This is a genomic window from Ruania alba (assembly GCF_900105765.1).
Taxonomy (GTDB): Bacteria; Actinomycetota; Actinomycetes; order Actinomycetales; family Beutenbergiaceae; genus Ruania; species Ruania alba.
This window is the reverse complement of the sequence record NZ_FNTX01000002.1, coordinates 1,426,907-2,349,652: the sequence shown is the minus strand read 5'-3', so window position 1 is coordinate 2,349,652 and position 922,746 is coordinate 1,426,907. Positions and strand designations below refer to the sequence as shown.

Below are 922,746 nucleotides of genomic sequence, written 5' to 3'. Positions count from 1 at the left end.
GGGAATGCACGTCGCAGCCCTGCTGCGGCAGGATCGTCACCTCGAGCTCATCCGCGCTCAGGCGCAGCCCGGTCCATCCGTTGCCGAGATCCACTTCGCTCACGTATGCCTCGGTCACTGGCCGTCCTTCCGATCGTCGGTCCGGGCGGTCACCTGACCGCCCGCGATGTCGTAGCGCCTGCCGGCCACCTGGAGGCCGCGCAGCGCTGCGTCCGGGTCGAGCCTAGCGACCCACCCGTCGGCGGTCACCGCACCGTCGACATCCACCTCGACACCGAAGATCCCGCCGATCACCAGTTCCACGAACGACCCGGCCGAAGAGCAGGACCAGTCGATCAGGTACGGGAACTGAGGCGGTGTCTTACGCGCACCCCCGTGCACCGGCTCGGCCGCCTCCTCCACGAAGTGCGCCTGCCCGGGCGGTCCCTGATTGGCCGTGCGCGCCAGGCCAGGCAGCCAGTCCGCGACCGCCTCGGGGTGCCCGAGCGCGATCGCCGCGCGCGCCGAGTCCGGCGGCCATGCTGGATAGGCACCGTTCCACTGGTGGTCCGCGCGCAGCGAGTACCCGGCGTCGGGGTCGTGTGCGGACAGGGCCCGCATCCACGACGGCGTCCGCAGCTCGGTGTCGAAGAAGCGCACCATCTCGCCACGCACCTGCTCCGGCAGGTCCTGGGCGATGGTGGTCCCGACCGTGGCGAAGTCGTAGCAGTGTTTCGTGGGCACCAGCGTGCCGTCCGGCTGCCGGGCGTGGAAGTGCCCCGCACCCGGGATGTACAGGTCCCGCACGAGCGCCACCAGCTCATCGGCCTCGGCGCGCAGCCCGGCCGCCTCGCCGGTGTCCCCGTCCAACTCAGCGAACCGGGCGGCCGTGCGCAGGCACCACACGTTCGCCGCGTTCAGGCTGGCCACCTCGTGCACGTAGGAGGAGACGCACTCCAGCAGGTTGTCGATCTCGCCGTAGTCGGCCAGCCCGCTGCCCGAGCGGAGGGTGTGCCAGTGCCGGGCCCAGGAGCGCAGGTGCTCCCGCAGGGGACGGGTGCCGCCGTCGGGCGTGGTGAGCTCCTCGGCGAGGAACGCCCAGTCCCCGGTGAAGGCGATGTAGTCCCGCACTAGGCGGGTCATCGCATAGTGGTTCACCGAGTACCAGTAGCCGACCGGGCCACCGGTGAGCCACTCCGTGCCGAAGTGCTGCTCGATGTCCAGGCCCACCCAGTGCGCGATCTGACGGCGCATCACGGCCGGGTCGAGCTGGGCGTGCACGTGGGAGGAGAGGGAGTAGTCCCAGATGAAGGTGGTGGTCTGCCAGTAGCGGGGCATCAACGTGTCGTAGGTGCGCCCGAGCACTGAGGCTGGGTTGTCCCGGCGGAACCAGAGCACCCCGACGGCGCCCCACCAGTAGAGCCGGCGCAGGTCCGCATCGCTGGTGTCCAGCACCGGCAGGCTGCCGGAGAACTCCGGGCTGTCCGGATCGAACAGTGCGGCCAGCGAACGGTTCCACGCCTCCTCGCTGGTGGCCACGGCGGTCTCCGCTGCCGCTGCCAGCCGGTCCGCGGCGGCCGATGCCTCCTCGGACGTCGCGGCGATGGCGTGCAGGTACGTCCAGGTGCACGACTCCCCCGCGCCGACCCAGACTTCCGCCTCGACCACCCGGGCTGTCCCGTCGAGGACCGTGGCATCCTCCGGTGGCCGAAGCTCCTGTACGGACCAGGCAGTCTCGTCGGTCCCGGTCACCCGAGCCGCGTCGCGCGTCAGGGTGTTCTCCGCCTGCGGCGGCTCGGCAGCCCGCCACGCCTGGGGCGACCGGGTCACGGTGGAGGTAAGCCAGGCGCCGAGACGAAGCCGACGCTCACCCCGGGTGTTGGTGATGGTGAGCCGCACGAGCACACCAGGCTCACCGGTCGGGCACACCGTCTCGGTGCGCAGTTCCCATCCGTCGATCGTGGTGCGGCGTTCCACCCGGTCCGGGCGCCAGCGGGTGTGCACCGGCTGCCCGTAGGACCGCGCCAGCCGTCCACCGAGATAGAGCTGGCCGGAGATCGAGTCCCCCTGGGAGACCGGCGGGACGTTCAGGCTGCGCACCGCCAGCACGTCGTGGTCCACCTGTGCAGTGGCCCAGTGGTTGGTCAGCCCGGGCGGGTTGACCATGTCGTCGAACGCGTCGGTCACCTCGTCCGAGGCGAGGTCGGTGCAGGTGGGGATCAGCGGGTTCATTCACTTCTCGCAATCAGGTGAGGGTCTCGGTGAGCCATCGGGCCAGGTGCGCATCGTCGTCGGCTCCCCCGGCCTCGTGGCCGTTCCACGGCCACACCCGCACCAGCGGAGTGGCCGAGTCCATCGCGTTGACAGCACCGAAGATTCCCGACGGCGGACAGGTCACGTCGGTCAGGCCCACCGAGATCCAGGTGGGACAGGTGATCCGGGAGCTCAGGTGCGTCACGTCGATGTGATCGAGCACGCCCAGCACGTCCTCAGCAGTGGTCCGGTGCACGGCCAGATACCCGCCCAGCTCACCGTAGGGCGGAGCATCGGTGAGCTCGACCGCCCGGGCAATCCCGCACAGGAACGGGGCGCGGGCCGCCGTCGCAGCCACACCCGGGTGCAGTGCGGCGGCCGCCAGGGCGAGTGCTCCGCCCTGGCTGTGCCCCACCGTCGCTACGCGGTCCCGGTCCCCGCCCGGCAGGTGAGCGACGGCGTCGACCGCACGGACGGCGTCGGTGATCAGACGGCGGTAGTACAGGTGGTCGGGGTGATCCACCCCGCGGGTGAGCATCCCCGGGGAGGCCGGCCCTGAGCCGTGCGGGTCATCGGTGGCGCCGGTGTTCCAGATGCTGCCCTGGCCGCGGCTGTCCACCACGAGCTGAGCGAAGCCGTGACTGGCCCAGTGCAGGCGTTCGTGCGGCAGACCGCGTCCGCCGCCATAGCCGAGGAACTCGACGACGACCGGTAGACGATCGGCGCCACCCGAGCGGGTAGGCAGCAGCCACCATGCCTTGATCTCCTCACCCGCGAACCCGGGGAAGGTCACGTCGTAGGCGTCCACCGTGACCAGCGCAGACTCAGCGGGGACGCACCGCACCCCGGCCGTATCGGCACCACGGGCCTCGGCAAGGGTGCGCTCCCAGTACTCGACCAGCCCCGGCGGCGCCGGACGGGGGCTGCGGTACCGCTGCAGGTCCTCGAGCGGAAGGTCGAACCGGGGCATCAGCGAGCACTCCTCATCGCGACATCGTCAGGCTGGCTGCGAAGAACCGCTGGGCGCTCAGGAAGAGAACCAGCGTGGGGATCGAGACGACCAGTGCCGTCGCGAGCGCCACCGGCGGGCCGACGCTGTAGATGCCGCCGGTCAACTGCGCCAGGGCCGCCTGAACGGGGCGAATCTCCGGGCTGGTGGACAGGGTGATCCCGAACAGCAGGTCGTTCCAGATCCAGGTGAACTGGAAGACGAAGGCCGCCAGGAGGATGGACTTCAGCAGTGGCAGGTGAATCTGGAGGAACAACCGCAGCCATCCGGCGCCGTCCAGCTGGGCGGCCTCGGAGATCTCCTCCGGGATGGTCGTGAGGTAGTTACGGATCAGAAAGTGGGCGAACGGGATACAGATCGCCGCGTAGATCGCGATCATCCCCGCCTGGGTGTCGTACACGGAGAGACTGTTGTACGCCCGGAACAGTGGCGGCAGGAAGATCTGCAGCGGCAGGAGCGTGCCCGAATAGATCAGCCAGAACCACACAGCGGGCCGCTGCACGGGCATCACCACCACGGCGAACGACGCCAGCGCAGCCACCAGGACGGCACCCACACCTCCCGCAACGGCGTAGAGCGTGGAGTTCAGCAGACCTGTTCCGATGTCGGCCTGAGCCACGGCGATCTCGAGGTTCTCCAGCAGACCGAATCCGCTCGGCCACCACGTCTGGGTGCCGGCGTACTCGCTCACCGGCGTGATGGCATTGACCACGAGGAGGTAGAGCGGGACGAGCCAGACCACCGAGATCGCGGTCAGGAGCACGTAGCGAATGGTGCGTCTGATCATGCCTGTCGCCTCCGGGGCATCTGCGCGCGCAGGTAGATCCATGACGTGATGACCACGATCACGGTGAGAATCACCGCGACCGCCGAGCCGACGCCGTAGTCACCGAGCACGAAAGTTCGTCGATACATGGTGACGGCGAGCGCCTCGCTCACCTGGCCCGGACCGCCGCCGGTGAGTACCCAGATCAGGTCGAAGACCCGCAGGCCGTTCGTCAGCGAGATGCCGACGACCACCACAGTGATCGCCCGCAACTGGGGGAAGATGATGTGCCAGAACAGTGACGCCCCGCGAGCGCCGTCGAGCTGACCGGCCTCCACGGTCTCCCGCGGCACCGAGTCCAGGCCGACGAGGTACAGGATCACCGCCACGCCGGACACCTGCCACACGTAGACGCCGATCATCACGAGCGTGTTGGTGGGCCAGGTCAGCAACCACCCGCGGGCGAGCTCACCGAGCCCCATCTCTCCGAGGATCGCATTGATCGAACCCTCCGTGCTGAGCAGGAACGACCAGATCGTCCCGGTCGCCACACCGGAGAGTGCGTACGGCACGATGAACACGAGCTGGAAGATCCGCCCGAACCGCAATGGCCGCGTGAAGGTCGCGATCGCCAGACCCACCGACGCCGGCAGCAGGACGGCACCTGCGGTCCACAGGACGGTGTTCAGCAGCGAGTGAAGGAATCCGGCATCTCGCATCAGCGCCGCGTAGTTGTCGAACCCGATGAACGTCGCCGGTTCGAGGCCATTGTCGGCCGTCAGGCTCTGATAGGTGGTCAGGACGAACGGGACAAGGAGGAGCACACCGACGATGAGGACCGCCGGTCCCAGGAAGGTGGCATTCTGCACCCTGAGCGGCACGGTCGACCGGCTGCGGGTGGACGTCGCACGACTCACGCTTACTCGTTCCACTCCGCCCAGCCGGACTCGGAGCGCTCATCCATCGACGCCAGGGTGCTGTCGATCGACCCGTCCGACGGGTTGGCCATGAATGCCGCGAGATCCTGCACGTTGCCCTCGACGATGGCCGGCGGGCTCGCCTCCCAGTACCGGGTGAGGATCAGATAGTCATCCGCGGCGACGTCCTCGGCGACCGACTGCAGCACCGGGTTGGGCGGGCTCACCTGCGGGTTCGGGCTCATCCCTTGGGACTCACCGAGTGCCGCCTCCTGGGCATCGGTACCGACGAGGTTCAGCAGCCAGGTGGCGGCGTCCTCAGGCTGACTTCCGCCCGAGGCGGCAGCAATGATGCCGCTCTCCGAGATCACGCTCGGTGTCGTTCCTTCATCAACCGTCGGCATGACGAAGGCGCCATAGTCGTCCTCCGTCAGGCCTGCCTCGATGAAGGCGCCGTTCCGCCACGCCCCGGCCACCGTCATGGCCACGTTCCCGGAGGCGAGCATCGCCGGCTCGTCCGCCCACGGAGTGTCCGCCGGGGTGAAGAAGCCGCGGTCGTACATGTCGAGCCAGAGCTCCATCACCTCGCGCGAGCCCGGGTCGGTGTAGCTCGCCGCACCACTGGTCAGATCCATGTACAGCTGCGGGTCGGACTTGCTGAGAAGCTCCTCGTACCAGATGAACGAGGTCCATCCGCCGTCGATCGTGGCGAAGAACGGCGTGATGTCGGCATCGGCGATCGTCTGCGCGTTGGACATGAACTCGTCCCAGGTCGTCGGCACCTCGAGGCCGAGCTCGTCGTAGACGCCTCTGTTGTAGTAGACCACCCAGTAGCTCGCGTCGAACGGCATCGCATAGACGCTGCCGTCGTAAGAGAACGCGTCTCTGGTGGAATCATCCAGCCAGCCGTTCTCGACCGCTTCGTCCCACTGCGCCGTGATGTCGAGCAGCCCATCGCTCCTGGCCAGCTCCTGCAAGCGATAGCCGTTCCACCACTTGAGCAGGTCGGGAGCGCTGTCGGAGGTCAACGACGAGCGGATCACCTGCTGGTAGTTCTCGGTGGACTGCACGGTCCGGGACTCGAACTGCAGCTCGGTCACCTCCTCAACGGCATCCGCCGCCGCGGTGATCTGCGGAAGCACCGCTGCTTCATCGCCGATGTAGTCGAGGGTGTTCTCCCCGGAGTCCGCCGTCTGCGACCCCTGGGTACAGGCGGCCAGCATCACCGCGGCCACGGCTGTCGTTGCTGCGGCCAAGGTTCTACGTCTCATGATCGTTCCTTCGCGGTCAGTGATACAGGTCAGTGACGCCGGCATCGGCCGACGCGTCGGTCAGCGCCGCCGGCGGGCGTACTCGGCCGCGAGCGGTTCGGGCAGCGTGTCGTCGGTGTGGTCGGCGAACGAGGTGTTCGGCAGCAGCGGGTACCAGTCCGGTCGGCCGGGGTCCCGGTCATAGGGGTATCCGCCGAGCTCGCGATAGAGCTCGGCGTACTCAGCTACCTTGTCCCGGTCCAGCCGCACGCCGAGCCCGGGTTCGGTGGGCACGGTCATCTTCCCGTCGACGTACGGGCGCAGGCCGCCCTCCACGATGTCGTCGGTGAGGTGGTGGTAGTGCGCATCGGCTGCGAACGTCAGGTTCGGCAGCGCGGCGCCCAGGTGCAGCATGGTGGCGAGCTGGATGCCCAGCTCCCCGGAGGAGTGCACCGCCACACCGAGGGAGAACGCCTCGCAGATGGCACCGGCCTTCATGCACGACCGGATCCCACCCCAGAACGTGGTGTCCAGCAGGATCACGTCCGCCGCCGGGTGCAGCACGTTCGCTGCGAGCTGTTCGGCATTGACCACCACGGTGTTCGTGGCCAGCGGGATCGGGGTGTTCTCCCGCACCCGGCGCATCCCGGTCATCGAGTAGACCGGGTCCTCCAGGTAGTCGTTCGGGAGGTCCTCGATCGCGCGGGCGAACCGGATCGATTCCTCCACGCTGAGCGCACCGTTCGGGTCGTAGCGCAGCCGGTCCGTGGGGCCCATCGCGTCCGCGAGCGCCTCGTAGCACTCCAGCTCGTGGTCGGTAGCGAAAACCCCGGCCTTGAGCTTGTGTACCCGGAAGCCGTAGGTCTCCTTGAGGCGGCGGGCCTCGGCCACGAGCTGGTCGGCGGTGCGCACCTCGCCCGTGCCGTCCGGTCCGGCATAGCGGTAGAACAGGTAGGAGGCGAACTCCACCTCGTCGCGGACCTTGCCGCCGAGCAGGGCGTGCACCGGCAGGCCTACATGCTGGCCGACCAGGTCCAGGCAGGCGAACTCGACGGCGGCGAGCAGCTGGGTGCGGTTGTTGTACAGGCTCGCGGTGGGGTTGGCGATCATGAACCGCAGCGCTTCGGTGTTCGCCGGGTCGTGCCCCACCAGGTACGGGGTGAGCGCTTCGATGGCGGCCTCCGCGCTCTGCCCTCCCCCGCCGAGCTCGCCCAGCCCGATCAGCCCGTTGCTGGCCTCCACCTCCACGATGGTGCGCACGAACCGCCCCCAGTGGGCGCCGTTGGAGTGCCGCAACGGCGCCTCCAGAGGCACGGTCACCGTGGTGGCCCGGATCGCGGCGATGCTCAGCCCGCTGGTGTTCACTTCTCGCTCCCGTCCTCGGGCAGCACGACGGCGTTGCCCGCCGTGAGTCCGCCGTCCACCTTCAGATCCGCACCGGTCACGAAGGAGGCGCGATCACTGAGCAGATAGCCGATCACGTCCGCGACCTCGTCGGTGCGGGCCACCCGGCCCAGTGGGTGCGATCGGCCCCAATCGGCCACGATGGCATCGACCGCGGCGGGGTCGGCGCTGCCCTCACCGCCCGCATCGCCGGCGTGCAGACCGGCCGCCCAGCGCAGCATCGGGGTGTCGACCGACCCCGGGCAGACGGCGTTCACCCGAATTCCCTCGGCTGCGTGGTCCACGGCCATCGCCCGGGTGAGGGAGAGTAGCGCCCCCTTGGTGGCGGCATAGGCGGCCACCCCCTGCTGTGCCACATAGGCCTGTACCGAGGAGACCAGCACGACGCTCCCGCCGCGTCCGGTCGTGCGGATGAGCGGGATCGCGAAATGTGCCGCAAGGAACGCGCCCCGCACGTTGACGCCCATCACCGCGTCGTAGGTGGCCATGTCGGTGCTGTCGACCGTTCCGTAGGTCTGGATGCCGGCCGCACAGACCAGTCCACCGACACCCTGCCCAGGGCGCGCTGCGTCGTCGGCGATCGTGGCGAAGGCGGCGCGCATGGCCGACTCGTCGGCCACGTCAGCGGGCACCGGCAGGATCTGCTCGGGCGCCTCGGCGGCCAGGGCGGCCACGCCCGCTGCATCCCGGTCGATGGCATACACGCGCCGTCCCTGCGCCACCAGGTGGCGCACGGCACCTGCTCCGATACCGGCAGCGGCACCGGTGACCACCACGGCCTGGTGCGGGCCGCCGTCGGGCGTTGACTGTGACATGAAACCTCCTAGAACTGGCCAAGCGAGAGGCCGCGGGTGAACACGCGTTGGGTGGCCAGAAACAGCACCACCGTGGGAAGCGAGACGAGCAGGCCACCGGCGAGAACGGTCGACATGGCCGATCCGCCATAGGTGCTCTGCAGCGCCGAGAGCGCCGTGACGATCGGGCGCACCTCAGCGGACTGGGTGAGGGTGAGCCCCAGCAGCAGGTCGTTCCAGATGAACGTGGCCTGCAGGATGAAGACCGCGATGAGCGCGGGCCGGGCCATCGGCAGGTAGATCTGGGCAAAGATCCGCCGGGTGGACGCTCCGTCCACCACCGCGGCCTCGAACACCTGGTGGGCGATCCCGGTGAAGAAGTTGCGCAGCACGAACGCGGAGAACGGCACCGCGATCACGGTGTACACCACGATCATCCCGACCCGGGTGTTGAACAGGCCCGTCTCTGCATAGCCGACGAAGAGCGGCATCAGGATCATCTGCAGCGGGAAGATCGAGCTAGCGAAGATCACCACGAACCAGGTGAACCCGTGCCGCAACCGCAGCGCCACGATGGAGAATCCGGCCGCCGCACCGACGATCACCGCGATCAACGGACTGACGATGGCGTAGACCGTCGTGGAGAGCAGGCCACCGGAGAGCTTGCCGCGGTCCCACGCCTCGGCGAAGTTCGCCCAGAGCCCGCCGAGGGTGCCCGGTTCCCAGAGACCGTAGTCCCCGAACTCGGCCGGGAGCTTGGAAGCGTTCGCGAGCAGCAGGTAGACCGGCACCAGCCAGAGCACACCGAGGGTGCCGAGCACGATCCGTCGGATGAGCATTCCCGCCTCCTCAGATCGACCGCGAGTCAGCAAGCTGACGGCGCAGGTAGAGGACCGAGGCAAGCACCGTGACCACGGTGAGGAAGAGGGCAACAGCTGCCCCGAGACCGTAGGCGTTGTTCACGAACGTCTCCTTGAACATCGTCAGCGCGAGCGTCTCCGAGACCCGGCCCGGGCCTCCCTTGGTCATCCCCCAGATCACATCGAAGGTCTTCAGGCTGCCCACGATCGCCAGGCCGACCACCACCGTGGTCAGCGGTGCGAGCATCGGCCAGGTCATCGTGCGGAACAGGGTGAACCCGCTCGCACCGTCCACCCGGGCGGCCTCGATCGGCTCCTTCGGGATGGACTGCAGGCCGATCCCGAACAGTAGAGCGTTCACCCCGGCGCCCTGCCAGGTGGCGGCGCCGATCATCACAAAGGTGTTCAGCGGGTCGTCCAGCAACCAGCGCAGCTCCGAGCCCGGTAGTCCCAGCACCTCGAGCGCCTGGCTGAGGGCCCCGTTCGTCTGCAGCACGAACGACCAGATCACCCCGACGGCCACACCCGAGACCGCATACGGGATGAGGAACGGCAGCCGGAAGAGCGTCGCGTTCGGCATGCCATGACTCAGCGTGGCGATGAGCAGCCCGAGGCCCACCGGGAGGGCGATCGTGCCGACTACCCAGAACAGGGTGTTCCGGATCGAGGTGAGGAACTCGGGGTCGGCGAACATCTCCCGATAGTTCGCCAGCCCCACCCATGCCGGGTCACCGAGCCCGTTGTACTCGGTGAAACTGATCCAGGTGGTCCAGATGAAGGGCAGGTAGAGGACGACCGCCACCAGCAGCACGGCCGGGGCCACGAAGCCGGCGCTGGAGAGCCAGTACTGGTTCCGGGTCCGCCGCGCCGCCGGCAGCAGATCGGCCTGCCGTGGGGTGGGCTGGGTCACTGCTCGGCCCAATAGGCATCTGCCTCCGCCTGGATCGCCTCCAGGTGCCCCATCGGATCGTCGTTGTTGGTGACGAAGGCGCCGAACTCTTCCGCGGCCACCGTGTAGATCGTGTTCGGGGTGGCCTCGAGGTAGCGGCCGTACTGGACGTGCCCCTCCCCGGTGACCTGCGCGGTGATCTCGGCGAGCGCTTCGTCGGTGACGGTGGCGTTCGGGTTGAAGGAGACGTCGCCGCGGGACTCGCTCCACGCGGACTGTGCCTCGGTGCCCATCCACCAGGCGCTGTAGTCCAGGGCCGCCTGCTGGTTCTCACTGTCGGTCCCCACGCACAGGGGGCCGGTCTCCACCGCGACCGGGGTCTCGGACATCTCTGGGTTCACGCTGGGAAGGACGAACATGCCGTAGTCCTCACCGGAGGCCATGCCCAGGTCGGTGAGCTGACCGGTGAAGAACGTGCCGAAGTAGGCCATCGCCGTCTCCCCGGTCTGCAGCAGGGTCTGCGGGTCGGTCGTCACGCCCGGGTCGATGAAGTAGCCGTCGGACTGCATCTGGTGCCAGGTGTCCATCGCCTCGACCACCGGCGGATCGGTGTAGCTCACGCTGCCGTCGGAGAGCCCGTGGTAGGCCTCCAGGTCTGAGCCGGCGAGGATCGCCTGGAACCAGACGAACTCGAAGATGATGTTCATCTGGTGCAGCGGCACCACGCCGGCCTCGACCAGCGCGTCGGCGACGGCGGTGAACTCCTCCCAAGTGGTGGGCACCTCGAGGTCGTGCTCGGCGAAGATCTCGGTGTTGTAATACATCACCCAGTACACGACGTGCAGCGGCACGCAGTACTGCTTGCCGTCGTAGGTGTAGCTCTGCGCGAGCTCCTCGGTGACGAAGCCGTCCGCGATCGCCTGGTCCCAGATCTCGGTGGTCTCGGCCACCAGACCCTGCTCGACCAACTCACCGAGCCGGTCGCCGGTGTGCCAGGTGAACAGGTCGGGCCGTTCGTTCGTACGGAAGGACTGCTTGATGAAGGCGTCGTAGGCGGTGGGGTCGGAGTACCCCGTGAACGACAGCTGCGGCGCCACCCCGTCAGAAGCAGCGTTCATGTCGTCGAAGGAGGGTTCCCAGGCGGCCTTGTCGGTGAAGAAGTCGAGGGTGACCTCGCTGGTGTCACCGCCGTCTGCGGATCCGTTGCCATTGTCGTTGCCATTGCCATCGGAGCCTCCGGAACAGGCTGCCAACGCCAGCGCAGCGCTCGTCAAGACAGCGAGCGCAGCTATCGGGGTACTTCTCATCACGGACACCTCTTCGTGTGTGGACGGGCCGGCTGTCACGGTCGCCGGTCTGGGGTGGAGTGGACTCAGCCGCGCCGAGCCCGGATCACCTCGACCACGTGGTCGAGGTGGGTGTAGGCCGCGTCCCGCGCGGCCTGAGGGTCGCCGCGGCGCACGCACTCGGCGATACGGGCGTGCTCGGCATAGTCGGCGCTGGCATCGCCGTGTAGCCGGAGGATCTCGCGCTGGTCCTCGGCGTGCACGAGCACGATCGAGTCGAGCACCTCCACCAGCACACTGTTTCCACCGGCAGCGGCCACCGCGCGGTGGAAGTCGAGGTTGGTCAGCCACAGGGCGTCGTCACCTGAGGCGATCTGCTCCTGCGCACTGGCCAGGGACTCCTCCATCAGGGCGATCCCGGCCTCGTCACGCACCTGAGCAGCGAGCATGGCAAGAGACGGCTCGATCTGCCGGCGCGCCTCGAGCAGCTCGACCAGCTGATCCGCATCCGGACGGGACTGCACCGGGTTGGCCAAGACCCGACGCCCGGCATTGATCCCGACGTAGATCCCGGACCCGTGCCGGAAATCGACGAGCCCCAGCCCCTCTAGGCGGCGCAACGCCTCCCGCATCGTCGGCACCGCGACATCGAAGCGTGCAGCGAGCGCCTTCAGCGACTCCAACGGATCGCCGGGCCGCAACCCCTCCTGCTCCACCAGCGCCACCACGGCCTGGGCGAGATCACCGGAGAGGTTGCGACGCAACGATGGAACGGAAGACATAGAGTGATCTAATCACTTGATCTCATCGCGTGCAACCCTCACTCGAAGGTGAGCGCCAGCTCGACGAATCGCGGCCGGTAGATCGTGACGTCCTCATACAGCTCGCTCGAGTCGAAGCTGTTCACGTTGTACGTAAGCACCGTGGTGAGGCCGTCCTCGGTCACCTCGCGCAGCTCGGGATGCTCATGGGCGTTGTAGGCAAAGACGTTCGGGTTCGCATAGCTCCCACCGGCGCCCACCTCCGGGATCTCGTACACGGTGCCGATCGAGCGGAACGGGCCGGTCGGTGAGCACGCGACATAGGCCTCGACGTTGCGGCTGAACAGCTCGTGGGTGTCCTGGGTGATCAGCAGGTAGCCATCGGCGAGCGCGGAGACGCTGTACTCGTTCGCAACACCGTCCATCAGGGGCACCGTGTGCGTCTCGTCCCAGCTCCACCGGTTCCCGGCCCAGAACTGCCAGCGACCGGTGAGATCAGTACCCCGGACCCGGGCGACGTGGAGGAACTTCTCCGCTCCGCCGTCATCGACCCCGTAGATGTAGGTGTAGCGCCCGGCCGGCTCGATCCAGCTCGCCCACTGCACCCCGGAGGCCGAGGGGAGATCGGTGAGCGAGAGCAGCTCGAGGGTGTCGGGGTCGAAGCGGGCGAGGTGGTTGCTCTCCCAGCCGAAGTCGAATGATCCCCCGCCGCCGTACCAGAACTGCAGAGCGGTCAGCTGGACGGTGCCGTCCGAGGCCTGGACACCGTCGCCGACCCAGTACCAGCCGCCGTCCTCAGGCGGCTCGATCAGCGACGTCGGTTCAGCAGCCGTCCCGCCGGTGACCGTGCTCGTGTCGTCGCCGTCGGTCACCACGAAGCTGTTGTTGAGGAACGGGGTCTCCAGTGGGCGCGTGCCGTCGTCGTTCACCGGGCCGAGGAAGGTGTCCGAGAAGACCCACACCGTGCGGCCGTCCGACATCGGGATGGAGTACGTGGAGTCGCCACCGGTCCATCCCTGCCCGGAGTCGCCATAGTCGACAAACCGGTCGGTGAGTTCATCGTGCACCTGCGCGGAGGTGGAGAGCTCCGCATCGAGCAGATCACAGCGCTCGGACGGTCGGTCGTTGCCGGCCACGGACGGGGCGGCGCCGAGCATGACCAGGGCGGTGGCGCCGGCGGTCGCGCCGGCGAGAAGGCGAGCGGGTCTCATGGTGGCTCCTTTGCCAGGACAGGCAGATCAGTCAATGATCAAGTCATCACATCACTTGATCAGTCGGGACACAACCCCCTCAGGCCCTGCCTGCACCGCTCGACCGGCTCGGCGCGATACGTTGCGGCCATGGCCACCACTTCTGACGCGCCGCGATACGACGACGACCTCCGGCTGGCGCACGTGATCGCCGACCAGGTGGACGCCCAGACGATGTCCCGCTTCAAGGCCCTGGACCTCGCCGTGGAGACCAAGCCGGACACCACGCCGGTCACCGACGCCGACCGCTCCGCCGAAGAGATCGTGCGCTCCCAGCTCTCCCGGGCCCGCCCGCGCGACGCGGTTCTCGGCGAAGAGTTCGGCACCACCGGGCACGGGCCACGGCAGTGGGTCATCGACCCGATCGACGGCACCAAGAACTTCGTCCGCGGCGTGCCGGTGTGGGCCACGCTCATCTCGCTCATCGCCGACGGGCAGCCGGTACTCGGCGTGGTGAGCGCCCCCGCGCTGAACCGCCGCTGGTGGGCGGCATCCGGCTCGGGTGCCTGGACAGGCCGGTCCCTCTCCACAGCCACACGAATCCAGGCCTCCGGCGTGCGTGACATCAACGATGCGTCCCTGTCCTACTCCAGCCTGGCGGGCTGGGAGGAGCAGGACCTCCTGGACGAGTTCCTCGTGCTCGAGGCGAGCGTGTGGCGCTCACGCGCCTACGGCGACTTCTGGTCCTACATGCTGGTGGCCGAGGGCGCGGTGGACATCGCCTGTGAGCCCGAGCTCGAGCTCTACGACATGGCCGCCCTGGTGCCGATCGTCACCGAGGCGGGTGGCCGCTTCACCTCGCTCGACGGCGCGGACGGCCCGTTCGGCGGGAACGCTGTGGCCACGAACGGGCACCTGCACGAGACGGTCCTCACCCAACTGCAGCGGCACTGAGGCCGCCTCACCCCTCGGCGACCAACGCCTCGCGCTCGCTGATGTCATACCAGAGCAGGTCTTCGTCACCGAGGTCGGCCGTTGCCTGCTGGTCACCGCCGACGGCCCGGGCGACGAGGGCGCGCACACTCTCGTCGGCCGCGTCGACGTGAAAGCTCACCATGTCCGTGACGGGCACCTCGGCGACATGCACCCGTGCCAGCTCGGCGTCGTCGACCCGCACCACCGAGTCGGCGACGTCAGCCGCGACCACCACCCTGCGCGGGGCGTCCGAGCCGGCAAGAAGGGCCAGCGAGTCCTCGGCCGCGAGCACGAGTGCGGCGTACTCGGCCATCTCCTCGTCGGCTTCGGCTCCGAGGGCGGTCCGCAATCCTGGCGTCACCGCACGGCCGGCACGGGCAGAGAGGCCGCGAGAGTCGGCCAGTGCGGGCACAGTGGCGGGCAGGTAGACGCGCATGGCCTCAGTCTGCCCTACGTTCTCCACCACGGCGGCGACCCCGCCGCCCGGTACGCCATCGCTCCCGACGGCGTCCGGTCACCTCCGCCTGACCCGCCTCGGCCAGCAGCATGCGCGCCAGATCCCGGACGGCGGTACGCGCCGGAGAGAGCGGCCCCGCCTTGCGCCAGGTGGTCCCGGTGAGCACGGCACGGTCGGCGAGCGCACGGTCGTCGGGTACCAGGATCGGGTCCGGTACCCCCGCGAACCGCCCGAGCGCCTCGCGGACGGAGAGGTCGGGCTGCGGCCCTGCCGCCGAGAGCCGTAGCCGGTTCACGATGGTCCTGCGGGACTCGATCCCCGGGACGTCCTGCAGGTCGAGCAGGGTCTGCACGAGCCGCTGGATGCCGATCGGCTCGGCGGCTCCGACGACGAGCACGTCCTGCGCAGCAGCCAGCACGCTGTGCGCCACCGCGTTGCGTCCGGGACCGAGCTCGAGCCCTTCATCATCGGGCACCAGGACCGGTACCTCGACTACCACCCAGGCGGCTCGTTTCCGGGCGCGCTCGAGCAGCACCTCCATGCTGTCCGGACCGACCTCCCGCCAGCGTGCCGCTCGCGCCAACCCGGTCAGCACCCGCAGACCATCCGGGAGGGTCAGCAGGAGCCGGTCCAGGGCCGCATCGTCGAGGCTGCCACGGTCGGCAGCACGGATCGCCGCGGAGAGCCCGGCCGAGTCCGCCATCAGCCCGAGCGTCTGCGCGATCGACCCGCCCCACAGATCGGCATCGATGAGAACCGTTGAGGCACCGGTGGCGGCCAGCTCGTCCGCGAGGGCAATGGCCATGCTGGTGCGCCCGGGGGCGCCCGGCGCCCCCGTCACCGCGACCACGCGGGGGTCGGCCGACAACGCCGGAGGGCTCACCTCACCAGGGTCCGTGACGGGCTCGGGAATCTCGTCCGGGACCGGCGCGTTCGTCGCACCTCCGGCCAGCGCTTCGATCGCGGGCAGCGGGTCCACCCCGTGCGGGACGGCCATCGCCCCGAGCTCGGAGTATCGATCGCAGTCCGCGCTCTCGCACAGCACCAGGGCCGCCACGCCGGCCGACCTCAGCCGCGCCAGCATGCGACGGTCGATGGCGTCCTCGTCGTCGAGCACGGCGACGCGGCCGAGTCCAGCCACTGCGGCGGCGACCAGCTCGGCCGTATCAGCACAGCGGCGCACCACCTGGAGATCCGGGCGGCGTGCGATGCGCGCGACGAGCTCCTCTTCCACGGCGCCGGAGAGGGCCAGGAGCACACCCGACGTCATGCGGGCCCGCTCCCCGGGATGGGCACCACCGTGATCGCGGACTCCGCGCCGATCGCTGCCAGCACCACCGGTAACGCATCGATCGGCACCAGCAGGTGCGCCTGCATGGTGCCCGGGCCGGAGAACAACGACGTGTCCTCGTGCACGGCCGCGATCTCTGCGCCGCTGACCAGCAGCTCGGGTTCGCCCGCGTCGTCTCCGGGACCGACCCACAGATCGACCCGTGACCCTGCCCCGATCCCTTCGGCGAGCGCTGACCCGATCGGCACCGTGACGGTCCGCACGTCGACGTCAGCCGCGGATCCCACGGAGGCGAGCGGAACCAGCTCACCAGGCTGGATCGTCCGTACGACGACGGCGCCGGCCTCCAGTGGGCTCTGCGGCGTCAGGTAGGTGCTGTCCACCTCGGGCACGGTCACCGAGACGATCTCCAGTTCCTCGACCGGAACCGCGTCCCCGGGGGTGAGCACCTCCGGCGCCGCGTAGGCCTCGACGGTCCGATTTGCCTCGGAGACCACCCACGAACCGAGAGCGACGGAGCCTGCGACCAGGAGCACGCCGACCCCGAGACGTGGATCGCGCCAGCTCGGCCGGCGGATACGTGACGCTGCGCTTGCGGTCATCTCAGACTCCCCCTGTGTCGACGAACGACCCCATGCTGCCAAAGTGCGCCGATCCGTGCTGACGAGGAGCCGGTTGTCCACAGGCAGGGACGCGTCCGCCGACGTCTCGTCGATTCAGTGTCAGACTAGGAGCATGGAGCAGCGGTTCCTCTCACTCGCGGACGTCACCGAGATCCTGCAGATCACCATGTCGCAGGCACGCGCCCTGGTGCGCACCGGCGAGCTCCGCGGCATCCAGATCGGCGGCAAGGGCGTCTGGCGCGTGGAGAATTCCGAGCTCGAGGCCTATATCGAGCGGATGTACGCGCGCACAGCGGAGCGGCTGCACACCGGGGAGCCCGACCAGTAACTGCGGTGCACTCGGTCAGTGCGACTCCACGCTGAGCAGCCCGGCCCAGGCCACACTGATCACCGCCTGTGACGTGATCACGTCACAGTGATCGGCACCGACCCTGGCAAGTCGGCCGCGATGGTCACCTGCGACGGTCCGCACCAGGACCTCGGTCCCGTTCTGCGCGAGGGCCCGTAGAGCGCGCCCCAGCCCCGCCCTGGCCTCCACCACGCCAGGCTCGGGAGCCGCCGACGCGAGCGGCCAGGCGAGCACGACCGCATCGATCGGCACCAGCACGCGGCGCTCGCCGGCACCGAGCAACAGCCACGCGCGATTCGCCTCGAGGACGAGGCCGCTGCGGTCGCTGCCGTCACACAGGCGCACCGTGAGCTCCTGACCGCGGCGCGCACGGCAGCGGTCAGCCAGGGAAATGCCTGCCACCTCGGCACGAACCAGCTCGGCGATCTCCGCCTCGTCCTCGCTGCGCAGTGCCTCGTCGAACTCCGCCTGCAGGTCGGAGAAGACATCGTCCCAGCGCATCTGACCAGCGTACGGCTGTCCACAACAGAGACCACCACTCGACATCCCACCCGCACACCATGTACACCTATATGCATTCATAGTCACGTATCGACACGAACTGACATGATCTGACACGATGCACGAAGGATCGATCAAAGGGGTACCCGCGATGAGTACAGGGAGTCGGCTGGCGATCGGAGCCTGCACAGCGGCCGGTTCGGGAGCGATCACGCTGGCGCTCGGGGTCGTCGCCATCACTGAGTTCGCGACTCCGCCGGAGGCGGTCCGCATCGACGATCTGCTCACCGCGGCCGCGGCGGCGGTGGGCGCCCTCGTGGCCTGCTGGTATGCGATCAGCGCGCTCGTCGGTGTGGTCTGCGTGCTCGTGCGCCACGCTGGGGGCCTCTGGGCTGCGGGAGAACGCGCGATCAGCCGCCGCGGCGCGCCCGGAATGGCCCGGCTGGTCAGTGCCGGCACCTCGGCGGTGCTCGCCGCGGGGTTCTTCGCCGCTCCCGCCCAGGCCGCCGCCCCAGCACCCGACCCGGTCACGGCCGCTGCCGCACCCGCCCGCGCCGTCCCGCCGGACGACCTTGGCTGGGGCGCCGCTCCGGCGAGCGACGCGGAGGGGGCGAACCGGGAAGGCGGGTCAGACGGGACCAGTTCACCGTCCGGGCGGGAGGCACCGCACCGCCAGTCCCCCGCCGACGACGAGCCGGACCCACCCCGGGACCAGGACAGCCCCTATGAGGTTCTGCCTGGGGACTCGCTCTGGTCGATCGCTGCCGCGCACCTTCCCGACGACGCTTCCGACATCCAGATCGCCGAGACCTGGCCGCGGTGGTACGCGGCCAACGCCGACGCGATCGGCACTGATCCGCACCTGATCCAGCCGGGCACGCAGCTGCACGCCCCCACCCCCGAGGAGGTCGACCAATGAGTACCGCCCCCGCCCTCGACTACCCGGCCGCCGCACCACGGCCGGTCCCGGCCGCACCGCAGGATCGCTGGGACCGGCTGCGCTTCGATGCCTGCGCCGCCGAGACACCACCAGGGGTCGCCGAGGAGGACCACGCACCACGCCTGGTCTGGTCGAACGGTCGCACGGCCGAGCGACCCGATCCTGCCGAGTGGGCAGGAGTCATCGTCCGCGCGAGTGCCGAAACCCTGCTCGGGATGCGACCGGCCGCTCAGCTCAGCCGTTGGCTCGACCCGGCCGTGTGGACTGCACTGAACCGCCGAGCCACGCTCGGTGTGCAGATCGCCGGGCGTCCCCGCCGGCCCCGTGCGGTCGCTGTCCGGCGGGTACACCCGTGCGAGGTGACGGACGGCGTCTGGGAGTGCTCGGTGGTGCTCGACGACGGGACACGCGTGCGGGCCGCCGCCGTGCGCCTGGAGGACCACCGCGGCCGGTGGCGGGCCACGGCGGTTCGGATCGGCTAGCCTCGGCGCTTCTTGGCCGCCTTTGCTGCGCGACGGCGCGCCTCACGGTTCGCGCCCCCTCCAGAGCCACCCGAGGCCGACCCCCTGTCGGAGGCCGGAGCGTTCGCACCACGAACCGTGGTGCCCCCGTCCCCGTCCGTGCTGGGTGCCGAGTACTGCAGGGCGGTGGCGCGTTGCGGAGCACCGAGCCCGAGCGGATCCTCCGCCTGAGCGGCCGGAGCCTGCGGCACGGACTTGGGTGCGGCGCGGCGCCCACCGGAACCCTGCTGCCGGCCGGCGGCCCCTCCCTGGGAGGCTCCGCCGTCGGGGGCTACCGCCGGGACCTGCGCGGAGGCACCCTCGGCCTGCTCGGCGTCGTCCTTCTTCTTCACCTCAAGGTTGAACAGGTAGCCGACCACTTCTTCCTTGATCGACTCGTTCATCGCCTGGAACAGCTGGTACCCCTCGCGCTGGTACTCCACCAGCGGGTCGCGCTGAGCCATGGCTCGCAGGCCGATGCCCTCCTTGAGGTAGTCCATCTCGTAGAGGTGCTCGCGCCACTTCCGGTCCAGCACGGAGAGCACCACGCGACGCTCCACCTGCCGCAGGATTTCGCTGGTGAGCTCCTCCTCGCGGGCGGCGTACGCCACCTTCGCGTCCGAGACCAGCTCGGTGACGAGCTGCTCGGTGGTCAGCCGGGTCGCGTGACCGGCCTCCTCGATCACTTCCTCGGGAGTGATCGAGACCGGGTAGATGGTGCGCAGGTCCGTCCAGAGCTGGTCCAGGTCCCACTGTTCCGGGTGCGGACCGGAGGTCGCCTCGGTGACCACACCGGTGATCACGTCCTCCACGAATCCCGCGACCTGCTCGTGCAGGTCGCCACCGGAGAGCAGCTCGTGCCGGGTGCTGTAGACCACTTCACGCTGACGGGACAGGACGTCGTCGTACTTGAGGACGTTCTTCCGGATCTCCTGGTTGCGTCGCTCCACCTGTCCCTGAGCGCTCTCGATGCCCCGGCTGACCATCTTCGACTCCAGCGGCACGTCGTCCGGGAACGACGAGCCCATGAACCGCTCGGCCATCGCGGAGTTGAACATCCGCATCAGGTCGTCCTCGAGGGAGAGGTAGAAGCGGGACTCCCCCGGGTCGCCCTGACGTCCGGACCGGCCCCGCAGCTGGTTGTCGATCCGGCGGGACTCGTGCCGCTCGGTGCCCAGCACGTACAGGCCACCGAGCTCGGTGACCTCGTCGTGCTCGGCCGCGACGGAGGCCTGCGCCTCCTCAAGAGCCTTGGGCCACGCCTCCTCGTACTCTTCCGGCGCCTCGTGCGGATCGAGCCCCTGCTTCGCGAGCGCCTCGATCGCGATGTGCTCGGCGTTACCGCCGAGCATGATGTCGGTCCCGCGGCCGGCCATGTTGGTGGCCACCGTGACCGCGCCCTTGCGGCCCGCCATCGCGACGATGGACGCCTCACGGTCGTGCTGCTTGGCGTTCAGCACCTCGTGCGGGACGCGCTTCTTCTTCAGCATCTTCGACAGCAGCTCGGACTTCTCCACGCTCGTGGTTCCCACGAGCACGGGCTGTCCGGCGGCGTGCCGCTCCACGACGTCCTCGACGACGGCCTCGAACTTGGCCAGCTCCGTCTTGTACACGAAGTCGGACTGGTCGATCCGGGCCATCGGTTTGTTCGGCGGGATCGGCACCACACCCACCTCGTAGGTGCCCTGGAACTCCGCGGCCTCGGTCATCGCGGTACCGGTCATCCCGGAGAGTTTGTCGTAGCGGCGGAAGTAGTTCTGCAGGGTGATCGTGGCCAGCGTCTGGTTCTCGGCTCTGATCGTCACCCCTTCCTTTGCCTCGAGGGCCTGGTGCATGCCCTCGTTGAAGCGCCGTCCGGGCAGGATGCGGCCGGTGTGCTGGTCCACGATGAGCAGCTCACCGTTGGTCACCACGTAGTCCTTGTCGCGGGTGAACAGCTCCTTGGCCTTGACCGCATTGTTCAGGAACCCGATCAGCGGGGTGTTCAGCGACTCGTACAGGTTGTCGATACCGAGGTGGTCCTCGACCTTCTCGATCCCCGGTTCGAGCACGCCGATGGTGCGCTTCTTCTCGTCCACCTCGTAGTCGGTCTCGGCGTTCATCGTGCGCACCAGGCGGGCGAACTCCACGTACCACTTGTTCACGTCGCCGGAGGCGGGGCCGGAAATGATCAGCGGGGTCCGGGCCTCATCGATGAGGATCGAGTCCACCTCGTCCACGATGGTCATGTTGTGCCCGCGCTGGACCAGCTCGTCCGTGGCCCAGGCCATGTTGTCGCGCAGGAAGTCGAAGCCGAACTCATTGTTCGTGCCGTAGGTGATGTCGGCGGCGTACATCTCGCGCCGTTCGGCAGGCTTCTGCCCGGAGAGGATCACCCCGGTGGTCAGGCCGAGGAAGCGGAACACTCGGCCCATCAGCTCACTCTGGTACTTGGCGAGGTAGTCGTTCACCGTGACGATGTGCACGCCCTTGCCGGAGAGTGCGTTCAGATACGCCGGCAGGGTCGCCACCAGGGTCTTGCCCTCACCGGTCTTCATCTCAGCGATGTTGCCCAGGTGCAGCGCCGCGCCACCCATGATCTGGACGTCGAAGTGGCGCTGCCCGAGGGTGCGCGTCGCGGCCTCGCGCACCACCGCGAAGGCTTCGGGCAGGAGCGCGTCCAAGGACTCCCCCTCGGCCACACGTGCCTTGAACGCCTCGGTCTCGGCGCGCAGTTCGTCGTCGGTGAGGTCGGCCACCGAGTCTTCGAGCGCGTTGACCTGAGCGGTGAGACCGTGCAGCTTCTTGAGGATCTTGCCCTCGCCCATCCGCAGGATCTTGTCGAGGATCGCAGGCACGCACACTCCCGGTCGGGTCGGTCCGATCGGTGCCAGGCGGCACCGATGCACCCTCCATCGTATGCGAGCCCGCCGGGCACGCCGCACGGCCGATCGCTGCCAGCAGAACTGCTCCCAGCCCCCGACGGCGTCCGGTCCAGTCCCACTGAAGATTCACCTCGCGCGAGGTGACCCGCCAAGAGCCGGGCGGAAGGGGGTGTGGAAGACTGCCGATCATGTCTCGAGCACCGATCGCGCTCCTCGGGTTAGCCACGAGTCATCCGTACTCCGATGCGGCCACGCTGCTGGATCTGCACCCCGGAACGGTCTTCGATGTCTGGGAGCCCGACGGCGAACGTCTGGCCATGTTCGAGGACCGGTTTCCCGGCCACCGGGCCCACACCCGGGTCGAGGATGCGCTCGCGCAGGCAGCGGGCGCCATCGTCACAGTCCGCCCGCACCAGGTGGCGCAGGTGCTCGCCCAGGTGACCCGGCGGGAGGTGCCGGCATTCGTGAACAAGCCGGTCGCCGTCACCGGGGCCCAGCGCGACGCGCTGGAGCCCATATGGACGAGTTCCGCCCAACGCCTGTTCACCAGCTCGGTGCTGAGGTTCGCGGCCGAGGTCGAGGCACTTCGGGGCGAGCTCGACCTCCAGCGTGTGCTCTCGGCCCACGTGACTGTGCGGCACGACGTCGGGCGCTGGACGCGCGGCTCGACACCCTGGCAGGACGATCCGACCGTCGGCGGAGGCCTGATCGGGACGATGGGGCTGCACGGGGTCGAGCTGCTCGTCTCGCTGCTCGGCCCGCACGCGCACGTGGTCTCGAGCACGATGTCCACCCGGTGGCACCAGGGCCTGGTCAGCGGCGACACAGGCACCCTGACGATCCGCTGGGAGGGCGGCATCCTCGGGACGATCTCCATCGTCGGGGTCACCGAGCACGAGGGATACGAGATCGACGTCGAGACGGTCGACGGTCCGCGCCGCGTGCACCTGCCCGCCGGCACGACCGACCCGTTGGGTTACCGGGCCACGACGCAGCGATTCGTGGCCATGGTCGACGAGGCTGCGCCGTCGCCAGTGCCGTGGGAGCAGACCCGGGCGGTGGTGGATCTGCTGGCCGAGGCGATCACACTGAGCGCTGTCCCGACGCGCTGACCACCCCGGCTCGCTGCGGCGTCTACCGCACGCAGTCGACGGAACCGCGCCCGGTCTGTGCCGACCACCCGAGGAGCCGCAGCGCCGTGTCGTCGTCGATGGTCCGCGGGTCGGCGGCCAGCGCGATGGCCGCGTACTCGCCCCGCCGGGTCAGGGTTCGCTCGACCGCATCGGTGAGGTCGTCGGGGTGGAGCGCCGGATACGGCGTGCGGTCGGCCAGGCGCAGCGTCCGGGGCCCGGACACCTCGGGTGCCGACGGCGAACGCCACCGCGGCCAGTCGCCGGCCTGAGCGGGGAACGCCAACCGCAGCGAGGTCACGGTGGTCGGCTCGGCGGCCAGCGCTGCGCACGCCTGCTCGGCGAGCCGTTTGCTGAGCCCGTACGGGGCGATCGCATCCGGCACCGCACCGGCGCGGATCGGGTGCCGGCCGAACTCCTGGAAGACCGACAGTGAGCTGATGTGCACGAACGACGGCACCCTTTCCCGCACGCTCAGGGTCAGGGCCTGGATCACGCTGCCCACGTTCAGACGTACTGCCGCATCGATCTGGCGCGCCGCCTCAGCCCCGCGCGGGACGATCGCGGCGAGGTGGACTACGGCATCTGCCGCCGGCACGAGGTCCTCGAGAGACTCGTGCTCGTTCGCGTCCCCGACCACGCTACTCACCCCGGGCAGGGTGACGTGGCGGACGTCGAGGATCGTCACCTCGTGGCGGTCCCGCATGCGCATGGCCAGGGCGGTGCCGACGACACCGCCTCCTCCGATGAGCAGGATCCGCATCTGGCGCCCTCCGTTACGTGATCGTCATCCGTGATGGATTGACAATAACGGTCCGGACCGTAAATATGAAACAACTGCCGATGACGCCCCAGCGGAGGATCTCCAGCGATGACGACCGAATCCGGCGCCCCCGGTGGCGATGAGGCCGTGGAGCGCCGACTCTCCTCCCCCTCCCCCGGACTCGTCCAGGACGCCGCGCAGATCGACGGTGACCTGGTCATCCTCGGCGCGGGCGGAAAGATGGGTCCGACCCTGGCGATGATGGCCCGACGCGCCCTGGACGAGGCGGGACGCCGCGAGGTGGTCGTGCACGCCGTCTCCCGCTGGAGCGATGCCGAGGTCCGCGAGCGGCTCGAGTCCGCAGGGGTGTCCACCGTGGTGGCCGATCTTGCCTCTCCCGGAGTCGAGTCACAGCTTCCCGACGGCGGACATGTGGTTTTCATGGTCGGCGCCAAGTTCGGGGTCACCGGGCAGGAGTACCGGGCGTGGCTGACGAACGCCGCCCTCCCGCACACGGTGACCCAGCGCTATCCCGACGCGGATCTCCGCCCTGTCCACCGGCAACGTCTACCCGTTGACCGATCTGCGCTCACCCGCACCGAGTGAGGAGTCCCCGACCGGGCCGGTCGGCGAGTATGCGATGAGCTGCCTGGGCCGCGAGCGCGTCTTCGAGGCCGCCACTGCCACCCGCGGCACACGTCTCGCGCTGGTGCGTCTGAACTACGCCGTGGAACCGCGCTACGGCGTCTTCGCGGACCTGGCGCGCACGATCCTCGATGGTCGGCCGGTGGACCTGACGACCGGGTTCGTGAACGTCGTCTGGCAGCGGTACGCCAATGAGGTGGTGCTGCGCTCGCTCCTGCACGCCAGTGCACCGGAGCCGTTCCGGATCAACCTCACTGGCCCGGAGACGCTCTCGGTGCGTACCGCCGCGCACGCTCTCGCTGCGGCGCTCGGCAGGGACGTGGTCTTCGAGGGCGAGGAGTCCGACAGCGCCCTGCTCGCCGATGCCGCTCGCTGCCACGACCTGTTCGGCTACCCCGACGTGCCCGCCCGCACCCTGATCGAGTGGCAGGCCAACTGGATCGCGAAGGGAGGCGTGCTGTGGGACAAGCCGACGAAGTTCCAGCGGCAGGACGGTCAGTTCTGATCGGGCCGGCAGCACAGCGCCGCACGCGGGAGCAGATCACGGCGCGGTTGCGCGACGGGCTGGTCATTCCTGCCCTCCCCTTGGCCCTACGGGAGGACGGCACCTTCGACGAGAGGTACCAGGCCGCCGTCGTGCGCTACTACGCAGCGGCCGGCGCCGGTGGTGTGGCAGCGGCCGTGCACACGACGCAGTTCGAGATCCGCGACCGGGGCACCCGGCTGCTGGAACCGGTCCTCGAGCTGACCGCCGAGGTGCTGGCCGAGAGCCCGGGGCTGGTGCGGATCGCTGGCGTGGCAGGTGACGAGGACGCAGCCGTTGCGGAGGCCGAGCTCGCCGCCCGGCTCGGCTATGACGCCGTGCTGCTGAGCCCTCCGCGCGACTGTGCGGTGGAGGAGTCGCAGATGCTCGACCGGGCCCGGTCCGTGGCCGAGGTACTCCCGGTGATCGGCTTCTACCTGCAGGAGGCGATCGGCGGACCGCGCATGTCGGGGGCTTTCTGGCGAGAGTTCGCCGAGATCGAGAACGTCGTGGCCGTGAAGGTCGCTCCGTTCCCCGGCGGGCGCTGGATCGACGGCGGCCTGCTGGGTCAGTGGGCGGTCGGTACCCACGCGGCGGCACAACTGATGACCACGGTGCACCGGGCACGTGCGGGCGATGACGGGGCAGTCCGGGCACTGACCGCCCGCGCCCCGCAGCTCACCGAGCTGAACGCGGCAGTGTTCGACGCCGAGAACGGCCTCCGCGGGTGCATCGCGGGAGTCAACGCCGTGCTCTGGTGGCAGGGCCTGCTTCCGAGCATGCGCTGTCTAAACCCGCGCGAGACGCTCTCGGCCGGTCAGGCCGACCGGATCCGCACTGCCCTGGCTCGGTACCCGTGGACCTCGGACGAGCACTTCATCGCGGATCGTCGCAGCGAGTGGCTGCGATGACCGGCCCGACCCTGATGCGAGGACGCATCACCCTACCCCTGGAGGATTCATGAGAACCCGAACCACAGCCACGATCGCCGTCGGAGCGGCTGCAGCGCTCGCGCTGACCGCTTGCTCCTCGGGCGATGGCTCAGCCGACGGTGGATCCAGCGAGATCACCCTCTGGATGTACCCCGTGATCGAGGACGCGGACGCCAGCCGCGAGTACTGGGAGACGTTCGAGTCCGACTTCGAGGCCGAGCACTCCGACATCGATCTCTCGATCGAGCTGCAGCCCTGGTCGGACCGGGAGGAGAAGATCGGGACCGCGATCGCCGCCGACACCGGTCCGGACCTGGTGCTGCTCGTGCCGGACCTGGCGAGAAACTTCTACGACACCGGCGGTCTCAAGCCGATCGACGGCGCCATCGACGACGAAAGCGTCTACTTCGAGGGTGCCCTCGCCGGCGGCACCTTCGACGGTGAGGTGTACGGACTGCCGATCTACCAGACCGCGAACGCGACGGCCTACAACACGGCACTGTTCGAGGAGGCGGGCATCACCGAGCTCCCGCAGACGTGGGACGAGATCCTGGACGCCGCACCAGCCCTGGCCGAGAACGGCGTCTCCGTCATGGACTACTCCGGTTCGGCCGAGACCACGCTCAACATCTCCTTCTACCCACTGCTGTGGCAGGCAGGCGGCACGGTGTTTACCGAGGACGGCAGTGACATCGCCTTCGACGGCCCGGAGGGGGTCGCCGCCCTGCAGTTCCTGCTCGACCTGCAGGAAGCCGGTGGGCTGCCCGCCGATGCGGCGACCAAGACGAACGCCGTGGAGGGTGGGCCGCTCGCGCTGGAGACGGCGGCGATGTCGTACTCGATGTCGGGCACCTCGGTCGACCAGCTGGAGGCGGCCGTCGGGGAGGAGAACGTGACGGTGGGCGCTCCGCTCACCGGTGCGGTCCAGGCGTCCTTCGGCACACCGGGCATCATCGGCCTGACCACGATCAATGAGGACGAGGAAGCTGCTCTTGAGGTGGCGCGCGCCCTGGCGGCGCCGGAGGCGCAGTCCGCGATGTTCGAAGCGGCGGGCTGGTTCCCGTCCCGTGAGGACGCCGAGATCACGATCGACGACGACGCCACCCAGGCATTGTTCGACTCCCTCGCGGTGTCCAACCCGGGCGAGGCGGCGCCGGGAGCGCGGCAGGTGATGTCGATTCTCGCCACGCACATCCAGTCAGCCCTGCAGGGGCAGAAGACCGCCGAGGAAGCCATGGCGGACGCTGCCGCAGAGGCACGGGACGCCATCTCTCGCATGTAGCGACCCCAGCGGTGGGGCGTCCCGGCGCCCCACCGCACTCGATCGAGAGTGAGACCATGACTTCCACCTCCGCATCGGCGGGCCAGCGGCAGCGACGCGGCTCGACCGCCACGCGCAACGGGATGTGGGCGGGCATCCTCTTCGTGCTGCCCATGCTCGTGCTGTTCGTCATCTTCCGGTTCGTGCCCACCCTGGGCGCGCTCGGGATGAGCCTGACGGACTATCAGCTCAGCGGGGACTACTCCGTCGTCTGGTTCGACAACTACACGCGGATGCTCGGCGACGAGGTCGTCCTCGGTGCCCTGACCACCACGTTGGTCTACGCGGTCATCTATGTCCCGCTCGTCGTCGTGGTGTCCATGGTGACGGCGCTGGTGCTGAACCGGCTGGTCTGGGGCACCGGCTTCTTCCGCGGCGCGCTCTTCCTGCCCTACGTGACCTCACTCGTCCTCGCCGGGGTGATCTGGCTGTGGATCTTCGCCACGGACGGACTCGTCAACGGCACGCTCTCCGCCGTCGGGATCGACCCCTACCCCTTCCTGACCGGCAATCAGGGGCAGGTTCTGAGCTCCCTCGCGATCGTCTCGGCGTGGCGCGGATTCGGGTACACGATGTTGATCCTGCTGGCGGGTCTGAAGAACATCCCCGAGGATCTCCTGGAGTCGGCCACCCTGGACGGGGCAAACGCGACCCAGCGGTTCTTCCGGATCACGCTGCCACTGCTGCGGCCTGTGGTGTTCTTCGTGCTGGTGATCGAGACGATCGCTGCCTTCCAGGTCTTCGACACGATCTACGTGATGACCGGCGGCGGCCCCTCTCGCGCGTCCTACTCGCTCGTCTACGCACTGTATGACCAGGGCTTCAAGTTCTTCGACTTCGGGTACGCGGCGGCGATCGGCGTCGTGATCTTCCTGCTCGTGTTCGTCATCTCCCTGATCCAGCGCCGCTTCCTCGATCGGAGCAACACATGACCGCCACGCTTATCCGGAACGAGGAGAGGACCGGCACACCCTCCGGGCTTCGCCAGCGTCGGCGGTCGATCCGGCCAGGAACGATCCTGGTGGCAGCACTACTGGCCATCGGCACGCTGGTGCCATTCGTGGCCGTCTTCATCCTGGCACTCAGCCCCGAGGGCGCCCGGACCATCCCTTACCAGCTGCCGGAGGCGTGGACCCTCGACAACCTCATCGGCATCCTGAGCGCACGCAACTTCCTACGCTGGACGGTGAACTCGGCCATCTACTCGATCGTCTCCGTGGTACTGGTGCTGATCACGGCGGCGATGGCCGGGTACGCCTTCGCGAAGAAGCGCTTCCCTGGCCGGGAGATCGTGTTCTGGTCGTTCCTGGCCACCCTGATGGTGCCGACCCAGGCCACCATCATCCCGCTCTTCGTGCTGGTCGCCAGGCTCGAGGGCATCGACACCTTCTGGGGGCTGATCGTGCCGACACTGGCGAACTCCCAGGCGGTGTTCCTGATGCGGCAGTTCATCATGGGCTTGCCCGACGAACTCTTCGAGGCAGCCAAGATCGACGGCGCGCGGGAGTGGACGATCTTCTGGCGCATCGTCCTCCCCCTGACGAAACCGATCCTCGCCACGCTCGGGATCTTCGTGTTCCTGTGGCACTGGAACGACTTCCTCTGGCCACTGATCCTGGCCCAGACCGACGAGATGCGGACGCTGACCGTGGGGCTGGCGAGCCTGAACCAGGAGGCCGTGTCCCAGTCCACGCTGATGGCCGCAGCCGCGGTCACGGTGATTCCGTGCCTGGTCGTGTTCGCCGTCCTGCAACGCTACATCGTCAACAGCGTGGCAGCGAGCGGGATCAAGGGATAACACCCGAAGGAGGCGAGCCATGACGGAGACGATGTACCGAAACCCGCTGGCGACCGAGGCAGATGTGGCCGGCTTTCACGCCGAGGGTCCGGTGACGCTCAGCTTCCCGCAAGGTCGGATGCGGGTGGAAAGCACGGTGATCAGCGACGACTCCACGCAGGGCAACTTCGTGCTGTGGTGCCCGGAGGAGTTCGGGCCCGATGTGGAGTATTCGTGGGACTTCTGGCCGATCCGCGAACCCGGCCTGTGCATCGTGTTCTTCGCCGCACGCGGGCGAGGGGGTGTCGATCTGTTCGACGCCTCGCTCTCCCCGCGTGATGGCGACTACCCGCAGTACCACTCCGGAGACATCGATACCTATCACCTCTCCTATTTCCGACGGCGGATCGACCCACGTCTGCACACATGCAACCTGCGGAAGAGCCATGGTTTCCACCTGGTCGCCACGGCGCCCGATCCGATCCCGCCGGTCGCCACGGCAGTGCCCCCGTACCGGATCCGGGTCCGGCATGCCGGGAAGGACGTCGCGATGTTCGTCGACGACCTGCCGGTGCTGGCGTGGCACGACGACGGATCGACTGGTGGGCCTGCACTGGGGCGAGGGCGGTTCGGGTTCCGGCAGATGTCCCCGATGATCGCCGAGTACGCGAACTTCGAGGTGCGGAGCCTGGCCGCGTAGTCGGCGAATAGCTCCTTCAGCGTAGGACGGCTTCGATGGTGTCCGCGCTCGGGATCGGCGATCCATGCCTCGAGCAGCCCACGAGCGATGTACCAGATTTTGGTATCGTCGGGCGTATGGCCACCAACACCTCGATCAGCCTCGATGTTCACTTCCGCGACTTCGTCGCCCGCGAGGTTGCTACAGGGCGCTACCAGTCGGCGAGTGAGGTGATCCGTGCTGGACTCCGACTCTTGGAGGACAGGGAGACCCAGTTGGGGGCACTCCGCTCGGCCCTCATTGCCGGAGAACAAAGCGGCGAGCCGGAGCAGTTTGACTTCGATGAGTTCATGGCCGACAAGGCTCGGGGATGACCAAGGGCTTCTATCGGCTCACTCCGGCAGCACAGCGTGACCTGTCCTCGATCTGGGACTACACCGTGGAGCACTGGGATGTCGCACAAGCAGAGTCCTACCTTGGCGATCTGCGTCAGGCGATCGAACGGGTTGCCACGGATCCCCAGCGGGGACGATCCTGCGACGAGATCCGTCAGGGCTACCGTCGGTACGCCTCTGGCTCACATCTCATCTTCTACCGAACCCAACCTCAGGGGGTCGACGTCATCCGCGTCCTGCATCAGCGTATGGACGTCGACCGACACCTCTGAGCTGCGACTCGCCGAGTCAGACCCCGTGCCGGGCGAGCCGCTGCGCGTAGTGCGGTGAGACCAACGGCCGGCCGTCACCTCGCGGGACCATCCGTCCGTTCTCGGTCCAGCCACAGTCGCGTGCGTCGACGATCTCGACGAGCCGGTTGCGCCAGTGCTCGAGCGTCTCGGCGTATGCAGGGTCCGCGGCCAGATCCCTCTCCTCGTGCGGGTCAGCAACCAGATCGAACAGCCGCTCGGCACCGTCCTGAGCGAACCAGATGTACTTCTGCCTGCCGTCGGTGAGGTACTGCATCTCCTGGCTGGCGTCGTAGCAGGTGGAGTGCTCACCGTGGATCGCATCCCGCCACGGGGCATCCGGATCGGCGAGCACCGGCAGCACGCTGCGGCCATCGACGCTCTCCGGGATCTCGATCCCACAGGCGTCGAGGATGGTGGGCATCACGTCCTGGAGGCAGACGGGGGCCTCGCTCCGGGTCCCGGGCTCGATGCCGTACCGCTCCCGGATCGCCTGCGGCAGCACGACAAACAGCGGGATGTGGGCCGAGCCCTCATAAGCGTAGGTCTTGCGCCACAGGTGGTGATCGCCCTGCATGTCACCGTGGTCGGAGGTGAACACGATGATCGTGTTGTCCAGGAGTCCCTCCCGCTCGAGGTTGAACCGGATGCGGCCGATCTGCTGATCGATGTGGGTGATCGTGCCGTAGTAGCCGGCGCGGGTACGACGCACCTGCTCCCGGCTGCGCACCCCCCGCCAGGCATCCGGCGCCCAGCTGGCGACGGCATGGCGTGCGGCCCAATCCCCGATCCACGGCTCCGGAAGATCGGCATCCAAGTACTGGTTCAGCAGCGGCTCCGGCGGATCGTACGGTGAGTGCGGCCGGGCGAAGGAGGTCATCAGGAAGAACGGTTTCGACGGGTCCCGCCGCCGCAGGAAGTCGATCGACTCGGTCGCCGTCCAATACGTCGGATGCTGACGCTCGGCCAGGTGCCACGCCCGGCTGTGCAACGAGTTCCACCCGATCCCATGCGAATCCGTGCCCGCATCGGGCACCTCGCGATGGAGCCACCGATCGTAATCGGTCGGGACCTGCGGATGTTCGCGCCGACCGGACTCGTCCAGCACGGTGTGATGGAAGCCGATCAGGTCACGCTGCGGGTGCACGTGCAGCTTCCCCACTGCTTGTGTGTGATAGCCGGCCCGCGCGAGCGACTCCGGCAGCGTGTTCTCGAGGCACTGCGCGGGCCCTTGGCCCTCCCCCATGCCGAGGATCCCCGTGTGCCAGGGGTCCTGCCCGGTCATCAGGCTCGCTCGTGCCGGGATGCACGAGGGTGTCGCGCTGTAGGCGTGCTCGAACCAGCTCCCCTCGGAGGCGAGCTGGTCGAGATTGGGGGTCTCGATGACGTCGTTGCCGGCGTACCCCATCGAGTCCCATCGCTGCTGGTCGGTCATGACGAACCAGACATTAGGTCGTTCGGCCACATCGTTCCTTCCCGGTGTGTCGGTCACGGCTGAGTGGCCATCGCGGCCAGATCGTCGGCGATCGCGGTCAGTGCGGCCGCAGGGAGCGCACCTGAGGCCGCGAGGTCGATCAAGGTGGTCCCCGGCGAGACCGTCAGCAACTCGGTCTGTGCCAGGTCGGGTGCATGTGCGGCAAGCGTGTCGCGAGTCCGTGGCTCACCCAGGAGTTCCCCCACCGGGCGATCCAAGTCGGCCCGAGCGGGATGCCCGGCAAGGTCGGGCATCGGTTGCGCGGTGGCAGCGGCGCGTTCGGCGTCGCGGCCGGCCATGAGGTGCTCGACTCCCACGGGTCCTTCGACGGGCAACCCCAACCGGGCGAACTGGCTGGCCGGTGCATCGTTCTCGCGCATCAGCCGCACCAGTAGATCCAGCATGCGCAACTCCACCTCGTCATCGAGGAGCGGCTCACGCTGCTGCGGATCGCGCTCCACGTCGAAGAGCAACGTCCCGTGCGGCCACGGGTTCATCCACCGGGTCGGCGTCTCCATGCGCATCGTCCGCAGCCCCTGAGTGAACGAGAACGGCTCCGCGGGCTCCCAGGCGGCCAGCTCGCTCACGGGGAATCGTTCACGCATGTGGGTGGGCATCAGGGTGAACTGCTCCAGCGGGGCGTTCGACGGCGTCGCAGCCGAGCGCATATACACGTACCTGCCGTCGGTGACGTTCACGTGCCCGCCGTGGATGCCAAAGAGACCACCCTCGCGTTCGGCGAGCGTCCCGGCGACTGCGCCGGTATCTCCAGCTGCACTGGTCAGTCCCAGATCTTTGCCCTGCATGCTCTCCGGCGGCGTCATCCCGAAGTAGCGCAGCAACGTGGGGGCGATGTCGATGGTCTGAGCCACCGCCGTCGTGTCCTGCGCACCCTCGGGAGATCGCGGGTCCCACAGGAAGAACGGCAGGTGCACGAGCTCCTCGAACCAGGGCATCACGGTCTTGGCCCACCATCCGTGCTCACCGAGCAGGAAGCCGTGGTCGGTGTTGACGATGAGCATCGTGTCCTCCCAGAGGTGATACTCATCCATCGCATCGAGAACCCGGCCCAGCGAGCGGTCGCACATCGAGACCAGCGCGGCATACTCGCGGCGGACGTGCTCGAGCTGGTCGGGGGATTCGGTGACCTTCCGGTAGTCCGGCCAGTCGGTCCCTGCCTCCGGCGACGCCGAGCCGTCATGGTCCGCCGGGTACAGGTCCTTGTACTGCTGGTGAGTGAAGAAGGGCTCGTGCGGATCGAAAAGCTCCAGCTGGAGCAGCCACTCGTCCGCCGCGTGATTGGTCTCGAGGAACTCCAGGCCCGCGTCGACCGTCCTGGTCTGCACGTGCTCGACCTCGGTGGGCATGGAGGTGCGGTTGATCCGGTCCTGCACCCTGGCCCGCTCATGCCCGCCGGCGCCGCGCGGTCCGGACTGCACGACTGCCTTCCACGGGTCCCCCTCCTGCCCGCGATGGAAGTCCCAGGTGGTGTAGCGGGTGTGATAGGTCGCTCCGCCGTCCTCCCAGTAGTGCGGGTGGTCGGAGACGAGGTGGCTGTGCACGCCCGCGTCTCGGAGGATCTGCGGCATCGACTCGTCGAACGGCTCCAGCGGTCCCCAGCTGCGATGCAGGAAGTTGTACCGCCCGGTGTGCAGCTCACGCCGAGCAGGGATACAGGGCAGTGACCCTGCGTAGAACTTCTCGAACCGGGTAGCGCGCCGGGCCAGCCGCGCGAAGTTCGGTGCCTGCACCCACGTCTGCGGATCGTAGGGCGGCAGCATGTGCCGGTTCAGGCTGTCGAACATCAGCATGATGGCGCGCTTCATCGCATCTCCTCGTCGTCGAATCATGGGGACACTTCCACGCACCCCGGATCCATGTTCTCCGGATCTCGTGGTCTACAGATGCAGCAGGTACTGCGTGAGCGGCCTGCCGCTGGACTCTCGTGCTTCGTTTCCCACCCGTTCGGCATATCCTCCGCGCTCCAGCCGCTGCAACATCCGCCGCGCGGTCCGCAACTGGACATCCAGTGCCTCGGCCACCACCCGGGAGGTCAGCGGCTCGTCCGGATGGTGGTGTGCCAGATCGCGCAGACGCGTCAGGGTCTGCAGGGCCACGCCCACCCGGGTCGCAATGGTGCCCAGTGCCGGAGCCTCCTGCTCCCCGGGTGCCTCACTGTTCTCGGCACCGAGACCGAGCGCGAGGTCCACATCATTACGGAACGAGACCACCGCCGTCGGTCCCGGATGCGCTCGGGCGCGGTTGAGTGCCCGGCGCGCCAGCTGTTCGGCCTCCAGGGCCGTGCGTCCCACTCCGAACCCGGCGTTGGCACTGATGCCGGCCTCCGACAATCGCCGCAGCAGCGGCGGCTGGGAGAACTGGTACGAGGCGATCGCCAGGGCGCCCCGTGTGGTGACCAGCAGCATCTCCCCCGTCTCAGCCAGGGCTACCGTGCCTGCGAGCGCCGTCGCCTGCGCTTTGAGGAAGGGGGCCGCCCGGGTCATGTCGTCAGCGGCCAGCAGACCCACCGCCACCTGCGAGTCCTCGCTGACCTGGCTGTTGATCGTCAGCGTCAACCGGCTGATCGCCGTCCTGATTGCGTTCTCCGACGGCACCAGCCGCACGATCGCGATCTCCTCACGGAGTGCCTCGTACACGCTGGAGACACACGTGATGGCCGTCCAGGAGTCGTCGGGGTTGTTGCGGTGGAAATCGATCAGCTGCGACACGCGCTGGTCCACCCGGTGTGGAAGTGAACGCGGCCGGTCCGCAGGTAGGCCCACCGCATCCGCGATCTCCCGCAGCTCCGGAATGCCCACCGTATCGATGGAGGTACGGGCGACGTCACGCCCTTCCCGCGCCAGGCGCACCCACGACCGCAGCACCGTCTCCCGGGTGTAGTCGACGAACGCCGCCGGCCGGCTCGTGGTTCCCTTGGCGAGGGTGTAGGGGACGATTCCGGTGAACAGCCAGGCATCGACCGACGCGGCGTTCTCGCGCACGAGGTCGGGAGTCTCGGACTCGTGGGAGTACGGGAGCGTGATGGCCTCAAGTCCGGACACCTCACTGACCGACTCGGCCACGCCCGGGACGAGATCGGCCGGGCCGACGACGCCCACGACCGGTGTCATATGTCTCCCGTTCCGCGACGGCTGCAGGTGCCGTTCATCGTGCCACAGGCGCTGCCGTCGCCTGCGGCACCTCGCCGGATGTGGAGCCGGACAGCAGCAGCGCCCGGCAGGGCGACGAGATCCGTCGCCCTGCCGGGCACCGCGAGCACTGTGCTCATCCGAACGTGTGGCGGGCCACCTCGGAGGAGTTCCACGCGGCGTCGATGGCGCGGTACTCCAGCTCCGCACCGGGGTACACCACGATCGGATCCTCACCGTCGTAGCTCTGCCAGTCCCCGCCGTCGACCCGGTAGTCGATACTGGGTGCGTCGTCCTGGTCGTCGGTAGCGGACAACCACACGGCCGCTCCGCGCGCGTCGACCGTGACCTCGGGTGCCGTCACGTCCTCCGGCAGGTCGTAGCGCGCCAACCGGGTGCCCTCGCTGATGACGTACAGGTCGCCGTAGCGGTCCTGTGCCAGCTCATGCACCTGGGTGACGCCGTCGCTGCGGCCACTGTCCGTCCCGTACAGGCTGGTGACCTCGCTGGTCACCTGGTCGAGGACGAACAACCGGTCAGCCACGGAGCCGAACAGCCGACCATGGTCGACGAGCAGCCGGTCGTTGTCCCCGAATCGGTCGATCGGAGCATCGCCGTCGATCGTGACCGTACGCAGCAACGTCTGGCTCTCCAGATCGAACTCGAAGACCGTGCGACTGTCCGCGACGCCCCACAGGTGACCGTCATCGTCGATGGCGAAGCCGGCGAGGGTCTCGGCCCCCGGGATCGGAGCGGCGGTCCACATTGTCTCAGTGCTGACCGGGTCCCAGGCGAACAGCACGGCCTCATCGGTGATCGGGTCGATGCCGTACCCGCCCTCGATGGAGGTGCCACCGAACAGCAGACCCTCGTGCTGGACGAAACCGACCGGGGTCTGGTCCTGGACCACGTTCCGGTACACGGTGTGGGTCCCCTCATAGGGCTGCCACAAGGTGATCGCCCCGCCGTGCTCGCCGGGCTTCGGCACCGAGGCCACAGCCACGGTGTCAGGCACGGCGGTCAGCTCGATGAGCGACTGCGGGCGGCTCACCCCGTTGCCGAGCTCCAGCGGCGGAGTGTCGGGGTTGCTGCCGTAGCTCCAGGGCTGCTCCGGGTCGTACAGGTAGACCGAGCCCTGCGGGTAGCGGCCGAAGACGACGTTGCCGTCGAACGTGCCCCAGCCCTCGACCTGGCTGGTGCCGTTCAGCAGCGTGATGCCCTCGCCGTCCGGGTCGTACATCCCCGATCCGGGCGGGCTGAGGAAGGCCCCGGCGTAGATGTTGCCCAGCGGACCGGTGCCGAGACTGATCAGCGGCGCACCGGCGCCTTCGACGTCGGGGACGAGGTAGAAGCCCGCGCCAGTGGCCAGGTTCCAGCCGTAGGTGCGGCCGTCCCGCCAGTAGGTGAGCGTCAGGTAGGGGCCGGTTCCGTCGACATCCATCCACCCCCAGGACTCGGGTGTGGCGTTGGGGAAGTTCCCCGTTCCGGTGATCTCCCCGGTGCTCAGGTCATAGCGCTTCACCTCCCGCCCCTGTCGCAGGTAGACGGCGTCCGGATCGGTGGGCGAGACCGGTGACACCCGGGCACTGACGCCCGTGATCCGGTCGACCCACTCACCGGTAGCCAGGTTCCGCACGTACATGTTGGTGGTACTGACGAACATCAGATCACCGCGCACGTCGAGCGCGGTCACGTTCGTGCCGCTGTGGCCGGCCGGCATGGCGATCTCGGTGAACGTGCCCGTCGCCCGGTCAAACTCGGCCAGCTTGGCGTTCGCGTTGGTCCCCACGTAGATGGTCTCGCCCACAGGTGCGATCGCGTTGATGTACTGCTCACCCTCGATCGCCTGCCCATGGTTGGTGAGCTCGCCCGAGTCCGCGTCGAGGGAGTACAACGCACCGGTCGGGTACCCGCCGATCCACGGGACACCGTCCTCATCGACCGCCAGGCCCCAGGCGCGGACACCGGTGGGCAGCTCGGCCAGGTGTTCGACGTCATCGGCGCCAGGCACGTAGCGGTAGACGTGGCCGACGTCGGAGGTGCCGAAGTAGACCGTGCCGTCGACCGGAGAGACGTCCAGCGCACGCTGGCTGCTCGCACCGTAGGGCAACCGCGTGCGCAGCACGGTCTCCTCGGTGCGCAGATCCACGACGGCGAACTCCGCCGTGGTGTTCTGATTGCCGGAGACGACGTAGTAGCCGTACGGGACGCCGTCAGGCGCTGTTCCCGTGGCCGAGGCGAGCACCTGGGTCTTCCGGACGGCCTCCCCCAGGTCGGTGACCGGATCACCGGTAGACCCGGTCGCCTCGATACCGACGGCCGAGGGCGGGTGGATAGTGGCCGAGGCGGGCACGCCGATGGCGGCCCCCAGCAGCATGGCGGCCGAGGCCGCCAGCGCGATCGTGGCAGATGGTCGGGATCTCATCCTGCACTCCTTGGTCGTCATCGACAGCGGTGCGACCGCTCGGATCATCTCTGATTAACGGTCCGGACCGAAATTAGCGGACAGTGTGGTGCTGTGTCAATGACGATGAATAGTCAGTGCAATGGCAACCCGCGCATCGCACGGGCGGCGGCACGGACGACCCCGTCGCGTTCGTCGTCGCTGAGCTGGGCCGGACGCGCAGGGTCATGCGCGAACTCGGCCGGGATACGCCCTTCAGCGGCAGCGATCCAGGCCATCCGCTGGACGTATCCGTCGAACGGCGGCCTGAAAGTCGCCTCAGCGAGGGAGTCGAGCGCCCGGGAGGCAGCCACGATCCCGTCCCCCGCGCGGAAGGCCGAGAGTGCGCGGACGGTCACCGCGGTGGCCGCGGCCCCGATCCCCACCAGAGCACCAGTGGCGCCCCACATCAGGGACGGGACGAACATCCGATCCTCACCGGTGAGCACTGGCACACCGTGCCGCTGTGCCGCGCGGATCCCGCTCTGACTGGCAATCGCGTCATGCATCCGAGCGGACTTGAAGGCTCGCACGGCCGGGTGAGCCAGCACGGCCTCGCGCGTCACGTCGTCGTACGGGCGCAGGTAGAGGTCGAAGGCGATCAGCGGCAATGCGCTCGCTTCGGCGATCCGATCGAGGCGTTGCGCCTCGACACCGGGATCATCCGGATAGCCGGGAGCGATGAGCAGTGCCGTCGCGCCGGCGCCCTCAGCTTCCGCAGGCCACACCGGGTCGTCACCCGACCACACCGCCGTGACCACCTGCCCGGACACCTCCCGGGCCCGGGATATCAAGGTAGAGCGTGCCTCGATATCCAGACGGTCTCCGCGGCCGGTGTGCACCGCCACCGCGAGCCCGTCCACGCCGTCGTCCATCACGCTGGCGAAGTACCGCCGTGCGACATCGAGATCGGTCGACCCATCGGCAGCTGTCGGCGTCAGCACCGCGGCCAGACAGGTCGTTGGCGTCAGCGGAGCCGGATCGATCACCGGCCCGAGTATTCCAGGTCGCCTCACCCTGGCAAGGCGCGCGAACCTCTCAGGCTGCCGCGAGCACACGCCCCACCGGCACTGCGAGATCCCCGCGAATACCCTCGTCCAGCAGCACCTGGTCCACCCCCAGCCACGCGGCCATCTCCCTGAGCTCGGCCACCAGCTCGTCGGCCGTCTCCGCCAGGGCCCCGGGTTCAGCGAACACCGTCCGCACCAGCAGCGCACCACGCTCACGATCGGTCTTCAGATCCACCCGGGCCACGAGCCGGTCTCCCAGCAGGAATGGCAGCACGTAGTAGCCGTGGGTGCGTTGCGCCGCTGGGGTGTAGATGCCGATGCGGTAGTGCATGCCGAACAGTTCAAGGAGCCGCCGCCGCTCGAAGACGAGTGGGTCGAACGGGGCCAGTAGCGCCCGGCCGCGGGTGCGACGCGGGATCCTCGCGGCGCTGTGCAGCACCACCGGACGCTCCCACCCACGCACGCTCACCTCCTCGAGCACGCCGTCGGCCACGAGCTCGGCGATCGCCCGCTGCGCATCGGCCACCGGCACGCGGAAGTAGTCCGCCAGGCACCGCGCCGTCCCGACCCCGTGCGCACGTGCAGCGGTCTCGACCAGGGTGCGTACCGCCGTCGGGCGATCGGGGACGGGGGCGGTGAGCACGGCCGGCGGCAGCACCCGCTCCGGTAGGTCGTAGGCCCGTTCGAACTGTGTGGTCCGGTGGGCCGCCATCACCCGGCCACGTGCGAAGTGCGCCTCGAGGGCTTCCTTCGCGACGGTCCAGTTCCAACCCCAGTGCACCTTGGGCCCGCTGCCGTGCCCGAGCCGCTGATGCACCTGTGCCGCGGTGAGCGGACCGTCGGCGGCGATGATCTCCAGCACTGCCGCCATGGTCTCGGGATGCTCTCGCCGGAGGCGATCGTCCAGGCGCCGCATCCGAGGCGAGTCCATCCGCCACCGCAACGCCTGGTACGTCGTGGGCGAGACATAGGAGGCCTCGTGCGCCCAGTACTCCACCAGCCGCCGGGGTCGGGCGGGTGTCCCCCGCGTGGCGCGGTCCAGCAGGGCAGGATCGTAGTCGCCAAGTCGCGCCTGCAGCGGCAGCAGATGGGCACGGGCCAGCACGTTCACCGAGTCGATCTGCAGCACCCCGAGCCGATCGACGGTGCGCTGCAGGTGCGCCATGGTCGGCCGGTGCGGCCGGGGCGTGGATCGGTCGAGCAACTGCGCGGCCACGGCGATACGGCGTGCCTGGCTCAGGGTGAGAGTGCGGGCCATGGGCGTCACAGTAGGAGATCGCACCGACATGCGACGGCGCCGACCGACCCGGCGGGTCGACCGGCGCCGTCGCTGTCAGGTGAGGATCAGGCTGTCGCCTCCGCGCGCACCGCCTCGGTGGCCTCGTAGTTCAACCGGATCACGCCGTAGGTCCAGCCGCGCCGGTTGTAGACCACGCACGGCTGCATCGTCTCGGAGTCGACGAACAGGAAGAACGGGTGCCCCACCAGCTCCATCTCCGCGAGCGCCTGGTCCACGGTCATCGGGGCCGTCTCGTGCACCTTCTGGCGGATCACCACCGGTGAATCGCCGAGCTGGGCCTCCACCGCGACGCCCGGTTCGCTGGGTGCGTGCGGGGTGAAGTCGAGATCCTGGGGCTCGACCTCCTCCTTGGCAGGCTCGAGATCGGGCACCACCGGTGGCGGTGCCGGCTTGCGGGTGTGGTGGGTCTTACGCCGGTCACGCGCGCGGCGCAACCTCTCCAGAAGCTTGGCAGTGGCCAGGTCGAGTGCTCCGTACCGGTCGGAGGCAGCGGCCTCCGCTCGCACCACCGGGCCTTTGGCCCGCACCGTGAGCTCTACCCGTTCGGACTTCTCAGCCAGACGCGGGTTGTTCTCGTGGGACACCTCGACGTCGACGCGCTGGGCGTACGGAGAGAACTGCGGCACCTTGGCCAGCTTCTCCTCGACGTGGCGCCGGAAACGCTCCGGCACCTCGGTGTGACGGCTGACCACGACAATCTCCATGACGAACCTCCACAGGTCTTTCCAGGTGAGCCCCGGGGGCGGCCCTGCCGTCCCGGGACGAATGCTGCCGCGCCGGCCTTCGGCACGGCGTTCTATCTGGCGGGATCACCTCCCCTGCACCCGGACCGGCGCCAAGCGAATCGCTGCAGCCGGTCCGGGAGAAGTTCCATGACATGACGCTAGTCCACCGGGAGGGTTTGCGACAGGTGAACCGCCGAACCGGTCGTCCCAGGCGGTGGCGTGGCCGCGAGCACGACGGCTCCCACCACCCGGGCACCGGCGTGCTCGAGCGCGGCGCGCGCGGCGTCCAGGGTGGCACCTGAGGTCACCACGTCGTCCACGAGCAGGCATGCGGTCCCCGGAGGGATCGGGCCGAGGCACCGGGTCGCCGTCCGGCCGGCGCGACGGCGGGCCCGCGCGCCGAGTGCGTGCCCAGACCTGCCGCGGCGCCGGAGCAGGTCGGCCACCCAGACCGTTCGCCCGGACGCCTCGGTCAACCCTTCGGCCGTGCCGAACGCAAGGGTGCGCGCGACGAGGCGTCGACGGAGGCGTCTGCGCCACCCCGACGGGGCCGGAACCACCACGAGGGCAGGTTCGGCACCGTCGTCGGCGTCGCGTGCCGGGACCACGGTGTCCGCCACCGCGACGATCCCGCCCCGCGCCACGCGCATCAGTTCCTCGTCGAGATCCGGGCGTTGTCCGGACTTCCAGGCCAGGACCACCCGGCGCACCGGGCCGGCGTAGACGGCCAGCGACCAGGTGGGCAGGCCGAGTGCGGGGAGATACTCCTCGGCGGCCAGGAAAACCGTGTCTTCCTCGCAACGTTGCGGAGGTCCGGAGAGCAGCCGTCGGCATCGCGCGCAAAGCGACCGGTCCGGGGCGTCGCACCCGGCACAATGACGCGGGAGCACCAGACCGATCAGGTCGCGCCAGGCCGCGAGCACGCCCGCACGCCAGGTCCCGCCACTTTCGGTCTGCCCATTCATCGCACCAGGATGACGCGTCAGGCTCACGCGGGACAGGCCACGACCACGAGCTGTGGACGGCGGTGGTCAGCCGGCGAACGCGGGGGCGTGCACCCCGGTGGCCAACTGTGCCCACCCGTTACCGGAACGCCCGTACAGCGTGCCGTCCTCGGTGCTCAGGTACAGCTCACGCTCGCCATTCCCGGCAGCGATGTCGTCGGTGTCCGGCACGCTCGGCAACCGTGTGATCGGGCCTCCGATCGGCACCAGGTGGACAGTCTCGGTCTGTTGGGTGGTCCCCAGCACGGCCAGGCTGGAGCTGTCCAGCCAGACCACGTCGGTGACGTCATCGACCCCCCGGGCCACGGTAAGCGATCCCCCAAGAGCGGCCGGCACCCCACCGGTGCCGGTCACCACGGAGAACACCAGCACCTGAGTGGACCCGTCGTCCTCGACCACCACGGCCAGTCGAGCGCCGTCCCGACTCACCCGGATCGCCCGGACCTGCTGACCTGCGAGTGCCTCCGCCTCCACGGTGGCGCGGGTCTGCTGCGCCGTCGGACGGACGACGACCAGTTCGCCCTCGTTCTGCTCGGATCCCGTCCACACCCAGCCGTTCGGGCCATAGGAGGGTGCCAGCAGGTGTGGCCCGGTGTACAAGGTCTCCGGGTCGGCCCCGGTGCGCGGTACAGCAACCAACCGATTCGCCCCGGCAAGCACCACGGCCGGAGCGTCGTTGTCGTAGGGCAGTGCCAAGTCCGCGGCGCCGATCCCCGAGAGCGGTGCCACGTCCGGCACCGGGGTCAGCTCAGCCCCGTTGAACGCGACCAACTCGTGGGTGTCGCTGAGCATCAGCGGGGAGCGTCCCACGGAGCGGTCCACCACCAGTTCGGGTGGTTCCTGGTCCGGCACCAGTTCCAACGGCACACCGTCCACGGTCACCGAGACGCTCGTCACCCGGGGCAGTCCCGACAGGGTCTGGTTGATCTGCGCCAGCAGCAGGGCTCGGTCCGTCGCCGAGGCCGACTGCACCTCCTCGGTCAACGGGACCGACGCGACACCCGCCGAGACCGTGACCGAGTCGATCGACAACCCGGTCCCGGACGGGATAGCCGAAACCACCGCGGGGCTCATCCACTCCGACGCCCCGGCGAGCAACCCGCGGATGGCATATGTCGCGGCGTTGCGCTGGGGGAACCAGCGCGGGTCCGGCACGAGCGCGGACCCGTCGGCGGACAGGTAGTACAGCGGTGTCTGCCGGTACACGGTGCTGAAGTTCACCTCGGAGATCAGCACGCCGTCGGGCAGCGACTCGATCCGCCACTCACCGGAATCCTGCACCAGTTCATAGGTGAACGTGGTGGTTGATCCCGGCGAGGCTTGCGTATAGATCCCGACGGCGTTCACGGTGGCCACGATGGTGGCCGTCACCTCGACCGTTCCTTCATCGGGTTCGGAGTACCGCAGGGGCACAGAAGCGTCGTAGACGGCCACCTGGTCCGTGGGAGCCCAGGCGGCCGCCGCGTCGCTGGTGACGAACGCGCGGGCCTGGACGAAGTCGTCGTTGGTACCCACCACCGACGCGGACTGGAACCCGCGCACGATCGCACCGGGCGCGTCACCTGGGGCGGGGCCGTCACCCGCGACGTACCCGACGCCCTGGTCCGGGTCGGCCTCGACTCCGGCTTCTACCGGACCGGAGGTCGGCAGGCTCGCACACCCGGCCAGCAGGGCGCCGAGCGCCGCCGCAGCCACAGCGCGTGCGATCGGTCGTCTCATCGGGGGTCCTCCTCACCGGTGACCGTCGGTATCCCGCCCGCCGGGGTGCCCAGCTCGGGAAGCTCCGCCGGGCCCGCCGGGTCGTGCTCGTGGGTCGGCTCACGCTCGATGCGCACCGGGTGCAGCTCCAGCGGCGGGCGCCCGATCTCCATCCCGGCACGTCGGGGCAGCGTGAGTCGGAACGCGGCGCCCTCGCCCGGGCTCCCCCATGCGTCCAGGCCGCCTCCGTGCAGGCGGGCATCCTCCAGAGCGATCGCCAACCCCAGGCCGGTGCCCCCGAGCGTACGAGCGCGTGCGGGATCGGCGCGCCAGAAGCGGTCGAAAACGCGTGCTGCCTCGGGGGCGGTCATCCCGATGCCATGGTCACGCACCAGCACCGAGACCGCCGTCTCGTGCATCGCGACCCGGACCTCGATCGGGCGCCCTTCTCCGTGCTCGATGGCATTGACGAGGAGATTGCGCAGCACGCGCTCGACCCTGCGGGCGTCCATGTCGGCCGTACAGGGCTGGTCCGGCACGTCCACACTGAGGCTTGAGCCCCGTTCGGCGGCGATCGGCTCGGTGATCTCGACCACGCGCTCCACCACACCACGCAGGTCGAGCTGTTCGACGTCCAGCACGGCCGCGCCGGCGTCGAACCGGGAGATCTCCAGCAGGTCCACCAGCAGGCTCTCGAAGCGATCGAGCTGGTTCTGCAGCAGTTCCGCCGAACGCGCCTGGGTGGGCGGGAAGTCGGCACGTGCCAGGTAGAGAACCTCCGCGGCCATCCGGACTGTGCTCAACGGGGTGCGAAGCTCGTGCGAGACGTCGGAGACGAATCGCTGCTGCATCCGGGAGAGGTGGGCAAGCCGCTCAATCTGGTCCTGCAAGCTGGCCGCCATCTCGTTGAAGGACATGCCCAGTCGGGCCAGCTCGTCGTGTCCGCGGATCTCCATCCGCTCGGTGAGCCGTCCGTCGGCGAGGCGTTCAGCTGTGCGGGCGGCCTGGCGCACCGGGTCCAGTACCTGACGGGTCAGGTACCAGGTCATCACCAGCAGCAGCACGACCAGGCTGATCGCCCCGACAGCGAGCACTCCTTGCAGCAGCTCCAGGTTCGCTTGCTCGGGCGCCAGCGAGTACACGATGTACAGCTCGTAGGCGCCGGCCACCGGGATCGTGACCGGCGAGCCGACAACCATCCCCGGCTCGGGATCGTCACCGGTCGCCAGGTCCACCGACTGCCACTGTTGGAACTGCTCCTCGCGCACCTGCTCGCGCAACTCCTCGCTGATCGCCGGGCGCAGCGAATCGTCCGTGACCGGCGCGAAGATGAGCACCGGAGAATCCGGGTCCGGCGAGCGCAACAGCAGGACGCCCTCGATCCCCACGGCGCTCTGCTGCAGGGTGCCGACGGCGGTGTTCGCCAGCTGCTGGGCGTCCTGGGCGGTGCTCACGGTGGCGGAGTCGAACTGTTCCTGGGCCACCTCGGCACGGCTGGCCGCGTCCGCCAGCACCTGGTCCCGCCGTTCCTCGAACAGCCCGTCCCGCACCTGGTCCGAGAGCAGCGCCGCCAGCAGGGCGAGCGCCAGGGTCCCGACCACGACCGTCGACAACGCCACTCGCAGCCGGAGTGAGCGGCGCCAGGCACGCATCCCGAAACGGGCGTACACGCGAGCCCGCCTGCGCACCAAGCGCCACCACCTGTTCGTGCGGCGGGCTGATCCAGCAGCGGTGGCGTGCCCGGCGCGGTCCGGCGCGTCGGCTGCTGCGGTCGGATCCGACCCGGTCACTGGACCGGAGTGCCCGCCCGGTACCCGACCCCACGCACCGTGACAACGACCTCCGGGTTCTCCGGGTCACGCTCGACCTTGGCGCGCAGACGTTGCACGTGCACGTTCACCAGCCGGGTGTCCGCCTGGTGCCGGTAACCCCACACCTGTTCCAGCAGCACCTCGCGGGAGAACACCTGCCAGGGCTTGCGGGCGAGAGCGACCATCAGGTCGAACTCGAGCGGGGTGAGGTTGATCATCTCCTCCCCGCGCATCACCCGATGCCCCGGCACATCGATCACGAGATCGCCGATCAGCAGCCGTTCAGTGCCTTCGTTGTCCCGGTTGCGCAGCCGCGCCCGCACGCGAGCCACCAGCTCGGTCGGCTTGGCGGGCTTGGCCATGTAGTCGTCAGCCCCCGCTTCGAGGCCGTGGACGACGTCGGTCGTCTCCCCCTTGGCCGTGAGCATGATGATCGGAACACCTGACTCTGCCCGGATCCGCCGACAGATCTCGATCCCATCCATCCCCGGGAGCATGAGATCGAGCAGCACCAGGTCGGGCTGGACGGAGTGAAACGTCTCCATCGCCTTCGACCCGTGTGCGCAGAATTCCGTCTCGAACCCCTCCGACTGCAGGACAATACCGATCATCTCCGAGAGAGCGGCATCGTCGTCGACCACCAAGACGCGTGCGTTCATGTCCCTATCGTCGCACTTCAACACGTGAGACCGCGGGAGGTGCACGTGCGAAGATGGCGAAGGTACTCCCCAGACGTGAGAGGAACGCGATGTCGAACCCCGGGCAACCACCCCCGAGTCGGGAGGTTCCGGCGGCTGGGGTGTACCCGATCCCGGACCGGGATGGGGTGCACCAGACCCTGGCGGCTATCAGCAACCAGGTGGGCATCAGCAGCCGGGCGGCTATCAGCAGCCGGGCGGGTATCAACCGGCTCCCCCACCGGGGTCCGCGCCAGGTGGCCCTCCCGCACCGCCGAACAGCTACGGCCAGTACGGCACCGGAGCACCCGGTCCCTATCCCCCGACGGGCCAGTTCGCGCCGCAACCGGGCATCGTTCCACTGCGACCGCTCACCCTGGGCGAGATCTACGACGGTGCGATCCGCTCGATCCGGGCCAACCCGGTGGTCATGTTCGCCCTGTCCGCCGTCCTGGTCGCCGTCGTCGTCACGGTGCAGGGCATCGCCACTTGGGGCATGCTCGAGGACCTGAACCGCCTGCTGTCGGACCCGGCGGCGCTGGAAGACCTGGACAGCCCCGGAGGCTTGGACACCCTGACCTCCACAGTGCAGTCCGGGCTGCTCGGGTACGGGATCTCAACGGCGGCGTCGTTCCTCATCACCACGGTCCTGACCGGTCTGCTGATCCACTCGGTGAGCCAGTCCGTGATCGGCCGGAAGATGAGCCTCGGGCAGGTCTGGGCAGCGGTGCGTGGCCAGATCCTGCGACTGCTCGGCCTGAGCCTCGTCATCGGTCTGATCCTGATGGTGATCAGCGCTGTGGCCATCGGGCTGGTCACGCTCGCCGCAACGACCGGCGAACCGGGGGTGATCGCTCTGGTGGGGATCGTCGTGGTACTCACGGCGTTCGTCTCCATGATCGCCGTGGTGGTCTTCACCGTGCTCGCCACCCCGGTCCTGGTGCTCGAACGCTCCGGCATCATCACCGCGCTGCGCCGGTCCTTCCAACTGACCCGCCGCTCCTTCTGGCGGATCCTCGGCATCTACCTGCTCACCGTGCTCCTCGTCGGGATCCTGGCGTCGGTGGTCAGCTATCCGTTCGGCATCGTCGGTGGTTTGATCGGTAGTCTCATGGCGATCCAGGTCGCCAGCATGGTCGGCCAGGTGATCTCTCTCGCCGTGACCACACCGTTCATGGCCGCCGTCACCGCACTGTTGTACATCGACGTGCGCATCCGCACCGAGGCGCTGGACGTCGAACTCGCCCGGGCAGCCGAGGCTGCCTGAGTCGATGGCCGGTTTCGTCACAAGGGATGTCCCGCTCACCCCGTCTGCGGACGAGGCGCAGGCGTGGGCGGAAGCCGAGCTGGCCAAGGGGATCTACAACGACGAACCCACCATCCTGGAGCGACTGGCCGACTGGCTCTGGCAGCTCTGGGAGCAGATCGTCGGGATGAACTCCTCGCTCGGGCCGGTGCTGGTACCCCTGGTCGTGCTGGCCGTGGTGGGGGTGCTCGCGGTGGTCGCGCTGCTCCTCGGCGGTCCGGTCCGCCGCCGGCGGCTCGCCCGCGCCGGCAGTAGTGAGGTGCTCAGTGCCGACGACGACCGGTCCGCCGCCGATCTGCGGGCGGCCGCCGAGGCAGCCGCCCGGGCAGGCGACTTCTCACGCGCTGTGCTGGAGCGTTTCCGTGCCATCGTGCGGGGCATGGACGAACGGGTCATCCTGGAGGACCGGCCCGGCCGCACCGCTCACGAGGCAGCCGTCGACGGCGGCACTCGCCTTCCCGCGTGTGCCGAGCAGTTGCTCAGTGCCTCGCGCCTCTTCGACGAGGTCTGTTATGGCCACACCGCACCGACGGCGGCTGACTACGAGCACCTGTGCGAGGTGGATCGGGCTGTGGGGAGCGCACGTCCGCAGCGCGAGCGTCCGGCGGCGGTGGGAGCCCCGTGAGCACCTTCGTCGCCCAGGGTGAGCGCGCCGACGGCCCCGCTGCTTCGCGCACCAGCAACCGCAAGGGAGTGCTCATCGCCGTCGGCGCCGTGGTGGTGCTCCTGCTCGGCACGCTCATGCTCCGCCTCCTCGCTCCACCGACCAGCTCGGCACCGTTGAGCGCGACCAACCCTGAGCCGCCCGGCGCCCGCGCCGCCGCGCAGATCCTCGGCGAGCACGGGGTGGACGTCCAGGAGGTACAGACCACCCAGGCAGTCCTCGATGCCGCCGGCGCCGGCTCCACCCTGCTGATCACCGACCCCGGAATGCTCCGTCCGGAACAACTCACCGCGCTCGGTGGCGTCGACGCCGACATTGTGGTGGTGGACCTGCCCTTCGGCTCGATCGCCGAGATGACCGACCGGGTGACACTGACCGGTGGCGGACCCGAGACCTCCTACGACGCGCAGTGCGCGGACGAGCACGCCACGGCAGCGGCCGAGATCGTCACCGCCGGACCGGGCGTGCAGATCTCCGACGGCGTCGACGGCTGCTTCCCGATCGAGGGCGAGGGAGCGCAGACCTCCTACGCGCTGGCCACCTGGACCGAGGACGGGCAGCGCTGGTCTGTACTACCGAATGCCGCCCCGCTCTCCAACGCCGGCCTCGCCAACGCTGGGAACGCCGCCCTCGTGCTGCGCCTGCTCGGCCAGCACGAGCACGTCGTCTGGTACGTCCCCGATCCCACCGACTCCTTCGGCACCCCGTCGGCCGATCGCGCACCCACGCTGATCCCGCCCTCGCTGGTGGCATTCGGGGGCCTGCTGGCGCTCGCCCTGGTGCTGTGGCGCGGACGCCGCCTAGGGCCGGTGGTGGTCGAGCACCTACCAGTGGTGGTGCGCGCGACCGAGACAACCCGTGGTCGTGGCCGGTTGTACCGACGCAGCCGGGCCTTCGCGCACGCCGGGTCCGCGCTACGCGCCGGCGCTGTCCGACGCCTGGCACGCCGCACCGGCATCAGCCGCACCGCCGAACCCGCCGAGGTCGTGGACACCCTCGCGCGCGCCAGCGGGCGGACCCCGAGGCGATCGACTCCCTCCTGTACGGCCCACCACCCACCGACGACGCGTCCCTGCTGGCGCTCACGCACGCTCTGGACATCTTGGAAGGCGAGGTTCATCGCACATGACGACCACCCCACCGGGACACGGCCCACAGCCCGACCAGGGCCCCCGCACCCCGTATTCGCACGGCGAGGCGTCGCCGGCACCGGCGGCCCCGCCCGAGTACCCGCCGACGGCTGCTGCACCCGCTGGACCTCCGCCGTCGGGACCTGCCTACGCGGGCCCGACGGGCCCGCCGCCCGGGGTTCCCCCGAAGCCCGCCGAGGCTGCACCGGTGGAGTCGGACCAGCAGCAGGAGATCCGCACCTCGCTGGGGCGGGTGCGCGCCGAGGTCGCCAAGGCCGTCGTGGGTCAGGATGCGGCCGTCACCGGGCTGGTGATCGCGCTGCTCTGCCGCGGGCACGTGCTCCTCGAGGGGGTTCCCGGGGTGGCCAAGACGCTGCTCACGCGCACGCTCGGTGCCTCGTTGGACCTGGAGATGAAGCGGGTGCAGTTCACCCCGGACCTGATGCCCGGTGACGTGACCGGTTCACTGGTCTACGACGCGCGTACCGCGGAGTTCTCGTTCCGTGAAGGTCCGGTCTTCACGAACCTGATGCTCGCCGACGAGATCAACCGCACCCCTCCGAAGACGCAGGCGTCCCTGCTGGAAGCGATGGAGGAGCGGCAGGTGAGCGTGGACGGTGAACCACGTTTGTTGCCGGACCCCTTCGTGGTGATCGCCACCCAGAACCCGGTCGAGTACGAGGGCACCTACCCGCTGCCGGAGGCGCAGCTGGACCGGTTCCTGCTCAAGCTCATCCTACCGCTGCCCGAGCGGGCCGCCGAGATCGAGGTGCTGAACCGGCACGCGCACGCCTTCGATCCGCGCAACCTGGCCGCCGCCGGGGTGCGCCAGGTGGCAGGACCGGACGAGCTGGCCGCCGCGCGGGAGGACGTCGCCAGAGTCGAGGTGGGGGCGGACGTGCTCGCCTACATCGTGGACATCTGCCGCGCCACCCGCACCTCGCCCTCGCTCTCCCTCGGAGTTTCCCCCCGAGGTGCGACGGCGTTGCTCGCCACCTCACGTGCGTGGGCCTGGATGTCGGGTCGCCGGTACGTGACTCCGGACGACGTCAAGGCACTCGCGCACCCGACCCTGCGCCACCGGGTGCAGCTGCGCGCCGAGGCCGAGCTCGAGGGCATCAGCACCGAGTCCGTGCTGGACGGGATCCTCGGGTCGGTCCCGGTCCCGCGCTGATGGCGATCACGGGTCGGGCGGTCCTGCTCGTGGCGCTGGGCGTGGTTCCGGTGCTGCTCGTACCGGAGGTGACCACCGTGGTCGCCTGGGCCGTGGCGGTTGCGCTCGTGCTGACCGCGGACACGCTGCTGGCGGCGTCCCCGACCGCCATCGAGGTGGAGCGTGCAACCGCCGGTGCCGTACGCCGGGGCGAGCGCGCCGAGTCCACTCTCACGCTGACCAACACCGGACGCCGCGGGCTGCGTGGTGTGGTCCGCGATGCCTGGCAGCCCACCGCGGGGGCCGACAACAATCGGCACCGGCTGCGGATCACTGTCGATGAGGCGCAGCGGGTGCGCACCACCCTGCGACCCCGGCGGCGCGGGGACCTGTATGCCGACCAGGTCACGATCCGCGCCTATGGTCCCCTCGGGCTCGCCGCACGGCAGGCCTCCCGCGAGGTTCCCGGGGTGATCCGGGTGCTTCCCGAGTTCTCCTCTCGGCGGCACCTGCCCTCCCGGTTGGCCCGGTTGCGGGAGATGGACGGCCGCACCGCAGTCAACGTGCGTGGACAGGGCACGGAGTTCGACTCGCTGCGTGAGTACGTGGTGGGCGACGACGTGCGAGCCATCGACTGGCGAGCCACCGCACGCCGTCAGGAGGTCGTGGTGCGCACCTGGCGCCCCGAGCGGGACCGCCGGGTGCTGCTGGTGCTGGACCTCTCCCGACTCTCGGCCGCCCGGTTGGGCGAGGCCCCACGCCTGGACGCCGGGATCGAGACGTGCCTGCTGATGGCTGCGCTCGCGACGAAGGCGGGCGACCGGGTCGACCTGATCGCCGTCGACGACGGGGTACGAGCCCGGGTGCGTGGCACCCATGGAGCGGCAGTGATGCCCGCGATGGCCGACGGGCTCTCCCAGGTCACCCCCGCACTGGTGGAACCGGACTGGCCGCAGATCACCCAGGCAGTGCGCGACACCCTCTCCCAGCGGGCCCTGGTGGTCGTGATCACCGGTCTGGAGGCGGGCGCTGCCGAGTCCGGGTTGCTGCCCACCGTGGCGACGATCGCCCGGGATCATCAGGTGATCGTGGCCTCCGCCACGGACCCCGATGCAGCCGCGCTGCTTCTTTCGCGGGAGACCTCGGCCGACGTCTTCGACGCGGCTGCGGCCGAACGGGGCGACCTCGAGCGGGACGCGCTGGCCGGTCGGTTGCGCCGGACCGGCGCTGAGGTGGTGGAGCGGGACCCGGAGTCGCTCCCGCCCGGAGTGGCCGACACCTATCTGGCGCTGAAGGCTGCCGGGCGGCTCTGACCGGGCGGCCGACTCACGGCGCCCCCACCTCCAGGCGCTCCACCTCTCTCCCGCGCCCGACCCCACCCGCGCCCCAGCCAACCGCGCCCAGCCCACCCCACGTTGGAACGGGGTTACGGCGTTGGAACACCCTTGCGGGCGCACCTAAGTCCGTTCGAACGACGCAACCCCGTTCGAGCGAACCTACAGCAACCGTCGCCCGCGACGGGTCCTGGGGACGCCGGCGCGGAGCAGCTTTCGCTCGAGGCGATCCGGGCTCGGGACCAGCCGTTCGGCGCCACCCGTCGTCCGCACCCGCCGCCAGCAGTCTCGCCATCCCCACCGGGCCAGGCCGCGCACCTGCTCGCGCAGCTCATCCTCTCGCCGTTTTCATCGATCACTCTCCTCGCCGCGCCGGCGCCCGTCCCTGCACTGCGGTACTTGATGTCGCCGTCGGCCTCACCGACGATGTCCGCCTCCTCCCAGTAGAAGTCGACGTACACCACCCCCGACGGCACCTCGATCGCCACCTGGCGCCGTGGCGCAGCGAAGCCGAGTTGCTCGATGAGCAGTCCGCTGAGCGTCTCGAGCGGAGACTCCGCTCCGATCGTGACTCGATCAAGGACCGGTCGCATGCGCTGCGAGCCGTGGTAGGGAAGCATCCGTTCGTGCTCCGCGTGCAACGCCTCCGGAGTCGTCAGCGGTGGCGTGTCCGCGAACCGGTGGATCCGGCATGCTGCGTCGGCCGCGACGAGAGTGGCGAGCAGCGGCATCCGCCGAGCAGTTTGGATCAGGGAGAAGTTCACATCCGTGATCTCCTCCCCCTGGGCCGTCGAGGTGGGGACTATGGTGCGCCGTGCGACCTCCACCACGCCTGTGCTACGCCGTCCGTGCGCGGTACCAGACATGACGAAGACGTCCTTCGGCCAGGGACCGATGATCGGCAGACCCAGTAGTACGAGAGCGGACGGACCGGTGAAGACGGGATCGCGGCGGTTGCATGCCACCGCAAGCACCTGATCGCGATACCTCGCCGCAGCGCGCTCAGCCTTCGTCCCAGCCTCTTGGGCTGCCGCCGGCCGGTACACCCCACGCCGCACGCGCACCAGACGACCGTCGCGATGAGCGCGGCGAAGACTCCCGTCCAGCCCGGACGCCGAGGCGTCGGCGAAGGTGATCAGCTCGCGTGCCGGTTTGCGCTCCGGAGTACCCATGGCCGGCATGCCATCACACGCGCCGGGCCCTCGCCGGCGGCCACCGCGCACTTGTGGATAATCGTGCATCGGCGCGCAGCCGGTGGATGCGTACTCCTCACCCGTTGGAACGCCATTCCGGCGTTCCAATGCGCGGTAGGTGGGCGGTGGCTACGCAGCAGGGTGACGCAGGCCGGGGCAGCGCGGGGCGTGGCGCGATGGGAACGGGTCAAGCCGCCATGGCTACCGTGTCCTCGGCATGCTCGGCACGTACGTCGCCGGTCTCACCATCCCGGACTGCATGCCGGCCCAGCACGATCGTGTAGATCCAGTAGGCGGCCAGCACCATGGCTCCGATGGTGATCTTCACTCCGGTGGGCAGGTCCGACGGTGTTACGAACCCCTCGACGAGGCCGCTCACCCCGAGGACGACCACCAGCCCGATCGCCACGGTGAACACTGCCCTGCCCTCCTCCGCGAGCGCCCTGGACCGGGTACGCGGCCCGGCGAACGCCCACGCGAAGAACAACCGCAGCCCCGCTCCGGCGGCGATGAAGATCGCACTCAGCTCCATCAGTCCGTGTGGGAGGATGAGGGCGAAGAACAGGTCGAGCTGACCGTGCTCGGCCATCACCGCACCGGCCATCCCCACGCCCACCGCATTCTGCACGAGCACGTAGACCGGGAAGATCCCCGTGATCCCACCGGCGATGCACTGCGCCGCGATCCAGGCATTGTTCGTCCACACCTGGGCGGCGAAGTCCGGCGCCGGGCTGTTGGAGTAGTACGCCTCGAACAACTCGTTCGCATACTGCTCACGCTCGCTCGGGGTGCCCATCTGGGCAAGCAGCTCCGGGTCTCCCACCGCGCGCATCCCTGTGGCGACCCCGACGATGCAGAAGAAGGCCAGGGCGGCCAAGGTGAGCCATCTGGCCCGGTAGAACGCCGCAGGCAACGAGATCACCACGAACCTCGTCACGTCGCTCCACGCCGGCTCGTGTGCTCCGGCGATCACACCACGGGCTCGGGCGAGCAGACCGGAGAGGCGGGTCACCACCGTCGGGTCCGGTGCCGAGGTACGCACCTTCGACAGGTGGGTCGCGGTGAGCTGGTAGAGCTGGACGAGTTCGTCCGCCTCGGCACCGGTCCGGCGCCGCGCGCGCACGAGCGTGTCGAGGCGGTCCCACCGCGCGGCATTCACCGCAACGAACGCATCAATGTCCACACCAGCTAATCTGCCATAGATGAGTGCCCCGCTGCCGCCGTCCGGCCCACCCACCGCTGAGCCGGCCACGCCCGTGGCCGGCAATCCGTATGCCACGGCGAGCGCGGATCGGGCGACGGTTCCTCAGCGGCTGACACACCCGTCCGCACCACGGCGCGGATCGACGACGACCCGACCGGTCGGCCTGCCGACCGACCTCATCGTGACCGGAGAGGCGGTCGCGCTCGAGGCCCGCCCGGCGATGCTGCTCAGTCGGGTCGGTTCGGGTCTGATCGACATTGCCGTGAGCGTCGTCGGCGGTCTGCTGGTGCTGGTTCCCGGGTTGTATTTCGCGTCGAACCAGGCTCAGTTCGGTGCGGTCTACATCACGGCCCTCGCGATGGCCATGGTGGTGATCCCTACGACCGTCGAGACCCTCACCCGCGGGCTCTCCGCCGGAAAGGTGGCCACGGGGATCCGTGTGGTCCGTACCGACGGCGGACCGGTCCGGTTCCGGCAAGCCTTCGTCCGGGCTCTGACCGGTGTGATCGAGGTATGGGTGTCCTTCGGGGTGATCGCGGTGATCACCTCCCTGATCAATGCCCAGGGCAAGCGACTGGGTGACCTGCTCGCCGGAACCTACGCCGTCCGTGCCCGCGGGAGTGAAGCAGCCCTCGCCCCACTGCTGATGCCCCCGGACCTTGCCGGGTGGGCCGACCATGCCGACATCCGCCGTCTCCCGTCCGGCCCCGCACTGCACGCACGCATCTTCCTGGGAAGAACTGGCAGCCTGCGGCCGGACATCCGGGAGCAGGCTGCCCGGTCGTTGGCCGCGCTCATCGAGCCCTACGTCTCTCCACCCCCACCCTGGGGGACGCATCCGGAGAGGTTCCTGGCCGCCGTCCTGGTGGCCAGGCGGGACCGTGAGTACGAGGCGGCCGCGCGCCGTCAGCAGACCGAGCATGCCGAGGCCGAGCGGATGCGCCGTCTCCCGTACGGGATGGCCGACTTCTCGTAGCCGGGCCGACGCTGATACGTACCGCCCCGCAGCATCCTGCCCGGTTCTACGCATCCACGTCGTCTCAGCCGGCTGTCAGTGCCACCCATCGCCCCTCAACGCGGCACACGCTCACCGGGATGTCGTAGATCGACTCGAGGATCTCCGAATTCATCACCTCACCGGCCGGCCCGTCGCAGACCACGATCCCGTCCCGCATCGCCACGATCCGGTCGGCGTAGGTCGCGGCCACGTTGATGTCGTGCAGGACCACCACGATGCGCTTGCCGAGGTCGTCGGCCATCCGGCGCAGCAACCGCATGATCTCCACTGCATGCTTGAGGTCGAGGTTGTTGAGCGGTTCGTCCAGCAGCACGTACCGGGTGTCCTGGGCCAGCACCATCGCCACGAACGCCCGCTGGCGTTGTCCGCCGGAGAGCTGATCGAGGTAGCGGTCTCGGAACGGCTGCAGCTCCAGGTAGTCCAGTGCCCGCTCCACGTGGTCACGGTCGTCGGTGGTCAGCCTGCCCCGCGAGTGGGGGAACCGGCCGAACTCCACCAGGTCCGCCACGGTCAGGCGGGCGGCGATGTGGTTGTCCTGGCGCAGCACCGCCAGCCGCGTGGCCAGGATGCGCGAGGGGGCAGTGGCCACATCGAGGTCATCGATGCGCACCCGACCCTCATCGGGCTGGATCAGCCGCCCGATCACCGAGAACAGGGTCGACTTGCCGGCACCGTTGGGCCCGATGAGAGCGGTCACGCCTTCACCGCCGAAGGTGAGCGAGACCTGGTCGAGCACGGTCGCGGAGCCGTAGCGCTTGGTAGCGCCGTCGAGCACGATCATCGCGCCCCCTTTCGTAGCACGAGGTAGAGGAAGAACAGGCCACCGGCGAACTCGATGATCATCGCCAGGGCGCCGCCGAAGCCGAATACCCGCTCCAGCACCAGCTGCCCACCCACCAGGCAGACCATTCCGAGCCCGACGGCGGCCGGCAGGGTGAACCGGTGCCGGAAGCTGCCCACGTAGGAGTATGCGAGGTTGGCCACGATCAGCCCGAAGAACAGGATCGGGCCCACCATCGAGGTGGAGGCGGCCACCATCACCGAGACGATGGCGAACAGCCCCATCACCACCCGCCGGTGGTCGATCCCGAGACCGACGGCCATCGACTCCCCGAGCGTGAGCACGTCCAGGATCCGCAGCAGCGGGATCACGGCGATCACCCCGGCCACGACGAGTCCGCCGGTGAGCAGCAGCAGCGTCTCGTCGGGGCGGCTGAGCGAGGCGAACATGGCATCGGTGACCACCTGGAAGTCCAGCGGGTCGAGCATCCGTTGCATCCACTCCGACAGCGCGCGCAGCAGGGTGCCAAGCACGATGCCCACGAGCAGCATCAGATGCAGTGAACGTCGCTTACCACCGAAGAGCCAGGTGAACAGCAGCACGCTGAAGGCCACCATCACGATCACTTGGCCGAACCAGATCGTGAGCGAGTCCGCGTTCAGGAACGCGGCCGATCCGAGGAAGAAGACCATCGCGGTGGCCGTCAGCCCGTAGAAGGCGTCGAAACCCATGATGGACGGCGTCAGGATACGGTTGGCGGTGATCGTGTGGAACACCACGGTGGACACACCCACCGCGATGGAGACCACCAGCATCGCCAGCACCGTCATGCCGCGGATCGTGACGGCGAACGCGAGCGATCCAGGCACGTCGGTCAGCAGGTAGCACGCCACCAGCGCGACGACGGCGACGCCCAGCACCGCGAGCCGGGCGCCAGGGCTCTGCCACAGTCTGCGCAGGCCGCGTGGTTGCGTGGCGTTGTGGACCTCCCCCTGCGCTGGTGACTCAGTGGGCGCCGGAGCGCCCGCGTGCCTCACCGGGGTGCGGGCCGTCGTCGGATCAGTGCGCACGGGACCTCTCCCGCAGCAGCAACCAGAGGAAGGTGCCGGCACCGACGATGCCCACGATCACCGAGAGCGGGATCTCGTAGGGGAAGCGCACCACTCGGGCCAGGATGTCGCAGGCGAGGATGAACAGCGCTCCCAGTCCGGCCACCCAGGGGATGGCCCGGCGGACGTTGTCACCGATGATCAGGCTGACGACGTTCGGCACGACCAGGCCCAGGAACGGCACGATCCCGGCGGTGGCCAGCACCGTGGCGGTGATGACCGCGATGATGATCATTCCGACGGCCATCACGCGCCGGTAGTTCAGCCCGAGGTTCGTGGCGAAGTCCTCACCGAGGCCGATCACCGAGAAGCGGTCGGCGGCAACCCAGGCGAGGACCACCATGGCACCGGCGAGCCACAGCAGCTCGTACCTCCCGGCCATCACGGACGCGAAACTGCCCTGGGCCCACTGCCCCAGGGACTGCAGCAGGTCCATCCGGTAGGCGATGAATGTGGTGAAAGCGCCCGCTACGCCCCCGAGCATGATGCCCACGAGCGGCACCAGCACGAGCTGGCGCACCGGGACCGCCTTGATCACCTGCAGGAACACCCAGGTGCCCGCCAGCCCGAACACGGCCGCCACCCCCGCCTTGCCGACCACCGGCAGTGCCGGGGCGACGATGATGCAGCCGAGCATGCCGAGGGTGGCGAACTCGGTGACGCCGGTGGTGCTCGGCTCGACGAACCGGTTGCGCACCATCATCTGCATGACCAGGCCGGCGATTCCGAGGGAGGCTCCCACCAGCAGCACGGCGACGGTGCGCGGGATGCGGCTGACCAGCAGCAGGAACGCCGCGTGGGAGTCGGCGTCCGCGCGCAGCAGCGAGGCAGGCGTGACGTCGGAGACGCCGATGAACACGCTCGCCACCGAGAGCGCTACCAGTGCCACGCCGACGGCGACACCCACCCCGGTCCGCGAGGAGCGAACCGGGGTGGGCGCGTGGGTGGTGAGGGTCGACACAGGAGTGAGCTCGCTGATCCTCTACAGTGCGGCGGAGATGTCGTCGATCATCAGCTGCGTGGTGTCCAGCCCGCCGTAGACGATGTACCAGGCCACCGGGTTGAGGTAGTGGATGGCGTCGTTGGTGGCAGCGGTCGTCTCGTTGATGATGTCGTTGTCGAGCACCTCGGCGGCGGCCTCGGCATCGTCGGCGCCGATGGCCTGGTCGCGGTCGATCACGAACAGGTGGTCGGGGTTCTGCTCGAGCACGAACTCGAAGGAGACCGGCTCACCGTGGGTGGCGCCTTGGATGTCGTCGATCACCGGCTGCACACCGAAGACGTCGTACATGATGCCGCTGCGATAGGTAAACCCGCCTTCGGTTCCCCCGCTGGCCGCGAGCGCACTGAGGCTGCCGCCCGAGACCATCAGACCGAGTCCGGTCCCCAGGTCAGCGGTCCTGGCGCGCACCTCCTCGATCTGGGCGTTGAGACTGTCGACAGCCTCGACAGCCTCTTCTTCGGCTCCGAGCACCTCACCGAGGAAGGTGGTGTTGCGCTCGAGCGTCTCGAGGTAGGTGCCCGCCGGGCTCAGGTCCACGGTGGGGGCGATCTCGTTGAGGTCTTCCCACAGGCCCGAGGAGCGGCCGGAGACGAGGATCAGGTCGGGCTGCTGAGCCTCGATCGCCACGAGGTCGGCTTCGAAGAGCGTGCCAGCGTTAAAGGCGTCGTCGGCCAGGTAGTCGCTGAGGTAGTCCGGCACGAAATCGAGTGGTGCACCGGAGACCTGTCCGCCCAGGGCACCGATGGTGTCCAGGCTGGCGATATCGAAGGCGACGATGGTCTCGGGGGCGACCGGCGCCTCGACGGTCGTGGACTCGTACTCGGGCTCCTCGTCCTCGCCGGCGAGGTTGCGGTCCCAGGTGAAGGACACGGTCTCGGCCGACTCCTCTGGCTCGACGGCGTCACCGGCTCCGCCGCAGGCGGCCAGGATCATCGAGGATGCAGCCACGAGTGCAATCGCGGCCGCAGGGCGCTTCAAGGACATGGGTCGTTCTCCTCGGTATGGGCGGACCGTCTCGGTCCAGCGAGACGAGCGATCAGCGGCGACACACACCAACCAACTCGTTGTTAGTAGAGCCTAACCTACACAAGGTTAGGCTTACCTAAACCACTTTTCGACGTGACGCACGTCACCACCGAGCCCCGCGCGAGCAGGACTACTCGGCGTTCTCGTCGTCGTCGACGACGCCGCTGCTCCCCCGGGCCCGATGAACGCGACCGCGCCACCACAGGATCGCGCTCCCGATCAAGGCAGCCAGCACGGATGCGCTCAGCACCGCGATCTTGGCGTGCTCGTCCCGCTCATGGCCCACCCCGAAGGCCAGCTCGGCCACCAGCAGCGAGACCGTGAAGCCGATTCCGGCCAGGGCCCCGACGCCGAGCACGTCGCTCCAGCCGATCCCGGGTGAGAGGTTCGCATGCCGGGTTCTGGAGATGAGCCAGGTGGCCCCGACGATCCCGATCGGTTTGCCGATCAGGAGCCCCAGCGCCACTCCCCGTAGCACCGGATCAGCCCAGGCGTCACCGAGAACGCTCGGATCCACCGATACACCGGCGGTGAAAAGCGCGAAGATCGGCACCACCACGCCGGAGGAGATCGGGCGCCAGAGATGCTCGAAGTACTCGGCGACCGAGGCGTCGCGGGACAGTTGCCGCGGCAGCCGATCGGCAGCCTTCCCCCGCAACGGAAGGGCCGGCGCCACCATGCCCAGTGCCACGCCTGCGATGGTGGCGTGGATCCCGGAAGCGTGCATCGCCAACCAGGTCAGCACGGCGAGCGGGATGAGCAGGTACCAGGAGGTGATCCCCCGCCGCACCAGCACGGCGAACAGTGCCACACATGCGGCTGCCGCGAGCAGCCACGCCAGCGTCAGCCCGTCACTGTAGGCCACCGCGATCACGATGATCGCCAGCAGATCGTCCACGACGGCGAGGGTGAGCAGGAAGGCACGTAGCGAGGCCGGCAACCATTTGCCCACCAGGGCGAGCACGGCGACCGCGAAGGCGATGTCGGTGGCGGTCGGGATCGCCCACCCGTGCGGTGCACCATTGGCGGCGGTGAGGTTGAACGCCAGGTAGATGACTGCCGGCACCACCATGCCGCCCACCGCTGCTGCCACCGGCACGATGGCCGTGGACAGACGGCGCAGCTCGCCGGTCACGATCTCGCGCTTCAGCTCCACACCCACCACGAAGAAGAAGACAGCCAGCAGCCCGTCTGCTGCCCACTCCCCCACCGTGAGGTCGAGGTGCAGCGACTCGCTGCCGATCACGGTGTCCCGGATCGTCGCGTAGGACTCCTGCCACGGCGAGTTCGCCCAGACCAGCGCGAGCACGGCGCCGATGATCAGCAGCAGCCCACCCATGGACTCGCCACGGAGCGTATCGGCCATGTTCCGCAGGCCACCCGCGGAGAGCTTGCCGAAGAGCGGCTCGACCAGGGGCGACTCGTGATCGCGGTTGCTCATCTGCTGGGAGCGTCAGTAGCGGTAGTGCTCAGACTTGTACGGTCCAGCCACGTCGACGTCGATGTACTCCGCCTGTTCCTTGGTGAGCTCGGTCAGTTCCACCCCGAGGGCGTCCAGGTGCAGGCGTGCGACCTTCTCGTCGAGGATCTTCGGCAAGCGATGCACGTCGAGCTCATAGTCCGACGTCGGGTCCCACAGCTCGATCTGTGCGATCACCTGGTTCGCGAACGAGTTGCTCATCACGAAGGAGGGGTGTCCGGTGGCGTTGCCGAGGTTCAGCAGGCGTCCTTCGGACAGGACGATGACTGATCGCTCGGGCTGCCCGGTCTCCTCGTCCGCCGGGAGGACCCATTCGTGCACCTGCGCCTTGATCTCCTGGCGGCGAACGCCGGGGAGCTGAGCCAGGCCCGCGATGTCGATCTCGTTGTCGAAATGGCCGATGTTGCCCACGACGGCCTTGTCCTTCATCGCGGCGATGTGCTTGGCCGTGATGACGTTCATGTTGCCCGTGGTGGTGATGAAGAAGTCCGCCGATGCCAGCACCGACTCCAGTCGCACCACCTGGTACCCGTCCATCGCCGCCTGAAGGGCGCAGATCGGGTCCACCTCGGTGACCACCACGCGGGCACCCTGCCCACGGAAGGCCTCGGCAGCCCCCTTGCCCACGTCGCCGTAGCCACAGACGACGGCGACCTTGCCGCCGATGAGGATGTCGGTGGCGCGGTTGATGCCGTCGGGCAGCGAGTGCCGGATGCCGTAGCGGTTGTCGAACTTCGACTTCGTCACGGAGTCGTTCACGTTGATCGCAGGGAAGAGAAGGTCCCCAGTCGCGGCGAGCTGATAGAGGCGGTGCACACCGGTGGTGGTCTCCTCGCTCACGCCACGGATCCCACCGGCGATCGCGCTCCACCGCCCTGGGTCGGCATCGAGGGAACGGCGGATCACGTCGAGGAAGACAGTCTTCTCCTCCGAGTACCCCACGTCGCCGGGCTTCGGCGCGGGTGGCACCACCCCTGCCTCCTCGTACAGGCGCCCCTCGTGCACAAGCATGGTGGCGTCACCACCGTCGTCGAGGATCAGGTTCGGGCCCTCGTGCGGCCACAGCAGGATCTGCTCGGTGCAGTCCCAGTACTCCTCGAGCGTCTCCCCCTTCCAGGCGAACACGGGAACGCCCTGCGGGTCCTCCGGCGTCCCGTGCGGTCCGACGACCACCGCGGCTGCCGCTTCGTCCTGGGTGGAGAAGATGTTGCAGCTGGCCCACCGCACCTGGGCACCGAGCGCAGTGAGCGTCTCGATCAGCACCGCCGTCTGCACGGTCATGTGCAACGAACCGGCGATCCGAGCCCCACGTAGCGGCTGCTCGTCGCCGTACTCCTTGCGCAGGGCCATCAGGCCCGGCATCTCGTGCTCGGCCAGCCGGATCTGATGGCGGCCGGCGGTGGCGAGGGACAGGTCCCGGACCTTGTACTGCCCAGGAATCTCGGAGAACGTCATGCCAGCCAGCGTAGCCCGGAGTGACGTTCACTATCGCGCGCTGGGACGGGGTGGTCCGAGATCCGTCAGCACAGGCAACGATCAGTACCATCGTCGGTGTCCACAGCCAGGGAGCAACGCGTGCCTTCTCATTCCGCCGATACCGAGCGGCCTCGCACGCGACCCTCACGCCGTGCCGAGATCGAAGGGCTGCGCGCGGTCGCGGCCGTGCTGGTGGCCCTTTATCACATCTTCGTGGGGCGGGTCTCTGGCGCCGTGGACGTGTTCTTCGTGGTGGCCGGGTTCCTCATCACGACGTCGCTGCTGCACCAGGTGCACGCCTCGGGGCGGGTGCAGATCGGCACCTATCTCTCCCGGCTCGCGCGCCGTCTGCTTCCGACGGCGTTGGTGGTGCTCGTGGTGGTGCTCGCCAGCATGCCGTGGTGGTTGCCCAGTACCCGCCTGCGAGCCACGTTCTCGGAGGTGGCAGCATCCGCGCTCTACCTGGAGAACTGGGCGCTCGCCGCCAAGGCCGTGGACTATCTGGCCCGCGACCAGGCCCCGAGCCCCGTGCAGCACTTCTGGGCGATGTCGGTGCAGGGGCAGTTCTACCTGCTGTGGCTCGGTCTGTTCCTCCTCGTGCTCTGCTGGGGTGCAGCGTCATTGCGCCGTCACCTGACGATCGCGATCGTGGGGCTGTTCGCGGGCTCCTTCACGTTCTCGGTCCTGCTCACCCAGGCGAACCAGCCGTTGGCGTACTTTCACACGGCCACCCGCATGTGGGAGTTCGCCGCAGGCGCTCTGGTGGCCCTGGCACCGGCGGCGTTGACCCATCTGCGCGCCCCGGTGCGTGCCGCGGGCGCGTGGCTGGGACTGCTGATGATCGTCAGCACCGGGCTCGTATGGCCCGTTTCCACGTCGTTCCCCGGCTGGGTGGCAGCGTGGCCGGTGGCCGGGGCGGTGCTGATCCTGTGGTGTGCGTACCCGAGCGGTCAGGCGCCTCGGTGGTCGGCCGAGCATCTGCTCGGTTCCCGCCCACTGACCTGGTTGGGCGGCTACTCCTACGGGCTCTACCTCTGGCACTGGCCGTTGCTGACCATCGTGCTGGCCCGTTCGGGCTCGACCGAGGTCGGCCTGCTGCCCGGCCTCGGGATCATTGCCGCGGCACTGGCCCTGAGCGTGCTCACCACCCGCCTGGTGGAGGCACCCATCCGCTCCCGGACGATCCGGATGCCGTGGCGTGCGATCGCCGTCGGCCTGGCCGCCGTGCTGACGGTGGCCACCACGGCGGGCATGCTGTCCTGGCGGGCTCAGGACGAGCCGCTACCGGTGAGTGCGGGTCCGCAGGCCCACCCCGGTGCCGCCGTGCTCCTGCCCGACGGTCCGCTCGCGCCGGAGGACGACGGTGCCTCCGTCTACCCCTCCCCGGCGGCTGCCACCCAGGACAAGGCCGCGGTGTACGAGGACGAATGCCACCAGAACCAGGAGTCCGCCGAACCGCTGGCCTGCGAGTACGCAGATCCCGACGGCGCCATCACCGTGTATCTGATCGGGAGCAGCCATGCGGCGCACTGGTTCCCGGCGATGGAGCAGGTCGCCATCAGCAGCGGGTGGCGGTTGGTCTCGATCACGAAGAGCAGCTGTGTGTTCAGCACCCAGCCGGACGGTCCCACCGAGATCTCAGGGACCGCGTTGAGCTCCTGCGAGCGCTGGAACCGCAACGTGATGGACCTGATCGAGGCGGACCCGCCGGACCTGGTGGTGACCACCGGCACGCACGGCAACGCCGACCGGGGCCGGACGGTCCCGCCGGGATATCTGGCGCACTGGGAGACGCTGTCCAGCTGGGGTGTGCCGGTGGTGGCCATCCGGGACACCCCGTGGTGGCCCTCCGCACGGCCGGACTGCCTGGCGCTGCACGGCACCGGCAGCAGCGCGTGCGACGCGCTGCGCGAGGACCTCATTGCGCCGGTGGACCCGACGGCGCAGGTCACCCTCCCGCCGACCGTCTCCTTCGTGGACCTGAACGACTACGTCTGCCCGGACCGATGGTGCCCGGCGGTGATCGGGAATGTGCTGGTGTACTACGACTCGCACCACCTCACCGCCACGTATTCGCGCAGCCTTGCCCCGATGCTCGCGGCCTCACTCACCGAGGCCGGGTTCGCTGCCTCGGCGGACTGAGCGCTACCGGGCGGGCGGCGCGGCAGGAGCCGCTGGTGCGATGCGCACCGCGGGCAGGAGCAGCACGACCGCCGGCACCAGGAGCACCGCACCGGCAAGGTTCACGGCGGTGAACCCGCCCCAGGCGAGGATCGTGCCGGCCAGTGCGGCCGCGACGGCGCCGGCTACGTTCATCCCGGCGTCGGTGGCTCCCTGCAGAGGCACCCGTACGTGTTCCTCGGTGCTCGCCAGCAGCGCCGAGGCAGCGATCACGCAGCCCGACCAGCCGAGGCCGAGCACGGTCAGCGCCACCGCCGTGAGCACCCCGCCGCCACCCGTGCCCGCAGCGACCAGGCCGAGCACGATGGCCACCACCAGCAGGACCATCCCACCGCCGGCCGTGCGGACCGCTCCAAACCTGTCGGCGCACCAGCCGAAGACGGGGCTCAGGCCGAACATGCCCAGGATGTGCAGGCTGATCACCACGCCCACCACGGTCAGCGACATCCCGTGGTGCTGCAGGTGCAGGGGCGTCATCACCATGATCATCACCATCACCGCGTGCGCTGAGGCGGTCAGGACGACGGCGAAACGTGGCACGGCGGACCGGCTCGCCCACCGCAGGGCGGCCAGGGCGCCCACTGGTGCCAGCGCTGAGGTGACCTCCCCGGGGAAGGTGGGCTCCGCCGTCGGGCGGGTCAGGCGCGGATAGCCGATGGCCAGGGCCAGGCCGGCCAGGGCGAACGCGACGAGGGAGAACAGGTACGGGCCGGCCAGCTCGGGCAGTCCGGCGGCGATGCCCACCCGGTCCCCCGGTTCGGAGAGGTTCGGCCCAGCGACCGAGCCGATCGTGGTGGCCCAGATGACGATGGCCATCGTGCGCCCCCGGGTGGCCGCGGGGGCGTTCTCGCCCGCGGCATAGCGCGACTGCAGGTTGACCGCTTGGGCCACGCCGAACAGGCCCAGGCCGAGCAGCAGCAGAATCAGCTGATCCACGACGGCGGCCGTCAGGATGGTCAGTGCCCCCACCGTGGCGAGGGCGTAGCCCAGGGCGAGGGACCGCCGTCGGCCATGTCGGGCCGCGATGCGGGCGAGCGGCACGGCAGCCACCGCTGCGCCGAGCACGCTGGCGGCCTGGCCAAAGCCTGCCACGGAGGCACCGCCAAGGCGTTCGGTCAGGAGTGCCCCAACCGCCACGCCGGAGGCCACACCCACCCCGCCGAGCAGGTTGCTGATGAGCAGCATCGCAATCGCGCGGCGGTTCCGGCTCGCGGTGTCGACGGCGGTGGTCACCGGACGATTGTTGCACTGCGCACGGGCCCGGCAAGGCTGCGAGAGGATGGGCGCATGGATGACAAGGCGATGCCGTCCCTGGACGATCTGACGGTCGAGCACCTGCGGGCCGTCGGTAGCGTCAAGTGGACGGCCTTTCCGGACAAGATCGGCGCGTTCGTGGCCGAGATGGACTTCCCGATCGCCGCGCCGATCACGCAGGCGCTGCACGCAGCCGTGGACGTCGGTGCGTTCGGGTATCTCCCCGCCGCTACCGCGGATGCCATGTCGCAGGCGTATGCCACGTGGGCGAATGAGCACTACGCCTGGCAGGTGGACCCGGCCGACGTGCACCCGGTGGCGGACGTGCTGGCGGCGCTGGAGCTGACGATCGACTTCTTCACCGAGCCGGGAACGGCAGTGGTGCTCCCGACTCCTGCCTACATGCCGTTCCTCACCGTGCCGCTGACGCACGGGCGACGCATCATCCAGGTGCCAATGGCGCGCGAGGGCGACCGGTACGTCTACGACCTCGACGCCCTGGACGCGGCGTTCGCCGACGGTGGCGGGCTGCTCGTGCTGTGCAACCCGCACAACCCCATCGGGCGGGTGCTCGAAGCGGACGAGATGCGGGCCGTGGCCGAGGTGGTCGAGCGGCACGGCGGGCGGGTGTTCTCCGACGAGATCCACGCCCCGCTGGTCTACGCACCCGCCCGGCACGTGCCGTACGCATCGGTCAGCGAAACCGCTGCAGGGCACACGATCACGGCCACGTCGGCGTCGAAGGCATGGAACCTGCCTGGCATGAAGTGCGCCCAGGTGGTCCTCTCCAGCGACGCCGACCGTGCACTGTGGCGCCGGCACGGGAAATCGTTCGAGCACGGCGCCGCCAATCTGGGCGTGATCGCGAACACGGCGGCCTACGCCGCGGGAGAGCCGTGGTTGGACGAGGTGCTCGGCTACCTCGACGGCAACCGTCGACGACTGGCCGAGCTGGTGGCCGAGCACCTGCCGGGTGTGAGCTACACACCGCCGGAGGGCACCTACCTGGCCTGGCTCGACTGCGCCGACCTGGACCTGCCCGGTCCACCCGCGGGGTTCTTCGCCACCCACGCCGGAGTCGCGACGACCGACGGCGGCCAGTGCGGGGAGGTCGGGCGCACGGCCCTGCGGTACAACTTCGCCACCCCGCGGCCGATCATGGAGCGGAGCCTGGCGGCCATGGGGCGGGCGCTTCGGCAGCGATGACGCCTGACGCGGCGCACGCGTCGAGATGCGCTCCGTCCGCCGTGCGGGCACGTATCGTGAGCCTGTTCGCCACCCCAGACGAGGAGCCTCAGCAGTGAAGATCGCCATCGCGGGAACCGGGTACGTGGGCCTGTCCATGGCTGCCCTGCTAGCCCAGCATCATCAGGTCTGCGCTCTAGATATCGACCCCGAGCGTGTCGCACAGGTCAACGCAGGGCGTAGCCCGATCGTCGATACCGAACTCGAGGAGTACCTCGGCTCGGGCAGGCTCTCCATCGAGGCCACATTGGACACCACAGTCGCCTACTCCGGTGCCGACTTCGTGATCGTTGCCACTCCGACGAACTACGACGAGCAGGCGAACTTCTTCGACACCTCTACGGTCGAACAAGTGATAGCCGACGTCACGCGCATCAATCCCGGTGCCGTCGTCGTCATCAAATCAACGATCCCGGTGGGCTTTATCGCCCGGATCCGGGAGGAGAACCCCGACTTGCGCGTGTTCTTCTCCCCGGAGTTCCTGCGCGAGGGGCGCGCCCTGGCAGACAACCTGCACCCGTCCCGGATCGTCGTGGGCGACCGTGGTGAGGACGGCCAGCGGTTCGCCGAACTGCTCCTTGAGGGCGCGCATGAGACGGTTGTTCCCGTCCTGCTCACCGACCCCACTGAGGCCGAGGCGATCAAGTTGTTCGCCAACACGTATCTCGCGCTGCGCGTGGCCTACTTCAACGAGTTGGACTCATTCGCCGCCAGCCACGGACTCAACTCCGAGCAGATCATCCAGGGTGTCGGCCTCGACCCGCGGATCGGCACCCATTACAACAACCCGTCCTTCGGGTACGGCGGGTACTGCCTGCCGAAGGACACCAAGCAACTGCTGGCCAACTACCAGGACGTCCCGCAGAACCTGATCCACGCCGTCGTGGAGGCGAACACCACCCGCAAGGACTTCATCGCCGCCGATGTATTGCGACGCGATCCCGAGGTGGTGGGGGTGTACCGGCTGGCGATGAAGTTCGGCTCGGACAACTTCCGCACCTCGGCGATCCAAGGCATCATGAAGCGGATCAAGGCCAAGGGTGTGGAGGTCATCCTCTATGAGCCCGAGCTAGCCGACAGCCACTTCTTTCATTCGCCGGTGGTGCGGAACTTGGACGAGTTCAAAGCCCGAGCGGACGTGATCCTGACGAACCGCCATCATTCAGATCTCGACGACGTCCCGCACAAGGTCTACACCCGGGACGTATATCACCGGGACTGATTCTCTCCGCGCCGACGGCATGCCGCAGTGCGCCTTCGACGCCCTCTGCCGTACGGTGACAGGCGTCGCCGCGTCACAGGGAGGAACGCCATGTCGAAGGAGATCGGCTCGCCGTGGGAGATCACGCGCCGTGGGGCCTTGATCACCGTGGCCGGTACCGGAGCCGCGCTGGTGCCGGCCGTAGCCGCGCAGGCGGACCCGTCGGCACCGCCGGACGACAGCGCCGAACCGGCTCAGCCCACACCAGCGGCCCAGCCGGACGACCAGGGCGTCAGCCGCACCGAGGTCCGTGCGAACGCGCTATCCGCTCAAGGATCGTTGGCATGGACGGCGGAGCCCTTCGAGCTCGTGGCACTGACCTGGACCGGCAATGCCGACGTGAGCTTGGCCGTGCGGGTACGCACCGCGGGCACCTGGTCGGAGTGGAACGTGCTCTCCGCCGACGACCACAGCGACGGAGCAGAGAACTCCTCGGGGACGCAGCCGTTCTGGGTCGGTGACGCTGACGCCGTGGAGATCGCCGACCCGGGCACCTCTCTGCCGGACGACCTGACATTGGTGCTCATCCACCCTCAGGACGAGCCCGCCACCCTGTCGCGCCAGTCGGACGAGGGCACCAGTGCACCCGCGGCGACCACGATGAGCACCACCAGCAACTCCGACTCCTACCCGCCGATGGTCACGTCACAGCCGACGATCGGTTCGCGCGCCTGGTGGGGGGCGGACGAGTCGATCCGGCAGAACCAGGACGGTGTGGCCTACGGTGAGGTCCGCGGCGGGTTCGTGCACCACACCGCCACATCGAACGACTACAGCTACTCGGACGTTCCCGCGATCATCCGATCCATCTACCGGTACCACGTGCTGACCCGGGACTTCTACGACATCGGCTACAACTTCCTCATCGACCGGTTCGGCCGCATCTGGCAGGGCGCCTACGGCGGAGGAAACCGCGCGGTGATCGCTGCGCACACCAAGTACTACAACTCTCACGCCTTCGGCGTCGGCGCCATCGGCAACTTCCAGACGATGACGCCGAGCAGCCGGGTGATCGCCTCCTATCGGGACCTGTTCGCGTGGAAGTTCGACATCCATCGCATCCAGGCGGCCACCATCACCGCTAATTACACCAACTCCGGGGCCGAGCCATTGCCTGCCATCTCCGCGCACCGGGACACCAAGGCCACCACCTGTCCTGGAGATCGCCTCTACTCCCGGCTCGACACCATCCGCTCCGGGGTTCAGGAGGTGCTGGACGATCGGGTCAAGCTCCAACTCACGGGGCATGGCGGCTCGATCGCTGGGACGGGCTCTCGGATACGGGTCTATTGGGAGATCGCCGGCGTCGGAGTCGACGGCGTCGTCCGCCTGCAGCGACGCCTCTCCAATGGGTCGTGGCGGGATGTGCGAGACATCAGGGTGAGCAACGGCTACGGCACCGATGTGGTCGGTCCGCACAACGACATCTGGCTCAGAGTCCGGGCGATCAGCACCAGCACCGACGGTGTGGACACCTCGTGGCCGAACGGGATCAGCACCTGGCACAAGATCCGTACCGTGGGGTCCGACGACTCCACCATCCTCGACCTCAGTGGTCCGAAGGAGACCGAGTCGCGCCGCGAGACCGACCTGTACATCAGTTGGATGAGCCCGCACGGTCGAGTGGACGGGGTGGTCTCATTCCAGCGGGAGGACACCACCGGGTGGACGCATGTCCGTGACGTCGAGGTGGTCAACGGGCGGGCACGGACGCAGATCCGACCGTCCCGTCGGTTTCGGTACCGCGTGCGGTCCGGCGATGTCTACTCCGACTTCTCCGTGCCGTTCCGCAACTCCTACCTATACACGATCAACGTCTGGTGACGTTCACTCGACCGCTCTGTCGACGGCCGGCACCAGCAAGGAGGCGAGATCGTCGGTGAGGGAACGCACGTACGTATCAGTGAGGTGCGTCCCCTGCCGGTAGATCAGCACGTTGCCGATCACCGGTGGGCAGGTGCCGTCCGGGCACAGGTACGGGCTCATATCGATGGTCTGGGCACCGTCCACCCGTTCTGCGGCGTCCAGCATCGACGGCGCGCCGCTGCCGTCGAAACCCTCGTCTAGATCGAAGGCGCATGCGGAGAGGTCGTCCGGGTTCTCGGCGACGCACTCGTAGACGTTCCCACCCGGGGATGGGTTGTCCAGAAGGGCGATCACCGGAATCCCGGCATCACCGAGAACGGTCCAGTGCTCCTCCAACGCCTCCACCATCGCATCGGTGGAGAGTGTCGAGCCGTCCGTGGGGTCCTCCAGGGCTGACTTCTTGCGTTGGGAGGTGAGCACGGCGTCCGGGTCGATCTCGAGGATCTCCGCCCGGACGTTCTCGTTCCAGCCCACGCACGACTCGTACGGCTCCGCGCCCTGGTTCTGCATCCCGGCGTGGAAGCCGCAGGCCGACTTGGTCATCGAGATGATCCGCCACCCCTGATCTTGGGCGATCTGGTCGATGGCGGACCACCACTGCAAGATCTTCGAGTCACCGACGACGACCAGCGTCACCGCACCGTCTGGGTCACCAAGCTCACATACCCGCACCTCGGTGGACTCCTGATCCTGCTGACAACCACGGGCGTACGACGGCGGCACATCAGTCACTGCCTCAGTAGCCCCCGGCGTGTACCACTCGACCTCGGCCAGCGAGGCCACCGATCCCGGAGTCGGCCCACCGCCCGTCGCAGCACTACCAAGCACCGCCGCACCCGCAGCCTGCCCCTGGCCACCTCCCTGCTCTGGGTTCGTCGTCGAGGTCGGCACCGCAAGCACCAACACCAGACCAGCCACCACCCCCACCAACGTGAAGTTCCCACCCAACGACAACGACAACCTGTTCGAGCCCGACAACCCCTTCGAGAACCGCAACGGATTCTCCACCAACCGATAACTCAGATACGCCGGCACGAACGAAGCCGCCGCCACCAGCAACCCCTTCTTCCCCCCAAGCTCACCCCACAGATTCGTCGCCGTCACCAACAACGGCCAATGCCACAAATACAACGAGTACGACAACCCACCGACCCACACCGCCGGCTTCCACGCCAACAACGACGCAGCACCCCACCGACCACTCGTGAACCCGGCCACGATCACCAACGCCGTGGCCACCGTCGGCCACAACGCCGCATACCCCGGCCACGCCACCTGCTCAGTCAGCACCACCGCACTGACCACCACCGCAACCAGACCAAACCACCCCAACACCCAGGCCACCCGCGCCGGCACCCGAGGCCACAACGGCGCACCAATCGCCACGAACGCCCCAATCCCCAACTCCCACAACCGCGTCGGAGTCACAAAGAACGCCACCGCCGGATTCGACGCCGTCCACACCAACGAGATCACAAACGAGGGCACGATCACCACACCGATCGCCACCGCCATCACCGGCCGCAACCGCGCATGCGTGCGCCGACGCACCCACCACCCCACCAGCACCAACAACAACGGCCACACGATGTAGAACTGCTCCTCCACCGCCAACGACCAGAAATGCTGAACCGGCGAAACCCCCACATCCTCAGCCAGATAATCCACCGACCGACCAGCCAACACCCAATTCACCACATACAACGCCGCACCCACGATGTCCCCACCGAAAACACGCCACTGCACCACCGACACACTCAGCCACGTCAACACCGCCGTGACCACCAGCACCACACCCGTCGCCGGCAACAACCGCTTCGCCCGCCGCGCATAAAACCGGCCCAACGACACCCGACCCGACCGCTCCAGCTCCCGGATCAACAACCCCGTGATCAAAAACCCCGAGATCACAAAGAAAACATCAACCCCCACAAACCCACCCGGAACCAACTCCACCACCTCAGCGTGATACAGCAGCACCAGACCAATCGCAACAGCCCTCAACCCCTCAATATCAGGCCGAAACCCCCCACCCGAACCACGACTCGTCCGAGACTCCACAGCATTCTGTGCGGTCAATGTGCACAACCTCCCAGGTTCGTGCGACGCGCTTCGTGCGCCGGTAGTCGCCGGTGTTCTTCAAGCCCGATCGGCATCGACACACCAGTGTGAGCAGTCGAGGATCGTCCGGCGTGCCGCCGCCGCGCGCGAGGGTGCCGCCTCAGGATAGAGGTGCAGGTCGGCATGGGAACCGAAGATCGCACCGTACGGTCGGCCGACGGTGAGGTCGTGCTGCAAACGCGCTTCACTCTGGATCCAGCGCCGTCCGAGGAGTTCGTCATGGGCTTCGACGAAGCGCTCATTGCCGCCGCTCGGGGCACGCGTGATCTCACCGAGGACGATCCCACGGGTCGTCTCATACAGATCCACCCGGCAGAACGGCAGACCCACCGCACGCGAGAGATGCCGCGCAGCCTGGACCACCTGCGGTAGTTGCGCCGGGCGCGGTATCGAGTGGTTGTGCCGACGCCCGAGAGCTACCGGGCCGAAATCCTGACCACGCTCATCGACGAACTTCAACCGGATCGTGGACGGGTCCCCGTGCTCTGCGACGCGACGCACCAGGACGTGTCCGACCTCGCCGTAGAACATGTAGCACTTGATGTCGAGCGGAATCGGACCACCGTCGGCTGCGTGCAGCAACTCCTCGGCGAAGTACGGCGCACGTGCTCGCGAGCCCAGTTCGTCGAACCTGTCCTTCAGGTCCGCCTCGGACAGAACCTCGTCCTTGCCGAGCAGCCGGTACTTCCCGCCCGTCCGTTTCAGCGGAAAGACTCCAACCGAACCAGCTCCGCCGTCGGACTTCAGGACGAACGAGTCAGGCAGATCATGCAGATCCATCGACGCGAGGTCCGGCCAGGCGCGATACACCTCGGGTACGCCGATACCGTGACTGGCAGCGAACTCGAGGTTGCGCAGTTTGAAGGGCAGGAGCAGCGCTGCTGATTTCTCGTCTTCGCGCAGCCGGTGCTCGGCCCGCACCACCCGGATGTACTGCCGGATCGACTGACGATAGGACGCGCGCGCCAGGTCGTCGAGGCGTGAGGTCTCACCGCGAGCACTGGCCAGCTCGCCCTCCAGAGTCCGGATCTGTGCGGCTGCGTCATTGTCGTGGGCAACAGCCACCTCGGCCGGCTGGTGGCGTTGCCGATCCAGCCGCCGCCACGCCCGTTGGATCCAGCGCACCCGGGTGCGGGTCTCCACCTGGCGGGGACGAGCTTCCAGTTGCATCCCGAGAATCAGTGTCACCATGACCACCAGGCCGACCAGCGCAGCGGACGACTGGCCGAATGCCGCGAGCACAGCTGAGGCTGCACCGACAAGCAGGATGAACGCACCGAGCGCCCGCTGGCGCAGAGAACTTCCGAACATGAGGTCACTGACTCACCCACTGGTTGGGCAAGCGCTCCTTTCCACGACGCAGGTCAGGGTAGTAGATGATCCCGGACGCGCCGCACAGAATCCTCCTGCGCCCCTCCATCCATCCCGCTACAGGGACGCGACGTGCCGCGCAACTCCGGTGACGTAGCCCAGGCAGTTCGGTCGGCTATCCTGTGTCGGCTGCTGGCGATCACAGGGGAGTGCCATTCCATGACTGTTGACGAGAGTTCCATCACTCTCGATACCGACGTCGCCACACACTATCTCGCCCTCACGCAGCGCAATGGTGGACGACGAGCGGCGGAACGCACTGCGCTCCGGACTCGTTCCCGGACGGCCCGCGACCTCTTCGCCGCAGGCGCGACCGACGGGCAGTACACGTGCGATGCCCTCGTGAGGAGATTGCGGGACGGCACGCCCCTCGACCTCACTCTCGATCGCACCTGGACCTTGGCGCTGTCGCACGTCGTCGGAATGCAGAATCTCGACGAGGGCGATCTCGACACTGCAGTGCTGTTGTTGAAGGAGCTACGCCGGCAGCACGGGTCCGCAGCGTTCTCCGGAGCGGACCATCAAGCGATCGTGGACAGGCTGTGGCAGGTAGGAGCCGAGGACCTCCTGCGGTCCTGGCAAGGGGAGCTGCGTCGGATCAAGCCGGCGGCCAAACGCTTCCTCAAGGCAGATCTCATCAATCCGTACCGGGCGGACCGGCACACACCCGTGGACACCTCCCAGCACCGCCAGTGGCAGCGCCTGGTCGATGCGATGTTCACTGCGCACGGCCTTGAGCCGATCCGGGTGGCATCAGGAGCCAGCACACCGTTCGACGGGCTGTCCTGCCAGGTGACCGACCAGATCGACGACGGTCCGCTGGTGACAGTGATCATGTCGGTATACAAGCCCGGGCCTCAGCTTCTGACGTCGGTGCGCTCGATCTGCAACCAGACCTGGCGCAACCTCGAGATCCTCCTCATGGACGATGCGTCCCGGGCGACCACTCCGACATCATTGAGCAGTGTCTCGCACTGGATTCCCGGATCCGGCTGCGCACGATGGAACGCAATGGTGGCACCTACATCGCGCGCAACACGGCGTTCGACATGGCGAACGGTGAGTTCGTCACCTGTCAGGATGCCGACGACTGGTCGCATCCACGTCGGATCGAGCGGCAGGTCACGGCGCTCCTGGACAACCCCAAGGCAGCCGCCTCCCGAAGCTATTGCTTCCGTGTTCGGGAGGATCTGGGCTTCCAGCGGCCGGGTTATCCGACCAGCCAGGAGAACGCCGTCTCACTCATGGTCCGCCGAGACCTCGCGCTGGCGACGATCGGGTACTTCGACACGGCCCGCAAGGGCGCCGACACCGAGTACCGCAAGCGACTCGAGCTCGCTACGGGGCAGCGAACGATCGATCTCACCGCGCCGCTCTCGATGTACCGGATGGGAAGCGGCTCCCTCTCCCGCGCGGACTTCACGCCTGGTTGGCACCATGTCTCGCGCTTCATCTACCGTGGCGCCTATGACCGGTGGCACCGGTGGCGGGCCGCTACGGGCGACTTCTACTTGCCCCGGTTCCAGGAGGAACGCGAGTTCGCGCTGCCGCAACGTTTCCAGATCGACCAGGCTGCGATTGCGGATAGCCCCCCGGAGTATGACGTCGTCGTGCTCAGCGACTGGCGTCAGATCGAGGCGAGCCAGCAGGCACTCCTCACCGAGATCGAGGCCCTGATCGCCCACGGTTACCGCGTCGGTGTCACCCACCGCGAATCCTTCGACCGCATGCGAGTACGGCGGGAGCCGCTCGACGGTCAACTACTCGATCTGATCAATGCGGGAACGGTCGACTTCGTAGCACTCGATCAGTCCGCGAGCGCCTCCCTCCTGATCGTCGGTTCACCGGAGCTGATGCAGTTCGCCCCGGCGGACCCGAGCACAGTGGACATCGATCGCGTGCTCGTCGTCGCTGACCGCGCGCCGGGAGCGGGCGATGAGTCGATCTATCGCCCCGAGCAGGTGGACGGCGAGATCCACCGCGTCTTCGGAAGAGCCCCCACCTGGTGCGCCCGGAGCGCCACCGTCGCAGCGGTGCTGAGCGCGCAGCTCCCATCGGAGCGGGTACACACCGAGCCCCTAGCCGGCATCGTCGATCTGGGCAGCGGGTCCGGGGCCCGCACGTCGTGCCGCTCGGCGCGCCCGGTGCTCGGGGCACGGCTGGCGGCGACGCCATCGGCTGCAGCCACGGACCGGCTCCTGGCCTGCCTTCCCGACGACGACTCCGTCGAAGTACGCATCTATTCCGAGCAGCCTCCTGATCTCGCGCACGCACCCATCCAGTGGATCTGGATGTCCACCGCCGAGACAGTTGCCGAGCAGTTCCTGGACGAGATCGACTTCTACGTCGATGTCGGGGTCGGAGCTGAGGCGGATCAGTTCGACCCGGAAATCGCCCATGCGATCGCCCGTGGCTGCATCGCACTCCTCCCGCCCGAACGCGAGGCCACCTTCGGTGATGCGGCCCGGTACGGACGACCGGAGGAACTGCGCGAACTCAGCGCCCAGCTGTGCGCCGATCCGCAGGCGTTCGCCCTCCAGTCCGAGCAGGGCGTGCGCAGGATCGAGGAACGGCACGGCCGATCCACCTATCTGACCCAGGTGTCGGAGCTGATCGGTCCGGCGCGGGGCGTCCATCCGCCCACCGGCATGCCACCAGCTCTCAAGCCACTGCTGGACGAACACAAGGATCGGCCGGTCCGCTCTCAGCTCGGCCGGTCCACGACCGATCGCGACGCGACCGTGGTGCTGTTGGCGACCGAAGCCACCATGGCGAAGATCTCGAGCATCGTGGAACGCGTGGAAGAGGATGAGTCCCTGATGGGGCTTCCGGTGGTGCTGGTACACCCGGCGAGTCTGCAGGTGCGCGCGGACCGCCTCGGACACGAGCACCCGGAGGTACGGCGGGTCACAGCACGCTCGGGCAGTGCGGCGGACCTTGCCGCTGCCGCAATCGCGGCCGCGGAGGACATGTCCACACCGTTCATCGCCGTGGCCGACCTGTCCTCCGAACGAGCGGTCCGCCGATGGGGACGGAGCGTACGTCGGCAGATTCTTCGGTACAGCAGTCTCGACATCCCGAGGGCCCTGCCGCTGCTGCTGTGGACCCGGCACTGCACACGGGAGGTCCTGGCCGCATACCTGCATCGGTCGCTCACCGGTGCAGGTATCGAGCGCGGTCCTCTCGCAGACTATCTCGGCGGCCTCACTCTGGCAGCCGGCGCGATGCGCCTGGACGGACTTGATCCGGCGGACGGGGCTGTCGACCTGGTCGCTTCGTTGAATGCCCGCACCGCCCCCGACATGCCACAGCCGCCGTGGCGATACCGGTTCCTGCTCACCCGCTCCCGGGCCGCGGTGGTGCATTCGGAGCCGACCGCCCTGGCCTCACGCCTGGACAAACGCGGACGCAGAGTCTGGGAGTCGCTCCGCACTCAGCTTCCGCTGAGCAAGGCTCCCGCCGGCAATTTCACACTCGAGGTCGAAGTCGTCACCGATGTGGAGCAATTGCGCCTGCGGCGACCTGTCCTCGCTGCTCGGGGCGTCCTGCAGAATGCTCGGACCGTGGACATTCCGGGGCCGTCCGCGCAGTCATCAGTGCGTTACCTCGTGCACTCCGCCGGGCCGCGGAGCGGATTGCGGATCACCCTGCAGCGCGGTCGCAGCACGAGGGCGCAGGTGCGCTGGGCGACCACTCTGGTGCGCAAAGACGTGGGCTTCCTGATGAAGCGCCGTGGAAGCTACCGGGTCGCTGCCCTCCGAATGCTCCGCTTGCTCACGAAACCGTGGTTCGCCGGCCGGGACATCTGGCTGATCGGCGAGCGAACAGACACGGCGCAGGACAACGGTGCTCACTTGTTCAGTTATCTGCGTCGTGAGCACCCGGACCGCCGCGTCTACTACATCATCGACGAGGACAGTCCGCAGCGGGACCGCGTCTCAGGTCTGGGCAATGTGATCATGCATTCGTCCTGGCGGCACCAGCTCCTCATGCTCCATGCCCGGGTGCTGGTGAACGCGTACTCCATTCGCTACCTCGTGCCGCGGAAATGGGGCATGGCCAACTACACGCAACATCTCGCCTGGCGCATCGGCGCCCTGCGCGTCTACCTGAAGCACGGTGTCCACCTGAATCCCCTGGCCTTCACCAGGGGGCAGTCAGGCTACGACCTCGTGCTCACGGCTATGCCGCGGGAGACGCAGGCACTCCGCGAGTTCTCCGGATACGACGCCGAAGTGCGCGAGATCGGTATGCCCCGCTACGACGGTCTGGTGCCGACACCTGCGAGCCGGACAGTGCTGTTCATGCCCACCTGGCGCCAGTACCTCGTCCCGCGACTGAGCGGACGGGCCAATCCCGGCCAGATCGAGTTCGTCGGATCGCGCTATCAGCAGTTCATTTCCAGACTCCTCGGCAGCCCTCGACTGCACGCCATGCTGGAGAAACACGACTACACGCTGACCTTCCTTCCGCATTACAACCTCGCCTCCTACTTCGACTCCACGATCGGTGCGTCTGACCGACTCACAGTGGCGGACACGAACACCACCGGTGTTCAAGACCTCCTCCGCACCTGCGACGCCTTCATCACGGACTACTCGTCCGTCCATTTCGATGTGGCCTACCTGGGGACTCCTGTCGTGTACGCACGCTTCGATGAAGCTGATTACGAGTCACACCACGCCGCGACGGCCTGGTTCGACTACCGGCGAGACGGATACGGCCCCGTAACGACCACTGTGGACGAGACGCTCGACGAACTTGAGGCGATCCTTGAGCGTGGTGGCACGGTTGCGGATGTGTACGCTGAGCGCGCCCGCACGGACTTCACCTATCGGGACCGCCGGAACAGTGAACGCACCGTCCAGGCGATCGATGAGCTCGCCGCACGCACCTTCACGAACCAGCGGGGCCCTACCCAGTAGCCGACGTGACCGCTGGCACCAGCTCGTCCGCGAGGGGATTGGCGAGCGAGCGAACGTAGGTGTCGGTCAGGTGTGAGCTCTGCCGATAGAGCAGGACGTTGCCGATCACCGGAACGCAGGTCTCGCCCGGGCAGATCAGCTCCGTCATATCGATGGTCTGGACGCCGGGCACGCGCTCCGCAGCGGCTACCAACGCCGGTGCGCCACTCTCGGCGACACCCTCGGCTCGGTCGAACTCACACAACTCCAGGTCGCCCAGGTTGTCGGCGACGCACTCGTAGACGTTCCCACCCGGGGATGGGTTGTCCAGAAGGGCGATCACCGGGATACCGGCATCCCGCAGGCGCTGCCAGTGCTGAGTCAAGGCATCGACCATCACCGGCATCGACTCCGTCGAGACATCGGTGGGATCGGCAAGTGCCATGCTCCGCCGTTGGGAGGTGAGCACGGCGTCCGGGTCGATCTCGAGGATCTCCGCCAGGACGTTCTCGTTCCACTCGGCACAACTGGCGTACGGGTCCCCACGGGCGATCTGCATCCCGGCGTGGAAGCCGCAGGCCGACTTGGTCATCGAGATGATCCGCCACCCCTGATCTTGGGCGATCTGGTCGATGGCGGACCACCACTGCAAGATCTTCGAGTCACCGACGACGACCAGCGTCACCGCACCGTCTGGGTCACCAAGCTCACATACCCGCACCTCGGTGGACTCCTGATCCTGCTGACAACCACGGGCGTACGACGGCGGCACATCAGTCACTGCCTCAGTAGCCCCCGGCGTGTACCACTCGACCTCGGCCAGCGAGGCCACCGATCCCGGAGTCGGCCCACCGCCCGTCGCAGCACTACCAAGCACCGCCGCACCCGCAGCCTGCCCCTGGCCACCTCCCTGCTCTGGGTTCGTCGTCGAGGTCGGCACCGCAAGCACCAACACCAGACCAGCCACCACCCCCACCAACGTGAAGTTCCCACCCAACGACAACGACAACCTGTTCGAGCCCGACAACCCCTTCGAGAACCGCAACGGATTCTCCACCAACCGATAACTCAGATACGCCGGCACGAACGAAGCCGCCGCCACCAGCAACCCCTTCTTCCCCCCAAGCTCACCCCACAGATTCGTCGCCGTCACCAACAACGGCCAATGCCACAAATACAACGAGTACGACAACCCACCGACCCACACCGCCGGCTTCCACGCCAACAACGACGCAGCACCCCACCGACCACTCGTGAACCCGGCCACGATCACCAACGCCGTGGCCACCGTCGGCCACAACGCCGCATACCCCGGCCACGCCACCTGCTCAGTCAGCACCACCGCACTGACCACCACCGCAACCAGACCAAACCACCCCAACACCCAGGCCACCCGCGCCGGCACCCGAGGCCACAACGGCGCACCAATCGCCACGAACGCCCCAATCCCCAACTCCCACAACCGCGTCGGAGTCACAAAGAACGCCACCGCCGGATTCGACGCCGTCCACACCAACGAGATCACAAACGAGGGCACGATCACCACACCGATCGCCACCGCCATCACCGGCCGCAACCGCGCATGCGTGCGCCGACGCACCCACCACCCCACCAGCACCAACAACAACGGCCACACGATGTAGAACTGCTCCTCCACCGCCAACGACCAGAAATGCTGAACCGGCGAAACCCCCACATCCTCAGCCAGATAATCCACCGACCGACCAGCCAACACCCAATTCACCACATACAACGCCGCACCCACGATGTCCCCACCGAAAACACGCCACTGCACCACCGACACACTCAGCCACGTCAACACCGCCGTGACCACCAGCACCACACCCGTCGCCGGCAACAACCGCTTCGCCCGCCGCGCATAAAACCGGCCCAACGACACCCGACCCGACCGCTCCAGCTCCCGGATCAACAACCCCGTGATCAAAAACCCCGAGATCACAAAGAAAACATCAACCCCCACAAACCCACCCGGAACCAACTCCACCACCTCAGCGTGATACAGCAGCACCAGACCAATCGCAACAGCCCTCAACCCCTCAATATCAGGCCGAAACCCCCCACCCGAACCACGACTCGTCCGAGACTCCACAGCAGGCACGCTCATTGCGACGTGTGCTCTCCGCACCATGTTGCGCAGTCGACCATCGCCCGTGTCGCCGAGCCTGCCGGATGCGCCCCTTCAAGCTCCGGATACAAGTGCAGGTCGGCATGGGGACCGAAGAGCGCGCCCGCCGGGCGCCCCGAGGCCAGATCGATCTCGAGCCGTGCCTGCGCACCAACCCACCTGCGCCCGAGCATCTCGTCATGATGCTCGACGAAGCGCTCGTTCCCGCCGCTCGGGGCACGCGTGATCTCACCGAGGACGATCCCACGGGTCGTCTCATACAGATCCACCCGGCAGAACGGCAGACCCACCGCACGCGAGAGATGCCGCGCAGCCTCGATCGTGTCCGACCAGGCGTGCGGGAGCTCGAGGATGCGACTGTGCCGCCGCCCCTCAGCGACCCGTCCGAACTCCTGACCGTGCTCGTCCACGAACTTCAACCGGTTCGTCGACGGGACCCCATGTCTTCCTACCCGGCGAACGAGTACATGCCCGACGTGCCCGTAGAACATATAGCACTTGAGATCGTTGGGAATGGCTCGCCCGTCAGTCCCGACGAGCAATTCCTCGGCGAAGAACGGAGGCTGGGCGCGCGCGCTGCGCTGGGCGAGGCGCAGCCGAAGTTCAGCAGTGGTGAACACGCGCTCCTGACCGACCAGCTGATACGAGTCGGCACCGATCCTCTGCAACGGGAGCACAGCCGTCGCACTGTCGCCGCCGTCTGCCTTCAGGACGAATCGATCCGGGAGGTCGTTCAGCTCCATGGAGGTGAGGTCAGGCCACACTCGGTACACATCGGGTACGCCAATGCCGTGACTGGCAGCGAACTCGAGGTTGCGCAACTTAAAGCGCAGCAGTCGAGCGGACGTCCGGACCGCGGGTTGCATGTCGTTCTCTGCCCGGACAACTCGGAGGTACTGCCGAATCGACTGACGATACGACACTCGGTTCACATCGTCCCAGCGGCTCAGTTCAGCACGCGCAGCGTCGCGTTCCTGCTCAGCGAGCACGCGTTCACGGACCGCTTCCTCCAGTCGCCGGTCCTGGGCGATCTCCACCCGCCGTACAGATGCTTGCAGACGACCGGCGCGAGAGCGCAACTGGCGTTGACGAATCCTGCTTTCAAAGCCGATGACTGCTATCACGGTTGCCAAAACGACGAGCACCGCCAGCGTAGTTCTCGGCCAGTCGAATATGCTCGCAGTCACGCCCAACAATCCGCTCGTGACCATGACTGCAAGAATGGCGCGCTGCCGCCACGTTCTCATGATCATTTCGTCGCCAATCTCTCGGGTTGGTCCGCGATTTATCAGCACCCTATCTCATGAAATCCCTGGCCGGACAGCAGACCAAGCTCAAGAATTCGCCGACGCAACAGCGGGCACGAGCTGTTCGGCCAGCTGACGCTGCAGCGTCCGTACGTACGCATCCGTCAGGTGTGATGTCTGGCGATAGACCAGGATGTTGCCGATCACCGGAACACAGGTCTCGCCCGGGCAGATGTGCTCGGTCATGTCCACGATGTGCACACCGCTGACTCGCTCGGCCGCGGCCTGCTGCAACGGTGCGGATGACGACTCATAGCCCTCCTGGCGGGAGAAGGTGCACTCCTCGAGAGAGTCCATGTTCTCGGCCACGCACTCGTACACGGCGTCGTATTCCTGCATTCCTGGACTGGGGTTGTCCAGCAGCGCGATCAGTGGAATGTCGGCGTCGGCCACGGCGGACCACTGTTCAGTGATGGCATCCTCCATCGCCTGCGTCGATCGTGTCTCATCATTGGTCGCGTCCTCCAACGCCGTCGTCACACGCTGGGAGGTGAGGACGGCGTCCGGGTCGATCTCGAGGATCTGTGCCAGGACATTCTCGTTCCACTCGGCACAACTGGTATACGGCCCTCCGTTCGCGACCTGCATTCCGGCGTGGAAGCCGCATGCGGACTTGGTCATCGAGATGACGTGCCACCCTTCGTCCTCGGCGATCGCCTCGATCGCGGACTGCCATTGCAGGATCTTCGAATCGCCCACCACGACGACGACGGTCTCGCTCTCCAGGTCCCCGTACTCGCAGACGACGACCTCAGCCGACTCTTGATTCTGCTGGCAGTCGTCGTCGTAGGCCGACGGGACCGAGGCGGTGGCCTCCGCCGGCTGCGGGGTGAACCACTCCACGTCGGCCAGCGATCCGACTGAACCTGGCGGTGGCGCCTCAGTCGCGTCTCCATCAGCCCCACCATCGGCTCCGCCCTCACCGGCGTCCCGCTGAGCCTCCTGACCGTCAAGGGCCTGCGCTCCGGCTGCCTGGTCCTGCTCTGGGTTCGTCGTCGAGGTCGGCACCGCAAGCACCAACACCAGACCAGCCACCACCCCCACCAACGTGAAGTTCCCACCCAACGACAACGACAACCTGTTCGAGCCCGACAACCCCTTCGAGAACCGCAACGGATTCTCCACCAACCGATAACTCAGATACGCCGGCACGAACGAAGCCGCCGCCACCAGCAACCCCTTCTTCCCCCCAAGCTCACCCCACAGATTCGTCGCCGTCACCAACAACGGCCAATGCCACAAATACAACGAGTACGACAACCCACCGACCCACACCGCCGGCTTCCACGCCAACAACGACGCAGCACCCCACCGACCACTCGTGAACCCGGCCACGATCACCAACGCCGTGGCCACCGTCGGCCACAACGCCGCATACCCCGGCCACGCCACCTGCTCAGTCAGCACCACCGCACTGACCACCACCGCAACCAGACCAAACCACCCCAACACCCAGGCCACCCGCGCCGGCACCCGAGGCCACAACGGCGCACCAATCGCCACGAACGCCCCAATCCCCAACTCCCACAACCGCGTCGGAGTCACAAAGAACGCCACCGCCGGATTCGACGCCGTCCACACCAACGAGATCACAAACGAGGGCACGATCACCACACCGATCGCCACCGCCATCACCGGCCGCAACCGCGCATGCGTGCGCCGACGCACCCACCACCCCACCAGCACCAACAACAACGGCCACACGATGTAGAACTGCTCCTCCACCGCCAACGACCAGAAATGCTGAACCGGCGAAACCCCCACATCCTCAGCCAGATAATCCACCGACCGACCAGCCAACACCCAATTCACCACATACAACGCCGCACCCACGATGTCCCCACCGAAAACACGCCACTGCACCACCGACACACTCAGCCACGTCAACACCGCCGTGACCACCAGCACCACACCCGTCGCCGGCAACAACCGCTTCGCCCGCCGCGCATAAAACCGGCCCAACGACACCCGACCCGACCGCTCCAGCTCCCGGATCAACAACCCCGTGATCAAAAACCCCGAGATCACAAAGAAAACATCAACCCCCACAAACCCACCCGGAACCAACTCCACCACCTCAGCGTGATACAGCAGCACCAGACCAATCGCAACAGCCCTCAACCCCTCAATATCAGGCCGAAACCCCCCACCCCCACGCACACCACTCGAAGCCCCCTCACCCACAGAACCAGCAACCGCAGACTTCGACACCACACACAATCCTTCACTCGACAGACACCGACGCGGTTCAAGGCCAGCAGCCTCGAACGTCCGCAAAGGTCACAGAATAGTCACGCTCGCTGAACCTGGCGCGACCGGGCGTCGTACCACCCAGGTGCGAGCGCACACCACGTGCTTTCAGGCGCGTGGCACCACCGCGGTTACAGTTCCTGCCCCTCGTAGATCTGATCGGCGATCCTGTCCCGCAACTCGACGAACTCGGGGGTGGATCGCAGTTCCTTCCCGGGCAGGAGTCGGCCGTACGTCTGCGAGATCCGCACCTCTTCGTCGAGAACAACCCGACCAGGTCGGGGACTCATCACCAGCACCCGGTCACCAAGGAAGACCGCCTCCTCCACGCTATGCGTGATGAAGAACACGGTCTTGCGCCGCTCCCGTGAGATCCGCAGCAAGTCCATCTGAAGCCGCTCCCGGGTGAGCGCGTCAAGCGCCCCGAAGGGCTCGTCCATCAGGATGATCTCCGGGTCATTGGCCAGCACCCGGGCGATCTGAGTGCGCTGCTGCATCCCGCCGGACAACTCATAGGTCTTCTTGTCCTCGAACCCGACCAGCCCGACAAGCGCCAAGCACTCCTCGGCGACCTCACGGCGCTTCGCCGGGGCGATCCCTCGGAACCGGAGCCCGAGCTCCACGTTCTTGCGGACGGTCAGCCACGGGTAGAGGTTCGCATGTTGGAAGACCACGCCACGCTTCCAGGACGGGGCAGTAATCGGCTCGTCGTCGACGGATGCCTGGCCCCCGGTGGGCTTGAGGAAGCCGGCAAGGATCTTCAGAAGCGTGGTCTTGCCGCATCCGGACGGGCCGACGACACACACGAAGGAGCCGGTGTCCACGGTCAAGGTGGTGTCCGCGAGGGCGTGCACCACTTCCCCGCCGTCGGTGATGTATCGCTGGGAGACCTGGTCGAGGATGAGGCTCACTGACCGGCCACCGCGTCGATCGCATCGGTGTAGATGGCGTTCTCGTATTCCTCGGGCGGGTTCACCTCGTCGATCTCCTGCTGGGTGACGAGGAAGTCGGCGGTGTCGATGAGGTTCTGGCCGAGAGTGCCACCGAAGTACTGTTCTCCAGACTGCTCGCTGGCACTGAGGTAGAGGTAGCCGTCGAACTGGGAGAGCACCTCCTCGGGGGTGATGCCGAGCTGCACGGCGATCGACGCGGCGGCGGTGTCCGGATCGTCGTTGATCATCGTGACCGCTTCGTTCTGCACGGCGGTCCAGACCTCCATGAAGTCCGGGTTCTCCTCCACGAACGCCGTGGTCGCGGCAGCGAGGTCGAAGGTCGGCGCCTCCTCAGCGGTATCCGCGGCAGACAGCACGATCTCGCCGGTCTCGAGCAGCTGCTGCAGCGTCGGCGCCCACACCCAGGCGGCGTCGATCTCCTCCCGTTCCCAGGCTGCCAGCATCGCGTCCGGGGAGAGGTTGATCAGCTCGACGTCCGACGGCGTCATCCCCTCCCGGTCGAGCGCCGCGAGCAAGGAGTAATGCGCCGTGGAGGCGAACGGAACGGCCACTCGCATCCCTTCCAGTTCGGGCAAGCTGCCCGCGTCCACGTTCTGCTGCACCACGAGCGACTCGGCCTCACCGATGACGTCGTGGATCCAGATGACTTGAAGGTCGTTGCTGATCGGCGGAGAGAGGGACTTCGTGGTGGGGCTGGAGCCAGCGAGCCCGACGTCGACTGAGTCGGTGCCGAACGCCCGCACCACCTCACCGCCGGAGCTGAACTGGTCCCAGGTGATCTCGGCGTTCGGCATACAGGCCTCCAGCCACCCGAGGTCCCGGACCACCAGGTCACCGTTCGGGATCGGCTGGTAGGCAAGCCGCGCCGAGGTGGTGACCTCCTCGTTCACCTCCACCGGGCACTCGCCGGAGGCGCCACCCTGCTCGCTGTCCGGGTTGTCGGTGCGGCCGGAGTCCACACACCCGGAGAGTGCGAGAGCGGCGGCGCCAACCAGGGCAGCAAGACTCAGGATACGGACGCGGGACTGGGTCATGAGAACTCCTTCGGTCAGGCTTTCCCGTGCCATGGCACGGCCAGGTTGCCGAGATACTTGATCAACGCATCGAGCGCAACGGCCGCGAGACCGATGACGATGATGCAGGCGATGGTCAGTGCCGTCTGCAGCTGCTGACCGGAGGTGTAGGCGAGACCGCCGATACCGGGGATCCCTGCGTTCAGTTCCGCCGCGACCACACACGTCCAGGCAAAGCCAGTGGCGATCCTGATACCCGCGATCACCTCGGGCAGCGCGGACGGCAGGATCACTGAGGTGCCCACCTGCCAGCGGTTGGCGCCCATGGACAGTGCGGCGTGCACGCTGTCCTGGCGCACCCCGCGCACCCCATTGATCGTGGCGATCACGATCGGCGGGAAGGCGGCCAGGAAGAGCAGCCAGTTCTTCGAGGTGTCCCCGATACCGAACCAGACGATCAACAGGCCGATGTATCCGAGCGGCGGCAGCGAGCGCAAAAAGTTCAGGTACGGTTCCAGCGCGGTGTTCAGCCACCTCACCGTCGCCATCAGGAACCCAGCCAACGGCCCGAGCAGGACGGCGATTCCCACCCCGACCGCAATACGCTGCAGGGAGGCGAGGAGGTGCTCCCACATGTAGTAGTTCTGCTCACCGCAGATGGTGCGGGTCTCGCTCACGGCGCGGCAGGAGTTGGATTGCACGAACGCGTCCCACACCGCACCCGGGGACGGCAGGTAGAGCGGGTTGACCACTTGCATGGCCGCGACGGCCCACCAGGCGGCCAGGAACACCACGAGCACGCTCACCTGCAACCCGCCCCTGCGGGCCCGGCCGATCCGGAGGGAACGGCGGTGCTCCGAGGCTACCTTGAGCGTCTGCCCCAGGTGCTCGTCCTCCGGCTCGATCGTGGTGGATTCACCGGGGCTGTTGTTAGTCGTCACACTCTGTCCTGGTTCGTCGACTCAGTGCCTCGCGCTCCGTTGCTCGGCGTGACCCGTACGGCCAACATCGTTCACACCTCGCAGGCAGAGCCCGACAATACACTGCCCGCCCTCTCACCATCTGCAGTTCCGCCACGCCAGGCGGACCTTCAGTAACCTGCGAGTTCCCGCAGCGCTAGCAGTAGGAGGATCAGTCGATCGCGTCGATCGCCGCGGCGATCCGTGCACAATTCTCCCGGTCCTGGTAGGCGAAGATTCGGGCCACCCTTTCCGCGTACTTCTCCTCACGCTCGAAATCGGCGACGGCGTAGCGTTCGATCGCCTCGATCGCCCCCAACACTGTGGTCACCTGGGGTCCGAACCCGTCCCGAACCGTGTCGAACCATCCAGTGCCGCCGTGCCCCGCCGCGTACTCCTCGCGGTCGAACTGTGCGTAGACGACCGGAGCGCCCACGTAGGCAACGTCGAACTGCACCGACGAGTAGTCGGTGAGCAACATCGCGGAACTGCGCAGCAGACCAGGAATGTCCGCGCTCGCACCGTCCAGTATCTCGATCCGCTGGCTGGCGAGTTGCTCGGGGCGCAGCAGGGACGCCAGGTTGTAGTGCGGCACGACGGCGAGGCGGAGGTCGTACGCCTGCAGTACGTGGGCAAGTCGGGGATCCCCCAGAAACCCGTCGACGAACTCCTGGTACGTGGACCCCGGGTATGCCACCTGTGCGTCGGAGGCACTGCCGAAGAGCGTAGGTACCAGATAGCGCCGCCAAGTGGGCATGAACAGCACGGTTCGGCTCGGACGCTCCGGTCGGAGATTGTCATAGCGCGCCAGTCCCGTCTCACGCAGGTGACGGCCTCGATACCCCGAGGTCGCGGACATCGCCGCAGTTTCCGCCGGCCCCACGCTCAGCAGAAGGTCATAGCCACCATTCGCGCGCTTGAGCGCGTCCGGACTCAGGTGCACGCCGTGCTTGAGGTAGACCCGCTTTGCGCCGACACGCCACGCGCACTGGTTCATGTAGGCGCCGGGCCGCCATCGGCTCGGCAACATGTGCTTGATCGAGTAGGCATTTGCCAGCACGGAGGCATGCAACATCAAGATCCGGTGCCGCAGCGAGGAGCGCCAGACCACGTGGCCCAGTGAGGCGACTGCCCCGACCATCGGCGAGTCCTTGTCGATCGTGTAGTAGATCGGAGCCGCAGGTCTGTTCTGGCGCAGGTATGCGAAGAGTGCGCGGCCATTGTCCCGCGCAGTCTCGGCGCGCTCACCGATCAGCCAGATCTCCCCACGTGGCACGAACGGACGAGTGAGCGCACGCACCGGGCGCACCCACCAGAAACGGCGCAGATACAGGATGAACGCGAGGTCCCGCAGCACGTTGCGGAACGCCCAGACCACCCGGGCCCAGCGTGTCCAGGAGGAGAACCTCACCCAGGTAGCAGAACGCCCGGCGGCCGGGAATACCTGCATTCGTCTGGCTCCCACAGTCATCAGGCGCGAACTCGCCAGCAGCCCCGGGCTGGTGCCCACCGGTACCCATGTCGTGCTCCCGGTGCGGGCCACCTCGAGCCTGAAGCCGCCGTCGGGGACCCGCTCGATTGGAACAGCGAACGCGAGCGCAGCGAACGACCGCCGTCCCACCGTGTTCACTCGCTCGGCAACTGGGGCCTCCACTGTCGCCGCCACGTACCCCGTGCGCGACCGCAGGCGTAGCCGAAAGCTGCTCTCTGGCGACTCGTCGCTCCCACGCAGGTGGACGTGCACGAGCAGTCGACCCGCGGAATGGTCGATGAACTCGCACACTGGACGGAGCCGCATAGCGGTCCACCTTATGGTGATCGGGAGGTACAGCGACGCATTACCGATCGGCACACGGCTACCCTCGGGCCTATGGCGAGCGGACGTCCCGTAGTGATCCTGATGACCAGCAACGGTGTCGGGATGGGGCACCTCTCCCGCCAGGTGACCACCGCGCTGAGCGGTCCGCACCATTTCGACACCGTCATGTTCTCCCTCTCGCGAGCTCTCCCCAGGGTGATGCGGGCCTCCGAGCACGGCGGGCTCCCCGGGGCTGCAGAGCGGGATCTGCGGTTCGAGTACGGGCCCAGCTGGGAGTCCGGCTGGCTCCCGGCGGGCTGGCGGGCGCCGGTCCGCCGACGGTGGCGGTCCTACCGCTGGGACCCGTACCTGCGCGATCGGCTGGTGGCGCTGGCGACCGAGACCGGTGCTCAGGCTCTGGTGTTCGACGGTGTGGCCCCGTACCCAGGGCTGGTCCAGGCGCGCGCCGAGCTCCCGGGGACGAAGTTCGCATGGGTCCGGCGCGGCTTGTGGCGTCCGAGCGCGCCCGCCGAGCGCCTGGACGCCTCCCGGCATTTCGACCTCACCCTGGAACCGGGCGACGTCGCCGCCCACGCCGACCGCGGCCCCACCCGAGGTCGTTCCGACGCCGTCCGGATCCCGGGCGCGGTCAGCCTCACCGACGTGCTCCCCGCGTTGTCCCGGCACGAGGCCCGGGAGGTGCTCGGGCTGCCTCAGGACCGGCCGGTGCTCCTGCTCGCACCCGGGTCAGGGGCGCTCGGGTCCGTCGATGCCACCGCCGCGGCCGTGCTGGAGACGGTGGCGGCCGCCGGAGACGACTGGGTGATCGCCGTGACCCGGCAGTCGATCGCCCGGCACACCGTGGCCGGAGACGGTGACCGTGTGGTCGCCCTGGAGGACATCTACCCGTTGGCTCGCTACCTCGCCGCCTTCGACGGCGCGGTCAGCGCTGCCGGCTACAACGGCGTGCACGAACTACTGACTGCCGAGGTGCCGACGCTGCTGGTGCCGAGCACCTCTCACGCCACTGACGACCAGGAGGCTCGGGCCGCGGGCGCTGCTGCCCGTGGGATGGCGCTAGAGGTGCGCACCACGCTGTCCGAGGCGGTGCGTGACCTCCTCGATGAACGGACGCGCGACCGCCTGCGGCGGCAGATGAGCGCGTTGGAACCCGCCACCGGTGGTCGCGCGATCGCCGAGCGGGTGACCGCCTTGGCAGCTGATGGGGCGGCCCCGACCGGGCCGCCCCATCACGCTAAACCCGGCCCGGCGTTTCCAGACCTGCGCACCCGTGCCCAGCCCGGTTCGGCCAGCGAACTGCTCTTCACCGACGAGCTCGATCCTGGCACCTTGCGCGGCCACCGCCCGGTCGAGCATCTGCTGCGCGGCGCCTCACCGCAGTACCGAGCCGTCCGCGAGTCCATCGCCCCGTGGCTGTACCGCGTGCGCTGATCGCGAGCAGCCCGATCAGGGGGCGCGCACCCCGGTCCCCGCGGCTGTCCGGCGCCGGTGCGCCCGACGCTGGCGCAGCAGTCGTAGCTCGCGCCGCACGGTCCCCAATCTGGCGCGGACACCGGACCAACGAGACTGTCGGCGCACACGATTCCGTTCCGCCCGAGCCCACGCCTCAAGATCAGGGCCGACTTCCGACGTCGGGACCACCCCTACCTCATCCGCCGGAATCCAAGCACGAGCCTGTGGGTGGTCGTGCGGAAGGTGTGCGTTGTCGAAGGTGAGGCCAAGCTCCGGGAGACGATCGCCGTCGATTCCATGCTCGGTCAACCACTCGGCCGACCACAGGGCGATCATGCTCGACCCACCGCTGTCCGGGAGAAACACCCTGGTCACGATCCGCCCGGGCACGGCTGCGCGCTGCACGAGGCTCGCGACTGCTCCCGGACCGAAAGCCACAGGGGCGGTCACCATCAGCACGTGGCCGTCCATCGGCACGTCCCACGCCACGCCGACGGCCTCGGGGAACTTCTCGGCAAGGGGGCCTCGCACGGTTGCATCACAGCGTGCGGCGACGCGGTCGGCCTGGCCACACAAGGTTTCCAGCACCAAGGCAGCGTCCCCGAGGCTCAGACCACGGACGTCCGCGAGAACTACGGTCACTGAACTCACCCGGGCATCCTAGGCGAAGGGCGTGATGACGATGCCTATACTCAGCCAGATGGATATCCGGAGCGACAACCCGGTCGGCCGGGTTCCCGACTCCGGAATGATGCGTCGAGGAACCGTCGAACTCGGTGCGCGATGTCGGATCGGACGGCGTTCCTTGGCCTGGGCCGGAGCGTCGGACCGCGCCTTGAGCGGACTCGATTCGCTGCACGCTCTCGAGGTGACCGGATCGCCCCCCGCCGAGAGCAGCGCCGCCGCCGCCCAACTGCTGCACCGGGCCGCTGCTCGAGGGACGTACGTGCATGGACTCAGCGACGACGCCGTACGCGCAGCACTCGACCCGGCCCTGGCGGCGCACATCCCGGCTGGGCGGGACGAAGGGACCGTCGGTGAGTTGGCCTGGGACATCCGCGCTGTCGAGCAGCGACGCGCGGCCATTCGTCCACTACTCGGGCGCCTACCGTCGATGAGCGCCGTCCTGCCGAGCCGCCGCCCAGAGTTGGTGGCACAGATGGTCGCTCAGGTTGCGGCGATGCACTACGACGAATTGGAGATCGTGGTGGCGCTGCACGGCTGCCCACCACCGCCCGGGCTCACCGAGGCCGCCGCCGGCCGCCCACTCGTCGTGCTGGAGTTCGATGCGGACACCATCTTCGGCGAGGTGCTCAACCACGCCTGCGCCGCCGCCTCCGGCGAACTGATCTGCAAGGTCGACGACGACGACTACTTTGCTCCCGAGCACCTGTGGGACCTCGCGGCCGCCCACTGCTACTCCGGCGCGACCTTGGTGGGCAAGATGACCACGGTCGTCCACCTCGAGGCACTGGACACGACGGTGCGCCGTGTCTACGGTGCCCGCGAATCCTTCACACACCGGGTGGCTGGCAGCACCATGACCATAGCCGCCGCGGATCTGCGCGCAGTTGGCGGCTGGTCGCCGGTACCCCGAGCGGTCGACACCGCTCTCCTGCGGTCGGTCGCCGAGCACCAGGGCACGGTGTATCAACCGCACGACATCGGCTATATCTACGTTCGTCGAAGCGATCCGAACGCGCACACCTGGCCCGCGCAGACGGTGCATTTTCTGCGCAACGTGCGCGAGCAGTGGATCGGGCTTCTCCACCATCCAGCGTTCGGCACTGCTTCTGTCCTCGACTCACCGGATCCGTGAACGAACGCCGCGACAGGGTGGGACGTGGTTGTCCTTCTGCATTGACCTGTGCCCCGTATGCTGTCCGCGTGCGGTCATCGACGCACTCATCGTCTGAGGGAGCAGTTCAGTGTCAGTAGATGTCGTCGTTCTGGGTCTCGGCTATGTCGGCCTTCCCCTCGCTCAAGAGGCAGCACGCCAAGGCCTGGCAGTCGTCGGGTTCGACATCAGCGCTCCGGTGGTGGAGGGCCTGAACCTCGGCCGTTCCCACATCGATGATCTGAGCGACGAGGACATCACGGAGATGCTGTCTGCCGGCTTCCGGGCGACCACCGACGAAGCCGTGATCGACGAGGCAGACGTCGTCGTCGTCTGTGTTCCCACCCCGCTTGCCCAGGACGGCGCTCCGGACCTGGGCGCCGTCACCGGGGCCGTCGGGACGATTGCGCGGCACGTGCACCCGGGCCTGCTGGTCGTGCTGGAGTCCACCACCTGGCCCGGCACCACCGAAGAGATCGTGCAGCCAGTGCTGGAAGACGGCGGTCTCCAGGTCGGCACGGACGTTCACCTGGCCTTCTCCCCCGAGCGGATCGACCCCGGCAACGCCATCTATGGCATCAAGAACACGCCGAAGGTGGTCGGCGGCGTCTCCCCTGCGTGCACGGAGAAGGCCACCGCCTTCTACTCACGCTTCATCGACACAGTCGTTCCCGCCAAGGGAACTCGTGAGGCCGAGACGTCCAAGCTCCTGGAGAACACGTACCGGCACATCAACATCGCGCTGGTGAACGAGATGGCCAGGTTCTGCCACGAGCTCGGGATCGATCTGTGGAACGTGATCGACATGGCGAAGACCAAACCATTCGGCTTCCAAGCCTTCTACCCGGGGCCGGGTGTGGGTGGGCATTGCATTCCGATCGACCCGAACTACCTCAGCTACACGGTGCGCACCCGCCTCGGCTATCCGTTCCGGTTCGTCGAGCTCGCACAGGAAGTGAACTCCGGGATGCCGGCCTACGTGACCCGCCGCGCGCAGGACCTGCTCAACGAGGATGCCAAGGCCCTCCGAGGTGCGAACGTGCTGCTGCTGGGTGTCACGTACAAGGCGAACATCGCCGACCAGCGTGAGTCCCCTGCTGTGCCACTTGCCGAGCACCTGATCTCCGGCGGGGCCGAGGTCTCGTTCCACGACCCGAACGTGCACACCTGGCATCTCGGGCACGGCCCCGCCACTTCCCAGTCCCTGGAGCGAGTGCCGGACCTGGACGACGCAGTCCAGGCAGCGGACCTGGTGATCCTGGTGCAGAATCACGCCAGCTACGACTTGGACACGCTCACCTCCGCCGCCCAACGGTTCTTCGACACCCGGGGAGTCACCACGCAGCCGGAGGTGCACCGGCTGTGAGCCGGCGCAGGCCAGCACGGCAGGCACCGCTCTCGGAGCTGGCCGCCCTGGCCGCCGAGCACGGTCTGCGACCGATCGGTGGCCGGCCGCGGCTGGGCGAGTACATGCGCCAGTTGTGGGAACGCCGGGCGTTCCTGTGGACGATGGCGAGTTCACGCACCTACGGGAAGAACCAGAACAACTACCTCGGTCAGGTGTGGGCGGTGCTCAGCCCGCTCACACTCGCGGTCGTCTACTTCGTCGTGTTCAACTACTTGATCCCGCGCGCCACCGACGGTGTGGAGAACTATCCTGGATTCCTGACGGTGGGAGTCTTCATCTTCTCGGCCATGGCGGCCACCATCACGTCCGGATCCACGGCAATCACCAGCAACATGCAACTTGTTCGGGCGCTGCACTTCCCCCGCGCGATCCTGCCGGTCTCTGTCGCACTGGCCGAAGCCATAGCGTTGATGCCCGCCTTGGGCGTCATGCTGGTGATCGTGCTGATTACCGAACAAGCGATCAGTTGGTCCTGGCTCCTTCTCCCGGTCGCGGTACTGATGTTCTTCCTGTTCTCAGCCGGGGTCGCGATGATCGCCGCGCGCCTCGTGGTCGCAGCCCGGGATCTCCGCAACCTAATCCCCGTGGCCATCAGGCTGCTACGTTACGTCTCCGGTGTGTTCTTCCTCATTGGTGCCACGCCGGTTCCGGGCACGCTCCAAGCCGTCATGGAATACCAGCCGGTCGCTCTCTATCTCACACTGGTCCGGTCGAGTGTGCTCACGGAGTTCACACCACAGCTCGACCAGTGGCTGATGGGCGCCGGATGGGCGGTCGGCGCAGCAGTCATCGGCTTCATCGTCTTCTGGCAGGCGGAGGATCGCTATGGCCGCGACTGATGACCGCGAGTTCGACGAGATCGACCACGAGGCCGACGACCTCGATGTCGAGGACTCGGGTGCGCCGGCCCCGCCACAGGCGCCTCCCCCGGCGCCTGGCACCCCCGCGGTGATCGCCGACGACGTGCACGTGAAGTACCGCGTGTTCGGTGGGCGACAGAGCACCGCGGGCGAGATGGGCCGCCTGCGGCGCCTGGTGAACAGATCTCGTGCGCACGTGGGGGCCGTCACCGAGGTGCACGCCGTGCGTGGCGTCTCGTTCGTGGCCAGGCACGGCGAGTCGGTGGGCCTGATCGGGATGAACGGAGCAGGAAAAAGTACCCTGCTGCGGGCTGTCGCCGGGCTGATGCCCATCAGCGAAGGACGCGTCTTCGTCGACGGCACCACGGCACTGTTGGGCGTGAACGCGGCCTTGGTTCCCGCGCTGACCGGAGCGCGGAACGTGATGATCGGTGGCCTAGCGCTCGGGCTCACGCCGGACCAGGTGCGTGAGCGCTTCGATGACATCGTCGAGTTCGCCGGTATCGGGGACTTCATCAACCTGCCGATGAAGGCCTACAGCTCGGGAATGGCTGCACGGCTCCGGTTCGCGATCTCCACGGCCGCCATCCCGGACATCCTGATGATCGACGAGGCGCTCGCGACCGGTGACGCCGCGTTCCGGAACCGAAGCCGAGCCAAAATCGAGGAGATCCGGGAGCATGCCGGCACGGTCTTCCTGGTGAGTCACTCCACGCAGTCGATCGAGCGCATGTGTGACCGCGCGATCTGGCTGGACCAGGGCCGCATGCTTGCGGACGGCCCTGCCCGTGAGGTCGTCGCCGAGTACCGGAAAGCACTGCAGAAGAAGTCGTGAGATGACCGCACCGAGCCCAGCTGCCTCCTCCAGACCGCTGCGGGTGTTGGTGGTCACCGTGGTGCACGACCCCGAGGACGCCAGGATCCGGCACCGGCAGATCCCTGCACTGCTTGCCGCGGGGATGCAGGTGACCTACGCGGCCCCGTTCGAGGCCTTCGGGCGCACGCCGCCATCAGGGGTGCGTGGCATCGACGTTCCGCGCGCGAGCGGACGGCGCCGGCTCGGGGCGGTAGTCCGTGCCCGCCAGGTGATCCGCCGCGCCGGCGCGGGCGCGGACGTGGTGCTGGTGCACGACCCCGACCTGCTGCTCTCGGTGACCGGGCTGGGCCCCCGGGTCGGTCGGGTGGTGTGGGACGTGCACGAGGACACTGGCGCGGCGATCGGGATGCGCGAGTGGATCCCGGACCTGCTGCGCCGACCGTTGCGGGCGCTGGTGCGACTCACCGAACAGCTCGCCGAGCGGCGGTACACGCTACTCCTGGCCGAGCACAGCTACGCCGAGCGGTTCCGGACCACGCACCCGGTCGTCCCCAACTCGAACTGGGTGCCCGCTACGCCTCCACAACCGTCAGGTACCGAACGTGTGGTGTACCTCGGCAACATCACAATAGCTCGTGGTGGGCGCGAGATGATCACCCTTGCCCGACTCGTCCCCGAGCTGGAGCTGGTCCTGATCGGGACGGCGGACGCGACCATACAGCCCGAGTTGGAGGCCGCACAGCATCGTGGAGAGCTGACCTGGCTCGGCTTCGTCCCCAATGACGACGCCGTTCAGCTGCTCGATGGAGCGCTCGCAGGGCTGGCACTGCTGCACGACCAGCCGAACTACTCGCGCTCGCTGCCCACGAAGATCGCCGAGTACCTCGCGCACGGGGTACCCGCGGTCACGACACCGAATGAGAGTTCGGCCGCCCTCGTCCGCACGTCTGGCGGCGGCGTGGTGGTCCCGTTCGGCGATGTGCTCGCGACGGCGGCCGCCCTCCGAGAACTCGCCCGTGATCCGGAGCGACGGCGGGCCATGGCAATCTCCGGGTACCGGTACGTGGCGGCCGAGGTGAACTGGCACCGGGACGGTGCAGAGTTCGCCAAGACGATCGCGGACGTGGCACGGAGGTGAATGCGAGGCGAACGTTCATCGCCTCGGGTCGCACGATCCTCTGCCGTCACGAGCAGTATGCAACGATCCAGCCATGCGAGGGCTGAAGGCATGGGCGCGGACGTCGATCCCAGTGTTGACCTGGCGCGACGACAAGCTCCGAGCACAACAGAACATGATCCGGGCGCTGCGGGCCGAGACGGCTCAGTTGCGCTCGAGGCTCGCTGAACATGCCCAGCCCCATAGCCGCGAGGGCAGCGCGCAGCAGCAGGCTCAGCAGCGCCCCCGAGCTGCCGGCCCTTCCGCGGAGGACGCGCCCTCGTTCCGTCGCCACCTGCTCCTGCTCCGGCAGGAGTGCGACATGGCCGTCCGGCGCGACCCGAAGGCGTGGACACCACTGATGAAGATCCCGCGAAAACTCCGCAATTACCAGCTCGCCGCGTCCCACGGCATCGACACTCCGACGGTCTATCAGGTGTGGGAGACACTAGCGGAAGTCCGCCTGGACGATCTCCCGGACGAGTTCGTGTTCAAGTCCGACGGTGGCGCCGGGGGGCACGGGGTGTTCATCATGACCCGGGTCGGCTCCGACCAATACCTGATCGACGGCGCCACCGAGCCGATGTCGAGGGCCGAGTTCGTCGCCATGGCGTCCGAGAAACCGACCCGCTCATTCCGGCCCCCGTTCTTCGCCGAAGGTGTGATCGAGGTCCACGGCCAGACCGGCCGGATCCCCGAGGATGTGAAGATCTATGCCAGTTACGGTCGCATCCTGCTCGTCATGCTGCGCCACATCGACCACCCCACGGCACTCGACACTTGCCGCTACCGGTTCCTCGACGCCGGTGGTGACGAGATCCTCGAACCGGGCGGTGCGTTCACGGTCGACCAGAGCATCGCCGTCCCCACCCAGCTCGAGGAGATGCTCGACGCCGCTCGGCACCTTTCCCGCGCAGTCGGGTTGGGCTTCTCCCGCGTCGACCTCTACGACGCCCTTGGCGGACCTGTGCTGGGAGAAATCACCCGGGCACCGGGTGGCCCGCAACGGTTCCATCCCGCGCTGGACCGCGCGATGGGGACGACCTGGCTGCAGGGCGACCACGACCTCGCCAAGGACCTGGCCCGGGGCCGGCCCTACGGAGTGCTGCACGGACCGCACCACGCGCCGAACAGGTACCCGTCCGGTCACGTCTCACGTGCGGCGGACCCTCGGTCGTGGTTAGTGCGCACCGCACCCTGTGAGCAGTGGTGTCGCCCTGGGAGTGGCAGGACCTGACGGCGTCCAGTTCAGCCGGTCGATCGCTCCTGCCACGGCGGCGGCGTCGGTGCCGCCCTCATGCAAGGCGAAACAGCCGCCGAGGGCGAACGGGATGATGGAACGATGAACGCAGTCACGTACCGGGCACGGCCGTAGCCGAACTGGTGGCCCCGATGTCAGTTCAGGGCGACACTCTCATGCGCCAGCAGGATCGGCACGCCCGATCGCACCGGATAGGCGAGCGGACGCTCCGGGTGCTCGCTGATCAGGGCAGGCCCGCCGTCGGGCATGGCGCCAGGGCGTAGCCGGGCACCGGTGACCGGGCACCTCAGGATGGCCAGCAGGCTCTCGTCGACGGGCTGTATCGCGGCCGGGTTAGTCATCGGTCTCCTCCTCGTCCTGACCCTCGCGGACGACGGCGAGCACCCCGTCGGTGATCTTGGCGAGGATGTCCTCGTCGTGCGCCTCCACGTTGAGGCGCAGCAGCGGCTCGGTGTTGGAGGAGCGCAGGTTGAACCACCACCGCGGTGCCGCGTCCCAGTGGCTGAACGTGACGCCGTCGAACTCCTCGACCTGCACGACGCCGGAGGCAATGTCCTCGGCGAAGGCGTCCCGCACCCTGGCGATCGCCTGCTCGGGCTCGCTCACCCGGGAGTTGATCTCCCCGGAGCCGTAGTAGGGGGTGTAGATCTCCGACAGGTCGGACAGCGCGGCCGTCCCCGAGCCCAGCGCATGCAGCACGTGCAGCGCGGCGAGCATCCCGGTATCAGCGAACCAGAAGTCGCGGAAATAGTAGTGGGCGGAATGCTCACCCCCGAAGACCGCGTTCTCCTCGGCCATCTGCGCCTTGATGAAGGAATGGCCCACACGAGTCTGTACCGCCCGGCCGCCTGCCGCTTCGACCAGCTCCGGCACCGCCCGGGAGGTGATGAGGTTGTGGATCACCGTGCCAGTGCGACCTGCGGCGCTCTCCTTCTCCAACTCGCGCAGTCCGACCAGCGCGGTGACAGCCGAGGGACTCACAGCCACGCCGCGCTCGTCGATCACGAAGCACCGGTCGGCGTCTCCGTCGAAAGCCAGACCGATGTCGGCCTGCTCCGCGATCACCGCAGTCTGCAGATCAATGAGGTTCGCTGGGTCGAGCGGGTTTGCCTCATGGTTGGGAAAGGTGCCGTCCAGCTCGAAATACATCGGCACCAGGTCGAGACCGAGGTCAGGTAGCCCTGCCTCGGTGCCCAACACGGCGCCCGCCGTGAGCCCAGCCATGCCGTTGCCTGCATCGACCACCACCTTCAACGGGCGGATGCCGTCCAGTCCGACTAATTCGCGTAGGTGGTGGGCATACGCACCGAGCAGGTCAGCCTCGGTCATGCTCCCCTGCCGCTCCGCTGCGGGGATACCCTCATCGAGGTACTGCTGCGCGAGGTGCTGCACGTCGTCCAGACCCGTGCCACGGCCGACCGGGCGTGCCCCGGCGTGGCACATCTTGATCCCGTTGTACTGAGCCGGGTTGTGGCTGGCGGTGAACATCGCACCGGGCACACCGCGCGACCCCGAGGCGTAGTAGAGCCCGTCGGTGGAGCACAGCCCGATGTGCAGCACGTCCACCCCCCGCCAGGCAGCGCCATCGGCGAACGCCGCGGTCAGTGACGGTGAGGAAGGGCGCATGTCGTGCCCCACAACGATACTGGCGTTCCCGGCGGGCACAGCCGCGACGTCGGCGAACGCGGCGCCGAGAGCGCGCGCCGCGTCCTCGTCGAGCTGGTCGCCGGCGACGCCTCGGACGTCGTAGGCCTTGACGATGGCTTGGAGGTCAGACACAGCCACTGAGCCTACCCTGCCGCCTCACGCTCCACCGCAGGTGGAGTCGTTGATTCATGTCCCGGATTCACTTCGCCAACAGAGCATTCATGGGATGATCGTCAGGTCAAGTCCAGAGGAGGACAGGGAAGTGGTAACGACCCTCAAGGCATCGCTGCGCGCGATGATTCCTGCCATTCGATGGCGCGACGAGAAATTACGTGAGTTGCGGGTGGACATTTCCCGGCGACACCGGCAGGTTATGCGGCTGCGGCGAACTGTGCAGGATCTGGAAGTCAGAGTCGCCTCACTTGAGCGAGAAATCGAGCAAGGCGAGGAACGACAACTCCGGCGCGACAAGGCGAATCGGCGGCAAGAGCGCGAGAATGACCGCAATCCGTCCTTCCGCCGTGAGATCTTGTCCCTGAGAACTCGGGTGCAGAGCGCTGCCCATGAGGACACTGATTTCGTCACCGCCTTGCGCCAGATTCCGAGAAAGCTCAGGAACTACACCCTCGCCCAGTCGCACGGCGTAGCCACACCCCTGATCTTGCACCGATGGCCGGACATCGACTCGATCGACTTCAGCGAACTGCCGGACGACCTGGTCCTCAAGTCCGATGGTGGCGCCGGCGGTCAGGGAGTGTTCCCGCTTCACCGCATCGACGACGAAAGCTATGCGATCGCGGGTGGATCGACAACGATGTCCGTCGCTGATCTCCGGGCACGGCTGCACGAGCTGGACCGGAGGGCAAGGCCGCCATACTTCGCCGAAGAATTCATCACGGCGCGAGGGCAGGAGGGAGACATCCCGCAAGACGTCAAGATCTTCGCGTTCTACGGTGAAGTCGGTCAGATCCTGTTGCGTTCGGTCACCAGCCATGGTCAGGCTGACACCGTCCGATATCGATTTCTCTGGTCTGACGGCAAAGACCTCGGCAATGTGTCATTGCAGTCGACCGCTCCGATCGACAAGGGCGTCCCGATCCCCCAGAACCTCGAGGCAATGGTGGAGGTGGCCCGCCACCTGTCCCTGTGTATAGGAACGGCGTTCATACGCGTCGACCTCTACGACACGAGCGACGGCCCCACCCTCGGCGAGATGACACGCGCACCGGGTGGGGCGCACAAGTACCGCAGTGAGCACGACCGTCTCATGGGCGACATGTGGCTTCGAGCCCAGACCCGGCTCGAACGCGATCTGATCCTGGGGCGACCAGCCGGTGCCCTCTACGGAGACCATCCCACGAGCAACTACTACGTCGGGCTCGGCGGACAGCCAGCCTTTGCCCCTGCCACGTGGCCGAGTACGGTACGTCCCTGCAGTGAGTGGTGCCGCGTGGACGCTGAGCACTGACAATCGTTCAGGTGGCAGGCGAACAAGCCCACCTGGCATGCGTTCGGAATCACCTGTTCCTCAGGCGAGCTCATTCAGCGGACTCAACGCCACACTGTCCGACGAGTGGGTCGAAGCCGCATGGATCACGAACTGTCTGAACAGTTCCTCGTCGTTGTCCACCTCAGGGTGCCACTGCACACCCACAACGAACGCTCTGGCGGGGTCCTCGACGGCCTCGATGGTGCCGTCGTCGGCACGGGCGGTGACGAGCAGGGAACCCGTCGTGGCCGCCGCTTGGTGATGCATCGTTCGCACGATGCTAGGGCCGCTACCGTAGATGCTCGATAGTCGTGAGCCGGCGGTGATGGAGACTGGGTGGTAGCCAAAATCCCCGTCCGCCTCGAGATGCTGCGCAGCATCGAGCTGGTCCGGGAGGTGCTGAATGAGGGTGCCCCCACTCGCGATCGTGAGGATCTGCATTCCACGGCAGATTCCCAGCACAGGAAGTCCCCGCGCCAGCGCTTCCGCCAGGAGGGTGAACTCAAGGTCATCCTGGATGCTCGGCGCCGGATCAGCCTCTGGGTGCGGGGGCTCACCGTAGCGACGGGAGCCGACGTCAGCGCCACCGGCAATGATGAGCCCGTCGAAGCGGGTCAGTTGCCCGCTATGGCCGCCTGGAGGAAGGATCGCGACGTCCGCTCCTGCGTGCTGCACGGCATGGACATAGTCCCACGAGAGCAAGGCCGTGTCCCGCCGGTCCCACAGCCCCCAGGATGCGTTCTCGCGCCTGCCACTGATCGCGACGACCGGCCTGCGTCCTGACATCGTTCACTCCCACCACTGGTACCAGCAACTCTGCCGACAGGGATCGCGGAAGAACGCATCGCTGTTCGCGACACACTACCGTCCCGGGGCACATCGCGGGATACGTTCCAGAAGTAAAGCGGCGTCGCTGACTACTCGTCCTCGCCGCGGATCACCCGCAGATGACCGCGTCGCCCGGTCTCGGGCGACAGTCGAGATTGGGTGACCGGGGCGGGCACAACAGGGCCACGTGCGGCAGGGACCGATGGCGCCGGTGTCGCACGGGACGCCTCCCGGACGGCGTCCGCCAGAGCCAACAGGTCGTCTGAGCTCGGGGGCGCCGGTTCGAACTCGGTGGCCAGACGCACCACGTCCCATCCGCGAGGGACCGTGAGACGCTCGGCGTGCTCGGAGCAGAGGTCGTAGGTGTGCGGTTCGGCGTGCGTGGCGAGCGGGCCAAGTACGGCGGTGGAGTCCGAGTACACGTAGGTGAGCGTGGCCACGGCAGGCGCCGTGCACGCGGAACGGGTGCACCCTCGAGTCGGTCTCACGGGGCCCACGCTACCTCGCAGCATCCGTCGCGCGGCGCGGGCCACGCCGAGTCGCCCGCTCTCCTCTGGCAGGCTGGTGCCATGTCCGAGGCCTTTCGTCCGCTGGTCCCCCACGGCTCCGCCTATGCCAGTCCTCCGCGCCGCAGGGACCGACACGGCCGCGGGGTGCGCGGTCCGCTGATGCCCCCGGCCCTGCCGGGGTGGCGCACCCGGGCCGAGAAGTTCGACGATGCGGTGATCGGCACGCTCGAGCACCTGGAACGGCACCTCGGGCCGGAGCTGGACGGCGTGGAGGTCGCCGTGGAGGAGGTGCCACCCAGTGCGCCCGCGCCGTGGGAGACCGGTGCGGTGCCGCTCGGCCGTTACTTCTCCGCGGACCCTGCTGCTGGCCTGGGGCACCGGATCGTGGTGTACCGCCAACCCGTGATTGCCCGCAGCGAGGACGAATTGGACATCGTTGTCTTGATCCGAGACGTCCTGGTGGAGCAGATCGCGCACATGCTCGGACGTGATCCGGATGAGGTGGACCCGGGCTACGGAAGCTAAGGCCCGCGGCTGATCCCGGTGGCGACACTGACGGGCAGCCCGTTCAGGACGTGCCCACCCGGACCTCGATGCTTTGATCCGAGTGCGCATCAGGAGTCATCGGGAGCAGACCGACCAGCGCCCCGCTGTCTGAGGTGGAGACGAGGATCGCGCTCGCGAGCACGTCGTCTCCAACGATCTCGACGGCGACCGCATCCGTGAGGTCCAGGTCGTCTCCGATGCGCACGGTAGCCCCGGTCGGCACCGGCACGTCAACGGCTTCGGCCGACGTTCCGTCGGCGCGGATGGCACGCACCGAGACGGTCTGATCACTCCCAGCAGCGCTGGTCACGCTCACGCTGGCGCGGTCCACCAGTGTCCCCAGTCCGGCAAGGGAGACAAGACCGTGCTCCACCGCGCCGGTGGCAGGCATCCAAGCCCGCTCGGCGACCGGCTGGTCGGGATCCAGGTCAGTCGATTCGCCGCCCCGGGTCACCAAGGCTGCACCGGTGACCGGTTGGTCGCTGGTCACCCGCAGCGAGGCGGCCGTGCCGTCGATCCCGTCCAGCGCGATGTCCGCCACAGTGCCCGGCTCGACGACGAGCTCCTGTGCCCCGGGCAGATCCTCTGGGCCTTCGGCGCCGAGCACCTCCACCGACACCTGAGCAGGATCCTGCCCAGCGTTGACGAGCCGGAGTGCTGCAGTGCCGGGATCCGCCGAGATCGGGATCGGGCCAACGAGCAGGTCTGTCGAGGGGTCGCTCGCCGCCGTGATCACATCGGAGCCCTGGGGGACGAGACCAGCAAGCACCGTCTCCTGCAGTGAGGCCGTGACGCGCCCGCCGTCCGCCTGGACCTGCACGGCGACCCGTGGCTCCAGGGTGACCGATTCCAACAGCGCGGTGCGGGTCTCGCCCGGCGGGATCGCCACGACTGCCTCGCCCTCGACAGGGCCGGTGGCTCCCCACAGCTGCACCGTCGCCGTCACCGGGGTACTGCCCGGGTTGGTGAGCGTCAGACGTGCGCTCGCGCCCAGTTCGGTCTGCCCGCCAACCAGCCACGCCGACGACGTGGGCTGCTGACAGGGAGCGGCCGTCAGCCCGCGCAGGTCACCGGCATCGGTCCTGGCCACGGAGGCGCCGGCGGCGAGTGCGGTCCGCTCCTGGGAGGGCTGCGCCTCGACCACGGTGGGCTGCGGCTCCGTCACCTCGAGCAGGCGGATCGCGCCCGTGGTAGCGATCTCGGTGGCGTCCCCTCCCACAGGTGCGGCAGTCGCGGGGTCCGGTTCGGCCCCGTCCCGGCCGGGAACGACCACGGAGGTGAGCAGGTCGGTCTCGGCCGTACTGTCGAACTCGTCGTCGTAGTCGAGGTCGCCGCCGTCTCCGGTGGGCAGTACCGGGGCTGGGGGACACACCAGCGTCAGTGGAGCGGCACCGACGTCAACCTGGACGGGCGCGACAGGATCGGTGTCCGCGCGTTCCAGCACGGTGGCAGCAGTCGTCGCGGCGGCGGCGAGCGCAAGCACGACGACGCCACTGACGGCGCGTCCGACACCGGACAGTACGCGGCGGTGCCACGGACGGTCGGTACTCATGGAGCGTCCTCCCCTCGTCGTCTGCGTGTGGGCAGGGCGAGCAGCACGGTCAGGCCGAGCACCACGACAAGGACCACCCGCCACGGGGTGACCCATACAGGGTGGTAGCGGATCTCGAGCTCACCGCGGGCGCCGTCGGGAATAGCGAAACTCTGTTGCCACCCCGTATCGATGGCGCGCAGCGGTGTCCCACCGAGCCAGGCGTGCCAGGCCGGGTCCGCGCGTTCAGCGAGCACCAGAGTGCGCTCGGTGCCGTCAGCGGTGACGGCACCACCCAGGCGCGCGGCGCTCGAGGGAATGTTCTGCACCAGAGCACCATCGCCGTCGTACACCTGGGCACGGGCGATCGCCGCGTCGGTGGCCCCCTCGGCCACGCTGACGCGCCAGATCACCCCGGAGTCGTTCTCGGTCACCTGGTCCAGGCCGAGCACCGCGTCCAGCACCGGGATCAATCGCGCACGGGCGGCTGCGTCCACTGGGGCACGCGTGGCGTCCGACGTTGCGGGGACCACCACGACGGCGATGGCATGTTCGGCGAGAGTGCTCGCTGCATCGCTGGCGGTTCCGTTCGCGAGTTCCGCAACGACGGTGGCCAGGTCGGTCGACGCGGCGTCGCTCTCGGGATCGGCTGTCCACGCGGACAGATCGGCCACGGTCGAGCTCTCGGTGAGCTGAGGGCCGTTCCCGCGCCAGATCTGCGCATCCAGCCCCGTGGAGGTGGGGGTGAGTGCCAACACGCGTGCCTGCTGTGCCGACCCTTGGAGCTCGCGACCCAACGCAGGCACAGGTTCCGCACCCCGACCGCTGATCAGTGCCACCTCGACCTCAGCCTCGCCCGAGCGCTCGGCGAGCACGCGGGCCGCGTGTGCAGTGCCGGTGGCGAGCAGTGCCACGGTGACCGCAACGGTCCCCACCGCTGCACTCAGCTGGCGCCAACCGAAACTGGTCCCGCTGAGCGTGCCGCGCAACCCGTCCGCGCCGCAGAGGACGGCGACCAGCAGCCCAGCCAGCACGAGCGACGTTCCCGGTCCCGCCCAGCCGTGCACGGCTTCCATACCTCCATCAGTGCCTCGCCCCGCACCCACCACGGTGCGCAGCGACGCCTCGGCAGCGAGGATGCCGATGGTGACCAGAAGCCACCCGATCCGAATCGCACGCGCGCGTGCAGTGCCACGCACCAGGGCGAGCACCGCGGCTGCCAGGAGCACCGCCGTCGCGGCCAATGGCAACTCGCTGCTGATCGATGGCAAGAACGGCGCCGGCGCCGGTGTCTGGGGCCATCCGAGCGCCCGCAGCCAGGCGGCACCGGCATCCACCTCCAGGCCTGCCCCCGGGTTGGCGACGAGGAGTCGCCAACCTTCGGGCTGCGCCATCGCGTACTGGAGCAGTGGCGCCAGCAGGACAAGAGCCGGCAGCAAGACGATCACCAGTCGACCGCGCCCGGTCGGAAGCCGACGGCGACGCCCCAGGGTCAGGGCGAGCACCACAACTGCGACAACGCCTGCAGGCAGCAGAACCGGCGCACCCGCCGCTGCCAGGGCGAACGCGAGACCGGCCGCGGCCGCGGCACCGAGTGACCCAGCCCTGGAGATCCTCGAGATCACAGTGGCCTGTGGGGCCTCCGGCGCTGACCCCCCGGCGGGACGCTTCGGTTGCTTCGGCGCGGGAATCTCATCGGCCGCGGTATCGGTCGAACCCACCTCGGCGAGCGCAGCCAACCGAGCCCGCTTGGCTTCCTGTGCCGACACCTGCGCCGGCGCACTACGCCTGGTCACGTGCTGGGCGCCTACCATCCCGGAGACCACCACGTCGCGCCGGTCGAGCCCGAGCGAACGGACTACACCGAGTACGACCAGTGGCATTGCGACATGGGCGAGCACCGCACCCACGCGCCCGGCGCCGAGACCGAGCAGCAGAGGCGGGCCGAGCGCCCACGCCAGGGCTGCCCACGCGCGCAGCAGCGTCGAGCGGGTCGCCGCTCCGGCCGCAAACCAAGCCCCCAGCGCAGCGCCGGGTACGGCAAGAGCCAGCAGGACCGCGAGCGTCACCTGCAGTGGGACGCCCCACGCTCCCCCGGTGAGCAACGAGAAGGGCACGAGCGCGAGCAGGAGGGGGTCGGGCGGTCCGCTGAGACCATCTCCCGTGGCGAGCCACGGGGAGGTCGCGGCGTGCCAAAGACCGGCGAACCCCGGGTCCGCGGGCAGCAACGCCCCGCCGATGAGCGATCCGGCGAGCAATGACGGAACAACGGCGACCGCTGCCACTGCACCCGCCAACACGAGTACGGCTGCAGCGGTGATACGGCGCTTGCGCGCCATCGCGGCGCGTTCGGCGATCTCCAACTCACTGGGGGCGCGGGCGGCACGGCGAGCGGCTGCCGCTTGCATCCGGCGGTCCCGGCGCAGCCGCCACACATCCCGCCAACTGGCCTGCAGCGGTCGCAACCGCCGGGCAGGCAGCCGTCGAGTCCGACGCGCCCGCCGTCGGGACCGCCACACAGCGTTCGGACGGGCAAGCACCAACAGCGGCGCAAGGATCTCGTGGCCAACGAGGCTGAGCTCCTTGGTGCTGACCCGCCACAACGCCCGGACCACGCCCGTGACCACGGCAGCGACTGCCAGGATGGGCACCAGCAGGGCCGGGGCGTCGGTCAGCCGCAGGTGCAGGGCTGCGGTGCGGCGCGAAAGGAACGAGCGGCGCGGGTCCGGGCGAGCGCTCGCCGAGTCCCGCACACCTCGGTAGGACGCGCGCGCGTGCCGCACCACAGCGTGTGGGGCGACGACCACGCGGTGCCCGGCGAGCCGTGCGCGTTGGCACAGATCACGTCCGTCCTCGAACGGTCCCAGAGCCGGGTCGGGGCCGTTCAGCGCGCGCCACAGGTCCGCCCTGATCAGCATCCCGGCCGTGCCGACCGCGAGAACGTCGTCCCGGCCGTCGTGCTGCCCCTGGTCGATCTCCTTGTCCTCGATGCCGGTGAATCGCAGGCCACCACGGGTAGCCCGCACCCCGACCGAGATCAACCGGTCCGGTTGATTCCAGTCGACCTGCTTGCTCCCGACGATGGCGATTGCCTTGGATGCTTCGACGGTACCGAGCAACTCGGCCAGCGCTTCTTCCCGCGGGGCTGAATCATCGTGCAGCAGCCACAGCCACGCGGGATCCGTATGCACCTGCGCAGGCGTGTCCTCACCTGGCCGATTTCGCTCCGCCACCGCGAGCGCACGCCGGACGGCAGCACCGAAGGTGGCGGCTTCGGGGACGGGAACGACCCGGACCCGGCGACGGTCCAGACCTGCCTCGACCACGAGCGCTTCCCACGTCTCGGCCTGACCCGAGCGGTCCTGCCCGAGGCCGGCCAGGATGATCTCGTCCGGTGGCGATGTCTGCGAGGCCAGCGCGGCCAAGGTGTGCGGCAAGAAGCGGGAGGCTGCGGCGCCGACGACGACGGCGCGCACGCCAGTCTCGCTCGCGGTCATGAAGTCATAGTCGGGCTCAGGCGTGCTCAGAGGGCACGGCGCTTGAGCTTGCGCCGCTCACGCTCCGAGAGTCCACCCCAGATGCCGAACCGTTCGTCGTGTGCGAGCGCGTACTCGAGACACTCGGCACGCACATCACACGAGACGCAGACCCGCTTCGCCTCACGCGTGGAGCCGCCCTTCTCGGGGAAGAAAGCTTCCGGATCGGTCTGGGCGCACAACGCACGCTCCTGCCAGGAGAGCGCAGCGTCGTCCTCGACGACCCCGCCAAAGCTCCAGGGGCGCTCCGGACGCGGCTCAGGTTGCGGCACACCGGAGGTCAGTGGCCCCTCGCCTAGGATGTTCCACACAGCTTCCCCAATCGTCCGTACTCGTGCGAGCGACGGTGCTCGCTCCCTCTGCTTGACTTAAATTACACGCGTGTTGTCCCGCTAAAGTCAAGCCCGACAGTGATATGCAGCGGGATTGCCTTCAGGCGCGTATCCTGCCGCCGTGCCACCTCTTGCGACCCTCCTCGACCGCTGGGCAAACGAGCCCGGACAGCCTCGTCTCACCTGGTACGGCCGCGCCGGCGAGCGCGTCGAGCTCACCGGTCGCGTCCTGCACACCTGGGTAGCGAAGGCAGCGAACCTGCTTGCCGACGAGGCTGATGCCCAGCTCGGCACCGACGTACAACTGGACCTGCCGGCGCACTGGCGGGCCGCCGTCTGGGCATTGGCCACGTGGGCATGCGGCGCCACGGTCGTCCTCGGCGAGGATGCACCGGACGTCCTGGTCACGCACCGGTCCGTCGCTCCCGTAGGCAGCACGGTGGTGATCGTCATCGCCCTACCGGCTCTGGCGATGTCTGCCGACGACGTCCCGTCCGGCGCCGTAGACGGTGCCGCTGAGGCGATGAGTCAGCCGGATGCACTGATCCAGCCTGTCTCCTCAGTTGGAGCCACCCTCCGGTGGGACGACCAGGAGGACGACCTTCTCGCCACCGACATCGCCGGGGACCGGGTGCTCGTGCAGGTCGATGCCACCGACGAGGCGAACGACGCATTGGCAGCCCTGCTCCGTCGCATGGTGGGCACGTGGGCGAACGGCGGCTCCGTGGTCCTCGTGGCAGACCCGGACGCCGACGTGGACCGCATCGCCACGCAGGAGTCGGCGCGACTGATCGGCTGAACGTCAGGGCACCCCTGCTTGCACCAGCCGGCCGGCGCCGGACAGCAGCACCGGGGTCTCGTCCGCTCCCAGGAAGAGACTCTCGCCACGAGCGAGCACACGCTCGATCCCGCCGGCTGCCACCGTGATCGCTCCGTCCAGTCCGAGCAAGATGCGCGGGCCGCGGCCGCGCAGCCGTGCCGGTTCGCCACCGGCACGTGTCGCAACGGAAAGCTCGAAGTCGTCCACGGGGGCATAGAACACCTCGGTGCAACCGACCGTCTCGGGCGCGATCCGAATCGGTGGTGCGGCCACACAGTCCACCGTAGCGAGCAGCTCGGCCACGTCCACGTGCTTGACCGTCAGCCCGGCCCGCAGCACATTGTCCGAGTTGGCCATCAGTTCGACAGCGAATCCGCTCAGGTAGCTGTGCACGCACCCTGGTGGGACGAAGAGCGCTTCCCCGGGCTGCAGCGTGACCGGGTTGAGCAACAACGCGGTGACCGCGCCAGGGTCCCCCGGGTACTCGTCGGCGAGCATCACCACCAGGGCGTCCGCCCGGGGCGAGGGGGAATCGCCGGCCGCGAGCCGCTCCCGGCAGCCACGAGCCACCTGGGTCACCTCGTCACCGTCCGCGTGGCCGAGCAGTCGCGCGAACGCCGACCGCACTCCCTCCGCGCTGGGGTCCCGCCTCAGGATCGCCGCCAGTTGACGAGCGAGCTGAGCATCGAGCCCGTCGAGTAGCTCGGCGACCCGGCGTGGGGCACGGAATCCGCAGACAGCCTCGAACGTGCTGAGCGCGTAGACCATTTCGGGCTTGTGGTTCGCATCAGGATAGTTGCGCTGTGCCACCTGGATGCCGAGCGCCTCCTCGCGACGGTGTCCGGCCGCAGCCTGTTCCAGGTTCGGGTGCACCTGTAGCGAGAGTGGGCGCACCGGAGCGATCAGTTTCAGCAGATACGGCAGCCGCTCGCCGAACCGGGTGACGACGTCCCGTCCCAGCCGCTGCTCCGGCTGGCGTGCCAGCAGGCTGCCCAGGTCAGTTCCGTCGTCGGTGCCCGACGGCGCACTGGGGTGGGCACCGAACCATGCCTCGGCCACCGGGTTGCCGGAGGGGCGGGTACCGAGGAACTCGGGGATCAGCGTCGTCGAGCCCCACCGGGCGCCTTGGAATGCAGGCGTGAGGATGTTCACGTCAGCGGCTGACCTCGGCCGGTGGGATGTGCACCACAGGCGTCGCTGAGGAGCCTTCGCTGAGGTACCAGCGCACCATCCGCGCGATACCCTCCGGCAACGTGACCGACGGGACGAAACCGACCTCGCGAATCCGGGCGGCCTCGAACGCCGTCTCCGACTCGGACAGTTTGCGCACTCGCGCGGAGGTCACGGGCAGGTCCCGGCCGGTGACTCGGCCGACCATGTCGAAGGGCTTCGCAGCCAACAGCGCCGGCGCGAGCGGAATCCGCACGGCGGGCTCGCGCCGGCCGAGCGCGCGGTAGACCTCCGTCACGGTTTCGCGGGAGGTCTGGTCCGGCTTGTCGGCGTAGTTGTACACCTCGACCTCTCCGCTGGGGAGTCTGCTCGGGGCGCTCCACAGGTACGCGATCGCCTCCACCAGATTGGTGACATAGCACATGCTCTTGCGATTACTTCCTGGGCCGACCGGCAGGAACCGGCGCGTGTGGATCTGCCGGATCAGCTTGTACAGGTTGGCGAAGTTGCGCGGTCCGAAGACCACTGCCGGGCGCACGATGAGCGCTCGCCGGGGTGCGCCGTCGGTCGCTGTGGACTCCCACTCCCGGTAGACAGCCTCGGCAGCCAGCTTGGTGCGGCCGTAGTCGTTCACCGGAGTCGGCACGGTGGTCTCGTCGGGCGGTTCCGAGTGCTCACCGTAGACGGCTACGGAAGAGTAGAAGCAGAGATTGGTGATGCCGTGGTGCTCCATCGCCGCGCAGACGGCGCGAGCGCCACCGACGTTGACCGATTCGAACGTCTCGGTGGAGATCCCGAAGTCGTGGTGTGCAGCCGCCAGGTTCAGCACTGCGGTGCACCCGGCCATCGCCTCGGTCAGCGCCTCGACGTCGCGGACATCTCCGACGATGGTCTCGTGCTGTCCGTGCGGATCTGGATGCAGATCGAACCGCACCAGTTCCACCCCGAGGTCGCCGAAGGCGGCGTCCAGATGCGACCCGACGAAGCCGGAACTGCCGATCACCAAGACCCGCGTTCCAGGCTCGATCGTGTTGGGCACTGCGTCTCCTCTGCTCACCGCCGGCGGAAGCTTCACGCTACCGTGGCAACAGTCTGCTCAGAGTGCGCAACACCGAAACGAGGATGCATGGCCCTGGTGTCCGTGATCATGCCGGTCCACGATGCTGCCACCACCGTCAGCGCGGCCATCCGGTCGGTGCAGCACCAGAGGCATCAGGACTGGGAACTACTGATCACCGACGATGCCTCCACCGACGAATCGTGGGAGGTGGTGCGCGGGTTGGCCGCCGAGGACGAGCGGATCCTCCCACAGCGCACGACGTCCTCCGGCGGTGCGGCCCGCGCCCGGAACGCGGCCATCACGCGCGCCCGGGGCTCCCAGGTGGCATTCCTGGACGCCGACGACCAGTGGTTGCCGGACAAGCTCGAGCGACAGCTCGACTTCGCTCGCACCACGGGCGCGCCGCTGACCTTCACCTCCTACTACAAGGTCGCCGCCGACTTCGGCGGTCAGGCTCTCGACTTCGTCCCGACGCAACGTATCGTCCGAGCACGCGACCGACTCGACTACCGGCTGATGCTGCAGCAGAACCACATCGGCTGCCTCACCGCGATGTACGACGTCGATCAGCTCGGCCTGCGCACCATGCCCGATCTGCGCAAACGCCAGGACTACGGCCTCTGGCTGTCGATCCTGCGAGACGGTTCGATCGCCCGGGGGCTGGACGAACCGCTCGCCCTGTACCGGGAGCAGCACGCGGGCTCACTCTCGGGTACCAGCCGGCTCGGCCTGGTGGCGTACAACTGGCGCCTCTATCGCGAAATCGAGAAGCTCTCCGTCCCGCGTTCGATCTGGGCGCTCGGACAGGTCACGGTGCGCTCGACGCTTAAACGCCGGGTCTGATCCGGCCACCGGTCGCGGGCCGCCTCAGCGACCGAACCGCGCACTCCGCTCAACGATGTGTGAGCCGTCCTCACCCGGCGCGAGCACCGGCCGACCACCGATCACCACCTGCTCCGCGCGGGACCCGATCTCCAACGGGTCACCTGACCAGACCACCAGGTCCCCGTCACGGCCCACCTCCAGTGCGCCGATGCGTTCGTCCAGGCCGAGGATGGCGGCCGGGTTCACCGTGAGGGCCTCCAGGGCGGTCTGCCGCGGCAGACCCTCCTTCACCGCCAGCGTGGCCTGGTGCACGAGGAAGTTGATCGGCACCACCGGGTGGTCTGTGGTGATCGCCACCCGCACCCCCGCCGCCGCGATCTGGGCGAGGTTGCCGATCGCGCGATCGCGCAGCTCCACCTTCACCCGGGAGGTGAACATCGGGCCGAAGATCACCGGAACATCCTTCTCAGCGAGCACGTCGGCAATCTTGTGGCCCTCCGTGCCATGGTTCACCACGAGCCGGTAGCCGAACTCCTCAGCGAGCCGGATGGCCGTGGCGATGTCGTCGTGCCGGTGGCAGTGCTGGTCCCAGGCCAATTGGCCGTCGAGCACGTCGGCGAGGGTCTCCAGGGTGAGGTCGCGGGCGAAGGGTTCCCCCTTGCTCACCGCGTGCGCGCGTGCCTCGGCGTAGTTGCGTGCGCCGACGAAGGCGTCGCGCAGTACCGCCGCCACGCCGAGCCGCGTGGACGGCGTCTCCTTCTTCTCCCCGTACACGCGCTTCGGGTTCTCCCCGAGCGCAGACTTGACCGAGACGTCGGCCGAGATCACCTGCTCGTCCACCGTCCGTCCGCCCCAGGTCTTGATCGCGACGGTGCGCCCACCGATCGGATTTCCCGAGCCCGGCTTGATCACCGCTGCGGTCACCCCACCGGCGAGCGCGTCTCGGAAACCGACCTCGTCGATGTCGATCCCGTCCAGGGCCCGGAACCGGGCACCGTTCGGGGTGGTCATCTCGTTGGTGTCGTTACCGGACCAGCCCTCGCCGTCCTCGTGCACACCGAGGTGCGCATGGGCCTCGACGAACCCAGGCAGCACCCACCGGCCGGTCGCATCGATCACCTGTGCGCCGTCCGGCACCGGGACGTCAGCGCCTCCGACGGCGGAGATCACCCCGTCGGTGACCACGACCGTGCCGTTGTCGATCGGCGGGGCGTTGACAGGGACGACGTGGCCGCCAGTGACAGCAAGGACTCCAGGTGCGAGGTTCGTCATTCGTCCAGTGTGCCAACACCGACCGTCAGATGCCGCACGTGCGGCCACTGCTCGGCTGTGGTGACCCGGCGTCCGTCCACGAGCACCTCGATCCCGGGAATGTCGGACGGGCTCAGCTCGGCGTACTCAGGATGGTCGGCCTGCACGATGGCCGCCGCCGCCGGTTCCCCCAGGTGGTACGGGGTGAAGCCATAGGCGATGAGCTCGTCGTCGGAGAACATCGGGTCGTGCACGAGCACATAGGCACCGGCATCGCGCAGCGCAGCCACAGTAGCGAACACCCCGGAGAACGCGGTCTCCTTCACTCCCCCGCGGTATGCGGCACCGAGCACGACCACTCGCCGGCCGGCGAGTCCGCCCAGCGCCCCGTCGGCAAGACCCACGGTGTAGGCCGGCATCTGCATGTTCGCCTGCCGGGCAGTCCGCACCACGGTGGCCTCGGGATCGGTCCACAGGTACAGGCGAGGATAGACGGGGATGCAGTGGCCGCCGACGGCGATACCGGGCCGGTGGATGTGCGAGTAGGGCTGCGAGTTCGACGCATCGATCACCTGGTGCACGTCGATCCCGTTCGCGGCCGCGAAGGTGCCGAACTGGTTCGCCAAGGCGATGTTCACGTCACGGTAAGTGGTCTCGGCCAGTTTGGCCATCTCGGCTGCCTCGGCGCTCCCCAGGTCCCACACCCCGTTCGGACGGTCCAGATCGGGCCGTTCGTCGAAGGAGAGGACGGCCTCGTAGAACTCCCGGGCTCGCTCACCGCCGGCAGCCGAGAGGCCCCCGACGAGCTTCGGGTAGCGCCGCAGGTCGGCGAACACCCGGCCGGTGAGTACCCGCTCCGGGGAGAAGACGAGGTGGTAGTCCTCCCCTCGCGCAAGCCCGAGATCTCCTCGATCATTGGCTTCCACCGGGTTCGCGTAGTGCCCACGGGGAGCGTCGTCTCGTAGGAGACGAGAGTGCCGGGACTCAGGTGCTCGGCCAGAGAGCGGGTAGCCGAGTCCATCCAGCCGAAGTCCGGCTCCCAGGTCTCGTCGTCGACGAACAGCGGCACCACGATCACCACAGCATCGCTGCCCGGGACGGCGTCGCCATAGTCGGTGGTGGCACGCAGCCGACCGGTGGGCACCAGTGCGGTCAGCCGCTCCGCCAGGTACGCCTCACCGGGGAACGGCTCGGTGCCGGCGTTCACCAGATCGACCACCTGCGGGTTGACGTCGACACCGACCACATCGTGCCCCGCGTGGGCGAACTGGGCGGCCAGCGGCAGGCCGATCTTGCCTAGCCCGATGACGGTGATCTGCATGACTCTCCTTGTGCGTGCGCGGTCGCGAGCCGGATGGCGGCCGAGGCCCGCTGGGAGTCAGTCGGAGCCCCCGGGCTCGTTGGCCCCGACGATAGTAGCCATCTCGTCCGAGAGGAGGACGAGTCGTTCAAAGCCGTCCTCCAGGAGGGCCTGGTAGTCCTCGATGCTGGCCGCGGCCCATCGGGGCCGGGTGCAGAACAGGGCGCGCGCTTCCTCCGCCAGAGCCACGTGGTCAATCACACCGTCCGGATCGCGAGGCACCTGCGGCACCAAGAGCACCTCGAATGTGCGGACGTCGGGCACCGGTCGGTGCTGGGTGAGCAGGACGTTCACCTGCGGGACGAGGACAAGATCTGCCTCAAGGGGATCAGTGGACGAGACCAGAAGGCACTGGCCCGAGGCGGCGAGGTCGAGCGCCTCGGCGTGAATCTCGGGTCGCCGGGAATGACCCGCGAGCGCATCCTCCCGGTGCAGCACACCGACCGTCGCCGCCGTGCCGGCGTCCTCGACCGCCGCCTGCAGCGCGGCCACGCCGTCCGCCGTGCTCAGGTCAGCCAGCACGAGCAGGTCCAGGTGGAGGCGGGCGCGCGCTCCGTGTGCGCCGAGGAAGGACGCCGGGGCGGGGAAGGGCCGCTCGGAGTCGTCGCGCTGCACGAGATGATCGGTCGTGGCGTGCCAGTGTCGGAACTGGTCCCGGTAGATGAGCCGGTCCGGCGCGGTCCATTGGTAGCGAAAGTCCGACCGGGACAGCGTGCCGGCCCGCAGCCGGGTGATGGCCAGGGGCACCGGAACGTCTAGCACCGGTCCCCAGGCATGCTGGATCCGTTCGTAGAACTCGGAATCAGCACTCTTGCGTACCGGGTCGAACCCGCCGACGGCCTCCACCACGGCTCGGCGTACCATCAGCGACGAGGCGTTGCGCCGGCGAGCCGGATACCCGAGCCACTGATGGGTCAGATCATCTTTGGCGCGAATCGCGTCGCTGACGGATCCGGCCGCCTCCTCGTCTTTGCTCACGGCAGCGACCTGAGCCGCGATCCGTGCCGGATGCGACCAGTCGTCGGCGTCCTGGAACGTGATCAACTCGCCACGGGCAGCGTGCAGAGCGAGGTTCCGTGCCGCGTAAGTGCCGCCATTGCGTTCGGCCTGGATCACCCGGATCCGCGGGTCCAGCTCGCGGCATGCGTCGAACCAGTGTGCGCTCCCGGGGCCGGAGGCGTCGTCGACCATGAGGATCTCGAGGTTCTCGTGGGACTGCGCGAGGATCGAGCGCACCGAGGTGAGTAGCCCGGCATCCGGCCGGTAGCACGGCATGACCACCGTCACCAACGGCCCGTCGACGGCGGGTGGTCGCTCACAGGTCAGGCCGTCGTAGAGGGTCGGGGCATCGGGTGTGACGCTCGGTCCGGTAAGACCCGCCTTCGCGAACTCGGCACCGAGCAGTCGCTCCCACGCAGTCCGAACTCGGGCGCTGGGGAGTTCGGCGCCTGCGTGCACCTGGGCGTCCGCATCGAGACAGCCGAGCCACGGGTTGGTGCGGTCGACGGTCAGGTAGTGCCGGACGATGGGCGCGATCCGGGTCAGGGCCAGGTCCCGAACAGCGGCGTCCTGACCGGTGAGGAGCGCAAGCTGGGCGAGGAGCTGCTGACTCGGCGGGTCCAGCTGATCGGCACCGACTGTTTCCGCCAAGGTCAGGTAAGTCGCCAACGCGGCCTCCTGTGTCGCGCTACCGGTCGCCCAGACGGCAGCGAGAGCTGCCGTGACCTTGAGCCGCCGTCCGCTCGTGGCCTCGTCGGGCAGCTCCCGCTCGAGTGCACCCCGTAGCAGGGTGCGCGCGTCCCATCGACCTGCGGTCGCCACGCGGGCGAGCAGGTCCGGGACCGCTCGTGAGCCGGTGCGGATCGCCGCGTAGGCATAACCGAACGGTCGGCGCAGCACCTCCGAGTCCGGGACTCGAAGGACTGTTACCGACTGTTCACCCAGTCGTTGTACTAGCGACACTGTGACGCCCTCTGGTCGTGGTTATCTCCTTCGAGAACGCGCAAAGTTCCCGTCGTCAGAAGGGCCACGAATGAGTTCCGCGACGAGACTAACAGGCGAGGTGGGCCGATGAGATCGAAGAAGTACCAGATTGCCCTGGCAGCCCTGACGGCGCCGGCGCTCCTCACCGCGGTGTTCGCTCTGCTGGGGCACCCGTGGATCCCTGAGGTCGGTCTGGCGGCTCTGCTGCTGATGATCGCCGTCATCTCGCTCGACACGAACCGCCGCACCCGCTCCCGGTTCGCCGCGCGCACCAAGCCGGAGCCACGCGCCACTCCCGGTGTCTCCCCCGACGACCTGATGGGGACGGTCCGCCTGTTGCAGGCACAGTACGTCGGCCGGTTGGATCGCTCGCAGGCCGCCCTGGAGGAGGCGGCTGCCGCACTGCTGGCGGCCGCGGAACGACCCGCCGATTCCCCGGGTTCGCCCCACCCGGAAGCCGCGACGGCCCCCCGTCGCGACCCGCTGCACACCGCATGAGACAGGTCGCGGAACGCCGCCGTCGCGAGCTGACCACAGCCCGGGTACACGCCGATCACGCGGTGTTCGCGCAACGGGACCCGCGGGACCTGCCCACGACGTTGCTGCGCACCAAGTCGCTCGCCGGTCGGGAGATCCTCGCGCACCTGGCCAGCTTCGGTCACCTCAACGGCGTCGAGTTGGAGGCGTTCGCAGGGGGCACACCCGCTCGTCATGCCGTCTCGAACCGGCTCGACCCGACGTGGACGACCGAATATGCCCGAGTGCGGGCGCTGCAGCAGGGCTCGCCCGCCGACCACGAGGTGGCAGTGGCGCTCATGGCCACCGTGGAGCGGACATGGGGGCGCGCCGCACTCGGCGCCCACCTCGACCTCTACCTGCAGCTTCTGGTGCGGCTGCACCGACGCGAGGCCGCCGCTGAACTGCTCGGAGCCGCGGACCTCGATATCGACTCACAGCACCGTGCCGCCGCACTGACCGACCTACTGAACCCGTTCCTGCGGGGCGGTCCGGACGACATCGCGGCCTGGACCGCCTCTCTCTCCGAGGCAGTGTTGCGGCCAGGCGTGCCCAGCCTGAGTCTGCAGGACGCCCCCGGTTCGCCCTTCGACCGGTTGCAGGCCGTCACGGACACCGTGACACATGATCCGCACCGCATCACGGTGATCACGAGTTGTTTCAACCCCGGTCCCGAGCTGCTCACCACAGTTCGGTCCGTCATCGCCCAGACGTGGCAGAACTGGGAGATGCTGATCGTCGATGATGCCTCCGGCGCGGCGTCGACGCAGGTGCTGGCCGAGGTCGCCGCCCTGGATCCGAGGATCCGGGTGATCCGCAAGTCGATCAACGGCGGCACCTACCGTGCACGCAACACGGCACTGCGGCAGGCGACGGGCGACTTCGTCGTCACTGTCGATTCCGACGACTGGGTTCACCCCACCTATCTCGAGACAGGCGTTCGTCCGCTGTTGAAGGATCGAAGCCTGCTCGCGACCCGCGGGTGGGGTGTCCGGATCAGCGAGATGCTGGAGTTGACGCGACCCGGATACCGTCCGCTGATGACGGCGGCCCCGTCCCTGATGTTCCGCCTCGCCGAGGTCGTGGGCCGGATCGGGTTCTTCGACCCGGTGCGCAAGGCGGCGGACACGGAGTTCGCCCGCAGGTTGGAGGCGGCGTGCGGCAAGCGGATCAAGAGCCTGCCCCGTGCCGCCCTCACCTTCCTTCGCGGTGGTGAGACCACGCTCTCGGCCAGCGACTTCTCCGCCGGGTGGCGGCACACTTCGCGGCGCGCCTACCGCGGCGCGTACGAGGACTGGCACCGCAGGATCGCCGCCGGAAAGGCCGACCCCTTCCTCGAGCCGGACGGGCCTCGTCGCTTCCCCACACCACGACGCTGGTCCACTGGTCGCGCCCATCAGGTGGGGCCCCGACCAGTGCTGGACGTCGTCTTCGCTGGTGATTGGCGGCGGCATGGCGGACCGCAGAACTCGATGCTGGAGGAGATCGCCGCATGCCGCGCCGCCGGGATGCGGGTAGGTGTCATGCACTTGGAGGCCATGCGGTTCATGACCCGGCGGGATGACCCCCTGTGTGCTCCCTTGCGCGAACTCATCCGGGACGGCGCCGTGGAGTGGGTGCATGTGGACGACGACGTGGCCGTGCGGACTCTCGTGCTGCGCTACCCCCCGATCCTGCAGTATCCACCGGCAGTCAGTGGCGCGGTGCGGCCGGACAACCTGCTCATCGTGGCGAACCAGGCACCGTGCGAACCGGACGGGTCCGACCAGCGGTACGTCCCCCAGGACGTGACGGCGCATGCGACGGCCCTGTTCGAAACGGCGCCGAGGTGGGTGCCGCAGGGGCCGACGGTGCGGGAGTTGCTGACCGAAATGGATCCGGGCATCTCCCTCACTCCCTGGGACAGCCCTGGCCTCGTCGATGCCGAAACCTGGCATGTGCGCACGCCGCGACCAATCGGCGACCCCCCGGTGGTCGGCCGGTACTCGCGGGACACCGGTATCAAGTTCCCGGAAAGCGCCGAGCACTTGCTCACCGCCTATGGGTTCGGACCCGAGGTGGAGGTGCGGATGATGGGGGCGGCCAACACTGTGCGGCGGCTGCTGCGCGACGGAGGGCGCAGCGAGCGCCCGCCGAGCAACTGGACGCTGTTGCAGCACAAGGCCCGCGATGTGCGCGAGTTCCTCGCCGATCTGGACGTCTTCCTGTATCTGGACAATGCCCATGCCAACGAGGCCTTCGGGCGCGTGATCCTGGAGGCGGCCGCGAGTGGGGTGCTGACGATCGCGTCGCCCAAGCATCAGCCCACTTTCGGCGACGCCGTGCTCTACGCCGAACCGGAGGAGGCGGTAGCACTGACACGACGGTATCTGGCCGACCCGGAACTGTACGCCGAGCAGGTGCAGCGCTCACGGGCGCTCGTGGACGAACGCTTCTCGCACGCCTCGTTCGTTGCTCGCCTGCGCGAGCTCGCTACCGAACGGGCCGGCAGTGCGCGGCACGAAGGAAGTGCCGGGGCCGTCGAACGGGAAGCCACGGCCGAGGTAGCGCTGGAGCTGCATTTCGACGCTCGACGCCCCTGGCGGGACCCTGTGCTCATCGGAGCGCCAGAACTGGTGCTCCAGCAGGAGCGGGTGCGTTCCGACGCCGATGCCGGCCGGTGTGACACGGTCTACCTGATTAGCCGAGATCCCTGCGAACACCCTGGGGTGGCACTGGCGCCCGTCCTGCATCGCATCGACGACGACCAGGACGTGCGGCCGGAGGACCTGCCGGATGGCGCTGTCGCCGCCGTGATCGTGCGCGGCGCGCAGATCGAAGTGACGTCCCGGCCCCCGCTGTACTGGTCCGATCGACGCACCGAGGACGGCGCCCTCGTCGTGTGCGCGAGCTCCGGGGACGGAACCGGTCGCCACCTCCTCGATCGGCGCCCGGTTCGCCACACCGCCCCAATTCATGTCGTAGATGAGCTCGTCACGACCTGATCCTCGATACGCTGGCGAACCCGCGATCAGAAACTGAGGTGCGAAGTGCGACGACGTCGACTGCTCGAAGGTGGGGTCCTCGCCGCCGCTGTGGTGGGAGCCGTCGTCGTCATGGCCGTGGAGGGTGACCTGGGTGCGGCGCTGACCCTGCTGGCGGTGTCCGCAGTGCTGGCGGCGCTCCTGGAGCTGGACGGGCGGCATCGGCACGCGCTGCGCAGCCAGCTGGAGAGCATGCAGCAGCAGGTCGCGCGAGTGCGCGCCGACCAGCGCGCGGCCCGGGACGAGATTCGCCGCCTGCGTCGGCGGTTGGAAAAGCAGTTGCGCACGGAGCCGGGCCGCACGTTGACCCGCACGATCGAATCCTCGGTGGGGCAGATCTCCACCGAACTAGCGCAGACCCATCAGTTGGTGGAGGAGCATGCCGACCGCGCCCGCGCACGGCAGATCGAGTTGCGCCGGTCGTTGCGGGACCTCAAGCATGAGCCGCTCACGCAGCAGCAGTCGATGGCGCTGCTGCAGTCCTGGTTCACCCCGGACGCTCCGCTGCCGGCCGTCGGAGGGTGGGCGATGGAGCCGACGACGTTGGTGGAGATCGTTGACCTGATCACCCGGCTGCGTCCGACCACGGTAGTCGAGTGCGGCAGCGGCACCTCGACCATGTGGGTCACCCAGGCCCTGCGTCGCAACGGACATGGTCGCGTCGTCTCCTTGGATCACGATGGCGACTACGCCGCAGCGACTCGTGCGCATCTCGCCCGGCACGGCCTGGGCGCCTGGGCCGAGGTGAGGCATGCACCGTTAGTACCCACCGAGACCGATCATGGACCGCTCGACTGGTACAACGTAGACGCCGCCTCGCTCCCGCTGATCGACATGCTCGTCGTGGACGGCCCGCCCAAGGCGACCGGCGACCTCGCCCGCTACCCGGCGCTTCCGGTACTGGTGGAGCGTCTCGCCCCGGACGCCGTCATCGTGCTCGACGATGCCGACCGGGCGGGGGAACGTCGGATCGTCGAACTCTGGCAGGAGCAGCACGGGGTGCGATGGACGCAGAAGTTGGTCGGCCGCGCCCTGCTGCTTGGGCTCGGCGACACACCGCCTGCAGCTCGGTGACCCTCCGCCTCGGACGCAGGTCAGCGGGTGAGCGCCGAGGCCACCATCATCCGCAGCGGGGCCTCCCGCGCGAACAGTTGCGCGAGATCGCGGGTGATGATCGTCCGCGGGCGGCCGTGCCTCCGGCGTGCCACTGCCCGCGCGAGCAGCGCTGATGTGCTGACTCGTGGATCGAGGGTGGCGTCCAGGAGCCTGCGGTCGGCGAGCGAGAGCACCGCCTCGGCTCCGGGTGCAGCGCGGAGCAGGCGGCGCGCGATCCCGGCGAGCTCGCTGCGTTCGGTCTCGGTCCAGAACTCGGGGTCCTGCCGGTTCCAGACAGCGCCGAACAGGTGGATCCGTAGGTATTTCACCACCGCCGCACGGCGCTGCTCGAGGCTGAGCCGTTCGAACCAGGATGCCGCGAGGATGGTGCGCAGGAACTTCAGCTCCACGGCGATCGGACGCGGGGCGTAGGTGACCCGGTCGGTCGCGTCCTCACCGATCACGTACGGCGGGCCGGAGCGGTCGTAGGCGATCGTCCCCTGGAACCACAGTCGGGTGACGAAGCCGACGTCGCCGCCGACCTGGGCTCCCTCCTCCAGCCGCAGCCCGAGCCGCACGATCGCCTCGCGGGAGACGAGGCCGAGCGGAGCGCTGCGGTAGCAGAGCCGGTCCGCGACGCCGTCCAGGTCCCGCCGGCGCAGCGGCCGGGTGGGCGGGGTCGGCACGATCACCCGGTCCTCGCCACGTTCCAGGCGGGCGATCACGGCTTCGGCGCCGGTACGGCGGGCGAGCCAGAACCAGGAGGAGATGGCTCCGGGGGCGAGGGTGTCATCCGAGCCCATGATCGCCACATAGTCCCCGACGGCGGCCGCCATCCCGGCGTTGAACGGCCCGGAGGCGCTGCGATGGGAGTCCCGATGCTCCAGCCAGACCACCTGGTCCCGGTGGGCGGAATCCAGTAGTGGCCGGATCTGTGTGGCGGCGATGTTGTGGCACACCACCGTGAGCCGGACACCTTCGCCGTTGTGGTCGAGCACGGAGCGCACGGCCCGGGCGATCGGGCGCTCGGTGGAGTGCACCGCGATGACCACGTCCACGCCCGGGCGTACCTCGCCCTGCGCCTCGTCCCCGTCCGACGGCGATGCTGCGCTCCGGTCAGCGGCGTGCACGTGCGTAGGCCTCCAGATAGCCGTTCGTGACGTGCTCCGGTGAGAACCGGTCAGCCACGGTGGCTGCCACGTCACTCGCGTTCAGGTGCAGGGTGCGACGCTCGACGTCGATGACGGCATCTGCGTAGGCCTCAGCGGTTTGGTCGTGCACCAGGGCGCCCATCCGAGGGTCGATGTACTCGCCTTGCCCGCCCGTGGCTCCGACCACGACCGGACGTCCCTCGACGAGGGCCTCAGCGGCGGACACGCAGAAGTTGTCTGCCCGGGTGGGCAGGAAGAACACGTCGGCGTCGGCGAGCGCGGTACGTACGCCGGCGGCGTCGGCGGCCCCGGGCAGCCGCACCAGATGCTCCACCTTGCGGCGCCGGGCATGGCGCTGCACCTTGGTGCGTAGCGGGCCGTCCCCGATCCAGGTGAGCCGGGCTGGGTGACCACGCCCTACCAGCTCGGCGACAGTATCCACCGCGAGCAGCGGATCCTTGCGGTCCACCAGTCCCCCGACGGCGACCAGTCGGGTGGGGGTGCGCGGGCGCATGGGGCGGGACTGCAGGTGCTCGGGTGAGGGAACGATGCACGGCACGACCGTCGTCGGGTCATCGCCCCGGCGGGCACGGATCGGGGTGGCGAGGTACTCACACACCGCAGTGACGACGTCGGGGCGTCGCACCAGCGGCCACAACAACGGCAGCAGCAGGCGCCAGGTCAGCGGCAACGTGCTGGGGGTGGTGAGGCCGGACCAGTGCTCGGTGTGCACCCAGGGCACCTGGGGACGCCACCATGCCATCGGCAGCAGAGCGGGGAAAGCCATCGTGTGCACCGTATCGGCCCCAGCCACGGCAGTACGGAGGTCCTGGCCGGCACGCAGCACGGACAGCGGCGAGCGTGGGTTCATGCTGATCCGCTGCACGGCGATCCCATCACGGGTGGTCTCGGGCTCACCATCGTCCTGAGCGGGTGGGATCAGGTGCACCACCCGAACCGAGCTGACCTCCGGCCGGGCAGCGAGCGCCGCGACGTCGGAGGCGACGAACGTGCCCATCGTGGGGGCGTCGTCAGTGGGAAACCACGGGGTGACGGCGACGACGTTCATGCGGGTGCCCCTCCGCGTGCAGCACGGGTGAGCGGCAGGTGAAGAGTTCGCACGGTACCGAGTATGTCGTACCGCCGGGCCCGGCACGGCGTGCCGACGGTGCGATGTCACCCACACGTTCAGGCAGCCAGGATGACGCCGCCCGGCCAGAACGTCTCGCGGCCCATAGACTCCGTCAGGTGAAGATCCTCAGCGTGGTCGGGGCGCGTCCGCAGTTCGTCAAGCTGGCACCGGTGGCTGCTGCGTGCGCGACGGCAGGGGTCGAGCACGTGATCGTGCACACCGGGCAGCACTACGACGAGCTGCTCTCGGACGTGTTCTTCTCGACCTTGCAGATCCCCACCCCGGACGTGCAGCTCGGGATCGGGTCCGGCTCGCATGCCGAGCAGACCGGGGCGATGCTGACGGCGCTGGAGCCCGTGCTGCTGACCCACTCCCCCGACTGGGTGCTCGTGTACGGGGACACGAACTCGACGTTGGCGGCTGCCCTGGCTGCCGTGAAGGTGCACCTACCCGTGGCACACCTGGAGGCGGGGCTGCGCTCGTTCAACCGGCGGATGCCGGAGGAGCACAACCGGGTGCTCACCGACCACACCGCCGATCTCCTGCTGGCCCCCACGGACGTGGCAGCCTCGCACCTGGCTCGCGAGGGGCTCGCCGAGCGGACCGTGGTGGTCGGCGACGTGATGACCGATGTGCTGCACCAGGTCGCGGCAGCGGTGACCGGTGCGGGGCCGGAGCTGCTGGAGCGGTTCAGGATGACGGCGCGCGGGTTCAGTGTGGCCACCCTGCACCGGGCCGAGAACACCGACGACCCGGCACGACTGGCAGCGATCATCGACGGACTGGCCGCTGTGGACCATCCGGTGCTGCTGCTCGCCCACCCACGTCTTCGGGCGAAGGCTGCCGAGCACGGGCTGCGGCTGGACCTCGGGAGCGTGCGCGTGCACGAGCCGCTCGGCTACCCGGACCTGGTGGCGCTGGTTTCGCAGGCCCGCGGAGTGATCACCGACTCCGGCGGCCTGCAGAAGGAGGCCTTCGAGCTGCGGGTGCCGTGCACCACCGTGCGTACGGAGACCGAGTGGGTGGAGACCGTGGAGCTGGGGTGGAACGTGCTGGCACGGCCTGAGGAGATCGCGGTGGCCGCCACCCGGGCACAGCCGGCGGCCACCGAGGCGGCGCCCTATGGGGATGGGCATGCGGCGGAGCGAGTGGTGGAGGCGCTGGCTCAGACGTGATCGCGCGGAATCGTCCGACTCCACGTCTGAGTGTGGACGCGTTCGGCGCCGTGCCACGCATCTTGCTCGGCGTAGAGGTGGAAGTGGGTCGGGCTGGAGGTCAGCACCGTGCGCGTGGTCGCGCGCGTCTGCCAGTCGCCGCGGCCGAAACCCAGCTCCCAGACCGTCTCTCCACGCACCGAGTTGAAGTCCTCAGCAACGAAGCTGTACCGCTCATAGGCGTTCCGGTGCACGGTGAGATCGATGTTCTCGAAATGCACCGCACCGAGATTCTTGACCACCTCGAGCGCGCCGGACAGGTCCACCATGTTCCGGCTCACCCGCCAGTCATGCTCGGCAGGCTCGAGCTGGGTCACCTTCAGCGGCGGCGCTCCCTCGGGTTCGGCGAACGAGGGAGCGATCGCACCCTCATCCACATCGTTCGGTCGCACCGGGAGCACGAGAGCGCTGCTGTCGGGATAGACGGTCAGCTGCACGGGCTCCGGCGAGGGCCACACGACCGGCCAGTACGAGGTCGAGACAGACATCCGCAATCGGTGGCCGGGCGGGAAGGACTGGGCCATACCGTTCATCGGGACCCGCACCCGGTAGTGCTCTCCCGGTTGTAGCGGCATCGGGTCGTCGGCGCCCTCGCGATGGGTGAGGTTGGCGACGCCGTAGCTCACGCGCGTCGCCGCACCGTCGGTGCCGACGTCCGAGAGCCGGACGATCAACTGCGCCACCGGCTGGTCCACCGAGATCTCCAGGTCGGCGACCGGAGCGCCGAGAGCCTCCAGCCGCTCGGTCAGCTCCGGGCCGTTGAAGACCAGCGAGCCGCCGTCCTCCTCGCGCTGGTCGTAGGGCATGTCCGGCGGAGCGTTGTAGGAGCACCACTTTCCGGCGAACTGCCCCACCGAAAGCGGGGACTGCACCGTCCCGGACTGGCCGGAGGCCACCTCCCCGGGTTCGAGGATCCGGTACAGATCCAGCGGATAGGAGCGCTCCACGATCCGATCGCTGGGCCAGGACGGTTCACCCACCCACCGACCGGGCCGCGCGTCATAGGTGGTGGCCGGGGGCGCGGCGTCCTGCATCCAGATGGTCAGGGCCGGGCCGTCCATCGCCCCGTTGCCGGTGCGATCCTTGAGCCAATGGTCCCACCAGGTGACCATCTCCTGCAGGAATCCGATCGCCGGGCCCGGCTGACCCAGGTGCGGGTACTTGTGGCTCCACGGCCCAATCAGCGCGCGCGTGGGGGCGTTCAACCCCGCCAACAGCCGGAAGACGGCGTTGGAGTAGCCGTCGGCCCAGCCGCTGACGGCGAACACCGGCACCTGGACGGCGGAGTAGTCCTCGATGATCGATCCGTGCCGCCAGTAATCATCACGGCGCTGGTGACGCAGCCAGGTGTCCAGCCACAGCCCGCTCCCGTCCAGGCGTTGGTGCCACATGTCCAGCCAGCGCTCGCCGACGATCGCTGGGTCCGGCGGGCAGGAGTTGTAGGCGAACATCGTCGAGGCCCAGGACAGGTTGTCGGTAAGCAGGCAGCCACCCATGTAGTGCACGTCGTCGGTGTAGCGATCGTCGGTGGAGCAGACGGTGACGATGGCACCGAGGCTCGGTGGGCGCCGTGCGGCGACCTGCAGCGCGTTGAACCCGCCCCAGGAGATGCCCATCATCGCTGTGCGTCCGTTGCACCAGGGCTGGTCGGCCAGCCAGGCCAGCACCTCCTCGGCATCGCTGAGTTCCTGCTCCAGGTACTCGTCCTCCAGCACGCCCTCGGAGTTGCCACTACCCCGCAGGTCCACGCGCAGGCACGCGTAGCCATAGCCGGCCATGTACGGGTGATGGATCGAGTCCCGCTGCGCGGTGAGATCGCGTTGCCGATACGGGATCATCTCCACGATGCCCGGCACCGGTTCGCTCCGGGCCGAGACCGGCCGCCACGCACGGGCGGCGAGGCGGGTACCGTCGCGCAGCTCGATCCACAGGTGCTCGATCTCCTCCACCTCGTGGGGCAGGGAGGTGACGATACGCACTCAGGCCTCCTCGACGTCGTCGATCTCGAACTCCACGCCGTCCCGGAACTCGTCGTACTTGCGCCTCAGCTCCTCCTCGTCCTCCCCTCCGACGAAGACCTCGGCGAGGACGTAGCTGTAGCTGTCCTCGCCGTAACCGGCGGACAGCCGGGTGCCCTCGGTGGCACGGACGTGGACGGAGCCATCAAGGCGCTCCTCCAGCCTGGCGAGCGTCGACTCGTCCGGAACGCGCCGCACGATGCCATCGCTGAAGTGCCGCAGGAACCACTTCGCCGCCATCGGGTACCGCCGCCGCTCGCCCCGGGGCGGATCGGGGACCTGCCCCAGGCCCAGGCGCACCATCGCGGCATGGTTCGGGACGCCGTCGACCATCTCGAAGAGGCGGGCGTGCTCCTGGGAGTGCCGTGCATTGATCTCCAGCAGCCGGATCCGGCCCGTCTCCGGGTCCCAGAAGTACTCGATGTTGAAGGTGGAGGTGTCCAGACCCGTCGCGGCGATGACTTGGGTGGAGATCTCCACGATCCGGTCGCGGACGGCCAAGGGCACCGGAGCCGGGTACTGGTAGCGCAGGAAGCTGGAACTGTCCGGGTAGTTGATGGAGGCCACCAGTCCGTACGCGGTGACGGTGCCGTCGGCGACGAATCCCTCCAGCGTCATCTGATGGCCGTCGGCCACCTCCTCAGCCATGTAGGCGGTGCCACCCACCTGTTCGATCTCCGGGGGCAGGTGGAGCATCGCCAGCACGTCCTCGAACGGTCGCCCCATCCGGGTGACGTCCTCCCGGGCCCGCGGAAGGACGTCGGCGAGCTGGGGCTGGTCGGCGACCCGATAAGCGCCTTCGGAGGACGCCGACTCCACCGGTTTGATCCATGCCGGGTAGCTCACCCCGTCAGGCAGATGCGGCTCGTCGGCGTCCAGATCGAGCAGACCGAACGCCGGCAGGGAGTTAGTGACGCGGCTCTGCACCAGCCGGCTCCAGTACTTGTGCTCGCAGCGCACCACCGCGCCCAGGTCGGCCGAGGGCAGACCGCGGCGCGCGCACAGGATCGGAGCCATCATCGTGGCCGGGAAGTCCCAGAAATTGACGATCGCATCCACCGTGCCGTCGAAGGCCGTCAACTGGACCTCAGCGCGGTCGAGCAGATCCGGGACGTTCACCTCCCCCTGCTGCAACTCGTCCCGGGTCAGGAGCTGGTGGAACGCGAGCGAGTCGGCGCCGTCCAGCGAGCGCAGCACCTCCGCGTTCGCCTCGTCCAACCCGAGAACGAAGACGTTCTGGTTCATGGTCCCGATCGTCTCAACCGGCGACTGGCTCTGCATCTGGGCGGGGGCGCCGATCACACCCTGAATGACCTGAGCGTGACGGGTGAACGCGGAACCGACCTACTCATTCGCCGCCGACGGACGCCCGATCTCACAACGTCTTGTCTGTAGTATTCTGCGCTCATCCACAGTATTCTGTTGATATCAGTAGAATTCTGCTACTGGTGATCTGTGATGTGAGGCGAGGCGCTGATGGATGTGAGTCGACCACTGACGGCCGTCATTCCCTCTCTGGAGGGCCCCGTACTGGAGGTTCTGGCGGGCACGTCCCGTGCACTCACGGGCCGCGAGATACACCGCCTCACGGGTACCGGCAGCGAGTCTGGGGTGCGACTCGTATTGAACCGCTTGGTGGAGCATGGACTGGTCCATGCGACCAGGGCCGGACGGGCCACGCTGTACGTGGCGAACCGTGACCACATTGCGTGGCCTGCCGTGCGTGCACTGACGGAACTGCGACACGACCTCTTCGGCCGCCTCCGTCGCCTCACCATGTCGTGGGAGATCGAACCAACAACAGTGGCCGTGTTCGGTTCCGCAGCACGCGGCGACGGGAACGTTGACAGTGACATCGACATCCTGATCGTGCATCGAACCCCGGACGAGCCCCGGTGGACCAACCAGGTGGACACCCTTCGCGAATCCGTGCTCGCCTGGACCGGCAACCACTGCCAGGTCTACGACATCACCGACACCGATTTCGCCCGTCACGTCACAACAGGTGAGGCGATCGTAGACGAATGGCGCCAGGACGCCGTCGTGGTCTTCGGTACACCGCTGGACCGGCTGATTCGGAAGGAGCCCCACTGATGGCGACACGTGGTCCACGGACTCAGGACTGCAGCATCGCCGAGGCCAAGGTGAGAGCGGCCCAATCACGCAAGTTCCTCGACACCGCGGAACTCATCCTCGATGCCGACGACGATCTAGCAACGCCAGGCGCTGCGGCAGCGCTCGCCGTACTCGCAGGAATCGCCGCCTCCGATTCGCTGTGCTGTCGGAACCTCGGGCGACGTCCGCGCGGCCAGGACCACCGCGAGGCCACGCCGCTCCTCGAACAGGTCGAGCCGAACGGGAAGGATATGTCCCGCTCACTCGCGCGACTCCTTGAGTTGAAGGACGGCTCACACTACGGGCTCGTCTACCTCACGATGTCTCGCGCGAAGACGGCCGTGAGGAATGCTGCGGCCCTGGCCGAAGCGGCCGAAACAGCGCTGCGTCGCTGAGCGCCGATCCAACTCGTCTTCTTGCGCTACCGGCCAACCAACACCCGCACCGCGTCGACCCACCCGCCGGACCGACGCTCCGCTGCGACCTCCGGCGCCCGGGCGTGCGAGGCAGCCTTCCACTGCTGCACCATCTCCGGGGTGAGCCGGTCCAGCACCTGGGTGAGGGACGCCGTCGTGAATTCCTCGGTGACCTCCCCCAGGCCGTGCTCGCGCACCAGGCCGGCCATCTCGGGCGAGGGTCCGACGATGATGCCGAGTCGCGCCTGTACGAAGTCGAAGAACTTGTTCGGCAGGGTCCACCGGTAGTTGAACGTCAGCGGCGGGAGCACGAAGACGCCGACATCGTAGTCGCACAGGGTCGGCACCAGATCGGCGTACGGCACGGGATCGTGCACACGTACCCGGTCGCCACCGAGAGCGACGTTGGCCGCCCTCGCCCGCTCCTTCAGCTCGGCGAGGTAGGCCGGATCGTTCGGCATCAGGAACAGGTCGAGGGTGACGTCGGTGCTGGTGTCCGTCACGGCGTCGATCATCAGCTCCAGGGTGCGGTTGCGGCGCGCGTTGCCCGAGTGCACCAGCCGGATTGGCTGCTGGACCAACGTGGGTTCAGTGTCGTGGAAGGCGGTGGCGTTCTCCACCACCGCGGCCTCGATCCCGAACTCGCGCCGGTACTCGGCCGCGAGCCCCTTCCCCACGGTGGTGACGGAGTCGGCGCGGGTGACGAACCGGCGGATGATCCACCGGTAGTAGGGCGCCACGAACAGCCGCCACCGCCACGACTCCTCGTTCTCCCGCGGCGCATACTCGTGCAGGTCCACGTGCACGCCGGCACGTGGTCGAAGCGCGAGCGCGACCGGCACGGTGTCGGCGTCGTTGGCCACCACCACATCCGCCTGGCCCACCGGCAGCGTGGCGCGCAGGTGGGCGATCACCGCGTTCATGTCCTGCACGCGCCGGTAGCGGCGCAGCATCAAGCTGAGCCGGTCCTTGTGCCAGGCCACCAGATCGGCGGGGATCTCGTAATGGGCGACCGCTTCAGCCGGAGCAGGTCCGTAGCCGACGGTCGTCACCTCATGCTCGGCAGCGAGCACCCGCACCTGTTTGAGCACCCGGGCGTCCTCAGCGATCGGTGAGAACGAGATCACCCAGACCTGGGCACGGCTCACGAGAGGATCCGGCGGTACTCGGCGAGCAGCACGGCGGCTTCCCCCTCCCAGGTGAGCGCGGTGGCTGCCTCGCGGGCTGCCCGGCGGTACGCCGCGGGGTCGGCCAGCACCCGCTGCATCGCGGCAGCCATCTGGTCCGGGCCACCGTCGACGGCGAAGATCTCCCCCACCCCGTGCTCGAGCACCACGGCCTTGGTGTCCGGCAGGTCGGCGGCCACGATCGGCAGGCCGGCGTGGATCGCCTCGAACAGCTTGTTCGGCAGCGAGTACGCATAGCTCAGGCAGGTGGGTCGCACGTAGACCACCGACAGGTCGGCGTCCGCGAGCGCCGTGGCCACCTCGTTTGAGGGCACCGCACCGATCAGGTGCACCCGATCGGCCACGCCGGCCGTCAGCGCCCGACGGCGGACCACCGCTAGGTAGTCCTCCTCGCCATAGCCGAGCAGCACCAGATGCGCCCCGGGCAGGTGGGTGAGGGCGTCGATGGTCTCCTCGATGCCGCGGCTGCTGGTGATCCGCCCGCCATAGGCGATCACCGGGGACTCCGGCCCGAGACCGGCGCGTTCGCGGAGCAGACCGTGCGCCCGGTCGGGGACCGGAGCGGCAGCCGGGATGTTGCGCACCAGTGCGGGTTCGCGACGGAGCCGGTAGGTGCGACGGAGCCATTCGGCGATGCTCGGGGAGACGGTGATCACGGCGGCGGCGCGACGGATCCCGACCCGCTCGACGAGGTGGTCGACATGCCGGGCGAGCGGGCGGTGCCGGACATTGCGGTGGCGCCACAACTCGTGGGCGTCGTAGAGGATCCGGGCGCCGGTGTGCCGGGCGATCCGCATCGCCGGGTAGAGAGTATTGCCGTCGTTGGCGTGGATCACGTCCGGGCTGAACGCCACGCCGTCGGCGATCGCGGCCCGCCAGTAGGAGGCGAGGCTGACGGTGAGATAGGCGCGCATCCCCAGGTCGGCGACCCGGGCGGCCATCCGGCCGAGCAACCCGCGCGTGGGGTGCGTTGCTGTCGAAGCGCGGCCGGTTCGCGACGGCACTGCACCCTTCGCAGGATCCGGCCCTGGTGACGTCGCCGAGGATGTCGGCGTGCCGACGCCTGGGGTCGCGGCGCCACGCACCCGGGCGAGCACCCGCTGGTAGGCACCGGCCAGGGCCGGGAGGGCGCTCGCCAGGGCGAACTCGGGAACGCGGACCCGTGTGACGCCGTCGGGAAGGGTGTGCTGGCCCGCACTGCGGCCGGTGCGCTCACGGGCCACGGCGATGATGCGCACCTCGCACCCAGCGGCGCGCAACGTGGCCGCGGTCTTGAGCACCCGGGCGTCCGCCTCGGCGTCGTTGTAGACCAGCAGCGCCACGCGTGTGGTGTGCCCGCCACGAGTACGCAGCCGGTCGCCGGCACCGGCGTGCCCGACGTCCTCGCTCATCGGTCCTCACCCACGAGCCCGGCCAGGGCGGCCTGCTGAGCAAAGTCCGGTTCGGCGGCCACCACCTCCCTGAACGTGCCGTGCGCCACCAGCTCCCCCTCTCGCATAAAACAGACCGTGTCGCTGTGCCGGATCGTGGCCAGTCGATGTGCCACCACCACGATCGTGACCTCGCCGCTGAGCTCGGCGATCGCCGACGTCACGGCCGCCTCGGTGGAGGTGTCCAGTGCGGAGGTGGCCTCGTCCATGATCAGCACCAGCGGGTCCGTGTACAGCGCGCGGGCGATCCCGAGCCGCTGACGTTGCCCACCGGAGAGTGCCAGACCCCGCTCCCCCACGCGGGTGTGGATGCCGCCCGGTCGCTCGTCGATCACGTCCAGGATCTGCGCACGGGCCAGGGCGCGGCGCACTCGCTCCTCATCCACCTGCTCCGGATCCCAACTGAGCGCCACGTTCTGGGCCACCGTGGAGTCGAACAGGGACACCTCCTGCGGCACGTAGCCCACCCGGGAGCGCCAGTCGGTGAGCACCCGCTCCATCGGGACATCGCCGATCAGGATGTGCCCCGCCGTCGGCTGCAGCAGCCCGAGCAGCAAGTCCACCAGCGTGGACTTGCCGGATCCCGAGGCGCCCACCAGCGCCAACGACGAGCCGAACGGGAGGTCGAAGGAGACCTGGTGCACGGCGTCGCGCTCGCCCGTGGGATAGCGGAAACTGACGCCCTCGGCACGCAACGCGCGGGCGCCCTCAGGTACCGGATCGTCCCCACCGGGGGCTTCGGGATCGCGGCGATCGGCGGCGGCGCGGATCTCATCCAGCACTTGGCGCGCGAACGGCATCGACGCGCCGGTCTGGGCCATGATCGACTGGAACCGGGTCAGCGAGGGCACGATCCGGAAGCCGGCGACGGCGAACAGCGCCACCGCGCTCAAGGCACCTTGCATGGCTTGTTGCTCCCCATCACCCAGATGCTGCAGATAACCGACGAGGGCGCCGAGGGCCAGCCCGCCGATCAGCCCGGCCTCGAGCACGTACCGCGGGATCACCCCGAGGAAGCTCATCTCGGCCCGGGCGCGCGAGGAGACATACCGTTCGCGGCGCACCACCTCGGCCACCTCGGGTCCCTTGCCGCGCAGGGTGATCTCCTTCAGCGAGTGCATCATCTCGGCGACGAGCCGCACCGAGCGGGTGGAGTGCTCCCGGTTCCGTTTCCCGGCGGCCACGGCCTTGCGCAGTACCCACAGGTAGAGCACCGCACCGATCACGCCGAAGTAGCCGATCGCCGCGAGTGCCACCAGTGGTTGGGCAACGACGAGCACGCCGAGGACGGCGGCGAACGTGACGATCTCCCCGGAGAGCATCGCGGCGGGGATGAGCACACCGGTCACCGTGGTGCCCACGCCGACGTCGGTGGAGCGCACCAGGTCCGTGGAGTTGCGGCCGAGCCGGTCGGTCCAGGGCGAGGAGAAGAAGGCCGCGAGCAGCCGCGCGCCGAGCTCCTGCTCGAACCGGGCGAACCTGCGGGTGGCGAACCACTGCAGTCCGATCGCGAACACACTCTTGGCCACGATCAGCACGCCTACCGCCACCAGCAGCACGGGCAGTCGCTCGTTCGGCACCGTACCCAGCAACGGAACGGTGACATCCGTTCCGGAGAGCAGCGGCGTCAGGGTGACCGCTAGCAGGCCCAGGGCGGCGACGTCCAGGATCGCCAGGGCACCAAGCGCCACGGCGAAGCCGACGATGAACCGGGAGCTTCCCGCGGGCAGCACGGTCAGGAGCTCGCGCATGATGCGCCACAGCGCGCCCATCCGAACCCTCACATTCTCGTCGTCGACCGAGCGGACTCGTCGAGCCCACCCTTGAGCCTAATCCGACCCGCGCTCCACTGGTACAGACCGATGCCAGCCATGTGAGAACAGTCACAGACGAACCCTGCCCGCGCCATCGGTCAGCATAGCTACGCTTAATTATTGCCCGAGCGCCGCTGGCCTGCAAATCCTTGTCTCCCCCCGGACTGAGGTAACCCATGGACCTTTCACACCTCGTCGTGTGCTCTTTCTACACTGCGGATGACTACTACCGCGAACACGCACGTACCCTCCAGAAAAACTTGGACCGACTTGGAATCAGCTACGAGATTCAAGAAATTCAGAAGAACAGTGGAGAAGATTGGGCGGACATCTGTCGGAAGAAGATTCCGTTCCTGGCGAACGTCTGCGAGCAGAACCCGGACAAGAAGGTCTTCTGGATCGATGTTGACTGTCAGCTTCTGGAACTCCCCACCTACGTAGCGGAATCAACGGCCGACCTCATCGGATTCCAACGCGGCTTCGGCTCGCCGATGCGAATCGGCTACGCCCACCGCACCCGATTTTGGGAACCGTGCTTCTTCGGAATAAATACGACCATCGGCGGTAGGAAGTTCATCAAGGACGCCCAGCTCCTCGAATCCAGCGCCACTATCAAGGCGACCGACGACTATTTCTTCGAGGAGTCGTGGCGTTCCAATGCTGCGCGCTTGACCTTTCAGGTCATCCCCTCTGCTTCGGTCCTCTCCAAGGCGAGCGCGGTTACCGGCGTGTCGACCTTCTTCTCGTTCGGCTCCAGTGGCAACGTCAGCGAGTTCAAAGGCAAGGTGACACAACACGATCGTGTCGGCGATCCGCTGGGCACCCCGCTCACACATCTGGTACGTCGGAAGGCCCTTCTTGGTGCCAAAGCCGTCGAACGTCGACTCCCCAGCGCCGCCGCGCGGCCGTTGCGGCGCTTCGCGGACACGATCGGGATCACCCACGCACTCACCGGCGGCGGTGCGGAGGCGGACCGGCTCTCCGGCACCGGCGCGGGCTCACCGCACCGGGCGCGCATCACCAAGGAGATGGTGATGGCGGGTCAGCGTGGTGACCTGGACCGCGTCGAGACGGCATTCGCACGCCTCTCGTCCTCGGGGATCCCGTCCGAGGCCGAGATCGCGGCCAAGCGGGCCGCCGACACGTATGCACACTTCGTCGCGAGGAAACCGGACGACACCACCGTTCCACTGGTCTGGTGGCCGCGCCCGTTCCCAGGCAATTTCGGCGACTGGCTCAGCCCGTTGATCGTCGCGAGCCAGACAGACCGCTCCATCTCATACGTGAGTCCCACGGCCCGATCCGCCGGCGACCACCTGATCTCCATCGGCTCCATCGGCCGGTTCATCCGGCCACGGTCCTTCGTGATCGGCACCGGTGTCTCCTCGACGGACATCGAACTCGATGCCACGGCCCGCTACTTCTCCGTCCGTGGTCCGATTACCGCACAGGTTGTTGCTGACAGTGGCGGACCCCAGGTGGAGAGCTGGGGCGATCCTGGAGCCCTGCTCTCCCGCGTGCTGCCGCTGGAGCGTGGCGAGACGAACGGCAGAATCGCCCTAGTCCGGCACTTCACCCACGCCAATCTCCCGCTGAAGACGCTGGAGAACATGGACGAGTTGAGCGTCCTCCTCTCGCACCCGGACGCCGTACAACGATTCCTAGGCGAGCTCATTGGCTACGACGCGGTAGTCACCAGTGCCATGCATGTGATGATCGCCTGCCACTCGTACGGAATCCCGTGTGCCTTGATCACGTTCGAAGGATTCGAGTCCTCCGTGCACGGGACTGGAATCAAGTATCAGGACTATTGCGAAGGCATGGGCCTGTCCCGACGCTACGAACCGATCCCGGTTGGTACAGACTTGCGAACGGCAGGTCTGAACAACATGATCACGCAGGAAGCGATCAGTACCGAGAAACTCGACGAGATCGAAGCAGCAGTACGCGAAGGGGTCTCGGCACTCCTGGACGCCCAGGACTGACATGATCAGTCACCTTGGCGCAGCATTCAGGCGACTGTTCACCACACGGCGTAGCAAGTTTGCAGTGGCTGTACTAATCGTTCTGATGGCGGCCATCCCCGTCACGGAGATGCTCGTACTTCGACTCTTCTCCACCCTAGTGGTCGACGGGGTCAACAAGTACGAGAACCTCGCTGATGCCGCCGGACCCGTAGCAGTTTTCCTGGTAGCACTGGGCCTCGCCCGCGGCGCGCACCACGTCGTGCGCTTCGCGCGCGTTCGCGTGTTCCGGAACGCGTTCGAAGCAGGCCAGCGCCAGAAGACTCCCAGCCAGGAGAGCTGGGAATGGGCGATGGCTTTTGAACTCTCTGGCGTCCTGATATCTCTAGTACAGGCGTTGGCGTTCGGTGTCCTCTTCCTCATGCTGGACTGGGTCACCGGAGCGACCAACGCCGTCGCGACAGTCGCCGTTCTCATATTCGTCTCTTACCTTTTTCGCCATCAGCTGGATGCACAACGAGGGTACGTCGCGACAGGGACGCGGCCGGGAAGCGTGCCAATCGCAACGCGACTCGGGGATCGGATCAGGGCTGCTGAACTCGGATCGGTCGTAGCCAGCATGGCGATGGTCCTCGTGCTCACGGTGATGCTGCTTCGCACCATTGTCGGAGCAGTGAGCACTGCCGACGCCATTGTCATGTTTCTCGCGCTCCGCCTAGTCGCAGGCCAGCTCGGCTCGCTGTCCGCGGCGGTGATGCGTTTCGCTCGTGCGTCCGCGCGGCGAGGAGAGCCATGAGCACGCCCATCCTGAGTATCGGGTACTCGACCCTTGCACCACGCGCAGGCCGGATATCGATTCCGCCGCCTGAACCCGATCTGGAAGTCCTGGCATGCGTACAAGGCGGACAAGCGCCCAAGCTTCCTGGGCACGTACGGGCACTCCCCCTGCCCGGGATCGGAGTGGCCCGAAGCCGAAACGCGGTGATCGCCGCTGCGCGCGGACGCTACCTGTTGTTCTGCGACGACGACGTTCAGGTGGACCTGACGGGTGTTCGTACCGGGATCGCCCACCTGACCCGCACCGGCCACGCCATCGCACTCGGCCGCGGGGTCGACCCCTCGGGTGCGCTACGAAAGCAGTACCCGCTCCACACCGTCCCGCTGACCCGCTTCAACTCTGCCAAGGCGGCAACATACGAGATGCTGATCGATCTGGATCAGGTCAGAGCGGCAGGAGTTCGCTTCGATGAGCGGTTCGGTGCCGGCGCCAGCTACCACCTCGGCGACGAGTACATCTTCATCGCGGACCTTCTCTCGGCCGGGTTGCGCGGTGAAGCCGTCCCAGAGACCTTCGGCATGCACCCGCACCTGAGCTCGGGTAGTCAGTGGAGCACCAGCCGGGACCGCGACGCGAGAGCAATCGCCATCAACCGGGTGTTCGGGCCTTATGCGTTGGGCCCGCGGATGGCGTTCGCCTGGAAGAACCGCCACCGGCTCGGCTCTCTGGCCAACATCGCTCGGTTCGCCGCGACCACGACCCGGGTGTCGCCCAACCCTGAGCAAGTCGTCTGAGCGCCAGACGTCGAGGACCGGTGCGGACGGCGTCCTTCGCCCGCTCGGCCTACCATGGCTCGACGTCGATCGGAGGTAGAAGTGGGAGCCGACCCCGCACACAAGCACATGCAGATTGGTGCCGTGGCCGAGGCCACCGGGCTCTCCCTGCGCACGATCCGGTACTACGAGGAAGTGGGCCTGATCACCCCGTCGGCTCGGTCGGCCGGTGGATTCCGCCTATACACCGAGGCCGATGTGGAGCGACTACGCGTGGTGATGGGGATGAAACCGCTGGACTTCAGCCTCGAGGAGATGCGTGACCTGCTGGACGCCTTCGACACCGTGGCCGTGGATCCCGGTGGCGAGCACGTGCACGATCAGACGCACGCGCAGGCGCGGGAACGGCTCGCACAGTACGAAGCCATGGCCGACGAGCGGTGCGCACGCCTGCGCCGTCGGTTGGCGAACGCGGAGGAGTTCACGCGCACCTTGCGCGCCGGGCTGACTCAGCGGCCGACGGCGTAGCGTCCGGTCCGCGAGACGGCCGGACAACCCTCCCCTTACGTGAGGGTATGATCGCTGACGGCGCGAGCGGACCCGATCCGCCGGCCAGCCCCGAGCCCATCCACCAGTTTCGTACGCAGCGTCGCGTGCACCGTACCTGTCCGAGGTACTGGCGCATGCCGGTGCCACGGGGCGCTGAGCCCCAGAACCTGCGAAGGAATGCTGCGTGTCGAACGACACTCCCGCCCGTGTGCCCGATCCCGCTCCCAACCCGCAGCCCGTGACCGGTGCGCCGGAGGCCGACCAGTCCTACGGTGTCCTCGCGGCGCTGAAGTCCCCACGCCGGCTGCGCACCGAGGTGCTCGGTGGCCTCGTGGTGGCCATTGCCTTGATCCCCGAGGCGATCGCCTTCTCTCTGCTCGCCAAGGTCGACCCGCGGGTGGGATTGTTCGCCGCGTTCACGATGGCGGTCACGATCGCCTTCGTCGGCGGTCGTCCGGCGATGATCTCCGCTGCGACCGCCGCCACCGCCGTGATCGTCGGGCCGCTGGGGCGTGAGTACAACCTCGACTACCTGATCGCGGCGGTCATCCTGGCCGGGATCCTGCAGGTGGTGCTCGGGGTGCTCGGAGTGGCGAAGCTGATGCGGTTCATCCCGCGCATGGTGATGGTCGGGTTCGTCAACGCCTTGGCCATCATCATCTTCATGGCTCAGCTGGAGCACGTGTTCAACGTCCCGTGGCCGGTGTACCCGCTGGTGGCGGCCGGAATCGCGATCATCGTGCTCTTCCCGAAGGCCACGAAGGTGATCCCGGCACCGCTCGTGGCGATCGTCGCACTGACCGGCGCGGTGGTCCTGGGCGGAATCAACGTGCCCAACGTGGGCGACCAGACCGAGCACGGCCTGCCGGACTCGTTGCCCGAACTGTTCTTCCCCAACGTGCCGCTCACCCTGGAAACTCTGCAGATCATCGCCCCGTTCGCGCTGGCGATGGCGATGGTGGGTCTGCTGGAGTCGTTGATGACCGCCAAGCTCGTGGACGACATCACCGACACGCACTCGAACAAGACCCGCGAGTCCTGGGGGCAGGGCGTGGCGAACGTCGTCTCCGGGTTCTTCGGCGGTATGGGCGGCTGCGCGATGATCGGCCAGACGATGATCAATGTGAAGGCCTCCGGCGCACGCACCCGGATCTCCACCTTTCTCGCCGGTGTCTTCCTCCTCATCCTCCTCGTGGCACTCGGGGACGTCGTCGAGCTGATCCCGATGGCCGCACTGGTGGCGGTGATGGTCATGGTGTCGGTCGCCACCTTCGATTGGCACTCCATCAAGCCGAACACCCTCAAGCGCCTGCCGAAGACCGAAATCACCGTGATGGTCGCGACAGTGGTCGTGACGGTCTGGACGCACAACCTCGCCTACGGGGTGCTCGCCGGTGTGGTGATCGCCGTGGTCCTGGTGGCCCACCGAGTGGCGCACTTCACCACGGTGACCCGGCTGGACGCCAGCGACGAGGATGACACGCGCGTCTACGCCGTCACCGGGGAGTTGTTCTTCGCCTCCTCGAACGACCTGTACTACCAGTTCGACTACACCGGCGATCCGACCAACATCGTGATCGACATGTCGCAGGCGCACATCTGGGACGCCTCATCGGTGGCCGCGCTGGACTCGATCAGCACGAAGTACGCATCCCGCGGGAAGAACGTGCGGATCGTCGGGATGAATGAGGACAGTGCTCGCCGGCACGAGCGCCTGGCCGGGCACCTCGGCAGCGGAGAGCACTGAGCAGTACCTTCTGCTCCGGCTTCACGGCGGCCGGAGCGACGGGTATGCGTCGCGCTGGGCGCCCTTGCGCCCCGAGCTGACGTATACCCGTCGACTCGGTCAGCGGTGCAGGGGCTGGGGTCGGCGCACGTCGAGCACTGCCCGCGCCGCCCGCTCCCCCGCCGCCGCGAGGGAGCGATGCTCGCGCACCCATGCCACCCGGCGCTCCCGCTCCGCCGGATCGTCGGGGGCACGCAGCGCCGCAATCATCAGTCGGGCCGCATCGTCGATGGTATGGCCACCGACCCAGCCGAGCCGGGCTTCGTCGAGCAGGTGTGCGGCCGGCCCCTCCGTCGGGCCGGCGAACACGACCGGCGTCCCGCACGCAAGCGCGGCGAACATCTTCGTCGGCATCGCGAAGTCGTACCCGATCCCCGGGCGCAGGCTCACCAGCGCCGCCGTGGCCCGGCGCTGCCACCGGGCTGACTCGGCCGCACTGACCGGATCGTGCAGGGTGACCGCGCCGTCCGGCACCCCGGCAGCGAGCTCACTGAGCCGGTCCCGCGAACTGCCCTGCCCGAGGAACACCAGGCGAGCACCGGGCACCTCCTCGAGCACCCGCGGCATCGCCTCGGCGAACACCTCCGCGCCCTGCCACTCCGAGGCCGTGCCCGCATAGAGCAGGAACGGCACCTCACGCTCGAACGGGGTTCCGTCATTCGAACGGGGTTCCGGGCGCTCGGAACCGTGTTCGGATGACGGAACCCCGTTCGAATGCGGCGGCGGGTCGCCGGGAGTGAAGATGTCCGTGTCCACCCCGTTGCCCACGGTGACCACGTGCCGCGCCCCGAGCGCCTGCACCCGCTCGGTGACGCCGTCGGAGACCGAGAGCACGGCCGCGGCGCCACGCAGGGCGAACCCCTCCAGGGCCCGCACCACCCGCACGACCGCCCCGGGTGCTCCGGTCGAGGCCGACGCATCCGACCACACGTCCGCCGCGTAGTACACGTACGGCCGCCCCCGCAGCGCCGCGAGCACCCGGATCACCGCACCGGTCGTCGGCGGTGGCTCCACCACGTACACGTCCGGACGGCGCGCCCGCAGCACCCGCCAGACCAGCGGCACGTCGAAGCTCAGATACGGCAGGTACCCGCGCACATATCCCGCCTCGTCGCGCAGCACGCGCGCCCGGTGCACCCGAGCCGGCAGCACACTCGAGGGCCCGTGACCAGCGGAAGGGCCGCCGTCGGGGGGCTCGACGGTGAGCACCTCCACCCGGGCCCCCGCCCCCGCCAACCCGCGCACCAGGGCGGCGAGCCGGAACGACGCGGCCGAGGGTTCGGGCGCGAAGATCCGGGAGACCAGGGTGACCCGCGGCCTCACAGCTGGACCGTGGTCCCCGTCTCGGCGGAGCGCAGCACGGCCTCGGCCACCGCCACGGTGGCCAGCCCCTGCGCCATGGTCACCACATCGGCCGGCTTGCCCAGCACCGCATCCCGGAACGCCTCGTGCTCGGTGCGCAACGGTTCCGGCTTGTCGATCGCGTAGCGCACCACATCCCCCTCGGAGACGCCGCGGAACTGCGCCACATCGGCCCAGGTGGTCGCCACCAGCCCGTTCGCGTGGAAGGTGAGGTCGGCGAGCAGGGTGTCGGCCACGAAGGCGCCCTTCTCCCCCGTCACCACGGTGACGCGCTCCTTCATCGGGGAGAGCCAGTTCACCAAATGGTTGGTCACCAGGCCACCGCTGAGCACGCCGGTCACCGAGACCAGATCCTCATACTCGCGCCCGGACTTGTTCGCGGTGCGGGCGGAGACGGCGGTGTACTCCCGCTGGGCCACCCAGGCGGTCAAGTCGATGTCGTGCGTGCCGAGGTCCTTGACCACCCCGACGTCGGCGATCCGGGCCGGGAACGGGCCCTGCCGGCGGGTGGCGATCTGGTAGACGTCCCCCAGGTCGCCGTTCTCCAGGCGGGCACGCAGGGACTGCAGGGCCGGGTTGTAGCGCTCGATGTGCCCGACAGCACCCACCAGGCCGGCGGCTTCGAACGCCTCCGCCAACTGGCGCGCCCCGGCGGTGTCGGTGGCGAGCGGTTTCTCCACGAGGGCGTGCACACCCGCCTCGGCCAGCGCCAGCCCGGTCTCGGTGTGGAACCGCGTGGGCACCGCCACCATCGCGTAGTCGATCCCGGCCTCGATCAGGGCGTGCACGTCCGGTAGGACGGGGAGGCCACCGGCCACCCCGTGCGGGTCGCCGCCTGGATCGGCCACGGCCACCAGATCCACACCCTCCAGTTGGCGCAGCACCCGCGCGTGGTGCCGCCCCATCATGCCCAGGCCGATCAGGCCCGCTCGCAGGTTCGTCATGTCCCACTCCCGACGGCGCCGGTGACGCCCGTGATGATCCGCTCCAGATCTGCTTCGGTCAGGCTGGGATGCACCGGCAGGGAGAGCACTTCGCGCGCCGCCTGCTCGGTGACCGGGAGCTGCAGATCCGGTGCATAGGAGGCGAGCGAGGGCAACCGATGGTTCGGGATCGGGTAGTACACCCCGCACCCCACCCCCTGCTCGCGCAGGCGATCGACGACGGCGTCCCGTTCGTCGCCCGAGGCACCGTCCAGCCGGATCGTGTACTGGTGGTAGACGTGCGTGGCGCCTGGGGTGACAGTGGGCGTCACCACCCCGGGGATGCCGGCCAGGCCCTCGGTGAGGGCGGCGGCGTTCGCCTGCCGGGTGGCGGTCCAACCGGCAAGCTTGGCCAGCTGGACCCTCCCGATGGCGGCGTGGACGTCGGTCATCCGGGCGTTGAAGCCGACCAGCTCGTTCTCGTACGGGCGGTCCATCCCCTGGGTGCGCAACAGGCGCAGCGTGCGGGCGATCTGCTCGGTGGCGACGGCGACCATGCCGCCCTCACCGGAGGTCATGTTCTTCGTCGGGTACAGCGAGAACATGGCGAAGTCACCGAAGGTGCCCACCGGATCCCCGTGCAACGTCGCCCCGTGCGCCTGAGCCGCATCCTCGAACACGCGTAGCCCGTGGGAGTCGGCCACCGCCTGCAGGCCGGCCATGTCGGCCGGGTGACCGTACAGGTGGACCGGCATGATCGCCGTCGTGCGATCGGTCACGGCAGCGGCCACCGAGACCGGGTCGAGGCCGAAGGTGTCCAGCTCGATGTCGGCGAAGACGGGGGTGGCACCGGTCAGGGCGACCGAATTGCCGGTGGCGGCGAAGGTGAACGAGGGGACGATCACCTCGTCCCCGGGGCCGATGCCGGCGGCGAGCAGGCCCAGGTGTAGGCCGGAGGTACCGGAGTTGACGGCCACGCAGGTGCGCCCGCCCAGCACGGCCTCGGAGAACTCCTGCTCGAAGGCGGCCACCTCGGGGCCCTGGGCGAGCATTCCGGATTGCAGCACCCGGTCGACGGCGGCGCGTTCCTCGTCGCCGATGATCGGTTTCGCGGCGGGGATCTGGGGCTGGGTCACTCAGGTCTCCTCGGGGTCGGCCACCTGGAGTACGCCGTCGATCGCAACGTACTGCTCCCCGGTGCGGGGACAGGTCCAGGTGCTCGGGTTCGTCTCGTGCGGTTGGAGCGGGACGCCTGCGCGGCCGACCCAGCCGATCCGGCGGGCCGGTACCCCGGCCACCAGGGCGTGGTCGGGCACGTCCTTGGTGACCACGGCGCCGGCGGCCACGGTGGCCCACCGGCCCACGGTCACCGGGGCCACGCACACGGCGCGGGCGCCAATCGCGCAGCCCTCCCGGAGCGTGACACCCACGGGATCCCAGTCGGCGCCGGACTTGCGGCTGCCGTCGGGGTTGATGGCACGGGGAAACTGGTCGTTGGTGAGGACCACGGCCGGTCCCACGAACACACCGTCCTCGAGATGGGCGGGTTCGTAGACAAGGGCGTGGTTCTGCACCTTGCAGTGCGCACCGAGGTGCACCCCGGTGCCGATGTAGGCGCCGCGGCCGATAATGCAGCCCGGCCCGATCTCGGCGTTCTCGCGCACCTGGGCGAGCTGCCAGATGCTCGAGCCCTCGCCGATCACGGCGCTGGGATCCACCTCGGCGGAGTCGACGATCATGCCTCGCACACTACTTGGTGGAGGTCCCTTCGCCCATGTCTTGGACGCGCTCAAGGCTAGTAGCGGCATGCGCGGGGTCACGGCGGTGGTGAAAAACGGCGACGACCTCAACCACCTGCGATTCGTCGTCCACTCGATACCAGAGCTGGTACGGAAAGACACGCAGGCTCACCCTCCGCGCAGACCGACGCAACTCCGGCGCTGAGTATGGGAAGACTTCGAGTCGTCGCGCGCACACGAGGAGTTCATCGACGAATCGCGGGACCTGCATCGGAGCTTCGACGGCGTAGCCAGCGATGACACGATCAACGTCGCTCCTCGCTCCACCTGAGAAGCGAACCTCGAAGGTCACGAAGCGTATTGAGAACGGATCTGGCGTTCGACCTCATCCAATGACTCGAAATCGTCCGGGTTCTCGTCCGCCTCGTTCAAGCGCTCGTCGATCAGCGCACGCTCCTCCTCCGTCACTCGACCGTCGTCGAAGGAGGCCTGGAGCGCAGCCACCACCTCGTGGCGGGCAACTTCGTCCAGCGCCAGTACCCGCTCGAGCAACACCTGATCCACCATGCAGCAATCGTACGCGCGGGCACCCACACCTGCCAGAATGTCGCCCATGCCCACCCATGCCGACACCTGGCTCGTGGTGCCGTTGTACAACGAGGCGCCCGTGATCGGCGAGGTGGTCACCGGCGCGCTGGGGACCTTCGCCAACATCGTGTGCGTGGACGACGGCTCCGTGGATGCCTCCGCGGACGCCGCCGAGGATGCCGGCGCCGTGGTGATCCGGCACGCCACGAACCTCGGTCAGGGTGCGGCCCTGCAAACCGGCATCGACTTCGTCCTCCACCAGACCGACGCCCGCTACCTGGTGACCTTCGACGCCGACGGTCAGCACCAGGTCTCCGACGCCGCGGACATGGTGCGCCGCGCTCGCGAGGAGGATCTCGCCGTCGTGTTCGGCTCCCGCTTCCTGGACAACCGGACCAAGGCCGGGTTCCTCAAGCGGCTCGTACTGAAGACAGCCGTGTGGGTGACGAACCAGAGCACCGGACTACGGCTGACCGACGCCCACAACGGCCTCCGGGTGATCCGCCGCGACGCTGCCGCCGGTGTGCACCTGCGCCAGGACCGGATGGCGCACGCCTCCGAAATCGTGCTGCAGCTGGGCCGCACCCGGCTACCGTGGGCCGAGCACCCGGTGCACGTGCTCTACACCGACTACTCCAAGGGCAAGGGGCAGTCGCTGTGGAACGCGGTGAACATCCTGGTGGAGCTGATGTTCCGGTGACCAGCACATCCGTACCACCGGCCGAGAGGAGGCAGTGATGCCGGAACAGATCGTGATCCAGGTTGTCCTCCTTGTGGGGATCACCGTGGTGACGGCACTGCTCACCCGATCCACCGCCGACGCCCGGCACCAGGCCATCCGCCGGGTGCTGCTGGTGGCGTTCGTGCTGGTGACCGCGACCACCATTGTCTTCCCCACCGTGCTCTCGCGGCTGGCCGCACTGGTCGGGGTCGGCCGTGGCACGGACCTGCTTCTCTACGGGCTGCTCATCGCGTTCCTGTCCTTCATCGCCACCAACTACCGGCGGATGAAGCAGCTCGACCGGCGCATCACCGAGCTCACCCGCACGATCGCCTTGACCCAGGTCCGTCAGGAACGCGCCGGGCTGCCCACTGCGGACACCCCCGGTACGGCACCCGAGGGCACCCCCGACGCGCCACCGGACGAGGATCCCGACGACCGGTGATCGTCCTCGAGGCCCTGCTCGCCCTCCTCGCGGGAGCGGCGATCCTTGTGATCCCGGGCGCACTCGCGCTACGGCTCGTGGGTGTACGCGGTCTCCCGCTGCTCGCCGTTGCTCCGGCGCTCACCATGGCCATCGTGGGCGTCACTGCGATCGTCGCCGACGTGATGGGGCTGCCGTGGGGCCTGCTCGCTGCGGCCATCGGCACGCTCGGAGCCATCGGCGTCGCGCTCGGGATGCGTGCACTCGGCGCGATCCTGCCGCCGGACGATCCGCCGCGCACCACCACCGTCGAGCGCGCCGCGATCCTCGCCGGGGTGCTGCTGAGCTGGATCCCGGTATGGGTCGGTACCGGTGGACCGGACCAGCTGCTGCAACGCTGGGACGCCCTGTTCCATCTGAGCGCGCTGCGGATGATCACCGAGACGGGGGCGGCCTCCTCCCTCACCCTCGGCTCCCTTTCCTACGGCACCGGCCAGGCCGGCCCGTACCCAGCCGCGTGGCACGCCTTCACCGCCCTGCTACCCACGTCTTCCCCGACGGCGGCCGTACTGGTCTCCGCTTCTCTCACCGCGGGTGCAGCGTGGGTGGTCGGCAGTGCTGCACTGGCCCGTGCGCTCTGGCCGGGCAGCCGGTACACGTCCGCCACCGTGGCAGTGGCCGCCGGTCTCGGCACAGCGACCCCGATGGCCCTGTGGGTCGGCTGGGGCCACCTGCCGAACGCCGCCGCCCTGGCACTGGTTCCCGGGGTGCTGGCATGCGCTGTGCGCTGGCTGCTGCGTGCTCGGCCCCCCACCTCCGGAGCAGCCGGCGGAGCCCTCATCGTGATCTTGGCCGCCACGGGTGGTCTCGGACTCACCCATCCGAACGCGGCCCTCGCCCTAGGCGCCCTACTGCTCGCACCGGGAGGTTGGCTGCTCGGGCGAGCGGCGCGCCGCTGGTGGCGGGACGGCCGGCGAGCGGTCGCCGTCGGGATCCCGGCCGGGGCAACCATCGCGGTGGTGGCTGTTGCGGCGATCCTGCTGCGTTCACCGCTGGCCGCGGCGGTGACCGGCTATTCCGGTGCGCCCACGGATTCACTGCCGGTGGCGCTCGGCGAGGTGGTCGTGGGCTGGTATGACCTGTGGGCACACGTAGCGACCGCCGTGGTGGTGATCGGTGCACCCGTCGGCGCTTGGTTCGCGTGGCGCCGTGGGGACCCATGGATCGCCGGGATGGTGGTCGTGGTGTGGGCGCTGTACGTGGATGCGGCAACCGGCGCACCGCTGGGGATCTCCGGGCTGTGGTACTCCAGCACGGCGCGGTTGAGCGTGGTGGCGGCGGCCGTGACAGTACCCCTGGGGGCCGGAGCACTGCATGCCGGCGGCCGGTGGCTGCATCAACGGGTCGAGGCGCGCGAACGGACGCAATGGGCGACCGGGGCACTCGCCGCGATCGTGGCACTGGCGCTGATTGTGACCTCGTCGGTCTACTCGGCGCGGCGGACGGCGGACGTGTTCGGGGTGGACGCCGGGGGCGCACCCCGCTTCGTCACGGCCCCCGAGCGGGACATGTGGGACCAGGCGACCGGCTCGGGCGGGGCCCTCGGCGCCGACGACTCCGGCGCCGTGCTCGGCAACCCGTTCTCTGGCACGCCGCTGCTGTACAGCCTGTACGGGGTTGACGTGGTGTTCCCGGTGGCCGGCCAGGTGACCTCGGCGGACCAGCAGACTGTCCTCGACGGGTTCGCCGCAATGGCCGACGGCGAGCCGTGGGGCGAACCGCAATTGTGTGCAGCCCTGGACGCACTCGACGTGCGCTACCTCTACCAGGACACCGAGCCGTACCAGGACGCGCACGCCTACGAGCCGCTGGACGCGGTGGAGGTACCCGGCGGTGCCGTGATCGCCAAGGGTGGCACCGCACGCCTGGTGGAGCTGCCTGCCTGCACATAGACGTTGCGAGCCCTCCACACGATCTGCGCCGACTGCTTGCTCCGTGTCCGCCTCCGGTGGCCATGGGGTACCTACCGTGACGGATATGACTCTCGATGGCGCACCACCACGACATCACCGACGGACGCCACGACAGCACCGGGGGATCCGCGTCACTCTCGTCGCGGCGGTCTTCCTCGTAGCGGTCGCCGGAACCGGTGCTGCGTTGGCCTATCGGTCGCTGCAGAGCGGGGTGGAGCGACACGACCTTCCCGCCATTCTCGGGACTGATCGGCCCACCGCCGGGGACGTCGGCCCGGACGACTCGCTCGACGGGCGACCGGTGAACATCCTCGTGATGGGGTCGGACTCGCGCGACGGGGACGACAACGCCGAGCTCGGCGGCGGTGACAGGACCGGCATGCGCTCGGACACCACGCTGCTCCTGCACATCTCCGCGGACCGGACCCGGGTGGATGCCGTCTCCATCCCTCGTGACCTGCTGGTGGATATCCCCGGCTGCCCTCGGCCGGACGGTTCGACGAGCCCGCCCCGCTACGCCGGGGACCCCGACGGAGAGTTCACGATGTTCAACGAGGCGTTCGCGATCGGCGCCGGGACCGGCGATCTCGGATACGCCGCCGCCTGCACGGTCCTCACCTTCCAGACAATGACGGACATTCCCGTGGACGACTTCGTCGTCGTGGAGATGTCGGGATTTCGGGACATGGTCGATGCGATCGGCGGCGTGCACATCTGCGTCGAGCAGGACATGTCCTCCCGGCAGGCGGGCCTGGACATCACCGCCGGCTGCCACACCCTCGACGGCGAGAACGCCCTGGCGCTAGCACGCGCCAGAAAGGGGCCCGGGCTAGGCGACGGCTCCGACGTCGGCCGGATCGACCGCCAGCAGGAGCTGCTGACGGCGATGGTCCAGCAGGTGCTGGACCGCAACGTCCTGACCGACTCGGGCGAACTCTTCCAGTTCCTCCGCGCAGCCACCTCCTCCCTGACCACGGGTGATCGGATCGGGAACCTCACCACCATGGCCGGACTCACGTACTCGCTCCGCGATGTGGGCGTGGACCAGGTGAACTTCGCGACCATGCCCTACGACTGGGCCGGTGCACGGGTGCTCGCGAATGACGACTCCGAGGCCCTCTGGTCCTCGATCCGGGCGGACCAGCCGATGCAGCTGCCCGCCACGGAGGAGGGCACGTAAGGAGGCGCGCAGCGGGTGTTCACGTGAGGGAGGTCTCCCTTCTGCACATAACCTCCGCACATCGCTCGCGACCTATCCGCCCAGATCAGCGCACCAGTGCTTACGATCTAAGGGATGTCCATCACCGATACCCGTGCAGGCCGGGGGCCGCGGCACAGCCGACGCGCACCGGGCCACCACGCGCTCCGGGCCGTCATGGCCGCCGTCCTGTTCGTGGTGACCTTCGCCGGAACCGGGGCCGCGTTCGCGTACCAGTCGCTGCAGGGCGGGGTGGAGCGCCACGACCTGGACGACATCCTCGGCTCCGACCGGCCCACGACGACCGAGCCCGACAATCCCGACGACGCACTCGAGGGCGAGGCCTACAACATCCTCGTGATGGGTACCGACTCCCGGGAAGGCGAGGAGAACGCCAGCCTCGGTGGCGGGCAGGACTCTGTCGAGGGCATGCGATCGGACACCACCCTGCTGGTGCATGTGGCCGCCGACCGGTCGCGGGTGGACGTGGTCTCCATCCCGCGCGATCTGCTCGTGACGATCCCCAGCTGCCAGTTGCCGGACGGGACCTCCACCTACGAGCAATACGACACGATGTTCAACTCCGCATTCGCCCTGGGTGGCGGCACCGGCGACGTCGGCTACGCCGCCGGCTGCACGGTGCGCACCGTCGAAGCGATGACCGGGATCTTCATCCACGACTTCGTGGTGGTCGACATGGCCGGTTTCAAGGACATGGTGGACGCCATCGGTGGGGTGGACATGTGCTTCGACGAGGACCTCTACTCCGAGGACGCCAAGCTCGACATCTCCGCCGGCTGCCACACCCTGGACGGCGAGACCGCCCTCGCCGTGGCCCGTGCCCGCAAGGGTGTCGGCCTGGGCGACGGGTCCGATATCGGACGGATCGACCGTCAGCAGGAGCTGCTCACGAACATGGTCGAGCAGGTGCTGGACCGCAACATCCTCACCAACTCGACCGAGCTGTACCAGTTCCTCCAAGCGGCCACCTCCTCCCTCACCACCAGCGAGCGGATCGGCAACCTGACGACGATGGCAGGCCTGGCCTACTCGCTGCGGGGAACCGAGATGGACGGAGTGAACTTCGCAACGGTGCCCTTCGACTGGGCAGGCAACCGCGTGCGACCGAACTACCTCTCCGAAGAGCTGTGGACCTCGATCCGCGACGATGAACCGATGGCCCTGCCGCCCGACCCCGACGCGACCGACGAGGCTCCGGACGGAACCGGCGATACCGGCGATACCGCCGGTGGCGATGGAACCGATGACACCGCAGGTGCAGGCGAGGGCTGAGCCCTCTCCGCGTGCCACTCACGTCCCGGCCACCCGGTCGGGCTACCCTCAATCTGCCGGTCGCGCAGGCCTTCCGGCACGACACTGCCGAGGAGCTGACACCCACCCATGAGCGACGAGGACCGCTTCGACTCCGGTGACCCGTTCGCGGACGCCCCACGCCGCGGGCCCGGCCGGCGCCCACGACCGGGCGCTCAAGGGTCACGCGCCCGCGAGGGTGGATCCGCACAACCGGTCAGCGGCGGCTCCTCCGCAGCAGGCGCGCCGCGCTCGGCGCGGCCAGAGCGGACTCCGCAGCGACCCCCCGGACGCCGTCCCGCCTCACCGGGTCGATCGGCTTCTCGTCCGCCCAGCTTCGCACCGGGGGGAGCACCCCTCGACGCCACCCGCACCATGCCGGCCGGCGCTTCCAGCGAGCCGCCCCGTACCGCGCCGCCGACACGGCCAACTGGAACGGGTGGCACCGGAGGCAGTGCCCGACCCCCTGGTGGCGATGGTCCCGGCCCGGGCGGTCCGAGTGCCGGAGGCGGCGCACGCCGTCGCCGCACCCGACGGCGTCGGATCGCGACCGTGCTCGTCGTCCTGCTCGTTCTCGTGCTCGCCTGGCCAATCGGGCTGCTCGTCTGGGCCAACGGGCAGATCAACCACGTCGCAGCCACCAATGACGACCTCAGCACCGAGGGCACCACATACCTGCTCGCCGGGTCGGACTCCCGGGACGGGGCCGGGCTCGATTACGACACCACGGAGGGACAGCGCACAGACACCATCATGCTGCTCACTGCCCCACCAAGCGGGACGCCGTCGTTGATCTCGATCCCGCGGGACACCTTCGTGGAGATCCCCGGGTACGGACCGAACAAGTTGAACGCCTCCTACTCCTACGGCGGCCCGGAGCTACTGGTGGAGACCGTCCAGTCACTCACCGGGATCGAGGTGGACCACTACGTCGAGATCGGCATGGGCGGCGTGGCTGACATCGTCGACGCCGTCGGCGGGGTGGAGCTGTGCCTGGACTACGACGTCGACGACGCCGACTCCCACCTGGAGTGGGAAGCCGGGTGCCACGTGGCCGACGGAGCGACTGCCCTGGCGTTCGCCCGGATGCGGCACGCCGACCCGCTCGGCGACATCGGCCGCACCCAGCGCCAGCAGCAGGTGATCCAGGCCGTCAGCTCGAACGTCGCCGACCCGACCCTGGTGTTCCGCCCGGGCGAGCAGGTCCGGCTCGTCAGTGCCGGGCTCGGCGCGCTGGACGTCTCCGAGGGCACCGGGATCATCGACCTCGGCCAGATGGCGCTCACCTTCCGGGATGCCACCGGCGATGGCGGGGTGCGCGGCACTCCCCCGGTTGCCGAGTTGGACTACCGCCCCGGCGGCGTGGGCTCCACAGTGCTCTTGCACCCGGACCTGGCCCCCGGCTTCTTCGAGGCGGTCGCCGACGGCACGGTGACCGAGGACGACCTGCAGGAATACTGAGAGCCATCGACGAGGCCGGAATGCTCCGGGTGGTTCGTGGTGTTCCCTTGCCATGAACACCCACAGCAATGACCCGGCCACCATCGCCCGGCTCCTGTCCACACCCGGCCGGTGGGCCGTCGTCGGGCTCTCTGCGAACCAGGCGCGCACCGCCTACGGGGTGTCCGCCTACGTGCAGGGGCTCGGGCACGAGATCGTGCCCGTGCACCCCAAGGCCGAGGAAGTGCACGGGGCCGCCGGCTATCCGACGCTCGCCGAGGTACCCGGGGAGATCGACGTCGTCGACGTATTCGTCAACTCCGACCTCGCCGGTACCGTCGTGGACGAGGCGATCACGCGCGGAGCCAAGGCCGTGTGGCTCCAGCTCGGGGTCATCGACGAGGCGGCCGCGCAGCGCGCCCGCGAGGCCGGGCTCGACGTGGTGATGGACACCTGCCCCGCGATCGAAGGGCCGCGCCTGGGCCTGGGCTGACCCTCAGAAATCCGACGTCGATCTGGCGGTTGAGTCTCCCCGCCTCGACCGACAACGTGTGTCAGAAGCGGTTGTCGCCGCCCAGGATGTTCCCCAGACCGCCGAGCATCGAGCCCTCGCCCCGGTCGCGGCCGCCGGTCTGCGGCGCCGCGGCGAGCATCCGGCCCGCCATCCGCGAGAAGGGCAGCGACTGCAACCACACCTTGCCCGGGCCGGTGAGCGTGGCGAGAAAGACCCCCTCACCGCCGAAGACCATGCTCTTCACCCCACCCACAGCCTGGACGTCCATGCCGACGCTCGAGTGGTAGGCCATCACACACCCGGTGTCCACATCGATCCGCTCCCCCGCTGCCAGCTCGCGCTCCACGACGGTGCCGCCGGCATGCACGAAGACCCAGCCGTCGCCCTCCAGCTTCTGCATGATGAACCCCTCCCCACCGAACAGGCCGGTGAGGATCTTGCGCTGGAAGTGGATCCCTATCGAGACGCCGCGGGCGCCGGCGAGGAAGCTGTCCTTCTGGCAGATGAGTCGGCCACCGTGGTCCGAAAGCTTGATCGGCAGCACGGTGCCGGGGAAGGGCGCAGCGAAGGAGACGTGCGCCTTCCCGGTGCCCTCGTGGGTGAACATCGTGGTGAACAGCGACTCCCCGGTGAGCACCCGCTTGCCGGCGGACATCAGCGTGTTCATGAACCCACCCCCGCCGGCGCCCTCGGCCGGAGAGCCGTCACCGAAGACCGTGTCCATCCGTACCGAGGAGTCCTTCACCATCAACGCGCCGGCCTCGGCGATCGCCGTCTCTCCCGGGTCCAGCTCGATCTCCACGAACTGCATGTCCTCACCGATGATCCGGAAGTCGATCTCGTCGGAGCCTCGCTCGGGCATGCCAGGGGGCGGGGGTGGCGGTGTACCGGCCGGAGCGCCGAGTTCAGCCACAGCGTGGATCGGCAGCCACTCGGCGAAGCCGTCACGCCAGCAGTATCCGTTGGTGTTGCTGGCTGCCTGGGCGCGGGCCTGCTCGTCGTCGAACGGTCCGCTGCGCTCGCCGTTGTAGGTGAAGAACCACTGCCTCATCCTGCGCGCTCCTCGTCTCGGTGTCCTCGGCGGCAGCCTAGCTCGCCGACCGGATCGACGGTGTTGCGTCAGCGTCGGGCCGACAGCGCCCTACCTCGACGCATTCCCGTCGACTCGGTCAGTCCCCACCCAGCAGGCGCAGCACACCCCTCTTCATCCGGGGGCCGAACGGTCGTTCCACATACCGATGCACCAGCCAGGCCAGCAGCAGGGACAGCGCCGTCGCCGCCACCACCGATGCCACCGGTCCCACGAGGTCACGCAGCCCGGCGATCGCCCACCACCCCCAGTACTGGTGCAGCAGGTACACCGGGTAGGTGAGCACCCCTACCGTGGTGAGCCACCGCCAGTCCACCTGGTGCAACCGAGTGAGCGCAATCAGCCCGACCGACCCGAAGCACCCCACCACCAGGGGTCCCAGCACCCACGGATCCAGCGCGTAGGGAGTGTTCTGCTCCACCTGGTCGCTGAGTCCGGGCACGGTGTGCCACACCGCGAGCGCCACGTTCCCCGCGAGCACCAGCCAGCGCCCGACGGTGTGGCCGCGCGAGTACAGCAGGTAGAGCACCATTCCCCCGGCGAAGAACGGAGCGTGCCGGTAGATCAGCCAGTCCCACAGCCAGGGCACACCGGACTCGGCGAGCACGAAGCCGAGCGCCGGCCACAGTGCGGCGAACCACAGCACGCGGCGAGCGGTCAGCCCGGCGAGCACGAACACGCCCATCAGTAGGTAGAACTTCAGCTCCGTCCACAACGTCCAGTACACGCCGTCCACGTGGGAGACCTCGAAGGCGGCCTGGAACATCGTCAGGTTCACGGCCACCTGACCCAGCTCCGGCGCCCGCCCCGGGTTCCACATCAGGATCAGCAAAGCACTCGTGGCGAGCACCGCCGTCCAGTACGCCGGGTAGAGGCGCGCCACGCGGGAGGCGACGAAGTAGCGCCACCCCCGGCCCTCCGCCGTCATCAGGATCACGAACCCAGAGATCACGAAGAACAGGTACGGGGCGAGCGCGCCGTACCCGAACCACACCCCGGCGCGGGCGGTGGCGTCCTCCACCGGCTGCCCCCAGACCGGCCCCTCCACCTTGTCGAAGGCGGCGTAGTGGTAGCCGAGCACAGCGATCGCGGCAGCGAAGCGCAGGCCGTCCAGCAGACGCAGGCGCCCCCGGGCCGGGGCCGCACGGTCGGCGGGCATCGAACGAGTCATCTCAGCCATATGTCACAGAACGATAACGCCCGCGACAGGGCCGGTGCACCACCGGACGCTTCGGCACCGCACGCGACGTACTCTGGACGAATGCGAACGACCGTGCGACTCCTGTTGACGTTGTTTGTCGTCGGCCTGCTCGGCCTGGGCGGTTGCTCCCTCGTGCAGGACCGTGCCGAGGACGTGGTCGAGCACGCGATCGAGGAGGCCGTGGAGGGTCTCGACCTCACCGACGGCCTGCCCGAGGGGTACCCCGCCGAGGCGGTGCCCGTGGTCGACGGTGACGTCCGCGGGGCCTCACGCACCACCGACGAGGGCACCGAGCACGTGGCCGTGGTGAGCGCCGACGACGCCGGATCGGCCGCGACGGACCTGCTCGAGGGGGCAGGGCTGGAGGAGCGTCACGCGGTCTCCTCGCAGAGCGGTCGCCTGGTCGAGTACACCGGCGACGGCGTGCACGTCACCCTGATTGCCTCGGGCACCCGGGTGGTCTACGTGGTGCGGCCCGGCTAGCTACCGAAGCCGGTGCGCTGCGTGCGCTTGGCCCGCAGCCGGGCACCCTTCTCCTGCGCGGCCGCCCGCAGCGACTCCTGGAACTGCCCCATCTGCTCTCGCATCCGGGCGGCCTCGGCGTCGGTACCGGCGCCGAGGATCCGTGCAGCGAGCAACCCGGCGTTCCGGGCACCGCCCACCGAGACCGTCGCCACCGGCACCCCGGCCGGCATCTGCACGATCGAGAGCAGCGAGTCCATCCCGTCCAGATGCTGCAGCGGCACCGGCACCCCGATCACCGGCAACGGCGTCACGGAGGCGAGCATCCCGGGTAGGTGCGCCGCTCCCCCGGCCCCGGCGATCAGCACACCTAGCCCACGGCCGGCGGCTTGCTCGCCGTAACTGATCATCTCCTGCGGCATCCGGTGCGCGGAGACGACGTCCACCTCGCACTCGATCCCGAACTCCTCGAGGGCCTCCACAGCAGCCTGCATCACCGGCCAGTCCGAGTCGGACCCCATCACCACGCCTACTCGAGCACTCATCTCTGGCGTCCTCCCAGCAGCGCCGCTGCTTCCTGTGCCCGACGGCGCACCGTGGGCAGATCGGTCCCGGTCACCGTGATATGACCGAGCTTGCGCCCAGGGCGCACCGATTTCCCGTACAGGTGCACCTTGGCCTCGGGGTAGGACTCCATCAGGGTCGCGTAGGCGCTCGAGGGGTCCTCGAGCTCGGACCCGAGCACGTTCACCATGACGGCGACCGGTGCCGTGAGGTCTGTGGCGCCCAGCGGGAGGTCCAGCACGGCCCGCAGGTGCTGTTCGAACTGGCTGGTCACCGATCCCTCGATGGTGAAGTGGCCGCTGTTGTGGGGGCGCATCGCGAGCTCGTTGACCAGGATCACCCCGTCGGCGGCCTCGAACATCTCGACCGCGAGCACCCCGGTGACGCCGAGCCCCTCGGCAATCGCCTCGGCTACATCCACCGCATCCTCGGCCAGGTGGGCGGGGAGGTCCGGGGCCGGTGCCATCACCTCGGCACACACGCCCTCGCTCTGCACGGTCTCGACCACCGGCCAGGACCGGATCTCACCGGAGGGGCGCCGCCCCACCAGGACGGCCAGTTCGCGCCGGAAGCCGACCCGCTCCTCGAGCAGCACCTCACCTCGTGGGTGCTCGAACCAGGGCAGCACGTCGGCGACGGACGCCTCGTCAGCGCCGGTGAGGACCTTCACGCCCTTACCGTCGTATCCGCCGACCGGCGTCTTCGCCACGATCGGCCAGCCCACCTCATCACCGAAGGCCTCGATGTCGGCAACCGACGCCGCGGCCACCCAACGGGGGCACGGCACGCCGAGCTCAGTCATCCGGTGGCGCATCACGATCTTGTCCTGCGCGTGCCGGAGCACGTCCGGTCCTGGCTGCAGATTCACCCCGTCGGCCACCAGGGCTGCCAGTACCTCGGCGGGGACGTGTTCGTGCTCGAAGGTGAGCACATCCGCCCCACGTGCAATGTCCGCCACGGCGGCCGCGTCGGCAGCAGCGCCTACGCGGGCGTCCGGCACCACCTGTGCGGTGGCGCCGTCAGCGGCCTCGACGAGCGCTTGGAGCCGGATCTGCAGTGCCCCGGCGGGTTCGGCCATCATGCGGGCAAGCTGCCCGCCACCAACCACGGCTACGACTGGTCCCATGAGGGCTCACCCTACCGACGGTTATCCTGACTCGGTGACCGAGTCCACCGCACGCACCTCCCGGAGCCAGTCGCGCCCGCTCGCGCGCCTGATCACCTGGCTCGGTGAACTGCTCCGGTTCGGCACCGTCGGGCTCATCGCCTTCATCGTGGACACGGGACTGATGAACCTGCTGCGGTTCGGCCCGGGCGAGATCCTCGGCCACAAACCCCTGACGGCGAAGGTCATCTCGGTCTCGGTGGCCGTGCTGGTGGCGTGGCTCGGCAACCGGTACTGGGCGTTCGCCGCCAAGCGCAGCGCGGAGACACCGGCAGCGCGGAGCAAGGAGCTCGTGCAGTTCGCGGTGGTGAATGTGATCGGGATGGCGATCGCCGTCGGCTGCCTGGCCGTCTCGCACTATCTGCTCGGCTTCACCTCGCCGCTGGCGGACAACATCTCGGCCAACGGGGTGGGCCTCGTGCTCGGGACCGCCTTCCGGTACCTGGCCTACCGGTACTGGGTGTTCACGGGCCCCTCGGGCAACGTTGTGGTCGCTTCCGGCGCTGATTCCGACCACAACCTTGCCGAAGCCGAAGCCTCGGCGGCCGACCGCTCCTAGCGGCGGCGGCGCCGCCGGCCGACCACCACCAGGGACCCCGGTGGCAGCACCACGTCCGGATCCAGCCGTTTCGGTACCGCGTTCAGGAAGATCGCGAAGATGGGCGGACGCCGTTGCGCCAGCTCCAGCCGGCCGCCGTCGGCAGTGACCAGATCACGTGCCAGGCCCAGACCAAGCCCCGTCCCGCGGCCCGCAGTCACGTGTCGCTCGAAGATCCGTGGCGCCAGCTCATCGCTGACCCCGGGGCCTTCATCGGCCACCTCGATCACCACACCGGTGTCGGCGCCGGACTTGGACGGGCGCACCCGCACCGAGGTGGTCCCCTCCCCGTACTTGAGAGAGTTCTCCAACAACGTCGCCAGCGCCTGCGCGAGCGCTCCCGGGGTAGCGAAGACGGAGATGTCCGAAGCACCGGAGAACTCCACCACGCGCCCGGCTCGCTCATAGGTGTGCGCCCACTCCTCCTCCTGCTGGGCGAAGACCTCGTCCAGGTGCAGTGCCTCGGTCGTTCCGCCGTCGGCCTTCCGGGAGGCCTTGAGCAGGTCATCCACCACGTGCACCAGGCGCTCCACCTGCTCCAAGGAGATCCGTGCCTCGTTGCGGACCTCCTCGTCCTCACTGAGCAGCTGGATCTCTTCCAGCCGCATCGAGAGCGCAGTGAGCGGCGTGCGCAGCTGATGCGAGACGTTCGCCGCGAACTGGCGCTCGGCCGCGATCCGGCCCGCCATCCGGTCACTGGTGCGGACCAGCTCGGCCGCCACCAGGTCGATCTCCTCCACCCCGGAGATCTCCATCCGCGGGCGCACCTGACCGGAACCGATCTGTTCGGCGCTAGCGGCCAGATAGATCAGCGGGGCCGCGAGTCGGCGGGCTTGCCAGTGTGCCACCACCGCGGCGAGCGCGAACGCCACCACCGAGGCGAGCACCACCAGGATGACTACCTGCGCACCGCGCCAGAACAGCAAGGAGGCACTGATCTCGAGCCGCACCTCAACGCCGGAGGCGGACGTGCTCACGGCGGCGAAGACGTCGTCCGGGCCACCCACGTCTGGCCCGGCAACGATCTCGGTCCCATCGGTGAGCACCACGGTGATCCGGGCCGGGGTCCCTGAGTCCGCATCGACCCACCGGTCCAGGAACTCCTGGTCGATCGGCGTGTTCAGCCCGATCCGGGTCTCCACGTTGCGCGTCACCGACTCGGTGCGCACGCGGAGGTTCTGCTTCATGCTGTCCTGCACCATCAGCGCACCGAAGATTCCCATGGGCACGCCGAGGAGAAGAACCGCGACCGTCACGGCCGCGATGGTGGCCGTCAGGACGCGTCTGCGCAGGTCAGCTCACCCCGTCCTCGAACCGGAAGCCCATCCCCCGCACGGTTGAGACGTACCGCGGCGCATTCGCATCGTCGCCGAGCTTGCGGCGCAACCAGGAGACGTGCATATCGAGAGTCTTGGTGGACCCGGTCGGGTCGGAGGCCCACACTTCACGCATCAGCGCGTCGCGGGAGACCACCGAGCCGGCCTCGCGGACCAGCACCCGCAGCAGCTCGAACTCCTTCGCGGTGAGTTGAAGCTCCCGCTCCCCCTGGAACGCCCGGTGCGCGGAGACGTCCACCCGCACGTCCTGCGCGGAGATCTCCTCCTCATCCACCCCGTCCGAGCCGGCACGCCGCAGCAGCGCCCGCACCCGTGCGAGCAGCTCGGCAAGCCGGAAGGGCTTGGTCACGTAGTCGTCGGCGCCGGCGTCCAGGCCCACCACCAGGTCCACCTCGTCCGCACGAGCGGTGAGCACGAGGATGGGTGTGGTCAGCCCCTGGTTCCGGATCCACCGGGCGACGTCGAGGCCGTCCATGTCCGGAAGTCCGAGATCGAGCACGAACAGGTCCGCCTGGGAAGCCTCATCGATCGCCCCGCGGCCGGTCCCGTGCACCGACACCTCGTACCCCTCACGCGTCAACGCCCGCGCCAGCGGCTCGGCAATGGCCGGGTCATCTTCTGCTAATAGAACTCGGGTCACACGGCCATGCTAATGCCACGTAGGGCCACCAGCGCCAGATTCATCTGTGGATCGGGTGCGAGTCCCGCGGCGGACTCTCCGGAATGGACGGCCCGTCGGCCCTCAGACCGTACGAGCCACCCGCACCGGGTGCACCTCGCCCAGGCCAGGGACCGACTGCCAGTCCACCGGTTCGAGAGTGAAGTCGCGTGCACCGGGCCCGCCCTCGAGCAGCGCGGCTGAGACGTCGTCCATCAGCACGGTGCCGGGCCCGGCAATATCGGTGAGCCGGGACGCCAGGTTCACCACCGGCCCGAAGATGTCCCCTGATCGGGACAGCACGCGCCCCCACACCACCGACCCGCGCACCGGCAAGTCTCGTGCCTCCATCGTGGTGACCAGGTCGGTGGCCACCTGCACGCCGGTGAACAGATCATCGGCGACGAACAGCACGGCGTCACCGATGGTCTTCACCACCCGGCCGCCGGTCTGGGCCACGACGTCACGTGCAGCGGTCTCGAAGTCCTGCACCAGAGTGGCCAGGGCCGCCGGGTCCAGATCCGCTGCGCGCGTGGTGTAGGAGACGATGTCGATGAACCCGACGGCGCGTTCCAGCGGCAGCTGTCCGGGGTCCGGGGTCTCGTTGCCCAACTGGGAGACGTCCTTGTCGATCCGGCCCAGGAGTGCAGCCAGCTGGCGTCGCCACGCGTAGTCGAGCTGCTCACGCAGCAGCGGGCTGAGCTCCACGAGCCGGTCCAGCACCACCAGCCGGGCGCTGACGTCGTCCAGCTCGAATCGCGTGGAGGCATCCTGCACGAGCGCCTCCACCTGCCACAGCACCAGGCGGTCCATCGAGTGCCCGAGCGCACGCACCAGGTCCTGAGCCGTGGTCAGGCTCATGCCGCCCTCGGTCACGACGTCCACCAGGGAGCGCAGCGCCGTCACGTCGGCGTCGGTGAACCAGTGCTCGGCGGCGGGCACGTCGGCGAAGCCGAGTGCACGCCAGTAGGTGCGCACGACGTGTTCGGGCACTTCGGCGGCAGCGGCGAACTCGGCCACGGTCATCACCCCGGGTCCTCCGAGGAGACGCTCCTCGTGCCGCCGAAGCGTCGAGAGGTCCGGATCGTTGCGCTCGCTCACACCGCCGAGGGTAGTCGCTCGATCCGGACGCGCGCCGGTATCCGGGCCGGTCGCTGGTGTTCGGTCGCCACGATCTGCGATCTGCGCGCGGAGGGGTTCGGCACCCCGGATCGCGTCTCAGGCGAGCTTGTCCTCGAGGCGCTGTACCGCATCGGTGAGGTGGGCATCGATGACGGCGTCCATCTCCTCGGGCGAGCCGGTGCGGACCGTCTCACGCCACAGTTCATGCTCGCGCACCTGCTCGCGCAGGTCCGGATAGGTCGTCTGCAGCTCGCCGAGGCAGATGCGGGTCTCGACCAGGAGCGTGCGCAGCGCTCGGATCAGGCGTGGACTCCCGGTGGCGTCCACGAACACTTCGTGGAAGGCCTGATCGGCGTTCGAGACACCTGTCGGGTCGCTGCGCTCGGCGGCGCGGGCCATCGTCTCGACTGGCTCGGCCAGCATGCGCCACGCGGCGTCGCGGTCGCCGTCGAGAATGATCCTGCCCGCACCTCGTTCGATCACCGCGCGGGACCGGTAGACGTCGATCATGTCGGCGAGGTCGAGCTCGGGCACGAAGATGCCGCGGTGGCGCACGCTGCGGGCGATCCCCTCCGAGACGAGGCGTTGCAGGGCCTCCCGGACGGGGCCGCGGGAGACCTCGAACCGGGTGGCGATCTCGGCCTCGCCGAGCTGCTCACCCGGGGCGAGCGTGCCGTTCATGATGGCCGCGCGGAGCTGTTCGGCGATCAGCTCCGCGGTGGAGAGCCGGTGGGCTGGGGACGGGTCGGGAAGCATCGGCTCACGCTCCGAACAGGGTGCCCAGCGCCGGGTGCGCGGCGCGGTGGCCCACCAGTCGCAGGCCCTCCCAGATGGTCACCTGGTTCGCGGTCAGCACGGGTTTTCCGAGGCGTTCCTCCAGGTCGGGGATCCATCGCAGCGTGTGCATCGCGGTGTCTGGGATGAGCAGTGCCTCGGCCTCGGGGCGATCGTTCGCGGCCGCGAGGTCGAGCACCGCCTCACGCTCCAGCGTGCCCACCTCAGCGGCGGTGTCGATCCCGGCACCGGCCATCTCGAGCACCTCGATACCGGCAGCACCGAGGAACTCGGCGAACAGGCCGGCCACGTCCTGTGGGTAGCTCGCTGCCACGGCCACCCGCTCCAGGCCGAGGGACTGCGCGGCGCGAGTGAACGCGAAACTAGTGCTGGAGGCGGGGACCCCAGCAGCCACGGCGAGCCGGCGCACCTGCTCGCGTGCGCCGTCGGGCCCGTAGACGAAGCTGCCGGACGTGCAGGCCCAGACCACGGCCTGCGGACGCAGCCCGGCGAGCTGTGCGGCGCCGGCGGCCAGCCGTTCCGGGCTGCCGAGGTCAAGCAGCTCAGGGACGGCGTGCAGGTCGGTGCCGTAGATGTGGGTGACCTCGAGGCGCACCTCACCGGAGGCAAACAGCAGCTCAGCGGCGTAGGGGTAGTCATCCTCGGCGGCGTGGTCGGGGTAGATGAATCCGACGGCGGTCTGGCTCATGTCGGGTGTTCCCCTCCTGGTGCGGGTGTGTCTGCGGGGTGCTTGCCCGGCTCGCCGGTGCTGTCAGTGCTGTCGGTGCCGAAGACAGAGCGTAGCCACTGCCCCGGCCCCATCAGCGGCAGGCCCATCCGCTCCAGGCACGCCCACATGGTGAGCTGGTTGGCGGTGAGGACCGGCTTGCCAAGCGCGCGCTCGAGCGGGTCGATCACGTCGTAGGTGGGCAGGTTCGTGCAGGAGACGAACACGGCCTCGGCGTCGGGGGCGTCCGCCTCCATGATGCGCTCGGCCACGGTGCGGTAGTTCACCTTCCAGATGCCGCCACCGAGCCCGAGGTGGTTGGAGCGGACCACCTCCACACCCAGTTCGGCCAGGAAGGCATGCAGGCGGAGCGTGAGCGGCTCGTCGTAAGGGGTGATCACGCTGATCTTGCTCAGGTTCAGGGCGCGGATCGCCTCCACGAGGGCACCGGAGGTGGTCAGCGCCGAGGGCGCACCGGCCTCTTCGATGGCCTCGCACAGACTGCGCTCGTACGCCAGTCCGTTGATGAAACTGCCCGAGTTACACAGGTAGGCCACCACCTCGGGCTCCACCCCGAGCACGTCACGCGTGGCGCGCTTGAGGTGCGCGGCGTCCGAGACGAGCGCGGCCATCTCCAGGCTCACCGGCACCGGTTCGAAAGGGGTGCGAGCGAGGTGCAGGCTCACTTCGAGCGGGCACCAGCGCCACAACTCTCGTTCCAGGGCCAGGTCGAACGGCGCGATGATTCCGATCCCACGCTGGGCGAGCGGCCCGTCGAACTCGATGCCGTTCAGTTCCAATACCGGCCTCTTTCGCACCGTCGGACCCGGATTCTGATTGTTGACAATAGTACGACCCGCTCATACGTTGTCAATGTGTCGGAACCCACTGCTGTCGTCGTCCTTCACGAGGGCGAGCCGCCCTCCTCCCCCGCACTCGAGGAGCTGGCCACTCAGGTGCCCGTGCGGTTCACCGACGAGGAGCACCTGGCAGATGCGCTGCCCGGGGCGGAGGTGCTCTATCTGCACCACTTCCTCAGTCACGCGCTCAGCGGGGCATGGCCGACGGCGGACGCGTTGCGTTGGGTGCACGTGGCCGCCGCAGGAGTGGACCCGGTGCTCTTCGACGATCTGATCGCGAGCGAGGTGACGGTGACGAACTCGCGCGGGGTGTTCGACGACGCGATCGCCGAGTATGTGCTGGGTCAGATCCTCGCCGAGGCGAAGAATCTTCGGGCCTGCTGGGCGGACCAGGATCGGCGCACCTGGCGGCACCGCGAGTCCACCCGGGTAGCCGGCAAGCGCGTGGTGGTGGTGGGCACCGGCGCGATCGGCCGTTCGATCGCCCGCTTGTTGCGCGCCGCCGGGATGGAAGTCAGCGGCGCCGGCCGGCGGGTGATCACCGACGACCCGGACTTCGGCACCGTGACCGACGACTTGCACGGCGGCCTGGCCGAAGCCGACTGGGCCGTGGCGGTGGCACCGCTGACCCCCACCACCCGGCACATGTTCGACGCCGCCGCCTTCGCCGCGATGGCGCCGCACGCCCGGCTGATCAACGTCGGGCGTGGCGAGCTGGTCCACACCCCGGATCTGGTCACCGCCCTGGAGCAGGGCAGCATCGCCGGTGCCGTGCTCGACGTCACCGATCCGGAACCGCTGCCCTCCGATCATCCGCTGTGGACGATGCCCGGGGTCTCGATCACTGCCCATCAGTCCGGAGACGTGCAAGGCTGGCGAGACGAGCTCGATCGGCTCTTCGCCGAGAACCTCACCCGGTGGCGGTCCGATCGGGAGTTGTTGAACGTCGTCGACACCCAGCTGGGCTACGTCCCCACCTCAAGGAGCCAACGGTGAACCCCAACGAGATGACCGCCGTCGAGACCGTGACCGCCTACGGCGCGGGTGAGTTGAGCCCGGTGGAGGCCACCACGGCGGCGCTCGAGGCGATCGAGGCTCGCAACTCCGAGCTGAACGCCTACTGCCTGGTGGACGGCGAGCGGGCACTCAGCATGGCTCGCGAGTCCGAGGATCGGTGGCGCTCCGGGCATGTCAAGGGCCTGCTCGACGGTGTGCCGATCTCCATCAAGGACATCTTCCTCACCGACGGGTGGCCCACCCTGCGTGGCTCGGCGGCGGTCAAGGCGGACCAACCGTGGGAGGTGGACTCTCCGGTGGCCGCGCGGCTGCGGGAGGACGGCATGGTCTTCCTCGGCAAGACCACTACCCCCGAGCTCGCCTGGAAGGCGACGACGGACAGCCCCCGGTTCGGCATCACGCGCAACCCGGTGGATCCTCGGCTCACCGCCGGCGGGTCCTCCGGGGGTGGCGCCGCGGCCGTGGCGGCTGGGATGGGGCCGGTCTCGGTGGGGACTGACGGTGGAGGGTCGGTCCGTATTCCGGGCTCGTTCTGCGGGGTCGTGGGATTCAAGCCGACTCACGGGCGTATCCCGCTGTACCCGGCGAGTCCGTTCGGCCCATTGGCGCACGCCGGTCCGATGACGCGCACCGTGGACGACGCCGCCCTGCTGATGGACATCCTCGCCCTGCCCGACCACCGGGACCCGTCGGCGCTGGAGCCGCCGCGCTCGACCTATCGCGGGGAAGTCACCCGCGACGTCGTCGGGCTGGAGGTGGCGTACTCACCCACTCTCGGCTTTGCGCAGGTGGACCCCGAGGTGGCGTCGGTGGTCGATCGCGCGGTGCGGCTGCTGGACGATGCCGGGCTGGCCGTCACCCAGGCGGATCCCGGGTTCGACGATCCGCTCGAGGCGTTCGAGCTGCTCTGGGCCGCCGGTGCCGCCACCCTGCTGAACACCATGCCAGGGGCACGGGAGGGGGTCGATCCCGGGCTCGGCACGGTGTGGGACACCGGGTTGGCCGCGAGCGCGGTGGAGTTCCTCGAGGCGCGGGCCGTAGCGGCGGATGTCGGCATCCGGATGGGCGCCTTCCATCGCACCCACAACGTGCTGATCACCCCGACGATGCCGATCACGGCGTTCGAGGCGGGGCAGGACGTCCCGCCAGGAAGTGGGCTGGAGCGGTGGCCGCAGTGGACGCCGTTCACCTACCCGTTCAACCTCACCCAGCAGCCGGCGATCTCCATCCCGGCCGGGACGACGGCAGCCGGTCTGCCGGTGGGGCTACAGATCGTCGGGCCCCGGCACTCCGACGACCTGGTGCTCGCGGTAGCGCGCTTCGCGGAGAAGGTGCTGGCCGCCTGAGCCGAGCGGGTAGCCCATCCCACCCAGCGCGAGCCCACCCAGGGCGAACCCACCCGGCGCGACTCCACCCCGTCCCGGCGCCCACCCCACCGTGCGCCCACTCCACCCCACCGCCGAGCGCAACGTTGTGCGGCGTCTGCGCGGTCAGATGCCGCACCACGTTGCGCTCGGCGCTGGGGGGCTGCTAGGGAAGGTAGCGGTCGCTCGCGTCGAAGTCGCGCCAGCCGACGTGGCGCAGCTCGAGGATCCGACGCCACTCGGCCTCGTCGACGCCGTCCAGCTCACTCCAGTACCCCAGCGGCATCTCGCGGAGCCGGGTCTGGTCGTCCTGGTCGACATCCACCAACTCGCGCCGCACCAGGATCTCCAGCACACCCTCGCGCGCCCGCCGTGCCCGATCCCGTCGAGCGGAGCTCCTCGGGCCACGCCGCGGCGGCTTGCGCTTCTTCGGGCGCCCTTCCGGCGTCGAGATCAGCCCCAGCACGAAGACCACCCCGCTGACCACGGCAGCCGCGAGCATCAGCAGCGGGAGCCACACGCCCGCCCGCGGGTCGCCCTGTACTGCGGCGAAGGCGGCACCTGAGGCCACCGCGGTGAGCGCGCTCGCCCCCAGCTGCAGCACCGCACGCCGGCGGGACTGCCACCAATCGACGAAGAGAGAGACGCCCAGGCCGGCGGCGATGAAGAAGAAGAATCGGGCACCGACGTACCAGGGTTCTGCTGCGACCCCGTCCGACATGGTGCCCATGACGGCCAGCACCAGGCCGATCACCGCCGCGCCGAAAGTCGGCAGGGCCATGAGCACGACGACGATCCACCCCACGGCACCGATCGCCGTCACCCACCACACCTCCTCCGGGAGACGCGGGAGCTTCCGGGCAAGGATCGCTGCCTCGACCTCACCCCACCGCACCGGTCGGGGGAAGTCCTCCGTCCTGGCCCACTCGGCGACGTCGGGTGCCCACTCGTCCAGTTCCGTTCGCGCCATAGAGGGATCCTCCCCGGTGCGTCAACACCCTCGGTGTCCACACCCAGTCCGCCACCCCAGCCCGCCGAGCGCAACCTTGTGCGGCAGTACCTGCCCAGAACGCCGCATACAGTTGCGTTCGGCGGGGTGAGCTAGCGGGGTGAGCTACTCGGCGCGAGCGAAGCTGAGCGTCTCCCCCTCGACACCGCGCAGCCACAGGTCGTTGCACGCGGCGGCGATCTCGTCGAGGCCGTCGGTGATGGTGGCGAAGACATTGCCCGGCACCCATCCCATGTCACCGTTGATGAGCAGGTTGTTCCGGCCGTAGAAGATCGCCAGGTCGGTGGCACCCTGCTCGGCGTGCGCAGCCGAACCGGTCTCGTACCCATAGGCGGGATTGCCGATCTCCCACGGTTCGAAGTCGAACAGGCACACGTCACCGGGGATCGGGGTGACTGTCGGGTTCTCCCGGTGCGGGGCCGCAGTCAGCCGTGGCACGAGCGTATACACCTCGTTGCGCGCGTACTTCGCGTGCAGCGCCGCCCCGGACTGCGGCAGGGCGTCCCAGACGGCGGCACAACTGCCGGGAGCCTCGTCCTCGAGCAGGCGTGCGCGACAACTGACGCCACGGGAGTCCAGCGTGATGGTCATGAAGCGGGCCATGGGCCCTCCTTAGTGGTACGAACGGCGCCCCGACGGCGGATGGTGCGTTCCGCCGTCGGGGCACTGGTGGGTGATCCAGTGCAGTCAATCTCGCTCATATCTCAGCAGGTGAGCGAGATCGGCCGCACTCGCGTGGGTGGGGGTCAGACCTCGGCGAGGACCGCCGTCCAGATCTCGACGGCGTCGGCGACCTGCTCGGCGGTGACCACCAGCGGCGGGATCATCCGCACCACGTTCATGTACGCGCCGCAGGTGAGCAGCAGCAGCCCCTTCTGGGCGGCGAGCTTCTGGGCGGCCGAGGCGCGGGCGGTGTCCGGTTTGCCGTCGGCGGTGACAAATTCAGAGCCGACCAGCAGGCCCAGCCCGCGCACGTCGCCGATCGCGTCCGTGGCCACGCCGCGCACCGCGTCCAGCAGCTGGGTACCGCGCTCGGCCGCATTGGCCACCAGACCCTCGTTCTCGATCACCTCGAGGGTGGCGACCGCCGCGGCACAGGCCACCGCGTTCCCGCCATAGGTGCCGCCCTGGGAGCCCGGCCACGCCTTGCTCATCAGCTCCTCCGAGGCGGCGATCCCGGAGATCGGGAAGCCGCTGGCCAGGCCCTTGGCCATGGTGATCACGTCCGGGCGCACATCGAAGTGCTGGTGGCCGAAGTACTTCCCGGTGCGACCGAAGCCGGTCTGGATCTCATCCATCACGAGCACGATGCCGTGCTCGTCGGCCCGCTCGCGCAGCCCCTGGAAGAACCGTGTGTTGCCCGGGACGTAGCCGCCCTCGCCGAGCACGGGCTCCACGATGAACGCGGCGGTCTCGGCCGGCGAGGTCAGCGTGGCGAAGATGAAGTCGAGCTCGGCCAGGGCGAAGTCCGTGGCCTCCTCCTCACTCCAGCCGTACCGGTACGCCGTCGGGAAGGGCGCCACGTGCACACCACCCATGAGCGGGGAGAATCCCGCGGAGAAGCGCGTGCCGGAGGTGGTCATGGTGGCGGTGGCCACGGTGCGGCCGTGGAAGCCGCCGTGGAACACGATCACGTTCGGCCGGCCGGTGGCCTGGCGCGCCAGCCGGAGCGAGGCCTCGACCGCTTCGCTGCCGGAGTTGGCGAAGAAGACCGAGTTCAGCCCCTCGGGCAGCACGGTGCCGAGCTTGGTGGTGAGCTCGCGCATCGGCTTGTGCATCACGGTCGTGTACTGGCCGTGGATCAGCGAGGCCACCTGTGCCTGCGCGGCCGCGACCACGTGCGGGTGGCAGTGCCCGGTGCTGGTCACGCCGATCCCCGCGGTGAAGTCGAGGAAGCGCCGACCGTCGGTGTCGAACAGGTACGACCCCTCACCGTGATCGACCAGCACGGGGGTGGCCTGCTTGAGATGGGGCGAGAGCTGCGTGGGGTGGGTCACCGGGGTCCTCCAGAGATGCGTGCAGGTATTGTCGGATTGTCTACAATCATTGATAGCATCGATCTGTCCGGATTCCCAGCCCCGAGCGAAAGACGTGGCGATGTCACCCACCGAAGCGATCGCATCCGTACCCACCGGCCTGTTCATCGGCGGCTCCTGGCGAGACGCGGCCCGCACCATGCCGGTGGAGAATCCGGCCACCGGAGAGGTCCTCACCGAGGTGGCCGACGCCAGCCCGGACGAAGCGATGGCCGCCCTGGACGCAGCCGCTGACGCGCAGGCCGAGTGGGCCCGCACCCCGGCACGTGCCCGCAGCGAGATCCTGTACCGCGCCTTCGACCTGCTGCACGCGGAGGTCGACCGGCTCGCGCTGATCATGACGCTGGAGATGGGCAAACCCCTCGCGGAGTCCAAGGGCGAGATCGCCTACGCCGCCGAGTTCTTCCGCTGGTTCGCCGAGGAGGCGGTGCGGCTGAACGGCGGGCACATGCCGGCCCCCGCGGGCGGAGCCCGGTTCCTGATCAGCAAGCAGCCGGTGGGGCCGTGCGTGCTGATCACGCCATGGAACTTCCCGATGGCGATGGGCACCCGCAAGATCGGCCCAGCCATCGCTGCTGGCTGCACGAGCGTGATCAAGCCGGCCGCACAGACCCCGCTGAGCACTCTCGCACTCGCCGAGATCCTGCACCGCGCCGGCCTGCCCGGTGGTGTGGTCAATGTGGTGACGACCTCCCAGGCCGACGAGGCGATGAGTCCGCTGATCCTGGACGAGCGTTCCCGCAAGCTGTCCTTCACCGGATCCACCGGCGTGGGCAAGCACCTGCTGGAGCTGGCTGCGAAGACGGTGATGCGGACCTCGATGGAGCTCGGCGGGAACGCCCCGCTGATCGTCTTCGACGATGCCGACATGGACGCCGCGGTCGCGGGGGCGATGGCGGCGAAGCTGCGCAACATCGGCCAGGCCTGCACGGCGGCGAATCGCATCTTCGTGCAGTCCTCGGTGGCGGAGGAGTTCACCCGGCGCCTCACCGAGGAGATGGCCGCCCGCCGGATGGGCCCGGGCACCGAGGAGGGCGTGACGATCGGGCCGCTGATCGACGATCGTGCGGTGGAGAAGGTCACCAGCCTGGTGCGCGAGGCTGCTGACGGCGGAGCCAAGGTGCTGCTCGGCGGGGTGCCTGAGATCTCCGGCACCGGGCACTTCTTCCCCGCCACCGTGCTCACCGACGTCCCCGACGATGCCGAGATCGCCCACGCGGAGATCTTCGGCCCGGTGGCTGCGGTCAGTACCTTCGAGACCGAAGAAGAGGCGATCACCCGCGCCAACGACACCCCGTACGGGCTGGTGTCCTACGTGTTCACCGAGTCGCTGCGCCGCGGCCTGCGGGTCTGCGACGCGCTCGAGGCCGGCATGGTGGGCCTGAACCAGGGCGTGGTGTCCAACCCGGCGGCGCCGTTCGGTGGGGTGAAGGAGTCGGGGCTGGGCCGCGAAGGCGGGCTGACTGGGATCGACGAGTTCGTGGAGACCAAGTACATCGGCATCGCCGACTGAGGCGGCCGGGTCGGGTGCTCAGCCGGCGCGCACGTGGGTGACGTCGCCGGCGAGCACCACCTGTTCGTTGCCGTCGTGGGTGCGCACCCGCAGTGATCCGTCGGGCTCCAGGTCCAGCGCCTCTCCCTCGAGCACGGCTCCCTCCGGGAGGTCGATCCGGACCTGGGTGCCGAGGGTGAGGCACGCCGGCGCCACCACCCCGTGCGGATCGGCACCGGCTTCCCAGTGCGTGAGCAGCTCGGCCAGCTGGTCCCGGATCGCCTCCGCGAGCCGCTCGGCCGGTGCCGTCACGCCGAGTTGGGCAGCCGTACCGGCCCACGGCACCGGGAGGTCGGCGCCGTCCAGATTGATCCCGATTCCGAGCACCACGCCCGAGGCGTCCGGGAGGACCTCGGCGAGCAGTCCGCCCACCTTGCGCAGGCAGCCCCACTCGGGCAGCACCTGCGTGCCACCCAGATGCACGACGTCGTTCGGCCACTTCAGTCCGCACGGCACCTCGTGCGTACCCTCCGCACGCAACACCTGCACGACGGCGTCCCCCGCCAATAGGGGCAGCCACCCCCAGTCCTGGGTCGGCCGCCCGGGCCGGACGAGGATGGAGAAGGTCAACGCACTGTGCTCGTCGGTGGACCAGGTGCGCCCGGACCGCCCCTTGCCGGCATGCTGGCGGCGGGCCAGCAGGGCGGACAGGTGCGGCCAGTCATCGGGGTTCGCACCTGCGCGGGCGAGCAGCTCGGCATTGGTGGAACCGACGTCGTCGACGATCTCCAGCGGGCGGATGGCCATGGCACCAGGGTGCCACCACACCTGCGGCACTGCACCATTCGATCGGGGAGGTGTCACGAGGCGGACGCCGGGCCGGTGACTTCGTCAGGCGGCCACGGACACCACGGTGCGGACCGCCGTCGGGTCCGCCAGCAGATCGCAGAGCGCGACCGCGAGATCGCTGCGCCGGATCGAGTAGCGCCACCGCACGTTGCCGTCACGCCGCTGGCGGTAGGAACCACGGGGCGCACCGTCGCGGAGCATGGGTGGCCGCACGATCGTCCAGTCCAGCGCGGTAGCGTGCACGAGTCGCTCGGTCTCGGCGAATGCCGCGTTCTCCTCACGCAACACTCGAGCAAGGATGGGTTTGGCCAGGTAGCGGCCGAGCGGATCGTCGCCGTCCACCACCCACCCGCTCGCGGTGACGACCAGGCATCGATGGACACCGGCGTCAGCGGCCGCGCCGAGCACGGCCTCGGTGATGGCCGACTGGACCCGCTCATCTTCTCCCTTGACCGGTCCGACGCACGAGACCACGGCCTCGACGTCGGCGAACGCTGCGGTAAGCGCGTCCACGTCGCGCCCGTCCGCGACCGCCACGGCGTCCGGCCGCAGTGCTGCGAGGCGGGCCGGCTGCCGGACGACCGCCGTCACGTGGTGACCACGATCCTGCGCGGCGCGCACCACCTCGGCACCCGTGCGCCCGCTGGCTCCGACGACTGCAATCTTCATCTGCACTCCTTGGGGGTTAGTAAGTATTCACTCACCACTAGACTGGTGCGACCGATGTCGGAAGTCAAGAGTGAGGAGCACCCGTGAGCACGCGAGACCGGATTCTCGACGCTGCTGCCACCGTGCTGCGGGAGCAGGGCATCGCACGCGCCACCACCAAGGAGATCGCCCGCGCGGCCGACTGTTCAGAGGCTCTGCTGTACAAGCACTTCGCCGGCAAGCACGAGTTGTTCCTCGGCGTCCTCTCCGAGCGCGCCCCACGGCTCCCCCAGCCGGACGAACTCGTGGGCACGCGCATGGTGCGGCAGAACCTGGAAACTCTGGTGAGCCGGCTCGTGGACTTCTACGTCGAGTCGTTCCCGATGTCGGCGTCGATCCTCGGCTCGCCCGACCTGCTCACCGCGCACCGCGCCGGCCTGCGTCGTCTCGGCGCCGGACCGACCGCACCGGCACGCCAGGTCCAGGCGTACCTCGACGCCGAGATCGCCCTGGGCCGGGTCGATTCGGGCGTCGATACCCACGCTTTGGCGCGCACGGTGACCGGTGCGGCGCTCTTCGAGGCGTTCCTCGCCGTCTATGAGGGACACAGCAGCGTGCCTGACGCCGAGGGGCGGGCCCGCGGCATCGTCGCCTCCGTCCGACTATGACCCGGAGCGACGCCGTCGTTGTGGCGACCCTACAAATCCGACACGCTCATGCGAGACCCTGGCGTGACGCGCTTGGCGACCAGGCACAACTACAGTGCTCTAGGTGAGCACCTCCGAATCCGCAATCGACACGTCCACCACGGCCGGCAAGGTCGCCGATCTGGAGCACCGCACCACGGAAGGCCCCGAGCGGTTGGCTGAGATCGCCGTCGAGAAGCAGGGCGCGCGGGGCAAGAAGTCCGCCCGTGACCGGATCGAGGCTCTCCTCGACGAGGGCAGTTTCACCGAGCTGGACGCCTTCGCCACACACCGGTCCACCAACTTCGGCATGGGCGCCAAGCGCATCTCCGGGGACGGCGTGATCACCGGGTACGGCACGATCGACGGCCGCCAGGTGTGCATCTACTCGCAGGACTTCACGGTCTTCGGTGGCTCCCTGGGTGAGGTGCATGGGCAGAAGATCACCAAGGTGATGGACCTGGCGATGCGCACCGGGGTGCCTCTGATCGGCATCAGCGACGGCGGCGGCGCCCGCATCCAAGAGGGCGTGGCGGCGCTGACGCAGTTCGCCGAGATCTTCCGACGCAATGTCGCCGCCTCCGGGGTGATCCCGCAGATCTCCCTCATCCTCGGCCCCAGTGCCGGGGGTGCGGTCTACTCCCCCGCGCTCACCGACTTCATCGTGATGGCCGACCAGACCTCGAACATGTTCATCACCGGACCGGACGTGATCCGCGCCGTCACCGGTGAGGACGTCGGGTTCGAGGAACTCGGCGGGGGGCGCACCCACAACGAGCGCTCCGGGGTGGCCCACTACCTGGCCGCCGACGAGGACGACGCCTTCGACTACGTCAAGGCGCTGCTGCACTACCTCCCCACGAACAACCTCACGGACCCGGAGACCTTCAACGCCCCCGCCGACCTCGAGGTGACCGAGGAGGACGAGGCGCTGGACGCGCTGGTGCCTGATTCGGACAATCAGCCCTACGACATGCACACCGTGATCGAAACGGTGCTCGACGACGACGAGTTCCTCGAGGTGCAACCGCTGTATGCGAAGAACGTGGTGGTCGGGTTCGGGCACGTGGAGGGCCACCCCGTGGGCATCGTGGCGAACCAGCCTCAGTCCATGGCCGGCACGCTCGACATCGCCGCCGCGGAGAAAGCGGCCCGGTTCGTGCGCACCTGCGACGCGTTCCACATCCCGGTGCTCACCTTCGTGGACGTGCCCGGCTTCCTGCCCGGCACCGACCAGGAATGGAACGGCATCATCCGCCGGGGCGCCAAACTGATCTATGCCTATGCCGAGGCCACCGTGCCGTTGATCACCGTGATCACCCGCAAGGCCTACGGAGGCGCCTATATCGTGATGGGCTCCAAGCAGCTCGGCGCAGACCTGAACATCGCCTGGCCCACGGCGCAGATCGCCGTCATGGGTGCCAGTGGGGCCGTGAACATCCTGCAGCGCGGGGCATTGAAGAAGGTGGCCGAGGACGGCGGGAACGTGGAGGCCGAGCGGGAGCGGCTGGTCGGTGAGTACGAGGAGGCGATCGTGAACCCGTGGGACGCGGCACAGCGCGGCTACGTCGATGCGGTGATCAAGCCGTCCGAGACCCGGCTGCAGATCGTCAAGGGTCTGCGGGCGCTGCGCACCAAGCGGGCCTCGCTGCCGGTCAAGAAGCACGGGAACATCCCGCTGTGACCGGGCAGAACGGTTCGAGCCACAGCAACGGCCACTACTCCGGGCTCGGCGAGATCGGTGCGGACCTGGTACGCGTGGTCAAGGGGGAACCGGACGAGGCCGAACTGGCTGCGTTGGTCGCCGGGATCGTCGCCGCTCGCGCCGCTGCCGCGCACGAGGAGATCGACGACGGGACGCACACAGCGCTATGGACCGACCGTGCCCATCAGCTCGGGAGAGCCTCCGGCCCGGGCCGCGCCGCCTGGCGCTGGAGCGCGATGCCGCGCTGACCCACCCCCGGTAGGTGCCACCCGCCGTCGCAACGGAGGGTAGGTGCCACGGTCTGTCGCAACGGACCCACTATCCCGACGACGACCGGCACCCAGCCACGCCGTCACCCCAGGTAGGTGCCACGGTCCGTCGCTACGAACGCGTCATCCCGACGACGACCGGCCCCCAGCCGCACGCCCGCCCCGGTAGGTGCCACGGTCTGTCGCAACGACCGCGCCAACCCGACGACGACCGGCACCCAGCCGCACCCCTCGCCCCCGGTAGGTGCCACCCATCGTCGCAACCGGCCCACCACAACGACGACGACCGGCACCTACACCGGGTGCCCGGCACAGCCTCAGAACATCTCGCCGAAGCCCAGATCAACCAGGTGGTCGTGGGAGGAGGCCAGCGACTCGAACGGGTCCCGGCCGTAGGTGTCGTCCTGCTCGATCAGCAGGTGCGCGGCGCCGGCCTCGACCCCGGCGGTGACGATCGCCGCCCAGTCGAGGGTGCCCGACCCCACTTCGGCGAACTGCACCGGCTGGGCCATGTGATGGCCGAACCCGGACCGGTCCCCGCCAGCGAGCGCGTCGAACGCTTCCGCCGGTGGAAGGGAGACGCGGAAGTCCTTCAGGTGCACCAGGTCGACCGATCCGGCGAAGCGCTGCAGCGTCCGCACCGGATCGTGGCCGCCGCGCTGCACCCAGTGCACGTCCAGCTCCAGCCACAGGCTGGGCGCCTCGCTGCGGATCGTCTCGAGCACCTCGCGCCCGTCCAACCGGGCGAACTCGAGGTGGTGGTTGTGATACGAGAGCCGGATTCCGTCGTCGGCGAGGCGGCGGGCCATCACCTCAGTTTCCCGACAGAACGCCAGCAATGAGGGCGCGTCCCGGAGCGCGAGCGCCGGCAGCATACCGATCCTGATCCGGTCGGCTCCGAGCCGCCGGGCGTGAGCCACTACCTCGTCATAGGAATCCACCAGGGAAGGGTTCGCCCCGCGGGACGGCTCCATCGTGCCCGACAGCGCCGCGTACTCCACACCGCGCTCACCACGAGCCCGCTCGAAGCTGGTCATGTTCTCGTCGCTGAGCGGAACCTGCGAGATCTCGATGTTCGACAGACCGATCTCGGCCAGACGTTGCAGGACACCGTCCAGACCGATCCGGTCCACCTCCCCGCGAACGGTCATGAGCTGGACACCGAGCCGCGGATTCTCCTGATTCGTCATGGTCGCCAGTTTGGCATCGGGGTCCCCGGCCGTGGGAAGCGGTTGCCCTCTGTTGCCCACCCGGAGTCACCCGTCACCCGCCCGCGCCGAATCCCCTTTCTGCCGCCGAGTCCAGCTGCGGACGGGTGGAGGGGGATTCGGTGGCGGAAGAGGGATTCCTCTCGGGTGGGCATCGGCGAAGGACCGCCGGGGCCGGGTGGACCCGGCGACCAGGGCAGTATCAGATTTCGGTGGGAAGGTGGTTGGCCGGAGCGGTACCGTTCCCGCATGACCGGCACCCCAGGTTCACGCCCGCGCACCGCCACCGACGCTGTCGCCGACGATTACGTCCGCACGCTCACCGAGCTCAGCCCGATGTTCGCCACCGAGGTCGGGCTGCCCGGCCGCGAGGATGCCCTCGACGACCATTCTCCCGACGGTCTGGCCGCCCTCACGCAGGCCGCGTACGACACCCTGCGGGCGCTGGACGCCGTCACCCCGGCCGACGAGGTGGACCGGGTGACCCAGCACGCCATGCGGGAGCGTCTCGGCCTGGAGATCGAGCTGGCCGAGGCCGACGAGCACCTCGCCGACCTGAACGTGATCGCCTCCCCGGTGCAGAGCATCCGGGAGATCTTCGACCTGATGCCCACCGATACCCCCGAGGCGTGGCGCACGATCGCCGCCCGGATGCAGGCGGTGCCCGGGGCGGTCGCCGGCTACATCGACTCCCTCCGCCTGGGTGCCGCGCGTGGCCGGATGGCCGCGGTCCGCCAGGTGGAGGCCGGGATCGAGGAGGCCGAGGGGCTCGCCGGTGCCGAGGGGTTCTGGCAGTCCTTCGCCGACGGCGCACGCATCGATGGTCACGAGCCGCCCCCGGAGGTGGTGGCCGCCCTGGCCACGGGCGCCGAGGCCGCTCGCGCCGGGTACGCGGCACTCGCCGAGGCGCTCCGGGAGCTGGCGCCCCTGGCCCCGGCGCGGGACGCCGTCGGGCCGGAGCGGTACGCCCGGTTCTCCCGTACCTTCCTCGGCGCCGAGGTGGACCTGGACGAGACCTACGAGTGGGGCTTGGCCGAGCTGGAGTCGATCATCGCCGAGCAGCAGGTGCTGGCGGAGCGGCTCAGCGGTCCGGGCGCCAGCATCGAGCAGGCGATGGCCGAGCTGGATGCGGACCCCGCCCGGACCCTGCACGGCACCGAGGCGCTGCGGGAGTGGATGCAGAGCACTGCCGACGAGGCCGTCGCAGCCCTGGCCGGCACCCAGTTCGACGTCCCGGACCCGGTGCGCACCATCGAGTGCTGCATCGCCCCCACGGAGAGCGGCGGGATCTACTACACCCCGCCCAGCAGCGACTTCTCCCGCCCCGGGCGGATGTGGTGGTCGGTGCCGCCGGGGGTGACCGAGTTCGCCACCTGGCGGGAGAAGACCACCGTCTACCACGAGGGGGTGCCGGGCCATCACCTGCAGATCGGGCAGACCGTGTACCGGGCGGACGCCCTGAACGACTGGCGCCGGATGGCCTGCTGGGTGAGCGGGCACGGCGAGGGCTGGGCGCTGTACGCGGAGCGGTTGATGCAAGACCTGGGATTCCTGGACGACCCGGCCGATGCGATCGGGATGCTCGACGGGCAGCGGCTGCGCGCCGCCCGCGTGGTGATCGACATCGGCGTGCACCTCGGCAAACCGTGCCCGCCTCAGTGGGGCGGCGGTACCTGGGACGCGGAGAAGGCCTGGCCCTTCCTGGACGCGAACGTGAACATGCCGGAGGGGTTCAAGCGGTTCGAGCTGAACCGCTACCTCGGCTGGCCTGGGCAGGCGCCCTCGTACAAGGTGGGGCAGCGGCTCTGGGAGCAGCTGCGCGACGAGACTCGCGCTCGAGAGGGCGCAGAGTTCGACCTGGCGCGCTTCCACCGCCGTGCCCTGGACGTGGGGTCGGTGGGCCTGGACACGTTGCGGACCGCGCTGCTCGGCTAACTCAACCGTCCGTGCCGGGTACTGCCAGTGCCTCGGTGAACCAGCTGGTGATCGTGGTCGGATGCGTGATCGCGGTGCCCACGCACACGGCGAACGCCCCAGCCGCGAGCGTCTCGGCAGCCTGCGCGGGCGAGTGGATCCGTCCTTCGGCGATCACCGGCACGTCGAGTCGGGCGGCCAGATCCTCGAGGAGCGCCAGGTCGGGACCGTCAGTGCGCGGTCGTTCACCGGTGTAGCCGGCGAGCGTGGTGCCGATGAGGTCGGCACCGGCCTCGACCGCCCCGAGCGCGTCGCCGACCGATCCGCAATCGGCCATCAGCAGGGCATCGGAGCCGTCCCGGAACTCCGCGATGGTCTCGGCGAGGGTACGTCCGTCCGGTCGGGGCCGTCGCGTGCCATCCAGCGCCACCACCTGCGCACCGGCCCGGGCCACCGTCAGGGCGTGTTCGAGCGTGGGCGTGATGAATACGCCGTCGTTGCCGTCCTTGATCAGCCCGATCACCGGAACGTCGACGGCGGAGCTCACCTGCCGTACGTCCTCCTCGCCCTGCGCACGAATGGCCGCCGCTCCCCCGGCCACGGCGGCCTGGGCCACCTGGGCCATGGTGCGCGGGTCGCGCATGGGTTCGCCGGGGTAGGCCTGACAGGACACGATCAGCCGGGCGCGGAGCTGGTCGAGCAGTGCAGTTCGGTCCATCGGTCTAGGTCTCCTTCACCTGGTCCCAGGCGCCCCGGGCGGCGCCGAGGATCGCCCCGTCGGCGAGCTGCGCGCGCCGCACCGGGAGTTGCGCGAGTGGTTCGGCCAGCTCGCCGCGGAACGTCGATTCCATCGTCTGCCACCACAGCGCGCCGGCTCCGGCCATCCCGCCGGTGATGATCACCGCGTCCGGGTCCAGCACTGCCGCGGCTCCGGCCATCGCACGCCCGAGGGCCGTGGCGGCGGTCCGGACGGCCCGGATCGCGGTCTCCTCCCCCGCCTGTGCGCGGGCGACGACGTCGCGGGTGTCCGGGCTGTGCGGGTCGCCCCCGGAGGCGAGGTAGTAGCGGTGCAGTGAGGGCCCGGAGGCGAGCGCCTCCAGGTGCCCGAGGCGTCCGCATGCGCAGCGCAGGCCTTCGGCCCCGGGGGTCGGCATGTGGGCGACGTCGCCGCTCATCCGGTGCGCGCCGCGGAGCACCTGGCCGTGCCGCACGACCGCACCGCCAACCCCGGTTCCCACGGCGATCAGCAGCACCGTGTCCAGGCCCGCGGCGGCGCCGAGCCAGACCTCGCCGGCGGCGTGTGCGTCCACGTCGTTCTGCACGTGTACCGGCATGGCTCCGAGCGCCGGCACCCGGGCACGGAGGCCCGCGGGGACGGCGGTGCCGGCCCAGCCGGGGAGGATGTCGGTGGCCGCGACGATCCGGCCGGAGGGCACGTCCACGACGCCGGCGGTACCGATCCCGACCCCCCGGACCAGTGCGTTCACCGACCCGGCGAGATCGGTGACGAGGGCTGCGACGGCATCCAGCAGGGCCGCCGCGCCCCCGGCTGCCGGGGTGGGCACGGCTGTGCGGGTGAGCACCTGCCCGTCCAGGTCCACCACGGCACCGGCGGTCTTGGTGCCGCCGAGGTCGACACCGATCACGACGTCGCTTCTTTGGGCGTCTGTCATAGGCGGGCCCCTGGCCGGCGCCCCGCCGCATCTCGCCAGTCCGGCGGCGCCTGGGGGTGAGCGCCGGCCGCCGTACTCGTCGTGTCGTGCGTATAGCCGACGGTGGCGAGCATGCCCAGACCGTTGTGTGCGATCGGAAGGGTGCCTTCGGTGAGGATGCACATGTTCTCCTCCACGTCGCCATCACCGTCGACGTCGTCACGGTCCACCCCGGGCAGTGCCATCGGCGCCAGCGTTCGGTGCTGAATGGCCACGATGGCGTAGTCCTCGGCGGAGATTAGCCGCTCGTAGGCGTTGGCGAACTTCGTCGAGACGAGGCGGGCGCGCACCTCGGCCAGGATGCCGAAGCCGACGATGTCGTAGTACTTGACCTCCGCCGTCGTCAGCTCGGTGCCGGAGGAGCGGACGTACCCACCGAAGGACAGGTGTGAGTCGTAGTCGGAGAAGGTGCCGGAGACGTCGGAGCCCTGGTTGTCGTCCGAGTAGTACGGGTCCACGAGGTGTGTCTCACCGCCGCCCTCGCACTCGAGCGGGTCGGTCCGGGATGCCGTGTGTTCGCCGGGGATGCTCGTGTAACGCACGTAGTGATCGCCGACGGCGGCTGCGCCCGCGCCCTCGTCGTCATGCAGGTCTCGCTCATAGCGGTACAGGGAGGCCATCGCGTACTCGATCATGTCCGTTCCGAGGGAGCCTTCGGAGGGCAGGCCGTCGACGTAGTCGCAGGATCCCTTCCGGTGCCAGCGGTTGTCCTGGCAGTCCGCGCTGTTCGCCGACATCGCCACGATCCGGTTCTGCGCCGTGGCCGGCGAGTCGAAGTCCGCGGTGTACCAGTCGGTGCCCAGGTCCAGACCTGTCTCGAGGAACGCCCGACCGTCCGCGGCGGCCGCCGCATAGCGGCCGTCGGTGCTGCCCACCGTGCTCTCCAGCTCGGCGAGGAACTCCACGGCGGTCATGTTCCACAGCGACATCGTGGCGAACAGGTTGTTCCAGCTGGACACCTGGTCGAAGAAGCCACCGGGAGGTGTGGTCGGCTGCCCGGCGTCGTCCAGGAACGGGTGCGCTCCGTAGGGCTCGTAGTAGTCCCGGGGATCCTGCATCCGTCGCAGGAACTCACCGATCTCGACGGCGGCACTCGCGTACGCCGGCTCGTCGGTCAGCTCGTGAGCGGCGAGCAGGGCACGTCCGCAGGAGGCGTTGCCGAAAGTGGTGTAGTACAACTGGCTGCCGCCGAGCGAGCTCGCCACGGCGCCGTCGAACAGATCGTCGCGGTCCGGGTTCGGATCGACCTGGTAGGCCAGCACGGCGTCTGCGAACTCGGCGATCGCGTTGCGCTCGTCCAAGTACAGCGAGGTCCGGCCCTGCCATGCGGCACGTGCCGGGAAGTACCGGGAGAGGAACTCCAGCGAGGCGCACGCCGCCGTGCTCTGCTGCACGTCCACCTCCAGGCACGGGTCGCTCTCGGTGCAGGAGCCGATCGACTCGCCGTACACATACCGCAGCTTGCGCATCAGACCATTGCGGTTCTCCCCGTCGTCCCGGCGCAGGATCCAGCTGGCATAGGCGTCCAACGCCGGACCACTCGAGGAGGTGGCCTCGAGGTCTGTGGTCTCGAACGTGGAGCTCCCGGAGGACGCTGGTGCGGCCGCGGCATTCGCCGGCCCGTCCGTGGGCGTGCCGCTCGCGACACCCAGCAGTGCCGCGAGCAGTCCGGTGGCCGCCGCTGCGTGCCACCGCCGCCGGCTCATCGTCCGGTCTCCGTGATCAGCTCCGGCTCCGCGGCGAGCTCACCGGTGCGCAGCCAGGGCAGGAAGATGTTCCATTCGCCCACCTCGCGGGCGCTGAGGGTCAGGGGCTGACCGTCGACCGTGCCGACCGGACGCGGGACGTCGGCGAAATGGTCGTCGAAGATCATCTGCGCGTACGGCGTGGTGTGCTCACGCGCGTAGGCGTCGATCTTGTCGTAGTAGGTGGCGATGATCTGCGGGTTCGGCTCCCCGAGCGCGGAAGCGTAGGCCGTGGTGTCGGCCCGCACATAGTTCCGGTAGGCGTTCGTCTGCACCCACTCGGAGAGGGTCAGCTCCACGGTGTGCTCGGCCGCCTCACGGAGCAGCGCCGTGCGCCACGCGGCGATCGGGCCTGCTGAGGACTGCGCACCGCCCGGCCCGAGGTCACCGGCCTCGGCGCGCTGCAGCAGGGCATGGCGGCTCAGCGACTGGGAGATCGGGATGCCGATGTTCCACCCGGAGTAGGAGTCGAGACTCCCCCGCTGGATCTGTTCGTCGAGCAGGTTCATCAGGCGCAGATCGGTGTGGCCGGCGATGGCGTCGTCCCCGAGTGCGACCGTGTGCCCGTCCTCGAGATAGTCCGCCACTCGGTCGGCGAACGGTGCGACCGAATCCTGATTGCCTCCTGTGTTGGCCATCAGCACGAGGTCGGCGTCGTCGACATCCCCGGTGATCCGGCCCCCGATGGTGTGCACGTATCCGTGGATCAGGTCCTGGTAGCGGATGTTCTGGTATGGGGCCGTCCAGTCTGCACCGTGCACGCGGGAGTACTCCACGTAGACGGCGGGTTCCGTCCCGGCCTCCTCGACGGCGATCTTCGCCAGCAGCAGGGAGGAGACGACGTCAGCACCCGGGTAGAGCACCACCCGATCCTGCACGCCCAGCTCGGCGATGCGCGCCGCGAGTGCCTCGGCCTCCGGCCGGTGCAGCCCGGTCCCTGAGGCGTCGTCCTGGCCGATGATCAGGTAGTCGTATATTCCTTCGGCCGCCCACTCGATCATCCGCAGGTTGATCCGGTGGTTGCGCGCCCGGGTCTCCAGGTAGTCGGTGCGCACCTCCTCGGGAATCTGTGCCTCGAGCTCCTCGAGTCGGGGGCGCTTCTCCTCCTGTCCGAGGTTCTCCACCTCGGACAGCACGGTCGCCCAGTGCCGGATCTCGGTGCGCCAGGGCCCTTCCGGGGTGAGTCGCATGATGGTGTCGAAGGCGTACAGGCGCTCGTCCGGGTTCTCCTCGCGGACCTGCCGTACCGCCTCCAGGTTCGCCATCGCCTGGTCTTCACTGACCGCGCTGTCCCGGGAGTGCAGCAGTCCCCCGTAGGCGAGCATCGGCAGTGCGACGATCGTGTCGTCGGCCTGCTCGGCCGCGCGGGTCAGCCATTGGCCGGCCTGCGCTCCGTCGCCCGGGGTGAAGTGGCGCCCGAGCACGTCCGACTCGGGCGTGGTGACCTCGTACCCGGCGCCACCGCCCAGCTTCAGCGGGGCGTACCAGGTGTAGGGGCGGTCGTCGAGCGGGAGCAGGGCGACCTCGCCGAGGCTGTTGTTCCCGGCTGGGCGCCCGTCTCCCTCCCAGACCGTTCGCGAGTCCGGAACCGGCGTTGCCGCGGCCGGCGCCGCGGCAACCACCAGCGATGCGGCCAGCGCTATCCCCAGGGCGCGGCCGGCGAACGTACGGACGGGTCGTCTCGATCGAAGCTTCATCAGAACTCCTCGCGTTGGACAGCGGTGTCGGTACGGGTACTGTCGCTGCGAGGGACCACCGGCGGTGATGGCCGCCCGCCGCGACCGTTCGCATCAAACAGAGTCATTCGTAAAACTGCAAGAGATTGCTCGGCCGTCTCGTCGGCGCCGCAGGGCGAGATCGTGGCTCAGCACGGGAGTTATCAGCACACTCCTTGACGCAGTACGCGAGCCGAAGATCGCAGAGTCATCGAGAATCAACGGCTCGACCTCTTGCAGTTTTACGCAAAACGCTATTCAGTGGGCGACCATGACGACGACACGCCACGAGAGCGGCCGCCGCTCAGGCTCGTCTCGTCGGCCCACCCAGGCCGATGTGGCCCGCCTGGCCGGTGTCAGCCAGACCACCGTCTCCCTGGTGCTCAGCGGCTCCGGTGCCGCGCAGCGCCGGGTCGGCGAGGAGGTGAGCGAGCGCGTCCTGCGCGCCATCGAGCTCACCGGCTACGTCGCGAACCCCGTGGCGCAGTCGCTCGCGGGTGGACGCACATCGATCATCGGCGTCTACACCTATGAGCCCGTGTTCCCGCACGATGCGGGCAACTTCTACTACCCCTTCCTCGAGGGGATGGAGGACGAGGCGCAGCGCCTCGGCGTGGACCTGCTGCTCTTCACCTCGATGGCACCGTCACACCGCGGGCTCACCGGCGGGTCCGGGATCCGGCGCCTGCGGGTGGCCGACGGCTGTGTGCTGCTCGGACGCCACAGCTCGCCCGACGATCTCGCCGAGCTCGTCCGGCAGGAGTTCCCGTTCGCGTTCGTCGGGCGTCGGGAGACCCCGGCCGGGGAGGTCCCGTTCGCGGGTGCGGCGTACCAGGATGCCACCGCGAGTGTCGTCGAGCACCTGCTCGAGCTGGGGCATCGGCGCATCGCGCTCGTGAACGAGTACACCGGCCACGAGTCGGTCGAGGACCGTGCCCGCGGGTACCGCCGCGCGATGGCCGCGGCGGGGCTCCAGCCCGTCACCTTCGACCAGGGCGATCGCGACGCGGGCGACCTGCTCGATGCCCTCCGCGCCAGCGGCATGACCGCCGCGGCTGTCTCCTCCGACGTCGTCGGGAGGCTCCGACGTGCAGCGCTGGACCGCGGCCTCACGGTCCCCGGTGACCTCTCCCTCGCCCGGCTCGGCGACCCCGAGATCCGCGAAGACGCGGACGTGGACTGGACCGGTTTCCTCATCCCGCGGATGCAGATGGGCGCTGAGGCACTGCGCATCGTCGCCCGCCGACTGGCCGGCGACGAGGACACCGACGCCCAGGTCTTCATCCCGTGCACCCTCGTCGACGGTTCCACCGCAGGTCCCCTCGCACCTTCGGCCTGAGGGCCATCACCACAACGAAAGGCGTCATCACGTGCCCGAAGCACAGACACAGATCCTCGTCGTCGGCGGCGGACTCGGAGGGGTCGCCGCAGCGCTGGCCGCAGCGGACCACGGAGCCGATGTGATCCTGACCGATGAGTTCGACTGGCTCGGCGGCCAGTCCACCTCCCAAGCGGTGCCCCCCGACGAGCACTCCTGGATCGAGGACTTCGGGTGCACAGCGCGCTACCGGCGCTTCCGCGACGGGATCCGCGACCACTACCGCCGGCACTACCCGCTCACCGACGCCGCGCGGGGACGCACAGACCTGAACCCCGGGGCGGGCTGGGTCTCGAAGCTCTGCCACGAACCGCGTGTCGCAGTCGCTGTGATCGAGGAGATGCTCGCCGCGCATCGCGGGACCGGCAAGATTCAGGTGATCCAACCGGTGCGGCCGATCGCCGCCACCATGGACGGTCACCGCGTGCGCACCGTCGAGCTGGAGGACGTGGGCACCGGTACGCGCACCACGGTGGTCGCCGATTACGTCGTGGACGCGACGGAGACCGGCGAACTGCTGCCGCTGACCGGTACCGAGTACGTGCTCGGCTTCGAGTCGCGCGCCGAGACCGGCGAACCGAGTGCACCGGAGGTGGCCCAGCCGGAGAACGTGCAGGCGATGAGCGTGTGTTTCGCGGTCGACCACGTGGACGGCGATCACACCATCGACCGCCCCGAGCAGTACGACTACTGGCGCACCTACACCACGCACTACTGGGGCGCGAACTTGCTCAGCTGGAGCGCCCCGAACCCGCGCACCCTCGAGATCACGCACCGGCACTTCTCCCCGAACCCTGGCGATGACCCGCTCACCGTGGTGGCCGACCAAGCGGTCAATGCCGGGGACGGGAACCTGTGGACGTTCCGCCGGATCCTCGCCCGGGACATGTTCACCCCCGGCTCCTACGACAGCGACATCACGCTCGTGAACTGGCCGAGCATCGACTACTTCGACGGGCCGCTCATCGACGTCCCCGCCGACGTCGCGGCCCAGCGGCTGCACGCCGCCAAGCAGCTGAGCCTGTCGATGCTGTACTGGATGCAGACCGAGGCGCCCCGGCCCGACGGCGGTACCGGATGGCCCGGCCTGCGGCTGCGCGGCGATGTCGTCGGAACCGACGACGGGCTGGCGATGGCGCCATACCACCGGGAGAGCCGGCGCATCCGCGCCCTGGAAACGGTCTGCGAGCAGGACGTCTCGCTCGCCGTCCGCGGCGACCGTGGCGCGCGCCGCTACCCGGACAGTGTGGGCATCGGCATGTACCGCATCGATCTGCACCCCTCCACCGGCGGCGACAACTACATCGACGTCGGCGCCGAGCCGTTCGAGATCCCGCTCGGTGCGCTGATCCCCCAGTCCACCACGAACCTGCTCGCGGGCTGCAAGAACATCGGCACCACCCACATCACCAACGGCTGCTACCGCCTGCACCCGGTGGAGTGGAACATCGGTGAAGTTGCCGGACTACTCGCCGCCGAGTGCCTCAAGCAGGGCACCACGCCGCACCAGGTGCATGGCAGCCGCACCCTCACCGACGACCTGCAGGCCGCACTCGTGACCGATGGCGTCGAGCTGCACTGGCCCGACGGCGTCCAGGGCTACTGACAGTTCCCATCCCGACCCGGCCGTCGCACGCGCAACGGTCACCCAGAAGAGGAGTCACCATGGTTCACCGTAGATCCGTCCCCGCTCTCGCCTCACTCGCGCTCGCGGGCCTTGCGCTCGCCGCCTGCACGTCGGGCGGAACCGACGGCGCAACCCCTGACCCGGCCGACGGTAGCGTCGACCTGCGGATGACCGTCTGGACCTCCGACGAGGGACACCTCGCCCTGTTCGACGAGATCGCCGACGGCTACATCGAGGAGAACCCGGAGCTCGTCTCCTCGGTCACGTTCGAGACCGTGCCCTTCGACGACTACACGAGCACGCTCACCACCCAACTCGCCGGCGGGAACACCCCAGACCTGGGCTGGGTCTTCGAGTCCAATGCGCCCGAGTTCGTCTCCTCCGGTGCTCTCACGGACGTGCGGCCGGCCCTCGCTGGCAGCGAGGGGTACGAGTTCGACGACATCGTGCCCAGCGCGCTCGACCTGTGGTCCGAGGGTGAGGGGCTGTACGCCTACCCGTTCTCGAACTCGCCCTTCGTCATGTTCGTGAACACCGACCGGATCGCCGAGTCCGGGCAGGACGACCCCGCGGACCTGGTCTCCTCCGACGAGTGGACCTGGGACAGCGCGCGCGACATCTCCGCTGCGAGCGCCGAGCAGCTCGGCGGTGCCGGCCTCGTCGTTCGTGACTTCGACTACAGCGACTGGGGCAACCTCGCCACCGTGTGGGGCGGCTGGGACGCCGCACCGTGGTCGGAGGACGGGACCACCTGCACCTTCACCGACCCGGCCATGGTCGACGCGATGACCTGGATCCACGATGCTGCATTCGCCGACGGGGCCATGCCCGGCCCGGGGACGAGCGCCGACTTCTTCGCCGGCGATGTGACCATGACTGTCACCCAGATCTCCCGCGCGGCAGCCCTCGACGGCAGTTTCGAGTGGGACGTCCTGCCGCTGCCCGCCGGACCGGCAGGTCAGCAGAACATCATCGGGCAGGCAGGTGTCGGCGTCTTCGAGAATGGCGAGAACCCCGAGATCGCGGCCGACTTCCTGGCCCACTTCACCTCGCCGGAGAGCGCGGAGCAGCTCGCCACGTACTTTCCGCCGCCACGGGAGTCGCTGCTGAACGCACAGACCCTCGCCGACGCGAACCCACTGCTGAGCGAGGACCAGCTGGAATCCGTCGTCGTCGGCGGTATCACCGACGCCATCACGAAGCCGGCGCACCCGAACTTCGCGCAACTGCAGACCACCATCCGCGGCGAGCTGGACGCCCTGTGGACCGCAGACGCCGACGTCGAGGCTGTCCTCGCGAACGTGTGCTCGGCCGCCGACCCGCTCCTGCAGGACTGAGCCATGACCGATCTGACCACGGCCGGGCCCGGGCGTGTGACCACAGCCGCGCCCGGGCGGCGCACGCGCCCGTCTACCTGGCGCCGCCGCGATGCCATCGCCGGCTACCTTTTCGCTGCCCCGGCCGTGGTCGGGTCGCTCGCCTTCGTCATCGCACCGCTGATCGCAGTGGTCTGGTACAGCCTGCACGAGTGGAACGTGCTCGCCAGCACGTTCACGTTCGAAGGCGCCGGCAACTACGAACGGATGCTCGCTGATACTGCGCTGCACGACTCGCTCACGGCGAGCGCGTGGTTCTCCCTCGGCGTGCTCGTCCTGAACATCTCGCTCGCGCTCGGCCTCGCCGTGCTGCTCAACCAGCGCCTGCCCGGGACGACATTCTTCCGCGTGGCCTTCTTCTCCCCCGTGGTGGTCTCACTGGTCGCCTGGACGATCGTGTGGGGATTCCTGCTCCAGGTCGACGGTGGGATCAACTCATTCCTCGCCACCTTCGGCATCACGGGACCGAACTGGCTGCGCACCTCCATCACCGCGATGATCGCGGTGGTCGTGGTGCAGGTCTTCAAGAACGTCGGGCTGAACATGATCCTGTTCCTCTCCGCGCTCCAAGGTGTGCCGGAGGAGATCCAGGAGGCCGCCACTCTCGACGGAGCGGGCGCTTGGCGGCGGTTCTGGTCGGTCACCGTCCCGATGATCAGCCCCACCATCCTGCTGGTCTCGATCCTCACCGTGGTGGGCTCTCTGGAGACGTTCGCACTCATCGACGTGCTCACCCAGGGCGGACCGGGCAATTCCACGACCGTGCTCGTGTACTACCTGTACCGCCAAGCGTTCCAGTTCAACGAGTTCGGCTACGCCAGCGCCATCGCGGTGCTGCTGTTCCTGATCGTCCTCGCCCTCACCCTCGTGCAGTGGCAGACCCGAAAGCGGTGGGTGCACCATGAAGCCTAAGTTCCTGCGTGGGATCCTGGTGGTCGTGCTGGCGCTGCTGGCGCTGCCGTTCCTGTTCCCCACCTGGTGGATGGCCACCTCGTCGCTGAAGACCACCAGCGAGATCCTGCAGCGACCTCCGACGATCTGGCCCGAGGCCCCCTCGGGGGCACCCTACGGTGAGGTCTTCGCACTGCAGCCGTTCGCGCAGCAGTACTGGAACTCGCTCTACATCGCGGCCCTGGTCACCGTGGGCACCATCTTCGTGGCAGCACTGGCCGGGTACGCCTTCGCGCGCATCCCGTTCAAGGGAGCGAACCTGTTGTTCCTCGTGGTGCTCGCCGGGATGCTGGTGCCCTCCGAGGTCACGATCGTGCCCCTTTTTCGGATGGTCAACACCCTCGGCCTGATCGACACACACTGGCCGTTGATCGTCATCCCGATCCTCGGCGCACCCAGCGTGCTGGCCACGTTCATCATGCGGCAGTTCTTCATCACGCTCCCGCACGAGCTCGAGGAGGCCGGTCGGATGGACGGGCTAGGGCGCTGGGGCATGTTCGCCAAGATCGCATTCCCGCTGGCCGGACCCGCGATCGCCGCCGTCTCGATCTTCACCTTCCTGAAGTCATGGAACATGTACCTGGAACCGATCGTGTACCTGTCCAGCCGCGAGAACTTCACCCTCCCGCAGGCACTCACCCAGTACGTCGACGCCTACGGCGGCCCGATCTGGAACGTCCAGCTCGCCGCCACCACACTGACCGTCATCCCGGTGCTGATCGTCTTCATCTTCGCCCAACGTCAGTTCATCCAAGGGCTCGCCCAGACCGGGCTCAAGGGTTGACGTCCGACCCACTCCCATCTCCGAGCATCGTCGCCGACCAATGGACCGGGCCGCACCGTCGCCGCCCAGGAAAGGACACCATGCGTCACCTCACCGCACTCCTGACCACCGCGAGCCTCCTCGCTGCCTCACTGACCGCAGCGGCTCCCGCGCATGCCGACAGACCGGCTACTCCACCCGCCGATGCTGGACCACCGACGTCGCTCGGTGACATCGCCGTCGTGCCCCTCGACGACCGCCCCTTCCCTGCCATGACACCTGTGGAGATGGCCGCCATCGGCGGCCACTCCGCCCTCACCCCGGAGACCGACCTCCTGGGTGAGTTCTTCGACCACGGGGATGCGGACGCCGTCGGGGACTGGTGGGCGGCCACGGCACCGGAGGCGGACGCCTCCGTGCTGGCCCTGCCGATGCTGGCCTACGGCGGACTCGTGGCCTCCCGGACGTGCGCCACGGACCTGGCCACCGCCCGCGAACGCCTGCAGGTGGTCGAGGAGGTCGCGGCCGCGAATCCGGACCAGCCGATCTACGCCTTCGACGTGATCCAGCGGCTCACCATCGCCCCCACCTCCGGCTACCCCGGCATGTACTCCGGGCCCGTCCGCCAGTGGGCGGAGCTGATGGACCAGGTGGAGAACCTGGGCCGGGAGGACCTCCGCGCCGAGTACGAGGAGGTCGCGGCCGAGATCCCGGAGGAGATCAAGAGCGACTACCTGTGTGCCCGGGAGCGCAACCACCAGATCAACCAGGACATGATCCATCTCGCCGCCGCGGGCACCATCGACGTCCTCGTGCTCGGGCAGGACGATGCGAGCGAGTTCGGCCCGCACCGCGCCGAGAAGGAGGCGCTGGCGGCGCTGATCGCGGAGCTGGGCGTCGAGGACCGGGTGAAGATCTACCCGGGCGCGGACGTGCTGGGAGCACTGCTCACCGCCAAGCTGGTGGTGGAGCGCCTGGACGTTCAGCCCAGCGTCGCGGTCGAGTGGTCCCGCACCCCGGGCGAGGACTGGGTGGCGCCCTACCAGGACATCCCCTACGCCGATCTCGTGGACGAATACATCGCCACCCTCGGTGCCGAGCACGCCCCGGCCGCCGAGTCCGACGTGCTGCTGATGGCGAACACGGCCGGCGCCGGATCGCTCGACCCGTTCGTGGACCGGATCCACGAAGCGGTGGCCCGCGGTCGGCTCGTGGCCGTCGGTGACGACGCGGTAGCCGGTGTGGTCGATCCGGAGCTGCGGAACCTGCTCGCCCCTCGCATCGACCTGGCCCGACTCGGCGGCTGGTCCGGCTGGAACGTCGGCATCTCCCTCTCCCAGGCAGTCGTCCGGGCAGCATTCCTGGAGGCGAGTCGCCAGGCTCCCCTGCTCGCCGGGGACGCCGATACCCAGGGAGCCCCGGTCCTGGACGCCCGGCAGGCGCTGCTGCTGGAGTCGGCCACGGCGCACCAGCGGCTTCTCGTGCAGGAGCTGGTGCACACCGACCTGTACCGCAACCACGTACGGACCGCCGTCCGCAACTATGCGGTGGCCGAGGGCGACGACCCGCAGCACTTCACCACCGCGTTCGAGGGCGCGAACGCCCTCGCCACCGACCGCACCGCAGCACTGGCCACACCGTGGTTCGCCGAGGAGTTCACGGGTACCCCCGTACGTCTGGGCAGCGACGGCACCACCGAACGCACCGCCGTCGTGGCTTCGTTGGACTCCCTCGACCTGCACCTGGGCTGGCCGCGGTACCAGGAGCTGGACGTCTTCCCCGAGATCACCCTCACCGAGGGTGAGGCCGCCGCGCCGGTCGCGGTCGCGGTCCTCCCCGCATCCAGCGAGATCCGGCCCGAGACGGAGGTCTCCCTCGACCTGGCGGCCGTGCTGCGCAACGACACGGCTGCCACCCGTGAGGTCGAGGTCACCGTGGCGGCACCGCAGGGATGGACGACGGCGGAGCCCAGCACGGTCTCGCTCGATCCGTTCGAGGTCCGCGAGCTGGCCGCAGAAGTCACGACGGCGGCCCTCGCCCCGGAGCAGCCGGCCACCGTGGAGGTGGTGGTCACCCCGGCCTCGGGGGAACCGACCAGCGCCACCTCCACGGTGATGGCGGTGTGGCGCAACGTGGCCCTCGCCTCCAACGGCGCCACCGTGGCGGCCTCCGGCTCGTGGAGCCGCTACACCCCGGATCTCGCGATCGACGGCAACACCACGAGCACGGGGAGCCGGTGGCTCACCGAGGCCACACCGCCCCACTGGCTCGAGGTGACCTTCGCCGCACCGGAGACGATCGACGCGGTGCAGCTGCACCAGTACGCCGGCTACCTGCTCCACGACTACACGATCTCCGCCGAGGTGGACGGTCAGTGGCAGGTGGTCAACGAGGTGACCGCAAACTCCGAGGTCACCCCGCTGCACCGGTTCGACCCGGTCGAGGCCACTGCGATCCGCCTGGACGTGACAGCCACCGCCGACGGACGGGTCCGCCTGTACGAGGTGGAGGTCACCTGCCGCAGCTGCTGAGCGTAGGGTCGGCCCCGTGTCTGCACCGACCCTGATCCTCGCGTCCGCCTCCCCGGCCCGAGCGGCCCTGCTCCGCTCGGCCGGGGTGGAGCCCGACATCCGGCCCGCCGACGTCGACGAGGAGGCGATCCTCGCCGACGCGGCGGCTACCGCGGGTGTGGCAGCGCTGCCCGTCCCCGACGGGGTGGCGCTGCTCGCTGCCGCCAAGGCCGAGGCGGTCGCGTCCACCGACCTCGGGCGCGCCGGTCGCGGCGCCCTCGTGCTGGGGAGCGACTCGTTGCTCGAGCTGGACGGCGAGGGCCTCGGCAAGCCGCACACCGCCGAGCGGGCTCGGGACCGGTGGCGGCGGATGCGGGGCCGCACCGGGGAGCTGCACACTGGGCACCACCTGATCTGCGTGGAGACCGGTGCCACGGCGTCGGCGGTGTCCAGCACTACGGTGCATTTCGCGAACCTCACCGACGCCGAGATCCACGCCTACGTGGCCACCGGTGAGCCGCTGTCGGTGGCCGGTGCGTTCACGATCGACGGGCTCGGTGGCGCTTTCGTGACCGGGGTCGAGGGCGACCCGCACGGGGTGGTGGGCCTGAGCCTGCCGCTGCTGCGCACGATGCTCGCCGATCTCGGTGTGGCCTGGGTGGATCTCTGGGACCGGCAGGCCGTGAAAAAGGCCTGACCGGACGTCGGCACCCGGGGCTACGGTGAGTCGATGACGTCTGGATACCTGCGCGATCCGCATCTGCACGCCGATCTGGTCACCTTCGTCGCCGCTGACGACGTGTGGCTGGCCCCGACCGATGGCGGCCGCGCCTGGCGGCTCACCCACGACTCCGCCCCGGTGCGGCGGCCCCGGTTCTCCCCGGACGGGCTGCACGTGGCCTTCGTCTCCACGCGCGACGGCCATCCCGAGCTGATGGTGGCCGACGTCGAGACCGGCCAGTCCCGGCGGCTGACCTGGTGGGCCGGCACTGTCACGATCGTGCTCGGCTGGCGGGACGCCGAGACGATCCTGGTGGCCTCGAACGCCGGTGAGGCGAGCATCCGGCACACGGTGGTCAAGGCGGTCCGGATCGACGGCGACACCGAACGACTCACCATCGGCGCCGCCTCCGGGCTTGCCCTGCACCCGGGTGGCGCGATCGCGCTGAGCACGTTCAACGCCCGCGGTCCGGCGATGTGGAAGCGGTATCGCGGCGGGACTGCATCTCGGCTCTGGCTCTTCGACGACGGCTCCTGGCAGCGGCTGCTGCCCGAGGAGCATGCCGGGATGGTGGACCCCCTGTGGGTCGGCGACCGGCTGCTGTTCACCTCTGACCGGGCCGCGGCGTTCCCCGACCGCACCGAGGCGCAGGCGAACCTGTGGGTGTGGGACGCACTCACAGCCGACGCGGCCGACACCGCTGGCGCGCCGCGCCAGCTCACCCATCAGGGCCCCGAGGCGGGGTACGTGCGCGATGCGAGCACCGACGGCGCCCGGCTCGCTTGGCACTCCCGCGGTCGCCTGTGGCTGTTGGAGAGCCTCGACGGCGAGGCTCGGCGGGTGCAGGTGACGCTCCCTGGCACCGCACCGGCCGCCGTCAGCACGCCCGTGACGCGGCTGGATGCGCTGGCTGTGGACCACACCGGTGATCACAGTGTGGTGACCTGGCGCGGCAAGGCCGCCTGGTTGGCACACCGGGACGGCCCGGCCCGCACCCTCGTGGGCGATGCCGCCGTGCGCACCCGTGAACCGGTGGTGCTGGGCCGCACCGGCAGGGTCGCCGTGGTCACCGATGCGGCCGGGCCCGACGCCCTCGAGGTGCACAGCACGGACGGTTCCGCACCCCCGCAGCGGATGCTCGCCGGTCGGCTCGGCCGGGTACTCCACCTGGCCGCCGACCCGGCCGGTGCTCGCCTGGCGGCGATCTCCCACGATGGGTGGGTCCGGTTGATCACGCTGGCCGACGGCGGCGGGCAGCCCCTGGTCCGGGACGTCACCCGATCCGCGTTCGGTGAGTCGCTCACGCCGTCGTTCTCTCCCGACGGGCGCTACCTGGTCTGGTCCGAGCCGACCGACGGCGAGTCCGGCTGCCACCGGGTGATGCTGCTGGACACGGCTGGCGAGGCCGCACCCGTGGCGCTCACCTCCGGCCAGTTCCACGACCGGTGCCCCGCGATCACCTCCGACGGCAAGCACGTGGTGTTCCTCTCGGACCGCACCTTCGACCCGCAGTACGACGCGCACGCCTTCGCGCTCGCGTTCTCCGGGGCCACCCGGCCCTGGCTCATCCCCCTCGCGGCGCGCGAGGCCGCACCGTTCGGCCCGAGCCTGACCGGCCGGCCGATCGCCCCGGACTCGAGCTCCGGTTCGGCGAACGCCGGGGCCGACGGCGAGCAGCCAGCACCTGCCAGTCCGGACGTGGACGCCGAGGGTGCGGAGGAACGGATCACCCCCTTCCCGGTGCCGTCCGCGCGGTACCGGGACCTGCGGGTGGTCGACGGTGGCGTGGTGTGGATCGCCGAGACGGACGACGCCGGCGTGCTCGGCACCCGGCGCGCCGGCGTGGAGGGTGAGCCCGCCGCCGACGCGATCCACCGGTGGTCCTTCGCCGAACGCACCCTGACCACCATCGTGGACAAGGCCACCTCCTACACAGTCAGCGGGGACGGCATCCAGCTGGTCGTCCTGCACAGCAACGGCAACGAAACGCCCACCGTCACGGTCACGCCCGCCACGCGCAAGCCCGAGGACGAGGACCCGGGCGTGGTCACCGTGGACCTGAGCCGGCTGCGGGTGCCGATGAACCCGACCGCCGAGTGGCGGCAGATGTTCAACGAGACCACCCGCCTGATGGCCGACCACTACTGGCGCGAGGACATGAACGGCGTGGACTGGGACGCCGTCGTGGATCGGTGGCGACCGGTGGTGGACCAGGTACGCAGCCACGACGAGCTCGTGGACCTGCTCTGGGAGACGGTCGGCGAGCTGAACACCTCGCACGCCTATGTGATCCCCGCCGAGAACGGCGACCGGGACCGAGCCGCCCGTCGGCTGGGGCTGCTCGGAGCCGACCTGGCCCGCACCGACTCCGGCTGGCAGATCACCCGGATCCTGCCCGGGGAGTCGAGCGACCCGCAGGCTCGTTCGCCGCTGCGTGCGGCCGGGGTGGACGCGGCGGTCGGGGACCTGGTGGTGGCCGTGGACGGCCAGTCGGTGGACGTGGCAGCCGGACCGGGCCCGCTGCTGGTAGGCGCGGCGGACAAACCGGTGGAGCTGACCTTGCGGCGCGGCACCGAGGACCGCCGCGTGGTGGTGGTGCCGCTCGCGAGCGAGGAAGTGCTGCGGTACCAGGACTGGGTGCGCTCCCGCCGGGAGTACGTCCGTGCCCGCAGTGGCGGACGGCTCGGCTACCTGCACGTGCCGGACATGATGAGCAACGGGTGGGCGCAGCTGCACCGCGACTTGCGGGTGGCCAGCCGTGCTGAGGGCATCGTCGCCGATGTTCGCTACAACCGTGGCGGGCACACCAGCCAGCTCGTGGTAGCCAAATTGGCCGCGCGGGTGGTCGGCTGGGGCACCGCGAGGCACGAGGACGAGCCGATGAGCTATCCGGACGCGGCACCGCGCGGGCCGGTGGTACTGGTGGCGAACGAGTTCTCCGGCTCCGACGGTGACATCGTCAATGCTGCCGCTCAGGCACTCGAGCTGGGCCCGGTCGTGGGCGTGCGCACCTGGGGCGGAGTGATCGGTATCGACGGACGCTACGACCTGGTGGACGGAACCAGCGTGACCCAGCCTCGATACGCGACCTGGCTGGCCGGCAAGGGGTGGGGCGTGGAGAACTACGGGGTCGATCCGGACATCGAGGTGCAGCACACACCGGCCGACCTGTTCGCCGAGGACGACCCGCAGCTGGATCGGGCGATCGCCGAGGCGCTGGGCCGGCTCGAGTCGAACCCGGCGGCGAGCGGGCCACCGCTGCCCGAGCCACGGGTGCGCTGAGCGGGTCACGCGCGAGGGGCGCGGCGCGCAGGTAAAGACCTGATGACCAACAGCAGACGTCGCCTTTGTGCGGCTCGGACTATGGTCGAGGCACAGAACCTGCGGTTCATGGCGTCGATTTGTGGGATATCTACAAACAAGTGCCGAGCCGGTTGCTGGGGCGAACAGACTTCCGGGCGAACCGGTGCGGTGGTTGGGTAGGACGAACCCGGCGTACTAGCGTGAACCGTCGCGGCCGCTCCAGGGCCGCGGCAGTGCGAGGACCTAGAGGAGAGTGCATGTCGACGAGCGCAGCGCCGGACGTATCACCCCACCCGCCCGGCAAAGTGCTCATCGCCAACCGTGGCGAGATCGCCGTCCGGGTGGCCCGTGCCTGCCGTGACGCCGGTCTGACCTCGGTCGGTGTCTATGCGGACTCGGACCGGGACGCCCAGCACGTGCTCCTCACCGATGAGGCGTTCGCCCTGCACGGATCCCGCGCCGCCGAGACCTATCTCGACATGGGCAAGATCCTCGATGTTGCCCGCCGTTCCGGGGCGGACGCGGTGCACCCCGGATACGGGTTCCTCTCCGAGAACGCGGAGTTCGCTCGCGCGGTGATCGCCGCGGGCCTCACCTGGATCGGCCCCCCGCCGGACGCCATCGACGCCCTCGGGGACAAGGTCAGCGCCCGGCACATCGCCCAGCGCGCCGGCGCACCGTTGGTGGCCGGCACCCCGGACCCGGTCTCGGACGCGAGCGAGGTGCACGCCTTCGCCGCCGAGCACGGCCTGCCCATCGCGATCAAGGCGGCCTTCGGTGGCGGTGGCCGCGGGCTCAAGGTGGCCCGCACTGCCGACGAGATCGACGGCATGTTCGAGTCGGCCGTGCGCGAGGCCACCGCGGCGTTCGGCCGCGGCGAGTGCTTCGTGGAGCGGTTCCTGGACCGCCCCCGGCACGTGGAGACCCAGTGCCTGGCCGACAATCACGGCACCGTGGTGGTCGTCTCCACCCGCGACTGCACACTCCAGCGCCGTCACCAGAAGCTCGTGGAGGAGGCGCCCGCGCCGTTCCTCACGCCCGAGCAGGATGCCCAGCTGCGAGAGTCCTCGATCGCGATCCTGGAAGAGGCCGGCTACCGCGGCGCCGGCACCTGCGAGTTCCTCATCGGTACCGACGGCACCATCTCCTTCCTCGAGGTGAACACACGCCTGCAGGTGGAGCACTGCGTCACCGAGGAGGTCGCCGGGATCGACCTGGTACGTGAGCAGTTCCGGATCGCTGCGGGCGAGGAGCTCGGGTACACCGAGGTGACCACCCGTGGCCACTCCTTCGAGTTCCGCATCAACGGCGAGGACCCGCACCACAACTTCCTTCCGGCTCCAGGCACCATCTCCACGCTGCGCTGGCCCGCCGGTCCCGGGGTGCGGGTGGACTCCGGGGTGGTGGCCGGGGACACCATCTCCGGTGCCTTCGACTCGATGCTCGCCAAGGTGATCGTCACCGGCGCCACGCGCACCGAAGCACTACAGCGGGCCCGGCGTGCGATCGGCGAGACCGAGGTGGTCGGCATCCCGACCGTGCTCCCCTTCTTCCGTGCCGTGCTCGCCGACGAGGAGTTCGCCGCCGACCAGCTCGAGAACTTCCGGGTCTACACCACCTGGATCGAGAACGAGTTCGCGGCACGGCTCGCGGCCGGTCGCGCACCGGAGGCGCCGGCAGCTCCGGCGGCCCCGCCGGCCGAGCCCGAGGGTGGGGTCGAGCGTGTCGTGGTGGAGGTCGGTGGTAAGCGCCTGGAGGTCGTGCTGCCCGCAGGGTTGAGCATCGGCGGTGCCGGCGGAGGCCGCGGACGTCGCACCAGCCGGCCGAGTCGCCGCAACGGGCGTTCCGCCGGGGCTCCCGCCGGAGGCAACTCGCTCGCCTCACCGATGCAGGGCACCATCGTGAAGGTCGCCGTGGCCGACGGAGAACTGGTCGCCGAGGGGGACCTGGTGGTGGTCCTCGAGGCGATGAAGATGGAGCAGCCGCTGGTGGCCCACCGGGCCGGGCGCGTGCACGGGCTGAGCGCGGCCGTGGGGCAGACGGTCAGCTCCGGCACGGTGATCTGCCAGATCGACGAGATGCCCGAGAGCGGCGACTGACCTGCGGATCCACCGCCGCACTCCCCCACATCCCGCCCCTCGCTGCAGGCCACGTCACCGCCCGCCACGTCACCGGGGGTGAAGTTGACGTCGGTGATGCGCCGATAATCGACGTCAACTTCACCGAATCGCGGCCTACCGACGCCCAGCTCACCCCCGGTGGGAACGGTGGGCGGGACGGCGGTGGGATAGGTCCGGCCACGGACTCCGCCGTAGGCTGACCACGTGCCCGACCAGCCCGATCCCAGCCGCCGCCCGGCCGACTGGCGACCCGAGGGGCCCTGGGAAAGCTGGGTGGAGTGCGGATGCGGCGCTCGCCATTGGGGGCGCAGCGGCGCGGCCGGCCTGCTGATCCTGGACGACGGTGACGGGAGCGGGAACAGGAGCGACGCCGTCGGGCGGGTGCTCCTGCAGCACCGGGCCACCTGGACCCACCACGGCGACACCTGGGGCGTTCCCGGCGGGGCCCTGCGGCCCGGCGAGAGCGCCTGGGAGGGGGCGGTCCGGGAGGCGATCGAGGAGGCCGGCGTGGACGGCGATGCCCTCGCCCCACTGGCCACCTCGGTGCTCACCCATCCCGACTGGAGCTACACCACGGTGCTCGCCCGCGCCACCGGCCCACTCACCGCCCGACCCACCGACGCCGAGAGCGCCGCGATCGAGTGGGTGAACGCCGCCGACGTGGAGCGACTGCCCCTGTTGCCTGCCTTCGCTGACGCCTGGCCCAGACTTCAGCACATGCTCACGCAGCGCCCCACCCTCGTGGTGGATGCGGCGAACGTGGTCGGCTCCCGTCCGGACGGGTGGTGGAAGGACCGCGCAGGAGCCACCCGCCGGCTGCTGGCACGCCTGGAGAAAGCGGTTCTCGACGGCGTCCCCTCGGCCGTCCTCGGCCTGCCCGGCGACCTCTGGTGGCCGGACATCGTGCTGGTCACCGAGGGAGCGGCGCGGGCTGCGGGAGCCGGGGAGCGGGTACGCGTGGTGGCAGCGCCCGGGGAGGGGGATGACGAGATCGTCGCCCAGGTACGGGCGCTGCGGGAGACCGGTGCGGAGCCCGTGGTCGTGGCCACCGCGGACCGCGAGCTGATCGCCCGGGTGAGCGCACTCGGGGCCGGGCACACCGGACCACGCACTGTGTGAGTCGCGCCGGCGGTATCGGCGCCACCGGGTCCGCCGGGCCGACAGCGGTCGGTACGCTGGAGCCATGACACGCACTGCCTGGGGAATCGGACTCGCCACACTCACCGCCGAGGATCAGATGCTCGACATCTGGTACCCGAGCCCGGCCCTGGGTGACCAGCCGGCGCAGAGCACCGGACCGTACGGCGTGCCCGCCGATCTCGCGTCCCTGGCCGTGACCGATACGGCGCGCAAGACCCGCCAGGTGGTCGAGCACCGCACCATCGACCTGGACGCCGCCCCCACCGACACCGCGGACGCCTACCTGCGGCTGCACCTGCTCTCCCACCGGCTCGTGCAGCCGAACAGCATCAACCTGGACGGCCTGTTCGCCGTGCTGCCGAACGTGGTGTGGACCTCGGCCGGCCCGTGCGCCGTCGCCAACTTCGAGAAGACGCGGCTCTCGCTCCGGGCCGCGCACAAGGGCGCCACCGTGACCGTCTACGGGGTGGACAAGTTCCCCCGGATGACCGACTACGTCGTCCCCTCCGGGGTGCGCGTCGCCGATGCCGACCGGGTGCGCCTGGGTGCTCACCTCGCCGAGGGCACCACGGTGATGCACGAGGGGTTCGTGAACTTCAACGCCGGCACCCTCGGTGCCTCCATGGTGGAGGGCCGGATCTCCCAAGGTGTGGTGGTCGCGGATGGGTCCGACATCGGCGGCGGTGCCTCCATCATGGGCACCCTCTCCGGGGGCGGTAGCCACAAGATCTCCATCGGTGCCCGCTGCCTGCTCGGCGCGAACGCCGGGATCGGCATCTCCCTCGGCGACGACTGCGTGGTGGAAGCCGGCCTGTACGTGACCGCGGGCACGAAGATCACCCTTGGCGAGGGTCAGGTAGTCAGCGCTCGCGACCTCTCCGGCACGCCGAACCTGCTGTTCCGGCGGAACTCCACCACCGGTGTGGTCGAGGCCATCGAACGCAGCGGCGCGGGGATCCAGCTGAACTCCGCGCTGCATGCCCAGTAGCCGGCGGCGTCGGAAAAGCCCGCTGCGGCGGGCTGTCGCGTTGCTCGGAGCATTGGCCCTGGTGATCACCGCCGGGGTGCTGGTGTGGAACCATGTCGGCCGGTCAGGGCCGCCGATCGTGCAGCGGTGTATCGCCTCGGCCGACGCCGAGACCGCGGCCGCGCTGGACCCGGAACAGGCCGGGAATGCGGCACTGATCGCAGCGATCACCACGGAGCGAGGGCTCCCCGCCCGGGCACTCACCATCGCCCTGGCCACGGCGATGCAGGAGTCGAAGATCCGCAACATCGACTACGGCGACCGCGACTCGCTCGGCATCTTCCAGCAGCGCCCGTCGCAGGGCTGGGGCACCGAGGAGCAGGTGCAGGACCCCCACTACGCCACGAACGCCTTCTACGACGCGCTCGTCCAGGTGGACGGCTACCAGGACATGGAGATCACGGTGGCTGCGCAGGAGGTGCAGCGCTCCGGCTTCCCGGACGCCTACGCCCAGCACGAGACGCTGGCGCGCCTGTTCGCCTCTGGTCTCACCGGCTACAGCGAAGCATCCGTGGTGTGCCGGCTCGGTGCAGCCACCGAGGTGGAGCGGGCCGAGATGCCCGAGGCTGTGCAGGAACGCCTGGCCCTGGACCTGCCCAGCCTCGCTGCCGAGCAGGAGGAGCACGACGGCGCAACGCACCTGCGTATCGACGTCACCCCGCTCGGGGGTGCCGAGCCGGGACGGTCGGCCTGGGCCGTGGCCTCCTGGGCCGTCATGACGGCGGAGCTCACCGGGGTCTCCGAGGTGAGCGTGGCAGGTCAGCAGTGGGATCGCGCCGACGGTGCCAATGCCGCCTGGCAGCCGGTGCCCGAGGACCACCCGGCAGCCGGCGACCCGGTCGGCACGGTGCGCATCGGCTAGACAGGGCTGGCCAGCCACTACTCTGCACGCTCATGGGCCCAGCAGAGCCAGCGGCACCACCGCGACACCGTCGGCTCGGCGGTAAGCGTTCTTCCCGGTCGTGATCACCATGAGGTCCACGACCCGGTCAGGAATCTGCTCACGCAACCACGTCAGGTGCCGTACGTCAGACCCGGTCACCTCCGGTGCCAGCTTGACCTCGATCCCGAGCACCTGACCATCGATCCCCTCCACGACCAGGTCGACCTCGCGATCTCCTCCGAGCAGCCGGAGATGACTCACCCTCGCCTCGGCTGCCTGTGCGATCACCCGAACACCCAAGGTCACGAGAGCCTCGAAGAGCGGACCCGCCATGTGCGATCCTGTCGCCCCGAGCAGCGCCGTGGCCGAGAGGTTGAGCAGTCGCGCTGCCAGCGCCGGATCGGCCAACTGGTGCTTGGACGCCTGCTGAAGCCGTCGGATCGGGTTGTTGGCGGGAATCCACCCGGGGACCGGATCGAGCAGCCAGAGCTGACTGAGGTGGTCGCGGTACGCAATCGTCGTCTTGGCAGGCTGGGAGCCGTCACCCGCGGTGGTCGCGTCAAGGATCTTCGAGTAAGCGGTCGTGGTCGATGTGGCTGCCGCATACGCCGACAACCACCGTTGAAGGGTCTGCGGCCGTCGTACCTGGAAGCCCTGATCGGGCAGGTCACGATCGATGACACGGTGGAGATAGGCATCGAGGAGGCCGCGACGCAAACGCGGTGACGCTGCCATGATCCCGGGAAGGCCGCTATCGACCACAGCGTCCGCATAATCGGGCAACGCGAACGTCGTGGTGCCTTCGACCGGCTCGGCCCGGCCAGCAAGGAGGGCCGACAGTGACACCGTGGGTGTCACCAGGCCACGTTCGTGCAGACCCATCGGCCGCATCCGCAACGACAGGATCCGGCCTGCTCCGCTATGCGTCCCCGCCGGCGTCTCTGGGGTCGCCGAGCCGGTCAGCAGGAACCGACCCGGAGCGGCCCCGGCGTCGACGCGGCGCCGCACCGAGTCCCAGACCTGCGGGAGCCTCTGCCACTCGTCGAGCAGGAGAGTTCCGTCCGGCGACGACGCAAGCTCGAAGTCTGCACGCGCGACCTCTCGTTGGGCGGGGTCGTCCAAGTACCAGACGGCATCCGACCGGCGCCTCGCCGTGTCGGTCTTCCCGACACCTTTGGGACCGTCGAGCGCGATGGCTGGCGCGACCGGCAACAGCTCGTCGAGCTCACGATCGAACGTGCGAGGCAGACACTCCCTGCATCTACGCTACTGTTCACGGCATTGATGCGCTACCTCTCACGGATCCTCAACGCTACCTCTTACGCGCCAATACTGGCCGGTGGAACCTTGAGTGGGACTCCTTCCCTACTCACGCGCGAAAGGTTGAGGACTGCACGAGTGCCGCAGGTGCCTGCCGGATCGTGGTGTGCATGACCTGCCGCCTGCGACGGCGGGGCGCAGGCCGTCCGCTCCGACGACCCCCTCGTCGACGACTTCCTGTGGCACTCCAGCGAGCGGCAGCTGCACGTGTTCTCGGGCGTGTGGGACGGTGCCGGTATATGTGGCGTCAGGCCCGGGGTACCCGGCGGCTGGAGCGGAGGTCGTCGCTGACGTGCCCGGCCGGGACCATCCCTGCTCGCTCCTGCGCGGCCAGCAACGCATCCCGTGGGCGCACCCCGCAGCGGTCGGCCCATTCCTGCCACGTGCGGGCCATCTGCTCCACCCGATCGGGGTGCGCACCGGCCAGGTCGTTCACCTCGGTCCGGTCGCGGATGAGGTCATACAGCTCCCAGTCGCCGCCGTACTTGCGCACCAGTTTCCACCGGCCGTGGCGGAGGGCAGCGTTCCCCTCGTGCTCGAAGCACAGCGGCCGCTCCGGCGCAGGTTCCCCACGCCATGATTCCAGCATCGAGACCCCCTCCAACGGGAGCAGGTCGCGCCCCGGATAGGTCCGCGGATACTCGGCCCCCGTGGCCTCGAGGACCGTGGCGAGCACATCCGGCAGAAAATGCGGGTCGTGGTCGATACCCACGCGCAGTTCCCCGGCCGGCCAATGCGCGATGAACGGGGTCGCGATCCCTCCCTCGTGCACCCAGTGCTTGTACTCCCGGAACGGGGCGTTCGAGACGTTCGCCCAGGGCCGGCCGTAGGAGGCGAAGGTCTCCGGCCCGCCGGGCCGCACGGCCGGGTCGTTCCCGCGGCGGACCCGCGCACCACCCAATGTCCGCTCCGGAGCGTGCAGCGGCTTCCTGCTCAGCTCGTCCACCCAGGCGAGCGGGATCTCCTCGGCGCAACCACCGTTGTCGCTGAGGAAGAGCACGAGGGTATCGTCCAGCTCGCCGGCCGCGCGGATCTCCTCGATCACGGTCCCGATGGCGGCATCCATCAGCTCGACCTGGGCGGCGTAGACCTCCATCCGCCGCGCCTGCCACTCCCGGTCGGCCACCTCGTCCCAGGCCACCACGCCGTCGTCGCGTTCACTGAGGGGCCAGGAACCGTCGATCAGACCGAGCTCGATGAGTCGGTCGTAGCGGCGTTGCCGCGCCTCGTCCCACCCGTCGTCGTACACGCTCCGGTACGTGGCAACCACATCCTCGGGCGCGTGCAATGGCCAGTGCGGGGCAGTGAAAGGGAGGTAGAGGAAGAAGGGCCGGTCGGCGTGGTTCGCAGAGTGCTCGTGCACGAACTCCGCGGCCTGCCGGCCCAGCTCCGTCGTGTAATAGAAGCCGGCTTCCGGTGGCGGTTCAGGGATCTCGTCGCGGGTCAGCGTGGCGGGCTGGTAGTAGTCCGCGGCGCCGGCGAGCGTACCGACGAAGGAGTCGAAACCCCGGCGGGTGGGCCAGGCGTCGTCCGGTATGTGCATCTGCGCGGAGAGATGCCACTTCCCGCGCATCGCAGTGACGTAGCCGTGCTCGCGCAGCACCTCGGCCATGGTGACGCATCGGTCGTTCAGCGTGCCTGGGTAACCGGCCGGCCCGCTGTCACCGGTGAGAATCCCGATCCCGGTCTGGTGCGGGTGCAGTCCGGTGAGCAACGAGGCGCGGGCCGGTGAGCACCGAGCCGTGTTGCAGAACTGCGACATCCGCACACCGTTCTCCGCCAGGGCGTCCAGGTGCGGGGTACGGATCTCGGCGCCGTAGCATCCGAGGTCGGAGAAGCCGAGGTCGTCGGCAAGGATGAGCAGGACATTGGGTCGGCGCTCTTCGGTACTGGTCGTCACCGGTTCGACACCCCCGGCTGTTCTCCCGTGCGGCCGACCGTGCTCTGCCGGACGACCAGTTCGGGGTGGAACGCCACGCGGTGGTGCCGCCCGCCTGGCCCCTGAGCGATCTCCTGGTGCAGCAGGTCCAGTGCAGTGCGTCCGAACATGTCGGACTGGCGTCGGATGGAGGTGAGCGGGATGACCGCGTCCGCGGCGAACTCGATGTCGCCATATCCGACCAGCGCTACATCCTCCGGCACGCGCACGCTCCCCTCCTCGGTCAGAGCGTGCAGGATCCCGACGGCAAGCAGGTCATTGACGGCGAAGACCCCGTCCGGCCGATCCTCGGCCGGACGGCTCCGGAGCATCTCCCCGGCCGCACGGCCGGCGGTGATCGACCGAGCGCCGACCTCGACGATTTCGATCTCGGCGCCGGAGACGGCCGAGACGGCCTGTTGTGCACCCTCGAGACGATCAGCGATGGTCTCGATATCGAACGGACCACCGATCACCATGATCCGACGACAGCCGATCTGGAGGAGGTGCTCGACGGCGAGCCGGCCCCCTTCCTCGTCATCGATGGAGACCGACGAGCAGGTCGCGGTGTCCGCGCGCCGCCCCACCGCTACGGTCGGGATACCTCGCTCGGCGAGCCGAACCACCCGATCGGTGTGCGCACCGACGGCGGAGAGGAGAATCCCCCGAACCCGCTGGGACTCGAACAGGTCGAGGTACGAGGCCTCGCGGGCGGTGGAACCACCACTGTTCGCGATCAGCACGGAGTAGCCGATCTCGCTGGCTCGCTCCTCGACCCCTTGGGCGAAGTCCGCGAAACCGGGCGTCCCGACCTCCAGAGCGAGATGAGCGATGGTGGTGCTGGCACCGATCCGGAGCTGCCGAGCCGCACTGTTGCCCACATACCCGAGAGCGGCAATCGCCGCTCGGATCCTGGCCGCAGTCTCGGGCGCCACCTTGTCCGGATGGTTCAGGAAGTTGGACACCGTCCCAGGTGAGACCTGGGACTGCGCCGCTACCTCGCGGATGCCGACTGCCGACAACGTTCGGGTCCTTCCGGTACTGAGAACGAGGGTGCTATTAAAACGTCACGATAGCAGCAGACGGCGATATTTGCAGGTATTTGCAGCACTTCTGCCGCCGGACCTTGACAGCCTTGATCGCATCGACCACGATGCATTAAAACGTTATTACCGCATCCGACTCCCCCACCGTCAACGACGCACGGTGGGCAGCGGATGCCCCGATCGACCACCAACCAATGGCGCAAGGTCTTCGAAAGGCGAGGTGAGAACCGTGTGGGCGGCGACCATGCATCGACCCGCGATGGCAGGGACCCGGCAACTGACCCCGGACGTACCGGGCCAGCGGCACAGCCACGACATCACCACGGCATTGTTCAGCCGGGACGAGCTCGCGATGCTCAGCCTCTTCGCTGAGGGGTGGTGCGTGACGACCATCGCGCGCCGGCTCAGCATGTCCGACCGGACCGTCCGACGCCGCTCCCGGATGCTGTGCGACCGGCTGAACGCCAGCAGCATCATCCAGGTGGTCGCGTGGGCAGCCCGGCGAGGGTTGATCTGATGACCGCCCCACCCTCCCACCCCCGCGCCGCGGGCCACTCAGCCTCCGAGCAGAAGGACCCTTCCATGACGACCACGACCGGGGTGCGTACCGATCACACCCCAGCCAGCACGTCCGCCCCGACGGGCAGGACCAGGCGCAGGCGCCGGATCCCCTGGCTGGTCTACATCGCACTCTTCCCGCTGCTGGCCGTGCTGCTGGTGTTCCAGTACTACCCCGCAGCCAGCGGGATCTTCCGCTCGTTCTTCGACTGGAACCCGGGTGGCGTCTCCCCCTTCGTCGGGCTGGACAACTTCACCCGCATGATGGCCGATGAGGTCTGGTGGCTGTCCTTCCGGAATCTCGGCTTCATCTTCGTCTTCGGTGTGGTCGCCTGGGTGATCCCGTTGACCGCTGCCGAGCTGTTGATCACCCTGCGCAACCAGCGCTCCCAGATGATCTTCCGCACCCTGCTGATCGTTCCGATGGCGTTCCCCGGCGTGGTGACGGCGCTGGTGTGGTCGTTCATGTACCACCCCAACAACGGGGTCATCAACAACGCGCTGAGCGCCGTCGGGCTCGAGTCCCTGGCGCAGAACTGGGCCGGCGATCCGACCTTCGCGCTCTGGTCCCTGCTGTTCATCGGCTTCCCGTTCATCGCCGGACTGCCGTTCCTGATCTTCTACTCCACCCTGCAGAACATTCCTCCCGAGCTCTTCGAGGCGGCCTCTCTCGATGGGGTGGGCCGCGTCCGCCGGTTCTGGGCCATCGATCTGCCCCTGATGGCCCGGCAGGTGAAACTGCTGTTCTTCCTGGCGGTGATCCACACGCTGCAGTACGGCTTCATGGCCTACATCGTCACCGCCGGCGGACCTGCCGGCTCCACCATGGTTCCGGTACTGAGGATGCTCAACGTCGCGTTCCAGGGTCAGGACTGGGGTTACGCCGCCACCCTGTCCACCACGTTGTTCCTGTTCACTCTCGTGCTGAGCCTGGTCGTGGTCTTCGTGAAGCGGTCCGATTCGTCGACCAACGTCAAGAGTCTGTGAGGGCCGCTGCCATGACGACTACCGCACCCACCGCACCTGCACCCCTCCGGATGCGAGGCAACCGCTCCCACCGCCAGTGGGGCGTCAAGTCCGCGCTGAGCGTGCTCGTCTTCGTGAGCATGTTCCCGTTCCTGTTCGTGCTCGGCACATCCGTCAAGGACAACCTGCAGTTCTCCGAGAGCTACTGGGTCCCGACGCTGCCGTTCCACTTCGAGAACTACGCGACGGCCTGGCAACAGATCCAGCCCTACATGATCGCCTCGATCGTGGTGGCTGCCCTCTCGATCGCCGGCATCATCCTGCTCTCCCTGGTCGCCGGGTTCATCATCGCCCGGTACTCGTTCCCCGGTCGACGCTTCTTCTTCGCACTGATCGCGTCCCTGATGATGGTGCCGAACATCACGAGCTTGATTCCCCTGTTCGTGATGATGCGTGACCTGGAGCTGCTCAACACCTACGCCGTCTTGATCATCCCGCAGATCGCCAACGGCGTGGTGATCGGCACCATCCTGATGAAGACCTTCATCGAAGGCATCCCGCAGGAGCTCTTCGACGCGGCGCGGGTCGATGGCGCGGGCTCGTCCCGCCTGTTCGCCTCGATCATGCTGCCGCTGTCACTGCCCGTGATCGGGACGGTCTCCCTCATCACGATCAACGGTGTGTGGAACGACTTCTTCTGGCCGTTGCTGACGATCACCGAGGACAACCTGCGAACCGTGTCGGTCGGACTGCTCTTCTTCAACGGACAGTCAGGCACCGAGTACGGACCCATGTTCGCCGGCTACCTGCTGGCCAGCCTGCCGTTGTTGCTGCTGTTCGTCTTCTTGTCCAAGTACTTCCTCGCCGGCGTCCAAGGAGGTCTCCCCGGTTCGCACTGACAACCCGTCGGCCCCGAGTCCCATCCCGATCCCTTCCATCACCCCGCATGGTCAGCCCGCTCGACGTCGAACGGCTGACCCGAGAGGAGAAACAGATGTATCCGACCTCCCGCACCAGGCGCTACAGCCTTGCCGTCGCCGGAGTCGCTGCCACCACACTGCTCGCCACAGCGTGCGGCGGTGGCGGAGAAGGCGGCGACGGTGACGGTGACGACCAGGTCACCATCACCATCTCCGGCCCGAACCAGTGGAACAACGACCCGCAGAGCTTCGGTCCCGCCTGGGAAGACCTCGTGGAACGCTTCGAGGCCGAGGAACCGTCGATCAACGTAGAGACCACGGTGCTACCCGTGGCACAGTTCGGGCAGACCCTGGCGACGCAGCTGGGCGCAGGGACCGCCCCGGAGCTCATCTTCGAGCAAACACCGCACACGCCGGACCAGGCGGTCGCCCTCGATGAGTACCTCGATGAGCCGAACCCCTACGCCGAGGGCAACGAGCGCTGGCTCGACCTGTTCGACGACGACTACTTCGGCCCGGAGTCCGCACGTGCCATCAACGCCGAGGGCAACTACGAGTTCGTCCCGTTCAACCTGGTGATCGTGGGAATCTACTTCAACGCCGACATCCTCGCCGAGGCCGGCGTGGAGGCTCCCATCGAGTCCTACGGCGACTTCCTCCAGGCGTGCGCGGACATCAGCGACGCCGGCTACATCCCGTTGGCCATGGACCAGAGCGGACTGGCCCAGAACTGGCTGTACCGCATGATCAGCCCGCAGCTGCTGGACAAGTACACCGAGGAGTGGAACCGCTACACCCCGGACAACGAGCCGGGGACGGCGCGCCAGCTCACCCCGAAGAGCCTCGCACAGGCCATTCTCACGGGCGAGCTCGACCCGATTGACACGCCAGAGATCGCGGAATCGCTGCAGATGATGAAGCGCATCTACGACGAGTGCGCCACCCCCAACTGGTCCGGAATCTCCGGTGGAGCCGCCTTCATCGGCCACGACGACTTCGTCGGCGGGCGCGCTGCCATGACCCTCGGGACGAACTTCGCCACCACCAACCTGGACGACGTCGACTGGGAGTGGTCCACGATGCCGTTCCCGACCATCTCCGAAGAGGACAGCGAATACTCCACCGGTCGGCCGGCCCAGTTCGGCGCCGGCATCGGTGGGACGAACTACATGATCCCGTCGACGACTGAAGGCGCCCAGCTCGAGGCCGCCATCAAGTTCCTGCAGTTCGTCACCAGCCCTGAGGGCGGCCAGCCGTGGCTGGATGCCTCAGGCGGGCTGCCCGCCACGAACGATGCCGAGCCCGCTCCGGGCCTGGAGTCATTGATGAGCGGCTCGTGGGCGGAGACCCCGGTCATCAACAGGACGAACTACGTGCCGAGCGATCAGCGTGGTCAGCCCCCGTTCGACGGCTACCTCCTCGAGTCATCCACCCTTGAGGAGCACCTGGCTGACCTCGACGCCGACTGGGACGCCTGGGCACTCGAGCAGGCCGAGCAAGGCGGCTGGGACGAGGACTGGGCCCAGGGCTGACCCCGCTGCATCGCACGACCAGCGCCACGGCGACGGTCGAGGTGCCGGCAGAGCACCCACCGGCACCTCGACCGCCGCCGCCAGCCGAAAGGACAAGGCACGTGACCTCCCCACCACTGACGAACGAGCGACCGAACATCCTGTTCGTGATGACCGATCAGCAGCGCTTCGACACGATCCGCTCACTCGGCAACGACCTGATCGACACCCCGAACCTGGATCGCCTCGTCGAGCGCGGTGTCACGTTCACCAATGCCTACTCCACCTGCCCGGTCTGCGTACCGGCGCGCTACACGTTCCAGTCCGGCTCCGAACCCACCCGGACCGACATCTACGACAACGCCGTCCCCCCAGGCGGGCACGAGGCGGTCGAGGCCCGGTGCGGTCCGTACCTGGGTGCGGCGATGACCCAACGCGGGTACCGCACGTTCGGGGTCGGTAAGTTCCACACGATTCCCTGGAACGGGGAGCTGGGCTACGAGACCGTCCTGTACAGCGAGGAGCTCTACGACTCGGCGGCGCAGCGGACCGGAGACGCCTACGCATCCTGGATCGCCCGCGAGCACCCCCAGTTCGACTGGATCGAGGCGCTGATGGGTGAGCGCACCGAGATGTACTACATGCCACAGATGAGCCCGTTGCCACCCGAGCTCACGGTGGAGTCGTGGGCCACCGACCGCGCGATCGAGCTCATCGACGCCGACGACGACCGCCCCTGGTTCGGCCTCGTCTCCTATATCGGCCCGCACCCGCCATTCGCTCCCCCGCTGCCGTTCAATCGCCAGTACGACCCCGACCGGATGCCCTCACCCGTGACGGGCAAGGAGGAGGTGGACCACCTCGACCAGCACATCCCCTGGATGAACTACGCGGTGTTCGCCGACGAGGTGGACGACGTCCGTGCCCGCACCCTGAAAGCGCGCTACTACGCCGAGATCACCTACATCGACGGCTGCATCGGGCGCCTGCTCGACGCCGTGGACGCGCGTGCCGACTCAGGCAACACGATCATCTGCTTCTACTCCGATCACGGCGAGCTCCTCGGAGACCACCAGGGCTGGCAGAAGGAGAGCTTCTTCGAGGCCTCCACCCGGGTGCCGTTCCTGGTGAGCTGGCCGGATCGGATCCCGGCGGGCGAACGCAGCGACGCGCTGGTTGCGCTCACCGATCTGTTCGGCATCGCCACCACCGCGGCAGGTGGTCAGGACCTGCGCCAGGGTTCCGACGTGCTCGGCCTGCTGGCCGGGTCCAAGGCTCCGAGGGAGCGCCTGTTCGGCTACCACGGGCGCCCCGGCACCGTCCGCTTCAAAGCGATGGTCCGCGAGGGCCGGCACAAGCTCATCTGGATGGCGAACGGTGGCCGGCGGCTACTCTTCGACGTTGTCACGGACCCGCACGAGCAGCATCCGATCCAGGACGAGCACCCCGAGGTGTGCGACCGGCTCGAGCAGGCCCTCACCCAGGAGCTGATCGACGAGGGCGTCACCGCCGCGCTCAGCGACGGGTCCCTGCTGACCTTCCCCTATGCCATCTGGCCCCGGGAGCGGATCTACCAGTTCGACCGCTCCCGTGGGGTCGAGGGATTCCCGCCCCTGTCCGTGCCGGATGACACACTGCGAGCCCCCGAGACGAAGGAGCCCGTGCATGGGTGAGGGACCGACCGAGGGCGACCGGCCGCCGTCGTTGGCCGAGGACGTGTCCACGCTGCGCACGTACACAGCGTCGTTGCGCAAGGACCTGCTCCGCCCTGCCGCAGGAATGCTGCGCCTGCCCTATCTCTCCGCCGGGGCCGGGGCGACCTATCCAGACCTGACGGACTGGGACGCCGTCTGGGCCGGGGCGGCCTACTTGATCGACGGTGACGCCGAACCGCTGCGCTCCAGTCTGCTGAACCTGCTGGACCACATCGGCCCGGACGGGAAAGGTCAGCGCCGGATCGGCGCCGAGGGGTACAACGCACCCGCGTTCCAGCTCCGGCCCTTCCTCGCGGCCGGCTGCTTCGTGCTCGCCCGGGAGACCGACGACGTCACCTGGTTGGGCACCCGCGGCCTCGCCCGCCTGGACGCCTACCTGCGCTACCGGCACGAACGAGGCACGGGTGCTCAAGGGCTGCTCACCTGGCGGCACGTGGACGAAGGCTTTGCGGACAATGGCCTGGCGAACTGGGCCTGGGAGGAGCACGCCGTCCAAGCGGCCGACCTGAACGCTCAGCTGGTCCTCGAGCACGCTGCGACGAGCTGGCTCGCTGACCGCCTGGGCGATGCCGAGATGAGCGCTCGGCACGCCGACTATGCCCGCACCCTGGCCGAACGCATCGAGCAGTTCCTGTGGGACGAGACCGACGGTTGCTACTACAGCCGGTACGTCCCGCCTGCGCGCCACGAACGCTCCAGGCCAATCCGCTGCCAGCAGTATGTGAACCTGTGGCCGCTGTTCTACGGACTGGCCGCGCCCGAACGTGCCCGGCGGGTGATCGATCGCTATGTGCTGGCGCCGGAGCACTACTGGGGCCCGTGGGGCATCCGGTCCCTCTCCGCGGCCGAGGATCACTTCAACAACGCCCGCCGCAGCATCACCCAGCCGATGAACGCGGCGAACCTGCGCGGACCGGCGCTCGGCTCGGCGATCTCCTCGAACTGGCAGGGCCCGGTGTGGTCGGTGGCGAACTATCTGGTGGCCGGTGCGCTCGCCCGGTACGGCTACCGCGACGAAGCGGCCCAGCTCGCCCGCACCAGCGTGCGCCTGCACGCGGCAGGGGTACGCCGGGACGGATGCTTCCACGAGAACTACCACTCCGAGACCGGTGAGCCGCTCGCCGCCCCGGGGATCGGCAGCTGGTGCGTCATGGTCCAGCACCTGCCCGAGCACGTGCGCTCACCGCAGTCGTGGTGGACCCGGGGGCTGTCGCTCCCCGGGAACTGATTCCCGACGGCGGCCCTCACCCGGCAGGGTCAGACCCGCTGCACGTAGGCGTAGTAGGCGCCGCTGAGCTCGTTCCCGGCACTGTCCTTCAGCCAGGTCTGCATCGTGGTGGACCCGGCCGGGAGGTCGACCTCGACGACGCTCGCCTGGTCCTGGTCCCCCACGGCGTGGGTCTGTGTGTGGTCACCGATGCGGATCGTGGTCTCGGCGATCGGGAGCGCCACCCCCGCCTCGAACACGCAGTCGCCGCCGATCACCTCGGGGGCAGCCGCACGCATGGGCAGACCGGACTCGGCCGGCCAGCGGCGCAGGGTGAACCGGTACCGCCCTGGCGTGGCCACGTGCACACCCCAGACGCCGTTACGGCGCACGCCGGCGCGGATGTGCAGCTGCCGGTCCAGGGCCACACCGCGCCATTCCGCGGGTGAGAGGAGCAGGTGGGGTTCGTGGTCGGTACCGACGACGACGTCGAGGAAGTCCAGGGCATCCTCCCCGAGGCCGTCCCACCACTGCCGGTAGTGCTGCCGCAGCCTGGTGACCACCTCAGGGTGGGCGCTGGCCACGTCCTCGGTCTGCCCGGGATCGCGGCCGACGTGGTACAGCTCTCGATCGTCGAGGAGGCGCCACGGACCCTGGAGCACGGCGGCGTCACCGTACTCGGGACGCTCGGTGTTCATCCGGCTGTACTGGATCACCGAGACCCGTTCGTCCAGCTCCGCGATGAGCCTCGTGGCATCGCCCTCGGACGGGTTGCGCAGCAGCGGCGAGATGTCAGTGCCGTCGCCCTCGATCGCATCGACGGGCAGGTCGCAGAGGTTCAGCAGAGTGGGCAGAACGTCGGTGGCGACGCTCAGCGTGCCCACCTCCCGGCCCTGGCCGGGGCCACCGATACCGCCACCGGTCCACTGGATCAGGAACGGGACCCGGTGGCCTCCCTCCCACAGCTGTGTCTTGGTGCCCCGCATCCCCGCGTCGTAGGCGCGGACCGTCTCCGCGGCACCGCCGTTGTCGGAAGCGAAGATGACGATCGTGTCCTCGGCGATGCCCCAGTCGGTGAGCGCCGCGCGAAGCTTGCCGATGTTCTCATCGATGCTCGCGACCATCGCGAAGTGCGAGACCTGCTCGGGGCTGCCGTGCTGCCGATAGGGCTCGCGGTAGGAGTCCGGGACCAGCCGGGGAATGTGCGGCGCGTTCAGGGCGAGGTAGGCGAAGAAGCTCTCCCCCTCCTCGACCCGCTCGCCCATCCAGTCGATCGCCCGGTCCGTGAAGACGTCGGTGCAGTAGCCACGGGTGCGGATCTCCCCGTCGGTGGTCTTCAGCCACGGGTCGAAGTAGTCGGCCTCCCAGTGGTCCGGCGCCGAGCCGATGTGCGAGGACGGGAACCACTCGACATGTTCGAAACCGCGGTCCTGCGGCCGGTAGGGGTAAGTGTCCCCGAGGTGCCACTTGCCGAACAGGGCGGTGCGGTAGCCGGACTCGGTGAGCACCTCGGGCAGCAGCGGCAGGTCGGTGCGCAGCATCGCCCGGCCGGAGGAGACGTTGACGGCGCCGTGGCGCAGCGCGTCCAGTCCGGTGAGCAGACTGCCCCGGGTCGGCGTGCACATCGGGGAGACATGGAAGTCGGTCAGGCAGACGCTGTCGCCGTGCAACCTGTCCAGCTCTGGGGTGCGCAGCACCGGATGGCCGTGACAGCTCAGGTCTCCGTATCCTTGGTCGTCCACGAGGACGACCACCACGTTCGGCCGGTGCTTCATCTGCCCGTTCATCTCCCGTCCCAGCGGCCCACGCCACCCACGCTCGAGGCTGCCACAGCCGGGCCGCGACGACGACACCCCGGCGCGGAGATGACCGCATGCGGCCACAGTGGCCACATGCGGTCATCCACGGCCTACCGCTGCACCACCACGGTGGAGACCTCCTGGTGACGCAACGCCACCAGGACCGTGCCGTCCGCGAGCTGCTTCCAGCCCTCATCCACCTCGTCCAGGGACGCCACCTCGGCGAGTGCGGTCCCGTCCACACTGACCCCGCTGGCAGCATCGAGCCCGGTGACCAACAGCTGCGAGGTGAGGCCGGCGAAGAAGCCGAGCTCCGCCGTCAGGCTCTGCTCGGTGAGCGTGGCGGACCGGACGTCCGCTGCGGTACTGACGCGGACGCCGTCATCGAGCAGTGCGGTCTGGGCGTCGATCGGACGCCCGCCTCCCCCGGTGGCGCCGACCATGAACAGCGGGTTGGCGATCCGCACCGACCCCAGGTTCAGGTTGCGTGAGGGCTTGTTCCCGATCAGGTACCAGTTGTCCGGGTAGCCACCTCGAGCCGCACCCTCGAGGTGCTGCTGGTGCATCGCACTGACCACGAGTCCCTCGGCCACGCGGCCGGCACCCTCCCCCACCAGGTCCCAGTCGAGCCGGAACGGCTCCACCCCGCGCGGGTCGGTGAGCGCGTCGGCGAACTCGGCCAGGTGGTGGGCGTGGATCAGGCCGTTCCACTGCACCGGGCGCATGAACCACGAGTTCCGGTACCGGCTCCCTCCCATCACCGCCTGGGAGGCGTACGTGAGCAGCGGCAGGTCCGGGTGCTGCCAGTGGTACAGGAACGGCAGCGCCGCCCGCACCCAGTGGCGCCCTCGATCGGCGTACGCCTCGTCGCCGGTGAGCCGGTATGCCTCGCTGCAGGCGAGCACTCCGTAGGCCGCGGCAAGCACGTCAGGGGCGTGCAGCGGAACCTCCCACCCTTGCGCCGCGCGCGGCACCTGCGCGCGGTTCACGAACTCCACACCACGCAGACCGGCGTCCTCGGCCTCAGCATCACCGACGAGCCGGGCGTAGCGCAGCAGGTGCGCGGCATTGCGCGCCGACCGCCCCAGGATGGGCGAGTCGAGCGGGCCGAGCATCGGATCGTGCCAGTTGCGCTGGGTGAAGCCCCAGCTGCCACCGTCCTGCTGGGTGTCGATGAGGTTGGCAGCGAGCTGAGCCCACTCGGGCAGCGCCTCCTCGAGGTGGCCGAAATAGAACGCTCCGGTGTGCATCCACCCCGCCACGTTGACGTTGTCGGCATTGGACAGACCCTGCGGCCCTTTCTCGGCCACGACCCGGCGCCGGTAGCGGTCGAGGCACTCCAGGGCGAGGGCACGCGCCTCCTCATCGTCGGAGAGGTGGCTGGCCACGAGCAGCGCGATCGCCGGCAGCACGTTGTAGTTCGTGCCTCGCCCGTGCACACCGTGGAAGTCCTCGGACGCCTCCACCCAGTAGGAGGTGAGGTAGGAGTCACGGATCAGGGCCAGCTCGTCGGTGAACGAGAACGGCTTCTCCGCCGGCTCAGGAACCCCGTACAGGCGGTGCCAGGTGTCGACGGCGGAGAGCACGTCGTCGGAGACCGTGGCGGTGTAGTGGGCGGTCGCCGTGAGCGTGCGTCCTGCCGTGGCCGCATACGGTGCGCCCGGGTGTGCCGCCAGTGGCGGCAGGTCGTCGTTGGTCGGCAGGGACAGGGCCATGACGTGGTTGTCTTGCCCTGCCACCCAGTTCGGGGAGGCGAACATGGCGCTCGGATAGCGGTGCTCCCCGTCCCACTCCTGGGTGGTGTCCCACTGCACGCCCACCACCACACCGTCGGCGGCCACGGCCATCAGCGGGATGGTCACGTTCAGCGGATGCGGCACGACTCGTAGGTCGCTCCCCCACCCGATGGGCGGCCGGGGGAAGATGTCCAGCGTGTTCGAGGAGTGCTCGTCGTCGATGAGCCACTCCACACCAGGAACGAGAGCGGCCGACTTCGACCCGCCGAAGGACCCCTCCCCGGCCGTCAGCGACGGGCCCTGGAAGGAGACCAGCTCGGCGTCGGAGTCCGGGGTCACCTGATAGGTCACCTCGAGAGCATCGGTGGCCCGGCCGACCCGCAGCGAGAACGCCAGGTTCACGTCCCAGGTGGTTCCACCGGAGTCGGTGACCGATCCGGTGAAGCTCGCCACCCGTTCACTTCCGACGTCGAACTGCACCGAGTCGGGAACCACCGGAAGGACTTCGGCACCGCCGGGACCGGCGACCACCAGTGTGGAGAGCGGCTGGGACGTCGCCACCTGCTGCCAGGTGTCCCCGACGCGTGCCCGGAACAGCAACTGGGTGAATCCGCGCGCTGACCGCACGAAGATCGCCTGAACGGCGGCGTTGCTGAGCACCACGACGTTCCCGTCCTCGTGGGCGAACACCCGGCTCCCTCGCCAGGCATCGATCGCGGCGGAGTCCGGTAGGGCCGCCATCGGCACCACTGCACCGCTCCGGAAGCCGATGTCGGGCACGTCGAGCGTGGCCACGTCAGGGGTCTCGCCGCCGGCCTCGGCCTCCCAGGTGAGCGGGTGCGCCTCGGCGAACGGCTGCAGGGGCGGCACGGTGCGGGTGGTCTCCCCCGACGGCGTCACATCCGCCGGGAGGGTCAGGTTCGCACCGAGCTCGGTGGAGGCCTGCGCACCCACGTTGACCACGGCGGAATTGAGCGTCAAGGTGTCGCCCTGGTGCAGGGCGCCGGCGTCCAGGGTGAGCGCTCGGACAGCGAGGCGGCTGCCCATCCGTTCGATCCGGACCGTCTCGAAGTCCCAGGCACTGCTTCCTACCGGTGGCGTGGTGGCCCGCAGCTGCACGCGGGTGACGGTGCCGTTGCGCCACAGCCCGTGCTCGGCACCGAGGTCGACGACGATGTCGTGGTACTCGCCGTCGAAGGGCGGGACGTGCAGCCAGATGATCTTCGATCCGTTGAACCCGGGGGACTCCGCGGTCTCGAAGGCCAGCCCGAGCCGGGGGTCCGGCCATGGTTCGGCCGGGGGTGCGGGTTGGGTGAGGCGTACCCGCACCCGCAGGATCCGATCGTGCATCCCGTCCAGCTCGGTCCGCACCGGTGGCCCGGCGCGCCACTCCAGCGCGGTCTCGCCCTCGGTCAGTGGCTCGACGAACCAGTGCGCGTCGGAATAGATCTGCAGCTCGAACCGCAGCTCCTCGATCTCGACCTGGGCGCCTTCGCCCACCCCATCCAGCCGCAGGCGCAGCTGGTTCACGTTGCCGGCGCGCCACAGCGGGTTGAGGGTGAGGTCGCTCTGGTACTCGTGCAGCTCACCGTCCGCCGTCACGGGCAATGCCACGGTCTTCAGCTCGTCCAGACCCTCCGACTCGCGGGTGGCGAAGACCACCACGAGCTTGGGGTCGGAGACCTCGGCATCCTCGGGGCGCACACGCATCCGCACCCGGATGTACCTCGCGTGCGGTCCGTGCAGCTCGATCTCGTCGAGCGCGAGGGTCGGATCGCTGCCGGTCACCGTGGTGCGCAGCACACCGTCGCCAGTCTGCACCGGTGCGAACCCGTTCTCGACCAGCCAACCGCCGGCATCGTCGTCGAAGGTCCAGGAACGAGCGGTACCACTGGTGATGATGCGTTCCGAGGTCCAGCTGCCCAGGGCGCCGTCGTGAGTGTCGGCGGCCGCCGGCAGCGTCTGCACGTAGCCGCTGCCTGCCACTGCGACGGCGGACGCACCCGCCAGAGTGAGGAAGGACCGTCGTCTCATCGTGGCGTCGAGGACCTGGTGATCGGTTCCGGGGACCATCTGTCTCTCCATTCACTGGGGGTCGGTCGCGGTGCGGTGCGGAACACGTACGGCACGGACGTCGTGTCCGGTGCCGACGGTGGTGTCGTCATCGACCCGTGCTCTCCCGCCACCACGAATCGTTTCGACGCTGCCAGGTGGGTCGTGGTCTCAGCCAGCGGTCGGAGGTGATCTGTCCGGAACCGGTCAGGTATCCACGCATCGCGTGGCCGGTACCGGACAGGTCCGGCTGCGCACCGCGCGCGGCGGCGCGGCGGGACGGGTGGGCTGGCAGAATCCGGGGCACGGCCGGCCGGAACGATTCCTAGGAGGAGCGATGGATCTCGCTGTCGATGTTCGCGAGGGCGAGGCCCCACACCGAGATGACGCGCCGTCGCTCTATCTGGAGAGCGACTTCTACATGGACGTCGACGACGTCGCCGCCCTGGCCATCGCGCTCACCCTGCACACGGCCGGAAAGATCGACCTGATCGGCTTCGGCGTGAACGCGGACAACGAGTGGGGGGCGCGATGTGCCGAGGTGGTCACCTACCCGTATGACGTCGACCTGCCCGTGGGGGTGCGTGGCGGGATCATGGAGGAGCCGGACCGGCGCCCCTACGACCACTCGCGCACCCTGTGCGAGAGTTATTCCGAGGTGCCCCGACGGCACCCGTCGGACGGCACCGCGGCACTACGGCGTGCGCTGGCAGCGGCCGCGCCCGGGAGCGTGACGGTCGCGTCGGTGGGGTTCATGGACAACCTGGTGGGTCTGCTCGACTCCGGACCGGACGAGCACAGCGACCTGGCCGGGGTCGATCTGATCCGCCGCTCCGTCGGTCGCACGGTGATGATGGGCGGCGTGTTCCCCAGCGGGCGCGAGCACAACCTGGCCTGGCGGCCGGCCCTGACGCGCAGCGTGCTGGAGCGGTGGCCGGGCCCGATCGAGCTCGTGGGTTTCGAGGCGGCCGATCAGGTGGTGATCGGGCGCGACCTCGCCGACGATCTCGGCCAGGAGAGCCCGGTGGCGCTCGCGTTCCGGCTGTTCGAGGAGTTCGCCGGGCGCACGGGGCGCCCGAGCTGGGATCCGCTGACGGTGTACCTGGCTGCCTTCGGTGAGTGCGAGCTGGTCGAATGGAGCGAGCCCGGCCGGCTCACCCTGGACGACGACGGCACGAACCACTTCCACCCCGAACCCGGCGGGCCGCACAAGTACGCGATCCCCCGCGTAGGGCCGGAGCAGCTCGCCCGTGAGCTGGACGGATGGCTCCGACGCCTCCCGGTGGTCTCTTCTGAGCGTGCGGACGCACTCCGGTCGATGGATGGGCCGACGGCCCGCTGGGGCGCCCTGCCGGCCTCGACCCGGGTGCCGCACGCTCCGCGGCGCTAGGGCGTGTTGATCAACACAAAGGAATCAGCACTCAGGCTGGGACTCTATGCCAGGAGTCCCTGGCCCTGCGCCGCCACGCGTGCAGACAACCGTGTCTGACGTGCAGATCGGTACCTGAATGCCCTCCTGGGACCTTCAGACATGGAGGAGCACTGCAGATGGTCGGGCAGCGGGGCGCGCCCAGCGCGAGGACTACCGGGCTGCCCGAGGTGCACCGGTCGATCCGCGGACGATCAGCCGGGGCGCTGGGACGTCGACCACGACCTCGCCCGGGCTCGGGGCGTCGATCTGTTTGATCAACAGATCCACGGCCAGCCGGCCGACGTCGGGCAGTGGCAACGCCACCGCTGTCAGTGGCGGGTTCAAGTGCCCTGCGAACCAGGTGTCGTGCACGGAGACCAACGAGATGTCATCGGGGATCGTGTACCCGGCGGCGACGATGCCGGAGTGCACACCGAGCGCCGTGGTGGTGGTGACCGCCACGATCCCCGTGATGCCGTGCTGGGCGCGCAACAGCCTCACTGTCGCATCGTGTGCGGTGTCCGGCATCCAGCCAGCCTCGGTCGGGGCCTGCGCCGGCAGGCCGGCATCGGCAAGCGCCGCACAGTAGCCGTCATACCGGCGGCGCGACGATGACCCCCCGCCACCGAGGTAGGCAATGGCCGTGTGACCGGCGTCGATCAGGTGCTGGGTCGCCATCCGTGCTGCAGCCACATCATCGAGGCGAATCGTGCGGAGATCATCGGCCCTGTCCGCACCGAACACGATAGAGGGCACGGCACGCGCGACCTCTCGCAACGGACTCTCGTCAGCATCGACACCGAGCTGGATCAGGAGCCCGTCCACGCGTCGGCCGAGCACTATTGCCCGGAAGGCATCCCCCCGGTCTGCTAGTTCAGCGGTGTTGAGGAGGAACAACGAATAGTTCCGTTCCGACGCCCGCGTCTGGGCCTCGTCCACGAGTTGCATGTAGATCGGGTCGTTCGCGTGGTGGAGCGCGAAGCCCAGCATCCCGGTGTGGGCGTTGCGCAACGCTCTCGCCGACATGTCCGGCGTGTAGTTCAGCATCTTGACCGCGTCGAGGACCCGCTGACGGGTCTCTGCGCGCACCCGGAGGGTCGGGTCGTCGTTGACGACGCGCGACACGAGGCCGGTGGAGACCTGGGCGAGCTTCGCGACCTCCGCGAGCCGAGGCGCCCGCCTCGCAGTGCTACCCATTAGGTCTCCCTCTCTCGCTTCTAGCCATCGGCCACATCGGTCGATGATGCTGAACGCCGCGTTCTTGACAGTATCGACCGATGGTGCGGCACGTTCGAAACGAGAGAAGATCTTCCGAACTCCGGACCGCGGTTGGGAGGCATGCCTTACCCCTTGAGGGAGATGTGGACGAGCACCCGTGCCGGTCTGCTCTCGCTCGCACCGGTGAGCACGAGCCGTACCCAACTTCCGAAGCGGGTCAGTGCGGTGGCGGCGATCGCGTCCGGCTCCGCTAACGTGACCGGCTCGCCCCAGGGCACCCAGGTGATCCCGTCCGGCGAGATCTCGGTACTGATGGTGAGCTCAGGGTGGTCGCCCTCAACCTGGGTGAAGAACAGCGCCTCGGTTGCCCAGCCCGCCTCGTACGGCAGCGTGGCATGGGGGCCGCGGATCCACACTCGGCGGGCCAGGACGGATGTGTGTGTCGTCTGCACGATGTCGCGCCTTCGATTTGGGACCGGTGTCACTGGGTCGAGTACAGGACGGAGTCGAGAAACAGGTGCACGGAGCGGTTCGTGTCCGCCTCGACGTAGAAAATCGGGTTGATGAGATTGTCGATCGCCCGGTACGGGGCGGACAGAGTCGGAGCGATCCCCCGCAGGTCGAAGACCCGGTCCATGCTCTGCAGCTCGATGTACTCGCGTTTGCGCACGTCGACTGTGAGCCGGAAGTAGAGCCAGTTCAGCTTGTCCGGGCTCTCGTTGTACAGCAGGTCCTGCTCGCCGTCGGGCACCCATTGGTAGCCGTCGGACGAGCCGTCCTCGTAGCGCTGGCCGTACCAGAGATTGTCGATACCCGGCTTGCACCACCCGCGGGAGACTCCGTAGTTCCAGCTCTCATGCGTGACGCCGTCGGTTGCCTTCCAGTACTGCCAGCGCTTGACAAGTTTGCCGCCGAGCGAATTGACGTAGCGCACCCCTGGCATGTAGCGGTGCTGCGGGTCCTGAACGTCGAAGTAGAAGCCGAATGCCCGGATGTCGTCTTCACCGATCCCGACCCGATCCTGTGCCGGGGTGTAGGAGTACCACGCCTCGATCTGGATCTGACTCGGATCGCCGTACCGGGACAGCCGTTTGACAACGACCCCCATGCTGCCGTCGGCCGGCGGTTCGGTGTGCGGGGCAGCCGCTGGCGCCGTCGTCAGCTTCAGAGAGTAGGTGCCGTCCATCGAACCGTTCGAGGCGGCGAAGCGCATCGGCGCCGAGCTGAGCATGGCCGGCGCCCAACTGGTCAGGTCGACCGCACTGTCGAACGACTCGTAGTCGGCGTTCACGAAGTTCGGAGTCAGATCCATCCATCCGTTGAAGCCGGTGTCGAAGTCGTCGAGCGTCACGACCCGTGCCAACGGGTCGAAGCGCTCGAGCTCATGGCCATAGGCGACGACTCGCCTCATCAGAATCCCTTCTGGTAAATCGCTAAAGTGACGCGCTACGGGCGATACTGGCGCCACACCTCGGGTAGTTCTAGGGGAGATTATGCCTCCACTGACTGCTATGTCAACAAGTCAGACTCGGAGCAGGCGAACGGACTCGAGGGGTTGACTTCCGATTCTGGTTCAGCGTTATACTCGTCTCGCACTGATGCACGCCGCTGACTCGGCCCGCACGTTTCACCAGCTCTCGGCAACGCTGCACCCAGCTACCCAATCAAGGAGGATCACCATGCGTAAGCACTCCCGCGCACTGCTCATGGCCGCGTCGCTCGCGACCATGAGCCTGGTAGCGGCGTGCACGGGCACGTCGGACGGTGGCACCACCGAGGAGTCGACTGGCGATGATGTCGAACTCCGGATGACCATCTGGTCGGCCAGTCCCGACCATGTCGGGATGTTCCAATCTCTCGGCGACGAGTTCGCCGAGGCCAGCCCTCGAGTCTCCAGCGTCACAATCGAAAGCTTCAACCTCGCGGACCTCGACACGCTGTTTACGACTCAGATCGCAGCAGGTGACCCGCCGGACGTGAGCTGGCTTCCGGTCGAGAGCAGCCGCGAGTATGTCAGCGCGGGTGCACTCGTCGACCTCAGCGAGGCGATCGACGCCACACCCGACTTCGACTTTCCCGACCTCGTCCCGTCTCTGCTGGAGAACTGGGTGGACGGCGAGGCGGTCTACGGGGTCCCGTTCTCCACCGGTCCACTGATCATGTACTTCAACAAGGACCTCTACGCCGAGGCCGGCGTGAAGGATCCGGAGGAACTCATCGCCGAAGGCAATTGGACCTGGGAGGCGTTTCGAGAAACGTCCCAGCAGCTGAGAGATGCGCTCGAGGTGCCCGGCTACGCGCTCAACGACTTTGACTTCCAGAACTGGACACGACTGCTGCCGTACATGGAGGCCTATGGCGCCTCCCCCTGGAACGAGGATGCGACCACTTGCACTATGGATTCGCCGGAGATGGTGGAAGCGATGTCGATGTTCCACGGCATGACGTTCGAGGATGGCTCGATGCCCGTCCCCGGCAGGCAGGTCGACTTCTGGGGCGGTCAGGTCGGGGCAACCTCGGCGTTCCTCGGCTCGAGTGGGAACCTCAGCGAGGTGGATTTCGAGTGGGGCATCGCCCCGACCCCTGCCGGCCCTGCCGGCGACGTGGTGGCCACCGGACAGGCGGCGATCGTCGCGCTCGCTGCTGGGAACCACACCGCGGAGTCCGCCGAGTTCGTTACCTTCCTTGCGACCAAGGACGCGATGGCAGAGTACTCCGGTGCCTTTCCGCCGATCCGAGAAAGTCTGTTGGTGCCGGGGACCTTCGTCGAGAACTCGGACGTGCTCACCGCCGAATTGGTGCAGCCGATCATCGACGGCATCACGACCAACGGTCAGGTGTTCCCGGTTGCCGAGGACAACTCAGCGGTCGCCGACGCACTGAACTCGTCGTTGGACCTCAACCTCTACCAGCCGGGGGCAGACGTGCAGGAAGCGCTGACCAGTGTCTGTGGAGACATCGACCCGCTCCTGGGCTGACAGGCAGGGGATCAGAACGTGGCCTTATCGCTCCAGCAGGGTTCCGCCCGGCGTCGTCGCAGCAGTCGCGACGCCGGGCGGAACACCTTCGGGTACCTACTGCTCGCACCGCAGACGCTGGGCCTGCTCATCATCGGACTCGTTGCCGTGGGCGGCGTCATCCAGCTCAGCGCAACCCGAGTCAACGTTCTCGCCGGGACGCGAGAGTTCATCGGGTGGGAGAACTATCTCCGGATCGTGAGCGATCCAGAGATGTCGATCATCCTCTCGAATACCTTCTTCTTGGTCATTGTGCTCAGCGTCGTCGGGACCGTCCTGGCGTTGGCCCTGGCGATGCTGCTCAACCAACCGCTCCCGGGTATCAACATCTTCCGCTCGGCGATCTTCATCCCGGCCCTGATCACCACGGTGGCCTGGACTCTTGTCTGGCGATTCATCCTGCAGCCGCAGGGAATCTTCGACGGGATCGTGGGGGTATTCGGCCTCGGGCCGATACCGTGGCTGCGCGGCGGTTGGCTTACGTTGGCGGTCTTCGCCGTCATCCAGGTCACGAAGAACGTCGGCATCAACGTGATGATCTTCCTGGGGGCTCTGCAAGGGGTGCCGCAGGACCTGATTGACGCGGCGCGCGTCGACGGCACGGGCCGCTGGGCGCGGTTCCGCCACGTGGTTCTGCCGCAGATCTCGGCAGCAGTCTTGATGGTGTTCATGCTGATGATCAGCGGCTCTTTCAAGGTGTTCGAACTTGTCCTGCTGCTCACCAACGGCGGACCGGGCGTGCAGACCTCGGTGCTGGCCTTCGAGATCTACCGTCAGGCGTTCCGGCTCAACGACATCGGATACGCCGCCGCACTCGCCGTCTTCCTGTTCGCGCTCGTCCTCGTGCTCATCGGAATCGTCTGGTTGATCCGAAGGAGGCTGGTCTTCCATGAAGAAGACTGATCGACGCCGTTCGGCCGCGTTGCGCCGAATGCCGAGCTACCTGCTGCTCAGCGTGATTTCGTTCCTGTTCATCGGCCCCATCCTGTGGATGCTCAGCGGGTCGTTGAAGTCGATCAGCGAAATCTTGCGCTATCCGCCGACGATCCTGCCTGAATTCTTCCAGTGGAGCAACTACGTCGAGGTCTTCACGCTGCAACCCTTCGGCCGACAGCTCCTCAACTCGGTCGTCGTGATGGTTCTGGTGTGCACGCTGACGCTTGTGGTCGCGATCCCTGCCGGCTACGCCCTCGGACGGGTACGTCCTGCGGGTGCGGCGATCATCTTCGTCGTGCTGCTGAGTGGCATCTTCATTCCTCCGGAGGCGGTCATTGTGCCGCTCTTCGAACAGGCGGCACAGCTCGGGTGGATCGACACCTACCTCCCGCTGGTGCTGTTCACATCGCTGCTGTCTACTGCGCCGGTCGCGATGTTCATCCTGCGTCAAGCCTTCGTGACGCTCCCGGCTGAGTTCGAGGAAGCAGCGACCCTTGACGGCGCAAGCCGAGGACGCACGATGGTACAGATCTTCCTCCCGCTCGTGCGGCCCGCGATCGCCTCAGCCGTGGTCTTCACCGCGTGGTTCAGCTGGAACCAGTTCCTCGAGCCGCTGGTCTACCTGCGTTCGCAGACGAACCTGACCGTGCCGGTCGCACTCACGCTCTTCGAGGATCCGCTGGCAGGGCCGCGCTGGAACGTGCAGATGGCGGCCACGACACTGTCGGTGCTGCCGGTCCTGATCCTGTTTCTGATCGCCCAACGGCACGTCGTCTCCGGGCTCACCGCCGGTGGCCTCAAGTCCTAGCGAAGTTCGAGACCTTGAGAGGAAGCCAGTGCCTGCGAACTACTCCGGCCCCCTGCGGCTGAACTACCTGCAGTACACCGTCAAGTCGGATCGGCAGATGTTCGAGACGATCATCAGGGTACTCGAACCCGACGCGGCGGACGCCGCGGCGCCGCGCCGTGTCACGTTCGTGCTGCCGTCCAGCCCGGAACTCAGCCACCGCTCGGGTGACGGCCTCGATGAGATTCTCAGGAACGATCTGCACAACAGGTACGGCATGGTGGCCGTGGCCCCGAGCTACTCGGACTGGCCGTGGATGACGGACCTACCGGACCAGCAGATGTTCCAGCAGGTTCTGTACTTCATCGAGGACGTGGTGCCGTTCATCAACGGGTTGTACCCAGGTGCCACCAGGCTCCTGATCGGCCACAGCAAGGCAGGCTCGGCTGCGCTACAACTGCTGCTCCGGTACCCGGACCTGTTCACCGCTGCTGCCGCCCACGACGCGCCGATCATGAAGGAACAGCCCGACCAGTGGGAGATGCCCTACTTCTGGCCGAACGCGGAGCACTTCCAGGACTTCGCGATCCCGCACCTGCTCCGGACTCGAGGCCAGAGCCTCGGGCCCGCCCCGCGGATCGGCCTGTACGGGTACGCCAACTTCGGCAAGAACGCGCCCGCGTGGACGTACGACCACCTGACCGCAGCCCATGACCTCATGGACGACCTCGATATTCCGCACGTCTACGCCAACGACTCCAAGCACGAGCACCGGTGGGACGCCGGTTGGGTTCCTGACGCGATGGCCGCGCTCGATCGCATGTCGACCTGACCGTACGCCACTGCCCGCCATTTCCGATAGAACCCCGGCCAGCGGTAGCCGGGTACAGCCACCCTGCGAGGTTGAAATGTAGACACCATCGCCGACCATCTTCAGGTTGCGACCATTCGCCAGAATGGTGCTCCTGTCGCTACTCCCTGCCCTCTTATATCAACCGGCAGAACTCATCATATTCAAAGGCAGACAGCGGCGGCCCATCATCTGCACGCACCACCCAGTGATAGAACGCCTGCTCGATCACTCGCTGACATCACCGCCTACCTTCAGACTGCCAGCGAGGGCACTGTTACCTGCCCAGACGCCGGCCTGCGGTCCTGCCTGGCCCGGCTCGGCCACCGCACGGAGAAGGAGATCCAAAGCGCCACGCACGGGACCGACAAAGCCAATTGCACCTCCAGAGATTCAACGAAACCTGACATCACGTGTTGGCCACTTCCCAGTAAATCGTGGTGCCGACAATTAAATCTGTGTTAACGCGCCATGAACACGAGCCGATAGATCCGTTTCCTCTTGACAAGTGCGATACAAATGTCGATATGCAGACACTTAATAGGAGCACGCCAATGACGACGTGGAAAGTGAGCAGAGCCAGCCGTCGAAAGGTGGTCGCGGGGGTGACTGCGTTCACGGTCCTTGCGATCGGGGGGTGAGCACTCCGGCTCTTGCGAGCCCGGATACACAGCCGACGGTCGCTGAGACCGCGAGCGCCACAGTGCCTGAGCCCGACATCTTCAGCATCGACTTCACCTCCGAGGGCCCGGTCGAGCACACGCGGGACCGCACCGTGACCACTCAGGGCGTCGCGCCGTCGATCGAGTACGACGAGTCCGTGCAGCGTCATGTCGCGGACTTCGCGCCCGACGACGACAGGACCAGCACTGGCACGGGTGCCCTCGTCGTCGACATTCCCGACGCCTGGTCGACCAGCGACCCAGGACACGTCGACGGAGCAGACGTGCTCGACGGCGGCACCTTCGAGTGCTTCTTCCGCTATGACGGCGACATCCCGGTTCCCTCGGGTCAGACCAACCGGATCTGCTCGGGCGGCCCGGAGGGCTACGGGTTCTACCTGCCGGCAACGGGTGAGTTCCTCCGGTTCCAGGCCACATCGACGTCGGCCCACCGGAACACGGCAACTGCACCGATCCCGGTGCAGCCCGGCGAATGGGTGCACGCGGTAGCGACCGTGGGCGACGGTGAGATCAAGCTCTACCTCGACGGTCAGCCCGCCTGGGAGCTTCCGGTCGAACCCGGCAATGGTTCCGGAACCGGTCGTAATCATCTCGGCCCGTACACGCAACTGCGAGTCGATTCGGTCCCGAAGTGGGGTATCGGAGGGCAGCCGACCGCCGACGGTTTCTCAACTCCCGGGAACGTCGACATCGCGGCTTCACGCGCATGGAGCAGCGTGCTCACCGAAGAGCAGGTACTGGATCTGTGGCGGGCTGAGCGACCGGCGATCCCTGACGTCGACCTGCCGCACGCCGACGTCCTTGACGTCGACTTCTCCGACCCGGATGCCCCGTTCCACGACCACTCGCCCGCTGCTCGCGAACCGCAGGTGACGGGCTCGGCAGACATCGCACGCAGCACCGCGTTCGCGAGCCAGCCCAGTTACGCATACACCACAGACGGCGCGAACGACCATGCCTTCTACCCTCTCCAGAGTGCGTGGGCTGACACCGGCATGCCGCGCACTGATGACATCTCGACCTGGTCGGATGACACCTGGGCGGGCGAGGGCATCACCCTGCAGTGCGACGTGATGGTGCACGAGGATCTCCCTATGGACAGCGCCGCGCACTTCTGTGCCGGCAAGAGTGCGGGCGGCTTCGGACTGCACCTGAGCGATTCGTCGATCGTGGCCTCGTTCCACATCAACGGCGGCTACCGGAGCGTGACCTCGGCACCGATCGATAGCGGAGTCTGGCACAGCGTCGTTGCAACGTTCGACGGCACCCAAGTCGCGCTCTATGTCGATGGCACGCTCCAGGCCGTCAACTCCTCGAACACGGTCGGAAACGTCAAAGCGCCGACAGCCGGCTCGAGCATCGAGCCCTACGTGCGCTACTTCGCCATCGGATCCGACGTGAAGGGCCGTGGCGACATCGAGAGCCCGGCGGCGGTCACGGTCGGTCACGCTCGAATCTGGAGCTCGGCGCTCAGCGCTGACCAAGCCGCACAGCTGGACCGGGATTCGTTCGGCGATCGGATCGGCTCTCCTGAGCTCATCGCCTCCAACCCGGCTGCTGGGTCGCACCTGACCACACCCGAGGAATTCGACGTCCGGGTCAGCGATCGAACGCTTGCGACGGGATGGCAGTACCTGCTCGACGGTGAGCCGATCGAGCTCGGTGACGTCATCGGTGCAGGCATGGCCGCCGGCGACCACGAGATCGCCATCACCACTGTTGATGTGTTCGGACGCCCGCTGGACTGGACGATCCCGTTCACTTCGCCGAACATCCCGGCCGGTGGGGGCACTGACACCGGTCAGGGCAGCGGTGCCGTGACCCTCTCGGCGATCGCGACCGGCTCAAGCGAGCAGGTCACGACCACCTTCCAGGAGGCCGAGATCACCGAAGCGTCCGGCGGCGTGCAGGGAACTGTCGGCGACTCGCCGGAGCATCTGGGACTCGACTTCACCAGCGACATCGACGATCTCACCGAGATCACCGGCTCGCTGACGCCCGATGACGGCGAAGTCGTCGAGACGCCCGCCACCGGCAGCGGTTACCCGTTCCAGCGCTACGACGTCGAGCTGCCCAGCAGCGAGCGTGGTCAGCAGTTGCTGTGGAACGGCCAGGTGGACCCGGCCCGCATGGCGCGGCTGTGGACCTGGGACGTCAACAGCGAGCAGTGGGACATGATCGATGTGGCATCGGGCGTGGCTGATGATGACACGCACCTGCAGGGAGAGCTACAGCCACGCATGATCGACACCAGCAATGCTGAGCGCCCCGTGGCGCACGTGCTGGTCACCGCAGAGGATCCGTTCCTCGACAACCTGTCACCGCGGGACGCCTCCGCGGGCTTGCCAGAAGCGAGGGACAGGTTCGAGGACCCGGAGGACTACGACTTCTCCTTCGTGCACTACACCGACCAGCAGTACACGACCGAGGTCGCCTCCGGCAGCGACCACGGCTGGCCGAGCAGCCTGCCCTGGCAGCACATCGACGGCGCTACAAACACCCCGGAGGAATCCGCGGTCTTCCGCGAGGCCCTCCTGGCCCAGAACGAGTGGATCGCGGCGAACCAGGAGGAACGCAGCATCAGCTACGTGGCCAACACCGGAGACGTCATCAACAGCGAAGTGTCGATCAACGACCTGCAGTTCGATCCGGAGGCCGAGGACCCGATGGACGGGTCGTCCGTCTATGACTACACCACCGCAGACGGCGAGGTCCCGGGCATCCAGGAACAGGTGCGGAGCGAATACGAGATCGCACGCGAGGTCCACGAGTCGCTATGGAGCACCGGCATTCCGAACCAGACCGTGGCAGGGAACCACGACAACCACAACGGCAACCACAACGGTCCCCTGTCTCCATTCGCCCAGTTCTTCCCGGCATCGGCCTACTACGAGCAAGCGGAGACACTGTGGCCGGAGGACGCCTCATACCACGCCATCGACGAGGTCACCGATCCCGATACCGGTGAAGTGACCGCCCGCGGCGAGGACAGTTCGAACAGCTACGTACTCTTCTCTGCCGGTGGCCTCGACTTCGTCGCAGTCGGCCTGTCCTACGGCGCGACGGACGAGGAAGTCGATTGGGCCGATTCTGTTTTCGAACGGTTCAGTGACCGCAACGGAATCCTTACCACTCACGGCTACCTCGGCGCCTCGAGCCAGCCTGACGGACGGAACGCAGCGCGGGGCGCCGACGGAGGCAGACTGTACGACCAGGTGATCAGGAACAACGAGAACGTCTTCCTGGTGCTCGGCGGTCACTTCCACGGCGTGGGCACGAACGTCGAGACGGTCCGTAGTTCTGACGGGACCACCCGCGTGGTACAGATGCTCGCCGATTACCAGGGGTACCTGGTTCCGGCAGAGCGCGTGTTCACACCCGAGCGCTGCGCCGCAGCCGGGCTCGACCCCGCGACGCAGTGCATCGTCGGAACCGGAGCTGACGCGGGAAAGATCGACGTCGACGGCGACGGCTTGTGGGATCACCTCGCGACAGACAAGCTCGCCCTCGGCGCAAGCTTCCTGCGCATGCTGCAGTTCGACACCGAGGAGAACACGATGTCGGTCGACACCTACTCACCGTTCCTCGATGACTTCGGAGCCACCGAATACGATCACGGCAGCTCGCCCAAGACGACACCGGAGCCCATCGACCGTTACAACGGCGCCGAGGACAACCTCACCGTGCCGGTCAACTTGACCACCCGCCAGACGTCGTTCGCCACGGACGGTCTTGCGGTGGCCGCGCCGACCGAGAACGTCATCGGTACGCAGACGGTGGCGTCCGGCTTCCCGGCGACCGTGACGTGGAGCGGTCTGACGGAAGGGCAGCGATATGCCTGGATCGCGGTGAGCAGGGAGGCGGCCGAACCCACGGGCGTGATCAGCCAGTTCGGCGGCACCTTCGTGGCGACGCCCGCCGGCACGGACACCCAGCCGCCGGTGTTGACGATCCCGGAGGCTACGACTGTCACCGTGGGCACGGCGTTCGATGTGCTCGAGGGCGTCAGCGCCGTGGACAGCACCGACGGTGATGTGAGTGACCGCATCGAAGTCATCGGCGGTGTCGACACCACCTCTCCTGGCGTGTACGCACTCACCTATGTCGTCGAAGACACCAATGGCAACCAAGCGATCGGATCGCGGGTAGTGACAGTCGTCGAGGAGCCGACCACGACGGCCAGTTACACGGGTGGCAATCGGGTCACGGTCACGCTGACTGCCGAGGATGCTGGAGCCGGTATCGGTCACATCGAGTACCGGTTCGGCGACGAGAGCGACTGGGAGGTGTACTCCGGCCCGTTCGACCTGAAGCGGTCCGATCGTCAACTGCTGCAGTACCGCGCTACCAGTCCGGACGGCGCCGCCGAGGAGACCCGTTGCATCGCCTTCAGCCCGGGTGGTGGTCACGTCGATGTGACGGTCGCTCCTGAGGACGCCGTCTGCAGCGGCTGATCGTGGACACCCGTCCGAGGGTGCGGGTGTCCGTCGGACAGTGGCGGTGCGCTTTCAACCGGCAGACGTGGCAGTAGCACTGGATCCGTGGGTGGACCGGCTGTGGGCGGCGAACCGCTCCACCTTCAGGCGGGGGTATCCACTGCCCGAGCGTCCACGCGTCCAGTTGCTCGCCCGCCACCCACACCCCGGCGACATCCGCCGGGGTTCCGAGAGTGAAGATCTTCACCGGCGCCTCGGTGGAGCTGGCCGCATGCCGGAGCACCACCACGACCGGTCCGATACCGTCGGCATCAACGGCTCCATCACAGCCCACACGTCGTCGGAGATCTCCTACTGCGTCACCGTTCAAGACGCACCTAGCCGAATCCACTTGTTCAACACGCCCTAGTCGCGTGGAAGGTATGTCGGTCAGGGACCGAACGATTACCAGCCGGACAGCATCGGCAGCCCCGACCACGCCAGGATCGAGGACGCGACACAGCCGATGAGGAAGGCCCATCCGCCGGTGAGCCGCGCGTCTCGCTGCTGGAGCAGCTGCACCGGCTCCCGCCCGGCCCGGGCCAGGCGGGCGCTCAGCCACAATGGGCGCGGCTCCGCGAGCAGAAAGACCAACCACAGCGCCGGAATCGCCGCAGTCAACCAGAACCATGCCCATTTCGTGGCGAACCAGGGCTGCGGTCCCTTGGCGAGGAATACCAGGGCACCGATCCACCCCAGCAGGACGACCGGGGCCAGTTGCCGGGCGAAGAGTCCGTCGATCGCGACGACGTCGTTGTCCAGATCAACGAGTGCGACATCCACCCCGGCGGCCCGAGCCTGAGCGACGAGCTCGGCGCCCTCGTCGATGTCACGTTCGGAGGAGTACTCGTACCGTGTGATGGAGTCGAAAAGACCCGCGTCCCAACGCACGGCGAACTGCCCTTCAGCACCCATCCCCGGCTCGGGTCGCTCGATCTCCATCGAGGTGACCCGTCCCGTTTCCAGGTCCGCACGCAACTGGTGCAGCGGCTCGTCGTAAGCCTGGGTGGCTGCCGGCACCGCGGCCAGCAGCAGTGCGACGAGGAGCACCACCCGCACCGATACGAGTCTCATTGCCGACTGACCGACACGCTCCTCCGCCGTCGGAACGTCACCCGGCACACCACCGGGCGCGACCCTCAACCCGGCGTTCCCCATGCACACACGCTAGCGCCGAGCGCAATCTTGCGCGGCTTTTCGGCGAGGAAATCCCGCACAGGGTTGCGCTCGGCGGGAGGCGGGGTGGTGCGCTCGGCGGGGTGGGGTGGGGCGGGGTGGGGTGCCGGACGCCGCGGTGGCCCGGTCAGCGTGCGTCGACGCCCACGTACTCCCGCTCCGCGTGCCCGGTGTAGACCTGACGCGGACGGCCGATCTTCGTGGTCGGGTCGTTCATCATCTCGCGCCACTGGGCGATCCAGCCCGGGGCGCGGCCCACCGCGAACAGCGGGGTGAACATGTTCGTCGGGAAGCCCATGGCCTTGTAGATCAGGCCGGTGTAGAAGTCCACGTTCGGGTAGAGCTTGCGCTGGATGAAGTACTCGTCGGAGAGCGCGATCTCCTCCAGGCGCATGGCGATCTCGAGCTGCTCGTCGCTCTTGCCGAGCTTCTCCAGCACTGTGTGCGCCACCCCCTTGACGATGGCCGCACGGGGGTCGTAGTTCTTGTACACCCGGTGGCCGAAGCCCATCAGGCGCACGCCCTGCTCCTTGTTCTTCACCCGCGTCATGAACGTGTCGACGTCGTCATCGCTGGACTGGATGTCGTTCAGCATCGCGAGCACCGCCTCGTTCGCCCCACCGTGCAGCGGGCCGGAGAGTGCGCCGATACCCGCGGAGACGCTCGCGTACAGGTTCGCGTGCGCGGACCCGACGATCCGCACCGTGGAGGTGGAGCAGTTCTGCTCGTGATCGGCGTGCAGGATGAGCAGCAGGTTGAGCGCCTTGACCAGCTCCGGGTCCGTCTCATACCCGCCGCCGTTGGCGAAGCTCATCCGCAGGAAGTCCGGCACGTAGCCCAAGGACTGGTCCGGGCCGATCATCTCCTCGCCGCGGGACCGGCGGAAAGCGTAGGCGGCGATCGTCGGGAGCTTCGCGAGCAGCAGCACGGTGGCGAGCTCCACGGCGTTCTCGTCGAACGGGTCCACACTCTCCGGGTAGTAGCCCGGCAGTGCGGAGACCGCGGAGGAGAGCACCGCCATCGGGTGCGCGTCCTGCGGGAAGGCGCCTATCAGGGCCTTGAAGTTGTCGTGCAGGTGGGTGTGCCGTTCCACCCGCTCGGTGAACGCGGAGAGCTCGGTCGCCGTCGGCAGCTCGCCCTTGATGAGCAGGTAGGCCACCTCGAGGAAGGAGGACTGCTCGGCGAGCTGCTCGATCGGGTACCCGCGGTAGCGCAGGATGCCGGCGTCGCCGTCGATGTAGGTGATCTTCGACTCGCAGCTCGCGGTGTTCATGAAGCCGGAGTCGAGCGTGACCAGCCCCGTCTCCTTGAGCAGGTTGGAGATATGGACGCCGTCATTGCCCTCCACTGCCGGGACACGCGCGAACTCGAGCTCGTGGTCGTCCACACGGAACGTGGCGGGGGTGAGGGTGGCGTCGGACATGAGTGTCCCTTCCTAGCGTCAAGAAGAACGTTTCTCGGGCTCCCCAACGAGTCCGAAGGCAAAGAATCTCTACACAACGTACCCGCGGATCGCGCGGTTGGGGAAATTCTGGCGGGTATGACTTGTCACACCCGGAGCCGTTCCACCGCGCGCGCGATCCGATCGTCGGAGGCGGTCAGTGCCACCCGCACATGATCGCCGCTGTCGTTGCCGTAGAACTCCCCTGGGCCTACCAAGATCCCCCGGTCGGCGAAGTCGCTCAGCATCGACCAGCAGTCGGCAGGTTCTGCCCCGTCCGCCGGCCGGATCCACAGGTACAGGCCGGCTTCGGAGTGGTCCACGGCGTACCCGGCCTCGCCGAGCGCCCCGAGCAGAGATTCCCGACGGCGGCCGTATCGTTCGCGCTGCTGCCGCACGTGTGCGTGGTCGGCCAGCGCCGCGATGGTCGCCGCCTGCACCGGTGCGGGGACCATCATCCCCATGTGCCGGCGCAACTGCAGGATCCGATGCACCAGCGCGGCATCGCCTGCGGCGAACGCTGCCCGATAGCCGGCCAGGTTCGACTGCTTGGACAACGAGTACACCACCAGCAGCCCCGTGTGATCCCCACCGCTGACACTCTCCTGCAGCAGGCACGGGACGCCGTCACCGGCCGGGTCGGTCAACGCGGGTGACCAGGCGAGCTCGGCATAGCACTCGTCCGAGGCGACCAGCGCCCCGATCTCACGGGCCGCCGTCACCACCTGGCGCAGCTGCTCGGAGCCGAGCACCGCACCGGTGGGGTTGGACGGGGAATTGACCCAGACCAGGCGCACGGCCGGGTTTCCTGCCCACAGTTGCACGTCGTCGGCCACCAGCACCTGTGCCCCGGCCAGGCGGGCCCCGACGGCGTAGGTCGGGTAGGCCACCGACGGCACCACCACGATGTCGTCCGGGCCCAGCCCCAGCAGCGACGGCAGCTGGGCCACCAGCTCCTTCGACCCCACGGTCGGCAGCACCCCGTCGGGGTCGAGCGCTGCCACCCCGCGGCGCTCGGCGAACCAGGCGGCCACCGCCTCGCGCAAGGCCAGGGTGCCGTGCGCCGTCGGGTATCCGGGGGCGTCGGCGGCACCGCTCAGCGCCTCCTGCACGACGGCCGGGGTGGGGTCGACGGGGGTGCCGATGGACAGGTCCACGATGCCGTCGGCGTGCGCGCGGGCACGCTCGGCGTACGGTGCGACCTTGTCCCAGGGGTAGGCGTCAGCCAGTTGGACAAAGCCCACTGCTTAGTCCGCCTGGGGCGGCAGGGCGGAGATGACCGGGTGGTCCTTGGGGATCAGGCCGACCTTCGCGGCCCCGCCCGGAGAACCGATGTCGTCGAAGAAGTCGACGTTCGCCCGGTAGTACTCCGACCACTGCTCGGGCACGTCGTCCTCGTAGTAGATCGCCTCCACCGGGCAGACCGGTTCGCACGCCCCGCAGTCCACGCACTCGTCGGGGTGGATGTACAGCGAGCGTTCGCCTTCGTAGATACAGTCGACGGGGCATTCGTCGATGCAGGCCTTGTCCTTGACATCCACGCACGGCTGTGCGATCACGTACGTCACGAGCGATTCCTTCCATCACGGGGTGGTACTGACCGTGGCCAGACCGGGTGGGCACCGAGTGCACCACCATGCTCTGTGTCTAGTATCCAGCATGTACCCGGTGTCGAGCGATCTCGACCCCGGTCCGCTCCGAGGAATGAGACACATCGATGCCTGTGCCCCCGCCTGATCCGCACCTGTGGCGGTCCTGGCAGCCCGGCGAACGCGTCGTGGTGCGGTTCCGGCTCCCCGAGGGCGGCTTCAGCGACGCGCTCGGGGAACTGCTCACCATCGACGCCGCCGGGGTGCGAGTGGATACCCGGCGTGGCCCGATCGACGTGGCTGCCGCCGACATCGTGCACGCGAAGCGGGTGCCGCCGCCGCCACGGAGTCGCCGCTAGTCGTCCCCGGAACTTTCGCTGGCGTCCTCGCTCGGTTCGTCACTGGGTTCCTCACCGCAGATCACGCGGTTCCACGGGGAGTAGGTGTGGCTGTAGGCGTCGTGTTCGACCACCTCACCGCCCCTGGACACCGTGCGGGTGACGTCCACGGTGAAACCCTGTTGCCCGCCAGCCTCGGCGTGACACTCCGGGTCCGGGTTGTACACCGTCTGCGGCGAGGTGAAGTTGTACTTGTCGCTGGTGCTGATGTTGACGTCGAAGACGTCGGTGCCCCACATGGTCACCACCACGTGCGAATCGGTGACGTAGGACTGGATGAGGACGCCGTACCCGGTGTTGTTCTCGAACACCATGTCGATGCTCGGGTCGAAGATGGTGGCCTCGCGGCCCATCGGGTACCGGTCGAACCAGCGCGAGTGCGGCTGGTGGGTGATATCGGTGAACCCGGATTCGTACGCGGCGTTGAAGCTGGTGGTCGCCACCTGGGAGAGCCCGCCGCCGATCGCCTCGCTGTGGAATCCGTTCACCACCACGCCCGAGACGGTGTAGCCGTTCGCAGTACTGATCGGGCGCAGCGCGTCGAGCAAAGAGAACTGCTCCCCTGGCATCACCAGGGTCCCGTTGATGTGCCCGGTCCCGGCGCGCAGGTTCGCCGTGCGTACCGGATCGTACGGGTACGGGGTGCGGAAGGTACCGATCACCTCGGTCACCCCGAGCGCCTCGGCGTCCTCGGTAGAGAACTCCGGGTCGGTCTGCGTCAGCTCGACGGCAGCCGTGCGCCCCTCCTCGTCCGTGGCGACCGCACTGGTGGCCACCGCCTCCGCCAGCGCGTCCGGGTCGAGGCCGGTGCCGGTGACAGCCGGGACGATCCGCGGTTCGCCGTCCCTGAGCTCGATCCGCGCGTCCCGCGGGCTCTCCCCCACCGAGGACGCCCGTTCGGTCACCAGACCGGCGAGCTGCGCACCGTCCAGGGTGAGGGTGAGGTTCGCGCCGTCGGCCTCGATCGTGGCAGCGGCGGCGAGCTCGGCCGGGGTGATCTCCGTGGACTCGTCGTTCACGGCCACGGTCACCGGGCCGGAGAGCATCGGGTCCACGATGGTCGACATCGTCTCCTCGATCACCTCCGCATCGACGGTGGGGGGCGCCACCATGGCGGGCAGCTCGAGCGTGCCGGTGGCGGTCAGCCACCCCTCGGCCATCACGTCGGCAGCACCCGGCACGTCCAGGCTGGTGCCGTCCACCGGTTCGGTGACCACGGCCTGCCCGTCTTCGAACGCGATCGCACCCTCCACGGGTGGGACATCCAGGTCCTCGGCGATCGAACTGAGGGTCGCCTCCAGCGCTTCCGAGTCCACGGTGGTGACCGGGTCCTGCTCACCGAGACCGAAGACGTGCCCGAAGACCACCTGGGGGTCGAGGGTGAATCCAGTGAACGAGGCCACGGTGGCCTCCGCGTCCAGTGCGAGACCGGCGGCCTGCGGGTCCACCTCGGCGGAGAGGTCGCCGAAATGCACGTCGATCGGCTCCGTGGTGGCCTCGGCGAGCCCGTCGGTGAGCACCCGCTCGGCCTCGTCGGCGGGCAGACCGGAGAGGTTCACGCCGGCCACGGTCGTCTCCCCCGGCACGCGGTCGCCGAGATACCAGGCGCCCGCCACGTACGCACCACCGAGCAGCACCAGCGCACCGGCGGCGATCAGTACCGCACGACGTCCGCGCCGACGCTTCTTCTTGCTGGGTGTCACGGCATCCTCATCCGCAGGTGGCTCCGGCGTGGCAGGGAGCACGATGGTCTCGGGTTCGGCGGGCTCGCCCTCATCGGGGCCTACGGTCGGCTCAATCGCCTCGGGCTCATCGAACGGATCCGGCTGCGCCGCGGCCGCCAGTTCGTCGGCTGACTCTGCCGCGTCGGCTGACTCTGTGCCATGAGCAGGCTCTGCCGGCTCGGTCTCGTCCACCGATTCACCCGACTGATCGGTCGCCTCAGCGGCGCCGGAACTCGACTCCTCGGAATCGGCGGGCACGCCCTCGGCGTCCGTCACCTCATCCGGTGTCGGAGTCTCTTCCTCACGCACGCAACTGCCCTTTCGGTTGCCCCTGTCCACCGATATGACCCCCGCGCAGTCTATCCACGGCCACCCTGGCATTCGGCGCTGAAGGGCCCCTGTACCCGGTCACGATCCCATCACGTTCACTGCAACGGCAGCATGCGGCTGAGCCGATGCACGATCGCCCCGGAGTTCTGCGGGTTCGTCCCCGACGCGAGCACCCGGCCGACCACCACCGCATGAGACCCGGCATCGCGGATCCACTCGGTCTCGCACTCGACCCAGGCGCTCGCCGCGTCGAGAATGGCGGCTCCACTGTGCTCACCCCGCCAGTGCGGTACCCGGTCCAGCTGGCCGCGCGTGGGCCGGCCCGGGCTGGCGAGCCACTCGACGGCCGCGCTCCCAGCAGCGCTCATGATGCTCACTGCCCAGCGATCCGTGGTCTCCAGGCCCTCTCTGATGCGGGAGTCCTCGTGCACGCAGAACAGCACCGTGGGCGGCTCCAGCGAGACCGACACCACGGAGTTGGCGGTGATCGCAAGATCGTGCCGGTCCCGCAGGGCCACCACACTCACCCCGGCCGCCAGGTGCGCCATCGCGGTCCGGAACCCCTCGACGTCAACGTCCGTCACGGAACCAACTCCCCGGCAGCACAGTGGGCGTCACTGCGGCGACCAGCGCGCCCAGCAACCACACCGTCCCGATCGCCTCATCGGTGACGACCACGTCGCCGCCGGGCCGCAGGTAGGCGATCGCGAGCACCGTCGCGGCCACGGCGAGCCCGTGCACGAGCACCCCGATCCGGTCCGCGAAGCTGCGGGCCAGCACGCCCGAACTGAGGACCACCAGCAACGCGATCATCACCCCGAACGGGGGCTCCCACCGGTGGAAGGCGGTGGCGGCAGCAGTGACCACCACCCCCATCAAGCCGGTGAAAGCGCGCATCAGCACCAGGTACCAGCCCGGCGGATCACCGAGCTCGTCGGCTCCCTCGTCGCCGGCAATAGACCCGGCACTGACCGCACCGGTCGCACCGGCTCGGTGCGCCTCGGCAGCGGCCAGCGCACCTCGCAGTGCCGCGGGGCTCCCCCACCCGGGCGCCACCCGAAGGCCGATCCGCGCGTGCAGCGGCTGCAGGATCTCGTTGCTCAAGGCGAACCACCCCACGGCGCCGCCCCTCTCGTCCGCCGGCGCTGCGCCGTCGGGCCCTGCCACCTCAGCGAGCAACGTGGCGTCCTGCACCTGACTGCGGTGCGCGCGCAAGGCGGCCACCACCTGGTCGGCGACAGCGGTCGTATCCACCACCAGGTCCACCGCAGCGTCGGGTTTGACGATGCTCGCCAGCATCCCGTCCGGCTCTGGCAGGGCCAGCGGCCGGCCCAGCGTGGTCAGAAAGGGCCGGTGCGGTGTGCGCGCCAACCACTGCTCGGCCGCCCGGACCGCCGATTCGGGGCGCACCACCCACGCGACCACCGGGACCCGCCAGGGCTCGGTCTCCTGCTTGAAACTCTCCTGCTCGGCGGCGACTCCCACCGCGCGCATCATCACCTCGTGCATGCGCACGTGGTCGGGGTGGCCGTACCCGCCGTCGGGCTCGTCGATGAGCACCAGGTGCGGGCGCACCTGGCGCAGGTGCGCCGCGAGTACGCCGGCGGCCACCTCGGCGTCGGTTCGGGAGAACGCGTCGCGGCCGGAGCTCGGGTCGGGCACGGCTCGCACCCGCGAGTCGCCGTCCCACTGCATGCCCGAGTCCACATACCTCGCCGGACGGCGGTCGGTGAGTCCGGGCAGGGCGTCCAGGAAGTGGTGCGAGCCCACCCCCAGCGCTGCGAGCGCCTCAGCCAACTCGGCCTCCCGCACGGCCGCCAGCGCGGGACCATCGCCCTCCAGGTGGGCGATGTCACCAGGGATCACCTCACCACGCTCGCCACGGGTCGCGGTGACGAGGTGCACCTCGGCACTCCGGGCGAGCCAGGCGAGCAGGCCGCCGGCCACGAGGGTCTCGTCGTCCGGGTGCGCGAACGCGCCGAGCACACGCAACTCCTCTGACGGCGCAGACTCGCTCACACCGGTCTCTGCAGGCTCCATGGTGCTCACCCCATCCATCCTCTCCCACCCCGACCCACCGCCGAACGCAACCCCGTGCGGCGTTTTCGGCGGCAGAAGCCGCACCAGGTTGCGTTCGGCAGGGGGGGGAGGAGGTCTCAGACCTTGCGGCGGGCCGCCTTGGTGCGCTCGTGCTGGTCCAGGATCACCTTGCGGATCCGCACCGACTCGGGCGTGACCTCCACGCACTCGTCCTCGCGGGCGAACTCCAGGGACTCCTCCAGCGTCAGCGTGCGCGGCGGGGTCAGGTTCTCGAACGATTCCGACGTGGCCGAGCGGATGTTGTTGAGCTTCTTCTCCTTGGTGATGTTGACGTCCATGTCATCACCTCGGGAGTTCTCCCCGACGATCTGGCCCTCGTACACCTCGGAGGTGGGCTGGACGAAGAACGAGCCACGCTCCTGCAGGTTGAGCATCGCGAACGGGGTCGCCGCCCCGGCCCGGTCGGCGACCAACGACCCGGAGGTGCGGAACTCGATGTCCCCGGCCCACGGCTCGAAGCCCTCCGAGATCGAGTGGGCGATCCCGGTGCCACGAGTGTCGGTGAGGAACCGGGTGCGGAAACCGATCAGCCCGCGGGCCGGCACCACGAACTCCATCCGGACCCAGCCGGTGCCATGGTTCGTCATCGTCTCCATCCGGCCCCGGCGGGAGGCGAGCAGCTGGGTGACCGCACCCAGGTACTCCTCCGGCACGTCGATGGTCATCCGCTCCATCGGCTCGTGCAGCTTGCCGTCGACCTCCTTGGTGACCACCTGGGGCTTGCCCACGGTGAGCTCGAAGCCCTCGCGGCGCATCTGCTCCACCAGGATGGCCAGGGCCAGCTCGCCACGCCCCTGCACCTCCCAGGCGTCGGGACGCTCGGTGGGCAGCACCTTCAGGGAGACGTTACCGATCAGCTCCCGGTCCAGCCGGTCCTTGACCTGGCGAGCGGTGACCTTCGCCCCCTTGACGCGACCGGCCAGCGGAGAGGTGTTGATCCCGATGGTCATCGAGATGGCCGGGTCGTCCACGGTGATCAGTGGCAGCGGTTGCGGGTTGTCCGGGTCGGTGAGGGTCTCCCCGATCGTGATCTCCTCGATCCCGGCGACGGCCACGATGTCACCCGCGCTCGCGGACTCGGCCGGTACCCGGTCCAGCGCCTGGGTGCGCAGCAGCTCGCTGATCCGCACGTTCTTCAGGGTGCCGTCCTTGCGCGCCCATGCCACGGTCTGGCCCTTGCGGATCGTGCCGCCACGGATGCGCAGCAGCGCGAGCCGGCCCAGGAACGGCGAGGCGTCCAGGTTCGTCACATGTGCCTGCAGCGGGGCGTTCTCGTCGTAGCTGGGAGCGGGGATCTTCTCCAGGATGGTGGCGAAGAGCGGCTCGAGGTCCTCGGAGTCCGGGAGCTCGCCGTCAGCCGGCTGAGTGGTCGAGGCTCGGCCGGCCTTCGCGGAGGCGTACACCACCGGCACGTCCAGCACGGCGTCCAGATCAAGGTCCGGGACGTCGTCGGACATGTCCGAGGCGAGGGAGAGGAGCAGGTCCTGCGACTCCGAGACCACCTCGGAGATGCGCGAGTCGGGCCGGTCGACCTTGTTGACCACGAGGATCACCGGAAGGTGCGCCGCGAGCGCCTTGCGGAGCACGAACCGGGTCTGCGGCAGCGGCCCCTCGGAGGAGTCCACCAGCAGCACTACACCGTCCACCATGGACAGACCGCGCTCCACCTCGCCGCCGAAGTCGGCGTGCCCGGGGGTGTCGATCACGTTGATGATGACGCGCTCGTGCCCGGCGGCCGCGGCAGAGGGGCCGGAGTAGGCCACTGCCGTGTTCTTGGCGAGGATGGTGATGCCCTTCTCGCGTTCGAGGTCGCCGGAGTCCATCGCCCGTTCGTCCACGTGGTCGTGGGCGCCGAAGGCACCGGACTGCCACAGCATGGCGTCCACCAGGGTGGTCTTGCCGTGGTCGACGTGGGCGACGATCGCCACGTTGCGCAGGTCGCTGCGCAACGCCAGGGTGGGCACACTCATTCGAAGGTCATCTCTGTCGGTGGGAACGCGCCAGAACTCGCAGATGGGCGCGCGGGTGACGCGCGCTCGGCCGGGGCGCTGACCATCAGTCTACTGGCCCGGAGCCGATCGCCCCAGGGGCAGGGCCAGTAACGACCGTCACCACCACGCCGGTACCGCGTCTGACAGATCGTCGGCAGTCCGACTCACCACCGGAGATCGGTCAGTCTGTCGACGGTATGTCAGACATTCGGGGCACGCCCATCCGATGCTCGGGGCCGCCGGCGCTACAGTTCCGAGCGCGGATCCTTGCGGTGCTCCACCTCGTACTGTTCCTCCGCGGCGAGCTCGGCAGCCGCCTCGGCGAGTAGCACGTCCCGGCGCTCCCGCCGCATCTTCTGCTCGGCAGGGTCCGGCACCGGCACAGCGGCGATGAGCCGCTGGGTGTACGGGTCCTGCGGATTCTGCACGATCTGGTCGGTGGGCCCGATCTCGGCGAGCTTGCCGTGGTGCATCACCGCGATCCGGGTGGCGAGCATCTCCACCACCGCCAGGTCGTGGCTGATGAACAAGGTGGCGAAGCCGTGCTCACGTTGCAGCTCCTGGAACAGTTCCAGCACGTGCGCCTGCACCGAGACGTCCAGGGCGGAGGTCGGTTCATCGGCCACCAGGATGCTCGGCTCCAGGCTAAGCGCCCGGGCGATACCCACGCGCTGGCGCTGCCCGCCGGAGAGCTCGTGTGGGTAGCGGTTGCGCATCGACCGCGGCAGCTCCACCTGGTCCAGCAGCACATCGATCTTCTTGGTGAGCTCGGGCCCCTTGATACCGGTGTTCAGGTACAGCGGCTCCCCGATCGACTCCCCGATCGGGAGCCGCGGGTTCAGCGAGGATCCCGGGTCCTGGAACACGATGCCGACCCGCTTGCGCAGGGCACGCAGCTCCTTGGGCCCGATGCCCACCATGTCCTGCCCGTCGATCTTCAAATGCCCACCGGAGACCGGGAGCAGCCCCACCACGGCGCGGCCGATGGTGGTCTTGCCCGACCCGGACTCACCGACCAGGCCCACCACCTCGCCGGGTGCGATGGTCAGGCTCACCTGGTCCACCGCCTTGAACGCCGGGGTACGCCCCCGCTTGGGGTACTCGATCTCCAGGTCCACGGCCTCCAGCACTGGCTCGCCGCCGATCGACGCGGCTTCGGCTCCAGTCGGGCGTGCCTGCGGCGGCCGGCGCGCAGCGTCGTCGACCACGCCAGCGGCACGGCTGAGCGTGCCACCCAGGTGCGGCACCGAGGTGAGCAGCTCCCGGGTGTACTCGTGCTGCGGCCGGTTGAAGATCTCATCGGCGGATCCGCGCTCGACCACCTCACCGCGGCGCATCACCACGAGCTTGTCGGCCATGTCCGCCACCACGCCCATGTCGTGGGTGATCAGGATGATCCCGGCGTCGATCCGGTTGCGCAGGTCCCGCATCAGTTTCAGGATCTCTGCCTGTACCGTCACGTCCAAGGCTGTGGTGGGCTCATCGGCGATGAGCAGCTTCGGCTCGCACGCCAGTGACTGGGCGATCATCGCGCGCTGACGCTGCCCGCCGGAGAGCTGGTGCGGGTAGGAGTTGTACCGGGTGACCGGATCCGGCATCTCCACCATGGTGAGCAGCTCGATCGCGCGCTTCTTCGCCGCCGTCGGCCCCATGTCGAAGTGGGTGCGCAGGGTCTCCACGATCTGGAAACCCACCGGGTACACCGGGTTCAGCGCCGTCATCGGCTCCTGGAAGATCACCGCGACGTCGTTGCCGCGGATCTTCCGCATCGGCGCACCGGTGAGACCGATCAGCTCGGTGTCCCCGAGCTTGGCGCTCCCGGTGGCGCGCCCATTCGCGGGCAGCAGGCCGAGCAGGGACATCGAGGACTGCGACTTCCCTGAGCCGGACTCGCCCACGATGGCGAGCACCTCCCCCGGGTGCACGTCATAGGACACGTTCGAGGCAGCCGGGAACCATTCCCCCTCGACGAAGAAGTCGATGCTGAGGTCGCGCACGCTGATGATCGGATCGTCGGTGCGTACCGACTCCGGTGCCTGGGTGCTCACGCGCGATCACCGTTCCTTCCTGGTGCTGGTGAGAGCATGGGGTCATGGGTGAGACGTTGGTGTTCCGGTCCCCGATGGCACGTCCGCTGGTTGTGATCGTGGCTGCGGTGTGTCTCGTGGCCCTGGGCTACTTCATCTGGATCGGTGGCCCGGCCGAACTCTGGCGTTCCGGCCCGACGGCGGCGCTCGTGATCGTGGTGATGTGGGCCTTGTTCTGGGTTCCGGGGGCTGAGGTCTCCGACGGCGGGATCACCGTGGTGAACGTGTTGCGCACCGTGCACGTGCCCTGGCCGGAGTTCACCGAGGCCGAGGCACGGTGGTCGCTGCAGGTCCGGGCCGGGGACGTGACCGTCAGCTCCTGGGGCGTGCCGGCCAGCAGCGGCACCGGCACACGCCTCGCGTCCCGTGGGCGTGCGCGCCGTGCCAGCGCTGAGGAGCGCGCTGCCACGGAGACACCGCGCCGACTGACCGGTCGCGGCAATGCCGAAGCCGCTGCCCTGGCGATCGGCGAGCGCCGCTCCGCGCTGGCGGACGCCGGGCACCTCACGGGTGCCCGCCGTGGCACTCTGCCGGTCACGACCACGTGGCACCGCCCGGTGATCGTGGCGCTGATCGCGGCGTCCGTCCTCACTGCGGCATCCTGGCTCGGCTGAGCGCCTGACGGTCATGTCCGGGCGACCGAAGTCGCGGCGGTTGCATGGCACCGACGATCCCGATTCCCGGACCCGCGGGCTACTCAGCACCCTCGTACCCACCATCACTGCGCCGTCGCCGAGGAACTCTGATGCTCGCGGCGGCTCGCTCTGGCCATCTTCCGCGCCGACGGCAGCTGCTTCTGCCGCGGGTCAAAGGCATCGCGCAACCCGTCACCCACGAAGTTGATGCACAGGACGATGGTGATGATGAACAGGCCAGGCCACCAGAACAGCCAGGGACGCGTGCCGAAGGAACTCTGGTAGTCGCTGATCATCTTGCCCAGGGAGATGTTGGGATCCCGGATCCCGAACCCGAGATAGCTCAACGCCGTCTCCAGCAGGATCGCCGCGCTCATCAACAAGGTGACGGTCACGATGATCACGCCCATCGCATTCGGCAGAATGTGCTTGAAGATGATCCGGCTGTTGCTGGCACCGGCCACCCGAGCGGCGTCCACGAACTCCCGTTCACGCAGGGAGAGGAAGTCTCCGCGGACTAGCCGGGCGAGGGTGGTCCAGGAGATGACACCGAGCATCAGGGCAAGAAGAACTGCGCTCGGCGAACTGACCAGCTTGCCGAGCACGGCGCCGATCACGAGCAACGGCATCGTGATGAACAGGTCGGTGATTCGCATCAGCAGCGTGTCGGTGAACCCCCGGAAAAAGCCGGAGAGAGCCCCCACGAGCACCCCGATGAGCGTGGCGACAGCCCCGACCACCACCATGATCACCAGGGAAGTCTGCACACCCTTCATGGTGCGGGCGAAGATGTCACGCCCGATACCGTCCTGCCCGAACGGGTGGTCCCCGATGGCGAAGCCGGCCTCGCTCCACGGCATGGTCAGTGTGGGGGTGCCGCCCGGGTTGGCCAGGGCCATCGTCTCCGCCGCGTTCCACTTCCACCAACCACCGACATACCACCCGAACACCGGAAAACCGATGGAGGTGATCGCCAGCAGGGCGATCATGATTAGTACGACGAGCCCGATGATCGCGCCACGGTGGCGGAAGAAGCGCTCCAGGACGATCTTGCCCTGGGACTTGCCTTCGACCGCCTTCAGCTCGATAGCGTTCTCGGCCTGCTCGTGTGACTCTGGTTGCGCGTTCATGCGTTCACCCGGATCCGTGGGTCGAGGACGGCATAGATGAGGTCCGCCACGATGTTGGCGACGATCGACAGAGCGGCGACGATCAACAGGTACGCCATCACTGGTTCAATGTCGTTCTCCCCGAGATGTCTGAGGAACATCTGTCCCATCCCCGGTCTGCCAAAGATATTCTCCGTGATGATGGCCCCGCCGATCAGGGTGATCACATCGATCGGCACGATCGTGGCCATCGGAATGAGTGAGTTACGGAACCCGTGCCGCATCACGACGGTCCGTTCGGTGAGTCCCTTGGCCCGGGCCGTGCGGATGTAGTCCTGGTTCATCACCTCGAGCATGCTGCCGCGTGCATAACGCGTGTACCCGGCGAACGAGATCAGCATGAGCGAGATCGTCGGCAGCAACAGGTGCGTGTACTGATCGAGGGTGACCACCCAGAAGTCCCCGCCGAGGTTCGGGGTGCGGTCGCCCACTGTTGCGATAGGTCGCCCACCGAGTGCATCCGCGTAGTCCGGCCATACCTGCATCACACGGTCCACGAACAGCAGTGCCGCGATCGGCACAGCGGTCAGAGCCCCGGTACGGACCGACTGGCGCCAGTCCGGGCCACGGTAGAGAGCACCGATCACACCGCCCACCACCGCAGCGACCGCGCCGAGCAGCAGCGCCGTGCCCCAGCTCATCCAGCCGTAGACGGTCAGATAATAGAAGCCCCACTGCATCGGGAAGTAGAGCGCGATACCCAGAACCGCCACGGTGAGAGCGGTGTAGAGCGCGCGGCGATTCTTCAGACCGGTCGACAAGGTGGTGACGGCAAGCGCGATCGCCACTGCCGTGATGGTCAGCAGTACCGGACCGATGTTCGGCCGGCTCCACCAGTCGGTGAGCTGCATGTAGAGAAGCACCGCGAGCGTCACCCCAGCCGCTGTACCGGCCACAGTCAACCGGCGCCGAAGATTGCCGCCGAAGGCCAGAGACCAGAGGAATCCCGTGACGACAACGATCGCCAAGATCACCGGGATGGCGATGACCGGGTCACGAAGGAAGTCGTTGTAGCCGATGGCACCCCACTGCTTGAGCAGGACAGCCACCCAGAAAGATGGCAGGGAGTACAGGAGGAAAGAGAAGAAGGTGATCAGATAGTCGAAGCTGGTGTACTGCCGCAGAGCCGAGACGATCCCGACCGCAATACCAAGGAAGATCGCGAGAAGGGTCGACGCCGTCACAAGCTGAATAGTCGATACGATCGCCCCGGCGAGGATATCGGCGACATCGCGACCGGTTGTCCATGCGGTGCCAAGATCGCCGGTGACGAAGGCACCGATCCAGGAGAGGTAGCGCTGCAGCACCGGGTCGTCAAGGCGCAGCAGGTCGATCCGCTGTTGGATCTGGATATCCCGATCTGGGGCAGTGCTCGTGCGCAGGTCCATCAGGGGGTCGATGGTGAAATCCACCAGCACGTACATGATCAGCGAGGAGACCAGCAGGATGCCGAGGCCGATCAACGTACGGCGCACGATAAAGGTCAACATGAGTCGGATTCCCTCAGGTGGATAGCTCGAGCAGCCGTGCCGCGGAGTCTATGTCGACTCCGATCCGGCCGCAGGACTAGGGCGGACGATAGGTGGGCGAACGTGTGTGGGGGTACCGGCCGATACCGGCACCCCCACACCGTGCGCACGTTCAGCGGATCCTGATGATCAGGAGTCGCCCTCGCCCTCCTCGCCTTCACCCTCGACGATGTCATCCTGGGTCAGCGTGGTCTCCCACTCCCAGTAGTTCCAGAACATTGTCGGGCTCACCTGGATGGAGCTCACGTTCTGGAGATCGGTGTTGTACCCAGTGATCGACGGGTGCTGGTAGAGGCTGGCTCCGAACGCGTTCTCCACCAGAATGGACTCGATCTCCGCGAGGTACTCGCTCTGCTGGTCGAAGTCCGGAGTAACGGCGATCTCAGCCCACAACTCATCGACCCGTGCGTCAGAGAATCCGCCGAAGTTGTTGCCGCCGCCGGTCTCGAAGGTGGAACGAGAGTTGAGGATCGACGTAGAGGTAGATTGCCACCCGAACATCGAGGCGTCGTACTGACTCGGGTCGGCGAGCATCGATCCCCATTCGGCGCTGGACACATCATTGATCGCGAATAGCCCATCCGCTTCCACCGATTCGGTGATCAGTGCCAGCTGGTCCATCCGGCGCGGGTTGTCCGAGGCAGTGAGGAAACGCACCTCGACCGGCGTCTCCACACCGGCATCCTCGAGAAGTTGGGCCGCGCCTTCTCGATCAATCTCGAGCGGGAAGGCAGTGTCCATCTGGTTCGCTTCCACCAGCATGTCGTAGTTCGGCGCACCCGGGATGGCGTTGAAGGAGCTACGCACGGTTGCCTCAGGGTTCAGCGGAGCAACGACCCGATCCACGATGTCCTGCCGTGGAATCAACTTGAGGAACGCCTGGCGGACCGCCAGCGCTGTCTCCTCGTCGCCACCGTAGGTAGCCGGATCGAACGGACCGCCATTGGCGAACATCAGATCGACGTGCTCGTAGGTGGCGCCGTCACCGGTGATCACATCGAATCCGTCACCAAGGCCCTCCAACGCCTGCAGCGTGTCGGAACTCGCCTGCGGCTGAATGAGGTGCACTTCACCGTTCTCGAGCGCCTGCACAGCCGCCATCGGATCGGCGAAGTAGCGGACGATGATCGTCTCGACCTTGGGCTGCAGATCCCCGGTGTAGTCCGGGTTGGCTTCGAGGGTCACGTACTGGTCGCGGACAAAGTCCGTCATCAGGTACGGGCCACTGGAGAGGTACAGCGACTCATCATCCGGCAACACGTCGCCGAACTGGAAGCCCGTGTTCCAGAAATCCGCGATCGGGGCGAGAACCGAAGCGTCTTCACCTTCGACCGCATCGATGAGGGCCTGCTTGGCTTCCATCGGGTCCTCGATGTCCAAAGCATGCATCGCCACGACGTGCGCCGGAACACCCATTCCGACATTCAGCTCCCAGTCGGCGAACGGCGACGCGTAGACCGCGGTGACCGACTTGCCGTCCTCGGAGACCGTCATCGACTCGATCTCGGTCATGTTCGGATTGGTCGCGTTGAAGAACACCTGGTTCGCCAGGACGTCCTCGGGAACCGGCTCGCCAGCGTCCTCGTGGTCTTCCGGGTAGACCGTCACACCATCGTCGTCGGAGTCGAAGGTCGCAGTGTTGAAGTGTCCGCTCATGGCGGCCCAGAACAGCAGCATGTCGGCAGCGTCCACGGGTGTGCCATCGGACCACGCCGAATCATCGTCGACCGTGTACTCCACGGTCAACGGGTCGTCGCTCGTCTTCTCGTATGTCCCGAACGATGTGTCCTGTGCCAGGTTGAGATCGCCGTCGTAGTAGGTGAACCCCGAGTTCATCATGTACAAGATGATGGCGTTCGCCGTCGCGTTCCCCGTGGCGCTGTCATCGTTGTACTCGTAGAACGACTGGTTCCATGCGACCGAGAGAGCTGTGTCCTCGGTGATCCCGGATCCGCCTTCTGTCTCCGGTGTTTCGCACGCGCTCAGTACGAGCGCGCTCGCTGCCAACGTGGCAGCGACGGCGGTGATTCGCCTGATCTTCACTGTTCCTCCTTTGGATGGCGTGGAGCCGCTCGCCCCAGACCGGAGTCCGGATCGACCTCGTGGGTCGGACGAACATAGCGTCCGCCATGGACACGGGAACTGTACACACGCCCCGAACTGCTGAGTGCCCCTACGAACAATCTTGTATCCGCATCGTTACCTAACCGACATGCCCCTGTCTATAGCGGCCAATCGGCACGGCCATTCATGACCTCAGATCGCACGTTCTCCGGGCCCTGAAGAGCGAATCCGCGAGATTGCGCGGCTGGCCCTCAGCCGCCGTCGGTGCAGGTCAGACGCCGACCCCACAACGAGTCTCATCATGCGGACCGTCGTTCTAGTGGGCGAGACAAACCAGCCTTCTCACGGGTTCGTTCCCTTTACTGGCCATGACGAAATTCGCCAATAGCACGCGGCGACCGAGCATTTCTCGCCAGCCGCGGGATTCACTCGAAGACCCCACGGCGGACCTCATGCACCAGCGACCGGTAGCACCACCGCCCCTCGCTCCCGCGGTCACCTCGCCACGCAGCAGCCGCGAGGCGATATCTTGATGTCGAGCAATCTGGTACATACACCCGAGACGACGGGACTCATCTGCGCATGTCGACCATCATCTACACCCACACCGACGAGGCCCCGCTGCTGGCGACCTACTCGTTCAAGCCGGTCATCGAGGCCTATGCCTCCACCGCCGGCGTGGACGTGGAGACCCGGGACATCTCCCTCTCCGGCCGGATCATCGCCGCCTTCGGTGACCTTCTCCCTGCCGAGCAGCGCATGGGTGACGCGCTCGCCGAGCTCGGTGAGCTCGCGAAGACGCCTGAGGCGAACATCATCAAGCTGCCGAACATCAGCGCCTCGGTCCCCCAGCTCAAGGCCGCGATCGCCGAGCTTCAGGAGCAGGGCTTCGACCTGCCGAACTACCCGGACGAGCCGAGCACCGATGAGGAGAAGGACGCTCGCGCGCGATACGACAAGGTCAAGGGCAGCGCCGTGAACCCGGTGCTGCGGGAGGGCAACTCCGACCGCCGCGCCCCGATCGCCGTCAAGGAATACGCGCGCAAGAACCCGCACCGGATGGGGGCCTGGTCGGCCGACTCCAAGACCAACGTGGCTACCATGGGTGCCGACGACTTCCGCAGCAACGAGCAGTCCGTCGTCATCGGCGCTGACGACACCCTGCGCATCGAGCACGTGAGTGCTGAGGGTGCCACCACCGTGCTGAAGGAGTCCGTGCCGGTGCTCGCCGGTGAGGTGGTCGACGGCACCGTGATGCGGGCTGCGGCGCTGGATGAGTTCCTCGCCGCCCAGGTGCAGCGCGCCAAGGACGAGGGCGTGCTGTTCTCGGTGCACCTGAAGGCCACCATGATGAAGGTGTCCGACCCGATCATCTTCGGCCGGGTGGTGCGTGCCTTCCTGCCCGAGGTCTTCGCCAGCTACGGCGAGCAGCTCGAGGCCGCCGGCCTGAGCCCCAACGACGGCCTTGGTGCCATCCTGGCCGGCCTCGACGCGCTCGAGCCGAGCATTGCGGACGAGGTGCGGGCCGCCGTCGAGAAGGGCCTGGCCGAGGGCCCCGCCCTGGCGATGGTGAACTCGCACAAGGGGATCACCAACCTGCACGTACCCAGCGACGTGATCGTGGACGCCTCGATGCCGGCGATGATCCGCACCTCCGGGCACATGTGGAACGCCGACGACGCCGAGGCCGACACCCTCGCGGTGATCCCGGACTCCTCCTACGCCGGCGTCTACCAGGCCGTGATCGAGGACTGCCGCGCGAACGGCGCCTTCGACCCCACCACGATGGGCTCGGTGCCGAACGTGGGGTTGATGGCGCAGAAGGCCGAGGAGTACGGCAGCCACGACAAGACCTTCCAGCTCGACACCGCCGGTACGGTCCAGGTGGTCAGCAGCTCCGGTGAGGTGCTCCTCTCCCACGAGGTCTCCCCCGGCGACATCTGGCGCGCCTGCCAGACCAAGGATGTCCCGATCCGGGACTGGGTCAAGCTCGCCGTGACCCGTGCTCGTGCCACCGGCTCCCCGGCCGTGTTCTGGCTCGACGAGACCCGCGCGCACGACCGCAACCTGATCGCGAAGGTGAACGAGTACCTGACCGAACATGACACAGAGGGTCTGCAGATCGAGATCATGTCCCCGGTCGAGGCCACCCGCTTCTCCCTGGAGCGGATCCGCCGCGGCGAGGACACCATCTCGGTGACCGGGAACGTGCTGCGTGACTACCTCACCGACCTGTTCCCGATCCTGGAGCTGGGCACCAGCGCCAAGATGCTCTCGGTGGTGCCTCTGATCAACGGCGGCGGGCTGTTCGAGACCGGCGCCGGCGGCTCTGCTCCCAAGCACGTGCAGCAGCTGGTCGCGGAGAACCACCTGCGCTGGGACAGCCTCGGTGAGTTCCTCGCCCTGGCGGAGAGCTTCCAGCACTTGGGCACCACCACCGGCAACGCCCGTGCGCAGATCCTCGCCGACACGCTCAGCAAAGCCACCGCGTCGTTCCTGCTCGAGAACAAGTCCCCGAGCCGCAAGTGCGGCGAGATCGACAACCGCGGCAGCCACTTCTATCTGGCGCTGTACTGGGCCCGCGAGCTCAGCGTGCAGACCGAGGACGCCGAGCTTGCCCGTGCGTTCGACCAGATCGCCGGGGCGCTGGCCGAGAACGAGGAGGCCATCACCTCCGAGCTGCTCGCCGTGCAGGGTGAGCCCGCGGACATCGGGGGCTACTACCGCCCGGACGACGCCAAGGCGGCGGACGTGATGCGCCCGTCGGCCACCTTCAACGAGGTGCTCGCCGCACTGACGGCCTGACCTGAGACCAAGGAATCCCTCGTCGATCTGGCTGCAGATCGACGAGGGATTCCTTGTCTGTCGGATCGCCTACCGGCTGGCGAAGTGCACGCGGTGCTCGCCACCGCGCCGCTGCCCGGTGTCGACCGCAAGCACCAACGGTGCCGTCGAGACCACGGTGACCGTCTCATCCGCCTCGATCACCGCATCAGGCACGTCGATCGGGAAGGTCACCGTCACGGTGCCGCCGGCCTTCGTCGGCTGCGCCACGACGACCTCCACCTGCCGCTTCGCGCGAGGGTTGCCCTCGCTCTGCGGTGGCGGCGTCTGCCGGTGCCCGACGGCGCAAGGTCCGCTCACCGTGTATCCCTCGTAGGTTCCTCCGGCGAAGAAGTGCGCCATCCGGGTCCCGTCCGAGGCTTCGATCAGGTGCGCCGAGGGGTCAGCGAGCACGACGGCGACGCCCGGGCTGTCCGCCTCGTCCGCCGTGGTCACCGCATCGGCGAGCGGGAGGACCTGATAGGCGTACCAGTCGTCGGTGCCGGTGTGCTCGCGCTCGATCCGCAGGTAGTCGCGGCTGACCTCCTCGTCCGAGCCACCGGTGTCGGAACCGTCGTTGATGGTCTTCCAGGTGCCGGTCCGGGTGTCAGCGCGGACCGACAACGCCGCCTCGTCGGCGCCGGCCGGGGTGAGCGACACGACGCCGGCGTGCCCGGCCACGTGCACCGAGCGTGCCGGGACCGGCGTATCGGAGAGGGCGGTCGGGGCGCCGTCGACCTGGACCGCCGGGATCTCGCCCACCGGGAACGACCGGTTCTCCGCGATCGTGCGCGCCCCGGTGCCCGAGCTGTCGGTGATGCCCGAACCGACACAGACGATCCGGTCAGTGAGGTAGAACCAGGACTTGTTCGCCCGCAGGTTCCCGGAGAAGTTCTCCAGGTCCATCGCCGTCGTACCGATCTCACCGTCGAGGGTCAGACCACCGGCGTAGGCGTTCTGCGCCCGCGGAATCCCGGTGCCGTCCCCAAGCCCGGAAGTGCGCTCCTCACCGGTCACGGTGATCCCGGGAAGGGCGTACGGGTCGACGGTGGGCCAGAAGTCGGCTGAGTACTGCGCCGGGTCGTTGCGGTGGTACAGGAACATCATCCCGTCCCCCTGGTACCAGCCCAGGTTGTTCTCCCGGTTGCCCCACTCGTAGCGTCCGATCCGCGCCGAGGAGGTGTTCACGACGGCGGCCCAGTCACCCCGGTGGTGCACGATCCGTTCCTGGTGGTACGTGTTCGTCGTCCCGGTCCGCGGCGGCGCGACGTCGACCGCCGGGTCCTCCAGCACGGCTACGCTGCGCGCCGTGGCCGCCAGAGTCTGGCTGTTCGTGGCAACCTGCTGGTCCTCGGTCCGCTCGAGCCACCCCTTCACCATGGCGCGGTACCGGGCGGCGTCCTCGGCAGGCGCGGAATCGGCGAGCACGATGATCGCCGAGACGATGGCGAACCCGGAGTGGAAGTCCTGACCGTGCTGACGGGAGACGGCGCGGCCGCGGGTGGTGTCCATCGTGCGCACGTCCCACTGGAAGGGCGCGAAGGTGATGTCGATCGCCTCGAGCAGGTTGCCCATCTGTGGGTCGGTGACCGCCCACTGGCTCCCGGCCAGGAGCGCGAGCACCTCGGCCACACCGGTGATCGCCACACCGCCGTAGGTGCCGGAGTACGGCAGCCGGCCGTGCTGGACGAACGAGCCGTCGTCGTAGAAGCCGTCGCCGGAGGTGACCCGGCCGAACACGCTGTTGCGGCCGCCGTCGGCCACGTCGGAGAGCGCATCACGGCCCAGCACGACCTCGCTCTCGGTGCCGCTGAGCAGTCCTCGCATGATGCAGGAGAGCGCCTTGTCCACGCGGTTCGCTCCGGTCTCCTTCAGCCACGAGTAGTCCCGGCGGACGTTCGGGTCCGGGGCGTGGAAGCGCACCGCCTCGATCAGCAGCTCCGACGCCTCGGCCGGCGCGGCGTCACCGAGCAGGATCAGGGTGTCGGCGATGCGGCGCGGCAGGCCGATCTCCCAGAACCACCAGTTGCCGGGCCGCCCCGATCTGCGCGGTACTGGCCGGAGAGGAACCACAGGGCTCCCTGCAGGTCGCTGAGCAGGTCGGGGTCCTGGTGGTAGGCGCTGCCGCCGGAGGCCCACGCGGTGGCGAGGGTGGTGATGCGGTTCGCCGTCACCCCCATGTTCCCGACCTCGGCGGTGTTGGACACGGCGTTGATCGGTAGGTCAGGCCACAGGTAGGTCCGGCCGGACTCGCGGTAGAACGTCGCGACCAGCTCATCGACCTCGGCGTCGATCGTCTCGCGCTTCTCCTGCAGCGCGGGGTGGGTGGCCGCGACATCACCGCCGGTGAGGAAGGCCCGGCGCCGATCGATGAGGTCGGTGTACGGGTCTGCCGCGACGGCAGAGGTGGCGATCCCAGTGCTCGCGGCTGCGATCGCTGCGGTTGCGCCGAGGACGAAGGTCCGACGGGAGGGTGTGAAATCCATTTTCAAAGGCTCCGTTACCTTGGTGAAAGCAATTCTTAACGGACGGTAGCGAAGACTCACTGCGAGCACAAGCCACAACGACGCACGTGGCTACAGACCGGACGGGCGACGATCACACGCCAGGCCACCAGCCCTTGCGCGCGCCCTCGACACATGCCTGCCACGCGAGGACATGCGCGCGGCGCCCACGAATCGGCCGACCTCAGTTCGCGCGTACCCATCTGGCCAGGCGATCTGCGGCGGTACGGGGCTCCAGCACCCCGGTCGAGACAGCGATGACCAGGTCATAGGCGTCGTCCTCGGGTGCGGCCAGATCCCACCCGTTGATTCCGTAGAAGACGTACACCGCCATCCACCCCTGGGGCTTGTTGCCGTCCTCCGCAGACGCCGCGTCACCGAGCAGGATCAGGGTGTCGGCGATCCGGCGCGGCAGGCCGATCTCCCAGAACCACCAATTGCCGGGCCGCCCCGGTCTGCGCGGTACTGCCCGGAGCGGAACCACAGGGCTCCCTGCAGGTCGCTGAGCAGATCGGGGTCTGGTAGCAGGCACTGCCGCCGGAGGCCCACGCGGTGGCAAGCGTGGTGATGCGGTTCGCGGCCCCCATGTTCCCGGCCCCTCGGAAGTCACACCCAACGGGCCGAACCTGCTCAGGTCCGCAGCCTGGCGACCGTAGGCGACCACATGAGGATGCCGAACAGGAACAACGCGACGGCCAGGAACAGGATCCCCCAGCCGAGGTCTTCCTCGGCGCCGACGACGAGCAACAGCGGGGACGCGAGGATCAGCACGGTGAAGCTCCCCGCACCGGTCAGGCGCAGCCACCGCGGCGGACGTCGGTAAAAGGATGCCACCAGGATTGCGCACACGAGAGCCCCGAGCACGATCCAGGCGATCGCTCCGAGCAACGTCCCGTCGCCGTCCCCGAGTGCGAAGTAGGTCGGCAGCCACACCAGGCTCGCCCCGTCCGGAACATCGGGCGACGCCGGGTTGTAGGTCCACATCGGAACCAGGCCGGCGCACGCCAAGCCCGCCACGGTGGCCCAGGACAACGCCGTGTGCGCCACGGAGCTCACCAGGTCCAACCGCTCGGCCAGTTCGTTCACCCGATCATCATCGGCTCCGGTCGGACTCATCGCCTTGCCCCCATTCTCGTGCGACTCACGGTACAACTAGCCGCAAGGTGCCGAGCAGCGATCGCACCAGGCCCACGTGACCATGGGGGTTGCCCTCCACCAGGGGCGAAAGAACACCCGGCAGCGTATGACCTACAGACCCCGAACCCATCCCCCACCGGACCCTCGTCAACCGGCGCGCTGGGCGATGACGACGTGCTCTTTGCCGAGGCGGTCCGGAGCATCGCGAACGTCCCGGACGGTGAATCCACACTCGGTCAGGGACGCCGTCACCTGCTCGCGGCTACGGAACCGCAGCGTGGACTCAGCGGGGATCGTGACGCCGTCGGGGAATCGTGTGTGGCTACGGAACGTGACGGTCTCACCGCGCACGTCCAGGAGTTCGTGCCAGGACTCGACCCGGCCGATGCCGGGCACGTCCGCCGCGTGGAAGGAGTCCTCGGCGTTCCAGGACTGCCACGCACGCCGCTCCGGCACCCGGGTCTCGAAGACGAGGTGTCCGCCCGGGTTCAACAGCGCTGCGATCGCGTGCAGGTTCTCCTCCCATGCCTCGTCGGTGACGAAGACCTGCGCCACGTTCGCGGTCATCGTCACCAGGTCGACCCGCAGGTCGGGAAGCTCGCGCCGGGCGGCGGGTGCGTCGCCGTGCAGCCAGCGAACCCGATCGGCGTGCGGCTTCGTGCGCGCCACGTCCAATGACGCACCCGCGGGGTCCACACCCACCACCTCGTGCCCGCGCGCAGCGAGCATGGTGGCGAACGTGCCGGTGCCGCACCCGACGTCGAGCACCGAGCGTGCGCCCAACTCGTCGGCGATCGCGACGTAGTGATCCAGGTCGGAGCGGTCCGGGTCGAGCGGGTCGTACACGGCCGCCAGCCGCGGGTCGTCGAAGATGCCGTCGGCGGCGGGCCGCTCGGGCAGCACAGCCACCGCTTCCACCTCGACCAGTTGGTCGTCGTAGCCGAGCACGGTCACCCCCATCAGCGTGGACGGCACGTCGTGCTCACCGAACGCCGTCCGGACGACGTCCCACACCTGGACCAGGTCGGCCTGCGTGGCTGAGGCCACCAGCACGCGGTGGGAGACGACGTCCGTGAGGTCCGCGCCGAGGTCGGCCAGAGTCTGGCGCAGGTTCGCCACGACGGCGTGGGCCTGGGCCACGTAGTCCCCCGGCGCCACCGTGGTCCCGTCCGGTCCCAGCGGGCAGGCGCCAGCCAGGTGGACCAGCCGCGCAGAGGTCGGGATAGAGGCGGCGTAGGCGTAGTCGGTCGCGGCGAGGGACGGCGAGCGGTGCAAGCGGACGGTCATATAGCGACGCTACGGCCTGCCCGGGCGAGGAGCCGAGCGAATATCGGGGGCGTTGTCGTCGCGGACCGGCGCATCTACGACGGTGACGCACCCCACACCTGCACGAGGCTCCCGCCGTACACTGGCCGCGCGGGATCGTTCGACGCTGAGGGGGCTGAGCCATGACAGTTCTCGCGAACACGCCGAGGGCACCCTGATGTCGGCCTCCGCGCCGATGAGGCATCGCGGGCGGTGGGTGGTCGCCGGGCTGGTGGCCGTGGCTGTGGTGCTGGGCGGTTATGCCGTGGTGCAGGTCGGCTTTTCCGATCCGGATGCGGATCCGGACGCGCTTGCGGCACCGGAGAGTGTTCAGGACTACCAGGCTCCGGACGCCGTCGCGGTGAGCTGGGCCGTCACCCCCGGAGCCGACTCCTATCTCGTCACGATCGCCGATCAGCCGGCGATGACCGTTCCCTCCGAGGCATGCTCGGACGAGTTCTGCTACCTGGGGCTCGGCGTCCGCATGTTCGCCCCCGACTGGTACGGGCAGACGATCTCGGCGACCGTCCAGGCCCAGCAGGGCGACCTGCGATCCGGGCCGAGCCAACCCGTCGACCTGACCATTCCGGAGCCGGGCACGGACGACGGACCGATCAGCTCACTCACCGGCGGCGCGCTCGACCCGCTGTATGTCGACGACGGGTCGGACGTCCCGAGACTGGCACCGGAGTGGGTGGCCACCGTACTGGAGCTGAATGCCCTCCGTGACCGGTACCCGCAGATCACCGGTGAGGGCGTCTCGGTAGCAGTGATCGAGTTCGACGCCATCGAGCCGGATCATCCGCACCTGCCCCGCGGTCTCGCCCCGAGCATCCCGATCGGACCCGATGGCCCGATCACCGACATGGACCCGGCGACGCTCGCCGATCATCATGCCAACCAGGTGGCGGGCATCATCGTGGGAACCGGGCGAATCCCCGGCCTCGCTCCCGGGGTGACCCTGACCACCTACGCCACCAAGTCCACGACCTCGCCCGACAATGTGGCCGCCGCTATCGAGCACGCGGTGGCAGCGGGAGCCGACGTGGTGAACGTCTCGCTCTCGGTGCAACCGGACTGGATCGAGGCGGAGACCCGGAATCGACTCCAGGCAGCGGTCTCCCATGCCCGGGACGTCGGGGTACTCGTGGTGGCAGGATCGGGTAACTGGGGCGGAACACCCAATCAGAACTCACCCCAGTGGTGCGGCTTCGGGCACTACGAACGCCACCAGTCCCCGCTCCCGGCGTTCTTCCAGCACTCCTATTCCGTGGGCGCCAGCACTCCCGCCGGCACCCGGTGGCACTGCTCGGTGGACCCCTACCTGGCCGATCCGTCGGTCCACCCCGGGTTCCCCAACCCGGTCAGCGCGCTCGCCCCGGCCGCGCCGTTCCCGACGCTGCCGTCGACACAGCTGCTTGCCGCCTACGAGGCCATGCTGGCCGGTGCACAGCTGCCGCCCAGCACGATCCAGGCCCACCTGCAGGACAGCTACTTCTTCGACTCCGGCACCTCGGGTGCCGCACCCATCGTGACCAGCGTGGCGGCCCTGGTGATGCAGGCGGACCCCACCCTGAGCATCGACGGTGTCGAGGAGATCCTCGACCAGGCGCAAGACGCCGAGGGTGTCATCCAACCGGTGCGTGCCGTCGAGCTCGCGCTCGGCACCGAACCCGACGGCTCCCCACGGAACACGCCGGTGCCCCTGCCCACCCCGAACCTCGCCGAACCCTGCGGCGGCGCGGTGCCCGAGGGCGCCTACCCGACCCCGGAAGAGGCCATCGGTGCCTGCCTGTCGATCGCCTACCCGGACGAGGACCTCGAGGACGTCTACAGCGGTGCGTGCGAACCCAACGCTCCGACCACGGGAATGTTCTGCTCCACGGCGGTCGCCGTGGACGGGGAGCGACGCAACTACTCGGTGCTCGATGGTGACTTCGGCGGGAACTACCTCATGGAGCATCGACCTGAGGGGTGGGTGATCATCGACGGTGCAGTCTGTGACCTCTCCGGCTGTGACATCCCGGAGTACTGGCCATAACGGCCCTGCCAGGTGCGCCCGACCGTGAGACGCGGAGCGAACGAGTAGTCGGGATTGAGCCGATGCTGTGCCAGAGTCCTCGATATGAGCGCGTCCCCTGCTGAGCCGCTGCCGCGGAAGTTCCGGTGGTTCTGGGCTGGCGAGGCGGTCTCCGGCTTCGGTGCGTGGATCACGCTGCTGGCGTTGCAGGCGCTGGTGGTCACCCATCTCGAGGCCGGAACGACCGGCACCGGCCTGCTCAGCGCGGCGCGCTGGCTCCCGTACCTCCTGTTCGGGCTCATCCTGGGTGCCTTGATCGACCGGCGGGCACGCCGTCCGGTGATGATCGCCACCGACCTGGTTCGCGCCATTCTGCTGGTGCTCATCCCCCTGGCCTGGTGGGCCGGTGTGCTCTCCCTGCCGGTGCTGCTCGTGATCGTGTTCGCCTTCGGCGCCGCGACGCTGATGAACGACAGTGCCTCACAGGCCTTCGTTCCGCGCCTCGTGCCACGGGTACACCTGCAGCGCGCGCACGCACGCATCGATGGAACGAACGCGGTCGCCGAGACTGCTGGTCCTGCCACCGGCGGCGTGCTCCTCAGCCTGGTCGGGGCGCCGCTGGCCGTGCTCGTCAACGCAGGCACGTTCATCTTCTCCGCGGTGATGGTGGCCCTGACCCGGGTGAACGAAGCCGTACCAGCCAGCCCGCGCCCCCACCTGCGGCGCGAGATCGTGGACGGCCTGCGGTGGGTGTACCGCACCCGCGAGCTGCGGCACCTGGCCATCTGGACCCACGTGTGGTTCGCCGGTCAGGCGGCGCTCGGTGCCGTGCTGGCTGTCTACCTGCTCACCACCATGGCACTGAGTTATCTGTGGTTCGGATTGGTGACAGCGGCCGCAGGAGTCGGTGCGCTGGGTGGAGCAATGGCGTCCCTCCCTCTCGGGCGGAGGCTCGGGTCGGGCGGCACCGTGATCCTGACGCACGCCCTCAGCACGGCAGGAGTGGCGACGGTGCTCAGCGCGCAGTACGCCGGGCCGGACTGGTTCGGAATCGCGCTGCTGTGCACGGGGCAAGCACTGCACGGCTTTGCGATGGGCGCGAGCAATTCGCACGAGATGGCCTACCGGCAGGCAATCACCCCCGACGGGCTCCAGGCACGCACCAACACCACGATGCGCTCGATGAACCGGGCCGTGGTCGTGCTGATCGCACCACTGGCAGGCCTCGTCGCCGAATGGGCGAATCTGAGCCTGGTGCTCGCGGCCGCGGCCGTCCTGTTCGCCGCGGCAGCCCTCGGCCTGTGGTTCAGCCCGTTCCGGGAGGCCCGGATCCGGATCGTCGACGACCCCGACTGACACCACGGGAGACTGCGTTCAGCCGGTCGATCGGACGCCCCTCTCCTGGGGCGCGCGCCGCTTCCAGCTCGCTCCGGTCGGGGAACGGGTCGTCGAAGGAGTCGAGCCACTGGAGCGTCAGGGCATGCAACTCACGTTGAATCTCCTCGATCCCGTGCAGTCCGGGCATATCCTGATGACCGTAGAGGTTGTACAGCTGGTCCGGGTCTTCCTCGCGGTCATACAACGTGTTGAAGCTGCGCAGCAGAGCAGTTCGTCCGACGTCGGAGGCGATCGGGGCCGCGGCTTCGGCCCGGTCGAGGTTCTCGCATGAGTAGGTCCAACGACGTGTGTAAACCCCACGCCACGGCGTACTGAAGTAGAACAACGGCACGCTCTGCACGGCGTCGTCGTCCCCAGCGCGGACCGCGCGCGAAAGGTCCTGGCCCTGACACTCCTCCGGCACCGGCAGCCCCATCAGGCCGAGCACCGTGGGCATGATGTCCAACGTTCCGAGCAGGAGCTGGCTGCGTCGGCCCGCACCGGTCCGACCCGGGAGGCGAAGGATGAACGGCACCCGCACAGAGACGTCCTCGGGACTGCTCTTGTGCCAATGATTGCTGTACGCACCGAACGTCTCTCCGTGATCGCTGGTGTAGATCACGATCGTGTTCTCGAGCAGGTCGCGTTCGGCCAGCCGGGCCATGATGCGCCCGACGTGGTAATCGATCTCGCTGCACATCGCCAGGTATCCCGACACCATGCGACGGGTCCGTGCATTGTCGGGCACCGTCGGCCGCAGCTGTACCTCGTCCGGGTCGTACAGGGACAGGAACTCCTCGGGTGCGGCGAACCCCGAATAGGTCTCAGCGTCTCCCCCGAGGTGGTTATGCGGGGGGTGATAGGAGACGAATAGCGAGAAGGGTGCGTCCTCGTCCTGCTCATCGAGGAATGCCAGGGCCTGGTCTGTCTGCCCGGCCACCTCCCACGCGCCGAACGGCACCCGTTCGCCGTCCTGCCAGGAGAACGCGTGCTCGGGGTCGTAGTTGAGGTGGCAGTTGTTGCTGTGGAACGCCCCGTCGAACCCGTGCCGGTCCGGGCCAGGGGGCACGGGTCGGTCCCGGTCACCTCCCAACAGGTGCCATTTACCGACGTACCCGTTGCGGTAGCCGGCGGTGCGCATCACCTCGGCGAACGAGTCCCCGATGTCGGTCGCAAGGTGACGATCGTTCTCGAAGCAGTTGTTCCGCAACGGATGCTGCCCGGTGAGCAGCATCCCTCGGTACGGAGTGCACACCGGTGCACTGGAGACGCAATGGTCGAAGGTGACCCCGTCCGCAGCCAGCCGGTCGATGTTCGGAGTGCGCACGTCACCCACGCCGTAGGTTCCGACCATGTCTCGCGACTGCTGGTCGGAGAAGATGTACACCAGATTGGGGAACCGCCGGCGCGCGGGTGCCTCAGTCACTCAGTCCTCCGTTCCAGGGATCCCTCAGCCGGCCGGCTGGAAGTGGCTGAGCAGCGGGAAGGACTCCCCGTACTCTGTGCTCACCTGCACGGTCTCATCGGCACCGTAGAGCGTCTCCCGGTGATAGAACGGCGCGAACCATGCTTCTTCGACCATGAAGCGTTCGACATCCTGAAAGGCTGCTGTGCGTTCCTCCTCGCTCTGCGCGGCACCTGCCGCGCTCATCATCTCGCTCAGCTCTGGGGTGGTCGACCCGAACGGGTTCCAGACGCCATCCACGGGGAACTCGTTGGTCCACAGGTTCCCGAACTGTCCTTGCAGGACCCACATCGGGAACTGGCCCTCACGCACCTCCACGCCACGATCGGGCGGGATGTTCTCGAGGGTGGCGTCGATTCCGATGGCACCGAGGAGCTCCACCAGGGCCGGGTCGGCGGCGGATACCGGCCCCTGTGAGGGCAGTTCCAGCTCGAACCCGTCCGGGTACCCGGCGTCGGCAAGCAGTTCACGGGCCCGGTCCGGGTCGTAGGGGTAGCGGTCGTCGAGCTCCTCGACGTACAGCGGGATCGGGGAGGACGGTCCCGCCATCTGTGAGCTGGGTCGTCCGTAGCCACCGATGATGGAGTCGACCAGCCCTTGCCTGTCGATGGCGTGGTTGATCGCCTGCCGCACCCGGACGTCGGCGAGCGGCGGGAGCAGCTCACCGTCTCGGTCGCCGAGGATCAGTCCGAAGTACATCGACGGCGTCCGGTACAGGTCGAGCCCGGCGGACTCGATGGCCGGCGCCGAGGCCGCGTCGACTCCTCCGGCGTTGATCTGCCCCGAGCGCAGCGCGTTCAACCGTGCAGCGATGTCCGGCATCGGATTCATCACGATCTCGTCGAACAAATAGGGCGAGTTCTCGGCATTCCAGTAGTCCGGGTTCCGCACGAACGTGTAGGACACCTCGGGTGTCGACGCGTCTCGGTCGAGGAGATACGGACCGCTGCCGACCGGGTTCACCGCCAGCTCGGTGAGGTCCTCCAGCGCCGCCGGGCTGACGATGCTGGGCTTGGTGGTGAGGATGTCGAGGATGGTCGGGCTCGGCTCGGTGAGCCGGAACTCGATCGTGTGCTCGTCGATCACGGTCGCGCTCTCAATGGCGGAGAGGTTGCTGTTCTTCTCAGCCGTACGGTCGAAGCTCAGTTTCACCGCCTCCGCGTCGAGCGACTCACCGTCGCTGAAGGTGACACCATCCTGGAGCTCCATGGTCAGCAGCGTGTTGCCCTCGCTGTACTCCCAGGTCTTCGCGAGGTTCCCGATGACTTCACGCCCGTCTGCGCTCCGTTCGAGCAAGGTGTCGTAGACGGCATGCCGGTAGATGTTCGTGATCTCTGCGTTCGGCAGCTCGGCAGGGTCCCAGCTGCTCACGTCCCCGTTCATCCCGAGAGTCAGGGTCCGAGACTCACCACCGTTCGACCCGCCCGCAGTGGGATCCTCGACGCCCTGCTCGGTGCTGCAGGCAGCGAGCAGCGGGATGCCGGCGGCCGCCTGGAGCACCCGGCGCCGCGGGAGTCCGCGGTTGGTACCGGTGCGCCCGAAGGGTCGCGCGATGTCTGTGTCTTTCATGGTCCTGGGTCCTCTCCACAATTTCACTGTCCACCGCCCGGCGTCGTCGCGCGGGCGGCAATCGGCCACAGGCGGCTACGCCACGGCCTCGCTCCCTTCCGAGCCTGTTGCTGCTTTAAGTGCGAGCCGTGCCTTGCGTCGTTCGGCCTGTTCGTCGGGATCGGCGACGAGGTTCGCGGCGAGCAACCTGCGGGTGTATGGATGCTCAGGGTCTGAGGTGACCGTCCCGGCGGCGCCCTCTTCGACGACGTCGCCCCGATAGAGCACGGCGACACGATGGCTCATCCGACGGACGACGGCGAGATCGTGGGAGATGAAGAGGTAGGAGACACCGGTGGTGTCCTGGATCTCCGTCAGTAGCTCCAGCACAGTCCCCTGCGTCGACAGGTCCAACGCCGATACCGGTTCGTCGCAGATCACCAGCTTCGGGGACAGTGCCAGGGCCCGAGCGATGGCGATGCGCTGCCGCTGCCCGCCGCTGAACTCCCGTGGGTAGCGTTGCGAGGCCGATTTCGGCAGTCGCACCCGGTCCAGCAGGGTGGTCACCCGGGAGTGCGCCTCCTTCGCCGGCACCCCTTGTGCGATCAACGGTTCCGAGAGGATGTCGGCGATGGTGAAGGCGGAGTTGAGCGAGGAGTAGGGATCCTGGAAGACGACCTGGAGGTGCCGGGCCAGCGCGCGCCGACGTCGGCGGGACACGTGGGTGATCTCTTCGCCGTCGAAGGTGATCCGGCCACCCGTCACCGGTGCGAGGCCGAGCACGGCACGCCCCACGGTGGTCTTGCCGGACCCCGACTCGCCGACGAGACCGAGGGTCTCCCCCTGACCGACGTGGAGGTCGATGCCGTGCAGCACCTCCACGGGGTGCCTCCTCGACCCATACGCCACGCGCAAGCCCTCGATACGCAGGTCGCTCATGAACTCATTCCGTTCGCCGTCGCGGCCCTGGGTTCGGTGTCGTCGAGGATGGCGTCGAGGAGCATCTGGGTGTACTCGTGCTGCGGGTGCGCGAATACCTCGCGTACCTCTCCGGTCTCGACGACGCGTCCCTCCCGCATGACCGCGACGCGGTCGCAGATGTCGGCGACCACACCGAAGTTGTGGGTGACGATGATCATCGACATGCCCCGCTCGGTCTGCAGATCCCGGAGCAGATCGAGGATCTCTGACTGCACGGTGACGTCGAGCGCCGTTGTCGGTTCGTCGGCGATTAAGATCTCCGGTCCGCACGCCACCGCACCGGCGATCAGCACTCGCTGCGCCATGCCACCGGAAATCTGGTGCGGGTAGGAATGGAACGTCTTCGCCGGATCGGGGATCTCCACCCGCTCCAGCATGGTCAGGGCCAGCTCCTTCGCCGCACGCCTGGTGCAGTGTGACTGGGCGCGAATCCCGTAGACGAGCTGCTGACCGACCTTGAACGAGGGGTCCAGGTTGCTCATCGGCTCCTGCGGGACATAGGCGAGCTTGCGCCCCCGGTACACCGCCATCTGCTGCTCCGTCGCGGTGAGGCACTCCCTACCATCGACGCGCACCTGCCCGCGGCTGATGATCGCTTCCCGCGGGAGCAGGCCGAGAATCCCGAACGCCGTCTGGGTCTTGCCGGACCCCGACTCCCCGACGAGACCCAGCACCTCACCTCGCTGGACGGCGAGGGAGACACTATCGACGACGACGGAGAAGCCGGAGTCCGTGGGATACGCGATCTGCAGGTCGGTGACGCTCAACGGCGGGGCTGCACCGTCGGGCATTTCGTCCCGACTGTCCGGTTCACCGTCCGCGCGGCCAGGTGGATGGTCGACACCGAGGACCCGCTTGGCCTCCCGGACCTGCTGGCTGCGAACACGCGTGCTGGGGACAGTGTCGGTGGCTTCCAGGGCGTCTCGCATGGCGTTCGCCAGGAGCACCAGGGCGCCGACGGTGAGCCCGATGGCGAGCCCCGGCCAGACAACCTGCACCGGGGCCACATAGATGTTGTTGAACGCTTCGACCAGCATCCCGCCCCAGGACGGCACGGTGGGATCGCCGAGGCCGAGGAACTCGAGCCCGGCCTGGATCCCGATGGCCGCGCCGGCGAGAAAGGCAGCCATGATGATCACCGGCGCCCGGACGGCCGCCAGCACGTGCCGGCCGATGATCCGGTGCGTCGGAAGACCAGCCACACGGGCGGCGTCGACGTACAACTCGTTCCGGATACTGACCACGAGTCCTCGTACGAGCCGGAAGAAGCTGGGTGAGGACATCACCCCGAACGCGGCCATCGCGACCACGGGTGAGGTCCCGACGACGGTGTAGAGAACGATCAGCAGGATGATCCCGGGCAGCGCCATCAGGATGTAGAAGAGCCACGACGCGAGGGCGTCCCACAGTTTGCCGTAGTAGCCGGCCACGAGTCCGGCCGGTACCCCGATCGCAGCCGAGACGCTCGTCATGACGAGAGCCGCGACGGCCGCTCCCCGTGCTCCGACGATCAGCCGACTCAGGATGTCTCGGCCCGCTTGGTCGCCGCCGAGCACATACTCCGGCCCGAACGGCGGGGCGTTCGTCAGGTCGAGCCGCACCGTCTGCGGCGGCCATGGCGCCAGCCACGGTGCAACGATCGCGACCAGCCCGATGAGTACCAGCACCGCCAACGAGATCAGACCGAGCGGGTTCCGCAGGGTGCGCGTCAGCAGCCGGGCGCGGGGGCTCGGAACGGCGCTGGCCAGGTTCTCGGCCGTCATGACACCCTCGCCTTCGGGTCGAGCAGCCCGTTGAGGAGGTCGACGAGGGTGTTCACCACGACGACAACCAGCACCATGAACGCCACGACCCCCATGACGATCGGGACGTCGCCGGCACTGCCGGCGTCCACCAGCAGGGTGCCGAGGCCGGGCAGGGCGAACACCCGCTCGATGATCACCACCCCGCCGAGCAAGCCGATCACCTGCAACGAGAGAACGGTGAGCCCGGCGGAGGCTGCGTTGCGCAACGCATGCCGGTACACGATGGCGCGTTCCGAGATCCCCCGGCTGCGCAGGGTGCGGATGTAGTCCTGGCGGAGCTCCCCGAGCATGGCTCCGCGCACCTGTTGCGCGACGTTGGCGATTCCTCCGACGGCGATCGCGACGACGGGCAAGGTGATGCTCGCCAGCCATCGCCCCACTCCCTGGTCCGGCGGGACGAAGCCGGTAGCCGGGAACAGGCTCAGGTTCAACGCAAACACCACGACCAGCACGAGTGCTACCCAGTAGTTCGGCAGCGCCGCCGCGGCGATGGAGAACACCTGGAGGGCGCGGTCGATCGCGCCACCGCGAGTCGCCGCGATGACACCGACGGCGACACTGGCTGTTCCCACGACCAGCAGTCCACCCGTGACCAGGCTGAGTGTGATGGGCAGACGCGTCGACATGATGCCGATGACCGGCTGGCTGGAACCGTAGGAGGCGCCGAGGTCCCCCGTGATCGCATGGACGACCCAGTCACGGAACTGCACCAGGAACGGCCGGTCGAGTCCGAGCTCACGAACCTTGGCCGCGACCTCGCTCTCGTTCGCGTCCGGACCGAGCAGGTTCTGCGCGATCGACGTCGGGGGCCGCAGGTACAGCAGGGCGTAGGTGATCAGGCAGACGGCGCAGAGGATCACCACACCGACCGCCACCCGCCGGGCCATGAACTTCAGCGTCATCGACGTCTCGTTCCGGCCGGTCTCTGGCTGAGAGAGTTCTGCAGCGCCATGCGCGTCGCCTCCTCACGCACACACTCGTCCACCTACGACGCCCACACCTCAGGCACAGGCCGGAAGGCCCTCGGTAACGAACGACGGATGTTGTCCGCGGCAGCGCGGATCTCCTCCGGAGTCCCGATCAAGAGGTAAACCTCTCGCTGCGCCCGCTCCACCGCATCCGCATGGCCGTGGATGCCCGGGGCGAACATCCCGGTGAGGTACTGGGTAGTGCGGAACATCGTGTAGTAGCTCTCGAATGTCGCCCCCTGCACCGTCTTGGTCCCGCCACCGCCGAGCCCGCCGTGGAAGTGACCCTGGGTGCGCATCCTCCGGTCGTCGGTGTAGAGCACCTTGCCGGTCTTGCGGTCGATCCCCACGATCGGGTTCGCGTTGTAGGCACTCTCCTGCGGGAAGAAGATGCCGACGCCCAGTGAGTCATACGGGTCCTCGCCGGTGGCTGCGATGATCAGGTCTTCCGAAGCCGGCGTCTGGAAGGCTCCCCCGTCACCTTGGATCCTGCCGCCCGGTACCAGGTCGTAGTATCGGTCCTCCCGGAACCGCTGTTGCCTTGGACCAGTACCGGGCTCCAGCCATTCCGACTGCCAGTTTCCGGCCGGATCGATCCAGAGCCCATAGTGATATCCGGCACTGTGCACGATGCGTAGCGAATAGCGGTTGAAGAAGCCGCTCATGTCCGTGTTGGTGGCCTCCTCACCCGGGAAGAGCTCGGGAGCGATGTCGGTGATGCGGTTCGACTCGTCGATGGCGGGCCTGCCGTTGCGATGGACGGCGCCGGGTCCGGACTGATGGATCGCGCTGTACTTCTCCGGCTGCTGCCCGGCCACGGTGAGCGGCGGACCCGGGTCGCGCTGGTACTCCACGCATGTGTAGTGCTTGAAGACCGGGATTCCCGCCGATCCGGCCATGCTCGAGGCGTCCTCGACGAACCCGAAGAAGTCGTACTCGCTACGGCACTCGTCGTCCTGGGAGAGGCCGGTCTCGTCGATCCCGTCGGTATCGCCCGGACCATACACCGGCTGCTTCGGATAAAGATCCTCGTGCTCGTTGTAATTGAACTGCCCGTCGCCGACGAACAGGCACAAGTTGAAGCGTGGGATCTCGAGCCGTTCTCCTGGGCCGGACCGTGACGCGGTCACCGACATGTCGACCGGTGTTCCGCCCCCGTCGCGGTAGCCACCCTGGGTCGGGTTGAACCGGCGGGAGTGCAGGCCGTCACGAACCGCGGTCTGGCCTCCCCGACCGAATCCCGGGGCCACGAGGTTCACCCCGTCCCCAAGGTCGAGAGAATTGATGTAGCCACCGCCGTGGCGGCTGAAGCCGAGCGTCGCTCCCCTACTGGTGATCGCGCGCGTCACCTCTGTCGGATCGTGCGGCGCGATGATCGGATATCCCTCGTTCGTCGCCGGTGGGACGGGGCCCACGGCGCGGGCCGAGCTCGCGGTTGCGACTCCGGCCGACCCCATGGCCGCTGCTCCTGCGATCCCGGACGCTACCTTCAGTGCGTCGCGTCGAGTCAGATCCATGCCGTTCACCTTCCATCGATACGGACAACCCTGGCCGTTCGTTCACCATGGCCCACCGGTCCGGGGGTGTCGATAGATGTGTCCGCATCTGGCCACAGCGCGTACGGGCAGGCTCGTACGGTCCGCTCGAGGAGGCAGGTGCTGCTAGTGAGCGAAGTGCTGCCCACGCTCGGTGAGTGCCTCACCGAGGAGCCGCACAGCGCGAGGGCCGACTCCGTGCATCGCCAGGAGTTCGGCCTCGGTGCGCGTGGCTACCTGGTCCAGGCTGGTGATCCCGGCGGCGGTCAGCGCCCGGGTGGCGGGCCGACCGATCGCCGGGAGATCCGTGGCGTCACCGCGCATGGCGGCGTCGAACGCGTCGCCCAGTTGCTTCGGTGCGCAGTGCCGCCACGCCTGCGCTACGAGGTCGTTCAGGACCATGCCGTTCACATCGGCGAGTGGGATCCGCACCCCGATCACGGTCTGGTCGCGGGTGATCGCCTCGGCCGTGGGGTGCTCGGCGAGCAGCTTCTCGACGGCGTCCGGTCCAAGTCGCAGGTCAACGGCGGTCTTGTCCGTGGTCAGCGAGGCGAACGTCGCGCCCCGCACTGCGAAAGCAGCAGGACCCGCGGTGCCGCTCAGCTCGCTCTCAGGAAGGTCAAGCGCGCCCTTGCGTAGCTGTGCAGCAGTCGTCATGGCCCGATCGTAGGCCTGCTCGTCACGGGACCGACGTGAACGTTCCAGGACAGGAACAGGCACGCGATGAGTCCGATCACGAAGAACGGCCCACCCGGGCCAACGGTGACACCTCCGGATGAGGCCAAGGCATCCGCGATCATCAGCGCAGGGACGCAGCCACCGAGTGCGGTCAGGACACTCACCGTTCGAACGACGCTCACCTTCCGCTTCCCCATCCATCCCTGCCACATCGCTGATGCGGCGATAGCCAACACCACGAGGCACACCTGAAGCCCGATGAACCCGACGACGGCCATCACCTTGAGCGCCTCATTGTCGGACATGACGTCGTTCTCGACCATGAGCCGGGCCATCTCGAACAGCCCCACACGGCCCGCCTCGTCCCCTGTCAAGGTCGCCCACGGCAGGAGAAGGCTCGGCACGAGCCCCAGGATCGTCACCACGATCAGCGCCCGCACCAGGTGGATCTGCCGCAGCACAAGGACGTCATCGGGCTTCTTCATCGGTGTCCCTCCCTCGGATGAGGCGTCAATCCGCCGCCACGCCACGCTGGGCCAGCCAGGTGAGGAACGCCTCCGCATCGATCACGGCTTTCCCGTACTCGCGTGCCTTGCGTGCCTTCCCGGACTGGGTACCGGCCTCTGCCGTGACGAGCACGTCGGTGCGGGTCTTGGTGACCGAGGGGACGGGCCGGAGCCCGCCGGCACGTGCCAGCGCCTCCATCTCGTCCCGGCCCAGCGGGCGTCCCGACGGCGTGAGCGCCTCGCCGGTGAAGCACACCCTGGCATCGGGGTACAGGATGTCGCCGGCCTCGACGGGCGCGGGTGCGTGCGCCGCCACGGCCTCGGCCAGCCCCGCGCCCAGGAGGTCCTCGACCTGCCGCACCCTCGTCAGCACCGCCTCAGTCGCCTCCACCCGACCGGCTGCGGTGAGCACCTGCGCCCTCGCGAGCGACGTCGCCGGTCCGGCGGTGTCTGCGAGGCGTGCGTCGCTTCGGGTCGTCGCCGGCCGGGGTTCACGCGGCAACCCAAGCAGGGCGGCAGAGACCGGCCCGCTCAGGGCGAGGAGCTCAGCCAGCCCGGGCAGATGAGCAGGGCGGGGAGCGGGTACGTCCTGATCCCGCGTGAGCAGGTAACCCAACCCGCTCGAGTCCTGAGTGCCGGCCGGGTCGGTGAACGCGTCGACCGCTTGTGTGGGAGCCTCCGCGGCAGCGAACGCCGTCAGAGCCGAGTGAGCCAGGTCGAGGGCAGCGGCGCCATCCCGCGCTGCGTCCGGGACCGATACGCCCAACGGCAGGGGCTGCACCGTACCGAGGCGTTTCAGCTCGAAATCGATCAGCGCCACGGTCTCATCGATTCGGGCCCCCACCGGTGTGTATCCGTCGAGCACCGGCGCAAGGATCGCCCAGGCCTCGGCGAGGGTCGGCGCCAGGGCGACGTCCGCCGTCGTGATCCCGTACCGGCTGCGTGCATCGGCGAGGTCTCGCTGGGGGTTCACCAGCGTGCTCAGCGCGGTGCCGTCGGCGAAAGCGACGGCGAGCTCCACGGGCCGGGGCCGGCTCATCCGCCCCTCCTCCCCCACCGTGAGGATGCCAAGACCGCAGAACTGGGTCTGCGTCGTCGTGGGCCGGCCCGAGCGCAGGAACCGGGTGATCCGGCGGTCGGTCTTGAGGTCCTTCGCGAAGACAGGGCGGCGCAGCACCAGCCCCTGCATCGAGGTCGCTCGGCTGAGCGCCACATAGGCCTGCCCGTCGGAGAAGGTGCCGCCGGTCAGGTCCACCACGAGCCGGTCCAGGGTCTGACCCTGGCTCTTGTGGATGGTAACTGCCCAGGCGAGCCGGAACGGCAGTTGGGTGAAGGTGCCGACCACCTCGTGCCGCAGCGCGCCGCCCTCGACCACGGGCCGGGTCGCCTCCCAGGTGTAGGCACGGACCTCCGCGGCCGAACCGTCGGTGAACGTCACCACCACCGATGCGTCGGTACCCACGCCCTCGACGTGCTCGATCCGCCCGATCGTGCCGTTCACCCACCGGTCGGCGGGGTCGTTGCTGAGCATCATCACCTGCGCCCCCACCTTGAAACGCAGCGTCTGGTCGGCGGGCGGGTCGAGGGTGGCCAGGTCGCCACTCTGTTCGGCGATGCTGACGTGTTCGTGCCCTTCCAGGCGCTCGAGCCGTTGCCGGTTGCGCGCGCTGACCAGCCGGTTCGTGGGCGCGAGGGTGAGCCAGAACTCGTGCTCGGGCGGTTCGAACTCGCGGTCCGTGCGGGCGTTCAGCTCGTCCATCGCGTGACCGAGCAGCACCCCCTCGCGGATCGCGTTCAGGATGCCGGTGAGCCGGTCGTCGCCGAGCTGGCGGAACACCGTGGTGAGCTCGATCGTGGGGAACTGCTCGCGCTCGTAGGAGTCGGCGGAGAAGAAGTACGGGGTCTCATAGCGGGTGCTGAAATAGTCCGCCTCGCGCTCGGTCACCACCGGTGGGAGCTGGTACAGGTCGCCCACGAGCACCAGCTGTACGCCGCCGAAGGGGGTGCCTGGGCGTGGGCCGAAGCGTTCGAGGGCAGCCGTGAGCAGGTCGAACAGGTCGGCTCGCACCATCGAGGCCTCGTCGATGATGAGCGTGTCCAGGTGCGCGAGGGTCTTCGTGAATCGACCGGGCCGGTAGGAGCCGTCGCGCACGTCGGCCAGGGACGTGGTGGGGCTCAGGCCGAGCAGCCGGTGGATCGTGTAGCCCTCCACGTTGAGCGCGGCGATCCCGGTGGGCGCGGCCACCACGGTGCGGCGCGCCGTGGTGGCCAGGAAGTGCCGGATCAGCGTGGACTTACCGGTGCCGGCCTTCCCGGTGAGGAAGAGGTTCTCGCCGCGTTCGAGCAGGTCGAGGGCGTGGGTGAATTCCTCGGTGAGGACGAGATCGGCGGGCACGGTGCTCACCGTACCCACCGCTCCCGGTCAGTCAGCGCTGTCGGTGGCGCGGCGGGCGAGGAGGACCGAGTCGTCGATCTCGACAGTGCGACCCTCGCGCACCACGGTGCGAGGTCGCTGCTCGGCCACAAGCACGTCGAACCCGGCCGGGACGCCGGGCAGCAAGTCGGCCGCGAGGAACATCGCCTGCTGGTGGGCGTTCGTCGCGGCCTGGTGACCCTCCGACGGGGCGTGCCCCACGATCAGCAGATGCCCACCTGGTGCCACGGCCCCGGCCAGGCGTCCCATGACGGCGACCATTCCGCCGTCGGGCGGGTGCAGGTAGTGGGTGGTCACCAGGTCGAACTGGCGCCCCTCGGGGTCAAAGGTGCGCGCGTCCACCTGCCAGAAGTCGACCCGCTGCCCGACGCCCGCGTCCTGCGCGTGCTGCGCGGCGCGGGCGAGGCCGTTCGCGGAGAAGTCGGCGCCGGTCGCCTGCCAGCCCTGCTGCGCCAACCAGATCACGTCACCACCCTCGCCACAGCCGACATCCAGTGCCGTTCCTGGCGGGAATGCTGACGCCTCCGCCACGAGCTGGGTGTTCGGGTTCCCGCTCCAGTGGGCGCCGTCACCGGCATAACGCTGTTCCCAGGCAGGTGATTCGAAGTAGGTGGCTGCATCCTCCTCGCTGGGCGAAGCGTGCTGGCCGTCGTGGTCATGCGAGGTCGTCGTCATGGGGCCATCCTGCAACCCACCTCACCGATGAGCAACATCGCTTGCCGTTTCGGCAAACAGCGACTCAGCGAATCGGACCGAGCCAGCGCGGCACCCGCGCACAGTACGCCTCGTACTGGGCACCGAACACGGCCTGCAGAGCGCGCTCCTCCCCTGGATCTGCAGGCGGTCGATCGCCAGGACGAAGAGCGCGAGGGGGACGACGGCGGCCCGGGAGCGCCGTTGCACAGCGCGAGCTGCCAGGAGGCCCGCCATCCCCACGTACATCGGGTTGCGAGTCAGCGCGTTCGGGCCGGAGGTGATCAGGGAGGTGGCCCGCTCCGGGGCGAGCGGACTCACCGTGGTGCGTCGCGAGGTGAAGGTGAGGGCCGCCGTCGTGAGCAGTGCGGCCGACCCCGCGACCAGGGTGACGGAGACCGCACGGCGCCACGGACCGGGAGGTGGCGCATTCCTGCTGAGCGCCCGCTGCGCCAGGCCGGCCGCCACCAAGAACACCGGTGGTGGGACGTGCACGTCGCGCCAGCTGCGGATGGTCATCGTGACCGCCGTAACGCGAGCGCCACGTCCACCACGTCACCCTCAACGACCTCTTCGGCGCGCTGGACGGCCACTTTCACGGGAAGCAGATACCGACCGTCCTTGGGGAAGAGCGCGGTGGTGAACCGGGTGCGCCCGATCGTCGCCTCCACGGGCACCTGCCCCCAGTAGATGAGGCCGCGCGCCTCGTCCTTGATCGCCTCACTGAGCTCGGCGGCGATGTCGACGAAGACGAACGGCGCGGGACCGCGCCACTCGATCACCTCGCCGGCGAACTCCCAGTCCATGGTGGGAGTCTAGGGCTGTGCTGGAGTGTGGAACAGATCGGTGCGCGGTTCCGACCAGCGATGCGCTCAGATCTGGCGGGCAATTCCGTTCGCTGTCCGCAGTCAGCCGAGGTCGAACCGCATGTGTGGCAACATCCGCCCCGGGATCGATCCGCTCGCGGCGGAGCCGATGCGCTCGGCGCCGTGCGCGGCATAGAAGGGCTCGGCGCCGGGGTCCGCATCGAGAACCAGACTGCGGAACCCGCGGTCGGCCGCTGAGGAGAGGGCATGGCGCAGCAGCGCGCCACCTACCCCGAGCCGATGACATCGAGGTCGACAAACAGGGCCCCGAGCTCACCCTCGGGAGGCGATCCGTCCACTGCGTAGAACCCGACGATGCGGCCCTCGCGGACTGCCACGGCGACCGCCCCGGAGCCGCATCTCTCCGGCGAGACCGTGAGTTCCTCACGGCAGGCCTCCAGAAACTCCGGCGAGTAGCCCCAGTGGCTCTTGGATCGCATGGCGACGGCGGAGATCGCGCTCGCATCGTCGGCGCGACCTGGTCGGATCTGGAGGTCGTGCCCGCTGTTTCCCGTCCCCATCCTGGCGATGCTCGCACACCGAGCCCACGCCCGGTAGGTCTCGGCGGAGGTCACCTCGCGGGACGCGGATAGGCTCCTGACGCATGGCCATGCGACCCCTGCACGCGGTCCTCGACGCGATCGGTGCGACATCGACACATCGGGATGTCGAGCAGCTGCTGCGTGGTTCCGGTTGGATTGCGTGCGGCGCTGGTGACTGGGCGTTCGCGCTCGCCGCACCCGACGCCGACATCGTGGCGCGGATCAGCCCGTTCGATCCGGTGGGTCCGTACACCGCGCGGCTCTACCACGACGCCGCCGCCACCGGGCAGACACCACGGCTGTACGCACACCGGCGCCTGGCGGGAGGTGGCGATCTCCAGGTGATGGAGCGGCTCACGAGCGTGCCGGCATGTGAAGCGGAGGATTTCCTGGCACGACTCGCGGCAGCCGAACCGGAACTCGAGGAACTGGCCGACATTGTGACCCGGGTGCACCACGACGCGCAGCGGGACCTCCCGTGGTGCGGGCCGCTCGACGACAATCCGTCCAATGTCATGCGAACGACGGACGGCCGGCTGGTCCTCACCGACCCGTACTACGCCGACGGCCCGGACCTGTACGCCACCGCTGAACGCGAGCCGGACCGTGTGGTCGCGGCCATCGCCGAGCCGGAGCGCCGGTTCATGACCGAGATCCCGCTCGCCTGCTCGGGCCCGTGGGGACAGGGCGACCGCGACGCGCTGCGCGAGAAGCTTCGCCAGGCCGATGCCATCGTGACGTCATGACGGCTGCGCGGATCGAGACGACCAGCGACGGCCTTCGCATCCTGCACACGACTGGCACCAGCAGCATGGACGGGTGGGAGTCGATCCTGCCGGGCCTGTCCCGGTCCGCAGGTTCCCGATGTGGACGACGCGGCTGCCACCGTCGATGCCCTCGAATCCGACGCCCGGTTCTCGTGATCGCCCGCGGCACCGGGTCGCTGTGGCGATCAGACTCTTTCAGCTGCGCTCGATCGGCAGCCACAGTTCGCACGTCGCGGTGCTGAAGTCTGGTGAACGGTCGAGGATCGCGACGATCGACGGACCGGGTCGCAGCCGCCACGGGTTCGAGGGGAACCACTCGGTCGCAGTTGCCGCATACGCGGACTGCAGTGCCGCAGGGTGCTCCCCGGAGGTGCGGAAGACAGCCCACGTTCCGGCCGGCACCTCGAAGGTGTCGAGGTCGTCTGGCACTTCGGTACCTGCCTCGACGGCCACTCCATGCAGATACGTCAGTTCCGTGCCCTCCTGGTAGTCCGGATCGACGTCGTCACTGACCTGCAGCAGGCCGCCTGGACGTGTGCTGCTCAGGTGCTTGAGTCGTTCGTGCTCAGCGACGGGTAGGGACTGGATGTGCTCCTGGATGTGCGGGTTGATGCCCTCATAGATCAACGGCACACGGGCTGCGTGGCCGATCAGGCGGAAGGCGGGGCGTTCGATGATTCGGGCGTCCATAGGAAGGCTCCCTTCGACGGTCAGGCGGAACCTGAGCTGTGGTTGGCTGCGAAGGGGGCCACCATCCCGACGAACATCACCATGACTGACTCCGTGCACGGCACGGAAGGCGCGACCGAACGCCTCGGTCGATCCGTATCCGTACCGCACGGCGATCGTCAGCAGGCCCTCGTCTCCGATCACGTCCGACGCGGCAACACTCATTCGGCGTCGGCGCACGTACTCCGATACCGGCATTCCCGCCAGCGACGAGAACATCCGGCGTAGGTGATAGCCGGTCGTGCCCATCCGGCCGGCGAGCACGTCGACGTCGATCTCGTCGCCGAGGTGCTCGTCGATCTCATGGACGAAGCGGTTGAGGATCTCGATCATGGTCACTCCCTTCGCGGTCTACTCTCGCCAGCCGACGGGCCCCGACGCCCGACATCTGCGGTCCGATCGGATCGGAGTGGACGATCGCCCTCTAGCAGATCCCGCCGAGGACGAACGCGGTCCGACGGTCGTAGTCGGCTCGAGACGGCCGAGCGCCGTACTTGAGAGCAAGAGCGTTGTCGAGGGTCAGCGCCTGAAAGTCACCCGGTGTGAATCCGGGAGCCAGGACGCCAGCGGCGTGCCCATCGGCAACCAGGTCGTCATGGAAGGACCCTCCGACCTGACACAGCGCCATGAGGTGATCGGAGTCAGGGAATTCCTGCAGCAGGACGTCATTGACCGCCGGCCACCGGTACTGGAGATCCCGGATCGCCCCGACGTAGGAGCAGATCCGCTCCCGGACCCCAGCAACGGACCGTGCCTCATCGATGACGCCCGTCAGTTCTGCTGCGACGACGTCGTCAATCACCGCGTCGATCAGCCCTACCCTGCCCCCGAATCGGTTGAAGATCGTCGCCTTGCTCACGTAGGCGGCCGACGCGACCTCTTCAAGAGGCGCAGCGAGCCCCTGCTCTCGGAACACCTGCACCGCAGCCGCGCGAATCCGGTCCACATTGCGGCGGGCATCGGTGCGAAGCGTCAGTGAGGGCCGGGCCTCCGCCATCGTCCTTCTCCTCGTTCGACCAGAAACTTGACTCTCCGAGTCAACTTCTTGCACGATGACCCGGGAAATAAGTTGACTCGGCTAGTCAATTTTATCGCACCAGCCCTCCGCGTGCCCACCAACTCGCGCCCCGAGCACACCGAAAGGAATCATCATGATCGTCATGACCGGCGCGACAGGCACTCTCAACGGGGCCACGGTCGATCATCTCCTCAAGCACGTCCCGCCTACCCGCATCGGCGTCAGCGTCCGCGACCCCGAGCGCGCGAAGCACCTGGCCGACCGAGGAGTCCGCGTGCGGCAAGGAAGTTACGACGAACCCGAGGCCCTGCGTCACTCGTTCGCTGACGCCGAGCAGGTGCTCCTCGTCTCCTCCAGCGACGTCACCGCGGACGTCGTCAGGCAGCACCGGACGGCGATCGACGCCGCGGTCGACGCAGGGGCCCACCGGATCGTGTACACCAGCGCCCATGGGACCGGTGTCGACACCCCCTATCCGCCTCTCGCGATCCACGCGGCCACGGAGCAGCATCTCGAGGCGTCCGGCGTCGCGTGGACCGCGCTGCGCAACGGCTTCTACGGTGACCCCGATCAACTGCTCGGCCCATGGCGGGCGACCGGGGTGATCGCCAAGCCTGCTGACGGTCCGTTCTCGTGGGTCGATCGGCGCGACGCCGCTGAGGCCGCCGCTGCAATCCTGACTAGCACTGCCCCGCTCGACGGCGCCATCGATCTGACGTTGTCCGCACCGGTCACTCTTGCCGATTTTGCGCGGGCTGCCTCCGAGCTCACCGGCCGCCACGTCGAACGCGTCGTGATCGAGGATGAGACCTGGGTTGCCGATGAGATGGCCCACGGCACCCCGGAGGCAGTCGCGCGCTTCACGCTCTCGATGTTCCAGGCGACACGGAGCGGGCATTTCGCCGGATCGGATCCCACGCTCGCCCGACTGCTCGGGCGGGAACCGCGCAGTATCGGCGATCAACTGGCAGATCGGCTCGCCAGCTGACGTCACCGCCTCGGCAACGAGGCCACACGATAAACGCGTCGCGGGCACACCAGCACCGGTACGGACTCGTCGAACGTCCGATTGCCCGCGGAGGCGTACAGCGCGTGCGTCCACGGCAGGTCGCCTGCGGTCTGCAGCACCTCACCGAGCAACATCCTCATGGTTGCCAGTCTCCTCCGTCAGAGAGACAACGTGCGACATACCTCGGGGGGCGAGTGCGCCAGGAAATCACCTGCGCCATCACGTAGAGTGCTCCTCATCTGCAATCACTTGGGAGGTCAGGTGGCCAGAGAACATCCGCGATCGGGATGTGCGATCAACGCCGCGGTGGAAGTCCTCGGGGATGCATGGAGCCTCATCGTTCTGCGGGACATCATCTTCGGCGCTCGCCGACACTTCCGCGAACTTCTCACCAGCAACGACGAGGGCATTGCCTCCAACATCCTTGCCAGCCGCCTCCGGAGCCTGGTCGAGGAAGGACTGCTCGTCCGTGACAGTGCCACACGGGGGCAGCGCGCAACCTACTCGCTCACCGAGGCGGGCATACAGACCCTTCCCGTGATGGTGGCGCTCGGCGCCTGGGGCATGCAGCATCGCTCCACCTCGCCCGAGCTGACCGTTCGGGCCCGCATCCTGGCCGAATCGCCGGACCTCGTTGACGACCTCATCGACGAGCTTCGAGAACTTCACCTCGGGATTCCGCGCAGCGCCCCCGAGCAGCCCTCGGCGTCCAGCCGTCTGCAGCGGGCGTACGACGCTGCCGGGGAGAGCGCGAACCATGATGCGCTGCTGCCACCTTCGGAAAGAGTCAGCTCAACGTGAGGGGGCAGATGAGGACGAACGATGTCGCCTTCCGCCTCGGTACTGCAAACCAGCTATCCGGCGATGACGACCTCTGAACACCTCTGAACTCGTACTGACCCGAGTTGGCTGGAATGCGTCGAGCTTGGCCGCGATCGCCCGACGTTCGATGCGCGGCTCATCGTGGGACACGATCCCTTGGGGCCATCTGGGTTCAGCCACTATCAGGATCACGAATGCTCGTCGTGCGATCAGGGACGTACCGCCGGCCAATGGAGGTCTACCGCTCGCCTACGGGGCCTCACGGCCAGGCCCGGGTGAGATCGCCGATGTCGTCATCGCCGCCAGCCGTGCTCGCCGGCGATCGACTCGACGTCGCGCTCGAAGGCGTCGACATCGAAGTTCGGAATCCGTTTGCTCCGCATGATGTCGAAGGATCGGCGCGCGACGTCGTACAGAAGCCGGTGCTGCTCGGCGGTGTCACGGTTCTTGCGGGCTATGCGCCATGCTTCATGGTCGGCGAACAGGCGCAGGTCGAGCTCGTTAGTACCGCGTCTGTAGAGCATGCGCTCTTTGCCCCGCAGGTACGCCGGCGTGCTCCCCGCTGAACTTCCACAGCTCGGATCGAGAGACAAGCAGCCGTGGGAACGATCGTAGGCGGCTCTCTTCACCACGTGCCGGCACGTACGGCCATCCGGCGACCTACGCCCTGCGCGGTGCACGCGCACCCATCGACTGTCCCGTGGCCTCGGCGATCGAGTCGAAGGTCCACTGGTGGATGCCATGCTCGCCCTGCAAGAATAGGAGTATGGGCATCGTCCGGACCGCCAGGGTACTCACCGACCGCACAGCAGCCTCTGCCGAAGATCGGCTGATCAGGGGATTCGACGAAATCATGACCGCCGATATGTTCGGCGCCAGGACACGGAGGCACCCGTGAAGCGCCCCAAGCACATCCCGTACCTGGACAACTCCCAGGCCGGTCTCTCGCCCGACACGAGCCACCCTGCCTATGTCGCAGCTGCCCCAGAGTGGTTCTGGAACGAGGACGATCCGCGTGCACCGTTCGGCACCGATGACGGGCACGACACGCTCAGCACCTTGCAGGAGCACTTCATCCAAGGCGGGACCGACGAACACGTGCCCGGCTGCATCGCGAGCCTCATCACCGACTGGGCGCTCGTTCCCGAGACTGTCTGGACCAGCTCGCAGGAGGAGATCGTCGTCTGGCTCGACGCTGACGAGAACCATGTCCGGTTCCTCCACGGCGAGATCGACGTCTACGTTGCGGCAGCGTGCGGGCAGTTCAAGACCTCTGGATGGATCCACCCAGCGCTACGGTTCTGGGCCGAGCGCGCCCTGATGCTCCTGGAGCATGTCCTGGGTCCGTGGGAACAGAAGACCTTCGGCGCAGCGCCGGGCACCTATGACGAGAAGCTCGCCGCAACGCGCGCAGTGATCGCCGCAGCTCCTGACCCGCCGAAGAAGCTGCAGTTGCCCATGTACCGCGGGCTGTAGGGCACAGTCCTCACAGCCGGCATCTCTACCTCATCGTGACGACACGAACTGACAGATTGACGTGCGACACAGTTCCGGCCAGCCTGTCCCGGCTCCCGATCGAATGAACGGAGCCCGCGTGCTCGGCGTGCAGTCGGGCGACGCTGCGGCACGCACCGCCATCTTCCACCGTCGACGGGCGACGGTATGGAGAACAGAGACGTCAGAGTGCTCTCTGACCAAGCGTCGAACCCGGGGGATCAAATCATGGTCGCGAGCGATCCGATACCCGCATTGGTCGATGCGATCGCCGAGGCCACGGACGAGGCGATCCGACGGCTCCGCTCCGAACATCGAGCGGACTTCTGCGTCTACGCGCTCGTCACCTCGGGCGAGGCGTATCGCCCCTACCTCACCGCGACTGTGCACGGTAAATCCCGATGGGATCTGGCCGACAGCCCCTACGCATTGGTCGCGGACGAGATCCTCGCCCGAACGGACGTGGAGTTCACCGCGCGCGGACAACTCCACGACATGGACGTCCCAGATGCGGAGGAGGAGTACTGGCGTCGGCTGACGTCGATGGAGGCGGCCCTACGCAGACTCGATGAGACCGGACTCTTCGGCACAGGTGTCGAGCGCGCCCGCATACTGCTTGTGGTGGCGACGATGCCGCCAGACGAGAGCGATGCAGGATTCGCCCGACGCCTCAACCCGGCTGGGCCGCTGCTCGACGCTTGGCTGGCCGAAGCGGCCGAGGGTGCGTGACGCGGCAACGGTCACACGTTGAAGCGGAACGCCACCGCGTGCCGGTAGAGACCAGCCTCTACCGGCACCGTTGAGTGGAGGCCACGAGGGCAACCTCGATCGAGAACCAACCCGGCAGACGGGCGGCCGGTTCGCCGACCTTCCTGAGGCGATCCGTGTAGGCACCTCACCTGAGTTCTACCGACCTGGCTGCTGCGCGTGACTCGCACTTCAGCAGTCGGGTAGCCCGTCGCGGCCGACCAACCATTCGTGGATCGCCGTAGTCGGAACTCCGAGGTCCTCTATCTGAAATGCCATATCTTCCCAGAATGGCGACGAACCATCGACCGCAGCTACCGAGTCCAAGAAGCGCGCAGCGACCTGTTCGCTCGAACGCTGCGGATCCGGACCCTTGGTGAGGTGGATCTCCCAGCTCTCCGCCAATGCCCTCAGCCACGCGAGATGGCACCGGGCGAACGCCGCCAGCGACGAGTTGACCGTCCGCAAGATCGCACCACCTCGGATGCTCTCGCCAGAGTCCGCAGCCGGCCCAAAACTCAATTCGACCACGCTTCGTACCAGGCACGATTCGGACGCACTCTCCAGCTCGACGAGGACGTCCTCATCGTTCACGGCAAAGACCTTACCGACAAGCTCCTGGCCCTCAATACGCAAACAGTCGTCAGGGTGCAGGCAATGCCTCGGCCATGCGAGCCGCACCTGCGGAACCCACGCGAGCGGCCAGGTCTCCAGCACCTGCTGCGCCGACAGGCGACGAGCATGTGGGGTCAAGCGAAGACCCGCACCTTCGAATTGCGCCAAGTCAATGTCGGAGAATGGGTAGTGGAAACTCACGGCACCATTGTCACCCACGAGGCTTGGGAACATCCAACACGCCGAGCATCACACGTTGAAGTGAATTCAACCGACCGCCGTTGCTCCCCGATAGACGCAGGCCGAACCTATGAGAACGTGGACCTGGCAATCATCGACTGGCCGACCATGTAGTGCGTGCATCACGATGCCGAATTCAGGTCGACTCGAATCCGACGGCAGACATTCTTGCCCGTCACCGTTCAGATGACGATACTTGTGTCATGGTCAGCGAGTCTCGCGTCCCCGAATCGCCACGACTCCGCGTCACCCTGCACACCACGGAGACCAGTGCGGCCGTGTTGAGCGCCGCGAGATCGCTTGGCGGTGCAGGGCTGATGACGCTTCGGCAGAGGGTCATCTCTAGCGCACCCATCCTCGAGGAGGAGATGTTCACGAACGCCTGGTACGACGGCCTCGCAGATCAACTGCTGCAACAACTCACGGCGTGGCACGACCAGGGCGTACGGTTCGAGCTCTCAGAGATGCCGCCGGGTGACCATCCTGAAGCCACGGTGAAGATCAGTCTGAAGCACCTTCAGAACATCATCGAAGCAGGGAGAGTTGAGTCACATTGCGGGACCGGTGCTGATGCGCGACGACTCCCTCTGTCCCGCGGCTGATCGCTCGCCGACATCAACTGGCTGGCGTAGTGGGAAACCTGCTCGTGAAACGAGAGGAAGATCGTCAGTCCAGACCCGGCTCCGCGTTCGGGCCGAGAACCGGACGTGGAGGCCAGCGCCCGAGAAGATCGTGGATCTTCGGGTCGTCATGGACTCCGATGTCCCGGGAGTGATCAACCGATTCCCACGCACTCCAGGGACCGATCCCGCGAACTGGCTCGGCCGACCACGAAGGCGATACCCAGACGTTAGATCGAGAACGGAGCTCCACCGAGTTCACAGACCAACCTTTCGGTCACCTCGCCGCGACATCATGTCTCGCGGCTTTGAATCTCGCCTTCTTCTGGCGGTTCCCGCAGGTGTTCATGTCACACCATCGACGAGTGCGGCTCCGGCTGGTGTCGAAGAACACCGCTCGACAGGTCGACGAGGCGCAAAGCGCCAGCCTGCCGTCTCTCTCTCCGGCAATGATGCTGATGGCGTCGACGGCGATGACGCCGAGAGCGTCACGCACAGCCGACGCCGGATCCAGCTGCCATTGGCGCTCCCCGCTGGGCGTCAGAACGGTCGCAGCCCGCCCCGTGCTGCTGCAGTCGTTGATGACACAGACCGCCGAAGCCGGCAACGGCTCTCGGCGGGCGACGGCGGTCGCTGCTGTGTGGATGGCCTCCCGCAGTTCCACAGCGCGCGACCAGTCGGCAGCGGTGCAGGTCTCGACCGCAAAGCCACTGATCACCAGCCAATCCACGAGTCGGTCGGGCGTCGGGATGCGTTCGAGCGCGTCACCGCAGCGCTCCGTGAGAGTTGCCGTGAAGCTCGTCGCGAGTTCTGTGCCCAGGCGGAAGTCAGGAAGTCCGGCGCTCATCGCACCAGCATAGCCGGTTCACATCGGAGCCAATCGATGGTAGAACTGTCTTAGCTGGTTCCACGTGAACGTCTCACCTATCTTCGGGAGCGACCATGAACGATCAGGGCGTCGAAGCGCATGCGTTCACCGCACATGCGACTGACGCGGACCTCGACGACCTGTATGCGCGGCTGTCCGCCGTGCGGTTGCCGGAGTCAGAAACAGTCGCCCGCGGCGCAACCGGCCCCCGCCGGTGGAGCCAGGGCGTCCCGCTCATCGATCTCACAGATCTCGTGGACCACTGGCGCACCACCTACGACTGGCGCGCTTTCGAGTCCCGACTCGAGGAGATCGGCCAGTTCCGTACAGTCATCGACGATCTGGGCATCCATTTCCTACATCGACGCTCTCCACGCACAGACGCGACCCCGCTGATCCTGACGCACGGCTGGCCTGGGAGCATCGCGGAATTCACGCATCTGGTCCACGAGTTGGCGAACCCCGAAGACCCGAACACACCCGCATTCCATGTCGTGGCCCCGTCGTTGCCGGGGTTCGGTTACAGCGACAAACCGTCGGCATCGGGGTGGGGCGTCGTCAGGATTGCGACCGCATGGGTCGAGCTGATGGGAAGGCTCGGGTACCGGAGATTCCTCGCCCACGGCGGCGACTGGGGCGGCGTGATCACGACGGTGCTCGGCAGCAGATTCCCCGAACGGGTACTCGGCATCCACACGACGCTGGCGCAGGCACCTCCCGGACTGCCGACCGAGGACCTCACGGACACCGAGCGCAGGTGGGTCGACGAGACCCGTGATTTCTGGGGTGGCAACCGAGCGGCCTACGCGAAACAGCAGGCAGACGCTCCACAGACCATCGGCTATTCGCTCGTGGATTCTCCGGTCGGCCTGCTCGCGTGGATACTCGACAAGTTCGCGACATGGAGCGATACCGATCACAGTCCACTCGAGCGGATCGCCAGGGACCGCATCCTCGACGATGTGACGCTGTACTGGCTGACTCGCACGGGCGCGTCGGCAGCGCGCATCTATGCCGAGAGCCACGGCGGGGTGAACAGGGTCGATCCCCACCTCACGGTCGACGTCCCGTCGGCGATCACTGTGTATCCCCGGGACATCGAGAAGTGTCCTCGCCCGTGGGCTCAGGAGCGCTATCGCAGGATCGTTCGGTGGCGCGAGCCCGACGACGGAGGGCATTTCCCTTCCCTCGAGGTACCCGAACTGTTCGTCGACGATCTACGGTCGGGCCTCGCAGAGGTGCTCGTTGCGGGACGCTGAGCGACTCTGGAGTAATCACACAAAACCCCTGGTCAGGTGGCACCTCTAGATGTTGCGGGGCGGGACGTTGATGACAGGCCGGTGGGGCTGAGGTAGCCGGAAGGGCAGGCCCTCTGCGGCAAAGATGAGAAGCGACCAAGCATCTCGTCTGTGTCGAGCCAGCAAAGGACCTGCCCGTGTCTCACCGTAATGCGCCGCTCTCTCCTGAAGGCCGTCGCCGACTCATCGAGCGGTGCCGCGCCCGTCCGATCGCCCACGTCGCCGCGGAGATGGGGATCTCGCGTGCGTGCGCGTCCAAGTGGGTCAACCGCTACCGCCGCTTCGGTGAACTCGGGCTAGTTGTATGAGGGCTGGACGTTGAAGCGGAACTCCGCCACGTTTCGTAGCCGAACAACCTCTGGCGACGTTAGGTTCAACACCGCACATGAGCCGCGCAGGCGGCGACGATCGCGCCCGAAGCGCCGATCGCCTCGGTGACATCCGAGCGGTCGCCGTCGGACGATCGAGATCTGGATATTTAGTCGCATTGCGCACTTGCCGCATCCAATCGAACTCCTCCAGCGACGGGTCATCGACGAACGCGGCCGCGGCGATTCCTGTGTTCCGGTGGGCCCCGCCCACCCTGCGCAAACCCTCGATCGCAAGAACGGCCGTGAGCGCCTTCCGTGCGCCGTCATACGCACCCGGTGAACGCCATCCCCTGGTCTTCCGTCTCGGCGAGCAGCTTCGCTGTGGCGATGTGACGCTCCGCCGTCTGCACGACGGCAAGCGCTCAACTCGACGCGCTCAGGCGACAAGTCACCAGCATCTGCTCGGTCACCTCAGGCTTGCACGTCACCGGTCAGCACATCGACGATCGGGCGCGGCGCGGCGCGGCCCCGATGAGGAGCAGATCAATATCGTTCGGCCGAGGAGACTGGTTCGCGTCACTGCCAAGTACCCACTGAATGACGATCGTTTTACATCGCGCACGCGCCTCGCATCGACTCCGATGAATGCGCGTCATCGACGCCATCATGAGGTCGGCCGTCGCTCCGGTGGCATCAGGGACTGAGTCGACCGAACCTTCAGAAGGCTCGACGGATCCACTCCCGACGAGGGCGACTCTTGGGTACTCGATGACAGTCTGGTCGCCAGCCCAGCAAGTTGCGCCAGGGGAGCATGCGGACCGCGCTACGACCGGAATGCGGTCGCCGGACCATTGGTTCCCCGATGGGCGTGCCCTGACACATTCGAGGAAGGAACTGCCACCCATGAACGTGTTCATCATCGGCATCACCGGCGGGGTCGGAACTCTGCTCGCGCGGACGCTCCGTACGCGGGGCGACGAGGTACGCGGGCTCGTGCGCCGTGAGCCACAGCGTGCGGTGCTAGCTGCCGAGGGGATCGATGCCGTCGTCGGCGACATCGCGCAGATGAGCGCTGAACAGCTCGCGTCTGCGATCGGAGACGCCGACGTCGTCGTCTTCGCCGCCGGATCCAACGGCGGTGTCGCCTCGGCCACCCGCGCAGTTGACCTCGACGGCGTCACCAAGACCATCGAAGCGATGAGTGGTGCCGGCAGCAAGCGCGCGGTGCTGCTCTCAGTGCTGCCCGAGGCGTGGCGCGAGCGGGATCTCACCGACGACGAGGAGTACTACTTCGCCGTGAAGAAGCAGGCGGACGTCGCGATGACGCGCAGTGAGCTGGACTGGGTGATCCTGCGGCCCTCGCTGCTTACCGATGACGCAGCGAACCGGCGCGTGGCGCTCGGACCTGCGCAGGTACACGGCCAGATCGCCAGATTCGACGTCGCCGAGACACTCGGCGCGCTGATCCACGAACCACGGATCCGGCGGCAGATCCTCGAGCTCGACACGGGCGATGTCGAGATCGTCGAGGCCGTGCGTCGCAACGTTCCCTGACACGACGGAACCCTCGCGAAGAACAAAAGCCACGAGTTCTCGCTCACACGTTGAAGCGGAACTCCACCGCATTCGAGTACGGAGGTCCATCACGTCCGTTCCGCACCACGGCATCGTGGGTACACGCTCCGCTGCGAGGAGCGGCACCGACCGACAGGCTCCACATGGCGTCGACCCTGCGACGACTGACGGCCAGCACTTCAACCCGCACGACCTCCAGGACGGCATGGCCACCGTTCGAGTCTCAGTCGCGACACACCCGGCCGACGACGGCTGGGCAGCGTTCGATTTCGCAGGCATGCGCTGTTCCACACAGGCCGCGTCGCCGAGTTGGTGTGGAACAGCGCACATCTGGAACTCGGCCGCGGGTCACTGCACCTGACATGCCTGCCCGTCACTGTCTCCCCCGTGGCCAGCGGCTGTTGTCACCACAGAGTCGAGCGACCCACCGACCTCTCAGTGGACTCGACCCCATACACGTGAGGTCTCCTCATCACGTGTGTGCCGGGCACAGGTGTCACGACTCCCGGTGACCGTGTCCTCGTCACGAGGGGCACTCCGATGAGCACCGAGAATCTCGTCATCATCGGCCCGACGTCGACACATACGACGACCACGCCGTTCCCTGATCGCCCGGAGGCGATCGACTCGACGACAACGTTCGCCCCCAGAGGACACAGAGCGTGGATTGCCCCTATGCGATCGGCTCAACCTGCCAACTTTACTGGAGAAACCTCCGGGTGTACCGTCATTCATCGCACGCAGCGGGCAACGCCGCTCTGATGGACGCCGAGCAGTGGAACATTCGCATAAAGGGGGATGTCGTGAACAGAATCGTCAAGGGCTCGATCGCCGGTGGCGCCGGTGTCGCGCTGCTACTGGGCGGCGCGGGTACGTTCGCGTTGTGGAGCGAGAGCGTGACGGCCGAGGGAGGCACGGTTTCGACCGGTAATCTCGATCTCGCCCTGGTAGCGGATTCGGAGCAGTGGACCGACGCATCGCCGGACGTCGACGAGAACGACACTGCGTTCGATCCCACCACCGACTCGATCGTTCCAGGGGATGTCATCACCTTCGAACAGGAGTTCACGGTCACGGCCTGGGGCAAGAACCTCCGGGCCCAGCTCCAGATCGATCCCGATTCGTACACGATCGCGCAGGGAGTCTCCGATCATGTGACGGTCGAGCTCGAGCTGAACTCGGTCGGCACGACCTCTGCGACGATCACCGAGGTCAATGCGACCACGTACGAGATCGACCCGAACTCCGATTACGACCCGGGAACCACGATCACCTTCTCCGGCATGGTCACCATCACCTTCGATGGGGACGAGGAGACCGGCGCCAATGATTCCTACGGCGAGGAAGTCGACGACGCGGTCGACCTGGACGAACTCGCTTTCGACCTCACCCAGGTGCGCCCCTAAACCGCTAGATGGCAACGGTCTCCGGAGCGTCGACCCGAGGACCGAAACCAACCGGGAGAACAGGTCGGCCGGTGGCCGACGATTCGAGGGGAGCAGGTGATGCGGTCCACGCCCCGGAGTGACCCACGCCGACGCGGACGACCGGTCCGTGCCATTCTCACCACGACCGCCATGGTTGCGGCAGGTCTTGTCGTGGGCGCCGCCGCCACCGGTGGGACCTACGCGTTCTGGAACGACTCGGTCACCGCCGACGCGACGAACGTGAACACGGGATCCATCGAGATGACGCTCGACGAGAAGACGGCCCTCACAGTCGACGACCTGGATTTCGCAGGGTTGTATCCGGGCGGGTCGGTCGTCCGCAGTACTCCTGTGACCATCGCGAACGAGGGTTCCGTCCCGCTCTCAGTGAACTGGGAAGGGACCACCGTCGAGAGTTCGAACGGAGATTTCGCGTCGAGTGCGATCGTCTCACTGCGTCCGGCAACGGGGACGACGTGCACGACGACGCCTCGAGGCACGGCGCTTCCGACTACGTTGAGCCCACTGTCCCTCGACCCTGGTGAAACCGACGAACTCTGTCTCGAGGTGAGACTGGACGAGTCCGCCCCGGCATCCGTGCGAGAAGCGACAGCGGTCATCACCCTCACTCTCACTGGAGAGCAGGTGCGACCATGAGCAGAAGAACCATGCAGTTCGCCGTCACTGCCCTCACCACCTTCACTGTGCTCGGGTTGCTGACCCCAACAGCGGCTCTGTGGAACGTCGACGCCACGATCGCGGGCGACGTGCGCGTTGGCGACGTGAGCGGTTGCGGCAGACAAGGGCTGGCCAACGGCGGCTTCGAGTCGCCGGAAGTCGGCGACGGCAGCTGGTCGCACACAACGCCGACCTCGTGGACTTGGACGGATGCATCCGGAAATACGATTCCGGGTGAGATCTGGAACACGCCATATCCGAGCAACTACACTCGGTACGCGCCGCACGGCGAGCAGCTGATCGAACTCAACTCGACCACGAGGGGAACGATCTCGCAGACGATCGAGACGACACCTGGCGAGACCCTCGGCTGGTCGTTCTACCACAGGGGACATTCGTGGACAGAGACGGTTCGCGTCTCGATTGGAGTCCCGGGCTCCATGGTGTCCCAGGGCGACTATTATTCGAACAACACGTCGCGGAAGTGGCTAGTGCATTCCGGCGCGTACGTCGTGCCGCCGGGCCAGACGTCCACGACGATCAGTATTCGGTCCATATCGGGGAACAACCATGACGCCGGGAACCTCATGGATGCGGTCGCCTTCGGTGTGGGTCCGTGCCTGGACTCGTCGTCGACGGTGACGGAGGTCGGCGGCACGAGCGGAAGCTATGTCCCCGGTGATCGCGTTCGATACGCGACGACCATCACGAACACCGGCGACGCGCCGGGGGTCGGTACGTCGTACGCGTACACACTGCCGCCCTCGCTCGAGCTCGTTCCGGGGACGTTGGAGATCACCGACCCCGAGAAGGATGATCAGACCGGCGCGTCGACGGCGACCTACGACTCCGCGACCCGGGAGATCACCGCGCCGATCGGCGACCGGCCACTGAATCAGATCCCGGCCGGCCGGATCTTCCCGGACTCAACGATCACTGTCACGTTCGACGCCACGATCCAGTCCAGTGCAGCAGGATCGACGATCGACTATCAGCCACAGGTCAGTACCGCGAGCCAGCTTGCGCCGGACTGGTCGATTGACGCGGACCCGACGAACGCCCCGATCGAGGTGGAGGCGTCGAGCCCACCGATGGAGGAGTCGAGTGGACAGGTGGACTCGGAGGCTTCGAATGCCGACCTCTCCGTATCCGCCCTGACCACGCCGCTGAATGCCACAGCTGGGCGGACTGCGACCTGGACCTTCCGCGGAACCAACAATGGACCGGATCCGGCGACGGATTCGTCGGCGACGTTGTCGATTCCCTCGGAACTCACCGACGTCCACGTGCAGTACTCGACATCGAACGACGCCGGCACCAGCCCGGTGGAGTGCACCCTCGACGGTTCGTCCGCGACCTGCCCCCTGGGGGACATTCCTTCGGGAGAGACCAGACGCTTCTGGGTCTCGGGAACGATTCCCTCCAGTTTCACCGCGGAGGAGGACCCCCGCACCATGACAGTGGATGCCGCTCTGAGCGGAACGACTGCCGACACCGGGAGCAACAACAACAGCCTCGCATACGACGCCACCGTTTCCATGGCACCGACGACTCCGTCAGACCTCCGGACCAACGGTCAGGTGACGTCCACGGACGTGCCGCTCACCTGGGACCCGTCCACCGCAGCATCCGGCATCGACGGATACCAGATCCGGCGCAACGGCACGACAGAGGTGGGGACCGTGAACGGCACCGCCACGTCGTACACCGTGACCGGCACCCCGGAGGGTGACCACTCCTTTCAGGTGCGGGCCGTCGACGACGGAGGTCGGTTCTCCGAATGGTCACACCAGGTGAATGTGACGGTGCCATGAACTTCAGGCACTTCTTCGGTACGGCAATGATGCTCGCAACGGCGGCGAGTCTCGTAGCATCGCCCGCCACAGCCGTCACCGACGACGAGCTCCTCATCAGCTTGGACGGCACCACCTACGCCGCCGAGACAGACCGCCCGGTGTTCGTGCACCCCCCGGCATTGGTGCCGCAGGGGAGCGAAACCCGCAGCGTGTGGCTGCGGAACGATTCCGAGGTCGACGGCGAACTGCGTGTCGTCGTCGACGACATCGAACTGTCCTCACCCGAGCTTGCACAGAACTTCGAGATCACATCACGTGAAGCTCGCACGGGAGACGAGACGACGGCGACCGCAGACGAACTGACACCCTGTTCCGTCGTGGTTCCGACACTCGAGTTGGCCAGTGGCGAGTCCGTGCGCATCGATCTGAGCGTCGGGCTTCGTGACGTCCCTGCCGAAGTTGCGCAGCAGGAGACGGTTCGGTTCTCGCTCACAGCGTCGATCCGCGACACGGCGGCGGGTGCGCCATGGCCGGAGAGGTGCGAGCGGGGCAGGGATTTCCCTGTGCTCGGCTCAGATCCGCCCGACCAGGACGAGGATCACCTCGCCTACACCGGCACAGACGTGCCATTCACAGCCCTGGTGATCGGAGCGGCACTGGTGCTGACCGGAGCGTCGACGATGGTTCTCGTGCGCAAGCGCCGTCGGCGAGACAGTTCGTGCACCTGACCCGACGGGCCCGACGAGAGCACGCCGCGGCGAAGCAAAGACGGGACGGACTCCGCGGCGCGCTGCGTTGGGTGGCACTCGTCCTCAGCATCGCCCTCGCGCTCGGCGTCGTCGCGCTCGCGACATTCGCACTGGTGATCCCGAGGCTCGGCGGCGGAGTTCCCTTGACCGTGCTCACCAATTCCATGAGTCCGGCGGCGCCTCCAGGGACACTGATCGTCGTGTTCCCCGTGGACGTGGACGAGATCGCCGTCGGCGACGTGATCACATATCAGATCCGGTCCGGTGAACCGGAGGTCATCACCCATCGCGTGGTCGGAGTGGCGAGCCCCGACGAGGACGGTCCGCGCTTCATCACGCAGGGGGACAACAACGCCGACCCCGACCCTGATCCGGTCCGTTCGGTCCAGGTCCAGGGACGGGTGGCGTACTCGATCCCGTACCTGGGCTGGGTCAACAATGTGGTGAATGGGGAACACCGCGGGTGGATCGTGGGAATCGGGGCCGGAGGCCTGTTCGCATACGCTCTGTGGAACATCATCGCCGGGATTGCTGAAGCGCGTCGTTCTCGGCGACGGCGCGCCCTCGAATCGGCGGATGAGGACGGCGACGTCGACTTCCCGAAATGACCACCGACGATCTTGAGGGGAGCATCGTCATGAGTGAACACCAACAGCCGTCCGTCGCTGACCACATTGCCGACGACCTTTCGAACGAGTCGACGTTCTGGACCAACGCTCACGCGACCTTCAGCGGACTGGTCGCAGCGACCGTGTCGTGCAGCGTGCGACGTTCCAGCCGCAGCTCGTAGTTCGACTACCGGTTCGTCCAGAGCTCCTCGGACGTCCCGAAGTATCGCGCCAGGCGGATCGCCGTGTCAGCGGTAATTCCCCGCTCGCCGTGCACGATCTCGCTGATCCGCCGCAGCGGCACGCGGATCGAGACGGCCAGCTTGTTCTGCGTGATCCGTAGCCCTCGATGACGTCCTCCATCAGGCTCTCTCCCGGATGGATCGGATCAAGCTTCCGCAAGGTCGCGCGCTGCACCAGCCGATCAACGCCTCTGACGTACTGCTCGCGCCAGATCCGCTCGGTGTCCCTGCTCCCGAACGATCTGATCACGCAACCGGTGCACGAGGCCACGCGTCAATAACGCTAGACGTTAAACCGGAACTCCACCACGTCGCCACACGTAGAAACGTCTCGCCCACGGGGACGCGGAGGCGGTGCATGCCGCGGGATCATGCGACTGAACTGGGCTTGCACCGTCTGGTCGGCCCCAACCGCCTCGGCTGGGCATGATCTGTCGTACCCCCTCACGAGTTTCCTCTGGCACGAAGAATCCATAATGTGTTGACCATCTCGGACAAGAAGATCAACGCACTAGCCCCAGCTGACCTGCGGCAGCTAACCCACCGGAGCTCATCATGAACTCACCTGAACCACGGTCCTCAGGCGATCCGACGCCCGAGTCCCTGCCGGACGGCGCCGTCTCCGGCGTCGGACCAGATTCGCCACTGACGCAGAGCCAGCAGGAGATCGCGCAACACGTCGTAGATTGCCTAGGGCAGGTCCGCCAGCTCATCGAGGACGGCGAGCGCGATGCCCGCGGGCGGTTGAGCGCGATCGTCATGTACCGGTCGCTCGAGGGAGTCAATGACGCGCCCGCTGAGATGCACGGGTTCCTGCAGGCCTACGACGGTGACGTGGTCGAGGAGGCCGCCGTCGCTCGCGAGTTCTTGGTGAACCATAGCGTCGACTTCAGCGTGGGGGCGCTCATCACTGAAGTGACCATGCCCCTCAATGGCAAGCCCGAGCACGTGCTGCAGTTTGAGGGCTATAGCTATGCCCTTGAGGACTCGCTGCGTTTCGCGCAGCCCTTTACCCCGCCCCGCCGTGGCGGCTTCCTGCGTAGCGCCCGCCCCCTTGAATTCATCAGCGACTTGGTTGCCCTCGGGCCAGTACCGGAGGACCTGCCCGGACTACCCGGCGGGCCGAAGGCCCCAAACCTGAAGCCCCTAAATCTCTGAGAGGCGATTCATGGCTTGGCACACCCTCTCCTGGACCCGCACTCACCCGGCCGAGGCCGTCGCGCTTCCCTTGTTGCCCATCGAGCAGGCACAGGCGCAGGCACGCCAGATTCTCGGGAACGACGACATCCACCTCACCGAGGCAACGGGGTACACCCCGCGGGTCTGCTTCGGGGCGTGGAACGACGGCGTCGTCATCACCTCCGGCGAGGACATCAGCGAGCGGCACCCCACGCCACCGGAAGGGTTCGACAGCGTCACCGCCACGCTGGTTACCGGCAACGACTACGTGAGCTTCGAGTATCGGGATTCGAGCAGGGAGGGTGTGGGCCGCAAGGTCGAGTTCTCCGATCAGGATGAGCCGAACGCCGAGGACATCGAAAGCTTCGGCTGGGGCGATCGCCTGCCGTTCGAGGAAGACCTGTGGGGCTGGGAGGGCGAGCCAGCTTCTCCGGGGTCCGAGTCTTTCGCCACGGCAGCTGAGGACTGGCTCTTCGGCGGCCACCCACGTCAACTGCCCAGCTACGCCCTGTGGTTCGGGACGCCACCGAAGCCTGACCGGGAAGCGGCGCGGGAGCGCGCCGGACGCACCTTCTTGCGGCACCTCCAGCGATGGCTACCGGTCGGATTCTTCGTCCTCTTCTTTGTCACAATGCTGATCGGCGGTATCGCCGCGGGCGACGTACTGGTGTTCGCCATGATCGGCGTCATCGGCGGGGCCATCTTCGCCGGGATCATTGCTCTCATCTTCAGAGTGGCAATGGCCAAGGAAATGAAACAACGATGAGCTCCGAGCATCTCAGCCTAGAGGATCTGACTCCGGAGAACGTGCTGCCCATGTCCCTGACTGCCCAACAATTCGCTCTCACTGACGAGAACCTCATCATTGACACCGCCGAAGGGTGGAAGCTGCGGATCTACGGCGATTGGACGTATCAGGCTCCCGATGGCCCCATCAGCAGTTCCGGGGGCCAAGACCGTCGTATGGTCGACCGCCTGCAGGCCCACTACCGCGGCACTCCCCTGGCCGATTTCACGGTGGGCCGTACGCTCTCCTTCACGGTCGGGGGCCGCGTGATCCACGTCCCCGCGGTTCCCGGCCTAGTGGCGTGGAAGATCACCGGACCCGACCTGCAGCAGCTCACGCTCCTGTCAGACGGCAAGATCGAGATCACTCTCCGCAATCCTCAAGCTGGGAACCGCCCATCAACTGGTTCCAGCCCCGCGCTGCAACTCTCGCGCGCCCAGAACGCCGCAGTCGGAGCAATGTCCTGGGCAATAGTGACGATTCAGCTCATCGTCATCGGATTACTCACTGCCGGCATCGTGGCCGTTGGAGTCGTCGGCGTCGATGGAGAAGAACCTTTACCCATCACCCTCATCTGGCTGATCGTGCCGTTGTGGCTCCTGTACAAAACGATCAAGAGCTGGCGCAGAACTAGTCCGGACCATCAATAACGCGTCGGCCCGGGCTTGCCCGACACACACTCGGTCATTGCCGACGCGCACCAACCCCAGGACCTCACACGTTGAAGCGGAACTCCACCACGTCGCCGTCGGCCATCACATAGTCCTTGCCCTCGATCCGCACCCGCCCGCGCGACTTCGCCTCGGCCATCGAGCCGGCGGCCACGAGGTCATCGAAGGAGACCACCTCAGCCTTGATGAATCCGCGTTCGAAGTCGGTGTGGATCACCCCAGCGGCCTGCGGGGCGGTCCACCCCTTGCCGATGGTCCAGGCCCGCGATTCCTTCGGGCCGGCGGTGAGGTAGGTCTGCAACCCGAGGGTGTCGAACCCGACGCGGGCAAGCTGATCCATCCCGGACTCGTCCTGACCGGACTCGGCGAGCATCTCAGCGGCCTCGTCCGGTTCCAGCTCCACCAGCTCCGCCTCGAACTTCGCGTCCAGGAAGATCGCCTGCGCCGGGGCCACCAGCTCACGCAGTTCAGCCTGCATCGCCTCGTCCGCCAGGCCGTCGTCGTCGGTGTTGAAGACGTAGATGAACGGCTTGGCCGTCAGCAGGGAGAACTGCCGGACGATCTCCGGGTCGAGTCCGGCCGCCGCACCGCCGGCCGCGATCGTCGTGCCCGCCTCGAGCAACGCCAGCGCACCCTGGGCCGTGTCCAGCACGGCCTGCTCGGTCTTCTTCCCGCGGACCTCCTTCTCCAGCCGCGGCAGAGCCTTCTCCAAGGTCTGCATGTCCGCGAGGATCAGCTCGGTGTTGATGGTCTCGATGTCGTCCTTCGGCGAGACCTTGCCGTCCACGTGCACCACGTCGGGGTCGGCGAAGGCGCGGGTCACCTGGCAGATCGCGTCTGCCTCGCGGATGTTCGCGAGGAACTTGTTGCCGAGCCCCTCCCCCTCGCTCGCGCCCTTGACGATACCGGCGATGTCCACGAACGAGACGGTGGCCGGCAGGATCTTCTCGCTGGCGAAGATCTCCGCCAGCGTGCCCAACCGCTCGTCCGACAACGGCACCACCCCCACATTCGGCTCGATCGTGGCGAACGGATAGTTCGCCGCGAGAGCGGTGGCGCGGGTGAGCGCGTTGAACAGGGTGGACTTGCCCACGTTGGGCAGGCCAGCGATACCAATAGTAAGAGCCACGGGAGACGAGTCTACGGGCGCCTACGCCTGGGCGAGGACCTGCTGCAGGATCTCCGGGGTGCGCCGGTCGTACCAGCGTCCACCGATCCGGATCCCGGCGACGCACACCACGGCGCCGATCACCACACCGAGCGCCAAGGTGACCCACCCGAAGGTGAGGGACACCGCGAGGGTGAGGACCGCCGTCACCAGGAACGGGAGGGACAGAGCCATGACGACGAGCAGGCCGAGGCCCTGCGCCACCATGGTGGCCATCGCCGCGCCCTGCGGCTGCTTCAACGGGCTCTCCCCAGGCTTCACCACGGGGTAGATCATCCGCGCCGAGACCACGCTGGACACGCCCAGCCCCACACCGAGCATCCCGAACGAGACACCCAGTACCAGGGGCGCCAGGTCCCAGCGGTCGGTCACGATGATCGACACCACGGCGAAGATCACTACCAGAACCGCACCGGGGATGCCGATCGCCATCGCTCGCCCGGCCCGGTCGGCACGGCCCGACGTTCCCGTGGAGACGTGCAGCGCGAACGCGGTGTGGTCGAACGAGATGTCGCTGGAGATCGTGAAACCCAGGATCCAGCCGACCAATGGCCCCACGATGAGCAGGAGTTCGGAGAATGCGCCACCGCCGGCCACCACCAGAATGATGGGCAGCAGCGGAATCACGGCCAGTGACGAGGAGTAGCGCGGATCGCGGATCCAGTAGGTCAACGCACGCGCCGCCACCGCACCGGTCGGAGTAGCCGGGAGCCGATCGAACCAGCCCAAGCCCTTGCCACGCCCGCCGGAGCCCGCCGTGGGCGGGGTGACCAAGGACCGTGCCAGCGCTCGATCCCACACCACCCAGAGCACCGTCAGGGTGAGCAAGACGATGGCGAGCCGTGCACCGGCCAGGCCCCATGCGCCGTCGTGGATGGCAGCCGCGATACCCCACGGGGCACCGAACGGCGTCCATGCAGCGATCTGAGCGACGTCGCTGATCAGCACGCGCGCCTGCTCCGCGGAGACGGAGCCGTCGTCGAAGTAGGCGGGGATCGTGCTGATCGCAGGCCCGATCATGACGATCGGCACGAGCGCGACGATGGCCAGGACCTCGCGGTACCGGCGCGACTCCAACAACGGGGCGAGCACGGTCGTCAGGGCGCGCGAGCCGATCACACAGCAGGCCACCGCCAGCAGGCCACCGATGACGGCGACCGGCACGATCGCCGGGGTGCGCCACCAGGCCAGGGCGAGCCCGACGGCGGCCAGCACCGTGGCAGCGCCGGGAATCGAGGTGAAGCCTGCCGCGGCGAGCCCGGTCAGAAGCCGGCGCCGAGGGATCCCGAAGCTCACGAATCGCTGCGGATCCAACGTGGCATCCACCCCGAACGCGAAGATCGGGATGATCCACCAGCCGAGGATCGCGAGCGCACCCACAAGCACGATCACCTGGCCGGTGAGCAGAGGATCGGTGCCACCTCCCGCGACGGCACCGACGATCGCCGTACCGATCACACCGAGGGCGTACAGCATCGCCAGGATGTAGCCGATGGTCTGCCACACGCTCCTGCGGAAGGTGTTCGCCAGCAGGGTCAGGCGGAGTCGGACGAAGTGCGCAACCACGCCAGTCCCTCCGTCTGCTGCCGGCCGCCGACGAGCTCGACGAACCGGTCTTCCAAGGACCCTCCGGCGCGGACGTCGTCGATGGTGCCCGCCGCTCGGATGTGACCGTCTGCGATCACGGCCACGTGGTCACACATCCGCTGCACCAGGTCCATCACGTGTGAGGACACGATCACGGTGCCGCCGGAGCGGACGTAGTCGCTGAGCATGTCCCTGATGTTCGCCGCCGAGACCGGGTCCACAGCCTCGAACGGCTCATCCAGCACGAGGATGCGCGGTGCGTGGATCAATGCGCAGCCCAGGGCGATCTTCTTGGTCATGCCGGCGGAGTAGTCCACCACGAAGGTGTTCTTGTCGGCCGTGAGGTCGAGTGCACGCAGCAGGTCCTCGGAGCGCTCGGCGACCATGTCGCGCTCCATCCCGCGGAGCAGTCCGGCATAGGTGAGCAGTTGCAGACCGGTGAGCCGGTCGAACAGCCGCACCCCGTCTGGCAGTACACCGAGTTGGGCCTTACCCGCGTCCGGGTCGGCCCAGAAGTCGGCGCCGTTGACCATGACAGCCCCGGCGTCGGGTCGCAGCAGTCCGGTGGCCATGGACAGTGTGGTGGTCTTGCCGGCCCCGTTCGGGCCCACGAAGCCGAAGAACGACCCACGCGGGACGTCCAGGTCGATGCCGGCGACGGCGGTCTTCTGCCCGAACCGCTTCCACAGCCCGCGGATCGACAATGCGGCCGACGGGTCAGGGGCGGCCGGCGACGGCGACGCCGTGGGCGTGTCGGCGCGCTGCGGGGCGTCGTGGCCGGTGTGGGGCGGTGCCCCGGCAGGGGGTGGTGCGAACGGGTCGGACATGAACACCAAGGTACGGGCCGTGCGGCCGGAACCGGATCCGCCGAGCGAGTGATTTCCCCGCTCCGACTCATCCTGGAAGTGGAGCCCGGCGGGCCTGCGCGGCGTGCCCGGACGGGCAATGTCGGTGGCACGTGGCACCGTGTGGGACATGGACATCCTGCTCGTGATTCTGGCCATGCTCGTGGGCCTCGCCCTCGGGGCGGTCGCCGGCGTCCTGCTCGCCCGTCGAGCCGCCCCGGGAGCCGACGAGATCGCGCGGCTCACCCAGCGCCTCGAGTCCGCCGAGACTCAGGCTGGGCACGTCCCGGTGCTCACCGAACGGCTCGCCGTCGAGCGCGAGTCTCACACGCGAGCCCTGACGGCGGCCGAGCGGGCAGCCGATGAGCGTTCCGACGTGGAGCGGGCCGCCTTCGAGCGGGAACGACAGGCGCTGCGCGCGGAGATCGACGCGGAACGTACCCGCGCCGCCGAGCGTCTGGATGAGTTGCGCACGGACGCCAAGCGGATGTCGGACGAGTTCGAGTCCCTCTCGGCCAAGGTCCTCGCACAGACCCAGGAGGCATTCTTCAAGCAGGCCGAGGAACGTTTCACCCGCGCCCAGGAGGCCTCGACGGCGGAGCTCGCCAAGCGTGAGCAGGCGGTGCGCACGCTGGTGGAACCCCTCACCCGCACCCTCACTGAGGTCAAGTCCGGGATGGACGCGGCCGAGAAGTCGCGCACCGAGGCTCACGCCACCCTGGCCGAGCAGGTGACGCAGATGCGATCGGACTCGGAGTACCTGCGCCAGGAGACCAGCCAGCTCGTCACGGCACTGCGGGCGCCGCAGGTACGTGGACGCTGGGGTGAGCTCCAGCTGCGCCGGGTGGTCGAGGTGGCCGGGATGATCGAACACGTCGACTTCGTGGAGCAGGAGTCCGTCACCACCGACGACGGTGTCCTGCGCCCCGATCTGATCGTCACCCTTCCCGGCGAGAAGCGGGTGGTGGTCGATGCCAAGGTCGCGTTCAACGGCTACCTCGAGGCGATGGAAGCGCGGGAGGACTCGGTGCGCACCGAACGCCTCAAGGCGCACGCCCGGCACGTGCGCGACCACGTGGACTCACTCGGCGCGAAGGCGTACTGGGAGCACTTCGAGCACACCCCCGAGTTCGTGGTGATGTTCCTGCCCGCCGAGTCCTTCCTGCAGGCCGCCCTGGAGCAGGATCCGGGTCTGATGGAGCGGGCGTTCGAGCGCAACGTCGTGCTCGCCACTCCGGCCACCCTGGTGGCGCTGCTGCGCACGGTGGCCTACACCTGGCGTCAGGAGCGGCTCGCTGCCGAGGCGGAGCAGGTGTTCCAGGTCGGTCGCGAGCTGCACAAGCGTCTCGGCACCCTGGGCAAGCACCTCACCACGCTCGGCAAGCGCCTGAACTCCACCGTGGAGGCCTACAACGCCTTCAACCGGTCGCTGGACTCCCAGGTGATCACCCAGGCACGGCGGTTCAGTGCCCTGCAGGGTCTGGAGCCCGAGCTCACCAGCCACCCGCCGCTGGAGGTGCTCGCCACACCGGCGCAGAAGCCGGACGCGTACGAGTCGCCTGAGGCGCGCGAAGACAGTGGCCCCGCCCAGCTGCCGGTGCGCGAACCCACCACACCCCTCCCGCTCGACGGGCTGACCCTGGAGTCCGACCCGGAGATCGCCTCACTCGTCAAGGACGCGTCTCGCGACGCCGACAAAGCCACACGCGCCCAGGGCGGCTCGACCGATGCAGCGCGTGGCGCGCGCTCCAAGCGGGCCTGACGCAGCGGGCGCAGGGCGTCGCGGCCACAAGAGAACACGACGCCGCACAGGTCACCCAGGCACGGGAACTTCCAGGCCAGGTGACGCACCACAAGGCCTGGTGACATACCTGTCCCAGGCGAGGGACGCCGTCAGGTAGCGGAGACGTCCAACGAGCGACGCGAGCCCCGCGCCGGACGGGGTACGGGCTGGCCGGCCTTCTTCAGGTCGGCCCGCAGTTCGCGCGGCAAGGAGAACATCAGATCCTCGGTCGCGGTGCGCACCTCGTCCACCTCGCCGAAGCCCCACTCACCGAGCTGGGTGATCACGTCACGCACGAGGATCTCCGGCACTGAGGCGCCCGAGCTCAGACCCACGCTGGTGGCCCCTTCGAACCAGGACGGGTCCAGTCCATCGGCGGTGTCCACACGGTAGGCGGATCGGGCGCCGGCTTCCAGCGCCACCTCCACCAGACGCACCGAGTTCGACGAGTTCGCTGACCCCACGACGATCATCACGTCGGCGTCGGGGGCGATCTTCTTCACCGCGACCTGCCGGTTCTGGGTGGCATAGCAGATGTCGTCGCTGGGTGGGTCCTGCAGGGCAGGGAACTTCTCCCGGAGTCGGCGTACCGTCTCCATGGTCTCGTCCACCGAGAGGGTGGTCTGGGAGAGCCAGACCACCTTCTCCGGGTCCCGGACGGTCACGCTGTCGACGGCGGCCGGGCCGTCCACGAGCTGGATGTGCTCGGGGGCCTCCCCGGCTGTGCCCTCGACCTCTTCGTGCCCGTCATGCCCGATGAGCAGGATGTCGTACTCGTCCTTGGCGAACCGGACCGCTTCCTTATGCACCTTCGTCACCAGCGGGCAGGTGGCGTCGATGGTGTCCAGGTTCCGCTCGGCTGCCTGGGCGTGCACTGCGGGCGAGACGCCGTGCGCGGAGAAGATCACCCGGGCGCCCTCGGGCACCTCGTCGGTCTCGTGCACGAAGATCGCTCCGCGCTTGGAGAGCGTCTCCACCACGAACTTGTTGTGCACGATCTCCTTGCGCACGTAGATCGGCGCCCCATAGTGGTCGAGGGCCTGCTCGACGGCTTCGACAGCCCGATCGACCCCCGCGCAGTAGCCACGAGGGGCGGCGAGCAGGATGCGCTTGGTGGAGGTGGTCACTCTTGCAGTCTACGTGCCGGGTCCAGGCTGGAGCCGGTGGCAACTGTGGGATCAGCCACCCTGCGCACGATGCCGCGGGGGCACCAGAACGTCGCGTCGGTCGTCAGCGGCGAGACGTCAGCGGTAGGCGAGCCTGCGTAACACTGCCTCGGCCGGGCCTCGAGTGCCGCGCCGTTCGAGCACGTAAGCCAGGACCGCGAGCACCACCCAGCCGAGGCATGCGATCGCCGCCACCCCGGCGCTGTTCAGATTCGCGCCGAGCCCGATGCCCCACGCACTGAGCAGCGGTGCGAACAGCACCGATTGCCCCAGATAGCTGGACAGGGACCGCTTGCCGACCGCCTGGATCGCCACCACGGGCACGCTGCGGGCCACCGGCGAGGACTGCACACGGGCGGCGATCAGGGTGAACAGGGCGACATAGCCGAGACCCCCGAACAGGCCGGTGAGCGACTGGGTCAGGGTGAAGATCCACGCCTGGTGCTCGCCGATGCCGATCACCCCCACATGGGTGAGCGCGTTGGGCAGGCCACCGAGCAGTCCCACGCTCACCCCGATCACTGCCGTGCGGCGCAGCAGGCGGAGGTGCTGACCGGGGTTCTCCAGGATCTGGCGCCTGCTCGCCCAGAACGCGAGCAGGATCATCACCGGCACGACCAGTCCGAGAATGCCCTGGCCGAGGGCGATCAACGGCCACATCGCCAGGCGCGCCAGCACCGAGGCCCCGTAGTTCTCCTCAGCATTGATCGCAGCAGTGTCGCCGAAGCCGCCCTGGTCGATCGTCATGTCGGCAGGCATGAACGGCAGCGAGACCAGACCCAGCACGGTGACGAGGGTCAGCAGCCCGGTCAGCACCGCCGACCACACGATCAAGGTGCGGTCCATCCGGCGGAAGAAGATCCACACCAGGACCAGACCCACCAGCCCGTAAGCACCGACGATGTCGCCGAACCACAGTAGCGCGGCGTGGACGACGCCGAACACGATCATCCACCAGTGCCGTCGGCGCAGGATGGCCCGCGCGGCCCGATCGGTCACCCCGGCCTCGATCTGGCGGCGGTACAGCTGCACGATGCCGTACCCGAACAGGAACGCGAACAACGGGTAGATGCGTGCGTCGACCGCGGCGATCAGGAGGAACTGCACCACGCGGTCGAGCACTGACCCGTCCGTGGGGTGTGCCGACACCCCGTTCGTGTCCTGCCCGTACAGGAACCACGGGGTGTTCGCCAGGGCGATCAGCAGCAGCATGAACCCGCGCGCGAGGTCCGGTGCGAGGGCACGCTCGGACGAACTGACCGGTCCACGGCGCGCCTGTGGGGTTGGGAGTGTCATGGGTCCAGCCTGGCGAGGCAGGGGCACCGGCACATCCGCCGTCCGGGTGATTGTGCTGCCGCCGGCTCCCCAGCGAGGAGGAGACGCCCGGTGTCCGCGTCACAGCACCGACCGTCGGTGCGATACGGCACCCTAGGAGCATGAGCACGTCCGATCCATCCGGTGTCCCGGCGCCCAGCGACCTGCCCGCCCGGGCCCTGGAGACCACGGCCGAGCGGCCGTGGCCCGTGCGGCTGCTCTCGTCGAAGATCGCCGACTACGTCAACAAGATGGCACCTGTCTGGGTGGAGGGGCAGCTCGTCCAGGTCAACCGGCACAATGCCTCGGCGACCGCCTACCTCACCCTGCGCGACACCGATGTGGACATGTCCCTGAACGTGACGATGCTCAAGCGCATCCTCCAGAGCATGAGCACTCCCGTGGAAGAGGGGGCGCACGTGGTGGTGCATGCCAAGCCGTCCTTCTGGACCAAGCGGGGCACGTTGAGCCTGCGTGCCACGGACATCCGCGCGATCGGCCTGGGCGAACTGCTCGCCAGGATCGAACAGTTGAAGCGGGTGCTCGCCGCCGAGGGTCTCTTCGATGTCGATCGCAAGCGGCCGCTACCGTTCCTTCCTGCCCGGGTCGGGCTGATCAGCGGTCGCGAGGCCAAGGCCCAGCACGACGTTCTGGTCAATGCACGCGCTCGGTGGCCGCAGGTTCAGTTCGAGCTGCGGGAGGTCGCCGTTCAGGGCCCGAACAGCGTGCGTGAGGTCTCCGCGGCGATCGCCGAGCTGGACGCCGACCCGGATGTGGACGTGATCGTGGTGGCCCGCGGTGGTGGTTCGGTCGAGGATCTGCTGCCGTTCTCCAACGAGACGCTCGTGCGCGCCGCCGCTGCCTGCGGCACGCCCTTGGTCGCCGCGATCGGGCACGAGACAGACTGCCCACTGCTGGACCTGGTGGCCGACTATCGGGCCTCCACGCCCACCGACGCCGCCAAGCACATCGTGCCGGACGTCGCTGCCGAGCTCACCCGCATCGATCAGGCCCGCGAGCGGATGGCACGCGCCATCCACCGCCGGGTGGCCCTGGAGTCCGAACGACTGACCGCCCTGCGTTCGCGACCGGTACTGGCCCGGCCCGAGGTACTGGTCACGGCCCGTCGCGAGACCCTCGAGCGGCTCCGGATCGAAGCCCGGGCTGCGTTCAGCGCACGCCTGGAGCGTGGCCGCAGCGAGGTGGGCCATCTCCGGACGGCGTTGCGCACCCTCTCCCCTGAGGCCACCCTGCGCCGTGGGTACGCCGTGCTGCGGTCCGACGACGGCGCCGTCGTGCGCGCACCGCAGGACGTCGCCGTCGGCGACTCGCTGACCGCACTGGTCGCTGATGGCGCCCTCACCGTTTCGGTCCGTGACATCGGCCCGACCCGTGACTCCACGACGTGATTGGATAACCCCCGTGACTGCTGCCCCCGACGTCTCCACCCTGAGCTACGAGCAAGCACGTGACGAGCTCGTGGACGTGGTCGGCAAGCTGGAGAGCGGCGCCGCGTCCCTGGAAGAGTCGTTGACACTGTGGGAACGCGGCGAGGCCCTCGCCGACCGCTGCCAGGCATGGCTCGACACTGCCCGTGACCGGCTCGCGGCCGCGCAGAGCGCTCGGGAGGGTGAGGGCAGCGACGGCGACGGACCGCGACTCGAGAACTCAGGCCCCGAAGGCACACCGGACGAAGACGAGGAGACACAGCGATGACCCACGCGTTGGTGATCGGCGAGGCACTGGTGGACGTGGTCCATGCGGCCGACGGCACCGTCACCGAGCACCCGGGTGGGTCTCCCGCCAACGTGGCGCTCGGCCTGGCCCGGCTGGGGCGGCACACCGAGCTCGCCACCTGGCTCGGCAAGGACGCCCGCGGCAGGCTGGTCAGTGACCACCTCACCGCCAGTGGCGTTCACCTCGTCCCGGGCTCGGACCATGCCGAGCGCACCTCCACCTCTCAGGCGACGCTCGCCGCCGACGGCAGCGCCACCTATACTTTCGACCTCACCTCTCGGGTGCCCGAGGTCGCGCTCGACGACACCGTCGCCGTCCTGCACTCCGGCTCCATCGGCGCCACCTTGGCGCCCGGCGGCGCCGCCGTGGCGGAGATCGCGGCGGCCGCTCGCGAGCATGCCACGATCAGCTACGACCCGAACGCGCGTCCCACCATCATGGGCGCCGCCGACAGTGTGCGCGGGCACATCGAGCACCTGGTGAGCCTGGCCGACGTCGTCAAGGTGTCCGACGAGGACATCGCCTGGCTCTATCCCGATGACGACGACATCGACGCGGTCCGCCGCTGGTCCCGGTCCGGCCCGTCCGTCGTGATCCTCACCCGTGGCGGTACGGGCTCGGTCGGGGTCACCGCAACCGGTGTGGAGGTGGAGGTGCCCGCACCGCGGGTGGACGTCGTGGACACCGTGGGCGCCGGCGACTCCTATATGAGCGGGCTGCTGGATGCCCTGTGGACCGCCCGGCTGCTCGGTGCGAAGCGTCGGGACGCCCTCACCCTCATCGACGCCGACACCCTGCGCACCGCGATGGAACGCGCGGCGCGCATCGCGGCGATCGTCGTCTCCCGAGCGGGAGCGAACCCCCCGACCCGCAAGGAGCTGGAGAACGAGGTAGTCGGATGACCGCGAACGACCGTCCCGCGACCCCCGCCGAAGCATGGGCAGCCCTTCAGGAGGGCAATACCCGATTCATCTCCGGGGAGATGGCTCATCCCAGTCAGGACGCTCAGCGCCGGGCCGAGCTCTCCTCCGCCCAGTACCCGTTCGCGGTGCTGTTCGGATGCTCGGACTCCCGGGTGGCCGCAGAGATCATCTTCGACCGCGGCCTGGGTGACCTGTTCGTGGTAAGGACCGCCGGGCACGTCGTGGACACCACAGTGATCGGGTCGATCGAGTACGGCGTCGATGTGCTGGGTGCACCGCTGGTGGTGGTGCTCGGGCACGACAGCTGTGGTGCGATCGCGGCCGCCAACCAGGCGCTGACCACCGGTGATCTGCCGTCGAACTTCGTCCGCGCCGTGGTGGACCGGGTGATCCCGAGCCTGGTCACCGGTGCCGGGAGCCCTGACGGCGTCCGCGCGGCCACCGATGATCCTCGGACCGTCCGTCTGCCGGACCTGGAGAACCTTCAGTCCGAGCATGTGCGCGCCACAGTCCGGATGCTGCACTCCTACTCCGCCACGCTCGCGACGGCGGTCGAGGAAGGGCGCTGCGCGATCGTGGGTCTGGAGTACGCCCTGGCGGACGGGAAGGCTCGCCAGGTGGAGGTCATCGGCTCGATCTGACCAGCCGGGCTCAGTCGCGGAACGTCTCGATCTGCGCGCCGAGCTCGATCAGCCGTTCCTGCAGCTGCTCATAGCCTCGGGCAATGATGTCGACGTTACGGAGCACCGAGGTACCCTTCGCCGCCAACATGCCGAGCAGAATCACGACGGCGGGACGCAGCGCCGGAGGGCAACTCACCTCGGCTCCGGACCAGCGAGTCGGGCCGGTCACGTCGAGCCGGTGCGGGTCGAGCAGCCGAACGTCAGCGCCCAGCCGGGTCAGGTCGGTGAGGTGGATGGCCCGGTTGTCGTAGACCCAGTCGTGGATCAACGTCGTTCCCGAGGCGGCCGCAGCGATCACGGCGAAGAAGGGCAGGTTGTCGATGTTCAGGCCGGGGAACGGCATCGGGTGGATCTTGTCGATCGGGGCCTGCAGTTCGCTCGGGCGCACGGTCACATCCACGAGCCGGGTGCGGCCGTTCGCCGCCGGGTACTCCGGAGAGAGGGTGTAGCGCAGCCCCATCTCGGCCAGGGTGGCAAGCTCGATCTCCATGAACTCCACCGGCACCCGGGCCACCGTGATCTCCGAGTCGGTGACGATCCCGGCGGTGATGAGGCTCATCGCCTCCACGGGGTCCTCCCCGGGGGCGTACTCGACGTCAGCGTCGATATCGGCCAGCCCGTGCACGCGAAGCGTCGTGGTGCCGATGCCTTCGATCCGTACCCCGAGCAGCTCCAGGTAGAAGCACAGATCCTGCACCATGTAGTTCGGGCTGGCGTTGCGCAGGGTCGTGACACCGGGGTGGCGTGCCGCAGCCATCAGCGCGTTCTCGGTCACGGTGTCGCCGCGCTCGGTGAGCACCACCGTGATCTCATTGGGCCGGTCGGGCTGCACGGTGGCCTCGTACTGGCCGGCCGTGGCCACCACGTCGAGTCCGAACGGACGCAGGGCGATCATGTGGGGCTCCACCGTGCGGGTGCCGAGGTCGCAACCGCCCGCATAGGGCAGGTTGAAAGCGCTCTCCCGGCCCAGCAACGGACCGAGGAACATGATGATGCTGCGGGTGCGGCGAGCCGCTTCCTCATCGATGGCGCTCAGATCCAGCTCCGCCGGGGGCACGATCTCGAGGTCCTTCCCGTCGGCGGACCACGTGGCACGGACCCCGATCGAGCGCAAGACGTCCACGATCCGGTCCACCTCCACGATCCGGGCGACCTGACGCAACGTGGTCCGACCCCGGTTCAGCAGGGAGGCACACAGCAGGGCGACCGCACCGTTCTTGGAGGACTTCACGGTGATCGTCCCAGAGAGCTGCTGACCACCGGTCACCCGCAGGTGGGCGGCGCGAGGTGTCCCGATGGAGAGCAGGTCCGCATCCAGTGCGCCATTGATCCGGGCGAGCAGCTCGACCGAGAGGTTCTGGCTGCCTTGCTCGATCCGGGCGATCGCGCTCTGACTGGTGCTGAGGCGCTCCGCGAGCTGAGTCTGGGTCAGGCCCCTGTTCTGGCGCGCACCGCGAATGAGAGTGCCGATCTCCGCGAGTGAGGTCTGGGTGTCGTCAATCACCGTCATACGAGCACAATATCTCGGATCTGAGATATCGATCGGCATCTGTGCGGCAATCACGAAACCTTCACGACCTCGTCACCCATCCCGAGCATAGGTCGGCCCGCCTCAGTCAGGACCGAGGCGGGCCGATCAACGGATGGTGAGGGACGCCGTCGTGGGCTGCTCAGGCCCCTTCGAGCATCTCGGTGACCAGAGCGGCAACGGGTGAACGCTCGGACCGGGTGAGCGTGACGTGCGCGAACAACGGGTGCCCCTTGAGGGACTCGATCACTGCAGCGACGCCGTCGTGCCGGCCCACCCGCAGGTTGTCCCGCTGGGCGACGTCATGGGTGAGCACCACCCGCGAGCTCTGGCCGATCCTAGACAGCACGGTCAGCAGCACGTTCCGCTCCAACGACTGCGCCTCGTCCACGATCACGAAGGCGTCGTGCAGCGAGCGACCACGGATGTGAGTGAGCGGGAGCACCTCGAGCATCCCCCGGTCCATCACCTCGTCGACCACGTCGGAGGAGACGACGGCACCCAGGGTGTCGAACACCGCCTGCGCCCAGGGGTTCATCTTCTCCGACTCGCTGCCCGGCAGGTACCCGAGCTCCTGGCCACCGACCGCGTAGAGCGGGCGGAAGACCATCACCTTGCGGTGCTCCCGGCGCTCCAGCACCGCCTCCAGGCCGGCACTGAGGGCGAGCGCGGACTTCCCCGTTCCCGCTCGCCCACCGAGGGAGACGATGCCGATCTCGGAGTCGAGCAGCAGATCGATCGCGATCCGCTGCTCGGCGCTGCGCCCGTGCATCCCGAAGACGTCCCGATCCCCGCGGACGACTTTGATCTGCTTGTCCGGGGTGATCCGACCCAGCGCCGACCCGCGCGGGGAGTGCAGGACCAGCCCGGTGTGGCACGGCAGGTCCCGTAGCGGCTCGCTCGCGGCCACGTCCGCGACGGCCAGCTGCTCCTCGCCGAACAGGCGACTCATCTCCTCCTCCGAGAGCGACCCTTCGGCCATTCCGCGGAATCCGGAGTCGACCGCGAGCTGGGCGCGGTACTCCTGGGCGCACATCCCCACTGCCGAGGCCTTCACCCGCATCGGCAGATCCTTGGACACCACCACCACGGACGTCCCTTCGGCCCGTAGGTTCGCGGCCACGGAGAGGATCCGGGTGTCGTTGTCGCCCAGGCGCATCCCGGACGGCAGCACCATCGGGTCGGAGTGGTTGAGCTCGACGCGGATCGTCCCCCGGCCTCCCCCACGGGTACCGGCTGGTCCAGGAAGCCGTGCGCGACCCGCAGGTCGTCCAAGTGCCGCAGAGCACTGCGGGCGAAGTACCCGAGCTCGGGGTGGTGACGCTTCGCCTCGAGCTCGGTGACCACCACGATCGGCAGAACGACGTCATGCTCGGCGAACCGGAAGATGGCGCGGGGGTCCGACAGCAGCACGGAGGTGTCCAGCACATAGGTGGTGCGTTCGCCGTCGGGGCGGGACCAGCCACCGGCAGTACGCCAGGCTGTCCCTCACCACCCTCCGGCGCATCGGTCGGGGTGTCGAACGTGAGGGACTCTCGGCTCACGGCTAGCTCCTCCAGGCGGGCCTGACCTGCCGCTCTCGTGCGTGCGACAGGCTCGGGGTGAGAACGGGAGGCACCACATGAGCGCAGGCGGCCGGTGGCTCCACCTGCGGACTCGTCTGCGTCATGGGCTGGCCTTCCGGCGAACGACCGGGATGTCGTCCGGTGAGCCCAACGTACGACGGCGCAGCATGCGTGTCGTTGATTGGCGCGGCGTGGCGACCAATCACCATGAGAGTTCACCGGCCCGTCATCGGCCGTCCCACGTCTCGTTCCCGGCTGCCCCTGCAGTTACGCACCCACCACCCTGGGCCGAGCGCAGCCTGGTGCGGCGTGGCGGGCACTGAACGCCGCACAGGGTTGCGCTCAGCGAGGGGGACGCTGCGCTCGGTGAGGAGGGGGCGCTACCGCCCGAGGCGCCGCTCTCGCCCGGCGTAGGAACGCAGCGCACGCAGGAAGTCCACCCGCCGGAAGTCCGGCCAGAACGCCTCACAGAAGTAGAACTCGCTCTGCTCGCTCTGCCAGAGCAGGAAGCCGCCCAGGCGTTGCTCGCCGGAGGTGCGGATCACCAGGTCCGGATCCGGCTGGCCCTTGGTGTACAGGTGCGCCGTGATCGTCTCCGGCGTCACCGTCTCCTCCAGGTCGCTCAACGGCCGGCCGGACTTCACATACTCGGCGATGAGGGAGCGCACCGCGCCCGCGATCTCGTGCCGTCCGCCATAGCCCACCGCGATGTTGACATGGATCCCGTCCACGTCGCTGGTCATCGCCTCCGACGCACGCAGCCGCTCCACGATGGGCTCGGGAAGTAGGTCCAGCTCGCCCACCAGCTGCAGTCGCCACCGTCGAGTGGTGGCCAAGGTCGCCACCGCGGCGGCGATGATCTCCAGCAGGTCCTTCACCTCGCGGGAGTCCCGATCGAGATTGTTCGTGGAGAGCATCCACAGCGTGACCAGCTTGATGTTGACACCCTCGCACCAGCCGAGCAGGTCGACGATCCGTTCCGCGCCGGCCTGGTGGCCCTGCGCAGGCTCGAGTCCCGCCGAACGGGCCCAGCGGCGATTGCCGTCGAGGAGCACGCCCACGTGGTGGGGCAGGCGGGCACCGTCGAGCGAGCGGGTGAGTCGTCGTTCGTAAAGTCCGTACAGGAACGCGGGTGGGCGCATCGGTTGGCGACCTCCTTCGCTCCCAGGATCGCCGGTCAGGAGTCGCCGGCCAAGTCCACGACGCCGTGCACACCGTACCTTCACAGGAGCGGTCGCATACCTACGCACCCGTAACCTACGATTGCGTAGAAAGGGGCACTGCCACCCGCCACCCCACGTCTGGAGCGCACCATGGCCCGCACCCCTGCGGCACTCGCCGACTCCGCCTCCCCGGCGCACTCCCCCGGGGCCAAACCGAGGCTGCGCGGGTGGATCCACAGCGTGATGGCGCCGATCGCCTTGGTCATCGGCCTGGTGCTGGTGATCGGTTCGCCCTCCACGACGGCTGCGGTCACGACGACAATCTTCGCGTTCACCACGGTGCTGCTGTTCACCACCAGCGCCGTGTATCACCGCGGCACCTGGTCCCCCGCGTGCACGACACGCTGCGGCGGATGGATCACTCGAACATCTTCCTGGTGATCGCCGGCACCTACACACCGCTCGCAGCGCTGCTCCTTCCCGAGGCCACGGCACGCGTCATGCTGATCGTGGTCTGGTCCGGCGCCCTCGTCGGTCTGCTCGCCCGGGTGCTCTGGCTCGGTGCCCCGCGTTGGTTCTACGTGCCCGTCTACCTGGCACTGGGCTGGGTGGCCGTCTGGTTCCTCCCGGAGTTCTGGATCTCCGGGAGCGCTGCCATCGCCCTCCTGGTGATCATCGGGGGATCGGTTACACCGGCGGTGCCATCGCCTACGGGCTGAAGCGACCCAATCTCGTCCCGGGCTGGTTCGGCTTCCACGAACTGTTCCACGCCGGCACCGTGATCGGGTACGTCTGCCACGCCGCCGCGATCGGTCTCGCGGTGCTCGCCCGCTGAAGCCTCCCAGCACCCCTCGGCGGATCACTGCACTCCCAGTAGGGTGGACGAACCCCAGCCGAAAGGACTTCCATGGCGCACGACTGGCACGCCCCCGTCGCGGACCTGCTCCGCGTGCACGACGACTTCGACCTGAGCACCGTCGACCGAGCCGGCACCCCCGGCTGGAAGCACGGGAAGAAGGCCGCGAAGAAGGCGCTCGCCGAGCGCGGTGAACGCCTCTCCGAGCTCCAGGAGCGCCTGTTCGCCGAGGGCCGGACCGGCGGCACTCGATCGGTGCTGCTCGTGCTGCAGGGGCTGGATACCGCGGGCAAGGGCGGCATCGTGCGCCACGTGCTGGGCATGGTGGACCCGCAGGGTGTGGATCTCGCCTCGTTCGGCGTGCCCACCGCGGAGGAGAAGAAGCATCACCACCTGTGGCGGATCCGCCGCGCCCTCCCGCAGCCCGGGCAGATCGGTGTGTTCGACCGCTCCCACTACGAGCAGGTGCTGGTGGTGAGGGTGGAGGGGCTCGAACCGGCCGAGCTGCATGAGAAGCGCTATGACGAGCTGGTGCGCTTCGACCAGAAGACGGCCGCCACGGACACCACGATCATCAAGGTCGCGCTGATGGTCTCCCACGAGGAGCAGGGTGAGCGACTCGCCGAGCGACTCGACCGGCCGGACAAGCACTGGAAGTACAACCCGAGCGACCTGGAGACCCGGGCGAAGTGGGACCAGTACCAGGCCGCCTACCAGCAGATGCTCGAGCGCACCTCGATCGACGAGGCCCCGTGGTACGTGGTGCCCGCCGACCGCAAGTGGTACGCGCGGCTCGCGGTGACCCAGCTGTTGCTGGACGCGCTGGAGTCGCTCGAGCTGACCTGGCCGGAAGCCGACTACGACGTCAAGAAGCAGCAGGAGCTGCTCGCCGCGACGCAGCGCCCGACCAGTAAGGGCACGAAGGCGGCCAGCATCAAGGGTTCGGGCACGACGAAGAGCTCAGCCGCGAAGAAGAACTCATCGGCGAAGAAGGCGGACACCAACACGAAGCCATCGGCCCCGAAGAAGGGCAAGAAGGCCGCGACGAAAAAGAACTCACCGGCGAAGAAGCCCACGAAGGGCAAGAAGGGCTGACGGCGCTGGGGCTGTTTCAGCCCCGCGGTACCACGGTGTAGCGCCGGTGCTCCAGGCTCGGGACCTGCTCTCGCACGTCCGTGACCTGCTGCTCCTCGAGATTCACCAGGAGCACCGCGTCCCCGTCCTCAGCCACGGCCATCGGCCGCCCGAGCGGGTCGACCACCTGTGAGTGCCCGGTGCGTCCACGCCCGTGCTGGCTCGCGAGGGCGAGGTAGGTGGTGTTCTCGATCGCGCGGGCGCGCACCAGCACGTCCAACTGCTCGGCCTTGCCGGGACCGGCCGCCCACGCAGCGATCACCACCAGAACCTGCGCTCCGCCGTCGACAAGCACCCGGAACGTCTCCGGGAATCGGAGGTCGTAGCAGGTGGCCACGCCTACCTGCACCCCGGCAACATCGAGCACCATGGCCTGGTGCGCCCCAGGCGCACCGGCATCCAGCACGTCCGACTCCCGCACACCGAACGCATCGAAGAGGTGCACCTTCTCGTACCGGCCGCGCAGGGCGCCATCGGGACCGAAGGCCAGGGCGACGTTCACGCACCGCGCCGGGTCGCCGTCGGCGGGCTCGATCGCCCCGACCACCAGGTCGACCGCACATTCGGCTGCCACGGCAGACATTGCCTGGTGGAACGGGCCGTCAACCGCCTCGGCAAGCTCCGGGCTCAGCTGAGGGGCCCACCCCGCGGAGTACTCGGGGAGCACGACGAGCCGCGCACCGGCCGTGGCCGCGGCGCGCACATGGTCGACCGCGGCAAACACGTTCGCCTCGCTGTCCGCACTGGCTGCGAGTTGCACGACGGCGACCGGCAGAGTCATCTCAGTTCCGTTCCTCGGGGCCTTGATCACCATTCTGCGGCTCTGTCTCCCCTGATGACGAGGCGTCGCCGGAATCCTCATCGCCGGAAGCGCCCCGTTCTGCCTCGTCCTGCGCCGCGCGAGCCTCGATCCGGCGCATGTGCACCGTGAACGAGCGCGCGATCAGGATCACCACCAGCGCGAGCGCGAGGAACGCCAGGAACGCTCCGATCCCGGGGCTGACGAGGTTGGGGTCGATGTCCTCGGCACGCATGATCACGAGCGTAGTCCGGTGAAGAGGTCATCCTCCGGTGTATCGGTCGGAACCCGGGAGTGCACCAGCTCGTACTCCTCCACCGGCCAGACCTCACGCTCCAAGTCGCGCGGGATCGCGAAGAAGAACCCGTCCGGGTCGATCTGGGTGGCGTGGGCGAGCAAGGCACGATCCCGATGTCCGAAGTAGTCGGCGCACTCGATCCGGGTGGTGACCTTCTCTGCCCGGTCGTCCCGGTCCCAGCGGTCCATCCAGTCCGCGAAGGGCGAATCGGCGCCGCTGGCCACGATCGCCTCGTGCACGGCGGTGATCCTCGCCTTCGAGAAGCCGTGGTCGTAGTACAGCTTGGAGATCTCCCACGGCGGACCTGCGTGCGGGTAGGCGTCCGGGTCTCCTGCGGCCTCGAAGGCTGCCATCGAGATCTGGTGGGTCATCACGTGGTCCGGGTGCGGGTAGCCGCCGTTCTCGTTGTACGTGGTCATCACGTGCGGACGGAATTCGCGCACCACCCGCATCAGGGCTTCGGTGGCCACCTCGAGCGGTTCACGTGCGAACGCGCCGTCCGGCAGGGGCGGCAGCGGGTCTCCCTCGGGCAGGCCGGAGTCGACGAACCCCAACCAGCACTGGGAGACGCCCAGGGCGGCGGCAGCGGCAGCCATCTCCCGGCGCCGGTAACCGGGCATGTCTCGTTGGACCTCCGGGTCGTCCCGGAGGCGAGGGTTCAAGATGTCGCCTCGCTCACCGCCGGTGCAGGTGACCACGAGCACCTCGACCCCCTCAGCGGCATACCGCGCCATGGTGGCCGCACCCTTGCTGGACTCGTCGTCCGGATGCGCGTGCACGGCCATCAGCCGCAAGTTCTCGCCAGACACGTGCTGAATCCTCCGGGGCAGTGGTGAGGGACAATGATCGAAGGTCACTGCAGCCGCGCGCGCGTGCGACAGTGACCTGGAGACGCACTCTTAGTCTAAGGATGGCACGCGTGACCGACGCACCCACGGGCGAAGCGAGCACCGCACGCGCCGGGGCGCCCAGTCCCGAGGTCGCGGCGATGCTCGCTGAACGCTACGGGCGCCGCCCCGGGCAGGACCGGCGCTCGCGCCGCAGCACCCGGATCGTGGCAATCGTCTGCGCCATCCTGGGAATAGCGGTCCTGGTGCTGATCGGCACCAACGTGCTCCGGCCCGCCGCCACGGCGCAGGACGTCGGCTTCGCCGTGCTCGACGACAGCCAGGTCCGGGTCACCTTCGACGTGACCAAACCCGACGACCGCAGTGCCACGTGCACCCTCGAAGCACTCAACACCGGATTCGGGCAGGTCGGGCTGCTGGAGGTGGTCATCCCGCCGGCCGAGGGTCCCACCACGCGGCACACCGCGACGGTCGCCACCACCGAGCTGGCCACCACCGGAGTGGTCCGCGACTGTGAGCTGCTCGACTGAGCACGTCCGCTCTCGGCGAGAAAAGCGTGACATAGCCACCGGACGCGGTATCATGATTGTTTTCCCGCCGCCCCGGTGCGGCCGCACAGGCAAGCCAGCCCGGGGGCCAGGTACTCCCGCACATCCGCTGACGTGTCGCAGTGCGGTCGAGCGCCGGCGCACGCAAGTACGAAGGAGGAACCGTGTCCGATACCACGTGGCTCACCAAGGACGCTTTCGACCGACTCCAGGCCGAGTATGACCACCTCGTGAGTGTGGGCCGGACCGAGATCGCTGACCGGATCGAAGCCGCCCGCGACGAGGGTGACCTCAAGGAGAACGGCGGGTACCACGCCGCTCGTGAGGAGCAGGCTAAGCAGGAGGCGCGGATCCGTCAGCTCGACGAGCTCCTGCGCACTGCCGAGGTGGGCGAGGCTCCCCCAGACGACGGGATCGTCGAGCCCGGCATGGTCGTCACCGCGACCGTCGCGGGCGAGGAGATGACTTTCCTGCTCGGCTCTCGCGAGGTCGCCGGCGACACGGATCTGGACGTGTACTCCTCGGGCTCACCGCTCGGCACGGCGATCCTCGGCAAGAAGGTCGGCGAGAAGGCCTCCTACGACGCACCCAGTGGTGCCTCGATCAGCGTGGCGATCAAGAAGGCCACGCCCTTCGCCGGCTGAGCAGCAGCACACCTTCGTGATGCCCGTGGCGTTCGATCGCCGCGGGCATCACGCATCTCCCGACGGCGGCCCTCGCCTCGCGTGCAGCGTCTCGCGCAGCGACGTGGTTCAGGAATCGGTGGCAGGGGCGGAGATCTTCGTCTTGCGCCGCCTCCGGCGGTGCAGCCGTGGATCGTCCGGACCGAGCGGATCCGGTTTGCCGGTGAGGTAGTTCAGCACGGTGTTCGCGACGGCGATCAACGGCACCGCGAACAGGGCGCCCACCACTCCCCCGATGATCGTGCCGGCGGCCACGGCGAGCAGCACGGCCACCGGGTGCAGATTCAGCGCCCAGCCCATCAGTTTCGGCTGGAGCAGGTTGCTCTCTGCCTGCTGCACGAGCAGCACCACACCGAGCATCACCAGGGCGATGAGCGGACCCTGGTCGACGAGCGCGACCACCACCGCGACGGCACCGGTGACCACGGCGCCGACGATCGGGATGAACGAGCCGACGAAGACGAGCACCCCGAGCGGCAGGGCGAGCGGCACCCCGAGGATCCACGCCCCGAGCCCGATGCCGACGCCGTCGATCAACGCGACCAGCAACTGCGTCCGGGCGTAGGTACCTAGGCTCGCCCAGCCGCGACGACCCGCCCCGTCGACATGATGGCGCGTAGCAGCCGGGAACAGGCCGACCAGCCACGTCCAGATGACGCGGCCCTCCTTGAGGAAGAAGAACAGGCAGAACAGAGCGATCAAGGCTCCGGCAAGCACGTGCCCAACAGAGGTCCCCACCGAGAGCGCGCCACTGAGGATCTGCTCGGCATTGCTCTCGAGCGAGTCCTGGATCTGCGCGACATAGGCGTCCAGGTCGGTCTGGGAGAGCTGCAACGGACCCGTGCTGAGCCAACGAATCAGCTCCTGGATGCCCTCCCAGGCAGTATCGGCCAGGTCCCGGAAACCGGTGGCGATCGAGGCGCCGGCGAGCGTGAGCAATCCGCCGACCAGGCCGATCGCACCGAGAAGTGCCAGCAACGAAGCGAGCGCGCGCGGTACCCGCCGGCGGTGCAGCCAGTCCACCACTGGCGCCAGCAGCGAGGCGACCAGCACGGCCACCAGCACCGGCACCACGACCGTCTTGATCTGGATCAGGCCGACCACCGCCAACGCCACGGCACCCACAATGATCATGAAGCGCCAGGACCACGCCGCGGCGCCGCGCACCGCACGGGTCACCGGGGAGTGCGGGTCATCATCCGGGCGAGTGGGGAACCCATGGTCGGCCCCCGAGACGACCGGGTCTGCGGCCGGGGCATCGTCGTTCGCTGTTGGGGCCGTAGAGGCGGTGTCTGCCGGCGTCTCGGCCCGTGCCGCCGAGCTGTCATCTTCGCCGTCGATGGGCGCGTCCGGGGCGACCGGCTGCTCCTGGGCGTTCGACATCTGCGCTGCGATCCCCTCCTCGTCGGTAGCGCCAGAATACCCCCGCACTATCGATCGGACGGGCCGTCCACCGGTCGTCCTCGCGCCTCAAATCGGCCGCGTCACCTACTCCCGCGGGAGAGGTCCGGCCGCGGACGCCACGGCCAGGCCCGTCCGAGCTCGGCCCGCCGCCGAGACCGCGTGCTCAGCCATCTGGGCCAACCGGGCCTGTGCCTGCTCGCGCATCCGGACCGTCTGCTCCCGTGCCGACCGTCCGTCGTCGGCGGCCAGCTCCGCCAGTGCGGCGGCGAGCCGTTCGGCTGCGTCGTGGGCCTCGATCTCCACCACGCGTTCCGGCGCGCCGAGATCAGCGAACATCACGCCCTTGATCGTCTCCGTGGGTTGACGCAGGTACAGCGACGGCGTCCCTACTGCGGTCGCGAGAATCGGCGAGTGGCAGTCCATCGAGAGCACTGCGGCAGCCTGCCGGTACACCGCGGTCGCCGTCGGAAGGTCCCAGTACTCGGTGAGCACCCGCACCCGCGGCGCCACATCACTGGGGAGGATTCGCGGAAAGTGCTCCGCGGCGAGTTGCACCGCGTAGCTCATCTCCGGCCCGATCAGCACGTCCTGCCCGGTGCGGCGAACCCAGGAGGTGATCGCCGAGGCGAGCACGGCCATGTCCTGCTCGTCATGGGCGGCATTGACAGCGTCCTTGTAGTGGTCCAGCTGCTGGGGCACCCGATCGTAGATCCGGTGGTACGGCGCGTACCGCGAGCGCGGGACCGCAATGAGGAACCCTGGGCGCAGGTCCAGCGTGGCGATCAGCGCGGCTGCCGCGTGGTCGTCCGCGAGATCGTAGGCGAACGTCGCGTCGGGTCCCCACTCCAGGCACGGCGCCCCCGTGCCCTGACTGGCCAGATAGTCGCTGCTGAGCGAGTCACGGCAGTAGAGGAACGCCGCACCCGCGAACAGCTCACGGTCCCGCTCGTACATGTAGTCGCCCGGAAGCGCCTCGATCTGCGCCCGCGCCTGTGCCAAGGTGCTCGGCGTGAGGAGTCCGAACGGGTCATAGGTGATGCCGAAGACCCCGTAGGGGCGCCCGGTGCGCTGCCACCGGTACATGTCCCGGCCCGCCACCAACCCGCTGCCGGAGCCGTGCACGAGCAGATCCGCCTCCTCCCACGCCCGGGCGAGCTCGGGCGTGCTGGCCACGTCGTGCTCGTCGAACCGTCCCTCGACGACCTCCAACCAGGGCTGGCGCTCGGCGAACATCGCACGCTCCCGGTCGTTCAGGCGCACCGCCCACAGGGTGATCTGTGCCTCCGGGTCAGCCTCGTGCAGCACCGCCGCCGCGCCTGGCGAGTGCGCAACATCGCCGATGTTCACAGTCGCCCACGAGGAACGCAGCAGGATCCGGCGGGCAGGGGCAGCGGTATCGGTGGTCACGGGAAAGGTCTCCAGGAGTCGGGTGATCGGATGGACGTCAGGACGAGGCGGGCACGTGCGTGGTCGAGACACGCACTCCCGTGGTGCTGTGCAGCCGCGCGAGCACGACGGCTCGAACATCCGGGTCATCGGTGCGCACACGTCGACGCATGCTCTCGCCCGGAGCGAGCAGCTGGTGGTCCGTACCGCCGGTCCCAGCGATGCGCACGTCCACGGCAGTTGGTTCGAGGTTCACGGCGTGCACGTCGAGGTACCGCCCGCTCGGATCGTCGACGACGGTGCCGGTCGTGGCCACAGCAACGTCGCCGGAGACGGTGGCCATGTCAACGGTGGTGAGCTCGAGCGTGATGGTGCCGGGATGATCGATCCAGAACCGGGTGACGTTGTGGGTGCCCGCGGGGAAGTACCACTTGGAGGTCGACTCGAGCCGCACCGGCAACGACGTGCCCCAGGAGAACAGGAAGCGGTGCGAGCCGCGGGTCACCGTCATCCAGGTGGCGGAGGTGGACACCGTGGCCTGACCGGCACCCCAGTGAGTGCCGTCGGAGAGTTCGACCTCATCCTCGGCCAGCAGCAGCAAGGGGATACGTTCCTGGGCAGCGCCGCTCGTCGTCACGGTGCGCTCGATGCCGTTCTGGTGATGGACGACGTCGGTACTCACCATGCCGTCGGCACTCACGGACCGCGCAGTGAAGGTGCCCGTGACGGCGGACAGGTCACCTGCTGTCAAGGGTGTACCGCTGGCATCATGGCCGGCGTAGTAGGTGACCGTGGAGTCCGTCAGCGCGCTGTCCACGTCCGCCCCGTCCGGGCCTGCTCCTGGCAAGAACGTGGTCCACCAGGAGTCAAAGTATCCGTTCAGGGAACAGACGATCGTCCCAGCGTCAGGATGCCAATAGAGGCCGGTGCCAGTTCGTACCCGACCCTCGATCTCACCGTCGACGGCAGCGGCGTAGTAGCCGGGACGGCGCACGAAGAGCATCTCCTGCTCGAGCGTGCCTTCCCGGTGTTCGGTGAACGTGCTCTCGGCAAGTGGGCGCATCGCGGCGATCTGCGTGAGGCGGGAAGTGCCGGAGATATTGTCGGGCGCCTCAGGCACGTGCATCCATAGCCGTGGCGAGGTCTCTCCCTTGGCGAGCGGGGCGACAGGATCGGTGTCGACTGCCCACTGGGTCCGCTTCTGCTGCTTCTTTCCCGAACTGACATGCAACGCCCCGAGCATGGGCACCTCGGGCACGAACACGCGCGAGAGAGCGGATCGATCGTCGGCGTCCGCTGGGGTGTCGTCCCGTGAGACTCCGAAGTTGCGTGCCGAGGCGGCGGAGAGGGTGGCGAACGCCGTGGTGCCGGGCTCACGGACGAGGACGTACTGGGCGAAGTCCATCCAGTCCTCGGCCATCTGTACGAGCGTCGGGTTACCGGTGATGAGATACAGATCGGCCAGGTCGGACAGCATCACCGTGGCGTTGTAGGCCAGGTCGAAACCGACCGGATCATGGAAGTACCCGGCGGGCGCTCGTCCTTCGTCAGCGAGCAGTTCGATCCGGTCATCCAAGTCCGCGGCAATGGCGGCGTCGCCAAGGACCTCAGCCGTGTGCCCCACTCCTGCGAGAGCCGCGGCGATCTGGTTGGTGTACCGGATCGGGAGCTGCCAGTGGTAGGTGGTGGTGTCGAGCAGATAGGCGCACGCGGCGCGCAACGCCGACTCAATCTCGGGCAGCCGCGGGGTCAGCACACCTTCACGGTCGAGGTCGCCATAGGTGCTCGCCAGAGCCACAGCACCGAACCCGGTGGCCGCCAGGCTGTTGGCCTGATAGTCCACAGGAAAAGTGCCGTTCGACCCCTGCAGACCGAGGTAGTAGCCGATCGCCGCATCCAGGCGCCCGGCCAGATTCGCATCGAGGTAGTACGGGTTCCAGGGGCGGTCGTTGGTCAGGAACCAGGCCAGAGTCGCGACATGCTCCATGATGCGGGAGTTGTCCTCGACGTTCGGTGTACGCCACCAGCCGTCTTCCATCCACCCGTACGTGTCCGGGTCGTCGTCGACCACACTGTTCGCAAGCGGCGCGAGAATCATCAGATAGCCGGCGAGGACCTGCTCCTCGGCCGCAAAGAGAGCGCGGTCCGGCAGGCCAGCAGGAAGGGGCGTCACCAGGGGGAGCACCGTTCCCGCCGAGGTGGCATGGGCGGGGGTGGCCGCCATCGGTCCGGAGAGGACCGCCGTTGCGCTGAGCGCACCGACTCCGAGCACGGTTCGGCGAGTCAGTGGCGGTAGTGCGTGGCGCGTGCTCGTCTCAGTCATGACGTTCCTCTCTGCGGTGATGCGTCGTTGCGACCGTCAGATGGAACGTTGCATCATGGCACGTCGACCTGTCAAGCGACACAGCAGAAGGACGATTCGCCGGAGCGTGCGTCAGGGCGCCGCGGCGGTCGATCCGCGCACGATCACGCGGGGAGCGGGGTCATCGATCACCTCATCGACCCGTGCACCACCATCGATCATCGCGGCGAGGGCGGATTGCCCGGCGTAACCGAGCTCGTAGAAAGGCATCTTCAAGGTGGTCAGGGCCGGCCGGGTAAATGCTGCAGCCTCGACGTCGTGGTATCCGATCACGGACAGATCCTCGGGCACCCGGATGCCCGCATCGGCAGCAGCACCGAGCACACCAGTCGCGGTCGTCGAGTTGGACACGAGCATGGCGCTCGGGCGCTTCTTCGTCTTGAGCAAGGTCCGGGCAACCTCGTACCCGTCCGTCGGCGCGAAGCCGACCGGGCAGATCCACTCCTCGCGCACATCGTGACCTGCGTCGGTCAGCGCTTCACGGAATCCGACGCGGCGCTCATCGTCGGCGAAGTAGCCGGTGGTGCCACCGACGAACGCGAGCCGTTCGTGCCCGAGGTCGAGCAAGTGCTCCGTGGCTACACGGGCACCTCGACGGTGGTTGAGCTGCACTCCACCGCGATCAGAGGTCGTGTGCCCGTGGTCGAGCTGCACCACCGAGTACTGACGCTTGGCACTTCGCATGTCGACCTCGAAGGTGTGCGGAGAGCGGAGTAGGAGTCCGTCCACGCGCCCCTCCCCGACCAGCTTTCGCAGCAGATTCGACTCGGGCAGGATGCGATTCGCCTCGGTCAGGATCAGCACATATCCGGTTGCCTCGGCTGCGTCCTGAATCCCGCGGAGCATCTCGGCATACACCGGGATCCCCAGCTGCGGGATCACCCCCGCCACCAGACCGGACTTGGCCAAACGCAGTGACCGTGCCGCATGATTGGGCACGTACTGCATCTCATCCACGGTCCGCAGCACACGATCACGGACCGCCGTGCTGGTACGCACGTGCTTGCTTCCGTTCAGGACTGCAGAGACCACCGAGACGGAGACACCGGCCCGCTCGGCCACATCGCGCAAGGTGGTCATGGGTGGGGATGCTAACACCCCAGTACGTCACATCCCCGCAGGTGAGAGCGAGATGCAACCTTGAATCAACCGCGGGCCGCACTCCCACTCCACCACCCGCGCACCCACCGTGGCCTTGACGACGAGGCAAGCGCCGACTACCGTCCCAGATCAGCAGCAGATGCATCGTTACATCAGTCGGGTTTCCGCCCCTGAGCAGCCACGACCCAAGGATGGGCCGGAAGGAGCACGGCATGGCACTGACCACCGGTGGTCGAGGCGCACCCTCGCGCCGGCCCGAGGTGAGCGAACCACGTGGCGGCACACCGCCGTCGGGAATCGCAGCGCGCGGCACGGGCCGCTCCCCCAGGCCGCACCGCCGGACCACCTGGTGGGCGCGGCTGAAGCGGGACAAGTTCCTGCTCCTGCTCGCGGCACCGGGCGTGTTCCTGCTCCTGCTGTTCCAGTACGTCCCCCTGCTGGGCAACGTGATCGCGTTCCAGGACTACCAGCCGTACCGGAGCATCTGGGAGGCCCCGTGGGTGGGTCTGGAGAACTTCGACATCATCTGGAATGGCGATCCGGCGTTCGTCAACGCGCTGGTCAACACGCTGATCATCTCGTTCGTGCAGATCGTGCTGGTGTTCCCGATCCCGATCGGCCTGGCGCTGCTGCTCAACTCGTTGCTGAGCGAACGCATCAAGCGCACCGTGCAGTCGATCCTCTACCTGCCGCACTTCATGTCCTGGGTGATCGTGGTGGCGATCTTCCAGCACATGCTCGGCGATGCCGGGCTCTACAACACCTGGGCCCGCGAGCACAACATCTTCGAGATCAACCTCATCGGAGAGCCCGAGCTGTTCATCACCCTGATCACCTCGCAGGTGATCTGGAAGGACGCCGGCTGGGGAACGATCATCTTCCTGGCCGCCATCTCCCGGGTGAGCATCGAGCTGTACGAAGCCGTCGCCATCGACGGCGGCGGTCGGATGCGCCAGCTCTGGCACGTGACCCTGCCCGCGATCCGCGGGGTGATCATCCTGCTGCTCATCCTCAAGCTCGGCGACGTACTCACGGTCGGCTTCGAACAGATCTACCTGCAACAGGCGCCGGTCGGACGTGATGCCTCAGAAGTGCTCGACACCTACGTCTACAACTACGGCGTCATCGGCGGGAACTGGGGTTCCTCGGCCGCCGTCGGGCTGGTCAAGGGCCTGGTGGGCACGCTGCTCGTGCTCGGCGCGAACAAGATCGCGCACCTGTTCGGCGAGAGAGGGGTGTACTCCAAGTGGTGACCGATGTGGCAACGAAACGCCCCTCCCGCGGGCAGAGCGATCGCGCCGGCCAACTGCGCCTGATCAACGGAGCAAAGCCGCCGAACCCGGTGGTGCGCGGTTTCAAGGGCGTCATCCTGCTGGCCTGCTGCGCCCTGGTGATCGTGCCGTTCTGGTCGGTGATCGCCACCTCCCTGGCGGACCCGACCCAGGTGCTCGCCGAGGGTGGATACGTGATGTGGCCCAAGGAGCCGACCCTCGCTGCGTACGAGGCGATCTTCCGCGGTGGCGTCGTCACCCGGGCCACGCTGGTCTCGATCGGTGTGACTCTCGTGGGATCGGGCCTGTCCGTGACCGTGGTGGCCCTGCTGGCCTACTCGCTCTCCCGGCCCGGCACTTTCGGCAGCAGCAAGATCCTGCTGCTGGTGCTGTTCACGATGCTGTTCAACGCCGGGATGATCCCGAACTACCTGCTCATCAAGGAGCTCGGGCTGATCGACTCCTACTGGGCACTGATCCTGCCGACTCTGACGAACGCGTTTCAGATCATCCTGATGCGCGGGTTCTTCCTCGAGGTGCCGGGCGAGATCATCGACGCCGCCCGGATCGACGGAGCGAGCGAGCTACGGATCCTCACCACGATCATGCTGCCGCTCTCCAAGGCCGTGGTGGCCGTGATCGCGTTGTTCAACGCAGTGACGTACTGGAACGCCTTCTTCAATGCCGTGCTCTACATCAACTCCACGGAGAAGTGGCCGTTACAGCTGGTGCTCCGCACCTATGTGGTGGACGGCACAGCGGTGAATGCCGGGGACCTGTCCAGTGAGGTGATTCCGCCGCAGCTGTCCTTGCAGATGGCGATCCTGGTCGTCTCCCTGATCCCGATCTGCTTGGTGTACCCGTTCCTGCAGAAGCACTTCGCCCAGGGAGTGGTGATCGGTGCTGTGAAGGGCTGAGGCACCGCGCGCGCCCTCAAGTCTCCCCACCTCTTCAAGCCTCGCTACCTCCTCCACCCCGACGCGCATCTGACTCGCGCCCCCCTCACCGGACGCCCACTCCTCGCCGGGCGCCCACTCCTCGCCGGGCGCCCACTCCTCGCCGGGCGCTCCCGAATCCCCTTTCCGCCGTCGAATCCCCTTTCCACTCTCCGGTGAGTGGTTCCGCGGCGGGAAGGGGATTCGACGTCCCGGGCCGCGGCCTCGCGTGACTGTCCACAGTCGCATCGCTGATGCATCTGTCTCCACAACCCGGTCGCACGCGACGGCAGCAACCGGGCATGCACCGGTCTGCTGACGAGATGACACACGCCTGGAACCTCGGCAAGGAGCTCATCACCTACGCTGCCGCCGCAGAGCTCGGGTTGGAGAAGCCGCTGCTGCGCGCGCACCGGGATGGGAGGCTGGAACGAGTGGCACGGGGCGTCTACGTCCCACGCATCGCCACGACCCACGGTTCGCCTGGGCAGCAACGCGCTGCCGACTACCTCCGACTCGTCCTGGCCGCCGCGCGACGGCTGCACTCGCCGGTGTTCACGAGCTGGTCTGCGGTCGCGCTGCTCGGGCTACCGATCGTGGGGCGCTGGCCGCAGGACATCTACGTGCTGTCACGGACCGCGCACGGCAAACGACGACGCGGACTGGTCAGCGTGGCCCGACGATCCGACGTCCCTGTGACGACGACGTGTGGCCTCGAGCTCACTGACGTGGAGTTCACGCTGATCCAGCTCGCCCGCCACGCTCCGCTCGTGAGCGCACTCGTGGCGGCGAACGCCGCATGCCTGACCCGCCAGGGCGCCGGTGGCCTGACCACACCGGCTCGGCTATGGGTCGAGCACGAGCGGCTCCTCCCCTACCGCAGCCATCGTCGCGTGCAGGCGGTGCTCGAACGAGTGCGCGACAACGCCGAGTCACCACTGGAAACTGTCAGCGACCTCACCATCGACGAGCTGGGCTTCGCGGCCCCACGCCACCAGGTTCGCTTCGACGTCACCACCGGTTCGGCATACCTGGACTTCTACTGGGAGGAAGCTGGGATCGGCGGCGAGGCCGACGGCGACACGAAGTACCTGCACTCCGGCTCCGATGCTGGGGCCACGGTCCTCGAGGAGAAGCACCGCGAGGACGAGCTGCGGTCGCAGCTGCGCGGTCTGGTGCGGTGGAGCTGGCGGGACGCGTGGCTGCGGACCCCGTTGGAGGGCAAGCTCGTGCGTGCCGGAGTGCCTCGCCCCCGCCTTCCCCGCCAGCTGCGGTAGCGCCCGTGACCACAGCCCTGAGCGCACGGAATCCCCTTCCCGCCGCCGAACCACGCTGCGGAGGGCGGGAGCCTGGTTCGACGGCGGAAAGGGGATTCGGTGGCAGGGAGCGGCCGGGAAGAGGGCCGGCGATAGGGAGAGGTGCGGGGGCGATCAGACCTGCTGGACCACCAGCTCGGGGCGCTCGACCTCTTCCTCGTTCGGCCACGACTCCTTGCTCGGCCGGCTCACGCGCAGCCCGTCATCGATCGCCGGGTCCTGCCGAACGGTCACCGCGAACGTCAACTCAGCCGTTCGCTTCGGCGAATGCCTCTTCGTACTCGGCGCGAATGGCGTCACCGCCGGCCTCACGCCACGCAGTCACCTGGTCGTCCCACTCCTCGAGGGAGCGGCGGCCCGCGATGATGTCGGTCTGGAAGTCGCGGATGGTGCCGTTGATGGTGTTGCCGTCCGTGGCATCGAGGTTGGAGAACAACCCGACCGTGGGGTCCGCCATCACGTTCGGGATCACCTGGCTCTGGAACTCGTGCTGGGACCGGGTGGCAGCCTCGTTGCCCGGGGCATAGATCGCGCCCTCAGCGTCGCCGAGGTACTTCACCGGGAGCACGGTCTCCACGCTTCCCTGATCAGTGAGGATCGGGTCGGTCCCCTCCAGCTCGTAGTGCACGCCCTGTTCACCGAAGTAACGGAAGAGGTGCTCCTCGGTGCCGAAAGGCGTCGCCAAATAGTCGGCGATAGCGAGCATCTCTTCGATGCGGGCCGAGTCGGCCTGCTTCAGCGAGAGCATCCCGGTGTGCACACTGCCGGGAGTGTGGCCGCCCGGGCCGCCGTCGTAACCCGGGATGACCATGCCCATCGGCTCGTAGCCCGGAACGTCGGCTCCCCAGTCGTAGAACTTGTTCCAGCCGGCCGCACCGGCACGGTTGAGGACGATGGTTCCGGCGGTAAACCAGTCGTTGCGCTGGTTGTTGTTCGCGCTCAGGGAGTCCGGATGGAAGATGCCTGAGGACCACATCTCGGTGACATCGGCGAGCACCTGCTTGTACTCCTCCGTCTCCATCACGTGGGTGAAGGAACCCCCGTCCTCCATCCACGTGGTCGGCAAGTGCAGCATCTCCTTGACCGCCTGTAGCCCCGCTCCCGGGTCTGCGAACGCCCACCGGTTGCTGCTCGGGTCGGAGAGCTCGCCGACCATCTCGCGAAACTCGGCGAAGTCGGCCGGCTGCTCCGGCAGGGCCATGTCCTGCAGGATGTCGCGCCGAGCGAACAGCACGGTACCCACCAGGGGGCGCGGGATCGGAATGCCAAAGAGTCGGCCGCCGAAGACGCAGGCCTTCCAGCTGATGGTCGGCAACGCCGCGAGGCTCGGATACTGCTCGACCGCGCTCCCGCCGAGGTACTCGCTCAGGTCCTGGAACTGAGCCTCGAGCAGATCCGGCAGGTTGGGTTGCGGGGTACGAACCACGGTCAGGTCGGGCACGTCACCGCCGGCGATGGTGGTCGCGAACTTGTTCGGATAGTCCCCACCTGGTGAGTAGGTGAGGTCCAGCTCGACACCGAGCCGCTCGTTCAGCTCCTGCCAGTAGGCGTTCTGGCCGAGTGCGGGTGCCGCCGCGTCCCAGGTGAAGGTCAGGGCCGAGATGGTTCCACCTTTGCCGGGAGCCTCGGTGTGCACGCGGGTCGGCTCGGCCGGGTAGCTGAGGAAGCCCGACTGCACGCCCTCCTCAGTTCCGGGCAGGTCCGGCTCCACGTAGCTCGAGGCCACGAAGTTCGGAACGACCTCTGCCGGCGGAGCCCCCCCACCGGTACCGGAGCTCGACTCGTTCCCGCTGGAGCCGGAACCTCCACCGCATGCGGCCAAGGCGCCCGTGGTGCCCAACAGGGCGGCACCACCAAAGCCTTGGATGACTCGCCGCCGACTGACCTCGGCTCCACTCATGACCAACCTCCAGGTTTCTGGGCCTCGCTGCGCCTAGCGGGAGGGGGACTGCCGCCGTGAGACGCGGTGAGGAGTGTATGTACGAAGGGACGAAGGGCACTGATCTATCGAAACCCATCGGGGGGCCAATCCCTTTGATGCATCGATGCATCAGCGTGTAGCGTGACTCTAACCACAGCCGAGGACAGCCGTCAAGGCCGACTCGTTGGCGCGGCCACCACCCACCGGTACAGGAGACCCCTCAGGGACATGAACGACCCTCACGCGCACACACCCGGGCTCGCCGGAGCCGAGCTCGACTTCAATGCCTGGGCATTCTGGTCGAGTGCCGACGAGGCGCGCCAGCAGGCTCAGCGCCGGCATCAGCAGACGCTGACCGATCGTGGCGCTGAACTCGCTGATCGCAGCTTCGTGTCCGAATGGGCCGCGTGCTTCCCGGACACTCTCACCCTCGGCGCCGGTTCCTACCTGGCCGCGTTCAGCTACGTCACCGGAGACGTGCACATCGGCGCCCGTTCCTCGGTGAACGCCTACGCCGTGGTGCGCGGCCGGGTCCGGATCGGCGACGGTGTCCGGATCGGGGCACACACCTCACTGCTCGGGTTCGACCACACCTTCGCCCCGGACCGTCCCGTGCACTCCCAGCCGCTGACCAGCCGCGGGATCACCGTGGGTGAGGACGTCTACATCGGCTCGCACGTGATGGTCCTCGACGGCGTCACGATCGGCGCGCACAGCGTGATCGGCGCCGGCGCCGTGGTCACCAAGGACGTCCCGGAATGGTCGATCATGGTCGGCAACCCCGCCCGCCGGGTCCGCGATCGCCGCCAGGAACACCCGACGACGGCGCCCCCACCACCACGCACAGGTCCAGACCGGCCCGCGGACCCCGTAGAGACACTGCGCCAGCTCGCCGACCGGGCACGCAGCGAGGCGACAGACGTGCTGGGCCGATGCTGGAACCCCGACGAGGGCTGGTTCACCGACACCCCCGGGGCCGCACCCACCGTGCGCGCCCTGTGCGACGCCGTCGAGATCGCCGACCTGCTCGGCCTCGGCACGCCGCCGCAGTTGGGTCGGGACGAGATCATCACCGCACTCACCTGCCGGCAGGACCCGACCACCGGGCTGATCCCCGCCTACGGCGAGCAGACCGTGACCCAGGACGGCCCGGATCTCGGCGGCGGTCCGGTGCGCTACCATCTCCTCTGCGTGGGCTACGCACTCGACCTGCTCGGTGCCCGGCTGGCGCACCCGATCACCGCAGTCGACGCACTCCGCGGGGACACGATGGCGGCAGCCTTAGACGCGCAGCCGTGGGCCGAGCGCGCCTGGGGCGCCGGCGACTGGGTCGACTGCGTGGGCACCGGCCTGCTCTGGAACCGCCTGTGGTTCGACCGCCCCGGCGGGCTGGACACCCTGATCGGCTGGCTCCACCTCAACGTGGACCGCCGCTCAGGTATGTGGGGCGCCCCGCATGCCTCCGACGGACTGCGCCAACCTGTCAACGGGTTCTACCGGCTCACCCGCGGCACCTTCGCCCAGTTCGGGCTCAGCCTCCCCGAGCCAGAACGGGCCATCGACACCACGCTGGCACACGCTCAGGACCAGCGCCGCTTCGGCACCGGGCGGGCCACCGCCTGCGACGTCCTCGACATCGCCCACCCGCTCTGGCTGGCCGGCCAGCAGAGTGACCACCGGCGCGACGAAGCCCGCGCCTGGGCAGCCACCCAGGTCCCGCGCCTCACGGCCGCCTGGCACCCCGGCCAAGGATTCGGCTTCGCCCAACGTAGCGACCAGCACGGCCCGGCCGCACCCGGCCTCCAAGGCACTGAGATGTGGCTCGCCATCACCTGGTACCTCGCCGACCTGCTCGGCGGGTCCGGCGCGCTCGGCTACGAACCACGCGGCGTGCACCGCCCCTGGGCCCGCTGAGGTCGTATCGCACGAGCGCGCCGGCACACCGGCGCGCCTCAACTGTCGTCCGGGCTGGCCTCCACGCTCTCCCACGGGCCGTGGGGGTCACCAGGCTGCTCGTTCCTCGTCCACCATTGCGCCTGGTAGCGCTGATTCTCGTACGCCGCGACCTCCCCCTCGGTGAAGATCCTCGACGGCGTCCATGTGGCAGTGCCGTTCTCGGTGGTAGCCATCTCCTGCCAGGGACCATAGGGCTCGCCCGGCTCCTGGTTCTGCGTCCACCACGAGGCCTGCCAGACGGCGTTCTCGTAGGTCACGCGGTCGCCCTCGGTGTACGTGGCGTCCTCCTCCCAGGTGGCGAGCTCGGCGCCGTTGTCCGACCCGGGCGGTTCGCACCCGCCCGAGACGTTCACGTTCTCGAACGTGGCCTCCGAATTTGCGTAGAGCCCGACGCCGCCGCTGCGGACCAGGGTGTCGCGTGCCTCGACGATGGTCTCGCCGTTCAGGGTCACGGTGATGCGGTCGCCGTGGACCATGGCGCCCAGCTCGACCGGCCCATCGAGGCTGTGGGACACGGACGCCCCACCGATCTTCTCCGGTCCGGATCGATGCGCTTCCCGGATGATGCTCACATACTGCGAGTTGCGGCTGGTCTTGCCGATGTGAATGCGGTAGCCGTAGGCGTTCCCGTTGTCTCGCAGCGAGATCCCTGCGGATCCGGTGTCACCGAGCGTCATCGTGGTGGTGACGGCGTAATCGCACATATCGGAGAACCGCGACGGCAGGGCCGAGGTCAGCAACGCGTGGGCACGGTCGCCGGTGGGCGTCATCTGCAGTTGACCCTCGTCAACCGAGATGTCGCCGCGGACGGACTGCCAGTGATCCTCGTCGAGCGCCTCGGTGATCGTGATGTTGTCGAACAGTGTCGCTTGCCGATGCGTGAAGGCACCGACGCCACCTGTCGGCAATCGGCCGTCATCGACCGAGACCGACGTATCGCCCACCGTGGCGACGAGGTGCCGTCCGACAGCCGAGACTGACAGGGTGTGCGCGGCGTCTGCATCGACGGCCAGGTCGGCCTCATCGAGGACAGTCAGCTCGCCGTTGTAGACCTTCACCAGCTGCAGCGACACTCCCTCGCGCGTCTTGAGCACGTTGGCCCGGTAGTAGTTGCGGGAGTCGTTGTAGCGGAAGGTGAGACCGGTCCGCGCCGTGGCGTAGCTGCGATCCCCGGGCACGATCTCCGCGGAGATATGGACGTCCGCAGGTACGTCCTGCTGGATCGCGAACGATTGGCGGTTCGCGGTGGACGTCTGCGCCAGCTGAGCGCCGTCGGAGCCGCCGAGCTCCCAGCTGTCACCCGGCCGCGGCCGCCAGCCCTGGAGCGACCCGTCCTCGAAGGTGTAGGTGGTGCTCTCCAGGCTGCTCTCGTCGAACTCGTCCGCGAAGAAAGGGGCCGGTTCAAAGGACTCCGCGAGGGACACCGTGATCACGTCCCCACTGCGGGTGAACTCGGCCGGCTCACCGTTGACCAGCACCTCATCGGCAGAGGCGGCACTGAGCTGCAGCGTTCCGGTGAAGGGGTCCGAGAGCGAGACCTCGGCGGTGGCGCCCTCGAGCGAGACACTGAGGTCGGAGAGGACGCCGGAGGCGTCGACGATCGTGTTGCCGCCGTCGGTCAACGACGACCCCGAGGTCAGCGCGTACCGGGTGAGGGTGCCGGCGTCGTCACGCTCGAGATAGGCCGTCTCACCGTCGGTGGTGGCACTGCCGAACGACCGTGCCGACGGCGTCTCCTCGCGGGAGAGGTAGAACTGGCCGGTAGCTGCTTCCAGGTCGATCTCCAGGGCGCTCGCCACGGAATGATCCACACCCGGCATCTCGATGCGGTCCGCCGTCACCGAGGGAGCCGGGCCCGCTTCCCCGGGAACGACGACGGTGTCCAGCCCGGTCGACCCGCCGGTTGTCCAGTCGTAGGACAGGTAGTCGATGTTCGTGCGCACCTCGTCTCCAACGCGTGCTGCGCCGTCCTCGTGAACCGTCGGCGCGACATCAGTGCTGCCAGCACCGACGGGCACGAGCTGCACACCGGAAACGGGGTCGGCGCCGGCAACCGTGTCGAAGCCGACCGTGGCGACGTCCGTCTCCGCGTCGATCGAGACTGGATCGCCGGGGAAGTGCCAGAGCTGGCGGTAGTCGTGCGTCTCGGTATCACCCGTGAGGGCATCGGAGACGATCCAGAATCCCGGCTTGACGAAGTACACGACCCGGTCGTGGATCACCGGCCGGTAGCCATGTGCTTCGCCGCGGTAGACGTCGAGTCCCTCGTTCGAGCGCCACAGGTGCGACGCGCGCGTGATGCCGGCCTCCTGCGGCTGGCCATCCACCTCGATCGTGTTGTGCGCCTCAGTCTCACGGCGCATCCAGCTGTTGTGCCCGGTCGAGCTGTAGTCCCCGGACCCGGGATCGACGATCAGGGGGCGGCCATAGGCGGCCATGATGAGGCTGAGGTCGTCCGGGTGCCGGTGGGAGTAGGTGTAGGAGGTGTTCTGGTTGTTGATGTGCATGTACCGGGCATCGGCGTCCCAGCCGGAGCGCTGGACGGCGAAACTGATCGGGTAGATCGTCGAGCCCAGCGTCGGAGCGGTGCCCTCGGTGCGACCGGAGGCGACCCAGCTGAAGTCGGACCATCCGTTGCGTTCACCGCTCGTGCCGATCGCGCCCTCTCCTGCATCGACATTGCCCGCGTCACCGAACAGGGGCGCCTCGAGATTGGGCATACGGGTGGCGAACAGGGAGTCGGCGATCCAGTCCGTCGCGCGGATGATCGAGGCAGGCATGGTGCGGCCGTTGAGCTCACCGACCTCGATGGTCGCGTTGACCAGGTTCGCGGCATAAGCCTGATAGTTGACGGTCGGCTCACGGTAGACGCCGTCACCCTTGAACTGAGCGCCGTGCTGCGTCAGGAACGACTCGAAGGACCGCAGGGCGAAGTACTCGTGCTCGTAGGACGCCGCGAGCTCGGGCAAGTACACCGAGGCGATGTAGACCGAACGTGCCATCGACAAGTACCAGTTGTTGCCCCGGTGCGTGGGCAAGGCGTGGACCAGGTGCTCGGACGTCGCATCGACCCCGGTCAGGTAGTCCACGAGATCACCGGGGGCGATCGTCGGGTCGGTGCGGAACACGGAGAAGGAGACGATGAGTTGCGACAGTCGCTTTGCGCCGGCGAGGTTTCGGCTCCGCGGCCAGTCCGGATTGTCAGTGAAGAAGTCCAGCGTGATCTCCATCCACGCTTGTGCGTACTCGGCACGAACCTGCGGATTCTGCTCACTCATGTATGCCCGCGTCAGTGTCGGCATGAAGGCGAAATCGAGCATCCACACCTGGCCCTTGCCCGGTTCCTCCTCCGTGCCGTCCCAGATGTCCTGCCAGTCGACGTCGATGCGCTGGGCTTCCTCGTCGTAGAAGTCGCGCGTCACACCGTCGAAGCGGAAGATCCCGTCCGCCAGCTCGTCCGCACTCGCTTGGCCGACACCTGCTCGATTGGGCTCGGGAAGCACCACGTCCGTCCGGTCGGCATAGAACTCCTGCAGCGCTTCCGCGGCACCCTCCGCGTCACCATCGGCAAGTTCCGCCGCGACCTCGGCCAACTCAGGACGTGTCAGGTCCAACAATCCGCTGAGATCCGAGACGTCGTCGGCTGCAGCCGGCGTCGACACCAGACCGGTTGCCACGACAGCCATGGCGACTCCGGTCGCGACACCTGCGCGTATGCGCGTTCCAATTCTTCTCTGGGGAATGCTCCGTTGCACCTCAGTGCCTCCTTGTTGTGTGTCAGCCATGACGTGACCTGTTCATTGCCTCGGGATTGCAACTGATGACCATCAGAGCCGTCGAACGCACCTTGCGAACACACGGCACCTCGGCGCGGGCGCTGCGCACGGTGCGCACCACCAAGAAGAGGTCAACGGGGCCTTCGTTCTGCGAATGGCTTCAGCGCCGTGATACAGGAATGACGTGTCGTTGCGTCAACCATAGAGAGGGGTGCGGCACTCGGTCAAGGGCAGGTCGAGATCTGCTCGCCGATCACGATGCTGCGCGGCGGCGAAGGGTCATCGACTGCTCACGCGCAGGAGATCGACGGTGGTCACCCGGCGTGGACCGGCATGCCACACGGGTGCCTGCGACCGCCCTGCTGTCGGGCGGAACGGCCCCGGAGCCTGTCAGGCCCTGCGGCTCCGGGCGGTGCGACGAACGGCCGCACCGGTCAGCGCCAAGCCGGCACCCAAGAGCAGCACCAGCCCCACGCGGGTTCCGGTGGCCGGGAGCGCGCTCTCTGGCTCCGCGTCAGTGTCTGGGGCAGTGTCCGGAGTGGGCTCCGCGTCAGTGTCCGGAGTGGGCTCCGCGTCAGTGTCCGGAGTGGGCTCCGCGTCAGTGTCCGGAGTGGGCTCCGGGGCAGGATCCATGGACAGGGTGTGCACGGAGGCCGTGTCCGGGTCGCTCGTCACCGATGCGCCGGCGGGGCCGGCCGCGCTGGCGGTGGCGGTGTTGACCAGCTCGGCGTCATTCTCGGTGTCGGCAGTGGTCACGGTGTATTCGGCGGTACAGGAGATGGAGTGACCCGGCGCCAGCGGGGACGACGGGCACAGGACGGCCTCACCGGCGTTCTCGAGCATCTCGTCAGCCACCTGGACGTCCGTCAGGGTGACGGTTCCGGTATTGGTGATCGCGAAGGAATAGGTGACCTGCTCGCCCGCACTGACCTGTGCGTCCGGTCCGGGCGACGCGGTCTTGTCAAGCCCCAGCGAGCGGACCTGTTCGAGCGGCACCTGAATGTCCTCGTCGGGCGACTCGACGGTTGTCCCATCCGGGGAAGCACCCGCCGCACGCACCGTGCTGGTCACCTCGCCGGCGTCGATCTCAGACTGATCGAGGGCATAACTGCCGGTGCACGGCGTCGCCGCCCCCGGGGCGAGTGTGGTGACGTCGCAGGTGACCGGGTCGGCCGGCGCGCCGACGACGGTGATCCCCGAGACAGTGGCGTTGCCGGTGTTGGTCACCTCGAAGACGTAGGCGATGGTGTCACCGGCGTCCGTGCGCTCGCTGGTGTTGGCATCGCGGACGTCCCCGGCCGCGCTGATGCTCAGCGAACGCTCCGGGTTCAGCACCACGTCGACGCCGGCACCGGGTGAAGTCACCGGTTCCCCGCCGGGCGGGGTTCCGGTGGCCACGGCACTGTTGCGGAGCAGGGCTGCATCGATATCGGCCTGGACGAGCGTGTAGGTCGCCGTGCAGACGGTGTCATCGCCGGCATCCAGCGTGGTCTCGGGGCAGTCGACGGTGGCACCGGCAGCATCGAGCATGTCGTCGGTGACTGCCACGTCCGTCAGTGGGACATTGCCCGTGTTGGTGACCGTGAAGGTGTAGTCGATCGTGTCACCCTCGTCGACGCCGTTGCCGTCGAGATCGGCGACGTCACCGGCATCCTTGACCAGCTCGATCCTGGGCACCTGGAGGTCGATCAGGTGATCCTCGATCTCGCCGCCAACCGCCGGTCCGGTGGGGGCCGGCGTGTCTCCAGCCTCGGTGTAGAGCCGGAGCCGGAGGAAGCTCTCCCCTGGCACGGCGTCACTAGTCGCCGGCCACGACAACGGCACACTCGTCGCCCCGGGTTCGACCATCCCGGTCGAGGACTGCTCGCCGTCGTCGTCGAAGTCACCGTCCCGGTTCACGTCGATCCACCCAACGAGCGTACCGACATCTTCGGTCTCGGAGGTGTTCTGCACCGGCACGTCCAGGGTGAGGTCCTGATCGGTGCGCCAGGTTTGACGCTCCTCGAACGCATCCTCGTCGTCGAAGAACGGGGAGTCGTTGTCGTCTCCCGAGGCATCGGCGGTGGGGCTCGCCACGGCCTCCCGGTCGCGGCTGTCGCCGATGCGCATCACCGGCGACGTCCCGTGGCCGCTGGTCGAGGTCTGGTAGGACTCCGGTGCGTCACCGAAGTCGGTGTCGGTGAAGGCCACTGTCGCGGCGTCGGCGGGCGGGTTGAGCCCGGTGGTCACCACGTTGTCCGGGCCGTTGCTGTACTCCCCGATGCGGTTCGAGGTGACATCGACGGTGATCTCGCACGACTCCTGATCGGGGCCGAGGTCACCGGACGCGGTGATCACCTCGTTCACAGTGTCCGTCGACACGACGGCGTCGGGGCAGGTGGTGCTCACACCGTCGGGGCTTGCGATCCGCAAGCGGTCCGGCAGGGTGTCGGTGAACGACCAGTCCTCGTGCGCCGTCGGCGTGGCCGTGTTGGTGATCGTGAAGGTGAGGGTGACGTTAGCCCCGGTGCGCTGGACCGTCGGCGAGAAGGCCTTGTCCAGGGACGGCAGCGCCGGATCGGCCACGCTGCGGCTCGGCGGTTGCGGGGCAGCGCTCGCACTCCCAGCAATGCCGACGAAGGCGAGGGCGCACGCAATGGCTGCCCCGGTCATCCAGCGCTTTTCGATCATGGCGCACTCCCTCCTGCAGGATCGTCTGAGAACGATGCTGGCAGGTGGAAACCCTGGTCATCTGTGCAACGGGTGCACGAGATTCTCGGTCGGCACGCTGCGTAAGCGCGTACGGACCGCAGGAGTCAGGAGGCGCCGAGGATATCCACGACGAAGACCAAGGTATCGTCGCCGCCGATCCCGGCCTGCGGCACGCCGTTCGGGCCGTAGCCCTCGTGCGGCGGGATGGAGACCAGCACGCGGGAACCGATCGGCTGGCCGACGAGGCTGCTGTCCCACCCCGCGATGACCGTGCCCACACCGATCGGGAACTGGATGGAGGAGCCACGGTCGTAGGAGTTGTCGAACATCGACCCACCCCAGACCTGGCCGTAATAGTTCACGTCGATCGTCTGCCCGGACTCCACCAGTGGTCCATCACCGGCGCTGAGCACCTCGACGGCGAGCTCGGCCGGCGCGGGACCGTCCGGGAAGGTCAGGGTCGGCTTGTCGCCGAAGGAGCCGGAAGCGGTGGGCAGCGCAGTCATCGATACGTCCAATCAGTTCGGGTCAGACATGCCGAACGGCACGCTACGCAAGTTCACGCGCAGCGTGCCGTTCAGGAGGAGGTGGTGGGCAGATCAGTCGCCGCCGCGCAGGATCGCGAGCAGACGAAGGAACTCGATGTAGAGCCACACCAGGCTGACCGTGATGCCGAAGGCAGCCGACCAGGCGAACTTGCGCGGGGCGCCGTTGCGGACCCCCTTGGTGATCATGTCGAAGTCCATGATGAGGGTCATTGCAGCGAGGAGGATGGCGATGGGGCCGATCAGAGCACCGAACGGGATCCCGGTCCCCAGCACATCCATCCCCCGGAAGCCCCAAGCCGGGACGAAGTCGCTGAAGAACAGCATCGCGCCGAGGTTGACCAGCGAGAACAGGGCGTAACTGACCAGTCCGATCATCAGCACCTTGGTGAACTTCGGCGTCACCCGCACCTTGCCGGACTTGAACAGCGCCAGCGTCACACCGAAGGTGACGAAGGTCGCGAGGACTGCCTGGGCGACGATGCCACCGTAGCTGGCCTCAAAGACCTTGGAGATGATGCCCAGGAAGGCGCCCTCGAAGACCGCGTACCCCAGGATGAGCGCCGGGCTCGGCTCCTTCTTGAACGCGTTCACCAGGCCGAGCACGAGACCACCGACGAGGCCGACGATCATCACCGGCATGGCCAGCGCCGGCGGCACCAGCATCCAGGCTGCCGCCGCTGCGAGCACGACCAGACCCACGACACCGGCGGTCTTCATGATCACGTCGTCGTAGGTGAGACGCCCGGTCTCTCGCGCGCTGGCGGCCGGGCCGTAGTAGGCCTGCTCGACACCAGCGAACTGCTGGTCATAGGTGGGGGTGGCCGTGGTGGCGTACCCGCTGGGCTGGGACCCCTGCGGGACACCGCCGTACGGGTTCACCGCCCCGGGCTTGCTCTTGCCGAACAGCGAACTGTTCGACAGATACGGGTTGCTCATCTCGCCTCCTGGTCTCGGGCGCTGGTCGTGGGGCCGCACGTGCGGCCCTGCCTCGTCCTTATCCTACGCAGGATCTGCGCCATCACGACGGCGCAGACCCATCGAGAGATCACGGGTGACTCTCAGATCTTTCAACGCTCGGCCAGCGCCGGGTGTTCCCGGCCCGCTGGGCCGACCGACCGCCGTCAGGGTTCTCCCTGAGCAGCGGGAGCCAGTGGACTCAACCAGAAGGATGAGGTCTCCCCCTGCCGGACGAACAGACAGGACTGCCAAGATCAGCCCTGGGCGGGTGCCGCCGGCGTGGCACCGCGCAATACGGTGGCAACGTCCCCCACACGAGAGGCAGAGCCCACCATGATCGAGGCACGAGGCCTGACCAAGAGGTACGGCGCCAAGACCGCCGTCGACAACATCTCGTTCACCGTCGAGCCCGGCCAGGTCACCGGTTTCCTCGGACCGAACGGTGCCGGCAAGTCCACCACGATGCGGATGATCGTCGGCCTGGACCGACCCACCGCCGGTCACGTGACGGTGAACGGCAAGCCGTACGCCGAGCACAAGGCACCGCTACGGGAAGTCGGCGCCCTGCTCGAGGCGAAGGCCGTGCACACCGGCCGTAGCGCCACCAACCATCTACGAGCCCTGGCCGCCACGCACGGAATCGGACGCAAGCGGGTGGACGAGGTCATCGAGATGACCGGCCTGGCCGCGGTGTCCCGCAAGCGTGCCGGCGGTTTCTCCCTCGGCATGGGCCAGAGGCTCGGCATCGCCTCGGCGATGCTCGGTGACCCGCACACTCTGATCCTGGACGAGCCGGTGAACGGTCTCGATCCGGACGGGGTGCGGTGGGTGCGGACCATGGTCCGCTATCTCGCCGACGAGGGCCGCACCGTGTTCCTCTCCTCGCACCTGATGAGCGAGATGGCGATCACCGCCGACAAGCTCATCGTGATCGGCCGCGGCAAGATCGTCGCCACCGGTGACGTGCAGGACGTGATCAGCTCGGCCACCACCGCGACAGTGCGCGTGCGCACGCCGCAGGCCACCGACCTTGCCGCCCGGCTGCAGGCCGACGGCGTCACGGTCACTTGCGTCGAACCGTCGCTGCTGGACGTGGACGGCCTGACCGCCCCCGAGGTGGGCGAGGCGGCCCTGGCCGCCGGGATCGTGCTGCACGAGCTCACCCCGCAGAGCGCCTCGCTGGAGGACGCCTTCATGACCCTGACGGCCGAGGATGTGGAGTACCACTCCGGCGCCATGCCCGACCACCACGAGACCACCGTTCCCGAAGGAGCGAACCGATGACCGCCGTCGCCACTGAGCCCCGCAACTCGCGCCACAGTGACTCGCTCGCCGGCGCTCACGTGAACTTCGCGCGCGTGCTGCGCTCGGAGTGGATCAAGCTGACCACGCTGCGCTCGACCCCATGGACGGTCGCCGTCACGATCGTGCTGATGGTCCTGATCAGTCTCGGGATGGCATGGGGCATGAGCCAGTCCGCCGCACTCGTCGAGAGCGGAGAGTTGCCGCCCGAGGCGGCTGCTGACATGGCCGATCCCACCGCCGGGGCTTTCGCCGCCAGCTTCGGCTACTCGTTCGGACAGATCGTCGTGATCGTTCTCGGCGTCCTGATCATCAGTGGTGAGTACGCGACCGGACAGATCAAGTCCTCCATCGCTGCAGTTCCGCATCGCTGGCCGCTGCTGGCGGCCAAGGGCGTCATCGTCGCCCTCGTCGCGCTCGTCACCGGCGCGGTCGGTGTCGCCCTGGCGTACCTGGTCACCACCCCGATGCTGGAGCCGCACGGAATGGCGGCCGATCTGGGCGACCCGGACCACCTGCGGATCCTCCTGGGCGCACCGCTCTACCTGGCCGTCATCGCGCTGCTCGCCCTCGGTGTGGGGGCCCTGCTGCGTCATGCCGCCGCTGCGATCTCCGCGGTGCTCGGTCTGATTCTCGTGCTGCCGATCCTTCCGCAGTTCATCACCTTGGACTGGTTGCAGGACATTGCGCCGTACTTCCCCTCCACCGCCGGCGAGCGGATCATGGGGGCCGATACCGGCCAGGAGGTTCTCACCCCTTGGGAGGGGCTAGGCGTCCTGGGTCTGTTCGTCGCCGCTGTCTGGATCGTGGCGATCGTGCTCTTGCGTCGGAGGGACGCCTGAGCACGTCCCGGGGGCCGACGCCGGCGGGTGAGGACCCGCCGGCGTCCGGCATGCCCGGGCACCCCTGGATCGCCCAGGCGCTACGGGCAGCACGGTCGAGCAGATCAGTTGCCCTGAATCCGACATCACTGCTCGCCACCGACCCGGACTACCGGATGTCCCGGATGCGGCGGTACTTCGCCCTGCATCCGCGTGCGGTCGACCTGCTGCTCATCGCGATCTTTGCGGTGCCGAACTTGATCTTCCGGGCGTTCGTCACTCCCGAGTGGGCAGGATTCGCCGTCATCGTCATCGGCGCCGTCGTGCTGCTCTGGCGCCGTAGCCGCCCGTGGGTGACGCTCGTCGCGCTGACCCTGCTGACCATGGCCAGCACCCTCGTGGTCGGCGACAGTGGCGGTATCGACCTCGGCGTCGCATTCGCGCTCTACGCCGTCGTGACGCTGCGTGGGCCGCGTTCAGGCTGGATCGGCTTCGCCGTGGCCACGTTCGGCACCTCGCTCGCGTTCATGCTGTGGGGCGTCCCGCAGCCGGCCCAGGTCTCGGCGCCACCAGGTGCGTACGCCGGCCGGGCTGGTCTGATGGTGGTGAACTCCGTCGGCGTGCTGGTCATGCTGCTGGTGGCGATGGCGATCGGGGTGAGCGTCCGGAACCGCCGCGAGCAGCTGCAGCGACTGATCGACCAGGCGAACCAGTACCGGCTCGAACGCGATCAGCGAGAACAGCTCGCGACGGCGGACGAACGCGCCCGGATCGCCCGCGAGATGCACGACGTGGTCGCGCACAGCCTGTCGGTGATGGTGGCACTGGCCGACGGTGCCAGAGCGAGCGTGACCAAGGCACCGGAGCGCAGTGAGGAAGCCCTCGGAGAGCTCTCCCGCACCGGGCGGGCCGCACTGGCCGACATGCGACGCATCCTCGGTGTGCTCCGCGCCGAGGGCGGCACGGGTGCCGAGATGGAGCCACAGCCCGGCGCGCCGGCACTGGAGGACCTGTTGGCCCGCTTCCGGGCGGCCGGGCTGGACGTCCGATTCAGCCACACCGGACCACCGCTCCCGGCCGACGCAGGCATCCAGCTCACGGTGTACCGGATCGTGCAGGAAGGGCTGACGAACGTTCTGCGGCACGCGCCCGGTGCCAGCATGATCGTCGTCACCGTGCTGCGCAGTGCGGGTGCCCTCACACTGTCCGTGCAGAATGATCGCCCGCCCGCCACCACCGAGAGTGGGGCCGGGAGCGGCAAGGGACTGATCGGGATGCGCGAGCGGGCCGCCACCTACGGCGGAACCGTGGAAGCCGGTCCAGACGGGGCTGGTGGCTGGCGATTGCGTGCCACCCTGTTCTTCGACGAGGAGTCCACCTCCTCCGACCGAGAGGAATCGAGCGAGTAGATGATCTCCGTGCTGCTGGTGGACGACCAGTCTTTGCTCCGGATGGGTTTTCGGATGGTGCTTGAGGCCGAGGACGATCTCGTGGTGGCCGGTGAGGCCGGCGACGGCGCCACCGGTACCCGGATGGCCCGTGAGCTCGCACCCGACGTCGTGTTGATGGATGTGCGCATGCCGGGCACGAACGGCATCGAGGCAACCGCCGCGATCGTGGCCGACCGTCCCGACACGCGGGTGATCATCCTCACCACATTCGACCTGGACGAGTACGCCTTCGCCGGCCTCCGTGCCGGTGCCAGCGGCTTCCTGCTCAAGGACACCGAACCGAGCGAGCTGGTCGCCGCGATCCGCACCGTGCACTCCGGTGATGCCGTCGTCTCCCCCAGGATCACGCGGCGAATGCTGGAGATGTTCGCCACAGATCTGCCCACCCACGCTCCCGACGGCGATGGGTCACCGGCCGCTGTTGCGCCGCCGTCGGAGCTCACTGAGCGTGAGCACGAGGTCCTTCTGGCGATCGCTGAGGGCCTCTCCAACAGTGAGATCGCCGCGCGGTTGTACGTCTCCGAGGCGACAGTGAAGACTCATGTGGGTAAAGTGCTTGCGAAACTGGGGTTGCGGGACCGCGTCCAGGCCGTTGTGTACGCCTACGAGAGCGGGTTGATCCGCCCCGCATGATTTCGGTGCTTCGCACCGGTTGTTCTAACACCAGGAAGGGCATTGATGGGTGAGCAGGTCCGCCAGGGGCCGGTAGGCGTCCGCGAGGCAGGGCCAGAGGACGCCGAGTTCCTCGTCGACATGCTGCTTGCTGCCTTCAATTGGACCGGTGAAGAGCGCTTCACCCGCAAACAGATCCTCAAGGACAAGTCAACGTCCCTGTATGTGGCGGGCTGGCAGCGCGAGGGGGACATCGGCGTGATCGCCGTGGACCTGGCCGGTCCGAGCGGTCTGCAGATCCCGATCGGTGCGGCCTGGGTGCGCAAGTTCCCGGCCCGCAGCCCCGGGTACGGGTTCATCTCCGAGGACATCCCTGAGCTCTCGATGGCCGTGATCGCCCACCACCGTGGACGTGGCATCGGTTCCGGCCTGATCCGTTCGCTCGCACCCAAGCTGGCCGCCGCCGGAATCTCGCGAGTGAGCCTGAGCGTGGAGAACGGCAACCGGGCGCGATCTCTCTACGAGCGACTCGGATTCACTGCGGTGACGCAGCAGGAAGGTGCCACCACAATGGTGGCCGACGTGAGCACGCTCGCTCAGTCGGTGCGTTCGTAGACCACCAAGCGCTGGGCGACATCCACACCGAAGCGTCCGAGGATCTGGTCGGCGCCCGAGACCGCATAGACCACCTGGCCGCCCTCGATCGCAGGTGCCCCTTCGCCGTCGGGACCTTCCGGGGCGACCACCCGAACGACCTCCACCGCCTCGGCATCGGCGACCGTCGTCCCCAGCACCTCCAGGGCGGTGCGGTCCACGTTGATGCCCTCGGCGAGCTGTTCCACAGCCGCCCACTCCCCTGCTTCGACCAGGTCGAGGTAGCGCCGCACCGCCCCGGTCGGTGACTCGAGCCCCACCCCGGAGTCCAGCGCGACCGCGCCGTCGCTCTCACCGGCCGGAGTCAGCAGAGTGAGCCGGCCACCGTCCCAGGCGGCGAGGTAGTCGACGTTGCTCACCTGCGTGGGCGCACCGGCCGAGGCGACCTCGGTCTCCACATCCAGGCGAGCGACCGGGTCACCCTGATGGGTGCCGACCACCTCGGCGGTGATCACCTCGACAGTGACCTGACGCGCGGCGGGAAGGAGGGACCATGTGTGCGCCAGGCCGGCCGCGACCGCTGCCGGCTGGTCCCCGAGGTCGAGCGCATCAGTGAGCTCGGTGGTGGCGATGGCGATCCCGGCCCCATCGGAGATTACGTCCGTGGGCGCGCCGTTGGTACCGAACGCACGCGCCACATCGGTGAGCAGCACGCTCACATCCTCAGCGACGGCGTCCGTGGGCGGGGCAGGGTCCGGCGCCCCGTCCAGGCCCACAGTAGGCGCAGGCGAGCAGCCTGCTCCGACGGCGAGCAACGCCGTCAGGCCGACGGCTCCCAGTGCGCAGCGCCGTGCACGTACCGGGTGGATCGTTGGGCTCATCACCTTCCCCTTAGGATCGGGTGCCAGGGGCATGGGACTCACAATCTATCCGGTCACAGGTGGCACCGAGCGCAGAGCGGGGAGGGCGATGAACGAGGACGACGCCCCCGTGATCCCTGGCTTCGAGTATCTCCGCACGATCGGGCACGGCGGGTTCTCGGACGTGTACCTCTACCGGCAGCAGATGCCGGTGCGGGACGTGGCGATCAAGGTGCTGCGGACCGAGTCGCTGACGCCGGAAGGTCGGGCTCGGTTCGCTGCCGAGGCCAATCTGATGGCGCGACTCTCCGGGCACACCGGGATCGCCGACGTCCTGTCCGCTGATGTCGATGCTGACGGCGACCCGTACCTGGTGATGGAGTACTGCCCGGGCGGCAGCCTCGGTGAGCGCTACCGTACCGAGCCGATGAGTGTGGCCGAGGTGCTCGAGCTGGGGGTTCGGATCGCCTCCGCGCTCGAGTCAGCACACCGGCTCGGGATCGTGCATCGGGACGTCAAGCCGTCCAACCTTCTGCTCACCGAGTATGGGGTGACGGTGCTGGGCGACTTCGGCATCTCGACGATCGACGAGACCTTCCCGGAGGCCACCCGGGCGCGAGCGGAGATGTACTCAGGTCTGGACGTCGAGGTCGAGGATTCGGTCGGGATGAGCCTTCCGTGGGCGGCACCGGAGACCGTTGCCGACCCGCCGATCTCGAACATGCGGTCCGACCGGTACTCGCTGGGTGCCACGCTCTACTCGCTGCTGGAGGGCCGGTCCCCGCACGAGGCTCCGGACGGGCCGAACGGGTCCGCGCACCTGACCGGGAGGATCCGCAGCGGCTTCGTCGCCAGGATGCAGCGCACAGACGTGCCGGCGTCGTTGGAGCAGGCGCTGCGCACGGCGATGGCCTACGATCCGGCCGAACGATTCGACTCGATGCTGGAGCTGGCGCTGGCGCTGCAGGACGTGCAGCGGGAGCTGGGCCTGGGCGTGACCGGGTTGGAGATCCCGATGAGCGCCGGGCCCCTGCCCACGACGGTCGACCCCACCCCCACCGTGGTGCCAGGTGCTGGCGCGGGGTCAGGCGCCCCCGGAGACGGTTCGGGGGGACCGCCGGGGACCGGTCCGGCCGGCGGTGGCACTGGCGCGAACAGTGCGGGCCCACCGGGCAATGACGATCCGGAGAGGGCAGCCATACCGGCCTCGGACCTCTCGGATCGGGCGGCGCAGACCTGGCTGCCCGGAGCCGCCGGGCCCCCATCGAGTGCCGCTGCGCCGAGCGAGGACGACCAGCGCACGAACGGTCAGGAGCAGGACGGGCGGGGCGCGGAGGACTCCGCCCGGGCACCTGACCGAGCACCCATGGCGGCTGGATTCGTGCCGATGGTGCCGCTGGACGCCCCGGTGGCCGCACCAGGTGCTCGCACCAGAACCCTCGGCCAGGCAGCACTCATCGGCGCAGTGGCCTTCGTGGTGCTCGCCGTGGTCGTCGGCGGTGGCCTGCTCGTGGACTGGCTCTCCACCCCGCACTTCACGGGACGTGCGGTGGACAACCTCGAGGTGGTCGAGACGACCGCACACGCCTATGACGTGACCGTGCCGGACGGGTTGGACCCGCCCGAGGGTCTGCAGTCCCGTGTCCTGGTCGCCGCCGCCGGCACGGGAGAAGCGGACACGGCGACCGTCTTCATCTCCACCGACGAGGGGACCTGGGCCGAGGGTGACACCCTGGTACTGAACCCCCACGAGGGCGAGTCCGCCGGAGACCTGGCCCTCGTTGACGTGGCGCGACTGCGTGAGGCGCTGAACCTGGAACCGACGGAGCCGATCGCACCAGGTCTGATGGTTCTCACAGCCGCACCGCAGGCCTACTTCGTGAACGTGACCCCGGAGCTGGGGGTTTCCTCCAGCGACTCATCCCTGGTGGTCGTCTCCGTCGTGGAGTGATCGGGGGCACACGACGGACGCGTGGCACCTATCCTGAGGGGCCAGCGCAAGGATGAGGGAGCCCACGGTGCCTGCTTCGACACAACCGGAGAGAGTCCCGCTCGTCACCCGGGTGGGAGGGATGCTCCCTGAGCTGCGGCCAGCCGAACGTCGAGTGGCTCAGGCGGTCCTGGCCGATCCGGCGGCCGTGGCACGCGAATCGATCACGGCGCTGGCCCAACGGTGCGACACGTCGCCACCCACGGTCGTCCGGTTCGCCAAGCGGATGGGGTTCCCGGGGTATCCGCAACTTCGTCTCGCACTGGCCAAGGACGCGGGTCTGGAGGAGGGGCGGACCGCGCGTGAGCCATTGTCGGGAACGCTCGATGCCTCCCACACCTTGGAGCAGGTCGTCGCGAGCATCGGCTACGCCGACGCTCGCGCGGTCGAGGACACCTCCGCGATGCTCGACATCCCAGCCCTCACGGCTGCTGTCGACGCCCTGGTCAATGCGCGCCGCATCGATCTCGTCGGTGTCGGAGCGAGTGCGATCTCGGCGATCGACCTGGACCAGAAGCTCTCCCGCCTCGGACTGGTCACCGTGCATCACCCGGAGCGGCATCTCGCCATGACCGCCATCTCGCTCCGTTCGGCAGGGGACGTCGTGATCGCCCTGTCCCACTCCGGCAGCACGACCGACGTCGTGGCACCCACAGCCCTCGCCCGCAGTCAGGGCGCCACAACGATCGCGATCACCAATCATCCGGGTTCACAGTTGGCACAGGCGGCCGACATCACGCTCGTCACCGCCTCACGGGAGACGACGTTCCGCTCCGGGGCGATGGCGAGCCGGATCGCCCAGCTCGTGGTGATCGACTGTCTGTTCGTCGGCGTGGCGATGCGAGACATGCCGACGACGCAGGCGGCCCTGGACGCCAGTTTCCGCGCCGTCGCCGACCTGTAGGCTCCTAGCCCGCGGTCGAGGCCCAGCCGCGGGCCGTGCTCACCACGTCCTGCCGCAGTCGGGAAGGGTCATGGCGGCCACGCACCGGGTGCACCGCGTTCGTGAGCAGCACGATCACCAACTCGCGGTCGGGATCGATGACCAGCGAGGTGCCCGTGAAGCCGGTGTGGCCCAGCACCCCGCGGTCCGTGGTCCCCATGAACCGGTGGTGCCCCAGGCGTAGCCCGAATGCCTGGTCGTAGCCGATCCGCGCGGACTCGCTCCCCGGGAGCGTCCCGGTGGCGAGACCAGCCCGGGACTGTTCCGAGAGCAGACCCTGGGTACCGGTGCAGATCTCCGCACCGAAGGTGAGCAGGTCGCTGACATCGGAGAAGACTCCGGCATTCCCGGCTCCGCCGAGGGTCCAGGCAGCTTCGTCGTGGACCACGCCGCGCACCAACCCCCGACCCATCGCGGGCTGGTACTCGGTCGGCACGGCACGCCGTCCCAGAACGGGGCCATACGCCGTCGATCTCATCCCCAACGGGCCGGTCACGGTGGTCGAGACGAGCTCCGGCAGCGGCATCCCGGTGATCCGCTCGAGCAGCAGCCCCAACGTCAGGTACCCGACGCAGGAGTACTCGTGAGCGGTACCGGGCTCGCGCAGCAGCGGCCGCGACAGCACGTAGGCGGACCGTTCGCCGCGGTCGCCGTCCACCATCCACGGCTCACATGCTGCCGGGAGGCCGGCGGTGTGAGTGAGCAGGTGGCGTGGGGTGATGGACTCCCGGCCCGGGACACCACCATCGATGTCCGCAACAAATTCAGGCAGGTCGCGTACCACGGGCCGGTCCAGGTCGAGCGTTCCTGCGTCCGACTGCACCAGGGCCGCGACCGTGACGACGATCTTCGTCAGCGATGCGATGTCCCAGACCAGGTCGGGAGTGATCGCCTCCCGCTCGGCGAGCGGTTCTCCCTCGTCATCGACGAGCGCCGTCACCCCTGAGGTGGCGTGGGCGACCGTTCGACCGCGATGCAGGATCCCGGCCGCAGCCCCCGGAATCGCCGAGACGGGGTCGCCACCCGCCGAGGTGGTGGCCTCGCGCAGCAGCCGCTCCAGGTCCTCCTGCAGCGCAGACGCCTGACCGTTGGTTCTCATCCGGGCTCGCTCCCTGCTCGCGCACAGCGTGTGGTGCCCCCACAGGGACTCGAACCCTGACTGTGCCGATTTTAAGTCGGCTGCCTCTGCCGGTTGGGCTATGGGGGCGCGGCGAGGTCGATCCTACGTCGCTCCCACCGCCGCCCCGTGAATCACTCAGGTGGTGCCCGCTCCGGCCTTCTGCTCACCGGGCTTCTTCGAGGTGGCCGCGGTGATGAATGCCTCGCGCGGGCTCTGCAACGAGCCGAGCGCCACCATCTCCCGGTTGAACAGCAACGCCGTGGTCCAGTCCAGCAGGATGCGGGCCTTGCGGTTCACGCTCGGCATCGCCCACATGTGGTACGTGCGGTGCATGAACCACGCGATCGGCCCACGGAACTTGATGCCCTGGATCTGCGCGACCCCCTTGTACAGGCCGAGCGAAGCCACGGTGCCCATGTTCTGGTGCGAGTACTCCACCACCGGCTCGTCGGAGAGGAAGCGCACGATGTTGTCACCGAGGTGACGGGCCTGGCGGACGGCGTGCTGCGCCGTCGGGGCACAGAACTTGTCCGGCTCGTCGGTGGACAGGTCCGGGACGGCGGCGCAGTCGCCGGCCACCCAGGCTCCGTCGACGATCTCGCCGTCCTCAGTCGCCACCTGCAAGGTGGGCAGGGCGCGCACGCGGCCGGCCTTGTCCAGCGGCAGGTCGGTCTCGGCCAGCACCGGGTTCGCCTTCACGCCCGCCGTCCACACGAGGGTGTCGGAGACGAACTCTTCGCCGTCGGAGCACACGATCCTGCCGTCCTCAGCGGAACTGAGGAAGGTGTTCAGCTTGACCTCGATACCTCGCGCACGGAGCTGCTCGAGGGCGTAACCACCGAGTTCGTCACCGAGCTCGGGAAGGATGCGGTGGGCACCCTCGATGAGCACGAACCGCAGGTCTTCCTGGCGGATCGAGTCGAAGTCCTTGCAGGCGTGCCGAGCCATGTCCTCGACCTCGGCGATCGCCTCGATCCCGGCGAACCCGCCACCGACGAAGGTGAACGTGAGCATCCGCTTGCGGAGCTCGGGGTCCCAGGTGGAAGCGGCGACGTCCATCTTGTTCAGCACCTGGTTGCGCAGCGCGATGGCCTCTTCGATCTGCTTGAAACCAATGCCGTTCTCGGCCAGCCCCGGGATCGGCAATACCCGCGCGACGGCGCCGAGCGCCACCACCACGTGGTCGTAGGAGACCTCGTAGGGCTCACCCTCGACGGGTGTGATGCTGGCCTTGCGCTCGGCGTGGTCGAGCCCGCTGACCCGCCCGGAGAGCACCGTGCACCCGCGCAGCAGTCGGCGGTGCGGGGCCACCACGTGCCGCGGCTCGATCGATCCGGCGGCCGCCTCCGGCAGGAACGGCTGATAGGTCATGTAGGAACGGGGGTCCACCACCACGATGGCGACCTCACGGCGGCCCATCCGCTTGCGGATCTGCATCGCGGTGTAGAGGCCGACGTAGCCGCCACCGAGAACGAGGATGCGCGGGACCTTGCGGGTCTTGGATGCAGAGTGCGTGGTAGCGGCCGATTCGCTCATGTCTTCAGTCTAGGACCGCCCGCGAGTGCCGATGCTGTGTGTTTGCACACGGGTTATGACCCGTGCCGGCACTGGCGCAGCACGTCGTCGAGCATGGTCTCGGTCAGGCGGCCGGTGAAGGTGTTCTGCTGGGACACGTGATAGCTGCCGATGACGGCGACCCCTCGCCCGTCCGGTCGGGTCACCGGTACCTGCACGCCGTGCCCGAACGACGGGAGCGGGCGAGGCACCTGCCAGCCGAGGCGGCGCAGGGCCGCGAACGTGGCCTGCCAGCCGATCCCGCCCAGGGTGAGGATCGCCGTCAGGCGCGGTGCGAGCAGCTCGATCTCACGGTCCAGCCAGGGTGCGCAGGTGCGCTTCTCCTCCGGGGTGGGTGCGTTGTCTGGCGGAGCGCACCGCACCGCCGCCACGATCCGGGCGCCGTCGAGGTGCATCCCGTCTGCGGCGTCGATGCTGCCCGCCTGGTTCGCATAGCCGGCACGGTGCAGCGCAGCGAAGATCCAGTCCCCGGAGCGGTCCCCGGTGAATACACGCCCGGTGCGGTTCGCCCCGTGCGCTGCCGGGGCCAGCCCGACGATCAACAGGTGCGCGCCCGGGTCTCCGAAGCCAGGGGCTGGGCGCCCCCAGTACGGTTCGCCGTCGAAGGCCCGACGGCGGGTGGTCGCCACCTCTTCGCGCCATGCCACGAGGCGGGGGCAGGCACGGCAGACACTGGAGCGGGCGTCCAGCACCTCCAGCGACCGGGACGAGGCAGCAAGGCGCGCCACTTGTTCCCGATCCTTGGCACGGGTGGTGCCCGGTCGCGCCGGATCCTCCGGCCACCCGGTCCCGGGCGGCACCGGGGAACGGTAGGGCACCCCGGTGCGCGGGTGCGGCCGGATCTCCCGGTCCGGTCCGTCAGGCACTCTCGGTCACGTCGGCCACGGTGGCGTCCAGGTGGGCGAGCAGGTCGTCCCCGGCGAGCGTGACGCCGAAACCGTGCCCTCCCCCGCCGATCGAGACGCGCTGCCCGGCGAGGCGTGAGTCGGCCACGACCGGCCACGCGGTGGTGGCGCCGAACGGGGTGATGGTGCCGCGTGCGTAGCCGGTGACCTCCTTCGCCTTCTCCGCGTCCGGCATCGAGAGCCGGTTCACGCCGAGCAGCGCGCGCAGTTTGGGCCAGGAGATCGACCGGCTCCCCGGAACGAGGACGAACAGGTAGTCCCCCGTGCCGCGGCGTACCACCATCGTCTTGATCAGGCGATCCGGTTCGAGTCCGCGAGCGGCGGCGGCCTCCTCCAGTGAGGAGACCGGGCCGTGCCGGGTCACCTCGTAGTGCAGGTCGGTCTGTTCCAGCGCCTGCAGCGCTGGGGTGGTCTCGGTCATGGTTCTCCGTCTCTCCGGTCACCTCATCGTCGCATCCACCCCCGACGGCGGTACGCACCCCTGGCGGTCGGCTCACCACAGCTCGGGCTGCCGCGCTCGCTGGTTTCACTCCGGCGCAGCGTCGAGCGCCAGGTCCACGGTCGCGCGAATCTGCGCAGCGCTGGCTCCACCGGCTCGCGCCCGCCGCACGGCCGCGGTCACGTCAGAGAGATCGACCCCCGGAGCTACCGCCGACGCAGGGGCACCGTCCGCCACCCGAGTGCCGCCACCACGGCGGGAGACCACCCACCCCGCGTCCTCCAGCTCGCGATAGGCGCGGGCGACCGTACCGGCGGCCACTCCGAGGTCCGCGGCGAGCTGCCGGATCGGCGGGAGGCGGACTCCCGCCGGCAGAGCACCGGCCTGCATCAGGGCGAGCAGCTGCCGGCGCAGCTGCTCGTACGGCGGGGTCGGGTCGCCGTCATCGATGTGCACCTGCACGGCTCAGTCCTCCGATGGGGTGCGCGACGGTCGCGGCGAGAATGCTGTCACCAACAACGCGGCCGAGCTGGCAGCAGCCACTGCGACCGCTGCAAGGGTGAGTGCGAGGGTGAGCCGGGCCAGCACCAGTCCGTCCGGATCGAAGGCCGCCGGGAGGAGACCGAAGATCGCCAGTCCTGCCGCCGTCGCGGCGGTGGCGAGCGCCACCACCGCCAGCGCGGCGGCCACCGCTGCGGTCCGGGTGGCATCGTCGGCAGCAGCATCGGCATCGTCGAGACGGCCGCGCGGCCTGGACACGGCGAGCCAGATGTTGGTGGTGACCAGCGCGAGCAGCACGACGAAGGCAACGGCGAGCGGTGCGGTATAGAACTCACCGGGCCACGGCGACCGGTCGGCCCAGCAGTTCGTCCCGCAGGAGTAGCTCAGCGAACGTCCGCCGGAGTCGGCCATCAGCGTGGTGATCGTGGCGGCCGTCACGAGGAGGGCGACGCTCAGTCCGAGCAGCACCGTGCCGCGGCGCGGCACATAGCGTCGCAGACTGCGCACCTCCAGGGCGGCCCCACCGTCACGAAGTGCCGATCGGGTGACCATCTCCGCGGCGATCCCGCCGAGTACCCAGACGATCGCCACGACGACCGGCGCCAGGGCCAGGCCCTGGCCGTGCAGCCCGAGACCGGACACGTCCATCACCACACGCACGGCCAGCACAGCGGCGGCCACCCGGGCCATCAAGATGACGTTGCGGACGCGACGGACGCCGTCGTGATCGGCACGAGGTGTGGTGCCCCGGCTGAACACGGCGATCACGACGAACAGCGCCACGGCGGCGATGAGCACGAACGCCAGGAACAGCCAGACGATCCCGGTCATGATGATCTCCCTTTCTTGTACCGTTGATGTGACACAAAGATGGCAACGGACACATTTTGTGTCAAGTTGTTGATACAAGATGGGGACATCAATGACTCGCGGCACCGTGCACCACCTGGAGATCTGGCTGCCCGACGAGGCCGCCACGCACAGCTGGATCTGGTTGCTCACCGAACTCGGATACGTCTGTACGTCCCGATGGCCGGAGGGATCGTCCTGGTCGCTCGGGGCGACCTATCTGGTGCTGGAGCACGGTCCGGACGTGATCGGGGCACGGGCGGAGCGCCGTCAGCCGGGACTGAACCACCTGGCCTTCGACGGCGGCACGCGCGCCGAGGTGGAGGCGCTCACCGTGGCCGCCGGTCACCACGGGTGGACCTTGATGTTTGCCCACCGGCACCCGTGGGCCGGTGGCGACGAGCACTACGCCGCCTACCTGGAGGACGCGCGCGGGTTCGAGGTGGAGATCGTGGCGCAGGGATAGCCGCTGTCAGAGGCTGGTGCCAGACTCGGGTGCACCGGCACCGATGCCGGCCCTCCGCGCCACGGGAGGGCGGAACCTACCGAGGAGCAGCCATGCCGCACGGAGACATCACCCACATCGACATCCCGGTGAGCAACACCGAGCAGGCCATCGCCTTTTATCACCGGCTCTTCGGCTGGGAGATCGCCGAGATTCCCGGCTTCGAGGGGTACCCGATGTGGCGGGCACCGAATCAGGTCAGCGGCGGCGGACTCGCCCCACGCGGCGAAGGGTTCACCCAGCCTCGCTCCTACGTGGAGGTCGACTCGATCGAGGAGACGCTCGCGAAGGTGGCCGAGCTCGGCGGCACCGTGGTGATGGACAAGCAGCCGATCAGCGAGACCAGCTGGTGGGCGATCTTCACCGATGCCGACGGCAACACGATCGGGCTGTACGAGGGTGTCACCGACGCCGGCTGACCCGAGCGCACCTCGACATCAGGACAAGACCGCGCCGCGGTACTAGCGTCGGCTGAGTCATCACCCTCGGCGCAGCGGAAGGGCAGGACCGCATGAGCGAGTCACCCGCAGTTCACCGGCTCAACGGTCGGGTCATCGCGATCTGCATCGCCGCCGCACTCGGCGGATTCCTGTTCGGCTTCGATACGGCCGTCATCAATGGCGCCGTGGATGCCTTGGCTGGGGAGGCGCCGTCCGGTTTCGAGTTGGGCGCCGCGCTCAAGGGGTTCGCGGTCTCGTCCGCGCTGCTCGGCTGCGCCGCCGGGGCGTGGTTCGCCGGCGCTGTCGCCAACCACTTCGGGCGAGTCCCGACGATGGTGCTAGCCGCGGTGCTGTTCTTTGCCTCGGCCATCGGTTCCGGACTTGCCTTCGGCGTGGTCGACTTCATCGTCTGGCGCGTGGTGGGTGGAATCGGTGTGGGCGCCGCCTCGGTGATCGCACCCGCTTACATCGCCGAAGTGTCCCCGGCCCGGGTACGTGGACGGCTCGGCTCGCTGCAGCAGCTCGCGATCGTCACCGGCATCTTCGTCGCCCTGCTCTCCGATGCGATGCTCGCCAACACGGCCGGCGGTTCGGCGAACGAGCTGTGGTGGGGTCGGGAGGCCTGGCGGTGGATGTTCATGGCGGAGGCCGTCCCCGCCGCGGTCTACGGTCTGATGGCGTTGCGACTGCCGGAGTCACCGCGGTACCTGGTGGCCCGCGGGAAGATCGACAAGGCGTCCCAGGTGCTCTACGACTTCACCGGCGAGGTGAACGTCAACCTCCGCATCGAGGAGATCCGCGCCACGCTGCAGGAGGAGCACCTGCAGGTGCTCAGCGACCTGCGCGGCAAGCGGTTCGGGTTGAAGCCGATCGTGTGGGTCGGGATCCTGCTCTCGGTCTTCCAGCAGTTCGTCGGCATCAACGTGATCTTCTACTACTCCACCACGCTGTGGCGCTCGGTCGGCTTCGACGAGTCGAACGCGCTGACCATCACGGTGATCACGTCAGTGACGAACATCGTCGTGACGATCGTGGCGATCCTCCTGGTGGACAAGGTGGGCCGGCGGCCGATGCTGATGACCGGTTCGATCGGCATGGCGGTGACGCTGGGCATGATGGCGATCGCGTTCTCGTTCGCCACCCTGGTGACGAATCCGGACGGGACACAGACCGCCGAGCTCGACGCGCCATGGTCGATCGTGGCGCTGATCTGCGCGAACGGATTCGTGGTGTTCTTCGGCGTGAGCTGGGGCCCGCTGGTGTGGGTGCTGCTCGGCGAGATGTTCCCCAACTCGATCCGCGCGTGGGCGCTCTCGGTGGCTGCGGCGGCGCAGTGGATCGCGAACTTCTTCATCTCGACGACGTTCCCCGCCTTCGCCGAGATCGGCCTGCCGTTCGCGTACGGCTTCTACGCGTTCTTCGCACTGTTGTCGTTCTTCTTCGTGCTCACCAAGGTGCCGGAAACAAAGGGCCGGGAGCTCGAGGACATGAGTGATTCCCCGGTGGTGGAGCGGCGCCGCCGGGCTCGTCCGACCTCATGAGCGGCCAGGACGCGGGCCGCGGTGGACCCCGCCCCACGACATCCACAGATGGCCCGCACCGCCAGTTGGACCAATGCGCACCTGCCGCGGTGTGGGGCGAGCTCGTGGCCGCAACATTCGAGATGGACGGCGTCGTCGAAGGGCACAGCCAGGTGTCTCCACCGTCGTCACGCGCAGTGTTTCTCACCGACCTACTCAAGGAACGGAGTGCAGAGACCTCGCTCGCTCCGGGCCGCAGGCCGGAACCAGTACACCTGCACGGCGTGCACGACACCAGCATCCACCTCGTCCTTCCTGCCGACCGAGGAGACCAGCTGGTCGAGCTCGGTTGGGCTGAACCGCACCAGCACGGCGATTTCGGCACCGAGTGGATGGTGTACGGGCCCCGCAACCGGCATGAGCTGGAGGTCATTCTCGGCCTGATCGCCGAGTCCATCGCTTTCGCCCGAGGCGACTCATGCCTGGACGGACAACGCGATGCCGTCCAGAATGTCGTGCTCGCTGGTGATCACGTCGGTCAGGACGCCACCGGCGCCTGAGACCTCGGCCGCGACCCGCGCCAGCACCTCGGACCAGATGAGCGCGCCCGCACCGATCACGTCCACCCGACCCGGGTGCATGAAGCCGAGGGCCGCCCGCTCGGTGCGGGGCATCGCGAGCAGGTCGGCACAGGTGGCGCGCACCTGCGCGATGGGTAGCCGGGTGGCATTGATCCGTTCCCGCTGGTAGCTCTCCAGCCCGAGGGCGTGCGCCGTCACCGTCGTCACCGATCCCGCGACGCCGACGACCGTGCCCACCTGAGCAAGCGGCACCTCGGCGGCGGCCCGGTCCAGGGCAGTGCGCACTTCACCGACCGCGGAAGCGATCTGCGCCGCAGTGGGTGGATCGTCGTGCAGGTGGCGCTCGGTCATCCGCACACACCCCATGTCGAGAGAGATCGACGCATCAGGCGTCTGGCCACCGCCGAGCACCAGCTCGGTCGATCCCCCACCGATATCCACCACGAGGCGGTCCCCTGGCGCGTCCTCGCCAAGGATGCTGACCGCTCCGGCGAACGAGAGGGACGCCTCCTCCCCGCCGGAGATCACCTCCGCGTCGATGCCCAGGGCGGCCCGGACGCCGTCGAGGAAGACGTCCCGGTTGCGCGCGTCCCTGGTGGCGGACGTGGCGACGAACCGGACGGCCTCCACCTCGTGTTCCTCGCACAGCCGGGCGTAGCGGGTCGTGGCCTCGAGCGTGCGGTCCAGTGCGACCGGATCGAACTCACCGGTGCGGTCCACCCCCTGACCGAGCCGCACCACCTCCATCAGGCGCGTCACGTCAGTGAGCCGGCCATCGGCTCGGTCCGCGATCAGCAACCGGATGGAGTTCGTTCCGCAGTCGATGGCAGCCACTCGAGTCACGCTCCCAGCCTGCCATGCCGGCCGGCCATCGGCGGACCGGCTCCCTCGACGATCAGGTCAGGGACGCCGTCGGGCGCTTCAGCAGGTGCAGCGATCCGGGCGCCACGTCTCACGGATCATCTCCAGGGCTTCATCACCGAGCGGATTGATACCGGGGCCCACGGCGAGGGCGTGCGCGACGAGGACGTGCAGGCACTTCACCCGGGTGGGCATCCCGCCGGCGGAGATGCCGGCGATCTCGGCCACCTCCCCGAGCTCGGTGCGGCGGCGCAGGTAATCCTCGTGGGCACGCTGGTAGGCGGCGGCAAGCTCGGCGTCCTCACCGATCCGGTCCGTCATCTGACGCATCACACCGTTCGCCTCGAGCGTGCTGACGGCACCAACCGCACCCGGTGAGGTGAGGTAGAACGAGGTGGGGAACGGGGTGCCATCGTGCAGGCGCGGCAGGGTCCGCACCACCAGCGGGTTCCCGCACACGCACCGCGCAGCCACGGCCACCACACCGCGGGGGGTGCGGCCGAGCTGGGTGGCCACCGCGTCCAGGTCACCGGGTCGCAGGCGTTCGTCGGTCACTGCGTTCCTCACGCTCGTCTCGGGTCAGTCCTCGATCTCGCCGGCGACCTGCACCGAGTCCCACACGGTCAGGTACCAGGGGCCGGTCGGCGGCACCGAGACCGGGCCCTGGTCATCCGCCGCGGAGGCGGGTTCCTCGCCGGTCACGGTCTCGGGATCGACCACACGGTACGGGGTCTCCCCCGGCATCACGAATCCGAGCCGGTCGCGGGCTCGGGCCTGGACGTAGACCGGGTCCTCCCACTGGTCGATCTGCGCCTGCAGCTCGGCGTTGCGATCGCGAGCGGCGACGATCTGGGCAGCGAGATCGCGCTGCTCCTCCTGCTGGGTGACGTACGCCCGCAGCGTGGGCGCCAGCACGATGAACGCCATCAAGATCACCACGAAGAGCACCAGTCCGCGCACCGTGATCTGGCGCGGCTCGGTCGCCTCCTCGCGGGTCGCTCCGCCGCGCCGCGCAGTGGCGGACCGTCGAGTTGCGGAGGGCTTCGGCTGCGGCTTGCTCTGCGGACGGACCGACTTGGGTGCCGGCCGGGACGATGCCGAGCGCGGCGCGCTGCGCGAGGCGCCGCTGCGGGTGGCGGCACGTCCGGGTGCGCGCCCGGACGTGGTGCGGGGAACTGTTTTGCCGGCCGCCGCCTTGCCCGCTGCGCCCCCGTGGACCTGCGTGGGGTGGACCGACCACCCGCGGCCTGACCAGTGGCCGTGCTGGCGCCCGCTGCCTTGCTGGCGGCGGTCCTGCCACCTCCGGTGCGGCCCTTCGCCGGGGCGGTCTTCGTGGCCGTGGCTGCCTTGCTCGGGGTCGACGACGCGCGCGCAGGGGTGCGCGGTGAGGGAGGTCGTCGGGCAGCCACGACCCCATGGTCGCCCACGCTGGGCCGATTCTCCCGGAACGCCCGGCGCGAGTCGCTGGGTAGCGCTCCCCATCACACTCGCAAGGTGCCACTCGCTGTCGGTCCCGCGCCCCGATACCGACGACGAGTGGCACCCAGGCTTCGGTAGGTGCCATCCGCCGTCGGAAATCCCGGGCGGCACCGACGACGAGTGGCACCTCGCGGTGGTGGGCGAGGGCTCGGGACGCACCGACGACTGCCACCCCCGCTGGTAGGTGCCGTCCGCCGTCGACACCCCGAGCGACACCAACAACGAGTGGCGCCCAGGCTTCGGTAGGTGCCAACCGCCGTCGCTCATCCCGGGCGAGACCGACGACGAGCGGCACCTCGCGGGGCGCGGGGGCTCGGGACGCACGGACGGCGGGCACCCCGTGAGGTACCCGCCGTCAGTGATGGTTCGCGCAGAGCGCGAGGTCAGCGCTCGCTCAGGCGCTGGTGCCCTTCCACCGGGGGAAGGCGCCCGCACCGGCGTACCGGGCTGCGGCGTCCAGCTCGTCCTCGATGCGCAGGAGCTGGTTGTACTTGTTGATCCGCTCACCACGGGCGGGGGCACCAGTCTTGATCTGGCCGGCGTTCACCGCCACCGAGAGGTCGGCGATCGTGGTGTCCTCGGTCTCACCGCTGCGGTGGGAGACCATCGCGGTGAAGCCGTTGCGCTGCGCGAGCTCCACGGCGTCCAGGGTCTCGGTGAGCGAACCGATCTGGTTCAGCTTCACCAGCAGCGAGTTCGCCGCCTTGGTCTCGATGCCCTTGGCGAGGCGCTCCGGGTTGGTCACGAACAGGTCGTCACCGACGATCTGCACCTTGTCACCGATCTTGGCCACGAGCTCGGACCAGGAGTCCCACTCGTCCTCGCTCAGCGGGTCCTCGATGGAGACCAGCGGGTACTTGGCCACGAGGTCCTCGTAGTAGCTGATCAGCTCAGCCGGGGTGATGGACTTCCCCTCGAACTGGTAGGTGCCGTCGGAGAAGAACTCGGTCGAGGCCACATCCAGGGCGAGCGCGATCTGCTCACCCGGGGTGTAGCCGGCTTTCTCGATGGACTCGACAATCAGGTCCAGCGCGGCGTGGTTGCTCTCCAGGTTCGGCGCGAAACCGCCCTCGTCGCCCAGGCCGGTGGCCAGGCCGCGCTCCTTGAGCACACCCTTGAGCGCGTGGTAGACCTCCGCGCCCCAGCGCAGCGCCTCCTTGAAGGAGCTCGCACCGATCGGAGCGATCATGAACTCCTGGATGTCCACGTTGGAGTCGGCGTGCGACCCACCGTTGAGGATGTTCATCATCGGCACCGGCAGCACGTGCGCGTTCGGCCCACCGACGTAGCGGAACAGGGACAGGTCGGCGCTCTCGGCGGCGGCGCGCGCGGCCGCGAGGGAGACGCCGAGGATGGCGTTCGCGCCGAGCTTGCCCTTGTTCGGGCTGCCGTCGAGGTCGATCAGGGTCTGGTCGAGGTGGCGCTGGTCCGCGGCGTCGAGGCCGAGGATCTCCGGAGCGATGGTCTCGGTGACCGCGGCCACGGCGTTCTCCACGCCCTTGCCCAGGTAACGGCCCTTGTCGCCGTCACGGCGCTCCACCGCTTCGAATGCACCGGTGGATGCGCCCGAGGGAACTGCGGCGCGCGCGAACGAACCGTCCTCCAGGGCGATCTCCACCTCAACGGTCGGGTTTCCGCGAGAGTCGAGGATCTCGCGTGCTCCGACGGCCTCGATACTGGCCACAGTGACTCCTTCTGATGGATTCTGGGATCGGCCCGTGGATGCAGGGCCGACGGATTTCCAGGGGCCACTGTAGTAGGGCCGGAATGCTAGGGCGCGAGAGTCTCGGCAGCTGGCACTCCCGCGGCCTCGGCCGCTCGTACGGCTGCCTCCAGGGTCCGTACCCGCTCCCGCAACGCCGCTTCGGCGTCCATACCGGCGGCCACCGCGTCCCGCACGACGGCGTCCAGTCGCCCGCCGATGTCATCGCCCGGTTCGGGAAGGGGCACCTGGGCACGTTCGGAGCGGCGCACCACCTTCTGGGTGCGTGCAAGAGCGGGCGTGGACGCGGGAATCCCATCGAGCAGTGAAGCGCGCTGCTTCTCCGCGGCCTTGAGCTGCTCCCAGCGCTCGTTCACGTCCGAGGCCGTCACTGACGGCGCCTCGCCCTCGCCACCGTCCTCGTGCGGGTCAGCGGCGAACACGTGCGGGTGCCGGGACGTGAGCTTCGCGACCAGGGTGCGAGCGACGTCGTCGAGGTCGAATGGCTCCCCGAGGCTCCCCTCGGCAGCCACGCGGGCATGAAAGAGGACCTGCAGCAACAGATCGCCGAGCTCTTCGAGGAGGTGCTCCCGATCGCCGCTCTCGGCGGCCTCGGCCAGCTCGTGCGCCTCCTCGATCGCGTACGGAGCGAGCGAGGCGTGCGTCTGCTCGGCGTCCCACGGGCAGCCGCCCGGTGAGCGCAGCCGGTCCATCACCGCCACCGCCTCGCGCAGCGGATCCGCGTGCGGCGCAGTCACGGCCGATTCCGTACCGTGCCTGCCGCTCGGCGAGGTCATCCCTGCTCAGGAGGCGCTGCCGGGGCGAGGAGCCAGTCGTGCTGGGCCGGTGCGATCGCGCTCCCCTCGGCGAGCTCCGGGTCCCAGCTCCCGTACCGGGGGCTGATCTCGACGTCGAGCTCGGCCATCTGTTCATTCATCGCCGCCCCGATAGCCTGCGCATCGGGACTCTGGCCCAGCTCACCACTGACGATCAGGAACCGGGCCACCTCGATCGCACCGGCCGGGTACGACTCCGGGGCCTCCACCTGCGCCTGCGCGGACAACCCGTCCAGGTACGTCTCGGTCTCATCCACCGATGCTGCGACCCCGTGCTCCGCGGCGACGTCGAGCAGCACCGGTGCCTGGATCATCGTGGCGAGCATCAGATCCGGACCGACTTCGGCGTTCAGGAACGGCGCCAGGGCCTCCGTGGTCTCTGCGAGCTCACTCTCGCTGATCGTCTCACCGTTGACCACGGCAGCGGCGCCGGGTTCACCGGCACACCCGGCGGCGAACAGGGCAGCGGACAACACCGCCACCACGGGAGGGACGATGCGGCGCGTACGGGACGTCATTGCCACGGGAGACCTTTCGGAGCGGTTCGGTACCGAGACCCATGGTAGAGCCCGTCGGCGATGGCCTGGTGCCATGAATCGTCGCTCCGTCGGGTGTACCGGCGACACATCGCGGCACCTGGCGACGTCGATCCGACCGGTTCTGGTAAAGGTTGTTGAGACTCTAAGATGTTCAGTGAGTACAGGTCACGTGTACTCTTAACTCATTCGAGGCCGCCGATCGGGAGGGAGGATCCCGTGCAGCTCGCCGTCTCCACCGTGATCTTCGCCTTGCGGGACCCCGATCGCCGCTCGGCACGAACGGCTCTCGACGCCCCTCATCCGGTGCTGTCCCTCCCGTTGGTCTGCCGCGTGCGCGAGCCCTACGACGGTTTCTGGGCCCTCCCCGGTGGCCCGCTCCGCGGCGAGGAAGGTCTCACCGACGCTGCCGCCCGCACGCTGGAGGAGACCACGGGCCTGCGCCCCACTTACCTGGAGCAGCTGTACGCCTTCGGCGAGCCGGACCGCTCCGGGGCCACGGCCGCTGAGCCCGGTGAACGGGTGGTCTCGGTCGTCTACTGGGCCTTGGTGAGCCAGCACGAGGCCGCACGCGCCCGCGTGGGTCAGAACGTGCGGTGGCTCGCGGCCGATCAGCTGCCCGATCTCGCCTTCGACCACAACCTCATCGTCGACTACGCCCTGTGGCGGCTCCGCACCAAGGTGGAGTACTCCCGGATCGCGCACGCTTTCCTGGGTGAGCACTTCACCCTGCGCGAGCTGCGCGAGGTGCACGAGCTGGTCCTGCAACGCGAGCTGGATCCCGCCAACTTCCGCCGACAGGTGGAGGCGAGCGACGCCGTCGTGCCCACGGAGTCCTTCCGCACCGGCGGGCGACATCGCCCGGCACGGCTCTACCGCTACAACACCGCAATCGCGCCGGTGGATCTCGGCCCTCTGGCCGCCCCGCCGACCACCCCTGAACCGAGTCCCACTCCCCCGGCCACGAGGAGCTCCCGATGAGCCAGACCGCCTCCGTCGACACCCGCATCCAGCTGATCACCACCCAGCAGGCACCGGGCAGCACGTGTTCACCCGACCTCGCACAGGGGCCGTGGGAGTTCGACCCACAGCCCGGGTACGGCCCCGGCGCGTCGATGGCCGACGAGATTCCCACCACCGCCCCCCGCCAGGGCGAGCTGCCGGACGCCTACAAGCAGGCCTCCACCGAGGACCTGCACGCACGCATCCGCGCCGCGAAGGAGACGCTGGGTGAGAAGCTGGTGATCCTCGGCCACTTCTACCAGCGCGACGAGATCATCGCCCACGCCGACTTCGTAGGCGACTCATTCCAACTCGCGAACGCCTCACTGACCCGCCCCGAGGCGGAGGCGATCGTGTTCTGCGGCGTGCACTTCATGGCCGAGACGGCTGACATGCTCTCCCAGCCCGAGCAGGCCGTGATCCTGCCGAACCTCGCGGCCGGCTGCTCGATGGCCGACATGGCCGACATCGATCAAGTGGAGGAGTGCTGGGAACAGCTGATGGACGTCTATGGCCCCACGGCCGACGACGGACGCCAGAGCGTCATCCCTGTCACCTACATGAACTCCTCCGCCGCCATCAAGGGGTTCTGCGGCCGCAACGGGGGCATCGTGTGCACCTCCTCCAATGCCGCCACGGTGCTGGAGTGGGCGTTCGAGCGTGGGCAGCGGGTGTTGTTCTTCCCCGACCAGCACCTCGGCCGCAACACCGCCAAGGCGATGGGCATCTCGCTGGATCAGATGCCCATGTGGAACCCGAACAAGCCGCTCGGCGGCAACGACGAGCAGTCGCTGCTCGACGCCGAGGTGATCCTCTGGCACGGCTTCTGCTCGGTGCACCGCAGGTTCACCGTCGCCCAGATCGAGGCGGCCCGTGCCGAACACCCGGGCGTCCGGGTGATCGTGCACCCCGAGTGCCCGATGCCCGTTGTGGATGCCGCGGACGAATCGGGGTCCACCGACTACATCACCAAGGCGATCGCCGCCGCGACCGAGCCGACCACCTTCGCGATCGGCACCGAGATCAACCTGGTGCAGCGCCTGGCCGCCGAGTACCCGCAGCACACCATCTTCTGCCTGGACCCGGTGGTCTGCCCGTGCTCGACGATGTACCGGATCCACCCGGGCTATCTCGCCTGGGTGCTGGAGTCCCTCGTCGATGGCACCGTGGTGAACCAGATCCAGGTGCCCGACGACGTCACCACACCCGCGCGGGTGGCGCTGGAGCGGATGCTCGCCGCCAAGCCACCGGCCGCGGCCGGGACGAGCGCATGACCCGCACCCTGGTGGTGGGTACCGGCATCGCCGGCCTCATCACCGCCCTCGCCCACCCCCGCCCCGAGCAGGTGCTGGTGGTCACCAAGTCCGAGCCCGCGGCCAGCAACACCTACGCCGCCCAGGGCGGGATCGCTGCCGTCACCCACCCCCCGGCCCCGGGCGACAGCGTGGCCTCGCACGTGTCCGACACCCTCACCGCCGGCGCCGGGCACTGCGACCCCGCTGCCGTGCAGGCTCTGTGCGCCGACGGTGCGGACCGGATCGTCGACCTACTCGCAGCCGGGGTGCCGTTCGACCGGACCACCGACGGCGAGCTCTCCCGCGGCCTGGAGGCCGCCCATTCGGTGGCGCGGATCCTGCACGCCGGTGGGGACGCCACCGGGGCCGGGATTGCCGATGCTCTACTGGCCACCGCGGCACGCGCCGGCATCGAGGTGCGCGGGCACACCCTGGTCACCGAGCTGATCACCGACGGCGGACGCGTGCGTGGCGCACGTGTGCTCACCTCCTCCGGTGGGCAGGAAGAGCTGGCCGCTGACGCCGTCGTGCTGGCCACCGGAGGGGCGGGCCAGCTATACCCGTACACCTCCAACCCCGCCGTGGCCACCGGTGACGGGGTTGCCCTGGCCGCTCGGGCCGGTGCCGCGCTGGCGGACCTGGAGTTCTACCAGTTCCACCCCACCACGCTGGCGCTGCCGGGCAACTTCCTCGTCTCGGAGGCGGTCCGCGGCGAGGGTGCCGTCCTGCGGGATGCGGCCGGGGAACGGTTCATGATCGGCGTGCATCCCGATGCCGAGCTCGCCCCGCGGGACGTGGTGGCCCGCGCCGTCGCGGACCGGATGCGCAGCACGGGCGCGCCGGTGAGCCTCGACGCCACCGCGCTCGGGGCAACCCGGCTCGCCGAGCGGTTCCCCAGCATCGACACCGCCGCGCGGGCTGCCGGACTGGACTGGGCTCGCGAGCCGGTCCCGATTACGCCGGCCGCGCACTACTGGATGGGCGGGGTGACCACCGACCTGGCCGGACGTACCTCCGTGCCCGGGCTCTACGCCATCGGAGAGGTGGCCCGCACGGGGGTGCACGGAGCGAACCGGCTCGCCTCCAACTCCCTCCTCGAAGGTGCCGTGTTCGGGCACCGTGCCGCACTGGCAGTGGCCGCGGACATCAGCACTGTCGACTGGTCGCCCGCTCTCCACGCGCCCGATCAGAACGATGCGTCGATCACCAGCAGCACCCTCGCCTACCCGAACTGCACCCGGGCGAGCCTGCAGGACTTGATGTGGGACGCCGTCGGACTGGGCCGGGACGGGGAGGAGCTCGCTGCGGCCGAGCGCACGCTCGCCGGATGGGCCGGGGGCGCACCTGCCTCCGCGGTGAGCACCTACGAGGACGCCAACCTGTTCCTGCTGGCCCGGCTCACCGCCCGGGCCGCCCGACTGCGCACCGACTCGATCGGTGCGCACCACCGTGACGACGCACGAGTCCTGGAGACGGCCTCATGATGACGCCCGCACACATCGAGACGGTGGTCGCCGCCGCACTCGCCGAGGATGCGCCCTGGGGCGACGTCACCGGCGGGGCGTTCGTTCCGCCGTCGGCCTACGCGACCGCGCTGCTGCGCGCCCGGACTGAAGGAACCTTGGCAGGTTCGGAGGTGGCAAGCACCGCGTTCCGGCTGGTCGACGCCGACACGGTGGTGCGCTGGGAGCGGGCCGACGGCGATCGGTTCAGCCACGGAGACACCCTCGCCCGGGTGCAGGGGTCAGCGCGCGAGGTGCTGCGGGCGGAGCGGATCGCCCTGAACTTCGTGCAGCGCATGTCCGGGATCGCCACCCTCACCGCGGCGTTCGTGGACGCAGTGGCCGGCACCGGGGTGCGGATCGTCGACACCCGCAAGACCACACCCGGGCTGCGGGCGCTGGAGAAGCACGCCGTCCGCGCCGGGGGCGGGCACAATCACCGGTTCTCCCTCTCGGACGCGGTGATGGTCAAGGACAACCACCTCGCGGTGGCGCGGGCCGCCGGCATCGGGGTGACCGAGGCGATCGGCGCCGCCAAGCAGCAGCTCGGGCACACCACCCACCTGGAGGTGGAGGTCGATCGGATCGAACAGATCCAGCCGGTGCTGGCCGCCGGGGTGGACACGATCATGCTCGACAACTTCTCCCTCGAGGACCTGCGCGCCGGGGTGACGCTGGTGGCTGGGCGAGCGATCGTGGAGGCGAGCGGGGCGATTGGCCTGGATACGGTACGGGCTGTGGCCGAGACCGGGGTGGACGTGATCAGCGTGGGTGCGCTGACGCACTCGGCGCCGGCCCTGGATCTCGGACTGGACATCGAGGTGGCATGACGGCGCTGTACCTGGATGCCGCAGCGACCACCGCGATGCGCCGCGAGGCATTGGAGGCGATGTGGCCCTATCTCACCGGAGAGTTCGGGAACCCGTCGAGCCATCACAGCCTGGGTGAACGAGCGGCGGCGGGGCTGCAGGAGGCGCGGCGGTCCGTCGCTCGCGTGCTGGGCTGCCGGGCGAGCGAGGTGACGTTCACCTCCGGGGGACCGAGTGCGACAACCTGGCCATCAAGGGGCTGGCGTTGGCGAACCCGCGCGGGCGCCACCTGGTGACCTCGGGAATCGAGCACGAGGCGGTGCTGGAGTCGGTGGACTACCTGCGCCGGGTGCACGGGTTCGAGGTGTCCACGGTGCCGGTGGACGGTGCCGGCGTGGTGACGGCGGATGCGTTGCGGTCGGTGCTGCGCGAGGACACCACGCTGGTGAGCATCGCGCTGGCGAACAACGAGATCGGGACCGTGCAGGACGTCGCCGCGCTGGCCGAGGCGGCCCACGCGGTGGGTGCACTGATGCACACCGACGCGGTGCAGGCCGCCGGCTGGCTGCCGCTGGAGGTCGGCCGGCTCGGGGTCGACGCGCTGAGCCTCTCCGGGCACAAGGTCGGTGCCGGCAAGGGCATCGGCGCGGTGTTCCTGCGTGGTCGCCTTCCGGTGGAGCCTGTCCTGCACGGGGGTGGGCAGGAGCGCGAGCGCCGGTCAGGGACCGAGAACGTGGCCGGGGCGGTGGCGATGGGGGTAGCGCTGTCGTTGGCTGAGTCCGAGCGGGAGGCGCGGGTGGCGCGGGTCGGGGCGGCGATGGCCGACTTCACCGCGCGGGTGCTGGAGCTGGTGCCGGCGGCGCAGCTCACCGGAAGTCCGGCCGCACCACCGCCAGGGGCGGGGTCGATACGGGACGGGAGTACCGCCGTCGGACGACTGCCCAACCATGCCTCGTTCTGCTTCCCGGGGGTCTCGGGCGAGGCGGTGCTGCTGGAGCTGGAACGGCGCGGGGTGATCAGCTCGAGCGGGTCGGCGTGCGCGGCGGGGTCGGACGAGCCCTCGCATGTGCTCCTGGCCTGCGGGATCGCGCCGGAGGTGGCGCAGACGTCGGTGCGCTTCACAGCCGGTGCCGACGTCGATGCCGAGGGCCTGGCGGCCGCCGCGGACCTGGTGGCCGAGTCGGTGGGCGCGCTCGCCGGGTAGGTGCCGCTCGCTGTCGGTATCGCCCCGGTAGGTGCCACTCGCCGTCGGCACCGGCCCGCGAAGTGCCACCCGTCGTCACCACCACCCCGCGAGGTGCCACTCGCCGTCGGCACCGGCCCGCGAAGTGCCACTCGTCGTCGGCATCTCGGCGTGCTGACGACGACCCATGGCACCAACCCGCGAGGTCATACCAGCGTGGTGCCAACGGTTGTCGGGATGAGGGCGGGCGGCGACGAATGATGGCACCTCGCTCACCGGGTAGGTGCCGGTATCCGTCGGCAGCCGGTGGCACTATGCCGCGTGTCGGAGGGCCGGTCGCCATCCGCGATCGATCAACGCGTCGCGGATCTCGGCGACGATCCGGGCGCGCGCGGCGCCACGGTGCGACTTGTTGACACGGATCACCAGCCATCCCGCGCGACCGAAGGCGTTCAGCCGGTCCACGTCGGTGTTGTACTGGCCGATGTCCGTCCGATGATGGTCGCCGTCGTACTCGACGATCACCTTCTGCTCGCGGAACACCATGTCGCCGTACCCTATGAACTCACCATCGGCGTCGTAGATCGCCGGATTGATCTCCGGCTCCGGAAGGCCCGCCTGGATGAGGTCGACGCGCAGCGACGACTCCTGCCCGGAGTCCGTGCCGGGGCGCACATCGAGCAGAGCTCGGTACAGCCGGCCATGTCCGGGCACTCCGCGCAGCGAGTCGACTGCGGCCTGCAACTGGTCGATCGTCGCCATCGGCTGTTGTCGGCGAAGGAGCGAGTCCCCGACCGCCACCAGTTCCCGCTCACTCAGCACCCAGGCCAGTTGACGCCAGGTGGAGACCGGCGAGGACGTCGGCACGCCGTCATGATCGCCACTGCCTGCGTGGTCCTTGACCTGCACCACCGATGTGTACCGGCGATCGAGGTGGTGCCCACGGACCCCGTCCAACCGCGGCGACCTACCGGGATTGAACACTGCGAGATCGATCGCTGTGTCGCCACGAAAGCGCGCCGGCAACGGGAGACCGTGCAGCCGCGCAGCTGTGGCATGGGAGATGAAGCAGTCCGGGCGCACCTCCGCGAGCGCGCGACACAGGTCGAGCAGCGTGGGCTCGCGATCAGCCGGCAGGCGGGTCCCGACGAAGGGTGCGACAAGGTCGGCACGGCGGAGTCGCTCCGGATGAACTCCCTGATCAACGGCTTGTCTGACGGCGAAAGGCCGGTCCACCAGGTTCGACGGCAACGGGTGAGGAGGTCTCATGAACCGACCGTGGCGCGTGCGGCATCGCGATGTCGGGGCACATCGACCGTGCTGTGGATAGAGGTGCATGTCCACAGCCAGAAAGTCCACGAGGTGCGACGTGTGCAAAGTGCCGGTCGTCGTCGCGATCAGCGCGGGCGAGCGACGAGGAGTGGCACCTACCGTGGCGCCCATTCCCGGTAGGTGCCGGTCGTCGTCGCGATCGGGGCGCATTGGCGACAAGGAGTGGCACCTCGCCGTGGGCACCGATCCCGGTAGGTGACACCGATCGTCGCCAACCGCCCCCAGATGCGACCAACGATGGCACCTCGTGGCGCCACACCGACCAACGATGGCACCTCGTGGCGGCACACCGACCAACGATGGCACCTCGCCGCCGGGACTCGACAAGCAGCGGCACCTACCGGCCTAGCGTGTCCCAACCCGAGCGTGTCCCAACCCGAGTGGCTCCGACCTGGCAACGCGCCGCACATGTACCTGTTGCCCCGGGTGTAAACGAGCGTTTACACTGGTCAGATGATGGATGAAGCGCGGCGAGAGGCACCGCAACCGGGCAGCACGCCCGAGCGGATCCTCGCGGCTGCCGTGCGCCGGTTCGGCGCGGACGGCTTCGGCGTCGGGCTGCGAGAGATCGGGGCTGACGCCGGCGTCAGCGCGGCCTTGGTGATCCGGCACTACGGATCCAAAGACGGCCTGCGCCGCGCCTGTGACGAGCACGTCCTCACGGAGGTGCGCCGGGTCAAGATGGAGTCCGTCGGCGCCACCGATACCCGCAGTCTGCTCGAGCAGCTCGCACACATCGAGGAGTTCGCACCACTGACCGGCTATGTGATCGCCAGTCTCATCGACGGCGGCGAGCTCGCCCGGGACCTGATCGAGCACATGATCGCCGACGCCGTCGACTACATGGCCGAGGGAGAGCGGACCGGAAAAATCAAGCCCAGTCGCGACCCGGAAGCACGAGCGCGCTACCTCACGTACTCCGGGCTGGGCGGACTGCTGCTGCAGATCCGGCTCGCGCAGGTGGACGGTCCACGCGATCCCGTCGCCATGTTGCGCACCTACATGGAGAAGTCCATGATCCCCAGCCTCGAGCTCTACACCGAGGGCATCTTCACTGACAGCCGCATCCTGGACGCCGTCCTCGAGGCCGGGTACGGGCACCAGCAGAACGGGGCCATCCCCGCCCCGCACGACGTCGCGACCGACCCGCCGAACGAGACCTCGGCGCCACCCGGGCAGCACGCCCGCTGACCGGCGCCGCACCCACCTCCGCAATGGAGCAACGCTCCCGCCTGACCCCGGCGACCTGAATCGCCATGCCCACAAGGAGGCACCCGATGACCGACGTCATCACGATCAACACCCTCGTCAAGGACTACGGCCGCGTCCGCGCACTGGACGGCCTCGACCTGTCTGTCGCCCCCGGCGAGGTGCACGGCCTGCTCGGCCCGAACGGCGCCGGCAAGACCACCACCATCCGCATCCTGCTCGGCCTGCTACGACCCACGTCCGGCACTGCCCGGCTGTTCGGTCAGGACCCGGCGGCCGACGCCGTCGCCCTGCACCGGCGACTCGCCTACGTGCCGGGCGACGTGGAGCTGTGGCCCAACCTCACCGGCGGAGAGGCGATCGACGTGTTCTCGCGCCTGCGCGGTGGAGCAGACCGCTCGCTGGTGGAGTCCCTCGCGGGGCGTTTCGATCTGGACCTGCGCAAGAAGGGACGCACCTACTCCAAGGGGAACCGGCAGAAGGTTGCTCTGGTCGCCGCGCTGGCCAGCGAGGTGGATCTGCTCATCCTGGACGAGCCGACGGCGGGCCTCGACCCGCTGATGGAGGCCGTCTTCCAGGAGTGCATCGCCGAGGCGAAGGCGAAGGGCGTCTCCGTGCTGCTCTCCAGCCACATCCTCGCCCAGGTGGAGGCGCTGGCGGACCGCGTCTCCATCGTGCGCGCCGGGAAGACCATCGAGACCGGCACACTGGCCGAGCTGCGTCACCTCACCCGTACCTCGGTGGTGGTGACCACGGAGCAGCCCGCCACCGCGATCGCCGATCTCACCGGAGTGCACAACCTCACCACCGCCGACGGCGAGACTCGCCTCGAGGTGGACGGTGAGCAGGTGGATGCTCTGATGCGCGCCCTGGCCCCGCTCGGTGTGCGTTCGATCGTCGCCCACCCGCCGACGCTGGAGCAGCTGCTGCTGCGTCACTACGGCAGCGACGAGGAAACGAACGCAGCAGCCACCGCCGAGCCGGTGGCAGCCGGCAAGCACACGGGGAGCACCCGATGACCACCGCGACCCGCACAGCCACATCTGCGGCACGCGCGAGCGGCCCCCTCACCGGGACGGGCCACCTGCTGCGGTTCATGCTTCGGCGCGACCGGATCCGACTGCCTGCCTGGGTGATCGGGATCGGCATCTTCGTGCCGTACTTCTTCACTGCGTTCCAGACGCTGTTCCCATCGGAGGACGAGCTGGCGAGCCTGTCCGCCTTCACCTCAGGGCCGATGATCGGCCTGCTCGGCGGGCCGGGATACGGGCTCGGTGACGGACTCAGCTACCAGACCTTCTTCACCGCGATCTACGTCACGTACTTCATGCTCGCCGCTGCGCTGATGAACATCCTGCTCGTCTCCCGGCACACCCGGATGGAGGAGCAGACCGGCCGGGCCGAGCTGATCCGGGCCAACGTCGTCGGCAGGTACGCCTCGCTCACGGCCACCCTCATCACGGCACTGATCAGCAACGCCCTCATCACGCTCGTCATGTGGGGTGGGCTGCTGGCGTTCGACTCGCCCGCCTCCGGTGCACTGCTCGTGGCGCTCGGGACCGGCCTGTTCGGACTGGTGTTCGCTGGCGTGGCGGCGACCGCCGCCCAGATCAGCGAGTACTCCCGGGTGGGCAGCGGCATCGCCGGCGCCGTGCTCGGCGGCACCTACGTGCTGCGCGCAGCCGGGGACATGAGCAGTGAGCACGGCAACCTGCTCTCCTGGATCACCCCGTACGCCTGGTCGCAGCAGACCCGGGCATTCGTGGACGAACGGTGGTGGCCGCTCGGGATCTCGGTGCTCGTGGCCGCGGCGCTGGTCGCCTTGGCGTACCGACTCTCGGACCGTCGCGACCTCGGTGCCGGCCTACGCGCTTCCCGGCGCGGCCGAGCGGGCGCCCCGGACTGGCTGACCAGTCCGACCGCACTCGCCCTCCGCCTGCACCGCGGCGGTATCCGTGGCTGGGCGATCGGCCTGATCATCGCCGGCCTCGTCTACGGCAGCACCACCGGACCGTTCGTGGACTCCTTCGCCGACATGAGCGGAACCATGGGCACGATGTTCACCGGCGGCCCGGACCCTGTGCTCGGCTACCTCAACACCCTGATGGTGATGATGGTGATCACCACAGCGGTCTACGCTCTGCTCGCGATCATGCGCGCCAAGTCCGAGGAACTGGACGGACGGGCGGAGCCGGTGCTGGCCACCGCTACCAGCAAGCAGGCCTGGCTGGCCGGGCATGTGCTCGTGACGGCGGTCGCTTCCGTGGTGCTGCTGGTGCTCGCCTGCGCAGCCATGGGTCTGACGGCGGCCGCCAGCACCGGTGACTGGGACCTGCTCGGACAGATGACAGTGGCCGGTCTCGTCGGGACACCGGCGGTGCTGGTGATCGTCGGGCTTGCCACCGCTCTATACGGACTCTCCCCCCGGCTCATGGCGATCGCCTCCGTGGTGGTGGCCTTCAGCGGTCTCGCCGCCTTCTTCGGGGAGCTGCTGGATCTGCCGGAGGTGCTGCTGGCGATCTCGCCGTGGTACCACACCCCGACTGTCCCCGGCGGGGACATCACGGGGGCGCCACTGCTGGCTCAACTGGCCGTGGCTGCCGGACTGGCCGTCCTGGGACTGCTGGCGTTCCGCCGTCGGGACCTGGTCACCACCTGAGAACCGGAAATCGCACGTCGATCTGGTCGCCAGATCGACGTGCGATTTCCGCGTCAGCGACGCCGGCCGCTCAGGTACACGTAGGCACTCGTCGCCACCACGGCTCCGCCGATCGCCACCGCCCACCACGGGAACGGCATCGGTGCCGGCGGACGGGACGCGAGCTCGACCGACTCCGGTGGAGTGGGGAGCACCCGCTCCCCCGTCACCAGGATGCGGTGGCTGTTCACACCGAGCGGGGTACAGGTCACGAGGGTGACCAGGTCCTCGCCCTGCCGCGGATACAGGGTCTGCGTCTCGTCCGGCTCGACCACCTGGCGGTCGATCACTTGATAGGTCAGCACCTCGCCGACCACCTGGATGGTGAAGGTGTCGCCGATCGCGACCTCGTCCAGGTGCGTGAACATCTCGGCCGAGGCGAGGCCGCGGTGCGCGGTCAGCACGGCGTGCGTACTCGCTCCCCCCACGGGCAACGACGTTCCCTCCAGGTGTCCGGCACCGCGGAGCAGTACCTCGTCGCTGGTGCCGTGGTAGACCGGGAGGTCCACACCGATCGTCGGGATGACGATCCGGGCCATCGGACCGCCGCCGGCCACCAGCTGCTGGTCGTAGGACGTGCCGTCGACGCCCTGCGCCGCCGGCAGACGCGCACCGGCGCCCAGCGTCGCCACTCCCCCGGTCAGTTCCTCGTTGTACTCCCGCGCGGTGGCCAGCTCGTCGGCCTGACCCTGCGGCCCCAGAACCTCCACCTCGCCGGTGAGCTCGGCGATCTCCTCGGCCTGCCGGAGGGAGGCGTACCAGTTCGCGACAGTGGGAAGCAGGAGGACGGCGACGCCGAGCAGGCAGATCACCGACACCACGAGTGAGAGGCGGTTCAACCGCCAGCTGCGCCGATGCGGGAGGGGCGGTGCGGGGTGCTCGCCGGCACGGGCCTCGATCGTGTGTGGGTTCACCTGGGCCTCCTGTCCACCCGTCACCGGCTCGGCTCGATCCGAGATGGGTGACGGAGACGGAGCGCTTGGGGAGAGCGCTCCGCCTCCATCACCCCCGCAGGCACGTGCCTCAGCGGCGCGCCCCGCGGCGGGCCAGGGTCACCGCAGTTCCGACCGCGATGAGGATCAGACCGATACCCAGTGCCGTGAACAGGGCCACGCCCTCACCACCGGTGAGCGGAAGCTCGACGTCCGGGATCTTCTCGTTGGCCACCTCGACGACGGTCGCCTCCTCCAGCGAGCCGGCCGTGACGGTCACCTCGATACGTCCGGTGACGGGTAGGTAGCGATCCGGAGCGGTGACCTCGTCCAGGTAGTACGTCCCGGCCTTCAGGCCCGGGATGAGAACGGTGCCGTCCGCATCCGTGGTGAACTGGGTAGCGCCATCCACGGCGATCGGGTCACCGCCGGTCGCCTCGAGGTAGACCTCGAAGACGGCTCCCTCCAGTCCGACCCGCGGGTCGGTGTCCACGTCGTACTTGGCGATCTGCACCGCACCCCAGAGGGTCTCGACGGTGTTGGAGGTGATCTCGTGGTCGTTGATGAAGGTGACGACGTCATTGGTGATGGTGCCGTCGCCGATCGCGGTGACGGTGGTCTCGAACGCCACGGTCACCGTTCCTCCCGGTGCGGCGGCCAGCTTCGCCAGACCGCTGGCCGTGAACTCCACGGTCAGCGTCCCCCCGGTGGCCACCGCCGGTTCCGTCACGGTGTAGTCGAGCGGGTCGAGGGTGATCGCCACGGCGGCACCGTCCACTGCGGTCACCACGGTGGTTCCCGCGGTGACGGCCAGGCGGGTGTCCAGGTCGTCGACGATGCTGTAGCCGGCCAGGTCCTCGGTACCGAAGAAGCTCGGGATGGCCGAGTCGACCGTGAACGAGACGGTGTCACCGAGGCCGTAGGCGTCGGAGTCGTCGAGGCTCTTCTCGTTCTCACCGAGCGCGTTCTTCGGGTACACGTGCACGTCGTAGAGCCAGGTGGACTCGCCGTCGATCGTGGTCGGCAACGGGATCATCACGATGAATGGCTCCACCGGGGCGACGATCTGGTTCGCGCCGGGGTTCGTCTCTTCGACGTAGTAGACCCCCATCGACAACGAGCCGAAGGTCGTAGTGCCGTCCGCCAGGGTGCTCTGGCTCCCGACGACGGCGCTCGTGTGCCCGGTCAGGTCACCACCGGCTGCCACCGAGGTCACCAGCGCGTCCGCCTCGTTCCACCCCTCGTTGGTGGTCAGGTCGATGTCGGTGACCTGGGTGAGCGTGAACTCCACGCCCGCCAACGGGTTGAGGGTCGGGTCCGGGGTGATCTCACTCCCGTCGTTCGGCAACCCCGGGTCCGTGTTCGGGCTCTCGTACTTGTGGATGGTGAGCGAGCCGGTGGCATCCGGGTCGAGGTTGGGGCCGGGGGCGGCACCCGCCGGGGCGGACAGGGCGACCATGCCGAGCACGCCCAGTGCGGCTGCGCTCACCGCCGCTGCGAGCCGCCTCAGCGGCCGGTGACTACGAGACATTCTTTCCTCCTGGGTGATGGCGCTGCGGATGTCAGGTGCTGCGGAACGTGCGATGGTCATGGCGTCACCGGTCCGGCGGCGCGTCGGCGCCACTGGTAGACGACGAGCCCGCCTGCCAGGACCAGCAAGGTGAGGCCGGTAAGCAGCACCGCGTCGGTGCTCGTCCCACCGGTGAGCGGGAGGGTGACGGCGGGAGGTGCGTCATTGACGAACCGATAGGTCGCGTGGGTGCCGGGGGCGACCTGGACGGCGTTGTCGACCACCGTGGTCCACTCACCGGTGTCGTCGTCCCAGACCTCCAACGCCAGCTCGCGGTAGGCGATCGTGCTGCCGGCGGCAAGCTCCTCGGTGAGGATGTAGCTGCAGTCCGGCAGGATCTCGGCGGTGTTCGCGGCACTCTCCGTCTCAGCACCGGTCACCTCCACCACCGCAAGCTCCGCGACGGCGCAGTCCGGGGTGGCCGTCAGCGTCCAGTCGTCCGGCGAGAGCACGTCGGTCGAACCGTCGTCGATGTGCTTGAGCAGGGTGATCATCGCGGTGGTGTTCGTGACCGTGCAGGTCACGTCGGCGCCGTAGGCCACGGTGACCGCGCCGCCCGTCACCTCGACCGGTGCGTCCTGCCCGTCCACGCAGACCCAGTCGCCGCTCTGGAGGTAGGTGATCGGACCGTCGGACTCGCTGAGCGCGTACGGCTCGGCGGCGACGACCACCTGCCCGGTCACCTCCGGCGACCCGCTGGCACCGGTGACGGTGTGCTCCTCCGGGCCGGCCGCCGTCAGGGTCCACGCCTCGGGCAGCGCGCTGCCGAACGCGACATCCTTGACCAGCGTGAGGGTCTGCGTGCAGGTGACCGTGTTGACCACCTCGAGCAGGTTCGGATCGGGCGTGAGGGTCACGGTGTGGTCAACGCTCAGCGTCTCCACGCCGTCGATCGTGGTGACCAGCCCACACGCCTCGGGAAGTCCGGTGACCTCCTCAGCGACAGTCACCTCAGTACCGACGAGATAGCCGTCGTAGGCGATGCCGAAGTCGGCATTCACGCCGTCCAGGGTGAGTTGCGCCTCGCCGACGGGCTGGTCGCCGTCGGCGAACTCCTCCCCGTCCACGAACCACGTCTTGAGCACCTGCAGGCCCACCTCGGCGGTGTTGGTGACGGTGCAGGTGATGGCCTCTCCCGGAGCCACCGTGACGACGTCACCGTCCGCTGCGATCGGGGTGCACTCCAGCCCGGTCTGCTGGTAGCCGTCCGGTCCGCCGGTCTCCCCGATCGTGTACACGCCGGACTCGACGTGAGCCGTGGTGACCGCTGCCGATCCACTGCTCCCGCTGAGCGGCGTGGGACCGACGGCGGTGAGCGTCCACGCAGCCGGGTCTGCCTCACCGACGACGTTCTTCACCAGGGTGAGATACGTGCACGTCACAGTGTTGGTGACCGTGTAGGAGTTGAGACCGGCGGTGAGGCTGTGGTCACCAAGATCACCGGAGGGAACATTGGTGCACCCCGGTGGCAGGTCGGTGACCTGCTCGCCGATGGTGACGACGTCCCCCGCCTCGTAGTCCGTGGTGCCGTCACTGTGCTGGGTGTAGGTGGTGCCGAACTCGGCCGTGTCCTGATCGGTGAGGCTCAGGGACGCCGTCCCGAACGGCTGATCGCCGTCGTCGAAGGTATCCCCGTCGATCACCCAGGTCTTGTCGACCTGCACCGAGGCGCAGGTGCTGGGGACGTTGAGGGAGATGGGCGCGATCCAGTCACCGAGCGAGGAGGTCTCCTCCGGTGAGGAGCTCGACCGCACGTTCACGGTCCCGAACTCTCCACTGCACCCAGCGTCTCCGAACAACGTGGTCAGGTTCACCGCCACCTCGCCGAAGGATCCGCTCAGCAGCTCCTCATTGGCCAGGTTGAATGTCGAGTCCTGGTTGATCTGGCCGACGAATCCGGCGGTGGAGCCGAGCGAGACCCAGGCGCTGCCGTTCCAGGTATGGGCATCCAGCAGCGCGAGCGTCACGTTCCCGGTCTGCTCGATCTTCAGCCGAAGGTCGCCGATCGAGCGATCGGGCACCGGTCCGGTGCTGTTCGGGAGCTGGTTAAGCTCCACGTGGTAGGACGTCGAGCCCGTGTTGTCCTGGCGCTCGAATGCCAGGAAGGCGTACACGTCGCCGCCCGCGGTGGTCGAGAAGGCGTACACGTTGCCCATGTCGGTCTTGCCCGGGGCGATCCCCGACCCGCTGGTCTGAGCCGCGCTCCACGGCCAGTTGTTCTCCTTGGAACCGCCGGTGAACTGGGTGGCATCGTCGTAACCGTCGACGGCAGCCGGTTGCCCGCCGACGGTGGACCAGTCCGAGGCGCCATTGGTGCAGAGGTTGCCGTCGATCTCGAAGCCGGCCGGCGTTCCGACTGGCCAGGCGGGACAGCCGGGCTCGAGCGCGAGGGGGGAGATCTCGTTGCTGGCGGAAAGCTGTTCGTCCGCGGACCGCTCCGCGTCGCCGGTGCCCTCCTCGGACGAGGTCTCGTCCGAGGTCGACGCCTCGGTCTGGTCCTCCTCAGTGAGGATGTCCTCGGTGACTTCCTCCTGGGTGGGAGTGTCCTCCGCCTGTTCCTCCTGGGCCGGCTCCTGCGCGGCTGATTCTTCGGGCACCGGCTCCGCGTCGGCCTGCTCGGTCGGCTCTGGGTCGGCCTGCTCGGTCGGCTCTGGGTCGGCTGGTTCGGTCAACTCCGGGTCGGCCTGCTCGGGCGGCTCCCCGCTCACCTGCTGGTCCGGCTCGGTGGCCTCCGACCCGGTCGTCGTCTCGGTCACGTCCTCGGTGACCTGCTCGTCAGCCACTGCAGACGCCGTGAACGTCACCGGTGCGGCGAGGCCGAGAGCCACCGCCAGCAGCCAGCCCAGCACCGGGCGCCGGACCGAGTCACCGACGGCACGCCGACGGCGCATGCCATGACGGGGTCCCACACTCGTCGACTGTCGAACTCGCATGAATTCTCTCCCCAATGCATGCAACAACGCGCGCCAATATTGCCCCACAAGGAGCAGTGAAAACAGTGCGACGAATTCTCGTGAGAATGCCGTCCACTGTCCGCGAATTCACAAGAACGGAACGGATTCCTCAAACTTATGATCGCTGAGCGCACGCTAGCACCGGGTGCGGGTGCTGGAAATACCGAGCCTGAAGTCTTCTTCGGGTCCACCGTCAGTGCCGCGGCAGGGGGTGAGGGAACGCAAGGAGTGCAGAATCCGCACTATACCGGGCGTATGCCGCGCACCAGAGGAGGGAGCGAGGTAGCGCACCTCACCCCCTCCTCACCCTCTCCTCACCCTTCGATTCGCCAAAAAACCACCCGTTGAACGGTCGATTATGACAACTTTCTCCCGCCCCAGAGAGGCGAATGCTTCGTCAGCATCGTTCGCGCAGGGGAACTTCGGGACCACCGAATACGACGACGGGGGAGCAGCCATGTGGCCACTCCCCCGTCGTCGACGTTCGACGGTCAGACGTGCTGTCTGCGCCGTCTCGTCACCACGATCGCGCCACCGGTGAGCACCAGGAGCACTGCTGCGAACAAGATCGACACGTCCGCACCCGTGTTCGGCAACCCTGGGACGGCGGGCGGGACTGCGGGCGGCGGCACCTCGTGCTCGGTGCACAACACGCTGCCAGGAACACACTCGCTCGGCGGCTCGTCACCGGCCCCGGTCACGAAGTTCGCCAGCTCGTGGTCACCTTGCTCGTCCCACGGCAGCACCTGCACCGTGTAGGTCACGGTCACCGTGGCACCCACGGCGATCGTGCCGGTCAGGTTCACGACCCCGCTGGTGTAGGCGGCGGTCACGGATTCGTCGTCCGCCACCGGTGCCTGAACCATCGAGGCATCGTCAAGCACGGCCCCGACGTGGTCGGTGAATGCGACCGGACCGTCGGCGGCACCCGTATTCGTGACGCTGAGCGTGTAGGTGACCACGTCCCCGTCGCTGACCTCGGTTCCCGACACAGGGTCAGAGCTCTTCACGATCGAGACATGTGGCACCTCGTGGCTCGTGCAATCCTCCTCGCCGTCAGCGCAGATGGGCTCCGGGGGCGGCTCGACACCGGGCGGCAGCAGGTAATTCGCCAACACCAGGTCTCCGGCAGGATCGGCATCCACCATCACCTGGTAGGTCACCGTGGCTGTGGCACCGCCGGCGAGCGTTCCGCTGATCTGGAACCGGGCCCCGTCGATCGTCGAGACCGTGAGGGTCTCGTCCGAGGAGGCCGGGTCGGTCACCACAGTCGCGTCGTCCAGCACGTGCGAGAGGTCATCCACGCGGTCCACCGCTCCGGACGCTGCGCCGTTGTTGTCGAACGTGAGCGTGTAGGTCAGGACCTGCCCCGGCAGCACCGTGGATCCGGAGACTGGGTCCGATGACTTCCTGTCGACGATCGCCGGTACAGGGTGCTCGGTGCAGTCCCTATCGCCGTCGTCACAGACTGGCTCCGAGGGCGGCTCGCTTCCCGGAGGCAGCAGGAAGTTCCCGATCACATGATCGCCCCGCTCCTCGTCCGGGAGCACGGTCGCTGCATACTCGACCGTCACCGTCTGCCCCGGCTGCAACGTACCGGTGATCGAGAACTGCCCATCGACGATCGCCGTGATCGTCAACGCCTCGTCCGAGGCCGTCGGAGCCACACTGATGTCTGCGTCGTCGAGCAGGTGCGAGACATCGTCCACCGCGTCCACCGGGCCTGCGGCCGCGCCCTCGTTGCTGAACGTCAAGGTGTACGCAATCACCTCATCGGGCAGCACCGTGGTCCCGGACGCCGGGTCCGAGGACTTGCTCTGCACGATCTCCGGTACCGGGTTGGCGGTGCATCGCGGGTCGTCCGCAGCACATTCGGGGTCTGGCGGCGGGTTCTGACCGGGCTCGAGCAGGACGTTGCCCAGGATGTTGTCCCCGCGAGCTCCGTCGGCGAGCACTCGCACCTGGTAGCTCACCGTGACCGTCTGGTCCACGTCGAGACCGCCAGTGACGGTGAACTGACCGTTGGCCACCTCCGAGGCGGTCAGGGCTTCACTCGAGGCAGCCGGTGGCGCAACAACTTCAGCATCGTCAAGCACGTGCGAGAGGTCGTCCACGGAGTCCACCGGGCCGGGGGCGGCACCGGTGTTGGTGTAGGTCAGGGTGTACGTCACCGTGTCGCCCGGGTGAACGGTCGATCCGTCCTCCGGGTCGACGCTCTTGGACTCCACGATCTCCGGGACGGGGTGTTCGGTGCAGAGCACGTCACCCACCGCACACTCCGACGGCGGTTCCTGGCCCGGGGGTGTCACGACGTTGATCAGCTCGTTGTCGCCCCGCTCATCGTCACCGAGCACGGTGACCGTGTATTGGACGGTCACTGCCGACATCGCGGGTACTGACCCGCTGACGGTGAACTGACCATCCTCGATCGCGGACACTGTCAGGTCGTCGGTGGAGGCGATCGGCTGCACGGTCACGTCGGCGTCGTCCAGCACGCCGGCGAGGTGATCACTCCAGCCGCCGACATCTGCGGCGGCGTTGCCCGTGTTGGTGAAGGTGATGGTGTACACCACCTCCTCACCCGGCATTACGGTCGAGAAGTCCGCCGGATCAGAGGACTTCTCCACGGAGAGGTTCGCGGCCGGAATCTCCACCCGAGCGCACGGCTCGCCCGTCTCTGGGTCCACGCCATTCTCATCCGCCGGGTCACACTCAGGGGTGGGCGGCGGGTTGGTACAGGTGGGGTCACCCTCATCACACTGCGGGATGAACGTCACGTTCACGAGAGTGGCGTCCCCGGTTCCCTGGTAGGTCACCGTGTAGGTGATCCTGACGGAGTCGCCGACGCCGAGCGGGCCGGACCATTGGATTCGTGGTTCATCGTAGGTGGGCGTCTCTCCCGTGCTCGCCTGCAGCGTCCGCGGGTCCAGCGATGCGTCATCGATCACCTCGCTCAGGTCATCGATCACCACGGCGGGCATCTCTTCGGTGAACGGCACGGCGCCGTCGTTGGTCGCCTCGACCGTGTAGGTCACGCTGTGGCCATCCACCGAGACCGTGGTGGTGTCGGCCACCTTCGTGATCGACAGCTCGGGCACAGGGTTCACCGTGCACCGCGGGTCACCGCTCACGCAGTCGGGACCCGGGGGAGGATCCTGCCCGGCCGGCACCACGAAGTTGGCCACCTGATTGTCACCACGCGCGCCATCTGCGAGCACCGTCGCTTCGTAGGTGACAGTCACCGTCTGTCCAGGACTGAGCGTTCCAGTGATGGTGAATCGCTGGTCGGCGATGGGGCCGACGGCCAGTGCCGTCCCGGAAGCCACCGGGTCACTGGTGATGATCGCATCGTCGAGAAGCTGCGCGAGCGAGTCGTACTCGTCGACCGTCCCGGGCGCCGTCCCGGTGTTGGCGATGGTGAGGGTGTAGCGGAGCACATCACCCGCCTCAACGACCGACCCCGATTCGGGTACGACCGTCTTGGCCACCTCGACCTGCGGAACGTAGTGCTCGGTACAGTGCGGATCCCCCTCGACGCAGTCGGCCGGCGGGTCTTGACCGGGCGGGACGACCACATTGGTGATGATGCTGTCACCGCGTGCCGCATCGGCAAGGACCCGCACCGTGTAGGTGACGGTCGCTGTGGTGTCGGCGGGCACAGAGCCGCTCACCGAGAACGTGCCATCCTCGACGTCCGACACCGTCAACGTGGTCGAACGCGGCGCCACTGTCACCTCGGCGTCATCCAGCACCTCGGCCAGGTGGTCGCTCCAGCCGTCGACGGAGGCGGCTGTGGTGCCCTCGTTCGTGAAGGTGATGGCGTAGACGATCTCCTGCCCGGCGGCCACCGTTGACCTATCGACCGGGCTCGAGGTCTTCTCGACGCTCAGCAAGGCACTCGGAATCTCCACTCGCCCGCACGGTTCACCGGTGTCCGGGTCGAGTCCGTTCTCATCGGCAGGGTCGCACTCTGGTGGTGGCGGAGGTGTCTCGTCGCACCTGGGGTCGCCGGCGTCGCACAGCGGAGCGAAGGCGACGTTCACGAGGGTGCCGTCCCCGGCATCTCGATCGAAGGTGACCGAATACGTGATCGTGACGGTCTGGTCCACCTCGAGCGCCCCGCTCCAGCTGACCTGCGGCTCGGAGTAGGTCGGGGCCTCGCCCAGGTCGGCCTGGATGGAGGTCGTGCTCAGCGTCGCGTCGTCGATCACGTCGGTCAGGTCGTCGATCACGACGGCGGGGCGCGCCTCGGTGTAGTCAGCGGTACCCGTGTTGGTGGCTTGCACGGTATACGTGACGGTCTGTCCGTCCGTACTCACCACCGCGGTGGCACTGGACTTCTCGATGGACAGGTCGGGCAGACCGTAGTTCACGGCGTCGCACGGCAGGCCAGTGGCAGGGTCAGTCCCACCCTCCAGGCACTCCTCGAGCGGCGGGGTGGTCGGCTCGCAGACCTCGTTCGGTTCGCACTCGGCGGCGAAGGCGACGTTGTCGACGGATCGGTCACCGGCTCCCGTCAGAGTCACGGAGTAGGTCACGCTCACGGTGTCGTTCACTCCGAGCGGGCCCTGCCACACCAGTCGGGGTTCGGTGTACTCCACCGTCCCTGTGCCCGCGGTCGCGTCATCGGCGTAGGTCGCATCGTCGAGCACAGCGGAAAGATCGTCGACGAAGGTCGCCGGGTCAGTGTCGGTGTACGGAGCAGCACCGGTGTTCGTCGCCGTCACGGTGTAGGTGACCGTGTCACCGACACGTGTGTCGACAGTCCGGTCCGAGGTCTTCTCGATGTCAAGGGCCGGGGCGGCGACGAGCGCGACCAGGTGGTCCTCCACCTCACCGTCGGCGATCACGCCGGTCGGCTCCGGTGCCGCCACGGCCCCCGGGATGGCCCGCAACCGGAGATAGGCATCACCGGGTTCGGTCCCGGCCGGGAACGTCAGGTCGACAGTCGTCGTCCCCGACTCTGCCGGGACGGTCGCAGTCGCGCGCTCTCCGGCTTCGAAAACGCCGTCTGCGTTGAGGTCGAGCCATCCGGCCACCGTCGCCGCCTCGGCGCTGATATTGGTCACGGTGACGCTCACTGAGGGAGCGGCCGCGTCCAGCTCGGTCCCACCACTGAGGCCGTCCTCGTCGGCCCCGTCGCCGTCGGCCGCAGTACCGGGGGAACCGTCGTCCTCGCCGTCGACGATCTCGCCCAGCATCAACGGAGTCGTTGATGTCGTCTCGTCGAGTGACGTCAGGATGTGCTGCGCGGCATCAGCACCGGTGGTCCCGTAGGTGTCTGGAGCATCGCCGAAGTCACGGGGAAAGGTCAGGACGGTCCGGCTCCAGTCGATGTGCAGGTAGTCCTGCCACGACTGGGAGATCTTGGTCAGCCGGACCTCCCCGAGCAACGTCCCGTCGTTCAGGCTGGCGGTGACATACGCGCTGGTGTCCGGGGAGTTCTCAGTTCCGGGATAGGAAACGTTCACGCGATAGGTGCCGCCACCTCGATCGGTCACCGTCATGGTCGGCGTTCCAACGCTGGTCGCTGCAGTGCCGAGGGTGAAGTCCACGGCAGATCGATCGGTCACGGCTGTCCCGTCCACACGGGCGAGTTCCAGATCGATCGTGAAGTTGCGCTGATCGATATCACCGATGCGGAACGTGCTGCCGGTGACGATCTGATCGGCAGTGTCGACCTGGTCCACGGCTCCCGCGTCGACATCGACCCATGAGTTGGACGAGGCGTCCATGAACGAGAACTGCAGGACACGACTCGGCCCGAACGCGAATCGGTTCAGGTTGTTGTACTCGACCGAGCCGGCGACGTCAGTGGTGGGATCCCCGGTGGACCACGTGCTCGACGGGGTGAAGTGGTAGTTCTCCCGGGTGCCGTCATAGTTGCCGTCGTCGTTGCTGGACGTGGCGGTCGTCGGCCGGCGCAAACGCTCCTCCGACTCGGTCCCCGCGACAGCCTCGGCCGGCGCGACCGCCGGGCCGACAGCGGTCGTGAGCATCGTCACGACCAACGTGAACACGGTCAGCAGTGCGAAACGCCGCCGCACTCGGGGACGCGACAAAGGCGTCGAAAACTCCATGCTGGATCCATCCCGGTACCGGGGGTACCTTGTACTTCGATCCCCCGACCGAGACCCAGCGCGTTGTGGGCCGAATGGACCGTAGCACACCATCAGCGGCCACGTGCGCCCCCGCTCACCTCTTACTGTCAGGGAACAGCACACCCCATGCGCACGTGCCGTTCATCGTCGGCGCGCGCTTGACTCGAAGCTCAGCGAGCCACCGTCGCGGCTGCCGCAACAGTCGCATGAGGGTCGATCACAGCGTCGATCAACTGGCTCACCCAGGTCAGCAGCGCCTCGTCCCGCAGCGGTGTGCCGCCCACCCGGGACGTCGTCGGGCCGGGCACGAGCACGGTCCGGACGGCCGGCTTGAGCACGGTGCCCGGGTAGAGGCGCTTGAGCCTGAGCTGGGCGGACTCGGCCAGCTCGACCGGCGCGAACCGGATGTACTTGCCCTGTGCGGTGATGTCGGCCAGCCCCACCGCGCGGGCCTGCACACGTAGCCTGGCGACGGCGAACAACCGCTCCACCGCCGGGGGTACCGGTCCGTAGCGGTCCACCAGCTCCTCCCGGACGGCGTCCAACGCATCCGCGTCGGACGCTTGCGAGAGCTTCGTGTACGCCTCCAGCCGGAGCCGTTCGTGGGAAATGTAGTCGTGCGGGACGTGCGCATCGATCGGCAGCTCGACCTTGAGATCGGCCAGTTCCTGGGGCGCCTCTCCCTTAAATGCAGCGACTGCTTCGGAGACCATCCGCACGTACAGGTCGAAGCCGACACCGGCGATGTGCCCGGACTGCTCGCCACCGAGGAGGTTCCCGGCTCCGCGGATCTCCAGATCCTTCATCGCCACCTGGATACCGGCTCCGAGGTCGGTGTGCGCGGCGATCGTCTGCAGCCGTTCGTGCGCGGTCTCGGTGAGCGGCTTCTCCGGCGGGTAGAGGAAGTACGCGTAGGCACGTTCCCGACCGCGACCCACGCGACCGCGCAGCTGGTGCAGTTGGGAGAGGCCGAACACGTCAGCGCGCTCGACGATGAGGGTGTTCGCGTTCGAGATGTCCAGCCCGGTCTCCACGATCGTGGTGCACACGAGCACGTCGAACCGCTTCTCCCAGAAGTCCACGATCACGCGCTCCAGCTCGTGCTCGTTCATCTTCCCGTGCGCCACGGCGATCCGGGCGTCCGGCACCAGTTCACGGAGCCGGGCGGCGGTGCGGTCGATGGATTCGACCCGGTTGTGTACGTAGAAGACCTGCCCCTCGCGGAGCAGCTCGCGCCGCACCGCGGCGGCGATCTGCTTCTCCGCGTAGGCGCCCACGTACGTGAGCACCGGGTGCCGTTCCTCCGGCGGGGTGGCGAGGGTGGACATTTCCCGGATCCCGGTCACCGCCATCTCGAGCGTCCGCGGGATCGGGGTGGCAGACATCGCGAGCACGTCCACGTTGGTGCGCAGCTGCTTCAGGGTCTCCTTGTGCTCCACCCCGAATCGCTGCTCCTCGTCGATCACCACCAGGCCCAGATTCTTGAAGTGGACCTCCCCGGTGAGCAAGCGGTGGGTTCCGATCACCACGTCCACGGCACCGGAGCGCACTCCCTCGCGCGTCGCCTCAGCCTCGGCCGCGGTCTGGAACCGGGAGAGCGCCTTGACCGTGACAGGGAAGCCGCTGTACCGCTCACCGAACGTGTCCAGGTGCTGCTGCACAAGGAGCGTGGTGGGCACCAGCACGGCCACCTGCTTGCCGTCCTGCACGGCCTTGAAGGCCGCCCGCACGGCAATCTCAGTCTTGCCGTAGCCCACGTCACCGGAGATGAGGCGGTCCATCGGAACCGACTTCTCCATGTCCGCCTTCACCTCCTCGATGCTGGAGAGTTGGTCCGGCGTCTCGACGAACGCGAACGCGTCCTCGAGCTCGCGCTGCCACGGCGTGTCAGGACCGAAGGCATGCCCCTCGGTGGCCATCCGTGCCGAGTAGAGCCGGATCAGTTCGCCGGCGATCTCCCTGATGGCGCGCCGGGCCCGGCCCTTGGTCTTGGCCCAGTCCGAGCCGCCCATCTTGTTCAGGCTCGGCGACTCACCGCCGGTGTACTTGGTGACCTGGTCCAGGGAGTCCGTGGGCACGAACAGTCGGTCACCGGGTTGCCCCTTCTTGGAGGCGGCGTACTCGATCACCATGTATTCACGGGTGACCGCGGACTTGCCGACGCCGACGGTGCGCTGGATGAGTTCGACGAATCTGCCGACACCGTGCTGCTCGTGCACCACGAAGTCGCCCGGCCGAAGGGCGAGCGGGTCCACCACGTTCCGGCGCTTGGACGGCAACGTGCGCATGTCCCGGGTGGACGTGCCGGCCCGTCCGGTGAGATCGGCCTCGGTGAAGACAGCCAGCCGCAGCTCTTCGTCGACGAATCCGCGCCCGATGCTGGCCGTGGTCACGAGCACCACACCGGTCGGCGGCAGGTCTGGGTCCTCCCCTGCCCTGGCCTCCGGACCTGCAGGTTCGATCGCGGCGACCAGCCGCGCCGGCACGTCAGCCTCGAGCAGCTGTTCGACCATCCGACGTGCCGGGCCGGCACCCTCGGTCACCAGGATCAGCCGCCATCCGGCGTGCGTGAGGTCCTTCAGATCAGCGACGGCACGGGCGGTCTCGCCGCGATACCCCTCCACGTCCCGGGTTCCCAGGGCGATGCCGCGGTGGACCTGGTCATCTGAGGTCTCGGCGAACTCATCCAGCTCGGCGTCGGCGCTGAACGCGGAGACGCGCCACCATCCGAGCCCGCGCCGCTGCGCGATCGCGCGCGTGTCCTCGAGCGTGGCAAAGCTGGCGCGGGAGAGGTCGATCGGGGTGTTCGCCCCGGCTGCGGCGGAGGTCCAGGCAGCGGCGAGGAACTCCTCGGTGGTGGCCACCAGGTCATGTGCCCGGCGGCGGATCCGCTCCGGGTCGTGCAGCACGAGCAGTGCGTCACCCGGCACGAGGTCCAGGAATGGGACCATCTCGCCGGCCAGCACGGGAGCAAGCGATTCCATCCCGTCAACGGCGATGCCCTGGCTGAGCTTCTCCAGCATCTCCGCTGCTCCGGGCAGCGTGGGGATCAGATCTGCGGCGCGTTGGCGAACATCGTCGGTGAGTAAGATCTCGCGGGTGGGAGGCGCCCACATCCCGTCCTCGCTGACCTCGAGAGATCGCTGGTCGGCGGCAGAGAACCAACGGATCTCCTCCACCTCGTCGCCCCAGAACTCGATCCGCTGCGGGTGTGCTTCGGTGGGGGCGAACACGTCCAGCAGTCCGCCCCGGACGGCGAACTCCCCGCGCCGCTCCACCATGTCCACCCGGGTGTAGGCCGCCGCAACCAGCCGGTCGACGACGTCCTCCATGGGCACCGAGTTCCCGGCGCGCAGTGCGACCGGTTCGAGGTCGCCGAGACCTGCAACGACCGGCTGCAGCATGGCCCGCACCGGGAGCACGAGTACCCGGACCGGCGCGCTGGATCCCCCGGCACCGACCTCGGCGCCGCCGGATTCTCCGCTGTCCGGGTGGGCGAGCCGGCGCAGCACGGCGATCCGGCGCGCGACCGTGTCGCTGCGCGGGGAGAGCCGCTCGTGCGGGAGCGTCTCCCATGCGGGGAACACCGCGATCCCAGCCGGGTCCAGGTAGGCCCCGAGCGCTGCGGCGAGCTCGTCGGCCTCACGACCGGTGGCCACCACCACGGTGAGCGGTCGGTCGGCCTGGGTGGCGAGCTCGGCGAGGAGCGGCGCTCGCGAACCGACAGATGCGGTGATGTCGAGAGTGCCCCGAGCAGGCACGGCGTCGACGAGGTCAGCGATGCCGGAATCGGCTCGGAACGCGGGGAGCACGCCGGTGAGTGTCATGGGTCCGTTCTTCAGGGCAGCACGAGCGGCCCGCGGCGAGGGAAGCACCGGTCCGCGGGTTGCTGCACCACTCTACTCGGGCGCACCGACACGGCCGGCGTGGGCCGTATCACCCGGGCTGGGTGAATCCGATGAGGGTGTCCCGTTCTCCCGGATATGGCCCCTCCCACACGAGCATCGCGATCACGCCCGGGGCCGGCAGCATCCGCTGCTCCTGCACGCGATCACCACCCACGTTCAGCTCTGTCAGGTTCGCCTGGCCGGTTACGGGGTCGACTGCCGCCAGCGCGCCATCGGTGTCCCGCTGGTCCACATAGCACCACAGGCGCTCGGTCCCGGCGCTACAGGTGTGCCACCACGGGCGCATGTCGCTCTCACCCGGGAGCGAGAGAACGGCACGCTCCCCCGTGGCCGGATCGATGACCTCCGGCTCGTCGCGGCGATCAAGCACGTCCCACGGCCCGCTGGAGATCACCAGCTGGACGGCACCGGCCTGCGGAGTATCGACCATCTCCCCGGTGACGGGGTCGACTCGCCCGACGTGAGCCTCGTCATCCCGGCTGAACCGCACCGCGAGGGCACCGTTCGCATCCACCACAGTCGGGGTGAACTCGGTCGGAGCAGTCGGGCCGCCGCTGTTCCAGCGCCACAGCTCAGCGCCGTCGGCACTGTCGATCCCGATCACGTCGCCGAGCGCCTCGCAGTCCTCCCGACGCACCAGCACGGTCGAGACCGGGATGTCGATCGAGTCGCACCCGGTCGTCTGTTCCCACAGTGCCCGGCCATCGTGGAGTCCGTAGGCGTGGTAGCCCTCATCCCCTTGACCGAGCACCACGGCGGCATCGGTCACGAGCAGCTCGGCCGGACGGGTGAGAGCGTCGTCGAGGTGGCCGCCGGGTTGCGCCGACCACAGCCGTTGCCCCGTGATGGCGTCAAGTACGTCCAGACCGTCCACCCCGGCGGCGACGTATCGGATCACCACCGTGGCATGGTCTGGGCTCACGCCGATCTCCGAGACATGCACTCCCTGACGGAACCAGTGCCACACCTCCGCGCCGGTGGGGCCGTCCAAGGCAGTGACCTGCTCACTGGCCAGGACCACCAGGCCCGTTCCTGCGGGTTCGACCGCCACCACCTCCGTACCGGTCCAGCGCCACCTCTCGGCCACATCGGAGCCGGGCACATCGGCCGGGGTGACCGCGGCCGCGGTGCTGCGGTCCAGCACCCACGACTCGGGAGTCGATGGTGGAACGACGATGACGGCGAGCGGTAGTGCCAGGGCGAGGGCCGCCGTCGGGAGGGTGCGCCGCAAGGGCGGGCGTGGCCGCCCGAACGGGTCACTGGGTGCCACAAGGACTCCCAGAACGACCAGGAGCAGCCCGACGGCGGCCCTCGCCGTCCGTAGCGGAGGCACCCCGGCCTCAAACAGCCAGTGCGCACCACACGGCGCCGAGGACGCCGAGCACGACCGCGACCATCCGGGCGACCCGGCCCAGGCCGTAGGCCCACACACCCGCCGTGGCGGCGACGAGGCCGAGGAAGACGGCCACGATCAGGGCGCTCAGTCCACTGCGGTCGGTACTCAGGGACGGAGCACCCAGCGCGACCGCCAGGACGAGCACGCCACCGCCGAGAAGACCCACGGCCAGGCCGAGCCGGCCGCTCGCTGTCCCTCGCGCGCTGGAGGGCGCGCTCACGGCCGGTCTTCCCTGCTGGTCGGGTCCGGGAGCGGTGGAACATGGCCTGGGGGTGCGCCACCGGGTGGAACGCCGGTCACCGACCGCGCGGGAACGGTCCCGGCTACGGCCAGGGACATCCGCCCGAACGCGGCCACGCCGAGCGCGAAGACGAACGCGGCGATCATCAGCATCGGCAGCGGCACCAGCAGCCCGACCGCTGGGTCCTCCATCCGGGTGAACGAGGTCAGGACGACGTACTGTGCGGAGGGAACGTCGGTGTCGTAGCTGAAGACGAAGGTGTGCAGCGCGGTCTGACGTTGCACCCACAGCGTGAATCCCACGCCGAGCAGACCGATCGCCAGGCTCCGTCCCCACGGGATGCGGCCGCCCTCCTCCCGGGCACGGCGGGCACCGTCGGCGATGAACGTGAGCAGCACCAGCAACGGCACCACCACGAATGGCGGGGTGAGGCCGGCGTACGGTTCGACCCCCAGCCCGCCCGACTCGCGCGCGACCTCGAAGCGGGCCACGACCGTCGGGAAGAGGCCGGTGAAGAACCAGGGGGAGAAGATCAGCAACAGCCACGGGCTGGCAGCGCCGATCGGGCGGAGGTAGCCGATCCCGATCGCGGCCGCACCGCAGATCACGGTCAGGACTGCAGCATTGCCGAGATCGAGGCTCAGGGTTCGTGCCATGATCGCGGCTGATTCCACGCCAGGTCCGCCGAGGGAGAGTGTCTGCCCCAGCCACGGCCACGCCACCACTACCGCGGCGACGACCGCGACCACCGACAGTACGACGCCGATCACACCGGCGGGGCTTCCGGCTCGCTGGCCGTCGGCGAGCCGCAGACGAGCGCGGCTCGCCAGGAGCACCAGCATGGCCACGATCCCGAGGATGCTGACCGGCACCGCGAGCAGCACGCTCAGGACGGCGGCTCCCTGGAGGTCCATCATCGCGAAGCCGAGACGGTAGATGTCGTGCCCCGGTGAGACAGCGCCCATCACATACCCCATGTCGGTCTGGGCCGACCATGCGGCGCCGGCGAGCACCACGGCCACCGAGATTCCGGTCGTCACCCGAGCGGAGCGGGAGATGGCGCCGAGCACACCGCCGATCACCAAGGTCGGCAGCACCAGCACCGCCAGATGCGGCCACAGCGCACCGATGCCGAACCGGTCCAGCACACCGATGCCGTGCAGCAGCGGGGCGAACGCCAGCAGCGTGAGGCCGAGCAGGCCGAGCCCGAGCTGCGCGAGCAGTGCGCTGCCACGGCGGAGCGCAGCACCGACAACGAGCCCGAGACAGAGCCCGAGCGTTGCGAAGGCGGCGCCCAGACCGAACGTCGCGAGCATGCCGGTGACGAACTCCGGGCGCACCGACCGGGTGATCGGACCCTCACCGGTCTCGACCCCAAGCAGCAGCGTGCGTATCGCGGGCAGCACCTGCTGGGTGACCAGCAGGACGACAGCGGGAACCGCGAGGAGCAGTCCCCAGGGCGAACCACCGCGGCGCGGCCGGGATGGCGGTGGATACGGTGGAGACTGCGCGTGCGGCTGTGGATGCGGCTGCATGTTCTGCTGCCACCCCGTCACAGGTCGGCCCTGCGGTGTCCACTCCCCCTGGTCACTCATACGGACCGAGGGTACTCAGGCCCGAGTGCTGAACCCATCCGGGCCGAGGGGAGATCTCCCCATCACCGCTGTCGTCAGCGAGCCGCGTGCCAGCGAGTCTGGGCCTTCAGCAGGCCCTCGGTGATCAGGTCGGTGACCGCGTCAGCGGCGTCGACGAGTGTGACCGCCAGGTCCTCACGTTCGGCAGCCGGGAAGTCCCGCAGCACGTAGTCTGCAGCGTCCATCCGGCCCGGTGGGCGACCGACCCCCACCCGGAGGCGCAGGTAGTCACGGGTGCCGATCGCCTGCGAGATCGACTTCAGCCCGTTGTGGCCGCCCTCACCGCCGCCCTTCTTGAGGCGCAGCGTCTCCGGCGGCAGGTCGAGCTCGTCGTGCACGACGACGAGGCGTTCCGGTTCGATCCCGTAGAACCGCATCAGTGCGGCCACGGGCTTGCCGGAGAGGTTCATGTAGCTCGTCGGCTTGGCGAGCACCACGCGAGGCCCAGGGGCGCCCGACGGCAAAGTCCCGAGCCGACCGTCCAGGACGGCGGCTCGGGACTTGTGCGTGACGAAGGTGCCCGGGACGTCCCGGGCGAGTGCGTCGAGCACCATCTGTCCGACATTGTGTCGGTTCCCGGCGTAGGTGGGCCCGGGGTTCCCCAGGCCCACCACCAGCCACAGATCGGTGCTCATCTCAGGTCGCTCAGGACTCCTCGGCCGGCGCGGAGTCCGCAGACCCCTCGACCTCGGTGGCCTCGGCCCCCTCAGCCTCGTCGCCCTCGGTCTCCTCGTCCTCCGCAGGCTCCTCGCGCGGGATGTAGATGACGACCACGGCATCCTCCGGGTCGTTCTGCAGTTCGCTGCCCTCCGGCAGGGTGACCTCTCCGGCGCGGACGTTGTCGCCCTCCTCGAGGCCCTCGATCGACACCTCGACGTACTCGGGCAGGTGCGTGGCCTCGGCCTCGAGGCTCAGCGTGGTGAGCTCGAGGGTGTGGATGGTGTCCGGGGCGGACTCGCCCACCACGTGCACCGGAACGTCGACGACGACCTTCTCACCCTTGCGCACGAGGATCAGGTCGATGTGCTCGAGGGTCCACTTGACCGGGTCGCGCTGGATATCACGCGCCAGGGCCAGCTCGCTGGAACCGTCGATGTCGAGGGTGAGCAGCGCGTTCGGGTTGTCCTTGAGGATGAGCCACGTGTCGTGCGTGGGCAGCGCCAGGTGCACCGGGTCGGTGCCGTGGCCGTAGAGGACGGCGGGGACCAGGCCCTGGCGGCGGGTACGGCGAGCCGCGCCCTTGCCGAACTCGGTGCGGGTGGTCGCGGTGAGGCGATTCTCGTTAGCCATGGGATTCTCTCCGGACGGGGATGGTGGGCGGGCCTGGCGCAACGAGCGCGGGAGGACGCACCAGGGCTGAAACCGCCCGGGAATCCGCCGCGTCGATCACGGACGAGGCGGGACAGACCCGCGACTCATCCCTCGCCGAGGCAACCGGAGCATCCTACACGACAGCACCCCTGGGCGTTGCACCGGACCCGTCCGGCGACGGCGAGGACGAGGCGCTGGTAGCCCGCGCCGTCAGGAGTTGCCGTCGAACAGGCTGGTGACCGAGCCGTCGTCGAAGACCTCACGGATGGCGCGGGCCAGCAGCGGGGCGATGGAGAGCACGGTGAGCTGTTCGAACCGCTTGTCCGCGGAGATCGGCAGCGTGTCGGTGATGACGACCTCACGTGCACCCGACTCGGTGAGCCGGCGCACCGCCGGGTCGGAGAGCACCCCGTGGGTGGCCGCGACGATCACGCTCTTCGCGCCGGCGCCCATGAGCACCTTGGCGGCCTCGGCGATGGTGCCGCCGGTGTCGATGAGGTCGTCGACCAGGACGCAGTCGCGACCCTCCACATCCCCGACCACCCGGTTCGCGACCGCCTGGTTCGGGCGGGTGATGTCGCGTGTCTTGTGCACGAAGGCCAGCGGTACACCGCCCAACTTCGCCGCCCACTGCTCGGCCACCCGAATCCGTCCGGCGTCCGGGGAGACGACGGCCGCATTGCCCAGGTCCACCCGGGTGCGGACGTAGTCGGTGAGGATCGGCATCGCCCACAGGTGATCCACGGGTCCGTTGAAGAAGCCCTGGGTCTGCGCGGCGTGCAGGTCGACGCTCATCAACCGGTCGGCACCCGCGGTGGCGAACATGTCCGCCATCAGGCGGGCCGAGATCGGCTCCCGGCCGCGGTGCTTCTTGTCCTGGCGGGCGTACCCGTAGAACGGCATGACCGCCGTCACCTGCTTCACCGAGGCCCGCTTGAGCGCATCGGTCATCAGCAGCTGCTCCATGATCCACTCGTTGATCGGAGCGGTGTGCGACTGCAGCACGAAGGCATCGGCCCCGCGCACACTCTCGGCGAAGCGCACGTAGATCTCACCGTTGGCGAAGTCGTACAGCGTGGTCGGCACCACCTCGATGCCGAGCTCGTCGGCCACTGCCTGGGCGAGCTCGGGGTGAGCGCGTCCGGAGACGAGTACCAATCGCTTCTCGCCGTGGCTCGTGATGCCTGTCATCGTCAAGGGGCTCCTCATCGGCGCTGCAGGTAGTGGATCACTCGGAGGTCACGGGCGCGCCCGGATCGGCACCCGCTGCGGGTTCGGAGGTGCCCTCGCGTCGGCTGGCCTCGGCCTGTGCCTGCGGGGAGAGTGGCTGCTCGATGGCGCGGGCCGCCGCCTCGGCCGCCGGCGTACCCGGGCGGCGGCTGGCGGTCCAGCCCTCGATGTTGCGCTGATTGCCGGTGGTCACCCCGAGCGACCCGGCCGGGACGTCCCGCCTGACGACGGTGCCCGCCCCGGTGTAGGCACCGTCACCCACGCGCACGGGCGCCACGAACATGTTGTCTGCCCCGGTTCGAGCATACGAGCCGATCACGGTGCGGTGCTTGTGCACGCCGTCGTAGTTGACGGTGACGCTCGCGGCACCGATGTTGGATTCCTCGCCGATGGTGGCGTCCCCGATGTAGGACAGGTGCGGGACCTTGCTGCCGGCGCCGATCTCGGAGTTCTTCACCTCGACGAAGGCGCCGAGCTTGCCGCGCTCGCCCAGGTTGAGACCGGGGCGCAGGTAGGTGAACGGGCCGACCGTGGCGCCCGCACCAATCCGTGAACCGGATCCGTGGGTGCGGATGACGGTGGCGCCCTCGCCGATCTCAACATCGGTGAGGGTGGTGTCCGGCCCGATGGTGGCGCCAGTGGCCACGGTGGTGGCCCCGTGCAGCTGGGTGCCGGGCAGGAGGGCGACGTCCGGGGAGAGCCGCACATCGCCGTCGATCCATGTAGTGGCCGGATCGACCACGGTGACGCCGGCGCGCATCCATTCGATGACGATCCGACGGTTCAGCTCCGCGCCGAGGGTGGCGAGCTGCACACGGTCGTTCACGCCCTCCACGAGCATCGGATCGTCGGTGACGACAGCGCGCACGGCCCGACCCTCCGACCGGGCCAGAGCCATCACATCGGTGAGATACACCTCGCCCTGGTCGTTGTTCCGGTCCACCCTGGCCAGCGCAGAGCGCAGCACCTCGGAGTCCATCACGTAGACACCGGAGTTCATCTCCTTGATCGCGAGCTCGTCAGGCGAGGCGTCGCGGTGCTCGACGATCTTGGCGATCTGCCCCTCGGCATCACGGACCACCCGCCCGTAGCCGGTCGGGTCCTCAAGGATCGTGGTGAGTACCGTGATCGCGTTCTGGTCGGCGCTGTGCGCCTCGACGAGCGCGGCGAGGGTGCCCGCGTCCAGCAGCGGCACGTCCCCGGCGAGAATGACCACGGGCCCGGAGACTCCGCCGTCGACGGCCTGCAGCGGGTCACGCTCGTCCCGATCGGCCAGGGCCGCGGACTGGACTGCGTCGTCGAGGGTGAGCAGGCCGCACTCGACGGCGCGACCGGTACCCGGGATCTCATCCTGGTCGGCGATCACGACGGCCGGTGCCAGCTCGCGGGCGTGCGCGGCGACTGCCTCGCGCTCGTGCCGCACCACGACGGCGACCCGCTCGGGGCTGATTCCGCGCGCCGAGTGGAGCACGTGGCCGAGCAGCGAGCGCCCGGCGATACGGTGCAGGACCTTCGGCGTCGCGGACTTCATCCGCGTGCCCTGGCCTGCGGCGAGAATGATCACGGCAGCGGGGGGCGTCAGGCTCACACAGGCCACTGTAACGGCTGAACCTTGGCCAGCGACCCGCTCGGGTGGACGTCTGAATCCCGATCGGCTCCGCCCCCAGGATTCGAACCCGGACCACACGGCACCAAAGGCCGGCGTGCTGCCATTACACCAGGGCGGACCGCCCGCGCACGCCGGTGCGCGGGCTGCATGCGAGCATACCGGCGCGCCGCGGTTTCTCCTCACACGGCATGATGGTCGTGTGAGCGACACCACCCGACGAACGCCTCGACCCCGGATGACGGGCCATCAGCGCCGCGAACAGCTCCTCGAGGTCTCCCGCGCTCTGTTCGCTGAGAAAGGCTTCGACGGCACCAGCGTGGAGGAGATCGCTGCTCGGGCGGAAGTGTCCAAACCGGTGGTGTACGAGCACTTCGGGGGCAAGGAAGGCGTCTACGCGGTGGTGGTGGACCGAGAGGTGGCCATCCTGCTCGCCGCCCTCACCGACTCGCTCAAAGAGGGCGGGCACCCGCGCGTCACCGTCGAGCGCACCGCGCTGGCCCTGCTCGACTACATCGAGACGCACACCGACGGGTTCCGGATCCTCGTCCGCGACTCCCCCGTGGCCCAGGCCACCGGGACGTTCTCCTCGCTGATCGGCGACGTCGCCACCCAGGTGGAGGAGGTCCTGACGCCTCAATTCGAGCGTCAGGGTTTCGACCCTGCCACCGCCCCCATGTATGCGCAGATGCTGGTGGGCATGATCGCCCTGACCGGTCAGTGGTGGCTGGAGACCCGCACTCCCGAGAAGCACGAGGTGGCTGCCCACCTGGTGAACCTCTCCTGGAACGGTCTCCAGGCACTCGACCCGGACCCGCGCTTGACCCGCGCCGCCGTGCGCACGCATGCACGAGGCAGCCGCCGCCCGGACAAGCACTGAGACCTGCACACCGGAGATCTCTCGATATCGAGTAATCTCTTCGTTCATGGCCGCGGTGGATGAAGTCGACCGGATCGTCGAGGCCTGGGTCCGCGAACGTCCCGACCTCGACGTGGCTCCGCTGCGCATCTTCTCGCGCATCTCGCGCCTCTCCCGGCTCCTCGACCTAGCCCGCCGGGCCGCGTTCAGTCAGCACGGGCTCGAGGTCTGGGAGTTCGACGTGCTCTCCGCGCTGCGACGCTCCGGCCCGCCCTACGAGCTCACCCCTGGCAACCTGATCGCGCAGACGCTCGTCTCCTCCGGAACGATGACGAACCGGATCGACCGCCTCGTGGTGCACGGACTGGTGATGCGCACCGCGGACGAGGTGGACCGGCGGGTGGTGCGGGTCCGGCTGACCGACCGTGGGCGTGACGTGGTCGACGCCGCCATGGAGGACCTACTCCGACGCGAGACGGAACTGCTCGACACCCTCGACACCGGAGAGGACGAGCACCTCGCCCGCATCCTGCGCCAACTGCTCACCCAGGTCGAGGCCTGACGGCGCACCTCACCTGGACGGCACGCCTCAGCGCCCCAGCAGCTCTGCGAGCTCAATGGGTTTGGTCACCATCGGCCAGTGCCCGGAGGCGATCTCCACGACATCCAGCTGCCGGGCCTGTGCCAGCTCGGGAATGTCACCGGCGTCCATCCAGCCACGCATCTCGTCCGGAGAGAACTCCGGGCAGATCTCCGTGACCGGCACGTCGAACCGGCGCGTATCGGTCAGCGACACCTCGCCCTGCGCCACCTGTCCGGGAACGGGCACCACCACCTGCTCGATCCGTTGCCGGGCCGCGGCGTCGAGGTCGTCGGCGTCCGGTCCCTCGAACGGTCCCCACCCCGGGAACGGCATCACCCCGCCCTCCAGCGGGAAGAAGTCGGCGTAGGCGGCTCCGTGTACTGCCGGGAACCCGCCGATCAGCATCACCCGTGCCACCCGTTCGGGCCGGCGGTCCGCGGCGATCCACGCCAGTGTCGCTGCCGCCGAGTGACCCACCACCACCGGGCCGTCCGCGGCATCGACTGCTTCGAGCACGGCCGCGACCTGATCCTCCAGAGTGGCCGTCGCATCGCCGTCGTCGGCGCCGGGCAGGGCCGGCGTGATCGGACGATGCCCGAGCGCCTGCAGCTCCTCGACCGTCTCGTCCCAGATCGTCCGCGGCAGCCACAGCCCCGCGAGCAGGATGATGTCCATGGTTTCCTCCTTTGCTGATGGATACGACGGTAGACCGTTTCGGTGACAGTGGCCCAGGACCACCACGCGACGCCGGTAACCTGGGAGGCGATATGGCGCATCTTCTCGGGGCCGAAGCCCTGCACCTCGACTTCCCCACCAAGACCGTCTTCGACTCGGTCTCCCTCGGCATCAATGCCGGCGATCGCATCGGCATCGTGGGCCGCAACGGTGACGGCAAGTCCTCCCTGATGGCAATGCTGGCCGGTCGCCTGGTTCCCCACTCCGGGCGGGTCACGGTGCGCGGCGGTGTCACCATCGGCGTGCTCGACCAGGCCGACACGCTCGACCATGACGACATCGTCTCGGCCGCCGTCGTCGGGGACGGCCCCGAGCACGAGTGGGCGCGCGATGCCAAGGTGCGCGACGTCGTCAACGGACTGCTCTCGGACGTGCCTTGGGACGGGCGGCTGGGCACGCTCTCTGGTGGGCAACGCCGTCGGGTGGCGTTGGCGCGCCTGCTCGCCGGTGACCATGACGTGCTCGCCCTGGACGAGCCGACGAACCACCTGGACGTGGAGGCGATCACCTGGCTGGCCGAGCACCTGAAGCGCCGCTGGTCGGCGGGCGCCGGTGGGTTGATGGTGGTCACCCACGACCGCTGGTTCCTGGACGAGGTGTGCACCCTCACCTGGGAGGTGCACGATCGGATCGTCGAGCCGTTCGAGGGCGGCTACGCGGCGTACATCCTGCAGCGGGTGGAGCGAGACCGGCAGGCCGCCTCGATCGAGGCGAAGCGGCAGAACCTGGCCCGCAAGGAGCTCGCCTGGCTGCGGCGCGGCGCTCCGGCGCGCACCGCGAAGCCGAAGTTCCGCATCGATGCCGCGAACGCGCTCATCGAGAACGAGCCGGAGGTGCGCGACGCCACCACCCTGCAGTCCCTGGCGGTCTCCCGGCTGGGCAAGGATGTGGTGGACATCCTCGACGTCGACGTCAGCTATGGCGACCACCAGGTCCTCAGCGAGGTGGTGTGGCGGATCGCTCCGGGCGAGCGGACGGGCATCCTCGGCGTGAACGGTGCCGGCAAGTCCACGCTGCTCGGACTGATCGACGGCACCGTCACCCCCACTGCCGGCCGGGTCAAGCGTGGCAAGACGGTCAAGGTGGCCACGCTCACCCAGCGGATGGACGAGCTCGACGAGCACCTCGAGGACCCCGTCCGGACGGTCATCTCCCGGCTGCGGACCAGTTACACGATCGGCACCGGGTCGAAGGCGGCCGAGCTCACCCCCGGGCAACTCCTGGAGCGGATGGGCTTCTCGGCGGTGCAGCTGTCCACTCCGGTCAAGGACCTCTCCGGTGGGCAGCAGCGCCGCCTGCAGCTGCTGCTGATCCTGCTCGATCAGCCGAACGTGCTGATCCTGGACGAGCCCACGAACGACCTGGACACCGACATGCTCGCCGCGATCGAGGACCTGCTCGACTCCTGGGCCGGTACCCTCATCGTCGTCTCGCACGACCGCTATTTCCTGGAGCGGGTGACCGACCAGCAGTACGGGATCCTGGACCGCCGGTTGCGGCACCTGCCCGGCGGGGTGGACGAGTACCTGCGGCTGCGCCGCGCACAGCCGAGCACGGGCGGACCCGGACGATCCGGTGGCCAGTCCGGCTCTGATGGCGGTGTGTCGGCGGGCGGTCTGTCCGGGGCTGAGCTCCGTGCGGCGCAGAAGAAGTTGACCTCGCTGGAACGCCGGATGGACAAGCTCAGCTCGCAGATCGAGAGACGACGCACCGCCCTGGCCGATCACGATCAGACCGACTTTGCCGGCCTGGCGCAGGAGATGGACGGGATTCGGGCGCTGGAGAGCGAGCAGGAATCCCTCGAGGAGGAGTGGCTCGAGGTGAGCGAGCACCTCTGACGGGTCCTGCGACAGCCCGGGAGATGCGAGGGCCCGGGAACAGGAGACACGGCGGGCTACTCCGGATCTAGGTGCTCTCGCGCACCGGCTCCACGAGCCTGGCACCGTGCGCGGGGCTCGTCACCACGATCACCTCATCGGCCACGTCCTTGGCGCGCAGTTCGGCGGCCACCTCGAGGGCACTGGCATGGTCGGCGGCCAGTGCCGCCACTGTCGGACCGGACCCGGAGACGACCGCAGCCAGCGCCCCGACGCTCTCGGCCTGGTCCAGTACCGTACCGACAGCGGGCCGGAGCTCACGGGCGGCTGGACCGAGATCGTTGACCAGCACCTCGGCGAGGCGGTGCGGGTCACCCGAGACGAGCGCCTGCATCACGTCGTCCCCGACGTCGAGAGCGGCTGTCGTTGACGGACTCTCCGCCTGCTGCCGGTCCCAGGTAGCAAAAACCTCCGGGGTGGACAGTCCGTCCGCGAACAGCGCCAGCACCCAGTAGAACCGCCCACGCGCCAAGGCCGGGGTGAGCTCATCGCCCCGGCCGCGACCCAGCGCCGTCTGCCCCGTCAACGCGAACGGAACGTCCGCACCCAGCTCGGCAGCCAGGTGCCCGAGCTCCTCCCGTGCCAGCCCGGTCTCCCAGAGCAGGTCGCAGGCCAGCAGGGCTGCTGCCGCATCGGCGGAGCCGCCGCCCATCCCGCCGGCGGTGGGGACCTGCTTGGCGATCTGCAGGTGCACCCCCTCGTCCGTGCCGGTGGCTTCGGCAAGCAGGGCGGCAGCGCGGAAGGCAAGGTTGCGCTCGTCGGTGGGGACCTGCTGCGCGTGCCTGCCGGACACACTGACGCTGATCTCCTCGGCGGGTGTGGCAATGACATCCTCATAGAGGGAGACCGCCTGGAACACGGTGGCCAGGGGGTGATACCCGTCCTCGGCGGATGGCCCCACACGGAGCACCAGGTTGAGCTTGCCCGGTGCACGCACATGCACCGCCCCCGGGGCAACCACAGCCTCGCTCATCGGTTCGCTCATCTGGCCCTCCTCGCCTTCGCCTAGCGCGCCGTGCGTGCGGCAGCCACGGCCGCAAACTGGGTGATGTCGAGCCGTTCACCGCGCAGGGTCGGGTCGACCCCCGCTGCTCGGAGCGCCTGTTCGGCGAGGTCCGCCGAACCGGCCCACCCGGCCAGGGCCGAGCGTAGCGTCTTGCGTCGTTGCGAGAAGGCGGCATCGATGCACGCAAAGACATCTGCCCGGGTAGCCGTGGTGACCGGTGGGTCGCGCCGTACCAACCGCACGAGCGCCGAGTCCACGTTTGGCACGGGCCAGAACACTGAGCGTCCGATCGACCCGGCGCGCGAGGCGCTGGCGTACCAGGCCGCTTTGGCGGAGGGGACACCGTAGGTCCGCGACCCTGGACCTGCGGCGATCCGATCGGCTACCTCAGCCTGCACCATCACCAGTACTTCGCGCAGGCTGGGCAGGTGCTGGAGCAGCTGCAGCAGCACCGGGACGGCCACGTTGTACGGGAGGTTCGCCACCAGGCGATCCGGAGCGGCTGGGAGCTCGGTGATCTCCATGGCATCCGCCGCGATCACGGTGAGTCGTGATGCTGCACCGGGAGCCTGGGCCACCACCGTCTCCTCGAGTGCTCCGGCGAGCACCGGGTCGATCTCGACGGCGATCACGTGCGCCCCTGTCTCGAGCAGTCCGAGCGTCAGTGACCCGAGACCGGGACCGACCTCTACGACCGTGTGCGAGGCCTCCACTCCCGCGGTGCGCACGATGCGTCGCACTGTGCCGGGGTCGATCACGAAGTTCTGCCCGAGGGTCTTGGTGGGGCGCACCTCGAGGCGCGCGGCCAGCTCCCGGATACGGCCGGGCGTCAACAGGTGCACGGCGTTGCCGGCCGACTCAGCAGAGGTCACAGGCAGAGCCTAGGCGACGCGGGCGATCGGTGTGGCGCTCGGTGCGGCCACGGCCGCGCGACCGCACTGGACGCACGTCGAGTGCGGTCGATCTCGGGTATATCTCAACAGGTGAGCGAGATCGGCCGCACTCGGCGTGTGGGGGGCTGGGTCGGTCAGCGCAGGCCGAGCTGGGACGCGCAGTGCGGCCACTGGCCCCAGCCGGAGCGCGCCTGCAGGGTCTGGGCCCGCTGGGTCTGCTCGCTGGCGGACGCTTCGCTGGGCAGTCCGGACCCGCCGACCGACTGCCAGGTGCTCAGCGAGAACTGGTACAGCCCGTAGTACGGCCCGGCCGGGTTGACGGCCTGCGGGTTCCCACCGGACTCGCACTGGGCGAGCGCGGCCCAGACACCACTTCCGGCCGAGGAGCCGCTGGAGGAGCCGGAGCTGCTGGAGGAGCTGGAGGAACCACTCGAGGAGCTGGGCTCCGGCTCAGGCTCGGGCTCCGGGGCGGGCCGCTCGGCGGTCCCCACCTCGACGACCTCGGTGACCGGCTCGGTGGTCACCTCGGACGAAATCTCCTTGCTGGAGGTGATCTCCCCGTTCACCAGCTGGTGCAGGGTCACGATGGTGCGCTCACCGTCCTGGCCCTCCTGAGCCAGTCGGGACTCCCCCTCGTACAGGTCGTCGGTCTCCCGCTGGGTGCTCTCGTGCTCGACCGTCTCAGTCTCGGTCTCCCGCTCGGTGGAGCGGCGAGTCACGGTCACCACGACGTTGCCGTCGGCGCTGGTCACTTCCGCATCGTCGGCGGCACCGAGCTCGACCTCGGCCCGCACCAGGACCTCCTCCAGGGAGACGGTACCCTCGGCGTCCACGGAACGGGTCTCGCCGTCGACCTCGATCGAGACGGTGCCGTTCGCCACCAGCGGCATCTCGAGGCTGGTCCGTCCGTCGGTCGAGCGGGAGGCCAGCATGCTCGCGTCCCGTCCGGTGGCGGCGAGACTGTCCAGCGCCCCGGCCGCGGTGAGCGCCGTGGTCCAGACCTGGGTCTCCTCACCGTCGGCGAGCACCGTGATCTGGTCCGCGGTGCGGACCACCACCTCACTGTCGTCGCTCAGCGATTCGTCGAGGCCCGGAACGACCTCATCGTGCTCGGCAAGCTCGATCCCGGCCTCGTCCAGCAGCCCGGACACGGAGCCGGCGAAGGTGTTGTACGTGTAGGTCTGCCCGTCGAGGTCGATCTCGACCTCCTTGTGCGCGGACGCATAGGCAGCGCCACCACCACCGGCCACCAGCGCGAGGGCGGCGACGGCACCGATGATCATCCGACGACGGGGACGCCGGGAGGCGGTCTCGGCGGGGGCCGACGCGGCGGGCGCGGACTCCGAGGACGTCGGCTCGACGGGGGCAGGCTCGGGGGAACGACGAAAGAACTTCACGCAAGGGTCCTCTGCTGGTGCGGCCTCGGAGGGAATCAGGAGGCGGGGCAAGGGGAGCCGCGCGGCACACAGGTGAGGCGCGCCGTCAATCGCGACTCACAGACTGTAACCCGATCGTTATCAAACGGGCCAGGGTGTCACGGTGTGAGCCTGCCCACGTGGGCGGACAGGCTCACCGCGGACGACGTCGGCTCAGTACCAGCCGACAGACTGGGAGTGGCTCCAGGCGCCGCACGGGGTGCCGTAGCGACCTGAGATGTAGTTCAGGCCCCAGGTGATCTGGGTGGCCGGGTTGGTGCGCCAGTCCGAGCCGGCGGAGGCCATCTTGGTACCGGGCAGCGACTGCGGGATGCCGTACGCACCCGAGGACGGGTTCTGGGCGTACGGGTTCCAGTTGCTCTCCCGCTGCCAGAGCGAGTCGAGGCAGCTCCACTGGTCGCCGCCCCAGCCGCGCGCCTCGAGCATCGAGCGTGCGATCGAGCGCGGGTCGCTGCCGGAGTAGGAACCGCTGGGTGCGGAGTCGTTGGAGCTGGACGAACTCGAGCTCGAGCTCGACGTGGCCGGCGCAGGCTCTGGCTCTGGCTCTGGCTCTGGCTCCGGCTCCGCGGTTCCGATCAGGATGACCTCGTCCACCGGTTCGGAGACGAGGATCTCGGCCTGCGTGGTGCGCGAGACCTCCTCGCCTTCCTCGTACACCGCGGTGTAGGCGATCACCCGGGTGCCGTTCACGCCCTCGGTCTCGGTACGCGTCTCCCCACGCTCCAGCGAGGAGGTCTCCTGCTCGACAGTCTCGAACGGGATGGTCTCGGTCTCGGTACCGTGCTGGGTGCCGACGCGTTCGATCTCGACGTCCATCCCCTCGGTGGGCAGACCATTCATCGGGACCGAGACGTTGTCCTCGAGGCCCACGACGATGCCGTTGTCGATCAGCGCGTCCGCCAGGGTCTGCGCGTTCGAGTCGATCTCCAGGTCGCGCCCGTCAACCGTGACCGAGAACGTCACGGACTGTCCGGCTTCGTCCAGCACATCCCGGGTGACCTCACCGCTGCGGGAGGCCTGGTCCCAGACCTCGGTGCGGCCGGCCAGGGAGTTGGCTGCCGAGCCGGCGCCGGTCAGCGCGTTCTGCTGCTCGTCGGAGGACGCCGGTTGTGACGCGGCGAACGCCAGGGAGCCGGCGAGGACGACCGCGAGTCCGCCCGCGCCGAGGGCGCGGCGGATCGGACGAGGCAGTGTCGTGGTGACGGGCGCGTCGGCACGGTGGCGCGACGGGGTGTTTCCACTGGGCACGGAGGGGTTCCTGTTCTGCATGGAGACGACTCAGGAGGGATGAGTCGGCCCCCTGACCGTAACCGATTCGTGACCTTCTTCGCCAGGCTATCCACAGATCGGACGCCGATGGTGGCCCGTGTCACGTCCGATTCGACCGCCTCAGCGCGGGCCGGCCTACCTCCGACCGGCCGTCACCACGGCCCGTACAACGCCTCCGACGTCGTCCGGACAGCAGTGCACAACGCCTCCAGGGGCTCCTCCCGCACCGAGGCGATGACCCCCAGGGTGACGGGCACCAGATAGGGGGCGTTCGGCCGTCCGCGATAGGGGTGCGGGGTCAGGTAGGGCGCGTCGGTCTCGACCAGCACGTGGTCGAGCGGAGCCTCAGCCGCAGCGCGGCGCAGCTCCTCGGACTTGCTGAAGGTGACCGTCCCGGAGAAGGAGAGGTAGTAGCCACGGGCGACACATTCGCGGGCCATTGCCGCATCCCCGGAGAAGCAGTGGAAGACCGTCCGCGCCGGCGCGCCGTCTGCCGCGAGTACGGCGAGCACGTCCTCATGGGCCTCCCGGTCGTGGATCTGCAGCGGCAGGTCGAGCTCCTTCGCCAGGGCGATGTGGGCGCGGAAGGACTCGCGCTGTGCGGCGCGCCCGAGCTCACCGGCGCGGAAGTAGTCCAGCCCGCTCTCCCCCACCGTGCGCACCCGATCGGCGCGGGCCAGCTCGGCGATCTCAGCGATCGCATCGTCGAGGCTCACCTGGTGACGAGGTGCCGGATCGGGCTCGAGGCCGTCCGGGGCCACCTCCCGGACCCCGGCGTGCAGCACCGCTTCGTTCGGGTGGATCGCCACCCCGGCGACCAGCACGGGATGCTCCTGCGCGGCCTGGACACTCCAGCGCGCGGAGTCCAGGTCGCAACCGATCTGCACCAGGGCGTCCACGCCCACGGCGCGCCCCTGCTCCAGGTGACCGGTCAGACCGGGGTCGGCTACGCCGTCGGGAAGGACATCGGCGATGGACTCCAGATGGGTGTGGTTGTCCACCACGGCGACCGGAAGCGGCTCGGGGGTGGGCGGGAACCCTTTCTCGCGCTTGCGCGCCATCAGGCCCTCTCCCGCAACCGCTCCAGCTCCTCCTCCACGATCGAGTCGTCGAGCTTGGTGAACACCGGGGTGGGCTTGCCGATCGGGGTACCCGGGACAACGGGGCGGGACTCCCAGGCCGGGAAGCCCGACTCCCCGCGGTAGTCGCCGGTGATCACCGGATACTCACGCGAGTCGTCGTCCAGATCGGTGACCTCCTCGATCCGCGGCTGCGGGGCGAAGGTGCCGATGCCGCCGAGGGTGGTGTGCACGTCCTGCGCGGAGTGCGGCAGGAACGGGGCCAGGATCGTGTTGCAGTCGCTGACCGCCTGGGTGGTGGTGTGCAGCACCGTGGCGAGCCGGTCCGGGTCGGTCTTGAGCTTCCACGGCTGGGTCTCGGACACGTACCGGTTCACCTCGGACACGGCGCGCATCGCCTCCGAGATGGCGTGCCGCTGCCGGTTGGCCTCGATGGCCGACCCGACCGTGGCGAATGCCTGATTCGTGATGGCCAAGATGTCCCTGTCAACATCGGCGAGCTCGCCGGCCGCCGGGATCTCGCCGAAGTTCTTCGCCACCATGCTCGCCGTGCGGTTGACCAGGTTGCCCCAGCCGGCCACGAGCTCGTCATTGGTGCGGCTCAGGAACGACTCCCAGGTGAAGTCGACGTCCTGGTTCTCCGGACCGGCGGCGGCCACGTAGTAGCGGAAGGCGTCCGGCTGGTAGCGGGCGAGCATGTCCCGCACATAGATGACCACACCGCGGGAGGAGGAGAACTTCTGCCCCTCCACGTTCAGGAACTCTGAGCTGACCACCTCGGTCGGCAGTTGGAGCGAACCGAAAGTGCCAGGCGCTCCCCCACGCGAGCCTCCGCCGTCGTAGGCCAGCAGCTCGGCCGGCCAGATCTGGGAGTGGAAGGTGATGTTGTCCTTGCCCATGAAGTAGTACGAACGGGCATCGGGGTCGGTCCACCAGGCGCGCCAGGCCTCCGGGTCGCCGCTGCGCCGGGCCCACTCGATGGAGGCGGACAGGTAGCCGATGACGGCGTCGAACCACACGTACAGTCGCTTGCTGGGGTTGCCTTCCCAGCCGTCCAGCGGCACCGGGATGCCCCAGTCGATGTCGCGGGTCATGGCACGGGGGCGGACGTCGTCGAGGAGGTTGCGGCTGAAGTTCAGCACGTTCGGGCGCCACCCGTTGCGGGTCTCCAGCCAGGAGGCGAGGGCGTCCACGAAGGCGGGCAGGTCGAGGAAGAAGTGGTTCGACTCGACGAACTTGGGAGTCTCGCCGTTGATGCGGCTGCGCGGGTTCTTCAAGTCGATCGGGTCGAGCTGATTGCCGCAGTTGTCGCACTGGTCGCCGCGGGCGCCGTCGTAGCCGCAGATGGGGCAGGTGCCCTCGATGAAGCGGTCCGGCAGGGTGCGGCCGGTTGAAGGAGAGATCGCGCCCATGGTGGTCTTCTCCACCATGTACCCGTTCTTGTGCACCGTGCGGAACATCTCCTGCACCACGGCGTAGTGGTTGCCGGTGGTGGTGCGGGTGAACAGGTCGTAGGACAAGCCCAGCGAGGTGAGGTCTTCTACGATCACCCGGTTGTACCGGTCGGCGAGCTCCTGCGGGGAGACGCCCTCCTGCTCGGCCTGCACCAGGATCGGGGTGCCGTGTTCGTCCGTGCCGGAGACCATCAGCACGTCGTGACCCGCCATCCGCATGTGCCGGCTGAAGACGTCCGAGGGGACGCCGAAACCTGCAACGTGACCGATGTGCCGGGGGCCGTTGGCGTAGGGCCACGCCACGGCCGAGAGGATGTGGGTCATAGACTCGATCCTAATGGTCATGGGGCCTTGAGATCCCCGGCGCGCACCAGCGCAGGCGACCATCACCTCGAGAGGGAATCGACCCGTGACGCCTGCCCGTTCCGTGCACATCGTGACCGCCGTGGCGGCTGTGAGCGCGCTGCTCCTGCAGCTCATCCTCTCGGCGTCCGGCGCTGCCGTACTCCTCGCCACCGAGGTGCCACCACTGGGCACCAGGCTGTGGCGACTGGCCTCCTACTTCACGATCCAGAGCAATCTGCTCGTCGCCGTCGGGGCGGTCATGCTCTCACTCGACCCGCAGCGGGACGGACGGGTCTTCCGCATCGTCCGGCTGGCGGGACTGGTCGGGATCACGGTGACTGGGCTGGTCCACGTCTTCCTGCTTCGGCCGCTGCTGGACCTGACGGGCTGGTCGCTCGTGGCCGACACGATGCTGCACGTGGTCGTGCCGGTGCTGTGCGTGGTGGGTTGGCTACTGCTGGGTCCACGATCACGGATCGATGGTGCAGCGATCGTCGGGGCGACGGTATGGCCGGTTCTGTGGCTGGCGGCGACTTTGGCGGTGGGCGGGATCACCGACTGGTTCCCCTACCCGTTCGTCAACTTCCGTGACCAGGGATGGGGCACAGTGGCGGGCACATGCCTGGGGATCCTCGTGCTCTTCGCGGCGCTGTTCGGGGCGAGCTGGCTCGCCGATCGGCGGCTGCCGGGGAGCGCTCGGCGGCACTAGTTCCCACACCCTGGGTCCGCCCTGTCAGCGCGCCTGTTCGATATCGGTCTGCGTGAAGTCCTCGCCCGTGAACAGCAGCGGCACTGCCCGCGATCTCGCCAGGGCATAAGAGAAGCAATCGCCGTAGTTGAGCCCGGCAGGGTGCCGCCCCGTGCCGAACCTCTGCCAGGCCGCGTGGGCGAGCCACGCCTGCTCCTCGTCAACGGGGGCGATCTCGACCTTCGCCTGCCGCAGCGCCCGGCGCAGGTCCTCGACGGCGTCCGGACCCTGTCGGCTCTGGACGACCAGGGCAGCCTCGGTCACGCTGGCTGCACTGGTCACGCACACCCTGCTGGCGCGCAACTATCGACGGGCCTGAGCACACTGTCGCCAGATCTGGCACCAGTGTGCTGTGTGCCGTCGATACTTCCGCGGCTCAGCTCAGGTAGCGCAGGAAGAGCATGTCCTCGGCGCGCAGCACACCGGCCAGGCGCATCGGCTGATGCGCCAGCGGGGCGTCCCGGAGGATCCGGACCGCGCCGCCACCCTCCAACAACGGGCTGACCGTCAGGCACAGCTCGTCCAGCACCCCGGCGAGAGTGCCGAGCAGGTGCGGGCCGCCCTCGCAGAGCATCTGCGGCATCCCCCGGACCACCAGCTCCGCGACGACGCCCGCCGGGTCCACGGCATCGTGGCCACAGACCACCACGTCGGCGACCTCACCGAGTGCTGCTCGCTGCCGCTGTGGGCTCTGCTCGTGGGTGAACAGCAGGGGCCGACGCGGAGCCTCGGTGAACAGGGGCGATGAGGGTTCCAACGCGAGCCGGGAAGAGACGATCGCAAGCACGGGGTGATCAGGCAGACCGTGCGCCCGCCGCCAGGCGACGTCCTCCTCGTCCACGCGCAACCCGCCATACCCCTCGGCGCGCAGCGTGCCCGCACCCACGAGCACCACGTCGGCGAGGCGGCGCAGCAGGTCGAACACCTGCTTGTCAGCAGGGTTGTTCAGCCCGCCGGAGAGACCTTGGTGAGTGGCGGCACCGTCGATGCTGGCGATCATGTTCGCGCGCAGGTGGGGCCTGGTCCTGTCCGCGACCGCGTACGCGGCGAGCAGCTCAGCCTCGGAGAACGGCCTCATACGTTGTGCTTCATCCACGCCGGCTCCCGCAGCCCGAGCACAGCCTCGGCCATCCGAACCGAGTCCACGGTGGCAGCCACCTCGTGGGCACGCACGATCCGTGCCCCACGCTCGATGCACATCACCGTGGCGGCGAGCGTACCGGGCAGGCGTTCGGGGCGCTCCCGATCCAGCGTCTCCCCCACGAAGTCCTTGTTCGACAACGCCACCAGGGTGGGCGGGCCGAGGCTGGTGATCTCGTCCAGGCGCCGCACCAGTTCCAGTGAGTGCCGGGTGTTCTTGTTCAAGTCGTGACCGGGGTCGATGATGATCCGCTCCGGCGGCACGCCCGCCGCGAGCGCCACCTGTGTCTGCGCGGTCAGGAACGCAGCCACCTCGGCCACCACATCGGTGTACTGCGGGCGCGGGTGGTGCCGGTGCGGGTCGGCGATGGAGTGCGCAATCACCACGCTGGCGCCGGTCTCGGCCACCGCGTCGGCCATCCCGGGCACACGCAGTCCCGTGGTGTCATTGACGACGTCGGCCCCCGCCTGCACGCACGCCCTCGCCACCTCCGGGCGTTGCGTGTCCACGGAGATCACCACATCACTGACGGCACGCACCCCCTCGATCACCCCGAGCACCCGGTCCAACTCCTCGGCCGCATCCACCTCCTCGGCGTCCGGGGAGAACGCCATCCCTCCGATGTCGACCCAGTCGGCGCCGGCCTCGACGGCACGCAGCGCCGCCTCGACGGCACGATCGAGGGCGTAGGTGCGCCCGGCGTCGTAGAAGGAGTCCGCGGTGCGGTTCACGATAGCCATCACCGCCACCCGGTGGGCGAAGTCGAACTCGCGCCGGCCGATCCGTCGCGGCGGGAGAGTGGTCACCGCCGGTGGAGTCAGCGGCGACGCCGCGCCCGACGGGCGCGCCGCATGGGTGAGGGCCGCACCTGCGGCCGGGACGCCGTCGGCCATCAGTCCCGCCCGCGGGACTTGACCTCGGCGGCGAGGCGACGGATCACCCCACGCGGAGCGTGCTTGGCCACCACGGCGAGGGCGCTGTACAACACACCCGGCACACTGACGACCTTCCCGCGGCCGACGTCTCGCAGCGAGGCGGCCACCACGTGGTCGGCACTGGTGTACATCCAGTCCGGGGTGCGGCTCATGTCGATGCCGGCGGCATCGTGGAACTCGGTGCGCACGAAGCCGGGGCACAGCGCCTGCACCCGCACGCCCGTACCGAAGAGGTTCATCGCCAGGCCTTCGGTGAACTGCAGCACCCACGCCTTGGAGGCCGAATAGGTGCTGCCCCGCCCGGGGAGCAACGCCGCGACCGAGGCGACGTTGATGATCACCCCGGCCCCACGCTGGGTCAGGCCCGGCAGAACCGCGCGGGTGAGACGCAGCACCGCCTCCACGTTCACCGCGAGCTGGTGGGTGAGGGCACGCTCGCTGGCCTCGACGAACGGCGCTCCGATGGACAGCCCGGCGTTGTTCACCAGGGTGTGCAGATCGTCGCGGCGGAGCCGGTCGGCCACGGAGGACATCCCGGCATCGGTGGCGAGGTCGGCGGGAAGCACCTCCACGGTGGGAGCGCCCAGGGCGCGACATTCGGCCGCCACCACCTCCAGCCGGTGGGCATTCCGGGCCACCAGCACCAGGCTCTGGCTCCGTTGCGCGAGGTGCCGGGCGAAGGTCAGTCCGATGCCGGAGGAGGCTCCGGTGATCAGCGCGGTGGACATGCTGTGCAGCCTACGCGGCACTCAGCCCGTGGTCAGACGGGTCAGGCCGCGGCGGATGTTGCGCACCGCCTGGGAGATCCGCTGCTCGTTCTCGATGAGGGCGAACCGCACATACCCCTCCCCACCAGGACCGAAACCGACGCCCGGGGAGACCGCCACATCGCACTCGGTGACCAGGTGGCGGGCGAAGTCGATGGAGTCCATCTCCCGGTACGGCTCGGGGATCCGCGCCCAGGCGAACATGGTTCCCTTCGGCTTGAGGATGTCCCAGCCCACCCGCTGCAGACCGTCGTGGAGGGCGTCCCGCCGGGACTCGTAGATCCCGCTGAGCTCGGCCGGGTACTCGGTGGCCTCGTTCAGGGTGACAGTCGCCGCGATCTGGATCGGCTGGAAGGTTCCGTAGTCGAGATAGCTCTTCAGCTGCACCAGCGCCTTGATGACGTCCTTGCGGCCGACCATGAACGCCACCCGCCAGCCGGCCATCGAGTAGGACTTGGTCATCGAGTAGAGCTCGACGGCCACCTCCTTGGCACCCTCGCACTGCATGATCGACGGCGGTTGCCACCCGTCGAAGCACATGTCGGCGTAGGCAAGGTCGTGCACCAGTGCGACATCCCGTTCTCGGGCCCAGTCCACCAGCCGTTGCAGGTCGGCGAGCTCGACCGTGGAGGTGGTGGGGTTGTGCGGGAAGGAGAGCACCACCACCCGCGGCTTGGGCCAACCGAGCTCCCAGGCCTCCATGACCCGGTCGATGTACCCGGCGCCGTCGGTGCCGTCCCCGATGGGCACCTGGCGGGCGTCGGCCCCGGCGAAGTACGGCCCCCAGATGTGGATCGGGTAGCTCGGGGTGGGCACGATCGCGGCGTCACCGGGCTGCAGCAGCACCCACATGAGGTGGCTGAAGCCTTCCTTGGCACCGATGGTGGTGAGCACCTCGCTCTCCGGGTCGAGGGTGACGCCGAACCTCCGCTGGTACATCCCGGCCACGGCCAGGCGAAGGTTCGGGATGCCACGAGAGGAGGAGTAGCGATGGTTCCGCGTGTTGTGCGCCGCCTCGGCAAGCTTCTCGACGGCGATCTCCGGGCTGGGCAGGTCCGGGTTGCCGAAGCCGAGGTCCACCACGTCCCGACCGGCTCGACGTGCCTCGAGCTTGAGGGAGTCGATGATCGTGAACACGTACGGGGGCAGACCCTCGATGCGGCGGAACTCCATGGGTCAACGCTACTGCGTGCACGTACAAGCGGCGGCTGGAGATGCGAAGGACGCGTGGAGAAGTTGTCGAGGCTCGAATGCATGCGCATCCTTCATGCCGCACCGGCCGTGCGCCGTGCGTGGAGAGCCCCGACGGCGGCCCTGGCCCGTTCGCCGGACCGTCCTGCTAGGCCGTCACTTGCTGAGCACGCGGTACCTCAGGTGCAGGGCCTCGCGGCCCTGCTCGGCTCGCACCTGCGCCAGTTCGGTCTGCTCGGCCGGCATCCCCTCGAACAGCCGCCGCCCCTGCCCGAGCAGGACCGGGACCAGATGGAGTTGAATCACGTTCAGCTCACCGGCGCGCAGGAGCAACTGCGCCATTTCCGCGCCATGGACGAGCACATCCCGCTCCCCTGCCCCCTCGCGGGCGAGACGAACGGCATCGGCGAGGTCACTGACATAACGCACCCGCTCATACCCTGCAAACTCCGGCGGCACCGGGTGACGACTCATCACAACGATCGGGACGCCGTCATGATGATCACCGTTCCAGGCGCCAGCCGGCTCGATGGTGCCGCGACCGACGAGGACGGCCCCGGTCGCCATGATCTCGTCGAAGGCGCGTTCGTCCGGTCCGCTGAGCGGGGCCAGAACGCGGTCGTCGAACGAGCCGGTCGGGCCGAGGAACCATTCGTGCAAGCGAGAGCCGCCGTCACCGAGCCCGTTCTCCCGGCTCAGGTTCGGTCCCGCGATGAATCCGTCCAGCGACATCGACATGTCGAGCACCGTTGCTGCCATGTGTCCTCCCTGGTTCACGTGGCGTGCACAACCCTACCGATTGCTGGGCTCGCCATCACGTCCAGTACAGCGCAGATCTTCGCCAGCACGGCGCTCACCACCCGGCCGGTGTGGTGGTGCTCCCGTGCTGTGTGGGCCACCAGCCCTGCAGCGACCTGCCACGGATCAGTCGGCCAGCAGCCCGGCCCGTTCGGCCAGCACGGCCACACCGACACGGTTACGCACATCGAGCTTGGCCTGAGCACTGGCGAGATGAGACTTCACCGTGGCTTCCGAGACATACAGCTGATGCGCCACCTCGGCGTTGGAGAGCCCTCGTGCCACACCCACCGTGACGTCCCGCTCCCGCTCGGTGAGGGCGCTCATGAGGTCGCGGGCATATGCCCGGGCGGCGCCGCCGTCGGTGGTGAGCTGGTCGAGCACCTGCCGAGTGCTGCGCGGCGAGAGGACGGCATCTCCGGCCACGACGGCGCGCACGGCACGCATGATCTCCTCCGGACTCCCAGTCTTCAGCAGGAAGCCCGCGGCACCGGCATCGATGCTGCGCAGCACCGCCTCGCTCACGTCCCAGGTGGTCAGGGAGATCACGTGTGGCGGACTCGGGAGGGCCAGCACCGCCCGAGTCGCGGCGATGCCATCCATCCGGGACATCCGCAGGTCCATCAGCACCACGTCCGGGTGGTGCGCCTGCACGGCCGCCACCACCTCGTCGCCGTCGGTCGCCTCGGCCACGACCTCGATGTCGGTGGCGCTGCGGAGCATCAGACGCAGTCCGGCGCGCACCATCGCGTCGTCGTCGACGATGAGGATGCGATGACGTCGGTCCATGGCGGTGATCGTACGAGGTCCCACCGACGTGCACGGCCGGCTCCCGCGACAACCAGCGCTCAGGCGGTCCAGCCGAGCAGCTGCTCACCCAGGATGAGCACGACGATCCAGACCAGCAGGAGTGCCAACGGCAGTGCGAGGACCAGCCACGGCCGGCGCCGGACCTGCCAGATCGCGACCGCCAGCGTGGCGACGCCCACAAGGAGCATGCCGACCACCGCCCACAGGGGAGCCACGAGCCCTGAGACAGTAAAGAGGAAGAGCACAGGGGCGAACAGCACGAGCCCGAGCACTCCCGCGATCCGGGCCGCCAGGGATGTGCGTGGTTCAGCCATGCGCCGAGCATCCCAGAGCCAGGGTCGTTGCGCGCCCTGCAGCACCGAGCAGCGCTACGACACCGCACGCCATGGCAGGGCGACAGTCACTCGAAACGTCCGTCCGCCGTCGTCCAGGCCGTAGGCAACCGTGCCGCCGAGGAGCTCGGCCCGCTCGGCCACTCCCTGCAGACCGATCCCCGATCCGGCCCGGGGCTCCGGCGAGGCCACATACCTGTTGGTCGCGTCAATCCTGACGCCCTCGTCGGGTCCGCCGGTGACGGACAGCCGCACCTGCTCCCCCGGCGCGTGCCGGCGCGCGTTGGTGAGTACTTCCTGCACGATCCGGTATACGGCACGCGCCAGTGCGGGGTCCGCGGACTCCGCCTGGTCCAGGTACACCGAGGACACCACCGGTGAGCCACTGTCGAGCACCTCGTGGATGACACTCGGCAGGTCGGCGAGGGAGACGTCCAGTACCGGATCCTGATCCAGGTCGTGCCGCAGAACGGTCAGCAGGGAGCGCAGGTCTTCCATCGAACGCCCTGCGTTCTCCCGCACCAGGGCAGCGCTCTGGGCAAGTTCGTCGTCCCCGCTCGCGTTCGCCTGCAGCGCACCCGCGTGCAGAGTCAGCAGGGAGAGCCGGTGCCCGAGCACGTCGTGCACCTCGCGAGCGATCCGTTCCCGTTCGACCTGACGAGCCAGCGCGTGGCCGAGCCGATCCTGCTCCTGTCCGGCCGCGGCTGCAGCGGTCTCGGCCGTCCTGGACAGCCGACGGGCCCGCAGCAACAGGCCCGCGCCGATGGACAGGCACATCGTGAGGGCCAGGAGGATCGGCAGGACCTGCCAGTCGAGATCGAACTCGGTCTCCGGCGGAGCTCCCGGCGTGGCGCCCAGAGTCTTCAGCAGTGACGCCCCGACCGTCGGGGCAACGATGTCGCGCGCGACCGCGACAGCCACCGTGACAGCGACACCCCCGGCCGCCCACCACACGGCCGGTCCGCGACGGCGGCCGATCAGAGAGGCGAGGGCGACGAGCGCCGTCGACGCCCCCAGCGGCAGCACGACCCCGCCAGCCACGGCGACCCAGGTAACAACGAACGGCGCGCGGTGCCGCCAGAGGAGCAGGAACGGGAGCCCTCCGATCCCCAGGATCAACGGGATCAGCAGGATCCCCGCCAGTCCCTCGGGCTGGGAGCCGATCTCGGAGAACACCCCGTTGCTCACCGTGAAGAACAGGCACGTCACCACGAGCAGGGCCGTACGCCACCACGGCGGACGCGCCGGCAGCTCAGTGGTCGTGGACATGGAGAGCACCGTACGGCGGACCACCGACACGCGGGCACCACCGACCGGTCAGGTTCGCGTGGCAGTTCCTCCGCCGATCAGCCAGGGCACTCGAGCTGATCGGGGGAAGTGGTGTAGCGGGTACACGCCGTTGGCTGGGTGCCGTACCCGACACACGATGGAGGCACCAGATGAACGCTCAGCACACACCTGGCCCGGACGGCCAGTACCCGCCCGCCGGTTCCTACGCTCCGCAGGGCCCCGGCTCCTACCAGAGCCCGGGCCAGCCGGGGCCGGGATTCCCCACCGGACCCCCGGCCCAGGGCGGCCCACCTCAGCCCGAGCCGACGAAGCGGTCCTGGTTCGCCCGGCACAAGGTGCTCACGGTGCTGGGCGCGCTGGTGGCACTCATCATCGTGTTCAGTGCACTCAGCAGTGGTGGTTCCGACGAGCCCGAGGCCGACCCGGCGCCGTCCACCGCCGCGACACCCGCCGATACCGGCGACGAGCCGGCCAACGAAGCGGATGCCGAACCCGCCGACGAAGCCGCGGAACAGACTCCCGGCATCGGAGACCCGGCACGCGACGGCACCTTCGAGTTCGTCATCACCGAGGTCGAGACCGGGGTGGCGCAGGTGGGTGACGAGTTCCTCAGCGAGGAGGCGCAGGGCCAGTTCGTGCTCGTACACCTGAGCGTGACGAACATCGGCGATCAGGCCGAGTACTTCTTCGACAGCGACCAGACTCTTATCGACACCGAGGACCGGCAGCACTCGGCCGACTCGGAGGCAGGCATCTACCTCGGCGACAACGAGACGTTCCTCTCCGAGATCAACCCGGGGAACACACTCGAAGGCATCATCGTCTTCGATGTCCCGGCCGATGCCACGCCTGCGGGTATCGAGCTGCATGATTCCGCCTTCTCCGGTGGGGTGAGCGTCACCCTGGAGTAGGTCGGCCTGAGGCCGGACCGCCGACGCGAGGTAGCCCGTCCCAGGGGCGCTGCGACCTCGCGTCGGCCGTGCGGGGTCAACAGTGCGCAGTCACCAGCGCCATGGCTCGGTCAGCACCTGGCGCGCAGCCTTCCGGCCCGCGGGCCGGAAGGCGTAGACGGCCAGGAGCCGCAGCCTGGTGAGCTGCGCGTATACCGGCAGTCTGCGGTGCACCGCCTCGCTGATCCGGTATCCGCGGAGCAGGCCGGTCCCGCACGAACGCGCGAGCGCCGCGGACGTGTGACCTTGGCCGACCCGCAACTCCAGGTGCACGAGAAGATTCGCCACATCGAGCGCCGGATCTCCGACGGCGAGCAGGTCCAGGTCGAGCAGGCCGACGTCGGAGCCGTCGATGACGACCTGCTTGTCGTGCAGGTCCCGGTGCAGCAATACCGGTTCGGACGCCTCGGTGAGAGAACCCGCACTCGCCCCGAGCTGCGTCGGTACCGACGGCAGCACACCGTAGGCCCGTGCGAGCCCGATCCAGCGCCGGGTCACCTCCACCTCCGCGGCGTGGTCGTGCCGGACGGGCCCGCTGCCGGGCACCGGCACATCGTGCAGACGACGGATCGCACGGCCCACCGCTCTCCCCGCCCGATACGCCGCTGTGGTGGATGTCTGCGGCGTACCGAGCACAGCGTGCAGGGTGGCTCCGGGTAGCGCTGCCATGGTCAGACTGGTCGAGTCGTGGGCGAGCACCTGCGGCACTCGCACTCCCGCACGGTGAAGGTGCTCCGAGACCCACGGCACCGCGTCCAGGCGTCCGGGGCGAACCACCTTGACGTAGACGGTGGCCGAACCGCGGCGCTGCTCGATCACGGCACGACGTTCGGGGCGATGCGCCACCAGTCGTGCACCGGGCTCCGCTGCTGGGCCTGCGGCCCCGATCCGGCGATCGGCACCATCTCGCTGCACCACCGCCAGTTCACCCACGGTCGAGACCAAGCCGGAACCGGGCGCGGTTCCAGCCGCCACTCGTCGTGCGCGTGCCGGATCGGCGAAGAGTTGGCCTGCCATCGATACGCCCGCCTGGTCCCGGACCTCGAGGAGTGCGTGGCCGGTATCGCGGGGCATCGCCCGCACGAGGGTCAGGCCACGAGAGCGCAGGTCCCGATCGAGCCTCGGCAGCAGCAGTTCGGTGCTCACCAGTGCCTCGTTCACTTCGCCGCCTCCAACGCGGTGATGCCGCCGCGGAGCACGCGGGCCGCCGAATCGACCACTCGGCGGGTCCGCTCGGGCCACTCCTCTTCCCGCCTGCGGAACGGTTCCGCGGCACGTCGCAACAGCTGTAGCGCGGTGTACGTGGCGAGTCGATCGGTGTCGAGGGGGCGCCGGTACCCGGCCACCACCCCGCCGAAGAGGTCGGTCACGTCTCCTGCCCCTCGTACGTGGGCATCGGCGAGCAGGCTCGCCAGATCGGCTTCGGCCGGCCCGGTGCAGGCGTGGTCCAGGTCGATCAGGCCTGCCTCACCGCCGTCGATGATCACCTGATCCAGGGAGAGATCACCATGCAGGGAGACGCTCGGGACGTCCTCGCGCAGTTCGTCGGCCGTGCGGTGCGCGACGTCGACTACCTCCTCACCGATCTCAGGCAGAACGATGCCGAGCTGGCGGACCACGGCGTTCAGTGCTGCCCGATCGGTGCGGGCGTCGTGCCTGGGGAGGTTCGCGGGGTGCCCATGCAACGTGTCCAGCACCCGCCCCGCGGCAGCAAGGGAGGCGCGATCCGGGACTGCCGGCACGGCATCGCCGGGGAGAAACTCCACCGCGGCGAAACCGCGGCGGCGGTCGGTTCCCAGGAGCCGGGGGGTTCGCGCGGGCGCGCCGGCGAGCGCCTGGATCCGCGCAGCGGCGGCTTCCAGATCGCCGCGGCGGTACGCCCGTACCAGGACCGGCCCCGAGGCCATCTCCAGCCGGCCCACCCACCGCCGTTGCGGTTTGTAGGCGAGCTCACGCAGTGACGTCCCTTCCACCTGCGCGTGCTGCCCCCAGACTCTGCGCAGCAACATCGGCCGCAGCCTGTCGTCGCTCAACAGCCGCAGGGCCGGCAGGTCGCGGTCCGCGGCCGGGGCGGCCACGAGGGCTGAAAGACTCGGATCCATCGCCAGGAGGGCTCCGGCGGGAGCACGGTTCACCGACTTGGCCAGCTTGCGGAAGCCTCCCGAGGCGTACGCAGTGACCACCATGGTGCGGCACGTGCTCGGCCCCGATACCTGCACGGCCGCCACGCAACTCGTGCCAGGTTTGTACCGCAGGTACCTGATCTGCGCGTGGATCTCGACGCCGAGCCGGTCACCGAGCCAGGACTGGAGACGTTCGGGGTCGAGCACAGTGGCCAGGGCCGGCAGATCGGTTTCGCGGGCGATCAGTGCTCGGTCAGCGTCGCACAGCACGATAGGCCTCTCGCGGGTCTCGGCGATGGGGGCCGCTGATCACACCAGGTTCGCCGGCGTGCCGGCTGAGCACCTGGCTCGGCGGGCCGTGATCGGTCGCCAGGCCCCCGTCGATCCAGATGACTCGGTCAGCGTTCTGCGCGGCCGCGAGGTCGTGAGTGATGACGATGGTGGTGCGCCCGTCGGTGAGGCGGTCCATGGCGGCGAGGACTTCCTGCTCGGTGTCCTGGTCCAACCCGGTCATGGCCTCGTCGAGCACGACGATCGGAGCATCTCGCACCGCAGCACGGGCGATGGCGATGCGTTGCCGTTGCCCCCCGGAAAGGGTGGCGCCTCGCTCGCCGACAACCGTGTCATACCCGTCCGGGAGTGCGGTGATGAACTCATGGGCACCCGCGAGCCGGGCTGCACGCTCGATCTCCTCGTCGGTGACGTCGCACGCCCCATGGGCGATGTTCTCCCGGATCGACATGGCGAACAGCAGACTCTCCTGCAACACGATCGCGATCTGCGGGCGCACGGACTCCATGGTGAGGTCACGCAGGTCGTGGCCGTCGATGCGGACCTGGCCGTAGTCCGGGTCCCGCAACCGGGAGAGCAGCATGGCCACGCTCGACTTGCCCGCCCCCGAGGGACCGACGACGGCGACGCGCTCCCCGGCACGGATCCGCAGATTCAGCCCGCGCAACACGGGGTGCCCGGTGGTGTACGACAACCACACGTCCGTGAACTGGATATCGCCCAGGAACGGTCGCGCCGACCGCGCCCATTGCTGGTTCACCACCCGCGGCCGTTCCTCGAGGAGGTCGACCAACCGCTCCCCCGAGGCTGCGGCCTGGGCGATCCGGCCGGTGTACTTCGCCAGGTCCCGCATCGGTTTGAACGCAGCCTTGAGGTAGGTGAGGAAGACCACCAGCTCGCCGGGGGTGAGCGCTCCGGCGAGTACCCGGGTGGCGCCGAGGTAGAGGACTCCGGCGGTGGCGATCCCGACGAGCACATCGGTGCGTCGTTCGAGCCCGGCGGAGAGCTTCTTCGCCTTGACACCGTCCTTGAGGGTCTTCACGTTGTTGCTCGCGAAGGCGGCCTGCATCCGGTCCTCGAGGGAGTACGACTGCACCACCCGCATGGCCGCCAGCGTCTCGGCGGCCAACGAGGCCAACGCACCCTCCGCCTTGCGCTGTGTGCGTGAGACCCCGGTGATCTTGCGGGACAGGCGTGCACCGGTCAGCACGAAGAGGGGGAGCACGGCGAGCATCACCAGAGCCAGCTGCCAGTCGAGCACGGCCACCACACCCAGCATCGTGACCATCGTGATGACATTGCCCAGCAAGGGCAGTGCCGCAGTGACGCCCACCTCCTTCAACCGTCCGACGTCGGAGGTCACCCTGGTCACGAGGTCACCGGTTCGGGCGTTGTCGTGGAAGGCCATCGACAGCGTCTGCAGGTGAGCGTAGACCTGCTCCCGCATCGCCGTCAGCAGCCGATTCCCGGCGAGGGCGAAGCACAGGGTCATCAGATAGGCCGCCACCGCGCGCAGGGTCACGATGACCAGGAGCGCCACACAGGCGAGGACGAGCACCATCGGCAGGTTGTCCGGAGCGTCGAGCCCGATCCGGGCGCCGCTTGCAGCGATCACGCCGTCGAGAACAAACTTCAGCGGCCACGGTTCCAGCAACCGCATCGCTACCTCGGCGAACAGCGCTGCTGAGCCACCGAACAGCAGAGTCCGTTCAGCGCGCAGGTGCGGTTTCAGGTAGCCGGCCGTGCGACGCAGCCCGTGCAGCGAACGCCGCATACTTCGGCGATCAGACGAGGGCATCGTCGTCCCTCCGCACGGGTAGCGTCAGACCCACCAGACCCACGGCCCGGCGAACGACGTGGTCCCAGTCGTGGGCCCGTGCAGCCTGCACAGCGTCCCGGCGCAGTTGGGCGCGGCGTCCGGCATCAGCGCGTAGCGACGCGATGGCGCCGGCCAGCTCGTCGGGATCCCCCGGTGCCACCAGCTCGCCGAGCCGCCCATCATCGAGCACTTCGGGCAGCACCCCGATCCTGCTGGCAACGACCGGGACCCCGGCAGCGAGGTACTCCTGCACCTTCAGCGGCGAGAAGTAGCAGTCCCGCATCGGCGGATATGGCGCAGTGGCCACCGCCATCCGGCGCAGCATGGCGGCGATCTCGTCCGGATCCACGGCACCCGTGAACTCCACGGCCCCGGTGATGGCGCGCCCACGGGCACGTTCGGCAAGCGCTGCGGCCTGCGGACCGTGGCCGACCACGAGCAACCGGTAGCTGGGATCGGTATGGATCAACAGCGCCATGGCGTCGATGAGCACATCAACGCCGTGCCACGGTTTGAGCGTGCCGACGAAACCGACCGTGAACGGGTCCGTAGCCGCCGGCACGGGAGGCGCCGGGCTCGGCGTGATCCGGTGGGTGTCCACCCCGTTGGCGATTACCTGCACACGTTCCGGCGTCGGTGTGCACGACCGTGCCCATCGGGCCACCGACTCGGTTACGCACACCACGGCGCCGGCTCGTCCGATCGCTTGGCGTGCCACCTGCTCGGCGCCGTCGCGATGGACCAGACCACGATGATCGGCGTGTTCGTGCACCAAGGGGGCGTTGACTTCGAGGATGCTCCGAATACCCCGGCGCTGCGCCCATGCGCTGGAGGTACGGCCCCACAGGGCGTAGCGCTCGTAGACGAGGTCGATCGGACCGTCGTCGGCGATCGTGTCCAGGAGTGCGGCAACGCCCGCCTCGCTGGCCTGCGCGGATCGTTCCCGGTCGGCCGGGTCCGCACCCACCACCTGCGGCAGCAGATGTACCCGCACCTGAGCCAGATCTGGCGGCGCATCTCCCCCGGTGCGTGGGGTGATCAGGTCGACCTCCAGGCCTGCCGCGACCAGCCGGCGCAGGACCGCCCGGACGTGGACGGACGCGCCCTTGGACCCGAACACCGGTATCCCCGGGTCGGTGCACACGTAGACGACGCGACGCATCACCGCACCCCCACCTTGGCCTCGGCACCGATGGGTCGCTGGTGGTGTGCGGCCATCAACCGCCGCAGTTCTCCTGCGTTGCGACGGGCATCGAAGCGGTCCTCGACCAGCCGCCGGCCCGCCTCGGCGAATCGCCGCGCACTCGGGGTGTCATCGAGAAGCCGCTGCAGCGCACCTGCGAGCGCATCCGGGTCCGCCTCCGGGACCAGCAGTCCGGTCTGGTCATTCAGCACAGCCTCGGACATCCCGGTCACCGGGGTGGCCACACATGGGGTGCCGAGAGCGAGTGCCTCGAGCACGACCGTGGGCAACCCGTCCCGATTGCCGTCGCTTCCGATCACGCAGGGGGCGGCGAACACTGCTGCCCGGGCCAGCAGATCCGCTACCTGGTGCTGCGGGAGCGGTCCATGGAACGTCACGCGTTCGTTGAGGCCATGTTCCTCGACCCGAGCTCGCAGGGCAGCCTCCTCGGGCCCGGTCCCGGCGATCTCCAGCCGCATTGGCGCGCCCTGGTGAGCAAGGATCGCGATGGCGTCGATCAGGTGCACGAAGCCCTTCTTCTCCACCAGCCGGCCGACGGCCACCACGACCAGCTCTGCTTCCCCTGTCCGCGGCCGGTAGGCGAATGAACGCAGGTCCAGGCCGTTGTAGATCCGCACCACACGGTCGGCGTCAGCGCCGAAGCGTTCCTGCAGGTATCGGAGGTTGTAGTCGGAGACGGTCACCACGAACTCGGCCTCTGCGAGCTTGCGACGCAGGTCCGCGTGGTCGACCTCCTCGTGGAAGATGTCCTTGGCGTGGGCGGTGAAGCTGTACCCGATCCCGGTGATGCGCGCGGCCAGTCTCGCCACCGTGGTGGCGACCGAACCGAAGTGCGCGTGCAGATGCGTGATCGCTCGATGGCGCACCTGGACGGCCAGCTCGACGGCGGCGGCTGCCTCATCCGGAGAGGCATCCAGCAGGTCGTCCAGGTGGGCGAACAGGTCCGGGATGCTCGAGCGGGCTCGGCCGAACACACGCCATAGCTCGGCCGAACGCAGGTGGTGCGGGAGGTAGCTCACGGGTGCGTGCACCTGAGCCAGTGCTTCGTGGAAGCGTCCGTCCGCCGGTGGGCGGAGGGAGAAGATCTCCAGGTCGACACCGAGATCCTCGAGTGCGAGTACCTCATTAAGGATGAAGGTCTCGGAGAACCGGGGGTACATCTTCAGCACGTACCCGATGCGGGGTTCGCCACGCTCATGCAAGGACATCGAGGAGCTCCGGACGGTTGAGGAGGGACTGGGCGAGGGTGGGGACGGCGCGCAGGCCATCGAGGTCGATGCGCCGACGAGGCTGCGGTGGGCGATCGACGGCCGTGGCCAACCAGCGTCCGAGGCCGACCGGGTCAGCGTCGTCTGCTGGGAGCATGTCGAGGGCTCCGATGGCGTGGAGGCGCTCAGCGCGCACCAGTTGTTCGGCACGAGGACGTTCTCGGGGCACCACCAGAGCGGGTGCGGATCCGGACAGCGCCTCGCAGACCGTGTTGTAGCCACCCATCGTGATCACGGCCCGCGCCCCGTCGATCAACTCCTGTGTGTTCGGAACGAAGCTGTACACGGTCATCTCGACGCGCTCGGCGGCGATCCGCTCGATCTCGGCGCGTGCGGCCGGCGGCAAGTACGGACCTGAGACGAGCACTCCGAGATGCCCGAGCGGTAGTGGCGAACGAACGAAGGAGCGGGCAAGCTCAGCACCGTCCTGCCCACCGCCCACCATGCAGAGCACATAGTTCCCGGGTGGCACCGGGGCCGCGTTCACCTCGGCGGCTTCGGCGCGGTGCAGCCCTCGTCCGCGGCCGGAGGCCAGGTAACCGGTGAATCGAGCGCGTTGGGCGACCCCCACCGGCAGACCGCACTCGGCGATCGGGTCGTACACCGCCGGATCGCCGTACACCCACACCTGGTCGTAATAGCCGAGAACGGCCGCGGTGGCTCCCTGCTCGCGCCATTCACGGCGTGCCACCGTCGGCGCGTCCAGCACATCTCGCAGACCGAGCACCACCTGCGTCCGGTGGCGAGTGCTGCGGGCGAGCTTGCGGAGGGTGCGGTCGAGCTCACCCCCCAGTCCACGCGCCACCTTGTCCACGACCAGCAGGTCCGGTGCGAAGGACCGGATCGCGGCCCAGATGACGCGGCTGCGCAACCTCAGCACCTCGCTCAGGGCGAGCCCGAACGCTCCGGCTGCATAGCCGCCGTCGCTGTCCTTGCCTACGGTGGGCAAGGCGAGCACCTCGGTGCGAGGTGGCAGGTCGAGGGCAGTGGCCTCGGGGGCGCCGGTGATGAGAAGGACATCCGTTCCGCCGTCGGCCTCGACCAAGGCCGCCGCCAGCTCGATGTTCCGTCGGATGTGCCCCAGCCCCTGGGTGTCGTGCGAATAGAACGCGATACGTCGACTGCTCCCTGCCGTACTCATGCCCCGCCCCTCTGGTGGTTTCTCGTAGACCGTTCGTCCACTGGTGAGGAACAACACTGGTGAGCACCGGTGAGGCGTTGATGAGCGAGCCATGAGGGGTCTCTCATCTGCCCTTCATCGAGACTCTTCGACGTGGCACAGTGGATTGATGGACACGAACAGGGCGCTGCTGGTGGTGGACGTCCAGCCGACCTTCTGCGAAGGTGGCGCGCTCGGCGTCGACGGAGGGAACGCCGTCGCCGAGCGGATCGCCGCGTACGCGGCCGCCCACCGGAACGACTACGGCCTGGTGGTGACCACGCAGGACTGGCACATCGACCCGGGCGACCACTTCTCCGACACTCCGGACTTCGTGGACACCTGGCCACCGCACGGAGTGGCCGGTACGGCTGAGGCCGAGTTGCACCCAGCCCTGGCAGACCTGGCCCCGGATGCGTCGGTGAAGAAGGGTGCGTACGCCGCCGCGTATTCAGGTTTCGAAGGCACCGACGACGGCGCTCACCCGTTGACGACGATCCTCGCCGACGCGGGGTCACCGCAGTGGACGTGGTCGGGATCGCTGAGTCGCACTGCGTGAAGGAGACGGCGCTGGACGCGGTGAAAGAAGGGCTGGCCACCAGAGTCTTCACCGACCTGACCGTGCCGGTGAGCCCCGAACAGGGCGAGGCGGCACGGGCGGAGATGGCCGCCGCTGGGGTCATTCTGGAGCCGTCGACGTAGCGTCAGGCAGGTGCTGAGCGGACCTGGTGACCGGGCGCTTGGTGCGCCAGGCTCGGATCCGCACTTCCTCGACGAGCCACCCTCATCGACTTGGTTCGTCGGCGGGCTGACCGATGGATGAGACCGACCTTCGCGGTCCCTGAGGATTCTCAACGACTGGTGGCATGTGAGCTGGGAGCGGCTGAGTACGGACGCGCTGTTCGGCGTGCAGTGTCAGTGGTTGAGGAACCGTCGGCTCTCGATCTGCAGTTGCAGCACGAGTCGCTGCTGTGGGTCGTCGAGGTCGAGGGTGACCAGGCGGTGGAGCCGGCTCATGCGGTAGCGCAGGGTGTTGGGGTGAATCACGAGTGATCGAGCTGCCCGACCCGGTTCGCCGTAGTGCTTCAGCCACGCGCTGAGTGTCGGCGCATACGAGGTGCCGTTGTCGGCATCGTGGTCGAGCAAGACTCGCAGTGGGCTGCCCGGGGCCATCAGGTCCACCGTGGCGAGAACTCGGCCGAGGCCGATGGCATCCCATTCGTCTTCCACAGCCACTGCAGGGCTCTCAACCAAGCCCGCTTGTCCGACCTTGAGGGCCTCGGCCCCCTCCACCCGTGAGCGGGGCAGCTCGGGCACCATCGCGGGCGTTCCAGCTGCTGCCGACCATCCGAGAGCGTCTGAACTGGCAAGGTCGCGCACCAGCGCGCCCAACCATGCCCAGGTTCCGGGCTCGGTCGAACCGGAGTTGTCATCAGCGACCACGGCAAAGACGGTGCCATCGAGGTCGGCCACGACTGCCTGGCGCCATCCATGCCGTCGCAGCGTCGTGGCCCACATCTGCACATGCTCCTCGACGCCCCGGCTGCCCGATGCGCGAAGGGCCACGACCCGCCAGGGCCCGCGCCCGGGCAGCACACGTGCGAGAGGGCGCTCGGGGGCGTACTCCCGCAAGGCGGCGCGGATCAGTTCCTTGACCTGACTTCGGGCGATATCGGCGCCGGCATTCATCCGCAACAGGTGCAACGCGAGGATCGAGGTGGCGCGACGCAGTTCTGCCGTGGTGCTCTCATCCACCGATCGCTCGACCATCGCCCAGATCGATCCGAGCCACTGACCGCCGGCCCAGACCGGCACAACGAGCCGTGGACGTGTCCCATCTGGGCAGTCCCGTACGACGAACGCTTCGTCTGAGCGCGCTAGCCGCCGAAACACTCCACGTGCCCGGAAATGGGCCGTCACCTCCTCGGGGACCCGGCGACCAACAATGGTTGCCACGCGTGCTGGGTCCGCCTGCGCTTGACCTGATGAGTAGGCCAGGATCCGTGATCGGTTGTCCTCAAAGGTGACCGGTCCGCCAACGATCGCGGCCACAGTATCGGCCAGGGCGAACAGGTCGTAGCCTCTCTCCGGCGCAGGATCGCCGTCGACGGCACCAGAAGGCGCAACGGCAGGATCAACGAGGCCACGTAGCAGCCAGACCAGGTGCGCCCACGCGATCTCCTCCCCGAGGGAAAGGAGCGCAATCCCCACCCGCTGCGCGGTCTCGACGACTCGCTGCTCCTCTGCCACTCCCGATCGCAGGATCACCCCCGACGCGCACCGCTGCGCACAACACCTGACCAGACGCTCGGCGTGGTCGACATCGCGAGCCCCGACCCCCAACACCAGGTCTCCTGGCCCACCAGGAGCAGTGTCGCCAGGTTCGGCGATGACCACATCGCCCACCTCCGCCACGTTGGCCTCACCAGCAATCACCTGCAGGAGAGGCGAGCCCAGGGCGGCCGCCATGTCAGAAGCTGAACTCATCGAGTCATTGTGCGCCGAGCACAATGCCACGCGCGAACTTTGCACGGCAGCGCCCATGACGACCGGTCCGGCCACGCTCCACACTCGTGACATGAGGACGTCCCGCTCGACGCACAGCCCGCCCCGCAGTGTCGCAATCGTCGGCGCCGGAATGACCGGACTCGCCACCGCCTGGTTCCTTCAGGAGCGAGACGTGGCAGTCACCGTCATCGACCGCGACAGGATCGCTGCCGGTGCAAGCTGGGGCAACGCAGGATGGCTCACGCCCAGCCTGGCCGCACCACTGCCCGACCCGGCCGTCCTCCGATACGGGATACGCGCGGTGCTCGACCCATCATCACCGGTCTATCTACCGTTGCCCATAGGCCCCAGACTTCTACAGTTCCTGACCAGGTTCGCGCGCAACAGCACCGCCGCTCGATGGCGTCGCTCGATGGCCGCACTAGTTCCGATCAACAACCGCGCACTCCCGGCGTACGACCACCTCATCGACGGGGGAGTCAACGCGCGCACCCAGCCAGCCAACCCGTTCCTGGCCGCCTTCCGCACCGAGCCCGAACGCACACACCTCCTGAACGAACTCAACCACGTTCGGGCAGCCGGACTCGATGTCCACTTCGACCTCCTCGACCGAGAAGAAGTCCACGCCATGGAACCCCTCCTCGGGGACGAGATCGGAGCAGCGATCAGGCTTCACGACCAACGCTTCATCAACCCCGGAACCTTCGCCACAGAACTTGCCGCAGCCGTTGAACGCCGAGGCGGCACGTTCCGACTTGGCACCGAGGTGACGGCCGTAGAGAACACACAAAACGCTGCCGTCACCCGAACCGACACCAACGACACCGAGGCATTCGATGCCGTCGTCCTCGCCAACGGCGCCTGGCTCGACCGGCTCGCACAACCGCACGGAATCCGGATGCCCGTACAAGCCGGACGGGGCTACAGCTTCAGCGTGCCAACGCCCCACCTTCCCCGCGGACCCTTGTACTTTCCACACCAACGCCTCGCCTGCACGCCACTCGGAGACAAACTGCGCATCGCCGGGATGATGGAGTTCCGATCCCCCGACGCCCCACTCGATCCACGCCGGATCACCGCCATCATCAACAGCATCCGCCCCCTCCTCAACATCAGCGACCCCGTCGACCGAGTGCACGACTGGGTCGGCTCACGACCCTGCACCCACGACGGACTTCCGCTCATCGGAAGAACACGATCACCCCGGGTATACGTCACCGGAGGACACGGAATGTGGGGCATCACCCTCGGGCCCGCCACAGGCGAACTCCTCGCAGACCTCATCACCACCGGAGAAACACCCAACGAACTAGCAGCATTCGACCCACTCCGCTGACAAGGCGCCCGACGGCAGCAGGGAGCCGCTCGCGATCGGACTCCGGCCCGGCAACGCCGCGCCCAACACCGCCCTCTGGCAGTCGTCGAACCCGACCTGGTCGAGACCGCTGCCGTGCTCCCGGTGCCACTTCCACTGCCCGCCGCAGGATACTCGGCCTGCTGCGGCCACGGCGGTCAGCCTCGGGCTCGGGCGCGAGCCCGAGGTGTCGGTGCGCATCCACAGCCGCCCCCCGGACGACATCCTTGCCCGCCTGCAGGTCACCGGCATCGAGAAGCAACCGGCGAGCTGGGCAGCCGCCACCGGGCGTGGTGCCGCCGAGTCCGTGACCTCGACGGCACCACGCCTGGCCCGACCGAACGGTGGCGTCGTCACGATCAGGCGTTGCCCCTTGACCTCGAGTTTGCAGGCGCTCGGGTGCTAGCCGGCAGGGATGGCGCCGGACAGTTCGCCGTTCCACAAGACCTGGCCACCCTCGACCCGCGTCCCGGTGCCGAGGACCGTGACGTCCTCGGCAACGATCTGCCACGAGCCAGCAGTGCTGATGTTCTCGTGGAACTTGGCTCGTCGAATACTCCATCCTCGCAACGTCGCGAGACTGCTGCGTTCCACCGACCCGTCGAAGTCATGGTGGACGGTGCAGTTGGTGAGGGTGCGCGGCGACGAGTTGGTGCTGAAGATGCTGCCGAGGCCCCGGGCACGAACCGTGCAGTGGTCCAGATTGAGATAGGGCATCTCCGCATTCACCAGGTGACTGTTGGCCGCCGTGTACCCGAGGTTCGGATCGTCGCCGATGTAGACAGCCTGGTTCGATGGATCGGGCGAGACGTCGTCAAAGGTGCAATGGAGGAACTGGTGCGCCGTGTCGGCGTTGAGCCCCCGCCCCGGGCGAAGTGCGACAGACCCGTGGAAGGCACAGTTCCGGTAGGACATGGTGGGCCCCCACGAATAGATGGTCCAGTTGTCGCTGCCCCAGAAGTGGCAGCGCGTGAAGCTGATGTTGCCGATGTTGGTCACCACGGGCCGTTCGTGCGAGGTGGTGACCATGCCGGCACCCCAGTTGTTGTAGAAGGTGCAGTTGACGAAGGTCGCGTCCAGGCAGAGCCCGCCACTCTCAGGCTCGATGTCGATGCCAGCCCCCGGCAGTGACGCCAGTGGTTGGCCGTCGCCCTCGCCACCACCTGTGTTCACGACCCGACCGGTGTGGTTGAACTCGCAGTTCACGGCCTTCAGACCGCGACCGCCGGTCCACGAGAGCGCTTGGCGACCGTTGTACTCCGATACCACGTTGACCAAGGTGTGCGGGGTCACCGGGTCAGAATGCTGCGCCTGCGGGTATGCGATGGTGATGCCGTCGAGGCCGTGATTTCGCGTCTCGACGTTGGTGATGGTCACGTCCGTGTTGCTCATCAGGCGCAGGCCGGTCGCCTTCAGTTGCCGGCCGGTGTCACCCCACTTCCCGCCCAGCTTGAGGGTGTCGCTGCTGCCATCCAGGATGAGGTCAGAGATCGCGATGTTGCGGCCTCCGTACACCTGGATCATGCGGCCAGCCTCCACACCGTAGCTGAGCCGTTCGAACCCGGTCGGGCTGGAAGCCCGGGTCTCGTCGCGCGGCGTGCCGGGAACCTCTCCCTCGCCGTGGTCGATGGCCGGCACGTAGCCGCCGAACAGCAGCCCCTCGGTGAGCCGCATAGTCGCACCGTTGCCGCGGATCTCGAGATGCTGCAGCCCAACCCGCGATCCGATGTGGAAGATCGGTAGGGCAACGCGCCAGGCGCGCATCGGCGAGGACACCCGGAACGACTCGTACATGTCGGCCCGCAGGTCGGCTTCGTCGATGTACGGCGCCTGGGCGTCGATCCAGTCATCGAGCTCGTCAGCCGGGAGCTGTTGGCCGACGCGATAGGTGCCACTGGGGATGGTGAGCACCGCGCCCTTCTCAGGCGTCCGAGAGATGGCCCAGGCGGCACGCTGGAATGCTGGGGTGTCGTCGGCGACGCCGTCTCCCACGGCTCCGAAGTCCCTCCTCAGGTCGAGTTCTGGCCAGGTCTGTGCGTGCGCTTCGCGGCTGGTCAGGACGCCGGCGACCGAGGCCAGTGCGCCGGCTGCCAGCACCGTGCGGCGCGACAGTGATCGAGTTCTCCCGTTTGACATCATCGTCTCCTCGAAATTAGTGGGTGCCTCAATAGCCACTTGCTTATGCGGCTAATCACGACGACAGTAGAGGCCAAGAGGCGGCGCGGTCAAGGGTGTGATGATCCTCAGAAGAAAGCCCGCGTGGCGACGGTCGACCCTCATCAGATATCTCAGCTACGGCCGGGACACTGGAGGGCATGAATCGAAGGTTGTCGATGGCGAGGCGAAAAGCACACAGTGAAGCCCGCCAATGAGTAGAGGATCTCTTCGAGAGATCGGTTCGGTCGCGGCCGCTCGATGGGGTCGCGGCGGGGCCGGGCGGTCGCGTGACAATGCGCGGCGGCGACTGGCACAGGCGACATGCCTGCGTCCATTGCGCACCAGGTCGGAACGACCGCGAAAGCCCTGGTGCCGGCGCTGAAGGTGCTGGGGTCTGCGAGATCAGCGGTGACAGAACGTTGCTACTGTCCCAGTCCTGGGCCGAGCCACTCGAGCCATGGGCCGGCGAACGCCGCCCTGCCAGCCTGAGCGTTCAGGTGGCCTGCACGCTGAACGGGACCTGGCATGGGTCTGCGAGCACACCCCGGGCAGGACCCACGACGCCCGCGGATTGCGAGATTCAGGAATTCTGGACATGAGGACTGCCATACAAATCTGGGCAACAAAGATGTATCCGGCTGGAGGCCACCAGCCCGATACGACAACTACCCGGAAGGAACAGCACGCATCTCAGCGAAAGTTAAACACCGAAGTGAATTCGATCCGCGATAAGATCGAACAAGTAATCGCCCATCTCAGGTCCTGGCGACCTTCCGGACCGATGGCCGCGGACCGTTGCGAATATTCCCCAATCAGCCTCCATCGTCATAGCGCTCGAGTTCTCCCTCACTTCAATCTGAATATACCTCCAGGTCGTTCGGACGCCGGGTCGGGGCCAGATCTGCACCCGCGGGCTGCGGGATGTGGAGGTCTCTGCCGTTGAAAAGCGGGAGCAGGTCCTCGAGCCCGCAGTGCACGGCCATGCCGGGAATCACGTGCTGCCAGTTGCTCTGTGGACCGTGCATGCGTGTGTCGACGACCGTCGTGGGATCGAGCGGTGGCGACTCGAGCTCGATCCGCTGAATCCGCGGCTCGATGGCGGCCGCGAGATAGCCGAGGAACGCCCCTGGACCAGCGCCGAAGAGGCGGATCGGGCAGTCGCCCAGGTCTTTGGCCCGATGCTGCGCGATGAGCTCGACGGCACGGAGGATGTCGAATACGCGCGCGGCAGCCAGGCTGTCACCGAGCCAGATGAGGTCGGTCATGAGTTTGTAGAGGGTGCCGTAGTTCTCGTCGAGCGGGAAGGGGTTGATCTCATGCGGGGTGAGAGCTCCAGTACCGCGGACATCGAGCGCCAGCACCGCGACGCCACCGGCGACCCGCTCGGTCAGCCAGTCCGTGCGGTCCGCGAGCTCCGCCGACCCGGTGGCGAAGCATGCGATCTCGAGCGCCGCCGTCGGTCGATCGGCTGGTTCAACGAGTACGCCTGCGTTGAGCACGTCGATCTCCGACCACCACATCGCTCGATGGCTCCGCACCTCGACGTCGCCGAGGCGGTGGTTCTCGGCAGGCGACCATCGGGGAAAGAGTTCCGACGGCGTGCGTCGCTGCCGGTGGACCTGATCGGTGAGCCATTGCGCCGGCGAAGATGAGCGCGCCGTCCTGAGAGTGAGAAGCCGCTGCTGGTTGAGTTCGAAGACGTGTGGCGTGTCGGGGTAGTCCACGCGCAGCCGCCCGGATGCGGTGCACAGCAGCTCTGCCTCGGGGATAGGAACGGGCTCGGAGGAGTCGATGGCGGCGGTCGGTTCGTTGCCGAGATGCCGCACGAGGAACTCGGCCCCCGCCTTCGCCAACTCGGGCATGAGGCCGTGCGGATGATCCGCCCGGACGTGTCCGAGACTCTCCGGCTTGCCGAGTATCTCGTACGCCCGCCTTGCACGTTCGACGGTCTCGTGCGCTCCTTCGACTGGGAAGAAGTCGGAGTTCGCCGACATCACTAGCACCGGGCGTGGCGCCATGGCGATGAGAAAGTCCTCGTGATCGATGCCGATCAGCGCGCCGCCTGGGAGGATCTGCTCCGCGTCCTGGGCGCCCCCGGACCGTTGGTACGACTGCCGAGAGGTGATGAAGCATCCCAGTGCTGCCGCAGCGATGCGCGGCTCGATGAGCATCAGCCAGGTGGCCTGCGTGCTGCCACCGCTGTTGCCGGCCACGCCGATGCGTGCCGGGTCGACCTCGGGCCGGGTGCACAGGTAGTCGATCGCCCGCCGGGCGTCGTCAACGAAGTACCGGGCGATCGTGTCGCCGGTCCACCAGCACTGCACCCCGGCGTGGCTGTGCTCCACCACGTTGGCCGGGACCTCTTCGCGGCCCGCGGCGTCAAGGTAGCTCTTGCGCTCGCCCTGGCCGATGGAGTCGATCGCCATCACGACGAGTCCGTTGCTTGCGAGCCGCGCGCAGAACGCCTGGTATCGCGCAGCGGCCTTGCCTGCATCGGCGTGGCCGCACAGGAAGAGCACCGCGCCAGTGCGCTCCGTCGTGTCCCGGGGGAGGTAGAGGTTGGCTGTGACCCGCTGGGTCGGACCGGTCTCAAGCACGAGCTTGGTCAGCACGAACGTGGGTCGCTCTACGGTCCCGGTCACGATCGCCGTCGGCGCCGGACGATCAGCGGAGCTTGCGTCCAGGACACCGTCGGCATACGCGCGCAGAGCCTCCTGCCGAGCACGGACATCCTCGGGCGTGCGCATCGCATCGCTCGCCGCCCGCCGGGCGCTGAGGTGCGCCGTCGTGCGCTCGTACGCGTTCAGCTGTACCTGAAGGGACGCATCATAGGAGCCGTCCAGGTACGGACCGAAGCCTGTGATCTGACTAGCCATGCTGATCTCGCTGCCTCATCTCGTGGCGTGTCTCATGTCGTCGTGATGTCATCACTGGGCCATGCCGACGTGACCTCATTTGACGGCGCCCGCCACCATCCCGGACTCCACCTGCCGCTGGAACACGACGTAGACGACCAGGACAGGGACCATGGACAACGTCAGGCCCGCGAACAAGCCGCTCCAGTCGCTCGCGTACTCCTGGCTGACCGCCAGCGCCGCCAGCCCTTGTGCGATCACGTACTTGTCAGGATCGGTCTGCAGCACCAGCGGCAGCAGGAACTGGTTCCACTGGCCGATGGCCACGAAGATGCCCACGCTCGCGAATCCCGGGCGCGCCATGGGAAGCATCACCAGCAGGAAGGTCCGCCAGTGGCCGCAGCCGTCGATGAAGGCGGCGTCGGCGACAGAGTCCGGCAGGCTGCGGAAGTACGCGGTGAGGAAGAAGACGGCGAACGGCAGGTAGTAGGCCGCATAGATCAAGGCCAGCCCAGGCAATGAGTTCGCCAGGTGCAGGTCCCTGGCCACGAAGAACAACGGCACGATCGCCAGGAACACCGGAAAGGTCAGACCCGCCACGAACAAGAGGTAGACGAGTCTGGAACCTCTGAACGGGTACCTGGATACGACGTAGGCCACCATCGATCCGCCAGCCAACGTAAGAAACACGCCGAGTGGGACGACGATCGCCGTGTTGAGGAAGTACCGGCCGATGTTCGCCGTCGTCCACGCTCGGACGAAGCTGTCGATGCTGAAGGATCCCGGTAACGACCACGCGCTGGTAAGAATCTCCGCGTCGCTCTTGAAGGCGTTGAGAACGGTCCACAGCAGCGGTACGACGACGAGAACGGCCCAGGTCAGCAGGAACGCGTGGGCGAACACGTCGAGTGGCCCGCCTGCCGATGACGACCTGCTCCGGCGGGCGGTGGCGCGCGAGCGAGCCGCTGACGGGGGATCCTTATCAGGGGTGATTCGGGACGGGGTCTCTACGCTCATCGAGGGCTCCTAGTAGGCCACGCGGTCGCGGCGAGTGAGCCGCAACGTCGCAGTGGCCAGGACGATGGTGATGACGAACAAGGCCACGCCCAGGGCGGTCGCGTAGCCGAATCTGCCGTGCTCAAAGGCGCTGGAATAGATGTAGTTGCCCAGCACCTGTGTCGAGTTGTTGGGCCCACCAGATCCGCCAGCGGCGGACATCACGTTGACGATCGCGAACATGTCCAGCGCGTTGATCCCCGCGTAGACGAGCGCGACCTGGACGGTGTCCCAGATGAGGGGAATCGTGATCCGCCAGAATGTGCGCCAGCGCCCAGCGCCGTCCAGCATCGCGGCTTCGTACGTCTCGGGTGGGATGGACGCCATCGCTGCCGTGAACAGCAGCACGTAGAACCCGACCGACATCCAAACGATGACCGCCAGGATCGAGGCGTACGCCGTCCGTGTGCTGCCGAGCCAGTTCACGGGGTCGACACCGACGAGGCCGAGTACGCCGTTGAGAAGGCCGTTGCCGGTCGGGTCGTAGACGAAGGACCACAAGACCCCGATCACCGCGATGGAAAGCAGGTGGGGAAAGAAGTACACGACGCGATAGATCGGCCCGCCGCGCACCCCCTGGATCCCCGCCTGCCGCCGTCGACCCGCCACGGTGATCATGGTGGCGAAGAACAAACCGAGGCCGATCGAGGCGATCGGCAGCACCACGGCGGCGACAACGTTGTTCCGCAAGGCGATCCAGAAGACCTCGTCGGCAAGGAGCCGCGCGTAGTTGGCGAGTCCGATGAAGTCGCGGTCTGCCGTGTACCCGCTCCAATCGGTCAACGAGACGTAGAACGACTGCAAGTACGGCCAGAGCACCAGAACGGCGTAGATCGTGATCGGTCCGGCCAGTGCCCCGATGATGAAGCGTGTGCGTCCTTGTCGCATGGCGCGTCAGTCGCGGTGGAACTTCGTGACGGAGTCGTCGTCCCTGACTGCATCAGCCTCGGTCTGACAGCGCTGCGCCCACTCGTCCGGATTGATCTCACCTGTCATCAGCAGACTGGTGATCTCGTTGATCTTGGTCGAGAGCTCGCTGTACCACTGGTTGTAGAGCCAGTAGAAAGTCTCGTCACCGGATGCGCTCAAGGCATCCTGCACGGATGCCAGGCCTGTTCCGACGTCCGTGACCTCGTAGTCGGCGACCGAGGTCAGTGTCTGGGTCTGGCCGGTGAAGCTCTGAGCCGCCCCCTGCGACAGCAGGATCCTCATCAGCTCCATGCCACCGTTGGGGTTGCTCGCCTGTGCCGGAACGATGTAGGACTCGCCTCCCATCCCCCGGATGGCACTCGCCGACAGCGCGTCAGAGGAGGTCAGGGAGGGGGTCGTGGCGACGACCATGTCGAAGCCCTCCGGGGTGATGTCGCCCAGCTCGCTCTCCAGCCAGGAGCCGCACGGGATGAAGGCGGCTTCGCCGGTCGCCCAGTACGTCTGGGCCTGGGTGTGCGTCAGCCCCGACGTCCCGGGAAGGATGTAATCGCGCTCGACGAGCTGGTAGAACGCCTCGGCTGCCGCCACCACCGGTGGCGCGGTCCAGGCACCCGACTCCAGGTTGTCGATGTTCTTGATGGCGTCGAGCCCGCCAGCCTTGGTGGCAGCCATGAGGATGGGCGTGAGGATGTAGCCCGGGACCTTGCCCTGATAGATCCAGGGGGACATCCCCGTCGACTTGATCTCCGCGCACACGTCGAGCATGTCGTCCCAGGTCTCCGGGACCGGCCATCCGTTCCGCTCGAACAGCGACGAGCTGTGCCAGACACCGTGGACGACGAAGGTGTAGTTCAGCGCGTAAGGAACGCTGCCGAAGGAGCCGAGCTCGACGACACCGGGGAGCAGGGTGTCGCGGACGGTCGTGCCGTCGTCGAGGCCGTAGGCCGGAGCGTCGAGCAGCGGGGTCAGGTCCATGAGCTGCCCGTCGGCGACCAGGGGCGCCATCGGGAGGTTGCCGGACCCCGAGTTGTTGATGAGGTCCGGGACGTCCCCGGAGATGAATCGGGGCTGGAGCTGCTTGCCGATCTCCTGCCCTGCGTGGTGTGTGATCTCGGCGCTCGGGAACGCCTCGGAGTAGGTCGCCTGGGCGTCGAGGACGTATTGGTCGCCGTAACCGCCCGCGAAGACCACCGTTTCCAGCGGCTCGTCGGGCGCTACGCCCAACGGATTCGCGGCATCAGCAGGACCAGCTGTGGTCCCGGTCGGCGGCTCTGCCGCGCCACTGCTGCAGCTCGCCAGGGAGCCGGCGGCGAACATAGCCGCAGCGGTTCCGCCGAAGAGGAGGAACGTGCGGCGTTCCAGCAAGCGTGTCGGTTTCGTGGTCATCAGCGACCCTTCCATTCAGTCCCAGACGCGCGGCCACGTGACGGCCCGCTACCACTGGATCGGGCTGGGTAGCGGGGCAGAGACACGGCAAGCGAGCGTGATTGTGCGCGTAACTTATGCGCGTAATCAGATTAGACTCGGCTGTGCCCCGTCGTCAATAGTGAGGTCGGATCCCGACCACTCAGGAGGTTCAGATGGCTAGCAGCGGTGGAGCCGGTGGCCGGCGCGTGACCCAGCGTGATGTCGCGCGAGAGGCGAACGTGTCGACGGCCATCGTCTCGGCGGTCGTCAACACCAAGATGGACTCCATCCGCGTGAGCGAGAAGACGCGGGCGCGGGTGCGGCAGGCAATCCGTGACCTCAACTACGTCCCGAACGTGGCCGCGCAGAACCTCGCTGGGGGGCGGAGTCGGATCGTGGGCGCCTTCACCTATCACGACACCTTCCCCAGGGCCGAGTCACGCGACTTCTACTACGAGTTCCTCGTCGGCATCGAAGAGGAGGCCGAGAAGGTTGGACACAATCTGTTGCTGTTCACCGGGGCGCGGGACGAGTCGGGCCAGCGGTCGGTCTTCGGGCGCGGCGCGAACATGCTCCGACTTGCGGACGGGGCGATCCTCGTGGGCGGAAAGATCAATGCCGATGAGATCCGCCGTCTGACGGACGAGGGCTACCCGTTCACCGTGATCGGGCGCCATGAGGTACAAGGCCTCGAGTTCGCCTGGGTTGCGGCGAACTACGCTGACGGCACGGAGCTGGTGATGGACGACCTGTACGCACGCGGACACCGTCGCGTGCTCATGGTCGCTGGCCGTCGCACCCACGAGACACTGGTGGAGCGGCGCTCAGGCTTCGCAGCTGCCTGCACGCGTCACCGACTGAAGTCCGATGATGCACCCATGGTCGCGTTCGGCGAGCCGAACCCGGACCTGCCACGGGTCCCCCATGTCGACGACGAGCAGGGTGTGCTCCGCTTCGCCGCGGAGACGGGCTCGACCGCGATCGTCGCCGAGTCCTCATACGTCGCCCACCGGGTCTACCACGCCGCCCTCGGCTCGGGAATGGTGGTACCGCGGGACGTCAGCATTGTCGGCCTGGGGGACCACGGCGATCGGGAGAACGTGCTCCTGCCGGATCCCGCACTCACCCAACTATCCACGCCGCGGCGCGAGATCGGCGCTGCCGCCGTCCGTATGCTACTGAGGCAGTTGGATGGGCAAGGCCAATCGCCTGAGCATGAGTGGATCGCGTGCGAGATCGTGACTGGAACCACGGTCGGAGCGCCGCCCGCGTCCCGGTGAGACCGTTCCGCGAGTTCCCGCCATCGTGGACTTCGGGAGCGGTCGTCACCGTTGGGTAGGCGCCGAGCGGGGGCGTACTCGACGAGTACCTCAGCGCTGCCGGACACCCGCAGGTCGTTCGAGGGCACTGACGACGGCGACCACCCGTTGGCCACGATCCTCGCCGACGCCGGGGTCGCCGAGTCGCACTGCAACTCACCCTGATCGGGGCGCGGCTGTACCGGCGGGAGGACATGATGGAGGCGATCCGGCTGATCTCGGACGGGTCGATCCCGGCCCGCCCACTGATCAGTCACGTATTGCCCGTGGAGCGAGCGGCCGAGGCGTTCGACGTGCTCAGGTCCGGCGGGGCGATGAAAGTGCTCGTGGACTGCCGAGGAGAGGCATGAGTGTGAATCTGTTCGACCTGACGGGAACGCGCGCCGTGGTCACCGGCGCCCGACGCGGGATCGGCCGCGCGATCGCTGAGGCACTCGCCGCGGCAGGTGCGGACATCGTGGGTGCGTCCGCGCAGATGGAGCCCGACGGCGGCGCCGTGGGTGCGTCCGTCCGCTCCCTCGGCAGGTCCTTCATCCCGGTCCGTGTGGACCTCACCGACCGTGACTCGGTGCGCGACTTCGTCACATCGGTCACCGCAGACGGTCCCGTGGACGTACTGGTGAACAACGCCGGCACGATCCGCCGCGCGCCGGCTGCAGAGCACTGCGACGACCTGTGGGACGAGGTGCTCGAGGTCAACCTGTCCAGCCAGTTCCGCATCGCCCGAGAGATCGGCCGGAGCATGCTCGCCGCCGGCCGCGGGAAGATCATCTTCACCGCCTCCCTGCTCAGCTTCCAGGGCGGGCTCAACGTGCCCGGCTACACGGCCTCGAAGTCCGGCCTCGCGGGCCTGACCAAGGCCCTGGCGAACGAGTGGGCCGCCAGCGGGGTGAACGTCAATGCGATCGCACCCGGCTACATCGCCACGGACACCACCCAGGCCCTCCAGGACGACCCGGACCGACGTCGGGCGATCCTTGAGCGCATCCCGGCCGGACGCTGGGGCGACGGTTCGGACATCGGCGGGGCGGCCGTCTTCCTCGCCTCCGCGGCCGCCGACTACGTGCACGGCATCGTCCTACCGGTCGACGGCGGCTGGCTCGGCCGCTGATCGGCGCGGTTCTCGCCCTCAGATGAGGGCCCAACCATCGATACCTAAAATGGATCATTCCATGCGCTTCTAGTGTTGGACAGGTATCGTCGCACGACCTAGCGTTCCAAGGGTTCTTGAGACTCTTGGACGGAGGCCCGATGCCCACGATGGATCCGCGCGAGCTTGCGGAGCGGCTCGGCGGCGGCCTGCTCTCCTTTCCGGTGACGCCCTTCGACGCCGCGCTGGACCTGGACGAGCACGCCTACCGCGACCACCTGCGCTGGTTGGCCGAGTACCCGGTCGCCGGGCTCTTCGCCGCCGGGGGCACCGGGGAGCTGTTCTCGCTCAGCCCGGCAGAGGTGGCCCGGGTGGTGCGGCTCGCGGTCGCAGAGATCCGCGGTCGGGTCCCGGTGTTGGCACCTGCAAGCGCAAGCACTGCACTTGCGGTCGAACAGGCCGCAGATGCCGAGCGAGCCGGAGCCGACGGTGTCCTGCTGTTCCCGCCCTACCTCACCGAAGCCTCGGCCGACGGGTTGCGTGCCCATGTCCAGGCGGTGTGCGCGGCGACGAACCTCGGTGTCGTATACTACAACCGCGCGAACGGGCGCATCGACGCCACCACTCTCGCGCGTCTCGCACAGGACTGCCCCAACCTGGTGGGCTTCAAGGACGGCACGGGCGATATCGAGCTCGTCACCCGCGTGCACGTCAGGCTCGGTGACCGGCTCACCCTGATCGGCGGCCTCCCCACCGCCGAGACCTGCGCCCTGGCATTCGCCGAATTGGGCGTCGCCACCTACTCCTCGGCGATGTTCAACTTCGCCCCGGAGTTCGCCCTCGGCTTCCATGACGCGGTACGTCGTCGCGATCGCACAGGCGTGGACCAGCGACTGCGCGAGTTCGTGCTGCCATACCTCGACATCCGGGACCGCCGGCCGGGCTACGCCGTCTCGATCATCAAAGCGGCACTCGCGGCTGCGGGCCGACCCAGCTCACGGGTGCGGCCACCGCTGACGGATCTCACCGTCGAGGAGGTGGAGCTACTGACGCCACTGGTCGCCCACGTCACGACCTCCTCCTGGATGCCGACCACTGCGAGCAACTCCTCCGATACCGCACAGGCTCGACAGACCCCAGGTTGATACCGTGCGAGCATGCCAATGACGCTGGAGCAGCTGCGTGGTTTCGTCGCTGTCGCCGAGGAGCTTCACTTCGGACGGGCCGCGGCGCGCCTGCAGATGACACAACCACCACTCTCCCGTCAGATCCAGAAGCTGGAACGGACGATCGGCGCACAGTTGCTCGCGCGCTCCCATCGCGACGTCACCCTGACCGCCGCCGGGGACGCGTTCCTGCCCCAGGCGCGGCACATCCTTGCGCTCGCGGACATCGCCCCGGACCAGGCACGTCGAGCCGCCCGTGGTGACGCCGGCGTCATCCGGCTCGGCTTCACCGCCACGGCGGCGATCGGGGTCCTGGGAACCATCCTGAGGGCGATGGACGAGGGCCTCCCCGACGTCGAGGTAATCCTGCACGAATGGGTGAGCTCACGGCAGCTCGAGAACCTGCGCGATGGACGCCTCGACATCGCGTTGACGCGCACCGTGCCGCACGACCCGACGCTACGCTCGCGGGTGGTCCATCAGGAGTCACTGCTGCTCGCCCTTGGCACCCACGATCCCCTCGCCACGGCGAGTGAGGTCACGCCGGCCGACCTGGAGGGGCACACCGTGATCGGCTACTCCCCCACGGACGCCGCGTACTTCGAGAACCTCACCTCCGCTGTTCTCGCCACCGTGAACACCCGTCGCCAGGAACAACTGAGTCAGGTTCACTCGATCCTCGCGCTAGTCGCGGCCGGTCGAGGCGCGGCCGTCGTCCCTCGTTCGGCCTCCCAGCTGCATCCCGACGGCGTGACGTTCCGGGAGCTCGCAGGGTGGCGCTCTCCCGTGGTCCAGCTCCACGCCGTGTGGCGCGACGCTTCGACCAATCCTGCCCTGCACCCCGCGCTCAACCTGCTTCCGACGCCTGCACGTCTCCCCGACTGACGGAACGTCACGGCGGGTGGGACTGCACCTGGCTGCACGTCGCAGACGATACTTTATCCGCATCACAAGATGCGATTCTGGTGTTGGACGGGTATCGATGCCGTCCCTAGTCTGACCTGTGGAGCACGGGCAGACCGCTCCAGGTACTCGAGGAAGAGGAGAGAATGACTGCGATCACCGGTGTGTCCACCCGTGTGTTCCGAGTCCCGTTCGAACGTCTGATCGGCGATGCCAACGATCCGATCGGGCGCGACACGACCATGCAGATGGTCGTCAAGCTGCACACCGACGACGGTCTGACCGGCATGGCGATCGGTCATCCGACGTCTCGTTCGGTCGTTCACAGCTTCGCGGAGCTGCTCGTCGGCGAGGACCCGGCCGGTGTGAAATCACTGTGGCAACGAATGGTCGACCGGGCCTTCAAGGGCGGCACAGAGGGGATCGTAAAGGAGGCGATCTGCCATCTCGATGTGGCGCTGTGGGACCTCAAGGCGAAGGCCAACGAGGAGCCGTTGTGGAAGGCCCTCGGTGCCAGTTCACCACACGTGCGCGCCTACGCCAGCGGCATCGACAGCCCGCTCACGGACTCCGAGATCGACGCCTTCTACCGTGGCATGGCGGCACGGGGCATTACTCTCGGCAAGCTCAAGGTGGGCCGCGATCGTGAGGGCGACCTACGCCGTCTGGACATCATGCGCGAGGCACTGGCCAGCAGGGGGAAAGAACCCGAGCTGACCATCGATTCCAACGAGTACTGGACGGCGAAGGAGGCCATCGACCGTATCCGCGAGATCGAGCGGCACCATCGCCTCACCTGGGTGGAGGAGCCGGCCCGTCGCTGGGACGTCGCAGGTCTGCGGAAGGTGTCCGAGGCCGTCACGTCCGCTGTCGCCACCGGCGAGAACCTCAACGGTGTGCCCGAGTTCCTGCCGCTCATCCAGGGCGGGGCGGTGGACATCGTTCAGGTCGGTCAGTACACCACCGGCATCACCGGAGCCCTACGCGTGGCCGAGCTCGCCTCTGCGTACGAGCTGCCGGTCGCCACGATGAACTGCCCCGGAGATTTCATGGCCCACATCGGTCCGGTCCTCGATGATCACCTCGGTGTCGAGGTCGTCTGGGGCGGAATGGGGCGACTGGTGAACAACCACCAGGTGGTCGAGGACGGCTGGATCACGCTTCCCGACCTGCCCGGCCTGGGCCTGACCCTGCGTGACGACATCGACGAACTCGAGATCCACGAGCTCCCCCCATCATCGGCGACCTCCACCCCGGGGCGCCGCAGACGCAACTCGTGGAGCGAATACAGCCAGGCCCGGACGACCGAAGCGAACCGCTGACGGTCGTCGCTTTCCAGCATGCACAAGGAGGTCATGATGAACGACAAGAGCACTCTCGGGCGCCGCAGTTTCATGAAAGCGGCCGGCGCAGCCGCCGGAGCGAGCACGCTCGCAGCCTGCGTCCCTGGCGGCGGGGAGACCGGTTCCGGCGGCTCGGGCGGCTCAGGCTCTGGTTCCGGTCCCCTTCACCTCACCTACTGGGCGTGGGTGGACGACCCGACGTCCACGGTGGTGCAGGACCTCGCTGCACAGTTCAACGAGGAACGGACCTCGCTCCAAGTCGACGTCGAGATCATGCCGGCCGAGGCGGTCTACAACCGCGTCATCGCCTCGATCAACGCCGGGGATCCTCCCGATGCCACGGCGATCCACGTCAACAACGTCGCCGACATCGCGGCGATGGGCGCGCTCCAGGAGCTGGACGAGTACTGGGACTCATTTCCCGAGGCGGATGACATCACCCCAGCAGCAGTACTCGGCTCCCGCTTGGGCAAGGAGGACAACCCGCTCTACACGATGCCATGGAACGCCCTGGTCACCTACCTGTACTACCGGACGGACTGGTTCGCGGAAGCCGGGATCGAACCGCCGGAGACCACCGACGACTTCCTCGCCGCAGCCCGGGCGATCACCGATCCCGACGCCGGGCGCTACGGATACGGTCTGCGCGGGAGCTCCCACGGCCACATCCACTACTTCGTGTGGCTCGCGACCCTCGGCGGGTTCGACGCTGTGCGGGACGAGCAGGGCAACCCGGTCTTCGATCGGGCCGAGAACCTGCAGTACACGGACTGGTTCCTCGACCTCGCCCGTGAGCACCAGGTGACACCGCCGACGGCCTCGGGAGACGGTTTCGAGCAGATCATGAACAATATGAAGGCCGGCGTCTCAGGCATGATGCTCCACCACATCAAGTCCGCCGCGGAGCTGACCCAGTCGATCGGGGCCGAGAACCTCGCGGCGATCCCGGTGCCGGCCAGCCCAAGTGGCAACAGGTTCACCGAGTTCGGGCCGAACATGAACGCGGTGTATGCCGATGGTCAGGATCCGGAGGCTGCCTTCGAGTGGGTCTCCTTCCTGGCCTCGAGGGAGTCGCAGATCACCTTCAGCCAACAGGACGGTTCCCTTCCGATCATCGAGTCGGCGTGGGACGACGAACACCTCCAGGAGAACCCGTTCGCGCAGGTCTCCTTCGAGGCGATGGCCGATGCGTACCTGATGCCCTTCACCGATCGCCCCGGCTACAGCCGGCTCGCTGAGCAGACCTGGCCACAGAGCACCCAGCCGGCCCTGTCCGGCGGGATCACCACAGAGGAGTTCGCCACCGGCCTTGCTGACGAGGTCCGTGAGTGAGCATCGCGCCCACGAAGACCGGTTCCGCCGCTGCGATCGACGTCGGCAGGGGCGGAGCCGGACGCACGAGGCCACGCACCAGACGCTCCTGGCGCGTGCTGCTGCCGTACATCCTGCTGCTGCCGGCGCTGATCGTGGTCGCGTTGGTCGTCGCCGGGCCCATCGTGCAGTCGGTCGGATACAGCTTCCAGGCGTACAACCTGCGTGAGCTCGACCAGGTTCGATTCATCGGGCTGGACAACTACATCCGGGCGCTGACCGACGGAATGTTCTGGAAGGCCGCTCGAGCGACGCTGATCTGGGTGGGTGTGGTCCTTCCCGTGCAGTTCGTCCTCGGGATGGCGATCGCCACGCTGATGAACCGAGCGTTCAAGGGCCGCACTGTCCTGCGCTCGTTGGTGCTGCTTCCGTGGATCATCCCCTCAACGGTCGTGGCCCTGCTCTGGCGATGGATGCTGGATGGCAACCTGGGGGTGGTCAACGACCTCTTGATGCGGCTCGGCATCGTCGATATCGGCATTCCATGGCTCAATCAGCCCAGCACGGCGATGGCCGCCGTCGTGATCGCGATGATCTGGCACGGGATGCCATTCTTCGCCCTCATGCTGCTCGCTGCCCTGCAGGCGGTGCCCGCTGAGCTCTACGAGGCAGCCAACCTGGACGGTGCCTCCGCCTGGCAGCGATTCCGCTTCGTCACCTGGCCGACCATCATCGCCACGATTCGTACCACGACGTTGCTGCGCATCATCTGGCTGGCCAACTCCATCGAGATCATTTGGATCATGACGGTCGGCGGCCCCAACTTCGCGACCAGCACGCTGCCGGTCGTGACCTTCTTCGAGGCGACTCGGGGTCTCGACTATGGCTACGCCTCAGCCGTGAGCATCCTCCTCACGCTGGCCCTGATGGTGGTTGTGGTTCTGTACCTGCGACAGATGAAGAAGGACGACCAATGACCGCAGTGGCCAATACCAGTCCGCGTCGGCGCGAGGGCCGCAGGCTCATCTCCATCTGGGCTGTGGCAATCCCGGTCATCCTCCTGTCGATCGGACCATTCCTCTGGCTCGTGAAGACCTCTCTGGTGACCGAGCAGGAGATCTTCATCCGCCCGCTGCAGTACCTGCCGACGTCTCTGACGTTCGACAACTTCATCGAGCTCTTCCAGCGGATGAACTTCCTGACCTACTTCAGGAACAGTTTCATCGTCGGCGTGGGCACCACGGCTCTCGGCCTGTTCGTCTCGATCACGGCGGCCTATGCCTTCGCCCGATACCGCTTCCCCGGGCGCCGGTTCCTCATGTCGATGTTCCTGGTCATCCCGATGTTCCCGAGCGCACTGATCCTGATCCCGATCTACGACGTCATGCGCGCCCTGGGGCTGGTCGACACCTACCTGGCGCTGATCATCGCCTACTGCTCGTTCGCGATCCCGTTCGCTGTCTGGATGATGACCGGATACTTCGCAGCGCTGCCTGCCGACATGGAGGAGGCGGCACGAGTGGACGGGTGCAACCGTTTCACCGCCTTCGTCCGGATCCTGCTTCCGGTCGCCCTGCCCGGGATGTCGGCGACAGCCCTGTACATCTTCATCGTCTCGTGGAACGAGTATGTCTTCGCCGCCCTGCTGGCTCAGGACGAGTCCGTCCGGACCCTCCCGGTCGCGCTGCAGTTCTTCATCACCGAGTTCACCGTGAACTGGGGCATGCTCGCCGCCGGTGGTGTGATCGTTTCACTTCCGGTGATCCTGCTGTTCGTCTTCCTGCAGCGGCACCTCATCAGCGGGTTGACTGCCGGGGCCGTGAAGTAGCGGGTCCTCTGGCGAAAGCCCTCGTCAGCGGCAGGCCGTCGTCGACCCGGCATCGCGAGCTCGTCCGGGGTCGCGGAGCGGATCCCGGCGGACTGTTCATGAGCTGAGGGCACCTGCATGCTCGACCAGTAGAGGCGTCAGAACGTCAGCTACCCCTTCGGCACTCCGCTCGGCTCGGCTTCGTCTGGGGGTGGTGGACAGGTGAGTACCCTGCAGATCCGATCTACCCGGGAAGTCGATGAACGAGTTCCAGCGCGGCCATGAACCACGGCTGGCACTTGGTTCAGGTACTCGTGAATGGGCGCGACATGTGAACATAGCCAGCGCCAAACGGGTATCTGCTCAGCGACGGGCAACGCCTCACGTCTGCCCGGTCACGTCCTGCAGTAAGACTCATGCATTGGCAGGAACCAATCAGCAGCCCAACGACGGTGCCCGAAGTGTCCAATGTCGCCCGATCCTCGACACTGAGGCCAGCCTCGCGAGCGTGCCCTCAGTCCTCCAGCGGCACGGCACCTGAGTGTGGTCAGGGCAGATCTCACCGGCCGCAGGGACAATCCTTCACTTGAAGGGAGGGCAGCCCGGTGAGCTACCGCTGCGCCACTCGCGGCGCCGCGCAAATCAGCGGACCGAATGCCGCTCACTTGCGATCCACAACTATTCTCTCCGTTGCCCATGTCCTCGACTCGTCACTGACGGAGAGTCCGAAACCGGGGAGAGAGACGCTCGTTGAACAGCGGGGTAAGCACGGAGGGGATCGAAAGCTCCACCGTCCGCAACACATCGGCGCCCGACACCACGGCGCTCACTTCCCACCCGTCGTTGCGATTCCCTTCAACAGGTATCGCTGTCCGAACAGGAAGATCATGAACACCGGTATCAGCGAGACGAGCGACATGGCGAAGAGCGCACCCCACGCAGAGTCCGAACTCGCGTCCACAAAGGCGCGCAACGCCACAGGGACCGTGTACATCTCGGGCCTCGTCAGGTAGATCAGTTGGCCGAAGAAGTCGTTCCACGTCCAGATGAACGTAAAGATCGTCGTCGTCGCCAGAGCCGGGACCATGAGCGGCAGGATAATGCTCGAATAGATCCTGAAATGGCCCGAGCCGTCGATGCGCGCCGCCTCATCCAACTCCCGCGGGATACCACGGATGAACTGCACCATGAGGAAGATGAAAAACGCTTCCGTCGCAAGGAACTTCGGCACGATGAGAGGGAGGAACGTGTTCACCCAATCCAATTGTGAGAAGACGATGTACTGCGGCACGATTACCACATGGACGGGCAGCATGATAGTGGCCAACATGACGGCGAACATGAACGAACGCCCCCGGAACTTCAATCGGGCGAACGCATAGGCAGCCATCGAGCACGAAAGCAGGTTCCCGATGATGGAACCGACCACCACAATGGCCGAGTTGAGCATGTAGTGGCCGAAGGTCGAGGTGAGCGCGTTCCACCCATCGATGTAGTTCTGGACCTCGAACGTGGTCAGCCACAGTCCCGGCGTGCGGAAGATCATCTCGGTGGGCCGGAGCGAGCTGACGACCATCCACAGCAACGGGTACATCATGAGCAGACCCACAACGATCAGCACGATGTGCTTCAGCAGCTGCCGCATCGATCGGGAGAGGCGAGGGCGCCGTGAACCTCTGCCGCCTGGGCTCATCTCGACCCCATGCTTCTGCTGGACGCGGGGGGTTTCCAACTCAGTCGTCATAGAAGACCCAATACTTCGAAGCGATGAAATTGATGAATGTGAACATGGCGATGATCACCAACAGGACCCAGGCCATGGCCGAGGCGTAGCCCATGTCGAAATTGTTGAACCCCATCTGATATAGATACAGCGTGTAGAACATCGTCGAATCAGCTGGGCCACCAGACCCGTTCGACACGACGAATGCCTGGGTGAACGATTGAAAGGCACCAATGATTCCCAGGACGAGATTGAAGAAGATGATCGGCGTGAGGAGGGGAAGCGTGATGGTGAAGAACTGCCGGACCGGGGTCGCACCGTCCACGGAAGCTGCTTCGTAGTACATCACGGGTATCTGGCGCAGCCCGGCGAGGAAGATGATCATCGGCGCACCGAACGTCCAGACATTGAGGATCACCAGGGTCCCCAGCGCGGTGTCAGGCGAGGACACCCACCCTTGGCCCTCGATGCCCAGCGGGGCGATGACCTGGTTCACCAGCCCCTCGATGCCGAATATCTGGCGCCACAGCACAGCGATCGCGACCGACCCTCCGAGCAAAGACGGCAGATAGAAGATCGACCGGTAGAAGGCGAGTCCGCGGACGCCGCGATCGAGTGCGACCGCGAGGAGGAGGGCCGCCAGCAGTTGCAACGGCAATGAGAAGGCGACGAACCGGAACGTCACGTTCAGGGAATTCTGCAGTCGTGCGTCTTCCAGCATGCGACTGAAGTTGTCGAACCCGATCCAGCTCGGGGGCTGGAGCAGATTATAGTCAGTGAACGATAGCGCCAGGGAAACTACCATCGGGCCGATCGTGAGAAGCGCCGTGCCCAGGATCCATGGCAGCAGGAAGACGTAGGCAGCACGACCTTCGCGACGCTCAGCTTTGCTCGGCTTGTCCCTGCGTGGGACCTTCGACCTACGTATGCTCGCGAGTTCGGACAATGCGCTCATGACGGGTGCTCCCTGTCTCGTCGGAGCGACCCACTACCTAGCCTTTCGATCATTTCGCGCTCCTCTCGTCGACGTCGGTGCCCTCGTACAGCCAGTCCAGAGATGCGTACGGATCGGCTTCACCGAGGACGTTACGACCGGTGAAGACCTGATCGGCCACCGTGACGCCGAGAATCGCGTAGGCGCCCGCACCCATGGCCAACGTGTGCACGCCTGCCTCATAGGAGAACGAGTGGACATTCACCACCGGGAGGAAGTCCACAGCGACTGCTGATCGCAGAACCGGTTCCAGCCCGCCACGTGCATCGGCATGCGTGTCTACCTCGAGGTCAGGCACCTGCAACCACACCGACTCGGCGCTCTGGAAGTACCCGATCAGGACCTGCGATGGCCTGTTCAGCCGCAGGGTCACGCTCACCTGGCCCTCGTACGCCTCGGAGGAGTTGAACCGCACGCCCGTCATCCCGTCGAGCTCTGGGGCTATCTCACGGATGTTGCTGTCGGCATCTGCAAAGACCGATTGACCTGCTCGAACCGTGTACTTTTCGGCACTCTCGGAGAGGAGGTCGTATGGGGCGGGGGTGAAAGCAGTGGGTGGGATCGATTCGGGCCGCACTGTTGCCACGTCTCCTGTAGCGAGACGGTCGACATTCGCCCGGAAGTTCTTTGCCTCCTCGAGGTAGAGCGGAAGGCACTGACGCCAGTGCGCAAACTCGTGCCCGTCGGCGAAGGGCACCTTCCGTTGCGGAGTCTGCATGCTGTTCGCGTAGTAATAGCTACGGTCGGTGAGCTCCGTCAGGCGCTCATACAGGGTCACACTCTTGTCGATCTGGTCGGCCGCTCGTTGCAGCGATGGCACGTCCTGACCCGGGCTACGCCCATCCCCCTCTCGATAGGCGACCACGGCGACTGCGGCCTCGACCCGCAACCGGTAGAAGGCGGCCATCAAGGCGATCGCCTCGGCGTCGTCCGCGATGCGCTGATACTCATCGACCGCGCGCCGCACATGCTCGCCACCGCGGGTGATCGCTGCGACGGCTCGTTCGGCGAAGTAGCACGCGTCCTCGACAACGGTGATGGGCGTCTCACCGACGTGCGCCTCACCGCGAACCTCCCGCTGCACGTAGGTCTCGAGCCGCTCACCAGCGGGAGCGTGCGAGTCCCACAGGTCCGCCCAGGGACGGTGGCGCCCAGGGTTCGTCAGCTGGCTCATCGTCATCCCCAGGCTGAGCGTCTGCCGGTTGCCTTCCGTGATTCCGAGCCGCCGGACAAGCCTCGGGGCAACCTGCCCCATCGCCTCATACGCATCCAATGCCCCAGCAGCCGCCTCACGGCTCCCGAACTGGTCAGCAAGAGCGCGGGTCCAGTACTCCCGTTCACCGTCGGCATCTCGGTCGCTGCGCCATGCGTAGCGCAGCCATGCGGCGTACCAGATCCAGTCCCGATCGATCTGTCGCAGGCGCGGCTCGGCCCGGTCCGGTGTCAGCGGCCACTCCCAGTAGAAGAGGGGGTAGAGGTGTAAGCCGTGCGATGCCAACCGGTGCACGATCGCCGACACGCTTTTCTGGATGAAGGACACCGCGCCGAACCGGAAAGGTTCGAGATTGGCCAGAATGTGGATGTTGACGATGTGAAGGCTTCCCTGCGCGGCAAGGTCACGGTGGATATCCTGCCACTTCCCACGCGGGTTCCAGGTAGTGAGCGATTCGCCGTTGAACTTGGCTTCGGTGAACAACCGGGGATACGAGGTCAGAGCCTGCGCCAGGATCGGCTTGAGGTCCACGGCGTGCGCTCGCACGATCACCGGCGGCAACTCGTCACGACCGGAACGTGCCACGCCCTCCTTGACGCCGGCGAGGATCGTGTCGACGAACCACTCAGCACCGTAGATGTCCCCCTGAAGCACTTCTCCGAGGCACGTGTAGAGACCGACATTGGGGAACTGATCGACAAACGCCGCGATCGACTGACGCGTGTAATCGCTGGTCAACGCCGTCGGCGTCGGCTGGTGGAGAGCGATGTCATGGTGAACGGCGAAGGGTAGCGGAATATGAATGTTATAGAACTTCACCACAATCCATATTCCGCGCCGGTCCGCCTCTGCTGTCAGCCAGGAGAGCAGCTCGCGATTCTCCGCAAGCTCCTCCGCCGTGACCTCCTGGGCCTCCGGATAGTCCGGCAGACGGACAAAGGAGGAGAACGGATGCCCGCTCCATAGGTAGATGACGTTGGCCCGTTCGGAGAACAGCAAGTCCAGCAGATCCAGCCAGGTCGAACGATCATAGAACCACGGGAACCGCTCTCGGTTGATCGGATACTCGTACACCTGCCGAGGGGGTTCCACCGTCGTCTTCTGGAGGCCGATGGCCGGCCCGCGCAGCACCAAGTCAGGTGCCTCGCCTCGATCCAGATCTCTCGGCACCTCACCGATGGCCTCGATCTGGCGCGCCAGCTCCTGGCACCCGTACAACACACCCGACTCGCTCTCGCCGGTCACGACCGTGAGGCTCCCGGGCAATGACGCAACGTAGTACCCGTCCCGCGCCGGTACACCCGAATTGTAGAGAAGGATCTCCTGCGCCTCGAGCTCGTCGACGTCCGCGGACGCTCCACGCACGCCGAGCAGGATCCGAGTTCCGTCAGAGTGCGCCGGTTGGAAATGCGTCGAGCGCGACACCGAGGCGCCCTGCGCCTCGAGCCTGCTGCTGAGCAGGTTCAATCCGAACTGGATCCGTGGCGAGGGCGATTCAGGATGAATGATGACCACGTCGGGCATGCGGTGTGAACTCCTCGGACGGTTATCGGTGGGAGATTGACCTATGTCGCATCCAGGCGTCATCGCGAGACGATCTCGAACTCGAGGGTGGTGCCGTCGGCGTCACCGGGATACATGTGCAGTTCGTGGTCGCCGAACTGCTGGGTCCACCGATCGGGTGGTCCCAGATGCATAGCCACGGCCTCTCGCACGGCCTCGTCCGATACGAAGTCGTCGGTGACGATCCACAGGCCGCGCCCGATCCAGTACGTTCCGGCGTCGGCGGTGGGATCGAGCCACTCGGCGATGACCACGGTCGCCCCGTCAACCGCGCGGGCCCGCAGCATCTCTCGGGTGCGATCCGGCAGCCTGGTGCCCGCAACGATCAGCAACTTGGCGTCGCGGATGCTCTGCGTCCCGACTCTCTCGTCGAAGGCGAGGACGTTGTTCATGGGGTGGAACAGGCCGTGCGTGGACGTGGGCCGCTCCACCCCTGGGACTCCAGTAGCGAACGGAAATTCCGAGCGGTCCACGCCATTCAACTGGTGGCGTGGGAACTCGAATCCAGGAATGTGCATGCACGTGCCGTTGCGCGGGATGGAACCGTGGCTCAAGAGATGCCACACGTCGAAGATGCTGCGCGATCGCTCGGGGGCCCGCCCGTCGGGCTGTCCGAACGGCCGATCGTCCTGACCGTAATTACTGTCCTCGGCGTGGATGAACGCAATCGTGGCAGTGGCGTCGCGGAAGCTCCACCGCAGCGGGTTCGCAGGGACGAACGATCGGACGAACTCCAGCCAGACCTGACCGTACTCGGAGGCGAGGAAACCCTCCGATGTGTGCTGCATGAGGACGTCCAGTCCCTCGGTGAACATGTGACTGGGACCGAAAAAGTAGGCCATGCGCAGGGCGGATGCGTACTCTTCCGGGCCATGCCCGGGATACCCGGGGGCCCGGGTGAACCATGGACCGATGTCCGGGCCCCACAAATCGACACAGATCCAGAAGTCGCGATCGAACTGCCTGGCCGCACCGAGTGATGTGGCGAGCTGAAGCGGCTGGAACGACTCCTTCATGACTTTCGGACAGGGTGTCATTCCCGCCCTGGCCAGCGTGTGGAACAGCACAGGAAATACCTGCTCGCTCAACACCGGCGTCCGTGGTGAGGATGCCTGCTCGACCGCGTTGACGATCTCCCTGGCGTTGGCCTCGATCAGTTCCGCGGCCTCACCGGCGCTCAGGTCCTGGGTGGATCCGAAGTGCGGTCGCACAGCGTCACGCCGGTACTGTGCGGCATTGATCTGGAGGTGCTCCGGCTCGTCATACAGCACAGCGCGCAACGCCCCGGACCGGGCCGCCGCAACGACGAGGTCACCGGGAATGTCATAACGATTGGTCCCCTCGACGAACGGCCCGTTGATGTTCCCGTACTCGTTCCCTAGCACCACTCCGAGGCCCGCCGCTGCGATGTCGCGCAACATGGCACGTTCGTCTCCTTCACCGGGGAGCACATGGTGCAGATAGAAGTCGGCACCGAATGTCCCCAGCATCTCGGCGAACTCACGCCCGCTGACCGGCGCGTCGTGCGAGGCGATGCTCACGCCCGTGCCGGTACGGCGCAGCGTGTCCGAGGGCGCTACCGCCCACGGGTCCTGCCACGCCATCACCGGCCCCTGCAGGCCGAACTGAGGCCGGAAGTGCGGCGAGTGCGTCATGCGAGGCCTCGTCCCCGACCGGTGCGGGAGCCGGTCTGGCTCCCGCACCGGTCCGCGAGGTCGCGCGGTCTCCTGCTACGCACGATCGAGCTCTGCCTCAATCTCGGCGGTCATCTGCTCCGCCGCCTCGTCGGGCGTCAACCGACTGAAAAGCACTTCCTCCATGTAGCGATTGACGATTCCACCGACCGCACCGGCGCCCGGCGGTGCGGGTGCTGGAGCGAAGGTCGACTCCTCGCTCGTCTCACCGATGAAACTGACCACCTCCTGGCCGGTCGCATCCAGCTCCGGGAGGATCGTCTCCTGAGCCGCGCCGCTTGCCGGGACACCGAGACTCACCAGCATGGTCTCAGCGACACGCTCGTCATTGCTGAGGAAGTTCAGCAGCTCACCCGCAGCCTCTGTGTTCTCGCTCTGGCTGGAGATCCCCCAGAACCAAGAAGGGATGTGAGCCAGACCGTTCTCGGCCACATCTCCGGTTGGCGACGGAGGACGCAGCAACTCCATCGAGCTGTCAGCGGCGGCCTCGAGTGCGGGCAGCTGGCTGGCGTAGTAGAACGCCATCGCCGTCCGGTTGGTCAGGAAGCGGCCCTCCTCGAACACACCGGACATCTCCTCGATGAACTCGTCCGGGGACGGCCCACTCGCAGAATCGCGGATGTGCTCAAGGTGAGCGAACCATGCCGAGGCCGTCGCCGGCTCGTATCCGATACCCGACCCGTCGTCGGCATACAGGGACTCACCGTTCTGTCCCAGCCACATCTCCAGGGTCGCGTTGCCGGCTTCTCCGTAGTCGCTCCCACGCACCTCGCCGCCGAGCGCCGTGGCCACCTCGTCGGTGATCCGGTAGTAGTCGTCCCACGTCCAAGCGGCGTCGTCCGGAAGCTCGACCCCAGCGTCAGCGAACAAGTCCTCGTTCGCGATGACGGTGTACGCGTTCTGAGAGAAGGGCAGGCCGTAGAGCTCGCCGTCCAGGCTGCCCTGTCCCATGGACGCCTCCGGGAAATCGGAGGTGTCCATGGAGTCCAGAGTATTCAGATCGAGCAGAGCACCACGTCCGCCGTACTCGAACAGGTGCTCCTTGTCGAAGGAGATGACGTCAGGCGCATCCTGGCCAGCAGTCGTCGTCGCAAGACGGTCCCAGTGCCCTCCGGAGTCGGAGTACTCCGCCTCGATCGTCACGCCAGGGTTCTCGGACTCATAGGTCTCGATGAGCGAGAGAAAGTTCTCGTGGCGTTCCTGGGATCCCCACCACGCAACGCGCAGCGTGACGTCGCCGTCTGAACCGCTCGAGTCGCTGCCGCACGCACCCAGCGAAAGGCCAAGAGCGAAGACGAGCCCGCCGGCCGCCGCCTTCCCTCGTCTGGAAGTCATCGTCATTGAAAGTTCCTCCAACTTGATCGGTCGGCGTCGATCCCGACTCTGGGCTCATGTCAGCGGACCGATGACAGTCGAGTGGCTGCTCCTGTGCGAGTACGACTGCCGCCGTCCGTTCAACACGAGCACCGTAGCATAGTGGTATACCAGCATATCTATATGTCGCCATCGCGCCAACGCGACACCTCTCAGTCGCCCCAAGCGCCAAGGCGACTGCTCACGCAGCCACACGTGCAACCGCGTAGCGGGAAGCGCTCGCCACACGCTTGCATTTTGGTATACCAAGATACTAGTGTTCATGCATGAAGATGAGTGATCATTCGGATGCCCTAAAGACGCTGATCATGCAAGCGCCTGTCTCGCGGGGTGACCGCGTCAGGGATGCTCTGCGGCAGGCGATCCTCGACGGCGTCCTTCCGCAGGGAGCGCCGTTGGTCGAGCGAGACCTCGCTGAGATGCTGGGCGTTTCGAAGACGCCCGTGCGCGAGGCACTCAAGCAGCTGCAATCCAGTGGGCTCGTAGTGGCCAACTCGTACCAGCGGGTCAGTGTGCGGCAGCTCGACGAGGTGACCGTCCGCGCCGTCGACGATGCCCGGCTCGCGGTCGAGCCACAGGCCGTGCACCTGGGAGTCGAACGACACGGCGCCACGCCGCACACCGGTGCACGCCAGGCACTCGCCGAGGCCGACGGCTGGCTCGAGTCTGATCAGCCGGCACAGCTCGGGCTCGCCAACCGCCACTTCCACCGGGAGTTGTACGTTCTTTGCGGCAACGAGTGGCTGATCAACTTCCTCGACAAGATGGAGGTACTGGCATCGTTCATCGCGACCGCGGGGTGGCGGGTCGAACCGAGGTACACGAGCGAAGCGGTCGAGCATCGCACGATCCTCGATGCGGTCGAATCCGGCGACGGTGAACGCGCCAGGGTGCTGCTGCGAGAACACATCAGCGGGGCGTCTCGCGCGCTACTCAGGTCCCTCGAGCAGGACGCAGCCTCGGCGGCCGAGAACGGGTGACCGTCACTCACCGTCGAGTGTTCGCGACCTCGGTCACCGCGTTGGGCTCTGGCATCGCCTCCGGCGATGTGATCGCTCCCAGTCGTCGGCGTCCTTCGTACGGTAGGCCCCAGGGCCATCACGCGCAGCGTCGATTTCGCACTCTGGAACCTCAGGAGGGTTGCTCGAACTCAATCTCGGCGCCCTCATCGTGGCACTCTCAGCCCTCCACCAACACCCGCACGTCCCAGGCACCCAGCTCGAGCCTCTCCCCCGCGGCGAGACCGGCGCCGTCACCCAGCAGATCCGTGACGGCAGCCGGCAGCGTGACCGTCGCCGGTTCCCACGACCAGTTGTGCAGGACCCGCAGACGGCGGCCCTCGCCGTTGGTCGCCGATGTCACCGTGACCGAGCCGCCCGCGAGCGACCGCCAGACCTCGCCCTCACCCGGGGCCACCCACCGCAGCACGGCGGCCGCGAGCGCCGGGTCCGGTACGGTCCCCACGGTGGTCACCCGCCCCGCTCCCGCGGGAGCGGTGGTCACCGCCGGGTAGGCGCCCAAAGCCCGGTGGTCGTACTCCACCAGCACCTCCGCACCGCCAGACACACGCAGGTAGTCCGCCCACGCCGTCGCCGTGGCGCCCTCGGGAACGTCCAGTCCGCTCCCTCGCACGGGCGCCGGCACGGAGAGGTTGCTGAACTCCTGGTAGTCCACCCCGGCCACCTCGGCGAGCCGACCGGGCTTGGTCTCCAGCCGGGCCCGGGCCTCAGCGTCGGCGTACCCAGTGCGCGGGCCGAGCACCAGGTGACCACCGGCCTCGGCGTAGGCCCGCAGCCAGTCGAGCAAGTCATCCGAGGCGACATACAGCGCGGGCACCAGCAGCACCGGCAGCTCAGCGGCCACCTCCGCCGGCTCACGTAGCGCCAGCTGCCCGTCGTGCACGATGCGTACCGGCGCACCGGTCTCGAACGCCCCGCGGTAGAACGCTCCGACAATCCGCTCGTAGCTGCCGGGGTCACCCGAGCCATCGGCCTGAGCAAGCGACGGCTGCCCCATCAGGCCACGCTTGGACTCGTTCGACCACAACAACCCCACCTCGGCGTCCGGCACCAGCCCGCGCAGGTGAGCCTCCGCCGTCGTGATCTCACCTCCGAGCGCCGCCAGCTGCTCGTACACCCGACCCGGCTGCTGGTCGTGCGGGAGTACCCCGATCCAGTACGTCTCGGTGCCGTAGTGCAACGTGTGCCAGTGCCAGTACTCGATCATCCGCGCACCGCGAGCAATCATCGCCCACGCGACCTGGCGCCACTGCCCGTCGAAGGCCGGCACGTTCGTGGCCGGCCCCCCGATGGCGCCCGCATTCGTCTCGGTCACCAGGAACGGTGCCTGCTTCGAGGAGTACATCCGGTCGGCGCTGTGGAAGATCGTCCAGGTGCCGGTGGTCGTCCACCCCTGCGGCACGTCCTCCGGCGAAGGCAATGCCAGGCCGTCCTGCATCGTGTAATACGGGTTGCCTGCGGTCACGTCCAACGCCGACGTCAGCTGCGGGTCGTCCACCCCCGGGCGGGAGTACGCGATACAGGTGGTCACGAACTTCTGCGCTGGGGCGATCTCGCGCACGATGCCCGCCTGCCAGGCGATGAAGTCGGTGACCAGCTGCGTCTGGAAGCGGCGCCACGCGAGGTCGTACTGCGGCTGGGCATTGCCGTCGGGCCGCCACAGATCGGCCCAGGTGCTGAGCCGGTGCGACCAGTACACCAGCCCCCACTCGCGGTTGAGCGTCTCCACGTCGCCGTACTGCTTCCGCAGATGGTCGACGAAGGCCTGGAAGACGTTCTCGTTGTGCAGCAGCTGCAGGCCGGGCTCGTTGTCCACCTGGAAACCGATCACGGCCGAGTGGTCGGCATAGCGCCCGACGACGGCCCGGATCACCCGTTCGCTGTAGAACTTGTAGGCGGCGTGCGTCAGGTCCATCTCCTGCCGCGCGCCCCAGTGGTTGCGCTGGCCGGTGCGCCGCTCCCCCGCGATCTCCGGGTACTTCCGCGCCAGCCACGGCGGCACCGCATAGGTGGGAGTGCCGAGGATGACGTCGATCCCCCGGGCGTGGGCGCCGTCCAGCACCGGCTCGAGCCAGTCCAGCTCGAACCGGCCGTCCTCCGGTTCCCAGGTGGACCAGGTGGACTCCCCCACCCGGATCACGCTGAACCCGGCCTCGGCCATCAAGTCCAGGTCGCGCTCCAGGTCGCGGTCGGCATCGGTGGGGTGGTACTCGACGTAGTAGGCGGCGCCGAAACGCACGCGGTCGTTCAGGTCGGGCTGATCGGGCACAGTCGTCGAACTCCTTGTACTCGGGTTGAACGGGGTCATTGCTTCACACCACCGGTCGCCAGACCGGTCTGCCAGTAGCGCTGCAGGAACAGGAAGGCGATCACCAGCGGGATGATCGAGACCAACGAGCCAGTGATCACCATGGAGAACAGAGCCTGCGAGCCCGACCCTGCCTGCGAGGTGGACTGCCACTGCGCCAGGCCCACCGTCAACGGGTACCACTCGGGGCTGTTCAGCATGATCAGCGGCAGGAAGTAGTTGTTCCAGGTGCTCACCAGTGCGAACAGCAGCACCGTCACAAAACCGGGGGCCAGCAACCTCGAGACGATGGTGACGAAGATACGGAACTCTCCTGCGCCGTCGACCCTGGCGGCCTCCTGCAGGGAGGGCGGAACGGCCCCGGCCGCGTACACCCGCATCAGGTACACCCCGAACGGGCTGACCAGCGAAGGAAGGATCACCGCCCAGGGCGTATCGGTGAGCCCCACCTGGGCGAACAGCAGGTACGTGGGGATCGCGAGCGCCGTCAGGGGCACCATGATGGCGCCGAGGATGATCGCGAACAGGGCTGTGCTGCCCTTGAAGCGCAACGTGGCGAAGGCGTATCCGGCGGCGGTGGCGAGCGCAGCGGCCCCAATGGCGCTCACGCCCGCGTAGACCGCGGTGTTGCGGGCCCAGACGAGGAAGATCCCGTTCTGGAAGGTGAACACGTCACCCAGGTTGCCGAGGATGCTGATCGAGTCGGCGAACCACAGTCCGAAGGAGGAGAACAGGTCCGCATTGGACTTCGTGGACGCCACCAGGAGCCACCACAGGGGCAGCAGGAAGTACGCCCCGACGGCGACCATCGCCACGGTCAGCACGGTGGACTTGCGTTCGGTGGGGCTTGTGCGGGCCTTCCGGCCCGTGGCGGGCCGGGCCGAGGCGGTGACAGTGCTCATCAGGCGCCTCCCTTCCTGGTGCTCAGCTGGAAGACGTAGGAGACCACCATGATCACGAAGCCGAGCAGGAACGCGATCGCCGCGGCGTAGTTCACCTCCTGACCCACGAAGGCCAGGTTGTAGGCGTACAGGTTCGGGGTGTAGCCGTTGCCGATCACATTGGGCGCGATCGTGGCGAGGATGTTCGGTTCGTTGAAGAGCTGGAACGTGCCGATCACGGAGAAGATCGCGGTGAGCACCAGCGCCGGCCGCAAGGCCGGGATCTTGATGGCGGTGGCGATGCGCACCTCGCTGGCGCCGTCCACCCGGGCAGCCTCGTAGATCTCGGTGGGAATCGAGCGCAGCGCCGAGTACAGGATGATCATGTTGTAGCCGATGAAGCCCCAGGTGACGATGTTCATGATCGAGAAGAGCATGAACTCGGCGGAGAGGAACTGCGGGGTGCCGAGGCCGATGGCCCGGCCCATCTGGGCGAACGGCCCGAAGTCGGGGCCGTACAGGTAGCCCCACATCAGGGCCGAGATCACACCCGGCACGGCGTACGGGATGAAGATGCTCAGCCGCACGAACCGCTTCATCCGCAACCGCCCGCTGTCCAGCACCAGGGCGAACAGCAGGGCCAGGCCCAGCATGATCGGCACCTGGATGACGAGGAAGACGGCCATCCTCGCCACGCCACCGGTGAAGGTGGCATCCCCGAGGGCACGCACGTAGTTGTCCAAGCCCACGAACGAGACGCCACCGATGAGCTGGTTACGGAACATCGACAGGTATCCCGAGTAAGCCAGGGGCACCACGAGCATGGCGATGAAGACGAGCATGAACGGCAGCACGAACAGGTAGCCGGCGCGTGCCTCGCGGCGCCGGAGCAGGCTCTGCGTGTTGCGTGGCGGCCGCAGCGTGGTGGTGGACGTCATCGTCCCTCCTTCTCAACCGGGGTGGGTGGGCCCACAGACCCACCCACCCGGAGCGAACGTGCGGTCACTGGACGGTGAAACCCTGGGACTCGGCGTACTCGATCAGATCGGCCTCCCAGGCTTCCAGGCCGGCGACCAGGTCACCCCGATCGGCGATGGCGCTACCGAGGGTCTCGTTGTAGGAGGAGTACGCGTAGTCCATGAACGGCAACCATCCGAAATCATCGGTGGGGACCGTCTCGGAGATCTCCGCGAAGGTCGCGTTCACCTGCTGTCCGCCGTAGAACTCGGCCTCCTCGGAAAGGAACTCCTCGGACTCGAGGATGCTCAGCGAGGGCGGGAAGAGGAATTGCTCCTCGGCGAAGGCCGTCGCCGGTTCCTCCTCAACGTTGATCCACCGGGCCAGCTCGGCGGCAGCGATCGGGTTCTCGGTGGAGGAGAGCACCGCATCGGTGGACCCGCCCCAGTTCCCGGAGATGTTCTGCCCTTCCTCCCACTGCGGCAGCGTGGAGGCAGCCCACTGTCCACTGGTGCTACCGGCGGTGCCCTGCAGGAACACCGGGCCCCAAGCCGCCACCTGCCAGCTGGCGTACTTACCGTTCGCCAGCGCCTGATACCACTGGTCGTTGAAGTCCGGATCCACCGAGACCAGGTCGTCGGCGATCAGGCCCTGCCAGTACTCGACCACCTGGAGCACCTCGGGAGAGTCGAGGTCGATCGTCACGGTCTCTGCGCCGTCGTAGGCGAACGGGCGCGCTCCGGCCTGCCAGAGCAGCCCGACGAACTGACCGGGATCATTACCGGGCATATTGGTGAGGTAGCTGTCCGGCATAGCCTCGCGGTAGTCGGCGGCTGCTTGGGCGAACTCGTCCCAGGTGGCGGGCGGTTCGATACCGGCTTCATCGAAGAGGTCGGTGCGGTAGAGACTGCCGAGCGGGCCGGTGTCCTGCGGGATGCCCCACAGGCCGCCGTCGGCTGAGACCTGGCTCCACACCCAGTCCGGGTAGGCGGTGGAGAGGTCCTCCTGGAGGTACGGGGTCAGGTCGAGCAGGTCGCCGCCGAGGCGGAACGACGCCAGGTGCTGAAACTCCACTTGGGCCACGTCCGGGGCGCCGGAGCCGGCCTGGATGGCGGTGCGCATCTGCTGGTAGTGCTCAGCCCCCTGTCCGACATTGACGAGCTCGACGTCGATCTCGGGGTAGGCCTCTTCGAACATCGCGACCTGGTTCTCGATGTCGGGTACCCAGGTCCAGAAGGTGAGCTCGGTCGGGGTGCTCATCGCCTCCTCGAACTGTTCGGTGGTGATCTCATCGGCGGTCTCGCCACCGTTACCGTCAGTGCCACCGTCACCGTCTGATCCGGTACACGCCACCAGCGCCAGGGCGCTGAGGGAGGCCACGACAGGAAGTGCTGCGCGGCGGTAGGTGTGCTGTTTCATGAGTGCTACTTCCTCGTAGACATCAGGTGGTCGGCCCGGGTGGGCCTGGGTGGTCGCCTCAGCGACCGGGCGTCGGCGGCGGAGCGGTGCTCCGCCGGACGACGAGCTCGGGGGTGATGACCAGGCGGTCGTCACCATGGTCGGTGTGGTCGGTCGTGTCCTCGTCCACCAGTGCGGTGAACATCTCGACGGCGCGATCAGCCAGCTCTTGGAAGTCCTGCTTCACGGTGGTCAGGGGCACGGGCAGGTACTCGGCGTCGGGGATGTCATCGAAGCCGACGACCGAGACGTCCTCAGGTACCCGGCGGCCCGCTTCGGCGAGCGCGCGCAGCAGGCCGATGGCCATCTGATCGTTGCCGACGAACACGGCGGTCGCGTCGGGATCGGCCGCGAGCTTGCGCCCGAGCTCGTACCCGGAGCGGGAGGTCCAGTCGCCCATCACATGGGTGGGAACTGGTCGGCCAGCGTTCTGCAGCGCAGCACGCCAGGCGAGGGTACGTGCGGTGGCCGAGTGCCAGGCGGAAGGGCCGGCGAGGTGGTGGACGGTCCGGTGACCGAGCGCGAGGAGGTGCTCGATGGCCGCGCGGGCACCCGCTTCCTGATCGGTGACCGCAGCGGGTAGTTGCATGCCCTCGGGCGGATCGCCGACGACGACGGCCGGTTTGCCATGCAGCTCGGTCTCGTCCACGCCGTCGGAGGTGAGCAGACTGCCCATCAACAGGCCGTCCACGCCACTGTCGATGAGCCGCCGGATCGCTGCGGTCACGGTCGTCGCCTCGCCCGCTTCGGCGGAGGCGATCAGCACGGTGAGCCCGGCACGACCGGCGGCGCGCTCCAGGCCCAGCAGCTCGGCCGAGGGCCCATACAGGGGGGTGGCCGGGGTGAGGATCCCGACGGCGTTGCTGCGCTTGCTGACGAGAGCGCGCGCAGCAGCGTTGGGACGGAAACCGAGCTCGGCAATGGCAGCGTTCACCCGATCACGGACGGCGGTGCTCACGTTGGCCTCACCACGCACCACGCGGGAGACGGTCTTTTGGGAGACCCCGGCGAGCCGGGCGACGTCGGTCATGACAGGGCGCAACCCGTCCCGCGGGGTATCCCCGGATCCAGTTGACTGCGCTGTCATGCTCCTCATGACTGCGCAGTCAACCGCACTCGTCCAGGCACGTCAACCCCGTCCCGGAATCGCACGTCGAATTAGCTATCGGTGGTGCGCCAGGAGGGGCGCACCACCAGCCATTTCGACATTCGATTCCAGGAAGGGGCGTCAGTCCGATCGGCTGACAGGCAGGCTTGCTGACGGGGCAGGCTCGCTAGAGCGTGACCTCACACCCCTGCTCAGCGGAGGAATAGCAGGCATCGATCACGTGCGTGCGCAACAGCCCGACCTGCCCCCGCGCAGCGTCGGACCCGCTGCGCACCAGCTCGACGAAGTCGGCCACGTTGGCCTCGTGCCCGGCGTCGGGAAGCATGTCCGGGACCAGATTCGCGGGAATGCCGTCCACATCGGTCGTCACGTGGATCTGCGGGGCGTCGGGCCCCTCGACCTCGATCCGCGCACCCCCCTCGGTCCCGAACAGCTCCAGGTAGAACCGGTCGTGGTCGACGAACTGCGCCCAGCTGGCTTCCAGCATGAGCGTGGCGTCGTTGTCCAGGCGGAGCAGGGCTGTACCCAAGTCCTCCACCTCATACACCGTGGCGTCCCCGGCGGTCCGGGCACCCACGCCGTAGCTGCCGCCGCCCAGGCCCCGCGGCCCGAACTCGGCGTAGGTGGAGGCCGAGACGGTCCGTACACCCGGCTCGCCCAGCACGTGCAGTGCGAGGTCGAGGGCGTGGATCCCGATGTCCATCATCGGACCACCACCGGCGGAGTCCTTGCGGGTGAACCAGGTGCCCAGCCCGGGGATGCCCTTGCGTCGCACCCAGCCGGCCTTGGCGTAGTACACCCGCCCGAGCACACCGTCGGTCACCAACCGGTGCAACGTTCGTGCCGGCGCGCGGTGGCGCTTGTTGAAGGTGATCTCCAGTGCTCGGTCCGCGGCCTGCGCCGCCTCGGCCATCCGCTCGGCATCGGCCGCGGTGGGAGCCATCGGCTTCTCGCACAGCACGTGCACCCCTGCGCCCAGCGCAGCGATCGCCATCGGCGCGTGCAGGGCGGTCGGTGTGGCGATACTCAGCACGTCGAGGTTCGCCTCGGCGAGCATCGCCTCCAGGCTGGTGTACCGGCCCGGTACGGAGTAGCGCTCACCCAGCTCGCTGAGCAGATGCTCCTCCATCCCCGCGAGCGCCACCAGCTCGACGTCAGGCAAGTCGTGATACCCAGCCATGTGCTGCTGCCCGGCCCAGCCGAGGCCGACCACGCCGGCCCGCAGTGGAGTATTCGCGCTCATCGGTACTGTCTGGTCTGAGCCCTTCGGTGCCTCACTCCGGTGCACCTCGTCCCTCGGCGCCCCTACGTGGGGGCTCCTCGCGCTCATCGGTGACCCTCCTGCCCTGCCTGCATCCCCGGCGCCACCCGCGCGAAGTCCTCGGCCGTGAATCGTGGCGCAGGCTGACTCACCACATCGGGCCGCTCGAAGGTGGCACGAGGCGACGGCGCCGCCCACATGACCCCGTTGGCGATCACGCGCTGCACATCCGGGTGGTGATAGACGGGGTAGCCCTGATCACCCGGCGAGAAATAGAACACCTTGCCCTTGCCCCGGCGCCAGGTGCAGCCGGATCGGAACACCTCACCCCCGGTGAAGGAGGAGATGAAGACCAACTCATCCGGCTCGGGGATGTCGAACAGCTCCCCGTACATCTCCTGCCCCTCGATCCGGATCGGGTGCGGGACGCCGTCGGCGATCGGGTGGTCCGGCTTCACGGTCCAGACCAGCTCAGTGTCGTTGCTGTCCCGCCACTCCAGCGAGCAGGTGGTCCCCATCAGGGACTTGAAGATCTTGGAGAAGTGCGCCGAGTGAAGCACCAGCAGGCCCATTCCAGCGAGGACGCGGTCGTGCACCTTGCGCACCACCGCGTCGTCGACCCTGTCGTGTCCCATGTGCCCCCACCAGGTGAGCACGCCGGTGGAGTCCAGCACCTCGTCGGTGAGCCCGTGCTCGGGCTGGTCCAGGGTGGCCGTGCGCACATTCACCTGATCGCCCAGGAGCGAGCCGATCCCCTCGGCGATGGTGGCGTGCATCCCCTGTGGATACAGCGCGGCCATGTGCTCGGCGTCGTGGAACTCGTGGAGATTCTCGCCCCAGACGGTCACATTGAGTGGATGATCCTGAGTTGATTTGCCCATCGAATCATCCTTGCATTGTCGCGGCCCTGCTGATGACCACAGCGCTGATCCGGACACACTCGCACGCGCGGAGGGTTCAGACGACCGAACTTGCCCCCACCACCAGCCGCACCGGGAGCCGGTGGACACCGGGGTCGTCCCTGCCCTCGATCACATACTCGGCAGCCGCGGCGCCGACGGCGGCGAGCTGGGGATCGACCGTGGTGAGATGAGTGCGGCGCCGCGCGACCACCCCGTCCCAGTTGTCCACGCCCACGATCGCGACATCGCTGGGGACTGAGAGTCCGCGGGCGAGGAGTATCTCCTCCGCACCCTCGGCGATCTGGTCGTTGGCACAGAAGAGCCCGTCAAAGTCTGTGCCATCCTCGAGCAGTCGTGTCACCGCCGCTCTGCCCCACGCGGCCGTCCAGTCCCCGCCGCTGACCTGCGTGCCGACCGCCTGCACCCCGGCATCGGCGAGCGCCTCGTGGAAGCCGCGCGTCCGCTCGGTAGCGGGCACATTGACGTCCACGCCGATGTGGGCGATCGTGCGACATCCGATCTCGAGTAGATGCTCCGCGGCGACCCGGCCGATCATCTCCCCGTCGGGCAGGAACGTGGCGTCACCATCGTCGTCGGTGCTCGCGAAGGCATAGGCGACGGGCACCGAGAACTCGTGGGTGACCGACCTCAGTACATGCTCGGGCCCCTCGCCGATGATGAGCACGCCGTCGATCTGCCGCGCGAGCAACTTGCGAACGTTGGCGTTCAGGGTCGCGATGTCGAAATGGGCGTCGTAGTGCAGCGCCGCCTGCTCGTGCCGGCCAAGGAAGCTGGTCACCCCGACGAGGATCGGCCCTGACCACGTTCCGACGGCGTTCTGGGTGAGCAGACCGATGGTCCGGCTGCGCCCGAGCGCGAAGGATTGCGCGAGCGCGTTGGGCCTGAAGTCGAGCCGCTCGGCGGTCTGGGCGATCCGCACCCTGGTCGCAGCAGAGATGCGGCCACCACCGTTGAGCGCCTTCGAGGCAGTCGAGAGCGACACCCCAGCTGCCGCAGCAACATCACTGAGCGTCACGCGCTTCCGTCCGGCCATGAGGACATGCTAGCGACGTTGCGTCGATCCGCTTTCCCTCTGGAACTTGACATGCGTTCGCATGGATCCACATACTCAAGCGAAAGCGCTTTCTCGTCGAGCGGGGCGACGCCCTGCGACACACCGCGAGACGTGCAGTTCACAATCCCACCCGAGAGAGAGTTCGACGATGACGGTGTCTCGACCCACTGCTCCGGCCCACGTGTGGGTTGCCGCCCGGGAACTGGCTCTCGGGGTCGCTGGATGACTCCTGCAACGCCCACACCCCCACCCGCACGTGTGCTGGTGACCGGCGCCGCCGGACTGATCGGGCGCGGCGTCCTGCACCAGCTCGATCGCAGCGGGATCGCAGCCACTGCCCTGGTCCTGGCGGATCCCGGTGACCTGCCCGTCGACCGGATCGTCGTCGGGAGCGCCACCGACCCGTCCGCTGTCGCCGAGGCACTGACCGGGGCCGACGCGGTCATCCATCTGGCGGCCATCCCGGCACCCGATCTGGCCTCGGCCCCCGAGGTGTTCGGGATGAACACCCGCGCCACGTACACGGTGCTCGACGCAGCGGGTGCCGCCGGCATCCGCCGAATCTCCATCGCCAGCAGCATCAACGCGCTCGGCATCCGGTTCAGTCCCGACCCAGCAGCGACACCTCCGACGCTCCCCCTCAGCGCCGAGTCCGCCACGATCGCGGCAGACGCGTACTCGGTGTCGAAGTGGGCAGACGAGTTCACGGCGGCCGCCCTCTCTCGCGCGTATGGATTCGACGTGGTAGCCCTGCGGCTACCCCTGGTCGGTGGCCTCGGGGAGGTTCCCGAGCTGGACGACCGCCTGCTCGGCGACGCTGCCGAAATCGCGGCCGACCCGAGCCTGGGCGCTTCCGACCTGTGGCTGTACCTGGAGACCAGGGACGCGGCCGCGGCGATGATCGCCGCCCTCTCACCGCGCCAACCCGGAGCGCACGTGCTGCACGTGGCCGCACCCGAGGTGAGCGTTCCGTACCCCACCGAGTCCTTGTTGGACCGGTACTGGCCACAGGTTCCCCGACGGCGTAGGTTCCCCGGCCGAGAAGCACCCGTCGATCTGCTGGCCGCCGAACGCCTGATCGGCTTCACCGCACGCCACACACTGGCCGCCGGCAGCCGTCCGATCCCCGACCCTGCCGCCACGACCCTGGAGCGATGACCTGTGATGACCAGCACCGACGGACCGGCTCCCGCCTTCCCGACCGTGCTCCCACCCTGGGACGCACCTGACGACCTGCGCATCACCGGGGTGCGGTGCATCGTCACCGCACCGGAGGGCATGCCCCTGGTGGTGGTGCGGGTGGACACCACCGATCCGGGCCTGTACGGACTCGGCTGCGCCACCTTCACCCAGCGGTACGCCGCTGTGGTGGAGTACGTGGAACAGCACCTGGCACGTCTGCTCATCGGTCGAGACCCGGGTGACATCGAGGACATCGGGCGGTCGGCGCACCTGAGCGCCTACTGGCGAAACGGACCGGTGGCCAACAATGCGCTCTCCGGGATCGACATGGCGCTGTGGGACATTCTCGGCAAGCGGACCGGGATGCCCGTCTACCGGTTGCTCGGCGGTCGGGTCCGTACCGCGGTGCCCACGTATACGCACGCCAGTGGCGCCACTATTGAAGACACGCTGGAGCAGGCGCAGGCGTTCATCGAGCAGGGCTGGCAGCACCTGCGGCTGCAGGTGGGCCAGCGGGGAATCGGTACCTACGGCGCCCCCGGCACTGCGGGCGGCTACCCGGGGGCGGCCAACCCCGACGGGTGGTCGGTGAGCGACTACCTCGCGTCCGCCCCGGAACTGTTCGCCCGCGCCCGCACCGAGCTCGGCGAGGAGGTGAACCTGCTGCACGACGTGCACTCCCGGCTCACCCCCAAGCAGGCGATCATGCTCGCCCGCTCGCTGGAGCCGTACCGGTTGTTCTTCCTCGAGGACGTGCTCGCCCCGGAGCACTTCGACCGACTCCCCGAGGTGCGGGCAGCCTCGCCGGTGCCGATCGCCGTCGGGGAACTGTGCACGTCCATGACCGAGGCAGCCCGCTTGATCAGCGACGGCGGGGTGGACCTGATCCGGTGCCACATCAGCACCATCGGCGGGCTCACCCCCGCTCGCAAGCTGGCCACCCTCGCCGAGCTGCACGGGGTGCAGACCGCCTGGCACTCGCCCGCGGACGTCTCCCCGGTCGGGGCGGCGGCCAACGTCGCGATCGACGTCACCAGCGCGGCGTTCGGGATCCAGGAATGCCACGTCTACCCGGAGGCCGTGCACGAGATCTTCCCCGGCACACTCCCGGTGGAGAACGGGTACATGCGCCCGAACGAGGCGCCCGGGTGGGGCATCGACATCGACGAGAAGGCAGCAGCGGCGCACCCGCCGGTGCGCTCCGGGCACGACCAGTGGGCCCTCGGCGTGCGCGGGACCGACGGAGCACTGTTCGCCCCATGAGCACGAACACCACGACCGAGGACCTCCGCATCACCGCCGTGGAGACCTTCCGGGTCTCGGACCGGTTCCTGCTCGTCAAGGTCAGCACCGACGCGGGCATCGCCGGATGGGGTGAGCCGATCCTGGAGTCCCGGGCCGAGACCGTCGAGGCGGCGGTACGCGAGCTCGCGGACCTGCTGATCGGTGAGCCCGTGCAGATCGGGCGCCTGTGGCAACGGATGCACAAGTCCGGCTTCTACCGCGGCGGGCCGATCCTCGGATCCGCCGTAGCCGGGCTGGACCAGGCACTCTGGGACGTCCTCGGCACTGCGCTCGGGTGCCGGTGTACGTGCTGCTCGGCGGCCCGGTACGGGACATCCTCCCCCTATACGCCCCCGCGAACGGTACCGATGACGCCGCCCTGGTGGATCGCGCCCACGAGCTCACCGAGGCCGGCTACCGGATGATGAAAACTGCCCCGGAGGGCCCGCGCGACTTCCTCGAGACGCCCCATCGCCTGCACACCACGATGCGCCGATGGGAACGCCTCGCCGCAGCGATCGGCCCGGAGCGGACGTTCGCCATCGACTTCCACGGCCGGGTCAGCGCCGCCGAGGCACGGGTGCTGCTGGCCGAGCTGGAGCCGCTGCGACCGGCATTCGTCGAGGAGCCGTTGCCACCGGAGTTCCAGGGTGAGCTGGGCGCCCTCACGGCAGGCACCACCGTGCCGATCGCCACCGGGGAACGCCTCTACGACCGGTGGGAGGTGGGCAGCGTCATCGATTCCGGGGTGCGGGTGCTGCAGCCGGACCTCTCGCACTGCTTCGGCATCTCCGAGGCGATGCGGATCGCCGCCGTGGCTTCGCTGCGCCATGTCGCGCTCGCCCCGCACTGTGCCACCGGCCCAGTCGCGTTCGCCGCCTGTGCCCAGCTCGGGTTCGCCGTGCAGGAGGTGATGGTGCAGGAGTGCCACCTGGAGCTGCACGACCGATCCGCCGACACCCTGGCCCGGTTCGTGGACCCGGCCTCGTTCACGGTCCGCGACGGCGCCCTGGTGCGGTCGAGTGCACCCGGTCTCGGGATCGCGGTGGACGAAGACGCGGTGCGCGCCGCAGCCGCCGAGCCGCAGCGGCACCGGTCACCGGTGTGGCAACGCACCGACGGCAGTTACGCGGAATGGTAGGCCTTGGGGTGGGGCCGGCCGGCCCCTAAAGCGTGCCGAAGTAGGCGGTGTCCTCGCTCCATGACTCGATCACCCAGACGGCGGCGGGGTCCAGCTCAGTCCCGTCCGGGATCGCGATAGCCACGGTCCCGGTGGCCGTCGCACCGTCGTAGATCGCGCCACGAAGTGCCAGTGCATCAGGCATCATCGCAGGGGTGGTGCTGGTGAACTCGTCGTAACTGACACCATCGGCGCTCACGACAAGGCCCACAGGTCATCGCTGGCCCACTGCCCGGAGCGGGCGCGGCCCAGGTCTGTTGTGAGATCCGGAAGCGACCATGGCGGTGGTGCCGCGGCTGGCCCTGGCCAGGGCACCGCCGTGGGATCGTCGAGGGACTGCTCGGTCATCGAGTCCTCCGCCGGGTCGTCCACAACCCGGGCGGGCCTGCCCGGTGGCCACATGCTAGAGCTGCGCCGGATGCCGCGGGGTGGGTTTCATCGCTCCCGTAGCGCCGCTTCGTAAAGCTCGCGTTTACTCACCCCGACGGCGGTCGCTACAGCAGCCGCGGCGTCCTTGAGTCGCTCTCCGCTCGCCACCCGTTCCAGGACGGCGCCGGTGTAGTCTTCCGGTCGACTCACCACGGGTGCGGCACCGGCCACCACCACGGTGAGCTCCCCTCGCATCTCACCTGACGCCCATTCGACCAGCTCGGCGAGTGGGCCGCGGCACACCTCCTCATAGGTCTTGGTCAGCTCCCGGCACGCCGCGGCCTGGCGAGCCTCCCCGAACACGCCGGCCATCGCCGTCAGGGTGGCCTCGATGCGGTGCGGGGACTCAAAGAACACCATGGTGCGCTGCTCGGTGGCCAGTGCACTCAGCGCACGCCGCCGGTCACCGGCCTTGCGCGGGAGGAACCCTTCGAAGCAGAACCGATCGCTGGGCAGCCCGGAGAGCGCGATCGCGGTGAGGACGGCGCTCGGACCGGGGGCTGCCGTCACCGGCACGCCCGCCTCGGCGGCGGCGCGCACCACGCGGTAGCCGGGGTCGGAGACGGCGGGCATTCCTGCGTCGGTCACCACCAGCACGATCTGCCCGTCCTGGGCGGCACGGACCAGGTCGTCGCCGCGACCGGCCTCGTTGTGCTCGTGGTAGCTGACCACCCGGCCACCGATGCTCACCTCGAGCCGGACCGCGAGCGCCCGCAGCCGCCGGGTGTCCTCGGCGGCGATGAGGTCAGCGCGGGCGAGCAGGTTTCGCAACCGCGGGGACGCGTCGTCAGGATCGCCGATCGGGGTCGCGGCGAGCACGATCGTTCCGGGGCGGATGTCGGTCGGCACGCCTGTCAGTGTGCCGCATCCGTCGAGGTTCCAGCACAAGGGCGGGCTGTCGGGCCCAGCCCCGGCATTGGTGTTCGGTTGAGTCGGTCAGACGGTGAAACCGGCCGGGAACGGGTCGGTCGGGTCGAGCATGTACTGCGCGGTCGCAGTGAGCCAGGCGCGACCGGTGATCGTCGGAACCACGGCGTCGTGCCCACCGACCGCGACCCGCTCGATGAGGCGCCCGGTGAACGAGGTACCGATGAAGGACTGGTTCACGAAGTCCTCATCCAGAGCGAGCTGACCTCGTGCGTGCAGTTGCGCCATCCGCGCACTCGTCCCCGTGCCGCCGGGTGAGCGGTCCAGCCATCCAGGCACGTTGATGAGGGCATGGCGGCTGTGCTTCCCGTCCGACCCCGGGGCCAGAAACACCGCGTGCTCACACCCGCGATAGCCGGAGTCAGGATGCACGGGTTCCATCTGCTCGTTCACCGCCGCCATCACGGCACGCCCGGCGGTGATGAACGTCTCGGCACGGTCCCGTTCGAACGGAATCCCGAGGTCGGCAGCCTCGAGGACCGCGTAGAAGTTGCCCCCGAACGCGAGATCACACGAAAGCTGGCCATACCCGGGGACGTCGATGATCTGGTCAAGCGCGTGGGCGTACGAGGGCACATTCACGATCGTGACCGACTCGGCTCGACCGTCTCGGACCTGAACCTCAGCGGTAATCAGGCCGATCGGGACATCGAGTCGCACGGTGGTGACCGGTTCGGTCACAGCCACCATGCCCGTCTCCACCAACACGGTCGCGACCGCGATGGTGCCGGCTCCGCACATCGGGAGCACACCGGTGACCTCGATAAACAGCACGCCCGCATCGGCATCAGCGCGCGTGGGCGGCTGCAGGATCGCGCCGGAGAGCCAGGAGTGGCCGCGGGGCTCGCACATCAGGAAGGTGCGCAGCTCGTCGGAGTTCTCGATGAACCACTCGCGACGCTCGGCCATCGTGGCACCGGGCACGGTCCCGACCCCGCCGGTGACGACACGCACGGGCAGTCCCTCCGTGTGTGCCTCGACCGTCTGGATGACGCGGCTCGTTCTCATTGCTTGCTCCGTTCGGGTGGCCGGGCCGCGGCCAGCAGTGCCTCGTGCACGTCGTGCGGGATCGCGATCTCGGCGGGCGAGCTCTTACGGCGGCCGAAGTCGACGCCGTGCTGCTCGGTGAGTCGGCGGTGGTGAGCCTCGGCGCGTTCAGCGAAGCCCGGATCGAACGCGGCCGGATCGATGGCCGCGACGAACAGTCCCAACTGCGGTGGCTGTACACCCGAGTCGAAGGGTCCGGCGTCGAGGGAGAACGAGCCGCCGGCCAGCGTAGCCAGCATCTCGACCATCATGGCGATGTTGGCGCCCTTCACGCCGCCGAACGGCAGGAGCGCTCCATCGATCCCTGCCGCGGCGTCGGTCGTGGGCTCACCGTCGGGACCCAGTGCCCAGCCTTCGGGGATCGACTCACCGCGAGCTGCGGCGTCGCGCACCGACACCCAGGCAGTCTCGCTGGCCGCCTGGTCGAACACACGCGGACCGTGCGAGTGCGGCAGCGCGAACGACAACGGGTTGGTACCAGTGACGGCGGTGCGGGCACCGTAGGCGGCCATCAGGGCGGGCGAGTTCGCGCACGCCAGCGCGATGAGCCCGTGGTCTGCGACCTGCGTGGTGTAGTGCGCGAGCTCGCCGGCGCTGAAGGAGTTGCGGATGCTGAGGACGGCCACACCGCATCGCTCGGCGCTGTCGATCAACGCGGGCCGAGCCCGGTCGAACACCACCTGAGCCGCGCCGGCGTCGGCCTCCACTGAGATCGCCGCCGCTCGGCTGTGCACCATCGTCGGGGCCGGCGCGCCGTTGAGGCGTCCGGACCGGAGGGCGTCCAGGTAGTCGAGCAGGTGCGCGGCTCCGACGGCGGGCTTTCCTCGCTGCTCGGCCTGCACGCTGGCGGCCGCCAGGGCCGCGGCGGTCTCCTCGGACCCACCGACGCCCCGCACAGCGGCAGCGCACGCCCGCTCCAGCGCGGCCGACGACAGCAGGACGGCATTCGATCCATCAGACATGTCGTCCCAGGGTATCCGTCGGCTGCACGCAGGAACTCCCGCATGGCCCCTCGGTGCCCGCTGCGAGATGATCCAGGTGAGCACTCGATGAGGAGGCCATGGTGCGCCACGTGACATACGCGATGGGCATGTCCTTGGACGGCTACATCGCTGGACCCGACGGCCGTTTCGACTGGTCCGCGCCGGACGACGAGGTCTTCGCATTCTGCACCGACCAGATCAGGGCCGTTGGCACCCATCTGATGGGCCGACGGCTGTACGAAACGATGCTCTACTGGGAGACAGCGGAGGACAACCCCGCGTTGAGTCCGCTCGAGCGAGAGTTCGCGGTGCTGTGGAAGCGGATCCCCAAAGTGGTCTTCTCCACCACACTCGCGTCCGTCGAGGGGAACGCACGGCTGGGCTCGGGTCTAGCGGAGGAGATCGAGCGGTTGCGGGCTGACTCTGGCGCGGGCGATATCGCGATCGGTGGCGCGACCCTTGCACACGAGGCGGCGGCGATGGATCTGATCGACGAGTACCAGCCCCGGATCCACCCGGTGCTGGCGGGCGGTGGCACCCCGTTCTTCCCCCATCAGCGCCAGGTGAGGCTCGATCTCGTCGAGTCCCGCATCTTCGACTCCCAGGTGGTGTGCCTGCGCTATCGCGTGCTCCGATGACGACCGGCCGGTCTCGGGCTCCGAGCCCGGGCAGACCTCGTGCTACACGGCTCTCGTGTCACCATCACCGTTGACGCGGACACACTCAAGCGCGCGAGGATCCGAGCGATCGAACGCGGCGAGTCCGTCAACGCCTTCCTGGCGTCGGAGTTGCGCAGATACGCCGATGCCGACGATGCGATCGCCCGCCAGCGGGAAGCGACTGCGAAGCTGATCGACGTCGCGCGGTCGATCGGTGGCCGCTCCGCGGGAAGGCGGTTCAGTCGTGAAGACCTGTATGCCGAACGCATCGACCGCTACCGCGCTCGATGAGCGTCTTCCTCGACACGAACATTCTCGCCTACCTCTTTGACGACGATGAGGTAGGCAAGCAGGCCACAGCACGTGAACTCCTACTGGACCTGTCCGTGCCCGCATACGTCAGTATGCAGGTCCTCATCGAGTTGCATGCTGTCCTGACACGCAAGTTGCGCGTCTCCCGTCTCGACGCCGCCCGGGTGATCGAATCGATGAACTACCCCGTCGTCTCCATGGACGAAGTACAGGTCGCACGAGCCGCACACACTGCCACCGAACACTCATTGTCCATCTTCGATGCCTGAATCGTGGAGAGCGCCGCGTCGGCCAATGCCCGCGAGCTCTGGACCGAAGACCTCAGCACCGGTGCGACGATCCGCGGCGTCGAGATCGTCAACCCGTTCCGCACGCACCAGATGTGATCCGATGCGGTCCACCACCCCCACGGTCTCGACCACCGAACCACCTAGACTCGGGTAGGTGAGTCCCGAGCGCGCACCTGATGCTGCGCCGGACGCACCCCCACAGGACGTATCGGGCTCCACCGGGGCCAACGAACCCGAGACCGCCACCCGCCCCCGCTGGTGGCACCCGCGCGAGGTCGACGTCGCAGGGCGTTCAGCCGCCGAGATCGAGCAGTCTCTCATCGACCGGATGCTCTCCCCGGTCGCAGGCTCGCGCCTGTGGGGTTGGGTCGGCGCCCTGCTGGTGACCGCCATCGCCGGGGTGCTGCGCCTGGTGCACCTGGAGCGCCCCGGTCGGCTGGTCTTCGACGAGACCTACTACGTCAAGCAGGCGTACTCACTGCTCACCCTCGGCTACGAGGGCGATTGGAACGAGGAACCGAACGAGAACTTCGCTGCCGGAGACTTCTCGGACCTCCAGGACAGTGCCGACTACGTGGTGCATCCCGGAGTGGGCAAGTGGATGATCGCCGTCGGGATGCGCCTGCTCGGTCCGGAGACCCCGTGGGGCTGGCGGATCAGCGCGGCCGTGATCGGCACCCTGTCGGTGCTGCTGCTGGCGAGGATCGCGCGTCGTCTGTTCTCCTCCAGCCTGCTCGGCTGCACGGCGGCGCTGCTGCTGGCCGTGGACGGGGTGCACATCACCATGTCCCGGATCTCCATCCTGGACATCTTCCTGCAGTTCTGGGTGCTCGCTGCGTTCGGTGCGGTGCTGCTGGATCGGGAGCAGTACCGGCGACGACTGGCCCGGCTTGCGGCCACCGAGCTAGCCACCCACGGGCGGTACCGGGACCCGTGGGGGCCGCGGGTGGGGATGCGCTGGTGGCTGCTGGTGGCCGCCGTGTGCCTGGGCCTCGCGTGCGGCGTCAAGTGGTCCGGGATCTATGCGGTCGCTGTGCTCGGGATCGCCGTGGTGGCCTGGTCGGTGACCGCCCGCCGCAGCGCCGGCGTACCACTGTGGGTCGGGGGCGGAACCTTGCGGGACGGCCTCCCTGCCTTCGTCACCCTGGTACCCACTGCGGCCGCGGTGTACATGCTCACCTGGCTGCCGTGGTGGCTCAGCCCGCACTCGTACAACCGGCAGTGGGCCGCCGAGGTGAACGCCACCGCGGAGGTGCCCGCGCGCACCTGGATGCCGGACTGGCTGAACTCCTGGTGGGAGTATCACCTGAAGATGTGGGACTTTCACAACGGACTCACGTCTGAGCACACGTACATGTCCCACCCGGCCGGGTGGCTCATCCAGCTCCGGCCCACGTCCTTCGCCTGGCGCGACGTCGAGGACTCGACCTCGCTGGACTTGTGCGGTGCCGAGCGATGCGTCGGGGCGATCACCTCGGTAGGCAACCCTGTCCTGTGGTGGGGCGCCGCCCTGGCGCTGCTGCTGGTGCTGTGGGCGGCGTTGCGGCGTGGTGACTGGCGCGCCTGGGCGATCCTCATCGGGTACGCAGCCACCTACCTGCCGTGGTTCGCCTACGCGCACCGCACGATCTTCACCTTCTACACCGTGGCGTTGGCCCCCTTCGTCGCGATGTGCTTGACGTTCGCGATCGGCACGCTGCTCGGCTCCCGGCACCTGACGCTGCAGGAACGCCGGCCGGGGATCTGGACGGCGGCTGCCCTGGTGATCCTGGCCGTACTAGTGGGGGCGTTCTACTGGCCGGTGTGGTCCAACCAGTGGGTGCCGTACTGGTTCTGGCGGCTGCACATGCTGCTGCCGAGCTGGGTCTGATGGGTCCGACGCGGGCTCTGACGCGCGCTCTCGGTGGCAACGGGGTGCTGCTCATGGCGATCCTGGTCGCCGCGTTGAACCTGCGCACGCCGCTGACGGCGTTGCCCCCGGTGGTCTCGGAGGTGTCTGTCGAGCTGCAGCTCACCGCCGCGACCGCCGGGTTGCTCACGGGTATCCCGGTGCTGTGCTTCGCCCTGACCACGCCGGCCGCGGCAGCCCTGCTCGGCAGGATCTCGTTGCGTTCAGGTGTGCTGCTGGCGCTGCTCCTGGTGCTCGCGGGCACCTGCTTGCGGTCGGTGGACCTGGGTGGGCTCGCCGTCGCAGGTGCGTTCGCTGGAACGGTACTGATCGGGTTGGGCATCACCACGGCGAACGTCGCCGTGCCGATGATCACCCAGCGCACGTTCCCGACCCGGGTGAGCACCGTGACCGGGATCTATACCGCCGTCATCAATACCGGCACGATGGTCTCCACTGCCCTGACGGCGCCACTCGCCCACCTCATCGGCTGGCGGTGGGCGTTGGCCTCCTGGGCGGTGCTGGGAGTGCTGGCGGTGGCGTGGTGGTGGCTGGCCGTGCCGACCGAGGGTGGCCGGCGCGGCCACCCTCTCCCCCAGGAGGGCTCCCGGCCCGCCAGGGCCGCCGGATCGGGAGAGGTGCGGGACGCCGTCGGGGGGCGCAGTGTGCTGCGGGAGAAGTACACCTGGGCCCTGTGCGTGATGTTCGGGATGCAGGCCTCGAGCTACTACGGGCTCACCGCGTGGTTGCCGCTCATCCTCGCCGACCTGGCGGAGGTGCCGGTGAGCGCCTCGGGTGCGGCGGCGTCGCTCTTCCAGGGGTTCGCGGTGCTCGGCAGCCTGGGAGCGTCAGTGGGCATCCGGTACGCCGGGTTGCGGCCCAGCTTCATCGCGATCGCGTGCGGATGGTTGAGCCTTCCGCTGGCCCTGCTAGTGGCTCCGGGGGTGTGGATGGTGGGGGTGAGCCTGGCTGGAGCGGCGCAGGGGGCGAACTTCGTGCTCGTGTTCACCCTGATCTCGCGGCGGTTCGCCTCGGTGCACCGGGCGCGGAAGGCATCGGCCACGGTGCAGTCGGTGGGGTACTCGCTCGCAGCCGTGGCACCCACGATGGTCGGCGGCGTGCACACCCTCACCGGCGGCTGGCAGGTGCCGGTCGCGATCGTGGCCGGTGCCCTGGTGATCATGACCGTGCTCGGGGTGCTGCTGACCGGGTCCCGCACGCCCCGGGCCTGATCCCGCCCACCAAACCACCGCCCACCAGCCCACCGGGGGTGAAGTTGACGTCGGTTACGCGCCGATAATCGACGTCAACTTCACCCCCGGTGGGTAGGCGGCGGTCGTCGGCGGGGCGTCGGCAGGGCGCCACACACGACGGCGCCGCCGCAGCCTGGGCTGCGACGGCGCCGTTCGAACGTGGTTCTGTCAGTCGAGGCCGTAGTTCGCGACGTCCGGGTCGCCGCCGTAGCGGGTACCGGCGTCCAGGCCCGCGATCTTGGTCATCTCGTCCTCGGACAGGGTGACCGACGTCGCCGCGAAGTTCTCCGCGATGCGCGACGGCGTCACGGACTTCGGGATGACCACGTTGCCCACCTGCAGGTGCCAGGCGAGTACCACCTGCGCAGGGGTCACCCCGTGCGTGGCGGCAATCGCGGTGAGGGTCGCGTCCTCGAGGAGACCATGGCCGGAGCCGAGCGGCGACCACGCCTCGGTGGCGATCTGGTGGGAGGCGTTCACCTCGCGCAGCGCACCCTGCTGGAAGTAGGGGTGCAGCTCCACCTGGTTGAGCACCGGGACCTCGCCGGTGGCGTCGATGATCTTGTCCAGGTGCGGGGCGTGGAAGTTCGACACACCGATGGAACGCACCCGGCCGGACTTCTTCAGCTCGACGAACGCCTTCCAGGTGTCGGTGAACTTGTCGGCCTTCGGGCACGGCCAGTGGATGAGGTACAGGTCGAGCACGTCCAGGCCGAGCTTGTCCATCGAGACGTCGAAGGCGCGCAGGGTCGAGTCATAGCCCTGCTCGCCGTTCCACAGCTTGGTGGTGATGTACATCTCGTCGCGGTTCACGTCGGAGGCCGCGATGGCGCGGCCGACGCCGGCCTCGTTGCCGTAGATGGCAGCGGTGTCGATGAGGCGGTACCCCACACGGAGGGCTTCCTCGGTGGCGACCTGGGCCTGGTCGTCCGGGACCTGCCACACCCCGAAGCCGAGCTGCGGGATCGTGGTGCCGTCGTTGAGGGACAGGGAGGGTGTCTTGGTGTCAGTCACCTGGCAACGTTAACAACGTCTTGGGTGGCAATGCACCCCTACTGCCCGGGACACCGCTGGCCTATGGTCAGCAGATGAGCGCCCTGACCATCCGCACCACCATCCGCGCGAACGAGCGTGCAGCGGCGATCGTCCTCACCGAGGGGCAGTGCGAGGCGCTCGGTCCCGCACAGAAGAATGGCTCTTCGCAGTTAAGGGTGTAGTCCGGTCGACGCGTCGGTGGCCGGTAGGGGTCGAGGTCTCCCGAGGATGGGGGTGACGATGATCTCGGGCTCGAAGTGCTCGGGCAGCGGTTGGAGCCCGATCGGGCGATTCTCCGGTGCCGGGTTGTCGAGCCCGACAGATGGTGTCGTCGCTGCGGATGCCGGGGCGCGGCCAGGGACACGGTGGTCCGGCGGGTGGCGCACGAGCCGTTCGGGTGGCGGCCCGCGGTGTTGGAGGTCAGCCTCCGCCGATACCGGTGTAACGCCGCCTCCGACGACCCGGAACACGGACCGACGACGCGCCGCGAGCCGTCAGTCGCCGACGCTGCCGTCGATCATCTCGCGCAGGATGTCCGCGTGGCCCGCGTGCCGGGCGGTCTCCAGGATCACGTGCAGGTACATCCACGTCAGCTCCCTGCCCTGCGGTGTGGTGACGGCGTAGTCGAGGCTGTGCTGGGCGGCGATCTCGCGGGAGCGGTCGCACGCCGCCTGGTAGGCGGCGATGACGTCGTCGAGCTTCTCGTTCGGCTCCAGCCGCAGGTCGGCCTCCGGGTCTGCGTCGGTCCACGGCGGCGTGGGCAGCTCCGCGGCGGGAATCTGCCCGATCTGCCCGGCGAACCCGCCCAGTTCCACCCACCGCAGGTGTTTGATCAGGCCGCCGAGGTTGGTGCCGGTCGGCACCGGGCTGCGCCGGGCGTCCTCCTCCGACACCCCGCGGGCCTTGCGCACGACGGCGTCGCGCAGGTAATCCAGGAACGTCTCGAGCTGCTCGCGCTCGCTGGCGTCGACCACGCTGCCGAGGATCTCACCGGGTCTAGTCATGGCCGGAACATAGCACGCGGGCCGCCCCTCGCACCGGGGCTATTTTTGGGCTCTTCGCAGTCGCAGTTGAGGGTGTAGTCCGGACGGCGCGTCGGTGGCCGGTAGGGGGCGAGGTCTCCCGAGGATGGGGGTAACGATGATCTCGGGCTCGAAGTGCTCGCGCAGCGGTTGGAGCCCGATCGGGCGATTCTCCGGTGCCGGGTTGTCGAGCCCGACACATGGTGTCGTCCCTGCGGATGCCGGGGCGCGGCCAGGGACACGGTGGTCCGGCGGTTGACGCACGAGCCGTTCGGGTGGCGGCCCGGCGTGGCGACAAGTACGTGACCGTGATCATCGACCTGACGCCGATCCGCGATGGCACCGGGCCGGCGCGGCTTCTGGACATGGTCGCCGGCCGCTCCAAACAGGCGTTCAAGGCCTGGCTCGCCGAACGGTACAAGTCATGGCGCGATAATATCGAGGTCGTCGCGATGGACGGGTTCACCGGGTTCAAGACCGCCATCGCCGAAGAGCCACCCGAGGCTGTGCCGGTTCCACGTCGTCCGTCTGGCAGGCGACGCCCTGGATCTGTGCCGGCGCACCGAGACCCAGCAGCACCGGCTGACGGAGCTGTTCGCGGCCGACGCCCACGTCGAGGTCGAAGCCACCTGGGGCATCTACCAGCGGATGATCGCCGCCTACCGTGAGCCCGACCGATCCCGGGGCCGCGAGCTGATGAGGTAGTTGATCGAGTCGATCAGCCGAGGCGTCCTCAGCCCGTTCAGCGAGATCATCACGCTCGGCCGCACCCTGACCAAGCGCGCCGCCGACGTGCTCGCTTACGTCGACCGGCCCGGCACCTCCAATGGCCCCACCGAAGCGATCAACGGCCGCCTCGAACACCTCCGCGGCTCCGCCCACGGCTTCCGCAACCTGACGAACTACGTCGCCAGATCACTACTCGAGACAGGCGGCTTCCGACCCCAACGACACCCTCGATTGTGAAGAGCCAGAAGAATCCGCACGTCGCAGTCACCATCGACGGGGCCACCGCCCGGCTGCGGGTGGCTCGGATGGGCGGCGAGATCATGATCGGCCTGAGCAAGGCGTCCCAGAGCGAGCTGGGAGTCCAGGGTGGTGACGTGGTGGAGGCGACCATCGCCGTCGACACCGCCGAACGCACCGTGGACGTGCCGCCCGAGCTGGCCGAGGCGCTGGAGAGCGCAGGGCTGCGCGCGCAGTTCGACGCTCTCGCCCCCTCCCGCCGCAAAGAGGCGGCCCGGCAGGTGGCCGAGGCTAAAGCGGAGGCGACGAAGCAGCGACGGGTGGCGAAGATCGTGGCGGGCTCGCTGACTGAGACCGCCTTCGCCCCGGGACGTCAGCTCTCGCCGAACACCTGCGGGCTCGGATAGAAGGCGTACCCCCGCGCCCGCCAGATCCCCGCCTGCTCCCGCACCCGGGCGGCGAAGTCGTCGAAGTCCCGGTCCTCCTGCGCGCTCCACGCCACCTCGGCCGCCGCGGCCAAGCGCGGCAGCAGCATGGTGAACAGGTCATCCTCGGTGACGATGGTCTCGGTCCAGATCGCCGCTTCCACTCCCACCACAGCCTCGGCCGGCAGCGCTGGCGCGTACTCGAGCGGGTCCCAGTCGTAGGAGTCCCGGGTCTCGACGTAGCCGGCCCAGTGCTGCCCGAGCCGGTAGCCCTCGTGGTACTGCATGTCGAGGTAGACCCGCTTGCCGGGGCTGAGCACCACCTTCGCGCCCTGCTCGGCCGCGGCCACGATCGGGGCCGGGTCCTTGTTGGAGTCCCACAGCTGGATCAGCGCGTCACCCGGCAGCCCGGCCACGGCCGCCTCGCCCCACAGCATCGGCGACTTCCCGGTCTCGGCCACGATCCCGGTGAGCAGATCGATGAAGCCGGCATATTCCTCCTCCCCCATCTTCCACACCTCGTCGCCACCCACGTGCAGGTACTCCCCCGGGGTGATCGCGGCCAGGTCCGTGAACACATCGGTGAGGAACGGCGCGGTCGCCGGGTTGTCTAGCCGCAGCATGGAGAACCCCACATCGATGCCGGTGTTCGCCGGAGCGGCCTCCCCGGAGGAGTTCAGTTCAGGCACCGCGTGCAGAGCCGCGTTGCAGTGCCCCGGCATGTCGATCTCGGGGATCACCGCGATCCCTCGGTCAGTCGCATACCCGACCAGGTGCGCATACTGCTCGCCGGTGAGGAACCCGCCTGGCCCGCCGCCGGCCTCGGTGCGCCCGGAGATCTCGGTGAGCTCGGGCCTGCTCGGTGTCTCGATCCGCCACCCCTGGTCGTCGGTGAGGTGCAGGTGCAGCACGTTCAGTTGGTACCTCGCCATCAGGTCGATCACCCGCTCCAGGGTGGGCACACCGAAGAAATGCCGAGCAATGTCCACCATCAGCCCCCGGTGCGCGAACCGCGGCCCGTCGGAGATCTCCACGGCGGGCACCGCCCCGGCCGGCGCGTCCGGCAGGTCGAGATCCCGCAGCTGCACCAGGGTGGCAAGCCCGCGCAGCAATCCGTGCGCGCCGCCGGTCACCTCGATCCGCCCCTCGCCGGCACGCAGCGTGTACTCCTCGCCCTGTCCGGGCTGCTCGGAAAGCACGACGGCGGAGCTCGCCTCGGCGAGGTCACTCACCTCAGCGAGGGGCAGGCCGAGCAAGCCGGCCGCGTACGCGGCCACACCAGGGGGCGCCACGAGAACGGCACCATCCAGCGGAACGGGCGCTCCGCCGTCGGGAACCTGGACGGAACGGGGCACGGGAATGAGCGGCAGGCGCACGTGAGACTCCGGTGAGACGAGGGACGTTGCGGTCCTCACGCTACGTCGTGCCGGAGATGTTGTTGCCCAGCCGGACAGGCCGTGTTCGACCGCTCGCAACCCGGCCCGCCTACCGTCCGAAGAGATGACCCCCTTCCCGGAGACCGCGTGGGACGTGCGCCCCCTGACGGCGCAGGTGCAGCCCGAGGCAGCCCGCGCCTACCGGGCGCAGATGGTTGCGGCTGGCCATGCACCACGGTCAGCAACGCCCCAGGCACGCCGCGTTGCCGGGGTCGCGGGACTGGGGATGGTGGGTCTGTGCGCGATCGTCACCCTGTTCTTCGGGTTCTCAGCACTGGTGACGTTCCTCCTCGATGAACTCGCCGCCGCCGGGTGGAACCTGCTGGTGACGCTCGGGGTGGGCGCCGTGACGGTCGTGCTGATCGCCCGCCTGGCCCGCCGCGACGAGGACGATCACTGGCTGCGTCTGGCCCGGTTCGCCCAGGTGAACGGCTTCGGCTACGTCCCGGCGGCCCCGCCCCCGGTCGGCGGGGCACTGGTCGCATTCGCGCGCACCGGTGAGCTGACGGACCTGGTCTGGATCCCCTCGGCCCGCGCACACATCGCGAACTACAGCTTCCGCGACGGCGACTTCTCCGACGGCATCGAACGCACCTTCGGTTATGTGGCTCTTGAGCTGAGGATCGCCCGCGCGCACGCTCTGCTGAGGTCGCGGCGTTCGCCGCTGAACAACGACCGGGTGCCGTTGCCGGGCCGGTGGCAGCGGGTCGAGCGGAGATTCACCGAGGAGTTCTCGCTCCATGTCCCCGCCGGGGTCCGCACCAGTGCTACTCCGGGTGAGCACCTTGACCCCGGATTCCTCACGGCACTGGCCACCGAACTGACGATGTCCGGGTTGCCGGTGGAGCTGGTCGAGGTGCAGGGCCGGTGGCTGCTGATCGGGGTCCGGGAGCCGATGTCCACGCTCGAGCCGGCCCGCTGGCTGCACCTGCAGCAGTTGCTCGGCCGCATCTCCCACGCGGACGCCCACCTCAGACCACACACTCATCGGGAGCTGGCATGACGCGAACACCGATCCTCGACCTGGGAGCCGGCGGATCACGGCTGCGGGTCGAGACGGCTTACCAGGGCAGCCTGTGGCACTTCGACACCACGGTGATCACTGAGGCGCACCCGTGGAGCGGGTCACTGGAGACGGTCTTCACCGACCGCCACCTCGACGCCTTCGCGCGTGCGCTGCGCAGCACCGAGCTGCCGCGGACGGCGACCCTGGGTTCGGACCGCTCGCCCGAGATCGCGCTCCACCTCAGCGAGCAGCAGGGCGGACCCAGCGGCTCGGTCGCGATCATGGCCGAGATGGCGTGGACGGGTGATGACCCGTACCCCTTCCTGCGCTGGCTGATCTTCGACACCCCGCGCGACTTCGGGGCAGGAGCGGCAGCGATGATCGACGAGCTGCTGCTGCAGGCGCACCGGCAGCGCAAGGCTGCACGAGGGGTGTCCTGACCCGCCTCAGCCCCGCCGCTCGACAAACCCTCCATCAGCCACCCCCTCGCGATTCGCGACCGCGTAGCATGACCGTCACTGCTACCAGAGGTGCATCTGCGAAATCCCAACGCTGGATCCCACTACCAAGGAGGTGGCAGGAGTGGCTGCAGTCGTTGCCGGTTTCCTCATCGTCTGCGCCATAGCCGCGCTCACATATCGGTATGGCGAGACGGTTGGTCTCCTGACCTACATCGCGATCGTTGTCGCAGGAATCGTCCTCGCAGTCACGGCGTTGGACGCTGACACGCGCCATTCGACTTCGCTGGGTTTGCTCCTCGGTCTGCCTGTCCTGCTAGGGAGTTTGGTCGAGCGGAGGCGTCGGGTCCGCACAACCCCATGAGTTGCCCCGGCCCCACCACTGAGCAGCGAGCCATGTGGTGGGGAGCCTCGACCACTCGTCGCGCGAGGTGGCCGTTCGCGGGTCCGGGGAGGCATTTGTCGTTCTGCGCTGACCCGCTCTGCCGTCGTAGGCTGATCCCATGGCTGAGCAGGGCACCTATGTCGAACCAGGTCGCGAGTACACCCGCGACACCCGCTACATCGAGACCCGGATCACCGCCGACGGCCGGGACGGCTACCCGGTGGAGGCCGGGCGGTACCGGCTCGTGGCGGCGCGAGCCTGCCCATGGGCGAACCGGTCGATCATCGTGCGGCGCCTGCTCGGGCTCGAGGACGCGATCTCGATGGGCCTGAGCGGCCCCACGCACGACGCCCGCTCCTGGACCTTCGACCTCGATCCGGGCGGGGTGGACCCGGTGCTCGGGATCGAGCGGCTGCAGCAGGCCTACTTCGCCCGCACCCCGGACTACCCGCGCGGGATCACCGTGCCGGCGATCGTGGATATCCCGAGCGGAGCCGTGGTCACCAACAACTACCCGCAGATCACGCTCGACTTCTCCACCGAGTGGACGGCCTACCACCGCGACGGCGCCCCCGACCTGTACCCGGAGCACCTGCGGGACGAGATCGATGAGGTCGCCGGGCTCGTGTACCGGGACGTGAACAACGGTGTCTACCGGTGTGGCTTCGCCGGTTCCCAGGAGGCCTACGAGAAGGCCTACGACCAGCTGTTCTCGAGGATCGACTGGCTCGAGGAGCGACTGGCCACCCAGCGCTACCTCGTCGGGGACACGATCACCGAGGCCGACGTGCGGTTGTTCACCACGCTCGCCCGATTCGACGCCGTCTACCACGGGCACTTCAAGTGCAACCGGTCCAAGCTCAGCGAGATGCCGGTGCTCTGGGCCTACGCCCGCGACCTGTTCACCACCCCGGGCTTCGGGGACACGATCGACTTCGCGCAGATCAAGGAGCACTACTACGTGGTGCACCGGGACGTGAACCCGAACGGCATCATCCCGAAGGGCCCGGACCTGGCGGGCTGGCTGGAGCCGCACCATCGGGAGCAGCTGGGTGGCCGCCCCTTCGGGGATGGCACTCCCCCGGGGCCGGTGCCTGCGGACGAGCAGGTCCCGGCGCACGCCACTCCGCTGCACTGAGCGACCCGCCTGCCAGAACTTCCCCGCCCAGGCGACCCGGGCAACCCGCCACGAGCGGTGCGCCCGGCGGCTATCATCTCTGAACGGCCGTCTGGCCGGCTTCTGGCCTGACGACATCGGAGCGATCGTGGCGGACCACCCACCCAGCCGGCGCCGGATGCACCGCACCACACTGATCGCTCTCCTCGCCGCTGCGCTGACCCTCCTCGGGCTACCCTTCGACCTCACCGCTACCCCCGCCGCCGCGACGAGCGGGCTCACCGAGGAGACCCACGCCCGGTTCGTCGTCACCGAGAACGGAACGGTCACTGCCGAGGTGACCACCACGATTGCCAACGTCACCCCGGACGAGGGGTCGCGCTACTACTACTTCGACGAGTACTCGATCGCGGTGCCCGCCAGCGCCGCCGAGGTACAGGCCACCAGCGGAGGCTCCTCACTCACCGTCCGGATCAGTGAGGACGAGGAGTACCCCGACCAACTGTGGGCCCACGCCTCCTTCGCACCGTTGCGCTACGGCCAGAGCCGCACCATCGAGTGGACCTACACCATCGAGGGCGCCCCGCTGCGCTCGGAGCAGAGCACCCGAGTCGGCCCCGGCTACGCCATGTTCCCCGCACAGGCCTCCGGCGACGAGGGCGCGGTGAGCGTGGAGGTGGTGGCGCCACGAAGCCTGGACTTCAACGCCACTATCGATTTCGAGTCCGAGCGTCAGGGAGATACCAACGTCTACCGCAGCGAGGAGTACAGCGACGGCTGGGGCGTCTGGTCGGCCGTCTCGTTGCGCGACCCGGACCAGGCCGAGACGGCGGAGGTCCCGCTGGACGGTGTGGTGCCGCTGACGGTGCACAGCCTGCCCGGGGACGAGGAGTGGCGAGACTTTGCCGTCGGACGAATCGCGACCGGTGTGCCGGTGCTCGAGGAGCTTCTCGGCGCCCCGTGGCCGGCGGACGTCCAAGTCGTGCGCGAAGACATCTCCCCGCATGTGATCGGCTATGCGTGGTTCGACAGCGTGGGCAACGAGATCGTGGTGGGCGAGGAACTCGACGAGGTCACGCTGTATCACGAGCTCGGGCACGCCTGGTTCAACGCTCCGGAGTTCAGCAGCCGCTGGCTGCGCGAGGGTCTGACCGAGGCCACTGCCTATCGCGCCGTGGCGCTCCTGGGCGGGGAGAGCACCCCACCGGAGGCACCGGATCGGTCCGGCGACGGGTCGCTACCGCTGATCGAGTGGACCGAAGACCATCAGCGCACCGAGACCGACGACTACGGTTACCCGGCCTCCTACACCGCCGTCCAGGCGTTCCTCGGTGACCTCGACAACGCCCAGTTCAGCGCGGTGATCGCCGCTGCCTACGACGGCGAGTCCGCCTACGAGCAGCCCGGTTCCGGCGAGAACCACGGTCCGGTGGATTGGCGGCGCTTCCTCGACCTGGCCGCCGAGCGCGGCGGTGTCGATGGAACGGGCGCCTACCGGCGGTGGGTCGTCACCGAGGAGCAGGGCGAGCTGCTGGACGCTCGAGCCGCAGCCCGCGAGCGCTACGCCAGTATCGACGAGACCGACGGCGCCTGGCAGCCACCCCTGGGCCTGCGCACCGAGATGACGGACTGGGACTTCGACGCGGCCGAGGGGACCTTCCCGCTCCTCGAGCCGGCCGCCGAGGACGCAGCCGCCGTGCAACGAGCCGCGGCGGACACCGGTCTCGACGTGCCCGAGGCCGTCCGGTCCGCCTACGAGGAGGCGGAGTCCGAGGAGGACTATGCCGCCCTCGAGGCGACGCTCCCGCAGGCGGCCACTGTGATCGGCCAGGTGGCCGAGGTGACCGAGATCGTCACGACGGAGGGCGACCCCTTCACCGAGCTCGGTGAGGCGCTGGTGCAAGCGGACCGCACGGTCGCCTCCGCCGGTGCGGCCCTCACGGCCGGTGAGCTCGACCGGGCGCAGACGTTGGCCGACACCGCTAGCGAGCGTGCCGGCTGGGCGATGTGGCTCGGCGTGGCATTCGTCGCGGCGGCCCTCATCCTGCTGGTCCTGATCGTGCTCGGTGCGGTCCTGCTCGCGCGGCGTCGGCGCCGTCCCGCCACGGGCGCTCCCGAGCCGATCGCGTCGGGACCCGACTCGGAAATGCGTTGAGAGTGGACGGCGGTCGCGCCGTACAGTGACGCTCATGTCCGCCACCCTGCACGTCTCGAGGCTGGGGGCGGCTTTCGGCGCCCGCCAGCTTTTCGACAATCTCACCGTCACCGTCGCTCCCGGCGACGTCTGGGGTCTGGTCGGGGCCAACGGTTCCGGCAAGTCCACCCTGCTCGCCGTGCTCGCCGGTGCCCGTACGACGGCGGAGGTCACCGGTTCCGTCACGCTAGCCCCGCGCACGCCACCGTGGGCTTGCTGGCACAGGAGACCGAACGAGTTCCGGGAGAGACGGTGCGGGAGTTCCTGGACCGGCGCACCGGGGTGGCCGAGGCGACCACCTCGATGGATACTGCGGCCGAGGCGATGGCCACCCGGCCCGACGACGGCGCAGCAGCCGACGCGTACGCCCTCGCCCTGGAGAGGTGGTTGGCACTGGGGGGCGCCGACCTGGCCGACCGGACCCCCGCCGTCGCGAACGACCTGAACCTGACGGCGGGTCTGGACGCCGAGATGACCACGCTCTCCGGTGGGGAGGCAGCCCGGGTGGGGCTGGCCGCGCTGCTGCTGCAGCGCTACGACGTGCTGCTGCTGGACGAGCCCACCAACGATCTCGACCTGGCCGGCCTGGATCGGCTGGAACGGTTCGTCGCCTCCTCCCGGGCGGCGCTGGTGCTGGTCAGTCACGATCGGGAGTTTCTCGCCCGCACGGTCACCGACATCGTGGAGCTGGACCGCCCGCAGCAGCAGGTGAACGTCTACCGCGGCGGGTACGAAGCCTATCTGGCCGAGCGGGAGCTGGCTCGCCAGCATGCCCTGGAGGCGTACGAGGAGTATGCCGACAAGGTGTCCGGCCTGCGCTCGCGCATCCAGACGCAGAAGCAGTGGACGGACAAGGGCGTGCGCAATGCCCGGAAGAAGGCCACCGACGGCGACAAGCACCTCATCCACGCGGCCGTCTCCCGCTCGGAGAAGCAGGCCGCGAAGGTGGGCCAGTCCGAGCGAGCCTTGGAGCGCCTGGACGAGGTGCCGGAGCCACGCAAAGAGTGGGTGCTACAGATGTCGATCGCCGCGGCGCCCCGGTCCGGGGCCGTGGTGGCCACCCTGGACCAGGCCGTGGTGCGGCGCGGCGACTTCACCCTCGGGCCGGTCAGCGCCCAGGTGAGCGCCGGCGACAGGATCGTGATCACCGGTGCGAACGGGTCCGGGAAGACCACGCTGCTGGCACTGCTGCTGGGCCGGATCGCCCCGGACGCCGGGCGCGCGTCGCTCGGAGCCTCGGTGGCGCTCGGCGAGGTGGACCAGGCCCGGGCGCTGTTCGACGATTCGGCGCCTCTGGCTGAAGCGTTCGGTGCGCAGGTCCCGGACTGGCCGGAGTCGGAGGTGCGCACGCTGCTCGCAAAGTTCGCTCTCGGTGGTGATGCCGGGCGGCGCCCCACCCGTGCGCTCTCCCCTGGCGAGCGCACCCGCGCCGGACTGGCGCTGCTGCAGGCACGCGGGGTGAACCTGCTGGTGCTGGACGAACCGACGAACCACCTCGACCTGCCGGCGATCGAGCAGGTGGAACAAGCACTGGAGAGCTTCGCAGGCACGGTGCTGCTGGTCACCCACGACCGACGGATGCTCGCCACGGTGCGCGCCACCCGGCGCTGGCATGTGGAGGCGGGGCAGCTCAGCGAGGGCTGACCGATCGCCGCTGTTCCCACTCGGTCGACGAGGCGATGGCGGTCCCCGCGACGGCGAGCCCGATCAGCATGGCATTGACCAGCGCGAAGGAGGCGTCGGTGGACAACGTGGTGGCCAGGACCACGGCTGCCAGTGCGGTGGTGGCACCGACGCTCATACTCTCGCCCGCTTGCAGGGCCGAGCTGTAGGCACCGTGCTGTGGGGCCTCCACCAAGGCGAGGGTGGCGCTGGACAGCCGCGGGTACGCGATACCCATCCCGACGCCCATGGCGATACCCCCCGCCACAACCGCCCAGACAGGGAGATCGGTGACCACATAGAGCAGGGCACCGACGGGACCGGCCGCCACGAGGGCGGTGGCGAGGAAGACCAGGCGCCGGTGGGCCCGGTGTCCGCTCGAGAACCGGCCCTGCAGCCAAGCACCCGATGCCCAGCCGAGCGCGCCGACAGCGATCACGAGCCCTGCCGTGGTGGGTGGGTATCCGCGCTCGGTCTGGAGGTAGAGGGTGAGGTAGACGTTGGTGGCGGTGACCGTGGCGCCGAGGATGGCGCGGAGCGCGACGAGCCGCTGCGGGACTCCGCGCAGCGCCAACGTCCCTGGAGGCAGGATGCTCCACGCCGTCACAGCCAGCGCGATCACGCCAGGAAGGACCACCATGGTCGAGATCGACGACCCGAGCTGTCCGCCGACATGAAGGGTCACGAGCAGCAGGGCAGCCACGAGAGACAGGACGCCCTTGCGTCCGACGACCTCCCGCGCCGACGCCCGGATCCGCGGCGCCGGACTGCGCGTCACGAACAGCAGCAGGAGCAACGAGATCGCGGCACCGACGAGGATGAGCGCGAACACTGTGCGCCAGCTCATCAGTTCCGTCAGGGCGCCTGCGAGCACCGGGCCCGCCATCGACGGGATGAGCCATGCCGCCGTGAGGAGCCCGAACATTCGCGGGCGGGCCCTCTCGGGTATGCGGCGTGCGATCAGTACATAGAGGACGACGGAGTCGATCCCGCCACCGATGCCTTGCATGAGCCGCCCGACAATGAACGTCGCCGCATCGGGTGCTACGACGCAGAGCGCGAGGCCCGCCAAGAAGAGGGTCCCTCCGACTCTCAATGGCGCGCGCGGGCCGGCATGGTCAGCCCAGTTCCCGCCGGTCACCATCCCGACCAACGCAGCGGTCATGGTGGCGGCGTAGGCGAGCGAGTACCACTGCGGTCCGCCGAGCTCGGTCATCGCCACCGGAAGGACGGTGGTGACGGCGAAGGCCTCGAACGCGATGAATGTCATCAACGCCAGCACGCTGGTGATGAACGGCCAGGTCGACGGTGTCCAGAGCGACTCTCGCGCGAGTCGTGCACCGGCGGTCATGGTGCCTCGTCGATGTCGAGCACGATCTTGCCGCGCCCATGCCCTGTTTCGACGTCCCGGTGAGCATCAGGGACCTCCTCAAGCCGGTAGCTCCGTCGGATATGGACGCCGAGGTGGCCGTTGGTGAGTCGGTCCATGAGGTCCGCCAACCGGCTCGCGGTACGTCGGCTCCTCACGATGCGGCAACCCAGTTCTTGTGCAAGCGCCATGTCGACGATGGTGGCGATCCGGTCGCGGTCGGCGACGAGTTCGACGGCGGTACGCAGGTTCTCGTGCCCAGCCGCGTCGAATGCCACATCCACGCGAGGGGTGACGGCGCGGATCCGTGCTGCCTGTCCGGGACCGTACTCGAGCGGAATCGCCCCCAAGGCTCGCAGGTAGTCGTGATTGGACTCGCTGGCGGTGCCGATCACAGTGGCACCGGCGCGAACAGCGAGCTGGGTGAACACTGAGCCGACGCCCCCTGCCGCGCCGTGCACCAGCACCACATCGCCTCCCCTCACAGCGAGATCCTCGAGGGCGGTATGCGCCGTCTGCCCCGATGCCGAAAGAGCGCCAGCCGCCCGCCAGGGTACGGACGACGGTTTGGCAACAACCTGCGAGGCCGGCACTGCGACATACTCTGCGTAGCACCCGAGGGTGTTGAAGCCCGCCACCTCGTCACCCTTCACGAACCCGTCCACGTCAGCTCCGGTCTGTTCGATAACACCGGAGAACTCGTTGCCGAGAATCTGCGGGAATCGGATCACCGCCCCCGGCGGTGTCCACCCCGCGCGGATGGCTGCGTCGGTCACCTGGACGCCGGCAGCCACCACGCGGACGAGGACGCCGTCATCTGGCACGGCCGGGCGCGCGAGCTCGCGCACACGCAGTTGGTCGGGCGAGCCGACGGCATCGATTGCCGCAGCCCGCATCGTCGCGCTCATCGAATCGAACCAGCGGCGAGGAGGAACTGGGCGACCTCATCCACGGACGCGTTGCCCGAGACACGTCTCCCGTCCGGGGCGACTACCGTCGGCACGGACGTGATCTGGGTCCGACGGGCGGTGTCCACATCGTCGGAGACCTCGGCGGCGAATCGCTCGCCGGTCAGCGTGCGATGAACCTCGGATTCGTCCAGTGCCCACCGCGACGCCAGTGCGCGAAGAACTGCGGGGTCGCCCAGGTTCTCGTTGCGCTCGAAATGTGTCGCGTATGCGTCCTCCCACACGGCCTCCACATCGCCGCTCCTCGCCTCATCTGCGAGCTTGAGCAGCCGGTGCAGCGGGGTGGAGTCGAACATCGGGGCATCGTCGACGTCGATTCGCAGTCCCTCACTCTCGCCCGCGGACCGGATGTGTCGACTCCTAGCTTCCCACTCAGTCGCAGACATCCCCCACTCACTCGTCGCGACCTGCGCGGTCGGCCGGCCCGGGCTCGCAGGGCCATGCGGCTCCAGCAGAAGACTGCGCCGACGCACGCGCACAGGTTCCTCGATCATGGCTTTGGCCCGCCGGAGGCGACGTAGTCCGATCCAGCACCACGGGCATCGCACATCTGCCCAGACATCCACGTCGATCACGTTGCTGCACTCCCGTCTTCGTCACGTTGACTCGATGTAGAGTCGACTTCATCAAGTCCACTTGATGTCAAGTCGCAGGAGGGGGGCGCCCGATGTCCCAGGTGCCCAAGGACGTCGTCTGGCTCAAACCAGGACAGATCGCCCAGCGGGCAGGGGTTGCCGTCTCGACGCTGCACTACTACGAGTCCCTGGGCCTCATCCACAGCCGGCGGACCGCAGGGGGCCGCCGTGAGTATCGCCGGGACACGCTCCGGGTGCTGGCGTTCATACGCGCGTCACAGCGAGTGGGGATCTCCCTCGACCGCATCAAGGACGCGCTCGATCAGCTCCCGGAGGAAGGGCTACCCACCAAGAAGGACTGGGCACGCATCTCGCGCGAATGGCGCGACGACCTCAACGACAGGATCGAGTACCTGACCGCGCTGCGTGACCGGTTCTCGAACTGCATCGGCTGCGGCTGCCTCTCACTCAAGTCGTGTCCGTATTCGAACCCGGACGACGTCCTCGGCGCCCAGGGCCAGGGAGCGGTCCGGTTGCCATGATCACGGCAACCAGGCACAGCCCACCAGCACGTGTTCGCCAGCATGCCCTGCGCTGGTTCACGGCAACTCCTTGATCTCACCCTCGCTGCCTACGCACCCTCACGCCCTGGCGGCGCGGGCAAGGGCCTGCATGCCCTGAGCAAGGGCCCGCAGGTCGGCCATCTCCATGCGATCCATGAGGTCGCGGCCGATCCGCCATCCGGCCTCGTGCACCGAGCTGACCCGCTGCTCTCCCTCGACGGTGAGCGCCACCAGGCGCACACGACGATCCCCTGGATCGGCACGACGCTGAACCATCTGCTGCGCTTCGAGCCGGTCAACCATCCCGGAGACCGTCGGTGTCGAGACACCCAGCCGATCGGCCAACTCGTGGCCGCTGACGGCACCGTCCCGGTAGAGCAGCACCATCAGGTGGATCTGCGGCAGGGTGAGGGTGGAGTCGAACAGGCTGGAGAGGTCCTCGTTGAGCAGCAGCCGGGACGTTTCCTCGTGTGCTGTGAGCACCATTTGCACGAGCTGGTGGCGGTCCACGTGATACCTTCGCTTGACGCTAATCATTAGCCTCACGCTAATGATCTGGTCCCCCAGACTCTCACACCCGGAGCCTCGATTGTCTGCTCTCGCTCGCTTCAGCCTGGCCAACCGGGCACTGGTGGCACTCGCGACCCTGATGGCGGTGGTCGCCGGGCTGTGGTCCACCACCGCGCTCAAGCAGGAACTGATGCCACCGCTGAACCTGCCGGTGGTCGCGGCGATCACCAGCTATCCGGGTGCGTCACCAGAGGTGATCGAGAACCAGGTGACAGACACGGTGGAACAGGCCGCGGGCGCCGTCAGCGGACTGGAACAGACCACCTCGACCTCGTCCGCCAACGTCTCGGCGGTCCTGCTCGAGCTCGAGTACGGCACGGACGTCACCAATGCCCAGCAGGAGCTCCAGGCGGCCGTGAACCGGATGAGCGGCGCGCTCCCCGAGGATGCGGACACGCAGGTGATCGCGGGCAGCCTGGATGACCTGCCGGTGGTCCAGCTCTCGGTAGCCGCCACCGACGATCCCGATGCCGCCGTCGATGTGCTGCGCACGGCGATCATCCCCGAGATCGAGCGGATCGAGGGCGTGCGTGACGTCCAGCTCAGCGGGGTACGGGACGAGCAGGTCCGGATCGACGTGGACCTGGCAGCGATGGCGGCCGCGGAGCTGACTCCCGATGCTGTCCAGGGTGCACTGCGCGCCAACGGTGTGGTGATCCCCGGCGGTGAGGTCACCGAAGACGACCAGACCATGTCGGTGCAGACCGGCACCGAGCTCACCTCCGCCGACGACGTCGCCGCCGTCCCGATCCCCACCACAAGCGGCCCGGTCCGCCTGGACGAGATCGCCGAGGTCAGCTCTGAGCAGGTCGAGGCCTCCTCGTTCTCCCGCACCGATGGCGCTCAATCCTTCAGCATCGCAATCACCAAGACCCCGGACGGCAACACGGTCGAGATCTCCGAGGCGGTGGCTGAGCACCTCGCGGACTTCGAGGCCGCTCTGGGCTCCGGCAGTGCCGTCGTGGTGGTCTTCGACCAGGCCCCGTTCATCGAGCAGTCCGTGGAGGACCTCACGGTGGAGGGCCTGCTCGGCCTGGTCTTCGCCGTCCTCATCATCCTGCTCTTCCTGCGCAAGATCCGCCCGACGGCGGTCACCGCCTTGTCCATCCCGCTCTCCTTGCTGATCACTCTGGTCGGGCTGAAGGTCGTGGGCTTCTCGCTCAACCTGTTCACCCTGGCCGCGTTGACCGTCTCCATCGGTCGCGTGGTGGACGACTCGATCGTGGTGATCGAGAACATCAGCCGGCACCTGAGCTACGGGAAGTCGCGCATCGCAGCGATCATCGACGCCGTGAAGGAGGTGGCCGGCGCGATCACCGCGTCCACGGTGGCCACTGCTGCGGTCTTCGTACCGATGGGGCTCGTCGGCGGCATGGTGGGCGAGCTGTTCCGGCCATTCGCTTTCACGATCGCTCTGGCGCTCTTGGCCTCGCTGCTGGTCTCCCTGACCATCGTGCCCGCCCTGGCGTACTGGTTCGTGCGCGCACCCAGCGGCGCGCTCACCGAGGAAGCACGGATCGCGGCCGAGGAGGCGGAGCATCGTTCGCCGGTGCAGCGCTCCTACCTGCGGGTGCTGCACGGTGCCTTGGCCAAGCCCTGGCTCGCGATCCTCGCGGCCGTCGTGGTCCTCGCCGGAACCGCGGGGATGGCCACCCAGCTGAAGACCGACTTCATCGGCAACACCGGGGAGAACACCCTGAGTGTGAGCCAGGAGCTTCCCGCCGGCACGTCCCTGGCTGCCGCGGACGAGGCAGCCACTGTGGTCGAAGAGGTGATCGCCGACCTGCCCGGTGTCGAGACCTTCCAGGTCACCGGCGGCTCGGGCGACGCCTCGATGGCCTTCTTCGGCAGCAACGGCACCACGACCTTCTCGATCACCTTGAGCCTGGTGACGGACGCCGAGGCCGCAGAGGAGGAGCTGCGGGCCGAGCTCGAACAGCTCGACGATGCCGGGACGCTGACGGTGGCCTCCGGCATGTCCGCGGGGGCGATGAGCGGACTGGAGGTGATCGTCTCCGGAGCGGACGGCGCCTCCGTGGATGCCGCCTCCCAGGACGTGCTCGAGGCAGTACGCGGTATCGATGGCGCCGCCGACGTGACCTCCAACCTCGCGGCCGAGCTCCCGACCGTGACCGTGGACGTCGACCGGGAGGCTGCCGCAGCGCTCGGACTGACCGAAGCTCAGGTCGGGCAGGCCGTCTCCGCCGCGCTGCAGGGCACGACGGTCGGGTCGTTGAACACCGAGACGGGCCGTCAGGACATCGTCATGCAACTGAGCGAGGTGCCCAACGACCGTGAGGCGATCGAGGCGATCGAGCTCGCTGGTGCGGTCGGTCCGGTGCCCCTGGGGCAGGTGGCCGAGGTGGCGGTGGTGGATCAGCCGGTGGAGATCACCCGCGCGAACGGGCTGCGCAGCGTCACGATCACCGCGACCGCGACCGCGGAGGACCTGGGTGCCGTGACTGCTGACCTGCAGGCTGCGCTGGACGAGGTGGATCTGCCCGAGGGAGTCGGTGCTGAGATCGGTGGCGTCAGTGCCGACCAGGAGGAAGCGTTCGGACAGCTCGGACTGGCGCTGGCTGCCTCGATCCTGATCGTCTACCTGGTGATGGTGGCGACGTTCAACTCGCTCCTGCAGCCGCTGATCCTGCTGGTGTCGGTCCCCTTCGCCGCGACCGGAGCAGTCACCCTCCTCCTGATCACGGGTACACCGCTGGGGGTGGCAGCGCTCATCGGTGCGCTGATGCTCGTTGGCGTGGTCGTGACGAACGCGATCGTGCTGATCGACCTGATCAATCAGTACCGCGCCCAGGGGATGAGCCTGGCCGAGGCCATCGTCGAGGGTGGGCGACACCGATTGCGTCCGATCCTGATGACGGCAGCGGCCACCATCGGCGCCCTGATCCCGATGGCACTGGGCCTGACCGGTGGCAGCGCGTTCATCTCCCAGCCGTTGGCGCTGGTGGTGATCGGCGGTCTGATCACCTCAACCCTGCTGACCCTGCTGCTGGTGCCCGTGCTGTATCTGCTCTCGCAGCGGCGCGGTGAGCGGCGGAGCATCGCTGCACAGGCGGGTGAGGCGGCGACGGAAGAGCCGGATGCACAGCGCTCGACCGGGCGGCACGTAGCTGACTGACCGGCCCTGCTGGCCGGCTCCGGCACCTCCGACTACTCCGCGCCGCTGCGCTCCACCCGCACCACCACCGACTTCGACGCCGGTGTGCGGGACGTCTTGGCATAGGAGTCCACCGGAACCAGCACGTTCGTCTCCGGGTAGTAGGCGGCGATGCACCCGCGCGCTGTCGGATAGGCCACCGCGCGGAACGCCTCCGCCCGGCGCTCGGTCCCGTTGAACTCGGAGATCAGATCCACCATGTCGCCGTCCGCGAGCCCCCGGTCCGCCAGGTCATCGTCGTGCACGAAGACCACCCGCCGTCCTCCGCGGATCCCCCGGTACCGGTCATCCTTGCCGTAGATGGTGGTGTTGAACTGGTCGTGCGAGCGGATCGTCTGCAGCAGCAACCGACCTTCGGGCACCCGTGGGTACTCCAGCTCATTGGCCGTCATCACCGCCTTCCCGCCTGGCATAGCGAACGTGCGGGTGTCTCGCGGCGGGTGCGGCAGCACGAATCCGCCGGGCTCATCGATGCGTGCCTCGTAGTCCTCAAAACCGGGGACCACGCGGGAGATGTGATCGCGGATCAGCCGGTAGTCGGCCTCGAGCGCCCGCCAGTCCACCTGGGGCACCCCGCCCGGGCGAGATCCATTGCCAGCGGAAGGTCCGCCGTCGGGAACCATGCGCTCGGCGAGCCGGCACACGATCGACACCTCGGAGAGCACGTGGGCCGACGGCGGCTCCAGCCGCCCCTGCGAGGCGTGCACCGCACTCATCGAGTCCTCCACGGTGACCCGCTGCGGGCCGCTCGCCTGCTCGTCGCGGTCGGTACGCCCGAGGGCGGGCAGGATGAGCGCGCGGCGGCCGGTGATCACGTGGGATCGGTTCAGTTTCGTCGACACCTGAACCGTGAGGGCCATCCGTTGCATGGCAGCCTCGGTCAACTCGGTGTCCGGGGTGGCGCGCAGGAAGTTCCCGCCCATCGCCATGAACACCCGCGCCTTGCCGTCACGCATCGCCTCGATCGCGGCCACGGTGTCGTATCCGTGCTCCCGCGGGGAGGTGAAGGAGAACTCCCGATCCAGCGCCGAAAGGAACGACTCGGGCATCTGCTCGAAGATGCCCATGGTGCGATCGCCCTGCACGTTGGAGTGCCCACGCACCGGGCACACACCCGCTCCCGGCTTGCCGATGTTGCCCTGCAGGAGCAGCACATTGACCACGTCACGCAGCGTGGCCACGGCGTGCGGGTGCTGGGTGAGCCCCATCGCCCAGCACACCACGGTGGCGTCGGAGGCGATGAGGCGGTCGGAGAGCGCCTCGATCTGCCGGCGCTCGAGCCCGGTGGCGGTGAGCACCTCGTCCCAGTCCAGTGCGGTCACATGCGCGGCGTACTCGTCCAGGCCGGTCACGGAATCGGTGAGGAACTCGTGGTCGAGCGCTCCCGCCTCGATGATCAGCGCTCCGAGCGCCTGGAACAAGGCCTGGTCGCCACCGAGCCGGATCTGCAGGAAATCATCGGCCAGCCGGGTGCCGCGGGTGAGGCCCTGCAGTGTCTGCGGGTTGTGGAAGGTGCCGAGCCCGGCCTCGGGGAGCGGGTTGATCGCCACGATCACGGCCCCACGTGCCTTCGCCTTCTCCAGGGAGGAGAGCATCCGTGGGTGGTTGGTGCCCGGGTTCTGCCCGGCCACCAGGATCAGCGACGCGTTCTCCACGTCGGCCAGGCTCACCGACCCCTTGCCGATCCCGATGGTCTCGGTGAGCGCCGCACCGGAGGACTCGTGGCACATGTTCGAGCAGTCCGGCAGGTTGTTCGTCCCCAGCCCGCGGACCATCAGCTGGTACAGAAAGGCGGCCTCGTTGGAGGTGCGGCCGGAGGTGTAGAAGATCGCTTCATCCGGGTCGCCCGCGTGGATCTCCGCCGCGATCAGGTCGAAGGCGTCGTCCCAGCTGATCGGCCGATAGTGGGTGGCGCCCTCGTCCCGCACCATCGGGTGGGCCAGCCGCCCCTGCTGGCCGAGCCAGTAGTCGTCCTTGGTGGCCAGATCGTCCAGGGAATGCTCGGCGAAGAACGACGGCGGAACGCGCCTTCTCGTGGCTTCCTCGGCCACGGCCTTGGCCCCGTTCTCGCAGAACTCGGCGGTGTGGCGCTTCTTCGCTTCGGGCCACGCACAACCGGGGCAATCGAAACCGTCGGTCTGGTTCACCGCGAGCAGCGTCTTCGCAGTGCGGACCGGCCCCATCTGGTCCAGTGACATGCCCAACGCGTGCAACACACCGGGAACCCCGGCCGCCGAATGCTTGGGGCTGCTGATCTGCAGCTCGGACTCGTCGATCCCGTGCTCAGGTGCTGGTGCCATGGTGCCTCCCGTACCGTTGTCACGAGCCTAACGTGAGGAGTCAGCAGTGGCCCGGGTGAGCACACGGCACCGCACGCTCCAGATCCACGGTGACGGACGCCGTCGGGAGCGGATCGAGCACCTCGCCGGGGAGGAGCCCCTGGAGGTGCGGGTGAACGGCCGCTCGCTCGCGGTGACCATGCGCACCCCGGGGCACGACTTCGACCTGGCCGCCGGGTTCCTCGTGGCCGAGACCGTGGTGCACGAGAGAGCACAGATCGCTCGACTCTCGTACGGGCCAGGGGTGGACGAGCACGGACAGGCCACCTACAACATCGTCGACGTGACGCTGGCACCTGGGGTGGCGCCACCGGCCGCGAACGCCGAACGAGCCGTGTACACCTCGTCCTCGTGCGGCATCTGTGGGACGTCCTCGATCGAGGAGGTCACCAAGGAGTCGGCCTTCCCCTCCCCCGACGACGGCCCGTCCGTGGGTGGGCGGCTGGCGCCTGAGATGTTGCTCGCCCTCCCCGAGGCTCTGCGCGCCGGGCAGGCTCAGTTCGAGCGCACCGGCGGAACGCACGCCGCGGGCCTGTTCACGACGGAGGCCGAACTGCTGTGCCTGCGGGAGGACGTGGGCCGGCACAACGCCGTGGACAAGATCGTGGGCTGGGCGCTGTTGAGTGGGCAACTGCCGGTGCGCTCGACCGTGCTGCAGGTCTCCGGGCGAGCGTCGTTCGAGCTGGTGCAGAAGGCTCACCTGGCGGGGATCGAGACGCTGGCGGCGGTGAGTGCACCGAGCGCACTGGCGGTGGAACTGGCGCAGGAGTCGGGCATGACGTTGATCGGGTTCTCGCGGGGGATCGGTTCACCGTCTATGCGGGAGCGGAACGGGTCGCCGTCTAGCCGAGCGCGGCGAGCCGGCGGACGCGGCGGCCCAGCGAACCCCGCGTACCGGCGGTAGGTGCCACTCGCCGTCGACCGAACACTCGCTGAGCGACGACCGGTGGCACCTCGCGGACGCCGAGGTGCCGATCGTCGTCGGAACCCGCACGTCGTCGCGACGAGGTCTGGCACCTACCAGGTCAGCGACGTGCCTCGATGGCCGCTGCCACGAAGTAGGCCCACTCGCTGCTGTGCTCGGCGGGGATCGCGGCCCAGTCGCGGAACTGCTTCGGTCCTTTCCCTGGCGCGAAGAGCGTGGCGCCGGGCAGCTCCATCGCCTCGGCGAACGCGCTCGACTCCCGTCCCAGCCGGACGCCGAGCATCCCGGAATCAAGGCAGGCGAGCATCCTTCCTTCCAGGGCCAGCATCGGCCGGCCCATCATCACCCCGCGGCGCAGCTCGGGGGCGAAGTGATCGGCGAGGTCGTCGAAGTCGTCCAGCCCGGCACCGGCGAACCTCGCTGGACCGCGCAATGGCGCGCCGGGCTGCTGCTCCTCATCCCGTGACACCTGTTGCCCTCCCGCTGATCACTTTCCTGGACCGGTCATCGACCAGCCGAGATGCTGAGGGTAGCGGAGGGTTGCCCGGCCGGCCCGCGATCGCTGTATGGCTCGACGAGCAATCCGGCGCCGATAGCCTCGAATGTGTGGCACTCCCCCGCGTCGTCCTGATCTCCGGCACCTCCCACACCGGCAAGTCGAGCACCGCAGCGCTACTGGCCGAAGCATTGCGATACACCTGCCGGAGCACCGATCAGCTGGCGCGCCACCCGGGGCGCCCCTGGCGGACGGCCGGCCGCGAGGTGCCCGACCACGTCGCCGAGCACTACGCCTCCCTCCCGGTCGAGGACCTGCTCGCCTCAGTGCTCGACCACTACGACCGGTTGGCACCACGGATTCGTGGCCTGGTCACCGCGCATCTGGCCGGCGCAGGCGCCGGAGGCGGCCTGGTGCTGGAGGGGTCGGCGCTGCGGCCGTCGCTGATCCGCGGTCTGATCGGTCCGCGTGTGGTCGCCGTACGGCTGGTGGCCACGCCGGATGTGCTGGCCGCGCGCATCCGCGAAGAGTCGGCAGGCGGTGTCCGCACGGCGGCCGAGCGGCATCTGGCGGATCAGTTCCTGGCCCGCACCACGGGCTTCCAGGACCTGATGGATGCCGAGGGAGCGGGGCTCGGGCGGATCGACACCAGTTCGCGCTCGCCCGCAGAGGTTGCCGACCTCGCCCGCGAGGCCCTGCCGATCAGCCCCGCGGCATGATCACCGCGGCAGGTCCGCCGCCTCGCTCGGCTCCGCCGCACCGTCGGACACAGGTGGTTCTTCGCCGCGGAAGCGCAGCAGCACGATCGCACACGTGCCGAGCACCACGGCCGCGACCACCAGGAGCACCCGGTAGTCCACCACCGTCACCAAGACCGCTCCGGCGGCGATCGAGACCAGCTGCGGCAGCGTCATCGAGATATTCGTCGCGGCCGCCGTGCGCCCTTGTAGTCGTGGCGGAGTGAGCCGTTGCCGGGTGGTGATCATTGCCACCATCAGCCAGGGGATCGCGGCACCGGCCACCAGGATCGCCGCGATGACCACCGGCAACAGAGGCACCCCCACCACATCGACGGTGAACGCCAGCGATGCCAGAGCCACCACGGCAAGCGAGGTGCCGACCGTCCGTGCCGGACCCCATCGGCGCAGGACCAGAGCCGAGGTGAGTCCGCCGAGGATCGCGCCCGCGCCCTGCAGGCTCATCAGCACCCCGAAGAACGCCGGATCCATCCCGAGGCCGTGCTCGACCACCTCGAACAGGACCGTGTCGAACAGCCCGATCACCCCGAACGCGGCAGCCACCACGATCACCATCCGCAGCAGCAGTGGAACCGAGCGCAGGTGGGCGAAGCCGGCGACGGCGTCGGCCCAGAAGGTGCTCGTCTCGCGGTCCGGGTCGGATTCGACCACCGGGACCGAGGCGATCAGCGCCGCGGTGAGCAGCAGCAGCGCGGCCACACCGAGACCGAGCGCCTGGCCGCCCCAGAGCACGTACAGTCCGGCTCCGATCGCGGGGGTGAGGATCCGAAGCCCGTTGTCCACGGTCGAGAGCATCGCGTTCGCGGAGTCGAGCTGGTCATCGGGCAGCAGGTCGCGCAACAAGCCCGACTGCGCGGCTCCGTTCAGCACGCCGAGCCCGCCGTAGAGCAGCGTGACGGCGTAGAGCAGCCAGAGCATTCCCGGCCCGTCGACCAGCACGAGCGAGGCGGCACCACCGGCGGCCACCAGATTGGCGCTCACGATCAGCGGCTTGCGCCGCACCCGGTCCACGAGCAGTCCGAGCAGCGGCGCCAGCAGCGAGGGCAGCGCCAGGGCGAAGAACACCAGCCCGGCGGCGCTGGATGAACCGGTGAGGTCCTTGGCCCATACCGCCAGGGTGAGGAAGAGGGCACTGTCGGCGAGGTTGCCGACGGTCCAGCCGCCGAGCAGGCGGCGGAACAGTCGGTGCCGCAGCAGGGTCCTCATCGTTGGTGCTCACCGGCCGGTTCCACCAGGTAGGTGGCGGTGAACACACGTACCGGTCGGCCGCCGTCGGGCCGCAGTTCGGGGTTCTCCCAGCGGGGCACATACTCGCGCACGATCTCCCCGATCCGCTCGGAGATGTCCTTCGCCTCCTCGGGGGTGAGGTGGAGTGTGGCCCCGGCGGTGGCCAGAGCGTTCGTCCAGCCCGACGGCGCAGGTCGCCCAGCCGCACGACGGAGCCGTTCGGTCTCCCACTCCAGGAAGGACGATTCCAGGGCGCGGGCGGCGAGGTCCCGGTCGGAGCCGTCGCGCTCGCCTGCCGACCAGGACTGTTCGATGTCCACCACCCGCCAGGGACGGTCCCGCCCGGTGGCCCCCTCGACGCGCTCGATGTAGCCGTGCTTGGCGAGGGTGCGCAGATGGAACGAGCAGTTCGCCGGGGTGGCGCCCACCAGCGCGGCGAGCTCGCTCGCGGTGGCCGTGCCTTCGATGGCGAGCCGCTCGAAGAGTTCGATCCGCAGGGGGTGGGCAAGGGCCCGCATGGCACCGGGGTCGTCGATCCGCATACCCAGCACCGTAGACCTGCAACAACTCTTTCGCAAGAGTTCTTTCATGAGAGCGTGTGCGCCCCGCGACACCCCGCCGCCCCCGCCCTGCCGAGCGCAACCTTGTGCGGCAAAAAATCACCCAGGTGCCGCACGAGGTTGCGCTCGGCAGGGCGGGGGCGGGGCTGGGGTGACGGGTGGGCAGGCGGGCGGGCAGGGCCAGAGCGGGTGGGGCAGGCGGCGACAGCGCTAGCGGCCGAGCACCCCGCGAAGGAAGTCCTCTGCCACCGAGGGAAGCCGGGCGCCGCGCCGCCACACCGCGTGCAGGTGTCGGCGTAGGTCCACCTCGGGCAGATCGATCTCCACCAGCCGCCCGTCGCTGACCTCCGCACTCACGGCGAGCGCGCTCAGCACCGCCGGATACCCACCCGAAGCCACCTCCACCTTCACGGCCGCGTTCGACCCCAGCTCCAGGGCAGGCTGCACGGGCACACCCAGGGCACGGGTGAGCGCATCCCTGGTGCCGGACCCATCCTCACGGGAGGCCAGGTCCAGGCCGAGGAGCTGTTCGCGGGTGAGCGGACGCCGTCGGCGGGCGAGCGGATGATCAGGGCCCACCACGAGGGCGAGCCGGTCGGTGCCGACCCGCCGTCGAGCGAGATCGGCCGGCACCGTGGGCGACTCGACGAACCCGAGGTCGATCTCCCGCGACCGCAGAGCGGCGACCACGTCCGCGGAGTTCATCACCCGCAGCCGTACCGGTCGCCCTTCGCTGCGCCTCCGGTAGGCAGCCAGCCATGCGGGCATCAGGTACTCCCCCACGGTCTGACTGGCGGCAACAGTGAGCTGGGAGTCATGCTCGGCGGCGAGCGCTTGGGCTCCGGTGATCAGCACGTCGGCCGCTTCGACGACGGCCCTCGCCCAGTCGGTCACGGTTCGCCCGTCCGCGGTGAGCTCCGCGCCGCGGCTGCGCCGGTCCACCAGCTCCAGCCCGAGGCGACGCTCCAGGTCTTTGATCCGGGCGCTTGCCGAGGGCTGACTCACCCCTGCCGCACGCGCGGCAGCAGAGATGCTCCCACGGTCAGCAACCGCGACGAGCAGTCGCAGCATGTCGAGAGTGACGTCCTTCGGAGCCGGCATACCTATAGGCTACGCCTATATTCATCAAGTGACCCGGTAGGTACCGAAGGGTGCAGAGCACGGGCAGCATCATCAGTATGGCCACCACCGAGCACGCCACGGACGCGGCGCACCACCCGGCGCCCGCCGACCCGGCACCCGGCGCCCCACTCACCGCGCTCCTGGTGTGTGCCACGATCACGGCCGCCGCCACCCTCGCTAGCTGGCTATTCCCGCTGGTCGGGGCGCCGGTGATCGCGGTGGTCGCCGGTGCCTTCGTCGCCACCGCGGTAAGCACCGAGCGCCGGCAGGCCTGGGCACCTGTTCTCCCGATCGCCAGCAGGTGGGGGCTGCAGATCGCCGTGGTCTTGCTCGGCGTGCACCTGTCCTTGGGTGAGGTGGCCGCCGTCGGGAGCCAAGCGCTCCCCGTGACCATCGGAACCTTGCTGCTCTGCCTGGGGGCCGCCGTCGGGCTCGGACGGCTGCTCGGGGTGGACGGGGACCTGCGCACCCTGATCGGGGTGGGCACGGCGGTGTGCGGGGCCTCGGCGATCGCGGCTGTGACCCCGGTGCTGCGCCCGGCCGGCACCCGGGTGGCCTACGCGTTGAGCACCGTGTTCGTGTTCAACATCGCCGCGGTGCTGCTCTTCCCGCCGCTGGGGCATGCCTTGGGGCTGAGCGACGAGGCCTTCGGGGTGCTCGCCGGCACTGCGGTGAATGACATGTCCTCGGTGGTGGCCGCGGCCGGCAGCTACTCCCCCGAGGCCGCGCACACCGCGGTGGTGGTCAAGCTCAGCCGCACCCTGGCGATCGTCCCGATCTGCCTGGTGCTAGGCATGCTGGTGGCGCGGCGGGAGCGGGCCACCTCCGCGCACCGCCCGGTGTGGCGCCTCGTGCCCTGGTTCCTGGTGGCATTCGTCGCGGTCGCCGCGGCGAACAGCCTCGGCTGGGTGCCGGGCCCCGTCCAGGACGTCGCTGCCGGCCTGTCGAGCCTGCTCATCACCGCCGCCCTGGCGGCGATCGGGCTCGCCACCGATCTCCCGGCACTGCGACGCACCGGAGCCACCCCGCTGCTGCTCGGCGGCGCCTTGTGGCTGATCGTCACCGGTGGGAGCCTCGGCCTGCAGGCAGCCTTCGGCGGGTTCTGAGTCAGGTCCCCAACAGTTCGGTACGGACAGCCTCGTCGAGCTTGCTGACGGCGGTGCGCAGGGCCGGGCGGGGCAGGTCGCCGCCGCGCCGCCGCAAGAAGGCGATCGCAGCCGCCGGGTCTTGCACGCTCACCTCCCGCAGCGCCACGCCCACCGAGGCCGTCACCTCCGTGTGTGGGTCGCCAGCGAGCAGCTCGGCGACCGCGAGCGCCTCGGCGATCTCGCCGTTGCGCACCAGCCAGAACGTGGCGGTGATCGCTGACCGCCGTTCGGCGAGGTTCGGCGAGCTGGCAAGGATCTCCAGCACGCCGCGGTCGGTGCGGGTGAGCAGCCATCCGCCGAGCACGCGGGGTGCGGCGCGGTCCACGAAGTCCCAGGTGTCGAGGGTGTCGTGGTGATCCAGGTAGAGATCGGCGAGCTCGGCACGCTGATCGTCGGTGAGCCGCTTCCTCGCTCGGAAGTCGAGGATGCTCACCCCCACCATCCGCGCTTCGTACCAGGGGGATCGCAGCAGTTCGGCCACCGCTTGCAGGTCAGTCTCGGTGCGTTGCTTCGCAATGTCGAACACGGTGCCCATCCGCACCCCGAGCGGCCGGCTGCTGCCCCGGAGCCGGCGGCTGATCTTCTCGCGTTCGGTCTCGGTGGCGTGCTCGCGCAGCGCGGCGATGACCTCCTCGACGGTCGAGTCCGTGTTCATGGGGCCACTCGGTGGCGGCGGATCCACGGGTCGACGGTGGCGTGGAAGGCGTCGGTGCGGTCACGGCGCACGCAGTGACCGGCCCCGGGAATGACGGCGATCTCGACGTGCGGGTTGCCGATTCCGCGGATCTCGGCGAGCCGTTCCTCGGCGAGGATCACGCCGTCGGTGCCGGTGACCAGCAGGGTCGGCACGGTGAGGTGACCGACGATCTCTCGCCAGGGATCCGACGGCGTCGCGCGCCCGAGGGAGAGGAAGGCCCGGTCGGTCTGGTCGTAGGAACGGCGCCAGGGCTCGATCTCGCTGGCCGGCCAGTTCTCGCCGGGGGCGCCTCGGCCGCCGAGGAAGTCCTGGCCACGCTGCCGTTGCTGGTCCGGGGTGAGGTCACGCCAGGCGGGGTCTTCGAGGACCAGTGCGGTGACGAGATCGGGACGTCGGTGAGTGATGGCTGCGGCGACCGCACCTCCCATGGAGTGCCCTACCAGGATCACCAGGGACCCGAGCTGTTCCAGGACGGCGATGGTCTCGGCGAGCATCGGCTCGATCGGGTCAGCGGCCAGTTCGTCGGGGCGGAACCGGTCCGACTCACCGTGCCCGAGCGCGTCCAGGGCGATCACGCGGTAGGTCGGGTGCCAGCGGTTCACGGCATCGGCCCAGCAGAGACCGGAGTCAGTGATGCCGTGCAGCAGCACGAGCGTGGCTTCCGCCTCAGGGGCATCCCAGGTGTGCACGGCCAGGCGAGAACTCATGCCGGAAGTGTACGAGCGGGCACCGACGCTGGCGCCCGGGCCCCTGCACCCGATTAGGCTGACGGCACCGACGAGGAGGAGGCAGCGGTGGCGGGAGCGACGGAGACGACCACGGCCGCGGTGCTCGCCGAGCTGGCTGAGCTCGAGGACCCGAAGGTCCGTGCGGCCAACGCTGCCCGAGGCGACGACCATGGCGTGAACCTGAGCAAGCTGCGCGCCGTGGCGAAGGGGTTGAAGACTCAGCCCGCGCTCGCGCGTGAACTCTGGGACACCGGTGATACCGCGGCTCGGTTGCTCTCGCTGTTGATCTGTCGGCCGAAGACCTTCCAGCCCGACGAGCTGGACGCGATGCTGCGAGCGGCCGACGGACCCAAGGTGCACGACTGGCTGGTCAACTACGTGGTGAAGAAGAACCCGCACGTCGAGGAACTGCGGGAGGCGTGGATGGCAGACACCGATCCAGTGGTCGCCAGTGGCGGGTGGGCGCTGACAGCCGATCGGGTGGTGAAGACGCCGGACGGCCTGGATCTGGCCGGACTGCTCGAGGTGATCGAGGCGGAGATGGCCGGTGCGCCCGACCGGCTGCAGTGGGCAATGAACACCTGCCTCGCGCAGATCGGCATCGAGCACCTGGAGCACCGCGACCGGGCGATCGAGATCGGTGAACGGCTCAGAGTGCTCGAGGACTACCCGACGCCGAAGGGGTGTACGTCCCCGTTCGCACCGACGTGGATCGCCGAGATGGTCCGGCGCCATGAGGATGGGTAGGACCATGGAGCTCGCCTTCGTCCCGTTGCGCCGCGCCGACTTCGCCCTGCTCAGCCGGTGGCTGACCGCACCGCTGGTATCCCGCTGGTGGGCAGAGCCGGCGGACCTGGAGTCGATCGAGCGCGAGTACGGACCACGCGTGGACGGAACAGACCTGGCGCCGACCTGGATCGTGCACCTGGAGGGCCGCCCGGTCGCGATGATCCAGTGGTACCGCTACTCCGACGAACCCGAGTATCTCGCTGAGGTGGGGCAGTTTCTGCCGGTGCCAGACAATGCCGTCTCGATCGACTATCTGATCGGTGCGGAGTCCGCCGTCGGGCGCGGGGTGGGCCCGGCCATGATCGACCAGCTCGTCCGCCTGCAGTGGGAGCGTGAACCCGACACCGGGGATGCCGTGGTTCCGGTACACGCAGACAACAGGCGGTCATGGCGCGCGTTGGAGAAGGCCGGCTTCGAGCATCTGACCGACGCCGAGCTCGACCCGGACAATCCCGTCGACGACCGGCGGCACAGGATCATGGTGCGACGCCGCCCGCCTCGCTGAGGAGTGCCACCCGGCGATACCTCTCACCGGGACGCGGCCCACAACCTGGTCATCGCGGCGAGACCGGATGCCGTGTGGCTGGCGAGCCGAGTCCGCACGTGCTCCAGCTCGGGCGACGAGTACCCGGCAGGTATGCGCGCCGGGTTCAGTGCCACGCCGTGAGCCCAGGCGTCGATGTCTGATTCCGCGCCGAAGGCCATCGCCGATCGGGTGCCCAGAACGTTCATCGCGAGCCAGTCCGTGAGCGTGTTTGCTGACGGGCTGGACGGACACACCGTGTTCTTCACGGCGTCCCCTTCTCGCGTGGCCTCGACGTAGCCGATGAGCGCCGCCCCGAAGCACGGGAACCCGGCCCGCGTCGACTGTGTCCGGATGGCGTCGTTGCCCCAGATCGGCATCGCGGACCCTTCCCGGAAAGCGTGCACAGCGCAGTGCACGATCAGGGCGTCGTGGCTGACTTCGGCGGATCCGTCGTCGAAAATCAGGCGCCCCGGTTCGGCACGGCGCAGGCGTCCGAGACGGACGACGTTCTCGATGCTGCGCAACAGCTCCAGCTCCCAGGTGGCCAGGGTGGGTGTGCGCGCCATCGTGGGCGTGCGCGTCCGGTCGATGCGGAGCATGATGCCGAGCTCCTCCAGGCGCGCGAACAGGTCGTCGACGGAGCGCGCGACCTCAGCCGCCTGAAGCGTGTCGGCCGCCATCCCCAGGAACACTTCCGGGGATGGCTGGACCTTGGCGCGGTTGAGCATCCAGGGCTCCCGGGGCCGAACCCAGCAGATGGCATCGGGAGCGACTCCCTCGCCGAGCAACCAGACCACGGCATCGGTCGCCGTCTTCCCGGACCCCACGATGACGTACTGGCTGGGAGCATCCTCGACCCGTGGCAGATCGTTGACCGGAACGACCCGCGCTCCGCCGGTGGCCTCGAACGGAGGGGGTGTCGTCGCAGGGATCTCGGGGGCGATGAAGCGTGCGTCCACGATCCGGCACTGCTCCCCCACGACGAACTCCGTGCCGCCACTGGCGAGGACCCGCCGATCCCAGTCGTAGTCGCTGGAGGCCAGGAACTCGACCTGCCCGGAGGGGAGGAAGCGATCGTTCAGCACCGTCTCGTAATAGGCACAGATCTGCTCACGGTTCGCTCGTTCGTGCAGCCCCGCCTCAGGGCCATCCACCTGACGGCGGCCCTCACCCAGGAGCGTGGAGGCCACTCCGTAGAAGGCCGAGGCTTGGTGAAGGCGGACGAACGGGTAGGCGTCGAGCCAGTGCCCGCCGGGGGCAGGGCGCCGGTCAGTGAGCACTACTCGTGCATCGCAGTGATCGATCAACGAATCGGTGAAGGCCATTCCGGTGGCCCCGGCCCCGACGACGAGATAGTCCGCATCGATGCCGACCGGCGATCCACCCTGCCCGTCGCGTGTTCGTTGCAACCGAGTCTCCCTGGGCACCAGCAGATTCGTGGATGTGGCCTGCAGCATAGCGCTGTCGTCGCGCGGGGTCGGCGCGGACCGCGGAGCCGCATCGGCTGGCGCGAGAGCGACGTCGACCCGCGTTACGGTGTCCGTCCGACGACGCATGCTGGAGGAATGACGATGGCGGAGCAGGTGCGCTTCCCGAGCTCGACCGGGCCGATGCTCACGGGTGTGCTGGATGTGCCGGTGGGTGAGGTTCGCGGCTGGGGCGTGTTCGTGCACGGCTTCACCCTGGGCAAGGACTGCCCCGCGGCAGCGCGGATCTGCAAGCAGCTCGCGGCCGAGGGCATCGGAATGCTCCGCTTCGACGCTCTGGGACTCACCGACTCGGACGGGGACTGGGGAGACGGGTCGTTCACGGTGAAGGTGCGCGACACCGTGGTGGCCACGCGATTCATGGCCGAGCGGGGCACCCCGGTCTCGATGCTGGTCGGGCACTCCTGGGGTGGTGCGGCCGCGATCGCCGCCGGCCGGGACGCACAGGTGGGGGCCGTCGTCAGCATCGCAGCACCGTCGGACCCCAGCAACGTGGAACGGCACTATGACGCAGTCGTCGATCGCGCCTGCCAGGACGGAAGCGCCGAGTGGCTCGTCGGCGGACGAGCGCTGACGCTCAAACGGGACTTCGTCGAGGACGTCCGCAGGGCGGACCTGACCGACAAGGTGACCGCATTGGACCGGCCGCTGCTGATCATGCACTCACCGACCGACCAGACGGTCGGGATCGACAACGCCAGCGAGATCTTCCGGATGGCCCGCCACCCGCGCAGCTTCGTCTCGCTCGAAGGTGCCGATCACCTGCTCACCGAGCCGGGACAGGCACAGCGGGCGGCCCGGATCGCGGCAGCGTGGGTGGAGCCCTACCTGGGGTGACCCTCAGCCGGCAGCACGCGAGGTAGCGCGCAGGCTGATCAGGTGAGCTGCTCGGCCAAGGAGACGATGATCCCCGCCGGACCCCGGAGATAGCACAGTCGAAAACTGTCCTGGTACTGCGCTACCTCACCGATGAGTTCCCCACCGTGGGCTCGCACGCTGGCGATGGTCGCGTCGAGGTCGTCGACGGCGAACATGACGCTGCGTAGGCCCAGCGTGTTGCCGAGGGCGTTCTCAGGCTGCGCGCTGATCGCCGTCGGGTGGTGGAACTTCGTCAGCTCCAGCCGACCGTGCCCGTCCGGGGTCCGCATCATCGCAATGTCCACGCGGACGTGGTCGAGTGCGTTCACCCGGTCGACCCACGGCCCCTCGATGGGCGCCGTTCCCTCCAGTTCCATTCCGAGCGCGGTGAAGAACTCCACAGCCGCGTCCAGGTCGTCAACGACGACGCTCACATGGTCCATCCGCACAATCGTCATGGTGCCTCTCCTTCATCTCATGCGGCCTGGTACAGCCGCCTGTGCTCCTAGGACGGAACCGCCGCCGCGTTCTCGACAGCCCGGCCGCTCATCTCAGTTCCTGCGCCCCGATCACCGAGAGCAGCTGCAGATTTCCGCTGAGTTGGCGGGCGTCAGTTTTCCGTCATGAGCCCGCGACGGCGGCCCCTCCCTCTCGAGTGAGCGCACCTGCCGTCGGTGCGCACCGCACGTCAGAACAACGGCCACGGCACGGCTGGAGCATCTCCACCCGGGCTCGGGAAAGCGCCGGTGGCGCGCAGCCGCTCGCATCGCGCGGCGAGGGCCTCAACCTCCGGCTCGCTCAGCAGGAGAGCGAGCTGCTCCCCCAGATCGCCGCTCAGCTCCGACCGCACCCGCTCCACCCCGGCCACCTCGTCCGGATCGAGCGGCTCGTCGATCCACCCCCACAGCACGGTGCGCAGCTTGGGCTCGGTGTGGAAGCTGACCCCGTGGTCCACGCCGTAGCGGTGGCCGTCGGTGGCCGGCAGGATGTGGCTGCCCTTGCGGTCGGCGTTGTTCACCAGAACGTCGAAGACGGCGATCCGCCGCAGGGCGGCAGCGTCCTCATGGATCACGGAGACGATCTGCCCGTTCTCGTCGTGCCCCTCCATCACGGTGCACCAGCCCTTGGTAGGGACCTCTGTCGAGGGGACGACATCCACCGGGTCCTGCTCGAGGTCCGGTTCCTGCCACAGCTGCACCATGCCGGTGCCGAACGGTCCGTCGCGGAGCCAGGTGCGCGGGACGATCCGCCAGTCAAGGGCTTCCGAGACCAGGTAGGCGGCTACTTCCCGGGACGCGAGGGTTCCGTCCGGGAAGTCCCACAGGGGCCGCTCGCCGGCAATCGGCTTGTAGACGACGGCGTCGTCACCGATCCGTCCGACGAATGTGGCGTTGGAGGCGACCGTGATGCGGCCCGCGAGATTCAGCTCACCGTGCTGGAGATCCACGTCACCGGGCTCGAGGTCGAGCCGCAACGGCTCACCGGTCATCGAGGAGGTTGCACACATGTCCGTCCGGGTCGACCGGGCGGGCGCAGAGCGGGCAGATCGGGCGTCCGGCATGCGCCACCTGGCGGGTGCGTTGCGCGAACGCTCGCGCGGCACCGACCGGGATCCGCACGCGGAGCATCTCGCTCGGCTCGTCGGCTGCGTCCTCGCCCGCGCCGAGCACGTCGCCCTCCTCCGGCACCTCGAGGGCGAACGCCTCGATGAGGATCTGCGCGGTCCGGGGGTCCCAGCCGAGGCTCATCGCCCCGGAACGGAACTCCTCGATCACGGGCTCGTCCAGGGGGTCCTCGTCGACGAGCTCGCCCGGGACTTCCTTGGGGGCGGTGACGGGGTGGTTCTGGTCGGCCGAGAGCTCATCGAGGAGCTCGTCCATCTTCTCGGCGAGGAGCACGGACTGCTCCTTCTCGAGCGCGACACAGGTGGAACGGGTGCCATGCCGCACCTGCAGGTAGAAGGTGCGTTCACCGGGGCGGCCGACAGTGCCGACAACGACGCGATCGGGCCAGTCGTACTCATGGACGAGGGTCGACATGATGCCAGTCTACGAGCCGGCGTCTCCCCCGTCATCGACACCCGCCCGTTCATGTCCGGCCCCGCCCCCGACCGGCGCGTCGGCGACCGGCCCGCCGGCCCGTAGCCACGTGAGATCTCCGAACTCGGTGTTGGTCGAGACCACGTCTGGCCGGGAGGCGCCGTAGCGGACCACGGAGATGGACGCCGGGCCGACGTTGAGTCGTTGGAAGAGGTCCAGGTGCATGCCCAGCGCATCGGCGAGGACGGACTTGATGATGTCACCGTGGCTGACCACGGCCCAGACCGCACCTGCGCCGTGCTTCGTCTCGATCTCAGCATCGCGGCGCCGGATAGCGCCCACCGCGCGGGCCTGCATCGCCGCCAGCGACTCACCCCCGGGGAAGACGACGGCAGAGGGCTGGCCCTGGACCACCGGCCACAGCGGCTCCTTGACGAGGTCGCCCAGCGACAGACCCTGCCACCGTCCGTAGTCGCACTCGGTGACGGCTTCATCCAGCCGCAGCTCGAGATCGTCCTGCTGCTTCAGGAGAGTCCGGGCGGTCTGCACGCACCGCTCGATCGGACTGGAGACCACCTCCACCAAGGGAACTACGGCGAGTCGCTGCGCCGTGCGCTCGGCCTGCTCCCGGCCGAGGTCGTCGAGAAGCACACCTGGCGTGCGACCGGCGAGGACGCCGTCGACGTTGGCGGTCGAACGACCGTGCCGGACGAGGATGACGGTGGCCATGGGTGCAGCCTAGGACCCCGCCTGTGCGCCGGCGGTGCGGGTCTCGTCCCAGCTCGTCTGCAGCGCCTGCACGAAGACCTCCAGCGGCTGGGCACCCGAGACGGCGTACCGGCCGGCAAAAACGAAGAATGGCACCCCGGTGACGCCGATCTCCTCCGCCTGCCGCCGGTCCTCCTCGACGGCATCGGCATGCTCGCCGCTGGCCAGTGCGGCGAGCGCGGCCTCCCGGTCCAGCCCGGTCTCCGCGGCGAGGTCACCGAGCACCTGCGGGTCGGCGATGTTGAGCCCGTCGGTGAAGTAGGCCCGGAACAGGCGCTGGATCATCTCGCGCTGCCTGCCGTGGCCGGCGGCATGATGGCTGAGTTCGTGCGCCTTCCGGGTGGTGACCGCCGCCGCCCGGTCAAAGCGGTAGTCGAGTCCGAGCTCCTGCCCCCGGGCCGCCACCTGCTCGTTCATCGCGGCCGCCTGCTCGCGGGGGATGCCGTGCTTGCTCGAGAGCAGCTCGTCGACGGGCACCGGGACATCGCTGGTCAGGTCGGGCATGAGGAGGAAGCTGCGATACCGCACCTGCACCGGGTGGCCGAACTGCTCCAGCGCCTGCGTGAGCAGCGCATCACCCATGGAGCAGAACGGGCACATGACGTCGCTCCACACGTCAACCGTGAGCACCTCCCGCTCGACATCGGCCTCTCCCGCGCTCATCTGCCCCGCCTTCCTCGAGTCATGACGCCACTCTGACATGATCTGTCAGCCCTCACGCGCGCGCGTGAGGGCAGGCATGAGAGGAGCAGCGTGACCGAGGTGAACGAATTCGGCCAGCCCGTCGGCGACGTGGTCCGGGACTGGAGTCCGGCGCAACGCCCGGCGGCCGAGACTCTCCGCGGCCGGTACTCCACACTGGAGCGCCTCGACCCTGCCCGGCACGCCGACGATCTGTACGACGCGTACGCCGCCGCCCCCGATGCTCGGGACTGGACGTACCTCGGCGTCGGCCCGTTCACCGTTAGGGAGGAGTATCACGACTGGGCACAGGGAGTGGCGAGCAGCACGGACCCCCGGCACTACGCCGTCGTGAACAACACGACAGGGCGCGCCCTGGGCACGCTGGCGCTGATGCGCCAGGACCCCGACAACGGCGTGATCGAGGTGGGATGGGTGACCTTCTCCCGTGCGTTGCAGCGCACGCGGGCGTCCACCGAGGCGCACTACCTCCTGATGCGGTACGTCTTCGACCAGCTCGGGTACCGCCGTTGCGAGTGGAAGTGCGACAGTCTCAACGCCCCCTCACGCAGGGCCGCAGCCCGCCTCGGTTTCACCGACGAGGGCACATTCCGGCAAGCCGTCATTGTGAAGGGGCGCAGCCGGGACACGGCTTGGTTCTCCCTCACCGACGGCGAGTGGCCGGGTGTGCGTGCGGGGTTCGAGGCGTGGCTCGAGCCGAGCAATTTCGACGACGACGGCCGGCAGCTCTCCCCGCTGCGCACCCGTGCGTAGGACGTCATCGTTCCGGGCGGACCAGTCCGGACTCGTAGGCGGTGATGACCATCTGGGTGCGGTCGCGCAGTCCCAGCTTGCTCAAGATGCGGCTGACGTGGGTCTTGACCGTCTGTTCGGAGACGAAGAGCTCGTTCGCGATCTCCGCGTTGGAGTAGCCGCGGGCCACGGCGCCCATCACCTCGAGCTCGCGTTCGGTGAGATCGCTTAGCTCTGGGCCCGGCCCGGAGGGGCGGTGCGGCCGGGCAGCGTAGTCGGCGATCAGCGAGCGGGTCACGCTCGGTGACAGCAGCGCCTCCCCCGCGGCCACCACCCGCACGGCATGGATCAGCTCGTCGGGCGGGGAGTCCTTGAGCAGGAATCCACTGGCACCGGCGCGCATGGCCGAGAAGATGTACTCATCCGCGTCGAAGGTGGTCAGAATGATCACGCGCGGCGGCGTGCCCGGCATGGCGCCGATGGCACGGGTGGCGTCAAGCCCACTGACCTTCGGCATACGGATGTCCATCAGCACCACGTCGGGCTGGGTGCGGCGCATCAGATCGGTGATGCCGAGCCCGTCCTCGGCGGTGCCCACCACGGCGATGCCCTGCTGGGCGTCGAGCAGGGCGGCGAATCCTGCGCGGATCATCGACTGATCGTCGACGATCGCCACCCGGATCTCCGGCCGCTCGTCCGCCGACGGGCCGGGGGTGGAATGAGGGACCATGGGTCCCAAACTATCGGTGCATGCGCCTGGTTGCGGCGACCGAGGCGGATATCCCTCGCAAGTAGGGGGCGGATTGGCTCTCAGGAGGGACGCGACGTGAGACGGGGTGACCATAGCGTGCCGGGAATGAACGCGCAGGCACCACCCAGACGGCTCGCCCGGCTCGGCCACGACTTCCGCTACGTCCTGCCCGGGCTGCCGTTGGCTGTGGTGAGTTTCGCCCTGTTGGTGCCGCTGAGCGCTGCATCGATCGGTACCTTCGTCATCTGGTTGGGTGCCCTGCTGATGCCCCTGACGTTGCTGCTCGCCACCAGCATGGCCGATCTCTCCCGCAGCCGACTGCGGTCCTGGGGCCTGCAGGTCGCGCGACCGCACTACAAGCCCACCACGAAGAGCGTCACCGGGCTCATGCGGGTGATGACCGACCATCGCCGCTGGCTGGATCTGGCGTTCGAAGCCATCATCGCCTTCCCGCTACGGCTGATCCTCTTCGTGGTCTCCGTGGTCTGGCTGGGCCTGGCGCTGGGGGGCCTGACCTCGTGGTTCTGGAAACTCTTCATCCCCGGGGAACCGAGCGCAGGCAGTGGGTGGCCGTTGCTGCTGGGACTGATCGCTCCGAGCCTCGCCCCACAGACGGCACTCGGGATGTATGTCCTCGACTCTGCGGTCAACCTGGCGATCGGCGTGGGTGCCCTGATCGGCCTGCCGTGGGTGGTCCGTGGCCTTGCCGAGGCAGACGCGCGGATCACCCACGCCCTGTTGGGCGGGTCTGCCGCGCGGGAGGGCACGGACGTCCCCACCGAGACCCGGCCGTCATCGTCCGGTATGTCGATGAACACCACCGGGTGGGCATGGGTCAGCACGGGTTTCGCCGCCGCGATCCTGCTCGCGGTCGGCTGGCCGATGCTCGCCACTGTGCACAACATTCATCCGGCGATCGCGATGGTCCTGGCGCTCACGCAGAGCGTCGCTCTGGTGCTCGCGGTGCGCTGGGCCGGTGGCGCCGCTGCTCTCATGCTGCTCTCGGCCCTGGGCACGGTGCTCGCCTCCTCAGACCTCACCGGGGCATTCTTCTCCGCCGAGGGTCCGTGGCCGTGGCCGGTGACCAGTCTGATCGCCTACAGCCTGATGATCGTGGTGCTTGCCCTGCGCCACCACTGGCTCTGGGCTGCAGCAATCTGGTCCGCAGGGACCATGCTGACCGCCGGGGCGTTCCTGGTGATCGCCAGGCATATTCCCGACGGCGCACTGGCCAATGCCATTGTGCTCACGTCGGTCAGTGCTGGCCTGGGGCTGCTGGCGATCCTCGGGCGTACGTGGCTGCAGAACCTCGGCCGGGCGGAGCAGGCCGAACGCGTGAGTGCCGAGGAGCTGCAGCGGCGTCGTGACCTGGAAGAACGGAATCGGATCGCGCGAGAGTTGCATGACGTGGTCGCGCACAGCATGTCGGTCATCAATGTCCAGTCCACGACGGCGCGGTACCGCAAACCCGGTATCGCACCGGAGATCCAGCAGGAGTTCGACGACATCGCGCAGTCCTCCCGTCAGGCACTGAACGAGATGCGGGCCCTGCTGGCGCTGCTCCGCACCGGCGAGGTGCCGACCGCGCCGGTGCCCACGGTGGCCGACATCCCGGACCTCATCGAGGCCACCCGTGCCTCAGGTGCCCAGATCAGCTACTCCGGACCGGACGCCGAGGTCTCCCCGGCGGTCGGGCTGACGGCCTACCGGGTGGTTCAGGAGGGACTGAGCAACGCACTGCGGCACTCCCCCGGTTCCACCGTGGAGGTCACGGTAGCGACCGAGACCGACGCCGTGAGCGTGGAGGTGCTGAACTCGGCGCCGGCCTCCGACGCGGAGCACGCCTCTGGCTCAGGCCTGGGTCTGGCGGGCGTCCGCGAGCGCCTCAGCACGGTGGGCGGCACGGTCGAGGCAGGCCCCCAGCCCGAGGGTGGCTTCAGGCTGTACGCGTGCATCCCGCTCGACGGCGGCCGTACTGCTTCTTCAGACCCCCTACCTGAGTAGGGGCTGAGGTTGGCTCCTGCGGGTGACGCGCAGAGGCCGGTCAGGTTCCTAGCGTCTCCAGCATGACGACGATCACCGCACCCGGTCCCACATCGGGGTCGGCTCCCGCACGCCGGGCGCCGCGACCGAACCCCACCAAGGACTTCCTGGAACTGTCCCGCCGTGTGAAGGCCGCTGGTCTGATGCAACGCCGGCCGGGCTGGTACGTGCTGCGGGCGATCGTGCTGGCTTCTGCCTTCGCAGGCGCCGTTGCGTTACTGCTCACGCTGGGGCAGAGCCCGTGGCAGCTCGCAGTGGCCGGACTGTTCGGTGTGCTGCTCACCCAGGCGGCGTTCTTCGGCCACGATGCGGCGCACCAGCAGGTGTTCAATTCCTCCAACCGCAACGAGTGGCTCTCGCGGGTCATCGCCAATCTCGTGGTCGGGCTCAGCCACGGCTGGTGGGCTCGCAAACACGGCAAGCACCACGCCCGGCCCAACACCATCGGCAAGGACGGCGACATCGCCACCGGCGCGCTGGTCTTCGACCCGCAGGACGTGCCCGAACGTACCGGGGTGATCGGGTGGATCACCCGACGGCAGGGGTGGCTGTTCTTCCCGATGCTGACGCTGGAGGGCCTCAACCTGCACGTCAGCGCCGTGCGCACGATCGCCGAGGACCGGGAGATGAGTGCCCGCCGGATCGAGGCGCTGTTCCTGGCCATCCGCCTGCTCGGATTCCCGGCTCTGGTCATCGTCACGCTGGGACCCTGGCTCGGACTGGCGTTCCTCGCCGTCCAGCTGATGGTCTTCGGCGTGTACATGGGTGCCAGCTTCGCGCCGAACCACAAGGGAATGCCACTGCTCGCCGAGCGCGACACGATCGACTTCCTGCGCCGGCAGGTGCTCACCTCCCGCAACATCGGCGGGGGTCGGCCGATCTTCTGGGCGATGGGCGGGCTGAACCACCAGATCGAGCACCACCTGTTCCCGCGGATGCCCAGCGTGAACCTCCCGCTGGTGCGGCCGATGGTGCGTGAGTACTGCGCCGAGAAGAACATCCCCTACACCGAGACCGGCTTGTTCGAGTCCTACGGCATCGTCATCCGGTACCTCAACCGCGTCGGTCTGGGCGAGGCGGACCCGTTCGAGTGCCCGCTGACGGCGCGCTTTCGGCCGTTCTAAGCTGGGAACACGCGGTCAGCCCGCGTCCAGGGTGCGGTCGAGGATCTCCCGCGTGACCTCGAGCGGAAGATGACCCAGGCTGACCAGCCCGGCCAGACCGTGGGCGGTCGCCCACAGGCGGCGCCCGGTCACCTCGGGTGGCCCGGTGAGGACCCCGGCAGTGATCGCGTCCCCGACCAGGTGATCCAGGAGGGCGATGTGCCGCCCCGCGTGGACGCCCAGTCCGGTCGGCCCGGGGCCTCTGTTGACGGCCGGGTCGAACACCACCACGAACCGCGACGGATAGTTCGCCGCCCAGGTGACGTAGGCGACGCCAGCCGCGAGCAGGTTGGCTCGGGCGTCAACACCCGCGGCCGAGGCCTCCTGATGGTCGACGAAGTCGGCCATCCACAGGGCGGCCAGCTCTGCGACGAGGTGGTCCCGGTCGGAGAAGTGACGGTACGGGGCCGCGTGACTGACTCCGGCCTCGCGCGCGAGCTCGCGCAGGCTGAACCGTCGAGCCGCATCGGCGTCGATCATCCGCTCCGCGGCACGCAACAGCGCGTTCTTCAGGTCGCCGTGGTGATACGTAGATGTTGACATCGTCTACATCGTACTCCTAGAGTGCGCAAAGACGCATGTAGACAATGGCAACATCAGGAGCGTGTGATGTCTGTGATGAAAGTGGTCAACCTGGTTCCGAGCCTGCTGCTGCACCTCCCCTTGCTCCATCGCGTGCTCAGCGGCCGCTACCTCATCCTCGAGTTCACCGGCCGGAGGTCGGGCCGCCGGTTCCGGACCCCGGTCGCCTACGTGCGCGATGGGTCCGCGGTGCTGATGTCTACCGATTCGCCGTGGTGGCGCAATGTGGCGAGCAACCCCGGGGTGGGGCTGCGACTGCGCGGCCGGGAGGTATCCGGAACGGCCTCGGTGATCGATGATGGTCACGCAGCGCGGGCGCACCTGGCGCGACTTTCGACCATCCCGGGATATGCAAAGGCTGCGGGACTGGAGCGCGTGGGTGGGCAGGTGCCCGCGATGGCGATTGCGGAAGCGCTCGACTCCGGTCGCCGAGTGATCCGGATCGAGGTCGCGGCATGACAGGGTTCGAGCAAGGTCTCACCGCAGCCACTCTCCTGGTCGCCGGCTTCACGGCCTGCGCCGAGTTCGGCTCCTACGCCTTCGTGCACCCCGTGCTGCGCCGCCTCCCGATCGAGCAGCACATCGCGGTCGAGCAGGGGCTGGTCCGCACCTTCGGCCGGTTCATGCCGTTCGCGATGACGGGCTCGCTGCTGCTCGTCGTCGCGTGGGTCTCGGTGCGACCCGGCCCCTGGCTCGGCGAGGCGGCCGCTGTCGCGCTCTGGGCCTTCGGACTGGTCACCACGATCCTGGTCAATGTGCGGATCAACGCCGTGACCGCCCGATGGAAATCGGATGGCGACTCCGATACCTGGCGGGCGATGCGAGCCCGTTGGGAGTTGTTCCAGGGCGTGCGTTCCTGGGCCTTCCTGGCCTCGTTCGCGGTCGTGGTCGTACTGGTCGCGTGGTGGTGAACCGCCCTGCGGGCGTTCATCGACGAACACCTCGACCACGTTCAGTACGGATCTGCGAGCGAGTACGCCCGCGATCTGGTTCGTCGGGGCCGTGATCGACAGCGGCTCCGCGCACTCCTCGAGGAAGGCGCAACGTCACCGAGCACCCCCGCGGTTAGATCACTGAGGCACTCCTCCGAGGTGGGAATCCCCGAGCTGCGGTCCATGAGCCTCACACGTCGCCCCTTCTGTGATCTTCCGGATTCCCGGCACGATCAGATCGACGTCTGGCGCATACTCCAAAGAGCGACATCTCGAGAGGCAATCCTTGGTCGCGAGGTCGACGTCCTCACGCCCGACCTCCTTCGCGAGCCGGTCTCTCAGACCGCGATGGCCGACACACAGGCGCCTAGTGAGACGCGAGCGCCACAGCCGTGGCCCCTAGGGCCGCCTGGCCGGTCGCCCGAGAAGGCCTCCACATGCCCACCAACGGACACCCGAGTTCGGCAGCAATTCGGCCCGGTCGCTGACCTCTGCCAGTAACCAGGCCGAATCCTGATGGTGGAGCTAGGGGGATTCGAACCCCCGACCTTCTCATTGCGAACGAGACGCGCTACCAACTGCGCCATAGCCCCAGGGCGGGATCCAGGATAGCACTTCTGAGCCCGTGCGATCTTCCCTGCCGGCGCCCCAGCCGCGGTGACTCCTGTCACGGTTAGGAGCCACTGCCCTCGGCACATCACGGCGTGAGGCCTGCCGTCACGGACGATGGGTATCGGCGCCACGACGGCCGGCCACCGGTCACGCCGCTACCCGAACTCCGCCAGGAGAATTGCCATTGCTGCCATGATGTGCATGCAAGTTTCGTATGATGGCTCGGCGCGAACCCGTTGCACCGGATACGAGGATCGAGGACCCATGACACGTACGGCGGCGTCCACGGCAGTGACCGGGACCCAGAGTGTCGAACGCGCCCTCTCCCTACTCAGCGCCTTCAGTGACGAGCGTCCGGAGTTCCGGATATCCGAGCTCGGGGCGATGGCCGGCCTCGGGCAATCCACCGCGTCGCGCCTGGTCAGCGCTCTGGAAGGGCTGGGCTATCTCGTCCAGGACCCGCGGAGCGGACTGTACCGGCTCGGCCCGAAGCTCGTCACACTCGCCGGTGTCGCCTTGAACCAGTCGCCCGTGCTGCACCAGGCGCGCCAAGCCGCTCAGAACTTGGCCCATCGGCTGGGTCTTGGCGTGAACATCGCCGAACGCCACGGTGACGAGTACTTCTATCTCGCTCATTTCGAGGGGCCTCGCGCTCCCCGCAACTTCACCTTGCTCGGCCGGAGCGGTCCGTTGCACGCGACCGGGCTCGGCAAGTCTCTCGTCTGCGACATGTCCCGTGAGCAGCTCCAGGGCCTTCTCGGCGACACCCTGCACGCCTTCACCCCGCACACGGTGACGGGTGTCGAGGCGCTTGCCGACGCCGTCCGCGAGGTCCGTCTCCGTGGCTATGCGACCGAGGTCGAGGAGCTGGCGTTCGGGCGGGCATGCCTGGCTGCGCCGATCCGAGACCGTTCTGGCGCCATCGTCGCTGCACTGTCGGTCTCGGGCCCACTCTCGGTCATGGACCTGACGAACGAGGAGCAGACACTCTCCCTCACGGTGATCGAGTGTGCCGACCACATCTCCACCGCCCTGGGGTACCACCCGGCTGCTCCGCGACCGGCCTGAGAGGTTCAGTCCACCCAGCCCGCCCGGAGATCGTCCCGCAGCCAGGCCGCCGGCGAGGACACCGACAGTCCACCATCCACCGGGAGCACCACCCCGGTGATGAAGCTCGCACGTTCCGAAGCCAGATACACGACGGCGTCCGCCACCTCGTGCGGATGCCCCACCCGCCGTAGTGGGTAGCCCTCGGCATCCTCGGCGGCATCCGTAGCGACCGCGCCGGGTGCCACGGCGTTCACCCGTATGCCTGCTGGTCCATGTTCCACAGCCAACTGGCGTACGAGTGCCTCGACCCCTCCCTTCGCCGCCGAATACACAGATCTGCCCGGCACCATGCGGCTGGCATTGACCGAGCTGACTGCGACGATCGCCGCGTCTCGGCCGAGCAGCGGCACCGCCGCGCGGGCGATATAGAAGAACGAGTCGAGTGTGGCACCGATGCCCTGGCGCCACTGCTCGTCGGTTGTCGCTGTCAACCGCGCCATCGGCATCACCGCAGCGGCCGGCACGATCACGTCGAGGCGCCCGAGCGTGTCACGCGCCGCGGCCACCACATCGGCTGCGAGCTGAGGTTGTGTGCAGTCGGCCACGAGGTGCGCGGTGAGCGAACTCGCCGACGACTCCTCGGCCGAGACACCGACGACACGATCGCCTGACTCGGCGAATGCCTGCGCGATCGCCCGACCGATCTCGGACGAGGCCCCGACCAGGAGAACTCCACGGCCGCCCATCACGGCTCCACCGGTGGCAGATCGAGGACCTGTAGCACGCCGTCGAGGTTTCGCCGAGTCACGGCGTCCAGCTCACGCGAGGGCGCGCGGACCGTCGCATCGTCGATCAGGCCGCGTCGCACCAGCACCTCCTTGTGAACCGCCCATGCCAAGCCGGGCTGCAGGCCGTGGACGATCAACGGGAGCAATCGTGCCAGACCCTGACGGGCACCGACCCGGTCCCCCGCGACCCACTGCGCCAAGATCGGAGCCAGCACATCGGAGAACTCACACGCGGGCATGGTGCCGACGGCGCCTGCAGCGTATTCGTCGAGGCAGAACTGGGCATTCTGGCCCCCCAGGACGGCGAAGTCCAGGTCGTCGATCGCAGTTCGAACCGCTCCGACCTTCGCTGCGGTGGGCGGCACCTCCACCTTGACCGAGGTCACGCCGTCTAGCCCGCTCAACTCCTCGATGAGCGAAGGCGGCATGGTCACGCCGGTCACAGCCGAGTCCTGCACCATGATCGGCGCAGTGGCCACCGCACCGAGCCGCCCGTAGAACTCCACGAGCTGCTGGGCGGTGGGTCGCACCAGGAATGGTGGCAGCACCATGAGGGCTTGTACTCCCTCGAACTCCTGCGCCTGCTCCTCGGCAACCTCGAAGGACGTCTCTGCGATGCCCGCGACGACCGGCACCTCACCGGCGACGACGTCAAGGACGGCACTGAGGATCTCCTGCCGCTCGGCCGCGCGGAGCGCGAATCCCTCGCTCGCCATCCCGAACACGGCCACACCATCGACGCCGCTGCGCAGTTGAAACTCCGTCAGCCGCCGTAGACCGGGCAGGTCGAGCGAGCCGTCCGGGTGGAACGGGGTGGCGAGGATCGGGACGAGACCGGCGATCATCCCGCCACCTCCGCCAGTCGACGGACCGCTTCCTCGTCCACGTCGACTCCGAGACCTGGTCCATGTGGAGGTGTGAACGCATTCGATCTGACCTCGATCGGGTTCCGCAGGATCCGCGATCCGATCTCGGTGGAGGCGACCTGGTACTCGAAGACCGACGTCGTCTCGGCTGCGGCGGCCATGCACAGACCCGCCGCGAGCGCGAGACCGAGCCCGGAGGAGTGATGAGGCGCAACAGGCAGGTGGCGTGCGGCCGCCAGCTCAGCGATCACCAGTCCCTCCGTCATCCCGGTGCGGCCGATGTCGGGCTGAGCTATTCCTATCGCACCTGCGTCAAACCACTGTTGGAACTCATACCGGTTGCGCATCGCCTCACCGACGGCGATCGGCACTCGGCTCCGACGCCCCAGTTCTGCATGCGCCGCGAGATCCTCGGGCATCAGCGGCGCCTCCAGGAACCATCCGTCGCGCTCGGCGAGACCGTCCGCCAGGCGGAGCGCGTCGTGGAACGGGTATACCCAATGGGCATCGACGGCGAGCCGAACGTCGGGGACAGCGGCGCGGACGGCGTCGAACGTCGCAAGGTCGGAATCCACTCCGTGACCGAGATGGAGCTTGATCGCGTTCGCGCCACGATCGATCCACTCGCGCGCCAGGTCGGCACGGTGAGCATCATCGACGCCGGGCAGACCCGACACATAGGTCGGGACCTCGTCCCGGAACGCTCCGCCGGCGATCTCCGGGATGCTGCGTCCCGCGAGCCGGCCGGCAAGGTCCCACAGCGCGATGTCCACTGCCGCGAGCGCATCGGCCTGATGCCCCACAAGATGGCCACGCTCGCGCATCAGATCCCGCAGGGTGCACCAGGACCGACGGGGCATCGTCGCGTCCAAGCCGACGAGAACGGGGGCGAGCAGCAGATCGACTACTGCTCGAGGCACCTCTGGCGCGACGGGGGCGAGCGCCTCACCCCATCCGACTGTGCCGTCCTCTGCGGTCACCCGTACGAGCAGTGACTCGAACCTGGACGAGTACAGGCTGCGCCACGGCGGCCGCACGTGGTAGCCATCGGGCCGCTCCTGACCCACGACGCCCTGATACCCCACACCACCGTCGATCTTCAGAACGAAGGTCTCTACCTGACGAACGTGCATGCTCATTCCGCTCTATGGTTGACAGCATCCAACATAAGCGTAACTATTCCACATATTGCTTTTGCCTTCCAGAGGAGTGAGATGGGTGCGGAAACCGGCACCAACCAGAGCGTGGAGCGTGCGGCAGCGGTGCTGTCAACGTTCCTTGACGGCCCTTCGATGCGCGTCTCCGACGTCGCCGATCAGACCGGACTCGGTCAGTCGACGACGTCCCGCCTTCTCTCCACGCTCGAATCGATGTCCTTCGTCGAGCGTGATCGTGTGAGCTCGCTGTATCGCCTCGGACCTGCATTGATCACGCTTGGCGGAGCCGCGCTCAACCAGCATCCCGTTCACCGGGCAGCGCGTCAGCCAGCACAGAACCTGGTGGCAGCACTCGGACTGGCGGCAAACGTCGCAACTCGCCACGACGACGCCTTGTTCTACCTGTGCAGCTTCGAGGGCCCCCGGGCGCCCAAGACCTACGCCCTGACCGGGCGCCACAACCCGCTGCACGCCACCGGTTTAGGCAAGTGCCTGCTTGTCGGCCTGTCCCCCACTGACCGCCGAACCTTGATGCCGACGCTGATTCCCTACACCGCCCACACGGTGGTCACGCACGAGGAGCTCGACGGAACCATCGATCACGTCCTCACGCACGGCTACGCCACCGAAACCGAAGAGCTCGCCCTGGGGCGTGCCTGCGTGGCAGCGCCGATCTACGACCAGTCGGGAAGCGTCGTCGCCGCGATATCGGTCTCCGGACCACTTTCAGCGATCAACCTGACCGAGCATGAGGTCGAGCTCGCACGGCACGTGATCGAGGCGGCAGACCAGATCAGCATCGGACTCGGTTTCGACGTCAGCCGCAGCGGTCGCACTGCTGCCGTGGGTGGTCATTATGTCTAACACTCAGGTCAACGTCGGCACGCCCGAACGCAGGCGGGGGCTCGGGCGAACGGGGACGGCCATCATCCTGATCTCCCCTGCCATGCTGCTCTACGCCGTCATCCTCGCCTACCCGCTGCTCGCCTCGCTGTGGGTTGGCTTGTTCGAACGGTCCCTCGTGCGGCAAGGCTCCCGCTTCGTGGGTCTGGAGAACGTCCTCACGGTGCTCTCCGAAGACTTCGCCCGGCTCGCCTGGAACACGATCGTATTCTCCGTCGGTGCAACGATCCTTCCGTTCCTCCTTGCCTTCGGGCTGGCGCTCCTGCTGAATCAAGGCATTCGTGGCCAGAAGGCCCTTCGCGGGATCCTGCTCTTCCCGTGGATCCTGCCCGGAGTGGTCGTCTCGTTCTTGTGGCTGTGGATCGTGAATCCGAACTACGGAGTCATGAACGGTGCGCTTCGGATGCTCGGACTGATCGACTCCAACATCAACGTCCTCACCTCACCGACGTTGTCGATGCTGCTGATCATCGTGGCCAAGTCCTGGCAGTCGTTCCCCTGGGTGATGGTCATGCTGCTGGCCGGACTACAAGCGGTCCCCAAGGACCTGCTCGAGGCCATCTCTGTCGACGGCGGCGGTGCGTTCCGGCGGCTGTGGACCGTCACACTGCCCGCACTGCGCGGAATCATCCTCACCGTGCTGCTGCTAGAGCTGCTCTGGAACTTCCAGCATTTCGACATGATCTGGGTCCTGACCCGCGGCGGACCGGCGGGCGCCACGAGCACCCTGTCCGTCGAGCTCTATAGCGCGGCGTTCCAGAGCTTCGATCTGGGCCGAGCCGGGGCTATCGGAATCATCTGGATGGCACTCCTTGCGATCCCCGTCTATCTCGTCGCCAGGTTTGACAGGAGCAACCGATGACCACCACCACACACGAGAAGACCACCCAGTCGGCCATCCACGACAAGGGCAGCGCACCGCGCGGCCCACGCCGCGGCGGCCCCCCTGCCGCCCGAGTAGCCATCTGGATCGGGCTGATCGCAGCCGTGTTCTTCGCCCTGTTCCCGGTGTACTGGATGGTGCTGACCTCAATCACTCCGCGCGACGAGGTGTTCCAGTTCCCGCCACGGTTCTTCCCGACCAGCGTGACGCTCGAGCACTATCAGTCCTTCTTCCAGACACCACAGCTGCTGGTCTACCTGGGCAACAGCGTCCTCGTCTCGGTGGCGACTGCCGTTGGAACGGTGGCGGTGGCGTCGCTCGCCGCATACTCCCTGTCCAAATTTGAGTACCGGGGGGCCAAGTCCGTCACCGTTCTGATCTGGACGTCGCAGATGTTCCCGAACGCCCTGCTGCTCATCACCATCTATCTGATGTTCGACACCATGGGGATGCTCGACACGTACTGGGCACTGATCTTGTCCTTCATGACATTCACGCTGCCGTTGTGCACATTCGTCCTCAAGGGCTACTTCGACACCATCCCGGACGAAATGCTCGAGGCCGCGCGCATCGACGGCGCCAACGAACGCACCCTGATCATCCGAATCCTTCTTCCAGTCGCCATCCCGGGGATGATCGCCGCCGGTCTGTTCGCATTCATCCGGGGCTGGAACGACTTCATCTACGCACTCACCCTCGTCGGACCGGACAAGCGGACCCTCCCACCCGGGCTCGTGACCGAGTTCATGGGCGAGTTCCAGGCGGAGTGGCCAGCGCTCATGGCCGCGTCCCTCATCACCTCCGCCCCCATCGTCGTCACCTTTGTGATCTTGCAGAGGTACTTCATCGAAGGACTGACCGTCGGGTCAGTCAAAGGCTGATCCAAGGAAGGCAGCACACACATGTCACTCAACCGCCGCGACCTCTTCAAGACCTCCGCCCTCGGAGCCCTCACCGTCGGGCCAGGTGCCATCCTGCTGTCCGGTTGTGACACCGGCGGCTCCCCGTCCGACCCGGACGACCCGTCCGGGTCGGCGGCGAGCGAGATCACGTTCAACAACCACGAACTGGCCGAGTCCTCTGGCGAGTTCTACGAAGAACTCATGGCCGACTACGAGGCCGAGTCAGGAGTCCACGTCGACGGGAACGGAATCCCGTTCAACGAGGCCCTGAACCAGTACATCCTGCAGGCCCGCTCCGGCAGCCTGGTCGGGGTGGTCTCCCTCGGTCAGGCATGGATACCACCAATGGCCGAGCTCGGCGCTCTCCAACCCCTGGACGACCGGATCGACCGGAGCATCTTCCAGGAGAGCGCCCTGGCCACGGTCACCTACGACGGGTCGCTGTACGCCTTCCCGACGACGTCCGGTGCCATCGGCATGGTGTGTAACCGCGACCTGCTCCAGCAGGCGGGTATCGCCGACCTCCCGACAGACATCGACGCCTTCACAGCGGCGCTGCGTGCGCTCAAGGAGTTCGACCCGGATCTGATCCCTTACGCCGCGATGACCGCCGCAGAGCAAGGCAAGGACATCGCCGCATGGATGCGGACCTTCGGCAGTGACGTGATCACCGAGGACGGCACGCTGACCCTCGGTGACGCACCCAGCGTCGAGACGCTCACCTGGTACAAGAGTCTCTACGACGAGGGACTGCTCGCGCCCAACATGACGCGATTCGACACGAGGCCGCTGTTCGCACAAGGCCGAGTGGCGTTCTACGACGATGCCGATATCGCTCCGAACCTGATCCGCGACCAGGAGGCGGACGACACCATCCTCGAGGCCATGACGCCGGTGCCCCGACCCACCAAGCCTGGTGTCGATCGTCCGCCGCAGGCGCTGCAGTGGGGCGGTGGCGGACACGCCGTCCTCGCCGGCGACGAGGCCGTCGTCGCCGCCTCGACAGACTTCGCAGAGTGGATGACCACACAACCCGACATCGTGCTCCGAGCATTCGAAGCCACGGGTCGGGCGCCAGTTCTCCTGGAGGCCTTGGAGGACTCACAGTTCACCGAGGATGAATGGGCGACCCAGTGGGCAGGGGAGATCGCAGCGCACGCACGACCGCTCTTCGAGTCATACCCCGAAGGCTCCCGGATGGGAGAGCTGCTCGGGCAGGCGGTGGCCGACGTCATGCTGGATGCGAAGGAGCCGCAAGCGGCGCTGGACGAGGCCGCAGCAGAGATCGAGCCGCTGCTGGAGCGCTGACGGCAATCCCGGCCGGGACCATGGGCGTCTCGGCCGGGCAGTTCGTCAGCGTGCCGGGCCAGCCCGACGATCGGTACGTGCCTGGCATTCGAGAACGCTGTCGTTTCGAGCCGGAGCACTGACCGGCGACGTCAGCTGGACGCCGCCTTGGTCGAGCCACGCGCGCAGCACACGCGCTCGATTCACCATCTCTAGACAACGGAGGAACAATGACGGAGCGGAACCTCTCAATGACGGAGCGGAACCTCTCGCGCAGATCGATGCTTGCCCTCTCCGGTACGGGGCTCGGCCTGGCGGCGATCCAGCACATGTTCGGTCCAGTACCACCCGCCATCGCAGCGGCGTCGGAGAATGCGCCGGCACCGGAAGGGCTGCCAGGACCACTACGGCAGATCGACAAGCCAGGACTCAGTATCGAGCAGGATCCGGCGCTGGTTCTCACCGGAGACCGGCATCGGCTGTCGTTCCGGTTGGCCACCTGGGACGGCGGGCAGTCCTATGTCCGCGACATCGAGGTCAAGACCGACAGTGGCTGGATACCTGCAACCGACCCGGAGTCGCGGTTCGACGAGCAGTGGGTGGTACTCGTCGGTTCCGGGGGATCGAAGACCAACTACTACGCGTCGATGACGCCGTACTGGCTCGCGTTGGACGAGATCGAGCTGCTCAGCGACACCAGTGCCCGCCTGACCACCAGCCTGGATCTCGGCTTCGACATTGCGGTCACATGGAAGGTCGACGGCGACAATCCCGTGGCCGAGTGGACGATCACCGCCAGCACCGACGACCATCACATCGTCGCGTATCAGGCCATGGATGTGGCACGGTTCGAGAACGTCGAAGAGGTGCTGTGTGGGCTTCTCCAGCACGCACGCGTCGTCGAGGGCGCCGAATCGCTGAACGCGAGCGAACTGTTCGCCCCGATGTCCTTGGTGCAGCAAACCGTCGGCGAACAGGTCTGGACGACGGGCGTCTATCTCCCGTCCGAGAGCGAGGACTTCTCCCACCTCGCGAGAATTGGCTTCGACAACCAGCCCTATGGCATGAGCCTGCGCAACGGTGACGTCGACCCGGAGTCCGTGCAGGCAGTGGTGTTCGCGCCCCAGCTCGGCGACCAGTCGTTCCTCGAGGCCGGCAGCTCCCGGACGATGAGTTTCGGCATCTGCGCCGAGCCGGCCGACCTGTACTCCGCGTACACCGGGCTCTCCCGGAACGAGTACGGACTGCGCGCCTACCGCGAGAACGTGTTCGGGACGTCGCTCACCGACACCGCGTTCAATCTGATCGACCTGGTCACGCGCGAGCCTGACCATGTCGACCCCGAGGGCAGCTTCGTCCCGTCGCCGAGCGGGTGGTGGGAGCGCGCCAAGGGCTTCGTGGACATCGAGAATGACCAGACCGTGGTGATCTCACACGCCGCCGTCCTCATGAGCGCCTACCGGCTGACCGGCGAGGAGGGCATCTACGACCGGCGAGCCCGTCCGGTGCTGGAGCACATCCTGTCACGAACAACGTGGGGCAACCGGTCCACGCCCGTCATCAATGGCCACGATGACTATCCGTGGGAGCTCGGTGGGCCGGCGGGAGATGCCGCCCATCTGGTTCCGTTGCTGCGTCAGGGAGCGTCGCTCTCCCCGGTCGTCCGTGAGCTCGCCATCCGGATGGTGCGGGAGCGGCCTCGCCCGGTCGCCGGATCCGCGATTGGCTCCGGGCGGACACCGATGACCGTGCCGTACGTCGCGCATGAGCTCACCGGGAGCCCGGCATACCTGGCCGAAGCTCATACGAATGCGGCCGTGTACGCCGACCAGGTCGTCTTTCGGCCGTACACGACCAACGTGGCCCGAGTTCGCTTCATCTACGACTACGCCAAGGACTGGACCGAACTGCTCCTCGTGGCCGAGGCGACGGGAGACGAGTCACTGCTGGAGGCGGCCCACCGGGAGGCAAAACGGTTCGTCACCGAGATGCAGGTGCGGGAGGTCCCGGATACCACGATCACGACACCGACCCACCCGGAACTCACTAACCAGACGGATCTCTGGCAGCGTGGCGGTCGACGCTGCGTCTGGGACGGCTATACGCGGACCGAGATCCCGGTCGAGGAGGTCCCGGCCTGGATCGTGTCCACCTGCGGCCTGACGACCGAGCAGTTGAGCACCCACCGTCTGAATGGCAAGTACAACCTTCCGCACTGGTCGGCCTTCCTGCAACGCCTGGCGTGGCAGACCGGCGACGAGTTCATCCACGATGTGGCGCACAACGGCATCGTCGGCCGGTTCACCAACTACCCCGGCTACAACATCCGCCAGTTCACCTCATGGACAATGCATCCGGAGTTCCCGCTGGAGGGACCGCCTGGTGCAGGCGCCGTCTACTACCATCACATTCCCTCCCACCTGGGAATCACGCTCGACTACCTGTTCACCGAGCACCTGATCCGCTCGGATGGTGCGATCACCTACCCGGGCGTCTTCGAGGACAACTACGTCTTCTTCAAGTTCCGCACATACGGGCACGCACCGGGCACGTTCTACGATGAGGACGGCGTCTGGCCGTACATGCCGCGCGGGATCGTCGACGTCGACAACCATCAGATCAACTGGATCACGGGTACGGGCAACGGCTCGCTCTATCTCAGCCTCACCAACGAGAGTGAGCAGCTCCAGGTCGCCACGATCGCTTTCGATCCGGAGCGCAGTGGTGTGGAGTCCACGCGGACGTACACCGTCGACATCATCTGCGACAACGGGGAGCGCGAAGAACGCGCCATGCGGGACGGTCAGCTCACTGTTCCGGTGACCGGACGGGGGATCACCGCCGTCATCGTGCGCGATGTGGACCTGTCCAGCCCGCTGCACGTCGTGCCTGAGTACGAGGCCCATGGTCCGGGCAGCTTCCACTTCGACGACGAGAGTCCGGTGGGCATGGTCCGGGGCATGATCCTGGTGCGACCCGACCGCGGCCGGACTGACGCGTACGTCTACTCCGATACCGAGCACGCGGCGACCCTGCGCTACACGGTCGACGGCGAGACGTGGACCGAGGTGGCCAGCGAGGTGTACCCGAACGAGTGGACGATCGCTCTGCCGGGCTTGGACGCGTCTTTCACCTATGAAGTCGTCGTCGGTGACACCGGATCTGAGGCGGTCACGCTCTCCCTGCCTGCGTCGGTCACGGGCGTCTGCCCGCCGGAGAAGACGGCCCACGCCGAGGTGCTCTCCGACCCGGACGTGGCCGGTGGTGACACGGTGTCGGTCGAGATCCGGGCCTACAACGGAACCGACGATGCGCTGGAGGGCGCAGGGGCCACGCTGCACGTGCCCGACGGCTGGACGGTGACCCCCACCGGGGGCCAGCCGACGGTGATCGGCAGCGACCCAGCCTTGTGGACGTTCGACGTCGCTGTTCCGGCCGACGCGGTGGCCGAAATGCGTTCGATCAGCGCGACCGTGAGCTGGGATGGCGGCAGCGACGAGGCGACGGCGGTCGATGTGCAGGTTCTGGAGGCGGTCGAGATCCTCGCCTTGGACGTACCGCAGTCTGATGTCCAGCCAGGTGCCTCGATCCCCATGTCGGTGTACGCGATGAACCGCGGACCGGTGGAACGTCGGGGCCCGGTGACGATCTCGATCCCGAATGGGTGGACGCTCGAACCGGCGGAGCAGGAGTACCAGCTGGATCCGCGCGGCTGGGGGCGCTACGACTACACGCTCACCGCACCCGACGACGTGACGCCCTACACCTCGCACGACCTGACTGCCCAGGTCGAGAACACCCAGCGCAATGTGAGCGTGTCGGTGCTCTCCCCCGGACTGGTCCTCACGAACAACTCGCCGGTGGGCTACTTCGAGACCGGGAGCTGGGCACGCAGCGGTGTTCGCGGCGTCGACGAGGAGTACACGCGCTACAGCCGAATCGGTGAGGAGGGCAGTACCGCAACCTGGCAGCCATGGCTCCCGGGAGCAGGCTTGTACGAGGTTGCCGTCTGGTACCCGTCCGGCGGCCAGGTGACGACTGCTGCCGTGTACGCCGTTCACCATGCCGGCGGAGAGGACACCTTCACGGTGAACCAGCAAGAGAACGCCGATGACTGGCGGGTGCTGGGTACCTTCCGGTTCGACGAGGGTGATGAGGGGCTCGTACGGCTCGAGGTCGAGGATCCGTCGGCAATTCACCGAGCCAGCGGGGCGCGCTGGCGGCCGGTCGAGGACGTGGTCATCACGAACAACACGTTGGGGTACTCCGAAACCGGCAGCTGGGCACGCAGCGGGCTCCTCGGAGTGGATGGGCAGCGCTCACGCTATAGCCGAATCGATGAGGACGGCAGTACCGCAACCTGGCAACCGTGGATTCCCGAAGAGGGCCTGTACGAGGTTGCGGTCTGGTACCCCGCCGACGATCGGACGACGACTGCTGCTGTCTATGCCGTTCACCATGCCGGCGGAGAGGACACCTTCACGGTGAACCAGCAAGAGAACGCCGGTGAGTGGCGGATCCTGGGCACCTTCAGATTCGACCATGGTGATGAGGGGCTCGTCCGGCTGGACGTCCAGGATCCCTCGACGATCCACCGAGCCAGCGGGGCACGCTGGCGGCCGGTCGAGAACTAGGCGGAGCACGCCATCGCCGGTGGGCGGGTTGGCTGGAGCCGGTGCGCTCCAGCCAACCGGCCGTCTGGCCTTGCACAGCCGCCGTGGACGCGAACGCGTGAGCTACCCGCTGACGACGCGGTCGCCATCTCCGTGGCCCTCGACAACGACTGCAGAAAGGAAAGCTGATGACGCGGCGACCGAATGTGCTGGTGGTGCTGACTGATCAGTGGAGGGCTCAGGCGACCGGTTATGCCGGCGATGAGAATGTCTCGACGCCGGTGCTGGACACCTTGGCAGCCGAGTCGGTGAACTTCACCGAGGCGGTCTCCGGGACTCCGGTGTGCTGCCCCGCCCGGGCGAGCATGCTCACCGGCCAGTACCCGCTCCAGCACGGGGTCTACATCAACGACGTCGAACTGGAACCGACCGGGTCCACCCTCGCCGAAGAATTCGCGACAGCCGGGTACCGCACCGGGTATATCGGCAAATGGCACCTGTATGGCAGCCCGGACGGCAACTATGGTCGCCGCAAGTTCCCGGTGCCGCGCGAGAAGCGGTTCGGGTTCGAGTACTGGAAAGCCGCCGAATGCACCCACAACTACAACAGCTCGCTCTACTTCGACGGCGACGACCCGCAGCCCAAAACCTGGCCCGGGTATGACGCCCACGCCCAAACCGAGGACGCCTGCGGATTCATCGCACGGAACAGCGCCGGTGAGGACCCGTACTTCCTGATGCTCTCCTACGGGCCACCACACTTCCCGCTGCACACCGCACCGCAGGAGTACCGGCAGCGGTACACCGATGCCGAGATCACCCTGCGGGCGAACGTCCCCGACGAAGCGGCGCAGGAATCGGCGCAGGCGCTGCGCGGCTACTACGCCCACATCGCCGCCCTGGACGACTGCCTAGCCCAGTTGCTGGCAGCGGTGGAGAACAGCGGCACAGCCGAAGACACCATCATCATCTTCGCCTCCGACCACGGCGACATGATGGGCTCCCACGGCATCCGCCACGACGTGAAAGTCTGCCCCTGGGACGAAGCAGTGCGGGTGCCGATGCTGGTGCGCTACCCCCGCCGATTCGGCCGCGAAGGCCGCACCGACACCTCGCCGTTCGACATGCCCGACCTGATGCCCACCCTCCTGGGCCTGTGCGGTCTGCCGGTACCAGGCCATGTCACCGGCACCGACGTCTTCGGGACGCGCCCCGCACACCGCGCCCACTCATCCTTCCTCTCCCTCCCCGTGCCGATCCTGTGGGCACGCAGCTACGGCTTCGACGCCTACCGCGGCATCCGCACCGCAACCCACACCTACATCCGCACCCGCACCAGCCCCTGGCTGCTCTACGACAACGTGGCCGATCCGTACCAGCAGCAGAACCTGTGCGGGCAACCGGAAGCCACCGGCCTACAACGCGACCTCGACGCCGAGCTGAACCACTGGCTCGCCGACCTCGACGACGACTTCGCACCACCCGAGACCTACCTGCACGCCGACGGACTCGAGCACTACTTCGAAGTCACCACCCCAGTCGGAACGACGCCAGAAGGCGACCACATCACACCTGTCCACCCCTAGGTGCCACTCCACGTCGCCCTGAACCGATCACCGCGACAACGAATGACACCTCGCACGCCGAAGCCCCACACCTCCGACAGGTAGGTGCCACTCACCGTCGCTCAACTCATCCCACAGCGACGATGAGTGACACCTACCGCCCCGGGATCGCCACACGCGCACAACGTAGGTGCCGGCATCCGTCGCAATCACCGCTCACAAATGACGACACGTGGCACCTCGCGGTGCACCCGCGTCAGGAGATACCGCACCCCGGCTGGCTGTGTGCCTTACTGTCCCACGGCCCGACGCCGCTCGAGCACCGCCTGCAGGTCCACCGACGGGGCCGCCACATTGCTGGGCCGGGTGCCGTCCGCCGTCGGGCGAGCCTCCTCGGCCTCCTCGACAGCCGCGGCCTCTTCGGCGGCGATCTCCTGCGCCAACGGGGCTGTCTCCTCGACGGCCACCGGGGTCTGCTCCCGCCGCGGCGCGGCGGGCTTCATCGTGTACATCGGGGCTGGGACGGGCACCGGGGTCCATCCCTCGCCCTCGGGCAGCGCTGGGCGAGTCGTCGCAGACTCGTCGGCGGTCTCAACCGTCTCCGGGTCGATCTCGATGCGGAGGCTGGACCGCTGCTCGGTCACCTCGGCCGGCCGCTCCGGGTGGCGCGCGGCCCGCGTCTGATCGGCCTTGCGGGCACGCTCGATCTCCGCGGCCCACCTGGCGTCGGCCACCCGGGCGGCGGCTGCCGCACGGCGACCCAGCACGAGGACGGCGAGGAACGCGAGCGTGGGGGCGATGCCGGCTGCGATGTGCACGCTGGACATCGACACCAGGGCCCATCCGGCGGCGGTGGCGGCGAGCAGTGCGAGGGTAAGAACCAGCCGGCGCTTCGCCGCGGCAGCACGACGGCTGGCGGCAGCGGCGCGCGCGGCGCGGGCTGCTGCCGCACGGCGCACATCCGCGGCGGCGAGCCGCTGAGCGACGGGCGAATGCATGGTGGTCTCCTCCTCGGTCCGCGGGCGGTGCAGGTACCCGCGGGTGCTGCTGATGGTCGAATCCTCTGTGGTGCTCTCTCCGGCTCGGGCCAGGACTCTCAACTCCGCGGAGAACCTGTCAGCCACCCGCGAGTCCAGCACAACCTGCCTGGATCGGATCGCGGTGGGTACCAGGTATCCGAAAAACATCACCGCGATCGCCAGTACGACCCATCCGGCGAGCTCCACGTTCCGACCGTAGAACTGTCCGCGCCCCGATCGGCCGATCACGGTCGGCGTGTCGGTCCCCAGATCGCTCGCCCGGCCCCGTTCAGCCCGGTCGCGTCGCCCGCCAACGAGCTACCAACCCCTCCCCGACCTCCTCGGCGTTCAGCGCGAAGCTGCGGTGGTCGGCCCACACCCCCTGGATGTGCAGGTAGCCGCGCCGCAGCCCTTCCTCACGGAATCCGAGCTTGGCCACCACGCGAAGACTGGCCGAGTTCTCGGGTCGGATGTTGATCTCCACCCGATGCAAACCGAGGGTGAACCAGCAGTGGTCAGCTGCCATCGCCACCGCCAGCGTGGTGATCCCCCGCCCCGCCACGTGCTCGGAGATCCAGTACCCGATCGAGGCCGACTGCATCGAGCCCCGCGTCACCCCGGCGATCGTCACCTGACCCACCAACTCGCCCCGGTACTCCATCACGAAGGCGTACCCGGAGTCGTCCCGCGCCGCCCGCGCCTGGTCGCGCACATACTGCGAGAACGTGGGGCGGTAGGGGCGTGATTCCGGTGAGGTCGCCTCCCAGGGCGCCAGCCAGGCAGCGTTCCGACGGCGGAGCACCTCCCACGCGGGCCGGTCCCGTCTGCGCAACGGTCGCAGGCGCAGATCCCGGGTCACCAGATCCATCGGTGGCCCATCAGCTCTCCAGCACCAGGCAGTGCAACTGCGCCCCCACCTCGACCTCCTCGACCGACTCAGGCACCACGGCCAACGCGTTGGCGCGAGACATGGCGCTCACGAGTGGCCGCTTCGGATCACCCACAGGGGTAGCCCGGTACCCCTGATCCGGGCTGCCGAGCACTCGGACGGGGACGAACTGGCGCCGCGCGGCCGGTGAGGTCCAAGCCTGCGTCACCGCGGCCGGGACGGTCGGCCGGTACTGCTCGGCGTGGCCGGCCATTGCGAGCAGCGCCGGCCGCACGAACACCTCGTACCCCACCTGCGCCGTTGCCGGATCGCCGGGGAGGCACACGATCGGCGTCTCGCGCTGGAGCTCGTCGATCCCGCCGATCACCCCGACGCCGAACTGTCGGCCGGGCCAGATGGCTACATTGTCGAAGCGCACAGTGCCGAGCTGTCCGATCACTTCCTTGACGGTGTCGTTCCCGCCGTAGCTCAGGCCACCGGTGGTGATCACCAGATCGGCTCGGACCAGCTGGTCCTCGAGCGTCTCCCGGAGGCCGGATCGTTCGTCCGGGACCGCCGCCACCCGGAATGTCGTCCCACCGGCATCCTGGACCGCTGTCGCGAGGGCGTGCCCGTTGGCGTCGAACACCTGCCCGGCACCGGCCTTACGGCCCGGTTCCACGAGCTCGTCCCCGATGGAGACGAGCACCACGCGCGGGCGTGGGTGCACCGCCACTCGGGAGCGGCCGAGCGCGGCGAGCAGGACGATCTGGCGGGCACCGATGCGCTCCCCGGCGGCGATCGCGATCTCTCCACCACGCAGGTCCTCGGCCTGCCGGCGCACGTTCTCTCCCTCCACGGCCCCGGCACGCACCTGCACGGCGGCGCGTCCGCCGTCGGTGTCCTCCACCGGCACCACGGCATCGGCTCCAGCCGGCAGCGGAGCACCGGAGGAGATCCGCAGAGCGGCCCCGGTCACCACCCGGTGACTGTCCGTGGACCCGGCTCGTACGTCGTCCAGCACCCGTAGCGTCACCTCGGCGTCTGGCGCGGCGCCGTCGATATCCCTGCTGATCACCGCGTATCCGTCCAGGCCCGCCAGATCGGTGACCGGGAGGTCCGCCGGCGCGATCACGTCCTCGGCGAGCACACACCCCACGGTGTCGTGCAGCACCACCTCCAGCGGCGGCAGCGGTTGCAGCAGTTCCAGGACGGCGCCGAGGTGTTCGGAGACGGACTTCATCGCTGCGCCATGTAGTCCCGTAGCCAGGCGTGGAAGTCCTCGCCGAGCTCGGGGTGCTTGGAGCCGAGCTGGACCACAGCTTTGAGGTAGTCGAGGCGGTCGCCCGTGTCGTAGCGCCGGCCCCGGAAGATGACGCCGTGCACGCCGCCACCGGTGTCGGAGCGCTGTGCCATCGTCTGCAGGGCATCGGTGAGCTGGATCTCGCCGCCGCGACCGGGTTCGGTGGTGCGCAGCACGTCGAAGATCTCGGGCGCAAGCACGTATCGGCCGATCATCGCCAGGTTGCTCGGTGCCTCGGCCGGGTCCGGCTTCTCCACCATCGAGGTCACGCGCACCAGGTCCTCGCCGAAGCGGCTGGTCAGGTCCGGCGAGGACTCGACGGCGGCACAGCCGTAGAGATGGGTCTGCGAGGGCGGCACCTCCATCAGAGCGATCACCGAACCGCCGAGCGCCTCCTGCACGGCGAGCATGGTCGGCAGGATCGGGTCCCGAGCGTCGATCAGGTCGTCACCGAGCTGGACGGCGAACGGTTCGTCTCCTACGTGGGCGGCTGCCGTGAGCACGGCGTGGCCGAGGCCGAGGGGCTCCCCCTGGCGCAGCACGTGCACCTGGGCGAGGTCGCTGGACGCTCGCACAGCATCGAGGCGGCGCTGGTCCCCTTTCGCCTCGAGCACGCGTTCCACCTCGGGAGCGCTGTCGAAATGGTCGGAGACGCTCGACTGACCACGGCCGGTCACCAGCAGCACGTCGGCGAGCCCGGCCGCTGCGGCCTCCTCCACCACGTACTGGATCGCTGGGGTGTCCACCACCGGCAGCATGACCTTCGGGATGGCTTTGGTCGCGGGCAGGAATCGGGTGCCCAGGCCTGCGACGGGGACAACCGACTTAGTCACTGAGGTCATGCTCGCAGGCTATCGGGACCTGCGGCCCGATTCATCCTGATCACTCCCGGCGACGTTCCGGTCAGCGAGACACACGCGTCGAAAGGCCCCGGGCGGTGGCCGATGTCGGCGCGGCCTGGAAGAGTAGAGGCATGTGGTCATTGTCGGGCACCCTGCCGCGCGAGGCCGGGCTGGAGCTCGAGGACGCCAAACAGTTCGTTCGCGACTCGGTGCGCAAGCACCGCAAGGAACGGTCCGAACGGGAACGGCGCGAGGCGGCGGATGCCATCGCCGTCCACGTCCAACCGTTGCTGGACGGCGTCCGGTGCGTGGCCGCGTACGCGTCCCGTCCGGGCGAACCGGATACCGGGCCGCTGCTGGAGGTGCTCGATGCGGCCGGTGTGGAGATCCTGCTGCCGATCCTCGGACCGGGACTGAGCCGCGACTGGGCGCGCTACCGAGTGGGCGAACCGATGGAGGTCCGCGCCCCCGGCCGGCCACCTGAACCGGGCGGTCCCGGCCTCGGTGAGAAGGCGATCGCGAACGCGGACCTGATCTTCGCTCCGGCGCTCGGGGTGGACTCTGCCGGGATCCGGTTGGGCCAGGGCGGCGGCTGGTACGACCGAGTGCTCACCCACGCCCGCGCCGGCGTACCGGTCTATGCGGTGATCTACGACGACGAACGCGCCACGGAGCCGTTGCCGGCAGCTCCCCACGACCGCCCGGTGGACGGTGTGCTCACGCCGTCGGGGGCGGAGCGGTTGCGGGTCTGAGGCCTCACACGTCCAGCCGGCGCAGCCACGCCACCAGGTCGACCTCACGGTCGTCGGCCGCGTCCTGGCTCCACCGCCCCAGGGCGAGCGTGTCGATGAGCAGTCCATCGCGCAGGTACACGACCCGGTCGGCGCGCGCGGCGCACGCGGTGTCGTGGGTGGCCATCACGATCGTGGTCCCGTCGCGATGCACCTGGGTGAGCACGTCCAGCACCTCGCTCGACATGCTGCTGTTCAGCGCACCGGTGGGTTCATCGGCGAACAGGACCGACGGTTCGGCCGCCAGCGCCCGGCAGATCGCGGCGCGTTGCAACTGCCCACCGGAGACCTGCGTGATGCCACGCTCGGCAATAGCGGCGATACCGAACCGGTCCAGCAGAGCATCCACCCGCGCGATCGTGGCCGCCTGCTCCCGGGGTGCGGCCTTGAGCGCCGCGAGCAGCACGTTGTCTCGGATGGTCAGAGTGGCAAGGAAGTAGGGCTGCTGGAAGACGTACCCCATCCGGGTCAGCCGGACGCGGCTCATCGCCTCGTCGGTGAGGGCGGTCAGGTCCCGCCCGTCGTGCCGGACGGTCCCGCTGGTCGGGCGGTCCATGCCGCTGAGGACGGCGAGCAGGGTCGACTTGCCGGATCCGGACGCCCCCATGATCACCAGGTACTCCCCGCTGGTGACAGTTAGGTCGATCCCGGTGATGACAGTCGTCGGTGGATCGGTCGAGCGGTAGGTCTTGGTCAGGCCGCGCGACTCCAGGGTGGCCAGTGTCATTGAGACTCCTCTCATGCTCGCAACCACGAGCTGGTGTCGGCTCCGCGCAGGCGCGCGGAGAGGAGGACGGTGCCGAGGTATCCCGCGGCGATCAGGGTGAGCGGGTAGATCAGGTACACGAGCCACGGGTTCGGCACGAGGGTGACCTGCGCCAGGCCAAGCCCGGTCAGGGAGAGCAGCACGGCGATCACCTGCTCACCCACGGCCGCGGCCACCGCCAGGCCGAGCGCGGTGCCGGTCGTCACGGCCAGCAGGGTCTTCAGGCGGACCTGGCCGACAATCTCCCGGGTGGAGAACCCGACGGCGGAAAGGATCCCCATCGCGCGTCGGTCCCTGGTCAGCCGGATGGCGAGGAACAGGCAGGTCATGCCCGCGGCCACGCCGAGGCTGAGCACGAAGGCGCCGACGGCCACACCGCGGATCGCGCCCGTGGCGGCGGCCAGTGTCTGGTCGGCATACTCCTGTGTGGGCAGCAGCGTGGCTCCGGGCTCGGCGTCGATCCGGTCGATGGTGACCGTGGCGGGGTCCACCCCGTCGGCGGTGTCCGCCTCGATGACGTAGCCGGTGGCGCCGGTGGTCACGTCACCGGTCATCGCCGCGGTGTACCCCTCGCTGGTGATGTCCTGGTAGATGCCGCTGACCACCACGGTGCTCGCCGCACCCTCACGGCGGATCACCAGCTCATCCCCGACGGCGGTCTGCAGCTCGTCCGCGTTGAGCGCCGAGAGCGCGATCTCGCCGGTGGCCGGGGCGGTGCCGTTGAGGTACTCGACCGTACTACCGGAGTAGTCGCCCACGTCGACCCGTAGGGTCTCCCACCCGCCGTCGGCGGGTGTCTCGTACAGCACCCGGGCGTAGCTGCGCACGTCGGTGAGGCGGTCGTCGGTGCGCATGTCCGCCAGCACCTGGGCGTGCACCCGGTCGACGTCGTCGGAGTAGTGGATGTCGGCACGCAGGTCGCTGCTCGAGACGCCGAGGGAAGCGTAGAAGCGGGGGCTCTCGAAGGTGCTGAGCACGTTGGTCGGCAGTGCCATGGCAACCGCCGCGAGTCCGAACACGACCGGCAGCAGTACCCAGTGCCGTGCCTCGGCGCGCAGGTCGATCATCGCCAGCCGCGTACTGATGCTGCCGCGCAGGGAGGTCAGGGTGGTCCGGCGAGCGCGACGCGCCTGCCGCCTGGCCCGCCGCGCGGTCTGCCGTTGGTCGAGCAGGCTGGCGTGGACGAGGGCGCTCACCACCTCGATCCTGCGGATCCGCCGCAGCGCAAGCCGGCAGGTGGTCAGCACGAGTAGGTAGACCACCGCGAGCGCACCGGCGGGCAGCAGCACGCTCATCACTGTCCACGGCGCCTCGGCGGCACCGATCGGCGCCCAACTGGTTGCCGCCACGGCCAGGCCGCCCCCGACGGCGCACGCGCCCAGGCTGAGCAGGCGGAACTTCGCCAGGTAGAGACCGGCGATGGTCCGGCTGGGCAGCCCGATGGCTTTCATCGCACCGATCTCGCGCACCTCGTCCTCCAGCGTTCCGCGGATCACGAATCGTGCGTTGAGCAGGGCGATCGCGATGAGCAGCAGGCTCACCAGCGCCAGCACTACGGCCATGAGGCCCTCGCCGAACGCGTGCAGCAGGCGGATCAGCTGGTAGGTGATGGTCGGCCCGTTGTCCGGCAGGGTGTCCTCCGCCCGGTACGCATCCTGCAGGGCGCTCACCTGGGTGGGGTCGGTCAGCCGGTACTCGACGATAATCTCGGGCACGCCACCGCCGGCGCGTTCCAGGGCGCTGAAGTCCTCCGGTGAGATGAGGAACCGGATGGATCCTGAGAGGGAGGACCCCATCTGCCCGTCCCGGACGACGCCGCGGACCTGCAGTTCGTGGGTCCCGGAGTCCGTCCGGATATCGAGCGAGTCGCCGACCTGCAGACCGTGCTGGTCCTGGTACCCGATAGGGATGTACACCTCCCCCGGCCCGGGGTGCGGGATCTGCCCGGCGGGGTCGACGAGGTGGTCGAACTCGTCGTTCTGCACGACGAAGAGGTTGTCGATCAGGCTGCTGGAGAGGTCTCCCGACTCACCGGTGGCCGGGCGGTGCCAACCGATGGCGGCGCCGTCGAAGCCGAGCATGTCCTCGATGAACCAGGACTCGATCTCCGGGTGATCGGCGGCGAAGGTGGCCAGGGCGCCGGTGTCGTACTCGCCGGTGTGCATCTGCAAGAAGTGCGGTGGCGCCGTCTGCTCCAGGAGCCGATCGACCGACCCCACCGCGCGCTCCAGCACGATGGCCCCGGTGGTCATCAGGAACGCGCTGAGCACGAGCACCAGGCCGAGGGCGGCGCCTGTGACGGTGTGGCGCCGCAGGTCGTTGACGGCGAACCGCAGGGCAGTGCTCTCTCGCGTCATACCTCGACGCTAGGGATGCGGGCGGGGCCTGCCATCAGTGAGCACCCGGGTTCGCGACCCTGAACCTGGACGCCCGGGACCGGGGTGCTCCCGGCCGCTGTCAGGGTCGCAGGGTCAGGGTTGTAACGTCAGGGTGCTACTCCCGGACTCCTCGACGGCTTGACGGCTGAACGGCCAGGCGAAGGTCTCCCCGGTCGCCCACGCCTCGTACTGATCGTCGTAGTGCGCCGATCCAGGGTGCCCCGAGTTCCCCGTGAGGTTCACCCAGGTGGATGCGTCCAGATCGGCCAGGTCAGCGACCATCCGCATCGACGGAACTGCTGTCACGGAGAAGTCCGGGTACCCGTCGTTCCAAACGGCGGTACTCCAGCCGTTGGCATTCACGATCGATGGGCCGCCACCTAGTTCTGCGGTGCTCAGGTTCATATAGTCCGCGACGACACCTGGCACCCCATCGCCGCCGAGGACCGGATGTGTAGGAGTGAGCAGGTGCACGCGCCCCCATCGCCAGTCCTGCGGGTTCTTGCCCAGGGATACCGTCAACTGCGTCCGTGCGTCGGCCAGTGCCTGGAGCAGGATCTTGTCGCGCTGCTCCACCTCATTCAGGGTGGCCCGGTCATCCCACCATGGGTTGTCCTCGTCCTCCAGCAACAACCGAACGGACTCGATCCACCGGCTGCCGCCCGAAGGGCGCTGCACCTCCGCGACCTGGTCCCAGAAGGTGAGCCGCAACAGGTTCGTCCATACGGACGAGAAGTACGCCGCCGCAGCGGAGTCGGCGTCGTTGACGTAATCCCAGTCCTCGAACAACTCGACTGCCTCGACCACGAACTCCTCGGACCCCTCCAGCCCGGACGTGTCCAGTTCCAGAAGCGCGGGAACGAGCATCTCAGCAGCCGGGTTCACCTCATTGAGCTGAATCTCGGACATGTGCTCGGCTGTCAGCGGCTCACCGGCCTCCACCACCGCGGAGAGCTCGTCACGGATGGCCTGCGCGCGGTAGCCATAGGCGAAGTCGGTACCGAAGTCGGGATAGCGGCTCGGGGTCAGTACCGGCTGGTTGGCAGCCACGATGTACCCCGATTCGGGGTTCAAAGCGGCGGGCAGCTCGTCCGGATCGAGGAATCCCTGCCAGTCGTATCGCGGGTCCCATCCCGGGCGCGGCCAGGAACCGTCCGCGGGCACCACCCCGTCACCCACTGCTGCCCGGACCGGGATCCGACCGGGAGCCTGGTAGCCGATGTCGCCCTCGGCGGTGGCGAAGACGATGTTCTGCGTGGGCACCTCGAACAGGGCGGCTGCGGCGGCGATGTCCTCGGCGTCAGCGGCCCGGTCGATCGCGAAGACCGCATCCATGGTGCGCCCTGGGGTGAGCGCGGTCCACGAGAGCGCGACCGCGAACCCGCTCAGCCCGGCCGGAGGTGAGTTCTCCGGCAGCGGCACGCCGCCCGCACCACGAGTGGACGCGAGCACGTCCGAGATGATCGGCCCGTGCTCGGTGGAGCGGACGGTCAGTTCGATCGGCTCACCCCCGTTGACCTCGATGGTCTCGGTGCGCTCGGTGATCGGGTAGCGGGCGCCGTCGTACAGGTAGCTGCCGTCCGGGTAGAGCCGTTCCAGGAAGAAGTCACTGGTGTCGGCCGTGAGGTTGGTCAGACCCCACGCTAGGTCGGCGTTCTGCCCGATGATCACACCCGGCATCCCGGCGAAGGTGAAGCCGCTCACGTCGAACGGGCACTCCGGTCCGGTGCTGCGGCAGTGCAGGCCGGCCTGGTACCAGATGCCGGGGGCCGACGGGCCCAGGTGCGGGTCGTTGGCGAGCAACGGGGCTCCGGTGGCGGTGTGGTCGCCGGAGACGACCCAGGAGTTCGAGCCGACCCCCTCACCGGCTCCGAGCGGCGCAGGCACAGCGGTCAGCGCGTCCAGGGTGGTCTCCATGGCTGCGAGCGCTCCGGTGCGTCCGTCTGTTCCGGAGGCATCGCGAGTGCCGGCACCGCCGGTCTGCTCCGCGGGAGCAGCATCGGCATCCCCACCGCTCGCGTCAGGGGCGGCCGCGTTCGCGAGCTCTGCGGCTCGTTCGGCCTGGGCGTCGACCTCGCGGGTGGTCGGCAGGATCGGCAGGTTCTGCGCTGACGGATAGTCCGGGAAGATCGCTTCGACCATGTCCAGGTCGCCGGTCTGTCCGTAGGCGGCCGCGCGTTCGAGCTCGTCCGAATAGTTGCCGACCAGGTCCCAGGCCATCGCCTTGAGCCAGGCGAGGGAGTCGATCGGGTCCCAGGGTTCGATGTCGTCAACCTCGACATCGAGGCCGAGCACCGTGTACTCGAGGCCCATGCTGGTGGGAGAGTGTTCTGAAATGTACGCGTTGACCCCGTCGGCGTAGGCGGTCAGGTAGGTCCGGGACTGGGGTTCGAGCAGGTCCCATTCCTGCTCGGCGACCCGGCGCCACCCCATCGTGCGAATCACCTGGTCCGCGGTGATCGCGGTCTCCACATCGCCCACCAGCTCGGCGAGGCGTCCGGCGGTGAGGTGCCGGCGATAGTCCATCTCGAAGAACCGGTCCTGCGCATGCACATACCCCTGCGCCATGAAGAGGTCGACCGCCGTGTCGGCATAGATGTGCGGGATTCCTCGTTCGTCCCGGATCACTTCCACGGCGGCGCCCAGACCGGGCACCTGCTGCTCACCGTCGTGCTCGGGCAGCGGACGCCGGACGAACAGGGCGGTCGTGACGGCCCCGGCCACGAGCGCGACGACGAGCACGGCGGAGATGGCGAGCGCGATGCGGCGGACCACGGACTTTCCAGACACGCTTCGAGAGTACCGTCGTTGCAGCGTCCGGCCCCGGAGAACGGCCTGCGCGGCGGACCTCTCGGGACGACGTAGAATGTGTTGCCGGTCATTCCCGCCGGTCCAGCTCTGCTTCGGAGGACCAGGTGCCCACCTACGCCTACGCGTGCTCGTCCTGCTCGCACTCGTTCGACATCTACCAGTCGTTCAGCGACGACGCTCTCACGGAGTGCCCCTCCTGTGCGGAGCCCTCCCTGCGCAAGGTGTTCTCCGCCGTCGGCGTGGTCTTCAAGGGGTCCGGCTTCTACCGGAACGACTCGCGATCCTCCTCGGACTCGTCCTCCAGCAGTTCCGAGCGGTCCTCGGAGAAGTCAGAGAAGTCGGAGAAGTCGTCCGGATCGGAGAAGTCCGGCGGCTCCGAGAAGTCATCCGGATCGAGCGAGACGAAGAAGAGCGAGTCGACGTCCTCTGCCAGCTCCGCCTCGAAGGCAACGACCGCCGCGTCCTGAGCGCCGCGGTCCACAGCGACCGCGTGCTGCACGATCGTCCACAGCCCGCCTGAGTCACGGAGCAGGGTCGAGTCGTCGCCTCCTACCGTCGCCCTTATGACGACGTCCCCTCGCCTGCGTGGCCTCCTGTGGCGGTTCCGATTCGTGCTGGCTGTGGCCTGCCTGACCGGTGCGGGCCTCCTCCTGCTGGGCGAGCTGAGACCCGGTCCGGATACCGTCACGGTGACGGTCACTGCTCGCGATCTGCCTGCCGGCACGGTGCTCACCAGCGCCGATCTGCGCGAGGAGCAGGTGCTGGCCACTCCCGAAGGTGCTGTCGCCGGTGGGCAGCTGGTCGGCGCCACGCTCGTGGCGGGACTGCCTGCTGGGATGCCGATCCCGGAGACGCTGCTGGTCGGTCCCGGACTGATCGACGCCGCACCGCCAGGGTCGGTGGTGCTTCCGGTGCGGCTCGCCGATCCGTCGCTGATGGCGCTGGTGCGCGTGGGTGACCGGCTTGATCTGTACCGTGCCCCGTCGGACGCCGCCGGAGTTGCGGGTGAATCGAGCCGGGCCGAGCTCGTCGCCGAGTCCGCCCTCGTCCTGGGGCGGATGGGTGCTGAGGATGCACCGACCGGTCTGCTGACCATCGAGACCGGCGATGAGTCCGGCGTGGTCATCGTCGCTGTGCCCCGCGATGGCGCTACTGTGCTGTCCGGCGCCAGCAGCCTCGCCCCGGTGCGAGCCGTGCTGGTGCCAGGGGAATCATTGTGAGCTGCACCTACTGAACGGGACTCATCATGCTGCAGGGATTTAAGGACTTCATCGCCCGAGGGAACGCCATCGACCTGGCCGTCGGTGTGGTCATCGGTGCCGCCTTCGGCGCGGTCGTCACCGCGCTCGTGGACAACGTGCTCAACCCGCTGATCGCCGGCATCTTCGGACAGCCGAACCTGGATCGCATCTGGGTGATCACCGTGCGAGCTGCCGAGGGTGAGACACCTGCCACCGAGATCTTGGTCGGGACGGTGCTCACCGCGCTGATCAACTTCCTGCTGGTCGCTGCCGCGATCTACTTCGTGGTCGTGGTGCCGATGAACAAGCTCGCCGAGCGGCGCGCCATGGGCGAGGAGCCCGAGCCTGAGGCGCCGGCTGAGGACGTCGCCCTGCTCACCGAGATCCGCGACCTGCTCGCCGGCAAGAAGGCCTGACTTCTCTGCTCAGCACCGCACGGACGCCCGCCAGGTGGGGAACAACCGGCGGGCGTTCGTCGTCCTCAGCACCATCCATATGCACGGTCAGGACCAGTGCGGAGGCACGTCCCGGAGGAACCGATCGTCATCGTCGGAGCCGCCCGTGTCGGTCCCGTCGCTCTCATACTGGCGGCGGTCGACCAGCGGCTCGGGTCCGGTCCCGGGCCGCACCGCCCGCCGGTGCTTGCGCCGGCGGGGTGCCTCACTGACCACCGGATCCTCCTCCCCATGGGGGCGGGCACTCTCGGATCGGTCAGGCACGGTCATTCCTCGGGTGAGCGGACGCCGTCGGACGGGGCGTCCACCGCCAGACCGGAACGGCGCACGGCGGCCGCCAATACCGCATCGACGTGCGTGCCCCGCTTGGCGATACCGAGCTCACGTCGCAGCTCCTCGCGGAAGTCGGGCACCGCGCGTGGAGCGCCGTCCGAGGCAATCCACGTCACCAGCTGATCGAGCTCGTCGTCGCCGTACCGGCTCAATGGTCGACCGGGCGGGACATCAGGGCGGTCAGGGCGTTCACCGGTCGCCGAGGTGGCCGACCGGGACTGATCGACGTGCTCGCCCACCATGGCCAGGCCACGCGCCGAGGTCGTCACCCGCTCGGCAGCGCCCGGTGGCGTGCTCGCAGCGGAGGAATCATCCGGCGCAGCGTCGGGCGCCTCGGCGCCTTCATCGACCCACCGCACCGGCAGCGCTGGAGCCGCGTCAGCGGGCGTACCGGAGCGTTCCGCCACCAGATCCTCGAGCGCGGCAGCGATCTTCTCGGCCTCCCCCTGCGGGTCCATGAAGACCGCTGTGGAGTAGACGGTGCGCACCTGCCACCCGCGGTCGGTCAGCCGATCCACCCAGTGCCGATCCCGACGGCGCAGGCTGGGTTCGGCCATGTAGTCACCGTCGTCGGTCAGGACAGCCAGCACCAGCTCACCGGGGAGTGACGGGTGCCCGACCGCCAGCGGGATCCGGATTCCGCCCGGGATCCCGAACCGGGGAACCACGGTCAGTCCTTGACGCCAGAGACGTTCGGCGAGGTCGAGCAGCAGCCGGTCCACCTCGTTGTCCGGATCCTCGTCGGGGCGGTCGGCATGGCCGTCGGCGGCGAGCTCGAGCAGGTCCCGCAGCATCTGTGAACCCGGCGCACGCAGGCGTGCTGGATCGAGGTCACCGGCCTCCAGGCAGCTGACCACGGTGAGCCGCGTGCGCACCGCATCGAGCGTGTCGACCAGGAATGCCACGCCATCCGGGCCGGAGATCGCCCCGAACCGGTGCAGCACCCGCCCGTGCGGGGTCTTGCCGAACCCGAGGGTGAGCACCACTGCGTCCCGGCGCAGACCTGCCGCGGACTCCACGTCGACCACGGTGAACGCCTCGGTGCGACTCTGGTCGAAGAAGGCCGACATGCTGGCGCTGCCGGCGGCTACGGAGAGCACCGCTTCGCGCACACGGTCCGCGTGGCGCGTGTTCAGCGCAACCACGGCGAGGGTCTCGTCCGGCCGGGTGAGGGCGTGCTCGATGACCAGGTCGACCACCCGGTCCACCTCCGCCTGCACGCTCTCCACCACATCGGTACCGGGCGCAGGCATGCCGGTGCCGTGCACCACATCGAGCAGGATCGGCGGTGCCGTGCCCGACCCCGGCGGCGCAGGCATCGGCCGGACGGCACCCTCGTACCCGTGGGCGGCGAGGAAGGCGGCCAGATCGGCGTCCTGGGTGACCCGGCCGGGCTGGAGGGAGACGCGAGGGAGCCAGTCGAGTGCGGCGACGAGTCCGGCGGAACCACCGCGCCGGGTGTCGCCGACCACCACGACCTGCCGTGCACGGGCGATCGCGGAGACGACCTGCTCCACCGGGAGGTGCTGGACGGCGTCCAGCACCAGCAGGTCGACGTCCCGTTCGGTCGGCAGCACCTGGGGCACCACCATCGGGGGCACGATCCAGACCGGGCGGGCCGGCCACGCCACCTCGGCGAACCGGTGCAGCAGGGCCTTGAGGTCGGACTCCCCGCGGCGCACGCTCTTGTAGAACTCCTGCGCCCTGGACCGGTCCGCCGCGATCGCGGCCTTGACGTGCTCGCGCACGCGGGCCAGCACGGGGGCGGTCAGGCTCGCCGTCTGCGCAAGGTCGGTCTCACGCACGGTAGCGACCGCGTCTTCCAGCGCGGAGGCCTCGAGCCCGGCGAGCACTGGATCGTCGCCGAGGATCTCCTCGAGCACGCTCGACCACCAGGCCAGGTCGAACTCGGCACCCACCAGGGAGGTGGGCACGCGACGCTGGGTGAGGTCCGCGAGCAGGTCGTCCAGGCCCAGCTCACTCAGGTGCGCCAGCACGGCGGCGCGTTCGGGCAGCTGACGCAGTGCGACGTCGTCGGCACCGAGGCGGGCGATCCGCGTACTCAGTTCCTCCAGCGGCACCTCGCCCAGGCTGCGACCGCCGAGTGTGCTGTCGAGCACCGGCGCAAGGTCGCTCACCAACGCGGCGACGGTGGCCTCGGTGCGGGCGATCTCCGTCATCCCCTCGGGAAGGCGCGGCCAGCCACCGCCGGCGCAGTGCCGGCGCCACAGGTCACGGCGCTCCTGCACGTCGATCAGCTCGGCGTGCAGGTCACCCACCGCACTCCCGGGCCGGAGCAGGTCACGCGCCTGGCGACGCAACCGCCGCCGGCTCCCCCAGCTCAGGTCCACCCGGTGCTGTGCTCGCCACGACCTGGTACCGGTAGCTGCGACCATCTCTGCGGCCGAGCGCTCGAACACCTGGGGGACGAACACGTCCAGGGAGGAACGGATTCCGTCCAGCAGGATCAGCTGCTCCGACCACTGGTCCAGCGTCTCTGCCTCGTCGAGACCGGTCTGGGCCGCCGTCCGGGCGATCTGGGCCCGCAGGTCGGGGAGCGCAGCACCAAGGTCGCGCACCCGCTCCAGCGTCTGCGTGGCGTGGTCGGCCGAGGTGAGCCGGGCACCGAACCAGGGCGTGTCAGCGGCGCGGAGCCGGAATGCCCCCAGTGCCGCAGCACGGGCCAGCTCTTCCCGGGCATGCTGGCGATCCTGCGGCGTCATCGACCGCACGGCGTGCGTAGCCACCCGCACCTGGGTGCGCGGACCAGGGCGAGCCGAGGTGAGCTGGGCTAGCGCCTGCAGTGCGTCATATGCGGAGGCGTCCCAGGGCGTGCGCGGAGTGTGCAGGGCGGTGAGGTGATCGCCGAGGTCGCGACGCGCCTCGCGCAGCCGGGTCCGGTCGGCTGCACGCTGGTCCGCATCCACGTGGGGCTCTGGCGGGTTCAGCCCTTCGATCAGATGCTCGGCCGCAGTGCTGGGCCACCGTGGGTCGTTGCTCAGGTCGAGCGCCAGGTCCGGGATGCCGGCCTGACGCATCGCATCGAGCAGTGCCTGCCCGGCCCGCCGCGTCCCGGGCACGTACAGCACCCGGCGCCCCTGGGCCGCGGCCTCGGCCACGACTGCCGCCATCGTTCCTGGGATGTCGGTCCCCGGGGGCGCATCGACCAGCAGATGACTCCCAGTGGCGACGGCGTCCAGCACGTCCTGCTGCCCCGGATCGAGGTCGCCCACTCCGGCCTCGTCGTCGGGATCGCGATCCTGACCGTTCGGCTCCGGGAGGTCGGCGGAGACGGCCATCCGGGCGCCTTCCACCCCGGCGAGCGCAGCGATCACGTCGTGCGTGGCAAGCTCGCGCCGCTGCGCATCGAGGTCGTCGGCCAAGGCCTGGCCCGGGTGCACGAACGCCCCGACCACGATCCTCGGCTCGAGCCGGAAACCAGGCAGGGCCTCACCCAGCTCAGCGATCTTCTCCAGCGCGGGGCGCGGGGAGAACCCGTGCGGCCCCATCGTGGATCTGGCCACTTCCTGAGCGTCCAGGGTCACTCCGTGAGCCTTGAGCTCACGCACGAGCAGACTGTTCAGCTCCACCGCCGGATCGATCTCGAGATCGATCTCCGCGTCGGAGCCGTGTACCCGCACGTGCACGGGGCGCAGCAGCACGGGTGCGTGCACGACTCGCGGCGTGACCGGTTCCGGATCGGCGTCCAGGGCCGGGACAGCGGGCGTGCCCGCCTCGTCGGTCGGCTCGGCCCCCGTGTCGGCCGGGTCCGGCTGGTCCTGAGCAGCGTCGTCCTGACTGGCGGTAGTGCTCTGCCAGGTGGCCACACCCATCGCCACGTAGGTGGGCGCCACCCCGAACCGTTGGGCGAGCTCCTCCGTCCGGGCGACCACCACCCGAGCGCGACGGCGCGCCTGGGTGAGTGCAGAACCCTCCCGCACCAGATTGCTCAGCGGGGTGCTGCGGCCAGCGTAGAGCTGGGCGATCCCCGAGGGGTGGGCGGCGGTGAGCTCCACGAGCGCGTCGCCGAGGGCGTTCACGTCCCACAGGGCGCTGCCACCGGCAAGGTCGGCGAGTCTGGTTCGCCATCGGACCACGGCCGCGGCCACCTCGCGTTCGCGCGGAGTGTCCACAGCACCGGTGTCGCCAGGGCTCGGCGACTGCGCCTGGGTGGGGCGATTGCCACCAGGCAGGGCGATACGGACGGACCTCACCCCGCCACGCTAACGGTGCCATCCATCACGCGGGCACATGACCCGCCGAAAGTGGGCGAACCGATACCTACCGAGACGTCCTGGCGCCGTCCGGGTCCGGCATTGCCTCGACCGCGAGGGTGGCGAGCAGGTCCTCCAAGGCCGGCCGATGCTCGGTCCGGCCCACGGCCACCAGATCGTCGAGCATCGTGCGCAACCTGGCCGGCACCTGGATCGATCCGTCGCCATAGTGCATGATCTCGGTGACCGCGAGGCGCACCATCTGCTCCACGTCCGGCGGTGTGTGCACCACCCGGAGCACCCCGTCACTGTCGGTGATGTAGGGGCGTGCATCGGGTTGCTGCACGAGCGGACGCAGGATCCGGTGCAGCTCATCGATCACCTGGACGGCCGTCGTCGGATCATTGATGCCCGGGGAGAGGGCGCGCTCGGCGATGTCGACGAGCTGGCGGACCCCGAACGCCGGGTCCTGGAACATGCTGCGTTCGGTGCCGAAGACGAACGCTGAGCGCACCCGGGCCACGGCCGCCATCGCTTCGTCACCGCCGCTGGAGTCCACCGATCGGCCCCAGATCGTGGCCAACGGCTGCCCTTCGGCGCGGAACTCCCCGACCGTGATCTCGCAGACGAGCACCACATCGAGATCCTCGGCGATCGTGAGCAGCGCGGCGTAGTCGATGGAGACCAGGTGCCCGTGCCGCTCCCCCATGTGCACCGGGAGCCGTGCCTGGTCCGGATCCGCGCTCCAGCTGATCGACTCGTCCGGCTCGCTGTACTTCCCGAGCACCGCACCGTCCTCGCCCACAGGTTCGGGCCGCATCCCCTCCACCAGCCGCACCGTCGCGTCACCGATGTCGGAGATCACCTGGGAAACCTGGATCGAGGTGGTGATCTCCCGAATGAAGGCGATCAACGAGATCACGCTCAGGCCCACCAGCAGCAGTGCCAGTCCCACCGAGACCTGAGGAACGAACGCCTCATGGGTGGCGGTGGCGCTGCGCACCACCCGGAGCACCGTGAGGGAGAAGATGAAGGAGGCGACGAACACGCCGAGAGTCATCTGGGTGATCCGGCTGTGCAGGAAGTTCCCGAGCACCCGGGGACTGAACTGACTGCTGGCGAGCTGCAGCACCACCATAGTGATCGAGAAGACCAGACCGGTCACCGAGATCATCGCGCTGGCGATCGTGCTGAGCACGCTGCGGGCCCCCTCGGGACCACCGTCGAAGACCCCTGGCAGCTGATCGGCAAAGACGCGCTCCACTTCGGGCATGGCCGCCCCGATCACGACCGCGACAAGGCAGATCGCCAGCGGGAGCGCCCAGAACGGCTGCCAGAGGCGTGCCCAGGGGCTCGCCACCCGGATCGAGGGGACGCCCATGGGCGTCACGCGCTGCCCGGTCCACGAGGTGCGACGAGCGGCCATCGGGCCATCATGCCGCACCGGGCAGCGCAAGCGCCTCGGTGCCCCCGGCGCGATTCGAACGCGCGACCTACCGCTTAGGAGGCGGTTGCTCTATCCCCTGAGCTACGGGGGCGGACCGATGAGCACCTTACCGCCGTCGCGGGTGCGGACGCGAAACTCACCCTCGCCGCGCACGGGTGGGTGTGGGACGGTAGCCCGGTGACCAGCACCACTGCCTCGCGGGTGTTCTCCGCCCGGGCGTCGACGACGTTCGCACATCTGACGACGCTGCCCCGGCACGAGGTGCTGATCCCGTTCACCCGGATCACGGCACGCCCCGCACCCGCGCAGGTCGGGGACACGATCGTGGCAGTCACAGGGGGCCTGCTCCGGGACGTCATGCTGGTCACCGAGGCGCGCCCACCCGACGACGACCCGTGCGCCCACGCACGCTGCTCACCCTCCGGCGTGATCACCTTCCGCAAGGTGGGCCCGGTCCTCCTCGGCACGGCGAGGATCCGGGTGACGCCGCTGGGCAGGAACACGTGCCGGGTGGACTGGACCGAGGAGGTCCACCTGGTCGGCCCGCTCCGCTTGCTCGGTCCAGTGATCGCACCCGCGTTGCACGTGATGACAGCGCGCGCCCTACGCGTGCTCGACGGAACCATCCGGCCCAGTCCAGGGAGCTGACACCATGGCCCTCGCTCCGAACTACGCGCCACTACCGATCGAGATCATTGCGGGAGACGGTGCCTGGGTCACGGACACCTCCGGCCGCCGGTACCTGGACTGCCTCGCTGGATACTCGGCGCTGAACTTCGGGCACCGCCACCCCGACCTGATCGCCGCTGCGCGAGACCAGCTCGACCGGCTCACGCTCACCTCCCGCGCGGTCGACCACGACCTGCTGATCCCCTTCGCGGATGCCGTCACTGCTCTGACCTCGACCGAGATGCTGCTCCCGATGAACACGGGAGCCGAAGCGGTGGAGACGGCGATCAAGGCGGCCCGCAAGTGGGGATACGAGGCCCGGGGCGTCACCGAGGGCAGAGCAACCGTGGTGGTGGCCGAGAGTGCCTTCCACGGCCGCACCACCACGGTGGTGTCGATGTCCTCCGACCCGGAGGCTCGTGCGGGGTTCGGCCCGTTCACGCCGGGCTTTCGGATCGTGCCGTACGGGGATGCCGACGCCGTGGCCGCCGCGATCGACGAGACCACGGTGGCGGTGCTGCTCGAGCCAGTGCAGGGCGAGGCCGGGGTGGTTATCCCACCCGAGGGGTACCTCGCCCGCGTCCGCAACCTGTGCACCGCTCGCAACACCCTGCTGATCCTGGACGAGATCCAGTCCGGGCTCGGTCGCACCGGCACCACACTCGCCCAAGACCTCAGCGGGGTGCGTGCCGATCTGACGACGCTGGGCAAGGCCCTCGGCGGGGGCATCCTCCCCGTCTCGGCGGTAGTGGGCCGCGCCGACGTGCTCGGTGTGCTGACACCGGGCACGCATGGATCGACGTTCGGCGGGAACCCACTGGCTTGCGCCGTCGGGCTGGCTGTGACGCGACTCCTGGCAACCGGCGTCTATCAGGACCGTGCACGGCAGCTTGCTCCGGTGCTGGCCGCACGCGCGGAGCAACTGCTGGCCACCGGCCGGGTCACCGCGGTCCGTGCCATCGGCCTGTGGCTCGGTGTGGACGTCGCGTCCCGCACCGGCCGGGAGGTGAGCGAACGGATGGCCTCCGGCGGCGTGATCGCGAAGGAGACGCACGGGCGCACCATCCGGCTGGCGCCGCCGCTGTGCGTCACCGAGGAAGAGCTGCACCTGATGATGGACACGCTGGAGAGCGCCGTCGGGCGCTGACGACGCCTGCTCCCACCGCCGGCAGCGGTGCGGCAAGCGGGCCGGCAGGCGTGGTCAGTGCCGCCGCTTCCACCCCATCGCGATCGGCGGCAGGCCTTCATCCTGGATCCGGGTGGGCACCACCAGCACCGGGCAGGCGGAGTGGTGCAGCACCTGCTGCGAGGTGGATCCGAGGAGCATCCCGGCGAATCCACCACGCCCTCGCGTGCCGACCACGACGAGATCCACCGCGGTGGAGAACTCGGAGAGCAGCTCAGCACCGCTGCCGTCCAAGGCATGCCGGCGGACGGTGAGCTCACGGCCCTCCAACGCCCGATCGACGGCGACGTTGAGGCCTTCCTTGACGTCCTCGAGCACCACCTCACGGTCGACGGCGGCCGGCAACCAACCGAGCAGTCCGGCACCTGCCCCGATCGGTACACCCACCACGGCGGTCAGCTCGGCGTCCCACACCTCGGCCTGTTCGACCGCGCGATTCAGGGCGACCTTCGCCGACTCCGAACCGTCCACGCCCACCACGATCCGGCGGATCGGCAGTGGGGGTTCACCCTGTTCCTCGTGATGCGGCACCACCACGGTGGGGCAGTGCGCGTGCGCGGGCAGCGCCGAGGAGACGGTGCCGAGGATCCGCTCGGCGAATCCGCTCTGGCCGCGTGTGCCGACCACGGCCAGGCACACCTGCTTCGTGAGGTCCACCAGCACTCCGGCGGGGTCCCCCGTCTCCAGAGCGCTCGTCACGTCCACTCCTCGACCGCTCGCCCGCTCGACAGCCTCGTCGAGGGCGGCCTGGGCACCGTCACGGATGGCCGTGTCGTCCAGGGTCGCGTACCCGCCGTCGAGTGAGGCAGCAGCGAAGGTGGGGAGCGCATAGGCGCACACCAGGTGCAGCCGCCAGCCGACCCGTCGCGCCTGGGCCACAGCCCACTCCAGAGCGTTCAGGCTGGCCGGCGAACCGTCGACGCCGACCAGGACGACCTGTTCGTGCTCCATGACCACGTCACCCCCGAGGAGTTGAGGAACTGTTGGGACAAGTGTGCACGCCCGCGCCGCGCCTTGCCTGGCGATCGCGCACCGCTCGTCTGCTGGACACCGGCGGGCACGCACGTGGTACCCACCGTCGTGCTGAGCACCGTACCCGGAAATGACGAACGGCCCGTCCCCTGCGTCAGGGAACGGGCCGTTCGTGAGACTCTGGCGCGATTCAGCCGGCGACGCGGATGAAGGTCGGGCTGGAGTTGTAGATCGGGCCGGCGGTCAGCGGTGTACCCGGGTTGCGAGCAGCGATGTGCTGGTTGCCACCGAGGTAGATGCCGATGTGGCCCGGCCACCAGACGAGGTCGCCAGGGCGGGCCTCGGAGGCCGAGACGCGGGTGCCGGCACCGGCCTGCGCACCCGAGGATCGCGGCAGAGAGATGCCGACCTGGGCGTACACGTAGGACGTGAACCCGGAGCAGTCGAACCCGGACGGCGTGGAGCCGCCCCAGACATACGGGGTGCCCAGGTAGCGGTAGGCGATCTCCACGATCTGCGCACCCACACCGGAGGCAGCCACCGGGGCTGGCTCGGGCTCGGGCTCCGGCTCCGCCCGCTCGGTGGAGCGGGAGGTCTGCTCGGTGCGCTCGTAGGTGACGACCGGCTCGGGCTCCGGCTCGGGCTCCGGCGGGGGCGGAGGCGGCGGGGCCTCAGCGGAGACCTCGACCTCGCTGCCCAGGCTCCAGTTGACGTCCGCTGCCACGGTGACCGCCTGCGAGACGGCCACGGAGTCTTCCGCATCCGTAGCAGCGGCTGCGGTGAGGTTCGCGGTACGCACCGGGGCCACGTTCTGGGCAGTAGGTCCGGCGATCGCTGCGGACGCGCTCAGGCTGAGGATGATCCCGGAGGACGCCACGGCAACAGCCGTGCGGCGTCCCGCGGGGCCACTGACTGCCTGACCGAATGTCGTGAGGGGGGTGACGGGGCGGCGCGCCGCGCGGTGCCGCGCGCGCTCAGTGCACTGAGTCAATTCGCTTGCCTCTCCTGACGCCTACGAGGTGAGCTGTCGGGTTCGGGTGGGAGGAGTTTCACCCGGTCCGCCGCTGGTGTTTCTCGGTGGACTTCACCCCTAGGTGCTCACGCACCGGAAGTGGGTCCCCCGCCCCTGTCACGGGTACGTCGGTAACCCATAGGCGGTGACAGGGTTTGGCGTCCGCCCGGGGTACTCGTCGAAGGAGGGTTTCGTCGAGCAATACGCACAGTACCCGAAGCCACGACCAAATGTCACGTTCAGGTCACGATTCGCGATCAGGAGTGTCACAGCGCACACACAGGCGCCCACGCCCGTGCGGTCAGACCGGGGTGACGAACACGTGCTTCGCGGCGTACCCGTCGAGCTCGAGCACGAGCTCGGAGTCGGCAGGCGCCACTGTGTAGGTGCCGTTCTGCTCCGTGTGTGAGATCCGCGCGCCGGGCTTGATGCCGGCCTCCTGGAAGCTCGCCAGCAGGTCGGTGTCCACCTGCAGCGGTTCACCGAGGCGGGCGACGATGTACTCGGCGCCGGTGGGTACGTCGGTCAGCCAGATACCCAGGTCACCGACCGGCGCCGGGTCGCCGAACTCGTCCAGGCCGGGGATCGGGTTCCCATAGGGGTCGAAGCCCGGATGGTCGAGCAACGCGATCAGGCGCTCTTCCACCTGCCTGCTCATCACGTGCTCCCAGCGGCACGCCTCTTCGTGCACGTGCGGCCAGTCCAGGCCGATCACGTCGGTCAACAACCGTTCCGCCAACCGGTGCTTGCGCATCACGCGCGTAGCGCGGGTCATTCCCAGCTCGGTGAGTTCCAGGTGCCGGTCACCGGTGACCACCATCAGGCCGTCACGTTCGAGGCGCGCCACAGTCTGGGAGACCGTGGGTCCGGAGTGGCCGAGGCGTTCGGCGATCCGCGCGCGCAGCGGCACGATGCCCTCCTCGATCAGCTCGAACACTGTCTTGAGGTACATCTCGCCTGTGTCGATGAGGTCGCTCACTCCGGCCCTTCCCGTACGCAATCCCCACTAAGTCCTCGCACCACCTTATCTGTCTGCACCACCGCTGACGGCATCACCGCACAGCACCTCCTCCGCCGCCGTCCGGCGGCGTCAACCAGCCATCCCGGAGATCGTTAGCCTGACACCATGAGCACCACGTGCCCGATCTCTTCGATGGACCCAGAGCGGGGCCTGTTCTACCGCGGTCGGGACGTGCGCGACCTGGTGTCCCAGTCCGGGTTCGAGGACGTTTGGGGACTGCTCGTGGACGGCGCCCCGGGTCACGCGCTGCCGCCTGCTGAGCCGTTCCCGCTGACCGTGCGCACCGGCGACCACCGGGTGGACATGCAGAGTGCGCTGGCCCAGCTGGCGCCTGTGTGGGGCTTCCGCCCGATCGGTGAGATCAGTGCATCGGCGCTGCGCGACGATCTGGCGCGCGCCTCGGTGATGGCGCTCTCCTTCCTCGCCCAGTCGGCCCGCGGTGAGGACCTGCCGGCGATCGGGCAGCGGCAGGTGAACACCGTCGGCGGCACGGCTCGTCGGTTCGTGATGCGTTGGCGCGGCGAGGTGGACGAGGCGCACGCCCGCGCGATCGACGCCTGCTGGGTGGCGCTGGCCGACCACGGACTCACCTCCTCCACCCAGGTGGCCCGGCAGATCGCGGCCACCGGCGCGGACGCGGCGGCGTGTCTCTCCGGCGCCGTGGCCGCCGTGAGCAGTCCACGCGGCGGAGGGGCCGCCGTCCGGGCGCTCGGACTGATCCGGGAGGCTGAGCGCTCTGGCGACCCCGAGGCGGTGGTGGCCCGCGCCCTGGAGGCAGGAGCGCTGTTCGGGTTTCATCAGGACGGCTACGACGGCACCGATCCACGGGTCGAGGCGTTGCGCGGGGTGGCGATCGAGCTCGGTGCCCCCCGGCTGGAGGTGGCCGACGCCGTCGCCCGGGCCGGGTACACCGCCCTCAGCGAGCGCGGGACACGCCCCGCCGCCGCCTTCGGCAGCCATGCGATGTTCTGGGCCGGTGTGCTGCTCGATCTCGCCGAGGTCCCCCCGCCGATGTTCACCGCGATGATCGCGTGCAGCAAGGTCGCCGGATGGAGCGCCCACATCCTGCAGGTTCACGACGAACTGGGCTGAACAGGTGGGATGATCACCTCCATGACGACGCTGGCCCTGCCGACCGACCTGCTGCCCGCCGACGGACGTTTCGGGAGTGGTCCGAGCCGGATCCGTCCCGCCCAGTCCGACGTGCTCGCCGCCCTCGGCACCACGGTGATGGGCACCTCGCACCGTCAGCCTCCGGTCCGGCATCTGGTGGCCCGGGTGCGCACCGGTCTGCGGGACCTGCTCGCCGTCCCGGACGACTACGAGGTGGTGCTCGGCAACGGCGGTTCCACCTTCTTCTGGGACGCTGCCACGTTCGCGCTGATCCGGGAGCGCTCCCAGCACGTGAGCACCGGCGAGTTCGGGGCGAAGTTCGCCACCGCGGCCCGGCGGGCCCCGTTCCTCGCTGACCCGAGCGTGATCGCCGCTGAGCCGGGCACCCTCGCCGTTCCAGAGCCCGAGGACGGAATCGATGCGTACGCCTGGGCGCAGAACGAGACCTCCACCGGGGTGGCTGCACCGGTGCAGCGGGTCCCGGGCACCGAGGCGTTGATGCTGGTGGACGCCACGTCCGCGGCCGGTGGGATCGGCGCCGACCTGGCCGAGTGCGACGCCTACTACTTCGCCCCGCAGAAGGCGTTCGGCTCCGACGGCGGACTCTGGTTCGCGGTCCTCTCCTCCGCCGCTCTGGCTCGCATCGAGGAAATGGGCGGGCGCTGGGTGCCCGAGTCGCTCTCCCTGGCCGCCGCCGTGGAGAACTCCCGCAAGGAGCAGACGCTGAACACTCCGGCGATCGCGACGTTAGCGCTGATGGCCGAGCAGGTGGAGTGGATGCTCGCGGGCGGCGGTATCGACTTCGCGGCCGGACGGTGCGCCGAATCAGCGGGCATCCTCTACGACTGGGCCGACCGCTCCGAGTACGCGACGCCGTTCGTCACCGATCCTGGGGCCCGCTCCCCCGTGGTCGGCACCGTCGACTTCACCGATGACGTGGATGCCGCCCGGGTGGCGTCGGTGCTGCGGGAGAACGGGGTGGTCGACATCGAGCCGTACCGCAAGCTCGGCCGGAACCAGATCCGCGTGGGCATGTACCCCTCGGTGGACCCGGCGGACGTGGCGGCGCTGACCGCGTGCGTGGACTACGTCGTCGAGAACCTGTGAGGCCGTGATGCGCGGACTGAATGATCGGGTGGCCCTGGTAGCCGGCGGGGCCCACGGCATCGGTCGCGCGATCTGTGCACGGCTCGCCGAGGAGGGCTGCCAGGTGGTGGTGGCCGATCTCGAGGCCGACGCAGCCGAGCGGACGGCCACCGAGGTGGGTGGCGTCGCGGTCGTGTGCGACGTGACGGACCAGGAGCAGGTGCGGGCCGCCGTCGGGACCGCGACGGACCGGTTCGGCCGCCTGGACATCCTGGTACCGAACGTGGGCGTAGCGGCGGCCGACTCCCTGGAGACCATCGACGACGAGGGGTGGGCGGCACAGGTGGAGCCCACCCTGCACGGGGCGGTGCGGTGCATCCAGGAGGCCCTGCCCGCCCTGCTGGCGGCGCCCGGGGGCGGCAGGATCGTGGCGACGTCGTCGGTGAACGGGATGGCCGCCGTCGGGAACATCCCCTACTCGGCCGCCAAGGCCGGGCTGATCAACGCGATCGGGAACATCGCCGTCTCGCACGGGCCCCGTGCCCGGGGCACGGCGGGTGCCTCCGCCGGGTGGGTCCGGGCGAACGTGGTGGCGCCGGGCACGATCCGCACCCGGAACTGGACCGAGAACGGTCCCGAGCAGCGTGAGATGCTCGAGCGCATCCCAGCCGTGTACCCGATGGGACGGGTGGGCCTGCCGGAGGAGGTGGCCGCCGCCGTGGCCTTTCTCGCCTCCGACGACGCCGCCTGGATCACCGGGGTGACGCTCCCCGTGGACGGAGGTCTGCTGACCGGCCCGCTCACGCACATGATGCAACTCGGCTGGCCGGAGCCGACGGGCTAACCGAAGACGCCCAGCTCGCCCAGACCGCGCAACACGCCGAGATGGGCGGAGACCCCGAGCACCAGGGCGAGTGCTCCGAGTGCCACCACGGCGAGCACCGCATCGGCGGGGCGCAGGTCCGACGGCGCAGCGATGGTTCGCCGTCCTGCCCCCAGGCCGCGGGTCTCCAGGGCGATGGACATCCGCTCGCCTCGGCGTAGAGAGGTCACCAGGAGGGTGAACGCGGCGTGCGCGAGTGCGCGGGGCCGCGTGGACGGGCCCACTGTCCGCCCGCGGTGGTCTCGCCCGGTCCGCTCCCGACGGCGTGGGTCGCGCACGGCCTGGGCAGCGCGGATGGTCTGCCACGTCTCCGGCAGTTGCTCGAGCAGGCGGTATCCGGCGAGCACGGCGTAGGCGAACCGGCCGCTGAGCCGGACGTGCTGGTGCAGGCTGGTCATCAGCCGGGCACCGTCGGTGGTGAGCACGAAGGTCACCGAGACGATGCCGATCAGCAGGGTGCGCATCGCCAGGCCGGCGCCGATGGTGAGCCCCTCGGAGGTGATGTCGAGGGCCAGCACCCGGGCAATCGGTGCGCCGTCACGGGTGGTGGCGTTCACCAGCAGCAGGCTGAACGCGAAGGCGACGAACGGGATGTGGGCGCGCAGCAGGGTGACGACGGGGATCCGGCCGGCGAGCAGGGCGGCCGGCCAGGTGAGCAGGTACAGCGCCGTGGGGGTGATCGGGTCCACCACCGCCGTGATCGCCAGGCACACCACGAGCACCACGGCCAGCTTGATCGTGGGGTCGCGCCGGTGCAGCAACGAGTCCACCGGGAGCGGTCGTCCGAATGCAGGGGCGTTCATCAGACCACCCCCACCCGGTCGGGACGCTGCTCAGCGTCCTCGAGTGCCAGCTGGTCCAGCCCGTGCAGCAGGGCCGGCAGTCGCCCCGGGTCGCCGTGCGCGCCGACGATCCACGCCTCCAACAGCGGCGGCAGTCGCAACCCGGCGCGGCCCAGCACCTGCGGGGTGAGTACCTCCGCGGTCGGGCCGGCAGCCACCGGAGCTCCGTCGGCGAGAAGCAGTATCTGATCGGCGAGGGAGGCCACCAGCCGGAGGTCGTGGCTGACCAGCACCACCGCTCCCCCACCCTCGGCGATCCGGCGCAGCTGGGTGGCCACCGCCAGGGTGGTGCGCCGGTCCTGCCCGAAGGTGGGTTCGTCGGCGAGCAGCACGTCATCACCCATCGCCGTCATCGCGGCGAGAGAGAGCCGACGCTGCTGCCCGCCGGAGAGCCGGAACGGGTCCCGGTCGGCCACCTCGGTGAGCCCGTACGCAGCCAGCACCTCCACGGGATCGGGGGCTCCGCCGTCGTGCTGACCTGCCAGGCCCAGCTCAATCTCCGCCCGGGCCGAACGCGCGAGGAACTGGTGCTCGGGGTTCTGGAACACCATGCCCACCCGCGCTGTGCCCCGCACGTTCTCGGCGGGCAGCAGCCCGGCCAGACCGAGCAGCAGGGTGCTCTTGCCGGATCCGTTCGCCCCCAGCACGGCAGTGATGGTGCCGGCGCGCACCTGCAGGTCCACGCCCCGCACCACGTCGCGGTCTCCCCTGCGGACCGCGAGGTTCTCGGTGTGCAGCAGCACGTCCCCGGGGTCCGGCCGGGCCGGCGCTGCTGGCCCCACCGCGGCATCCAGGGCGCGCAACCCATCGGCGAGCGCGGCAGGTCCCGACGGCGGAGCATGCGTGCCACTGCCCGCTCGCCCAGGCTGCCTGGTGAGCCGGCGCACGGCCCGCGCCACCTCCACGCCGGCGGGCACCCAGGTGCCGGTCCCGGCCGCGTCCTCGGCAGCGAGCAGCTCGTCGGTAGGGCCGGCCGCGGCCACGGTGCCGTCCGAGGCCAGCAGCACGCTGCGTGCGGGGAGCGTGCCGAGCTCGTCGAGGCGGTGCTCGATCATCAGGCTCGCTCCGGGCAGCCCGGCCAGCAGTGCCCCGACCTCTCGGGCCGCGGCCGGGTCCAGCAGTGCGGTGGGTTCGTCCAGCAGGATCAGCTCCGGGCGCGCGACCAGGGCGGCCGCGAGCGCCACCCGCTGCCCCTCACCCCCGGAGAGCTCACTGGTGCGGCGCCCGGCCAGGTGCCCGGCGCCCACCGCGGCGAGCGCCGCCGTCACCCGGGGCCCGATCTGCTCGGGTGGCACGGCGCGGTTCTCCAGGGCGAAGGCCACCTCGTCCACCACGGTGGGCAGGCACAGCTGATCGGCCGGATCCTGGGTGAGGGTGGCCACGTGCCTGGCCAGCTCGGGCACGGGGGTGAGGCGGGGGTCCTGGCCGCACACCTGCCAGGTGCCGGTCACATCCGCCTCGATGGTGCCCGGAACCACCCCGGCGAGGGCACGCAGCAGCGAGCTCTTGCCGGACCCGGACCGGCCGAGCAGGAGCATGCGCTCCCCCGCAGCCAGGTCCAGGTCCACCTGGCGCAGCACCGGGGCGTCGGCGCGGGGTAGTGCACCCCCACGTCCCGCAGGTGGAGCACCGTGTCAGGGATTGTCCGCTCCCGACGACTCGTCCGGCCGGGTCCGGGCCGACACTTCCGGCTGGGTGGACTGCTCCGGTGCCGCGGTCGGTGCCGGCTCGGTCGCACGTCCGGTCGCTCGTTCGGCCTCGCGGGCCGCGCGGCCGATGGCGTAGTTGTCGAGCACTCCGGTGCGCAGCAACGCGTCCCCGATCACCTTCGCGAGCAGTCCGCACAGCAGGATTCCGGAGGCGAACTGGAAGCCGACCCGCAGGGCGAACAGATCCTGGCCGGCCCAGCCGAACCGCACCATGCCCAGCACGAGGTTCGCGAGGGCGGCGGTGATGCCGGAGACCACGAAGACCCACCAGCCGTACCGGCGGTACCGGGTGGCCGCGAAGGCTGCTTCGGCGCCGACCCCTTGGATCAGGGCGACCAGGATCAGCGTGGGACCCACCGGGGAGGCGAGGAAGACGACTTCCACGATCGAGGCGATGATCTCCACCACGATCCCGACGCCAGGCTTGCGCACGATGTACAGGGCGAGCGGGGCCACCACCATCCAGCCGCCGATGAGCACGTTCTGGGCGAGATCGCCCATCGGCCCCATGGCGACCTGCAACCAGCCCCACACCTGCACCAGGGCCCAGTAGAGGAACCCGAAGACCACGGCCAGCACGGCCAGCAGCACCAGATCGTGCAGGGTGACCGGCCGCCGTCGGGGGGTGGGAGTAGCGGCGCTCATCGCGGGCCTCCTGTCGGGGAGTTCAGTGACACGGTCACGTGAGTGGCCACGTGCCGCACATCGGCACCTACCAGCAGCCAACCGGCGACGACGGCCGCCAGCACGTCAGCGAGGTCACCGTCGAGCCGGGTCACGTAGTGCTCGGAGCCGGAGTAGACGCCGAGCTGCTTCGCGTTCTCGATGGCGGCGTAGATGCCTGCCATGTGATCGGCATTGGCGCCGTCCTCCAGGGGGTACAGGGCCCAGTGGGCACTGGCCTGCAGACCGGTGGCGGCGGTTGGGTGCGGCACCTCGGGGGCGTACGCTGCGCCGTCGGCCACCTCGCAGGCCACCTCGCCCGGGCAGCCGCGGGAGAGCAGTACGTGGGCCACGGTGTGCACACCGGTGCGGCCGGCGTGCGCGATGGTCTCGGTGAGGTAACTGAGCAGGCGGTTCTCCGGCCCCCGCACGAAGGTGGAGACATCGTCGGTGGTGAGGGTGAGCCCGTCGGTGTCCGCGGCGTCCAGGGCGCCGAGGATGACGTCGATGAAGGAGTCGGTCATCGGGTGCAGGGAGAAGCGCGCGCCGGTGCCGTAGGCGTCCGGGGCGGGCTGGGTGCCTACGTCAGTGGCGGGGCCGGCAGATGCTGCCCGTGCGCTGGGGTGGGACATGTGGGTCCTCCTCGTTGGCGGGACCCCCGAGGGACGTGACAGGACGGGTACCCACGCACGGCGGTACTCGCATCTGTTGCCCAACTCCCTACGCCGGTGCGAACCGGGTCAGGTTCCTCGGGTCTGCGGCCGCGGTATGCGACCACACTCTCAGCGCCAACGCGCTCCCCGGGGGCTTGTGTCCTCTCCAGCGTACTCCTCGACGAGCCGGCGTCGACCAGCCGTCCGCCTCGTGGGCAACAGGCGGTGATGCGAGCCACCGGCTCACGTAGCGCCCTCAGGCGGCGTGCGAGCGGTCCACGCTCTGCTGCCCGGCGATCTCGACCCGGGCCGCCTCCAGGGCGGCGCGCTCCTCGGCATTGGTGAGCAGCAGGTGCGGGCGCTCACGCATCCGGTAGCGCACCTCGATGTGCCAGTACTTGCGTGCCCAGATCGCGGCTGCGGCGGCCACCAGCAGCGCCGCGATCGCGCCGATCCCGATGGACCAGCGCGGGCCCCAGGCATCCGCGATCCACCCCACGAGCGGCGAGCCGATCGGGTTCCCGGCGAACAGCACCACCACGTACAGGCTCATCACGCGACCGCGGAAGGCCGGGTCGATGCTGATCTGGATGGCGGCGTTGGCCGAGGTCAGCATGGTCAAGGAGGTAAATCCGACCGGGATGCACGCCAATGCGAACAGCTCGTAGGTCGGGGCCAGGGCAAGCAGGGTGGCGCTGACGGCGAACCCGAGCGCCGCCACGATCACCACGCGGACCCGCGGTCGCTTGCGGCGGGCAGCCATGAGGGCGCCGGCGAGCGAGCCCACTGCGAGGATGGAGCCGAGGATGCCGTACTCGCCGGCGTCCTTGCCGAACTCCACGCGTGCCATCACGGCAGAGGTGAGCTGGAAGTTCAGGCCGAAACCGCCCACCACGAACACCACGGCCATGATCATGATGATGTCGCTGCGGTGGCGCACGTAGGCGATCCCGGCGCGCAGCTGACCCTTGGCCCGCGGGGTTCGGGGCACTTTCCGAAGATCGCGCGTGCGCATAGCGAGCATGGCCGCGATGGTGGCGGCGAAGGAGACCGCGTTGATCAGGAAGACCCAGCCAGGGCCGAAGGCAGCGATCAGCAGACCGGCGACCGCAGGGCCGATCATCCGGGCGGCGTTGAACGAGGCGCTGTTCAGCGCGACCGCGTTCGGCAGCCCACCGGTGGGCACCAGCTCGGAGACGAAGGTCTGCCGGGCCGGAACGTCGAAGGCGCTAGCGATACCGAGCAACAACGCGAAGATGTACACATGCCACAGCTCGGCGTGCCCGAGCAGCACGAGCAGACCGAGCGCCGCGGCGAGCGCGCCCATCGCTCCCTGGGTGACGATCAGCAACTTGCGCTTGTCCAGCCGGTCCGCGAGCACGCCGGCATACGGGGTGAGCAGCACCGAAGGGACGAACTGCAATCCGGTGACGATCCCGACGGCGATGCCGGAATCGTCGGAGAGCTCGGTGAGCACCAGCCAGTCCTGCCCGATGCGCTGCATCCAGGTACCGATGTTCGCCACCAGTGCCCCTGCGAACCAGAGGCGATAGTTGAACTGGCGTAACGAGGCGAACATGGCGCTCACTGGGTGGTGATCCTCCTCAGGATCTCTTCGGCGTCAGAGAGGGTCTGGCGTTCTGCTGGGGTGAGGGACTTCAGGCGGCGGGCCAGCCATTCGTCCCGACGGCGTCGTGTCTCCTTGATGTAGACGTTCCCGGCCTCCGTCGCGGTCACGAGCACCTGACGGCGGTCGGTCGGATGTGTGGTGCGGGCCAGCAGTCCGGCCTCCTCGAGGCCCCGGATCGTCCGGGTCATCGACGGCGGTTGGACGTGCTCACGCGCAGCCAGCTCACTCGGAGTGAAGGGACCGTTCGTGACCACGCTCGCGAGCACCGACCGGTGGGTCTCGGACAACTGCCCGGCCTGCTCGGCGCGCAACTTGCGAGAGGTCCGCAACAGCGTCATCCGGAGCCGGGAGGCGAGACCCCCGGGAGGCCGCGGGGCGCAGCCACGTTCATTTCCCATCGCCAGCGATGATAACTCGTTACTTTGGCTAAGTAAAGACCAGTGAGCGCGGCCACACTCGGGCGCGGCCGCTCACCGGTCGACCCCGCGCCCGACCAGACCGGGCGGTCAGAACGGCGGGTCGCGCCCGTCCTCAGGGTCGCGACGCGGCGCACCGGGCGTGCCGGCACCCAGGTTCGTGGTGGCACCGTCGCGCTCGCGCCGATACTGGTACCCGGCAGGCGTGGTCCACTCGAAGACCCCCGGTTCGATCTGGGTCACAGTGAAATCGCCGTGGGTCTTGAGGAGATGGTCGCGAGTGCACAACGGACCGAGGTTGGACACACCCGTCCGCCCACCTGAACCGAACGGGATCGTGTGGTCGAGCTGGCAATGGTCGGCCTGGTGCGAGCACCCGGGCCGCACGCAGGTCCCGTCTCTCGCCCGGACAAGTTCGGCCATCCCGGGTGGTGGCCGATAACGGGTCCTGCCGATGTCGAGCACCGTTCCGGTCACCGGGTCGGTGACGAGCCGCCGCCAGATTCCGCCGGCGGCGACCGCACGCGCGGTCGTCGGCGCGATCGGCCCGTAGCCAGCCAGGATGGGCACGTCGCTCCCCGCGATCGCGGCGCCAGACATCTCGCCCTCGTGCCGGTCCGGGAGCAGTTGGTCGAACGGGATCGTCACCTGGATATGTGGCCGGCGCCCACCGATCACGCCCAGCGGCGTGCCGGAGGGAGCCGGGCCGCCGTCAGTGGCAGGAGCGCTGGTCCCGTCAGCGACTACTCCACCAGCACCAGCACCAGCACCAGCACCAGCACCAGCACCAGCACCAGCGGATGGTCCAGCGCACCCGCACCCGCCGAATGTCCCGGTAGCCAGGGCCTGACTCCCCAGCCCGGTCAACGCATCGAACCGAAGCTGCTCAAGAGTGCGAGCATCCCCCTCATGCTTGGCGGCCCGCGCGGCGGACTCGAGCGCGACATCCAGGGCATGCACCTCGGTGGCCGGACCTTCGACGCGGAGGGAGGCGACGCCGTCAGGCAGGGCACGCGGGCGGGAGACGCGCCGCTCCGCCCGCCTCGCCCGCGCCCGCCCCTCCGCCTCAGCGGGGTCGACGGCGATCAGCGCCTTGGCCACGTCGGCGCGCACCTGGGCCGCGGTACGGCGTGGAGCCCGCTCGATCACCGCATCTTCGACCGCCATCGCGACCTGCCAGGGAACGCCCTCCACCCCGTCCGTGATCGCGGCCGCGCGCGTCTGATCGATCTGGCCAAGCGCAAGCGCCGAACCGGTACGGGTCAGGACCGTCTGCACAGCTCGACCCCGACGGACCAGCCGATGGCCTTCGCTCTTCGTGGTGCGCAGCCGCAGCGCGAGCTCGTCACCAGCCACTCCCACAGGACCGCGCGTGTGCTCGGCCAGCGCTCCGGGTTGCATCGATGGACGGTCGGCCAGGGCGGCCGCAGCGCGGAGGGCAACCTGGTGAGCATGCGCCTCGACCCGGCGGGCCGCGGCGACCATCTCCACCAACGCCGCGTCATCCGCCTCCTCGGCGTCGAGCAGATCCAGCCGGTCGAGGAGCGCACCGCCGGGCAGGCTGCTCGCGAGTTGTTCATGAAGCGGCCGACGTCGATGCGCAGCCCTCTCACCTGCAAGTCGGCGTTCGAGCGCAGTGGGGACCCACGAGCCGTCCGGCCCGCTCTTTTCGTCCACCACGACGTCGAACATGCGTTCTATGGTAGGTGGTGGTCGCGCGCCGCGCAACCGCTGTGGACAACTTTTCCCTGATGCATGCCCCCACCGTCTCAGGAGGGTCTGACATTCACCCCGCGAGCGCCTGCAGCGGCCCCCGCACGAAGTACAGGACGAACAGCACGGCGGTCACCCACATCAGCGGGTGCACCACGCGAGCCTTGCCGAGGGCCACCTTGATCACCACGTACGCGATGAAGCCCGCCCCCATCCCCGCGGTGATCGAGTAGGTGAACGGCATCAGCACGATGGTCAGGAACGCCGGGATGGCCACCTCACCGTTCTTCCAGTCCACGCCCGTCACCTGCGTCATCATCAGGAAGCCGACCACCACGAGTGCCGGTGTGGCTGCCTCGTAGGGCACCAGGTCCACCACCGGCGCGAGGAAGGTGGCGAGCAGGAACGCCACCCCGGTCACCACCGAGGCCAGGCCTGTGCGGGCACCGTCGCCCACACCGGCAGCGGACTCGATGTACGACGTGTTCGAGGAGACCGATCCCATGCCACCGGCGGCCGCGGCGATCGAGTCAACCACGAGGATGCGGCGGGTGCCCTGCGGGTTCCCCTCGGCGTCCAGCAGCTTCCCCTCGCTACCCACCGCCACCATCGTGCCCATCGTGTCGAAGAAGTCGGCGAGCAGCAGCGAGAAGACCAGCAGCACCATCGTGACCAGGCCGATCTTCTCCAGCGAACCGAGCAGGGAGAACTGCCCGAGCAGGGCGAAGTCCGGCATGCGCACCCAGGTGTCGGGCAGCTCCGGACTGTTCAGCCGCCATCCGTTCGGGTTCGGGGTACCGTCCTCGTTGAACGCACCGCCCACCTGCGCGATCGCCTCGATGACGATCGCGAGCACGGTGGCGCCGATGATCGCGATGAGGAGCGCCCCACGGACCTTGCGCAGGTGCAGCACGATCGCGGTGAGCAGCCCGATCACGAACACCAGTGCGGGCCAGCCGGCGAGCGATCCCGCGTTCCCGAGCTCGACCGGGGTGGCGAGCGACGCCGGGATCCGCACGATGCCCGCATCCACCAGACCGATGAAGGCGATGAACAGGCCGATCCCCACGCTGATCGCCGTGCGCAGCTCCTTCGGTACGGCGCGGAACACCGCCTCGCGGAAGCCGGTGAGCACCAGCAGCAGGATGATCAGCCCTTCGATCACCACCAGGCCCATCGCGTCGGGCCAGGTCATGTCCGGCAGCACGGCGATCGAGAAGGCCACGACGGCGTTCAGGCCTAGTCCCGCTGCCAGGGCCAGCGGGAAGTTGGCCACCAGGCCCATCAGGATCGACATGAGTCCTGCCACCAGCGCGGTGGCCGCCGCCACCCGGGCTACGGCGAGGCCTTCGTCGCCGCCGATGAAGGATCCACTCCCGTCGGCCACGGTGCCGATGATCAGCGGGTTCAGCACGATGATGTAGCTCATCGCGAAGAAGGTGACCAGCCCGCCGCGTACTTCGCGGCCGACGGTCGATCCCCGTGCGGAGATCTTGAAGAAGCGGTCCAGGACGCCAGGGGTCGCCGTCGTTGTCGACGAGGGGGTGCTCATGTGCCGTCATCTTGGCAGAACCTGAGGCGGCTGGGGAACGCACTAGGATCGATTCGTGCGTGACCACCCCCGGCAGGAGCTGCGACCAGCGAAGGTCAACGCGAAGGCGCTGTTCGTGATCGGCACGTCCGCATGGCTGCTCGGCCTGCTCACGCTCGGCGTGATGCACCTGGCTGAGCGCACCCCCGACGGACGCTACGCCTGGGTGTGCGTGGCGGGCATCGTGCTGGGCGCCGTCGGGTACTGGTGGGCACACAAGGTGCACCTGATCAACGATGAGGGAATGTCTGAATGAAGCTGCTACTGCCGAGCTCGATCCCCCTGTCCCTGGACGCGCCTGACGGTGTGCAGACGCATGTCTACGACATCAACGCGCCGATCCCGGCCGAGCACCGCGACGCCGAGGCCGTGGTGGTCTGGTCGAACCCGTCGGACCGTCTGGCCGCGATGGTCGACGAGCTGCCCCGGCTGCAGTGGATCCAGGCACTGATGGCCGGCACCGACAAGGTGGAGGAGGCGGGGTTCGGCAGCGACGTGGTGCTCTGCTCGGGTCGCGGGCTGCACGACGCACCGGTGGCCGAGCACACCCTCGCCCTGCTCCTGGCTGCTGCCCGGCGGTTGGACCACGCCGTGCTCGCCCAGACCGACTCGGCCTGGTATGCCTCCGACGACGCGCACCGGCCGTTCGGCGCGATCGAACGGTTCAGCACACTCACCGGCGCACACGTGGTGATCTGGGGCTTCGGCGGGATCGGCACCCGGCTGGCGGGCTACGTCTCCGCGCTGGGCGCACGCGTCACCGGGGTCGCCACCAGCGCCGGCGAGCGAGACGGGTATCCCGTGGTGACGGCGGCCGACCTGCCGACCGTGCTGCCCACTGCGGATGTGCTCGTCAACATCCTTCCGGCCACCCCGGCCACGGAGAAGGTGGTGGATGCCGAGATCCTGGGCATGCTCCCCGACCGGGCCTGGCTGGTGAACGTCGGGCGCGGAGCCACCGTGGACGAGAACGCACTGGTCGCGGCGTTGGAGGCGGGATCCGTTGCGGGAGCAGCGCTCGACGTATTCGCCACCGAGCCGCTCCCCGCCTCCTCGCCGCTGTGGAAGGCACCGAACACGATCATCACCCCGCACACGGCGGGCGGGCGCCCCGAGGCGCCCGAACGACTCATCGCCGCCAACCTCGGCCGGCTGCTCGCGGGCGACGATCTGCTCAACGTGGTGGCGCGCTGACGCTTCAGCACGTCAGGAGCGGCGCTCTCGATTCGCCTGCGTCGCTGGTCAGTCGCCCTAGTCGGTCGGCCCGGCGTCACAGAACAGCACCATCCGCCCCGGCGTCCCGATCCATGCCTGCCCGGCCGGAAGGTCGGTGCGCAGGCCGTGGGCAAGAACAGGCCAGCGCTGCCCATCGACCTCCACCCAACCGTCCTGGTCCAGTGCGGCTGCGGCGGCGGAGGGACCGAGCGTCAGCTCCCCCCGGCCGGCGGCCACCTGAGCCAGCGAGACACCGTCCTCGGCCGGGTACCGCCGCAACGCGTCCTGGCCGACCCCGGGAACGAGCCGCGCCGGCCCGACCCGGGCGTCCAGGCGCTGCAGCACGGCACCGGTGGCGATCGGTTCCAGGGACAGGCCCACGGTGATCGCTGCGCCACGCGTGCGTGCCACGTGCAGCCCGCGGCCGCTGAGCAACCCGTGCACCATGCCGGCCCCGATCTGCAGCACATCGCCCGGGGCAAGGCGCTGCTCGTGCAGGAACACGCTCAGCAACAGACCTGGATCGTCCCCGTGGTGCCGAGCGAGTTCGACCATCCGGCGTAGCACTGGCTCGTCACCGCACTGCGCGGCAGCCACGGCGGCACGGCGGGCGAGGGAGATCTGCGCTGTCCTCCCGGTGGCGAACAGCAGCCCAAGGGCGTACAGCAATGCCTCACCACGGTCCGGCCGCCGCAGCACGCTGATCACATCCGTCAGGCCGTGCACCCCGAGCCGATCCAGATTCGCCGCGATCTGTACCGGATCACGGAATCCGGCCAGCAATGTGCACTCGGTGGCAGCCACGACCCGCATTGGGCCGTCCTCCGGGCGTCGCAGCCCGAGCGGCAACGGATGATCGGCGTGCAGCCACCAGGAGCGGGCATCCGGATCGGGCATCGCCCGAGACCGCCGCCGGCTGCGGACCTCGCGCACAGATTCGGCGTGCACACTCATCTCGCACTCATCCCTGAGACGCCCCCTCGTCACCTGCCGATGTGATCGGTGTGACAGCGAGCATTGCGGGGCGAAACGAACACGACGTAGCCGCGGTGCAGCCGCTCGGTGAACTGTGCGGCGAGTCCTCAGCCCACCTCGTCAGCGGCAGCCAGCACCGCACCGTGCGCAGCAGCCCACACACCCAGCTCGGCCAGCCTCATCTCGGGCAGCCGGTGGAAGGTTGCCTCTCGACGTGCCCTCTCGAAGGCCGGGTGGACCGTCCAGGACGGCGAGCGTGCCACCCCTCCCCCGATCACGATCACCCCGGGGTCGAGCAGCGCGCTGACCTGCAGCAACGCACGCGCGAGGCCGTCGCTCGCCTGAGCGAGCACCGCCTGGGCAGCCTCGTCCCCCGCCTCCGCTGCCACGACGACGTCCCGCGCCGTGGGTGGATCGGCCCGGCTTGCGCTCTGCTCGACCCACCGCAGGCCCAGCTGCCCTCCGCCGATGAGGGTCTCCAAACACCCGGTCTGCCCGCAGGAGCACCGATGTGCCCCGGCGATCGCGACATGTCCGACCTCGCCGGCCCCTCCGTGGGCGCCCGCACGTACCTGGCCGCCGACGATATGAGCTCCAGCGATCCCCGTCCCGATGGCGATCACAAAGACATCGTCGGCGTCCCGGCCGGCCCCGAGGGTCGCTTCACCGACCGCCGTCGCAATGCCGTCCTGGACTGCCGATCCCGGAATCCCGACAGCCGCCGAGATCCGCTGTGCAGGCGCGGTGCCGTCCAGCCACGGCATGTTGACGCTGCGTCGGACCACGCCGGTCGCGGCATCGAACGTCCCAGCGACGGTCATGGCGAACCGGGCCACGGGCTGGTCGCCCACGAACCGGCGCACGTCCTGCACCAGCACGTCCAGGCCCGCGGTCGGCACCGACTCCCGGGCGAGGACGGGCCCGTCTCCCTCAGTCCCGTCCACGAGCAGCAGCTTCGTGTGCGTGCCGCCGTAGTCGATTCCCAGCAGGGCGTTCATGCCTCACCTCCCCTCAGTGCGGCAAGGATCTCGCCGGCCGCGCGCTCGTCGGTGGTCTCATAGCCGTTCCCGCCATCGGAGCCCAGTGCGAGCGCGAGCGCATCGTCCACCCGCCGTTTGGCAGAGGCGTGCACCGCGTCCACCCCGGTCGCCGCCACCTGCACTACGTTCACCGCGCTGATCCCGGCGCCGGCCATCACCTCGAGCGCCCCGTCAGCCCGACGGACCAGGCGGGTGAGCACGTCCAGCGCGTCCACCGCGCGCGCGGCGCCACCGGAGGTCAGCACCCGCCGCACCCCCAGCTCGAGCACCGCATCCAGCGCCCTGTCCAGGTCCACCAGCACGTCGAACGCGCGGTGAAAGGTGACCTCGGGCGCCACATCCTGCACGGCACGCACCAGGTCGGTATCGACGACGCCACCGCGCGTGCCACCCACGACGACGCCACTCGCCCCGGCAGCCATCGCCGCGCGCGCATCGGCCACGATGAGCCTGTGCTCCTCGGCGGCGTAGTCGAAGCCGCCCGCTCTGGGTCGGATCAACACATGCACGGGCGGTCCTGCGTCGGCCGCCGCCTCGATCAGACCGCGGGACGGCGTAAGCCCTCCCGTGGACAGTGCCGTGCACAGCTCGATCCGGTCTGCTCCGACGGCCCCCGCGACCCGGATTCCGGTGAGGTCCTGCACGGCCAGTTCGAACGCCGTCATGCGCCCGCTCCGCCTTGCACGCGCGCCCGAAGTTCGGGAGCCTCGACGAACTCGTCGAACGGGAACATCGGCCGCCGGATCCGGCGATGGCCGAGCCGGTGCAGGTCCTGATCCACCGGCCCCGGGGTCAGGGCGAGCGTCCACCCCTGCGCGATCTCGTACAACGTGGGCTCCAGGTAGCCGATCTTGGTCACGATGAGGTCCGCCTCGTGCGGGTCCAGCCCGAGCGCGGTGAAGTCCGCGGTCGCATGGAACGCCTTCCGGAACTCGGTGACGATCACCCGAACTCCCCGACGGCGATCACGGCGATCCGCCCAGCCGCCGGGTCCCCCTCATGCAGACCGTGCAGCACACCGCGCACGCGCACCGGAGGGCTGACCCGATCGTCCACCCTGGCCCCGACGGTCACGTCCACCGGGTCGCCGACCGCACTGCCGAACAGGTCATCGATGGCGCCGGCATCGAAGACCGACGCCACGTAGGTGAGCGGGGCGTCGGCCCCGACGAGATCGTCCCGTTGCAGCACACGGGTCAAGGTCCACGTCACGTCTCCCGAGCCACCGGCCCCCGGGTTGTCCCCCGAGTCGCTCACCAGGTACGGGCGCGCTTTCCCAGCAGCGCGGTGTGCCAGCGCAGCGTCGATCCCCTCGTCCAACGTGCCGGTCGGGCCGACGAAGTCGAACTGCCCGCGCACCCGCCAGAGCGCCTCAGCCAACCCTTCCGCCTCCCGGGCGACCACCCCTCGCTCCTCGCCTGTCACGATCACCGAGGCGTGGCATCGGGGCTCATCGGCCCAGGCGTACCCGATCCAGATGCTCGCATCAGTCACCCCGGGCAGCTCGGTCACCGCCGGGATGCGCGCGTACAGGCTCCGCGCGGGTTCGGACCTGGTAGAGGTCTGCTCGCCCGCGAGCAGGATCGGCACCGGCACCCAGGCCCGCACCGGCCGCTGGTCACGCCCGATCCAACGCAGCAGGTCCCGCGCCGAACGCTCTCGGGTCTCCCAGGCGTCCTCGTGCGGGGCCATCCGAAAACAGGTGGGCAGGTCCACGAGGCGGACGAGACGTTCAGTGATATTTCCGTGCAGGTCCATCGGCGCCGCCAGGAGCGGTTCCTGCCCGACGGCGTCCCGCACCGCCGCTACCAGGTCACCTTCAGCGTCGTCCATCCCTTCCACGCTCATCGCACCGTGGATGTCCAGGTACACCCCGTCCACCGGCCCCTCGGCCAGGGCCGCACGCAGCCCGGTGACGATCCGTTCCCGGAAGTCGGCGTACACGGGGGCCAGTACCTGCCCGCCCGGGATCGCCTTCGTGACGAAGACACCGATCCAGTCGGCGGCTTCCCGCAACGGCTGCCCCGGGGCCAGGAAGGGGTAGCGCCCCAGCACCTCGGGCCCCGTGAGCACCGGGAAGTCCCGGTAGTCGGCCCGGTGCGCGGCATAGGCGCTGGACTCGATACCGATCCCCACCACGGCGATGCGGGGGCGCTGGTCCATGCTCTCTCCTCTCATCGACCGGCGATCCCCGCCGTCGCAATGCCCTTGACCAGGTGCTTCTGCAGCAGGATTACGATGAGCGCGGTCGGCACCATTGAGATCACCGACGCAGCCATCTGCAGATCCCAGCGCGTACCGAACTGTCCGGCGAAGGTGGCGAGACCGATCGGGAGGGTGCCGAGGTACCCGTAGTCGTTCACCACGATCAGGGGCCACAGGTAACTGTTCCAGAACGAGATGAAGGTGAACACCGTCAGCACGGCCATCGCTGAACGGGACAGCGGCACGATGATCGTCAGGAATGTGCGCACGGCTCCCGCGCCATCGACTCGGGCTGCTTCCTCGAGCTCATAGGGGATTCCTCGCATGAACTGACGCAGTAAGAACGTGCCGAACGCCGTGAACGCGAACGGCAGGATCAGTGACTGTGGGGTGTTCACCCAGCCGAGCCACTGCATGAGCTGGAACATCGGTACCACCACCACCTCCTGCGGCACCATCAAGGTGGCCAGGAAGAGCAGAAAGACCACATCCCTGCCCCGCCACCGCAGTCGCCCGAAGGCATAACCCGAGGTGCTGGAGACGACGACCACCAAGATCGTGCCGGCGATGGCCACGAAGAACGAGTTGCCGATGTAGGTCCAGAAGGGGCCGAACTGGAAGACTTCGACAAAGTTGCTCCAGCGCACCTCGTCACCGATGAGCGTCGGTGGCACGGAGAAGATCTGGTCATTCGGCTTCAGCGCAGAAAACACGGCGTAGACCAATGGAACCGCGAATACGGCTGCAGCCAGGACCACGCACACGTGCGCGATGATTCCGCCTGGAGTGACCTGTCTGGCCCTCGTTGGTGCTGCGGTGGCGGTCTCAGACTTCATAGTGCACCCACTTTCGTTGGGCCTTGAACTGCAGCGCCGTGATCGCGATGATGATGGCGAAAAGGATCCATGCGGCGGCCGCGGCCAAGCCCATCTTCTGGAAGATGAACCCTTGGTTGTAGATGAACATCACGATGGGAAGCGTGGCGTTTCCTGGACCTCCTCCGGTGAGCAGTTGCGGCTGTGCAAACACCTGGAGGGAGGTGATCATCGTCATCACCGTGGTGAAGAAGATCGCCGGGGACAGCAGCGGCAGCATGATCCGGGTGAGCATGCGCCAACCCTTCGCACCGTCGATCCGGGCTGCCTCGAGCACCGGTTCCGGGAGCTGTTCCAGGGCGGCGCAGAAGATCAGCATGTTGTAGCCCATGCCCTGCCACACCGACATCACAATCACCATCACCATCGCCCACTGCGGGTGATTCAGGAAGCTGGGCAACTCGATGCCGAACCACGCGGTGCTGAGCCCGTTGAAGAGCCCGTTCGGCTGCAGCAGCATCTTCCACACCAGCACGTTCGCCACCATCGGGGTGACGACGGGGATGAAGAACAGCACCCGGAACGCAGCCCGGCCCTTGATCCTCGGACCGAGCAGCAGCGCCAGGGTGAGCGAGACCACGAGATTCAGCGGCACGAACCCGAGGGTGAAGATCGCGGTGTTGCGTAGCGCCGGCAGGAAGTCCGGGTGGCTGGTGAACAGGTCCGCATAGTTGCCCAGCCCCACGAAGGAGCGCGTGCCCCAGGCAGGCCAGTCGTACAGGCTCATCACGATCGAGAGGAGCACCGGCGCGATCGTGAACAGGCTCAAGCCCGCCAGGGCCGGGGAGATGAACCCCAGCGCCTGACGGGACTCGATCCGCCGCAACCTGCTCCGACTACGCTGCCCCAGCGGCGCTTCGGGTACAGAAGTGGCGGTCATGGCTCACTCGCCGAACTGCTGCTGCGTCTGCTCGAGCACGTCGGCGATGGTCGACTGCCCGGTGTACACGGTCACCAGGTTCGGCTGGAGCGCCTCGTTCACCTGCGCCCAATCATCGGTGGAGCGCTGCCCCTCGAGCCCGGTGAACACCGCCTCGAATGCGGCCCGCACCTCATCCCGCACGGCCTCGTCGAGGGATTCGAAGTACAGCGGCTGGGAGTCGACCCGGGCCGGGTAGCTGCGCCCGGACGAGGCGATCTGGTCCTGGGCGGTCTCCCCCACGAGGGAACCGAGCACCCGCAGGGCCTCCTCCGGGTTCTCACAGTCGGCGGAGATGCCGTAGCCGGAGCCGAGCACGAGGCCGAGGCGCTCACCGTCCTGACTGGGCATGTCCACCATGCCGGCGGAGAATCCCGCCTCGTTGTTGAGGTAACTCACCGCGTTCCAGGTGCCGTCCACCGCCATCGCGACGTTCCCGGCCTGGTACTCCTGCTCGCCCCAGCCGGTGTCCGAGGCAGACGGCGGAATGGAGCCGTACCCGTCGGCGGCGATGCTCGCGTACCACTCGGACGCGTCGACGAAGGCCGGGTTGGTCAGGTCGAGCGCACCCGATTCGTCCACCGGCTGCACGCCGGCGCGGGCGATCGGCAGGGCCATCCACTGGAACTCGCCCATCCCCATCCCGAAGGCGGTGCCATCGGCACCCAGCCCCTCGAGCGCGGCATCGAAATCGTCGAACGTCCACCCTGCCTGCGGTTCGTCGAGGCCAGCCTCAGCGAACCGGTCCTTGTTGTAGAAGACGAGCATCGCTGCCGCGTCGTAGGGCATGCCGTAGAGGGTGCCGTCGTAGCTCATGATGTCGAGCGCGCCGTCGGTGAAGTCGGCCGGGTCGATCCCGGCGATCTCCAACTCCTCCTCACCGAGCGGCAGGAACGCCTCGTGGTATCCGGACAGACGCTGGCCGTTCATCGACGTCACGCAGGCGACGTTGCCGGAGGCGAGGTTGGTGGTGAGCTTGGTGAAGTAGTCGTTCCACGGGGCGTGCTGGAGGCTGATGTCCAGGTCAGGGTTCTCCTCTTGAGCGATCGCGAGCTGCGCCTCGAGGTCAGCGATGTCGTCCTCGCTGCCGGCCCACATGTCCCACACGATCGAGGTGGTGGCACTGTCGCCGTCACCGCCTGATCCTCCGCTACTTCCCGACGGCGTCCCGCACGCGGCGAGCGCTACTGCACTTCCAGCGGCCGTCAGGGCCGCAAGAGACCTGGTGATCTTCATTGTTCGTCCAATCTCTCGGGGGATTTTCATGCGTCCGGGGCGAGGAAGAGCTCGATCACGGGGATCGCTACCTCGGGCCGGACGGTGGGCAGGTGAAGGGTCAGGGTGCCGGCGGGCTGCCCGCCGGGTTCGGTGTTCCATGCCTGCTGGTCCGGTGCGCTCTGGCTGGTACGGATCTGCGACCCGTCGTGCAGCAGCCGCGCGAACTTCACCTTGTCGGCCAGGTCGCGCAGGTGGACGTGTCCGAACGGCCACACCAGCAGGTGCAGGTAGAGGCGGTTCTCCCGTCGGGTCAGGACGGTTCCCGATGGTGCGTCGTAGGCTGCAGCACCGGCGCCGATCACGGACTGGGAGTGCAGCCGCATCCACTCCCCGATGGCCGTCAGCGACGTCTCGTCGCGGGGGGCGACCGCTCCGCGGCCGTCAGGGCCGATGTTGAGCAGCAGGTTCCCGTTCTTGGAGACGGTGTCCACCAGCATCCGCAGCAACAGGTCCGGGGACTTGATGTCGAGGTTGTCCCGGTCGTAGCCCCAGGCGCCGTTCAGGGTCTGGCAGGCTTCCCACATCACTTCGGCGCCATCAACGATCATGGGCTCGTCCGGCTGGTACTGCTCAGGAGTGACCAGATCACCGGGGATCCACAGGCGGTCGTTGACGATGATGTCCGGCTGCAGCTCGCGGGTCATCGCGAGGAGCCCTTCGGAGTCCCAGTCCTGCGGACCCTTGCCCGCCCAGCCGTCGCGGTCGTCGACGTAGGTGAAGTCGTAGAACAGGTAGTCGATCTGCCCGTAGTTGGTGAGCAGCTCGCGGACCTGACCGTGCAGGTACTCGCGGTAGCGCGCCATGTCGCGCCCCTCGTTGAGCGCGCTGGCGTCCTCGCGGTCGCGCAACGGGTGGTGGTAGTCGATCGTGAAGTCCGGGTGGTGCCAGTCGATGAGGGAGAAGTACAGGCCCACGCGCAAACCCTCGGCCCGGAACGCCTCGACGTACTCGCGCACGATGTCCCGGCCGAATGCGGTGACCGAGCTGTAGTCCGAGAGCGCGGTGTCGAACATCGCGAAGCCCTCGTGGTGCTTGGCGGTGAGCACCGCGTAGCGCATCCCGGCCTGCTTCGCCGCGCGCGCCACCTCAGCAGCGTCGAACTGGTCGGGGTCGAAGAACTCGGCGTTCTTCTCGTAGTCCTCCGGTGCGGTGCGCTCGTGCGTCATCACCCACTCGTGCCGACCCAAGGTGCTGTACAGCCCGAAGTGGATGAAGAGGCCGAACCGGTCGTGGGTGAACCAGTCGTGCGGGTGGGTCATCTCGTTGCTCCTTGCCCGATGAGACGTCTGAGGGCGTCGGTGCCGCTCGCACTTCATACGGTATCCGGACGATCTTCTTTCTGTCCAGGTAGAAAGTGTCACAACAAAGTTACTTCTATTCCGCAAGAAGTGGCAGAATGGACGCAGCACCATCAGCGATGTAAGGAGCGTCCATGGCCCGCCCTGCGGCTACCGCGTCCACCCGGGACCGGATCCTGATGCTGATCGGCTCCGGGCGCGCCCGGAGCCGCGGCGATCTGGCCGACGCTCTCGGCAGCTCACCGTCCACCGTCTCTCAGCACGTGCAGGCGCTGATCAACGCCGGTCTGATCGAAGAGGGTGAGGCACGCGAGTCCAGCGGGGGTCGCAAACCGCGGGAGCTGCGCCTCGTCGACGGTGACGAGCACATGGGCGTGATCGACCTCGGTGGACGGCACGCGCGCCTCGGGGTGGTCCGTCGTGGTGGCACGATCGTCGCGACCCGGGAGGTGCCGGTCGACCTGCGCCAGGGTGCTCCTGCCGTGCTCGCGGCGGTCGGGGACGGCGTGCAGCAACTGCTCGCCGAGGCCCACGTCGACGGCCGGCTCATCGGGACCGGGATCGCCCTGCCAGGCCCGGTCGACGTGCTCCGACGCGCCGTGGAGAGCCCCTCCCGGATGCCCGGGTGGCAGGGGCACGACATCGGCGCGCTGCTCGAGGAGACGATGGGCGTACCCGCCGTGGTGGAGAACGATGCGAATGCGATGGCGCTCGGCGAGCACTTCGACCGCGCGCACCCCGTGCGGCACTCGGTGACGGTGAAGGCCGGCACAGCGATCGGCGCGGGCGTGGTGGTCGATGGCCAGGTGTACCGGGGCGCCGGCGGCGTGGCCGGCGACATCACGCACACCCGGGTGAGCGCAGCCGGGGAGACCCCCTGCTCGTGCGGCAACCGCGGTTGTCTGGAAACAGTCGCTTCAGGCGCGGCCCTGGCCGGCCTGCTCGCCGGCCAGGGATACCCCGTCGAGACCACAGCGGACGTCCTCGCCCTGGTGCGTGACGCGGACCCAGTCGCCACCACCTTGGCGCGCACGGCCGGACGACACCTGGGAGAGGTGCTGTGCGCCGTCGTGAACTTCTTCAACCCGGGAGCGGTGTACCTGGGCGGAGCGCTGGCTACGCTCGAACCGTTCGTCTCGGCGATCCGCAGTCAGATCTACGAAGGTGCGCACCCGATGATGACGCGAGCGTTGGTGATCGAGCCCTCCCGGCTCGGGGCGGACGCCAACCTGGCGGGGGTGGCACGGATCCTGGACGAGACGCTCTTCGAGCGCGCCGGCTGATCACCCACGGGTGGGATCGTCGATGCGGATCTGAGCCGAGCGTGCCCGGGCGAGCGCCGTACGCAGCACCACCAGGCGCGGGTCCGGCAGGTCGTACAACTCGCGGCGCGGCAGTTCCGGGAGAGCGCGCTGCCCGGTGCGGGTCGGAAGCTCGTCCAGCACAGCGGTCGCCAGCGCCCGGTCCCCACCGAGGACCACCCCATCCGGGCGCTCCGGCAGCAGCGCCGCTGCCGCCTCGGCCACATGCAGTACCAGGGCGTCGGCCTGGTTCCCCCGACGGCGGGCGAAGCGTTGCTGGGACCAGCCGCCGGCCGCCGTCCGGGACTGCACGTACCGTCGTCCGGTGCGGTGAGCGGTCAGCTCGTCCCCGCGTGCCGCGCCCACGGTCCAGCCGCCGCGACGTACCAGGATCAGCGAGAGAGCGTGCGGGCCGCGAGCCCAGTCCCGCATCGCCTCCACCTGGTCCGGAGGCTCCGTCGGCCAGGCAGTGATCCGCGCTGTGGCACCATCCGGGGCCTGCAGGCGTAGCGCATTCCCGACGGCGTCAGTCACCGTGCCGGGGTGCTGGTCGCTGAACCGGGTGAGCCAGCCGGGCAGTCGGGAGGCAGCCACTTCGATCCGACGTTCCACACCGTCATCGTGACAGACGGATGATGTCACTCCAGCAGGCCGGCCCGACGGCGGGTGGTCCGGTTTGCGTGCACGCTCCACCGAGGCACCCAGCGCGCCAGTGCGAGCACAGCGAGCACGCCGAGCCCACCGGTGGCACCGATCCCGGCGGCCAACGACCCGAGCGCTGCGCCGGCGGAGACCACCAACGGTCCGGCCGCCATGCCGGCATCACCGTAGAGCCGCCAGATGCCGAGGAACTGGGCCCTGGCATGCTCGGGTGCGGCATCTGCACCGAGTGTCATCAGCACTCCAGAACCGATGCCGTTGCCGAGGCCGAGCACGACGGCCACGATGCTCACCGCCACGAGCCCTTCGGTGAGTGGCAAGACCGCCATCGCACCGGCGGTAACCGCCATGGACGGGATCGCGATCCACAACCGTCCCATCCGGTCCATCACCTTGCCGGCCGGGTAGAACAGCAGCATGTCGACCCCGCCGGCCACACCGAACACCACGCTGGTGGTCGCCGGTGCATAGCCGAGGCTCTCGGTCCACAGCGGGAGAACGGTCTGCCGCGCGCCGCGGATCGAACCCACGAGGATCACCGCGATGCCCAGCGTGGTGAAGACCGGTCGCAGGTCACGAAAGACCGACCACGTGGAGACCCGTGCCCGCGCAGGCCGCACCGGCTGAGTCCGTGACACGCGTTCTCGCGCGGCCGGTCCCGCCCACCAGACGACCACGGCCGAGAGCAAGGAGGTGGCGGCGCCGAGCCAGTACGACGGGCCGGCATCGCCACGACCCAGCACCAGGGCTGCACCCAGGAACGGACCCAAGAACGTCCCGATCCGACCCACCCCACCGAGCGAGGCGAGGGCACGTGCCCGGCGCATCGGGGAGATGACCTCGGTGAGATAGGTCTGGCGGGCGAGCCCATACACGGCAGCGGTCGCCCCGACCACCGTGACAGCGACCCCGAGAACCCACAGGTTCGGCGCCAGGGCGCACGTGGCGAGCGCCGCCATCGCAAGGAGGGAGGATCCGATCATCGCTGGCCGCTCGCCGAATCGTGCGGCGATGGCCCCGGCAGGGACATCAGCGAGGATGTGCCCGATCGGCACCAGGGCTGCGACCAGGGCCGCGGTCGCTGGGCTCGCACCCAAGCCGATCGCACTGACGGCGATCATCGGCGTCATCGCGCCGACACCGACGCTGAACAGTAGTGCGGGGAGGTACACACCTCGAAGGAGAGGGCGCAACGAGTCACCAGCAGGTGTGCTCATGCAGAGGTGGTCCTCCTGGCTGTGTTCTGCCGGCTCGCGAGGGACAAGGGTCAGCCGGTGGCGCGGATTCGCGCCACCGGCTGGTCAGTCAAGACTCAGATGAGTTCTTCGTCGCCGCCGCCCTGGACAGACTGCTGGGGCGGAGTGCTGATCAACTCCTCGTCACCGCCGCCGCCCTCGGAGGACTGCTGAGGCGGGGTACTGATGAGTTCCTCGTCACCGCCGTCCCCTCCACCCAGAATGGTCACGGTTCCGGCTGAGACCACACCGGACGCGGCAGGTGCGCCGATCAGTAGCGCGACGGCTGCAAAGCCCGCCACCACGGCTCCGCGCGCGCGAATCGAAATCGACTTCATGGCATGTCCCTCTCCTCGGATGCGCCGGACCCCGTCGACCCTGCGCCATACCAGAGTATCGAACGACTGTCACGGCCGCCGGTGGGGACTACTCCGCCGTGGTCTCGCTCCCGGCGTCGGCGTCGCTCGCGCCAGTTGACGCATCGTCCGTCGCACCCTCGGTGGTCACGACGTCCACGCCCTGCTCGTCCACGACCAGATCGCTCTGCGTCCACTCGTGCGCCTGCGGGGCGACGTCCGTCTCGGAGTGCGCACCGCAGCCGTGGTCGAGGGAGACCACCTTGCCGTCGTCAGGCGACCACTCGTTCGCGCAGACGCCGAAGAGCTGACCGAGGGACCCGCCCAGCGGGACCACGAAGCCGCAGGCGGCGCAGGACTCGTCCGAGGCACGTGCGCCGGCGGACTCGGGGCCACGCGACCCGGAGTACCAGCGCGATGCGGCAGCATCGAGGGCCTTGGCGTTCATCACACGGTCGCGGCCCAGGCCCAGCTCGACGATCGCGAGCCGGTCCTGCTCGGGGTCTCCGCTGGCCACATAGCCGCGCTCGAGGCGCTCATCGTCGGCCACGTGCGGGAGTCGATCGGTGGGGCTGAGGTCCCCCGGGGAGAGTCGTTCCGCCCACGGAAGCCATGCCGGGGCCAGGATGGCTCCCTCGCCCGGGAGGAGACCGCTCTCGCAGACCGTGGCGGTGCGGGACCTCGGCGCCCGGGAAAGGGTCGCGTACCAGCGCCATCCGCGGTACCCGGGCATGGTCGCCTCGAACCAATGGATACCGAGTCGTTCGGACTCGACCTCGAACCCGAGGTGCTCGCCCACGCCGTCAGCGGTCTCGGTGAGCGCGGTCCGCGCCAGCTCGACGGCTCCTTCGAGCACGGCGTCCTTCGTCACGCGGCGGGTCGAGCCGGTCGAGCCGGCGCCTGGGGTGAAGGTAGGTGTGGTCATACTCTCCGCCTCACGCGTCGAACTCGTCGGCCACGGCACGCAGCACCTTGGCCAGTCGGGCGGCTTCGGCCTTCTCCGGGTATCGGCCCGAACGCAGCCGGCCACCCGCGTGGTCCAGCGACTTGATGAGGTCCTCCACGATCGTGGCCATCTCATCCGCAGGGCGACGGCGCGCCCGCACCACCGAAGGCACGGGGTCCAGCAGCGTCACCGAGAGCGCCTGCGGCCCCCGCCGCCCGTCTGCCACGCCGAACTCCACCCTGCTCCCCTTGCGCGGGGCAGCGGCGTCCGCGGGCAGCGCGGAGGCATGCAGGAATACCTCTTGGCCGTCGTCGGCGGCGATGAAGCCGAAGCCGCGGTCGGCGTCGTAGTACTTGACCTTGCCGGTAGGCACGGGGATCTTCCTGACTCTTGATGGGATCGAACGCATGGGTACGCCGAGCGCACCCATGAGGCTCAAGTTTACCGGTCGCAGCGGCACACCCACGACCGCTTTTCGCCATCGCGGTCCGTACTGGCTGCACCGCTCGCGAGGGCAGCCGGTATCCACCGGACCACTAAGATGGTGCGGATGCCCTCAGGTGCTGCCAGTCCCCCGCCCGACCTCGCCGAGGTCCTGCGGGAATGGGACGACGATCGGCTCGCGTCGCTGCTGCGCCGCCGGCCCGATCTCGCTACCCCTCCGCCGACGTCGATCACCGCTCTGGCCAGCCGTGCCGGAGCACGAGGCTCCGTGGCGCGCGCGCTCGCAGACCTCGATGCGCCCACGGTGGCTGCCGTGGAGGCGGTGGTGTTGTTGCACCAAGGCCGGCGATGCCGACCGGCGGACCTCGAGCACGCGCTCGGCGCGCCCGTCGGCCCGCTCGTGAGGCTTCTGCTGGACCTCGCCCTGCTGCTCGACGTCGACGGTTCGCTGGTGCCGGTCCCGATGGTCGCCGACGTGGTCGGGCCGTCGCCATTGGGGCTCGGGCCGACTCTGGCCGAGCTCGGGGTGGCAACCGATGCGGGCTGGCCGACGACCGCCCGCGCGCTGACCACGGTGATGTCCGATGCTCCCGAGAGCGCTCGGCGAATGCTGGATGCCCTCACCTGGGGTCCGCCCGTGGGGACGGTGGCGCATGACATCCCCGCCGGGGCACGCTGGCTGCTGGACTCCCCCGTGCTGCACCGTCGCACCGGGACCGAACTCGTTCTGCCCCGCGAGGTCGGCATTGCGGCGCGCGGCGGACGGCTGGTCCGCGAGCTTCCTCTCTCCCCGCCCTTGCCGGACACCGCCTATCGGAGGCCGGAGTCGGTCGCTGCCGAGTCGGTGCGCACCGCCGAGGACACGCTGGCCCGGCTGAGCGCAGTGATCGAGGCGTGGGGCCGCAACCCTGCCCGCGTACTCCGCGCCGGTGGCGTCGCCGTGCGGGACCTCCGACAGCTGAGCGCTCAGGCGCAGATGACCGCTGCGGAGGCCACGTTCACTGCGGAGTTGGCTGCCCGGCTCGGCCTCATCGGCCGGCTGCACGACGACGACGGCTCGTCCTGGGCTCCGACGCCCGAGGCTGACCTGTGGCCCACGAGCGACATCTCGGCGCGATGGGCCGAGATGTCCCAAGCGTGGCTGACCTGGCGCCGCGCACCGTGGCTGGCCGGCACCCGAACGGACAAGGGAGCGCTGCGGGCCACCCTGGGCCCAGACCTGGACCGAACCTGGGCCCCCACGTTGCGCCGTCGGGTGCTCGCTACTCTGGCCGCGTGGCCACCAGCCAGCGCGCCCGAAGCAGGTCAGGTGCGGGACCGACTCACCTGGTTCAGCGCCCGCTCGGTCCCGCCGGAGTCGGCGGTGGCCGCGGTTCTCGACGAGGCGGCTGCCCTCGGGTTGACCGGCGCGGGCGCTCTGACCGACGCCGCGCGTACCCTGCTCACCGAGCATGGGCACGCCCAGGGCGGCATCGACTTCGAACGCCCGACCGACGCGTCGGGAACCATCCTGCCGGAACGCTCTCCCCAGCGGGAGCGGGAGGCGACCACACGCATCGGTGCGGCCTTTGCCGCGTCCCTGCCACCCGCCGTCGAGGACCTGATCGTGCAGGGCGACCTGACCGGAATCGTCCCCGGACGACCAGGACCAGCGTTGGCCGCGCTCCTGGCGGAGGCGGCGGAGGTGGAGAGCCGAGGGGCCGCCGTCACGGTGCGCTTCACGACGGCGTCCGTGCGCCGGGCGCTCGAGGCAGGCACGAGCGCTGAGGGCCTGCTGGAGCGGCTACGCGCGGCCTCCCGGGCACCCCTGCCCCAACCGCTGGAATACCTGGTGCGGGATTCGGCGCGTACGCACGGGCAGGTGCGGGTCGGGTCGGCCCGGTCCTACCTGCGGGTGGACGACCCGGCGACCGTGGCGTCGCTGGTGGCCGATCCCCGGCTCGCCACGCTGGGCCTGCGTTCGATCGCACCCACGGCGATCATTTCCCGGGCGGACCCGAGTGAGCTGCTCGAGACGCTCCGGGAAGCCGGGGCCGCTCCGGTGCTGGAAGGGCCGGACGGGTCGGTGATCACGGTGCCCAGCCCGCGTGCCCGCGCCGCGCGAGCTGCCCAGCCCGCCGCGGCAGACGACCAGCCCCGTGCATCGGTCGCCGACGTGGTGGCGCACATGCGCAGCGGGGAGGACCGTGCACGGCGGCTGCTCAGCGAGCGTGCCGCGCAGGACGCTGCACCCGTGGAGACCTTGGAGGCGTTGCGCCTGGCGGCGAAGGCCGGCACCGAGGTGGAACTGGTGGTGGCAGGGGCGCATGGTGGGGCGCAGACCCGGGTGGTGCGGCCATTGACCGTGGACGACGGACGGGTCCGGGTGGTGGACGTGCGCCGGGACGCCGAGATCACGGTGGCCCCGCACCGGATCGTGGCGGTGCGACCGGTGCAGAGGGGTAGCGCCGAGCCAGTGGACTGACCGATCTCAACGGAGGTCAACTACAGCGCCCGCGTCACACTCGGCGCCGCCGTCGCACGCTGGTCGTGCGACGGCGGCGGGAGGTCAGCGTCGGGCCAGCGCGACGGCAGCAGGCCCCTCGGCCAGGCCTTTGACCCGCAGCACCGTGCCGTCGGCCGTCTGTTCGACCGTGGTGTCCCCCGACAGGACGCGTGAGCGCTCGACGTCAACGCCGTCACTGTCGAGCAGGTGGTCACCCACGGTGTCGACGAAGGTGATGCGCTCGGTCGGCGTCCACCACTGCCGCGACCATGCGGTGCCCTCGTCCGCGGGCGCCTGGATGCGCTCGACCACCTCGGCGGGCCCGGCAAACGGCTCTCGCCAACTGCCGAATCCCTCGAGGGATGCCCGCTGCATCGGAGGGATCAGCCCTTCCGCGGTCGGTCCGACGTTGACCAGCAGCCGGCCGCCCTTGGAGACGACGTCCACCCAGTGCTTGGCGAGACCAGCTGCGTCGAGCGAGTGCTCCGCAGTCTCGAGCCGGTTGTACCCGAACGACCAGCCCAGGCCACGGTTGTTCTCCCACACTTCCTTGGCCTCGTTCTCGCTCATGGCCGAGTACTCGGTGGTGGCGACGTCGTAGTACGTGTCACCCCAGCGATCGTTCACCACACCGTCGGGGTTCGAGGCGAAGTAGTCGACGAAGAGCTGATGCAGGCCGCCCGGTCCGGTGAATTTGCCCTCGTCCGGCCACTCGATGTCGTTCCACAGCACGTCGGGGCGGTATCGGTCGATCAGATCCTGGACGTGCGCGAGCGCGTAGCGGTGGTACTCCAGGTCGCGCGGGCGCAGCGAGTGGACATCGGTGCCGGAGCGGTGCGGCGGGAAGTCTGTGATCGACCAGTCCAGGCCTCCCGAGTAGTAGACCCCGAACCGGAGCCCCTCGGCACGCACGGCGTCCGCGATCGCCCCGACGAGGTCGCGCCTCGGTCCGCGATGGACCGTGTTGCGCTCCCCGGTCCCGGGTGCGTCCCACAGCGCGATGCCGTCGTGGTGCTTTGTCGTCGGGACGACGTAGGCCGCGCCGACACGTTCGAACAGCCTCGCCCAGTCGGCCGGGTCGAACTTGTCCGCGGTCCAACGGTCGAGGAAATCGTCGTACGGGGCGTCGCCGTACTCGCTGACCTGATGCTGCTGGGCAGGGCTGCCGTCGATGCGGATGGTGTTGAGGTACCACTCCGCGTAGGGGTTGTGCGCGAACCAGGTGTCGTCGTCGGCGATCTCGCCAAGGGCGCCGATCGGCTCCGCCCATGCGGGGACCGAGTAGGCACCCCAGTGGATGAAGATCCCGAGCTTGGCGCGGGCGAACCAGGCGGGCAGCGGCCGCTGCAAGTCGGTCCAGGTGATGTCGGTCATGAGACTCTTTCGTCGGTCGGATGGAGTGGGGTGCTCACGGCAGCGGTCAATCCCCCTGCCGTGGGTCGTTCCTGCGGTGGAGGGTCAGCGCCCCCCGAGCCCGGACAGCGCGATCCCTCGAACCAGGTGACGCTGCAGGAGGATGACGATCGCGGCGGTAGGCAGCATCGAGATCGCGGCGGCCGCCATCAGCAATTGCCATTGATTTCCCTGCTGGCCCAAGAAACTGTTGAGCCCGATCGGAACGGTGGCCATCTCCTGGCTGGAGATGATGATGAGCGGCCAGAGGAAGCTGTTCCAATAGGTGATGAACGTGAAGACGGCGAGCACCGCGATCGCCGGCCGAGCGATCGGCGTGATGATGCGCAGCAGCGTCTGCAGGCGAGAGGCGCCGTCGATCAACGCGGCATCCTCCAGCTCCCGCGGCACCGACAGGAAGAACTGCCGGAGCAGGAAGGTTCCGAAGGCGGTGAAGGCCCACGGAAGGATCAACGCCTGGTAGCTGTCCTGCCAACCGAGCTCCTGCATGAGGATGAACATCGGGATGACGAGAACCTCCTGGGGAACCAGCAGGGTGACCAGGTAGAGCGCGAAGAGCGCGCCTCGGCCACGGAACGTCAACCGGGCGAACGAGTACGCCGCGAACACGCTCGTCACGCACACGAGCAGCGTCCCCAGCACCGAGACGATGATGCCGTTGAGCATGAAGCGTCCGAACGGCACGAACGTCCATGCCTCCGCGAAGTTCTGCCACCGCAGCTCGCTGCCCACCAGCGATGGCGGTGAGGCGAACACCTCGCTGCCGGGTTTCAGCGCCGTCGCCAGCATCCAGATGAACGGCAGCATGAAGACGACGAGGACGATCGTCAGCAGCGTCTGGGAGAGCACCGCTCGTGCACGTCGACCCCGTGGCGTCCGTCTGCTATGCGCCACTACGACCGGGACGTGTGCCTCACTCATAGTGCACCCACTTGCGCTGGCCGACGAACTGCACGGCCGTGATCATGGCGATGAGCAGGAAGAGCACCGTCGCCACGGCGGAGGCGGTTCCCAGATCGAAGAGCTCGAACCCGCGCTGGTAGAGGTACATGACGACCGTGGTCGTGGCCACCCCTGGTCCACCGCCCGTGAGCACGTAGGGCTGCGCGAACACTTGAAAAGCGGTGATCAGCGTCATCACGGTCGCGAAGAAGATCGACGGGGACAGCATCGGCACGGTGATCCGGATGAACCTGTGCACGGCGGTCGCGCCGTCGAGCGCGGCAGCCTCGTACAGCTGCTCGGGGATAGCGTCGAGCCCTGCCGAGAACACCAGCATGTTGTAGCCGAACCCCTGCCACACCGACATCGCCACGACCACGGCCATCGCGCTCGACTCACTGCCGAGCGGGTTGAACTGGGCAACTCCGAACAGCGCGGCGATCTCGTGACCGATGCCGTCGGGCTGCAGCAGCAGCCGCCACACCAAGGCGTTCGCCACGATCGGGGTCACGGTGGGTAGGAAGAACATCAGGCGGTAGAAGCCCCGGCCCCGGATTCGCGGTGATATCCACACCGCCAGCCCAAGGGCGAGCACGAAGTTCAGCGGCACGTACCACGCGACGAAGATCAGGGTGTTGCCCACCGACTGCCAGAAGATCGGGTCGGTGGTGAAGATCGTCACGAAGTTGGTGAGTCCCGTGAAGCTTCGCTCCCCGATCACCGGCCACGCGAAGAACGCGATCACCACGGAGGCGACGATCGGTCCGAGGGTGAACATCGCGAACCCCAGACCGCTCGGCGCCAGGAAGGCGAGAGCGGTCCGGGCATCACGGCGCCGCCGCGAACGACGAGGGCGCGTAGGGGGCGGCGTCGTCCCCACGGCCGATGTGGAGGTCACTGCTGTGCGCCCGCCTCGGTCTGGGACTGGACGGTCCCGAGGAAGTCCTCGGCGGTCATGTCGCCGTTGAACGAACTCACCGCGTACTGGTTGAACAGCGAGTTCACCTGGGTGAAGTTCACGGTCGAGCGGAGAGCCTGTCCGCCTTCGCTCGACGCGGCCAGGGCGCCCTCAGCGACCTGAAACGCACCCTGGAAGTAGGCGGGCTGCTCAGCGATCCGTGCCGGATAGGCTCGCCCCATCTCGGCGAGCACCGTCTGGGCCTCCGGACCCGTCAGCACCGAGATGGCCCGTAGTGCCTCCTCCGGATATTCGCACGAAGCGCTGACACCGTACCCGGAACCGGCGACCGGGGTGGCCGAACCCTGGGGCCCGGCTGGCATGACGGCGACACCGAGCTCGAACGAGACCTGCTCGGTCACGTAGGCAATCTGCCATGGACCGTCGACCACCATGGCTGCATCGCCGGAGACGAAGGAGTTGAGCGCGTTGTAGTTGTCGCTCGTCGCAGCAAGAGGCGGCGCGTGGCCGTCCGCAATCAGTTGCTGCAGGAACTCGACCGCCTCGACGAGGGCGGGGTCATCGAGCTGCAGAGAGCCATCCTCCGCGACACCCTGCTCGCCACCGAGGGTCAGCGACCAGGCGTTCGTCACGTCGTAGTTCGGCGTGACCGCGAAGCCGTGACCGTCGTCGGCGGACAGATCGGCCGCAGCGGAGGAGAAGTCCTCGACCGTCCAACCGTTCGCCGGCTCGACGACGTCCGCGGCAGCGAAGGCATCCGCGTTGTAGAAGACCACCAGAGGGCCGACGTCGTACGGCACCGCGTACTGCACGTTCTCAACCTGGGTCCCTTCGACGATCGCGTCATCGAATTCGGACAGGTCGATCCCGGCGGTGTCGAGGGCCGAGTCCTCCAGCGGCAGCAACAGACTGCTGATGCTGCTGGTGCGCGGCGACTGCACACCGAGGATGCAGGCCTCGGTGCCACCACTGGCCTGGGCGGCCAGCCGAGTCCAATAGTCGTTGAACGGCGCCGTCTGCAGCTCGATCGAGAGGTCAGGGTGCTCCTCCTCTACGAGGTCGATCAATGTCTGCAGCGCCTCGGTCTCCGGCGTCGACCCCGCCCACATCGAGAAGGTCAGGGAGGTCGTCACATCGTCGTCGTCCCCGCCGGAGCAGGCGCTCAGGCCCAGCGTGCCCACGAGAACTGCTGCTGAGATTCGTGCGTATCGTTTCATCTCATCCTCTTCTTCGAAGAATGGTCCGGACCCGGGCGGCAGATCCAAGGAACCGCCGGGCCGAGATTGCCGATGGGCTGTCCTGGTGCTCAGATCACCGTATTTGCAATGGTTGTAGACCATAGGTGACAGACCATGAGTTGTCTAGGAGTCGTCGTGAAGCGATGGTTCGTCACCCAGATTCTCAGAGCGTAACGTTTCGCTCTGTAGGGTGGTCGCACCAGCCTGTACCGACCGCAGAGCGCTGCATGCGGCCACACGATTGGAGGGGCGAGGTGTCGACATACAAGGACCTGCAGCGACTCACCGGGCTGTCGTTGGCCACGATCTCGAAGTACTACAACGGGCGATCGGTGCTCGCGGCGAACGCGCGCGCGATCGAGGAGGCCGCGGCGACACTGGACTTCCGGCCGAACACGATCGCGCGCAATCTGAGGTCGGGCCGCTCGCGCACGGTGGGGGTGCTGCTCCCCGACCTGAACAGCTCGTTCTACCTGTCGATCCTCGCGGGTATTGAGCTTCGTCTGCGTCAGCGGGGCGTGAGCATGCTCATCTGCGCAGACCATTCTGCGGAAGGAGGCGTCGGGGACGCGGTCCGGGAACTCGCCGGCCGGATGGTCGACGGCGTCATCACGGTGCCGACGGAGCGAGCAGCGCCAGGTCTGCGGGAGCTCGTCGCGCGGGGGACGCCCATCGTGATGATGGACTGGATCGTCGAAGGCCTCGAGGCCGACGCAGTCATTCTCGACAACCAACACGCCGGCGCGATGGCCATCCAGCAGTTGATCGACCGGGGCCATCGCGATATCGCCTACATCGGTGGGAACGGCTCGCCGACCCTGATCGCGCGCGGAGAAGGCGTCCGGGCACAGCTGGCGCTCCGCGGCCGGCCGGTCCGGGAGGAGTATCTCGCCGCACCGGATCTCTCGGTCGAGGGCGCCCGTGCCGCGATGCAACGCTTCCTGATGCTGGAGGACCGGCCCACGGCCGTCTTCTGCGCCACCGACCTGTTGAGCGTCGGAGCACTCATCGCCCTCAACGAGTCCGGCCTGCGGGTTCCGCAAGATATGTCCTTCATCGGGTTCGACATGTCGAGCCTCGCTCGGTTGACCACACCCGCCCTCGACACCATCTCCCAACGAATCGACGAAATCGCGAGCACCGCCGCAGACCTCATGCTCGCTCGGCTCGGACCGCATCCCTCGCGCGACCCGATCACGGTGACGATGTCCGCGGACTATCACGCCGGTGGTTCGGTGGCAACGCTGCGGGAGCGAGAGTCGGTCTAATCCATTCCAGACTCTCCGTGCCGATCAGAGCAGCACTGCCTCACTCCTCACTCGCCGTGACGAGGCCCTACCTCCAGTAACGGTGTGCGGAGGGCATACCGGTTGAGTCGGTCCCGGGAGCCAGTTGGCTCTGTGGAGCGTGCACGGTGCCCCGATCAGCAGGCTCGCCGACCAGTGAGAGAATGCTCTGATGCCAGACGGCCCCCTCATCGTCCAGTCCGACAAGTCCCTGCTGCTTGAAGTCGACCACGAGCAAGCCGGCGCGTGTCGGCGCGCCATCGCCCCGTTCGCTGAGCTGGAACGCGCTCCGGAGCACATCCACACCTATCGGCTCACCCCGCTGGGATTGTGGAACGCTCGCGCAGCCGGGCATGACGCTGAGCAGGTGGTCGACACGCTCATCCAGTACTCCCGATACCCGGTGCCGCACGCGCTGCTGGTCGACATCGCCGAGACGATGTCGCGGTACGGGCGGCTGCAGCTGATGGAGCACCCCACCCACAGGCTGGTGTTGCACGCGCTCGACGTGCCGGTGCTCACCGAGGTGCTCCGCTCCAAGCGCACCGCCGGTCTGGTGGGTGAACGGCTGGACGAGAGCACCGTCGTGGTGCACCCGAGCGAGCGCGGCCACCTCAAGCAGGTGCTCGTGAAGCTCGGCTGGCCCGCCGAGGACCTCGCCGGATACGTCGACGGTGAGAAGCACGAGATCTCCCTCAACACCGGTGACTGGTCGCTGCGCCCCTACCAGGAGGAAGCGGTGGAGACGTTCTGGCACGGCGGAAGCGGCGTCGTCGTGCTCCCGTGCGGGGCGGGCAAGACGCTCGTCGGCGCCGCTGCGATGGCCCAGTCCGGCACCACCACCCTGATCCTGGTGACGAACACGGTCAGTGCCCGGCAATGGCGCGACGAGCTGGTGCGCCGCACCTCCCTGACGGCGGAGGAGATCGGCGAATACTCCGGCTCCCGCAAGGAGATCCGGCCGGTCACGATCGCCACCTACCAGGTGCTCACCACCCGGCGGAAGGGTGTCTACCCGCACCTGGACCTGCTGGACGCCCGCGACTGGGGGCTCATCGTCTACGACGAGGTGCACCTGCTGCCCGCACCGATCTTCCGCATGACGGCGGACCTGCAGGCGCGTCGGCGTCTCGGCCTGACCGCCACGCTGGTGCGCGAGGACGGACGCGAGGACGAGGTGTTCTCCCTGATCGGGCCGAAACGCTACGACGCCCCGTGGAAGGACATCGAGGCGCAGGGCTACATCGCTCCGGCGGACTGCACCGAGGTGCGACTGGATCTGGCGCACGCCGATCGGATGGCGTATGCGATCGCCGAACCGGAGGACCGGTACCGGCTGGCAGCGACGGCGTCGGCGAAGACAGCGGTGGTGAAGGAACTGCTGAAGAAGCACGCCGGGGAGCAGACGCTGATCATCGGCCAGTACATCGACCAACTCACCGAGCTCAGCGAGGCCCTGGACGCACCGGTCATCACCGGCAGCACCACCGTGCCGGAGCGGCAACGGCTGTTCGAGGCCTTCCGCACCGGGGAGTTGCACACGCTGGTGGTGAGCAAGGTGGCGAACTTCTCCATCGACCTGCCCGAGGCGGCGGTGGCGATCCAGATCTCCGGGTCATTCGGGTCCCGGCAGGAGGAGGCGCAGCGGCTCGGCCGGGTGATGCGGCCGAAGGCGGACGGGCGGACCGCGCACTTCTACGCGATCGTCACCCGGGACACCGTGGACCAGGACTTCGCCGCGCACCGGCAGCGGTTCCTCGCCGAGCAGGGGTACGCCTACACGATCGTGGACGCGGTGGACCTGCTGGGGTCGGGGAAGTAACCCGGACGGTTTCACGCCGCACCGAGCCCTCCCGCCGCACGCCCACGCACACTGTTCGGCTCCGACTCCCCCACCTGCCCACCTCATGGCGAGGTGGATGACTGTCTCCGTAGGGTCCTGCGCGGTCAGTTCTTCGACGCTGTGACTGACGACGGCGCGAGCTCGAGGCACGTCTCTGTTGGGTGCACCGGCGAAGAGGACGGGGGTGGTACCGGCGCGCCTCGCTCCGGATTGGGGCGGCCATGCCGGGCGTAGTAGCGGGCCGCGCGGGCACAGTTGCCGCATGCGTTGGAGCACCACTGGCGGCGGGGGTGGTCCTTGATGAAATAGAGCACGCACCCCGGGGCGAGGCAGGCACGGAGGTCCAGATCGGCCTTGCGGCTGAAGAGCTCGATTCCTTGGGTAGCCAGAGTGGCGACAAGCAGGTCCTCGCGGGCGCCCGCTGGTTCGCGGTCATCGGTGATGCCGCCGTCAGCGCTCACCGTGAGGGTTGGCCAGACGTGGGCGAGGCGAGCGGTCTCGTTGACGACCTGAACCGCTGTTTCAAGGTCGGCCATCGCAGAGACGGGCTGTTCTCTTGGGTCTGCGGTGCGTTCGGCCGCGATTCGCCGCAGCCCGTCGCGGAGTGCACGCACACGCACCAGCGCGTCCTGGCTCAGCACTTCTGCATCGTCCGCAGTCGGCAGGTCCAAGCGCGGCCTGATGGCCTCGATCCATCGCTGGGCGACGTCGGGAGACGCGAGCGCGTCATGGATGCCCTGCCGATTGGTCCAGACCGTGTTCATCAGCTCGACAGGCAGGTGCTGCCCCAGGATCGGGGACGGAGCACTCAGGGGCTTGGCCATGCCCCTACCCTACCACTTCTAATGGATGGATGTCGCTCTAACCATTTGACACGAACCGATGCGATGGTTATGTTCTAACGGTTGCGGACCTAGCAACCCATTAGAAATCCCCCTCAGGAGGTCACAATGACTACGCCGCTCGCCCCGATCGACCCGACAACCGCCTCAGGTGCTGCGAAGGATCTGCTCGATCAGGTCCAGCAGGCACTGGGCGCGACGCCGAACATGACCAAGGTGATGGCCAACAGTCCGGCACTGCTCGGTGGCTACCTGGCCCTGTCCGGCGCGCTGGGCAAGGGCACGATCCCGGCGGCAAGCCGCGAACAGCTCGCGATCGCCACCGCCGAGGCCAACGGGTGCGGCTACTGCCTGTCGGCTCACACCTACATCGGCAGCAACCTAGCGAAGCTGCCCGATTCCGAGCTCGAGGCGGCTCGTGAGGCTGAGTCGGCCGATCCGCACACCGCTGCCCTGCTCACGCTCTCGGAGGAGATCCTGCGGACTCGTGGTCACGTGAGCCAGGACGCGATCGCCACGGCCAAGGCCGCCGGGGTGAGCGACGCCGAGATCGGCGAGGTCGTCGGCAACATCGCGCTGAACGTGTTGACCAACTACTTCAACGTGCTGGCCGGGGTAGAGAACGACTGGCCCGTGGAGGTAACCCCGCGGGCGCAGGGCTGACTCGCAGTGGTGTGATCACGAGGTGCGACCGGAGAGCAAGCGGCAAGCAGGGTGCTCTCCGGTCGCACCTGCGCCGCACTTCAGCGCCCGGCCCGCTCCAGCAGTTGCCGTCAGCCGAAGCGCCCTCCTGGTCGTCATCGAAGACGCGCCCCGCCGACACCTGCGCATCAAACGGCCAACTCCACTCGGCCACCACGACACTCGATATCGAGATCAGCGAGGCATGCGGGAAGTGCGCCACACGCATCCCGCACCCACCAGTCACGGCGGGCAACGCGTAGATGTGCCATCAACGACGTGCGGGCACCCACTGCTCATCGGAGAGCAGATCAGCTCCGCGTCTCAGCACCGCCCCGCCACCGCGACGAGAAGCGTGATAGATCAGGCCGCCCGCTGACGCACCTGCGCGGCAAAACTCGCCCCGAGCTCCTTGGCGAGCATCGCGAGCGCTTCACCGTGCTGGGCGTACCCGGCGGCGAGCTCATCGGCATCGAGTTCTTCGGAGCGGGCCCACTGCCGCATGATGTCCTCATCCGCCTCCGGGTGGAACTGCACGCCGAGGGCGTTGCGCAGCCGGAACGCCTGAAACGGGTACCGCAGCGAGGATGCCAGCCAGGTGGCGCTCTTGGGCAGCACGGTGACCGCGTCATGGTGCATCGACGGCGCTGGGACGTCCCGGCCGAGGGCGTCCATCACGGGCCCGAGCACGGGGTCCTGCGCCGCGTCCGGGCGCATCCGCACCTCGACCACGCCGCGCTCGGGTCCGCTCGGCGCGGCGACCGCCACCTGGCCACCTCCGGCCAGTGCCAGCAGCTGGGCACCGAGGCAGATCGCCAGAGTCGGCACGTCCTGGTCGACCGCGTCCGCGAGCAGGTCTCGGACCGCAGGGAGCCAGGGGTGTGTGTCGCTATCGGTGGCAGCCATCGTTCCGCCCAGGACGATCAGCGCCTCCAGGTCGGCCGCGGCAGGGAGGTCGTCGCCGGCGTCCGGGCGCACGATCTGCACCCGGAGACCGGGCAAGGTGTCGGCGAGGCGGCCGAGGGGCACCGCGTCCTGGTGCTGCACCACGGTCACCACCGGGCCGTCGAACGGGGTGGGGGAATTTGTCTCGGTCACGGCGTGCAAGATAGTCCCGCAATCTGAGAAGCCGGAAATCGCGATGTGGGCCAGGGCACACCCGGCCGTCGACGCGGGCGGTGAGCGCTGCCCATCGATGCTCGTTGCGCCAGGGCCCGTGAGCAGCGAAGATCAAGGAGTGAACCGCATGCTCTCGCGCCTGCTCGCGTGCCTCGGGCTGGCCACTGCCCTCGCCCTGAGCACATTCCTGACGGCGGCCCCCACCTTCGCCGAGGCCCCGTTCCGTGTGGAAGGTCACGTGGAGGATCGCACGAGCGACGGTGTGCTGGCCGGGGGTTCGGCCGAGATCGAAGCGGCCACGAACCGGCTCGCCGAAGAGACCGACTACGACCTGTTCGTGGTGTACGTGGACTCCTTCGACGGGATGGCCGCACAAGACTGGGCGACCGAGAGCGCCGAGCTGTCCGACCTGGGCGTAAACGACGTGCTGATCGCGGTCGCGGTGGTCGACCGCGCCTTCGCCTGGTCGGTCGCCGACGCCTTCCCGCTCAGTGATGCCCAGCTCGAGAACATCGGAGCCGCCATGGAGGACCATCTCGCCGCCGATGACTGGACCGCCGCAGGAGTGACGGCAGCCGACGAGCTACGCGCCGAAGCCACTGGCGGCTCCGGATCCATCATCTGGGTGCTGCTCCTGGTCGGCGTGGTGGTGATCATCGCCGTCTTCGTGGTGCGCGCCGCTCTGCGATCCCGGCGGCGCGCCGCGGCCCGTGCCGGGCGCCAGGTGCAGCACGGGCACGGCGGCCGCCCCGCCACCCCACCACCGGCGCCGGACTCTCTCGAGGGGCGGCTCGCCGGGCTCTCGCTGGAGGAGCTCGAGCAGCGTGCCGGATCGGCCCTGGTCTCCTTGGACGACGCCGTACGCAGCTCCGAGCAGGAGCTCTCCTTCGCCGAGGCCCAGTTCGGGCTGCAGGCCATCCAGGAGTTCCGCACCACCGTGGACGGGGCGAAGCGGCAGCTCAGCGACGCCTTCGGGGTGCAGAACAGCCTGGAGAACACCACCCTGAGCGAGGCCGAGTGCCGCTCCCGGCTCACCCGGATCATCGGGTTGTGCGAGGACGCCGACGCCGCGCTCGACGAGCAGGCCGAGGCATTCGACCACCTGCGCAACATGCAAGAACGGGCCCCGGCGTACCTGGACGAGATCGAGCAACGGGCCACCGAGATCGGCGACACCCTCCCTCCGGCGGAGCACGCGCTGAGCCAGCTCCGGGCCACCTACCCGGCCACCGCCCTGGAGTCGATCGCCAAGGCACCCGACCAGGCACGTCAACTGCTCGCCGCGGCCCAGGAGGCGGTGCGCGCCGGTCGCGGGCAGCTCGCCGAGGAGGACAGGGCGAACGCGGTGGCCTACGCGCGCACCGCCGAAGACGCCCTCGGTCAGGCGGTCTCGTTGATCGATTCGGTGCACCACGGCAGCCTCCAGCTGGCCGAGGCCCGCACCCAGCTGGAGCCGGCACTGGCCTCGATCCGGGCCGACCTGGTCGATGTGGAGCGGCTCGCTCCGCGCGACTCGACCGTGCAGGGCCTGCTCCCCCGTGCGAATGCCGCGATCGAGCAGGCCGAGACCGCCCGCGAGACCGGTGACCCGATCGCCGCCATGGCCGAGATCACCAGCGCGGAGGACGCCCTGGACGAGGCCCTCGCCCCGCACCGGCAGGAGGTCGAGGTGCAGCAACGCGCCACGGCGAAGATCCCGACCGGGGTGCAACGCACCGAGGAGTTGGTCCGCTCGGTGAACACCTACATCGAGACCCATCGAGGCGCCGTCGGACCCCGCGCACGCACCCGCCTGGCGGACGCCACCAGTCTCCTCGCCCAGGCCCGGGCGGCACAGGGCGCGCCGCAGCAGACCATCGGGCAACTCAACCAGGCATGGACAGCGGCATCCCAGGCCCGCGACCTGGCGCACGCCGATGTCCAGCGGTGGGAGTCCTCCCGGGCGGACTCCTACGACCGGTCCGGATTCGGGTACGGGGGCAGTGGCTACGGGCGCCGAGGCGGTCTCGACATGGGCTCCCTCATTCTCGGCGGCATCATCGGTGGAGCGCTCGGTGGTCGTGGCAGTCGTGGGGGCTTCGGCGGCGGGTTCAGCGGCGGTTTCGGCGGCAGCCGGTCCCGCGGTTTCGGCGGCGGCTTCGGCGGTGGGGGCGGATCCCGAGGAGGTGGCGGCCGGTTCTGAGACACCCGCGGGACGCACAGGCACACTGACCACAGACCGATGACCAACTGAAGGGGACGGAAGTCCACATGACGGAGAAGCAGACCATCCTCGGCCGCATCGCACAGCTCACCAAGGCGAACATCAACTCGCTGATCGACCGCGCCGAGGATCCGCAGAAGATGCTGGACCAGCTCGTACGGGACTACACGAACAACATCGCTGAGGCCGAGCAGGCCGTGGCGCAGACGATCGGCAACCTGCGGCTGGCCGAGCAGGACTACAACGACGACGTCGCGTCCGTCCGCGAGTGGGGCAACAAGGCACTGGCCGCCTCCCGCAAGGCCGACGAGCTGCGCCAGGCCGGGGACACCGCTGGTGCCGACCGGTACGACAATCTCGCCAAGGTGGCGCTGACCAAGCAGGTCGGCTTCGAGCGTGACGTCAAGGACGCCGAGCCGATCCTCGCCTCGCAGAACGAGGTGGTGGAGAAGCTGAAGAACGGTCTCGCCGTGATGAAGGACAAGCTCGGTGAGCTGAAGGTGAAGCGGGACCAGCTGGCCGCGCGCGCCAAGTCCGCCGAGGCGCAGGCCAAGGTGCACGAGGCCGTCTCCTCGATCAACGTGCTCGACCCCACCAGCGAGCTCTCCCGCTACGAGGAGCAGGTGCGCCGTCAGGAGGCCATGGTGGCCGGGCACGCCGAGATCGCCGCCAGTTCCCTGGACAACCAGTTCGAGGAACTGGAGGCCTCCGCCGACTCGCTCGAGGTGGACGCCCGGCTCGCCGCGCTGAAGTCCAGCGGTTCGGCCGGTCAGATCGGCGGCTGAGGTCGCGGCTGCACACGCGCGGGCACGGATCACCACTGGTGGTCCGTGCCCTTGCGTAATGGCGGTCAGTTCTCGACCTTAAGTGCCGTCGTCGTGGGTGGTCAGCCGGACCACCTGCTCCTGGAGGTAACGCTGCTCGGGGAGGCTGGTGGCCCGCTTGGCCGCCTCAGTGAACGAAGCACGAGCATGCACGAGGTCGCCGGCGAGCTCGAAGAGGTGAGCCCGGACCGCGTGCCATCGGTGGTGACCAGCGAGGGCACGGTCATCGGAGAGCCGGTCGAGCAGGTCGAGACCCGTACGCGCACCGTGCACCATCGCGACCGCGACGGCCCGATTGAGGGCGACCATCGGGTTCGATGTGAATCCACTCAGGACGTCGTAGATGGCGAGGATCTGCGGCCAATCCGTGTCCTCGGCCGTTGGTGCCTCGGCATGGACGGCGGCGATGGCCGCCTGCAACTGGAACGGGCCTGTGCGGGTACGGGGCAGGTACTGGGACAGCAGCGTGACACCCTCGTCGATGGCGGAGCGATCCCACAACGTGCGGTCCTGGTCGGCCAGCGGTACCAGGCTGCCGTCCGCCCGAGTGCGGGCGGGTCGACGCGCATCGGTCAGCAGCATCAGCGCCAGCAGTCCAGCGACCTCGCCGTCCTCCGGTAGCAGCCGGCGAACCTGACGGGTGAGCCGGATGGCCTCCTCGGTCAGTTCGACGCGGTGCAGGTCCGGACCTGAGGACGCGACGTACCCCTCGTTGAAGATCAGGTAGAGCACGTGCAGCACCGCGCCGAGGCGCTCACGCACCACGGCGGCGGACGGTGTCTCGAAGGTGGCACCGGCCGCTCTGATCTGCTGCTTCGCGCGACTGATGCGCTGGGCCATCGTTGCCTCGGGGACGAGGAACGCGCGCGCGATCTGTGCCGTGGTCAGCCCACCGACGGCCCGCAGCGTCAGCGCGATCCGGGAGGTGGGGGTCAGCGCAGCATGGCAACACATGAAGAGCAGTGCGAGCGCATCGTCGCTTGCCGTGGTCGCGTCCGCGGGCGGAGCGACCTGTTCGTCGTCCGGCACCCGCGTCGCGACCACGGTCTCGCGCCGGTGGCGCGACATCTCCTGGCGGATCTGGTCGGTGAGCCGGCGCGAGGCAACAGTCAGGAGCCAACCGAGCGGCTTCTCCGGCACACCCCGAGCACGCCACCGCGCGTCGGCTTCGATCATGGCCTCCTGCACGGCGTCCTCGCACATGTCGAATCGGCCGCGGTGCCTGACCAGGGCGGCGAGCGCCTGCGGGGCCAGCTCCCGCAGGGTCGCCTCGACTACGCCCGGTTCTGGCGTCGTCACATCTCCAACCCCGCGAGGTCCATCGCGGGCCTGATCTCGACCCGATCCCACGTGGCATCCGGGATCCGTGCCGCGATCTCGGTGGCGCGCTCGAGATCGTCGCAGTCCACGAGGTAGTACCCCGCCACGAACTCCTTCGCCTCGGCGTATGGCCCGTCAGTGCTGGCGACGACGTCGCCGCGCACCCGCACTGTTCGGGTCGTCACCGGATCGGCCAGTGCCGCCGACACCACGAGTTCTCCCGATGCGAGCAGGTCGGCATCGATCGCACGGTGCTCAGCGGCGGAGGCCTGGGCCAGCGCATTCTGCTGCTCGGGCGGTAAGGCATCCCAGTTCTCCGGGTTGCTCCAGATCATCAGCATGAACTTCATCGCGACTCCTTCGTTCGGCGACGCCGGGCCGGCGTCTCTTACCGGGACATCGGTGCCGCCGACCCGTTCTCGACATCGTAGAGGGGACGTGCGGGCGCCAATGTCGAGACCGGCGCAGCAGCATCGATGTGTCTGTGACGGCGATCCACCACCGAACCGGGAGTGCATCATGACTTCGCAGCAACGGACCACAAGCCCACTGAGCAAGCGTCTGCGCCCCTTGCACGTGGCCGCGTTCCTCCAGGGAATCGGCTTCTGGGTGCCTGTGGAGAAGCTCTTCATGAGCGAGATCGGGTTCACCCCCGCGAGCATCGGCATGATGGCGGCTGCCTACGCGATGGTCGTTCCGCTGCTCGAGGTGCCCTCCGGCGTGCTGGCAGATCGATGGAGCCGCCGTGGGGTCCTGATCATCGCCAGCGTGGCGCTGGTGGTGAGCGCATTGCTGGGCGGCCTCAGCCACGACCTGCCGATGTATTTCCTCAGTGCGCTGGTTCTCGGCGTCTACTTCGCCATGTTCTCCGGAACGATGGACTCGGTGGTCTACGACACGGTCCTCGAGGAGACCGGGCACAGCGAGGCGTACGAGCGGCACCTCGGCCACAACCGGCTCGTCAACAGTCTCGCCATGGTCAGCAGCGCGCTCGCCGGCGGAGCTCTCGCCGAGCTCCTGGGAACGCGGGTGACCTACCTGATCACCGTGCCCGTGGTGGCACTGTCGATCGTTGCGCTGCTCCGGTTCGTCGAGCCACAGCTTCACCTCGCTGCGGAGCGCACGCCGCTGCGGACTCACCTGATGCAGACCTGTCAGGCCCTGGCCAACCGCGGTCGCATGATCCCGATCGTGACTCTGGCCGTACTGACCGCGCTCATGCTGCAGATGATGCTGGAGTTCTCACCGCTGTGGCTCGTAGTCCTGGCCGCGCCGACCTTCCTCTACGGACCACACTGGGCGGGCATCGTCGGGTCGCTCGGACTCGGTGGAGTACTCGCCGGCCGAGTCGACCTGGACCGGCCACGAACCGCAGCCGTCATCGCCGTGCTGATGACCGCGACGGGCGTGACGCTCGCCGTCACCGGCCAGGTCGTTGTCGTCGTCGCCGCGCAGATCCTCTTGGTACTGCTCATCGTCGCCGCCAGCATCCACGTCTCCCGGATGCTGCACGACGCCGTCCCGTCAGCGGTCCGTTCGGGTGTGGCGTCCGGTGTGAGCACCCTGTCCTGGATCGTTTTCCTCCCGGTCGCCGCAATCTTCGGTGTGATCACCGAGACCGACGGGGTCCACACCTCCGGCTGGATCATCACAGCGCTCGCCATCGCCGCTGGTGCGAGCCTGGTCGTTGCCGCACGGTGCCGATCCGCGCGCGACCTCAACGGCGCGGTGAGCAGCCCATCGGCCGACCGTGACCTGGCGACGGAGCCGAGCATCTAAGGTGGGCCCATGTCGCAGACCCCCGAGGGCCCCCGCACCTACCTGCTGGTGGACGGTGAGAACATCGACGCCACCCTCGGGATGAGCGTGCTGGGCCGCCGCCCGAACCCGGAGGAACGGCCCCGCTGGGATCGCATCACCGAGCATGCCCGCTCCCGCTGGGGCAACCCGGTCACTGCGTTGTTCTTCCTCAACGCCACCAGCGGGCAGATGCCGATGAGCTTCGTGCAGGCCCTGCTGGCGATGGGCTACCACCCGATCCCGCTCGCCGGCGATGCCAGCGAGAAGGTGGTCGACATCGGTATCCAGCGCACCCTCGCCGAGTTGCGGAACCGCCCCGGGGACGTGCTGCTGGCCAGCCACGATGGCGACTTCCTCCCTCAGGTGGAGGACCTCTTGGACGGCGAGCGCCGGGTCGGGCTGATCGCGTTCCGGGAGTTCGTGAATCACCAGTTCGCCGAGCTCAACGACCAAGGGCTGGAGATGGTGGACCTGGAGGACGACATCCACGCCTTCACCGTGCCGTTGCCGCGGGTGCGGATCATCCCGCTGGAGTCCTTCGACCCGGCACGCTACCTGTAGCACGCCCACCGCATACGCAGCGACTTCTCAGGAAACTCCCAGCCCAGGCGCGCACACTGGTGCTATGAGCACAGCACAGCACCCTTCGTCGTCGGGCACTGAGGCACGCCTCCTGGTGGTGGACGACGAGCCGAACATCCGCGAGCTGCTCTCCGCCTCGCTCCGGTTCGCCGGCTTCGACGTGGTCGTGGCCGCCGACGGGAACGAAGCGCTACGCCAGGTGGAGGCCGTCACGCCCGACCTGATCGTGCTGGACGTGATGATGCCGGACATGGACGGGTTCACCGTGACCCGCCGGTTGCGCGACCGGGGCGTGCACGTGCCGGTGCTGTTCCTGACGGCGAAGGACGACACCGGAGACAAGGTCACCGGACTGACCGTGGGCGGGGACGACTACGTGACCAAGCCGTTCAGTCTGGACGAGGTGATCGCTCGGATCCGGGCGGTGCTGCGCCGCGCACAGGCGGTCGCCGCGCAGACGTCGGACTCGCTGCTGCGGGTGGGCGACCTGGAGATGGACGAGGACGCCCACGAGGTACGCCGTGGCAGTGTGGAGATCGACCTCTCCCCCACCGAGTTCACGCTGTTGCGCTACCTGATGCTGAATGCCGGCAGGGTGCTGTCGAAGTCGCAGATCCTGGACCACGTGTGGGCCTACAACTGGGGTGGGGACGGCGCGATCGTGGAGTCCTACATCTCCTACCTGCGCCGGAAGGTGGATGCCCCGTTCGCGGAGGACTCCGCGAGTGGCCCGCTGATCCACACCAAGCGTGGCGTGGGGTACGTGCTCCGTGAGCAATGAGATGCCGCACACGCCGGTGCTCAAGCGGCTGCCGCTGCGGGTGCATCTGGTGCTCATCATGGGCACGCTGCTCGTGGTGGCGTTGGTGGTCACCGGAGTGGCGACGCTGACGCTGCTGAAGCGGTCCCTCATCGCGCAGGTGGACGACAACCTCGACAACGCCGTCCAGCTGTTGGAGAACCGCGGACCGTTCGATCCGCAGGACGGCCGGAACCAACCGGTGACGAACTACTACGTGCGGATCCTCTCCGCCGACGGCACCACCCTGAGCGACATCCCCGCCACGACCGGCACCGATGCCGTCCCCGACTTCCCGGTCGTCACCTACGAGCAGCTGGACACGCTGGCCGGGAAGACCCAGACGATCGGGTCGATCGAGGGCACCTCGACGTGGCGCATGGTCCTGCTGCGCGGGTCCGTCGGGCAGGAGGCGGTCACCGTGGCTGTCGCGCTCCCAATGGACGACGTGACGACGACTCTCGCCCAGATGCAACTGTTCACCGTGCTCGTGGGCCTGGGGGTGGTGCTGCTCGCCGCCGCCGCCGGGTACGTGGCCGTGCAACGTTCGCTGCGCGGGCTGCGCGACATCGAGAACACCGCCGCCGCCGTGGCCGCGGGCGATCTGAGCCGGCGCGCGCCGGTGACGCCGGAGACCACCGAAGTAGGGCGCCTCGGAGTCTCGTTCAACTCGATGGTGGCGAACCTGGAATCCTCCTTCGCCGCACAGGCGGCCTCCGAGGCCCGGATGCGGCGTTTCGTCTCCGACGCCTCGCACGAGCTGCGTACACCCCTGGCCTCGATCCGCGGGTATGGCGAGCTGTACCGGATGGGTGCGGTACCGACGGAGGAACTGCCCGGCACGATGGGCAGGATCGAGAACGAGGCGATCCGGATGGGGTCGCTGGTCAATGACCTGCTCGCCCTGGCCCGGCTGGACGAGGGCCGCGACCTGCGGCTCACTGAGGTGGACCTCACGGCGATCGCGAACGACGCGGTCGGTGACCTGGGGGCGCTCGATCCGAGCCGGCCGACCGACCTGGTGGCCCCTGGCCCCGTCCTGGTGCAGGGAGACGCGGATCGGCTCCGGCAGGTGGTCACGAACCTGATCGGCAACGTCGTCCAGCACACTCCACAGGGCACCCCGGTGGAACTGCGCACCTACGCCGATGGTCACGACGCCGTGCTCGAGGTGGTTGACCACGGCCCCGGAGTCCCGGAGGCCGATGCACACCGCATCTTCGAGCGCTTCTACCGGCCAGACACGTCCCGCACCCGTACCTCCGGCGGCTCCGGACTGGGGCTGGCGATCGTGGCCACCATCGTGGGCGCGCACGGTGGCCAGGTATCGCACCGCCCCACCCCCGGCGGCGGTGCCACCATCGAGGTGCGCCTGCCCCGCACCCCACCTGGCGCCGCCTAACCCACCCCCCCTTCCCGCGAGTGCGGGCGATCTCGCTCACCAGCTGAGATATGGCCACAATCGGGCGCACCCGGTGACGATCCGGTGCGCTCGAGTGCCCCGGATCGTCACCCCACTGGCACGCATCGACCACGACGAGGTTGCGACGAACCCGAAGCTGTTCGGCTCCGTCGCACGCGGCACCGCGCACCCCGGCAGCGACATCGACATCCTCATCGAGATGGACCCGGCCGACGGCAACCTACTCATGCGCGCCTCCGGGCTCATGGAGGAGACCCGGGAGCTCTTCGGCCGCGACGACATCGACGTGTTCCCGGTGCAACTGCTCAAGCGCCCGATCTCGGCCTCGGCCATCGAGGACGCGGTCGCGCTGTGAGTCGTGACGTCACGCGATGTTCCGCGATTTCGCGCGAGTTCAGCTGCGCCGGAGCGCCAGCCGCTGCGGGTCCAGGCGCACCCGCACCCTCGCGCCCGGCGCCAGCCACGAGGGGTCTACGCGGGCGGGGTCAATATCGGCGAGCAGGTCCGTTCCGGCGTCCGGACCTTTCCCGCCCGGCTCCACACCTGGCACCGCGAGGTCCGCGGACTTCGCGGCCAGGCGCACCCGCACCCCGCCAGCCGCAGGCTCCAGCCATTTGACCATCCCCTCTACCCCGGCCTCCGCGTTCTCCCCCGCCGGGGCGACCGTCACGGCAGCCGGACGTACCCGCACCACGCACGGGCCGCCGTCGGGAATCTGATCGGGAGCAGCGCCGATCGCGCTCACCGGCCACCCACCCCAGGCGGTGTGCACACCCCCGGCCCGCACCACCCCCGGCACCAGCGCCACGCCCACCAGAGCCGCGGTGAACCGGGTGGCCGGGGCGTCCAGCACCTCGGTCACCGGCCCGTGCTCCACCACTGCGCCCTCATGCAGCACGGCCACTTGGTCCGCGAGGAGGGCGGCATCGAGCACATCATGGGAGACCACCACGGCTGTGGTGCCCGTGGTACGCAACTGCTCGGCCAGCACCTGCCGCAGCACGGGAGCCGTTTCCGCATCGAGCGCAGCGAGCGGTTCGTCCAGCAGCAACACGTCCGGCCGGGCCGCGAGCGCCCGGGCGAGCGCCACCCGCTGCGCCTGCCCGCCCGACAATGTGCCCGGCCGGCGCGCCCCGAGGCCATCCAACCCCACCCGGTCCAGCCAGTGCAGCGCCGTCCGGCGCGCCTGGGCCCTCCCGGCACCGGCGCTGCGTGGCCCGAACGCCACATTCTCGAGCACGCTGAGGTGCGGGAACAGCAGCGGGTCCTGCCCGAGCAGGCCAATCCCGCGATGCTCCGGTGGCACCTGTATCCCGCGGGCGACGTCGGTGAGCACCCTGCCGCTGAGCCGGACCGTTCCCTGCTGGGGCGTGAGTAGCCCGGCAAGCAGTTGCAGCAGGGTGGACTTTCCGGACGCATTGGGGCCGACCACCGCGAGCACGCTCCCGGCCGGCACGTCGAGGCTCGCCGACAGGCGGAAGCCGCCCCGCTCGGACTGCACGTCGGCGGCCAGCCCCGTACTCACCAGACCTCCCGACGGCGCCAGTCCCGCAGACCGACCAGGATCACCAGCGCCACCAGCACCAGCAGCACGGCGAGCGCGAGCGCGGCGTCGCGGCTCACGCCGGCGCCGTTGAAGGCGGTATAGATCGCGATCGGGATCGTCTGGGTGCGGCCGGGCGCGTTGCCGGCCACCATCGCGGTGGCTCCGAACTCCCCCACCGCCCGGGCGAACGCCAGCACGGTACCGGCGAGCAGACCGGGGGCAGCCAGCGGGAGGGTCACGCGGCGCAGCACCGTCCAACGGGAAGCGCCAAGCGTCGCAGCCACCGTGGCGTAGCGGGTGCCGGCTGTGCGCAACGCCCCCTCGAGGGTGATCACCAGGAACGGCATCGCCACGAACGTCTGGGCGAGCACCACGGCGGCCGTGCTGAACGGCACGGAGATCCCGACGACGTCCAGCGCCTGGCCGAGCCAGCCCTGCCTGCCGAACAGGTACAGCAGGGCGAGGCCGCCCACCAACGGGGGCAGCACGAGCGGCAGGGTCACCAGCACCCGCAGGGTTGCCGCGAGTGGCCCGGTGGTCCGGGCCAGCACCAGGGCGAGCGGCACCCCGAGGAGCAGGCAGCACCCGACGGCGACCAGTCCGGTGCGCAGGGAGAGGCTCAGGGCGGTCAGGGCTTCTGGGGAGGTGATCGCCGCCGGGGCGCCGGCCCAGTCCACCCGGGGCAGCAGGGCGAGCAGCGGCAATACCAGCAGCGCCACCGCCACCAGCGCGGGCACGAGGAGCACGGGCGGGATGCGACCACCGACGCCGACGGGGGCGCGGGTGCTCACGGCGTGCCGAACCCGTGCTCGGCCAGGACGGCGGCTCCGTCGGCGGACTGCACCAGCTCGAGGAAGTCCGCACCGGCCGCACGTGCCGAGGTGAGGGTGGCGATCGGGTACCGGTTCACCACGTCGGCGGCACCGTCGGGAACGACGGCATCGAGCTGGTCTTCCCGGGCCGCCACATCGGTGGCGTACACGAGGGCGGCGTCGGTGGCACCGGAGGTCACTCGCTCGGCGGCGGCCGTGACGTTCTGTTCCACACTGATCGGTTCCAGGTCCACACCGGCGAGCTCGAGCAGCGTGGTGGCAGCGTCACCGCACGGAACCTCGGGGGCGCACAGCACGGTGTCGATCCTGGTGAGATCCTCCAGACCCGTGACGCCCTCGGGGTTCCCCTCCGGCACGGCGATCACCAGCGTGTTCGTGGCAAAGATCTCCGGTGGGGCGACCAGGTTGGCCTCGACCAGCTGGGCCATCGTGGCCTCGTTCGCGGTGGCGATCACGTCGGGTGCGGCGCCCTCGGCGACCTGGGTGACCAAGGTGGCCGACCCATCGAGCACGGCGGGCGCGACGGCGACCTCGGGATGGTCAGAGGCGTACTGAGCGAGCAGTTCGCTGATCGGGCCGGCCAGAGATGCGGCAGCGTAGACGGTGAGGGTCTGCTCTCCGTCAGCCGGCTCGACCGAACCTGCTCCGGGGCCGGGGTCGGGCACGGCGGAACAGCCGGCCACGCCCGCCAGGGCGAGGGCCACGGCGGCGGCGAGGGGACGCCATCGGGCCTTCATCGGTACCTCCTGCTCTGAGCGCTTCGGCGCCTCGGGCTCATCTCTACCTTCTGCTCTGATCGCTCCGGTGCCTCGCTCCGGTGCACCTCGTCCCTCGGCGCCCCTACGCGGGGGCTCCTCGCGCTCATCGGGGTGCCTCGACGATCACGGTGGTGGCCTTGACCACAGCCGCGGCACGGGAGCCCACCTCGAGGCCGAGGTCGCGCACGGCCTCGGCCGACATCAGCGAGACCACCCGGAACGGGCCACACTGCAACTCCACCTGAGCCATCACGGCGTCGGCGGTGATCGCCGTGACCAGCCCGTCGAGACGATTGCGGGCGCTCGAGACACCGTTCTGCGCAGGTGCGGCGGCGCGTTCGGTGGCCCACTGGGCGAGCGCCTCCCCCGGCACCACGGCACGGCCGGCGTCGTCGGTGTGTACCGCGAGATCGCCGGCGTCCACCCGGCGGCGCACGGTATCGGCACTCACGCCGAGCAGGGCGGCGGCTTCGCTGATCCGATAATGCGGCATGATGGCCATACTATTGGCCGCACGCGCGTCACGATGCGGCTAAATCTCACGAACCTGAGACAGTCAGCCCGTGCAGGCACTGCCCGAGCAGCTCGTGCAGATCGCGACGCTGCCCGCTGTCGAGCGCCCCGACCATGCGCCCCTCGACGTCGGTCACGGCCGCCCGACCCGGATCGAGCGCCGCTCGACCCGTTGCGGTGATGCGGTACGGCCGCGCCCTCCCCTTCCCGCGAACGACCTCCACCCAACCGCGAGACTCCATGCCACTGAGGAGCACGGTCATCGACTGTCGGGAGATGAAGGCCTCCCGGGCCAGCTGCGCGCTCGTGACGGCGTCGGCGCGGTCGAGAACCTCGAGGCAGGCGTACTGGGCCACCGTCAGGCCGAGCGGACGCAGCACCGCCTCCATCTCGGCGCGGAGCGCCGCATGCACCCGCTTGAGCAGATACCCGGTCACCTCGTCCAGCACCTCTTGACCCATGTCAATATTCTGACATACGCTCGAGTCAATACATTGACACACAGGAGGAAACAAGGATGATCGGATTCGACTTCATCGGCCTGCAGGTACGCGACGTCGCCCGCGCCGCGGACTTCTACGAGCGCATCGGGCTCACCCGCGGCACGGAACGCCCGGACGCGGTGGTCTTCGAGACTGCCCCGATCCCGTTCGCGGTGCGCACCCCACTGCCCGGCACGGACCTCGACGCCGGACCAGTAGGGCTCGGTGCGGCGCTGTGGCTGGGCGTGGACGATCCGGAGGGTCTACACGACCGCCTCGCTGCCGACGGCGTGGAGATCGTGCGCCCGGTGGCGCCGAGCCCGTTCGGACTGCACTTCGCCTTCCGGGACCCGGACGGATACGTGATCACCGCGCACGAGGCGCAGCCGGCGTGACCTACTGGGTGAACACCGTGTGCCTGGACCACGCGCGGGTCGGCGTGCGGGAGGGGATCGTGCAGGCCGACCATGGGAAGCCGGACCGGCTCCGCCGACTCGCCCGTGGCGACGGGATCGTCCTCTACTCGCCACGCACCAGTATGCGTTCCGGTACCCCCGTACAAGAGTTCACCGCGCTGGGGCACGTGACCGACGAGGAGTGCTATCAGGTGCAGCTGACCGCCACATTCCACCCGTGGCGACGCCACGTGAACTGGTACCGAGTGGATCCCGCTCCGGTCGCTGGACTGCGGGATCGGCTCTCGTTCGTGCCGGAGGGACGCTCCTGGGGGATGCCCTTCCGGCGGGGACTGCTGACGATCCCGGCGGCGGATTTCGCGACGATCGCACGCGCGATGAACTCGTCGCCGGCCATGGGCTGGGCCGCCCGCTGCCGGCCGAACGAGCTCGAGCCGAGGCGGTCCAGCGGTCGACGTCGTACCGTCAGATCATGATGATCACCGACGATTCCGTGGCCCTCATCTCCGGTGGCGCGTCCGGCCTCGGTGCGGCCAGCGCGCACCGCATCATCGCCGACGGCGGACGCGTGGTCCTGCTCGACCTGCCCTCCTCGGGTGGGGCTGCTCTGGCTGAGGAGCTGGGCGAGGCGGCGACGTTCGCCCCGGGAGACGTGACGAGCGAGAAGGACGTACAGGCCGCCGTCCAGCAGGCAGGCGAGCTCGGAGAACTCCGGGTGGTCGTCACCTGTGCGGGCGTGGCCACGCCTGGCCGGATCCTGGGCAAGCAGGGCATGCTCCCGCTCGCCGAGTACCGCCGCGTGGTGGAGATCAACCTGATCGGCACGTTCGCGGTGCTGGAAGCCGCAGCCGAGGCGATGGCCGGGAACGAACCACGGGACGGCGACCGCGGCGTGGTGGTGATGACTGCCTCGGTGGCTGCCTACGACGGGCAGATCGGGCAGGCCGCCTACTCCTCGTCCAAGGGTGGGGTGGCGAGCCTGACCCTGCCCGCCGCGCGCGACCTGGCCCGCAGCGCGATCCGGGTGATGACGATCGCTCCGGGCGTCTTCGAGACGCCGATGATGGCCGGGCTCGGGGATGACGTCCGCGCGTCTCTGGAGGCCCTGGTGCCGCACCCGGCCCGGCTCGGGCGCCCGGAAGAGTACGCCGATCTGGTGGCGCACATCGTGGCGAACCCACTGCTCAACGGTGAGGTGATCCGCCTCGACGGGGCGCTGCGGATGCCGCCGCGGTAAGGAGCCGGTAAGGCTCAGGCGGTTCTGACGGTAGCCCGGGCCGACTACCGTAGGAACATGCCGCTGCCGCCTCTCGTCGAACCGGGTCCGGCGCTGAGCCGCGCCGAGACCGACCGTCTCTCCCGGCACATCCTGCTGCCCCAGCTCGGTGAGATCGGGCAGCGACGGTTGCGGGCCGCCACCGTCGCCGTCGTCGGGGCAGGCGGACTCGGCTCTCCCGCGCTGATGTACCTGGCAGCCGCGGGGATCGGCACGCTCCGCATCATCGATCATGACGTGGTCGAGCGGTCCAACCTGCACCGGCAGATCGCCCACGGTGTCTCCGACCTGGGCCGGCCCAAGGTGGACTCGGCCGCCAACACGCTCGCCGAGCTCGCCCCGGACCTGATCGTGGACCGACGCAACGAGCGGCTCACTGCCTACAACGCCGACGCCCTCCTGCGCGGCGCGGACCTCGTGCTGGACGGCACCGACAACTTCGCCACCCGATATGTGGTCGACGATGCCTGCGCCCGGCTGGGGCTGCCGCTGGTGTGGGGATCGGTGCTGCAGTTCGACGCCCAGGTCTCGGTGTTCTGGTCGGCGCCACCGCAGGGCCGTGACCCGGTACGGTTGCGCACTCTGTTCCCGAACGAGCCTGCCCCGGGCAGCGTGCCCTCGTGCGCGCAGGCCGGTGTGCTCGGCGCCCTGTGCGGGCAGGTGGGGTCAGTGATGACACACGAGGCGATCAAGCTGATCGCCGGGATCGGCGAACCGTTGCTCGGGCGGGTCCTGGTGCTCGATGCACTGAATGCCCGGTGGACCGAGCTGCCGTTGCGTTCCGGCCCCGACGCACCCCGTCCGACCGGGGCACCCGCTAGCCCCGTGCCCACCGCAGCTTCCCCTGCCCGGGGCGGTCCACCGCAGCCCCCGTTCGCCCGCGTCACCCCCGCAGAACTCGACCACCGGCTCACCGAGCGCCGTCACCGCCGGGACGACTTCATCCTCCTGGACGTGCGCGAACCGGACGAGTACATGCGGGCTTCCATCCCCGGCGGTCGGCTGATCCCGCTCGCACAAGTGCTCACCGAGTCCGGGCGGTCCCAGGTGCCCAGCAGCTCTGAGGTGATCGTCTACTGCGCCGCCGGGCCCCGCTCCGAGCGCGCTGCCACCGACCTGGCCGCGCACGGGTACACGGTCTCCGTGCTCACCGGCGGAATCAAAGCCTGGGAGTCCCGATGACGCGCACCGTGGCCGAGCACCTCGAGCAGGTGCTCGGCGCCATCGAGCCGCTCCCCCCGCGCCCGCTCGACCTTGCCGACGCCGGTGGTTACCTGCTCGCTGCGGACGTCACCTCCACCACACCCATCCCGCTGTTCGACAACTCGGCGATGGACGGGTACGCGATCCGCTGCGTCGATCTGGCTGGTGCGAGCGAAGACCACCCGGTCACCCTGCCGGTGGATGCCGACATCCCGGCCGGGGCCGTGAGCACCGAGCCGGTCGCTCCTGGAACGGCAGCCCGCATCATGACCGGCGCTCCGATGCCCGCGGGTGCGGATGCGATCGTCCCGGTGGAGTACTCCGACGGCGGCACCACCCAGGTGCGCCTCACCCTCGCCCCGGACCCGGGCCGGCACCTGCGCCGCGCCGGGGAGGATCTGGCCGCCGGGGATCTGGTGCTCCAGGCCGGCACGCTGTTGGGCGCCCGGCAGGTCGCCGCGGCAGCCGCGGCCGGGCACGGGTCAGTGACGGTGCACCCGCGCCCGCGGGTGGCCGTGATCTCCACCGGCACCGAGCTCGTCACGCCGGGCACCGCACCTGTGGGCGGGCAGATCCCGGACTCCAACTCCTACCTGCTAGCCAGACTGGTCACCGAGGCGGGTGCCGAGCCGGTACGCATCGGCGCCGTGCCCGACGACGAGGACGCCTTCGCGCGGGTGCTCGCGGAGGTGTCACCGGACGTGGACGCGATCATCTGCTCCGGCGGGGTGAGCGTGGGCGCCTACGACGTGGTCAAGGCCGTACTCGCCCCCGAGCCAGGCATGTGGTTCGGCCCGGTGGCGATGCAACCCGGGAAGCCGCAGGGGTTCGGTCGGCTGACCGACGGCACAGTGGTCTTCACCCTCCCCGGGAACCCGGTGAGCGTGTACGTCTCCTTCGAGGTGTTCGTGGCGCCCGCGCTACGCCGGCTCGCCGGGCATCCGGTGACGGCGTCCCTCCCCCTGGTCCCGGCCGTCGCCGCGATCGGGTGGCGCTCCCCCGCAGGGCGTGAGCAGTTCATGCCGGTGCGGGTGGAGACTCCCGACGGCGGACCCCGGCCCGGTCAGCCGGCGCACCTCGTGCGCCCCTCCAGCGAGCGCGGGTCGGGCTCGCACCTGGTGGGCACCTTGGCCGCCGCAGACGGCCTGGCCCGAGTACCGGCCGAGATCACCGAGGTGGCGGCCGGCGACACGGTCGACCTACTGACCGGAGGGCACCGATGAGCGACTTCACCCACCTGGACCACCGCGGCCAGGCCCGCATGGTCGACGTCACCGAGAAGCAGCCAACCGTGCGCTCGGCCACCGCTGCGGCGCTGGTGCGCTGCGCTCCCCACGTGGTGGCGGCGCTGCGGGACGGGTCGGTGCCGAAGGGGGACGTGCTCGCTGTGGCCCGGGTGGCCGGGATCGCTGCCGCGAAGCGCACGCCGGAGCTGCTGCCGCTGGCGCATGTGATCGGTGTGCATGGGGTGGTGCTCGATGCCGAGGTGACCGACGAGGGCGTCGCGCTCTCGGCCACCGCCCGCACCGCAGACCGCACCGGCGTGGAGATGGAGGCGCTCACGGCAGTGAGCGTGGCCGCGCTGAACGTGGTGGACATGGTCAAGGGGCTGGACAAGAGCACCGAGATCTCCCATGTGCGGTTGATCGCGAAGACCGGTGGGAAGTCCGGCGACTGGCACCGGGACGCCTGAGCGGCGAGCCGGCGACCATGGTGACGCAGCTGCCTCGGGCCTGGGACGCCGTCGTGCTCGCCGGCGGGCGCGGCACCCGCCTGGGCGGGGTGCGTAAACCGGAGCTGCAGGTGGCTGGGCGCACCTTGCTGGACCATGCGCTCGACGCGGTGGACGGGGCGCGCAGCACCGTGGTGGTAGGCCCGGCAGACCTGCCCGTTCCGGCTGCGATCGGGCACACCCAGGAGGAACCGGCCTTCGGTGGACCGGTCGCTGCCCTGGCTGCCGGTCTCGCGGAGCTGCCCGAGCGGGACGGGTGGGTGCTGCTGCTTGCCGCCGACCTGCCCCGCGCGGAAGAGGCGGTCGCCGCCCTCGCCGGCGCCGACTTCGAGGCCGCCACCCACGGGGTGTGCCTGCGCGACCCGGACGGCCGCTGGCAGTGGCTCGCCGGGGTGTACCGACGTTCTGCCCTGGAGAGCGCCCTGGGGGCGCTGCCGACGGTGCGCGACGCCTCGCTGCGGCGCCTGCTCGGACCGTTGCGGTTGCAGGGCATCAGCGCGCACCCGGGCATGCTGCTCGATGTGGACACCAAAGCGGACCTGGAAGTGGCCCGGTCCGCCGAGCACGATCTGGCAGACTCGGAGGAACGACCGCGCCCACGGCGAACGGAGCAGCAGATGAACCAGGACCTGCCCCCGATCCAGGAGTGGGTGCGCCACGCGTGCACCGAGCTGGGGGTCGATCCCGAGCTCGTCGATCTGCGTGCGCTGCTGGACATGACCCGGGACGTCGCTCATCACGTCGACCGGCCGGCCGCACCGGTGACGGCGTACCTGGTGGGGCTGGCCGTGGCCTCCCGGGCGAGCGCATCACCGGAGACGGTGCGGGACGTCGTCAGCAGGGCGGGCGACCTCGCCCGGAACTGGGAGAAGGAGCGTAGAGATGACTGAGGTGCGGTACTTCGCCGCGGCGGCCGAGGCCGCTGGCCGGCATGGCGAGTCCCTGGCCGCGAACAGCGTGGGCGAGCTTCGCTCGCTGATGATCGAGCGGCACGGCGAGGGTTTGGAGCGAGTGCTCACCCGCTGCTCGCTGCTCGTGGACGGCGTGGTGACCGACGACGCCACCTCGCTCGAGGAGAACGACGTGGTCGACGTACTGCCGCCTTTCGCCGGCGGCTGATCACCCCGAGCCCACCCTGCCGAGCGCAACCTCGTGCGGCTCGTGGTGGCTCAGATGCCGCACAAGGTTGCGCTCGGCCAGTCGACGTGAGGGGAGAAGGGGCGGGGACTCGGCTCAGGCGAGCGCGGCAGCGATCGGACCGCGGACGGCCTCGTAGATCTCTTCCGACGCAGCCGCGATCAGCCACGGGGTGAGCACCCGCGGGTCGTACGGGCCGCCGTCCAGACGCCCCATGTGCCCGCCGACCTCGGTCACCAACAACGACCCCGGCGCGTGGTCCCACGGCCAGTCCCGCCGGTAGGCGATGTAATCGATCGTGCCGGTGGCCAGGTTCGGGTAGTCCACCCCGGCGCACCACCAGGAGTCCTGCATCGGTGGCAGCTCGGCCGGCGCAGCGGAGGAGTTCAACACGGACGAGGTGGCTCCCCGCAACTGCGCCGGGTCCGTGTCGCGCGGAACGGCAGAGAGTCGCTCGCCGTTGCGGTAGGCACCGGCGCCCTTCTCGGCCACCCAGGCCACCTGATGCTCGGGCTGCCAGATCAGCGCCCGCACCACCTCGGACCCGCGCAGCTCGGAGAGCATCACCGCGTGGTCGGGAGAGCCGTGCACGAAGTTCTTCGTGCCGTCCACCGGGTCGATGGTGAAACTGTGCTCGGCCGCTGCGAAGGCGTCGATGAGGCTCGGGTCAGCCGCGGTGGCCTCCTCCCCCAGGATCAGTGCGTCCGGGTAGGCCGCGCGCAGCGCGTCGGTGATCACCACCTCGGACTCCCGGTCGGCCACGGTGACGAGGTCACCGGGGCTCTTCTCGATCACCTCCTCACTGGCCAGGGCGCGGAACCGCGGGGTGATGACGGTTGCGGCTGTCTCCTTGAGCAGATCGAGCAGAGCGGCAGTGTCCATCCCCCTAACCTGCCAGACCTCGCGCCCGGGGCGGTGCATCGTCTCACCGCCCGGGTGCGTCGTTCACCCGATGTTCAGTGGGAGTGTTCTGCAGCGAGCCAGTCCTGCAGCAAGCTGGCCTTCTCAGTACGCCCCATCAACCGGTACGCAAGCACCCAGTCGCGAGGGTGGGCGAGCCACAACCCGCGCCAGCGTCGGAACGGCCGTACCGGGATCGGCACCGCCCGGCCGCCGTCCATGATGGCGAAGTCCACCAGCACATCGATCCCGCCGCCCGTTTCCGGATCGGCCACCTCGAACAACGCCCGCGTGGCGAACTGGGCACTGTCCCCCTCGACCTGCTGTGCAGGCAGCCCGAGCTGTTCAAGCACCGCGCTCACCACCGCAGGATCGACATCGGTGACCAGATCCCAGTCGTTGACCGCGACGTCCAGACCCAACGCACGCATCAGCCCCGAACCACCGAGGGCTACGGCGCCGTGGGCTGCAAGAGCGTCATGCAGGCGGGGTAACACCCCGAGCGGCAGGTCAGCCACCGATCGCGCTCATCGGGCGGTCCGGTTGCAGGAAACCCGGGTCGTCGATGCCGTGCCCGGGCAGTTTCCCGGCGATGCAGCGGTGCATGAGCGTGGCGATGTCGTCGTCGCTCCCGCCGGAGCGCAGCACCGTCAGCAGGTCTGATTCCTCCCGGGCGAACAGACAGTTCCGCAGCTGTCCGTCGGCGGTGATCCGCACCCGGTCGCACGCCCCACAGAACGGCTTCGTCACCGAACGGATCACGCCCACGGTGGTGGGTCCGCCGTCGACGAGGAAGCGCTCCGCCGGGGCAGCGCCACGGCCCGGCAGTGGCGTGAGCTCGAAGGCCTGCTCCAGCGACTCGAGGATCTCCTCGCCGCGCACCATCCTCACCCGGGACCAGACGTGCCCGGCATCCAGCGGCATCTGCTCGATGAACCGCATCTCGCATCCGGAGCGGGCGGCGAAGCGCACCAGGTCCACCAGCTCGTCGTCGTTGACGTCCCGCATCGCCACGGCATTGATCTTCACCGGGTTCAACCCGGCCGCGAGCGCCGCATCGATCCCGGCGAGCACATCGCTGAGCCGGTCCCGATGGGTCAGCTCGTGGAAGCGTTCCTTGCTGAGCGTGTCCAGGCTGATGTTCACCCGCGCCAGCCCGGCAGCGGCCAGGTCGGCGGCATGCTTGGGCAGCGCCATCCCGTTCGTGGTCATGGACACCTCGAGCGGACCGGACGGTCCCTCGATCGCTGCCATCCGCCGGACCACGTCCACAGCGTCCTGCCGCAGCATCGGTTCACCGCCGGTGAGCCGGACCTCCTCGATGCCCAGCACCGCCGCCACCTCGGCCACGCGGACCAGCTCGTCGGTGGTGAGGATGTTGTTCTTGCTCAGCCACGGCACACCCTCCGGGGGCATGCAGTAGGCACAGCGCAGGTTGCACTTGTCGGTCAGAGAGATCCGCAGGTCGCGGTGCACCCGGCCGAACCGGTCGACCATCGGGTGGGCCAGGTGTTCGGAGACGGCGGTCATAGTGCACCCACCCACGTGTGTGACCCGTCCACGAGAACCTGCTTCTTCCACATCGGCAACTCCGCCTTGACGGTCTCCACCACATCCTGGCACGCGTCGAAGGCGGCCGCCCGGTGTGCCGAGGCAGCGCAGGCCACGATGGCCACCTCCCCCACGTCCAGATCACCGGTGCGATGGCTGACGGCGATCGTGACGCCGTCGTGCCGTGCGCTCACCTGGGCAGCGAGCTGCTCGAGCACCTCCTCGGCCGCCGGGTGCGCCACGTACTCCAGGCGCTGCACCTGCCCGGCCGCGTCCGGGCTGTGGTCGCGCACGGTCCCCACGAAACTGGCTAGGGCACCATCCTGCGGTCCTGTGACGGCGTCCTGATGGGCGGCGATGTCGAGGACAGTGGGTGAGATTCGGGCGATCGCCACACGGGGGCTCCTCGCGCTCACGGGGCTTGTCTTCCGTGCGCCCTCCGGTGCCTCGCTCCGATACACCTCGTCCCTCGGCGTCCCTACACGGGGGCTCCTCGCGCTCACGGGGCTTGTCTTCCGTGCGCCCTCCGGTGCCTCGCTCCGGTACACCTCGTCCCTCGGCGTCCCTACACGGGGGCTCCTCGCGCTCACGGGTGATCACCGCCGTCGAGCTGGTCCAGCACATGCGGGGCCACGGCCAGCAGCACCTGCACGGCGGAGGTCACCCCGTTCACCGAACCCGGGGCGTTGACCACCAGGGCCACACCGACCACCCCCGCCACACCGCGACTGAGGATCGACGTGGGCACCGTGTCAGCGTCGCAGCGGCGGATCTGCTCGGCAATGCCCGGCAACTCCCGGTCCAGCACGCGCGCTGTGCCTTCCGGCGTACGGTCCCGCGGGGCGATTCCGGTCCCTCCCGTGGTGAGCACCAGGCGGGCACCCTGGTCGAGGGCGGCCCGAACCGCCTGTTCGACGGCGTCCGCCCCGTCCGGCACGACGGTCACCGGGGCCACGGAGTAACCGGCATCGCCGAGCAGTGCAGCCGCGGCCGGACCAGAACGGTCCTCGCGCGCACCGGCAGCACACCGGTCCGAGACCGTGATCACTACCGCTGGTACGCCGACTGCCATGAATCCAGGGTAGTCGCGGTCTCGCTCGGCCCGTTGTGACAGTGATGACAGTCCACTGACAGAACCGACCGTTGTGGTGGCGCACCGAACAGACGGCCTGCCCCACACCTGCAACGGGTCTACGATGACGTGACCGTGATCGACAGTGAACGAGGAACGTGAGCGCGATGGGCGTCATCGACGCACCAGGATGGGTTCTATCCGCATGGCGACGCAGCCTGGAGGCAGTGGGAGCGACCGCTGACCGGGCCACCCTCGACTCCTACGGGGAGCGGCTGATCACCCGGTGGTCGGACCCGAGCAGGATCCACCACAACCTCAAACGCCTGATCGGGGTGCTCGCTCGCGTGGACGAGCTCGCACCGGAGACGCACAACCCGGACGTGGTGCGCATCGCCGCCTGGTACCACGGTGCCGCGTTCGACGCCGCCGCTCGTCAGGCGTACGCCCACCGCGGCGGCGTGGACGAAGTCGCCTCCTCCGAGCTCGCCCGCACCGAGCTCACCGAGCTCGGAGTCCCCGAGGACATCGTCGAGCGCGTCTCCATGCTCATCATCGGGATTGCCCGGCACTCCGCCCCGAAAGACGACATCGACGCGCAGGCACTCTGCGACGCCGACCTCGGCGGCCTCGCGGCCGAGCCGCAGCGGTACCAGGCGTACCGGCGCGAGGTCCGCGAGGAGTACCAGCACATCCCGGATCGGGACTACGTCGAAGCGCGCCTGGCGATCGTGACGAAGTTGCTCAACCGGAACCGGCTGTTCAAGAGCCCCATGGCTCAGCCGTGGGAAGACGCAGCCCGGGAGAATCTCGCGGCCGAGCTCGACCGGCTTACCGCGAAGCTGGAAAAGCTGCCCCCGCGGGACGAATCGACCCCCCACGGCGAGACGGACGACCCCTCCCCGGCTCAACCTGAGGCGTTTGAGAACGAGCCGCCCCCTGAGGACACTCCCCGATCCGAGACTGACTCCACCCCCTCCGAACGCGACCCGGCCGCCGAACGAGGGACCGACCAGGGCAACCAAGCACCACCACACACCGAGCACGCTCCGGACGAGGAGCCGAGGGAGAGCCGCGACCGCGGCCGGGACATCCCGTCGTTGAGCCGGCCACCGAAGATGCCCTCAATCAAGCACCACCCCGTGACCCGGCGGCACTGAGGCGCCGAACGCGGCGTCCGCACCACAGTTGTGCACAGTGCGCGCACCGATGCGCGCCCGTCCACACCCCCTCGATACCTTCCCGACCGCGGCGGACGGTCCCGCCTAGCGTCGTCAGTGTCGGGCCGTGCACCGGGCAGGCCCGCGATCTGAGGAGGACGAGATGGCCCGATTCGAGGTTGACAGCGCGGAAGTGGCTCGCGCGGGAGCGAACGCCCGCAACTCCGCCACCGTGATCCAGACCGAGGTGACGAACATGATGCGGCACCTCACGGCCCTGCAGAGCTCCTGGCGTGGGAACGCATCCACCGCCTTCACCGGGCTGCTGACCGACTGGCGCGCCACGCAGCAGCAGGTGGAGAGTTCCTTGGAGCAGATCTCCATGGCACTGGATGCGGGCGCACGCGAGTACGAAGGCGCGGAGTCGAACACGATGCGCATGTTCGCGCGCTGACCGGCGCCTACCCTGGGAGGCGTGGCCCTTCTCATCGATCCCCCGATGTGGCCGGCGCACGGCACCAGATTCTCGCACCTGGTCTCCGACGCCTCGCTCACCGAGCTGCACGAGTTCGCGGCGGCCGCGGGGGTGAGCGAGCGTGCGTTCGACCGGGACCACTACGACGTACCGGAGCGGCTGCACGCCGAGCTCGTGGCGCGCGGTGCTGAGCGGGTCTCAGCACGCGAGCTCATCCGCCGGTTGCGCGGGAGCGGTCTGCGGGTCCCGGCCCGGGATCGGCCCGCGCACCGGCGGTCGGTGCTGACCGATCGCTGGGAACGGACCCTGCCGGGATCGGCGAGCCTCGGAGCTGAGCTGATCGACCGGTGGGACGAGGAACATCGGCACTATCACACGACGGCGCATCTGCTCGATGTGCTCGAGGCCCTCGACGTGCTGTGCGCGCCGGACGAGCCGCCGCGGTCCGTGGTGCTCGCGGCCTGGTTCCATGATGCCGTGTACCAGGGCGTGGCCGGGCAGGACGAGCGGGACTCGGCGGCTCTCGCCCAGAATGTCCTCCCGCGGACAGGCATCTCCGGGCCGGAGGTGGCCGAGGTGGCGCGCCTGGTCCGGGTGACGGCGGAGCACCAGGTCGGCGAGCATGACCGGAACGCTGCGCTGCTCTGTGACGCCGACCTCGCCGTGCTGGGCCGGGATGAGGCCGGCTACCGGCGCTACCTCCGGCAGGTCAGAGAGGAGTACGCACACGTCGGTGACGCCGATTGGCAGACGGGACGCTCCGCCGTCGTGCAGCACCTGCTTGCCCAGGAGCCGCTCTTCCATACACCTCGTGGTGCAGCACGCTGGGCCGACCGGGCGCGCACGAACCTCACCGACGAGCTCACCGCACTGCGCGGCGGGCCGGACTCCACGGCATGACCCCGCCGGACGCTCGTGCTCACAGGCGAGGCCCGTGGAAGCGGCCCCCGCCGTAGGTGTCGCAGCCCAGCGCCACGGCCTGCTTCGATTCCTTGCCCGCCCAGAACATCACGACCCGCGTGCGATCGACGAGCCCCGGTCGCCTGCCCACCCGCCCTCGAGCGGCGCCATTGGCCGCGGCGGCCTCCGGTCCGAGGCGGATGATGAGTTGCACCAACGGGCTCCACCGCACGCCGAGCAGACTCAGTTTGCCGGGCGCGCAGAGGTACAGCCATTCCACGTCCTGCCACAGCACGGACAACGTGAACTGCCTTCCGACGTACTCCACGGCGTCCGGCCGGAAGGTGAGCCAGGCAGGGGCCAAAGCCCGCGGCATCACGACGAGCCCCAGCACCCCGGACGCAGCAATCACTATGCCGACGATGCCGGCGGCGATGCCGTTCGGATCGGCCCACTGGTCGATGACAGTGGCGGCTGCCACCATCGCGCCGCCGAACACGATCAGCAGCAGTGCCAGTACCACCATCCCCGCCCTGCCGACGGCGGACGGACGCAACTCCACCCGGAGCGAGCCCTCCGCTACCGGGTGCGAGCCCGAAGCGCGGTCCCGGTGTGGGTCAGGCGGCGCAGGAGACGGCGACGCACCCTGACCTGACATGGCGGTCACCATACCGAAGCCGGTATGGAACCGGCAGTGCGACAGATGGGGAGGAGTCCCCCCGCCTGGGTACGCGAAAGCCCCCGGCTCCGCAAGGGAACCGGGGGCTTTCGGCGATGCAACTGAGCTCAACGGCTCAGGCGGTGCTGGCTTCTCAGAAGCCCATGCCGCCCATGCCGCCCATGTCGTCGCCACCGGCCGGGGCCGCGGGGGCCTTCTCCGGCTTGTCGGCCACGACGGCCTCGGTGGTGAGGAACAGTGCCGCGATGGAGGCGGCGTTCTGCAGCGCAGAGCGGGTCACCTTCACCGGGTCGTTGATCCCCGCGGCGAGCAGGTCCTCGTAGTCACCCGTGGCGGCGTTCAGGCCGTGACCGGTCTCCAGGCCACGCACCCGCTCCACCACGACGCCACCCTCGAGGCCGGCGTTCACGGCGATCTGCTTCAGCGGAGCGTCCACGGCGATCTTCACGATCGACGCACCGGTCGCCTCGTCACCCTCGAGCTCGAGGGTCGTGAAGGCGGCGGCAGCGGCCTGGATGAGGGCCACGCCACCACCGGCGACGATGCCCTCCTCGACGGCAGCCTTCGCGTTGCGCACGGCGTCCTCGATGCGGTGCTTGCGCTCCTTGAGCTCCACCTCGGTGGCGGCGCCGGCCTTGATGACGGCCACGCCACCGGCGAGCTTCGCCAGGCGCTCCTGCAGCTTCTCGCGGTCGTAGTCCGAGTCCGAGTTCTCGATCTCGGCGCGGATCTGAGCGACCCGCCCGGCGATGGCGTCGGCGTCGCCGGCACCCTCGACGATCGTGGTCTCGTCCTTGGTCACGACGACCTGACGCGCGGTTCCGAGCACCTCGAGGCCGACGTTGTCGAGCTTGAGGCCCACGGTCTCGGAGACGACCTGGCCACCGGTGAGGATGGCGATGTCGTTGAGCATGGCCTTACGGCGGTCGCCGAAGCCCGGTGCCTTGACGGCCACGGACTTGAAGGTGCCGCGGATCTTGTTCAGCACCAGGGTCGCGAGAGCTTCGCCCTCGACGTCCTCGGCGATGATCAGCAGCTGCTTACCGGACTGGATGACCTTCTCCAGCAGCGGCAGCATGTCCTTGACGTTGGCGATCTTGGACTCGACGAGCAGGACGTAGGCGTCCTCCAGCACTGCCTCCTGGCGGTCCTGGTCGGTGACGAAGTACGCCGACAGGTAGCCCTTGTCGAAACGCATACCCTCGGTGAGCTCGAGCTCCAGGCCCAGGGCGTTGGACTCCTCGACGGTGATGACGCCTTCCTTGCCCACCTTGTCGAGGGCCTCGGCGATCAGCTCACCGATCTGCGGGTCACCGGCGGAGATGCCGGCGGTCGCCGCGATCTGCTCCTTGGTCTCCACCTCGGTGGCGGAGGTCAGCAGCTGAGCGGTCACAGCCTCGACGGCCTTCTCGATGCCCCGCTTGAGGGCGATCGGGTTGGCGCCGGCCACGACGTTGCGCAGGCCCTCACGCACGAGCGCCTGGGCGAGCACGGTGGCGGTGGTGGTGCCGTCGCCAGCGACGTCGTCCGTCTTCTTGGCGACCTCCTTGACGAGCTCTGCACCGATCTTCTCGTAGGGCTCCTCGAGCTCGATCTCCTTCGCGATGGACACACCATCGTTGGTGATCGTGGGGGCGCCCCACTTCTTCTCGAGGACGACGTTGCGCCCCTTCGGGCCGAGGGTGACCTTCACGGTGTCGGCGAGGGTGTTGAGCCCACGCTCCATCCCGCGACGGGCCTCCTCGTTGAAAGCGATCTGCTTAGCCATTGGCGGTTCGATCCTCCGGTACTGGCATCTGGTTGGTACGGCGGGACGCCCGCGACGGACGACACCTGACCGGATGCGTTCACGTCACGCACCGGCCGGCGCCTCGTCTCGCTGACCACAGTTGTCACTCTCGCGCTGAGAGTGCTAACGCCATTATTGGCACTCTCAGGCCGAGAGTGCAAGCAGCGGGCGAAAACGCTCCTCGAACCCCGCCGAGCGCAACCTTGTGCGGCGTTGCCCGCATGATCCGCCGCACGAGGTTGCGCTCGGCACGCGGGCTGAGGTGGTCATACTGCGAGCGGTGAGCGGGGTCAGCGTGGGGCGAGGGAGGGGGTGGGGAGGGAGAAGCGTTGCGTGAGCGCACGGCGGGCGGCGTGCCAGCCCGCCATGCCATGCACACCCGGCCCGGGCGGTGTTGACTGCGAGCACAGGTACACACCCGGGATCGAGGTCGCGTACGGGTCGAGCGTGGGCCGCGGCCGGGCGGCCATCTGCCATACCGAGAGGGCACCGGAGGCGATGTCACCGCCGATATAGCTCGCATTGTGCTCCGGCATCTGGTTCGCGGGCGTGCACCGCGCGCTCACGACGACGTCCCGGAAGCCGGGTGCGAAGCGTTCGATCTGTGCGGTCACGGCCTCCGTCACGTCTGCGCCGCTCCATGCCGGCACGTGGGTGTACGCCCATCCCGGGCGCAGTCCCCCGACCTCCCGCGCCGGGTCGGCAATGGTGGGGTCGGAGAACAGGATCATCGGGCGTTCGGGCACCCGGCCGGCGGCCACCTCTGCCTCGGCAAAGGCCATCTCCTCCCGCAGCCCGCCCACGTGCACCGTACCGGCGCCGCCGACGCGTTCGTCCGCCCAGGGCACCGGGCCGGACAGTACGAAATCCACCTTCGCGGCGGCATCGCCGTACCGGAACCGGGCCAGCGCATCCCGCACCGACGGGCGCATCCGGTCCCCCCAGATGCGCACCAAGGCGGCCGGGGAGAGGTCGGCGAGGTAGGCGCGGGCACGAGGCAGCTCGTGCCAGGCAGTCACCTCATGGTCGGTGACCACGCGACCACCGTGCGCTTCCAGATCAGCGATGAGGGCCGCCGTCAGAGCCCCGGACCCACCCACGGGGATGGGCCACCCGACCGTGTGCGCCAGCGTGGCAAGCATGATCGAGGTGCCGGCCGCGGCCGGGCTCGGCAGGGTCGAGATCGCGTGCGCGGCCACACCGGTGAACAGCGCCGGGGCGAGGTCGTCGGTGAAGCGCAGGTTCCACGCGGGGCTGCCCTGTTCCACCAAGCGTGCGGCAGCGGCAGCCATGGCACCCAGCCCGCGGGCACTCAGTGCACCCTCGGGCAGCTCGCGCCGGTTCCCGAGCGCGAGCGCGGTGAGCATCTCCGCGTTCTCCACGAGCGGTCCGAAGAGCCGGTGCCAGGCGGGCCCGTCGGTGCCGAGCTCGGCCACGGTCCGCCCGAGCGAGCGATACGCAATGGCGGCACGACCGCCGTCGAGGGGTTGGGCGTAGGAGGTCTCCGGGCTGATCAGCTGCACGCCGCGGGCGGCGAAATCGAACTCACGGAAGGCCGGGCTGGCCAGGGCCAGGGCATGCACGGCCGAGCAGACGTCGTGGCGAACCCCGTCGGCCAGGGGCGAGTCGAGAGTGCGCGCACCACCGCCGGGCACGGTCTGCGCTTCCAGCACCGTCACCTCGAGCCCGGCGCGGGCGAGCGTCACCGCAGCGGTCAGCCCGTTCGGTCCGGAACCGATCACGACGACGTCCGTGCTGGTTCGTCCCATAGGTCCAGTCTGCCTTCTCACCCGGTACCCGGTCAGCCGGAGGCCGAGATGTGCTCGGCAGCAGGCGCGCGATCGGAGGGGCGTTCTCGGTCCGGTCTCCGCTTCCTGGGTGAGCCCTCCACGTCCGCGCGCGCGTTCCGCCAGGCGCCACCGATCCGGTCGGAGATGTACCGCCAGGTGACGTCGCGAATGAAGATCGCGTCGATGGCGATCATCGCCAGGGAGAACCACGGCAGCCCCATCAGCACGGCGATCCCCACGTGGAAGGAGGTGATCCCAAACAATCCGATCACCCGGGTGGGGCGCCACAGCAGCATCATCGGGAAGCACATCTGCAGGATGATCGAGCTCCACGAGATGATCGTGACGACCGGCGCCCAGGCGGTGAGCACATCGGTCAGCTCCGGCCAGGATCCGAAACGCACCGTCTGCAGCGGGTTGTAGATGGCGTACCCGTGCTGCCACGGCGCACCACCGGCCTTGAACAGGGCACCGGAGGCATACACGAAGCACACGTGCGCCGTGACAGCGACCAGAACCAGGTTGTGGGACAGGTTCGTCAACCACGCGGGCACCCACGGCTCACCGTTCCACACTCGCCGCAACCAGGGACCGGTCTCCTTCTCGACGTCAGCACGCCGACGGGCATCCAGGGACCATCTCCCGGCGGTGTCGGCGAACAGCAACGCCAGCACGGTGATGCGGAACATGTTGTCACCCTGGTCGCCCAGTGTGTCGTTCATCTCGATGAACGACGTCCACGCCACGAAAAAGATCGGCAGCACAATCTTCATCCGCCAGCCCAAGATGACCAGGATGGCAAGCCATGCAAGGGCGAGGTAGAGGATGGTGAAGGACCAGTCGTTCAGCGCCACCCGATGGAAGATGCTGAACAGGGGGATCTGAGGAAAATCGCTCAGAGGTTGGGCTGCCTCGCCGTTCCACACCGAGCCACTACCGAAGGCGTAGTAACGGGTCCGCCAGTTGGAAATCAGCAGGCCGAGTGCCGTCAGCCCGAGCAGTATCCGCGTCACGGCAAGTCCGTACCTGGCGTGCTTGGCGCCGACGAGCCAGTTCTCGGTCCACGCCAGCGTACGGTTCACCAAGGACGAGACTGCGCCGTAGAGATCTGCGAGAAGAGCCCCCGCGGCGCGGGTGCTGGTACGGGCGAGGGTGCGGGCGCGCGAACTCATCGGGTCGACTCCTCGACCGCCGGGCGAAAGATCTCCGCGAACCGTTCCCGCGATTGGCCCGGGTACTCGATGAGACCACGCCAACCGGTGACATACGGCTGGACAGCGGGGCGTTCGGCGTCGGGATCGTTGCGCTGCCCGTACGGCACCACGTTCTGGCGGCTGATGACGAACTGCACCAACACGACGTCCTCGCCCCACATCGCGTAAGCCGCCTGCGTGGCGTACGCGTTGGCGAGCTCCTCGGCTTGCAGGTACTCGGCAACCGCGCCGGCATTGCCATGCGAGCGGAGAGCCGACTCCAGACGCTGACGCCAGTCGTCGCCGCTGTAGTAGCCGAGCGCCGCGATCTCCTCCTGCTCATCGTTGAGGTCGAGATAGGCCCCCCGGAACGTACCGGCGACTTGGTTGGCACTGATCGCTGCACGGGGCGGAAAGAGGTTGTGAGTGATCATGTCGAGCTCGGCTGCTGTCGCGTCGACCCATTCGGTCTCGATCTCCTCACCGTCCCGGTTGAGGGTGGCACGGACCTGAAGGCGGTAGTCACCGTTGATCGGCTCTGGGGCGAAGACACTCCAACTCTGCCCGTGCATCGGGATCATATAGTCACGCAACAACTCACCCGGGACCACCTGCCGGAGTCCAGAGGCAGGTGCAATCCAGAGGAATGTGGCGAACACGTGCCACGCGGTGAACAGGACAGCCACGACAACGATGACCCGCTTGAGGGGCGTCATCGCTGTGCGCGACCGATCGGATGTGTGCTCGACAACCGCATCGTCCGACGACTTCTCGCCGGCCGATGTTTCTGCTGTATCGATGTCCTTGCTCGTCATTGTCGCTTTCCCGCCAGGGCGATGATGCCAGGAGACATGAACGATCGAGGTTCGGTCCCGGGGTAAGGAAGATACCCCGGGACCGAACCTCGATCAGTGCTCATCCGCTCTCGCAGATCAGCTCATTGTGCTCCGCTTCCGGCCGGAGAGCAGGATCCCTGCACCCAGGCACATGAGCGCTGCGGCGATGAGGCCGAACATCTCATCGAACTCCGCACCGGTGTCCGGCAACGAACCGCCACCGGAGGTCACCTCAGTCACCACGAAGTCGGTGTCGAGGTTCTCAGCGGGGATCTCCCCAGACTCAGCACCCGTCATCTCGACGAAGTGGTCGCCGAGCTCGAACTCCGCGTCGATCGGGAATGCGACCGTCACGTTGCCGGACTCGTCAGCGACCGCAGCGATGTCGAACGGGGTGGAGTTCACGGTGACCGTGACCTCTTCGCCCGGCTCGAACCCGAAGCCGTAGGCCTCCTGCTCGATACCCGTGTCACGGACGATGCTCTGGTAGCGCACCGTGGCCCTGAGTTCACCAGCATCAGCGTCGGAGTCAGCGTCCGAACTCGCGTTCGCCGAAGCCGCCGCCGAGGCGTCGGTCGACGCATCCGCGTTAGCCGCCACCTCAGCCGCCGCAGCGGACTCCGACGTGGCGTCGGTGTCAGCGTTGGCCGACATCTCTGCGGATGTGTCCGCAGCGGTGTCGGGGTCGGCGTCCGAGTTGGCCGCCGCCTGAGCCGCCGCTGCAGCTGCAGCATCCGGATCCGTGGTGGCATCCGCCGAGGCGTCCTGTGAGGCGTCCTCGTCAGCAGCTGCCTGCGCCGCCGCCGCCGCGCTCACGTCGGACTCAGCCGATGCGCTCGAGTCGGTGTCGGTGTAGGCCGCAGCCTCAGCAGCCGCTTCAGCCGCCGCGTTGTTGTCGTCGTCAGCGTTCGTTGACGCCGACGCCGATGCAGAGGCGTTGGTGTTCGTGTCCGCAGTCGTTTCGGAGTCCGGGTCCGTCGAGGAGTCCGGGTCCGTCGAGGAGTCCGGGTCCGTCGAGGAGTCCGGGTCCGTCGAGGAGTCCGGGTCCGTCGAGGAGTCCGGGTCAGTCGAGGAGTCCGGGTCCGTCGAGGAGTCCGGGTCAGTCGAGGAGTCCGGGTCCGTCGAGGAGTCCGGGTCCGTCGAGGAGTCCGGGTCCGTCGAGGAGTCCGGGTCCGTCGAGGAGTCCGGGTCCGTCGAGGAGTCCGGGTCCGTCGAGGAGTCCGGGTCCGTCGAGGAGTCCGGGTCCGTCGAGGAGTCCGGGTCCGTCGAGGAGTCCGGGTCCGTCGAGGAGTCCGGGTCCGTCGAGGAGTCCGGGTCCGTCGAGCTGTCCGGGTCAGTCGAGGAGTCCGGGTCCGTCGAGGAGTCCGGGTCCGTCGAGCTGTCCGGGTCCGTCGAGCTGTCCGGGTCCGTCGAGGAGTCCGGGTCCGTCGAGGAGTCCGGGTCCGTCGAGCTGTCCGGGTCCGTCGAGCTGTCCGGGTCCGTCGAGGAGTCCGGGTCCGTCGAGCTGTCCGGGTCCGTCGAGCTGTCCGGGTCCGTCGAGCTGTCCGGGTCCGTCGAGCTGTCCGGGTCCGTCGAGCTGTCCGGGTCCGTCGAGCTGTCCGGGTCCGTGGACGCGTCCACGTCCGTGTCGGGGTCCGAGCCTGCTTCAGTGTCGAGACGCACCGTGGCCGACGGGATGCTCACCTGAGCTGCCGTGGTGGTTGGCAGCAGAGTGAGCTGCAGCGCGCGCTGCGTGAAGGAATCGTCATCGAAGCCGTCCGGGTGAACGAAGTCACCCGGCTGCTCCTGCACGTTGGCGGTCAGCGAGACGAGGTTCTCCGTGATCAACTGAGCCAGCGGCGAGAGCGCCGTGTTCAGAGCCTCCACTGCTGGGCGGAAGATCGTGTCCAGCGTTCCCTCGTCGGTGATCGCCTCACTGATCGGGGTGACCAGAGCCGGCAGGATCGTGTCGGTGACAGCCTGCAGGATCGGCTCGACGATCGTTCCCACGGGGAGACCGGCGACGGTTGTGCCGGAGGTGTCGACGGTGGGCGGCACGGAGCCTTCCACGCCCGCGAAGTCGCCCAGCGTGCCAGACAGCTGGACGTCGACGGTACCGACCGACACTCCCAGCAGGGCGATGTCACCGGTGATAGCGATGTTCACGTCCGCCGCGTGCAACGCATCGGTGATCGCGTTGACGACGAGCGCGGGGATCTGGTCCAGCGTGGAACCAATCGCACCATCGAGCGCAGCCTGGATCACGTCCGGACCCAGGACCTCGGTGTTCACCGGGAGACCGTTCAGCGTGCCGTCGTAGTCGCCACCCTGAGTGTCCGCCACCAGGCGAGCCAGGTCGACGCTCACCTCGCCGGTGCTCAGGTCGATGGTGACTGCCGAGTCCGGGCTGGTCAGCGGCTCCTCGAGAACCGCGGTCAGTGCCGCCTGCAGGTCGAGATCGACCGTGGCCGTGACACCCAGCTCGTCGATCGATCCGACGCCCAGCAGCAGTGTGTTGAGCGTGTCGGTCAGGTCGACCAGCAGCGGGTTGAGCGTGGTGTCGATCGCGCCACCCTCACCGACCAGGCCGTTGATCGGGTCAGACACCGTGCCCAGGCTGTCCGACAGCGTGCCGCTGAGCCCGGCAATCGTCGGGCTGCTCAGAATCAGCGTGCCGTCAGCGATCTGGTAGTCACCGACCGGGTTGCCGTCCACATCAGTGGTGGCCGTGGCCGAGAGCGCGCCGAGCTCAACGCGAGCCTGGTCGAGCAGTGTGTCCAGACCGGCCTGCGTCAGCAGTGGCGTGAGGTCGAGGTAGGCGTTGTCGCCGGGACCCGACCCGCCCACGGCGATGGAGCCGTCGGCGTTGATCGCACCTGCCGAAGCGAACGGCACCTCGCCGTCACCGGTGCGGGCGTACTGCGCCAGCGCACCGACCGCAAGTACCCCGTTGTCGCCGAGGAGCTGGACCCCGCTGCCAAGGTCGAGGTTGAGCGAGTTCAGAACCTCGAGCGACAGCGGGTTCTGGACCTCGCCGGGCGCTGTCGGGTCGGCGCTGTAGGCACCGTCCAGTGCAACGATGTCGTTGAGGTTGATCGCCCCACCGCCGGTGAGCAGACGCCCCTCGGCCTCCGACGTGTCTGTCGCCAGCGCTGCTGCCGGCGACAACGTGCCGGAGAGCCCGAGGGCCCCCAGTGCGACCGTCGCAACGGCTGCCGTCGCTCCTGCCAGCGGCCTCTGCCACCGGCGACGCGTCCGTCTGCGCGCCGTATCAATCTGTGATTGCACGTACTCCCCCGAGCCTTGTGTGCTTATGGAGCCCCAGCGCGCGAAGAACTACGGCCGGGACATGGGTGAAAGGGCGGACGAGATGCACGCCGCAGCGCGCACGTCTCCCACGCAGACTCTACGGCCGTTCAACCTTTGAGAGCGCAGAGTCCGTATCACGGATGTATAACGATCGTGGGTCACGTTGCCGTGGCTAGGCTACGAACGATGTCCCAGCGCCCGCTCCTCGCGCTCACGGTGATCGTCGCCATCGGCGCGCTCATCGCTGTCGCTGCTTTGAGCGCGCCCCGCAATCGCGTGGATCACGTGGAGCTCTACCAGGAGGGCATCGGCATCGCACCGGATGGCACCTTGGTGATCGTCCCGGCGGGGGAACCAGTCGACTACCTCGCCGGTACGCGTGTCATCGATCCCGGCCCGGACGCAGCACCGGACACCCGCCGGGCCGCCGCCGAGCGCGCCGAGGAGACCCTCGAATGGCTCGAGTCCGGCAGCGCACCCGTCTCGGGCGGCCCTTATGACGACCTCGCGGACGCCGCGCTCCTCGACCTGCATGCGCTGATCAGCGCGGGCGACGGGCCGATCGCAGGCGCCATGCCACGATGGCGCTACGTGTGGCCCCGCGACACCGCGTTCATCGCCGCTGCCCTGACGGCGACCGGTCACCGCACCGACGCCGTCACCGCTCTGACCTTCCTCCAGGACGTCCAGTCCGAGGACGGCAGCTTCCATGCCCGGTACAGCACCGAGGGGGTGCCTCCGGACGATCGCGGGCTGCAGACCGACGGGACGGCGTGGGCGGTCTGGGCCCTGGAGCGGGTGGCCAACGACGTCGATCGCTCACCGGCGGCACAGTTGGACAGCCAGGCACTGTTGCAGCAGTTCGCTCCGCTGCTGCAGCGATCGACCACCTTCCTGCTCGACCAGGTGTCCGGCCCGGACCACCTGCCCGCGCCGTCGGCGGACTACTGGGAACACGCCGAGGACAGGGTGACACTCGGCACCGCTGCCCCCGTGCTCGCCGGGCTGGAATCAGCATCCCGCCTGTACCGGCTGGCCGGAGACCCGGACCGATCGGAGCAGACTGCCGACGCCGCCACCGCCCTGCGCGGTGCGATCGAGCAGAGTTTCGGTGCCAGCGGGTACGGCCGGTATCCGGGCAGGCACGCACGCGACGCCGCCACCGCCTTTCTGCTCCCTCCTTTCCTCGCCGAGCCGCTGCCTGGCGCAGAAAGTGCATGGCGTGCCTCGATGGCCGGAATGGCTCGCCCCGGCGGCGGCCTGGCACCAGGCACGTCCTGGCCGGAGACCTCCCTCTCGTGGACACCGCAGACCACGCTGTACGCCTGGACGGCGGCCACACTCGGGGACGAGGCGCTCGCCACCGACTACCTCACCTGGGTCGACGGTCACCGGACCGCCTCCGGCGCGATCCCGGAGAAGGTGGGGCCGGACGGTTCGCCCGCCGCTGTCGCGCCGTTGGCCTGGTCGGCCGCCCTGGTCCTGCTCACGCTCACGACGTTGGACGACCACCATCTCTAGCGGCGGCCCCCACCTCCAGGCCGTCGCTGCGCAGCGTCAGTTCACGAAGTCGGGGCGAAGCACGACATAGATGCCGTTCGGGGCGGCAGAGGCGTCCTCGACGACAGTCGAGATGCCGACCTCCTCGCCGATCGCCTCGGCCTCTTCAGCCATCTCCGCGTCGCGGTAGTAGATGGTCGAATCGGTGGGCTGGTTGAAGCCGTAGTCGTCGGCCACCACGTTAGACCAGCCGGCGTCACCGAGGATGCCCGCTGTCTCACCAGCCAGACCGACGACGCCGGCTCCGTTGAGCACCCAGACGTTCAGCCCTTGATCCAGATCGACGGTCTCGCTCGGCTCCTCGGTCAGCTCGTCGGTGGGCTCGGCTGTCTCAGTGGGATCCTCCGTCTCCGTCGGCTCGTCCGAGGGCTCCTCGGTCTGGCCGCCATCGGCGTCCCCCTCGGCGTCCTCGCCGGTGGTCGACTCGCTCACGGTCGGCGAGGCCTCCGGCCCGACGGAGGACTGATCGGAGACCGCCTGCACCACGACGAACGCGAGGATCGGCGCCAGGATGAGCACCACGAGGAAGGGCAACGCCTGCCGCCACCACGGTACCGGCGCGCGGTGCACGCCCTGCGGGACGCGATCGTCGCCGAGTGCGTCGAACTCGTCCTCGTCGTAGGGATACGGATCCTGTGTGCTCACTGCGGCAGGTTAACGTGCCGGCGAGGTGTTCAGAGGTCCGATGCGAGCCGGCGAGCGGATCGCTCCCGCTGCCGCGTGCTGCGCATCCGGCGCAGCCGCTTCACCAGCATCGGCTCGGCAGCCAGGGCGGCGGGCTCGTCGATGAGCGCGTTCAGCACCTGGTAGTACCGGGTGGCCGACATGTCGAACAGGTCTCGGATCGCCGTTTCCTTGGCGCCTGCGTACTTCCACCATTGCCGCTCGAAGGCGAGGATCTCGGCGTCCCGTTCGCTGAGCTCGCCGACCTCGACCGTGTTGCTCGGCGTGGTGAGCGGTTGCGCTGCCGCCATCGGTCCTCCTGGGTACGTGCCTCGAACTGTCGAACTTTCGCTCATCCTAGAGGCAAACGACACGCGTGTCATTCGCCTCCGACGGCGCGTGCTGTGATATCGCCACAGGGCTGCCGACGGCGGACAATCTCGTCCTAGGCTGGGTGGGGTGAACTCGACCTCACCCCCGCAGCGTCCCTTGGCCGACATCATCGACCCTGGCTGGGCCAGGGCTCTGGCCCCGGTGGAACACGAGATCCATGCGATGGGTGACTTCCTCCGTGCGGAGATTGCCGCCGGACGCGGCTACCTGCCCGCCGGGGAGCACGTACTCCGGGCATTCACCCGCCCGCTGAAGCAGGTCCGCGTGCTGATCGTGGGTCAGGACCCCTACCCCACCCCCGGTCACGCGATGGGCCTGTCGTTCTCGGTGCAACCGGACGTACGCCCCATCCCCCGCTCGCTGCAGAACATCTACCGCGAGCTGAGTGAGGATCTCGGTCTGCCCGCACCGAGCACCGGAGACCTGACACCGTGGGCGGACGCCGGGGTGCTGCTGCTCAACCGCAGCCTGACAGTGCAGCCCGGTGAACCCGCGTCGCACCGTGGCAAAGGATGGGAACGCGTGACCGACGCCGCGATCCGTGCGCTGGTCGCACGTGACCAACCGTTGGTGGCGATCTTGTGGGGACGTGATGCGCAGTCGTTGCGCACACTCCTCGGCCAGACGCCGATCATTGCCACCACGCACCCAAGCCCGCTCTCAGCATCACGCGGCTTCTTCGGGTCGCGACCGTTCTCCCGTGCGAACGAACTCCTCACCGAACAAGGCGGCACCCCGATCGACTGGACCCTCCCCTGAGGCAAATCCCGTAGCGCGCCCGCCACCAGACCCGATAAGAAGGACCGGTGAGCACCGCGAGCCCGACACCCCCGTGGCGGCGCTATGTCGCGATCGGTGACAGCATGACCGAGGGGCTGTGGGACGAGGACCCCGATCAGCCCGGTGCGCTGCACGGGTGGGCCGACCGCCTGGCGGCCGCGATCGCCCTGCGCCAGGCCTCCCACGAGTTCGAACCGCTCGAGTACGCCAACCTGGCCGTCCGTGGCCGCCTGCTCGGTCCGATCCTCACCGACCAGCTGCCCCGCGCCCTCGCTGCCGAGCCCGACCTGGTCTCCATCGTGGGTGGCGGGAACGACCTGCTGCGGCCAGGTTCGGACCCGGACCGTCTCGCCGTGGACCTCGACCGCGCAGTCCGGACGGCCCGCAACTGTGGCGCCGACGTTCTCCTCGCCACCGGTACCGACACCCGCAACGCGGGACTGCTGCGACGTATCCGCCCCAAGGTCGCCATCTACAACGCGCACATCTGGTCCATCGCCGCCCGGCACGGCGCGATGGTGCTCGACATCTGGGGGTTGCACCCGCTGCAGGACTGGCGGATGTGGGCCGAGGACCGGATCCACCTGAGCAGCCTCGGGCACGCACGGGTGGCCGACGCCGCCCTGGTGGCACTGGGTATGACGCCGGAGCACGCGAACTGGCAGGTCCCACTGCCGCGCCTGCCGGTGCGCCCGGCCACCGAGCGTCTGCGCTCGGACGCGGAGTGGATGGCCCGGGACGTCTACCCGTGGGCCGCCCGCCGGTTGCGTGGGCGCTCCTCCGGTGACGAACGCCCACCGAAGCGACCCCAGCCTCGCCCGGTGTCCTTCCCCGACCCGGAGGGGCGATTCGATGCCTGACGCGCACGGCTTCGCCTACACCGTCCACGGCACCCAGGTGACCATCACCCATCACGGGCGCTCCGCCGTCGTGCTGCGAGGCGACCGCGCGGCCGAGTTCCTCGCCCGGGTGGAGCGGGAGGACCCGCAGGAACTGATGGCCCGGCTGACCGGCAACTACAAGCGGGGCAATGAACGCACCGCACGCAACCATCCCCGCAATCGAGGGCGACGCGGCCGATGAGCTGAGGCTGCGCCGGCGGACCTCCCCGGCACCGCCCGCTGGCGGGCACGCCCCCGGCCCTCCAGACTGGTGGGAGCATCCGAGGAGGCTCTCATGTCGCAACCGGAGGTCACCGCGCGGGAAGCCCGCCGGGTCGCCGAAGAGGCACGCAGCAGCGAGTTCACCCAGGCCTCGTTCGCGCGCGAACTTTACCTGGGACGGTTCCGCCCGGAGGTGCTCTGGCCGGGTGCACCCGCCCCGACGGCAGATCCCCGGGCGGAGTCGTTTCTGACCGACCTGCGCGACTACCTGGCCGAGCACGTGGACGGGGCGCGGATCGAGGCCGAGGACCGCATCGACGACGACGTCCTGGCCGGCCTCGCCCGGATCGGCGCGTTCGGGATGACGATCCCGCGCGAGTACGGCGGGATGGCGCTCTCGCACGTGGAGTACAACCGCGCCCTGATGCTCGCCGGGAGCGCGAACCCCAGCCTCGGCGCCCTGCTCTCGGCCCACCAGTCGATCGGGGTGCCCGAACCGGTCAAGGTGTTCGGCACCCCGGAGCAGAAAGAGCACTACCTACGCCGCTGTGCCGAAGGGGCGATCTCGGCTTTCCTGCTCACCGAACCGGACGTCGGGTCCGACCCGGCACGGTTGCACGCGAGCGCAGCCCGCACCCCTGACGGCGACTACCTGATCGACGGCGTGAAACTGTGGGCCACCAACGCCGTGCTCGCCGAGGTGTTCGTGGTGATGGCGCGGGTGCCGCCCGGTGAGGACGGCGAGCGGGGCGGGATCACCGCGTTCATCGTGGAGGCCGACACCCCCGGCATCACGATCGAACGCCGCAACGAGTTCATGGGTCTGCGTGGGCTGGAGAACGCGGTCGTGCGGTTCCATCAGGTGCGGGTGCCGGCGCGCAATGTGGTCGGTGCCGAGGGCAAGGGCCTGAAGATCGCGCTCACCACCCTGAACACCGGGCGGCTGTCCATCCCCGCCCTGTGCGTGGCGGGCAGCAAGTGGTCGCTGACCATCGCTCGCCAGTGGGCGCGCGAGCGGGTGCAATGGGGTGCCCCGATCGGCAAGCATGCGGCGATCGCACACCAGGTCGCCTTCATCGCCGCTACCACGTATGCGCAGGAGGCAGTGGTCCAGCTCGCCGCCGAACTGGCCGACTCCGAGAGCGCCGACATCCGGATCGAGGCTGCACTGGCGAAGCTGTGGTGCAGCGAGATGGCCTGGCAGGTGGCCGATGCCATGGTGCAGATCCGCGGGGGCCGGGGGTACGAGACCGCTCGCTCCCTGGCAGCACGCGGGGAACGCGCCGTCCCGGCCGAGCAGCTGCTGCGCGACCTGCGGATCAACCGCATCTTCGAGGGCTCGAGCGAGATCATGCACCTGTTGATCGCCCGCGAGGCGGTGGACGAGCACCTGCGGGTGGCCGGCGCGCTGATCGATCCCGAGGCCGACTCCGCGGCCCGCACCCGGGCAGCGACCGACGCCGCCGTGTTCTACGCCGGCTGGCTGCCTCGGCTGGCGACCGGTGCCGGTGACCTGCCGGGCTCGTTCGCCTCCTACGGGCCGGCCGCCCCCGCACTGCGGTACGTCGAGCGGACCTCCCGCCGGCTCGCCCGGAACACTTTCTACGGCATGGTCCGGTGGCAGGGCGGGCTGGAGAAGCGGCAGGGCTTCCTCGCCCGGGTGGTCGACATCGGGGCCGAGCTGTTCGCCCAGACCGCGGTGCAGGCGCACGCGGCCCGCACCCCGGAGGTTGGCAGCAGGCAGCGGCTCGCCGACGCGTTCTGCCGTCAGTCCAGGGTGCGGGTGGAGCGGCTCTTCCGCGAGCTGTGGCGCAACAGTGACTCCGGAGACGAGGCGCTGGCCGCACAGGTACTCTCCGGCGATTTCACGTGGGCGGAGGAGGGCGTGCTCGACCCCGCGGCGGGCACCGGCCCGTGGATCGCTCCGGTCACGGACGGTCCGTCCACCGCCGAGAACCTGGCCCGGCGCTATCGCCGCTGAGCGATCGTCACGGGCCACTACCCGACCGGCAAGTGCTTGGCCCACCACCGCAGGATGTGCTCGAACCGCGCCACCCGGTGCTGGGGACGGCCGGACCGACTCAGCTCGTGCCCTTCACCGGGGAACAGCAACAGCTCGGCGTCGACGTCCCGCAGCCGCAGCTCGGTGTACCACCGCTGCCCCTGCTCCACCGGGCAACGCCAGTCCTGTTCGGAGTGGATCACCAGGGTCGGGGTCCGTACCTGGTCCACGTGCGCCATCGGACTCTGCGCAGCGATCCGAGCCGGGTCGCCACCCAGGTAAGCGTGCGGGAAGAACCAACCGATGTCCGCCGACCCCACGAAGCTCACCGGATCGAGGAAGCCACGTTCGACGATGGCGGCCACGAACCGCGTCGTCCGGGTGGTCAGCCACGCGGTCATGTACCCCCCGTAAGAGCCGCCCAGCACGCCCACCCGGTCGGCGTCGAGCTGCGGGTGCGCGGCCAGGGCAGCATCCAGGAACGCGAGGATGTCGGCAGCGTCGCGGTCACCAAAGCCCTCGATGATCGCCCGGGCATGCTCCTCGCCGTAGCCGAGCGATCCCCTGGGGTTGCAGAACACGACGGCGTAGCCCGCCTCCGCATAGGTCTGCACCTCGTCGAAGAACGTCGGCGTGTACTGGGCGGCAGGGCCGCCGTGAATCAGCAGCAGCACCGGGTGCGGGCCTCCGCCGTCCGGAGGCATGGCCACCCAGCCGTGCACCGGGTAACGACCGACGCTGGCAGCTTCCAGCTCCACGGGCTCGATCACGCCCGCCTCGGCACGCAGCCGGGCGGAGAGGTCGGTCAGCCGCCGAGGGTCGTGCTCAGCAGGTAACAGCCACACCTCACCCACGGAGTCGGTCCCCGACGCCACGGCGAGCGCCGTGCCGTCGTTGCCGACCACGGTCACTGCGGAGGTGTCCACGGTCCCATCGAGCACCGGGGTGAGCGCCCCTTCCCGCCAGCGCAGCACCGGACTGGTGCCGCGGCGAACGCCCACCAGAAACACCCCGCCAGGTATGGGTTCCAGTACGCCACCGAGGGTCTGCGTGGTGGGATCGGTGAGCCGCTCCAGTCCGCTGACCGCCGTGCCCTCGAGCGCCGCGCGGTACAGCGCCGGGGAGCGCCCGACGAAGTCCATCCGCTCCGGCCCCTGATCACTGAGCAACAGCCAGAGCTCACCGTCACGACCGAACGCGACCGTACCGGGGCTCAGCGCACCCACGTCGAGCACGGTGGGCTCGGACCGTTCGGTGGCCGGGTGCAGCACCAGGTCACCGGCGATCGCGTCCGGGACCGCCCGCACCGTCAGCAGCGCTGCCCCGTCGGGCGTCCACACCGGGCTGCGGTGGTCCACACCCTCGCTGCTCACCTGCGTCACGACAACGCCGGCGGCTCCCAGCTGTGGGGTGTGATCAGCCTCGTCGTCGTTCTTGGAGGAACCTGCTGGTGGGTCGTCCTGAGGGTCGAGCAGCGCAGGAAGGTCGGCCACGAACACGTGCTGCGGTCGGTCCAGGTGGTATCCGGCTCCGTCCACACGGTAGGTGAGCCGCGTGATGTGGCGCGGGGCCTCGGCATCTGCACCGACGCCGTCGGCGGTCCCGTACCGGCCGTGCTCGGGCACGCGCGCCGTGTACGCGAGGCGGGTCGAGTCCGGGGAGAACACGGGCCGGCCGGACACCCCGCTCGGGTGGGCGGTCAGCACACGGGACTCTCCGCCGTCGGCGGGCATCAGCGCAAGTTGTGGCTTCTCCCCCGTGGCGGCTCGGACGAAGGCCAACCACTTCCCGTCCGGGGAGAACACGGGTTCGGTATCGCCTGGTCCATGGGTGAACGGGCGCAGCTCGCCACTGTCCAGATCGAGGCGCCACAGCGACGAGCGGTAGGCGTCGGCCTCGGTGTCGGGGCGGGTGATGGCGACCACGGCCCAGGCGCCGCTGGGGTGTGCGGCGGGGGTACCGGGGTGGCGGAACAGGTGCAGGTGCTCGGGTCGCATGGATGCGAGCCTAAGCGGATCCGGCAGGTGGCAGGGCGGCTTTGCCGCTAGGAAGTGCGCACCTGCACGAGACCGGCCGCCAGGTTCTCGGCCCCGGTGAGTCGGACGGCGTCGAACGGGGCGTGGGAGCCGAGGCGGTCCAGGATGCCCTGGGTCACCACCTGCTTCGCCACGCGCACCGCATCGGTGATCTCGGCTCCCTTGGCGAGCTCGGCCGTCACGGCCGCGGCGAAGGTGCATCCGGCACCGCTGACCCGCTCCTGCCCGATCTTCGGGGTACTCACCACAGTGGTGCGCTCACCGTCGTAGAGCACGTCGACGGCGTCCGGTCCGTCCAGCTCCACGCCACCCTTGGCGATGACGTACCGCGGGCCGAGGGCGTGGATCCGCTGGGAGGCCTCGACGAGGTCGTCCACCGAGTCGATCCGCTCCATCCCAGCCAGGGTGCGGGCCTCGAAGACGTTCGGGGTCACCACGGTGGCCAGCGGCAGGATCCGTTCGGTGAGCGCGGTGTCGGTGTCCAGTGCGGCACCAGGCTCCTGGCCCTTGCAGATCAGCACCGGGTCGAGGACCACGTGCCGCCAGGGGTGCTGGGCGAGGGAGTCAGCCACCGTGTCGATCGTGGCCGGGGTGCCGAGCATCCCGATCTTGACCACGTCGGGAGCATGGCAGGCCACGGCGGCCTCGATCTGGTCGGCGATCACCTGCGGATCGACGGGGATGAACCGGTGCCCCCAGTCATTCGCCGGGTCGAAGGAGACGATGCAGGTCAGGGTGCCGAAGCCGTAGGCACCGAGTGCCTGGAACGTCTTCAGGTCCGCCTGGATACCGGCGCCGCCGGTCGCCTCAGAACCGGCGATCACGTAGGCGAGTGCGGGCGGTGCGGGTGTCTCGGTCACCCCTCTACGGTACGTGGCGTGGCGTCGTCGTCGACACTCAGCGCCCGCGTGGAGCCACCTGTCGGACTCGAACCGACGACCGTCCGCTTACAAGGCGGGTGCTCTACCAACTGAGCTAAGGTGGCGCGCCCGGAAGATCCAGGCGAGTCGAGTGTGCCAGATTCGGCAGGCCGGGAACGACTCCGCTCCCGGCCCGCCGACCGGACTCAACGGCTCTGGATCTCCTCCAGGAGTGCGCCCGGGGTGGTCCACTGGCCGGCCGGGTCATTCTCGTCCGTCCCCCACACCTCACCGTCGATGACGATCGTGGGCGTCCCCGTGTAGCCGTCGCGGGAGGCCTGATCGGACGCGAGCTCGATCCACTCGTGGTAGGTGCCCTCGGCGAAGGTGTCGGCGACCTCCTGCGGCACGCCGGCCTCGACCGCGACCTGCGCGATCTGCTCGTCGGTGAACTCGGTGCTGGACTGGTTCTCGAACATCAGCGTCATGAAGTCCATCGCAGCCTCCGGCGCCTCGGTGGCCACGACGGCGAAGGCGTTCGCCGTCCGCGTGGAGTTCATCGCTGCGTTGTCCAGGAAGTCGACCGGGTGGTAGACAGCCGTGGCATCCCCGTCGGCAACAGCCTGAATGACGTCCTCGCCGTTGACTTCCTCGAAACTCGCGCAGTGCGGGCACTGGAAGTCGACGTAGATGTCTACGGTCGGGGCTCCCTCGTTGGGCGAGCCGACGCCGTCCGCCCCGAAGGTGATACCGCCGTGCAGGTCCGAGCCGGCCGGGCTCTCACCCTCGTAGTCCGACAGCAGCGTGCGGCCCGCGGACTGGTAGATCATCACACCGGCGACGGCGATCAGCGCCACGACGGCGACGACCACCACGATGAGGATGCCGCGGTTGCGCTTGTCCTGTTTGGCTTGGATCTTGCGGAGACGCTCGGCCTCCAGGCGCGCCGCCTCGCGGCGCTCGGTCTTGGTCATCTTGTTGGAGGAAGGCATGGAAGTGGGGTCCTTGTCCGGCCGCTTCCAGCGGCCTGCGGATCGGGTGAGGGGGTTCAGATGCTCAGGCGAGCACCGGCGGACCCCGGCGCCAGACCGGTGGCAGGAGGGTGGGAATCTGGGTCGCCGTCGCCACCCAGGGGCGCAACGGCGGTCGAGGGGTGGCCGCGGCGGCTCGGCGGGCGCGCGGCAGCCGGGCTGCGAGCGAGAGCAGCGCCCGCTGGACGGCGCGGGCGGCTCGGGTGAGCCAGTACACGAGGCCGGAGGCTGCGAGGTGGGCGGTCACGGCAGCGGCGAGCAGCGTGCCGAACCCGGCCACGACGGCGGCCGTGTGCGGGCCGTAGCCGAGCGTGCCGGTGGGGCACTCGGCCACCGAGCGCATCTGGGCCAGGTTCGCCGCGAGGAAGCCCATCATGCCGTCTGCCCGGACGCACTCGGCGGGCAGCAACACCCGCCCGAGCACCACCGAGAGCACCGACCACCCGGTCAGCAGCGACACCAGGGCGACCGGTGAGAAGGCACCTGGGCCGCGGACAGACCTCACCGCGCGCTGGAGAGCGCGCGCAGGGGTGAACGTGCCGGGCATGGCAGCAAGGATACGCGGCTCAGCACTCGCCCCTCTGACGCGTCGCCCAGCGGTGCGGCGATCAGAAGAAGTCGACCGGCGGCTCGGGAAACGGCCACCACTCGACAACCGATCCGCCCAATGCCAGGATCGCGAGCGCCGTCACCCCCACCCCGCAGGCCAGCAGCACCCACACGGCGGCCGCCGCTCCCGGGGGCGCGATCCGGCGCAGCACCGAGCGTTCTCCTTCACGCGCACTTCCGCTGGACGGGGTCCACCACAGCAGCAGCAGTGACACCGCGACAGTGCCGGGCACCAGGTAGGTCATGGGGATCGCCTGGGCGCCGAGCACCCACACGATCACCGCTCCCGCGGCGGCCACGATCACTCCTGGCAACGTCAGCAGGATGCCGAGCACCAGGTGCAGCGGATAGGAGACGGTTGCCATGGGCAGGTCCCAGCGTCCCTTGCCGCGTCGCATCCGACGCTGGCGCAACGCCCGGCCGCCGGACCCCACGGACCCGAACAGGATGAGCAGCGCCACCGCCGCAAGGATCACGAGTGAGGGATAGAGCCCGCCGACGAGCGCGAGCGCCGCGAACCACGCGAACGTCAGCCAGCCACGTACCGGTGCCGGCACCGCCCAGCTGGGCCAGGGCTGCACCCCAGCATCGGGTCCCGCGCCGGCGGGCACAGGCGGCGCTCCGCCCGGCCCGACCATCTCGGCCGGCGTCGGGGGCGGGGACGTCTCGGACACCGGTGACGGCGGTGTCGCGTCCCAGCCGTGCGCCGTCGGGGGGTACTGCTCTCGCAGCTCCTGCGGCATCACGGAGGTGTGCGAAGCCTGCGCATCACCGACGGGAGCACCTGGGCTCCCGGGCGGGATCGTCGGGGGCAACGGGCCGACGGGCTCCGCGAACCCCTCATCCGCGCGGTCCTGCCACGACTCATCCACCACGTCCGTGGCATCGCCAGCGGGCAGCCGGTCGGTCGCCGGTGCGCTCCCGTCCGCCGCGCCGACGCCCGCAGACGCCGCCTCGGACTCGCTCAGCAATGACGTCACCTCGCGGCCGGCGGCATGATCGGTGAGCGCCTGCCGTACCGAGGCGGGCTTCATCCGCCGTTCCGGATCGGGGTGCAGCGCACGCCGCAGCACCTGCGCCACCCGCGGGGACAGACCGTCGGTATCCACCCGGCCCGACTCCACCCGCAGCAGCACTCCCTGTCCGCGTCCGAACGGTCCGCGCCCGGTGGCCGCGAACACCAGTACCGCGGCCCACCCCCACCAGTCCCCGACATGACCGGGGTCGGCGCCGCGCATCACTTCCGGGTCCACGTACCCGGGCGTCCCGGTCACCAGACCGGTCCGGGTGAGCCGCGGGTCGTCAGCCAGCTGGGAGATGCCGAAGTCGATCACCACGGGCCCATCGTCGGTGAGCATCACGTTGCCGGGTTTGAGGTCCCGGTGCACCACCCCGACGGCGTGGATCGCCTCCAGCGCGGTCGCCAGCCCGTCCGCGAGCTCGGCGAGCTCCTCGGCGTCCAACGGTCCGTGCTCGCGCACGGAGTCCTCCAGGGACTGCCCGTCGATCAGCTCGGTCACAATGAAGGCCTCGGCGGAGTCGGCCTCGGCGTCCAGCACCCGCGCCACGTGCTCACCCCGCACCCGGTGCAGGGTGGCCACCTCACGGCGCAGCCGCTCGCGGGCGGCATCGTCCGCGCTGAACGCCGGGTGCAGCAGCTTCACGGCGACGCGGTGGTCCTCGGCGTCGACCGCCTCGTAGACGGTGCCCATACCGCCGGAGCCGAGCACGTGGAGCAGGCGGTATCCGCCGACCTCACGCATCGGCCTCTCGGGCACCGACTGCTCGACCATAGGCCGAACTTACGCCACATACGCCTCGAGCGAGGGGAGGCGCAGCGGGTGCACCGCGAGGCTGGCGGGGCGCTGGGGGCCCTCCGACCAGACGTGGACGCCGGTAACCTGAAGGCCCGTCCTCGACGAGTAGCTAAGGACCATGAGCGGATCACACGAGTTCGTCGTCGTTGCCAATCGCCTTCCCGTCGACATCCGGACCGATGAGGCCGGTGAGATCACCTGGACCACCTCCCCCGGTGGTCTCGTCACTGCCCTTGCCCCGGTGATGCAGTCCCAGGACGGCGCCTGGGTCGGCTGGTCCGGTTCGGCCGAGCAGACACTCGAACCGTTCGAGGCGGACGGGATGCACCTCGTCCCGGTACCGCTGAACGCCAAGGAGGTCACCGAGTACTACGAGGGCTTCTCCAACGCCACCCTGTGGCCGCTGTACCACGACGTGATCGTCGAGCCGGAGTTCCATCGGTACTGGTGGAACACCTACGTGGAGGTGAACCAACGCTTCGCCGAAGCCGCCGCCGGTGTGGCGGCCCAGCACGGCAGCGTGTGGGTGCAGGACTATCAGCTGCAGCTCGTGCCGGAGATGCTGCGCCGGTTGCGCCCGGACGTGCGGATCGGGTTCTTCGACCACATCCCCTTCCCCCCGGTGGAGCTGTTCGGTCAGCTGCCGTGGCGCCAGCGCGTGGTGGAGGGCCTCCTCGGGGCGGACGTGATCGGCTTCCAGCGCACCGGAGACGCAGCGAACTTCCTGCGGGCAGTGCGCCGGTTCACCGACCACGGCACCCGCGGCCAGAAGGTCACCATCGGTCAGCACTGGAACCGCCCGGAACGGCACGTGCGGGTAGGCACCTTCCCGATCTCGATCGACTCGGCGAAGGTCGACGCGCTCGCCCGCACCGAGAAGATCACCCAGCGGGCCGCCCAGCTGCGGTCCGAGCTGGGCGATCCGGACGTGCTGATGCTCGGCGTGGACCGGCTCGACTACACCAAGGGCATCCGGCACCGGATCAAGGCGTTCGGCGAGCTGGTGGCGGAGAAGAAGGTGACCGTGCCGCGCACCGCGCTGGTGCAGGTGGCCAGTCCGAGCCGGGAGCAGGTGCAGCAGTACAAGACGCTGCGCCAGGAGGTGGAGGTGATGGTCGGCAATATCAACGGCGATCACGGTTCCTGGGGGCGCTCGGCGATCTACTACATGCACCACTCCTATCCGTTCGAGGAGATGGTGGCCCTGTACCGGGCCGCGGACGTGATGCTGGTGACCGCCCTGCGCGACGGGATGAACCTGGTGGCCAAGGAGTACGTGGCCGCCCGGCCCGACCTCGGCGGCGCCCTGGTGCTGAGCGAGTTCGCCGGCGCCGCGGACGAGCTCGGCCAGGCCCTGCTGGTGAACCCGCACGACATCGAGGGGATGAAGTCCGCGATGCTCAAGGCTGCCTCGATGGAGCCCGCCGAGCAGCGGCGCCGGATGCGCACCCTGCGCAAACGGGTGCTGGAGAACGACGTGCAGAGCTGGGCCGAGAAGTTCCTCGCCGTGCTGCAGCACATGCCACAACGCACCAGCCACGTCTGAGGGAAGGACACGATCATGGAGGAGGCCCTCACCCGCGCGCTGCACGCGTTCGCGACGCACCCACGGGTGCTCGTGGCGTTGGACTTCGACGGCTGCCTGGCCCCATTCGTGCAGGACCCTGCCGATGCGCGCCCGCTCCCGGAGGCCAGCGCGGCCCTGGCCCGGCTGGCGAGTGCCGACGGCGTCCAGCTCGCCCTGGTCTCCGGTCGGCCGGTGGCGGAGCTGCAGCAGCTCGCCGCTCCCCCGCCCGGCACCTGGCTGGTAGGCAGCCACGGCGCCGAACAGGCCGAGCTGGACGGGAGCGGACAACTGCACCTGATGCCGTTCACCCTCACCGACGACCAGGCGAGGGTGCTGGCGGAGGTGACGGCCGCCGTCGGGAGTATCGCTGCGGCGCACCCGGGCGCCTGGGTGGAGCACAAGCCCGCCGCGGCGGTGCTGCACACCCGGGGGCTCGCACCTCCGGAGGCGGACCAGGCACTCGCAGAGGCGCTCGACGGGCCGGGCAGCGCAGACCAGGTCTGGGCGATGCGGGGGAACCAGGTCACCGAGATCGCCGTAGTGGACGTCAGCAAGGGCGGGTCGGTGACGGCGCTGCGCGAACGCCTCGGCGGCGACGTGGCCGTGCTCTACGCCGGCGACGACGTGACCGACGAGACCGCCCTGGCCGTGCTCGGCGCCGGGGACATGGGCATCAAGGTCGGTGCCGCGGAAACTGTGGCCGAGCACCGGGTGACCGACGAGGCCGCCCTCGCCGAGGCGCTTACCCGTCTCGGAGTGTGGCGAACGTCATCCAACGATGAGTGAGTCTGTGGCAGAATGCGGGAGGCGCCTCCCTGGTGCTGTGTCAGCGGAGACACTCTGACACTCTTCACAACGGATCGTCCGGCACGTACCTGCCGGTGAAGGGAAATAAGCAGTCATGGCAACTGTGACCTATGACCACGCGAGCCGGATCTACCCCGGCACCGAGCGTCCCGCAGTGGACGCACTCGACCTCCAGGTCGAGGACGGCGAGTTCCTCGTTCTCGTCGGCCCCTCTGGCTGTGGTAAGTCAACCTCCCTGCGCATGCTCGCCGGGCTGGAGGACGTCAACTCCGGCCGCATCCTGATCGGTGACCGCGACGTCACCGACGTGCAGCCCAAGGACCGCGACATCGCGATGGTGTTCCAGAACTACGCGCTGTACCCGCACATGTCGGTGGCCGACAACATGGGCTTCGCGCTCAAGATCGCCGGTAACCCGAAGGCGGAGATCCGCAAGAAGGTCGAGGAAGCAGCCAAGATCCTCGACCTCGCCGAGTACCTGGACCGCAAGCCGAAGGCGCTCTCCGGTGGTCAGCGTCAGCGTGTGGCGATGGGCCGCGCCATCGTGCGTGACCCGCAGGTGTTCCTGATGGACGAGCCGCTGTCGAACCTGGACGCCAAGCTGCGTGTGCAGACGCGTACCCAGATCGCCTCGCTCCAGCGCCGTCTCGGCGTCACCACCGTGTACGTGACGCACGACCAGACCGAGGCCCTGACCATGGGGGACCGGATCTGCGTGCTCAAGGACGGTGTGCTGCAGCAGGTGGGCACCCCGCGTGAGATGTACGACACCCCGCAGAACGTGTTCGTCGCGGGCTTCATCGGCTCCCCGGCGATGAACCTCGGTTCCTTCAAGGTGGGCGACGGCAAGGCGAACCTGGGTGGGGCGCACATCCCGCTGACCCGCACCACGCTCGATGCACTCACCGAGGACGACAAGGGCGAGATCACTCTCGGTTTCCGTCCGGAGGCCACGCACCTCGTCTCCGAGGGCACCGATGCCGCATTCGGCATCAAGGTGAACCTGGTGGAGGAGCTCGGCTCCGACGCCTTCATCTACGGCGAGCTCACCGACAAGGAGGCCTCCTCGCACATCTCCTCCGGTGCCGGTGACGCCCAGGTGATCGTGCGCGTGGAGCCGAAGAACCCGCCGTTGAAGGGTGACACGGTCTACATCCAGATTGAGGACGGTCAGAAGCACCTGTTCTCCACCTCCACGGGCCAGCGCCTGCCGGAGTGATCTGAGCGCGAACGGGGGCGGGCCGATCACGGTCCGCCCCCGTTCGTGTGTCCAGGACCTCTGCCTCTCCCCCGCGCCTCGGGCGCCGAACCTGACACACTAGGACCATGCCGCAGTCCCTGCAGATCACCGCCGCCGCGCCGGATCCAGCGATGCTGGATCTGCCGTGGCATATTGCGCTCGAGGATTGGCCCGCCGAGAATCTCGCGGCCCTTCCCCGCGGTATCTCCCGCCACGTGGTGCGCTTCGTCAAGCTCTCCGGGCGCGTGATTGCGGTCAAGGAGATCGGCGAATCGGTGGCGCACCGCGAGTACCAGCTGCTTCGCGACCTGATGAAGCTGGACGTGCCGTCGGTGGTGCCGGTCGGTGTGATCACCGGTCGGTCCACACCCGAGGGTGAGCCGTTGAACTCGGTGCTGATCACGCAGCACCTGAAGTTCTCCCTCCCCTACCGTGCGCTGTTCAGTCGCTACCTGGCCCCAGACACCGCGACCCGTCTGATCGACGCGCTGGCCGTACTGCTGGTAAGGCTGCACCTGACCGGCTTCTACTGGGGCGACGTCTCCCTCTCGAACACTCTGTTCCGCCGGGACGCGGGCGAGTTCGCGGCCTACCTGGTGGACGCCGAGACTGGCGACCTGCACGACACCCTCACCAAGGGGCAGCGCGAGTACGACCTGGAGATCGCCCGGGTGAACATCATCGGCGAGCTGATGGACCTCGCCGCCGGGGAACTGCTGGTGGACGACGTGGACACGATCGTCGTCGGCGAGATGATCGTCTCCCGGTATCAGGAGCTGTGGGACCAGCTCACCGGGCTGGAGGAGTTCGGCGCCGACGACCGGTGGCGAGTGGCGGACCGGATCCGCCGCCTGAACGAGCTCGGCTACGACGTCGGCGAGCTGCAGATGACCACCGACATCGATGGCACCACCGTGCAGATCCAGCCGAAGGTCGTCGACGCCGGGCACCACCACCGCCGGCTGATGCGCCTGACCGGGCTCGACGTGGAGGAGAACCAGGCGCGGCGCCTCCTCAACGACATGGACACGTACCAGGCGGCCACGGACCAGCAGAACGAGGAAGAGGAGTTCGTGGCCCACGAGTGGCTCTCGGACGTCTTCGAACCGACGATCCGACAGATCCCGCGGAACCTGCGCGGGAAGCTGGAGCCTGCCGAGATCTTCCACGAGGTGCTCGAGCACCGCTGGTTCATGGCCCAGGAGGCCGGGCACGACGTGCCGATGGCTGAGGTGGTGCCGCACTACATCGAGACCGTGCTGCGCCACCGTCCCGACGAGGAGGCGATCCTCGGCCTGGACACCGCCACGCTGCGGGCGCTCGGCGAGGACGTCTAGCGCCACCCCAACGCGAGGGTTGCCTCAGTGTCGCAGAATCGCGGATCCGCGACACTGAGGCAACCCTGGTCGTTCAGGAGCGCTTCTCGACGGCGGCCGTGCGCTCCTGCACGGCACGCACCCGGGACACGTCCAGCTTCTCCGACCGGTCGAACCGGTAGATCCCGTTCTCCTCCTGGAAGACGTCGGTGAGCTGGGTGTAGCAGTAGCCGAACATCTCCGGATCGTCGAGCAGCGCGTCGGTGAGGCCGGCGAACCGTTGGTGGAACTCCTCCTCGTCACGCACCCGGTCCCCGTACCCCCAGGAGTCGTCACGCCTGGTGCCGCTCGCTTCAGCGGCTCGCTCCGGGTTCCACCAGATCCCGCCGTACTCACTGACGAAGAACGGCTGCCCGTTGTAGGGCTGGGAGATCGTGTGCCCGTCGCTGGTGTTGGTGTCGGCCTCCTCACGACTGAGGCCACCGACCATCTTCGCGAATGCCGCCGGGTCCTGCTCGTAATTGTGCGAGTCCCAGATGTCGGTCTCGAGCACCCGGTGGGAATAGCCGGAGGCGTCCAGCACCGGCCGGGTGGTGTCCATCGCCTTGGTGGCCAGGAACATCCCGCGAGTGACGTCGTCGAGCTGAGTGATCCGGTCGTGCAAGCGCTGGTAGGTCTCGTTCAACGGGCACCAGCCGATGATCGCCGGGTGGGAGTAGTCCCGCTCGACCGCCTCCAGCCACTGCGTGGTGAACGACGCCGTCGGCTGCTGGTGATCTCCCGGAGTCCCGTGCCCTCCCGCACCCCAGTCGCCGAACTCGCCCCAGACCAGGTAACCGAGCCGGTCGGCGTGGTAGAGGAATCGCTCCTCGAACACCTTCTGGTGCAGCCGGGCACCGTTGAACCCGGCGGCGAGGGAGAGCTCGATGTCGCGCACCAGGGCGGCGTCGCTGGGCGCCGTCATCAAGCTCTCCGGCCAGTAGCCCTGGTCCAGCACGAGCCGCTGGAACACGGGCTTGCCGTTGAGCAGAAACTTCCGCCCGTCGATGCTCACCGAGCGCAGCCCGGCGTAGCTGGCCACCTGGTCCACGACCGTCTCGCCGTCGAGCAGGGTGATGTCCACGTCGTACAGGTGCGGATCGCCCGGCTGCCACAGCCGCACTCGGTCGGCGGGCAGGGTCAGCACAGCGGTGGGAGCCAGGTCGATGTCCGCGGCCACTTCGTCCGTGGCGACGACGCCGTCGGCATCGCGCACCTGCACCCGCACCCGCTGCCCGGGCCGGTTCGCCGTCAGCGGCACATTGACGTGGAACCGCCCTCCCGCCACGTCCGGGGTGATCCGCGGCCGGCGGATCGCCACTGCGGGCACCCCTTCGAGCCAGACGCTCTGCCAGATCCCGGTGGTGCGGGTGTAGTGGCAGTCGGTGTTGGCGTATCGCGTGGCCTGCTTGCCCCGGGCCTGCGGGCCGCTGCGCGGGTCACGTGCGCGCACAGTGACCGCGACCGTCTGCCCGGCCTCGGCGTGGCCGGTCAGATCGGCGGTGAACGAGGTGAAGCCGCCGCGGTGTCGCACCACCTCATGCCCGTCCACCCACACGGTGGCGTCGTGGTCGACCGCGGCGAAATGGAGCTGCGGGCGCAGCCCGGTCCACTCGGCCGGGATCGTCACCTCGCGGCGGTACCAGAGGGCCTCGTGGAAATCGACGTCACCAATTCCGGAGAGCTCGGACTCGGGGGCGAACGGCACAGTGATCGAGCCGCTCAGCGGTGTGTCCAGGATGCCGCGCTCGAGACCGGAGTCGCCCGGATCGAACTCGAAGTCCCAGGTGCCGTTGAGGGTGGCCCAGGTGTCCCGGACGAACTGGGGCCGAGGGTGCTCAGCGCGCGGAGCATCGGTGCTCATGTGGTGACCTTCTCAGAGAGGAGAACAAGGATTCTCACGTTGTAATCGTGATTGGGCTACGGTAGGCCGCGAGCCGTCCAACCGTCAAGCACACCGAAGGGATGCCGTGGCCGACCAGCAGCGCCCGCCCAGCATCAAGGACGTGGCCGAGCGCGCCGGCGTGTCCTGGAAGACCGTCTCGAACGTGATGAACGGGCAGGTCAACGTGCGCCCCGAGACCCGGCAGCGGGTAGAGCAGGCGATCGCGGACCTGGGATACCGGCGCAGCGCGGCCGGTCGCCAGCTCCGGTACGGGCGGTCCTTCATCATCGCGCTCGCCGTGCCCGAGCTGACCACGCCCTATTTCGCCGATCTCGCCCACGAGGTGCTCGCCGCCGCCACCGAACGCGGCTACACCACGCTGATCACCGAGACGGGCGGGGACGAGTCCCGGGAGCGCGCTGCCCTGCGTGGCTTCGACACCCAGGTGGCCGACGGGGTGATCCTGAGCCCGCTCTCGCTCGACGGCCCCAGCGTGACAGGTGCGCAGAGCCGCGTCCCGCTGGTACTGCTCGGCGAGCGCGTCACCGGCTCGTCGCTGGACCACGTGATCTACGACAACCACCGAGCAGCCCGGGAGGCCACCACGCACGTACTCACCCAGGGCGCCACCCGGCCGCTCTTCCTGGGCGCCAGCACCGACCACCAGCACGGCACCGGCTGGCTACGCGCCGAGGGCTTCCTGGATGCGCTCGGCGATCGCGGCGGGCCGGACCTGCTCGTGGGGACACCCCAGTACACCCGCGCTGCCGGCGCGCGCGCGGTCGACGAGCTGCACGCGAACGGTCGCCCGTTCGACGCCCTGGTGTGCGCGAGCGACGTGCTCGCCGTCGGAGCCCTGCACGCCCTGCGCGCGGCACGGCTGGAGGTGCCGGACCAGGTGCAAGTGATCGGGTGGGACGGCATCGACGAGGGCGGCTACACCCATCCCACCCTCAGCACGGTCGGTCTTGACGTCGAGGCAGTGGCGAGGAACGCCGTCGACCTCGTGGTGGCCCGCATCGAGGGCAGCCGCTCTCTCCCGGCGGAAGTGGTGGTGGAGCACCGGCTGGTGCTCCGGGGCAGCTCCCGGTAGGCGGGGCTCAGGAGTGAGTGAGCGGCACCGGGTCCGGTCGGTCCACCCGGGAGGCGATCGTCACCGCCTGGCCCGTCTCGGCCGATCCGAGCACACCTTCCATCACTTCCAGCACGTGCAGCGCCAGGTCACCCGAGGCACGCACCTGCGCGTCGGTCGCGGCACCGATCAGGTCCAGCACGCCGATCCCGCGCCCGCCGGGGATGTCCCCGGCCGTCGGCTCGAGCACCTCCCACTCGGGCGAACCGAGCGCACGCAGCCGCACCTCGCCGTCGAACCGGTTCGGGTCCGGCACGCTCAGCGACCCCTGCGTCCCGTGCACCTCGATCTTCGGCGACTCGGTCCCCGCCGTGTCGAAACTCATCACGATGGTCGACAGCGCGCCACTGGCATGTGTGAGCACACCAGTCACGTGGGTGGGCACGGCCACCTCGACGGTCTCGCCCGCACGCGGCCCGGAGCCGATCGTACGGACCGGCCTGGCCCTGCCAGCAGCCCCGACGACGGAGGTCACCTCTCCGAGCAACGTCACCAAGGTGGTGAGGTAGTAGGGCCCCATGTCCAGCAGCGGGCCACCGCCCACCTGATAGTAGAAGTCCGGGTTGGGGTGCCAGGACTCGTGCCCGGGGCACGCGAAAGTGGCAGTGGCCGAGGTCGGGGTGCCGATCCTGCCGGCATCGACAGCGGCCCGTGCGGTCTGGATACCGGCACCGAGCACCGTGTCGGGCGCCCCTCCCACCCGAACCCCAGCGGTGCGTCCTGCGTCCAGCACACTGATCGCCTCGGCCGTGCTGGCCGCGAGCGGTTTCTCCGAGTACACCGGCTTGCCGGCCGCGATCGCGGCGTGTGCCACCTCGGCGTGGGCGGCCGGGATCGTCAGGTTGAGCACCACGTCCACGTCGGGGTCGTCGACCAGCTCGGCCACCGTGAGCGCTCGGGCACCGACCTGGGCAGCCACGTCTCGCGCACGGTCGGCGTTCAGGTCCGCCACTGCGACCACGCGGGCGTTCGGGAGCCGCTCGAAGGTGGCCAGGTACTGGTCGAGGATCTTGCCGAGACCAATGATCCCGATGCGCACCTCGTCACGAGACGGTGCCGCCCCGCTCATCGGGCGGCCCACAGAAGTCCACGCTCGACGATCGTGCGCACGTTCGACTCCTCCAGCACGTCCACCGAGTGCCCCGGGGTGGCCACGAAGACGCGACCCTCGCCCCAGTTCCGGGTCCACACCGCCGGGCAGGTCACCTCTCGGTGCCACGGCTGGTCCGGGCGCGCCGGGTGGGTGGTGGTGGCGTGCACGTCGATCAGGTCGTCGGTGAGCACCCAGTATTGCTCGGTGTCGAGGTCGAAGTCCTCGATGCCAGCCACGATCTCGTGATCGGAGGTGATGTGCACGCGGTGCGGGAGATAGTTGTCGTGCTGCTCCCCCACGCACTGGTCGGCCGGGCGGGAGGGATGCGTGGCGAACTGGCCACCCACCAGGTGCAGGTAGTGGTTGGTGTTGCGGAAGGAATCGGCGATCCCGCCGTGCCAGCCGGCGAACCCGGTGCCTGCGGCGACAGCCGCGGCGAGTCCTGCGAACTGGTCCTTCTCGATCGTGCCCATCGTCCAGCACTGCACCACCAGGTCGGTGGCTGCCATCGTCTCGGCGTCGGCGTACACGTCGAGGCTGTCATGCGTCTCCACCTCGAATCCGTTCTCGCGCAGGAACGGCAGGAAGAGGTCGGTCGCCTGTACGGGGGCGTGGCCCTCCCAACCGCCTCGTACCACCAGGGCCCGCCGCGCGGGTGTGTCGTGCGTCGTCACAGCCATCCTCGTCCTCGAAGGGTCACGTCCTCAGACAGTCTAGGTATGTTGCACCAAACAACCAACCATCGCCGCCGATAGTGCCCGATCCATCGTCGGATCACACACTTACCCGCTGCGGATCACACCCTCACTGCGCACATCCCACGATCCATCACGGGGAAACCCTGGAGCGGTGACCGACCCTTCCCACCCACCGGCCATCAGCGCGAGCGCGAGAAGCAGTCCGCCATTGCCCGGCAGATAGGCGGGGAGGGTCTCCGTCTGCCAGTTGTGCCCGTTCACCAGATAGGTGTTCTTGGCATGATCGGCGAGGAGCAGGTCGACGGCGAGGGCAGGCTCTCCGAGTCGAGTGGCGGTCATCGCGAGGGCGGGGTGGTCCCATCCCCAGGTGCTCGCCCAGTCCCAGTCGTCGAGCACGTCGTGGAGCGTGCGCACCAAGGCCGCGCGATCGACGTACCCCGTGTCGGGGACCACCCCGAGCGCATAGAGGTGAGCCGGATGGTCCGAACGCGTGGTCCACGGAGGCACGGCAATCGCGGTGTAGCACCCGTGGCGTTGATGCGGGGGCCGTACCCCGGCGGCCACCTCCGACCACCGAGGGTGAGCGGGGAGTCCGAGACGCGTGCGCCACTGGTTCGCCACCTCCAGCCCCCAGCGCCAGTACGCCAGCTCGAACGGCGGGTCCTGGAGTCGCTCGCGATGGTCAGCATCAGACTCCTGAGCCGGCACCAGTGGAGGCCCCAGCCCGTAGCCGTCCGCACGCTTGTCGACCACGTCGGCCATGAAGGCAGCGCTCTCCCACACCAGTTCCGCGTGCTGCGGAACAGCGCCCGGAGATCCGGCACGGCGGAGCAGCTCGGCGAGATGGATCACGTGCGGCTGTTGCCACAGCAGGAAGGGTCCGATGTTGCTCGGACTCTCCACTCCGTCCGGCGCCACCTGCTTGGGCCACCGAGCTCCGGCGTAGCCCTGCTGCCATGCCGTCGCCCGCGCGACATCCAGGATCTGGTGGTACCAGGGCATCGACCGCTCGAGCAGCTCCGGCCGCCCCCAGAGGGGGAAGTGCGCAGCGTGCCAGTAGTGCATCTCCAGGTGGAACCGCCCCCGCCAGCTGTTCACCATCAGCCCGGTCTCGGCCGGCGGCATCGACCCGGCACTGTGGATCGCCGTCAGGTATTGCGAGAGGACCGCACGCCGTTCCAGCTCACCAGCGCGCGGGTCGGTGGAACTGTGCAGGTCCACAGCGGCTCCGGTACCCCAGAACCTCGGCCAGTGCTCCGCCGAGGCGACCAGCACGGCGGCCGCCGTCAGGGGACTGCCCGTCGCTCGGCCACGGGCCACCGGCTCCACGACCACCTCCACGCGCGTGCCCGCAGGGGTGAGCACGAGCCGATGCTCGGCCACCTGACGAACGTCCAGCTCGCGCCCGTGCCACAGCATGATCCGGTGATGCACCCCGCCGTCCAGCCACCGGACCACCTCGGTGCCACCGGTGGTCGCGCGAATCCGCGTGCGGTGCTCGCCCGGCCGATCCCAGTCCGCTCCCCCGCTCCAGCTCTCCGACCCGTACGGGAACTCCATCTCAAGGGCCAGCGACGCCGTCGGTACCTCAGCGATCCAGGCGACGGCGTCCCGATCGGGATGGCAGGCCGTGCTCACCTGGATCGAGCGGCCGGCCAGGCGCGCACGGGAGACCAGCGTGCCCGTCCACAGGTCGAGCTCCTGGGTGCCCGTGATCTCCTCCGGATGCGGGCGCCGAAGGTCGGCGGCTGGCGAGGCGCCAGATCGCTCGGCATCCGCACACAGCCAGCCGATGCGGTACACGTGCAGGCGGTGCGGGTTGGAACGGAGCCACAGCAAGGCAGGATCCAGGTCGGAGTCGTCCCGGCTCAGCGGCGGTGCGTCGACGTAGGGAACCGGACCACGTGCGGTGTCATAGTCCCGGGTGAACGCAGCGAGATCAGCGCCGGGCGGGCGAGGCGTGGCATGCCATGCCCACTGGGTGAAGGTTCCGAGCAGCGTCCCGTCCGCACCACCGGCAGGGTCGGCAACCGGATAATGCTCAGGCACGGTCTGGGTGCCGGTGATGTCCACCGTGACGCAGTGCTCACCATTGCCGACGCTCAGCGGTGCGCGCCGATCGCTGCCGTCCACCACCACGCGATGCCGATCGACGAGCGCACGCCGGTCGATCGCTCCGGTCGCCTGCTGCGCCCTGCTCAGGAGATCGCCTCCGTGACATCGTCGACGAATTGCTGCCCCGCTTGCTCCGGGGTGAGCTGCTCGAACAGCACCTGATCGTTCAGGCGGTCGACGATCAGCGCCGTTTCGGTGGACCCGGTCGGCCCGATCACGAAGTGACCGTCCACGAAGCCGCTCACCCTCTCGATGAAGTCGAACTCGATCTGGGTATTCTCCTCCAGCCCCTCACCGGCGAGGAACTCCCTGATCTCCGGGTTGGACGGGATACCGCGGTCGGTACCGATGTGCTCGGCTGCTTCGGTGGTCGAGACCAGGAAGTCGACCAGGCGGGCAGCGGCCTCCGGATGCTCGGTCGTCGAGCTCACGGTGTACAGCTGCGAGGCCTGGAGCCACATCCCGGAGCCATGCTCGCCCGTGTCGCCAGGCAGCCGGGCGAGCACGATGTCGTCCCCGGAGGCGTCCCGGAGGGCGCCGATGCTGTTCGACCAGCCGACGCCGATCGCCGCTCGCCCCTGTCCGAGCAGGCTCTGCTCGGGCGCCGTCTGCGTGCTCAGCTCGGACGTCAGGCTCGCTGACGGGCTGCCGCCGTTCACCCGCAACTCCGTGGTCAGGGCGAACCAGTCGGTGACCGTCTCGGCGGGAGCCGCCAGCGCACCCTCCTCGGTATACAACCCCTGACCGGTGCGCTGGTAAAGGTAGGCGTCGAGCATGTCCGCGGCGGTGGGGTCCTCCGCCCCGTAGGTGTCGGCGTCCGTCGCTGCACTCAACTGGACGGCGAGATCGACGTACTCCTGCCATGTCCATGACTCATCGTCCGGCAACGGCACACCCGCTTCGGCGAACACGTCGGTGTTCAGGATCGCGCCGAAAGTGTTGGCCCCGGTGGGCACGCCGTACTGGGTCTGACTGAAGTACCCGTTCGCGAGTGCGCTCTCGTCGATCACGCTCAGGTCCAGCCACTGCGAGACCTCGGCGAGGTCGAGCAGTGCGCCCCGGTCTCCGTACTCCCGGGGATAGGCCCCGCCCATGGTGATCACGTCCGGTGCGTCGCCACCGGCGGTGGCTGTGGCGATGCGGTCGAAATAGGAGTTGAAGTCGATGAACTCCGTCTCCACCACGATGCCCGGGGTCGCCTCCTCGAACGCGTCCACCGCCGCGTTGGTGATATCGGCACGTTCATCGTTCCCCCACCAGGAGAACCGGATGGTGACGTCCCCTTCGTCACCAGTCGACTCGGCCGCACCTCCTCGTGAGCATCCGGCCAGGGCGACCAACCCAGCGAGTGTGAGGACTCCCAGGCTTCGTGCGTTCGTGACGATTCCCATCTCGACTCCATCCCGACGCTCCAGTGCGTCGTCGTCCACCCTCATGTTTACACCGGTGTAAATCGTGACCCGCGGATTCATCCCTGTCAAGGGTGGTCACCCGATCAGCGCGTCACCGGGTGGACTCGCGCACCACCAGTGCGGCCGGGACCTGGTACTCGGCTGCTTCCACGGCGCGCCCTTCGATCCGGTCCACGAGAAGCTGGACGGCTCGTCGTGCGATCTCGGCCCTCCCCGGGTTCACCGTGGTCAGAGACGGGCGGGCGTACCGTGATTCCTCGATGTCATCGAAGCCGGCCACCCGCACCTGTCCCGGCACGTCCACGCCCGCCTCCCACAGGGCGCGCATCGCTCCGAGCGCCATCGCGTCGTTGAGGGCGAGCAGTCCGTCGAAGCGCACCTCGCGAGCTAGAAGATCCATGACGGCGGCCCGGCCGGTCTCCCGGGACCACCGCTGAGCACCAGCGGAGGCGACATCGGAGTCGAGCCCAGCGGCCTCGAGCGCGGACCGCGCCCCGCGCTGCCGCAACGACCCGGCCCCGGTCTCAGCGTCGTGCGCCCCGACGATCGCGATCCTGCGGCAGCCCTGGGCGAGCAGGTGCTCGGTCACCATCCGGCCGCCGACCTCATTCGCCATCGCCACGTGGTCGACACTGGAGGCCAGCGCTCGCTCACCCAGGAGCACCATCGGGAAATCCACCGACAGTGCCGCCCGGTCGGCCTCGCGCAGGGCGGTTGGTGAGTAGATCAGCCCGTCGCTCATGCTGCGCCGTGGGCTGCGTAAGACCTCCAGCTCCCCCGTCCGCATCCCCGCCGTGGGTTCGATCAGCACGGTGTAGCCGAGATCGTCGGCCGCATCCATCACGGCGTCAGCGAGCTCGGCGAAGTACGGCAGCTGCAGCTCGGGCAGCGCGAGCGCGAGCATGCCGGTGCGCCCGGTGCTCAGGTTCCGGGCGGTGACGTTCATCTGGTAGCCGAGATCGTCGATCGCCGTGAGGACCCGGCTCCGCATCGACGCACTCACGTGCTCGTAGTGGTTGACGACGTTCGAGACCGTCTTGAGCGAGACGCCGGCGTGCTGCGCCACCTGACGCATGGTCACCACCATCGACGTCCCCGGCCGGCTCAGTCCTCGCCGCGCAGGCGCGGCCACACCGCGGCACCGACGTTCGCGAGCGCCCCAGCCCAGAGCACACCTGCGGTCACCTTGCCCACCACGGCCCAAGCGCGGCCGGTCTCCGGCCGGGAGGCACGGCGCCACAGGGCAGCACCGACCACGGTCTCCACGGCGGCCAGCGCATAGGGCGCCCACGTTCGCGCGGGTTCTTCGGCCGCATCGGCGAACGCCGCCACACCGGTCCGTGCATCGTCGGCGGCCCGCTGCGCTCGCCGACGAGCGTCCTCGGCGGCCTGCTGGGCTCGCTCCCGGGTGTCCTCGCGCGCCTGCTGCGCCGCCAACCGGGCATCATCAGCCGCGGTGCGCGCCCGACGGCGAACCAGTTCGGAGAGGCCCACCGGCTCCAGCTCCTGCACTCCGGGAACGTCTGCTGCCTCAGTCTCCCCGTCGAGGAACCCGTTCAGCGGCTCGACCAGGTCCTCCGGGAGCCCGAGCGCGGTGACCAGCGGTGCCAGACCATCCCCACGCAACGCACCGAGCACCTGCTCACGGTCGGCGTCCGGGAGAGCCGCCAGGACGCCGTCGGCAAGGGCTTCATGGCCAAGCACCTGCTCAGCGAAGTCCGGGGCCACTCCGGCGATCGGGACCACGGCCCGTTCCAGTCCCCACACATGGGTGTGCACCGCCCCGCGCACGGCCGTGACGGCCGGGTACACGGTGCGGCGTTCCAGCACGACGGCGGCAGGAGCCTCCGCGGTCAGGTCCAGCTCCTCCACACCGGGGGCGTCCACCAGCAGGACGGCGACCGGCATGGCCGCATCGACGGGGTCTTCATCGGTGGACACGGGTTCGGTCGCACCGCTGGAGGCGTTCGAGGTGGCGCCCACCTCAGGATCATCGGAGTCGTCGGTGTCCTCGGCACGCTCACCGAGCACAGCGTGCACCGTGATTCCCAAGGTGGTGGCCAGGCGCTCGGCGCCGTCTCGCCCGCCGGGCAGCAGCACCACGGTGCGTTCGGGCACGCTGGTGACGTCCAGGTGCGGCTCGAACGGGTCCTCGGGCTCGTCCTCGGGCCACGCCACCGCGACCACGTCGCCGAAAGTGACGCCGCCCTGGCACTCCTGGGCGAGCGCCTCGGCCAGCTCCGGCAGGGGCGGTCCGGGGACCACGGACTGCCCGTCCGGACCGAGCACGGCCACTCGTTGCTCATCGTCGGTGGCGACTGTCACCCACACCGAGGCTGGTTCCTCCGGGTCGGCCTCGAGGATCGCGACCACGAGGGCGCCGTCGAGAAACCCGCCGGCGCGCAACACCCGCGTGTCGGGTGCCGAGATCTGCCCCTGCTGCCGCTGCCACCTCGACGTGCTCATGCTCTCGAGCGTACCCATGCGAGCGGCCGCACACGTACTGATCTCATCCCGGCGTCGCCCTCCGGTGCCGGGCGATCTCGTAGAGGGCGATGCCGACGGCAGTCCCTGCGTTCAGCGACTCGGTACTCGCAGCGATCGGGATCGAGGCGACCATGTCGCAGGTCTCGGTCACCAGCCTGCTCAGGCCTTTGCCCTCGGAGCCGAGCACCAGCACGAGCGGTTCGGTGGCGAGCTCGAGTTCGCCGATATCGGTGGTTCCGCCCCCATCCAGGCCGACCACGAAGCAACCGGCCTTCTTGTAGTCCTCCAGGGCGCGGACCAGGTTCGTGGCACGCGCCACCGGGACCCGGGCAGCGGCACCCGCGGAGACCTTCCACGCCGAGGCGGTCACGCTCGCGGACCGACGTTGCGGCACCACCACTCCGTCCACCCCGAACGCACCGGCCGAACGCAGCGTCGCACCCAGGTTGCGCGGGTCGGTGATGCCGTCGAGCGCAACGATCAGGGGGGTGCGCCCCTCGCCGAGCGGACGCTGGAGCAGATCGTCGGGCTCGGCGTAGCTGTACGCGGGCACCTCGATGGCCACCCCCTGGTGCGTGGCACCGTCGGTGATCCGGTCCAGCTCGGGCTTGCGCAGCTCCTGCACGGGCAGGGCGCGGGTGGCGGCCGCGGCCAGGATCTCGCGGGTGCGGTCGTCGGAGTCGATCCCGGTGGCCAGATAGACGGTGCTCACCGGGATCTCCGCACGCATCGCCTCCACCACGGCGTTGCGACCGGCCACCATCTCGTGGTTCTTCGATCGTGCCGGGCCGCCACCGCCCCGGGCCGGCCCGCGCTTGGCGGCTTCCCGCTCGGCAGCAGCCTTGCGCTTGCCTGCCGGGTGGTAGGGGCGGTCCTCGGCCTTCGGGGTCGGCTTCTTGCCCTCCAGGCCCTTGCGGCGCTGACCGCCACTGCCTACCTGTGCGCCCTTCTTGCTGCCGGGCTTGCGCACGGCTCCCTGACGCTTGGAGTTACCGGCCACTGGTGGCCCCCTTCACAGTCCACCGGACACCGTCCGGTGAGTCCTCGACGACGATTCCTGCCTCGGCGAGGCGATCCCGCAGCGTATCCGCTCGGGCGAAGTCCTTCTCGGCGCGCGCCTGCGCGCGATCGGCGAGCACCGCATCCACCAGCACGGCCAGCGCATCCTTCGTTCCGCCGTCGGAGGCTGCATCGCCGGCCCAGGGGGCGGCGAGCGGGTCCAGGCCGAGCACCGCGAGCATGGCCCGCACCGCCAGCACCTGGGCACCCACCTCGGCATCGGCACGGCCGGCGGGCTGCGCGAGCGCGGTGTTGCCGAGCCGCACGTGCTCGTGCACCACCGCGAGCGCCGCCGAGACGTTCAGGTCGTCGTCAAGCGCCTCGGCGAAGTCCTCGGGGAGCTCGGCCGTGGCCACCTCCTCGGCAGTGGCCACCCCGGCGCGTTCGCCGGCGCGGGTGACGAACTGGCTGATCCGTTCCCAGGCGGCGGCCGTCTCGGCGAGCGTGGCGTCGGTGAACTCGAGCGTGGAGCGGTAGTGCACCGCCCCGAGGGCGTAGCGCAGCACCACCGGCGTGGTGCGCTCCAGCACGGCATCGGCGGTGAGGGAGTTGCCGAGCGACTTACTCATCTTCTCCCCGCCCACGGTCACCCAGGCGTTGTGCATCCACAGTTGGGTGAAGTCCCAGCCGGCCGCGGTGGACTGGGCAAGCTCGTTCTCGTGGTGCGGGAAGCGCAGGTCGATCCCGCCGCCGTGGATATCAAAGCCTTCACCGAGGTACTTGCGGGCCATCGCCGAGCACTCCAGGTGCCAGCCGGGCCGGCCGCGCCCCCACGGGGTGGCCCAGGCAGCGCCATCCGGATCAGTCGATTTGGCGGCCTTCCAGAGGGCGAAGTCACGCGGGTCCCGCTTGTCGGAGGCGTCATCCTCTTCGGCGCTGAGGTTCTCCAGCAGCTGCCGGGTGAGCACCCCGTACTTTCCCCAGGAACTCACCGCGAAGTACACGTTGCCCTCGGCACTGGCGTAGGCGTGCCCGCGCTCGATGAGCCGGGCGATGAGTTCGACCATCTCCGGGATGTGTCCGGTGGCACGTGGCTCGTAGGTGGGTGGCAGCACGCCGAGCGCGTCGTAGGCGGCGTTGAAAGCGCGCTCGAAGCGGTGCGCCCAGGCCCACCACGGAACACCGGCGTCCGCGGACTTGGTGAAGATCTTGTCGTCAATGTCGGTGACGTTGCGCACCAGGGTCACCTCGAGCCCGGACCGGCGCAGCCAGCGCACCAGGATGTCGAACGCGATCACCGACCGCAGGTGCCCGATATGCGGCGCGCCCTGCACCGTGGCGCCACACAGGTAGATCCCCACGCGGCCCGGTTGGCGGGGCACGAGGTCGCGGACCTCGCGAGTGGCGGAATCATGCAGGCGAACAGTCACCCCGAGAGTCTAGCGATGGGTAGCGGCGCACGCGTTCCGACGCGACGAGCCGCCGTCAGGGATTCGCGGGTCCGGCTGCGGGAGACGACACTTGCACCTCACGCAACGTAAGGATCTAGCGTCCAGGATGCCGGCGCAGAGAGCGCCGGTGGAGATGGAGGAGGAACTGATGGAGCCAGGCCGCACCTGGAAGGTCGGTGAGCTTGCACGAGCGACGGGCCTGACTGTCCGCACCCTGCACCATTGGGGCGACGTCGGCCTCGTCGTGCCGACGGCACGCACCTCGGCCGGGCACCGGCTCTACACCGAGTCCGACGTCGAGCGCGTTTACCAGGTACTTGCGCTGCGCCGCCTCGGGGTCGACCTGGCAACGGCCGGGGCATTGCTCGACGGTTCGGCCGAGGTGAGCGAGGTGCTCACCAGGCACCTGGCCGCCGTCGACGAGCAGATCACTGCATTGGGCCGGCTCCGCGATGGGCTCGAAGCAACACTTGCTACGGCGTCCGGACGTTCCTCCGACGACTTCTTGGATCTCATCAGGAAGGTGATCATCGTGGACGAGATTGTCCAGAAGCACTTCAGCCCCGAGCAGCTCACGGCACTTGCCGAGCGGAAGGAGACCGACGGCGAGCGCATCGCCGCCGTCGAAGCCGCATGGCCGGACCTGATCGGCCGCGTTCAGCGTGCGATCGACGCCGGCATGGACCCCACGAGTGAGGACGGACGCGCTCTCGCCCGAGAGTGGCAGGGCCTGCTGCACGAGTTCCACCAGGGTGATGCGCAACTGCGTGAGTCGCTCTACGCAATGCAGCAGGACAACGCCGAGGCGATCCGTCGCGATCACGGTGGACCGAGCCCGGAGCAGATCGAGTTCATCACCCGCGCGAGCGCGTAAGCGGGTCGGTGTCAGTACAGGGTCGGTAGCACTGTCGGTGCACGGTGGCACGATATCCACGTGCACATCACCAGCGTGGGCCTGCCCACAGCGCCTCCCTTCGATAGGGAGGCGCTGTGGGCATACCTCGCGGCCCGCACGATCACCGGAGTGGAGGACATCGACGGCGTCCGGTATCGCCGGGCGGTCCACCTTGCCCATGGCCCGGGGATCCTCGAGCTGCACCGCCCCGAGCCGGATGCCCCTGGACTGCACGCCACAGTGCACCTGAGCGACCCCGCCGACCAGGCACAGGCCGAGTCAATCCTGCGACGTACCGCAGATCTCGACCGCGACCCGGCCGAGGTGCTCGAAGGGCTCGGCAGGCATCCGTGGCTGGGGCCGCTGGTGCGCGCTCGGCCGGGCCTGCGAGCGCCACAGCATCCGGGTGGATTCGAGGTGGCCCTGCGGGCAGTCCTCGCCCAGCAGGTCTCGCTGGCGGCGGCGCGCACCCATACGGCCCGCCTGGTCCGTGCAGTGGGCACGCCGTTGCCACAACCCGACGGCGGTCTGACGCACCTGTTCCCGACGCCCGCCCAGGTGGCGGCGATCCATCCGGACGGCGACGTGCTGGCGATGCCGGCCGGACGCCGTCGGGCGGTGCTCGCCCTCGCCCGTGCAGCGCTGGACGGACTGGATCTGGACGGTGGGATCGATACCGACGACGCCGAGGCGGGCTTGCTCGCCGTGCCCGGGATCGGGCCGTGGACGGCGCAGTACGTGCGGATGCGGGCGCTCGGCGATCCGGACGCCTACTGCGGCACCGACCTGGTGCTCCGGCGTACAGCAGAGCGCCTCGGTGGCACACCCGCGGACCCGCGTGGCACCGAGTTCTCCCCGTGGCGCACCTACGCTGCTCACCATCTGTGGCGGCACGCGCAGCTGGAGGGAACGACGTGAACTACCGGCACGACCTGCCCAGCCCGATCGGGACCCTGGTGCTGCTCAGCGACGGTGCGGCCCTCACCGGTCTGCTCTATCCCGGGCACACCACGGTGGCTCTCGCCGAGGGCGCGACCAGCGATCCGGGACCGTTCCAGGACGCGGTGCGCCAGCTCGAGGAGTACTTCGCCGGCGAGCGCGCAGAGTTCGACACTCCGATCGCCCCGCACGGAACGGCCTTCCAACGCACCTGCTGGGAAGCGCTGCAGGCCATCCCTTACGGCGAGACCCGCAGCTACGGCGAGATCGCGACCGCCGTCGGGGAACCTGGGGCGGCTCGGGCGGTGGGGCTGGCGAACAATCGGAACCCGATCTCCATCATCGTGCCGTGCCACCGCGTGATCGGCGCGGACGGGTCCCTGACCGGGTACGGCGGCGGAATGGCCGCGAAGCGTTACCTGCTCGACCTGGAGTCGCGGGGCAGCACGCTGTTCTGACAGCACCGGCGACGATGACGCCAGCCCACGACGAGGTCATGGGCTGGCGCCTGCGAGGCGATCAGATCATCGTGCGACTCTCACGCTTGGCGGCGCGTGCCTCCTTCGTGAAGGAGCGCACGATGACGAACAGCGTGCCGGCCACGATCACGGGCCACACCAGTACATACAGGGTCAGAATCACAGCAGAAAAGTCCACAAGAGTCTCCTTCAGGCGTCTCAGCGGGCGGGGTCGAGCTCGAGATCCGGTGTCTCGTCCGCATCGCCGGGAGCGGCACCCGGCTCGTCAAACCTGCCCGTACGCTCGGCGATCACCGCGAAGTCGAAATTCACGCGGCTGCGTACCGAGAGCGCGATGCACACGATCGCGCTGACCGCGTAGGCGACCAGCGAACCAGACAGCACCGCGTACTCGTGCAGCGAGCCGATCGCGAACGGGGCGGCTGCCAACGCCGAGACGGCACCCACGACGAGCGCGGCACGCATGCCGAAGAACCCGAATGCCATCAGACCCAGCACGATGCCGATGCCGATCACGGACAGCACGTCCACGACGATGCCGAGCGGGCCGCCGAGGGTGACCCATTCGAAGCGGACCGGCAGGAAGCACGCCATCGCGGTGAGCACGGCGGCGGTGAACGCGAGGTTGGAGACCTTCTTCCAGTAGAAGCTCGCGATGACGGGGAACACCAGGGTGCCCCACAGGGCGCCGACAAACACGAGCAGGTCGAGGATGTTCATCTGACCGCTGGCGAAGTACAGCGCGGCAGCCACGGCGACGATCATCGTGATACGGCCGATCCAGACCATGGTGCGCGGGTTGGCGCGCTTCTTGCCCGCGATGTTCTGGCCGTAGATGTCGGCCATCGTGATTGCGGCCAGCGCTGACAGGTCGGAGTCGGCCGTGGAGGCCAGCGAACCGATGATCATGATGAAGAACATCGCAACCAGGATGCCGGGCAGGTAGGTGGCGGCCATCTGCGGAATCAGGTTGTTGGTGTCGCCTCCCATCGGCTCCAGACCCGCGTACAGGGCGATGACGCCGAGCATCCCGATACCGATGATGGTCGCGCCGTAGCCCACCGTCGCGGTCACGAACGTCTTCTTGATCAGATCCTCACGGACGGCGAACAGCCGCTGCGCGATGGTCTGGTTACCAATCGCGTAGGCGAGCACAGCGGCGATATAGGGGGCACCCTGGTTCAGGAAGGCATCGGAAGAGAAGAAGTTGCCCTGCTGAGGGGTGAGGTTCGACGCTCCGGTGACGAACATGTCCGGCCCGCCGGCGGCGAAGAACACCACGGGCACAATCACGACCACGGCGCCGAGCATCGCGCACACCTGGGCGAAGTCGGTCAGCACCGAGGCACGGAATCCCGACCACAGCGTGTACAGCAGCACCCCGGCCGCGATGGCGACGATGCCCTGCGTGAAGGTGAACGGGGTGAGCAGGGAGATGAGCGCACCGCCCGCGATGAGGTTCGAGGTGAGGCTGATCAAGCTGCCGAGCACGTTGGAGCCGGCGAGCATGAGCTGACTGGACCGGCCGTGCCTGGCGTACATCACCTCAGCGATGGTGTGCGCATTCGGCGCCACCTTGCGGATCCGGCGGCCGAAGGGATAGATCAGCAGGATCATCAGCGCTCCCCACAGGCCGTAGTGGATCGGGCCGGAGATGCCGTAGGTGTACCCGGAGGTCGCTGATGCGTACATCGACGAGGCCCAGATCCACGTGGCGGTCATCGACGCCGAGGCGATCCCGAAGCCGATACGACCGCCTCCGGTCATGTAGCCGTCGGCGTTCTCCTTCTTCCGGCGGATCCGGACGGCCAAGTACAGGCTGCCACCGAAGATCAGGACCATCAGAAGGACCACGATCGGTCCGGAGAGGTGCTGCAGATCATCCATTCGTGTTCGTTCGCCTCATTTCCTTCGCGCACATTCATTTGCCGTCGGCGCAGCACGTGGGCACGACGAGGAGACCCCTCATTTTTTGAGGGGAACCGCGTGCGCTGCGGACGGGAGCGGATGCTCACCTACGCGACGGCCAATCTCACGGCGGGCGGTGTACGCCTCACCGGGCTGGTGGTCGCGGGCTCGGTCACCGTAGCAAAAGTGCGGACTGCCCCGGGCCGGCAGGCGCACCGATTCGCGGCACGGAAGGGCTTCGACACGTGGATAGGCCTGCAATCTCATACATATGCAACGTTATGTATTCGTTATATTCGTGTGACTGTGGCCCGATGAGAAGGGCACGGCTTCTCACCTCGAACAGCCACGGACGGCTCGACCCTCGGCTACGATCCAGGCCCCACCCACCGCGCTCACCCGAGCTCAACTCCGAAGGTCACGATGAACTCTGTAGGCACCTTCGTCCTCGAGCACAAGATCCTGGCCAGCGTCGCAGCGCTCGGAATCGTCGCTGTCACTGTGGTGGTCGCCAACGCAACGGACAGCGAGGAACCTGACAGTGCGACCGTCGTCGGGATCGTCGACGGTGACACGATCGATGTGCGACGTGACGGTGACGACGTGCGGATCAGACTGTTGAACGTGGACACTCCCGAGTCTGTTGACCCGAACGCGCCGGTCGAGTGCCTGGGACCCGAGGCGACCGACTTCCTCACCGAGCGACTCCCTCTGGGTAGCACTGTCGAGCTCCGGTACGACGTCGAACGCACTGACCAGTACGGCCGAGACCTCGCCGCCGTCTTCAATGCAGATTCTCTGGTGAACGCGGAGATCGCCCAGGAAGGGCTGGGAGTGGCCGTGGTCTTCGGGGCCAACGATCGATACTTCGACGAGGTGAAGGAGGCCGAGGAACGAGCAAGGGAACGGTCCGTCGGGCTCTTCGGTCCGGACACCGCATGCACGCTCCCCGCGCAGGTGGCGGCCGTCGAAGCGGTGAGCACCGCCCCGCCCGCCGGTAGCGACATCGCGACGCTGACCACCTACGACGAACGACTGTCGGACGATGCAATGGCCATCGCCGCGGTCGCGGCCCTTCTACAGGGCGATGCCTCCGCGTGGCCGCTTCGCGCCCACACCGAGACCGAACTCGCGAGGATGCGGACGACCGTCAGCTCGACTGCCAGCCTGGTTGTTGAGCGCCAGGAGGCGAACAAGAGTGCGATCCGGGCTGAAGAGGACCGGATAGAACGGGAACGGCAGGCGGAGGCGGAACGGCAAGCCGAGGCCGAACGGGAGGCCGAACGCCAAGCCGAGGCCCAACGCGAGGCCGAACGCCAAGCCGAGGCCCAACGCCAAGTTCAAGCAGAGCGGGAGCAATCGTCGAGCTCAGGATCCTCCGGGGCTGGCGCTGGCGGTTCTGGTGGCGGCGATACCTACACCGGCTGTCGCGCATACGGAGGGCTTCCACCGAACGCCGTCGACGATCAAGGCCGTCCGTACACGAAAATTGATTGCGACACGAAGCAGCCGATCGGCTAGATCCGTCACCGTCACCACGACACCGGCACCCGCGCAGCACGGGCGAGCAAGGCCGCATAGCGACCGGAGCGTTGCACCAGATCCTCGTGCGTGCCCTGCTCGACGATCCGCCCGTGATCCAGGACCACGATCTGGTCGGCGTCGCGCACGGTGGAAAGCCGGTGTGCGATGGTGAGCGTGGTTCGTCCCCGGCTGGCTACGTCCAGGGCGTCCTGCACGGCCCGCTCGGTCTCGTTGTCCAGCGCGCTGGTGGCCTCGTCGAGCACGAGCACCTTCGGGTCACGCAGCAGCGTCCGGGCAATCGCCATGCGCTGCTTCTCGCCACCGGAGAAGCGGTATCCGCGTGCACCCACAACCGTGTCGTACCCCTGCGGGAGCGACTCGATCAGGTCGTGCACCTGGGCAGCGCGGGCCGCCTGCTCGATCTCGCCGTCGGTCGCCTCCGGCCGGGCGTAGCGCAGGTTCTCCCGGACGCTGGCGTGCAACAGGTACGTCTCCTGGGAGACCATCCCGACCAGTCGGGCGACGTCGGCCAGCGCCATCTCGCGCAGGTCGATCCCGTCGATCCGGATCGCACCGGCGTCGGGATCGTGCAACCGCGCCAGCAGGGCAGCCACCGTACTCTTCCCGGCGCCGGACTCCCCCACCAACGCCACGTGTGCCCCGGCCGGGACGTGCAGATCGAGCTCGGTGACGGCGTCGCGGTCCGCGCCCGGGTAGCGCAGCGTCACCGCATCCAGACGAACCTCGCCGGCAATACGCGCGGGCTCGATCGCCACCGGGTCGGCCGGGTCATCGATCGGCACGGGCAGGTCCAGGTACTCGAAGATGCGACTGAACAGGGCCATGGAGGTGACTACTTGCACCCCCACCCCGAGCAACCCCATCAGCGGTTGGAACAATCCGGCCTGCAGGGCGACGAAGGCCACGAGGGTGCCGATGGTGATCCCCTCGGAGGTGACCGGCAGACCAGCCATCAGGTAGAGCAGCGCGGGGATCACGGCGAACACGATCCTGGTGGTGGCCATCCGCCAGCGCCCGGCGAGCTGCGACTGGACCTCGAGATCGAGCAGCTCGGCCGAGCTCTGCGTGAACCTCTCGGTGAGCGCCGGACCTGCACCGAGCGTCTTGCCGAGCAGCGCACCGCTGACCGAGAGCGACTCCTCGACCTGGCTGTGCAGGCCCGCGAGCGCGCGTTGCCGCCGGGCGGTGATCTCGCGGCGCATGCTCGCCACCTTCCGGGTGGCCCAGATGGCCGGCGGCAGCACAGCGAGGGAGAACAGGGAGAGCTGCCAGCTCAATGCCACCATGGCGATCGCCGTTCCCACGGCCACGGTGACGTTCGAGGCCACCGAGACGGCCGCCGTCGTGACGACGGACTGCATGGCGGAGATGTCGTGGGTGAGGCGCGACTGCACCTCACCGCCCTGGGTGCGCGTGAAGAATGCCAACGGCTGCCGCTGCAGGCGGGCGAAGACGGCGGTCCGCAGGCCGTGCATGACGCGCTGCCCGATCGTGGTGGAGAGCCAAGTCTGGATCACACCGAGCACGTTGCTGATCACCGCCACGGCGATCATCGCGGCCACGAGCAGGATCAGCAGCCGGACGTTCTGGTCCGGGATCGCCTCGTCGATCAGATGCTTGGTGAGGAACGGCGTCGCCAGCCCGATCGCCGACGCCACGATGATCAGCGCGAGGACGGCCACCAGACCCCGGGCGTGCGGGCGGAACAGCGCGAGCACCCGACGCCCGGAGACGGGGTGGGCGCTGAGCTGGTCCTTGTCGCGAGGGTCGACGCGGGTGGGCGATTCGGGTCGCACGGGCACCCTCCTTCGAGATTACTGAGGTGACTAACTAGTGAGGCTACCTCATTATGTGGCATGCGCGATAGAGTGCTGGGATGAAAGGTTCGCCACATCGCCATCGGGAGCCCCCCGGTCCGGACGCGGACCTGCACGAGCTACTCCTGTACGCGGCGCACCAGATGCGCCGGGAGTGGGCCCGCTCGCTCGAGGAGTGGGGGCTATCGCCGCACCAGGCGATGGCGCTGCGCACCGCGATGGCCGACGACGGTGGCCGGGTCTCCGACCTGGCCGCACGTCTGCGCATCGCCCCCCGGTCCGCCACCGAGGTGGTGGACAGCCTGGAGGAACGCGGCCTCGTCGAGCGCGTCCGATCCCCGAGGATCGGCGTGCCGTGCTCGTGCAGGTGACCACCGAGGGCCACGGCCTGGTCGAGCACATCGAACGAGCCCGTGACGAGGCCCGGCGTGCTGTGTTCGACCGACTCAGCCCCGGCGACCAGGCTGAACTGCGACGGTTGCTTCACATTCTCAACGGCACTGCCTGATCATCGAGTGCGGTAAATGTCGCCTATATCTCAACTAGTGAGCGAGAAGGGCCGCACTCGCGAGGTGGGTGGGGTGGACCTAGTCGCGGGGGACGACGAGGGCGGTAGCGATCGCGGCCAGGCCCTCACCACGGCCGGTGAAGCCGAGCCCATCGGTGGTGGTGGCCGAGAGGGTGACCGGGGCACCGGCCGCCGTCGAGAGTGCCTGCTGAGCCCGGTCGCGGACCGGACCGAGCTTGGGGCGGTTGCCGATCACCTGCACCGCCACGTTGCCGATCTCGAACCCGGCTGCACGCACCCTGCGGGCAGCCTCGCCGAGCAGCACCACCCCGGCAGCACCGGCCCATTGTGGGTCGTCGGTGCCGAACTGCTGCCCTAGGTCACCGAGTCCGGCGGCGCTGAACAGAGCGTCGGCGGCGGCGTGCGCGGCGACGTCACCGTCGGAGTGCCCCTCCAGGGCTCGCTCGTCCGGGAACTGCACACCCGCGAGTGCGAGCCCGGTGCTGCCATCGGCGGCGAACGCGTGCACGTCCACACCGATCCCGGTGCGGGGCAGATTCATGCGCCCTCCCTCAGGTACAGCTCGGCGATGGCCAGATCGTGCAGGGTCGTCACCTTCATCGCGGCTTGCTCCCCAGCGATGACGTGCACCGGCAGTCCGAGGGCCTCCACCAACCCGGCGTCATCACTCACCGCGGTGGCCTCGTCCGCCGCACGGGCGGCACCGGCCTCGTGCGCACGGCGCAGCACATCGGCCCGGAAGGCCTGCGGTGTCTGCACCGCACGCAGCGCCGCCCGATCCACCGTGCGGACCGCCACGGGCGGGTCGCCGTCGTCGACCTCTTTGATCGTGTCGATCACCGGGACGGCGGGGATCACTGCATCATGACCGGCGACGACCGTGGCGACCAGGCGCTGCACCAAGGTCGGCGAGACGAGCGGACGGGCAGCGTCATGGACCAGCACCACCTGCGCCGTCGAGGTCAGGGACGCCAACCCGGCGGCCACGGACGCCTGCCGGGAGATGCCACCGGCCACGACGTGCACACGCACCCCAGGACCAAGATCTGCGCCGGACAGCACCGCCGCGTGGATCTCGTCCAGATACCCGGCCGGTGCGGTCACCACGATCTCGGACACCTGCCCGCTGGCCGCGAGCCGCTCGGCCGCGATGGCCACCAGCGGCCGTCCGGCCAACGGCACCAGGGCCTTGGGCACGGCAGAGCCGAACCTCGTTCCGGACCCGGCCGCCGTCAGCACGGCGGCGACACGGGGGGTGTGGCCGGTCAGGAGGCGAGGACCTCGTCGAGCATGGCCTCGGCCTTCTCCTCCTCCGTGTGCTCGGCAAGAGCGAGCTCGGAGACGAGGATCTGACGAGCACGAGCGAGCATCCGCTTCTCACCGGCGGACAGGCCCCGGTCAGCATCACGGCGGGAGAGGTCGCGGACGACCTCGGCCACCTTGATGACGTCACCGGACGCGATCTTCTCGACGTTCGCCTTGTAGCGGCGGGACCAGTTGGTCGGTTCCTCGGTGTAGGGGGCGCGCAGCACCTCGAACACCTTCTCCAGGCCTTCCTTGCCGACGACGTCACGGACGCCGACGAGATCGACGTTCTCCGCAGGGACCTCGATCGTCAGGTCGCCCTGGGCAACCTTGAGCCGCAGGTAGAGCTTCTCCTCCCCCCGGATGATTCGCTTGGAGATCTCTTCGATGAGAGCCGCTCCGTGGTGCGGGTAGACGACTGTCTCGCCGACTGTGAAGGTCATGTGGTGGCACTCCCCTTTCGCAAGAGTCAAGTTTACCACGCACACACGGGCGATTTGCCGCCTCAATGTGCCGTTTGGGCGGGGAGGGCGCCCGGGCCCAGGTCGAGCGATATGGAGAAGGTGTGAATGGCAGGCGCGGACAACCTCACGGAGCCGCAGGCATTAAGGTGGGATCGTCCACACGCATGACCTTCAAGGAGAACCTCGTGGCTCGCAGCCCCCGTCGTCTCGCAGCTGTCCTGGCCGTGGCCGCCACCACCGCCCTGGGCCTCGGCGCGTGCAGCCCGATCACCACGATGCAGACCTACGCCGCCAGTGACGGTGTGCGCGGCGACCTGGGCGAGTCGATCCGGGTGGAGAACATCATGGTGCTCAGCAGTTCCGAAGGCGCCGCGGGCACTCTGCTCGGCGCGGTGGTCAACCGCGGTTCCGAGGACACTGAGGTGACCCTCACGGTGGACGGGGTCAGCGGCGGGGTCCCGCTCTCGGTGGAGGCCGGCACCACGCTCCTGCTCAGCCCCGAGCATGAGGATGTCACGCTGCCCACGGTTCCGGTTCCTCCGGGAGCCGTGCTGGCCGTGCAGGTCTCTGCGCCGGAGGCCGGGTCGCTGACGCTCGACGTCCCGGTACTGAACGGCGACATCCCGCCCTACGACGAGTACCTGCCGGCTGAGAACAGCGCGGACGAGACTGCCTGAGGGGCGCTCAGTGCGGGCTGAGCACTGGCCCGCGCTCAGCCCGCGCCGTCACCCCTCGGTGACGAGCTTGTAGCCGAGCCCGCGCACGGTGACCAGCACCTGTGGCTGTACCGGATCTTTCTCCACCTTGGCCCGGATCCGCTTCACGTGGACGTCCAGTGTCTTGGTGTCGCCGACATAGTCGGCACCCCAGACGCGATCGATGAGCTGCCCGCGGGTGAGCACCCGGTCCGGGTTCCGCAGGAACAGCTCCAGCAGCTCGAACTCGCGCAGCGGGAGCGCCACTTCGTCCCCGTCCACGGTCACCACGTGCCGGTCGGTGTCCATCCGGATTCGCCCCACGCTGAGCACGGCGGGCTCGTCCACCTCACTGCCGCCGTCACCGCCGCGGCGGAGCACGGCGCGGATCCGTGCGAGCAGCTCACGGAACGAGTACGGCTTGGTCACGTAGTCGTCCGCACCGATCTCCAGCCCGACCACCTTGTCGATCTCGCCGTCCTTCGCGGTGAGCATGATCACCGGCACGCTGCTGCGCTGACGCAGCTCGCGGCACACCTCCACGCCCGAGAACCCCGGAAGCATGAGATCGAGCAGCACGAGGTCGATGCTCGTGCGATCGAACTCCACCAGCGCGTCCGTGCCGTTGGCCACGGCCGTCACCTCGAAGCCTTCCCTGGTGAGCTGATAGGTGAGCGGTTCACGATAGGAGTCCTCGTCCTCGACGAGCAGGATGCGGGTCACGGTGTCTCTCCTTCCGCACCCGGAGCGGGCGCACGATCGATGGGGCTGCTGGTGGAATCCTGGGCATTCTCTGCCGCGGGGATCCGCAAGGTGAACGTGGAACCTCGGCCCGGGGTGGACCACACCCGGACCTCACCACCGTGGTTGGCGGCGACATGCTTGACGATCGAGAGCCCGAGGCCGGTGCCCCCGGTCTCCCGAGAGCGCGCTGGGTCAACGCGGTAGAACCGTTCGAAGACGCGCGATGCGTCTTCCGAGGAGAGGCCCACGCCCTGGTCCACCACGGCGATCTCGGCAATCCCCTCCATCTCACGCACGCCCACACTCACCCGGGTTCCCGTGGGTGAGTAACGCAGCGCGTTGTCCAGCAGGTTGCGCAGGGCGGTGACGAGCAAGGCGTGGTCTCCCAGCACCCGGAGCTCTTTCTCTCCGCCGACCACGACGGTGACGTCGCGAGCCTCGGCCTCGACCCGAACCCGGTCCACGGCCTCGGCGACCACACCGTCGAGGGCTACCTCGACGAAATCGACCTCACGCTCCGGTGCCTGCAGCCGGGACAGCTCGATGATCTCCTGCACCAAGGCGGAGAGGCGGATGCTCTCCCGCTGCATGCCCGCCGAGAAGTGGCGGACGGCATCGGGATCATCGGCAGCGTCCGCGGCGGTCTCGGCGAGCAGGGCGATGGCACCCACTGGCGTCTTCAGCTCGTGGGAGACGTTCGCCACGAAATCGCGACGCACCTCCTCCACCCGACGTTCCGCCGTCCGATCCTCGGCAAGCACGAGCACTCGACCTCCGGTGAGCGGGGCCACCCGCACATCGAAAGCGAGGCGGTCCGATCCGGGCACCTGGGAACGGGGGATGATCATCTGCCTGTCCCGGCCCCGCCCCGAGGCACGCACCTGCTCGATCAGCTCCTCCAGGGGCGCATGCGCGATGACGCCGTTACGCACGAGGCCATCACTGTAGGCGGCCGGCGCAGCCCGCAGGATCTCCCCCGATGGCCCGAGCAACACCGAGATGGACCGCAACGCCGCCAGCAGCGCAGCGACGTCGTCGTCCACACCGTTCCTCTCCGGTTCAGCAGGAGGGACGCCCCGCTGACTGCGTTCGGACACGCGAAACGCCAACGCGGCGCTCGTCCCGACAAACAGGCCGAGGACGCCGACGCCCACGATCAGCCACGCCTGGTCCACAGCCGCCAGACTAGACGGCGAGCCGGAGCCCGGCTGAACTTCGGGGTCTTGCGCGCGGCGATGTTCACCTGGCGGGCACCAGGTATTCACTCGAACGTGAGACTCTGGGAGTCCGCGTGCGGTGGGCTGTAGGCTGCACGCGCCCACCCGGGCGCACGGATGAGAGGACGGACGAGGGTGCGAGCGATCTTCGAGCAGGAGCTGGGCCAGGTAGGTGAAGGCCTGCTGCAGATGGCCCGTCAGGTCCAGGCAGCGGTGCGAGACGCCTCGACGGCTCTGGAGACGGCAGACCTGCAGCTGGCCGAGCAGGTCATCGCGGCCGACGATGCGATCGACACGATCGAGCGTGAGCTCGACGAACGGTGCGTGACCCTGCTCGCCCGGCAGCAACCGGTCGCCACCGACCTGCGCGTCATCGTCTCCGGACTACGAATGAGCGCCTCGATCGAGCGGATGGGCGACCTGGCGCGGCACATCGCACAGGTGACCCGGATGCGGTATCCCGAGCACGCGCTGCCCGACCAGGCCCGCGAGCTGTTCGCCGAGCTGGCCACCGCGGCCAACGGTGTCGCTGCGAACGTGGTCGCGCTCCTGGAGAACCACGACCTGGAGCTCGCCGCGGCGATCGAGCGGGAGGACGATGTGCTGGACACCTTGCACCAGCGCACCTTCACCACCACGCTCGCCGACAACTGGACCGGCTCGGTGCCGCAGACGGTGGACGTGACGCTGCTCGCGCGCTTCTACGAGCGGTTCGGCGATCACGCGGTCTCCGTGGCCCAGCGCATCTCCTACCTCGTCACCGGCGACCTGGACGTCACCACCTCGGACTGATCCCCGCAACGCGACAGGGCCTGACGCAGGCACACAAGGGGCGCCGAACTCGTTCGAGTTCGGCGCCCCTTGTCAGTGGTGGTGGGTCAGCGACCCTGGTTGGCTACTGCGGCGATGGCATCCTCGGCCGCCTGCGGGTCGAGGTAGCGCCCACCCTTGGTGAGCGGCGTCAGGTTCTCGTCGAGCTCGTACAGCAGCGGGATCCCGGTGGGCACGTTCAACCCAGCGATGGTCTCGTCATCGATGCCGTCCAGGTGCTTGATGATGGCGCGCAGCGAGTTCCCGTGCGCGGCGACCAGCACCACCTTGCCCTCCTTGAGGTCCGGTACCACCTCGGCCTCCCAGTAGGGCAGGGCACGCTCGAGCACATCCTTGAGGCACTCGGTGGCCGGGGTCGGCTCACCGGTGTATCGCGGGTCGGCGTCCTGGGAGTACTCCGAACCGGCCTCGATCTCCGGCGGCGGCACGTCGTAGGAGCGCCGCCAGGTCATGAACTGCTCCTCCCCGAACTCGTCGCGTATCTGCTTCTTGTCCTTGCCCTGCAGTGCGCCGTAGTGACGTTCGTTCAGGCGCCAGGAACGCTTGACGGGGATCCAGTGCCGGTCCGCAGCATCCAGGGCGAGGTTCGCCGTCGTGATCGCACGGCGCAGCAGGGACGTGTGCAGCACGTCCGGCAGGACACCGGCGTCGGTGAGCAGGTGTCCGCCGCGGCGGGCCTCCTCCGTACCGGTCTCGGAGAGAGGCACGTCGACCCAGCCGGTGAACAGGTTCTTGGCATTCCATTCGCTCTCGCCGTGGCGGAGCAGTACGAGCGTGTAGGTCATGGTTCCAGTCTGCCGCACCGACGAGCTGCTGCCGAACCCCGCGGCAGGTCATCTCATCCGGTCACAGTGGCAGCACACACATCGGGCCCGGCACAGCCACCTCCGCACTGACCTCACCCGCCCCTGCCTCGGTGAGCGGGTGGACGGCGAGCACATCGGCGCCCTCACCGGCCACGATCACCGCCCCCTCAGCCACGGCAAGGTGGCGCGGCCAGGCGGCAGTGGCCACTTCCTGGACGAGCTCAGGCGTTGCATCGCTGCGGATCCTCAGAGTGGAGAGCGTGTTCGAGCCGCGCACACCCACCACAAGGTGGTCATGGTGTCTCTCGATGTGAGAGAGGAAGTGATCGCCCTCGCGTGTGGACGCGGCGCACCGGTCGACGACCTGCCCTTGGCCCTGCTGCTCGTCCCAGGCCAAGGTGACGATCTCGCCACTGAGTTCACCGGCAACGTAGAGGAATCCGGGCGAGACGACGAGGTGTCGCGGTCCACACCCGGGCGGCAGTGCGGTCAGCACGGGGTCATCGATCGGACGACCCTGATCGAGCGGATAGGCCCGCAGCTGGTCGGTACCCAGGTCGGTCACGATCAGCCACGCACCGTCCTGGCTGATGGCGGTGAAATGCGCATGTGAACCCTGCTGCCGTTTCGGGTGCGGACCCGATCCGGAGTGGTGATAGGTGAGTACGTCCTCGGTGACGTCCCCGGCCTCGTCGAGCGGTATCGCAGTCAGCACCCCATTGCCGTAGTTGGCGGCGTAGAGCCACTGCCCGAACGGGTGCACCAGCAGGTGGCAGGGTGCCGCTCCGCCGGTGGCGACCGTGGCCGTGGGGCGGAGCATGCAGTCCGCGTTCACGTCGAAGGACGCGACGGACCCGTCCGTCCCCTCAGCAACGGCGTAGAGGCGCTCGGCGGACGGGTGGAACGCCAGGAAGTGGGACGCCGGCGCCTCCACCAGGAGATCCGGGGACCGATCGCCCCAGGGCGAGCCGAGCCGGTGCTGATAGCGCCAGATGCCCTGGCCCGGCCCCGTTCCCTTGGTCCCGATACAGAAAGTTCTCGACACAGTCATGGCACCCCACCCTAGAGGTGAAGTGCCACGACTGACGCCATGGGGCGTCGTGAGAATCGACTACGTCGGTGTCAGTGCGCCTTCGCGTAGGCCTCACGGATCTCGGCCGAGACACGGCCCCGCTCGCTGACCTTGTACCCGTTCTGCTTCGCCCATTCGCGAATCTTCTGCGCGTCCGAACCGGACGAACGCGAGCCGCCCACCCTGCGACCGGTGGTCTTACGGCCACCCGAACGCCGACCGGCTCCGACCCACTTCGCAAGATCGTCGCGCAGCTTTGCTGCATTCTTGTCGTTCAGATCAATCTCATAGGTCACACCGTCGAGCCCGAACGTGACCGTCTCCTCGGCGTCCGAACCATCAATGTCGTCAATGAGTAGAACGCGGACCTTCTGGGCCATGATCGCCTAACCTTTCCAATGCACAGGACGTAAATGGTGCAGAAGACACATTTACACGCCCGCGGATGGATGTCAAAGAGAATGTGTCACGATTCAGCTCGATCCTCGCCAGAACCTTCTGCCTTCTGTTCTGCGCGGGCCTGCGCCTGCCGTTCACGACGGTCAGCATGGATGATCGCTCGAATGGCCACGGTGAACAAGATGGCCAGCACCAGCGGTGGTGCGATGGCGGTGATGACTGCGGTGATCGTCATGAGCGGGGCTTCACCAACGGGAACGTGATGGTCTCCCGGATTCCCTGACCGGTGATCGCCATCAGGAGCCGATCGATTCCCATGCCCATACCCCCCAGGGGCGGCATCCCGTGCTCCATGGCCTGGAGGAACTCCTCGTCCAGTTGCATGGCCTCATCATCCCCGCGCGCCGCGAGGCGGGCCTGCTCTTCGAAGCGTTCCCGCTGCTCGACCGGGTCCACCAACTCCGAGTATGCGGTCGCCAGCTCAAATCCCCGCACGTACAGGTCCCACTTCTCCACCACACCGGGCTCCTTCCGGTGCGAGCGGGTCAGTGGTGAGGTATCCATCGGGAAGTCGCGCACGAATGTGGGAGCGTACAGATCATCTCCGACGAAATGCTCCCACAACTCTTCAACGACCTTGCCGTGCGTGACGGTCTTCGGGTCGACGGAGATCTCCACCCGCTCAGCCAGGGCGAGCAGCGTGGGCAATGGTGTCTCGGGAGTGATCTCTTCGCCGCACGCGGCAGAAAGTGACGGGTAGAGCTGGATATCGGTCCACGGCGCCCCGAGATCGTACTCAGTGCCGTCGGGAAGGGTGATCACCGTCGTCCCGAGAGCCTCTTCCGCGGCGGTGACGACCAGGTCCCGAGTCAGTGCAGCCATCGTGTTGTAATCACCGTAGGCCTCGTACGCCTCGAGCATCGCGAACTCCGGAGAGTGCGAAGAATCTGCGCCCTCGTTCCGGAAGTTGCGATTGATCTCGAATACCCGCTCGACGCCGCCGACCACGGCACGCTTGAGGAACAGCTCCGGCGCAATCCGGAGATAGAGATCGATGTCGAACGCATTCATGTGCGTCACGAACGGGCGCGCTGCAGCGCCACCGTGCATCGTCTGCAACATCGGGGTCTCGATCTCGAGGAAGTCCCGCCGGTAGAAGGACTCCCGGAGGGATCGCATGACGGCGGCACGAGTACGCACCATCTGTCGCGCGCCTGGCCGAGCGATGAGGTCCACGTGCCGACGACGGACGCGGTTCTCCTCCGAACTCTCCTTGTGCAGCACCGGCAATGGTCGGATGGCCTTCGCAGCCAACTGCCAGGAGTCGGCGAAGACGGACAGTTCTCCGGTTCGGGAGACGATCACCCGGCCATGGGCGAACAGGTGGTCGCCGAGGTCGACGTCGGCCTTGAAGGCGGCGAGCGAGTCCGGGCCCACCTCGCGCTGGGAGAGCATCACCTGCAAGGTGCGACCCTCACCATCCTGCAACGTGGCGAAGCAGAGCTTGCCTGTGTTGCGCTGGTAGACCACGCGGCCAGCCACACCCACGACGTCCTGCGTCTCTTCACCTGCCTCGAGTGTTCCGTCGTAGGCCTGGCGGATCTGGGCCACGGTGTGCGTCACCGGCACCTCGACCGGGTACGCCTGCCCGCCCTCGGCCAGGATGCGCGCCCGCTTCTCCAGCCGCACCCGGACCTGCTCGGGGACGTCGACGTCCGGCGTGGCGGAGGGCTGGTGGGAGTTCTCGGTGTTCACCGGTTCATCGTAACGATCACCCGACCACCGGCGATGGTGAGGTGACTCACGTGGAGTGCCAGGGCACTGCCGCCGACGCCAGACCGCTCCCTGGTCCGACCTCGCCGGGGTCGTGCCCGAGCGCAGCGATCCTGTTCTGCGCGTCCACGTGCACCACCTGCGGCTCGTAGGTGCGTGCTTCGGCGTCAGGGAGCAATCCGTAGGCGATGATGATCACCAGGTCGCCCGGGTGCACCAGGTGTGCGGCGGCTCCGTTGATGCAGATCTGCCCGGCGCCCCGCTCCCCCGCGATCACGTAGGTGGTCAGGCGCGCACCATTGGTGATGTCCACCACGTCCACCTGCTGCCCCTCGGGCAGGTCGGCAGCATCGAGTAGGTCGGCGTCGATCGTGATCGAGCCGACGTAGTTCAGATCGGCCTGCGTCACGGTCGCGCGGTGGATCTTGCCCACCATCATCGGTCGCAGTAGTCCGGTCATGATGCTTCTCCCTGCGGTGGCCACACGAGCACAGCGTTGTCGAGCAGCCGGGTATTCCCCACTCTGGCCGCGACCACCAGCACCGCGGGGGTCTGCCGATCCATGCTGTCCGGCGCCAGAGGTTCCATCGTGCGTTCGTCCACGACCTCCAGATAGGCGGGCTGAACGCACGCGTGGCGACCATCCAGCTCCTGGTGCGCGGCGGCCAGCACGTCGCCCACGCTACCGCCGTCGGCAGCCTCGCTCGCCCCCGCCCGGATCGCCCGGGACAGCACGAGAGCCGCGGCCCGTTCCCGCTCGTCGAGGTAGACGTTACGGCTCGACATCGCCAGCCCGTCCGGCTCGCGCACGATCGGGACGCCTTCGATCCGCACGCCGATGTTCTGATCGGCCACCAGGCGGCGCACCAGCGCCAGCTGCTGGGCGTCCTTCTGCCCGAAGACCGACACGTCGGCGCGGGTGAGGTGCAGGAGCTTGCTCACCACGGTGAGCATCCCGTCGAAGTGGCTCGGCCGGGCCGCCCCCTCCAGCACCTGTCCCATCCGGCCGGAGGTCACCGTCACCTGCGGATCGCCGTCGGGGTACATCTCGGCCACCGAGGGGGCGAACACCAGGTCCACTCCCTCCTCAGCGAGCGCAGCCACGTCGGTCTCGAGCGTGCGCGGGTAGGCGTCGAGATCCTCGTCCGCTCCGAACTGCAGCGGGTTCACGAAGATGGTCACCAGGACCTTCGGCGCCACGGTGCGGGCATGGCGCACGAGCGCCAGGTGCCCCTCGTGCAGGGCACCCATCGTCATCACGACGGCGACCGGTTCCGTCCACGATTCCCGCCGTTGCCGGAGCTCGGCCACGGTGTGCACGACCTCGGGTCCGGCGACCGTCTCCGGTGCGCCCTCCGCGGCTGCTTGCGTGGCCGTCCTCGAGGCAGGTTCGAGGGCATCCAGGAGCCGGCCGGCGGTGGTCTCGGTAATCCGCCTGGTCGCCAGGCAGCGCTGCACGGTGGCCCGGGCGAGCCCGGTGTAGGTCTCGGGCACATCTACCAGGCTCGGCTCCTGCGCGGCCAGGGTGACCAGTGCTGCCAGGTGACCGGCGACCGTCCCGGAGTCCCCCCGCACGATCGGACCGGTGAGCGTGGACTCACCGCCACGGAGTGCGCCGTCCAGGGCAGCGGACAGCAGCGGCCGCAGCAGCGTGCCCCCCTCCGGAACACCCGCGGCGGCCAGCACCCGGGTCGCCTGGGCAGTGAGTGTGACGAGGTGATTCGCGCCGTGCGCCAGCGCGGCGTGGTACAGGGGCCGGGCGCTCTCGTCCAGCACCACGGGCTCGCCGCCGATCTCCACCACCAGCGCTTGTGCGATCGGAAGCACGGGGGCGTCGGCGGTGACGGCGAACGGCGCCCCTTCCAGGCGCCCCAGGTCCACGCTGGTTCCCGTGAACGTCATGGCCGGGTGGACGGCGAGCGGGATCGCCCCGGCCGCCCGGGCGGGGGCGAGCACGTCGACCCCGTATCGGCCAGCCGTATGGACGAGAAGCTGGCCGGGCTGGAAGGCACCGAGCCGGGCGAGGCCCGAGACCAGGTCGGCGAGGACGTCGTCGGGCACGGTGAGCAGCACCAGCTCGCTCCGTTCGACGACGTCGCGCACATCGAGCACGGGCACGTGCGGCAGCAGCGCATCGATCCGGTCCTTGGACTCCTCCGACGAACCGCTGGCTCCGACGACGGCGTGCCCAGCCGCGCGCAGTGCGCTGGCCAGCACGGCACCGACGCGCCCCGCGCCGACGACGCCGACTCCGAGCCGGCCTGGACGTGAACTCACGCGAGGCATTCTTCCAGCAGTCGAGGCGTGCCTCGGTCCCTCAGGTCTCGTCGCTGGCGTCCGGTAGCCGCGGCGAGGCAGGGAGCACACCGGCGAATGCTGGGCGCGGGTCCGGGGCTGCGTCCGCTGCCCGCCCGGCCATCCAGCGCTCCGGACCGGCGTTCTGCCGTGCTTGACGGGCTCGCTCGGTCAGCTGGGCGAGCAGATCCGACATGGTGTCGGCGTCCTGGTGGTGCACGCGGGGGACGATCTGGCCAGGGGTGGAGTGCACCGCCAGGCTGAGCAGGTTCAGGCGGCGCTCGATCGGACCCTGCTCCATCCCGACGGACTGCACCCGTTCGTGCGGCACCAACGTCAGAGTGCGCCAGAACCGCCCGCTGCGCAGCAAGATCGCCGTCTCGGTGAGACGCACACCGGTGTTCCGCCAGGTGAGTGGGTCCAACCAGCGGGCGCGCCGGGGCGTGTGCTCGAAGCCTTCGTCCGTGCCCGAACCTGCCAGGCCGGCGTGCAGCACCTCCAACGGACGCGGATCGCCGAAGTCACGGTGCACCAGGGAGAGCAGGTAGGCCGCCTCGGACTCGGTGGCCACGGGGTACAGCACGGTCCCGGTGGTCTCCTCCTGCCCGTATCCGGCGATGTTGACGGTGATGCGCCACCATCCCTTGAACCGCCACAGCGGCGACTGCGCCAGGCGCACCGCCTGCACGCGCCCGGGCGGCACCGTGCGGGCCTTGGTCTCCAGCAGGCCTTGCCGCACGCGAATCCCGTCCGGAGAGGTGGCCACCCGGAAGTTGAACTCGCCGGCGAACCGACCCCAGAAGTAGGCGGCGCCACCCAGCAGCGGTGCACCCATGGCGAAGACCGAACCGACATTGCCGGATTTGATCGCCAGGGTCACCAGCCCTGCCGTGAGGACGAGGATCCCGACGATCCCACCGGAGAGCGCGAGGGAACCGATCAACCGTCCCGCCGTGAGAGTGAACACGTGCTGCTCAGGCGCTTCGGGGATCGCGGCAGGTCCAGCTCCGGAGGTCTGCTCCGGCGCCCCGGGTGTAGCCGAGGCAGCGGCCGACGCTCCTGGCCGTACCCCGGCCGCACGAGCAAGGAGGGCGTTGCGCAGCTGCTGCGCGTCGTCTTCCTTCAGGTAGGCCAAGGTGAGGTTGGAGCCCGCACCGCCCGCGCTCTCGATCTTCAGGGCTGCGAAGCCGGCCAACCGGGCGAGCAGGGGCTGGGTCACGTCCACCGTCTGCAGCCGGTCGAGGCGTACGTGCCGTTGCTGGCGGAACAGCACACCCGAGTGCAGGAACACGCTCTCGTCCGAGATGCCGTACTTGGTACGCGACCACGCGAGCGCGGACAAGCCGAGCCCGAGCAGCGCGCCCAGCACGATCACCCCGGCCAGGATGAGGAGCAACGTGGCCATCGGGAGGTCGATGTCGCGGAGATTGTCGTAGGACTGCCACACGAAGACGGCGAACAGACCGGCAGCCACTTTCCACGCATTCAGCAGTGGGGTGATCTTGTGCAGCCGGTGCCACTGCACCTGGTCCTCGTCATGCGCCGTCACGGTCGGGTCCGTCACAGTCCGGCCAGCTTGGCCTCGCCCCGTGCCGAGAGCTGGTCGCGCAAGCGCGTTGCTTCAGCCTCGGGAAGTCCAGGTATCGAGGCGTCCGACTGCGCGGAGGCGGTGTGCAGCTGCACCTGCGCGATCCCCATCGAGCGGGCGATCGGGCCGGCGGCGACATCGACATACTGCATCCGGCCGTAGGGCACCACCACGAGGGAGCGGAACAGCACCCCCTTGCGGATCAGCAGCTCATCCTCCATCTCGGCGTACCCGATGGCTCGTACCTGGCGAGGAACCAGCCACAGCACCCACACGAGCAGGAGCCCGAGCACGCCGGGAGCGACCCACACCACAGCGTGCGTGAAGATCGCCACTGCCGCCGCAGCCAGGAAGGGCAGGCCGAGGAAGATCGCGGTGGCGATCTGGCGTACCGGGATCAGCTTGGCCGAGACCTGCTGCCAGGTGACGCCCTCGACGTCGAACGGGGTTGCGTGGTTCATGGCTCCATTGTGGACCCTCAGCCAGGGACCGTACCGCCAGGTGGGTCGTCGTCGTCATCGTCCTCGGGGACCTGGCAGCACCATTGCGTGATCATCCCGGCAACCAGCAGCGCCCCGGCGGCGAGCACCGCCACCAGCACGCGGATCAGCTGCTCTCGTGGATCAGGGGCCTGCAGGTTGCCTGCTGCGATCGCGGCCTGCGCACCCAGGTAGCCGAGGTGGATCGCTGCAGTGATCGAGGCGGCCTGCCCCAGCGCCAGTACCCGGGAGGCACCGACGGGGTCGTCCAGATGTCCCGAGCTCACGGCCCGGCGCACGCGCAGCCCAAGTACCAGCACCAGTGCGGCCAGCGCTGCGAGCACCCCCGCGAGCAGGATCGGCACGGTCGGCGCCACGTTGCCCCGGGTGGTCCACCAACGCAGCGCCACCACAGCGATCGTTCCGCTGACCACCACGATCGCGCCGAGCGTGGGCCAGCCCAGCCGGGTGATCACTCTCAGTCGTCCCGGCGCAGCGGCTGCCAACGAGGCGCGAGAGGTGGCGCTTCGACCGGCTTCTCCGGCACCCACCCGAGGGCATCGGACGCAGGCTCGTCCTGCTGCGCGGGTTCCTCGTGCTGCGGTTGCGCCTGCGGTTCCTCCTTGTCCCCGCGCGCGAGCAGCTCAAGATCGCCGAGATCCTCAGCGGAGGGCTCGTCCCACGCGGGATCCAGCGCCGATTCGTCGGCCTCCTCCTGCTCATGGGCCGGCTCCGGCTCAGCCGCGGGCACGTCGGAGGGCATCTCCGCCGCAGCCTGCGGCACCGGCGCTACCGGGGCGCGGGCCGCTGAGCTGGGCTCCTCGAGCCAGTCCAATGCCAGCCAGCGCACTCCGGAACGATCCGGTGCAGTCTCGGCCAGGGTGGCGACCGGTCCGCCGCCGAGTCCGGGCAGGAAGGCGTCCGGGTCTGCCTGAGCCCATGGCACGAGGACGAAAGCGCGCTCGTTCGCGCGGGGGTGCGGCAGCGTCAGCTCCGGGTCGGTCGAGGTGACCCCACCGAACACGACGATGTCCACGTCCAGCGTGCGCTCGCCCCACCGCTCCTCGCGCCGGCGACCATAGGTGTTCTCCAGGTCCTGGGTGAGCGCGAGCAGCTCGCGCGGGGCGAGCGTGGTGGTGGCCAGCACCACGGCGTTCAGGTAGTCCGGCTGGGCCACGGCGTCAGGCTGCAGGACCGCGGCCGTGCGCGCCAGCGGTGAGATCTCCTCGACGGTCAGTCCGTCAGCGTCCTGCAGATCGGCGACCGCGCTGCGCAAGGTGCCGCGGACATCGCCGACATTGCCACCGAGCGCCAGCACCACGGGCACCGGTTGCTCCGGCGGGGCGTCGAGGTCCGGGGCCGGGCGCCGTGACGCGACGCTGTCCGGCACAGGCTGGGCTGGTGCCGCCGCGGCGACGGCAGCCGGGTTCGCCCCTGCGGACGAGGCTGCTGCTGCAACTGGGGCGGCGTCCACCGGCGGTGCTGCGGGCGCCGGCACTGGTGCCACGACCGGGCGTCTGATGGTGACCTGGACGTCCGTGAACGGCACGCCGACCGGTGCCTCCGGCTTGTGCACGGTCACGTCGACGGTGTGGACGCCGTCGTAGGTGAGCGCCGAGTCCGCGATACGCGCGGCAAGGGTCTCGATCAGGTTGACCGGCTCCCCCTCGATGAGGGCGACCACCTGCGCGGCCACGGCTGCGTAGTCCACCGTCGCGGTCAGCTCGTCGGAGGTCGCTGCGGCGCGGGTGTCCACACCGAGCACCAGATCGACGAGGAAGGTCTGACCATCCCGCCGCTCTTCCGGCAGCACTCCGTGCCGTCCGACACCACCGACACCGAGCAGCCGGATCTCGTCGAGGTTGTCCCCGCTGCCCGTCGTGCGTTGGCTCGTCATCCCTGCCCTTTCAACGCCCACCATGTCACCGGCCATTCTCGGCCTCTCGCCACGCCTGAGCCACCCGAACGGCGTCCACGGATGCAGCAACGTCGTGCACACGCACGCCCCATACCCCCCGCACAGCCGCGAGCGCGGTGACAGCAGCCGTGGCCCGGTCCCGGAACGCCGGCATCGACTCAGCGCCGTCAGCAGCCAGCAACTCCCCGAGAAAGCGCTTGCGTGAGGCCCCCACGAGCACCGGGTACCCGAGGCTCATGATCTGGTCCAGGCCCGCGAGCAACTCCCAGTTGTGCACGCCTTCCTTGGCGAACCCGAGGCCAGGGTCGAGCACGAGCTGGTCGGAGCGCACTCCCCGTGCCTTGACCTGGTCCACCTGTGCTCCGAGCTCGGAGCACACCTCGGCGGTGACGTCGGTGTAGTCAGCCAGGTCATTCATCACGTCCGAGTGCCCGCGCCAGTGGGACAGCACGTACCGGCAGCCGGTCCGTGCCACCACTGCGGCCATCTCCGGATCGGCGCGTCCGCCCGAGACGTCGTTGATCATGTGCGCGCCGGCGGCGACGGCCTGCTCGGCGACCTCGGCGCGCATCGTGTCCACACTCATCGCGGCACCGGTCGCAGCCAGTGCTTGCACCACGGGGATCACCCGCGCCAACTCCTCCTCGACCGGGACCCGCGTGGCGCCTGGACGCGTGGACTCACCACCGATGTCCACCATGTCCGCTCCCTGCGCCAGCAGGTGGCGTCCGTGCGCGACGGCGACGTCGGTCCGGAACCACTGCCCGCCGTCGCTGAAGGAGTCAGGGGTCACGTTGACCACACCGATGACGTGCGTGCGCGAGGTCACCCGCTCACCCTACCCACGCCGTCGGCCGTGCTCACTGCTCAACCGCGCGCGATGAGACTCATCGCCTCGGCGCGGGTGGCGGTGTTGCGCATCAGTCCACGCACGGCGGAGGTCACCGTGCGTGAGCCCGGCTTGCGGACCCCGCGCATCGACATGCACAAGTGCTCGCACTCGATCACCACGATCACCCCGCGTGCGTCGAGCAGCTCCACCAGGGCGTCCGCGACCTGGGTGGTGAGCCGCTCCTGCACCTGGGGCCGCTTGGCGAAGACGTCCACCAGCCGGGCGAGCTTGCTCAGGCCGGTCACGGTGCCGGACTCGGACGGGATGTAGCCCACGTGCGCCACGCCGTGGAAGGGCAGCAGGTGGTGCTCACAGGTGGAGTACACCTCGATGTCGCGCACGAGGACCATCTCCTCGTGATCGATGTCGAAGAAGGTCTGCACCACGTCCTCAGGGCGCTGCCGCAGCCCCACGAAGATCTCGGCATACGCCTTCGCCAGTCGACCAGGGGTGTCCCGCAGCCCCTCCCGCTCGGGGTCCTCCCCGACGGCGACCAGGAGGTCGCGCACCGCGCGCTCGACCGCAGCGGCATCGTAGCTGCCGATGGTGCCGGCGTCACTCACGCCCGGTTCTCCGAGTCCTCCGACGACGGCGGTTCCGGGGTATCCGTCGAGGGCTCGGGCGGGGTCGGGTTCGGTGCCGGCACCTGGCCGGGCAGACCGTCCTCCCCTGCGGCGGCCACCTCGTCCTGGGGTGGCATCGGCTCCTGACCCTGAGCGATCTCCACCGGGGTCTGCACCGGTGGGATGTGGCTGACGGTGCGTTCCTGGCTGGAGAGCCACACGGGGCGCGGGTCCCGCTTGACCACCGGGGTGAACACTTCAGCCAGCTCGGCCTGGTTCAGCGTCTCCCGCTCGAGCAGCGCGAGCGCGAGTGCGTCCAGCACGTGCCGGTACTCGGTGAGTACCGTCCATGCTTCGTCGTGGGCACTCTCGATGAGGCGGCGCACCTCGTCGTCGACCAGACCGGCGACGTCCTCGGAGTACTCCCGCTGGTGACCCATGTCGCGACCGAGGAACACCTCGGAGTCTGCGGTGCCGAGCCGGATCGCTCCGACCCGCTCGCTCATCCCGTACTCCTTGACCATCTTGCGGGCCGTGGCCGTGGCCTTCTCGATGTCGTTCGAGGCGCCGGTGGTGGGGTCGTGGAAGATGATCTCCTCGGCCACTCGGCCGCCCATCGCGTAGGCGAGCTGGTCGAGAAGCTCGTTGCGCGTGGTGGAGTACTTGTCCTCGCTGGGCATCACCATCGTGTACCCGAGGGCGCGACCGCGCGGCAGGATCGTGACCTTGGTGACGGGGTCGGTATAGCGCAACGCGGCAGCCACCAGGGCGTGGCCACCCTCGTGGTACGCCGTGACCTTGCGCTCCTTCTCGTTCATCACCCGGGTCTTCTTCTGCGGGCCGGCGATCACTCGGTCGATCGCTTCGTCGAGCTCGGCGTCGCCGATCATCGTCCCGTTCGTGCGGGCGGTGAGCAGCGCAGCCTCGTTGAGGGCGTTCGCGAGATCGGCACCGGTGAATCCGGGGGTGCGCTTGGCGATGGCGTGCAGGTCCACCCCTGGCGCCATCGGCTTGCCCTGGGAGTGCACGGCGAGGATCGCCTCGCGGCCCTTCAGGTCCGGCGACTCGACCGCGATCTGCCGGTCGAACCGGCCCGGACGCAACAGCGCCGGGTCGAGGATGTCCGGCCGGTTACTCGCGGCGATCAGGATGACGTTGGAATTGACGTCGAACCCGTCCATCTCCACCAGGAGCTGGTTCAGGGTCTGCTCGCGCTCGTCGTGCCCACCACCGAGGCCGGCACCACGCTGACGCCCGACGGCGTCGATCTCGTCCACGAAGATGATCGCCGGAGCGTTGGCCTTGGCCTGCTCGAAGAGGTCACGCACACGAGAGGCACCGACACCGACGAACATCTCCACGAAGTCCGAACCGGAGATGGAGTAGAACGGCACCCCCGCTTCGCCGGCCACGGATCGGGCCAGCAGAGTCTTACCCGTTCCGGGTGGGCCATAGAGCAACACACCCTTGGGGATCTTCGCGCCCACCGCCTGGAACCTCGTGGGATCGGCGAGGAAGTCCTTGATCTCGTGCAGTTCCTCGACAGCCTCGTCCACACCGGCGACGTCGGTGAAGGAGACCGTCGGCGTCTCCTTGGTGACCTGCTTGGCCTTGGACTTGCCGAAGTTCATCATGCGGGAGTTCCCGCCCTGCATGCGCGAGAGGATGAACCAGAACACACCCACCAGCAGGATGATCGTCAGCAGCGTCATCAGGAGGCTGGACCACCAGGGCGTCTGCGGCACGACGGAGTTGTACCCACCGGTGGGGTCGTTCGCCGCGACGGCTTCGGCCACCGTGTCGGCCTGGGGGGTGACGTAGTAGAACTCCACGTCGGTGCCGTAGTCGGTCTCACCCTCGACGTAGGGCTCGCTCAACGTGAGGTTGACTCTCTGCTCACCGTCGGTGATCTCGACCTGTTCGACCGTGTCTCCGTCGAGCAGCTCCAGCCCCACGGAGGTGTCGATCTGGCGCACGCCGCCACCACTCATGAGCTGAAAACTCACGATGATCACGATGATCGGGATCAGGATCCAGATCAGTGGGCCACGCAGCAGCTTCTTGACGTTCATCGCACCTATGGGGTCGCGCCCCGGTCCCTCCTGCTAGCAGTTCTACCGGGTGACGCTATACGACAGATCTGGCAGCTCGTGCACGTGTTCGCCTATGGCAGTACGACGGAACTTGTGCGTGCACGAGATCGTTGGCCAACTATCAGAACGCGGTCGGCCGTGTTCACCGTTGATAGACGTGCTCGGCAAGCGTTCCCACGAACGGGAGATTCCGGTACCGGCCGTCGTAGTCCAGCCCGTAGCCGACGACGAACTCGCTCGGCACGTCAAAGCCGACGTACCGGACGTCCACGTCCACCTTCGCGGCGTCAGGCTTACGCAGCAGAGTGGCGACCTCGACGGAGGCGGGGTTGCGGCTGCGCAGGTTCGCCAGCAGCCACGAGAGCGTGAGGCCGGAGTCGATGATGTCCTCGGCGATCAGCACATGCCTGCCGTCAATGTCGGTGTCCAGGTCCTTGAGGATGCGCACCACACCGGAGGATTTGGTGCCCGACCCATAGGACGACACGGCCATCCAGTCCATCGTGAGTGGGGTGTGCAGCCGCCGGGAAAGGTCGGCCATCACCATCACCGCGCCCTTGAGGACACCCACGAGCAAAACGTCCTTGCCTGCGTAGTCCGCGTCGATGTGGGCGGCCAGCTCGTCCAGGGTCGTGCCGATCTGTTCCTCGGTCAGCAGGACCTCTTTGAGGTCGGTGCCCATATCGGTCGCGTCCACACCACTCTCCTCATACTCAACGGCGCGTGCCTCGAGGTCAGCGAGCCGGGCGGGCCGGACCTACGCGCAGCACAAGCCTGCCACAGGTCCGCACGGCGTCGATGCCGCCTGGGAGATGCACGGGCCCTTGTCCGGTCCAGGCGATCACGAGCGCATCCATCCGCTCGGTGTGTGCGTGCGAGAGGGCACCACCCGGGCACCCCGCGGCCAGGGCGAGACGTCGCAGGAGGCGGCGGCGGACCGCCGTCGGGACCTCGGCCAGCTCACCGACGGGGGCGGTGACGGTGCCGTTCGGCTCACTGCACGCGAGTCGCTCCCAGGCCTGGTCGGTGAGCTCGTCGAGGAGAACGGCATCGGCCCGTGCGAGCTCGGCGGTGCGTGCGAGCGACTCGGGTACGCCGGGGCCGAGCGCTTCGGTGAGTGTGGGCAGGACCACATGCCGGATCGCGCTCCGTCGCAACGGTTCGCCGTCAGCGGTGCGCCAGGGGCCATCGACGGCGTTGCTCGGGTCGTGCCAGACCGGCAGACCGAGCGCCTCGCACACGGCGTGCGTGTCCGCCCGGGTCGCACTCAGCAGGGGGCGCCAGAACGGCTCCCGGACGGCGGCCATTCCGGCCAGTGATCGGGTCCCCGAACCGCGGGCGAGGGCGAGCAGGACCGTCTCGGCCTGATCATCCCGGGTGTGTCCGAGCAGCACGGCGGCCGCGCCGGTGCGGGCGACCTCCTCGGTGAGCGCGTTGTAGCGCACCGCTCGTGCACCACCTTCCGGGCCGTCCGGATTGTCGGGGGGCATCTGCACCCGCACCACGGTGGCGGGTTCGAGGTCGAGGTCGGCGCAGGCGGCACGAGCAGTATCGGCGATCGTGGCGCTGCCTCCCTGGAGTCCGTGATCGACCACGACGGCGCCGGCTCGCAGGCCGAGACGAGGCGCGACGAAAGCTGTCGCGGCTGCCAGTGCGAGGGAGTCGGGGCCGCCGGAGCAGGCCACCAGGAGCAGGTCGCCAGGTCGCAGGCGGCCGGTGGCGAGGCGCTCGTCGAGGAAGGTGCGCACCGTGTGCCGCACTCGTGCGACCGGAGGCTGTGGACCGGGCATCAGCTGTGCAGACGCCGCACCCAGGCCGCGGGGTCCGCGATCTCGTCGGCGCTCGGCAGAGCGTGCGGACCGGACCAGACGGCGTTGAAACCCTCATGACCGACCTGGTCGACAACTCCACGCACGAAGGCAGCACCGTTGCGGTACTGGGCGAGCTTGGCATCGAGTCCGAGGATGCGCCGGAGCAGCAGGTCGATCGGTCCGGTGCCGGCGCGGCGCTTCTCGAATGCCTTGCGGATCTTCTTCACTGTGGGCACCACACGCGGTCCGACGGCGTCCATCACCACGTCCGCGTGCCCTTCCAGCAGAGACATCACGGCCGCCATCTCCGCCATCGCGGCGCGCTCGGAATCGCTGAGCACAGCGTCCACGAGCCCCCCGGCCGGGGCGTCGTGGCGTTCGCCGGTGAGCACTTTGGGGAGGGCGCGCAGGAGGTCCTGCAGGCGTTGCGCTCCGGAGTCGGTGTCCGTGACGGCGGACATCAGTGACCGCATCCGTTCCCGCAGGTGGTCGCTGAGCCAGGGCGCGGCGGCGAACTGGAGGGCATGCGTCTGTTCGTGCAGGCACACCCACATCCCGAAGTCGCGGCGCCGCACGCCGAGATCGTCGTGGATGCGCCAGATGTTCGGAGCGACCAGCACGAGACGCCCCGGCTGCGCTGAGAGCGGGGCTGCGCCGTCAGCACCCGGGGCTGTGCCGTCAGCACCATCGGTGCGACGGGTGAAGGGGTCGTACTGACCGAGGACGCGGGAGGCGAGCAGGGAGAGGAGGACGCCCAGCTCTTCACCGGCGAATCGTGCGCCCCAGGGTTGGGAGGGGGCAGGAAGGACATCGCCGATGGTGCCCCGAAGCATCTCGATGTTCGCCTCGGTCCAACGGGGCCGATCGATTACGTAGACCGGGCCGGAACCCGCCTGCAGCGCGGGCTCGAGGAGCCCGGTGACGGCGCCGACGTGTGCGGGTGCCTCACGGGCGGAGGTACGCAACTCGGCCACGAACTCGGCGAGTTCAGCCGGGGGCACCCGCGGTCCCGGCCGGGTCAGGGCCGCGGCGCGACTCGTGGCGAGTGGCCAGTCGATGGCTCTGTCGCTGACGTTCGCACCCATGGGCCCACCCTACGGGGCGCGGTCGCGGCGCAGGTCAGGAACAGGTGGGGTGCTCACGCCTGGAGGGCCGTTGCAGGTCACAGGTCAGGGAGCACAGCGCACGGCCCCGCCTGCCCAGCGAGACGAGAAGGTCACTCTTCGCCCAGCGCCACAGGCGGCTGAGTGGGCAGATCCACCCGCGTCACCACGTGAGCCGACTCAGGTGCTCAGCACCCCGCCCCTCCTCGCCGTGCGGTTCTGATCGAGCCGGTGGGTCACCGCGGACATGCCGGTGGCCCCGTCGACCGGTGGTGTCGGCGGGGTTCGGGGCGGGGTGGTCAGACCGGTGGTGGGTCGGTGTGGCCGGGCAGGTCTGGGCGCGGCGGGCCCGCGACGTCCTTGCTGTGTGGCTGGTCGTGTCTGCTCTCGGGCGGACTGCCGCCACGAGGGCTGCCCCGTCCGTTTCGCGCCCCCATACTGGTGCCGGCGGTGGGGATGGGATACGTGCCGGTGGGCGTGACCAGGTAATGCGCACCATCGGGTGCAGCCCAGTAATACACGCCGGGGGTGATCATCGAATACGACCACCCGGCATGAGTTTTCGCCCGGTGATGACGTCGACACAAGGCGGCCATATTCACCGAACTGGTCCGGCCGCCGCGGTCGAAGGGAACACTATGATCCAGATCGGCAGAACGCGCGGAGCGATTGCAATAGGGAAACCGGCACCGCCCGTCACGAAGAATGATCTGTTCACGCAGTTTTGGACTGGCCTCATACGTGGTGGCATCGGTGTGCCCGGCCAGATCGATCACGGGACGGACCAGTATTCGGCCGGCGGTGGCACACCATTGACGAATCTGCTCTTTCGAGACCGGTGATTTGGTGTTTTCGCACCGGCCCACGACCCCGGATCCGAACACAGGGCCCGTTTCACCAGAGTTACCCGCACCCTCACCGGTACCGGAGCTCTCACCGGTGCCGGCTTCGGCGTGGTCGTTGAGGGCGTCAGCGGGCAGGTGCAGGTAGAGCATCACAGTCCGACCCATCCCACCAGTAGCACCTGGCGCCCCCACGACACTGGTCCCGGTCGTGGTGGTCGGTGCTGCGCCACCGCCGGAAACTCCTTCACTGCCGCCCTCACCGCTGCCGGGGGTGGTGGGGATCGGGAGTGTGGTGTGTCCGCGGGCGAGGTCACCGACGGCGATGGAGCGGCGCACGTCCTCGCTGGTGCCGGGCAGGAACCCGGCCAGCACCCGGGCCTGGTCGGACACCGCAGCCTCAAGATCCAACGCGTCAGCAAGGTCGAGGCCGCCCTCGACCCGCACCACCGACCCCACACCCAATCCTGCTCCTGGTCCCGGTGCCGCGGTGGTGGCTGCCTCATCGAGACGGATATCGAAGTGGCGCCCCTCCAACGCTGCCTGTTCGTCCTTGGCGGCCTGTTCGGGATCAAACGTGGCCATCGCCGCACTCACGGTCCGCTCAATCTGCGCCACCGTGCAGGACCCGATCGTCCAGGCCACCTGCGCATCCACCCAGGCTGCACCGGCGAACGGGAGTCTCTTGCTCATTCGGGTCACTGCCCGGGCCCGGTAGATGCTGACCTGCCCGGCCCTCACCCGGGACCATAACTGGGGTAGCCGGTAGGCGAGCTCGACCACCACACCCACATAGGCCAGGGCTGCTTCGTTCGACTGCCCCAACGCGGTCGCCAACCGGGTGAACTCCAGGTCCGAGACCAATGGGGCACCATCCCCAGCCAACCGCATCGGCTGCTCCGTCCCCGGCAGGCCCGCGTGCTCGTCCGGAACCGGCATGCCCGCGTGTTCATCAGGGTCGAACACCGGCCCACCCCTCAAGGCGCCCAGGGTGGCCGTGTCGATCGCCCGCTCACCCACCCACGCCACCACCAGCTCGGCGCACTCGATATCCACTGCCCGGGCTGCGGTCCGGTTCTCCCGCAGGGCAGCCAACACCGCATTCCCGGCCGGGGCCGAGAACGCGGTACCAGTGGCTGTCGAGGTCATGGCTTTATTCTCCCAGAGGGCACTGACATTGCGCTGGACAGCATCGGCACCTGTGGAAAAGTCCGCGCCACTGAGGCACAGTGTCGGCGCCCCACAAAGTCGACACGGACGTCCTCGTCCAGTGACTCAGAAATACCCATCCACACAGGCATCGCCGACCAGTTCGCGACCCGTGACGAGAACATGGAGCCCGTGGTTGTCAACGTCCTTCCACATTCTTTAGGCACCACTGACATCGGCCGATCGCCTCAACCCACATTGATACGACCCCATCACCAGCACACGCCTCCCGTCCGTCGGCCCGCACCAAATCGACTGCGCACCCATCACGTGACCTCATCCCCGGGCGTAGCCTCGCCCCATGTCCATACAAGGCCCCACTGCAGAACGTCCCACCATGCCGGACGGGTACGGCATTCCATCGAGCCGCGACGGGCTGCTCGACTGGGCCGACGTGGAGAAGCAGCTCACCGCGGCCAAGCACTACTGGCTCAGCACCGTCCGGCCGGACGGCACACCGCACTCGGTGCCCCGCTGGGGCGTGTGGCTCGACGGCCGGTTCTGGTACGACGGCGCCCCGACCACCCGGCACGTCCGGAACCTCGAGAGCAATCCGGCCGTCTCCCTCCACCTGGAATCAGGCGCGGAAGCCATCATCGTCGAAGGCGCCTCGACCGCCACATCCGCACAGCCGGATGACTTCGGGGCGCGGCTGTCCGCGGCCTTCAGCAAGTATCACGACGACGGCTACGACCCGGGGCCCGACTCATGGGCAGGCGAGCAGGGCGGCGGACTCCGTGTCATCACACCGTCCCGGGTGCTGGCCTGGTTCTCCTTCCCCACAGACTGCACCCGGTTCACCTTCCATCGCTGACCTGACCGGCCAGCGCCCCGGAACAGCCAGGCGTCCGCTGAGCGTTCCGATCACGCTCCACCGGGGTCAGAACACCCACACGCAGCCACTCCGGAGATCCACTCATCCACCGCGATCCGTGCCGTGTAGGCCGTCCCGCGCGGGAAGTCGTTCGCCAGCACCGTGAATGCGAGGAGGCGCCCTTCCGCCGTCGTCACGATCCCGGACAGTGCCACCACCTGCGGCAACGTCCCCGTCTTGGCGCGCACGCTGCCCGTCGCTTCTGTATCCGTCAGTCGGCTGGCCAGAGTTCCTTCGAGCCCACCCACCGGGAGCGCGTCCACCAAGGACCGCAGCTCGGGATGGCTGCCGTCCGATGCCAACCGGACCGCATCGGTGAGCAACCGTGGGGTCAGGACACTCTCCGAACTCAGCCCCGACGTGTCCGCCAACGACGAGCCGGAGGGGTCCAGCCCCAGCTCGTCGAGGACCGAGATCACCGCCTCGCCCGCTCCGTCGAAGCTTGCCTCGTGCCCGGTCGCCACCGCTGTCATCCGACCCAGCACCTCGCTGAGGATGTTCTCGGAATGCTGCAGCGTGTACGCCACCAGGTCGCGCAACGGCGCCGACTCCACCGCACCGAGTGCGGCAGCCCCCTCCGGCGCCGCAGCCCGGCTGACGTCCCCGGTCACCGAGATACCCGCGGCCGCGAGCGCGTCGGCGAACATCTCCGCCGCGTCCATGGCCGCGTCGGACGATCGCACGTTGGTCCCGTCGCGCCTACCCACGTCGACGGCGACCGGGGCCATTGGCATCGCCCACCCCCCGGAGATGTCCACATCGCCCCAGCGCGGCGCCAGAGCAGGACCGGTGAACAGCGTGTCGTCCAGGGCCACCTGCACCTCGCTACGGCCCTGCGCGTCAAGTTCCTCCGCCACCTCGGCGGCCAGATCCGCGAGCCCGGCGTGGCCGATCACCTGGTCGGGGTCACCTTCGCCCTCGGCGAGGGTGAGGTCTCCCCCGGCCACCAGTGTCACCACCCCGTCACCGGCATCCACGACGGACGTGGTGAACCGGTGCTGGTCGCCGTAACTGGCCAGCGCCGCAACACCCGCGAGCAGCTTCACGCTGGAGGCGGGCACGTAGGACTCGCTCACCCGGGCGCCGTACAGGTCCTCCCCGGTGAGCACGTCGGTCACCAGCAGCCCCGGCGCCGGCCCCACGTCACCGGACGAGACCAGGGTCGAGCTGAGGTCCGCGAGCGCCTCGGTGCTCGGGATCGGGGCATCCGTGCTCGGGCCCGGTACGCTGTCCGGAGCGGCCGCAGGCGCACCCGCCGCCACCTGTGGGAACGGCTCCGGATCCGGCCAGGGTGCGTCACGGGTGAGCACCCCTGGCACGACGTCGTTGGCATCCAGCGCCGCATACCCGCCGAGCAGAAGCACCAGGAACGCAGAGAGCACGGTCATGCGTCGCCGTCGGTACATCCGCCGGCGAGCGGCCTCACGTGCGGCCGCCCCCGCTGCCGCGGACGACCTGCCCCGGCCGCCCGGGCGGCGTGGGGGCACGGGGCGACCGGCCGCCGTCGTGCTCGTCCTGGATCCCGCCACTGCCACCCTGTCTGTCGTCGTCAGCGGGACGGCGCGAACACGCACGACCCGCGAATGCCCACCAATGTTCACCGGCGGTGCCTGCGGTAGGCCACACTAGGGGTAGTACACCACGAGACCGGAAGAGACAGGCTGTGGAATTCGACGTCACCATCGAGATCCCCAAGGGGCAACGCAACAAGTACGAGGTGGACCACGAGACTGGCCGGATCCGTCTCGACCGGATGCTGTTCACCTCGACTCGCTACCCCGACGACTACGGCTACATCGACGGCACGCTCGGTGAGGACGGTGACCCGCTCGACGCACTGGTGCTGCTCGAGGAGCCCACGTTTCCCGGGTGTCTGATCCGATGCCGCGCGCTGGGCATGTTCCGGATGCGCGACGAGGCCGGCGGTGACGACAAGGTGCTGTGCGTACCGGTCGGCGACCAGCGCGCGAGCTGGCGCAGCGACATCGACGACGTCTCGGAGTTCCACCGCCTGGAGATCCAGCACTTCTTCGAGGTCTACAAGGACCTCGAGCCCGGCAAGTCCGTGGAGGGTGCGCACTGGGTGGGCCGCGAGGCCGCCGAGGAGGAGATCCGCAACTCCTTCACCCGCGCCGAGGAGACCGGGTACACCCACCCGCAGCCACACATCGGGCACTGAGCCTGATGGGCTCAGCGTCCGGAGCTGACAGGTCTGCCCCGGACGTCACACGCGAGGAGTTGCTCCGGCAGACCCCGCCGGCGATCCGTGCCGCGTTCGGCGACGAGGCGTGGCGCTTGGAGGACCTCTGGGCCATCACCGGTCCCGTGACTCGTGTATCGGTCACCGCGTTGGACTGGCTCTTGGACTTGCCGCTGTGGCAGCGAGACGGGATGCGGTTCCAGGTATCACCGCGTGAGGTGCTGAACGTCCCCGACCAGTTTCCCGATCACCTGGCTCGCGTTCGTGCCGTGGACGTGACGTTCCCTGTGCACGCCGTGCGGCGCAGCCACGGCGTGGCGATCTTGGACGGCTACCACCGCCTGCTCAGCACGATCCTCGACGGCGGCACGTCCGTTCCGGCCATCGTGCTCAGTCCCGCTCAACTCGCCTCGATCAGCGGCTGAGCGCCGGCCAGTCCCGTCAGGGCCGCCCGGCCATGGGCATCACGTTGCTCCACCACATCGATGTGTATTCGACATCGGTCTGCGGGTTTGCCGCGTGCACGCGCATCCCGTCACCGGCATAGATCGCCACGTGATAGATCCCCGACGCAGTGCCGTTGCTGGAGTAGAAGATCAGGTCACCCGGGCGAATCTGGTCGATCGGCACGTTCGCCGTGGCCCGGTATTGGTCACGCGAGGTGCGCGGCAGGTAGATGCCCACGGAGTTGTAGGCGGCGCGGGTCAGCGAGGAACAGTCCCACTCGTCGGGGCCGTTCGCGCCGTAGACGTACCGGTCACCCACCTGGGTCATCGCCCAGTTGACGGCGCCCTGCCCGGCGCTTGCGGACGAGCCACCACCCGAGGGCTGCTCGGGCTCCGGCTCCGGTTCTGGCTCCGGCTCCGGTTCTGGCTCAGGCGCGGGCTCAGGTTCTGGCTCAGGCGCGGGCTCCGGTTCTGGCTCCGGCTCCGGTTCCGGCGCGGGCTGCGGGGACTCGGGCTCAGACGTCGGTCCAGGATCGGCGGGAGTTGGTTCCGGCTCTGACTCCGGCTCGGGGTCGGGCTCAGTCCGTCCACCGCTCCGCGACGATTCATCGGTGTCCCGCTCCGTCTCGACCTGCGCCCCCACCGCAGCCGCCGCAGCCGCGTTCTCCCGCTCGCGACGTTGCGCCTCCAGGCCCGCTTGACGTTCCGCCTCGAGCTCGGCCGTGGTGTTGCGCAGCGCTGCGAGCTCACGGATCAGCCGGTCACGCTCGGCCGCACTGTCGGACACGAGATTCTCGGCATTCAGGGCCGCGGCGTCAGCCTCGCGGGACGCGTCTTCAAGCTCAGCGGCAGCAGCCTCCGCCTCGGCGAGCGCATCCTCGGATCGCGAGTGCATCACGTCGGCAACGCGTTCGGCGGCGTCCAACCGCTGGTAGGCCTCGTCGGCGTTGCTACCGAGCATCCGGAACGTGGTGGCGCTGTCCACCGCCTCCTCGACACCGTCCGCCGAGAGGAAGATCCCCACCTGCTGCAGGTTCCCACCATTGCGGTACGCCGCCGTCGCGATGCGGGCCACCGCCTGGCTCGCCTCGGCCACGTCGGCGTCGGCCTGCTCCGCTGCCTCGGCCGCGGCCTGCGCGTCGGCCTCGGCCTGGTCACGCTCGACGACCGCCACGTTGTAGTCCTCAGCAGCGACAGCGGCCGCCACGTTCGCCTCATCCAGCGCTGCGGCGTTCTGGGCGAGCTGAACCTCGAGCGCGGCCACCTGCTCGGCCGTGCTCTGTTCGGCCTGCTCGGCCTCCTCGATGTCGTCAGTGCTGGGGATATCAGGGGTTGCCCCGGCCGGCGCGGCCCACAGGGTCACCGACAGAGCGCCCGCGCCGAGCACGGCAGCGATCCGCCGCCGAGTGGTTCGTGCTGTCACTGTCCTGCTCCTCGATCGTGGACTCACGGCCCGATCACCAACAATTCACGCAACCGGCGTGTCGAGTTGACGAACGAGTCAGATGCGCGCCCCAACGTACTCGATGTCAGCCCATTTGTGAACATGAAGCCCAGTAGTCACAAGATTCACACCAGCCCCACCACTCTCTCGAGACGGCTCGTCTCCCGGAAATGTGCCGCAGCTCCTCCCAATCGTCCGAGATTCGAGACACCAGATCGCCCTGAACGAGACAGAATCTGAACGGACGTAGGGTGCGAGCGCCGCGCACCATCCAAAGCCGGACCCCGATCGGCACACCTCGATCCCGGCCACGACCCAAGGAGACACCCGCGATGAGCGAGAACTGGCACTTCGAGACCCGACAGATCCATGCCGGTCAGACCCCGGACTCGGACAACGGCGCCCGCGCCGTGCCGATCTACCAGTCCACGTCGTTCGTCTTCTCCGACACCGACCAGGCCGCCAACCGGTTCGCGCTGGCCGAGCTGGGGCCGATCTACACACGCCTGAACAACCCGACCACCGCCGTCGTGGAGGACCGCCTCGCCTCCCTCGAAGGCGGCGTCGGCGCCCTGCTGGTGGCCTCCGGCCAGGCGGCCGAGACACTGGCGATCCTCAACGTGGCCGAGGCGGGCGACCACGTGGTGGCCAGCTCGTCGCTGTACGGCGGCACGTACAACCTGCTGCACTACACCCTGCCCAAGCTCGGCATTTCGGTGAGCTTCGTCGACGACCCGAACGACGCGACGGGCTGGCGCGCGGCCGCGCAGGAGAACACCAAGGTCTTCTTCGGTGAGACCATCCCGAACCCCAAGGGTGACGTGCTCGACATCGAGGCCGTGGCCGGCGTCGCGCACGAGGTCGGCGTCCCGCTGATCGTGGACAACACCGTGGGGACCCCCTACCTGGTGCGCCCGATCGAGCACGGAGCGGACGTCGTCGTGCACTCGGCCACGAAGTACCTCGGTGGCCACGGCACCTCCATCGGTGGCGTGATCGTGGACGGCGGGAAGTTCGACTTCGCCGCGCACCCGGAGAAGTACCCGAACTACAACACCCCGGACCCCAGCTACCACGGCCTGGTCTACGCCCGCGACCTGGGCGAGGGCGGCGCGTTCGGCGTGAACCTGTCCTTCATCCTCAAGGCGCGGGTGCAGCTGCTCCGCGACCTCGGCCCGGCGATCTCCCCGTTCAACGCCTTCCTGCTGCTGCAGGGCATCGAGACGCTCTCACTGCGGATGGACCGGCACGTGGGCAGCGCCCAGAAGGTGGCCGAGTACCTCGAGGCGCGGGAGGACGTGCTCTCGGTGAACTACGCCGGGCTGGCGTCCAGCCCGTACTACGAGCTGGCCGCGAAGTACACGCCGAAGGGGCCCGGGGCCGTGCTCGCGTTCGAGATCGCAGGTGGCCTGGAGGCCGGCAAGGCGTTCGTCGACGCCCTGGAGCTGCACTCGCTCGTGGCCAACATCGGCGACGTCCGCTCGTTGGTCATCCACCCGGCGTCCACCACGCACAGCCAGCTGACCCCCGACGAGCAGTCCGCGAGCGCCGTCACCCCTGGTCTGGTGCGCCTGTCCGTGGGCCTGGAGCACCTCGACGACATCCTCGCCGACCTGGAGAAGGGCTTCACCGCAGCAGCCGGAGTGCGGAACTCATAGGCGCAGAGGCGCAAGAGGAACTACCGTGGACTCCGTGACCACCTGGGAGACGAGCCCAGCCGGACGCGTCGGACGCGACGCCCCGGCGCGTCGTGCTCCGCTCCGGCGCCAGGGACCGAAGGGGCCGGTCCCGGCGTCCGGGGCCTGGCGCGAGGGCGACCCAGTGGGCAATCGGATGTTCGTCGACCTCGGCCCGTTGCACCTGGAAGCCGGTGGGCGCCTGCCGCAGGTACGGATGTCGTACGAGACCTGGGGCGAGCTCAACGCCGCCGGGGACAACGCGATCCTCGTGCTGCACGCGCTCACCGGCGACAGCCACGTCACCGGCGATGCCGGGCCGGGGCACCCCACGGGCGGCTGGTGGTCGGCCATGGTCGGCCCCGGCAAGCCGATCGACACCGACCGGTACTTCGTGGTCGCCCCGAACGTGCTCGGCGGGTGTCAGGGCAGTACGGGGCCGTCCTCCGACGCTCCGAACGGCACCCCCTGGGGCAGCCGGTTCCCGTACCTGACCGTGCGCGATCAGGTCGCGGCCGAGCTCGAGCTCACCGACCGGCTGGGCGTGAGCCGATGGTCGCTGGTGATCGGCGCCTCGATGGGCGGGCACCGCGTGCTGGAGTGGGCCCTGGCAGCGCCGGACCGGGTGGCCACGATCGCACCGATCGCCACCTGTGCGCAGAGCTCGGCCGACCAGATCGCCTGGGCGCATGCCCAGCTGGGCGCGATCAAGGCCGACCCGAAGTACCGCGGCGGCGACTACTACGACGCCGCGCCCGACGACGGTCCGCACCGTGGGCTCGGCCTGGCGCGGCAGATCGCGCACACCACCTACCGCAGCGCGCACGAGCTGGACGAACGGTTCGGCCGACTGCCGCAAGGTGGGGAGAACCCGCTCGGCGGCGACGGGCGGTTCGCGGTGCAGTCCTACCTGGACCACCACGCCGACAAACTCGCCCGCCGCTTCGATGCGAACAGCTACGTGGTGCTCTCGGACTCGATGCTCACCCACGACATCGGGCGGGACCGCGGCGGCGTGGAGGCAGCCCTGGCCTCCATCCAGGCACCCACCCTGGCACTGTCAGTCAGTTCGGACCGGCTCTTCCCGCCCTCGCAGTCCCGTCGGATCGCCGACGGCGTTCCGCGCGGTGTGTACCGCGAGCTCGACTCCCCGTTCGGGCATGACGGCTTCCTCATCGAGAACGATCAGCTCGCCCCGATCCTCACCGAATTCCTCGAGGCCTGACCTCCCTCATCGCGAGTGCGGCCAATCTCGCTCAAGCGGCGAGATATGGGCGAGAACGGCGGCACTCGATCGTCATCGAGTGCGTCCTCAGCGCTCGTGCAGCGCCACCCCGAGCTGGTCGGCAGCCTCCTGCAGCACCGCTTGCACGGCGAGGGTGTCGGCGAGGGGCATCACATCGCTCTCGGTGCGCCCCTCGGCCAGGCACCGGCCCACCTCGATGAACTCCTCGGCATAGCCGGCCCCCGACGGCGGCAGGTGCTCGGGCCGGGCGTCCTCGCCCTGACGGTGCAGCACCAGGTCGTTCGGGTGGTGGAAGCGGGGCAGGATGTCGATCCAGCCGTCCGTGCCGTAGATGCGTGCCTGCCCGGGCAACGGGAGGCGGAACGAGGTCTGCAGGGTGGCGCTGCGACCGTCGTCGTAGCCGAGCAGGATGCCTGCCTCGGCATCCACCCCGGTCTCCGGCAGCAACGATCCGGTCACCTGCACCGAGTCGGGCGCCCCGAGGAAGTGCTGGGCGAACGAGACCACATACACCCCCAGGTCGAGCAGCGTGCCACCGCCGAGCTCGAGAGCGAACATCCGATCGGTCGGGTCGAGCGGGCGACGTACCCCCAGGTCGGCCTGGACGGCACGCACCTGGCCGATCGCGCCGTCGGCCACCAACTCCTTGGCACGGAGCACCACGGGCTGGAACCGGGTCCACATGGCTTCCATTACGAACGCCTCGTGCTGGTGAGCAGCCTCCACGACGCGATGGGCGCCGTCGAGGGTGGCGGTGAAGGACTTCTCCATCAGCACCGCCTTGCCTGACTCGATGGCGGCGATCGCCTGGCGGGCGTGGTCGCTGTGCGGGGTGGCGATGTAGACAGCATCGACGTCCGGATCCGCGAGGAGGGCCTCATAGCCTACATGCGCCCGCACGTCCCCCTGCCCGTAGGTCTGCGCGAATGCCTGGGCACGCTCGGCCGAGCGGGACCCGACGGCGACCAGGGTCCCGTTGGTGACGTTGCCGAAGTCTGCGGCCACCTTCTCGGCGATCCGACCAGGTCCGAGGATTCCCCACCGTGTGCTCATCCTCCGACGCTAGCTCACTCACAGCGGCGCGAGTGTGCTCAATCTCGCCTATGTCTCAGGAAATGAGCGAGAAGGCGCGCACTCGCGGGAGGGGGTGGGGCAGGATGGGGCGATGGTGACCTTGAACAGGTATCTTGACGAGCTGCGGGACCAGTGGGACCTGCTTCGCGGACGGCTCGAGGAGATGGGCAGCGAGGTACTCGCGAGCCCGAGCAGCCTGCCGGACTGGACCGTGGGGGACCTGGTGGCGCACCTCGGCCGCGCCCTGGATGCGATCATCGCCGCCGAGCCGGACTCCGCCGATGCACCGAGCGAACCCGTCCCGCTCGCGGACTATCTCGCCGGGTACGCCGCCGACTTCGCCCGGATCGACCGCGTCACCCGGGAGTTCGCCGCCGCGATCGCCGACGATCCGCTCACCGGGCTCGACCGTACGGCCGAGCGCGCGTTCGCCCACCTGGCGACGTTGGCTGACGCGGGCCCGGACGCGGTGGTCCGGACCCGGAGGGCACCGATCACCGTGCAGGACTTCGTGGTCACCCGGCTCGTGGAGCTGGTGGTGCACGGGTACGACCTCGCTCCGGCGATGACCGCTCCCGCACCGGTGGATGCCGGGGCGCGCGAACTGGTGGCGCAGGCCCTGGTGGAGGTGGTGAACCGCCGCACCGGCTACGACCTGACCGTGGCCGATGCCGCGACCTGGATCAAGGCCGCCACCGGGCGCGGCAGCTGGGACGACGTGGTCGCGCGGGAGGCGCTGCGGGCCGAGTACCTGAGTGAGGGGCTGCCGGACCTACGGAGCGCGCTACCACTTGTTTGAGGGCACTCGAGAGGCAGCGAGTGCGGTCGATATCGCGTATTTCTCACCACGTGAGCGAGAAGGCGCGCACTCGCGTCAGGGGTGGTGGGCGCTGCTGGTGTGGCGCTGCGCGTGGCGGCGGGCGCGGCGGCTCTCCCCACGGGAGCTGCTGCCGCCCTCCTGGGCTGCAGGCGGCCCAGCCGCGCGGGCGGCCTCGTCGCGAGCGTCCGCCATCGGGAACCCTGCCATCTGCCAGACCAGCCAGGCACGCCCGGGGTCCAGCCCGATCCGTTCGGTGGGCTCCTCCAGGGTCGGGTATCGAGCACCGTCCAGGACGACCCTGCCGTCCGCAGAGAGCGACGCCACCCGAGTCTGACCGCCGGTGTGCACCTCGATCGGCATCGGTGCGCCCACCAGATCTGCGACCGCCTGCAGGTGCAGGTCGGGCTCGACCTCCGGCTGGGCCTCTGACGGGGATTCGGCCTGCGACGGCGCCGCGTGTTCGCTCTCGGCACCGGCGGTGTCCTCCCGCTCAGTGACCACGGGAGCGATCACCGCCGTCTCCCCGGCCGAGATCGGCGAGGTCTCCGGCGTCAGGGCCAGTTCCTCCGACTCGTGCACCACATGATCGAGCACTCGCACGGTCGCCGTGTGCACCGGCGAGACATCCACCACCTGCTGACCGTCCGCACCGGGACGAAGATCGACCGAGTAGACACGCACGCCGTGCATCACCCGGGTGGCCGCCAGCACCTCCGGGTCGACGGACCCGGCCACCACGAAGAGCTGCGGACCAGGCTGAGCACCCACCGGGCGGGCCTCGCGGAACCGCGCCCAGGCGGTGCGGAACGCCGCCACCCCACCCGGATAGCGGGCGGCGATGTCGAGCCAGGAGGATGCGGAGGTCTCCCCGGCCCGCGCCAGCGCACGCACCAACCCGACGCCGTCGATCGCGTCAGTCACCACGGCGGTGACCACCTGGCCAGCGGGATCGAGGGCTGTCAGCACCGGATCGGCCCCGTCCGACCAGGCCACCGGGAACAGATCGACGCCGATCACATCGAGCAGATAGTCCCGCAGAGCATGGCGCAGCTCAGGTGTCAGTGGGGTGCTCGTGCGGCGTCCGAGGACGGTGGGAACGAGCAGTCCGGAGTCGAAGGCGAAGGAGGGCATGTCGTGTAGGCACTCGCTCTCGCGTAGGACGGCGTGTGGTCTCAGCCACCCACACGCCGTACAGCCCCCGGGCCCGTGAGCAACTGTGCCAAGTGTACGCCGCGAACGTTGGTCAAGTGTTCAGTTTGGGTACGGCACGAGAATCCATCCGCGAGGAAGACCGCGTCCGGAGGTGCTGCGGCGAGCGCAGGCACCAGGGACTGCTCGGCGACCGCCACCGAGACGTCGTAGTGCCCGGCTTCCATCCCGAAATTGCCCGCCAGGCCACAGCACGTGGTGAGCGTGGTGACCTCCGCACCTGCACGCTCGAGCAGCGCCAGGTCGGTGGCATAACCGATCACCGCGTGCTGGTGGCAGTGCGGCTGCGCGATCACGGTCACCCCGGTCAGGTCCGGCGGGGTCCAGTTCTCGGGGCCCACGGGCGCCTCGGCCATCAGCAGCTCGGCGAGGGTGCGCGTATTCGCCGCGAGCAGCGCAGCCCTCGGGTCGTCCGGGAACAGATCGGGCAGGTCCGAGCGCAGCACGGCCGTGCAGGACGGTTCGATGCCCACGATCGGGATGCCCGCCTCGGCATACGGAGCCAGCACGTCCATGGTCTGACGCAATCGTGTGCGGGCACCGTCCAGCTGTCCGGTGGAGATCCAGGTGAGCCCGCAGCACACACTCGCCTCCGGGAGCCGAACCGTGTAGCCCGCCTGTTCAAGCAGCTCCACCATGGCGCGACCACCCTCGGTGTCCAGGTAGGACGAGAACGAGTCCGCCCACACCAGCACCTCCGGCCTGGCCGTGCCGGGCTGCGTGGGCCGGCCCTGCGCCATCGGGGCCTTGCGCCTGCGCCACCAGCGCGGCAGTGACTCCTCGGCGAAGGTGACCATGGACCGGCGCGCATCCATCCCACCCAGGGTGAGCACCAGCTTTGCGATCGGGCGCACCCCCAGGACGGCGTTCACCGCCTTGGTCACGGCCGGCACCGTGGTGATCGCGCGCGCCCAGCGCGGCAGCCAGCCAAGGGCGTAGTGGGCCACCGGGCGCACCTTGCCCTGGTAGCTGCGGTGCAGCACCTCGGACTTGTACTGCGCCATGTCGATGCCGGTCGGGCAGTCGCTGGAACATGCCTTGCAGGACAGGCACAGGTCTAGCGACTCGTGCACCTCCGGTGAGTCCCAGCCCTGCACGAGAGAACCGTTGGCCATCTCCTGCAGCACCCGGGCGCGTCCGCGCGTGGAGTCCTTCTCGTCTCGGGTGGCCAGGTAGGAGGGGCACATGAACGAGCTCGGCAGGTCGGCCCGGCACTTGCCCACACCGGTGCACCGGTGCACCGCCATGCCCATGTCGCCGCCGTCGTGGGAGAAGGAGAAGCCGGAACCGGACAGCATCGGCAACGGCCGCACCTGCGGGCGCCGCAGGTCATCGTCCACCCGGCGCGGGCGCACCACGACGCCCGGATTGAGCAGGTCGTCCGGGTCGAAGATCGCCTTCACTGCCTCGAAGGTGCCGATCGCCTCGGCGGAGTACATCAGGGGCAACAGCTCCCCCCGGGCGCGCCCGTCCCCGTGCTCCCCGGAGAGAGAGCCCCCGTGGGAGGCCACCAACTCACCGGCCGCGAACATGAACCGGCGGAACAGAGCCACGCCGTCCGGGCCGTCGTCGGGGTCGAGCGGGAAGTCGATCCTGATGTGGATGCAGCCGTCCCCGAAGTGCCCGTACGGCAGCCCGGAGACCCCGTAGGAGTCCATCAGGGCCTGGAAGTCGCGCAGGTAGGCGCCGAGCTTCTCGGGCGGGACGGCGGCGTCCTCCCACCCGGGCCAGCCCTGCGCGCCGTCGAGGGTACGGCTGGCCAGCCCCGCGCCGTCAGCGCGGATCTGCCACATCGCGGCGGCCTCCGGACCAGCGGGGATGATCTGCACTGCCTCGGTGCCGGCGTCGGCGGCGATCGACCGAGCATTCGCGAGCGCCTCGGCCTCGTCCGCGCCCCCGACCTCGATGAGCAACCAGCCCGCCCCCTCGGGCAGGTCCGGGATGGCGTGATCGCCCTTGTGCCGGCGCACCATCTCCACCAGCTCGGCGTCGAGACCTTCGACGGCGAGGGGTGAGTGGGCAAGCATCGTGGGCACGGCGTCCGCGGCCGAGGGCATGTCCGGGTATCCGGCGGCGAGCAGCACCGGAGCATTCGGGATCGGCACGAGCTGCACCGTGGCCTCGAGCACGGTGACCAGGCTGCCCTCGGTGCCGACGAGGAACTTGGCCAGGTCGGCGCCGTTCTCCGGCAGCAGGTGCTCCAGGGAGTACCCGGACACCTGGCGACCGAACCGGCCGAACTCGGTGCGGATCAGCGCGAGCCGGTCCCGGACCAGTTCGTCCAGGCCGGGCACCGAGTCCAGACCGCCGCGGCCGGCGGTGAACCGGCGGCCGGCACCGTCCACCACGTCCAAGGAGATCGTGTTGTCGGCGGTGCGCCCCCAGGCCACGGCGTGCGGGCCACAGGCGTTGTTGCCGATCATCCCGGCGAGGGTGGCCCGGGACTGGGTGGAGGGGTCAGGTCCGAACCGGAGCCCGTACGGTGCGGCGGCCTTCTGCAGCTGCGACATCACCACACCGGGTTGGACCCGGGCGGTGCGGGCCTCCGGATCGATCTCGAGCACCTGGTTCAGGTGGCGGGAGAAGTCGATCACGATCCCGGTGCCCACCGCGTTGCCGGCGATGGAGGTGCCGGCGCCGCGGGCAGTGATCGGGGTGCTGTGCTCACGGGCCACGCGCAAGGTGGCGATCACGTCCTCGGTGGACTGCGGGAAGACCACCACCTGGGGAACCACGCGGTAGTTCGAGGCGTCGGTGCTGTACTCGGCCCGGCGGCGGGTGCTGTCGTCGACGTCCCCGGCGACCACCGAACGCAGAGCGGCCACGACTCCGGAGGGCGCGGCGGTGCTCGAGTCCGGGTTCTGGGTGTTCACGCTCGACACGGTCGCCAGTGTGCCACGCCGGGCCTGGGGGATGCCGAGCCGTCCACGCCGACCGGTGGTGCCGGCTGAATGTCAGCGCGGCATGGCCCCGGCGCCGTTCCGAACGGGGAGCACTGCATCCAGCAAGGTCTTCGTGTAGTCGTGCTCCGGCGCGGAGAAGAGCTGTGCCGTCGGTACCTTCTCCACCACCTCGCCACTGCGCATCACCATCACATCGTCGGCAAGCCGTTCCACCACTGCCAGGTTGTGGGTAATGAGCAGCATCGCGAAGCCGAGGTCGTCCTGAAGCCGTCGCAACAGGTCGAGGACCTGGGCCTGCACCGAGGCATCCAGCGCGGAGGTCGGCTCGTCACCCACCAAGAGCGCAGGCTCGAGCGCGAGGGCGCGGGCGATCGCCACGCGCTGCTGCTGCCCGCCGGAGAGCTGCCGGGGGTAGACATCCGCGAACTGCGGAGCCAGTTGCACTCGCTCGAGAAGCTCCAGCGCGCGTTCCCTGCGCTCCCCACGCGTGCCGATCTTGTTGATCCGGAGCGGCTCAGCGATGTTCTCCGCGGCCGTGTAGGTGGGCAGCAACGAACCGTACGGTGACTGGAACACCATCTGCATCCCGCGACGCCGCCGACGCAACGCACTGCCGGACAACGCGAGCAGGTCCTCCCCGTCCAACTGCACCTCCCCGGCCGTCGGCTCCACGAGCCGGAGGATCAACCGGGCGAGAGTCGACTTACCGGAACCGGACTCCCCCACCACGCCGAGGGTGCGTCCGGGCCGCAGGTCGAAGGACACTCCATCGACGGCAAGGACATCACCGGCGCGACCCTCGAATACCTTCCGCAGATCGCGGACCTGGAGCACCGGCGCACCTGCCTCCTCCACCGGGTCCCTGCTGCCGGACGGGCCGTTGACCTGATCCGGCGGCCGTGCGGGGTCGATAACCTGGATCGGCGCCGGCCCGTCTCCCACGTCCAGAGCCGCATCGACCAGGCTCTGGCTGTATTCGTGCTGCGGGGTCTCGATCAACTCTGCGATGGGCGCACGTTCGAGCACCAGGCCCTCGCGCATGACGACGGCGGAGTCACACACGTACCGCGCGACGCCGAGATCATGGGTGATCATCACCAGCGCCATCCCACGCTCGCGCAGTTCGACCAGCAGATCGAGGATCTGCTTCTGCACGGTGACATCGAGCGCCGTGGTCGGTTCGTCAGCGATCACCAGCTGCGGCCGGGTGATCGTGGCCATCGCAATCATGGCCCGCTGGCGCATACCGCCGGACAACTGGAACGGGTACATCCGCAACCGGCGTTCCGGCTCCGGGATACCGACATCGCCGAGTGCCTGGACCGCTCGCCTGGTCGCCTCCTGCCGCCCGCACAGCCCGTGCCAGATCAGATGCTCGGTGAGCTGTCGCTCGAGCGGGATGGAGGGATTCAGCGCCTCCATCGCGTTCTGGAAGACCATGCCGACGTCGCGCCCTCGGATGCGCCGCACGGCTCCTTCGGGGGCCCCGATCAACTCAAGTCCGTTCGCAGCGGGAGTCCGCAGGACCGCACGACCGGTGACCGTGGCGTTGCCGGGAAGCAGGCCGAGAATGCCGCGCATGGAGACGCTCTTGCCGCTTCCTGACTCACCGACGATGGCCAACGACCCGTGCTCGGGCACCGTCACGTCCAGATCGTGCACGACCCACGTGGTGGTGCCATCCGGCATGCCGAAACCCACGTTCAGCCCGGTGACGTCCAACGCCACCCCTGCTACCGGAGCCGCAGCGCCGGCGTGCTCAGCTCTCGTCGACATCGAAGGCATCCCGAACCCCGTCCCCGACCCAGGTGAAGGCCAGCATGATCAGTACGAATATTCCTACCGGCCACGCGATCAGGCCCGGGTCCGTGAGGACGAACCGGTACCCGTCGATGATCATCGTGCCCAGCGAGGGTACGGGTGGCGCGACCCCGAGCCCGAGGATCGCCAGTCCGGACTCCGCCAGCATGTTCGCGGGGATCCCGAAGCTGGTACTCACCAGCACCGGGCCGAGCGCGTTCGGCACCATGTACCGCATCACCAGGGTGAAGCCGGTCGCACCCATCGCGCGCCCGGCCTCGACATACTCCAACGTCTTCAACCGCATGATCTGAGCGCGCAGCAGTCGTGACTGCCCCACCCAGCTCGCAATGGTCAGTGCGAGGATCACGGCCCAGGTACTCCGTCCCATCACCGCCACGAGGAGCACGGCGAACAGGTAACCGGGGAACGCATACATCACGTCGGTGCCTGCCATCAGCCATTGGTCGACCTTGCCACCGCGGTAACCGGCTGCCAGGCCGACGGCGAAGGCGATCGCGAGCGAGAGCAGCTCGGCGGCCACGGCGATGAACAATGCGGTGCGGAGGCTGTAGATCAGCCGGGACAGCAGGTCCCGCCCGAGCAGATCGGTTCCCATCAGGTGGTCCGGGGAGAACGCCGGCAGGAACTCCTGGCCGGGATTGATGTCGGCATACCCGTGCGGCGCGAGCACTGGCGCCGTGAGTGCCATCAGGACGGCGATGGTGACAATGCCCAGACCGAGGACGGCGAGCCGGTTGCGGCGGTAACGACCCCAGCGACGGGACCACTCACTTCGTGGCTGCGGAACCGGTCCGGTCGGTTCGTCGCCGGCGTGATGGTCGGTGACGGCCATCAGATCGGCCCTGCCACAGTGGGCGTGGTCGAGCGCTGGTCTGCGCTGCCGGCCCCTGGGTGGCCCTTGGTGCGCATTCGACGGCCACCTCGACCGGCGAGGCCCAGATCGGCGCGCACCCTCGGGTCCAGGACGGCATAGGAAAGATCGACGATGAGGTTCATGAGCATCAGGAGGGCAGCGAAGAACAGCGTGGTTCCCATCAGCAGTGGCATGTCTCGTGCGGCGGCGGCCTCGGTGAAGTAGTGGCCGAGACCCGGAATGCCGAAGATCTTCTCGACGAAGATCGTGCCGGTGGCCAGGCCCGCGAACATCGGACCGACCACCGTGACCAGGGGCATGGTGGAGTTGCGGAGCACGTGCCGCACCAGGATGGTCCGGGCGGTGCCGCCTTTCGAACGGGCTGCCACCACATACTCCTCGCGTAGGTTCTCCAGCACCGAGGAGCGCACGTACCGGGCCAGCTGCCCGATCGGTGAGATCGCCAGTGCGAGAACTGGCAGGACCATGTTCTCCGGACCCGTCCAGCCGAACGTGGGGAACAGCCCGAGCCCGGCGGCGAAGATCAGTACCAGGACCAGACCGGCGAGGTAGTTCGGCAGCCCGTGGCCGAGCGTCGCCACGAACATCGTGCCCCAGTCCAAGGGCGAGCGCCGACGCACGGCGGCGAGCACCCCAATCGGCACGGCCACCATCACGGCCACGGCGATGGCCAACGCGGCGAGGCTCGCCGAGATCGGGAACGCCCCGGCGATGATCTCTTCCACGCTCGACTGCGGGTACTTGTAGCTCGGTCCCATATCACCGGTGACCGCACCCGCCATGAAGCGCAAGTACTGTTCCCACAGCGGCACGTCCGCGCCGTAGCGCGCCGCGAGGCCCGCGGTACTTTCGGCGGTGGCATCAGCTGCGAGCCCGACCGTCCCGCCGCCGACAGCCTGGATCCCGGCGAAGTCGCCGGGAGCGAGCTGCAGCAGCACGAAGGTCAGCACGGACACAGCGATCAGACACAGCACCATCCGCAGCACGCGACGGCCGATGAAGACGGCAACCCTCATCGAGACCTCCTCCCAGCACCGGGGCCCTGCCCCCGCGACCGATCCAGGAACGACCAGGTGCGGCTCACTCTTCCGTGGTCCCGAGATGCTTGAGGTAGTAGCCCTCCGGCGACGGCCGAGGCGCCAATCCGCTGACGTGCGGAGCGACAGCCCAGAGCATCGAGTTCCACATGATCGGAATGGTGAACGCCATCTCCTCCCGAACCTTCGCCGCCGCGAGGAACTTCTCCAAGCGCTGCGCTTCGTCCTGGCTTTCCCGTGCCTCGTTCGCCAGCCGGGCGTATTCCTGCGCCTCGGGGTGGAGTCGTTGGCCAGGATGCGCTCGGTCTCCTCGGCCTTCTCAGGCCCGGAGAGGCCCTCGTCCGCCTGCACAGCCTGGTAGGCCAGCCAGTCCTCGGCGGAGAGGCTGAACTGGCGAACGTAATTGACCCCGAAGATGTTGTAGACCCAGTTGTTCATCGTCGGCAGCCCGGAGAAGGTGCCGGCGTAGAAACTCATCACCGAGGTGTCCTCATGGGGCGCCCAGCGGGTGTCCGAATGCACGCCCGACTCGAGGATCTCGATGTTCAGGGTCAGTCCGAGGGCGTCGGCCCACTGCTCCCGCAGCGCTTCCAACCACGCGCTTTCGAAGTTGAACTGCACCCGCGCATCCGGCAACCCGTCGCCCAGCCCTGCCTCCTCCAACAGCGACCGCGCACCGTCAACGTCGTACCCGATGGCGAGCTCGTCGCTCCAGTCCGGCACGACGTTGGGCACGAGAGACGTTCCGGCCACGCTCCCGCCGCCCACAGCGGCGAGGGCCTCGCGGTCGATCGCCATGGAGAGGGCACGACGTACCCGGGCGTCGGTCAGGGCGGGGTGGCCACCCCACATGCGCTGCAAGTAGGACGTCCCGTAGCCGCTCACGTCCACTAGACGATCCTGGATATCCTCGTCGTTCTGCACCGAGGACGCGGACACGGTGACCACATCGAGCTCACCGGACTTGAAGGCCACCAGGTTCGTCGCCGAATCGCCGCCCAGACGCATCTCGATCGTGCCGACCGAGACGGCCTCGCGATCCCAATAGTTGGGGTTTGCCTGCAGCACCAACGACGACGTCGGCGCCCAGCTGGTCGGGACGTAGGCGCCATTGCCGACCCAGCCCTCCGGTTCCTGCCAGCCGGTGTCGTCCGCCTCCACGCTTCCCTGGTGCAGCAGCACCATCGAGTAGTGCGTCAGCAGGATGAGGAAGTCCGGGTTCGGCGCCTCCAGCTCGATCACCACGGTGGCGTCGTCAGGGGCACTGATACCGACCGAGTCGAACGACGACTCCGCCCCGGAGAGGAAGTCCGCGGCTCCCTTGATGCCGAGGCCGACCTGGTAGCTGGACGAGCCGGACGCGAAGTTGGAACCGGCTCCGGTCGGTGTCAGCAGCCGCTCATAGGTCCACAGCACATCGGCCGACGTCACCGGGTCACCATTGGACCAGGTGGCACCGTCACGCATCGTGAATGTGTAGGTGAGCCCGTCGTCGGACACCTCCCACGACTCCGCGGCCGCCGGCACCACATCCGTGCCCTCGTCGTTGGAGAACACCAATCCCTCGAGAAGCCCGGCCGGGAGCACCAGCATGGCATTGCTGACGTAGTGCGGATCGAGCGAGTCGATCGTGGCCGTCGACTGGACGAGCGTCAGCTTCCCCGATGGTCCGTCACCGTCACCCGACCCCTCGGGCACCGTGGCGTCCTGCTGGAAGTTGCATCCAGTGAGGGTCGCCGCGGCGGCACCCAGACCACCTCCGACGAACAATCGCCGACTGACCGTGATTGCGCCGTTCATATCTACTTCCCTTCGGGACGAGCCGTCGTCACAACACCGTGATCCAGATCTCCGTTGCAACCGATTGCAGGCCACGATAGCGACGCAATCCGCCTCGGGTCAAGCGAATCTGGCGGCCACTTCGAGCGATCCTGCAATCGGTGGCAGAAAGGTTCGACGGAGCGCACTCGTGACCCTTGACACTCCGCCCGAGCAGACCTACGTTGACCGGACCACGGTTCTTGCAACGGGTTGCAGTCTCACGCCGTCAGGACCGTCGAACCGCGAGGTCGCGGTCCCCGGGGAACCCTCCGACAGGCGGCGGCCGCGGCCATCCGCGTGCACTACATGGAGGTTTGGCATGAGGAATCGCCCCGCTCGATCCCGATATCACCAGCGCCGCCGGCGCCTCGTCCCACTGGGAGCAGCTCTCGCGGTGGCCAGCACACTGGTGGTCAGCGGCGCGGCAAGCGCCGAGCCCGATGCATCGGCAACGGATCCCTCCCTGGATCTGTCTGCATCTGTCGTCGACCTCGGCGTTGCGGCCAGCGAGCGCAATGTTCGCACCGGTGCGGCCGGTGTGCTGCCGGACGGGACACCGGTCAGCTACGCGATCTCCGACGGCAACCCAGTCAGCTTCAACGTGATCAACATGGACACCGGAGAGCTCATCTCGTCCTTCGAGCTACCGCCGAAGACCGTCGGCAGCTACCCGGCGATCGCACCGGACGGCACCGTCTACTTCGGGGTCCGGGATGGCAAGAGCACCCTCGTGCACCGCTATGACCCAGCGACCGATGAGCTGGAGTTCCTCATCGAGAGCCCGACCGGCGACGCAGTGACGCGGAGTCTCGTCGTGGGCGAGAACGGTCTGATCTACGGGAGCACCTACCCGCGCGCCAAGGCGTTCACCTACAACCCGGAGACCGGTGAGGTGGTGGACTTCGGGTCGGTGACCACCGATGACAAGTACGCCTGGGGGCTCGAGGAGTCCGACGGCATCATGTACCTCGGCACCGGGATCGGCGCCGGGCACGTGATGACGGTCGACACCGCCACGGGTGAGATCGCCGAGATCCCGTTGCCCCAAGAGGCGGACGACGTGCTGCGGTACTTCTACAAGTTCCGACAGGTCGGCGACCTGATCGCCATGGGCTTCTCCCCAGGAATCTCCGGCGGCACCAACACCCTCTTCTGGGACACGGTGAACGAAGAGTGGACGTGTGAGGGCGCCATCCCCCGGTTCCTCGACCTCAACGGTCCGTTCACCCAGGCCACGCCGGATGGGCGCATGTACTACATGTCGGAAGACGAGATCTGGTCGTTCGACTCCGCCGACTGCGCGGTGGAGCCCACCGGGTGGAACGCCGCCGATCTGGACAACGACACCCGCGTGATCGACATGGTGATGATCGGCGAAGGCGACTCCGCGACGCCGCTGCTGGTCGGGATCAACAATGACGGGTCCACCTGGCGGTTCGACCCCGCCACCGGCGAACACGGTGCGTTCGACAGCAACGTGCCCGGGGCACCGCTGACCGCACACACGGTCACCAACGGCCCGGACGACCGGGTCTACGTGTCCACCTACCTCGGCCCTGGCACGATCGGCAGGTTCGACCCGGTCACCGAGGAGATCACAGAGCTGAACGGTCCCGGGCAGGCCAGCTCGCTGATCGGGTTCGGAGAGCAACTGGTCATCGGCAGCTATCCGAACGCCGTCGTGCATATGGGCGACCCCGCACAGCCGTGGGACTGGGGCACCAACCCGGCCCAGATGTTCCGGCTGATCGGCGACGACCAGGACCGGATCGTGGCGATGGATACCGACGACGAGATCATCGTCTTCGGCACCGTCTCCGACTACGGCTTTCGCGGCGGCTCGTTGACAGTGACCGACATGGACGGCACGACCGATGTCTACCGCGACCTCGTGGAACATCAGAGCGTCACGTCGGTGGCGTTCGGCGAGGACGGCCTGATCTACGCAGGAACTGGGGTACGGGGTGGGTTGTCCAGCCCGAACAGCCCGCTGGACGCGCATCTGGTCATCTTCGATCCGGACTCACGGCAGCTGCTGTACGCCGAGGTGCCGGTACCGGACAACGACACCGTGGCCGGCCTTGCCGTGCGAGGCGACACGCTCTGGGGGGTGACGAACACCGGGTTGGTGTTCAGCTTCGACACCACCACGCGCACCGTGACCTCGACGACGGACCTGGGCACCGGCCAGTCGCCCTCACCGTGGGGCCTCGCCAGCGCAATCCAGGCCCATCCCAGCGACGGCCTGCTCTACGGGATCGCTGGTCAGTCGATCTTTGCGTTCGACCCGGCCACCCAGGACTTCCAGTTCCTGACCGAGGCGGAGTTCAAGCGGATCACGATCACCGGCTCGGGCGATATCTACGGCATCGACGCGACGAACCTGTACCGGATCGACATCGAGGCCAACGCGCCCGAGTGCACCACCACGATCGATGGCACTCATCACGGCCCGCTGACCGTCACCGACGGTGTCACGTGCATCGCGGATGGCACCATCGACGGCCCGACCACCGTGAACGAGGGCGCGAGCCTGATCGCACACGGGGCCACCCTGCTCGGACCGGTGCACAGCACCTCAGCCTCGTGGATCGAGCTCACCGAGTCCTCGATCTCCGGTGGTGTCAGCATCGTCGGATCCACGCGGAGCACGACGATCTCCGGCTCCGAGGTGAACGGACGGCTCGCCTGCTCGGAGAACAGTCCAGCGCCGACCAATCTCGGTGTGCCGAACACGGTCAGCGGTCCCCAGACAGGCCAGTGCCGTGACCTGTAACGGGGAGAACATGTCGAGCCCACCGCTCATCTCTGCCACCTCCTCCACCCGCGCAGCCTGCGGCGCACTGGCCGCCGTCACGGCCGGCACGCTCGCCGTGACCCTCTGCGCGGGTGCGGCGGCAGGAGCACCGCAGGAAAGATCACCGGCCGCGGAGGAGCACGTGAGCGACCTCGGGGTGGCGATGCAAGCCCCGAACGTGCGCCTGTCCGACGTCGACGTCCTCGCGGACGGCACACCCGTCGCCTACCTCTTCTCCGACGGCGAACCCGTCAGCTTCAACGTCATCGACCTCCGCACCGGCGACCTGCTCGACAGCCATGAGATGCCGCCCTACTCGGTGGCATCCTCGATCGACGTTGCCGAGGACGACACGGTGTATCTCAGTGTCCGCAGCCCCAACGACGGCACGCTCTGGCGGTACCAGCCCGGCTCCGGTGAGCTGGTCGAGATTGCCAGTGGCATCGCGGGCGAACAGATGCTGCGCACCCTCGACATCGACGGCGACACGCTCTACGGCACCACGTACCCGGGTGCCACGGTCTACGCGATGGATCTGGCAACTGAGGAGGTCACGAGCTTCGGAACGATCGCGCCGGAGAGTGACTACGCGTGGGGACTGGAGGCGAACTCCGGCGACGTCTGGGCAGGAGCCGGCCTGCCTGCACAGTTGTACTCCCTGGACCCGGACACCGGGGCGACGACACCGATCGACCTGCCGCCCGGGGTACCCGAGGGTGGCGGCTTCGTCCAACGCATCGAGACCTACGACGACATCCGAGTCATCACCCACCGTCAGGTCGATGGCGCCACCGCCCACGTGCACGATGGCACCGGATGGGTCGATTCACTGGCCATCTCGGGGATGTGGCTGTACACGGAGCAGATGGCAGGCGGCGCCTTCTACTATCTTGGCACCGACGGGCAACCGTTCGCCTATGACGTCGCCGCTCGTGAGTCCAGCCCGGTCGACCTCGGCGGCATCGCAGCCGAGACAGCGGGTACCACCCGCCTGTTCCTGACCGAGCTGGGGACGGAGGAGTTCCCGGGTCAGACGCTGCTGGGGGTGCGCTCGGACGGACGGATCTGGCGCCACAACCGGGAACGGGGACGTCCTGTTCACGCAGACCCCCGGCGCGCCGGTGACGGTCATGTCCATCGCCGAGGGGGGCGATGGCGCCGTGTACATCGGCGCCTACCTCAGCCCGGGTGTGATGGCCCGGATCGACACCACGACCGACGAGATCCGCCAGATGGACGGTCCCGAGCAGGCCGACGCGATCACCGCCCACGGCCGGCAGACGGTGATCGGCACCTACCCGAGTGCGGGCTTCTACGCGGCCGAGGCGGGCGAGACGTGGGAGTGGGGCACGAACCCCCGGCACCTGTTCACGCTGGGGCGTGACGCCACCGGACAGGACCGGCCACGGCACCTCACCAGCGCCGGCGACCTGGTCGCGGCCGGCACGATCTCCACCTATGGCGAGCTCGGCGGTGCACTCACCTTGTTCGACCCGGGTACCGGGGAATACGAGGTGCACCGTCATGTCGTACCGGACCAGAGCGTGACCGACGTCGCGTATGCGAACGGCGTGGTCTACGGCGGCACCTCGATCCACGGTGGCCTGGACTCCACACCGACCCAGGAGACCGCTGAACTGTTCGCGTGGGACATCGAGCGCGGGCTTCTCGGCAGCGCCCCCGTGATCGAGGGCGCCGAGGTCATCCATGCCCTGGCCTTCGACGGAGCCGGCCGCCTGTGGGGCATGGCCGACACCGGTGCGCTGTTCCACTACGACACGGCGGCCGGCGAGGTCGCCCAGAGCATCGACACCGGACTCATGCACGGCAACATCTGGGGCACCCAGAGCACGTTGGAGCTCAATCCCGCCGACGGGCTGATGTACGGGAGTACGAGCGGCACGCTGTTCCGGTTCGACCCGCAGTCGGCCGAGGTGGAGATCCTCGTCGACGGTGGCGTCCAGCGTGCCGCCGTCGCAGCCGGCGACGTCTTCTACACCGATGCCACGAATGTGTTCCGGTACCACCTTCCCGGACCACAGTGCGAGCGGGAGATCACCGGCACCCACACCGGCTCGGTGCACGTTGACGGCGGGACCACCTGCATCACCGGTGCGACGCTGGAGGGGCCGCTGACCGTGAGCGACGGCGCCTCCGTCGTCCTCGTGGGATCGGACCTGGAGGGACCGTTCCGGGCCGACGGCGCCGCGACGGTCACCGTGCGGGACACCACGATCTCCGGTCCGGTGACGATCAACCGGTCGACCGGGTCAGTCGTGGTGGCCGGGAACCAGATCGGTGGTCCGCTACGGTGCAGCGCCAACGCGCAGGCACCGAGCGACGAGGACGTGCCGAACGTGGTGGACGGACCGGCCAGCGGCCAGTGCGCTGAGCTCGCGGACTGACGCCACAGCGAAGGCCCGCCCCGATCTCGGGGCGGGCCTTCGCCGTCGCTGCGCTGCCTACAGGTCGGCGCACTGCCCGAGCAGGGCTCCCGCAACGTGGTTGCCGAGGTCCTGATCCACCGGTGCAGGGTCGTTCGCCCGGCAGGACAGTGAACCGTGCACCGTGTTGCCGCCGATCACCGGGGCGAGCGCGGTCGTACCGCCCTGGACGCCCACGGACCCGTCGATCGTGGTGCCGCGGATCACCACATCATCGGTCGTACCGTTGACGTGCACGGCCCCACCGATCGTGGACTCGACGACCTGCAGCACGGCGGCGTCGTCGGCTCGCACCGGCCCGGAGACCTGCGCCTCGGTCAGGACAAGACCCGCACCCTCGCTGACCGTGACGGGTCCGTCGACGGTGCCGCCGGACACACAAGTGATCCCGGCGTCGATCCGGAGCGGACCGTCGTGGCGACCATCGATGGTCTCGTCGCAGGCCACACTCGCGCCGTGCACATCGATGCGGTAGGCATGGGTCAGGTCGACCCCGATGATGGTGCCGACACCATCGCGAGTGATCTGCTCCATCTCGTCGGCCACGACCGTGACGTCGCCGGTCTCCCGGTGCGCCTGATACAAGGTGCCGTTGCTCGTGGCCAGGTAGGTCCCCGTGCGTTCGTCCCAGATGGTCTTCGTCGCGTATCCCCACCCGGTGCGACGGCCCTCGGCCGCCGGGTAGAGCCGGGTCGTCCAGGTGACGTCGCGAGTCTGGGGGTCGAACTCGAAGAGCAGGCCGTCGGAGGTGCCGCCGGCGAGCATGCCGTCGGCTCCCCAGGACAGTCCGGCGATATACCCGGCCTCGGCCGAGACCACCCCTTCCCAGACGACCGAACTGGCGGCGACGTCCCAGATGAACAGGCGCGCCTCCTCGGCTGCGGGTGTCGAGGAGAGGCCACCACTGATGGAGGTGCCGCCGTAGATCAGGCCGTCGGCGTACGCGAGGGAGATGATGCTCTGGTCCGCGACGATGTCCCGGTGGACATCGAACTCGCCGGTCTCCGTGTCGAGCAAGGTCAGCGCGCCGCCGAGCTCGCCGTAGTCCGGGATAGTGCCCAGGGCCAGGGTGTCGCCGGCGGACACGACCCCGTTGATCCGGTCCTGGTAGTACGGCTCGCCGCGATCGAGAGTGAGCACATGGTGCGGGTTGTCGCCCCAGCTCCACTCCCCGGCCGGGTCCCCGGCGTGCACGACGGCGCCCGGGTACGAGGTGACGATGAGCTCGTCACCATGCGTCGCGATCGCGTCGGCCTGCTTAGGCCCGCGCAACGGCTCCAGCTCCATGGTGTGCGCATCCACCCGCGTCATCGAACCGCTGGAGAGGTAGGCACCGATATAGGTGTTCCCGTCCGGTCCCACACCCAGCCCATGGGCCTCCGCCGGTGACGGCGCAATCTCGGCACGGATGATCGAGGTCTCCCCGGTGGTGAGGTGATAGGTCCACAGGTCACCGTCGGTGCTCAACCCGACCACGACATCGCCCTCGGTCCCCGGAAGGTCCATGACCTCGATCCCGTAGGTGTTCACCTGCTGCGCGAGATACGCGGGGAGCTCGGTCTCGGCGAAGCCCGTGGGCACGATCTCCCCCGTCGTGGTGTCGTAGCCGGTCAGCATTCCTTCGGAGAGCACATAGGTCCGCCCCTGCGAGTCAAGGCTCGTGGGCGCGGATCCACCCACGCTGGGAATGATCTCCTCGCTCCAGTCACCGGTGGTGAGGTCCAGCATGGCGGTGTCGTAGGAACCGCGCGGGGAGAGGCGGATCAAGGCGTGGTCGGCACGCTGGTCCAGTCCGATGAACCACTGGGTGTTGGCCATCACGTGCTCGGGCGGATGGATCTCCCTCCGTTCCCCGGTGGCAGGGTCGATGGCGTACAGGTGCGGCACGGGCCCGGTGCCGGCCCAGACTTCCCCGTCGACGATGCCGAGCGAGAAGACGTACGCGGCATCCTGGGTCTGGCTTCCGTAGTCCTGGAACTCACCCGTGGTCGGGTCGTAGGCCGCAACCTTCGCGTGGGGATAGGTGCCGAAGTACAGTCGCCCGTCCGGGCCGAAATCACCGCCGTACAGCACGCTCTCGCCAACCACACGCTCGGCGATGTGGGTGAGCTCGAGAGACTCCGGATCGAAGGAGAAGAGCCCGGCAGGCATCGGGTGACGCGCGCTGAAGTAGACCGTGCCGTCGTCGGCGATCTCGATCCATCCGCCGACGGTGGTGCGATCGAGCTCGGCCGCGAACAAGCTCTCCCCCGTCTGCACGTCCACCATGGTGAACGTCGCAGGATTGCCGTTGGAGATGGCGTAGGCCACCGGGGTGCCATCGTCCAGATAGCCGAACGTCGCCGACCGGACGTTGACGGACATGACGGCCGGGCCGAGGTCGTGCACGCTCGCCTCAGGGACGGCCGACGACGGCGTTGCTTGTGTCGCGGGGGCAGCCACCAGCGCGAGAACCGCGGCCAGGACCCCGGCGATCAGACCGCTCCGTCTGGCGCGGGATGGTTGTACGTTGTGCGTCATTGCATCCTCCTCCTCGGGTGACTGCACGGTGCCCGTACGCATCCGCTGCAGCCAGCTGGGCCGGACCAGGCATAGGTCCGGCCGTCCTCCGTGCCGCGGGTGCGGCACCGAACGTCACTCGTAGCGGTAGACGTTGATGTCGCCGGCGTAGTAAATGCGGCCCTGCCCGTCCATGGCGGAGCCGCGCACACCGGACTCGACCAGGACCTCCAGCTCGAGCTCTGCGGGGTCCACGCGGAACAGGGCGCCACCACTGTTGCCATAGAGGGACGCGTCTGCCTGCCGGTAGTACAGCGAGGAGTTCCGGCCCCAGGAGTTGCTGTTCGTCAGACCTGTCGCGACGCGTCGCACCACGGTTCGCTGAGTGGGGTCGAAAGCGAAGACCGTGCCGTCGGAGGCGAGGCCCCAGAGCAGTGCGTCGGGTCCCACGGTCAGCCTGTTGATGACCTCAGCCCCGGGCACCACCGGCGCGCTGAAGACCCGCTCGCCGGAGCTCACGTCCCACACGAACAGCTCGGCCTCGCCCGCGGCCGGCTCGGTGGACAGACCGCCGTGGATCGAGGTGCCCCCATAGACGAACCCGTTGGCGTAGGCCAGCGAGACGACACTCTGCTGCGGGACGACGTTGCGATGGACCGCGTGCTCGTGGGTCGCCGGGTCGACGATCGTCAGGGCGCCGCCGAGCTGGCCGTAGTCCGGGACGCTCCCGACGGCCAACCGGTCGCCGACGGACGTCATGGCGAAGATGCGGTCCTGATAGTGCGGCGCACCGCGCCGCAGCTCGAGGATCCTCTCGAAGTCCGCCCAGTCCTCGTCCGGTGCGCCGAGGTGGACGATGGCGCCGGGGTACGAGCTGACGGCGAGCCACCCGTCGTGCGCGCCGATCGCGTCGGCCTGCTTCGGCCCTCGGAGCTGTTCGATCTGCTGGGACTCCGGATCGATCCGGCTCATCGCACCGCTGCTCAGATAGGCCCCCAGGTACACACGGCCGTCCGGGCCCACGCCGATACTGTGTGCACCGGCTGGGGTGCCCAGGATGTCGGCGTCAATGAGCGCATGACGCCTCGTGGCGAGGTTGTAGTGCCACAAGTGCCCGTCCGTGTTTAGCCCGACCACGGTGTCCGCCGGGAGGCCGGCGATCTCAGTGACGGTGATGCCGTACGTGCCGACCGCCCCTGCCATGGCGGCTCGCAGGTCAGAGTGCTCGAATCCGGTGGAGAAGGTCCGCTGGTCCCGCAGGTGGTAACCGGTGAGCACGTCACCGGTGAGGAAGTAGGCCTTGTGCCCGAGCCCGGGCTGGGTCAGCGCGGCAGCGAAGGTTCCTTCGACGATGTCGTCGAGCCAGCGCCCCTGACTCCGATCGTAGACAGCCATGTCGTATGCCCCGCGGGGCGACAACCGGACGAAAACGAGGTCGTCGCGCGGCTCGATGGCGATGAACCAGTCGGCGCCGTCCATGACGTGGGCGGGCGGTTGCATCTCTGTACGTTCTCCACTGTCCGGATCGATCCGGTACAGGTGGGGCACCGGTCCGGTGCCGGCCCAGATCTCTCCGTCCACGATGCCGAGGCCGAACACATAGGCGGCATCCTCGGTCTGCGTGCCGTAGTCCCGGAACTCACCGGTGCTCGGGTCGTAGGCGATGACCTTGGCATCGGGGTAGGTACCGAAGTAGAGGATGCCGCCGGAGTCGAAGGTGCCGTCGTAGAGCACGCGCTGACCGGCGATGTCCTCCGCGATCTGGATGACGTCGTGACTGACGGGATCGAAGGAGAACAGCCCGCCACGCATCGGTGAGCGCGCAGTGAAGAACACCGTTCCATCGGGTGCGATCGCGATGAAGCCGCCCAGGTTCGCCCCGTCGATCTCGGTCGCGAAGAGGCTCTCACCTGTGGTGATGTCGATCATGGTGAACGTGGCCGGCTCACCGTTAGACGTCGCATAGGCGACCTGGCGGCCATCGGGCAGCTCACCATAGGTCACCGACCGCACGTTCACCGTTTCGATGGCCGGGCCGAGATTAGTACTGCTCGCCGACGCCGTGGCACCAGCGGCCGGGGCGATCGCGGGCACCCCGAACCCTGCCGCGACCACGCCGGTGCCCAGCGCTCCGGACAGGAATCCGCGGCGGGTGAAGCCCGCCGTTCGGTCGACATTCAGCGGTCTGGTGCGGGTGTGCCGGGCGGCCATGGCGTGTCTCCCTCGACGACGACTGATCGGTTGAGGCGCGCGACGAGGCGATCGTCCAAGCACTATCCTGCAACCGGTGGCATCGACGCTAGCATGCGCTTTGTTCGACCGTCCACCATCACCCCTTGACGGTGACGCCGAGGCGGCGTTACGTTCCAGCAACCGGTTGCAATCAGATCGCAGGGCCAGGCACACGATCAGGCCACTCTCCCGATCGGCAATCGTGACCGAGCGTGTCGCAATGAGCGCGGCGCGCGCGACCATGGAGGAGTACTGGTGATTTCCTCACCGACAAGACCTCACGTCCGCCTCATCGCAGCAACGGCCGTCGCTGCCGTCACTTCCCTCGGGCTGGCCTCGAGCGCATCCGGCGACGACGGTTCCGCAAGCCTCGGACTCACGGCCGAGGTGATCGATCGCGGCCACATCGCTACTGAACCGAACACCAGCTTCGCCGAGGCTGGAACCCTGGCCGACGGAACACCGGTGCTGTACATCAGCGGATCGGGTGAACCGGCCAGCTTCACCGTCGTGAACGCAGAGACCGGCGAACTGATCTCCGGCGCGGAGGTGGCACCGAAGATCATCGGTGGTCCCATCCAACCGCTTCCTGACGGGAGCGCCTACTTCGGCCTACGATCTGGCTCGGGCATCATCATCTATCACTGGGACGCGGAGACGCACGAGATCACCGAGGCGGTGGAGAATCCCGTTGGTGAACGGCTGGTCCGAGAGCTGCAGCTCGGCGATGACGGCCTGCTGTACGGCTCCACCTACCCGAACACGAAGGTCTTCTCCTACGATCCCGCCACCGGTGAGGTCCGTGACTACGGTTCCATCGTCGACGAGCAGGACGGCGACACCTACGCCGAGGGCTTCTCCGTCCACGACGGCACGGCGTATGTCGGCACCGGGATGCAGAACGGGAACCTGGTCGCCGTCGACCTCGACTCGGGCGAGATCAGCACCATGGAGGTGCCCGCCGAGTACGACCACATCTCCCGCTTCTACCGAAGCCAGCAGGTCGGCGATCTGATCGCCATGGCCTTCTCCCCCGGGATCTCGGGTGGCACGAACACCCTGTTCTGGGACACCGCGGCCCAGGACTGGGCCTGCGATGGTGCGATCGGGACGTTCGTCAACCTGAACAACCCGTACACCGAATCCACCGAGGACGGGCGGTTCTACTACAAGGCCAGCAACGAGATCTGGGAGTTCGACACCACCGACTGCTCCGTCACGCCCACCGGCTGGATCGATACCGACCTGGCCGGAACGGGCAACCACCGCGCCCTGTCACTAGTCACGACCGGAGAAGGCTCCGCGGCCGAGCACGCCCTCCTCGGGTTGAACCGCGACGGCTCATTCTGGCGCTTCGATCCCGAGACCGGGGAGCAGGCATATTTCGAGAGCCAGGTGTCCGGCTCACGCCTGACCGCGCACTCGATCCACGTCGGCCCGGATGACCGCGTGTACATGGGGTACTACCTCAGCCCGAGCCTGCTCGGGCGCTTCGACCCCACCACCGAGGAGATCGAGGCGATCAGCGGGCCGAGCCAGGCAGACTCCTGGGCCACCTTCGAGGGGGACATCCTCACGGGGAGCTACGCCAACGCCGTCGTGCACCGTGGTGACCCGACTGCCGAGTGGGACTGGGACACCAATCCTTCCCAGCAGTTCAGGTTGATCAGTGAGGGTCAGGACCGCATCATCGAGATGGCCACCGACGGTGCGCTCGTGGCGATGGCCACGGTCTCCGACTACGGCGTCCGTGGCGGCGCGCTGACACTCACCGACATGGACGAGCGCCGGGACACCTATCGCGATCTGGTGGATGCCCAGAGCACCGCATCGGTCACCTTCGGACCGGACGGGCTGGTCTACGCCGGAACCTCGATCCGTGGCGGCCTGTCCAGTCAGAACAGCCCGCTGGACGCCCACCTGGTCGTCTTCGACCCGGACGCCGGCGAAGTCGTCGAGGCCCTCGTTCCCGTCCCGGACAACGACGTAGTCTCCGGCCTGACCGTGGTCGGGAACTCGATCTGGGGTGTGACCAACACCGGCATCCTCTTCGAGTACGACATCACGGCGGGCGAGGTGGTCGAGCGACTCGAGCTGGGCACGGGCGCCAGCTCCTCTCCGTGGGGTCTGGCCAGCACGATCCAGGCGCACCCCACCGATGGCCTGCTCTACGGCATCTCCGGCTCCGACGTCTTCGCCTTCGATCCGCACAGCCACCAGGTGCAAATCCTCGCCGAGGACGGCTACAAGCGGATGGACATCGCCCCGGACGGCACGATCTACGCCCTGGGTGAGACCAACCTCTACGAGATCGCCATCGAGCGCGCTCCCGAGTGCACCACGACCATCGACGGCCGTCACGACGGGCCCCTGGCCATCTCCGACGAGGTGCTCTGCGTGACGGGTGGCAGTGTGCACGGCTCGATCACCCTGAGTGAGGGCGCCACCCTCATCGCTCAGGACGCACAACTGGCCGGTCCGGTGCACAGTACGAACGCGACCGTGGTGGAGATCGTCGGATCGACGGTCAGCGGCCCGGTCACCATCACCGGCACCAGCGAGCGGACCGTCCTGTCCGACAACCAGATCCGGGGCCCGCTCAGCTGCTCCGACAATGCATCGGCACCGACAGATCTGGGCAGCCCGAATGTGATCAGCGGACCACAGACGGGACAGTGCAGCGACCTGTAGCTACCGCCAGGACGCGGCGCCGCTCGGCGAGGACGGCGGCGCCGCGTCCACCCGCCTTCCCCTTCGGACGCCGGCCGGCCGAGGATCCGACACTGCTCACAGACTTGACGTGCAACCGATTGCAGGTCAGGCTAGGGAGGACCAACCAACGACGCGATTGGATCGCTCGCCAGTGACAAGCATCGGCTTCATCGGTACCGAGAACTCGCACACCGACCACTTCATCCGGTTCCTCAACACCGAGGAACGGCACCCCGGTTTCCACGCCGCCGCGCTCGCCGGCGGCCCGTCCGAGCGGAACCACACGTTGGCCTCCGATGGCGACCTCGCCATCGTGGAGAGCCCTGAGGACCTCGGCGGCCAGGTCGACGCCGCCATCATCTCCACCCGGGACGGCGCCCGGCACCGCGAGCAGGCCGAGCCGCTGCTGCGAGCGGGGATGCCCGTGCTCGTCGACAAGCCACTCGCCACGGGAATCGCGGACGCCGAGGCGATTATCGCCGCCGCCGAGACATCGGGCGCACCACTGGTCTCCTGCTCGGCCTTACGGTTCGTCCCGCAGATCGCCGAGGTCAGCGAGGGCGGCACCGAAACCCTCCGCCAGCTCACCGTGATCGGTCCGGCCGATCCGGACAGCCCGTACTCCGGTCTGTTCTTCTACGGCATCCATCACGTCGAGGCCGCACTGGAGATCCTCGGCAATCCCGTGGTGGAGCCGGGATCCGTTCACGCTCACGTCACCCGTGATGGCGACACCACCGTGGCACACATCCGTATCGCCGGCGTCGAGGTGACCTTCACCTTCGTCGTGCCGGACGGCAAGCAGCGGGTGCCGTTCTACGCCGTCGCCACCCGCACCACCAGCGTCACGGGCCGGGAGCTAACCCTCGACCCGGACTACAACGCCCCCGCGCTGGGCCGATTCGTCGAGGCCGTCCGAACCGGACGCTCGCCGGTCCCAGCCGCCGAACTACTCAGCCCGATCGTCATCATGAGCGCGATCGTCGACGCCCTCCACAACCGGAAGGATCTCCCGTGACCACTCCCGCCCCGAGCAGCAGCGACCGGCTCCGTATCGGCGTCATCGGTGTGGGGGTGATCGGGAAGGCGCACATCAAGCGACTGCTGACGGACAGCTCCCCCGCACAGCTCGTGGCAATCGCGGACGCCGACCCGGCATCGGCCCAGGCGGTGGGTGACGACCTCGGCGCACCCGTCGACGCATCCGTGCCCGAGCTGCTGGCCCGCACCGACGTCGACGCGGTGATCATCGCCATCCCCTCCGGGCTGCACGCCGATGTCACAATCGCGGCTCTCGACGCCGGCAAGCATGTCCTGCTGGAGAAGCCGATCGACGTGACCGTGGACGCGGCGGACCGGATCATCGCCGCTGAGCAGCGGTCCGGCAAGACGCTCTCCGTGGTGAGCCAACGCCGGTTCGCGCCGGAGAACCAGTTCCTCCGCGACGCCATCCAGTCCGGCCGGCTCGGCAATCTCACGACGGCGAACATCGAGATCGCCCTGTGGCGCACCCAGGAGTACTACGACTCGGGCGCCTGGCGTGGCACGTGGGCGCTGGACGGCGGCGGCGCCCTGATGAACCAGGGCGTCCACCTGGTGGATCTGGCGCTCTGGCTGCTCGGTGATGTCGAGGAGGTCTATGCGCACAGCGGACTGTTGGCGCACGAACGGATCGAGGTCGAGGACACGATCACCATCACCGCCCGCTTCACCAGCGGCGCGTTGCTGACGTTCCTGGCCACCACGACGGCGTACGGGAACCTGCCGCTCCGGGTTGCGGTGATGGGGGACGGCGGCACAGCGGTCACGCTCTCCGAGAAGTTCACGCACTTCATCGCCCGTGACGGCCACGAGGTGCCAGCCTTCGAGCCAGTAGACCAGCAGCTCGCACAGTTGACCGACTTCGTCACCGCGGTCACCACCGGGCAGCCCCCTCTGGTGACCTCGAGCCAGGCTCGCGCCGCCGTGGCCTTCATCGAAGCCGCGTACACCTCGGCCCGTACCGGGCAGCCCGTGCGACCTCGATGACGGCGACCACGGTGGACGCAGCACCCGAGCTGGTGCAGGTGCTCAGCACGGAGGCGCCGCTGGCCTGGTCCTTCATCGGGGACAGCGTCACGGCGGCGGGATGGCACACCTGGGGATCGCGTGGCTACTCGGAGCTCTTCCACGAACGGCTCCGGGAGGTCGGCCGTACCCGGGACGGGGTGGTCACGACCGCCGTCAGTGGGTGGCAGGTGGGCAACCTGCTGGCTGAGCTCGACGCGGTGTGCCTGCGGTACCGCCCGGACATCGTGCTGATCGGCACCGGTCTGAACGATACGAAGGGCACAACGGATGGTGTGCACGACTTTGCCCGCCGCTATACCGAACTGGTGCACCGGCTCCGTGCCGAGACCGGTGCTCTGGTGGTGGCGCAGACGCCGAACGACACCCTGACGACCGGACCGGATCACGTGGTGGCGCACCTGGCGGAGTACGTCGAGGCGATCCGGGGTGTGGCCGCGGAGACCGGTGCCGTGCTGGTGGACCACTATGCGGTGTGGCAAGCCACCGAGGTCAACTCGGTCTACCACTGGCTCGGCCATGGATGTCACCCGAACGCCTACGGTCACCGGGCGATGGCCCGCACGCTGCTGCAGGCGTGCGGACTGTGGGACCCACTGTCACGCTCGGGGCGCCTCACCATCCCGTGACCACGCCTCACCGCTACCCCTGGTCGAGCTGCCCGTCCGCGACGGCGATCACCGTCCAGGTGCCCGTCTCGCCGTCGGCGTCCGCGCCGGTGAGCGTGTAGGTCGGCACCAGCAGCACGTGCCCGGAATCGGTGTACAGGGTCTGCAGTCCCAAGGCCGCGCCAGTGATCGTCACCTGGCGCACCGGCCACGGGATCGAGGCGCCGGGATCGATCGGGGCCGGCGGAGCAGTCGCCGCTGGTCCCTCGACCGGGGTGTCCGGGTCCTCGGCCGGCGCGTCCGCGCTGCCGCTCTCCGCGGCGAGGTCCTCGTCCCTGATCTCCATCGGCAGGACATCCGTGCTGACACCTCCGAATCGCGGATCCATCAGCCGTTCCACCGCCTGCTCGGGCGAGACCACGTCGTAGGAACCGAGGTCGTACGGCTCGGCGAGAGTTCCCCACAGGTTCGCGACGCCGTCGGGACTCACCCCGGCTCCGATGGTCACACCCGTGGGTGTGCCGTCCACGAGCAGGTCGGCCGTGACGTAGGCGAGCGGACCCTCAGTGCCCCGGTCGGCCGTGACGGCATAGGCGTCCGGATCCACGCCGAGGGCGGTCAGTGCCTCACGGAGCAGCTGTTCCGCCTGCGCCGGGGCCGGGGCGTCACCGGAGGGATCGGTGCACCCGGTGGAACCGGACGCACCGCCGCCCTCCTCAGCCATCTCTTCGCACCGCCACGGGTCCAGCGCAGGGTCCGAGTAGTCGACGGTGCCGTCCGGGTAGACGCGCAGTACGGGGTCGCCGCTGTCGTAGGAGCCGAGGCTCCACGCCCCGTCCCCTTCGGTGGGCGTGCCGGTCATCCCGAACGCTTCCGCGATCTGCGCCACTCGCTCGGCCGTCGCCACACCGGAGGCATCCAGCCCGTAGGCGTGCGCCGTGGTTCCCGTGGACCCGAGCCCGGAGGAGGTGAACACCGTGCGCTGCCCCGACGGGTAACTGAGAGCGTCTTCCTCGGCCCCGCTCTCGGCTGTTCCCGGCGCCAGGGCGCCCGGTTCGGCCGCACCGTCATTGGAGTCGGCCATCGAGCGGTCCGCAGCGGCCTCCTCCGCGGCCGCAGAGTCCGCGCCCGCAGCATCGGCACCACCGGTACCGCTCGTTCCGAGCAGGTAGCCACCACCGGTGAACAGCAGCGCACCGACCGCCGCGGCGGACAGCCAGGGCGCGACCCTGCGGCGCCGGCGCCGGGCCAGCTCATCCGGTACCGCCCGCGTCTCGTGGTCGGCGCTCGCCCGGGGGCCCTCCTCCCCCAGGCGAGCGTCGACGGCGGCCCGCACCCTGGCAAGGTCCACCGCCGGTGCGTCCGCGGCCGGGTCGGCAGCGCGGAGCCGGTCCAGCGGCTGGTCAGGGTCGCGGGGGTTCATCGGTCCTCCCGATCGGGGTGGTGGTCCGACGACAGGGTGAGGGACGTCGTCATCGTGTCTGTGTGCCCGGACCAGCGGTTGTTGCAGTTCTCACGCACCCACGCGCTCCTCCCACACCTCGCGCAGGCGGGCCCGGGCCCGGGAGAGGGCCGCGGCCGCACCGCCGCGACTGATCCCGAGCGCATGACCGAGCGCCACGCCGTCCAGCCCCTCCCAGGCGTGCAGCAGCAGCACATGCCGGTCCTTCGGGCTCAACGCCGTGAGCACCTGGGTCAGTTCGGAATCGGCGAGCGCGAGGTCGGCAGGGTCGGGAGCACTGTCACGATCGGGATCGTCCGGCACCTCCGCCACGGGCACGGGTCGGTGCTTGCGGCGGTGATTAGCCAGCACGTACCCAGCTGTGCGGTAGAGCCAGGCAAGCTCGTGCCCCTCGGGTAGGTCGTCCCGGCGCCGCCAGGCGGTGGTGAGCACGTCCGCGCACAGGTCCTCAGCGTCGCTCGCGGCACCGCGGCGCAGCAGGAAGCGGTGCACGGCATCGGTATGTGCGGCGAACAGGGCCTCGAACCACGCAGCGTCCCGGGGCACGGGCTCGGGCGCGCTCTCCCCATCGTTCGTCATGGACCCTCTCCCACGCATGGCCGGCAGGTACCGGCCGGTCACCAGCCCGGCACTCTCACCCACCTTGTGTCGCGAGTGGCCCGATCGTTGCACACGGGTGCAGAGATTCCTCAGAGCTCGGTGAGGCCGACGCCCGGGTCGGCGAGCCGGTCCGGGGCGATGGTGCGGCCGAGCAGCGAGCGCAGGTCGTCCGAGACGTCCCAGATGTTGACGTTCATCGCAGCCGTCAGCACATCCTCACGGGTCCAGAACGCGAGAAACTCCCCGGAGGCCGGATCGCCGCGGAAGGTCACCTCGTCTTCGGGGGCGCTGCGGCCCACGTACTCCATCCCGAGGTCGTACTGGTCAGTGAAGAAGTACGGGGACCAATCGTAGTGGGCGTCCTCACCGCGCAGCACCTGGGCGGCCAGCCGGCCCTGGCGGATCGCGTTGTCCCAGTGCTCCACCCGGATCCGTCCGCCCGAGGCATGCTCGGTGGTGGCGACGTCGCCGATGGCGTACACGTGGGGCGCCGCACGGAGCTGGTCGTCCACCACGATGCCGTCGTCGACGGCGAGGCCGGCGTGCTCCGCCAGCGCCACGTTGGGCGCGGCACCCACACCGAGCACGACGACGTCCGCTGGGATGGTCTCCTCCCCCACCCGGACGGCGCTGACGGCGCCGTCCCCCTCGATCGCCGTGACCAAGACGCCGGTGCGGACGTCGACGCCGTGGCTGCGGTGCAGCGCGGCGAAATGCTCACCGAGCGTGGGCCCGAGGGCGGCATGGAGCGGCACGTCCCCAGCCTCGAGCACGGTGACGTCCGCACCGGCGAGGCGGGCCGCCGCCGCGGTCTCAAGGCCGATCCAGCCACCCCCGACGACCACCACGGAACGGCCCGGTCCCCAGGACTGGCGGAGCGCGCGCGAGTCGGGGATGCGGCGCAGCGTATGCACACCCGGCAGATCGACACCCGGGATCGGGGGCCGGCGCGCTGTCGCCCCGGTGGCGAGGATAACGTCGTCGTAGTCGAGCACGTCCCCCGAGGTGAGGCCCACCGTGCCGGCGGCGATGTCGAGCGTGACAGCGGCGTCGTCAAGGATCATGCGCACGTCGTGCTCGGCATACCATGCAGCGTCGTGGACGAAGACGGAGTCCATCGGCTCGGCACCGAGAAGGACTCCTTTCGACAGACCGGGCCGTTCGTAGGGCAGCTCACCCTCGTCACCGACGATGGTGACCGGCCGGGAGTCGCCGGCCTCCCGCAGCTGCGTCACTGCCGTGGCAGCGGCCAGGCCTGCGCCGATCAGCACCAGTGACATCGCGACGCTCCTTCGCTCGGCGACTCGCTCATGGGCGTCACTGTGCCGCATGCGCCCCGGGTCCGCCATTCGGGGATCTGCATCCGCAGAACCCGTGAATGCAGCGCCGTCTCGGGAGGCAAGGAGCGCCAGGATGCGTTGTCATGGGAACTAGCCCCGATCGACCAGACACGTCCAGACTCCGGCCCTGCGTGAGGGCCCCTCGACGGGAGGACGTCGATGAGTACGACCCTAGGAACGGATGAGGTCACGCTGCGCCAGGTGGACCGGTGGTGGCGGGCAGCGAACTACCTCTCCCTCGGCCAGATCTACCTGCTCGACAACCCGCTGATGCGCCAGCCACTGGCGCCGGAGCACATCAAGCCACGACTGCTGGGCCACTGGGGCACCACCCCGGGACTGAACTTCCTGTACGCGCACCTGAACCGGGTGATCAGGCAGCGCCGGCAGTCCACGTTGTACATCGCCGGTCCGGGGCACGGCGGTCCGGGCATGGTGGCCAACGCCTATCTCGAGGGCACCTACTCCGAGGTCTACTCCCACATCACCGACGACGAGGACGGACTGCGCCGCCTGATGCGCCGGTTCTCCTTCCCCGGCGGGATCCCGAGCCATGCGGCCCCGGAGACCCCGGGCTCGATCCACGAGGGCGGCGAGCTCGGCTATGCCCTCTCGCACGCCTATGGCGCTGCCTTCGACAACCCGGACCTGCTGGTCGCCGCGGTGATCGGGGACGGAGAGGCCGAGACCGGCCCCCTCGCGACCAGTTGGCACTCCACCGCTTTCCTCAACCCCCGTACCGACGGCACGGTGCTGCCGATCCTGCACCTCAACGGCTACAAGATCGCCAACCCGACCGTGCTGGCCCGCATCCCAGAGGAACAACTGACGGCCCTGCTGCGCGGCTACGGGCACACGCCCTACCTGTTCACCGGTGGGTTCGACGACGAGGATCCGTTGAGCATCCACGCCCGATTCGCGCGGATGCTGGACGAGGTCCTCGACCACATCGCCGAGATCAGGGCTGGTGCCGCACAGGGGTCATCCGAGCGGCCGGCGTGGCCGATGATCGTGCTGCGTACCCCGAAGGGGTGGACCTGCCCGGCCACGATCGACGGGGAGATGACCGAAAACTCCTGGCGTGCGCACCAGGTGCCGCTCAGCTCGCCACGGGAGGACCCCGCGCACCTGCAGCTGCTCCAGGAGTGGCTGAGCTCCTACCGGCCCGAGGAACAGTTCGACGACGACGGGCAGCTGAGCAAGGAGGTCGCCTCCCTGGCCCCGGACGGGGAGCTGCGCATGAGCAGCACACCGCACGCCAACGGCGGACTGCTGCTGCGGGATCTGGTGCTGCCCGAAGTCGCCGATCACGGGCTGGCGGTTCCCGAGCCGGGGGCGACGCAGGGGGCCGCGACCGCGACGCTCGGGGACTACCTGCGGGAGGTGATCCGGCTCAACCCGGAGACCTTCCGGCTCTTCGGTCCCGACGAGGTGGCCTCCAACCGGCTGCAGGCGGTGTACGAGACCACCGGCAAGCAGTGGAACGCCGAGTATCTGGGCCCGGAGGTGGACGATCATCTCGTCCGCGCCGGGCGGGTGATGGAGATGTTGTCGGAGCACCAGTGCCAGGGGTGGCTCGAGGGCTATCTGCTCACCGGGCGGCACGGCGTGTTCACCAGCTACGAGGCGTTCGTGCACATCGTGGACTCGATGTTCAACCAGCACGCCAAGTGGCTGGAGACCACGAACCGGATCTCCTGGCGGCGTCCGATCGCGAGCCTGAACTATCTGCTCTCGAGCCATGTATGGCGGCAGGATCACAACGGCTTCACCCATCAGGACCCCGGGGTCCTCGACGTGGTGATGAACAAGAAGGCCGAGCTGGTGCGGGTCTACCTGCCGCCGGATGCGAACACCCTGCTGTGCACCTACGACCACTGCCTGCGCTCTCGGCAACTGGTGAACGTCGTCGTGGCGGGCAAGCAGCCCGGGCCGCAGTACCTCCCGTTGGAGGAGGCGCAGGCGCACTGTGCGCGCGGGCTCGGCATCTGGGAGTGGGCAGGCACCGAGGAGGCCGGAGCCGGACCGGACGTGGTGCTCGCCTGCGCCGGGGACGTGCCGACACTGGAGACGCTCGCCGCTGCCGACCTCCTGCGCCGTCACCTGCCGAACCTTCGGGTGCGCGTGGTGAACGTGGTGGATCTGATGCGACTGCAGGACGCAGCCGAGCACCCGCACGGCCTGACCGACCGCAGTTTCGACCAGGTGTTCACCACTGATGCGCCGGTGATCTTCGCCTTCCACGGCTATCCGTGGCTGATCCACCGCCTCACTTACCGCCGCACCGGTCACCCCCACATCCACGTGCGCGGCTACAAGGAGGAGGGAACGACCACCACGCCCTTCGACATGGTGATGCTCAACGATCTCGACCGGTACCACCTGGTGATGGACGTGATCGACCGGGTGCCCTCGCTCGGTGCGCGAGCGGCCGGACTGCGCCAGCAGATGGCCGATGCCCGGTTACGCGCCAGGGCGTACACGCGCGAGCACGGCGAGGACATCCCGGAGGTGGCCGAGTGGGTCTGGCCCGGCGCAGGATCTCCTCGGAGTGAACGTCACCCGTAGGAGCGAGTGCTTCGGAACGGCAAAGTTTGCCCTCGTGCGGTCAAGCATGCGATTGGCCCGGGCCCCTGCGGGGAACCGGGCCAATCATCGAGTGGAGCCGCCTATCGGAATCGAACCGATGACCTATTCATTACGAGTGAATCGCTCTGCCGACTGAGCTAAGGCGGCGTGCGCGTCTGGCGACGAGCGGGGCCCACTGTACCTGGCGCCGTCGGGGTCGAGCAAAACGGTCGCCCCGTCTGTGGCGGGGTTCACGGCCAGGCTCTCGCGCACAGGCCCAGCCGAGCGGTCGCCTCAGCAGGCCAGGCCGTCCTCGGGTACCACACCGTCCAGCAGGAAGGCTTCGACGGCGTCATCGACGCACGTGCTGCCGGCACCGTACGCGGTGTGCCCATCTCCGTCGTAGCCGATGAAGACGCCGGACTCGAGCTGGTCCGCCAGGGACTCCGCCCACTCGTACGGGGTGGCCGGATCCCGGGTGGTGCCGATCACGACGATCGGCGGAGTGCCGGGGGCGTGGATCTCCTCCCGCTCCGCATCCGAGGACACCGGCATCGTGGCGCACCCGACCTCTCCGTAGCTGAGGGATTCTCCGAACAGCTCCGAGTTCTCGGTGTTCGCCTCGGCGTTGGCCATACTCGCCTCGCGGTCCAGCTGCACCGGGTAGTCGAGGCAGTCGATGGCGCGGAACGCGCCCTGGTCTGCCGGGTAGGTGCCATCGTCCTCCCGCTCCATCGCGAAGTCCGAGAGGAACCGCACCTGCGAGCCGTCCCCGTCGTTCAGGGCCGTGATCGCGCTGGTGAGAGTCGGCCAGGAGCTCGCGCTGTACAGCGCGACGATGATGGCGTTCATCAGGTCCGAGTCGGTGACTGGTCGGTCCGGTTCGCCGCTCTCCACCGGGGTGTCGGCGAGCTGGTCCATCATGTCGATGGTCTGCTGGACGGCGTCGTCCACGCTCCCGGAGAACGGACAGTCATCGCCGGTGAGGCAGTCCTCCAGGTAGGACCGGTAGGCCACCTCGAACCCTTCGATCTGTCCGGCGGTGATCTCCTGGTAGGACAGCGACGGGTCCACCGCGCCGTCGAGCACGAGGCGCCCGACGGAGTCCGGGAAGAGTTCGGCGTAGTGCGCCCCGAGGAAGGTGCCGTAGGAGAAGCCGAGGTAGGTGAGTGTGGACTGCCCGAGCACGGCACGGAGCACGTCGAGGTCGCGAGTGGCGCTGACGGTGTCCACGTGGCCGATGAGCTCCCCGGTGTTCTGCTCGCACGCCTCGCCGTACTCGGTCAGGGCGTCGACGTAGTCGGTCCATCCTTGATCGGTCTCGAGGTCGAACTCGAGGGTGAAGTACTCCTCCAGCTCGGCACTGTCGTAGCACCGCACGGCGGTGGACTCGCCCACACCGCGAGGATCGAACCCGACCACGTCGAACTGGCGGAGCACCTCCGAGCCGAAGTACGTGCTGACGTTCTCAACCATCTCGATCCCGGACCCACCGGGCCCACCGGGGTTCACGAACAACGCCGCCTGAGCGGTGTCGACGGCCCGGTGCACTTTCAGCGCGAGGGAGATCGTCTCGCCGTCAGGATCGTCGTAGTCCATCGGCACCGACACCTCGGCACAGTCGAAGTTGTCCCCACACTCGGACCAGGACACCTCCTGGGCGTAGTACTCCTCGAGGCCGTCCGGAACCGCGGCGGTGTTGCCGGTGGGCTGCACCATCGGAGCCGACGTCGCGCACGCGGTCAGCACAGTCAAGGAGGCGGCAGCGAGTACGGCGGACCAGGCACGCGCAGGACGGGAGACCACCTCAGCAGTCTACGGGCGCCACGACCTAGCCCCGCGCCGCCTTCCACAGCCTCGGCTCATCCTTGCGGGCGCAGTGCGATGGTGAGCGCCTCCATGGCGAGCAGCGGGGCAGCGCCGGCGGCAACCCTGGTGCGCGCCAGCCCGACGGCCTGCATCCGGTGCACCGACTGCTCGGGGGTGGAGTGATCGGCCATAGCGATGATGCGTTCCGCATGTGCCTCGTTCACCAGCGGGACGTCACTACGCAGCTGCGTCACGAGGACATCCCGGTAGAAGGAGAGCAGGTCGAGCATGGCCCGGTCCAGCAGGTCGATCAGCGCCCGGCGGGAGCGGCGCTTCTGCTCCTCCTCGAGCTGCCGGATCTGCGCCCGCAGTGCCGGCGGGATCCTGGCTCCCTCCTCAGCGCCGATCGTGCGCATCAGTTCGGCCTTCTCCGCCGCGTCACGCTCGGTCGTGGCCAGTTTGGACTGCTCGGTGGCATCCTCCACCAGGGTCTGGGCAGCGAGTACCGCGTCACCGACGCCGCGGATAGTGGTCGGGATTGCCAGCACGGTGTCCCGGTAGGCGCGGGCGTCCGAGTGGGTGGCCAGCCGCCGCGCCATCCCGATATGACTCTGCGCGGCACGGGCGCAGGTGAGCGCGAGACCGGGGTCCACGCCGTCGCGGCGCACCAGCAGATCGGCGACCGCCTCCGGCGCCGGCACCCGCAGGTTCACCAACCGGCACCGGGAGCGGATCGTGACCAGCACATCCATCGGGCTCGGTGCGCACAGGATCCAGACGGTGCGCGGCGGTGGCTCCTCGATCGCCTTGAGCAGCACGTTCGCGGTGCGCTCGGTCATCCGGTCGGCGTCCTCGACGATGATCACCCGCCAGCGCCCCTGGGACGGGGAACGTTGCGACAGGCTGACCAGCTCACGGGCCTCGGTGATGCTGATCTGCACCTTCTCGGTGGCGAATACGGTGACGTCGGCATGGGTGCCGGCCAGCGCGGTGCGCACCTGGTGCCCGGTGCCGTCGGCGTCGCCGGGATCCTGCAGGGCGGCAGCGAACGCGCGGGCGGCCACGGACCGGCCGGACCCGGGTGGCCCCGTGATCAGCCAGGCGTGCGTCATCGAGGTGGCGCTCGTCGTCGCGGCCGAGAGCACCTCCACGGCGCGGTCCTGGCCCACCAACTCGGTCCAGACGCTCACGGGGTGACCCCCAGCAAGGGTGCGACATGGTGCCGGATCGCGGCCGCCACCTGATCCTTCGGCCCAGAGGCGTCCATCACCAGCCACCGCTGCGGATCGGCTGACGCTCGATCGAGGAACGCCTGGCGGGTGCGCACATGGAATTCGGCGCCGGCTCGTTCCAGGCGGTCCGGGTCACCCTTGATCCGCTCGGGCAGGTGCACCGGGTCCAGGTCGAGCAGTACGGTGACGGCGGGCAGCAGGTGCTCGGTACCCCAGAGCGAGAGCTGCTCCACCTCCGCCGGCAGCAGGGTGCGACCGCCTGCCTGATAGGCCACCGAGGAGTCGAGGTACCGGTCGGTCAAGACGACGGCACCACGGTCCAGAGCGGGCCGGATCAGGGAGTCCACGTGGTGGGCGCGGTCCGCCGCGAACAGCAGTGCTTCGGTACGCGGCCCGAGGTCCTGCCCGTGCAGCAGCACCTCGCGCAACGTCTGCCCGACGGCGGTCCCTCCTGGTTCACGGGTGCGCACCACTTCACGTGTGGTCGCCTGCTCGATCCAGTCGGCCAGCCGCGAGAGCTGGGTGGACTTGCCCGCGCCGTCGCCTCCCTCGAAGGAGATGAAGAGTCCGGATGTCACCTGTGCAGACTATCGGCGTCCACCCACAATGGGCGCCGCGTGCCACGTGCTGGTGCTTCACCCGGTGAGTTCATCGATCTCCACGGCCACCGTGTTCGCCTCGCTGGTGGGGAGATAGGAGTCGCCCTCCACGCGGTAGGCACCTTGATCGGGGTTGAGCGGGTGGGCGACCGAAGCGTCCCCGGCGAGGAACAGCAGGTAGTCGGCGCCGATCGTCAGGTCCGGACCGTCGCCGGCTGTGCCTCGAGGCGTATACACCAGTACGCGGTGCACCTCGGCACCGGACCAGATCCGGCTCACCTCGACCTCGACGATCCGAACCGGTTCGAGCCCTTCCTCGCCCTCACAGTTCGGAACACCCACGCAGGGGTCCGCCTCGGGGTCGTCACCTCCAGGATCGATACGTAGATCTACCTCGTCGTCCCAGGAGCCGGTCACTCGCCCCTCGATCACGAGCGTCGAAGCCCTGACCAGCTCCGCGGTGGAGGTGTACCAGGGATAGTCCGCCATGACGCCACCGGCCGGTTCTTCGCTCTCAACCAGCGGCTCAACCCTCTCGGCCGCACACCCCAAGACGGCGAACAGAGCTGCGAGCAGACCCAGAGCCTTTGCCGTGCCCACCACGAACTGTGAGTTCGATCTCATACCGAGCATATGTGCCGGGCACGGCACTCGCTTCATTTCCCGCCGGACCAGGCGGCACCTTCAGGACGACTCGACCTGCCGTTCCAGGCCGTCGAGGAAGCAGTTCAGGCCCAGATCGAAGGTCTCCTCCCAGGTGCCGTCGAAACTGTCCATACCGAGCGAGGCCATCACTGGGTAGTTCCCGGACGCCATGGCCGCCTCCATGAACGGCAACTGCGCTCCCCAGAAGGCCTCGTCGTCGAGACCGGACTCCTCGGTGACGCGTTCGTAGTAGATCTGCTCTCGCACAGCGCCGGTGACGTAGCCGTCGAGCGCAACGATGACGTTGATCTTCTCCTTGTCACTCATGGGCAAGTCCGTCAGTCCCGCCATCGTCTGCTCGAGCCCGGCCACACTGCCCGGGCCGAGCGTAGGTCTGGTCATATTGACCTGGAGCAGCCACGGGTGACGCAGATGGAGTGCCCGCCCTGCACGCGCATCGGACTCCAGGGTGGCGCGCCAGGTACGCGAACCTCGCGGCGCAGTTCCGACCGGCGCCAGCACGCGGTCCAGGACCAGGGCGAGCAACACGCGTTTGTCCGGCACATAGCGGTAGAGCGTCATCGTGCCCACGCCCAGCTCGCGCGCGATGCGTCGCATCGACAGTGCCTCGACTCCGTCCGCGTCGGCCACCTCAATAGCAGCCTCGACGATCGCCGCCACGGTGAGTCCGGGCTTCGGCCCCCGCCCCGCGGGCGTATGCCCGTGCCAGAGCAGTTCCAGCGCACGAACAAGTTGAGCGTGCGCCTCGTTCCGGGCTGTCTCAGGTGAGGTCGATGCCATGGGATCCCACTGTACCGATCGTTTCGCGTGCAGCGTACGCAGTTTGACTGAGTGCATCGTACGCAGTACTTTTGGCGTACACCGTACCCAGGAGGAGGGGATATGTCACCAACCGTTCTCGCGGTCGAGGCGTCCGGGCTGACCAAGCGCTACGGCACCACGGTCGCGCTCGACGGCGTCGACCTTGCCGTCCCGCGCGGCACCGTGCACGGGCTGCTCGGGCCCAACGGCGCCGGGAAGACCACCACCGTGCGCATCTTGACCACGCTGACGCGTCTCGACGAAGGTCAGGCCTCCGTCGCCGGCCACGACGTCCGGACCGACCCACGCCTGGTTCGCCGGGCCATCGGCCTGACCGGGCAGCAGACTGCTGTCGACGACCTGCTCACCGCGCGCCAGAACCTGACGATGTTCGGACGCCTGTTCCGCCTCGACAAGACGTCGGCTCAGCGGCGCGCGGACGAACTGCTCGAGCAGTTCAGCCTGACCGATGCCGCCGATCGAGCGCCGAAGAAGTTCTCCGGTGGGATGCGCCGCCGCCTTGATCTGGCGGCCTCGATGATCCTTGCCCCGCAGGTGCTGTTCCTCGACGAGCCGACCACCGGACTGGACCCGGCGGGCCGGCGCGAGGTGTGGCACGCGATCCGCCAGCTGGCGGCACAGGGCACGACCGTGCTGCTGACCACCCACTATCTCGACGAGGCCGACCAGCTGTGCGACCGGATCAGCGTGGTCGACCACGGTCGCAATCTCGTCGAGGACACCCCGGCAGGACTGAAGCGCCGCATCGGTGACGAACGTCTCGAGCTGACGGTGGCCGACCCCGCTGACCTCGATCAGGCGGCGGACCTGGTGCGGCGGGTGACGGATCTCGCGCCCGATACGGACGAGGGCGGCACCACCCTGAGCGTGCCGGTGCCCGACGGCGTCCGTGCACTGACCGAGGTGGCCTCGGAGATCCGCGCAGCCGGCCTCACCCTGGCCGACATTGCGCTCCGCCGCCCGACCCTCGATGAAGCCTTCCTGCAGCTGACCGGCGATCAGGCCGTGCTCGCTGCACCGACGGAGGAGACCCGATGAGCACGACTTCGGTAAACCAGCCCGCCGTGACCGACGACACGCTCGGCAGTCGCCTGCGCTGGGCACTCAAGGACACCTGGACCATCGTGTTGCAGGAGTTCATGCACCTGCTACGCCAGCCTTCCACGTTCGCCTGGCAGCTCGGCATGCCGGTGGTCATGGTGCTGATGTTCGTCTACGTCTTCGGCAGCGCGATGGACGTCACGGGGATGGGCGCCGGGGTGGGGTACATCGACTACGCCATGCCGGGCATGTTCGCGATGACGATCGCCTTCGGTTTCATGAACACCGCCTTCCCGGTGGCGTTCAACAAGGAGAAGGGCTTCATGGACCGGTTCCGGTCCATGCCGATGTCCTCCTCAGCCGTGGTGACCGGACGGGGCGTGGCCGACATCGTCCAGGCGGCCGTCGATCTCGCCGTGATCGTGGCCATTGCCCTGGCGATCGGCTGGCGCCCTGGCGGCACGCTCGGCGAGACCCTCGCGGCCTTCGCCCTGCTGCTCTGGCTGCGGTTCGCGCTGATCTTCGTCGGGATCTGGATCGGACTCCGGGTGAAGAACACCGAGGCGGCCGGCAACCTGTTCGCGATCGCGTTCCCGCTGGGGTTCATCTCCTCGGTCTTCGCCCCGCCGCAGATGATGCCCGGCTGGCTGGGGACCGTCGCCGCGTGGAACCCGGTGTCGTCGACCGCCTCGGCCATCCGGGAGCTGTTCCACACCCCGGGTGTCGACCTCGCGACGAGCACCTACTGGATCGAGGGACAGGCCATCGGCGGGGCTCTCATCTGGCCGGCGATCGTGATGATCGTCTTCGTGCCCTTGGCGGTGCGGCAGTTCCAGAACCTGAGCCGCTAGCCATCCGGGTCGTCGCGACGGCGGTCGCGGCGACCCGGGCCTTGGGCGCCTCACTCCCCCGGGAGCACCACACCGAACTGACGGCGCGCCTCGTCCATCATCTCCATGACGGCGATCGTGTCCGCCCAGGAGTGCACCTCGGACTCCGTGCGACCGGCGGCCACACAGCGTGCCACCTCGGCGGCCTGGTACTCGAAGCCGCCGCCCACCGGTGGGGTGAGGGTCCGCGGTTCGCCGCCCTGCGGCCGCACCGTGAGGGTGGTGGGGGCGAAGAACGTCGGCTCGATCTCCACCCTGCCCTGGGTGCCGGTGACCGTGGCGGCGTTCCGGGTCCCGCCCTTGAGGCTCGCGCCCAGCAGGGCAAGCGCCCGATTGCCATACCGCAGCGTGATGACGTCGCTCTCGTCCACACCGGTGGCAGTCGTCGTGCCGATCGCGCTGATCTGGTCCGGGGCGCCGAGCACAGCGTAGGCGAAGGAGACGGGGTAGACGCCGAGGTCGAGCATGGCGCCGCCGGCAAGGTCCGGGTTCTTCAGCCGGTGGTCGTCACCTACGTGGTTCAGCCACTGGCCATGCTCTGCGGTGACCATGTGCACCTCGCCGATCTCCCCGGAGGCGATGATCTCGCGCAGCGCCACCATGTGAGGGAGGAGCCGGCTCCACATGGCCTCCATCACGAACACCCCACGGGCCTTCGCTGCCTCGAAGAGTTCCCGGGCCTCCACGGCATTCCGTGTCAATGACTTCTCCACCAGCACCGGCTTCCCGGCCTCGATGGCGAGCATGGCGTGCTCGAGGTGCTCCGAGTGCGGGGAGGCCACGTAGACCGCCTCGACCTGTTCGTCGGCGACGAGGTCCGCATAGTTGCCGTACGCCGTCGGGATCTGGTGCTTCTCGGCGAAGGCTTGCGCCCTCTCCAGGCTCCGCGATCCCACGGCCACGACCGAGCCGGAGGAGTGCGCGGGGACGTCCTGGGCGAACTTCGCGGCGATCCCGCCGGCGGCAAGGATCCCCCAGCGCAGTGGCGGCGCGTCGGCGGGGTCTGGTCCGTAGGTGAGGTCGTGGATCGTCATGGCCTCAGCGTAGAGCGCCGACCGAGACGACGGCGATACGTCACAGCGCGCGCATATGGCGCAGGGTCTGTCATATAGCCGTCATTTCAGCGTTGTCCACAGGGCCCTCACCGGGAGTGGGAAGGTCCGGCAGGCTGGTGGCCATGACCGGATCACCGCTCGCCGACGCTGTCGGGATCTACCCCACCTGGTCCCTGGAGGCCCGCGGGATCGACCGCCGGCACCGCATGCGCTTGATCGAGGAGGGCCGACTCGTCCCCGTCACCCGTGGCTGGTTCGCCACCCGTGACGCAGACCAGACGGCACTCATGGCTATGCGGTCAGGAGCCCGGTTGACCTGCATCTCGGCGGCTCGCATCCACGGACTCTGGTCACCCCTCGTCCCGGGCATGCACGTCTATGCTCGGCGAGGGCGAGTACCACCGAGATTCATCGCCCACGGCCCCTACTGCGATGCCTGGCCCGAGACCGAACCGGTCGCCAGCCTCGGTCTGTGTCTCCAGCACGCAGCACGATGTCTCACACCTGAACAGTCCGCCATCCTCTTCGAGTCGTCGATGACGCACAAGCTCCTCACGCCGGGCGAGGTCGGCGACCTTGCCCGGCCACTCCCGCTCAGGATCAGGTCACGCCTCGGCGTGCTCTCCGGGCTCAGCCAGTCGGGATCCGAGACTCGAGTGGCGCGTTGGCTCCGCGGCCGCGGAATCGCATTCACGCAACAGGCACGCATACCGGGCGTCGGGAAGGTCGACTTCCTGGTGGGACGTTCGTGGGTGATCGAGACCGACAGCAAGGCACACCACACCGCCGTGCCGAACTACGAAACAGACCGTCGTCGCGATCTGGCGGCACGACTGCTCGGCTATTCAGTGACTCGGCTCAGTTTTACCCAGGTGTGGGACGACTGGGCGGCAACACAGCGTGATCTTGGCGCACTCATCGCCACCCGTCACCATCTGCGGGTCCCACGGGCCGCCTGATCCCGCGGAACTGACGGAAATGCGTCGACCCTCGCACGATGGCGCGAGGGTCGACGCATTTCCGTCAGTTCACGTCAGGACTTCTTCGCGGGCGCCTTCTTCGCCGGTGCCTTCTTCTTGGCCGGAGCCTTCCGCGCCGGAGCCTTCTTCTTCGCCGGACCCTTCGCCCGCTTCTCCGCGATCAGCTCATAGGCCCGGTCCGCGGTGATGGCGTCCACCGAATCCGCCGAGCGCAGCGTGGCGTTCGTCTCGCCGTCGGTCACGTACGGACCGAACCGGCCGTCCTTGACCACCACGGGCTTGCCGGAGACCGGGTCCTCGCCGAGTTCCTTGAGCGCCTTCGACGCACTCGCCCCACGCCCCCGCTTCGGCTGGGCGTAGATCTCCAGGGCCTCATCCAGGGTGAGGTCGAAGAGCTGGTCCTCGCTGGTCAGGGACCGGGAGTCAGTGCCCTTCTTCAGGTAGGGCCCGTACCGGCCGTTCTGGGCGGTGATCTCGTCTCCGGACTCCGGGTCGGTCCCCACCACCCGCGGCAGGGAGAGCAGCCGCAGCGCGGTGTCGAGCTCGATGGTGCCCAGGTCCATGTCCTTGAACAGGGACGCGGTGCGCGGTTTCGCCTTCGCGGGCTTCTTCTTCCCCTTCGCCGGCGGCTCCGGCTCCGGCAGCACCTCGGTGACATAGGGACCGAATCGTCCGTTCTTCGCCACGATCGTGTGCCCGGTCTCCGGGTCGGTACCCAGCTCCCGGTCACCATCGGCGTTCGCTGCGAACAGTTCCTCGGCGCGGGCTGCGGTGAGCTCATCGGGAGCGATGTCGTCCGGGACGGAGGCGCGTCGCGCCTGCCCGCCCTCCTCAGCGGGTGGCCCTTCGAGATACGGACCGTAACGCCCCACCCGCAACGTCACGCCGTCGCTGATCTGCACGGAGTTCAGCGCCCGGGCATCGATCTCGCCGAGGTCCTCCACGAGGTTCTTCAGACCTTCGGCACCGTCCCGTCCGAAGTAGAACCCAGCCAGCCAGTCCACCCGGTCGGCGTCCCCGGCCGCGATCCGGTCCAGGTCGGACTCCATCTCGGCGGTGAAGTCGTAGTCGATCAGCTTCGGGAAGTGCTCCTCCAGCAGCCGGATCACGGAGAACGCCACCCAGCTGGGCACCAGTGCCTGACCGCGGCGCAAGACGTAGCCCCGGTCCGTGATGACCGAGATGGTGGCGGCGTAGGTGGAGGGGCGGCCGATGCCACGCTCCTCGAGAGCCTTGACCAGGCTCGCCTCGGTGTACCGCGGAGGTGGGGAGGTCTCGTGACCGTCAGCGGTGAGCTCGTCGGTGGCGACCCCGTCACCGGTCTGCAGGTCCGGCAGGCGCGCATCCTTGCCCTGGCCCGCTGCGTCCTCGCTGTACCGGTCGACGTCACGACCTTCTTCATACGCGGCGAGGAACCCGCGGAAGGTGATCACCGTGCCCGAGGCAGCGAACTCGGCCACCCGCCCATCGGTGGCCGTCCCTTGCAGGCGCACGGACGCCGTCGACCCCTTCGCATCAGCCATCTGGGAGGCCACGGTGCGCTTCCAGATCAGCTCATACAGGCGGAACTGGTCCCCGCTGAGCGCGCTGGCCACCTGCGCCGGCGTGCGGAAGGTGTCCCCTGCCGGGCGGATCGCCTCGTGCGCCTCCTGCGCTCCCTTGGACTTGGAAGCGTAGTGGCGCGCCTTGGCCGGCACGAAGTCGGCACCGTAGAGCTCGGTGGCCTGGTTGCGGGCTGCGCTGATCGCCTGCCCGGACAGTGCCACCGAGTCGGTCCGCATGTAGGTGATGTAGCCGTTCTCGTACAGCCCCTGAGCCACCCGCATCGCCGTGCGGGAGTTCATCCGCAACTTCCGAGAGGCCTCCTGCTGCAGCGTGGAGGTGGTGAACGGCGCGGCCGGACGGCGGGTGTAGGGCTTCTCCTCAACGCTGGAGACGGTCACGTCGCTGCTCTGCAGGGCCGTGACGAGCCCGCGTGCAGCCGCCTCGTCCAGGTGCAGCACGGAGCTGCTCTTCAGCGTGGCGTCGTCGCGGAAGTCCTTGCCGGTGGCCACCCGGGCGCCGTCGACGGCCACCAGACGCGCACCGAACGTGGTCCCGGCGGTAGCGCCGCGCCCACCGGTGAAGGTGCCGCGCACATCCCAGTACTCGGCAGCGACGAACGCCATCCGCTCCCGCTCGCGCTCTACCACCATCCGGGTGGCCACGGACTGCACGCGGCCGGCACTCAGGCCCTGGCGGACCTTGCGCCACAGCACCGGCGAGACCTCGTAGCCGTAGAGACGGTCCAGCAGGCGGCGGGTCTCCTGCGCGTCCACCAAGCGCGTGTCCAGGTCCCGCGGCTCGGCCAGGGCTCGCTGGATCGCCTCGCGGGTGATCTCGTGGAACACCATCCGCTTGACCGGCACCTTGGGCTTGAGCACCTCGAGCAGGTGCCACGCGATGGCTTCCCCCTCGCGGTCCTCATCGGTGGCGAGGTAGAGCTCGTCGGCATCCTTGAGGAGCTTCTTGAGCTCGGTGACCTTCTTCTTCTTGTCCGCGTCCACCACGTAGTACGGGTCGAAGCCGTTGTCGACGTCGATGGCGAACTTCTTGTACGGCCCCTTCTTCATCTCCGCGGGCAGTTCCGACGGCTGCGCCAGGTCGCGGATGTGGCCCACGCTCGCTTCGACGTCGAAGCCGGAGCCCAGGTACCCGGCGATCGTTCGCGCCTTCGCCGGGGACTCGACGATCACAAGCTTGCGGGCCGTTGCGGTCACGCGGACCTTCCTTCATCGGGTGTGCACTGGCAACCAGTGCAACTCAGGGACTCTCGCGGTGTGACGGTACAACGTGTTCGGCTGCGCCGTCGCCCAGCGGACTTCTACGCCTGTGTGACGCACACCACCCGAAGGTAGTGGTACTGCCGAAAAGGCTCCGACGACGTCAGCCGCGTTCGTAGGGCCGCATCACGAGCATGCTGCCCATCGTCAGGCACGCCGTCGCCGCCACAGCGAGGCTACCCCCAGCGTACGCGAGGGTGGTCCCGGCGCTGCCCGGATCCATAATTACGGTGCCCGGAGCAGGCAGTTCAGCCAGCACCCAGGCACCGATCGCGACCGCGACGACACCGCTGAGCAGACCGAGGCCGCCGAGCACGGCGGCCGCGTTCACCGGTGGTGCTGTGCGATAGCCACGTGGCAGCGGGGTGGCAGACCGGAACTGCCGGGATGCCTCGACGAGGAAGTACCAGGCAGCCACCACGAGATAGGCGGCCACCACGTCCGATGGGCGGTGCCAGCCGCCCACCAGAGTGCCGAGTCCGGTCAAGCTGGCGTAGACGGCACCGGCCACGGCCACCACGCCGCGCAGACGGTGCGGAGCGATCAACAACGCCGTGGCCGCCACCGATGCGGCCACGGTGGTGTGCCCTGATGGCAGCGAGTTCCCCAGGGCGTAGGTGACGTCCAGGTCGGGTCGCGGCAGGACGGCCTTGAGCAGTTGCGTGGTCAGGTTCGCCCCGCCGAGGAGCACCACGGCACCGACGGCGATCGACTGGCGCCGTTGCAGCACGGCGAGTGCCACGGCGGCGATCAGCGCAGCGGCCACGAACGGGATGGACACGATCGTCAGTACCGGGGTGAGCAGCGGCTCCAGTGTGTCCCGCCCGAACGCCGCCCCCAGTGCTGCCACATCGTCGAGCAACTGACCGCTGCGGGTGGTCACGAACACCCACCAGAGGACAACCACGGCCACCGCGCTGAGCACCGCCGCCGCGATCGGGACGGCAGCACCCCAGAACCGGGCAGCTCCGGACTGTGGTGCGGGCTGCACTGAGCGGGGCGGGCTGGTGGGGGCCATCGTGGTCATCATCGCGCACGATAATCGGCGAGTCTGGGGATTTCCTGGGCGCGCGGCGGACGATCAGAGCAGCAGGAACCCGTCCAGCACCAGTTCGCGGACCTGCGGCAGCACGGACGCGAGCACGGCGTCCCGATCGGTGTCGGTGAGCGCGGCCACCCCGGCGGCGATCTGCGCGACGCTCAGGTCCCCATCGCAGGTGCCCACCACCGCGGCGAGGGCCGTGTCCGCCCGCACGCTCCGGCCGAGCCCGCCACCCTGGTGCAGCACGATCACCTCGGGGTGGGCCGATCCGGGCCGATAGTGCCGTTCCTCGGTGACGTCGGCGGCGACGGTGAGAGCCTGCTCGGCGAACGCCCCGTCATCCAGCGCCGCCAGTGCGTCCTTGGCCTGCAGGGTGGCCGCGATGGTGGGCCACAGCGGCCCGGTGACCGGACCGGTGAATTCCTCCACCCGGTGCCAGGGGGCACGGGCCGGGCCGGCGGGAGCGACGCCGTCGGACTGGTCCGGCTTGGACAGGGTGACGTACCCGAACCCGACGGCAACCACACCACGGTCGGCGAAGTCGTCCAGCCATGCGGCATAGCCGCGCTCCCAGGCATCCCGGTCCCGGTCCGGGGTGATGCCACCGTCGCGCAGCCAGGTCTCGGCGTACTCGGCCGCGTCGGCGCTCTCCCGCTGGATCACCCATCCGTCCAGGCCGGACTCGGTCAGCCAGGCCTGGATCCTGTCGAAGCGGCCCTCACCATCGCGAACCTCCCAGTTCACGAGCAGCTGCGCCACACCGCCCGGGGCGAGCACGTCGGCCACCCCTGTGACCAGGTCGCGCACCACATCGTCACCGCGACGGCCGCCGTCCCGGTAGGTGTACTCGGTGATGCCCGCAGCCCGCGGAGTGATCACGAACGGTGGGTTGGAGACCACCAGGTCGAACTGCTCACCGGCCACCGGCTCCAGCATCGACCCAGCGCGCAGGTCGAGCGGCACGTCGTTGAGGGCGGCGTTCAGCCGGGCGAAGGCGAGAGCACGGGCGGAGATGTCCGTGGCCACCACCTCCCCGCTGAACGGAGCCACATTGAGGGCCTGCACGCCGCACCCGGTGCCCAGGTCCAGGGTGCGGCCTACCGGGTGGCGGAGAGTGAGCTCGGCCAGGGTGCGGGAGGCGCCGCCCATCCCGAGCACGTGGTCGCCGGTCACGGCCCGCCCGGTGGTGGCTTCACCGAGGTCGGCGGCCAGCCAGAACTCGCCGGCAGCGGTATCGATGGGGCGCAGATCGACGGCGCCGCGCACCGGTGTGGGGCCGGTGGTCAGTCCGAGCTGCTTCGCCCCGGCGGCGCCGGTGCGCGGGAGGGCGGTGTCCAGCTCGGCGGGACTAAGGGTGTCACCGAGGATGAAGGCGCGGGCGAGCAGCGCGGCCGGGTCGGGTCCGGCCGAGCGCGCGGCGCGGACGGCGGGCAGCACCTGCTCCCGGGCGAGGGCGGCCATCGGCACCGGCCCGAGCACCTCGGTGAGCCGGTCCACGGTGTACTCGGCGTCGGTGAGATCCGCGCGCAGCGCCTGCACCGCCTGGGCGTTCGGCTCGTCCATCACCCTCCCCTCCCTGAAATCACACGTCGAACTGGTTGTCCGAGCGTAGTCAGCCCAAACATCCTCGCCGCCACGTGAGGAGAAGTGCTGGCCCGATCGACGGTCATACGCAAAGCTGCGCCGCATAGGCCCCCAGCTCTACGTATCGCCGTCGATCCGGTCACGATGACCAGGCGTTGCCGCACTATTTTCCGGCTCAGACACCCACCAGTCACCTTCCAGTGCCACAGTTGGACCCATGACCAGCGCTGCTGTGCCCCGGCCCAAGGACCGCACCCTCACCTGGCCGGTGATCGCCTGGTCGCTGTGGGACTGGGGGTCGGCCGCGTTCAACGCGGTGATCACCACCTTCGTCTTCACCGTGTACCTGACCTCCGACGCGTTCGGCCCGAACGCCGACCGCAGCCTGGGCACCGCCCTGGCGATCGCCGGGTTCTTGATCGCAGCGACCGCGCCGGTGATCGGGCAGCGCGCCGACCGCGCCGGGCGCCGCACCCTCTGGCTCGGCGTGAACACCGCACTGGTGATCGCCGCGTCCGCCTCGCTGTTCTTCGTCCAGCCCTCCGCCGAATACCTCTGGCTCGGCCTGGTGCTGCTCGCGGCCGGGAACATCGCCTTCGAGTTCGCAGGAGTGAACTACAACGCGATGCTCGCCGACGTCTCCACCCCACGCACGGTCGGCCGGGTCTCCGGGATCGGGTGGGGCATGGGCTACCTCGGCGGCATCGTCCTGCTGCTGTTCCTCTACCTCGGGTTGATCCAGCCGGAAGTCGGCCTGTTCGGCATCACCGGCGAGGACGGCCTCGACGTGCGGGTGAGCATGCTCTTCTGCGCCGGGTGGACCCTGCTGTTCTCGATCCCGCTGCTGCTCACCGTGCGCGACGGCCCGCGACCGACACAACAGGGCGCCCAGGCCGGACTGATCGAGTCCTACCGGCTCCTGTTCGGCACCATCCGGGACCTGTGGCGCGCCGATCACAACACGGTGTACTTCCTGCTCGCCTCGGCCGTGTTCCGGGACGGTCTGGCCGGGGTCTTCACCTTCGGGGGTGTGATCGCGGCGGGCACGTTCGGCTTCTCCCCCGGTGACGTGATCATCTTCGGAGTGGTGGCCAACGTGGTGGCCGGGATCGCCACCATCATCGCCGGTCGGATCGATGATGCCGTCGGCCCGAAGCGGGTGATCATGGCGTCGCTGATCGCGATGGTGATCATGGGTGTGCTCATCTTCGTCCTGCACGACGGCGGCCGTACCGTGTTCTGGACGTGCGGCCTGGCCCTGGCTGCTTTCGTCGGGCCGGCACAGTCGGCCTCGCGCACCTTCCTGGCGCGCCTCATCCCCGCCGGACGCGAGGGTGAGGTGTTCGGCCTGTACGCCACCACCGGCCGGGCGGTGAGCTTCCTCGCCCCGAGCATGTGGACGCTGGCCATCTCCCTCGGGCTGGTGGTCACCGGTGCCGACGACGCCCAGTACTGGGGCATCCTCGGGATCGTCCTCGTGCTCCTGGTGGGACTGGCCCTCCTGACCCGGGTGAAGCCGCACGATCACGCGGGCGCCGCGGGGTTCGGTGGCTCCCAGGGTGCTGATGCGGACGCCGCCGGCGAACCGGGCACAGACTCCTGACCCGCACTCAGCCGATCGCGTCCATCAGCTCACGCTGACGGCGGGCGGCCTGGTACCGGACCCGCTCGACGTCCACCGTGGTCACCTCACCGTCGGCGACCACCTGCTGTCCGTCCACGAAGACCGACTCCACGTCCCGCCCGCTGGCGCACTCGTACAGGAACGCCTCCGGGGAGGCGTAACCGGCAGCGTCGGCGCTGGAGGTGCCAACCAGCACGACGTCGGCGCGCCGTCCGGCGGTGAGGGCACCGAGGTGGTCGGCGAACCCGCTCGCCCGGGCACCGCCACGGATGGCCATCGAGAGCGGCTCCTCGGGAGCGATGCCGTTCCGGTTGTGGCTGCCGGTGGCCTCCACCAGCTGCTGGCCCACTCGGGCGAGCATCGCCACCCGGAAGATGTCCAGCGTGCCCAGGGTGGCCACCCCGTCCGTACCGAGCCCGATGGGCACCCCGCGGCGCCACATGCGGATCGCCGGTGCCGCACCGATCGCGTAGTTCCCCTTCGCGCAGTGGCAGGCGGAGACCTGATGCTCGGCGTATGCGGAGATGTCGGCATCCCCGGCGAGCACCGAGTGTGCGCCGTGCAGCGTGGGGGTGAAGACCCCGATGTCGCGCAGGTAGTCCACCGGGCGGAGCCCGTACCGTTCCAGGCAGTAGTCGATTTCGTAGGTGCCCTCCACCAGGTGCGTGTGCACCTTCACCCCGCGCCGCTGCGCTTCGGCGTGGATCGCCGTCACCAGCTCGGTACTGCAGGTGATGACCTGGCGTAGCGACATGCCTCCGGTGACCCGGTTGGAGCCGTCGGCGGCGGTGGGCAGGGCGTCGACCACGGCGACGTTCCTGGCCAGGGCTTGCTCCGTCGTCGTGATCATCGACTCGGGGATCCGGGACCCGGTGTCCATCGTGGAGACCGTGACGGTGCCGCGGATGCCCACCTGCTCGGCGGCGGACGCCATCAGCTCGGGGTGCGGTCCGCCGGACTCGAGGAAGTTCGTGGTCCCGCCGGCGAGCATCGTGGTGTACGCCAGCTCGCCGGAGAGCTGCACATCCTCCGGGGTGAGGGCGGCCTCGAACGGCAGGTAGTACTCACGCCAGGTCGGCACGCGCAGCGCTCGGGTCTGCTGCAGGGTGGAGATCAGGCCGCGCATCAAGGTCTGTGCCGTGTGGAAGTGGGCGTCGGTGAGGCCCGGGATCGCGATCTGCCCGGAGGCCAGCACCCGGCGCGCCGGGTCCCAGCGCTCCGCGAGCTCGGCGGTGGGTCCGACCTCGGCGATCACCCCGTCGGTGATCGCGATGGCGCCGTCGGCCACGACCCGCCGGTCGTCGTCGAAGGTCACCACGTGGGCGTTCTGGATCAGCACGTCGGCACGGCGCACGGGGACGTCCCCTTCCTTGATGGTCACGGTCAGAAAGCCACACCGAGGCGGCGGGCCACGAGGCGGTCGATCAGATTGATGGCGGAGTAGAGCACGAGCACGATCAGCACCAGCAGCAGCCCGCCGCTCCACAGGGTGAAGTAGTCGGCACGCACCGCGGCGGAGGTGAGGAGGTTGCCCAGCCCGTTCCCGGTGGCGATCCACTCCGCGAGGGTGGCACCGGTGACTGCCCCGGGGACCGCGATCCGAGCCGAGGCAGTGATCGCCGGCAGGGCGTACGGGATCCGGGCGCGGAACGCGGCCGTGCGGGCCGAACCGCCGGAGGCGTAGATCACGTCGAGCGCGCCGTCCGGTGCCGCCTTCAGGCCGGCCATCACGGTCACCAGGGTCGGGAAGAAGGTGACGAGGGTGACCAGCACGGTCACGCCGACCAGGTCCCGCCCGAAGACGAGCACGATCAGCGGGGTGATCGCCACCAGTGGCATCGAGCGCAGCACGATCGCGAACGGCATCACGGCACGTTCGAGACTGGGCACTGCCACCAGGAGCACGGCGGCCGAGACGGCCACCAGGGTGCCGACGACGAACCCGACCGCCGCGTGCACAGCCGACTCGCCGAGCGCCGTCGTGAAGGCGGTCCAGAACTCCTCGGCCGGGGCGCCGGTGAACGGGTTCCCCTCCTGGAGGAAGCGCCACACGTCCAGCGGGTCCTTGACGAAGAACTCGTCGAGCCCGAAGACCGGGCGCAGGCTCCACCACCCGCCCACGAGCACCACGACCGAGGCGAGCGCGCCGACCAGCAGCTGCCACGGGTGCAGCCGCACCTGCTCGGCGCCGGCCACGGAGGTGCCGACCGAGCCACCCTTGCCGGCCCACGGCACCAGGATCCGCGCGGCGATCGTCACGAGGGCGTACCCGGCGGCGGAGACGAGTCCCATCGTGATGGCGATCGCCCACACCCGATTGATCATCAGCGCGTCCTGGGCGCTGATCAGGATCGCGCCGAGCCCTTCGTTGGCACCGAAGAACTCGGCGATCAGCGCACCGAGCACGGCAGCCGGGACGGCGATCTGCAGACCGGCGACGAGGCTCGGCAACGCCGAGGGCACCCGCACCATGCGCAGCGTGGTGAGCGGGCCGCCTCCCGCTGCGAAGACCACGTCGCGGGCCCGGTCGTCCGTGGAGCGGAGTCCGAGCAGCAGGTTGATCAGCAGCGGGAAGTACACGGCGAGGGCGGCGACCACCACCCGGGCGGTCTGGCCCTGGAAGACCACCACCAGGATCGGGGCGATCGCCACGAACGGGATCACGTGCACCACCACGGCCACGCGTACCACCACGGGCTCCCAGGTGGGCGCAAGGATGGAGATCACCACCAGCGGGATGATCACCACCACCCCGAGGCCGAATCCCCAGACCGCCGTGCTCAGCGTGGGGCCGATGTTGGCAGCCAGCAGTGACCCGTCCGCCGCGAACTGCGCTGCGAGCTCCCACGGGTACGGGACCAGGCTGGTGTCCCGGAGCAGAAAGGCGGTGGCCAGCCACAGCGCCAGTACGGCGCCGATGACGCCACCGGTGTGCATCAGGGTGCCGTGGCGCGCCGGGCCGGCGGCCTTCACGCCGCCACGGGTGCGGGTGGGTGCGGTCATGACGCGGCGGACCGTGCGTCGAACAGGTGCCGGGAGAGCTCGTCGGTGAGGGCGTGGAACTCCGGTGTGTGCTGGACCTCCGGCTCCCGCGGGCGGGGCAGGTCCACGCTGACCTCGGCGGCGATCCGGCCCGGCCGGGCGGCCAGCACGATCACCCGGTCGGAGAGGAAGACGGCCTCGTCGAGCGCGTGCGTCACCAGCAGCGTGGTGGTGGGCCGTTCCACCCAGATGCGTTGCAGTTCGATGTTCATCTGCTGGCGGGTCATGTCGTCCAGAGCGCCGAAGGGTTCGTCCAGCAGGAGCACCTTCGGTTCCAGCACGAGCGCGCGGGCGATGGCCACCCGCTGGCGCATCCCGCCGGAGAGCTGCGCCGGGCGGGCCTTCTCGAAGCCGGTGAGTCCGGTGAGCGCGACCAGGTCGGCAATGGCCTTCCGATCCACGGGCCGACCCGCCACCTGCAGCGGGAGCGCGATGTTGGCCTCTACGCTGCGCCAGGGCAGCAGGGCGGCGTCCTGGAACGCCACCCCGATCGCGTTCTCGGTGCGCACCTGTTCGGGCGCACGGCCCAGCAGGGCGAGCGAGCCGGAGGTGGGTGCGTCCAACCCGGCGTACATCCGCAACAGGGTGGACTTTCCGCACCCGGATGGCCCGATCAGGGCGATGAAGGCGCCCTCGTCGGAGGTGAAGCTCACCTCGTCGAGCGCCTGCACCTGCGCGTCCCCGCTGCCGAAGGTCTTGCTGACCCGCTCGGCCTCGAGGCCTCGAGCCGTCACAGGTCCTCCTGCACGGAGGTGTCGAAGATGGTGCCGGCGTCGACCTCGAGCCCGACCCGGTCGTAGAAGTCCTGCTGGGAGGCGATGCCGTCGTCGGTGAGCAGGACCGGCTCGCCGGCCTCTCCCGAGGCGAGGTCTGCCCACACGGCGGCGCTGGCTGCCTGCTGGTCGGGGTCCAGGCCGAGCTGCTCGCCGTAGGTGTCGACGACCACCTGGGCGGCGGCGTCCGGGTCCGCGACGAGGTCGGCGGTGCCTTGCGCGATGGCCCGCAGCATGGCCACGATCGTGGCCCGCTTGGTCTCGTCCTCGAGGGAGTCGGCCCTCACGACGAGCACGCCGCTCCACCGGTTGTACCCATAGTCGCCGAGGCGGATGGTGGAGACGTCGTGGCCCTGCGCCTCTAGAGCGATCGGCTGGTTCGCGAGGGTGCCGGACATGGCATCCACCTCGCCGGAGACCAGCGCGGCCGGGTCGGCGCCGATGTTGACGCTCTCGATCTGGCTGTCGCCCACGCCCACCAGCTCGAAGAAGGGCGGGTAGACCCGGTCGTCGGAGGGGGAGGTGCCGAACCGGCGGCCCTCCAGGTCGGCCGGCTCCTCGATGCCACTGTCGGCGAGGGTCACGATCGCGGACGAGGAGGTCTGGTAGATCGCTCCGACGGCGACCAGGTCGGCACCGGCGATGACGGCGTTCGCGAGCCCTTCGCTGTTCAACGTCCCCATCAGCACGTTCCCGCTGACGATCTGGGCGTCCGAGTTCACCTCGGGGCCACCGGGCTCGACGGTCACGTCGATGCCTTCGTCGGCGAAGTAGCCGTTCTCGTCGGCCACGATGATCGGGGCCGACTCGACGTTCGGGAACCAGCCGAGCTGGACGCTCGCCTCGCTCAGCACACCGGCATCAGCATCGCCGCCGGTGCCAGCATCGTCGGAGCAGGCCGCCAGGACTCCGGTGGAGGCGACGGCGGAGAGGGCGAGGCCGGCGACGATACGGCGGCGGGACGGGTGGCGAGTGGTCACAGGTTCTCCTCGGTGAGACGGTTGACGGGGGTCAGAGGGTGAGCAGGTCCAGGACCGCGGTGCGGTCCAGCGTCTGCGGGATGGTCAGGCGTGGGCGGTCGGTGCGGGCATCCCGCCAGTCCACGGCGGTCACGCCGTGGCCGAGACCGCCGTCATGCCCGACGACGACGGCGTGGTGGGCGGCGTCGGTCACCACACCCGGGTGGAGGGCCACGGCCATCGCCAACGGGTCGCACCGGCCGTAGTCGGCAGCATCGCGGTAGGCGGCATCGGTGGCGACTCGGTGCTCGTGCAGGGTGCGCACGGCCACGGCCGCAGGGCTCGAGCCGGCCACCATCTGGGCCATCTCGGCACGGCTGAATCGCACGGCCAACGCGAGGTCCCAGGTGATGAGGGTAAGCTCGGGCACCGTGGCGAGCACGATCTCGGCCGCGTACGGGTCGGCGTAGATATTGAACTCGGCGTTGATGCTGGCATTACCGAGCCCCGACGGCGTTCCCCCCATGGCCACGACCGGTCCGATCCGCTGTGGCAGGGTCGGGTCGATCCGGATGGCCAGGGCGAGATTCGTGAGGGGGCCCAGGGCCACGATGCGCAGGTCCTCACCATGGGTGTCGGCGAGCTCGAGGATGGCCTGGACGGCGTGCTGCGGGTGGACCGGGGGCAGGTCGGAGTCGTCCCACGGGGTGCCTCCGAAGCCGTCGGCGCCGTGGATGTGCTCGGCGAGCACGGGGTTGCCCAGCAGGGGGCCGGAGGCACCGACGTAGATCGGGACGGTCGGCGAGATGGTGCCGACCAGACGTTGGGCGTTCCGGGTGACGTGGTCGATGCCCACGTTGCCGGCGACGGTGGTCAGGGCGAGATCGGCCGGGTCGGTCCGGGCGAGCGCGATCGCCAGGGCGTGCGCGTCATCAAGGCCCGGATCGGTGTCGATCAGGAGCATGGCACTCCTTCGTGTGCTGGTGCCCCCGCGAGGGCGAAACGTTTTCGCATCGGTGGCTAGACTGTAGCGATCGACCACGTCGTCCGCAATACCGCGACCGATGGCAGCTCATCCAGCCAGCTCGAGAAGGGAGCACGCGTGCCGGCACCGAGTGCGTCCGGGAGTGGCCGACGGCGGAGCAACCGCCCGACGATCGTGGACGTCGCGGAGGCAGCGGGAGTCTCCCTCTCGACTGCCTCGAAGGCGCTGAACGGACGGGACCGGGTGGATCCGAACACGCGCCGCCGAGTGCAGGAGACGGCAGAGCGGATCGGCTATCGGCCGAATCCGCGGGCTCAGCGGCTGCGCACCGGCCGGTCGCAGGCCGTCGCCCTGATCACCGCGCTGCCGGCCAGCATCGTCTCGGAGGCGTCCCAGCTCGGCTTCCTGCTGGACCTGTCGATGCCGATCGCGCAGGAGTGCCTCAACCACGACTACTCGCTCATGCTCGTCCCTCCGCTGCATCACGTCGACATGCTGGACGGGATCGACGTGGACGGGGCGATCGTGGTGGACCCGACCGTCGAGGATCCGATCTCGCGGCGCCTGCGGGACCGGGGCGTGCGGGTGGTCACGGTCGGTCGCGCGAGCGACGCCCAGGACGGCTACATCGACCGCGGCGCGGCGGGGATGGACATCATGCTCGCTCACCTGGCGGGAGCCGGAGCCCGCCACGTGGCCGTGCTGCTGAGCTCGGAGTCGTACTCGCTGACGCGTTCGTTCCGCAGCCACCTGGATGGTGCGGGACCGCCGCCGGGCACGCGGTGCTCCATCATCGAGGCGCCGGCGCTCGAGGGCGACCGGGGCGGGTACGAGGCCACCCGGGCCGCCCTGGCGGCCCAGCCCGACATCGACGCCGTCTACGCACCGCTCGATGCCTTCGCCGTCGGGGCGGCCAAGGCGGCCCGGGACGTGGGCCGGTCTATCCCGGAGGACCTGATGGTCGCGACGAACTACGACGGCCGGCGGGCCATGCTCGCCGACCCGCCGCTGACTGCGCTGGACCTTGACCTGCCCGGCCTGGGGCGCACGGCAGCCCGGCTGCTGTTCCGCTCGCTGACCGGGGAGGAGCGGCCGGTCGAAGCGGCACCCACCCCGCGGATCGTGGAGCGTGGCTCCACCGCGCGCGAGTCGGCCAGCGCACCCCTCACCGCGCCGGAGGAATCTCCCAGTCGGTGACCCGCAGTCGCCGGCCGGTCTCGGCACCGTCGGTGGCCGCGGCGCGGGCGCGTAGCTCGTCGACGGTGTCGGTCCCGGCACGCAGGTAGCACCCGGAGAGCCGATCGAGGTCTCCCGCCGCGATAGCCACCGCGATCTCCGTGACAGCTTCCGGCGGCGTCCAGTCGGTGCGGTCCGCATGGGCGATCATGCTCGCGGTCATGTCCGTGGCGACCACCCCGGGGGCAAGCTCGAAGGCCCGCAGACCACGCTCGAAGCCGGCCTCGTGCAGCCCCCCGCCGATGCGGAACAAGGCCGTCTTGGCAGCGTTGTAACCGACAGTGCCGTCCATGTCTCGGGTGCCGGCACCCGAACTGAGGTCGATCACCCGGCCGCCGCCACGTGCGAGCATCCCGGGAGCCACCGCTCGGGCCAGCAGGAACGCCCCGTAGACGTTCACCTCCAGCACCTGCCGGACTTCCTCCGGATCCGCCTCCCAGAGCGGGACCTCACCGTCGATCAGACCCGCGTTGTTGACGAGCAGGTCGACCGATCCGAGCTCACTCTCCGCGGTAGCCACTGCCCGGGCGACGGCGTCGGCATCGGTGACGTCCGCCGTCAGGACGAGCGCCTTGCGCCCGTGCGAGGCGATCTCCTGAGCCACCTCCCTGAGACGGTCGCCGTCCCGGGCAAGCACCGCCACGTCCAGTCCTGCGTCGGCCAGCCCGACGGCGAGATGGCGCCCGATCCCCCGGGAGGCGCCGGTGACCAGGGCCGTCCCGGCGGGAGGCGGGGGCAGGACATGTCCAGCAGCAGAGGAACTCATCCATCGATGGTAGAGCCGTCCGAGCCTGCCCCCAGGATGTGGATCCGCCCCTGATCGGTACCCTGACGGGGGTGGCCTTCCAGTTCGGCGAGTGCGAGCTTGACCGCGATCGGTTCGAGCTGACCCATCGCGGTCAACCAGTATCGCTTGAGCCTCGGGCCATGCAGGTGCTGCTCCACCTGATCGACGCACGGGGCCGGATGGTGCCCAAGGCGGAGCTGCTGGACAGCATCTGGGGAGACCGATTCGTCAGCGAGTCGGCGCTGAGCAGTCAGATCAAGGCGATCCGGCGCGCCATCGGCGACACCGGAGACGCCCAGCGGATGGTCCGTACCGTGCACGGGCAGGGGTACCGCTTCGTGGCACCGGTCACCGAAGGTGCGCCGCACGAGGCGCCGCCCACACCGGAGACCGGGAACGAACTGCTCCCGTTGTGGCAACCGGTGGTGGCGGTGCTGCCGTTCACCGACCTCGACCCGAGCTCGGGACGTCCACAGCTCGGCCGGGGGCTGCGCTACGACCTGATCGCCGCACTGTCGAAGTACCGATGGCTGCGCGTGCTCACGAGCGCCGCCACAGCGGGCCTTGCCGGTCAGGCAGACGTCATTGACCGCCTACGGTCCGAGCTCGATGTCCGCTACGCCGTCGAGGGAACTCTCTGGCTCGGCGGTGACCACCTGCGGGTCTCGGTGAACCTGACCGACACCAGCACCGGCGTCTGCCTGTGGGCCGATCGATTCGAACGCCGGGTCGAGCGACTCTTCGACGTTCTCGACGAGATCGTCAGCACTGTCGTGGCCACGGTCGAGCCCGAGGTCGGGTACGCCGAACGCACCCGGAGTGGCGCCCTCCCACGCACGGACATGCAGGTGTGGGACACGTTCCACCTCGGCCTGCACCGATTCTTCCAGTTCACCGCCGAGGGGAACGAGGACGCTCAGCGAATGTTGAGCGAGTGCCGCAGCAGGGATCCCGGGTTTCCCGATGCCCACGCCTGGTGGGCCTACGCCACCGTGCTCGGCATGGTGTATTGGGGCACGGACCCAGTCCCGGACCTGCTCGACGAGGCCCTCGCCGCCTCACGTCAGGCCCTCCGCAAGGACGAGCAGAACGCCCTCTTCCATGTGCTGTACGGGCGAGTCCAGCTGGCTCGCCGCGAGTACGGCCCCGCGCTGACCGCCAACGAACGTGCCCTCGAGCTCAATCCGACGTTCGCGGCCGCATATTGCGGGGTCGGTGACTCGCTGTGCTACGAGGGCCGCTACCGGGAGGCGATGGCTCACTTCCGCCGGTCGGTCGCGCTGGGTTCACACGACCCGCAGCTGTGGGCGTTCTACACCTACGGCGCGTTGGCGCTGGTGTTCGACAAGCAGTTCGACGAGGCGATCGAGTGGACACGCAAGGCATCCTCGATCGTCAACTGCCAGTACTGGACCACGGCGCACCGGGCGGTGGCGCTGGCGCACCTTGGTCGTGTGGAGGAGGCCGAGTGCACCGCCCGCGACCTGCTGGCGCAGTGCCCGCAGTTCTCCCAGGCCTACGCCGATCGCAAACTCTTCTACCTCAAGCGACCGGAGCAACGAGAACTCTATCTCGAGGGCTTGCGATCGGCGCAGGTGCCGGCAGGCGACCCGGACTAGCGTGGACTAGCCGGCCCGGTCCGCGACGGCCACCAGGTACTCCCACTCGCTGCGCACGGTGCCGTCCTCGAGCAGGCCGGAGCCGGCGATGAGCGACGCGAGCGCAGCACGGAAGCCAGGCCAGTCCTCCTGTGGCAGCCGCTGCGCAGCACGCAACGTCGGCCCATAGTGGGCCAGGAAGTGATCGGCGAACTGTTCGGGCGAACGGAACCGCATCGAGATGGTCCCGGTACTGAACTGCCAGCCCGTCACCTGGTCGGCGAAGAGCTCGGTGAGCACGTCGCGACTGCCCCACCGGATCGGCGGCAACGCGCCCGGAGGTGGGGGCACGTACTGGCCGACGGTCCGCAGCAGCTGCCCGACAAACCCGCCCGGCGTCCAGCTGAGCAGGCCGATCCGACCCTCGGGTGCACACACCCGGACCAACTCGTCGGCCGCCCGCTGATGGTCGGCGGTGAACATCACACCGATCGCGGAGAGCACGTAGTCGAAGCTCGCGTCCCCGGCGCTCAGGTCCTCCGCATCACCGACCTGGAACGTCACATCCAGGTCCTCAGCCCGGGCGCGTTCCCGCGCGACGTCGACCAGGGCGGGCACGTAGTCCACGCCGACTGCCGTGCTGAACCGCCGTGCAGCGGCCAGGGCGACGTGTCCCGTGCCCGTGGCAACATCCAGAACCCTGCTCGAGGGCCGTAGGTCGACGGCGTCGACGAGGATGTCCGCGAGCGGCACCGTCAGCCAGGCGATCCGGTTGTAGTCGCCGCTGGCCCAGGTGGCCTGCTGCGACGCCTTGAGGCCGGGAGGAGTGGCCGTGGGGATGGCAGGCATCACTGATCTCCCTCGAACGCGGCGTGCCACCGGGATGGGCGCGTGGGAAGCATGGGTCTCTCACTTTCTGTGGTGTGGACTCGTGGCCGGACGGCGGAGGGCATCGCCCGGCCACGAGGTTCAGGAGCGGGCGATGGTGACCTCGACCGGGTTCCGCAAGATGTCGAGCACCGGAGACGTGCGCTGAACGTGGCCGGCCAGCTCGTCGATGGCTTCGGGACTGCCGTCGCTGTCGATGCGATAGGTCACCTCGACCTTCTGGTAGCCGGGCCGGGACTGTGGCTCGAGGGCGAGGAAGCCGTGCAGGTCCAGCGATCCGGTCAGCTCGATCTGCATGCTGCGGATGGTGATTCCCTGAGCGGCCGCGTTGTACGCCATCCCGACCGCCAGGCACGAGGCCAGTGCATGCAGCACCACTTCGACGGCGTTCGGGGCCTGATTGCTACCGAGCAGCACGGGAGGTTCGTCTCCGTCGAGCACGAATGGCGTGGTGCGTGACTCGTCCTCGGTGCCGGCACCCCAGAACCCTTGGATCCGGGTGCGGGAGTGGCCGCCGTCAATCCAGTCGTTCTGGGCTCGGAACTGGAACTGCGCGACATTGCCGTCGGCCTGGATGGCCTCGACGGTCTGGGTGAGCTGGTTCAGATCGACGCCGTTGGTCCGGGCGTCGCTCTCTGTGGTGGTCATCGTCGACTCCGTTCATCGTCTGACCGCCGTGGTGCGGTCGGGCAGTCAGTCTTCACACTCGGTTGTGGAGGCGCTTGGAGCGGTGCCGGAGAGTGCGTGGAGATGGGGTGGAGGCCCGCCAGGCTCCTGGCAGCATGCCCACCGAGCGAGAGAATCCGGCACACGGAGCACGCCTGCTCACCGGGACCTGGTTGCGTCGGTCCCGGTGAGCAGGGCGCAGGTTCGGGCGGCGACCGGTGAGCCAGTCCCACCCTGGGCTACCAGGTGAGCGCCGTCGTCCGGAACGACCGGCACTTCCAGCCGCCGTACCACTTCCGCAAGCAGGCGGACCCCCAGACCGTGAGCCGGTCCCGCTCGAAGTCCGCCCGGGCGCAGACTTTCGCCTTCGCGACCCCGACGCCCGCGCCGAGGCAGAACTCGGGCCGGTCGCGACTGATCGTGCCTCCCCCGATGTACTGCTTGAGGACGTAGAGGCGCACGTCGATCTCACCACGGGCGTACTCGAAGCATCCCTTGAGCACCCAGATGTCGATACAGGTGCTGCGGGCGATCTCGACCTCGTCGACGGTGTCGGCCAGGGCATCGAGCTGCTCCGGCATGAACCCGGTCTCACCGTCCAGCTCGTCCTGGGTGAAGACGAGTGCGTCAGTGTGGTCGTTGTCCGTGTACGTGGTGCTCATCAGATCCTCCTCGAGTCATGACCGAGGATCGATCGCGCGAGGCGTACGTGGTGCCTCGCTCTGACGTCACCACTGACGCCACGATGCGCCAGAACCCCCGGTCGGCGTGCCCCTCCAGAGTGTGCGCAGGGACAGCAGCCAGTCGTGGAGGTCGCAGGGAGAATTCATGGAGACGGCACCACGGCATCCGACGTGGATGTGGCTGGTGCAATCACCAGCCTCATCCACGTCGGATGTCGCCAGAGGAACTGTTACGAGCGAGTCCCCACCGGCTCGTGCTCGGCCGGCTCCCCGTTCGATACCTCGAGCTGGGGCGCCCGCAGCTTCGAGGCGAGGATCGCCCCGAACGCGATCAGAGCCGCCACCACGGCGATCCCGATCCGCAGCGCGTGGTTCGCATCGTCCGGCACGCTCATCACCACCACGGCGGGGGCGATCAGCACCGAGACCAGGTTCATCACCTTCAGCAGCGGGTTGATCGCCGGGCCGGCGGTGTCCTTGAACGGGTCGCCGATGGTGTCACCGATGATGGTGGCCTCGTGTCCCTCGGAGTTCTTCCCTCCGTAGTGGCCGTCCTCGACGATCTTCTTCGCGTTGTCCCAGGCGCCACCGGAGTTGGCCAGGAACACCGCCATCAGTACGCCGGCGCCGATCGCGCCGCCGAGGAAGCCGGCAAGCGGGCCCACACCGAGACCGAAGCCGACGGCGATCGGCGCGAACGCCGCGAGCAGTCCCGGAGTGGCGAGTTCACGCAGGGAGTCCTTGGTGCAGATGTCCACCACGCGGGCGTACTCGGGGCGGGTCTCGCGAGTCATGATGCCCGGGTTCTCCCGGAACTGGCGGCGCACCTCGAACACGATGGCTCCGGCGGCCCGGGTGACGGCGTCGATCGCCAAGCCGGAGAACAAGAACACGGTCGATCCGCCGAGGATCACACCGACGAGGGTGATCGGGGAGATGATCTCGTAGCTGAGCATCGCAGCGACCATGCCTTCGGCCGCCGGCGTCACGCCCAGGTCGACCAACGCCATACTGACGGCGTCCGCGTAGGACCCGAAGAGTGCGGTCGCCGCCAGCACGGCCGTGGCGATCGCAATGCCCTTGGTGATGGCCTTGGTGGTGTTGCCGACGGCGTCCAGGTCGGTGAGGATCTGCGCTCCCTCCTCATCGACCTCGCCGGACATCTCGGCGATGCCCTGGGCGTTGTCGGAGACGGGGCCGAAGGTGTCCATCGCCACGATCACGCCGACCGTGGTGAGCAGTCCGCACCCGGCGAGTGCGATCAGGAACAGTGCCAGCCAGATCGAGCCGCCGGAGAGCAGGAAGAGCCCGCACAGCGCCGCGGCGATGATGCCCGCGGTATACACGGCCGACTCGAAGCCGACGCCGATGCCGGAGAGCACCACCGTGGCCGCACCTGTACGGGAGGCGGCGGCGACGGTGCGGGTGGGTTTCGCCGTCGTCCCGGTGAAGTATCCCGTGATGGCGAGGATCACCCCGGCCAGCACCACACCCACGAGCACGGCGACGGCCGAGACCAGGCGCGGGTCGCCGTCGTGATCGGCGAGGGTCTCCCCCACACCGCTGAGATCAGCGAACGAGGAGGGCAGGTAGATGAACGCGGCGACCGCGGCCAGCGCCGCGCCGATCAGGGCGGAGACGTAGAAGCCGCGGTAGATGGCCCGCAACCCGGACTCACTGCCACGCACCTTGGTGATGAAGACCCCGAGCACTGCCACCAAGGCTCCGATGGCAGTGACGATCAGCGGGAACACCAGGCCGGCCTCGCCCATGGTGGCCTTGCCGAGGATCAGGGCCGCGACCAGGGTCACGGCGTAGGACTCGAACAGGTCGGCAGCCATCCCGGCGCAGTCGCCCACGTTGTCGCCCACGTTGTCGGCGATGGTGGCGGCATTGCGGGGGTCGTCCTCGGGGATGCCCTGCTCAACCTTGCCCACGAGGTCGGCGCCGACGTCAGCAGCCTTGGTGAAGATGCCGCCGCCGACGCGCATGAACATCGCCAGCAACGCGGCGCCGAAGCCGAAGCCCTCCAGCACGGCCGGAGCGTCACCCCGGTAGACGAGCACCACGGCGGCCGCGCCGAGCAGTCCCAGGCCCACCACGCTCATCCCGACCGCGCCACCGGTGCGGAACGCGATCCGCGCACCCTCCTGGCGGGCGCTGTCGCCCTTCCCGGTGGACGCGGCGGCTGCCACCCGCAGGTTCGCGCGGGTGGCCAACCACATGCCGAGGTAGCCGATCGCGGCCGAGAAACCGGCCCCGACCAGGAAGGCGATCGACCGGCCGAGCCGCACGCCGGCGTCCCCTGGGAGCAGGAACAGCAGCGCGAACACGACGACGGCGAACAGCGCCAGGGTGCGGAACTGCCGGTTCAGGTAGGCCGACGCCCCTTCTTGGATGGCGGTGGCAATGGTCTTCATGGCAGGTGAGCCGTCGCCTGCGGCCAGCACTTGGCGACGCAGCACCACAGCGAACGCCAGTGATCCGAGCGCGACCACGGCGATCACGGCCACGATGACGAGGCTCGTGGGTCCGAGCTGAAGCATCCGTCCTCCTCGACGAAAAAGAACACCGAGCCCGGAGGGGTGATCCGGGATTCCGGTGAGTCTAACCAGGAAAAGGTGAGGTCCGTCACGCCGGCCCTCCGGTTGGTCGCTGTGCATCCTCTGATCGGCGCACAACGTTTCCGAGCCGCCGTACGTCTACGTTCATATCAGGCCAAGCCGAGGAGAGGAGGGGGCGTGGCTCACTGGGAACCGGTGCTCACCGAACTCGTGACCACCCGAGGCAGTGCACTGGCGCGGTACGCGACCATGCTGTGCGGCAACCCTGCCGATGGCGACGATCTCGTGCAGGAGGCCCTGACGAAGGTCTTCACCTCGTTGCGGCGGCAGCCGCGTGATGAGGCGGTGGAGCACGCCGAGGCGTACGTACGCCGGACGATCTTCACCCTGTACCTGGACCGCCAGCGGCGGCGAAAACGATGGGGCGCCGTCCGGCACCTGTTCGTCCGTGCCGAGGGTGGCGACGGGACGGGAACCCCTCCTGTGCCGGTGGACAGCGCCGGGGAACGGGTGGATGTGCAGCGCGCGCTGCAGACGCTGCCGGACCGGCAACGGGCCTGCGTGGTGCTGCGCTTCTACGCCGATCTCACGGTCCCGCAGATCGCCGATGAGTTGTACCTCTCGGCCGGATCGGTCAAGCGCTACCTGCATGAGGCGAAGACGCGGCTCGCCAGCGCACTCGCCGTGGAAGGAGAGCAGTCATGAACGTCGACGACGAACTGCACAAGGACGCGGACCGGAGCAGGCGGATGGAACAGCCGAACCCGTTGACCGGACGAGTAGATGAGATCGCCGCACGGGTGCGGCACCGCCGCAGGATGCGGGCGGGGGCCGGGGCGGTGGTCGCCGTCGCGGCCGTCGTCGGCGGGGCGTGGGGCGTCACCCAGACAGGTCTGCTGGGTTGGGAGGCTGCGCCCCCGGCGACGCCATCGGAGACGACACCCCACGAGACGCCGTCCGAGACCACCGAACCCACCGGCGAGCCCACCACTGATCCGACTGACGGCGATCCGCCACCGTTCCCCGCTGACCCGACCCCCGTCTCGCAGGAACTCCAGGGAAATCCTGACCTCTTGCTCGTGGACGCCCGTGCCGGTGAGCACGACGGGTACGACCGCATGGTGCTCGAGTTCTCCGGCAGCGGCACGCCGGGGTGGCAGGCCGAGTACGTCGACTCTGCGGCCGAAGCCGGCAGCGGCGCACCGATCACGCTCGACGGTGACGGCCTGCTCCGGATGTCACTGGAGGGCACCCGCTACCCGGAGGACGAGGAGGACCTGTTCACCACACCCGCGCTGGACGTGGGCGGTGCGGCCATCGATCAGGCCTACGTCGGTAGCACCTTCGAAGGGCAGACCCAGGTGGTGCTCGGTGTGGCCGATCCCGAGGCGCCGTTCCGGGTGTTCTCGCTCACCGACCCCCAGCGTGTGGTGATCGATGTGCAGGAGACCGAGGCGGAGGAACCGACCGGGGACCCGGCCGGCCCGCTCGAGCCTGCGCCAGAGTTCGAACCGGCCTGCGGGGACACCTGGAGCCCGCCGGAGCTGAACACCGGGCTGACCATCGACGCCGATTGGGGTGCGGGGCCGTTCACCGCCTCACCGGACGGTGCCAGCGGTGGGATCAGCACCGACGCAGTGATCACCAACACCAGCAGTGAGGCACTCAGCCACCGTGTCTACACCTGGACGGTCCTGGTGCGGGACGGGGCCGTGTACTCACCGGAGCTGCTCGGCAGTGACGCCGTCGGGGATGTGGATCTGGCCCCGGGCGGGACCACCACGTTCTCGGCAGGCCACCAGCTGTGGGAGTACTGCGAGCCCGGCTGGACCGGGGTCGGACCGAGCGTGCCCGCTGGCACGTACACGGCCTACGCGATGCTGATGGACCTGGATGCGTACCAGGACTCCGGCACCCGGAATGTTCTGGCTGTTTCCCCGGGGGTCGAGATCGAGGTCGCCCAGGGGTGAGGAGGAGGGCCTCCCCCGGCGATCGATGAGGGCGGTGCGAGCCGCAGCGGATCGGGTCCGGCCTTCGGGTCGGGCCCGATCCGCGTCACTGTGGTGGCGCGTGCTCGAGCAGCAGCCCGAGCACGGCGAGCGCCCCGGCCTTGTCCAGCGGCGAGTTGTTGTTCCCGCACTTGGGTGACTGGATGCACGCCGGGCACCCGGTGGCGCAACCGCAACCGGCCACGGTGTCCCGGGTGGCGGTGAGCCAGGGCCGGACCAGCGCGTAGCCACGCTGAGCGAAGCCCGCGCCGCCCGGGTAACCGTCGTAGACGAAGACCGTGGGTTCGAGGGTGTCCTGGTGCAGCGCGGTGGACAGTCCGCCGATGTCCCACCGGTCGCAGGTGGCGACCAGTCCGAGGAGTCCGATGGCTGCGTGCTCGGCCGCGTGCAGGGCACCAGGCAGGTCTGCCGGAGTAAGCCCGGAGTCGTAGAGCACCTCAGCCGGAGCGGACCACCAGCACCCGGTGGTACGCAGGGTGTGCTCGGGCAGGTCCAGCGGGTAGGAGCCGACGAGCTCGAGGCCGGGCAGCCGACGGCGGTCGTAGCCCACCACACGTTCGGTCACCTCGAGTGTGCCGTAGGCCCAGCGGACGGGGCCGCACTGCTGCTCAACCTGGGTCTGGAGCACCGTGATGTGCTTGTCGCTACGGCTGCGCGTGCGGTAGCCGACGGTTCGTTCGGTGACGATGGCAACGTCGTCGGCGTAGTCCTCGACGTAGAAGGTGCGGCCTTGATGGACGTAGACGGCACCGGCGTGCACGGTGGCGTCTGCGCGAGCGGCGTCGACCGTGCCCAGCACGCGCCCGGTGCCCGCTTCCACCACCTGCACCGGCGGCCCGCCCCCGCCGCGCAGGTCGGTGAGGGCGGCGGGGTCCTCGGGGCGCGCGTAGTTCCAATACCAGCCGGTGCTCCGACGGCGGAGCATGCCTCGCGTGCAGAGCTCGGCCAGCAGGTCGGGGGTACTCGGGCCGAAGGTTTCCAGGTCGGGCTCGGTCAGCGGCAGCTCGGCCGCTGCCGCGCACAGGTGCGGGGCGAGCACGTAGGGGTTGCCGGGGTCGAACGCGGTCGCCTCGACCGGGGCACCGAGGATCATCTCCGGGTGATGCACCAGGTAGGCGTCGAGCGGGTTGTCGCTGGCGATCAGCACGGCCAGGCCTTCCGCGCCGGCCCGTCCGGCGCGGCCCACCTGTTGCCAGAACGAGACGCGGGTGCCGGGCCACCCGGCGATCAGCACGGCGTCCAGGCCGGCGATGTCGACGCCGAGCTCGAGCGCATTCGTCGTGGCCAGTGCGCGCAGCTCGCCGGTGCGTAGGGCACGCTCCAACTCGCGGCGTTCCTCGGGCAGGTATCCGCCCCGGTAGGCCGCCACGGTGGCGGTGAGGTCGACGGCATCGGCCAGGTCGCGCGGGTCGGCGGGGCCGCGGTCGTCGAGCCGGGATCGGGTCTGGTCGGCGATTGCCTCGGCGCCGACGCGGGAGCGGACGAATGCGAGGGTGCGGCGGCGGGCGCGGACGAGATCGGTGAGCAGCTCGGCGGTCTCGGCGAGCACGGATCGGCGTGGTCCGTCTTCCGGGGCACCGCTGGGCCGCCACGGGCCGGGTGTGTCCGGGGCGGTGGGCTGATCCTCCGGGAAGGCCTCACCGGTGTCGAGGATCGGGGGCTGCCAGAGCGCCACCGTGCGGCGGCCCGCCGGAGCGGTGTCGGTCACCACCGCGGTGACGTTCTCGGCGGGCACTCCAAGGAGGCGAGCCGCGCTCTGCTCCGGGTCACCGGTGGTGGCCGAGGCGAGGATGGCGGTCGGGGCCGCCCCGTAGTGGGCGGCCAGCCGGAGCAGCCGGCGTAGTACCAGGGCCACGTGGGCGCCGAGCACGCCACGGTAGGCGTGGCACTCGTCCACCACCACGAACCGCAGGCCCCGCAGCAGCCGTTGCCACCGCCGGTGCCGCGGCAGCAGGGAGAAGTGCAGGAAGTCGGGGTTGGTGAGCACCAGGTCGGCGTGGTCACGGACCCAGTCGCGCTCGCTGGTGGGGGTGTCACCGTCGCAGGTGGCCGGCCGGACGTCACCGATGGCGGCGTCACGAAGCAGGGACTGGAGTCCGTACAGCTGGTCGGCTGCGAGCGCCTTGGTGGGGCTCAGGTACAGCACGGTGGGGCGGCGGTTGAGGGCGGCGATGCTGGTGCCGAGACCCTCGCGGGTGGCCGACCGCACGGCGCTGATCCCTGGGAGCCAGGAGGCGAGCGATTTCCCGGAGCCGGTCGCGGTAGCCAGCACCACGTGCCGCCCCGCCCACGCTGCCTCGGCCGCCTGCACCTGGTGCAGCCAGGGCGCCGTCACCCCACGCCTGGCGTAGCCGGCGACGAGGTCCGGATCGGCCCATTCCGGCCAGGCGCCCTGCTGCCCTTCCCGGGCTGGGAGGTGCTCGAGGTGCACGAGGCTGGACTCACGTCTCGGTGTCAGGAGCACGTCGAGGCTGTCCGGGTGGCTCACCGGCTCAGTGTCTCAGCACCTGCTGACACACGGCCCTCACAGCCCGACCGGTCCCGCACGCGCCTCGGCCGTCGCATCCCGGGTCCAGCCCGGCAGCGGCTGGACCGGCACCCGCACCCTCACCTGCACCATCGGTCCGTCCCCGACGGCGCAGCTCACCACCGTTGCTCCATTCCGTTCGGCGACCGCGGTGGCCGTCGCGCACGGGTCTGCCGCTCCGCGGACGGCCTCGCCCGCTGCCGCGAGCGCCGCCAGATCCGCCGCGCCCTGGGCCAGTCCTCGGGCAGCCGTGGCCTGGGCAAGCGCGGAGAGCAGCACGATGCCCACCAGGGCCACCGCCACCACACCGAGCACCAGGACTCCGGCAGAGCCCCGCTCACCGCTGCCAGCACCCGGACCCTGCGCGTTCACGGCACACCCGGTTCGACGGCGGCGCTCAGCTCGGCAGACACGTCCAGCAACCCGCCGAGCGGGCCGAGCGGCACGTCAGTTTCCACCCGGACCTGCACCCAGCCACCGGCCTGCTGCACGCTCACCGTCGCGTCCGGCCCCGCCACGTGTTGCGCCTGGTCCACCACCTGCGCCTCGGAGTGGCCGACGGCAGCGGCCCTGGCTCCGGCACGGGCGGCGTCCGCGCACCGCACCTGCGCCACCCCGACCGCGGCTGCGACCAGGACCGCGACAAGCACCAGCACCACACCAGGCAGCAGCACAGCGAGCTCGGCCGTCACCGACCCTCGTTCGCGGGGCAGCTTGGGTGCACGGACGCCGGCCACCTCAGCCGCCGATCGAGAGTGCCTGCTGGATGATGCTCAGGAGCATCCCGCGGACCTCGTCGCTGCGCATGATGGCCAAGAGCATGCCTGCGAAGGCCACCGCAGCCAGCGTGGCGATGGCGTACTCGGCGGTGGCCATCCCGGCCTCGCCCTGGGCACGGACGGCGGACCAGCGGGCAGCGACGACGGCGCGAGCCTGTCGGTGCCACCGGGACGGTCCGCCGTGGCGGACCCGGATCGTGCGTGCGGTCATGATCGTTCCTCTCGTTCGGGGGTCGGGTGACCCCGTGGAGGTCCAGGCTGCGGTGCGGACCGCTGACGGTGCCGAGGCCCCGGGGGCGGGTTGTGGACAACGCTGCGTCGGCGAGGAACTGTGCACACTCAAGGGCCGAACAGGCTGGACCCGGTAGACAGCAGCACGGGCATCAGGCCGAGCAGGACGAAAGCCGGGAGCAGGCAGATGCCGAGCGGGAGCACCAGGCGAACACCGAGTCGGGCGGCGGCCTCTCGGGCTCGGGAGCCCCGTCGGGCCCGGATCGTGGCAGCCGCCTGGGCGAGCAGCGGGCCCGGGTCCACTCCGTCCCGCCATGCGGGGCCGAGCGCACTGCGCAGCGGGTGCACCGGCACCGGATCGCCTCCCGCTTGCCACGCCTCGTCCCACGAGGCACCGAGTCGCAGCGCTGCCACCACACGCAGCAGTGGTTCGCCATGGGCCACCGGCAGGGCATGGCCGAGGGCATCGAGCACGGTGGGCACCGAGGCGCCCGCGCCGAGCGCCGCCCCGGCCAGGTCGAGCAGGACCGCCTCGTCCACGTGTGTGTCCGCACGAGGGAGGGGGCCACGCCCCCTCCGGCCCGCTCCTGCGGATCGTTCCCCGCTCCGAGCCGGCGCACGCGCCAGCGCCCACGGCAGCAGAGCCACGGCGGCCAGTGTCGCGACGACCAACGCCAGCATCTGCTCACCTGCTTCCGGTGCGCTCGGCGGCACGGACCAGAGTGCTCGTCCACCGGTATCCGAGCACCAGGAGCACCACCCCGCTGAGCAAGCAGGCGGTGCCCCAGTCGCCGTCGAGGAGCACCATCGGGTCGGCACCCAAGGCGGCACCCATGAGCAGCCCGGCAGCGGGGAGCCAGGTGAGCAGCCGAGCCGTCGCACGGGGAGCAGCCAGGGCCGTGCGCCGGCTGCTCGCGGCTTCTTCAGCCTCGGCCACTCCCTGGGCGCAGGAATCCAGCACGTCGGCCAGTGGCGCACCCAGGTGCTCGGCCACCCGCACCGCCGCCACCGCGCCAGCCACCGCTTCGGCGCGCGGACCGGTCCGGGCAGCCTGACGTCGACCACTCAGCACCCGGTCGCCCTTCCACCCGGCACCGGCACCGAAAGCGCCTGAGTCAACCTGGCCGAGGGCCGTCAGCTCTGCGGGCGCGTCCGGCCGGTCCCGCAGCGTCTGCTCCCAGGCGGTGGTGATCGCGGCGCCGGTGCGCAGCCGGGCGGCGACCTCCACGAGCAGCGCCCCCACCGGCACCACTGGTTCCTTCAGCCGCCTCCGCGCACCGAACCGGGCACGGCGTCCACGATCTCGTGGTGGCCGGCGCCGTCGCACCCCTCGCCCAGGGAGAGTGAGCAGCACGACGGCACCGAGCATCAGCCCAGCTGCGAGCGCCGGTCCGGTCACCGGTCAGCACCGTCGAGAGTGCGCGCCAGCTCCGGCCACGCCTCGGCCTCGATGAGTTCGTTCCCGGCCCCTGCCCGCAGCGCGAGCTCCGCCCGGAACCCGTCGGCCCCATCCGCGCGCAGCACGGCCACCTCAGCCAGTCGCCTCCGCCCATCCCGGCGCACCAGGTGCAGCACCGCGTGCACGGCGCTGCGGGCCTGCACCGCCACCGTCGCCGGGGACATTCCAGCGAGGGCACCCAGGGCGACCAGCCGGGCGGGCACGTCACGGGCGGCGTTCGCGTGCACGGTGGCCCATCCGCCGTCGTGCCCGGTGTTCAGAGCACCCAGGACGTCCCGCACCTCTGCCCCGCGGCACTCACCGAGCACCAGCCGGTCCGGCCGCATCCGCATCGCCGTGCGCACCAGGTCTGGCAACGTCACCTCGCCGGCGCCCTGCACGTTCGGTCGACGCACCTGCAGGTGCAGCACGTGCGGGTGGTCGGGGGCGAGCTCTGCCGCCTCCTCGATACAGATGATGCGTTCGGCCGGCGGTACGCGGGTGAGGGCGCTGGCGACGAGGGTGGTCTTCCCCGTCCCGGTGGCACCGCTGACGAGGACGTTCGCCCGCACTTCCACGAGCCGATCGAGCACCTGGGCTCCGCGGCTGTCGAGCATCCCGGTGGCCTGGAGCTCCTCCAGCCGGAACGCGCAGTTGCGCATCGTGCGGAGCGAGAGCACCGCACCTTCGGCACACAGGGGCGGCAGTAGCGCGTGCAGGCGGGTGCCGTCGGGCAGCCGGCCCTCGGCCACGGGTGCGGCGTCATCCAAGCGTTGCCCGGCTGTGGCGGCGAGTCTGGTGGCCAGTTCCCTGCCGGCACGCAGGCGCCCAGGCATCACGCGCAACCCCGCCCCTCGGTCCACCCACACGGTGCCGTCCCCGTTCACGACGACGTCGCTCACCTCCGGGTCGTCCAGCAACGGCTGGAGCACTGGCCCTGCTCCGAGGAGCTCCGCTCGGGCCGTGCGGTCGAGGGTGAGCAGGTCCCGGTCGCCGCGGACCCCGGCGGAGTCCCGCACCGCTCGACTCACCTCGGCTGGACGGACCGGGCTGTCCATGCCGCGGGGACCGGACTCGTTCAGCAGCGACTCCCGGACTGCGTCGATCTCGGTGGCACGCGAGAGTGGTGGCGTCGGTGTGGGTCGTGGCATCAGGACACCAGCGAGAGCTCGTGGACCACACGTCGCGCCCCGCGCCGGAGCGGACCGCGGCGGTGCTCCCCCGGTGCGACGCCATGCTCGATCGCCGCTGCCAAGGACCGTTCCTCCCGCATGGTCAGCGCCAGCGGGAGCTCGCACGCGCTGGCGATCTCAGCGGCGGTGAGCCCGCCAGGCGCGGGGCCGCGCACCACCAGACGCAGGTCGATCCCCTGCCACGCGCTCACCAGGGACCGCGCCGCGGCGGCGCTCATCACGTCGCACGGGGTCACCACGTAGACCACGTCGCACAGGTCTGCCCAGGGGGTCCTGGTGCGCGGCAGGTCGAGCACCAGCACGTCGTGCCCGGCCGCGAGCGCCTCGATGACGTCGCCGCCGTCGGTCTCCCTGGGACCTCCGCGCCAGTCGGTGGAGAGCACGTGCACGCCGTGCCACGTAGGCAGGGCTGCCGCGAGCGGGTCGTGCGGCATCGCGCCGCGCTGGTCGGCCACGTCGGCCCAGCGAAGCCCGCCGGCGTGCTCGATCCCGAGGAGGAGGTCGATCCCCGGGCCGCGCAGATCAAGGTCGGCCAGGGCCACACCGAGCCCCGCATCTGCGCAGACGCTGGCCAGCGCGGCAGCCAGGCACGACGCACCGGCCCCGCCGCGCGCACCCACCACACCGAGGACCCGGGCCTGCCGCTGTCGGCTTGCGGCGCGCACAAGAGCGAGGAGTTCTTCCGCGTCCGCCGGAAGGCACACCAGCCGCCCCTCCCCCGGCTCGGCCGGCGTCCCTACGCTCACCCATGCTGTTCGTCCCCCGGCCTGCACCCAGTCAGGGTCAGCGGGCCCGTACTCGGCGACGCTGTCGAGCAGCAGCCGAGCCCCCGCGGGTGGTGACGCACCGGGGGCATAGATCGCCACCGGCTGCTCCACCAGGGCAACCACCTCGCGCACCGCCTCGATGACCGCCGGATCCGCTGATCGCAGCGCCACCACATGTAAGTCCGAACTCATCGACTCTCCCTCCGCCGACCCCCAGCCTGTGCCGAGCGTGCCCGGTCTGCGTGCCACGCCCGAGGGGGCTGTGGACAACAGCGCAACGGCAACGCCCTGTGGATACAGGTGAGGGACGCCGTCGGGGCCCGACACTTCGGCTGGTCGGCATTTCTCGGCGTGCCACGCCCCACGAGCACGCCCTGCGTCGATACGGTGAACGCACCCGCCGACTGGAGGATCCCGTGAGCACCGTCCCCCCGCATGATCGCGAGGAACGCGACCCGAACGCCGCACCTGACGACAACGCGGCCGCTGACGCCACCCCGCCGGCTGAGAACGGCGAGAACGCCACGGCGGCCGAGGACGTCGATGCCGCACGCCCTGCCGATGACTCAGCGCCCGCTGCTGACGAGCCCCTCGGTGCTTCCGAGTCGCCCGAGAGCTCTGCCGGCGCGGCACCGGACGAGCCTGCTTCGGCGTCGAACGACGGACCGGCCGAGCCTGAACCGCCGACCCGCCAGCTTCCCACCGAGGCCGACGACGCCGCTCTGCGCGAGGAGCGTGCGCGCCGTTTCGGGCGAGGCACCTCCACCCCCGACGAGGAGACACCTGTGACCCAGCCGAGCACCGCTGAGGCCGACGCCACCGACACTCGCGTGGAGCCGGTGCCCGCCCCGATGGAGACCCAGCCCGAGGATCCGTTCAGCGACTGGGACGACGGGCCGCAGTCACGGGCCGCCGCGCACTGGTGGGGCATCCTGATCGCGATCGTGTTCGCTCCGATCGCCTGGTACCTCCTCACCGATGGTGGCGAGCGGGTGTCCTTCTCCCTGGACCGCAGCCTCGAGGCGGTGAACGTGGCCGGCCTGCTGGAGCTCGCCGGGGGCTTGCTCTGCACGGTCGTGCTGCTGCTGGCGGCGCGCTGGTCCTCGCTGGGACCGATCATCGTCGGATCGATCGGTACGCTCATCGGCGGCGCTTTCCTTGCCGTACCGGTGATCGTCTCGGAATTCCTCGCCAGCCAGTCGGCCATCTTCGACCGGCTCGGCCAGTTCGGCACGAACCTCTACGACCACCTGGTGGCCGAGGGGCACGCGGGGCGCCTGCTGCTCTACGGGATCGTGCTGATCTTCATCGGTGTGGTCTCCCACGGTGCGCGCCGGCAGGGCCGGCGCGAGGAGCGCCGCAGGATCGCCGCAGAGAGCTGACAGCACACGACGGCGGCCGGTCCCCTTGGTGGGGCCGGCCGCCGTTGTCGTGCTGCCTCGGCCATCCACCGCGATCGGCATCACGCACCACCCGAGGCGGCTCACTACCGCCCCTGCAGCGAAGGGCACAGTTGGGCATAGGCTGGGCAGGTAGCCATGCACCATAGCCGTTGCTCGGAGGAACAGTGACCGACCATAACCCCGCCCTGGAGAACCTCCTGACCGAGACGCGCGCGTTCGCGCCGTCGGAGGAGTTCGCCGCGGCGGCGAACGCCAAGGAAGATCTGTACGCCCACGCGGAGTCCGACCGCCTGGAGTTCTGGGCCGAGCAGGCCCGCCAGTACCTCACCTGGGACACCCCGTTCACGGAGGTGCTCGACTTCTCCGGCGCCCCGACGGCCCGCTGGTTCGCCGACGGACGCCTGAACGCCGCCTATAACGCCGTGGACCGGCACGTGGAGGCCGGCAACGGGGATCGGGTGGCCATCCTGTTCGAGGGTGAGCCCGGGGACACGCGCACGCTCACCTACGCAGACCTGCAGCGCGAGGTCTCCAAGGCAGCGAACGCACTCGACGCCCTGGGAGTGAAGACCGGGGACCGCGTTGCCATCTACCTGCCGATGATTCCCGAGGCCGTCATCGCGATGCTGGCCTGCGCCCGCATCGGTGCCGCCCACTCGGTGGTCTTCGGCGGCTTCTCCGCCGAGGCGCTGTACTCACGCATCATCGACGCCGACGCCACCGCCGTGATCACCGCCGACGGCGGATACCGGCGCGGCAAGCCGAGCACGCTCAAGCCGGCCGTCGACGACGCTCTCGCCAAGGGGGAGACAAACGTCAAGCACGTGCTCGTCGTGCGCCGCACCGAGCAGGACGTGGCCTGGACCGAAGGGCGGGACGTGTGGTGGCACGACGCCCTCGGTGAAGCCTCCGAGGAGCACACCCCGGTCGCTGTGGAGGCCGAGCACCCGCTGTTCATCCTCTACACCTCCGGCACCACCGGGAAGCCGAAGGGCATCCTGCACACCACCGGTGGCTACCTCACCCAGGCCGCCTACACGCACTGGAACGTCTTCGACCTCAAGCCGGAGACGGACATCTACTGGTGCTCGGCCGACGTCGGCTGGGTCACCGGCCACTCCTACATCACCTACGGTCCGCTCATCAACGGCGCCACCCAGGTCATGTACGAGGGCACCCCGGACACCCCGCACCAGGGCCGCTGGTGGGAGATCGTGGAGAAGTACGGCGTCACGATCCTCTACACCGCCCCGACGGCGATCCGCACCTGCATGAAGTGGGGCGAGGAGATCCCGGGCAAGTTCGACCTGTCCTCGCTGCGGGTGCTGGGCAGCGTGGGTGAGCCCATCAACCCCGAGGCGTGGATGTGGTACCGCCGCGTGATCGGTGGCGACAAGGCCCCGATCGTGGACACCTGGTGGCAGACCGAGACCGGCGCCATCATGATCTCCCCGCTGCCGGGTGTGACCGCCACCAAGCCGGGCTCGGCTCAGGTGCCGCTGCCGGGCATCTCGGTGAGCATCTGGGACGACGCCGGTGAGGCAGTCGGTCCCGGTGGCGGCGGCTACCTCGTGCTCGATGAGCCGTGGCCGTCGATGCTGCGCGGCATCTGGGGTGATGAGCAGCGGTTCAAGGACACCTACTGGTCTCGCTTCCCGGGCACCTACTTCGCCGGTGACGGCGCCAAGTACGACGAGGACGGGGACGTCTGGCTGCTCGGCCGGGTGGACGACGTGATGAATATCTCCGGGCACCGGCTGTCCACCACGGAGATCGAGTCCGCCCTGGTCTCCCACGAGTGGGTGGCCGAGGCGGCTGTGGTCGGCGCCAGCGACGACACGACCGGGCAGGCCGTGGTGGCGTTCGTGATCCTGCGCGGGGAGGCACAGGAGAAGGCTGACGAGGTCGGCGAGGGTGAGGACGTGGTGGCTGCGCTGCGCAACCACGTGGCCTCCGAGATCGGCCCGATCGCGAAGCCGCGTTCGATCCTCGTGGTGGCGGAGCTGCCGAAGACCCGGTCCGGCAAGATCATGCGGCGACTGCTGCGTGACGTGGCCGAGAACCGGCAGGTGGGTGACGTGACCACCCTCGCCGACAGCTCGGTGATGGATCCGATCAGCAGCGGCATGAAGGGCGCCTCCGCCCAGGACTGAGCCCTCCACCCCGAAATCGGACGTCGATCTGGCTACTCCTCAGTAGCCGGATCGACGTCCGATTTCGGGTGGGGGGAATCCCTCGTCGATCTGGTCGCTGGGTCGTCTCGACTCCACCGCCAGATCGACGAGGGATCTCTGCTCTCCGCCTTGGGGATGATTCGCCCGACCTGCACGCACGGGTAACGTCACCTCCCGTGATTGTTGACCCCTCGATCGTGCTGGCCGGCGGGCCCTGGGCCCACCGGATGGTGGCCGCCAACGGGGGCCGGTTCCACCTGGCACTGGCCGGGCCGGACGACGGTGAGGCGCCGCTGGTGGTACTGCTGCACGCCTTCCCGCAGTTCTGGTGGGCGTGGCGGGCGCAGATCCCCGCTCTGGCTGCTGCCGGCTACCGGGTGGCGGCGATGGACCTGCGCGGGTACGCCGGGTCGGACAAACCACCCTCCGGCCACGACACACCGTCGATGGTGGCCGACGTCCGTGGGGTGATCCGCTCGCTCGGGGCGAGCTCCGCCGTCGTGATCGGGCACGGCCTTGGCGGGCAGGTGGCCTGGTCGATGCCGGCGATGGCGCCGGAGGTGACCCGTGCCATCGCGGTGCTCGGCGCCCCGCACCCGGTGCCGCTGCACACCCCATCACACCAGGTCACTCCGGCGAGCACACTGGCCACGCTGGCGCGGTTCCAGGTGCCGTGGTTCCCGGAGCGGTCGTTCACCCACTCCGACGGCGTTGCTCGCCTTCTGCAGGCATGGGGGGCTCCCGCGTGGGAGCCGGAGTCGGTGAACCTGTACACCGACGCGATGCGGCTGCCGTTCGTGGCGCACAGTGCGATGGAGCAGCTGCGCTGGTCGTTGCGGTCCACCCCGCGGGTGGACGGGCAGCGGTACCGCGCCCGGGTGAACACGGGCATCCAGGTGCCGGTGCTGTCGGTGCGCGGATCGGCGGACCCGGTGTTCACCGGGGCCTCGTTCCGGCGGGACGGCGACTACACGCACGCCCGCTACTCGCGGGTCACGATCGACGGTGCCGGGCACTGGCTGCCCGAGGAGGCGCCGGAGGAGGTCAGTGAGCTGCTGATCGGGTGGCTCGACGAGCTGGAGTGAGCGCGCTGCTGCCGAAGGTTGCTTCACGCGTCATTGTTTCGTGGACCGGCTCCGCCCCTTCGCGCGGGACTTCTTCGGCGCCGGCGGCTCCCCCGTCGGGTAGGACGGGCACAGGTCCGCGAGCGGGCACCGCTCGCACGCGGGTTTGCGGGAGGTGCAGGTGCGCCGGCCATGAAAGATCAGCCGGTGGCAGAGCATCACCCAGCGTTCGGCCGGGAACAGTTCCATCAGGTCCCGCTCCACCTTCACCGCGTCGGTGTTCGTGGTCCAACCGAGCCGCCGGGAGAGCCGGCCGACGTGGGTATCCACGGTGATCCCGGGCACGTCGAAGGCGTTCCCGAGCACCACATTCGCAGTCTTGCGGCCCACCCCGGGCAGCGCCACCAGCTCCTCCAGGGTGCCGGGCACCTCTCCCCCGTGCTCGGCCACGAGGGCAGCGCCGATGCCCTGGATCGCGGCGGCCTTGTTCCGGAAGAACCCGGTGGGGCGGATCAGCGCTTCCAGCTCGGCACGGTCCGCGCCGGCGTAGGCGGCGGCGTCCGGGTAGCGCGCGAACACGGCCGGTGTGGTCAGGTTGACCCGTTCGTCGGTGCACTGGGCCGAGAGCACCGTGGCGACGAGGAGCTCCAGCGGTGTGCGATAGTCCAGTTCGCAGTGCGCGTCCGGGTACGCATCTCCCAGGAGATCGTCGATCTGGAGTGGTTCTGCACGCACCCGAGGTTCCTCCTGATCTGCGGCGTTCGTGGTTGGTCTGCTCAGACTACGCAGCGTTGCGGACGTGCCCACCTGCCGAAGAGTGGCAGACTGTGGCTGACCTCACAGCAACTGAAGGGACATCTTGAGATGGACGAGGCCGTGGTTCGTTCCGCCCCGCTGTTCGCCGAGCTGAGCGATGAGAGTTATCGCGCCGTTCGTGAACGCACCACCGAACTCACGTTCCGTCGCGGTGAGGAGATCTTCCACGAGGGCTCCGCCGGGGACCGGTTGTACGTGATCGGTTCCGGCAAGGTGAAGCTCGGGCACATGGCGCCCGACGGCCGGGAGCACCTGCTGGCCATCCTCGGCCCCGGCGAGATCCTTGGTGAGGTGTCCCTGTACGACCCGGGCAAGCGCACGGCTACGGCCACCGCGCTGGCCACCACCGAGCTGGTCGAGCTGAGCCATCAGGGACTGCTGCAGATCCTCGATGCACGCCCGGAGGTGTCCCAGCACCTGCTGCGCTCGCTGGCATTGCGCCTGCGGCAGACCAACGACAAGGTGGCCGACCTGATCTTCTCCGACGTGCCCGGCCGCGTGTCCAAGGCGCTGCTGGACCTGGGCCGCCGGTTCGGTGAGCGCACCGACTCCGGGCTGCGGGTCACCCACGACCTCACCCAGGAGGAGCTCGCCCAGCTCGTCGGAGCCACCCGGGAGACGGTGAACAAGGCGCTCGCCGAGTTCTCCAACCGTGGCTGGATCCAGCTGCAGGGGCGCACCGTGGTGCTGGTGGACATCGACCGTCTCACCCACCGCGCCCGCTGAACCACACGCTCAAGCGCCCGACGGCGGCCGGTGGGCCGCCGTCGGGCGTTGGCGTTATGGGGTGGTCACCTCGACGATCAGCTCCACCTCGACGGGGGCGTCCAGCGGGAGCACGGCCACCCCGACGGCGGAACGTGCGTGCACGCCCGCGTCACCGAAGATCTCCTGGAGGAGGTTCGAGGCGCCGTTGATCACCCGGGGCTGGCCCGTGAACGACGGGTCGGAAGCGACGAAGCCGACCACCTTGACCACACGGGCGATCCGGTCCACGCCACCGGCGAGCGACGCGGCAGCAGCGACGGCGTTGAGCGCCGCCACGCGGGCCGCCGCCGTGGCGTCCGTCTCGCTGACCAGTCCCGCACCCTCGCCGACCTTGCCGGTGTGCACTAGGGCCCCTCCGGACAGCGGCAGTTGTCCGGAGGTGTAGACCAGGGCGCCCAATTGCACCGCCGGCACGTAGGAGGCGACCGGTGGGACGACGTCGGGCAACTCGATGCCCAACTCGGCCAGGCGGGCGGAGGCGCTCACTCCTTCTCCCGCTTCAGGTAGGCCACCAACCCGTTGTTGTCCGGGCCGGGGACCACCTGCACGAGCTCCCACCCGTCCTCACCCCATTGGTCGAGGATCTGCTTCGTGGCATGAATGATCAACGGTACGGTCGCGTACTCCCAGCGTGTCATGCCGCGATCCTACGAGACGCGGCCACCGGCCACCCGTCGGCGAGCCTTGGAGCGCCGCACCCCGATGTACTGGTCGAGCTCCTCGTGGTCGAGGTCGCCCAGCGTGGACCGCCAATCCTCCACCTCGGGCTCGCTGCGCAACAGCGCGCGTCGCTCCCGTTCGGTCATCCCGCCCCAGACCCCGAACTGGATCCGGTTGTCCAGGGCATCCACCAGACACTCGAGCCGCACCGGACAGGTGAAGCAGATCTCACGTACTTGGCGTTGAGCTGCTCCCTGGACGAACAGTTCGTCCGGTGATCGTGTCGCGCATGCGGCCTTGAGCGTCCACTCTTCGTCGAACCTGGTGCTCATGTCCACCTCTCCACCTGCGAGTGTGGTGTGACCGAATCAAAAGCGAGTCGAAACGACTACTTGACCTCCCCCGAGGCCCACCCTTGCTGTCAACGTTGGCGACCACAGCCACCACCACGGTTTATATCCCGAAATCGGCGGGAATGAAAGTCGGGGTGGGTCACCTGTCAGCGTGGCAACGTACTCTGGGGGCATGGCACCTCCCTCACGAGAGACCTCTCGCACGGTCAACGTGGCGCAGCTGATCTCCATGTTCCTGGCGTTCCTGATGGTCGCCGGCGTGGGCGGCGTGCTCTCTGCAGGCTTCGTGATGCCGGCTGTGGCCACCGTCGGTGCAACCACCGACGCTGCGAGCCGGATGTTCGACGAGCTGCCGACCGAGCTGGGCAGCGAAGAGCTCTCCGAGCAGAGCGTGATCGTGGCCGGCGATGGGTCACTGTTGGCCCGGTTCTACCTGGAGAACCGGATCGTGCGGCCGATGGACGACATCTCCGAGAACATGCAGATGGCCGTGGTGGCGGTAGAGGACCGCCGCTTCTACGACCACGGCGGGGTGGACCCCGAGGGCATCATGCGCGCGGCCGTGCAGAACGTGCTCGGCCTGAGCGACCAGGGTGGTTCCACCCTCACCCAGCAGTACGTGAAGAACGTGCTCATCGAGGCCGGTCGACGGGCCGAGGACGCAGACGCCATCGCCGCCGCCACCGCGCCCACCATTGCGCGCAAGCTCCGCGAGGCGAAGCTGGCGATCGCGCTGGAGCAGCAGCGCAGCAAGGACGAGATCCTCGAGGGATACCTGAACATCGCCCAGTTCGGCCCGTCCCAGTACGGCGTGGAGGCCGCCTCGCGGTACTTCTTCTCGCACAGCGCGGCCGAGCTGACGCTGGCCGAGGCGGCCCTGCTTGCCGGGATCACGCAGAACCCGGCCAAGTGGAACCCAGCAGTGAACCCGGAGAACGCACAGAACCGCCGGGACACAGTGCTTCAGCTCATGCTGAACCAGGGCAAAATCACTCAGGAGGAGTACGACGAGGCGGTCGAGACTCCCGTCGAGGACATGCTCGAGGTGCAGAACACCCCGAACGGATGCGCCACCGCAGGGATCTCCGCCTATTTCTGCGACTACGTCAAGGCCGAGATCCTGCAGAGCCCGGAGTTCGGCGAGACCCAGGCGGACCGCTACCAGCTCCTGGTGCGCGGCGGGTTGCGGATCGAGACCACGATCGACCCGGAGATGCAGCAGGAGGCGGTCGACGCTCTGACCGAACACATCCCGATGGACGACCCCTCGGGGGTGTCGACGGCAACATCCACGATCGAACCGGGCACCGGGCGGATCCTCGCGATGGCGCAGAACACGCCCTACGGCACCCCGTCCGACGACGAACCGCGCGCGACCCAGGTGAACTTCAACACCGATCAGAACCGTGGGGGCTCGCAGGGCTTCCAGACCGGTTCGACGTTCAAGGCGTTCGTGCTCACCCAGTGGTTGATCGACGGCCACTCGCTGAGCGATCGGGTGGACGGTACCGACAACCAGTCCTTCCCGCGCTCTTCCTGGAACACGTGCCTGCCGCAGTTCGTCGATGTCAAAGCGTGGGAACCGAACAACATTGAGAATGCGGGCGGCTCGCAGATGACGGTTCTCGACGCCACTCGCCAGTCGGTGAACACTGCGTTCGCGAATATGTCGAACCAGCTCAATCAGTGCGATATTGCTGACACGGTGCAGCGTATGGGTTTCCACCACGCCACGGTCGAACCCGGCGAGCCGTACACCGGTCCGGGATACGACGAACCGTACGGCGACTACTCGATGGCCGTGGTGCCGTCGATGGCCTTGGGAGCGAACGAGGTAGCACCGCTGACCATGGCGGCTGCGTTCGCCACCTACGCCTCCGGCGGCACCTACTGCACCCCGATCGCCATCACCCGCGTGGTGAACCAGGACGGCGAAGATCTGCCCGTTCCGGACGCCGAGTGCAACCAGGTGCTGGAGCCTCGCGTCGCGAACGCGATGAACCACGCCCTGCAGGAAGTGGCCAGCGACGGCGGGACGGGTGAGAACGCCGTGCTCTCCGATCGCCCCATCGCCGGCAAGACAGGAACGGCGAACGACGACTCCGCGGCGTGGTTCGTCGGGTATGTCCCCCAACTCGCCACCGCGGTCTGGGCGGGCTACTCCGAGGGAACCGAGTCGATGTTCTGGGAGACCATCAACGGCACGACCCGCGAATTCTGGTACGGCGGCAACCTCGCCGCCCCGATCTGGCAGGACTACATGTCCGAAGCCACCGACGGGATGGCCGTGGAGGAGTTCGAGGAGGCCCGCGACCGGGAGATCTACGGTGAGCGCAAGCCGGTGCCGAGTGTGTCCGGGATGACCCGGGTCGACGCCGAGAACGCGCTGCGGTCGGCCGGGTTCAGCACGTACGTGGGTGCGACCGCCTACAGCGATAGCGTGCCGGACGGCCGCGTGATCGGGACCAGCCCTGGCGCCGGTTCCCAGATCCGCCCCGGCTCGTCGGTCGGGCTGGTCATCAGTGACGGTCCGGAGCCGGAGGAAGAAGAGACAGAGGAACCCGACGACAACAACGGCAACAATGATGACGGTGACGGCGACGGCGGGAATGACAACGGCGGTGACGGTGGCGGTGGCGGTAACGACGACGACGGTGATGACGACGACGGCGACCGAGGCAACAATGGCGGCGGGAACGGCCGCGGCAACAACTGACGCCGCCCACCTCTGATGCCATCCCCACCTCCTCTCCCCCGGATTGCTCTGGCCGGGGCCGGCGCGGCCACCGCCCTCGGGCTCGGCGCGCTCGGCTGGTCCCTCCTGGAGGCGAAGGCCTACACGGTGCGCCAGGTGCGCGTCCCCGTCCTCCCACCTACGGCCCCCGAGATCCGGGTGCTGCACCTCTCCGACCTGCATCTGCTCCCCCGTCAGCGCCACACCATCGCGTGGTTGCGGGCGCTGGGCGAACTCGAGCCGGACCTGGTGATCAACACCGGCGACAATATGGCGCACCGCCGTGCGATGCCCACCGTGCTGCACGCCCTCGAGCCGCTGCTCGAACGCCCCGGCGCGTTCGTGATGGGCTCCAACGACTACTACGCCCCGCAGATGAAGAACCCGGCCCGCTACCTCCTCCGGGACGCCCGACGCACCGACGCAGAAGGGCCACCACCCGAGGACCTTCCGGGCCGTGAGCTGGGCAGAGCCTTCGCCGCGGCCGGGTGGCGTGACCTGACGAACAGACGGGACACACTGTCGGTGCGCGGCGTTCCGTTCGCACTCGTCGGTGTTGATGACCCCCACCTGGATCGGGACCGCTTCCCCGCTGCCGACGGCGGTGCATCCGGTGGGGACGCCGTCGTGCGCCTGGGCGTGGCGCACGCGCCGTACCAGCGGGTGCTGAACGCGATGCACGCGGACGGGTGCGGCATGATCTTCGCCGGGCACACCCACGGCGGGCAGCTGTGTGTGCCCGGTTACGGCGCCCTGGTAACCAATTGTGATCTGGACACTGGCCGGGCCAGCGGGCTCAGCGAGTGGCCGGGCGCTGCTGGTGAGCCGGGCTCGGCGTGGCTCCACGTGAGCAACGGGATCGGCACCAGCCCGTTCACTCCAGTACGGCTGGCCTGCCGGCCCAGCGTCACCCTGCTGACCCTCACCCGGCGCACGGATCCGAACGCCTGAGATCGCACCAGCCGCACCAGGGTGCGGATCTGAGCGCACCCCATGGCCGGGTGTGACTGCGCCCACACCGCGAGTTTCGCTCCGAGGGGTTCGCTCCGCTATCCTGGCCAGGCTGCACCGGGGTGTGGCGCAGCTTGGTAGCGCGCTTCGTTCGGGACGAAGAGGTCGCAGGTTCAAATCCTGTCACCCCGACCACATGATGGCTGCCAGCCGCCCGAGGAACGAGGGTGGCTGGCAGCCATCATTCATGTGGTTGCCAGGATTTGCCGAGGAGCTCGCCCTAGCGAGCGACGGCTCCTGTCACCCAGATTTCATTCACGCGTGACCTGGGTCAGTCCGCGCCCGGAACCGACGCCGGGCTCACCGGCTCTGCCGAGGTTCCGCGCCACCGTGCCACCGTGCGCATCACGTGATAGATGCCCAGGGCGGCGGCAGTACCCAGCGCGATGCCCTCGAACAGCAGATCACCGGCGGACCAGGTGTAGTTGGCGATACCCACCACGAGCGCGATCCCGGCGGTGGTGAGGTTCACCGGGTCGGAGAAGTCGACCTTGTTCTGCACCCAGATCCGCGCTCCGAGCACACCGATCATCCCGTACAGCACGGTCGCCGCACCGCCGAGCACCCCGGGCGGCACGGTGGCTACGAGCTGACCGAACTTCGGGGAGAGGCTGAGCAGCAGTGCGAACCCGGCGGCCACAGCATAGGCGGCGGTGGAATACACCCGGGTGGCGGCCATCACGCCGATGTTCTCGGCGTAGGTGGTGGTTCCGGAGCCGCCACCGGCACCGGCGAGCGTCGTGGCCAGGCCATCGGCGAACAGCGCCTTGCCCATCACCCCGTCGAGGTTCTCCCCGGTCATCGCCGCCACCGACTTCACGTGACCGACGTTCTCGGCGATCAGCACCAGCACCACCGGCACGAACAGCCCAAGCACCGCCACGTCGAACTGCGGTGCGGTGAACTCCGGCAATCCCACCCACGCGGCCTCGGTGACCGTGGTGAAGTCGACCTCCCCACGCAGCACCGCCACCAGGTAGCCCACGAGCACGCCCAGCAGGATCGCCAGCCGGCCCAAGAGGCCCCGGAACAGCACGGTGATCAGGACGATCGAGACCAGGGTGACGATCGCCGTCACCGGGGCGGCCTGCACGTTCCCCCATGCGGCCGGGGCCAGGTTCAGCCCGATCAGCGCCACGATGGTGCCGGTGACGATCGGCGGCATCACCACGTCGATCCAGCGGGCGCCAGCCAGGTGCACCACCACGCCGACCAGCGCAAGCAGCACCCCGACCACGAGAACGCCGCCAAGCGCAGTGGCCATCCCCTGCGAGGCAGTGGCCGCACCGATCGGTGCGATGAAGGCGAACGAGGAGCCGAGGTAGCTCGGCACCCGCCCACGGGTGATCAGCAGGAACCCGGCGGTGCCGATCGCGGAGAAGAACAGGGTGGTGGCGGGTGGGAAGCCGGTGATGAGCGGCACCAGGAACGTGGCACCGAACATGGCCACCACATGCTGGGCACCGATGCCGACGGTGCGCGGCCAGCTCAGTCGTTGCCCCGGCGCCACCACCTCCCCCGGTGCGATCGTCTTCCCGTCGCGGTACAGCGTCCAGCTGGGCACGGTTCTCCCTCGTCTCGGCCGGTCCGGCCACGCACGTGGCCCGCGGGAATCGTAGCGGCGCGGCTGAGGGAGCCTGCGCACGCGTGCGAGGATCGGGCCATGCCAGTCCCCGACTTCGTTCTCGAGTTGCGCCGCCACGTGGGCACGGCACCGTTGTGGCTCTCCGGCGTGAGTGCGGTGGTGGTCGATCCTGACGGGCGGATCCTGCTCGGACGGCGCACCGACACCGGCCGGTGGGCCGTGGTCAGCGGCATCCTCGACCCGGGCGAGCAGCCCGCCGTCGCCGCAGTCCGGGAGGTGGCCGAGGAGACCGGGATCCACGCCGAGGTCGAGTCGTTGGTGTCCGTGCACAGTGGCGAGGAGATCACCTACCCGAACGGGGACCGGGCGAGCTACCTGGATCTGACCTTCCTGTGCCGCTACCGCTCCGGCCAGGCGCGGGTGGGCGACGACGAGTCCCTCGAGGTGGGTTGGTTCCGGCCGGACGGCCTCCCGGAGGACCTGCAAGAGACGTCCCGCCAGCGCATCGCCGACGCTCTCGGCTACGACCCGGCCGTCGGGCCCCGCTTCATCCGCTGATCGCGCCGAACGCAGGGTTGTGCGGCATCGGCCGTGGCGGATGCCGCATAACCCTGCGTTCGGAATGCGGGGTGGGGGCGCAGCGCAGGCAGTCCGGTCAGCCAGAGCGGCGACTGTACGCCGTCAGCGCGGCCAGGCCCCCGGTGACGGCGAGCACGGACAGGCTCAGCAGCAGGGGCGGGAACTGCTCCGCAGTGAGCACACCCACCACTCCGATCAGCACCAGCGCCGCCATCGCCACGAACCGGGACCGGGCCAGTCGTCCGAATCGCGAGCCGAGGTAGAGCAGGTTGCCCACCAGATACACCAGCGGACCGGCCACGGTCACGATCACCACCGTCGGGGTGAGGTGCTCGTGGGAGAGCCGCAACTCCACGGAGACGGCGAACAGGATCGCACCCAGCACCATGAACGCGTGGGCGTACGCGAAAGCGGAGCGCAGGGCCGCCGTCGTGCTCCTCGCCCCCTCCACCTCATGGCCGGCGAGCGCGAAGTAGTTCCACCACAGCACGAACAGGCCTGCGAAGCCGAGCAGCAGGCTCAGCGCGAGCCCTCCGGTGAGGTCCCCGGCGTCCACGACCGCGCCACCCATCAGCAGGATGGACTCCCCCAGCGCGATGATGAAGACCAGGCGGTTGCGTTCGGCGAGGTGCTCGGCGTCGGTGTCCCACAGGTGCATCGGCGCCGCGCCCACGCCCGGCACGCGGAAGTTCGCCGCCGGTGCCGCGTAGTCGATCAGCACCGCCAGCAACCAGATCCACAGCCGCAGGTTCGGCTCGACGAACACCCCCGCCACCCAGAAGACGCCCGCCCCGAGCGTCCACAGCAGCAGCATCCGGTAGTTGGTGGCGAGCTGCTGGCCCCGGTAGACCACCATCATCACCACCGGGCGGAGCACCCCGGCCACCAGGTAGCCGGCCACGAACAGCCACGCCTTGTCACCGAACGCGTGCGGGATCGCCACCGCCATCGCAAGCGAGGCGAGCATCAGCACCCCGGTGAACAGGTGCACGCCGGTACGCCGGGGATCGAGCCAGTTCATCGCCCAGGCGGTGTAGTTCCAGCCCCACCAGAGCGCGGCGAACACAATCACCGTCTCCGCGGCGCCCTGCCAAGAGAGGTGGTGGAGGAGCAGGTGGGAGAGCTGGATGATCGCGAAGACGTACACGAGGTCGAAGAACAGCTCAGCGGGACCGACCTCGGAGCGGCGCGACTGCGGGCGAGCGAGCACGGACATCAGGGCAACCTCCGGAAGTGGCCGCACGTGGGGCGGGAACGGTGGGGCTCGGCGCGGGTGCGCCGCCGATCAGCCCTCGCGAATGGTCATCGAGGCCAGCTGGTCCCCGGAGACCCGGAACTCGAAGCGGGACAACCCGTTGGCGTGGGTGCTGCGCCAGTCGCCCACCACGGTGATCAGGTCGCCGTCCACGGTCACCGAGGTTGGGGTCAGCACCCCGGTCGCTCCGATGAACTCCTTGTCGCTCCAGCCCTTGATCTGGTCGCGGCCCGTGAAGACCCGGCCCCAGTCGTCCACGAAGCCGTCCGTGGTGAAGGCCTCCAGAAAGCCGTTCTCGTCGTGGGCGTTGACGGTCTCGATGAACGAGCCGACAGGTTCGGGCACGGACACTGCGGTCATGGCGGTACTCCTCCGGGGCATCACTACGTCAGCCGCAGCGTATCGAGGTGAGCCAACCCCGCAACCTCTGCCCCGGCCTGCCGAGCGCAACCTGGTGCGGCGTTCGGTGCCATCTTCGCCGCACCAGGTTGCGCTCGGCGGGTGTGCTATGCCCGACGGCGGAGCGCACCTCGGCGCGTCCGTGCAGCGGCCGCGAGCTGCTCCAGCACGCCTTCGGTCACCTCCCAGGACATGCAGGCGTCGGTGACCGACTGCCCGTAGACCAGACCACTCGGTGCAGGCTCCTGCCGTCCTTCCACGAGGAAGCTCTCCAGCATCACCCCGGCCACGGCGGTCTCCCCCGCGGCAACGGCCTCGGCGATCTCGGCGGCCACCTGTGCCTGTCGCACATGGTCCTTGCCAGAATTGCCGTGACTGGCGTCCACCATCACCCCGGCACGGCCCACCGCAGTGAGCTTCTCCGCGGCAGCGCGGACGTGCTCGGGGGCGTAGTTCGGTCCGCGGCGCCCACCGCGCAGGATCACGTGCGAGTCCGGGTTGCCCGCGGTCTCCACGAGCGCCGCCCGGGCCTGCGTGTCCACGCCCAGGAACGCCTGCGGTGCGGCAGCGGCCACGCACGCGTCCACGGCCACCTGCACATCGCCGTCGGAGGAGTTCTTGAACCCCACTGGCATGGAAAGCCCGGAGGCCAGCTGGCGGTGCACTTGCGACTCCACCGTGCGGGCGCCGATCGCGCCGTAGCTGACAGTGTCGGCGATGTACTGCGGGGAGGTAGTCTCCAGGAACTCGCACCCGGCGGGCACGCCTGCGGCGAGCACGTCCAGCAGCACCTGCCGCGCCAGGCGAAGGCCCCGGGGAATGTCGTAGGAGCCGTCTAGCCCGGGATCGTTGATGAGGCCCTTCCACCCGGTGGTGGTGCGGGGCTTTTCGAAGTAGACCCGCATCACCAGCACCAGGTCGTCGGCGTAGCTCTCGGCAGCGCCGGCCAGTCGGTGGGCGTACTCGATGGCGGCGGCAGGGTCGTGCACGCTGCACGGTCCGACCATCACCAGCAGCCGGTCGTCGGCACCTGCGAGCACATCGGCGGCGTCGGCCCGGGCGCTGGCCACGAGTTCGGCTGCCGCAGTGGGCAGTGGCAGTTCGGCGAGCACCTCACCGGGGGTGGGCAGCGGGTCCATCCGGCGCACCCGCAGGTCGCCGGTGCTGGCGTCCGTGCGCTCGGCGGTGGGAGTGGTGGTCATCAGTGGTTCCTCACGGTGTGGAGGCGAACTCACCGATGCTCCGGAGCGCCCGCCTCAATGGCGAAGGGCGCGGACCTCATGGTCCACGCCCTGGTCGGCTCCGGTCGCGCGCGTCAGCAGGTCGCGGCGGCCGGAGCCGACGCAAACCAATACCAACGAACCGAATGCATGGCAGCGACCATACACCAACCCCACAGGCGCAGGGCGTCGGGTGTCGGGCGCAGGGCCCAGGGCCCAGGGCGCCCTGGCCCCCCTGATCGCCGAACGCAACCCTGTGCGGCCCGACAAGCGGTTGCCGCCGCACAACGTTGCGTTCGGCCGGGGTCAGGGGCGGAGCGGGCAGGGGTCAGGGGCGGGCAGGCACCTCCCGCTGATCCGGGCCCACATACTCGCTCAACGGCCGGATCAGGGAGTTGGACTCGAGCTGCTCCATGATGTGGGCGGTCCACCCGGTCACCCGGGAGGCGACGAACAGCGGCGTGAAGGTCGCGGTGTCGAAGCCCATCAGGTGGTAGGCGGGGCCGGCCGGGTAATCGAGGTTCGGCAGGATGTTCTTGCGGGACGTCATCGCCTGCTCGAGGGCGTCGTAGAGGTCACCCAGGTCCCGCCGGCCGGCATGCTCGACCAGGTCGTCCAGCACCGCCTTCATCGTGGGTACGCGGGAATCGCCGTGCTTGTAGACCCGGTGCCCGAAGCCCATGATCTTGCGCTTCTCAGCGAGGGCGGCCTCGAGCCAGTCATCGGCGCGGTCGGCGGTGCCGATCTCACCGAACACGGCCATCACTGCCTCGTTCGCGCCGCCGTGCAGCGGCCCCTTAAGCGCTCCGATCGCCCCGGTAACCGCGGAGTACAGGTCCGACAACGTGGACGTGACCACCCGCGCAGTGAATGTGGACGCGTTGAAGGAGTGCTCGGCGTACAAGATCATCGAGACGTTGAAGGCCTGCTCCACCGCCGGCGCCGGCTCACTGCCGAAGGTCATCCAGAGGAAGTTCGCCGAGTACCCCAGATCATCACGCGGTTCGATGAGGTCCTCACCGCGGCGGCGGCGCTGATCGTAGGCCACGATCGCCGGGAGCTGCGCGAACAGATACATCGCACGCCCCTCGTTCAGGGTGCGGTCGGTCAGCCCCTCCGGTTGCAGCAGCGTGTCGTCGAAGGTACCCAGCTGACTGACGGCGGTGCGCACCACATCCATCGGATGGGCCGTCGTCGGCAGGGCGTCGATGAGCGTCTTCGTGCGTGCATCGAGCGGCCGGAGGGAACGCTCGAGCTTCTCCATCTCGGCCAACTGGTCCGGGCTGGGCAGCTCACCGTGCCAGAGCAGGTAGGCGACCTCCTCGAACGAGCAGTGCGCGGCCAGATCCTGCACCGGATAGCCGCGGTAGAGCAGCGAGTTGGTGTCCGGGTTGACCTTGGAGATCGCGGTGGTGTCCACCACCACGCCGGCCAGTCCCTTGTGGATCGGTGTCTCGGTCATGCTTCCTCCTTCGTCGGCGGAACAACCTCTCAGGGGCCGCGGTAGACGGACGAGTCGAACGCCTCGTACCCGTCGTAGTCCACCAGTTCGTACAGGCGGCTGCGGGTCTGCATCCGGTCCACGAGGCCCGCCTGGGTCCCCGCGGCGGCAAGCTCGTCCAGCCCAGCCTCGGCGGCACCCATGGCCAGCCGGAACAGGGTGACCGGGTAGATCACGATCTGTACCCCCGCATCGGCGAGCTGATCGGTGGTGAGCAGCTCGGACTTGCCGAACTCGGTCATGTTCGCGAGCACCGGCATGTCGATCGCCGAGGCGATCGCCTCGAACTCACGCTGATCGCGCATCGCCTCGGCGAAGATGGCGTCCGCCCCGGCATCCACGTAGGCCTTCGCCCGGTCGACGGCGGCTCGCACCCCGTCCAAGGCACGCACGTCGGTGCGGGCCATCAGCAGGAAGTCCGGGTCCCGCCGGGCTTTCACAGCCGCCTCGATCCGTTGGACGGCCGCGGGGAGGTCCACCACGGCCTTGCCCTCCAGGTGGCCGCACCGCTTGGGGTTGACCTGATCCTCGATGTGACAGCCGGCCAGTCCGGCGTCCTCCAGGCTCTGCACCGTACGGGCGAGGTTCAACGGCTCACCGAAGCCGGTGTCGGCATCGACGAGCGTGGGCAGGTCCGTCATCCGCGCGACCTGGCCGGACCGGGTGGCCACCTCGGTGAGAGTGGTCAGGCCGATATCCGGAAGGCCGAGGTCAGCGGCGAGCACCGCCCCGGACACGTACACCCCGTCGAACCCCTTCTCGGCGATGAGCCGGGCGCTGAGCGGGTTGAGCGCACCGGGAAACCGCAGCAGGCGCCCCTCGGCCAGGTCCGCCCGCAGTCGGGCCCGCTTGGCCGCCGGTGTGCTCCGGGCGTGCAGCATCTAAAACAGCCCCTTCGGGTTGCGCACCGTCCCGAGCAGTCCGGGTCGGGCGGTCACGGTGAGGCCGACCACCTCCTCGGCACTGAGCTCGGGCAGCCGCTGGACCAGCTCGAGAAAGCGAGCGGCCTCCTCAGGCTCAGCGACGCCGTCGGCAAGCATGCGGAACTTCTCCACGTACTGAGCACGCGCGAACGGGCGCGCCCCCAACGGATGCGCATCAGCCATCGCGATCTCCTCGGTGAGGGTGCGCCCATCGGTGAGCGTGATCTTCATCCGGCCACCGAAGGCTTTTTCGGCCGGGTCCTCGCTGTGATATCTCCGGGTCCACTCGGGGTCCTCCGCAGTGGTGATCGTGCGCCACAGTTCGACCGTGTCCGCCCGGCGGGCCCGTTCAGGAGCGTAGGAGGTCTCGTGGTGCCAGGCGCCGTCCTGGAGAGCGACGGCCACGATGTAGGGGATGGAGTGGTCCAGGGTCTCCCGGCTTGCACTCGGGTCGTACTTCTGCGGATCGTTCGCTCCCGAGCCGATCACATAGTGGGTGTGGTGGCTGGTGTGGATCACGATCGAGGCCACGTTCTTCGGGTCGGTCAACTCCGGGTGCGTGCGGTGCAGGCGGCGGGCCAGGTCGATGAGCGCCTGGGACTGGTACTCGGCCGAGTGCTCCTTGGTGTACGTGCGCAGGATTCCGGTCTTCGCCTCCCCGGGGGCGGGCAGGGTGACCTGATAGCGCGCCTCGGGGCCGTCGAGCAGCCAGGCGATCACACCGTCCTCTCCCTCATAGATCGGTTCCGGTGCGCTCTGCCCGCGCATCGCACGGTCTACCGACTCCACGGCCACCTTGCCGGCGAACGCCGGGGCGTACGCCTTCCACGAGGAGATCTGCCCCTTGCGCGACTGCCGGGTCGCGGTGCACGTGTGCAGAGCTTGCCCGATCGCCTGGAAGATCGTGGTGGTGTCCAGGCCGAGCAGCGTGCCGATCCCGGCGGCGGCGCTGGGACCGAGGTGGGCAATGTGGTCGATCTTGTGCTTGTGCAGGCTGATCGCCGTGACGAGGCTCACTTGGATCTCGTAGGCGACGGTGATCGCCCGGGCCAGCGAGGCGCCGTCTGCTCCGACATGCTGAGCCACGGCAAGGATCGGGGGAATGTTGTCACCCGGGTGGGAGTAATCGGCGGCGAGGAAGGTGTCGTGGTAGTCCAGCTCACGCACCGCCACCCCGTTCGCCCAGGCGGCCCACTCCGGGCTGACCCGCAGCTCGGGGCTGCGCCCGACGACGCACGCTCCGGCCGAGTACGGGTGCGCGAGAGCCTGCGCCCGAGCCGCCACCACCGGTTCCCGGAGCAACGAGGCGGTAGCTACGGCGGCGTTGTCGATGATCCGGTTGATCACCATGTCCACCACATCGCTCGGCACCGGCGCGGGGTCGGCGGCCAGTTCGGCGAGCTTCCAGGCGAGCTGCTCCGAACGCGGCAGGCCGTCCGCGCTCGTGCGTGGCCGGACCTCGTGAGTGATCGGCATCGGTGACCTTCCAGGAATCGTGGGTGGGGAAGCCGGGCGCCCGCAGCAGCCGTCAGCAGGCGTGATCGAGCGCGCCCTGGCAATGTATCCATACCCCGCCACCTCCCGCGCGCCCACAGCCGGCTCGACACGCGTGCGATCGTGGCGCATCGGTCACCGGGGCGATGCACCCTTATGCCTGATCCAGTGCCCAGCAGCCGTACCCTGAGGACATGTCCGCACACACCTCCTTCGGGCCTGGTACCCGCACCTCCCGGCACTCCGTGCGCGCCGTCGTCGCGCTGGTCCTGGGCGCCCTGCTCGGCGCCCTCGCCGCAGCCCCGGCATCGGCACACAGCGGGTTGATCTCCTCTGACCCGGAAGACGGCGCCACACTGACCACGGCGCCGGACTCACTGCTACTCACGTTCAACGAAGACATTCTCGAGATGGGCACGAACATCCAGATCACCGGCCCGGAGGGGACCGAGGTCTCCGACGGCGACCCCGAGCTGGACGGCCCTGAGGTACGCCAGCCACTGGTCACGGACCTCCCCGCCGGGGAGTACGTGGTGGTGTGGCGGGTGGTGTCCGCCGATGGGCACCCGATCGACGGCGAGCTCACCTTCACTGCCTCCCAGGGGCTCGGGGCGTCGGCCGCCGAGGGAGAGGCCGGTGGCGAGAGCGAACCGGCCGAGGACGACACGACCGAACCGGTGACTGAGGATCCGACCGAGGAAGTCACCGAGGCCGCCGACGAGGACGCGGCCTCGGACTCCACCGACGGTTCGGGCGGCAGTTCCGGAGCGGCAGCGTCCACCGACGCCGACGAGGCAACGAGCGGCGATGCGGAGGGAGCCGAGGAAGGGCCCTCCGCCGGCCGGATCGCGTTGTTCGCGCTGATTGCGCTCGGCGTGATCGGCGCGGTCACCGCCGCTGTGGTGCGGCTGCGGAGAAATTCATGAGTGCCGCGACGGCGAGTGTGTCGGCGTGGCCTCCGCCCGACTGGGAGCGGCGGTTTCGGGCACGGCGGGTGGGTCTTCCCGAGTGGGCGCTGCAGGCACCGGACCGAGCAGTGGTGGTGGCGAGCGTGGCCGGCACCCTGGAGGTGCACTCGTGGACCCCGTCTACCCGCAGCCTGGTGCAAGCCACGAGGCGAACGAATGGCACCACCGACGCCACCATCGACCCGCACGGCACGTGGCTCTGGTGGTTTGACGACTCCGACGGAGACGAGTTCGGTCGGTGGCGACGCCAACCGTTCGGGTCTCCCCCGAACTCCCGGGCCGAGGCCCCGATTCCCCTACCGGATGCCTACGATGCCGGACTGCTCCTTGCCGAGGACGGGACCGTCGTCGTGGGCCGTAGTGGCGACTTCGGCACTCAGGTGCACGCCCTCTACATAGGTCCGGGGGCAGCCGGGACAACCCCGCGACTGCTGTACGCGCACAGCGAGGCGGCGGAGGCGGCGGCGCTGAGCTGGGACGGGAACCTGGTGGCACTGGAGCACTCCGAACGCGGCGATTCCCGGCACCCGGCGCTGCGCGTACTGCGGGTGGACACCGGCTCCGCGCTGTCGGAGCTGGACGACGGTCCCGGGCGCGGATTGTTCGCACTCGACTTCGCTCCCCGGCCGGGCGATACCCGTCTGCTGGTGCGGCACGAGCGCGGCGACGTGGCCGGGCTGCTGATCTGGGACGTAGCCACCTCGACGGTGCAGACGCTCGACCTGGGGCTGCCCGGTGAAGTGGCCGACGCGCACTGGTACCCCGACGGCAGGTCGCTGCTGGTGGCCGTGGACCATGAGGCTCGTACGCTCACCTACCGGTACGACCTCGCCGACCGGTCGGTGCACCAGGTGGGATCGGCCACCGGGACTGTCTCCGGCGCGACCGCACGCCCCGACGGCGAGGTGTGGCTGGCCCGTTCCTCGGCCGCGGAGCCTCGAGACGTGATCGAGGCGAGCACGGGCACCACCCTGATCACCCTGGGCGAGAACCGGGTGCCAGGGTCTGTGTCAGTGGAGGATGTCTGGGCGGACGGCCCGGCCGGGCGGGTGCATGCCCTGCTGCGGAGGCCGGTGAACACCGTCGAGCCGCTGCCCGTGGTGGTGGAGGTGCACGGCGGACCGACCTGGCACGAGTCGGACTCGTTCAGCCCGTACGCGGCGGCCTGGGTGGATCACGGGTACGCGGTGCTGAGCGTGAACTACCGCGGGTCCACCGGCTACGGCAACGCCTGGCGGGACGCCCTCGAAGGCAGGGTGGGCCACACCGAGCTGGAGGACATCGCGGCCGTGCACGAGGCGCTGGCGCAGGCGGGGGTGGTGGACCGGGAGCGGTCCATCCTCGCCGGTGCGTCCTGGGGCGGGTACCTGACGCTGCTCGGGCTCGGCACGCAGCCGGAACGGTGGTCCCTGGGAGTCGCCAGCGTGCCGGTGGCCGACTACGTGACCGCCTACGCCGACGAGATGGATGCGCTGCAGGCGTTCGATCGGTCGCTGTTCGGTGGGTCACCGCGGCAGGTACCACAGGCGTACACCGACTCCTCCCCGATCACCTATGTGGGGCAGGTGCGCTCACCGGTACTGATCTTGGCGGGCACGAACGACCCGCGCTGCCCGTTCAAGCAGATCCAGAACTACGTGGACATGCTGCGCTCGCACGGCGGCGAGGTGGAGCTGTACACCTATGACGCCGGGCACGGTTCCGCGGTGGACGACGAGCGGGTGCGGCAGATGCGGGCCGAGCTGGAGTTCGTGGTGCGGCACGTCCCGGCCTGACCCTGCCTGACCCTGCCTCCCCACCCCGCCGAACGCAACCTTGTGCGGCGGATCGTTGCGAATCTGCCGCACAAGGTGACGCTCGGCCGGGCTCGGTCAGGCCGCGCGAGCACTGCCGGCAATACCCTGACGCACGAGCGAGACCATCCGTGCCGGGTAGCGCAGGTCCGAACCGGTGAAGCGCAGAATCGTCGCCCCAGCCGTGAGGAAATCGTTCTGGCGGTGCCGGTCGTGGAAGACCGCCGTGGGCCGCTCGTGGACCTCCTTGCCATCCATCTCGACGATCAACCATGCACCGCCCGGTAGCCGCCAGCCCATGTCGCCGTAGCCGAGTTCGGTTCCGTCCATCGCGACGATCGGCACCTGCAACTGGTCCGGCGCCATCCCCGCGTCGCGGAAGATCAGCCGGGCGCGGGTCTCGATCGGTGACTCTGCGCGCTGATCGACCAACGGCCACCACTCGTGGGTGCGTGCCGCGCCACGGCGGCCACGAAGCAGCCGGCGCACCGTACGCAGGTCAGAACGATCGACCACGTCGAGGTTCAGGGCCGAGTCCAGCACGCTGACCGCCGTCTCCCGGAACATCTCGCAGATCGACTGCGCCAGCGCATGCTCGGGCGGCACCACCGGGATCCCGTCGACCATCTGAACCTCGTCCCACTGGCCGAAGCTGCGCACGCGCACCTCCTCGCCTGGGTGCGCGAACGCGCCGCGCGGCAGGGCGATCTGCGGCTTGACGTCGATCGGCAGTCCCCACACCCCGTGCACGGCCAACGCGCACGGGCCCACGGCGACAGCCCGCGGCCCGCCGGCGAGGATGCCCACCCAGACCTGCCGCATCCTCCGGTGCTCCCATTCGGTCGGGTCCTCGATGATCCCGGGGTCGTAGACGCCTCGCGTGACGCGGCGCCACTGCCCCGACCGGACAAGCCGGGTCCGCACGTCGTGACTGATGCCGTGCTCGTCGCACTGGTGATGCGTGACGAGACCCTCTTGGCAACGGGCGTGGCGGTACAAGGCGAGCGGGAGTGAGGAGATTGCCATGTCCCGATCGTGACCGGGACGCGACCGTGGCGTGCCCGAGCTCAGCCTGGGGATGTGGACGCGCGCGCATCGGGACATCCCTGTGCACAACCACCACTCGCCCCGGCCAGCGCCCCAGCGCCCACCCGCCGAGCGCAACCTTGTGCGGCGAATATCGCGAGAACGCCGCACAGGGTTGCGCTCGGCCCTGCGGGTGGGTGGGTGCGCGGGGTGGGTGGGTGCGCGGGGCGGGTGGGCTCGGGGCTGGGTCAGGACTGACGCAGCCAGGCGGTGGTGGCCCCGGGGAGGTGACCGGCCGCCGTCAAGCTTGCGCTGCTGAGCAGCAGCTCACCTTCTGGGAGTTCGACGGCGTCTGTGCCGAAGTTCGTCACGCTCACCCAGCCGTTGGGCCGGCGGAAGGCGAGGACCTGCTCGTCGCCGGTCTCCAGCCACTCCAGGGTCTCCTCGGACTGCAGCTCTCGGCGCAGCGCAAGCGCCTCCCGGTAGAGGGTCAGTGTGGACCCGGGCACGCCGTCCTGTGCCTGTACCGAGGAGGGGCCGAACCACTCAGGCTGCGGCAGGTCGGGCTCGGCAGCACCGAACCCGAAGGACGGGCCGTCCGTGGTCCACGGCAGCGGCACCCGGCAGCCGTCCCGGCCGATCTCGGCACCCTCGGTGCGAAAGAACGTCGGGTCCTGGCGCTGCTCGGCGGGAATCTCGGCCACCTCGTGCAGGCCGAGCTCCTCCCCCTGGTAGAGGTAGGAGGACCCGGGCAGCGCCAGCTCGAGCAGCGTGGCTGCCTGCGCCCGGCGCAGCCCGAGGTCACGGTCCAGGGTGGGCTCGGTGCCACCGCTGAGCAGCCACGCGAAGCCGGCCTTGCGCTCGTCTTCGGTGCGGGGCGGCAGCCCGTACCGGGTGGCGTGCCGCACCACGTCGTGGTTGGAGAACACCCAGGTGGTGGACGAGCCGGACCGCTCGGCCAGCTCCAGGTTGAACGTGATGATGTCCTTGAAGTCGCTCGCGTCGAAGTTGGCCTCGAGCAGGTCGAAGTTGAACGCCTGCCCCAGCCCGTCCGCGCTCGCGTAGCGCGAGCGCCGGTCCGCTTTCACCCACGCCTCCGCCACGGCCGTGCGCGGCGGGTCGTAGGAGTTGAACACCTCGCGCCACTCGGCGTAGATCTCGTGCACCTCGTCGCGGTCCCACATCGGGTGGTTGCCGTCCACGGGGATCGCGTCGAGCTCGGCCTGGCTGGGCAGCTCCTCGGGAAGATCCTTGGCGCAGCCGTGCGCCACGTCCACGCGGAACCCATCCACACCCCGGTCGGACCAGAACCGGAGCGTGTGCAGGAAGTCGGCCCGCACCTCGGGGTTGGCCCAGTTCAGGTCCGGCTGCTCCTTGGCGAAGAAGTGGTGGTACCACTGCCCGTCCTCCACCTGGTGCCAGGCCGGCCCGCCAAAGGTGGAGCCCCAGTCGGCCGGCGGCTCCTCGCCGTTGACGCCCTTGCCGTCCCGGAAGATGTACCGATCCCGCTCCGGTGATCCCTTCGGAGAAGCCAGCGCCGCCTTGAACCACTCGTGCCGATCCGAGGTGTGGTTCGGCACCACGTCCACGATCAGCCGGATTCCCGCCCCGTGCAGTGCGGCGACCATCGCGTCGAAGTCGGCGAGGGTGCCGAGCTTCGGGTCGACGTCACGGTAGTCGTCCACGTCATACCCACCATCAGCCAGGGCCGAAGGATAGAACGGGCTCAGCCACACGGCGTCGATCCCGAGGCTACTCAGATAGGGCACCTTCTGAGTGATCCCACGCAGGTCGCCCAGCCCGCTGCCGTTGGAGTCGGCGAAAGCACGGGGGTAGATCTGGTAGACGGCAGCCTGCCGCCACCAGGTGGGGTCGGAGGAGAGCGCCGAGGTGGGCTCGCTGGCCAGGGTGTTCGTCATGAGGGTGAGCGTCTGCCTTCTTGTTGTAGGTACGGCGGGGACTGGAGACGTCACTGCGGCGGGAGCAACTGCGGACACCACCTGATCGCAGCCTCTGTATTGCCCGAGATGACCCCGCTGGCCCGTGCGGCTCTGCTGCGGGCGCAGGCTGCGCACCCGACACCGTCACTGGAACGTCTATAGATCGTGGCATTAGATCTATGTATTCGATCATCCTGGGGTGTACGACTACAGTCAAATGGTGACATCGAACGCCGTCGTGAGCTCGCCGCAGGTGCTACGCCGCGCGAACGCGGCCACCGTCCTGCGTACCGCATGGAACGGTGCACCGTTCACCGCCAGCGACCTGATCGCGGCTACCGGACTCACCCGATCGACCGTGCTCGGTCTGTGCGACGAGCTGGCCACCAGCGGGTGGATCACCGAGCTGGCCAATGCTCGGGCCGCCGGCTCCTACAGCAAGGGCCGGCCGGCACGGCGGTACGCGTTCAATCCCACCGCCGGTCATGTGGTGGGCGTGGACGCGGGGCTGCATCGCGTGACCGCCTCGGTCGCTGACCTGGCAGGGGCCGAGCTCGGCACGGCCGAGCGGACGCTGGCGGAGGACGACACCGACCGCACGCTGCGACGCACGACCGTGCTGGACGTGGTCGAGGACGCTCTCGACCGGGCCGGTGTGGCCCCGGACGAGGTGTTGGTCACGGTGGCCGGTGTGCCTGCACCCACCGACTCCCGGGGCGACTCCCCCGCCGATCATGACTTCTGGAACCGGATGAACCCCGGTCTGCCACAGGCACTCGCGCGCCCCGGTCGCACGGTCGTGGTCGAGAACGACGCCAACCTGGCTGCGGTGGCCGAGGGAGCCGTTGGATCCGGGAAGCACCTGACCTCGTTCGCTGTGCTGCTCTCCGGGGAGCGGTTCGGCTCCGGCCTGATCGTCGACGGCGAGCTCCTCCGCGGGCGGACCGGCGGTGCGGGCGAGCTGCGCCTGCTGGATCTGGTGGACGGCGTCGGCGGGCCGGAGGGCCTTGGCTATGTGGCGCGCGAGATGGTGCGGGAAGCCATCGACGCGGGCATGGTGCCGGCGGGCTCGGCGCTGCTGCGCGCGGGCCCGGAGGGGCCGGACGCGGAGCATGTGTTCGCCGCCGCGCTGAACGGAGACTCTCTCGCGACCGACATCGTGGCACGGCTCGCGGACCGGCTGGCGCGGGTGTGTGCGGTGATCGCGACCATGCTCGACCTGGAGCGGATCGTGGTGGCCGGGGCGATTGCACCGGCGTTGGAGCCGGTCGTCTCACAGGCGACGGCGCTGCTCGAGGAGTACACCCATCCCCCGTTCCCCACGATCGTCGCCTCCGAGCTGGGCGCGGATGCGGTTCGCACCGGTGCCCTGCACCGCGCCCTCGCACTGGTGCGGGCGAACCCGCTGGACTTCACGCTCCCGGCGCGCGCCGTCGCGGTGTGACGCCGAGCCCACAGAGACGAGATCGCCCGCCGGTCCGGCCGTTCGCGTGAACGGCCGGACCAACGGGCGATGGTTGCGCGAGCGGGCCTACGCCTGCTTGGCGGCGATGAGCTCAGCGATCTGAATGGCGTTCAGGGCGGCACCCTTGCGCAGGTTGTCACCGGAGATGAACAACGCGAGACCGCGCCCATCGGGCGCACCCGGGTCCTGACGGATCCGGCCCACGAAGGTGGGGTCCTGACCCGCGGCGAGCAACGGCGTCGGTACGTCGGCGACCCGCACACCGGGCGCCTCGGCGAGGATCTCCTCGGCGCGAGCCGGTGTGATCGGCCGCTCGAACTCGGCGTTTACCGAGAGGGAGTGCCCGGTGAACACGGGGACCCGCACGCAGGTGCCCGAGACCAACAACTCGGGCAGGCCGAGGATCTTGCGGGACTCGTTGCGCAGCTTCTGGTCCTCGTCGGTCTCGCCGGACCCATCATCGACGAGGCTGCCGGCGAGGGCCACCACGTTGTAGGCGATAGGGGCGACGTACTTGACCGGGTCCGGGAAGCGCACGGAGGCACCGTCATGGGTGAGCCCGGCAATGTGTTGATCCACGGTGCCGCGGACCTGCCCGTCGAGCTCTTCCACGCCGGCCAGTCCGCTACCGGAGACGGCCTGGTAGGTGGAGACGATCAGTCGACGCAGCCCTGCCTCCGCATCCAGCGCCTTGAGGACGGGCATCGCTGCCATCGTGGTGCAGTTCGGGTTGGCGATAATGCCCTTGCGGGCATCGTCGATCGCCTCGGGGTTCACCTCGGACACCACGAGCGGCACGTCCGGGTCCATCCGCCATGCCGAGGAGTTGTCCACGACGACGGCCCCCGCCTCCGCGAAGCGCGGTGCCTGAGCCTTGGAGGTGGATCCCCCGGCCGAGAAGAGCGCCACGTCCAGGCCGGTCAGGTCCGCCGTGGAGGCATCCTCGACCACGATCTGCTCACCCTTGAACTCCAGGGTGGTACCGGCTGAACGCGCCGAGGCGAAGAACCGGACGCTGTCAGCCGGGAAGTCCCGCTCCACGAGCAGCCGCCGCATCACGGCGCCGACCTGCCCGGTCGCGCCCACGACTCCGATGTTCAGTCCCATCTCAGCGCCCCGATCCGCCGTAGACCACGGCCTCGACGTCGGTGGCATCCAGACCGAACGCGGAGTGCACGGCCCGCACAGCCTCGTCAAGGTCCTCGCTGCGAGTGATCACCGAGATTCGGATCTCCGAGGTGGAGATCATCTCGATGTTGATCCCGGCGTCACGCAGAGCCGCGAAGAGCTGCGCCGAGACGCCCGGGTGCGAGCGCATCCCGGCACCCACCAGGGACAGCTTGCCCACGCCGTTGTCGTACTGGACCTCCTGGTAGCCGTACTCGTTCGCAAGGGCGGCAAGAGCAGCCCGCGCTGCCTCGCCCTGCTCGTGCGGCAGGGTGAAGGAGATGTCCGTGACGCCCGAGTGATGCGCGGAGACGTTCTGCACGATCATGTCGATGTTCACGCCGGCGGCAGCCACGGCCTCGAAGAGCTGGGCGGCACTCCCGGGCACGTCCGGGACACCGAGCACCGTGATCTTGGCCTGGGACCGATCGTGTGCGACGCCGGAGATGAGCGGTTGTTCCATGGATCCTTCTTCTTCGTTGTCGGTGACGAGGGTGCCGTCATGCGCGGAGAACGAGGAGCGCACGTGGATCGGAACCTGATAGCGGCGCGCGTACTCGACGGCACGCAGGTGCAGGATCTTCGCCCCGTGCGCGGCCATCTCGAGCGTCTCTTCCATGCTGATCCGGTTGATCCGGCGAGCGGTGGGGACGATCCGCGGGTCGGCGGTGAACAGCCCGTCCACGTCGGTGAAGATCTCGCACACCGAGGCGTTCAGGGCTGCCGCGAGGGCCACGGCTGTGGTGTCGGACCCACCGCGGCCGAGTGTGGTGACGTCGTTCGTGCTCTCGGTGACGCCTTGGAATCCGGCCACGATCGCGACCGCACCGTCGGAGAGAGTCTCCTGAATACGGCTCGGCGACACGTCGACGATCCGGGCGTTGCCGTGCTCGGTGTCGGTGATCATGCCGGCCTGCTGACCGGTGAACGCCTGAGCGTCCACACCGAGCTCGTGGATCGCCATCGCGAGCAACGCCATGGAGATGCGCTCACCAGCCGTCAGCAGGATGTCCATCTCACGGGACGGCGGGGCGGAGTTGATCTTGCCAGCCAGGTCGAGCAGCTCGTCGGTGGTGTCTCCCATGGCGGAGACGACCACCACCACATCGTTCCCGGCCTGCTTCGTCTCGGTGATCCGTCTCGCGACGCGCTGGATGCTCTCGGCATCGGCGACGGAGGATCCGCCGAACTTCTGGACAATGAGTGCCACTGGGCGCTCCGGGGGGTAGAGAACTGGACAATCAATGGTAAAGGCCGCACCGGTCCTTGGCGGCGGCCCGTCCGGATCTCGGTATGACGCACCTCACACTCGCCAAAGCGAAGACGCGCTGCACCGGGTCAGCGACCGTGCGCGACGTCCCAGCCGAGCTTGATGATCAGCACCGCCACCACGACCACGAAGGCGATCCGGATGAATCGGCTCCCTCGTGCCACTGCCGTGCGGGCCCCAAGATAGGCACCGACCATGTTGGCCGTGCCCACCAGCAGCCCGATCCCCCACAGCACCGCCCCGTGCGGAACGAAGAACGCGAGCGCCCCGAGGTTGGTGGCGAAGTTCACGATCTTGGCCAACGCCGTCGCCGGGAGGAAGGCATAGCCGAGCACGCTGACCAGCCCGATCACGAGAAAACTCCCCGTCCCCGGCCCGAGCAGGCCGTCGTAGGCCCCGATCGTGGCGCCGACGAGCATCGCCATGCCGTAATGGTGGTTCCCCGTCCAGCGCAGGTCCGTCGAAACCCCGACCTTCGGCTTGGCCACCGTGTAGACCGCCACGGCCACCAACACCACGATGATGATCGGCTTGAACGCCTCGGCCGGGATGTTCGCGGCGAGCGCCGCTCCCCCGACGGCGGCCAACAGTGCCGCGATCGCCATCGGTGCCGCAGTGCGCAGGTCGGGGTGCACCCGCCGGTAGTAAGTGAGCGAACTGGTGGAGGTGCCCATGATGCTGCCCACCTTGTTCGTGGCGAGCGCCTGCACCGGACTGATCCCGGGAACGAGCAACAGGGCCGGCAGCTGGATCAGTCCACCGCCTCCCACCACGGCGTCCACGAAACCTGCAGCCAGACCGGCGAGGGCGAGCAGCAACACGGTCCACACCGTGAGCTCGAGGCCGGCTGATCCCGGCAGGGTGAAGGTCGCGTCAAGGAACTCGGGCACGCGGAGAGTCTTCCACCACGGCGAGCCGAACCCGATTCGAAAGGCCAGGAACTGCTCGAGGGGTCAGTCGGCGGAGTGCAGCGCCTCGAACTCGGCCTCACCGGCCACGTCCGGGTCCACGTCGAGCCGCAGGTGCGCGATCAAGCCGAGCAGCACCCGCGTGGCACTGGCCGCACGCTCGCCCCAGTCGGACAGGTAGGAGAACTGCCACCACCACAGCGCCTCGGACGCGTGCCCGGCGCGGTGGTGCTTCAACCCGACCATCAGCGCCTGGGCGACGTCAGCCAGGTCGTTGCTGAGGCTGCCCACGGTCACCTCGGTGGACACCAGCGGGTCGGACACCTCGTGGTACTCGTCCACCCCCTCGAGAAGGTTCGCCAGGGAGAGGCGCAGCGGCTCCATGTCCGGGTCAGGGCCGTCGTCGGGCTCGAATCGCTCGGCCGGGACCACGTCCACGATGGCGCCCAACCGGGCACCAGCCGCGGTGAGGTCGGAGACGGCGAGCAGCAGCAACGGGATCGCTGCCTCCGGGGTAGCACCCGAGGCCACCTCGCGCACGGTCTGCAGATAGCGTTCGGACACGGCGGCGGTGGCGGTGCCCAGCACACGCAGATCCGAATCCAGCTCCAGCTGTTCAGACATCGATGCTCCTCCTCCCCTCGAACGCTCGGCCGAGGGTGATCTCGTCGGCGTACTCCAAGTCTCCACCCACGGGCAGGCCGGAGGCGAGTCGGGAGACAGTCAGTCCCATCGGACGCAGCATCCGGGTGAGGTAGGTGGCCGTCGCCTCGCCCTCCACGTTCGGATCGGTGGCGATGATGATCTCCTCCACCTCGCCATCAGCCAGCCGCGTCATCAGTTCCCGGATGCGCAGATCGTCCGGACCCACGCCATCGATCGGATTGATGGCGCCGCCGAGCACGTGGTAGCGGCCGCGGAACTCCCGGGTGCGTTCGATGGCCACCACGTCCTTGGCCTCCTCGACCACGCAGAGCAGCGCCGGGTTGCGGCGTGGGTCGCGGCAGATCCGGCACCGCGCTTCCTCGGCCACGTTTCCGCAGATCTCGCAGAACCGGACCCGTGCTTTCACCTCGGTGAGCGCGGTGGCCAGGCGTTGTACCCGCTCGGTGTCAGTGGAGAGGATGTGGAAGGCGATCCGCTGGGCACTCTTCGGGCCCACCCCCGGCAGCTGACCGAGCTCATCGATCAGTTCCTGCACCACACCGTCGTAGGCGCTCATTGTTCACTCCCGTCCGGGTGCTCGACGATCTCGTCGATCACGGTCCCGCCGAGCAGGCGCGCCACCAGGGGGGCGCCCACCAGTCCTGTGGATTCGATGTCGGGGTCGTTCGGGTCCGGTGTGTCGTCGTCGAACCCCGACGGCGTCCCGTCCGTTGCCGGGGGTGCCTCAGCTTGTGTCTCGGGTCGGCGTGGTGAGGCCGTGGCTGCCTCGCGTGCGGCCTGGAGGGCCTGGTCCCGTGGCGAGGCGCCGGGCGTCGATCCAGGGGGCGGCCCGGGCGCGTAGGGGTCCTCGGGCGGTTCAGCCGGCGGGATCTCGTCATCAGCAGGTGTGACAGGTGTCGGCTCGGCCTGGGTGACCGGATCCGCCGGTGGTGCTCCCGCTTCTGCCGCGGGTGCGCCGTCGAGCGGGGTCGAAGCCGGTGCTACGGACGATGGACGGTGTGGGTCACCCTCCGCATCGGCGGAGTCGTCGGGGTCGGAACTATCGGAGCCGGGCTCGTCCCACGGTGGTGCGGCGCTGGCGCCTCCCGAGTCGTGTGACGTGGCGGGTGGCGGTGTGCTCGTCGGGCGCACGTTCGACGAGGCCGGACGGGCTGTCGACGGACCATTCTGCGGCGCCGGAGCCGGGCTGGCGCCACCGGCAGGCCCCCAGTCCGCCGACGGCGCCGGCGGTGCTGCTGGTGCGGGCGGGGTCGGTGCCGACCCGTCGGTGACGATCGGCTCGATCCGTACGGTCAGTCCCAGGGTCTCTTGCAGCGCCCGGGCCAAGAAGTCGGTGTGCCCACCGTTGCGGAACGTGGAGGCCAGGCCGGAGGTGGAGAAGCCGAGGGTCAGCGTGTCCGCGGTCAGACCCACGACCTGGGCATCCTGGGAGATGAGCGCCCATGTGGTGCGCTTGACGCGGGTGAGGGTCTCCAACACCTCGGGCCACCGTCGGCGTACCTGATCGGCGGTCATTCCCGCACCGGTGTCCGGGGCCTGCGCGGGTGCCGCTGCGGGTGGCTGCTCCGGCACGGTCGGTGCTGGTTCGGTCGGTGCAGGCTCCGGCGTGGCGGGTGCGGCCGGCGGAACGCTCGACGAGGACGCGCTGGGGGCGTGCTCAGGCGCCCGTGGCGGCTGAGGTTCCGGGGCCGGCTCGGGTGTTCGATTCGACGACGCGTTGGGCTCAGGAACCGCGTTCGGCCGACCCTGCGGCTCGGCATCCGAGTCCGCCGTCGGGGCGGGACGCGGTGCGCTCGGCGGCGAGGTGATCGGTCCCGGAGCGGGGGTCTCGGGTGTAGTGGGGCGGTTCGACGGCGGAGCGGCCGGTGGTCCCGGCTGAGGTGCGGGGACCGCTCCCCCGGCGGCGGCCCCTTCGAGCCGGTCCAGCCGGGCACCGAAGCCGTCCACACCATCGTCGGCGGCGGGCAGCAGCAACCGCGCACACAGCAGCTCCAGCTGGAGGCGCGGTGAGGTGGCGCCCGTCATCTCGGTGAGCGCCTCGTTCACCAGGTCAGCGCTGCGGGAGAGCACATGGGCGCCGAGGTGCCCAGCTTGGGCGCGCATCCGCTCGAGCTGGTCCTCGGGCACAGCGCGCAGCACGGTCTGGGCGTTCTCCCCGGCTGCCCGCACCACGATCAGGTCCCGGAGCCGCTCCAGCAGGTCCTCGACGAACCGCCGCGGGGCGTGTCCGGAGCCGATCACCCGGTCCACGACGCGGAACAGACTGCCTCCGTCCCGCGCGGCGAGCGCCTCCACCGTGTCATCGAGCAGGGTGCCGTGGGTGAACCCGAGCAGGGCGACAGCTCGCTCGTACCCGACCTCACCGTCGGACGCTCCCGCGATGAGCTGATCGAGCACGGAAAGCGAGTCACGGACGGATCCCCCGCCGGCACGCACGACCAGGGGCAGCACCCCCGACTCGACGGTGATCTGCTCGGCAGTGGCGAGCGAGTCCAGGTAGGCGGTGAGCCGGTCCGGCGGCACCAGACGGAACGGGTAGTGGTGGGTGCGGGACCGGATCGTCCCGATCACTTTCTCCGGCTCCGTGGTGGCGAACACGAACTTCACGTGTGGCGGCGGCTCTTCCACCAGCTTCAGCAGGGCGTTGAACCCCTGCGGGGTGACCATGTGCGCTTCATCGATGATGAACACCTTGTAGCGATCGCGGGCCGGCGCGAAGGCCGCGCGCTCGCGAAGCTCGCGGGCATCATCCACACCGCCGTGGGACGCCGCGTCCATCTCGACCACATCCAGGGACCCCGGGCCCCCGCGGGCGAGCCCGGTGCAACTGTCGCACTGCCCGCAGGGCGTGGCAGTCGGCCCCTGGGCGCAGTTCAGACATCGGGCGAGAATCCGCGCCGAGGTGGTCTTCCCACAGCCCCGCGGACCAGAGAAGAGATAGGCGTGCGTGATCCGGTCATTCTCCAGCGCCGCCATCAACGGTGCCGTGACGTGCTCCTGACCGATTACGTCGGCGAACGTCTCGGGCCGGTAGCGGCGGTACAACGCAGTGCTCACCCGTCTCACAATAGGCGCCTATACCGACATCGTGCCCAGACGGTCCACCACCGGTCCGCATCGAGGCAGCAACGCAAACCCCGCCGGGGAAGAAAAGGACCCCTCGCGCACCCGCCAGAGCCCGCCTGCCCTTGCTGCCTTCCGGCCCTGGGGGAGTTCAGCGAGATGACGCCACACGAGGGGTCTGCATCCACTGTACCGCCCACACCAGGGTGAGCGGCAACGGCCGGTGTCAGCGCCGTCACACCGAGCGAGTTCGCCTGGCCGCTCACGAACCGCTACCCTGGACGTCGGCCTGGAGGATTCGCCTAGTGGCCTATGGCGCACGCTTGGAAAGCGTGTTGGGTGCAAGCCCTCGGGGGTTCGAATCCCCCATCCTCCGCCAGACGCAGTTGCCCCCAGCCACGCTTTTCGGCTGGGGGCAACTGCGTCTATGGGATAAAGCGGATTCGGGAGGCCTCCACAGCGGAGCGAGGAAGGCCGGTTCCCCCATCCTCCGCCGAGGGAGCGCGAGGGACGAGATCGCCCCCTGGGAGGAGGCGGCCGTCGCATCACCTCACCTAGGATCGACTCTGTGATCTTCAAGTCCGTGGGTGATGACCGCCCGTACCCCGACCATGGACTCCGCCGCACCAGGGACTGGGCGGAGATCCCACCCCGACAGGTACGCCTGGACGAGCTCGTCACCACGAAGGCCACCCTGGACCTGCGCAGCCTCCTGTCGGAGGACTCCACGTTCTACGGGGACCTGTTCGCACACGTGGTCCAGTGGCGCGGAGTGCTCTACCTGGAAGACGGACTGCACCGTGCCCTGCGGGCGGCTCTCCAGCAACGCAATCTCCTGCATGCCCGGGTGTTGGAACTGTGACGGCAACGAGGCGGACGCCGGTATCCTTCGAGCCGTCATCAGAAAGTCAGTGAGGTTCTTCTGTGAGCACGCCCGCCAAGGCACGAGCTGCCCGACGACGTCACCTGCAGCAACGGCAGACCGTCATCTTCGGCACGCTCATCACTGCCATGTTGGTGATTGGCCTGGCGGCCGGAGCGGTATGGGTGGGCATCCTTCCCTCTCCGGTGTCCATCGCGATCAGCGAGCCCGAGTCGACCGAGACCGGTGACGCAGGGCCGTGCCCACCGGAAGCAGCCACCTATGTCCCGCTCAACGAGATCTCCGCGAACGTGCTCAACGGCACCAGTCGTTCGGGTCTCGCTGCGAGTACCTCCGCGGAACTGGGCGACCGCGGCATCTCCGTGGGCCGGCAGGACAACGCCGAGTCCCCGTTCGCGGGGGTGGTGCGAATCGTCTCGGGACCTGAGGGGCTCGCCGCTGCCTACACCGCCGGGGTGCTGTTCACCGATGCCCGCATCGAGGTCGACTCGCGCACGGACGAGACGATCGATGTGATCCTCGGCTCTGCTTACGAGGCGTTACGCTCCGCCGACGAGGTCGACATCGACCCTGCTGTGGAGATTCCGGTTCCACAGGGTTGCGAGCCACTGAGCACACCAGAGTCGGCTGACACCTCGCCGTCGGCCGAGGAATAAGGTGCCTCGCGTGCAGGTGAACCAGGAGAGATCACCGTTCGTGAACTCGTACACGCTGCCTCTCCCGGATCCGGCGCGCACATTCTCCGGCCCCGGTTATTACTCCGCGCCGGCACCGACCTCCGGCTTCGCGATCGCTGCATTCGTGCTCGGACTCCTCGGTGTTCCGTTTTTCGTGCCCGGCCTCGGCGGCGTGGTCTTCGGGATCCTCGCTCTGCGCCGCATCCGACGAACCAACGCTCGAGGTCTTGGGCTCGCGACCGCAGGGCTGGTGATCGGAGGGCTCGCCGCTACGGCGTGGTCGCTGGGCCTCGTGGCCGTTTGGCTGCTCGGTTGATGAAGCCGTTCCTGCTGTTGGCCACCCGGGCGGAGGACGCCGCCGCGGATGCCGAGTACCGGGCCTTCCTGCGCTATGGCGAGCTGAGCGACGGCGACCTCGTCCGGCACCGCCTGGAACGCGACCAGCTCCCTGCATTGGATCTCGACGACTACTCCGGCGTGATCGTGGGAGGCAGCCCGTTCAACTCCTCGGACCCGGACCACCTCAAGTCACCGACGCAGCATCGGGTGGAGTCCGAGCTCAGCGGCTTGATGGACGAGATCGTCGTCCACGATTTCCCATTCCTCGGCGCTTGCTATGGCGTCGCCACGCTCGGAGTGCATTGTGGCGGAGTCGTGGACACCACCTACGGCGAGGTCGTGGGTGCCGTGCGCATCGACCTGACTGCCAAAGGGTCGGCCGACCCGCTCCTGCAGGGTGTTCCCAAGTCGTTCCAGGCGTTCGTCGGGCATAAGGAAGCGTGCCGTGTCCTACCGGCTGATGCGACGCTGCTCGCGACGTCGCAACGGTGCCCGGTGCAGATGTTCCGCGTCGGTGAGAACGTCTACGCCACGCAGTTCCACCCCGAGCTCGATGCCGAGGGCCTGGCCACGAGAATCGCGGTCTACGACCGGCACGGGTACTACCCGGACGGCACGAGAGAGGACATCGCTCATGCCGCACACCGGGTTGATGTCTCCTGGGCGCCCCGAGTCCTGCGGAACTTCACCGAGAAATACCGGCGCCCCTAGCGCAGACCGCGAGCGCCGGCAGACCTATGCGACCCGCCGGAGCGAGGCTCGCTGCAGGATCCCCCGCGACCGGGTTCGGTCTCGAACTGTGCACCGTTGGTGGTGCGCGCCATCGGGAGCACCACCTGATGCCAGTAGTGGTCCATGAAGTCGGCCACTGCCGCGGCATCCTTGGGCGGGTCGAGGGCGAAGTCCAGGACCGCAACGCCGACGGCGAACCGCACGACCATCAGCGCACGCACGTCCTCGTCGCCGCTCGGCTCGAGCAGGTGACCGGCCACTCCGGTCGCGATCATCTCACGGGTATGCGCGATGGTGACGGCGAGCAGCTGATCGCACATCGTGCCGCCCTCGGCGAACGCCTTCATGCAGTAGTGCACCGAGTGCACCAGGTCGTCCGAGTCCTCGTCCAGACGCTGTTGAAGCCCGGTCGCGTCGAAGACCTGCGGGAGCCCCTGCTCCACCCGGGCGAGGATCAGGTCATCGCACTCCTGCCGCAGCTTCGCCTTCGATCCGAAGTAGTGCGTGATCAGGCCTGCGGTCACTCCAGCCCGTGCCGCTATCGCACGAAGGCCGACGTCGAACCCGTCGGTCGCGAACGCAACCAACGCTGCGGAGAGGATCCGCTGCCTCGTCTTCGCAGCAACATCGCTCTTCTCAGGTTCGGTCATAGTGCAGTACTTCCTCTCGACTCACCCCCCGGTATGTCGGACATGAAGCCACGGTGCGCATCCCATTCAACCGCACATCCGTGGCCTGAACGTTATTCTATCGTGATCAGGTTGTGACTGACGCCATCACGCTCACGGTGGTGTTCACTCTTGTGCGACCACCCAGTCAACGACTCCGGAGGTCAGTGGCGCGACCGCCCCCGCTCGTGGTGGTGGGACCTCGATGTCGCGGTCGGAGACGGTGACCCTGATGTTCATCGCCAGCGGCATGGCGATCGCCTCGTCGACGATCGAGGACTCGATGACGACGCGGTGGTCACGCGCCTCGTAGCGGTCCGGAAGGTGGGCCAGCTGTGCAATCATCTCGTCGCGTTCGGGCTCGGCGGTGCCGCTCCAGTTCGCGATGCCGTCGGTCCCCCACTGTGCGGCGATGTCAGCAGGTGTCTCCGGGACCGGGACACGGGTCAGAACGGCGTGCCAGTTGTCGTTGCCGCGGGCCGCAGCGACGTCGTCCGTGCCACAGTTGCGCACCTCCCATCCCGCCTCGCGCACCCCGGCGCGCAACGCACGGTAGGCGTTCTCGGCAAAGGGTTCGTCTGTGTCGAAGAGCACGCACACCCGTGCGCCGTCGTCTACCCCGGCCGCTTCCCGGTCAGCGATCGCCTCCTGCTCCGACCGCGCGAACGCCTGCTCGAAACCGGCGTCCTCGACGGCGATCTGGTAGCCGTCGGTACTTGGCGGGAACAGCAGCACACTGGTGCTCTCCTGTGCACCCGCCCATGGCCCCGCTCCGGCCTCGGCCACGTCCCGCTGTTGCACGGCACGCAGGAATGCCTCTCGCGCACTGTGCCACGCGAACTCCCCCCGGTCGTTGCGCAGAATCAAGACCCAGTAGGTCCCGTCGTGAGCGGTGGCGACACTGTAGTCGTTGCGCTCCATCTGCTCGGTGGTCTCCCGGTTCGGCGCAGTTGGGGCCACTTGCACGACGTCCAGTGTCTCCCCGATGGAGTTGAGCGGGTCCGAGACGGTGGTCTGGCGCAGCTCAAGGGTCTCGTACTCCGGCGTGGGCGTGCCGGTGTACTCCGGATTGACCACGAGGCGGACCCGTTGTGCATCGGGTCTGCTCTGATCGACCTGCTCCACCCGAAACGGACCGCTGGAGAGCAGCAGCTCGGCCGGGATGGAGCTCCCATCACCGTCGCCAAGATCGAACCCGGTGTTCCATGCCCGGGAGATCGCCGCCACGGCGCTTTGCTCCTCGTCGACGATCGCGGAGATGACGGCCTGCTTGGCCTCCATCGGGTCCTCGATCCCGAAGGCAAGCTGTCCGACGACGTGCGCTGGGACGGCAACGTTCAGCGCGGTCTGCCAGTCGGTGACCGGTTCGGGATAGGTCACCTCGATCGAGCGGGCGAACTCGTCGTAGTCAGGCACCTCGGCACTGGCCGCGAGTCCGGTGGGCACGGAGTCGAACCATGCAGTGTCGCCGGGCACCTCGAGCGTGCCGTCCTCCGTGGTGGCAGCGGCCGGATCGAAGTCCTCCGGTGCGAGCGCATTGGAGCCGGCCGCCCAGGCCAGCAGCAGATCGGCAGCATCGACGGGGATCCCGTCGGACCACTGCGGTTCGGCCAGGTCGTAGGCAACGGTGAAGCCTTCCGGCTCGGTGATCGTGACAGTGCCGAAACTCTCGTCGATCTGCACGACGCCCTCGACCGACTCGGCGAACTGGGCGCGGGTGAGTGCTGAGACGTCGTGATTGCCGGCCGTGTTCCCACTCGTACTGGCGACATTGGTACTGGTCATCTGCTCCGACCAGCCGATGGTGGCTGTGGTCCCGGCAATCACGGTGTTCGGGAGGGACGGGCCACCGCACGCCGCGAGCATGAGCGCCACCATGGCCACGCACACCGTCGGCAGCGCAGTCTGAGAACGCCACGGTCGCACCACCGCCGTCTCTCCCTTCCTGCTCGCTTCCGGCTCGGACGATTCTACGGTCCGTCGCCGATGCACCGATGGACGACGAGGACCGCACGATCGTGGCACCACAGCCCCCTTCCTCATGGATCTGCTCCTGCTTCTGCCACTAGGGTGACTCAGATGGGATTGACGGACGTACTGGGCTACGTGGTTGCTGGACTTCTGATTCTTCTCGTGCTGGTCGGCGTGCTTCTCGGCGTCCGTCAGAGCAAGAAGCAGCGAACCGCGTTGACCCGGTGGGCCGAGCAGCACGACTGGACGTTCACGGCCAAAGAACCGAAACTCACGGGGCGATGGACGGAGTTTCCGATCCGTGGAGCCGGGAGTGCGAGTCATGTCATGCACGGACGTGTCGCGGAAGGTGAGGTCACCTCCTTCACGAACTACGTGACCACGGCCGGGAGCTCGTCCACCACGGCACGCCACGTCATCGTGCTGACGGTCGGGGCAACTCTTCCGACCGTGGTGGCTGCGTCCCCGTCGACCACCATCACCAATCCGCACCCCAGCGTGGCGGTCAACCCGTCAGATCCGCAGTTCACCTGGCCGGTCTTCGCCCACGACGAGGCAGGCGCGAGAGCAGCAGCGCAACTCTTCTCACCGGGTGTGCGTGACCGGCTCATGCGTGAGGACGCCGCTCTCCCCTCCATGACCCTGACGCTCGAAGGGCAGGACGTCGTCCTCACCGCACCGGGAGCCCAGAAAATCGATCGCCTCGAGTATCGGGTCGCTCTCGTTCGTGATCTGGTGCGCATGATGGGTGTCGGCTGACCACGGTCGGGCGTAGGTCGCTCTACTCCGAGGCGGCCCGGGCGGCTCCCGGCGCCTCCGGTGCACGCCACCGTACGCTCGCCACGCACGCGTCGAACAGCGACCGCATCGCGTTGAAGGCCGGTGTGTCATCCGGCGTGTCGACCGGCCGCCCGAAGCCGGCCACGAGCTGCAACGCGCGGCGACGCTTCGCCCCGGGTATCGGGGTGAGGTAAAGGACTGAGTGGCTGATGATCGTGTCCGACCCGATCTGCACCGGCTGCTGCCGCTCACACCGGATCGTCCGCTTGTCGGCCAGCAGTGGCGTGGCGCCATGACTCCGCACCAGGGTCGCCACCACCTGGTCGAGGGTCTCCCCGACGTCGGCACGCCGTATCGATGCATTCATCGACACCGGGAGGTAGAGCGTCTCTTCCTCCGAGCCCTCCGGGACGAACATCGCAAAGACGCCGTTCTTACGCATGTCGGCGAAGGACTGCTGCACCTGCGCTCGCAGCTGACCGTAGACGTCCGGACGGTGCGCCTCCATCAACCGGCTCTTCATGCGCGCCAGCATGTCCTCCATCGTGGCCGCATCCGGTGTCCGGCGGGCCCAGCCCGGAGGAAGCGTCATCTCGAACTCGGGGTCGTCACGCACACCCATCTCGTCCCGAAGGGTCGTCGCCGTCATTACACCGCCTCCAGTCGCCACGGACCGTCGTCATAGATTCCTGCTGGTTCGTCCGACGTGAACACCGTTCCATCCGCAGACTCCAACCGGAGGGAGTCCAACAGTCCGATGAACCCGGCTCGGACATCGTTGAGCACAGGTGCCGGCATCTCCTGCAATGCGACCACCAAGGCCGTCGCACCGTCGTTGAAGACGAACGCGGTCGAGAAGACCTCCACCTCGCCGCCGTCATCGGTATACACACGACGCTCGGTGTACTGCACGCCCGGCCCGACGTGCGGCGCCTCGACCCGGTGGGCGACCCCGTCCCAGGTGTCCCAGGGAGGAAGTCCGTCATTGGGCAGCACCGCGATGCGGCACATGCACGCGATCGGGGCGAACACCGGCCACACCTGGAACAGCAGCAACGCGTCCGACTCGCTCCGCTCCCCTGCCGCAGCATCGAGGAGCGAGCGGACGTCGTCGTCATAGTCATGCGTCCACTCGGCGCCCCAGATATCGCGCAGTTCTGTTGCGCGGCCGTCGACCCACTGCGCACGAGCGGCGTCGTCCATCCCTGCGGGCACCAGCAACCATCCTGGTGCGACCGTCTCCACCGTCGCGGTCCACCGATCTCGTCCGTCCATGCCAGGCACCTTCCCCGATTCATGAGCCTCGTACGCGACAGCGTGTCGACCCTACCTCGCCGACATCTCAACGCCGGCCGTCGAGCGGCACGGACGCCGGCCGGCGGCCCGCACCACCCCTCGACGTGGCCGACGCGCCTATTGGTCCTGCAGCTGCTTGACCCGCTCCACCGCGCTGTCCGACGGCGGCAGGTGGTCGGTCACCGAGCTACCCGTGTCGTACCATCCCTTGTAGCTCTGGTACTGGTTGAACACAGACGTCGCGATGTCCTGGCGGAGATGCTGCATGCCGTTCGGCCCACCGAGCATGTAGTTCGCCGCATCGTCCCGCCACTGGGCACCGGTACTTCCGGTCATCAGTTTCGAGATGCCGTCGGAGACGTTCTTGTTCTTGAGCAGCGTGTACACGCTGTCACCGGCGTAGGAGCTGGGCTTGAACGAGGAGATCGCATCCGCACCGAACTCTGCGAATCGGCCCTGGCCCAACTTCCCCAGCTTCCCGACCGGCAGCACACCGATCGCTGCAATAGCTATGTCCCATCCATTGGCATCGCCGATGAATGCCTGGCAGATGACGACGACCAACGAGAGCACACCGATAACGGCCGCGGCGATGCCCAGGATCGGGCCACCGATGATCAGGGCGGCGACACCGACGATGAGCCCGGCCCAGCCGAGAACCTTGCCGGCAATATCGAGGAACGAACGCCAACCACCGTCTTCGATCTCGCCCGACATCTCGTCACTGATGTCAGTGACCGCCTTGTCGAACGCGTTCTCCCACGTGTCGTAGTCGCTGTCGAAGAGGATCGCCTCGGCTTCCCAGGCCTCGTACGCTTCCTGCTTCTCCCGGTTCTGCTCGGCTTCCTCGGCTGCTTCCTCGCTGTCCCCGGAGTCTGCGCCACGAGGATCAGCGTCCCGCGTGCCAGGCAGGAAGTAGTACGTCCTCCACAGGTCGTCGCAGTTCTCTGCGTGGGCGTTGATGTTGGGCTGAACCGAGTCGAGTTCGTCCCCATAGGTCCGGATCACGGGCCCCACGGGCTCGTAGAGATCGGCCGATTCGTACAGCGTCTCGTAGGAGTCCCCGATCGTCTCCCGGAGCTTCTCGATGGCCTTGCCCTGCTGGTCCTCAGCCCTGTTCTTGATGTCGCTGAGGACCCCGGCAGCATCGCGCATCTGCCCGCCCAGCAACTCGATCTCTGTTCCCCTGGCGATGATCTCCGAAGGGTTGCCAACCACAGACATGATGGTGCGGCCCCTCGGGGACGGCGGCATGTACATGAACGGTGCTCCTAAAAGTCCTTGAGGTCGCCCGGCCTTATTCCTCGGGCTCCAGTTTGACGGCCATCTCGGCGTCCCAATCCTCCACGCCGTCGATCACGCCCTTGAGGTGCTTCTGGACATCGCTCAGGCCCTCCTTGAGCTTGTCCCGCTTCACGTCCCACCGCGTCTCGAAGTCCTCGGCCTTCTCCCGCAGGTCGCTGTTCCCGAACGGTGCACCGATGGCACGCTCCAGGGCTTCGGACCTGCTCACAGCGTTCTCGAACTCCTCGACGATGTTCGTCAGCTGCTCATTGGCCGTCTTGAGTTCGTCGAGGGAGAGATAGATGTCTGCCACGGCGTGGTTCCTTCACCTTGTCCTGGATCAGTTGACGGTGCCCACTGCACCACCAGCGGGCCTGGAAACGGTGGGGACTGGGTACACACCCGGTCCCCACCGTTCCCTGCTCGAGCGTGCTCAGCCGCCGGCGAGCTGGTCGTCCAGGTCGCGGATGGACTGCGCCATGTCACGCAGGGCCTGCGCCATGTCGTTCACACCCTCAGACGCATCCTTGAGGCCCGTGGTGAGCTCGTCGTAGCCGTCCTTGAACTTGCCGGACGCCTTCTCGGTCTTGAAGCCATCCTCGACGAGCTCGTCGACATATCCCTGGCACTCCTCGAGTGCCGAGTCGATGCTGTCCTTGCCGTCGTCCAGCTTGTCGGCGCACGACTCCATCTCGTCGTACGTTGCACCGAAGTCGGTCATCGATCCCAACCTTCCTACGTATCGGATTCGGGCCCCTACTTGGATCACCCAGGAAAGACTCTATGGAAGGGTCATCCCGGGCTCAATGGGGAGGGGTCCCCATCGAGTCTGTTCACCCTCGACAGGGTGTTGCCGAGCGGTCATTGCGCCGCCTCGGCACGGGGGGAGCGCCGGGTCCGACGGCGGTCCGAGCGACCCTCGTCGACCCACGGCAGGTGCATGGTCACGGCCCTGCCCGCCTGCACGAAGATCCCGCGTCCGTCCGGGAAGTCCGTGCGCTTGACGCGCCCGAACGGCACCTTGAACAAGGTGTCTCCGTCATAGGCGTCCGGCTTGAGGGCGATCCCCTGGCGAGGCGATTTCCACTCACCGAGCACACCGGAACCGCCACCGGCGCGGGTGATGTCGGCCTCCCCCACCAGGAGGTGGTCACTGTTGTTGATCGCCTGCAGGAGCGCGCGCATCGGCCGGTCCGCCGGACCGTCCGCGAGGTGCGGCATGTCCTCCACCACGATCATGATCCGCCCTGGCACGCTCTCGTCCGCGACGATATCGGTCAGCTCGGTCACCAGTTCCTTCTCGTCGTCGGGCCGCACAGCACTGCGGACCCAGTCACGGAACTCGGTGAGCTGGGCCCGCCGGTTGCCCAGGTGGAACAGCTTCACCTCCGGGTCGAATCGCTCCACCGCGGTGACGAACGCCCGCAGAGCATTCGTCTTGCCCGACTGAGGTGGTCCGGTGATCACGAAGGACCCGATCGGGTCGAAACCGCGGGGAGCGAGCGTGTCGTCTGCGATCCCGATCGCGGGCATACCGTCCACCGAGTCCGGCAGCTGCGCTGCGTCGATCCGGGTCGGCAGCGCGCCGATCTCCGGCACCTCGGGTACGCCGCGCTCGCGCAGGCCTGCGGCCAGCTCCTCGAGCGCTTTGGTCTGTTCCGCGACGTTGGTGGACCCACCGAGCGCGGCGATCTGCACCTCGTTCTTGTCCACCACCGCGCGCCCTGGGGCGGACTGGTCGTCGAGCACGTCTTTCGGCGCTCCCAGCATGAAGTACTGGTTCGGGTCGGCCAGTCGCAAGATCACCCTGCGGGAGACATTCGAGACCACAGCCGTGGGCACAGCACCGCCACGGTCCGCCGTCAGCACAGCGTGCACACCCAAGGGGCGTCCCTCACCGAGGATGCGCATGAACATGCGGTAGAAGGGGGCCCGCGCCGAGGTGATCTCCCATTCCTTCTTGAAGTCCGGATAGTTGTCGATGAGCAGGATGATCCGTGACATCGACGGGTCCACCAGGTCGCGGTACTCACTGAGGTTCGCCGCGTTGGCCGCAGAGAACGCGTCCGACCGGCGGCTCAACTCGGCGTCGAGCGTACGCATCAGCCGTTGCAACCGCTCCGCGTCGTCGCCATCGATGATCGAGCCCACGTGCGGCAACTTCTCCAGCGCTCCGAGAGCACCGGAGGCGAAGTCGAGTCCGTATACCTCGGTGCTGCCCAGGTCGGGACGCATCCCTGCGGCAGTAGCGAGCGTCTTCAGCACGGTGGACTTCCCGGAACCCGAAGTGCCGAAGATGAGCAGTGACCCGTCCCGGTCGGGGGCGAAGTACACCGGGTCCTGCCGCTGGTGCGCGGGCAGGTCAGCCAGGCCCAGCAGCACCCGTCCGTCTCCCTCGGCCGGCAGGTCGCGCACGTCCACCACGGCCGGCAGGTCGTCCAGCCACGGTCGTCGCGGCACGGGCAGGTTGGCGGCGTCCGCGGCCCGGATAAGGGTGTTCACCACACGCCGCTGGTCGTTGGGGCCCAGGTCCTCGTCGTGAGAGTCCGACTCCGGCGGACGCTCCGGTTCCCACTCGGCGGTGGACCCGAACCGCAGCTCGGCGACCTTGACCTCAGCAGTGATCACCTCGTCCTCGGTGGTCCAGCCACCGGCGTAGGCGGACTGGAACGGCACCAGACGCCCCGGTCCGGTCTTGGCGATCCCTCGCCCGGGTATGGACGGTGGGAACGTCGCCGCGATCGGGTCGTCGACGACGTCCTTGGAGTCCGCCTCGTCCGCCATCCGCAGCGCCACCCGGAGGTTGGTGTTGGCACGCAGGTTGTCCTTGATCACACCGGCCGGGCGCTGGGTGGCCATGATCAGGTGGATGCCCAGGGACCGTCCGCGTTGGGCGATGTCGACCACCCCGTCCACGAACTCCGGCACCTCGCCGGCGAGCGCCGCGAACTCGTCGATCACGAGCACCAGTGCCGGTGGGCACTCCGGGTCCTGTCGCTTCTCCAGCTCCAGCAGGTCCTTGGCCTTCTTCCGGTTGAACAGGTGCTCCCGGAAGTGCAGCTCGGCCCGGAGGCTGGTCAGTGCACGGCGAACCAGGTGCTGGCTCAGGTCCGTCACCAGTCCCACGCAGTGCGGCAGCTCCACGCAGTCGGCGAACGCGGACCCACCCTTGTAGTCCACGAACAGGAAGGTCACGCGATCCGGGCTGTGCGCCGAGGCGATGCCGAGCACCCACGCCTGAAGGAACTCGGACTTACCGGCCCCCGTGGTGCCACCGACCAGGGCGTGCGGTCCCTGCGTGCGCAGGTCGAGAGTCATCGCGTCGCTGGCGCCCTGACCAATGATCGCGCGCAGGTTGCCGGCCTTCTTCAGCCGGGGCCTGGGCGCGTCGGAGCGATCGATGATGGTGTTGTTCTGTCGCCACCGGTCCACCACGCCCTGCGGCTCCTCGGCGACCTCCTTACCCACCAGGGAGAGGAACATGACCGAGTTCGGGATGTCCGAGGCGTCGTGCACCACGGTGCTCGCATCCACCACTGGCGCCAGGCGCTTGGCGAAGGTGTGCATGTACGCGTTGGAGACGCCCTCCACACCCACGTGCTCGTACCGGTCACCGTTGCGCACCAGACCCACGGTCGCGTCGTCCAGACCGGCCGTCACGTCGATATAGCTGCGGCAGGTAGCAGGCAAGGACTCCACGGTGGGTGAGACGAACACGGCGTGCACACCCACGTCAGCCCCCGTTCCAGGGCCTGCACGAGTCGGGGCCGGTCCACGGGGGCGTCGTTGGTCACGAAGACGACCACATTGATCGGTGGGGCCTTCTTCATCTGCTCAGCGGCGCGGTTCACGTTCGTGCCGTAGTGCATCGGGTTCCAGGTCTCGTTGAACGGACCCCGCGGGTCCGCGCGAGATGCCCCGCGCAGCACATACTCCTCGAGCGAGCTGAGCAGTGCGTTCGCTGCCGGAGCGGAATCAGCCAAGGGCAGATCCTTGAACGGGCTCGTCTCACTGGTGGTGTGCGGCAGCCATTTGATCCACTCGAGCTCGCCGGCCCACTCCGCGTCGGTGAACGCCACGGCGACCACTTCGTTCGGGGCGTGCAGACCCAGCACCTGCACCGCCAGCCCGCGCATGGCGTCCGACGCCGGCCCAGTCGGACCGGCCACACCGACCGATCCCACGTCGCGCAGCGACTCCAGGATGGGAACGTCGTCGACGTAGCGGAACCGTTCCTTGAGCCGGTCCACCCGGTGGATGTACTCGGGCAGGCCGTCCTGGGAGTCCCGGTCGGCGATCGAGTTGCGTGAGGGTGCCCTGCTCAGTCCCATCCGCAGGGCGAGGAAGTTCCAGTGCTCCGGTCTTCGGGTCCACAGCAGCGGTCCCAGCCGCATCGCATGCTCGAACACTTCCGCGACCGGCGGCACTTCCTCGTTGCGCGCCTGCTCTTCCTCCGGTTTGGCCCGGTACAGGGTCTCCTCGAGCTCTTCGTACTGGCGCTCGAAGAGCATGATCTCGTGATTGCGCTTGTTACCGGTCTGGTTGCGCTGGTTGATGAAGTTCCCGAGTGCCATCAGCGGCGTCATCAGGATGAGCAGCAGCGCCCGTTCCCGGCCGGTGATCGCGAAGATGGACCCGGCCATCAGGATCGGCGCCACCAGCATCACCCACGGGAAGAGCTTCTGGACGGTCTCGGTGGGAAGCCGGGGAGGCGGGTGCTCCACTCCGGGATAGCGGACTTCCACCCGGGGGCTGCGGTTGAACAGCAGCCCGCCGCCGCGTTCGAGCACTGGATCTTCGGCAGAGCCGTCGAAGTCGCCAGCGAGGTAGAGCATCAGAGTGGTGCCGCCGATCACGAACGGCTTGCCGGGGACCAGCCGGATGCGCTGCACCTGTTCACCGTCGACCAGCACCCCGTTGGCCGAGTTCAGGTCGACCAGTTCGACGTATCCGCTCACCTCGATGCGGGCGTGCTTCTTGGAGACCATCGGGTCGGCGAGCACGATGTCGTTCGCCGGGTCACGTCCGATCGAGGCGTGCCCCATCGCGAGGGGGAACTCCTGCCCACGCAACGGTCCGTCCGTCGCGCGAAGGACCCCGACGGCGTTGCGAGACTTAGCCGAGGAGGTGACGGTCTGCTGCTCACCCAGGTTGAGCACGGACGCCGCGAAACCGGAACCGATCGGTGCCTCACCGATCGGCACGTCCGGCTGCAGAGGTTCGAACCGGTCGGCAGTCGGGGGCGCCACGGCGAGGGTGAGCACGTCCTGCTCACTGGCGATGATCGTCCGGGCCGGGTCCGACTCGGCGATGTACCGGGCCACGTCCGCAGCCGTGGCGGTGGAGTCCGCCGTGACCACGATGTCTGCGGGCGCCACGCCCTCACGATGCAGAGTCAGCTTGACCTTCACGCCTCACGCCCCAACCTTGAGGTCTCTCCCCGAGCCGCGGTCATGCCCGTGCCACCACGGCAGTTCTCTCCCCGAACCGTATCGTGTCGCCTATCACGGCGAGACCTGGCTGCCCTGGCTGCAGCTCGCGCTCCACACCGTTGTGCACGATCGAGGTCCCATTGGTGGACCCCTGATCCATCACGGTCACGCCGTGCTCGACGGCACGCACCAGGACGTGTGTCTTGGAGACCGAGCGTGTGTCGTCAGGAATGGGATGCACCTGCGCCCCGGGGGCGGTCGCGGGCGGTGCCGGGTTCCGACCCAGCACGACGTCGCCGGAGATCACCACCCGTGCACCGCTATCGATCACGAGCGCGAATCCGACGGCACCAGCGGGGCTCGGCGGTACGGGGGGTCCGTGCGGCGGGTGCGCCTGCGCCTGCGCCGGTACAGGGCCGGCGGCAGCAGGTGGGGCAGCAGCCTGCGCGGGCGGGGCGCCCTGGTTCCGCGCAGCCTCCGAGGAACTCTCGACGGCGGCCGGTCCGGCAGGGGCCGGCGTCTCACCCTGGCCAGGTCGAGAGGAGGCCTGACCGGAGGTCCAGGGCACTCCGGTCACCATCGGCTCATCAGGCGCAGGCGCAGGCGCAGGCGCAGGCGCAGGCGACCCTACGCCGTCGGGCGGTGCTGCCTGGGCGGGCCCGGTGGACAGGTCCGGACGCCCGCTGCCCACGGGCGCGCTGGGATGGTCCTCGCCCGATGCGGAGCGCCGGTAGGCGCCCATCACCGGGCGTCCGGGGACGGGTGCGGCAGTCGGCTCGGGCGCCGGCTCCGGTTCTTCGGCACCGCTGAGGCCCACCACCGGACGGGGCCCTTCACCATGGGGGCGCGCGATGCCGAGCACCCCGGCACTGACCCGGGCTCCGGGACGGTAGGCCTGCTCCTGGCTGGCGTCCGCCGGGGTTGCCAGCGACGGCATCGGCTTGGGCCGGGCGACAGGTTCGGCCATCACCGTCTTGCGGGCGATCCGGATCCGCTTGGCGTCATAGGGCTGCAGTCCCTTGCGTACGTCCACCATCCAGCTCCGGCCGACCATGTCGTGCCACCCACGGCCGCGCTTCTCCGGGTCGAACAATGGCGAGAGCAAGAACAGGATCGGACCGATCACCACGAGCCCGGACAGCCAGATCACCAACGACCGGAGCAGGATCCGGAAGAACCCGGGCCGTTCCAGTGTCTTCACGTTGATCGACCGCAGGCCGAGCATGGATTTGCCGAACGTGAAGCCTTTGCGACCGTGCAGCGCGATCTGCACGATGCAGTAGGCCAGGCTGAGCAGGAACGAGATTCCCATCATCACCACGGCCAGGATGAACTGCGGGTGGTTGATCAGCCCGTACCAGCTGATCCTCGCCGTGAAGTACTTCAGCAGCAGCGGGAGCGTGAAGACCCAGTACGGCACCTGGAGCACCAGGTAGAGCGCCGCATCGATGATCGCGGCCACTGCGCGGCGCAGCAGCGGGGCGGGAACCAGGCCGAGGGCAGCGGCATAGGCCGGATCGGGCCGTCCGTCCTCGTCCAGTCCTTCGATCGTCTTGTCGTCGTCGTCGACCTCCCAGATCGTCACCTGGGGCTCCTCCCCGCTCGTTCAGGTGCCACACACACTCCAGGGCACACCGTACCGACCCAGCACCGGCTCGCGCCTCTGGCAAGATCGGGGACATGTCCCCATCCGGACCGCCGTCCCAGGCGGATGCTGACCGTTCTCACCCGGTGGAGACGGTGCACTTCGCCGATGGCAGCGAGGCGCGGCTCGTCCGGGACGAATCCGGCTGGTCGTTGACCATCGACGGGGTCCGGCAGGCACATGTCGGGGACCCGGCGGCTCCGCCGGTGCTGACGTCGGTGCGCTGGATGCTGGCCGCGCTGGGGGCCGCCCTCCCCGCCCGATCGGCGCATCTGGGCGGCAGTCTGCTCACCCTTCCGCGGGCGATCGCGGCCCGCCAGCCGGAGGCCGAGCAGGTGGTGATCGAGCTGGAGCCGGAGCTGGTCACACTGGTGGAGTCCCGGTTTCCGCCGCCTCCGGGCACGCGAATCGAGGTCAGTGACGCCCGCACCTGGCTGGACGCACCCACCGAAGGTGACCTGGACGCCGTCGTGCTGGACATCTTTTCCGGGAACCGGATCCCGGCGGCGTTCACGTCGCGGGAGTGTTTCACTGCCGTGCGAGCGGCACTCACCGGGAGCGGCGTGCTGGTCATCAACTCGGTCGCCGGGCCGGAGCTGGAGTTCACCCGCCGCGAGCTCGCCACGCTGCGCGAGCTCTTCGATCACGTCGGCATGATCATCCAGGGATCGGTGCTGCACGGGGCCAGGTTCGGCAACGCCACCCTGATCGCCTCCGGCGCCCCACTGGACGTGGCCGTCATCCAGGCAAACCTGGCCGGGGACTCCTCCAAGGGGGTGCTGCTGACCGATCTCGACGACATCATCGGGGACGCTCGACCGGTCACCGACGCGGACGATCTGTGGTCGCCGGTTCCGCCACCGGTCGCGAACGTCGACCAGGCGCTGGAGATGATCGAGTCGCTGCGTGCCGCGGTGCGGGAGATCACGCCGCCGAGCTGAGCATCAGGAGCTGATGTCGGCGGTGGTGAACCGGCTCCAGGCGATGCTGCCGGCGAGCAGCACCCAGACGGCCTGGACCACCAGGCCGGGTGCGAGTGCCGCCAGGTCGACCTCGAGGCGGAGGAACTCGGCGAAGTCGATCCAGTGATGGGTGAGCAGCCCGGGGTGGATGGCGGCCAGTTGCGGAAGGCTGTCCAGCACCGCAGAAACCACCGCGACCGTCACTGTTCCGGCCATGGCGGCGACCGGGGTCTCGGTGAGGGTGGACAGCAACACACCGACCATGACGAGGCCGCTCATCGACATCGCCACGTAGGCGGCGACGCCGAGCACGCGAAGCAGGCCCGCCCCGGCGGCGATGGTGTCCCCGGAGAGCAGCACCAGATCAGTGATCCCGAACAGGACCGCGCCGGTGATCAGCCCGACGAGCGCGATCGCGAGCACCGCCACAGCGGCGAAACACAGTGCCACGACCGCTTTGACGAGCAGCAGCCGGGTGCGCGGCACCGGCACCGTGACCAACGAACGCAGCGTGCCCGTCGCCGCCTCGCCCGCGATCGTGTCACCGGAGACGATGCCGATCGACAGGGGCAGCAGGAACGGTAGGCACGTGAACAGTGCGGCCACCACGAGGAACAGCCCATTGCCGGCGACCCGTCCGATGAACCCCGGTCCCTGGGACCCGACGACGGTGTCCTGGGTGATGAAGATGACCACGCCGAGCAGGATGGGCACCGCCGCCAGGCCGAGCAGGAGGACCAGGTTCCGGCGGCGGCCGAACACCAGGCGCAGCTCGCTGCCGAGAAGGCGACGCAGCCCACCCGCGGTGGCCGGCGCCGTCGGGGGTGTGATCGTCTCAGCGGGCGACATCGAAACCCTCCCCGGTCAGCCGGACGAAGACGTCCTCCAACGTGGGCGTGCGCTCGGCCAGCCCCAGCACCGGGACGCCTGCCGCGACCAGGGCACGCGTGACGTCGTCGGGGCTGATCTCGCCCAGGAGCGCCTGCAGCTCGGTGCCATCGATGACCACGTCGGTCAGGCCGAGGGTGGCGAGCACCTGCGCGGCACCGGCGGCGTGCTCGGGGTCGGTGCGCACCCACAGGTGCCGCTCCGCCTGGGAGGTGAGGCCGGTGCGCTCCCCCTGCAGCACCAGGCGCCCGGTGCTCATGATCCCCACGTGGGTGCACACATTCTCGATCTCGGCCAGCAGGTGCGAGGAGACCAGCACGGTGGTGCCCGCCTCGGCAAGCTCACCGACGAGCCTGCGCACCTCCCGGGTCCCCTGCGGGTCGAGCCCGTTCGTGGGTTCGTCCAGGACGAGCAACTCACGCGGGCGCAGCAGGGCGGCGGCCAGGCCGAGCCGCTGCTTCATCCCGAGGGAGTACTGCCGGTACTTCTTGTGTGCCGCGGCGGCCAGTCCCACGCGATCGAGCGCCTCGTCGATCCGGCCCTTCCGGTGCGGGGGCGCGGAAGCGTCGCACGCATCCAGCCGGACCAGGTTCGCCCGCCCGCTCAGCCACGGGTGGAAGGCGGGCCCTTCGATCAGCGCACCCACGCGGGGCAGCACGTCCGGCCCGGCGGCCGGCATCGGGCGGCCGAGCAGCCATGCCTGCCCGCTGCTGGCGCCGATCAGGCCGAGCAGCATCCGGATCGTGGTGGTCTTCCCGGACCCGTTCGGGCCGAGGAATCCGTAGACCGCGCCGCGCGGGACATGCAGATCGATACGGTCGACGGCGACCTGGCCGGAGCGGAAGCGTTTCGTCAGTGCCTCGGTGCGGATGGCGAGCTCGGCGCCCTCCTGCTCGGCGGGCTCGGCGGGAGTGGGCGACGGCGTGGCACGCGGCTCGCCCGCCGCCTCCCCCGGGTGGGGCGAAGCGGCGGGCGAGTCGGGCGTGCGGGTGCTGGTCACGCCATCTCTTGCAACGTCTCCACCGGGACGGACCCGATGAGAACGCGACCGTCGTCGGTGATCAGTGCGCTCAGCAAGCTGGTGCTGAGTACCCGCCCCTCGGGCACCTCCGTGGTGAGCTGCTCATACAGGGCGGCTGCGTCCAGGCTGGGCGGGCCGTGATTGCCCTCGGAGTCGGACATGAACTCCTCCATCAGCTCCTGACCGCTGTCGGAGCCGGGCATCGGGTGGGAGCCCGCGGCGTCGGCGAGGGCCTCCGGATCGCCGGCGAGCAGGCCCTCGATGTCCATATCGTCGATGATGACCACCGATTCCCAGCCCTCGCCGACGGTCTCGGGCGGCGTGTGCTCGGTGGGGGCGTCTCCCTCGGCGGGAAGCGACACCGTCTCCTCGACGACCTCCGCACCGGCCGGGGCGCTGAAGGAGAGCACCGCATCGTCCGGGGTGGCGAAGCTGACGTCGGTGTACCCGACCTCGAGCGCGGGGGTCTCAGCAGTGTCGGAGGTGCTCCACACCTGCACCTGCAACGGCGTGAAAGTCTCGCCGTCGACGGCGATCCGCACCTGTTCGACGAGCGTCCCGTCGGTCTCGGGGTGATCTGCAGCTGGTAGGCGTCCCTGCCGGCGACCGTGGCCTGCTCCAGCACAGTGACGGAGGAGAACTCCTCGACGTGGGCGAGCGCCTGCTGGGCTGCCTCTTCCGGGGTGGGCAGGTCCGGGGCACCCGGTGCGTCGCGGGCGTCCTGGAGGCGGGCTTGTGCGGCATCGTCCAGGGTGTAGTGGGTGGCGACATCGTCGGTGCTGGAATACGTCCAGGCCTCCGGGCCGTCATGCACCACGGAGTACTCCGAGGCCGACCCGAGCAGGGAGATCCGTGAGCGTTCGGCACCGTCGGTCCACACGCGCAGTGTGGAGCTGCCGTCCAGCAGACCGATCGGGTCGGCCCCGGTGATCTCCGTCAGACCACCGGTGGGCAGGCCCAGCCGGGCAGTGTGCACAACAGTGCCGGAGTGGGCGGCGGGTTCGGCCTCGGCGACCTGCGTGAGCAGCTCGACCGGGGTGAGCTCCGGGAGGGAGGACTCGTCCGCCGCGGCGAGCAGGGGTGGGCCGGCGAGGGCACCGGCAGCGACGACGGCGGCCACCGCGGGGACCGCCCACCGGGCCCGGTTGGAGAGGGTGCGAGAGGTGCTCATGGATCCAGTGTGCGCGCCGGTGGCTGAGACCACGCTGAGAACCTCCCCTGGGCCCGGGTCGCCGGCGGCAGCGATACTGGCAGGGTGCGGGTGCTGCTGGTGGACGACGAGCGCGGTCTGGTGAGTGCGCTGCGGCGCGGCCTGGTCGCCGAAGGGTTCGCGGTGGACGTCGCCTACGACGGTGAGACGGGTCTGCAGGCGGCGCTCGACGGTGAGCACGACGTGATCGTGCTGGACATCATGCTGCCGCGGCGCAATGGTTACGACGTGGTGACGGCGCTGCGCCAGGCCCAGGTGTGGACGCCGGTGCTGCTGCTCTCGGCGAAGGACGGCGAGCACGACGTGGCCGACGGACTCGACGTGGGGGCCGATGACTACCTGACGAAACCGTTCGCCTTCGTGGTGCTGCTCGCCCGGATCAGGGCACTGCTACGCAGGCCGGCGGAGAGCCGCCCGCCGACCTTCGCCGTCGGGAATCTGCGCCTGGACCCGGCGGCCCGGGCGGTGACGCACGCGGGCGTACCGGTGGAGCTGACCACCCGGGAGCTGGCGCTGCTGGAGTACCTGATGCGGCACGCGGATCGGCCGGTGGGCAAGGTGGAGCTGCGCGATCACGTGTGGGACGGCGCCGGGGAGGACGTCAACGTGGTCGAGCAGTATGTCGGGTACCTGCGCCGCAAGCTCGGCCGAGAGGCGATCACCACGGTGCGTGGCGCCGGGTACCGGGTGCTGGGCGGGTGAATCCCGACGGCGGAGGGCCGCCTGGTCAGGGAGGCCCGCCACGGCGGTGGTCCGGCAGGCCGTTGCGGCTGCGGCTGACCCTGCTGACCGCGGGGCTGTTGTGCGTGACCCTCGCGCTGGGGGCGCTCGCCCTGACCACGGTGCTTTCCCGCGGCCGCGTCGCGACGCTGGACGAGATCACGACGGCTCGAGCGGAAACGATCGCCGCACTGGCAGCGGATGACCGGATCGCGGCGACCCTCCCGGTGGCCCAGCCCGGGGAGATCGCGCAGCTGCTGGACGCCGACGGGCGTGTGCTGGCGTCGTCGACGAACGCGAGCAGGACGCTGCCGGTGGTTCCTGCGGACGAGTTGGAGGGGCTACTGGGGGCACGCGACGGGGAGGTGGTGGTGACGACCACGGCCACCGCCTACGACGAGGAGGTGCGGCTGGCGGTGATGGGTGCCGAGTACCGGGGTGAGCCGGCGACGGTGGTGGTGAGCATGCCGCTGGCCGAAGTCCGGGGCCTGCTGCGAGCCCTGGCGATCTCGCTGGTGGCGATCGTGCCGGTGCTCACCTTGCTGCTGGCGTGGACCATCTGGCTAGTACTCGGTCGGGCGCTGCGTCCGGTGGAAGAGCTACGCCGCGGGGCGGAGCGCGTGGCCCGCACCGGCGGGCCGGGGACGCTGCCGGTGCCGCGCACCGGTGACGAGCTGGGGGCCTTGGCGCGCACGTTGAACGAGATGTTGGATGCGCTGGATGCGGCCGCGTCCCGGCAGCGCAGTTTCGTGGCTGATGCGGCTCACGAGCTGCGCTCGCCGTTAGCCTCGTTGCGGACCAGCCTCGACGTGGCGGCGGCGCACCCAGGCAGCTACGCCCAGGAGGAGCTGGTGGCCGACCTGGGGCACGAGGTGGGCCGGATGCAGGACCTCGTGGAGGACCTGCTGCTGCTCTCCCGGCTCGGGTCGGCGCCTACTCGAGCCGAGGAGCTGGACCTGCGGGCGCTGGTCCGCGAGGCGGTGCGTGATGCGCGGACCGGGCCGGAGCCGATGGTCGAGGGCGAGGGGCGCGGGGTGGGTGATCACGCGGCGCTGGTGCGAGTGCTGCGCAATCTGCTCGACAACGCCGCCCGGCACGCCGACTCAACTGTCCGGGTGCAGATCACCGATGGTGAGGTGGCCGTGGAGGACGACGGCGCCGGGGTACCCGAGGCCGACCGGGAGCGGGTGTTCGAACGGTTCGTCCGGTTGGACGAGGCCCGGGAACGGGAGGCAGGCGGCGCAGGGCTGGGTCTGGCGATCGCTCGGGAGGTGGCGCGGACCCAGGGCGGGGAGGTCACGCTCACCGGGTCCGAGCTGGGTGGGGCGCGAGCGGTGCTGCGGGTGCCGACGGGGCTCCACGCCGTCTAGGTAATTGCGGTAGAACTTGTCCGCTTCGGAGGCATAGCACGCAAAGCACACTCGAGTAGGTAGCTGCCGTGACTGCCGTCGTCCGTCCACGCGTTCGTTCGCGCGAGCTCCTCCACATGCATCGAGGCCTCGTCGCGATTCCACGTCTTTCCGCGGAGCACCCACCGCGCCATGACTTGCTGAATCCCCACGACATCCCAGGTATAGACCAAGTCGGGGAAGCGACCATCCTTGCTGAGCCGTTCGAAGTAGGTGAACGGATCGACACCCAGGCCTACGCGAGCCCCGATCATCGAACCGACTTCTAGTCCGGCCGGGAGACGACTCTGGTTGTAGGCACGCAAACCGAAATCGGCGACCCACGCCCGATGATCGGTATGGACCACCCTGGCAACAATGTCGTACACATCGTCACCCAGGTGAACAGCACTGATGGACGAGGAGTCCCGTGGGAGGACGTCACCCATCGGAAAGAACTCCAGCGCGAACTCTGCCCGATCACCTGAGGAGAAGTCACCGTAGTTACCGTCCTGGATGATCCAGGCATCGAGGCCTATCCACCAGTGGGCCGACTCGGCGCGCATCGGATCATCCTACTGTCCGCACGCATTCGGCGGCGGAAGAAGCACGTACGATCCGTCCATGCACACGATCACGAAGGGGTATGCCCCGTAAGCGTCCCGCCCAGCTGCGAGCTGAGGTACAACTCGTCCAGTCTCGATCATCGGTGCCGATCCGGAGGGCCGAGGTTGGCGGTGCCAACCTCTCCGGTTCAGCGCGCGCGGCTGTCCTCCGCTATGAGTTCCGCACACGCCGAAACCGCGGTGCCGTACTCGTCGCCCTTGAAACCTGGCAGAGGGCGACGGTGGTCGCCGAACCAGCCCCTTCCTCCTGCGGAATCTGGGAATGCTGTGGCTTCCACCGACCGACCTCAGAGACCCGCGACATCATCGAGAGGCTGCTCCATCACGCTCCGGCCAGGCCAGCGCGAGAGCTCCGGTCACTGGTCCGGGACGCAGACCACCGGATCGCCGGCGACTCACCGCCGTTCGGCTGGTGGCGCAACCCGCTCACCTGGTGCGAATGAGCGCGACCGACGCACCCCGCCGTCGCGGTAGAAGGCGTCGCTCACCACCACTACGATCGCCCTGCATGTGCAAGTGTGTCACTCTGGTGATACACATTGTGCTACTCCAGTGACACGGTTCAGCGGGGGAGGGGCAGCGAATCTGATGAGAACCATGCTGATCATGGTGGGCTGGCCGGTCCTGGCAGGGCTGGTGCTGGCCGTCCTCACGGTGGCGATACGGCGCGATCGCCTGCAGGCGTCGGTTCCCGGAGCGGTCCGGGTGTGGGCGATCGCCGGGCTGACGGCAGCGGTGCTGCTGGCTCTGATCGACCAGATCGGCGGCGTGTTCACCTTCGTCTGGGGCACCCCGGACCTGACACGACTGCTGATCACCCTGGATTTCGTCGGACCACTCGTCGCCGCCGGCGTGGCTGTGGCGATGCTGGTCCTCCCGCTTCCTCAGCGCCGACGAGGTGGCTCGGCCACGCTCACGCGCCGGGGCCTGGCGACATTCGTCGACCGTCGCTGGCTGATCCTGCCGGCACTCGCGCTGGTGCTCGTGCTGGCGCTGACAGTCACCGGCGGCGCGTTGGCTGGCCCGGATGGGATGTATATGACCGACGCCGGCATCATGCAGTTCGGCACCGGGATCTACGGTTGGCACCGGTCGATCCCGTCGTTGATCGCGATCGCCGCGCTACTCATCCCGATGCTGCTCACCCTCCTGTGGATCTCGCGGCCGCCGCTGCAGGATGACGAAACGGGCGATGTCACAACCCGGCGCTGGCGGTCCCGCCAGATCCTGCGTGCCGCGAGCGCGGGTCTCTTGATGCATCTGGCGAGCGTGCTGCACTCCTTCTCAGCTACGGCATCCACGCGAGCTAGCGCCTCGACGTCCGAGGGCCCAGTCTTCGTGCAGGGCGCGTTCTCCGCTCTCGAGACCCCACTGAGGGTTGCGGGCTTCGGGGTCGATGCTGCTGGATGGTGGATCGTATTTGTCGCGCTCGTCGTGGCGGTATCCACCCGGACAATCCGCGCGGCCCGGCTCGAGTAGCGGCTGTGACCCGATGACACTTCGAATCAGCCTGACCGGCCAGGACTCCCCCGCTGACCAGATCCGTGAGCAGATCCATGGGCTCGTCTCCTCCGGACGCTTGGCTGCCGGGGAGCGATTGCCGTCAGTGCGTCAGCTCGCCCACGACCTGGGCGTGGCGGCCGGCACTGTCGCCAAGGCCTACCGGCGTCTGGAGGCGGAGGGCATCCTCGTCAGCCGCATCGGCTCCGGAACCACGATCAGCAGCGCGGCTACACCGATCCCGCGCGAGGTGATCACGCATGCCCGCGCCCTCGCCGACGCTTCGCGAGCCGCTTCGCTGGAGCCCGACGACGCCGTGCGGGTGCTGCGGGCGGTGTGGCCGGAGGATGGCTGAGGCAAAGCGACACGAATTCGCCAGTCTGGGGCAACATACTGCGCAGGCCCACGTAGCGTGTCGGGCCGGTCCCGATGCGCGAGCGAGGTGGGCGCGGGGTGGCGAACGCGGAGCGCTGGTGCGGGTGCCGATGTGAGCAGGTGCCCCTATCGTGCTCCCCAGCGACCCGCCGGCACGCAGACGCTCACTCGTGCACCATGCCTCCGCCGCCTGCGGGTCGCCGCATTCCTGACACCAGGACTCACCCAGGAACGACCGAAGGGTTCAGCGTCATGACACTGGTCTTCACCACACTCTCAGCGTCCGTCGATGGATACGTTTCCGGCCGCGGTGCCCGGGCCGGCAATGGCCTGGGCGATGGCTTCCGGATCTTCAACTGGCTCTCCGACGACAGCTCACCGAACAAGGCAATCGCCGCCTACGACGGCCACCGCACCGGCGCGGTCGTGTCGGGACGCAACACCTACGAGCACGCTGACCGGTGGGGCGGCGACAGTATGGTGCCCGGCACTCCGCTCTTCGTGGTCAGCCGCGACCCGATCCCCGATGCCGCTCCCAGGCAGACGATCGTCACCGACGGGATCGAGTCGGCGATCGAACAGGCCACAGAGGTCGCTGCAGAGGCTGGCAAGGACGTGAAGATCGCGGCCGGCGCCACCGCCACCGATGCCCTGAAGGTGGGCCTGCTGGACGAGATCGTCATCAACCAGGTACCGGTACTTCTCGGCGGCGGCCACCCCTTCTTCCACGAGCTGCCCGAAGCGGTCGAGCTCGAGTGCATCTCGGTCGCAGCGAGCCAGGACGTCACGCACCTCACGTACCGAATCGTCAAGTGAAGGTCGCTACGGCTCGGTGGGGATGATCGTTGCCGGGTGAGTCAGGTCACCGTGGACGCCGGGCGTCCGGTGCCAGGCGCGCCTGGGTTGGCTCAATGTCGCATATGCGCTCGGACACGACACTCAGCCAACCCACGTCTCGAAGTCATGCCGCTCAGACATGGCGGTAGCGGTGGGAGCCGTCGCTCGCCCAGGGCGAGCTCCTCCCAAATCCCCCATCTGATATGTGAGTAGAGCCCCGCCGAAAGACGTGGCGGGGCTCTACTCACATGGCGGTAGCGGTGGGATTTGAACCCACGGTGGCTATGAACCACACAGCATTTCGAGTGCTGCACCTTCGGCCGCTCGGACACGCTACCTCGGCGAGCAAGAGTACCTGGCCCGTGCCGGTACGCCCAAACCGAGACGGGTCGTAGGCTCGAGGAGTGACCACCGCCACCACCTCACCGGCCGAGGTCGACCGGCTCGTTGACCTCCTCCGTGGCCGGACCTTCACCGCACTCACCGGCGCCGGCATCTCCACCGACTCCGGTATCCCTGACTATCGCGGCCCGGACTCCCCTCCCCGGAACCCGATGACCTACCAGCAGTTCGTCTCCGACCAGCGGTTCCGCCGCCACTACTGGGCGCGCAACCACATCGGCTGGCGGCACCTGCGCCGCACCGACCCGAACGAGGGGCACCGTGCGCTGGCCCGGATGGAGCAGCGCGGCCTGGTCACCGGGGTGATCACGCAGAACGTGGATCTGCTGCACCAGGCCGCCGGCTCCGAGCGGGTGATCGATCTGCACGGTCACTACAACGAGGTCATCTGCCTGCAGTGCGGCACGGTGATCACTCGTGCCGCGATGCACGAGCGCCTCGATGCCCTCAACCCGGACTTCACCCGTGAGGTGGGTGACGTGGAGGTTGCCCCAGACGCGGACGCCGTCATCGAGGCCACCGGCGACTTCGTGGTGCCGGACTGCGAGGTGTGCGGCGGCATGCTGAAGCCGCACATCGTCTACTTCGGTGAGAACGTCCCCAAGGCTCGGGTGGCGGAGGCGTTCGCACTGGTCGACTTCGGGCAGGCGCTACTGGTCGTCGGGTCCTCGCTGACAGTGATGTCCGGGCTGCGGTTCGTCCGCCACGCCCACAAACAGGGCATGCCGGTAGCCATCGTCAACCGGGGTACAACCCGCGGTGACGAGCTGGCCACCCTCCGGATCGAGGCCGGCACCTCGGAAACCCTCACCGCGCTCGACGCCGCCCTCTGACCCCGTCGAGCGCAACCTCGTGCGGCGTTTGAGCCACAGGATGCCGCACAAGGTTGCGTTCGGCCCCGGAGTGGTGAGGCAGGGGTGAGGCACCCGAGCGCGAGACAGGTCAGCGGCGGGCGGTGAAGAAGTCGCGCAGCAGGTCGGCCGCCTCCGCCTCGCGCACTCCCCCGGTCACCTGCACCTGGTGGTTCAGCCGGGAGTCCCGGACGACGTCCCTGGTGGACCCGCACGCCCCCGCCTTCTTGTCCCAGGCGCCGAGCACCAGGTGCGGCACCCGGGCGAGCACGATCGCCCCGGCGCACATGGTGCACGGCTCCAGGGTGACCACCAGGGTGCAGCCGGTCATCCGCCAGCTGCCCAGCGCCTGCCCGGCCCCGCGCAGGGCGAGCACCTCCGCGTGCGCGGTCGGGTCGCCGTCGGCCTCCCGCCGGTTACGGCCCACCCCGATCACGTGCCCGTCGGGTGAGAGCACGACGGCGCCCACCGGCACGTCTCCGGCCCCACCTGCCGCTCGTGCTTCCTCGAGCGCAAGGCCCATGGCCTGCTCGGGCGTGAGTGGTCCAGCCGGTTGCATGCCCCCAGTGTGCCCGAGGGCTGTGCCGTGCACGGGATCCGACCGTTAGATTGGCATCATGCGCTTGCACGTCGCGGACCACCCGCTCATCGCCCACAAGCTCACCGTACTGCGGGATGTTCGCACCCCCTCACCGATCTTCCGGCAACTCACCGAGGAGCTCGTCACGCTGCTCGCGTACGAGGCCACCCGGGAGATCCGCACCGTGGCCGAGGAGATCGACACCCCGGTGGCCCGCACCACCGGCACCACGCTCGCCGAGCCGCGCCCGCTGGTGGTGCCGATCCTGCGCGCCGGGCTGGGCATGCTGGAGGGGATGACTCGCCTGCTGCCCACGGCGGAGGTCGGGTTCCTCGGTCTGCAGCGCAACGAGGAGACGCTCGAGGCAGTCACCTATGCGAACCGGCTCCCGGACGACCTCACCGGCCGGCAGTGCTTCGTGGTCGACCCGATGCTCGCCACCGGCGGCACCCTGGTGGCCAGCATCGAGTACCTGTTCGAGCGCGGCGCCCGGGATGTCACCTGTGTCTGCCTGCTGGCCGCCCCAGAAGGGCTCCGGATGGTCCAAGAAGCCATCGGGGACCGGGCGGATGTGACCATCGTGACGGCCGCCGTCGACGATCACCTGAACGAGAAGGGCTACATCATCCCCGGCCTGGGTGATGCCGGGGACCGCCTCTACGGCGTCATCGACTGACGCACTCACACGTCGATCTGGCTACTGGCACCGCCGCCAGGGCAAACGTGTGATGTCCAGGGCGCTGGCCCGTCCGGGCCACGAGCCCGAACAGAGATGGCCCTCCCTGGCGATGTGCGCGGGACGCGTGCGCGCGCAGGGTGGTGTCCAGGCTTCCGCAACGGGCGGGGCCTCGGACAACAGGAGATCGACATGCCGTTCATCCAGGTCAAGGTTCTCGAGAACGTGTTCTCGGACGACCAGAAGCAGCAGATGATCCGTAGCCTCACCGACGCGCTCGTGGGTATCGAGGGTGAGAACATGCGCCCGGTCACGTGGTGCGTGGTGGAGGAGGTCCGCAGCGGAAGCTGGGGGATCGCCGGCAATCCGCTCACCACCGCCGACGTGGTGGCGCTGTCGCAGGGGGTGAGCGCCTGACCCGCAGACCCCGCCACGCGAACCGAGGGTCATACTGATCGGGTGACTTCCTTGAAGTCGGCGCAGACCGCGCTCGCCGCGGGATCGTGGGACGCGGCCCGGGCCGCCTTCCGCGCTGTTGCCGAGGAGTCCGGTGACCCGCTCGCCTACGAAGGCTGGGCCCAGGCTTCCTGGTGGCGCGACGACGGCGAGGAGTGCGTGCAGGCACGCGAGACCGCCTACCGCAGGCATCGCATCCTCGATGACCCGCTCGGTGCGGCCCGGGCGGCGACCGCGCTCTCCTGGGACACCCTGCTGTTCGGGTACGGCGCACCGGTAGCCCGGGGCTGGTGGGGACGCGCGGCCACCCTGCTGGCAACGCTCGACGAGGCTGCCGAGCACGGGTGGCACGCCGTTCGGGAAGCCGAGCTGGCCATCGCGATCGACCACGACCCCGGCGTGGCGCGGGCCGCCGGAGAGCGCGCCTCGGCCATCGCGAACCGCCTCGGCCTCGCTGATCTCGCCATCGTTGGAGAGGCCCTTCAAGGTCTCGCGATGACCGGAGCCGGGGATGTCGCGGCCGGCACCGTTCTGCTGGACAGTTCGGTCGCGGCGGCCACCTCGGGTGACGTGCCCGACCCAATGTGGATGGGCAAGATCTGCTGCTGGCTGATCGCCGCGTGCACCTTGAACAACGACGTCTCCCGTGCGGCTGACTGGTGCCGGCGGGTGGAGACGATCTGCGTCCAACGTGGGCTCACACCGCTGTTCAACGTCTGCCGCAGCCAGCACGCGTCGGTCCAGGTCGCCTGCGGATCCTGGCACGACGCGGAACGTGAGCTGACCGCGGTGCTGGAGCGCCTGTCCACCTCCCGGCGCGTCTCACGCCTGGAGGCCGTCGCGCAGCTGGGCGAGCTGCGCCGTCGGCAGGGGCGGTTCGACGAGGCCGAGGCGCTCTTCGCGCAGGCCGAGTTCCACCCCCTCTCCATCATCGGACAGGCACGCATGCAGCTCGCCCGCGGCGACGCCACGAACGCCTGGACCGCCATCCGCGGGCTGCTCCACCGACTGCCCGCGCACGGTCGGATGGCGCGCGCCGAGGTGCTCCCTTCGGCAGCCGTGATCGCCACGGCGGCCGGCGAGGCCGAAGCCGCCGGCGCGTATGTGGCCGAGCTGCGCCAGATCGCAGAGTTCACCGGGAGCCGGTCACTGACGGCGGCAGCGTCAGCGGCCGGCGCACTGCTCGTCGGTCCCGCGGAGGCTGTCCCGATGCTCACCGAGGCCGTGCAGGCTTTCGACGCGGAGGGGTTGCGCTTCGACGAGGCGCACACGCGCCTCGCGCTCGCCGAAGCGCTCGCAGCCACCGGGGACAGGAGCGCTTCCCGGCGCCATCTCAGCCACGCGCTGCAGGTGCTCTCGGAACTGTCAGCCGGGGATGACCTCGCCCGTGCCCGCCGGCTCGTGCGCGCCCTCGACCTTCCCGGGGCCAGCCCCCTGACGGCTCGGGAGCGTGAGGTGCTCACCCTGGTGGCGCGCGGGATGAGCAACGCGGAGATCGCGGCTGCCCTCGTCCTGAGCGAGCACACGGTGCATCGTCACGTGGCGAACATCCTCACCAAGCTCGGGCAGACCTCACGGACGGGTGCCGCCACCCACGGGCTGCACACCGGCCTGATCTGAGAATCGCACGTCAATCTGGTTGTTGCGCCTGCCCGACTCAATCGCCAGATCGACGTTTCATTTCAGAAGGTGCGCAGTGCCTGGGTCAGGTCCGCCTGCAGGTCCGCCACCTCTTCCAGCCCCACCGAGAGGCGCACCGTGGAGTCGGTGATCCCGACGGCGTAACGCTCCTCCCGGGCGATCTTGGAGTGGGTGGTGGTGGCTGGGTGGGTGATGAGCGACTTCGCGTCGCCCAGGTTGTTCGAGATGTCCACCAACTGCAGGGAGTCGAGGAAGGCGAAACTGCGGGTCTTGATCTCCTCCGGGGAGCCGTCAATGTCCAGGTCCAGGGTGACCACGGTGCCTCCGCCGGTCATCTGTTCCTTCGCCAGGGCCACCTGAGGGTGGGAGTCCAGGAAGGGGTAGCGCACCCCGCGCACCCTCGGCCGGCTCTCCAACCACTGCGCCATCTCCAGCGCGGCGGCGGTCTGTGCCCGCACCCGCACCGCGAGCGTCTCCAGGCCCTTGAGCAGCACCCAGGCGTTGAACGGGCTCAACGAGGGGCCGGTGTTGCGGATCATCTGCTTCACCGGGCCCTCCACATAGTCCCGGGGCCCGAGAATCGCACCGCCGAGCACCCGGCCCTGGCCGTCGATGTGCTTGGTGGCCGAGTACACCACCACGTCCACACCGAACTCGAGCGGCTTCTGCAGGATCGGGGTAGCGAACACATTGTCGAGGATCACCGTGGCACCGGCGGCGTGCGCGAGCTCGGTCACCGCCGCCACATCCACGATGTCCTGCATCGGGTTCGAGGGAGTCTCGAAGAGCACCACATCGGCCGGGGTGGCCAGCGCGGCCTGCCATTCCTCGATGCGGTGGGCGTTGACGTAGTCGACCGTGACGCCCCACTTGCCGAGGATGTCGTTGAGCACCACGAAGGTGGACCCGAACAGCGCGTTCCCGGCCACGATCCGGCTGCCCGAGGAGACCAGCGCCGCGAGCGAGGTGAACACGGCGGACATGCCGGTCGCCGTCGAGAAGCACGCCTCGGCGCCCTCGATCAGGCGCAGGCGCTCCTCGAACGCGGAGACGGTGGGGTTGCCGTACCGGGAGTAGATGAACCGGTCGGCCTCACCGAGGAAGGCCGCCTCGGCGTCGGCCGCTCGGTCGTAGGTGTACCCCTGGGTGAGGAACAGTGGCTCGGAGGTCTCCCGGAACTCGGTGCGCTGCTGACCGCCGCGGACGGCGAGCGTGGCCGGGCCGAGCCCGTCGGGCAGGGACGACTGCGGGCGGGGATCACTCACTGAATTTCCCCGCTCAGCTCTGCACCCAGGGCAGCCCGTCCGCGCGCCACCCCTTGAACCCGCGGTGCCCCTCGGTGTCGGTGGGGCCCTCGAACCCGTCGGTCACGTTGTAGGCCGGGCCGAAGCCCGCAGCGGTCGCGGCCTCGGCGGCGGCGATGGAGCGCTGCCCGGAGCGGCAGATGAACACCAGCGGCTTCCCGTCGCCGGGCTCGTACCCGGCCTCGGTGAGCTGGTCGATGAAGCGGGCGTTGCGGGCGCCGTCGGGGAAGGTGTTCCACTCCACCAGCGCGGTGGGCCGGTCGATCGGCCGGGTGTTCGGTACGCCCACGAACGACCACTCGGCGCGGGTGCGCACGTCCACCAGCGCAGCGTCGGAATGGTCGATCAGGAACTGCCAGGCGTCCGTCGGGGTGAGGTCTCCTGCGTACGTCATATCTCCTCCATCGGGTTCTGGCGGTAGCACCGGAGTGGTTGCTGCAGCGTCATCGAGCCAGATCTCTCAGCTGCTCTGGATGGGTCCCGAGCATGGTAGGCGCCGATGCGCGGACCTGTCACGTCAGGTCACATCGCGGGCAGCGAGTCTGACACACCACCGGCAGAGTGACACACCGCCGTCGGTGGGTCAGACGGGCCACGGTGGTTCCCACGATCGTGCAACACCGGCCGCCGTCGGAACACACACCACATGAGAGGAGCGGAGGGCACGCATGCGCAACGCAGGACTGATGACCATGGCGGGGTGCGCCGTCGGCGTGCTCGTCCTGACCGCCTGCGGGCAGACGGCCCCGGATGCTGGGACTGCCGCTCCCGGGGCCGGCGCGGCCGACGGTCTCCCGGCGTGTGAAACGGCGGAGGTGCTGCGCGCACCGGAGGGGGACTACCGCGACGAGCCCGTGTACGTGGGCAACGACCAACCGGTGGAGCAGGTGCAGGCATGGGCGCTCGACCTGCCGGGGTTCGCCGGGGTGTGGATCGACCGCGAGCGCAACGGCTGGGTCACGGTGGCGTTCACCGAGGACGTCGACCAGCGCCGTGCCGAGGCCGCGGAGCAGTTCCCCGATGAGGGTGTGGCGGTGGTCGCGGCCGAGCACACCGAAGCCGAGTTGACCGCACTGGCCGATCGCATCCATACCGAGACACCCGAGGGCGTGCTGTTGAGCTCGGGGTGGCGATCGACCGCGGGGGGTGTCGGTGGAGGTGACGGCGCTCACCGAGGAGAACCTCACGGCGCTGGAGCCGTTCGCGACTGAACCGATCTGTGTCTCCGGCCGCCACCCGGCCGACATCGTGCCGGCCGGCGATCAGCCGACCGAGGGTGAGGGCTGGCGCCTCCTCGGCGACGAGCACACCGGTGAGGTCTACCGCACCGGAGTGGCCACCACTCTCGCCCAGTACGAGCAGCTTTGGGACCGCGCAGGGATGAGCGGTGAGCGTCCGGAGGTGAGCTTCACCGACGAGATCGTGGTGTGGTTCGGGGCGATGTACGGCTCCAGCTGCCCGATCCGGCTCGACGGGGTGGCCGTGACCGATGGCGTGCTGCACGGGCAGATCGTGGTCCCCGGCAGCCCCGGTGCCTGCACCGACGACGCCAACCCGCACTCCTACCTGGTGGCGGTGGAGCGGGCGATGCTGCCGGCCGGCCCGTTCCACGTGCAGCTCAGCGCCGACCACCCGCCGGCCGGGGTCCCCGAGGAACGCACCGTGGTGGACGTGGGCCTGCGGGAGCCGGGCAGCACCGCCACCGACGACCAGCTCGGCACCGACGAGAACCTCATCGACGCCGCCGACGAGCCACAGCCGGCCGGACCGGGCGGGGTGATCGAACCCGGCTATCCCTGGCCCTACCGGCTCGAGCTGGGCACCGCGTGCGGGATCTCCCGGCTCGGCCCGCTCAACGGGGTCACCTGGGTGACCGACACTCGGGACCTGCCCGCCGCGTGGGAGGCGGCGCGCGAGGGCGAGACCGTGGTGGTGGAGGTCCTGCTGACCGAGCGCACCAGCGCCGGTGGGCCGTCCCTGACGGCGACCGTGGGCGCGGACGACGTGGCCTACCGGCCGCTCCGGTCCGGCGACCCCGCCGACTGCTGAGCCACTCGGGCGTACGGCCCCGGCGGAGGGCACCACCGGAGCCGCTGTCCTATGCTCACCGGATGGCCCTGCTGCGTGCGCCGAACCAGTTCTCGCCGGCCCCGGCGGGCGGTCCGACGACGCCGTCGTGCTGCGGGTGCTGCTGTTGCTGCTGCTGCGCAGGCACAGCGGTGGCGGCCTCGGTGGCACTGCCGTTGCTGCTTGCCCAGATCACCCGGCCGGGCGAGCCGCCGAGCCCGCCGGCGCCGTCCGAGGTGCCGGCGCCGTACCCCACCCCACCGGTCCACCCGGTCGCGGCGCCGGAACCACGGCCCGGCCGCACCGGTGGGCTCGTGATGGCCGCGCTCGCACTGCCGCTCGGCATCGCCGTCGCGCTGCTGGGCTTCGCGACAGACGACTCGTCCGGCATCATGATCACGGCCACCCTCGGTCTGCTGCTCACGGCCGGCCTGGCGATCGGCGGGTATCGGCTCGCCGGGGCATCCGGCCCGGCCGCGGTCGCGGTGCCCCTGCTGGTGCTCGCCGTCGGCGCAGGCGTGTTTGTCGCCGAGGTCGCGTTGTGGCTGCTGCTCTTCAACGAGGAGAGCGCCGTACTCGCGATCATCGGCATCGTCGCCATCCCCGTCCTGACGATCGCGGGGATCCTCGGTATCAGTGCCGCGCTGCGCAAACAGCGCGCCGGCCGATGACGACGCCCGCCAGTGACCGTCCGGTCGTCGGCGCACCCGGGTGGCGGCTGAGCGACGAGGGCGGCTACCTGGTGGCCACCGCCGGGCCGGACGAGGTGTGGGTGGTCGACGACGTTCCCGGCACGATCGCCGACGAGCTGGCCGCGTGCTGGTCACCGGAGCCGCCCACACCTGCCGGCCTCTCCCCCGCCGCCCGCCTCGCCGTGGAGCAGCTGCGCGCGATCGGGATGTTCGGCACACCCGTCACGCTCAGCCCGCTCACACTCGCCCTGGCGTTCGCGGGTGCCGACTCCCCCGACTTCCGCACGGCGTTCGCCGGGCTCTGCCACACCCAGGGCTGGCAGCTCAGCCAGGACCGGCCCGACGGCGGTCCACCCGGCGCCGCGGACGTCGTCACCGTCGTGGTGCGCACCACTGCCACGATGCAGGCGACGGCGGAGCTCACCTCCCCGTTGGTGCGTTCCGGTGCGCTGCACGTGCTGTGCGACCTGTCCTCGGCGCACACGGTCGCCCTCGGCCCGTTCGTGGCGCCGGGGCACAGCGCCTGCGTCGGATGCCTCGCCGGCCGGGTGCAGAGCAGGTGGGGTGATCCGGCACCACCTGAGGAGCCCGGCGCGGCCTCCCTGCCCGGCTCCCAGGTGGCGGCCGGGCTGCTCGCCCGCCAGCTCGAGCTCGCCGTGGCGGGGCGCTTCCCGCTCGTGGACGCCTGCGTCTCGATCGACCTGGACACCCTGGACGCCGGCCGGAGCCCGTGCCTGCGCAGTGCCCAGTGTGGGTGGTGCGGCGGAGTGGTCACGGACGGGCGGCTCAGCCTGCCGTGGGCGCCGTGACGTTGCTCCGGCCGGTCCATGCCGCCGACGGGACGGGCGGTGGGTCGACACCAGGAGCCCTGCTGGAGCGGGCGGTGGGGTGGCGGTGCGGCACGGCGGTCTCGGTGGACCGGGTGCCCCGCACTCCCGCCGACCCGCCGATCGTGCAGTACTCGGCCCGGTACGGCCCGGCGGACGATCGCACTCCCGCCGGCGGCGCCGCCACGAACACCGACCAGGCTCGCTCCGCGGCGGTCGGCGAACTGCTGGAGCGGTATGCGGCTGCCTCGTTTCCGCTCCCTCTGCGTTCTTCCGCCTCCGTGCCACCCGAGGAGCAGCTCGGTCACGACGACTTCACCCTGCACTCGGCACAGCAACGTGCGCACCCGGGCTTCCCGCACCACGACAGCTACGCCTCCGACCGGCTGACCCAGGTGTTCCGGTTGCGCGACAACACCCCGATGTGGGTGCCGGCCAACCTGGTGAGCAACGACCCCTCCCTGGGCCACCTCGCGACCTCGAACGGTCTCGCCGCCGCACCGACCAGCATGCTGGCGCTGCTGCGGGCCACCCAGGAGCTGATCGAGCGGGACGCGCTGGTGACGACGTGGCTGCACGGTGTGCCAGCTCGGCAGGTGCCAGTGCCACCGCAGACCCTGGCTGCGCTGGGCGGCGGCGACGGCTTCGCGCTCACCGCGCTCGACCTCACGCCGGCGTTCAGCCCGCACCCGGTGGCCGCCGTGTTCGGGTCAGCGCCGCTCGCCGGCCGGGACCGGCACAGCATCGGCCTGGCGTGCCGGTCCACCTTCACCGACGCTGCCACGAAGGCCGCGCTGGAGTGGGCGCAGGGGGTCAGCTTCGCCGGGGTGAACAGCCCGACGGCGCCGCCGCCACCCGAGCCGGAGGATGTCACCTCCTTCGACGAGCACGCCGTCTTCTACACCCGGCGTCCGGACCTGTGGCATGCGCTGCCGGTCTGGGACGGTCCGGTGGCCGGAGCCACCCCGGGCACCGGCACGGTAGCGGTGTCCGACCAGCTCGCCGAGCTCGTCACCGCCCTGGACGGTGCCGGGGTGGACCTCTTCTACCGAGACCTCACCCTGCCGGACCTGGCCGGGTGCGGGGTGCGGGCGGTGCGGGTGCTCAGCCCCCAGCTGGTGCCCATCCATCCGGATCATCGGTGGCCGCACCTCGGTGGCACCTGCGCGGATCTGGCGATGCGCTACCCGTGGGCGCGGTCCACCGGCTGGCCGGCTGCGCTGCCGCACCCGCTGGGCTGAGCATTGCTCACCGCCCTGGGGCGACCGCGCGTTGCCGCGCTCCGTCACCGAGCGGGCACGCGGCGCGACAGTTCGAGGCAACGCGTGCCGGGTACCGTGCGGACATGACCACGCCGCACTTCGAGGACTTCTGGACAGCGTCGTCGATCACCCCCGCCAACCGACCCGCCTTCTTCGAACGGATCGCCGGCTACGTGCCCGGCGAACCCACCCTGGACCCGTGGTCGCGGCCCAGCCCGCCACAGTCCGCCGAGCGCCTGGAGGGACCGTTCGCCGAGCTACTCGACCAGCGGCGGTCGGTGCGTACCTTCGGCGCCGACGCGTTGGAGGACCGGGACCTGGCCCGCCTGCTCTCGGTGCTGGCCGAAGGCACCTCGGGCCGGCCGAATCCCGCCGCGGGCGGGCTGAACACGGTGCGGGCGATCGCCCTGACCTGGCCGGCCGACCGCGGCCCCGGGCGGGTGCTGCAGCACGACCCGGTGGCGCACATGCTGACCACGGTGGGCGACTGCCCCGGCTGGGCGGACCTGGTCGACGATCTCGGTGGCGCGGACGCCGTCACCCCACCTGCGGCCGTTATCGGCCTGTTCGCGGACACGCGCGCGATGCTCGCCAAGTACGGCGAACGCGGCGGCCGATTCGCCCTGCTGGAGGCCGGGGCAGCCCTGCAGAACCTGAGCCTGGGAGCCGCCGATCTCGACCTGGTCGGTTACGCGATGGGCGGCGCGACCGACGCCCGGATGCTGCACCTGGCCGGGCTGTCCGGCCTCTCCGACGACACCACCGGTGGCGACGTTCGCTACCTGGTGAGCTACGCCGTCGGGCATCCGGCCTGAGATCTCAGGCGCCGAGCAACCCGTCGCTCATCGCCCGCGCAACGGCGTCGGTGCGGCTGTGCGCCCCGAGCTTGGCCATCACCCGGGTCAGGTGCACGCTCACCGTCTTCTCGCTGATGTAGAGCTGTTCCCCGATCACCCGGTTGGTGAGCCCCTGGGCCACCAGCTCCAGCACGGACCGCTCCCGCGGGGTGAGCAGGTCGGTGGCCGCCAGCCGCACCCCTGAGACCTGGACCCGGTGGCGGCGCGCGAGCGCCTCCAGCGCTGCGATCAGGGGCGCGGCACCCAGCTCCCGCGCGGTCTCCATCGCCCGGCCCAGCTCCGTGGCTCCGCGCGCCGCGTCATCGGCCGAACTGTCCTCGCGTGCACGCTCGAGCAGCGCCTCGGCCAGCCGCCACTGCGCGATCGCCTGCTGGTAGCGGTCGCCGTACCCGAACGCGTCCACGACCGCGGTCCAGACCTCCCGGCTGTCAGCACCGTGCAGCCGCGCCGACTCGGCCTCGGCGCGCGCGACCCACCCCCGCCCCTCGGGCCCGATCGTCGCGCCCCGCGGGAGCCCTTCAGCGCACGCTCTGGAGACGACCTCGGCGAACCACTCACCGGAACTGACGGCCTCAGCCACCGCATCCTCGGCGTGCCGCCGCCGGGCCTGCGCCGCCAGGTCGGCGGCGGCGGTCACGCCCAGCGCCCCGATCCGCAACAGGTGCAACGGCGGTGGGCCGCTCGCAGCGAGCACCCGGTTCACGATCGCGCGCAGCGTGCGCACCACGTCCTCGGCACGCTGCTGCCAGAGCCCACGCTCGGCACTGGCGTACGCCGCGATCTTGAGCTGCTCGTCCTCGGTGCCGGCGGTGTGCACATCGGCGATCTCGAGGTGCCGGTCGGCCTCCTCCCATCGCCCACGGCTGGCTGCGAGCAGCGCCGCCTGGCACGCGATCACCCGGGTGAGCCAGTCCGGCGCCCGCTCCCCCGGCGGGGATGCGAGCCGTTCCACCTCGTCCCACGCTCCGGCCGCATACAACACTTGGATGGCCAGCCAGACCAGCTCGCGTCCATAGGTGGCCCAGACGAGCCCCTCTTCCCGGGCTCGAGCCAGCCCACGGCGCGCGTGCTCGGCGGCGAGAGCCACGTGCCCGCGCTCGAACTCACCCACGGTGAGGTTGAAGTGTGCCCGTAGCTCCACCTCGAAGGCACCGACCTCGGCGGCCCGGAGCCGCGCCTGATCGAGCACCGCCATGGCCTCGGCGTCGGAGTTCTCGTTCAGCAGCTGGTACGAGTGAGAGATCAGGGCATCGGCCTCGGCATCTCCCGCACCCACCAGGCGCGCGTCCTGCACGGCTTCCTTCGCCCAGGCGCGATGCTGCGGGGAGGGGACCACGCCCATCGCCAGCGTCGAGAGCACCCAGGCGCGCTCCCGGCTCGGCGGCTGGTCCCGGATCAGTTCCCATGCTTCAGCGATCGCCCGCTTCCCCGCGTCCCATTCATCTTCTGCGTAGTGCACCTTGGCCAAGCGGCGCAGCACGGCGGCGCGGACCACCGTGTCCGTCCCGGCACCGGCCAGGCGTAGCGCCGAACGGAGAAACGCGGCGGCGCGCTCGGTCCGGCCGGCGGCCACTGCCGCATCGGCTGCCCGCATCATCAGGGTGAGCTCGTCGGTGCCGGTGGCCGCGGCGGCGTCCGGGACCGCATCCCACAGCGCCAGGGCCTGCTCGAGATGGTTCAGCACATCCGCCGTGGCGGCCACGTCCTCGGCCTCGCGGGCCGCGCCGATGTGCGCGACCAGTGCGGTCGGTAGGTCGCCGGCCTGAGTAGCGTGGTGCGCCTGCGCTCCCAGCCAGCCGGGGTAGCGCGCCTCACCGAGCAAGCGCACGAAGGCGGCGTGCGTGCGGACGCGCTCGCCCGGCAGCAGGTCCGCATAGACGGCCTCGCGCAGCAGCGAGTGCCGGAACGCGAGCGCCCCCTCGGCGCCGACCACCAGGACGTACCGTTGTACACACTCGCGCAGCGCACGCTCCAGCTCGTCCTCGTCCAGCCCGCTGACGGCGAGCAGCGTGGACTGGCGAAGTTTGCTCTGCCCCGCCACCGAGGCGGTCCGCACCACGTGCTGCGCGGTGGCGCCGAGCTGTTCGATCCGTCCGAGCAGCACATCGGCGAGCGGGCTCGAGGCGAACCCGGAGGTTCCCTCGCCCGCGTGCGCCAACAGCTCTTCGGTGAAGAAGGCGTTGCCTTCCGAGCGCTGCGCGATCCGCTCGATCTCGTCCGGGCTGCGCTCGGCGCCGTCCAGGGCCGCCAGAGCGCGGGCGAAGTCGCGTGCGTCCTCGGGGCCGAAGGGCTCCAGGTCCACCCGTTCCACCCGCCGCATCCGGCCCAGCTCCAGCACCAACGGCCGCAACGGGTGGCGCCGGTGCAGCTCGTCCGAGCGGTAGGTGAGCACCACGGCGAGAGCCTCGTGGGACATCCGGGCGAGGAGGAACGTCAGCAGGTCCCGGGTGGAGGCATCGGCCCAGTGCAGGTCCTCCACCACGAGCAGGACCGGGGCCCGCTGCGCGAGTGCCGTAAGCACGTTCAGGAAGGCGTCGAACACCTGCAACTGATCCGCGGTCCGTCCGGTTCCGCCGCGCGCCACCAGCGTGGTCAGGGCCGGCGCATCGGCCACGAGCGTGGGCTCGAGCTCGCGCACGTGCTCGAGCACTTCCACCACCGGCAGGTACGGGGGTGCCGCGTCTCCCAGACCGACGCAGTGCCCGACGAGAACCACGCCGCCGGCACGCTCGGCCACATCGGCGAGCTCGGCCACCAACCGGGACTTGCCGACGCCGGCCTCACCCGGGAGCAGCACCGCACCCGCGGAGCCGTCGACCGCCTGACGCCACACAGCGTCCAGGCGAGCGAGCTCCGCAGTGCGCGCCACCAGCGCGATCTCCGACCCGACCCGTGCCACGGGTGTCATCGTGTCATGCACGGCTCAGGCGCGTCGCTCCAGGTCCTTCGGGGTGAGGGTGCGGCCGAGCCGGGCGGTACGGGCGTCGGACCGCTCGGCCACCAGCCGGCGCAGGCTCAACCGGCGGCGGGTGCGACCGGGGGCGAGCTGGGTGAGCAGCCGCTCCCTGCGCTCGGCCATCTCGGCGTGGAACAGGTCGTAGTGGGCGTCCATCGGGTGCTCCTCGGTGCTGGGCATGGCACCCACTGTGGTGCTGAGGTGTGACATTGCGGGATGGGTGGGTCACGTCCGTCCTCGCGAGGCCGGCCTTACCTCGAGTCGTACGACGGCGGAGGTCGGGTAAGGGATGTGGCGGTCACCACGTGCGCGGGGTAAGGGATCCTCGGTGGTCGAAGCACCCAGTCGGGCCACACCTGCTCGTTCATCGCCCCTGGTGCCGTGTTCCCGCCTCGAGGATCTCCCGCAGGGCCGGGTAGGTGCGCAGGTACTGCTCGGCGTGGAAACGGTAGGCCTCGTGCGCTGCCGCGTCCGGCTGCACCACTTCGCCGAGCTGCACCATCTGGTCCGTGGCGCGGTCGAGATCCGGATACACCCCGGCCCCGACGGTGGCAATCACGGCCGTGCCGAGCAGGGAACCGACGGGCGTGTCGGACAGAACGAGTGGACGGCCGAGCACATCGGCCTGGATCTGCATCCAGAGCCGGCTGGCTGCGGGTCCGCCGGTCACCCGTACGTCTCCCGACGGCGGCAGGTGCTCATCGAGCACGCCCATCACCTCGGCGGTTCCGTAGGAGATGCCCTCCAAGATCGCCCGGTACAGGTGCGCCTCGGTGTGCTGCAGGCCGAAACCGTGGATGACGCCGCGGGCGTACGGATCGGTGTGCGGGCTTCGGTTGCCCTGGAAGTGGTCCAGCACGACGAGCCCGTCGGAGCCGATCGGGATTCCCGCGGCCCGTTCGTTCAGCACGTCATAGACGTCGCACCCGCGCCGTTCTGCCTCGGCCGCGGCATGCCCCGCGAGCTCCCGCCGGAACCATGACACCAGAGTGCCGGTGGCAGCCTGCCCGCCCTCGAGGGTGAACCGCCCCGGCGCGATCGCGTCCGTGAACGCACCCCACAGTCCCGGTACCTCCAGCGGCCGGTCCGTCTGGGCGATCAGCACGTGTGAGGACCCGGTCACCAGTGCCCTCTGCCCTGGGCGCACCACCCCCACGCCGATGGTGGCGGCATAGGCATCGATCGCACCCTCGACGACCGGGATGTCCGGGCGCAGCCCCAGCTCCTCAGCCGCCGCTGCGGTGAGCGGGCCGACCACCTCACCGGGGTGCAGGACCTTACTCGGGTAGCGCTCGAGGATGTCTGCTCCCTCGATCGGGTCATACACCTCAACCGGCCACCCACCGCGGGTGCGGTCATGGAAGTACTTGGCGGCAGCGTGACTGATCGACATGCTCCACTGCCCGGTGAGCCGGTGCGTGAGCCAGTCGGTGCAGTCGCAGATCACCTCGGTGGCGCGCCACACCTCGGGTTCGTGCCTGCGCAGCCACATCACCTTCGGCAGACCCCACTCGGCCGAGACGGGTCGTCCACCGGCATACGGGGGCGCGGTCTCGCTCAGGTGTTCCGCCTGCTCGACCGCACGCAGGTCCATCCAGAGGACGCCCGGGCGCAACGGTGTGCCGTCGCCGCGGGCTGCCACCACGGTCGCGCTGGTGGTGTCCACCGACATCGCGGCGATCGCGCCGGTCGGCAGGCCGGCCGCAGCCACACACCCACGCACCACCCGGACGAGGTGAGCCCACCATTCCTGCGGGTCCTGCTCGGCCCAGCCCGGCCGAGGTGAGCGGGGCGACCAGGCGGAGGTGCACCTGGCCAGCAGGACGCCGTCGGGGGTGAACACCCCGGCGCGTGCACCGCTGGTGCCCAGATCGACGGCGAGCAGGTGGTCGGCGCTCATCTCACCTCTTCGACCGGCAGCGGACGGACACCTCGTGAGACGCCGTTCACCGACGCCGGTGTCTGTGGCATCCTAGACAAGACGGTCATGAGCGCCAGCGATCAGCCCCGGCTAGCTGGCCGGCAACCCTCCAACCGCGGTGGGGTGCCCCGGGTGACGACCAGGCCGGCGTCGAGGTGGCGTCCGGCAAGCGCGGACCCCCTGGGGTCCGGACACCGGAGGAACACATGCCCCAGAATCCCGTTCTCCCCCTCGTCGGCGCTGACACGACAGTCCCGTTGACGGTCCCCCGTGAGGGAGCGACCTCGATCGCGTACGCGAACCTGGATTATGCGGCGAGCGCACCGGCACTGAGCGCGGTGGCGGACGCCGTCGATCGGGCTCTCCCGCTGTACGCGAGCGTGCACCGCGGAGCCGGGTACCTCTCCCAGGTGTCCACGGCCCTCTACGAGCAGTCCCGGATCGCCGTCGGGCGGTTCACCGGCGCCCGTGACGAGGACGTGGTCGTGATCACCCGGAACACCACCGACTCGCTCAACCTGCTCGGCGGGTGCGTGCCCGGCCGGGTGCTGGTGCTCGACATCGAGCACCACGCCAACTTGCTCCCCTGGCAGCGCCACGGCGCGGACGTGCTCGCCGCCCGCGGCACCGTGGCCGAGACACTGGACGCACTGTCCGAGGCGCTGGCCGGCGCCGAGTACGCACTGGTGGCGGTGACCGGCGCCTCGAACGTGACTGGGGAGGCGCTCCCGATCGCTGAGGTAGTCCAGGTTTCCCACGGCGCGGGGGCCCGCGTGGTGGTGGACGCCGCCCAGCTCGCCCCGCACCGGCCGTTCTCACTGGCGGCCACCGGCGCCGACTACGTGGCCATCTCCGGCCATAAGCTCTACGCCCCGTACGGCGCGGGTGCGCTGGTGGGGCGTCGGGACTGGCTGGACGCCGGCACCCCGTACCTCGCCGGCGGCGGCGCGGTGACGAACGTGACCGCCGAGGAAACCACCTGGGAGCCGGCTCCGCAGCGGCACGAGGCCGGCAGCCCGAACGTGATCGGGGCGATCGCTCTGGGCGTCGCCTGTACCCAGCTGGAGGCGGTCACCGCCGAGCTCGCCGCGCATGACACGGCCCTGCGGGACCGTCTGGTGACCGGGCTCGAGGCGATCGATGGGGTCGCGGTGCTGCGCCTGTGGCCGGACTCGGCCGACCCGACCGCGGTGGTCTCGTTCAGCCTGCCCGGCCACGACGCCGGCCTGGTGGCCGCCTACCTGTCCGCCGAGCACGGGGTAGGCGTGCGCGACGGCAGGTTCTGCGCCCATCCCCTGCTGGCCGCACGTGAGCTGGACGCGGGGCTGCGGGCGAGCATCGGGCTGGGCAGCACGGCCGAGCACGTGGACCGGCTGGTGGCGGGCGTGGCGCAGTACCTGAGCACGGGCCCGCAGGCCTCCTACTCCGTGGTGAACGGGCGCTGGCAGCCGGAGGACGACCAGCGCGAGCTGCCCGAGGCGATCGAGCTGCTGCACGATCTGCACGCCGATGCCGGGGCGCCGTCCGTGCTGGCCACGGCCGCGGCCGGAACTGGGTGCGGGCCTGCGCCGAGCGTGGCCGACGTGCTGGCGGGAGCCACGCACTGACCCGTCAACTATCGACGGCGTCCGGAGACCTTCGTGCGAGATGTGGCAGCACCGTTCCCAGGACAGTCGATAGTTGCAGCGTAGATTCGGTGCCATGAGCATGGACGTCCTCGGCGGCCCCTGGGTGCAGCAGACCCTGCAGCTACGCCCCGACGGCACGCACCCGGACCCGGTGGCCACCCTGGTGCACCAGGACGACGCCGGCTCGCGGCCGCGCGCGGTGCTCTACCTGCACGGTTTCACCGACTACTTCTTCCAGGCCGAGCACGCCCAGGGGTGGACCGATACCGGGTTCGACTTCTACGCCCTCGACCTGCGCGACTACGGGCGCTCCATCCGCCCCGGCCGCACGCCGAACTTCGTCACCGATCTGTCCCGCTACGACGAGGAGATCGGCCTGGCGCTGGCACAGATCCGTGCCGCCGGCGCCGAGGAGGTGGTGCTGCTCGGCCATTCCACCGGTGGGTTGATCGCCTCCCTGTACGCCTCGGACCACGGCGGCGTCGATGCCCTGGTGCTGAACAGCCCGTGGTTCGATCTCAACTCCTCCTGGGTGAACCGGGTGCTCACCACCCGGGTGCTGGACGCCGTCGGGCGGTGGCTGCCCGTGCTGCGCGTGAGCACCCTGGGCGAGCCCTACGGGCGCAGCCTGCACACCTCCACCGGCGGCGAGTGGGGGTACGACCTGGCCTGGAAACCGTTCGAGGACGTTCCCGTCTACGCCGGATGGTTGCGGGCGATTCGGCGCGGGCACGCACGAATCGCGCGCGGGCTGGACGTGCACGCGCCGGTGCTGGTGTGCACCGCGGGGCGCAGCGGGCACCCGGACCACCCCACCGACGCTGATCTGGCCGGTGCGGACTGTGTGCTCGACGTGCAGCACATGTGGGACCGGGCGCCGCGCCTGGGCGTGGACGTGACCGTGCGCCGGTTCCAGGGTGGTCGGCACGACCTGGCACTGTCCGCCGAGCCGGTGCGGCAGGAGTATGCCCGCGTCGTGCTGGCCTGGGTGGACACGCGGCTGCCTGCCCTGTGACGGCGGGCCCGCTGGTGCGGCTCGCTATCCTCGCCCCATGACCTCACCTGCCACCCCCGGCGATTCCGCCGGTGTGCGTGTCGGTGATCCGTTCACGTTCCGGGCGCTCGCCGTCGAGCTGACTGCCCTGCTGGTGACCACCGGCAAGCTGCTGGGCCGGCACTGGCTGCCGGTGCTGGTGATCGCCCTCGTGGGAGTGACGGCGCACCTGTACCTGCGTGACCTGTCCGTAGTGGTCGGGCGGCTGGGGTCGGTGCCGGGAATGCTCACCCTCACCCTGGTGCCGTTCTCCACGTTGCTGAGTACGGTGACGATCCTGCTCGTGCTGCGGCGACGGGAGCGCTCGCAGAATCTCGCCCAGGATCTGATCGCCGCGCTCGGCAGTGTGCTGGTGCCATTCCTGGTGGTCTACGAGAGCGGAGACGGGCTCAAGGACGACCTGCGCTTCTACGGGTACCAGGGAGTGACCGACGACCTCAATCGGCTCGGGGTCGACGCTGATGCACCCAGCCGGGTGGTCGACGGCGGTTCAGCGTTGGTCCTGGGGATCGTGGCCGTGGCGCTGCTGCTGCGGCTCGTCGGATCGCGGTTCGCCGAGCGTGATTCACTCTGGTCGGATCGTGACTCCCCGTGGCGGATGACGCTACGGATCGTGATCGGCTACTTCGAGCTGGTCTGGATCGTGATCGGTGCCTATGCGCTCGGCTTCCTCGTGCGAAGCGGCGCCGGGTGGTGGCACTCGCGGGTGATCGGCCGGGCGGTCGGGTCGTGGTGGGACTCGGTCGACCTGTCCCTGCCGGTCTTGACGGGCGCCGTCAGCTGGCTGATCGGCGCCGGCGACACCCTGATCGCGGCGGCAGCGACCGCGATTCTCATCCCGTTGGCGTGGCTGACGATGGGGATGGTCGTGTACGGGGTGCGCACCTCGGACACGATCTCGGTGACCGACGTCGCAACGTCACGTCTCCCGTTCGCACGGCGGATGGCCACGCGGGTGGACGACCCCCGCGTGCAACGCGCCTGGGCGCGGGTGAGCGAACCGGAGGGCCGGTTCGGGATGCTCGTCGGTGGCATCGGTCTGATGGTGCGTTCCGGATGGGCACCGCTGGCTGCCTTCTGTCTTCTCTACATGGCGCTCACCGGGGTGCCGTACCTGGTGTGGGGTGCGTTCCGCGCCGTGCTGCCGACCCTGGATGTGGCGGGCTGGAACGCGTGGTGGGATCCGCTGTACCGGACCGCGGAGGTGCTGACGCTGCTGCTGACCGCCACACTGCTCGCGGCGGCCTCCGACCGGTTGCTCGCCCGACTCGGTGCGCCCTCTGCCTTGCGGCTGCCTGACCGCCGCTAGCACCCGGGCCGCGAAGGTCCGCGGTACCTACTCGACCTCGAGTCTGATGTACTCAGGGCGCATCACCCACAGCGCATCGATGCGGACCGCCGCGGGTTCAGCATCGGCCGGCAGGAGCACCAGCAGGTGCTGCACCTCCGGGATCGGGTCGTCTCCGCTCTCCGGGACCGTGACCGCGAGAGACCATTCATACCCTTCGGGGTCGAACGGGACGTTCTCACCGGCGGCGAACTGTCGACCCTGCGTGTCCTCGACGAGGACCTCGACGCTGCTGAAGTCGCTCTGTCTCGTCGTGACAGCCAGGGAGACCCGCCATGCCCGGAACCCTGCTGGTGGTGTCCATGGTCCGTCCCAGTCCACCACCTGACCAGCCGGCTCGATGCCGTCCAGCTCCACCTGGATGCCGCCGAAATCCTCGCCGGGACCGACCGCGGCATGCGCACCGCTGGGCCACCAGGTCTCCCGCGCCTGCTCGCTGACCCGCCAACCGAACGCGACCGTGGTGAGCACACCGACAACAGCGATGGCGAGGGCACGCCGCGGAATGTTCCTGCTCGTCATCGCTCACCTGCCGGCAGGAGGGTCGGCTCGGCGAGCGAGACCCGCTGGTTCTCGACCTCGGTGACGGTGACTTGCGTGACCCCATAGCCGACAGGGTCGCTCTCGATGTTGGAGCGCAGGTACGGCCAGACGAAGACGGTGAGATCGCCCAAGGCGTCGGCCGGGACTTCGAACGCGACCTCACCTCGGATCCAGGTGTCCGGCGCGACCTGCCAGAGCGACGCGGGCGACCGCGAGGAGACGGTGAAGGTCCTGCCCGCGGAGTCCCGAAGCCCGAGGCCGTACAGCCGGTTCGGCAGCTTCGTCGAGGCCATGGACAGATCGAGGATCACCCAGACCCCGTTCGTCTCCACGGCCGCACCGTCGTCGTCCAGCACCGCAGCGGCCTGGGCACCGTGCACATGTACCTGGAAGTCACCGACGCGTGCGTCCTCCCCGAGCGCGAAGGTGGTGGCCAGCGACCCGGACGGCCTGGTGTGCTCGGTGATGGTGTTCACGGCCAGCCCGACGGCGAGCACGAGGACGACGCCGGCCACCAGGGAGAACCTGCTACGCCTCATGTCTGATCCTCGAGAAGGGCCGGTGGGACCTCACCGGCGGGCACGGTGATGATGCTCTGCAGCGGCTGCGTATCCCACCGGATGTCGCCGGGAGAGAAGAAGCTGTCCCCCGCGAGGACGGGATAGGCCTCCACGGTGGCTTCCCCACCGAACTGCCCTGGGTCGGCCAAGGCCCAGAGCACGGCGACTCGCTGCGGCAGGTCCGGCTCGAGCACGACGAGGAATCCGCCGTCTCCGACGATCCGGGTGGTCGTCGGCTCCGGCTGCAGCGGGCTGGCGACCGGTACGCGAAACAGGTCGCGGTGCAGCACGACCTCCTCGTCCCGGGGATTCACCACATCCACGACCAGGCCGAACCAGGCCGAGGCCCCATCGGGCAGCCCGCCGGTGTAGACCCGGTCCGAGACGAAGTAGGACTGCACCGTGACCTCCACCTGCCCGAGATTCATCGTCTCCCCGGCGGCGACCTGCTCCGGCTGGATCGCGTCAGCGGTCTCGAAACCGCCGACGGCGGCGATCCCGATCGGGCTCAGCAGCAGCCCGAGCACCAGGCCAGCGACCACCTGTCGACGGCGTGTGGCCAGGCCGTGCCCGAGCGCGCGGCCAGCCGTGACCGCGACCGGCTGACGTGACCTCATGGGAGCAGGGTAGCGAGCACCGCGTGTCGAGCCGACCCGCCAACGCCGTACGCTGGGGTTCACACCACCTCACCCAGGGAGTTCTCTGTGGCCACCAGGACGATCATCGACCTGACCGACGACCTCGACGGCACCCCAGCGCAGCACACTGTGCGGTTCTCGTTGGAGGACACGGTCTACGAGATCGACCTGAACAGCGCCAACCGGGACAAGCTCACCCGTGCCCTGGCACCGTTCGCGGCCGCCGCCCGGCAGGTGCGTGGTGGCGGCACGGCGCCCGAGGCGGTGCGCACCGAGACTCCGGTGGACCCGCGGGCCGTGCGGGAATGGGCCCGTGCCCGCGGCCTCGACATCCCGGCGAAGAAGCGCGTTCCCTCGCACGTGGTGGAGGAGTTCCGCGCGGCCGGGAACTGAACACTCCGGAATCAGTCATCGATCTGGCGGTTGATCGACCTGGCCCCACTAGCAGCATCGACGTCTGATTCCGGTTCTGTGGTGGGATGTCTGCCGTGGACCTCATGACGATCGCTGTCTGGGCAGGACTCATCCTCTTCGTGGCAGCAAGTTGGACCGGCCTGACCCTCCTCTACCGCCGCGCTGGTGAGCGTGGGGATCGGAAACGCGCCGAACGTGCCGTGAAGAAGGAGTTCACGAAGGGCTCCCACACGGTCACCTTCGCCCACGGCCCGGACGTGGTCGCCCGGGACCCGAGCGGATGGGCCTTGGTCGCCTCGGCCCGGTTCGCCGTCGCCGCGAATCAGCCGCTCGACGTGTTCGGATTCCCCGACCGTGACGTCAGCGCGCAGATCCTGGCCGAGTCGTGGGGCGTGCGTACCCGTAGCGAGTTGCTCGAGCAGATCCTCTGGCTCTTCGCCGTCGGGCACCGGGAGCAGTTCGACGCCGAGCGCGCCCAGTGGCTCGCCATGGACCCGTCCGCGCAGAAGCAGCTGCGCCGCGACCTGCGGAAGGCGGCAGATCGCTCCCCCACCGCGAAGGAGACGCACCTGCGCCTCGAACGCACCGTCAGGGACACCGGCGGCGCGCAGTCGATCGACTTCCTCGGCTGGGACCTGGTGCGAGTCATCTTCCTGAGCCGGGCTGGGGTGGGCGCCGGATTTCTCGCCGAGACCGAGGCTCGAGACCTGACACTGGCGGCCGCCACCGGGCTGCGGGCTCGATACCGCAGCTGGGCCGAGCTCGCCGATTCCTACACCCGCGCCCGGTGGTACTGGGCCGGGGTGGACGGGCCTGAGGAAGCCGCCGATTCCGCTCACGAGAAGCTGTTCACCCAGTCCGTGAGCGGACTGTGGTCGGTGCTGGCGTGGGACACGCCACTGCGGGCGAGCAGCTTCCTCGTGCTGGGGGACGTCGACCGCCTGATGCTGGAGAACGCGGCGCGCCGCGCCCTGGGGGAATCCTGGCAGCAGGGCTTCCTGGCCGCCGTGCGTGCCCGGCTGAGCGAGCCGGCCGGTCCCAGCGCCCCGAACGCTCACTGATCACCGGTGCGACGTGACTGCTGACGGGAGGAGCCGATGCTGGAACCGGACGCCGTAATCCGGTGGCTCGATCTCACCGGTGTGCTGTTCAACGCCATCCTCGGCGGCGTGGTGGCGCGTGCGCACCGGTTGGACCCGATCGGTTTCGCCGTGCTCGCGATCCTCTCCGGGCTGGGAGGTGGGCTGATCCGCGACACGCTCCTGCAGGCCGGCCCGCCCGTGGCGCTCACCGACAACGCCTATGTGCTCACCGCCCTGGCCGGAGCAATCATCGCCTACGCGATCCGGCTCGAGGGCCGCGTCTGGGACAAGGCGTTCCCGCCGATCGACGCCCTCGCGCTCGGCCTGTGGGCCGCGGTCGGCGCCCAGAAGACCCTCGCCGTGGGCCTGGGGCCGCTCGCCGCCGTCATGCTCGGCGTGGTGACCGCCGTCGGCGGCGGTTTCGTCCGGGACGTGGTGATGCGGCAGATCCCGCGGATCCTCGGGCGGTCCACCTTGTATGCCACCTGCGCGCTCGCCGCTGCCGTCGTGGCCACTGGCCTCACCATCCTCGGGGCGAGCACGGTCGGCAGCTTTGCCGGTGCCGGGGTCGGCGCAGTGTTCTGCCTGCTGGCACAGTGGCGCGGTTGGGTGCTGCCGGAGAGCGTCGGCTGGAAACCTCCACGGCCCAGCTTCGACCGGCTGCGCCACCTCGCCCGGCGGGCGGTCCGGCGCCGCTCGGCCGAGTAGGCGCCGCTCCCCGTCGCTCTCGAGCACGCCGGCCGACACTCGTTGGCACCTACCGAGCACCACTCGGCGACACCACGGGTAACAATCTGGCCACATTGTTCGCACCCGCACGTTTCTGACCTGCACAAACACCCAAGCGCCGACGACGGCACCCACGTTCACGATTGCTGACGCCTTGACGCAGCACTCGCCGCGACGGACGATGACTCACGTGTGGGAGCGCTTCCACCCTTAGGTGTGGGAGCGCTACCACGGCCATTGCCGACCACCTCAGACAAGGACGTCACCATGTTCAGCACACCTGCCCGCGCACGCCGCCTCGTGGCGGCCACCACCGGAGCACTCGTCGTCGCCGGCATCGCCGCGTGCAGCGACGACGCGTCCGGCTCGGACGGAGGTACCGGATCAGGCAGCGGCTCCGACACCGACGAGATCACCCTCACCGTCGCCACCTTCAACCAGTTCGGCTACACCGACGAACTGCTCGACCAGTACGAGTCCGAGCACCCGGGCGTCACCGTGGAGCTGGTCACCGCGGACACCTCCGAGGCAGCCCGCACGAACCTCACCACCAAGATCGCTGCCGGCGGGGAAGGGCTGTCGGATATCGAGGCCATCGAGGTGGACTGGCTCCCCGAGCTGATGCAGTACCCGGACCTGTTCACCGATCTGACCGACCCCGAGCTGGAGGACCGCTGGCTGGACTGGAAGGTCGCCCAGGCCACCACCCTCGATGGTCAACTCCTCGGCTACGGCACCGACATCGGCCCCGAGGCGATCTGCTACCGCCAGGACCTGTTCGCCGACGCCGGCCTGCCCACCGACCCGGCCGAGGTCGCCGAGCTGCTCGGCGGGGACGACGCCACCTGGGAGGACTACTTCGCCGCCGGCCGCGACTTCGTGGCCGCCTCCGACGTCGCCTGGTTCGACGGTGCCCAGCCCACCTACCAGGGCATGGTGAACCAACTCGAGTCCGCCTATGAGGACGCGAGTACCGGCGACCCGCTCGACCTGGCCACCAACACCGCCGTGCAGGACCTGTACGACCAGGTGCTCACCGCGTCCGTGGACGACGAGCTCTCCGCCGGCCTCGAGCAGTGGACCGCCGACTGGGACGCCGCGTTCCAGAACGACGGTTTCGCCACCATGCTCTGCCCAGCCTGGATGACCGGGCCGATCGAAGAGCGCGCCGGTGGTGTGGACGGCTGGAACGTCGCCGACGTCTTCCCCGGCGGCGGTGGCAACTGGGGCGGGTCCTTCCTGACCGTGCCCGCCTCCGGCGCGAACACCGAGGCTGCCACTGAGCTCGCCGCCTGGCTCACCGCACCGGAGCAGCAGACCGTTGCGTTCGAGAACGCCGGGACGTTCCCCTCGCAGATCGAGGCACAGTCCTCCGACGCGGTGCAGAACTTCACGAACCCGTTCTTCAACGAAGCTCCGGTCGGTGAGGTCTTCACCTCACGCGCCGAGGCGATCGAGGGAGCACCGTTCAAGGGGGCGAACTACTTCGCGATCCACCAGGCCGTCCAGGACGCGATCCTGCGGGTGGATGTGACGCAGGAGCAGGACGCTGACACCAGCTGGGAGGGCGCGGTCGAGTCGTTCAACTCCCTCGGCCTGATGTGACCTGAGCCGCCGGCCGACCCGATCGAGCACGCAGGATCGGGTCGGCCCGGCGCGAGAGCACCCACGTCCACGCCACAGGAAGCCACCGATGACTGCCCTGAATACCCCCGCCCCGGCCCGCACCCGCGGCACTGGCGATCCTCGCCCCCCGCGCCGGGTGGGCTTCTCGCAGCGGCTGGGCCGCTGGGACGTCAAGCTCTCGCCCTATCTGTACATCTCCCCGTTCTTCCTCCTGTTCGCCCTCACGGGTGCGTTCCCCCTCGTCTACACCGCCTACGTCTCGGTGCATGAATGGAACCTGCTGGGCGGGCAGGGCGAGTTCGTCGGTCTGGCGAACTTCGCGGACGTGCTCGGGCAAGCGGTGTTCTGGAAGTCCGTCGGGAACACCTTCTCGATCTTCGTGCTCTCCGCGATCCCCCAGCTCGCGCTCGCCATCACGATCGCCGCGTTGCTGGACCAGAACCTGCGCGCGGCGACGTTCTGGCGGATGGGCGTGCTGGTGCCCTATGTCGTCGCCCCGGTGGCGGTCTCGATGATCTTCGGGCGCATGTTCGCCGACCAGTACGGCCTCATCAACGCGATGCTCGCCGGTATCGGGCTCGACCCGGTCGGGTGGCACAGTGACCGCTTCGCCAGCCATGTGGCCATCGCCACGATCGTGAACTTCCGGTGGACCGGGTACAACGCGCTCATCCTGCTGGCCGCGATGCAGGCGGTGCCGCGTGAGCTCTACGAGGCCGCGGTCATCGACGGCGCCGGCCGGGTCCGGCAGTTCTTCTCCGTGACCGTCCCGCAGATCCGCGCCACGATGGTCTTCGTGGTCATCACCGCCACGATCGGCGGGATGCAGATCTTCGACGAGGTCCGCATGTTCGATGCCCAGGGCCTGGGCGGGCCGAGTCGGAACTGGATGACCACCGTGCTCTATCTGTACGACGTGGCCTGGGGGAACCAGAAGAACTTCGGGCGCGCGGCCGCCGTCGCCTGGATCCTGTTCGTGCTGATCGTGTGCATCGGGCTGATCAACTTCCTCCTCACCAACCGTATCGCCACCTCCGACGGCGAACGGTCACCGGTGAGCCGGCACCACACCAAGGCGCTGATCGCCCAGGCACAGGCGCGCGCTGCCATGCGGGCCACCCCCGCACCCACCGCCCTGCCCGACGGCGCCCCGCCAGGCCAGCCTCCGCCGTCACCGGAACGCCCGGAGACCGCCAGATCGACGTCCGATTCCCGGGACGAGAAGGGAGGGACGCGATGAGCTCCGTCGGAGTCACCGCACAGACCGCCGGCAAGAGCGCCGCCCGAGCCGCCGCACGGCGGCGGGACCGTGGGTCCCGAGCCGTCCGCGCTGCCGCCCGCCGCCCCGGCTGGGTCACCTACCTGCTGCTCGCGATCACGCTGGTGATCTCGGCCTTCCCGCTGTACTACACCCTGGTGCTCGGCTCCTCCACCCAGGAGGAGATCTCCCAGCAGGCGGTGCCGCAGTGGCTTCCGGACCTGAGCCTGCTGGACCGGTTCGCCACCGTGATGGCCTCCAGCCAGATCAACTTCTGGAAGGCGCTGGCGAACTCGGTGATCATCTCGGTGACCGCGTCGCTGTCGGTGGTTCTCTTCTCCACGCTCGCCGGCTTCGCCTTCGCCAAGCTGCGCTTCGCCTGGCGCCGCGGGCTGCTCGTGTTCGTGATCGCCACGATGGCGGTACCGACCCAGCTGGGGGTGATCCCGCTGTACATCCTGATGACCGACCTGGACTGGGTGGGCAAGCTGCAGGCGGTGATCGTGCCGGCCATGCTGTGCCCGTTCGGGGTGTTCTGGATGACCCAGTACCTCTCCTCGGCGCTGCCGTACGAGCTGGTGGAGGCGGCCCGGGTGGACGGGGCCTCGATGCTGCGCACGTTCCGGTCCGTCGCCCTGCCCGCGGCGGCCCCGGCCGCGGCGATGCTGTTCCTGTTCTGGTTCGTGATGCAGTGGACGATGTTCTTCTGGCCCTCCATCGTGCTGAACTCGCAGAACCCCACCTTGCCGCTGGTGGTGCAGTCCCTGCAGGGCAACTACTTCACTGACCACTCCCTCGTGATGGCCGGCATCTTCCTGGTCACCTTCCCGCTGCTGGTGATCTTCGCGATCGTCGGCAAGCAACTGGTGGCCGGGATCATGACCGGCGCAGTGAAGGGCTGACATGTCGCCGTCCGGAGGAACCCGCCCGATGATCCGCAGCACCACCACACCCCTCGCCCGCTCCGTCCCGTTCGCTGTGTCCAGCCCGTTGCCGGAGCCCACCGGCGCGGTGACCTTTCCCGCCACCTTCCGGTGGGGCGCCGCCACTGCGGCCTACCAGGTGGAGGGCGCCGCCGGGACGGGTGGGCGCGGCGAATCGATCTGGGACGTGTTCTGCCAGATCCCCGGTGCCGTGCACGCCGGCGACGACGGCTCGGTGGCGTGCGATCAGTACCACCGCTACCGCGAGGACGTGGCGCTGCTGCGCGACCTCGGCCTGGACTCCTACCGGTTCTCCACCTCCTGGGCACGGGTGATGCCGGATGGACGCACCCTCAACCGCGCCGGCCTGGACTACTACTCGCGTCTGGTGGACGAGCTGCTGGGCTCCGGGACCAGCCCGTGGCTGACCCTGTACCACTGGGACCTGCCGCAGGCACTGGAGGCCGACGGCGGATGGCCGACCCGGGAGACGGCGTACCGGTTCGCCGACTACGCCGTGGCGATGTACGAGGCGCTGGGAGACCGGGTGCGCACCTGGACCACCCTGAACGAACCGTGGTGCTCGGCCTTCCTCGGCTACACCGCCGGGGTGCACGCCCCCGGGCGCCAGTCGCCCGAGGACGGCCTGGCGGCAGCCCACCACCTGCTCCTGGGGCACGGGCTCGCCCTGGGTGAGATCCGTCGTCGGGACTCCGACGCCAGCCTGGGGATCACGTTGAACTTCACGGTGGCCGACCCGTACGATCCGGGCGACCCGGACGATGTGGAGGCGGCACGGATCGAGGACGGCTTCTTCAACCGGATCTTCCTGGACCCGATCTTCACCGGCACCTACCCGGCCGACATCATCGACGACACCCGCCACCTGGGCCTGCTCGACCACGTGCGGGACGGAGACCTGGAACTGATCTCGGCCCCGATCGACGTGCTCGGGGTGAACTACTACAACGGGGCGGCAGTCTCCGGCCACCCTGATCAGGCCGTGCCGGCCGGGCAGAACCGGCCCGACGGCGTCCGTTCAGTCGGCGACGGACCTCACCGTGAGGTGTCTCCACCACAGCCGGTGGGGTCGGTGCACCACCGTAGCCGCGGGCTGCCCACCACGGACATGGGCTGGGAGGTGCAGCCCGAGGGGCTGACCCGGCTGCTGCTGCGGTTGCAGGCCGACTACACCGGACCGCGCGAGGTGGCGATGTACGTGACCGAGAACGGGGCGGCCTACCCGGACCAGGTGAGAGCGGATGGCACCGTGGACGACCCGGACCGGATCGCCTACCTCGACACGCACCTGCGCGCGGTCGCGGCGGCGATGGAGGCAGGGGCCGACGTGCGTGGATACTTCGCATGGTCGCTGCTGGACAACTTCGAGTGGGCGCTGGGATACAGCAAGAGGTTCGGGATCGTGCGGGTGGACTACGAGACGCAGGAGCGCACGGTCAAGGCGTCCGGGCACTGGTATGCGCGGGTGGCGGCGAATCACTGCCTTCCGCCCCGCGTTGCGCGGCTAGGCTCGCGCTCATGACCCGGCCGAACGTGACTCTCGACGATGTGGCGCAGGCGGCCGGGGTGTCCCGTTCCACCGCGTCCCGGGCGATCAACGGCGGCCAGCGCGTGTCCCCGGAGGCCCAGGTGGCGGTGGACGACGCCATCGCGCGACTCGGGTACTCGCCCAACCCCGCGGCCCGATCGCTGGTGACCCGGCGGACCGGGTCGATCGCGCTGGTGCTGCCAGAACCGGACGCCCGGATCCTCTCCGACCCCTTCCTCGCGGGCCTGCTGCGCGGGGTGAGTGATGGGCTGATGGGCACCGACCTGCAGTTGGTGCTGCTGCTCGCCCGCAAGGGTGAACGGCCCGGCCGCACCGCGCGGTACCTGCGCAGCGGGCACGTCGATGGTGCGATCGTGGCCTCGCACCACCGGGAGGACCACCTCGACGAACAGCTCGCGGACGCGCAGCTTCCCGTGGTCTTCGTCGGGCGTCCGTTCGTCGATTCGGGTGTGCCCTACGTCGACACCGACAACACCGCCGGTGCCTCCATCGCAACCACCCGGCTCCTGGCGAGGGGGTGCCGCCGGATCGGGACCGTGACCGGGCCGATGGACATGACCGGAGCGTTGGACCGGCTCGAGGGGTGGCGTCAGACGGTGTCGGAGGCAGGGTTGGCCACGGATGCCGTCACCCACGGCGACTTCACCGTGGAGGGCGGGGCCCGGGCGACGGCCGAGCTGTTCGAGACCCATCCCGACCTGGACGGCGTCTTCGTGGCCTCGGACCTGATGGCGGTCGGTGCGATGCAGGTGCTGGCCGACCTCGGCCGGCGGGTGCCCGACGACGTCGCAGTCGTGGGCTACGACAACCTCGGGGTCGCCGAGCGGACCACGCCACGCCTGACCACGGTGTACAACCCGCTGGTGCAGATGGTCGCGGCAGCGACCGAGACACTCCTGGCGATGCTCGACGGCGGACCGGCACCGGCGCAGCCGCGGGTGCTGACGCTCACGCCCGAGCTGGTCGAGGGCGGGACGGCGTGAGAGTTTCGACGGGATCTGGGGCACCTGCTGCCGAATGAGGCAGCAATGTGCTGAGGACCGTCGATCCTGTCAGGAAGGGCGGGGCGCCTCGGACCCGGTGACCCGCATCGTGTACAGGCTGGTCGTGGCGGTGATGAACAGGTCGTGGCCGTCCTCGCCGCCGAAGCACAGGTTCGCCACGTGCTCGGGGACCTCGATCAGCCCGAGCTGTTCACCGTCGGGTGACCAGATCTGCACCCCATCCCAGGCGGAGGTCCAGACTCGACCCTCGGTGTCCACCCGGAACCCGTCCGGGGCGCCCGGACGGACCGTGGCGAAAACTCGGCCGTTCACGCATCGGGGAGGGCCGCCGTCGGGACTCTGCACATCGTAGGCACGGATGTGGCCGGCTCCCTCGCCGGTGTCGGAGACGTACAGGACCGACTCGTCCGGGGAGAACGCGAGCCCGTTCGGGTGGATCATGTCGGTGACCACCGCGCTCACCGCACCGGTGGTCTCGTCCAGGCGGAAGACGTAGCAGCCGTCGTATTCCTGGGGAGCTTGGCGGCCCTCCTTGTTGGTGAGGATCCCGTACGGGGGGTCGGTGAACCAGATCGCCCCGTCGGAGGCGACCACCACATCGTTCGGGGAGTTGAACCGGTGGCCCTGCCAGGTCTCGACCAGGGTCACCGGCGCCGGCTTGCCGTTGTCCGGGGTGTCCCGCTCCACCGCGCGCCGCCCGTGCGAGCACTGCACGACGGCGCCGGTCAGGTCGAGCGTGCGGCCGTTGGTGAACTCGGCGTCCTTGGCGTAGACGCGGGTGCGGCCGGCGGCCACGTCGTGCTCGAGGATGCGGTTGTTCGGGATGTCGCTCCAGCGGACTCTGCCCTGCGGGCTCGGGCCGGGCAGCCAGACGGGGCCCTCGGCCCAGACGCTGCCGGTGTACAGGCGGCGCAACTGGGCGCCGGGCTCGGTGAAGAGTTCGACCATAGCCCCAGCCTGGCAGACGACGTCGCCACCGTGGAGTGCGTGAGCAGTCTTCAGTTCGGCCGTGGCCACGGCGCTCCCTCAGCGGCCCTGTGAGAAGCGCCGTCTGGGCGCGGACCTGTGTAGTGCGACTCCGGCCGGAGCCGTAGCGGGGCCTGGGAGTACTCATCCGCAATGTGCGCGATCCACCCCGCTGTCCGTGCGGTCGCAAAGAGGACCTGCCCCGCGTCTGCGGACATGTCCGCGCCGATGGCCATCACAGCGAGCGCAAGGTCGAGGTTCGCGGGACGTCCGGTGCGCGGTGCGATCACCGCACCGACCTGTTGCGCCGCATTGATCGCGAGCTCGTACCGCGGCATCGCCGCCATCGCGTCGAAGAGGAAGGCAGCGCGGGGATCGGTGCGTCGGTACAGCACATGGCCGAAGCCCGGCACGCCGCTGCCCCCCGCCACGTGCTCAGCGACTGCCCGCTCAGGGCGCGTCGGCCCGAGCACGTCGCGCAGCATCTGCACGGCAGCGATCGATGCTGATCCGTGCAAGGCAGCGTCGAAGGCGGCGAGCGCCGAGGCGACGGCGGCATACGGGTGGGCGCGGGCGGTGGCGGCCACCCGCGCAGCGAGGGTCGCGGTGGCGAGATCATGGTCCAGGCACAGCACAAGTGCAGCAGCGATGAGATCGAGGTCCGCGGCCGTGGCCGGTTGTGCGGTCAGCTTCGGCCAGAGCCGGTGCGCCAAGGGCGCCGTGAGCGGTGCGGGCTTGCCGAGATCCGGTAAGGCGTCGACGACGATCGCGACGATCTGCCGCCCCGCGGTTCTCGCACCCTCCGGGTTGAGTTCCGTCCGGAACGGGTCGTGCGTTCCGGCGATCGTGACGGCGATCTGCATCCGGTCGATCGAGCGGGCGGACGGTCCGAGCAGGTCTCCTGCCTGGCTCGCGCGTGCCACGACCACCGGCTCCACCCCGGGTGCTGGTGGGCCGTTGCTCACCCCTGCGGTCCAGAGAAACTCGATCGCTTCTTCGACCGTGCAGGTCCGAGCCAGGTCGGTAGCTCGGACACCACGGAAGTACAGCTCATCATCTTCGATCAACGTCAGCGGCGAACCCAGCACCATCAGCGGCCGGCCCTGCGTCCTATTTGCTGATGATGCAGGCGCAACGACCCGGCCGGATCGCCGTGCAGCGGCGAGCTCCTCCACCTCGAGGGCGTCGAAAGTCGAGCCGCCGGTCTCGCATCGAGTGCTCCTGATTCGCCCACGCGAGACGTAGGCATACAACGTCGCAGGTTTCACACCCAGCCGAGCGGCCGCCTGAGCCGTGGTCAGGCGAGGCAGTGGTTCACTCACATGCACCCCTCGCGAACATTGATCGGATCAACGTTGATTATGCCGCTATCAATGCCGGTGCTGTCCTGGGGCAACGCCGTCACCAGCGAACGAGGAGAACACCATGACCGCGCCGTCCCGCATGAACAACACTCCGATCACCGTGCCCCGCGGACTCACCAACGTTGTGGTGACCGACACCGCGCTCGGCGACGTACGTGGGCACGAAGGCTTTTACCACTACCGCCAGTACTCGGCCACGGACTTGGCCGCATCCCGATCCGTGGAGGACGTCTGGAAGCTGCTGCTCGACGGGTCGCTACCCGATCGCCGAGAGAGTGCCGCATTCGCCGCCGAAGTCGCCGCCCAGATGCCGCTCTCCGCCGATATGCTCGCGGCACTACCCACTACCGCTGCGACCAGTAGCGGCTCCGATCCACTCTCCGGGCTCCGGGTGGCGCTCTCGCTCGAAGGTGACCGGCGTGGGCTGCGTCCGCTCTACGACCTGACACTGCAGGAACGTCGCGCCGATCTGATCGCGCTCGCCGCGAAAGTGCCCACGATCATCGCGGCACTCGCCCGGATACACGCCGGCAAGACGCCGGTGAGCCCGCACCCCGACCTGGGCTATGTGGCCAACTTCCTCTACATGATCCAAGGCACTCAGGCGCCGGAGGAGCACGTCGAGGCACTCTCCGCCTACCTGGTCGCCGCGATCGACCACGGGTTCAATGCCTCGACGTTCACCGCCCGAGTGATCGCCTCGACCGGCGCTGACGGCGCCGCGTGCCTGGTAGGCGCCCTTGGAGCGCTCTCCGGGCCACTGCACGGTGGCGCCCCGAGCCGCGCACTCGACAGCCTCGACCTGATCGGCACACCCGAGAACATCGACGCCTGGGTGAGGACCCAGCTGGAGTCCGGTGCCCGGATCATGGGCTTCGGGCACCCGGTGTACCGCACCGAGGACCCGAGATCAGCGCTCCTGAAGAAAGTCGCCCAGCGATTCGGCGGGCCACGGGTCGAGTTTGCCGTCGCGGTCGAGGAGCGCGTGCCGGTGCTGCTCGACCAGCACAAGCCGGGCCGTGCCCTGCACACGAACCTGGAGTGGTACGCCGCGGTAGTCATGGAGATCGTCGGGATCGGGCGCGCCCTGTTCACACCGACGTTCGCGGCCGCCCGGGTGCTCGGCTGGACCGCGAACATCCTGGAGCAGAGTGCGGATGCGAAGATCATCAGGCCTTCGGCCCGCTATGTCGGGCCACCAGCCCCACAGCCAGTGCCCGATCACTAGTCGCCAATCGGCGCACCGGGATGTCAGCGGTGCGCCGTAGCATGGCCGACGTGCTGCACATCCACCGCTCCGAGCGCACCGACGCCCTGGTCGCGCCGCTCGCAGAGGTGCTCGCCGAGGCGCCGGAGGATCCGTTCACCCCAGACGTGGTGGCCGTTCCCACCCGCGGAATCGAGCGGTGGCTCGCCCAACGCCTCTCCCACCATCTGGGAGTTTCCGACGGCGCAGGTTCCGCGGGCGTGTGCGCGAACGTGGACTTCCGCTCCCCCGGGCGCTTGGTGCAGGCGGTGCTCGGGGCTGCGACCGGCATCGACCCGGACGAGGACCCGTGGCGTTCGGCGCGCCTGGTGTGGCCGGTGCTGGAGACGATCGACGCCTGCCTGGGCGAGGACTGGGCCGCCCCGCTGGCCCGGTATGTGGGTGAGGCCGCTGACGGCCCCGCCGGTCTCGATTCGGTCGACACCGTGCGGCGGTCCCGACGCGTGGCGCTCGCGCAGCGGATCGCCAGATCGTTCTCCGCGTACGCCCATCAGCGTCCCGATCTGGTGACGGCGTGGCTGGACGGCACCGACACTGATGGCCACGGTCTCCCGGTGCCGGACGATTTGACCTGGCAGCCGGCCCTATGGCGCCGGGTGCGCGAGCACATCGGCTCCGCGAGCCCGGCCGAGACCCTGACCGCGGCACTGGGCGCGCTCGAGGCGGACCCGGGAACGACGGACCTCCCCGACCGGGTGTCGGTCTTCGGCCCCACCCGCCTGCCGGAGGACCAGCTCCGCGTGCTGCGCGGTCTGGCCGTGCACCGCGACGTGCACCTGTGGCTGCCGCACCCCTCCCCGGTGGTGTGGGACGCCGTCGCCGGCATGCCTCCTCCCGGGATCCGCCGAGCCGAGCAGGAGCCGGCGGCCCGGCATCCGTTGCTGGTCTCGATGGGCACCGACGCGACCGAGCTGCAGCACCGGGTGATGCAGGGGCCGGCCACGACGAGCCACCACCCAGTACCGGAACCGCTGGCCACCCTGCTGGGCCGGTTGCAGCGCTCGATTCGCCTGGACCAACCGGAACCGGGCACCCAGCCGGTCGCCGAGGACGACCGCAGCGTGCAGGTGCACGCCTGTCACGGCCGGGCCCGGCAGGTGGAGGTGCTGCGCGAGGTGCTCACCGGGCTGTTCGCCGCCGACCCCAGCCTGGAGCCCCGGGACGTGGTGGTGATGTGCCCGGACGTGGACGCCTTCGCCCCGCTGATCACCGCGACCTTCGGCGCCACGGCCGACGGCACCACCGAGGTGCACCCGGGGCAACAGCTTCGGGTCAGCCTCGCCGACCGGGGCGCACGCAGCACGAACCCGGTACTCACGGTGGTGGACACCCTGCTGCGCCTCGCCGACAGCCGCGTGAGTGCACCGGAGGTCCTGGATCTGGCGGCCTCGACCCCGGTCCGGCGCAGGTTCCGGCTCAGTGAGGACGATCTGAACCGGTGGCGCACGTGGGCCGTCGAGGTGGGGGTGCGCTGGGGCGAGGACGGTGCGCGCCGGGCCCGGTACGGGATCGACCCCTCGGTCCGGCAGGGCACCTGGGACGCCGCACTGGACCGCGTGCTGCTCGGGGTGGCGATGGCCGAGGAGGAATCCCGCTACGTGGGTGCAGCGCTGCCGGTGGACGACGTCGGCTCCACCGATGTGGACGTCGCCGGCCGGTTCGCCGAGCTGATCGATCGGCTGACCCGTCTGCTGGCACGGCTGGACGGTGCGCACCCGCTGCACCACTGGTTGGACACGCTCGAGGATGCGGTGACGCTGCTGACCGAGCCGGAGGAACCGTGGCAGACGATCCATGCCCGCCGAGTGCTCGCCGGGGTGCGCGAGTCAGGCGCCGTGCAGAATTCGGACACCCACGAGGAGTCAGGATTGCTGCTGGCGGATGTGCGTGCCCTGCTCGCCGACCGGCTGGCGGGCCGACCCACCCGCTCCGGGTTCCGCACGGGCGCGCTGACGGTGTGCTCGCTGGAGCCGATGCGCGCGGTGCCGCACCGGGTGGTGTGCCTGCTCGGGATGGACGACGGCGCCTTCCCGCGATCCCCCACCCGAGCGGGGATGACTTGCTCGCGCGCGACCCTTGCCTGGGCGAGCGGGACCTGCGCAGCGAGGACCGGCAGATCTTCCTGGACGCGATCACCGCCGCCGGCGAGCATCTGGTGGTGGTGCACACCGGCGCCGACGAGCGCAGCGGTGCACCCCGGCCACCCGCAGTGCCGGTGGCCGAGCTGGTGGATGCGCTGGACCGGATCGCCACCGCACCAGGCGGCGAACCGGTGCGCGATCAGGTGGTGACCCACCACCCGCTGCAGACGGTGGACGAGCGCGCCTTCACCCCGGGGGCCTTGGGTGCACCGGGGCCGTTCAGCTTTGATGTGGCGGCGTTCCGCGGTGCCCGCGCCGGCCGAGATGAGCGGGTGGCCCCAGGCGTACTGGTCACCGAGCCGCTGCCGATTCCCGACGGCGGAGCGTCCGTGGGTGGTGCTGCTCCCGCTGGCAACGGGGGTGCGGTGGGCACCAGCACAGCCGAGCGACCGGTGCTCGACCTGGACGAGCTGGTGGAGCTGCTCGAGCACCCTGCCAAGTGGTTCGTCCGACGCCGGCTGGGTGTGCAGCTGCTGCGCGACGAGGACGAGGTGGACGAGCGCCTGCCCTTGAGCGTGGGACCGCTGGACTCCTGGGCAGCGGGCGATCGCATCCTCACCGCGGTACTGGCCGGGGCTGAACCCCGGCAAGCGTTCCAGGCGGAGTGGCGCCGCGGGCAGATGCCACCACGGCAGCTGGGGAACGCCGCGCTGCTGGAGGTGATGGAACGGATCCGCCCGATCCATGCGATGGCCACCGAGGCGGCGCGCATGGGCAGCGCGACCGGGAGGGACGTGCTGGCCGAGGTCGGCTCCGTGCTGGTGGCCGGGACCGTGCCCGGGGTACACAGCGACCGGGTGGTGCGTGCGGAGTACTCCAAGCTCGGGGCCAAGCACCGGCTGCGGGCGTGGGTGCAACTGCTGGCCCTCGCCACGACCGAACCGGACCGCGCCTGGCACACCGTGACGATCGGTCGGGGGGAGAGCAACCGGTACGGGGAGGACAGCCCGACGGCGGCCGCGAGCCGCCTACGGCCGCCGGAGGATCCGGCTGCCGCACTCGCCGATCTGGTGGCGCTGCACATCGAGGCATCGCGTATGCCGCTGCCGATCCCTCCGAAGATCGCCGAACGCTACGCCACCGCGCGTTCCAAGGGTGCCGGGCCGGACTCGGCGCTGGCGCAGGTGCGCCGGGGGTGGCGCTACGACTACCAGGCCGACGACCCCTTCCATCTCCTGTGCTTCGGGGACGGGGCGAGCCTGGAGTCCGTGGCCGGGACGCCGTCGGAACAGGACCGCGAGCGGTACCCGGAGGAGACCACCCGACTGGGCGCCCTGGCCCGCCGCGTGTGGGACCCCCTGCTCGCCAGTGAGGAGCGGATCACCTCATGAACCAGACGCAGCCCACCGGTCAGGTCCGCGGCGCTATGGCGCCAGGGCCCGCGACCTTCGATGTGCACGGACCGCTCCCGGAGGGCACCACCGTCCTGGAGGCCAGCGCCGGCACCGGGAAGACGTTCACCATCGCCGCACTGACCGCCCGGTACGTGGCCGAAGGTGTGGCCGAACTGCGGGACCTGATGCTGGTGACCTTCGGCCGGGCCGCCACCTCCGAGCTGCGTGACCGGGTGCGCGAGCGCCTGGTGAGCACCGAACGGGCGCTGCGCTCGGCCGACCCGGCCGCCAGCGAGGACCCGCTCGTAGCGCAACTCGCCGATGTGGATGCCGACGAGCTGGACCGGCGGCGGGCCCGCCTGGCGCGAGCACTCTCCCAGCTGGACGCAGCCACGATCACCACCACGCACGGGTTCTGCCAGCAGATGCTCACCGCGCTGGGGATCGCGGCCGATGTGGATCCGGCGGCCACGTTCGTCGCGGACGTGGCCGACCTGGTGCAGGAGGTCACCGACGACCTGTACATCCAGGAGTTCTCCAACGAGAAGAAGCCGCGCCTGAACCCGGACGAGCTCTACGCACTGGGGCGGGCCGCCGTCAGCGATCATGGCGCCGAGCTGGAACCGAAGGGTGAGGACAACTCGGATCTGGGGACCCTCCGGTACCGGCTCGCAGTAGCCGTGCGGGCCGAGACCGAGCGGCGCAAGCGAGTCGGTCACCTGATGGACTACGACGACCTTCTCGTGCTGCTGCGCGACGCGCTACGGGACCCGGTGCACGGCCCGGCGGCGGCCCAACGAGTGCGGGACCGCTACCGCGTGGTGATGGTGGACGAGTTCCAGGACACCGACCCGGTGCAGTGGGAGATCCTGCGCACCGCCTTCCACCGCCATCGCACCCTGGTGCTGATCGGCGACCCGAAGCAGGCGATCTACGCCTTCCGCGGCGCCGACGTGCTCGCCTACCTGGACGCGAAGCACGATGCCGTCGCCACCGCCACGCTGGGCACGAACTGGCGCAGCGACGCTCCGCTGCTCGAGGCGTTGCACACCGTGCTCGGCGGGGCCGCGCTGGGCCACGACCAGATCACCGTGGGACCGGTCGAGGCTGCCCATCGGGAGCACCGGTTCGACGGTGGACCGGCGCTGCGGTTGCGGCAGGTCACCCGCGAGGCCCTGGGAGTGCGCCCGGGCAAGGACCCCTACGTCGGTGATGCGCGCTCCTTCATCGCCGCCGACACGGCCGCCGACATCGTCTCCCGCCTCGGCAGCACCCAGGTCCAGGAGGACGGACACTGGCGGGCGCTGCAACCGGGTGACGTGGCCGTGCTGACCCGCACGAACGCGCAGGCCGAGCAGGTGCGAGCCGAGCTCAGCGCCCGTGGGGTCCCCGCGGTGGTCTCCGGGCTGTCGAGCGTGTTCGCCACCCCCGCCGCCCGGGAATGGCTCACCCTGCTGGACGCGCTCGAACAACCGGGCTCGCACGGGCGAGCCTCGGCACTGGCCCTCACCCCGTTCATCGGGTGGGATGCCCGCAGGTTGGCGACGGCGGATGACACCGACCGGGACCGGCTCGCCGAGACGGTGCGCACCTGGGCACGTCTGCTCACCACCCGCGGAGTGGCCGCCCTGCACGAGGCGGTCACCCGAGGCGGTGTGGCGGAACGTCTGATGGCGACCACGACCGGGGAGCGACGGCTGACCGACCTGCGGCACGTGGGCGAGGTGCTGCACACGGTCGCGGTCACCGAGGGGCTCGGTGCGGCGGCATTGACGGGGTGGTTGCGTCGTCGGATCCGGGAGGCGACCCGGGACTTCGAGGAGGAGCGCAGCCGGCGGCTGGAGACCGATGCGGCCGCCGTGCAGGTGGTGACGGTGCACGCCAGCAAGGGCCTGGAGTTCGGCGTGGTGTATGTGCCGTTCGGGTGGGACCGGTTCGAGTCGGCCACTCCCTCGATCCTCGGCTTCCACGCCGACGACGGGCGCCGCATCCTGCACGTGGGCGGGCCCGGTTCGCAGCTGTACCGGGAGGCGCGCGAGCGGTACCAGCGAGAGGACCGGGGCGAGGATCTGCGGTTGCTGTACGTGGCGCTCACCCGTGCCCGGCACCAGGTGGTCGCGCACTGGGTCCCCTCCCGCAACACAGCGAAGGGTCCGCTCACCCGCGTGTTGCTCGGCGGGCGCGACCTCGGTGGTGCCCCGGCGGTGGCGGCGGAACCAGGAGCGATGCGGGACGATACGGTCACCGACGCGTTCGAGACGATCGCCGGGCGCTCGGGAGGAACGATCGCGGCCGAGGTGGCGCCGATGGAACCGAGCAGAGCGCGGTGGGAGCAGCCCGTGCGGGAGCAGCCGGAGTTGAGCGTGGCCCACCTGGATCGGCTGCCGGACGTGAGCTGGCGGCGAGCGTCCTACACGGCACTGACCGCGGCGGCGCACCAGGCGCACGCGGCACCGGCTGGTGACGCGGCTCGCGGCGAGACCGGGGTGCTCAGTGAGCCGGAGGATGCGGGCGTGCTGGACGAACCGGGCAGCGCAGACGGTGACGCTGGGGAGGACAGCGTCCTGGCGGGAGTGTCAGCGGCACCGGATGCTCCGGGGCTCGACCTGCCCTCCCCGATGGCGAACCAGCCAGCCGGGGCAGCGTTCGGCACCCTGGTGCACGAGGTGCTCGAGTACGCCGACACGGCGGCGGCCGATCTGGACGCCGAACTGCTGGCGCGGTGCCGGGCGGCGTCGTCGGCGCGAGTGGACGGGCTAGACGTGGATTCGCTGGCGAGCGGGCTGGGGACGGTGATGCGCACCCCACTGGGTCCGCTCGCAGGCGGGCGCACCCTGGCGGAGTTCGACCCGCGGACCGGCTCGCCGAGCTGGAGTTCGAGCTCCCGCTCGCCGGCGGAGATCAGCGGCAGGACGGTCAGGGTGACGGGAGCGCTGCGCGGCAGGCGGCCACACTGCACGACATCGCTGACGTGCTCGAGGCCCACGTCGAACCGGGCGACATGTTCGCGCCGTATCCGTCGATGCTGCGCACCCTCGCCGCCGAACCGCAGGGCCCCGCGGAGCTGCGGGGGTATCTCACCGGCTCGATCGACGCGGTGCTGCGGGGCACGGAGGCAGCGGTACGAGCCGTCCTGCGAGTTTCCTCGTCTGCGACTACAAGTCGAACCGCCTCGGCGCGCTCGGCGCCGACCTGACCGTGCACGACTACCGGCCGGACGCCGTCGTGAGTGCCATGCTGCAGGCGCACTATCCGCTGCAGTTGCTGCTGTACCTGGTGGGGCTGCACCGGTACCTGCGATGGCGGCTGCGCGGATATAACCCCGACGTGCACCTGGGCGGAGGGTTGTACCTCTTCGTACGTGGCATGGCGGGACCGGACACACCGGTGGGACCGGACGGGTCGCCCCACGGCGTGCTCGCGTGGCGGCCACCGGCGGGTCTGGTGGCGGCGCTGTCGGAGGTGCTCGACGGTGTCGGCCCGCAAGAGAGGGGTACACCATGAGCGCGATCACGACCACCGACGCCATGGCGAGTGTCGATGGAGACGTACGCACCGCCGTCGGGGCTCCCCCGCTGCTGGCACAGTTCAACGCGGCCGGCCTGGTGACGGCGACCGATGTGCAGGTGGCGACCCGGCTGGGCCGGCTGACCGGGGAGAGCGACGAGCGGGTGCTGCTCGCGGCGGCGCTGACGGTGCGGGCGCTGCGCGGAGGGTCGGTGTGCCTGCACCTGGGTGAGGAGTCGGAGCTGGCGGCGCTGCGCATCCCCGACGACGCCGGTCAGGGTGAGGACGCGGCGGCGGAGCCGCCCCCATGGCCCGAGCACGCCGCATGGGTGGCAGCCGTGCAGGCCAGCCCGATGGTCGCCGTCGGAGTGGATGGGCACGATGCGGCGGGAGGGTCGCACCCGGACGTGCGCCCGGCACGCTGGGTGAACGGCCGGCTGTACCTGGACCGGTTCTGGCGGGACGAGCTGACCGTGCGGCGGTTGATCGACGCCCGGCTGATCGCTCCGGACCTGGAGGTAACGGGGGACTTCGCGCCGGCGGTGCAGCGCTTGTTCCCGGATGCGGGCGACGACCGGCAGCGACTGGCGGCCGCGCACGCGCTGCGGCGGCGATTGACGGTGCTCACCGGTGGCCCGGGAACCGGGAAGACGACGACGGTGGCGCGGCTGCTGGCCGTCCTGCAGGACGTGGCCGGTCCGGCGCGGGTGGCGCTCGCAGCCCCGACAGGAAAGGCAGCGGCCCGGTTGCAAGAGGCAGCCGCCCAGGTGGTGGGGGCGTTGCCGGACGCCGATCGGGAGCGTGTGGGGCTGCCGGAGGCGACCACGGTGCACCGGCTGCTCGGGTACAAGCCGGGGAGCACCACCCGGTTCCGGCATGACGGGAGCCATCATCTGCCACATGATGTGGTGGTCGTGGACGAGACGTCGATGGTGCCGTTGTCGTTGATGGCGCGGCTGCTGGAGGCGTTGCGCCCGGACGCGCGGCTGGTGCTGGTCGGCGATCCGGATCAGCTGGCGTCGGTGGAAGCGGGTGCGGTGCTCGGTGACCTGGTGGCGCGGCCGCCGGTCGCGGCGGCACCCTCCGGGTTGGGCCTGGGCACCGAGGGAACCAGCGCGCTGGCGGGTGGAGTGGCTGGCGGCCCGACGGTGGCCGCGGACCTGGGCAACGGGGTGGTGCGGTTGACGACCGTGCACCGGCAGAAAGAGGGCTCGGAGATCCTCCCGCTAGCGGCCGCGATCCGCGCCGGTAATGCCGAGCAGGTGCTGGAGCTGCTGCGAGCGGGCCGGCACGGAGTGGAGCTGGTGGCAGCCGACGTCGAGCAGCTGGATGAGGCGGCGGTGGTCGGTGTGCGCGCGGACGCCGTGGCGGCGGGCGAGAAGCTGGTGGCACAAGCTGTGGCCGGGGATGCGGCCGGGGCACTCGAGGCACTGAACGCGCATCGGTTGATGCTCGCGCACCGGCGGGGTCCGGCCGGAGTGGCCCGGTGGGCGGCGCAGGTGGAGGCGTGGGTCCAGGAGGGTACTGCTGCGGTGGGTGGACATCGCGCCGGACACCCGTGGGCGGTGGGCCGACCGATCCTGGTGACCAGCAACGACAAGGACGTCGGTCTGTACAACGGCGACACGGGAGTATTGATCGCCGACGGTGAGAGCGTGGTAGCCGCGTTCGGGGACCCGGACCGGCCGATGCTGGTGCGCACGCACCGGCTGCCTCCCGTGGAGACGGTGCATGCCATGACGGTGCACCGGGCGCAGGGCAGTCAGTTCGGGCGGGTGTCGCTGATCCTGCCGCCGGCGACGTCACCGTTGCTGACGCGCGAGCTGCTGTACACGGCGGTGACGCGGGCGCAGGAGTTCGTGCGGGTGGTCGGCACCGAGGAGGCCGTGCGGGCCGCGGTGGCGCACCCGGTGCGGCGGGCGAGCGGGCTGCGGGAACCGTTGGGCTGATCGGGTGAGAACAGCCCGACCTACACACGATGATGGCATCGTTCCTGAATTGATATCACTGGAGGTCGTCATGCCTGCCATCACCGTTCGCAAACTCTCTGACGAAACCCACCGCGCGTTGAAGGCACGTGCCGCTCGCCATGGGCGCAGCACGGAGGCCGAGGTTCGGAGCATTCCCGAAGAGGCGACCCATCCGACAGAGCACGAGAAGGTGGGCAGCGCTTCGAGGACGAGACCGTGCCACTCTTCGAAGGGCGAATACTCCCCTTCGACGAAGCCTCAGGCGCACAGTTCGCCACGCTGCGGTCCCACGGACGCTCCCGCGGGCGTGCCCTGAGCACCATGGACGGTCTCATCGCCGCAATTTGCCGCGCCGGAGGCTTCGATCTCGCGACCCGGAATGTCAAGGATTTCACGCACACGCAGGTCCGGCTCATCAATCCGTGGAAGCACGGTTCCTAGCCAAACCTCATGTGCGTACCTGCGTGCAGGGTCTCACGCCGCACCTGCAAACCGGACGCGAACGATTGGCCCCGCATGGGAGGGGCGCGTCAGCCCTCACGCGTGCTGCGCGACGAGCTTCCACAACTGCGTGTACGCCTCCGTCACCTGGTGCCGCGGCGCGAATGCGGCCACCGGGGCGCGTTCGGCCCCCATGCGTTCCACCACCACGCTGGCGGGCACGACGACGTCGACGATCTCGGAGTGCTCGGCGGGCAGGTCCTCGACGGCGCGACGATGGGTGAGCTTGCGACGGTCCACCATGGAGAGGAAGGCCAGGATCGGGGCGGGCTTCGCGGAATCCGCGACGATGTCGCGCACCTGCTCCAGCGAACGGAGCGACAGTGCGGCCGGGGGCACAGGCGTGACGATGACATCTGCCGAGCGCACCGCGTTCTCCGCCACCAACGAGGCACCGGGCGGACAGTCCAGGATGACGGTGTCATAGGTACCGGAGGCGTCCTTGAGGACCTTCTGCAGTCGGCGCCGCGAGCCCTTCGCCGCATCAAGCATCAGCTCAAGCTCCCGGTAGGAGTCATCGGCGGGGACGACGTCGATCCGGTGACTGCCGTCAGCGCGGGGAAACGCGGACTTACGGGCCACGTCGGAGATCGAGTTGCTCCCCTTGAGCAGCTTGGCGACCCCGCCCTTGAGCTTGGGCTTCACACCTGCAAGGTAGGTGCTCGCCCCCTGAGCATCCAGGTCCCACAACAGCACCGCGCCGGACTTGCTTGCTTCCGAGGCCAAGTTGACCGCTGCCGACGTCTTCCCCGCCCCACCCTTGGTGGAGTACACCGCAATGACCTTCATACGGGCACCCTACGAGGGCACCCCGGCCTTGTCACTGCTGGGGCAGACCGAATCCGGGATGTCGCGCGCCATACACCGAGAATGGTCAGGCCGTGGCCCGGTCCCGTCGCAGCTGAGCCGGTTGCCTCCCGGTGAGCCGACGGAATCGAGTCGAGAAGTACTGGCTCGAGGCGAAACCGCACAACTGCGCGATGTCCGAGACCAGCAGGTCCGTGGTGGTGAGCAGCTGCTTCGCGTGCTCGATCCGCACGAGGTTCAGGTACTCCTGCGGGGTCAGATTCGTCATCTGCTTGCAATAGTGGACGAATCGGGTGCGGCCGAGACCGCATTCCGCGGCCATCTGGTCCACCGACCAGCACTCTTGAAGCCGCTCCCGCAGCCGCTCGAGGAAGAGGTGCACCGTCCGCTCGGTCGAGGACAGGTACGGGTCGAGGACGGGCTCGTGGTGCTCCAGGAGATCACGCAGCTCGATGAAGATCTCCACCACGCTGGTCGCGATCCGTGCCATCGGCTGGCTGACCTCGCCCCGGAGCGTGCGCTCGAGCGTGTCAACCGCGGTCAGGAGGCCCCTGCTGGCACGCCACACGGGTCGTTCGTTGAGACTCAGCAGGTCGGTGAGTCGGGCTATGTCGTCAGCGGGGATCGGGAGCCAGGTGGGCCACACCCACTCCTGGTTCGGTCGGCGCACGTCGACATCGAGGATGAACCAGGTCAGTCGGGACGAGGACACATGCGGGCGGCCGACCCGGTGTAGTTGCCACGGGCGAGTAACCGTCACGTGGCCGGCACTGAGATCGAAGTCCTCTCCCTCGCAGGAGAACGGGATGGCACCCGCCGAGACGCAGGTGAACTCGATGCCCTCGTTGCGGTGCCAGTCCAGACCCCACGTCTGGTCCCTGGTGATCTCCCAGGTACCGACGTTCTTCAGTTGCGGAAGCACGTCCGACGCGATCGGCTCACCCGGGTAGGTACCCCGGCCGAACGCCCAGAGGTCGATCTCGCCGCTGGCGCCCGCCTCCCTCAGCGGGGCGCAGGTGTCTGCCACGAAGGTTCCTGTGGGCGCCTCGAACGTCGCCGGGTTGGCACCGCCGTTGCGACCCATTGCCATGGCGTCGTTCTGTGTGGGCATACGGCCTCCTCCTCGAGCCCTTCCTGACGTCGAACCTAGGCGGAGGCCATGCTCTGCGGCAACGATATCGATGTTCACGATTCATCACTGGTCGAAGTCGAACGACATCGAGAAGTTCTGAGTCCTAGCCTCATCGTCAGTAGTTACGGGCAACACGGCCCGACTCAATGAGGAGGAGACCCATACGTGGCTATCAAAATCGGTTGCTTCGCCCTCGTCGACCCGTTTTCAACTCTCGACCACCAGCTCGACCGGATCCGGGACTGGGGCTTCACCTACGCCGACGTGACCGACACGTCGGACGGTGCCGTCCTGGGGAACCACTTCGGGTTCAGTGCGGTCGCGAGTCTCGACTCCAACCCGTTCGACCTGAAGAGGCTGTTCGAGGACCGCGGGCTGCAGATCACCTCGTACTGCGCGCACTCCGACCTGCTGGACGCCGCCGCCCCGTGGCGGTACGGCACGGCAGAGATCATCAAGGCTGTCCGGTCCGCCGCCACGATCGGCGTGCCCCATGTCATCACCACCGAGGGTGAGCCGGTCACACCGTTCGGGAAGAACCTCGATCAGAAAGAAGCCGTCTTCACGATCGCGGAGAAGTTGCACGAGCCGTTACGGGTGGCTGAGGACCACGGCGTGACCATCCTGCTCGAACCACACGGTCCGATCACCGGCACTATCGACGGCACATCGGCCCTGCTCGAGCGGATCGACTCCCCCGCCCTCGCGCTCAACCTCGACACCGGGAATATCTGGCTGGCCGGCACCGATCCGGTCGAGTATGTGCGTACGTTCGGCGAGAAGATCCAGCATGTCCACTGGAAGGACCTCGGCAGCGAGTGGGAGGAACGCCGGGGCACGATCTATGGCTGCGGCATGTCCCCGATCGCGCTCGGTTCCGGTGTGATCGACATCGAGGGCGCGTTCCGGGCTCTGGAAGGGGCCGGGTTCGACGGTCATACCACGCTTGAGATCGGTGGCGACGAAGCCGTGCTCGATTCAGCAACATACCTTAGTCGCCTCGGCGCAGAACGCTGACCATCAATTGCTCAGCACGGTACTAAACAGAGAGGTTGTGACGGTGGGACGACTCATCATATTCTCGGGAACCGTCGGCTTTCGGCACACGTGCATTGACGCCACCGTGCGCGCTATCGGCGACATGGCGAAGGAGAACGCGATTCCGTTTGTCGCGACTGACGATTCGACGATCTTCACGGAGCAGAACTTGAACGATGCTCTTGCCGTGGTGTGGGCGCACACCTCCGGCACAGGTCTGCTCGACGCGACACAGCGGAGCGCCTATGAAGGCTACACAGCACGCGGAGGAGGGTTTGCAGGCATACACGCTGCCTCCGACTGTGAGCGTGACTGGGCACTTTTTGACGAGCTTGTCGGTGCACGCTTCCGCAGCCATCCGACGAAGCGCCAGTTACAGACCGCGACGGTGACTGTGGAACGACCCGACGACCCATCGGTCAGCATGTTGCCTGCACAATGGCGCTGGACCGATGAGTGGTACGCGTTCGATCGCAATCCCCGAGCTGACGTGGAGGTACTCCTTACCGTCGATGAAGGGACCTACGACCCTGAGGACTCGAGCATGGGCGCTGACCACCCGATTGCCTGGCGATCGAAGGTCGGTGCCGCACGAACGTGGTACACCTCCCTCGGACACGAGCCAACGACGTACGAAAACTCGATGATCCGGAGCCACCTCTGGGCTGGAATCTCGTCCGTGATCGCCGATGACCACCAGTTGCAGGAGCGATGATGACCTATCGAGCAGCCATCGTCGGAGCGGGCGCTCCCGTTGCGAAGACCAACCAGAACCTCGAGGGCTTCTCAATCGGCCAGGCGCACGCCAACGCCTATGCAGTTCATCCCGACACCACCCTCACGGCCGTCGCGGACATTCAGATTCAGAACGCGGAGGCCCTCGCTGCCCAGAACCAGAATGCAACCGCATACGGTTCCTTGGGCGACCTCCTAGCACATGAGCAGATCGACGTTTTGAGCATATGCACGTGGCCGACACTTCACCACCAAATGGTGTTGCAGGCGATCGGGTCAGGTGTGCAGACCATACTTTGCGAAAAGCCCATGGCCGTCAGCTTGAACGAGATTGACGAGATGGTCCGCGCCGCTTCAGACGCAGGGGTACGACTCTTCGTCAATCATCAGCGCCGCTTCGAACAGCCATACCGCGGTGCCAAGCAACTCATCGACGATGGCCACCTCGGCACCATCTTACGCATCGAAGGTTTCGTCGGAGGCGGCTGGGACCTCATGTCCTGGGGCAGCCACTGGGTCGACATGGCCTGCCACCTGCTCAACGACCCGCCTGCATCATGGCTGTTCGCTGCCGCGCAGCAGTCCGGAAAGACGCGCTACGGCCACCTCGTCGAAGACGAGATGCTCCTTCAAATCGGCTTTCCCAACGACGCGCTCGTTCTCATCCGATCAAGCTCACATCTGTCAGGCGCCGGCCTCATTGTCACCGGGACTGATGGTGTCATGCGGTTAGCACCAAACAGCGCCAACCTGGTCTTGCGAGACGGCGACGAGAACGACCTCGTACGCACGTACCTGATTCAGCAAGACAAGGCGAACACGAGCAGCTACAACTACACAGATGCCTTTATTGACTCGGTGCACGAGATTCTCCACGCCACCAGAGCAGAAGTGCCAAGCGTGATCGACGCCGACCGCGGACATGCCACCACCGAACTTCTACTTGGCGCCTACCAGTCTGCCAACACCCGATCCCTCCTCACGTTGCCCCTCATCGACCGCACGACAACTCTCCGAGTTCCCTCGGCATGACCGACTCGCGACGAAGCGAGCAGAAAGGGTCACCACGATGAATGCCAATATCCCAACTCCCAGGATCACGAGACGCTCTGCACTCGGAATCACCGCGGCAGCGGCGATCGCTCCACTACTCGCCTCCTGCGCTGGCTCGAGTGAACCTGAGCAGGCGACGTCAGGACCGGTCTCTGTCCCAGTGTGGAGCAACGCAGCCGAGTTCACAGAGTTCTTCGCCCAACGTGCGGCTGCCCTCAACGACAGTCCGTACGAGTACGAGATCACTGAGCTACAGTCCTCCGCCGACGACATCACCACCAAGGCATTGACCGCATACTCAGCCAGTGGCGCACTTCCCGGTCTTCTTGGGATCGAAATCAAGAGCTTTCCCAGGTTCATGACAAACCACATCGCCGCCGAAACCCTGGTCGACCTGACCGAAGCTATGGGCGCACCCCGTGACGAGTTCTTCGAAGCGAGGGTTGCGCCGTACACAGACGATGGCAAGGTTTACGCGATGGAGTCTCAGTTTCCGCTGGTCACCCTGTACAAGCGCACAGACCTATGGGAACAGTATTCGATACCAGAACCAGAAACCTGGACAGACTACATACGGATTGGAGGGGAGATATCCGAGCGGCACGGAATAAGTCTGGGCGTCATCGGCAACGCCGATATCACCTGGTTCGAAATCCTGCTGCTGCAACGTGGCGGCGGTATGTTCGATTCTGATGGAAACCTGACCATCGACAGCGCGGAGGCGGTCGAGGCGCTCCAACTTCTGGTGGATGGCGCAGAAAACGGCACGTTCATGGTCGTGAGCGACTTCTACGGCGGACCAGGAACATCACTTCTCAAACAAGACCGAGTTGCAGCCTACTTCATGCCCGACTGGTTCAATACTTTCATCCTCCAGGCAAACGCTCCAGAACAGGCCGGAAAGTGGGAGATCGCCCCATTGCCGCGTTTCGAGGCGGGCGGATTTAGCACGAGCACGTCGGGTGGCACGGGATTCGCTGTATCAAAAGACTCTCCGGTGCGCGACGCTGCCCTACTGTTACTACAGGACGCCTACGGAACTCTGGACGGACAGGTCGACCGTTTTAGAACGACCGGATACCTGCCGACAATGAAATCAGCCTGGGACGTTCCCGAAGTTATCGACAAGACCGATGACTTCCTGGGCGGACAGCGTGTCATGGATATTTACAGCACTATCGCAGTCGACGCTCCGGATATGTTCCAGAGCCCCAACTCATCTATTGTCATTGACGAACTTGAGACCGCGATCCAGAGCGCCCTCACCGGTCGGGAGACAGCTGCTCAAGCCATCCAGGGGGCGGCAGCTCGCGCCGAGAGCCAGATGGCCTCCTGACCAATGAGTGCCGTCGAAGCGGGCAAAGCAGTCGATGTACATGAACGCCGCAGAAGGAGAAAGTGGACAAGAACGCGATTGGCGCCCTACGTCTTCATTGCGCCCTTCTACCTTGTTTTCGCTGCATTCATCGCTGGCCCAGGTCTGTTCGCCGTTCATTTGAGCTTGCATTCATGGGCGGGAATCGGGACACCTAGTTGGGTCGGCCTTGAGAACTACGCCACCCTTCTCCGCAGCGACGACTTCCGTGCAGCGGCGGCAAACACAGGATGGTATGTTGCTGGAGCCTTGCTGTTGGTCATACCGATCGCACTCGTGCTGGCAGCTCTTCTTAATAGTAGAGGCGTTCGATGGAGAGGATTCTTTCGGACCTCATTCTTCTTGCCCGTAGTACTTTCTCCGGTCATCGTCGCCTTACTGTTCAATATACTGTTCGATACTCAGACCGGCTTGGTAAACTCCATACTAAGCGCAGTCTTGGGGTTGCCACCTGTCGGCTGGCTGGATGCTCCTGTGCTGGCTCGATTGACCATCATAATTATATTGATCTGGCGGTATTCCGGCTACTTGATGATCTTTTTTCTCGCCGGGCTACAGAACATTCCCCGTGAGCTGTATGAAGCGAGTTCGATAGACGGCGCTTCCCCTGTTCGTCAGTTCTTCAGTGTCACAATTCCGATGCTGCGTCCGGTGACAGCGTTCGTTGTCGTGATCGTGCTGACGGGAACCGCCCAGATATTTGAGGAGCCGTATATCCTCACTGATGGGGGCCCGGGCAATGCCTCCATCAGCCTCACCATGTTTATCTACCGCGCCGCGTTCGTACGACAGCAGTTCGGTCTCGCTGCGGCCGCAGGTGTGCTGCTGTTCATCACGGTATTCGCGGCATCGCGGGTGATCGCTTCAGCGTTCGGAGTAGGAAGGGAGTCGAAGTGACTTTCGCAAAGATGTCCGAAGCGAAGCGAGCCAATAGCGGATCAAGTGTACGCCGTAGGCCGCCGGCCCTAACCCACATCGCACTGGGCTTCTGGCTGGTCGTCTCGTTCGTCCCACTCCTCTGGGCACTCTCCGGCTCATTCAAGCCACTAGAGGATATCTTCATTACGCCTCCGCAGATCGTTCCTTCCAACCCGACGGTTGAGAATTACTCCGAGCTGCTCACGCGTGCACCATTCGCAAGATGGTTCATAACGAGCGCGCTTGTCGCTTCATCTACGGCGGCCGTTTCGACATTCCTTGCCGCACTGGCAGGGTTCGGATTCGCCAAGTACCGATTCCCTGGCGAAAGAGTACTGTTCAACATTGTGTTGTCTGCACTCATGGTTCCATTTGCCATCATCTTGGTCCCCTTGTTCGTAGAGATCACGCGACTTGGGCTGGCCAATAGCTATTTCACCTATGCGATTCCGTTCTTGCTGCCAGCTTTTGGTGTATTCATGATGCGCCAGTTCATCCTGGGAGTGCCATCGGAAGTGATCGAGTCCGCGCGTGTTGATGGCGCAAGAGAGTTCCGTATTTTTATCACCGTGGTTCTGCCACTTATTCGCCCTGCCATCGGCGCCCTTTTCGTTTGGTTCTTCCTAGCCGTGTACAACGACTTCCTGTGGCCGGCAACATTCGTGTCCGATTCATCTATGTACACCCTTCCGCTAGGTTTAAACTCACTGCGTACGGCATTCTCCACGGAGTATGGCCTTGTGCTCGCAGGGACTATGCTTGCGGCTCTCCCTACGATCCTGATCTTCATTTCCCTACGTCGACAACTCATTGACGGACTGGCGGCTGGGGCAGTGAAGGGTTGATGGAGGAGGAATAGGGGGGGTGATGAAAAGACTGGTCGAGTGTGGCATCACCGCCATCGCTCCGAACGCCCAGTTCTGTTGCGGACCTGACTAACGTAGACACACGGGCCAGGATGGCTCGCGTGTACTCCATCATCGACGCATCCCGATCACAGATCGGAAGTTGCGGATCGCAGTCCCCTCCGGTGAAACAGCGTCTGCCCGAGCGCCCCGCTGGTCTCTCGATACACCAGCTCGACGGCACCCTCTCTTTGCCGGGCCGCGGCCACCGCGGTACCCGGGACACCGAGATGTACCCGGGTGAGTTTCTGTACTGCGGCCAATATTCTCGTCGTACGTCGCCAGTCTCGATTGCTTGGACGTCGTGTCGATCTCTTCGTGAAGAGAGAGCTGGGCGCAGGAACGAGTGGCTGGTTTCGGCTCGCTGAGCCGGAGCCAGGTGCAGAGGTTGAACAATCAGGCTTGGGACGGACGTCCCCGGGTCGGGAAGCCCACTTTGTATCGCGTGCGTTCCAACTGCGTGCCCAGCAAGCTGCTGGAAGTCGTCGAACGAGTTGCGCGGCCCGGGCGCGTAGCGCGCCTGCCACTGCGGTCGCGGAAGTGAACGTTGCCTGAATCCCCGGCGACGGTTCCCACCACCTCCACGCCAGTGTCGGCGGCGCGTCGTACGGTGTCAGCTAGAGCCAGAGACAGGAGACTCTTGTGACCCAGATCGTCGCCCATCGCGGCAACTCCTCCGTCGCCCCGGAGAACACCCTGCCCGCGTTCGCTGCTGCCGCGTTCGGTGGAGCCCACTTCATCGAGATCGACGTGCAGGTGGGCGGGGACGGATCGGCTGTGGTGATCCACGACGCCGCCGTGGACCGCACCACCGACGGCGCCGGCATCGTCGCCGAGATGCGCGCCACCGACGTGAAGCACCTGGATGCCGGCTCCTGGTTCGATCCCGGCTTCGCCGGCACGGCTCTGCCGTTGTTCGCCGATGTGGTGGACCTGCTGGGGCGGTTCCCGGAGGTCGGGCTGCTGCTGGAGCTGAAGGGGGCCTGGCGACCCGAACCGACGCAGGCACTGCTCGCACAGCTCGCGTCGGCAGGTGTCACCGAACGGGTGATCGCGCAGTCCTTCGAGGTGGAGATGCTACGCACCCTGGCCACTCTGGCTCCGGAACTTCCGCGAGCGCTGCTGGTGCAGGAAGTCACCGACGAGGCGCTCGCGACGTGTGCAGAACTGGACGCCGTGGCATGCAACCCGACCTCGGCGAGTGTGATCGCCAGGCCAGACGCCGTTGACCGGGTGCACGGGGCCGGGCAGCAGATCTTCACCTGGACCTCGAACGACTCGGCCGAGTGGGCTCCGCTGGTGGCTGCGGGGGTGGACGGCATCATCACCGACCGGCCGGACCGGCTGGCCGGGTGGCTCGCAGCCCAGTAGCCGCCACCTGACCGAACGAATCGAGCCAGTCGACCACACCTGGTCGATCACGAATCGAGAAGCACTCAACGGACTGGCCCCTCTAGCGTGGACGCACACGCACAGATCAACGAGGGGAGCACCGTCATGGGAACCGGGTCTACCGGCAGGAAGAGCACGGCCGCCACAGGTTTCTCGGATCAGGAACGCGCCGCGATGAAGGAGCGGTCCGCCGAACTGAAGGCGCAAGCGCGCCGCGGCCGATCTGCGGAGAAGGCCGCCGCCGACGAGGCGGATGTGCTGGCGAAGATCGCTTCGATGCCGGAGTCGGACCGCGTGCTGGCCGAACGGGTGCACGCCGTCGTCACGACGGCAGCCCCGGACCTGGCGCCCAAGCTCTATTACGGGCAGCCCGGGTACGCCCGCAAGGGGAAGATGCTCTGCTTTTTCCGCAGTGGTCAGATGGACAAGGAGCGCTACTCCACCTTCGGGTTCAGCGTGGGAGCGAACCTCGACGACGACTCGGGCATGTGGCCGACGTCGTATGCACTGACCGAGCCGACCGAGGCAGCCTGGGAGCAATTGGCGAGCCTGGTCGAGCAGGCAGCCCTGCGCGAGGTACCACCAGGCTGACGCAACGTCCGGTTCACCACCCCGCCGAGCGCAACCTGGTGCGGCGCGCCCGACCGGAAACGCCGCACAACGTTGCGTTCGGCGGTGGGGAAAGCTGGCAGCGGGTCACACGCCGGCCTCGGCGAGCGCCACCGCCGTGCTGAGCGCCGCCACCGCCGACTCGTAGCCGACGTCCTGCCGTGACCCAGGAAGCCCGGCCCGATCGCGGGCCTGCTCCTCGGTGCTGCAGGTGAGCACCCCGAACCCGACCGGCACCCCGGTGGAGGTGGCCACCTCGGTGAGCCCCGTCGTCACCCCCTGGCACACGTACTCGAAGTGCGCGGTGGTGCCCTGCAGCACCATCCCGAGCGCCACCACAGCGTCATACCCGCCGCGCGCGAGCCGACCCGCGGCCACCGGCAGCTCGAAGCTGCCCGGCACGCGGATCACCGTCGGCTCAGTGATCCCGGCATCACCAAAGGCACGCAGCGTCCCGTCGAGCAGTCCGGTGGTGATCTCCTCGTGCCAGCAGGCAGCCACGACGGCGGCACGCAGGTGCGGCACGTGCGGCACCTCGATCCCGGGTCCGGTGTGCGGGGCGGGGGTGGTTTCGCTGGTCATACGGGGGTCCTCTCGTGGGTGGTCGGTGCGGTCAGGGTGTGGGGCTCGTCCGGCAGCCAGGGCAGCACGTGCCCCATCCGGGTGGCCTTGGTGCGCAGGTAGGCCAGGTTGTCGACTCCCACCGGAGCGGGCGCCGACACGTGGCCACGCACCGCGACCCCACCCATCGCGAGCGCCGCCGACTTGGCCGGATTGTTCGACTTCAGACGCACCTCGCGTGCACCGAGGTCGAGCAGGATCGCTGCGGCGGCCGCGTAGTCACGAGCATCGGCGGGCAACCCTTGGTCGAGGTTCGCCTCCACCGTGTCGCGACCCTGTTCCTGCAACTGGTAGGCGCGGATTTTCGCCGTCAGCCCGGTGCCGCGGCCTTCGTGACCGCGCAGGTACACGACCACCCCGCGCCCTTCAGCGGCAATGGCCGTGAGGGCGTCGTCCAACTGTGGTCCACAGTCGCAGCGCAACGAGCCGAACGCCTCCCCGGTCAAGCACTCCGAATGCACCCGTACCAGCACGTCGTCCTCGCCGGAGAAATGGCCGGAGCCGTTCAGACCCAGGCACAGTGCCACGTGCTCGGTACCGGTCCCCTGATCCAGATACGTGATCGCCCGGAACGTTCCAGCAGCGATCGGGAGCGTCGCCTCCGCCTGGCGTCGGACCGTGGCGGGCGGGATGGGCGTTCGCAGATCCGTCGCGTCTTCCACGACCGGCGGCCAGCCGATCGGCTCCCCGTCGGAGGACGCCAGACCTTGCCGGTACGCAACCAGCTCGGCCACGGTCACCAGCGCCATCCCGTTCTCTGCGGCGAAGGCGCGCAACTCCTCGCCCCGGCAAGGGACGCCGTCGGGCGTGAGCATCTCGCAGATCACGGCGGCCGGGCGACGGCCGGCGAGCCGGGTGAGGTCTACCCCGGCCTCGGTGTGCCCGATCCGGCCGAGCACCCCGTCGGGGTGTGCCACCAGCGGGAACACGTGCCCGGGCCGGGCCAGCTGCTCCGGAGCGGTGGCCGGGTCCGCGAGCAGCCGCAGTGTGTGGGCCCGGTCGGCGGCACTGATCCCGGTGCTGATGCCCTCGGTGGCGTCCACGCTCACGGTGAAGGCGGTGCCGTGGGCCTCCGTGTTGCGGGCGACCATCGGCGGCAGGTCCAGCCGGCCAGCGTCCTCGGCGGTGATCGGGGCGCAGATCAGGCCGCGCCCGTAGGTGGCCATGAAGGCCACGGTCTCGGGGGTGATCGCGTCCGCGGCGGCCACCAGGTCGCCCTCGTTCTCCCGGTCGGCGTCGTCCACGACGATCACGGTGCGACCAGCCGCGATCTCGGCAATGGCACGCTCGACGTCACGCACGGGCCACCTCCTGCACGGCGAGCAGGCGTTCGACCTGCTTGGCGAGCAGATCCACCTCGAGGTTGACCCGGTCCGGTGGGGTGCGCTGCCCGAGGGTGGTGGCTTCGAGCGTGGCGGGGATCAGGCCGATGGTGACGAAACAGCCGCCCGCGTCGTCGGCGTTGTCGTGCAGCTCGGCGACGGTCAGGCTCACCCCGTCCACGGCGATCGATCCCTGCGGCACCACGTACCGGGCGAGCTGGGCGGGCAGTGCCACGGTCAGCTGGTCGGCGAGGTCGCCGGCGGTCCGCCCGACCACGGTGCCAACGGCGTCGACGTGACCGGCCACGACGTGCCCGCCGAACCGGCCCCCGGCCGAGAGAGCGGGCTCCAGGTTCACCCGGTCCCCCCCGCTGCGCCCGCCGAGCGTGGTGCGGCCGAGGGTGGGCGGCATCAGGTCCGCGGTGAAGGTGCGCATGACGGCGTCGCTCGCCTCGGCGAGCGAGGTCACCGTCACGCAGACACCGTCGACGGCGATGGAGTCACCGACGGCGACGTCGTGCGGCAGGCGTCCGGTAACGACGAGCCGGGCGCCGCCGGGGGTGGGTTCGAGGCTCTCGACGGTGCCGAGGTCGGTGATGATTCCGGTGAACATGGGACTTACTCCTGGAGGGATTCGGGGAGTGGGAGGGGGCGGGCGGTGAGACGGATGTCGGGGCCGAGGGTGGTCACGTCGACCGTCTCCAGGCGGTGGGCGGCGTCGATCGTGCGGACTCCGGCGTCGGCGAGCGCGGGGGGTCCGGCGCCGAGCAGGGCCGGAGCGAGGTAGGCGACCACCCGGTCCACGAGGCCGGCGGCGAGGAACGCTCCGGCCAGGCGCGGGCCACCTTCCAGCAGCACGGACCGGAGTCCGCGTTCGTGCAGGGTGGCAAGCACTGCCGGCAGATCCAGGTACCGATGGCTGGCGTCGCCCGGGTCGGTCGGCCCCGTCTCGTTGCCCTGGCCGGGCGAGGTTGTGGTCGGTTTCGAGACCGATTCCGGCCACAACGTTGCCCGTCCGGAGGTGGGGACGCGGACGACCTCGACATGACCGGCGACGTCGGGCAGCGGAGCTTCGGGCCCGAGCACGAGCAGAGTGGGCGCCGCATCATCAAGCATGCGGGCACCACCTGCCGTACGGCCGGACGGGTCGAGCACCACCCGCAGCGGCTGCCGCCCGTCCGACGGCGCAGGTCGCACGGTCAGGTGCGGATCGTCGGTGCGTTGGGTCCCCGCCCCGACGAGCACCGCGTCGACACTGTCCCGAAGCCGGTGCACGTCCGCGCGCGCCTGCTCGCCGGTGATCCAGCGGCTGGTGCCGTCGGCGGCAGCGGACCGGCCGTCCAGGGTGGCGGCGAACTTCCAGGTGACGTGCGGGCGGGAGGTGCGCACCGCCGTCAGCCAGGCCTCGTTGGTGGCGGCCGCCTCGGTGGCGAGCTCGTCCGGCACGAGCGGGCTGCCCGGGCCGTGCACCTCGGTGCCCGTGGCGCGCAACTGGTCCGCTCCCCCGCCGTGCAGCGGATCCCCGACGGCGTAGATCACCCGGGAGATGCCGGCGGTCAGCAGCGCCTGGGTACAGGGGCCGGTGCGCCCGGTGTGCGGGCAGGGTTCGAGGGTGACGACGGCGGTGCACCCGGTGAGGAAGTCCGGTGGGGCGTCGTCGCCGGGGCCGAAGACCCGGTGCCGGGCATCGGCGATCGCGACGACCTCCGCGTGCTCACCGCCGGGCCGGGCGTGCCATCCCTCGCCGACCGTGTGCCCCTCGACGTCGAGGATCACGCACCCGACCGCGGGGTTCGGACTGACCCGGCCGAGTCCGCGGGCGCTCAGGTCGATGGCGCAGCGAAGTGCAGCGACCACGTGATCATGGTCACCGGGCCACGCATGGTGCGCTCCGCCGTCGGGATATGCCACCGGTACCTCCTGCGCTCAGGCGCAGCCCGGGGCCGGCGACGGCGGACCGCCACCGGGTGCACAAACCCACCACGGGCGAGGACCGCCGCGCGCGCACTACCTCCCATCCGGACTTTCACCGTCGGTCCAGGAGTTTCACCTGATCAACCGGCCGCTGGCTGCGGCCGGGTCGCGGACTATAACCGCCGGTTCGGAATTACACCGACCCCGGAGTGCGCGAACTTCAGTTCGACCCCACCAGTGTGGCACATGCACGCTCGCGGCCCACGCACCGGCCTGGGCTGCTCACCCACCGGACCCGGACACCCCGACTGCCGAGCGCAACCCTGTGCGGCGTTTCGATGCTCGGACGCCGCACAGGGTTGCGTTCGGCACGGGCGCCCGGCGCGCGTCCTACTCCTCGGGCAGGTGCTCGCCGATCAGCGCCAGGCACTGCATCGTGGCCAGGGATCCCTGCGCTGCGTCGTTGGTCCACAGCGTGGGGGCGTCGTCCACCGGGGCGAGCACGTACGGCGGCTCCTCCCGGGCCGAGACGAACTCCCCGCGCATCCGCTCCCCGCCGACGAAGAACGCCTGCCACGCCCGCTCGGCGAGGTCGGCCCGGCCGAGCCGGTGCGCCGCATAGGCGAGCACCCGCGAGTGCGGCTGCTCGAAGGGTGCGCCCCCGTGCTCGGCGCCGAGCTCGGCCACCTGCTCCTCCGGGGTGCCGAGGTAGAGCCGGCAGTACTGCAGCCATGCGTCGGCGAACCCGGGCGCGTCCTGCTCGTCCACCAGGTCCACGAGCTCGCTGCAGATCTCGACCAGCCCGAACATGATCGACAGGTGCGAGGCGCCCACCCGGTCCCGGGAGGTGTCGAAGCGCCCGGTGTCCAGGTCGTAGAGCGCCTCACCGGTGAAGAAGCCGCGCGGGAGGGCGCCGATGTCGGTCATCGTGCCGAGCAGCCGGTCCCGGGATCGGGTGTTCCCGGTGATCTCCCAGTCGGCGAGCCAGGTGGCCGCGAGGGAGCTCCAGTCCGTGCCCAGCCCCACCCCGAGGGCGCTGCGTTGCGGGGTGTAGGTGGCGGCGTCCGGGCGTACCTTCCGCACCGGGTCCAGCCCGAGGAAGGTCTGGTCGGAGTCCCGCAGCTCGAGCATCAGGTCGCGGGTGTGCTCGTCGGCGGTGAGGAAGTAATGGTGCCGCCGGTAGGCCGGGGTGGAGATCCGCAGCTGCTTGGCGCTGCACCCCCAGTGCTGCACGTTGTGCCGGGTGCCCAGCCCCTTCCACTGCCCCGCGTGGTAGACGTCCACGTCCCCGGTGTGCCGGGTGAGCCGTTCGGCGAGGCGGAACACGTCGGCCCGCCCGGTGCGCAGGAACGCCGTCCACAGCCACAGGTCCGGGGAGAGCTCGGAGTTGTCCCAGGCGTACCCGCCGACGTCGTAACGCCAGGTGTGCCGGTCGGCGTCGTAGGAATGCATCAGGTCGCCGTAGTTCCAGAACCCGTACCAGGACCGTTGGTCGATCTGCCCGACGTAGAAGTCCAGCAGGGCATCGAGCCGGTCCTCCAAGCGAGCCCGGGCGGGGGTGCTGCGGTCGGGGAGGTCCCAGTCGCCGAGCACCCCGGCAGCGTGCAGCGCCTCCGGGGTGGGTGCCAGCCGGGGTGGTTCGACCGTGTGCGCCACGTCCACTGCCAGCTGCTCCACGCTCGGGGTGGCCGGGTAGGCGACCACGTCGAGCTCGTGGGTGCGGGCGATGCCGTGCGCGTCGCCGAAGCCCGGTTCGTAGTCCTCGTAGGTGATGTCGAGGGCATCGAGCTGGTCGGCGTAGGTGTCCTGCCCGAGGCCGTCGTGGTAGAACCGCAGGTCCATCGGGTCGGCGTCCGGCGACCACAGCCACATGGTGAGCGAGCCTGTCTCGGTCGCGGCACCGGCGATGTCGATCCCGGTGGGGTGGGACTGCCAGAACCCGGTGAGCCCGAGCCCGAGGCCACCGCCGGTGTCCCCGAGGTAGCCGAACCCGCCGGACCGGGTGCCTTCGGCCACACCGATCCAGGGGTGGTCGGGGGTGGTGCGCTTGCGGATCGTGTACCCGTTGGCGTTGTGCTGGCGCAGGCTCCAGCCATCCCAGGTGGGGATCCATTGCGCGAGCCGCGCCACGTCCTGGTCCCAGGTGTCCGCTGACGGCGTCGGCTCGCCCGCCATCTGGGCGTTCCGTACCGCTTCGCCGGGGTCGCGGCGCAGGCCGGTCAGGCCGCGGACGGCCTCGCGCAACAGACCGCCGTCGGCACCGGCGAGGCGCACGTGCCGGTCGTGCGGCTGTGCACGTAGCGGTACGTCGAACCGGACGCCGAGTGAGCTGAGGAAGTCCGCGTTCGCGTCGCCGTCCCAGACGAAGGAGTGCACCAGCCGCAGGTGGGTCGCCCCGGCGGCGGCCACCAGCCGGACGGTGAAGGGCAGCCAGGCGCGGCCGGAGCCGGTGTGGTGCCGTCCCTCGATGCGCACCACCGCACGGACCGGGCCGGCCTGCTCCACGGTGACCGAGTCGACCTGCCCCACGCCGTGCTCCCGGCCGGGGTGGTTCGGCTCGGGCTGGTCCTGCACGCTGGAGACCAGGACACCGCCCCGGGCGACCTCCTGGCCGGCGATGGCCAACGATTCGACCAGAACTCCGCCCCGGGCGGGGATACGGACGGTGAGGGCACCGGTGTCGATCGTGACGCCGTCGGGGTCCTCGGCCACCGCGACCGTGGCGGCGGCCTCGCTCCCGGCATTCTCCCCTGCCGACTTCGTGGCTTCGGCGCCACTTCGTGGGTCCGCGCCCACGACATCGCGCCGAACCGACGAAGTCACGGTGGCTGGCGGGGTGGCCGCCGTAGCCGACGACGGCACAACGAGCCGGTACCCGGCGCTGGGCTCGGTCTGCGCCCCGAGACCGATGCCCGCCCACTTCACCGACCCGTCCGGCCAGGTCGCCAACGGCCAGAGCTGGGCCTGCACCGGGGCGCCGGTCTCGTCGACCAGCGCCAGGTCCTCGGGCGAGGTCACCACGCCCCGCGGAACCGGGGCGCCGAGGGTCGCTCCGGCCGGCAACTGCTGGGGCGGGGCGTCGTCGATCCACCGGATCGGTACGTCCACCTCGCTGCGGTGTTCGTCACGGTCACGGTCGGTCATAGTCGCCTCGGCGGTCATCGACGCTCCAAACAGGGTGAGCGGGCACTCGATGGTCACCGAGTGCTCGACTTCTCGGCTATATCTCAGCGAGTGAGCGAAATCGGCCGCACTCGCGTCAGGGTGGTGGGTGGGTAGGGGCAGGGGCAGGTGGGTCGGTCAGAGGGGGCGGACCTCGAGGTTGCGGTAGCGGGCCACCAGCGGGGACATCTGCCGGAAGCCGATCCGGCCGCCCGCCAGGGGCGGGCCGCAGGCGCCGTCATCGGTCCAGGTGAACAGGTCCAGGTCGTCGATGGCGAAGGTCACCTCCGGTCCCTGCTTGGTCACCCGGATCCGATACCAACCGTCCGCGTCCTCCGGGCCGGGCAGCGGGTCGGCGCCCTGGGCCACCAGGTGGAAGCCGGGGCTCTTGCGCAGGTTGCAGGTGCGGAACCGTTTCTCTCCTGCCCACTTCCGGCGCAGGTAGGAGATGTGCAGCGTGGCGATGTCCCCGGAGTGGTACTGCGGGTAGAAGCCGGTGCGTTCTCCCAGTGCCGGGTCGAACAGGTCCTCACCAGCCGCGCCGGTGGCGGCGAAGAAGATCATCGCCAGCCCGCCCCCGTGCAGCGGCCTGAAGTCCCAGGAGATCTCCAGGTCCGGTCCGAACACCTCGGGGCACCAGTAGGTGAAGTGCGCGTGATCGCCGCGGCCGTCGGCCACCAGCGCCGCCTCGTCGGCGGTGCTGAACAGCTCCAGCCCGTCGGCGGTGCACCGGGTACCGACCGGCCCCTCGGCCACCCAGCCCTCCAGATCCGCGGGCTGGTGAGGGCATTCGTGTAGGTCACGGCTGCATCACCCACCGACCCAGCGGCTCGTGGTGGTCGTCCTGACCGCGGATCGCCCGCAGGTTCTGCGCCACGAACGAGGCCACCGCCCGCGCTCCGGCGAGCCCGAAGTGCGTGGTGTCACGCGCCTCCTCCGGGCTGTGGTCCGGCTTACCGTGCGGGAACAGCACCGGCCCAGCCTCCTCGGCCAGCCACTCGTACAGCCACCGAGTGAACGCGGTCAGCTCGATCACCGGCACGTCCAGCCGGTGCCCGAGCCGGCGCACCGCCCGGGGATAGGACCCGTGGGACACCCGCAACGCACCCGCGTCGTCACGCAGCAGCCGTTCCACGCTGGTGGTCAGCACCGGGATGCCGCCCCGGTCGCGCACCTCGGTCACGAACCGCTCGAGATTCTCGGTGTACCGGCCGTCGGCCGCCAGCTCCTCGAGCTTCTGATCGTTGTGCCCGAACCCGAGCACGACGACGTCCCCCGCCTCGATCGCATCGATGGTCGCCTGCCAGCGGCCTTCCGCTACGAACGAATCCGTGGTCGCGCCACCGATGGCCCGGTTCGCCACCAGTTCGTCAGTGAACTCGTCGAAGACGCCACCCCATCCGATCACCCCGGACCCGTCGAGCGGTCCCGGCGCCACGGTGGAGTCGCCTGCCAGATGGATGGTCATCAGCCCTTCACACTCCCGATCAACATGCCCTTGGCGAAGTGCTTCTGCAGGAACGGGTAGGCCAGCAGCACCGGGATGGTCGCCACGATCACCACGGCGAACTTGATCCCCTGCGCCGGTGGCGGCACGTCGGTCATCAGATCGTCCGGGGAGAGTGACGCCGAGGCGGTCACCTGCCGCAGGATCATCTGCAGGGTCCACTTGCTCTGGTCGCTCAGGTACAGCAGCGGTGACATGTAGTCGTTCCAGATGCCCACCGCGTAGAACAGCGCGAACGTGGCCAGCACTGGTTTCGACAGCGGCATCACCACGCTGCGCAGCACCCGCAGCTCGTTCGCGCCGTCGATCCGAGCGGACTCCTCCAGGTCCTTGGGCAGCTCCTGGAAGAAGTTCTTGATGATGATCAGGCTGAACGGGTTGATCGCCATCGGCAGAATCAGCGCCCAGTAGGTGTCCAGCAGACCGAGCTCCTTGACGATCAGGAAGGTCGGGATCATCCCGGCGCTGAACACCATCGTGAACACCACCAGCGCCATGATGGTGCGCCGCCCCGGCAGGTCCACCTTGGCCAACGGGTAGGCCATCAGGGCGGTGAGCACCAGCTGGATCATCGTGCCGACGAGGGTGACCACCACGGTCGTGACGAAGGCTCGCACGAACACGCTGGAGCTCAGGATCGACTGGTAGGCCGCCGTCGTGACCTCGCTGGGCCAGAGGAAGAACGGGCGGGTGGTGATCTCCAGCTCCGTGGCCAGGGAGGCGGCGAAGACATACAGGAACGGCAGGATCGCCAGGGCACCGACAGCCGTGAGCACCACGATGTTGACGACGTCGAAGACCTTGCCGGCCGGGGTGTTGAAGCGATACTTGACCCGGTTGGGTGCGCGCAGTGAAGTCATCAGAAGATCCCTGCCTGGTTGAACCGCTTGGCCAGCCAGTTCGTGCCGAAGATGAGGATGAGGCCCACGATCGCCTTCGCCAGCCCCACGGCAGTGGAGTAGGAGTAGGCGCCCTGCTGGATACCGGTGAAGTAGACGTAGGTGTCGAACACGTCGGCCACGGACCGGTTCAGCGCGTTCGACATCAGGTAGATCTGCTCGAACCCGGTATTCAGGATCTGCCCGGTCTGCAGGATCAGCAGCACGATGATCGTGCTCATGATCGAGGGGATGGTGATGAACCGCACCCGTTGCCACCGGCCGGCGCCGTCGATGATCGCTGCTTCGTACTGCTCCTGATCCACCCCGGCGAGCGCAGCGAGGAAGATGATCGTTCCCCAGCCGGTGTTCTTCCAGACCTCCTGCATCAGGATCAGCGGCCGGAACCAGCCCGGATCGGCGAGGAAGTTGGTCTCGGTCCCGAGGAGGTCGTTGAGCAACGTCCACATCGGGCCGTTCCCGACGGCGAACAGCAGCCCCGTCAGGGAGACCACCACGGTCCAGGACAAGAAGTGCGGAATGTAGACCAGGGTCTGCACCGTGCGCTTCAGGATGTTCAGGCGCAGCTCGTTGAGCAGCAGCGCCATCACGATCGTCAGCGGGAACGCGATGAACAGGCTCAGCCCGGCGATGATCAGGGTGTTGGCCAGCAACCGCGGGAAGTCGGGGTTGGAGAAGAAGTCGGCGAAGTGATCCCAACCGACCCACTCGCTGCCCTCGATACCGAGGAACGGCACATAGTTGCGGAACGCGATCTGGGCGCCGTACATCGGCCAGAACCGGAAGATCAGGAAGTACGCGATGCCTGGCAGCATCAGGAAGATCAGCCACCGGTAGCGCAGCAGCGTCTGACCCGGGTTGCGCCGGTTGGGCGCGCGGGGTTCACGTCGCGGCGGCGCCGCCACGGTCTCGACGGTCGTCGTCATGTCCGCCTCCTCTCGAGGTCGTGGGGCGGGGCCCGCAGGTGCGCGAGCCCCGCCGGGGTGGGTCAGCCGAGCTCGTCGTAGAGCGCGTTGACCTCTTCGGTCACCGCGTCACCACCGCTGGAGCGCCACCGTTCGATGGCGGCATCCAGACCGGCGTCGTCGATCTGCCCGGCCAGGTACTGGATGCGGGCGTCACCGATGATGTTGTCCAGCTGGGTCCCGTTGGTGGTGTAGGTGTCCGAGACCAGGCCGGCGGCCGGGTTGAACACCGCGTTCTCCAGGTCCTCGGCCTGCAGCTCCAGGCGTCGCTCGTTGAACGCCACGTCCGAGTCGGTCTCGGGCAGTGGCGAGTAGGCGGTGTACTCGTTCACGTTCATCCCGAGCTGGGCCCAAGCTCCCGTGACCTGGTCGGTGAAGTCCTGGCGCTCCGGGTTGAACTGCGCGTAGCCGTCCACCACCTCGAAGTTGTCCCCCTCGATGCCGTTGTTCATCAGGATCTGTCCCTCGGTGCTGTTCAGTTCGTTCAACGCGGTGAGCACCTGGTCCAGCTGCTCCTCGGTCTGCACCGAGGACCTTGGGATGGCGAGGAAGCCGGCATAGCCCGTGGTGGGCAGGGCGAAGGTGCCGTTCGGCCCCTCGAGCTGGCCGACCATGGTGACCATCTCGTCCGGGTTCTCGCCGGCATCGGTGAACAAGCCCCGCAGCTGCCCGGCACGGGACTGCACGTCGAGAATGATCCCGCCCTCACCGTTGAGGAACGGTTCGTTCCAGGTGCCCGGGTCCATCGTGGCGTAGTCGGGATTGATGTAGCCGTTCTGCACCAGGTCGCGCTCGAACTCCACAGCCTCGCGCCACTCCGGGGTGGTGAAGGCCGGCACCAGCTCGCCACCCTCGTCGCGCCACACGTTGCCCGACCCGTACCAGACCTCGATGGTGTCGTACGGGCTACTGGTGCCGATACCTCCCGGCCACTGCGGGGCGATCATGCCGTAGGTGTCGTCCTCACCGTTTCCGTCGGGGTCGTCCTCGGTGAAGGCGCGGGCGATCTCGGCGAGGTCTTCGGTGGTTTCCGGCGCGTCCAGACCCACGTTCTCCAGCCAGTCGGCGCGCAGGATCACGCTGGAGCGGATCACGTCGCGGGCGCGGTAGATCCCGTAGACCGTGCCGTTCACGCTGGCGGCCTGCTGCACGTCCGGGTTCTCGGTGACCAGGTTCGGGTAGTCACCGGAGGCGAGGTGGTCGGTCAGGTCCCAGAAGCCGCCGGCCTCGGCGGTGGCCACGAAGCCCTGGTCCTTGCCGGTGATGACCATCACGTCGGGGATGTCGTCCCCGGCGAGCACCGTGTTCACCCGCTCTCCGTAGGAAGAGTTCGGCACCCACTGCACCTCCAGCGGCATCCCGGCCAGATCGCTGAGGCCGCTGCCGACCGGGTCGTCGCTCTCCGGCGGTACCTCGGCGAAGTAGGGGGCCATGATGGTCAGCGATTCCAGATCGCCGCCGTCACCACCGCCGCTGCCGCCGTCACTGCCACCGCTGCATGCGGTGAGCGCCAGCCCGCTGGCAGCCAGCATGGCCACGGGCGCGAGGAGTTGCTTCTTCATGGGTGTTCCTTTCGTGGGTGGCGTCGTTGTTCACTCGGAGGGTGAGTTCGCCAGGTGGTCGGAAGTCGCCTCCTCGCCGTGCAGGGCACGGTCGTTGGCGGCGAAGAAGGAGAGACACAGGGCAGTGCACAGGTAGAGCCAGGCGCCGAGGGCGATCACCGGGAGCAGCCCCGGGATCCAGGCGGTGACAGTGGCCGCCAAGGCGGTGGTGGCGGCGAGCAGCAACGGAGCCCCGGGAAACCTGACGGCGAACGCACCAGCCAGGCGCAGACAGTCACCGATGGGCAGGTCGTAGTGGGCGTCCATGGTGACGACCAGCACCTGGTGCACCACGGCGATCCCGGTGGCGACCGCGAGTGCCACCACCAGCACAGTGAAGCCCGGCCGGTCGTGGAAGACGAGCAGGTTGATCACGAGCAGCGCGATCACCACGTTCCCCGGGAGCTGGAGGAGCGTGGCCCGGCGCAGCTCACGGCGCCAGGTCGTGGCGAACAGCCGGATCCACGGGTGCACCTCACCACGGATCCGCCGGCGGCTGCAGGCGACCGCGGCGGCCAGGGCGGGCGCCCAGCCGAGCAGCACACCACCCGCCAGGGTGAGTACCAGGATGAGAGCGTTCACAAGCGCGACGAAGGCGACCGCGTCCGCCCATGCATGCAGGCGGGAGGTCGCGGTCCGGGCGTCCGCGGTCGACCGACGGGTGGTGGCAGCCACCGTTCCGCTGAGCACCATCTCGCCTCCGCATCTTCATTGATCTCGGTCAGGGCCTCGTGTCGACGCCTCGGAGCGGTTCGGAACCGACTCCGTCGACGGCAGGAAAGGGCTTTCCCCTGTTTGAATGGATTCACGATAGGGGGCGATCGCGCCGCCGTCAACCATGGGTGGGACTTTTTCGTGATCGGTCACCATTGGCGCCATGACTGACATCGGGGACAAGACCGTCATCGGCCACCCAGCGCTCAGGCAATCACCAATCGAATGAGCAGGCACCCAGGGCGCGCGTCACCACAAGCACGGTCCGCCGGTCACGACGGACCGCACCTCGCCGAGCGCCGGCCCGAGCCCCTCAGGGCAGGACGGGCGTCTCGATCAGGTCGGCGACCGCCGTCAGCGTGGAGCGCAGCTCCCGGGCCCGCTCGGCACCGAGCGAGCTCACCAGGGCGTCGGCGAGTCGGATCCGGACCGCTTCCACCTGCTCGAGCACCGCGTGACCGGCCATGGAGACATGCATCAGGGTGGGCTCGGCGGCCGGGTCGGCGGAGTGGGCGTGCCGGCCGATCAGGCCGCGCTCCTGCAGGCCCTCCACGGTCACCTCGGCAGCCTCGGGCACCTGGCCGGTGGCGTCGGCGATCGCGCGCGGGTGACTCGCTCCGCCGGCGACGGCGGCGAGCACCTGCACCTCCCCGGCGCGCAGACCGGTGACGGACTCGATCGCCCGGGCGAGCTGGCTGCCCGCTGCGCCGATCCTGCTGAGCTCATCGGCCAGCGAGAGAATCTCGGTCACCCCGGCCACCGGTGCGACGTCGCGCACCTTGACCGTGGCGAGTGCCGTGCTGGAGTTGAGGTCGCTGGAGGCGAAGCCTTCGTCGATCATGCTCACACCCCTCTCAACGCATCGGGCCGCCCGGGAGTTCCCCGGGCGGCCCGATCGGCGTGACTCGCGGTCAGGCCGGGGTGGACACCCGCTTGCTCTCGCTGTGATCGGCAGCGGGAGCCTCGCCCGTGTCATCGTCGTCGGCGAACAGACTCTCGGCGTTGCCGGAGCGGTACCGCTCCTCATCGAGGATGCCTTCACGCTTGGCCACGATCGTCGGCACGAGGGCCTGTCCGGCGACATTCACGGCCGTGCGCCCCATGTCCAGGATCGGGTCCACGGCGAGCAACAGGCCCACACCCTCCAGGGGCAGCCCCAGGGTGGACAGGGTCAGGGTGAGCATCACCAGCGCGCCGGTGAGTCCTGCCGTCGCGGCCGACCCCACCACGGAGACGAACGCGATGAGCAGGTAGTCGGTCACCGTGAGCTGGATCCCGTAGAACTGGGCCACGAAGATTGCCGCGATCGCCGGGTAGATGGCCGCGCAACCGTCCATCTTGGTGGTGGCGCCCAGCGGCACCGCGAACGAGGCGTACTCGCGCGGCACACCGAGGTTCCGCTCCGTCACGCGTTCGGTCACCGGGAGAGTTCCGATCGAGGAGCGGGAGACGAAACCGAGCTGGATCGCTGGCCATGCGCCGCGGAAGTAGGACAGCACCGGCAGCCCGTTGACACGCAACAGGATGGGGTACAGCGCGAACAGCACGATTGCCAGGCCCACATAGATGGCGACGGCGAAGGTCGCCAAGGGTGCGAACAGTTCCGTGCCGTAGGTGGCCACGGCGCGCCCGATGAGGCCGAGAGTGCCGAGCGGGGCGAGCCGGATGATCCACCAGAGGACCTTCTGGATCACCGCGAGAGCTGAGGCGTTGAAGCTGAGGAAGGCGTCCGCCTTCTGGCCCGAGCGCAGTGCGGCGATCCCCACCACAAGGGCGATCACCACGATCTGCAGCACACTGAAGTTGAGCGAGACCGAGTCTCCCCGCAATCCGACGTCCAGGCCCAGGAAGTTGCTCGGGATCAGGCCGGTGAGGAAGTCCACCCAGCTGCCCGTGCGGCCCGGCTCCTCGGCGAGGTCAGCACTGATCGAGGTGTTCTCCCCGGGCCGGGTGATCAGTCCCAGCGCCATACCGATCGCCACGGAGATCCCGGCGGTGATGGCGAACCAGAGCAGTGTCTGGCCTGCCAGCCGGGCAGCGTTGGAGACCTTGCGCAGGTTGGCGATGGAGGCGACGATCGCGAGGAACACCAGCGGCGGCACGATCGCACGCAACAGGGTCACGAACGATCCACCGATGGTGGCGAGGGTCTCGGTGAGCCAGTTCGGGTCCTCCTCAGCACCCACGGTGCCCATCTGCAGAGCGACCCAGCCGAGAAGTGCGCCGAGCACCAGACCGAGCACGATCTGGACGCTGAAGGACGGCAGCCGCAGACGGCGCCGGGTGGAGGTTTCAGGGGTTGTGCCGCTGGACACGTGTGCCTCTCTCGAAATCAATGGAAGTCATCGTGGGCTGTGCGTCTGGACGCACGCCGCGGACCATCGTCCAGCTCCGCCCACCCCCGCACGCGCGAACCCCCGATCCGTCCACATCATGGACGCATCGGGGGTTCGCGTGCCGAGACGTCAGAGCGTCGCCGCGGCGGGATCCCAGTCCTCGGCAAGCGAGTCAGGCACGGTCACCGTGCTGGTCACCTCGACGGCGGTCCCGGAGGCTGCCGCCTCGGAGATCGCGATCATGACGTCGAGCACGTGGAAGGCGATCTCGCCGGAGGCGCGTTCGGGCTCACCCGCACGGATCGCCCGAGCCAGTTCGAGCACCCCGGTACCACGGGTGGACGTGGCTCCGACGGCCTCGATATCGCTGGCCTCCTTTGTTCCCGGCGCCCAGTAGACGGTCGGGCCGTCGAACTTGTTCGGGTCCGGCACTTCGAACGCTCCGTCGGTGCCCGTCACTTCGAGCTTCGCCCGATTGATCGTCGACTCGAAGCTGAACACCGCTTGGGCACTGGCGCCCGAGGCGAACTCAATCAATGCGCTGTGGTGCGTGGGGACGTTCACCGGGAACTCCGTTCCTGCCTTCGGACCTGACCCGATCACGCGGGTCGTACGCGCCGTCGAGTGGGTCGCGCTCACGCGGGTGACGGGTCCGAGCATGTGGACCAGCGCCGTCAGGTGGTACGGGCCGATGTCGAAGAGCGGACCTGCGCCGACGTCGAAGAGGAACTCCGGGCTCGGGTGCCAGGACTCCGGGCCCGGGTTCTGCAGCAGCACCAGCGCGTTCAGTGGGGTGCCGATGCGCCCGGAACGAATCTCTCGGAACGTGGTCTGGAGACCGGCGCCGAGCACAGTGTCCGGGGCACACGCCACGCGCAGCCCCGCGGCAGCGGCGGAATCCAGCAGCGCCCGGGCGGACGCCCGGTCCAGCGCGAGCGGCTTCTCGCTCCACTGGTGCTTACCGGCAGCCACGATCTGCTGCCCCACCTCGGCGTGCACGGCCGGGATGGTGAGGTTGACGACGATCTCCACCTGGTCGACGGCGAGCAGATCGGCCACCGTGCCGTGGCCCGGCACCCCGAACTCTTCGGCCTGGGCGCGGGCGCGCTCTACGTCGAGGTCGGCGATGAACAGAATCTCCAGGTCGCTGAAGGAGGTGAGGTTCTTCAGGTACTGCGTGCTGATCACGCCGGCGCCGATGATGCCAACGCCCACCTTCCCGCTCATGCGCGCTCCTTCAGGTAGGCCAGGCTCGTGGCGATGCCCTCGAACACGTCGCCGGCGTAGTCGTCGAACTCCACCACGCGCACGGCGTCCGGGGCGGCGGCGAGGATGGCCTCGATCGGCACCTGGCCGGCACCGGCAGGCAACTGCGCCTTGTTGTCGCGAGTGAGCGGGCCGTCCTTGACGTGCAGGAATCCGACCTGGCTCCCGAGCCGCTCGAGCAGCGCGGGGGCCGACTGGCCACCAACCTCGGCCCAGTACGTGTCCACCTCGAGCACGATCCGCTCGTCGAGCGCGGCGGCGAGGATCTCCAGCGCCGGGGTGCCGTCGATCTCGGCGAGCTCCCACCAGTGGTTGTGGTACCCGACCGTCAGGCCCTGGTCAGCGGCCTGTCCGGCGAGCTCGTTCAGGCGCGCGGCAAGAGCTTCCACACCGGCCCGGTCACTCCACTTGTCGGCGTGGATCGCGGGGTCGATCACGGTGCTGATTCCGAGTGTCGTGGCGGCGTCGAAGATCGCCGCCGGGTCCTCGGCCTCGACGAGCTTGGCGTGCCCGGACGGGATCTGCAGGCCTGAGGCGTCCTTGGCGGCCTTGTAGTCGTCGACCCGGTCGGCAAAACCGAACGCCTCGGCATTGGTGTAACCGATGTCGGCGATGCGGCGCAACGTGGCGGTCATGTCCGCGTTCATGGCGTCGCGGACGGAGTACAGCTGGACGGAGATCGGTGCTCCGGTCATGTCAGGGGGCTCCTCGATGAGACGGCTCGATACATGGGCGTGGCCCACGATACCCAGAAGCACCTCAGAAAACGAAACGTTTCGAGTGACGAGCCTTGCTGAACCGCCACGATCCGATGACATCTGTCACGGGTCGATCGTGACGGGAAGGCCCAGAAGTGGTGCGTGAGGGCACTACTGGCGGCCCACGGTCGACGAGACGCTGGACCTGTCCCTACGAGCCGGCCTACACGGCCGCACTGATCGAGAGAGAGCCCACCGTGGTCGAGTCCCTCCGCGAGTTCACCGAGAATCTGCCAGCCGTGGTCCAGTGGCTCGGCGTGCTCCTGGCGAGTGCCATCCCGTTCGTCGAGTCCTACTTCGGTTCAGTCATCGGGGTCCTGGCCGGGTTGAGCCCGTTCGTCGCGATCCCGGTGGCCATCGTCGGCAACGCCGCCTCGATGCTGGTACTCGTGCTCGGCGCGGCGAAAGCGCGCGATGCGGCCATGCGCAACCGCGAACCCGCCACCTCCCCGAAACGGGAGAAGCTCAAGCGCATGTTCGATCGATACGGCGTGGCCGGAGTGAGCCTGCTCGGTCAGACCGTGTTGCCCAGCCAGATCACGTCGGTGGCGATGGTCTCCTTCGGTGCCTCACGGAATGCGGTGATCCGTTGGCAGATCGTCTCGATCATTCTGTGGGGCGTGGCATTCGGCACGCTCGCGACCTTCGGCGTCGACCTGCTCACGACACCTGCCTGATGCCGGCGTTGGCCGGCAGTCAGGACACGGCGAGCGGAGAGCACCTGCGGACGTCATCGAGCAGCTCCCGCGCAACCTGTACGCGGTCGATACCGTCACCGGCCACGTGCAACCGCGTCACCTCCGCCACGAAGCCGCCGACTGGCACCACCCGCGCCGACCCCGCATAGAGGTGCCGCGCCGGCGGGTAGGTGCGGCGCAGTGCCCACACTGCGGCCACCGAGGCAAGGAGATAGATCTCGGCAGACGCACTGGCCTCAGCCTCCAGGCGATCGACATCCAGGAACGACTCGGCGCCATACCGGGACGGGCTGATCAGGACGACCGGGACCCCACGGTCGGCCGACTCGAGCCATTGCGCGAGCCGCACCGCGTCCTCGCGAGTCCTCACCTGCTGCACTCCACCCATAGCCCGTACGACCTGAACTGGTGCTGCTGAGCACGCCACTGCGCACGTGAATTACCTCACACCAGGAAGCGGGCATCGATCCCGAACCTTCCGCGAGCCGCACCCCATCGAGCCAACCCGGAAGCGGATGGGCGGGAGTGCTGTGGCACACCCGCCCATCCGAGCGAGCGTGGCGGCCCGGGGGAGAAGCCGCACGATCCCGCTCACGATGTACGTGCCAACAACGCCGAGATCCTCACGCACCGACTGCCGTGACGTGCGTCACAGCCACGACGGCGGCAGATTTGCCCACGTCATCGGCGAACAGGCTCCGGGCGGGCCGGCAATCATGCCGACCCGCCCGGAGGCGCACCCACGCGCGGGCCCGGGGGGAGAAACCACACGTGTGGCGCTTACCAGGTACGACCGGCACACACCGAAGTCGTCACGCCACTCTTTTGTGATCTCCGTCACAGCCTCAGAGCGCTGACTCCGTGAGCGCCGACGCCGAGGCGTGTTTCGCCCACGACAGTGTTCACCACCTGAATCGTGCTGAGACCGGACCACGCTGCGGCGTCGGCGCCGGGCATCAGGTGGAACGCAGAAGCCCCTCCCCGGTCTCCCGGGAAGGGGCTTCTGTGTCGCTGTCTCAACGAGCGCGCCCGGAGGGACTCGAACCCCCAACCTTCTGATCCGTAGTCAGATGCTCTATCCATTAAGCTACGGGCGCTTTTGGCTCATGGCCGCGTGCCACTCTACCGGTCCACGGCCCCCCTGACCAATCACTGCGTTGTCGGCCCCGTCACACACGGGCTCACCGGTACGGTGCGATCCCGTCCTCCCGTGGGTGGACATCCCGCCATCCCACCGGTGGATCCACTCACCGCACGTCGATCCCCAGGGCCGATGCGGCCGCACCGCGCTGACCACGAGAGTGACAGCTATGACCACACGCTCTCCACTCTCCGCCCATCGCCTGGTGAAGACCTACGGCACTGACGGCGTCACGACCACGGCCCTTGCCGGCGTCGATCTCACCGTTGCGCCGGGCGAGTCGATCGCCGTCATGGGGCCATCCGGGTCCGGGAAGACGACGCTGCTGCACTGCCTCGCCGGCATCCTCACCCCCACCCAGGGTGAGGTGCTCTGGGCCGGACAGGATCTCGCCTCGCTCTCCGAGTCGGCACGCACCGCACTGCGCCGCACGGACTTCGGTTTCGTGTTCCAGTCCGGCCAACTGCTCCCCGAGCTCCCCGCCGACGAGAACGCCGCACTCCCCCTGATGCTCGGCGGCATGCCCCGCCAGAGTGCCACTCAGACCGCGCAACGCTGGCTTGAGTACCTCGGTCTGGCCGGGATGGCGCAGCGCCGCCCAGGTGAGCTCTCCGGCGGGCAGGCTCAGCGCGTGGCCATTGCCCGCGCGCTGGTGGGATCCCCCGGGGTCGTGTTCGCCGACGAACCCACCGGCGCACTGGACCAGGAGACCGGGCACGAGGTGCTCCAGGTACTCACCGAGGCCACCCGAGCCACCGGCGCCGCCCTGGTGATCGTCACCCATGACCCGCAGGTCGCTCGCTGGTGCTCGCGCACCGTGCAGATGCAAGACGGACAGGTCGTGGCCGAGCACCGCCCCGAGGACCTCGTCGAGCACCCTGTACCTGCCCGACTCACCCAGCAGCTCCAGCCGGCGCCGCGCCCGTTCGACCGGGTGCCCCGATGAGGGCCGCGCTCGACATGTGGCTGCTGCTGCGCCGCCGCAGCGCCGGATCCACCGATCCCCAGCGCCTCACCAGCGTGCTCGCCGTCACGGCATTCGCCGTCACGACGGCGGTGGTGCTGGTGGTCATCGGCGGTCTGCTCGCGTTCATCGAGCGCGCCGAGCAGCCAGGGATGGAGTCCGACGGCGGCTTCTACGTCATGCTCGCGGGTACCGCCACGGTTCTGCTGATGGTGCCACTGGTCACCCTCGGCGGGGCCGCGGCACGTCTGGCCGTGGCCCGCCGCGATGAGCGGCTGGCGGCACTTCGGCTCGCCGGTGCCACGACCGGCCAGGTGTCGCTGTTGACGGTGCTGGATGCCTCCGTGCAGGCGCTCGTCGGTGCGGCGCTCGGCGCTGCCGGCCCCTTCGTACTGATTCCGTTGGTGATGCCGCTCCCGTTCCAGGACAACCCGTTCGGCTACGCCGAGCTGGTGCCGCCGTGGTGGGTGTTCGTGGCCGCGATCGGCGGCGTCACCATCGTGGCGCTGGTCTCGGCGGGAGCAAGCCTGCGGAAGGTGGCGATCACCCCGCTCGGTGTGGCAGCACGGACCAAGCCGAAGGCACTGCACTGGTCCCGGGTGCTGCCGGTGGTGGGCTTCGCGGTCGTGTTTGCCGTGCTGCTGCAGACGGGGCAGGCGGGCATCATGGTGCTCGTTCTCTTCGTGGCCGCCGGGTTCGCCATGATGAATGCGCTGGGCCCGTGGGTGATGGGTGTGATCGGCCGGGTCGCCGTGAAGCGCAGCAAGGACGCGGCCTCCCTGATCGCGGCGCGCCGCATCATCGACTCCCCACGGACTGCCTGGCGCAGCGTGGGCGGGGTGGCCCTGGCCACGTTCATCGCCGGTCTCACGGCGGCGATCGCGATGTATGGCAGCGCCGACGACGCCGACCGGATGATTGCGGATATGGCCATGGGCGGCTTCCTGACGCTGGCCATCGCCGGCGTGGTGGCCGCCGTGTCCACTGGCGTGATGCAGGCAGGGCGTGTGATCGATCAGGGGGCTGAGTACCGGGCGCTGCATCTGGCCGGTACCGACCTGCGGGTGCTGAACGCAGCACGGGTGCGCGAGACGCTGGTCCCGCTGGCGGCCGCCGTGGGACTGGCGACGGCGTGTGCCCTGCTGTTCATGGTTCCTGCCCTCGGGTTCGCGTTCCTCAGCGCTGGCCCGGTGCTGATCCAGTTCGCGCTCAGCGTGGCCGGCGCCTGCGCCCTGGTGCTGCTCGGAGTGCTCGCGTCCGGGCGGGTCGTGCGTACCGTGCTCGCCTGAGTCGGTCAGCGGGCCGCGAGCCGGCGGGCGATCGCGGCGCAGACCACGAGCTGCAGCTGGTGGAAGATGATCACCGGCACCGCGATGGTGGCGGCCGCGGCAGCAGGGAACAGCACCAGGGCCATCGGCAGACCGGTGGCCAGTGACTTCTTCGACCCGCACATCAGCAGCGCGATCCGGTCCGCCACATCGAGTCCGAGTCCCTTGCCGCCCCACCAGGTGATCAGCAGCAGCACCGTGAGGAGCAGACCGCTCACCCCGAGCAGGGCCACGAGCATGACGGCCGAGACCTCCTGCCAGACGCCGTCGGCGGTGGCCGAGGCGACCGCGGCGAACACCAGCAGAATCACGGTGCCCCGATCCAGCACCGTGGTGAGGGGCTTGTGCGACCGCACCCAGTCCCCCACCCAGGGCTGCAACACCTGGCCGATCACGAAGGGCAGCAGCAGCTGCAGCAGCACCGAGCGGATGCCGCCCATCCCGGTGGCACCGGACGAGCCCATCAGCCACAGCACCAGCAAGGGGGTGGCCACCATCCCCACCACGTTGGAGATCGTGGCCGCACTGATCGCCCCGGCCACATTCCCTCGTGCCACCGAGACGAACGCCACTGAGGCCTGCACCGTGGAGGGGAGCAGGCTCAGGTACAGCACACCGGCGGCCAGCGCAGCGCCCACGATCGGAGCGACAGCCCAGGAGATGAGCAACCCGAGCGCGGGAAAGATCAGATAGGTCGCCGCGAGGATCCCGCCCTGGAGCCGCCAATTGCGCAGCGAGCCGAGCACCTCGGTGGTGCGCAGCCGCATGCCGTAGACCAAGAACAGCAGGAAGATCGCGACGTCGCCGACGCGGCCCACCCCGTCCAATACGGGCTCAGATATCGGCAGCACCAGCCCGAGCACCAACGCGCCGAGGATGAGCAGCACGAACGGGTCGAGCCCGCGAATGACCCGCTTCACCGGGCCGGCTCGACAGAACGGTGGGGCGACGTGCGTGTGGGCATGGGCGCCAGAGTAGCCGTGCGCAGATGACGGGCGTGTGTCAGGACTTCTCGTCCCGCTCCGCCCAGGCGAGCAGCGGCTCGATCGAGTGCGCGACGGCGTCAATGCCGGCGTGCAGGTCCCCGAGACGGGCGAACCGTTCGGGCACGGTGGCGATGGTCAGCTCGCGGGGTTCGACGTCCTCGATCTCGTCCCAGCCGATCGGGGTGGAGACGGTCGCCTCGGGGTTGCCGCGCACCGAATACGCGGCGGCGATGGTGTGGTCGCGTGCGTTCTGGTTGAAGTCCACGAAGACGGCCGTCGGGTCTCTGTCCTTGCGCCACCACTCGGTCGTCACCTCGTCAGGCGCGCGCCGGGCGACCTCGTGCGCGAAGGCGAGTGCCGCCGTCCTGACCTCATCGAAGCCCCAGCGGGGATCGATCCGCACGTAGATGTGCAGGCCGGACCCGCCGGAGGTCTTCGGGTAGCCGGTGATTCCGAGCTCGTCGAGGATCTCGTGGGCGACGTGAGCGACCCGGCGCACCCGGTCGAACGGGCAGTCCGGCATCGGGTCGAGGTCGATGCGCCACTCGTCGGGCTGTTCCACGTGGTCGCGGCGGGAGTTCCAGGGGTGGAACTCCACGGTGCCCATCTGTACCGCCCAGATCACGCTCGCCGGTTCGGTCACGCACAGTTCGTCAGCGGTGCGCTTGTACCGGGGAAAGTACACCTGCACGGTCTCCACCCACGACGGCGCCCCTCGCGGCAGGCGCTTCTGGTGCACCTTCTCACCGGTCACCCCGGTGGGGTACCGGTGCAGCATGCACGGCCGCTCGCGCAGGGCGCGGGTGATGCCATCGCCGACGGCGGCGTAGTAGTGGGCAAGGTCGAGCTTGGTCTCCCCGCGGGCGGGGAACATCACCCGGTCCGGGTGGGAGATCCGGATCGTGCGGTCACCGGCGGTGAACTCGACGGCGTCGTCAGCCATACGGCCACCATAGAGAGGGCAGACCATCATGTCGGTGACTGAAGGTAGCGTGCCGACCTCACGGCAAACGACCGTAGAACGGATTCACAGAGCCATAGGATAGACAGGTCCAAAGCAGTTGCATCGGGCCCGTGCTGGCCGAGCACGCTGGAACCAGCGTGGTGGCTTTGATCCGAGCGGTTCGCATGCGACGCTCGAGACAGGAGACCCAAATGACACCCTCTCAGCACGCTGAGTTCACCTTCGTCGACCTGTTTGCCGGCATCGGCGGGTTTGCCTACGCCCTCCGCGAGTTGGGCGGGACCTGTGTCGACTCAGTGGAGATCGACCCGCGCGCAGCTCGCGTGTACGAGTGGAACCATGGCGCCGATCCGCTCGGCGACATCACGAAACGAGCAAACGACCAGGGCGTGGACGTGCCCGAACACACCGTGCTGACAGCAGGGTTCCCGTGCCAGCCCTTCTCCAAATCAGGTGCTCAACGTGGCATGGACGAGGCGCGAGGAACTCTGTTCGAGAACATCATGCATATCGTTGCGGCGCGGAGGCCACCCGTGGTGCTATTGGAGAATGTTCGCAACCTCGCTGGACCACGACACCGTCACGAGTGGGCCGTAATCGTGCAGTGCTTGCGCGAGGCCGGATATCACGTCTCATCGAGGCCCGCCATCTTCTCCCCGCACCTGCTTCCGGTCGAACAAGGCGGATCGCCACAGATCCGTGAGCGAGTCTTCATCACCGCCACGTATTGGCCCGAACGAAGCGCAGACGACCCGGCCCCTGCCGTGGTGAACAAGATGGTCCGCACAGAGCCGTGGGATCTCATGACTGAACTACCCGTGGATTCTCGCCGGTTCATCGCTGGCTGCGAGCTCACCCGCGAAGAGCGGCAGTGGATTGATGCATGGGAGAATTTCCGTGAACTGATCACCGCACGGCTACGCACCGCAGCGCCAAGCCGAGCACTCGACGAGGTACGGCTACCTGGGTTTCCGTTCTGGGTGGACTCCTGGGTGCACGAAGATCAGTTCGACCTTCCACGAGAGACACCAAGATGGAAGGAGAACTTCCTCCGCAAGAATTCAAAATTCTACACTCAGCATCAGTCAGTACTCGATCGCTGGATTGAGGCTCACGACGTACGCTCCTTCCCTGCCTCTCGGCGAAAATTCGAGTGGCAAGCTCAAACTGAGGACAGTCTCTGGAACTGCGCCATGCAACTACGCCCGTCCGGCATTCGCGCCAAGCGCATGACCCATCTTCCGGCGCTAGTCGCAATCTCTCAGACGCCGATCCTTGGCCCCCAGCAACGACGATTGTCAGTCGCCGAAGCTGCAACTCTCCAAGGTTTTCCACCCAATTTCGACTTCGGCGACCAGCCCGCTAGTGAGAGCTATAAGCAATTAGGTAACGGCGTCCACGTCGGCGTTGTACAACATGTCCTGCGTAAGCATATTGAACGAGATCTCACACGACTTCGTAAAATTGCTCCTGGGCTCGCTACCATCGTTGATGAACCAGCGAGTGTGTCCGCTCCGACGCGCGAGGCGGTCCCAGCGTGAGAGTTTGCGAGTGGCTATGAGGTACGAAAGTGCGAGGTCGAAAGCGGACGCAGTCGCCCGGATGTACTATCTCGGCAACCGCGTGGTTGAACCTCTCGGTCCGGGCAGCAAGGAAAAAAAGGCCGCATTCCTCGCGCTTGGCCAGTTTGTCGGACTCGACCTCTCCAGCGTGCCAGGGAAGTGCGAGTGCGGTCGTCTCATAGCGGAACGGGTCGGCGAAGACTGGGATGACACGTGCATCTCATCCGGTGACACCGTCACGCTGACGGGACTCAACCGCGTAGTGGACGGAGCCGTCCGGTGGCATCTCAACGAAGGTCGCCGTCCAGCACGCTCTCTTGTACGTGACCTTCAGAACCTGCACCCGGCACCTCGTTGGGACGACAACCCGGAGCAAGACATGGCCGAAGACCTGACCGAACTGAATCAGAACCTCATTGACGCTATCGCGAGCCTCATGGCCGACGGAGCGACACCACTGAGCGTCGACTCGTCGCGCTTCTTCGACGTAGACCGAGACGCAATCTCGATCTCAACGGGCACCTGGCGCAGCCCAGTTGCCGCCATCCAGGGATGGATGCACCTTCCACGCGAGATCGACGGAAGTTCTCCAGAGGTGTTCGATAGGTCACTTGGGGAGATGCTGGGCCTTGCCCCGGCGGAGGTGGGACACCCTGCGACCTTCTTCAGTAGGCTGCAAGAGCGTCTCGAGCGAGCAGGCGAACTTCGCGAGCGATTCCTCGAAGAACTCGATGACGAGGCTGAGGGGACAGTCACACTTGAAACTGCCAGTGGGAATTGGGACTCGTGGTGGAGTGACGTCGAGGAAGGCGAAGACGTCGAGACTGCCGGTCCCATACAAGCTGGCGCACATGTATGGACGATTGCGCAGTTCCGCCAGTACGCCATTGACCGCGAGATTGACCTCAATCCTTCGTACCAACGCGCGGACGTCTGGCCCACAGCCGATGCACAATTACTCGTAGAATCGGTATTGCGCGGGATCCCGCTTCCCTCTGTAATTGTCCTTAAGTGGAACACCGACGAGGGTGATCGCTACGAAATAGTAGACGGCAAACAGCGCCTTACATCCCTCTTGCGATTCACCGCCTCCCACCCGAAAGCCCTTTCGCTCGTCGCCGACAAGGCCGGCGAATGGGGCGTTGACGTCGATGAACTCCAACAGATCTTCATGACAAACTACCCGTCGTTCAAGAAGCAGTGGCGGAAGAACGAGCCGACGAACCTGACCGCGAAACGCGAAAAGGAACTCTATTTTCCCTTCCCGCTGCGCTCTGGTGAGGTCCGGTCATTGAGTGGCGAACTTGAGCAAGCGCGTGGTCGTTACTACTCAGAAATCCGGAACATAGTAATCCAGATCGGCAGCGGAAAAAAGAAGATCCGCACCCTTTTCGAAGACGTATCGAACTACCGAATCCCAGTTATCGAGTACGAAGAGGCCACGAGTCGTCAGATTCACGAAGTCTTCAGCCTCTACAACAAACAGGGAAAACATTTAAATGCCGAAGAAATTCGCAACGCCACTTACCACCACCTCGACTTCATGAGGGCAATCCTCGCAACCAGTGGCGATGCTGACGGAATCGAGCAGGTCGCCCCATTTCTTTCAAGTTCGTGGCACGATCTGAGTTCTACCGGACACGCACTTGTCGATCCATCGGGACCCTACGGCTACACTGAGGCAGGTTATAAACGGACCAAGGCACTCTCGTGGGTAGCTGCCACCCTTCTGCTGGAGGACGACCGGCTCTCATCCCGATCGACGGCTCGACACATCACAGCGCTTCTTGATCGCATTCATGCCGCCCCTGCGGACCCGCTCAGAGACACTCAGCGCGTGATCGAAGCGATGGTAATGCTCGACAAGGCCGTGGATGCCCATCAGGTGGTACCACCGGAGACGTGGGCACCAAGGTTCCGAAACGCGCGCGGCTCCGGTCGCTGGCAAGAACTCCAACTGGTGGCTTCTCTAATCGCACTGGCGGTCGCACACGTGGCACACGGCGATTCGCTGCAGGATCGACTAGAAGACGCCGTCGAGGACATTAGCGAGGCATCGCAGGGTTGGACCAGGCCGCCCAAGACCCAGTCACGCCAGCAATGGGAGTTCGTCGCTGGAGTTGTACGCGAGTTTCTTACGACCCTGAACATCGATTCCGCCTCGGTCGACAACTCCATTCGAAAGCAGTTCGGATATTCTGGCCTATGTCACCTCCTCGACCTTCCGCGGCCCACATGGTGGAATTAGAAGCCCCGTTCGGCGACGAGACCATCGAGATCGCCCAACATCCTGAGTTCGGGTGGCTAAAGACGTACGCAGCGGCACTTAGAGAATCAGCGATGGGCACCGTTAGCCAGGAGGTCGTCCTTGACGACTCTGCATACATTGGCGATCGGGCCGTTCTCCCCACTTCGGACACCCGGTGGGGTGATTCACAGATACGAACCGGTGCCGTCATGGGCGCCGTCCAATCGGGAAAAACTGCGTCGATGATCGGCGTGCTTGCGCGCGCTCTCGACAATGGTGTCAATGTTGCCGTGGTGCTAGCAGGGACGCGCACAGCACTATGGCTTCAGACGCTAGCACGCATCCATTCTCAACTTGATTCAGCGCCTCACCCCTTGAAACGCCGAATATTTCTGCCACTCCCGGGAGAGGTCGCTAACGGACCCCAGATTCGTCCGGACCGCGCATACGCCGTTCCCGCCGGTTCCGTAAAGCGGGCTCTCGAGCGCGGGCGCCCACTCATTATCGTCGCGATGAAGCAGGTCGACCACCTGCATCGACTCGGGCGGACACTCCGCGAGACGGTATATCCCAGCGCTGCGTCGGTCGGCGTGGACGTCAACCTCCTGGTGATTGACGATGAAGCCGACGATTCATCTATATCCGACGATGCGCTCCCATGGAGCTCGCCCGAACTTGAGGTCTTCAAGCAGGTCCCTCGCAGAATACTCGATCTCTGGGAACAACGGATCGATCCGGGTCACACAATCGCAGACCACGTCTTTGCCACCTACATCGCCTATACGGCGACACCCCAGGCAAATTTTCTTCAAGACCCAGATAATCCGTTGGCTCCGCGAAATTTCGTCGCCGCACTGCGAACGCCCGGAGAGCATGGAACTCCAACCCCTCGATCTCTCACGTACCGAGTACCGGAAGGACTTCCCGGTTGGTACACAGGCGCGGACGTCTACTATGGGCCGCTGAGTGACGTTCTGTGCGTAGAGACGTCCAGTGCGGATTCCGCGTCGATAGACAATGCAGACGATCCACCTCACAGCAGCGAACCGGTGGTGGATGAGTCAGTACTCGACGCAGTGCGCGCGTACCTCGTTGGCGCTGCAATCCGGCTCGAACGAGCTGGCGACAGGTTTGGCCCTGCGACGGCTCGATCTAAGGTGTTCGAAAGTCGAGACGCTGTCACCGCAGACACCTCTCCGGTCACTTCGATGCTCATCCACCCTTCGGCTGGAAAGGACGAGCACTTCGAGGTTGCACGATATTTGCGTGAATGGTGGCTCGGCGGTAGCAGTCAGGGCGAAACGGGCGCCCTTGCAGACCTCAGCGCAGACGAGAACGCATGGAGCAGCTGGCACGAATCCTACCGTGCATCGAGCGCTGCAGTACAGGCTCATTATGAGTCACTCGACACCTCTAGCACATTTCGCCGCGTCTCTATGTGGAAACGAATCAAGCAATTGCTTATCGAGGAGATAATTCCCGGTACTGCAATCGCTGTTATTAACAGTGATCCTGCCGCAGATGACAGGCCAAACTTCGAACCTGTGTCGTCTGACATGGGCTGGCTGTCGCCTCCCAACCACTCGACCATCTTCGTAGCTGGCAACGTAATGTCCCGAGGCTTGACGCTGGAGGGCTTGCTTGTCACCTTGTTTACTCGACATTCGTCCGCTCCTATGGCTGATACTCAGATGCAGATGCAGCGCTGGTTCGGATTCCGTGGATCTTACGTTGACCTATGCCGCGTATTCCTCTCGTCGAATCAATTGTCACTGTTCACACAGTTCGCGGATACCGACCACTCCCTCCGTAGCCAAGTGCTCGCAGCTATGGAGTCGACGCCCGACTCTCTCCCCGACTTCACTGTCCTCCAAGGAACGTCCTTCCGGGCGACCGGGAAGGTATCCGGTCTCAGTTCGCGACAGTTGCGACCGGGCTCGCGCCCCATGGTGCGGCATCTAAATCCGCCCGGCGCGGACGGACGCAACCTCGAGATCATGGCCTCATTCTTTGCCGACGCGCACGAGAACGGCGCTGTCAGAGGTGATCGGCGCGGGCTGGTGGCGGTCGAGGATCTCGGCCTCTTGGATGCGGCGGATCTTCTCGACTCACTTCATTACACGGACCATGGCCGATCGCTTGAGCAGGTGCAGCGCTGGGCAGCGGTGGAGACCCTGGCTGGGATCTGTTCGGACGATCCGGTGTTTCCGCTATATCGCGCCCCGCTCGTCGAAGGTGACTGCGTCGATCTCGGCCACTTCTCGCCCTACGTCATCGCTGCCTACCTGCGGTTCTGGGCGTCATGCCTAGACAGGCGAGTCCGCGGCCTAATTACTGATGAGACTCCACCGCAACGCTGGAGTCTCATCGATCTCGACGCGAAGGCAGCTAGCCAGCCACGCTTCCGTGTAGCCCTGCGATTCGGCTCTGGGCCAAGCATCGACTCAGGTCCGCTGGATCAACTGGGTCGTCATCTTAAGGTGGATATTCGTCCAATGATGAGGACTGTCGAGGGAAATTCGCTCGACGCGAGTTGGGGTTCTCGAAGAGCTACAGAAACGGGCTATGTAGGCGACGACGCGCTCGACTACACCCTGCTCGGCGAGCCACCACTTCTGAACTCCGACGGGAGTCGTCCCGAGGGCAGTCCAGGTCTGATCGTTTTCCAGCTCATCGGACGCGACGAGGATAGCGCCGCCGTGGCGGTTGGGCTTAGCATTCCGTGCGGCGGCCCAGATCACATCGAGGCTGTGAGCGCTAGCCGACGAAAAGGGGAGGGATAGTCCAAGTGTCGATCTCACCGACGTTCGAATCGTTGCGCATACTTCTGACTTCCGCGACACCGGCCAACGGTCGCCACCGCCGACGAATCAAGTGGATAGGGCCAGATCAGTCGCTCGCGATAGCGCGCAACCAACAGAACGAGTTGGAACTGTTCATCCTTGGACCCCAACTGGTTGCCCTAGATCAAAATGTGCGTGAGCGCTTGGTGCATGACACGTGGCGTGGTGAGAGAGGCGAGACATTCGCAGCGAACCGCCTCTGGCTGCCCGCAGGTGATCATTTTGATGCTGCAGCGGCAACCGTACTAATCGAGTTGCTTGACCATGGTCGAACGCACAACATGGCTGGAGCTTTCAGACGAACAGAGCCGTTGATCGCCCTCGTGCTAGATGAGGCAGCCGCTGAGAACGCAGCGCTTACCGGGTTGGCAGGCGAACTACTCGTACTCCTGGCCCTGATGCGAGCGCCGACCGCACCACCATCGCAGGCGTTGCTGGCGTGCTGGCTCGGCTCAGACCGCTCTTCGCGCGACTTTCAGTTGGGATCCGTTGGCGTCGAAGTCAAGACCTCTACAACGAGTTCGAGCCGACATCACATCGAGGGATGGTACCAAGTTGAGCCCGGCGTGGCGGCGGACGGATCTGTCGAAAGCGAACTCTACCTGCTCTCATTAGGTATCCGATGGCTTCAAACTTCGAGCGAAGGTCACAGCATCGAATCTCTAATCCAGACTATCCAGGAGTTCCTACCACAGAGCCTGAGACTTGACCTTATCCGCTGTGTTCGAGACTATGGCGACCGGAACTTTCAGATTGACGACCAAGGCAAGGTGGGACAGACTGCACTTCGCCGACCTTTCGACACGACATTTGAACGGCTCTACGACATCGCTGACGACCGCATTCGAATTCCGCGTTCCAGCGATCTCTCCTCTTTCCAAGAATTGGTCCATGATTCTGTGAAGTTTCAGATTCAATTACCTGAGCGCGTCCGCGGGGATCGCAACCCCGTGGTCGGTTTACCATCCATTGTCGCCGCGATCCTCAATCAGGCGTCCGCCTGAGGCGCCGGAAGCGTTCCAACGCGAACTGGCACGCCGTCGCTACCGAGACAACCAGGCTGTCAGACGGGGTGGCCTTGGATCGGTGGCGTGGGCCAGGCATGGGGAGACTGGCCGCCCGGGGAACAGTTGCCGGCCGTCGGTGAATCCTTCTTCGCGGCCGGTCAGTTCTTGGATCAGCCGTGCTCGCCAGGTCGTCAGGGTGTCGGCCCACGCCGGGTCGGTGGCGAGGTTGTGGGTCTCGTGCGGGTCGTGGTCGAGATCGAAGAGTTGTTCGCGCCCTGTGGCGGACATCCAGACGTATTTGCTGTGGGTGTCGGTGAGCCATTGCAGTGATTGGCCGAACATGAGGTGTTCGCCGTGCAGGTACGCGCGCACGGGTTCGCTCCCGCCACGGGTGATGTCGCGCAGGCTGTGGCCTTCGACCTGGTCCGGGGTCGGGGCCCCGGCACACTCGAGCAGGGTCGGCATGATGTCGCGCAGTTCGACGACTTCGTCGCTGACGTGGCCGGGTTTCATGCCTGGCCCGGAGATGAGCATCGGGATGCGGGCGGATCCTTCGTAGGGGTAGCCCTTGCGGAACATGTGGTGGTCGCCGAGCATCTCGCCGTGGTCGGAGATGAAGCAGATGTAGGTGTTCTCGGCCACGCCGTAATGGTCGAGCTCGGCCAGCAGGTAGGAGATCTGCTGGTCGACGTGGGTGATGTGCCCGTAGTAGCCGGCGCGGGCGCGGCGCAGCATCGTCTCATCGATCTGGGTCACCCCCGCGGACGAGTTGGCTGGGTCCTCGAACTCGGCGTAGTAGTCCTGCCAGTCCCCGGTCGGCGGATCAGGCATGGGTGCGTTCAGGTATTGCTGGAACGCCCACTCCGGTGGGTCATACGGCGGGTGCGGGGCGTTGAAGGAGGCGAACAGGAAGAATGGTTTACGCGGGTCGCGCCGGCGCAGGAAGTCAGCCGCTTGGGTGGCGACGAAGTTCGTGGGGTGGGTGTGTTCGGGTTTGTCCCACGGGCGGGCGACGTAGGAGTTGGAGTCGACACCGTGGTCGAAGTAGGTGGCGTCCCGGCCGAGCTGCTGACGTAGCCAGGGCAGGTAGTCGTCCACCAGTCCGGGGTCTTTGCCCTGCTGGCGGGCCGTGCGCACGATCCCGGTGGGGCTGTGCAGGATGACGTTCTGAAAGCCCAACTGGGTGCGTTCGGGGTAGACGTGCATCTTGCCCACCGCCTGGGTCTGGTAGCCGGCGCGGGTGAGCTCACCGGCCAGGGTGACCTCGTAGTTCCACGGCACCAGATCCTTGTACCCGACCCGCCCGTGCGAGGCGGCTGACATCCCGGTGTGCAGGGACGCCCGTGCCGGGATGCAGGTGGGCGAGGCGGAGTAGGCGTGGGTGAAGCGGGTCCCGCGGGCGGCAAGGCGATCCAGGTACGGCGTCTTGACGACGGGGTGCCCGGCCGCGCTGAGGCAGTCACCACGCCACTGGTCCACCATCAGCACCAGGATGTTCGGTTGCTCAGTCATCAACAGCTCTCCCTTTGCCGATTTCGTAGGTCTCAGACGGCGACGACGACGTCGGGCCAGGCGAGTTCGACGCCGTCATCGGTCAGGGCCTGCTGGAACGAGCGCAACTGGGCCCGGTCGGCCCGCACCTGGTGCGGGGTCGTGCCGCCGGTGATGCACCGGGCGGCGAGCAGGCCGGCGGCCTCGCCGATGTTCCACTCCACCGGGTGGAGCCGGTAGCAGCCGTTGGTGATGTGGGTGGTGCCGAGGTTCTTCGCCGCAGGGAGCAGATTGCGCACCCGGACCGGCAGCAACGCACCGAGCGGAATCTGGAACGGCAACGATCCGACATCGATGTAGTTGTCCCCACCGGTGGAGGGGTGCAGGTCGATCCGGTAGCACCCGATACCGACGGAGTCGTCGAACTGTTTCGCCCTCTTCCCCGGCCGGGACTCAGCAGCCACGTCCTGCTCGATCACCGTGTACTCGGCCACGATGCGGCGAGACTCGCGAATGTAGGGGTACTTCGCCAGACCGTGGGAGGTGTCGAACACGTCCCCGCGCAACCGCAGACCCGGCAGCCCCTTCCCGCCATCGGGGGTAGGCATCTCGGTCTGCATCCAATACATCAGGCACAGACTCATCTGCTTCGCGCCCTCGAAGTGCTCGGCGTTGTTGCCCCCGGCGTCGAACAACGGCCCGCTGACGTAGTCGACCATCGGCCAGTTCACCAGCACGATGTCACTCGGCACAGCGCCAGGGGCGAAGTTCGCCCGGGCAAGGATCCGGCGGTAACGCCACAAGTCGATCGAACCACTCGCGGCCGGTTCACCGGGCCGTTCGTCATGGTGCGGCAGCAGCACCCGGGTGATGGGTTCCAGCGTCCGCGGGTGCGGTGCGGTGAACTCGAGCATCGGACCGGGCCAGTACGGCGGCTGGAAATGGCGCCAGGAGTCATAGTCAGCCGGCTTGTCGATCGTGTGGTCCTCGCCCTCGACATAGTCGAAAGCGAAGCACCAGGTGACCGACTGCATGTTCTCCGGCTGCCGCTCGGCCGGCGCGCTGGGTTCGCCGGTGTCGGCCTGGGACTCGAAGCCGGTGACGTACTCGGTACCGGTGAGCGGGAGAAGCTCACCAGTCTCGGTAGCGTCCAGGACGTAGTCGGCGCTGATAGTGACCTGGCTACCGTCAGCGTCCTCGACCGTGACACTGGTGACAGTGTCGCCGTCGGTGGTGGCCGCGATGGGCCGGTGCCGGAGCCGCAGATCGATACGGCCTGCCGCCTGATGCGGGGCAAGCATTGCCTCCAGCACCGCCACTGCGACCCTGGGTTCAGTACACAACCGGCTCACCAGCCCGCTGCCGGGGTTCAGGTATCTGTCCGCCCGGGCGGCAGCAGTCAGCGGATAGTGGTCGCGGTAGTAGTCCCGCACACCGTCGCGGAACGCGCGATAACTCGCCGTGCACCCGAACTGCTCGATCCAGCGGTGCTCATCGACCGGCACCCCCTGAGAGGTGACCTGACCGCCCACCCATTCCGTCTCCTCAGTCAGGATCACGGTGCGACCGTGCCGGGCCGCAGCCAGGGCTGCTGCTACTCCGCCCAGCCCTGCGCCGATGACGGCGATGTCTGCGTAGATCTGGTTCATGCGGTTGCTCCTTTGGCTGGGGCCATCGTGGTCTCCTCCGGTGGGGCGCAGGGAAGGAGAATGTGCTCATCCTGGGTCGCGTGCGGGTCCCGCAGAATCTCCACCAACATCCGCGTGGCCACCCGCCCCATCTCGTTCCGGGGAATACCCATCCCGCTCCACGACACCCCCGGCCGCGGCCCGGCGGCGGTACCACGCAACACCACCACCGACACGTCCTCAGGGATCGTCAGCCCGCGAGCTCGGGTCAGCTCAGCCAACCGCGCGGCGTAGTCCTCATTCGCCGTCACGAACGCCGTCACCCCATCAGCAACAGCGCGGTCGAACCACTCCGCGCTCATCTGCTCCACCTCCAGCAGATCAACCAGGGCGGGCACGTCCGCCGCGCTGCAACCATCGCGGTAGCCGTCCTCACGATCAGCCAGCGCCTCACTGCGCCGGTCCGGACTCAGATACCCAATCCGCTCATGCCCCAGACGGACCAGACGGGCAATGATCGCGGCCGTCCCTGCCCGGTAGTCAGCACCGACCCAACGGAACTCCGCCCCCGGAACCTCACGACGGCCGATGTGCACGAACGGGTACCCCTCACCAGCGAGGCGGACGATATCGCTCACATCCTGCGCAAAACCGAGCAGAACACTGCCATCGGCCACATTCAAACGGTTCGCACCCTCGCGATAGATCCGACGCCGCCCCGTGGCGTCCTCAGTCGAGGTGAACAGCACCATGTCATACCCCTCGACCACCGCCTGCTTCTCGATACCGAGGAGGAACTCATGGAAGAAGTTCCCCTCATCAAGCGGAAAGACCGACTCGAAGGTGTGCACGCCGAGCAGGCGGTTGCGCTTGCCGCGCAAACTGCGAGCAGCGGGATTCGCGACATAGCCGAGCTCGGCCGCCGCCTCCCGGACCCGCAGTTCAGTAGCCTCCGGGATCCGATGAGCCCTCGCGCGCCCGTTCAGGACAGCAGACACGGTCCCCTGGGTGACACCGGCCAGACGCGCCACGTCTCCCTGGGTGGGAGCGTGCGATCGACCCTTGATCGGCACCAGTCAGCCTCCATGCTATTTCGTAATAGCGTCACGGTAGCAGCCCGCTACCCACCTGACCAGTTCGTCATCACGACGGGACGTGACGCCACTTCGGGCGGAGACGACCGGGCGAACACCAACAGCCGTCCACTGAGAGCTCGGCTGAGTGGGTTGGATCGCGGAGGAGGGCCTCACGCGGCGACGGCGGACGCGTCCACACGTCGCGAACGCTCCTAGTCATCCGGATCCCCCGATCTGAGACGTGATGAGGGCCCCGCCGAACAGCATGGCGGGGCCCTCATCACAAGTGGCGGAGACGGTGGTGTCCTGGTGCAGGACATCGGAATAGGGGTGTCGCACGAGATCGGCATAGGTGCCGTGGCCAGGCTCGTGGCCCATGGACAGCAAGCGACGCCTGATGGTGACCGCGGTGAACTCGGGCCAGTCTCAGTCCGCGCTCGCCCGTCATGGCGGCACCCTCCACCACATCGGCATCGGCCGAACCCACGCCCGAACCCCCGTGGTCCTGCTCATCGCCGATCTCGACATCACCATCATCAACGCCGCCACCGGCGAAATCCTGCGCCAACTCATCCTCGGCCCCACCCGCGACTACCAACCCACCGGACGACCCCCAGGACCAGCACACACCAGAAACGACAACGGACCCACGTTTCCGTAGGTCCGTTGTCGCCGATGTCGTGAGACATCACAGTGGCGGAGACGGTGGGATTTGAACCCACGGAAGGGTTGCCCCTTCACATCCTTAGCAGGGATGCGCACTAGACCAGACTATGCGACGTCTCCTCGACGCCCACCAGGATAACGGGGGGATCCCGATGATGCGAACCACATCGTCCGGTCATGCTGAAACCGTTGCTACATCGCCGATTCCAGTCGTGCCAGCCGTGCTCGCGCACCACTGACCAGTCCGGCGCCGCCCCCGGCGATCACCACGAGCGCCACCTCACGCAGCTCGAACCACGGCATCCCGACGAACGAGGCGAGGATGCCTGCGAATCCGCCGACGATCATCCCCCACCCCGCGGCGATGTTCGCGCGCTCTCGACGGCGCAGCCCGTCGGGCGACATTCGCGCACGCGTGCGGCGCTCGACGACCGTGGCGACGATGACCACGACCGCCGCGATGGACACCCCCATGAGCACCCCGACGACGCCGTGCGGACTCAACCATTCCACCCATGCATGGGCGAGGGCGGCCAGACCGGGAGCGAGCGCGACTCCGACAGCGAACCTGATTCGCTCTCGACGCTGCGGCACGCTGCATCACTCCCCTACGTGCCAGCGTACGCCCGGAGCCTCGGCGGAGGGTAAGGGATTCGAACCCTTGGTGCTGTTGAGGCACAACGGTTTTCAAGACCGTCACATTCGGCCGCTCTGTCAACCCTCCTGGTAGCCCCATTCTGGCCCAGAGTGACCGGACCGCCCAAACTGGCACGCACCGAGTGCGGGCGATCTCGCCCATATCTCAGTCGGTGAGCGAGAAGTCGCGCACTCGCGTTCGTAGGGTGGGGGGATGCGCGCCATGGTGATCTCCTCCGACGAGTCCTCGACCGACACGCTCACCTCGGCCGACATCCCCACCCCCTCCCCTGGGCCGGGCGAGGTCCTCATCGACGTGGCCGCCGCCGGGGTGAACCGCGCCGACCTGCTCCAGCTCAAAGGCATGCACCCGCCGCCCGCCGGCGCTCCGGACTGGCCGGGCCTGGAGGTCTCTGGCACGATCGCTGCCCTCAGCGAGGGGGTCACCGGGCATCGGGTCGGCGACCGCGTGTGCGCCCTTCTCGACGGCGGAGGCTACGCCGAGCAGGCCGTCGCTCGCGCAGACCTGCTGCTACCGGTTCCGGACGACATCGACCTGGTCGAGGCGGCGAGCTTCCCCGAAGCGCTCGCCACGCTCTGGTCGAACCTGTTCGCCGTGCCCGGGCTGCCCGCCACGGCCGGCCTGGACCCGCGCACCCTCGCCGGCACCACGATCCTCGTGCACGGCGGATCCGGTGGCGTGGGCACGATCGCCCTGCAGCTTCTGACTGGCCTTGGCGCCCGCGTCCTCACCACCGCCGGCGGCCCGGATCGCGCCGCCCGCTGCGCCGAGCTCGGTGCGCACCGGGCCATCGATCACCGCAGCGAGGACTTCGTCGCCATCACTCATGCCGAGACCAACGGCAATGGCGCGGACGTGGTGCTGGACGTCGTCGGGGCGAAATACCTCGCGCAGAACATCGATGCGCTGGCCCGGTTCGGGCATCTGGTGATCATTGGCATGCAGAAGGGGGCCACCGGCGAGCTCAACCTCGCCCCCGTGCTCACCCGATGGCTCTCCGTGCATGGGACCGTGCTGCGCCAGCGCCCACCCGAGCAGAAGACGGCGATCATCGCCGACGTCCGCAAGCGCGCCTGGCCGCTGGTCACCCAGGGCGGGGTGCGGCCCGTCATCCATGCCCGGGTGCCACTCGCCGAGGTGAGCGAGGCGCACCAGATGATGGCCGACGGCGAGGTGTTCGGCAAGGTGCTGCTCCTCCCCTGAGGGGAGGGCCGCCGTCGGGCACCTCGGCACCGCACACGTAGGTGCCCACCGTCGTCGGCACCCGCGCACCGGAGCGACGCCCGATGGCACCTGGCCGCGACTGGGTGCCACCATCCGTCGCGCGTGCCGCACGACACCAACGACGGATGGCACCAACCGGCCGCGCACGAGCCGGACACCAACGACCGATGACACCAACCGCCGCGCACGGACCGGACACCTGCCCACCAAACACCCCGGGCCGACAGCTCCGGCCACGCGGCCGGCGGCTCAGTGGGTGTCGAGCATCCCCTGTGCGAGCGCCGGGGCCAGCACCGGGGCCAGCGGCAACCGTGGAATGAGGGTGGCCTGCACCGCGTGATAGGCGTCCGGCTTGCCCGCCCACACGGTGGCGCTCGGCTCGTTGTCCGCGCCCAGCTCGTGCACCCAGGATCCGTGCTGGGTGTCGATCAGGTGCACGGCCGCGTACTCCCACCACAGCTGATACCAGGCGGCGATGTTCGCATCCCCGGTCACCCGGTACAGGGCCGCAGCCGACGCGAGCGCCTCGGTGACCACCCAGTGCATCCGCTCACGCACCAGCGGCTTGCCCTCGAAGTCCACCGTGTAGACGAAGCCGTCGGCGCCGTCCACGTCCCACCCCTCGGCCACGCCCAGGTCGAACAGCGCCTGCGCCCCCTCGAGCATCCAGTCCTCGGCCGCGACGCCGCGCACCGCCCAGGCTGCGCGGACGTGCAGCACCAGGCGGCTCCACTCGAACCAGTGCCCGATGGTGGCACCGGCGGGCCGGAACGGGTCCGAGGGCGAGTCCATGTTGTAGTCGAGCAGTGGCTGCCAGTCGGAGTCGAAGTGCTCCGGGATCCGCCAGGACTGCTTCCGGGCGAAGTCGTCCACCACGCGGCGGGTGATCCGGGTGGCGCGGTCCAGCCACGCGTCATCGCCGGTGACATCCGCGGCCGCGAGATAGGCCTCCACCGTGTGCATGTTGGCGTTCACGCCGCGGTAGTCCTCGAGCTCGGAGAACGTCCTGTCCCAGGACTCCACGACCATGCCCTCGTCCTCCCGCCAGAACCGCTGCAGGGAGACCGTCAACGCCTGCTCCAACAGCTCCTTGCCGCCGGGCCGGCCGGCCGAGGCGGCACTCGCTCCGGCGAGGATCACGAAGGCGTGAGCGTAGGCCGGCTTGGTGTCGTCCATTGGCCCGTCGGGGCCCACCTGGGCGTACCAGCCGCCGTTCTCATCGTCATGGAAGTGGGACGCGAGTGACCGCAACCCGTGGTCGACCATGGTCGCCGAACCGGGCCTGCCCAGCAGCGCACCGAGGGAGAAGCAGTGGATCATGCGGCAGGTGAGCCACAGGTGGCTCCCCTGCGAGGGGACCGGCACCCCCTCGGTGCTCAGGTAGGCGAAACCTTCCTCGACGAGAGACCCGGAGGCGAAGTCCAGCAGAGCGTCCGTCTCGCTCTCCAGCCACCGAGTATGAGCAGCGTTGGTCAACCAGTTCATACGGTGAAGGCTAGTACCTGCTCGGCCCTGGGCCTGCATCGGACCCGGCGAAAGCGACTGGTGCGCAGCTCAGCGGGACAGCAACGAGCGAGGCATGATGGAGTCATGACGAGCACCGACGAGAACACCGACGACCAGGTGGGGGCCTCCGACGACACGCGTGGCGGATCGGACGCTCAACAGGAGGAGTCAGCCGAGAACAGGGCCAGCCCGCGCGTGGTGGTCACCTCGCCGGACGGGCTCGGGGTAGCCACGGCCGACGACGACTCCGACCCATCCGAGCTGGTGGCCGAGCCGGCGAAGGTGATGCGGATCGGCACGATGATCAAGCAGCTCCTCGACGAGGTGCGCAACGCCCCACTGGACGAAGCTGCCCGGGAACGGATGGCGGAGATCCACGAGAAGTCTCTGCATGAGCTCGAGGACGGTCTGAGCGAGGACCTGGTGGCCGAGTTGCATCGCATCACGCTGCCGTTCACCGACAACCGGGCCCCCTCCGACGCCGAGCTGCGGATCGCTCAGGCTCAGTTGGTGGGCTGGCTGGAGGGCTTGTTCCACGGCATCCAAACTGCCCTGGTGGCGCAGCAGATGGCCGCGCAGAACCAGCTCGTCCAGATGCGCAAGGCGCTGCCTCCTGGGGTGCACCCCGGCCAAGCCATGGGGCTGGGCCCGAAAGACGGTGGGGAGCACCACGGCACCGGCCAGTATTTGTGACGGCGACCATGCCGTTCCGGCGAACCCTCACGGTGGTCATGGGGTCAGTGCTGCTGGTGGCCGGCTGCGCCGGCCCGGAGGACCCGCCACCGAGCGGCGGCACCACCGCGACCGTCGCCACCAGCGCTGAAGACACAGGGACCGGCTCCCCCG

Annotated in this window: 800 protein-coding genes, 12 tRNA genes, 1 other RNA gene, 13 pseudogenes and 5 riboswitches (2 of these 831 only partly in view); of the genes and pseudogenes, 346 read left to right on the top strand and 480 right to left on the bottom strand. The window is 68.7% G+C overall.

Annotated elements, in window-relative coordinates; translation table 11 throughout:
• The 13 genes from BLU77_RS20830 to BLU77_RS20770 form a co-directional block, all read right to left on the bottom strand.
• On the bottom strand, positions 1–118 hold the 5' end (the start) of the coding sequence (locus BLU77_RS20830) for an aldose 1-epimerase (RefSeq protein WP_089775346.1). The gene continues 938 nt to the left of window position 1, outside the view; 118 of the gene's 1,056 nt are visible here — the first part of the coding sequence; it begins with the start codon at positions 116–118; the stop codon falls past the left edge of the window.
• Positions 115–2,211, bottom strand: coding sequence for a glucosidase family protein (locus BLU77_RS20825; protein ID WP_089775344.1), 2,097 nt, complete (start codon positions 2,209–2,211; stop codon positions 115–117). The genes BLU77_RS20830 and BLU77_RS20825 overlap by 4 nt, the downstream gene beginning before the upstream one ends.
• 13 nt (positions 2,212–2,224) lie before the next feature.
• The gene (locus BLU77_RS20820; protein ID WP_089775342.1) at positions 2,225–3,202 is read right to left on the bottom strand and encodes an acetylxylan esterase; all 978 of its coding nucleotides are present in this window, start codon (positions 3,200–3,202) and stop codon (positions 2,225–2,227) included.
• 13 nt (positions 3,203–3,215) lie between these two features.
• The gene (locus BLU77_RS20815) at positions 3,216–4,028 is read right to left on the bottom strand and encodes a carbohydrate ABC transporter permease (protein WP_089775340.1); all 813 of its coding nucleotides are present in this window, start codon (positions 4,026–4,028) and stop codon (positions 3,216–3,218) included.
• Positions 4,025–4,924: a carbohydrate ABC transporter permease gene (locus BLU77_RS20810; RefSeq protein ID WP_217632524.1), complete on the bottom strand. Its 900-nt coding sequence runs from the start codon at positions 4,922–4,924 to the stop codon at positions 4,025–4,027. Before BLU77_RS20810 ends, BLU77_RS20815 begins: the two co-directional genes overlap by 4 nt.
• A gap of 2 nt (positions 4,925–4,926) precedes the next feature.
• Entirely contained in the window at positions 4,927–6,195 is a 1,269-nt protein-coding gene (locus BLU77_RS20805) for an ABC transporter substrate-binding protein (RefSeq protein WP_175477271.1), read from the bottom strand.
• Between the two features lie 60 nt (positions 6,196–6,255).
• Positions 6,256–7,539: an enolase C-terminal domain-like protein gene (locus BLU77_RS20800; protein WP_245708980.1), complete on the bottom strand. Its 1,284-nt coding sequence runs from the start codon at positions 7,537–7,539 to the stop codon at positions 6,256–6,258.
• Positions 7,536–8,393, bottom strand: coding sequence for an SDR family oxidoreductase (locus BLU77_RS20795; protein ID WP_089775337.1), 858 nt, complete (start codon positions 8,391–8,393; stop codon positions 7,536–7,538). Before BLU77_RS20795 ends, BLU77_RS20800 begins: the two co-directional genes overlap by 4 nt.
• Before the next feature lie 8 nt (positions 8,394–8,401).
• Entirely contained in the window at positions 8,402–9,211 is an 810-nt protein-coding gene (locus BLU77_RS20790; RefSeq protein ID WP_089775334.1) for a carbohydrate ABC transporter permease, read from the bottom strand.
• Between the two features lie 10 nt (positions 9,212–9,221).
• Positions 9,222–10,142 (bottom strand): carbohydrate ABC transporter permease, encoded by a 921-nt coding sequence (locus tag BLU77_RS20785; protein ID WP_245708979.1) that lies wholly within the window; start codon positions 10,140–10,142, stop codon positions 9,222–9,224.
• The gene (locus BLU77_RS20780; protein WP_089775330.1) at positions 10,139–11,428 is read right to left on the bottom strand and encodes an ABC transporter substrate-binding protein; all 1,290 of its coding nucleotides are present in this window, start codon (positions 11,426–11,428) and stop codon (positions 10,139–10,141) included. The genes BLU77_RS20785 and BLU77_RS20780 overlap by 4 nt, the downstream gene beginning before the upstream one ends.
• Before the next feature lie 65 nt (positions 11,429–11,493).
• Entirely contained in the window at positions 11,494–12,189 is a 696-nt protein-coding gene (locus BLU77_RS20775) for a FadR/GntR family transcriptional regulator (RefSeq protein WP_089775328.1), read from the bottom strand.
• Between the two features lie 38 nt (positions 12,190–12,227).
• Entirely contained in the window at positions 12,228–13,379 is a 1,152-nt protein-coding gene (locus BLU77_RS20770) for a glycoside hydrolase family 183 protein (protein WP_089775326.1), read from the bottom strand.
• A gap of 129 nt (positions 13,380–13,508) precedes the next feature.
• Between BLU77_RS20770 and hisN the strand changes: the two genes are divergently transcribed.
• The gene (gene hisN, locus BLU77_RS20765; protein ID WP_089775324.1) at positions 13,509–14,312 is read left to right on the top strand and encodes a histidinol-phosphatase; all 804 of its coding nucleotides are present in this window, start codon (positions 13,509–13,511) and stop codon (positions 14,310–14,312) included.
• Positions 14,313–14,319: 7 nt separating this feature from the next.
• Here hisN and BLU77_RS20760 read toward each other — a convergent pair whose 3' ends face one another.
• Genes BLU77_RS20760 through BLU77_RS20750 form a run of 3 tightly spaced genes read right to left on the bottom strand, consistent with a single transcriptional unit; the run spans position 14,320 to position 16,683 of the window.
• Complete coding sequence (locus tag BLU77_RS20760) at positions 14,320–14,769, bottom strand: DUF6912 family protein (RefSeq protein ID WP_089775322.1); 450 nt, start codon at positions 14,767–14,769, stop codon at positions 14,320–14,322.
• Between the two features lie 4 nt (positions 14,770–14,773).
• A complete protein-coding gene (locus tag BLU77_RS20755) occupies positions 14,774–16,060 on the bottom strand; it encodes a CpaE/TadZ family protein (RefSeq protein WP_089775320.1) in 1,287 nt (428 codons plus the stop codon).
• Positions 16,057–16,683: a hypothetical protein gene (locus tag BLU77_RS20750; protein WP_089775318.1), complete on the bottom strand. Its 627-nt coding sequence runs from the start codon at positions 16,681–16,683 to the stop codon at positions 16,057–16,059. The genes BLU77_RS20755 and BLU77_RS20750 overlap by 4 nt, the downstream gene beginning before the upstream one ends.
• Before the next feature lie 133 nt (positions 16,684–16,816).
• On the opposite strand from BLU77_RS20750, the gene BLU77_RS20745 reads away from it, so the two are divergent.
• Positions 16,817–17,032, top strand: coding sequence for a helix-turn-helix domain-containing protein (locus tag BLU77_RS20745; RefSeq protein ID WP_089775316.1), 216 nt, complete (start codon positions 16,817–16,819; stop codon positions 17,030–17,032).
• Between the two features lie 15 nt (positions 17,033–17,047).
• Here the strand turns inward: BLU77_RS20745 and BLU77_RS20740 are convergent, their stop codons facing one another.
• Positions 17,048–17,554 (bottom strand): hypothetical protein, encoded by a 507-nt coding sequence (locus BLU77_RS20740; RefSeq protein WP_089775315.1) that lies wholly within the window; start codon positions 17,552–17,554, stop codon positions 17,048–17,050.
• Between the two features lie 151 nt (positions 17,555–17,705).
• On the opposite strand from BLU77_RS20740, the gene BLU77_RS20735 reads away from it, so the two are divergent.
• Together BLU77_RS20735 and BLU77_RS20730 are read left to right on the top strand one after the other, a co-directional pair.
• Positions 17,706–18,473, top strand: coding sequence for a LysM peptidoglycan-binding domain-containing protein (locus BLU77_RS20735; protein ID WP_139177875.1), 768 nt, complete (start codon positions 17,706–17,708; stop codon positions 18,471–18,473).
• Complete coding sequence (locus BLU77_RS20730) at positions 18,470–18,976, top strand: Rv3235 family protein (protein ID WP_089775311.1); 507 nt, start codon at positions 18,470–18,472, stop codon at positions 18,974–18,976. The genes BLU77_RS20735 and BLU77_RS20730 overlap by 4 nt, the downstream gene beginning before the upstream one ends.
• Here BLU77_RS20730 and secA read toward each other — a convergent pair.
• Positions 18,973–21,831, bottom strand: coding sequence for a preprotein translocase subunit SecA (gene secA, locus BLU77_RS20725; protein WP_089776080.1), 2,859 nt, complete (start codon positions 21,829–21,831; stop codon positions 18,973–18,975). The two genes, BLU77_RS20730 and secA, sit on opposite strands and share 4 nt — an antisense overlap.
• A gap of 215 nt (positions 21,832–22,046) precedes the next feature.
• On the opposite strand from secA, the gene BLU77_RS20720 reads away from it, so the two are divergent.
• Positions 22,047–22,970, top strand: a complete 924-nt coding sequence (locus BLU77_RS20720; RefSeq protein WP_089775309.1) for a Gfo/Idh/MocA family protein — start codon at positions 22,047–22,049, stop codon at positions 22,968–22,970.
• A gap of 22 nt (positions 22,971–22,992) precedes the next feature.
• On the opposite strand, the gene BLU77_RS20715 is transcribed toward BLU77_RS20720, so the two are convergent.
• Entirely contained in the window at positions 22,993–23,751 is a 759-nt protein-coding gene (locus BLU77_RS20715) for an NAD-dependent epimerase/dehydratase family protein (RefSeq protein ID WP_089775307.1), read from the bottom strand.
• A gap of 108 nt (positions 23,752–23,859) precedes the next feature.
• On the opposite strand from BLU77_RS20715, the gene BLU77_RS22845 reads away from it, so the two are divergent.
• The 9 genes from BLU77_RS22845 to BLU77_RS20675 all read left to right on the top strand — a co-directional run bounded on the left by BLU77_RS22845 (position 23,860) and on the right by BLU77_RS20675 (position 30,295).
• On the top strand, positions 23,860–24,357 hold the full coding sequence (locus tag BLU77_RS22845; RefSeq protein ID WP_245708978.1) for a Rossmann-fold NAD(P)-binding domain-containing protein: 498 nt from the start codon (positions 23,860–23,862) through the stop codon (positions 24,355–24,357).
• The gene (locus BLU77_RS22840; RefSeq protein WP_245708977.1) at positions 24,326–24,901 is read left to right on the top strand and encodes an NAD-dependent epimerase/dehydratase family protein; all 576 of its coding nucleotides are present in this window, start codon (positions 24,326–24,328) and stop codon (positions 24,899–24,901) included. Before BLU77_RS22845 ends, BLU77_RS22840 begins: the two co-directional genes overlap by 32 nt.
• On the top strand, positions 24,856–25,830 hold the full coding sequence (locus tag BLU77_RS20705) for a beta/alpha barrel domain-containing protein (RefSeq protein ID WP_245708976.1): 975 nt from the start codon (positions 24,856–24,858) through the stop codon (positions 25,828–25,830). The genes BLU77_RS22840 and BLU77_RS20705 overlap by 46 nt, the downstream gene beginning before the upstream one ends.
• Positions 25,831–25,879: 49 nt before the next feature.
• Positions 25,880–27,133: an ABC transporter substrate-binding protein gene (locus BLU77_RS20700; RefSeq protein WP_089775305.1), complete on the top strand. Its 1,254-nt coding sequence runs from the start codon at positions 25,880–25,882 to the stop codon at positions 27,131–27,133.
• Positions 27,134–27,189: 56 nt separating this feature from the next.
• On the top strand, positions 27,190–28,104 hold the full coding sequence (locus BLU77_RS20695; RefSeq protein ID WP_089775303.1) for a carbohydrate ABC transporter permease: 915 nt from the start codon (positions 27,190–27,192) through the stop codon (positions 28,102–28,104).
• Entirely contained in the window at positions 28,101–28,970 is an 870-nt protein-coding gene (locus tag BLU77_RS20690) for a carbohydrate ABC transporter permease (protein WP_089775301.1), read from the top strand. The genes BLU77_RS20695 and BLU77_RS20690 overlap by 4 nt, the downstream gene beginning before the upstream one ends.
• 19 nt (positions 28,971–28,989) lie before the next feature.
• On the top strand, positions 28,990–29,649 hold the full coding sequence (locus BLU77_RS20685; RefSeq protein WP_089775297.1) for a DUF1961 family protein: 660 nt from the start codon (positions 28,990–28,992) through the stop codon (positions 29,647–29,649).
• Between the two features lie 116 nt (positions 29,650–29,765).
• The gene (locus BLU77_RS20680) at positions 29,766–30,002 is read left to right on the top strand and encodes a type II toxin-antitoxin system ParD family antitoxin (protein ID WP_089776077.1); all 237 of its coding nucleotides are present in this window, start codon (positions 29,766–29,768) and stop codon (positions 30,000–30,002) included.
• A complete protein-coding gene (locus tag BLU77_RS20675) occupies positions 29,999–30,295 on the top strand; it encodes a type II toxin-antitoxin system RelE/ParE family toxin (RefSeq protein WP_089775295.1) in 297 nt (98 codons plus the stop codon). The genes BLU77_RS20680 and BLU77_RS20675 overlap by 4 nt, the downstream gene beginning before the upstream one ends.
• A 16-nt stretch (positions 30,296–30,311) precedes the next feature.
• Here BLU77_RS20675 and BLU77_RS20670 read toward each other — a convergent pair whose 3' ends face one another.
• The 11 genes from BLU77_RS20670 to mtrA all read right to left on the bottom strand — a co-directional run bounded on the left by BLU77_RS20670 (position 30,312) and on the right by mtrA (position 45,586).
• Positions 30,312–31,778 (bottom strand): arylsulfatase, encoded by a 1,467-nt coding sequence (locus tag BLU77_RS20670; protein WP_089775293.1) that lies wholly within the window; start codon positions 31,776–31,778, stop codon positions 30,312–30,314.
• Positions 31,779–31,801: 23 nt separating this feature from the next.
• Positions 31,802–33,613, bottom strand: a complete 1,812-nt coding sequence (locus BLU77_RS20665) for a sulfatase (RefSeq protein ID WP_089775291.1) — start codon at positions 33,611–33,613, stop codon at positions 31,802–31,804.
• A gap of 72 nt (positions 33,614–33,685) precedes the next feature.
• Entirely contained in the window at positions 33,686–34,918 is a 1,233-nt protein-coding gene (locus tag BLU77_RS20660) for a helix-turn-helix domain-containing protein (RefSeq protein WP_089775289.1), read from the bottom strand.
• Between the two features lie 154 nt (positions 34,919–35,072).
• Positions 35,073–37,361, bottom strand: coding sequence for an NHL repeat-containing protein (locus tag BLU77_RS20655; protein ID WP_139177874.1), 2,289 nt, complete (start codon positions 37,359–37,361; stop codon positions 35,073–35,075).
• 113 nt (positions 37,362–37,474) lie between these two features.
• Entirely contained in the window at positions 37,475–38,368 is an 894-nt protein-coding gene (locus BLU77_RS20650) for a dihydrodipicolinate synthase family protein (RefSeq protein ID WP_175477270.1), read from the bottom strand.
• Between the two features lie 49 nt (positions 38,369–38,417).
• The gene (locus BLU77_RS20645; protein WP_089775283.1) at positions 38,418–39,647 is read right to left on the bottom strand and encodes a winged helix-turn-helix domain-containing protein; all 1,230 of its coding nucleotides are present in this window, start codon (positions 39,645–39,647) and stop codon (positions 38,418–38,420) included.
• An 86-nt stretch (positions 39,648–39,733) separates the two neighbouring features.
• On the bottom strand, positions 39,734–40,393 hold the full coding sequence (gene hpf, locus BLU77_RS20640; protein WP_089775281.1) for a ribosome hibernation-promoting factor, HPF/YfiA family: 660 nt from the start codon (positions 40,391–40,393) through the stop codon (positions 39,734–39,736).
• Positions 40,394–40,572: 179 nt separating this feature from the next.
• On the bottom strand, positions 40,573–41,379 hold the full coding sequence (locus BLU77_RS20635; RefSeq protein WP_089775279.1) for a ComF family protein: 807 nt from the start codon (positions 41,377–41,379) through the stop codon (positions 40,573–40,575).
• A 66-nt stretch (positions 41,380–41,445) separates the two neighbouring features.
• Complete coding sequence (locus BLU77_RS20630; RefSeq protein ID WP_089775277.1) at positions 41,446–43,137, bottom strand: LpqB family beta-propeller domain-containing protein; 1,692 nt, start codon at positions 43,135–43,137, stop codon at positions 41,446–41,448.
• Positions 43,134–44,906, bottom strand: coding sequence for an MtrAB system histidine kinase MtrB (gene mtrB, locus BLU77_RS20625; RefSeq protein ID WP_245708975.1), 1,773 nt, complete (start codon positions 44,904–44,906; stop codon positions 43,134–43,136). Before mtrB ends, BLU77_RS20630 begins: the two co-directional genes overlap by 4 nt.
• Positions 44,903–45,586 carry an MtrAB system response regulator MtrA gene (gene mtrA, locus BLU77_RS20620; RefSeq protein WP_089775276.1) on the bottom strand — a complete coding sequence of 228 codons (684 nt, stop codon included), beginning with the start codon at positions 45,584–45,586 and terminating at the stop codon, positions 44,903–44,905. Before mtrA ends, mtrB begins: the two co-directional genes overlap by 4 nt.
• Positions 45,587–45,956: 370 nt before the next feature.
• Between mtrA and BLU77_RS20615 the strand changes: the two genes are divergently transcribed.
• From BLU77_RS20615 to BLU77_RS20595, 5 genes and pseudogenes are all read left to right on the top strand, one after another.
• Entirely contained in the window at positions 45,957–46,871 is a 915-nt protein-coding gene (locus BLU77_RS20615) for a DUF7847 domain-containing protein (RefSeq protein ID WP_483880080.1), read from the top strand.
• 4 nt (positions 46,872–46,875) lie between these two features.
• Positions 46,876–47,535: a DUF4129 domain-containing protein gene (locus BLU77_RS20610; protein WP_089775272.1), complete on the top strand. Its 660-nt coding sequence runs from the start codon at positions 46,876–46,878 to the stop codon at positions 47,533–47,535.
• Between the two features lie 116 nt (positions 47,536–47,651).
• Positions 47,652–48,209: pseudogene (locus tag BLU77_RS23120) on the top strand (DUF4350 domain-containing protein); the annotation flags it as partial.
• A gap of 490 nt (positions 48,210–48,699) precedes the next feature.
• Entirely contained in the window at positions 48,700–49,878 is a 1,179-nt protein-coding gene (locus tag BLU77_RS20600) for an AAA family ATPase (protein ID WP_245708974.1), read from the top strand.
• The gene (locus BLU77_RS20595; protein WP_089775265.1) at positions 49,878–51,170 is read left to right on the top strand and encodes a DUF58 domain-containing protein; all 1,293 of its coding nucleotides are present in this window, start codon (positions 49,878–49,880) and stop codon (positions 51,168–51,170) included. The genes BLU77_RS20600 and BLU77_RS20595 overlap by 1 nt, the downstream gene beginning before the upstream one ends.
• A 113-nt stretch (positions 51,171–51,283) precedes the next feature.
• Here BLU77_RS20595 and BLU77_RS20590 read toward each other — a convergent pair whose 3' ends face one another.
• Positions 51,284–52,363, bottom strand: coding sequence for a type IV toxin-antitoxin system AbiEi family antitoxin domain-containing protein (locus BLU77_RS20590; RefSeq protein WP_175477269.1), 1,080 nt, complete (start codon positions 52,361–52,363; stop codon positions 51,284–51,286).
• A gap of 208 nt (positions 52,364–52,571) precedes the next feature.
• On the bottom strand, positions 52,572–53,567 hold the full coding sequence (locus BLU77_RS20585; RefSeq protein WP_089775261.1) for a stage II sporulation protein M: 996 nt from the start codon (positions 53,565–53,567) through the stop codon (positions 52,572–52,574).
• A gap of 19 nt (positions 53,568–53,586) precedes the next feature.
• On the opposite strand from BLU77_RS20585, the gene BLU77_RS20580 reads away from it, so the two are divergent.
• On the top strand, positions 53,587–54,564 hold the full coding sequence (locus BLU77_RS20580) for an RDD family protein (protein ID WP_245708973.1): 978 nt from the start codon (positions 53,587–53,589) through the stop codon (positions 54,562–54,564).
• A gap of 64 nt (positions 54,565–54,628) precedes the next feature.
• Here the strand turns inward: BLU77_RS20580 and BLU77_RS20575 are convergent, their stop codons facing one another.
• The 6 genes from BLU77_RS20575 to ahcY form a co-directional block, all read right to left on the bottom strand.
• Positions 54,629–55,387 (bottom strand): iron ABC transporter ATP-binding protein, encoded by a 759-nt coding sequence (locus BLU77_RS20575; protein WP_089775259.1) that lies wholly within the window; start codon positions 55,385–55,387, stop codon positions 54,629–54,631.
• A complete protein-coding gene (locus BLU77_RS20570; RefSeq protein WP_245708972.1) occupies positions 55,384–56,457 on the bottom strand; it encodes an iron chelate uptake ABC transporter family permease subunit in 1,074 nt (357 codons plus the stop codon). The genes BLU77_RS20575 and BLU77_RS20570 overlap by 4 nt, the downstream gene beginning before the upstream one ends.
• Positions 56,447–57,457 (bottom strand): ABC transporter permease, encoded by a 1,011-nt coding sequence (locus tag BLU77_RS20565; protein WP_175477268.1) that lies wholly within the window; start codon positions 57,455–57,457, stop codon positions 56,447–56,449. Before BLU77_RS20565 ends, BLU77_RS20570 begins: the two co-directional genes overlap by 11 nt.
• 21 nt (positions 57,458–57,478) lie before the next feature.
• On the bottom strand, positions 57,479–58,483 hold the full coding sequence (locus BLU77_RS20560) for a siderophore ABC transporter substrate-binding protein (protein WP_089775257.1): 1,005 nt from the start codon (positions 58,481–58,483) through the stop codon (positions 57,479–57,481).
• A 172-nt stretch (positions 58,484–58,655) separates the two neighbouring features.
• A complete protein-coding gene (gene nhaA, locus BLU77_RS20555) occupies positions 58,656–59,966 on the bottom strand; it encodes a Na+/H+ antiporter NhaA (RefSeq protein ID WP_089775256.1) in 1,311 nt (436 codons plus the stop codon).
• Positions 59,967–59,978: 12 nt separating this feature from the next.
• A complete protein-coding gene (gene ahcY, locus BLU77_RS20550; RefSeq protein ID WP_089775254.1) occupies positions 59,979–61,460 on the bottom strand; it encodes an adenosylhomocysteinase in 1,482 nt (493 codons plus the stop codon).
• A gap of 120 nt (positions 61,461–61,580) precedes the next feature.
• Between ahcY and BLU77_RS20545 the strand changes: the two genes are divergently transcribed.
• On the top strand, positions 61,581–63,623 hold the full coding sequence (locus BLU77_RS20545; RefSeq protein ID WP_139177872.1) for an acyltransferase family protein: 2,043 nt from the start codon (positions 61,581–61,583) through the stop codon (positions 63,621–63,623).
• Between the two features lie 3 nt (positions 63,624–63,626).
• Here the strand turns inward: BLU77_RS20545 and BLU77_RS20540 are convergent, their stop codons facing one another.
• Positions 63,627–64,895, bottom strand: a complete 1,269-nt coding sequence (locus BLU77_RS20540) for an MFS transporter (protein WP_245708971.1) — start codon at positions 64,893–64,895, stop codon at positions 63,627–63,629.
• A gap of 54 nt (positions 64,896–64,949) precedes the next feature.
• On the opposite strand from BLU77_RS20540, the gene BLU77_RS20535 reads away from it, so the two are divergent.
• The 3 genes from BLU77_RS20535 (at position 64,950) to BLU77_RS20525 (ending at position 69,246) form a co-directional block, all read left to right on the top strand.
• Positions 64,950–66,122, top strand: a complete 1,173-nt coding sequence (locus BLU77_RS20535; RefSeq protein ID WP_089775250.1) for a MalY/PatB family protein — start codon at positions 64,950–64,952, stop codon at positions 66,120–66,122.
• 94 nt (positions 66,123–66,216) lie between these two features.
• The gene (locus BLU77_RS20530) at positions 66,217–67,383 is read left to right on the top strand and encodes a nucleotide sugar dehydrogenase (RefSeq protein ID WP_089775248.1); all 1,167 of its coding nucleotides are present in this window, start codon (positions 66,217–66,219) and stop codon (positions 67,381–67,383) included.
• Positions 67,384–67,473: 90 nt separating this feature from the next.
• Positions 67,474–69,246, top strand: coding sequence for an N-acetylmuramoyl-L-alanine amidase (locus BLU77_RS20525; RefSeq protein WP_089775246.1), 1,773 nt, complete (start codon positions 67,474–67,476; stop codon positions 69,244–69,246).
• A gap of 3 nt (positions 69,247–69,249) precedes the next feature.
• Here the strand turns inward: BLU77_RS20525 and BLU77_RS20520 are convergent, their stop codons facing one another.
• Positions 69,250–71,268 (bottom strand): acyltransferase family protein, encoded by a 2,019-nt coding sequence (locus BLU77_RS20520; RefSeq protein ID WP_175477267.1) that lies wholly within the window; start codon positions 71,266–71,268, stop codon positions 69,250–69,252.
• Positions 71,269–71,427: 159 nt separating this feature from the next.
• Entirely contained in the window at positions 71,428–72,720 is a 1,293-nt protein-coding gene (locus tag BLU77_RS20515) for an ATP-grasp fold amidoligase family protein (RefSeq protein ID WP_089775243.1), read from the bottom strand.
• Between the two features lie 219 nt (positions 72,721–72,939).
• On the opposite strand from BLU77_RS20515, the pseudogene BLU77_RS23295 reads away from it, so the two are divergent.
• A pseudogene (locus BLU77_RS23295) lies at positions 72,940–73,901 on the top strand (glycosyltransferase family 2 protein); the annotation flags it as partial.
• A 123-nt stretch (positions 73,902–74,024) separates the two neighbouring features.
• Positions 74,025–77,705 (top strand): CDP-glycerol glycerophosphotransferase family protein, encoded by a 3,681-nt coding sequence (locus tag BLU77_RS20510; protein WP_425441240.1) that lies wholly within the window; start codon positions 74,025–74,027, stop codon positions 77,703–77,705.
• Here BLU77_RS20510 and BLU77_RS20505 read toward each other — a convergent pair.
• From BLU77_RS20505 to BLU77_RS20475, 7 genes are all read right to left on the bottom strand, one after another.
• Positions 77,695–79,713 carry an acyltransferase family protein gene (locus tag BLU77_RS20505; protein WP_175477266.1) on the bottom strand — a complete coding sequence of 673 codons (2,019 nt, stop codon included), beginning with the start codon at positions 79,711–79,713 and terminating at the stop codon, positions 77,695–77,697. The two genes, BLU77_RS20510 and BLU77_RS20505, sit on opposite strands and share 11 nt — an antisense overlap.
• 92 nt (positions 79,714–79,805) lie before the next feature.
• Positions 79,806–80,867: an ATP-grasp fold amidoligase family protein gene (locus BLU77_RS20500; RefSeq protein ID WP_175477265.1), complete on the bottom strand. Its 1,062-nt coding sequence runs from the start codon at positions 80,865–80,867 to the stop codon at positions 79,806–79,808.
• Between the two features lie 297 nt (positions 80,868–81,164).
• Positions 81,165–83,297, bottom strand: coding sequence for an acyltransferase family protein (locus tag BLU77_RS20495; RefSeq protein ID WP_281242126.1), 2,133 nt, complete (start codon positions 83,295–83,297; stop codon positions 81,165–81,167).
• A 221-nt stretch (positions 83,298–83,518) separates the two neighbouring features.
• Positions 83,519–84,298, bottom strand: a complete 780-nt coding sequence (locus BLU77_RS20490) for an ABC transporter ATP-binding protein (RefSeq protein ID WP_089775235.1) — start codon at positions 84,296–84,298, stop codon at positions 83,519–83,521.
• Positions 84,295–85,374, bottom strand: coding sequence for a taurine ABC transporter substrate-binding protein (locus BLU77_RS20485; protein ID WP_175477263.1), 1,080 nt, complete (start codon positions 85,372–85,374; stop codon positions 84,295–84,297). Before BLU77_RS20485 ends, BLU77_RS20490 begins: the two co-directional genes overlap by 4 nt.
• 14 nt (positions 85,375–85,388) lie before the next feature.
• Positions 85,389–86,294 (bottom strand): ABC transporter permease, encoded by a 906-nt coding sequence (locus BLU77_RS20480; protein ID WP_245708970.1) that lies wholly within the window; start codon positions 86,292–86,294, stop codon positions 85,389–85,391.
• Positions 86,295–86,484: 190 nt separating this feature from the next.
• Complete coding sequence (locus tag BLU77_RS20475) at positions 86,485–88,110, bottom strand: CDP-glycerol glycerophosphotransferase family protein (protein WP_175477262.1); 1,626 nt, start codon at positions 88,108–88,110, stop codon at positions 86,485–86,487.
• Positions 88,111–88,182: 72 nt separating this feature from the next.
• On the opposite strand from BLU77_RS20475, the gene BLU77_RS21905 reads away from it, so the two are divergent.
• Complete coding sequence (locus BLU77_RS21905; RefSeq protein WP_175477261.1) at positions 88,183–89,562, top strand: glycosyltransferase; 1,380 nt, start codon at positions 88,183–88,185, stop codon at positions 89,560–89,562.
• Positions 89,563–89,577: 15 nt separating this feature from the next.
• Here the strand turns inward: BLU77_RS21905 and BLU77_RS20465 are convergent, their stop codons facing one another.
• The gene (locus BLU77_RS20465; protein WP_139177870.1) at positions 89,578–90,234 is read right to left on the bottom strand and encodes a hypothetical protein; all 657 of its coding nucleotides are present in this window, start codon (positions 90,232–90,234) and stop codon (positions 89,578–89,580) included.
• A gap of 49 nt (positions 90,235–90,283) precedes the next feature.
• On the opposite strand from BLU77_RS20465, the gene BLU77_RS20460 reads away from it, so the two are divergent.
• The 6 genes from BLU77_RS20460 to BLU77_RS20435 all read left to right on the top strand — a co-directional run bounded on the left by BLU77_RS20460 (position 90,284) and on the right by BLU77_RS20435 (position 96,898).
• Entirely contained in the window at positions 90,284–91,402 is a 1,119-nt protein-coding gene (locus tag BLU77_RS20460; RefSeq protein WP_175477260.1) for a glycosyltransferase family 2 protein, read from the top strand.
• A gap of 109 nt (positions 91,403–91,511) precedes the next feature.
• Positions 91,512–92,786, top strand: a complete 1,275-nt coding sequence (locus BLU77_RS20455) for a nucleotide sugar dehydrogenase (protein ID WP_089775225.1) — start codon at positions 91,512–91,514, stop codon at positions 92,784–92,786.
• Positions 92,783–93,667 carry an ABC transporter permease gene (locus BLU77_RS20450; RefSeq protein ID WP_245708969.1) on the top strand — a complete coding sequence of 295 codons (885 nt, stop codon included), beginning with the start codon at positions 92,783–92,785 and terminating at the stop codon, positions 93,665–93,667. Before BLU77_RS20455 ends, BLU77_RS20450 begins: the two co-directional genes overlap by 4 nt.
• Positions 93,654–94,523 (top strand): ABC transporter ATP-binding protein, encoded by an 870-nt coding sequence (locus BLU77_RS20445; RefSeq protein WP_089775223.1) that lies wholly within the window; start codon positions 93,654–93,656, stop codon positions 94,521–94,523. Before BLU77_RS20450 ends, BLU77_RS20445 begins: the two co-directional genes overlap by 14 nt.
• Position 94,524: 1 nt before the next feature.
• Entirely contained in the window at positions 94,525–95,643 is a 1,119-nt protein-coding gene (locus tag BLU77_RS20440) for a glycosyltransferase family protein (protein WP_245708968.1), read from the top strand.
• Between the two features lie 73 nt (positions 95,644–95,716).
• Positions 95,717–96,898, top strand: a complete 1,182-nt coding sequence (locus BLU77_RS20435) for an ATP-grasp fold amidoligase family protein (protein ID WP_089775221.1) — start codon at positions 95,717–95,719, stop codon at positions 96,896–96,898.
• Positions 96,899–97,056: 158 nt separating this feature from the next.
• On the opposite strand, the gene BLU77_RS20430 is transcribed toward BLU77_RS20435, so the two are convergent.
• Together BLU77_RS20430 and BLU77_RS20425 are read right to left on the bottom strand one after the other, a co-directional pair.
• Positions 97,057–97,263: a Trm112 family protein gene (locus tag BLU77_RS20430; RefSeq protein WP_089775219.1), complete on the bottom strand. Its 207-nt coding sequence runs from the start codon at positions 97,261–97,263 to the stop codon at positions 97,057–97,059.
• The gene (locus BLU77_RS20425; protein ID WP_089775217.1) at positions 97,256–98,701 is read right to left on the bottom strand and encodes a phosphomannomutase/phosphoglucomutase; all 1,446 of its coding nucleotides are present in this window, start codon (positions 98,699–98,701) and stop codon (positions 97,256–97,258) included. The genes BLU77_RS20430 and BLU77_RS20425 overlap by 8 nt, the downstream gene beginning before the upstream one ends.
• Positions 98,702–98,831: 130 nt before the next feature.
• Here BLU77_RS20425 and BLU77_RS20420 point away from each other — a divergent pair, with 130 nt between their 5' ends.
• On the top strand, positions 98,832–100,037 hold the full coding sequence (locus tag BLU77_RS20420; RefSeq protein WP_175477259.1) for an ATP-grasp fold amidoligase family protein: 1,206 nt from the start codon (positions 98,832–98,834) through the stop codon (positions 100,035–100,037).
• A 60-nt stretch (positions 100,038–100,097) separates the two neighbouring features.
• On the opposite strand, the gene BLU77_RS20415 is transcribed toward BLU77_RS20420, so the two are convergent.
• Together BLU77_RS20415 and BLU77_RS20410 are read right to left on the bottom strand one after the other, a co-directional pair.
• A complete protein-coding gene (locus tag BLU77_RS20415; RefSeq protein ID WP_089775214.1) occupies positions 100,098–100,844 on the bottom strand; it encodes a gamma-glutamyl-gamma-aminobutyrate hydrolase family protein in 747 nt (248 codons plus the stop codon).
• Between the two features lie 131 nt (positions 100,845–100,975).
• Positions 100,976–101,374: a DUF3499 domain-containing protein gene (locus BLU77_RS20410; protein WP_089776058.1), complete on the bottom strand. Its 399-nt coding sequence runs from the start codon at positions 101,372–101,374 to the stop codon at positions 100,976–100,978.
• A gap of 81 nt (positions 101,375–101,455) precedes the next feature.
• Between BLU77_RS20410 and BLU77_RS20405 the strand changes: the two genes are divergently transcribed.
• Complete coding sequence (locus tag BLU77_RS20405; RefSeq protein WP_175477258.1) at positions 101,456–101,920, top strand: metallopeptidase family protein; 465 nt, start codon at positions 101,456–101,458, stop codon at positions 101,918–101,920.
• A gap of 43 nt (positions 101,921–101,963) precedes the next feature.
• Here the strand turns inward: BLU77_RS20405 and BLU77_RS20400 are convergent, their stop codons facing one another.
• Genes BLU77_RS20400 through BLU77_RS20390 form a run of 3 tightly spaced genes read right to left on the bottom strand, consistent with a single transcriptional unit; the run spans position 101,964 to position 107,319 of the window.
• Positions 101,964–103,493, bottom strand: coding sequence for a DUF5719 family protein (locus BLU77_RS20400; protein WP_089775212.1), 1,530 nt, complete (start codon positions 103,491–103,493; stop codon positions 101,964–101,966).
• Positions 103,490–106,969 carry a glycosyltransferase gene (locus BLU77_RS20395; RefSeq protein ID WP_089775210.1) on the bottom strand — a complete coding sequence of 1,160 codons (3,480 nt, stop codon included), beginning with the start codon at positions 106,967–106,969 and terminating at the stop codon, positions 103,490–103,492. The genes BLU77_RS20400 and BLU77_RS20395 overlap by 4 nt, the downstream gene beginning before the upstream one ends.
• 26 nt (positions 106,970–106,995) lie before the next feature.
• Positions 106,996–107,319 carry a WhiB family transcriptional regulator gene (locus BLU77_RS20390; protein WP_089775208.1) on the bottom strand — a complete coding sequence of 108 codons (324 nt, stop codon included), beginning with the start codon at positions 107,317–107,319 and terminating at the stop codon, positions 106,996–106,998.
• Positions 107,320–107,461: 142 nt separating this feature from the next.
• Here BLU77_RS20390 and BLU77_RS20385 point away from each other — a divergent pair, with 142 nt between their 5' ends.
• Positions 107,462–108,139, top strand: coding sequence for a TIGR03089 family protein (locus BLU77_RS20385; RefSeq protein WP_089775206.1), 678 nt, complete (start codon positions 107,462–107,464; stop codon positions 108,137–108,139).
• Between the two features lie 3 nt (positions 108,140–108,142).
• On the opposite strand, the gene manA is transcribed toward BLU77_RS20385, so the two are convergent.
• Together manA and BLU77_RS20375 are read right to left on the bottom strand one after the other, a co-directional pair.
• Positions 108,143–109,312 carry a mannose-6-phosphate isomerase, class I gene (gene manA, locus BLU77_RS20380; protein WP_089775204.1) on the bottom strand — a complete coding sequence of 390 codons (1,170 nt, stop codon included), beginning with the start codon at positions 109,310–109,312 and terminating at the stop codon, positions 108,143–108,145.
• Between the two features lies 1 nt (position 109,313).
• Positions 109,314–110,369, bottom strand: coding sequence for an NAD-dependent epimerase/dehydratase family protein (locus BLU77_RS20375; RefSeq protein ID WP_175477257.1), 1,056 nt, complete (start codon positions 110,367–110,369; stop codon positions 109,314–109,316).
• An 87-nt stretch (positions 110,370–110,456) separates the two neighbouring features.
• Here BLU77_RS20375 and BLU77_RS20370 point away from each other — a divergent pair, with 87 nt between their 5' ends.
• Positions 110,457–111,233: a glycosyltransferase family 2 protein gene (locus BLU77_RS20370; protein WP_089775200.1), complete on the top strand. Its 777-nt coding sequence runs from the start codon at positions 110,457–110,459 to the stop codon at positions 111,231–111,233.
• A 24-nt stretch (positions 111,234–111,257) separates the two neighbouring features.
• Here BLU77_RS20370 and BLU77_RS20365 read toward each other — a convergent pair whose 3' ends face one another.
• The 3 genes and pseudogenes from BLU77_RS20365 to BLU77_RS20355 form a co-directional block, all read right to left on the bottom strand.
• Positions 111,258–112,487, bottom strand: coding sequence for an amidohydrolase (locus tag BLU77_RS20365; RefSeq protein ID WP_089775197.1), 1,230 nt, complete (start codon positions 112,485–112,487; stop codon positions 111,258–111,260).
• Positions 112,484–113,787 (bottom strand): annotated as a pseudogene (locus BLU77_RS20360) (nucleotide sugar dehydrogenase). Before BLU77_RS20360 ends, BLU77_RS20365 begins: the two are co-directional and overlap by 4 nt.
• 57 nt (positions 113,788–113,844) lie before the next feature.
• On the bottom strand, positions 113,845–115,725 hold the full coding sequence (locus BLU77_RS20355) for a glycosyltransferase family 2 protein (RefSeq protein ID WP_089775195.1): 1,881 nt from the start codon (positions 115,723–115,725) through the stop codon (positions 113,845–113,847).
• Between the two features lie 171 nt (positions 115,726–115,896).
• Between BLU77_RS20355 and BLU77_RS20350 the strand changes: the two genes are divergently transcribed.
• The 3 genes from BLU77_RS20350 to BLU77_RS20340 are packed head-to-tail and all read left to right on the top strand — an operon-like array spanning position 115,897 to position 120,422.
• A complete protein-coding gene (locus tag BLU77_RS20350) occupies positions 115,897–116,307 on the top strand; it encodes a hypothetical protein (protein WP_089775193.1) in 411 nt (136 codons plus the stop codon).
• The gene (locus BLU77_RS20345) at positions 116,304–119,309 is read left to right on the top strand and encodes a glycosyltransferase (protein WP_089775191.1); all 3,006 of its coding nucleotides are present in this window, start codon (positions 116,304–116,306) and stop codon (positions 119,307–119,309) included. Before BLU77_RS20350 ends, BLU77_RS20345 begins: the two co-directional genes overlap by 4 nt.
• Before the next feature lie 45 nt (positions 119,310–119,354).
• A complete protein-coding gene (locus tag BLU77_RS20340; protein WP_089775189.1) occupies positions 119,355–120,422 on the top strand; it encodes a class I SAM-dependent methyltransferase in 1,068 nt (355 codons plus the stop codon).
• A 20-nt stretch (positions 120,423–120,442) separates the two neighbouring features.
• Here BLU77_RS20340 and BLU77_RS20335 read toward each other — a convergent pair whose 3' ends face one another.
• Positions 120,443–121,573: a glycosyltransferase family A protein gene (locus tag BLU77_RS20335; protein ID WP_175477256.1), complete on the bottom strand. Its 1,131-nt coding sequence runs from the start codon at positions 121,571–121,573 to the stop codon at positions 120,443–120,445.
• Entirely contained in the window at positions 121,560–122,663 is a 1,104-nt protein-coding gene (locus tag BLU77_RS20330) for a glycosyltransferase (protein ID WP_089775185.1), read from the bottom strand. The genes BLU77_RS20335 and BLU77_RS20330 overlap by 14 nt, the downstream gene beginning before the upstream one ends.
• A 179-nt stretch (positions 122,664–122,842) precedes the next feature.
• Between BLU77_RS20330 and wecB the strand changes: the two genes are divergently transcribed.
• Positions 122,843–123,901: a non-hydrolyzing UDP-N-acetylglucosamine 2-epimerase gene (gene wecB, locus BLU77_RS20325; RefSeq protein ID WP_089775183.1), complete on the top strand. Its 1,059-nt coding sequence runs from the start codon at positions 122,843–122,845 to the stop codon at positions 123,899–123,901.
• Here wecB and BLU77_RS20320 read toward each other — a convergent pair.
• Positions 123,892–125,919 carry a CocE/NonD family hydrolase gene (locus tag BLU77_RS20320; protein ID WP_089775180.1) on the bottom strand — a complete coding sequence of 676 codons (2,028 nt, stop codon included), beginning with the start codon at positions 125,917–125,919 and terminating at the stop codon, positions 123,892–123,894. The genes wecB and BLU77_RS20320 overlap by 10 nt on opposite strands.
• Positions 125,920–127,203 (bottom strand): ATP-grasp domain-containing protein, encoded by a 1,284-nt coding sequence (locus BLU77_RS20315; protein ID WP_089776054.1) that lies wholly within the window; start codon positions 127,201–127,203, stop codon positions 125,920–125,922.
• Positions 127,204–127,434: 231 nt separating this feature from the next.
• Between BLU77_RS20315 and BLU77_RS20310 the strand changes: the two genes are divergently transcribed.
• Together BLU77_RS20310 and BLU77_RS20305 are read left to right on the top strand one after the other, a co-directional pair.
• Positions 127,435–128,052: a nucleotidyltransferase domain-containing protein gene (locus tag BLU77_RS20310; RefSeq protein WP_089775178.1), complete on the top strand. Its 618-nt coding sequence runs from the start codon at positions 127,435–127,437 to the stop codon at positions 128,050–128,052.
• Positions 128,052–128,468: a hypothetical protein gene (locus BLU77_RS20305; RefSeq protein ID WP_089775176.1), complete on the top strand. Its 417-nt coding sequence runs from the start codon at positions 128,052–128,054 to the stop codon at positions 128,466–128,468. The genes BLU77_RS20310 and BLU77_RS20305 overlap by 1 nt, the downstream gene beginning before the upstream one ends.
• 26 nt (positions 128,469–128,494) lie before the next feature.
• Here BLU77_RS20305 and BLU77_RS20300 read toward each other — a convergent pair whose 3' ends face one another.
• From BLU77_RS20300 to BLU77_RS20290, 3 genes are read right to left on the bottom strand one after another with little or no spacing between them, the layout of a single operon-like run.
• Positions 128,495–129,637, bottom strand: a complete 1,143-nt coding sequence (locus tag BLU77_RS20300; RefSeq protein WP_089775174.1) for a glycosyltransferase — start codon at positions 129,635–129,637, stop codon at positions 128,495–128,497.
• Complete coding sequence (locus BLU77_RS20295; RefSeq protein WP_089775172.1) at positions 129,634–131,067, bottom strand: glycosyltransferase; 1,434 nt, start codon at positions 131,065–131,067, stop codon at positions 129,634–129,636. Before BLU77_RS20295 ends, BLU77_RS20300 begins: the two co-directional genes overlap by 4 nt.
• Positions 131,064–132,878, bottom strand: coding sequence for an ABC transporter ATP-binding protein (locus BLU77_RS20290; protein ID WP_089775170.1), 1,815 nt, complete (start codon positions 132,876–132,878; stop codon positions 131,064–131,066). The genes BLU77_RS20295 and BLU77_RS20290 overlap by 4 nt, the downstream gene beginning before the upstream one ends.
• A gap of 218 nt (positions 132,879–133,096) precedes the next feature.
• Between BLU77_RS20290 and BLU77_RS20285 the strand changes: the two genes are divergently transcribed.
• The 5 genes from BLU77_RS20285 (at position 133,097) to BLU77_RS20265 (ending at position 138,731) form a co-directional block, all read left to right on the top strand.
• The gene (locus BLU77_RS20285; RefSeq protein WP_089775169.1) at positions 133,097–134,905 is read left to right on the top strand and encodes a polysaccharide pyruvyl transferase family protein; all 1,809 of its coding nucleotides are present in this window, start codon (positions 133,097–133,099) and stop codon (positions 134,903–134,905) included.
• Between the two features lie 85 nt (positions 134,906–134,990).
• Positions 134,991–135,680, top strand: a complete 690-nt coding sequence (locus BLU77_RS20280; RefSeq protein ID WP_139177869.1) for a hypothetical protein — start codon at positions 134,991–134,993, stop codon at positions 135,678–135,680.
• Positions 135,677–136,456 (top strand): glycosyltransferase, encoded by a 780-nt coding sequence (locus BLU77_RS20275; RefSeq protein WP_089775165.1) that lies wholly within the window; start codon positions 135,677–135,679, stop codon positions 136,454–136,456. The genes BLU77_RS20280 and BLU77_RS20275 overlap by 4 nt, the downstream gene beginning before the upstream one ends.
• A gap of 81 nt (positions 136,457–136,537) precedes the next feature.
• A complete protein-coding gene (locus tag BLU77_RS20270; protein WP_342741482.1) occupies positions 136,538–136,963 on the top strand; it encodes a MerR family transcriptional regulator in 426 nt (141 codons plus the stop codon).
• Positions 136,964–137,168: 205 nt separating this feature from the next.
• A complete protein-coding gene (locus BLU77_RS20265) occupies positions 137,169–138,731 on the top strand; it encodes a SulP family inorganic anion transporter (protein ID WP_089775160.1) in 1,563 nt (520 codons plus the stop codon).
• Between the two features lie 99 nt (positions 138,732–138,830).
• Here the strand turns inward: BLU77_RS20265 and BLU77_RS20260 are convergent, their stop codons facing one another.
• The 6 genes from BLU77_RS20260 to BLU77_RS20235 are packed head-to-tail and all read right to left on the bottom strand — an operon-like array spanning position 138,831 to position 143,361.
• Positions 138,831–140,093, bottom strand: a complete 1,263-nt coding sequence (locus BLU77_RS20260; RefSeq protein ID WP_089775158.1) for a glycosyltransferase family 4 protein — start codon at positions 140,091–140,093, stop codon at positions 138,831–138,833.
• On the bottom strand, positions 140,090–141,076 hold the full coding sequence (locus BLU77_RS20255; protein ID WP_089775156.1) for a Gfo/Idh/MocA family protein: 987 nt from the start codon (positions 141,074–141,076) through the stop codon (positions 140,090–140,092). The genes BLU77_RS20260 and BLU77_RS20255 overlap by 4 nt, the downstream gene beginning before the upstream one ends.
• The gene (locus BLU77_RS20250) at positions 141,073–142,191 is read right to left on the bottom strand and encodes a DegT/DnrJ/EryC1/StrS family aminotransferase (protein ID WP_089775154.1); all 1,119 of its coding nucleotides are present in this window, start codon (positions 142,189–142,191) and stop codon (positions 141,073–141,075) included. Before BLU77_RS20250 ends, BLU77_RS20255 begins: the two co-directional genes overlap by 4 nt.
• Entirely contained in the window at positions 142,192–142,794 is a 603-nt protein-coding gene (locus tag BLU77_RS20245) for an acyltransferase (protein ID WP_217632521.1), read from the bottom strand.
• Positions 142,795–142,804: 10 nt separating this feature from the next.
• Entirely contained in the window at positions 142,805–143,146 is a 342-nt protein-coding gene (locus BLU77_RS23290; protein WP_175477254.1) for a type II toxin-antitoxin system RelE/ParE family toxin, read from the bottom strand.
• Positions 143,143–143,361: a hypothetical protein gene (locus tag BLU77_RS20235; RefSeq protein WP_139177868.1), complete on the bottom strand. Its 219-nt coding sequence runs from the start codon at positions 143,359–143,361 to the stop codon at positions 143,143–143,145. The genes BLU77_RS23290 and BLU77_RS20235 overlap by 4 nt, the downstream gene beginning before the upstream one ends.
• Positions 143,362–143,407: 46 nt before the next feature.
• Between BLU77_RS20235 and BLU77_RS20230 the strand changes: the two genes are divergently transcribed.
• The 7 genes from BLU77_RS20230 to BLU77_RS20200 all read left to right on the top strand — a co-directional run bounded on the left by BLU77_RS20230 (position 143,408) and on the right by BLU77_RS20200 (position 150,942).
• Complete coding sequence (locus BLU77_RS20230) at positions 143,408–144,082, top strand: glycosyltransferase family 2 protein (protein ID WP_217632520.1); 675 nt, start codon at positions 143,408–143,410, stop codon at positions 144,080–144,082.
• Between the two features lie 37 nt (positions 144,083–144,119).
• Positions 144,120–144,548 carry a DUF2304 domain-containing protein gene (locus tag BLU77_RS20225; RefSeq protein ID WP_175477253.1) on the top strand — a complete coding sequence of 143 codons (429 nt, stop codon included), beginning with the start codon at positions 144,120–144,122 and terminating at the stop codon, positions 144,546–144,548.
• Positions 144,545–146,479, top strand: a complete 1,935-nt coding sequence (locus BLU77_RS20220) for a DUF6541 family protein (protein ID WP_089775144.1) — start codon at positions 144,545–144,547, stop codon at positions 146,477–146,479. Before BLU77_RS20225 ends, BLU77_RS20220 begins: the two co-directional genes overlap by 4 nt.
• Positions 146,480–146,564: 85 nt before the next feature.
• A complete protein-coding gene (locus BLU77_RS20215; protein ID WP_089775142.1) occupies positions 146,565–147,680 on the top strand; it encodes an LCP family protein in 1,116 nt (371 codons plus the stop codon).
• A gap of 114 nt (positions 147,681–147,794) precedes the next feature.
• Entirely contained in the window at positions 147,795–148,991 is a 1,197-nt protein-coding gene (locus BLU77_RS20210; RefSeq protein ID WP_089775139.1) for an LCP family protein, read from the top strand.
• A 570-nt stretch (positions 148,992–149,561) separates the two neighbouring features.
• Positions 149,562–150,470, top strand: coding sequence for an LCP family protein (locus BLU77_RS20205; RefSeq protein ID WP_245708967.1), 909 nt, complete (start codon positions 149,562–149,564; stop codon positions 150,468–150,470).
• Positions 150,471–150,522: 52 nt separating this feature from the next.
• On the top strand, positions 150,523–150,942 hold the full coding sequence (locus BLU77_RS20200; RefSeq protein ID WP_089775135.1) for a CoA-binding protein: 420 nt from the start codon (positions 150,523–150,525) through the stop codon (positions 150,940–150,942).
• A 61-nt stretch (positions 150,943–151,003) separates the two neighbouring features.
• Here BLU77_RS20200 and BLU77_RS20195 read toward each other — a convergent pair whose 3' ends face one another.
• The gene (locus tag BLU77_RS20195) at positions 151,004–152,014 is read right to left on the bottom strand and encodes an AIM24 family protein (RefSeq protein WP_089775133.1); all 1,011 of its coding nucleotides are present in this window, start codon (positions 152,012–152,014) and stop codon (positions 151,004–151,006) included.
• A 118-nt stretch (positions 152,015–152,132) separates the two neighbouring features.
• On the bottom strand, positions 152,133–153,233 hold the full coding sequence (locus BLU77_RS20190) for an acyltransferase family protein (protein WP_089775131.1): 1,101 nt from the start codon (positions 153,231–153,233) through the stop codon (positions 152,133–152,135).
• A gap of 81 nt (positions 153,234–153,314) precedes the next feature.
• On the opposite strand from BLU77_RS20190, the gene BLU77_RS20185 reads away from it, so the two are divergent.
• Complete coding sequence (locus BLU77_RS20185; RefSeq protein WP_139177867.1) at positions 153,315–153,737, top strand: hypothetical protein; 423 nt, start codon at positions 153,315–153,317, stop codon at positions 153,735–153,737.
• Here BLU77_RS20185 and purE read toward each other — a convergent pair.
• Entirely contained in the window at positions 153,734–154,261 is a 528-nt protein-coding gene (gene purE / locus BLU77_RS20180) for a 5-(carboxyamino)imidazole ribonucleotide mutase (RefSeq protein ID WP_089775127.1), read from the bottom strand. The genes BLU77_RS20185 and purE overlap by 4 nt on opposite strands.
• Positions 154,258–155,406 (bottom strand): 5-(carboxyamino)imidazole ribonucleotide synthase, encoded by a 1,149-nt coding sequence (locus BLU77_RS20175; protein ID WP_089775125.1) that lies wholly within the window; start codon positions 155,404–155,406, stop codon positions 154,258–154,260. Before BLU77_RS20175 ends, purE begins: the two co-directional genes overlap by 4 nt.
• 34 nt (positions 155,407–155,440) lie before the next feature.
• On the opposite strand from BLU77_RS20175, the gene BLU77_RS20170 reads away from it, so the two are divergent.
• Positions 155,441–156,004 (top strand): GtrA family protein, encoded by a 564-nt coding sequence (locus BLU77_RS20170; protein ID WP_245708966.1) that lies wholly within the window; start codon positions 155,441–155,443, stop codon positions 156,002–156,004.
• Here the strand turns inward: BLU77_RS20170 and BLU77_RS20165 are convergent.
• The 6 genes from BLU77_RS20165 to BLU77_RS20140 all read right to left on the bottom strand — a co-directional run bounded on the left by BLU77_RS20165 (position 156,001) and on the right by BLU77_RS20140 (position 161,461).
• On the bottom strand, positions 156,001–157,299 hold the full coding sequence (locus BLU77_RS20165) for an ATP-binding protein (protein ID WP_342741481.1): 1,299 nt from the start codon (positions 157,297–157,299) through the stop codon (positions 156,001–156,003). The two genes, BLU77_RS20170 and BLU77_RS20165, sit on opposite strands and share 4 nt — an antisense overlap.
• 37 nt (positions 157,300–157,336) lie before the next feature.
• Complete coding sequence (locus BLU77_RS20160) at positions 157,337–158,020, bottom strand: response regulator transcription factor (RefSeq protein ID WP_089775119.1); 684 nt, start codon at positions 158,018–158,020, stop codon at positions 157,337–157,339.
• A 102-nt stretch (positions 158,021–158,122) separates the two neighbouring features.
• On the bottom strand, positions 158,123–159,139 hold the full coding sequence (locus BLU77_RS20155; protein ID WP_089775117.1) for an adenylate/guanylate cyclase domain-containing protein: 1,017 nt from the start codon (positions 159,137–159,139) through the stop codon (positions 158,123–158,125).
• Positions 159,140–159,256: 117 nt separating this feature from the next.
• Complete coding sequence (locus BLU77_RS20150; RefSeq protein WP_089775115.1) at positions 159,257–159,916, bottom strand: GntR family transcriptional regulator; 660 nt, start codon at positions 159,914–159,916, stop codon at positions 159,257–159,259.
• Between the two features lie 4 nt (positions 159,917–159,920).
• Positions 159,921–160,643 carry a maleate cis-trans isomerase family protein gene (locus BLU77_RS20145; RefSeq protein ID WP_089775114.1) on the bottom strand — a complete coding sequence of 241 codons (723 nt, stop codon included), beginning with the start codon at positions 160,641–160,643 and terminating at the stop codon, positions 159,921–159,923.
• Positions 160,640–161,461, bottom strand: a complete 822-nt coding sequence (locus BLU77_RS20140) for a maleate cis-trans isomerase family protein (RefSeq protein WP_175477252.1) — start codon at positions 161,459–161,461, stop codon at positions 160,640–160,642. Before BLU77_RS20140 ends, BLU77_RS20145 begins: the two co-directional genes overlap by 4 nt.
• A 75-nt stretch (positions 161,462–161,536) precedes the next feature.
• Here BLU77_RS20140 and BLU77_RS20135 point away from each other — a divergent pair, with 75 nt between their 5' ends.
• Together BLU77_RS20135 and BLU77_RS20130 are read left to right on the top strand one after the other, a co-directional pair.
• Positions 161,537–162,517: a D-2-hydroxyacid dehydrogenase gene (locus tag BLU77_RS20135; RefSeq protein ID WP_089775112.1), complete on the top strand. Its 981-nt coding sequence runs from the start codon at positions 161,537–161,539 to the stop codon at positions 162,515–162,517.
• On the top strand, positions 162,514–163,884 hold the full coding sequence (locus BLU77_RS20130) for an amidase (protein WP_089775110.1): 1,371 nt from the start codon (positions 162,514–162,516) through the stop codon (positions 163,882–163,884). Before BLU77_RS20135 ends, BLU77_RS20130 begins: the two co-directional genes overlap by 4 nt.
• A 184-nt stretch (positions 163,885–164,068) precedes the next feature.
• On the opposite strand, the gene BLU77_RS20125 is transcribed toward BLU77_RS20130, so the two are convergent.
• From BLU77_RS20125 to BLU77_RS20115, 3 genes are all read right to left on the bottom strand, one after another.
• Complete coding sequence (locus BLU77_RS20125) at positions 164,069–164,872, bottom strand: hypothetical protein (RefSeq protein ID WP_089775108.1); 804 nt, start codon at positions 164,870–164,872, stop codon at positions 164,069–164,071.
• A gap of 144 nt (positions 164,873–165,016) precedes the next feature.
• Entirely contained in the window at positions 165,017–165,514 is a 498-nt protein-coding gene (locus BLU77_RS20120; protein ID WP_089775106.1) for a DUF3830 family protein, read from the bottom strand.
• A 143-nt stretch (positions 165,515–165,657) separates the two neighbouring features.
• Positions 165,658–166,908 carry an aspartate aminotransferase family protein gene (locus BLU77_RS20115; protein ID WP_245708965.1) on the bottom strand — a complete coding sequence of 417 codons (1,251 nt, stop codon included), beginning with the start codon at positions 166,906–166,908 and terminating at the stop codon, positions 165,658–165,660.
• A 100-nt stretch (positions 166,909–167,008) separates the two neighbouring features.
• On the opposite strand from BLU77_RS20115, the gene BLU77_RS20110 reads away from it, so the two are divergent.
• A complete protein-coding gene (locus tag BLU77_RS20110; protein WP_089775104.1) occupies positions 167,009–168,460 on the top strand; it encodes an NAD-dependent succinate-semialdehyde dehydrogenase in 1,452 nt (483 codons plus the stop codon).
• 18 nt (positions 168,461–168,478) lie between these two features.
• Here BLU77_RS20110 and BLU77_RS20105 read toward each other — a convergent pair whose 3' ends face one another.
• Both BLU77_RS20105 and BLU77_RS20100 read right to left on the bottom strand, forming a co-directional pair.
• A complete protein-coding gene (locus BLU77_RS20105; RefSeq protein ID WP_139177866.1) occupies positions 168,479–169,246 on the bottom strand; it encodes a biotin--[acetyl-CoA-carboxylase] ligase in 768 nt (255 codons plus the stop codon).
• Positions 169,247–169,330: 84 nt separating this feature from the next.
• Entirely contained in the window at positions 169,331–169,957 is a 627-nt protein-coding gene (locus BLU77_RS20100) for an NAD(P)-dependent oxidoreductase (RefSeq protein WP_089775101.1), read from the bottom strand.
• Positions 169,958–170,040: 83 nt separating this feature from the next.
• Here BLU77_RS20100 and BLU77_RS20095 point away from each other — a divergent pair, with 83 nt between their 5' ends.
• The 3 genes from BLU77_RS20095 (at position 170,041) to BLU77_RS20085 (ending at position 172,575) form a co-directional block, all read left to right on the top strand.
• A complete protein-coding gene (locus tag BLU77_RS20095) occupies positions 170,041–170,604 on the top strand; it encodes a TetR/AcrR family transcriptional regulator (protein WP_089775099.1) in 564 nt (187 codons plus the stop codon).
• 103 nt (positions 170,605–170,707) lie between these two features.
• The gene (locus BLU77_RS20090) at positions 170,708–172,306 is read left to right on the top strand and encodes an acyl-CoA carboxylase subunit beta (protein ID WP_245708964.1); all 1,599 of its coding nucleotides are present in this window, start codon (positions 170,708–170,710) and stop codon (positions 172,304–172,306) included.
• Positions 172,303–172,575, top strand: a complete 273-nt coding sequence (locus tag BLU77_RS20085; protein WP_217632519.1) for an acyl-CoA carboxylase subunit epsilon — start codon at positions 172,303–172,305, stop codon at positions 172,573–172,575. The genes BLU77_RS20090 and BLU77_RS20085 overlap by 4 nt, the downstream gene beginning before the upstream one ends.
• Before the next feature lie 338 nt (positions 172,576–172,913).
• On the opposite strand, the gene BLU77_RS20080 is transcribed toward BLU77_RS20085, so the two are convergent.
• Positions 172,914–173,786 carry a sugar phosphate isomerase/epimerase family protein gene (locus BLU77_RS20080; RefSeq protein ID WP_089775097.1) on the bottom strand — a complete coding sequence of 291 codons (873 nt, stop codon included), beginning with the start codon at positions 173,784–173,786 and terminating at the stop codon, positions 172,914–172,916.
• A 267-nt stretch (positions 173,787–174,053) separates the two neighbouring features.
• Here BLU77_RS20080 and BLU77_RS20075 point away from each other — a divergent pair, with 267 nt between their 5' ends.
• Positions 174,054–175,739: a DUF885 domain-containing protein gene (locus tag BLU77_RS20075; protein ID WP_089775096.1), complete on the top strand. Its 1,686-nt coding sequence runs from the start codon at positions 174,054–174,056 to the stop codon at positions 175,737–175,739.
• A gap of 1 nt (position 175,740) precedes the next feature.
• Here BLU77_RS20075 and BLU77_RS20070 read toward each other — a convergent pair whose 3' ends face one another.
• From BLU77_RS20070 to BLU77_RS20055, 4 genes are read right to left on the bottom strand one after another with little or no spacing between them, the layout of a single operon-like run.
• Positions 175,741–176,436 carry an N-acetylmannosamine-6-phosphate 2-epimerase gene (locus BLU77_RS20070; RefSeq protein ID WP_089775095.1) on the bottom strand — a complete coding sequence of 232 codons (696 nt, stop codon included), beginning with the start codon at positions 176,434–176,436 and terminating at the stop codon, positions 175,741–175,743.
• A 4-nt stretch (positions 176,437–176,440) separates the two neighbouring features.
• Positions 176,441–177,364 carry an ROK family protein gene (locus BLU77_RS20065; RefSeq protein ID WP_245708963.1) on the bottom strand — a complete coding sequence of 308 codons (924 nt, stop codon included), beginning with the start codon at positions 177,362–177,364 and terminating at the stop codon, positions 176,441–176,443.
• Between the two features lie 23 nt (positions 177,365–177,387).
• Complete coding sequence (locus BLU77_RS20060; protein ID WP_089775091.1) at positions 177,388–179,136, bottom strand: hypothetical protein; 1,749 nt, start codon at positions 179,134–179,136, stop codon at positions 177,388–177,390.
• On the bottom strand, positions 179,133–180,872 hold the full coding sequence (locus BLU77_RS20055) for a DUF4127 family protein (protein WP_089775089.1): 1,740 nt from the start codon (positions 180,870–180,872) through the stop codon (positions 179,133–179,135). Before BLU77_RS20055 ends, BLU77_RS20060 begins: the two co-directional genes overlap by 4 nt.
• 289 nt (positions 180,873–181,161) lie before the next feature.
• Here BLU77_RS20055 and BLU77_RS20050 point away from each other — a divergent pair, with 289 nt between their 5' ends.
• From BLU77_RS20050 to BLU77_RS19995, 12 genes are all read left to right on the top strand, one after another.
• Entirely contained in the window at positions 181,162–182,229 is a 1,068-nt protein-coding gene (locus BLU77_RS20050) for a LacI family DNA-binding transcriptional regulator (protein WP_089775087.1), read from the top strand.
• 31 nt (positions 182,230–182,260) lie between these two features.
• Positions 182,261–183,874, top strand: a complete 1,614-nt coding sequence (locus tag BLU77_RS20045; protein ID WP_089775085.1) for an FAD-dependent oxidoreductase — start codon at positions 182,261–182,263, stop codon at positions 183,872–183,874.
• A gap of 59 nt (positions 183,875–183,933) precedes the next feature.
• Positions 183,934–185,232, top strand: coding sequence for an ABC transporter substrate-binding protein (locus BLU77_RS20040; protein ID WP_089775083.1), 1,299 nt, complete (start codon positions 183,934–183,936; stop codon positions 185,230–185,232).
• Positions 185,233–185,235: 3 nt separating this feature from the next.
• A complete protein-coding gene (locus BLU77_RS20035; RefSeq protein ID WP_089775081.1) occupies positions 185,236–186,183 on the top strand; it encodes a carbohydrate ABC transporter permease in 948 nt (315 codons plus the stop codon).
• Positions 186,173–187,006 carry a carbohydrate ABC transporter permease gene (locus BLU77_RS20030; RefSeq protein ID WP_089775079.1) on the top strand — a complete coding sequence of 278 codons (834 nt, stop codon included), beginning with the start codon at positions 186,173–186,175 and terminating at the stop codon, positions 187,004–187,006. Before BLU77_RS20035 ends, BLU77_RS20030 begins: the two co-directional genes overlap by 11 nt.
• A gap of 80 nt (positions 187,007–187,086) precedes the next feature.
• Positions 187,087–189,516, top strand: coding sequence for a DUF4127 family protein (locus BLU77_RS22985; RefSeq protein ID WP_089775077.1), 2,430 nt, complete (start codon positions 187,087–187,089; stop codon positions 189,514–189,516).
• Positions 189,517–189,532: 16 nt separating this feature from the next.
• Positions 189,533–190,192, top strand: a complete 660-nt coding sequence (locus tag BLU77_RS20020) for a Maf family protein (protein ID WP_089775075.1) — start codon at positions 189,533–189,535, stop codon at positions 190,190–190,192.
• Positions 190,193–190,225: 33 nt separating this feature from the next.
• Positions 190,226–193,498 (top strand): S41 family peptidase, encoded by a 3,273-nt coding sequence (locus BLU77_RS20015; protein WP_089775073.1) that lies wholly within the window; start codon positions 190,226–190,228, stop codon positions 193,496–193,498.
• 278 nt (positions 193,499–193,776) lie between these two features.
• Positions 193,777–195,618 (top strand): ATP-binding protein, encoded by a 1,842-nt coding sequence (locus BLU77_RS20010; protein WP_089775071.1) that lies wholly within the window; start codon positions 193,777–193,779, stop codon positions 195,616–195,618.
• Positions 195,619–195,843: 225 nt separating this feature from the next.
• Positions 195,844–196,758 (top strand): NUDIX domain-containing protein, encoded by a 915-nt coding sequence (locus tag BLU77_RS20005; protein ID WP_089775070.1) that lies wholly within the window; start codon positions 195,844–195,846, stop codon positions 196,756–196,758.
• 64 nt (positions 196,759–196,822) lie between these two features.
• Entirely contained in the window at positions 196,823–197,767 is a 945-nt protein-coding gene (dapD, locus tag BLU77_RS20000; protein ID WP_089775068.1) for a 2,3,4,5-tetrahydropyridine-2,6-dicarboxylate N-succinyltransferase, read from the top strand.
• A complete protein-coding gene (locus tag BLU77_RS19995) occupies positions 197,757–198,668 on the top strand; it encodes a hypothetical protein (protein ID WP_089775066.1) in 912 nt (303 codons plus the stop codon). Before dapD ends, BLU77_RS19995 begins: the two co-directional genes overlap by 11 nt.
• 30 nt (positions 198,669–198,698) lie before the next feature.
• On the opposite strand, the gene BLU77_RS19990 is transcribed toward BLU77_RS19995, so the two are convergent.
• The 3 genes from BLU77_RS19990 to BLU77_RS19980 all read right to left on the bottom strand — a co-directional run bounded on the left by BLU77_RS19990 (position 198,699) and on the right by BLU77_RS19980 (position 202,949).
• Positions 198,699–199,901, bottom strand: coding sequence for an ATP-binding protein (locus BLU77_RS19990; RefSeq protein ID WP_342741480.1), 1,203 nt, complete (start codon positions 199,899–199,901; stop codon positions 198,699–198,701).
• Between the two features lie 355 nt (positions 199,902–200,256).
• Positions 200,257–201,909, bottom strand: coding sequence for an arylsulfatase (locus BLU77_RS19985; protein ID WP_089775062.1), 1,653 nt, complete (start codon positions 201,907–201,909; stop codon positions 200,257–200,259).
• Positions 201,906–202,949 (bottom strand): LacI family DNA-binding transcriptional regulator, encoded by a 1,044-nt coding sequence (locus BLU77_RS19980; RefSeq protein ID WP_089775060.1) that lies wholly within the window; start codon positions 202,947–202,949, stop codon positions 201,906–201,908. The genes BLU77_RS19985 and BLU77_RS19980 overlap by 4 nt, the downstream gene beginning before the upstream one ends.
• Positions 202,950–203,232: 283 nt before the next feature.
• Here BLU77_RS19980 and BLU77_RS19975 point away from each other — a divergent pair, with 283 nt between their 5' ends.
• The 6 genes from BLU77_RS19975 to BLU77_RS19950 all read left to right on the top strand — a co-directional run bounded on the left by BLU77_RS19975 (position 203,233) and on the right by BLU77_RS19950 (position 209,871).
• Entirely contained in the window at positions 203,233–203,490 is a 258-nt protein-coding gene (locus BLU77_RS19975) for a LuxR C-terminal-related transcriptional regulator (RefSeq protein ID WP_089775058.1), read from the top strand.
• Positions 203,491–203,555: 65 nt separating this feature from the next.
• Positions 203,556–204,518, top strand: coding sequence for a carbohydrate ABC transporter permease (locus tag BLU77_RS19970; RefSeq protein ID WP_089775056.1), 963 nt, complete (start codon positions 203,556–203,558; stop codon positions 204,516–204,518).
• 11 nt (positions 204,519–204,529) lie between these two features.
• A complete protein-coding gene (locus tag BLU77_RS19965; protein WP_217632518.1) occupies positions 204,530–205,396 on the top strand; it encodes a carbohydrate ABC transporter permease in 867 nt (288 codons plus the stop codon).
• Between the two features lie 95 nt (positions 205,397–205,491).
• Positions 205,492–206,949 (top strand): ABC transporter substrate-binding protein, encoded by a 1,458-nt coding sequence (locus BLU77_RS19960; protein WP_175477251.1) that lies wholly within the window; start codon positions 205,492–205,494, stop codon positions 206,947–206,949.
• 101 nt (positions 206,950–207,050) lie between these two features.
• On the top strand, positions 207,051–208,601 hold the full coding sequence (locus BLU77_RS19955; protein ID WP_089775050.1) for a sulfatase family protein: 1,551 nt from the start codon (positions 207,051–207,053) through the stop codon (positions 208,599–208,601).
• Positions 208,594–209,871, top strand: a complete 1,278-nt coding sequence (locus BLU77_RS19950; RefSeq protein ID WP_175477250.1) for an MGH1-like glycoside hydrolase domain-containing protein — start codon at positions 208,594–208,596, stop codon at positions 209,869–209,871. The genes BLU77_RS19955 and BLU77_RS19950 overlap by 8 nt, the downstream gene beginning before the upstream one ends.
• Positions 209,872–209,900: 29 nt before the next feature.
• Here BLU77_RS19950 and BLU77_RS19945 read toward each other — a convergent pair whose 3' ends face one another.
• Together BLU77_RS19945 and BLU77_RS19940 are read right to left on the bottom strand one after the other, a co-directional pair.
• Complete coding sequence (locus tag BLU77_RS19945) at positions 209,901–211,637, bottom strand: arylsulfatase (RefSeq protein WP_089775046.1); 1,737 nt, start codon at positions 211,635–211,637, stop codon at positions 209,901–209,903.
• 122 nt (positions 211,638–211,759) lie between these two features.
• Entirely contained in the window at positions 211,760–215,458 is a 3,699-nt protein-coding gene (locus BLU77_RS19940) for an AGE family epimerase/isomerase (protein WP_089775044.1), read from the bottom strand.
• A 316-nt stretch (positions 215,459–215,774) separates the two neighbouring features.
• On the opposite strand from BLU77_RS19940, the gene BLU77_RS19935 reads away from it, so the two are divergent.
• The gene (locus BLU77_RS19935; RefSeq protein ID WP_089775042.1) at positions 215,775–216,827 is read left to right on the top strand and encodes a nucleoside hydrolase; all 1,053 of its coding nucleotides are present in this window, start codon (positions 215,775–215,777) and stop codon (positions 216,825–216,827) included.
• Positions 216,828–217,019: 192 nt separating this feature from the next.
• Here BLU77_RS19935 and BLU77_RS19930 read toward each other — a convergent pair whose 3' ends face one another.
• The 3 genes from BLU77_RS19930 to BLU77_RS19920 form a co-directional block, all read right to left on the bottom strand.
• On the bottom strand, positions 217,020–218,045 hold the full coding sequence (locus tag BLU77_RS19930; RefSeq protein ID WP_089775040.1) for a LacI family DNA-binding transcriptional regulator: 1,026 nt from the start codon (positions 218,043–218,045) through the stop codon (positions 217,020–217,022).
• 146 nt (positions 218,046–218,191) lie between these two features.
• Positions 218,192–218,518 carry a hypothetical protein gene (locus BLU77_RS19925; RefSeq protein ID WP_139177865.1) on the bottom strand — a complete coding sequence of 109 codons (327 nt, stop codon included), beginning with the start codon at positions 218,516–218,518 and terminating at the stop codon, positions 218,192–218,194.
• A 29-nt stretch (positions 218,519–218,547) separates the two neighbouring features.
• Positions 218,548–219,477, bottom strand: a complete 930-nt coding sequence (locus BLU77_RS19920) for a DUF6772 family protein (protein ID WP_089775036.1) — start codon at positions 219,475–219,477, stop codon at positions 218,548–218,550.
• A gap of 268 nt (positions 219,478–219,745) precedes the next feature.
• Here BLU77_RS19920 and BLU77_RS19915 point away from each other — a divergent pair, with 268 nt between their 5' ends.
• From BLU77_RS19915 to BLU77_RS19895, 5 genes are all read left to right on the top strand, one after another.
• Positions 219,746–221,044, top strand: coding sequence for an ABC transporter substrate-binding protein (locus BLU77_RS19915; protein ID WP_175477249.1), 1,299 nt, complete (start codon positions 219,746–219,748; stop codon positions 221,042–221,044).
• 18 nt (positions 221,045–221,062) lie between these two features.
• Positions 221,063–221,986, top strand: coding sequence for a carbohydrate ABC transporter permease (locus BLU77_RS19910; RefSeq protein WP_089775031.1), 924 nt, complete (start codon positions 221,063–221,065; stop codon positions 221,984–221,986).
• A complete protein-coding gene (locus tag BLU77_RS19905) occupies positions 221,973–222,827 on the top strand; it encodes a carbohydrate ABC transporter permease (protein ID WP_089775029.1) in 855 nt (284 codons plus the stop codon). The genes BLU77_RS19910 and BLU77_RS19905 overlap by 14 nt, the downstream gene beginning before the upstream one ends.
• Before the next feature lie 28 nt (positions 222,828–222,855).
• Complete coding sequence (locus BLU77_RS19900; RefSeq protein ID WP_089775028.1) at positions 222,856–223,638, top strand: alpha/beta hydrolase-fold protein; 783 nt, start codon at positions 222,856–222,858, stop codon at positions 223,636–223,638.
• A 655-nt stretch (positions 223,639–224,293) separates the two neighbouring features.
• Positions 224,294–228,793: a LamG-like jellyroll fold domain-containing protein gene (locus tag BLU77_RS19895; RefSeq protein ID WP_175477248.1), complete on the top strand. Its 4,500-nt coding sequence runs from the start codon at positions 224,294–224,296 to the stop codon at positions 228,791–228,793.
• Positions 228,794–229,219: 426 nt separating this feature from the next.
• On the opposite strand, the gene BLU77_RS19885 is transcribed toward BLU77_RS19895, so the two are convergent.
• The 4 genes from BLU77_RS19885 to fdxA form a co-directional block, all read right to left on the bottom strand.
• The gene (locus tag BLU77_RS19885) at positions 229,220–229,972 is read right to left on the bottom strand and encodes a hypothetical protein (protein ID WP_139177864.1); all 753 of its coding nucleotides are present in this window, start codon (positions 229,970–229,972) and stop codon (positions 229,220–229,222) included.
• Positions 229,973–230,117: 145 nt separating this feature from the next.
• Positions 230,118–231,413: a citrate synthase gene (locus BLU77_RS19880; protein WP_089775019.1), complete on the bottom strand. Its 1,296-nt coding sequence runs from the start codon at positions 231,411–231,413 to the stop codon at positions 230,118–230,120.
• 125 nt (positions 231,414–231,538) lie between these two features.
• On the bottom strand, positions 231,539–232,675 hold the full coding sequence (gene dapC / locus BLU77_RS19875; RefSeq protein ID WP_089775017.1) for a succinyldiaminopimelate transaminase: 1,137 nt from the start codon (positions 232,673–232,675) through the stop codon (positions 231,539–231,541).
• Positions 232,676–232,678: 3 nt separating this feature from the next.
• Positions 232,679–232,999, bottom strand: a complete 321-nt coding sequence (fdxA, locus tag BLU77_RS19870) for a ferredoxin (RefSeq protein WP_089775015.1) — start codon at positions 232,997–232,999, stop codon at positions 232,679–232,681.
• A 149-nt stretch (positions 233,000–233,148) separates the two neighbouring features.
• Here fdxA and BLU77_RS19865 point away from each other — a divergent pair, with 149 nt between their 5' ends.
• On the top strand, positions 233,149–233,379 hold the full coding sequence (locus BLU77_RS19865) for a putative acetyltransferase (protein ID WP_089775013.1): 231 nt from the start codon (positions 233,149–233,151) through the stop codon (positions 233,377–233,379).
• Here BLU77_RS19865 and BLU77_RS19860 read toward each other — a convergent pair.
• From BLU77_RS19860 to BLU77_RS19840, 5 genes are all read right to left on the bottom strand, one after another.
• Positions 233,376–235,451, bottom strand: coding sequence for a VanW family protein (locus BLU77_RS19860; RefSeq protein ID WP_175477247.1), 2,076 nt, complete (start codon positions 235,449–235,451; stop codon positions 233,376–233,378). The two genes, BLU77_RS19865 and BLU77_RS19860, sit on opposite strands and share 4 nt — an antisense overlap.
• Positions 235,452–235,567: 116 nt before the next feature.
• Positions 235,568–236,056 carry a flavin reductase family protein gene (locus BLU77_RS19855; RefSeq protein WP_245708962.1) on the bottom strand — a complete coding sequence of 163 codons (489 nt, stop codon included), beginning with the start codon at positions 236,054–236,056 and terminating at the stop codon, positions 235,568–235,570.
• The gene (locus BLU77_RS19850) at positions 236,043–237,512 is read right to left on the bottom strand and encodes a PIG-L family deacetylase (protein WP_089776042.1); all 1,470 of its coding nucleotides are present in this window, start codon (positions 237,510–237,512) and stop codon (positions 236,043–236,045) included. Before BLU77_RS19850 ends, BLU77_RS19855 begins: the two co-directional genes overlap by 14 nt.
• Positions 237,513–237,628: 116 nt before the next feature.
• Positions 237,629–239,542: a translational GTPase TypA gene (typA, locus tag BLU77_RS19845; protein ID WP_089775009.1), complete on the bottom strand. Its 1,914-nt coding sequence runs from the start codon at positions 239,540–239,542 to the stop codon at positions 237,629–237,631.
• A 266-nt stretch (positions 239,543–239,808) separates the two neighbouring features.
• Positions 239,809–241,611, bottom strand: a complete 1,803-nt coding sequence (locus BLU77_RS19840; RefSeq protein WP_089775007.1) for an ABC transporter ATP-binding protein — start codon at positions 241,609–241,611, stop codon at positions 239,809–239,811.
• A gap of 44 nt (positions 241,612–241,655) precedes the next feature.
• Here BLU77_RS19840 and BLU77_RS19835 point away from each other — a divergent pair, with 44 nt between their 5' ends.
• Positions 241,656–242,264 carry a PH domain-containing protein gene (locus BLU77_RS19835; RefSeq protein WP_089775005.1) on the top strand — a complete coding sequence of 203 codons (609 nt, stop codon included), beginning with the start codon at positions 241,656–241,658 and terminating at the stop codon, positions 242,262–242,264.
• A gap of 104 nt (positions 242,265–242,368) precedes the next feature.
• On the opposite strand, the gene BLU77_RS19830 is transcribed toward BLU77_RS19835, so the two are convergent.
• The 3 genes from BLU77_RS19830 to BLU77_RS19820 all read right to left on the bottom strand — a co-directional run bounded on the left by BLU77_RS19830 (position 242,369) and on the right by BLU77_RS19820 (position 247,026).
• A complete protein-coding gene (locus tag BLU77_RS19830; RefSeq protein WP_089775003.1) occupies positions 242,369–243,415 on the bottom strand; it encodes an ABC transporter permease in 1,047 nt (348 codons plus the stop codon).
• The gene (locus tag BLU77_RS19825; protein ID WP_089775001.1) at positions 243,412–244,944 is read right to left on the bottom strand and encodes an ABC transporter permease; all 1,533 of its coding nucleotides are present in this window, start codon (positions 244,942–244,944) and stop codon (positions 243,412–243,414) included. The genes BLU77_RS19830 and BLU77_RS19825 overlap by 4 nt, the downstream gene beginning before the upstream one ends.
• A 168-nt stretch (positions 244,945–245,112) precedes the next feature.
• The gene (locus BLU77_RS19820; RefSeq protein ID WP_245708961.1) at positions 245,113–247,026 is read right to left on the bottom strand and encodes an ABC transporter family substrate-binding protein; all 1,914 of its coding nucleotides are present in this window, start codon (positions 247,024–247,026) and stop codon (positions 245,113–245,115) included.
• A 603-nt stretch (positions 247,027–247,629) separates the two neighbouring features.
• Between BLU77_RS19820 and BLU77_RS19815 the strand changes: the two genes are divergently transcribed.
• Positions 247,630–249,852, top strand: coding sequence for an NADP-dependent isocitrate dehydrogenase (locus BLU77_RS19815; protein ID WP_089774999.1), 2,223 nt, complete (start codon positions 247,630–247,632; stop codon positions 249,850–249,852).
• Between the two features lie 69 nt (positions 249,853–249,921).
• Here the strand turns inward: BLU77_RS19815 and BLU77_RS19810 are convergent, their stop codons facing one another.
• From BLU77_RS19810 to BLU77_RS23115, 5 genes are all read right to left on the bottom strand, one after another.
• On the bottom strand, positions 249,922–251,943 hold the full coding sequence (locus BLU77_RS19810) for a polysaccharide lyase 8 family protein (RefSeq protein ID WP_175477246.1): 2,022 nt from the start codon (positions 251,941–251,943) through the stop codon (positions 249,922–249,924).
• Entirely contained in the window at positions 251,847–252,356 is a 510-nt protein-coding gene (locus BLU77_RS19805) for a hypothetical protein (protein WP_089774995.1), read from the bottom strand. The genes BLU77_RS19810 and BLU77_RS19805 overlap by 97 nt, the downstream gene beginning before the upstream one ends.
• Positions 252,357–252,558: 202 nt before the next feature.
• On the bottom strand, positions 252,559–252,858 hold the full coding sequence (locus BLU77_RS21900) for a hypothetical protein (RefSeq protein ID WP_175477245.1): 300 nt from the start codon (positions 252,856–252,858) through the stop codon (positions 252,559–252,561).
• A gap of 146 nt (positions 252,859–253,004) precedes the next feature.
• Complete coding sequence (locus BLU77_RS19795; RefSeq protein ID WP_089774993.1) at positions 253,005–253,490, bottom strand: hypothetical protein; 486 nt, start codon at positions 253,488–253,490, stop codon at positions 253,005–253,007.
• A gap of 168 nt (positions 253,491–253,658) precedes the next feature.
• Complete coding sequence (locus BLU77_RS23115) at positions 253,659–254,798, bottom strand: methyltransferase domain-containing protein (RefSeq protein WP_089774991.1); 1,140 nt, start codon at positions 254,796–254,798, stop codon at positions 253,659–253,661.
• A gap of 196 nt (positions 254,799–254,994) precedes the next feature.
• On the opposite strand from BLU77_RS23115, the gene BLU77_RS19785 reads away from it, so the two are divergent.
• Positions 254,995–256,857 (top strand): S8 family peptidase, encoded by a 1,863-nt coding sequence (locus BLU77_RS19785; protein ID WP_089774989.1) that lies wholly within the window; start codon positions 254,995–254,997, stop codon positions 256,855–256,857.
• 84 nt (positions 256,858–256,941) lie between these two features.
• Positions 256,942–258,192, top strand: coding sequence for an MFS transporter (locus tag BLU77_RS19780; RefSeq protein ID WP_089774987.1), 1,251 nt, complete (start codon positions 256,942–256,944; stop codon positions 258,190–258,192).
• Here BLU77_RS19780 and BLU77_RS19775 read toward each other — a convergent pair.
• The 14 genes from BLU77_RS19775 to BLU77_RS22430 form a co-directional block, all read right to left on the bottom strand.
• On the bottom strand, positions 258,143–259,639 hold the full coding sequence (locus tag BLU77_RS19775) for a sulfatase family protein (protein ID WP_089774985.1): 1,497 nt from the start codon (positions 259,637–259,639) through the stop codon (positions 258,143–258,145). The two genes, BLU77_RS19780 and BLU77_RS19775, sit on opposite strands and share 50 nt — an antisense overlap.
• A 24-nt stretch (positions 259,640–259,663) precedes the next feature.
• On the bottom strand, positions 259,664–261,247 hold the full coding sequence (locus tag BLU77_RS19770) for an ABC transporter substrate-binding protein (protein ID WP_089774983.1): 1,584 nt from the start codon (positions 261,245–261,247) through the stop codon (positions 259,664–259,666).
• Positions 261,248–261,322: 75 nt separating this feature from the next.
• The gene (locus BLU77_RS19765) at positions 261,323–262,165 is read right to left on the bottom strand and encodes an ABC transporter ATP-binding protein (protein WP_089774981.1); all 843 of its coding nucleotides are present in this window, start codon (positions 262,163–262,165) and stop codon (positions 261,323–261,325) included.
• A complete protein-coding gene (locus BLU77_RS19760; RefSeq protein WP_089774979.1) occupies positions 262,162–263,970 on the bottom strand; it encodes a dipeptide/oligopeptide/nickel ABC transporter permease/ATP-binding protein in 1,809 nt (602 codons plus the stop codon). The genes BLU77_RS19765 and BLU77_RS19760 overlap by 4 nt, the downstream gene beginning before the upstream one ends.
• Positions 263,967–264,914 carry an ABC transporter permease gene (locus BLU77_RS19755; protein WP_089774977.1) on the bottom strand — a complete coding sequence of 316 codons (948 nt, stop codon included), beginning with the start codon at positions 264,912–264,914 and terminating at the stop codon, positions 263,967–263,969. Before BLU77_RS19755 ends, BLU77_RS19760 begins: the two co-directional genes overlap by 4 nt.
• An 83-nt stretch (positions 264,915–264,997) precedes the next feature.
• Positions 264,998–266,497: a hypothetical protein gene (locus BLU77_RS19750; RefSeq protein ID WP_089774975.1), complete on the bottom strand. Its 1,500-nt coding sequence runs from the start codon at positions 266,495–266,497 to the stop codon at positions 264,998–265,000.
• 144 nt (positions 266,498–266,641) lie between these two features.
• Positions 266,642–267,172, bottom strand: a complete 531-nt coding sequence (locus BLU77_RS22815; protein ID WP_089774973.1) for a helix-hairpin-helix domain-containing protein — start codon at positions 267,170–267,172, stop codon at positions 266,642–266,644.
• Positions 267,169–267,678 (bottom strand): hypothetical protein, encoded by a 510-nt coding sequence (locus BLU77_RS19740; RefSeq protein ID WP_089774971.1) that lies wholly within the window; start codon positions 267,676–267,678, stop codon positions 267,169–267,171. The genes BLU77_RS22815 and BLU77_RS19740 overlap by 4 nt, the downstream gene beginning before the upstream one ends.
• A 25-nt stretch (positions 267,679–267,703) precedes the next feature.
• On the bottom strand, positions 267,704–270,103 hold the full coding sequence (locus BLU77_RS19735) for an AAA family ATPase (protein ID WP_245708960.1): 2,400 nt from the start codon (positions 270,101–270,103) through the stop codon (positions 267,704–267,706).
• Between the two features lie 18 nt (positions 270,104–270,121).
• Positions 270,122–270,808, bottom strand: coding sequence for a class I SAM-dependent methyltransferase (locus BLU77_RS19730; RefSeq protein WP_089774969.1), 687 nt, complete (start codon positions 270,806–270,808; stop codon positions 270,122–270,124).
• Between the two features lie 21 nt (positions 270,809–270,829).
• The gene (locus BLU77_RS19725; protein ID WP_217632516.1) at positions 270,830–271,345 is read right to left on the bottom strand and encodes a methyltransferase family protein; all 516 of its coding nucleotides are present in this window, start codon (positions 271,343–271,345) and stop codon (positions 270,830–270,832) included.
• On the bottom strand, positions 271,342–271,632 hold the full coding sequence (locus BLU77_RS19720; protein ID WP_089774967.1) for a DUF1905 domain-containing protein: 291 nt from the start codon (positions 271,630–271,632) through the stop codon (positions 271,342–271,344). Before BLU77_RS19720 ends, BLU77_RS19725 begins: the two co-directional genes overlap by 4 nt.
• 102 nt (positions 271,633–271,734) lie before the next feature.
• Positions 271,735–271,908 carry a hypothetical protein gene (locus BLU77_RS23285; protein ID WP_425441239.1) on the bottom strand — a complete coding sequence of 58 codons (174 nt, stop codon included), beginning with the start codon at positions 271,906–271,908 and terminating at the stop codon, positions 271,735–271,737.
• Positions 271,909–271,919: 11 nt separating this feature from the next.
• Complete coding sequence (locus BLU77_RS22430; protein WP_217632515.1) at positions 271,920–272,213, bottom strand: hypothetical protein; 294 nt, start codon at positions 272,211–272,213, stop codon at positions 271,920–271,922.
• Positions 272,214–272,296: 83 nt separating this feature from the next.
• On the opposite strand from BLU77_RS22430, the gene BLU77_RS19710 reads away from it, so the two are divergent.
• A complete protein-coding gene (locus BLU77_RS19710) occupies positions 272,297–272,980 on the top strand; it encodes a hypothetical protein (protein WP_089774965.1) in 684 nt (227 codons plus the stop codon).
• 216 nt (positions 272,981–273,196) lie between these two features.
• On the opposite strand, the gene BLU77_RS19705 is transcribed toward BLU77_RS19710, so the two are convergent.
• A complete protein-coding gene (locus BLU77_RS19705) occupies positions 273,197–274,063 on the bottom strand; it encodes an AraC family transcriptional regulator (protein WP_089774962.1) in 867 nt (288 codons plus the stop codon).
• A gap of 91 nt (positions 274,064–274,154) precedes the next feature.
• Complete coding sequence (locus tag BLU77_RS19700) at positions 274,155–274,727, bottom strand: TetR/AcrR family transcriptional regulator (RefSeq protein ID WP_089774960.1); 573 nt, start codon at positions 274,725–274,727, stop codon at positions 274,155–274,157.
• Between the two features lie 154 nt (positions 274,728–274,881).
• Here BLU77_RS19700 and BLU77_RS19695 point away from each other — a divergent pair, with 154 nt between their 5' ends.
• Positions 274,882–275,736 (top strand): NAD(P)H-binding protein, encoded by an 855-nt coding sequence (locus tag BLU77_RS19695; protein ID WP_089774958.1) that lies wholly within the window; start codon positions 274,882–274,884, stop codon positions 275,734–275,736.
• Positions 275,737–275,738: 2 nt separating this feature from the next.
• Here BLU77_RS19695 and BLU77_RS22285 read toward each other — a convergent pair whose 3' ends face one another.
• A complete protein-coding gene (locus tag BLU77_RS22285) occupies positions 275,739–275,897 on the bottom strand; it encodes a hypothetical protein (RefSeq protein ID WP_175477244.1) in 159 nt (52 codons plus the stop codon).
• Positions 275,898–276,018: 121 nt separating this feature from the next.
• On the opposite strand from BLU77_RS22285, the gene BLU77_RS19690 reads away from it, so the two are divergent.
• Entirely contained in the window at positions 276,019–276,558 is a 540-nt protein-coding gene (locus BLU77_RS19690; protein ID WP_245708959.1) for a winged helix-turn-helix transcriptional regulator, read from the top strand.
• Between the two features lie 314 nt (positions 276,559–276,872).
• Here BLU77_RS19690 and BLU77_RS19685 read toward each other — a convergent pair whose 3' ends face one another.
• Positions 276,873–277,103 carry a hypothetical protein gene (locus BLU77_RS19685; protein ID WP_089774955.1) on the bottom strand — a complete coding sequence of 77 codons (231 nt, stop codon included), beginning with the start codon at positions 277,101–277,103 and terminating at the stop codon, positions 276,873–276,875.
• A 370-nt stretch (positions 277,104–277,473) separates the two neighbouring features.
• Between BLU77_RS19685 and BLU77_RS19675 the strand changes: the two genes are divergently transcribed.
• Positions 277,474–278,055 (top strand): hypothetical protein, encoded by a 582-nt coding sequence (locus BLU77_RS19675; protein ID WP_089774951.1) that lies wholly within the window; start codon positions 277,474–277,476, stop codon positions 278,053–278,055.
• Positions 278,056–278,301: 246 nt separating this feature from the next.
• Entirely contained in the window at positions 278,302–278,802 is a 501-nt protein-coding gene (locus BLU77_RS19670; protein WP_175477243.1) for a DUF4303 domain-containing protein, read from the top strand.
• Positions 278,803–279,012: 210 nt separating this feature from the next.
• Here BLU77_RS19670 and BLU77_RS19665 read toward each other — a convergent pair whose 3' ends face one another.
• Positions 279,013–279,636, bottom strand: coding sequence for an SUKH-4 family immunity protein (locus tag BLU77_RS19665; protein WP_175477242.1), 624 nt, complete (start codon positions 279,634–279,636; stop codon positions 279,013–279,015).
• A 242-nt stretch (positions 279,637–279,878) separates the two neighbouring features.
• Between BLU77_RS19665 and BLU77_RS19660 the strand changes: the two genes are divergently transcribed.
• On the top strand, positions 279,879–280,277 hold the full coding sequence (locus tag BLU77_RS19660) for a hypothetical protein (protein ID WP_089774944.1): 399 nt from the start codon (positions 279,879–279,881) through the stop codon (positions 280,275–280,277).
• A gap of 295 nt (positions 280,278–280,572) precedes the next feature.
• Here BLU77_RS19660 and BLU77_RS19655 read toward each other — a convergent pair whose 3' ends face one another.
• Entirely contained in the window at positions 280,573–281,142 is a 570-nt protein-coding gene (locus BLU77_RS19655; RefSeq protein WP_089774942.1) for a CGNR zinc finger domain-containing protein, read from the bottom strand.
• A gap of 95 nt (positions 281,143–281,237) precedes the next feature.
• Here BLU77_RS19655 and BLU77_RS19650 point away from each other — a divergent pair, with 95 nt between their 5' ends.
• The 9 genes and pseudogenes from BLU77_RS19650 (at position 281,238) to BLU77_RS22275 (ending at position 289,787) form a co-directional block, all read left to right on the top strand.
• Positions 281,238–282,422, top strand: coding sequence for an epoxide hydrolase family protein (locus tag BLU77_RS19650; RefSeq protein WP_089774940.1), 1,185 nt, complete (start codon positions 281,238–281,240; stop codon positions 282,420–282,422).
• Between the two features lie 176 nt (positions 282,423–282,598).
• Positions 282,599–282,760, top strand: a pseudogene (locus tag BLU77_RS19645) (helix-turn-helix domain-containing protein); the annotation flags it as partial.
• A gap of 915 nt (positions 282,761–283,675) precedes the next feature.
• Positions 283,676–284,326, top strand: coding sequence for an NAD(P)H-binding protein (locus BLU77_RS19640; protein ID WP_089774938.1), 651 nt, complete (start codon positions 283,676–283,678; stop codon positions 284,324–284,326).
• 824 nt (positions 284,327–285,150) lie between these two features.
• Complete coding sequence (locus BLU77_RS19635; protein ID WP_175477241.1) at positions 285,151–285,753, top strand: alternate-type signal peptide domain-containing protein; 603 nt, start codon at positions 285,151–285,153, stop codon at positions 285,751–285,753.
• 99 nt (positions 285,754–285,852) lie between these two features.
• Positions 285,853–286,431 carry a TasA family protein gene (locus BLU77_RS23280; RefSeq protein ID WP_089774934.1) on the top strand — a complete coding sequence of 193 codons (579 nt, stop codon included), beginning with the start codon at positions 285,853–285,855 and terminating at the stop codon, positions 286,429–286,431.
• Positions 286,428–288,266 carry a fibronectin type III domain-containing protein gene (locus BLU77_RS19625; protein WP_089774932.1) on the top strand — a complete coding sequence of 613 codons (1,839 nt, stop codon included), beginning with the start codon at positions 286,428–286,430 and terminating at the stop codon, positions 288,264–288,266. The genes BLU77_RS23280 and BLU77_RS19625 overlap by 4 nt, the downstream gene beginning before the upstream one ends.
• A complete protein-coding gene (locus tag BLU77_RS22280) occupies positions 288,263–288,976 on the top strand; it encodes a hypothetical protein (protein WP_175477239.1) in 714 nt (237 codons plus the stop codon). Before BLU77_RS19625 ends, BLU77_RS22280 begins: the two co-directional genes overlap by 4 nt.
• 71 nt (positions 288,977–289,047) lie before the next feature.
• Positions 289,048–289,605 carry a signal peptidase I gene (locus tag BLU77_RS19620; RefSeq protein ID WP_175477238.1) on the top strand — a complete coding sequence of 186 codons (558 nt, stop codon included), beginning with the start codon at positions 289,048–289,050 and terminating at the stop codon, positions 289,603–289,605.
• A complete protein-coding gene (locus tag BLU77_RS22275) occupies positions 289,602–289,787 on the top strand; it encodes a hypothetical protein (protein ID WP_175477237.1) in 186 nt (61 codons plus the stop codon). Before BLU77_RS19620 ends, BLU77_RS22275 begins: the two co-directional genes overlap by 4 nt.
• On the opposite strand, the pseudogene BLU77_RS19615 reads toward BLU77_RS22275, so the two are convergent.
• A pseudogene (locus tag BLU77_RS19615) lies at positions 289,715–289,968 on the bottom strand (HigA family addiction module antitoxin). The gene BLU77_RS22275 and the pseudogene BLU77_RS19615 sit on opposite strands and share 73 nt — an antisense overlap.
• A 434-nt stretch (positions 289,969–290,402) precedes the next feature.
• Here BLU77_RS19615 and BLU77_RS19610 point away from each other — a divergent pair.
• The 3 genes from BLU77_RS19610 to BLU77_RS19600 are packed head-to-tail and all read left to right on the top strand — an operon-like array spanning position 290,403 to position 292,463.
• Complete coding sequence (locus BLU77_RS19610) at positions 290,403–291,005, top strand: hypothetical protein (RefSeq protein WP_089774929.1); 603 nt, start codon at positions 290,403–290,405, stop codon at positions 291,003–291,005.
• 10 nt (positions 291,006–291,015) lie between these two features.
• Positions 291,016–291,792, top strand: a complete 777-nt coding sequence (locus BLU77_RS19605; protein WP_089774928.1) for a prepilin peptidase — start codon at positions 291,016–291,018, stop codon at positions 291,790–291,792.
• Positions 291,789–292,463 carry a hypothetical protein gene (locus BLU77_RS19600; protein ID WP_089774926.1) on the top strand — a complete coding sequence of 225 codons (675 nt, stop codon included), beginning with the start codon at positions 291,789–291,791 and terminating at the stop codon, positions 292,461–292,463. The genes BLU77_RS19605 and BLU77_RS19600 overlap by 4 nt, the downstream gene beginning before the upstream one ends.
• 64 nt (positions 292,464–292,527) lie before the next feature.
• On the opposite strand, the gene ychF is transcribed toward BLU77_RS19600, so the two are convergent.
• From ychF to BLU77_RS19585, 3 genes are read right to left on the bottom strand one after another with little or no spacing between them, the layout of a single operon-like run.
• A complete protein-coding gene (ychF, locus tag BLU77_RS19595; protein WP_089774924.1) occupies positions 292,528–293,613 on the bottom strand; it encodes a redox-regulated ATPase YchF in 1,086 nt (361 codons plus the stop codon).
• A 21-nt stretch (positions 293,614–293,634) separates the two neighbouring features.
• Complete coding sequence (locus BLU77_RS19590) at positions 293,635–295,218, bottom strand: hypothetical protein (protein WP_089774922.1); 1,584 nt, start codon at positions 295,216–295,218, stop codon at positions 293,635–293,637.
• The gene (locus tag BLU77_RS19585) at positions 295,188–296,066 is read right to left on the bottom strand and encodes an ABC transporter ATP-binding protein (protein ID WP_089776037.1); all 879 of its coding nucleotides are present in this window, start codon (positions 296,064–296,066) and stop codon (positions 295,188–295,190) included. The genes BLU77_RS19590 and BLU77_RS19585 overlap by 31 nt, the downstream gene beginning before the upstream one ends.
• Before the next feature lie 148 nt (positions 296,067–296,214).
• Between BLU77_RS19585 and BLU77_RS19580 the strand changes: the two genes are divergently transcribed.
• Positions 296,215–297,846: a DNA recombination protein RmuC gene (locus BLU77_RS19580; protein WP_139177861.1), complete on the top strand. Its 1,632-nt coding sequence runs from the start codon at positions 296,215–296,217 to the stop codon at positions 297,844–297,846.
• 131 nt (positions 297,847–297,977) lie between these two features.
• On the opposite strand, the gene BLU77_RS19575 is transcribed toward BLU77_RS19580, so the two are convergent.
• On the bottom strand, positions 297,978–298,994 hold the full coding sequence (locus BLU77_RS19575; RefSeq protein WP_089774918.1) for a 4-hydroxy-3-methylbut-2-enyl diphosphate reductase: 1,017 nt from the start codon (positions 298,992–298,994) through the stop codon (positions 297,978–297,980).
• Positions 298,995–299,111: 117 nt separating this feature from the next.
• Positions 299,112–300,329 (bottom strand): DUF418 domain-containing protein, encoded by a 1,218-nt coding sequence (locus BLU77_RS19570; protein WP_089774916.1) that lies wholly within the window; start codon positions 300,327–300,329, stop codon positions 299,112–299,114.
• A gap of 140 nt (positions 300,330–300,469) precedes the next feature.
• On the opposite strand from BLU77_RS19570, the gene xseA reads away from it, so the two are divergent.
• From xseA to BLU77_RS19550, 4 genes are read left to right on the top strand one after another with little or no spacing between them, the layout of a single operon-like run.
• Entirely contained in the window at positions 300,470–301,756 is a 1,287-nt protein-coding gene (gene xseA / locus BLU77_RS19565; RefSeq protein ID WP_089774913.1) for an exodeoxyribonuclease VII large subunit, read from the top strand.
• Positions 301,698–302,063, top strand: coding sequence for an exodeoxyribonuclease VII small subunit (locus BLU77_RS19560; protein WP_089774911.1), 366 nt, complete (start codon positions 301,698–301,700; stop codon positions 302,061–302,063). The genes xseA and BLU77_RS19560 overlap by 59 nt, the downstream gene beginning before the upstream one ends.
• Positions 302,060–302,986 carry a carbohydrate kinase family protein gene (locus tag BLU77_RS19555; protein WP_089774909.1) on the top strand — a complete coding sequence of 309 codons (927 nt, stop codon included), beginning with the start codon at positions 302,060–302,062 and terminating at the stop codon, positions 302,984–302,986. The genes BLU77_RS19560 and BLU77_RS19555 overlap by 4 nt, the downstream gene beginning before the upstream one ends.
• Positions 302,983–303,648, top strand: a complete 666-nt coding sequence (locus BLU77_RS19550) for a carbonic anhydrase (RefSeq protein WP_089774907.1) — start codon at positions 302,983–302,985, stop codon at positions 303,646–303,648. The genes BLU77_RS19555 and BLU77_RS19550 overlap by 4 nt, the downstream gene beginning before the upstream one ends.
• A 10-nt stretch (positions 303,649–303,658) precedes the next feature.
• Here BLU77_RS19550 and BLU77_RS19545 read toward each other — a convergent pair whose 3' ends face one another.
• The 3 genes and pseudogenes from BLU77_RS19545 to BLU77_RS19535 all read right to left on the bottom strand — a co-directional run bounded on the left by BLU77_RS19545 (position 303,659) and on the right by BLU77_RS19535 (position 307,925).
• Positions 303,659–305,200 (bottom strand): UDP-N-acetylglucosamine 1-carboxyvinyltransferase, encoded by a 1,542-nt coding sequence (locus tag BLU77_RS19545; RefSeq protein WP_089774905.1) that lies wholly within the window; start codon positions 305,198–305,200, stop codon positions 303,659–303,661.
• Between the two features lie 160 nt (positions 305,201–305,360).
• Positions 305,361–306,646 (bottom strand): annotated as a pseudogene (phoH2, locus tag BLU77_RS19540) (RNA 5'-3' helicase PhoH2).
• Positions 306,647–307,163: 517 nt separating this feature from the next.
• Positions 307,164–307,925: an isoprenyl transferase gene (locus BLU77_RS19535; protein ID WP_089774903.1), complete on the bottom strand. Its 762-nt coding sequence runs from the start codon at positions 307,923–307,925 to the stop codon at positions 307,164–307,166.
• 171 nt (positions 307,926–308,096) lie between these two features.
• On the opposite strand from BLU77_RS19535, the gene BLU77_RS23110 reads away from it, so the two are divergent.
• The 4 genes from BLU77_RS23110 (at position 308,097) to BLU77_RS19525 (ending at position 309,897) form a co-directional block, all read left to right on the top strand.
• A complete protein-coding gene (locus tag BLU77_RS23110) occupies positions 308,097–308,387 on the top strand; it encodes a hemolysin III family protein (RefSeq protein WP_342741479.1) in 291 nt (96 codons plus the stop codon).
• A complete protein-coding gene (locus BLU77_RS23105; RefSeq protein ID WP_342741478.1) occupies positions 308,360–308,665 on the top strand; it encodes a hemolysin III family protein in 306 nt (101 codons plus the stop codon). Before BLU77_RS23110 ends, BLU77_RS23105 begins: the two co-directional genes overlap by 28 nt.
• Positions 308,563–308,781, top strand: a complete 219-nt coding sequence (locus BLU77_RS23100) for a hemolysin III family protein (protein WP_342741492.1) — start codon at positions 308,563–308,565, stop codon at positions 308,779–308,781. The genes BLU77_RS23105 and BLU77_RS23100 overlap by 103 nt, the downstream gene beginning before the upstream one ends.
• Positions 308,782–308,853: 72 nt before the next feature.
• Positions 308,854–309,897 carry a PPK2 family polyphosphate kinase gene (locus BLU77_RS19525; RefSeq protein ID WP_175477235.1) on the top strand — a complete coding sequence of 348 codons (1,044 nt, stop codon included), beginning with the start codon at positions 308,854–308,856 and terminating at the stop codon, positions 309,895–309,897.
• A 16-nt stretch (positions 309,898–309,913) separates the two neighbouring features.
• On the opposite strand, the gene BLU77_RS19520 is transcribed toward BLU77_RS19525, so the two are convergent.
• The 3 genes from BLU77_RS19520 to mca are packed head-to-tail and all read right to left on the bottom strand — an operon-like array spanning position 309,914 to position 311,818.
• On the bottom strand, positions 309,914–310,717 hold the full coding sequence (locus BLU77_RS19520) for a nitrilase-related carbon-nitrogen hydrolase (protein WP_175477234.1): 804 nt from the start codon (positions 310,715–310,717) through the stop codon (positions 309,914–309,916).
• Position 310,718: 1 nt separating this feature from the next.
• Positions 310,719–310,970, bottom strand: coding sequence for a hypothetical protein (locus BLU77_RS19515; RefSeq protein ID WP_089774899.1), 252 nt, complete (start codon positions 310,968–310,970; stop codon positions 310,719–310,721).
• A 2-nt stretch (positions 310,971–310,972) separates the two neighbouring features.
• Complete coding sequence (gene mca, locus BLU77_RS19510) at positions 310,973–311,818, bottom strand: mycothiol conjugate amidase Mca (protein ID WP_089776035.1); 846 nt, start codon at positions 311,816–311,818, stop codon at positions 310,973–310,975.
• 134 nt (positions 311,819–311,952) lie between these two features.
• Here mca and BLU77_RS19505 point away from each other — a divergent pair, with 134 nt between their 5' ends.
• Positions 311,953–312,411, top strand: coding sequence for a DUF4307 domain-containing protein (locus BLU77_RS19505; protein WP_175477233.1), 459 nt, complete (start codon positions 311,953–311,955; stop codon positions 312,409–312,411).
• A gap of 182 nt (positions 312,412–312,593) precedes the next feature.
• Positions 312,594–313,073 carry a transcription elongation factor GreA gene (greA, locus tag BLU77_RS19500; protein ID WP_089774895.1) on the top strand — a complete coding sequence of 160 codons (480 nt, stop codon included), beginning with the start codon at positions 312,594–312,596 and terminating at the stop codon, positions 313,071–313,073.
• 108 nt (positions 313,074–313,181) lie between these two features.
• Here greA and BLU77_RS19495 read toward each other — a convergent pair whose 3' ends face one another.
• The 4 genes from BLU77_RS19495 to BLU77_RS19480 all read right to left on the bottom strand — a co-directional run bounded on the left by BLU77_RS19495 (position 313,182) and on the right by BLU77_RS19480 (position 319,344).
• A complete protein-coding gene (locus BLU77_RS19495; protein WP_245708957.1) occupies positions 313,182–314,495 on the bottom strand; it encodes an AI-2E family transporter in 1,314 nt (437 codons plus the stop codon).
• Between the two features lie 105 nt (positions 314,496–314,600).
• Positions 314,601–315,923 carry a polysaccharide pyruvyl transferase family protein gene (locus BLU77_RS19490; protein WP_175477232.1) on the bottom strand — a complete coding sequence of 441 codons (1,323 nt, stop codon included), beginning with the start codon at positions 315,921–315,923 and terminating at the stop codon, positions 314,601–314,603.
• Between the two features lie 37 nt (positions 315,924–315,960).
• Positions 315,961–318,225, bottom strand: a complete 2,265-nt coding sequence (locus tag BLU77_RS19485) for a hypothetical protein (protein WP_089774891.1) — start codon at positions 318,223–318,225, stop codon at positions 315,961–315,963.
• Positions 318,226–318,336: 111 nt separating this feature from the next.
• Positions 318,337–319,344, bottom strand: a complete 1,008-nt coding sequence (locus BLU77_RS19480; protein WP_089774889.1) for a LacI family DNA-binding transcriptional regulator — start codon at positions 319,342–319,344, stop codon at positions 318,337–318,339.
• A gap of 233 nt (positions 319,345–319,577) precedes the next feature.
• Between BLU77_RS19480 and BLU77_RS19475 the strand changes: the two genes are divergently transcribed.
• The 3 genes from BLU77_RS19475 to BLU77_RS19465 all read left to right on the top strand — a co-directional run bounded on the left by BLU77_RS19475 (position 319,578) and on the right by BLU77_RS19465 (position 322,848).
• Positions 319,578–320,618: an ABC transporter permease gene (locus tag BLU77_RS19475; RefSeq protein WP_089774887.1), complete on the top strand. Its 1,041-nt coding sequence runs from the start codon at positions 319,578–319,580 to the stop codon at positions 320,616–320,618.
• Complete coding sequence (locus tag BLU77_RS19470) at positions 320,615–321,553, top strand: carbohydrate ABC transporter permease (protein ID WP_245708956.1); 939 nt, start codon at positions 320,615–320,617, stop codon at positions 321,551–321,553. The genes BLU77_RS19475 and BLU77_RS19470 overlap by 4 nt, the downstream gene beginning before the upstream one ends.
• A gap of 341 nt (positions 321,554–321,894) precedes the next feature.
• Complete coding sequence (locus BLU77_RS19465; protein WP_089774883.1) at positions 321,895–322,848, top strand: type IV toxin-antitoxin system AbiEi family antitoxin domain-containing protein; 954 nt, start codon at positions 321,895–321,897, stop codon at positions 322,846–322,848.
• Between the two features lie 286 nt (positions 322,849–323,134).
• On the opposite strand, the gene BLU77_RS19460 is transcribed toward BLU77_RS19465, so the two are convergent.
• Positions 323,135–324,787, bottom strand: coding sequence for an extracellular solute-binding protein (locus BLU77_RS19460; protein WP_089774881.1), 1,653 nt, complete (start codon positions 324,785–324,787; stop codon positions 323,135–323,137).
• 249 nt (positions 324,788–325,036) lie between these two features.
• Here BLU77_RS19460 and BLU77_RS19455 point away from each other — a divergent pair, with 249 nt between their 5' ends.
• The gene (locus BLU77_RS19455; protein ID WP_089774878.1) at positions 325,037–326,722 is read left to right on the top strand and encodes an acyltransferase; all 1,686 of its coding nucleotides are present in this window, start codon (positions 325,037–325,039) and stop codon (positions 326,720–326,722) included.
• 38 nt (positions 326,723–326,760) lie between these two features.
• Here the strand turns inward: BLU77_RS19455 and BLU77_RS19450 are convergent, their stop codons facing one another.
• The 4 genes from BLU77_RS19450 to BLU77_RS19435 all read right to left on the bottom strand — a co-directional run bounded on the left by BLU77_RS19450 (position 326,761) and on the right by BLU77_RS19435 (position 334,715).
• Positions 326,761–330,450: a heparinase II/III family protein gene (locus BLU77_RS19450; protein WP_175477231.1), complete on the bottom strand. Its 3,690-nt coding sequence runs from the start codon at positions 330,448–330,450 to the stop codon at positions 326,761–326,763.
• A gap of 480 nt (positions 330,451–330,930) precedes the next feature.
• Positions 330,931–333,210, bottom strand: a complete 2,280-nt coding sequence (locus tag BLU77_RS19445; RefSeq protein ID WP_089774874.1) for a DUF7507 domain-containing protein — start codon at positions 333,208–333,210, stop codon at positions 330,931–330,933.
• 125 nt (positions 333,211–333,335) lie between these two features.
• Positions 333,336–333,737: an FKBP-type peptidyl-prolyl cis-trans isomerase gene (locus BLU77_RS19440; RefSeq protein WP_089774872.1), complete on the bottom strand. Its 402-nt coding sequence runs from the start codon at positions 333,735–333,737 to the stop codon at positions 333,336–333,338.
• A 93-nt stretch (positions 333,738–333,830) separates the two neighbouring features.
• Positions 333,831–334,715: a Bax inhibitor-1/YccA family protein gene (locus BLU77_RS19435; RefSeq protein WP_089774870.1), complete on the bottom strand. Its 885-nt coding sequence runs from the start codon at positions 334,713–334,715 to the stop codon at positions 333,831–333,833.
• Between the two features lie 354 nt (positions 334,716–335,069).
• On the opposite strand from BLU77_RS19435, the gene BLU77_RS19430 reads away from it, so the two are divergent.
• Genes BLU77_RS19430 through BLU77_RS19410 form a run of 5 tightly spaced genes read left to right on the top strand, consistent with a single transcriptional unit; the run spans position 335,070 to position 339,537 of the window.
• On the top strand, positions 335,070–336,020 hold the full coding sequence (locus BLU77_RS19430) for an ABC transporter ATP-binding protein (RefSeq protein WP_089774868.1): 951 nt from the start codon (positions 335,070–335,072) through the stop codon (positions 336,018–336,020).
• Entirely contained in the window at positions 336,017–336,880 is an 864-nt protein-coding gene (locus BLU77_RS19425) for an ABC transporter permease subunit (RefSeq protein WP_089774865.1), read from the top strand. The genes BLU77_RS19430 and BLU77_RS19425 overlap by 4 nt, the downstream gene beginning before the upstream one ends.
• A gap of 50 nt (positions 336,881–336,930) precedes the next feature.
• Positions 336,931–338,268, top strand: coding sequence for a sensor histidine kinase (locus BLU77_RS19420; RefSeq protein ID WP_089774863.1), 1,338 nt, complete (start codon positions 336,931–336,933; stop codon positions 338,266–338,268).
• Entirely contained in the window at positions 338,269–338,943 is a 675-nt protein-coding gene (locus tag BLU77_RS19415; protein ID WP_089774859.1) for a response regulator, read from the top strand.
• A 45-nt stretch (positions 338,944–338,988) separates the two neighbouring features.
• Positions 338,989–339,537, top strand: a complete 549-nt coding sequence (locus BLU77_RS19410) for a GNAT family N-acetyltransferase (RefSeq protein ID WP_089774857.1) — start codon at positions 338,989–338,991, stop codon at positions 339,535–339,537.
• Here BLU77_RS19410 and BLU77_RS19405 read toward each other — a convergent pair.
• Positions 339,519–340,397, bottom strand: coding sequence for a hypothetical protein (locus tag BLU77_RS19405; protein WP_175477230.1), 879 nt, complete (start codon positions 340,395–340,397; stop codon positions 339,519–339,521). The genes BLU77_RS19410 and BLU77_RS19405 overlap by 19 nt on opposite strands.
• A gap of 88 nt (positions 340,398–340,485) precedes the next feature.
• On the opposite strand from BLU77_RS19405, the gene BLU77_RS19400 reads away from it, so the two are divergent.
• Positions 340,486–342,327 (top strand): serine/threonine-protein kinase, encoded by a 1,842-nt coding sequence (locus BLU77_RS19400; RefSeq protein WP_175477229.1) that lies wholly within the window; start codon positions 340,486–340,488, stop codon positions 342,325–342,327.
• Between the two features lie 67 nt (positions 342,328–342,394).
• Positions 342,395–343,270 (top strand): MurR/RpiR family transcriptional regulator, encoded by an 876-nt coding sequence (locus tag BLU77_RS19395; RefSeq protein WP_217632514.1) that lies wholly within the window; start codon positions 342,395–342,397, stop codon positions 343,268–343,270.
• Between the two features lie 4 nt (positions 343,271–343,274).
• Here the strand turns inward: BLU77_RS19395 and BLU77_RS19390 are convergent, their stop codons facing one another.
• The 7 genes from BLU77_RS19390 to BLU77_RS19360 form a co-directional block, all read right to left on the bottom strand.
• Complete coding sequence (locus BLU77_RS19390) at positions 343,275–344,408, bottom strand: serine hydrolase domain-containing protein (RefSeq protein ID WP_089774849.1); 1,134 nt, start codon at positions 344,406–344,408, stop codon at positions 343,275–343,277.
• Between the two features lie 31 nt (positions 344,409–344,439).
• Positions 344,440–344,516: transfer RNA gene (locus BLU77_RS19385), tRNA-Leu, on the bottom strand.
• A 48-nt stretch (positions 344,517–344,564) separates the two neighbouring features.
• Positions 344,565–345,965 (bottom strand): NAD(P)/FAD-dependent oxidoreductase, encoded by a 1,401-nt coding sequence (locus tag BLU77_RS19380; protein ID WP_089774848.1) that lies wholly within the window; start codon positions 345,963–345,965, stop codon positions 344,565–344,567.
• Positions 345,966–346,018: 53 nt separating this feature from the next.
• A complete protein-coding gene (locus tag BLU77_RS19375) occupies positions 346,019–346,870 on the bottom strand; it encodes a uracil-DNA glycosylase (protein WP_089774847.1) in 852 nt (283 codons plus the stop codon).
• A complete protein-coding gene (locus BLU77_RS19370) occupies positions 346,863–347,330 on the bottom strand; it encodes an aminoacyl-tRNA deacylase (RefSeq protein WP_089774845.1) in 468 nt (155 codons plus the stop codon). Before BLU77_RS19370 ends, BLU77_RS19375 begins: the two co-directional genes overlap by 8 nt.
• Before the next feature lie 105 nt (positions 347,331–347,435).
• Positions 347,436–347,810, bottom strand: coding sequence for a GntR family transcriptional regulator (locus BLU77_RS19365; protein ID WP_245708955.1), 375 nt, complete (start codon positions 347,808–347,810; stop codon positions 347,436–347,438).
• A gap of 3 nt (positions 347,811–347,813) precedes the next feature.
• Positions 347,814–348,680 (bottom strand): hypothetical protein, encoded by an 867-nt coding sequence (locus BLU77_RS19360; RefSeq protein WP_089774843.1) that lies wholly within the window; start codon positions 348,678–348,680, stop codon positions 347,814–347,816.
• A gap of 91 nt (positions 348,681–348,771) precedes the next feature.
• On the opposite strand from BLU77_RS19360, the gene BLU77_RS19355 reads away from it, so the two are divergent.
• The 4 genes from BLU77_RS19355 to BLU77_RS19340 all read left to right on the top strand — a co-directional run bounded on the left by BLU77_RS19355 (position 348,772) and on the right by BLU77_RS19340 (position 351,723).
• A complete protein-coding gene (locus BLU77_RS19355) occupies positions 348,772–349,164 on the top strand; it encodes a VOC family protein (protein WP_245708954.1) in 393 nt (130 codons plus the stop codon).
• Positions 349,165–349,256: 92 nt separating this feature from the next.
• Positions 349,257–349,622, top strand: coding sequence for a VOC family protein (locus BLU77_RS19350; RefSeq protein WP_089774839.1), 366 nt, complete (start codon positions 349,257–349,259; stop codon positions 349,620–349,622).
• Between the two features lie 92 nt (positions 349,623–349,714).
• Positions 349,715–351,184, top strand: a complete 1,470-nt coding sequence (locus BLU77_RS19345) for a sugar porter family MFS transporter (protein ID WP_089774837.1) — start codon at positions 349,715–349,717, stop codon at positions 351,182–351,184.
• Positions 351,185–351,288: 104 nt separating this feature from the next.
• Positions 351,289–351,723: a luciferase domain-containing protein gene (locus BLU77_RS19340; protein WP_175477228.1), complete on the top strand. Its 435-nt coding sequence runs from the start codon at positions 351,289–351,291 to the stop codon at positions 351,721–351,723.
• On the opposite strand, the gene BLU77_RS19335 is transcribed toward BLU77_RS19340, so the two are convergent.
• From BLU77_RS19335 to BLU77_RS19310, 6 genes are all read right to left on the bottom strand, one after another.
• The gene (locus tag BLU77_RS19335; protein WP_089774835.1) at positions 351,640–352,587 is read right to left on the bottom strand and encodes a Ppx/GppA phosphatase family protein; all 948 of its coding nucleotides are present in this window, start codon (positions 352,585–352,587) and stop codon (positions 351,640–351,642) included. The genes BLU77_RS19340 and BLU77_RS19335 overlap by 84 nt on opposite strands.
• Before the next feature lie 78 nt (positions 352,588–352,665).
• Entirely contained in the window at positions 352,666–353,160 is a 495-nt protein-coding gene (locus BLU77_RS19330; RefSeq protein ID WP_089774834.1) for a DUF501 domain-containing protein, read from the bottom strand.
• Between the two features lie 24 nt (positions 353,161–353,184).
• The gene (locus tag BLU77_RS19325; RefSeq protein ID WP_175477227.1) at positions 353,185–354,087 is read right to left on the bottom strand and encodes an FtsB family cell division protein; all 903 of its coding nucleotides are present in this window, start codon (positions 354,085–354,087) and stop codon (positions 353,185–353,187) included.
• Positions 354,088–354,478: 391 nt separating this feature from the next.
• Positions 354,479–355,768, bottom strand: a complete 1,290-nt coding sequence (eno, locus tag BLU77_RS19320) for a phosphopyruvate hydratase (RefSeq protein ID WP_089774830.1) — start codon at positions 355,766–355,768, stop codon at positions 354,479–354,481.
• An 86-nt stretch (positions 355,769–355,854) separates the two neighbouring features.
• Positions 355,855–356,544, bottom strand: a complete 690-nt coding sequence (locus BLU77_RS19315) for a MazG nucleotide pyrophosphohydrolase domain-containing protein (RefSeq protein WP_245708953.1) — start codon at positions 356,542–356,544, stop codon at positions 355,855–355,857.
• A 35-nt stretch (positions 356,545–356,579) separates the two neighbouring features.
• Positions 356,580–357,140, bottom strand: a complete 561-nt coding sequence (locus BLU77_RS19310; RefSeq protein ID WP_139177859.1) for a SurA N-terminal domain-containing protein — start codon at positions 357,138–357,140, stop codon at positions 356,580–356,582.
• 237 nt (positions 357,141–357,377) lie between these two features.
• On the opposite strand from BLU77_RS19310, the gene BLU77_RS19305 reads away from it, so the two are divergent.
• The 5 genes and pseudogenes from BLU77_RS19305 to BLU77_RS19285 all read left to right on the top strand — a co-directional run bounded on the left by BLU77_RS19305 (position 357,378) and on the right by BLU77_RS19285 (position 362,970).
• Positions 357,378–358,139: an NUDIX hydrolase gene (locus BLU77_RS19305; protein ID WP_245708952.1), complete on the top strand. Its 762-nt coding sequence runs from the start codon at positions 357,378–357,380 to the stop codon at positions 358,137–358,139.
• A complete protein-coding gene (nadA, locus tag BLU77_RS19300; protein WP_089774823.1) occupies positions 358,136–359,434 on the top strand; it encodes a quinolinate synthase NadA in 1,299 nt (432 codons plus the stop codon). Before BLU77_RS19305 ends, nadA begins: the two co-directional genes overlap by 4 nt.
• Complete coding sequence (gene nadB, locus BLU77_RS19295; RefSeq protein ID WP_089774821.1) at positions 359,431–360,939, top strand: L-aspartate oxidase; 1,509 nt, start codon at positions 359,431–359,433, stop codon at positions 360,937–360,939. Before nadA ends, nadB begins: the two co-directional genes overlap by 4 nt.
• Positions 360,936–361,787 carry a carboxylating nicotinate-nucleotide diphosphorylase gene (gene nadC / locus BLU77_RS19290; protein WP_089774819.1) on the top strand — a complete coding sequence of 284 codons (852 nt, stop codon included), beginning with the start codon at positions 360,936–360,938 and terminating at the stop codon, positions 361,785–361,787. The genes nadB and nadC overlap by 4 nt, the downstream gene beginning before the upstream one ends.
• Positions 361,784–362,970 (top strand): annotated as a pseudogene (locus tag BLU77_RS19285) (cysteine desulfurase family protein). The gene nadC and the pseudogene BLU77_RS19285 overlap by 4 nt, the downstream one beginning before the upstream one ends.
• A 291-nt stretch (positions 362,971–363,261) precedes the next feature.
• Here BLU77_RS19285 and BLU77_RS19280 read toward each other — a convergent pair.
• Positions 363,262–364,218 (bottom strand): DUF559 domain-containing protein, encoded by a 957-nt coding sequence (locus BLU77_RS19280; protein ID WP_245708951.1) that lies wholly within the window; start codon positions 364,216–364,218, stop codon positions 363,262–363,264.
• Between the two features lie 516 nt (positions 364,219–364,734).
• On the opposite strand from BLU77_RS19280, the gene BLU77_RS19275 reads away from it, so the two are divergent.
• From BLU77_RS19275 to BLU77_RS19265, 3 genes are all read left to right on the top strand, one after another.
• The gene (locus BLU77_RS19275) at positions 364,735–365,472 is read left to right on the top strand and encodes a TetR/AcrR family transcriptional regulator (RefSeq protein WP_245708950.1); all 738 of its coding nucleotides are present in this window, start codon (positions 364,735–364,737) and stop codon (positions 365,470–365,472) included.
• A gap of 86 nt (positions 365,473–365,558) precedes the next feature.
• The gene (locus BLU77_RS19270; protein ID WP_089774817.1) at positions 365,559–366,509 is read left to right on the top strand and encodes an ABC transporter ATP-binding protein; all 951 of its coding nucleotides are present in this window, start codon (positions 365,559–365,561) and stop codon (positions 366,507–366,509) included.
• Complete coding sequence (locus tag BLU77_RS19265) at positions 366,506–368,149, top strand: ABC transporter permease (RefSeq protein ID WP_089774815.1); 1,644 nt, start codon at positions 366,506–366,508, stop codon at positions 368,147–368,149. Before BLU77_RS19270 ends, BLU77_RS19265 begins: the two co-directional genes overlap by 4 nt.
• Before the next feature lie 53 nt (positions 368,150–368,202).
• On the opposite strand, the gene BLU77_RS19260 is transcribed toward BLU77_RS19265, so the two are convergent.
• From BLU77_RS19260 to BLU77_RS19200, 13 genes are all read right to left on the bottom strand, one after another.
• Positions 368,203–369,102, bottom strand: coding sequence for a class C sortase (locus tag BLU77_RS19260; RefSeq protein ID WP_245708949.1), 900 nt, complete (start codon positions 369,100–369,102; stop codon positions 368,203–368,205).
• A gap of 109 nt (positions 369,103–369,211) precedes the next feature.
• Complete coding sequence (locus BLU77_RS19255) at positions 369,212–370,651, bottom strand: SpaH/EbpB family LPXTG-anchored major pilin (protein ID WP_175477226.1); 1,440 nt, start codon at positions 370,649–370,651, stop codon at positions 369,212–369,214.
• Between the two features lie 56 nt (positions 370,652–370,707).
• Positions 370,708–373,581 carry an LPXTG cell wall anchor domain-containing protein gene (locus BLU77_RS19250; RefSeq protein WP_089774811.1) on the bottom strand — a complete coding sequence of 958 codons (2,874 nt, stop codon included), beginning with the start codon at positions 373,579–373,581 and terminating at the stop codon, positions 370,708–370,710.
• Between the two features lie 554 nt (positions 373,582–374,135).
• The gene (locus BLU77_RS19245; protein WP_139177858.1) at positions 374,136–379,691 is read right to left on the bottom strand and encodes a DUF7927 domain-containing protein; all 5,556 of its coding nucleotides are present in this window, start codon (positions 379,689–379,691) and stop codon (positions 374,136–374,138) included.
• Positions 379,692–379,915: 224 nt separating this feature from the next.
• Complete coding sequence (gene mfd, locus BLU77_RS19240; protein ID WP_089774807.1) at positions 379,916–383,572, bottom strand: transcription-repair coupling factor; 3,657 nt, start codon at positions 383,570–383,572, stop codon at positions 379,916–379,918.
• Between the two features lie 109 nt (positions 383,573–383,681).
• Complete coding sequence (locus tag BLU77_RS19235) at positions 383,682–384,923, bottom strand: outer membrane protein assembly factor BamB family protein (RefSeq protein WP_175477225.1); 1,242 nt, start codon at positions 384,921–384,923, stop codon at positions 383,682–383,684.
• Between the two features lie 70 nt (positions 384,924–384,993).
• A complete protein-coding gene (locus BLU77_RS19230) occupies positions 384,994–385,269 on the bottom strand; it encodes a hypothetical protein (protein WP_139177857.1) in 276 nt (91 codons plus the stop codon).
• Entirely contained in the window at positions 385,266–386,885 is a 1,620-nt protein-coding gene (locus BLU77_RS19225) for a hypothetical protein (RefSeq protein WP_139177856.1), read from the bottom strand. Before BLU77_RS19225 ends, BLU77_RS19230 begins: the two co-directional genes overlap by 4 nt.
• Positions 386,886–386,959: 74 nt before the next feature.
• Positions 386,960–387,559 (bottom strand): aminoacyl-tRNA hydrolase, encoded by a 600-nt coding sequence (gene pth / locus BLU77_RS19220; RefSeq protein WP_089774800.1) that lies wholly within the window; start codon positions 387,557–387,559, stop codon positions 386,960–386,962.
• A 10-nt stretch (positions 387,560–387,569) separates the two neighbouring features.
• Positions 387,570–388,214 (bottom strand): 50S ribosomal protein L25/general stress protein Ctc, encoded by a 645-nt coding sequence (locus BLU77_RS19215; protein ID WP_089774799.1) that lies wholly within the window; start codon positions 388,212–388,214, stop codon positions 387,570–387,572.
• Positions 388,215–388,445: 231 nt separating this feature from the next.
• On the bottom strand, positions 388,446–389,426 hold the full coding sequence (locus BLU77_RS19210; protein ID WP_089774796.1) for a ribose-phosphate diphosphokinase: 981 nt from the start codon (positions 389,424–389,426) through the stop codon (positions 388,446–388,448).
• A 37-nt stretch (positions 389,427–389,463) separates the two neighbouring features.
• A complete protein-coding gene (glmU, locus tag BLU77_RS19205; RefSeq protein ID WP_089774794.1) occupies positions 389,464–391,053 on the bottom strand; it encodes a bifunctional UDP-N-acetylglucosamine diphosphorylase/glucosamine-1-phosphate N-acetyltransferase GlmU in 1,590 nt (529 codons plus the stop codon).
• A 67-nt stretch (positions 391,054–391,120) separates the two neighbouring features.
• A tRNA-Gln gene (locus tag BLU77_RS19200) sits at positions 391,121–391,192 on the bottom strand.
• 117 nt (positions 391,193–391,309) lie between these two features.
• Here BLU77_RS19200 and BLU77_RS19195 point away from each other — a divergent pair.
• Together BLU77_RS19195 and BLU77_RS19190 are read left to right on the top strand one after the other, a co-directional pair.
• Positions 391,310–391,951 (top strand): TetR/AcrR family transcriptional regulator, encoded by a 642-nt coding sequence (locus BLU77_RS19195; RefSeq protein WP_089774792.1) that lies wholly within the window; start codon positions 391,310–391,312, stop codon positions 391,949–391,951.
• Between the two features lie 46 nt (positions 391,952–391,997).
• Positions 391,998–392,492, top strand: a complete 495-nt coding sequence (locus BLU77_RS19190) for a MarR family winged helix-turn-helix transcriptional regulator (protein WP_089774790.1) — start codon at positions 391,998–392,000, stop codon at positions 392,490–392,492.
• 27 nt (positions 392,493–392,519) lie between these two features.
• Here the strand turns inward: BLU77_RS19190 and BLU77_RS19185 are convergent, their stop codons facing one another.
• Complete coding sequence (locus BLU77_RS19185; protein ID WP_089774788.1) at positions 392,520–393,188, bottom strand: alpha/beta fold hydrolase; 669 nt, start codon at positions 393,186–393,188, stop codon at positions 392,520–392,522.
• A gap of 92 nt (positions 393,189–393,280) precedes the next feature.
• Between BLU77_RS19185 and BLU77_RS19180 the strand changes: the two genes are divergently transcribed.
• The gene (locus BLU77_RS19180; protein ID WP_089774786.1) at positions 393,281–395,086 is read left to right on the top strand and encodes an ABC-F family ATP-binding cassette domain-containing protein; all 1,806 of its coding nucleotides are present in this window, start codon (positions 393,281–393,283) and stop codon (positions 395,084–395,086) included.
• A gap of 67 nt (positions 395,087–395,153) precedes the next feature.
• Here BLU77_RS19180 and BLU77_RS19175 read toward each other — a convergent pair whose 3' ends face one another.
• From BLU77_RS19175 to metG, 6 genes are all read right to left on the bottom strand, one after another.
• A complete protein-coding gene (locus BLU77_RS19175) occupies positions 395,154–396,110 on the bottom strand; it encodes a 4-(cytidine 5'-diphospho)-2-C-methyl-D-erythritol kinase (RefSeq protein WP_245708948.1) in 957 nt (318 codons plus the stop codon).
• A gap of 20 nt (positions 396,111–396,130) precedes the next feature.
• On the bottom strand, positions 396,131–397,003 hold the full coding sequence (rsmA, locus tag BLU77_RS19170; RefSeq protein ID WP_089774784.1) for a 16S rRNA (adenine(1518)-N(6)/adenine(1519)-N(6))-dimethyltransferase RsmA: 873 nt from the start codon (positions 397,001–397,003) through the stop codon (positions 396,131–396,133).
• 155 nt (positions 397,004–397,158) lie between these two features.
• Positions 397,159–398,421 carry a resuscitation-promoting factor gene (locus BLU77_RS19165; RefSeq protein WP_245708947.1) on the bottom strand — a complete coding sequence of 421 codons (1,263 nt, stop codon included), beginning with the start codon at positions 398,419–398,421 and terminating at the stop codon, positions 397,159–397,161.
• Between the two features lie 192 nt (positions 398,422–398,613).
• Positions 398,614–399,708, bottom strand: a complete 1,095-nt coding sequence (locus BLU77_RS22425) for a resuscitation-promoting factor (RefSeq protein WP_139177855.1) — start codon at positions 399,706–399,708, stop codon at positions 398,614–398,616.
• A gap of 173 nt (positions 399,709–399,881) precedes the next feature.
• Positions 399,882–400,790, bottom strand: coding sequence for a TatD family hydrolase (locus BLU77_RS19155; RefSeq protein ID WP_089774778.1), 909 nt, complete (start codon positions 400,788–400,790; stop codon positions 399,882–399,884).
• The gene (gene metG / locus BLU77_RS19150; RefSeq protein ID WP_089774776.1) at positions 400,790–402,586 is read right to left on the bottom strand and encodes a methionine--tRNA ligase; all 1,797 of its coding nucleotides are present in this window, start codon (positions 402,584–402,586) and stop codon (positions 400,790–400,792) included. The genes BLU77_RS19155 and metG overlap by 1 nt, the downstream gene beginning before the upstream one ends.
• A gap of 85 nt (positions 402,587–402,671) precedes the next feature.
• Between metG and BLU77_RS19145 the strand changes: the two genes are divergently transcribed.
• On the top strand, positions 402,672–403,316 hold the full coding sequence (locus BLU77_RS19145) for a Pr6Pr family membrane protein (protein WP_089774774.1): 645 nt from the start codon (positions 402,672–402,674) through the stop codon (positions 403,314–403,316).
• 24 nt (positions 403,317–403,340) lie between these two features.
• On the opposite strand, the gene BLU77_RS19140 is transcribed toward BLU77_RS19145, so the two are convergent.
• The 9 genes from BLU77_RS19140 to BLU77_RS19100 form a co-directional block, all read right to left on the bottom strand.
• Positions 403,341–403,637, bottom strand: a complete 297-nt coding sequence (locus BLU77_RS19140; protein WP_245708946.1) for a type II toxin-antitoxin system VapC family toxin — start codon at positions 403,635–403,637, stop codon at positions 403,341–403,343.
• A 94-nt stretch (positions 403,638–403,731) separates the two neighbouring features.
• Entirely contained in the window at positions 403,732–404,433 is a 702-nt protein-coding gene (locus tag BLU77_RS19135) for a pyrimidine reductase family protein (RefSeq protein WP_089774770.1), read from the bottom strand.
• Positions 404,430–405,389 (bottom strand): dihydropteroate synthase, encoded by a 960-nt coding sequence (gene folP / locus BLU77_RS19130; RefSeq protein ID WP_089774768.1) that lies wholly within the window; start codon positions 405,387–405,389, stop codon positions 404,430–404,432. Before folP (BLU77_RS19130) ends, BLU77_RS19135 begins: the two co-directional genes overlap by 4 nt.
• Positions 405,389–406,159 (bottom strand): SDR family NAD(P)-dependent oxidoreductase, encoded by a 771-nt coding sequence (locus tag BLU77_RS19125; RefSeq protein ID WP_089774766.1) that lies wholly within the window; start codon positions 406,157–406,159, stop codon positions 405,389–405,391. The genes folP (BLU77_RS19130) and BLU77_RS19125 overlap by 1 nt, the downstream gene beginning before the upstream one ends.
• Before the next feature lie 21 nt (positions 406,160–406,180).
• Positions 406,181–407,371 carry an aminotransferase class I/II-fold pyridoxal phosphate-dependent enzyme gene (locus BLU77_RS19120; RefSeq protein ID WP_089774764.1) on the bottom strand — a complete coding sequence of 397 codons (1,191 nt, stop codon included), beginning with the start codon at positions 407,369–407,371 and terminating at the stop codon, positions 406,181–406,183.
• Positions 407,372–407,545: 174 nt separating this feature from the next.
• Entirely contained in the window at positions 407,546–408,148 is a 603-nt protein-coding gene (locus BLU77_RS19115) for a dihydrofolate reductase family protein (RefSeq protein WP_089774762.1), read from the bottom strand.
• 165 nt (positions 408,149–408,313) lie between these two features.
• Positions 408,314–408,976, bottom strand: coding sequence for a response regulator transcription factor (locus tag BLU77_RS19110; RefSeq protein WP_217632513.1), 663 nt, complete (start codon positions 408,974–408,976; stop codon positions 408,314–408,316).
• Between the two features lie 59 nt (positions 408,977–409,035).
• The gene (locus tag BLU77_RS19105; protein ID WP_217632512.1) at positions 409,036–409,311 is read right to left on the bottom strand and encodes a hypothetical protein; all 276 of its coding nucleotides are present in this window, start codon (positions 409,309–409,311) and stop codon (positions 409,036–409,038) included.
• A gap of 54 nt (positions 409,312–409,365) precedes the next feature.
• Entirely contained in the window at positions 409,366–410,598 is a 1,233-nt protein-coding gene (locus tag BLU77_RS19100) for a sensor histidine kinase (RefSeq protein WP_139177854.1), read from the bottom strand.
• Between the two features lie 170 nt (positions 410,599–410,768).
• Between BLU77_RS19100 and BLU77_RS19095 the strand changes: the two genes are divergently transcribed.
• Complete coding sequence (locus tag BLU77_RS19095; RefSeq protein ID WP_089774759.1) at positions 410,769–411,530, top strand: DUF4352 domain-containing protein; 762 nt, start codon at positions 410,769–410,771, stop codon at positions 411,528–411,530.
• A gap of 90 nt (positions 411,531–411,620) precedes the next feature.
• On the opposite strand, the gene BLU77_RS19090 is transcribed toward BLU77_RS19095, so the two are convergent.
• The 6 genes from BLU77_RS19090 to BLU77_RS19065 are packed head-to-tail and all read right to left on the bottom strand — an operon-like array spanning position 411,621 to position 419,415.
• Positions 411,621–412,715 carry a phosphotransferase gene (locus BLU77_RS19090; RefSeq protein ID WP_139177853.1) on the bottom strand — a complete coding sequence of 365 codons (1,095 nt, stop codon included), beginning with the start codon at positions 412,713–412,715 and terminating at the stop codon, positions 411,621–411,623.
• A gap of 11 nt (positions 412,716–412,726) precedes the next feature.
• Positions 412,727–413,962, bottom strand: a complete 1,236-nt coding sequence (locus BLU77_RS19085; RefSeq protein WP_089774756.1) for a phosphotransferase enzyme family protein — start codon at positions 413,960–413,962, stop codon at positions 412,727–412,729.
• A complete protein-coding gene (locus BLU77_RS19080) occupies positions 413,946–415,781 on the bottom strand; it encodes an ABC transporter ATP-binding protein (protein WP_089774754.1) in 1,836 nt (611 codons plus the stop codon). The genes BLU77_RS19085 and BLU77_RS19080 overlap by 17 nt, the downstream gene beginning before the upstream one ends.
• On the bottom strand, positions 415,768–416,964 hold the full coding sequence (locus tag BLU77_RS19075) for a glycosyltransferase family 4 protein (protein ID WP_089774752.1): 1,197 nt from the start codon (positions 416,962–416,964) through the stop codon (positions 415,768–415,770). The genes BLU77_RS19080 and BLU77_RS19075 overlap by 14 nt, the downstream gene beginning before the upstream one ends.
• Positions 416,964–418,214 carry a glycosyltransferase gene (locus BLU77_RS19070; RefSeq protein ID WP_089774750.1) on the bottom strand — a complete coding sequence of 417 codons (1,251 nt, stop codon included), beginning with the start codon at positions 418,212–418,214 and terminating at the stop codon, positions 416,964–416,966. The genes BLU77_RS19075 and BLU77_RS19070 overlap by 1 nt, the downstream gene beginning before the upstream one ends.
• The gene (locus tag BLU77_RS19065) at positions 418,201–419,415 is read right to left on the bottom strand and encodes a glycosyltransferase family protein (RefSeq protein WP_175477224.1); all 1,215 of its coding nucleotides are present in this window, start codon (positions 419,413–419,415) and stop codon (positions 418,201–418,203) included. Before BLU77_RS19065 ends, BLU77_RS19070 begins: the two co-directional genes overlap by 14 nt.
• A gap of 148 nt (positions 419,416–419,563) precedes the next feature.
• Between BLU77_RS19065 and BLU77_RS19060 the strand changes: the two are divergent.
• A pseudogene (locus tag BLU77_RS19060) lies at positions 419,564–420,135 on the top strand (isochorismatase family protein).
• Positions 420,136–420,348: 213 nt separating this feature from the next.
• Here BLU77_RS19060 and BLU77_RS19055 read toward each other — a convergent pair.
• Positions 420,349–421,920 carry a helix-turn-helix domain-containing protein gene (locus tag BLU77_RS19055; RefSeq protein WP_089774746.1) on the bottom strand — a complete coding sequence of 524 codons (1,572 nt, stop codon included), beginning with the start codon at positions 421,918–421,920 and terminating at the stop codon, positions 420,349–420,351.
• Here BLU77_RS19055 and BLU77_RS19050 point away from each other — a divergent pair.
• Together BLU77_RS19050 and BLU77_RS19040 are read left to right on the top strand one after the other, a co-directional pair.
• Positions 421,823–423,277 carry an NAD(P)/FAD-dependent oxidoreductase gene (locus BLU77_RS19050; protein ID WP_342741477.1) on the top strand — a complete coding sequence of 485 codons (1,455 nt, stop codon included), beginning with the start codon at positions 421,823–421,825 and terminating at the stop codon, positions 423,275–423,277. The genes BLU77_RS19055 and BLU77_RS19050 overlap by 98 nt on opposite strands.
• Before the next feature lie 211 nt (positions 423,278–423,488).
• Complete coding sequence (locus tag BLU77_RS19040; RefSeq protein ID WP_089774740.1) at positions 423,489–423,701, top strand: hypothetical protein; 213 nt, start codon at positions 423,489–423,491, stop codon at positions 423,699–423,701.
• Here BLU77_RS19040 and BLU77_RS19035 read toward each other — a convergent pair.
• Complete coding sequence (locus BLU77_RS19035; protein WP_217632510.1) at positions 423,698–425,431, bottom strand: glycosyl hydrolase family 28-related protein; 1,734 nt, start codon at positions 425,429–425,431, stop codon at positions 423,698–423,700. The genes BLU77_RS19040 and BLU77_RS19035 overlap by 4 nt on opposite strands.
• Before the next feature lie 478 nt (positions 425,432–425,909).
• Here BLU77_RS19035 and BLU77_RS23275 point away from each other — a divergent pair, with 478 nt between their 5' ends.
• Positions 425,910–426,395 carry a transposase family protein gene (locus BLU77_RS23275; protein ID WP_089774736.1) on the top strand — a complete coding sequence of 162 codons (486 nt, stop codon included), beginning with the start codon at positions 425,910–425,912 and terminating at the stop codon, positions 426,393–426,395.
• On the opposite strand, the gene BLU77_RS19025 is transcribed toward BLU77_RS23275, so the two are convergent.
• The 4 genes from BLU77_RS19025 to ngcE form a co-directional block, all read right to left on the bottom strand.
• Positions 426,304–428,328, bottom strand: a complete 2,025-nt coding sequence (locus tag BLU77_RS19025; RefSeq protein ID WP_089774734.1) for an alpha/beta hydrolase family protein — start codon at positions 428,326–428,328, stop codon at positions 426,304–426,306. The two genes, BLU77_RS23275 and BLU77_RS19025, sit on opposite strands and share 92 nt — an antisense overlap.
• A 75-nt stretch (positions 428,329–428,403) precedes the next feature.
• The gene (locus tag BLU77_RS19020) at positions 428,404–429,324 is read right to left on the bottom strand and encodes a carbohydrate ABC transporter permease (protein WP_089774733.1); all 921 of its coding nucleotides are present in this window, start codon (positions 429,322–429,324) and stop codon (positions 428,404–428,406) included.
• Positions 429,325–429,333: 9 nt separating this feature from the next.
• Entirely contained in the window at positions 429,334–430,251 is a 918-nt protein-coding gene (locus BLU77_RS19015; RefSeq protein WP_089774731.1) for a carbohydrate ABC transporter permease, read from the bottom strand.
• 6 nt (positions 430,252–430,257) lie between these two features.
• Positions 430,258–431,679: an N-acetylglucosamine/diacetylchitobiose ABC transporter substrate-binding protein gene (ngcE, locus tag BLU77_RS19010; RefSeq protein ID WP_175477223.1), complete on the bottom strand. Its 1,422-nt coding sequence runs from the start codon at positions 431,677–431,679 to the stop codon at positions 430,258–430,260.
• Between the two features lie 194 nt (positions 431,680–431,873).
• Between ngcE and BLU77_RS19005 the strand changes: the two genes are divergently transcribed.
• The 10 genes from BLU77_RS19005 (at position 431,874) to BLU77_RS18970 (ending at position 440,660) form a co-directional block, all read left to right on the top strand.
• Positions 431,874–432,980, top strand: coding sequence for a LacI family DNA-binding transcriptional regulator (locus tag BLU77_RS19005; protein ID WP_089774727.1), 1,107 nt, complete (start codon positions 431,874–431,876; stop codon positions 432,978–432,980).
• A gap of 51 nt (positions 432,981–433,031) precedes the next feature.
• Positions 433,032–433,184: a hypothetical protein gene (locus tag BLU77_RS22265; RefSeq protein WP_175477222.1), complete on the top strand. Its 153-nt coding sequence runs from the start codon at positions 433,032–433,034 to the stop codon at positions 433,182–433,184.
• Positions 433,169–433,369 (top strand): hypothetical protein, encoded by a 201-nt coding sequence (locus BLU77_RS22260; RefSeq protein WP_483880079.1) that lies wholly within the window; start codon positions 433,169–433,171, stop codon positions 433,367–433,369. The genes BLU77_RS22265 and BLU77_RS22260 overlap by 16 nt, the downstream gene beginning before the upstream one ends.
• Complete coding sequence (locus tag BLU77_RS19000; protein WP_175477220.1) at positions 433,366–434,130, top strand: SDR family oxidoreductase; 765 nt, start codon at positions 433,366–433,368, stop codon at positions 434,128–434,130. The genes BLU77_RS22260 and BLU77_RS19000 overlap by 4 nt, the downstream gene beginning before the upstream one ends.
• Before the next feature lie 140 nt (positions 434,131–434,270).
• A complete protein-coding gene (kdgD, locus tag BLU77_RS18995; protein WP_089774726.1) occupies positions 434,271–435,254 on the top strand; it encodes a 5-dehydro-4-deoxyglucarate dehydratase in 984 nt (327 codons plus the stop codon).
• Positions 435,255–435,266: 12 nt separating this feature from the next.
• Positions 435,267–436,160, top strand: a complete 894-nt coding sequence (locus BLU77_RS18990) for a LysR family transcriptional regulator (protein ID WP_089774724.1) — start codon at positions 435,267–435,269, stop codon at positions 436,158–436,160.
• A gap of 164 nt (positions 436,161–436,324) precedes the next feature.
• Complete coding sequence (locus BLU77_RS18985) at positions 436,325–437,500, top strand: mandelate racemase/muconate lactonizing enzyme family protein (RefSeq protein ID WP_089774722.1); 1,176 nt, start codon at positions 436,325–436,327, stop codon at positions 437,498–437,500.
• A gap of 36 nt (positions 437,501–437,536) precedes the next feature.
• Complete coding sequence (locus BLU77_RS18980; protein ID WP_175477219.1) at positions 437,537–438,853, top strand: ABC transporter substrate-binding protein; 1,317 nt, start codon at positions 437,537–437,539, stop codon at positions 438,851–438,853.
• Positions 438,850–439,809: a carbohydrate ABC transporter permease gene (locus BLU77_RS18975; RefSeq protein ID WP_089774718.1), complete on the top strand. Its 960-nt coding sequence runs from the start codon at positions 438,850–438,852 to the stop codon at positions 439,807–439,809. The genes BLU77_RS18980 and BLU77_RS18975 overlap by 4 nt, the downstream gene beginning before the upstream one ends.
• Entirely contained in the window at positions 439,806–440,660 is an 855-nt protein-coding gene (locus BLU77_RS18970; protein WP_089774716.1) for a carbohydrate ABC transporter permease, read from the top strand. Before BLU77_RS18975 ends, BLU77_RS18970 begins: the two co-directional genes overlap by 4 nt.
• 805 nt (positions 440,661–441,465) lie before the next feature.
• On the opposite strand, the gene BLU77_RS18965 is transcribed toward BLU77_RS18970, so the two are convergent.
• From BLU77_RS18965 to BLU77_RS18945, 5 genes are all read right to left on the bottom strand, one after another.
• Positions 441,466–442,332: a carbohydrate ABC transporter permease gene (locus tag BLU77_RS18965; RefSeq protein WP_245709018.1), complete on the bottom strand. Its 867-nt coding sequence runs from the start codon at positions 442,330–442,332 to the stop codon at positions 441,466–441,468.
• A 40-nt stretch (positions 442,333–442,372) separates the two neighbouring features.
• Positions 442,373–443,317: a carbohydrate ABC transporter permease gene (locus tag BLU77_RS18960; RefSeq protein WP_089774711.1), complete on the bottom strand. Its 945-nt coding sequence runs from the start codon at positions 443,315–443,317 to the stop codon at positions 442,373–442,375.
• A 49-nt stretch (positions 443,318–443,366) separates the two neighbouring features.
• On the bottom strand, positions 443,367–446,093 hold the full coding sequence (locus BLU77_RS18955; protein WP_089774709.1) for a beta-N-acetylhexosaminidase family protein: 2,727 nt from the start codon (positions 446,091–446,093) through the stop codon (positions 443,367–443,369).
• Between the two features lie 59 nt (positions 446,094–446,152).
• The gene (locus BLU77_RS18950) at positions 446,153–447,787 is read right to left on the bottom strand and encodes a hypothetical protein (RefSeq protein ID WP_089774707.1); all 1,635 of its coding nucleotides are present in this window, start codon (positions 447,785–447,787) and stop codon (positions 446,153–446,155) included.
• A 75-nt stretch (positions 447,788–447,862) separates the two neighbouring features.
• Positions 447,863–449,167 carry an ABC transporter substrate-binding protein gene (locus tag BLU77_RS18945; protein WP_089774706.1) on the bottom strand — a complete coding sequence of 435 codons (1,305 nt, stop codon included), beginning with the start codon at positions 449,165–449,167 and terminating at the stop codon, positions 447,863–447,865.
• A gap of 299 nt (positions 449,168–449,466) precedes the next feature.
• On the opposite strand from BLU77_RS18945, the gene BLU77_RS18940 reads away from it, so the two are divergent.
• Positions 449,467–450,180: a GntR family transcriptional regulator gene (locus BLU77_RS18940; protein WP_089774704.1), complete on the top strand. Its 714-nt coding sequence runs from the start codon at positions 449,467–449,469 to the stop codon at positions 450,178–450,180.
• Between the two features lie 199 nt (positions 450,181–450,379).
• On the opposite strand, the gene BLU77_RS18935 is transcribed toward BLU77_RS18940, so the two are convergent.
• The 8 genes from BLU77_RS18935 to BLU77_RS18900 all read right to left on the bottom strand — a co-directional run bounded on the left by BLU77_RS18935 (position 450,380) and on the right by BLU77_RS18900 (position 460,148).
• Positions 450,380–452,488, bottom strand: a complete 2,109-nt coding sequence (locus tag BLU77_RS18935; RefSeq protein ID WP_245708945.1) for a beta-galactosidase — start codon at positions 452,486–452,488, stop codon at positions 450,380–450,382.
• Positions 452,489–452,523: 35 nt separating this feature from the next.
• The gene (locus BLU77_RS18930; RefSeq protein ID WP_089774700.1) at positions 452,524–453,429 is read right to left on the bottom strand and encodes a carbohydrate ABC transporter permease; all 906 of its coding nucleotides are present in this window, start codon (positions 453,427–453,429) and stop codon (positions 452,524–452,526) included.
• Positions 453,429–454,346 carry a carbohydrate ABC transporter permease gene (locus BLU77_RS18925; RefSeq protein WP_089774698.1) on the bottom strand — a complete coding sequence of 306 codons (918 nt, stop codon included), beginning with the start codon at positions 454,344–454,346 and terminating at the stop codon, positions 453,429–453,431. Before BLU77_RS18925 ends, BLU77_RS18930 begins: the two co-directional genes overlap by 1 nt.
• Positions 454,347–454,410: 64 nt before the next feature.
• Positions 454,411–455,784 carry an ABC transporter substrate-binding protein gene (locus tag BLU77_RS18920; RefSeq protein ID WP_089774696.1) on the bottom strand — a complete coding sequence of 458 codons (1,374 nt, stop codon included), beginning with the start codon at positions 455,782–455,784 and terminating at the stop codon, positions 454,411–454,413.
• Positions 455,785–455,842: 58 nt separating this feature from the next.
• Positions 455,843–456,910, bottom strand: coding sequence for a LacI family DNA-binding transcriptional regulator (locus BLU77_RS18915; RefSeq protein WP_089774694.1), 1,068 nt, complete (start codon positions 456,908–456,910; stop codon positions 455,843–455,845).
• Positions 456,911–457,097: 187 nt separating this feature from the next.
• Complete coding sequence (locus BLU77_RS18910; RefSeq protein WP_089774692.1) at positions 457,098–458,174, bottom strand: Gfo/Idh/MocA family protein; 1,077 nt, start codon at positions 458,172–458,174, stop codon at positions 457,098–457,100.
• A gap of 83 nt (positions 458,175–458,257) precedes the next feature.
• A complete protein-coding gene (locus BLU77_RS18905) occupies positions 458,258–459,073 on the bottom strand; it encodes a ThuA domain-containing protein (protein WP_089774690.1) in 816 nt (271 codons plus the stop codon).
• 76 nt (positions 459,074–459,149) lie between these two features.
• Positions 459,150–460,148: a LacI family DNA-binding transcriptional regulator gene (locus BLU77_RS18900; protein WP_089774688.1), complete on the bottom strand. Its 999-nt coding sequence runs from the start codon at positions 460,146–460,148 to the stop codon at positions 459,150–459,152.
• A gap of 243 nt (positions 460,149–460,391) precedes the next feature.
• Here BLU77_RS18900 and BLU77_RS18895 point away from each other — a divergent pair, with 243 nt between their 5' ends.
• Genes BLU77_RS18895 through BLU77_RS18885 form a run of 4 tightly spaced genes read left to right on the top strand, consistent with a single transcriptional unit; the run spans position 460,392 to position 463,776 of the window.
• Positions 460,392–461,327: an NAD-dependent epimerase/dehydratase family protein gene (locus tag BLU77_RS18895; RefSeq protein WP_217632509.1), complete on the top strand. Its 936-nt coding sequence runs from the start codon at positions 460,392–460,394 to the stop codon at positions 461,325–461,327.
• 6 nt (positions 461,328–461,333) lie between these two features.
• A complete protein-coding gene (locus tag BLU77_RS18890) occupies positions 461,334–462,614 on the top strand; it encodes an enolase C-terminal domain-like protein (RefSeq protein WP_089774685.1) in 1,281 nt (426 codons plus the stop codon).
• A complete protein-coding gene (locus tag BLU77_RS22420; RefSeq protein ID WP_217632508.1) occupies positions 462,611–463,060 on the top strand; it encodes a hypothetical protein in 450 nt (149 codons plus the stop codon). The genes BLU77_RS18890 and BLU77_RS22420 overlap by 4 nt, the downstream gene beginning before the upstream one ends.
• Positions 463,057–463,776 (top strand): enolase C-terminal domain-like protein, encoded by a 720-nt coding sequence (locus tag BLU77_RS18885; protein WP_342741491.1) that lies wholly within the window; start codon positions 463,057–463,059, stop codon positions 463,774–463,776. Before BLU77_RS22420 ends, BLU77_RS18885 begins: the two co-directional genes overlap by 4 nt.
• A gap of 25 nt (positions 463,777–463,801) precedes the next feature.
• Here the strand turns inward: BLU77_RS18885 and BLU77_RS18880 are convergent, their stop codons facing one another.
• The 5 genes from BLU77_RS18880 to BLU77_RS18865 form a co-directional block, all read right to left on the bottom strand.
• The gene (locus tag BLU77_RS18880) at positions 463,802–464,014 is read right to left on the bottom strand and encodes a hypothetical protein (protein WP_139177851.1); all 213 of its coding nucleotides are present in this window, start codon (positions 464,012–464,014) and stop codon (positions 463,802–463,804) included.
• The gene (locus BLU77_RS22255; protein ID WP_175477218.1) at positions 464,011–464,163 is read right to left on the bottom strand and encodes a hypothetical protein; all 153 of its coding nucleotides are present in this window, start codon (positions 464,161–464,163) and stop codon (positions 464,011–464,013) included. Before BLU77_RS22255 ends, BLU77_RS18880 begins: the two co-directional genes overlap by 4 nt.
• Positions 464,164–464,250: 87 nt before the next feature.
• Entirely contained in the window at positions 464,251–465,093 is an 843-nt protein-coding gene (rsmI, locus tag BLU77_RS18875; RefSeq protein WP_245708944.1) for a 16S rRNA (cytidine(1402)-2'-O)-methyltransferase, read from the bottom strand.
• Positions 465,094–465,180: 87 nt separating this feature from the next.
• Positions 465,181–466,179 carry a proline racemase family protein gene (locus BLU77_RS18870; protein WP_089774681.1) on the bottom strand — a complete coding sequence of 333 codons (999 nt, stop codon included), beginning with the start codon at positions 466,177–466,179 and terminating at the stop codon, positions 465,181–465,183.
• On the bottom strand, positions 466,176–467,180 hold the full coding sequence (locus tag BLU77_RS18865) for an Ldh family oxidoreductase (protein ID WP_175477217.1): 1,005 nt from the start codon (positions 467,178–467,180) through the stop codon (positions 466,176–466,178). The genes BLU77_RS18870 and BLU77_RS18865 overlap by 4 nt, the downstream gene beginning before the upstream one ends.
• 101 nt (positions 467,181–467,281) lie before the next feature.
• Here BLU77_RS18865 and BLU77_RS18860 point away from each other — a divergent pair, with 101 nt between their 5' ends.
• From BLU77_RS18860 to BLU77_RS18840, 5 genes are all read left to right on the top strand, one after another.
• Positions 467,282–467,839, top strand: a complete 558-nt coding sequence (locus tag BLU77_RS18860; RefSeq protein ID WP_089776011.1) for a dihydrofolate reductase family protein — start codon at positions 467,282–467,284, stop codon at positions 467,837–467,839.
• A gap of 39 nt (positions 467,840–467,878) precedes the next feature.
• Entirely contained in the window at positions 467,879–468,151 is a 273-nt protein-coding gene (locus BLU77_RS18855) for a hypothetical protein (RefSeq protein ID WP_089774678.1), read from the top strand.
• A complete protein-coding gene (locus BLU77_RS18850) occupies positions 468,148–468,441 on the top strand; it encodes a PIN domain-containing protein (RefSeq protein WP_089774676.1) in 294 nt (97 codons plus the stop codon). The genes BLU77_RS18855 and BLU77_RS18850 overlap by 4 nt, the downstream gene beginning before the upstream one ends.
• A gap of 175 nt (positions 468,442–468,616) precedes the next feature.
• Complete coding sequence (locus BLU77_RS18845; protein WP_089774674.1) at positions 468,617–470,332, top strand: dolichyl-phosphate-mannose--protein mannosyltransferase; 1,716 nt, start codon at positions 468,617–468,619, stop codon at positions 470,330–470,332.
• Positions 470,332–471,582, top strand: a complete 1,251-nt coding sequence (locus BLU77_RS18840) for an MFS transporter (protein WP_089776009.1) — start codon at positions 470,332–470,334, stop codon at positions 471,580–471,582. Before BLU77_RS18845 ends, BLU77_RS18840 begins: the two co-directional genes overlap by 1 nt.
• A gap of 189 nt (positions 471,583–471,771) precedes the next feature.
• Here the strand turns inward: BLU77_RS18840 and BLU77_RS18835 are convergent, their stop codons facing one another.
• Complete coding sequence (locus BLU77_RS18835; protein WP_089774672.1) at positions 471,772–472,617, bottom strand: aldo/keto reductase; 846 nt, start codon at positions 472,615–472,617, stop codon at positions 471,772–471,774.
• Between the two features lie 74 nt (positions 472,618–472,691).
• On the opposite strand from BLU77_RS18835, the gene BLU77_RS22980 reads away from it, so the two are divergent.
• Complete coding sequence (locus tag BLU77_RS22980) at positions 472,692–472,820, top strand: hypothetical protein (RefSeq protein WP_281242118.1); 129 nt, start codon at positions 472,692–472,694, stop codon at positions 472,818–472,820.
• Between the two features lie 57 nt (positions 472,821–472,877).
• Positions 472,878–473,081: pseudogene (locus BLU77_RS18830) on the top strand (ISL3 family transposase); the annotation flags it as partial.
• 51 nt (positions 473,082–473,132) lie between these two features.
• Here the strand turns inward: BLU77_RS18830 and BLU77_RS18825 are convergent.
• The gene (locus BLU77_RS18825) at positions 473,133–473,642 is read right to left on the bottom strand and encodes a DinB family protein (protein ID WP_089774670.1); all 510 of its coding nucleotides are present in this window, start codon (positions 473,640–473,642) and stop codon (positions 473,133–473,135) included.
• 135 nt (positions 473,643–473,777) lie between these two features.
• Here BLU77_RS18825 and BLU77_RS18820 point away from each other — a divergent pair.
• Positions 473,778–474,626, top strand: a pseudogene (locus BLU77_RS18820) (transposase); the annotation flags it as partial.
• Positions 474,623–475,033, top strand: a complete 411-nt coding sequence (locus BLU77_RS18815) for a YdeI/OmpD-associated family protein (RefSeq protein ID WP_245708943.1) — start codon at positions 474,623–474,625, stop codon at positions 475,031–475,033. The pseudogene BLU77_RS18820 and the gene BLU77_RS18815, both read left to right, overlap by 4 nt.
• Here the strand turns inward: BLU77_RS18815 and BLU77_RS18810 are convergent.
• Positions 475,000–476,466 carry a family 20 glycosylhydrolase gene (locus BLU77_RS18810; RefSeq protein WP_139177849.1) on the bottom strand — a complete coding sequence of 489 codons (1,467 nt, stop codon included), beginning with the start codon at positions 476,464–476,466 and terminating at the stop codon, positions 475,000–475,002. The genes BLU77_RS18815 and BLU77_RS18810 overlap by 34 nt on opposite strands.
• A gap of 85 nt (positions 476,467–476,551) precedes the next feature.
• Here BLU77_RS18810 and BLU77_RS18805 point away from each other — a divergent pair, with 85 nt between their 5' ends.
• The 5 genes and pseudogenes from BLU77_RS18805 (at position 476,552) to BLU77_RS18780 (ending at position 483,291) form a co-directional block, all read left to right on the top strand.
• Complete coding sequence (locus BLU77_RS18805; protein WP_089774666.1) at positions 476,552–477,490, top strand: hypothetical protein; 939 nt, start codon at positions 476,552–476,554, stop codon at positions 477,488–477,490.
• Positions 477,487–477,933, top strand: a complete 447-nt coding sequence (locus BLU77_RS18800; RefSeq protein WP_089774664.1) for a hypothetical protein — start codon at positions 477,487–477,489, stop codon at positions 477,931–477,933. Before BLU77_RS18805 ends, BLU77_RS18800 begins: the two co-directional genes overlap by 4 nt.
• Positions 477,934–478,454: 521 nt before the next feature.
• Positions 478,455–479,474, top strand: coding sequence for a glutathione S-transferase family protein (locus BLU77_RS18790; RefSeq protein ID WP_089774660.1), 1,020 nt, complete (start codon positions 478,455–478,457; stop codon positions 479,472–479,474).
• A gap of 127 nt (positions 479,475–479,601) precedes the next feature.
• Entirely contained in the window at positions 479,602–481,608 is a 2,007-nt protein-coding gene (locus BLU77_RS18785) for a hypothetical protein (RefSeq protein ID WP_139177848.1), read from the top strand.
• A gap of 34 nt (positions 481,609–481,642) precedes the next feature.
• Positions 481,643–483,291 (top strand): annotated as a pseudogene (locus tag BLU77_RS18780) (ABC-F family ATP-binding cassette domain-containing protein).
• On the opposite strand, the gene BLU77_RS18775 reads toward BLU77_RS18780, so the two are convergent.
• The 3 genes from BLU77_RS18775 to BLU77_RS18765 are packed head-to-tail and all read right to left on the bottom strand — an operon-like array spanning position 483,278 to position 486,212.
• Positions 483,278–484,660 carry an MFS transporter gene (locus BLU77_RS18775; RefSeq protein ID WP_089774656.1) on the bottom strand — a complete coding sequence of 461 codons (1,383 nt, stop codon included), beginning with the start codon at positions 484,658–484,660 and terminating at the stop codon, positions 483,278–483,280. The pseudogene BLU77_RS18780 and the gene BLU77_RS18775 sit on opposite strands and share 14 nt — an antisense overlap.
• Positions 484,657–485,586 carry an NADP-dependent oxidoreductase gene (locus tag BLU77_RS18770; protein ID WP_217632506.1) on the bottom strand — a complete coding sequence of 310 codons (930 nt, stop codon included), beginning with the start codon at positions 485,584–485,586 and terminating at the stop codon, positions 484,657–484,659. The genes BLU77_RS18775 and BLU77_RS18770 overlap by 4 nt, the downstream gene beginning before the upstream one ends.
• A complete protein-coding gene (locus BLU77_RS18765) occupies positions 485,583–486,212 on the bottom strand; it encodes a DsbA family oxidoreductase (RefSeq protein ID WP_281242124.1) in 630 nt (209 codons plus the stop codon). Before BLU77_RS18765 ends, BLU77_RS18770 begins: the two co-directional genes overlap by 4 nt.
• A gap of 101 nt (positions 486,213–486,313) precedes the next feature.
• Between BLU77_RS18765 and soxR the strand changes: the two genes are divergently transcribed.
• A complete protein-coding gene (soxR, locus tag BLU77_RS18760) occupies positions 486,314–486,763 on the top strand; it encodes a redox-sensitive transcriptional activator SoxR (protein WP_089774650.1) in 450 nt (149 codons plus the stop codon).
• A gap of 99 nt (positions 486,764–486,862) precedes the next feature.
• Here the strand turns inward: soxR and BLU77_RS18755 are convergent, their stop codons facing one another.
• Positions 486,863–487,270: a MarR family winged helix-turn-helix transcriptional regulator gene (locus BLU77_RS18755; protein WP_175477216.1), complete on the bottom strand. Its 408-nt coding sequence runs from the start codon at positions 487,268–487,270 to the stop codon at positions 486,863–486,865.
• Positions 487,271–487,373: 103 nt separating this feature from the next.
• On the opposite strand from BLU77_RS18755, the gene BLU77_RS18750 reads away from it, so the two are divergent.
• Positions 487,374–490,490, top strand: a complete 3,117-nt coding sequence (locus tag BLU77_RS18750) for an efflux RND transporter permease subunit (protein WP_089774646.1) — start codon at positions 487,374–487,376, stop codon at positions 490,488–490,490.
• Positions 490,491–490,522: 32 nt separating this feature from the next.
• On the opposite strand, the gene BLU77_RS18745 is transcribed toward BLU77_RS18750, so the two are convergent.
• The gene (locus BLU77_RS18745) at positions 490,523–492,829 is read right to left on the bottom strand and encodes an FdhF/YdeP family oxidoreductase (protein WP_089774644.1); all 2,307 of its coding nucleotides are present in this window, start codon (positions 492,827–492,829) and stop codon (positions 490,523–490,525) included.
• A 55-nt stretch (positions 492,830–492,884) separates the two neighbouring features.
• Here BLU77_RS18745 and fdhD point away from each other — a divergent pair, with 55 nt between their 5' ends.
• Positions 492,885–493,772: a formate dehydrogenase accessory sulfurtransferase FdhD gene (gene fdhD, locus BLU77_RS18740; RefSeq protein WP_245708942.1), complete on the top strand. Its 888-nt coding sequence runs from the start codon at positions 492,885–492,887 to the stop codon at positions 493,770–493,772.
• A 121-nt stretch (positions 493,773–493,893) separates the two neighbouring features.
• On the opposite strand, the gene BLU77_RS18735 is transcribed toward fdhD, so the two are convergent.
• Entirely contained in the window at positions 493,894–494,262 is a 369-nt protein-coding gene (locus BLU77_RS18735) for a hypothetical protein (RefSeq protein WP_089774642.1), read from the bottom strand.
• A gap of 137 nt (positions 494,263–494,399) precedes the next feature.
• On the opposite strand from BLU77_RS18735, the gene BLU77_RS18730 reads away from it, so the two are divergent.
• Positions 494,400–495,008, top strand: coding sequence for a nucleoside/nucleotide kinase family protein (locus BLU77_RS18730; protein ID WP_089774640.1), 609 nt, complete (start codon positions 494,400–494,402; stop codon positions 495,006–495,008).
• On the opposite strand, the gene BLU77_RS18725 is transcribed toward BLU77_RS18730, so the two are convergent.
• The 3 genes from BLU77_RS18725 to BLU77_RS18715 all read right to left on the bottom strand — a co-directional run bounded on the left by BLU77_RS18725 (position 495,009) and on the right by BLU77_RS18715 (position 497,905).
• Entirely contained in the window at positions 495,009–496,253 is a 1,245-nt protein-coding gene (locus tag BLU77_RS18725; protein WP_089774638.1) for an MFS transporter, read from the bottom strand.
• Positions 496,250–496,816, bottom strand: a complete 567-nt coding sequence (locus BLU77_RS18720) for a winged helix-turn-helix domain-containing protein (RefSeq protein WP_175477215.1) — start codon at positions 496,814–496,816, stop codon at positions 496,250–496,252. The genes BLU77_RS18725 and BLU77_RS18720 overlap by 4 nt, the downstream gene beginning before the upstream one ends.
• Before the next feature lie 228 nt (positions 496,817–497,044).
• Positions 497,045–497,905 (bottom strand): LysR family transcriptional regulator, encoded by an 861-nt coding sequence (locus tag BLU77_RS18715; protein WP_425441238.1) that lies wholly within the window; start codon positions 497,903–497,905, stop codon positions 497,045–497,047.
• Between the two features lie 107 nt (positions 497,906–498,012).
• Between BLU77_RS18715 and BLU77_RS18710 the strand changes: the two genes are divergently transcribed.
• Positions 498,013–499,062, top strand: a complete 1,050-nt coding sequence (locus BLU77_RS18710; protein WP_089776007.1) for a YeiH family protein — start codon at positions 498,013–498,015, stop codon at positions 499,060–499,062.
• Between the two features lies 1 nt (position 499,063).
• On the opposite strand, the gene BLU77_RS18705 is transcribed toward BLU77_RS18710, so the two are convergent.
• Together BLU77_RS18705 and BLU77_RS18700 are read right to left on the bottom strand one after the other, a co-directional pair.
• Entirely contained in the window at positions 499,064–499,759 is a 696-nt protein-coding gene (locus BLU77_RS18705) for a DNA alkylation repair protein (protein WP_089774632.1), read from the bottom strand.
• Positions 499,756–500,508, bottom strand: coding sequence for an alpha/beta fold hydrolase (locus BLU77_RS18700; protein WP_175477214.1), 753 nt, complete (start codon positions 500,506–500,508; stop codon positions 499,756–499,758). The genes BLU77_RS18705 and BLU77_RS18700 overlap by 4 nt, the downstream gene beginning before the upstream one ends.
• 87 nt (positions 500,509–500,595) lie before the next feature.
• Here BLU77_RS18700 and BLU77_RS18695 point away from each other — a divergent pair, with 87 nt between their 5' ends.
• Both BLU77_RS18695 and BLU77_RS18690 read left to right on the top strand, forming a co-directional pair.
• Positions 500,596–501,276 carry a DNA alkylation repair protein gene (locus BLU77_RS18695; protein ID WP_089774628.1) on the top strand — a complete coding sequence of 227 codons (681 nt, stop codon included), beginning with the start codon at positions 500,596–500,598 and terminating at the stop codon, positions 501,274–501,276.
• 4 nt (positions 501,277–501,280) lie between these two features.
• A complete protein-coding gene (locus BLU77_RS18690) occupies positions 501,281–501,823 on the top strand; it encodes a GNAT family N-acetyltransferase (protein ID WP_175477213.1) in 543 nt (180 codons plus the stop codon).
• A 23-nt stretch (positions 501,824–501,846) separates the two neighbouring features.
• Here the strand turns inward: BLU77_RS18690 and BLU77_RS18685 are convergent, their stop codons facing one another.
• On the bottom strand, positions 501,847–503,253 hold the full coding sequence (locus tag BLU77_RS18685; protein ID WP_245708941.1) for an NAD(P)-binding protein: 1,407 nt from the start codon (positions 503,251–503,253) through the stop codon (positions 501,847–501,849).
• A 156-nt stretch (positions 503,254–503,409) separates the two neighbouring features.
• On the opposite strand from BLU77_RS18685, the gene BLU77_RS18680 reads away from it, so the two are divergent.
• On the top strand, positions 503,410–504,168 hold the full coding sequence (locus BLU77_RS18680) for an alpha/beta hydrolase family protein (RefSeq protein WP_217632505.1): 759 nt from the start codon (positions 503,410–503,412) through the stop codon (positions 504,166–504,168).
• A gap of 38 nt (positions 504,169–504,206) precedes the next feature.
• On the opposite strand, the gene BLU77_RS18675 is transcribed toward BLU77_RS18680, so the two are convergent.
• From BLU77_RS18675 to BLU77_RS18655, 5 genes are all read right to left on the bottom strand, one after another.
• Positions 504,207–504,647, bottom strand: coding sequence for a VOC family protein (locus BLU77_RS18675; protein WP_089774625.1), 441 nt, complete (start codon positions 504,645–504,647; stop codon positions 504,207–504,209).
• A 230-nt stretch (positions 504,648–504,877) separates the two neighbouring features.
• The gene (locus tag BLU77_RS18670) at positions 504,878–505,678 is read right to left on the bottom strand and encodes an SCO1664 family protein (protein ID WP_089774624.1); all 801 of its coding nucleotides are present in this window, start codon (positions 505,676–505,678) and stop codon (positions 504,878–504,880) included.
• A complete protein-coding gene (locus BLU77_RS18665) occupies positions 505,668–506,228 on the bottom strand; it encodes a DUF3090 domain-containing protein (RefSeq protein ID WP_089774622.1) in 561 nt (186 codons plus the stop codon). Before BLU77_RS18665 ends, BLU77_RS18670 begins: the two co-directional genes overlap by 11 nt.
• A gap of 9 nt (positions 506,229–506,237) precedes the next feature.
• A complete protein-coding gene (locus tag BLU77_RS18660) occupies positions 506,238–506,957 on the bottom strand; it encodes an MSMEG_4193 family putative phosphomutase (RefSeq protein ID WP_089774620.1) in 720 nt (239 codons plus the stop codon).
• Positions 506,958–506,966: 9 nt separating this feature from the next.
• On the bottom strand, positions 506,967–507,659 hold the full coding sequence (locus tag BLU77_RS18655) for a DsbA family oxidoreductase (RefSeq protein WP_089774618.1): 693 nt from the start codon (positions 507,657–507,659) through the stop codon (positions 506,967–506,969).
• 90 nt (positions 507,660–507,749) lie between these two features.
• On the opposite strand from BLU77_RS18655, the gene BLU77_RS18650 reads away from it, so the two are divergent.
• Positions 507,750–508,451: a GNAT family N-acetyltransferase gene (locus BLU77_RS18650; RefSeq protein ID WP_089774616.1), complete on the top strand. Its 702-nt coding sequence runs from the start codon at positions 507,750–507,752 to the stop codon at positions 508,449–508,451.
• A gap of 4 nt (positions 508,452–508,455) precedes the next feature.
• Here BLU77_RS18650 and BLU77_RS18645 read toward each other — a convergent pair whose 3' ends face one another.
• On the bottom strand, positions 508,456–509,160 hold the full coding sequence (locus BLU77_RS18645) for a response regulator (protein WP_089774615.1): 705 nt from the start codon (positions 509,158–509,160) through the stop codon (positions 508,456–508,458).
• Between the two features lie 126 nt (positions 509,161–509,286).
• Here BLU77_RS18645 and BLU77_RS18640 point away from each other — a divergent pair, with 126 nt between their 5' ends.
• Together BLU77_RS18640 and BLU77_RS18635 are read left to right on the top strand one after the other, a co-directional pair.
• The gene (locus BLU77_RS18640; RefSeq protein ID WP_175477212.1) at positions 509,287–511,185 is read left to right on the top strand and encodes a sensor histidine kinase; all 1,899 of its coding nucleotides are present in this window, start codon (positions 509,287–509,289) and stop codon (positions 511,183–511,185) included.
• 62 nt (positions 511,186–511,247) lie between these two features.
• Complete coding sequence (locus BLU77_RS18635; protein ID WP_089774611.1) at positions 511,248–512,348, top strand: fatty acid desaturase family protein; 1,101 nt, start codon at positions 511,248–511,250, stop codon at positions 512,346–512,348.
• A 15-nt stretch (positions 512,349–512,363) separates the two neighbouring features.
• Here BLU77_RS18635 and BLU77_RS18630 read toward each other — a convergent pair whose 3' ends face one another.
• Positions 512,364–512,930 (bottom strand): TetR/AcrR family transcriptional regulator, encoded by a 567-nt coding sequence (locus BLU77_RS18630; RefSeq protein WP_089774609.1) that lies wholly within the window; start codon positions 512,928–512,930, stop codon positions 512,364–512,366.
• A 66-nt stretch (positions 512,931–512,996) separates the two neighbouring features.
• On the opposite strand from BLU77_RS18630, the gene BLU77_RS18625 reads away from it, so the two are divergent.
• Together BLU77_RS18625 and BLU77_RS18620 are read left to right on the top strand one after the other, a co-directional pair.
• Positions 512,997–513,428 (top strand): nitroreductase/quinone reductase family protein, encoded by a 432-nt coding sequence (locus BLU77_RS18625; protein ID WP_089774607.1) that lies wholly within the window; start codon positions 512,997–512,999, stop codon positions 513,426–513,428.
• A complete protein-coding gene (locus BLU77_RS18620) occupies positions 513,425–513,880 on the top strand; it encodes an anthrone oxygenase family protein (protein ID WP_089774605.1) in 456 nt (151 codons plus the stop codon). The genes BLU77_RS18625 and BLU77_RS18620 overlap by 4 nt, the downstream gene beginning before the upstream one ends.
• A gap of 538 nt (positions 513,881–514,418) precedes the next feature.
• Here BLU77_RS18620 and BLU77_RS18615 read toward each other — a convergent pair.
• A tRNA-Ala gene (locus tag BLU77_RS18615) sits at positions 514,419–514,494 on the bottom strand.
• Positions 514,495–514,777: 283 nt separating this feature from the next.
• On the opposite strand from BLU77_RS18615, the gene BLU77_RS18610 reads away from it, so the two are divergent.
• On the top strand, positions 514,778–515,581 hold the full coding sequence (locus BLU77_RS18610) for an IclR family transcriptional regulator (protein WP_089774603.1): 804 nt from the start codon (positions 514,778–514,780) through the stop codon (positions 515,579–515,581).
• 5 nt (positions 515,582–515,586) lie between these two features.
• On the opposite strand, the gene BLU77_RS18605 is transcribed toward BLU77_RS18610, so the two are convergent.
• From BLU77_RS18605 to BLU77_RS18595, 3 genes are read right to left on the bottom strand one after another with little or no spacing between them, the layout of a single operon-like run.
• Complete coding sequence (locus BLU77_RS18605; RefSeq protein WP_089774601.1) at positions 515,587–516,309, bottom strand: SDR family oxidoreductase; 723 nt, start codon at positions 516,307–516,309, stop codon at positions 515,587–515,589.
• Positions 516,309–517,196, bottom strand: coding sequence for a dihydrodipicolinate synthase family protein (locus tag BLU77_RS18600; RefSeq protein WP_089774599.1), 888 nt, complete (start codon positions 517,194–517,196; stop codon positions 516,309–516,311). Before BLU77_RS18600 ends, BLU77_RS18605 begins: the two co-directional genes overlap by 1 nt.
• The gene (locus BLU77_RS18595) at positions 517,193–518,356 is read right to left on the bottom strand and encodes a mandelate racemase/muconate lactonizing enzyme family protein (RefSeq protein WP_245708940.1); all 1,164 of its coding nucleotides are present in this window, start codon (positions 518,354–518,356) and stop codon (positions 517,193–517,195) included. Before BLU77_RS18595 ends, BLU77_RS18600 begins: the two co-directional genes overlap by 4 nt.
• A gap of 12 nt (positions 518,357–518,368) precedes the next feature.
• Here BLU77_RS18595 and BLU77_RS18590 point away from each other — a divergent pair, with 12 nt between their 5' ends.
• The 6 genes from BLU77_RS18590 (at position 518,369) to BLU77_RS18565 (ending at position 528,548) form a co-directional block, all read left to right on the top strand.
• Positions 518,369–519,238 (top strand): IclR family transcriptional regulator, encoded by an 870-nt coding sequence (locus BLU77_RS18590; protein ID WP_245708939.1) that lies wholly within the window; start codon positions 518,369–518,371, stop codon positions 519,236–519,238.
• Positions 519,231–520,139: a carbohydrate ABC transporter permease gene (locus BLU77_RS18585; protein ID WP_089774593.1), complete on the top strand. Its 909-nt coding sequence runs from the start codon at positions 519,231–519,233 to the stop codon at positions 520,137–520,139. The genes BLU77_RS18590 and BLU77_RS18585 overlap by 8 nt, the downstream gene beginning before the upstream one ends.
• On the top strand, positions 520,136–521,041 hold the full coding sequence (locus BLU77_RS18580) for a carbohydrate ABC transporter permease (protein ID WP_089774591.1): 906 nt from the start codon (positions 520,136–520,138) through the stop codon (positions 521,039–521,041). The genes BLU77_RS18585 and BLU77_RS18580 overlap by 4 nt, the downstream gene beginning before the upstream one ends.
• A 21-nt stretch (positions 521,042–521,062) precedes the next feature.
• Positions 521,063–522,370 (top strand): ABC transporter substrate-binding protein, encoded by a 1,308-nt coding sequence (locus BLU77_RS18575; protein WP_089774589.1) that lies wholly within the window; start codon positions 521,063–521,065, stop codon positions 522,368–522,370.
• A 209-nt stretch (positions 522,371–522,579) separates the two neighbouring features.
• A complete protein-coding gene (locus BLU77_RS18570) occupies positions 522,580–526,983 on the top strand; it encodes a golvesin C-terminal-like domain-containing protein (RefSeq protein ID WP_139177845.1) in 4,404 nt (1,467 codons plus the stop codon).
• Positions 526,984–527,150: 167 nt separating this feature from the next.
• Complete coding sequence (locus BLU77_RS18565) at positions 527,151–528,548, top strand: sulfatase family protein (RefSeq protein WP_089774585.1); 1,398 nt, start codon at positions 527,151–527,153, stop codon at positions 528,546–528,548.
• 269 nt (positions 528,549–528,817) lie between these two features.
• On the opposite strand, the gene BLU77_RS18560 is transcribed toward BLU77_RS18565, so the two are convergent.
• From BLU77_RS18560 to BLU77_RS18545, 4 genes are all read right to left on the bottom strand, one after another.
• On the bottom strand, positions 528,818–529,753 hold the full coding sequence (locus BLU77_RS18560) for a hypothetical protein (protein ID WP_139177844.1): 936 nt from the start codon (positions 529,751–529,753) through the stop codon (positions 528,818–528,820).
• Positions 529,754–529,835: 82 nt separating this feature from the next.
• Positions 529,836–530,414, bottom strand: coding sequence for a GNAT family N-acetyltransferase (locus BLU77_RS18555; protein WP_089774581.1), 579 nt, complete (start codon positions 530,412–530,414; stop codon positions 529,836–529,838).
• 10 nt (positions 530,415–530,424) lie between these two features.
• A complete protein-coding gene (locus tag BLU77_RS18550) occupies positions 530,425–531,657 on the bottom strand; it encodes a molybdopterin molybdotransferase MoeA (protein ID WP_089774580.1) in 1,233 nt (410 codons plus the stop codon).
• Positions 531,654–532,559 (bottom strand): UTP--glucose-1-phosphate uridylyltransferase, encoded by a 906-nt coding sequence (locus BLU77_RS18545; protein WP_089774578.1) that lies wholly within the window; start codon positions 532,557–532,559, stop codon positions 531,654–531,656. Before BLU77_RS18545 ends, BLU77_RS18550 begins: the two co-directional genes overlap by 4 nt.
• Positions 532,560–532,690: 131 nt before the next feature.
• On the opposite strand from BLU77_RS18545, the gene BLU77_RS18540 reads away from it, so the two are divergent.
• A complete protein-coding gene (locus BLU77_RS18540; RefSeq protein WP_089774576.1) occupies positions 532,691–533,311 on the top strand; it encodes a 5-formyltetrahydrofolate cyclo-ligase in 621 nt (206 codons plus the stop codon).
• Between the two features lie 4 nt (positions 533,312–533,315).
• Here the strand turns inward: BLU77_RS18540 and BLU77_RS18535 are convergent, their stop codons facing one another.
• The 3 genes from BLU77_RS18535 to BLU77_RS18525 all read right to left on the bottom strand — a co-directional run bounded on the left by BLU77_RS18535 (position 533,316) and on the right by BLU77_RS18525 (position 539,284).
• A complete protein-coding gene (locus tag BLU77_RS18535; RefSeq protein WP_089774574.1) occupies positions 533,316–534,077 on the bottom strand; it encodes an ABC transporter ATP-binding protein in 762 nt (253 codons plus the stop codon).
• Positions 534,078–534,088: 11 nt separating this feature from the next.
• Positions 534,089–536,473, bottom strand: a complete 2,385-nt coding sequence (locus BLU77_RS18530; protein ID WP_089774572.1) for an FtsX-like permease family protein — start codon at positions 536,471–536,473, stop codon at positions 534,089–534,091.
• A gap of 114 nt (positions 536,474–536,587) precedes the next feature.
• Entirely contained in the window at positions 536,588–539,284 is a 2,697-nt protein-coding gene (locus BLU77_RS18525) for a penicillin acylase family protein (protein WP_089774570.1), read from the bottom strand.
• A 125-nt stretch (positions 539,285–539,409) separates the two neighbouring features.
• On the opposite strand from BLU77_RS18525, the pseudogene BLU77_RS23095 reads away from it, so the two are divergent.
• A pseudogene (locus tag BLU77_RS23095) lies at positions 539,410–539,553 on the top strand (FmdB family zinc ribbon protein); the annotation flags it as partial.
• A 14-nt stretch (positions 539,554–539,567) separates the two neighbouring features.
• Here BLU77_RS23095 and BLU77_RS23090 read toward each other — a convergent pair.
• Positions 539,568–539,804, bottom strand: a complete 237-nt coding sequence (locus tag BLU77_RS23090) for a hypothetical protein (protein ID WP_342741494.1) — start codon at positions 539,802–539,804, stop codon at positions 539,568–539,570.
• Positions 539,805–539,868: 64 nt separating this feature from the next.
• Between BLU77_RS23090 and BLU77_RS18515 the strand changes: the two genes are divergently transcribed.
• Positions 539,869–540,525 (top strand): SAF domain-containing protein, encoded by a 657-nt coding sequence (locus tag BLU77_RS18515; RefSeq protein WP_089774568.1) that lies wholly within the window; start codon positions 539,869–539,871, stop codon positions 540,523–540,525.
• Positions 540,526–540,551: 26 nt separating this feature from the next.
• Entirely contained in the window at positions 540,552–540,962 is a 411-nt protein-coding gene (gene mscL / locus BLU77_RS18510) for a large conductance mechanosensitive channel protein MscL (protein WP_089774566.1), read from the top strand.
• Between the two features lie 87 nt (positions 540,963–541,049).
• Here the strand turns inward: mscL and BLU77_RS18505 are convergent, their stop codons facing one another.
• From BLU77_RS18505 to BLU77_RS18490, 4 genes are all read right to left on the bottom strand, one after another.
• Complete coding sequence (locus tag BLU77_RS18505; RefSeq protein ID WP_089774564.1) at positions 541,050–541,265, bottom strand: hypothetical protein; 216 nt, start codon at positions 541,263–541,265, stop codon at positions 541,050–541,052.
• A 2-nt stretch (positions 541,266–541,267) separates the two neighbouring features.
• Entirely contained in the window at positions 541,268–545,548 is a 4,281-nt protein-coding gene (locus BLU77_RS18500) for a DNA helicase (protein ID WP_139177843.1), read from the bottom strand.
• Positions 545,549–545,615: 67 nt separating this feature from the next.
• Positions 545,616–546,974, bottom strand: coding sequence for a DUF2254 domain-containing protein (locus tag BLU77_RS18495; protein ID WP_089774560.1), 1,359 nt, complete (start codon positions 546,972–546,974; stop codon positions 545,616–545,618).
• Positions 546,975–547,013: 39 nt separating this feature from the next.
• Positions 547,014–547,086, bottom strand: a tRNA-Arg gene (locus tag BLU77_RS18490).
• 86 nt (positions 547,087–547,172) lie between these two features.
• On the opposite strand from BLU77_RS18490, the gene BLU77_RS18485 reads away from it, so the two are divergent.
• On the top strand, positions 547,173–547,643 hold the full coding sequence (locus tag BLU77_RS18485) for an SRPBCC family protein (RefSeq protein ID WP_139177842.1): 471 nt from the start codon (positions 547,173–547,175) through the stop codon (positions 547,641–547,643).
• Between the two features lie 4 nt (positions 547,644–547,647).
• Positions 547,648–548,811: an ornithine--oxo-acid transaminase gene (gene rocD / locus BLU77_RS18480; protein ID WP_089774556.1), complete on the top strand. Its 1,164-nt coding sequence runs from the start codon at positions 547,648–547,650 to the stop codon at positions 548,809–548,811.
• Positions 548,812–548,865: 54 nt separating this feature from the next.
• Here the strand turns inward: rocD and BLU77_RS18475 are convergent, their stop codons facing one another.
• The 3 genes from BLU77_RS18475 to BLU77_RS18465 form a co-directional block, all read right to left on the bottom strand.
• Positions 548,866–549,801, bottom strand: a complete 936-nt coding sequence (locus BLU77_RS18475; protein ID WP_089774554.1) for a universal stress protein — start codon at positions 549,799–549,801, stop codon at positions 548,866–548,868.
• A gap of 211 nt (positions 549,802–550,012) precedes the next feature.
• Positions 550,013–550,699 carry a C40 family peptidase gene (locus tag BLU77_RS22975; protein WP_281242117.1) on the bottom strand — a complete coding sequence of 229 codons (687 nt, stop codon included), beginning with the start codon at positions 550,697–550,699 and terminating at the stop codon, positions 550,013–550,015.
• Positions 550,700–550,817: 118 nt separating this feature from the next.
• Positions 550,818–550,975, bottom strand: a riboswitch (cyclic di-AMP (ydaO/yuaA leader).
• 160 nt (positions 550,976–551,135) lie between these two features.
• Positions 551,136–551,813: a metal-dependent transcriptional regulator gene (locus tag BLU77_RS18465; RefSeq protein ID WP_089774549.1), complete on the bottom strand. Its 678-nt coding sequence runs from the start codon at positions 551,811–551,813 to the stop codon at positions 551,136–551,138.
• Between the two features lie 147 nt (positions 551,814–551,960).
• Here BLU77_RS18465 and BLU77_RS18460 point away from each other — a divergent pair, with 147 nt between their 5' ends.
• From BLU77_RS18460 to BLU77_RS18450, 3 genes are read left to right on the top strand one after another with little or no spacing between them, the layout of a single operon-like run.
• Positions 551,961–552,947 (top strand): citrate synthase, encoded by a 987-nt coding sequence (locus tag BLU77_RS18460; RefSeq protein WP_089774547.1) that lies wholly within the window; start codon positions 551,961–551,963, stop codon positions 552,945–552,947.
• A 21-nt stretch (positions 552,948–552,968) separates the two neighbouring features.
• Positions 552,969–554,075, top strand: coding sequence for a phosphoserine transaminase (serC, locus tag BLU77_RS18455; RefSeq protein ID WP_217632503.1), 1,107 nt, complete (start codon positions 552,969–552,971; stop codon positions 554,073–554,075).
• Between the two features lie 7 nt (positions 554,076–554,082).
• Positions 554,083–554,898: an SDR family NAD(P)-dependent oxidoreductase gene (locus tag BLU77_RS18450; RefSeq protein WP_089774543.1), complete on the top strand. Its 816-nt coding sequence runs from the start codon at positions 554,083–554,085 to the stop codon at positions 554,896–554,898.
• Here BLU77_RS18450 and BLU77_RS18445 read toward each other — a convergent pair.
• The 8 genes from BLU77_RS18445 to BLU77_RS18410 all read right to left on the bottom strand — a co-directional run bounded on the left by BLU77_RS18445 (position 554,895) and on the right by BLU77_RS18410 (position 564,115).
• The gene (locus BLU77_RS18445) at positions 554,895–555,740 is read right to left on the bottom strand and encodes an energy-coupling factor transporter transmembrane component T family protein (RefSeq protein WP_089774541.1); all 846 of its coding nucleotides are present in this window, start codon (positions 555,738–555,740) and stop codon (positions 554,895–554,897) included. The genes BLU77_RS18450 and BLU77_RS18445 overlap by 4 nt on opposite strands.
• Entirely contained in the window at positions 555,740–557,359 is a 1,620-nt protein-coding gene (locus BLU77_RS22250) for an ABC transporter ATP-binding protein (RefSeq protein WP_089774539.1), read from the bottom strand. Before BLU77_RS22250 ends, BLU77_RS18445 begins: the two co-directional genes overlap by 1 nt.
• 54 nt (positions 557,360–557,413) lie before the next feature.
• Positions 557,414–558,133, bottom strand: coding sequence for an ECF transporter S component (locus BLU77_RS18435; RefSeq protein ID WP_089774537.1), 720 nt, complete (start codon positions 558,131–558,133; stop codon positions 557,414–557,416).
• Positions 558,130–558,783, bottom strand: coding sequence for a YkoF family thiamine/hydroxymethylpyrimidine-binding protein (locus BLU77_RS18430; RefSeq protein ID WP_089774536.1), 654 nt, complete (start codon positions 558,781–558,783; stop codon positions 558,130–558,132). Before BLU77_RS18430 ends, BLU77_RS18435 begins: the two co-directional genes overlap by 4 nt.
• 66 nt (positions 558,784–558,849) lie before the next feature.
• Positions 558,850–558,964, bottom strand: a riboswitch (TPP riboswitch).
• 96 nt (positions 558,965–559,060) lie between these two features.
• Positions 559,061–560,392, bottom strand: coding sequence for an MFS transporter (locus BLU77_RS18425; protein ID WP_089774534.1), 1,332 nt, complete (start codon positions 560,390–560,392; stop codon positions 559,061–559,063).
• Positions 560,389–560,832, bottom strand: coding sequence for a MarR family transcriptional regulator (locus tag BLU77_RS18420; protein WP_089774532.1), 444 nt, complete (start codon positions 560,830–560,832; stop codon positions 560,389–560,391). Before BLU77_RS18420 ends, BLU77_RS18425 begins: the two co-directional genes overlap by 4 nt.
• 108 nt (positions 560,833–560,940) lie before the next feature.
• Positions 560,941–562,542: an HNH endonuclease signature motif containing protein gene (locus BLU77_RS18415; RefSeq protein ID WP_089774530.1), complete on the bottom strand. Its 1,602-nt coding sequence runs from the start codon at positions 562,540–562,542 to the stop codon at positions 560,941–560,943.
• Positions 562,543–562,636: 94 nt separating this feature from the next.
• Positions 562,637–564,115, bottom strand: coding sequence for an NCS2 family permease (locus BLU77_RS18410; RefSeq protein ID WP_089774529.1), 1,479 nt, complete (start codon positions 564,113–564,115; stop codon positions 562,637–562,639).
• A gap of 55 nt (positions 564,116–564,170) precedes the next feature.
• Here BLU77_RS18410 and BLU77_RS18405 point away from each other — a divergent pair, with 55 nt between their 5' ends.
• Both BLU77_RS18405 and BLU77_RS18400 read left to right on the top strand, forming a co-directional pair.
• The gene (locus BLU77_RS18405; RefSeq protein WP_089774527.1) at positions 564,171–564,410 is read left to right on the top strand and encodes a DUF2530 domain-containing protein; all 240 of its coding nucleotides are present in this window, start codon (positions 564,171–564,173) and stop codon (positions 564,408–564,410) included.
• Positions 564,407–565,348, top strand: coding sequence for an NAD(P)-dependent oxidoreductase (locus BLU77_RS18400; protein ID WP_089774525.1), 942 nt, complete (start codon positions 564,407–564,409; stop codon positions 565,346–565,348). The genes BLU77_RS18405 and BLU77_RS18400 overlap by 4 nt, the downstream gene beginning before the upstream one ends.
• Before the next feature lie 57 nt (positions 565,349–565,405).
• Here the strand turns inward: BLU77_RS18400 and BLU77_RS18395 are convergent, their stop codons facing one another.
• The 9 genes from BLU77_RS18395 to BLU77_RS18360 all read right to left on the bottom strand — a co-directional run bounded on the left by BLU77_RS18395 (position 565,406) and on the right by BLU77_RS18360 (position 573,977).
• Entirely contained in the window at positions 565,406–566,323 is a 918-nt protein-coding gene (locus BLU77_RS18395) for a cupin domain-containing protein (protein ID WP_089774523.1), read from the bottom strand.
• Between the two features lie 128 nt (positions 566,324–566,451).
• Positions 566,452–567,342 carry an ROK family protein gene (locus BLU77_RS18390; RefSeq protein WP_089774521.1) on the bottom strand — a complete coding sequence of 297 codons (891 nt, stop codon included), beginning with the start codon at positions 567,340–567,342 and terminating at the stop codon, positions 566,452–566,454.
• The gene (locus BLU77_RS18385) at positions 567,339–568,049 is read right to left on the bottom strand and encodes a copper homeostasis protein CutC (protein ID WP_089774519.1); all 711 of its coding nucleotides are present in this window, start codon (positions 568,047–568,049) and stop codon (positions 567,339–567,341) included. The genes BLU77_RS18390 and BLU77_RS18385 overlap by 4 nt, the downstream gene beginning before the upstream one ends.
• Complete coding sequence (locus BLU77_RS23325; protein WP_483880077.1) at positions 568,046–568,330, bottom strand: MlrC C-terminal domain-containing protein; 285 nt, start codon at positions 568,328–568,330, stop codon at positions 568,046–568,048. The genes BLU77_RS18385 and BLU77_RS23325 overlap by 4 nt, the downstream gene beginning before the upstream one ends.
• Positions 568,327–569,547 carry a M81 family metallopeptidase gene (locus BLU77_RS18380; protein ID WP_483880076.1) on the bottom strand — a complete coding sequence of 407 codons (1,221 nt, stop codon included), beginning with the start codon at positions 569,545–569,547 and terminating at the stop codon, positions 568,327–568,329. The genes BLU77_RS23325 and BLU77_RS18380 overlap by 4 nt, the downstream gene beginning before the upstream one ends.
• Before the next feature lie 11 nt (positions 569,548–569,558).
• Positions 569,559–570,425: a carbohydrate ABC transporter permease gene (locus tag BLU77_RS18375; RefSeq protein WP_089774517.1), complete on the bottom strand. Its 867-nt coding sequence runs from the start codon at positions 570,423–570,425 to the stop codon at positions 569,559–569,561.
• Positions 570,415–571,344, bottom strand: a complete 930-nt coding sequence (locus tag BLU77_RS18370; RefSeq protein WP_089774515.1) for a carbohydrate ABC transporter permease — start codon at positions 571,342–571,344, stop codon at positions 570,415–570,417. The genes BLU77_RS18375 and BLU77_RS18370 overlap by 11 nt, the downstream gene beginning before the upstream one ends.
• A 3-nt stretch (positions 571,345–571,347) precedes the next feature.
• Positions 571,348–572,619, bottom strand: coding sequence for an ABC transporter substrate-binding protein (locus BLU77_RS18365; protein WP_089774513.1), 1,272 nt, complete (start codon positions 572,617–572,619; stop codon positions 571,348–571,350).
• A 26-nt stretch (positions 572,620–572,645) separates the two neighbouring features.
• Entirely contained in the window at positions 572,646–573,977 is a 1,332-nt protein-coding gene (locus BLU77_RS18360; protein WP_089774511.1) for an alpha-L-fucosidase, read from the bottom strand.
• 116 nt (positions 573,978–574,093) lie between these two features.
• On the opposite strand from BLU77_RS18360, the gene BLU77_RS18355 reads away from it, so the two are divergent.
• The gene (locus BLU77_RS18355) at positions 574,094–575,242 is read left to right on the top strand and encodes an ROK family transcriptional regulator (RefSeq protein WP_089774509.1); all 1,149 of its coding nucleotides are present in this window, start codon (positions 574,094–574,096) and stop codon (positions 575,240–575,242) included.
• On the opposite strand, the gene BLU77_RS18350 is transcribed toward BLU77_RS18355, so the two are convergent.
• The 5 genes from BLU77_RS18350 to BLU77_RS18330 all read right to left on the bottom strand — a co-directional run bounded on the left by BLU77_RS18350 (position 575,243) and on the right by BLU77_RS18330 (position 578,830).
• The gene (locus BLU77_RS18350; RefSeq protein ID WP_089774507.1) at positions 575,243–575,872 is read right to left on the bottom strand and encodes an acVLRF1 family peptidyl-tRNA hydrolase; all 630 of its coding nucleotides are present in this window, start codon (positions 575,870–575,872) and stop codon (positions 575,243–575,245) included.
• Positions 575,873–575,898: 26 nt separating this feature from the next.
• The gene (locus tag BLU77_RS18345; RefSeq protein ID WP_089774505.1) at positions 575,899–577,137 is read right to left on the bottom strand and encodes an MFS transporter; all 1,239 of its coding nucleotides are present in this window, start codon (positions 577,135–577,137) and stop codon (positions 575,899–575,901) included.
• A gap of 95 nt (positions 577,138–577,232) precedes the next feature.
• A complete protein-coding gene (locus BLU77_RS18340) occupies positions 577,233–577,493 on the bottom strand; it encodes a hypothetical protein (protein WP_089774504.1) in 261 nt (86 codons plus the stop codon).
• A gap of 88 nt (positions 577,494–577,581) precedes the next feature.
• Positions 577,582–578,436, bottom strand: a complete 855-nt coding sequence (locus BLU77_RS18335; protein WP_089774502.1) for a DUF3027 domain-containing protein — start codon at positions 578,434–578,436, stop codon at positions 577,582–577,584.
• 10 nt (positions 578,437–578,446) lie between these two features.
• The gene (locus tag BLU77_RS18330) at positions 578,447–578,830 is read right to left on the bottom strand and encodes a cold-shock protein (protein WP_089774500.1); all 384 of its coding nucleotides are present in this window, start codon (positions 578,828–578,830) and stop codon (positions 578,447–578,449) included.
• Positions 578,831–579,007: 177 nt separating this feature from the next.
• Between BLU77_RS18330 and BLU77_RS18325 the strand changes: the two genes are divergently transcribed.
• A complete protein-coding gene (locus BLU77_RS18325; protein ID WP_175477211.1) occupies positions 579,008–581,365 on the top strand; it encodes a helicase-associated domain-containing protein in 2,358 nt (785 codons plus the stop codon).
• A gap of 84 nt (positions 581,366–581,449) precedes the next feature.
• Here the strand turns inward: BLU77_RS18325 and BLU77_RS18320 are convergent, their stop codons facing one another.
• The 4 genes from BLU77_RS18320 to BLU77_RS18305 form a co-directional block, all read right to left on the bottom strand.
• Positions 581,450–582,760 carry an alpha-L-fucosidase gene (locus BLU77_RS18320; protein ID WP_089774496.1) on the bottom strand — a complete coding sequence of 437 codons (1,311 nt, stop codon included), beginning with the start codon at positions 582,758–582,760 and terminating at the stop codon, positions 581,450–581,452.
• Between the two features lie 84 nt (positions 582,761–582,844).
• Positions 582,845–583,648 (bottom strand): carbohydrate ABC transporter permease, encoded by an 804-nt coding sequence (locus tag BLU77_RS18315; RefSeq protein ID WP_245708937.1) that lies wholly within the window; start codon positions 583,646–583,648, stop codon positions 582,845–582,847.
• 64 nt (positions 583,649–583,712) lie between these two features.
• Positions 583,713–584,519: a carbohydrate ABC transporter permease gene (locus BLU77_RS18310; RefSeq protein WP_089774493.1), complete on the bottom strand. Its 807-nt coding sequence runs from the start codon at positions 584,517–584,519 to the stop codon at positions 583,713–583,715.
• Positions 584,520–584,635: 116 nt separating this feature from the next.
• Positions 584,636–585,877 carry an ABC transporter substrate-binding protein gene (locus BLU77_RS18305; protein WP_175477210.1) on the bottom strand — a complete coding sequence of 414 codons (1,242 nt, stop codon included), beginning with the start codon at positions 585,875–585,877 and terminating at the stop codon, positions 584,636–584,638.
• A 275-nt stretch (positions 585,878–586,152) separates the two neighbouring features.
• On the opposite strand from BLU77_RS18305, the gene BLU77_RS18300 reads away from it, so the two are divergent.
• Together BLU77_RS18300 and BLU77_RS18295 are read left to right on the top strand one after the other, a co-directional pair.
• On the top strand, positions 586,153–587,166 hold the full coding sequence (locus BLU77_RS18300; RefSeq protein ID WP_175477209.1) for a LacI family DNA-binding transcriptional regulator: 1,014 nt from the start codon (positions 586,153–586,155) through the stop codon (positions 587,164–587,166).
• A gap of 190 nt (positions 587,167–587,356) precedes the next feature.
• Positions 587,357–589,006, top strand: coding sequence for a DNA repair helicase XPB (locus tag BLU77_RS18295; protein ID WP_089774488.1), 1,650 nt, complete (start codon positions 587,357–587,359; stop codon positions 589,004–589,006).
• Positions 589,007–589,131: 125 nt separating this feature from the next.
• Here BLU77_RS18295 and BLU77_RS18290 read toward each other — a convergent pair whose 3' ends face one another.
• Complete coding sequence (locus tag BLU77_RS18290) at positions 589,132–589,851, bottom strand: CGNR zinc finger domain-containing protein (protein ID WP_089774486.1); 720 nt, start codon at positions 589,849–589,851, stop codon at positions 589,132–589,134.
• A gap of 126 nt (positions 589,852–589,977) precedes the next feature.
• Here BLU77_RS18290 and BLU77_RS18285 point away from each other — a divergent pair, with 126 nt between their 5' ends.
• The gene (locus BLU77_RS18285; RefSeq protein ID WP_089774484.1) at positions 589,978–590,532 is read left to right on the top strand and encodes a carboxymuconolactone decarboxylase family protein; all 555 of its coding nucleotides are present in this window, start codon (positions 589,978–589,980) and stop codon (positions 590,530–590,532) included.
• Between the two features lie 381 nt (positions 590,533–590,913).
• Here the strand turns inward: BLU77_RS18285 and BLU77_RS18280 are convergent, their stop codons facing one another.
• On the bottom strand, positions 590,914–591,648 hold the full coding sequence (locus tag BLU77_RS18280) for a type 1 glutamine amidotransferase (RefSeq protein ID WP_245708936.1): 735 nt from the start codon (positions 591,646–591,648) through the stop codon (positions 590,914–590,916).
• A gap of 148 nt (positions 591,649–591,796) precedes the next feature.
• On the opposite strand from BLU77_RS18280, the gene BLU77_RS18275 reads away from it, so the two are divergent.
• Both BLU77_RS18275 and BLU77_RS18270 read left to right on the top strand, forming a co-directional pair.
• Positions 591,797–593,851, top strand: coding sequence for a TPM domain-containing protein (locus tag BLU77_RS18275; protein ID WP_175477208.1), 2,055 nt, complete (start codon positions 591,797–591,799; stop codon positions 593,849–593,851).
• A 68-nt stretch (positions 593,852–593,919) separates the two neighbouring features.
• Positions 593,920–594,657: a PspA/IM30 family protein gene (locus BLU77_RS18270; RefSeq protein ID WP_089774481.1), complete on the top strand. Its 738-nt coding sequence runs from the start codon at positions 593,920–593,922 to the stop codon at positions 594,655–594,657.
• Positions 594,658–594,735: 78 nt separating this feature from the next.
• Here the strand turns inward: BLU77_RS18270 and BLU77_RS18265 are convergent, their stop codons facing one another.
• Both BLU77_RS18265 and BLU77_RS18260 read right to left on the bottom strand, forming a co-directional pair.
• Positions 594,736–595,995: an RNA polymerase sigma factor gene (locus tag BLU77_RS18265; protein ID WP_089774480.1), complete on the bottom strand. Its 1,260-nt coding sequence runs from the start codon at positions 595,993–595,995 to the stop codon at positions 594,736–594,738.
• Positions 595,992–596,366: a YciI family protein gene (locus BLU77_RS18260; protein WP_089774478.1), complete on the bottom strand. Its 375-nt coding sequence runs from the start codon at positions 596,364–596,366 to the stop codon at positions 595,992–595,994. Before BLU77_RS18260 ends, BLU77_RS18265 begins: the two co-directional genes overlap by 4 nt.
• Before the next feature lie 169 nt (positions 596,367–596,535).
• On the opposite strand from BLU77_RS18260, the gene BLU77_RS18255 reads away from it, so the two are divergent.
• The 5 genes from BLU77_RS18255 to BLU77_RS18235 all read left to right on the top strand — a co-directional run bounded on the left by BLU77_RS18255 (position 596,536) and on the right by BLU77_RS18235 (position 600,975).
• On the top strand, positions 596,536–597,795 hold the full coding sequence (locus tag BLU77_RS18255) for an MFS transporter (RefSeq protein ID WP_089774476.1): 1,260 nt from the start codon (positions 596,536–596,538) through the stop codon (positions 597,793–597,795).
• 9 nt (positions 597,796–597,804) lie between these two features.
• Positions 597,805–598,377 (top strand): NYN domain-containing protein, encoded by a 573-nt coding sequence (locus BLU77_RS18250; RefSeq protein WP_089774474.1) that lies wholly within the window; start codon positions 597,805–597,807, stop codon positions 598,375–598,377.
• Positions 598,378–598,441: 64 nt separating this feature from the next.
• Entirely contained in the window at positions 598,442–599,179 is a 738-nt protein-coding gene (locus BLU77_RS18245; RefSeq protein ID WP_089774472.1) for a response regulator transcription factor, read from the top strand.
• Positions 599,169–600,599, top strand: coding sequence for a sensor histidine kinase (locus tag BLU77_RS18240; RefSeq protein WP_245708935.1), 1,431 nt, complete (start codon positions 599,169–599,171; stop codon positions 600,597–600,599). Before BLU77_RS18245 ends, BLU77_RS18240 begins: the two co-directional genes overlap by 11 nt.
• A 73-nt stretch (positions 600,600–600,672) precedes the next feature.
• On the top strand, positions 600,673–600,975 hold the full coding sequence (locus BLU77_RS18235; RefSeq protein WP_245708934.1) for a nucleotidyltransferase family protein: 303 nt from the start codon (positions 600,673–600,675) through the stop codon (positions 600,973–600,975).
• 39 nt (positions 600,976–601,014) lie between these two features.
• Here the strand turns inward: BLU77_RS18235 and BLU77_RS18230 are convergent, their stop codons facing one another.
• The 5 genes from BLU77_RS18230 to BLU77_RS18210 all read right to left on the bottom strand — a co-directional run bounded on the left by BLU77_RS18230 (position 601,015) and on the right by BLU77_RS18210 (position 604,731).
• Entirely contained in the window at positions 601,015–602,145 is a 1,131-nt protein-coding gene (locus tag BLU77_RS18230; protein ID WP_245708933.1) for a sulfate/molybdate ABC transporter ATP-binding protein, read from the bottom strand.
• Complete coding sequence (locus tag BLU77_RS18225; protein WP_089774465.1) at positions 602,142–602,957, bottom strand: ABC transporter permease; 816 nt, start codon at positions 602,955–602,957, stop codon at positions 602,142–602,144. Before BLU77_RS18225 ends, BLU77_RS18230 begins: the two co-directional genes overlap by 4 nt.
• Entirely contained in the window at positions 602,954–603,736 is a 783-nt protein-coding gene (modA, locus tag BLU77_RS18220) for a molybdate ABC transporter substrate-binding protein (protein ID WP_089774462.1), read from the bottom strand. Before modA ends, BLU77_RS18225 begins: the two co-directional genes overlap by 4 nt.
• A gap of 124 nt (positions 603,737–603,860) precedes the next feature.
• Positions 603,861–604,250, bottom strand: a complete 390-nt coding sequence (locus BLU77_RS18215; RefSeq protein ID WP_089775997.1) for a TOBE domain-containing protein — start codon at positions 604,248–604,250, stop codon at positions 603,861–603,863.
• Between the two features lie 46 nt (positions 604,251–604,296).
• A complete protein-coding gene (locus BLU77_RS18210; protein ID WP_089774460.1) occupies positions 604,297–604,731 on the bottom strand; it encodes a MarR family winged helix-turn-helix transcriptional regulator in 435 nt (144 codons plus the stop codon).
• 56 nt (positions 604,732–604,787) lie between these two features.
• Between BLU77_RS18210 and BLU77_RS18205 the strand changes: the two genes are divergently transcribed.
• The 8 genes from BLU77_RS18205 to BLU77_RS18170 are packed head-to-tail and all read left to right on the top strand — an operon-like array spanning position 604,788 to position 610,498.
• Positions 604,788–605,147, top strand: coding sequence for a VOC family protein (locus BLU77_RS18205; protein ID WP_089774459.1), 360 nt, complete (start codon positions 604,788–604,790; stop codon positions 605,145–605,147).
• Complete coding sequence (locus tag BLU77_RS18200) at positions 605,144–605,644, top strand: EVE domain-containing protein (RefSeq protein ID WP_217632502.1); 501 nt, start codon at positions 605,144–605,146, stop codon at positions 605,642–605,644. The genes BLU77_RS18205 and BLU77_RS18200 overlap by 4 nt, the downstream gene beginning before the upstream one ends.
• Positions 605,641–606,405 carry an SDR family NAD(P)-dependent oxidoreductase gene (locus tag BLU77_RS18195; RefSeq protein WP_089774457.1) on the top strand — a complete coding sequence of 255 codons (765 nt, stop codon included), beginning with the start codon at positions 605,641–605,643 and terminating at the stop codon, positions 606,403–606,405. Before BLU77_RS18200 ends, BLU77_RS18195 begins: the two co-directional genes overlap by 4 nt.
• Positions 606,406–606,462: 57 nt before the next feature.
• Entirely contained in the window at positions 606,463–607,626 is a 1,164-nt protein-coding gene (locus BLU77_RS18190; RefSeq protein WP_089774455.1) for a ThiF family adenylyltransferase, read from the top strand.
• On the top strand, positions 607,623–608,870 hold the full coding sequence (locus tag BLU77_RS18185) for a molybdopterin molybdotransferase MoeA (RefSeq protein WP_089774453.1): 1,248 nt from the start codon (positions 607,623–607,625) through the stop codon (positions 608,868–608,870). The genes BLU77_RS18190 and BLU77_RS18185 overlap by 4 nt, the downstream gene beginning before the upstream one ends.
• Positions 608,867–609,340 (top strand): cyclic pyranopterin monophosphate synthase MoaC, encoded by a 474-nt coding sequence (gene moaC, locus BLU77_RS18180; protein ID WP_089774451.1) that lies wholly within the window; start codon positions 608,867–608,869, stop codon positions 609,338–609,340. The genes BLU77_RS18185 and moaC overlap by 4 nt, the downstream gene beginning before the upstream one ends.
• Before the next feature lie 20 nt (positions 609,341–609,360).
• Complete coding sequence (locus BLU77_RS22800; RefSeq protein WP_175477207.1) at positions 609,361–610,269, top strand: DUF6457 domain-containing protein; 909 nt, start codon at positions 609,361–609,363, stop codon at positions 610,267–610,269.
• Complete coding sequence (locus tag BLU77_RS18170) at positions 610,262–610,498, top strand: MoaD/ThiS family protein (RefSeq protein WP_089774447.1); 237 nt, start codon at positions 610,262–610,264, stop codon at positions 610,496–610,498. The genes BLU77_RS22800 and BLU77_RS18170 overlap by 8 nt, the downstream gene beginning before the upstream one ends.
• Positions 610,499–610,612: 114 nt before the next feature.
• Here the strand turns inward: BLU77_RS18170 and BLU77_RS18165 are convergent, their stop codons facing one another.
• From BLU77_RS18165 to BLU77_RS18145, 5 genes are all read right to left on the bottom strand, one after another.
• Entirely contained in the window at positions 610,613–611,398 is a 786-nt protein-coding gene (locus tag BLU77_RS18165; protein WP_089774445.1) for an inositol monophosphatase family protein, read from the bottom strand.
• 74 nt (positions 611,399–611,472) lie between these two features.
• Complete coding sequence (locus BLU77_RS18160; RefSeq protein WP_089774443.1) at positions 611,473–611,934, bottom strand: SDR family oxidoreductase; 462 nt, start codon at positions 611,932–611,934, stop codon at positions 611,473–611,475.
• Entirely contained in the window at positions 611,927–612,946 is a 1,020-nt protein-coding gene (moaA, locus tag BLU77_RS18155; protein WP_089774441.1) for a GTP 3',8-cyclase MoaA, read from the bottom strand. The genes BLU77_RS18160 and moaA overlap by 8 nt, the downstream gene beginning before the upstream one ends.
• Positions 612,943–613,362, bottom strand: a complete 420-nt coding sequence (locus BLU77_RS18150; RefSeq protein ID WP_089774439.1) for a molybdenum cofactor biosynthesis protein MoaE — start codon at positions 613,360–613,362, stop codon at positions 612,943–612,945. Before BLU77_RS18150 ends, moaA begins: the two co-directional genes overlap by 4 nt.
• A 191-nt stretch (positions 613,363–613,553) precedes the next feature.
• Positions 613,554–614,039 carry a MogA/MoaB family molybdenum cofactor biosynthesis protein gene (locus BLU77_RS18145; RefSeq protein ID WP_089774437.1) on the bottom strand — a complete coding sequence of 162 codons (486 nt, stop codon included), beginning with the start codon at positions 614,037–614,039 and terminating at the stop codon, positions 613,554–613,556.
• A 227-nt stretch (positions 614,040–614,266) separates the two neighbouring features.
• Here BLU77_RS18145 and BLU77_RS22245 point away from each other — a divergent pair, with 227 nt between their 5' ends.
• The 3 genes from BLU77_RS22245 (at position 614,267) to BLU77_RS18130 (ending at position 616,574) form a co-directional block, all read left to right on the top strand.
• Complete coding sequence (locus BLU77_RS22245) at positions 614,267–615,199, top strand: hypothetical protein (protein WP_175477206.1); 933 nt, start codon at positions 614,267–614,269, stop codon at positions 615,197–615,199.
• A 163-nt stretch (positions 615,200–615,362) separates the two neighbouring features.
• On the top strand, positions 615,363–615,653 hold the full coding sequence (locus BLU77_RS18135) for a WXG100 family type VII secretion target (protein ID WP_089774433.1): 291 nt from the start codon (positions 615,363–615,365) through the stop codon (positions 615,651–615,653).
• A gap of 21 nt (positions 615,654–615,674) precedes the next feature.
• Positions 615,675–616,574: a DUF4031 domain-containing protein gene (locus BLU77_RS18130; RefSeq protein ID WP_089774431.1), complete on the top strand. Its 900-nt coding sequence runs from the start codon at positions 615,675–615,677 to the stop codon at positions 616,572–616,574.
• A 19-nt stretch (positions 616,575–616,593) separates the two neighbouring features.
• Here the strand turns inward: BLU77_RS18130 and BLU77_RS18125 are convergent, their stop codons facing one another.
• From BLU77_RS18125 to BLU77_RS22240, 6 genes are all read right to left on the bottom strand, one after another.
• A complete protein-coding gene (locus tag BLU77_RS18125) occupies positions 616,594–617,232 on the bottom strand; it encodes a hypothetical protein (RefSeq protein ID WP_139177840.1) in 639 nt (212 codons plus the stop codon).
• Positions 617,233–617,386: 154 nt separating this feature from the next.
• Positions 617,387–619,021, bottom strand: coding sequence for a chaperonin GroEL (gene groL / locus BLU77_RS18120; protein WP_089774428.1), 1,635 nt, complete (start codon positions 619,019–619,021; stop codon positions 617,387–617,389).
• A 311-nt stretch (positions 619,022–619,332) separates the two neighbouring features.
• A complete protein-coding gene (locus BLU77_RS18115) occupies positions 619,333–620,811 on the bottom strand; it encodes a phytoene desaturase family protein (RefSeq protein ID WP_089774426.1) in 1,479 nt (492 codons plus the stop codon).
• 32 nt (positions 620,812–620,843) lie between these two features.
• Complete coding sequence (locus BLU77_RS18110; protein WP_089774424.1) at positions 620,844–622,004, bottom strand: HTTM domain-containing protein; 1,161 nt, start codon at positions 622,002–622,004, stop codon at positions 620,844–620,846.
• Entirely contained in the window at positions 622,001–622,741 is a 741-nt protein-coding gene (locus BLU77_RS18105; protein WP_089775993.1) for a DUF5819 family protein, read from the bottom strand. Before BLU77_RS18105 ends, BLU77_RS18110 begins: the two co-directional genes overlap by 4 nt.
• 216 nt (positions 622,742–622,957) lie before the next feature.
• Positions 622,958–626,128: a choice-of-anchor G family protein gene (locus tag BLU77_RS22240; RefSeq protein ID WP_175477205.1), complete on the bottom strand. Its 3,171-nt coding sequence runs from the start codon at positions 626,126–626,128 to the stop codon at positions 622,958–622,960.
• A gap of 207 nt (positions 626,129–626,335) precedes the next feature.
• Here BLU77_RS22240 and BLU77_RS18090 point away from each other — a divergent pair, with 207 nt between their 5' ends.
• On the top strand, positions 626,336–627,670 hold the full coding sequence (locus BLU77_RS18090; protein ID WP_089774422.1) for a glycoside hydrolase family 15 protein: 1,335 nt from the start codon (positions 626,336–626,338) through the stop codon (positions 627,668–627,670).
• 36 nt (positions 627,671–627,706) lie between these two features.
• Here the strand turns inward: BLU77_RS18090 and BLU77_RS18085 are convergent, their stop codons facing one another.
• Both BLU77_RS18085 and BLU77_RS18080 read right to left on the bottom strand, forming a co-directional pair.
• On the bottom strand, positions 627,707–628,354 hold the full coding sequence (locus BLU77_RS18085; protein ID WP_089774420.1) for a LytR C-terminal domain-containing protein: 648 nt from the start codon (positions 628,352–628,354) through the stop codon (positions 627,707–627,709).
• A 29-nt stretch (positions 628,355–628,383) separates the two neighbouring features.
• Positions 628,384–628,683, bottom strand: a complete 300-nt coding sequence (locus BLU77_RS18080) for a DUF3263 domain-containing protein (RefSeq protein WP_089774419.1) — start codon at positions 628,681–628,683, stop codon at positions 628,384–628,386.
• 148 nt (positions 628,684–628,831) lie between these two features.
• Here BLU77_RS18080 and BLU77_RS18075 point away from each other — a divergent pair, with 148 nt between their 5' ends.
• The 4 genes from BLU77_RS18075 (at position 628,832) to BLU77_RS18060 (ending at position 632,629) form a co-directional block, all read left to right on the top strand.
• On the top strand, positions 628,832–629,524 hold the full coding sequence (locus BLU77_RS18075) for a uracil-DNA glycosylase (RefSeq protein ID WP_217632501.1): 693 nt from the start codon (positions 628,832–628,834) through the stop codon (positions 629,522–629,524).
• A 47-nt stretch (positions 629,525–629,571) separates the two neighbouring features.
• Positions 629,572–630,405 (top strand): SGNH/GDSL hydrolase family protein, encoded by an 834-nt coding sequence (locus BLU77_RS18070; protein ID WP_089774417.1) that lies wholly within the window; start codon positions 629,572–629,574, stop codon positions 630,403–630,405.
• Positions 630,398–630,628: a hypothetical protein gene (locus tag BLU77_RS18065; protein WP_089774415.1), complete on the top strand. Its 231-nt coding sequence runs from the start codon at positions 630,398–630,400 to the stop codon at positions 630,626–630,628. The genes BLU77_RS18070 and BLU77_RS18065 overlap by 8 nt, the downstream gene beginning before the upstream one ends.
• Positions 630,629–630,721: 93 nt before the next feature.
• Positions 630,722–632,629: an acyl-CoA dehydrogenase family protein gene (locus tag BLU77_RS18060; protein ID WP_089774413.1), complete on the top strand. Its 1,908-nt coding sequence runs from the start codon at positions 630,722–630,724 to the stop codon at positions 632,627–632,629.
• A 17-nt stretch (positions 632,630–632,646) separates the two neighbouring features.
• Here BLU77_RS18060 and BLU77_RS18055 read toward each other — a convergent pair whose 3' ends face one another.
• From BLU77_RS18055 to BLU77_RS18030, 6 genes are all read right to left on the bottom strand, one after another.
• Complete coding sequence (locus BLU77_RS18055) at positions 632,647–634,647, bottom strand: S9 family peptidase (protein WP_089774411.1); 2,001 nt, start codon at positions 634,645–634,647, stop codon at positions 632,647–632,649.
• A 47-nt stretch (positions 634,648–634,694) separates the two neighbouring features.
• Positions 634,695–635,546, bottom strand: a complete 852-nt coding sequence (gene thiD / locus BLU77_RS18050; RefSeq protein WP_089774409.1) for a bifunctional hydroxymethylpyrimidine kinase/phosphomethylpyrimidine kinase — start codon at positions 635,544–635,546, stop codon at positions 634,695–634,697.
• 49 nt (positions 635,547–635,595) lie between these two features.
• Positions 635,596–635,671: transfer RNA gene (locus BLU77_RS18045), tRNA-Thr, on the bottom strand.
• Between the two features lie 81 nt (positions 635,672–635,752).
• Positions 635,753–636,538, bottom strand: a complete 786-nt coding sequence (locus tag BLU77_RS18040) for a DsbA family protein (protein ID WP_089774407.1) — start codon at positions 636,536–636,538, stop codon at positions 635,753–635,755.
• Between the two features lie 64 nt (positions 636,539–636,602).
• Complete coding sequence (locus tag BLU77_RS18035) at positions 636,603–637,124, bottom strand: hypothetical protein (RefSeq protein ID WP_089774405.1); 522 nt, start codon at positions 637,122–637,124, stop codon at positions 636,603–636,605.
• Between the two features lie 61 nt (positions 637,125–637,185).
• On the bottom strand, positions 637,186–638,979 hold the full coding sequence (locus BLU77_RS18030; RefSeq protein WP_089774403.1) for a serine/threonine-protein kinase: 1,794 nt from the start codon (positions 638,977–638,979) through the stop codon (positions 637,186–637,188).
• A 142-nt stretch (positions 638,980–639,121) separates the two neighbouring features.
• Here BLU77_RS18030 and BLU77_RS18025 point away from each other — a divergent pair, with 142 nt between their 5' ends.
• From BLU77_RS18025 to BLU77_RS18010, 4 genes are all read left to right on the top strand, one after another.
• Entirely contained in the window at positions 639,122–640,549 is a 1,428-nt protein-coding gene (locus BLU77_RS18025) for an alpha,alpha-trehalose-phosphate synthase (UDP-forming) (RefSeq protein ID WP_089774401.1), read from the top strand.
• A 15-nt stretch (positions 640,550–640,564) separates the two neighbouring features.
• Complete coding sequence (gene otsB, locus BLU77_RS18020; RefSeq protein ID WP_089774399.1) at positions 640,565–641,356, top strand: trehalose-phosphatase; 792 nt, start codon at positions 640,565–640,567, stop codon at positions 641,354–641,356.
• A gap of 115 nt (positions 641,357–641,471) precedes the next feature.
• Positions 641,472–642,596 (top strand): ABC transporter ATP-binding protein, encoded by a 1,125-nt coding sequence (locus BLU77_RS18015; protein ID WP_089774397.1) that lies wholly within the window; start codon positions 641,472–641,474, stop codon positions 642,594–642,596.
• A 107-nt stretch (positions 642,597–642,703) separates the two neighbouring features.
• Positions 642,704–643,954 carry a DUF4032 domain-containing protein gene (locus BLU77_RS18010; protein ID WP_089774395.1) on the top strand — a complete coding sequence of 417 codons (1,251 nt, stop codon included), beginning with the start codon at positions 642,704–642,706 and terminating at the stop codon, positions 643,952–643,954.
• A 73-nt stretch (positions 643,955–644,027) separates the two neighbouring features.
• Here the strand turns inward: BLU77_RS18010 and BLU77_RS18005 are convergent, their stop codons facing one another.
• Positions 644,028–645,836: a glycoside hydrolase family 2 protein gene (locus BLU77_RS18005; protein WP_089774393.1), complete on the bottom strand. Its 1,809-nt coding sequence runs from the start codon at positions 645,834–645,836 to the stop codon at positions 644,028–644,030.
• 106 nt (positions 645,837–645,942) lie between these two features.
• On the opposite strand from BLU77_RS18005, the gene BLU77_RS18000 reads away from it, so the two are divergent.
• Positions 645,943–646,950: a LacI family DNA-binding transcriptional regulator gene (locus tag BLU77_RS18000; RefSeq protein ID WP_217632500.1), complete on the top strand. Its 1,008-nt coding sequence runs from the start codon at positions 645,943–645,945 to the stop codon at positions 646,948–646,950.
• A 7-nt stretch (positions 646,951–646,957) separates the two neighbouring features.
• Here BLU77_RS18000 and BLU77_RS17995 read toward each other — a convergent pair whose 3' ends face one another.
• The 8 genes from BLU77_RS17995 to cysS form a co-directional block, all read right to left on the bottom strand.
• Positions 646,958–648,058 (bottom strand): Gfo/Idh/MocA family protein, encoded by a 1,101-nt coding sequence (locus BLU77_RS17995; protein ID WP_089775989.1) that lies wholly within the window; start codon positions 648,056–648,058, stop codon positions 646,958–646,960.
• A complete protein-coding gene (locus BLU77_RS17990) occupies positions 648,055–648,762 on the bottom strand; it encodes a ThuA domain-containing protein (protein WP_089774392.1) in 708 nt (235 codons plus the stop codon). The genes BLU77_RS17995 and BLU77_RS17990 overlap by 4 nt, the downstream gene beginning before the upstream one ends.
• A gap of 102 nt (positions 648,763–648,864) precedes the next feature.
• Complete coding sequence (locus BLU77_RS17985) at positions 648,865–650,916, bottom strand: hypothetical protein (RefSeq protein ID WP_245708932.1); 2,052 nt, start codon at positions 650,914–650,916, stop codon at positions 648,865–648,867.
• 62 nt (positions 650,917–650,978) lie between these two features.
• Positions 650,979–652,286 (bottom strand): ABC transporter substrate-binding protein, encoded by a 1,308-nt coding sequence (locus BLU77_RS17980; protein ID WP_089775987.1) that lies wholly within the window; start codon positions 652,284–652,286, stop codon positions 650,979–650,981.
• Positions 652,287–652,398: 112 nt separating this feature from the next.
• Entirely contained in the window at positions 652,399–653,382 is a 984-nt protein-coding gene (locus BLU77_RS17975) for a LacI family DNA-binding transcriptional regulator (RefSeq protein WP_175477204.1), read from the bottom strand.
• Positions 653,383–653,411: 29 nt separating this feature from the next.
• Complete coding sequence (locus tag BLU77_RS17970; protein ID WP_139177839.1) at positions 653,412–654,773, bottom strand: hypothetical protein; 1,362 nt, start codon at positions 654,771–654,773, stop codon at positions 653,412–653,414.
• A 43-nt stretch (positions 654,774–654,816) separates the two neighbouring features.
• Positions 654,817–655,794: a 23S rRNA (guanosine(2251)-2'-O)-methyltransferase RlmB gene (gene rlmB / locus BLU77_RS17965; RefSeq protein WP_089774386.1), complete on the bottom strand. Its 978-nt coding sequence runs from the start codon at positions 655,792–655,794 to the stop codon at positions 654,817–654,819.
• Positions 655,784–657,223, bottom strand: a complete 1,440-nt coding sequence (gene cysS, locus BLU77_RS17960; protein ID WP_089774385.1) for a cysteine--tRNA ligase — start codon at positions 657,221–657,223, stop codon at positions 655,784–655,786. The genes rlmB and cysS overlap by 11 nt, the downstream gene beginning before the upstream one ends.
• Positions 657,224–657,350: 127 nt before the next feature.
• Here cysS and BLU77_RS17955 point away from each other — a divergent pair, with 127 nt between their 5' ends.
• From BLU77_RS17955 to BLU77_RS17945, 3 genes are read left to right on the top strand one after another with little or no spacing between them, the layout of a single operon-like run.
• Positions 657,351–658,118: a MerR family transcriptional regulator gene (locus tag BLU77_RS17955; RefSeq protein ID WP_217632499.1), complete on the top strand. Its 768-nt coding sequence runs from the start codon at positions 657,351–657,353 to the stop codon at positions 658,116–658,118.
• Between the two features lie 60 nt (positions 658,119–658,178).
• A complete protein-coding gene (locus tag BLU77_RS17950) occupies positions 658,179–659,057 on the top strand; it encodes a DNA-3-methyladenine glycosylase family protein (RefSeq protein WP_089774384.1) in 879 nt (292 codons plus the stop codon).
• A complete protein-coding gene (locus BLU77_RS17945; protein WP_089774383.1) occupies positions 659,054–659,536 on the top strand; it encodes a methylated-DNA--[protein]-cysteine S-methyltransferase in 483 nt (160 codons plus the stop codon). Before BLU77_RS17950 ends, BLU77_RS17945 begins: the two co-directional genes overlap by 4 nt.
• 61 nt (positions 659,537–659,597) lie before the next feature.
• Here the strand turns inward: BLU77_RS17945 and BLU77_RS22235 are convergent, their stop codons facing one another.
• Both BLU77_RS22235 and BLU77_RS17935 read right to left on the bottom strand, forming a co-directional pair.
• Positions 659,598–659,735 carry a putative transporter small subunit gene (locus BLU77_RS22235; protein ID WP_089774382.1) on the bottom strand — a complete coding sequence of 46 codons (138 nt, stop codon included), beginning with the start codon at positions 659,733–659,735 and terminating at the stop codon, positions 659,598–659,600.
• 20 nt (positions 659,736–659,755) lie between these two features.
• Complete coding sequence (locus BLU77_RS17935) at positions 659,756–661,444, bottom strand: sodium:solute symporter family protein (RefSeq protein WP_089774381.1); 1,689 nt, start codon at positions 661,442–661,444, stop codon at positions 659,756–659,758.
• Between the two features lie 444 nt (positions 661,445–661,888).
• Here BLU77_RS17935 and BLU77_RS17930 point away from each other — a divergent pair, with 444 nt between their 5' ends.
• Complete coding sequence (locus tag BLU77_RS17930) at positions 661,889–662,986, top strand: thermonuclease family protein (protein ID WP_089774380.1); 1,098 nt, start codon at positions 661,889–661,891, stop codon at positions 662,984–662,986.
• 11 nt (positions 662,987–662,997) lie between these two features.
• Here the strand turns inward: BLU77_RS17930 and BLU77_RS17925 are convergent, their stop codons facing one another.
• Positions 662,998–664,806, bottom strand: coding sequence for an ABC transporter ATP-binding protein (locus BLU77_RS17925; RefSeq protein WP_245708931.1), 1,809 nt, complete (start codon positions 664,804–664,806; stop codon positions 662,998–663,000).
• Between the two features lie 80 nt (positions 664,807–664,886).
• Here BLU77_RS17925 and BLU77_RS17920 point away from each other — a divergent pair, with 80 nt between their 5' ends.
• Together BLU77_RS17920 and BLU77_RS22410 are read left to right on the top strand one after the other, a co-directional pair.
• On the top strand, positions 664,887–665,198 hold the full coding sequence (locus BLU77_RS17920) for a MarR family winged helix-turn-helix transcriptional regulator (RefSeq protein ID WP_217632498.1): 312 nt from the start codon (positions 664,887–664,889) through the stop codon (positions 665,196–665,198).
• Entirely contained in the window at positions 665,183–665,335 is a 153-nt protein-coding gene (locus BLU77_RS22410) for a helix-turn-helix domain-containing protein (protein ID WP_217632497.1), read from the top strand. The genes BLU77_RS17920 and BLU77_RS22410 overlap by 16 nt, the downstream gene beginning before the upstream one ends.
• Positions 665,336–665,414: 79 nt before the next feature.
• Here the strand turns inward: BLU77_RS22410 and ispF are convergent, their stop codons facing one another.
• The 3 genes from ispF to BLU77_RS17905 all read right to left on the bottom strand — a co-directional run bounded on the left by ispF (position 665,415) and on the right by BLU77_RS17905 (position 667,104).
• Positions 665,415–665,897: a 2-C-methyl-D-erythritol 2,4-cyclodiphosphate synthase gene (ispF, locus tag BLU77_RS17915; protein WP_089774378.1), complete on the bottom strand. Its 483-nt coding sequence runs from the start codon at positions 665,895–665,897 to the stop codon at positions 665,415–665,417.
• Positions 665,894–666,553, bottom strand: a complete 660-nt coding sequence (gene ispD / locus BLU77_RS17910; protein WP_245708930.1) for a 2-C-methyl-D-erythritol 4-phosphate cytidylyltransferase — start codon at positions 666,551–666,553, stop codon at positions 665,894–665,896. The genes ispF and ispD overlap by 4 nt, the downstream gene beginning before the upstream one ends.
• A 68-nt stretch (positions 666,554–666,621) precedes the next feature.
• A complete protein-coding gene (locus BLU77_RS17905) occupies positions 666,622–667,104 on the bottom strand; it encodes a CarD family transcriptional regulator (RefSeq protein WP_089774376.1) in 483 nt (160 codons plus the stop codon).
• 206 nt (positions 667,105–667,310) lie between these two features.
• On the opposite strand from BLU77_RS17905, the gene BLU77_RS17900 reads away from it, so the two are divergent.
• Positions 667,311–667,802, top strand: a complete 492-nt coding sequence (locus BLU77_RS17900; protein WP_175477203.1) for a hypothetical protein — start codon at positions 667,311–667,313, stop codon at positions 667,800–667,802.
• Positions 667,803–667,850: 48 nt separating this feature from the next.
• On the opposite strand, the gene BLU77_RS17895 is transcribed toward BLU77_RS17900, so the two are convergent.
• Positions 667,851–668,543, bottom strand: coding sequence for a response regulator transcription factor (locus BLU77_RS17895; RefSeq protein WP_089774374.1), 693 nt, complete (start codon positions 668,541–668,543; stop codon positions 667,851–667,853).
• Positions 668,540–669,739, bottom strand: a complete 1,200-nt coding sequence (locus BLU77_RS17890; RefSeq protein ID WP_089774373.1) for a sensor histidine kinase — start codon at positions 669,737–669,739, stop codon at positions 668,540–668,542. Before BLU77_RS17890 ends, BLU77_RS17895 begins: the two co-directional genes overlap by 4 nt.
• Before the next feature lie 177 nt (positions 669,740–669,916).
• Here BLU77_RS17890 and phoU point away from each other — a divergent pair, with 177 nt between their 5' ends.
• A complete protein-coding gene (gene phoU, locus BLU77_RS17885; protein WP_089774372.1) occupies positions 669,917–670,573 on the top strand; it encodes a phosphate signaling complex protein PhoU in 657 nt (218 codons plus the stop codon).
• Positions 670,574–670,659: 86 nt separating this feature from the next.
• On the opposite strand, the gene BLU77_RS17880 is transcribed toward phoU, so the two are convergent.
• The 18 genes from BLU77_RS17880 to BLU77_RS17800 all read right to left on the bottom strand — a co-directional run bounded on the left by BLU77_RS17880 (position 670,660) and on the right by BLU77_RS17800 (position 689,395).
• Entirely contained in the window at positions 670,660–671,397 is a 738-nt protein-coding gene (locus BLU77_RS17880; RefSeq protein ID WP_089774371.1) for a phosphoglyceromutase, read from the bottom strand.
• A gap of 61 nt (positions 671,398–671,458) precedes the next feature.
• Positions 671,459–672,469, bottom strand: coding sequence for a lactonase family protein (locus BLU77_RS17875; protein WP_089774370.1), 1,011 nt, complete (start codon positions 672,467–672,469; stop codon positions 671,459–671,461).
• Between the two features lie 71 nt (positions 672,470–672,540).
• Positions 672,541–672,870 carry a histone-like nucleoid-structuring protein Lsr2 gene (locus BLU77_RS17870; protein ID WP_089774369.1) on the bottom strand — a complete coding sequence of 110 codons (330 nt, stop codon included), beginning with the start codon at positions 672,868–672,870 and terminating at the stop codon, positions 672,541–672,543.
• Positions 672,871–672,956: 86 nt separating this feature from the next.
• The gene (locus BLU77_RS22230) at positions 672,957–673,124 is read right to left on the bottom strand and encodes a hypothetical protein (RefSeq protein ID WP_175477202.1); all 168 of its coding nucleotides are present in this window, start codon (positions 673,122–673,124) and stop codon (positions 672,957–672,959) included.
• On the bottom strand, positions 673,121–674,644 hold the full coding sequence (gene lysS, locus BLU77_RS17865) for a lysine--tRNA ligase (RefSeq protein WP_089774368.1): 1,524 nt from the start codon (positions 674,642–674,644) through the stop codon (positions 673,121–673,123). The genes BLU77_RS22230 and lysS overlap by 4 nt, the downstream gene beginning before the upstream one ends.
• A 46-nt stretch (positions 674,645–674,690) precedes the next feature.
• On the bottom strand, positions 674,691–675,122 hold the full coding sequence (gene panD, locus BLU77_RS17860) for an aspartate 1-decarboxylase (RefSeq protein WP_089774367.1): 432 nt from the start codon (positions 675,120–675,122) through the stop codon (positions 674,691–674,693).
• On the bottom strand, positions 675,119–676,939 hold the full coding sequence (gene panC, locus BLU77_RS23270) for a pantoate--beta-alanine ligase (RefSeq protein ID WP_425441228.1): 1,821 nt from the start codon (positions 676,937–676,939) through the stop codon (positions 675,119–675,121). Before panC ends, panD begins: the two co-directional genes overlap by 4 nt.
• 40 nt (positions 676,940–676,979) lie before the next feature.
• Positions 676,980–678,521, bottom strand: coding sequence for a PH domain-containing protein (locus tag BLU77_RS17850; RefSeq protein WP_089774366.1), 1,542 nt, complete (start codon positions 678,519–678,521; stop codon positions 676,980–676,982).
• Positions 678,518–679,006, bottom strand: coding sequence for a PH domain-containing protein (locus BLU77_RS17845; protein WP_089774365.1), 489 nt, complete (start codon positions 679,004–679,006; stop codon positions 678,518–678,520). The genes BLU77_RS17850 and BLU77_RS17845 overlap by 4 nt, the downstream gene beginning before the upstream one ends.
• A gap of 17 nt (positions 679,007–679,023) precedes the next feature.
• Positions 679,024–679,500 carry a DUF3180 domain-containing protein gene (locus BLU77_RS17840; protein WP_175477201.1) on the bottom strand — a complete coding sequence of 159 codons (477 nt, stop codon included), beginning with the start codon at positions 679,498–679,500 and terminating at the stop codon, positions 679,024–679,026.
• A 2-nt stretch (positions 679,501–679,502) separates the two neighbouring features.
• Positions 679,503–680,921: a 2-amino-4-hydroxy-6-hydroxymethyldihydropteridine diphosphokinase gene (gene folK, locus BLU77_RS17835; RefSeq protein ID WP_175477200.1), complete on the bottom strand. Its 1,419-nt coding sequence runs from the start codon at positions 680,919–680,921 to the stop codon at positions 679,503–679,505.
• A gap of 25 nt (positions 680,922–680,946) precedes the next feature.
• Complete coding sequence (gene folP, locus BLU77_RS17830) at positions 680,947–681,771, bottom strand: dihydropteroate synthase (RefSeq protein ID WP_089774362.1); 825 nt, start codon at positions 681,769–681,771, stop codon at positions 680,947–680,949.
• 38 nt (positions 681,772–681,809) lie between these two features.
• Positions 681,810–682,397: a GTP cyclohydrolase I FolE gene (gene folE / locus BLU77_RS17825; protein WP_089774361.1), complete on the bottom strand. Its 588-nt coding sequence runs from the start codon at positions 682,395–682,397 to the stop codon at positions 681,810–681,812.
• Positions 682,394–684,469, bottom strand: a complete 2,076-nt coding sequence (gene ftsH, locus BLU77_RS17820) for an ATP-dependent zinc metalloprotease FtsH (protein ID WP_089774360.1) — start codon at positions 684,467–684,469, stop codon at positions 682,394–682,396. The genes folE and ftsH overlap by 4 nt, the downstream gene beginning before the upstream one ends.
• Positions 684,470–684,632: 163 nt before the next feature.
• Positions 684,633–685,187 (bottom strand): hypoxanthine phosphoribosyltransferase, encoded by a 555-nt coding sequence (gene hpt, locus BLU77_RS17815; RefSeq protein WP_175477199.1) that lies wholly within the window; start codon positions 685,185–685,187, stop codon positions 684,633–684,635.
• Positions 685,188–685,224: 37 nt separating this feature from the next.
• Positions 685,225–686,280 (bottom strand): tRNA lysidine(34) synthetase TilS, encoded by a 1,056-nt coding sequence (tilS, locus tag BLU77_RS17810; RefSeq protein WP_089774359.1) that lies wholly within the window; start codon positions 686,278–686,280, stop codon positions 685,225–685,227.
• Complete coding sequence (locus BLU77_RS17805; protein ID WP_089774358.1) at positions 686,280–687,386, bottom strand: zinc-dependent metalloprotease; 1,107 nt, start codon at positions 687,384–687,386, stop codon at positions 686,280–686,282. Before BLU77_RS17805 ends, tilS begins: the two co-directional genes overlap by 1 nt.
• Positions 687,387–687,703: 317 nt before the next feature.
• A complete protein-coding gene (locus BLU77_RS17800) occupies positions 687,704–689,395 on the bottom strand; it encodes an HNH endonuclease (RefSeq protein WP_089774357.1) in 1,692 nt (563 codons plus the stop codon).
• Between the two features lie 361 nt (positions 689,396–689,756).
• Between BLU77_RS17800 and BLU77_RS17795 the strand changes: the two genes are divergently transcribed.
• Positions 689,757–690,269, top strand: coding sequence for a pyridoxamine 5'-phosphate oxidase family protein (locus BLU77_RS17795; RefSeq protein WP_089774356.1), 513 nt, complete (start codon positions 689,757–689,759; stop codon positions 690,267–690,269).
• 50 nt (positions 690,270–690,319) lie between these two features.
• Here the strand turns inward: BLU77_RS17795 and dacB are convergent, their stop codons facing one another.
• Entirely contained in the window at positions 690,320–691,717 is a 1,398-nt protein-coding gene (gene dacB, locus BLU77_RS17790) for a D-alanyl-D-alanine carboxypeptidase/D-alanyl-D-alanine endopeptidase (RefSeq protein ID WP_175477198.1), read from the bottom strand.
• A 275-nt stretch (positions 691,718–691,992) separates the two neighbouring features.
• Between dacB and BLU77_RS17785 the strand changes: the two genes are divergently transcribed.
• Together BLU77_RS17785 and BLU77_RS17780 are read left to right on the top strand one after the other, a co-directional pair.
• The gene (locus BLU77_RS17785) at positions 691,993–692,508 is read left to right on the top strand and encodes an inorganic diphosphatase (protein WP_089774354.1); all 516 of its coding nucleotides are present in this window, start codon (positions 691,993–691,995) and stop codon (positions 692,506–692,508) included.
• A gap of 5 nt (positions 692,509–692,513) precedes the next feature.
• A complete protein-coding gene (locus BLU77_RS17780; protein ID WP_089774353.1) occupies positions 692,514–692,954 on the top strand; it encodes a hypothetical protein in 441 nt (146 codons plus the stop codon).
• A 16-nt stretch (positions 692,955–692,970) separates the two neighbouring features.
• Here BLU77_RS17780 and BLU77_RS22220 read toward each other — a convergent pair whose 3' ends face one another.
• Entirely contained in the window at positions 692,971–694,398 is a 1,428-nt protein-coding gene (locus tag BLU77_RS22220; RefSeq protein ID WP_089774352.1) for a C40 family peptidase, read from the bottom strand.
• Between the two features lie 353 nt (positions 694,399–694,751).
• Here BLU77_RS22220 and BLU77_RS17770 point away from each other — a divergent pair, with 353 nt between their 5' ends.
• Complete coding sequence (locus BLU77_RS17770) at positions 694,752–696,077, top strand: bifunctional o-acetylhomoserine/o-acetylserine sulfhydrylase (protein WP_089774351.1); 1,326 nt, start codon at positions 694,752–694,754, stop codon at positions 696,075–696,077.
• Between the two features lie 25 nt (positions 696,078–696,102).
• Positions 696,103–697,320 (top strand): homoserine O-acetyltransferase MetX, encoded by a 1,218-nt coding sequence (gene metX / locus BLU77_RS17765; RefSeq protein WP_425441227.1) that lies wholly within the window; start codon positions 696,103–696,105, stop codon positions 697,318–697,320.
• Between the two features lie 87 nt (positions 697,321–697,407).
• Here metX and BLU77_RS17760 read toward each other — a convergent pair whose 3' ends face one another.
• Positions 697,408–698,394 (bottom strand): Gfo/Idh/MocA family protein, encoded by a 987-nt coding sequence (locus tag BLU77_RS17760; protein WP_089774350.1) that lies wholly within the window; start codon positions 698,392–698,394, stop codon positions 697,408–697,410.
• Positions 698,395–698,506: 112 nt separating this feature from the next.
• On the opposite strand from BLU77_RS17760, the gene BLU77_RS17755 reads away from it, so the two are divergent.
• Complete coding sequence (locus tag BLU77_RS17755) at positions 698,507–699,214, top strand: maleylpyruvate isomerase N-terminal domain-containing protein (RefSeq protein WP_089774349.1); 708 nt, start codon at positions 698,507–698,509, stop codon at positions 699,212–699,214.
• Positions 699,215–699,289: 75 nt separating this feature from the next.
• Here BLU77_RS17755 and BLU77_RS17750 read toward each other — a convergent pair whose 3' ends face one another.
• The 5 genes from BLU77_RS17750 to BLU77_RS17730 all read right to left on the bottom strand — a co-directional run bounded on the left by BLU77_RS17750 (position 699,290) and on the right by BLU77_RS17730 (position 708,882).
• Positions 699,290–700,366: a hypothetical protein gene (locus BLU77_RS17750; protein WP_089774348.1), complete on the bottom strand. Its 1,077-nt coding sequence runs from the start codon at positions 700,364–700,366 to the stop codon at positions 699,290–699,292.
• Positions 700,367–700,407: 41 nt separating this feature from the next.
• The gene (locus tag BLU77_RS17745) at positions 700,408–703,317 is read right to left on the bottom strand and encodes an FAD-binding and (Fe-S)-binding domain-containing protein (protein ID WP_245709013.1); all 2,910 of its coding nucleotides are present in this window, start codon (positions 703,315–703,317) and stop codon (positions 700,408–700,410) included.
• An 81-nt stretch (positions 703,318–703,398) separates the two neighbouring features.
• A complete protein-coding gene (locus BLU77_RS17740; RefSeq protein WP_089774346.1) occupies positions 703,399–705,123 on the bottom strand; it encodes a dipeptide ABC transporter ATP-binding protein in 1,725 nt (574 codons plus the stop codon).
• Positions 705,107–706,003 (bottom strand): ABC transporter permease, encoded by an 897-nt coding sequence (locus BLU77_RS17735; protein WP_089774345.1) that lies wholly within the window; start codon positions 706,001–706,003, stop codon positions 705,107–705,109. The genes BLU77_RS17740 and BLU77_RS17735 overlap by 17 nt, the downstream gene beginning before the upstream one ends.
• Entirely contained in the window at positions 706,003–708,882 is a 2,880-nt protein-coding gene (locus BLU77_RS17730; RefSeq protein WP_089774344.1) for an ABC transporter substrate-binding protein, read from the bottom strand. Before BLU77_RS17730 ends, BLU77_RS17735 begins: the two co-directional genes overlap by 1 nt.
• Positions 708,883–709,297: 415 nt before the next feature.
• On the opposite strand from BLU77_RS17730, the gene BLU77_RS17725 reads away from it, so the two are divergent.
• On the top strand, positions 709,298–711,679 hold the full coding sequence (locus BLU77_RS17725) for an NHL repeat-containing protein (protein ID WP_089774343.1): 2,382 nt from the start codon (positions 709,298–709,300) through the stop codon (positions 711,677–711,679).
• Between the two features lie 163 nt (positions 711,680–711,842).
• The gene (locus BLU77_RS17720) at positions 711,843–713,084 is read left to right on the top strand and encodes an NHL repeat-containing protein (RefSeq protein ID WP_175477197.1); all 1,242 of its coding nucleotides are present in this window, start codon (positions 711,843–711,845) and stop codon (positions 713,082–713,084) included.
• Between the two features lie 1,078 nt (positions 713,085–714,162).
• Here BLU77_RS17720 and BLU77_RS17715 read toward each other — a convergent pair.
• Both BLU77_RS17715 and BLU77_RS17710 read right to left on the bottom strand, forming a co-directional pair.
• Complete coding sequence (locus tag BLU77_RS17715; RefSeq protein ID WP_089774341.1) at positions 714,163–716,664, bottom strand: NHL repeat-containing protein; 2,502 nt, start codon at positions 716,662–716,664, stop codon at positions 714,163–714,165.
• Positions 716,665–716,778: 114 nt separating this feature from the next.
• Positions 716,779–718,854 carry an NHL repeat-containing protein gene (locus tag BLU77_RS17710; RefSeq protein WP_089774340.1) on the bottom strand — a complete coding sequence of 692 codons (2,076 nt, stop codon included), beginning with the start codon at positions 718,852–718,854 and terminating at the stop codon, positions 716,779–716,781.
• Positions 718,855–719,130: 276 nt separating this feature from the next.
• Between BLU77_RS17710 and BLU77_RS17705 the strand changes: the two genes are divergently transcribed.
• From BLU77_RS17705 to BLU77_RS17690, 4 genes are all read left to right on the top strand, one after another.
• Positions 719,131–721,566, top strand: a complete 2,436-nt coding sequence (locus BLU77_RS17705; RefSeq protein ID WP_089774339.1) for an NHL repeat-containing protein — start codon at positions 719,131–719,133, stop codon at positions 721,564–721,566.
• Between the two features lie 172 nt (positions 721,567–721,738).
• A complete protein-coding gene (locus BLU77_RS17700) occupies positions 721,739–722,605 on the top strand; it encodes a Gfo/Idh/MocA family oxidoreductase (RefSeq protein WP_175477196.1) in 867 nt (288 codons plus the stop codon).
• Complete coding sequence (locus BLU77_RS17695) at positions 722,602–723,615, top strand: Gfo/Idh/MocA family protein (protein ID WP_089774337.1); 1,014 nt, start codon at positions 722,602–722,604, stop codon at positions 723,613–723,615. Before BLU77_RS17700 ends, BLU77_RS17695 begins: the two co-directional genes overlap by 4 nt.
• Positions 723,612–724,283 (top strand): SGNH/GDSL hydrolase family protein, encoded by a 672-nt coding sequence (locus BLU77_RS17690; RefSeq protein ID WP_089774336.1) that lies wholly within the window; start codon positions 723,612–723,614, stop codon positions 724,281–724,283. The genes BLU77_RS17695 and BLU77_RS17690 overlap by 4 nt, the downstream gene beginning before the upstream one ends.
• 13 nt (positions 724,284–724,296) lie before the next feature.
• Here BLU77_RS17690 and BLU77_RS17685 read toward each other — a convergent pair whose 3' ends face one another.
• The 3 genes from BLU77_RS17685 to BLU77_RS17675 all read right to left on the bottom strand — a co-directional run bounded on the left by BLU77_RS17685 (position 724,297) and on the right by BLU77_RS17675 (position 727,604).
• A complete protein-coding gene (locus tag BLU77_RS17685) occupies positions 724,297–725,685 on the bottom strand; it encodes a hypothetical protein (RefSeq protein WP_089774335.1) in 1,389 nt (462 codons plus the stop codon).
• Positions 725,686–725,775: 90 nt separating this feature from the next.
• Entirely contained in the window at positions 725,776–726,303 is a 528-nt protein-coding gene (locus tag BLU77_RS17680; protein WP_089775981.1) for an RNA polymerase sigma factor, read from the bottom strand.
• A gap of 110 nt (positions 726,304–726,413) precedes the next feature.
• Entirely contained in the window at positions 726,414–727,604 is a 1,191-nt protein-coding gene (locus BLU77_RS17675; protein WP_089774334.1) for an NAD(P)/FAD-dependent oxidoreductase, read from the bottom strand.
• Between the two features lie 219 nt (positions 727,605–727,823).
• On the opposite strand from BLU77_RS17675, the gene BLU77_RS17670 reads away from it, so the two are divergent.
• Positions 727,824–730,232 carry a phosphoketolase family protein gene (locus BLU77_RS17670; RefSeq protein ID WP_089774333.1) on the top strand — a complete coding sequence of 803 codons (2,409 nt, stop codon included), beginning with the start codon at positions 727,824–727,826 and terminating at the stop codon, positions 730,230–730,232.
• Positions 730,233–730,324: 92 nt separating this feature from the next.
• Here BLU77_RS17670 and BLU77_RS17665 read toward each other — a convergent pair.
• From BLU77_RS17665 to BLU77_RS17640, 6 genes are all read right to left on the bottom strand, one after another.
• A tRNA-Thr gene (locus BLU77_RS17665) sits at positions 730,325–730,400 on the bottom strand.
• Positions 730,401–730,526: 126 nt separating this feature from the next.
• Entirely contained in the window at positions 730,527–732,038 is a 1,512-nt protein-coding gene (locus BLU77_RS17660) for an alpha/beta hydrolase (protein ID WP_139177836.1), read from the bottom strand.
• A gap of 56 nt (positions 732,039–732,094) precedes the next feature.
• Positions 732,095–733,231 carry a DNA polymerase III subunit delta' gene (locus BLU77_RS17655; protein ID WP_089774331.1) on the bottom strand — a complete coding sequence of 379 codons (1,137 nt, stop codon included), beginning with the start codon at positions 733,229–733,231 and terminating at the stop codon, positions 732,095–732,097.
• A complete protein-coding gene (tmk, locus tag BLU77_RS17650; protein ID WP_089774330.1) occupies positions 733,228–733,851 on the bottom strand; it encodes a dTMP kinase in 624 nt (207 codons plus the stop codon). Before tmk ends, BLU77_RS17655 begins: the two co-directional genes overlap by 4 nt.
• 57 nt (positions 733,852–733,908) lie before the next feature.
• Positions 733,909–734,496 carry a hypothetical protein gene (locus tag BLU77_RS17645; RefSeq protein WP_139177835.1) on the bottom strand — a complete coding sequence of 196 codons (588 nt, stop codon included), beginning with the start codon at positions 734,494–734,496 and terminating at the stop codon, positions 733,909–733,911.
• A 60-nt stretch (positions 734,497–734,556) separates the two neighbouring features.
• Positions 734,557–735,318, bottom strand: coding sequence for a TetR/AcrR family transcriptional regulator (locus tag BLU77_RS17640; protein WP_089774328.1), 762 nt, complete (start codon positions 735,316–735,318; stop codon positions 734,557–734,559).
• Between the two features lie 102 nt (positions 735,319–735,420).
• On the opposite strand from BLU77_RS17640, the gene BLU77_RS17635 reads away from it, so the two are divergent.
• Positions 735,421–736,398, top strand: coding sequence for an ATP-binding cassette domain-containing protein (locus tag BLU77_RS17635; RefSeq protein WP_089774327.1), 978 nt, complete (start codon positions 735,421–735,423; stop codon positions 736,396–736,398).
• Entirely contained in the window at positions 736,395–737,252 is an 858-nt protein-coding gene (locus tag BLU77_RS17630) for an ABC transporter permease (RefSeq protein ID WP_089774326.1), read from the top strand. Before BLU77_RS17635 ends, BLU77_RS17630 begins: the two co-directional genes overlap by 4 nt.
• A 50-nt stretch (positions 737,253–737,302) precedes the next feature.
• Here BLU77_RS17630 and BLU77_RS17625 read toward each other — a convergent pair whose 3' ends face one another.
• The gene (locus tag BLU77_RS17625) at positions 737,303–738,325 is read right to left on the bottom strand and encodes a Gfo/Idh/MocA family protein (RefSeq protein WP_089774325.1); all 1,023 of its coding nucleotides are present in this window, start codon (positions 738,323–738,325) and stop codon (positions 737,303–737,305) included.
• 143 nt (positions 738,326–738,468) lie between these two features.
• Here BLU77_RS17625 and BLU77_RS17620 point away from each other — a divergent pair, with 143 nt between their 5' ends.
• Positions 738,469–739,305 (top strand): PDDEXK family nuclease, encoded by an 837-nt coding sequence (locus BLU77_RS17620; RefSeq protein ID WP_089774324.1) that lies wholly within the window; start codon positions 738,469–738,471, stop codon positions 739,303–739,305.
• Between the two features lie 74 nt (positions 739,306–739,379).
• Here BLU77_RS17620 and topA read toward each other — a convergent pair whose 3' ends face one another.
• The 3 genes from topA to BLU77_RS17605 all read right to left on the bottom strand — a co-directional run bounded on the left by topA (position 739,380) and on the right by BLU77_RS17605 (position 744,753).
• Positions 739,380–742,085: a type I DNA topoisomerase gene (gene topA / locus BLU77_RS17615; protein WP_089774323.1), complete on the bottom strand. Its 2,706-nt coding sequence runs from the start codon at positions 742,083–742,085 to the stop codon at positions 739,380–739,382.
• Positions 742,086–742,251: 166 nt separating this feature from the next.
• Positions 742,252–743,175 (bottom strand): phosphatase PAP2 family protein, encoded by a 924-nt coding sequence (locus BLU77_RS17610; protein WP_175477195.1) that lies wholly within the window; start codon positions 743,173–743,175, stop codon positions 742,252–742,254.
• A gap of 54 nt (positions 743,176–743,229) precedes the next feature.
• Positions 743,230–744,753, bottom strand: a complete 1,524-nt coding sequence (locus BLU77_RS17605) for a DUF7059 domain-containing protein (protein ID WP_089774321.1) — start codon at positions 744,751–744,753, stop codon at positions 743,230–743,232.
• 238 nt (positions 744,754–744,991) lie between these two features.
• On the opposite strand from BLU77_RS17605, the gene BLU77_RS17600 reads away from it, so the two are divergent.
• The gene (locus BLU77_RS17600; protein WP_089774320.1) at positions 744,992–746,377 is read left to right on the top strand and encodes an MFS transporter; all 1,386 of its coding nucleotides are present in this window, start codon (positions 744,992–744,994) and stop codon (positions 746,375–746,377) included.
• Between the two features lie 7 nt (positions 746,378–746,384).
• Here BLU77_RS17600 and BLU77_RS17595 read toward each other — a convergent pair whose 3' ends face one another.
• From BLU77_RS17595 to BLU77_RS17575, 5 genes are read right to left on the bottom strand one after another with little or no spacing between them, the layout of a single operon-like run.
• Positions 746,385–747,779, bottom strand: coding sequence for an amidohydrolase family protein (locus tag BLU77_RS17595; RefSeq protein ID WP_175477194.1), 1,395 nt, complete (start codon positions 747,777–747,779; stop codon positions 746,385–746,387).
• A 2-nt stretch (positions 747,780–747,781) separates the two neighbouring features.
• Positions 747,782–749,401, bottom strand: a complete 1,620-nt coding sequence (locus BLU77_RS17590; RefSeq protein ID WP_089774319.1) for an ABC transporter permease — start codon at positions 749,399–749,401, stop codon at positions 747,782–747,784.
• Positions 749,398–750,174 carry an ABC transporter ATP-binding protein gene (locus BLU77_RS17585; protein ID WP_089774318.1) on the bottom strand — a complete coding sequence of 259 codons (777 nt, stop codon included), beginning with the start codon at positions 750,172–750,174 and terminating at the stop codon, positions 749,398–749,400. The genes BLU77_RS17590 and BLU77_RS17585 overlap by 4 nt, the downstream gene beginning before the upstream one ends.
• Positions 750,171–751,193, bottom strand: coding sequence for an ABC transporter substrate-binding protein (locus BLU77_RS17580; protein WP_089774317.1), 1,023 nt, complete (start codon positions 751,191–751,193; stop codon positions 750,171–750,173). The genes BLU77_RS17585 and BLU77_RS17580 overlap by 4 nt, the downstream gene beginning before the upstream one ends.
• 31 nt (positions 751,194–751,224) lie before the next feature.
• Complete coding sequence (locus tag BLU77_RS17575; protein WP_089774316.1) at positions 751,225–752,136, bottom strand: nucleoside hydrolase; 912 nt, start codon at positions 752,134–752,136, stop codon at positions 751,225–751,227.
• A gap of 138 nt (positions 752,137–752,274) precedes the next feature.
• On the opposite strand from BLU77_RS17575, the gene BLU77_RS17570 reads away from it, so the two are divergent.
• Complete coding sequence (locus BLU77_RS17570; protein WP_089774315.1) at positions 752,275–753,354, top strand: substrate-binding domain-containing protein; 1,080 nt, start codon at positions 752,275–752,277, stop codon at positions 753,352–753,354.
• Here BLU77_RS17570 and BLU77_RS17565 read toward each other — a convergent pair.
• Positions 753,323–754,159 (bottom strand): SDR family NAD(P)-dependent oxidoreductase, encoded by an 837-nt coding sequence (locus BLU77_RS17565; protein WP_089774314.1) that lies wholly within the window; start codon positions 754,157–754,159, stop codon positions 753,323–753,325. The genes BLU77_RS17570 and BLU77_RS17565 overlap by 32 nt on opposite strands.
• Positions 754,160–754,197: 38 nt before the next feature.
• Here BLU77_RS17565 and BLU77_RS17560 point away from each other — a divergent pair, with 38 nt between their 5' ends.
• Positions 754,198–755,799, top strand: coding sequence for a winged helix-turn-helix domain-containing protein (locus BLU77_RS17560; RefSeq protein WP_342741476.1), 1,602 nt, complete (start codon positions 754,198–754,200; stop codon positions 755,797–755,799).
• Positions 755,800–755,805: 6 nt separating this feature from the next.
• On the opposite strand, the gene BLU77_RS17555 is transcribed toward BLU77_RS17560, so the two are convergent.
• From BLU77_RS17555 to BLU77_RS17540, 4 genes are all read right to left on the bottom strand, one after another.
• A complete protein-coding gene (locus BLU77_RS17555; protein WP_089774312.1) occupies positions 755,806–756,627 on the bottom strand; it encodes a class I SAM-dependent methyltransferase in 822 nt (273 codons plus the stop codon).
• A gap of 120 nt (positions 756,628–756,747) precedes the next feature.
• Positions 756,748–757,314, bottom strand: coding sequence for an OsmC family protein (locus BLU77_RS17550; RefSeq protein WP_089774311.1), 567 nt, complete (start codon positions 757,312–757,314; stop codon positions 756,748–756,750).
• Positions 757,315–757,571: 257 nt separating this feature from the next.
• The gene (locus BLU77_RS17545; protein ID WP_089774310.1) at positions 757,572–757,994 is read right to left on the bottom strand and encodes a hypothetical protein; all 423 of its coding nucleotides are present in this window, start codon (positions 757,992–757,994) and stop codon (positions 757,572–757,574) included.
• A 251-nt stretch (positions 757,995–758,245) separates the two neighbouring features.
• Entirely contained in the window at positions 758,246–760,561 is a 2,316-nt protein-coding gene (locus tag BLU77_RS17540; RefSeq protein WP_089774309.1) for a sodium-translocating pyrophosphatase, read from the bottom strand.
• Between the two features lie 195 nt (positions 760,562–760,756).
• Here BLU77_RS17540 and BLU77_RS17535 point away from each other — a divergent pair, with 195 nt between their 5' ends.
• Together BLU77_RS17535 and BLU77_RS17530 are read left to right on the top strand one after the other, a co-directional pair.
• Positions 760,757–761,284: a sigma-70 family RNA polymerase sigma factor gene (locus BLU77_RS17535; RefSeq protein ID WP_217632495.1), complete on the top strand. Its 528-nt coding sequence runs from the start codon at positions 760,757–760,759 to the stop codon at positions 761,282–761,284.
• A complete protein-coding gene (locus BLU77_RS17530) occupies positions 761,281–762,549 on the top strand; it encodes an AMIN-like domain-containing (lipo)protein (protein WP_089774308.1) in 1,269 nt (422 codons plus the stop codon). The genes BLU77_RS17535 and BLU77_RS17530 overlap by 4 nt, the downstream gene beginning before the upstream one ends.
• 85 nt (positions 762,550–762,634) lie before the next feature.
• On the opposite strand, the gene BLU77_RS17525 is transcribed toward BLU77_RS17530, so the two are convergent.
• The 8 genes from BLU77_RS17525 to ssd form a co-directional block, all read right to left on the bottom strand.
• Entirely contained in the window at positions 762,635–765,076 is a 2,442-nt protein-coding gene (locus BLU77_RS17525; protein WP_089774307.1) for a DEAD/DEAH box helicase, read from the bottom strand.
• 36 nt (positions 765,077–765,112) lie between these two features.
• Complete coding sequence (locus BLU77_RS17520) at positions 765,113–765,487, bottom strand: Rv3654c family TadE-like protein (protein ID WP_089774306.1); 375 nt, start codon at positions 765,485–765,487, stop codon at positions 765,113–765,115.
• A complete protein-coding gene (locus BLU77_RS17515) occupies positions 765,484–765,807 on the bottom strand; it encodes a TadE family type IV pilus minor pilin (protein WP_139177834.1) in 324 nt (107 codons plus the stop codon). The genes BLU77_RS17520 and BLU77_RS17515 overlap by 4 nt, the downstream gene beginning before the upstream one ends.
• A 46-nt stretch (positions 765,808–765,853) precedes the next feature.
• Positions 765,854–766,105, bottom strand: coding sequence for a DUF4244 domain-containing protein (locus BLU77_RS17510; protein ID WP_089774305.1), 252 nt, complete (start codon positions 766,103–766,105; stop codon positions 765,854–765,856).
• Between the two features lie 128 nt (positions 766,106–766,233).
• A complete protein-coding gene (locus BLU77_RS17505) occupies positions 766,234–766,806 on the bottom strand; it encodes a type II secretion system F family protein (protein ID WP_089775973.1) in 573 nt (190 codons plus the stop codon).
• Between the two features lie 4 nt (positions 766,807–766,810).
• Positions 766,811–767,524 carry a hypothetical protein gene (locus tag BLU77_RS17500; protein WP_089774304.1) on the bottom strand — a complete coding sequence of 238 codons (714 nt, stop codon included), beginning with the start codon at positions 767,522–767,524 and terminating at the stop codon, positions 766,811–766,813.
• On the bottom strand, positions 767,521–768,714 hold the full coding sequence (locus BLU77_RS17495; protein ID WP_089774303.1) for a TadA family conjugal transfer-associated ATPase: 1,194 nt from the start codon (positions 768,712–768,714) through the stop codon (positions 767,521–767,523). Before BLU77_RS17495 ends, BLU77_RS17500 begins: the two co-directional genes overlap by 4 nt.
• The gene (ssd, locus tag BLU77_RS17490; protein WP_089774302.1) at positions 768,714–769,715 is read right to left on the bottom strand and encodes a septum site-determining protein Ssd; all 1,002 of its coding nucleotides are present in this window, start codon (positions 769,713–769,715) and stop codon (positions 768,714–768,716) included. Before ssd ends, BLU77_RS17495 begins: the two co-directional genes overlap by 1 nt.
• 224 nt (positions 769,716–769,939) lie before the next feature.
• Here ssd and BLU77_RS17485 point away from each other — a divergent pair, with 224 nt between their 5' ends.
• The 3 genes from BLU77_RS17485 (at position 769,940) to BLU77_RS17475 (ending at position 774,185) form a co-directional block, all read left to right on the top strand.
• Entirely contained in the window at positions 769,940–770,905 is a 966-nt protein-coding gene (locus BLU77_RS17485) for an ICP22 family protein (protein WP_089774301.1), read from the top strand.
• 185 nt (positions 770,906–771,090) lie between these two features.
• Positions 771,091–773,079: an acetate--CoA ligase gene (gene acs / locus BLU77_RS17480; RefSeq protein ID WP_089774300.1), complete on the top strand. Its 1,989-nt coding sequence runs from the start codon at positions 771,091–771,093 to the stop codon at positions 773,077–773,079.
• Between the two features lie 197 nt (positions 773,080–773,276).
• Positions 773,277–774,185 (top strand): alpha/beta fold hydrolase, encoded by a 909-nt coding sequence (locus BLU77_RS17475; protein WP_245708929.1) that lies wholly within the window; start codon positions 773,277–773,279, stop codon positions 774,183–774,185.
• 30 nt (positions 774,186–774,215) lie between these two features.
• On the opposite strand, the gene nth is transcribed toward BLU77_RS17475, so the two are convergent.
• A complete protein-coding gene (gene nth / locus BLU77_RS17470) occupies positions 774,216–774,899 on the bottom strand; it encodes an endonuclease III (protein WP_245708928.1) in 684 nt (227 codons plus the stop codon).
• Between the two features lie 129 nt (positions 774,900–775,028).
• On the opposite strand from nth, the gene BLU77_RS17465 reads away from it, so the two are divergent.
• Positions 775,029–775,706 (top strand): Crp/Fnr family transcriptional regulator, encoded by a 678-nt coding sequence (locus tag BLU77_RS17465; protein WP_089774299.1) that lies wholly within the window; start codon positions 775,029–775,031, stop codon positions 775,704–775,706.
• A 54-nt stretch (positions 775,707–775,760) separates the two neighbouring features.
• On the opposite strand, the gene BLU77_RS17460 is transcribed toward BLU77_RS17465, so the two are convergent.
• Genes BLU77_RS17460 through BLU77_RS17450 form a run of 3 tightly spaced genes read right to left on the bottom strand, consistent with a single transcriptional unit; the run spans position 775,761 to position 776,740 of the window.
• Positions 775,761–776,234 (bottom strand): RidA family protein, encoded by a 474-nt coding sequence (locus BLU77_RS17460; protein WP_089774298.1) that lies wholly within the window; start codon positions 776,232–776,234, stop codon positions 775,761–775,763.
• Positions 776,231–776,386: a Sp36 family protein gene (gene sp36 / locus BLU77_RS17455; RefSeq protein WP_089774297.1), complete on the bottom strand. Its 156-nt coding sequence runs from the start codon at positions 776,384–776,386 to the stop codon at positions 776,231–776,233. The genes BLU77_RS17460 and sp36 overlap by 4 nt, the downstream gene beginning before the upstream one ends.
• 9 nt (positions 776,387–776,395) lie before the next feature.
• Positions 776,396–776,740 (bottom strand): WhiB family transcriptional regulator, encoded by a 345-nt coding sequence (locus tag BLU77_RS17450; RefSeq protein WP_089774296.1) that lies wholly within the window; start codon positions 776,738–776,740, stop codon positions 776,396–776,398.
• 193 nt (positions 776,741–776,933) lie between these two features.
• Here BLU77_RS17450 and BLU77_RS17445 point away from each other — a divergent pair, with 193 nt between their 5' ends.
• The 3 genes from BLU77_RS17445 (at position 776,934) to BLU77_RS17435 (ending at position 780,641) form a co-directional block, all read left to right on the top strand.
• Positions 776,934–779,477, top strand: a complete 2,544-nt coding sequence (locus tag BLU77_RS17445) for a penicillin-binding protein (RefSeq protein WP_089774295.1) — start codon at positions 776,934–776,936, stop codon at positions 779,475–779,477.
• Positions 779,478–779,492: 15 nt separating this feature from the next.
• A complete protein-coding gene (locus BLU77_RS17440) occupies positions 779,493–780,446 on the top strand; it encodes a metallophosphoesterase (protein WP_089774294.1) in 954 nt (317 codons plus the stop codon).
• A 118-nt stretch (positions 780,447–780,564) separates the two neighbouring features.
• Positions 780,565–780,641, top strand: a tRNA-Pro gene (locus BLU77_RS17435).
• A gap of 136 nt (positions 780,642–780,777) precedes the next feature.
• Here the strand turns inward: BLU77_RS17435 and BLU77_RS17430 are convergent.
• Complete coding sequence (locus tag BLU77_RS17430) at positions 780,778–782,070, bottom strand: uracil-xanthine permease family protein (protein ID WP_089774293.1); 1,293 nt, start codon at positions 782,068–782,070, stop codon at positions 780,778–780,780.
• 99 nt (positions 782,071–782,169) lie between these two features.
• Between BLU77_RS17430 and BLU77_RS17425 the strand changes: the two genes are divergently transcribed.
• Entirely contained in the window at positions 782,170–782,649 is a 480-nt protein-coding gene (locus tag BLU77_RS17425) for an NUDIX hydrolase (RefSeq protein WP_089774292.1), read from the top strand.
• Positions 782,650–782,746: 97 nt separating this feature from the next.
• Here the strand turns inward: BLU77_RS17425 and BLU77_RS17420 are convergent, their stop codons facing one another.
• The 6 genes from BLU77_RS17420 to BLU77_RS17395 form a co-directional block, all read right to left on the bottom strand.
• Positions 782,747–783,886: a low temperature requirement protein A gene (locus tag BLU77_RS17420; protein ID WP_089774291.1), complete on the bottom strand. Its 1,140-nt coding sequence runs from the start codon at positions 783,884–783,886 to the stop codon at positions 782,747–782,749.
• A gap of 69 nt (positions 783,887–783,955) precedes the next feature.
• On the bottom strand, positions 783,956–784,285 hold the full coding sequence (locus tag BLU77_RS17415) for a nuclear transport factor 2 family protein (protein ID WP_089774290.1): 330 nt from the start codon (positions 784,283–784,285) through the stop codon (positions 783,956–783,958).
• Positions 784,286–784,431: 146 nt separating this feature from the next.
• Positions 784,432–785,526 (bottom strand): 3-deoxy-7-phosphoheptulonate synthase, encoded by a 1,095-nt coding sequence (locus tag BLU77_RS17410; RefSeq protein ID WP_089774289.1) that lies wholly within the window; start codon positions 785,524–785,526, stop codon positions 784,432–784,434.
• A gap of 346 nt (positions 785,527–785,872) precedes the next feature.
• Positions 785,873–787,006: a bifunctional 2-methylcitrate synthase/citrate synthase gene (locus tag BLU77_RS17405; RefSeq protein ID WP_089774288.1), complete on the bottom strand. Its 1,134-nt coding sequence runs from the start codon at positions 787,004–787,006 to the stop codon at positions 785,873–785,875.
• Between the two features lie 29 nt (positions 787,007–787,035).
• Entirely contained in the window at positions 787,036–787,926 is an 891-nt protein-coding gene (gene prpB / locus BLU77_RS17400; RefSeq protein ID WP_089774287.1) for a methylisocitrate lyase, read from the bottom strand.
• Entirely contained in the window at positions 787,927–789,444 is a 1,518-nt protein-coding gene (locus tag BLU77_RS17395) for an MmgE/PrpD family protein (protein WP_089774286.1), read from the bottom strand.
• A 212-nt stretch (positions 789,445–789,656) separates the two neighbouring features.
• Between BLU77_RS17395 and BLU77_RS17390 the strand changes: the two genes are divergently transcribed.
• Both BLU77_RS17390 and BLU77_RS17385 read left to right on the top strand, forming a co-directional pair.
• Positions 789,657–790,388 carry a copper resistance CopC family protein gene (locus BLU77_RS17390; RefSeq protein ID WP_089774285.1) on the top strand — a complete coding sequence of 244 codons (732 nt, stop codon included), beginning with the start codon at positions 789,657–789,659 and terminating at the stop codon, positions 790,386–790,388.
• Positions 790,385–792,205, top strand: a complete 1,821-nt coding sequence (locus tag BLU77_RS17385) for a S9 family peptidase (protein WP_089774284.1) — start codon at positions 790,385–790,387, stop codon at positions 792,203–792,205. Before BLU77_RS17390 ends, BLU77_RS17385 begins: the two co-directional genes overlap by 4 nt.
• 96 nt (positions 792,206–792,301) lie before the next feature.
• Here BLU77_RS17385 and BLU77_RS17380 read toward each other — a convergent pair whose 3' ends face one another.
• Entirely contained in the window at positions 792,302–793,249 is a 948-nt protein-coding gene (locus BLU77_RS17380) for a PDDEXK family nuclease (RefSeq protein WP_089774283.1), read from the bottom strand.
• 248 nt (positions 793,250–793,497) lie between these two features.
• Positions 793,498–795,168 carry a glycoside hydrolase family 13 protein gene (locus BLU77_RS17375; protein WP_089774282.1) on the bottom strand — a complete coding sequence of 557 codons (1,671 nt, stop codon included), beginning with the start codon at positions 795,166–795,168 and terminating at the stop codon, positions 793,498–793,500.
• A gap of 241 nt (positions 795,169–795,409) precedes the next feature.
• Between BLU77_RS17375 and BLU77_RS17370 the strand changes: the two genes are divergently transcribed.
• Positions 795,410–796,633, top strand: a complete 1,224-nt coding sequence (locus BLU77_RS17370; RefSeq protein ID WP_245708927.1) for an ROK family protein — start codon at positions 795,410–795,412, stop codon at positions 796,631–796,633.
• Positions 796,634–796,720: 87 nt separating this feature from the next.
• Here BLU77_RS17370 and BLU77_RS17365 read toward each other — a convergent pair whose 3' ends face one another.
• The 7 genes from BLU77_RS17365 to ffs all read right to left on the bottom strand — a co-directional run bounded on the left by BLU77_RS17365 (position 796,721) and on the right by ffs (position 803,910).
• Positions 796,721–797,761 (bottom strand): aspartate-semialdehyde dehydrogenase, encoded by a 1,041-nt coding sequence (locus BLU77_RS17365; protein ID WP_089774280.1) that lies wholly within the window; start codon positions 797,759–797,761, stop codon positions 796,721–796,723.
• A gap of 1 nt (position 797,762) precedes the next feature.
• Positions 797,763–799,031 carry an aspartate kinase gene (locus BLU77_RS17360; protein WP_089774279.1) on the bottom strand — a complete coding sequence of 423 codons (1,269 nt, stop codon included), beginning with the start codon at positions 799,029–799,031 and terminating at the stop codon, positions 797,763–797,765.
• A gap of 128 nt (positions 799,032–799,159) precedes the next feature.
• Positions 799,160–799,951, bottom strand: a complete 792-nt coding sequence (locus tag BLU77_RS17355) for a TSUP family transporter (protein WP_175477297.1) — start codon at positions 799,949–799,951, stop codon at positions 799,160–799,162.
• Between the two features lie 93 nt (positions 799,952–800,044).
• On the bottom strand, positions 800,045–800,623 hold the full coding sequence (locus BLU77_RS17350) for a DUF5063 domain-containing protein (protein ID WP_089774278.1): 579 nt from the start codon (positions 800,621–800,623) through the stop codon (positions 800,045–800,047).
• Positions 800,616–801,221 (bottom strand): recombination mediator RecR, encoded by a 606-nt coding sequence (gene recR, locus BLU77_RS17345; RefSeq protein WP_089774277.1) that lies wholly within the window; start codon positions 801,219–801,221, stop codon positions 800,616–800,618. The genes BLU77_RS17350 and recR overlap by 8 nt, the downstream gene beginning before the upstream one ends.
• Positions 801,218–803,722, bottom strand: coding sequence for a DNA polymerase III subunit gamma and tau (locus BLU77_RS17340; protein ID WP_089774276.1), 2,505 nt, complete (start codon positions 803,720–803,722; stop codon positions 801,218–801,220). Before BLU77_RS17340 ends, recR begins: the two co-directional genes overlap by 4 nt.
• A gap of 91 nt (positions 803,723–803,813) precedes the next feature.
• Positions 803,814–803,910, bottom strand: an RNA gene (gene ffs / locus BLU77_RS17335) — signal recognition particle sRNA small type.
• A gap of 109 nt (positions 803,911–804,019) precedes the next feature.
• Between ffs and BLU77_RS17330 the strand changes: the two genes are divergently transcribed.
• From BLU77_RS17330 to BLU77_RS17310, 5 genes are all read left to right on the top strand, one after another.
• Positions 804,020–804,107, top strand: a tRNA-Ser gene (locus BLU77_RS17330).
• Positions 804,108–804,296: 189 nt separating this feature from the next.
• Positions 804,297–804,590 carry a type II toxin-antitoxin system VapB family antitoxin gene (locus BLU77_RS17325; protein WP_089774275.1) on the top strand — a complete coding sequence of 98 codons (294 nt, stop codon included), beginning with the start codon at positions 804,297–804,299 and terminating at the stop codon, positions 804,588–804,590.
• A gap of 62 nt (positions 804,591–804,652) precedes the next feature.
• On the top strand, positions 804,653–805,267 hold the full coding sequence (locus tag BLU77_RS17320) for a LytR C-terminal domain-containing protein (protein ID WP_089774274.1): 615 nt from the start codon (positions 804,653–804,655) through the stop codon (positions 805,265–805,267).
• Positions 805,268–805,307: 40 nt separating this feature from the next.
• Positions 805,308–805,604, top strand: a complete 297-nt coding sequence (locus BLU77_RS17315) for a DUF4190 domain-containing protein (protein ID WP_175477192.1) — start codon at positions 805,308–805,310, stop codon at positions 805,602–805,604.
• A complete protein-coding gene (locus BLU77_RS17310) occupies positions 805,604–806,338 on the top strand; it encodes a glutamine amidotransferase (RefSeq protein WP_089774272.1) in 735 nt (244 codons plus the stop codon). Before BLU77_RS17315 ends, BLU77_RS17310 begins: the two co-directional genes overlap by 1 nt.
• On the opposite strand, the gene BLU77_RS17305 is transcribed toward BLU77_RS17310, so the two are convergent.
• Both BLU77_RS17305 and BLU77_RS17300 read right to left on the bottom strand, forming a co-directional pair.
• On the bottom strand, positions 806,335–807,009 hold the full coding sequence (locus BLU77_RS17305) for a TetR/AcrR family transcriptional regulator (RefSeq protein WP_089774271.1): 675 nt from the start codon (positions 807,007–807,009) through the stop codon (positions 806,335–806,337). The genes BLU77_RS17310 and BLU77_RS17305 overlap by 4 nt on opposite strands.
• A 144-nt stretch (positions 807,010–807,153) precedes the next feature.
• The gene (locus BLU77_RS17300) at positions 807,154–808,956 is read right to left on the bottom strand and encodes an ABC transporter substrate-binding protein (RefSeq protein WP_175477191.1); all 1,803 of its coding nucleotides are present in this window, start codon (positions 808,954–808,956) and stop codon (positions 807,154–807,156) included.
• A 150-nt stretch (positions 808,957–809,106) separates the two neighbouring features.
• Here BLU77_RS17300 and BLU77_RS17295 point away from each other — a divergent pair, with 150 nt between their 5' ends.
• Complete coding sequence (locus BLU77_RS17295) at positions 809,107–809,757, top strand: hypothetical protein (protein WP_089774269.1); 651 nt, start codon at positions 809,107–809,109, stop codon at positions 809,755–809,757.
• A 22-nt stretch (positions 809,758–809,779) separates the two neighbouring features.
• Here the strand turns inward: BLU77_RS17295 and BLU77_RS17290 are convergent, their stop codons facing one another.
• The 8 genes from BLU77_RS17290 to BLU77_RS17260 form a co-directional block, all read right to left on the bottom strand.
• Positions 809,780–810,427, bottom strand: coding sequence for a hypothetical protein (locus BLU77_RS17290; protein WP_089774268.1), 648 nt, complete (start codon positions 810,425–810,427; stop codon positions 809,780–809,782).
• A complete protein-coding gene (locus BLU77_RS17285) occupies positions 810,427–811,053 on the bottom strand; it encodes a hypothetical protein (protein WP_089774267.1) in 627 nt (208 codons plus the stop codon). Before BLU77_RS17285 ends, BLU77_RS17290 begins: the two co-directional genes overlap by 1 nt.
• A 138-nt stretch (positions 811,054–811,191) precedes the next feature.
• The gene (locus tag BLU77_RS17280; protein WP_139177831.1) at positions 811,192–812,292 is read right to left on the bottom strand and encodes a hypothetical protein; all 1,101 of its coding nucleotides are present in this window, start codon (positions 812,290–812,292) and stop codon (positions 811,192–811,194) included.
• Positions 812,293–812,371: 79 nt separating this feature from the next.
• Positions 812,372–812,671: a flagellar protein FlgN gene (locus BLU77_RS17275; RefSeq protein ID WP_089774265.1), complete on the bottom strand. Its 300-nt coding sequence runs from the start codon at positions 812,669–812,671 to the stop codon at positions 812,372–812,374.
• 120 nt (positions 812,672–812,791) lie between these two features.
• Entirely contained in the window at positions 812,792–813,079 is a 288-nt protein-coding gene (locus BLU77_RS17270; protein WP_175477190.1) for a WXG100 family type VII secretion target, read from the bottom strand.
• 140 nt (positions 813,080–813,219) lie between these two features.
• Positions 813,220–816,075, bottom strand: coding sequence for an FtsK/SpoIIIE domain-containing protein (locus tag BLU77_RS22795; protein ID WP_245708926.1), 2,856 nt, complete (start codon positions 816,073–816,075; stop codon positions 813,220–813,222).
• On the bottom strand, positions 816,015–817,736 hold the full coding sequence (locus BLU77_RS22790; RefSeq protein ID WP_245708925.1) for an FHA domain-containing protein: 1,722 nt from the start codon (positions 817,734–817,736) through the stop codon (positions 816,015–816,017). The genes BLU77_RS22795 and BLU77_RS22790 overlap by 61 nt, the downstream gene beginning before the upstream one ends.
• A 73-nt stretch (positions 817,737–817,809) precedes the next feature.
• A complete protein-coding gene (locus BLU77_RS17260; RefSeq protein WP_089774264.1) occupies positions 817,810–819,375 on the bottom strand; it encodes an RDD family protein in 1,566 nt (521 codons plus the stop codon).
• A gap of 95 nt (positions 819,376–819,470) precedes the next feature.
• On the opposite strand from BLU77_RS17260, the gene BLU77_RS17255 reads away from it, so the two are divergent.
• Positions 819,471–820,376, top strand: coding sequence for a spermidine synthase (locus BLU77_RS17255; RefSeq protein WP_139177830.1), 906 nt, complete (start codon positions 819,471–819,473; stop codon positions 820,374–820,376).
• 3 nt (positions 820,377–820,379) lie between these two features.
• On the opposite strand, the gene BLU77_RS17250 is transcribed toward BLU77_RS17255, so the two are convergent.
• The 3 genes from BLU77_RS17250 to BLU77_RS22785 form a co-directional block, all read right to left on the bottom strand.
• Complete coding sequence (locus BLU77_RS17250) at positions 820,380–821,246, bottom strand: ABC transporter permease (protein ID WP_089774262.1); 867 nt, start codon at positions 821,244–821,246, stop codon at positions 820,380–820,382.
• Positions 821,233–822,156 (bottom strand): ABC transporter ATP-binding protein, encoded by a 924-nt coding sequence (locus BLU77_RS17245; RefSeq protein WP_245709012.1) that lies wholly within the window; start codon positions 822,154–822,156, stop codon positions 821,233–821,235. The genes BLU77_RS17250 and BLU77_RS17245 overlap by 14 nt, the downstream gene beginning before the upstream one ends.
• Before the next feature lie 125 nt (positions 822,157–822,281).
• Complete coding sequence (locus BLU77_RS22785; protein ID WP_245708924.1) at positions 822,282–822,848, bottom strand: hypothetical protein; 567 nt, start codon at positions 822,846–822,848, stop codon at positions 822,282–822,284.
• A gap of 713 nt (positions 822,849–823,561) precedes the next feature.
• Here BLU77_RS22785 and BLU77_RS17235 point away from each other — a divergent pair.
• Together BLU77_RS17235 and BLU77_RS17230 are read left to right on the top strand one after the other, a co-directional pair.
• The gene (locus tag BLU77_RS17235; protein WP_089774260.1) at positions 823,562–824,218 is read left to right on the top strand and encodes a response regulator transcription factor; all 657 of its coding nucleotides are present in this window, start codon (positions 823,562–823,564) and stop codon (positions 824,216–824,218) included.
• The gene (locus BLU77_RS17230) at positions 824,215–825,606 is read left to right on the top strand and encodes a sensor histidine kinase (protein ID WP_089774259.1); all 1,392 of its coding nucleotides are present in this window, start codon (positions 824,215–824,217) and stop codon (positions 825,604–825,606) included. The genes BLU77_RS17235 and BLU77_RS17230 overlap by 4 nt, the downstream gene beginning before the upstream one ends.
• Here BLU77_RS17230 and BLU77_RS17225 read toward each other — a convergent pair.
• Positions 825,603–826,190 (bottom strand): hypothetical protein, encoded by a 588-nt coding sequence (locus tag BLU77_RS17225; RefSeq protein WP_089774258.1) that lies wholly within the window; start codon positions 826,188–826,190, stop codon positions 825,603–825,605. The two genes, BLU77_RS17230 and BLU77_RS17225, sit on opposite strands and share 4 nt — an antisense overlap.
• A gap of 648 nt (positions 826,191–826,838) precedes the next feature.
• Here BLU77_RS17225 and BLU77_RS17220 point away from each other — a divergent pair.
• The 3 genes from BLU77_RS17220 to BLU77_RS17210 all read left to right on the top strand — a co-directional run bounded on the left by BLU77_RS17220 (position 826,839) and on the right by BLU77_RS17210 (position 828,941).
• Positions 826,839–827,729 carry a hypothetical protein gene (locus BLU77_RS17220; protein ID WP_139177829.1) on the top strand — a complete coding sequence of 297 codons (891 nt, stop codon included), beginning with the start codon at positions 826,839–826,841 and terminating at the stop codon, positions 827,727–827,729.
• A gap of 13 nt (positions 827,730–827,742) precedes the next feature.
• On the top strand, positions 827,743–828,105 hold the full coding sequence (locus BLU77_RS17215; RefSeq protein WP_089774256.1) for a GntR family transcriptional regulator: 363 nt from the start codon (positions 827,743–827,745) through the stop codon (positions 828,103–828,105).
• 272 nt (positions 828,106–828,377) lie between these two features.
• Positions 828,378–828,941: a dihydrofolate reductase family protein gene (locus tag BLU77_RS17210; protein ID WP_089774255.1), complete on the top strand. Its 564-nt coding sequence runs from the start codon at positions 828,378–828,380 to the stop codon at positions 828,939–828,941.
• Positions 828,942–829,211: 270 nt separating this feature from the next.
• Here BLU77_RS17210 and BLU77_RS17205 read toward each other — a convergent pair.
• A tRNA-Ser gene (locus BLU77_RS17205) sits at positions 829,212–829,300 on the bottom strand.
• A gap of 66 nt (positions 829,301–829,366) precedes the next feature.
• On the opposite strand from BLU77_RS17205, the gene BLU77_RS17200 reads away from it, so the two are divergent.
• Positions 829,367–830,197, top strand: a complete 831-nt coding sequence (locus tag BLU77_RS17200) for an NAD-dependent protein deacetylase (RefSeq protein WP_089774254.1) — start codon at positions 829,367–829,369, stop codon at positions 830,195–830,197.
• Between the two features lie 109 nt (positions 830,198–830,306).
• On the opposite strand, the gene BLU77_RS17195 is transcribed toward BLU77_RS17200, so the two are convergent.
• On the bottom strand, positions 830,307–830,774 hold the full coding sequence (locus BLU77_RS17195; protein ID WP_245708923.1) for a nucleoside deaminase: 468 nt from the start codon (positions 830,772–830,774) through the stop codon (positions 830,307–830,309).
• Between the two features lie 58 nt (positions 830,775–830,832).
• Between BLU77_RS17195 and upp the strand changes: the two genes are divergently transcribed.
• The 3 genes from upp (at position 830,833) to BLU77_RS22970 (ending at position 833,547) form a co-directional block, all read left to right on the top strand.
• A complete protein-coding gene (gene upp, locus BLU77_RS17190; protein ID WP_089774252.1) occupies positions 830,833–831,471 on the top strand; it encodes a uracil phosphoribosyltransferase in 639 nt (212 codons plus the stop codon).
• A gap of 192 nt (positions 831,472–831,663) precedes the next feature.
• Positions 831,664–831,888, top strand: coding sequence for a tautomerase family protein (locus tag BLU77_RS17185; RefSeq protein ID WP_089774251.1), 225 nt, complete (start codon positions 831,664–831,666; stop codon positions 831,886–831,888).
• A 42-nt stretch (positions 831,889–831,930) separates the two neighbouring features.
• A complete protein-coding gene (locus tag BLU77_RS22970; protein WP_089774250.1) occupies positions 831,931–833,547 on the top strand; it encodes a response regulator transcription factor in 1,617 nt (538 codons plus the stop codon).
• 62 nt (positions 833,548–833,609) lie between these two features.
• Here BLU77_RS22970 and BLU77_RS17175 read toward each other — a convergent pair whose 3' ends face one another.
• Positions 833,610–834,833 carry an O-succinylhomoserine sulfhydrylase gene (locus BLU77_RS17175; RefSeq protein WP_089774249.1) on the bottom strand — a complete coding sequence of 408 codons (1,224 nt, stop codon included), beginning with the start codon at positions 834,831–834,833 and terminating at the stop codon, positions 833,610–833,612.
• A gap of 13 nt (positions 834,834–834,846) precedes the next feature.
• Positions 834,847–835,266: a rhodanese-like domain-containing protein gene (locus BLU77_RS17170; RefSeq protein ID WP_089774248.1), complete on the bottom strand. Its 420-nt coding sequence runs from the start codon at positions 835,264–835,266 to the stop codon at positions 834,847–834,849.
• A 4-nt stretch (positions 835,267–835,270) separates the two neighbouring features.
• A riboswitch (SAM riboswitch) is annotated at positions 835,271–835,352 on the bottom strand.
• A 188-nt stretch (positions 835,353–835,540) separates the two neighbouring features.
• Between BLU77_RS17170 and BLU77_RS17165 the strand changes: the two genes are divergently transcribed.
• The gene (locus BLU77_RS17165) at positions 835,541–836,083 is read left to right on the top strand and encodes a hypothetical protein (protein ID WP_089774247.1); all 543 of its coding nucleotides are present in this window, start codon (positions 835,541–835,543) and stop codon (positions 836,081–836,083) included.
• The gene (locus BLU77_RS17160) at positions 836,031–836,921 is read left to right on the top strand and encodes a hypothetical protein (RefSeq protein WP_139177828.1); all 891 of its coding nucleotides are present in this window, start codon (positions 836,031–836,033) and stop codon (positions 836,919–836,921) included. The genes BLU77_RS17165 and BLU77_RS17160 overlap by 53 nt, the downstream gene beginning before the upstream one ends.
• 55 nt (positions 836,922–836,976) lie before the next feature.
• Here BLU77_RS17160 and BLU77_RS17155 read toward each other — a convergent pair whose 3' ends face one another.
• Complete coding sequence (locus tag BLU77_RS17155) at positions 836,977–837,243, bottom strand: hypothetical protein (RefSeq protein WP_139177827.1); 267 nt, start codon at positions 837,241–837,243, stop codon at positions 836,977–836,979.
• 13 nt (positions 837,244–837,256) lie between these two features.
• Between BLU77_RS17155 and BLU77_RS17150 the strand changes: the two genes are divergently transcribed.
• The 4 genes from BLU77_RS17150 (at position 837,257) to BLU77_RS17140 (ending at position 840,535) form a co-directional block, all read left to right on the top strand.
• Positions 837,257–837,610 (top strand): hypothetical protein, encoded by a 354-nt coding sequence (locus BLU77_RS17150; protein ID WP_089774244.1) that lies wholly within the window; start codon positions 837,257–837,259, stop codon positions 837,608–837,610.
• Positions 837,607–838,440: a TOMM precursor leader peptide-binding protein gene (locus BLU77_RS22210; RefSeq protein WP_175477189.1), complete on the top strand. Its 834-nt coding sequence runs from the start codon at positions 837,607–837,609 to the stop codon at positions 838,438–838,440. The genes BLU77_RS17150 and BLU77_RS22210 overlap by 4 nt, the downstream gene beginning before the upstream one ends.
• Entirely contained in the window at positions 838,437–839,699 is a 1,263-nt protein-coding gene (locus BLU77_RS17145; protein WP_175477188.1) for a YcaO-like family protein, read from the top strand. The genes BLU77_RS22210 and BLU77_RS17145 overlap by 4 nt, the downstream gene beginning before the upstream one ends.
• Positions 839,700–839,803: 104 nt before the next feature.
• A complete protein-coding gene (locus tag BLU77_RS17140; RefSeq protein ID WP_089774242.1) occupies positions 839,804–840,535 on the top strand; it encodes a SagB/ThcOx family dehydrogenase in 732 nt (243 codons plus the stop codon).
• 4 nt (positions 840,536–840,539) lie between these two features.
• On the opposite strand, the gene BLU77_RS17135 is transcribed toward BLU77_RS17140, so the two are convergent.
• The 3 genes from BLU77_RS17135 to BLU77_RS17125 form a co-directional block, all read right to left on the bottom strand.
• The gene (locus tag BLU77_RS17135) at positions 840,540–843,476 is read right to left on the bottom strand and encodes a helix-turn-helix transcriptional regulator (RefSeq protein ID WP_175477187.1); all 2,937 of its coding nucleotides are present in this window, start codon (positions 843,474–843,476) and stop codon (positions 840,540–840,542) included.
• A 24-nt stretch (positions 843,477–843,500) separates the two neighbouring features.
• Positions 843,501–843,713, bottom strand: a complete 213-nt coding sequence (locus tag BLU77_RS17130; RefSeq protein ID WP_139177825.1) for a hypothetical protein — start codon at positions 843,711–843,713, stop codon at positions 843,501–843,503.
• A gap of 184 nt (positions 843,714–843,897) precedes the next feature.
• Positions 843,898–845,433 (bottom strand): FGGY-family carbohydrate kinase, encoded by a 1,536-nt coding sequence (locus BLU77_RS17125; protein WP_089774239.1) that lies wholly within the window; start codon positions 845,431–845,433, stop codon positions 843,898–843,900.
• Positions 845,434–845,516: 83 nt separating this feature from the next.
• A riboswitch (SAM riboswitch) is annotated at positions 845,517–845,632 on the top strand.
• Positions 845,633–845,660: 28 nt separating this feature from the next.
• Here BLU77_RS17125 and BLU77_RS17120 point away from each other — a divergent pair.
• The 3 genes from BLU77_RS17120 (at position 845,661) to BLU77_RS17110 (ending at position 849,445) form a co-directional block, all read left to right on the top strand.
• A complete protein-coding gene (locus BLU77_RS17120) occupies positions 845,661–847,061 on the top strand; it encodes an aminotransferase class V-fold PLP-dependent enzyme (protein WP_089774238.1) in 1,401 nt (466 codons plus the stop codon).
• A gap of 94 nt (positions 847,062–847,155) precedes the next feature.
• The gene (locus tag BLU77_RS17115) at positions 847,156–848,097 is read left to right on the top strand and encodes an alpha/beta hydrolase (protein WP_089774237.1); all 942 of its coding nucleotides are present in this window, start codon (positions 847,156–847,158) and stop codon (positions 848,095–848,097) included.
• A 37-nt stretch (positions 848,098–848,134) separates the two neighbouring features.
• Complete coding sequence (locus BLU77_RS17110) at positions 848,135–849,445, top strand: hypothetical protein (RefSeq protein ID WP_089774236.1); 1,311 nt, start codon at positions 848,135–848,137, stop codon at positions 849,443–849,445.
• A 27-nt stretch (positions 849,446–849,472) separates the two neighbouring features.
• Here the strand turns inward: BLU77_RS17110 and BLU77_RS17105 are convergent, their stop codons facing one another.
• The 3 genes from BLU77_RS17105 to BLU77_RS17095 are packed head-to-tail and all read right to left on the bottom strand — an operon-like array spanning position 849,473 to position 851,204.
• On the bottom strand, positions 849,473–850,006 hold the full coding sequence (locus BLU77_RS17105; protein ID WP_089774235.1) for a hypothetical protein: 534 nt from the start codon (positions 850,004–850,006) through the stop codon (positions 849,473–849,475).
• Positions 850,003–850,566, bottom strand: a complete 564-nt coding sequence (locus BLU77_RS17100; RefSeq protein ID WP_089774234.1) for a DUF4352 domain-containing protein — start codon at positions 850,564–850,566, stop codon at positions 850,003–850,005. The genes BLU77_RS17105 and BLU77_RS17100 overlap by 4 nt, the downstream gene beginning before the upstream one ends.
• On the bottom strand, positions 850,563–851,204 hold the full coding sequence (locus BLU77_RS17095; RefSeq protein WP_089774233.1) for a hypothetical protein: 642 nt from the start codon (positions 851,202–851,204) through the stop codon (positions 850,563–850,565). Before BLU77_RS17095 ends, BLU77_RS17100 begins: the two co-directional genes overlap by 4 nt.
• 87 nt (positions 851,205–851,291) lie before the next feature.
• Here BLU77_RS17095 and BLU77_RS17090 point away from each other — a divergent pair, with 87 nt between their 5' ends.
• The 8 genes from BLU77_RS17090 to BLU77_RS17055 all read left to right on the top strand — a co-directional run bounded on the left by BLU77_RS17090 (position 851,292) and on the right by BLU77_RS17055 (position 859,810).
• Complete coding sequence (locus BLU77_RS17090) at positions 851,292–851,618, top strand: histone-like nucleoid-structuring protein Lsr2 (RefSeq protein WP_089774232.1); 327 nt, start codon at positions 851,292–851,294, stop codon at positions 851,616–851,618.
• Between the two features lie 104 nt (positions 851,619–851,722).
• The gene (locus BLU77_RS17085) at positions 851,723–852,700 is read left to right on the top strand and encodes a DUF1266 domain-containing protein (protein ID WP_175477186.1); all 978 of its coding nucleotides are present in this window, start codon (positions 851,723–851,725) and stop codon (positions 852,698–852,700) included.
• Positions 852,701–852,736: 36 nt separating this feature from the next.
• Positions 852,737–853,429: a trimeric intracellular cation channel family protein gene (locus BLU77_RS17080; RefSeq protein ID WP_089774230.1), complete on the top strand. Its 693-nt coding sequence runs from the start codon at positions 852,737–852,739 to the stop codon at positions 853,427–853,429.
• Between the two features lie 288 nt (positions 853,430–853,717).
• Positions 853,718–855,055 (top strand): ABC transporter substrate-binding protein, encoded by a 1,338-nt coding sequence (locus BLU77_RS17075; protein ID WP_089774229.1) that lies wholly within the window; start codon positions 853,718–853,720, stop codon positions 855,053–855,055.
• Between the two features lie 88 nt (positions 855,056–855,143).
• A complete protein-coding gene (locus BLU77_RS17070; RefSeq protein WP_089774228.1) occupies positions 855,144–856,316 on the top strand; it encodes a carbohydrate ABC transporter permease in 1,173 nt (390 codons plus the stop codon).
• The gene (locus tag BLU77_RS17065) at positions 856,313–857,236 is read left to right on the top strand and encodes a carbohydrate ABC transporter permease (protein ID WP_089774227.1); all 924 of its coding nucleotides are present in this window, start codon (positions 856,313–856,315) and stop codon (positions 857,234–857,236) included. The genes BLU77_RS17070 and BLU77_RS17065 overlap by 4 nt, the downstream gene beginning before the upstream one ends.
• A gap of 28 nt (positions 857,237–857,264) precedes the next feature.
• Positions 857,265–858,800, top strand: coding sequence for a glycoside hydrolase family 1 protein (locus BLU77_RS17060; RefSeq protein WP_089775964.1), 1,536 nt, complete (start codon positions 857,265–857,267; stop codon positions 858,798–858,800).
• Positions 858,797–859,810, top strand: a complete 1,014-nt coding sequence (locus BLU77_RS17055) for a LacI family DNA-binding transcriptional regulator (protein ID WP_089774226.1) — start codon at positions 858,797–858,799, stop codon at positions 859,808–859,810. The genes BLU77_RS17060 and BLU77_RS17055 overlap by 4 nt, the downstream gene beginning before the upstream one ends.
• Before the next feature lie 69 nt (positions 859,811–859,879).
• On the opposite strand, the gene BLU77_RS17050 is transcribed toward BLU77_RS17055, so the two are convergent.
• Positions 859,880–860,779, bottom strand: a complete 900-nt coding sequence (locus BLU77_RS17050; protein ID WP_089775962.1) for an SMP-30/gluconolactonase/LRE family protein — start codon at positions 860,777–860,779, stop codon at positions 859,880–859,882.
• Between the two features lie 50 nt (positions 860,780–860,829).
• Positions 860,830–862,119: a citrate synthase gene (locus BLU77_RS17045; protein WP_175477185.1), complete on the bottom strand. Its 1,290-nt coding sequence runs from the start codon at positions 862,117–862,119 to the stop codon at positions 860,830–860,832.
• A gap of 103 nt (positions 862,120–862,222) precedes the next feature.
• Here BLU77_RS17045 and BLU77_RS17040 point away from each other — a divergent pair, with 103 nt between their 5' ends.
• The 7 genes from BLU77_RS17040 to BLU77_RS22205 all read left to right on the top strand — a co-directional run bounded on the left by BLU77_RS17040 (position 862,223) and on the right by BLU77_RS22205 (position 872,821).
• Complete coding sequence (locus tag BLU77_RS17040; protein ID WP_245708922.1) at positions 862,223–863,389, top strand: citrate/2-methylcitrate synthase; 1,167 nt, start codon at positions 862,223–862,225, stop codon at positions 863,387–863,389.
• A gap of 29 nt (positions 863,390–863,418) precedes the next feature.
• The gene (locus BLU77_RS22775; protein WP_342741475.1) at positions 863,419–865,719 is read left to right on the top strand and encodes an exodeoxyribonuclease V subunit gamma; all 2,301 of its coding nucleotides are present in this window, start codon (positions 863,419–863,421) and stop codon (positions 865,717–865,719) included.
• Positions 865,638–866,900, top strand: coding sequence for a hypothetical protein (locus BLU77_RS22770; RefSeq protein WP_342741490.1), 1,263 nt, complete (start codon positions 865,638–865,640; stop codon positions 866,898–866,900). The genes BLU77_RS22775 and BLU77_RS22770 overlap by 82 nt, the downstream gene beginning before the upstream one ends.
• Positions 866,897–870,223, top strand: coding sequence for a UvrD-helicase domain-containing protein (locus BLU77_RS17030; RefSeq protein ID WP_245708920.1), 3,327 nt, complete (start codon positions 866,897–866,899; stop codon positions 870,221–870,223). Before BLU77_RS22770 ends, BLU77_RS17030 begins: the two co-directional genes overlap by 4 nt.
• Positions 870,224–870,403: 180 nt before the next feature.
• Complete coding sequence (gene recD / locus BLU77_RS17025; protein ID WP_089774224.1) at positions 870,404–872,359, top strand: exodeoxyribonuclease V subunit alpha; 1,956 nt, start codon at positions 870,404–870,406, stop codon at positions 872,357–872,359.
• Between the two features lie 70 nt (positions 872,360–872,429).
• Positions 872,430–872,696, top strand: coding sequence for a FitA-like ribbon-helix-helix domain-containing protein (locus BLU77_RS23265; RefSeq protein ID WP_425441226.1), 267 nt, complete (start codon positions 872,430–872,432; stop codon positions 872,694–872,696).
• Complete coding sequence (locus BLU77_RS22205; protein ID WP_175477184.1) at positions 872,597–872,821, top strand: PIN domain-containing protein; 225 nt, start codon at positions 872,597–872,599, stop codon at positions 872,819–872,821. Before BLU77_RS23265 ends, BLU77_RS22205 begins: the two co-directional genes overlap by 100 nt.
• 96 nt (positions 872,822–872,917) lie before the next feature.
• Here BLU77_RS22205 and BLU77_RS17015 read toward each other — a convergent pair whose 3' ends face one another.
• Both BLU77_RS17015 and BLU77_RS17010 read right to left on the bottom strand, forming a co-directional pair.
• Positions 872,918–873,670 (bottom strand): ParA family protein, encoded by a 753-nt coding sequence (locus tag BLU77_RS17015; protein WP_089774223.1) that lies wholly within the window; start codon positions 873,668–873,670, stop codon positions 872,918–872,920.
• A gap of 85 nt (positions 873,671–873,755) precedes the next feature.
• Positions 873,756–874,799 (bottom strand): helix-turn-helix domain-containing protein, encoded by a 1,044-nt coding sequence (locus BLU77_RS17010; RefSeq protein WP_089774222.1) that lies wholly within the window; start codon positions 874,797–874,799, stop codon positions 873,756–873,758.
• A 186-nt stretch (positions 874,800–874,985) separates the two neighbouring features.
• Between BLU77_RS17010 and BLU77_RS17005 the strand changes: the two genes are divergently transcribed.
• From BLU77_RS17005 to BLU77_RS16970, 8 genes are all read left to right on the top strand, one after another.
• Positions 874,986–875,837, top strand: a complete 852-nt coding sequence (locus BLU77_RS17005; protein WP_217632494.1) for a sugar phosphate isomerase/epimerase family protein — start codon at positions 874,986–874,988, stop codon at positions 875,835–875,837.
• Positions 875,776–876,573 (top strand): ThuA domain-containing protein, encoded by a 798-nt coding sequence (locus tag BLU77_RS17000; protein ID WP_217632493.1) that lies wholly within the window; start codon positions 875,776–875,778, stop codon positions 876,571–876,573. The genes BLU77_RS17005 and BLU77_RS17000 overlap by 62 nt, the downstream gene beginning before the upstream one ends.
• Positions 876,573–877,625, top strand: a complete 1,053-nt coding sequence (locus BLU77_RS16995) for a Gfo/Idh/MocA family protein (protein ID WP_175477182.1) — start codon at positions 876,573–876,575, stop codon at positions 877,623–877,625. Before BLU77_RS17000 ends, BLU77_RS16995 begins: the two co-directional genes overlap by 1 nt.
• Before the next feature lie 37 nt (positions 877,626–877,662).
• On the top strand, positions 877,663–878,982 hold the full coding sequence (locus tag BLU77_RS16990) for an ABC transporter substrate-binding protein (RefSeq protein WP_175477181.1): 1,320 nt from the start codon (positions 877,663–877,665) through the stop codon (positions 878,980–878,982).
• Positions 878,983–878,985: 3 nt separating this feature from the next.
• Positions 878,986–879,918 carry a carbohydrate ABC transporter permease gene (locus BLU77_RS16985; protein WP_089774218.1) on the top strand — a complete coding sequence of 311 codons (933 nt, stop codon included), beginning with the start codon at positions 878,986–878,988 and terminating at the stop codon, positions 879,916–879,918.
• Positions 879,915–880,784: a carbohydrate ABC transporter permease gene (locus BLU77_RS16980; RefSeq protein WP_089774217.1), complete on the top strand. Its 870-nt coding sequence runs from the start codon at positions 879,915–879,917 to the stop codon at positions 880,782–880,784. The genes BLU77_RS16985 and BLU77_RS16980 overlap by 4 nt, the downstream gene beginning before the upstream one ends.
• A 702-nt stretch (positions 880,785–881,486) precedes the next feature.
• A complete protein-coding gene (locus BLU77_RS16975; protein WP_089774216.1) occupies positions 881,487–882,215 on the top strand; it encodes a glycerophosphodiester phosphodiesterase in 729 nt (242 codons plus the stop codon).
• Positions 882,216–882,410: 195 nt separating this feature from the next.
• Positions 882,411–882,827 (top strand): DUF1801 domain-containing protein, encoded by a 417-nt coding sequence (locus BLU77_RS16970; protein WP_245708919.1) that lies wholly within the window; start codon positions 882,411–882,413, stop codon positions 882,825–882,827.
• 105 nt (positions 882,828–882,932) lie between these two features.
• On the opposite strand, the gene ribH is transcribed toward BLU77_RS16970, so the two are convergent.
• From ribH to BLU77_RS16895, 15 genes are all read right to left on the bottom strand, one after another.
• Complete coding sequence (gene ribH / locus BLU77_RS16965; protein WP_089774215.1) at positions 882,933–883,427, bottom strand: 6,7-dimethyl-8-ribityllumazine synthase; 495 nt, start codon at positions 883,425–883,427, stop codon at positions 882,933–882,935.
• Entirely contained in the window at positions 883,424–884,767 is a 1,344-nt protein-coding gene (gene ribB, locus BLU77_RS16960; RefSeq protein WP_175477180.1) for a 3,4-dihydroxy-2-butanone-4-phosphate synthase, read from the bottom strand. Before ribB ends, ribH begins: the two co-directional genes overlap by 4 nt.
• On the bottom strand, positions 884,760–885,401 hold the full coding sequence (locus tag BLU77_RS16955; protein ID WP_089774213.1) for a riboflavin synthase: 642 nt from the start codon (positions 885,399–885,401) through the stop codon (positions 884,760–884,762). Before BLU77_RS16955 ends, ribB begins: the two co-directional genes overlap by 8 nt.
• Positions 885,402–885,406: 5 nt before the next feature.
• The gene (ribD, locus tag BLU77_RS16950; protein WP_217632492.1) at positions 885,407–886,699 is read right to left on the bottom strand and encodes a bifunctional diaminohydroxyphosphoribosylaminopyrimidine deaminase/5-amino-6-(5-phosphoribosylamino)uracil reductase RibD; all 1,293 of its coding nucleotides are present in this window, start codon (positions 886,697–886,699) and stop codon (positions 885,407–885,409) included.
• An 89-nt stretch (positions 886,700–886,788) separates the two neighbouring features.
• Positions 886,789–886,919, bottom strand: a riboswitch (FMN riboswitch).
• Between the two features lie 173 nt (positions 886,920–887,092).
• Positions 887,093–889,864 carry an exo-rhamnogalacturonan lyase family protein gene (locus BLU77_RS16945; protein ID WP_245708918.1) on the bottom strand — a complete coding sequence of 924 codons (2,772 nt, stop codon included), beginning with the start codon at positions 889,862–889,864 and terminating at the stop codon, positions 887,093–887,095.
• Positions 889,865–890,002: 138 nt separating this feature from the next.
• The gene (locus BLU77_RS16940) at positions 890,003–890,620 is read right to left on the bottom strand and encodes a DUF1961 family protein (RefSeq protein WP_245708917.1); all 618 of its coding nucleotides are present in this window, start codon (positions 890,618–890,620) and stop codon (positions 890,003–890,005) included.
• A 43-nt stretch (positions 890,621–890,663) separates the two neighbouring features.
• Positions 890,664–891,332 carry a GDSL-type esterase/lipase family protein gene (locus BLU77_RS16935; protein ID WP_089774211.1) on the bottom strand — a complete coding sequence of 223 codons (669 nt, stop codon included), beginning with the start codon at positions 891,330–891,332 and terminating at the stop codon, positions 890,664–890,666.
• Positions 891,332–892,231, bottom strand: coding sequence for a carbohydrate ABC transporter permease (locus BLU77_RS16930; protein ID WP_089774210.1), 900 nt, complete (start codon positions 892,229–892,231; stop codon positions 891,332–891,334). The genes BLU77_RS16935 and BLU77_RS16930 overlap by 1 nt, the downstream gene beginning before the upstream one ends.
• Positions 892,231–893,196: an ABC transporter permease gene (locus BLU77_RS16925; RefSeq protein ID WP_089774209.1), complete on the bottom strand. Its 966-nt coding sequence runs from the start codon at positions 893,194–893,196 to the stop codon at positions 892,231–892,233. The genes BLU77_RS16930 and BLU77_RS16925 overlap by 1 nt, the downstream gene beginning before the upstream one ends.
• Before the next feature lie 62 nt (positions 893,197–893,258).
• Complete coding sequence (locus BLU77_RS16920; protein ID WP_089774208.1) at positions 893,259–894,797, bottom strand: extracellular solute-binding protein; 1,539 nt, start codon at positions 894,795–894,797, stop codon at positions 893,259–893,261.
• A gap of 30 nt (positions 894,798–894,827) precedes the next feature.
• Complete coding sequence (locus BLU77_RS16915; protein WP_089774207.1) at positions 894,828–895,529, bottom strand: DUF624 domain-containing protein; 702 nt, start codon at positions 895,527–895,529, stop codon at positions 894,828–894,830.
• 334 nt (positions 895,530–895,863) lie between these two features.
• Positions 895,864–896,391 (bottom strand): hypothetical protein, encoded by a 528-nt coding sequence (locus tag BLU77_RS16910; protein ID WP_139177823.1) that lies wholly within the window; start codon positions 896,389–896,391, stop codon positions 895,864–895,866.
• 70 nt (positions 896,392–896,461) lie between these two features.
• The gene (locus BLU77_RS16905; RefSeq protein ID WP_089774205.1) at positions 896,462–897,865 is read right to left on the bottom strand and encodes a dicarboxylate/amino acid:cation symporter; all 1,404 of its coding nucleotides are present in this window, start codon (positions 897,863–897,865) and stop codon (positions 896,462–896,464) included.
• Positions 897,866–898,015: 150 nt separating this feature from the next.
• The gene (locus BLU77_RS16900) at positions 898,016–899,113 is read right to left on the bottom strand and encodes a Gfo/Idh/MocA family protein (RefSeq protein WP_089774204.1); all 1,098 of its coding nucleotides are present in this window, start codon (positions 899,111–899,113) and stop codon (positions 898,016–898,018) included.
• Complete coding sequence (locus BLU77_RS16895; protein ID WP_089774203.1) at positions 899,110–899,847, bottom strand: sugar phosphate isomerase/epimerase family protein; 738 nt, start codon at positions 899,845–899,847, stop codon at positions 899,110–899,112. Before BLU77_RS16895 ends, BLU77_RS16900 begins: the two co-directional genes overlap by 4 nt.
• 260 nt (positions 899,848–900,107) lie before the next feature.
• Here BLU77_RS16895 and BLU77_RS16890 point away from each other — a divergent pair, with 260 nt between their 5' ends.
• Complete coding sequence (locus BLU77_RS16890) at positions 900,108–900,587, top strand: hypothetical protein (RefSeq protein ID WP_089774202.1); 480 nt, start codon at positions 900,108–900,110, stop codon at positions 900,585–900,587.
• Positions 900,588–900,606: 19 nt separating this feature from the next.
• On the opposite strand, the gene BLU77_RS16885 is transcribed toward BLU77_RS16890, so the two are convergent.
• Both BLU77_RS16885 and BLU77_RS16880 read right to left on the bottom strand, forming a co-directional pair.
• Positions 900,607–900,978 (bottom strand): hypothetical protein, encoded by a 372-nt coding sequence (locus tag BLU77_RS16885; RefSeq protein ID WP_139177822.1) that lies wholly within the window; start codon positions 900,976–900,978, stop codon positions 900,607–900,609.
• Between the two features lie 654 nt (positions 900,979–901,632).
• Positions 901,633–901,705: transfer RNA gene (locus BLU77_RS16880), tRNA-Arg, on the bottom strand.
• Positions 901,706–901,918: 213 nt separating this feature from the next.
• Between BLU77_RS16880 and BLU77_RS16875 the strand changes: the two genes are divergently transcribed.
• Entirely contained in the window at positions 901,919–902,695 is a 777-nt protein-coding gene (locus BLU77_RS16875; protein WP_089774200.1) for an ABC transporter ATP-binding protein, read from the top strand.
• Positions 902,692–904,002: an FtsX-like permease family protein gene (locus BLU77_RS22200; protein WP_089774199.1), complete on the top strand. Its 1,311-nt coding sequence runs from the start codon at positions 902,692–902,694 to the stop codon at positions 904,000–904,002. Before BLU77_RS16875 ends, BLU77_RS22200 begins: the two co-directional genes overlap by 4 nt.
• Positions 904,003–904,007: 5 nt before the next feature.
• On the opposite strand, the gene BLU77_RS16865 is transcribed toward BLU77_RS22200, so the two are convergent.
• Positions 904,008–904,961, bottom strand: a complete 954-nt coding sequence (locus tag BLU77_RS16865) for a bile acid:sodium symporter family protein (protein WP_089774198.1) — start codon at positions 904,959–904,961, stop codon at positions 904,008–904,010.
• An 82-nt stretch (positions 904,962–905,043) separates the two neighbouring features.
• Positions 905,044–905,970, bottom strand: coding sequence for a non-homologous end-joining DNA ligase (ligD, locus tag BLU77_RS16860; protein ID WP_089774197.1), 927 nt, complete (start codon positions 905,968–905,970; stop codon positions 905,044–905,046).
• 212 nt (positions 905,971–906,182) lie between these two features.
• On the opposite strand from ligD, the gene dcm reads away from it, so the two are divergent.
• The 4 genes from dcm (at position 906,183) to BLU77_RS16840 (ending at position 913,648) form a co-directional block, all read left to right on the top strand.
• Entirely contained in the window at positions 906,183–907,532 is a 1,350-nt protein-coding gene (gene dcm / locus BLU77_RS16855; RefSeq protein WP_089774196.1) for a DNA (cytosine-5-)-methyltransferase, read from the top strand.
• 61 nt (positions 907,533–907,593) lie between these two features.
• Positions 907,594–909,801 carry a DUF262 domain-containing protein gene (locus tag BLU77_RS16850; RefSeq protein WP_175477179.1) on the top strand — a complete coding sequence of 736 codons (2,208 nt, stop codon included), beginning with the start codon at positions 907,594–907,596 and terminating at the stop codon, positions 909,799–909,801.
• 512 nt (positions 909,802–910,313) lie between these two features.
• The gene (locus BLU77_RS16845; protein ID WP_175477178.1) at positions 910,314–912,584 is read left to right on the top strand and encodes a Z1 domain-containing protein; all 2,271 of its coding nucleotides are present in this window, start codon (positions 910,314–910,316) and stop codon (positions 912,582–912,584) included.
• A gap of 5 nt (positions 912,585–912,589) precedes the next feature.
• Entirely contained in the window at positions 912,590–913,648 is a 1,059-nt protein-coding gene (locus BLU77_RS16840; protein WP_175477177.1) for a PD-(D/E)XK motif protein, read from the top strand.
• A 39-nt stretch (positions 913,649–913,687) separates the two neighbouring features.
• Here BLU77_RS16840 and BLU77_RS16835 read toward each other — a convergent pair whose 3' ends face one another.
• The 3 genes from BLU77_RS16835 to BLU77_RS16825 are packed head-to-tail and all read right to left on the bottom strand — an operon-like array spanning position 913,688 to position 917,843.
• Positions 913,688–915,163 (bottom strand): arylsulfatase, encoded by a 1,476-nt coding sequence (locus tag BLU77_RS16835; RefSeq protein ID WP_175477176.1) that lies wholly within the window; start codon positions 915,161–915,163, stop codon positions 913,688–913,690.
• 32 nt (positions 915,164–915,195) lie between these two features.
• Positions 915,196–916,791 carry an FAD-dependent oxidoreductase gene (locus BLU77_RS16830; protein ID WP_217632491.1) on the bottom strand — a complete coding sequence of 532 codons (1,596 nt, stop codon included), beginning with the start codon at positions 916,789–916,791 and terminating at the stop codon, positions 915,196–915,198.
• Positions 916,788–917,843: a LacI family DNA-binding transcriptional regulator gene (locus BLU77_RS16825; RefSeq protein ID WP_089774192.1), complete on the bottom strand. Its 1,056-nt coding sequence runs from the start codon at positions 917,841–917,843 to the stop codon at positions 916,788–916,790. The genes BLU77_RS16830 and BLU77_RS16825 overlap by 4 nt, the downstream gene beginning before the upstream one ends.
• Before the next feature lie 445 nt (positions 917,844–918,288).
• Here BLU77_RS16825 and BLU77_RS16820 point away from each other — a divergent pair.
• Positions 918,289–918,507: pseudogene (locus BLU77_RS16820) on the top strand (hypothetical protein); the annotation flags it as partial.
• 33 nt (positions 918,508–918,540) lie between these two features.
• Here the strand turns inward: BLU77_RS16820 and BLU77_RS16815 are convergent.
• From BLU77_RS16815 to BLU77_RS16805, 3 genes are all read right to left on the bottom strand, one after another.
• Positions 918,541–918,632, bottom strand: a tRNA-Ser gene (locus tag BLU77_RS16815).
• A 72-nt stretch (positions 918,633–918,704) separates the two neighbouring features.
• The gene (locus BLU77_RS16810) at positions 918,705–919,106 is read right to left on the bottom strand and encodes a hypothetical protein (protein ID WP_089774191.1); all 402 of its coding nucleotides are present in this window, start codon (positions 919,104–919,106) and stop codon (positions 918,705–918,707) included.
• A 44-nt stretch (positions 919,107–919,150) separates the two neighbouring features.
• A tRNA-Ser gene (locus BLU77_RS16805) sits at positions 919,151–919,236 on the bottom strand.
• Between the two features lie 126 nt (positions 919,237–919,362).
• Between BLU77_RS16805 and BLU77_RS16800 the strand changes: the two genes are divergently transcribed.
• A complete protein-coding gene (locus BLU77_RS16800; protein ID WP_089774190.1) occupies positions 919,363–920,373 on the top strand; it encodes an NAD(P)H-quinone oxidoreductase in 1,011 nt (336 codons plus the stop codon).
• Positions 920,374–920,643: 270 nt separating this feature from the next.
• Here BLU77_RS16800 and BLU77_RS16795 read toward each other — a convergent pair whose 3' ends face one another.
• Positions 920,644–921,879 carry an AGE family epimerase/isomerase gene (locus BLU77_RS16795; protein ID WP_089774189.1) on the bottom strand — a complete coding sequence of 412 codons (1,236 nt, stop codon included), beginning with the start codon at positions 921,877–921,879 and terminating at the stop codon, positions 920,644–920,646.
• Positions 921,880–921,984: 105 nt separating this feature from the next.
• Between BLU77_RS16795 and BLU77_RS16790 the strand changes: the two genes are divergently transcribed.
• Together BLU77_RS16790 and BLU77_RS16785 are read left to right on the top strand one after the other, a co-directional pair.
• Positions 921,985–922,593 (top strand): bacterial proteasome activator family protein, encoded by a 609-nt coding sequence (locus BLU77_RS16790; RefSeq protein ID WP_089774188.1) that lies wholly within the window; start codon positions 921,985–921,987, stop codon positions 922,591–922,593.
• A gap of 8 nt (positions 922,594–922,601) precedes the next feature.
• Positions 922,602–922,746 carry the 5' end (the start) of a DUF7537 family lipoprotein gene (locus tag BLU77_RS16785; protein WP_175477174.1) on the top strand. 536 nt of this gene lie beyond the right edge of the window, so only the first 145 of its 681 coding nucleotides appear in the window; it begins with the start codon at positions 922,602–922,604; its stop codon lies off the right edge, out of view.

What these genes read in the sequence shown, in the direction of transcription:
- BLU77_RS20825 (WP_089775344.1), bottom strand. Translation starts at nt 2,211, where the DNA reads ATGAACCCGCTGATCCCCACCTGCACCGACCTCGCCTCGGACGAGGTG.
- BLU77_RS20820 (WP_089775342.1), bottom strand. Translation starts at nt 3,202, where the DNA reads ATGCCCCGGTTCGACCTTCCGCTCGAGGACCTGCAGCGGTACCGCAGC.
- BLU77_RS20815 (WP_089775340.1), bottom strand. Translation starts at nt 4,028, where the DNA reads ATGATCAGACGCACCATTCGCTACGTGCTCCTGACCGCGATCTCGGTG.
- BLU77_RS20805 (WP_175477271.1), bottom strand. Translation starts at nt 6,195, where the DNA reads ATGAGACGTAGAACCTTGGCCGCAGCAACGACAGCCGTGGCCGCGGTG.
- BLU77_RS20795 (WP_089775337.1), bottom strand. Translation starts at nt 8,393, where the DNA reads ATGTCACAGTCAACGCCCGACGGCGGCCCGCACCAGGCCGTGGTGGTC.
- BLU77_RS20790 (WP_089775334.1), bottom strand. Translation starts at nt 9,211, where the DNA reads ATGCTCATCCGACGGATCGTGCTCGGCACCCTCGGTGTGCTCTGGCTG.
- BLU77_RS20780 (WP_089775330.1), bottom strand. Translation starts at nt 11,428, where the DNA reads ATGAGAAGTACCCCGATAGCTGCGCTCGCTGTCTTGACGAGCGCTGCG.
- BLU77_RS20775 (WP_089775328.1), bottom strand. Translation starts at nt 12,189, where the DNA reads ATGTCTTCCGTTCCATCGTTGCGTCGCAACCTCTCCGGTGATCTCGCC.
- BLU77_RS20770 (WP_089775326.1), bottom strand. Translation starts at nt 13,379, where the DNA reads ATGAGACCCGCTCGCCTTCTCGCCGGCGCGACCGCCGGCGCCACCGCC.
- hisN (WP_089775324.1), top strand. Translation starts at nt 13,509, where the DNA reads ATGGCCACCACTTCTGACGCGCCGCGATACGACGACGACCTCCGGCTG.
- BLU77_RS20760 (WP_089775322.1), bottom strand. Translation starts at nt 14,769, where the DNA reads ATGCGCGTCTACCTGCCCGCCACTGTGCCCGCACTGGCCGACTCTCGC.
- BLU77_RS20755 (WP_089775320.1), bottom strand. Translation starts at nt 16,060, where the DNA reads ATGACGTCGGGTGTGCTCCTGGCCCTCTCCGGCGCCGTGGAAGAGGAG.
- BLU77_RS20750 (WP_089775318.1), bottom strand. Translation starts at nt 16,683, where the DNA reads ATGACCGCAAGCGCAGCGTCACGTATCCGCCGGCCGAGCTGGCGCGAT.
- BLU77_RS20745 (WP_089775316.1), top strand. Translation starts at nt 16,817, where the DNA reads ATGGAGCAGCGGTTCCTCTCACTCGCGGACGTCACCGAGATCCTGCAG.
- BLU77_RS20740 (WP_089775315.1), bottom strand. Translation starts at nt 17,554, where the DNA reads ATGCGCTGGGACGATGTCTTCTCCGACCTGCAGGCGGAGTTCGACGAG.
- BLU77_RS20735 (WP_139177875.1), top strand. Translation starts at nt 17,706, where the DNA reads ATGAGTACAGGGAGTCGGCTGGCGATCGGAGCCTGCACAGCGGCCGGT.
- BLU77_RS20730 (WP_089775311.1), top strand. Translation starts at nt 18,470, where the DNA reads ATGAGTACCGCCCCCGCCCTCGACTACCCGGCCGCCGCACCACGGCCG.
- BLU77_RS20720 (WP_089775309.1), top strand. Translation starts at nt 22,047, where the DNA reads ATGTCTCGAGCACCGATCGCGCTCCTCGGGTTAGCCACGAGTCATCCG.
- BLU77_RS20715 (WP_089775307.1), bottom strand. Translation starts at nt 23,751, where the DNA reads ATGCGGATCCTGCTCATCGGAGGAGGCGGTGTCGTCGGCACCGCCCTG.
- BLU77_RS22845 (WP_245708978.1), top strand. Translation starts at nt 23,860, where the DNA reads ATGACGACCGAATCCGGCGCCCCCGGTGGCGATGAGGCCGTGGAGCGC.
- BLU77_RS20700 (WP_089775305.1), top strand. Translation starts at nt 25,880, where the DNA reads ATGAGAACCCGAACCACAGCCACGATCGCCGTCGGAGCGGCTGCAGCG.
- BLU77_RS20695 (WP_089775303.1), top strand. Translation starts at nt 27,190, where the DNA reads ATGACTTCCACCTCCGCATCGGCGGGCCAGCGGCAGCGACGCGGCTCG.
- BLU77_RS20690 (WP_089775301.1), top strand. Translation starts at nt 28,101, where the DNA reads ATGACCGCCACGCTTATCCGGAACGAGGAGAGGACCGGCACACCCTCC.
- BLU77_RS20685 (WP_089775297.1), top strand. Translation starts at nt 28,990, where the DNA reads ATGACGGAGACGATGTACCGAAACCCGCTGGCGACCGAGGCAGATGTG.
- BLU77_RS20680 (WP_089776077.1), top strand. Translation starts at nt 29,766, where the DNA reads ATGGCCACCAACACCTCGATCAGCCTCGATGTTCACTTCCGCGACTTC.
- BLU77_RS20675 (WP_089775295.1), top strand. Translation starts at nt 29,999, where the DNA reads ATGACCAAGGGCTTCTATCGGCTCACTCCGGCAGCACAGCGTGACCTG.
- BLU77_RS20665 (WP_089775291.1), bottom strand. Translation starts at nt 33,613, where the DNA reads ATGAAGCGCGCCATCATGCTGATGTTCGACAGCCTGAACCGGCACATG.
- BLU77_RS20660 (WP_089775289.1), bottom strand. Translation starts at nt 34,918, where the DNA reads ATGACACCGGTCGTGGGCGTCGTCGGCCCGGCCGATCTCGTCCCGGGC.
- BLU77_RS20655 (WP_139177874.1), bottom strand. Translation starts at nt 37,361, where the DNA reads ATGAGATCCCGACCATCTGCCACGATCGCGCTGGCGGCCTCGGCCGCC.
- BLU77_RS20645 (WP_089775283.1), bottom strand. Translation starts at nt 39,647, where the DNA reads ATGGCCCGCACTCTCACCCTGAGCCAGGCACGCCGTATCGCCGTGGCC.
- hpf (WP_089775281.1), bottom strand. Translation starts at nt 40,393, where the DNA reads ATGGAGATTGTCGTGGTCAGCCGTCACACCGAGGTGCCGGAGCGTTTC.
- BLU77_RS20635 (WP_089775279.1), bottom strand. Translation starts at nt 41,379, where the DNA reads ATGAATGGGCAGACCGAAAGTGGCGGGACCTGGCGTGCGGGCGTGCTC.
- BLU77_RS20630 (WP_089775277.1), bottom strand. Translation starts at nt 43,137, where the DNA reads ATGAGACGACCGATCGCACGCGCTGTGGCTGCGGCGGCGCTCGGCGCC.
- mtrA (WP_089775276.1), bottom strand. Translation starts at nt 45,586, where the DNA reads ATGAACGCACGCGTCTTGGTGGTCGACGACGATGCCGCTCTCTCGGAG.
- BLU77_RS20610 (WP_089775272.1), top strand. Translation starts at nt 46,876, where the DNA reads ATGGCCGGTTTCGTCACAAGGGATGTCCCGCTCACCCCGTCTGCGGAC.
- BLU77_RS20600 (WP_245708974.1), top strand. Translation starts at nt 48,700, where the DNA reads ATGACGACCACCCCACCGGGACACGGCCCACAGCCCGACCAGGGCCCC.
- BLU77_RS20595 (WP_089775265.1), top strand. Translation starts at nt 49,878, where the DNA reads ATGGCGATCACGGGTCGGGCGGTCCTGCTCGTGGCGCTGGGCGTGGTT.
- BLU77_RS20590 (WP_175477269.1), bottom strand. Translation starts at nt 52,363, where the DNA reads ATGGGTACTCCGGAGCGCAAACCGGCACGCGAGCTGATCACCTTCGCC.
- BLU77_RS20580 (WP_245708973.1), top strand. Translation starts at nt 53,587, where the DNA reads ATGAGTGCCCCGCTGCCGCCGTCCGGCCCACCCACCGCTGAGCCGGCC.
- BLU77_RS20575 (WP_089775259.1), bottom strand. Translation starts at nt 55,387, where the DNA reads ATGATCGTGCTCGACGGCGCTACCAAGCGCTACGGCTCCGCGACCGTG.
- BLU77_RS20560 (WP_089775257.1), bottom strand. Translation starts at nt 58,483, where the DNA reads ATGTCCTTGAAGCGCCCTGCGGCCGCGATTGCACTCGTGGCTGCATCC.
- nhaA (WP_089775256.1), bottom strand. Translation starts at nt 59,966, where the DNA reads ATGAGCAACCGCGATCACGAGTCGCCCCTGGTCGAGCCGCTCTTCGGC.
- ahcY (WP_089775254.1), bottom strand. Translation starts at nt 61,460, where the DNA reads ATGACGTTCTCCGAGATTCCTGGGCAGTACAAGGTCCGGGACCTGTCC.
- BLU77_RS20535 (WP_089775250.1), top strand. Translation starts at nt 64,950, where the DNA reads ATGGATGACAAGGCGATGCCGTCCCTGGACGATCTGACGGTCGAGCAC.
- BLU77_RS20525 (WP_089775246.1), top strand. Translation starts at nt 67,474, where the DNA reads ATGTCGAAGGAGATCGGCTCGCCGTGGGAGATCACGCGCCGTGGGGCC.
- BLU77_RS20515 (WP_089775243.1), bottom strand. Translation starts at nt 72,720, where the DNA reads ATGTTCGGAAGTTCTCTGCGCCAGCGGGCGCTCGGTGCGTTCATCCTG.
- BLU77_RS20510 (WP_425441240.1), top strand. Translation starts at nt 74,025, where the DNA reads ATGGTCCGCCGAGACCTCGCGCTGGCGACGATCGGGTACTTCGACACG.
- BLU77_RS20485 (WP_175477263.1), bottom strand. Translation starts at nt 85,374, where the DNA reads ATGACCCAGTCCCGCGTCCGTATCCTGAGTCTTGCTGCCCTGGTTGGC.
- BLU77_RS20475 (WP_175477262.1), bottom strand. Translation starts at nt 88,110, where the DNA reads ATGCGGCTCCGTCCAGTGTGCGAGTTCATCGACCATTCCGCGGGTCGA.
- BLU77_RS21905 (WP_175477261.1), top strand. Translation starts at nt 88,183, where the DNA reads ATGGCGAGCGGACGTCCCGTAGTGATCCTGATGACCAGCAACGGTGTC.
- BLU77_RS20460 (WP_175477260.1), top strand. Translation starts at nt 90,284, where the DNA reads ATGGATATCCGGAGCGACAACCCGGTCGGCCGGGTTCCCGACTCCGGA.
- BLU77_RS20445 (WP_089775223.1), top strand. Translation starts at nt 93,654, where the DNA reads ATGGCCGCGACTGATGACCGCGAGTTCGACGAGATCGACCACGAGGCC.
- BLU77_RS20440 (WP_245708968.1), top strand. Translation starts at nt 94,525, where the DNA reads ATGACCGCACCGAGCCCAGCTGCCTCCTCCAGACCGCTGCGGGTGTTG.
- BLU77_RS20435 (WP_089775221.1), top strand. Translation starts at nt 95,717, where the DNA reads ATGCGAGGGCTGAAGGCATGGGCGCGGACGTCGATCCCAGTGTTGACC.
- BLU77_RS20430 (WP_089775219.1), bottom strand. Translation starts at nt 97,263, where the DNA reads ATGACTAACCCGGCCGCGATACAGCCCGTCGACGAGAGCCTGCTGGCC.
- BLU77_RS20415 (WP_089775214.1), bottom strand. Translation starts at nt 100,844, where the DNA reads ATGTCAGGACGCAGGCCGGTCGTCGCGATCAGTGGCAGGCGCGAGAAC.
- BLU77_RS20405 (WP_175477258.1), top strand. Translation starts at nt 101,456, where the DNA reads ATGTCCGAGGCCTTTCGTCCGCTGGTCCCCCACGGCTCCGCCTATGCC.
- BLU77_RS20400 (WP_089775212.1), bottom strand. Translation starts at nt 103,493, where the DNA reads ATGAGTACCGACCGTCCGTGGCACCGCCGCGTACTGTCCGGTGTCGGA.
- BLU77_RS20395 (WP_089775210.1), bottom strand. Translation starts at nt 106,969, where the DNA reads ATGACCGCGAGCGAGACTGGCGTGCGCGCCGTCGTCGTCGGCGCCGCA.
- BLU77_RS20370 (WP_089775200.1), top strand. Translation starts at nt 110,457, where the DNA reads ATGGCCCTGGTGTCCGTGATCATGCCGGTCCACGATGCTGCCACCACC.
- BLU77_RS20365 (WP_089775197.1), bottom strand. Translation starts at nt 112,487, where the DNA reads ATGACGAACCTCGCACCTGGAGTCCTTGCTGTCACTGGCGGCCACGTC.
- BLU77_RS20350 (WP_089775193.1), top strand. Translation starts at nt 115,897, where the DNA reads ATGAGATCGAAGAAGTACCAGATTGCCCTGGCAGCCCTGACGGCGCCG.
- BLU77_RS20345 (WP_089775191.1), top strand. Translation starts at nt 116,304, where the DNA reads ATGAGACAGGTCGCGGAACGCCGCCGTCGCGAGCTGACCACAGCCCGG.
- BLU77_RS20330 (WP_089775185.1), bottom strand. Translation starts at nt 122,663, where the DNA reads ATGAACGTCGTCGCCGTCACCCCGTGGTTTCCCACTGACGACGCCCCC.
- BLU77_RS20315 (WP_089776054.1), bottom strand. Translation starts at nt 127,203, where the DNA reads ATGAACCAGAACGTCTTCGTTCTCGGGTTGGACGAGGCGAACGCGGAG.
- BLU77_RS20310 (WP_089775178.1), top strand. Translation starts at nt 127,435, where the DNA reads ATGGATGTGAGTCGACCACTGACGGCCGTCATTCCCTCTCTGGAGGGC.
- BLU77_RS20305 (WP_089775176.1), top strand. Translation starts at nt 128,052, where the DNA reads ATGGCGACACGTGGTCCACGGACTCAGGACTGCAGCATCGCCGAGGCC.
- BLU77_RS20295 (WP_089775172.1), bottom strand. Translation starts at nt 131,067, where the DNA reads ATGAGCGAGGACGTCGGGCACGCCGGTGCCGGCGACCGGCTGCGTACT.
- BLU77_RS20290 (WP_089775170.1), bottom strand. Translation starts at nt 132,878, where the DNA reads ATGGGCGCGCTGTGGCGCATCATGCGCGAGCTCCTGACCGTGCTGCCC.
- BLU77_RS20285 (WP_089775169.1), top strand. Translation starts at nt 133,097, where the DNA reads ATGGACCTTTCACACCTCGTCGTGTGCTCTTTCTACACTGCGGATGAC.
- BLU77_RS20280 (WP_139177869.1), top strand. Translation starts at nt 134,991, where the DNA reads ATGGCGGCCATCCCCGTCACGGAGATGCTCGTACTTCGACTCTTCTCC.
- BLU77_RS20275 (WP_089775165.1), top strand. Translation starts at nt 135,677, where the DNA reads ATGAGCACGCCCATCCTGAGTATCGGGTACTCGACCCTTGCACCACGC.
- BLU77_RS20255 (WP_089775156.1), bottom strand. Translation starts at nt 141,076, where the DNA reads ATGACGAACCTGCGAGCGGGCCTGATCGGCCTGGGCATGATGGGGCGG.
- BLU77_RS20245 (WP_217632521.1), bottom strand. Translation starts at nt 142,794, where the DNA reads ATGATCGTCGACTCCGCCGAGGTGGATCCCAGCGCCGTGATCGGCGAG.
- BLU77_RS20235 (WP_139177868.1), bottom strand. Translation starts at nt 143,361, where the DNA reads ATGGTGGATCAGGTGTTGCTCGAGCGGGTACTGGCGCTGGACGAAGTT.
- BLU77_RS20230 (WP_217632520.1), top strand. Translation starts at nt 143,408, where the DNA reads ATGCCCACCCATGCCGACACCTGGCTCGTGGTGCCGTTGTACAACGAG.
- BLU77_RS20225 (WP_175477253.1), top strand. Translation starts at nt 144,120, where the DNA reads ATGCCGGAACAGATCGTGATCCAGGTTGTCCTCCTTGTGGGGATCACC.
- BLU77_RS20215 (WP_089775142.1), top strand. Translation starts at nt 146,565, where the DNA reads ATGACTCTCGATGGCGCACCACCACGACATCACCGACGGACGCCACGA.
- BLU77_RS20210 (WP_089775139.1), top strand. Translation starts at nt 147,795, where the DNA reads ATGTCCATCACCGATACCCGTGCAGGCCGGGGGCCGCGGCACAGCCGA.
- BLU77_RS20200 (WP_089775135.1), top strand. Translation starts at nt 150,523, where the DNA reads ATGAACACCCACAGCAATGACCCGGCCACCATCGCCCGGCTCCTGTCC.
- BLU77_RS20195 (WP_089775133.1), bottom strand. Translation starts at nt 152,014, where the DNA reads ATGAGGCAGTGGTTCTTCACCTACAACGGCGAGCGCAGCGGACCGTTC.
- BLU77_RS20190 (WP_089775131.1), bottom strand. Translation starts at nt 153,233, where the DNA reads ATGGCTGAGATGACTCGTTCGATGCCCGCCGACCGTGCGGCCCCGGCC.
- BLU77_RS20185 (WP_139177867.1), top strand. Translation starts at nt 153,315, where the DNA reads ATGCGAACGACCGTGCGACTCCTGTTGACGTTGTTTGTCGTCGGCCTG.
- purE (WP_089775127.1), bottom strand. Translation starts at nt 154,261, where the DNA reads ATGAGTGCTCGAGTAGGCGTGGTGATGGGGTCCGACTCGGACTGGCCG.
- BLU77_RS20175 (WP_089775125.1), bottom strand. Translation starts at nt 155,406, where the DNA reads ATGGGACCAGTCGTAGCCGTGGTTGGTGGCGGGCAGCTTGCCCGCATG.
- BLU77_RS20150 (WP_089775115.1), bottom strand. Translation starts at nt 159,916, where the DNA reads ATGCTTCCCGACCCGTCCCCAGCCCACCGGCTCTCCACCGCGGAGCTG.
- BLU77_RS20145 (WP_089775114.1), bottom strand. Translation starts at nt 160,643, where the DNA reads ATGAGCCAGACCGCCGTCGGATTCATCTACCCCGACCACGCCGCCGAG.
- BLU77_RS20125 (WP_089775108.1), bottom strand. Translation starts at nt 164,872, where the DNA reads ATGGCGCGAACGGAACTGGACGAGTGGGCACCCGACGTCGCCGAGTGG.
- BLU77_RS20120 (WP_089775106.1), bottom strand. Translation starts at nt 165,514, where the DNA reads ATGGCCCGCTTCATGACCATCACGCTGGACTCCCGTGGCGTCAGTTGT.
- BLU77_RS20110 (WP_089775104.1), top strand. Translation starts at nt 167,009, where the DNA reads ATGTCACCCACCGAAGCGATCGCATCCGTACCCACCGGCCTGTTCATC.
- BLU77_RS20105 (WP_139177866.1), bottom strand. Translation starts at nt 169,246, where the DNA reads ATGGCCATCCGCCCGCTGGAGATCGTCGACGACGTCGGTTCCACCAAT.
- BLU77_RS20100 (WP_089775101.1), bottom strand. Translation starts at nt 169,957, where the DNA reads ATGAAGATTGCAGTCGTCGGAGCCAGCGGGCGCACGGGTGCCGAGGTG.
- BLU77_RS20080 (WP_089775097.1), bottom strand. Translation starts at nt 173,786, where the DNA reads ATGACGAATCAGGAGAATCCGCGGCTCGGTGTCCAGCTCATGACCGTT.
- BLU77_RS20075 (WP_089775096.1), top strand. Translation starts at nt 174,054, where the DNA reads ATGACCGGCACCCCAGGTTCACGCCCGCGCACCGCCACCGACGCTGTC.
- BLU77_RS20070 (WP_089775095.1), bottom strand. Translation starts at nt 176,436, where the DNA reads ATGGACCGAACTGCACTGCTCGACCAGCTCCGCGCCCGGCTGATCGTG.
- BLU77_RS20060 (WP_089775091.1), bottom strand. Translation starts at nt 179,136, where the DNA reads ATGAGCCGGCGGCGGTGGCACGCAGCGGCGGCCACCGGACTGCTCGCG.
- BLU77_RS20055 (WP_089775089.1), bottom strand. Translation starts at nt 180,872, where the DNA reads ATGAAGCTTCGATCGAGACGACCCGTCCGTACGTTCGCCGGCCGCGCC.
- BLU77_RS20050 (WP_089775087.1), top strand. Translation starts at nt 181,162, where the DNA reads ATGACGACGACACGCCACGAGAGCGGCCGCCGCTCAGGCTCGTCTCGT.
- BLU77_RS20040 (WP_089775083.1), top strand. Translation starts at nt 183,934, where the DNA reads ATGGTTCACCGTAGATCCGTCCCCGCTCTCGCCTCACTCGCGCTCGCG.
- BLU77_RS20035 (WP_089775081.1), top strand. Translation starts at nt 185,236, where the DNA reads ATGACCGATCTGACCACGGCCGGGCCCGGGCGTGTGACCACAGCCGCG.
- BLU77_RS20030 (WP_089775079.1), top strand. Translation starts at nt 186,173, where the DNA reads ATGAAGCCTAAGTTCCTGCGTGGGATCCTGGTGGTCGTGCTGGCGCTG.
- BLU77_RS22985 (WP_089775077.1), top strand. Translation starts at nt 187,087, where the DNA reads ATGCGTCACCTCACCGCACTCCTGACCACCGCGAGCCTCCTCGCTGCC.
- BLU77_RS20015 (WP_089775073.1), top strand. Translation starts at nt 190,226, where the DNA reads ATGACGTCTGGATACCTGCGCGATCCGCATCTGCACGCCGATCTGGTC.
- BLU77_RS20010 (WP_089775071.1), top strand. Translation starts at nt 193,777, where the DNA reads ATGTCGACGAGCGCAGCGCCGGACGTATCACCCCACCCGCCCGGCAAA.
- dapD (WP_089775068.1), top strand. Translation starts at nt 196,823, where the DNA reads ATGACACGCACTGCCTGGGGAATCGGACTCGCCACACTCACCGCCGAG.
- BLU77_RS19995 (WP_089775066.1), top strand. Translation starts at nt 197,757, where the DNA reads ATGCCCAGTAGCCGGCGGCGTCGGAAAAGCCCGCTGCGGCGGGCTGTC.
- BLU77_RS19975 (WP_089775058.1), top strand. Translation starts at nt 203,233, where the DNA reads ATGGCAGGGACCCGGCAACTGACCCCGGACGTACCGGGCCAGCGGCAC.
- BLU77_RS19970 (WP_089775056.1), top strand. Translation starts at nt 203,556, where the DNA reads ATGACGACCACGACCGGGGTGCGTACCGATCACACCCCAGCCAGCACG.
- BLU77_RS19965 (WP_217632518.1), top strand. Translation starts at nt 204,530, where the DNA reads ATGACGACTACCGCACCCACCGCACCTGCACCCCTCCGGATGCGAGGC.
- BLU77_RS19960 (WP_175477251.1), top strand. Translation starts at nt 205,492, where the DNA reads ATGTATCCGACCTCCCGCACCAGGCGCTACAGCCTTGCCGTCGCCGGA.
- BLU77_RS19950 (WP_175477250.1), top strand. Translation starts at nt 208,594, where the DNA reads ATGGGTGAGGGACCGACCGAGGGCGACCGGCCGCCGTCGTTGGCCGAG.
- BLU77_RS19945 (WP_089775046.1), bottom strand. Translation starts at nt 211,637, where the DNA reads ATGAACGGGCAGATGAAGCACCGGCCGAACGTGGTGGTCGTCCTCGTG.
- BLU77_RS19940 (WP_089775044.1), bottom strand. Translation starts at nt 215,458, where the DNA reads ATGGTCCCCGGAACCGATCACCAGGTCCTCGACGCCACGATGAGACGA.
- BLU77_RS19935 (WP_089775042.1), top strand. Translation starts at nt 215,775, where the DNA reads ATGGATCTCGCTGTCGATGTTCGCGAGGGCGAGGCCCCACACCGAGAT.
- BLU77_RS19930 (WP_089775040.1), bottom strand. Translation starts at nt 218,045, where the DNA reads ATGGGTAGCACTGCGAGGCGGGCGCCTCGGCTCGCGGAGGTCGCGAAG.
- BLU77_RS19920 (WP_089775036.1), bottom strand. Translation starts at nt 219,477, where the DNA reads ATGAGGCGAGTCGTCGCCTATGGCCATGAGCTCGAGCGCTTCGACCCG.
- BLU77_RS19915 (WP_175477249.1), top strand. Translation starts at nt 219,746, where the DNA reads ATGCGTAAGCACTCCCGCGCACTGCTCATGGCCGCGTCGCTCGCGACC.
- BLU77_RS19905 (WP_089775029.1), top strand. Translation starts at nt 221,973, where the DNA reads ATGAAGAAGACTGATCGACGCCGTTCGGCCGCGTTGCGCCGAATGCCG.
- BLU77_RS19885 (WP_139177864.1), bottom strand. Translation starts at nt 229,972, where the DNA reads ATGGGGAACGCCGGGTTGAGGGTCGCGCCCGGTGGTGTGCCGGGTGAC.
- BLU77_RS19880 (WP_089775019.1), bottom strand. Translation starts at nt 231,413, where the DNA reads ATGTCCGACGCCACCCTCACCCCCGCCACGTTCCGTGTGGACGACCAC.
- BLU77_RS19865 (WP_089775013.1), top strand. Translation starts at nt 233,149, where the DNA reads ATGCCTGTGCCCCCGCCTGATCCGCACCTGTGGCGGTCCTGGCAGCCC.
- BLU77_RS19850 (WP_089776042.1), bottom strand. Translation starts at nt 237,512, where the DNA reads ATGGAGCCTGCAGAGACCGGTGTGAGCGAGTCTGCGCCGTCAGAGGAG.
- typA (WP_089775009.1), bottom strand. Translation starts at nt 239,542, where the DNA reads ATGAGTGTGCCCACCCTGGCGTTGCGCAGCGACCTGCGCAACGTGGCG.
- BLU77_RS19835 (WP_089775005.1), top strand. Translation starts at nt 241,656, where the DNA reads ATGGGTGAGACGTTGGTGTTCCGGTCCCCGATGGCACGTCCGCTGGTT.
- BLU77_RS19830 (WP_089775003.1), bottom strand. Translation starts at nt 243,415, where the DNA reads ATGAACGCGCAACCAGAGTCACACGAGCAGGCCGAGAACGCTATCGAG.
- BLU77_RS19825 (WP_089775001.1), bottom strand. Translation starts at nt 244,944, where the DNA reads ATGTTGACCTTTATCGTGCGCCGTACGTTGATCGGCCTCGGCATCCTG.
- BLU77_RS19815 (WP_089774999.1), top strand. Translation starts at nt 247,630, where the DNA reads ATGTCGACCATCATCTACACCCACACCGACGAGGCCCCGCTGCTGGCG.
- BLU77_RS19805 (WP_089774995.1), bottom strand. Translation starts at nt 252,356, where the DNA reads ATGGATTTCACACCCTCCCGTCGGACCTTCGTCCTCGGCGCAACCGCA.
- BLU77_RS19795 (WP_089774993.1), bottom strand. Translation starts at nt 253,490, where the DNA reads ATGAGTCCGACCGGAGCCGATGATGATCGGGTGAACGAACTGGCCGAG.
- BLU77_RS23115 (WP_089774991.1), bottom strand. Translation starts at nt 254,798, where the DNA reads ATGACCGTCCGCTTGCACCGCTCGCCGTCCCTCGCCGCGACCGACTAC.
- BLU77_RS19785 (WP_089774989.1), top strand. Translation starts at nt 254,995, where the DNA reads ATGTCGGCCTCCGCGCCGATGAGGCATCGCGGGCGGTGGGTGGTCGCC.
- BLU77_RS19780 (WP_089774987.1), top strand. Translation starts at nt 256,942, where the DNA reads ATGAGCGCGTCCCCTGCTGAGCCGCTGCCGCGGAAGTTCCGGTGGTTC.
- BLU77_RS19770 (WP_089774983.1), bottom strand. Translation starts at nt 261,247, where the DNA reads ATGAAAGACACAGACATCGCGCGACCCTTCGGGCGCACCGGTACCAAC.
- BLU77_RS19765 (WP_089774981.1), bottom strand. Translation starts at nt 262,165, where the DNA reads ATGAGCGACCTGCGTATCGAGGGCTTGCGCGTGGCGTATGGGTCGAGG.
- BLU77_RS19760 (WP_089774979.1), bottom strand. Translation starts at nt 263,970, where the DNA reads ATGACGGCCGAGAACCTGGCCAGCGCCGTTCCGAGCCCCCGCGCCCGG.
- BLU77_RS19755 (WP_089774977.1), bottom strand. Translation starts at nt 264,914, where the DNA reads ATGACGCTGAAGTTCATGGCCCGGCGGGTGGCGGTCGGTGTGGTGATC.
- BLU77_RS19750 (WP_089774975.1), bottom strand. Translation starts at nt 266,497, where the DNA reads ATGGATCTGACTCGACGCGACGCACTGAAGGTAGCGTCCGGGATCGCA.
- BLU77_RS22815 (WP_089774973.1), bottom strand. Translation starts at nt 267,172, where the DNA reads ATGACGACTGCTGCACAGCTACGCAAGGGCGCGCTTGACCTTCCTGAG.
- BLU77_RS19740 (WP_089774971.1), bottom strand. Translation starts at nt 267,678, where the DNA reads ATGAAGAAGCCCGATGACGTCCTTGTGCTGCGGCAGATCCACCTGGTG.
- BLU77_RS19730 (WP_089774969.1), bottom strand. Translation starts at nt 270,808, where the DNA reads ATGACGACGACCTCGCATGACCACGACGGCCAGCACGCTTCGCCCAGC.
- BLU77_RS19725 (WP_217632516.1), bottom strand. Translation starts at nt 271,345, where the DNA reads ATGACCATCCGCAGCTGGCGCGACGTGCACGTCCCACCACCGGTGTTC.
- BLU77_RS19720 (WP_089774967.1), bottom strand. Translation starts at nt 271,632, where the DNA reads ATGGACTGGGAGTTCGCCGGCGAGGTGATCGAGTGGCGCGGTCCCGCG.
- BLU77_RS22430 (WP_217632515.1), bottom strand. Translation starts at nt 272,213, where the DNA reads ATGGGGACGGGAAACAGCGGGCACGACCTCCAGATCCGACCAGGTCGC.
- BLU77_RS19710 (WP_089774965.1), top strand. Translation starts at nt 272,297, where the DNA reads ATGGCCATGCGACCCCTGCACGCGGTCCTCGACGCGATCGGTGCGACA.
- BLU77_RS19705 (WP_089774962.1), bottom strand. Translation starts at nt 274,063, where the DNA reads ATGATCGAGATCCTCAACCGCTTCGTCCATGAGATCGACGAGCACCTC.
- BLU77_RS19700 (WP_089774960.1), bottom strand. Translation starts at nt 274,727, where the DNA reads ATGGCGGAGGCCCGGCCCTCACTGACGCTTCGCACCGATGCCCGCCGC.
- BLU77_RS19695 (WP_089774958.1), top strand. Translation starts at nt 274,882, where the DNA reads ATGATCGTCATGACCGGCGCGACAGGCACTCTCAACGGGGCCACGGTC.
- BLU77_RS22285 (WP_175477244.1), bottom strand. Translation starts at nt 275,897, where the DNA reads ATGAGGATGTTGCTCGGTGAGGTGCTGCAGACCGCAGGCGACCTGCCG.
- BLU77_RS19685 (WP_089774955.1), bottom strand. Translation starts at nt 277,103, where the DNA reads ATGCTCTACAGACGCGGTACTAACGAGCTCGACCTGCGCCTGTTCGCC.
- BLU77_RS19670 (WP_175477243.1), top strand. Translation starts at nt 278,302, where the DNA reads ATGGTCGCGAGCGATCCGATACCCGCATTGGTCGATGCGATCGCCGAG.
- BLU77_RS19660 (WP_089774944.1), top strand. Translation starts at nt 279,879, where the DNA reads ATGGTCAGCGAGTCTCGCGTCCCCGAATCGCCACGACTCCGCGTCACC.
- BLU77_RS19655 (WP_089774942.1), bottom strand. Translation starts at nt 281,142, where the DNA reads ATGAGCGCCGGACTTCCTGACTTCCGCCTGGGCACAGAACTCGCGACG.
- BLU77_RS19650 (WP_089774940.1), top strand. Translation starts at nt 281,238, where the DNA reads ATGAACGATCAGGGCGTCGAAGCGCATGCGTTCACCGCACATGCGACT.
- BLU77_RS19640 (WP_089774938.1), top strand. Translation starts at nt 283,676, where the DNA reads ATGAACGTGTTCATCATCGGCATCACCGGCGGGGTCGGAACTCTGCTC.
- BLU77_RS23280 (WP_089774934.1), top strand. Translation starts at nt 285,853, where the DNA reads ATGCGGTCCACGCCCCGGAGTGACCCACGCCGACGCGGACGACCGGTC.
- BLU77_RS19625 (WP_089774932.1), top strand. Translation starts at nt 286,428, where the DNA reads ATGAGCAGAAGAACCATGCAGTTCGCCGTCACTGCCCTCACCACCTTC.
- BLU77_RS22280 (WP_175477239.1), top strand. Translation starts at nt 288,263, where the DNA reads ATGAACTTCAGGCACTTCTTCGGTACGGCAATGATGCTCGCAACGGCG.
- BLU77_RS22275 (WP_175477237.1), top strand. Translation starts at nt 289,602, where the DNA reads ATGACCACCGACGATCTTGAGGGGAGCATCGTCATGAGTGAACACCAA.
- BLU77_RS19610 (WP_089774929.1), top strand. Translation starts at nt 290,403, where the DNA reads ATGAACTCACCTGAACCACGGTCCTCAGGCGATCCGACGCCCGAGTCC.
- BLU77_RS19605 (WP_089774928.1), top strand. Translation starts at nt 291,016, where the DNA reads ATGGCTTGGCACACCCTCTCCTGGACCCGCACTCACCCGGCCGAGGCC.
- BLU77_RS19600 (WP_089774926.1), top strand. Translation starts at nt 291,789, where the DNA reads ATGAGCTCCGAGCATCTCAGCCTAGAGGATCTGACTCCGGAGAACGTG.
- BLU77_RS19585 (WP_089776037.1), bottom strand. Translation starts at nt 296,066, where the DNA reads ATGTCCGACCCGTTCGCACCACCCCCTGCCGGGGCACCGCCCCACACC.
- BLU77_RS19580 (WP_139177861.1), top strand. Translation starts at nt 296,215, where the DNA reads ATGGACATCCTGCTCGTGATTCTGGCCATGCTCGTGGGCCTCGCCCTC.
- BLU77_RS19570 (WP_089774916.1), bottom strand. Translation starts at nt 300,329, where the DNA reads ATGACACTCCCAACCCCACAGGCGCGCCGTGGACCGGTCAGTTCGTCC.
- xseA (WP_089774913.1), top strand. Translation starts at nt 300,470, where the DNA reads ATGAGCACGTCCGATCCATCCGGTGTCCCGGCGCCCAGCGACCTGCCC.
- BLU77_RS19560 (WP_089774911.1), top strand. Translation starts at nt 301,698, where the DNA reads ATGGCGCCCTCACCGTTTCGGTCCGTGACATCGGCCCGACCCGTGACT.
- BLU77_RS19555 (WP_089774909.1), top strand. Translation starts at nt 302,060, where the DNA reads ATGACCCACGCGTTGGTGATCGGCGAGGCACTGGTGGACGTGGTCCAT.
- BLU77_RS19550 (WP_089774907.1), top strand. Translation starts at nt 302,983, where the DNA reads ATGACCGCGAACGACCGTCCCGCGACCCCCGCCGAAGCATGGGCAGCC.
- BLU77_RS19545 (WP_089774905.1), bottom strand. Translation starts at nt 305,200, where the DNA reads ATGACGGTGATTGACGACACCCAGACCTCACTCGCGGAGATCGGCACT.
- BLU77_RS19535 (WP_089774903.1), bottom strand. Translation starts at nt 307,925, where the DNA reads ATGCGCCCACCCGCGTTCCTGTACGGACTTTACGAACGACGACTCACC.
- BLU77_RS23110 (WP_342741479.1), top strand. Translation starts at nt 308,097, where the DNA reads ATGGCCCGCACCCCTGCGGCACTCGCCGACTCCGCCTCCCCGGCGCAC.
- BLU77_RS23105 (WP_342741478.1), top strand. Translation starts at nt 308,360, where the DNA reads ATGGATCACTCGAACATCTTCCTGGTGATCGCCGGCACCTACACACCG.
- BLU77_RS19525 (WP_175477235.1), top strand. Translation starts at nt 308,854, where the DNA reads ATGGCGCACGACTGGCACGCCCCCGTCGCGGACCTGCTCCGCGTGCAC.
- BLU77_RS19520 (WP_175477234.1), bottom strand. Translation starts at nt 310,717, where the DNA reads ATGACTCTGCCGGTCGCCGTCGTGCAACTCGCAGCCAGTGCGGACAGC.
- BLU77_RS19515 (WP_089774899.1), bottom strand. Translation starts at nt 310,970, where the DNA reads ATGCGTGCCGAGGACATCGACCCCAACCTCGTCAGCCCCGGGATCGGA.
- mca (WP_089776035.1), bottom strand. Translation starts at nt 311,818, where the DNA reads ATGGCCGTGCACGCGCATCCGGACGACGAGTCCAGCAAGGGTGCGGCC.
- BLU77_RS19495 (WP_245708957.1), bottom strand. Translation starts at nt 314,495, where the DNA reads ATGTCGAACGCCCAGGAGCAGCCGGTCGCCCCGGACGCGCCCATCGAC.
- BLU77_RS19485 (WP_089774891.1), bottom strand. Translation starts at nt 318,225, where the DNA reads ATGACTGAGACGAGCACGCGCCACGCACTACCGCCACTGACTCGCCGA.
- BLU77_RS19480 (WP_089774889.1), bottom strand. Translation starts at nt 319,344, where the DNA reads ATGACCACCTTGCGCGATGTGGCCGAGCGGGCCGGTGTCTCCGTCTCG.
- BLU77_RS19475 (WP_089774887.1), top strand. Translation starts at nt 319,578, where the DNA reads ATGGCACTGACCACCGGTGGTCGAGGCGCACCCTCGCGCCGGCCCGAG.
- BLU77_RS19465 (WP_089774883.1), top strand. Translation starts at nt 321,895, where the DNA reads ATGACACACGCCTGGAACCTCGGCAAGGAGCTCATCACCTACGCTGCC.
- BLU77_RS19460 (WP_089774881.1), bottom strand. Translation starts at nt 324,787, where the DNA reads ATGAGTGGAGCCGAGGTCAGTCGGCGGCGAGTCATCCAAGGCTTTGGT.
- BLU77_RS19455 (WP_089774878.1), top strand. Translation starts at nt 325,037, where the DNA reads ATGAACGACCCTCACGCGCACACACCCGGGCTCGCCGGAGCCGAGCTC.
- BLU77_RS19450 (WP_175477231.1), bottom strand. Translation starts at nt 330,450, where the DNA reads ATGGCTGTCGTGGCAACCGGTCTGGTGTCGACGCCGGCTGCAGCCGAC.
- BLU77_RS19445 (WP_089774874.1), bottom strand. Translation starts at nt 333,210, where the DNA reads ATGATCGAAAAGCGCTGGATGACCGGGGCAGCCATTGCGTGCGCCCTC.
- BLU77_RS19440 (WP_089774872.1), bottom strand. Translation starts at nt 333,737, where the DNA reads ATGACTGCGCTGCCCACCGCTTCCGGCTCCTTCGGCGACAAGCCGACC.
- BLU77_RS19435 (WP_089774870.1), bottom strand. Translation starts at nt 334,715, where the DNA reads ATGAGCAACCCGTATCTGTCGAACAGTTCGCTGTTCGGCAAGAGCAAG.
- BLU77_RS19430 (WP_089774868.1), top strand. Translation starts at nt 335,070, where the DNA reads ATGATCGAGGCACGAGGCCTGACCAAGAGGTACGGCGCCAAGACCGCC.
- BLU77_RS19425 (WP_089774865.1), top strand. Translation starts at nt 336,017, where the DNA reads ATGACCGCCGTCGCCACTGAGCCCCGCAACTCGCGCCACAGTGACTCG.
- BLU77_RS19420 (WP_089774863.1), top strand. Translation starts at nt 336,931, where the DNA reads ATGCCCGGGCACCCCTGGATCGCCCAGGCGCTACGGGCAGCACGGTCG.
- BLU77_RS19415 (WP_089774859.1), top strand. Translation starts at nt 338,269, where the DNA reads ATGATCTCCGTGCTGCTGGTGGACGACCAGTCTTTGCTCCGGATGGGT.
- BLU77_RS19410 (WP_089774857.1), top strand. Translation starts at nt 338,989, where the DNA reads ATGGGTGAGCAGGTCCGCCAGGGGCCGGTAGGCGTCCGCGAGGCAGGG.
- BLU77_RS19405 (WP_175477230.1), bottom strand. Translation starts at nt 340,397, where the DNA reads ATGAGCCCAACGATCCACCCGGTACGTGCACGGCGCTGCGCACTGGGA.
- BLU77_RS19400 (WP_175477229.1), top strand. Translation starts at nt 340,486, where the DNA reads ATGAACGAGGACGACGCCCCCGTGATCCCTGGCTTCGAGTATCTCCGC.
- BLU77_RS19390 (WP_089774849.1), bottom strand. Translation starts at nt 344,408, where the DNA reads ATGAGAACCAACGGTCAGGCGTCTGCGCTGCAGGAGGACCTGGAGCGG.
- BLU77_RS19380 (WP_089774848.1), bottom strand. Translation starts at nt 345,965, where the DNA reads ATGAGCGAATCGGCCGCTACCACGCACTCTGCATCCAAGACCCGCAAG.
- BLU77_RS19370 (WP_089774845.1), bottom strand. Translation starts at nt 347,330, where the DNA reads ATGACCGAGACCACCCCAGCGCTGCAGGCGCTGGAACAGACCGACCTG.
- BLU77_RS19360 (WP_089774843.1), bottom strand. Translation starts at nt 348,680, where the DNA reads ATGACCGGGATCGTCTGGCTGTTCCTGGCGTTCGTGCTCATCGCCGCC.
- BLU77_RS19355 (WP_245708954.1), top strand. Translation starts at nt 348,772, where the DNA reads ATGACTCGCGGCACCGTGCACCACCTGGAGATCTGGCTGCCCGACGAG.
- BLU77_RS19350 (WP_089774839.1), top strand. Translation starts at nt 349,257, where the DNA reads ATGCCGCACGGAGACATCACCCACATCGACATCCCGGTGAGCAACACC.
- BLU77_RS19345 (WP_089774837.1), top strand. Translation starts at nt 349,715, where the DNA reads ATGAGCGAGTCACCCGCAGTTCACCGGCTCAACGGTCGGGTCATCGCG.
- BLU77_RS19325 (WP_175477227.1), bottom strand. Translation starts at nt 354,087, where the DNA reads ATGGGGAGCGCTACCCAGCGACTCGCGCCGGGCGTTCCGGGAGAATCG.
- BLU77_RS19310 (WP_139177859.1), bottom strand. Translation starts at nt 357,140, where the DNA reads ATGACGTCCCGTACGCGCCGCATCGTCCCTCCCGTGGTGGCGGTGTTG.
- nadA (WP_089774823.1), top strand. Translation starts at nt 358,136, where the DNA reads ATGAGCCAGACCGCCTCCGTCGACACCCGCATCCAGCTGATCACCACC.
- nadB (WP_089774821.1), top strand. Translation starts at nt 359,431, where the DNA reads ATGACCCGCACCCTGGTGGTGGGTACCGGCATCGCCGGCCTCATCACC.
- nadC (WP_089774819.1), top strand. Translation starts at nt 360,936, where the DNA reads ATGATGACGCCCGCACACATCGAGACGGTGGTCGCCGCCGCACTCGCC.
- BLU77_RS19280 (WP_245708951.1), bottom strand. Translation starts at nt 364,218, where the DNA reads ATGAGACCTCCTCACCCGTTGCCGTCGAACCTGGTGGACCGGCCTTTC.
- BLU77_RS19275 (WP_245708950.1), top strand. Translation starts at nt 364,735, where the DNA reads ATGATGGATGAAGCGCGGCGAGAGGCACCGCAACCGGGCAGCACGCCC.
- BLU77_RS19270 (WP_089774817.1), top strand. Translation starts at nt 365,559, where the DNA reads ATGACCGACGTCATCACGATCAACACCCTCGTCAAGGACTACGGCCGC.
- BLU77_RS19265 (WP_089774815.1), top strand. Translation starts at nt 366,506, where the DNA reads ATGACCACCGCGACCCGCACAGCCACATCTGCGGCACGCGCGAGCGGC.
- BLU77_RS19255 (WP_175477226.1), bottom strand. Translation starts at nt 370,651, where the DNA reads ATGTCTCGTAGTCACCGGCCGCTGAGGCGGCTCGCAGCGGCGGTGAGC.
- BLU77_RS19250 (WP_089774811.1), bottom strand. Translation starts at nt 373,581, where the DNA reads ATGCGCCGTCGGCGTGCCGTCGGTGACTCGGTCCGGCGCCCGGTGCTG.
- mfd (WP_089774807.1), bottom strand. Translation starts at nt 383,572, where the DNA reads ATGACACTCACCGGCGTGCTCCCCGCGTTCCGAGCCGATTCCGGCATC.
- BLU77_RS19225 (WP_139177856.1), bottom strand. Translation starts at nt 386,885, where the DNA reads ATGAGTGACCAGGGGGAGTGGACACCGCAGGGCCGACCTGTGACGGGG.
- pth (WP_089774800.1), bottom strand. Translation starts at nt 387,559, where the DNA reads ATGAGCACCGATCTGTGGCTGGTGGTGGGCCTGGGGAACCCCGGGCCC.
- BLU77_RS19215 (WP_089774799.1), bottom strand. Translation starts at nt 388,214, where the DNA reads ATGGCTAACGAGAATCGCCTCACCGCGACCACCCGCACCGAGTTCGGC.
- BLU77_RS19210 (WP_089774796.1), bottom strand. Translation starts at nt 389,426, where the DNA reads ATGACAGGCATCACGAGCCACGGCGAGAAGCGATTGGTACTCGTCTCC.
- BLU77_RS19195 (WP_089774792.1), top strand. Translation starts at nt 391,310, where the DNA reads ATGACGGGCCATCAGCGCCGCGAACAGCTCCTCGAGGTCTCCCGCGCT.
- BLU77_RS19190 (WP_089774790.1), top strand. Translation starts at nt 391,998, where the DNA reads ATGGCCGCGGTGGATGAAGTCGACCGGATCGTCGAGGCCTGGGTCCGC.
- BLU77_RS19185 (WP_089774788.1), bottom strand. Translation starts at nt 393,188, where the DNA reads ATGGACATCATCCTGCTCGCGGGGCTGTGGCTGCCGCGGACGATCTGG.
- BLU77_RS19180 (WP_089774786.1), top strand. Translation starts at nt 393,281, where the DNA reads ATGGCGCATCTTCTCGGGGCCGAAGCCCTGCACCTCGACTTCCCCACC.
- BLU77_RS19175 (WP_245708948.1), bottom strand. Translation starts at nt 396,110, where the DNA reads ATGAGCGAACCGATGAGCGAGGCTGTGGTTGCCCCGGGGGCGGTGCAT.
- BLU77_RS19155 (WP_089774778.1), bottom strand. Translation starts at nt 400,790, where the DNA reads ATGGCGCGCAAGCGCGAGAAAGGGTTCCCGCCCACCCCCGAGCCGCTT.
- metG (WP_089774776.1), bottom strand. Translation starts at nt 402,586, where the DNA reads ATGACCCACATCCTCTCGGCCGTGGCGTGGCCCTACGCCAACGGCCCC.
- BLU77_RS19135 (WP_089774770.1), bottom strand. Translation starts at nt 404,433, where the DNA reads ATGAGGCCGTTCTCCGAGGCTGAGCTGCTCGCCGCGTACGCGGTCGCG.
- folP (WP_089774768.1), bottom strand. Translation starts at nt 405,389, where the DNA reads ATGGCCGACGGCGTCCCGGCCGCAGGTGCGGCCCTCACCCATGCGGCG.
- BLU77_RS19125 (WP_089774766.1), bottom strand. Translation starts at nt 406,159, where the DNA reads ATGTCCACCGCGCTGATCACCGGAGCCTCCTCCGGCATCGGACTGACC.
- BLU77_RS19120 (WP_089774764.1), bottom strand. Translation starts at nt 407,371, where the DNA reads ATGGAGTTCCGCCGCATCGAGGGTCTGCCCCCGTACGTGTTCACGATC.
- BLU77_RS19115 (WP_089774762.1), bottom strand. Translation starts at nt 408,148, where the DNA reads ATGGCAGCAACGGTGCTCGACATGTCGATGTCGCTGGACGGATTCATC.
- BLU77_RS19110 (WP_217632513.1), bottom strand. Translation starts at nt 408,976, where the DNA reads ATGGACCGACGTCATCGCATCCTCATCGTCGACGACGACGCGATGGTG.
- BLU77_RS19105 (WP_217632512.1), bottom strand. Translation starts at nt 409,311, where the DNA reads ATGGCTGAACCACGCACATCCCTGGCGGCCCGGATCGCGGGAGTGCTC.
- BLU77_RS19100 (WP_139177854.1), bottom strand. Translation starts at nt 410,598, where the DNA reads ATGTCCACGACCACTGAGCTGCCGGCGCGTCCGCCGTGGTGGCGTACG.
- BLU77_RS19095 (WP_089774759.1), top strand. Translation starts at nt 410,769, where the DNA reads ATGAACGCTCAGCACACACCTGGCCCGGACGGCCAGTACCCGCCCGCC.
- BLU77_RS19080 (WP_089774754.1), bottom strand. Translation starts at nt 415,781, where the DNA reads ATGCCCTCGTCTGATCGCCGAAGTATGCGGCGTTCGCTGCACGGGCTG.
- BLU77_RS19075 (WP_089774752.1), bottom strand. Translation starts at nt 416,964, where the DNA reads ATGCGTCGCGTCGTCTACGTGTGCACCGACCCGGGGATACCGGTGTTC.
- BLU77_RS19070 (WP_089774750.1), bottom strand. Translation starts at nt 418,214, where the DNA reads ATGTCCTTGCATGAGCGTGGCGAACCCCGCATCGGGTACGTGCTGAAG.
- BLU77_RS19065 (WP_175477224.1), bottom strand. Translation starts at nt 419,415, where the DNA reads ATGAGTACGGCAGGGAGCAGTCGACGTATCGCGTTCTATTCGCACGAC.
- BLU77_RS19050 (WP_342741477.1), top strand. Translation starts at nt 421,823, where the DNA reads ATGACCACATCGCCCACCTCCGCCACGTTGGCCTCACCAGCAATCACC.
- BLU77_RS19055 (WP_089774746.1), bottom strand. Translation starts at nt 421,920, where the DNA reads ATGAGTTCAGCTTCTGACATGGCGGCCGCCCTGGGCTCGCCTCTCCTG.
- BLU77_RS19035 (WP_217632510.1), bottom strand. Translation starts at nt 425,431, where the DNA reads ATGTCAAACGGGAGAACTCGATCACTGTCGCGCCGCACGGTGCTGGCA.
- BLU77_RS23275 (WP_089774736.1), top strand. Translation starts at nt 425,910, where the DNA reads ATGGGCCGGCGAACGCCGCCCTGCCAGCCTGAGCGTTCAGGTGGCCTG.
- BLU77_RS19025 (WP_089774734.1), bottom strand. Translation starts at nt 428,328, where the DNA reads ATGGCTAGTCAGATCACAGGCTTCGGTCCGTACCTGGACGGCTCCTAT.
- BLU77_RS19020 (WP_089774733.1), bottom strand. Translation starts at nt 429,324, where the DNA reads ATGAGCGTAGAGACCCCGTCCCGAATCACCCCTGATAAGGATCCCCCG.
- BLU77_RS19015 (WP_089774731.1), bottom strand. Translation starts at nt 430,251, where the DNA reads ATGCGACAAGGACGCACACGCTTCATCATCGGGGCACTGGCCGGACCG.
- ngcE (WP_175477223.1), bottom strand. Translation starts at nt 431,679, where the DNA reads ATGACCACGAAACCGACACGCTTGCTGGAACGCCGCACGTTCCTCCTC.
- BLU77_RS19005 (WP_089774727.1), top strand. Translation starts at nt 431,874, where the DNA reads ATGGCTAGCAGCGGTGGAGCCGGTGGCCGGCGCGTGACCCAGCGTGAT.
- BLU77_RS19000 (WP_175477220.1), top strand. Translation starts at nt 433,366, where the DNA reads ATGAGTGTGAATCTGTTCGACCTGACGGGAACGCGCGCCGTGGTCACC.
- kdgD (WP_089774726.1), top strand. Translation starts at nt 434,271, where the DNA reads ATGCCCACGATGGATCCGCGCGAGCTTGCGGAGCGGCTCGGCGGCGGC.
- BLU77_RS18990 (WP_089774724.1), top strand. Translation starts at nt 435,267, where the DNA reads ATGCCAATGACGCTGGAGCAGCTGCGTGGTTTCGTCGCTGTCGCCGAG.
- BLU77_RS18985 (WP_089774722.1), top strand. Translation starts at nt 436,325, where the DNA reads ATGACTGCGATCACCGGTGTGTCCACCCGTGTGTTCCGAGTCCCGTTC.
- BLU77_RS18980 (WP_175477219.1), top strand. Translation starts at nt 437,537, where the DNA reads ATGAACGACAAGAGCACTCTCGGGCGCCGCAGTTTCATGAAAGCGGCC.
- BLU77_RS18970 (WP_089774716.1), top strand. Translation starts at nt 439,806, where the DNA reads ATGACCGCAGTGGCCAATACCAGTCCGCGTCGGCGCGAGGGCCGCAGG.
- BLU77_RS18965 (WP_245709018.1), bottom strand. Translation starts at nt 442,332, where the DNA reads ATGAGCCCAGGCGGCAGAGGTTCACGGCGCCCTCGCCTCTCCCGATCG.
- BLU77_RS18960 (WP_089774711.1), bottom strand. Translation starts at nt 443,317, where the DNA reads ATGAGCGCATTGTCCGAACTCGCGAGCATACGTAGGTCGAAGGTCCCA.
- BLU77_RS18955 (WP_089774709.1), bottom strand. Translation starts at nt 446,093, where the DNA reads ATGCCCGACGTGGTCATCATTCATCCTGAATCGCCCTCGCCACGGATC.
- BLU77_RS18950 (WP_089774707.1), bottom strand. Translation starts at nt 447,787, where the DNA reads ATGACGCACTCGCCGCACTTCCGGCCTCAGTTCGGCCTGCAGGGGCCG.
- BLU77_RS18945 (WP_089774706.1), bottom strand. Translation starts at nt 449,167, where the DNA reads ATGACGATGACTTCCAGACGAGGGAAGGCGGCGGCCGGCGGGCTCGTC.
- BLU77_RS18940 (WP_089774704.1), top strand. Translation starts at nt 449,467, where the DNA reads ATGAAGATGAGTGATCATTCGGATGCCCTAAAGACGCTGATCATGCAA.
- BLU77_RS18930 (WP_089774700.1), bottom strand. Translation starts at nt 453,429, where the DNA reads ATGAGCACTGTCACCGCCTCGGCCCGGCCCGCCACGGGCCGGAAGGCC.
- BLU77_RS18925 (WP_089774698.1), bottom strand. Translation starts at nt 454,346, where the DNA reads ATGACGTCCACCACCACGCTGCGGCCGCCACGCAACACGCAGAGCCTG.
- BLU77_RS18920 (WP_089774696.1), bottom strand. Translation starts at nt 455,784, where the DNA reads ATGAAACAGCACACCTACCGCCGCGCAGCACTTCCTGTCGTGGCCTCC.
- BLU77_RS18915 (WP_089774694.1), bottom strand. Translation starts at nt 456,910, where the DNA reads ATGACAGCGCAGTCAACTGGATCCGGGGATACCCCGCGGGACGGGTTG.
- BLU77_RS18910 (WP_089774692.1), bottom strand. Translation starts at nt 458,174, where the DNA reads ATGAGCGCGAATACTCCACTGCGGGCCGGCGTGGTCGGCCTCGGCTGG.
- BLU77_RS18905 (WP_089774690.1), bottom strand. Translation starts at nt 459,073, where the DNA reads ATGGGCAAATCAACTCAGGATCATCCACTCAATGTGACCGTCTGGGGC.
- BLU77_RS18900 (WP_089774688.1), bottom strand. Translation starts at nt 460,148, where the DNA reads ATGGCCGGACGGAAGCGCGTGACGCTCAGTGATGTTGCTGCGGCAGCT.
- BLU77_RS18895 (WP_217632509.1), top strand. Translation starts at nt 460,392, where the DNA reads ATGACTCCTGCAACGCCCACACCCCCACCCGCACGTGTGCTGGTGACC.
- BLU77_RS18890 (WP_089774685.1), top strand. Translation starts at nt 461,334, where the DNA reads ATGACCAGCACCGACGGACCGGCTCCCGCCTTCCCGACCGTGCTCCCA.
- BLU77_RS22420 (WP_217632508.1), top strand. Translation starts at nt 462,611, where the DNA reads ATGAGCACGAACACCACGACCGAGGACCTCCGCATCACCGCCGTGGAG.
- BLU77_RS18885 (WP_342741491.1), top strand. Translation starts at nt 463,057, where the DNA reads ATGATGAAAACTGCCCCGGAGGGCCCGCGCGACTTCCTCGAGACGCCC.
- BLU77_RS22255 (WP_175477218.1), bottom strand. Translation starts at nt 464,163, where the DNA reads ATGACCGAGCAGTCCCTCGACGATCCCACGGCGGTGCCCTGGCCAGGG.
- BLU77_RS18870 (WP_089774681.1), bottom strand. Translation starts at nt 466,179, where the DNA reads ATGAGAACGAGCCGCGTCATCCAGACGGTCGAGGCACACACGGAGGGA.
- BLU77_RS18865 (WP_175477217.1), bottom strand. Translation starts at nt 467,180, where the DNA reads ATGTCTGATGGATCGAATGCCGTCCTGCTGTCGTCGGCCGCGCTGGAG.
- BLU77_RS18850 (WP_089774676.1), top strand. Translation starts at nt 468,148, where the DNA reads ATGAGCGTCTTCCTCGACACGAACATTCTCGCCTACCTCTTTGACGAC.
- BLU77_RS18840 (WP_089776009.1), top strand. Translation starts at nt 470,332, where the DNA reads ATGGGTCCGACGCGGGCTCTGACGCGCGCTCTCGGTGGCAACGGGGTG.
- BLU77_RS22980 (WP_281242118.1), top strand. Translation starts at nt 472,692, where the DNA reads ATGAGCGCCCTGACCATCCGCACCACCATCCGCGCGAACGAGCGTGCA.
- BLU77_RS18825 (WP_089774670.1), bottom strand. Translation starts at nt 473,642, where the DNA reads ATGACTAGACCCGGTGAGATCCTCGGCAGCGTGGTCGACGCCAGCGAG.
- BLU77_RS18805 (WP_089774666.1), top strand. Translation starts at nt 476,552, where the DNA reads ATGACCCCCTTCCCGGAGACCGCGTGGGACGTGCGCCCCCTGACGGCG.
- BLU77_RS18800 (WP_089774664.1), top strand. Translation starts at nt 477,487, where the DNA reads ATGACGCGAACACCGATCCTCGACCTGGGAGCCGGCGGATCACGGCTG.
- BLU77_RS18790 (WP_089774660.1), top strand. Translation starts at nt 478,455, where the DNA reads ATGGCTGAGCAGGGCACCTATGTCGAACCAGGTCGCGAGTACACCCGC.
- BLU77_RS18775 (WP_089774656.1), bottom strand. Translation starts at nt 484,660, where the DNA reads ATGACCGCCGGTGCACGACTCGCGCGAGAGTCGCTCTGGACACCGTCG.
- BLU77_RS18770 (WP_217632506.1), bottom strand. Translation starts at nt 485,586, where the DNA reads ATGAGCGCGACGATGCGGGCTGCGGCAATCGATGCCGTCGGCTCGCCC.
- soxR (WP_089774650.1), top strand. Translation starts at nt 486,314, where the DNA reads ATGTCCCAGGTGCCCAAGGACGTCGTCTGGCTCAAACCAGGACAGATC.
- BLU77_RS18755 (WP_175477216.1), bottom strand. Translation starts at nt 487,270, where the DNA reads ATGGTGCTCACAGCACACGAGGAAACGTCCCGGCTGCTGCTCAACGAG.
- BLU77_RS18745 (WP_089774644.1), bottom strand. Translation starts at nt 492,829, where the DNA reads ATGGCACCAGCACCTGAGCACGGGATCGACGAGTCCGAGCTGCAGATC.
- BLU77_RS18725 (WP_089774638.1), bottom strand. Translation starts at nt 496,253, where the DNA reads ATGAGGACCCTGCTGCGGCACCGACTGTTCCGCCGCCTGCTCGGCGGC.
- BLU77_RS18720 (WP_175477215.1), bottom strand. Translation starts at nt 496,816, where the DNA reads ATGCGGATCGACGACCCCGGTGCCATGCGGGCCCTTGCCCACCCCCTG.
- BLU77_RS18715 (WP_425441238.1), bottom strand. Translation starts at nt 497,905, where the DNA reads ATGCTGCGACTGCTCGTCGCGGTTGCTGACCGTGGGAGCATCTCTGCT.
- BLU77_RS18710 (WP_089776007.1), top strand. Translation starts at nt 498,013, where the DNA reads ATGGCCACCACCGAGCACGCCACGGACGCGGCGCACCACCCGGCGCCC.
- BLU77_RS18705 (WP_089774632.1), bottom strand. Translation starts at nt 499,759, where the DNA reads ATGAACACGGACTCGACCGTCGAGGAGGTCATCGCCGCGCTGCGCGAG.
- BLU77_RS18700 (WP_175477214.1), bottom strand. Translation starts at nt 500,508, where the DNA reads ATGAGTTCTCGCCTGGCCGTGCACACCTGGGATGCCCCTGAGGCGGAA.
- BLU77_RS18690 (WP_175477213.1), top strand. Translation starts at nt 501,281, where the DNA reads ATGGAGCTCGCCTTCGTCCCGTTGCGCCGCGCCGACTTCGCCCTGCTC.
- BLU77_RS18680 (WP_217632505.1), top strand. Translation starts at nt 503,410, where the DNA reads ATGACGATGGCGGAGCAGGTGCGCTTCCCGAGCTCGACCGGGCCGATG.
- BLU77_RS18675 (WP_089774625.1), bottom strand. Translation starts at nt 504,647, where the DNA reads ATGACGATTGTGCGGATGGACCATGTGAGCGTCGTCGTTGACGACCTG.
- BLU77_RS18670 (WP_089774624.1), bottom strand. Translation starts at nt 505,678, where the DNA reads ATGACCGGTGAGCCGTTGCGGCTCGACCTCGAGCCCGGTGACGTGGAT.
- BLU77_RS18665 (WP_089774622.1), bottom strand. Translation starts at nt 506,228, where the DNA reads ATGTCGACCCTCGTCCATGAGTACGACTGGCCCGATCGCGTCGTTGTC.
- BLU77_RS18660 (WP_089774620.1), bottom strand. Translation starts at nt 506,957, where the DNA reads ATGGCCACCGTCATCCTCGTCCGGCACGGTCGTTCGACCGCCAACGTC.
- BLU77_RS18655 (WP_089774618.1), bottom strand. Translation starts at nt 507,659, where the DNA reads ATGAGCGCGGGAGAGGCCGATGTCGAGCGGGAGGTGCTCACGGTTGAC.
- BLU77_RS18645 (WP_089774615.1), bottom strand. Translation starts at nt 509,160, where the DNA reads ATGGTCCCTCATTCCACCCCCGGCCCGTCGGCGGACGAGCGGCCGGAG.
- BLU77_RS18640 (WP_175477212.1), top strand. Translation starts at nt 509,287, where the DNA reads ATGAACGCGCAGGCACCACCCAGACGGCTCGCCCGGCTCGGCCACGAC.
- BLU77_RS18635 (WP_089774611.1), top strand. Translation starts at nt 511,248, where the DNA reads ATGACGACGATCACCGCACCCGGTCCCACATCGGGGTCGGCTCCCGCA.
- BLU77_RS18630 (WP_089774609.1), bottom strand. Translation starts at nt 512,930, where the DNA reads ATGTCAACATCTACGTATCACCACGGCGACCTGAAGAACGCGCTGTTG.
- BLU77_RS18625 (WP_089774607.1), top strand. Translation starts at nt 512,997, where the DNA reads ATGTCTGTGATGAAAGTGGTCAACCTGGTTCCGAGCCTGCTGCTGCAC.
- BLU77_RS18620 (WP_089774605.1), top strand. Translation starts at nt 513,425, where the DNA reads ATGACAGGGTTCGAGCAAGGTCTCACCGCAGCCACTCTCCTGGTCGCC.
- BLU77_RS18610 (WP_089774603.1), top strand. Translation starts at nt 514,778, where the DNA reads ATGACACGTACGGCGGCGTCCACGGCAGTGACCGGGACCCAGAGTGTC.
- BLU77_RS18605 (WP_089774601.1), bottom strand. Translation starts at nt 516,309, where the DNA reads ATGGGCGGCCGTGGAGTTCTCCTGGTCGGGGCCTCGTCCGAGATCGGT.
- BLU77_RS18600 (WP_089774599.1), bottom strand. Translation starts at nt 517,196, where the DNA reads ATGATCGCCGGTCTCGTCCCGATCCTCGCCACCCCGTTCCACCCGGAC.
- BLU77_RS18595 (WP_245708940.1), bottom strand. Translation starts at nt 518,356, where the DNA reads ATGAGCATGCACGTTCGTCAGGTAGAGACCTTCGTTCTGAAGATCGAC.
- BLU77_RS18585 (WP_089774593.1), top strand. Translation starts at nt 519,231, where the DNA reads ATGTCTAACACTCAGGTCAACGTCGGCACGCCCGAACGCAGGCGGGGG.
- BLU77_RS18580 (WP_089774591.1), top strand. Translation starts at nt 520,136, where the DNA reads ATGACCACCACCACACACGAGAAGACCACCCAGTCGGCCATCCACGAC.
- BLU77_RS18575 (WP_089774589.1), top strand. Translation starts at nt 521,063, where the DNA reads ATGTCACTCAACCGCCGCGACCTCTTCAAGACCTCCGCCCTCGGAGCC.
- BLU77_RS18570 (WP_139177845.1), top strand. Translation starts at nt 522,580, where the DNA reads ATGACGGAGCGGAACCTCTCAATGACGGAGCGGAACCTCTCGCGCAGA.
- BLU77_RS18565 (WP_089774585.1), top strand. Translation starts at nt 527,151, where the DNA reads ATGACGCGGCGACCGAATGTGCTGGTGGTGCTGACTGATCAGTGGAGG.
- BLU77_RS18555 (WP_089774581.1), bottom strand. Translation starts at nt 530,414, where the DNA reads ATGGATCTGGTGACCCGGGATCTGCGCCTGCGACCGTTGCGCAGACGG.
- BLU77_RS18550 (WP_089774580.1), bottom strand. Translation starts at nt 531,657, where the DNA reads ATGAAGTCCGTCTCCGAACACCTCGGCGCCGTCCTGGAACTGCTGCAA.
- BLU77_RS18545 (WP_089774578.1), bottom strand. Translation starts at nt 532,559, where the DNA reads ATGACCTCAGTGACTAAGTCGGTTGTCCCCGTCGCAGGCCTGGGCACC.
- BLU77_RS18540 (WP_089774576.1), top strand. Translation starts at nt 532,691, where the DNA reads ATGTGGTCATTGTCGGGCACCCTGCCGCGCGAGGCCGGGCTGGAGCTC.
- BLU77_RS18535 (WP_089774574.1), bottom strand. Translation starts at nt 534,077, where the DNA reads ATGACACTGGCCACCCTGGAGTCGCGCGGCCTGACCAAGACCTACCGC.
- BLU77_RS18530 (WP_089774572.1), bottom strand. Translation starts at nt 536,473, where the DNA reads ATGACGCGAGAGAGCACTGCCCTGCGGTTCGCCGTCAACGACCTGCGG.
- BLU77_RS18515 (WP_089774568.1), top strand. Translation starts at nt 539,869, where the DNA reads ATGACGACGTCCCCTCGCCTGCGTGGCCTCCTGTGGCGGTTCCGATTC.
- mscL (WP_089774566.1), top strand. Translation starts at nt 540,552, where the DNA reads ATGCTGCAGGGATTTAAGGACTTCATCGCCCGAGGGAACGCCATCGAC.
- BLU77_RS18495 (WP_089774560.1), bottom strand. Translation starts at nt 546,974, where the DNA reads ATGGCCGCTCGTCGCACCTCGTGGACCGGGCAGCGCGTGACGCCCATG.
- rocD (WP_089774556.1), top strand. Translation starts at nt 547,648, where the DNA reads ATGGCCCTCGCTCCGAACTACGCGCCACTACCGATCGAGATCATTGCG.
- BLU77_RS18475 (WP_089774554.1), bottom strand. Translation starts at nt 549,801, where the DNA reads ATGGAGCACGAACAGGTCGTCCTGGTCGGCGTCGACGGTTCGCCGGCC.
- BLU77_RS18460 (WP_089774547.1), top strand. Translation starts at nt 551,961, where the DNA reads ATGAGCACCACGTGCCCGATCTCTTCGATGGACCCAGAGCGGGGCCTG.
- serC (WP_217632503.1), top strand. Translation starts at nt 552,969, where the DNA reads ATGACGACGCTGGCCCTGCCGACCGACCTGCTGCCCGCCGACGGACGT.
- BLU77_RS18450 (WP_089774543.1), top strand. Translation starts at nt 554,083, where the DNA reads ATGCGCGGACTGAATGATCGGGTGGCCCTGGTAGCCGGCGGGGCCCAC.
- BLU77_RS18445 (WP_089774541.1), bottom strand. Translation starts at nt 555,740, where the DNA reads ATGAACGCCCCTGCATTCGGACGACCGCTCCCGGTGGACTCGTTGCTG.
- BLU77_RS18435 (WP_089774537.1), bottom strand. Translation starts at nt 558,133, where the DNA reads ATGAGCGCCGCTACTCCCACCCCCCGACGGCGGCCGGTCACCCTGCAC.
- BLU77_RS18430 (WP_089774536.1), bottom strand. Translation starts at nt 558,783, where the DNA reads ATGTCCCACCCCAGCGCACGGGCAGCATCTGCCGGCCCCGCCACTGAC.
- BLU77_RS18420 (WP_089774532.1), bottom strand. Translation starts at nt 560,832, where the DNA reads ATGGGAAATGAACGTGGCTGCGCCCCGCGGCCTCCCGGGGGTCTCGCC.
- BLU77_RS18415 (WP_089774530.1), bottom strand. Translation starts at nt 562,542, where the DNA reads ATGTTCGACGTCGTGGTGGACGAAAAGAGCGGGCCGGACGGCTCGTGG.
- BLU77_RS18410 (WP_089774529.1), bottom strand. Translation starts at nt 564,115, where the DNA reads ATGAGCACCCCCTCGTCGACAACGACGGCGACCCCTGGCGTCCTGGAC.
- BLU77_RS18400 (WP_089774525.1), top strand. Translation starts at nt 564,407, where the DNA reads ATGAAGCTGCTACTGCCGAGCTCGATCCCCCTGTCCCTGGACGCGCCT.
- BLU77_RS18395 (WP_089774523.1), bottom strand. Translation starts at nt 566,323, where the DNA reads ATGAGTGTGCACGCCGAATCTGTGCGCGAGGTCCGCAGCCGGCGGCGG.
- BLU77_RS18390 (WP_089774521.1), bottom strand. Translation starts at nt 567,342, where the DNA reads ATGAACGCCCTGCTGGGAATCGACTACGGCGGCACGCACACGAAGCTG.
- BLU77_RS18385 (WP_089774519.1), bottom strand. Translation starts at nt 568,049, where the DNA reads ATGACGGCGTTCGAACTGGCCGTGCAGGACCTCACCGGAATCCGGGTC.
- BLU77_RS18380 (WP_483880076.1), bottom strand. Translation starts at nt 569,547, where the DNA reads ATGGACCAGCGCCCCCGCATCGCCGTGGTGGGGATCGGTATCGAGTCC.
- BLU77_RS18375 (WP_089774517.1), bottom strand. Translation starts at nt 570,425, where the DNA reads ATGAAGTCTGAGACCGCCACCGCAGCACCAACGAGGGCCAGACAGGTC.
- BLU77_RS18370 (WP_089774515.1), bottom strand. Translation starts at nt 571,344, where the DNA reads ATGACCGCCACTTCTGTACCCGAAGCGCCGCTGGGGCAGCGTAGTCGG.
- BLU77_RS18365 (WP_089774513.1), bottom strand. Translation starts at nt 572,619, where the DNA reads ATGAAGATCACCAGGTCTCTTGCGGCCCTGACGGCCGCTGGAAGTGCA.
- BLU77_RS18360 (WP_089774511.1), bottom strand. Translation starts at nt 573,977, where the DNA reads ATGAAGTGCGAGCGGCACCGACGCCCTCAGACGTCTCATCGGGCAAGG.
- BLU77_RS18355 (WP_089774509.1), top strand. Translation starts at nt 574,094, where the DNA reads ATGGCCCGCCCTGCGGCTACCGCGTCCACCCGGGACCGGATCCTGATG.
- BLU77_RS18345 (WP_089774505.1), bottom strand. Translation starts at nt 577,137, where the DNA reads ATGAGCACACCTGCTGGTGACTCGTTGCGCCCTCTCCTTCGAGGTGTG.
- BLU77_RS18340 (WP_089774504.1), bottom strand. Translation starts at nt 577,493, where the DNA reads ATGAAGTCGATTTCGATTCGCGCGCGCGGAGCCGTGGTGGCGGGCTTT.
- BLU77_RS18335 (WP_089774502.1), bottom strand. Translation starts at nt 578,436, where the DNA reads ATGACCACACCTACCTTCACCCCAGGCGCCGGCTCGACCGGCTCGACC.
- BLU77_RS18325 (WP_175477211.1), top strand. Translation starts at nt 579,008, where the DNA reads ATGCCCTCAGGTGCTGCCAGTCCCCCGCCCGACCTCGCCGAGGTCCTG.
- BLU77_RS18320 (WP_089774496.1), bottom strand. Translation starts at nt 582,760, where the DNA reads ATGACCGACATCACCTGGACCGACTTGCAGCGGCCGCTGCCCGCCTGG.
- BLU77_RS18310 (WP_089774493.1), bottom strand. Translation starts at nt 584,519, where the DNA reads ATGTTCACCCTCGGACCGATCGTCGCCTCCGTGGTGATCGCGTTCTTC.
- BLU77_RS18305 (WP_175477210.1), bottom strand. Translation starts at nt 585,877, where the DNA reads ATGAAACGATACGCACGAATCTCAGCAGCAGTTCTCGTGGGCACGCTG.
- BLU77_RS18295 (WP_089774488.1), top strand. Translation starts at nt 587,357, where the DNA reads ATGCCAGACGGCCCCCTCATCGTCCAGTCCGACAAGTCCCTGCTGCTT.
- BLU77_RS18290 (WP_089774486.1), bottom strand. Translation starts at nt 589,851, where the DNA reads ATGGCCAAGCCCCTGAGTGCTCCGTCCCCGATCCTGGGGCAGCACCTG.
- BLU77_RS18285 (WP_089774484.1), top strand. Translation starts at nt 589,978, where the DNA reads ATGACTACGCCGCTCGCCCCGATCGACCCGACAACCGCCTCAGGTGCT.
- BLU77_RS18275 (WP_175477208.1), top strand. Translation starts at nt 591,797, where the DNA reads ATGCTCTCGCGCCTGCTCGCGTGCCTCGGGCTGGCCACTGCCCTCGCC.
- BLU77_RS18270 (WP_089774481.1), top strand. Translation starts at nt 593,920, where the DNA reads ATGACGGAGAAGCAGACCATCCTCGGCCGCATCGCACAGCTCACCAAG.
- BLU77_RS18260 (WP_089774478.1), bottom strand. Translation starts at nt 596,366, where the DNA reads ATGAAGTTCATGCTGATGATCTGGAGCAACCCGGAGAACTGGGATGCC.
- BLU77_RS18255 (WP_089774476.1), top strand. Translation starts at nt 596,536, where the DNA reads ATGACTTCGCAGCAACGGACCACAAGCCCACTGAGCAAGCGTCTGCGC.
- BLU77_RS18250 (WP_089774474.1), top strand. Translation starts at nt 597,805, where the DNA reads ATGTCGCAGACCCCCGAGGGCCCCCGCACCTACCTGCTGGTGGACGGT.
- BLU77_RS18245 (WP_089774472.1), top strand. Translation starts at nt 598,442, where the DNA reads ATGAGCACAGCACAGCACCCTTCGTCGTCGGGCACTGAGGCACGCCTC.
- modA (WP_089774462.1), bottom strand. Translation starts at nt 603,736, where the DNA reads ATGAAGGCCCGATGGCGTCCCCTCGCCGCCGCCGTGGCCCTCGCCCTG.
- BLU77_RS18215 (WP_089775997.1), bottom strand. Translation starts at nt 604,250, where the DNA reads ATGCCGCATTATCGGATCAGCGAAGCCGCCGCCCTGCTCGGCGTGAGT.
- BLU77_RS18210 (WP_089774460.1), bottom strand. Translation starts at nt 604,731, where the DNA reads ATGGGTCAAGAGGTGCTGGACGAGGTGACCGGGTATCTGCTCAAGCGG.
- BLU77_RS18205 (WP_089774459.1), top strand. Translation starts at nt 604,788, where the DNA reads ATGATCGGATTCGACTTCATCGGCCTGCAGGTACGCGACGTCGCCCGC.
- BLU77_RS18195 (WP_089774457.1), top strand. Translation starts at nt 605,641, where the DNA reads ATGATGATCACCGACGATTCCGTGGCCCTCATCTCCGGTGGCGCGTCC.
- BLU77_RS18190 (WP_089774455.1), top strand. Translation starts at nt 606,463, where the DNA reads ATGCCGCTGCCGCCTCTCGTCGAACCGGGTCCGGCGCTGAGCCGCGCC.
- BLU77_RS18185 (WP_089774453.1), top strand. Translation starts at nt 607,623, where the DNA reads ATGACGCGCACCGTGGCCGAGCACCTCGAGCAGGTGCTCGGCGCCATC.
- moaC (WP_089774451.1), top strand. Translation starts at nt 608,867, where the DNA reads ATGAGCGACTTCACCCACCTGGACCACCGCGGCCAGGCCCGCATGGTC.
- BLU77_RS18170 (WP_089774447.1), top strand. Translation starts at nt 610,262, where the DNA reads ATGACTGAGGTGCGGTACTTCGCCGCGGCGGCCGAGGCCGCTGGCCGG.
- BLU77_RS18165 (WP_089774445.1), bottom strand. Translation starts at nt 611,398, where the DNA reads ATGGACACTGCCGCTCTGCTCGATCTGCTCAAGGAGACAGCCGCAACC.
- moaA (WP_089774441.1), bottom strand. Translation starts at nt 612,946, where the DNA reads ATGACCGCCGTCTCCGAACACCTGGCCCACCCGATGGTCGACCGGTTC.
- BLU77_RS18145 (WP_089774437.1), bottom strand. Translation starts at nt 614,039, where the DNA reads ATGGCAGTCGGCGTACCAGCGGTAGTGATCACGGTCTCGGACCGGTGT.
- BLU77_RS18135 (WP_089774433.1), top strand. Translation starts at nt 615,363, where the DNA reads ATGGCCCGATTCGAGGTTGACAGCGCGGAAGTGGCTCGCGCGGGAGCG.
- BLU77_RS18125 (WP_139177840.1), bottom strand. Translation starts at nt 617,232, where the DNA reads ATGTCAGGTCAGGGTGCGTCGCCGTCTCCTGCGCCGCCTGACCCACAC.
- groL (WP_089774428.1), bottom strand. Translation starts at nt 619,021, where the DNA reads ATGGCTAAGCAGATCGCTTTCAACGAGGAGGCCCGTCGCGGGATGGAG.
- BLU77_RS18115 (WP_089774426.1), bottom strand. Translation starts at nt 620,811, where the DNA reads ATGGGACGAACCAGCACGGACGTCGTCGTGATCGGTTCCGGACCGAAC.
- BLU77_RS18110 (WP_089774424.1), bottom strand. Translation starts at nt 622,004, where the DNA reads ATGAGTTCGCGCGCCCGCACCCTCGCCCGTACCAGCACCCGCGCCGCG.
- BLU77_RS18105 (WP_089775993.1), bottom strand. Translation starts at nt 622,741, where the DNA reads ATGACGCCCCTCAAGCGGGTCATCGTTGTCGTGGCTGTCCTGTTCACC.
- BLU77_RS18090 (WP_089774422.1), top strand. Translation starts at nt 626,336, where the DNA reads ATGTCCCAGCGCCCGCTCCTCGCGCTCACGGTGATCGTCGCCATCGGC.
- BLU77_RS18080 (WP_089774419.1), bottom strand. Translation starts at nt 628,683, where the DNA reads ATGGCGGCAGCGCAACCGCTCACCACGCCGAGCAACACGGTCGAGGTC.
- BLU77_RS18065 (WP_089774415.1), top strand. Translation starts at nt 630,398, where the DNA reads ATGCCTGACGCGCACGGCTTCGCCTACACCGTCCACGGCACCCAGGTG.
- BLU77_RS18060 (WP_089774413.1), top strand. Translation starts at nt 630,722, where the DNA reads ATGTCGCAACCGGAGGTCACCGCGCGGGAAGCCCGCCGGGTCGCCGAA.
- BLU77_RS18055 (WP_089774411.1), bottom strand. Translation starts at nt 634,647, where the DNA reads ATGCGACCCGAGCACCTGCACCTGTTCCGCCACCCCGGTACCCCCGCC.
- BLU77_RS18040 (WP_089774407.1), bottom strand. Translation starts at nt 636,538, where the DNA reads ATGCCTTCCTCCAACAAGATGACCAAGACCGAGCGCCGCGAGGCGGCG.
- BLU77_RS18035 (WP_089774405.1), bottom strand. Translation starts at nt 637,124, where the DNA reads ATGCCCGGCACGTTCACCCCTGCGCGCGCTCTCCAGCGCGCGGTGAGG.
- BLU77_RS18030 (WP_089774403.1), bottom strand. Translation starts at nt 638,979, where the DNA reads ATGGTCGAGCAGTCGGTGCCCGAGAGGCCGATGCGTGAGGTCGGCGGA.
- BLU77_RS18025 (WP_089774401.1), top strand. Translation starts at nt 639,122, where the DNA reads ATGAGCGGATCACACGAGTTCGTCGTCGTTGCCAATCGCCTTCCCGTC.
- otsB (WP_089774399.1), top strand. Translation starts at nt 640,565, where the DNA reads ATGGAGGAGGCCCTCACCCGCGCGCTGCACGCGTTCGCGACGCACCCA.
- BLU77_RS18015 (WP_089774397.1), top strand. Translation starts at nt 641,472, where the DNA reads ATGGCAACTGTGACCTATGACCACGCGAGCCGGATCTACCCCGGCACC.
- BLU77_RS18010 (WP_089774395.1), top strand. Translation starts at nt 642,704, where the DNA reads ATGCCGCAGTCCCTGCAGATCACCGCCGCCGCGCCGGATCCAGCGATG.
- BLU77_RS18005 (WP_089774393.1), bottom strand. Translation starts at nt 645,836, where the DNA reads ATGAGCACCGATGCTCCGCGCGCTGAGCACCCTCGGCCCCAGTTCGTC.
- BLU77_RS17995 (WP_089775989.1), bottom strand. Translation starts at nt 648,058, where the DNA reads ATGAGCGGGGCGGCACCGTCTCGTGACGAGGTGCGCATCGGGATCATT.
- BLU77_RS17990 (WP_089774392.1), bottom strand. Translation starts at nt 648,762, where the DNA reads ATGGCTGTGACGACGCACGACACACCCGCGCGGCGGGCCCTGGTGGTA.
- BLU77_RS17980 (WP_089775987.1), bottom strand. Translation starts at nt 652,286, where the DNA reads ATGGGAATCGTCACGAACGCACGAAGCCTGGGAGTCCTCACACTCGCT.
- BLU77_RS17975 (WP_175477204.1), bottom strand. Translation starts at nt 653,382, where the DNA reads ATGCGTCAGGTGGCGCAGCACGCCGGCGTCTCGCTCAAGACGGTCTCG.
- BLU77_RS17970 (WP_139177839.1), bottom strand. Translation starts at nt 654,773, where the DNA reads ATGAGCACGTCGAGGTGGCAGCGGCAGCAGGGGCAGATCTCGGCACCC.
- BLU77_RS17955 (WP_217632499.1), top strand. Translation starts at nt 657,351, where the DNA reads ATGCCGGCGCAGAGAGCGCCGGTGGAGATGGAGGAGGAACTGATGGAG.
- BLU77_RS17935 (WP_089774381.1), bottom strand. Translation starts at nt 661,444, where the DNA reads ATGGATGATCTGCAGCACCTCTCCGGACCGATCGTGGTCCTTCTGATG.
- BLU77_RS17930 (WP_089774380.1), top strand. Translation starts at nt 661,889, where the DNA reads ATGAACTCTGTAGGCACCTTCGTCCTCGAGCACAAGATCCTGGCCAGC.
- BLU77_RS17920 (WP_217632498.1), top strand. Translation starts at nt 664,887, where the DNA reads ATGAAAGGTTCGCCACATCGCCATCGGGAGCCCCCCGGTCCGGACGCG.
- ispF (WP_089774378.1), bottom strand. Translation starts at nt 665,897, where the DNA reads ATGAATCTGCCCCGCACCGGGATCGGTGTGGACGTGCACGCGTTCGCC.
- BLU77_RS17905 (WP_089774376.1), bottom strand. Translation starts at nt 667,104, where the DNA reads ATGACCTTCACAGTCGGCGAGACAGTCGTCTACCCGCACCACGGAGCG.
- BLU77_RS17880 (WP_089774371.1), bottom strand. Translation starts at nt 671,397, where the DNA reads ATGACCTACACGCTCGTACTGCTCCGCCACGGCGAGAGCGAATGGAAT.
- BLU77_RS17875 (WP_089774370.1), bottom strand. Translation starts at nt 672,469, where the DNA reads ATGACTGTGTCGAGAACTTTCTGTATCGGGACCAAGGGAACGGGGCCG.
- BLU77_RS17870 (WP_089774369.1), bottom strand. Translation starts at nt 672,870, where the DNA reads ATGGCCCAGAAGGTCCGCGTTCTACTCATTGACGACATTGATGGTTCG.
- BLU77_RS22230 (WP_175477202.1), bottom strand. Translation starts at nt 673,124, where the DNA reads ATGACGATCACCGCAGTCATCACCGCCATCGCACCACCGCTGGTGCTG.
- panD (WP_089774367.1), bottom strand. Translation starts at nt 675,122, where the DNA reads ATGACCGGACTACTGCGACCGATGATGGTGGGCAAGATCCACCGCGCG.
- BLU77_RS17845 (WP_089774365.1), bottom strand. Translation starts at nt 679,006, where the DNA reads ATGAACCACGCAACCCCGTTCGACGTCGAGGGCGTCACCTGGCAGCAG.
- folK (WP_175477200.1), bottom strand. Translation starts at nt 680,921, where the DNA reads ATGACGAGCCAACGCACGACGGGCAGCGGGGACAACCTCGACGAGATC.
- ftsH (WP_089774360.1), bottom strand. Translation starts at nt 684,469, where the DNA reads ATGAACGTCAAGAAGCTGCTGCGTGGCCCACTGATCTGGATCCTGATC.
- tilS (WP_089774359.1), bottom strand. Translation starts at nt 686,280, where the DNA reads ATGCCCGGTCCACAGCCTCCGGTCGCACGAGTGCGGCACACGGTGCGC.
- BLU77_RS17805 (WP_089774358.1), bottom strand. Translation starts at nt 687,386, where the DNA reads ATGGGTGCGAACGTCAGCGACAGAGCCATCGACTGGCCACTCGCCACG.
- BLU77_RS17800 (WP_089774357.1), bottom strand. Translation starts at nt 689,395, where the DNA reads ATGACCTCGACAGCCACTGGTACCGCGTTCTCGGCCCCGGCCGGGAAT.
- BLU77_RS17795 (WP_089774356.1), top strand. Translation starts at nt 689,757, where the DNA reads ATGTCCATACAAGGCCCCACTGCAGAACGTCCCACCATGCCGGACGGG.
- dacB (WP_175477198.1), bottom strand. Translation starts at nt 691,717, where the DNA reads ATGACCGTGCTCTCTGCGTTCCTGGTGCTTCTGCTCGGCGGGTATGCG.
- BLU77_RS17780 (WP_089774353.1), top strand. Translation starts at nt 692,514, where the DNA reads ATGGGCTCAGCGTCCGGAGCTGACAGGTCTGCCCCGGACGTCACACGC.
- BLU77_RS17770 (WP_089774351.1), top strand. Translation starts at nt 694,752, where the DNA reads ATGAGCGAGAACTGGCACTTCGAGACCCGACAGATCCATGCCGGTCAG.
- BLU77_RS17760 (WP_089774350.1), bottom strand. Translation starts at nt 698,394, where the DNA reads ATGAGCACACGGTGGGGAATCCTCGGACCTGGTCGGATCGCCGAGAAG.
- BLU77_RS17755 (WP_089774349.1), top strand. Translation starts at nt 698,507, where the DNA reads ATGGTGACCTTGAACAGGTATCTTGACGAGCTGCGGGACCAGTGGGAC.
- BLU77_RS17750 (WP_089774348.1), bottom strand. Translation starts at nt 700,366, where the DNA reads ATGCCCTCCTTCGCCTTCGACTCCGGACTGCTCGTTCCCACCGTCCTC.
- BLU77_RS17740 (WP_089774346.1), bottom strand. Translation starts at nt 705,123, where the DNA reads ATGTCGACGAGAGCTGAGCACGCCGGCGCTGCGGCTCCGGTAGCAGGG.
- BLU77_RS17735 (WP_089774345.1), bottom strand. Translation starts at nt 706,003, where the DNA reads ATGGCCGTCACCGACCATCACGCCGGCGACGAACCGACCGGACCGGTT.
- BLU77_RS17730 (WP_089774344.1), bottom strand. Translation starts at nt 708,882, where the DNA reads ATGAACGGCGCAATCACGGTCAGTCGGCGATTGTTCGTCGGAGGTGGT.
- BLU77_RS17715 (WP_089774341.1), bottom strand. Translation starts at nt 716,664, where the DNA reads ATGACGCACAACGTACAACCATCCCGCGCCAGACGGAGCGGTCTGATC.
- BLU77_RS17710 (WP_089774340.1), bottom strand. Translation starts at nt 718,854, where the DNA reads ATGGCCGCCCGGCACACCCGCACCAGACCGCTGAATGTCGACCGAACG.
- BLU77_RS17690 (WP_089774336.1), top strand. Translation starts at nt 723,612, where the DNA reads ATGACGGCGACCACGGTGGACGCAGCACCCGAGCTGGTGCAGGTGCTC.
- BLU77_RS17685 (WP_089774335.1), bottom strand. Translation starts at nt 725,685, where the DNA reads ATGAACCCCCGCGACCCTGACCAGCCGCTGGACCGGCTCCGCGCTGCC.
- BLU77_RS17680 (WP_089775981.1), bottom strand. Translation starts at nt 726,303, where the DNA reads ATGACGAACGATGGGGAGAGCGCGCCCGAGCCCGTGCCCCGGGACGCT.
- BLU77_RS17675 (WP_089774334.1), bottom strand. Translation starts at nt 727,604, where the DNA reads ATGTCACTGGTGCTGATCGGCGCAGGCCTGGCCGCTGCCACGGCAGTG.
- BLU77_RS17670 (WP_089774333.1), top strand. Translation starts at nt 727,824, where the DNA reads ATGAGTACGACCCTAGGAACGGATGAGGTCACGCTGCGCCAGGTGGAC.
- BLU77_RS17645 (WP_139177835.1), bottom strand. Translation starts at nt 734,496, where the DNA reads ATGAGATCGAACTCACAGTTCGTGGTGGGCACGGCAAAGGCTCTGGGT.
- BLU77_RS17640 (WP_089774328.1), bottom strand. Translation starts at nt 735,318, where the DNA reads ATGGCATCGACCTCACCTGAGACAGCCCGGAACGAGGCGCACGCTCAA.
- BLU77_RS17635 (WP_089774327.1), top strand. Translation starts at nt 735,421, where the DNA reads ATGTCACCAACCGTTCTCGCGGTCGAGGCGTCCGGGCTGACCAAGCGC.
- BLU77_RS17630 (WP_089774326.1), top strand. Translation starts at nt 736,395, where the DNA reads ATGAGCACGACTTCGGTAAACCAGCCCGCCGTGACCGACGACACGCTC.
- BLU77_RS17625 (WP_089774325.1), bottom strand. Translation starts at nt 738,325, where the DNA reads ATGACGATCCACGACCTCACCTACGGACCAGACCCCGCCGACGCGCCG.
- BLU77_RS17620 (WP_089774324.1), top strand. Translation starts at nt 738,469, where the DNA reads ATGACCGGATCACCGCTCGCCGACGCTGTCGGGATCTACCCCACCTGG.
- BLU77_RS17610 (WP_175477195.1), bottom strand. Translation starts at nt 743,175, where the DNA reads ATGACCACGATGGCCCCCACCAGCCCGCCCCGCTCAGTGCAGCCCGCA.
- BLU77_RS17605 (WP_089774321.1), bottom strand. Translation starts at nt 744,753, where the DNA reads ATGGACGAGCCGAACGCCCAGGCGGTGCAGGCGCTGCGCGCGGATCTC.
- BLU77_RS17600 (WP_089774320.1), top strand. Translation starts at nt 744,992, where the DNA reads ATGACCAGCGCTGCTGTGCCCCGGCCCAAGGACCGCACCCTCACCTGG.
- BLU77_RS17590 (WP_089774319.1), bottom strand. Translation starts at nt 749,401, where the DNA reads ATGACCGCACCCACCCGCACCCGTGGCGGCGTGAAGGCCGCCGGCCCG.
- BLU77_RS17575 (WP_089774316.1), bottom strand. Translation starts at nt 752,136, where the DNA reads ATGCTCCTGATCGACACCGATCCGGGCCTTGATGACGCGCACGCCCTG.
- BLU77_RS17565 (WP_089774314.1), bottom strand. Translation starts at nt 754,159, where the DNA reads ATGAGTTCCTCTGCTGCTGGACATGTCCTGCCCCCGCCTCCCGCCGGG.
- BLU77_RS17555 (WP_089774312.1), bottom strand. Translation starts at nt 756,627, where the DNA reads ATGCCTGCCATCCCCACGGCCACTCCTCCCGGCCTCAAGGCGTCGCAG.
- BLU77_RS17550 (WP_089774311.1), bottom strand. Translation starts at nt 757,314, where the DNA reads ATGACCACCACAGAGAGCGACGCCCGGACCAACGGCGTCGATCTGAAC.
- BLU77_RS17545 (WP_089774310.1), bottom strand. Translation starts at nt 757,994, where the DNA reads ATGAGCACCACGTACACGGACAACGACCACACTGACGCACTCGTCTTC.
- BLU77_RS17540 (WP_089774309.1), bottom strand. Translation starts at nt 760,561, where the DNA reads ATGCTTCAGCTCGGACCCACGAGCCTCGTCATCGTGGCCGTGATCGCC.
- BLU77_RS17530 (WP_089774308.1), top strand. Translation starts at nt 761,281, where the DNA reads ATGAACGTCGACGACGAACTGCACAAGGACGCGGACCGGAGCAGGCGG.
- BLU77_RS17510 (WP_089774305.1), bottom strand. Translation starts at nt 766,105, where the DNA reads ATGACCGCACGCACGATCCGGGTCCGCCACGGCGGACCGTCCCGGTGG.
- BLU77_RS17505 (WP_089775973.1), bottom strand. Translation starts at nt 766,806, where the DNA reads ATGCTGGCGTTGGTCGTCGCGACACTGGCCGCCGTGGCTCTGCTGCCG.
- BLU77_RS17495 (WP_089774303.1), bottom strand. Translation starts at nt 768,714, where the DNA reads ATGCCACGACCCACACCGACGCCACCACTCTCGCGTGCCACCGAGATC.
- ssd (WP_089774302.1), bottom strand. Translation starts at nt 769,715, where the DNA reads ATGAGTTCGGACTTACATGTGGTGGCGCTGCGATCAGCGGATCCGGCG.
- BLU77_RS17465 (WP_089774299.1), top strand. Translation starts at nt 775,029, where the DNA reads ATGGACGAGGCCGTGGTTCGTTCCGCCCCGCTGTTCGCCGAGCTGAGC.
- sp36 (WP_089774297.1), bottom strand. Translation starts at nt 776,386, where the DNA reads ATGACACGCTGGGAGTACGCGACCGTACCGTTGATCATTCATGCCACG.
- BLU77_RS17450 (WP_089774296.1), bottom strand. Translation starts at nt 776,740, where the DNA reads ATGAGCACCAGGTTCGACGAAGAGTGGACGCTCAAGGCCGCATGCGCG.
- BLU77_RS17445 (WP_089774295.1), top strand. Translation starts at nt 776,934, where the DNA reads ATGGCACCTCCCTCACGAGAGACCTCTCGCACGGTCAACGTGGCGCAG.
- BLU77_RS17440 (WP_089774294.1), top strand. Translation starts at nt 779,493, where the DNA reads ATGCCATCCCCACCTCCTCTCCCCCGGATTGCTCTGGCCGGGGCCGGC.
- BLU77_RS17425 (WP_089774292.1), top strand. Translation starts at nt 782,170, where the DNA reads ATGCCAGTCCCCGACTTCGTTCTCGAGTTGCGCCGCCACGTGGGCACG.
- BLU77_RS17420 (WP_089774291.1), bottom strand. Translation starts at nt 783,886, where the DNA reads ATGTCCGTGCTCGCTCGCCCGCAGTCGCGCCGCTCCGAGGTCGGTCCC.
- BLU77_RS17415 (WP_089774290.1), bottom strand. Translation starts at nt 784,285, where the DNA reads ATGACCGCAGTGTCCGTGCCCGAACCTGTCGGCTCGTTCATCGAGACC.
- BLU77_RS17410 (WP_089774289.1), bottom strand. Translation starts at nt 785,526, where the DNA reads ATGACCACCACTCCCACCGCCGAGCGCACGGACGCCAGCACCGGCGAC.
- BLU77_RS17405 (WP_089774288.1), bottom strand. Translation starts at nt 787,006, where the DNA reads ATGACCGAGACACCGATCCACAAGGGACTGGCCGGCGTGGTGGTGGAC.
- prpB (WP_089774287.1), bottom strand. Translation starts at nt 787,926, where the DNA reads ATGCTGCACGCCCGGAGCACACCGGCGGCCAAGCGGGCCCGACTGCGG.
- BLU77_RS17395 (WP_089774286.1), bottom strand. Translation starts at nt 789,444, where the DNA reads ATGCCGATCACTCACGAGGTCCGGCCACGCACGAGCGCGGACGGCCTG.
- BLU77_RS17390 (WP_089774285.1), top strand. Translation starts at nt 789,657, where the DNA reads ATGTCCGCACACACCTCCTTCGGGCCTGGTACCCGCACCTCCCGGCAC.
- BLU77_RS17385 (WP_089774284.1), top strand. Translation starts at nt 790,385, where the DNA reads ATGAGTGCCGCGACGGCGAGTGTGTCGGCGTGGCCTCCGCCCGACTGG.
- BLU77_RS17380 (WP_089774283.1), bottom strand. Translation starts at nt 793,249, where the DNA reads ATGGCAATCTCCTCACTCCCGCTCGCCTTGTACCGCCACGCCCGTTGC.
- BLU77_RS17375 (WP_089774282.1), bottom strand. Translation starts at nt 795,168, where the DNA reads ATGACGAACACCCTGGCCAGCGAGCCCACCTCGGCGCTCTCCTCCGAC.
- BLU77_RS17365 (WP_089774280.1), bottom strand. Translation starts at nt 797,761, where the DNA reads ATGGGACTGAACATCGGAGTCGTGGGCGCGACCGGGCAGGTCGGCGCC.
- BLU77_RS17350 (WP_089774278.1), bottom strand. Translation starts at nt 800,623, where the DNA reads ATGTCTGAACAGCTGGAGCTGGATTCGGATCTGCGTGTGCTGGGCACC.
- recR (WP_089774277.1), bottom strand. Translation starts at nt 801,221, where the DNA reads ATGAGCGCCTACGACGGTGTGGTGCAGGAACTGATCGATGAGCTCGGT.
- BLU77_RS17310 (WP_089774272.1), top strand. Translation starts at nt 805,604, where the DNA reads ATGAAGCCGTTCCTGCTGTTGGCCACCCGGGCGGAGGACGCCGCCGCG.
- BLU77_RS17305 (WP_089774271.1), bottom strand. Translation starts at nt 807,009, where the DNA reads ATGACCGAACCTGAGAAGAGCGATGTTGCTGCGAAGACGAGGCAGCGG.
- BLU77_RS17295 (WP_089774269.1), top strand. Translation starts at nt 809,107, where the DNA reads ATGGGATTGACGGACGTACTGGGCTACGTGGTTGCTGGACTTCTGATT.
- BLU77_RS17290 (WP_089774268.1), bottom strand. Translation starts at nt 810,427, where the DNA reads ATGACGGCGACGACCCTTCGGGACGAGATGGGTGTGCGTGACGACCCC.
- BLU77_RS17285 (WP_089774267.1), bottom strand. Translation starts at nt 811,053, where the DNA reads ATGGACGGACGAGATCGGTGGACCGCGACGGTGGAGACGGTCGCACCA.
- BLU77_RS17270 (WP_175477190.1), bottom strand. Translation starts at nt 813,079, where the DNA reads ATGACCGACTTCGGTGCAACGTACGACGAGATGGAGTCGTGCGCCGAC.
- BLU77_RS17255 (WP_139177830.1), top strand. Translation starts at nt 819,471, where the DNA reads ATGTCCCCATCCGGACCGCCGTCCCAGGCGGATGCTGACCGTTCTCAC.
- BLU77_RS17250 (WP_089774262.1), bottom strand. Translation starts at nt 821,246, where the DNA reads ATGTCGCCCGCTGAGACGATCACACCCCCGACGGCGCCGGCCACCGCG.
- BLU77_RS17225 (WP_089774258.1), bottom strand. Translation starts at nt 826,190, where the DNA reads ATGCGCGCCGAGTCGGCCCACTGGTGGATAGGCCTCGATGCCTGGATC.
- BLU77_RS17220 (WP_139177829.1), top strand. Translation starts at nt 826,839, where the DNA reads ATGAGAACCATGCTGATCATGGTGGGCTGGCCGGTCCTGGCAGGGCTG.
- BLU77_RS17215 (WP_089774256.1), top strand. Translation starts at nt 827,743, where the DNA reads ATGACACTTCGAATCAGCCTGACCGGCCAGGACTCCCCCGCTGACCAG.
- BLU77_RS17210 (WP_089774255.1), top strand. Translation starts at nt 828,378, where the DNA reads ATGACACTGGTCTTCACCACACTCTCAGCGTCCGTCGATGGATACGTT.
- BLU77_RS17195 (WP_245708923.1), bottom strand. Translation starts at nt 830,774, where the DNA reads ATGCAACCGGCTGGACCACTCACGCCCGAGCAGGCCATGGGCCTTGCG.
- upp (WP_089774252.1), top strand. Translation starts at nt 830,833, where the DNA reads ATGCGCTTGCACGTCGCGGACCACCCGCTCATCGCCCACAAGCTCACC.
- BLU77_RS17185 (WP_089774251.1), top strand. Translation starts at nt 831,664, where the DNA reads ATGCCGTTCATCCAGGTCAAGGTTCTCGAGAACGTGTTCTCGGACGAC.
- BLU77_RS17170 (WP_089774248.1), bottom strand. Translation starts at nt 835,266, where the DNA reads ATGACGTACGCAGGAGACCTCACCCCGACGGACGCCTGGCAGTTCCTG.
- BLU77_RS17165 (WP_089774247.1), top strand. Translation starts at nt 835,541, where the DNA reads ATGCGCAACGCAGGACTGATGACCATGGCGGGGTGCGCCGTCGGCGTG.
- BLU77_RS17150 (WP_089774244.1), top strand. Translation starts at nt 837,257, where the DNA reads ATGGCCGCGCTCGCACTGCCGCTCGGCATCGCCGTCGCGCTGCTGGGC.
- BLU77_RS22210 (WP_175477189.1), top strand. Translation starts at nt 837,607, where the DNA reads ATGACGACGCCCGCCAGTGACCGTCCGGTCGTCGGCGCACCCGGGTGG.
- BLU77_RS17140 (WP_089774242.1), top strand. Translation starts at nt 839,804, where the DNA reads ATGACCACGCCGCACTTCGAGGACTTCTGGACAGCGTCGTCGATCACC.
- BLU77_RS17130 (WP_139177825.1), bottom strand. Translation starts at nt 843,713, where the DNA reads ATGCCCAGCACCGAGGAGCACCCGATGGACGCCCACTACGACCTGTTC.
- BLU77_RS17125 (WP_089774239.1), bottom strand. Translation starts at nt 845,433, where the DNA reads ATGAGCGCCGACCACCTGCTCGCCGTCGATCTGGGCACCAGCGGTGCA.
- BLU77_RS17120 (WP_089774238.1), top strand. Translation starts at nt 845,661, where the DNA reads ATGCCCCAGAATCCCGTTCTCCCCCTCGTCGGCGCTGACACGACAGTC.
- BLU77_RS17115 (WP_089774237.1), top strand. Translation starts at nt 847,156, where the DNA reads ATGAGCATGGACGTCCTCGGCGGCCCCTGGGTGCAGCAGACCCTGCAG.
- BLU77_RS17110 (WP_089774236.1), top strand. Translation starts at nt 848,135, where the DNA reads ATGACCTCACCTGCCACCCCCGGCGATTCCGCCGGTGTGCGTGTCGGT.
- BLU77_RS17105 (WP_089774235.1), bottom strand. Translation starts at nt 850,006, where the DNA reads ATGACGAGCAGGAACATTCCGCGGCGTGCCCTCGCCATCGCTGTTGTC.
- BLU77_RS17100 (WP_089774234.1), bottom strand. Translation starts at nt 850,566, where the DNA reads ATGAGGCGTAGCAGGTTCTCCCTGGTGGCCGGCGTCGTCCTCGTGCTC.
- BLU77_RS17095 (WP_089774233.1), bottom strand. Translation starts at nt 851,204, where the DNA reads ATGAGGTCACGTCAGCCGGTCGCGGTCACGGCTGGCCGCGCGCTCGGG.
- BLU77_RS17085 (WP_175477186.1), top strand. Translation starts at nt 851,723, where the DNA reads ATGACGATCGCTGTCTGGGCAGGACTCATCCTCTTCGTGGCAGCAAGT.
- BLU77_RS17080 (WP_089774230.1), top strand. Translation starts at nt 852,737, where the DNA reads ATGCTGGAACCGGACGCCGTAATCCGGTGGCTCGATCTCACCGGTGTG.
- BLU77_RS17075 (WP_089774229.1), top strand. Translation starts at nt 853,718, where the DNA reads ATGTTCAGCACACCTGCCCGCGCACGCCGCCTCGTGGCGGCCACCACC.
- BLU77_RS17070 (WP_089774228.1), top strand. Translation starts at nt 855,144, where the DNA reads ATGACTGCCCTGAATACCCCCGCCCCGGCCCGCACCCGCGGCACTGGC.
- BLU77_RS17065 (WP_089774227.1), top strand. Translation starts at nt 856,313, where the DNA reads ATGAGCTCCGTCGGAGTCACCGCACAGACCGCCGGCAAGAGCGCCGCC.
- BLU77_RS17060 (WP_089775964.1), top strand. Translation starts at nt 857,265, where the DNA reads ATGATCCGCAGCACCACCACACCCCTCGCCCGCTCCGTCCCGTTCGCT.
- BLU77_RS17055 (WP_089774226.1), top strand. Translation starts at nt 858,797, where the DNA reads ATGACCCGGCCGAACGTGACTCTCGACGATGTGGCGCAGGCGGCCGGG.
- BLU77_RS17050 (WP_089775962.1), bottom strand. Translation starts at nt 860,779, where the DNA reads ATGGTCGAACTCTTCACCGAGCCCGGCGCCCAGTTGCGCCGCCTGTAC.
- BLU77_RS17040 (WP_245708922.1), top strand. Translation starts at nt 862,223, where the DNA reads ATGACCGCGCCGTCCCGCATGAACAACACTCCGATCACCGTGCCCCGC.
- BLU77_RS17030 (WP_245708920.1), top strand. Translation starts at nt 866,897, where the DNA reads ATGAACCAGACGCAGCCCACCGGTCAGGTCCGCGGCGCTATGGCGCCA.
- recD (WP_089774224.1), top strand. Translation starts at nt 870,404, where the DNA reads ATGAGCGCGATCACGACCACCGACGCCATGGCGAGTGTCGATGGAGAC.
- BLU77_RS23265 (WP_425441226.1), top strand. Translation starts at nt 872,430, where the DNA reads ATGCCTGCCATCACCGTTCGCAAACTCTCTGACGAAACCCACCGCGCG.
- BLU77_RS17015 (WP_089774223.1), bottom strand. Translation starts at nt 873,670, where the DNA reads ATGAAGGTCATTGCGGTGTACTCCACCAAGGGTGGGGCGGGGAAGACG.
- BLU77_RS17010 (WP_089774222.1), bottom strand. Translation starts at nt 874,799, where the DNA reads ATGCCCACACAGAACGACGCCATGGCAATGGGTCGCAACGGCGGTGCC.
- BLU77_RS16995 (WP_175477182.1), top strand. Translation starts at nt 876,573, where the DNA reads ATGACCTATCGAGCAGCCATCGTCGGAGCGGGCGCTCCCGTTGCGAAG.
- BLU77_RS16990 (WP_175477181.1), top strand. Translation starts at nt 877,663, where the DNA reads ATGAATGCCAATATCCCAACTCCCAGGATCACGAGACGCTCTGCACTC.
- BLU77_RS16985 (WP_089774218.1), top strand. Translation starts at nt 878,986, where the DNA reads ATGAGTGCCGTCGAAGCGGGCAAAGCAGTCGATGTACATGAACGCCGC.
- BLU77_RS16970 (WP_245708919.1), top strand. Translation starts at nt 882,411, where the DNA reads ATGAAGGAGCGGTCCGCCGAACTGAAGGCGCAAGCGCGCCGCGGCCGA.
- ribH (WP_089774215.1), bottom strand. Translation starts at nt 883,427, where the DNA reads ATGACCAGCGAAACCACCCCCGCCCCGCACACCGGACCCGGGATCGAG.
- BLU77_RS16955 (WP_089774213.1), bottom strand. Translation starts at nt 885,401, where the DNA reads ATGTTCACCGGAATCATCACCGACCTCGGCACCGTCGAGAGCCTCGAA.
- BLU77_RS16945 (WP_245708918.1), bottom strand. Translation starts at nt 889,864, where the DNA reads ATGACCGCCGAGGCGACTATGACCGACCGTGACCGTGACGAACACCGC.
- BLU77_RS16935 (WP_089774211.1), bottom strand. Translation starts at nt 891,332, where the DNA reads ATGACCATCCATCTGGCAGGCGACTCCACCGTGGCGCCGGGACCGCTC.
- BLU77_RS16930 (WP_089774210.1), bottom strand. Translation starts at nt 892,231, where the DNA reads ATGACTTCACTGCGCGCACCCAACCGGGTCAAGTATCGCTTCAACACC.
- BLU77_RS16925 (WP_089774209.1), bottom strand. Translation starts at nt 893,196, where the DNA reads ATGACGACGACCGTCGAGACCGTGGCGGCGCCGCCGCGACGTGAACCC.
- BLU77_RS16920 (WP_089774208.1), bottom strand. Translation starts at nt 894,797, where the DNA reads ATGAAGAAGCAACTCCTCGCGCCCGTGGCCATGCTGGCTGCCAGCGGG.
- BLU77_RS16915 (WP_089774207.1), bottom strand. Translation starts at nt 895,529, where the DNA reads ATGGTGCTCAGCGGAACGGTGGCTGCCACCACCCGTCGGTCGACCGCG.
- BLU77_RS16910 (WP_139177823.1), bottom strand. Translation starts at nt 896,391, where the DNA reads ATGATCGACGAAGGCTTCGCCTCCAGCGACCTCAACTCCAGCACGGCA.
- BLU77_RS16900 (WP_089774204.1), bottom strand. Translation starts at nt 899,113, where the DNA reads ATGAGCGGGAAGGTGGGCGTTGGCATCATCGGCGCCGGCGTGATCAGC.
- BLU77_RS16895 (WP_089774203.1), bottom strand. Translation starts at nt 899,847, where the DNA reads ATGACCGGAGCACCGATCTCCGTCCAGCTGTACTCCGTCCGCGACGCC.
- BLU77_RS16875 (WP_089774200.1), top strand. Translation starts at nt 901,919, where the DNA reads ATGACCACACGCTCTCCACTCTCCGCCCATCGCCTGGTGAAGACCTAC.
- BLU77_RS22200 (WP_089774199.1), top strand. Translation starts at nt 902,692, where the DNA reads ATGAGGGCCGCGCTCGACATGTGGCTGCTGCTGCGCCGCCGCAGCGCC.
- ligD (WP_089774197.1), bottom strand. Translation starts at nt 905,970, where the DNA reads ATGGCTGACGACGCCGTCGAGTTCACCGCCGGTGACCGCACGATCCGG.
- dcm (WP_089774196.1), top strand. Translation starts at nt 906,183, where the DNA reads ATGACACCCTCTCAGCACGCTGAGTTCACCTTCGTCGACCTGTTTGCC.
- BLU77_RS16850 (WP_175477179.1), top strand. Translation starts at nt 907,594, where the DNA reads ATGTACTATCTCGGCAACCGCGTGGTTGAACCTCTCGGTCCGGGCAGC.
- BLU77_RS16845 (WP_175477178.1), top strand. Translation starts at nt 910,314, where the DNA reads ATGAAGCAGGTCGACCACCTGCATCGACTCGGGCGGACACTCCGCGAG.
- BLU77_RS16835 (WP_175477176.1), bottom strand. Translation starts at nt 915,163, where the DNA reads ATGACTGAGCAACCGAACATCCTGGTGCTGATGGTGGACCAGTGGCGT.
- BLU77_RS16830 (WP_217632491.1), bottom strand. Translation starts at nt 916,791, where the DNA reads ATGAACCAGATCTACGCAGACATCGCCGTCATCGGCGCAGGGCTGGGC.
- BLU77_RS16800 (WP_089774190.1), top strand. Translation starts at nt 919,363, where the DNA reads ATGCGCGCCATGGTGATCTCCTCCGACGAGTCCTCGACCGACACGCTC.
- BLU77_RS16795 (WP_089774189.1), bottom strand. Translation starts at nt 921,879, where the DNA reads ATGAACTGGTTGACCAACGCTGCTCATACTCGGTGGCTGGAGAGCGAG.
- BLU77_RS16790 (WP_089774188.1), top strand. Translation starts at nt 921,985, where the DNA reads ATGACGAGCACCGACGAGAACACCGACGACCAGGTGGGGGCCTCCGAC.